Source organism: Spirosoma flavus (assembly GCF_054778555.1).
On record NZ_BAAGZL010000001.1, the window covers coordinates 634387 to 1557132 of the forward strand.

701 protein-coding genes, 2 tRNA genes and 4 pseudogenes (1 of these 707 only partly in view) are annotated in these 922746 nt (G+C 49.2%); 333 read left to right on the top strand and 374 right to left on the bottom strand.

Annotated features, from left to right (window positions below; all coding sequences use genetic code 11):
* From ACYVF1_RS02470 to ACYVF1_RS02520, 11 genes are all read right to left on the bottom strand, one after another.
* Positions 1-893, bottom strand: partial view of an NHL repeat-containing protein gene (locus ACYVF1_RS02470; protein ID WP_461075268.1) — the 5' portion only. 61 nt of this gene lie to the left of the window's left edge; only the first 893 of its 954 coding nucleotides appear in the window; it begins with the start codon at positions 891-893; the stop codon falls past the left edge of the window.
* Between the two features lie 74 nt (positions 894-967).
* Positions 968-2668, bottom strand: a complete 1701-nt coding sequence (locus ACYVF1_RS02475) for a glycoside hydrolase family 43 protein (RefSeq protein ID WP_461075270.1) — start codon at positions 2666-2668, stop codon at positions 968-970.
* A gap of 10 nt (positions 2669-2678) precedes the next feature.
* Positions 2679-3677: a pectinesterase family protein gene (locus ACYVF1_RS02480; RefSeq protein ID WP_461075272.1), complete on the bottom strand. Its 999-nt coding sequence runs from the start codon at positions 3675-3677 to the stop codon at positions 2679-2681.
* 283 nt (positions 3678-3960) lie between these two features.
* On the bottom strand, positions 3961-4719 hold the full coding sequence (locus ACYVF1_RS02485) for a rhamnogalacturonan acetylesterase (RefSeq protein ID WP_461075274.1): 759 nt from the start codon (positions 4717-4719) through the stop codon (positions 3961-3963).
* A 7-nt stretch (positions 4720-4726) separates the two neighbouring features.
* On the bottom strand, positions 4727-6373 hold the full coding sequence (locus ACYVF1_RS02490; RefSeq protein WP_461075276.1) for a glycoside hydrolase family 28 protein: 1647 nt from the start codon (positions 6371-6373) through the stop codon (positions 4727-4729).
* 233 nt (positions 6374-6606) lie between these two features.
* The gene (locus ACYVF1_RS02495) at positions 6607-8253 is read right to left on the bottom strand and encodes a RagB/SusD family nutrient uptake outer membrane protein (RefSeq protein ID WP_461075278.1); all 1647 of its coding nucleotides are present in this window, start codon (positions 8251-8253) and stop codon (positions 6607-6609) included.
* A 20-nt stretch (positions 8254-8273) separates the two neighbouring features.
* Positions 8274-11597, bottom strand: a complete 3324-nt coding sequence (locus ACYVF1_RS02500; RefSeq protein ID WP_461075280.1) for a TonB-dependent receptor — start codon at positions 11595-11597, stop codon at positions 8274-8276.
* Between the two features lie 194 nt (positions 11598-11791).
* Positions 11792-12835: a FecR family protein gene (locus tag ACYVF1_RS02505; protein ID WP_461075282.1), complete on the bottom strand. Its 1044-nt coding sequence runs from the start codon at positions 12833-12835 to the stop codon at positions 11792-11794.
* A gap of 198 nt (positions 12836-13033) precedes the next feature.
* Positions 13034-13618, bottom strand: coding sequence for an RNA polymerase sigma factor (locus tag ACYVF1_RS02510; protein WP_461075284.1), 585 nt, complete (start codon positions 13616-13618; stop codon positions 13034-13036).
* Positions 13619-13913: 295 nt separating this feature from the next.
* Complete coding sequence (locus ACYVF1_RS02515) at positions 13914-14858, bottom strand: NAD-dependent epimerase/dehydratase family protein (RefSeq protein WP_461075286.1); 945 nt, start codon at positions 14856-14858, stop codon at positions 13914-13916.
* Between the two features lie 461 nt (positions 14859-15319).
* Positions 15320-17923, bottom strand: coding sequence for an NHL repeat-containing protein (locus ACYVF1_RS02520; protein WP_461075288.1), 2604 nt, complete (start codon positions 17921-17923; stop codon positions 15320-15322).
* A gap of 428 nt (positions 17924-18351) precedes the next feature.
* Between ACYVF1_RS02520 and ACYVF1_RS02525 the strand changes: the two genes are divergently transcribed.
* Together ACYVF1_RS02525 and ACYVF1_RS02530 are read left to right on the top strand one after the other, a co-directional pair.
* A complete protein-coding gene (locus ACYVF1_RS02525) occupies positions 18352-18717 on the top strand; it encodes a hypothetical protein (RefSeq protein ID WP_461075290.1) in 366 nt (121 codons plus the stop codon).
* Between the two features lie 301 nt (positions 18718-19018).
* Positions 19019-19615: an IS3 family transposase gene (locus ACYVF1_RS02530; RefSeq protein WP_461077789.1), complete on the top strand. Its 597-nt coding sequence runs from the start codon at positions 19019-19021 to the stop codon at positions 19613-19615.
* A gap of 250 nt (positions 19616-19865) precedes the next feature.
* Here ACYVF1_RS02530 and ACYVF1_RS02535 read toward each other — a convergent pair whose 3' ends face one another.
* Entirely contained in the window at positions 19866-20762 is an 897-nt protein-coding gene (locus ACYVF1_RS02535) for a helix-turn-helix domain-containing protein (RefSeq protein ID WP_461075292.1), read from the bottom strand.
* A 189-nt stretch (positions 20763-20951) separates the two neighbouring features.
* Between ACYVF1_RS02535 and ACYVF1_RS02540 the strand changes: the two are divergent.
* The 5 genes and pseudogenes from ACYVF1_RS02540 (at position 20952) to ACYVF1_RS02560 (ending at position 24929) form a co-directional block, all read left to right on the top strand.
* A pseudogene (locus ACYVF1_RS02540) lies at positions 20952-21770 on the top strand (aldo/keto reductase).
* Between the two features lie 16 nt (positions 21771-21786).
* Positions 21787-22254, top strand: coding sequence for a nuclear transport factor 2 family protein (locus ACYVF1_RS02545; protein ID WP_461075294.1), 468 nt, complete (start codon positions 21787-21789; stop codon positions 22252-22254).
* A 24-nt stretch (positions 22255-22278) separates the two neighbouring features.
* On the top strand, positions 22279-23448 hold the full coding sequence (locus tag ACYVF1_RS02550) for an aldo/keto reductase (protein ID WP_461075296.1): 1170 nt from the start codon (positions 22279-22281) through the stop codon (positions 23446-23448).
* 24 nt (positions 23449-23472) lie between these two features.
* Positions 23473-24276 carry an ATP/GTP-binding protein gene (locus ACYVF1_RS02555; RefSeq protein WP_461075298.1) on the top strand — a complete coding sequence of 268 codons (804 nt, stop codon included), beginning with the start codon at positions 23473-23475 and terminating at the stop codon, positions 24274-24276.
* Positions 24277-24332: 56 nt separating this feature from the next.
* The gene (locus ACYVF1_RS02560) at positions 24333-24929 is read left to right on the top strand and encodes a flavodoxin family protein (RefSeq protein ID WP_461075300.1); all 597 of its coding nucleotides are present in this window, start codon (positions 24333-24335) and stop codon (positions 24927-24929) included.
* A 173-nt stretch (positions 24930-25102) separates the two neighbouring features.
* Here the strand turns inward: ACYVF1_RS02560 and ACYVF1_RS02565 are convergent, their stop codons facing one another.
* The 13 genes from ACYVF1_RS02565 to lipB form a co-directional block, all read right to left on the bottom strand.
* Positions 25103-26659 carry a hypothetical protein gene (locus ACYVF1_RS02565; protein ID WP_461075302.1) on the bottom strand — a complete coding sequence of 519 codons (1557 nt, stop codon included), beginning with the start codon at positions 26657-26659 and terminating at the stop codon, positions 25103-25105.
* 74 nt (positions 26660-26733) lie between these two features.
* Positions 26734-27183, bottom strand: coding sequence for a hypothetical protein (locus tag ACYVF1_RS02570; protein WP_461075304.1), 450 nt, complete (start codon positions 27181-27183; stop codon positions 26734-26736).
* Positions 27180-27512 (bottom strand): DNA-binding protein, encoded by a 333-nt coding sequence (locus ACYVF1_RS02575; RefSeq protein WP_461075306.1) that lies wholly within the window; start codon positions 27510-27512, stop codon positions 27180-27182. Before ACYVF1_RS02575 ends, ACYVF1_RS02570 begins: the two co-directional genes overlap by 4 nt.
* 77 nt (positions 27513-27589) lie before the next feature.
* Complete coding sequence (locus tag ACYVF1_RS02580; protein WP_461075308.1) at positions 27590-28492, bottom strand: hypothetical protein; 903 nt, start codon at positions 28490-28492, stop codon at positions 27590-27592.
* A gap of 533 nt (positions 28493-29025) precedes the next feature.
* Positions 29026-29280: a hypothetical protein gene (locus ACYVF1_RS02585; RefSeq protein WP_461075310.1), complete on the bottom strand. Its 255-nt coding sequence runs from the start codon at positions 29278-29280 to the stop codon at positions 29026-29028.
* Positions 29281-29283: 3 nt separating this feature from the next.
* Positions 29284-29763 (bottom strand): DUF6932 family protein, encoded by a 480-nt coding sequence (locus ACYVF1_RS02590; protein WP_461075312.1) that lies wholly within the window; start codon positions 29761-29763, stop codon positions 29284-29286.
* A 2-nt stretch (positions 29764-29765) separates the two neighbouring features.
* Positions 29766-30779, bottom strand: coding sequence for a site-specific integrase (locus ACYVF1_RS02595; protein ID WP_461075314.1), 1014 nt, complete (start codon positions 30777-30779; stop codon positions 29766-29768).
* Entirely contained in the window at positions 30776-31072 is a 297-nt protein-coding gene (locus tag ACYVF1_RS02600) for a hypothetical protein (protein ID WP_461075316.1), read from the bottom strand. The genes ACYVF1_RS02595 and ACYVF1_RS02600 overlap by 4 nt, the downstream gene beginning before the upstream one ends.
* A 170-nt stretch (positions 31073-31242) precedes the next feature.
* A tRNA-Arg gene (locus ACYVF1_RS02605) sits at positions 31243-31314 on the bottom strand.
* Positions 31315-31393: 79 nt separating this feature from the next.
* Entirely contained in the window at positions 31394-33865 is a 2472-nt protein-coding gene (rnr, locus tag ACYVF1_RS02610; RefSeq protein WP_461075318.1) for a ribonuclease R, read from the bottom strand.
* A gap of 80 nt (positions 33866-33945) precedes the next feature.
* On the bottom strand, positions 33946-34683 hold the full coding sequence (locus ACYVF1_RS02615; protein ID WP_461075320.1) for a 3'-5' exonuclease family protein: 738 nt from the start codon (positions 34681-34683) through the stop codon (positions 33946-33948).
* Positions 34684-34747: 64 nt separating this feature from the next.
* Positions 34748-35152, bottom strand: a complete 405-nt coding sequence (locus ACYVF1_RS02620) for a hypothetical protein (RefSeq protein ID WP_461075322.1) — start codon at positions 35150-35152, stop codon at positions 34748-34750.
* A gap of 58 nt (positions 35153-35210) precedes the next feature.
* Entirely contained in the window at positions 35211-35972 is a 762-nt protein-coding gene (gene lipB, locus ACYVF1_RS02625; protein WP_461075324.1) for a lipoyl(octanoyl) transferase LipB, read from the bottom strand.
* A gap of 101 nt (positions 35973-36073) precedes the next feature.
* On the opposite strand from lipB, the gene ACYVF1_RS02630 reads away from it, so the two are divergent.
* From ACYVF1_RS02630 to ACYVF1_RS02640, 3 genes are all read left to right on the top strand, one after another.
* Positions 36074-36427 (top strand): YraN family protein, encoded by a 354-nt coding sequence (locus tag ACYVF1_RS02630; RefSeq protein ID WP_461075326.1) that lies wholly within the window; start codon positions 36074-36076, stop codon positions 36425-36427.
* A gap of 127 nt (positions 36428-36554) precedes the next feature.
* Positions 36555-37967: a S41 family peptidase gene (locus ACYVF1_RS02635; RefSeq protein WP_461075328.1), complete on the top strand. Its 1413-nt coding sequence runs from the start codon at positions 36555-36557 to the stop codon at positions 37965-37967.
* Positions 37968-38076: 109 nt separating this feature from the next.
* On the top strand, positions 38077-39552 hold the full coding sequence (locus tag ACYVF1_RS02640) for a TonB-dependent receptor (RefSeq protein ID WP_461075330.1): 1476 nt from the start codon (positions 38077-38079) through the stop codon (positions 39550-39552).
* Between the two features lie 89 nt (positions 39553-39641).
* On the opposite strand, the gene ACYVF1_RS02645 is transcribed toward ACYVF1_RS02640, so the two are convergent.
* Complete coding sequence (locus tag ACYVF1_RS02645) at positions 39642-40193, bottom strand: RNA polymerase sigma factor (protein ID WP_461075332.1); 552 nt, start codon at positions 40191-40193, stop codon at positions 39642-39644.
* 352 nt (positions 40194-40545) lie between these two features.
* Entirely contained in the window at positions 40546-43995 is a 3450-nt protein-coding gene (locus ACYVF1_RS02650; RefSeq protein ID WP_461075334.1) for a pyruvate carboxylase, read from the bottom strand.
* A gap of 425 nt (positions 43996-44420) precedes the next feature.
* Between ACYVF1_RS02650 and ACYVF1_RS02655 the strand changes: the two genes are divergently transcribed.
* The 3 genes from ACYVF1_RS02655 to ACYVF1_RS02665 all read left to right on the top strand — a co-directional run bounded on the left by ACYVF1_RS02655 (position 44421) and on the right by ACYVF1_RS02665 (position 47619).
* The gene (locus ACYVF1_RS02655) at positions 44421-45173 is read left to right on the top strand and encodes an outer membrane beta-barrel protein (protein WP_461075336.1); all 753 of its coding nucleotides are present in this window, start codon (positions 44421-44423) and stop codon (positions 45171-45173) included.
* A gap of 98 nt (positions 45174-45271) precedes the next feature.
* Positions 45272-45880 carry a hypothetical protein gene (locus ACYVF1_RS02660; protein WP_461075338.1) on the top strand — a complete coding sequence of 203 codons (609 nt, stop codon included), beginning with the start codon at positions 45272-45274 and terminating at the stop codon, positions 45878-45880.
* An 83-nt stretch (positions 45881-45963) separates the two neighbouring features.
* On the top strand, positions 45964-47619 hold the full coding sequence (locus tag ACYVF1_RS02665; protein ID WP_461075340.1) for a glycerol-3-phosphate dehydrogenase/oxidase: 1656 nt from the start codon (positions 45964-45966) through the stop codon (positions 47617-47619).
* A gap of 104 nt (positions 47620-47723) precedes the next feature.
* Here the strand turns inward: ACYVF1_RS02665 and ACYVF1_RS02670 are convergent, their stop codons facing one another.
* Both ACYVF1_RS02670 and ACYVF1_RS02675 read right to left on the bottom strand, forming a co-directional pair.
* A complete protein-coding gene (locus ACYVF1_RS02670) occupies positions 47724-49259 on the bottom strand; it encodes a SusD/RagB family nutrient-binding outer membrane lipoprotein (protein WP_461075342.1) in 1536 nt (511 codons plus the stop codon).
* A gap of 30 nt (positions 49260-49289) precedes the next feature.
* On the bottom strand, positions 49290-52508 hold the full coding sequence (locus ACYVF1_RS02675) for a SusC/RagA family TonB-linked outer membrane protein (protein ID WP_461075344.1): 3219 nt from the start codon (positions 52506-52508) through the stop codon (positions 49290-49292).
* A 587-nt stretch (positions 52509-53095) separates the two neighbouring features.
* Here ACYVF1_RS02675 and ACYVF1_RS02680 point away from each other — a divergent pair.
* The 13 genes from ACYVF1_RS02680 (at position 53096) to ACYVF1_RS02740 (ending at position 68040) form a co-directional block, all read left to right on the top strand.
* On the top strand, positions 53096-53932 hold the full coding sequence (locus ACYVF1_RS02680; RefSeq protein ID WP_461075346.1) for a phytanoyl-CoA dioxygenase family protein: 837 nt from the start codon (positions 53096-53098) through the stop codon (positions 53930-53932).
* A gap of 42 nt (positions 53933-53974) precedes the next feature.
* Positions 53975-55225 (top strand): sterol desaturase family protein, encoded by a 1251-nt coding sequence (locus tag ACYVF1_RS02685; protein ID WP_461075348.1) that lies wholly within the window; start codon positions 53975-53977, stop codon positions 55223-55225.
* Positions 55226-55267: 42 nt separating this feature from the next.
* Positions 55268-56278: a DUF1684 domain-containing protein gene (locus ACYVF1_RS02690; RefSeq protein ID WP_461075350.1), complete on the top strand. Its 1011-nt coding sequence runs from the start codon at positions 55268-55270 to the stop codon at positions 56276-56278.
* A gap of 3 nt (positions 56279-56281) precedes the next feature.
* Positions 56282-56548: a hypothetical protein gene (locus tag ACYVF1_RS02695; protein ID WP_461075352.1), complete on the top strand. Its 267-nt coding sequence runs from the start codon at positions 56282-56284 to the stop codon at positions 56546-56548.
* An 86-nt stretch (positions 56549-56634) separates the two neighbouring features.
* Positions 56635-57795 carry a methionine aminotransferase gene (locus ACYVF1_RS02700; protein ID WP_461075354.1) on the top strand — a complete coding sequence of 387 codons (1161 nt, stop codon included), beginning with the start codon at positions 56635-56637 and terminating at the stop codon, positions 57793-57795.
* A gap of 28 nt (positions 57796-57823) precedes the next feature.
* The gene (locus ACYVF1_RS02705; RefSeq protein WP_461075356.1) at positions 57824-58309 is read left to right on the top strand and encodes a DUF4395 domain-containing protein; all 486 of its coding nucleotides are present in this window, start codon (positions 57824-57826) and stop codon (positions 58307-58309) included.
* Between the two features lie 37 nt (positions 58310-58346).
* Positions 58347-58904 (top strand): carboxymuconolactone decarboxylase family protein, encoded by a 558-nt coding sequence (locus ACYVF1_RS02710; RefSeq protein ID WP_461075358.1) that lies wholly within the window; start codon positions 58347-58349, stop codon positions 58902-58904.
* Entirely contained in the window at positions 58904-59707 is an 804-nt protein-coding gene (locus ACYVF1_RS02715; RefSeq protein ID WP_461075360.1) for a mycofactocin-coupled SDR family oxidoreductase, read from the top strand. The genes ACYVF1_RS02710 and ACYVF1_RS02715 overlap by 1 nt, the downstream gene beginning before the upstream one ends.
* A gap of 230 nt (positions 59708-59937) precedes the next feature.
* The gene (locus ACYVF1_RS02720) at positions 59938-63156 is read left to right on the top strand and encodes a SusC/RagA family TonB-linked outer membrane protein (protein ID WP_461075362.1); all 3219 of its coding nucleotides are present in this window, start codon (positions 59938-59940) and stop codon (positions 63154-63156) included.
* Positions 63157-63171: 15 nt separating this feature from the next.
* A complete protein-coding gene (locus ACYVF1_RS02725) occupies positions 63172-64668 on the top strand; it encodes a SusD/RagB family nutrient-binding outer membrane lipoprotein (protein WP_461075364.1) in 1497 nt (498 codons plus the stop codon).
* An 87-nt stretch (positions 64669-64755) separates the two neighbouring features.
* On the top strand, positions 64756-66351 hold the full coding sequence (locus ACYVF1_RS02730) for a serine hydrolase (protein WP_461075366.1): 1596 nt from the start codon (positions 64756-64758) through the stop codon (positions 66349-66351).
* Positions 66352-66623: 272 nt separating this feature from the next.
* Positions 66624-67436: a class I SAM-dependent methyltransferase gene (locus tag ACYVF1_RS02735; protein ID WP_461075368.1), complete on the top strand. Its 813-nt coding sequence runs from the start codon at positions 66624-66626 to the stop codon at positions 67434-67436.
* Between the two features lie 199 nt (positions 67437-67635).
* On the top strand, positions 67636-68040 hold the full coding sequence (locus ACYVF1_RS02740; RefSeq protein WP_461075370.1) for a hypothetical protein: 405 nt from the start codon (positions 67636-67638) through the stop codon (positions 68038-68040).
* Between the two features lie 55 nt (positions 68041-68095).
* Here the strand turns inward: ACYVF1_RS02740 and ACYVF1_RS02745 are convergent, their stop codons facing one another.
* The 7 genes from ACYVF1_RS02745 to ACYVF1_RS02775 all read right to left on the bottom strand — a co-directional run bounded on the left by ACYVF1_RS02745 (position 68096) and on the right by ACYVF1_RS02775 (position 76224).
* Positions 68096-68278 carry a hypothetical protein gene (locus ACYVF1_RS02745; protein ID WP_461075372.1) on the bottom strand — a complete coding sequence of 61 codons (183 nt, stop codon included), beginning with the start codon at positions 68276-68278 and terminating at the stop codon, positions 68096-68098.
* Entirely contained in the window at positions 68256-69323 is a 1068-nt protein-coding gene (locus ACYVF1_RS02750) for a PLP-dependent cysteine synthase family protein (protein ID WP_461075374.1), read from the bottom strand. Before ACYVF1_RS02750 ends, ACYVF1_RS02745 begins: the two co-directional genes overlap by 23 nt.
* A 110-nt stretch (positions 69324-69433) precedes the next feature.
* Entirely contained in the window at positions 69434-70570 is a 1137-nt protein-coding gene (locus ACYVF1_RS02755) for a redoxin domain-containing protein (RefSeq protein WP_461075376.1), read from the bottom strand.
* A gap of 128 nt (positions 70571-70698) precedes the next feature.
* Positions 70699-71196 (bottom strand): Riean_0653 family protein, encoded by a 498-nt coding sequence (locus tag ACYVF1_RS02760; RefSeq protein ID WP_461075378.1) that lies wholly within the window; start codon positions 71194-71196, stop codon positions 70699-70701.
* Positions 71197-71263: 67 nt separating this feature from the next.
* Positions 71264-71842: a DUF6252 domain-containing protein gene (locus ACYVF1_RS02765; protein WP_461075380.1), complete on the bottom strand. Its 579-nt coding sequence runs from the start codon at positions 71840-71842 to the stop codon at positions 71264-71266.
* 365 nt (positions 71843-72207) lie between these two features.
* On the bottom strand, positions 72208-74205 hold the full coding sequence (locus ACYVF1_RS02770; protein WP_461075382.1) for a c-type cytochrome: 1998 nt from the start codon (positions 74203-74205) through the stop codon (positions 72208-72210).
* 114 nt (positions 74206-74319) lie between these two features.
* Entirely contained in the window at positions 74320-76224 is a 1905-nt protein-coding gene (locus tag ACYVF1_RS02775; RefSeq protein ID WP_461075384.1) for a family 16 glycoside hydrolase, read from the bottom strand.
* A 122-nt stretch (positions 76225-76346) separates the two neighbouring features.
* On the opposite strand from ACYVF1_RS02775, the gene ACYVF1_RS02780 reads away from it, so the two are divergent.
* The 4 genes from ACYVF1_RS02780 (at position 76347) to ACYVF1_RS02795 (ending at position 81830) form a co-directional block, all read left to right on the top strand.
* Positions 76347-77141, top strand: a complete 795-nt coding sequence (locus ACYVF1_RS02780) for a 3-keto-disaccharide hydrolase (protein ID WP_461075386.1) — start codon at positions 76347-76349, stop codon at positions 77139-77141.
* Positions 77142-77301: 160 nt separating this feature from the next.
* The gene (locus ACYVF1_RS02785; protein WP_461075388.1) at positions 77302-77808 is read left to right on the top strand and encodes a histidine phosphatase family protein; all 507 of its coding nucleotides are present in this window, start codon (positions 77302-77304) and stop codon (positions 77806-77808) included.
* A 154-nt stretch (positions 77809-77962) separates the two neighbouring features.
* Complete coding sequence (locus ACYVF1_RS02790; RefSeq protein WP_461075390.1) at positions 77963-78460, top strand: FAD-binding oxidoreductase; 498 nt, start codon at positions 77963-77965, stop codon at positions 78458-78460.
* Between the two features lie 94 nt (positions 78461-78554).
* Positions 78555-81830 (top strand): M4 family metallopeptidase, encoded by a 3276-nt coding sequence (locus ACYVF1_RS02795; protein ID WP_461075392.1) that lies wholly within the window; start codon positions 78555-78557, stop codon positions 81828-81830.
* A gap of 80 nt (positions 81831-81910) precedes the next feature.
* Here the strand turns inward: ACYVF1_RS02795 and ACYVF1_RS02800 are convergent, their stop codons facing one another.
* The 4 genes from ACYVF1_RS02800 to ACYVF1_RS02815 all read right to left on the bottom strand — a co-directional run bounded on the left by ACYVF1_RS02800 (position 81911) and on the right by ACYVF1_RS02815 (position 88673).
* On the bottom strand, positions 81911-83308 hold the full coding sequence (locus ACYVF1_RS02800; protein ID WP_461075394.1) for a M56 family metallopeptidase: 1398 nt from the start codon (positions 83306-83308) through the stop codon (positions 81911-81913).
* Positions 83305-85593 carry a TonB family protein gene (locus tag ACYVF1_RS02805; protein ID WP_461075396.1) on the bottom strand — a complete coding sequence of 763 codons (2289 nt, stop codon included), beginning with the start codon at positions 85591-85593 and terminating at the stop codon, positions 83305-83307. The genes ACYVF1_RS02800 and ACYVF1_RS02805 overlap by 4 nt, the downstream gene beginning before the upstream one ends.
* Positions 85590-85976, bottom strand: coding sequence for a BlaI/MecI/CopY family transcriptional regulator (locus tag ACYVF1_RS02810; protein ID WP_461077791.1), 387 nt, complete (start codon positions 85974-85976; stop codon positions 85590-85592). The genes ACYVF1_RS02805 and ACYVF1_RS02810 overlap by 4 nt, the downstream gene beginning before the upstream one ends.
* Positions 85977-86165: 189 nt before the next feature.
* The gene (locus ACYVF1_RS02815; RefSeq protein ID WP_461075398.1) at positions 86166-88673 is read right to left on the bottom strand and encodes a glutaminase family protein; all 2508 of its coding nucleotides are present in this window, start codon (positions 88671-88673) and stop codon (positions 86166-86168) included.
* A 363-nt stretch (positions 88674-89036) separates the two neighbouring features.
* On the opposite strand from ACYVF1_RS02815, the gene ACYVF1_RS02820 reads away from it, so the two are divergent.
* From ACYVF1_RS02820 to ACYVF1_RS02850, 7 genes are all read left to right on the top strand, one after another.
* Positions 89037-89450, top strand: a complete 414-nt coding sequence (locus ACYVF1_RS02820; RefSeq protein WP_461075400.1) for a hypothetical protein — start codon at positions 89037-89039, stop codon at positions 89448-89450.
* Between the two features lie 392 nt (positions 89451-89842).
* Positions 89843-90646, top strand: coding sequence for a hypothetical protein (locus ACYVF1_RS02825; RefSeq protein WP_461075402.1), 804 nt, complete (start codon positions 89843-89845; stop codon positions 90644-90646).
* Between the two features lie 2 nt (positions 90647-90648).
* Positions 90649-93417: a TonB-dependent receptor gene (locus ACYVF1_RS02830; protein ID WP_461075404.1), complete on the top strand. Its 2769-nt coding sequence runs from the start codon at positions 90649-90651 to the stop codon at positions 93415-93417.
* Entirely contained in the window at positions 93417-94517 is a 1101-nt protein-coding gene (locus ACYVF1_RS02835; protein ID WP_461075406.1) for a DUF4249 domain-containing protein, read from the top strand. Before ACYVF1_RS02830 ends, ACYVF1_RS02835 begins: the two co-directional genes overlap by 1 nt.
* A 6-nt stretch (positions 94518-94523) precedes the next feature.
* Positions 94524-96914 (top strand): MG2 domain-containing protein, encoded by a 2391-nt coding sequence (locus ACYVF1_RS02840; RefSeq protein ID WP_461075408.1) that lies wholly within the window; start codon positions 94524-94526, stop codon positions 96912-96914.
* Between the two features lie 178 nt (positions 96915-97092).
* Complete coding sequence (locus tag ACYVF1_RS02845; protein WP_461075410.1) at positions 97093-99675, top strand: glycosyl hydrolase; 2583 nt, start codon at positions 97093-97095, stop codon at positions 99673-99675.
* A 103-nt stretch (positions 99676-99778) separates the two neighbouring features.
* Positions 99779-100891, top strand: coding sequence for a glycoside hydrolase family protein (locus ACYVF1_RS02850; protein ID WP_461075412.1), 1113 nt, complete (start codon positions 99779-99781; stop codon positions 100889-100891).
* 208 nt (positions 100892-101099) lie between these two features.
* Here ACYVF1_RS02850 and ACYVF1_RS02855 read toward each other — a convergent pair whose 3' ends face one another.
* Together ACYVF1_RS02855 and ACYVF1_RS02860 are read right to left on the bottom strand one after the other, a co-directional pair.
* A complete protein-coding gene (locus ACYVF1_RS02855) occupies positions 101100-102260 on the bottom strand; it encodes an aldose epimerase family protein (protein WP_461075414.1) in 1161 nt (386 codons plus the stop codon).
* Positions 102261-102349: 89 nt separating this feature from the next.
* Entirely contained in the window at positions 102350-103048 is a 699-nt protein-coding gene (locus ACYVF1_RS02860; RefSeq protein WP_461075416.1) for an L-ribulose-5-phosphate 4-epimerase, read from the bottom strand.
* A gap of 198 nt (positions 103049-103246) precedes the next feature.
* Here ACYVF1_RS02860 and ACYVF1_RS02865 point away from each other — a divergent pair, with 198 nt between their 5' ends.
* A complete protein-coding gene (locus ACYVF1_RS02865) occupies positions 103247-104554 on the top strand; it encodes a Gfo/Idh/MocA family protein (protein WP_461077793.1) in 1308 nt (435 codons plus the stop codon).
* An 86-nt stretch (positions 104555-104640) separates the two neighbouring features.
* On the opposite strand, the gene ACYVF1_RS02870 is transcribed toward ACYVF1_RS02865, so the two are convergent.
* From ACYVF1_RS02870 to fabG, 3 genes are all read right to left on the bottom strand, one after another.
* Complete coding sequence (locus tag ACYVF1_RS02870) at positions 104641-105141, bottom strand: hypothetical protein (protein ID WP_461075418.1); 501 nt, start codon at positions 105139-105141, stop codon at positions 104641-104643.
* 23 nt (positions 105142-105164) lie between these two features.
* On the bottom strand, positions 105165-105731 hold the full coding sequence (locus ACYVF1_RS02875; RefSeq protein ID WP_461075420.1) for a type VI secretion system tube protein Hcp: 567 nt from the start codon (positions 105729-105731) through the stop codon (positions 105165-105167).
* A gap of 359 nt (positions 105732-106090) precedes the next feature.
* Complete coding sequence (gene fabG, locus ACYVF1_RS02880) at positions 106091-106840, bottom strand: 3-oxoacyl-ACP reductase FabG (RefSeq protein ID WP_461075422.1); 750 nt, start codon at positions 106838-106840, stop codon at positions 106091-106093.
* 359 nt (positions 106841-107199) lie between these two features.
* Between fabG and ACYVF1_RS02885 the strand changes: the two genes are divergently transcribed.
* Positions 107200-108810, top strand: a complete 1611-nt coding sequence (locus ACYVF1_RS02885) for an acyl-CoA carboxylase subunit beta (RefSeq protein WP_461075424.1) — start codon at positions 107200-107202, stop codon at positions 108808-108810.
* Positions 108811-109110: 300 nt separating this feature from the next.
* Positions 109111-110052, top strand: a complete 942-nt coding sequence (locus ACYVF1_RS02890) for an alpha/beta fold hydrolase (protein ID WP_461075426.1) — start codon at positions 109111-109113, stop codon at positions 110050-110052.
* Here ACYVF1_RS02890 and ACYVF1_RS02895 read toward each other — a convergent pair.
* The 8 genes from ACYVF1_RS02895 to ACYVF1_RS02930 all read right to left on the bottom strand — a co-directional run bounded on the left by ACYVF1_RS02895 (position 110024) and on the right by ACYVF1_RS02930 (position 118184).
* Positions 110024-113113 (bottom strand): ligand-binding sensor domain-containing protein, encoded by a 3090-nt coding sequence (locus ACYVF1_RS02895; RefSeq protein WP_461075428.1) that lies wholly within the window; start codon positions 113111-113113, stop codon positions 110024-110026. The genes ACYVF1_RS02890 and ACYVF1_RS02895 overlap by 29 nt on opposite strands.
* Positions 113114-113350: 237 nt before the next feature.
* The gene (locus ACYVF1_RS02900) at positions 113351-113770 is read right to left on the bottom strand and encodes a c-type cytochrome (RefSeq protein ID WP_461075430.1); all 420 of its coding nucleotides are present in this window, start codon (positions 113768-113770) and stop codon (positions 113351-113353) included.
* Positions 113771-113784: 14 nt separating this feature from the next.
* Entirely contained in the window at positions 113785-114372 is a 588-nt protein-coding gene (gene gldD, locus ACYVF1_RS02905; RefSeq protein WP_461075432.1) for a gliding motility lipoprotein GldD, read from the bottom strand.
* 93 nt (positions 114373-114465) lie between these two features.
* On the bottom strand, positions 114466-114756 hold the full coding sequence (locus ACYVF1_RS02910; protein ID WP_461075434.1) for a hypothetical protein: 291 nt from the start codon (positions 114754-114756) through the stop codon (positions 114466-114468).
* Positions 114757-114907: 151 nt separating this feature from the next.
* Positions 114908-115687 (bottom strand): TIGR00266 family protein, encoded by a 780-nt coding sequence (locus ACYVF1_RS02915; RefSeq protein WP_461075436.1) that lies wholly within the window; start codon positions 115685-115687, stop codon positions 114908-114910.
* A gap of 138 nt (positions 115688-115825) precedes the next feature.
* Positions 115826-116119 (bottom strand): hypothetical protein, encoded by a 294-nt coding sequence (locus tag ACYVF1_RS02920; protein WP_461075438.1) that lies wholly within the window; start codon positions 116117-116119, stop codon positions 115826-115828.
* Positions 116120-116183: 64 nt separating this feature from the next.
* Positions 116184-117725, bottom strand: coding sequence for a glutamate--tRNA ligase (gene gltX, locus ACYVF1_RS02925; protein ID WP_461075440.1), 1542 nt, complete (start codon positions 117723-117725; stop codon positions 116184-116186).
* A gap of 78 nt (positions 117726-117803) precedes the next feature.
* Entirely contained in the window at positions 117804-118184 is a 381-nt protein-coding gene (locus ACYVF1_RS02930; RefSeq protein WP_461075442.1) for a Rid family detoxifying hydrolase, read from the bottom strand.
* Positions 118185-118417: 233 nt separating this feature from the next.
* On the opposite strand from ACYVF1_RS02930, the gene ACYVF1_RS02935 reads away from it, so the two are divergent.
* The 7 genes from ACYVF1_RS02935 (at position 118418) to ACYVF1_RS02965 (ending at position 124876) form a co-directional block, all read left to right on the top strand.
* Complete coding sequence (locus tag ACYVF1_RS02935) at positions 118418-119569, top strand: App1 family protein (RefSeq protein WP_461075444.1); 1152 nt, start codon at positions 118418-118420, stop codon at positions 119567-119569.
* Positions 119570-119788: 219 nt separating this feature from the next.
* A complete protein-coding gene (locus tag ACYVF1_RS02940) occupies positions 119789-120637 on the top strand; it encodes a hypothetical protein (protein WP_461075446.1) in 849 nt (282 codons plus the stop codon).
* A gap of 179 nt (positions 120638-120816) precedes the next feature.
* On the top strand, positions 120817-121395 hold the full coding sequence (locus ACYVF1_RS02945) for an RNA polymerase sigma factor (RefSeq protein ID WP_461075448.1): 579 nt from the start codon (positions 120817-120819) through the stop codon (positions 121393-121395).
* The gene (locus tag ACYVF1_RS02950; RefSeq protein ID WP_461075450.1) at positions 121376-123019 is read left to right on the top strand and encodes a porin family protein; all 1644 of its coding nucleotides are present in this window, start codon (positions 121376-121378) and stop codon (positions 123017-123019) included. Before ACYVF1_RS02945 ends, ACYVF1_RS02950 begins: the two co-directional genes overlap by 20 nt.
* Before the next feature lie 72 nt (positions 123020-123091).
* Positions 123092-123607 (top strand): QcrA and Rieske domain-containing protein, encoded by a 516-nt coding sequence (locus ACYVF1_RS02955; protein WP_461075452.1) that lies wholly within the window; start codon positions 123092-123094, stop codon positions 123605-123607.
* 18 nt (positions 123608-123625) lie between these two features.
* Positions 123626-124312 (top strand): hypothetical protein, encoded by a 687-nt coding sequence (locus tag ACYVF1_RS02960; protein ID WP_461075454.1) that lies wholly within the window; start codon positions 123626-123628, stop codon positions 124310-124312.
* Positions 124313-124315: 3 nt separating this feature from the next.
* Positions 124316-124876 carry a YceI family protein gene (locus tag ACYVF1_RS02965; protein ID WP_461075456.1) on the top strand — a complete coding sequence of 187 codons (561 nt, stop codon included), beginning with the start codon at positions 124316-124318 and terminating at the stop codon, positions 124874-124876.
* 327 nt (positions 124877-125203) lie between these two features.
* Here ACYVF1_RS02965 and ACYVF1_RS02970 read toward each other — a convergent pair whose 3' ends face one another.
* Together ACYVF1_RS02970 and dnaN are read right to left on the bottom strand one after the other, a co-directional pair.
* Complete coding sequence (locus ACYVF1_RS02970) at positions 125204-126487, bottom strand: TCR/Tet family MFS transporter (protein WP_461075458.1); 1284 nt, start codon at positions 126485-126487, stop codon at positions 125204-125206.
* 112 nt (positions 126488-126599) lie between these two features.
* A complete protein-coding gene (dnaN, locus tag ACYVF1_RS02975) occupies positions 126600-127721 on the bottom strand; it encodes a DNA polymerase III subunit beta (protein WP_461075460.1) in 1122 nt (373 codons plus the stop codon).
* A gap of 195 nt (positions 127722-127916) precedes the next feature.
* Here dnaN and ACYVF1_RS02980 point away from each other — a divergent pair, with 195 nt between their 5' ends.
* Both ACYVF1_RS02980 and ACYVF1_RS02985 read left to right on the top strand, forming a co-directional pair.
* Positions 127917-128423: a DUF2480 family protein gene (locus tag ACYVF1_RS02980; protein ID WP_461075462.1), complete on the top strand. Its 507-nt coding sequence runs from the start codon at positions 127917-127919 to the stop codon at positions 128421-128423.
* Between the two features lie 365 nt (positions 128424-128788).
* Positions 128789-130786 (top strand): T9SS type B sorting domain-containing protein, encoded by a 1998-nt coding sequence (locus ACYVF1_RS02985; RefSeq protein WP_461075464.1) that lies wholly within the window; start codon positions 128789-128791, stop codon positions 130784-130786.
* Positions 130787-130902: 116 nt separating this feature from the next.
* On the opposite strand, the gene araA is transcribed toward ACYVF1_RS02985, so the two are convergent.
* The 3 genes from araA to ACYVF1_RS03000 all read right to left on the bottom strand — a co-directional run bounded on the left by araA (position 130903) and on the right by ACYVF1_RS03000 (position 134876).
* Positions 130903-132393 (bottom strand): L-arabinose isomerase, encoded by a 1491-nt coding sequence (gene araA, locus ACYVF1_RS02990; protein WP_461075466.1) that lies wholly within the window; start codon positions 132391-132393, stop codon positions 130903-130905.
* Between the two features lie 44 nt (positions 132394-132437).
* Complete coding sequence (locus ACYVF1_RS02995; RefSeq protein WP_461075468.1) at positions 132438-134072, bottom strand: ribulokinase; 1635 nt, start codon at positions 134070-134072, stop codon at positions 132438-132440.
* Between the two features lie 102 nt (positions 134073-134174).
* Positions 134175-134876 (bottom strand): NUDIX hydrolase, encoded by a 702-nt coding sequence (locus ACYVF1_RS03000; protein WP_461075470.1) that lies wholly within the window; start codon positions 134874-134876, stop codon positions 134175-134177.
* A gap of 150 nt (positions 134877-135026) precedes the next feature.
* Here ACYVF1_RS03000 and ACYVF1_RS03005 point away from each other — a divergent pair, with 150 nt between their 5' ends.
* The 5 genes from ACYVF1_RS03005 to ACYVF1_RS03025 all read left to right on the top strand — a co-directional run bounded on the left by ACYVF1_RS03005 (position 135027) and on the right by ACYVF1_RS03025 (position 140393).
* Positions 135027-136040 carry a bifunctional heptose 7-phosphate kinase/heptose 1-phosphate adenyltransferase gene (locus ACYVF1_RS03005; protein ID WP_461075472.1) on the top strand — a complete coding sequence of 338 codons (1014 nt, stop codon included), beginning with the start codon at positions 135027-135029 and terminating at the stop codon, positions 136038-136040.
* The gene (locus ACYVF1_RS03010; protein ID WP_461075474.1) at positions 136033-137301 is read left to right on the top strand and encodes an AGE family epimerase/isomerase; all 1269 of its coding nucleotides are present in this window, start codon (positions 136033-136035) and stop codon (positions 137299-137301) included. Before ACYVF1_RS03005 ends, ACYVF1_RS03010 begins: the two co-directional genes overlap by 8 nt.
* Before the next feature lie 263 nt (positions 137302-137564).
* Entirely contained in the window at positions 137565-138569 is a 1005-nt protein-coding gene (locus ACYVF1_RS03015; protein WP_461075476.1) for an SGNH/GDSL hydrolase family protein, read from the top strand.
* Positions 138570-138658: 89 nt separating this feature from the next.
* On the top strand, positions 138659-139531 hold the full coding sequence (locus ACYVF1_RS03020) for a LytTR family DNA-binding domain-containing protein (RefSeq protein ID WP_461075478.1): 873 nt from the start codon (positions 138659-138661) through the stop codon (positions 139529-139531).
* A 121-nt stretch (positions 139532-139652) separates the two neighbouring features.
* Positions 139653-140393 (top strand): hypothetical protein, encoded by a 741-nt coding sequence (locus ACYVF1_RS03025; protein ID WP_461075480.1) that lies wholly within the window; start codon positions 139653-139655, stop codon positions 140391-140393.
* A gap of 45 nt (positions 140394-140438) precedes the next feature.
* Here the strand turns inward: ACYVF1_RS03025 and treZ are convergent, their stop codons facing one another.
* From treZ to ACYVF1_RS03055, 6 genes are all read right to left on the bottom strand, one after another.
* On the bottom strand, positions 140439-142298 hold the full coding sequence (gene treZ, locus ACYVF1_RS03030) for a malto-oligosyltrehalose trehalohydrolase (protein WP_461075482.1): 1860 nt from the start codon (positions 142296-142298) through the stop codon (positions 140439-140441).
* Between the two features lie 67 nt (positions 142299-142365).
* Entirely contained in the window at positions 142366-144276 is a 1911-nt protein-coding gene (locus tag ACYVF1_RS03035) for a sensor histidine kinase (RefSeq protein WP_461075484.1), read from the bottom strand.
* Positions 144277-144446: 170 nt separating this feature from the next.
* Positions 144447-146825: an alpha-amylase family protein gene (locus ACYVF1_RS03040; RefSeq protein ID WP_461075486.1), complete on the bottom strand. Its 2379-nt coding sequence runs from the start codon at positions 146823-146825 to the stop codon at positions 144447-144449.
* A gap of 85 nt (positions 146826-146910) precedes the next feature.
* Positions 146911-148437: a hypothetical protein gene (locus tag ACYVF1_RS03045; protein WP_461075487.1), complete on the bottom strand. Its 1527-nt coding sequence runs from the start codon at positions 148435-148437 to the stop codon at positions 146911-146913.
* Between the two features lie 257 nt (positions 148438-148694).
* Entirely contained in the window at positions 148695-150131 is a 1437-nt protein-coding gene (locus ACYVF1_RS03050) for a Gfo/Idh/MocA family protein (protein WP_461075489.1), read from the bottom strand.
* An 83-nt stretch (positions 150132-150214) separates the two neighbouring features.
* Positions 150215-150511 (bottom strand): SCP2 sterol-binding domain-containing protein, encoded by a 297-nt coding sequence (locus tag ACYVF1_RS03055; RefSeq protein ID WP_461077795.1) that lies wholly within the window; start codon positions 150509-150511, stop codon positions 150215-150217.
* Between the two features lie 79 nt (positions 150512-150590).
* Here ACYVF1_RS03055 and ACYVF1_RS03060 point away from each other — a divergent pair, with 79 nt between their 5' ends.
* The gene (locus tag ACYVF1_RS03060; protein WP_461075491.1) at positions 150591-151037 is read left to right on the top strand and encodes a hypothetical protein; all 447 of its coding nucleotides are present in this window, start codon (positions 150591-150593) and stop codon (positions 151035-151037) included.
* A 68-nt stretch (positions 151038-151105) separates the two neighbouring features.
* Here the strand turns inward: ACYVF1_RS03060 and ACYVF1_RS03065 are convergent, their stop codons facing one another.
* Complete coding sequence (locus ACYVF1_RS03065; RefSeq protein ID WP_461075493.1) at positions 151106-152632, bottom strand: biopolymer transporter TolR; 1527 nt, start codon at positions 152630-152632, stop codon at positions 151106-151108.
* A gap of 324 nt (positions 152633-152956) precedes the next feature.
* On the opposite strand from ACYVF1_RS03065, the gene ACYVF1_RS03070 reads away from it, so the two are divergent.
* The 3 genes from ACYVF1_RS03070 (at position 152957) to ACYVF1_RS03080 (ending at position 155584) form a co-directional block, all read left to right on the top strand.
* Positions 152957-153412: a DUF2147 domain-containing protein gene (locus ACYVF1_RS03070; protein ID WP_461075495.1), complete on the top strand. Its 456-nt coding sequence runs from the start codon at positions 152957-152959 to the stop codon at positions 153410-153412.
* A gap of 267 nt (positions 153413-153679) precedes the next feature.
* Positions 153680-155023 carry a bZIP transcription factor gene (locus ACYVF1_RS03075; protein ID WP_461075497.1) on the top strand — a complete coding sequence of 448 codons (1344 nt, stop codon included), beginning with the start codon at positions 153680-153682 and terminating at the stop codon, positions 155021-155023.
* 27 nt (positions 155024-155050) lie between these two features.
* Positions 155051-155584, top strand: coding sequence for a T9SS type A sorting domain-containing protein (locus tag ACYVF1_RS03080; RefSeq protein WP_461075499.1), 534 nt, complete (start codon positions 155051-155053; stop codon positions 155582-155584).
* Positions 155585-155704: 120 nt separating this feature from the next.
* Here the strand turns inward: ACYVF1_RS03080 and ACYVF1_RS03085 are convergent, their stop codons facing one another.
* Complete coding sequence (locus ACYVF1_RS03085) at positions 155705-156262, bottom strand: RNA polymerase sigma factor (RefSeq protein WP_461075501.1); 558 nt, start codon at positions 156260-156262, stop codon at positions 155705-155707.
* Positions 156263-156564: 302 nt separating this feature from the next.
* Between ACYVF1_RS03085 and ACYVF1_RS03090 the strand changes: the two genes are divergently transcribed.
* The 7 genes from ACYVF1_RS03090 to ACYVF1_RS03120 all read left to right on the top strand — a co-directional run bounded on the left by ACYVF1_RS03090 (position 156565) and on the right by ACYVF1_RS03120 (position 166522).
* Positions 156565-158112, top strand: coding sequence for a sulfatase family protein (locus tag ACYVF1_RS03090; RefSeq protein ID WP_461075503.1), 1548 nt, complete (start codon positions 156565-156567; stop codon positions 158110-158112).
* 154 nt (positions 158113-158266) lie between these two features.
* On the top strand, positions 158267-159937 hold the full coding sequence (gldG, locus tag ACYVF1_RS03095) for a gliding motility-associated ABC transporter substrate-binding protein GldG (protein ID WP_461075505.1): 1671 nt from the start codon (positions 158267-158269) through the stop codon (positions 159935-159937).
* Between the two features lie 118 nt (positions 159938-160055).
* Positions 160056-161243, top strand: a complete 1188-nt coding sequence (locus tag ACYVF1_RS03100; RefSeq protein WP_461075507.1) for an esterase — start codon at positions 160056-160058, stop codon at positions 161241-161243.
* A 32-nt stretch (positions 161244-161275) separates the two neighbouring features.
* A complete protein-coding gene (locus tag ACYVF1_RS03105; protein WP_461075509.1) occupies positions 161276-162451 on the top strand; it encodes an esterase in 1176 nt (391 codons plus the stop codon).
* Between the two features lie 211 nt (positions 162452-162662).
* On the top strand, positions 162663-163169 hold the full coding sequence (locus ACYVF1_RS03110; protein WP_461075511.1) for a (2Fe-2S)-binding protein: 507 nt from the start codon (positions 162663-162665) through the stop codon (positions 163167-163169).
* The gene (locus tag ACYVF1_RS03115) at positions 163166-165355 is read left to right on the top strand and encodes a xanthine dehydrogenase family protein molybdopterin-binding subunit (protein WP_461075513.1); all 2190 of its coding nucleotides are present in this window, start codon (positions 163166-163168) and stop codon (positions 165353-165355) included. The genes ACYVF1_RS03110 and ACYVF1_RS03115 overlap by 4 nt, the downstream gene beginning before the upstream one ends.
* Positions 165356-165493: 138 nt before the next feature.
* Positions 165494-166522 carry a methionine synthase gene (locus ACYVF1_RS03120; RefSeq protein ID WP_461075515.1) on the top strand — a complete coding sequence of 343 codons (1029 nt, stop codon included), beginning with the start codon at positions 165494-165496 and terminating at the stop codon, positions 166520-166522.
* A 105-nt stretch (positions 166523-166627) separates the two neighbouring features.
* Here the strand turns inward: ACYVF1_RS03120 and ACYVF1_RS03125 are convergent, their stop codons facing one another.
* Together ACYVF1_RS03125 and ACYVF1_RS03130 are read right to left on the bottom strand one after the other, a co-directional pair.
* The gene (locus ACYVF1_RS03125) at positions 166628-167197 is read right to left on the bottom strand and encodes an acyl-CoA thioesterase (protein WP_461075516.1); all 570 of its coding nucleotides are present in this window, start codon (positions 167195-167197) and stop codon (positions 166628-166630) included.
* Between the two features lie 138 nt (positions 167198-167335).
* Positions 167336-167662: a HesB/IscA family protein gene (locus tag ACYVF1_RS03130; protein WP_190887967.1), complete on the bottom strand. Its 327-nt coding sequence runs from the start codon at positions 167660-167662 to the stop codon at positions 167336-167338.
* Positions 167663-167743: 81 nt separating this feature from the next.
* Here ACYVF1_RS03130 and mce point away from each other — a divergent pair, with 81 nt between their 5' ends.
* From mce to ACYVF1_RS03150, 4 genes are all read left to right on the top strand, one after another.
* The gene (gene mce / locus ACYVF1_RS03135; protein WP_461075518.1) at positions 167744-168151 is read left to right on the top strand and encodes a methylmalonyl-CoA epimerase; all 408 of its coding nucleotides are present in this window, start codon (positions 167744-167746) and stop codon (positions 168149-168151) included.
* A gap of 6 nt (positions 168152-168157) precedes the next feature.
* On the top strand, positions 168158-169810 hold the full coding sequence (locus ACYVF1_RS03140; RefSeq protein ID WP_461075520.1) for a M1 family metallopeptidase: 1653 nt from the start codon (positions 168158-168160) through the stop codon (positions 169808-169810).
* Positions 169811-169938: 128 nt separating this feature from the next.
* Positions 169939-171060 carry an AAA family ATPase gene (locus ACYVF1_RS03145; protein WP_461075522.1) on the top strand — a complete coding sequence of 374 codons (1122 nt, stop codon included), beginning with the start codon at positions 169939-169941 and terminating at the stop codon, positions 171058-171060.
* Positions 171057-171671 carry a hypothetical protein gene (locus tag ACYVF1_RS03150; RefSeq protein ID WP_461075524.1) on the top strand — a complete coding sequence of 205 codons (615 nt, stop codon included), beginning with the start codon at positions 171057-171059 and terminating at the stop codon, positions 171669-171671. Before ACYVF1_RS03145 ends, ACYVF1_RS03150 begins: the two co-directional genes overlap by 4 nt.
* Positions 171672-171728: 57 nt before the next feature.
* Here ACYVF1_RS03150 and ACYVF1_RS03155 read toward each other — a convergent pair whose 3' ends face one another.
* The gene (locus ACYVF1_RS03155; RefSeq protein ID WP_461075526.1) at positions 171729-172124 is read right to left on the bottom strand and encodes a hypothetical protein; all 396 of its coding nucleotides are present in this window, start codon (positions 172122-172124) and stop codon (positions 171729-171731) included.
* Positions 172125-172435: 311 nt separating this feature from the next.
* On the opposite strand from ACYVF1_RS03155, the gene ACYVF1_RS03160 reads away from it, so the two are divergent.
* Positions 172436-173827 (top strand): cystathionine beta-synthase, encoded by a 1392-nt coding sequence (locus tag ACYVF1_RS03160; protein ID WP_461075528.1) that lies wholly within the window; start codon positions 172436-172438, stop codon positions 173825-173827.
* A gap of 52 nt (positions 173828-173879) precedes the next feature.
* Here ACYVF1_RS03160 and rsgA read toward each other — a convergent pair whose 3' ends face one another.
* Positions 173880-174806 (bottom strand): ribosome small subunit-dependent GTPase A, encoded by a 927-nt coding sequence (gene rsgA / locus ACYVF1_RS03165; protein ID WP_461075530.1) that lies wholly within the window; start codon positions 174804-174806, stop codon positions 173880-173882.
* 97 nt (positions 174807-174903) lie between these two features.
* On the bottom strand, positions 174904-176151 hold the full coding sequence (locus tag ACYVF1_RS03170; RefSeq protein WP_461075532.1) for a 3-deoxy-D-manno-octulosonic acid transferase: 1248 nt from the start codon (positions 176149-176151) through the stop codon (positions 174904-174906).
* 59 nt (positions 176152-176210) lie between these two features.
* Here ACYVF1_RS03170 and ACYVF1_RS03175 point away from each other — a divergent pair, with 59 nt between their 5' ends.
* Both ACYVF1_RS03175 and ytxJ read left to right on the top strand, forming a co-directional pair.
* Complete coding sequence (locus ACYVF1_RS03175) at positions 176211-176519, top strand: phosphoribosylpyrophosphate synthetase (protein ID WP_461075534.1); 309 nt, start codon at positions 176211-176213, stop codon at positions 176517-176519.
* Between the two features lie 55 nt (positions 176520-176574).
* Positions 176575-176904, top strand: a complete 330-nt coding sequence (ytxJ, locus tag ACYVF1_RS03180; RefSeq protein WP_461075536.1) for a bacillithiol system redox-active protein YtxJ — start codon at positions 176575-176577, stop codon at positions 176902-176904.
* A 72-nt stretch (positions 176905-176976) separates the two neighbouring features.
* Here ytxJ and folB read toward each other — a convergent pair whose 3' ends face one another.
* From folB to ACYVF1_RS03195, 3 genes are all read right to left on the bottom strand, one after another.
* Positions 176977-177327: a dihydroneopterin aldolase gene (gene folB / locus ACYVF1_RS03185; RefSeq protein WP_461075538.1), complete on the bottom strand. Its 351-nt coding sequence runs from the start codon at positions 177325-177327 to the stop codon at positions 176977-176979.
* 58 nt (positions 177328-177385) lie between these two features.
* Entirely contained in the window at positions 177386-178318 is a 933-nt protein-coding gene (locus tag ACYVF1_RS03190) for a DivIVA domain-containing protein (protein ID WP_461075540.1), read from the bottom strand.
* Between the two features lie 119 nt (positions 178319-178437).
* On the bottom strand, positions 178438-179340 hold the full coding sequence (locus ACYVF1_RS03195) for a WD40 repeat domain-containing protein (protein ID WP_461075542.1): 903 nt from the start codon (positions 179338-179340) through the stop codon (positions 178438-178440).
* A gap of 76 nt (positions 179341-179416) precedes the next feature.
* On the opposite strand from ACYVF1_RS03195, the gene ACYVF1_RS03200 reads away from it, so the two are divergent.
* On the top strand, positions 179417-180043 hold the full coding sequence (locus ACYVF1_RS03200) for a 4'-phosphopantetheinyl transferase family protein (RefSeq protein ID WP_461075544.1): 627 nt from the start codon (positions 179417-179419) through the stop codon (positions 180041-180043).
* A gap of 109 nt (positions 180044-180152) precedes the next feature.
* On the opposite strand, the gene pyk is transcribed toward ACYVF1_RS03200, so the two are convergent.
* Both pyk and priA read right to left on the bottom strand, forming a co-directional pair.
* Complete coding sequence (gene pyk, locus ACYVF1_RS03205; RefSeq protein ID WP_461075546.1) at positions 180153-181589, bottom strand: pyruvate kinase; 1437 nt, start codon at positions 181587-181589, stop codon at positions 180153-180155.
* Positions 181590-182019: 430 nt separating this feature from the next.
* Positions 182020-184545, bottom strand: a complete 2526-nt coding sequence (priA, locus tag ACYVF1_RS03210; RefSeq protein ID WP_461075548.1) for a replication restart helicase PriA — start codon at positions 184543-184545, stop codon at positions 182020-182022.
* Between the two features lie 617 nt (positions 184546-185162).
* Between priA and ACYVF1_RS03215 the strand changes: the two genes are divergently transcribed.
* A complete protein-coding gene (locus ACYVF1_RS03215; RefSeq protein ID WP_461075550.1) occupies positions 185163-188393 on the top strand; it encodes an SdrD B-like domain-containing protein in 3231 nt (1076 codons plus the stop codon).
* 290 nt (positions 188394-188683) lie between these two features.
* Positions 188684-189688 carry a YpdA family putative bacillithiol disulfide reductase gene (locus ACYVF1_RS03220; RefSeq protein ID WP_461075552.1) on the top strand — a complete coding sequence of 335 codons (1005 nt, stop codon included), beginning with the start codon at positions 188684-188686 and terminating at the stop codon, positions 189686-189688.
* 46 nt (positions 189689-189734) lie between these two features.
* On the opposite strand, the gene ACYVF1_RS03225 is transcribed toward ACYVF1_RS03220, so the two are convergent.
* Entirely contained in the window at positions 189735-190664 is a 930-nt protein-coding gene (locus ACYVF1_RS03225; RefSeq protein WP_461075554.1) for an RraA family protein, read from the bottom strand.
* A gap of 142 nt (positions 190665-190806) precedes the next feature.
* A complete protein-coding gene (locus ACYVF1_RS03230; protein WP_461075556.1) occupies positions 190807-191769 on the bottom strand; it encodes an RraA family protein in 963 nt (320 codons plus the stop codon).
* Positions 191770-191885: 116 nt separating this feature from the next.
* On the opposite strand from ACYVF1_RS03230, the gene ACYVF1_RS03235 reads away from it, so the two are divergent.
* Positions 191886-193319: a mandelate racemase/muconate lactonizing enzyme family protein gene (locus tag ACYVF1_RS03235; protein ID WP_461075558.1), complete on the top strand. Its 1434-nt coding sequence runs from the start codon at positions 191886-191888 to the stop codon at positions 193317-193319.
* Positions 193320-193384: 65 nt separating this feature from the next.
* Here ACYVF1_RS03235 and ACYVF1_RS03240 read toward each other — a convergent pair whose 3' ends face one another.
* Positions 193385-194308, bottom strand: a complete 924-nt coding sequence (locus ACYVF1_RS03240) for a TIGR01777 family oxidoreductase (protein ID WP_461075560.1) — start codon at positions 194306-194308, stop codon at positions 193385-193387.
* 407 nt (positions 194309-194715) lie between these two features.
* On the opposite strand from ACYVF1_RS03240, the gene ACYVF1_RS03245 reads away from it, so the two are divergent.
* The 3 genes from ACYVF1_RS03245 to ACYVF1_RS03255 all read left to right on the top strand — a co-directional run bounded on the left by ACYVF1_RS03245 (position 194716) and on the right by ACYVF1_RS03255 (position 202804).
* A complete protein-coding gene (locus ACYVF1_RS03245; protein WP_461075562.1) occupies positions 194716-197829 on the top strand; it encodes a fibronectin type III domain-containing protein in 3114 nt (1037 codons plus the stop codon).
* A gap of 29 nt (positions 197830-197858) precedes the next feature.
* A complete protein-coding gene (locus tag ACYVF1_RS03250; protein ID WP_461075564.1) occupies positions 197859-201230 on the top strand; it encodes a fibronectin type III domain-containing protein in 3372 nt (1123 codons plus the stop codon).
* A 149-nt stretch (positions 201231-201379) separates the two neighbouring features.
* The gene (locus tag ACYVF1_RS03255) at positions 201380-202804 is read left to right on the top strand and encodes a choice-of-anchor Q domain-containing protein (protein ID WP_461075566.1); all 1425 of its coding nucleotides are present in this window, start codon (positions 201380-201382) and stop codon (positions 202802-202804) included.
* 51 nt (positions 202805-202855) lie between these two features.
* Here ACYVF1_RS03255 and ACYVF1_RS03260 read toward each other — a convergent pair whose 3' ends face one another.
* Positions 202856-204022, bottom strand: coding sequence for an acyltransferase family protein (locus tag ACYVF1_RS03260; protein WP_461075568.1), 1167 nt, complete (start codon positions 204020-204022; stop codon positions 202856-202858).
* A gap of 172 nt (positions 204023-204194) precedes the next feature.
* Here ACYVF1_RS03260 and ACYVF1_RS03265 point away from each other — a divergent pair, with 172 nt between their 5' ends.
* Positions 204195-204956 (top strand): SDR family NAD(P)-dependent oxidoreductase, encoded by a 762-nt coding sequence (locus ACYVF1_RS03265; RefSeq protein WP_461075570.1) that lies wholly within the window; start codon positions 204195-204197, stop codon positions 204954-204956.
* 71 nt (positions 204957-205027) lie between these two features.
* Here ACYVF1_RS03265 and ACYVF1_RS03270 read toward each other — a convergent pair whose 3' ends face one another.
* Positions 205028-205324: a hypothetical protein gene (locus tag ACYVF1_RS03270; RefSeq protein ID WP_461075572.1), complete on the bottom strand. Its 297-nt coding sequence runs from the start codon at positions 205322-205324 to the stop codon at positions 205028-205030.
* Between the two features lie 119 nt (positions 205325-205443).
* Positions 205444-206310 carry a dienelactone hydrolase family protein gene (locus ACYVF1_RS03275; RefSeq protein WP_461075574.1) on the bottom strand — a complete coding sequence of 289 codons (867 nt, stop codon included), beginning with the start codon at positions 206308-206310 and terminating at the stop codon, positions 205444-205446.
* A gap of 350 nt (positions 206311-206660) precedes the next feature.
* On the opposite strand from ACYVF1_RS03275, the gene ACYVF1_RS03280 reads away from it, so the two are divergent.
* The 7 genes from ACYVF1_RS03280 to ACYVF1_RS03310 all read left to right on the top strand — a co-directional run bounded on the left by ACYVF1_RS03280 (position 206661) and on the right by ACYVF1_RS03310 (position 215808).
* Positions 206661-209786, top strand: a complete 3126-nt coding sequence (locus tag ACYVF1_RS03280; protein WP_461075576.1) for a SusC/RagA family TonB-linked outer membrane protein — start codon at positions 206661-206663, stop codon at positions 209784-209786.
* A gap of 88 nt (positions 209787-209874) precedes the next feature.
* Positions 209875-211419 carry a SusD/RagB family nutrient-binding outer membrane lipoprotein gene (locus ACYVF1_RS03285; protein ID WP_461075578.1) on the top strand — a complete coding sequence of 515 codons (1545 nt, stop codon included), beginning with the start codon at positions 209875-209877 and terminating at the stop codon, positions 211417-211419.
* A gap of 14 nt (positions 211420-211433) precedes the next feature.
* Positions 211434-212225 carry a DUF4397 domain-containing protein gene (locus tag ACYVF1_RS03290; protein WP_461075580.1) on the top strand — a complete coding sequence of 264 codons (792 nt, stop codon included), beginning with the start codon at positions 211434-211436 and terminating at the stop codon, positions 212223-212225.
* A gap of 150 nt (positions 212226-212375) precedes the next feature.
* A complete protein-coding gene (locus tag ACYVF1_RS03295) occupies positions 212376-213071 on the top strand; it encodes a response regulator transcription factor (RefSeq protein WP_461075582.1) in 696 nt (231 codons plus the stop codon).
* Positions 213068-214429 (top strand): sensor histidine kinase, encoded by a 1362-nt coding sequence (locus ACYVF1_RS03300; protein WP_461075584.1) that lies wholly within the window; start codon positions 213068-213070, stop codon positions 214427-214429. Before ACYVF1_RS03295 ends, ACYVF1_RS03300 begins: the two co-directional genes overlap by 4 nt.
* A gap of 204 nt (positions 214430-214633) precedes the next feature.
* Positions 214634-215026: a hypothetical protein gene (locus ACYVF1_RS03305; RefSeq protein ID WP_461075586.1), complete on the top strand. Its 393-nt coding sequence runs from the start codon at positions 214634-214636 to the stop codon at positions 215024-215026.
* A gap of 428 nt (positions 215027-215454) precedes the next feature.
* Positions 215455-215808 (top strand): TerB family tellurite resistance protein, encoded by a 354-nt coding sequence (locus ACYVF1_RS03310; protein WP_461075588.1) that lies wholly within the window; start codon positions 215455-215457, stop codon positions 215806-215808.
* 7 nt (positions 215809-215815) lie between these two features.
* On the opposite strand, the gene ACYVF1_RS03315 is transcribed toward ACYVF1_RS03310, so the two are convergent.
* The 5 genes from ACYVF1_RS03315 to ACYVF1_RS03335 all read right to left on the bottom strand — a co-directional run bounded on the left by ACYVF1_RS03315 (position 215816) and on the right by ACYVF1_RS03335 (position 224006).
* Positions 215816-217111 (bottom strand): metallophosphoesterase, encoded by a 1296-nt coding sequence (locus ACYVF1_RS03315; RefSeq protein WP_461075590.1) that lies wholly within the window; start codon positions 217109-217111, stop codon positions 215816-215818.
* 111 nt (positions 217112-217222) lie between these two features.
* A complete protein-coding gene (locus ACYVF1_RS03320; RefSeq protein ID WP_461075592.1) occupies positions 217223-220660 on the bottom strand; it encodes an efflux RND transporter permease subunit in 3438 nt (1145 codons plus the stop codon).
* A gap of 141 nt (positions 220661-220801) precedes the next feature.
* Positions 220802-221944: an efflux RND transporter periplasmic adaptor subunit gene (locus ACYVF1_RS03325; protein WP_461077797.1), complete on the bottom strand. Its 1143-nt coding sequence runs from the start codon at positions 221942-221944 to the stop codon at positions 220802-220804.
* Between the two features lie 60 nt (positions 221945-222004).
* Positions 222005-223405: a TolC family protein gene (locus ACYVF1_RS03330; protein WP_461075594.1), complete on the bottom strand. Its 1401-nt coding sequence runs from the start codon at positions 223403-223405 to the stop codon at positions 222005-222007.
* Positions 223392-224006 (bottom strand): TetR/AcrR family transcriptional regulator, encoded by a 615-nt coding sequence (locus tag ACYVF1_RS03335; protein WP_461075596.1) that lies wholly within the window; start codon positions 224004-224006, stop codon positions 223392-223394. The genes ACYVF1_RS03330 and ACYVF1_RS03335 overlap by 14 nt, the downstream gene beginning before the upstream one ends.
* Positions 224007-224313: 307 nt before the next feature.
* Between ACYVF1_RS03335 and ACYVF1_RS03340 the strand changes: the two genes are divergently transcribed.
* Both ACYVF1_RS03340 and ACYVF1_RS03345 read left to right on the top strand, forming a co-directional pair.
* On the top strand, positions 224314-225690 hold the full coding sequence (locus ACYVF1_RS03340; protein WP_461075598.1) for a UDP-N-acetylmuramate--L-alanine ligase: 1377 nt from the start codon (positions 224314-224316) through the stop codon (positions 225688-225690).
* A gap of 6 nt (positions 225691-225696) precedes the next feature.
* Positions 225697-226263, top strand: coding sequence for an LOG family protein (locus tag ACYVF1_RS03345; RefSeq protein WP_461075600.1), 567 nt, complete (start codon positions 225697-225699; stop codon positions 226261-226263).
* Positions 226264-226298: 35 nt separating this feature from the next.
* Here the strand turns inward: ACYVF1_RS03345 and ACYVF1_RS03350 are convergent, their stop codons facing one another.
* Positions 226299-227612: an APC family permease gene (locus tag ACYVF1_RS03350; protein WP_461075602.1), complete on the bottom strand. Its 1314-nt coding sequence runs from the start codon at positions 227610-227612 to the stop codon at positions 226299-226301.
* Between the two features lie 12 nt (positions 227613-227624).
* On the opposite strand from ACYVF1_RS03350, the gene crcB reads away from it, so the two are divergent.
* From crcB to ACYVF1_RS03365, 3 genes are all read left to right on the top strand, one after another.
* Complete coding sequence (gene crcB / locus ACYVF1_RS03355) at positions 227625-228125, top strand: fluoride efflux transporter CrcB (protein ID WP_461075604.1); 501 nt, start codon at positions 227625-227627, stop codon at positions 228123-228125.
* A gap of 135 nt (positions 228126-228260) precedes the next feature.
* Positions 228261-229676, top strand: coding sequence for a M14 family zinc carboxypeptidase (locus ACYVF1_RS03360; protein WP_461077799.1), 1416 nt, complete (start codon positions 228261-228263; stop codon positions 229674-229676).
* Between the two features lie 319 nt (positions 229677-229995).
* Positions 229996-230484, top strand: coding sequence for an RrF2 family transcriptional regulator (locus tag ACYVF1_RS03365; RefSeq protein ID WP_461075606.1), 489 nt, complete (start codon positions 229996-229998; stop codon positions 230482-230484).
* A 98-nt stretch (positions 230485-230582) separates the two neighbouring features.
* On the opposite strand, the gene ACYVF1_RS03370 is transcribed toward ACYVF1_RS03365, so the two are convergent.
* Complete coding sequence (locus tag ACYVF1_RS03370) at positions 230583-232100, bottom strand: DUF4301 family protein (RefSeq protein ID WP_461075608.1); 1518 nt, start codon at positions 232098-232100, stop codon at positions 230583-230585.
* A gap of 169 nt (positions 232101-232269) precedes the next feature.
* On the opposite strand from ACYVF1_RS03370, the gene ACYVF1_RS03375 reads away from it, so the two are divergent.
* Positions 232270-232965: an HAD family hydrolase gene (locus tag ACYVF1_RS03375; RefSeq protein WP_461075610.1), complete on the top strand. Its 696-nt coding sequence runs from the start codon at positions 232270-232272 to the stop codon at positions 232963-232965.
* On the opposite strand, the gene ACYVF1_RS03380 is transcribed toward ACYVF1_RS03375, so the two are convergent.
* The 6 genes from ACYVF1_RS03380 to ACYVF1_RS03405 form a co-directional block, all read right to left on the bottom strand.
* A complete protein-coding gene (locus tag ACYVF1_RS03380) occupies positions 232955-233755 on the bottom strand; it encodes an amidohydrolase (protein WP_461075612.1) in 801 nt (266 codons plus the stop codon). The two genes, ACYVF1_RS03375 and ACYVF1_RS03380, sit on opposite strands and share 11 nt — an antisense overlap.
* A gap of 53 nt (positions 233756-233808) precedes the next feature.
* Positions 233809-234384, bottom strand: coding sequence for a peptide deformylase (gene def / locus ACYVF1_RS03385; RefSeq protein ID WP_461075614.1), 576 nt, complete (start codon positions 234382-234384; stop codon positions 233809-233811).
* Positions 234385-234497: 113 nt separating this feature from the next.
* On the bottom strand, positions 234498-234923 hold the full coding sequence (gene ruvX, locus ACYVF1_RS03390; RefSeq protein WP_461075616.1) for a Holliday junction resolvase RuvX: 426 nt from the start codon (positions 234921-234923) through the stop codon (positions 234498-234500).
* A gap of 124 nt (positions 234924-235047) precedes the next feature.
* Complete coding sequence (locus ACYVF1_RS03395) at positions 235048-235641, bottom strand: nucleotidyltransferase family protein (RefSeq protein WP_461075618.1); 594 nt, start codon at positions 235639-235641, stop codon at positions 235048-235050.
* Positions 235642-235644: 3 nt separating this feature from the next.
* Positions 235645-236808, bottom strand: a complete 1164-nt coding sequence (locus ACYVF1_RS03400) for an XdhC family protein (RefSeq protein ID WP_461075620.1) — start codon at positions 236806-236808, stop codon at positions 235645-235647.
* 183 nt (positions 236809-236991) lie between these two features.
* A complete protein-coding gene (locus ACYVF1_RS03405; RefSeq protein ID WP_461075622.1) occupies positions 236992-237498 on the bottom strand; it encodes a GNAT family N-acetyltransferase in 507 nt (168 codons plus the stop codon).
* 305 nt (positions 237499-237803) lie between these two features.
* Here ACYVF1_RS03405 and ACYVF1_RS03410 point away from each other — a divergent pair, with 305 nt between their 5' ends.
* Entirely contained in the window at positions 237804-240452 is a 2649-nt protein-coding gene (locus ACYVF1_RS03410; protein WP_461075624.1) for a DUF7133 domain-containing protein, read from the top strand.
* An 80-nt stretch (positions 240453-240532) separates the two neighbouring features.
* Positions 240533-241396, top strand: a complete 864-nt coding sequence (locus ACYVF1_RS03415; protein ID WP_461075626.1) for a 3-keto-disaccharide hydrolase — start codon at positions 240533-240535, stop codon at positions 241394-241396.
* A 21-nt stretch (positions 241397-241417) separates the two neighbouring features.
* On the opposite strand, the gene tamL is transcribed toward ACYVF1_RS03415, so the two are convergent.
* Positions 241418-243763, bottom strand: coding sequence for a translocation and assembly module lipoprotein TamL (gene tamL, locus ACYVF1_RS03420; RefSeq protein ID WP_461075628.1), 2346 nt, complete (start codon positions 243761-243763; stop codon positions 241418-241420).
* 6 nt (positions 243764-243769) lie between these two features.
* Positions 243770-248839 (bottom strand): translocation/assembly module TamB domain-containing protein, encoded by a 5070-nt coding sequence (locus ACYVF1_RS03425; RefSeq protein ID WP_461075630.1) that lies wholly within the window; start codon positions 248837-248839, stop codon positions 243770-243772.
* A gap of 515 nt (positions 248840-249354) precedes the next feature.
* On the opposite strand from ACYVF1_RS03425, the gene ACYVF1_RS03430 reads away from it, so the two are divergent.
* The 5 genes from ACYVF1_RS03430 (at position 249355) to ACYVF1_RS03450 (ending at position 256756) form a co-directional block, all read left to right on the top strand.
* Entirely contained in the window at positions 249355-250167 is an 813-nt protein-coding gene (locus tag ACYVF1_RS03430) for a TerC family protein (RefSeq protein WP_461075632.1), read from the top strand.
* Between the two features lie 108 nt (positions 250168-250275).
* The gene (locus ACYVF1_RS03435) at positions 250276-251808 is read left to right on the top strand and encodes an NADH-quinone oxidoreductase subunit N (protein ID WP_461075634.1); all 1533 of its coding nucleotides are present in this window, start codon (positions 250276-250278) and stop codon (positions 251806-251808) included.
* A gap of 64 nt (positions 251809-251872) precedes the next feature.
* Entirely contained in the window at positions 251873-252871 is a 999-nt protein-coding gene (locus tag ACYVF1_RS03440; protein WP_461075636.1) for a bifunctional heptose 7-phosphate kinase/heptose 1-phosphate adenyltransferase, read from the top strand.
* A gap of 84 nt (positions 252872-252955) precedes the next feature.
* Positions 252956-253546 (top strand): hypothetical protein, encoded by a 591-nt coding sequence (locus tag ACYVF1_RS03445; RefSeq protein ID WP_461075637.1) that lies wholly within the window; start codon positions 252956-252958, stop codon positions 253544-253546.
* Between the two features lie 174 nt (positions 253547-253720).
* Positions 253721-256756: a two-component regulator propeller domain-containing protein gene (locus ACYVF1_RS03450; RefSeq protein WP_461075639.1), complete on the top strand. Its 3036-nt coding sequence runs from the start codon at positions 253721-253723 to the stop codon at positions 256754-256756.
* A gap of 63 nt (positions 256757-256819) precedes the next feature.
* Here ACYVF1_RS03450 and hemE read toward each other — a convergent pair whose 3' ends face one another.
* Together hemE and ACYVF1_RS03460 are read right to left on the bottom strand one after the other, a co-directional pair.
* Positions 256820-257848 carry a uroporphyrinogen decarboxylase gene (gene hemE / locus ACYVF1_RS03455; RefSeq protein WP_461075641.1) on the bottom strand — a complete coding sequence of 343 codons (1029 nt, stop codon included), beginning with the start codon at positions 257846-257848 and terminating at the stop codon, positions 256820-256822.
* A gap of 133 nt (positions 257849-257981) precedes the next feature.
* Positions 257982-259037, bottom strand: a complete 1056-nt coding sequence (locus ACYVF1_RS03460) for a methyltransferase (RefSeq protein ID WP_461075643.1) — start codon at positions 259035-259037, stop codon at positions 257982-257984.
* A 386-nt stretch (positions 259038-259423) separates the two neighbouring features.
* On the opposite strand from ACYVF1_RS03460, the gene ACYVF1_RS03465 reads away from it, so the two are divergent.
* Both ACYVF1_RS03465 and ACYVF1_RS03470 read left to right on the top strand, forming a co-directional pair.
* On the top strand, positions 259424-260407 hold the full coding sequence (locus tag ACYVF1_RS03465) for a methylenetetrahydrofolate reductase (RefSeq protein ID WP_461075645.1): 984 nt from the start codon (positions 259424-259426) through the stop codon (positions 260405-260407).
* A 6-nt stretch (positions 260408-260413) separates the two neighbouring features.
* Entirely contained in the window at positions 260414-261493 is a 1080-nt protein-coding gene (locus tag ACYVF1_RS03470) for a glycosyltransferase family 4 protein (RefSeq protein WP_461075647.1), read from the top strand.
* Between the two features lie 34 nt (positions 261494-261527).
* Here the strand turns inward: ACYVF1_RS03470 and ACYVF1_RS03475 are convergent, their stop codons facing one another.
* The 3 genes from ACYVF1_RS03475 to atpA form a co-directional block, all read right to left on the bottom strand.
* On the bottom strand, positions 261528-263006 hold the full coding sequence (locus tag ACYVF1_RS03475) for a BNR-4 repeat-containing protein (RefSeq protein ID WP_461075649.1): 1479 nt from the start codon (positions 263004-263006) through the stop codon (positions 261528-261530).
* A 142-nt stretch (positions 263007-263148) separates the two neighbouring features.
* Positions 263149-264030: an ATP synthase F1 subunit gamma gene (atpG, locus tag ACYVF1_RS03480; RefSeq protein WP_461075651.1), complete on the bottom strand. Its 882-nt coding sequence runs from the start codon at positions 264028-264030 to the stop codon at positions 263149-263151.
* A 77-nt stretch (positions 264031-264107) separates the two neighbouring features.
* Positions 264108-265682 carry a F0F1 ATP synthase subunit alpha gene (gene atpA, locus ACYVF1_RS03485; protein ID WP_461075653.1) on the bottom strand — a complete coding sequence of 525 codons (1575 nt, stop codon included), beginning with the start codon at positions 265680-265682 and terminating at the stop codon, positions 264108-264110.
* A gap of 361 nt (positions 265683-266043) precedes the next feature.
* Here atpA and ACYVF1_RS03490 point away from each other — a divergent pair, with 361 nt between their 5' ends.
* The 3 genes from ACYVF1_RS03490 (at position 266044) to ACYVF1_RS03500 (ending at position 269396) form a co-directional block, all read left to right on the top strand.
* Positions 266044-266820: an FKBP-type peptidyl-prolyl cis-trans isomerase gene (locus tag ACYVF1_RS03490; RefSeq protein WP_461075655.1), complete on the top strand. Its 777-nt coding sequence runs from the start codon at positions 266044-266046 to the stop codon at positions 266818-266820.
* Between the two features lie 113 nt (positions 266821-266933).
* Positions 266934-269021, top strand: coding sequence for a carboxy terminal-processing peptidase (locus tag ACYVF1_RS03495; protein WP_461075657.1), 2088 nt, complete (start codon positions 266934-266936; stop codon positions 269019-269021).
* Between the two features lie 135 nt (positions 269022-269156).
* Entirely contained in the window at positions 269157-269396 is a 240-nt protein-coding gene (locus tag ACYVF1_RS03500) for a hypothetical protein (RefSeq protein ID WP_461075659.1), read from the top strand.
* 32 nt (positions 269397-269428) lie between these two features.
* Here ACYVF1_RS03500 and ACYVF1_RS03505 read toward each other — a convergent pair whose 3' ends face one another.
* Together ACYVF1_RS03505 and ACYVF1_RS03510 are read right to left on the bottom strand one after the other, a co-directional pair.
* Entirely contained in the window at positions 269429-270841 is a 1413-nt protein-coding gene (locus ACYVF1_RS03505; RefSeq protein ID WP_461075661.1) for an MATE family efflux transporter, read from the bottom strand.
* A 197-nt stretch (positions 270842-271038) separates the two neighbouring features.
* The gene (locus ACYVF1_RS03510) at positions 271039-271929 is read right to left on the bottom strand and encodes a hypothetical protein (RefSeq protein ID WP_461075663.1); all 891 of its coding nucleotides are present in this window, start codon (positions 271927-271929) and stop codon (positions 271039-271041) included.
* A gap of 217 nt (positions 271930-272146) precedes the next feature.
* Between ACYVF1_RS03510 and ACYVF1_RS03515 the strand changes: the two genes are divergently transcribed.
* The 4 genes from ACYVF1_RS03515 (at position 272147) to ACYVF1_RS03530 (ending at position 276025) form a co-directional block, all read left to right on the top strand.
* Entirely contained in the window at positions 272147-272911 is a 765-nt protein-coding gene (locus ACYVF1_RS03515; protein ID WP_461075665.1) for a DUF4290 domain-containing protein, read from the top strand.
* Between the two features lie 112 nt (positions 272912-273023).
* The gene (murA, locus tag ACYVF1_RS03520; RefSeq protein WP_461075667.1) at positions 273024-274331 is read left to right on the top strand and encodes a UDP-N-acetylglucosamine 1-carboxyvinyltransferase; all 1308 of its coding nucleotides are present in this window, start codon (positions 273024-273026) and stop codon (positions 274329-274331) included.
* A 192-nt stretch (positions 274332-274523) separates the two neighbouring features.
* The gene (locus ACYVF1_RS03525; RefSeq protein WP_461075669.1) at positions 274524-275171 is read left to right on the top strand and encodes a DUF305 domain-containing protein; all 648 of its coding nucleotides are present in this window, start codon (positions 274524-274526) and stop codon (positions 275169-275171) included.
* A 59-nt stretch (positions 275172-275230) separates the two neighbouring features.
* Positions 275231-276025, top strand: a complete 795-nt coding sequence (locus tag ACYVF1_RS03530; protein ID WP_461075671.1) for a bacteriorhodopsin — start codon at positions 275231-275233, stop codon at positions 276023-276025.
* Positions 276026-276058: 33 nt separating this feature from the next.
* On the opposite strand, the gene ACYVF1_RS03535 is transcribed toward ACYVF1_RS03530, so the two are convergent.
* Entirely contained in the window at positions 276059-276628 is a 570-nt protein-coding gene (locus ACYVF1_RS03535) for a hypothetical protein (RefSeq protein ID WP_461075673.1), read from the bottom strand.
* 212 nt (positions 276629-276840) lie between these two features.
* Between ACYVF1_RS03535 and lpdA the strand changes: the two genes are divergently transcribed.
* Positions 276841-278241: a dihydrolipoyl dehydrogenase gene (lpdA, locus tag ACYVF1_RS03540; RefSeq protein ID WP_461075675.1), complete on the top strand. Its 1401-nt coding sequence runs from the start codon at positions 276841-276843 to the stop codon at positions 278239-278241.
* Between the two features lie 89 nt (positions 278242-278330).
* Complete coding sequence (locus ACYVF1_RS03545; protein WP_461077801.1) at positions 278331-279695, top strand: M28 family peptidase; 1365 nt, start codon at positions 278331-278333, stop codon at positions 279693-279695.
* A gap of 105 nt (positions 279696-279800) precedes the next feature.
* Here ACYVF1_RS03545 and ACYVF1_RS03550 read toward each other — a convergent pair whose 3' ends face one another.
* The 6 genes from ACYVF1_RS03550 to ACYVF1_RS03575 all read right to left on the bottom strand — a co-directional run bounded on the left by ACYVF1_RS03550 (position 279801) and on the right by ACYVF1_RS03575 (position 285802).
* Positions 279801-280949: a BamA/TamA family outer membrane protein gene (locus ACYVF1_RS03550; protein ID WP_461075677.1), complete on the bottom strand. Its 1149-nt coding sequence runs from the start codon at positions 280947-280949 to the stop codon at positions 279801-279803.
* A 96-nt stretch (positions 280950-281045) separates the two neighbouring features.
* Entirely contained in the window at positions 281046-282713 is a 1668-nt protein-coding gene (locus tag ACYVF1_RS03555; RefSeq protein ID WP_461075679.1) for a hypothetical protein, read from the bottom strand.
* Positions 282714-282788: 75 nt separating this feature from the next.
* Positions 282789-283280, bottom strand: a complete 492-nt coding sequence (locus tag ACYVF1_RS03560; protein ID WP_461075681.1) for an NADH-quinone oxidoreductase subunit C — start codon at positions 283278-283280, stop codon at positions 282789-282791.
* 3 nt (positions 283281-283283) lie between these two features.
* Positions 283284-283487: a hypothetical protein gene (locus tag ACYVF1_RS03565; protein ID WP_461075683.1), complete on the bottom strand. Its 204-nt coding sequence runs from the start codon at positions 283485-283487 to the stop codon at positions 283284-283286.
* 71 nt (positions 283488-283558) lie between these two features.
* On the bottom strand, positions 283559-283807 hold the full coding sequence (locus tag ACYVF1_RS03570; protein ID WP_461075685.1) for a hypothetical protein: 249 nt from the start codon (positions 283805-283807) through the stop codon (positions 283559-283561).
* 45 nt (positions 283808-283852) lie between these two features.
* On the bottom strand, positions 283853-285802 hold the full coding sequence (locus ACYVF1_RS03575; protein ID WP_461075687.1) for a M1 family metallopeptidase: 1950 nt from the start codon (positions 285800-285802) through the stop codon (positions 283853-283855).
* Between the two features lie 130 nt (positions 285803-285932).
* Here ACYVF1_RS03575 and ACYVF1_RS03580 point away from each other — a divergent pair, with 130 nt between their 5' ends.
* The 5 genes from ACYVF1_RS03580 to ACYVF1_RS03600 all read left to right on the top strand — a co-directional run bounded on the left by ACYVF1_RS03580 (position 285933) and on the right by ACYVF1_RS03600 (position 294971).
* Positions 285933-286424, top strand: coding sequence for a DinB family protein (locus ACYVF1_RS03580; RefSeq protein WP_461075689.1), 492 nt, complete (start codon positions 285933-285935; stop codon positions 286422-286424).
* 143 nt (positions 286425-286567) lie between these two features.
* Entirely contained in the window at positions 286568-288157 is a 1590-nt protein-coding gene (locus ACYVF1_RS03585) for an N-acyl-D-amino-acid deacylase family protein (protein WP_461075691.1), read from the top strand.
* Positions 288158-288288: 131 nt separating this feature from the next.
* The gene (locus ACYVF1_RS03590) at positions 288289-289047 is read left to right on the top strand and encodes a Nif3-like dinuclear metal center hexameric protein (protein WP_461075693.1); all 759 of its coding nucleotides are present in this window, start codon (positions 288289-288291) and stop codon (positions 289045-289047) included.
* 162 nt (positions 289048-289209) lie between these two features.
* Positions 289210-290781 (top strand): DUF4394 domain-containing protein, encoded by a 1572-nt coding sequence (locus ACYVF1_RS03595; RefSeq protein ID WP_461075695.1) that lies wholly within the window; start codon positions 289210-289212, stop codon positions 290779-290781.
* 386 nt (positions 290782-291167) lie between these two features.
* Positions 291168-294971: a putative Ig domain-containing protein gene (locus tag ACYVF1_RS03600; RefSeq protein ID WP_461075697.1), complete on the top strand. Its 3804-nt coding sequence runs from the start codon at positions 291168-291170 to the stop codon at positions 294969-294971.
* Positions 294972-295089: 118 nt separating this feature from the next.
* Here ACYVF1_RS03600 and ACYVF1_RS03605 read toward each other — a convergent pair whose 3' ends face one another.
* Positions 295090-295674 (bottom strand): hypothetical protein, encoded by a 585-nt coding sequence (locus tag ACYVF1_RS03605; protein WP_461075699.1) that lies wholly within the window; start codon positions 295672-295674, stop codon positions 295090-295092.
* A 198-nt stretch (positions 295675-295872) separates the two neighbouring features.
* On the opposite strand from ACYVF1_RS03605, the gene ACYVF1_RS03610 reads away from it, so the two are divergent.
* From ACYVF1_RS03610 to ACYVF1_RS03640, 7 genes and pseudogenes are all read left to right on the top strand, one after another.
* Positions 295873-297153, top strand: coding sequence for an alpha/beta hydrolase family protein (locus ACYVF1_RS03610; RefSeq protein WP_461075701.1), 1281 nt, complete (start codon positions 295873-295875; stop codon positions 297151-297153).
* Positions 297154-297203: 50 nt separating this feature from the next.
* Positions 297204-297935 carry a hypothetical protein gene (locus ACYVF1_RS03615; protein ID WP_461075703.1) on the top strand — a complete coding sequence of 244 codons (732 nt, stop codon included), beginning with the start codon at positions 297204-297206 and terminating at the stop codon, positions 297933-297935.
* A gap of 36 nt (positions 297936-297971) precedes the next feature.
* Positions 297972-298532 carry an NUDIX hydrolase gene (locus ACYVF1_RS03620; protein WP_461075705.1) on the top strand — a complete coding sequence of 187 codons (561 nt, stop codon included), beginning with the start codon at positions 297972-297974 and terminating at the stop codon, positions 298530-298532.
* Between the two features lie 182 nt (positions 298533-298714).
* Positions 298715-299881: a pyridoxal phosphate-dependent aminotransferase gene (locus tag ACYVF1_RS03625; RefSeq protein ID WP_461075707.1), complete on the top strand. Its 1167-nt coding sequence runs from the start codon at positions 298715-298717 to the stop codon at positions 299879-299881.
* Positions 299882-300059: 178 nt separating this feature from the next.
* Positions 300060-300477: pseudogene (locus ACYVF1_RS03630) on the top strand (GxxExxY protein).
* Positions 300478-300538: 61 nt separating this feature from the next.
* Complete coding sequence (locus tag ACYVF1_RS03635) at positions 300539-301396, top strand: prephenate dehydrogenase (protein ID WP_461075709.1); 858 nt, start codon at positions 300539-300541, stop codon at positions 301394-301396.
* A 187-nt stretch (positions 301397-301583) separates the two neighbouring features.
* Positions 301584-302453, top strand: coding sequence for an aldo/keto reductase (locus ACYVF1_RS03640; protein ID WP_461075711.1), 870 nt, complete (start codon positions 301584-301586; stop codon positions 302451-302453).
* Positions 302454-302580: 127 nt separating this feature from the next.
* Here ACYVF1_RS03640 and ACYVF1_RS03645 read toward each other — a convergent pair whose 3' ends face one another.
* Positions 302581-303036 (bottom strand): ferritin-like domain-containing protein, encoded by a 456-nt coding sequence (locus ACYVF1_RS03645; protein ID WP_461075713.1) that lies wholly within the window; start codon positions 303034-303036, stop codon positions 302581-302583.
* Positions 303037-303468: 432 nt separating this feature from the next.
* Between ACYVF1_RS03645 and ACYVF1_RS03650 the strand changes: the two genes are divergently transcribed.
* Together ACYVF1_RS03650 and ACYVF1_RS03655 are read left to right on the top strand one after the other, a co-directional pair.
* On the top strand, positions 303469-304215 hold the full coding sequence (locus tag ACYVF1_RS03650) for a ferritin-like domain-containing protein (protein WP_461075715.1): 747 nt from the start codon (positions 303469-303471) through the stop codon (positions 304213-304215).
* 15 nt (positions 304216-304230) lie between these two features.
* Positions 304231-304998: a ferritin-like domain-containing protein gene (locus ACYVF1_RS03655; RefSeq protein ID WP_461075717.1), complete on the top strand. Its 768-nt coding sequence runs from the start codon at positions 304231-304233 to the stop codon at positions 304996-304998.
* 240 nt (positions 304999-305238) lie between these two features.
* Here ACYVF1_RS03655 and ACYVF1_RS03660 read toward each other — a convergent pair whose 3' ends face one another.
* The gene (locus ACYVF1_RS03660) at positions 305239-306669 is read right to left on the bottom strand and encodes a hypothetical protein (RefSeq protein WP_461075719.1); all 1431 of its coding nucleotides are present in this window, start codon (positions 306667-306669) and stop codon (positions 305239-305241) included.
* Positions 306670-306954: 285 nt separating this feature from the next.
* Between ACYVF1_RS03660 and carB the strand changes: the two genes are divergently transcribed.
* Positions 306955-309831, top strand: coding sequence for a carbamoyl-phosphate synthase large subunit (gene carB, locus ACYVF1_RS03665; RefSeq protein WP_461075721.1), 2877 nt, complete (start codon positions 306955-306957; stop codon positions 309829-309831).
* An 85-nt stretch (positions 309832-309916) separates the two neighbouring features.
* Here the strand turns inward: carB and ACYVF1_RS03670 are convergent, their stop codons facing one another.
* Positions 309917-310855 carry a nucleoside hydrolase gene (locus tag ACYVF1_RS03670; RefSeq protein ID WP_461075723.1) on the bottom strand — a complete coding sequence of 313 codons (939 nt, stop codon included), beginning with the start codon at positions 310853-310855 and terminating at the stop codon, positions 309917-309919.
* Positions 310856-310998: 143 nt separating this feature from the next.
* On the opposite strand from ACYVF1_RS03670, the gene ACYVF1_RS03675 reads away from it, so the two are divergent.
* Entirely contained in the window at positions 310999-312660 is a 1662-nt protein-coding gene (locus ACYVF1_RS03675) for a M28 family metallopeptidase (protein WP_461075725.1), read from the top strand.
* An 85-nt stretch (positions 312661-312745) separates the two neighbouring features.
* On the opposite strand, the gene ACYVF1_RS03680 is transcribed toward ACYVF1_RS03675, so the two are convergent.
* The 10 genes from ACYVF1_RS03680 to ACYVF1_RS03725 form a co-directional block, all read right to left on the bottom strand.
* Positions 312746-313366 carry a thioredoxin family protein gene (locus ACYVF1_RS03680; protein ID WP_461075727.1) on the bottom strand — a complete coding sequence of 207 codons (621 nt, stop codon included), beginning with the start codon at positions 313364-313366 and terminating at the stop codon, positions 312746-312748.
* 5 nt (positions 313367-313371) lie between these two features.
* Positions 313372-313860, bottom strand: coding sequence for a TlpA family protein disulfide reductase (locus tag ACYVF1_RS03685; protein WP_461075729.1), 489 nt, complete (start codon positions 313858-313860; stop codon positions 313372-313374).
* A 278-nt stretch (positions 313861-314138) separates the two neighbouring features.
* Positions 314139-320192 (bottom strand): putative Ig domain-containing protein, encoded by a 6054-nt coding sequence (locus ACYVF1_RS03690; RefSeq protein WP_461075731.1) that lies wholly within the window; start codon positions 320190-320192, stop codon positions 314139-314141.
* A 322-nt stretch (positions 320193-320514) separates the two neighbouring features.
* On the bottom strand, positions 320515-324912 hold the full coding sequence (locus tag ACYVF1_RS03695) for a beta strand repeat-containing protein (RefSeq protein ID WP_461075733.1): 4398 nt from the start codon (positions 324910-324912) through the stop codon (positions 320515-320517).
* Between the two features lie 650 nt (positions 324913-325562).
* Positions 325563-334880, bottom strand: coding sequence for an FG-GAP-like repeat-containing protein (locus ACYVF1_RS03700; protein ID WP_461075735.1), 9318 nt, complete (start codon positions 334878-334880; stop codon positions 325563-325565).
* A gap of 229 nt (positions 334881-335109) precedes the next feature.
* Positions 335110-335946 carry a ceramidase domain-containing protein gene (locus ACYVF1_RS03705; protein ID WP_461075737.1) on the bottom strand — a complete coding sequence of 279 codons (837 nt, stop codon included), beginning with the start codon at positions 335944-335946 and terminating at the stop codon, positions 335110-335112.
* A 44-nt stretch (positions 335947-335990) separates the two neighbouring features.
* Positions 335991-337289 (bottom strand): allantoate amidohydrolase, encoded by a 1299-nt coding sequence (locus ACYVF1_RS03710; protein ID WP_461075739.1) that lies wholly within the window; start codon positions 337287-337289, stop codon positions 335991-335993.
* An 85-nt stretch (positions 337290-337374) separates the two neighbouring features.
* Entirely contained in the window at positions 337375-338547 is a 1173-nt protein-coding gene (locus ACYVF1_RS03715; protein ID WP_461075741.1) for a DmpA family aminopeptidase, read from the bottom strand.
* Positions 338544-339563 carry a proline iminopeptidase-family hydrolase gene (locus ACYVF1_RS03720; protein WP_461075743.1) on the bottom strand — a complete coding sequence of 340 codons (1020 nt, stop codon included), beginning with the start codon at positions 339561-339563 and terminating at the stop codon, positions 338544-338546. The genes ACYVF1_RS03715 and ACYVF1_RS03720 overlap by 4 nt, the downstream gene beginning before the upstream one ends.
* An 82-nt stretch (positions 339564-339645) precedes the next feature.
* Positions 339646-340512 (bottom strand): alpha/beta fold hydrolase, encoded by an 867-nt coding sequence (locus tag ACYVF1_RS03725; protein ID WP_461075745.1) that lies wholly within the window; start codon positions 340510-340512, stop codon positions 339646-339648.
* Between the two features lie 326 nt (positions 340513-340838).
* Here ACYVF1_RS03725 and ACYVF1_RS03730 point away from each other — a divergent pair, with 326 nt between their 5' ends.
* The 3 genes from ACYVF1_RS03730 (at position 340839) to ACYVF1_RS03740 (ending at position 346411) form a co-directional block, all read left to right on the top strand.
* Complete coding sequence (locus tag ACYVF1_RS03730) at positions 340839-342152, top strand: TolC family protein (protein ID WP_461075747.1); 1314 nt, start codon at positions 340839-340841, stop codon at positions 342150-342152.
* Between the two features lie 114 nt (positions 342153-342266).
* Positions 342267-343223: an efflux RND transporter periplasmic adaptor subunit gene (locus ACYVF1_RS03735; protein WP_461075749.1), complete on the top strand. Its 957-nt coding sequence runs from the start codon at positions 342267-342269 to the stop codon at positions 343221-343223.
* A gap of 5 nt (positions 343224-343228) precedes the next feature.
* A complete protein-coding gene (locus ACYVF1_RS03740) occupies positions 343229-346411 on the top strand; it encodes an efflux RND transporter permease subunit (RefSeq protein WP_461075751.1) in 3183 nt (1060 codons plus the stop codon).
* A gap of 61 nt (positions 346412-346472) precedes the next feature.
* Here ACYVF1_RS03740 and ACYVF1_RS03745 read toward each other — a convergent pair whose 3' ends face one another.
* The 6 genes from ACYVF1_RS03745 to ACYVF1_RS03770 form a co-directional block, all read right to left on the bottom strand.
* A complete protein-coding gene (locus ACYVF1_RS03745) occupies positions 346473-346889 on the bottom strand; it encodes a DUF4870 domain-containing protein (protein WP_461075753.1) in 417 nt (138 codons plus the stop codon).
* 59 nt (positions 346890-346948) lie between these two features.
* Positions 346949-348010 (bottom strand): winged helix DNA-binding domain-containing protein, encoded by a 1062-nt coding sequence (locus tag ACYVF1_RS03750; RefSeq protein WP_461075755.1) that lies wholly within the window; start codon positions 348008-348010, stop codon positions 346949-346951.
* A gap of 97 nt (positions 348011-348107) precedes the next feature.
* Positions 348108-348611, bottom strand: coding sequence for an SRPBCC family protein (locus ACYVF1_RS03755; protein WP_461075757.1), 504 nt, complete (start codon positions 348609-348611; stop codon positions 348108-348110).
* Positions 348608-348928: an ArsR/SmtB family transcription factor gene (locus tag ACYVF1_RS03760; RefSeq protein ID WP_461075759.1), complete on the bottom strand. Its 321-nt coding sequence runs from the start codon at positions 348926-348928 to the stop codon at positions 348608-348610. The genes ACYVF1_RS03755 and ACYVF1_RS03760 overlap by 4 nt, the downstream gene beginning before the upstream one ends.
* A gap of 143 nt (positions 348929-349071) precedes the next feature.
* Positions 349072-349893 carry an aspartyl protease family protein gene (locus tag ACYVF1_RS03765; RefSeq protein ID WP_461075761.1) on the bottom strand — a complete coding sequence of 274 codons (822 nt, stop codon included), beginning with the start codon at positions 349891-349893 and terminating at the stop codon, positions 349072-349074.
* Positions 349894-349971: 78 nt separating this feature from the next.
* Positions 349972-350178 carry a DUF4287 domain-containing protein gene (locus ACYVF1_RS03770; RefSeq protein WP_461075763.1) on the bottom strand — a complete coding sequence of 69 codons (207 nt, stop codon included), beginning with the start codon at positions 350176-350178 and terminating at the stop codon, positions 349972-349974.
* A gap of 113 nt (positions 350179-350291) precedes the next feature.
* On the opposite strand from ACYVF1_RS03770, the gene ACYVF1_RS03775 reads away from it, so the two are divergent.
* The 3 genes from ACYVF1_RS03775 to ACYVF1_RS03785 all read left to right on the top strand — a co-directional run bounded on the left by ACYVF1_RS03775 (position 350292) and on the right by ACYVF1_RS03785 (position 352241).
* Positions 350292-350840: a cupin domain-containing protein gene (locus ACYVF1_RS03775; RefSeq protein ID WP_461075766.1), complete on the top strand. Its 549-nt coding sequence runs from the start codon at positions 350292-350294 to the stop codon at positions 350838-350840.
* Positions 350841-350899: 59 nt separating this feature from the next.
* Positions 350900-351757 carry a helix-turn-helix domain-containing protein gene (locus tag ACYVF1_RS03780; protein WP_461075768.1) on the top strand — a complete coding sequence of 286 codons (858 nt, stop codon included), beginning with the start codon at positions 350900-350902 and terminating at the stop codon, positions 351755-351757.
* Between the two features lie 100 nt (positions 351758-351857).
* Positions 351858-352241 (top strand): rhodanese-like domain-containing protein, encoded by a 384-nt coding sequence (locus tag ACYVF1_RS03785; protein WP_461075770.1) that lies wholly within the window; start codon positions 351858-351860, stop codon positions 352239-352241.
* Positions 352242-352329: 88 nt separating this feature from the next.
* Here ACYVF1_RS03785 and ACYVF1_RS03790 read toward each other — a convergent pair whose 3' ends face one another.
* Together ACYVF1_RS03790 and ACYVF1_RS03795 are read right to left on the bottom strand one after the other, a co-directional pair.
* Complete coding sequence (locus ACYVF1_RS03790; protein ID WP_461075772.1) at positions 352330-352683, bottom strand: MmcQ/YjbR family DNA-binding protein; 354 nt, start codon at positions 352681-352683, stop codon at positions 352330-352332.
* A 97-nt stretch (positions 352684-352780) separates the two neighbouring features.
* Complete coding sequence (locus tag ACYVF1_RS03795; protein ID WP_461075774.1) at positions 352781-352942, bottom strand: hypothetical protein; 162 nt, start codon at positions 352940-352942, stop codon at positions 352781-352783.
* 71 nt (positions 352943-353013) lie between these two features.
* On the opposite strand from ACYVF1_RS03795, the gene ACYVF1_RS03800 reads away from it, so the two are divergent.
* The gene (locus tag ACYVF1_RS03800) at positions 353014-355290 is read left to right on the top strand and encodes a S9 family peptidase (RefSeq protein ID WP_461075776.1); all 2277 of its coding nucleotides are present in this window, start codon (positions 353014-353016) and stop codon (positions 355288-355290) included.
* 235 nt (positions 355291-355525) lie between these two features.
* On the opposite strand, the gene ACYVF1_RS03805 is transcribed toward ACYVF1_RS03800, so the two are convergent.
* The 7 genes from ACYVF1_RS03805 to ACYVF1_RS03835 form a co-directional block, all read right to left on the bottom strand.
* Positions 355526-356662: an FAD-dependent oxidoreductase gene (locus tag ACYVF1_RS03805; RefSeq protein WP_461075778.1), complete on the bottom strand. Its 1137-nt coding sequence runs from the start codon at positions 356660-356662 to the stop codon at positions 355526-355528.
* A 55-nt stretch (positions 356663-356717) separates the two neighbouring features.
* Positions 356718-357551 carry a helix-turn-helix domain-containing protein gene (locus ACYVF1_RS03810; RefSeq protein ID WP_461075780.1) on the bottom strand — a complete coding sequence of 278 codons (834 nt, stop codon included), beginning with the start codon at positions 357549-357551 and terminating at the stop codon, positions 356718-356720.
* A gap of 89 nt (positions 357552-357640) precedes the next feature.
* Positions 357641-358759 (bottom strand): serine hydrolase domain-containing protein, encoded by a 1119-nt coding sequence (locus ACYVF1_RS03815; protein ID WP_461075782.1) that lies wholly within the window; start codon positions 358757-358759, stop codon positions 357641-357643.
* A 161-nt stretch (positions 358760-358920) separates the two neighbouring features.
* Entirely contained in the window at positions 358921-360222 is a 1302-nt protein-coding gene (locus ACYVF1_RS03820; protein WP_461075784.1) for a RagB/SusD family nutrient uptake outer membrane protein, read from the bottom strand.
* A 106-nt stretch (positions 360223-360328) separates the two neighbouring features.
* The gene (locus ACYVF1_RS03825; RefSeq protein WP_461075786.1) at positions 360329-363514 is read right to left on the bottom strand and encodes a SusC/RagA family TonB-linked outer membrane protein; all 3186 of its coding nucleotides are present in this window, start codon (positions 363512-363514) and stop codon (positions 360329-360331) included.
* A 279-nt stretch (positions 363515-363793) separates the two neighbouring features.
* Positions 363794-365716, bottom strand: coding sequence for a histidinol-phosphatase (locus ACYVF1_RS03830; RefSeq protein WP_461075788.1), 1923 nt, complete (start codon positions 365714-365716; stop codon positions 363794-363796).
* 57 nt (positions 365717-365773) lie between these two features.
* Positions 365774-366418 (bottom strand): hypothetical protein, encoded by a 645-nt coding sequence (locus ACYVF1_RS03835; RefSeq protein ID WP_461075790.1) that lies wholly within the window; start codon positions 366416-366418, stop codon positions 365774-365776.
* Positions 366419-366646: 228 nt separating this feature from the next.
* On the opposite strand from ACYVF1_RS03835, the gene ACYVF1_RS03840 reads away from it, so the two are divergent.
* Genes ACYVF1_RS03840 through ACYVF1_RS03850 form a run of 3 tightly spaced genes read left to right on the top strand, consistent with a single transcriptional unit; the run spans position 366647 to position 369138 of the window.
* Positions 366647-367444, top strand: coding sequence for a HipA family kinase (locus tag ACYVF1_RS03840; protein ID WP_461075792.1), 798 nt, complete (start codon positions 366647-366649; stop codon positions 367442-367444).
* Positions 367422-367805, top strand: a complete 384-nt coding sequence (locus ACYVF1_RS03845) for a DUF3037 domain-containing protein (RefSeq protein WP_461075794.1) — start codon at positions 367422-367424, stop codon at positions 367803-367805. Before ACYVF1_RS03840 ends, ACYVF1_RS03845 begins: the two co-directional genes overlap by 23 nt.
* Positions 367806-367842: 37 nt before the next feature.
* Positions 367843-369138: a serine hydrolase gene (locus tag ACYVF1_RS03850; protein ID WP_461075796.1), complete on the top strand. Its 1296-nt coding sequence runs from the start codon at positions 367843-367845 to the stop codon at positions 369136-369138.
* 6 nt (positions 369139-369144) lie between these two features.
* Here the strand turns inward: ACYVF1_RS03850 and ACYVF1_RS03855 are convergent, their stop codons facing one another.
* From ACYVF1_RS03855 to ACYVF1_RS03875, 5 genes are all read right to left on the bottom strand, one after another.
* A complete protein-coding gene (locus ACYVF1_RS03855) occupies positions 369145-370287 on the bottom strand; it encodes a DUF6786 family protein (RefSeq protein ID WP_461075798.1) in 1143 nt (380 codons plus the stop codon).
* A 104-nt stretch (positions 370288-370391) separates the two neighbouring features.
* Positions 370392-370799, bottom strand: coding sequence for a PIN domain-containing protein (locus ACYVF1_RS03860; RefSeq protein WP_461075800.1), 408 nt, complete (start codon positions 370797-370799; stop codon positions 370392-370394).
* Positions 370796-371038, bottom strand: coding sequence for a hypothetical protein (locus ACYVF1_RS03865; protein ID WP_461075802.1), 243 nt, complete (start codon positions 371036-371038; stop codon positions 370796-370798). Before ACYVF1_RS03865 ends, ACYVF1_RS03860 begins: the two co-directional genes overlap by 4 nt.
* A gap of 67 nt (positions 371039-371105) precedes the next feature.
* Positions 371106-371870: an MBL fold metallo-hydrolase gene (locus tag ACYVF1_RS03870; protein ID WP_461075804.1), complete on the bottom strand. Its 765-nt coding sequence runs from the start codon at positions 371868-371870 to the stop codon at positions 371106-371108.
* An 86-nt stretch (positions 371871-371956) separates the two neighbouring features.
* Positions 371957-372994 (bottom strand): Gfo/Idh/MocA family oxidoreductase, encoded by a 1038-nt coding sequence (locus ACYVF1_RS03875; protein WP_461075806.1) that lies wholly within the window; start codon positions 372992-372994, stop codon positions 371957-371959.
* A 407-nt stretch (positions 372995-373401) separates the two neighbouring features.
* Here ACYVF1_RS03875 and ACYVF1_RS03880 point away from each other — a divergent pair, with 407 nt between their 5' ends.
* Complete coding sequence (locus tag ACYVF1_RS03880) at positions 373402-374322, top strand: sugar phosphate isomerase/epimerase family protein (RefSeq protein WP_461075808.1); 921 nt, start codon at positions 373402-373404, stop codon at positions 374320-374322.
* Positions 374323-374441: 119 nt separating this feature from the next.
* Here ACYVF1_RS03880 and ACYVF1_RS03885 read toward each other — a convergent pair whose 3' ends face one another.
* The 3 genes from ACYVF1_RS03885 to rsmH form a co-directional block, all read right to left on the bottom strand.
* Positions 374442-378665 carry an FG-GAP-like repeat-containing protein gene (locus ACYVF1_RS03885; protein WP_461075810.1) on the bottom strand — a complete coding sequence of 1408 codons (4224 nt, stop codon included), beginning with the start codon at positions 378663-378665 and terminating at the stop codon, positions 374442-374444.
* Positions 378666-378959: 294 nt separating this feature from the next.
* Positions 378960-381056, bottom strand: coding sequence for an outer membrane protein assembly factor BamB family protein (locus ACYVF1_RS03890; protein ID WP_461075812.1), 2097 nt, complete (start codon positions 381054-381056; stop codon positions 378960-378962).
* Positions 381057-381253: 197 nt separating this feature from the next.
* Complete coding sequence (rsmH, locus tag ACYVF1_RS03895) at positions 381254-382159, bottom strand: 16S rRNA (cytosine(1402)-N(4))-methyltransferase RsmH (RefSeq protein WP_461075814.1); 906 nt, start codon at positions 382157-382159, stop codon at positions 381254-381256.
* Positions 382160-382285: 126 nt separating this feature from the next.
* Here rsmH and ACYVF1_RS03900 point away from each other — a divergent pair, with 126 nt between their 5' ends.
* A complete protein-coding gene (locus tag ACYVF1_RS03900) occupies positions 382286-383542 on the top strand; it encodes a peroxiredoxin family protein (protein WP_461075816.1) in 1257 nt (418 codons plus the stop codon).
* A 57-nt stretch (positions 383543-383599) separates the two neighbouring features.
* On the opposite strand, the gene ACYVF1_RS03905 is transcribed toward ACYVF1_RS03900, so the two are convergent.
* The 3 genes from ACYVF1_RS03905 to ACYVF1_RS03915 all read right to left on the bottom strand — a co-directional run bounded on the left by ACYVF1_RS03905 (position 383600) and on the right by ACYVF1_RS03915 (position 385518).
* Entirely contained in the window at positions 383600-383947 is a 348-nt protein-coding gene (locus tag ACYVF1_RS03905; RefSeq protein ID WP_461075818.1) for a hypothetical protein, read from the bottom strand.
* Positions 383948-383995: 48 nt separating this feature from the next.
* Positions 383996-384799: a PD-(D/E)XK nuclease-like domain-containing protein gene (locus ACYVF1_RS03910; protein ID WP_461077803.1), complete on the bottom strand. Its 804-nt coding sequence runs from the start codon at positions 384797-384799 to the stop codon at positions 383996-383998.
* A gap of 80 nt (positions 384800-384879) precedes the next feature.
* Complete coding sequence (locus tag ACYVF1_RS03915) at positions 384880-385518, bottom strand: hypothetical protein (RefSeq protein WP_461075820.1); 639 nt, start codon at positions 385516-385518, stop codon at positions 384880-384882.
* 291 nt (positions 385519-385809) lie between these two features.
* On the opposite strand from ACYVF1_RS03915, the gene ACYVF1_RS03920 reads away from it, so the two are divergent.
* The 4 genes from ACYVF1_RS03920 (at position 385810) to galU (ending at position 388974) form a co-directional block, all read left to right on the top strand.
* Complete coding sequence (locus tag ACYVF1_RS03920) at positions 385810-386181, top strand: helix-turn-helix domain-containing protein (RefSeq protein ID WP_461075822.1); 372 nt, start codon at positions 385810-385812, stop codon at positions 386179-386181.
* Positions 386182-386381: 200 nt separating this feature from the next.
* Positions 386382-386852: a hypothetical protein gene (locus tag ACYVF1_RS03925; RefSeq protein ID WP_461075824.1), complete on the top strand. Its 471-nt coding sequence runs from the start codon at positions 386382-386384 to the stop codon at positions 386850-386852.
* A 154-nt stretch (positions 386853-387006) separates the two neighbouring features.
* Positions 387007-388002 (top strand): mevalonate kinase family protein, encoded by a 996-nt coding sequence (locus ACYVF1_RS03930; RefSeq protein ID WP_461075826.1) that lies wholly within the window; start codon positions 387007-387009, stop codon positions 388000-388002.
* A gap of 102 nt (positions 388003-388104) precedes the next feature.
* Complete coding sequence (gene galU, locus ACYVF1_RS03935; RefSeq protein WP_461075828.1) at positions 388105-388974, top strand: UTP--glucose-1-phosphate uridylyltransferase GalU; 870 nt, start codon at positions 388105-388107, stop codon at positions 388972-388974.
* Between the two features lie 220 nt (positions 388975-389194).
* On the opposite strand, the gene ACYVF1_RS03940 is transcribed toward galU, so the two are convergent.
* The 4 genes from ACYVF1_RS03940 to ACYVF1_RS03955 all read right to left on the bottom strand — a co-directional run bounded on the left by ACYVF1_RS03940 (position 389195) and on the right by ACYVF1_RS03955 (position 397521).
* The gene (locus ACYVF1_RS03940; protein ID WP_461075830.1) at positions 389195-392170 is read right to left on the bottom strand and encodes a sialate O-acetylesterase; all 2976 of its coding nucleotides are present in this window, start codon (positions 392168-392170) and stop codon (positions 389195-389197) included.
* A gap of 284 nt (positions 392171-392454) precedes the next feature.
* A complete protein-coding gene (gene aspS / locus ACYVF1_RS03945) occupies positions 392455-394230 on the bottom strand; it encodes an aspartate--tRNA ligase (protein ID WP_461075832.1) in 1776 nt (591 codons plus the stop codon).
* Between the two features lie 177 nt (positions 394231-394407).
* Positions 394408-395877 carry an amidohydrolase gene (locus ACYVF1_RS03950; protein ID WP_461075834.1) on the bottom strand — a complete coding sequence of 490 codons (1470 nt, stop codon included), beginning with the start codon at positions 395875-395877 and terminating at the stop codon, positions 394408-394410.
* 159 nt (positions 395878-396036) lie between these two features.
* Entirely contained in the window at positions 396037-397521 is a 1485-nt protein-coding gene (locus tag ACYVF1_RS03955) for an MFS transporter (RefSeq protein WP_461075836.1), read from the bottom strand.
* Between the two features lie 201 nt (positions 397522-397722).
* Here ACYVF1_RS03955 and ACYVF1_RS03960 point away from each other — a divergent pair, with 201 nt between their 5' ends.
* From ACYVF1_RS03960 to ACYVF1_RS03985, 6 genes are all read left to right on the top strand, one after another.
* On the top strand, positions 397723-399204 hold the full coding sequence (locus ACYVF1_RS03960; RefSeq protein WP_461075838.1) for a xylulokinase: 1482 nt from the start codon (positions 397723-397725) through the stop codon (positions 399202-399204).
* 36 nt (positions 399205-399240) lie between these two features.
* Positions 399241-399465, top strand: coding sequence for a DUF433 domain-containing protein (locus tag ACYVF1_RS03965; protein WP_461075840.1), 225 nt, complete (start codon positions 399241-399243; stop codon positions 399463-399465).
* Positions 399462-399824, top strand: a complete 363-nt coding sequence (locus ACYVF1_RS03970; RefSeq protein WP_461075842.1) for a DUF5615 family PIN-like protein — start codon at positions 399462-399464, stop codon at positions 399822-399824. Before ACYVF1_RS03965 ends, ACYVF1_RS03970 begins: the two co-directional genes overlap by 4 nt.
* Positions 399825-400038: 214 nt before the next feature.
* Positions 400039-400311 carry a hypothetical protein gene (locus ACYVF1_RS03975; protein WP_461075844.1) on the top strand — a complete coding sequence of 91 codons (273 nt, stop codon included), beginning with the start codon at positions 400039-400041 and terminating at the stop codon, positions 400309-400311.
* Between the two features lie 156 nt (positions 400312-400467).
* On the top strand, positions 400468-401214 hold the full coding sequence (locus ACYVF1_RS03980; protein ID WP_461075846.1) for a hypothetical protein: 747 nt from the start codon (positions 400468-400470) through the stop codon (positions 401212-401214).
* 13 nt (positions 401215-401227) lie between these two features.
* Positions 401228-401695: a hypothetical protein gene (locus ACYVF1_RS03985; protein ID WP_461075847.1), complete on the top strand. Its 468-nt coding sequence runs from the start codon at positions 401228-401230 to the stop codon at positions 401693-401695.
* A gap of 90 nt (positions 401696-401785) precedes the next feature.
* Here ACYVF1_RS03985 and ACYVF1_RS03990 read toward each other — a convergent pair whose 3' ends face one another.
* The 3 genes from ACYVF1_RS03990 to ACYVF1_RS04000 all read right to left on the bottom strand — a co-directional run bounded on the left by ACYVF1_RS03990 (position 401786) and on the right by ACYVF1_RS04000 (position 405298).
* Positions 401786-402739 carry a sugar ABC transporter substrate-binding protein gene (locus tag ACYVF1_RS03990; protein ID WP_461075848.1) on the bottom strand — a complete coding sequence of 318 codons (954 nt, stop codon included), beginning with the start codon at positions 402737-402739 and terminating at the stop codon, positions 401786-401788.
* A 6-nt stretch (positions 402740-402745) separates the two neighbouring features.
* Positions 402746-403696, bottom strand: coding sequence for an ABC transporter permease (locus ACYVF1_RS03995; RefSeq protein WP_461075850.1), 951 nt, complete (start codon positions 403694-403696; stop codon positions 402746-402748).
* A gap of 102 nt (positions 403697-403798) precedes the next feature.
* Positions 403799-405298, bottom strand: a complete 1500-nt coding sequence (locus ACYVF1_RS04000) for a sugar ABC transporter ATP-binding protein (RefSeq protein WP_461075852.1) — start codon at positions 405296-405298, stop codon at positions 403799-403801.
* Between the two features lie 187 nt (positions 405299-405485).
* Here ACYVF1_RS04000 and ACYVF1_RS04005 point away from each other — a divergent pair, with 187 nt between their 5' ends.
* From ACYVF1_RS04005 to ACYVF1_RS04020, 4 genes are all read left to right on the top strand, one after another.
* Positions 405486-406718, top strand: a complete 1233-nt coding sequence (locus ACYVF1_RS04005; RefSeq protein WP_461075854.1) for a DegT/DnrJ/EryC1/StrS family aminotransferase — start codon at positions 405486-405488, stop codon at positions 406716-406718.
* Between the two features lie 68 nt (positions 406719-406786).
* The gene (locus ACYVF1_RS04010) at positions 406787-409141 is read left to right on the top strand and encodes a hypothetical protein (protein WP_461075856.1); all 2355 of its coding nucleotides are present in this window, start codon (positions 406787-406789) and stop codon (positions 409139-409141) included.
* 328 nt (positions 409142-409469) lie between these two features.
* A complete protein-coding gene (locus ACYVF1_RS04015; protein WP_461075858.1) occupies positions 409470-411869 on the top strand; it encodes a PAS domain-containing sensor histidine kinase in 2400 nt (799 codons plus the stop codon).
* 609 nt (positions 411870-412478) lie between these two features.
* Complete coding sequence (locus ACYVF1_RS04020; protein ID WP_461075860.1) at positions 412479-412895, top strand: hypothetical protein; 417 nt, start codon at positions 412479-412481, stop codon at positions 412893-412895.
* A 220-nt stretch (positions 412896-413115) separates the two neighbouring features.
* Here ACYVF1_RS04020 and ACYVF1_RS04025 read toward each other — a convergent pair whose 3' ends face one another.
* Positions 413116-414393: an alpha/beta hydrolase gene (locus tag ACYVF1_RS04025; protein WP_461075862.1), complete on the bottom strand. Its 1278-nt coding sequence runs from the start codon at positions 414391-414393 to the stop codon at positions 413116-413118.
* A gap of 235 nt (positions 414394-414628) precedes the next feature.
* On the opposite strand from ACYVF1_RS04025, the pseudogene ACYVF1_RS04030 reads away from it, so the two are divergent.
* The 3 genes and pseudogenes from ACYVF1_RS04030 to ACYVF1_RS04040 form a co-directional block, all read left to right on the top strand.
* Positions 414629-414898: pseudogene (locus ACYVF1_RS04030) on the top strand (transposase); the annotation flags it as partial.
* 145 nt (positions 414899-415043) lie between these two features.
* Complete coding sequence (locus tag ACYVF1_RS04035) at positions 415044-415280, top strand: IS3 family transposase (RefSeq protein ID WP_461077805.1); 237 nt, start codon at positions 415044-415046, stop codon at positions 415278-415280.
* A gap of 3 nt (positions 415281-415283) precedes the next feature.
* A pseudogene (locus tag ACYVF1_RS04040) lies at positions 415284-415406 on the top strand (IS3 family transposase); the annotation flags it as partial.
* Between the two features lie 134 nt (positions 415407-415540).
* On the opposite strand, the gene ACYVF1_RS04045 reads toward ACYVF1_RS04040, so the two are convergent.
* Positions 415541-416272 (bottom strand): LytR/AlgR family response regulator transcription factor, encoded by a 732-nt coding sequence (locus tag ACYVF1_RS04045; RefSeq protein ID WP_461075864.1) that lies wholly within the window; start codon positions 416270-416272, stop codon positions 415541-415543.
* Positions 416256-417413, bottom strand: coding sequence for a sensor histidine kinase (locus ACYVF1_RS04050; protein WP_461075866.1), 1158 nt, complete (start codon positions 417411-417413; stop codon positions 416256-416258). The genes ACYVF1_RS04045 and ACYVF1_RS04050 overlap by 17 nt, the downstream gene beginning before the upstream one ends.
* A gap of 213 nt (positions 417414-417626) precedes the next feature.
* On the opposite strand from ACYVF1_RS04050, the gene ACYVF1_RS04055 reads away from it, so the two are divergent.
* From ACYVF1_RS04055 to ACYVF1_RS04070, 4 genes are all read left to right on the top strand, one after another.
* Positions 417627-418094, top strand: coding sequence for a DUF4440 domain-containing protein (locus ACYVF1_RS04055; RefSeq protein ID WP_461075868.1), 468 nt, complete (start codon positions 417627-417629; stop codon positions 418092-418094).
* A 129-nt stretch (positions 418095-418223) separates the two neighbouring features.
* The gene (locus tag ACYVF1_RS04060) at positions 418224-419789 is read left to right on the top strand and encodes an autotransporter outer membrane beta-barrel domain-containing protein (protein ID WP_461075870.1); all 1566 of its coding nucleotides are present in this window, start codon (positions 418224-418226) and stop codon (positions 419787-419789) included.
* Positions 419790-420048: 259 nt separating this feature from the next.
* The gene (locus ACYVF1_RS04065) at positions 420049-420579 is read left to right on the top strand and encodes a hypothetical protein (protein WP_461075872.1); all 531 of its coding nucleotides are present in this window, start codon (positions 420049-420051) and stop codon (positions 420577-420579) included.
* Positions 420580-421099: 520 nt separating this feature from the next.
* On the top strand, positions 421100-421495 hold the full coding sequence (locus ACYVF1_RS04070) for a barstar family protein (protein ID WP_461075874.1): 396 nt from the start codon (positions 421100-421102) through the stop codon (positions 421493-421495).
* Between the two features lie 302 nt (positions 421496-421797).
* Here the strand turns inward: ACYVF1_RS04070 and ACYVF1_RS04075 are convergent, their stop codons facing one another.
* Both ACYVF1_RS04075 and ACYVF1_RS04080 read right to left on the bottom strand, forming a co-directional pair.
* Positions 421798-423129, bottom strand: a complete 1332-nt coding sequence (locus ACYVF1_RS04075) for a DUF2254 domain-containing protein (RefSeq protein WP_461075876.1) — start codon at positions 423127-423129, stop codon at positions 421798-421800.
* Positions 423130-424333: 1204 nt separating this feature from the next.
* A tRNA-Thr gene (locus ACYVF1_RS04080) sits at positions 424334-424406 on the bottom strand.
* A 133-nt stretch (positions 424407-424539) separates the two neighbouring features.
* On the opposite strand from ACYVF1_RS04080, the gene ACYVF1_RS04085 reads away from it, so the two are divergent.
* Entirely contained in the window at positions 424540-425634 is a 1095-nt protein-coding gene (locus tag ACYVF1_RS04085; RefSeq protein WP_461075878.1) for a dipeptidase, read from the top strand.
* Between the two features lie 111 nt (positions 425635-425745).
* On the opposite strand, the gene purQ is transcribed toward ACYVF1_RS04085, so the two are convergent.
* A complete protein-coding gene (gene purQ, locus ACYVF1_RS04090; protein ID WP_461075880.1) occupies positions 425746-426432 on the bottom strand; it encodes a phosphoribosylformylglycinamidine synthase subunit PurQ in 687 nt (228 codons plus the stop codon).
* A 175-nt stretch (positions 426433-426607) separates the two neighbouring features.
* Between purQ and ACYVF1_RS04095 the strand changes: the two genes are divergently transcribed.
* Positions 426608-427195 (top strand): hypothetical protein, encoded by a 588-nt coding sequence (locus ACYVF1_RS04095; RefSeq protein ID WP_461075882.1) that lies wholly within the window; start codon positions 426608-426610, stop codon positions 427193-427195.
* A gap of 12 nt (positions 427196-427207) precedes the next feature.
* On the opposite strand, the gene ACYVF1_RS04100 is transcribed toward ACYVF1_RS04095, so the two are convergent.
* The 6 genes from ACYVF1_RS04100 to ACYVF1_RS04125 all read right to left on the bottom strand — a co-directional run bounded on the left by ACYVF1_RS04100 (position 427208) and on the right by ACYVF1_RS04125 (position 434324).
* On the bottom strand, positions 427208-428155 hold the full coding sequence (locus tag ACYVF1_RS04100; RefSeq protein ID WP_461075884.1) for a bifunctional metallophosphatase/5'-nucleotidase: 948 nt from the start codon (positions 428153-428155) through the stop codon (positions 427208-427210).
* Positions 428133-428876, bottom strand: a complete 744-nt coding sequence (locus ACYVF1_RS04105) for a 5'-nucleotidase C-terminal domain-containing protein (RefSeq protein ID WP_461075886.1) — start codon at positions 428874-428876, stop codon at positions 428133-428135. The genes ACYVF1_RS04100 and ACYVF1_RS04105 overlap by 23 nt, the downstream gene beginning before the upstream one ends.
* Positions 428877-429033: 157 nt before the next feature.
* Positions 429034-430179, bottom strand: a complete 1146-nt coding sequence (locus ACYVF1_RS04110) for a hypothetical protein (protein WP_461075888.1) — start codon at positions 430177-430179, stop codon at positions 429034-429036.
* A gap of 46 nt (positions 430180-430225) precedes the next feature.
* Entirely contained in the window at positions 430226-430804 is a 579-nt protein-coding gene (locus ACYVF1_RS04115; protein ID WP_461075890.1) for a Uma2 family endonuclease, read from the bottom strand.
* A gap of 142 nt (positions 430805-430946) precedes the next feature.
* Complete coding sequence (ahcY, locus tag ACYVF1_RS04120; protein WP_461075892.1) at positions 430947-432257, bottom strand: adenosylhomocysteinase; 1311 nt, start codon at positions 432255-432257, stop codon at positions 430947-430949.
* 204 nt (positions 432258-432461) lie between these two features.
* Positions 432462-434324, bottom strand: coding sequence for an outer membrane protein assembly factor BamB family protein (locus tag ACYVF1_RS04125; protein ID WP_461075894.1), 1863 nt, complete (start codon positions 434322-434324; stop codon positions 432462-432464).
* A gap of 370 nt (positions 434325-434694) precedes the next feature.
* Between ACYVF1_RS04125 and ACYVF1_RS04130 the strand changes: the two genes are divergently transcribed.
* Positions 434695-435156, top strand: coding sequence for a GNAT family N-acetyltransferase (locus ACYVF1_RS04130; RefSeq protein ID WP_461075896.1), 462 nt, complete (start codon positions 434695-434697; stop codon positions 435154-435156).
* A gap of 48 nt (positions 435157-435204) precedes the next feature.
* Here the strand turns inward: ACYVF1_RS04130 and ACYVF1_RS04135 are convergent, their stop codons facing one another.
* The 8 genes from ACYVF1_RS04135 to ACYVF1_RS04170 form a co-directional block, all read right to left on the bottom strand.
* Positions 435205-436854 carry a beta-N-acetylhexosaminidase gene (locus ACYVF1_RS04135; protein ID WP_461075898.1) on the bottom strand — a complete coding sequence of 550 codons (1650 nt, stop codon included), beginning with the start codon at positions 436852-436854 and terminating at the stop codon, positions 435205-435207.
* A 229-nt stretch (positions 436855-437083) separates the two neighbouring features.
* Positions 437084-437722 carry a GDSL-type esterase/lipase family protein gene (locus ACYVF1_RS04140; protein WP_461075900.1) on the bottom strand — a complete coding sequence of 213 codons (639 nt, stop codon included), beginning with the start codon at positions 437720-437722 and terminating at the stop codon, positions 437084-437086.
* Between the two features lie 185 nt (positions 437723-437907).
* The gene (locus ACYVF1_RS04145) at positions 437908-447582 is read right to left on the bottom strand and encodes a putative Ig domain-containing protein (RefSeq protein WP_461075902.1); all 9675 of its coding nucleotides are present in this window, start codon (positions 447580-447582) and stop codon (positions 437908-437910) included.
* Between the two features lie 628 nt (positions 447583-448210).
* The gene (locus ACYVF1_RS04150) at positions 448211-450499 is read right to left on the bottom strand and encodes an NHL repeat-containing protein (RefSeq protein ID WP_461075904.1); all 2289 of its coding nucleotides are present in this window, start codon (positions 450497-450499) and stop codon (positions 448211-448213) included.
* 269 nt (positions 450500-450768) lie between these two features.
* Positions 450769-452010: an NHL repeat-containing protein gene (locus ACYVF1_RS04155; protein WP_461075906.1), complete on the bottom strand. Its 1242-nt coding sequence runs from the start codon at positions 452008-452010 to the stop codon at positions 450769-450771.
* Between the two features lie 37 nt (positions 452011-452047).
* Positions 452048-453253 carry an NHL domain-containing protein gene (locus tag ACYVF1_RS04160; RefSeq protein WP_461075908.1) on the bottom strand — a complete coding sequence of 402 codons (1206 nt, stop codon included), beginning with the start codon at positions 453251-453253 and terminating at the stop codon, positions 452048-452050.
* 79 nt (positions 453254-453332) lie between these two features.
* Positions 453333-454574: an NHL repeat-containing protein gene (locus ACYVF1_RS04165; RefSeq protein WP_461075910.1), complete on the bottom strand. Its 1242-nt coding sequence runs from the start codon at positions 454572-454574 to the stop codon at positions 453333-453335.
* Between the two features lie 160 nt (positions 454575-454734).
* Complete coding sequence (locus ACYVF1_RS04170) at positions 454735-456099, bottom strand: UDP-N-acetylmuramoyl-tripeptide--D-alanyl-D-alanine ligase (protein ID WP_461075912.1); 1365 nt, start codon at positions 456097-456099, stop codon at positions 454735-454737.
* A gap of 81 nt (positions 456100-456180) precedes the next feature.
* Here ACYVF1_RS04170 and ACYVF1_RS04175 point away from each other — a divergent pair, with 81 nt between their 5' ends.
* The 3 genes from ACYVF1_RS04175 to ACYVF1_RS04185 all read left to right on the top strand — a co-directional run bounded on the left by ACYVF1_RS04175 (position 456181) and on the right by ACYVF1_RS04185 (position 461081).
* Positions 456181-458436: an FG-GAP-like repeat-containing protein gene (locus ACYVF1_RS04175; protein WP_461075914.1), complete on the top strand. Its 2256-nt coding sequence runs from the start codon at positions 456181-456183 to the stop codon at positions 458434-458436.
* A 172-nt stretch (positions 458437-458608) separates the two neighbouring features.
* Complete coding sequence (locus tag ACYVF1_RS04180) at positions 458609-458974, top strand: hypothetical protein (protein ID WP_461075916.1); 366 nt, start codon at positions 458609-458611, stop codon at positions 458972-458974.
* Between the two features lie 148 nt (positions 458975-459122).
* Positions 459123-461081: an ABC-F family ATP-binding cassette domain-containing protein gene (locus ACYVF1_RS04185; RefSeq protein ID WP_461075918.1), complete on the top strand. Its 1959-nt coding sequence runs from the start codon at positions 459123-459125 to the stop codon at positions 461079-461081.
* A gap of 68 nt (positions 461082-461149) precedes the next feature.
* On the opposite strand, the gene ACYVF1_RS04190 is transcribed toward ACYVF1_RS04185, so the two are convergent.
* Positions 461150-461935, bottom strand: coding sequence for a DUF3667 domain-containing protein (locus ACYVF1_RS04190; protein ID WP_461075920.1), 786 nt, complete (start codon positions 461933-461935; stop codon positions 461150-461152).
* Between the two features lie 150 nt (positions 461936-462085).
* Here ACYVF1_RS04190 and ACYVF1_RS04195 point away from each other — a divergent pair, with 150 nt between their 5' ends.
* Positions 462086-463144 carry a PA0069 family radical SAM protein gene (locus tag ACYVF1_RS04195; RefSeq protein ID WP_461075922.1) on the top strand — a complete coding sequence of 353 codons (1059 nt, stop codon included), beginning with the start codon at positions 462086-462088 and terminating at the stop codon, positions 463142-463144.
* Between the two features lie 32 nt (positions 463145-463176).
* On the opposite strand, the gene ACYVF1_RS04200 is transcribed toward ACYVF1_RS04195, so the two are convergent.
* Positions 463177-465621: an NHL domain-containing protein gene (locus tag ACYVF1_RS04200; protein ID WP_461075924.1), complete on the bottom strand. Its 2445-nt coding sequence runs from the start codon at positions 465619-465621 to the stop codon at positions 463177-463179.
* A gap of 245 nt (positions 465622-465866) precedes the next feature.
* Between ACYVF1_RS04200 and ACYVF1_RS04205 the strand changes: the two genes are divergently transcribed.
* The 4 genes from ACYVF1_RS04205 to ACYVF1_RS04220 are packed head-to-tail and all read left to right on the top strand — an operon-like array spanning position 465867 to position 472634.
* Positions 465867-466547 carry an RNA polymerase sigma-70 factor gene (locus ACYVF1_RS04205; protein WP_461075926.1) on the top strand — a complete coding sequence of 227 codons (681 nt, stop codon included), beginning with the start codon at positions 465867-465869 and terminating at the stop codon, positions 466545-466547.
* 42 nt (positions 466548-466589) lie between these two features.
* Positions 466590-467606, top strand: a complete 1017-nt coding sequence (locus ACYVF1_RS04210; protein WP_461075928.1) for a FecR domain-containing protein — start codon at positions 466590-466592, stop codon at positions 467604-467606.
* Between the two features lie 29 nt (positions 467607-467635).
* Positions 467636-471187, top strand: coding sequence for a SusC/RagA family TonB-linked outer membrane protein (locus ACYVF1_RS04215; RefSeq protein ID WP_461075930.1), 3552 nt, complete (start codon positions 467636-467638; stop codon positions 471185-471187).
* 13 nt (positions 471188-471200) lie between these two features.
* Complete coding sequence (locus ACYVF1_RS04220) at positions 471201-472634, top strand: RagB/SusD family nutrient uptake outer membrane protein (protein WP_461075932.1); 1434 nt, start codon at positions 471201-471203, stop codon at positions 472632-472634.
* Positions 472635-472740: 106 nt separating this feature from the next.
* On the opposite strand, the gene ACYVF1_RS04225 is transcribed toward ACYVF1_RS04220, so the two are convergent.
* Positions 472741-473685 carry a bestrophin family protein gene (locus tag ACYVF1_RS04225; RefSeq protein WP_461075934.1) on the bottom strand — a complete coding sequence of 315 codons (945 nt, stop codon included), beginning with the start codon at positions 473683-473685 and terminating at the stop codon, positions 472741-472743.
* Between the two features lie 111 nt (positions 473686-473796).
* Between ACYVF1_RS04225 and ACYVF1_RS04230 the strand changes: the two genes are divergently transcribed.
* The gene (locus ACYVF1_RS04230; RefSeq protein WP_461075936.1) at positions 473797-475095 is read left to right on the top strand and encodes a type IX secretion system plug protein; all 1299 of its coding nucleotides are present in this window, start codon (positions 473797-473799) and stop codon (positions 475093-475095) included.
* 120 nt (positions 475096-475215) lie between these two features.
* Here ACYVF1_RS04230 and ychF read toward each other — a convergent pair whose 3' ends face one another.
* Positions 475216-476316 (bottom strand): redox-regulated ATPase YchF, encoded by a 1101-nt coding sequence (gene ychF / locus ACYVF1_RS04235; RefSeq protein ID WP_461075938.1) that lies wholly within the window; start codon positions 476314-476316, stop codon positions 475216-475218.
* A 240-nt stretch (positions 476317-476556) separates the two neighbouring features.
* Positions 476557-476883 carry a DUF3276 family protein gene (locus ACYVF1_RS04240; protein WP_461075940.1) on the bottom strand — a complete coding sequence of 109 codons (327 nt, stop codon included), beginning with the start codon at positions 476881-476883 and terminating at the stop codon, positions 476557-476559.
* A gap of 273 nt (positions 476884-477156) precedes the next feature.
* Between ACYVF1_RS04240 and ACYVF1_RS04245 the strand changes: the two genes are divergently transcribed.
* The 4 genes from ACYVF1_RS04245 (at position 477157) to ACYVF1_RS04260 (ending at position 479894) form a co-directional block, all read left to right on the top strand.
* Positions 477157-477585: a septal ring lytic transglycosylase RlpA family protein gene (locus ACYVF1_RS04245; RefSeq protein WP_461075942.1), complete on the top strand. Its 429-nt coding sequence runs from the start codon at positions 477157-477159 to the stop codon at positions 477583-477585.
* A 221-nt stretch (positions 477586-477806) separates the two neighbouring features.
* Entirely contained in the window at positions 477807-478718 is a 912-nt protein-coding gene (locus tag ACYVF1_RS04250; RefSeq protein WP_461075944.1) for a DUF58 domain-containing protein, read from the top strand.
* 79 nt (positions 478719-478797) lie between these two features.
* Positions 478798-479559, top strand: a complete 762-nt coding sequence (map, locus tag ACYVF1_RS04255; RefSeq protein WP_461075946.1) for a type I methionyl aminopeptidase — start codon at positions 478798-478800, stop codon at positions 479557-479559.
* 56 nt (positions 479560-479615) lie between these two features.
* Positions 479616-479894: a hypothetical protein gene (locus ACYVF1_RS04260; protein ID WP_461075948.1), complete on the top strand. Its 279-nt coding sequence runs from the start codon at positions 479616-479618 to the stop codon at positions 479892-479894.
* A gap of 129 nt (positions 479895-480023) precedes the next feature.
* Here the strand turns inward: ACYVF1_RS04260 and ACYVF1_RS04265 are convergent, their stop codons facing one another.
* Positions 480024-481502 (bottom strand): DUF4369 domain-containing protein, encoded by a 1479-nt coding sequence (locus ACYVF1_RS04265; protein WP_461075950.1) that lies wholly within the window; start codon positions 481500-481502, stop codon positions 480024-480026.
* A gap of 185 nt (positions 481503-481687) precedes the next feature.
* On the opposite strand from ACYVF1_RS04265, the gene ACYVF1_RS04270 reads away from it, so the two are divergent.
* Together ACYVF1_RS04270 and ACYVF1_RS04275 are read left to right on the top strand one after the other, a co-directional pair.
* Positions 481688-482488 (top strand): YdcF family protein, encoded by an 801-nt coding sequence (locus tag ACYVF1_RS04270; RefSeq protein WP_461075952.1) that lies wholly within the window; start codon positions 481688-481690, stop codon positions 482486-482488.
* A gap of 404 nt (positions 482489-482892) precedes the next feature.
* Positions 482893-484212: a lytic transglycosylase domain-containing protein gene (locus tag ACYVF1_RS04275; protein ID WP_461075954.1), complete on the top strand. Its 1320-nt coding sequence runs from the start codon at positions 482893-482895 to the stop codon at positions 484210-484212.
* Positions 484213-484298: 86 nt separating this feature from the next.
* On the opposite strand, the gene ACYVF1_RS04280 is transcribed toward ACYVF1_RS04275, so the two are convergent.
* Positions 484299-485228, bottom strand: a complete 930-nt coding sequence (locus ACYVF1_RS04280) for a homoserine kinase (protein ID WP_461075956.1) — start codon at positions 485226-485228, stop codon at positions 484299-484301.
* Positions 485229-485620: 392 nt separating this feature from the next.
* Between ACYVF1_RS04280 and ACYVF1_RS04285 the strand changes: the two genes are divergently transcribed.
* Positions 485621-485998: a hypothetical protein gene (locus ACYVF1_RS04285; protein WP_461075958.1), complete on the top strand. Its 378-nt coding sequence runs from the start codon at positions 485621-485623 to the stop codon at positions 485996-485998.
* A 66-nt stretch (positions 485999-486064) separates the two neighbouring features.
* Here the strand turns inward: ACYVF1_RS04285 and ACYVF1_RS04290 are convergent, their stop codons facing one another.
* The gene (locus ACYVF1_RS04290) at positions 486065-486544 is read right to left on the bottom strand and encodes a hypothetical protein (protein WP_461075959.1); all 480 of its coding nucleotides are present in this window, start codon (positions 486542-486544) and stop codon (positions 486065-486067) included.
* Between the two features lie 111 nt (positions 486545-486655).
* Complete coding sequence (locus tag ACYVF1_RS04295) at positions 486656-487222, bottom strand: hypothetical protein (protein ID WP_461075961.1); 567 nt, start codon at positions 487220-487222, stop codon at positions 486656-486658.
* 131 nt (positions 487223-487353) lie between these two features.
* Between ACYVF1_RS04295 and ACYVF1_RS04300 the strand changes: the two genes are divergently transcribed.
* The 4 genes from ACYVF1_RS04300 to ACYVF1_RS04315 all read left to right on the top strand — a co-directional run bounded on the left by ACYVF1_RS04300 (position 487354) and on the right by ACYVF1_RS04315 (position 491118).
* The gene (locus ACYVF1_RS04300; protein ID WP_461075963.1) at positions 487354-488202 is read left to right on the top strand and encodes an SDR family oxidoreductase; all 849 of its coding nucleotides are present in this window, start codon (positions 487354-487356) and stop codon (positions 488200-488202) included.
* Between the two features lie 68 nt (positions 488203-488270).
* Positions 488271-489122 (top strand): MBL fold metallo-hydrolase, encoded by an 852-nt coding sequence (locus ACYVF1_RS04305; protein WP_461075965.1) that lies wholly within the window; start codon positions 488271-488273, stop codon positions 489120-489122.
* Between the two features lie 59 nt (positions 489123-489181).
* Positions 489182-490423 carry an FG-GAP repeat domain-containing protein gene (locus ACYVF1_RS04310; RefSeq protein ID WP_461075967.1) on the top strand — a complete coding sequence of 414 codons (1242 nt, stop codon included), beginning with the start codon at positions 489182-489184 and terminating at the stop codon, positions 490421-490423.
* Positions 490424-490482: 59 nt separating this feature from the next.
* Positions 490483-491118 carry a hypothetical protein gene (locus ACYVF1_RS04315; RefSeq protein ID WP_461075969.1) on the top strand — a complete coding sequence of 212 codons (636 nt, stop codon included), beginning with the start codon at positions 490483-490485 and terminating at the stop codon, positions 491116-491118.
* Between the two features lie 30 nt (positions 491119-491148).
* Here the strand turns inward: ACYVF1_RS04315 and ACYVF1_RS04320 are convergent, their stop codons facing one another.
* The 7 genes from ACYVF1_RS04320 to ACYVF1_RS04350 all read right to left on the bottom strand — a co-directional run bounded on the left by ACYVF1_RS04320 (position 491149) and on the right by ACYVF1_RS04350 (position 495615).
* The gene (locus tag ACYVF1_RS04320; protein ID WP_461075971.1) at positions 491149-491748 is read right to left on the bottom strand and encodes a hypothetical protein; all 600 of its coding nucleotides are present in this window, start codon (positions 491746-491748) and stop codon (positions 491149-491151) included.
* 75 nt (positions 491749-491823) lie between these two features.
* A complete protein-coding gene (locus ACYVF1_RS04325) occupies positions 491824-492582 on the bottom strand; it encodes a leucine-rich repeat domain-containing protein (RefSeq protein WP_461075973.1) in 759 nt (252 codons plus the stop codon).
* Between the two features lie 80 nt (positions 492583-492662).
* Complete coding sequence (locus ACYVF1_RS04330; protein ID WP_461075975.1) at positions 492663-493142, bottom strand: hypothetical protein; 480 nt, start codon at positions 493140-493142, stop codon at positions 492663-492665.
* 238 nt (positions 493143-493380) lie between these two features.
* A complete protein-coding gene (locus ACYVF1_RS04335) occupies positions 493381-493878 on the bottom strand; it encodes a hypothetical protein (RefSeq protein ID WP_461075977.1) in 498 nt (165 codons plus the stop codon).
* A 34-nt stretch (positions 493879-493912) separates the two neighbouring features.
* On the bottom strand, positions 493913-494167 hold the full coding sequence (locus ACYVF1_RS04340) for a hypothetical protein (protein WP_461075979.1): 255 nt from the start codon (positions 494165-494167) through the stop codon (positions 493913-493915).
* A gap of 137 nt (positions 494168-494304) precedes the next feature.
* Positions 494305-494751: a hypothetical protein gene (locus ACYVF1_RS04345; RefSeq protein WP_461075981.1), complete on the bottom strand. Its 447-nt coding sequence runs from the start codon at positions 494749-494751 to the stop codon at positions 494305-494307.
* Positions 494752-494970: 219 nt separating this feature from the next.
* Entirely contained in the window at positions 494971-495615 is a 645-nt protein-coding gene (locus ACYVF1_RS04350; RefSeq protein ID WP_461075983.1) for a hypothetical protein, read from the bottom strand.
* 332 nt (positions 495616-495947) lie between these two features.
* Here ACYVF1_RS04350 and ACYVF1_RS04355 point away from each other — a divergent pair, with 332 nt between their 5' ends.
* Both ACYVF1_RS04355 and ACYVF1_RS04360 read left to right on the top strand, forming a co-directional pair.
* Positions 495948-498965, top strand: coding sequence for a two-component regulator propeller domain-containing protein (locus ACYVF1_RS04355; RefSeq protein ID WP_461075985.1), 3018 nt, complete (start codon positions 495948-495950; stop codon positions 498963-498965).
* Between the two features lie 6 nt (positions 498966-498971).
* Positions 498972-499775: a LytR/AlgR family response regulator transcription factor gene (locus tag ACYVF1_RS04360; RefSeq protein ID WP_461075987.1), complete on the top strand. Its 804-nt coding sequence runs from the start codon at positions 498972-498974 to the stop codon at positions 499773-499775.
* Between the two features lie 75 nt (positions 499776-499850).
* On the opposite strand, the gene ACYVF1_RS04365 is transcribed toward ACYVF1_RS04360, so the two are convergent.
* The 5 genes from ACYVF1_RS04365 to ACYVF1_RS04385 form a co-directional block, all read right to left on the bottom strand.
* Positions 499851-500201 (bottom strand): hypothetical protein, encoded by a 351-nt coding sequence (locus ACYVF1_RS04365; protein WP_461075989.1) that lies wholly within the window; start codon positions 500199-500201, stop codon positions 499851-499853.
* Positions 500202-500203: 2 nt separating this feature from the next.
* Positions 500204-500554, bottom strand: coding sequence for a hypothetical protein (locus ACYVF1_RS04370; RefSeq protein ID WP_461075991.1), 351 nt, complete (start codon positions 500552-500554; stop codon positions 500204-500206).
* A 135-nt stretch (positions 500555-500689) separates the two neighbouring features.
* Complete coding sequence (locus ACYVF1_RS04375; RefSeq protein ID WP_461075993.1) at positions 500690-501043, bottom strand: hypothetical protein; 354 nt, start codon at positions 501041-501043, stop codon at positions 500690-500692.
* Between the two features lie 45 nt (positions 501044-501088).
* Positions 501089-501451 carry a hypothetical protein gene (locus ACYVF1_RS04380; protein WP_461075995.1) on the bottom strand — a complete coding sequence of 121 codons (363 nt, stop codon included), beginning with the start codon at positions 501449-501451 and terminating at the stop codon, positions 501089-501091.
* A 204-nt stretch (positions 501452-501655) separates the two neighbouring features.
* On the bottom strand, positions 501656-502351 hold the full coding sequence (locus tag ACYVF1_RS04385; RefSeq protein WP_461075997.1) for a hypothetical protein: 696 nt from the start codon (positions 502349-502351) through the stop codon (positions 501656-501658).
* Between the two features lie 124 nt (positions 502352-502475).
* On the opposite strand from ACYVF1_RS04385, the gene arfB reads away from it, so the two are divergent.
* The 7 genes from arfB to ACYVF1_RS04420 all read left to right on the top strand — a co-directional run bounded on the left by arfB (position 502476) and on the right by ACYVF1_RS04420 (position 512729).
* Entirely contained in the window at positions 502476-502877 is a 402-nt protein-coding gene (gene arfB / locus ACYVF1_RS04390) for an alternative ribosome rescue aminoacyl-tRNA hydrolase ArfB (RefSeq protein ID WP_461075999.1), read from the top strand.
* A 110-nt stretch (positions 502878-502987) separates the two neighbouring features.
* On the top strand, positions 502988-503665 hold the full coding sequence (locus ACYVF1_RS04395) for an RNA polymerase sigma-70 factor (protein ID WP_461076001.1): 678 nt from the start codon (positions 502988-502990) through the stop codon (positions 503663-503665).
* Between the two features lie 50 nt (positions 503666-503715).
* On the top strand, positions 503716-504720 hold the full coding sequence (locus ACYVF1_RS04400) for a FecR family protein (protein WP_461076003.1): 1005 nt from the start codon (positions 503716-503718) through the stop codon (positions 504718-504720).
* 302 nt (positions 504721-505022) lie between these two features.
* A complete protein-coding gene (locus ACYVF1_RS04405; protein ID WP_461076005.1) occupies positions 505023-508508 on the top strand; it encodes a SusC/RagA family TonB-linked outer membrane protein in 3486 nt (1161 codons plus the stop codon).
* 27 nt (positions 508509-508535) lie between these two features.
* The gene (locus ACYVF1_RS04410; RefSeq protein WP_461076007.1) at positions 508536-510134 is read left to right on the top strand and encodes a RagB/SusD family nutrient uptake outer membrane protein; all 1599 of its coding nucleotides are present in this window, start codon (positions 508536-508538) and stop codon (positions 510132-510134) included.
* Between the two features lie 108 nt (positions 510135-510242).
* A complete protein-coding gene (locus ACYVF1_RS04415) occupies positions 510243-511700 on the top strand; it encodes a sulfatase family protein (RefSeq protein ID WP_461076009.1) in 1458 nt (485 codons plus the stop codon).
* A 234-nt stretch (positions 511701-511934) separates the two neighbouring features.
* A complete protein-coding gene (locus ACYVF1_RS04420; RefSeq protein WP_461076011.1) occupies positions 511935-512729 on the top strand; it encodes a DUF3050 domain-containing protein in 795 nt (264 codons plus the stop codon).
* A gap of 108 nt (positions 512730-512837) precedes the next feature.
* On the opposite strand, the gene ACYVF1_RS04425 is transcribed toward ACYVF1_RS04420, so the two are convergent.
* From ACYVF1_RS04425 to ACYVF1_RS04435, 3 genes are all read right to left on the bottom strand, one after another.
* The gene (locus ACYVF1_RS04425; protein ID WP_461076013.1) at positions 512838-513578 is read right to left on the bottom strand and encodes a 3-keto-disaccharide hydrolase; all 741 of its coding nucleotides are present in this window, start codon (positions 513576-513578) and stop codon (positions 512838-512840) included.
* A gap of 111 nt (positions 513579-513689) precedes the next feature.
* Complete coding sequence (locus ACYVF1_RS04430) at positions 513690-514721, bottom strand: hypothetical protein (RefSeq protein ID WP_461076015.1); 1032 nt, start codon at positions 514719-514721, stop codon at positions 513690-513692.
* A 117-nt stretch (positions 514722-514838) separates the two neighbouring features.
* On the bottom strand, positions 514839-517802 hold the full coding sequence (locus ACYVF1_RS04435) for an FAD-binding and (Fe-S)-binding domain-containing protein (RefSeq protein WP_461076017.1): 2964 nt from the start codon (positions 517800-517802) through the stop codon (positions 514839-514841).
* A 145-nt stretch (positions 517803-517947) separates the two neighbouring features.
* Between ACYVF1_RS04435 and ACYVF1_RS04440 the strand changes: the two genes are divergently transcribed.
* Both ACYVF1_RS04440 and ACYVF1_RS04445 read left to right on the top strand, forming a co-directional pair.
* Positions 517948-519060, top strand: coding sequence for a hypothetical protein (locus tag ACYVF1_RS04440; RefSeq protein WP_461076019.1), 1113 nt, complete (start codon positions 517948-517950; stop codon positions 519058-519060).
* A gap of 10 nt (positions 519061-519070) precedes the next feature.
* Complete coding sequence (locus tag ACYVF1_RS04445) at positions 519071-520165, top strand: Ig-like domain-containing domain (protein WP_461076021.1); 1095 nt, start codon at positions 519071-519073, stop codon at positions 520163-520165.
* A 36-nt stretch (positions 520166-520201) separates the two neighbouring features.
* On the opposite strand, the gene vapB is transcribed toward ACYVF1_RS04445, so the two are convergent.
* The 3 genes from vapB to ACYVF1_RS04460 form a co-directional block, all read right to left on the bottom strand.
* Positions 520202-520411, bottom strand: coding sequence for a type II toxin-antitoxin system VapB family antitoxin (gene vapB, locus ACYVF1_RS04450; protein WP_461076023.1), 210 nt, complete (start codon positions 520409-520411; stop codon positions 520202-520204).
* Positions 520412-520861: 450 nt separating this feature from the next.
* Positions 520862-522343 (bottom strand): APC family permease, encoded by a 1482-nt coding sequence (locus tag ACYVF1_RS04455; RefSeq protein WP_461076025.1) that lies wholly within the window; start codon positions 522341-522343, stop codon positions 520862-520864.
* A gap of 167 nt (positions 522344-522510) precedes the next feature.
* Positions 522511-523752 (bottom strand): ABC transporter permease, encoded by a 1242-nt coding sequence (locus ACYVF1_RS04460; RefSeq protein ID WP_461077807.1) that lies wholly within the window; start codon positions 523750-523752, stop codon positions 522511-522513.
* A 167-nt stretch (positions 523753-523919) separates the two neighbouring features.
* Between ACYVF1_RS04460 and ggt the strand changes: the two genes are divergently transcribed.
* Positions 523920-525722: a gamma-glutamyltransferase gene (gene ggt, locus ACYVF1_RS04465; protein WP_461076027.1), complete on the top strand. Its 1803-nt coding sequence runs from the start codon at positions 523920-523922 to the stop codon at positions 525720-525722.
* Between the two features lie 65 nt (positions 525723-525787).
* Here ggt and ACYVF1_RS04470 read toward each other — a convergent pair whose 3' ends face one another.
* A complete protein-coding gene (locus tag ACYVF1_RS04470) occupies positions 525788-526114 on the bottom strand; it encodes a nucleotide pyrophosphohydrolase (RefSeq protein WP_461076029.1) in 327 nt (108 codons plus the stop codon).
* A 68-nt stretch (positions 526115-526182) separates the two neighbouring features.
* Positions 526183-527418 (bottom strand): M16 family metallopeptidase, encoded by a 1236-nt coding sequence (locus tag ACYVF1_RS04475; RefSeq protein WP_461076031.1) that lies wholly within the window; start codon positions 527416-527418, stop codon positions 526183-526185.
* Between the two features lie 43 nt (positions 527419-527461).
* Here ACYVF1_RS04475 and ACYVF1_RS04480 point away from each other — a divergent pair, with 43 nt between their 5' ends.
* The gene (locus ACYVF1_RS04480; protein ID WP_461076033.1) at positions 527462-528487 is read left to right on the top strand and encodes a glycosyltransferase family 9 protein; all 1026 of its coding nucleotides are present in this window, start codon (positions 527462-527464) and stop codon (positions 528485-528487) included.
* A 92-nt stretch (positions 528488-528579) separates the two neighbouring features.
* Here ACYVF1_RS04480 and ACYVF1_RS04485 read toward each other — a convergent pair whose 3' ends face one another.
* Together ACYVF1_RS04485 and ACYVF1_RS04490 are read right to left on the bottom strand one after the other, a co-directional pair.
* The gene (locus ACYVF1_RS04485; RefSeq protein WP_461076035.1) at positions 528580-529737 is read right to left on the bottom strand and encodes an FAD-dependent oxidoreductase; all 1158 of its coding nucleotides are present in this window, start codon (positions 529735-529737) and stop codon (positions 528580-528582) included.
* 20 nt (positions 529738-529757) lie between these two features.
* Entirely contained in the window at positions 529758-530354 is a 597-nt protein-coding gene (locus ACYVF1_RS04490) for a TetR/AcrR family transcriptional regulator (RefSeq protein ID WP_461076037.1), read from the bottom strand.
* A gap of 115 nt (positions 530355-530469) precedes the next feature.
* On the opposite strand from ACYVF1_RS04490, the gene ACYVF1_RS04495 reads away from it, so the two are divergent.
* Entirely contained in the window at positions 530470-530838 is a 369-nt protein-coding gene (locus ACYVF1_RS04495) for a VOC family protein (protein ID WP_461076039.1), read from the top strand.
* Between the two features lie 88 nt (positions 530839-530926).
* Here the strand turns inward: ACYVF1_RS04495 and ACYVF1_RS04500 are convergent, their stop codons facing one another.
* A complete protein-coding gene (locus ACYVF1_RS04500) occupies positions 530927-532768 on the bottom strand; it encodes an ABC transporter ATP-binding protein (protein ID WP_461076041.1) in 1842 nt (613 codons plus the stop codon).
* A gap of 193 nt (positions 532769-532961) precedes the next feature.
* Here ACYVF1_RS04500 and nusB point away from each other — a divergent pair, with 193 nt between their 5' ends.
* The 8 genes from nusB (at position 532962) to ACYVF1_RS04540 (ending at position 539370) form a co-directional block, all read left to right on the top strand.
* Entirely contained in the window at positions 532962-534098 is a 1137-nt protein-coding gene (nusB, locus tag ACYVF1_RS04505; RefSeq protein WP_461076042.1) for a transcription antitermination factor NusB, read from the top strand.
* Positions 534099-534264: 166 nt separating this feature from the next.
* Positions 534265-534567, top strand: coding sequence for a YtxH domain-containing protein (locus tag ACYVF1_RS04510; protein ID WP_461076044.1), 303 nt, complete (start codon positions 534265-534267; stop codon positions 534565-534567).
* Between the two features lie 110 nt (positions 534568-534677).
* Positions 534678-535121 carry a DUF1573 domain-containing protein gene (locus ACYVF1_RS04515; protein WP_461076046.1) on the top strand — a complete coding sequence of 148 codons (444 nt, stop codon included), beginning with the start codon at positions 534678-534680 and terminating at the stop codon, positions 535119-535121.
* Between the two features lie 89 nt (positions 535122-535210).
* Positions 535211-535528 (top strand): preprotein translocase subunit YajC, encoded by a 318-nt coding sequence (gene yajC, locus ACYVF1_RS04520; protein ID WP_461076048.1) that lies wholly within the window; start codon positions 535211-535213, stop codon positions 535526-535528.
* A gap of 26 nt (positions 535529-535554) precedes the next feature.
* Positions 535555-536265: a YbbR-like domain-containing protein gene (locus ACYVF1_RS04525; RefSeq protein WP_461076050.1), complete on the top strand. Its 711-nt coding sequence runs from the start codon at positions 535555-535557 to the stop codon at positions 536263-536265.
* Positions 536266-536333: 68 nt separating this feature from the next.
* Positions 536334-536939, top strand: coding sequence for a dephospho-CoA kinase (gene coaE / locus ACYVF1_RS04530; protein ID WP_461076051.1), 606 nt, complete (start codon positions 536334-536336; stop codon positions 536937-536939).
* Positions 536940-536987: 48 nt separating this feature from the next.
* Positions 536988-538652 carry an amidase gene (locus ACYVF1_RS04535; RefSeq protein ID WP_461076053.1) on the top strand — a complete coding sequence of 555 codons (1665 nt, stop codon included), beginning with the start codon at positions 536988-536990 and terminating at the stop codon, positions 538650-538652.
* Between the two features lie 142 nt (positions 538653-538794).
* Positions 538795-539370, top strand: coding sequence for a DUF4136 domain-containing protein (locus ACYVF1_RS04540; protein ID WP_461076055.1), 576 nt, complete (start codon positions 538795-538797; stop codon positions 539368-539370).
* An 81-nt stretch (positions 539371-539451) separates the two neighbouring features.
* On the opposite strand, the gene ACYVF1_RS04545 is transcribed toward ACYVF1_RS04540, so the two are convergent.
* Positions 539452-540363 (bottom strand): nucleotidyltransferase family protein, encoded by a 912-nt coding sequence (locus tag ACYVF1_RS04545; protein WP_461076057.1) that lies wholly within the window; start codon positions 540361-540363, stop codon positions 539452-539454.
* 322 nt (positions 540364-540685) lie between these two features.
* On the opposite strand from ACYVF1_RS04545, the gene ACYVF1_RS04550 reads away from it, so the two are divergent.
* The 8 genes from ACYVF1_RS04550 (at position 540686) to ACYVF1_RS04585 (ending at position 548882) form a co-directional block, all read left to right on the top strand.
* Positions 540686-541858, top strand: a complete 1173-nt coding sequence (locus tag ACYVF1_RS04550; protein ID WP_461076059.1) for a homogentisate 1,2-dioxygenase — start codon at positions 540686-540688, stop codon at positions 541856-541858.
* A gap of 29 nt (positions 541859-541887) precedes the next feature.
* Positions 541888-543009: a 4-hydroxyphenylpyruvate dioxygenase gene (gene hppD, locus ACYVF1_RS04555; protein WP_461076061.1), complete on the top strand. Its 1122-nt coding sequence runs from the start codon at positions 541888-541890 to the stop codon at positions 543007-543009.
* Positions 543010-543012: 3 nt separating this feature from the next.
* Positions 543013-543825, top strand: coding sequence for a phenylalanine 4-monooxygenase (locus ACYVF1_RS04560; protein WP_461076062.1), 813 nt, complete (start codon positions 543013-543015; stop codon positions 543823-543825).
* Between the two features lie 86 nt (positions 543826-543911).
* Positions 543912-544352: a MarR family winged helix-turn-helix transcriptional regulator gene (locus ACYVF1_RS04565; protein ID WP_461077809.1), complete on the top strand. Its 441-nt coding sequence runs from the start codon at positions 543912-543914 to the stop codon at positions 544350-544352.
* 102 nt (positions 544353-544454) lie between these two features.
* Positions 544455-545633: a fumarylacetoacetase gene (fahA, locus tag ACYVF1_RS04570; RefSeq protein WP_461076064.1), complete on the top strand. Its 1179-nt coding sequence runs from the start codon at positions 544455-544457 to the stop codon at positions 545631-545633.
* A 95-nt stretch (positions 545634-545728) separates the two neighbouring features.
* A complete protein-coding gene (locus tag ACYVF1_RS04575; protein ID WP_461076066.1) occupies positions 545729-546628 on the top strand; it encodes a flavin reductase family protein in 900 nt (299 codons plus the stop codon).
* 82 nt (positions 546629-546710) lie between these two features.
* Positions 546711-547295, top strand: a complete 585-nt coding sequence (locus ACYVF1_RS04580; RefSeq protein ID WP_461076068.1) for a DUF4142 domain-containing protein — start codon at positions 546711-546713, stop codon at positions 547293-547295.
* Between the two features lie 111 nt (positions 547296-547406).
* Positions 547407-548882 carry a sulfatase family protein gene (locus ACYVF1_RS04585; RefSeq protein WP_461076070.1) on the top strand — a complete coding sequence of 492 codons (1476 nt, stop codon included), beginning with the start codon at positions 547407-547409 and terminating at the stop codon, positions 548880-548882.
* Positions 548883-548954: 72 nt separating this feature from the next.
* On the opposite strand, the gene ACYVF1_RS04590 is transcribed toward ACYVF1_RS04585, so the two are convergent.
* The 3 genes from ACYVF1_RS04590 to bshA all read right to left on the bottom strand — a co-directional run bounded on the left by ACYVF1_RS04590 (position 548955) and on the right by bshA (position 552264).
* The gene (locus ACYVF1_RS04590; RefSeq protein ID WP_461076072.1) at positions 548955-549602 is read right to left on the bottom strand and encodes a sterol desaturase family protein; all 648 of its coding nucleotides are present in this window, start codon (positions 549600-549602) and stop codon (positions 548955-548957) included.
* 88 nt (positions 549603-549690) lie between these two features.
* Positions 549691-551028, bottom strand: coding sequence for an NAD(P)/FAD-dependent oxidoreductase (locus ACYVF1_RS04595; RefSeq protein WP_461076074.1), 1338 nt, complete (start codon positions 551026-551028; stop codon positions 549691-549693).
* 96 nt (positions 551029-551124) lie between these two features.
* The gene (gene bshA, locus ACYVF1_RS04600; protein WP_461076076.1) at positions 551125-552264 is read right to left on the bottom strand and encodes an N-acetyl-alpha-D-glucosaminyl L-malate synthase BshA; all 1140 of its coding nucleotides are present in this window, start codon (positions 552262-552264) and stop codon (positions 551125-551127) included.
* A gap of 415 nt (positions 552265-552679) precedes the next feature.
* Here bshA and ACYVF1_RS04605 point away from each other — a divergent pair, with 415 nt between their 5' ends.
* The 3 genes from ACYVF1_RS04605 to ACYVF1_RS04615 all read left to right on the top strand — a co-directional run bounded on the left by ACYVF1_RS04605 (position 552680) and on the right by ACYVF1_RS04615 (position 554911).
* The gene (locus ACYVF1_RS04605; protein ID WP_461076078.1) at positions 552680-553570 is read left to right on the top strand and encodes a geranylgeranylglycerol-phosphate geranylgeranyltransferase; all 891 of its coding nucleotides are present in this window, start codon (positions 552680-552682) and stop codon (positions 553568-553570) included.
* Between the two features lie 78 nt (positions 553571-553648).
* Entirely contained in the window at positions 553649-554350 is a 702-nt protein-coding gene (locus ACYVF1_RS04610; protein ID WP_461076080.1) for a TapB family protein, read from the top strand.
* 180 nt (positions 554351-554530) lie between these two features.
* Complete coding sequence (locus ACYVF1_RS04615; protein WP_461076082.1) at positions 554531-554911, top strand: MerC domain-containing protein; 381 nt, start codon at positions 554531-554533, stop codon at positions 554909-554911.
* Here the strand turns inward: ACYVF1_RS04615 and ACYVF1_RS04620 are convergent.
* Together ACYVF1_RS04620 and ACYVF1_RS04625 are read right to left on the bottom strand one after the other, a co-directional pair.
* Positions 554908-556017 (bottom strand): cytochrome-c peroxidase, encoded by a 1110-nt coding sequence (locus ACYVF1_RS04620; RefSeq protein WP_461076084.1) that lies wholly within the window; start codon positions 556015-556017, stop codon positions 554908-554910. The genes ACYVF1_RS04615 and ACYVF1_RS04620 overlap by 4 nt on opposite strands.
* The gene (locus ACYVF1_RS04625; RefSeq protein ID WP_461076086.1) at positions 556017-556832 is read right to left on the bottom strand and encodes an MbnP family protein; all 816 of its coding nucleotides are present in this window, start codon (positions 556830-556832) and stop codon (positions 556017-556019) included. Before ACYVF1_RS04625 ends, ACYVF1_RS04620 begins: the two co-directional genes overlap by 1 nt.
* 279 nt (positions 556833-557111) lie before the next feature.
* Here ACYVF1_RS04625 and ACYVF1_RS04630 point away from each other — a divergent pair, with 279 nt between their 5' ends.
* Positions 557112-557537, top strand: a complete 426-nt coding sequence (locus tag ACYVF1_RS04630; RefSeq protein ID WP_461076088.1) for a DUF2147 domain-containing protein — start codon at positions 557112-557114, stop codon at positions 557535-557537.
* A gap of 216 nt (positions 557538-557753) precedes the next feature.
* The gene (locus ACYVF1_RS04635) at positions 557754-558419 is read left to right on the top strand and encodes a zinc metallopeptidase (protein ID WP_461076090.1); all 666 of its coding nucleotides are present in this window, start codon (positions 557754-557756) and stop codon (positions 558417-558419) included.
* A 142-nt stretch (positions 558420-558561) separates the two neighbouring features.
* On the opposite strand, the gene ACYVF1_RS04640 is transcribed toward ACYVF1_RS04635, so the two are convergent.
* The gene (locus ACYVF1_RS04640) at positions 558562-558963 is read right to left on the bottom strand and encodes a phage holin family protein (protein ID WP_461076092.1); all 402 of its coding nucleotides are present in this window, start codon (positions 558961-558963) and stop codon (positions 558562-558564) included.
* A 79-nt stretch (positions 558964-559042) separates the two neighbouring features.
* On the opposite strand from ACYVF1_RS04640, the gene ACYVF1_RS04645 reads away from it, so the two are divergent.
* The gene (locus ACYVF1_RS04645) at positions 559043-559774 is read left to right on the top strand and encodes a class I SAM-dependent methyltransferase (protein ID WP_461076094.1); all 732 of its coding nucleotides are present in this window, start codon (positions 559043-559045) and stop codon (positions 559772-559774) included.
* Between the two features lie 119 nt (positions 559775-559893).
* Positions 559894-560703 (top strand): hypothetical protein, encoded by an 810-nt coding sequence (locus ACYVF1_RS04650; RefSeq protein WP_461076096.1) that lies wholly within the window; start codon positions 559894-559896, stop codon positions 560701-560703.
* On the opposite strand, the gene ACYVF1_RS04655 is transcribed toward ACYVF1_RS04650, so the two are convergent.
* Entirely contained in the window at positions 560697-562352 is a 1656-nt protein-coding gene (locus ACYVF1_RS04655) for an amino acid permease (RefSeq protein WP_461076098.1), read from the bottom strand. The two genes, ACYVF1_RS04650 and ACYVF1_RS04655, sit on opposite strands and share 7 nt — an antisense overlap.
* A gap of 143 nt (positions 562353-562495) precedes the next feature.
* On the opposite strand from ACYVF1_RS04655, the gene gldA reads away from it, so the two are divergent.
* Complete coding sequence (gene gldA, locus ACYVF1_RS04660) at positions 562496-563413, top strand: gliding motility-associated ABC transporter ATP-binding subunit GldA (RefSeq protein WP_461076100.1); 918 nt, start codon at positions 562496-562498, stop codon at positions 563411-563413.
* 75 nt (positions 563414-563488) lie between these two features.
* Here gldA and ACYVF1_RS04665 read toward each other — a convergent pair whose 3' ends face one another.
* The 3 genes from ACYVF1_RS04665 to aroB all read right to left on the bottom strand — a co-directional run bounded on the left by ACYVF1_RS04665 (position 563489) and on the right by aroB (position 565898).
* Complete coding sequence (locus ACYVF1_RS04665) at positions 563489-564100, bottom strand: REP-associated tyrosine transposase (protein ID WP_461076102.1); 612 nt, start codon at positions 564098-564100, stop codon at positions 563489-563491.
* Positions 564101-564199: 99 nt separating this feature from the next.
* Positions 564200-564733, bottom strand: coding sequence for a DUF4136 domain-containing protein (locus tag ACYVF1_RS04670; protein WP_190888869.1), 534 nt, complete (start codon positions 564731-564733; stop codon positions 564200-564202).
* 124 nt (positions 564734-564857) lie between these two features.
* Entirely contained in the window at positions 564858-565898 is a 1041-nt protein-coding gene (gene aroB / locus ACYVF1_RS04675) for a 3-dehydroquinate synthase (RefSeq protein WP_461076104.1), read from the bottom strand.
* Between the two features lie 89 nt (positions 565899-565987).
* Here aroB and ACYVF1_RS04680 point away from each other — a divergent pair, with 89 nt between their 5' ends.
* Positions 565988-567229, top strand: a complete 1242-nt coding sequence (locus ACYVF1_RS04680) for an MFS transporter (RefSeq protein WP_461076106.1) — start codon at positions 565988-565990, stop codon at positions 567227-567229.
* Between the two features lie 34 nt (positions 567230-567263).
* Here ACYVF1_RS04680 and ACYVF1_RS04685 read toward each other — a convergent pair whose 3' ends face one another.
* Entirely contained in the window at positions 567264-568004 is a 741-nt protein-coding gene (locus tag ACYVF1_RS04685; RefSeq protein ID WP_461076108.1) for a LytR/AlgR family response regulator transcription factor, read from the bottom strand.
* Between the two features lie 103 nt (positions 568005-568107).
* Positions 568108-569544 (bottom strand): sensor histidine kinase, encoded by a 1437-nt coding sequence (locus tag ACYVF1_RS04690; protein ID WP_461076110.1) that lies wholly within the window; start codon positions 569542-569544, stop codon positions 568108-568110.
* Between the two features lie 4 nt (positions 569545-569548).
* Here ACYVF1_RS04690 and ACYVF1_RS04695 point away from each other — a divergent pair, with 4 nt between their 5' ends.
* The gene (locus ACYVF1_RS04695; RefSeq protein WP_461076112.1) at positions 569549-569962 is read left to right on the top strand and encodes a Cif family virulence factor; all 414 of its coding nucleotides are present in this window, start codon (positions 569549-569551) and stop codon (positions 569960-569962) included.
* Positions 569963-570078: 116 nt separating this feature from the next.
* Here ACYVF1_RS04695 and ACYVF1_RS04700 read toward each other — a convergent pair whose 3' ends face one another.
* The 3 genes from ACYVF1_RS04700 to ACYVF1_RS04710 form a co-directional block, all read right to left on the bottom strand.
* Positions 570079-571401, bottom strand: a complete 1323-nt coding sequence (locus tag ACYVF1_RS04700) for a serine hydrolase domain-containing protein (protein WP_461076114.1) — start codon at positions 571399-571401, stop codon at positions 570079-570081.
* A 171-nt stretch (positions 571402-571572) separates the two neighbouring features.
* Positions 571573-572730 carry a pyridoxal phosphate-dependent aminotransferase gene (locus ACYVF1_RS04705; RefSeq protein WP_461076116.1) on the bottom strand — a complete coding sequence of 386 codons (1158 nt, stop codon included), beginning with the start codon at positions 572728-572730 and terminating at the stop codon, positions 571573-571575.
* Between the two features lie 126 nt (positions 572731-572856).
* Positions 572857-573078, bottom strand: coding sequence for a hypothetical protein (locus tag ACYVF1_RS04710; RefSeq protein WP_461076118.1), 222 nt, complete (start codon positions 573076-573078; stop codon positions 572857-572859).
* 515 nt (positions 573079-573593) lie between these two features.
* Between ACYVF1_RS04710 and ACYVF1_RS04715 the strand changes: the two genes are divergently transcribed.
* The gene (locus tag ACYVF1_RS04715; RefSeq protein WP_461076120.1) at positions 573594-574670 is read left to right on the top strand and encodes a Gfo/Idh/MocA family protein; all 1077 of its coding nucleotides are present in this window, start codon (positions 573594-573596) and stop codon (positions 574668-574670) included.
* Between the two features lie 39 nt (positions 574671-574709).
* On the opposite strand, the gene scpA is transcribed toward ACYVF1_RS04715, so the two are convergent.
* Together scpA and ACYVF1_RS04725 are read right to left on the bottom strand one after the other, a co-directional pair.
* Positions 574710-576851, bottom strand: coding sequence for a methylmalonyl-CoA mutase (gene scpA, locus ACYVF1_RS04720; protein ID WP_461076122.1), 2142 nt, complete (start codon positions 576849-576851; stop codon positions 574710-574712).
* 14 nt (positions 576852-576865) lie between these two features.
* Positions 576866-578185: a methylmalonyl-CoA mutase family protein gene (locus ACYVF1_RS04725; protein WP_461076124.1), complete on the bottom strand. Its 1320-nt coding sequence runs from the start codon at positions 578183-578185 to the stop codon at positions 576866-576868.
* 425 nt (positions 578186-578610) lie between these two features.
* On the opposite strand from ACYVF1_RS04725, the gene dnaA reads away from it, so the two are divergent.
* Both dnaA and ACYVF1_RS04735 read left to right on the top strand, forming a co-directional pair.
* Positions 578611-580017, top strand: a complete 1407-nt coding sequence (dnaA, locus tag ACYVF1_RS04730) for a chromosomal replication initiator protein DnaA (protein ID WP_461076126.1) — start codon at positions 578611-578613, stop codon at positions 580015-580017.
* 127 nt (positions 580018-580144) lie between these two features.
* The gene (locus tag ACYVF1_RS04735) at positions 580145-581119 is read left to right on the top strand and encodes a GNAT family N-acetyltransferase (RefSeq protein WP_461076128.1); all 975 of its coding nucleotides are present in this window, start codon (positions 580145-580147) and stop codon (positions 581117-581119) included.
* Between the two features lie 24 nt (positions 581120-581143).
* Here ACYVF1_RS04735 and ACYVF1_RS04740 read toward each other — a convergent pair whose 3' ends face one another.
* Both ACYVF1_RS04740 and ACYVF1_RS04745 read right to left on the bottom strand, forming a co-directional pair.
* Positions 581144-581935, bottom strand: a complete 792-nt coding sequence (locus ACYVF1_RS04740) for a DUF3108 domain-containing protein (RefSeq protein ID WP_461076130.1) — start codon at positions 581933-581935, stop codon at positions 581144-581146.
* A gap of 35 nt (positions 581936-581970) precedes the next feature.
* Entirely contained in the window at positions 581971-583017 is a 1047-nt protein-coding gene (locus tag ACYVF1_RS04745) for an aminopeptidase (protein ID WP_461076132.1), read from the bottom strand.
* Positions 583018-583191: 174 nt separating this feature from the next.
* On the opposite strand from ACYVF1_RS04745, the gene ACYVF1_RS04750 reads away from it, so the two are divergent.
* Positions 583192-583809, top strand: a complete 618-nt coding sequence (locus ACYVF1_RS04750; RefSeq protein WP_461076134.1) for a hypothetical protein — start codon at positions 583192-583194, stop codon at positions 583807-583809.
* An 11-nt stretch (positions 583810-583820) separates the two neighbouring features.
* Here the strand turns inward: ACYVF1_RS04750 and ACYVF1_RS04755 are convergent, their stop codons facing one another.
* The 9 genes from ACYVF1_RS04755 to ACYVF1_RS04795 all read right to left on the bottom strand — a co-directional run bounded on the left by ACYVF1_RS04755 (position 583821) and on the right by ACYVF1_RS04795 (position 592395).
* The gene (locus ACYVF1_RS04755; RefSeq protein ID WP_461076136.1) at positions 583821-585119 is read right to left on the bottom strand and encodes a serine hydrolase domain-containing protein; all 1299 of its coding nucleotides are present in this window, start codon (positions 585117-585119) and stop codon (positions 583821-583823) included.
* An 84-nt stretch (positions 585120-585203) separates the two neighbouring features.
* Entirely contained in the window at positions 585204-585764 is a 561-nt protein-coding gene (locus ACYVF1_RS04760) for a GNAT family N-acetyltransferase (protein WP_461076138.1), read from the bottom strand.
* 25 nt (positions 585765-585789) lie between these two features.
* Positions 585790-587469, bottom strand: coding sequence for a PQQ-dependent sugar dehydrogenase (locus ACYVF1_RS04765; RefSeq protein ID WP_461076140.1), 1680 nt, complete (start codon positions 587467-587469; stop codon positions 585790-585792).
* Between the two features lie 92 nt (positions 587470-587561).
* Complete coding sequence (locus ACYVF1_RS04770) at positions 587562-588662, bottom strand: mandelate racemase/muconate lactonizing enzyme family protein (protein ID WP_461076142.1); 1101 nt, start codon at positions 588660-588662, stop codon at positions 587562-587564.
* A 77-nt stretch (positions 588663-588739) separates the two neighbouring features.
* Positions 588740-589879 (bottom strand): amidohydrolase family protein, encoded by a 1140-nt coding sequence (locus ACYVF1_RS04775; protein ID WP_461076144.1) that lies wholly within the window; start codon positions 589877-589879, stop codon positions 588740-588742.
* A 21-nt stretch (positions 589880-589900) separates the two neighbouring features.
* The gene (ispF, locus tag ACYVF1_RS04780) at positions 589901-590380 is read right to left on the bottom strand and encodes a 2-C-methyl-D-erythritol 2,4-cyclodiphosphate synthase (protein WP_461076146.1); all 480 of its coding nucleotides are present in this window, start codon (positions 590378-590380) and stop codon (positions 589901-589903) included.
* On the bottom strand, positions 590377-590778 hold the full coding sequence (locus tag ACYVF1_RS04785; protein WP_461076148.1) for a HEPN domain-containing protein: 402 nt from the start codon (positions 590776-590778) through the stop codon (positions 590377-590379). The genes ispF and ACYVF1_RS04785 overlap by 4 nt, the downstream gene beginning before the upstream one ends.
* Entirely contained in the window at positions 590775-591134 is a 360-nt protein-coding gene (locus ACYVF1_RS04790; RefSeq protein WP_461076150.1) for a nucleotidyltransferase domain-containing protein, read from the bottom strand. The genes ACYVF1_RS04785 and ACYVF1_RS04790 overlap by 4 nt, the downstream gene beginning before the upstream one ends.
* A 10-nt stretch (positions 591135-591144) precedes the next feature.
* On the bottom strand, positions 591145-592395 hold the full coding sequence (locus ACYVF1_RS04795; RefSeq protein WP_461076152.1) for a M16 family metallopeptidase: 1251 nt from the start codon (positions 592393-592395) through the stop codon (positions 591145-591147).
* Between the two features lie 99 nt (positions 592396-592494).
* On the opposite strand from ACYVF1_RS04795, the gene ACYVF1_RS04800 reads away from it, so the two are divergent.
* From ACYVF1_RS04800 to ACYVF1_RS04830, 7 genes are all read left to right on the top strand, one after another.
* Positions 592495-593610 (top strand): tetratricopeptide repeat protein, encoded by a 1116-nt coding sequence (locus ACYVF1_RS04800; RefSeq protein ID WP_461076153.1) that lies wholly within the window; start codon positions 592495-592497, stop codon positions 593608-593610.
* 135 nt (positions 593611-593745) lie between these two features.
* Complete coding sequence (locus ACYVF1_RS04805; RefSeq protein WP_461076155.1) at positions 593746-594417, top strand: RNA polymerase sigma-70 factor; 672 nt, start codon at positions 593746-593748, stop codon at positions 594415-594417.
* Positions 594418-594474: 57 nt separating this feature from the next.
* The gene (locus tag ACYVF1_RS04810; protein WP_461076157.1) at positions 594475-595497 is read left to right on the top strand and encodes a FecR family protein; all 1023 of its coding nucleotides are present in this window, start codon (positions 594475-594477) and stop codon (positions 595495-595497) included.
* Between the two features lie 11 nt (positions 595498-595508).
* Positions 595509-598997 (top strand): SusC/RagA family TonB-linked outer membrane protein, encoded by a 3489-nt coding sequence (locus ACYVF1_RS04815; RefSeq protein ID WP_461076159.1) that lies wholly within the window; start codon positions 595509-595511, stop codon positions 598995-598997.
* Positions 598998-599077: 80 nt separating this feature from the next.
* A complete protein-coding gene (locus ACYVF1_RS04820; protein ID WP_461076161.1) occupies positions 599078-600544 on the top strand; it encodes a RagB/SusD family nutrient uptake outer membrane protein in 1467 nt (488 codons plus the stop codon).
* 99 nt (positions 600545-600643) lie between these two features.
* A complete protein-coding gene (locus ACYVF1_RS04825) occupies positions 600644-601354 on the top strand; it encodes an SGNH/GDSL hydrolase family protein (protein WP_461076163.1) in 711 nt (236 codons plus the stop codon).
* Between the two features lie 2 nt (positions 601355-601356).
* A complete protein-coding gene (locus ACYVF1_RS04830) occupies positions 601357-603027 on the top strand; it encodes an FAD-dependent oxidoreductase (protein WP_461076165.1) in 1671 nt (556 codons plus the stop codon).
* Between the two features lie 156 nt (positions 603028-603183).
* On the opposite strand, the gene ACYVF1_RS04835 is transcribed toward ACYVF1_RS04830, so the two are convergent.
* Positions 603184-605106: a DNA polymerase III subunit gamma/tau gene (locus ACYVF1_RS04835; RefSeq protein ID WP_461076167.1), complete on the bottom strand. Its 1923-nt coding sequence runs from the start codon at positions 605104-605106 to the stop codon at positions 603184-603186.
* Positions 605107-605351: 245 nt separating this feature from the next.
* Here ACYVF1_RS04835 and ACYVF1_RS04840 point away from each other — a divergent pair, with 245 nt between their 5' ends.
* The 7 genes from ACYVF1_RS04840 to ACYVF1_RS04870 all read left to right on the top strand — a co-directional run bounded on the left by ACYVF1_RS04840 (position 605352) and on the right by ACYVF1_RS04870 (position 615669).
* Positions 605352-608516 carry a SusC/RagA family TonB-linked outer membrane protein gene (locus ACYVF1_RS04840; RefSeq protein ID WP_461076169.1) on the top strand — a complete coding sequence of 1055 codons (3165 nt, stop codon included), beginning with the start codon at positions 605352-605354 and terminating at the stop codon, positions 608514-608516.
* Positions 608517-608526: 10 nt separating this feature from the next.
* Entirely contained in the window at positions 608527-610050 is a 1524-nt protein-coding gene (locus tag ACYVF1_RS04845; RefSeq protein WP_461076171.1) for a RagB/SusD family nutrient uptake outer membrane protein, read from the top strand.
* A 35-nt stretch (positions 610051-610085) separates the two neighbouring features.
* A complete protein-coding gene (locus ACYVF1_RS04850; protein ID WP_461076173.1) occupies positions 610086-611171 on the top strand; it encodes a LamG-like jellyroll fold domain-containing protein in 1086 nt (361 codons plus the stop codon).
* An 83-nt stretch (positions 611172-611254) separates the two neighbouring features.
* Positions 611255-612547 (top strand): extracellular solute-binding protein, encoded by a 1293-nt coding sequence (locus ACYVF1_RS04855; RefSeq protein WP_461076175.1) that lies wholly within the window; start codon positions 611255-611257, stop codon positions 612545-612547.
* Between the two features lie 76 nt (positions 612548-612623).
* Positions 612624-613475, top strand: a complete 852-nt coding sequence (locus ACYVF1_RS04860) for a carbohydrate ABC transporter permease (protein WP_461076177.1) — start codon at positions 612624-612626, stop codon at positions 613473-613475.
* 11 nt (positions 613476-613486) lie between these two features.
* On the top strand, positions 613487-614299 hold the full coding sequence (locus ACYVF1_RS04865; RefSeq protein WP_461076179.1) for a carbohydrate ABC transporter permease: 813 nt from the start codon (positions 613487-613489) through the stop codon (positions 614297-614299).
* 62 nt (positions 614300-614361) lie between these two features.
* On the top strand, positions 614362-615669 hold the full coding sequence (locus tag ACYVF1_RS04870; RefSeq protein ID WP_461076181.1) for a hypothetical protein: 1308 nt from the start codon (positions 614362-614364) through the stop codon (positions 615667-615669).
* 28 nt (positions 615670-615697) lie between these two features.
* Here ACYVF1_RS04870 and ACYVF1_RS04875 read toward each other — a convergent pair whose 3' ends face one another.
* Positions 615698-616495, bottom strand: coding sequence for an ion transporter (locus ACYVF1_RS04875; protein WP_461076183.1), 798 nt, complete (start codon positions 616493-616495; stop codon positions 615698-615700).
* Positions 616496-616616: 121 nt separating this feature from the next.
* On the bottom strand, positions 616617-617948 hold the full coding sequence (locus tag ACYVF1_RS04880) for an MFS transporter (RefSeq protein WP_461076185.1): 1332 nt from the start codon (positions 617946-617948) through the stop codon (positions 616617-616619).
* 389 nt (positions 617949-618337) lie between these two features.
* Between ACYVF1_RS04880 and ACYVF1_RS04885 the strand changes: the two genes are divergently transcribed.
* Complete coding sequence (locus tag ACYVF1_RS04885) at positions 618338-619048, top strand: GNAT family N-acetyltransferase (RefSeq protein WP_461076187.1); 711 nt, start codon at positions 618338-618340, stop codon at positions 619046-619048.
* 313 nt (positions 619049-619361) lie between these two features.
* Positions 619362-620363, top strand: coding sequence for a type I glyceraldehyde-3-phosphate dehydrogenase (locus tag ACYVF1_RS04890; protein WP_461076189.1), 1002 nt, complete (start codon positions 619362-619364; stop codon positions 620361-620363).
* A gap of 115 nt (positions 620364-620478) precedes the next feature.
* Here the strand turns inward: ACYVF1_RS04890 and ACYVF1_RS04895 are convergent, their stop codons facing one another.
* From ACYVF1_RS04895 to pdxA, 4 genes are all read right to left on the bottom strand, one after another.
* Positions 620479-621114, bottom strand: coding sequence for a DNA-3-methyladenine glycosylase (locus ACYVF1_RS04895; RefSeq protein WP_461076191.1), 636 nt, complete (start codon positions 621112-621114; stop codon positions 620479-620481).
* A gap of 66 nt (positions 621115-621180) precedes the next feature.
* Complete coding sequence (locus ACYVF1_RS04900; protein ID WP_461076193.1) at positions 621181-622611, bottom strand: hypothetical protein; 1431 nt, start codon at positions 622609-622611, stop codon at positions 621181-621183.
* Between the two features lie 212 nt (positions 622612-622823).
* Positions 622824-623711 (bottom strand): YicC/YloC family endoribonuclease, encoded by an 888-nt coding sequence (locus ACYVF1_RS04905; protein ID WP_461076195.1) that lies wholly within the window; start codon positions 623709-623711, stop codon positions 622824-622826.
* Positions 623712-623849: 138 nt separating this feature from the next.
* On the bottom strand, positions 623850-625346 hold the full coding sequence (gene pdxA, locus ACYVF1_RS04910) for a 4-hydroxythreonine-4-phosphate dehydrogenase PdxA (RefSeq protein WP_461076197.1): 1497 nt from the start codon (positions 625344-625346) through the stop codon (positions 623850-623852).
* Between the two features lie 121 nt (positions 625347-625467).
* Between pdxA and ACYVF1_RS04915 the strand changes: the two genes are divergently transcribed.
* A complete protein-coding gene (locus tag ACYVF1_RS04915) occupies positions 625468-626409 on the top strand; it encodes a 2-hydroxyacid dehydrogenase (RefSeq protein WP_461077811.1) in 942 nt (313 codons plus the stop codon).
* A 79-nt stretch (positions 626410-626488) separates the two neighbouring features.
* Here ACYVF1_RS04915 and ACYVF1_RS04920 read toward each other — a convergent pair whose 3' ends face one another.
* Positions 626489-628312, bottom strand: coding sequence for an IPT/TIG domain-containing protein (locus ACYVF1_RS04920; RefSeq protein ID WP_461076199.1), 1824 nt, complete (start codon positions 628310-628312; stop codon positions 626489-626491).
* A gap of 209 nt (positions 628313-628521) precedes the next feature.
* Here ACYVF1_RS04920 and ACYVF1_RS04925 point away from each other — a divergent pair, with 209 nt between their 5' ends.
* A complete protein-coding gene (locus tag ACYVF1_RS04925) occupies positions 628522-630054 on the top strand; it encodes a P-loop NTPase family protein (protein WP_461076201.1) in 1533 nt (510 codons plus the stop codon).
* Between the two features lie 88 nt (positions 630055-630142).
* On the opposite strand, the gene ACYVF1_RS04930 is transcribed toward ACYVF1_RS04925, so the two are convergent.
* Complete coding sequence (locus tag ACYVF1_RS04930) at positions 630143-630469, bottom strand: heavy metal-binding domain-containing protein (protein WP_461076203.1); 327 nt, start codon at positions 630467-630469, stop codon at positions 630143-630145.
* A 279-nt stretch (positions 630470-630748) separates the two neighbouring features.
* On the opposite strand from ACYVF1_RS04930, the gene ACYVF1_RS04935 reads away from it, so the two are divergent.
* Entirely contained in the window at positions 630749-631264 is a 516-nt protein-coding gene (locus tag ACYVF1_RS04935; RefSeq protein ID WP_461076205.1) for a lipocalin family protein, read from the top strand.
* A gap of 161 nt (positions 631265-631425) precedes the next feature.
* Entirely contained in the window at positions 631426-631956 is a 531-nt protein-coding gene (locus ACYVF1_RS04940; protein WP_461076207.1) for a lipocalin family protein, read from the top strand.
* A 51-nt stretch (positions 631957-632007) separates the two neighbouring features.
* Here ACYVF1_RS04940 and ACYVF1_RS04945 read toward each other — a convergent pair whose 3' ends face one another.
* The 7 genes from ACYVF1_RS04945 to ACYVF1_RS04975 form a co-directional block, all read right to left on the bottom strand.
* A complete protein-coding gene (locus ACYVF1_RS04945; protein ID WP_461076209.1) occupies positions 632008-632703 on the bottom strand; it encodes a uracil-DNA glycosylase family protein in 696 nt (231 codons plus the stop codon).
* A 111-nt stretch (positions 632704-632814) separates the two neighbouring features.
* Entirely contained in the window at positions 632815-633918 is a 1104-nt protein-coding gene (locus ACYVF1_RS04950; RefSeq protein WP_461076211.1) for a vWA domain-containing protein, read from the bottom strand.
* 97 nt (positions 633919-634015) lie between these two features.
* A complete protein-coding gene (locus ACYVF1_RS04955) occupies positions 634016-635908 on the bottom strand; it encodes a CocE/NonD family hydrolase (RefSeq protein WP_461076213.1) in 1893 nt (630 codons plus the stop codon).
* A 385-nt stretch (positions 635909-636293) separates the two neighbouring features.
* The gene (locus tag ACYVF1_RS04960; RefSeq protein ID WP_461076215.1) at positions 636294-637865 is read right to left on the bottom strand and encodes a TolC family protein; all 1572 of its coding nucleotides are present in this window, start codon (positions 637863-637865) and stop codon (positions 636294-636296) included.
* Entirely contained in the window at positions 637862-639217 is a 1356-nt protein-coding gene (locus tag ACYVF1_RS04965) for an HlyD family secretion protein (RefSeq protein WP_461076217.1), read from the bottom strand. The genes ACYVF1_RS04960 and ACYVF1_RS04965 overlap by 4 nt, the downstream gene beginning before the upstream one ends.
* Positions 639210-640214, bottom strand: a complete 1005-nt coding sequence (locus tag ACYVF1_RS04970) for an ATP-binding cassette domain-containing protein (RefSeq protein ID WP_461076219.1) — start codon at positions 640212-640214, stop codon at positions 639210-639212. Before ACYVF1_RS04970 ends, ACYVF1_RS04965 begins: the two co-directional genes overlap by 8 nt.
* 479 nt (positions 640215-640693) lie before the next feature.
* The gene (locus ACYVF1_RS04975; protein ID WP_461076221.1) at positions 640694-641671 is read right to left on the bottom strand and encodes a helix-turn-helix transcriptional regulator; all 978 of its coding nucleotides are present in this window, start codon (positions 641669-641671) and stop codon (positions 640694-640696) included.
* Positions 641672-641761: 90 nt separating this feature from the next.
* Here ACYVF1_RS04975 and ACYVF1_RS04980 point away from each other — a divergent pair, with 90 nt between their 5' ends.
* From ACYVF1_RS04980 to ACYVF1_RS05000, 5 genes are read left to right on the top strand one after another with little or no spacing between them, the layout of a single operon-like run.
* Entirely contained in the window at positions 641762-643129 is a 1368-nt protein-coding gene (locus ACYVF1_RS04980) for an ATP-dependent DNA helicase (RefSeq protein ID WP_461076223.1), read from the top strand.
* A 33-nt stretch (positions 643130-643162) separates the two neighbouring features.
* Complete coding sequence (locus tag ACYVF1_RS04985; RefSeq protein ID WP_461076225.1) at positions 643163-643423, top strand: hypothetical protein; 261 nt, start codon at positions 643163-643165, stop codon at positions 643421-643423.
* On the top strand, positions 643420-643788 hold the full coding sequence (locus ACYVF1_RS04990; RefSeq protein WP_461076227.1) for a type II toxin-antitoxin system VapC family toxin: 369 nt from the start codon (positions 643420-643422) through the stop codon (positions 643786-643788). The genes ACYVF1_RS04985 and ACYVF1_RS04990 overlap by 4 nt, the downstream gene beginning before the upstream one ends.
* Positions 643789-643796: 8 nt before the next feature.
* Positions 643797-645389 carry a DUF3696 domain-containing protein gene (locus tag ACYVF1_RS04995; RefSeq protein ID WP_461076229.1) on the top strand — a complete coding sequence of 531 codons (1593 nt, stop codon included), beginning with the start codon at positions 643797-643799 and terminating at the stop codon, positions 645387-645389.
* Between the two features lies 1 nt (position 645390).
* On the top strand, positions 645391-646443 hold the full coding sequence (locus tag ACYVF1_RS05000) for a hypothetical protein (protein WP_461076230.1): 1053 nt from the start codon (positions 645391-645393) through the stop codon (positions 646441-646443).
* 38 nt (positions 646444-646481) lie between these two features.
* Here ACYVF1_RS05000 and ACYVF1_RS05005 read toward each other — a convergent pair whose 3' ends face one another.
* From ACYVF1_RS05005 to ACYVF1_RS05015, 3 genes are all read right to left on the bottom strand, one after another.
* On the bottom strand, positions 646482-647420 hold the full coding sequence (locus ACYVF1_RS05005) for an aspartate carbamoyltransferase catalytic subunit (RefSeq protein ID WP_461076232.1): 939 nt from the start codon (positions 647418-647420) through the stop codon (positions 646482-646484).
* A gap of 103 nt (positions 647421-647523) precedes the next feature.
* Entirely contained in the window at positions 647524-649857 is a 2334-nt protein-coding gene (locus tag ACYVF1_RS05010) for an O-antigen ligase family protein (RefSeq protein ID WP_461076234.1), read from the bottom strand.
* Positions 649858-649956: 99 nt separating this feature from the next.
* Positions 649957-652062, bottom strand: a complete 2106-nt coding sequence (locus tag ACYVF1_RS05015; RefSeq protein WP_461076236.1) for a fibronectin type III domain-containing protein — start codon at positions 652060-652062, stop codon at positions 649957-649959.
* A 275-nt stretch (positions 652063-652337) separates the two neighbouring features.
* On the opposite strand from ACYVF1_RS05015, the gene ACYVF1_RS05020 reads away from it, so the two are divergent.
* Complete coding sequence (locus tag ACYVF1_RS05020) at positions 652338-654320, top strand: T9SS type A sorting domain-containing protein (RefSeq protein WP_461076238.1); 1983 nt, start codon at positions 652338-652340, stop codon at positions 654318-654320.
* A gap of 94 nt (positions 654321-654414) precedes the next feature.
* Here the strand turns inward: ACYVF1_RS05020 and ACYVF1_RS05025 are convergent, their stop codons facing one another.
* The 8 genes from ACYVF1_RS05025 to ACYVF1_RS05060 all read right to left on the bottom strand — a co-directional run bounded on the left by ACYVF1_RS05025 (position 654415) and on the right by ACYVF1_RS05060 (position 662881).
* Positions 654415-655695: a sensor histidine kinase gene (locus ACYVF1_RS05025; protein ID WP_461076240.1), complete on the bottom strand. Its 1281-nt coding sequence runs from the start codon at positions 655693-655695 to the stop codon at positions 654415-654417.
* Entirely contained in the window at positions 655692-656009 is a 318-nt protein-coding gene (locus tag ACYVF1_RS05030; protein ID WP_461076242.1) for a circadian clock KaiB family protein, read from the bottom strand. The genes ACYVF1_RS05025 and ACYVF1_RS05030 overlap by 4 nt, the downstream gene beginning before the upstream one ends.
* Position 656010: 1 nt before the next feature.
* Entirely contained in the window at positions 656011-656304 is a 294-nt protein-coding gene (locus ACYVF1_RS05035) for a circadian clock KaiB family protein (RefSeq protein ID WP_461076244.1), read from the bottom strand.
* A 27-nt stretch (positions 656305-656331) separates the two neighbouring features.
* A complete protein-coding gene (gene kaiC, locus ACYVF1_RS05040) occupies positions 656332-658038 on the bottom strand; it encodes a circadian clock protein KaiC (protein WP_461076246.1) in 1707 nt (568 codons plus the stop codon).
* 175 nt (positions 658039-658213) lie between these two features.
* Positions 658214-659641: an arylsulfatase gene (locus tag ACYVF1_RS05045; protein WP_461076248.1), complete on the bottom strand. Its 1428-nt coding sequence runs from the start codon at positions 659639-659641 to the stop codon at positions 658214-658216.
* Positions 659642-659672: 31 nt separating this feature from the next.
* Positions 659673-660605, bottom strand: coding sequence for a M20/M25/M40 family metallo-hydrolase (locus ACYVF1_RS05050; RefSeq protein WP_461076250.1), 933 nt, complete (start codon positions 660603-660605; stop codon positions 659673-659675).
* Between the two features lie 86 nt (positions 660606-660691).
* Positions 660692-662197 (bottom strand): alpha-amylase family glycosyl hydrolase, encoded by a 1506-nt coding sequence (locus tag ACYVF1_RS05055; protein ID WP_461076252.1) that lies wholly within the window; start codon positions 662195-662197, stop codon positions 660692-660694.
* 75 nt (positions 662198-662272) lie between these two features.
* Complete coding sequence (locus tag ACYVF1_RS05060; protein ID WP_461076254.1) at positions 662273-662881, bottom strand: Maf family protein; 609 nt, start codon at positions 662879-662881, stop codon at positions 662273-662275.
* Between the two features lie 105 nt (positions 662882-662986).
* On the opposite strand from ACYVF1_RS05060, the gene ACYVF1_RS05065 reads away from it, so the two are divergent.
* From ACYVF1_RS05065 to ACYVF1_RS05080, 4 genes are all read left to right on the top strand, one after another.
* Positions 662987-663502, top strand: coding sequence for a GNAT family N-acetyltransferase (locus ACYVF1_RS05065; protein ID WP_461076256.1), 516 nt, complete (start codon positions 662987-662989; stop codon positions 663500-663502).
* A 228-nt stretch (positions 663503-663730) separates the two neighbouring features.
* On the top strand, positions 663731-665599 hold the full coding sequence (locus tag ACYVF1_RS05070; protein WP_461077813.1) for a hypothetical protein: 1869 nt from the start codon (positions 663731-663733) through the stop codon (positions 665597-665599).
* 91 nt (positions 665600-665690) lie between these two features.
* Positions 665691-666146 carry a MarR family winged helix-turn-helix transcriptional regulator gene (locus ACYVF1_RS05075; RefSeq protein WP_461076258.1) on the top strand — a complete coding sequence of 152 codons (456 nt, stop codon included), beginning with the start codon at positions 665691-665693 and terminating at the stop codon, positions 666144-666146.
* Between the two features lie 48 nt (positions 666147-666194).
* The gene (locus ACYVF1_RS05080) at positions 666195-666761 is read left to right on the top strand and encodes a YceI family protein (protein WP_461076260.1); all 567 of its coding nucleotides are present in this window, start codon (positions 666195-666197) and stop codon (positions 666759-666761) included.
* A gap of 89 nt (positions 666762-666850) precedes the next feature.
* On the opposite strand, the gene ACYVF1_RS05085 is transcribed toward ACYVF1_RS05080, so the two are convergent.
* A complete protein-coding gene (locus ACYVF1_RS05085; protein WP_461076262.1) occupies positions 666851-667294 on the bottom strand; it encodes a type I restriction enzyme HsdR N-terminal domain-containing protein in 444 nt (147 codons plus the stop codon).
* Between the two features lie 104 nt (positions 667295-667398).
* On the opposite strand from ACYVF1_RS05085, the gene ACYVF1_RS05090 reads away from it, so the two are divergent.
* On the top strand, positions 667399-668169 hold the full coding sequence (locus ACYVF1_RS05090) for an AMP nucleosidase (RefSeq protein WP_461076264.1): 771 nt from the start codon (positions 667399-667401) through the stop codon (positions 668167-668169).
* A gap of 75 nt (positions 668170-668244) precedes the next feature.
* On the opposite strand, the gene ACYVF1_RS05095 is transcribed toward ACYVF1_RS05090, so the two are convergent.
* Positions 668245-669582, bottom strand: coding sequence for a tetratricopeptide repeat protein (locus tag ACYVF1_RS05095; RefSeq protein ID WP_461076266.1), 1338 nt, complete (start codon positions 669580-669582; stop codon positions 668245-668247).
* Positions 669583-669924: 342 nt separating this feature from the next.
* Between ACYVF1_RS05095 and ACYVF1_RS05100 the strand changes: the two genes are divergently transcribed.
* On the top strand, positions 669925-670341 hold the full coding sequence (locus ACYVF1_RS05100) for an Hsp20/alpha crystallin family protein (RefSeq protein ID WP_461076268.1): 417 nt from the start codon (positions 669925-669927) through the stop codon (positions 670339-670341).
* Positions 670342-670463: 122 nt separating this feature from the next.
* On the opposite strand, the gene ACYVF1_RS05105 is transcribed toward ACYVF1_RS05100, so the two are convergent.
* Positions 670464-671132: a phosphoribosylanthranilate isomerase gene (locus tag ACYVF1_RS05105; RefSeq protein ID WP_461076270.1), complete on the bottom strand. Its 669-nt coding sequence runs from the start codon at positions 671130-671132 to the stop codon at positions 670464-670466.
* A gap of 59 nt (positions 671133-671191) precedes the next feature.
* Between ACYVF1_RS05105 and ACYVF1_RS05110 the strand changes: the two genes are divergently transcribed.
* Positions 671192-672442, top strand: a complete 1251-nt coding sequence (locus ACYVF1_RS05110; protein WP_461076272.1) for an MFS transporter — start codon at positions 671192-671194, stop codon at positions 672440-672442.
* Positions 672443-672533: 91 nt separating this feature from the next.
* Here ACYVF1_RS05110 and ACYVF1_RS05115 read toward each other — a convergent pair whose 3' ends face one another.
* Positions 672534-672743: a hypothetical protein gene (locus ACYVF1_RS05115; RefSeq protein WP_461076274.1), complete on the bottom strand. Its 210-nt coding sequence runs from the start codon at positions 672741-672743 to the stop codon at positions 672534-672536.
* 270 nt (positions 672744-673013) lie between these two features.
* Here ACYVF1_RS05115 and ACYVF1_RS05120 point away from each other — a divergent pair, with 270 nt between their 5' ends.
* Complete coding sequence (locus ACYVF1_RS05120; RefSeq protein ID WP_461076276.1) at positions 673014-673880, top strand: SMP-30/gluconolactonase/LRE family protein; 867 nt, start codon at positions 673014-673016, stop codon at positions 673878-673880.
* A gap of 108 nt (positions 673881-673988) precedes the next feature.
* Here the strand turns inward: ACYVF1_RS05120 and argH are convergent, their stop codons facing one another.
* The 12 genes from argH to ACYVF1_RS05180 form a co-directional block, all read right to left on the bottom strand.
* Positions 673989-675323: an argininosuccinate lyase gene (gene argH, locus ACYVF1_RS05125; protein ID WP_461076278.1), complete on the bottom strand. Its 1335-nt coding sequence runs from the start codon at positions 675321-675323 to the stop codon at positions 673989-673991.
* A gap of 103 nt (positions 675324-675426) precedes the next feature.
* Positions 675427-676716, bottom strand: coding sequence for an MFS transporter (locus tag ACYVF1_RS05130; protein ID WP_461076280.1), 1290 nt, complete (start codon positions 676714-676716; stop codon positions 675427-675429).
* Between the two features lie 127 nt (positions 676717-676843).
* Entirely contained in the window at positions 676844-677470 is a 627-nt protein-coding gene (locus ACYVF1_RS05135) for a PD-(D/E)XK nuclease family protein (RefSeq protein ID WP_461076282.1), read from the bottom strand.
* A 163-nt stretch (positions 677471-677633) separates the two neighbouring features.
* Entirely contained in the window at positions 677634-696899 is a 19266-nt protein-coding gene (locus tag ACYVF1_RS05140; RefSeq protein ID WP_461076284.1) for an SdrD B-like domain-containing protein, read from the bottom strand.
* Positions 696900-697291: 392 nt separating this feature from the next.
* A complete protein-coding gene (locus ACYVF1_RS05145) occupies positions 697292-699982 on the bottom strand; it encodes a M14 family zinc carboxypeptidase (protein ID WP_461076286.1) in 2691 nt (896 codons plus the stop codon).
* 404 nt (positions 699983-700386) lie between these two features.
* Positions 700387-701220, bottom strand: coding sequence for a sugar phosphate isomerase/epimerase family protein (locus tag ACYVF1_RS05150; RefSeq protein ID WP_461076288.1), 834 nt, complete (start codon positions 701218-701220; stop codon positions 700387-700389).
* 114 nt (positions 701221-701334) lie between these two features.
* A complete protein-coding gene (locus ACYVF1_RS05155; protein ID WP_461076290.1) occupies positions 701335-702255 on the bottom strand; it encodes a 2-oxoadipate dioxygenase/decarboxylase family protein in 921 nt (306 codons plus the stop codon).
* A gap of 161 nt (positions 702256-702416) precedes the next feature.
* Positions 702417-704777: a right-handed parallel beta-helix repeat-containing protein gene (locus ACYVF1_RS05160; protein ID WP_461076292.1), complete on the bottom strand. Its 2361-nt coding sequence runs from the start codon at positions 704775-704777 to the stop codon at positions 702417-702419.
* Positions 704774-706228 carry a RagB/SusD family nutrient uptake outer membrane protein gene (locus ACYVF1_RS05165; RefSeq protein ID WP_461076294.1) on the bottom strand — a complete coding sequence of 485 codons (1455 nt, stop codon included), beginning with the start codon at positions 706226-706228 and terminating at the stop codon, positions 704774-704776. Before ACYVF1_RS05165 ends, ACYVF1_RS05160 begins: the two co-directional genes overlap by 4 nt.
* 18 nt (positions 706229-706246) lie before the next feature.
* Positions 706247-709630, bottom strand: a complete 3384-nt coding sequence (locus ACYVF1_RS05170; protein WP_461076296.1) for a TonB-dependent receptor — start codon at positions 709628-709630, stop codon at positions 706247-706249.
* A gap of 218 nt (positions 709631-709848) precedes the next feature.
* Entirely contained in the window at positions 709849-710949 is a 1101-nt protein-coding gene (locus tag ACYVF1_RS05175) for a FecR family protein (protein WP_461076298.1), read from the bottom strand.
* 80 nt (positions 710950-711029) lie between these two features.
* Positions 711030-711641, bottom strand: a complete 612-nt coding sequence (locus ACYVF1_RS05180) for an RNA polymerase sigma factor (RefSeq protein WP_461076300.1) — start codon at positions 711639-711641, stop codon at positions 711030-711032.
* A gap of 170 nt (positions 711642-711811) precedes the next feature.
* Between ACYVF1_RS05180 and ACYVF1_RS05185 the strand changes: the two genes are divergently transcribed.
* Entirely contained in the window at positions 711812-713035 is a 1224-nt protein-coding gene (locus ACYVF1_RS05185; protein WP_461076302.1) for an SGNH/GDSL hydrolase family protein, read from the top strand.
* A 114-nt stretch (positions 713036-713149) separates the two neighbouring features.
* On the top strand, positions 713150-716629 hold the full coding sequence (locus ACYVF1_RS05190) for a PVC-type heme-binding CxxCH protein (RefSeq protein ID WP_461076304.1): 3480 nt from the start codon (positions 713150-713152) through the stop codon (positions 716627-716629).
* A gap of 78 nt (positions 716630-716707) precedes the next feature.
* Here ACYVF1_RS05190 and ACYVF1_RS05195 read toward each other — a convergent pair whose 3' ends face one another.
* From ACYVF1_RS05195 to ACYVF1_RS05225, 7 genes are all read right to left on the bottom strand, one after another.
* On the bottom strand, positions 716708-717454 hold the full coding sequence (locus tag ACYVF1_RS05195) for an acyl-[acyl-carrier-protein] thioesterase (RefSeq protein ID WP_461076306.1): 747 nt from the start codon (positions 717452-717454) through the stop codon (positions 716708-716710).
* A gap of 130 nt (positions 717455-717584) precedes the next feature.
* On the bottom strand, positions 717585-720713 hold the full coding sequence (locus tag ACYVF1_RS05200) for an efflux RND transporter permease subunit (protein ID WP_461076308.1): 3129 nt from the start codon (positions 720711-720713) through the stop codon (positions 717585-717587).
* 104 nt (positions 720714-720817) lie between these two features.
* Positions 720818-721897, bottom strand: coding sequence for an efflux RND transporter periplasmic adaptor subunit (locus tag ACYVF1_RS05205; protein WP_461076310.1), 1080 nt, complete (start codon positions 721895-721897; stop codon positions 720818-720820).
* A 52-nt stretch (positions 721898-721949) separates the two neighbouring features.
* Positions 721950-723239, bottom strand: coding sequence for a TolC family protein (locus ACYVF1_RS05210; RefSeq protein ID WP_461076312.1), 1290 nt, complete (start codon positions 723237-723239; stop codon positions 721950-721952).
* Positions 723240-723509: 270 nt separating this feature from the next.
* The gene (locus ACYVF1_RS05215; protein ID WP_461076314.1) at positions 723510-724877 is read right to left on the bottom strand and encodes a sensor histidine kinase; all 1368 of its coding nucleotides are present in this window, start codon (positions 724875-724877) and stop codon (positions 723510-723512) included.
* A 69-nt stretch (positions 724878-724946) separates the two neighbouring features.
* Positions 724947-725636: a response regulator gene (locus ACYVF1_RS05220; RefSeq protein ID WP_461076316.1), complete on the bottom strand. Its 690-nt coding sequence runs from the start codon at positions 725634-725636 to the stop codon at positions 724947-724949.
* Positions 725637-725765: 129 nt separating this feature from the next.
* Entirely contained in the window at positions 725766-726008 is a 243-nt protein-coding gene (locus ACYVF1_RS05225) for a type B 50S ribosomal protein L31 (protein WP_461076318.1), read from the bottom strand.
* A gap of 600 nt (positions 726009-726608) precedes the next feature.
* Between ACYVF1_RS05225 and ACYVF1_RS05230 the strand changes: the two genes are divergently transcribed.
* Both ACYVF1_RS05230 and ACYVF1_RS05235 read left to right on the top strand, forming a co-directional pair.
* Entirely contained in the window at positions 726609-729089 is a 2481-nt protein-coding gene (locus ACYVF1_RS05230; RefSeq protein WP_461076320.1) for a ribonucleoside-diphosphate reductase subunit alpha, read from the top strand.
* 101 nt (positions 729090-729190) lie between these two features.
* A complete protein-coding gene (locus ACYVF1_RS05235) occupies positions 729191-729430 on the top strand; it encodes a DUF433 domain-containing protein (protein ID WP_461076322.1) in 240 nt (79 codons plus the stop codon).
* 6 nt (positions 729431-729436) lie between these two features.
* Here the strand turns inward: ACYVF1_RS05235 and ACYVF1_RS05240 are convergent, their stop codons facing one another.
* The 6 genes from ACYVF1_RS05240 to ACYVF1_RS05265 all read right to left on the bottom strand — a co-directional run bounded on the left by ACYVF1_RS05240 (position 729437) and on the right by ACYVF1_RS05265 (position 732551).
* Complete coding sequence (locus ACYVF1_RS05240) at positions 729437-729694, bottom strand: hypothetical protein (RefSeq protein ID WP_461076324.1); 258 nt, start codon at positions 729692-729694, stop codon at positions 729437-729439.
* Positions 729695-729702: 8 nt separating this feature from the next.
* Positions 729703-729900: a hypothetical protein gene (locus ACYVF1_RS05245; RefSeq protein WP_461076326.1), complete on the bottom strand. Its 198-nt coding sequence runs from the start codon at positions 729898-729900 to the stop codon at positions 729703-729705.
* Positions 729901-730061: 161 nt separating this feature from the next.
* Positions 730062-730433: an HPF/RaiA family ribosome-associated protein gene (locus ACYVF1_RS05250; RefSeq protein ID WP_461076328.1), complete on the bottom strand. Its 372-nt coding sequence runs from the start codon at positions 730431-730433 to the stop codon at positions 730062-730064.
* Between the two features lie 98 nt (positions 730434-730531).
* The gene (locus tag ACYVF1_RS05255) at positions 730532-731644 is read right to left on the bottom strand and encodes a DUF2911 domain-containing protein (RefSeq protein WP_461076330.1); all 1113 of its coding nucleotides are present in this window, start codon (positions 731642-731644) and stop codon (positions 730532-730534) included.
* 121 nt (positions 731645-731765) lie between these two features.
* A complete protein-coding gene (locus ACYVF1_RS05260; protein ID WP_461076332.1) occupies positions 731766-732224 on the bottom strand; it encodes a putative toxin-antitoxin system toxin component, PIN family in 459 nt (152 codons plus the stop codon).
* A gap of 102 nt (positions 732225-732326) precedes the next feature.
* Complete coding sequence (locus ACYVF1_RS05265; RefSeq protein ID WP_461076334.1) at positions 732327-732551, bottom strand: hypothetical protein; 225 nt, start codon at positions 732549-732551, stop codon at positions 732327-732329.
* Positions 732552-732753: 202 nt separating this feature from the next.
* Between ACYVF1_RS05265 and ileS the strand changes: the two genes are divergently transcribed.
* Positions 732754-736140: an isoleucine--tRNA ligase gene (gene ileS, locus ACYVF1_RS05270; RefSeq protein WP_461076336.1), complete on the top strand. Its 3387-nt coding sequence runs from the start codon at positions 732754-732756 to the stop codon at positions 736138-736140.
* 3 nt (positions 736141-736143) lie between these two features.
* On the opposite strand, the gene ACYVF1_RS05275 is transcribed toward ileS, so the two are convergent.
* Positions 736144-736368 carry a hypothetical protein gene (locus tag ACYVF1_RS05275; RefSeq protein ID WP_461076338.1) on the bottom strand — a complete coding sequence of 75 codons (225 nt, stop codon included), beginning with the start codon at positions 736366-736368 and terminating at the stop codon, positions 736144-736146.
* 147 nt (positions 736369-736515) lie between these two features.
* Here ACYVF1_RS05275 and ACYVF1_RS05280 point away from each other — a divergent pair, with 147 nt between their 5' ends.
* The 3 genes from ACYVF1_RS05280 to ACYVF1_RS05290 all read left to right on the top strand — a co-directional run bounded on the left by ACYVF1_RS05280 (position 736516) and on the right by ACYVF1_RS05290 (position 740449).
* Complete coding sequence (locus ACYVF1_RS05280) at positions 736516-736920, top strand: hypothetical protein (RefSeq protein ID WP_461076340.1); 405 nt, start codon at positions 736516-736518, stop codon at positions 736918-736920.
* An 83-nt stretch (positions 736921-737003) separates the two neighbouring features.
* Entirely contained in the window at positions 737004-739868 is a 2865-nt protein-coding gene (locus ACYVF1_RS05285) for a metallophosphoesterase (protein WP_461076342.1), read from the top strand.
* A gap of 50 nt (positions 739869-739918) precedes the next feature.
* Entirely contained in the window at positions 739919-740449 is a 531-nt protein-coding gene (locus ACYVF1_RS05290; protein ID WP_461076344.1) for a Riean_0653 family protein, read from the top strand.
* Between the two features lie 29 nt (positions 740450-740478).
* On the opposite strand, the gene ACYVF1_RS05295 is transcribed toward ACYVF1_RS05290, so the two are convergent.
* From ACYVF1_RS05295 to ACYVF1_RS05310, 4 genes are all read right to left on the bottom strand, one after another.
* Positions 740479-741372 (bottom strand): 1,4-dihydroxy-2-naphthoate polyprenyltransferase, encoded by an 894-nt coding sequence (locus tag ACYVF1_RS05295; protein WP_461076346.1) that lies wholly within the window; start codon positions 741370-741372, stop codon positions 740479-740481.
* Between the two features lie 102 nt (positions 741373-741474).
* Complete coding sequence (locus tag ACYVF1_RS05300; protein ID WP_461076348.1) at positions 741475-742092, bottom strand: glutathione peroxidase; 618 nt, start codon at positions 742090-742092, stop codon at positions 741475-741477.
* Between the two features lie 140 nt (positions 742093-742232).
* Positions 742233-744017: an arginine--tRNA ligase gene (argS, locus tag ACYVF1_RS05305; protein ID WP_461076350.1), complete on the bottom strand. Its 1785-nt coding sequence runs from the start codon at positions 744015-744017 to the stop codon at positions 742233-742235.
* 89 nt (positions 744018-744106) lie between these two features.
* Positions 744107-746470, bottom strand: coding sequence for a penicillin acylase family protein (locus tag ACYVF1_RS05310; RefSeq protein ID WP_461076352.1), 2364 nt, complete (start codon positions 746468-746470; stop codon positions 744107-744109).
* Between the two features lie 123 nt (positions 746471-746593).
* Between ACYVF1_RS05310 and ACYVF1_RS05315 the strand changes: the two genes are divergently transcribed.
* Positions 746594-747109, top strand: a complete 516-nt coding sequence (locus ACYVF1_RS05315) for a hypothetical protein (protein WP_461076354.1) — start codon at positions 746594-746596, stop codon at positions 747107-747109.
* Between the two features lie 168 nt (positions 747110-747277).
* On the opposite strand, the gene ACYVF1_RS05320 is transcribed toward ACYVF1_RS05315, so the two are convergent.
* From ACYVF1_RS05320 to ACYVF1_RS05350, 7 genes are all read right to left on the bottom strand, one after another.
* A complete protein-coding gene (locus ACYVF1_RS05320) occupies positions 747278-749959 on the bottom strand; it encodes a T9SS type A sorting domain-containing protein (protein ID WP_461076356.1) in 2682 nt (893 codons plus the stop codon).
* 245 nt (positions 749960-750204) lie between these two features.
* Entirely contained in the window at positions 750205-754290 is a 4086-nt protein-coding gene (locus tag ACYVF1_RS05325) for a hybrid sensor histidine kinase/response regulator transcription factor (RefSeq protein ID WP_461076358.1), read from the bottom strand.
* A gap of 156 nt (positions 754291-754446) precedes the next feature.
* On the bottom strand, positions 754447-754968 hold the full coding sequence (locus ACYVF1_RS05330) for a hypothetical protein (protein ID WP_461076360.1): 522 nt from the start codon (positions 754966-754968) through the stop codon (positions 754447-754449).
* 84 nt (positions 754969-755052) lie between these two features.
* Positions 755053-755610 carry a hypothetical protein gene (locus ACYVF1_RS05335; protein WP_461076362.1) on the bottom strand — a complete coding sequence of 186 codons (558 nt, stop codon included), beginning with the start codon at positions 755608-755610 and terminating at the stop codon, positions 755053-755055.
* 124 nt (positions 755611-755734) lie between these two features.
* On the bottom strand, positions 755735-757120 hold the full coding sequence (locus tag ACYVF1_RS05340) for an alkaline phosphatase family protein (RefSeq protein ID WP_461076364.1): 1386 nt from the start codon (positions 757118-757120) through the stop codon (positions 755735-755737).
* Between the two features lie 70 nt (positions 757121-757190).
* The gene (gene eboE / locus ACYVF1_RS05345) at positions 757191-758417 is read right to left on the bottom strand and encodes a metabolite traffic protein EboE (protein WP_461076365.1); all 1227 of its coding nucleotides are present in this window, start codon (positions 758415-758417) and stop codon (positions 757191-757193) included.
* Positions 758418-758426: 9 nt separating this feature from the next.
* Positions 758427-759596, bottom strand: coding sequence for a 3-dehydroquinate synthase (locus tag ACYVF1_RS05350; RefSeq protein ID WP_461076367.1), 1170 nt, complete (start codon positions 759594-759596; stop codon positions 758427-758429).
* A 431-nt stretch (positions 759597-760027) separates the two neighbouring features.
* Between ACYVF1_RS05350 and ACYVF1_RS05355 the strand changes: the two genes are divergently transcribed.
* Together ACYVF1_RS05355 and ACYVF1_RS05360 are read left to right on the top strand one after the other, a co-directional pair.
* On the top strand, positions 760028-761077 hold the full coding sequence (locus tag ACYVF1_RS05355) for a hypothetical protein (RefSeq protein ID WP_461076369.1): 1050 nt from the start codon (positions 760028-760030) through the stop codon (positions 761075-761077).
* A 99-nt stretch (positions 761078-761176) separates the two neighbouring features.
* Complete coding sequence (locus ACYVF1_RS05360) at positions 761177-761776, top strand: hypothetical protein (protein ID WP_461076371.1); 600 nt, start codon at positions 761177-761179, stop codon at positions 761774-761776.
* 150 nt (positions 761777-761926) lie between these two features.
* Here ACYVF1_RS05360 and ACYVF1_RS05365 read toward each other — a convergent pair whose 3' ends face one another.
* Entirely contained in the window at positions 761927-762916 is a 990-nt protein-coding gene (locus ACYVF1_RS05365; RefSeq protein ID WP_461076373.1) for a glycosyltransferase family 2 protein, read from the bottom strand.
* A gap of 231 nt (positions 762917-763147) precedes the next feature.
* Between ACYVF1_RS05365 and ACYVF1_RS05370 the strand changes: the two genes are divergently transcribed.
* From ACYVF1_RS05370 to ACYVF1_RS05380, 3 genes are read left to right on the top strand one after another with little or no spacing between them, the layout of a single operon-like run.
* Positions 763148-763900 carry an SDR family NAD(P)-dependent oxidoreductase gene (locus tag ACYVF1_RS05370; protein ID WP_461076375.1) on the top strand — a complete coding sequence of 251 codons (753 nt, stop codon included), beginning with the start codon at positions 763148-763150 and terminating at the stop codon, positions 763898-763900.
* A 50-nt stretch (positions 763901-763950) separates the two neighbouring features.
* A complete protein-coding gene (locus ACYVF1_RS05375; RefSeq protein WP_461076377.1) occupies positions 763951-764826 on the top strand; it encodes an ROK family protein in 876 nt (291 codons plus the stop codon).
* A 21-nt stretch (positions 764827-764847) separates the two neighbouring features.
* Positions 764848-765663, top strand: a complete 816-nt coding sequence (locus ACYVF1_RS05380; protein ID WP_461076379.1) for a sugar isomerase domain-containing protein — start codon at positions 764848-764850, stop codon at positions 765661-765663.
* Between the two features lie 162 nt (positions 765664-765825).
* Here ACYVF1_RS05380 and ACYVF1_RS05385 read toward each other — a convergent pair whose 3' ends face one another.
* Positions 765826-767076 (bottom strand): MFS transporter, encoded by a 1251-nt coding sequence (locus ACYVF1_RS05385; protein ID WP_461076380.1) that lies wholly within the window; start codon positions 767074-767076, stop codon positions 765826-765828.
* A 338-nt stretch (positions 767077-767414) separates the two neighbouring features.
* On the opposite strand from ACYVF1_RS05385, the gene ACYVF1_RS05390 reads away from it, so the two are divergent.
* The 10 genes from ACYVF1_RS05390 to ACYVF1_RS05435 all read left to right on the top strand — a co-directional run bounded on the left by ACYVF1_RS05390 (position 767415) and on the right by ACYVF1_RS05435 (position 775413).
* On the top strand, positions 767415-768548 hold the full coding sequence (locus ACYVF1_RS05390; RefSeq protein ID WP_461077815.1) for a Gfo/Idh/MocA family protein: 1134 nt from the start codon (positions 767415-767417) through the stop codon (positions 768546-768548).
* Positions 768545-769000 (top strand): four helix bundle protein, encoded by a 456-nt coding sequence (locus tag ACYVF1_RS05395; protein WP_461076381.1) that lies wholly within the window; start codon positions 768545-768547, stop codon positions 768998-769000. The genes ACYVF1_RS05390 and ACYVF1_RS05395 overlap by 4 nt, the downstream gene beginning before the upstream one ends.
* Before the next feature lie 99 nt (positions 769001-769099).
* A complete protein-coding gene (locus ACYVF1_RS05400; protein ID WP_461076382.1) occupies positions 769100-770245 on the top strand; it encodes a Gfo/Idh/MocA family protein in 1146 nt (381 codons plus the stop codon).
* Positions 770246-770260: 15 nt separating this feature from the next.
* On the top strand, positions 770261-770704 hold the full coding sequence (locus ACYVF1_RS05405; protein WP_461076383.1) for a four helix bundle protein: 444 nt from the start codon (positions 770261-770263) through the stop codon (positions 770702-770704).
* Between the two features lie 90 nt (positions 770705-770794).
* Positions 770795-771847, top strand: coding sequence for a sugar phosphate isomerase/epimerase family protein (locus ACYVF1_RS05410; RefSeq protein WP_461076384.1), 1053 nt, complete (start codon positions 770795-770797; stop codon positions 771845-771847).
* Positions 771848-771908: 61 nt separating this feature from the next.
* On the top strand, positions 771909-772781 hold the full coding sequence (locus ACYVF1_RS05415; RefSeq protein ID WP_461076385.1) for a YDG/SRA domain-containing protein: 873 nt from the start codon (positions 771909-771911) through the stop codon (positions 772779-772781).
* 15 nt (positions 772782-772796) lie between these two features.
* Positions 772797-773000 carry a hypothetical protein gene (locus ACYVF1_RS05420; RefSeq protein ID WP_461076386.1) on the top strand — a complete coding sequence of 68 codons (204 nt, stop codon included), beginning with the start codon at positions 772797-772799 and terminating at the stop codon, positions 772998-773000.
* Positions 773001-773243: 243 nt separating this feature from the next.
* Positions 773244-774113 (top strand): AraC family transcriptional regulator, encoded by an 870-nt coding sequence (locus ACYVF1_RS05425; RefSeq protein WP_461076387.1) that lies wholly within the window; start codon positions 773244-773246, stop codon positions 774111-774113.
* A 194-nt stretch (positions 774114-774307) separates the two neighbouring features.
* A complete protein-coding gene (locus ACYVF1_RS05430; RefSeq protein WP_461076388.1) occupies positions 774308-774862 on the top strand; it encodes a pyridoxamine 5'-phosphate oxidase family protein in 555 nt (184 codons plus the stop codon).
* Complete coding sequence (locus ACYVF1_RS05435; RefSeq protein WP_461076389.1) at positions 774859-775413, top strand: YdeI/OmpD-associated family protein; 555 nt, start codon at positions 774859-774861, stop codon at positions 775411-775413. Before ACYVF1_RS05430 ends, ACYVF1_RS05435 begins: the two co-directional genes overlap by 4 nt.
* Positions 775414-775415: 2 nt before the next feature.
* Here the strand turns inward: ACYVF1_RS05435 and ACYVF1_RS05440 are convergent, their stop codons facing one another.
* From ACYVF1_RS05440 to ACYVF1_RS05450, 3 genes are all read right to left on the bottom strand, one after another.
* A complete protein-coding gene (locus ACYVF1_RS05440) occupies positions 775416-776861 on the bottom strand; it encodes a S41 family peptidase (protein ID WP_461076390.1) in 1446 nt (481 codons plus the stop codon).
* Between the two features lie 127 nt (positions 776862-776988).
* Positions 776989-777789: a LytR/AlgR family response regulator transcription factor gene (locus tag ACYVF1_RS05445; protein WP_461076391.1), complete on the bottom strand. Its 801-nt coding sequence runs from the start codon at positions 777787-777789 to the stop codon at positions 776989-776991.
* Positions 777786-778868, bottom strand: a complete 1083-nt coding sequence (locus tag ACYVF1_RS05450) for a sensor histidine kinase (protein WP_461076392.1) — start codon at positions 778866-778868, stop codon at positions 777786-777788. The genes ACYVF1_RS05445 and ACYVF1_RS05450 overlap by 4 nt, the downstream gene beginning before the upstream one ends.
* A 196-nt stretch (positions 778869-779064) precedes the next feature.
* Between ACYVF1_RS05450 and ACYVF1_RS05455 the strand changes: the two genes are divergently transcribed.
* Complete coding sequence (locus ACYVF1_RS05455; RefSeq protein ID WP_461076393.1) at positions 779065-779850, top strand: ThuA domain-containing protein; 786 nt, start codon at positions 779065-779067, stop codon at positions 779848-779850.
* Positions 779851-780155: 305 nt separating this feature from the next.
* On the opposite strand, the gene ACYVF1_RS05460 is transcribed toward ACYVF1_RS05455, so the two are convergent.
* Together ACYVF1_RS05460 and msrA are read right to left on the bottom strand one after the other, a co-directional pair.
* Positions 780156-781379 (bottom strand): MFS transporter, encoded by a 1224-nt coding sequence (locus ACYVF1_RS05460; RefSeq protein WP_461076394.1) that lies wholly within the window; start codon positions 781377-781379, stop codon positions 780156-780158.
* Positions 781380-781461: 82 nt separating this feature from the next.
* Entirely contained in the window at positions 781462-782127 is a 666-nt protein-coding gene (gene msrA / locus ACYVF1_RS05465) for a peptide-methionine (S)-S-oxide reductase MsrA (RefSeq protein WP_461076395.1), read from the bottom strand.
* A 152-nt stretch (positions 782128-782279) separates the two neighbouring features.
* Between msrA and ACYVF1_RS05470 the strand changes: the two genes are divergently transcribed.
* Complete coding sequence (locus tag ACYVF1_RS05470; RefSeq protein ID WP_461076396.1) at positions 782280-783128, top strand: helix-turn-helix domain-containing protein; 849 nt, start codon at positions 782280-782282, stop codon at positions 783126-783128.
* Positions 783129-783230: 102 nt separating this feature from the next.
* On the opposite strand, the gene ACYVF1_RS05475 is transcribed toward ACYVF1_RS05470, so the two are convergent.
* Positions 783231-784793: a RagB/SusD family nutrient uptake outer membrane protein gene (locus ACYVF1_RS05475; protein ID WP_461076398.1), complete on the bottom strand. Its 1563-nt coding sequence runs from the start codon at positions 784791-784793 to the stop codon at positions 783231-783233.
* A gap of 127 nt (positions 784794-784920) precedes the next feature.
* Complete coding sequence (locus ACYVF1_RS05480; RefSeq protein ID WP_461076400.1) at positions 784921-788154, bottom strand: SusC/RagA family TonB-linked outer membrane protein; 3234 nt, start codon at positions 788152-788154, stop codon at positions 784921-784923.
* Between the two features lie 502 nt (positions 788155-788656).
* On the opposite strand from ACYVF1_RS05480, the gene ACYVF1_RS05485 reads away from it, so the two are divergent.
* Positions 788657-789796 (top strand): FG-GAP repeat domain-containing protein, encoded by a 1140-nt coding sequence (locus tag ACYVF1_RS05485; RefSeq protein WP_461076402.1) that lies wholly within the window; start codon positions 788657-788659, stop codon positions 789794-789796.
* Positions 789797-789870: 74 nt separating this feature from the next.
* Positions 789871-790272, top strand: coding sequence for a hypothetical protein (locus ACYVF1_RS05490; protein ID WP_461076404.1), 402 nt, complete (start codon positions 789871-789873; stop codon positions 790270-790272).
* Positions 790273-790398: 126 nt separating this feature from the next.
* On the opposite strand, the gene ACYVF1_RS05495 is transcribed toward ACYVF1_RS05490, so the two are convergent.
* A complete protein-coding gene (locus ACYVF1_RS05495; protein ID WP_461076406.1) occupies positions 790399-791913 on the bottom strand; it encodes a Gfo/Idh/MocA family protein in 1515 nt (504 codons plus the stop codon).
* 251 nt (positions 791914-792164) lie between these two features.
* On the opposite strand from ACYVF1_RS05495, the gene ACYVF1_RS05500 reads away from it, so the two are divergent.
* Together ACYVF1_RS05500 and ACYVF1_RS05505 are read left to right on the top strand one after the other, a co-directional pair.
* Positions 792165-793247: a PDDEXK nuclease domain-containing protein gene (locus ACYVF1_RS05500; RefSeq protein ID WP_461076408.1), complete on the top strand. Its 1083-nt coding sequence runs from the start codon at positions 792165-792167 to the stop codon at positions 793245-793247.
* Between the two features lie 181 nt (positions 793248-793428).
* Positions 793429-796338 (top strand): helicase-related protein, encoded by a 2910-nt coding sequence (locus tag ACYVF1_RS05505; protein WP_461076410.1) that lies wholly within the window; start codon positions 793429-793431, stop codon positions 796336-796338.
* Positions 796339-796474: 136 nt separating this feature from the next.
* On the opposite strand, the gene ACYVF1_RS05510 is transcribed toward ACYVF1_RS05505, so the two are convergent.
* Both ACYVF1_RS05510 and ACYVF1_RS05515 read right to left on the bottom strand, forming a co-directional pair.
* The gene (locus tag ACYVF1_RS05510) at positions 796475-797200 is read right to left on the bottom strand and encodes a pseudouridine synthase (protein WP_461076412.1); all 726 of its coding nucleotides are present in this window, start codon (positions 797198-797200) and stop codon (positions 796475-796477) included.
* Between the two features lie 82 nt (positions 797201-797282).
* Positions 797283-798647, bottom strand: coding sequence for a hypothetical protein (locus ACYVF1_RS05515; protein WP_461076414.1), 1365 nt, complete (start codon positions 798645-798647; stop codon positions 797283-797285).
* A 381-nt stretch (positions 798648-799028) separates the two neighbouring features.
* On the opposite strand from ACYVF1_RS05515, the gene ACYVF1_RS05520 reads away from it, so the two are divergent.
* Positions 799029-799811: a phytanoyl-CoA dioxygenase family protein gene (locus ACYVF1_RS05520; RefSeq protein ID WP_461076416.1), complete on the top strand. Its 783-nt coding sequence runs from the start codon at positions 799029-799031 to the stop codon at positions 799809-799811.
* A gap of 154 nt (positions 799812-799965) precedes the next feature.
* Entirely contained in the window at positions 799966-800787 is an 822-nt protein-coding gene (locus tag ACYVF1_RS05525; protein ID WP_461076418.1) for a sugar phosphate isomerase/epimerase family protein, read from the top strand.
* Between the two features lie 120 nt (positions 800788-800907).
* Here ACYVF1_RS05525 and ACYVF1_RS05530 read toward each other — a convergent pair whose 3' ends face one another.
* A complete protein-coding gene (locus tag ACYVF1_RS05530) occupies positions 800908-802806 on the bottom strand; it encodes an AAA domain-containing protein (protein WP_461076420.1) in 1899 nt (632 codons plus the stop codon).
* A 96-nt stretch (positions 802807-802902) separates the two neighbouring features.
* Here ACYVF1_RS05530 and ACYVF1_RS05535 point away from each other — a divergent pair, with 96 nt between their 5' ends.
* Positions 802903-804774, top strand: coding sequence for a CocE/NonD family hydrolase (locus ACYVF1_RS05535; RefSeq protein WP_461076422.1), 1872 nt, complete (start codon positions 802903-802905; stop codon positions 804772-804774).
* 107 nt (positions 804775-804881) lie between these two features.
* Here ACYVF1_RS05535 and ACYVF1_RS05540 read toward each other — a convergent pair whose 3' ends face one another.
* Together ACYVF1_RS05540 and ACYVF1_RS05545 are read right to left on the bottom strand one after the other, a co-directional pair.
* Positions 804882-805523: a porin family protein gene (locus ACYVF1_RS05540; RefSeq protein WP_461076424.1), complete on the bottom strand. Its 642-nt coding sequence runs from the start codon at positions 805521-805523 to the stop codon at positions 804882-804884.
* Between the two features lie 117 nt (positions 805524-805640).
* Positions 805641-806135, bottom strand: a complete 495-nt coding sequence (locus tag ACYVF1_RS05545) for a hypothetical protein (protein ID WP_461076426.1) — start codon at positions 806133-806135, stop codon at positions 805641-805643.
* 324 nt (positions 806136-806459) lie between these two features.
* On the opposite strand from ACYVF1_RS05545, the gene ACYVF1_RS05550 reads away from it, so the two are divergent.
* The 4 genes from ACYVF1_RS05550 (at position 806460) to ACYVF1_RS05565 (ending at position 809144) form a co-directional block, all read left to right on the top strand.
* Positions 806460-807539 carry a hypothetical protein gene (locus tag ACYVF1_RS05550; RefSeq protein ID WP_461076428.1) on the top strand — a complete coding sequence of 360 codons (1080 nt, stop codon included), beginning with the start codon at positions 806460-806462 and terminating at the stop codon, positions 807537-807539.
* Positions 807540-807723: 184 nt separating this feature from the next.
* Entirely contained in the window at positions 807724-808146 is a 423-nt protein-coding gene (locus ACYVF1_RS05555; protein WP_461076430.1) for a globin domain-containing protein, read from the top strand.
* A 162-nt stretch (positions 808147-808308) separates the two neighbouring features.
* Positions 808309-808725: a DUF805 domain-containing protein gene (locus ACYVF1_RS05560; protein ID WP_461076432.1), complete on the top strand. Its 417-nt coding sequence runs from the start codon at positions 808309-808311 to the stop codon at positions 808723-808725.
* Positions 808726-808748: 23 nt separating this feature from the next.
* Positions 808749-809144, top strand: a complete 396-nt coding sequence (locus ACYVF1_RS05565; RefSeq protein WP_461076434.1) for a hypothetical protein — start codon at positions 808749-808751, stop codon at positions 809142-809144.
* 47 nt (positions 809145-809191) lie between these two features.
* Here the strand turns inward: ACYVF1_RS05565 and ACYVF1_RS05570 are convergent, their stop codons facing one another.
* The 4 genes from ACYVF1_RS05570 to ACYVF1_RS05585 form a co-directional block, all read right to left on the bottom strand.
* Positions 809192-809992 carry a 5'-methylthioadenosine/adenosylhomocysteine nucleosidase gene (locus ACYVF1_RS05570; RefSeq protein WP_461076436.1) on the bottom strand — a complete coding sequence of 267 codons (801 nt, stop codon included), beginning with the start codon at positions 809990-809992 and terminating at the stop codon, positions 809192-809194.
* A gap of 85 nt (positions 809993-810077) precedes the next feature.
* Positions 810078-811403 carry an NCS2 family permease gene (locus tag ACYVF1_RS05575; RefSeq protein ID WP_461076438.1) on the bottom strand — a complete coding sequence of 442 codons (1326 nt, stop codon included), beginning with the start codon at positions 811401-811403 and terminating at the stop codon, positions 810078-810080.
* Positions 811404-811468: 65 nt separating this feature from the next.
* Positions 811469-812191, bottom strand: a complete 723-nt coding sequence (locus tag ACYVF1_RS05580) for a 6-phosphogluconolactonase (protein ID WP_461076440.1) — start codon at positions 812189-812191, stop codon at positions 811469-811471.
* Between the two features lie 113 nt (positions 812192-812304).
* Entirely contained in the window at positions 812305-813693 is a 1389-nt protein-coding gene (locus ACYVF1_RS05585) for an alkaline phosphatase D family protein (RefSeq protein WP_461076442.1), read from the bottom strand.
* 42 nt (positions 813694-813735) lie between these two features.
* On the opposite strand from ACYVF1_RS05585, the gene lysA reads away from it, so the two are divergent.
* Both lysA and ACYVF1_RS05595 read left to right on the top strand, forming a co-directional pair.
* Positions 813736-814989: a diaminopimelate decarboxylase gene (gene lysA / locus ACYVF1_RS05590; RefSeq protein WP_461076444.1), complete on the top strand. Its 1254-nt coding sequence runs from the start codon at positions 813736-813738 to the stop codon at positions 814987-814989.
* A 62-nt stretch (positions 814990-815051) separates the two neighbouring features.
* The gene (locus ACYVF1_RS05595) at positions 815052-815765 is read left to right on the top strand and encodes a YebC/PmpR family DNA-binding transcriptional regulator (RefSeq protein ID WP_461076446.1); all 714 of its coding nucleotides are present in this window, start codon (positions 815052-815054) and stop codon (positions 815763-815765) included.
* Between the two features lie 94 nt (positions 815766-815859).
* Here the strand turns inward: ACYVF1_RS05595 and ACYVF1_RS05600 are convergent, their stop codons facing one another.
* From ACYVF1_RS05600 to ACYVF1_RS05610, 3 genes are all read right to left on the bottom strand, one after another.
* Positions 815860-818769, bottom strand: a complete 2910-nt coding sequence (locus ACYVF1_RS05600; protein ID WP_461076448.1) for a T9SS type B sorting domain-containing protein — start codon at positions 818767-818769, stop codon at positions 815860-815862.
* A gap of 158 nt (positions 818770-818927) precedes the next feature.
* Positions 818928-821837 (bottom strand): T9SS type B sorting domain-containing protein, encoded by a 2910-nt coding sequence (locus ACYVF1_RS05605; RefSeq protein WP_461076450.1) that lies wholly within the window; start codon positions 821835-821837, stop codon positions 818928-818930.
* A 195-nt stretch (positions 821838-822032) separates the two neighbouring features.
* Positions 822033-823532: a circularly permuted type 2 ATP-grasp protein gene (locus ACYVF1_RS05610; RefSeq protein WP_461076452.1), complete on the bottom strand. Its 1500-nt coding sequence runs from the start codon at positions 823530-823532 to the stop codon at positions 822033-822035.
* A gap of 255 nt (positions 823533-823787) precedes the next feature.
* On the opposite strand from ACYVF1_RS05610, the gene ACYVF1_RS05615 reads away from it, so the two are divergent.
* On the top strand, positions 823788-824462 hold the full coding sequence (locus tag ACYVF1_RS05615; protein ID WP_461076454.1) for a PepSY-like domain-containing protein: 675 nt from the start codon (positions 823788-823790) through the stop codon (positions 824460-824462).
* A 98-nt stretch (positions 824463-824560) separates the two neighbouring features.
* Here the strand turns inward: ACYVF1_RS05615 and ACYVF1_RS05620 are convergent, their stop codons facing one another.
* Both ACYVF1_RS05620 and ACYVF1_RS05625 read right to left on the bottom strand, forming a co-directional pair.
* Entirely contained in the window at positions 824561-825547 is a 987-nt protein-coding gene (locus tag ACYVF1_RS05620) for an aldo/keto reductase (RefSeq protein WP_461076456.1), read from the bottom strand.
* 35 nt (positions 825548-825582) lie between these two features.
* Positions 825583-826650 carry an Ldh family oxidoreductase gene (locus ACYVF1_RS05625; protein ID WP_461076458.1) on the bottom strand — a complete coding sequence of 356 codons (1068 nt, stop codon included), beginning with the start codon at positions 826648-826650 and terminating at the stop codon, positions 825583-825585.
* Between the two features lie 269 nt (positions 826651-826919).
* Between ACYVF1_RS05625 and ACYVF1_RS05630 the strand changes: the two genes are divergently transcribed.
* Together ACYVF1_RS05630 and ACYVF1_RS05635 are read left to right on the top strand one after the other, a co-directional pair.
* Entirely contained in the window at positions 826920-828563 is a 1644-nt protein-coding gene (locus tag ACYVF1_RS05630) for a DUF4139 domain-containing protein (RefSeq protein WP_461076460.1), read from the top strand.
* Positions 828564-828799: 236 nt separating this feature from the next.
* Positions 828800-835015: a Calx-beta domain-containing protein gene (locus tag ACYVF1_RS05635; RefSeq protein ID WP_461076462.1), complete on the top strand. Its 6216-nt coding sequence runs from the start codon at positions 828800-828802 to the stop codon at positions 835013-835015.
* A gap of 122 nt (positions 835016-835137) precedes the next feature.
* Here the strand turns inward: ACYVF1_RS05635 and ACYVF1_RS05640 are convergent, their stop codons facing one another.
* Positions 835138-835635: an OmpA family protein gene (locus ACYVF1_RS05640; RefSeq protein ID WP_461076464.1), complete on the bottom strand. Its 498-nt coding sequence runs from the start codon at positions 835633-835635 to the stop codon at positions 835138-835140.
* 70 nt (positions 835636-835705) lie between these two features.
* The gene (locus tag ACYVF1_RS05645) at positions 835706-837214 is read right to left on the bottom strand and encodes an autotransporter outer membrane beta-barrel domain-containing protein (RefSeq protein ID WP_461076466.1); all 1509 of its coding nucleotides are present in this window, start codon (positions 837212-837214) and stop codon (positions 835706-835708) included.
* 220 nt (positions 837215-837434) lie between these two features.
* On the opposite strand from ACYVF1_RS05645, the gene ACYVF1_RS05650 reads away from it, so the two are divergent.
* Entirely contained in the window at positions 837435-838010 is a 576-nt protein-coding gene (locus ACYVF1_RS05650) for a hypothetical protein (RefSeq protein ID WP_461076468.1), read from the top strand.
* 36 nt (positions 838011-838046) lie between these two features.
* Here the strand turns inward: ACYVF1_RS05650 and ACYVF1_RS05655 are convergent, their stop codons facing one another.
* Positions 838047-839168, bottom strand: a complete 1122-nt coding sequence (locus ACYVF1_RS05655) for an NAD(P)/FAD-dependent oxidoreductase (RefSeq protein ID WP_461076470.1) — start codon at positions 839166-839168, stop codon at positions 838047-838049.
* A gap of 134 nt (positions 839169-839302) precedes the next feature.
* On the opposite strand from ACYVF1_RS05655, the gene ACYVF1_RS05660 reads away from it, so the two are divergent.
* The 4 genes from ACYVF1_RS05660 (at position 839303) to ACYVF1_RS05675 (ending at position 843487) form a co-directional block, all read left to right on the top strand.
* Positions 839303-841291: a hypothetical protein gene (locus tag ACYVF1_RS05660; RefSeq protein WP_461076472.1), complete on the top strand. Its 1989-nt coding sequence runs from the start codon at positions 839303-839305 to the stop codon at positions 841289-841291.
* A 70-nt stretch (positions 841292-841361) separates the two neighbouring features.
* Positions 841362-841898 (top strand): Uma2 family endonuclease, encoded by a 537-nt coding sequence (locus ACYVF1_RS05665; protein WP_461076474.1) that lies wholly within the window; start codon positions 841362-841364, stop codon positions 841896-841898.
* Positions 841899-841932: 34 nt separating this feature from the next.
* Entirely contained in the window at positions 841933-842439 is a 507-nt protein-coding gene (locus ACYVF1_RS05670; protein WP_461076476.1) for a hypothetical protein, read from the top strand.
* 25 nt (positions 842440-842464) lie between these two features.
* Positions 842465-843487, top strand: a complete 1023-nt coding sequence (locus ACYVF1_RS05675) for an SPASM domain-containing protein (protein ID WP_461076478.1) — start codon at positions 842465-842467, stop codon at positions 843485-843487.
* Positions 843488-843598: 111 nt separating this feature from the next.
* Here ACYVF1_RS05675 and ACYVF1_RS05680 read toward each other — a convergent pair whose 3' ends face one another.
* The 10 genes from ACYVF1_RS05680 to ACYVF1_RS05725 all read right to left on the bottom strand — a co-directional run bounded on the left by ACYVF1_RS05680 (position 843599) and on the right by ACYVF1_RS05725 (position 861119).
* Positions 843599-844030, bottom strand: coding sequence for a BrxA/BrxB family bacilliredoxin (locus ACYVF1_RS05680; RefSeq protein ID WP_461076480.1), 432 nt, complete (start codon positions 844028-844030; stop codon positions 843599-843601).
* A 107-nt stretch (positions 844031-844137) separates the two neighbouring features.
* Entirely contained in the window at positions 844138-844449 is a 312-nt protein-coding gene (locus tag ACYVF1_RS05685; RefSeq protein ID WP_020599942.1) for a DUF59 domain-containing protein, read from the bottom strand.
* 18 nt (positions 844450-844467) lie between these two features.
* The gene (locus tag ACYVF1_RS05690) at positions 844468-844896 is read right to left on the bottom strand and encodes a SufE family protein (RefSeq protein WP_461076482.1); all 429 of its coding nucleotides are present in this window, start codon (positions 844894-844896) and stop codon (positions 844468-844470) included.
* 3 nt (positions 844897-844899) lie between these two features.
* Positions 844900-845181 carry a type II toxin-antitoxin system RelE/ParE family toxin gene (locus ACYVF1_RS05695; protein WP_461076484.1) on the bottom strand — a complete coding sequence of 94 codons (282 nt, stop codon included), beginning with the start codon at positions 845179-845181 and terminating at the stop codon, positions 844900-844902.
* A complete protein-coding gene (locus ACYVF1_RS05700; protein WP_461076486.1) occupies positions 845178-845399 on the bottom strand; it encodes a hypothetical protein in 222 nt (73 codons plus the stop codon). The genes ACYVF1_RS05695 and ACYVF1_RS05700 overlap by 4 nt, the downstream gene beginning before the upstream one ends.
* A 22-nt stretch (positions 845400-845421) precedes the next feature.
* Complete coding sequence (locus ACYVF1_RS05705) at positions 845422-846660, bottom strand: SufS family cysteine desulfurase (protein WP_461076488.1); 1239 nt, start codon at positions 846658-846660, stop codon at positions 845422-845424.
* A gap of 92 nt (positions 846661-846752) precedes the next feature.
* The gene (locus tag ACYVF1_RS05710; RefSeq protein WP_461076490.1) at positions 846753-847670 is read right to left on the bottom strand and encodes an esterase-like activity of phytase family protein; all 918 of its coding nucleotides are present in this window, start codon (positions 847668-847670) and stop codon (positions 846753-846755) included.
* A 137-nt stretch (positions 847671-847807) separates the two neighbouring features.
* Entirely contained in the window at positions 847808-849133 is a 1326-nt protein-coding gene (sufD, locus tag ACYVF1_RS05715) for a Fe-S cluster assembly protein SufD (protein WP_461076492.1), read from the bottom strand.
* A gap of 85 nt (positions 849134-849218) precedes the next feature.
* Entirely contained in the window at positions 849219-849968 is a 750-nt protein-coding gene (gene sufC / locus ACYVF1_RS05720; RefSeq protein WP_461076494.1) for a Fe-S cluster assembly ATPase SufC, read from the bottom strand.
* Between the two features lie 510 nt (positions 849969-850478).
* Complete coding sequence (locus tag ACYVF1_RS05725; RefSeq protein WP_461076496.1) at positions 850479-861119, bottom strand: SdrD B-like domain-containing protein; 10641 nt, start codon at positions 861117-861119, stop codon at positions 850479-850481.
* Between the two features lie 624 nt (positions 861120-861743).
* On the opposite strand from ACYVF1_RS05725, the gene ACYVF1_RS05730 reads away from it, so the two are divergent.
* Positions 861744-862496, top strand: coding sequence for a hypothetical protein (locus ACYVF1_RS05730; RefSeq protein ID WP_461076498.1), 753 nt, complete (start codon positions 861744-861746; stop codon positions 862494-862496).
* A 5-nt stretch (positions 862497-862501) separates the two neighbouring features.
* On the opposite strand, the gene ACYVF1_RS05735 is transcribed toward ACYVF1_RS05730, so the two are convergent.
* On the bottom strand, positions 862502-862945 hold the full coding sequence (locus ACYVF1_RS05735; RefSeq protein WP_461076500.1) for a DMT family transporter: 444 nt from the start codon (positions 862943-862945) through the stop codon (positions 862502-862504).
* A gap of 84 nt (positions 862946-863029) precedes the next feature.
* Here ACYVF1_RS05735 and rbsK point away from each other — a divergent pair, with 84 nt between their 5' ends.
* Complete coding sequence (rbsK, locus tag ACYVF1_RS05740; RefSeq protein ID WP_461076502.1) at positions 863030-863932, top strand: ribokinase; 903 nt, start codon at positions 863030-863032, stop codon at positions 863930-863932.
* Positions 863933-863977: 45 nt separating this feature from the next.
* Complete coding sequence (locus ACYVF1_RS05745; protein ID WP_461076504.1) at positions 863978-865162, top strand: hypothetical protein; 1185 nt, start codon at positions 863978-863980, stop codon at positions 865160-865162.
* 27 nt (positions 865163-865189) lie between these two features.
* Here ACYVF1_RS05745 and ACYVF1_RS05750 read toward each other — a convergent pair whose 3' ends face one another.
* Together ACYVF1_RS05750 and ACYVF1_RS05755 are read right to left on the bottom strand one after the other, a co-directional pair.
* Positions 865190-865675, bottom strand: a complete 486-nt coding sequence (locus ACYVF1_RS05750) for an ankyrin repeat domain-containing protein (RefSeq protein ID WP_461076506.1) — start codon at positions 865673-865675, stop codon at positions 865190-865192.
* A gap of 127 nt (positions 865676-865802) precedes the next feature.
* A complete protein-coding gene (locus ACYVF1_RS05755; RefSeq protein WP_461076508.1) occupies positions 865803-866933 on the bottom strand; it encodes an acyltransferase family protein in 1131 nt (376 codons plus the stop codon).
* Positions 866934-867285: 352 nt separating this feature from the next.
* On the opposite strand from ACYVF1_RS05755, the gene ACYVF1_RS05760 reads away from it, so the two are divergent.
* On the top strand, positions 867286-868509 hold the full coding sequence (locus tag ACYVF1_RS05760) for an FAD-dependent oxidoreductase (RefSeq protein WP_461076510.1): 1224 nt from the start codon (positions 867286-867288) through the stop codon (positions 868507-868509).
* A gap of 88 nt (positions 868510-868597) precedes the next feature.
* Here the strand turns inward: ACYVF1_RS05760 and ACYVF1_RS05765 are convergent, their stop codons facing one another.
* The gene (locus ACYVF1_RS05765) at positions 868598-869197 is read right to left on the bottom strand and encodes a hypothetical protein (protein WP_461076512.1); all 600 of its coding nucleotides are present in this window, start codon (positions 869195-869197) and stop codon (positions 868598-868600) included.
* A gap of 186 nt (positions 869198-869383) precedes the next feature.
* Between ACYVF1_RS05765 and ACYVF1_RS05770 the strand changes: the two genes are divergently transcribed.
* Positions 869384-871114 (top strand): DUF885 domain-containing protein, encoded by a 1731-nt coding sequence (locus ACYVF1_RS05770; protein WP_461076514.1) that lies wholly within the window; start codon positions 869384-869386, stop codon positions 871112-871114.
* A gap of 12 nt (positions 871115-871126) precedes the next feature.
* Here the strand turns inward: ACYVF1_RS05770 and ACYVF1_RS05775 are convergent, their stop codons facing one another.
* The 5 genes from ACYVF1_RS05775 to ACYVF1_RS05795 form a co-directional block, all read right to left on the bottom strand.
* Complete coding sequence (locus ACYVF1_RS05775) at positions 871127-872584, bottom strand: sulfatase family protein (RefSeq protein ID WP_461076516.1); 1458 nt, start codon at positions 872582-872584, stop codon at positions 871127-871129.
* A 106-nt stretch (positions 872585-872690) separates the two neighbouring features.
* On the bottom strand, positions 872691-873683 hold the full coding sequence (locus tag ACYVF1_RS05780) for a GRP family sugar transporter (RefSeq protein WP_461076518.1): 993 nt from the start codon (positions 873681-873683) through the stop codon (positions 872691-872693).
* 269 nt (positions 873684-873952) lie between these two features.
* On the bottom strand, positions 873953-875461 hold the full coding sequence (locus tag ACYVF1_RS05785; protein ID WP_461076520.1) for a tagaturonate reductase: 1509 nt from the start codon (positions 875459-875461) through the stop codon (positions 873953-873955).
* 213 nt (positions 875462-875674) lie between these two features.
* Positions 875675-876667 carry a PfkB family carbohydrate kinase gene (locus ACYVF1_RS05790; RefSeq protein ID WP_461076522.1) on the bottom strand — a complete coding sequence of 331 codons (993 nt, stop codon included), beginning with the start codon at positions 876665-876667 and terminating at the stop codon, positions 875675-875677.
* 146 nt (positions 876668-876813) lie between these two features.
* Positions 876814-878175, bottom strand: coding sequence for an MFS transporter (locus ACYVF1_RS05795; RefSeq protein ID WP_461076524.1), 1362 nt, complete (start codon positions 878173-878175; stop codon positions 876814-876816).
* A gap of 173 nt (positions 878176-878348) precedes the next feature.
* Between ACYVF1_RS05795 and uxuA the strand changes: the two genes are divergently transcribed.
* The 3 genes from uxuA to ACYVF1_RS05810 all read left to right on the top strand — a co-directional run bounded on the left by uxuA (position 878349) and on the right by ACYVF1_RS05810 (position 880292).
* On the top strand, positions 878349-879527 hold the full coding sequence (uxuA, locus tag ACYVF1_RS05800; RefSeq protein WP_461076526.1) for a mannonate dehydratase: 1179 nt from the start codon (positions 878349-878351) through the stop codon (positions 879525-879527).
* Between the two features lie 111 nt (positions 879528-879638).
* Positions 879639-879887, top strand: a complete 249-nt coding sequence (locus ACYVF1_RS05805; RefSeq protein WP_461076528.1) for a hypothetical protein — start codon at positions 879639-879641, stop codon at positions 879885-879887.
* Positions 879888-879935: 48 nt separating this feature from the next.
* Positions 879936-880292 carry a hypothetical protein gene (locus ACYVF1_RS05810; protein ID WP_461076530.1) on the top strand — a complete coding sequence of 119 codons (357 nt, stop codon included), beginning with the start codon at positions 879936-879938 and terminating at the stop codon, positions 880290-880292.
* Between the two features lie 20 nt (positions 880293-880312).
* Here ACYVF1_RS05810 and ACYVF1_RS05815 read toward each other — a convergent pair whose 3' ends face one another.
* The 3 genes from ACYVF1_RS05815 to ACYVF1_RS05825 all read right to left on the bottom strand — a co-directional run bounded on the left by ACYVF1_RS05815 (position 880313) and on the right by ACYVF1_RS05825 (position 882718).
* Complete coding sequence (locus ACYVF1_RS05815; protein WP_461077817.1) at positions 880313-881590, bottom strand: metal-dependent hydrolase family protein; 1278 nt, start codon at positions 881588-881590, stop codon at positions 880313-880315.
* 167 nt (positions 881591-881757) lie between these two features.
* Positions 881758-882207: a hypothetical protein gene (locus tag ACYVF1_RS05820; protein ID WP_461076532.1), complete on the bottom strand. Its 450-nt coding sequence runs from the start codon at positions 882205-882207 to the stop codon at positions 881758-881760.
* 58 nt (positions 882208-882265) lie between these two features.
* The gene (locus tag ACYVF1_RS05825) at positions 882266-882718 is read right to left on the bottom strand and encodes a DUF4920 domain-containing protein (protein WP_461076534.1); all 453 of its coding nucleotides are present in this window, start codon (positions 882716-882718) and stop codon (positions 882266-882268) included.
* Between the two features lie 106 nt (positions 882719-882824).
* On the opposite strand from ACYVF1_RS05825, the gene ACYVF1_RS05830 reads away from it, so the two are divergent.
* On the top strand, positions 882825-883391 hold the full coding sequence (locus ACYVF1_RS05830; protein ID WP_461076536.1) for a DinB family protein: 567 nt from the start codon (positions 882825-882827) through the stop codon (positions 883389-883391).
* 60 nt (positions 883392-883451) lie between these two features.
* Here ACYVF1_RS05830 and ACYVF1_RS05835 read toward each other — a convergent pair whose 3' ends face one another.
* From ACYVF1_RS05835 to ACYVF1_RS05860, 6 genes are all read right to left on the bottom strand, one after another.
* Positions 883452-884528, bottom strand: a complete 1077-nt coding sequence (locus ACYVF1_RS05835; protein WP_461076538.1) for an aminotransferase class V-fold PLP-dependent enzyme — start codon at positions 884526-884528, stop codon at positions 883452-883454.
* Positions 884529-884609: 81 nt separating this feature from the next.
* Positions 884610-886514 carry a phosphoglycerate dehydrogenase gene (gene serA, locus ACYVF1_RS05840; protein WP_461076540.1) on the bottom strand — a complete coding sequence of 635 codons (1905 nt, stop codon included), beginning with the start codon at positions 886512-886514 and terminating at the stop codon, positions 884610-884612.
* A gap of 11 nt (positions 886515-886525) precedes the next feature.
* Entirely contained in the window at positions 886526-886885 is a 360-nt protein-coding gene (locus ACYVF1_RS05845; protein WP_461076542.1) for a HepT-like ribonuclease domain-containing protein, read from the bottom strand.
* Complete coding sequence (mntA, locus tag ACYVF1_RS05850) at positions 886866-887156, bottom strand: type VII toxin-antitoxin system MntA family adenylyltransferase antitoxin (protein WP_461076544.1); 291 nt, start codon at positions 887154-887156, stop codon at positions 886866-886868. Before mntA ends, ACYVF1_RS05845 begins: the two co-directional genes overlap by 20 nt.
* Entirely contained in the window at positions 887153-888157 is a 1005-nt protein-coding gene (locus ACYVF1_RS05855) for a YheT family hydrolase (protein ID WP_461077819.1), read from the bottom strand. Before ACYVF1_RS05855 ends, mntA begins: the two co-directional genes overlap by 4 nt.
* 108 nt (positions 888158-888265) lie before the next feature.
* A complete protein-coding gene (locus ACYVF1_RS05860; RefSeq protein ID WP_461076546.1) occupies positions 888266-890080 on the bottom strand; it encodes an acyl-CoA dehydrogenase in 1815 nt (604 codons plus the stop codon).
* Between the two features lie 256 nt (positions 890081-890336).
* Between ACYVF1_RS05860 and ACYVF1_RS05865 the strand changes: the two genes are divergently transcribed.
* The 4 genes from ACYVF1_RS05865 (at position 890337) to ACYVF1_RS05880 (ending at position 895409) form a co-directional block, all read left to right on the top strand.
* Positions 890337-890867, top strand: a complete 531-nt coding sequence (locus tag ACYVF1_RS05865) for a DUF2911 domain-containing protein (protein ID WP_461076548.1) — start codon at positions 890337-890339, stop codon at positions 890865-890867.
* A gap of 119 nt (positions 890868-890986) precedes the next feature.
* The gene (locus tag ACYVF1_RS05870) at positions 890987-892210 is read left to right on the top strand and encodes a hypothetical protein (protein WP_461076550.1); all 1224 of its coding nucleotides are present in this window, start codon (positions 890987-890989) and stop codon (positions 892208-892210) included.
* 202 nt (positions 892211-892412) lie between these two features.
* Positions 892413-893282 carry a hypothetical protein gene (locus tag ACYVF1_RS05875; protein ID WP_461076552.1) on the top strand — a complete coding sequence of 290 codons (870 nt, stop codon included), beginning with the start codon at positions 892413-892415 and terminating at the stop codon, positions 893280-893282.
* Between the two features lie 150 nt (positions 893283-893432).
* Positions 893433-895409, top strand: coding sequence for a sialate O-acetylesterase (locus ACYVF1_RS05880; RefSeq protein WP_461076554.1), 1977 nt, complete (start codon positions 893433-893435; stop codon positions 895407-895409).
* A 21-nt stretch (positions 895410-895430) separates the two neighbouring features.
* On the opposite strand, the gene ACYVF1_RS05885 is transcribed toward ACYVF1_RS05880, so the two are convergent.
* From ACYVF1_RS05885 to yidD, 3 genes are all read right to left on the bottom strand, one after another.
* Entirely contained in the window at positions 895431-895868 is a 438-nt protein-coding gene (locus tag ACYVF1_RS05885; protein ID WP_461076556.1) for a DUF4174 domain-containing protein, read from the bottom strand.
* 66 nt (positions 895869-895934) lie between these two features.
* Positions 895935-896309: a co-chaperone GroES gene (locus tag ACYVF1_RS05890; RefSeq protein ID WP_461076558.1), complete on the bottom strand. Its 375-nt coding sequence runs from the start codon at positions 896307-896309 to the stop codon at positions 895935-895937.
* Positions 896310-896419: 110 nt separating this feature from the next.
* On the bottom strand, positions 896420-896629 hold the full coding sequence (yidD, locus tag ACYVF1_RS05895) for a membrane protein insertion efficiency factor YidD (protein ID WP_461077821.1): 210 nt from the start codon (positions 896627-896629) through the stop codon (positions 896420-896422).
* A 173-nt stretch (positions 896630-896802) separates the two neighbouring features.
* Here yidD and lgt point away from each other — a divergent pair, with 173 nt between their 5' ends.
* The 4 genes from lgt (at position 896803) to ACYVF1_RS05915 (ending at position 902410) form a co-directional block, all read left to right on the top strand.
* Positions 896803-897648 (top strand): prolipoprotein diacylglyceryl transferase, encoded by an 846-nt coding sequence (gene lgt / locus ACYVF1_RS05900; RefSeq protein WP_461076560.1) that lies wholly within the window; start codon positions 896803-896805, stop codon positions 897646-897648.
* Positions 897649-897878: 230 nt separating this feature from the next.
* Positions 897879-899960 carry a S9 family peptidase gene (locus ACYVF1_RS05905; RefSeq protein WP_461077823.1) on the top strand — a complete coding sequence of 694 codons (2082 nt, stop codon included), beginning with the start codon at positions 897879-897881 and terminating at the stop codon, positions 899958-899960.
* A gap of 3 nt (positions 899961-899963) precedes the next feature.
* Complete coding sequence (locus tag ACYVF1_RS05910; RefSeq protein ID WP_461076562.1) at positions 899964-901601, top strand: M1 family metallopeptidase; 1638 nt, start codon at positions 899964-899966, stop codon at positions 901599-901601.
* Between the two features lie 179 nt (positions 901602-901780).
* Positions 901781-902410: a transposase gene (locus tag ACYVF1_RS05915; protein WP_461076564.1), complete on the top strand. Its 630-nt coding sequence runs from the start codon at positions 901781-901783 to the stop codon at positions 902408-902410.
* Positions 902411-902472: 62 nt separating this feature from the next.
* On the opposite strand, the gene ACYVF1_RS05920 is transcribed toward ACYVF1_RS05915, so the two are convergent.
* Together ACYVF1_RS05920 and ACYVF1_RS05925 are read right to left on the bottom strand one after the other, a co-directional pair.
* Positions 902473-903420: a carbohydrate kinase family protein gene (locus tag ACYVF1_RS05920; protein ID WP_461076566.1), complete on the bottom strand. Its 948-nt coding sequence runs from the start codon at positions 903418-903420 to the stop codon at positions 902473-902475.
* A gap of 98 nt (positions 903421-903518) precedes the next feature.
* On the bottom strand, positions 903519-904898 hold the full coding sequence (locus ACYVF1_RS05925) for an MFS transporter (protein WP_461076568.1): 1380 nt from the start codon (positions 904896-904898) through the stop codon (positions 903519-903521).
* A gap of 121 nt (positions 904899-905019) precedes the next feature.
* On the opposite strand from ACYVF1_RS05925, the gene ACYVF1_RS05930 reads away from it, so the two are divergent.
* The 5 genes from ACYVF1_RS05930 (at position 905020) to ACYVF1_RS05950 (ending at position 913010) form a co-directional block, all read left to right on the top strand.
* On the top strand, positions 905020-906456 hold the full coding sequence (locus ACYVF1_RS05930) for a BamA/TamA family outer membrane protein (RefSeq protein WP_461076570.1): 1437 nt from the start codon (positions 905020-905022) through the stop codon (positions 906454-906456).
* Between the two features lie 269 nt (positions 906457-906725).
* Positions 906726-908687 carry an SPFH domain-containing protein gene (locus tag ACYVF1_RS05935; RefSeq protein ID WP_461076572.1) on the top strand — a complete coding sequence of 654 codons (1962 nt, stop codon included), beginning with the start codon at positions 906726-906728 and terminating at the stop codon, positions 908685-908687.
* Positions 908688-908892: 205 nt separating this feature from the next.
* A complete protein-coding gene (locus ACYVF1_RS05940; RefSeq protein WP_461076574.1) occupies positions 908893-910641 on the top strand; it encodes an ABC transporter ATP-binding protein in 1749 nt (582 codons plus the stop codon).
* Positions 910625-912388: an ABC transporter ATP-binding protein gene (locus ACYVF1_RS05945; RefSeq protein WP_461076576.1), complete on the top strand. Its 1764-nt coding sequence runs from the start codon at positions 910625-910627 to the stop codon at positions 912386-912388. The genes ACYVF1_RS05940 and ACYVF1_RS05945 overlap by 17 nt, the downstream gene beginning before the upstream one ends.
* 52 nt (positions 912389-912440) lie before the next feature.
* Complete coding sequence (locus ACYVF1_RS05950; RefSeq protein WP_461076578.1) at positions 912441-913010, top strand: hypothetical protein; 570 nt, start codon at positions 912441-912443, stop codon at positions 913008-913010.
* A 53-nt stretch (positions 913011-913063) separates the two neighbouring features.
* On the opposite strand, the gene ACYVF1_RS05955 is transcribed toward ACYVF1_RS05950, so the two are convergent.
* The 5 genes from ACYVF1_RS05955 to ACYVF1_RS05975 all read right to left on the bottom strand — a co-directional run bounded on the left by ACYVF1_RS05955 (position 913064) and on the right by ACYVF1_RS05975 (position 916808).
* Positions 913064-913828 carry an SDR family oxidoreductase gene (locus ACYVF1_RS05955; protein ID WP_461076579.1) on the bottom strand — a complete coding sequence of 255 codons (765 nt, stop codon included), beginning with the start codon at positions 913826-913828 and terminating at the stop codon, positions 913064-913066.
* Between the two features lie 122 nt (positions 913829-913950).
* The gene (locus tag ACYVF1_RS05960) at positions 913951-914856 is read right to left on the bottom strand and encodes a helix-turn-helix domain-containing protein (RefSeq protein WP_461076581.1); all 906 of its coding nucleotides are present in this window, start codon (positions 914854-914856) and stop codon (positions 913951-913953) included.
* 144 nt (positions 914857-915000) lie between these two features.
* The gene (locus tag ACYVF1_RS05965; RefSeq protein ID WP_461076583.1) at positions 915001-915690 is read right to left on the bottom strand and encodes a porin family protein; all 690 of its coding nucleotides are present in this window, start codon (positions 915688-915690) and stop codon (positions 915001-915003) included.
* Between the two features lie 54 nt (positions 915691-915744).
* A complete protein-coding gene (locus ACYVF1_RS05970) occupies positions 915745-916203 on the bottom strand; it encodes a hypothetical protein (protein WP_461076585.1) in 459 nt (152 codons plus the stop codon).
* Between the two features lie 5 nt (positions 916204-916208).
* The gene (locus ACYVF1_RS05975; protein ID WP_461076587.1) at positions 916209-916808 is read right to left on the bottom strand and encodes an RNA polymerase sigma factor; all 600 of its coding nucleotides are present in this window, start codon (positions 916806-916808) and stop codon (positions 916209-916211) included.
* Between the two features lie 19 nt (positions 916809-916827).
* Here ACYVF1_RS05975 and ACYVF1_RS05980 point away from each other — a divergent pair, with 19 nt between their 5' ends.
* Positions 916828-917289 (top strand): hypothetical protein, encoded by a 462-nt coding sequence (locus ACYVF1_RS05980; protein ID WP_461076589.1) that lies wholly within the window; start codon positions 916828-916830, stop codon positions 917287-917289.
* An 11-nt stretch (positions 917290-917300) separates the two neighbouring features.
* Here the strand turns inward: ACYVF1_RS05980 and ACYVF1_RS05985 are convergent, their stop codons facing one another.
* Positions 917301-918500 (bottom strand): AsmA family protein, encoded by a 1200-nt coding sequence (locus ACYVF1_RS05985; protein WP_461076590.1) that lies wholly within the window; start codon positions 918498-918500, stop codon positions 917301-917303.
* Between the two features lie 240 nt (positions 918501-918740).
* Positions 918741-919517 carry a pentapeptide repeat-containing protein gene (locus ACYVF1_RS05990; RefSeq protein WP_461076592.1) on the bottom strand — a complete coding sequence of 259 codons (777 nt, stop codon included), beginning with the start codon at positions 919515-919517 and terminating at the stop codon, positions 918741-918743.
* Positions 919518-919689: 172 nt separating this feature from the next.
* Here ACYVF1_RS05990 and ACYVF1_RS05995 point away from each other — a divergent pair, with 172 nt between their 5' ends.
* Both ACYVF1_RS05995 and ACYVF1_RS06000 read left to right on the top strand, forming a co-directional pair.
* Positions 919690-920160 carry a MarR family winged helix-turn-helix transcriptional regulator gene (locus ACYVF1_RS05995; protein ID WP_461076594.1) on the top strand — a complete coding sequence of 157 codons (471 nt, stop codon included), beginning with the start codon at positions 919690-919692 and terminating at the stop codon, positions 920158-920160.
* Between the two features lie 68 nt (positions 920161-920228).
* The gene (locus ACYVF1_RS06000) at positions 920229-922679 is read left to right on the top strand and encodes a 3-hydroxyacyl-CoA dehydrogenase/enoyl-CoA hydratase family protein (RefSeq protein ID WP_461076595.1); all 2451 of its coding nucleotides are present in this window, start codon (positions 920229-920231) and stop codon (positions 922677-922679) included.
* The last annotated feature ends 67 nt before the right edge of the window (positions 922680-922746 follow it).

Consider the following 922746-nt stretch of genomic DNA (forward strand, 5'->3'; position numbering starts at 1 on the left):
TCCAGCACCAAAACACCCTGTATAGACGACTGTTGCCTGGCGTCCTGTTTCCACGACCAGACCAGCTTTCCGGCGGGTGTATATTCCAGAATCTGGGTTCCGCTCGTTCCGTGATCGGGACCGTGCCCCTGCCAATTAGCGACTACCCAATTTCCATTCTTCAGGATTTGAAAACCGGAGAAAAAATAAGGATTTACGACGGGCGGTCCGCTGATACTATCTACAAAAGCACCTTTCTGATCAAAACGCTGAAAATTAGCCGAAAAACCACCACTCACCAGTGTTTGGCCGTTGCCTAATCGCTGCGCCTGCCACGCATGCTGCGCTTTGGCCTGTTTAGTAAGCTGCGCCTGCCAAATGATTGAGCCATCGGGCTTTCCTTCAAAAACCCGGTCGTTGGAGGTAATCAGAAAATTGCCGTTTATCATTTCCCGAATCAGCCGAACGTAGTTGAAATCTGGGTAGTTAACCGTTCGCTGAATTTTCTGGTTCTGGTCTAGCTCAAGTAATACGATACCTTTTTTGTCCTGCCAGTTCAGGCCAACCAGCATCGTGTTACCATTACGCAAACGACGGGCGACAATGGTTCCATCGAACGTAGCAACTTCGGCTACTTTAGCGCCTGTTTTAATATCCCGCTCTTCGTAGCCCTTACCCGTACCGATCATCACCCGTCCCTGTCCAACCAGTTGCAGATCGCGGCCCGCCGGAACCGATACGTAGTAGTTTCGTTCCGGATGAGCCAAGTCGATATAATTCAATTTAGAAAGTCCTTCATCACGTAACAGCATCTGCCGAGAAGGGTAACTGCCAGAGGAAGGCTGCGCGAAACTTTCCATCGAAATCAGCAGAAACAGGGCTGAAAACAACCTGATGATACGTGGTTTTGTCATGCGTTGAAAGCGTTTTTATACCAAAAAGACTGCTACGTCTAAATGTATACTAGCTAGATTTATAAACTTGGAAATTAGGGATTTACTCCTTGTATCGGCTCCACCCGGAACCAGTCGAAGTCGGCATAACCGGAGTCATTAATTTGCGTAGTACGCGTGCAGAAAATGCCCAGCTTGGCACCAATCCAGCGGCCAACTTCAGCCTGAAACGATTCGCCGGTTTTTGTAAAACTTTGCCCGTCAAGACTATAGCTAAACTGGCATTTCGCTCCCTCAACCACTTCTACACGCAGGTAGATTGGATTACCAGCATTCACTTTGGCAATAACCGTTTCAACTTCGGGCTTTCCATCCGACGCTTTTTTGCAAACGCCATACACCAGACTGATTCCATCTTTCGCGCTTTTCAGAATGAGATTGGCGTAACTCTGTCCCATGATAATCAAACCAGTACGTTCGTTTTCCAGCTTCGGATTCGGCTTAAACGTCAGCTTCGTAGTCGCCATGAACCGTTCGGCCGGAAATTTCTGGAGTAACAGATTCGGTACGTCCCAGTTGTTTTTGGCGTCGTCGGGCACTTTATAAGAGTACAGCCGCAAAAATCCCTGCTTGCTCATGGTGTGCCAAATGCCTTTGGGATTAGCCTGCCATTGCCACTGTAAACCTAACGTAGTACCGTCGAACTCATCCGATTCAGGCGGGGTACTAGTGGGATAGGTTTTGCCAATCGGTCCGCCGGAGTGAGCCGGTTTTTTGTATGTCAGTACGGGCTCGCCTTTGCCATCGTCGTTAGTATCGATACCAATAACGGGCCAGTCGTTCACCCATTTCATCGGTTGCAGGTGGACTACGCGCCCGTAGGCTTCCTTGTCCTGAAAATGCAGAAACCAGTCTTCAGACTTTCCATTGACCGGCGACGTATCGACCCAGGCGCCTTGGTGCGGCCCATTGATGGGCGATTTCCCCTGATCCATCACTACTTTTCGTTCATAAGGACCGTAAATATTTTTCGAACGTAGCACTAGTTGCCAGCCCGTAGGCACACCGCCCGCTGGTGCGAAAATGTAATAGTAACCGTTACGTTTGTAAAATTTAGGGCCTTCAATCGTCGGGTCAGTTTCGTGCCCGTCGTAGACAATGACGCCCTCGTCAATCACTTTGGAGCCTTCGGCGTTAAGCTTTTTAACGGTAATCACACTTTTGATACCGGCCCGACTACCCGCCCAGCCATGTACCAGATAAACCTGTCCGTTATCATCCCAGAGTGGGCACGGGTCAATCAGCCCTTTGCCGCCTTCCACCAAAACCGGCTCTGACCAGGGACCAGCCGGATTGTTGGCTTTGGTTAGATAAATGCCGAAATCAGGATCGGGGTAGTAGATGTAGAATTCGTTGTTGTAATAACGTATCGCGGGTGCCCAAACGCCATTGCCATGCTGCGTTTTCTCGAAATGCTCGAACGGCGGCTGACGCTTCAGCGCATGACCAATGAGCGTCCAGTTCACCAAGTCTTTCGAATGCAGAATCGGCAACCCCGGTATGGCGTCGAAGCTTGACGCCACCATATAAAAATCCTCCCCCGCCCGACAGGCATCGGGATCAGAATAATCGGCATGCAAAACCGGGTTTTTATACGTACCATTTCCCAAATCCGACACCCACACTTTCGATACGTAGGACGTAGTGGGCAACGTAGCAGTTTTCGGTTTAGCGGTTTGCGCAACAGCCGAAAACGTTGATAGACAGAATAAACCAACGAGTGGTAACGAATTCATAACAGCGAGATTAGTGAGCCTTGGGATTCCAGGCCGATTGGGCAGAAAAGATGTTCGTCAGTGTATATTCTTTAGCGTCCTTCGCCGAAAGCTGCTTCGACCAGCCCGCCCGTTTCGACGTATCGCCACCGGCTCCGGTACTGCCATATTCGGCATAGAGAACCGTTTTTTCGTTGTCGGCATTGCCCCAGTTATCCCAACCGACGGGCAAAATATGTCTACCGATAGCGGTACGTATAAAAACCGTTTTCGACTGCGGTCGCCACGGCCGGCCGAGATACGCCTTCTTGACGGATGGATCGGCGATGAGTTTGCAGTCGAGGAAAACAAAGCCGTATTTCTGGTAATTGGGCGTAGCGGCTGCGGTGATGAATGAATCCGATAAGTTTTTGATGGTACACGACTGAAAAACCGCAATCGATTTCCCGAAAATAAAATCCGTCGTTCCCTCGACGTAGCAGTTCTCGTAATACTGCCGACTACCTTCAGCGGCTGCGTACAGCGTATCCTGATTGCCCAGCAATACGCAATTTCTACAGACAAACCGGTCGCCTTCTACGTGCAACGCCACCGCCTGGCCTACCCGTCCGGCCGTGTTACGTATCGTCAGATTTTCCAGAATAATGTCCGGCGCATCGACCAGCACTACGTAGGATGTATACGTACTGAATTTGCTGCTGCCAGTTAAGTCTTTGCCGCCGGGATACGCTTTCCCCGAATAATCATCGCCCGTAATAATGACGCCTTCCTTGCTTTCGCCGATGATGTGAATGTTGGGTTTCTGGGACGGAATGACCAGTTTTTCGGCATACGTACCGTTTTTCACAAACAACGTAACACGCACCTGCATGTGGTCGCGGAAGTTATTTACGGCTTCCTGAATGGTTTTGTAATTGCCGCTACCGTCCTGAGCTACAGTAAAGGTCACTGAGGACGTAGCAGATAGGGTCTGGCTCCAGGCGGCATTTGTATAAACTAGTAAGTAAAAAAGCAGAAGCAGTTTTTTCATTTGTAAAAGAGAATGTAAAACCATTCTAACTCCCCGTAGATTTAATCTTGTCGGGGTTTGTATTTCATCGCGTAGCGACCTGATGTCTATAGTTAACCATCTCCTCCTCGTGATCCGTCGCGTAGCGACCTAACCCTATTCGTTTTGTTAGGTCGCTACGCGACGGATGGACTTATTGAACTCACATTTTCTACAAACATTAGGTCGCTACGCGACGAAATACAAACCCCAATAAGTTAAAATCTACACGAGCCAAAATTTTTTAACAAAGCAATAAGACGTTCTACTTAACGCTTTCCGGTTTAACGATCCGGTCGGCCAGATCAAGCTTGAGCGACCGGATGTTCGCCAGTACGATTTCGGCCATTCGCCGGCCACCCAATTCACTGAAATGGGTATTATCTTCTTTGCCCTGTGGATGGTTGGGGTGCTCGCCGGGAGCCAGATGAAGGAATAAAAGCTTCGAGGTTTCGGGGCCAAGCTGCTGCAATAGCTGCTGGCTTTGGGTGTCTAAATCAATCAAGGGAGTAGTTTGATCTTTGGCGACAGTACGAACCAGTTTAGAATAAGCATTGTGCGTACCTTCAATTTTTCCAGCATCGTCGAATTTGCGACGTGCAACCGGCGTAATAAGCACCGGAATCGCTTTTTTAGCCCGACTTTCAGTAATAAACCGAATCAGATTTGCCTGAAAATCGGCCTCGTTTGTATAGCTCTTTTTTGTCGGCACTTCGTCGTTATGGCCGAACTGAATAAACACGTAGTCACCTTCTTTCAGATTATCAGAGACTGATTGCCAGCGTTTTTCCTCGATAAACGTACGCGTGCTACGTCCGTTCTGAGCGCGGTTATCGACTGTTACACTTTCATCGAAGAAATAGGCAAACGGCATTCCCCAGCCAGTTTCAGGATATGCTTTCACCTGCTTGATCGACATGGTTGAATCGCCGATCAGGTAAACCGTGATTTTGCCGGGTAACGTAGCAAATCCCGAAAACACCAATAGACTAATTAGCAGCAACGTAGTATGAAAACGAGTCATGTTCATCTTATTTAACGGATGACAACATCAGATTTTTTTCCAGTGCTCCTTTGCCAAATTCGGCTTTGTTCTGGGCTTTCGTTACGTCGGTATTCGTCACCTGAATATCCTGGCTACGTTCACCATTGATTGAAAACAACAGGCTTGCCTGTGGATTATATTGAATGGCGTCGAACGTCAGTTTGCTACTGTTATCGACCAGAATTACAGGCTTGGTATCGTGCGTGATAAACTGCGCTTTCCGAATTTCAATACCCTGTGCATCAATCAGTTCAACGCCTTTGTCTGTCTTGAGCGTCAGGTTCACCATCCGAATATTCTGGATCGGCATTTCAGGAAGTCCACGTACAAAAATACCTTTTTGCGCGCCGTTGCAGACGATATTTTCGAACTGCATATTTCGAAAAATAGGCGTGCCTTCATTTACAACGGGTCTCATATCGCGTTCGCCATCGGTGGCGAATTTTACGAAATAATACATGTCGAAGAAGATGGCTTCCTGCGCGATATCTTTCATGAAAATATCCTTCGCGTAGATGTGTTCGACTACACCGCCACGACCACGTACTGACTTGAAACGTAGACCTTTATCGGTGCCCATGAACGTGCAGTTGTAGACGAAAATGTTACGTGCCCCACCACTCATTTCGCTACCAACCACAAACCCGCCGTGACCGTTGTAGACCGTGTTGTTACGTATCACGCCATTTTCGGTGGGCATTCCGCGCTTACGGCCCTCTTCGTCTTTACCCGATTTGATACAAATGGCATCGTCGCCCACGTCGAGCGTACAACCTTCGATCAGGAAGTTTTTGCAGGATTCGATATCCATTCCGTCGCCGTTGTGGGCGTATTCGGGATTCTTGGTCGTTACGTTCCGAATGGTCAAATCCTGACACATCAGCGGATGCAGACACCAGGCCGGTGAATTCTGGAACGTAACGCCTTCTAGCAACACCCTTTTGCAACTGGTCAGCACCATCAGATTTGGCCGCAGGAAATCCTTCATATTCGCAAAATCGGCCGGCTTCTTCCCATCGACCAGCAGCATGCTCATATTTTCAGTACTGGCCTTCTTGAACTGCTCGCTCGGATACCAGGTTTTTCCATCGTCTTTCAAAACCCCGCCCGACGCCACTTTTTCTTTCCACTCGCCTTCGGTCAACTGACTCTTGTGAACCGCCCGCCAGACATCGCCATTGCCATCAATAATGCCCTGACCCGTAATCGCTACGTTCTCCAGATTGATCCCCGAAATAGGCGACTGATTGCGAGCCGCTTTTTTGCCTTCGTACGTACCTTCAACCAGCGCGTACTGACTTTTATCGGTCGTAAACAGCAACGTAGCAGACTTTTTTAGGTGCAGATTCACGTTGCTTTTAAGCTCAACAGGCCCGGTAATCCAGATACCAGACGGCACCAGCACCACGCCACCCCCTTTCTGACTACAGGCGGCAATGGCGGCATTGATTGCCTTGGTATTCAACGTAACGCCGTCGGGTTTGGCACCGTGCGCCAGAATGGATACGGTATCCTTGCGGAACGTTGGCTGCGTTATTTTCGGGAGGTTTGTCCAGCTATACGTCTGGGCTGATGCAGCAAACGGAGCTAGGGCTAACAATGCAACGCTGAGTAATTGATGTCTTTTTCGCATAAGATTTTATAAAAATATAGACGGCCTTTTTCGTCGCGTAGCGACCCAATGTTAATAGCAATAAGATGTTTCACCATCTATTTCCCGTCGCGTAGCGACCAAATAACAACGCTAATTTGTTTGGTCGCTACGCGACGGAAGGTGATTCTTACCCCTCGTTCTCTATAAACATTTGGTCACTACGTGACGAGCTTTAACCCTACAAGGTTGGTCGCATGAGCTGCGGTGTTTCCCTATTGATACCCTTGATTCTGTGCAAATTCTGTCTTGTTTGTCACGGCATCCAATTGCGTTTGCGGGATAGGACGCTGTACGTGGAAATCCTGCAAATTCACGGCGTTATCAGGTGCGTAAGCTTTGATACGTTCGATCAACTTGCCGGTACGTTTCAGATCAAACCAGCGTATTTGCTCGCCAGCCAGTTCGCGGGCGCGTTCGTCCAGAATGAAATCGAGCGTAACCTGCGCTGGCGTAATCTGCATGGCGGCTGATTTGCCCGCTTTAGCAGCGCGGGTACGTAGCACGTTGACATAATCAGCGGCAGCCTGTAAATTACCCAATTTCATCTGCGCTTCTGCCGCAATCATATAGACTTCGGCCAGACGTATCACGAACACATCGCGTGCACTCTGCGCTTCGTTCAGGTTCGCCCGCGTGGGGTCCATGAACTTCGACAGGGTGGGGTAGCGCAGGTTATCTTTCACCGTTCCGTTGGCGTTGTAAATTTTGCTACGGTCGTAAGTCTGGTATTTGCGCGTCGCTTCAAATGCGTCGGGGATTTCTTTTCGGGTGCAATACACCGCCGTGTCTCCAATGTTCATCCCCGCCGGACGCGACGTAGCATTCGCCAGCCAGACTTCCATGAACGAGCCTTCATACCGGGCGTCGTTATCACTGTACAGATCGAGCAGGAAACGGGTCGGCATATAGCGGTTGAACGGACGTCCGTTAACAACGTCGCGTGTCATACCGGGCCGGTCGTCATACTTCATCAGAAAGAGCAGATGCCCGTTGTTGCTGCCCCGGCTGTGGCCGTAGGGGTTGAACGTAGTGTTTACCAGGTCGTTGATGGCCAGATTAGCTGCGTAATCCACTACGTAAATGGCCTCTTTGGTTTTCAGATTGCTCATTTTCCAGAGATCGGCGTAGTTGGTTTCCAGCTTGTACGTATTGCTGGTGATGACGGCCTGTGCCATTTCGAGCGCTTCTTTGTTCATGTTCCGCGTCAGGTACATACGCGCCAGAAATGCCTGAGCCGCCCCTTTCGTCACTTTACCGTATTGCGGCTGCGTAACGGGGAGATTGGCAACGGCGAACTTCAGATCTTCGAAAATCTGATTATAAAACGTTTCAACGGGCGTGCGATTGGCTGTCGAAACAATACCGTTCGTTTCCTGCGTCGTAAAATGTACCCCGCCCCAGGTTTCAACGATGTGCCAGTAATAGAACGCCCGCAAAAACCGAAGTTCGCCCTCCCGAATCGGACGTAGCGTAGCCGAAAGCCCCGCTTTATCGATTCGGGCGATACCACCATTACACAAATTGATGGCGGCATAAAACTCACGCCATTCACTCGTGAGGGCTGCATTACTGCCCTGTAGGTTCAGGTATTGAGTTAAATCGCGGTAAACTTCTCCCGAACCACTCGTCCAGATATCGGTTCCGGTTTCAGCGATGTTATAGGCTTCCTCTTTGCCATACCACCACCGCTGATACGTATAGGCCGCGTTGACCAGCGTTTCAAAACCTTCGGGTGTAGAGTAAACCGTTTCGGCCGTTAAGCCGCTGGGGTTGTATTCATCCAGTACGTCCTTGCACGACGTAAACGTGAGCAGGAAGAAGGCTAATAACCCCGTTTTATTGATCAAAAATGATTTCATGTTTAGTACCGAATTAAGGGTTATAGATTGACGTTCAAGCCAAAAACATACAGTTTGGTCATCGGGAAATTCTCCGAGCCACCCCGTTCCGGATCGTAGTTGAGCTTGGTGAAGGTGAACAGGTTTTTGCCCGTTACGTACAGCCGAACGCCACGTATCACTTTCGATTTAAGGAACGTAGCCGGTACGTTGTACGCCAGCGTGATGTTCCGAATCCGGGCAAACGTACCATCAACGTACCCAAGTGTCGAGAGGTATTTCAGACCGCCGTTTTTGTTCGGGCGAGGATAGGCGTTGGTTGGATTTTCGGGCGTCCAGTAGTCCAGGCCGGCTGTACTGTTACCAACTCCCTGCGAATCGAAACGGGCCGAACGGTCGGAGTTGATCATCTGGCCGACACGGGCGTACAGGAATACGTTCAGGTCGAAGCCTTTGAATTTGACCGTATTATCGAAACCGCCACTCCATTTTGGCCGTGGATTTCCAAGAATGATCCGGTCATTCACCGCATCGATTTTACCATCGTTGTTCTGGTCTCTTACTTTAATTTCGCCGGGCAGTTGCGTTGGTGAAATAGCTTTGGCCGCTTCAGCCTCCGACGTTTGCCAGATACCCAGTTTTTCGTAATCATAAAAAACGTTGATGGGTTGGCCGATGAACCAGCCGTTGCCGATGTCGTTGCCGCCCGTTACCAGTTCCGTAATTTCTTCCTTGTTCCGGGTAAACGTTACGTTGCTGGTCCAAGTCAGGTTCGATGTACGGATGTTGGTGCTTCCCAGCGTGACTTCAAAGCCCCGGTTGCGCGTTTTTCCGATGTTCTGTTTAACCGTTGTTACGCCCGTTGTTGGTGGTAAACCGCGGTCCAGCAGCAAGTCCATCGTGCGGGTGTCATAATAGTCAATCGACGTATTGAGCCGACCGTTGAACAGACCAAAATCGACGCCGAAGTTCGTTGTGCTCGATAATTCCCAACCCAATGCCGCGTTCCCTACGTTACGCGAAAACGTATAGGCAGGTGCCGGTACTTCGTCGTAACCAAAAGCCAGCCGCGTTAACGTGGTTTGTGTCGCATACGGCCCCGATGGGTCATTTCCTGCAATACCGTAGCTCGCCCGCACTTTCAGGTCACTAAGTCCTTTGACGCCCTGCATGAATCCTTCTTCGATGATCCGCCAGGCGAAGGCTGCCGACGGGAAGAACGTCCATTTGTTACCCGTTGCCAGTTTCGACGAACCATCTTCGCGCGCCGTCAGCGTGAGTAGGTAACGGTCGCGGAAGGCGTAGTTTAAGCGGGCAGCGTATGAAATCAGATTGTTCTGCGAATAGGACGAATTGATTTTGATTTCCTCGGTGGCACTTCCTAGTGAATAGAATAGCTGCGATGGTAATAGTTGGTTTACTCCCGAAGCCGTTACGTCGTCGGATCTGTTGCCAATGTAACTGGCAATTCCCGTGAGCGTAAACGCGTGCTGGCCAAGGGTCCGCTGATACGTTACTACGTTCTCCCAGTTCAGACTGGTGCTGTTGCTGGCATTGTACGTAGCGAGCGATTTGCCCGTCAACGAACGGTCGATGGACTTTGGCGACGCATAGGAACCGTTACGTATCGACGCCAGGTTAACGCCCACCGTGCTACGTATCGTCAGACCTTTCAGTGGGGTCAGTTCGAGGTAGCCGTTTGTCAGAATCCGGGTTGTCAGGATAGAGTTGTTGAACACGTTCGGCTGCTCGTCCGAGAGCGGGTTAGCTGTCTGGCCATCCAGCATGATGTAGTTGAAGTTACCGTTGGCATCATACAGCGAACCTAGCGGACTGATTTTATTGGCCTGGTTCAGCGGGTCGCGACGAACGCTCTGGTTATAGTATGTTAGCTGGCTCAACAGACCAACTTTCATCCAGTCGTTGATGGTGTAATCGACGTTCAGACGGCCCGTGTAGCGTTTCAGCTCATCCAGCTTCAGTACCCCTTTTTCGTTATAATAATCGACCGATACGTATGATTTCAAACGATCAGATCCGGCGCGAATACCAATTTGATAATCCTGTTGCAGACCATTGTGAATCAGCTCGTTCTGGTAATCAGTCCAGACGCCTTTCTGTAAGGCGTCATATTCCGCTACGTTCGTGAAAATGGCCGCGTCATCAGCGGGGCTTTTCCAGACACCAGCCGCCCGCCAGGCTTCCCGTTTTAGGTCACGAAACCCATTGATATCCATCGCTTTCGGATACATGGTCACCTGCGAAATTCCCGAATAGGCGTTGAACGAAATATCCGGTTTGCCCGACTTTCCCTTTTTGGTCGTAATCAGAATAACGCCGTTGGCACCCCGTGACCCGTAAATCGCAATCGACGACGCATCTTTCAATACGTCCATCGTTTCGATGTCGTTGGCGTTGATGTCTTCGAGGTTGCTGTACTGAATTCCATCGACGATAATCAGGGGCGCGTTATTACCACCAATCGAGCGGTTTCCACGAATGCGGATGCTCACGCCAGCACCGGCTTGACCACTGTTCCGCGTAATGTCGGCCCCGGCAATTTTACCCTGCGCGGCTTCCAGTACGTTGGCGGTAGGCACTTCTTTCAGTTGCTCGCTTTTGAGCTGCACTACCGAACCCGTCAAATCTTTTTTGCGAACGGCGCCGTAGCCAATGACCACTACTTCATCCAGGGCACTCACGTCTGGCGCCATCGTTACGTTAATGGTTGATTGATTCCCCACCACTACGTCCTGGCTCTGGTAACCGACAAACGAAAATGTCAACGTAGTACCGCTGCCATCCGGCACCGAAATTTTAAACAGTCCGTTGGCGTCCGTTGTCGACCCGCGCGTTGTGCCTTTCACCAGTACGCTTACGCCCGGCAAGCCCACATTTTTCTCGTCTTTTACCGTTCCCGATACTACGCGGTCTGCTGTTTCGGTAGTCGGGTTGTCAACCTGCGTTCGTGGTTCTGCGTAGGTTTCCAGAACGATCTGCCCGCCAACCAGGCGATACGACAGCTTCATTGGTTTCAGCAACTCGTCGAGTGCTTCGTTCAGGCGTTTTTCGGAGAAATTGATGGTCACGGGACGCTCTACGTTCACCGCTTTCGAGCTGTAGACAAATCGGGCTGAGGTCTGCTGCTCAATTTGCGACAAAACGTTACGTAGCCGTTGCCCATCGACTTTCAGGGTAACAGGTCGACTCATCAGTTCCTGGCCGAGGCCGTCGAAAGCCATCGTTAAACTCGCACAGGCGATGAGCAGGAATAGTTGAACAGCCGAAATTTTCATAATCCACAGAAGGGTTTTAACCTGCCTACCTGGAGAGTTATCTATACGTACAGGTTCTCTTTTTTTCATACTTTTAAGGGTTTTTGTTAAATGGACATTTGACAAAATCATCCCTTTGTTCGGGGCAAGATTCGCGGTCTACCCGAAGCGGGATTCATTGGGCGCTGGTTTGTGTTGGAAGCACAGCCAGCGTCTTTTTACATTGTCGGGAGGATGGAGATTTTATGTCATAGTTTATATTTAATTGGTTGTTTATGAAAGATTTAGTTGCCACATCCTTTTCCAGTGACCAGGATGGTAGTCCCCTGAACTTCGTAGGTTGATTTCAGGGCGGCACAAATGATGTCGAGTTGCGTGTAAAGCGGCTGATTGGTAAGGTCGGCCGTGAGCGGGCAATTATTCTGACTCTCGCTCTCCACTTCGATGTTGATTCCGTAAGCCTGTTCGAGTCGCGTTAATACGTCGGCCAATGGCGTATCGTCGAACTGGAACGACACCGACTTTTTTACGGCTTCAGGCGTTTTGATAAGCTGTGGCGCTTCGACCAGACCCGTTACAAAATGCTGCTGTTCTTCGAAGAACGTAGCAGCCTGATTTGGGCTTAATACAACGCCATTCGATGTTGTTTTTTCGGATGTATTCTTTTCATAAACCGCTACTCGGCCCGTTACGACCTCTACCCGCACCTGCTTCGTATTCTCTTGATGACGAACATAAAAGCTCGTTCCCAATACTTTGGTCACTACGTTGCCAGTGTATACATAGAAGGGTCGCGATGGCATCCGTGCTACGTCGAAAAAGGCATTACCGGTGAGGTAAACGGTACGTTTGTCAGCTGCGAAATGCTCAGGATAACGTAGCGAACTATGAGCGTTTAAATTGACAGTACTTCCATCTTCTAACCGGACCGTCATCGACTGTGCCGACTCATTTGTTTTCTCAATCCAGCCCTCCTGATTGGACGTAATAGCCGTGAGAATTTTAGCGGGAGACAACGTAGCATCAGAACGCTGTGCGAAGTACCACCAGCCAACCAGAACGAGTGAAGCTGCTACGCCCATCCAGCGAAACAAAATGGTACGTAGCGGAACAATCCGGGTTGATTCATCCTCGTCGTCCGTATCCATTTTATCCTGAATCCGATTCCAGAGACGGTCTTCCAACACGTCCATATCGAGCTGCTGACCAGATTCATTGGTTTCGGTTTCCAGTAGGCCATACCAATGCTCAACAAATGCCTTCTCTTCCGGCGTACATTCTCCACGAAGATATTTTTGTAGAAGCTCTTTGAATGACTTTCGACTCATGGTTCGGTAGCGAAGGATTTACACTACCTAAGTCAAACAACTGGTGAGGAACCGCAAATAATTTTATTTGTTAGAGAAAAAATATAATAAAATGACCGATTTTGGCTTGATATTATTTAAATAATCCTAAACGTTGTGAGCTATAGATAATGGATTGATTTAGGACAATTGCTGAAGGCCCACGCGTTAGCCGCGCGCTCACATGGTAATCAGCACAAGAAGACTTGGCAAAAGATAGGAGCGCAGATAAGTACGTAACGTTTTAACTGCCTGGCTGAGATGGTATTCAACGGTACGTTCCGGTACGTTCAGATGTGACGAAATCTGCTTGACGGATTGGTATTCTAAACGATTCAGTTTAAAGATTTCGCGGGTTTTTTCAGGAAGGTCATTGACTTGCTTCTCAACTACGGCCATTAATTCGTTCAGCTCCATCTGTTCGTCCGTGGTTGAGGAAGCTTCGGGTAAATGGCTGTAAGCGTACTCAGTGTATTTCTCGTGAATCAGCGTCGATTTGATATGATTGATAACGGCATACCGAATTGCCGTAAATAAGTAAGCATCAAGTTGTTCAATGCGTAATTTGTCACGTCGTTCCCACAGTTTCAGGAATAAATCCTGTAGTAATTCCTCGACGGCATCCTGCGATTCAATTTTACGACGGGCGATCGCATACAACTTCTTCCAATAGCGCAAATAAATCTCCCGAAAAGCAGCTTCATCACCCGTTCGAAGTCGGATGAGCAATATTTCGTCCGGAAGCGATTTTAAATTTATGAGCATATAGGAAGCTACTTACTTATATTGAATTATTCCCAGAATGTATTCTTTATGCAAAAAAGAACGTCAAGGATAACTATCAATTAACTTCAATAGATTACTTAAATTTATCAAGCAAAAGTTGTCTATTTTTTATGCAATCGTTGCCGGGAACGTTACAAATAATTTAGTAAGATCCATTTTTTGGCATTAACAAAGATAATTGACGAATTAAGTACCTAGGCCGCAAAAAGAAAGAATGATTTTAGTTTTGTATTTTAACAAGAGCAATACGTTTTATGAGCCTTGTTTCATTGACCTAAGTTGACGGATTCTTTAGCCAGCTCAAAGCTTCCTGGATGGCTTGTAGCGAGCTATAGCGGGGATGATAATTCAATAATCGACGGGCTTTTTCAATACTGCCATTAGGGCTGTGCGCTATGTGGTCCCATGTTAGGTGAGCATCCTGTGGTGCTACATGTTGACGAAATTCTTCCCAAGGGACGAACCGTAATTTAGCTGCTTGTCCGTACCAGGCTGCCAGCGATTCGGCATAACCGCGTAGAGTTAATGCTTTGGCTGATAAAATATGAAAGCTTTCGCCCACGGCCTGATCTCGATGAATCAGCGCCTGCATAAAACCCAGAGCCACATCGTCGGCGTGTACATGGTGTAAGGTTTCCATACCCAGGTTAGGTAGGGTTACTTCATGCCCTTGTTCCAGTTGCGAAAACACGGTGGCGTTTAGGTTTCCGGCCGGGTTGATAGGTAACCAGCCGGGGCCAACCAAGTGACCAGGATGGAGTATGGTGGAAGGAAAACTTCGTTGATCGACCTGATGCAGCAGAAAGTCTTCAATAGCTGCTTTCTGAATGCCATAATCTCCAAAAGGGTGACGAGGCTGGGATTCGTCGGTAGGCACTTCAACACTGTGGCCGTGGACCCACATAGTGCCGCAGTGAAGGTAGTGCTCCAGGCGGCCCTGTAAATCATTTACCAACTGCTGGGCACTATCGGGCTGAAAACATATCAGGTCAATAATTACCTGTGGATTCAAATCAGCTATGGCCTGGCTAAACTTTCCCTGCTGTTCAAGCTGGCTACGATCCAGTGTTATCATCTGAACCTTTTGCCAGGCCGCATGAGGCAGGTAAGGAATTCGTTGCTGACGGCAGATACAAATGACCTGGTGGCCAGCGTCTACCAAACGGGGCACCAGAAAGGTACCTACATGGCCGGTACCACCAATAACGACTATGCGCATAGGAAAATGGTTTTGATAGGCGGTTATCTGCCTATGAAAGTAGTCGCAGATGCAATTGCGAGTAAAAGATATTTATTCCTGAGTTTCTTGAAAGCTTTATTTAGTTATATAACCGCAGATTAGCACTTTTTTCATATTGAAGGGCACAAAAAACACAAAAACCCGCACAAACAGGGTGTCTATGCAGGTTTTTGTGTTTTTTGTGCTCCCGAAGGATTAAAAATAGTACTGATATTCAGTCAGTTACAAGTGAATTTTTGTGCAGTTGACGGAATAGTTGACGGATTTGCAATAGGTAGTTCAACTTGTGTAAAATAGCTAGTCAATAGTTGACGGGTTGTAGTGAAGGCTTTGTGCATTTGGCTGAAAACAAGCTGCCTTCATGGATTAATAGACAATGAGTGAGTCGGAAACTATTATAGACATTAGGAATATGTACCGAACTATAGCGACTAATGAGCCTATGGTAAGCCTATTCGCAGACGGCTACTAGCATTGAATAGCAACTGGCCGCTGGTTCCATATTGTATGTGTAAGGCTTTGCCCTCGTAGCTGTCTGGTAAATTAACGGCATGGTTAATTTGCACCTCATCTGTGTTGACTGGAAATCGACCACATGACCAAACACTTGGGTCAGTCCAGTCTCCCGCCTTTAAGGTAATCATAGGCGCGTTAGGGTTAGATTCGACTGTAGTAGTTTGCGTGGCTGAACAACTATTAACATTAGTCGCAGTTACTAAGTAAATACCTGCCTGATTCACTACTGCCTGATTGCCTGATTGACTCATGATTCCTGGCCCACTGAATATATACGTATTACCTCCTCCGGCAGTTAGGGTTACGCTAGACTGAGTACAGTTTAATGTATCACTTGCCAATAGGCTCACTACAGGAGTTGGATTAATGGTTAGGATGACACTTGCTGTTGGACTTTCCACTCCATCACTAGCTGTGACGGTTATGGTATAGACTGTAGGTACACTCACTGTTGGGGCTGTTATCTGTAATGTAGCACCTGTTGCAGAAATGCCTGCAGGCTGGCTACTCCAGCTAAAGGAAGAGGGGGTGAAATTAGCGGCAACAGCTGTCAGGTTCAATAGACTGGCCGAACATATAGCAGGCGGATTAGTGGGGCTCACGTTGACAAAGGCCGGGGGAGTCACCTTACGAATTCGTTCATTATTCCGATCCACAATATATAGATTGCCGCTGCCATCCACTGTTATTCCTGATGGAAAATAGAGCTGGGCTGCTGTAGATAGTCCTCCATCTCCACTGAAGCCAATGCTACCATTACCTGCTATAGTGCTGATGATCCCCTGCGGGCTTACTTTGCGAATGCGGTGATTCCCTGTCTCAGCAATATATAAATTGCCACTACCATCCACCGCTATTCCATAAGGATCATTAAGTTGGGCGTTGGTGGCCAGCCCTCCATCACCTCCGTAACCTTGAATTCCATTGCCCGCTATGGTGCTAATAATTCCTCCTGGGGTTACCTTACGAATGCGCTGGTTAACTCGATCACTGATGTATATATTACCATTTCCATCCACCGCTACTGCACAAGGCAGATCGAGTTGAGCAGCAGTAGCTGTGCCTCCATCTCCACTAAAACCCCGCGTTCCATTCCCTGCGATGGTATTGATAATACCTGCTGAATTCACTTTGCGAATACGATTGTTAGCTTGGTCTGCAATATAGAAATTACCATTTCCATCTGCAGCTACTCCATAAGGTTGAGCAAGCTGGGCATTGGTGGCTGGCCCCCCGTCTCCACTGTAACCTGGACTTCTGTTACCTGCTACGACGGCTACATATCCCCCTGGGGAAACCTTACCAATAAAATGATTACCGTAATCAGCGACAATGGGAATATTATTTCCGTCTATCGCTATTCCTGTAGCTAAATCAAAATAGGTTACGCTACTAATAATACCTCCTGGGGTTACTTTACGAATGAAATCGTTGCCTGTATCAGCTATATACAGGTTCCCATTGCCATCTATTCCTACTGCGTTGGGATAGTTAAGTTGTGCATTGGTGGCTGGCCCCCCGTCCCCACTATATTGATCAAAGCCATTACCCGCTATGGTGTTGATGACCCCATCGGGTCTGACCTTGCGGATGCGATTGTTAGACACATCAGCGATAAAGAGGTTTCCGCTAATATCCGTTGCTACTGTGTAAGGAGCATTAAGTTTGGCGTTGGAGGCTTGGCCTCCATCTCCGCTAAAGCCAGCAATGCCGTTGCCTGCTATGGTGCTGATCATTCCGTCTGGACTCACCTTGCGAATGCGCTGGTTATACCGATCCGCGATTAAAATATTTCCATTACCATCCAACGCAACTCCAAGAGGAGAATTAAGCTGAGCAGTGGTAGCCAGTATTCCATCCCCATTATAGCCAGCGATACCGTTGCCGGTCAACGTGTTGATAAGGCCATTTGACGTTACCTTGCGGATGCAATGGTTACCAGAATCCGCGATGTAAAGATTACCATTTTCATCCACTGCTACTGCATAAGGACTTTTGAGCTGGGCAGAAGTTGCCGCAGCACCATCACCGCTGTAGCCTGCATTACCATTACCTGCTACTGTGCTAATGATTCCGTCCGACGTTACTTTGCGAATACGATGGTTTACGTACTCAGCGATAAAAAGGTTGCCATTATTATCCACTGCTATCCCAAAGGGACGATAGAGTTGAGCAGCTGTAGCTGTCCCTCCATCCCCACTGAAGCCAGCACTACCATTGCCCGCTACAGTACTGATTATTCCACCTGGAGTTACTTTGCGAATGCGATGATTATCAGAATCAGCAATGTAAAGATTACCACTTCCATCCAACGCTATTTTAACGGGATGGTTGAGTTTGGCGTTGGTGGCCGGGCCTCCATCACCTCCATAACCTTGAATTCCATTGCCCGCAATGGTGCTAATGGTTCCAGCGGGCGTTACCCTGCGGATGCGATTATTAATACCATCAGTGATGTAAGTATTCCCGTTCCCATCTACTACTACAGCAGCGGCATCACCAATCGCCACCGCCGTAGCAGTACCCACACCCCCATTAGAGCCTGCTACAGTATTGATGCGCTGGGCAAAAGTCGTCTTTGAAGATAATAAGAGAATTAGAAACCATACCGATGGCAAACCGCGTAAAAATTGATGCATGAATCAATAATTTAGGGATAGTCAGATAATATGTGGTTATGAACACTAAAAATATGGAAAAATAAATGCCTTATCAAAACCCTGTTTTCTGAGTGGATTACGTAATAGTGAAGCCAGGAGCAGGAGCAATTATTGGATAATTAGTGTGTAATTTTGCTTTTCAATCTAGCGGCCTTTATTGGCTACTTGGTTTGGTCAGAGCCGAGCGGGTGGTTCCCTCGGCTCATCGGGTCGGGTGGGTGGTTCCCCCGACCTTTTTTTATTTTATAAATGTGTCATGTCCTAAAATAGGTTTACAGCTCAGTTAAGAGCTGTAAATGAATAAACGACAAAAGGCAGTACGAGAATACTTGCTGGGTGGGTGCACCTACCTGCAACTGGAAAAAAAGTATGGCATCAGTAAAGCCACAATAAATCGGTGTGTGCTCAAGTATCAAGCGCAACAACAGGCTAAACTGAAAGGCGTGGGCTTATCTTCAGATCCTATGAAGCCCAAACCCAATCAACCAGCAAGCGTTGAGCAACTCCAAAAGCTTTTGGAGCAGGAGCGCTTCCGAAATAAGCTGCTGAACGCCATGCTCGATATTGCCGAGGATGAGCTGCAAGTCCCGATCCGAAAAAAGTTTGCGGGGCCGCCCGTGCGGCACCAAGCGGTCGAAAAAGTGAGGCACAACGAAAAGTGACACAGCCTGTCGGCGTTGTGTGCACTACTTGGTTATAGCAGGCAGGCATTTTATCAATTCCAGAAGAATAATAACCAGGCCTGCTTCGAAGCCGAGCTGGTTATTCAGCAAGTGTTGATCCACCGCGTTCAGCAGCCCCGCTTAGGCACTAGAAAATTACTGGTGCTAATGCAGGATTTTGTCCAAAAGCACCAGTTGAAGCTGGGTCGAGATGCGTTATTTGATTTGCTACGAGCCCATAAGCTATTAGTGAAAAAGCGTCGTCGAAGGGTGCAAACTACCTTTTCGAATCACTGGCAGAATCGGACCGCCGAAGCGGAAGTATCCAAACCTAATACGGGAGTATGTACCCATAGCACCTAATTCGCTATGGGTGAGCGATATAGTTTATGTTCTGGTCGGTGAGGGCTTTGCTTACCTGAGCTTAGTGACCGACGCCTATAGCCGCAAAATCGTCGGCTTCTGCGTGTCCGAGACCTTGAGCGCGATGGGTAGTCTGAAGGCCTTGTCTATGGCCTTGAAAGACTGCCCGGACACGAGTGGATTGATTCACCACAGCGACCGTGGCGTGCAGTATTGTTGCCTGGAGTATGTCAATCTTTTAAAGGATAATACCATCCAAATCAGCATGACGCAAAGCGGAGATCCATTGGAGAACGCTATTGCCGAACGAGTGAATGGGATACTAAAAGCGGAGCTATTAGCCGATCACTATCCCACCCTAGCAATGGCTAGAAAAGGGATTGCCCAAGCTGTCCTGATTTACAATTCATTGCGACCTCATAGCAGTTGTGACATGCTGACCCCACAGCAAGCCCATCAGCAAACGGGTAATTTGCGAAGACGCTGGAAAAATTACTATAAGAAAAGGGAAGTAAAGCTAGAAATTGCTAGCTAAATTTCGGTTGAGATATTGTAAACGGATAGTAGGACTCTAAACATGAACTAATAAATTCACTTCGAAACTGTAAACTTATTTTAGGACGCTACATGAATTTGAGACGTTGTTTTGTGAGATGGCAATTTGAGACTGTGGGATAATTCGTGAGGTGTTGTTTACTGATTATAGCGGCAGTCTCGGGGAAACGGGCGTTTCCAGAGACGGTCAAGTTTCACGCTTTCTTTGATGTATCGCATACCTATTCGCTTTAGTTTAGCAGCCTATATTCATTGGGTGATTGGCCAACTCGTTGTTTAAAGAGCCGGATAAAGTGCTGAGGATACTTAAAGCCTAAATCATAAGCGATTTGACTAACCGATTTCTGTTGATCAAAAATTCGCTCCTTGGCGACATCAATAACTTTTGCTTGGATATATTCCTGAGCCGGTTTGCCGGTTTCTTTTTTGATTAGGTCGCCAAAATAGTTGGCGGATAAATTTAATTCACCCGCGCAGTAGGACACCGATGGCAAGCCAATCAGTTGGGGTTTATCGGTCATAAAATACTCGTTCAATAACTGCTCAAACCGTTCTAAAATGCCCTTATTGACCGTAATACGGGTAATGAATTGGCGGTCGTAAAACCGCATGCAATAACCCAGGAATAATTCGACGTTGGCCACAATCAAGCGTTTACTATGCTTGTCGATGGCATGCTCCAGTTCGTATTCGATCTTAGAAAAGCAGTCCATCACAATGCTTCGCTCCCGACTGGATAAATGAAGCGATTCAAAGGATTGATAGCCAAAAAAGGTGTATTCCTGAATCGTTCGTCCTAGCGAAGTCCCGTGAATGAGATCGGGATGAAAGACTAGTGCATAGCCTTTGGGCTGATACGTTTCGCCATTACTATTCATACCAGCTACCTGCCCAGGTGCCATAAACACTAGGGTTCCTTCCTGGTAATCATATGTATGTCGTCCGTAGACTAAATCCCCGCACTTAACATCTTTTAGAAAAATGGTGTAAAATCCAAAATACATGCGGGAGCCTTGCCGAGGATCGGCTTTTGACAAATCAACCACACTAATCAGCGGGTGAAGCGTCTCATTGTTATTAAATGCGTTGTAATCGCTTATGGTCTCAAATTGGCGCAACATATCCATACTATTGTCGGTTTCTCCAATTCAAACTTAACGCTTTCCCAACGGCTTACCAGAGACAAAACACTAAATTAGGAATATTGGTAGTAATCCCCGTAATCTGTATACCAATCAGGCCAATAAATAGGGAGACCTTTGCCATATCATTTGTAACTACCTATGTAACAAGTTGTTTTGAACAATGGGGTAGAAATGCCCATCCTGGGATTTGGCGTTTTTCAAGTGACGGATCTAGCCGAATATGAACGAAGCGTATTAGATGCCCTTGCTACGGGGTATCGGCTCATCGATACGGCGGCTTCCTATGGGAACGAAGAAGCTGTTGGCCGGGTCATCAAAAAAAGTAGCATAGCCCGCAACGAGTTGTTTATCACCACCAAGCTTTGGATTCAGTCGAATGGCTATGAGGCCACCAAGAAAGCCTTCGAGGCTTCGTTGAAAAAACTGCAACTCGACTACCTGGATCTATATCTAATTCATCAGCCAATGGGCGATGTGTACGGCGAGTGGCGAGCCATGTAGGAGCTGTACAAAGAAGGAAGGATTCGGGCCATCGGTGTCAGCAATTTCGGGCCTGATCGGTTAATCGACCTAATCGTTCATAACGAAATCGTTCCGGCAGTTAATCAAATCGAAACCCATCCCTTTCACCAACAACTCGCAACGCAACAGTTTCTCATCGACAACCAGGTACAAATCGAATCCTGGGGGCCGTTCGCGGAAGGGAAAAACAATCTGTTTCACAATGAAGTGCTTGGTAAAATCGCTTCAAAGCATAATAAATCGATTGCCCAAATCGTCTTGCGGTGGCTTACGCAACGGGGTGTGGTAGCCATCCCTAAATCGGTTCGCAAAGAACGTATGGAAGAGAACTTTGATAGCCTTGGTTTTGCGTTAAGCGCGGATGACATGGAAGCCATCAAAACTTTAGATACAAATGCCAGTCTGTTTTTTGATCACCGTGATCCGGCAATGGTCAAATGGTTAGGCGAACGAAAATTAACGCGTTAAACCCCAATAAACTAGTATGAAAACCTTAGTTATCAGTATTCTTTTAGCCACCGCTAGTATTCAACTAATCGTCGCACAAAGTGCCAAATCAACAACAACTCCCAACAGCCAGGAACAGGAAATCATTACGCTCTCAAAAGATAAATGGGGTTGGATGTCCGATAAGAATGTGGACAAGCTAACGACCTTATTTGATGACCAATCGATGTTTGTTCACATGGGTGGAAGCTGGGGCAAGAGCCAGGAACTGGAGGTCATCAAGAACGGGACTATTTGGTACAAAAAAGCGACTGTCTATTCAACGACCTTCCATCAGATTGGCAATACGGCCATCTTGTTAAGTGACTTAGACCTGGTGGCCGTTGTGGGTGGGAACGAAGTCACCAATCCCTTTATGGTGACAGAAGTCTATGTAAAAGAAAACGGTAAATGGTCGTTAGGTCAACTCTCGTTTTCCAGGCTGATGAGACCCGTTAAAAATTAGCGAATGTTTTTAAAACCTATCATTATGCAACCTATAACGAAAGGCAACCAGCATACAGATACAACCCGTCGCAACCTACTTAAAACAGGATTGGCACTCGCAGGCGGGGCCTTGTTTGCCCACGATACAAAAGGAACTACGATTTCTTCGAGTCAACCCAATTCATTTACCCCAACGACTAAACCGGGACATCGTAAATTAGGCACATTGGAGGTTTCCAGTGTGGGCCTGGGTGTGCAGAATATGCATCGTACCTACCAAACGACGATTCCCTACCGGCCCGATATGATCAAAATCATTCGGAAAGCCTTCGATAGCGGTGTCACCTTATTTGATACCGCAGAAGCCTACGGTCCCTTTGAATGCGAACGTATTTTGGGTGAAAGCATCGCCCCGTTCCGTAACAAGATTGTGATCGAAACCAAGTACGGCTGGGATATTGACCAAAAGACGGGTCAGCGTCTACCCGGTTTGAACAGTCGTCCCGAACACATTAAGGAAGTAGTCGAAGGCATGCTGAAACGTCTTCGTACCGACCGGATTGATTTGTTATATCAACATCGGGTCGATCCAGCGGTTCCGATTGAAGACGTTGTAGGGGCTATCAAGGATCTTATTGGTCAAGGGAAAGTCTTGCATTACGGTTTATCCGAACCAGGCCCACAAACCGTTCGGCGTGCCCATGCCATTCATCCGGTTACGGCGATTCAGAATGAATATTCGCTGCTCTGGCGGGGGCCGGAAGAAGTCATCCTTCCCCTGTGCGAGGAATTGGGTATTGGGTTCGTTTGTTGGAGTCCGCTGGGTGTCGGTTTTCTGACGGGGGCCATTGACGCCAATACGCGGTTTGCTCCCGGCGACATTCGCGGCATTGAAGAACGATTCTCCCCGGAGAATCTCCCCAATAACCTGGCCCTGGTGAAACTGGTCCAACGTTGGGCTGAACGAAAACAAGCCACCCCCGCTCAGATTTCGCTGGCCTGGCTTATTGCGCGAAAACCGTGGATTGTTCCCATTCCAGGTACCACCCAAATGGCGCATATGCAGGAAAACGCTGGTGCTGCTGACGTGAAATTTACGCGGGATGAGTTAACTCAGTTCAATCAGGAATTATCGGCTATTACGATCAAGGGTTTGCGACTGCCACAAGCCGTTTTAAATTTCTCCAACGTTGAAGCGCCCACTAAGCCGTAAAACGGAATCCTAAACTTAATCCCAATGAAAAAGCTACTGTTCGTTGCCATCACGGTATTACTCTCTTCAACATCGTTTGCCCAGCATCAACTTGAGAAACTATGGGAGTCCGACTCGATTACTTTAAAAGGTCCAGAGTCCGCCTTATTCGATCCAGTCTCAAAATCCCTTTACGTATCCAGCATGAATGCGGGCGCGGTTGTGCGTATGGATCTTGATGGGAAAATTATCAAGTCTGACTGGGTAACGGGTCTGAATGCCAACAAAGGATCGGCCTTGTTTAAAGGGTTATTCTATACCGCCGAATTAGCCGCCGTTGCCGTGATCGATGTCGCTAAAGCATCCCTTATCAAACGCATCCCGATTGACGGCGCGGTGATGCTGAATGATCTGGCGGTGGATACCAAGGGCGTGGTCTATGTGAGCGATACGCGCACGGGAAAAGTGTATCGGATCGAGGGAGACAAACCCACTCTTTACCTCGAAAATATCCCCGGTGCGAATGGATTGCTTTGCGTAAATTCTGATCTGTATGTTGCGGGATCGACTACATTCCAAAAAGTAAATGCGGCCAAAGAAATTACCCCAATTGGAAGCGGATATGAAAGCGGACTCGATGGCATTGTGATGGTTGGCCCGAATGAATTTATTCTCAGCAACTACAAGGGTATTTTGTACTATGTGATGGCGGATGGAACCAACCAAGTGTTATTGGATAGCCGGGCCAATCGAATCATGGCCAACGATATAAGTTACGACAGTCGAACCAAAACCCTTTATGTGCCCTCCTTTGGTACGAATCGGATCTTTGCCTATAGCGTAAACTAAGCCATCAATATCGTTCAACCGGCTCGGCTGCGAGGTCAGTAAAGCCTGAATGACCTATGAAAAAGAGCCTGACTTTATCGCTACTACTAGCTTTGTTATTTTCTCCGACTATCACTCATGCGCAGTCGGTATCGTCAAAAAAGATTTTGATTGTCTATCTATCGCGCACGAACAACACAAAAGTCTTAGCCGAAATCATTCATCAACAGGTTGGCGGCACGTTAATCGTTTTGGAAATAGAGAAGCCTTACCCACAGAACTATCAGGCCACGGTTCAACAGGTCGTCCATGAGAATGAAACGGGTTTCCTACCGCCCTTAAAAACAAAAATTGACCGTATTCAGCAATACGATGTGGTGTTTGTTGGCTTTCCAACTTGGGGCATGCAATTGCCTCCACCAATGAAAAGCTTTCTGCATCAATACGACTTGAAGGGTAAAACCGTCATTCCATTTAATAGCAACGGTGGCTACGGCATAGGAAGTAGTTTTCAGACAGTCGCCGAGCTTTGCCCTAACAGTACTGTACTAGACGGATTTACCACCAGGGGCGGTTCGGAACGAGATGGGCAATTATTGGTCATTCAGGGAGCCAGAGCCAAAGAAGCCGAAACCGCAATACAAGCTTGGTTACGAAAACTGAAACTCCTTTAAGCAGCGTCTCGACTTTAAATGTCTTTATCTCAAAAAAAACCTCCTTTTTTGGGATTAGGTTTTAATCATATGAAAACTATCAATACCCCCCCTCTGAATTTTGACCGCGAATCTTTTTGCCTGGACTAGCGGTCGTAAATAGCGTTTTGGCTAAAGATTTGATATACCCCTGCCTACAGGTCAATTTCGTAGCGTGTCCCTTTTCGGTAATCAATACCAGCCTGCATTCGGTCGGTTGGTTTAATATGTTCGCTAACGGAAAACAAAAGCATTTGTCTCTTTTCAAGATGCAGATACTTCTTGATGATACGTAGTGGATTATTGAATTGATTGGTGTAGGCATTGCGGATGTTATGAGCCATGTAGTAACATTGTTGCTCCAGCGAAGTTCCAACTTGTTTTGTAGTTAGAAACCGAGCCGCTACGTTGTCGAACGTCGGGCGGTCGAGGTCATACAAGTTCCTCAACTGAGTGGCTGAAACAAACCGTTGGCGCGGTCGCGGGTACTCTATGACAAAACCCGTAATTGGACAGACAACAGCCCCCGGTTTTTGTGTAGTTTTTACTGATTCTACACCTTGTTTACACGGCTGGTTACTGTCACAGATTAACCCGGAATACAAGGGGTTAATTTGTGACAAATTAGACGTAATAAGGTCGGTTAATTCGTGACAGGTCGTACCTTTTACGTTCTTACGAATTAACAAACTAGAGTCGGTTAATTTATGACAGCTCTTATCTACTGGTTGAACTGTAACCGTCGGATTTATCAGGTTTTGCCATTTGATTCGGTTGTCTTTGGTGAGAGTTAATAAACGGGCATCAATGGCGGTTAACTTGTTCCAGGTCTTACCAATGAGCGCGGCCGTTTCTTCTTGCCACTTGCCGCCATATTGTTCAAATAAAGCCCGGTAGCGTCGTCTGTCGCGGCTCAATCGTTGCCGGTGAGTATTGGCCTGTTTGTGTGTCAGGTCGTCGGGTATATGCCAGTAACGGGGGTTACGCCCATTGCGGTAGATTTCCTGTTTGTCGAGTGGTAATTTAGCCAGGTCAATTGTAGAGTCGTCAAACAGAATTTCATTAAACGTATTGACCAATATAATTCCCAACTGTTTGTAATTTCCTACGTTCAATAAATCAGCTAAGGTGAGTAGTTTTATGGTCGTACCGTTGAAATACTCCATCTTTTTAACCCGAATCTCAAACCGTAACCAATTGCCGTTTAGATTTCTCTGTTTGCCTTTATCGTAAATCTTTACGGCATAGCGTTGTAGTTGGCAAACGTAGTACGGCGTATCACTGTGGGTATCCAGGTAAAACGGTTGATTCTTGTAACAAACCAGATTTTTCAAAACCTGACTAACCGAAAAGGGTAATTCGACATTTACACCAAACTCTATGTTGTTGATAGTCGAGCTAAACAGGTCGAAACCGTAAGAACATACCAACTCATCGAGCGTCAGTAAAAGATCATTCACTGTAAACTGATCGGCGTTGTATTGGCCGTTGTTATGAAACTTGTGTAAACTGCCTTTCATTTCAAGGCGGTAGCCGTGTCTGGTTCGTCGAGGAACGAGACGAAAGGTCAGCCCCCGGTCGAATGCCTTTCTGGTAGGGTCGAGAATTACGCCGGTTTGTCCGTTGACCAATGCCGCGAACGTCAAATGGTCATTGGCCAGTAACGTGTCTACATCTACCGAAACGTCCAGTATTTTTATTCCGTCGAACATGACATAGAGGAACCGCCCTCACGTCAGAGCGTGTGGAAATACCCCTTTGTGGAGCGGTTCGTTACGTTTGGAAATTAGTGGAGTAGTCCCCGCCCAATAACAGCCGATATAAACGCGGCCCGGTCTTTGGGATAAGGATAATAGGCGGGAAAATAACGGAGGGTCATACGGCCGGAATCGGTCGTAAATTGTACAATAACGCCGTTACGTACTTTTTCCCCTCTCTGCCCAAACGTCACAACATTGCCGATGTAAACGCCGGGGTAGTCGGTACGTTGCAAGCCCGTAAAGAACGTAATCTTTCGGCCTGACTTTTTGCCCGTACCTTTGGCTGTTTCTTTCTTTTGGGTAGTTGGCCCTTGTAGAATGACTTCCGCGTCTATGTTGTCGTTGAAGCGTCGTTCCTCTACAATCAATTCACGCGGAACCTTACAAAAGCCCGGCTCACATTCTTTAACCAGATACCGGCCCCGGTCGGCATCGAGCCGAAAGGTCAGGCGGTGCGAAGTCGGTAGATAGCTCATTGCCCCCGGCCTTCCTGTGCCTTGTGTCGGAATCGACGCGATTGTTTAAGAGCGGCCAATACGTCGGTTTTTTGATAACGAACCCGGCCGTTTATTTTGAGCGGGACTAGCACGGCGGGGCGGTCGTCGGTATCTGTGGCCCACTCATGCAACGTAGTGAGCGATACCTGTAGAGTTTCGGCGGTTTGCCGACGTGTCAACAGGTCAGGCAGGTTAAGACCCTCCGGCGCGGGTGGTGTGTAGTTCGCTAACTCCGAGCGAACGGCCCCGCGTACCAATTCAGTTAATTGGTCAGGGGTAATCTGAATTTGGGTTACTGTTCCAAACATGGCTGTACTTGATTATTTATACAGCTAATTTGGCGGTTCTTAAGGCGGGGGGTATAGGCGGGGGTACCCCCAATTTATCAGATACCACGCATTTTTTGGATGTCAGCCCTCATCACTTGTATTTCGGCAATTACAGCATCCACATTTAATAGTCTAGCGGCCTTCTCAACCGCGTCGAGATCGGCAATTTTGTATGGGACTTGTGAAGCTGTAAATGACTTTCGATCGTAGAGCAGTTGATTAACTTTCACATTCGCTCCCTTTGCCCCTTTAATATCATTATTGAAGTCTAACCCTGTAAGCAATGCAATAGCACGTAATTCAGGAGCGTCATCAGTATTAGCTGGTTTCCTGGGAAATAGCCCCTTTTGTTGTAGCAATCGGATAAACAGTAATTTTTGAGGGGCTGACAATCCTTTCTCTACTGGTTGTTCTTCTTCATCTGGTTCTACTGATTGAGGTTTTTCATATTTTACCTTGTCCAAGCCGAACAAATTATAGTATCTAGTAAGGGCGTGATCTATTTTCTTTAAAAATCCTGCTACTTGTTTTAGATGATGACTGAAGCTGATCAAACCTGATCCAAGCCACCCATTTATTTTCATGCCATTTATATACGGGCCTACGTGGAACAAAGGAGGACTATTGACCCATTTGTAATAGACCTGTTCTTTTTGCAGATACTCTCCTATCTCGCTATCAATAACTTTTTTATAAATAAGCCTCTCACTCATCCTGAACAGGTTCTCCTTCAACTCATTCTCAAACGCTATTACGTCATAAGTAGTTATTTCAGCATTATTCTCATACCTGGTTTGGAAACCGTCCTTATCGAATAAGTCATTGAAGGCACCTAACTCAACGCCTAAGTCGTCGGCTCTAATCGGGCTCCTACTCAAAACCTTCAAAACCGAATTAGCAGTATCACAGTAGATTACACAGATTGATCTTAAGAAGCCTAATTGAGTATTTGTTGCCATCAGGTCAAATCTTGGTTTGGTCGTCAATCAGTACTAAATTTTTTACCAGTGGTCAGCCGGTGGTCGCATAGTTCACATAAAATTTTAGGTTTTTGTTAGACACAGATAGATAGCACCTTGGGCGAGGTTGAGCGAAGATTTTCAGGGATAGAAATTAAAGTGTAAATAATCGAGTATGGCATATTATATAGGGATTAAGGAAATAATAGGCCAATATTATATTATTATTGTATTATAGTATATGTTTTAGTCGAAATATATTTATAAAGATAGAAAAGTATCCGAGTAGATTATTACAATATTGGTTGAGTTTCCCCCTTTAAAGGATTATTTAGATACGGTTAAGTAAAGTGAGGCAAAATGCAACACCTCGCGTCATGTGCATGGTGTTGGCGGATTTATAAGGAAATTTGCAGGTATTAGCAGAGAGCGAGGGACTGCAACACTCGGTATCCTAAAGAATACTGTAATCTTTTCAGGCAATTTCTTTTGTGGTTCTATCTTGGGAGCTGAGGTTTGGGTAAGTGCATAATCTATGCCGCCTGACGGGTCGGCGGCACTTGAACAACTAACCCGATAGGTTGTACTAAGTCTGCAAACTCTTTTACGTATTCATCACGTAGTTCAGTGTATTGTCGAATAGCTAATTGGTCGGGTCTCTCTTGGGCAGTATGCCGTTCTATAGCCGTGTTTGTGCGCTCAATCAGATCGAGCAACCGGGCAACCATTGCGGCCCGCTCATCTGCATTAGCCGGGTGGTTTTCGTTTAGATGTTCGTAGTTTTCCATCGGTCAATACGTTAGCTCTAAAAACCCTTTATTTCCCTTTGGTTTGGGTGTATTAAATCGAAAACTCCAATCAGCCCGGTCAAGGTCAAATAATTTGTAATTTAGATGATTGACCGGGTAAACCTTAACAAAATAGCCATCAACATCTTTTTGACCCAAATGCCGTAGTTGCCGCAAACTTTCAAAAAATAGCTCGTATTGTTCATAGAGCTGAAAATCAATAAACGTTACTACGTCAATATCGTTCGGGTTTAGTTTGCGAGTGACAAAACTTCCGTCAATCCATTGCGTAAAAGTTGCTCCAGTGGGCAAATTGGCCTGTATGTTCTCAGTGTATCGCTGGTAGGCATCAAACAATTTACGTCTTGTTTTCGATTCGGCAAACTCAACCACAAACACCCGCTCAATTATTGTCAGGTCTGTAGGGATTCCGCTATAAGGTATTAGATAACCTAAATTGTCAAACTGTAAATCGTTGGGCATATCTATTGAAAGTGGGCATGGTCAAGTAACATCATTGCGTTTTGCTCTGAAGAAACTTTGATGTAACGTAACAGCATCTTTTCCGAACGGTGGCCGGTAATCTTCATAATCTGAATAGGGTCAACCTTTGCTAAATATGCGTTTGTTGCAAAAGATCGGCGTGCCGTGTGCGTCCCTATCAACTCCCATTTTTCTACGTACCGCGTTTTACGGCTACCGCCCTCTGTGCGCGTAATTTCAACCCGTTCCTTTATCCCTGCCCTTTTTCCCAACTCTTTCAGATGCTCGTTTAAACGTTGGTTGCTGATTGGTTGAGGTGGAACCCCGTTATATTTTTCGAGAATAGCCCGCACTTTGGAATTGAGGGGTATTACGACCCGCTCTGCTGTTTTCTGTGTCCTACAGGTTAGCGTTCGGCCGCTGTGCGTAATGTTTTCAGGCCGTAGTTCAGAGAAATCAGAGAATCGTAAACCTGTATAACAGCCAATCAGAAAAAGGTCACGCGCCCGATCAAGCCCCGGCGTTGCGGTTAGGTTGAGTGTGAAAATTGTCGTCAGTTCGTCGTCAGATAGATATACACTGTCTACGTCCTCTGAAAACTTTCTAAAATCCCTATGCTGAAATATTGTGTTTGTGTGCAGTCCGTCCGCGTGAGCCTGTTTCAACAATATTTTCAGGTTCTTCAACAAACAGCCTACATAATTCAGAGTTAGCCCTCGGTTAGTCAGCCAGATTTTGAAGCTGTGATAGAACGTCAGGTTGTATGCATCATAATCAATCGGGTTTCCAGTGCTGGTATGATATTCGTCTAACAATCCTTTTAAAACACGGTAACTTGCCAGCGTAAAGCGGGAATATCGGGTGTTCTTGGCGTTTAGCCGTTTCCCATCTTCAGCCAGCCCAACAAATCGTTCGATAAAGGCTGTAAAGGGTTCACGGTCAACCTCAACAACTGGTTCAGGTTTCGTTTTCTTGACGCGCCCCATTTCGGTGTTAAGGTGCTCTTTCAGCGTCACATTGTCGAATGGATTGTGGCAAGTTGTAGCCGCGTCAGAATCATCTTAAACGCAGCTCTATGACGGTCAATACCCGCGTTGATGGTTTGGTACGTTTCCCGTAAGGCTCGGCTCTTCTGGTTGATGTATGCGCGTTGATTGGTTAAATCCCATTGATAAGGGTCAATGGTCAAACCTGTTGAGTAGACAAAACGAGTATTGTCGTAGCGGTAAAACAGGGAAATGAGCGTTGGCCGGTCGGCGCGAGGGTCTTTAAGGAGGAATTTTATGTCCTGGTCAGTAATAGTTTTCATTGGTTTTACCCGGTTTGGTCAATACCAAGTTACGAAGAAAACTAACACAGTTGACGGATTTAGTTGACGAAACCGAATATTTTATAATAAAGTCTGATAAAGAAAAAAGGTTAACTCGTTGATAATGAGTAAAAATTTACTCCAGCGAATTAACCTTTATTTGTAATCAGTGCTCCCGAAGGGATTCGAACCCCTATCGATGGTACCGGAAACCATAATTCTATCCATTGAACTACGGGAGCTGGCCCCAATTTTGGGACTGCAAATATAGCAGTCTGCTGCTTTTATTGCAAGCTAACTCCTAAATCAAAATGGGCTTTATTAACGCCGTCCGCGACCACCACGACGGTTTTCACCTTTCGGGGCCGGGCTACGTTTCCGGTCGGAACGACTGGATGAACGGCTACGGCTATTCTCAGATCGATTGTTTCGACCACTTTCGTAACGGCTTGAACGGCCAAAATCATTTGTACGCTGATCGGCTTTGTCGCTAACTAAAGCGAAATCCATGCTACGTCGGGCGAGATTGGTTTCTTTCACACGGACCACCACAGGATCGCCAAAAGTGTACATCTTTTTGTGGCGTTGCCCGACGATACGGTAATTGTCCTTGTCAAACTCGTAATAATCGTCGGTTAAGTCCTGCATACGTACCAGACCTTCGCAGTTGTTCTCCGTAATTTCTACAAAAAAGCCAAATTCTGTCACGCCTGAAATAACGCCCTCGAACACCTGGTCGGGGGCCATCCGACTCATAAACTCAACCTGCTTATATTTAATGCTGGCTCGTTCGGCTTCGGCTGCCATGCGTTCGCGTTCCGACGAATGCTTGCATTTTTCTTCGTATTCATCGCGATCAACCGATTTACCTTTGTCCAGGTAATGCTGTAATAGGCGATGAGCCATCATGTCGGGGTAGCGACGAATCGGCGACGTGAAGTGTGAATACCGTCGAAATGCCAGGCCAAAATGACCAATATCTTCTGTGCTGTATCGCGCTTTCGACATGGTACGTACCGCCAGCTGTTGTAACATATTGGCTTCGGGTTTGCCTTCAATGCTTTCCATAAATCGATTCATCGAGTTGGACAATTGAGCATCGTCGACATTCAGTTTATAGCCTAAACGTCGGGCGAAATCCGAGAAACTTCGCAGTTTGTCTTCGTCGGGGCCTTCGTGAATTCGATACACCATTACGTTCTCTTCACGATTCTTATTTCGCTTCGATAACGAATGCACAAATTCGGCTACGCGCTTGTTAGCCAGCAACATAAACTCTTCAATGAGTTTGTTGGTATCCTGCCGGATTTTAGGATAAACGGCTAATGGTACGCCGTTTTCGTCGAGCCGGAAACGTACTTCGGGTGTTTCGAAATTGATAGCGCCGTTTTTGAAACGCTCGTCGCGCAGCTTATACGCCAGTTCATTCAGCAGCCGCAATTCTTCCAGATAATCACCACTGTTATTGTTGAGGATGTCCTGTGCTTCTTCGTAAGCAAACCGCCGGTTTGAGTGAATCGCCGTACGGCCAAACCATTCGTTGACAATCTGTGCATTAGGTGTTAACTCGAACACCGCAGAAAACGTCAATTTGTCTTCGTTGGGACGTAGTGAACACAACCCGTTCGACAGTTTTTCGGGTAACATCGGCACCACACGGTCAACCAGATAGACGGACGTAGCACGCTTGTAGGCTTCCGCTTCCAGTTTTGAGCCCGGCCGAACGTAGTACGTTACGTCGGCAATGTGTACACCAATTTCGTAGTTACCGTTGGGAAGCAATTGCACGGATAGGGCGTCATCAAAATCTTTAGCATCGACCGGATCGATGGTGAACGTAGTAACGTCGCGCATATCGCGCCGATTAGCGAGTTCTTTTTCACCTATCTGGGTCGGAATGCTTTCGGCTTCCTGCTCTACGTCTTCCGGAAAATGAATGGGCAATCCAAATTCAGCCAGAATGGCGTGCATCTCAGTATTATTCTGCCCCGCTACGCCTAATACTGTGATAATTTCGCCCTCGAATTGCTGTTTGCGGCTATTGGATTCCGGGTATTTTGTAAGCCTGACAATGACTTTCTCGCCATCTTTGGCACCGCCTAATTTATCCTGCGGAATAAAAATATCCTCGTAAATCTTCTTGCTGTCAGGAATCACAAAGCCATAGGTCGGCCAGACTTCAATACGTCCTACCAGCTCGCTACGTCCGCGTTCTACTACGTTCGCTACCTTGCCCTCGATCCGTCGGCCACGGTTGCGCGAATCCGTGAAACGTATTACGCGCACACGGTCGCCATCCACCGCGCCGGCTAAATCGTCGGTAGATACCCAGATATCATCGTCGCGGTCGCCACGGACACCTGTGGCAGTATCAGGAATGACGAACGCAAAGCGTGAATTGACGTGATCGACAACACCTTCGATAAGATTTGCATCAGCGTCGGCGAGATAACTGCCGTCGGTCTGACGTATCAATGAGCCTTCTTCGGCCAATTCGCCAATCAGTCCGTGCATAATGAGTTTCATGCGCCGGTCGTTGGTACCGAAATGGTCGAGAACCTGCTCCTGAGTAAATGTCCGATCGTCATTAATCTGAAAAAAAGCCATCAGGTCATTTTTCAGCTCGTCCAGAAATGAATCTGCCTGTTTTATTGGTCCGGTTCGGGCCGATTTCTCCAACCCTTTTTCGCGGGATCGGGACGAATTGGCCCTTCCTGAACTAGGCCGACCAGCGGTTGACCCCCCGGTTGCAGGTTTGTTGTATTTATTTTGTTTTGGTTTTCCGTTTCTCATGTTGTTTCCTCAGCTTCACAGCGAGGGTAAAATTGATAAATACTGGGTGAAAACGAGGCAGAGAATACAGAATCAATGTCTCAATCACTCAGTACGATATGTTCTTCGGCAACGGCTGGCGCACCTACCATTTTTAGGTACACCTGCACCAGCATGACCATTGAATCGCGGGCGTACTGTTCAATACGTGGCCAGTCGTGTTCGCGGTAGTATACCTCGCTGGTATGCTCTCCGGTCCATTCGAGGGGGGGCGTTGGTACGTTCAGCACAGCCGCCAGCAGGTCGAGCGGAGCAAAATGCCGTTTATCGCCAAATTGCCACTGTTCCAGCGTGTCTTTGTGATTGATTTCCCACGGTTTTTTTCCGGAAATCTGTAGCGCTGGCGGGAGCGGCAACCCATTCGCCATCAGCCGACGACACAGATACGGGAAATCGAACTCTTTGCCGTTGTGCGCACAAAGAGTTAACTCGCCCTGCGGATATCGGTTAATTATTTCCAGAAATTCCTCCAGAATGGCCAGCTCAATGTCGTTGCTCAACAGCTTGACTTTCAGATGCGGTTTGTCTTCTTCATCGAAAAATAAACCCCCAACGCTGATGCAGATTATTTTGCCGAATTCGGCGTAGTACGATGCCCGTCGATCATACCAGCCAGCCGCCGAGATTTCGTCCTCTGTTTTAAAAAAACGGCTTTTTTCTTCCCATTGCCGTTGCAGGCGCGGGTCAACGGTTGTCAGCGATGGCTCACCCGCCACCGTCTTCAGATCGATGAACAGATAGTTTTTTAATCGACGCTTCCAGGAAACAGGTTGAGGCATAGGCTGTAACGCGGATATTTTATCCGCAGCGTTATTAACTATGCGGATAAAATATCCGCGTTACTCAGTCGTGCAAAATCCCGTCCAGGCCTAAAGCCGGTATTCGAACCAGGTTTTCATCAACGATACTGTCGGGCACGAAGATAAACTTCTTATCGAAAATCTGCTCATCGATGAAGTAGCTCACCCAGTATTCATTATTCAGATGAAACACATCGGGCATGATCGTTTCGACGACTTCGTAGGATGCAGGAGGTATTTCGGCAAAAAAATGCCGTAAAGTCGACGTTTTCTGCTCCTCGTCATCTTTCTGGCCGTAACCTTTCGAGGTAACAAATACGTTTTTGATCGCTACGTTGTTCTGGTTGATCAAAAAAACCTGCCAGTCATACCCTCCAATCTGATTTTCTTTTCGGGCAATTACAACCTGTACGCCCTCAACGGGCAAAAATTGAATGTCTTTTTTCATGCATTAAAACGCGGATGGCCAATCTGTATACCGGACCAACCGTGCGGTGAAACCGCCTTTAATTGCGGACTTCCGCCCGCGTTACCAACTCCATTTCAAATAAACTGGCCATGTGCCGCTGAACATGCCCGGCTACTTCATCCAGTGACACTTCCCGCCCTAATTCGGCCGCTAGCGACGTAACGGCTTTGTCGGTAATGCCACACGGGACAATATGGTTAAAATAACTCAAATCCGTATTCACGTTCAAGGCAAAACCGTGCATTGTGACCCAGCGGCTGGCTTTTACGCCCATCGCACAGATTTTACGCGGATTCTGCTTCACGTCCGATTCGTCCGAATCCGTTTCAAAATCAAGCCATACGCCTGTAAGACCATCAATTCGACCTGCCTGTAAGCCATAGTCGGCCAGCGTCAGAATGATACTCTCTTCCAATAAACGCATGTAGCGGTGAATGTCGGTAAAGAAATTATCCAAATCCAGAATCGGATAACCAACCAATTGACCGGGCCCGTGATACGTTACGTCGCCCCCGCGCCGGATGCGGAAGAACGTAGCACCCAGTTCGTTCGTAAGTCGATCCTGATCGATAAGCAGGTTTTCAGGATGTCCACTGGTGCCCATCGTGTAAACGGGTGGATGCTCACAAAACAGGAGGTAATTCGGCGTGAGTTGCTGCTCCTGATCAGATACGGTGCGGTTCAGAAGTTTCTGATTCACAATAATAGTAAACAACCGTTCCTGCTCATCCCAGGCGGTCTGATACTCGATTAATCCTAATTTCTGAACCTCTACTTGTTTATTGACGCGACTATTCATTTTTTTACGGACGAACAAGCCTTACCAGGGGTTGCTCCGCTACGTACTAACAACGTAATGGCTGGCTTTTGTTCGTTACGTCCTAAACCCAACCATCAGGAATGGCCCAGCATAACGAAACTGGCAAACAAGGAGAAGCCGAAGCCGTGCGCTACCTACGCGAAAAAGGCTACGAAATTCTGTCCCACAATTACCGTCACAAACACGCCGAAATCGATCTTATTGTCAAAAAAGATAAGCTTTTGGTTTTTGCTGAAGTGAAAACACGTAGTAACCTCAGCTACGGAAATCCGGAAGAATTTGTTTCCTACACAAAAGCAAAACTGGTGATGAAGGCCGCCGAAGCCTACATTTTTGCTACTGACTGGATACATGATGTTCGCTTCGATATCATTGCCGTTACGTTGTCAGGTAACCAGATGCGGGTGAAACATATCGAAGATGCGTTCTGCTAAAGCATAGCCCATCGAACCGCTATTATCGTTACGTAAGCCTTCAATAATAACCGACTGGCTTATAAATCTTTTCGGTCGAAAATTACGTTTAGTAAGTAGCCGCTACTTGGTGCATCAATAAACGCCTATGAACGTAATGATTATCCGGCGCTCGACGCTGCTTCTATCTGTTGTTGCTACCCTCCTGATCGCGTCTTGTCGAAAACCAGCCGACGTAACACCTGCTACAGATGCACAGGTAAATGACTGGATTCTGTCGAACATGCAGACGTATTATTTCTGGAACGATAAACTTCCTGCTAATCCCGACAAATCGCTGGCGCCCAGTCCATTTTTCTACTCGCTGCTGTACGATTACAATAAAACGACCAATCCCGAACGTGACCGTTTCTCCTGGATTCAGGAAAGTGCCGATCAATTGAAAGCGTCGCTGAGTGGTCAGTCGAAAACGACGGGGATTGAATACCGTCTGTTTTACCGCGACCAAACCCAGTCGTCTGTTGGCGCTACGGTTTTATACGTATCACCAGGGTCTCCGGCCGCAAAAGCAGGTATCAAACGGGGCGATGTGATTACAAAAGTGAATGGTCAATCGCTATCCGGAACGAACTATAGTCAATTACTAAACAGTAATGCTGACTCGTATACGTATGGTTTTGCTACGTTGAAAAACAACGTACTGACCGATACTGATCAGACGAAACAGGTAACAGCTGTTGTGTTGCAGGAAGATCCGGTGCTGCTGGATACAACGTATACGATTGGTTCTAAAACGATTGGTTACGTAGTATATAACCAGTTTACGCCGGGCGCTTATAAATCGGATGGAAGCACCGACAATACGTACGACCAAAAGCTGGATGCCATTTTCGGTAAGTTCAAACAGAAAGGCGTAAATGAAATGGTACTCGACCTGCGCTATAACCGGGGTGGCTACGTGAGTTCGGCGACCAATCTGGCTAGTCTGATGGGTAAAAATATTGACGCCAACAAAGTGTTCTATTCCCAGAAATGGAACAGTAACGTAATGGCCGACCGCGATAAGCAGTCTGGTGCTGGGTGGAATAATCAGAAATTTCTGGTTAAATCGACGGCTATCGGGTCTAATCTGAGTCGGTTATACGTACTGACAACCGGAAGTACGGCGTCGGCTAGTGAACTGATTATTAATGGGCTACGTCCATTTATGACGGTTACTACAATTGGCACGACAACGGTAGGTAAAAACGTAGGTTCAATTACCATTTCCGATAAAACGGGCGCTATTAAATGGGGTATGCAGCCCATTACGTTCAAATCGGCCAATGCACTGGGTTTTACGGACTATGGCGCAGGATTTGTGCCAGCGGTTGAAGTGAAAGAGCCGCTCATTGGTATGAAAGCCTTGGGTGATTTGACCGAGCCGCTGCTGAGCGAAGCCGTTTTTCAGATATCGGGTACACGCACAGCCCGCCGGGGAGTAGACGCAGATACACAGCAAAGTATCGGATCGTCGCTGGACCGTAAGGCGGGTGGCGGCAATATGTTTATTGAAAATTAAGCCAGAGCCGTTCATAATTAAAATTGTATTATTTTAAAACAAAAGCGGCTCCAAAGGCTGCTTTTGGGGTTTAATAGTGTAACTTTAGGATAAGCAATCCGCCAACACTATGTACGAGAAGAATATAGGTACGAAGCAAAAAGCATTACGTATTAACCTTGACCGGCGTATTTATGGGTCGTTTGCCGAAATTGGAGCCGGTCAGGAAACAGCCGCTATGTTTTTTAAAGCAGGCGGCTCTTCAGGAACCATCGCCAAAACTATGTCGGCCTACGACATGACCTTCAGTGACTCGATTTATGGCGTCGAAGAAAGCGGACGCTACGTGGTGGAGTCAAGGCTGGTAAAAATGCTGAGTAAAGAGTACAGTTTGCTGGAGAAACGATTAGCTGAAAAACGTGGTCCAGATACCACGTTTTTTGCGTTCGCTAATACGGTGGTTGCACTTAACTATCAGAAAACGAATGAGGCTCACGGCTGGCTTGGATGCCGGTTTCAGTTGAATCCGCAGGCTGGTTATAACGACGTCATTATTCACGTCCGCATGACGGACAATGAGAATATCCTTCAGCAACAGGCACTTGGAATTATTGGCGTTAACCTGATTTATGGTTGTTACTACTACGCCAAATCGCCCGAAACGCTGGTACTGTCGTTGATGGACGACCTGTCGCCCGAACGGATTCAGATTGACATGATTCGGTTCAACGGGCCTGATTTCGAAGGCGTAGATAACCGATTAATGAGTTTGCATCTGGTAAAAAACGGTTTCACCGATGCGGCTTTATTTGGTCCGGACGGGCAGGTTTTACAGCCATCCGAAGCGCTCTATAAAAAGCATATTCTGGTAATGCGCGGGCGTTTGCGGCCGCTGACGAACGTGCAGATGGATATGATTGAAAACGGCCTGAAACAGTTCAAAGACGAGTCTGATGTGGATGGAAATCGGGTGGTGTCGATGGCTGAATTGACGCTGCACAACCTGAAAGCCAATGAACAGGGCATTGATGAGAAAGACTTTCTGGATCGGGTAGATATTCTCTGCTCAATGGGGCAGACCGTGATGATTTCCAACTATCTGGAATATTACAAGCTGGTGGCGTATCTGGCCCGGCTGACGCGCCTGAAAATTGGCCTGATTGTGGGCATCCCAAACCTCGAATATATTTTTGAGGAAGGTCACTATGAGTTTCTGCCGGGGGGGATTCTGGAGTCCTTTGCTACGTTGTTCAGCCGCAAAGTGAAGTTGTTCGTGTACCCAACCCTGCGCGACGGTACGTTATATACCTGTAACGAATTTGAACTGCCGCCTACGCTGGAGCCGCTGTTTCAGTATCTGGTACGTAACGACAAAATTGAAGACATCACTGACTTCAACGAACAGCATCTGCACATCTCAACTGACCACGTACTGGAAATGATTCAGCAGGGAGAGGATGGCTGGGAAAAAATGGTGCCCGATCGAGTGGCCGAGCAGATTAAAGCCAATTGCTTATTCGGATACCCCTGCGAAGTTGAGTACGTACCGATTGGGCAGCAAGTACGTCAGCAGCAGGTTGAAGAACAGACCGTATCCAGCAGCTAAGTCTCAAAGCTACTTAAGCAGATAGTATTACGTGTGTAATGAATAGTCAACTGGCTATAAGCCAGAGGGATTATTCATGCTACGTTCCCTTAATTGGCGTATTGCTGTGCATATACCCGTTGTACTTTTTCGCGGGTACGCTTGAGACGCATTTTCACTGCGCTGTTCTTTAGGTTATAGGTCTCCGCAAGTTCCTCGATGCTCATACCGTCTTCGTATTTCATCCGAAGCAGTTGCTGTTCGCTTTGAGAGAGGGTTTGCATGGCCTTTTTCACTAACTGGAGCGACTCTTCATGCAGGTGAGCGTCTCTATTTTCGGCCATGTCGTAATGAGGGTTTTCATCCATCGACGTCATCGGAAGCCGTTTAGACCGACGTAGCTGGTCGGAGCAGTAATTGAAAGCGATGGAATAAAGCCAGGTGGAGAAAGTAGATCGTTCCTGAAAAGCATCTAACTTATCGAATACCTTCAGAAAAATGTCGTGGGTAAAATCTTGCGCTTTCTCGGAATCTTTGGTCATCGACAGACAGCGCTGATAGACTTTCTTAACGTAACGATTGTAAAGAGTTTCAAAACACTCGGAGGGCTGACTTGACAAATGCTGACGAATCACTTGTTCGTCCGTTAATGAAGTGTCCATGAAGGTTGCCAGTAGTTTCGGTTAGTTAGGTCTTGGGTTTAATTGTCTTTTTGACGTATATTTTCTGTTTTGGTAACAAATGATATATGAAAAAAACGGTGTTTGAGTATCTTTTCTTTAAAAAGTTCAATACATGGGTTGTATTATGCTAAATTATTTTTTTTCTAATTCTAAGATTCGTTAACATCTTCTTTATTGATTTTGCCTTGTACCTATTTGGATTTGAAACTATTTGTTACTGTATATCTGGTATATATAAATAAAAAGCGTGTTTAAGGGATATCATTATCCACTTAAACACGCCCTGACCACTGCCCTTTTTGAAGCAATTCCAGATAAATAGAAGTACAATTTAGGCTAATTCCATTACCCAGTCGTCCTGTTCAACAACAGTTCCTTCTTTGAGGACGATCTTGGCAACAGTACCTGCTTTTGGGGCAGCTACGATACTTTCCATTTTCATCGCTTCGATAACAAACAACGGCTGGTTTTTCTTTACCGTATCACCTTCTTTCACCAGAATGCGTGTCAACCGCCCTTGCAGCGGAGCGCCAACGTCACCAGCCTTACTCACCTTAGCGTTGAGCGCCTTCTCAACTTTCGAAGCCTTGTCGCGCACCCGTACCTGGCGACTCTGCCCGTTGAGTTCGAACGTAATGGTACGCATCCCAAATTCATCTGGTTCCGATTTGAACAACAGACGTACCAGAATATTCTTGCCTTCTTCAATATTGATCAGAATCTCTTCATTCTCTTTCAGGCCGTAGAAGAAAGCAGGTGTTGGAATGATGCTGACGTTACCGTATTGCTCGTTAGCGTTATAATATTCATCGTACACCTTCGGGTACATCTGATACGACAGATAATCGACGAAGCCATCGCTATGTGGGTACTTCTCCTGAAACGCTTTAAAATCAGCGTCAAAATCAATAGGTTTCAGATGCTCGTTCGGGCGGCCGGTAATTGGCTCTTCACCTTTTAAGATAGCCTCCTGCACATCTTTAGGGAAACCTCCAACCGGCTGGCCCAGAATACCTTTCATTAATTCTTTCACCGATTCGGGGAACGAAAGCGATTCGCCCCGTTTCAGTACGTCGTCGGCAGTAAGGTTGTTGGCCGTCATGAAAATGGCCATATCACCCACGACTTTCGACGAAGGCGTTACTTTTACAATATCCCCAAAAAGCTGATTGGCTACGGAGTAATTTTTCTTCAGCGTTTCAAACTTGTCGCCCAGCCCGGTAGCAATGGCCTGTGGTTTAAGATTCGAATATTGTCCGCCCGGAATTTCGTTTTCGTAGACTTCCGCGCTGCTGGCCTTCATCCCTGATTCAAAAGGATAGTAGTACTCGCGAACGTCTTCCCAGTAATTGGAGAATGCGTTGAGCGAAGACAGGTTCATATTGCACTCACGCTCATGCCCTTGCATCATCGCCACCACCGAGTTAAAGTTCGGTTGTGAGGTTAAACCTGATAAAGCACCCAGCGCACAATCGACAATGTCCACGCCTGCATCAATGGCTTTCAGATACGTAGCGGCCTGAATTCCCGCCGTATCGTGCGTATGTAGATGCACCGGAATGCTGACTGCCTGCTTCAATTCACGTACCAGTACGTCGGCGGCCAGCGGTTTCAGCAACCCGGCCATGTCTTTGATCGCCAGCAGATGCGCGCCTTCGTCTTCGAGCTGGCGAGCCATGTCTAGGTAGTATTGAAGCGTGTATTTGTGCTGATTCGGAGACAGTACGTCGCCGGTGTAACAGATGGCGGCCTCGCAGAGTGCATCGGTACGTTCACGAACGGCTTTGATGCTCACTTTCATGGCTTCGACCCAGTTGAGCGAGTCGAAAATGCGGAATACGTCGATACCGGTTTCCCAGGATTTTTCGACGAATTTTTCAATCAGGTTATCCGGGTAGGCCGAATAGCCAACCGCGTTGGAGCCGCGGAACAGCATCTGCAGCAGCATATTCGGCATCGCTTCACGTAGTGCGGCCAACCGTTTCCAGGGGCTCTCGTACAGGAAGCGCATCGATACGTCGAACGTAGCGCCACCCCAGACTTCCATTGAGAAAAGTTCTGGATGATTTTTCGCAAAGCCTTCGGCTACTTTCATCAAATCCTGCGTCCTAACGCGCGTAGCCAGCAGCGACTGGTGCCCATCCCGGAACGTAGTGTCGGTGTAAAGTACGCATTGCTGATCTTTCACCCATTGCACAAACTTCTCGCGGCCTAACTCTTTCAGCCGGTCGCGGTTGCCGGAAGGGTAGGGGCTATACGTATCGAAAGGCGGAACGATGGGCGTACGGAAAATCTTCGAATCATCCTTCTTTTTAACCTCCGGATTGCCGTTTACAATAACGTCGGCGAGGTAATTCAGCACGCGTGTCGAACGGTCTTGCGGCTTGCGGAAATCGAACAGTTCGGGGTGCGTTTCGATAAACGATACGCGTGCCTCGCCCCGCTGGAAAACCGGATTGCGAATTACATTTTCCAGAAAGCCAATATTCGTTTTTACCCCCCGAATCCGGAATTCGACCAGTGCCCGCATCAGCCGTTGGGTAGCGCCTTTCAGCGTACGGCCCCGCGCCGATACTTTCACAATCATCGAATCGAAGTAAGGCGAGATTTTCATACCCGCGTAGCTACTTCCCTCGTCCAGACGTATACCAAAACCAGCCGCATTTCGGTAGGCTGTAATCGTACCAAAATCGGGTTTGAAGCCGTTGGCGGGGTCTTCGGTTGTGATTCGGCACTGAATGGCGTAACCATTCAGCGGAATTTCGTCCTGATGATTAATATAAATGCCATTGTCAGAAAGCTGGTACCCCATCGCAATCAGAATCTGCGTTCGAACGATGTCGATACCCGTCACTTCCTCTGTAATGGTGTGTTCTACCTGAATCCGCGGGTTTACCTCGATAAAATAGATATTCTCGTTTCTATCGACCAGAAATTCGACCGTACCAGCGTTCGAATACTCAACTGCGCGACCGAGTTGCAAAGCGTATTCATACAGCTTGTTTTTCGTTTCCTGCCGAAGTCCAAACGAAGGAGCAACTTCAACTACTTTCTGAAACCGGCGTTGTACCGAACAATCGCGTTCATAGAGGTGAACAATGTTGCCGTGCTGATCGCCAAGAAGTTGAACCTCAATATGCTTCGGATCTTCGATGAATTTTTCCAGGAAAATCGTATCGTCACCGAAAGCGTTTTTAGCTTCGTTTTTAGCTTCTGTGAACGCTTTCGGGAAATCGTCGGCGTTACGTACCACACGCATACCGCGACCACCACCACCGGCAGCGGCTTTCACCATTACCGGAAATCCGATACGTTCGGCTTCGGTCAGAGCAAATTCTGGCGACATATTTTCTTCGCGCGAATCCGGAATCAGCGGTACGCCAGCTTTCGTTGCCAGATTTTTGGCCCGTACTTTATCACCCAGCGCATCCATGGCTTCGGGCGATGGACCAACGAAAATAATGCCTTCCTCGCGGCACCGACGAGCCAGTTTTACGTTTTCCGACAGGAAGCCGTAACCTGGGTGAATGGCATCGACTTTATGTCGTTTGGCCAGCAGAATAATGCCTTCAACATCCAGATACGGCTTCAGCGGATCTTCATCCCGACCAATCTGAAAGGCTTCGTCGGCCTTATAGCGGTGGAGCGAATAACGGTCTTCATAGGTATAAACGGCAACCGTAGTGATGCCTAATTCGGTAGCGGCCCGCATGATGCGAATGGCAATCTCACCCCGGTTAGCAACAAGCAGACGTTTAATGGGTCGGATGTAATCTTTCATAGAATTTTTAATGAAAGCGGCTTCTGGTTACGAAAGCGTCAAACAAATGGCAAGATGGCCGAAAATTTTCAAAAACTCGTCCTGAACCATAGAATCATCTGAGAAGACAGCTTTTTCCAGAAATAATACATTTAGAAATCTATACAGGAAAACGTAGTAAAAAGAACTTCGCCGTTGAGCATTATTAATTTATAGCTTACTCGTATCTATAGCGAAATCAGTAATATGATGGCGTGATTAAAAGTACAATTTGTAATAATGAATTTAGTGCTTAAATAATTGATAAGAAGAGCGTTATAGTATTTATGTCTTTATTTGGGACAAACGTAGCTACGTGATTTAGATAGTTTTTTAAATCATGGCATCGAATTTGTTTGGATGTAACTGAATAGACTACCCAGCCTATATCAGTAACAAGTTACGCCATGAAAAAACTCTTCCTAACCGTGCTGGCTGCTGGCATGACCACCGTCTCCTTTTGTCAGAAAACGTTTATTTTATCGCATCAGGACAAAAAAGGATTCTTTGCCGTGTCGGCGGGAGCCAGCTTGCCCATTGGACGATACGGGAGCTGCCTGACTTCCGATATAAAAGCCTGTATGGCTAGTCAGGGGCTATCCTTTAACGTATCGGCTGGCTATCGACTGTTTGGGCCGGTTGGATTGATGGTACGTGGCGAACAGCATCGAAACGAAGTAGATACGAAAGCCATGCTCAGTTCGCTCTATCGAAACGAAACCGATGTCTGGACGGCGAAAGCCGATAACTGGACAATTTCGAGCGTAATGGCTGGCCCCTATATTGCCATTCCATTAGGTCGCTTTTCGGTAGATGCCCGTTTGTTAGCTGGTAAGGCGCAGGCTACGTTGCCGAACACGTCGATGGCGGGTAATTTCGGCAGTATGGAGATGTCGTTGAAAACCACGGGTTCGCAAAGCACAGCCACGGCTTTTGGGGGCGGGGCTACGCTACGTTACCGATTAGGACGTAATACCTCAGCGCACATCAATGCGGATTATACACGTGCCGATTTCCTGTTTCACAACCTGACATCAACGGCTACGAACGGTTCTCAAAAATCGACGAGTTTGCCTTACAGCAGCAACCGCGTTGTCGACGTCGTAAGCGTGTCAGCGGGTTTTGCAATTTTGTTCGGCAATAAATACCGTCCGTTCTAACGACCGTTGAGGAAGCTTTGTCAACAGCTTATCCACATTGCCTTGCAACCCAGTCGCGAGCGTAGTAGTTTAGTAGTCAATTCTTATTCCTTCAGACTATGACACCGCTTCGCCGACATGCCGTTCTTCGGCGTGTTAAAGATATTACTCTCAGTGCAACCCTCACTTTGGCCCTGCTCAATGGCGCGGCCACCCTACAGAGTTGCGGCAATAATGATTCCGACGAACAGGAACGTACTGAAACTCGCTTTGGAAAAGGCGTTCGGACGTACATCACCGAAACCGCTCCCGGTACGTTTAAAATTACCGACGAACTTCCCGCCGAGCCTGATAAAGCCGGGGCCATTGTGAGCTATTACGACGGCCACCGCGATACGCTCAGCGTAGCAGCCGCCAAGCGGTTGGTTGAGTCCGATGAATCGACCCGTTCATATCTGCACAATTCCGGTACGTATCATCACCACAGCGGCCTGTCCAGCGCATTGCTCTGGGGCAGTTTAGGCTATATGCTGGGGCGCAATTCGAGTCCGCAATATGAGGCCGATGCCCGCCGATACGGAGCAAGCGCCTATGCCAATACAGGCTTATACGAACGTTCGACGCGCGTAGGCGAAAGTGTACGCTCATCGCGGGTGACACGTACCGTTCGGCCGTCGCGGGGACGTAGCGGTTTCTTTGGCGGACGTAGCCGGAGTTTTTCAGGCTAAACGTAGCGGCCGAATTTCTCGAATTTGTCCAATTAATGAACTGAAACGTAGCCGTTTGCCTTTACTACGTTATATTTACGGTTATGAATCGGGTGAAAAATTGGGAACGACTACGGCAGGAAACGTTTGATGTTTGCATCATTGGCGCGGGTGCCAGCGGAGCAGGAGCTGCCCTGGATGCAGCGCTACGTGGTTATAAAGTCGCGCTGATTGACCGTAGCGATTTTTCGAGCGAGACGTCTTCGCGTTCAACCAAACTGATTCATGGTGGCGTACGATATCTGGAGCAGGCCATCAAAAAACTGGACCTGGCCCAACTCCGGCAAGTGCGGCACGGACTGGCCGAACGCCGGACGGTGGTACGTAACGCCCCACATCTGGCCCATCCACTGGCTTTACTGACGCCCGTATTTAGCTGGTTCGAAGGGTTGTACATGACCATTGGACTGTCCCTCTATGACCTGATTTCCGGACGCGATGCGTTTCCGGGCGGTAAATGGCTCAGTCAGAAGGATGCGTTAACATTATCGCCGAAGTTGACGCGAAAAATGCACAGCGCCGTGCTTTATTACGATGGACAGCTAAACGACGCCCGTTACGCGCTGGCACTGGTACAGTCGGCAGATGAAGCGGGTGCTGCCGTAGTTAATTATGCTGCGCTGACCGAGTTTAAGCTGGAAAACGGCACCATCAAAGCCGCAACTGTTGAAAATCAATTAACTGGCGAAACAATAACGCTACGTGCCAACGTATTTCTCAATTGTACAGGACCTTATTCCGACGCGATACGTCTCTTAGCAAACTCGTCGCTTGACCAGCGGATTCGCCCCAGCAAAGGCGTTCACATAGTGCTTCCCCGCGAAACGCTCAACAGCGATTGCGCCATTCTGATACCAAAAACAAGCGACGGTCGCGTGGTTTTTGCCATTCCGTTTGGTGATAAAGTATTCGTAGGTACTACCGATACCGATTTTTCGGATTTGGCGCACGAACCCGTACTGGAACCAGCTGAAGTTGATTATCTCCTCGAAACGGTACGTCCTTACCTCGACCATACGCCCAATAAGGCCGATGTGCAGTCGGGTTTTGGCGGTATTCGCCCGCTGATTGTGAGTAGTCGGGCCGATACGAAAACGTTGCTACGTGATCACGAAGTTGAGCATGACCCAACATCGGGTTTGCTGAGTTTGCTCGGTGGCAAATGGACAACGTACCGACTTATGGCGCAGGACGCTATTGATCAGGTAAGTGAGCAGCTTGGAAAAACGGAACGTAGCAAAACCGAAACGCATTATCTGGTCGGTGGCGAAAACTACCGCTACGACGATTGGCAACTGTTGCAGAAAGCCCACAATCTGCCGGCTGATACGTGTCAGCACCTGATGCGTACCTACGGAACCCGCGCCGAACGTATCACGAAACTTAGTCAATCACAATCGAATCTGGCCGAAAAACTGACGAACGGGCAGCCCTTTATTAAAGCCGAAGTCGTTTATCAGGTTCGTGAAGAAATGGCCGTTACGTTACGTGACGTACTGGCCCGGCGCTGGCGTCTCGAACTGTCGGACTGGTCGTTAACGGCGCGAGTTGCCCCGCAAGTGGCCGATCTGATGGCCGCCGAATTAGGCTGGAGCGCTACGTATCGAGATAGTCAGCTTCAATCGTACCAAAACCTGTTGGCTTCGTTTGCCAAGAAAGCGGGTTTGGTTGCTGATGACGCTGCCGTGAGTGCGGTATAATTTCATGACTTTTCACACACCGAACTGACGGTGGTCGGACAAAAAGAATGGCGCAGATTTCAGTCTGCGCCATTCTTTTTGAAAAACATTACGTTTTAAGGGTACTATTGCTTATCCCACCAAACGCGGGTATCCAGATTGTCTGGTCCCTGCCGGGAGATGGCTTCATTTACTTTGGCACCATTCACCGAAATTTCTGAGTCTGGGTAGCTTAAGCGATTGATGAAACTGCCTTTGATTTCCTTGCCCGGATACGGATTCGGCGTCAGTTTTGGAAAACCGCTACGTCGGAAATTCGCGAAAACTTCAGGCCCGTTCAGGAAAGAAGCCACCCAATACTGCGTATTGATCAGCTCAAGACCCTGCGCTGCTACGTATGGATTTTTCTGCAAATAAGCCGCAATGTTCGCGTCCGATACCAGCGACGTAGCGTCATAATCACCCAACTGCTTCATATGTGCCGTTACGCCCGCGTTGTAATAGTCGGCGGCACTTCCGGTTGTCCAGCCACGTACCGCAGCCTCAGCCAGCAGCAATTGCGTTTGTGCATATGTTACGAGGAAACAGGGAGCATTGAGGCCACCCATCCGTAAGCGATCTAGCTGCGAGTAATCGTAGAAAGTAGCCAGTCCATCTTTCGTAGCCTGCGCCGGAATCGTACCGTTATCGAAACCGAGCGGCATACCGATCTGAACGGCTGGATCACGATTGGCGCGGGCGGTTGTTTGTTCCGGGCCACTCTTGGCACCAACGTAACGCACGGCAATGGAAGCCAGCCGTGGGTCAGATGTGTTTTTCAAATAATCGACAAACGTCTTGGTCAGGTAATAGTTAGCCGCTTCGGTCGAATTCAGCGTAACACCGACCGGATTTTGGTAATTGGCGTTGTTCCGAATCACGCAGTTATCGGCGTTCGACTGCATCAAACCAGCCGCTACAGCTTTCTGCACGGTCGATTGGGCCAGTGTCGGGTTTACTTTCGAAAGACGCATTCCAGCTCTCAGCAGCAGCGAGTTAGCCAGTTTTTTCCATTTAGCAATGTCGCCCCCATAGATGAGGTCACCCGCTTCGATGGCCTTACTGGCATCAAGAGCCGCCGGAGCTTCCGACAGTTCTTTCAGAATATCGGTGTAAATGCTTTCCTGCGTATCGTATTTCGGCGTGATATTGGCCGACAGATAACCCTGTCCGGCTTCGGTGTAAGGAATATCGCCGTACGTATCGGTCAGCACCATAAATACGTATGCTTTCCAGATACGCATCATGTTGTACAGATTCTGGCGACTAGCATCCGACTTCGTTTTGGCCAGTGCGTCAACCAGATACCGGACATTATCCCGATAATAGCGTTGCCATAAAGCCGCGTTAGCGCCCGCTGCACCCCGATTGTCGATGTTAAAGTTTCCGCCCGAAACAATTCCAGAGTTAGGCGAAAACATCTGTTGCACAATCGGTTCTTCAAAAATCAGCAGTGAGCCACCCGGAAACGTCGTGTTGACGATAGCGTTATTGAACGTAAAAATCGGGTTCAGCGACGTAGCGGCAGTAGGGTTCGTATTGAGTTGGTCGAAACCTTTCTCGCAGCTACTAAGGCCAACAAGCCCCGCAATCAGTGGTATATATAAGAGTGTTTTTTTCATGACTTTTAGAGGATAATCCAGGTGCCTGATTTAGAAGCGAACGTTCAGGTTGAAACCAATGCTACGTGTGGTGGGCAAACCTGTCGACTCAAGACCAACCAGGTTATCGGAGCTAAAGCCAAACTGTTCGGGGTCGATGTTTGGTACCCATTTCTTCAGAATCGCTACGTTGTTGGCCACTGCACTTAACCGTACACCTTTAATAAATAACGATTTAGGGAGCAGTTTCGTGAAGTCGTAGCCGATACTAATTTGACGAAGCTTCCAGAGGCCAGCGTCATACACAACCTGTTCGCCAAGGCTTTTTGTACGACCAACCGAGTAGTAATCCTGCACGGCAGCGCGCACCGTGTTGACTTCGCCGTTGGTATTCACACCAACGCCCACCATCTTGTTATCAGCATCACCCCGGCCAACCAGCGTTTCTTTTTGCAGGCCGTGCCGGAACGCGTTCAGGTTGGTACCCGAAATCATTTTGCCGCCCAGTTTGAAATCAATCAGGAACGATAGGCTGACACCTTTGTAGTTGAACGTATTCGTGATACCGCCAACGTACTTAGGCAGCGCCGAACCAAACGAAATCTGATCGGCTGTCCGGTTAGCGATACCATCACTACCGTGGATGATACGTCCCTGAGCGTCACGTGCATAGCCGTAGCTGTAAAGCTGGCCCAACTCCTGGCCAACCACCTGACGTAGTTCACCTACGTAAATACCCGTACCAACGGTGATGCGTTCGGCCTGTTTGTCTTTGTTGATATCTTTTTCGGGCGATCCGTCGTCGTCGGTGAGCAGTTTCAGTAGTTTCGTTTTGTTATACGACCCGTTCAACGTAACGTCCCAGGAGAAATCTTTCGTCCGCAGTGGTGACAGATTCAAGAGCACTTCAACGCCCCGGTTGCGGCTTTCTCCGTTGTTAATCAGGACGCTGGTATAACCCGACGCATCCGACGACTGAGCCTGCACAATCTGATCGCTGGTGATTTTGTTGTAATAAGCAAAGTCTAAGCTAACCCGGTTGTTGAACAATTTCAACTCCAGACCAACTTCGGTTTCCTGCGTGCGGCTGGGACGTAGCGTATTGCTGGGAACCGTGTTCGACGTAATGTTACCGACGGGTTGTCCCTGACCAGCTGGGTTCGGGAAAAGGTTGGCGGCAACCGCGTAGAACAGGTTATTTGAATACGGTGCTACGTCGCCATCGCTACCGACGGCAGCATACGCAGCGCGAACTTTACCGAAATTCAGCCAGGAAGGTAGTTTGTCGAAGGCTTGCGAGAACACGAAACTACCCGTTACTGATGGGTACAGAATGCTCCGATTACCAGCGGCCAGCGTCGAGAACCAGTCGTCCCGGATGGTTCCGTTCAGATATAGGAAGTCTTTGTAAGACAATTCAGCTGCGCCGTAGAGTGAATTAACTTTCCGTTCGCTAAGCCCCAGCGTAGGATCTTTGACCCGTCCGTTCTGTGGAACGTACAAACCGCGAACGATGAAATCGGTAGCCAGTACGCTGTTCACGTCGCTCCGGCGATAGAGTTGGTTGCCCCCCAAAGTCAGGTCTACGCCAATGATGCCGAATTTACGCGTAGCGCCAATCAGGAAATCGGTGTTGAGTTCGCGGAAACGACGCGCTTCCTGTACGTAGGCACCGTTTACGAAACCGGCCGGAGCCGCAGCCAGCGACGCTTGACCCGTCGGGAAGTTATAGTCCTGATCGCGTGACCAGTAATCCTGACCTACACGCCCTTGGATGTACAGCCAATCCGTTACGTTGTAACGCGCCGAAATATTACCGAACAGGCGGTCGCGACGGATATTTTCAAACTTATTATTCAGGACGAAATACGGGTTCGTCCGGTTCATGAAACGGGAGTAGATGAATTCGTTGCCCGTAGCAGGATTAATCTGGTTGGCTTCCAGTACGTCGAGCGGCATCGAGTTCGCCAATGTGTAAATCACCGTAGGCGTACTGTTGTCCTGCTGAGCAATCTGCGGTGGGTTTTTGTTGTACTCGTTCGAGTAGTTCATCGTGCCCGTTACGGTCAGGCGGTTCGACAGGTTATAGCTGAAACCCAGGTTGATGGTTTTCCGGTTGTAGCTGTTGTTCCGCGTAATGCCATTGTTGTCCAGATTGGAAAGCGATAAATTGAAACCGCCTTTTTCGCCCCCCGACGAAACGGCTATCGAGTTTGTCCAGGTAGAACCCTCCCGATAGAATTTGTTGATGATGTTACGTACCGGCTGATACGGAACCGTTACGCCCCCAAAAAGCACTTGCGTCTGGCCAGCAAATTTCTCGCCGAAGCTCCAGACGCCCGAAGTTGGGTTGGGCGCCGTTGGCCGAACGCCATACTCTCCCTGACCGTATTCGTACTGATAATCCGTGAAATCGAGTGGGTGGTCGGTGGTGAAGTTGGTGTTATACGTAACGCCGATCCCCTGGCCCGTACCCTTCGTTTTGGTTGTGATCAGAATGGCACCGTCTTTAGCCCGCGAGCCATAAAGGGCAGCAGCCGTTCCGCCCTTCAGGACGGTCATGCCTTCAATGTCGTCAGGGTTGATCGATGACAGACCATCGCCACCGTCGGAGTAGTTTCGGTCGCGGCTACCGATGGAGTTGTCACTACCGGCGTTTCCGTTGTTTTGACCGAAGTTGGTATTATCGACGGGCACGCCGTTGATAACGATAAGCGGAGTATTTTGCCCCGAAAACGACGATTGGCCGCGAATCCGGATTTTACTCGTACCCGCTGCCCCCGTGCCTAAGCTGCTGATGTTGACACCCGCAATTTTGCCTTGCAATGCGTTGATAAAGTTAACGGTCCGGTTCGTTGTTACCTGTTCGGGACTTACGATAGCGGTGGCGTAGCCCAGCCGTTTTGCTTCCTTTTTGATACCCAGCGCCGTCACGACTACTTCGCCCAGATTTTGCTCAGCTTCCTGAAGGGTAATGGTTAATTGTGTCTGATTACCAATTGATTGAGTAATGCCTGCAAACCCAATGGCGCTAAAAACCAGCGTGGCGTTAGGCGCTACGTTCAGACTGAAACTCCCGTTTCCGTCGGTGGTGGTACCGAGTTGCGTGTCTTTTACCAGAATAGTTACGCCCGGAATGGGTTGCTGATCTTTACCTGATAAGACGCGACCTGTGACACGACGGTCTTGCGCTTGGGCCAGATGCGTCATGAGGAAGGCAGTCAATAGCAAAAAGCAGAGACTAGCCCTGAATTGTACAACATGCTTCATTAGATAGATTGGTTTAATTGGAAGTTATTAGGTGATGTTGGGTGATTACCGATTGCTTTCAAAAATTCGTAGCTGGATGACTCATCCGAAGATGAAGTAGAGCACAATATTAAATTGTCAAACGGACACAATTTCAAAAATACTATATTTTATCACGGAAAAACAAAATTTGCCTTTTTTCGTAAAGAGTTTTCTGAGTAATTCCTACTATGTATTAAGAAAGAATAAAAAAATTTGGAAGTATTATGAACATTAATCACCTTTGTCCACCGAACTAGAAGAGTAAAACCTATTAACTCTATTTATATGGCAGCCGATTGCGTACTGATGGCTTATTTCTGCCCTAACACTTTCCGTACAGTTTCTGAGAAAGCAGTCATGCGAATGTGTTGTTGATACACTCTGTTTACTCAATACGTAGCAGCGACTCATCAATTTTCCCATTTGGTCGTTCCTCTGACAGATTATAGTACAGACGCCCAGCCAATAATCTTAAAAGACAGTTTTTCGGCAAGCAGCACGTTTGCTTTTTTATAAACACAAATACTATACTTATTCTGTATAGTAAGTATTTTAAATCATTTACCATGACTTTAGTAGCAGAATCTTCAAAAAATCACGTCTATAGTAGTGTTAGACCCAGTTTCTCACTGACCGACGAACAAAAAGCGTTTTTCGACAAGAATGGATTTTTGCATATCAAAGGCTTCGTCCAGCGCGAAACAGTACAGTTCTTTTTGCAGGAATTACAACGTATCGAAGAGAAGTGGATCGCCGAACAGGTCGATAAAATCAACGGTACCCCCATCAAATACGGCCGCGACGAAAACGGCAAGCGAATTGTCCAGCGATTCGCGTTTGCATCGTGGTTTAGTCCGGTGCTACGTGAATTTTTGCAGGACAAGCGCCTGAAAGCGCTCACTACGCTACTACAGCCATTCGATGGGCGTATCGGCGAGGATGAAAAGGATGGCCTGGTCGTGAATCACTACGTTCGGACGCCGGAAAGTAATTTCTCACGCATGGGCTGGCACACCGATAGCCCGCGCGATCTGTTCTTAGGCCACCGCATTCGGCCCATGCTCAACGTAGGACTTCACCTCGACGATTGCCCTCAGACAAATGGTGGGCTGCGTGTGTTACCCGGCACACACAAGCAAAATACCCTGCTGACTTTGTTCCGCAAACGGCAGTTCATCGACCACCGCCCCGACCCACGCGAAGTTGGGTTCGACATTGAAGCGGGCGATCTGACCATTCAAGACGGGAGCCTGTGGCACCGGGTCGAACAATCGCCAAATATGGGGGCCGCCAGCCGCCGTCGGGTGATGTATATTCCGCTGATTACGGGCGACTACCAGCCTAAAACGGCAGCCAGCAAAACGCCATTTTACCACATTCTGGGAAGTAAGATTTTACGGTAATAAGACTACGTTGTGTTCGAGTGTTCTGAATAAAACAAACGTATGGAATTCAACTGGTTAGCTTCGTTTCTTGTACACGCCAACTGGCTTGCTTTTGCCGTTCCGCTCTTCCTGTTGTTTATGGGAATCGAATACCTCGTTGCGAAGTGGCAGAAAAAGAACTATTTCCAATTCAGTACGTCGGTGGCCAACCTGAACGTGGGCATCGCCGAACGCTTGCTGGACAGTTTTACGGTTGGCGCTTTTTACTTCGTTTACGATTATTTGCACCGTCATTTCGCTCTGCTCGACATTCGGCCAACCGTCTGGACGTGGGTTAGTTTGCTGATCGTGACTGATTTTGTGTGGTATTGGTATCATCGGCTGGCGCACGAAATCAATCTGTTCTGGGCCGTACACGTAGTGCATCACCAGAGCGAAGATTTCAACTACACTGTCTCCGCCCGAATCACCGTTTTTCAGGCCGTAGTACGTACCGGTTTCTGGTCGATTTTGCCAGTTATTGGTTTTCCGGCGGAAATGATTACGACCATCCTGCTGGTTCACGGTCTGTATCCATTTTTTATTCATACGCGCACCATCGGGAAACTCGGCTGGCTCGAATACGTAATGGTAACGCCTTCACACCACCGCGTACACCACGCCAGCAACCCCGAATACCTCGACAAAAACTACGGCGACGTACTGATCATCTGGGACAAGCTCTTTGGTACGTTTGTTGAAGAACGTAACGAGCCGATGTATGGGCTAACGAAGCCGCTCGATAGTCACAGTTTTTTGTGGCAGCATTTTCACGGATTGCTCGAACTGCTGGCAGCAGGTTGGCGGGCCGATGGATTTCGTGCAAAATGGAACGTACTGTTTGGTCGACCGGAGGCTATGAACCCGGCCATTCGTCAAGAACTTGAATCCAGATTTTTGTCGATCAATGCCGCTGAACGTCAGGTGGAGCATACGCAACGTCGGCGGTTTCGGGGTTACGTAGCAGGCCAACTAATGGGAACATTACTGATTTTATTCGTTTTTCTATTAGTCGAACGCTACGTTCCGGGCTGGCTTCAGTGGCTGACGGCGTTGTTTATTCTGCTAACACTCATCAACTGCGGGGCGCTGCTCGAACAGCGTCAGTGGGTTTTGTACCTTGAAGTAGGTCGAGTGGCTATACTCTGGCTGGCGCTGTACGGCTTGCTTGGTGATCCGATGTTGATTGTACTGGGCTACATCGGTGCGCTATCGCTCTGGGCTTATTTCTCATTCATCCGAAGGCATTATTTCCAGTTGGTTTACGGCTAATACGTTTTCCTTTTTCATTTACCATCACGAACAACCTGATAAATGGCACCTAATACGAATGATAAACTAAAAACGAGCCGGTCCCGCTATCGGAAGCGGCTCCGATACGCGCTGTCGTTCAATAAAACACGTAGCAAACGCCGAAAAGCGTTGAATCCATATTCCCTTAGCTTTTTCGGCGTATGGTTTCTGGCGATGATAGCTGCCGTAGGATTTCATGCGCCTGAAGAGCCGTCGTACCGGGCGCAGTTAGAAGAATGGCATCAGAACCGCGTTAAATCGCTGAAAAGCGAAACCGGCTGGCTAAATCTGGCTGGGCTCTTCTGGCTGAACGAAGGTAAAAATTCAGTTGGTCGCGGACCAGATTTCGACGTTCGTTTTCCGGTTGCCAATGAGTTGAAAGAACTGGGCATTTTCACCCTGCACAATGGCGACGTTCGCTTTACGCCGAATCCTGGCGCTGATGTTCAGGTCGATGGGAAGCCTGTAACGGAGTCATTGGTTGTCTTTTCGGGCGATAAAAGTAAGCCACTCGTGTTGGCGCATGAGTCGCTACGTTGGTTTATCATCAAGCGAGGACCAAAATACGGCGTGCGGCTACGCGATCTGAACAGCCCGTTTCTACATGAATTTAACGGAATCGACCGCTTCCCGATTGATGAAAGCTGGAAAGTAAAAGCTCGTCTCGAAAAGCCATCGGAGCCGAAAACGATTCCGATTCTGGACGTACTGGGGCAAACAACGCAGACGCCTTTGGCCGGTACGTTGATATTTGAACACGCGGGAAAGACGTATCAACTGGACGCTGTTGGCGAAGGCGAAAAGCTATTTATCTTATTCGGAGATCCTACAAACGAGCATGATACGTATGGCGCTGGCCGGTTTTTATACGCCGATAAACCCGGTGCAGACGGTAACACCACGCTTGATTTTAACCAGTCGATCAACCCACCCTGCGCCTTTACGCCCTACGCTACGTGTCCGCTTCCGCCGAAGCAGAACAAACTGGCGGTGGCTATAAAAGCGGGCGAAAAACGGTACGGCGACCATTAATTCATGCAGAACGAACGAAACGATCGTGATGCGGCTTATTTCTATGGTTTGCCCTATCACGAGCAACTGAATCTGGTTTGGCAGCGGGGAATGCTGATTGAGGCCCGACGTATTCCGGGTTTCTGGCTGCATCTGTACGCAGTCAATACGTTTTTTGTGGAGATGTGGGTTTGCCAGCGTCGCTATGAAGTTACGTTGGTACGTCTGCTCAGCAATACCGACGAGTTAGAGCCTTATATTGATAAAATTTCGCTTAAGGAACTGGTGTAGAGTGATATATGATATAGGGCGTATGAAACCAGGACTATACTAATTATATCATACATTATACACCATACATCATACATTCTATTCGCATGAACACGCTAACAAGCGCTACGTTGCCCTCGAAACTGCCGAATGTTGGGACCACCATTTTTACAGTGATGTCGAAACTGGCGGCCGATGTGGGGGCTATTAACCTCTCGCAAGGGTTTCCGGGTTTCGATTGTTCGCCGGAATTGGTGTCACTAGTGGAGCATTATTTGCGTCGGGGATTTAACCAATACGCGCCGATGACGGGTGTTCAGACGCTACGTGAAGCGCTGGCGCAGAAAGCTTCTGATCTATATAACGTAACGTATCATCCTGATACAGAAGTGACTGTTACGTCAGGAGCTACTGAAGCGATCTTTGCGGCTGTTACGTCGGTAGTACGTCCCGGCGATGAGGTAATTGTGTTTGAACCGGCTTACGACAGCTACGTTCCAGCCATTGAACTGAACGGCGGAATTCCCGTCTACGTAACCCTAACACCGCCCGACTATAGCATCGACTGGCAGGCGGTACGTGAAAAAATCACCGAAAAAACCCGGCTGATTCTGGTCAATACGCCCCATAACCCAACGGGTCGGGTATGGACAGTAGACGATTTGGTGCAACTGGCCAACATTGTCCGCGACCGCGATATCTGGATTGTGAGCGATGAAGTATACGAGCATATCCTGTTCGATGGCCGTACGCATCATTCGCTGATGACGCATCCGGTGTTGCAGGAACGAACGTTCGTTGTGGGCTCTTTCGGGAAGACGTTTCACATTACGGGCTGGAAAATCGGGTACTGTCTGGCTCCGGTCGAGCTAACCCGGGAGTTTCGAAAAATACATCAGTATCTGACATTCAGTACCGTAACGCCGATGCAATACGCGCTGGCCGATTATCTGGCGCAACCGTCACATTATCAGGAGTTACCAGCTTTTTACCAGCGCAAACGCGACTTATTTCTCGATGGCATACGGAACTCCCGTTTTGAGTTTAAACCGGCTGAGGGCAGTTTTTTTCAGACGGTGTCCTATGCTTCTATAACCGACGAGCCGGACTATGATCTGGCGATACGTCTGACGAAAGAAATCAACGTAGCGTCGATTCCAGTGTCGGTATTTTACCAGCAGAAAAACGATTACAACATTCTTCGGTTCTGTTTCGCCAAAGACGACGCTACGTTACAGAAAGCCGCCGACCGCCTGAGCAAACTGTAATGCGGATTTTCCGTCCGCCCAACATATTATGGAAAAATCAACGAAATATTCAACGTTATCGTCACTATCAACACTTCATCAACAAACACTCGAATGCCCGGTCGATGGGGTAAAAGTGAACGAAAACAAAGTTCGCACCATCGCTTTCGGCGTCCTTCTGACCACCATCGCGTATCTGCTGACGGGATTCTGGCCGTTGTTCCTCTTCCTGCTGATCGACTTTTCGCTACGTGCCCTTAACTATGGGAAATTCAGCCCGTTGGCTCGCCTGAGCGATGGGGTTATCAAGCTGTTAAACTTTCCGGTTGTTCCTATCGACCAGGCTCCCAAACGATTCGCTGCAGGCGTAGGGATGGTTTTTTCGGTCGTTATTCTAGGGCTGCATGGATTAGGGATTTCGGCATTTTGGGTGGCAGGCGTAATAGCTATATTCGCAGCGCTGGAATCGCTGGCGGGTTTCTGCGCCGGTTGCTACGTGTATACGTTCCTGAAAAAAATTCGAGTAATCAGCTAGGTTTGTAGTTCTTTTCGTTGCCCAAATATCTCCGGAGATGCCTAGAATCAAGCCATTACCTATAAACGAAGCAACGCCCGACGTACTGGCGGCTTATGATGCGCACGTCACCGACTATCCGGGCAGTCGCATTACCAACATGAAAGCCACGCTGGGCCGATCGCTGCTGTCGTTTCAGATTTACATGCAGTGGTATCCGTTGTATGAAGAGGTGAAGAAAATTCTTGGGTTCAGGCTGGCTTATCTGTATGCTCACGCCATTTCCGAAGGGTCAAACTGTCCCCTCTGCACTACGTTCTTCCGACGGATCATTATCGACAACGGCGAGCGCCCTGAAGACCTGAAACTAACTGAGCATGAGCAGGATGTGATTGATTTCGGTAGCGCCATTGCGCAACATAAAGGTGAGATTTCGAATGCGCTTTACGGGTCTCTGGCCGACCGTTATACTGACGAACAACTAGTAATTTTGATTGCGTTTGCGGGTCAGATGATTGCCACGAACGTGTTCAACAACGTATTGCAGGTGAATATCGACGAATATTTGTATCCATATCTGCCTTTGATGCAGCAACAGGTTCAGACACAACAATAATGGCTGATTTCGACGGGAACGTAGCGTTTATCACTGGCGCGGCTCATGGGCAGGGTAGGGCCGTAGCCCTGGCACTGGCCAAAGAAGGGGCCGATATTGTGGCTTTCGATTTAGCGAAACCACAGGCGTATCCTGGCTATTCACTTGGCTCTGAAACCGAGTTGGATAGCCTGAAACGCGAGGTTGAAGCGCTCGGAAAGCACTGCCTGACCGTGCAGGGTGATGTACGTCGGGATGAGGACATCAGTCGGGCGGTCGATGCTACGTTGGTCAACTTCGGACGTATCGATATTCTGTTCAACAACGCGGGCATCTGCGCCTACGGACTCGCTCATGAACTTCCCGAGAACGAGTGGGACGCCATGATCGATATCAATCTGAAAGGTGCCTGGCTGGTGGCCCGACGTATCATTCCGGTGATGATGAAGCAAAAATCGGGCGTGATTATCAACAACTCATCGATTGCCGGATTGCGCGGAATGAACCGGCTCAGTCATTACGCGGCTTCCAAATGGGGGCTGGTCGGCCTGACGAAATCGTGGGCTATTGAATTAGCCCCCTATAATATCCGCGTCAATTCCATTCACCCGACGGGTGTGAACACCCCCATGAACGACGGCCTGGCCGAATTGGAAGGCACTACTACGCAGGAAATTGCGGAACGATCGGCGGGAAATCTGTTGCCTGTGCCCTGGGTCGAAACGGAGGACGTAGCAGCTATGGTCCTATACTTAGCTTCTGAAAAAGCCCGCTACGTCACCGGCTCGCAGTTTGTACTTGATGCGGGCTTATTGACGCGTTAAATCATTGCTAACGTAGCAGCCCTATTTCTGAAAATAAATCGGCCCTCAATATGAGGGCTTTTTTGTTGTTGAGTGGTAACTATAAAATGGGTATAATGTTTAATAACTCCATTATTTTGCTAGATTTGACAAGGCTAATATTAATATAGTATTAAAAGATTATTACCAAATCATTAAGTAGTATGCCAAAAAATCTCCACTCTATTTTTCTTAAAAGGCTATCAATGACTATGATAGCCTTTTTGATTTCGCACTGTATCTGGGCGCAGGGAACTGTGCAGGGTACAGTGTTGGATGCCAAAAAATCGCCCTTAGTGGGCATCAACGTAGTGGTTAAAGGGACCACGCGAGGTACCGTGACGGACGTTAACGGTAAATTTTCGGTGAGTGCCGACCCCTCGGCCACACTGATTTTTTCCGGCGTGGGGTTTGTGCGGCAGGAAGTTCCAATTGGTAACAGCACCGAGCTGAACATCACGTTATCGGAAGACAATGCCGTACTGAGTGAGGTAGTCGTAACGGCGCTCGGTATCAAACGCGATAAACGGTCGCTGGGGTATTCGGTGCAGGAAATCAATGGTCAGGAACTTTCTACCGCCAAGGAAGCAAACCTGGCTACGGCGCTAGCGGGTAAGGTGGCGGGTGTACAGGTGACCCGTTCGGCAAACGGTGCTGGCGGCTCGTCGCGGGTGATTATTCGTGGGGCTAACTCGCTGGTGGGCAATAGCCAACCGCTCTACGTTATTGACGGTGTTCCGATGGATAACCAGAATCCGCGCTCGCCCGGTAGCTCGGGAGGGATTGATTACGGTGACGGTATTTCCAACATAAATCCCGAAGATATTGAAACCATGTCGGTACTGAAAGGCCCGAACGCGGCCGCTCTTTATGGCCAGCGTGGAAGTAACGGCGTGGTGCTGATCACTACAAAATCGGGCAAAAACAAGAAAGGAATCGGCGTTAAGTACGGAATTGATTACTCGCTTGGAGACGCGCTGGTGCTACCTGATTTTCAGGATGAATACGGACAGGGACTGGATAATACGTTTACCAATTTTCGGGGGAATGATGGTAAAATTTACACTTGGGCGGCTGCGCAGGCGGCTGGCATTCAGGGGCTTCCTAAAATGAGCGGTGGCCGCGACCGATTTACCCGCGCCAGCTGGGGGCCGCACATGGATGGGCAGCAATACGAAGATCAATGGGGTAACGTACTGAATCTGACGCCCCAACCCAATACGTTCCAGAAGTTTTTCAATACCGAAAAGCAGATGGTCAATAACCTGAGCGTAGAGGGAGGCAACGAATCGGTGAACTACCGATTGGCGTATTCCAATACGAAAATTGACGGATACGTACCGACTAATACGTTGACACGTAACAACATCAGCTTACGGACGGTGGCCAAAGTGACCTCAAAACTTGAAGCCGACGTAAAGGTCAACTACATTGCTCAAGTGGGCGTAAATCGTCCAACAGTTTCGGATGCGGCTGATAACCCGGCCTATATCTTCATCAGTCAGCCACGTAGCATACCGATGGATATTCTGGCCAATTCAGCGTGGACGGCCGAGGACGTAGCAAAACAACTGGGCTATGGCACTACGGCTTTTGTTGGTCTTGAAAAAACCTACGCCACCAATTCCTCGACCGCCAACCCCTACTGGACCCGAGATCACACCCGCAATTCCGACGACCGCCGTCGGGTGATTGGCTTGCTTCGCCTGAGTTATCAGTTTAACGACTGGATTCGTTTGACGGCCCGCGCCGGAACGGATTTTTACACCGACCAGCGTTTCCGCTATCGGGAAAAAGGTACCTACGTAACGACCAACAAAAACGGCGATATCAACGAAGAAGTGTCGCGGACACGTGAAGATAACAGCGACGTACTGCTTTCGCTGACGCCAAAAATTTCGGACGATATTTCGTTTTCGCTAAATCTGGGCGCCAACCACCAACGCTATTCTTCGCGCACGACCGGTAACACAGGAAACGAATTCATCGCGCCAAACCTCTACGTTATCAACAATACGTTGACAAACTCGTATGTTTTCGGCCTTACGGAATCGTCGATTAATTCGGTTTATGGGTCGGGGTCGATTGGGTATAAAGACATGGCGTTTATTGATTTCTCCGCTCGAAATGACTGGTCGTCAACGCTTTCGCCGAAAAACAATTCGTTCTTCTATCCGGCTATCAGCGGAAGTTTGATTCTGACGGATGCGTTCCGGCTGCAAAGTCCGGTGCTGAGTTTCCTGAAAGTGAGAGCATCGTGGGCGCAGGCGGGTAGCTCGGGTAGTCCGTACCAATTGAACGGAAATTACTCGCTCGATCAGTACACGCAGGGCGGTATTCCGCTCGCATCGTTTGCGTCGACCATTCCCGATCCGAACCTGAAAAACGAGCTCACTACGTCGAATGAATTCGGTCTGGAGGCTCGTCTGTTGAAAAACCGCATCGGTCTGACTTTCGCGTATTACAACGCCAGCACGAAAAACCAGATTCTGAACGTACCACTGCCTCCATCCAGTACGTTCACCTCGCGGCTGATTAACGCGGGTGAGATCCGGAATCACGGTATTGAATTGTCACTGACCGGAACGGCGGTGAAAACGCCATCGGGCTTCACTTGGGATGCTACGTTCAATTACTCACAAAACCGCAACGAAGTTGTGTCGCTGGCCGAAGGCGTACCAACGTACATTCTCGGAAGCGACCGGGGGGTACAGGTAATCGCTACGCCCGGCAAACCGTTCGGGACCATTCTGGGCAATGGTTTTCAGTGGATACGCGACGGAGCAGGCAATCGCATTATCGACCCAACAACAGGTTTGCCGGTGAAAACAAACGCCAAAATTCTGTATGAAATGGGTAATGCGCTGCCCAAGTGGATTGGCGGTTTCAACAACGTATTCCGTTATAAAGGCGTCTCGCTTTCTGGTCTGGTCGATATCAGTCAGGGTGGCAATGTGTATTCACAGAGTTTGCGGGAAGAGCTAATTTATGGTACCATCAAGAAAACCCTGCCCGGTCGCGATGGTAGCTACGTAGCACAGGGTGTGGTTGGGACGAAAGCCGCCGATGGTACGTGGACGAGCACTGGTCAAGCCAATACAAAACAGGTTCGGGCGCAGGACTACTGGAACGTAATAGCGCCGGACAAAGACAACGTAGTGGCCGAAGAAATGCTCAACGACGCGAGCTACATCATCATGCGGGAGGTAACATTGAATTATAGCCTTCCAACTAAACTAGTAAGTAAGACGCCATTCCGGGGTATTCGGGCGGGTGTTTATGGGCGGAACCTGTTCTATTTCCAGCGGAAAACGGATGGGTTTGCGCCTGAAGCGTCGGCTTTCAACGTCAACAACTCGTCGCTGGGCCTCGAATCTACGGCTCTGCCGCTGCTACGTTATTTCGGCTTTAGCCTGAATTGTGAACTGTAAAAGAAGAACTTAGAAATGAAGAAAATAATAAAACCTCTCTGCATCGCACTCGCCTTATTTATGGCGCAGGCCTGCACCGACGATTTTGAAAAAATAAATACGCCACCAACTTCCGTTACGTCCATCGACCCCGGACTAGTGCTCTCGAAAGTACAGCGCGATGCGGCTTTTTCGGAAGGTTTCGAGTACCCAAATAATCAGTTTGGGTCGTGGATACAACATTGGGCGGGGGGCGTTCTGATTTCGAGTTCGCGCTATATTCAGCAGGCCGATACCGACCTCTGGGCTTCTCATTTTGTTTATTTGCGGAACATTACCCAGATACGTAACCAATTGCTCAAAGGTCTCGAAAACGATCCGCGGGGACGTACCAAACTGGCCATCGCCCGGATTGTTGAAATCTCAATCTGGCAGCGGCTGACCGATTTGTTTGGCGACGTACCGTATTCGCAAACGGCGCTGGGTACCGAAAGTGTAAATAATCAACCCGCTTTCGATACCCAGGAATCGATCTATAAATCGCTGATTACTACGTTAGATGCGGCTATTGCGCAACTCAACGCCAGCGATGCCAGCTACGGAACCGCCGATTTTTATTACAAAGGCGACGTAGCGAAATGGAAAAAATACGGCAATTCATTAAAGCTACGTCTGGGTATGCGCATTCGCTACGGCGATCCGACGCTGGCACAAAAAACCGTTACCGAGGCAATGGGCCAGCCGTTGCTGGAATCGAACGCCGATAACGCGGCCATTCCGACCTATAATGACGCCACTAACGCCAACGTCCACCCGGTTTTGAACCACTGGCTAGCTGGCAGTCCTGATTTGAAATATCTGGCTGATACGTTTGTGAATCAACTGGTTACTACAAATGATCCGCGCCTTCCGGCTTTGGTTCAGCCGACGGTTAATTCGGTTAAAGCCGGAAAACCAGCTTATAAGGGCATAGGCGTTGCGCTGACAGATGCGTTGCTGAAAACGATTATTAAGGATGATTATTCGACGGCTTCACAGGCTACGTTCTTTAACAAGGCATACAATCCGCCCATTCCGTGCGTGCAGATGACGTTTGCTGATGTGAGTTTCTACAAAGCCGAAGCTGCGCTGGAAGGCTGGGGCGCTACGTCCGATCAGGCGGATAAATTCTACCAGGATGGCGTGAAAGCGGCTATGTCGATGGCGCCGTATAACGTAGCAACCATTCCGGCTACGTATGGCGAGTTGTCGTTTACGGGTTTGTCGAAAGAACAGAAACTGGAGAAAATCGGTACGCAGAAATGGATTCAGTTGTTCGGTCGTTCCTACGAAGCCTTCATCGAATGGCGTCGGATGGGTTATCCGAAACTGGCTCCCGGTCCAAACGCTGGTTCGACGAATGGACAGATTCCGCGTCGGGCGGTTTATTCTACGCAGGAAGCGTTGCTGAACAAGCCCAATTACGATGCTGCTGTTGGCCGCCTGCCAAGTGGTGATACGTACCTGAGCAAGGTTTGGTGGGATAAACGATAGCCAGAATTACCATACGAACAGAACCGCGCTGGATTGCCAGCGCGGTTCTGTTTTTTTGCTTATTTTGTCAGATAACCGCTTTCATCTATGACAACTAAACTGCTACGTCTCATCCTGGTTTTGGTTCTTATTTATTCCGTATGGAGTAGTACGGTAAACGCGCAGCCTATTACGTCGGCGCAAATCGATGATGTTGTGCAACGCACGCTCACTACGTTCGATGTGCCGGGAATTGCCGTAGCTGTGGTGAAAGATGGAAAAGTGGTCCACTCGAAAGGATACGGCGTGCGGTCGCTGAGAACCAAAGAGAAAGTAGATGAAAATACGCTGTTTGGCATTGCGTCGAACAGCAAGGCCTTTACGTCGGCGGCACTGGGCATGCTCATCGATGAAGGTAAAGTTAAATGGGACGATAAGGTAATTGACTACATCCCCGAATTTCGAATGTACAACGCTTACGTGACAGAAGAATTCACCATCCGCGATCTGCTCACGCACCGAAGCGGACTTGGTCTCGGCGCGGGTGATCTGATGTTCTGGCCCGATTCGAGCAACTTCACCATGAAAGATATTATTCATAATCTGCGCTATCTGAAACCCGTTTCGGGCTTTCGGACGAAGTATGATTACGATAATCTGCTCTACATGGTGGCTGGCGAAGTGATTGAACGTATCAGCGGCAAAAGTTGGGAGTCCTTCGTGGAGGAACGTATCATGAAACCGCTTCAAATGACACGTAGCGCCGGTACGTATAGTCGGCTGGCGGACAAGGGCAATGTTATTGATGCCCACGCATCGGTCAATGGTAACGTGCAGGTAATCAGCCGGGATATGTTTCGGTTTGGCAATTCGGCGGGAGGTATCAATTCAAGCGTGGCCGATATGAGCAAGTGGGTGATCATGCAGTTGAATCGGGGAAAATACGGGCCGAATCAAAGTCAGCAGTTGTTCAGCGTGAACGTGCACAATGATATGTGGGCTCCCCAAACCATTACGCCGGTTAGTCCAACACCGGTGCCGCCGTATAACACCCATTTTTCGGCTTACGGGCTGGGCTGGGGGCTGAGCGACGTGAAAGGCTACCAACAGGTAACGCACACGGGCGGACTGGCGGGTATGGTTACGCAGGTAACATTACTTCCTGAACTTCAGCTGGGTATCATCGTTTTCACGAATCAGCAAGTTGGAGCGGCTTTCAGTGCAGTTACCAATACCATTAAAGACAGTTACCTCGGACTGCCACCAACTGACTGGGTAAAGACGTTTAGCGAACGGGTGAAGAAAGGGCAGGACGAAGCGAATGCCATTACCAAAAACATCTGGGACAGCATTGAGAAAGAACGGAAAACCGGTACGTCGAAAACCGATGTTACGTCCTACCTCGGAACGTATCACGATAACTGGTTTGGCGACGTATCGATTCACTCGAAGAATGGCAAACTGTGGTTTCAATCGCTCCGTTCGCCGAAGCTGACGGGCGAAATGTTCTTCTACAAAAACAACACGTTCATTGTGAAATGGCTGAATCGCAGTCTCGACGCCGACGCCTACGTTACGTTCCAGACCGACGAAACGATGAAGCCGGTTTCCATTAAAATGAAGCCAATTTCGCCCCTCACCGATTTCAGCTTCGATTTTCAGGACCTGGATCTGCAGCGTGTTCCGGATAAAGCCGCGAACTGATTCAATAGAATTTGAAGAGTGAGTCAGGTACTTTGTCGGTGCTGTTTGTGCGAATGGCCTGGTGGCAGAATCATTGAAGTTCCCAACTGTGTCGGTTTGAAATAACCATGTAATTCATTTTGGCATAGTTTATTAGGGCGGGGCAACCTGTACCGCGTGAAATTACCGTAACCTAAATAGTTAGCAGTCAATAACATAGGTTTTACTTTATTCGGGTGCTGTTTCTGAGTGTAATAGTCTAAGATTGTTTTCAACCTTTATTCACTATTCAGATGAACCCAAACAAAGCTTTGTGGGAAAAGGGCGATTTCACTCAAATTGCCCAGGCCATACGGAAAAGCGGTGAAGCGCTGGTCGCTCAACTTGGAATCACCCCCGGACTCAATGTTCTGGACTTAGCTTGCGGAGATGGTACGACCGCCATACCGGCAGCCAGATTAGGCGCTTCGGTTTTAGGCGTGGATATCGCCAGTAATCTGGTAGCAGCGGGTAATCGTCGGGTTGCAGCGGAAGGGCTCACCAATTGTCATTTTCAGGAAGGCGATGCGACCGACCTGCATGAGTTAAATGACCAAAGCTTTGACCTTGTTGTAACTATTTTTGGGGCTATGTTCGCGCCGAAGCCAGTTGACGTAGCGAAAGAGATGGTTCGGGTTACGCGCCCGGGCGGACGTATCGTGATGGGAAACTGGATACCCGGTGATCCAACACTAGTCGCGCAAGTACTAAAAATCAGTTCGGCTTATACCGCGCCACCGCCAGAAGGGTTTGTCAGTCCTATGTTGTGGGGAGTCGAGAGTCATGTTATCGACCGGTTTGGGCAGGCAGGAATACCCAAAGAAAACATCAGCTTTTTCAAGGACACGGCTATTCTTAGAGCCCCGTATACACCCGCCGAATTACTTCACAAGTTCAGAAATTTCTATGGCCCAACCATGAATGCGTTTGAAGCGGCTGAGAAAAATGGTAAAGCTGAGGCTTTGCAACAGGAATTGGAGACGCTGTTTGTAAGTCAAAACCAAAGCAGCGACACGACCAAAACGTCGATACCAGCGTCATTTTTAAAAGTGACTGTTGCAGTTTGACGCTATACACCCGCTTTTTAGGTCGTTTTTGACCAGTACCGTTCGATCAGTCGTCCTTATTTTCCGACCATTCATCAAATCCCATTGCCGTTCCAGTAGTTTGTAATACATAGTACTAGCTAGAGCCTATAACTTTGGTGCAACAAATCGGGAAAGAAACCCCGACCTGCTTAGAACTAAACATAAACAACATACTACAATGAAAACGATCATCAAATCTTTCGCTCTTGCTCTTACACTGGGTTTTGTTACCGCATCGGCTACGTTAAGTGAAGCTAAACCAATCGGTCTTAAAGACCCAGCGACGGCCGCTTCTTACCAGACTGGTATTTACACATCGAAAGACAACAAACTGAACATCGCCCTGAATAAGGAAGTGGGTGGAACTGTCGATGTTAAGTTTAAAAACAATGAAGGCAAAGTTTTATTCAGTGAACGGCTGGGTAAAAACGAAACTACGTACCGCACTCGCTTAAGCCTGGGCGAACTGCCCGACGGTGAGTATCAGGTTGAAATCACCAACGGTGTTGAAACGCAGAAGCACGTAGTAACGATTAAAACTGAACAGCCTGCAACATCCGGCCGCGTAGTGGCTATGAATTAATAACTTGAAACAAAATTAGTTTTTCCTGGACTGGACACCCGACTTCCCGAAAGCTCTAGACTTTCGGGAAGTTTTGTTTATAACGTAATAAAGTCCCATACAGCATCTTGCTGTCTGAGTAGACGGCACCGACAGGCTCTGGCTGTCGGAGTTGCCGGATGGTTAGTTGCTGACGCAACTCCGACAGCCAGAGCCTGTCGGTGCCTTTCAACGTATCAGAAAACGCCCGGACGTCCAACGAGCAAACGGCTGATGGGGCGGTAATCAGTGAATTCGATAAAAGGTGCTACGTAGCCGGGTTTTACGGGTTCTTCACGTACCAGATCGGTGCTGAGGTATTTCTTATTACTGTCGCACAGAATGGTTACGACGCGGGCTTGCGGACCTAGTTCGGTCTGAAGATTGATAGCGCCAATCAGGTTGGCACCCGACGAGATACCGACTGCTACGCCCAGTTGCAGGGCCAGTTTTTGCGCCACCAGAATTGAGTCACCGTCGCTGGCCTGCACAACGTGATCAAGTTCGTTCAGCTTCAAAATATCGGGAATAAACTCGTCGAAAAAGCCCTGAATACGGTGCGAACCCGTTTTATAGCCAACCGATAACGTAGGCGATTCGGCGGGTTCAAGCGGATGGACTCGAATGTCGGGTTTGCGGGATTTGAGGTAGCGCCCAACCCCCATCACCGTACCGCCCGTACCAACGCCAGCCACAAAGGCATCGGGCGTTACGTCGACTCCCTGCATTTGCAGCCAGATTTCCTTACCCGTAGTCAGCCGGTGCGCATCGGCGTTGTATTGATTCGCAAACTGACGCGGCAGAAAAACGTGTGGGTCGGCGGCAGCCATTTCTTCCGACCGACGTATCGCGCCCAGAAAACCGCCTTCTTCCTTCGTAAACAGAATAATATCGGCGCCCAGACTGCGTATGATGTCGATACGTTCCTGACTAATGCCAGCCGGCATAATAATCGTAACCGGATGCCCCAACGCACGACCCACTGCCGAAAAAGCAATGCCCGAACTGCCGCTGGTGGCTTCCACAATACGGTCGCCGGGTTGAATATGACCCTGTCGATACGCCTGATGCAGTACGTGCAGGGCCATGCGATCTTTCATGCTGCCCGTCAGGTTATAATGTTCGCACTTGACGTAAAGCGAGCGGGGCTGGCCTTCGTAGGTATAAAATAATTCCAGCATCGGCGTATTACCGACCAGGTGCCAGAGGTGCTCAAATTTTTCCTGAATGGCGGGTTTTAACGTGATTTCGGACGATGAAGTCATGTGATACGTAGTGAAAAAACAGCGCGTTACATTTAGACAATATTCTATAAAAAAGTACCCGCAACGTTCGTAAATCATTGCGGGTAAGGATCTTATTGCTGAACGTAGCGTCAAGGTTTGGCGGCCAGAATTTCGCCCAGTTTTTTGCCGAGTTCTTCACCCCGAACGTTCTTGGCGACGATTTTGCCATCAGGACCGATCAGGAAGTTCTGCGGAATGGAACGGATACCGTATTGTTTTGCTACGTCGTTTTCCCAGAATTTCAGGTCTGATACGTGCGTCCAGGTCAGATTATCCTTGTGAATGGCTTTTAGCCAGGCTTCTTTGGCGTTAGGTCGGTCGAGGGAAACGCCCAGCACGGTGAAATTTTTGTCTTTATACTGCTGGAAGTTTTTCACTACGTTCGGGTTTTCGGCCCGGCAGGGTCCGCACCAGCTTGCCCAGAAATCAATCAGTACGTATTTACCCCGAAAACTGTTCAGCGACACAGCTTTACCCAACGTATCGGCCTGCGAAAATTCGGGAGCTATCTCGCCAATGGACGTAGCTTTCACGCTGGCCAGCACTTTGGCGTATTCTTTTCCACTCTTTCCGTTCTTAATCACTTCGCCTAAGCTTTCATACATAGGTCCAACTTCGGCGTATTCAGGCGTGTAGTCATACTGTTGCAGGGTAAATAAGCTGACCAGCGAGTTCGGATTTTCTTTAATGAACTGCGCCTTCACTTTTTTCTGATCGGCTTCCAGGGCTTCGTACCGTTTGTCAAGATTTGCCTCGAACTCCTTCGATTTTTTCTGTTCAGGAGTAGCCGCCCGATATTCTCTCATCAACTGCGCCATTTTGTCGCTGGTTTGTCTCAGCATCCCAGTCAGTTTCTGATTGTCGATGTTGAGCGGAGTTCCATCTGCCACCGCATTGGCGAGTGAATCGGGACTTTCTACGGTGATATTGCCCGGCTCCAGATAAAGGCTCATCGACGAGATGGGGCGGGTATTTGTGAAACCAGTCCCTAACTTATCGACGTACAGTCCCACCAGCATGGGCTCGTCTACGTTGCCTGAAAACGAGAATGTACCATTTTCAATTTTGGCTGAGTCTATTTTTACGTCGGTGCCAACCCGATAACGTAGGTACGCTTTGGCGGGAGCGTTGACGTTACGTAGTTTTCCTTTCAGCGTGTACGAACCTTTCTGCGCCCAAAGCAGCGACGGGCTTAACAGGCATATGAGAACAAGTAATTGTTTCATGGTGATGAATGTGTTCAGTTGATAACCCCTAAAAGTAAGGATATTCTGTGGGGTTCGCACATTCATAACCGAAAAACGGTCAGCTCGTTACGAAGCTGACCGTTGGTGATACGTAGTAGTAAACCTTCTTACTTGATCGGTACGTTGAACGTACCATCGGTTAGGGTAATTTTAACACCTTTGTCATTATACGCGGTGAAAGAAAACGTACCAGCGATTTCAGTGGCCGTCTTTTTCGTTATCGTAACCGTTCCTGTTCCAGGTTTAACTACAGTCGAATACGCGTCACTCGTGCTGGCTTTGGTAAACGAACCGAAATTGATAGAGCTTAACTCGTGTGTACCTACCTGTGCCGTATTGGGCAGGGCAATTACCGCAACATCACTGGTTTTGCTATCGAGGCCGTAGATGCCGTAATAACCATCATTGCCTGGGAAGCTAATTTTAGCGTAAGCGAAATCAGGTTTGAAGTCCTTTCCGTCAACTTTTGTTGAAAAAGCTACACTTGATTGCTGCTGTGTTCCTGTGCCGGATGGGGTGACACTATCGTCATTTTTTTTGCTGCACGAGGTTAAGCTAATGATACCAGAAAAGGCAAGAATGGCTGCGATACGTAACGTTTTCATGATTAATGGAGATTCGTTGTTTTTGAAAAAGTGAAAGGATTGATGGTAGGGGATTCAGTACGTCAGATTACTTAAACGGTACATTGAATTTTCCTTCGGTGATGGTACGCTTAACGGTGCCTTTGTCGTTGTAAGCCACGAACGAGAAGGTGCCTTCGACATTAGTTGTCGTCATTTTAGTTATCGTAACGGTACCTTCGCCGGGTTCTACACGTGTTGAGAATGAATCGGTGCCGTTACCAAGCGAGAATCCACCGTAATTAATGTAGCTTAATTTATGCGTACCAACCAGAGCTGCATAAGGCAGGCCAATAAACACTACGTCGCCGGTTCTGCTGTCGAGGCCGTAGATGCCGTAGTAACCATCGTTGCCGGGCATTACGGCTTTGCTGTATACCAGATCAGGCATATAATCTTTGCCGTCAATTTTGGCTACGAAACCGGTTGACGTCAGCGCCGTGGTTGCTGATGTTGTAGTAGTAGTTGTCGGATTCGTGGTGGTCGTGGTATTGGATGTAGGCGTTGTTGGTGTTGTTGGGGTGGTTTGAGTTGGTGCAGGCATGACATCATCACTTTTTTTGCTGCAAGACGTTAAACCGATGATTCCAGAAAAGAGAAGGATGGCTGCTACGTGTAAAGTTTTCATGATTGAAAGAGTTGTTTGTGTCTGTAAAAAGTTAGTTGCTATGTTAGGATGATTCAGTCGCCTGAGTCATTGAGGAAGAGTGCCGTTCGGTGTCTGTTCCTGTTTGACGATTCAAAACTACTACGTCGGGGAAGGGGCTATTGGAGAGACTATATAGAAGGCGGTCTTTGGTTTAAAAGCGGTGGAAATGAACCTAAAACTGGCGGGTTTTTACAGGCTCCGGCTTTCGGAGTTGCATTAGCGACTAACTGTGTAGCTACAACCCATCCGGCAACTCCGACAGCCGGAGCCTGTCGGGGCCTGTAAAAACAATCAGCCCGATACGCGGTGCATATCGGGCTGATTGTTAATTACGTAATGCTACGTTACGGCTTCGCTTCGTCTTTTGCAGTGCTGCCGCTGGCGGGTGCCAGTGAGTTAATCCAGGCCGCAATCTTCAAAGCGTCGGCTTTGGGAACCTGCGGCATGGGAGGCATTTCGGTTGCATAATCGGGCCAGTGTTGCGGCTTGGGGTTATAAATCAGCTCAACAATCTGGTCGTTGGTGTATTTCCGCTTGGCTACGTCCGCGAAAGCAGGACCAACCTGCCGTTTGTTGGCCTGATGGCAGGCAGCACAGGTGTGGCGCGTCAATAAGCCTTTCACCTGGTCATACGTCGGTGCTTTGGCCGACGTAACAGCCTGACCCTCTACGAGTTTTGGTTTGCCTCCTTTGGTAGCTGCTGCCTTAGTTGCGGCTGATGTTGTTGCTGGTGCGGCTGTTGGAGCCGGAGCTGCCGCCGAATTTTTAGTGCTCATATCGCTCGTAGCCAGCTTTTGCCCGTCGGGAATGTTATTCAACGTATAATAAGCAATCGGGTGAACGAGCGAGTACGTTCCTTCGGTAGCACGAACGCCATCGAGCGTAAGCTGGTGAATGTAGTATTTCCGAAGATTATCAACCACCAGACGCGCTTTCAGACCATCTTCTGAAACCTTTACACCTTTCAGCGTTAGCGCTTCTTTGTTGATCGTTGGGCTACCATACACGGGATGGTATTTATAGATGAAGCTTTCGACCCGGTACGACGCCAGATCCTCAGCAGTTTTACGGTCAACAGGTTTGGTGAATTCGATTTCGAAACCGTCGGGCATGGCTTTTACCGTACGCATTTCAAATGGAATGGCACCGTTCCAGGTCAGCCGTTGCAGACCTTCGTTGGCTTCACCAGCCGATCCCCATCCGCGGTTGGTTTCGCCCACGAACAGCGAACCATCTTTGGCAAAGGCCATACGTAGCACGCCCGATTTAAAACCGTTACGTAGTTCGATGGCACCGCCCTGATATTCGCCGTTTACTTTCTCCATAAACACCCGCGAAATTTTGCTCATGCCCTGATCGCCAACGAGCAACTGACCGGAAAATGGCCCAAACGCTCCCTGCGGTATTTCCAGAATTTCGGAGTTAGAGATGCCCAGAATACCGTGCGGCAACCAAACGGAAGGCGTTCTGACTTCAACACCCGGAAACTTGTCTTTCATCTGATACAGCAGATTCGGCGTTTCGTTCACTACGTTCTCGGGTTTGATAGCACGGCCATTTTCACCCCGACGTTTGCGTTCATCTATTTGGGCGTCGAATTGCTCAATCGACAATTTAACCGGCGAATTGGCCATACCTGTCCAGCGCAAACCGGCCGGGTGTCCTACAAAAGAGCCTTTCTTTACGTGAACAATACCGCCCGATCCCATCCAGTCGCCCTGGTTGTCGGCGTAGAAAAGTTCGTTATCATAAATACCAAGTCCGCAGGGCGAGCGCATCCCGGTAGCCCAGGGCTGCATGTTGCCTTTTTCGTCGATTTTCATCGTCCAGCCGCGCCAGGGGACACGACTTTCGCCCCGCCACCATTCTTCATCGCCGAACGCTACGTTGCCCGTTACAAAGAACTGACCGTCAGGCGCAATTTTAGGTCCGAAGCTATATTCATGGTAGTGACCCGACAATGGCCAGGCATATACCGTCTCGAATACGTCGGCTTTCCCATCATCGTTGGAATCGACAAGTTTGGTCAATTCGCCCCGTTGCGCGCAGTAGAGCGCCCCATCTTTGTAAGTTAACCCCAAAATTTCGTGCAGACCCGACGCAAACTTGCGGAAGTAGGGTTTGCGGCTGGTTGGGTTTTCCACAATCCAGATATCACCCCGACGCGTGGCTACACCCAGATCGCCGTTGGGTAGCGTGTACAGGCCACCAACTTCAAGCAAAGTACCTTCGGGCGCGGTTACTTTCAGAATCTTAAAAAAATCTTCCTCTTTCGGCGATTCCTGCGCCCGGACTGCTACGTAGCTGGCAACCGCGAAGAGGGCAGTTAGTATATATTTCATGAGCTGAATTAATCAATGTATGGTGTATGAAGTAAGATATATGATGTATGAATTAGGATGTATTGTACAGGTTATACATCATAAATCTTACCTCATACATCTTAGTTCGTCCATTTAAAATAGGATTGAGTAAACCACTTTTCCTTTCACCGGGACGATCAGTTCCTGCCGCCCGTTGGCTTCCCGAATGCTGGGTTTCGCTCCTGCTACGTCGTCGATACGTACATATGCCTGTCCATCAATCAGATACATTCCATTTTCCAGAGCGCTAATCGTGCTGCCACTTACCAGACGGGCGTAAAGGTCGCTGGGGGAATTGGTGATGGTTACTTCCCGCTGGACACCTTTTCCTTCACCTAAAGTCCGGATTTTATCGTTTACGGATGCGCCAAAACTCTGATAGCGGAACGTAGGGCGGTCGCTTTCGTCCAGTACGTATCCTTTGGGCCGGTAACCAGAACCGGTTGTATCAGTCGGCCAGTTGGTTTGTGGCGATGCGAGTTTGGTCAGGAAGAAAACAGGTGCGCCGAGTCGCTGCACCATACCCATTGGGCGCGAAGAGCCGTCGCCCCGGTCGTGCCACATGGGCGTAGTATCCAGAAACATGCCCCGCCAAACCTGCACCAGCGCGCCTTTGTCGAGGTCGTACGTATAATGCACCTGCTCTGGGCTACCCACCGATACAGCGTGCGTGACACGTAGCGTTCGGCCCTGCGTGTTTTTCTCACCGGGCATATCCATGAAACTACGTAGCATCGTATTCGTATTGGCTTCGACCAGAATTGGGTCAACTTCTTCGCCAGAGCCGCCCGCGCCATCGCTGATCGCGTATTCACGGATGCCCGGCCCGGTAATGCTCAACCCTAATGCTGGTTGCGCCCAATCGACGAATTTTGAGTACAAAAGTTCGAAAGGCAGGTCGCCTTTCGCCAACGTAACTTGTCCGCGTGCGTTCCGTTCTCCGGGAGAAATCACCGTCTGATTGTTGATTTTCATCATACCGCCACCCCCACTGGCACCCAGATTGAACTTGTATTCGCCGGGTTCGGAGACACGTAACGTACCGGTATACCGGATTAAAAACTCGTTGGGAATCCGTGTTACGTTAGCCGACAGCACCGTAGTGGCTCCTTCTGACTCGGGGGCGGTTTTATCGTAAGCTGGTGGATCCTTCTCAAATTTACCTTTATAAACGGCGTATTTCAGATTGAGCAGTTCGGGGCGGGGCTTATCGTAGGCAACGTAGCGAATGTTACGGATGGCTACGGCACCGTGATCGCCCTGAATACGGATGGGGCCAAGTGCTTTTTCGTCGGCAAACGCAGAGCCGCGCGTAGGGCCGGTCAGCTCAACATTTTCCTGAATGATAACGCCGTTCAGTTCAATCCGAATCACGCGGGCGTTTTCGGTTTTTTGCGGTGCCCCGCCGGGCCCATTGCTGTTGAAACGTGGGGCCTGGAACGAGATTTTAAGATGTTGCCACAGACCCGGTGCGCGGCTGGCATTCTGACGGGCTGCGTGCCCTTCGTACCCTTTCTGTCCATCGGGCCGTTTATCGTCCCAGCGTTCATACACGGCGCCATTGTCGTGAACGTTTGGTGTACGAATCTCCCAGCTATCGCGTAACTGAATTTCGTAGCGGCCCTGCAGATAGACGCCCGAATTCGATTTCGCTGCCATCATGTAATCGAGTTCCAGATCGACATCGCCGTGCTGCAGGGTTGTAAACAAGTCGTATTTGTAAGGATTTTGAGGATCGGCAGGCATTTTCGCCATCGGGATATTCGCCAGCACACCCGTCCCTTTTTCGGTGATCAGCGTGTTGTCTTTGGCCAAATCTGCCCGCACGTTGCCTATAATCTGCCAGTTGGCCGTGGGCGATACAAACGCGCTTAAATCATTGAGTGTGACTGGGGTTCCCGGCATCGGAGCGGGCTGAGCCAGTGCCAGACCGATACCCATCAGGCAGCCCAGACTCAGCAGCCCTCCGAAACGGGCTGAAAGAATAGAGGTTATCATGCGTTTACCATAAGATTTGAAGGGCGAAAGTTACATTTTTTCCAGGTAAAAGACTGCGAATAAACAGTTAGACTTATCTTTGATCGTTTTACGGACGAACTCATTAATTCGAACCATTTTCCATGAAAAACGTACGATTACCAATTGCCCTTTGCCTCGCTGTAATTTGTCAGGGGTATACCAATCTGGCCCTTGCTCAGACGGAACCAAGTAAACAAACCCCACAGTCCACCGAAATTTGGGAACCTGTTCCTCCCGTCGTTACCCCCGGCACGAATTCAGCTAATACCGCCGGCACAACTCCTCCTTCGGATGCCATTGTGCTTTTCGACGGTAAAAATGCCGACCAGTGGGTAGCTAATAAAGGGTACAACCCAACCAATAGCACCGATCCGCTTCAGTGGCCCGTGCGCGATGGCGTCCTGTATTCAGGAAAAACGTCGTCGGCCATGTCGAAACAGCAATTCGGCGATATGCAGTTGCACATTGAGTTTCAGACACCGTCGAAAGTAGAAGGGAACGGACAAGGCCGGGGCAACAGCGGAATTTTCCTGCAAGGCCGTTACGAATTGCAGGTGCTGGATAACTACGAAAACCCAACCTACGTAAACGGCATGGTCGGCTCGATTTACAAGCAGGCTATTCCGTTGGCAAACCCCAGCCGCAAACCCGGCGAGTGGCAGACGTATGATGTGATCTATAATCAACCTAAATTCAACAAAGCTGGGCTGATGCTGGAGCCTGCTTTTGTAACCGTACTGCTCAACGGCGTTCTGGTGCAGAACCACGTAGCTATTCGCGGTACAACCGAGTATATCGGTTACCCAAAAGTGCAGGCGCACGGTAAAGGCCCGATCATTTTGCAGGACCACGGCAACCCAGTTGGTTTCCGCAATATCTGGGTGAGAGAATTGTAAAAAGATGGATGACGTATGAGATATGGATTAATCGCTGAAGGGCGTCCATTCATACACCATACATCCTACATCATATATCCTTAACGTACCATTCAGTAAGAGCCCTCGGCGTTTGTCGGGGGCTTTTTGTATCATTGCCTGTTTAATTGATCGTTAGCCTATGCGTGTTGTTTACCCACTCCTCTTCCTGATTGTCAGCCTACTGACGGCTTGCTCTACTACTACGGTATATATCGTGCGCCATGCTGAGAAAGTAAGTGAAGCCGACACGACCGATTTATCGCCAGCGGGCCACGAACGGGCGAAGGCGTTAGCCGACGTACTGGTTTCGAAAGGAATCGATTCGATTTTCACGACACCTACCCGACGTACCCGCCAGACGGCCGCGCTATTGGCTAAGCAGCTCGGAATTACGATGGTCGATTATCCGTCCCGGCCTAACGATGCTATCGTGAAACGTATCAATCAGATACGTAGCAAAACGGTGCTGGTCGTCGGACATAGCAATACCATTCTGGATATTGCCAAAGGATTGGGCACGCAACCGACTCTGACAACTATTGCCTCCGGCGATTTTGACAATCTGCTACGTGTCCAGATCAAGCGGGGATTATTTGGTACGTCAAAAACAATATCACAAACAACTTACGGCCAGCCAACACAATAGGCTCCGACAGGCTCTGGCTGTCGCTGAGTTAGTCGCTGGCGCGACTTTGACAGCCGGAGCCTGTCTGGGCCATTCCTAAAATCATGCAAATGCAGTATTGATGAAGGGGTTACGTACTTCTACCTTTGTCCAGCAACTGCCAACCAATCGACTCATGAAAGCAATACGTAGTTTCGGGTTAATCAGTTTGTTATTGTTGAATCACTACGTTGTCCGGGCGCAGGGACCTCGGGCGGCTGGCGATAAAATGCCTACGCTACGTAAAAAAGTTGCCGTTACGCCCGCCAACTATACCGGTCGCCAGTTAATCGTAGGGAACGGCGGGGGAGTTACTGGCGCTGCAACTGCCTATTACCTGTTCGAAGACGGTAAACTGTTTGGCTGGCGGAATCGCGATACTACGTTTACGTTCATTGCTCAGCAAACGCCTGCCAACACCAAAAAAGTCTTCGCTACGTTCGACGAAAAGTGCAAAATAAAAACCACCAAATTCGACTACCCCGGCAACATGTACAAACTTGTCCGCTGGAAAAAAGGAAAGGAAATTTATAAAGTAGCCTGGGGAGAACCTGGTAAAACGGTTCCACCCAATTACCCCAAATTTTATGATTCGTTCATGGCCATGATTCCGGCTTCGCTACGTCTGAAATAAGGAGTTATAGGGTTGTACGGTTATAGAGTTGTATAGTTATAAAGTTCATTAGTAACAATTTAGCAGTCGCTCATTCACTCTTTCGCTTTTTGTTATGAAACCACAGCTATTCTTAATAACGGGTCTTTTAACTGCCTCCGCTACGTTGGCGCAGCAGCCCGAATCTGGCTTTGCTCAGAAACGGAAAACGGGCGAAGCTTCGTCAGATCTGGCGAAACGTCTTGGTGCTACGTTGGTATCGCCACCGACCAACAAATTTGGTCGGCAGACAATGCTGGGAACGGGCCAAAGTGCTTCGTCGCTGGAACCGATGCGTTTGCGGGTGATACGTGACGAAAAGACCAATTTGCCCATATTTATCGAACGAAAAGGGAGTCCGAGAACGGCTATCACTAAGGGAGCGCGTTTGTCGGCTGCGGCTGCTACGTCGGTAACGTATCAGTTCATGGGGCAGATACGTAGTTTGCTGAAAATCGAGAATCCTGAATCACAATTCACGGTCAGACAGTCCGAAACGGATGATCTCGGGCAAATGCATCTTCGCCTGACGCAGACGCACCGGGGCATCCCCGTACTTGGCGCTGAACTCGTGGCGCACCTCACGGATGGCAACGTAACAACCCTGAACGGTCGCTATCAACTGGTGCCGGATGCGTTGTCGACAACCCCAAAACTGAATCTCACCGACGCTTCTGAACGAGCGCTTACCGACGTGCGCAAAACATCAACCGTTCGCTCGTTTGGCGATAATATCCTGAAACTGAAATCGTCGGAAGGTGATTTGTGCGTGTTTATGACGGATAATAACGAGGCTAAACTCGCGTATCAGCTGACGGTACGTCCGAATATGCTCGAACGCTGGGAATACGTTATCGACGCACAGTCTGGCGAGGTTTTAGACAAATACAACCACACCTGCTCGTTTGCGGGGCCTATTAAAGCAACGGCTAAAGACCTCAACGGGAATACGCGCACGGTCCAGACGTATCAGCACACGAACGGTACGTATTACATGATCGATGCGTCGCGGGCGATGTTCAAGAATACGTCCAAAATGCCGGATAATCCGCTCGGCGCGCTCTGGACGGTCGATGCAAAAAATACGTTCGGCGATAAACAGGAAATTTACCAGATTACCTCTGCCAACAACACCAACTGGACGCCTACCGCAATTTCGGCACATTACAACGCGGGAATTGCTTACGAATACTACCTCAATACGTTCAAACGGAACGCGCTCAACGGCAACGGCGAAACCATTGTATCCATCGTAAACATGCCGGATGACGACGGAAAAACGATGGATAACGCCTACTGGAACGGCAAAGTGATGGCGTACGGCAACGGTAAACTGCTGAAACCGCTGGCAGGTGCGCTCGACGTAGCAGGCCACGAAATGACCCACGGCGTGATTCAGAATACGGCCAATTTGCAGTACAAAAATCAGTCGGGCGCGATTAATGAATCGATGGCCGATGTATTCGGTGCCATGATCGACCGCGACGACTGGAAACTTGGCGAAGACGTAGCGACGCCCCAGGTATTGCCGTCGGGTGCGCTACGTGATCTCTCGAACCCGAATCAGGGCGGGAAAGCCAAAGATCCGAACGGGTATCAGCCCGCGAGCATGTCGCAGTACGATAATACTACGGAGGATAATGGGGGCGTACACATTAACAGCGGCATCCCCAACTTTGCTTTTTACAAATTCGCTACGGCTGTCGGGAAAGATAAAGCGGAACGGGTTTATTACCAGGCGCTGACTAAATATCTGGTGCGTACGTCGCAGTTTCTGGATTTGAGGCTGGCCGTTGTCAAAGCCGCCGGTGACCTCTACGGAGCTACCGGGGCGGAAGTAAATGCCGCCAAAGCTGCCTTCGATGCCGTTGGTATAACGGAAAGCACACAGACAAATCCCGGCAAACAGCCCGACGTACCAGTCGCTAACGGGCAGGATTTGATTCTTCTAACCAAGACAACCGATAGTCGGCTTTATGCGACGACGGTAGGTTCACAACAGTTAACGGTGAAATCAACTCTAGCTTTGAAACACCGCCCAAGCGTGACCGACGACGGGAAATTCGCGTACTACGTAACGTCGGACAAGCGCATTCGGGCGGTAAACCTGACCGGTACGGCGTCTGAAACGGTTATTTCCAACGAAACCATCTGGAGTAACGTAGCGATATCCAAAGATGGCACTAAACTGGCTGCGCTGACTGATAATCAGGATGCTTCGATTTATGTGTATAGCTACGCCAAACAGAAATGGACTCAATTCAGGCTCTATAACCCGACCTATACAGAAGGTGTTGAAACGGGCGAAGTAAAGTATGCCGATTCGTTTGAGTGGGATTTCACGGGCGAGAACGTTGTCTATGATGCGTATAACGCCTTGAGAAACAATGCCGGTGACGACGTCGATTACTGGGATGTCGGCTTCATTAACGTATGGAATAATAAAACGGGCGATTTCGCCAAGGGCAACATCGAAAAGCTGTTCTCCGGACTGGAGGAAGGCGAAAGCATCGGAAACCCGTCATTCTCTAAAAACTCCCCCGATATAATTGCATTTGACTACGTTAACGATAACGACAATAGCTACTACGTAGTGGCTACCGACATCAGTACGGGTGGCCTGGAGGGTGTTTACGAGAACAATACGTTGGGTTTCCCAAGTTATTCCCGGCTCGATAACCAATTGGTATTCAGTACAAAATCGAGTAGTAAGGAAAACGTAGTGAGTATAAAGTTAGGGGCTGATAAGATATCGCCTTCGGGATCGATTGCGTTATTGTACGAGAACACAAAATGGCCCGTCTGGTACACGCAGGCTAATCGGGTCATTCCCACAAAAACTGCACAAACCATTACGTTCGACGCCATCACTGACCGCTATTTCAACCAGGGAGATTTGGTGCTAAAAGCAACCTGTTCGTCGAATCTGGCGGTTGGTTTTCAAGTGAAAAGTGGCCCTGCTACGTTGAGCGGCAGTACGTTGAAATTCTCGGGCGTCGGTGCGGTGACGATTCGCGCTTTCCAGGCTGGGAACGATCAGTTTGCTGCGGCCACCGACGTAGAACGGACGTTTAACGTACTGGCCGTGCTGGGAACCGAACCCGCCTGGTCTGATGCCTTATCAGTTTATCCGAACCCGGTTAGCAATACGCTCACCGTTGAGTTACCGTCCACCGAACGTATCGAACAGGTATCGATTCACGGGTTATCGGGTGCTACGTTGCTGAAGCCAACCATTCAACCCCGCCAACATTCTGCTACGTTGGAAGTGGGCCAACTGCCGAAAGGACAGTACATTCTGCAAATTCAAACGCCTAACGGAGCGACCAGCCGGAAGGTGGTGAAAGAGTAATGGATGATATATGAAGTAGGATATAGGATGTATTTTGCTGATTCAGAATACATCCTACATCCTACTTCATATATCATCTATTATCTCGTCGCGATTCGGATCGTTTGATCGCTTGAGCTGGCTTCTACGATGTCAGCTTTGTTGTACTTCTGAAATTCCTGAAAAGCGACCTCTTTGTCATCGACGATGAAGTGCGCGAACGAACGCTGGATGGTTTCGTCATCGGTTGGAACTGTGAAAAAAGATGATTCTTTTTTCCTCTCGTCCAGTTGGAATCGGATCGGGATATTATATTTTACATTGACCACTTCACCATTCTGACGACCCGGAATCCAGCGGGGCATCTGCGAAACCACCCGAATAGCTTCTTCATCGGTACCAAAGCCCATTCCTTTTAGCACCTGTACGTCCGTGACTTCCCCCGTTTTAGTAACAATAAAGCTAAGGTATACTTTGCCTTCTACCTTTGCCTTTGCTGCCCGTTCGGGATATTTCAGGTTGTTAAACATGTATTCGCCCAACTTGACCATTCCGCCTGGAAATTCAGGCTGGTGTTCCACAACCGTATAAACCTCGTCATCCACTTTTGCATTTTTTCTGACATTGTTTTCCGCCGTAGTAGGCTGGTCGCGATCCGATTGCGTACACATGAGCAAGCTGGCCGCCAGGGGCAAAACCAGGGCATAGCCGAATAACGCCCGGCGATGCGAAGCAGGTTTTTGTAACATAATGATACGTTGTTTAAGGGTTGATTTTGAAGCAAAAGACGTAGTAAGCGCGGCTGGCGATACGTTGAGTGCGTAGGCTACCAACTGACGTGGGTAATCGGGTTGGGGCGTTTGCAGCACGGCCCGGTCGGCCAGAAATTCGTGTACTTCCTGCAAAGCTCGTTTGTAGAAAATCAGGACCGGATTGAACCAGAAAACGGCCTGTGTCATTTCCAGAAACAGTATGTCGGCAGTATGGCGTTGGCGAATGTGCGCTTCTTCGTGACGCAGTAATGCATCGGGTTCTGTCTGCGCATCGGCCTGATTGAGCACCAGATACGTTCCAAATGAGAACGAAGGCGTTACGTTGCTGTTCAGGCGAACCAGCGTGTAAGTCGGTTTACGTTCGGCATTTCCCCCGCTAATCAACTGCATGACGGCTCGCAGGTGAACTACTAGTCTGATAAACATACATAGTACACCAATTCCGTAAAAAAGCCAGAGCCATTGCGCTGCGGTCAAGGTGTACGTACTGGCATGACTTCCCGAATTAACCACGAAGGTTGGCAGGGTAATAACACCCGTTGGCAAAGCGTCAGACAACGTATCAGGCAATCTGACGAATGGCAACGCCAACGACAGCCCTATCGTGCCCACCAGATATGCCCGATTGAGTCCGAAAAACGTGTTTCGACGTAGCAGAAGCACGTAGCAGCCGTAAAAGAGTAGCAGAAACAGGTTAACGGTCAGGAGGTAGCTGAAGGCACTCATTTCTTCTTGCTCTTGGTGGTTATCAGGATGACGCCATTTTTACCTTTTTCGCCGTATACAGCCGCTGATGCATCTTTTAATACCGAGATGCTCTCAATGGTGTTGGGATCTAATTTCACAATATTCTTTCCTGGTAAATCTTCTTTGTTAAGCACAGTTCCTTTTGGCTGCTCCACGCCATCGATGATATAGAGCGGATCTCCGTCAGTAAAAGCGTTCCCCCGTATTTGAATCGAGGTGTTGTTCTGGGGTGCTGTGTCGGAATTAGTAGCCGCAACGCCTTCGTTTACACGGTTATCTGATTGTACTTGCCCGGTACGTTTATCTTCCGCTTTTTCCAGCGAAAAGTTAATAGGAAGATTGTACTGCACGTTCACTGCTTTACCCTGTTGACGACCTGGTTTCCAGGCTGGCATTTGGCTCACGACCCGTACAGCCTCCTCGTCGCAGCCACTGCCAATACCTTTTAGTATCGTTACATCGCGAATCTTGCCGTCAGATGAGACAATAAACCTGACAAACACCCGTCCCTGCACTCGCTTTTCTCTTGCTTCTTTAGGGTAGCGCAGGTTCTGGGCCAGATACTGCCCAAGCGCTTTCATCCCGCCCGGAAATTCAGGCTGTTTTTCAACAACCGTGAATACCTCGTCTTGAGGAGGGGCTACGGCCGAAGCTGACGGTTTATTAGATGGCTCAAAAGCGATCACATGCACTTCATTCAAAACATTGGGGCTGGCTTGTCCGGTACGTTTGTCTTCTGGTTTTTCCAGCGCAAATTGAATTGGTAGCACAAACTGCGTAGCAACCGGTTTGCCGTTCTGCTGAGCGGGTAGCCAGCGCGGCATCTGACGAACGATACGTAGTGCCTCTTCATCGCAGCCACTACCGATGCCTTTTTTGATGGTAGCAGTCCCGATTTCGCCAGTAGGCAACACCACGAACTCAACAAATACATTGCCCTCAACACCAGCGGCTTTAGCTTTGGCCGGGTAACGTAATTCATGAGCTACGTACTGCATAAGTCCGGGTATACCCGTCGGAAACGCAGCCGGTTCCTCTACTGACGTATACACCTTGCCATTAATGGTTTCCGTCGTAGGAGTGATTCGCGCTGGCATGGCCGGATTCGGCTTGATGGATTTAAAAACCGACGTAGCGCCCATTGCTGGTAATTCGTTGGGGTTTTCTTCCGACAGAGCGACATCAATAACTGTATGCCCTTCGACGGGTATATTCATTGTTGTAAAGCCGACAAAACTGACGCTCAGAATAGCGTTTTTAGGAACGTTCTGAAGTTTATAAGCGCCATTCACATCCGTTGGAATTCCCTTACCCGTGTTGGCTACTACAACAATGGCGCCCGGAATTTCTTTTTTATCAGCCGCGCTGGTTACTTTACCCGACACCGTAATTTGTTCGTCGGATACGTCATTGATCATAGCGGCTATTTCTTCACGAGCCGTAGTCATGGAAAGCAGCCCCAGCGCCAGCGGAATCACCAGAACATATTTACCCAGTGCCCAACGCGTAGTAGATCGCTGATGAAGCATCAGAATCCGTTGCTTGAGCAGCGACGGATTGAAAAATCCGTTTACCAGCGTATCGGGCTGAGCACTAAACGCGTAGCTCACCAGAAAACGGGCATAATCGGTTGGCTGATCGATGGCTTTGTCGGCCAGAAATTCGTGTACCTGACGTAGCATTTTGTCGATGAGCCATAACGCCGGGCATGCCCAGAACAGACAACGTAGCAACGCCAGACTCACTACGTCGGTGCTGTGGTGCTGGCGGATGTGAACCAGCTCATGATCAATAATGGAGTCTGTATGGCGATCGTCGGAGTTGAGTATCAGGTAGCGAAAAAACGAGAATGTGGGAACCTGGTTGCTTTCGGGTTGAACCAATACGTAGTCGTCGGTACGTTGCTGCGGTGACTGGTGAATGAAACGTAGCAGTCGCGTCGTGCGAAGCAGCAGACGTAGCACCAGTAACGTAGCCATAATTCCGTAGGCGATAATACCAATCTGTTCCCAATCCGGTCCCGTTTCAACAGGCGCTACGACGTCATAAACCGGCAGTGCGATCACGCCCGCCGGCACCGGCAGCACGTCAACGGTTTGGGTTGGAAGTTTCACGAGTGGAAGTACCAGCGTCAGCAGGGCCGATACCAACAGATACGCCCGATTGAGTGACAGAAACGTGTGTCGGCGAAGAAAAAGCCAGTAGCAACTGACAAACAACAGGCCGTAGAGATTGGCTTTCAGGAAATAGTCGAGCGTATTCATTGGTTTTTCTGTTGGTTTAAGAGCTTAATAATTTCGTCGGCTTCGTTCAGACTAATGTTTTTGTCCTGCACAAAAAACGACACCAGTTTCTTGAGCGAGTTGTCGAAGTAGTTGGCCATCAGTTGTTCCGTCTGAAATCGGCGGTATTCCTCTTCGGTAATGAGCGGATAGTATTCGTGCGTTTTGCCGTAGGCCGTGTAGCCAACCAGTTCTTTCTTCTCTAAAATCCGGATGATGGTCGAGACGGTGTTGTAAGCGGGTTTGGTCGGCGGGTCTCCGGATTCAGGAAGTTCGGCCAGTACGTCCTTGACGAAGCCTTTTTTTAGCTGCCAGAGAACCCGCATAATTTCTTCTTCTGCTTTGGTCAGTTCACGTATCGCCATTGTTGTTTTCAAGTGGTTGCTGATTAGTAAACGAAAGTTATGACTAATGGTTTAGTTTTACAACTAATCTATTAGTTAATTTTTTCTTAGAACGTAAAAACCCCGCTCCTGTTGCTAGGAGCGGGGTTTTTACGTTTTGTCATGCATCTAAACTCAGTATAACAAATCACTGTTTTAGATTTGTCTCAATCATTTCATCATTTTCCCTTCCAGCATTTTAATGAAATACCCACCCACTACTGATCGGGCCTGGAAACCGACTTGCTTGGCGTCGGTCGTTTCGTGCCAATCAGAGAGGGGAACGCGGCTTGGCGTTTCGTTGGCGTATTTCCAGACGGGTTTCACCAGGGCCTGAAAATCTTTTGGCGATTGGGCAAGCGTGGCTGTCCACATGATCCAGTCTGATTTGGTATAGGTTTTACGGCTGTCGAGCGGCAGTCCGTAGGGTTCCTGTTTGGTCAGGTAGTAAGCGATTTCTTTCTGGGTAATATCTTTCGGGAAAATGTTCATGTTGAGCAGCTTATCCCAAACCAGATTGTATTTCTGGCTCCACGTATCGGCGCTGTTTTCAAACGTCAGATCGTAGTGGGTTTTGGTCGAAGCGGTTTTGTCGAGGGCGAGTTGCTGCCATTTCGTTGCCATTTCGCGTGCGGTTTTCAGATTGCTTTCGGCGGTAGCCTTATCGCCTAGCATAGCTGCCATTTGGCCATAAGACGCAATGCCCAGAATGGCTTTTACCGACAGATTCGCGTTACGGGCAATATGTCCGGCGAAGTCATCGGTACACAACTGGTTGGCGGGATCGAAACCATCTTTTTTGAGGTAATCCACCCAGGTTGTCAACGTTTTCCAGTGCTGTTTGGCGTAGTTGGCGTTGCCTTCGGCCTTCGCGATGGCCCCCGCCAGCAGCAGCATATTGCCCGATTCTTCTACCGGCATATCTTCGCCGTAGGTCTGACCGTTTGCCAGTGGGTACGTACCAACGTCATGAGCCGCAAAAGGCTTGCTCCAGCGGCCACTTTCTGAATACTGGAAAATCGGCTCCATCATGCCTTTCAGCAATGTAGGATTATACAACAAATAGAGCGGTGCCGATGGATACGTTATGTCGACAGTACCGATGGAGCCGTTGGAGAAATTTTCTTTCGAGAAAAAGAGGATTTCACCTTTGGGTCCCGCTACAATTTTGTGAGCCGCAATAGATTGTCGATACGCCAGTACACACAAATCGGCGTATTCTTTACCCCCTGCCTTCTGCGCATCGGCGCGGAGTTTGGCGTCGAACGTAGTGGCTTTCTGGCGTAGTCGGTTATAATCGGTTTCGGCGGTTTGCAGGAGTTCGCCCATGCTGGTTTTGCCGGTTTTGTTCCACCAGGGGCGCAGATTCTGTTTGAAATACTGGACGGAATATAAATCGTCGTAACCCAGTAAAATGTGCCGACTGGCCAGCCCTGTTACGTTGTTAAAATCCAGAACAGCGGCTAGTGCTACGTCTACCGCAGCGCGCGCGGGCAATTTGGCTCCGGCCGGCAACTGACCTTTGCTTATAAAGGATTGTTTGAGCGCATTCGTTAGTCCAGAGCCGGTCTGATTGCCATTTTGCTGCGGGGCCGCCAGATACGCATATCCCCAGTCGATCCGGATGTTATCGCCTTTCTTGCCCAGTAATTGCTGCGCTTCTGTGCCTACTACCTGATACGTTAAACTGCCTGTCTGCGCTACTTTCGTAACGACCTCCTGCCCGATGGTGTTGGTCGCAACCGTACCCGATTCGCTGAAAAAGACCTGCACCGAATGTGGCTTGCCATCCTGCGACTTCACATCGAACGTAACGTAGCTGATGGGGCGGGCCACTACGTTCAGTTCATCGAGCAGTAGGGGCGACAGAAAATTTACGGATAGATTCACCGGCCCAGCCGTAAACGTGTATTTTGTCTGCGTGGCCGATACCGTTACGTCGGTTTGTTCGGCGGGCGTGACCGACGCCAGTGTTACGGGGTTGACCAGTCCAACGTCGATGAACGAGCCACCGCGCGGACTTACACAATGAACGGCTAGCACGTTTTTTCCGGTTTGCAGCGCTTTCTGTCCCGCAGCCGATAGCGGCAGGTAAATATGCTCGTGGATGTAGCCTTTTTTGTCCAGAATTTCGGTGCCGTTCAGGTAAATCACTACGTCGTCGTCGTGGTTGAGGGCGAGGAGTAATTTGGAGGCATCGGCTTTACCATCGTAAGTAAATTCCCGACGGAAATAGATGCCGTCTTTCATCGTTTCGCTGTTGACCCACTTGGTTTTAGCGTCGGGCGTATCGCCAAAGGGCCCCGGTCCCGATTGCCACTTGCCATCGTCGAAGTCGGTTTTCTCCCAGCCGTTTGCTGGTTTGTCCATCGTGTAGCGGGCCGTGAACGGCTTCACTTCGCCAGTAGGCAGAATGGGTTCATACGTAGTGGGCACCGCTCCCAAAAACTGATACGCTTTCCCATCGACCCGGATAATGCCTTCGAGCGATTGCGCTTTGCCCGTCCAGTGACGTGTGGGTGAGTCGGTTAGTTTATCCGTATTGCTCCAGATACTAAAATAAGGATCATGCGTGATGAGCGGGTAGGCGGGTGGACGTAGTTTCTGCGCGTAGCTGACGCCCAACACAAAAGAAAGAAATAAAATGCCTGAGAAACGGAACGAAGCGTATAGACGCATTGGGAAAGTTATTTTTGAATTTGAGCGTTTATCCACCGATAAAGTAGAGTGCTAGTTGTGCCTTACTTATGGGTGATTGATCAATTGGCGGCAATGATAAAGCAGAACGTGGCGAAATGCAAAATTGCGATGTGGAGCCCTGTCTCGGCTCGGAAGGTAATGCCTGATCGGAAAGCTAGGCAGTTGTATTGCTTTTTTGTTACGACCTTTATCAGGCGTATGAGACATTGCCTTTCAAACTGCTTCTTGCACGAGTAATGAAGCTGAATTGACAAGTCATTAGTCTACTTTATCTAAACTCGCTTACGGCTAGAGACTGCGGTGAGTTTTGCGTAAGTTTTTTATCCCCGTTATGACAAACAGATGAAATATAGAAAAGAGATTATGAGTCGTGAGTTTACGAAACACTTACTTGACTTTAGAGGTAAAAACAGCAGCTTACATCTTGTTATCCACCATTTTAAAGGGCCCGACAAAGGCGGTCCTCATGATCATCCATTCCGGTTTCGAACACACATCCTTAAGGGGAGCTACATAGAGCGCGTCTATTCCTACACGTCCGATGGCCAGTGGCGGTTTGAAGATATTGAACGAAAAGCCGGCACGACGCACCTTGTAGAAGCTGAATGCATTCATGAACTAATTCACCTGCCCGAAGGCGACTGCTGGACGGTAATTCAGCCTGAGCAAAAAGTACGCGAACCGGGTTTCTGGCGATTTGAGGAAGGCGGAATCTGGTTCAGGCAATGGAACAGTAAGTGGAAAAGGGTATATTAATCCGTTCCGTCGATCATCCTGGAAGTATCGTATAATTTGCTCTTACACCCGCAACACCCGGCTTATGACCAGGTTGAGGCCGTCAGTCAGATAATGATTCCGATTGACGGTCGATTAAGAGGCTGAGTAGTGAGTGGTAAAAGAAACCGCTTTTAAGTTTTCGACCGATTACTCAACTCAGTTTTGGAAATTTTTGTACCAAAAGGCATTTTGCAATAATTTCGACAGAAACGGTCAATTTGCACAATTTAGCTTTTCTTTACGTAGAAGTGCGTAGGTCAGCTTAGTACTACGTAGTACATTTCTGTAGGCTTGACGTAATGCAGCTACCGACTCTGGCTACTGTAGTAAATCTAAACGACCCGACTCTTTTTAGAAGGTGCTTCCTTACAATGGAGAAGTTGATTACGGGAGCCCGCGTTCCAAACCAATACAACGTACCCCGACCCATTCGAACGGTTTTGAAACATATGTACTCTATACGTTTGGTATGTCTTTTTGCCCTACTAACTCCAGGGGTTTGGGGGCAGACACTTAAATCTGACAGTTCATTTACGCAAAGTGCCCGAAAGGCGGCTATCCGTTCGTATGACAAGGCAATGTATCGGCAAATACACGTCTACGAGGGGCACGAATACATTGTTCATGACCACCGAATCAAAGTTCACCCATACTACGTGGCAGATAACCTCCAGACGGGAACGGTTTCCTACAATGGCGTCGATTATGATAAGGTATCCATGTTGTATGACATCGTTCGGGATGAGCTGGTGGTGCAGCCGCCCGACGGCGCGTATCGGCTGACTTTGCGCAACGAAAAGATTGCCCGCTTTACGTTTGGAAATCACACCTTTACCCGAATCGTGAGTGATAGTACGACCGGTATCCGGACGGGTTTTTACGAGTTGTTGCACGATGGCAAAACGAAAGCACTCGCCAAGCGACAGAAAACTATATTGGAAGATATTTCGAGTGGGGTGTATAAAGGTGAGTATCTGCCCAAAGATCAGTTCTATGTTTTCAAAGACAATACGTATCGGGAAGTGAAAACCAAGAAATCGCTGCTACGTCTGTTTCCCGATCAGTCGAAAGAACTACGAAAATACATTCGCAGCAAAGACCTTAAATTTAAGAATGAACTGCGCGAGGAAGCCATTACGAAGGTAACCCGACGTTATGACGAACTAACCCGTTGACCATGACCCAACTGTACCGAATTACGTTATTGCTTTTGCTGCTGACCGGTTCGATGGTTGAACTAGTCGCGCAGACCACCGAAAAGCCCATCAGTGGCGAGTTCTCGAACCTGCGTTTTGAATCGTTTGTGCAGCAGGTAGAAGCCCAGTCAACGTATCGTTTTTTTTACAATCCGAGAGATGTAGACAGCCTGATTGTGGATATGAAAGTGGATAAACAGCCGCTTTCGGCCGTGCTACGTCAGCTTTTTCAGGGGTCGAAATTTGGGTTTGCCATTGATGCCCAGCAGCGCGTTTATATCACCGCCAATCGACTCATTCGTACCGAGTTGCCGATTGGTTTCTTCCGACGGGGCAACGCTGAATCCGGCTCCGATTCCACTCTTTCGGCGTACATGTCCGAGACACAGAAAAAACGTATTGAACCCGAAGCGAAAACCTACGAAATCGGTAAACCTACCAATCCGATTCGTCCCGGTCGCGCTACGTTGACGGGACTGGTCCGTAACCTGGCGTCGGGGGAGCCGATTGTGGGTGCGGCCGTTTACATCGAAAATCCCAGAATCGGTACCGTTACCGATCAGTTTGGGCACTATTCCTTTACGTTGCCCCGTGGTCGGCACGACCTCAAGCTACGTAGCATCGGGATGAAAGATACTCGGCGTAAAATCATTCTGTATTCGGATGGGAAGTTCGACGTGGAGATGGAGGACGACGTAATTGCCCTGAAAGAAGTGGTGATCGAAGCCGAAAAAGATGCGAACATTTCGGGCGTGCAGATGGGGCAGGAGCGGGTCGATATCAAGAGTATCAAGCAGGTACCTACGGCCCTGGGCGAAGCCGACTTGCTACGTGTTATTCAAACCTTGCCAGGCGTTAAAACCGTAGGCGAAAGTTCAACCGGCCTCAACGTGCGCGGGGGCGCCACCGACCAGAACCTAATTCTCTACAACGACGCACCCATCTACAATTCATCGCACCTGTTCGGGTTTTTCTCGGCCTTCAACCCCGACATGATCAAGAGCGCCGAACTCTACAAAAGTGCCATTCCGTCGCGGTTTGGCGGTCGGCTGTCGTCGGTGCTGGATGTGCAGACGCGCGACGGCAACAAGAAGAAATTTGTGGGTTCGGGCGGTATCGGTCTGCTTACGGGACGTATCACGGTAGAAGGCCCGATTCTGAAAGATAAAACGTCGTTTATTGCCGGTTTCCGCTCCACGTATTCCGATTGGCTGCTACGTCAGTTGTCGGCTAAATCGTATCAGAACAGCCGCGCTTCGTTCTACGACGTAAACCTGCACATTACGCACGATGCCAACGAAAAGAACACGTTCTACCTGACGGGCTACCTGAGCCAGGACCGCTTCCGGCTCAACAGCGACACTACGTATGGCTATCGTAACCAGACCGCTACGTTGAAATGGAAGCACATCATTACCAATAAGCTGTACAGCGTTTTCACGGGTAGCTACAGTGGTTATTCGTATGGGGTTTCGAGCGAAAAACAGCCCTTGAACGCGTATCAGCTCGATTTCTCCATCAATCAGTCGCAGTTCAAAGCCGATTTCAACTATTACCCCACCAATCAGCACGCGCTTGATTTCGGCTTCAGCAGTATTTACTACAAACTGTCTCCCGGAAATTTCCAGCCGAAAGGAGAGCAGTCACTGATCATTCCGGACGTAGTGTCGACAGAAAAAGGCGTCGAAAGTGCGGTTTACATCGGCGACCGTTTCGACGTATCGTCCAAGCTGACGATCAGCGCTGGCCTTCGGTATTCGTTCTATTCATATCTGGGGCCAAATACGGTTTATCAATACGCCGAAGGAATACCTAAATCGGTGAATTCGATTATCGATACGTTGTCTTATGGTAACAATAAGAGTATCGCTTCGTACGGCGGGCCCGAGTATCGGGTGGCACTACGTTACGCCCTGACGTCTACGGCTTCGGTGAAAGCGAGTTTTAACCGCACCCGGCAGTATATTCAGATGCTGTCGAACACCACCGTTATTTCGCCGACCGATATCTGGAAACTGAGCGATCAGTCCGTTCGACCCCAAATTGGCGATCAGTTTGCGGTGGGCTTTTACAAAAACAACCGGACGAACACCATCGAAACCTCGGTAGAAGCGTATTACAAAACCATGCGCAACCTGCTCGATTACCGAAGTGGTGCTACGTTAATTTTGAATCATCACATCGAAACCGACGTAGTGAACGCCGAAGGAATAGCGTATGGCATTGAGTTTCTGGTGAAAAAGATGACCGGCAAACTGAACGGCTGGCTCAGCTACACCTACGCCCGAACGCTGCTACGTTCGACCAGTATCAACAATACCGAAATCATTAATTCGGGCAGTTATTACCCGAGCAGTTACGACAAACCGCACGACGTAACGATGGTTGGCAACTACAAAATCAACCGGCGGTTCAGCCTGTCGCTCAATTTTACGTACAGCACCGGCCGACCCATTACGTTGCCTGTCAGCAAGTTTGTCCTCGATAATTCGGTTCGGGTGCTGTATTCTGAACGCAATCAGTATCGGATTCCTGATTATTACCGGGCCGATTTCGCGATGAATATTGAGGGGAACCATAGGGTTAAGAAGCTGGCGCACAGCTCCTGGACCATTTCTGTCTATAATTTATTGGGGCGGCACAACGCTTACTCCGTGTATTTCAAGGCGGAGCAGGGCCGCATCAACGGGTATCAGTTGTCTATTTTCGGCGAGCCAATTCCGTCCGTTACGTATAATTTCAGATTCTAATGAACAAGCAAAAACTCATCGGCTGGTTGTGTATAGCCCTGGTGGGCGGCTGTGTCGATCCGTATCGACCACCCGAAATCGCGTCGCCGGCCAGTTATCTGGTTGTCAATGGCTTTTTTGATAGCTCACCGGGTACCACCACCACAATTAAGTTGTCGCGGACGCAAAACCTCGCTGATTTTAAAACGCCAGCGGTTGAGACGAAGGCAATTGTCACGATAGAATCGCAGAGCAAAGCAGTTTATGCGCTGAAAGAAGGTACACCGGGTAGTTACACGCTTGCCGGTGTGACGCCGGTTGCGGGGGAAACGTATCGGCTGCATATTCTGACCCGAGGCACGGATTATTATTCGGATTATGTGCCTGTAGTAACCACGCCCCCTATCGACAGTGTGAGCTGGGAAGCAAATGCGGATGGCTTACAGATTCTGGCAAACACGCACGACCCTCGGAACAATACCCGCTACTATCGCTGGGAATACGACGCTACGTGGGAGTACTATTCGCGTTACTACTCGTCGCTGGAGTTGAAAAATAACCAGATTGTGGGCCGTCAGATTCCGATAAACCGATGCTGGAACAGTGAATCATCGACCAATATTATTACGACGTCGACGGTGCGGCTGAAGCAGGATATCGTCAGTAAATATCCGCTTACGTTTATCCCTGGTTCATCCATTAAGCTGGAATCCAGGTACAGCATTCTGGTCAAGCAGTCGTCGCTGACGCAGGCGGGCTTCGAGTATTATGACCAATTAGCGAAGATCACGCAGAATATCGGCTCTATTTTCGATCCCCAGCCGTCGCAGATTATCGGTAATATTCGCTCGTCGGCGAGTGCTTCAGATCTGGTGATGGGCTTTTTTAGGGTCGGTAACGTCGAAACGAAACGTATTTTCATTACCAAATCGCAATTGCCGCGCTGGTATACCATTACGGGGCAGGAGGGATGTGTTGTCGATACCCTGTCGTTGGGCGAGATACGTAGGGACATGCCCGCCATTATTGAGCCTTACGATTTTGAATACCTCACCACAGCCGAGTATTGTGTGGATTGCCGCCTTCGGGGTGGTAATTTGACGAAACCTAATTTCTGGTAATATACGATGTCCACACGAAGCTATTTGTTGAGTTGCCTGCTGATCATGAGCAGCCTTCCTGGATTCAGCCAAACGACGGAGCCGTTGAAAGCGATTACGCAGTCGTTTGATACGTATCGCCAGCAGACGCTACAGGAAAAGCTGTTCGTGCATACTGATCAATCGGCGTACGTAACGGGCGAAACGATCTGGTTTAAGGTGTACTACGTCGATGCTACGTTACATAAACCGCTGGATGTAAGTAAAGTAGCTTACGTTGAGCTGCTGGATAACGAATCGAATTCGACGCTTCAGGCGAAAGTAGCGTTAAGCGCTAACGGCGGAAATGGTACGTTCTTTCTGCCCGCGTCGATGAATTCCGGTACGTATCGGCTGCGGGCGTATACCAGCTGGATGAAGAATTTCAGCCCCGAGTTTTATTTCGAGAAGAATCTAACCATTGTCAATCCGTTCAAAACGTTGGGTCTGCCGGCTCAGAAACCGGCACCTGATTATGATATTCAGTTCTTTCCCGAAGGCGGTAATCTGGTGCAGGGTATTGCCAGCAACGTAGCGTTTAAAGCAGCCGACGAATCGGGAAAGGGTATAACGGTTCGGGGTGGAATTGTGAATGCGCAGAATGATACGTTGGTGCGGTTTCAGTCGCACAAGTTCGGCATTGGTACGTTTACGTTTACGCCCTCAGAAGCTGCGAGTTACCGGGCTGTTGTGCAGGATGCGCAGGGCCGTTCGTTTACGCGTCCGCTACCGGCCGTTCAACCACAGGGCTACGTGATGCGCCTAGAGGAAGACGGCCCGGATAAGCTGAAAATTACCGTTAAAACCAATCTGAGTGGCATTCAGCAGGTGTATCTATTTGCGCACACGCGGCAGGAAATAAAAGCTGCCGAAGGACGCCCGTTTCAGCAGGAAATTAGTTTTTCAATTGATAAAAAAGGGCTGGATGAGGGGATTTCGCACATCACGGTGTTCGATGCCAGTCAGAAGCCCGTCTGCGAGCGGCTCTATTTCAAACGACCAACGCAGGAGTTACGTATCCAGCTCAAATCCGACCAGCCGCAGTATGCATCTCGCAGCAAAGTGACCCTTGAAACGGCTGTGCAGGCATCCACTGCCAATAATAATCAGGCGTCAATGTCGGTGGCGGTGTATCGGGTGGATTCGCTTGCTACGTCGGCTACCGACAACATTCTGAACTACTTATGGATGACTTCGGATTTGGTCGGACGGATCGAATCGCCGGAATACTATCTGCAACCTACCAGCCCCGACGTAGCACTGGCCACGGATAACCTGATGCTGACGCACGGCTGGCGACGCTTCCGCTGGGACGACGTACTGACCAATAAACCGGCGCTACGTTCCTTCCTTCCCGAACCCAATGGACTGATCGTTCAGGGTAAAGTAACCAATCCCGAAACCGGCAAGCCCGTTCCGAACATAATGACGTACTTGTCGACCCCCGGTCGACCGACCCGCTTGTACGTATTTCGCAGTGACGCTGATGGACGGGTTCGCTACGAACTGCAGGATTTTTACGGGCCTAAAAGCCTTATTGCTCAGACCAATCCGGAAGATAGCCTCAACAAACTAACCATTGAAAGTCCGTTCTCTACGTCTCTTTCCACAAATCGTCTGCCTGAAATAAGTCTCAACGAATCACATACGGCACAGTTGCAAAATCGAAGCGTGGCTATGCAGGTACAGTCGACGTATTGGGGGGATGAGATCATTCGGTATCGCTATCCGGAAATTGATAGTTCTGCTTTTTACGGAAAACCGCCCGAAACGTATCTGCTGGACGCTTACACCCGTTTCCCGCGTATGGAGGAAGTGCTGCGGGAGTACGTAACGGGTGTGCTGCCCCGAAAAAAGGACGGGCACTTCCGGTTGGCGGTGCCAAACTTACCCTATCGCGCACTTTTTGATGAACAATCGCTGGTGCTGATGGACGGTGTACCGGTTTTCAACATGGATCGAATCATCGATTTCAGCCCGTTGAAAATCAGGCAAATCGACGTAATAACGAATCGATACATTATGGGCATGGCTGGCTTCAGCGGTATCATCAATTTCATGACCTATAAGGGCGATCTGGCTGGTTTTCTGCTGGATAATCGACTGGTGAAACTTGATTACGATGGCCTGCAACTGCAACGTGAATTTTATGCACCCCGCTACGAAACGCCCAGACAACAAACCAGCCGGCTGCCCGATGGCCGGACATTGCTATACTGGAACCCCAACGTAACAGTCAATGCACAAGGCAAATCACAGCTCGATTTTTACACATCCGACCAGACCGGTACGTATCTCGTTGAAATCAACGGCCTGACAACGGAAGGGCAGGCGGGTTATCAACGGACGCTGTTTGAGGTTAAGAATGTGGCGAAGTAACGCCTGATAGGAGGGTGCAGTACGGCTTACTGATTTTAAATGTGTTTCTTTAAAGGCTGTCTAAAATTCAGTTAGACAGCCTTTTTTTGTCATGTCTCCGCAGCCGGGCTACCGGAGCGGAAGCATGACAAATTCACTGTAGTGGACTTTTGTATAAAATTTAGGAAATACTCTTTTCATGAAATACACAATACTGGTCGCATTCACATTTAGTTTATGGCTGACATTTCACCCTATCTCAAAAGCGCAGCAACAAATTACGGCTACCGGCAACACCGCTAAGCCCTGGACGTATTGGTGGTGGATGGGCAGTGCCGTCAACGAAGCCGACATTACGTATCAGTTGGAGCAGTTTGCCAAGGCCGGGTTGGGAGGTGTACACATTATTCCCATTTACGGCGTCAAAGGGTTTGAAAATCAATTTATTCCGTTTCTGAGTAAGCGATGGCAGGATGTACTGGCGCATACCGTGCGGGAAGGTAAGCGGCTGGGCGTGGGTGTTGATCTGACCACGGGTACGGGGTGGCCGTTTGGCGGGCCGAACGTATCGGAAGAAATCGCGGCCAAAGCCTGGAAAAATGACAACGGAACCCTCGCGACTGTTCTGACTAAACAGCAGGTGAAACGCCCCGCGCCGGGTGGCCAAGGGCTGGTAGTCGATTACTTTAACAAACCGGCCGTTGAACAGTATCTGCGCCGTTTCGACTCCACATTGCTACGTATGCCCGAACGCCCGAGAGTCGTTTATAATGATTCGTACGAGGTATACGGTGCCAACTGGACCGCCGATTTTCTGGCTCAGTTTAGAGCCCGTCGCGGCTACGACCTCAATAGCCAGATCGCCCTGCTGACCGACACGACCCAACGTAGTGAAAGCATTCTGGTACACCAGGATTACCACCAAACGCTATCGGAATTATTGAACGACGGCTTTGCCAAAACGTGGGGTGGCTGGGCCAGAAAAGCGGGCTATCTGTCAAGAAATCAGGCGCACGGATCGCCGGGAAATCTGATTGATTTATACGCTCAGGCCGACATTCCCGAAACCGAATCGTTTGGCTCCAGCCGATTTCCGATTCCCGGTTTGCGCGTAGATGCCAATTACGAAGTTGAGCGCTTTGGTACGCCTAATCCGCTGGCGATGAAGTTTGCGTCGTCGGCTGCTCATTTGCTGGGTAAACCACTGGTGAGTTCGGAAAGTACTACGTGGTTGGCGAACCATTTTCAGGTATCGCTGTCGCAGATAAAACCGCAGATTGATGAATTATTTGCAGCGGGCATCAACCACATTTTCTATCATGGTACGCCGTATTCGCCCCCGTCGGAAAATTGGCCCGGTTGGATATTCTATGCGTCGACCAATTACGGGCCTTCATCGCACTTCTGGCCGCATCTGCCGTTGCTGAATCAATACATCGAGCGTTGCCAGACGCGCCTGCAGGCCAGCAAACCGGATAATGACGTACTGGTTTATTTTCCGATTCATGATCTGTGGGCTACTCCGGCTAAATCAGCGGGCGGCATTCATCAGTTGGAAGTTCACCACGTAGAACGCTGGTTGTTGCCGCAGCCCTTCGGCCGGATGTGCGAACAACTGAGTCAGCGCGGTTATTCATTCGATTACGTATCCGACGAATTGCTCAATAAACTGACAGTCAGTAAGCAAACGATACAAAGTCCGGGTGGCGCGACGTATCAGGTAATTCTGGTGCCCCGCACTACGTATATGCCCGAAACCACGCTACGTCGGTTGGAACAACTGGCTCGTCAGGGCGCCCGTATCGTATTCGAGCAGCAGTTACCAGAGCAGGCATCGGGATTTTACAATCATGAATCTCGTTCGGCAACGGTTGTCCAATTGGGGAAAGCGCTTCAACAGCGGAAAAATGTAACGGTCAGCAACGACGTATTCTCTACGTTGCCGCAATTAGGTGTTCGGGTCGAAACCTGGGCTGTTGAAGGACTGTCATTTCTACGCAAACGTAGCGCCGATGCGACCATTTATTTTATTACTAATCTCGACAATCGATTTCGTCAGAACTGGATTCAGCTTTCGGCTAAAGGACGTATCAGTCGCTACGATCCGCTGACTGATAAGCAGGAACCTCTGCCGATTCGGAACGGACGTAACGGTCAGGTTGAAACCTTCTTATCAGTGGAACCGGGGCAGGCGTTTTTTGTGACTGTCGGCCCGGAAGCAGCGTCTTCGAATGGAGCAGCCGGTCCGCAGCCAGCCATACGTAACGCCGGTACGTCGATGGTGCTTAAGAACCCGTGGCAGGTCGATTTTCTGCAAGGGCGCCCATCCTTAACGCTATCGACAACCCTTACGAATCTAAGTTCGTGGACAACCTTTTCTGATTCAGCGAGTTATTATTCTGGCAAGGCTCGCTACAGAACAACGTTCGATTTGCCCGCTAGTCAACAGACAGCCACGTACCAACTCGATTTGGGTGATGTTCGTGAGGTAGCCGATGTCCGTGTGAATGGGCAACCGGTTGGAACAGCCTGGTGCCTACCGTTTCGCGTAACAATACCCGCCAATCTGTTGAAACCAACTGGAAATCAGCTGGAGATTGACGTAACGAATCTGTCGGCCAATTACATGCGGTTGTATGATCGGGTAAATCCGGGCTGGAAGAAGTTTTACGACATCAACATCGTCGACATTCGTTACCGCCCTTTCAATGCCGCTACGTGGGATGCGGTGCCTTCCGGCTTGCTGGGACCAATAATGCTGACGTCAGTTGGTTCGTTATAAAGTTGTAGAGTTATAAAGTTAATAGCCGCAATGTATAGCCTTGTAATACTACAACTTTATAACCTTACAACTTTACAACATTATAACTTGTCTTCCTGACTGTATGATAAACCGAAGAGATTTTCTGACTGGATTATCGGTACTACCTTTCACGGGTTCGCTGGCTCATGGCCTGGCCGATTCATTTCTGAACGATGACCGCTCGGTATTTAGCAAACATTTAAAACCCATTGGCCGTATCCTGGAATCGCCGGATTGGTACGTCTGGTGCAGCAGCCCGATTTATGGGCCCGACGGAATGGTGCATTTGTTCTACTCCAGGTGGTCGGCCGATAAAAAAATGGAAGGCTGGATAAACGGTTCGGAGATTGCTCACGCTGTAGCTAAATCTCCAGAATCGCCTTTCGAGTATGTAGACACTATATTAGCCCCCCGCGCCGGTGCCTGGGATGCCACTACGTGCCACAATCCGCACATTGTCTACACCGATGGGCGGTACTGTCTGTTCTACATGGGAAATTCCAACGGAAAAACAGATACGCAACGGATCGGTATGGCTACCGCCAAGTCGTTGAAAGGCCCGTGGAAACGGATGGATAAACCGCTGCTTCAGCCCGGTGCGGCCGGTGCCTGGGATGATCATTGCACAACGAACCCTTCGTTTGTGAAACATCCCAACGGTCAGTACTGGCTTTATTATAAATCGTGGAATACGCAGGAAGAAGAAAAGTCAACTGGTGCCGACGTTCGAGGTAATCGGAAATATGGGTTAGCCGTTGCCACTCGATTGACGGGCCCTTATCGTCGGGTGAGTACACGGGCCATTCTTGATTTTTCCGGCCGGGGAAACAATGCCCAGTTTGAAGATGCGTACGTTTGGCTTCAGCACGGCGAATTCAATATGCTGGCCCGCGATATGGGTGTTTTTGGTAACAACGATGGCCTGTATCTGAACTCTACCGATGGCATTCGCTGGGAAGCTCCTAAAATTGCTTATGGACCGATTCAGGACTATACCAAAGAACCGGAAGCTCCGAAACACCTGAGTCGCTATGGCAGACTTGAACGTCCGCAATTACTGATGCGCCACGGGCGGCCCCGATACCTGTTTGCCGCTGCTCAAGGCGGAAAACACATGACTTCATCGCCCTTTATTTTTAGAATTACCGGTGGCGATAAAGAGGATAAAAAAGGCAAAGAGGATAAGGAAGCTTAGAAGCAGTTGGAGCTGAGGTTTCGTCGCGTAGCGACCGAATGTTTATAGCCGCTATTATTCACCCCTGAAAATCACCGTCGCGTAGCGACCAAACCAATCACTAAATTGGTTTGGTCGCTACGCGACGGTGAGATACACAATGAACTCTTTATTCTACAAACATTTGGTCGTTATGCGACGAATGCTTTGCTACGACTGTAGGCAAAAACTACTGTTTCCGCGTCGAGAACTGGTAAACCGTTGACGATTTGTACGTTTGGCCGGGACGTAACACTGTCGAAGGGAAATTTGGCTGGTTTGGCGAATCGGGATAATGTTCCGTTTCGAGGCAAAGAGCGTACCGTTTCTGGTACGGGAAACCTTCGCGGCCCGTTACGGTGCCATCCAGAAAATTACCGGTGTAAAACTGCACCGCCGGTTCAGTAGTACGTACTTCCATAACGCGGCCGCTGGTTGGCTCAAATACCGTTGCCGCCAGCTTTAGTGAATTGCTTGTATCCTTCAATACCCAGGCGTGGTCATAGCCCAGGCCGTATTTAATCTGCGTATCCGTCGAATCATTGATACGTTTACCGATAACGGTAGGTTTGGTAAAATCAAACGGCGTACCGGCAACGGGCATCAATTTACCCGTTGGAATCAACGTATTATCAACCGGAACCAGATTGTCTGAATTCAGGGTGAGTTCATGTTCGAGTACGTCACGTTTGGCTCCGCCCGTCAGGTTGAAGTACGTATGATTGGTCAGGTTAACAACGGTTGGTTTGTCGGTCGTGGCCTGGTAATCGATACGTAGCGCATTGTCTTTCTGGAGCGTATAGGTCACTTCAACCGACAGATTTCCGGGGTAACCTTCTTCGCCGTCTTTTGAGGTGTAAGTCAATTTAAGGGCCGGTTCGTCGCCTTCAACGGGCGTAGCGTTCCAAAGTACTTTATCAAAACCGACTAATCCGCCATGCAGGTGGTTGCCCATGTTGTTGGTGGCGAGCGTATAGGGTTTGCCATCCAGCGTGAATTTCCCTTTGGCAATCCGGTTACCGTAGCGGCCAACCAATGCGCCGAAGTAAGGCGTTCCTTTTACGTAGCCCGCCAGCGAATCCATGCCCAGCGTTACGTCCTCAAACTTTCCGTTGCGATCGGGGGCTGTCAATCCGACGATAATACCACCATAGTTGGTGATTTCGGCCGTCATGCCAGCCGCGTTGTGAAGTTTATACAAATCGGCGGTTTGGCCGCTGGGCAATTGGCCGTATACGGTTTTTTCGATACCCGGCTTTTGTTCGGCCGTTTCTTTGTTGGAGGAACAGGAGGTCATAACTACACAGCCCGTCAGGAGAGCCAGGGAGAGAAATTGAGTCAGAAATTTCATGAATGCAAGCAATGAGGTACAGGATTATGGACTAAAGCCGTCGGTGGCTTTTTAATACTATAAAGCAAAATCGGCAACGTATTATCCCGTTAACAGCCCTGGCCGTAGTAGGCATTTTTGCCATGCTTGCGCTCGTAGTGTTTCAGACGTAGCGTGTCTTTGATACGGGGCGTATTCGGGTTGATCTGAAGCGTCAGGTAGGCCATGCGAGCTAACTCTTCAAGTACCGCCGAGTTATACACCGCTTTATCCGCCGATTTGCCCCAAGTGAACGGGCCATGATTTTGCAGCAAAACCATCTCTACTTCGCTGTATGACAAGCCTTTTTCAGCAAAGGCGTTCATGATCTGATGCCCAGTTTCGTGTTCGTAATCACCTTCGATCATCTCGTCGGTCAGGGCCGGGGCACAGGGAATATCCTGATGAGTATGGTCAGCGTGAGTGGTGCCAAAAATAGGAATGTCGAGGCCGGCCTGCGCCCAGGCAACCGCGTGCGTGCTGTGCGTGTGTGAAATTCCACCGATTTTCTCCCAGGTTTTGTAGAGAAGCGCGTGGGTTTTTGTATCGGACGAAGGGCGCATTTTGCCTTCGACGATGAGCCCATCGTAGTCGCAGATGACGATGTCCTGAGGTTTTAGTTCGTCGTAGGGCACACCGCTGGGTTTGATGGCGAATATTGCCCGGTTGCGGTCGACAGCACTGACATTACCGAATGTAAACAACACCAGTCCTAATTTCGGAAGCTGCATGTTGGCTTCGTAGCATTCTTCTTTTAAAGTCGTGTACATGGGTTAAATGAACAAGTACGGCTCAAAAGTATCACTTTTAACTGATTCATTACATTTTGTCTATGCCCTTCTGGAATGGTTCGCCGTGGCAACCTAACCTGCCCGACAAGGTAAAAATGGACCGTTTTCCGCTTTGCTACGTATCGGGAATCGCGAATGACTTCCCGTATTTCTCAACTGCAACTCGTTCGTTACTTCATGAACCGTACCGATTTTCTGAAAACGTCTGCCCTCGCCAGTGCTACGCTTATTACCGATCCGACTCAGGTTCGGGCTTTTATTACGCGTCAACCCGCCCAGAAATACCGCACGGCGTTAGTGGGCGCTGGCTGGTGGGGAAATAACATACTACGTTGTGCATTGCAGGCAGGTGAGTCTAAATTGGTGGCGCTCTGCGATGTAGATACGCGTCAACTCCAGAAGACGAGCGACGAAGCCGCGAAACTGACGTCGGACAAACCGAAATTATACCGCGATTACCGGGAGATGATTAATACGGAAAAACCCGAAATCGTTATCGTCGCAACACCCGACCACTGGCACCCGCTGATCGCTATTGCCGCCATGAAAGCCGGTGCGCACGTATACGTCGAAAAACCGATTAGCCATACCATCAACGAAGGTAAAGCGATGGTGAAAACCGCCCGCGATACTGGCCGGACCTGTCAGGTGGGTATGCACCGGCGCATATCGCCCCACAACGTATCGGGGATGGAGTTTCTGAAGTCGGGGAAAGCGGGTAAAATTGGTATGGCGCGGGCATTCGTTTACTACGCGGGGGGCGCAGGCCAACCCACGCCCGACACCGAAGCACCCAAAGAAATGGATTGGGATATGTGGTGTGGACCGGCTCCGCTACGTGCCTTCAACCCAACCATGCACCCCAGAGGCTGGCGTAATTACCTGAACTATGCCAACGGCGTATTGGGCGACTGGGGTATTCACTGGCTGGACCAGATTTTGTTCTGGACCGACGAAAAACATCCGCGCAAGGTGTACTCAACCGGGGGGCGGCCCATTAAAAACGACACCACCGATGCGCCTGACCATCAGGTTGCTACGTATGAGTTTGAAGGGTTTACCGCTTTATGGGAACAACGTACTTTCGCCGGAAACATGGCCGAAAAAACACACCCGCAACAAGCGGTAGGCGTTTATTTTTACGGAACAGAAGGTACGTTCCACATGGGCTGGCTCGACGGCTGGACCTTCTATCCGTCAGATCCCAAAAAGCAGATTATCCATCAGGATGCTCAATTAGATAAGCCTGATGATCAAAATATTGCGTTGCTGTGGCGTAATTTCCTGGATAGCATCAAAACGAAAAAGAACCCTGTCGCCGATATCGAAATTGGCCATCGTTCTACGAATATGGCGCTGCTCGGAATGCTTTCGCTGAAGCTTGGACGTAGCGTTGAATGGGATGGCAAACAGATTCCAAATGATCCCGAAGCCAACAAGTTGCTAAGCCGCGCTTACCGGGGCGACTGGCAATATCCGACCTAGGCCAATAGACTTTCTTTAAACTGCTACGTGCCCATTCAGGAAATTACGCTGAATGGGCACGTAGCAGTTTAAAGAAAGGAGAGAAATTAAGAACCTAGCCGAAGCCGGCCGTTTTGCTTCGGAAGTAGTCGGCCAGTAGCGTCATACCGTAGTCGGCCCGCCCGAGCGCTGTAGCTGGTTGGGATGGTAACAGCATGTTTCAGCCGCACGATATCGGTATTCAGAGGCACGCGACGTACCGACCAGATTGCCGGATCATTCCACTCACCAGCCTGTGTGGAAACAACTTCGCCGTTGACCAATCCACACAAATGGTTGTTGCAACTGACAGCCGCCAAACGTGTCTGTTTATCCGGGGTTGTTTGTCTGAATGACATAAGTCGCTCCGAATGATACCCAGGCCGGGTCATGCGCTGTAAACTATCAATGGTTCGCTGAGTGTGTGACACATAAGCAACCGATCGATTAGCAGGCCAGGCACGTTCTTGAAGGGCTGCTATTCGATTGTTTTGAGCCAGGGCTGGTAACGTAACGGTTAGCCAGCAGATAACTGGCATCAGCATACTAACGTAGCGGGAATAGTTCATACGCATTATGAGAGTAATTGCCCCTAGTTAGTTGCCAGCAAAAATTGATCGACATTTTCGGTGTTGTTAATCCTGTTCCATGTCGTTACTCGGGTTGGTTGTCCATTGACAAATTCACGCGTGACCACCTGACCGTACTCCAGCGTAATTGTCTCATTGACTGCCGGACAACCGCTTGTACAACCCTCTGCAGCACCAGCCTGGTAATTACTGACAAGAACAGTTCCTAGTACAACCTGATACGCTAGTTCGCGGCCTCCTCCTGTGAGGGGACGATAAAAATTTAATCGGACGCGCTGATAATTTCTGCCAGTAAATAAGGCCTGTTGAATAGGTGCTGTTGATGGGTCTATCTGCTTAGTAATTAGAATTGGCGCAAAAACAGCTTTGGCAGCACCCGTTCCACCTGTTTGACCGCCAATAGTTACGCTGTTCGAAAACCCGTAGGAAATACTCGTCAGGAGGATTTCACCTCCTGCGTAGGGTGTAGCCGTGCCGGTACCTACGGCAAGTTCCATGTAAAGACCCTGAGCAAAACTACTGCTGAAGGATAAAGCTGTAATGATCAATAAGGCAGATAAAAATTTCATTATATGATGTTTTTTAGTTCTTAACTAGTTCAAATATAACAGTTAAACAAACGAATAAAGACAATATCTATCGATAAAGTATTCAATATGTACGTAATGCATCGAGACAACTTTTCGGAGGGATAGCTGCATCCAGTCTGGACTAAGGATACGTATTATTCTGGTTTAGTAAGCTATGTAGTGCCACTCGTATGAGATCGGCGCGACCTCTCTAAAACGTTGGTTTTTCACTCAACTGGAAGAAACACCAGGATAAATCCGATGAGGAAAACAGCCCCCAGAAAGGCCAAGATGTGAAACCTGTTTTTTGCCTATTTGCTAATTGAATGAAGGTTTAGGATGACTCCATTTTAAAGCGACTAGCCAAGATAGAGGCCCCCGTCGACTTCCAGCGTCTGGCCGGTGATGAACGAGGCCTCGTCAGAAGCTAGAAACAAAGCCGCGTGGGCAATATCTTCGGGCTGACCCAACCGACCTACGGCAATGCGAGACTGAATCATCTGTCGCAACGCGTCGGGAACTGCCTCGAACATGGCCGTCTGGATGGCCCCTGGCGCAATGGCGTTGACCGTAATGCCGTATTTTCCCAGCTCGCGCCCCCACACTTTGGTCATACCAATCAACCCCGCTTTAGCCGCTACATAGTTGGTCTGGCCAAAGTTGCCATGAACGCCCACCGACGAAGCCATGTTGACTATTCGACCGTATTGCTGGCTGATCATGGTTTCGAGCACCGCCTGCGTACAGTTGAGCGCACCCGTCAGGTTTACGTCAAGAACCCGCTGCCATTGTGCGGCATCCAGTTTGCGTAGGGTTGCATCCCGTGTAATGCCAGCGTTATTGACCAGTATGTGAATACCCCCAAAGCGATTAATAACCGTTTCCACAGCTTGTTTAAGGCTATCTACCTGCGTTACGTCGATACCAGGCATAGCCGTTACGGAGTACCCTTTTCCGCTCAATTCATCGGCAGTACGTTGCGTCGCTTCGGATTCGACATCCCAGATAATAACCTGAGCGCCTTCCTGAGCAAACCGCTCGGCAATAGCCCGGCCAATACCACCAGCGCCACCTGTTACAATCGCTACTTTTTGATATAACTTACTCATAACCAGAAGTTAATCTTCTCGATTTAAACGGGAATATTTACTGTTTCTGTTCGTTTTCTAAGTAAATATGAGAGCTAATTATAACAAAACAATACCTGTAATCAACACCAACGTAGCATGGAATAAATCGTTACGTTCGGACATAGATCCAAACCCGTAGACAGTTAGTCAGATCATAATATCGCTTTCTATACTCCATCTCAGGTAATGCTAAGATCGGCACCGATCACGTAGCGATGGACTGCCTGGGTTTAGGTCCATGAATTTGGAAAGGTACCACTTGTTGAATAGCTTGCCACGGAGAGCCGATTGATCCCCGATCTTAGCGAAACATCAACCAAAATTTACCAAAGCGCTTCATGCAATCACTTCTCAACGAATTAGCTCAACGTAGCACCCAAACCCAACTTGGTGGTGGGTCTAAAAAAATTGACGATCAGCATCGTAAAGGAAAACTTACCGCGCGCGAACGTATTGATTACCTGACCGACGACGGAAAACCGTTTGTCGAAATCGGGCTGTTTGCGGGTGAGGATATGTACGCCGAACACGGCGGTTGCCCGTCTGGGGGCGTAGTGGTCGGAATTGGCTACGTATCGGGGCGGCAGTGCGTGATTGTGGCGAACGATGCGACTGTAAAAGCCGGTGCATGGTTTCCAATTACAGCTAAAAAAAACCTCCGGGCGCAGGAAATCGCGCTGGAAAATCGATTGCCGATCATTTATCTGGTCGATAGCGCCGGGGTTTATTTGCCTTTACAGAACGATGTGTTTGCCGATAAAGAACACTTCGGGCGCACGTTTCGGAATAATGCTCAACTGTCGGCGATGGGCATTTTGCAGGTAGCGGCCATCATGGGTAGTTGCGTAGCGGGTGGTGCCTATTTGCCCATTATGTCCGACGAAGCCCTGATTGTGGAAGGAACCGGTTCTATTTTTCTGGCTGGTCCGTATCTGGTGAAAGCATCCATCGGTGAAGATGTTGACGCCGAAACGTTGGGTGGCGCCACGACTCAAACCGACATTTCGGGCGTCGTGGACAACAAATACCCCGACGACAAAAGCTGTCTGGATGCCATAAAGCGAATTTTCGACAAAACAGGTCATTCCGAAATGGCTGGCTTCGACCGCACGGAACCCGCTTCGCCGACAAAAGATCCGGATGAGATTTATCAGATCCTTCCCGCCGATCGCGTCAAGCCCTACGACATGCAGGAGATTATTGAGCGGATGGTCGATAACTCCGAATTCGATGCCTATAAACCGGGTTATGGACAGTCGTTGTTATGCGGCTACGCCCGAATCGACGGTTGGGCGGTGGGGATTGTGGCGAATCAACGTAAAGTCGTGAAAGCCAAAGGACGTACCGGACAGGCGGGTGAAATGCAGATGGGTGGTGTCATTTACGGAGATGCCGCCGATAAAGCCGCCCGCTTTATCATGAACTGCAACCAGAAACGGATTCCGCTGGTGTTTTTGCAGGACGTATCCGGCTTCATGGTTGGCAGCCGGGCTGAGCAGGGCGGCATTATTAAAGACGGTGCTAAAATGGTCAGCGCGATGGCTAATTCGGTGGTGCCGAAATTCACGGTTGTTATTGGTAATTCGTATGGTGCAGGCAACTACGCTATGTGCGGCAAAGCCTACGACCCCCGTCTGATGCTGGCCTGGCCAACGGCGCAGATGGCCGTGATGAGTGGGGCTTCGGCCGCTAAAACGCTGCTTCAGATTCAGGTGGCCGCTCAGAAAGCCAAGGGCCAACCCATGACGCCCGAAGAAGAACAGGAACAACTGAAAAAAATAACCGACCAGTATAACGCTCAATTGTCGCCCTACTACGCAGCCGCCCGGCTCTGGGTCGACGCCGTTATCGACCCGCTGCAAACTCGGCAGGTTCTCTCCGAAGGTATCGCAGCCGCTAACCATGCGCCCATTACAAAGCCGTACAGCGTAGGCGTGATTCAGACGTAGTGAAAGCGAATTAGTTAGTTTTTATTGATCAGTAGTTCACGCTACGTTGAAGTATACTTATCAAAAGACGTAATGACTTACCCCGATCGGCTACGTATCATGGCGGGTCGGGGTAATTTATTGTCTCTCAAAAACAGGTAATTATAGTTGCTGTTTGCCGCCCAAGTACCTGTAAAAGAGCAAAGCAGTTCCAGCTATTGGGAAAGTACAGCCTGTTATAAACCACTTACTACTAGGTACTAAGTGGATTTTTTTAGTGATGGTGATGGCTGGTAGTTTTGCTACGTAACAAGCAGCACAATGAAAGCCAATCGACAATCCACATTCAAAAATCCTGACGAAGCGGCCCAGTTTCTGGAAAACTGGAATCAGGAAGTGCAACTCCTCAATGGGTTTACTTATCAGCAACTCACGGTGGAAACGGCTTTTGGCAATACTAGGGTCTGGGCCGCCAACACCCATTTGGTTGATGCTCAAACCGTCGTGTTTTTTCCAGGTGCCCGTACGTGTGGTTTGTTTTGGGATTTGGATAATGTGCTGGCGCCCTTTCGCGATAATTGCCGCTATTTTATTGTTGATGTAAACGGGCAGCCCAGCCTGAGCGATGGACAGTATCTGAACATAAAAAGTCGGGACTATGGCTACTGGGCCACGCAACTTTTCGATGCGCTCAACATAAGCAAAGCAACTGTACTTGGCGCTTCGTTGGGCGGGCTGATTTGCCTCAATTTATGTCTGGTAGCACCGAAACGAGTTCACAAAGCGATTTTGCTAAATCCGGCAGGAATACAACCGTTTTCGCTCTCCTTGCAGAATCTATTCTACAACATGCTACCTATCGTATGGCCTACATCAACTACCATTTCCAGATTTCTTGATAAGGCTATATTTTGTGCGCCAAATCATCAGCTACCCTGTTCCTATCGTAATCTTATCGATTGTTATTTTCTCTATGTGCTTCGTAATCATCGGTTTAAGGGCGATTATCCAGCACCGTTGCCGCCTAACGATTTAGCACGCATACACACAGATATTTACCTGGTTCTGGGCGAAAATGATCTATTGTTTCCGCCACGTGAGACCCAGCGGCTGGCGGCTGCTCATATTCCGGGATTGCGTACTAGTCGGATTTTGCCGCAGACGGGGCATGGCATTGAAACGTCGCGGCAGGCGTTGCAACTCGCTTTCGAATTTTTTAAACTGCCCTCTTACGTTAAGGAGTCATCAACGGCAGTTCAATAACAACCCGCGTTCCTGTGGCTTCGTGCGCTTCATTTTCTTTATCAATCACCACAACCTGTGTTTGTTTTCCGTTACGTTGCCCAATCAGTTGCAGGCGCTCGGCGGTTACCTGAAGGCCTACGCTTCGGTGCGATGTTGGCGTCCGGCTCTTGAGTTCGGCGGCTCTACGTCGGCCAATCCCATCATCCTCCACGATGCATTCCAGGTAGTCTGGCGTTGAACGTACCCGCACCCAGATCGTGCCCGTTTCCGTTTTATGAGCGATGCCGTGAAGGATTGCATTTTCAATGTAAGGCTGGATAATCATGGGCGGAATAAGCAGGCTTTCTACTTTAAGATCAGGACTCGTTTCAATGAAAAAATCGAATTTATGATCGAACCGTAACTGCTCCAGCTCCAGATAGAGTTCAAGCTGCTCCAGCTCACTAGCCAGTGTAACCCATTCCTGGCGCGAGTTGTCCAGAATCAGCCGCATCAATCGGGAAAATTTGACGAGGTATTTATCCGCGTTGTCGCTGTCGTTCTGCAGCACAAACAGCCGAATCGCATTCAGCGAATTATACAGAAAATGCGGATTCATCTGCGAACGTAACGCCTTCATTTCCACGGCGGCCAGCCGTTGCTTGAACTCACTTTGTTCGGCCTGCTGAAGCATCAGTCGTTTTTCCCGGCTCCGGGCAATGAAGATAAACAGACCGATAAACGTACCCATTAAACCAAGCTGAAACCAGCCCGTTTGCCAGAATGGAGGCTGAATATAAATCGGTAACGACTGAACCGGACTCCAATTTCCCTGCTGGGTGCGGGCTCTCACCTGAAACAAATAATGCCCGCCTTTTACGCCGGTATACGTAGCAAACGTCCGATTTTCACTACGTACCCAATCCGGGTCATAGTTTGTCAATCGATACGTATATTCAATCGGAGCGCTGCCAGGAGCCGCCAGGGATGAGAAAGTTAGAGTAAAAAAATTCTCTTTATAGGTCAGCTCAATGGGAGACGTATCGGAGAAAAGGGGACGGGATTTTTCAAATACGGCCAGACTACTAATTACAGGTTTCGAGGCAGCCTGCGCACCGCCAATCTTGTCGGGATTGACTCGAATCAGATTACCCGTATTGACAAACAATAGGTCGCCGTTGCGAAGTCGATATTGGGTATTTGAGAAGAAATTATTTTCCCGCTGCCCATACCTGACGCGCGGATTTACGATTCGTTCCCGTACCGGATCGAAAATAGTATGGCCTTCATACGAGTTGACCCATATATTGCCCTGACGATCAGGCAATATTTTATTGCATACGTCCATCAATAGCCCATCGCTTTCCATCCAGGATTTAAACCGGTTCTGTGTAGGATCATACTGGACTAACCCACCCCCTTCCGAAGCATACCAGATTTTGTTGTCAGGCCCCGCCCAAAGGTCATTAATCGGTTGTTGGAGTACACGAGGTACCTGATTCTGGTTAGGTACGTGAGCCGTAAATGTTTGCTGGGCGCTGTTGTATTGATATAACCGCCCCAGGTACGTACCAAACCACACATTCCCCAACTTGTCTTCCGTAAAAGACGTAACGTTTGTTACGTCAGAAGAGCCCGACAAACTGTCTAAATTATGTCGTTTGTACGTTTTCGTTTGCGGATGGTATTCGAACAGCCACCTAGAGGAAGCGCTGATCCAGACCCTTTTACGGCTGTCCTGAAATGCCCAGGTAATGTAAGAATCCTGTAATTTATTTCTCTCGGGTATCGCGCTGAATGGCCTAAATTGTCGGGTAACAGGGTTGAAAATTTGAATTCCCTTACTCGTACACACCCAGATTTCTTCATCAACTAATCCCAGATGAAAAACGCTACTCACCGATAAAGGCAACGTAGCATGACCGGCAACCGGATGCGTTGTAAATGTCTGTTTGCTTGTGTTATAGGCAATCAGGCCATTCCAGTTCGTTCCCATCCATACCGTACCCGCACCATCTTCGACTAAAGAAAAAATTCGGAGTGGAGATTTACGCTCGGGAAAAGCGAGAGCAGGATTGAAAATAGTTTGATAGGCATGGTTCGGTTTATAAATAGACAAACCATACAGGCCACCAACAAACGTAACACCCTCCCGCGTCTGGAGGGCGTCCCAGAAAAAGTTTGAATTTATACTACCTGGGTCGGCATCGTCGTGGTTCAGTTGAATCCAGGTGTTTGTGGCCGAAGTCCGATGGAAAATTTCATTGTTCCAGCTACTCAACCAAATGTCATTTTGCGAATCGACGTATATAGCCGAACTAGAAACGATTTCAATTTTTTTGTTTGGCGCCAAAACCGGCGTTATGGACGTAGTTTGATCCTTTTTTGCATCATACGCCATTAATTGACGCTTCTCTTCATCGCCGAAAAGCAGCTGGCCAAGCCGGTCGAAAGTCAGCGGATAGATTTTATGATCGGTGAAAACGGTCGAATGCTGCGGATTATGGCGGTAATTATAAAAGACCTTCTTGTGCAGATCGAAACAGTTAAGCCCTTTACCCGATCCCATCCATAATCTGGGATGATTAGGATCTTCAACGAGCGAATTACGAGGAATCTGGTTTGTTGAAAGCGTTGTTGGATCAGCTGGATTGTGACGATACGCTTTGAACCGATTTTGAGCGGGTAAAAACTCAAATAAGCCCCCCAACGACGTTGCCCAAATCGTCCCGTTGCGATCACAGAGAATATTATTGACAACATTGTTACTGAACGCTTCCGATGAGTTTGTCTCCAGTAAATAATTGGTGAACGTATTCGTGTCTTTTGAATACCGGCTCACCCCATTTACCGTTGCGACCCATATGTTCCCGGCTTTATCTTCAGCAATGTCCATAATGTTGTTATGGGCAATCGAATTAGGCTGCGTCCGATTATGCTTGAACGGAATAAAATGAGACCCGTCGAATCGATTGAGTCCATTGAACGTACCGACCCAGATAAAGCCCTGCCGGTCCTGATGGAGGCAATTGATAAGGTTATACGATAAGCCGTTTTTTGTTGAAAGCTGACTAAAGTAAATATTGGAAGAAATAGGCACAGATGGCCCGGGAGCAGTTGATTGCGCCCGTCCAGGCCAGGCGAAAATGAGGAGTAAACCTATCAGATTGGGGCAAATAGGTTTTGAATATTTTAGTAAGGATAAGGGAAGGGTAAACCAATCAGAACTCCACATAATTGGTTAATTCATAGAATATTGTGCGTTTTTAACCGTACCGCCGTAGCGGTTCCATTTTATTAGTTTGGGATGATTTAATTAGCGGAAACAAACGTAGCATTATTTCTGGCTTCTAGTAGTTTTAACTTCCTCAGCGGTGACGGCGCTGGCTTTGTTGCCAAAACTGCTACGTATATAAGTCAGTACGTCGGCGATTTGGGTATCGGTCAGAAAATCGTGGGCAGGCATAGCGTTGTCGTACATATCGCCTTCAATTTCCTGCCCCTGCAACCCTTTTAATACTACGTTGATCAAGCGGGTTTTATCGCCGTTCACCCACTCGGTGTTACGTAGCGGAGGGTTTAAATTGGGAACGCCCGACCCGTTTGCCTGATGGCACGTCAGGCAATTTTGCTCATAAATCACCTGTCCGGGCGATTTTGTGGCTGGCTTTTTGGCCGGAGTCTGCGCCAGAACAGCAGCTGGTAAAAGCAGCACTACACCTAAAAAACCGAAAATCTTATTTTGCAAAGCTTTCATGATCAGTCGATACGTTATTTGCGCCATTTCAGCGTGTTCAGCATATGTACAATGTCGTTTCGAATATACTGAATAACAGGCTGGAGCGAATCGTTTTCCGTTGCTACGTTAAAATATAAGGCTCCCCGCAAAAAATGTGTCGTCGAATCAGTCGTAACAAACTGCACCTGACTGGGAACCTCGCCCGATAAGTCAATAATACTGGCTTCCAGTCCTGATTTTAATCGCAGCTTTCGTTGCTCAATAGCGTAGGCTTTAATGTTATGGCGAGCCGCCAGTTTGTAAGAATCTTCGAGCATGCTACGTAGCCGGTTCACATCGTGTAAAACCGGTTTGTAAGTTAACTGAACACTGGCATTCCAGGCCGGGTAATTGATGAAAATCCAGTGGGGTTCGGAGCGGGCAAACGTATCGGGTAGAATTCGGGCAATTGAGTTATACTCAAACTCATACGGATGGGTTGCCTCAATCTGTTTATATACCGGCTTGGGCAAATCGAAGCGGGGAAAACCTTTCGGTTTGGGTGTATAATTGTCGGATGAACTGCCGCTACAGGCTGCCACCAGTAACGTAGTGGAAACAAAAAGAAGTTGCTTGAGCACGGATGATACGTAGTGTTTACTAGACTTCAAAAAAACGAAAAAGCCTGGCATTTTGGTGTCAGGCTTTTGCTTGGAAAAAATTGTTACGTTGTGTTATGCATTCACATCTTCCAGCTGCTCCTGCCGAACGGGCTGGCCCATTAACGTAGCAAACCGATTGATGTTGAACGTTGGTTCGAACCAGACTTCGCCCATAACGGGGTGTTTTACAGGTACATCCGGGTTTTTTATTTCGTTCAGAAGAACGCCCGTTTCGCCCGTCGTGTGGCGTTTCACCTGCCGAATGGTGTACAACGTATCGCGTTTGGGCGTCTGTATACCAAACTCTGCGTAAAAGGCCAGCACAGGCGCTGGAAAACTATCGTTCGTGCAAATAACTTCCATTGTCAGAACCGGAATTTTCTGGATTTAAATGATTAACACGATTTTGTAAGAAAAAATCCTAAAATTTTTTCAATCTAATAAATCCAGGCCGTGTCGGCGGTCCGATCAAACAATCCTGAAAATCCCTAAATCAGCTAAATCCAGGTTCAGACTAATCCTCAAATAAACTACCAAACTGCCCCAGCACCGAACCGCCTTCTTTATGCGACTGAGCGCTGTAAGGAGCCAGACGCTGAACGAGTTTGGAAATCGGCATCGACTGAATCCAGACTTTTCCGGTGCCACGTAACGTAGCGAGGAAAAGGCCCTCTCCGCCAAAAATCATGCTACGTAGGCCGCCCGCCCGCTGAATATCGAAGTTAATACTTGGCTCAAAACCCACTACGCAGCCGGTATCGACACGTAGCGTTTCGTTGTTCAGCGTCCGCTCAACAACCACCCCGCCGGAGTGAATAAAAGCCATGCCGTCACCCTGTACTTTCTCCAGAATGAAGCCTTCACCCCCGAAAAAGCCAGCGCCCAGACGCTGATTGAACTGGATGCTCAGTTTTGTGCCGAGAGCCGCACACAAAAAAGCGTCCTTTTGCACAATTAACGTATTGCCGTAAATATTCGCCAGGTTAACCGGCATAATGGTGCCCGGATACGGAGCCGCAAAAGCCACTTTTCGTTTGCCAACACCCCGGTTCGTGAAGTGGGTCATGAACAGTGATTCGCCCATGATCATCCGCGAACCCGCATTGAGTAGTTTGCCTAAAAAGCCCTGATCTGGTTGCGAACCGTCGCCCATTTTGGTTTCGAACGTAATGCCGTCTTCCATAAACAGCATGGAACCGGCTTCGGCAATAACGGTTTCGTTGGGGTCAAGCTCAATCTCAACGATTTGAATGTCTTCGCCAATGATTTTGTAGTCGATTTCGTGAGAATACATGCTAAGAGTCGTTAGTAATTCGTCAAAAGTTTAGTGAACTATAGTCGAAAACTACACAATCGTGGGCATTTCCCGGATATCTTTTCTGACAAACGGCACAAAAAAAGCCCGACCGGGCAATTTCACAGGTCGGGCTTTTTAGCGTTGATTAATATCGTCGGGCAAATCATTGTCACTTTCATCGAAAAGACGCTCGTCATCGTCGTCTTTGTCATCGGGTTCCTCCGATTCAGCGTCGCCTTTGAGATTCAGATCCGTACGGTGACGGAGCTTTTTATCATCAACGGTTTTGTTCAGGAACTGATTGATGCGGTCAATGTCAAAACTCGTGGTGATTTCACCGAACGAGTTAATCTTAATGTCAAAACCTTCGAGTTCTTTGTGAACACGCGGTTTATCGTTTTCGTCGGGATTGGATTTCTTCTTTGCCATGAGCTTTGCGTTTGAGTACAAACTTAAAACCGAAACACGAGTCCAGCTATTAGGTTCAAAATTTTTAGCTAGCCGATGCTGTTAGCGTCGTCAGCGCTGTTTCCAGACGATTGATCGTTTCTGCTTTACCGATAATCTCCATCGTCAGCATCAAATCAGGGCCAGCGCCTAGTCCAGTTAAAGCTAGTCGCATTGCCTGCATGATTTTCCCTTGTTTAATACCGGCCTGTTGCATGGCATCGCCCAGGGTATGTTTAATATTCTCAGACACGAAATCACCATCGAAGGAACGTAGCGCGTCCCGGAAAACGGTTACGGCGCGTTTGGCATCATCGTTCCACTTGGCCGCTACAATGGCTTCATCGAACGTAGCAGGAGCCTGGAATAACGTAGTGGCTTCGTTGAAAATCTCGCGCGCAAAATTGACCCGCCCTTTCAGCAACGCAACAATCTTCTCGGCTTTCTCGGCGGAACAGGTAAACCCGGCGGCTTCGGCCTGTTGCTGTACGGTCGGTGCTAATTCGGCATCGGGGCGCTGGCGGACGTATTGATGATTGAACCACTGCGCTTTCTGAATATCGAAGCGAGCCCCCGCTTTGTGCACCTGCGCCAGATCGAAACTGGCAATCAGTTCATCCATTGTGAACAATTCCTGTTCGGTACCGGGATTCCAACCCAACAGCGCCAGAAAATTGACAGTCGCTTCCGGAAGATACCCATCTTCGCGGAAACCCCGCGCCACCTGACCTGTAACCGGATCGGTCCACTGCAACGGAAAAATCGGGAAACCACCCAAATCGGCGTCTCGCTTGCTGAGTTTGCCATTCCCTTCCGGCTTCAGCAACAGTGGCAGGTGAGCAAACTGCGGCATGGTGTCTTCCCAACCCAGATAACGATATAACAATACGTGCAACGGAGCCGATGGAAGCCACTCTTCCCCCCGAATGACGTGCGTAATGCCCATCAAATGGTCGTCGACGATATTCGCTAAGTGATACGTCGGTAAACCGTCCGATTTCAGCAGAATCTTGTCATCAATGGCCGATGAATGCACGTTCACCCATCCTCGAATAATATCGTTCAGCCGAACTTCTTCTTTACGGGGCGTTTTTAAGCGAATAACGTAGGGCTCACCGGCGTCGACACGGGCGCGAACATCGTCGGCCTTCATCGTCAGCGAATTACGCATCTGCATCCGCGTGATGACGTTGTATTGGGCGGCTGGTGCGTTGGCTTCTTCAAGTCGCTTCCGCATGGCGTCCAGTTCCTCCGTCGTATCAAAAGCGTAGTATGCTTTACCTTCATCGACCAGTCGTTGGGCTTCTTTCTGGTAAATGTCCTTGCGTTCCGACTGCCGGTATGGTGCGTGTGGACCACCAACGCCCTGACCTTCATCTATCTCGATGCCAGCCCATCGCAAACTTTCCAGAATGTAGTCTTCGGCACCCGGCACAAACCGATTCTGATCGGTATCTTCAATGCGCAGGAGCATTTTGCCGCCCATTTTTCGAGCGAATAAATAATTATAAAGTGCCGTTCGTACCCCGCCAATGTGCAGCGGACCAGTCGGGCTGGGGGCGAAACGAACGCGAACAGGAGTTGACATAAAGAGTGAATGAGTGAAAGAGCGAAAGAGTGGCCGACGCGTCATATTCGCTCTTTCACTCATTCACTCTTTCACTCTTTAAATAGCTATAACTGAAATTTCAACATTAACATCTTTGGGCAGCCGGGCTACTTCCACCGTTTCGCGGGCGGGTGGTTCGGTGGTGAAGAAACGGCCATAAACTTCGTTGATAGCCGCAAAATTATTCATGTCTTTCACGAAAATGCTGCTCTTCACGATGTTCGAATAATCCAGACCGGCGGCTTTAAGAATAGCGCCGATATTCTCCATTACTTTTTGCGTCTCGGCCTGAATGTCGCCCTGGACCGCTACGTCGATAGCCACCTGGCCCGAAACGAACAGCAGACTCGCGGGAGACGCTACGTTTATCTTTACAGCCTGACTATAAGGACCAATGGGCGCTGGTGCCTGATCCGTATAAACAATTTGTTTGCTCATGGTTTTAATTTCTATTGGCTGATACTCGTCAGTCGTGATCGTCTACATTGACTGTCGACTGTCAGTTAGTACGTCACAAAGGTATCACTAAGAAACTGTTTGACTTTACAAATCGTCGTGTGGCAACCTAATGTTTATAGCAAAATTACGCCTGATCGGGTTTTCGTTGCGCAACGACTTACCCAATCGACGGGCATTTGCTGGGGGCGCTGTGCGACAAAATTATGGTAACTATGGCTTCGTGGAAAGACTTTTTACAGAACGTAGCGTCCGACGCTGATGCTCAATTTGACCGATTGAAAAACAAACTCTTTGGTCGTTTGGATGCCGAAAAACCCTACAAAATCATCTATTATCGTGGCTTTGGCAGCCCTACCGCCGTTTGGTTGAAAGGGCGCGTTTTGAGGCAGCGAGACCTGAGCACGCCCAGCGATCATGATACATTCTGGCAAAACCTGCTGGCAACGTATCAACGCTTCGAAAGCGATGAAGTACCTAACGTAATCGTACGAGTAGAAGCGTTCGGTACGTCGTATACAACGGTTACTGACGAAGATGGCTATTTTGAGCTCACCATCAACCCGCCGAATGATCTGCCGCCGGGCCGCGCCTGGTTTCCAGTTCAATATTCGCTGGATAACGTAGTGCAGCCAGCCACCGAGTTAAACCCGGACAACGTAGCGCAACCCGTTGAAAAAGCGGGTTATCTAATGATTTCGCCACCGTTCAGCAAGTTTGGCGTCATTTCCGACATTGACGATACGGTATTGGTAACCGACGCCACCAACCTGCTTCAGACCGCCCGACTGACGTTTTTGGGGAATGCGTACACGCGTCTGCCCTTTGCCGGAATCGGGGCTTTTTATCGGGCCTTGCAGAGTGGGCCGGTCACTACGTTGTTTAATCCAATTTATTTCGTGTCGAGCAGCCCCTGGAATCTATATGATTTGCTGGTCGATTTTTTTCGGATTCAGGGAATCCCAAAAGGCCCCTTGCTGCTACGTGATTTTAGCCTGAATAAACAAATGCTTTCGTCGGAAGGGCATCATACGCATAAGCTGGCCATGATCCGTAAAGTGCTGGATGTGAACCCTCAACTGCCCTTCGTGCTCATTGGCGACAGCGGCCAGCAGGACCCCGAAATTTATTCACAAATAGTTAAGGAAAACCCCGGTCGAATTCTGGCGATTTACATTCGCGACGTATCGGAAGATGTACGGGATGAAGCCGTTCGTGAACTTATTCGCACAACCGATACGTATAACGTTCCGATGTTGCTCGTGGCGGATACCGTAGCGGCTGCTGAACACGCGGCTTCGTTAGGATTAATCGATTCCGACACCATTCCCGAAATCCGCGCCGACCGCCGGGCTGATAAGGAGTAATTCAGAACCGGGATTGAGCAGATTGAGGGATTTTCAGGATTTTGTTAGTTTATAAAGCGCTTCAACGAAGCGAGAAACAAAATCCTGAAAATCCCTCAATCTGCTCAATCCCGGTTCTGACATTTTTTTTACCCCTCACGCAACCCTTTCTAAAAACCCTCCGTATTGACGGACGAACCGGTTCAACTGTTCAATCTTTACTATCAAACTACAGTTGACATGAGAACGTCCTATTTTGTGAAGCGCCTGCCTGTATTGACGGCTTTGCTGATGATTGCGCTATGGAGTTGCAAGGAAGAAAACCCGACAACCGTTGGTGGTGGTACGGATTTATCGCTCGCAACAACGTCGCTGGGTAACGTTATTGCCGGTGAAAACGGAAAAACGCTTTATTTCTTTGCGCCCGACGTAACGGGTACCTCGAGTTGCACGGGTGGTTGCGCAACAACCTGGCCAGTATTTTACAAAGAAAACCCTTCGATGGGAACGGGTCTGAAAGCGAGCGATTTTGCGACCATTACCCGCGCCGACGGGTCGAAACAAACCACGTTTAAAGGCTGGCCGCTCTACTATTATCAGAACGACGCCAAAACGGGCGATGTGAACGGCGAAAACGTCGGTAACGTCTGGCTGGTCGCTAAGCCAAATTATACGGTGATGCTGGCGTCGCGGCAACTGGTGGGGATGGATGGCAAAAACTACACCTTCGACACGAAAGAAGGAACAGGCAATTCGTTATTCCTGACCGACAGCATTGGGCGTACGCTCTACGCCTTTGCTCCCGACAAAAAGAATAAAAATACGTATACCAAAGCCGATCTGAGTAACAACCCAACCTGGCCGATATTCGAAACGTCGGCTACGATTGGCGAAATTCCGTCGGCGCTCAAAAAGTCTGATTTTACGACCATTACGGCGGTCGGCAAAACACAGCTTACTTACAAAGGCTGGCCCCTTTACTATTTTGGTGCCGACGCTGGTCAGCGAGGGGCCACGAAAGGTGTAAGCGTGCCAAGACCGGGTGTATGGCCTGTCGTGAACAGTACATCGGCGGAAGCGCCGAATTAATAAAGTAACTGGGTTAATTTCGATTCTGTTAGCCTGATTGAATGTAGCGTGTATAATGGATGATTATCAGCCAGGAATTAATTATTCATTTCTCATTAAACATTCACTTAAAGTTTTATTTTTAAGTCGACAGAATCTTATTGATTGCCTGATTACCTGTAACCCAAACGTGGAATAGCTTGTCCAACGCGCCGAACATACCTGCTTTATCCGACTTGCTCGCTGGTTGCTTACGTAACCAGCGGCAAAGTCAGGAGTTGCTATACCGGCAATTCTATGGGTATGCTATGAGCGTATGCCTGCGGTATGCCCCTACTCGTGAGGGGGCGCTGGAAGTGCTCAACGATGGGTTTCTGAAAGTTTTTACCCGATTAGATCAATATGATCCGGCGCAGCCTTTTAAGGGCTGGCTACGGCGAATCATGATCAACGCAGCGGTAGATCACTATCGCCAGGAGATGAAGCATCACCATCATGAATCGGTCGAGGATGTTGGGCAAATGGCGATTTCGGAAGCATCTGACGCTTTTAGTCAGCTCGCTCACGAGGATTTAATGGCCTTGATTCAGCGGCTGTCGCCTGCGTATCGGCTGGTGTTTAACCTGTATGTTATAGACGGATACACGCACGAAGAAATTGCCAACCAGCTTGGTATTTCGGTCGGAGCGTCGAAATCAAACTTAGCCCGGGCGCGGGAAAATCTACGCGTACTATTGAAGCAGATAAACTACGACGAGTATGTCAGAGCTAACCGATGACCAATTGGATGAGCTCTTCAGAAAGTCGGCTGAAGAGTTCGAACCGAATCAGGATCCAGGGGCGTGGTCTAAAATGAGCACCCTGCTGGATTCGACCGACAAAACCAGACCAGCCGGAGCAATGCTCTGGAAGAATCTGCTACGTTGGGGATTGCCCGTTGCGCTGCTATTATTGCTGACGGGTGGAGGATGGTTCGTCTATCAAAAGGCAACTAGTGGCGAACGTAACGCTTTGTCATCGACAGTCGTCAGCCAACAGCCCGAAGGGAATACAACAGCTAAAGGGTCACATCAGCGCGAATCGTCCCGATTAGCCGATACAGAACAGTCAACTGAGCCGCAACAACAGGACGCAGGGAAGCTTGCCAGCGATGTTCAGCCATCGGTTAATCGGGAGGAATCGACCGATGAACAAACGGTGCAAACGAATTCCAGCAATCGGACAAAGTTGGCCGATGAACGAACGAATTTGCCAAAAACCTCTGATAACGTAGCCATTACACCTGCGACATCGCCCGCGTCTGCCGCTCGCCCTGCAACGAAGTCGGCTGGTCCGGCGTATAGGTCAACAAAGAGCGCCAACGTAGCAAAATCTTCGTTACGTAACGTAGCACCTTTGGCAACACGTAAAGCCATAGATCGCGTCAATCGCTCAGCGCAAACCAACGTATCAACTATCGGTACTTTTACCCAGCAGCAACGTAGTGTTTTGGCAACGCGCAGACGAGGCTACGCCCGTCGGGACGGGAACGTAGTACCTCCTGGTCTATCGGTTAATAACCAGATGGGCGCTACCCCAAACTCGACTGTGAAGCAGCTGCCTGCTGATGAACCACGTAATGCTACGTTGACTGAGTCGATGGAAACCGCTCCCGAAGCCGCTGCCCTGATGAACGTAACCGAGCTGGCCAGTAAATCACCACGCTGGCCAAAAAATCTGGCGTTTGAAGGCCGGCCTATGGAAGTAAAGCCTGATACAACAGTACGAAAGGTTGTGCCCAACGTACCGGTTCAGCGCGGGTTGAGTGTTCGGTTCGTCGTGGCTCCGGATTTGAGTTCAATCGGTTTGAAAAACTTTACACGACCGGGTACGAACGTTGGCTTATTGCTGGAATATCGGTTGGCGTCGCGTTGGAGTATTCAGGCGGGTGTGATTCAAAGCACGAAAGTGTATAAGGCGCTGCCGGGCGAATATGACTATTCGCTTTTGCCCGCAGAAATCAAAAAGTACCCAGCTAATTTCGCCGGAATAGATGGTCGATGTAATATGTTCGACATTCCGATAAACATACGGTATGATGTTTTGGTAAGACCTCGCAGCGACGGTCGCCAACCATCTCGGTGGTTCGTCAGTACAGGTGTAACCAGCTACATCATGAATAAAGAGGATTACACCTATGTTTATTACCGTCCATATGCGACAAATCCGACAACGGAGAGTGAGAGCACAGGCGGCTATGGCCTTAGCAATCTGAACTTTTCAATTGGGTACGAACGAGCCATTAGCAGACGATTATCCTGGCAGGTGGAGCCGTTCATGAAAGCTCCGATAAAGAAAGTGGGTTATTTTAAGATTGATTTATTGAGTACGGGTACGTTTTTTTCGCTTCGCTATAAGCTGTAAACCCGTGAGTGCATAAGTGAAGCAAAGTTGTTCGTTAATTCATGTAAATACACTAAATTTAATTATAACGCCATGAAAAGCAATCCAACGACCGAACAAATGAAGCGCGGAGAGTTCATCCGCAGCCTTGGCCTGAGCAGCGCAGCCCTGATGGCGTTCTATTGCATGGGTACTACGTTGACGTCCTGTTCGAAAAGCAACAGTACCGACCCAACGCCGTCTACAGGTAATCCTACCGGAACGGGTTTTACAGGCAATGCCGATGCCTCGAAAGGAGCCGTCAATTTTACGCTGGACCTGAACTCCAGTACGTATAGTAAACTGAAAACAGCGGGCCAGTACGCTATTGTGGGTGGGGTTATCGTAGCGAAAGTGAAAAGCGGGTCAGTTGTTGCGCTGTCGAAAGCCTGCACTCACGAGGGTACTGAAGTGGTATATCGGTCGACGCAAGATGATATTTACTGTGGTAATCACGGCTCAGAGTATGCAGTAACAGGCGCAGTAAAAGTGGGACCGGCTACGAAGGCATTGACCCAGTATAAAACCTCCCTCAGTACAGACGGGAACACACTGACGGTAACCGCCTAATTTTCAATAGTCAACGCGATGAAATACGTCATTTTTGCCACGCTTTTATGGCTTGGGGTGGGTTCACTACAGGCTCAGGATTCGACAGCGGTGCGCCGGGACTCGTCCCGTGCGCCCGCAGCCGAACCAAAATCATCGGATGACGATCTCCTGGCCAGCCTTTCTGATTCAACAGATAAACAGGAGTTGTTGCCGCATAAAATGCTGTTTACGCAACGAGCCTTCTGGGGCCCGAAAGGGTTGCTACGTAGCCTGAAAGTGGCACCACTTACGCCCGAAGGCCGGGCAAAGGAGCTTAAAGTAAGACGTACCATGCTCGGTATGCACCAGATTGGGGGTTTCGTTACGTTGGCGGGATTTATTGCGCAGGGTATTCTTGGCGCAAAGCTGTACAACGCTAAAGGACAGGAGTATGTTGATACAAAAAAGTGGCACGAACGCAGTGCTACGTTTATCAACATCGCTTATGGCACTACGTTGGCTTTATCGCTCACGACGCCACCGCCGGTAGTTGGCGCCCGCAAGGGATTCACGACCATCAAACTGCATAAATACCTCGCTATTGTGCACTTGACAGGAATGGTTGCAACTAATGTACTGGCACACATGATTCAGGATAATCCAGAACTTAAACCGTATCACCGGGCGGCAGCCTATACTACGTTCGGTGCCTACGCAGCTTCTATTGTTTCTTTGACTTTTTAAGCTATGAAAAACTATCTGATTTTGAGTGGCTTACTCATAGCCACCTGGGCGTTCTTTGCCTTTACAGCACCGATGGCCAAACGCAAAGTAATGGCCGACAAAACGCAATCGACCGTTACGTATGCCGCCAAACACCCGCTTCACAGTTGGGAAGGTGTCAGCAAGGAAGTGAATGGCGCTATGATGTACAACGACGAAACCAAGCAACCTGAAAGCGTAGCGGTTTCGATAAAAGTGTCGTCGTTCGACAGCGACAATAACAACCGCGATTCGCACGCTATGGAAGTGCTCGATGGTATCAAGTTTCCGAACGTAACGTTTACCAGCTCGAATATCAAAACAGCCGAAGATGGTACTATGTCGGCTCAGGGTACGTTGACGTTTCACGGTGTTCCCAAGCCTGTTACGTTGCAGGCAACGCGCAAAGAGGCCGGTGGTAAAATGACACTTACGGGGCAGTTTCCGGTTAATATGACGGATTACGGTATTGAACGGCCATCGCTTATGGGCATGAAAGTGGAAGATGGCATGGTGCTACGTTTCAATCTTGTTTTCAATCTGTAACTCCCCGCTACGTCAGCTCGGAGAATAGATTTTCATCAAACATAACGCGGCTTCGGTAGGAATCAAACGGTTCGATTTCTATTGAAGCCGCGTTACGTTATAGCCTGTTTTACAGGTTTTACTATTTTGGAAATGTGGTACGTATTCGACCTTTGTTCTGTACATCACGCTACAGGAAACAGGCGTATCTAAGAAAACGTATCAACAAAAAATTGCCAACTACGGCACTGCTGTATTAATGTTAGGTATCGGATATAATTTTTCGGATGCGCTGGGTGGCTGGTCTGTCTGGGTGAGTTCTTGTGGAAAACGAGCCAGGGAGGCAGCTTAATTATCGGCTTTACCTGCAACACTGTTAGTTTCGGCTTGAGCTGGCTGAGGCTGGTTTGAACTGACTACCAGATTGCGCTTCAACCCGCGTCGGGCGAGAAGACCGCTAATAACGATCAAAAGCGAACCTAGAAAAAACGGCGCTCCGGGAAGATAGGTAGGCGCTTTGGGGGAGGTGAAAAATGAAAACAAATTCCCCATAATAAAAGGCCCGACAATCGACGTAACGCTGGTCAGACTAGTTAGCGCACCCTGCAACTCACCCTGTTCATTACCTGGAACCTGATTGGAGATAATTCCCTGAATGGATGGGCCAGCAATGCCCCCTAGCGCGTAAATAAACATGAATGCAAACATCATCCAGCTCTGATTCGCTAGTCCAAACAAAAGGAAACCAATCGCGCTGAACATCATGCCCACATAAACCGATCGCTGCTGACCTAACTTGGGAATAAGCACCCGGCTCAAGCCACCCTGTACCAGTGCAAACGCCACGCCAATTGTAGCCAGCGAGAAGCCAACCGTTGTTTCATCCCACTTGAATTTCTCGATGGTGTAGAACGTCCAGGTGCCCTGCACGGCAAACCCGGCAATGTAAATCAGCACCAACGACGCTACCAATCCCAGAATGACGGGATATTTGCCCAGCCGCATCAACGAACCCAGCGGATTGGCCCGTTTCCAGTCGAACGGACGACGATGGTCTGGGGAAAGCGATTCGGGCAGAATCAATAAGCCATAAAGAAAGTTAACCAGCGTTAGGCCAGCCGCTACGAAAAAAGGTACCCGCGGCCCATATTGGCCCAGAAGCCCGCCGATGGCCGGGCCAAGAATGAAGCCCACACCAAAAGCCGCGCCTACCAAACCGAAATTTTGCGCTCGTTTTTCCGGTGGACTAATGTCGGCAATGTAGGCAGTGGCTGTAGTGAAACTGGCACCCGTTATCCCGGCCAGAACCCGACCAACAAACAGCCATCCGATGCTAGGCGCAAATCCCTGAAACAGATAATCAACGCCAAAACCAAGCAATGAAAACAGCAGTACCGGTCGACGGCCGTAGCGGTCGCTCAATCCACCTAAAACGGGCGCGAAGATGAACTGCATTAATGCATAAGCAGGCGTTAACAAGGCGCCCCAACTGGCTGCCTGACTGATGTTGCCATGAATCAGTTGCTCAAGCAGTTTTGGGAAAACAGGAATGATAATACCCAACCCCGTTACGTCGATGAGCAACGTAATGAAAATGAAAATCAGCGCTGGTGCAGTACGTTGTTTGGACATGAGAATGGGAGTTATAAAGTTGTAGGGTTATAAGGTTGTAGAGTTGGCTGACGCGAACGAATTAGGCGGAGCAACTTTACAACCTTATAACCCTACAACTTTATAACTTTTTTTACGCGTAAGTATTCAGCATGACGGGCATCACCAGCATCAGGATGTCTTCGTTTTCTTCCTTGTCGGCTGGGATGAGCAAACCAGCCCGGTTGGGCGCCGACATTTCCAGTGAAACCATTTTGGCAGACAGATTACTCAAAACTTCCGATAACAGCTTGGCGTTGAAGCCAATTTCCATCGCGTCGCCGTTGTATTCGCAGAGGAGTTTTTCGTTGGCTTCGTTGGAGTAATCGAGGTCTTCGGCTGAGATGGTCAGGGAGCCCGCTTTGAGCGAAAGCCGAATCTGGTGCGTTGTGCGGTTGGCGTAAATCATGATCCGCTTCAGCGAATTGAGCAGATCACTACGTCCAATCGTCATTACGTTCGGATTGTTGGTCGGAATGGCGTTCTCGTAGTCCGGGAAACGCTCGTCAATCAGTCGGCAGATGAGCTGTGTGGGGCCGAACGTAAAGGAAGCGTTCGACTGACTAAACTCGGTGCTGACCGGCACATTCTCCGGCAACGATGCTTTGAGCAATTGCAGGGCTTTTCGCGGAATAATAATCGACGTACTAGCCGCCGAACCGAGATCGGTACGTCGGTAGCGAATGAGTCGGTGCCCGTCGGTTGCCACGAACGTAGCATTGTCGCCGGTGAGTTGTAAAAGTACCCCCGTCATGGCCGGGCGAAGGTCGTCGGTGCTGGTCGCAAAAACTGTATTGTTGATGGCGCCGAGCAATACGTCCGACGTCATATCGACCGACATGTTCTTATTTACCGTCGGAAGTTTGGGGAAATCAATTGGATTTTCGCCAGAAAGCTTGTAGCGACCATTGTCGGTCAGGATTTCCGTACCGAACGTATTAGTATCAATATTGATCGTGACAGGCTGCTCGGGTAAGCTGCGTAACGTATCAAGCAAAAGCTTAGCAGGAATGGCAATAGACCCGTTTTCGCTCGATTCAACCGGCATCTGCGTGGTCATGGTTGTTTGCAGATCCGAAGCCGTTACGATCAGATTTCCATCTTCGATACGAAATAGGAAATTTTCAAGAATCGGCACAATCGGGTTGGTAGCCACGACGCCGTTGATATGCTGAAGGTTTTTGAGAAGAACAGATGAGGAAACAATAAATTTCATTAGCCAGTTGGTTAAGTCGGTTATCACTTGGATATAAGAACAAAAGTAGCAAAAAAAGCCGACAGCCGGTCCAAGTTTTTCGAGAACCTTTCGACTGTAAATGGTGGTTCTAAAGAGTGAAAGAGCGAATGAGTGAAAGAGCGCATTTCCAGCGCCCTCGCTCTTTCATTCATTCGCTCTTTCACTCTTTAAACTATGGAAATTGTCAATCGTGTAGCCAATAGTGGCCTGATTACGCTCGATTTGGAAGATCTTTATCATCCGGGCGAGCGCGTCGTGTATGATCTGAAAGATAACCTTTATATGGGGTTGATTCTGAAAGAAAAAGATTTTCGGGCTTTTCTGAAAGAGCATGACTGGAGCCAATATGCCGGTAAGAACGTAGCAATTACCTGCACCGAAGATGCCATTGTACCAACTTGGGCCTACATGCTGCTTACCCTGCAATTGCAGCCTTTCGCCAACAGCATTGTGTTTGGTACGTTGACTGACCTGGAGGAGAAACTTTATTTTGATGCCATTGCCCAAATCAACCCTGATGATTACCGCGACGCCCGCGTAGTAGTGAAAGGATGCTCAAAAGTACCCGTTCCCACGGCTGCTTACGTCGAGGTGACCCGCGTGCTACGTCCGGTAGTGCAAAGCCTGCTATTTGGCGAACCCTGCAGCACCGTCCCCCTCTACAAGCGCCCGAAAGCGTAGTACAGGCCCCGGCTGTCGGTTGCGACTATAGATTTATATTGATCATTATCAGGCCCCGACAGTCAGCATCTGTCGGGGCCTGATGGCTTTATAGGGTTTCTTTAAGATTTCATTTTTATCCATTACAGGCTGGTATACTAATTGCATAGGATTTAGGCTGATGCAGTCTATTTTTAGTGCATTGCTGTCGCTTTGGTAACAATAGTGTACCATAGTGGCTATTTATGCTTTTTTATAGTCTCGTATTTTAATAAGTAGTATATTAGATTTCTTGCGTTTTGAATCAATCCGCTGATTGACAATTTGTTGTGTGTTTAATCAGCCCACTTATAGCGAAATGAATTTGATATAATTTTTACTGTATAATGAAACTTCAAATAGTAATTCTATTGCTTTCATTATCTACCCTTGTCAGTGCTCAAGAAAACCTGATTAAAAACCCTAGTTGTGATTTGCCTTTGGTAAATGGTAAGATACCGTCTTGGGTTGAAATGGCTGGTAGTGAATGGACGAAGCGTACAACCAATCCTGCTCCACAAAAGGGAGATGGGTATTTTTCTGCGGTCAATACTGCCGACGCCGAATTAAGCCAAACCATTGCCCTGGATGATTATACCTGTTCCATTGATTTAGGGAATCAACGCTTTTTCTTTCTGGGGTCGGTCAGCTCTACTTCTAAAAATCCGCCTGATCAGACTACTATTGTTCTTGATGCGCTCGATGGCAGTGATGTAGTACTGGACTCTTATACACTTGGCCCGTCAAACTACGGTACGTGGACTCTCGTTACTACGTCCTTTATTGTAAAGCCTAAAACCCGGAAAATTAGAATACGACTACGAAGCCAGCGCCGAAGCGGTACTACGACTGAAGCTTATTTCGATGATCTGGCACTGGCGGCAACGCCCGAGGGAAAGAATTTTACGATCGCGTCGACAACCGCGCTTCCGGCCAGTTGTGGGCGTTCGGATGGCGTATTAACGGTGAGCATAACGCCAAATCTGCCGATTTCGTCCCGACAATATTCTGTCGACGGGCAGACATTTCAGGCGAGCCCGACCTTTATCAATCTCGCCAGTAAAAATTATACGGTTACAGTGAAAGATGGCGGCTGTGTGCAAAGTCAGTCGGCTACCGTAGGTGTTAGAAATCCGCCGAAGATTGATAGGGTCAACTCCGCCAGTGCTACTTGTGGGCGTGCCGATGGAGCCATTTCATTAACCTTAGCCAGTGGAAGCGGAGCCAGTCAATATGCCTTAAATAGTCAACCATTTCAGATTACGCCCGTTTTCTTTAATCTGGTAGGCGGAAAGTATAAAGTGACCGTTAAGGATGGGGATTGTAGTGTATCGGACTCGATAACCGTTGGCAACAAAGGTTTACCACGTATTGATGATGTAAAGATTACGGATGCCAGTTGCAACCAGCCCGACGGAACCGTAACATTGGTTGTATCGGGTGGGAGCGGGGCAGGTCAGTATTCGCTGAATGGGCAAACGTATCAGTCGACGCCTGTCTTTAAGAATCTGGCCAGTGGCGATTACAAAGCAACAGTCAAAGATGGGGCCTGTCTTGTGGATAGGGCGGTGAAAGTGAATCGTAAACCAATAGTGCTCAACCCGTTTCAGGTCAAGGATGCTACGTGTAACCAAGCCAACGGAATTATTACCGCCACTGTGCAGGGCGGTAGTGGAACCAAGTCTTATTCACTGGATGGGAAACCCTCGCAAAGTAGTCCTATCTTTCAGAATCTGGCCGGTGGAACTTATACAGTTACGGTGACCGACGGCGGATGCACAACTAGTCAGACGGTTACCGTAGGCGCTAATTCTGCCCCAAAAATCGACGGTATGCAAACCAGCGAATCCACCTGCGGACAACAGGATGGTACGTTAACGTTGACTGTATCGGGGGGCAGCGGCAACAAGCAGTATTCACTCAATGGGCAATCCTTTCAGTCGGGCACTACGTTCCAGAATCTGGCCGTTGGAAGCTATACCGTGACGGTTAAAGACGCTGCTAACTGTATAGTAAAACGAGAAGTGAGTATTGACGCATCCGGCGATTGCTACGTATATGTACCCGATGCCTTCACCCCGAATCGTGATGGAGTAAACGATTATTTTCAACTGGTATCAGGTTATAAAATCAATTATACCATTCGGAAATTAGCTATTTATAACCGTTGGGGAGAAGTGATGTTTGCGAGGGAAAATTTCTCGATACTTGAGAAAGATGGCTGGTGGGATGGTACGTCTCAAGGGGCCGCGGTTGACGCGGGGGCTTATACGTATTACTTCGAATACGTTGATGTTAAAAACGTAGCCATTGCCCGACGTGGTGTTGTTACGGTGCTACGTTGATTTTTGTCATTCTAACGAAGAATCTTGAAACGTCCTGACGTAGTGAGTGAGGACGCTTCAGGATTCTTCGTTAGAATAACTGATAATGCGCTACAGAAACAGTTTAATTAGGCATATCACCGATAAGCTGCTTCGCTCCAGCGAAGCTCGTTTTTCAACTGACGCAGGTTCGTATTGCGGTCAATAACCACGAGCTCTACACCGAAAATATCAGCAAAATCTTCGATATCGTCAGTGGTCAGATTTTGGCTGTATACTGTGTGGTGAGCACCGCCAGCCAGAATCCAGGCCGCGCAACCCGTTTGCATATCGGGGAGGGGTTTCCAGATGGCGCGGGCAACAGGCAGTTTGGGGAGCGCTTCGGGCACGTCAACCGCTTCCACTTCATTGACCAGCAGCCGAAACCGATTGCCCATATCAATCAATGATACGTTGATCGCCGGACCCGCCGGAGCGTTGAACACCAGACGTACCGGATCGGCCTTACCGCCGATACCCAGTGGATGAATTTCACAGGTTGGTTTTGCGGCCGCTATTGACGGACAAATTTCGAGCATGTGCGAACCGAGCACCAGCGGATTTCCGGGGTTGAAATGATACGTATAATCTTCCATGAACGAGTTGCCGCCCGGAAGTCCAGCCGCCATCACTTTCAGCGTACGTACCATGGCCGATGTTTTCCAGTCGCCTTCACCACCGAAGCCGTAACCCTCGGCCATGAGTCGTTGGGAAGCAATGCCCGGCAGTTGGGTCATGCCGTGCAGGTCTTCGAACGTATCGGTATAGGCCGAAAAATTACCATCCTTCAAAAACGCCCGCAAACCGATTTCAATCTTGGCTGCGTCACGTAGCGAACCGTGCTGAGCACCGCCTTTGCGTAGCGAATCCATCAGCGAGTAAGTATCTGCGTATTCAGTTACTAATTGGTCAATTTCGGCATCAGTAACCTGATTGATTACCGCCACCAGATCGCCGATGCCGTGCGTATTTACCGACATGCCGAACGTCATTTCGGCGGCTACTTTATCGCCATCCGTAACGGCTACCTGCCGCATGTTATCGCCAAATCGTACCACTTTCATAGTTTTCAGCTCATAGGCGGCCACTGCTACGCGCGTCCAGCCAGCAATTTTGGCGATTACGTCAGGCTCCTGCCAGTAGCCAACAACTACCTTCCGGTTCAGGCGCATCCGCGACATGATGAAGCCAAATTCCCGGTCGCCGTGGGCCGACTGGTTGAGGTTCATAAAATCCATGTCGATGTCATTCCACGGAATGTCGCGGTTGAACTGCGTGTGGAGGTGGAGCATCGGTTTTTTCAGGACACTTAATCCCCGAATCCACATTTTAGCGGGCGAAAACGTGTGCATCCACGTAATGATGCCCACGCAATTGCGCGCTACGTTCGCTTCCTGACAGATGGTGTAAATTTCGTCCGGCGTTTTAACGACCGGCTTGAAAACAACCCGAACCGGAATGGCTGACGACGTATCAAACGAATCGGCAATGATTTGTGAATGAGCATCGACCTGCTTCAGCGTTTCCTCGCCGTAGAGGTGCTGACTGCCCGTTATGAACCAAATTTCGTACTGCTTTAAATCAATCATGTTGTTTATGTTTTCGTCATGCTGAGAAACGAGGCATAACAGAACTACTTTCCTTCGACAAATTTTCCCAGTTTCAAATACTTCTGATATAGCTTTTCATACGTAGCAACTGTTTCAGGGCGAGGCTGGTATTCGGCGTCGAAGCCTGAACCCATAGCCTGCTGAGCCGCTTCCATAGTCGGGTGCACGCCAGCCGCAACAGCCGCACACATAGCCGCCCCCAGCGCGCAGGCCTGATCGGCGCGGGCTACCTGAATCGGTTTGTTCAGTACGTCGGCGAGGGTTTGCATCACAAATGGCGACTTTTTTGCGACACCACCGATGGCAATCACTTTCTTGATCGGGACACCTTCTTCCCCAAAGCGATCCACAATGCTGCGGGAGCCAAAAGCGGTGGCTTCAACCAGCGCTTTGAAAACCGTAGCCGCGTCCGTACCGAGACTCAAGCCTGCCAGAGCTGCTTTCAACGTGTGATTTGCGTCAGGCGTCCGGCGGCCATTAATCCAGTCGAGGGCAATAACATCGTTTTCGGTGACGGGTAACGTAGCGGCCTGCTTCGATAGATGCGGAATTAGCTGACTTTCTAACGTAGCGGCCGCTTCATCGCCCAGCAACTCACGTACTGGACCGGTTATCAATCGGGCAAACCAGGCGTACAGATCGCCAAAAGCAGATTGTCCCGCTTCCAGACCGAGCATTCCCGGCGCCACTGAACCATCAACCTGACCACAGATACCCCGAATCAATTGATGCCCGATTTCTTCGTTTGGCGCCATCAGGATATCGCAGGTCGACGTACCGATGATACGTACAAACGCATACGGCTCAATTTCAGCACCAACGGCACCCATGTGTGCATCGAAAGCACCAACGCCAATCACTACGTTGGTTGATAGCCCTAATTTCTCAGCCCACTCCGCCGAAAGATTTCCCATCGACTGGTCGGCGGTGAACGTATCAGTGAAGAGACGATTGCGGAGGCCACCGAGCAATGGGTCGAGCCGGGTTAGGAATTCGTCGGAAGGAAGGCCATCGAATTCGCTGTGCCAGAGCGCTTTGTGCCCAGCCGCGCAACGTGAGCGACGTAGCGTCAGCGGGTTTGTGTTGCCGGTCAGTACAGCCGAAATCCAGTCGCAATGCTCGATCCAGGAAAAGGCGTGTTGCCGAATCGTTTCATCCACACGTAGCGTCCGAAGGATTTTCGCCCAGAACCACTCCGACGAATAAATTCCGCCAACGTATTTGGTGTAATCAATATCCCAGTGATGCGCCAACGTATTGATTTCCTCCGCTTCAGCGTTGGACGTGTGGTCTTTCCAGAGAATAAACATACCGTTTGGATTCTCCGCGAAATCAGGACGTAGCGCCAGCGGCAAACCCGTTTCGTCGACCGCGCAGGGCGTAGAACCGGTAGTGTCGACTGAAATACCAACAACCTGCTGCCGAACGTCCGCTGGAGCCTGCGCCAACGCTCCGTTGATGGCCGCTTCCAGCCCTTCCAGATAATCGAGCGGGTGTTGGCGAAACTGTGAGGTTGCCGGATTGCAATAAAGTCCTCTTTTCCAGCGGGCGTACTCGTGCACGTGCGTGCCAGCGGCCTCTCCCGTCTGAGCATTCACAACCAGCGCCCGAACCGAATCGGTACCAAAATCGACGCCGATAACGTATTGATTAGTCATGGGTATTGGGTATTCAACGTATCGTGTTTGTGTGACACAATATTAAGCCATACTTGTGCTTTTTCAATGAGAAACGTAATTATTTTTTGATAGAGGGGCCTGTTACGTTAGCGTGAGTTCTGGAAAAAAGCTGACGTATTCGGTAAGGTACTGCTGGTATTTTTCGGAATTGAGCCGGTATAGCTTCCCTTTCTTAGTTGCGGAATTGGTGTCCTTTTCGCCGGTATCAATCAGTAAATCGGTCGACATGATTTTGCGGCTGAAGTTCCGGCGGTCGAGTTGGGTGTTGTAAATGGCTTCGTATAACTTCTGCAACTGCGGAATGGTAAATCGCTCGGGCATTAGCCCCAAACCGATGGCGTGCAGGGCCGCTTTATACCGGAGCTGACGTAGTGCCTGCTCAACCATTAGGTCGTGGTCGAAAATGAGCCGGGGTTTTTTAGCCAGACTAATCCAATACGCATTGTGCGCTTTCAGGGCGTTGGTATCCTGTTGCTGGCTGTTCACCAGCGCATAATACACCACTGACACGGTACGTTCGACGGGATCGCGGTTGACGGAGCCAAACGTTTGCAGTTGTTCGAGATAGTGATTTTTCAAGCCCGTCAACTCAAACAGGATTCGTTGAGCAGCATGTTCCAGGTCTTCATGCTCTTTCAGAAAACCACCCATCAGCGACCAGTTTCCTTTTTCTGGATCAAAGTTTCGCTTGATCAGCAAGACATTCAGCTCGTTGCCATCGAAACCGAAAATAATGCAGTCGAGCGCCACTAAAATTCGGTTCGAATGGGAATAGTGTGTCATGAGCAGTCAGTAAAAAGGTGCTTTATTAAGCCTGATTGAGTAAAGAAATGATTATTTGTCGCTAAATAATGCAAATTTTTTTTGATTAAGCCGCGTATCGAATAAAATTGCAGCCAACATGGAAAACCATACTGTAAACGAGTTGCCCAGATGACAACCACCGAAATTGAGGTTCTCTTTGAGCGATTCAAGGACGTAAAAATTGGCGTTATCGGCGACTTTGCCGTAGACCTTTATTACAGCTTACAAACCCAGACGGGCGAGCAATCGCTGGAAACAAAAAAAGACGTTTTCTGGGGAAGCCAGCCGCGGGCGTCGCTGGGTGCGGCCGGTAATGTTGTTCAAAATCTGACTGCCTTAGGTGTCCATAGAGTGCATGCCATCGGTTGCGTGGGTGATGACCTGTATGGACGTGAAATGCAGCATTTATTTCAGACGCTGAACGTCAACACCCAGCATTTGCTGAAGGCTTCTGAAAACTGGGATACCTGCGTATATACCAAACCGAACGATGACGGTCAGGAAGCCAATCGGATTGATTTCGGTACGGCCAATTCACTCTCCGATGCGTTTTTCGACCAATTGCTGGCAGGTTTAGAATCATTGCTGGTACATCTGGACGTACTGATTATCAATCAGCAATTTGCCAAACCGCTTCTTACAAAGGAACGCGTATTTTCAATCAACGACTTGATTCAACGCTTTCCAAGCGTGCAATTTGTGGCTGACATGCGTGATGTCGGTACGTATGTACACGGTGCTACGTTGAAAGTCAATACGAATGAACTGGCTCGTTTTCTGGACGTAGCAGCGCCGGAACATCCCGACCTAAACTGGTGCGTTGAACACGGTACTACGTTGCGCGAGCAATTGGGCGGGGCACTGCTGATCACCCGTGGTCCTGCCGGAATTCTATATCTGGACCAAAACGGCCCGCAATACGTTGAAGGCCTACATTTATCGGGCGAACTGGATACCGTCGGCGCGGGCGATACGGTAGTCGCTGCCTGGTCGGCCTGCCGGGGAGCGGGTGCTACGTTGGCTCAGGCGCTGGAAATGGCAAATCTGGCAGCCGCTATTACAGTTCAGAAACTCCGCCAAACGGGTACGGCTACGTTGCCCGAAATCCTTGCCCTTCATAAACAATTCTCTACGAATGACTAAGCAAAATCTGCAGTACTGCCGTCAGGAATTATATCATCACCTGACAAACGAATTATTGCCTTTCTGGATGAATCGCGCTGTCGACCGCGAGAATGGCGGATTTATCACGCATTTTGATAAAGATGGTAACGATTCGGGTGAGGACGAGAAATCGCTCATTGCACAAACGCGGTCTATTTACACGTATTCGTCGGCGCATCGGGCGGGGTATGGCGATGGGAAACTGGGCGAAATGGCTCGTCATGGCGTCGATTACCTCATTGAGCGGATGTGGGACGAAGAACACGGCGGTTTTTACTGGATGACCAATCGGAAAGGGGAGGTAATCAATGATCAGAAGATCGTCTACGGGCAAAGTTTTGCCATTTATTGTCTGAGCGAATACACGCTCTCTACGGGCGACACGCGGGGTATCGACTATGCGCAACGAGTCTTCGATTTATTGCAGAAACACGCGGTCGATACGTGTTACGGTGGTTATTTCGAGATGTTCTTCCGCGACTGGACGCTTAAAGGGGCGGGGGCAGGTGGTGGCGATCGGAAAACGCTCGACGCGCATATGCACCTGATGGAAGCGTTCACTACGTTGTACGAATGTTCGCAGAACCCCCTGCATCGACGGAAACTGCTGGAAGTCATTACGTTGCTGACGGAGAAAATTATGCATCCGATACATGGTACCGGAATTCCGCAGTTCTGGGCCGACTGGCGCGTGGCCCCGCAGATCAAATTCGACGTAATTTGGGGTTGGGATCGATTTACGGAAGATGGCGTAAAACGGGAGGCTGAGGACAATACCAGTTATGGTCATAATGCTGAGTTTGCCTGGTTGCTGCTGCACGCGCTGGACGTACTGGGCATCCCGCACAGCGAATACCAGGAGCAGTTACTAAAATCCATATCACACGCGGTTGATTTTGGCATCGACTGGGAGTTTGGTGGGGTTTTTGTGGAAGGTTCTCATGCGGGTGTAGTCTATGATCGGGAAAAGGAATTCTGGCAACAAGCCGAAGTGGTCATTGGGTTACTGGATGCATATCGGATTTTTGGTGACGAAAAATACTGGAATGCTTATGAAAACGTCCATCGGTTTTTGATGGACAAAATGATTAATCATCCGGTTGGCGAGTGGTGGCCACTGATGACTCGACAGGGAGTACCCATCTGGACACACATGAGTCATTCCTGGAAAATCAATTACCACACAGTACGCTCTGTAATTCAGTCGATACGTCGTCTGGATATGCTATTGTCGGAGTAGAGGCAATATTTTGGTTTTGTAGGTTAATAAATTGGACATTAATACGTTAATGACTTTAATTAAGTGCTTTGTGAAAAATTAATCAATCTTGTAGACACTTTCTGGAGATTTATTAATTTTGTTACTGTTAGATTTTTCAAATTAAGTTCTTGTAGTGCCCTAGGACGGTTTTATCAGACACGTAACTGATAGTTTAGGCAATAGCCAGGTTTACTTTAGTATATAGTTAGGTTTATAGTCATTCATAAAGAACGTATCGATGTATGAATAGTGAATACATCCGCACTAAAAATGTAACAGCCTCCGAAAAGAGTGCGATAAACTCCCGAAAAGCCTCAATAATCGCCATTCTAATTGGTGTTTTGTTGTGCGTTATAATGATTGAATTAATAGCGCAGGCTTTTTATTTTGTCGTTGTAAAAAGGCAGCTGGACTCCGTAAAAAATTCAGCTTTTTTTTACCTTCAAAAATCAAGTAATGATGAGCTGGGGTACGAACTTAAGTCCAGAGTAAATCTTATCAATGACGGACGATTATTGCTCATTAATAAGTTGGGCGTTCGTGAAAAATCAGACACGACACAAAAACAAAAACGGCGTATCGGTTTGCTGGGCGATTCCGTTGTTTTTGGTATCAACCAGAGTCAGGACAGTACGTTAAGTGAATTGACAGAAGATGTCCGGGGCGGTACTATTCAAGTGATTAACCTGGGTGTACCGGGTTATGCTACGCCACAAATGGTTCCCCAGCTAAAAAAATATGACCCAACGTATCAATTCGATGAAGTTGTTTATTTGCTGAATCTCAATGATTTTACGCTGAGAAACTCGATCTACGAAGGAGCAGATAATGGCGTTTATCGCTATTTTAACCCCCCTGCTTTCAAAGCCGTGTGGTTCTTGCGAAAATTGATTTATCGCATCAAGAAAAAAGGCGAAGTGATGTATAACTCTGACTATTATCACTGGTCATTCAATGGCACAAAAGATAAAATTTTTGAAAGTTTGCATAGGTTAAAAGAGCAAACAAAAGTGCCATTCAGTGTCATAATTTTGCCAGCTGGTATAGGTTATAAAAACAATACGTATGAGCTGGCTGATATGACAATTGAAATTGAACAGTTTCTCAAAAAAGAAAATATTCGTTACGCCAGTCCTGTAAATGAATATAGTAAAAATACGACGGCGCTATTAGACGAAACGGACCATTTAACCATTAAAGGAAATAAAGTAATGGCTCAAATAATTTCGAATTTGCTCACGAAATAGTGACTATTTAAACTTACTTTACACGTCCACATGTGAGCATCTTTGTAGGCTTAAGAACGATACGTATATTCATAACGGTATCATAAAAGTTGGGCACTAACTCTATCCTTTCCTACAAACGAAGCCTATTCATTCGGCTGGCTGTTATTCCTCTAGCAGCGTTAGTAGCCTCCCATGTCGTTTTTAGTCAGGTTTTTCCCGGTCAGCCGGGCTATCAATTTCCCTGGGCGTACTTCCTGACCGTTGCCACGGTGATGTTTTCCTGTTGGGAAGTTAACCTATTCATTTTCAGGTGGCTCGATGAACGATTACCCTTCTGGCAGAATCCTAATCGCCGACTTGTATACCAAATATTATTTGGTGGTACTGCTACATTACTAACGTTTGCGGTGGTTTTTCCGCTGGCTCAGCGTCTGTATGCGCAGCATTGGCCCGCTCCCGCCACCGTGACGAGGGGCATTATTGTTTGTATTACGCTAGCCACACTTGTTAATGGTGGCTACGTCGGTTTCTATCTGATGCAGGCATTTTGGGCTGAGCGTCAGAATAATACGTCTGAAAATACATTTGCTCTGACCAACGTAAACACGTCGTCGGCTCAGACACTTGTTACTATAGACGTGAGCAGCGGTCAATTGCGTTTACCTATGGAGGAAATTGCTTACTTCTATTCAACTGGCGGGCTAATCTTACTGGTTAAAATTGATGGCCAACAAATTGCTACGCGTTATGCTTCGTTTGCTCAACTGACGTCTGGTCTTGATAGCCGGTATTTCTTTCAGTTGAACCGTCAGTTCGTTGTGGGGATAGGTGCTGTTCGCGCTGTTCAGGATGATGTCAACCGCAAACTGATCGTTACGTTAGTGCCCGCCCTGCACCGCCAAGAGTCACATCAGGAAGTTATTGTAAGTCGCTACCGGAGCCTTGACCTGCGTAAATGGCTGCAATCTATCAGTCATTGACCATTCATCGGTAAATCTGATACCATTCATTTTCTGGGGAAAATACGTATCGTTTTTCAGCTGCAATTGCGTATTTCCTTTGCTGCTGCAAGCACACAGCTTGCCTGGAAACAATAAGTTTATGCAACCTAATTTAGCGCATCTCTACGAACCAACTCCACTTTGGCTAGATGCAGGATTTGTCCTCACTACGCTTGTAACCCTATATTTTCTCTACGTAGCGTTCGGGCGGGCTTCTAAACGGAAAACCGCTTGGATTTTAATCAGTTTGGGTTGGCTAACGTTCTTGGCTATACTGGCTTATCAACACTTTTTTCAACAATTAACCGGTTTCCCACCTCGCTTTGTACTCACAATTGGGCCACCATTTTTACTAATTATCTGTTTGTTTAGTATCTCAAAAAGCCGTGCCTGGATACGTGGATTACCGCTCTCGACGCTCACATTTATACACGTAGTACGCGTTCCTGTAGAACTGATGCTCTATAGTTTATATCTCTACCAGCAAATTCCTGAACTGATGACGTTCGCCGGGCGAAACTTCGACGTACTGGCAGGATTAACGGCTCCAGTAATGGCCTGGCTGGTATTTCGGCGTAAATCGGTTTCGCTGCGTTGGCTACTTCTCTGGAACGTAGTGGCGGTTGGCCTACTGTTCAATATTGTCATTCAGGCGATTTTGGCGGCACCCCTTCCGTTTCAGCAGCTCGCTTTCGATCAGCCGAACGTAGCGGTATTGAAAGCGCCTTATGTCTGGCTCCCTGGCTTCCTTGTGCCGGTGGTATTTTTCAGCCATGCGGTTAGCCTGCTCCAGTTAATTTCCGCGTTACGTCGCAACGGAGGATTAATGGAGCCTGCCTGATATTTATTCTGTTTAATTGCCTGTAGGATAGATTGATACGTTCGTTTATTTGTTCGTGTAAATCAGAATGGATTCGGCTTGCACAACCACCGAATCGCAGCCGTTCAAACGGTCAGGAGCCGCAACGGGGCCATGCCATTTCGGGTCGGCTGAATCGAGCAGTTTTTGCCAGGGACGATCACATACGGGCATCGTAAATGACTGGCTTTCTTTCGAGAAATTCAGAAGGCAAACGACCGTTTCAAGACCTGACGTAGCAACCCAATCAACCTGTTTGTGTTGCCGCAGTAGCATGATCGTTTGTTTGGATTCGTCAACAACAACGGCTACCGATTCGCGGTCGGGGTGACGTAGCGACGATTGTTTGCGCAGAGCCAGCAGAGTCTGGTAGTAGCGGAACATCGTAGCATGCGGTTCCTGATCGCGTAGTTCCCAATTGAGTTTCGACCGTTCGAAGGTTCGCTCGTCCTGCGCATCGGGGGCTTCGGCTACGTCCTGAAACGCGGCAAATTCCCGTCGACGTCCCTGCCGAACGGCTTCAATCAGGTTTGGGTCGCTGTGGCTCACGAAATACATAAACGGATTTAATTCGCCATATTCTTCACCCATAAATAGCATCGGCAGATATGGACTACTCATAACAGCTCCTGCCATTAATTTCTGCATCGACAAACTCACGAGTTGGCTGGGGCGCTCACCCAGCATCCGGTTACCAATGTGATCGTGATTCTGCGAGAAAACCACAAACTGCCGCCCAGCATGACCTGCCGTTGATTTTCCGACGATACGCGCCCGCCGGGGCATATACGTACCATCGTATACGTAAGCGTCTTTATAGGATTTCGCTAAGTGCTGAATCCCGTTATAATCAACGTAGTAGCCTTTTTGCTCGCCGGTAGCCGTTACGCGGAGGGCGTGGTGAAATTCGTCGTTCCACTGGGCATCCATGCCGTAGCCCTCTTGCGCAAGTGCCTGAATAAATTTGGTTTCGTTCTGGTCCGATTCCACAATCAGGTAATGTTGCCGGCCCGTTTGCCGGATCAATTCATCCACGTACTGCTTGATTTCACGTAGCAAATGCACTTCGCGGGCGTCATGAATGGCGTGAGCTGCGTCGATACGTAGCGCGTCGATGTGAAAATCCCGAAACCACATCAATACGTTTTCGATGAAATACCGACGCACGCTGTCGCTGTAATCAGCGTCGAAATTGAGAGCGTGCCCCCACGGCGTCTGGTATCGGTTGGTGAAATACGGGCCATAGTCGTAAAAATAATTGCCTTCGGGGCCCATGTGGTTGTACACTACGTCGAGAACAACCGCCAAACCTTTCCGGTGACAGGCATCGACCAACTGTTGCAACCCGATAGCACCGCCATACGAATTCTGCACCGCGTATGGGCAAACACCATCGTAGCCCCAGTTCCGCGTGCCGGGAAATTGTGCCACCGGCATAATCTCGACGGCGTTGATACCCAGTTCAATCAGGTAATCGAGTCGACTTTCAATACCCGCGAACGTACCATCGGGGGTGAATGTACCGGTGTGAAGTTCATACAATAAATAATCATCGAGCGGCAGATTCTTCCAGTTGTCATCCGTCCAGATAAATTCCGACGTATCAATGGCCTGCGATGGCCCGTGAACTCCCTCGGGCTGTGAAAGTGAAGCCGGATCGGGCCGTTCGAGCGTATCGTTCAGGATAAATGAATACGTATCACCGGGTTGAAGTTGGGGAGTCGAGGTTTGCCAGTACGTGCCATCCAACTGAAGGCGGACAGTTTGCTGTTGTTGATGAAGGCGAAGACAGACACTTTGTGCGAAAGGGGCCCAGACACGTATACAGGCCCCTTCATCAGAGAACGTAACGCCGAGAGTTCGACGGCTAATCAAGGTTTGATGCATAAATTGAAGCAGCGGTTATGCATCAAACTAGCTATCAGCCGGTTGTGTTAGCCGAAATGGTTAAAACTCAAACATTCACCTCAATAGTAGTTCCTTTATCGGCAATGACGCGGAACGTACCACCCAGTTCCTGAGCTCGTTTCTGCATGTTTTGCAGGCCGTAATGTTGTTCAGAAATGGCCGCATCAGGCAAATTGAACCCTTGTCCATTATCGCGGATACTTAGATTTATTCCTTTGGTTTCCAGTATATTTAGCTGCACAATAGCCTCAGTCGCGCGGGCGTGTTTCACTACGTTATTGAGTGCTTCCTGAACAATCCGGAACAGGTTCAGCACCTGAGACGACGTAAGGCGTTTGGTGGTCGACCCCGTCAACTGTACGTCGACCGATAAGCCATCGGTTTCGTGAACGTAACGGTTGATGTATTGATTGAGCCGCTCACCAAACTCTTCCACCGTAAAGCTTTCCTGATGGATAGCCCAGATCGTTTCGCGCAGGAGTTTAACGGCCTCACGGGTATGTACCACAATGTTCCGTAACTGATTTGCCCATTTCTTACCGTCCTTAACCGGTTGTCGTTCAGCCTGATCGCTGATGTGTGTTAGATTGGTTACGACGAAAGCCAAATGAGCGCCTACATTGTCGTGTAGATCACGGGCAATACGTTCTTTTTCGACTAATAAATTGTTTTTCAGGGCTAGCGCCTGTACTTCGGCTTCGTAAGCACGCTGTTGCTGAACCGTGTGTTCTTTAATAAGTTGCTCGGTTTTATCGCGCTCCACTTTGTAGCGGTAAGCCAGACCAATCGTCAGAACAAAAACCTCAAACAGACCCGCAAGGGCGTAGTTAGCAAAGTTAGCAACGGCCTCGTAGGTAGGAATCAGGCCGAAATTCGCAAATACCTGCCCGAGGTTGAGGGTATAGTATGGTAAAACGGCAATCAGGTACAGCCAGGCTTCGCGAACGTGATACCGGCGAACAATACTAATGATGATATAGGCAACGATGACGGGCATTGGGAGCCAGTAAATCATCGAAAAAAGCCGGACGATAACTAACTCAACCAGCGGAGTAAACGGTACAAAAAGCTCGATGGTTAGCGAAAAAAGTCCAACTACGCAGCACCAGAGTACTACCGTTCCGATGGTGTGCCAGCGATGCGAAGGCGTGTGACGCAGCGGCAAAAACGTACGGACAAAAGTGAGTTGTGAATAGAACAGAACGAGCGGAAACAGAAAATAAACGTTTTGTCGAGGCAGTAGAAACTGCTCGTCGAAGGCAAATTGGTTCAGAAAACCGTCGTTAATAACGAAAAAACCAACCAGTCCCAGCAGGCAGAAAATATAACGGGAGTAAATCGGTGCGAACGTAGTGAGGAAAAAAATCAGGCTCATGATCGCCACAAACGTGAGCGTGAACAAAACTCCTCCCCAGAATAAATACCCTTTCTGAACCTCACTTTCGTAAGCTGTTTCGGGAACGAGGTTGACCGGAATAAGCTGCGCACCCCGTTGTTTAAAGATGCGCAGGTAGGCCGTTACGTTCTGACCAGCCGGTACCGTAAACGGAAACCAGTAGTGTCGATGATTTCTGATACGTTGGTTCGTCGGTGTTTTCCAGCCAATGACCGGCGAAGTCGATAAAACTCGCTGCTGGTCGTCGACAACAAAAAGCTGAAGCTGATCGAAACTCCAGAAGTCTATTTCAGTGAACCAGTTTTGCGGTTTGGTGGTGGGATTGTGTAATCGATAACGTAGCCAGATCGGTCGGGCTGCCTGAACGCTACTGATATAGCCGAAGTTCGGTACTGGCGACTCGACTGGGCGAAACGCAGCATCAATAGCCGGATGTGTTACGTCGTTTAACCCCCGAATACGTAACGAATCCAGAAAATAAGCTATGTGCCCACGTAGTGAAAGCGGATGATTGGCGGTAGGTAATTCCAGAATCGGTTGGTCGGCTACGGGCTGCCCCATAAGGGGGAGAGCGATCAAGCAACCGCTTAATAACCATACGAACCGATACAAGAAATGTCTCATCCGCGCTTCTAAATACTACGAAAGTAGACAATTTATGGATTTTCTGGACGTAACCTAGGTGGCAACTCATAGTCACGCGCAAAACTCCGGTGTGTCGCCCGAGTCATTTACTGGCCTACGTTCACTTTGGCTCCCGTCCCAAAAATGAGCTTCTGTCCTAAATCAACATTAATTTGCTGTGCATTACCGATATAGCCAGCCGGTAGTGTTACGTTGTGTTTGATCTGAATACTATCACTACTGGTTGGCAGGCAATTACAGGACCAGGTAGCCGGATCATTCCATAAACCGTTACGTAGCGTGTAGATAGCCAGGCCGGGCAAAGGCGCCCCCTGCACCCATGTGCCGAAACTGTGCGCGGGCACCTTAACACGTAGTATACCCGCCCCCGACACAACCGGATGCGCGGTTGAGCTTGTACCGGCTACGTTGCTGAACGTCACGCCCGCAGCCACGCCATTACGTTGTATTACCGGTACTTCTACGTCAACCGGCTGATCGCCATAATTAATCACATTCAACACTTCTTTCCCGCCTGCGCTGCCCGAAGCGTTGTTCTGATAAATGAGTGTGCGTTTGTAGCAGCCTGTGAAATAATTGAGCGCCGGGCCACCAAATTTATTAAGGTAATCGATGCTCGTTGAGCCGCTGATGTACGTTTTAAGTACGTTCAATAACTGGTCGATTCCGGTTTTTAAGCCGCCTTGTGGCCAATTCGGGAAATAGCCATATGTCTGTGGCGCGCAGGCCGTACCGTTCCAGGTTATTACTGAGGCAGGATAGCCGTAATAGTCTGGCCAGAACACCGTTGGTACGCCCAGATGATTGTTAGTGAGCAAATAGGCGTAGCTGTTGAGTGCGTCGGCGCGGTCGTGTATGAGCGCATCGCCAAACGTTGGGTCGGCGCTACGGAAATCGTGATTGTTGAGCATCGTCACTACGTTGTTTCCGCTGAAACCGCTTCCATCGTGCAGACTGCCCGTAAAAATGCTACGTACATCCCACGAATCTGTGTCATTACAATCGGCAGACGTACTCACGCCGTTTCCACCATCGCTGGCTTTTTTCAATTGATCGCGGAGGTTGAAATCGAATACTTTCGGATTAAGGCTGGCTGCACCGCAGGCATTCAGTTTAGTATAGACCTGATTAAGCCAGCTCCCTTGCGGCCCAGGATCTTGCCCATACCACTCGCCAACAATCAGGCTGGGGTCTTTACCAGCCGCGTGCATGGCACAGAGTAAATCGCCCACGAACGAAGCCGGAAAATGTTTGATAGCGTCCATTCTTAGCCCGCGAATGCCCACTTGATCCCAGCTCCAGAGTGTCCAGTCGATTAGTTTTTGTTTAGTATCGGGATTCTGGTGATCGTAATCGTAAAAATAATCCATACTCTGCTGGCTCCAGGCGGGTCCGAGGCACGTAGCATTCACGTCGGAAGCCGGATCTCCTGACCAGTTAGGCCGGAAATTACTACCATTCATACAGGGACCACCGCCCGGCAAACCGCAGAAATTGGTAAACGTCTGCGCCCGGAGTTTGTAACTGGGATTGAGGCCACCACCCGAAAACATGTTACCCACTTCTGCCAGATCGCGCGCCGAGCCATTGCCCAATGAACCTAAGGGGTCGTACCAGATTTTCCAGGGGCGATGATTAGAATAAGCAGTAATATCGCCCGGATTGATGTTGATCATTTGAATAAACAACGTATCGGACGGGTTGAAATCAGCCGTATTAAGCGCAATTTGAAATTCATCGTTATCGCCATCGGAATCAATCGTAACCTGGTAATTTGTCCCCAGTTGAATTGGATAAGCTGCTGCTTGTTCCGGCGCTACAACCGTCGTTGCGTTAACGGGCGACCAGCGCGAACCTCCTATTTTTTTTGTAGTCACGTAGAGCATGTACTGGCTGCCTGCATACGTATTGGTGCGGGAACTGATGTTGACGTAGTAATTCCCAATGCCGTTACCCGACGTCCCGCCAACGGGTAGAATAAGTCGATAACGATCTGACGGCATGGCGTACTGATAGCAATTCTGATTGCTGGTGTTGCCTGCATGGTTCATAACATAATCCAGTACGGGATCGTTGGTTTCAGGAGCGCCACCATCGCGGTGGTTGTAAATCATATCGCCTACTACCTGCATTCCGGCGCCACTGAATGTCGATACCATGTTCAGAATCTGCTGTTTAGTGCCGAGCGCCGTAAGTGTGCTATTGGTGCCAATGTACAGGTCTTTCGGGTCGTAGCCGCCACTGTTAGGACCGTTGCCCTGAAACGGCGGTGTCCAGATATGGGTAAAACCTGACGCAGCTAACGGAATGGCTTTGGCCGCCAACGTATCGGCCCAGGCAGCTCCGCACTGCGCTTTGGGAATGTCGTAATAAAATCCCTGCATCATCACTTGCTGGGCATTTACGAAATTGATAGTACCGACGAATACGGCTATTAATGAAAGAATTCTGTTTAGAAATTTCATGGTTCGGGTAAGACGCAAAAGCTATGATGAAATAGTGTTAGTCGAATGGTATGCCTGCGCCAAGCTTCCGGTTGGTCCAGATAAATTATTTTAAAACTACTCGCTGGCTGAGACGTACCGACCCCTCACGTAGCGTTAACAAATACACGCCTGATGAGAGGGCTATTTTAGGAACGATTCTGAACGTAGTACCCGATTCAGCCTGAAGATCGAACGTAATGGATTGCCCGTTTTGCTGGGTTAATCGGAGATTTTCGGGTCGTACGTTTTTCAGACGAATACGTATCGGTTGGGCTTCGGTTGGATTGCCTAGCACGTCCAAAAGCGGCTGCGTTTCCTTATACACCACACCAACCGTTTTAGAGTAAGTTGTGGAGCCATCCATATCGACCTGTCGCAAGCGGTAGTAGTTATCCCCACTCAAAGGCGATTTATCCACAAAAACGTATTGCTGCCGCGACGACGTAGTGCCTTTGCCTGCCTCCTGCCCAATGGCCTCGAACGTAAAGGCATCGGCGCTACGTTCGATGAAAAAATGGCTGTTATTTTGCTCAATCGCCGTTTCCCATACTACGTTGATAAGGCCGTCGCCAGCTTTGGCATTGAACGAAACGAGACGTACCGGCAATGGATTCGGAACAATCTGCCAGCACTGGTAATCAACTTCATAACGAGCGCGGCCATGAAATCCCGGCCCCATTGTTACGCGGGCATCGGCATTGCCAAATGCGCGCCCTAGGTCAATAGAAGCCGTAGCCGTAAAGTCGATGGTGAACGTACCGCCTGTCTGACTGACGCTACCTGCGGGAACGGTTGACGTTTGTTGAAGCGCGGTTCCAAACGATGCTACGTTGTTGCCCGCCGACGGGTAATACCACGATTGGTTGGGTTGTTGCAATGCCCAATCGTACTGGTTGCCGCTACCAGCATCGTTAACCACCAGATTTTGCGTGACTGTCTGATTCCCTGTTGAGCCACTGCCGCCGTATTTGCTCGCCGACCAGTTTAGTTGATAGTTGGCTGTGATATTGAAGCTGGATTGCCCGCCCGAATTTCCACCAATTACCAGAAATCGTAATTCGCCAGCCCCAATACCCGAACCGTCGCAAACGGAGCCATCGTCAATGACGATTCGGGCGGCTGTGGGTAGGCAAACCGTTCCAGTAGAAGCACCGTTTGGAACAGAAGATTCAGGATTGGGATTTGTCCATTCGGTTAACGTGACGCGCCGGGTGGCAGCCGATGATGAAGGCCAGTTACTACCAGACGTAGTGCCTCCGCAACCGGGATTTTGAGATACGGTCAGACTGCTAAAGTTGCTGCCGCTTTCGCCGACGTTGCCAAAAATCTGTTTCTGAATAATCGGGCAGCCTGATACGATGGTTGAAGGTAAATCGGGCGGGCATTTTATGTTTAAACCGAAAGAACTGTCATTTGTGCCGCAGCTGCCTGTGCCTGATTTGCAGCCCGTTCGCTGCGGACCAGTTGTGTACGTACTGGAACTAACGGCCTGCCAAACGTAACCCGGCGCGGGCGTAATGGAAGGCTGAGCTACTGAAATCAGGGATAATGTAGAAAAGAAAAGTGTCGCAATAACGTAGCGTTTACGCATAGACATATTTCAGGGCTTAAGAAAAGTTAGCCCTGAAATACATGAAATAATCTTTTATAAACAAATACGATACAAATAATAATACTAATATGTAAAATCAAGTTACTAACAGAAACTTACTACTTTATTAAGATAGGTTTTAACTAATTAGAATTTTCTGTAAGACGTGAGAACGTGACATTGGTAACGGTTGCCAGATTGATAAAATTTTAATGGCGTCAGATTTAAAAACCTGACGCCACCACTAGACTATATATCTACAGCGTATATCCGCCGTTATATTGCCGCTTCACGAACTGGTTAGCGTAGTCGTAGTTCGTGATTTTCATGGAATTGCCATCCCACAAAAGCTTTTTGCGCCCCGTAAACTTGCCATCTTCCCGAACCAGGTATGAACGCGTGGCCAGGTTACCCATCAAAACGGTTTCGGTGAGTGGTCCGGACTGGTCGAATGAAGAGGAGGTATACGCGCCAAATCCCTGCTTGCAGGCTTTCACCCATTGCTGCTGATGGCCTTCGGTTTTTCCCTCCACGAGTGGCCGCTCGGGCGCGGGAAGGGTTTTATCCCCAAACTTATCCACAGGAAGTAGTTTCGGGTTGTTTCCGAACAGGCCGCCGGTCAACATCCCTTTTGTTCCAATAAAGAGAATACCGCCGTCGATGGATTGGAAAACATCATTGTACTCGGCACCATCGGGTAACTGGGGTCGGATGCCGCCATCGAACCAGGAAAATTTGATTTCCTTAACCTTGCGGTCTTCCGACGGAAAAGTCAGGTGAATCGCCGACGAAGGAGGACATACATCGTCATAAAAAGCCTCCTGGAAGAAATCGGAGTAGACCGACCCAACGCTGCATTCTACTGAGGTCGGGTATTTCAGCTTGAGAGCACGAAACGGTACGTCCATGAAATGGCAACCCATATCGCCCAGAGCGCCTGTACCAAAATCCCAGTACCCTCGCCAACGGGTCGGCATATAAGCCGAATGGTAGTCGCGCTGAGGGGCTGTACCAAGCCATAAGGGCCAGTTCACTTCGGCCGGAACCGGCTGGGACTCACCCTTATCTTTCGGCGATTTAACGCCCTGCGGCCACACCGGGCGGTTTGTCCAGCAATAAACGGTATGCACGTGGCCAATCATTTTTTTCTGAATAGCTGCCTCGATGATGCGTGTTGCATCGCCCGAACTACCCTGATTACCCATCTGCGTGACCACTTTATACTTTTGGGCCGCTTCGGTGAGCATTCGGGCTTCGTAGATGTCGTGCGTAAGGGGTTTTTCGACGTATACGTGCTTGCCAAGCTGCATGGCCGCCATCGCGATGGGCGCATGCATGTGGTCGGGCGTGCTGACAATTACGGCGTCGAAGGTTTTACCGGCCTTGTCGAACATTTCCCGGTAATCCTGAAAATAGGGGGCGCTGGAAAACTGACTCCTGAATTTTTTAGCCTGCCGATCGTCTACATCACACAGCGCGACGATGTTGTCGGAGCCATTATTATAAGATAGGCGGATATTGACATCGGCTTTGCCCCCGCAGCCGACAGCCGCAATATTGAGTTTGTCGGACGGCGCGATGATACGTGAACCATCCGGCGATTTACCGCCCAGCACATGACGAGGAACGATAAAGAAGCCAGCAGCTACTAATGTGCTGCTTTCCAGAAATTTACGGCGAGAGGGATTAGGCATAGTCAATGAGCGAAAGGGCGAATGAGTGAAAGAGCGAATATACTGAATCGCTCTTTCACTCATTCGCCCTTTCGCTCATTAGTTTATCCCATAACCTGCCCCATCTTCATGGCGGTGGCCATATCGCCTTTAATTTTTAATTTTCCCGTCATAACGGCCATCATCGGATTCAGGTCGCCGGTGCCCAGACGTACCAGATTATCCACCGAGATATGCAGTTCGCAGTCGGCCGGTTTATTATCATTCGTGACCTGAGCGGGCGATTGCGTGGAATCAATAAAAATATTTCCCTGCTCGTTCACAATTTTAATAGTGGCGTTTATGCTGTCGGCATTCGTAAATTTGTTCCGAATCTGGTCGGTTAGTTCCTGAAGAGTCATCGGTGATTGCTTATGGTTTTTCAGAAAACGCTGCACCGTCAATAAAGTTTCTACTGCGGTCATCTGGTCCGCGTTACGTATGCGCTCTCAATTCTTAACGGTTCTCTGCATTTTAACGTTTCTAAGCTGCGCTTTGGGCCTGTTCGACGCCACAGTGTCTTTCATGCAGACCGATGCTGTTTCTACTACCCAACGTATTGATCGTCCCACTCCCGAAGCGGAAAAAACACCCAAACAATACTACGAAGATCGCTCCACTGGCGACGCACCCGTATCGAATGATCCCGACGAAGTACGTTCGCTGGCGATTGCGCAGTTTGCTTATTCGCTACTAACCCTTATCGGAGCCATTCTTATGTTCCGGCTGCAACGTATCGGTTTCTGGATATACGTAGCGGGCGTTGCTGTTGGGCTGTTTTTGCCGGTAATTCTGGCCGGATTCGTTGCGCTCAATACGTCGTTTGGGGTGTTTTTTAGCCTGCTTTTTGTTGGATTATACTGGACGATGGTGAAAGAAATGAAGTAACGCGGACATGTTGTCCGCATAGTCATAATTGAACTTCTTCCTAAAACTATGCGGACAACATGTCCGCGTTACTTAACTTCAACCGGGTTCAGCACACTTGCATCAGTATTGCTGACGAATGCTACGCGCTTGCTATCAGGCGACCAGGATGGCGTATTGATCGTGCCCTGACCACCGTAGATGTAGGCAATCACTTTGGGTTTGCCGCCCGACATGGGCATCAGGCGCAGGTACACGTGCTTGTAGGGTGGGTGATCGCCGGATTTGACTTCGTCTTTGAGAAACGACAGAAAAACAATCCATTTGCCATCGGGTGAAATATGGGCGAACCAGTCGTGAAATTCGCCGTCGGTCACTGCTTCCTGACCGCTTCCATCGGGTTTCATGCGCCAGATTTGCATGGTGCCGGTGCGGTTGGAATTGAAGTAAATCCACTTGCCGTCGGGTGTGTATTCGGGGCCATCATCCAGCCCGGTTGCGTCAGTCAGCCGAACTTCGGTACCACCGTCGGCGGGGACTTTGTAGATATCAAACTCGTTGTTACGTGATCCGCAGAAAACCAGACTTTTTCCATCGGGCGACCAGCCGTGCAGGTAAGAAGGTCCTTTCGGCGTGATCTGTTTCGGTGTGCCGCCTTCTATTGGTACGGTATAAATGATGGAACCACCAAGTGCGCTGACACCGCTACTCAATCCTAATTGTTTGCCATCGAACGAAATAACGTGGTCGTTGTTATTGTTTTTCACCTCGCCCGTATTCACGGTACGTACCTGTTTGGTCGCAAAATCAAACGCCTGAATTAAACCTCGTCCGTTATAAATCAACGACTTATTATCGTTTGTCCAGTTGGGTGCCTGAATGGAATAGGGCTCGGTATGAATGATGTTACGTTTGCCCGTCGCTACGTCGAGCAATTCGAGCCGGCTGGCCAGATTCATGCGATTCGGTTGTTCGGCAGGACTTACGGGAACGCTGATACGTACATCTTCGAACTGCGCCTTTGCGGCTGCGTTCCGATTGGGTGCGCAAACGAACAGACCCACGTAAAGCTCCTCACCTAAATTAAGTTCTGCTACGTCGCGCATCTGAAACGGTTCGCCGAATCGAGCTACGCGCACGGTGAACGTAGTGCCCCGGCGTTCGAGCTGAATAATGTCGGCGTTCTTTACGGACGTAGCGTTTTCTTCCGACGTAGCGCCAGTGGTTTTACGAAGCTGTACCAACGTAGCACCGTTACCCTGAACAACCGCACTCACGTGGGCGGCATCGGCCGACAGGCTACTACGTGCCATCCAGCCCATTTTTTGCCCTGCTTCGGCGCCTTTACCGGAAAATTGTCCACGACCATAAACGATGAAATCGCCTTTGATACGTTTCCACAAAAAGTGAATTTCATCCTGCGTACCACCCATTGCAGCGCCAGAACCATTTAGTTCGTACGTCTGTGTTGCAGCTTTATACGTAGCAAGGCCGGGACGCACAGCCGAGCCGATACTACTCTGTCCGTCGAAAACGCCTACCGGATTCTGCTGGGCCGATGCTGATTGAGATAACAGGAGCAGCCCTGTCCATACGAGAAAAATCAGTTGCTTCATTTTGGGTAAGAAGAGGGGTGAATGGCCGATGCAGCAGTTTTCTGAGAAAAGAAAAAGGGTCTTCCGACTTACTTTCTGCGGCAAACTTTTTGCAGAAATGTACCGACGAATTAAACTTTAGATCAACGGATTGGTCTTTGGAATACGGCTGAACTCTGATTGTTGATACAACCGGTTCTTTCCGTTCGTTTGGTAGGAGTGCAGTTTGGTGTGTAGATGGCCATAAAGCTATTTACGTTCAGAAAACCTTCGGACGATTTTCAGGTTGAATCGACAAATCGTTATTTAATTCGTTATATATCCAAACGTTGTGTTAACTGCCTTATGAATGTTTTTCGCGTTGGCGCTTTACTGGTTTTTTTGGGCATGACATTAACGGCCCTGGCGCCGAAATCCGACGATCCTGATGCGGTATTGGGACGGTGGCTGAGCCATAAAAAGCGAAACCAGGTTCAGATTTATAAGCAGGGAAATAAGTACTACGGCAAGCTGGTCTGGATGCTGGAACCTAACGATCCAGTAACGAAAAAACCGAAACTCGACAGCGAAAACCCTGACGCAAGCCTCCGCAGCCGTCCGCTTATGCAAATGATTCTGGTGTCTAATCTTTCCTATAAAGGAAACAATGTCTGGGGTGATGGCGAGGTCTATAATCCCGAAGACGGAAAGACGTATGGTTGTGAACTCATACTCAAAGATCCTAATTTGCTCGATATGCGTGGCTACGTAATGGGTATCAGTATGCTCGGAAAAACACGTACCTGGACACGAGTAAAATAAATTGAAATTGTTGAATCATAATTAAAAACGCCAGGACTAGTCCTGGCGTTTTTTTTGCTGTTAACAAGCGGGAAATTCAATCATTTATCGCTGTTTTTAACGAAAAATGGGCTCTTTTTATTTATGCATTTTATCTATTAGTAACTTACAATAGCCTATTGGGCCGTTCAATCAATTTGTTTTGAAATCCATTGATTCTATATTCTTAATTATGCAAATTTGCTTCAGTCAAAAGTAACATAATGTTTCACTTTAAATTTACAACAGATGAAAAACGTAAACTTTCTACACGTTTTACTGGTAGCCAGTCCAATACTGGCAAACGCTCAAAATTATGTAGCTACTTCCCCATCTTCTGCGACGCCAGGGAATCAAAACACAATTGTTGGTATTGGTGCCGGTAACACTACGTTAACGGGAACACGAAACATCTTCCTGGGTAGTGGCGCAGGGCCCCTAAGCACGACTGGTTTCGATAACACGTTTATTGGCGTGCTGGCAGGAGCAAAGAACACGACTGGGTTCTCGAACGTGTTTTTAGGACTTAACTCGGGTGCTAATAACGTATCCGGACAGAGTAACCTCTTTATGGGTGCCTATTCAGGCCAATTCAATACTACAGGAAACTATAACCTGTTTATTGGTAACGGTTCAGGGCAAAACACAACCGGCGGCAATGGTAATACGTTCATTGGTGACGGCTCAGGTAATGCGAATACCACAGGAACTCAAAATACGTATATCGGACAGTATGCAGGGTTCTTAGGTAACGTTACAGCGTCTAAGAATACGTTCATTGGTTGGGGTGCGGGAAGTACAAGCTCTACTTCAGTTGTGAGTGGTGCAACTGCTATCGGCGCCGATGCTGTTGTTACGAAAAGCAATGCAGTTGTCATAGGAGCCACTAACGTACAGGTGGGTATCGGTAACTCTTCCCCAAATAACAAACTGGAGATTACGGCCGGAACAACAAACACGTCGGGTCTGCGCTTTACCAGATTAACCCAAAGCTCACCCAGCTCTAGCTTGTTAGATCTGAGCATAACGTTAAACCCGCTAGCTCCACTTGTTAAAGTGTTAACAGTGGATGGCAACGGCGATGTGAAACTGGTGGGACTTTCTCTGAGCTTGCTGGGTGGCGGATTAGGTTTACGTGAAGGAGCTGGTTTGTGGGAAAGCAAAGCTGGTTTTGCGCAAAATACGAACCAGGAAGGCGTTATCATTGGTAACGGCATCACCAGTACGCCAAAAGATTATAACCTGTTCGTAAGCAAAGGTATCCTGACCGAAAAAGTGAAAGTAGCCGTGAACGGTACGTCGGAATGGAGTGACTATGTGTTCGATAAGTCGTACAAACTGAAAAACCTGTCGGCTGTAGAAAACTACATCAAAACCAACAAGCACCTGCCTGGTATTCCTTCGGCTCAGGAAATGGTTGAGCAAGGCAACGATCTTCACAAAACCGATGCTAAACTGCTGGCTAAAATTGAAGAGCTGACGTTGTACATGATTGAGATGAAGAAGGATAATCAGCAGCTCCAACGGGCTGTGAACAACCTGAAGCGTCAGAACAAAGCCATCAATCAAAAACTGCAACACGCTGTTCGGTAAGGCTCGCTACATAAACGATTTTCAGCTATGAAACAGCACCTTATCAAAATTATGGCACTGGTAGCGGTAGGTACCTACTGCCAGGCACAGGAGGTAATAACGGCAGCGGTGGAGTCGAGCGCCCCTCAGACACAACACTCCGCTACGCAGTTGATCGCTCGCAATCAGATTTCGCAACGGGCTAGCGTGATCTATACGGCTGGTGAATCGGTTGTACTACAACCGGGTTTCCAGGCGAAAGCGGGGTCGATTTTCACGGCGAGTATTCGTACACTTCCGGTTGAGCAGGCCTTTTCGAAAGATCTGACCATAACGGCTTATCCCAATCCGTTTCGTCAGGAAACTCGCGTCGAGTATTCACTGCCGCGAAACAGTCAGGTTCGGGGTGTGTTGACCAATCTACAAGGTCAGGTGGTTAAGCAGTCTGCCAACACCGAATTCCAGGAAGCTGGTAGACACCAACTAGACCTGTCGGGAAGCGATTTGCCAGCTGGTACGTATATCTACCAGTTGCAAACCGGCACTGAGCAGAAGTCGATACGTTTGGTAAAGCAACCGTAGTGATATGAGCCAACGTTAATTGGCGTTCTATATCGCTTTTCATTCCACCCAGTCCGTAAGTCACGTTCGTGATTTATAGACTGGGTGGAATTGTTTTAGAAAGTATCCGAGGGGAAAACACTACGAAAGAAAAAAGAGAAGCAGATAAGCGTAATACTCTTTCAGGTAGGACTTTAACAAACGTAGCGCCTTGGTGATGTGCTGTTCGACGGTTTTTTCAGAAATGGCGAGTTGCTGAGCAATTTCCCGATTTGACTGCCCTTTTCGGCTACTTAAAAAAACTTCCTTGCATTTGGGCGGTAACAATTGAAGCCCTTTTTCGTAATGCTCCTGCAAATCGGAAGCGAGCAACTGCTGATCTGTCGCATCAGTATATTCCTCCTGCTGCGTTTCTAACTGTGTATAGTAGTATTGACGCGTATACTCTTTCCGATAGTGCGAAATAATTAGATTCTTGGCCGTCGAAAATAGATACGAGCGGCTCGATTCGATAGTTTGGCTGCTACGTTGCCTCCAGATACTGATGAAGGCTTCCTGGACAATTTCCTGCGCAACAAACTGGTCGTTTACTTTACTGAATGTATAATTGAAGAGTGGTCGAAAATAGCAATTATAAAGGTCGGCAAACTCCTTTTGATCATTACTTTCATCGGAATAAGGCCTAAAAATTGAGCTCATAGCCAGAATTTCCTAAGTCCGTATAATTTTTTACAAAGATCGAACGGCTTTATTTTTAATCGTTTTCCGGTGGATTAAGAATTCGTACGCTTTTTTCTACCAATATTAATAAATAATTAACAGTAATATGTCGAGCATAATGACCTAAATGCAAACAGCAGCATAAATTCTGGTGAGATTCATCATCGAATGCGCTTACAACGTAATACAGTCGCTGGGAACGTATCAACTACGTTTTTTATAGCCAGTAGATTGTTACGTATCGGTTTGAAAGCAGTACACTATTTTTACCTATATACTTCATGAAAAAAGGCCTTTTGCATGCTGCTACGTTTGCGCTGATTGGTGGACTGGTGGCCTTCCGCCCTCAACTGGTAATACCTACAACCAAATCCACAATTTCTGCACGGTATGCCCCAGCGCCCAAAAATATAATTTACATTCTTGCCGACGACCACCGTTACGATTTTATGGGTTTCATCGGAAAAGTGCCCGGTCTGAAAACGCCAAATCTCGACCGGCTGGCCAGCGAAGGCGCTCATATTCCCAATGCGTTTGTTAGTACGGCACTCTGCTCGCCCAGCCGCGCTAGTATCCTGACCGGTCAGTACGCCCACACGCATAAAGTTGTCGACAATTTTGCGCCACTGACACCCGGACTGAAGTTTTTTCCGCAGTACCTGCAGAAAGCGGGTTACAAAACGGCTTTTCTGGGTAAATGGCACATGGGTAACACCGACGATGCTCCCCAGCCGGGATTTGATTACTGGCTGAGTTTCAAAGGGCAAGGCGTTTACTACAACCCTACGTTTAACATCAACGGCAAGCAGGTAGCCCATAAAGACAGTAGCTACACCAGCGATTTGTTGACGGATTACGCCTTGAAATGGCTTGGTACGTTAGACAAAACAAAACCCTTCTGCCTGTATCTATCGCACAAAGCGGTTCACGCTGATTTCCAGCCCGCACGTCGTCATCGGAATGTGTATAAAAACATGCCGATTCAGTATCCGGAAACGATGTACCTGACCGCCAGCGACACCAGTAAAATCTGGGGACCCAAACCTACGGTCAGCCCCAATCTGAAAGTCAACATGGCTGACATGCCCAACTGGGTGAAACAGCAACGGTATAGCTGGCACGGCGTCGATTATTTGTATCACGGCACCATCGATTTCAACGATTTCTACCGGCAATACTGCGAAACGCTGTTAGGCGTGGACGATAGCGTAGGACGCGTTTTGAAATGGCTGGAAGACAATGGCCAACTGGAAAACACGATGGTCGTGTACATGGGCGACAACGGTTTCAGCTTCGGCGAACGCGGCCTGATCGACAAACGGCACATGTACGAAGAGTCGATGCGGGTGCCCCTGCTGGTACGTTGCCCGGCGGTGGTGAAAGGCGGCACAAAAGTTCAGCAGGTGATTCAAAACGTCGATCTGGCGCCGACGTTTCTAGCGTATGCCGGTCTGTCGAAGCCCACGCAAATGCAGGGAAACTCGTTTCTACCCATCCTTAAAGGTGAAAAAATCGCCTGGCGCGACCGGGCTTTTTACGAGTATTACTGGGAAGCTGATTTTCCGCAAACACCTACCATGTTCGGTGTTCGAACGGATCGCTATAAATACATTTTCAACCACGGCGTTTGGGATGCCAACGAACTCTATGATTTGCAGACTGACCCGCAGGAAGTGAACAACCTGATACGTAGCAAAGAGCATCAGGCAATTGCCAAAGACCTGCGCAACCAGGTTTTCGACTGGCTCGAATCGACTAACGGCTTGCAGATTCCACTCCATCCTATCCGCCAGCAACGTAACGACCATCGCTATAAGGGCAATTACTGATACGTAACGTAGTGTTTTGGAAACGTCAAATGCTCACATCTGGCATTTTCAAAACACTACGTTACGTATCAGCTACAGCCGCATTTCTTTATAAAATCTGCATAACGGAAAAATTACCAGACATTTGCGGCACCGTTATTCGTTATAGTTCGGTATGAAATCCGCGTTTCTCTCTACGTTTATCGTGATAGCCGCTTTAATTGCGGTCAATGTGTTATCCGCTTTTGTGTTTTTCCGGCTCGATCTGACGCAGGAGAAACGCTATACGCTCTCCGAAGCAACCGAAACACTGCTGACTAATCTGCCCGACGATATCCACGTAGATGTCTACCTCACAGGTGATTTACCACCAGCTTTCAAACGGCTGGAAAACGCCGTACGTGAAACGCTGGACGAGTTCCAGGCCCGCGCCGGCCGTACCATTACGTATCGATTCATTAATCCCGACGTCATTACTAATCCTGAAGCCAAAGGAAAATTGATTGATAAGTTGCAGCAACGCGGCTTACTGCCTACAAATCTGGTTGCAAACGAAGGTGGGAAACGTACCGAAAAGCTGGTATTTCCGGGAGCAATTGTGTCGTATCAGGGAAAAGAGTTAGGGGTTTTGTTTTTGAAAGGAAACAAAACGGATTCGAAAGAAGAGCAGTTAAATCAATCGTATGAAGGCGTTGAGTTTGAGTTAGCGTCGACCATTCGGAAACTGACGCAGACAAAGGAAAATCGCCGACATATCGGGCTTTTGTACGGGCATACGCAGGTGCCGCCCTCGCGATTTGCCGATTTACTGGCGTCGGTTCAGCAGAATTACGATCTGTTTTTTGTCGACATGACCAAACCCGGCCCTATCACCGGAATTGACGCATTACTGGTGCTAAAACCTGATACGCCCTTCTCTGAAGATGATCTATTTAAGCTGGATCAATACGTAGTGAACGGCGGACGTGCCCTGTTTTTCACGGATGGTCAGCGCGTTGATTCGGTTAGTACACAAGGGACATATGCCCAGCCGTTGAACCTGAATCTCGACGATTTATTTTTCCACTGGGGCGTACGTATCAACCGCGACGTAGTGAAAGATATTTATTGCGCCCCCATTCCGATGAATGTCGGTAATATGGGCGATAAGCCTAACATTCAACTGGTTCCGTGGCGATTTTACCCCTTGCTGAATAATTTCGGCACCAGCGGCAATCCCATCGTTCGTAACCTCGATATGGTGCTGGGCCGGTTTGTCAGTACGTTGGATACCGTTCGGGCGGCAGGGATTCAGAAAATACCGCTGTTGCTTACATCGCCATACACGAAAATTCTGAAAACGCCGGCCCTGATTTCCTACAACGAAGCCCATCAGCAGCCCGACCCCAAAACCTACGACGGTGGGACACGTATCGTAGGCTGTTTGCTGGAAGGCAAGTTTCAGTCGATGTATGCGAACCGCATTTTGCCGGGCGATACACGAGCCGCTGGATTTAAGTCAAGTGGTGATTTCTCGCGGGTGCTCGTCTGCTCCGACGGCGATCTGGTGATCAACGATGTCGATTATAAACGTAATGTGCCTTATCCACTGGGCTTCGATCATTACACACGTAACACCTTTGCTAACAAAGACTTTGCTCTGAACGCTATTGATTATTTAGTCGATCCCAAGGGCGTGATTGCCGCCCGTTCACGTACCGTTACGTTACGTCCGCTCGACAAAATTCGGGTTGATACGAACCGGACCGGATGGCAGTTGCTCAACCTGCTTGGACCACTGTTGCTGGTGGGCGTAACGGGGGTAATCTGGCAGGTGCTACGTCGCCGGAAGTATGGTGTCGGGTAGTTTTTGGGACAGATTTTAGTTCGATGAAGAGAAATAACTCCACCGAAATTACGCTACGTTGGCGAGTACATTTGTCGAAATAGTGCCTTTACGTTAACAGAATTTACCCTTTAACGTAATGAAATCTAGCCGAATAAATAGCTTTTTAACGTTCTGTCTATTAGCTGGTAATCAGTGGGTACAGGCGCAGCAGGCCCACGTTAATCTGGACTGGAATCCGCAGAAAAACACGCAGAATCTGGTACCTTATGGAGCAAGCGTTATCTCGCCCGAAGTTCGCGACGACCGTACCGTTACGTTCCGGCTGAAAGCGCGCGATGCCAAACAAGTGATGCTGGCAGGTAGCCCCATGCTGCTGGCGTTATCGGCAAAAAGGCCGATTCCTTTTCAGAAAGATAACGACAGCCTCTGGTCGCTGATGGTTGGGCCGATTAAGCCAGATATTTACGTTTACAAGTTCATCATCGATGGCGTTATGGTACCCGACCCGAACAATACGTTGACGGGTTTTAACGATCAGCCGGGTTACAGCAATCTGGTCGTTTCCGGCGATGGACCCGCTTATTACGATGCCAAGCCCGTGCCGCACGGAGCCGTTACCCGCCACATTTATCATTCTGACGTATTGAAAGGCGAGCGGGAAATGTACGTCTACACACCACCCGGTTATTCGCCAAAACAGAAATATCCGGTACTTTATCTGGTCGGTGGCAGTGGCGAACTGGCATCAGGATGGACCCTCGACGGACGCGCTAACTTCATCGCCGATAACCTCATTGCTGAAAAGAAAATGGTGCCGATGATTATTGCCATGCCTAATAATCAGGTTGTTCACCGCAGCGATCCGAATCATACCGAAAAAACGTTTCCGCTTTTTGAAGAGGAATTGAAGAAACAGATTATTCCGTTCGTCGATAAAAGCTACAGCACCCGCGCCGATCGGAAAGGGCGCGCCCTGGCTGACCTGAGTATGGGTGGACGGCATACGCAATTTGTCGGGTTAAAAAATCTGGATTTGTTCAGCTCGTTCGGCGTCCTGAGCGCGGGCGACCCAAACACCGAAACGGTCAGCGCTACGTTCCTGAATGATCCGCAAGCCAATCAAAAAGTTGACTATCTGCTGGTGGGTCAGGGCACACACGAAGCTGACGCGCCCATCGGCAAACGGGTTATTGCGCTGCACGAAGCCTTGCAGAAGCACAATATTAAACACGAGTATTACGTCGGTGGCGACGGCGCTCACGATTGGGGCACCTGGCGACACCTGCTGTACTATAAACTCCTTCCCAACTTGTGGAAGAAATAACAGTTCAATGCCATCTCAACTAAACACGTAGTATGCACCTCTCTAAAAAAAGCCTGATCGTAGGCATTGCGAGTCTTTCCTTGTTTGCTGGTACATGCTTGTATGCACCATCGGCGCTGGCGCAGGCTCCACAGCGGACACCAACGCCAAACGATACGTTGAAATCGCCTAACGTACTGGCCGATAAGCGTGTTCTCATCCAGATTTATGCGCCCAAAGCGAGCGAAGTAATCGTTGCGGGCGATTTCCTGAATGGAGCAAAACCGGTTAATCTGAATAAAAACGAGCAGGGTGTCTGGTCGGCGGCAATCGGTCCGTTAACACCTGATTACTACACCTATACCTTGATGGTTGATGGCGTTCGGACTATCGATCCAAAAAATCCGGTCATCAAACAGGGGATTGCCAGTTTGGAAAACGTATTGATGGTGCCTGGCTCTGAAACGGCTTTCGAAGACAACAAATCGGTGCCACACGGTGAAGTACGTGAGGTCTGGTATTCGTCCAATACGTTGGGAATGATGCGCCGGATGCACGTCTATACGCCCCCCGGTTACGAAGCAGGGAAATCAAAATACCCCGTCTTTTATCTACTGCACGGCGGGGGTGACGATGATACCGGCTGGAATTCCATTGGTCGGGCTGGATTTATCGTCGATAATTTGCTGGCAGCCGGAAAAGCCAAACCCATGATTATTGTGATGCCAAACGGCAGTATGCCCGCCCGACCCACTGATAGCCCGGATATGATGCAGCGCATGAGCCAAATGCGGGCGCTGTTTGCCGATGAGCTGCTGAAAGACATTATGCCGCTGGTCGAAAAAACGTATCGGGTGAATACGTCTCCCGAAAATCGGGCACTGGCCGGCCTCAGCATGGGTGGTTTCCAGACGCTGGACGTGGCATTGACCCGGCCCGAACTGTTCAATTACGTCGGCGTTTTCAGTTCGGGATTCTTTGGTAGTGCAATTGATGAGGCCGAAACTCAATACGCGAAGGCGCTCAACGATCCCAATTTTAATAAAGGCAAAAAGTTATTCTGGGTTGGAATTGGCAAAGACGATTTTGTGATGGATGCCAACAAAAAAACGCTGGCCCTGCTCGACAAACACCATATCAAATATCAGTACAAAGAAACGTCTGGCGGCCATACGTGGATCAACTGGCGACAGTACCTCAACGAATACGTACCGATGCTATTTAAGTAGACGTTTAGAAGCAGTTTGAATAAATGCACCGTCGCGTAGCGACCAAAGGTTTGTAGCGAGAAAGTCCCAATTCAGTTTCGTCGCGTAGCGACCAAACTGACAGCCTAGGATTTGTTGGGTCGCTACGCGACGATTTCGTTGGTCTAGCTATCTTTCTGAGACGCACCATTACCCACAAAAATTCGTAACTTGGCTATTCTTCTCTAGCCCTATGGCAGCTATAAAACTTACCATAAATAATCAGGCTCACACGCTGGACGTGGACCCTGATATGCCCTTACTTTGGGCCATCCGCGACGTAGTGGGACTAACCGGTACTAAATTTGGCTGCGGCATTGCGCAGTGCGGAGCGTGTACAGTCCATTTGGCCGGTACACCGACACGATCTTGCAGCATTCCAGTTTCGGCGGTGGCTGGCCAAAAGATTACGACCATCGAAGGCATCTCGAAAAATGGTGACCATCCGATTCAGAAAGCCTGGATTGAACATCAGGTGCCGCAATGCGGCTATTGCCAATCGGGGCAAATTATGTCGGCGGTGGCGTTGCTGAAACAAACGCCCAAACCAACGGATGAGGATATTGATACCGCCATGCAGGGAAATATTTGCCGGTGCGGTACGTACAACCGAATCCGGCAGGCCATTCATACGGCCGCATCTGAAATGAATGCCGCCCCCAAAGTCCCTAAAACCACGCCTAAAATCGGTAAGCGATGAGCCAGAATCCTACTCCGAAAACCGAAAAATCGTCGCGCCGGGATTTCCTGAAAACCATCGGCCTGACCGGCACTACGTTGGCGCTGGGTTTCCCATCGACCGAACTGCTCGCCAGCCCCGTTCTGAATTTAAGTGCATTACCTGAAACGGTTGAACTGACGCCCTACGTACTGATCGAAAAAACGGGACGTATTACGTTAATGAATCCACGTCCGGAAATCGGGCAGGGAACGTATCAGTCGGTGCCAGCGCTAATTGCTGAAGAATTGGAAGTCGCACTGGATAAAGTCGTCATTAAACAAACGGGTGGCGAAAGCAAGTATGGCGAAATGTGGTCGCAGGCGGTGGGCGGCAGCGGTTCGATCCGGGGCGGATATAAGCAAATGCGCAAGGTTGGTGCATCGGCCCGCGAAATGCTCATCAAAGCCGCCAGCGATCAGTGGAACGTACCGGTTGCCGAATGTTTCGCCGAAAACGCGACCGTTATCCATAAACCGAGCGGCAAAAAACTAACCTACGGCCAACTGGCCGAAACGGCCGCCAAACTTCCGGTTCCGAAAGAGCCGAAATTGAAAGATCCGAAGCAGTTTAAGATTTTGGGTAAATCTACACCCCGCCCCGACGTACCACCCAAGGTGACAGGGCAGGCTCAGTTTGGTATCGATGCCAAAGTGCCGGGTATGGTGTATGCGTCTATTGAGCGTTGCCCGGTTTTGGGCAGTAAACTGGTTAGTTTCGATGCCACGAAGGCACTGAAGGTAAAAGGCGTTCAGAAAGTAGTTAAAGTCGAACGTATCGTTGGCAAGAATCACTACGAAGGTGTTGCTGTGATTGCCGACAATTATTGGGCAGCCAACAAAGGACGTAAAGCGTTGACTGTGAAGTGGGACCATCAGCAGCACGATACGTTCAACTCCGCCGAGTACGAAAAACAGCTACGTGAACTAGCGAAAAATGAGGGCGTAGTTGGCCACAATGCCGGCGATTTCGACAAAACCTTTGCCGACGCACCAACCAAACTCGAAGCCTTCTACGAAACGCCCATCGTGAGCCATTCGACGATGGAGCCAATGAACGCCACGGCTCACTACAAACCCGATGGCAAAGTCGAGCTTTGGCTATCGACGCAAGGGGGTGATTTAACGAAAGATGCCGTTGCCAAAGCGCTGAAAATTCCGGCCGACAACGTAACGGTGCACGTACTGTTCAACGGAGGTGGTTTTGGACGAAGACTCGCGCAGGATTTTGCCACGGAAGCTACGTTACTCTCGAAAACCATCGGTAAACCTGTCAAAGTTGTCTGGACGCGCGAAGATGATACGCGTCTTGGGCCTTTCCGTCCGATGACGTTCTCGGCTATGCGCGGAGCACTTGCCGCCGACGGGAAAGCCGTTGCGTTTCAGCACAAGGTTATTTCGCCTTCTATCGATGCTACAATGGAAGAGAAATACGACCAAACGAAGCCCGATGGAACCATGCTTGAAGGTACGGGCGAACAGAAATATGAGATCCCAAACCTGAACACGCGCTACGTTCATGCCGAGATGCACATTCCGCTAACGTACTGGCGATCAGTAACGAGTTCGACGGTGGCGTTTGCGCATGAGTGTTTTCTGGACGAGATGGCGCATAAAGCCGGGCAAGACCCGATGGCGTACCGGTTGGGTATGCTCACAAAAGAAACTGACGCTAAACGAGTGCTTGCCAAACTGAAAGAGGTGTCGGATTGGGAGAAACCCTTACCTGCCGGAAAAGGGCGTGGTGTGGCTCAATGGGAGTTTTTTGCTGGATTGGCCGGGCAGGTTGTCGAAGTGTCGAAAAATAACGCTGGAGGGATTACGGTTGATAAAGTCTATTGCGTAATCGACCTTGGCACAGTCGTTAATCCAGACACGGTAAAAGCACAGGTCGAAGGAGCCATTGCAATGGCGTTGACGGCGGCAACTAAAGACGGTATTACGTTCGAGAATGGACAGGCGAAACAAGCCAACTTCGACGCCAACCGAATGCTACGTATCAACGAAATGCCGAAAGTTGAGGTGCACATTCTGGCCGAAGGTGGGCCAACCATCAAAGGTGTCGGTGAGCCGGGGCTGCCGCCGTTAGCTCCTGCCTTAGCCAATGCCGTTTTTGCCGCCACGGGTAAGCGAATCCGTCGACTGCCGTTCGATCTGGAAAAAGTTTAGAATGGTTGTTTGGATTATCCAGCAGGCATATGGTTTCATTCGACGATGTTTGGTTAGCGGCTTGTGGCTGTATGGCGGCCGATTCGTCTAACCATGATAATCTATTTAATTGAGTATCAACCTTAATTATTCATTACGTTGCAGCCTGTTCCTATTAAAACCACCGTTGTTGGCTCGATGCCTTTTCCCGGCTGGCTCGAATTCTCCAGTCAGCATCTGGCGCAGTTTGGCCCTGCCGACATTAATGAAATGATTGAAGATGCTGTCGTTACGTCGGTGCATGACCAGGTTGCAGCCGGATTGGATGTGATTACTGATGGTGAACAAACGCGCTTCGATTTTAACCTGTCGTTTTACGGCTATATCAACGGCATCCAGAACAACGATACCGAACTACGTCGATTTGGCCCGCCTGCTCACGATCAGCGTGGAAAGCATAATATCATCGAACCGTTAACAGCTCCCAAAGGTCTTGGCGTGGTAGAAGAATACCTCCGCTTGAAACGGCTGGCACCCGAAGGGCAAGGTCTTAAAGTTTCGATTCCGGGGCCTTATACGCTCAGCGGACGATTACTTCCTGGCAGTTTATATAAAGATCGCTGGGAGGTAACGGAAGCTTTATTGCCGCTGGTGAATCAGGAAATTGCTAAACTGGTCGAGTTGGGCGTGCCGGAAATTTGCGTCGATGAGCCATCAATGTCCTGCTACGCTTACCGTGAGGACACCAAACGTTTCGTCGATATTTTCAACCGGACAGTAGCGCCTGGCGTCGGGAAAACCCGGCTGTCGATGCACCTGTGCTTCGGAAATTACAAAGGGCGTTCGGTGGGGAAAAAGACCATCGCGCCTATGCTACCCGATTTTCTGGACATGACCGTTGATGAACTCCATTCAGAAATGACCATCCTAAACTTTTCGGAAGTGAATCTGCTGGAACGTTTCGCTGAAAAATTCGACGTAGCAGTTGGCGTCATCGACGTAAAAAGCTACTATATCGAAACCCCCGAAGACGTAGCAGAACGCATCCGAAAATGCCTGCCTTACGTCCCCGCCGAGAAATTAGCTGTTGCCCCCGACTGCGGACTAAGCCAAACCGCACGCTGGGCCGCCAAACAAAAGTTAGCGAACATGGTGGCTGGGGCAAAGATTGTCAGGGATGAGGTCTGATCGGACCGCCGACGCGGCTGGGATTTAACGGATTGATGGATTTTCTGGATTTTGTTTTTCGCTTTTTTTGAAGCGTTTTATCAATAACAAAATCCAGCAAATCCATCAATCTGCTAAATCCCGGTTCAGACTATCCGATACCACGCACCGCTCATTCGCTAGTTTATCTAAACTCTCATCAAGCAGCATTTGGGTTTTGGCGTTGTCGAAATACGTAGCAAAGGAAGTTCGTAACTCTTTACGTTTCATTGCTTCCAGAAAACGCCGAACGTCATCCTGGGTTTCGAGGAGTAGGGGAGGGACTTCGGTAGGCTGGTCGTCTTCACCTTTAGCGACCATCGTAAAATAGCTGGTATTTGTGTGCTTAATGACAGATGTCGTTACGTTCTCGGCGATAACTTTGATACCAACTACCAACGACGTTCGCCCGACGTAGTTGACCGACGCCATCAGCGAAACCAATTCGCCAACCTCCACCGGCTGTCGAAAATTCACACCATCAACGGACACCGTTACGCAATACCGTCCCGCATGTTTGGCCGCGCAGGCATAGGCCACTTTGTCCATCAGCGAGAGGAGAATACCTCCATGTACCCGACCGCCAAAGTTGGCGTACGACGGAATCATCAACTCCGTCAACGTAGTACGCGAATAATTAACAGGCTTGGCGTTCATAAGTGGAATAAATTAATCCTGAAAATCCCGGTTCAGACAATCATAACAAATATCCTTAAAAATAAAAAAAGCCGCTACGTAGCGGCTTTAAACAAAATCCTATAAATCCATCAATCTGTTAAATCCCAGTTCAGACAATCAAACGGCGAAACTCTCCCCGCAACCGCAGGTCCGACTTGCGTTCGGATTTTTGAACTGGAAACCTTTTCCATTCAGTCCGTCCGAGAAATCGAGTTCGGTACCCGCCAGATAAAGCAGGCTTTTGCGGTCTACCAAAATCTTAATGCCTTTATCTTCAACAACATGGTCAGTCGGTTGCTGTGTGGCATCAAATTGTAAATCGTACATCAGCCCCGAGCAACCACCGCCCTGTACACCCACGCGAATGGCGTATTCATCGGCAAGGCCATCTTTCTGGCGGAGTTCAATAATTTTGTTTTTAGCAACTTCCGAAACCGTAACCATAGTTGTAATCGAATCAATTTTGACGCATATCGATGCTTTCTCTATAACTTTCGCCCAAACGGAAAAGTTCTTTAAACGCCTATGCTGACCAACGTAGAACATATCGGAATTGCCGTCCGCGACATTGCCGCATCAAATGAGCTGTTTACCAAACTCCTGAACGTAGCGCCCTATAAATCGGAAACAGTGGCTTCGGAAGGCGTTGCTACGTCCTTTTTTCAGGTCAATCAGACAAAAATTGAACTTCTGGAAGCGACTCATCCCGACAGCCCGATTGCAAAATTCCTGGAGAAAAAAGGGGAGGGAATTCATCATGTTGCCTTTGAAGTAGATGACATTCAGACCGAGATGGAACGGCTAAAAGCAGAGGGCTTTACGTTACTGAATGAAACCCCCAAGCTTGGGGCCGACAATAAATTAGTGTGTTTTCTGCATCCGAAAGGTACCAATGGCGTGCTGGTGGAGCTGTGTCAGGAACGTAAGGAATAACCAAAAATGAAGAAAACCAACCAGTCACTTTTAGGAGTAGTATTTCTTTTCATAACAACGTTTGCCTGCGGGCAACAAACCAGTTATACGGCCCGATTTACTCAACCGGGCGTCGATGTGCAGCATTATGGATTCTCGCTGACACTGAGCGATTCAACTAACCAGATTAAGGGCGAAACCACCATCCGATTCATGCGCGCCGACGACCGGCAAACCGTCTGGTTCGATCTCATCGGTGGCAAAGCCGATACAGTTGCCACAGGGATGAAGGTACGTAGCGTTGCACTGGCCGATGGCAAAACTGCGCCGTTCAGCCAACGTAACAACCGAGTGTTTATCAATCTCCCAGCCGCGCCAAATCAGGCAACCGAACTGGTGATACGTTATGATGGAATTCCTGAAAAGGGATTGATTATCAGTAAGAACAAGTTTGGTGAGCGAACCTTTTTCGGTGATAACTGGCCCAATAATGCCCGGAATTACCTGCCTGTAGTTGATCACCCGTCTGATAAGGCAACCTGCTCGTTTACGGTTAATGCACCCGCTACGTATCGTGTCATCGCGAACGGTAAATTTCTGGGTGAGAGCCCGTTGCCTAACGGACGTAAACTGACGCGCTGGCAGGAAAATACGCCGATTCCGACCAAAGTGATGGTGATTGGTGCGGCCAAATTTGCCGTTGAAGAAGTTGGCGCTGTGAGTGGAGTTCCTGTACAAAGCTGGCTTTACCCGAGAGACAGCCAGAAAGGTTTCATTGATTACCGGCCCGCCAAAGAAATTCTTCAATACTTCATCGATAAAATTGGTCCCTATTCCTACGAGAAACTGGCGAACGTGGAATCGACCACAATTTTCGGAGGAATGGAAAATGCGAGTTGCATTTTCTACAATGAGAAAGTAATTGTTGGCCACAAAGATTCGGACGTAGAAGCCTTGCTGGCCCACGAAATTGCGCATCAATGGTTTGGTAACTCAGCTACTGAAGCCGACTGGTCGCAGCTGTGGCTGAGCGAAGGGTTTGCTACATATTTCTCGGCCCTTTACCTCGAACACGCCTACGGCAAAGACACACTCAACGCCGTTCTGAACCAGAATAAAGGCCAGATTTTTCGTTACTCGGCGCTGAAACCAAAAGGCACTATTATTGACTCGACGGCCAACGATCTGATGGATTTGCTGAATCCCAATTCCTACCAGAAAGGCGGTTGGGTACTGCACATGTTACGTCATGAACTTGGCGACGATACGTTCTGGAAAGGTATTCGGGCCTATTACGAGAAATTCCGCAACCGCAACGCGCAAAGCAGCGATCTACAGGCGGTTATGGAAAGCACTTCGGGCAAGAAACTAGGGCAGTTCTTCAAGCAATGGCTCTATCAGCCCGGCTATCCTGAAATTGTTTGGGGCACGAATTACGACGAAGCGAAAAAAGCCTTAATCATCGACGTTCGGCAGGCGCAGCGAACAGGTGCGTTTTTTGCAGTCCCGCTCACGTTCAGCATCCGCGACGCACGAGGTCGTGAGCTCAGTCGTACCGCCCGCCTGAACATGACTGAACAAAACCAGACGTTCACTGTGCCGATGGCTACCAAACCAGCCGCCGTCGCCATCGACCCCGACAATACCGTACTGATGCGCGCCGTACAAATGGGAAAGTAAATCCCTAACTTAAAGGCCCAAACAGCCTCTGGCCGTTTGAGTCGCAAAGCGACTAATAGAGTCTCATATTCTGATAGTTCATCAAACAGCATCTTGCTGTTTGATACATAATTCAAAAATACCTCGTCATGCTCAAGCGCGTTTCCATCCAGAACTTCAAGAGCCTAAAAGACGTAACGCTCGACCTTCAAAAAGTCAATTTACTCATCGGCCCGAACAACTCCGGTAAGACGAATTTTTTAAAAGCGCTTGAATTCTTTGAGTTTGGAGTCTTGCAAGATGATGTTGCTGCTGAAAGATTGGCACGCAGTTTTCGATTTAAAAGATCCGCAGATTCACTAGGAATTAATCTTACTTTTCAAAAAGGTATTGAAGAATTAACATTTCATCGAGGGTTTGACTTTTCTAAGAATACAGATGTAAAATCATCACAGTCAACTACCAGAGAAGGACTTTTAATAGCAGTAAACGATCAAGGGTACCCTGATGTAATGTATTTACGAAGGCAACTTGATTTTCTGAAAATTTATCGACCTGATCCAAATATCCTTACCAAACCTGGCCCTGTTGGAGATATTAATTCTGAATATGTCACAGCAAATGCTTCTAATCTGGAAGGGTTTTTAGATTTAATGCTTGGTAAATTTAGAAAAACAATATTTTATCAAATAGAATCAGATTTACAGAAATGCATTTCTGAATTCGGTGAAATCATTTTAGAAGGTGTAGGGGTGACGGAAGAACTTACAAAGCTTTACGATGCGAAGTACCGTAACTTCTCTTTTAAAAAACTTGGATTAAAGGACATCAGACAAGATATAATTTATTGGGCCGACGAACTCTCAGAAGGCACTCTCTACTTCCTTGCCCTCCTCTGCATCATTAACCAACCAAATCCTCCTAAACTTTTACTTTTAGAGGAACCTGAAAAAGGGATTCACCCGCGCCGTATTTGGGAGGTGATGAAATTTATATTTCAGTTAGCAGAAGAAAAGGACATTCAGATTATTATGACTACGCACAATGAACACGTTGTAAACGCTTTTTCATCAATGCCAGAATCTGTATTTGTCTTTGATAAAAATAATGAGACTGGCGCTACCGAAGTTAGAAATCTTCAAAAGGATATTATCGAGCCAGGTGATCGGAAAAGCGAAGAGCTAGGTTTAGATAAAATTGATCTTACATCTAATCTTGGTGAATATTGGATGTATGGTTTAATAGGGGGCGTACCAAGTGATGTACAATGAACAGAACCAAGCGGCTGGATTATACATTAATTGCTGAAGGCTATGCTGAATATGGATTTATCCCAGCGTATTTACGGTTAGTTGCTGAAAAATATAGTGTTCAAGCAGTACCTAGCAGTCTAGGCTTTAAGAGGCAAATTGCAGGTAAATCAAAGGTGCTTAAGGAAGCAGAAATTATTACTATAACTGCCATTCAAAGAGATCATCCGCTTATTATAGTAGGAATTGACTTAGATGCTGCTGATCACGACCCAGAACAGCCTAAACATGCGAACGAGTGTCAACAAGTGATTAAGGCCCTAGGTAAAACGTATAAGAAATACGGAGATCGAATTATCTATTTTGTCACTGTCCAAGCTATTGAGCAATGGCTTACTTATCAGGCTTACAAAGTTGGCTTAGCTGAAAAAGCTAATTCAAATAGTTTGGAGAGCAAGACTCAAGATGAATTGAAGAAAATACTATATGGTACCAAAGATAACGGGCCTAATATGGATCGAATCGCTCAAAATATCGCTGAAAACGGAGATTTTGATGAGCTTGCTAAACAATCTCGAAGTTTCGCCCATTTTCACAAAAGGATAACTGAATTTCTAGCCAATTACCAATAAAAATCAAAAAGCCAAAGCTTCACAGCCGTGGCTTTTCTTGTCAAAAGTAACTTTTGTTTAGTTCAACGTAATGGTGCGGGCGGCTGTTTGAGCTGGCTTGGTCGATAACGTAACAGGATGTACCGTTACGTCGCTACCCGATACGATTTCTACCTGGTACGTTCCATCTTCAAGCTCAGCCATATCGAATTTGAAATGGAAATTGCCTTGTTTTTTGCTGATCGATTGTTTTGCCAGCATGTCGCCATTTTTATCTTTTAAAAAGACGATCAGCGCTTTACCGGGTTCGCGCTCCACAAACACGTTCAGTTTGGAAGGTGATGCCGATGGGAAAACGGCAGCTTTGTACGACTCGGTCGTAGCGGTTGGATTGGCAGTTGGTTTGGCCGGAGCGGCAAACGTAGCGGTGCTTATTAAGACAGCAGCGATGAGAGATTTGGCAAATGTGTTCATGTGTTTTATGTATTTGTTGTTGTTTGATGTCTCAAAGGTATGGCGGTAAAAATCGGTTGTGAACCGAGATTGGTACAGACTGTCAGAAAAGCGTCTTGAATGGTGAAAATTCGGTGTCAAAGTGTTTTTATGCTTTATTGCTACGCTGATCGAAAATTCTATTTTTCGCCTAAAAGCCTGGTAACAAGGTTATTTGTCTGTCCGACGTAATGCCTGAAATAGAAGAAGCGTAACGGTGATTTAAACGAAGCCCTTGATTCAGACGTTAATTCTGGTACAAAACCATCGACGAACGCTAACTACGTAGCCATATGAATTTCTACAATTCCATCATCGACACGATTGGCAATACGCCCCTTGTCAAACTAAACAAAGTGACGAAAGGCATACCCGGAACGATTCTGGCGAAAGTCGAATATTTCAACCCCGGCAATTCGGTAAAAGATCGAATCGCGATTCGGATGATTGAAGACGCCGAAGCGAAAGGTATCATTAAGCCCGGTGGCACGATCATCGAAGGTACCAGCGGCAATACCGGAATGGGATTGGCATTAGCCGCCATTGGGAAAGGCTACAAATGCATTTTCACGATGGCCGACAAACAGTCGAAGGAGAAGATTGATATTCTCCGGGCAGTTGGTGCTGAAGTAATCGTTTGTCCAACCAACGTAGCGCCCGACGATCCGCGTTCGTATTATTCGGTTGCTAAAAAACTCAACCGTGATATTCCCAATTCGCTGTACCCGAATCAATACGATAACCTGTCAAATACAGCCGCTCATTACGAAACTACTGGCCCCGAAATCTGGCGCGATACCGATGGCAAAATCACGCACTTCGCGGCTGGCGTCGGCACGGGCGGAACCATCTGCGGTACGTCGAAATTCCTGAAAGAGCAGAATCCGAACGTAGTATCGATTGGTCTTGATACGTATGGATCGGTGTTTAAAAAGTATAAGGAGACGGGGATCTTCGATGAAGGCGAAATTTACCCGTACATGACCGAAGGCATCGGTGAAGATATTCTGCCGCAGAACGTCGATTTTAGTATGATCGACCATTTTGTGAAAGTGACTGACAAAGATGCGGCCATTATGGCTCGTCGGCTATCTCGCGAAGAAGGATTATTTGTGGGCTGGTCGTGCGGAACGGCTGTGCATGGCGCGCTGGAGTGGGCGCGTGAACACTTGACCGATAGCGACGTAATGGTAATCCTGCTTCCCGATCACGGCACGCGCTACCTCGCCAAAATCTATAACGATACGTGGATGAAAGACCATGGTTTTCTGGAAGACCGCGCCTTTAAAACCGCTCGCGACATCATTCATCATAAGAATGGCAACGGCGCTAGTCGGCAATCTTCCTTAACGACGGTAGGCGCTGATGTATCGGTCAGTCAGGCGATTCATGTGCTGAACCGGTACGGCATTTCGCAGATTCCGGTTACCGATGCAGACGGGCATATTGTCGGTAGTCTGACTGATTCGACCATTTTGACTAAATTGATTGAAGATCCATCCATAAAAGAACACCATGTCAGCGACGTAATGGATAAACCCTTCAAGTTTGTTGGTCTGGATAATACCATCGACGCTCTCTCTTCACTCATTGATCGTGACAACAAAGCACTGCTCGTCCGCGACGAGAAAGAACAGGTTCATATCATTACGCAGGCTGATTTGTTGAGTGCAATGACGAGTTAATAAAACCTGGTGTGATGTCCTGGCGGTCCGGCGACATCACACCAGGATAAAATCATCTTCGGTTATCGCTGCCTTCCATCATGCTCAGGTAGCTCATGTAGCGGCTTTCGGCAATGTCGCCTTCGGCAACGGCGTCTTTGATGGCGCAGCCGGGTTCGTTAATATGCAGACAGTTATGAAAGCGACACTCGTTTAACCGGTCGCGCATTTCGGGGAAGTAGTGGCTGATTTCTTCTTTCTCCGTGTCAATCAGGCCTAATTCTTTAATTCCCGGCGTATCGATAATGAACGTATCTGGGGCCAGCTCAAACATCTCGGCAAACGTAGTGGTATGAACCCCTTTGTTCGCAAAGGTCGATACTTCGTTGGTACGTAGATTAAGTTCCGGCGAAATGGCATTCACCAGCGACGATTTTCCAACGCCCGAATGGCCAGACAACAGCGTAACTTTATGGTCAAGCAGTTGCCGGAACGTATCAACGCCCTCACCCTCAATTGCCGACGTAGCCAGACACGTATAACCGATACGTTCATACATGTCCATAATTTCCTGCTGATACGCCAGTCCTTCGTCGTTCAGAATATCGGTTTTGTTAAAAACAACCGCCGTTGGAATCCGGAATGACTCTGCCGAAACTAGAAACCGGTCGATGAAACCAAGCGAAGTACGAGGGAGTGTCAACGTAGCAAGCAGCACCGCCTGATCGAGGTTGGCCGCCAGAATATGACCGTGCGCCGTTTTATGGACTGACTGCCGGATGATGTAATTCTCGCGCGGGGCAATGTCGTTGATAACCGCCGTGTTTTCAATTTTGTCTTCAACCTCAAAAGCTACCTTATCACCAACGGCAATTGGATTGGTAACTTTCATTCCCATTATTTTGAATTTGCCCTTTAATCGTCCCTGATAGATATGACCGTCCGTGTCACGAATATCGTACCAGGAGCCTGTTGAGCGTATGACTAAACCGTTGTACAATTTTGAAAGAGTGAAAGTGTGAAAAGATTCAAAGAGCGAAAGAGTGAAAGAGTGCCGCAACGGATGTTGAGTACCATCCGACAGCCTGCTTTTTCGCTCATTCACTCATTCGCTCTTCGATTACCTGCATAACCTTCTCGGTCGCGCCAATGTTCCGCAGAACGTAGTGGCGACTGATGCGAGCAGCTTCTGATGGATTTGCATACTGCTTCTCGAAGGTAGCCTGAAACTCAGACGTATCGTGAACCGAAAAGGCGGCTCCTTCTCTAATTAAATCAACCGCTTCCTGAAATTTGACATAGTTTGGGCCGAAAAACAGGGGCATACCGAACGTAGCGGCTTCCAGAATGTTATGTAGTCCTTTGCCAAACGCACCGCCAATATGAGCAAATTCGCCGTATTGATACAGCGACGAAAGCATACCAATATTGTCAATAAACAATACGTCGGCGGTCGGTGCATCTGTTACGTTGGTCTGCGAAAAACGTATTGACTTTTTCGTTAATTGAGATTGCCAGCGTTCAATTTCATCGTCGTGAATTTCGTGGGGGGCAATGATAACTTTCAACGGTTTGTCGAACTGGTTGATAAAAGGAATCAGAACAGCCATGTCGGCCTGCCACGCGCTCCCTACAATCAGCAATGGTGTTTCGTTCTTGAACGTCTTTGCTAGCGGAATATCTTTTTTGGTAGACGCTACCTGTGCTACCCGGTCGAAGCGCGTATCGCCTGCGAGTGTTACGTTAGTGATGCCAATGGAAGCCAGCAAATCGACAGATTCCTGATTCTGCACCAGAATGTGGTCGAAATAAGTCAGTAGACTTTTGTAGAATTGCGAAATCGGACCGAGTGCCCGGAAAAAAATTTGGTTTGGTCGGAAGATCGCTGAGAATGAAATGACGGGAACATTATGTTTTTTCAACTCATGCAGGTAGTTGTACCAGAATTCATACTTGATGAAAAAAGCCATTTTAGGCTTCACCAGCTGAATAAACTGACTAGCGTTGGCTGATGTATCAGCGGGTAAGTATATAATATAATCGGCACCAGCGTAGTTTTTTCGCACCTCGTAACCGGAGGGCGAGAAAAACGTAAGCAGAATTTTGTAGTTGGGATATTGTTCCCGAAAGGCTTCCATGACGGGTCGTCCCTGCTCAAATTCGCCTAGAGAGGCCGCATGAAACCAGACAATTGGAGCCGTATTTCCGACCAGGAGAGCACGTAACGTTGACTGCCAGTCGCGCCGACCAGTTACCCACTGCTGCGCTTTCTGGTTGAAGGGTGATGCCAGTTGCAGCAGCCCCTGATAAGCAGCAATCCCGGCATTATAGAATCCTGAAAACAAGCGAATATGTGATTAGTTATATTGACAAAGCTACGAACTCACTACCAAATCCTCCATTCATGCAAACGTACGATACGTTAACCGAAGCACTTGAAGGGCTCCGCAAGCAGGGCTTCACCCGTGATTACAATCTGAAAGAAACCTGTCTGAAATGCCAACAGGATGATATTGAACTGAACCCGAGCGATTTCGATATTGTCGATACGTATCGATTCGAAGGGATGACCGATCCCGGCGATGAAACAGTTCTCTACGCTATTGAAGCCAAAGATGGGCAACGTGGTACGTTAGTGGACGCTTACGGGCCGTATTCAGAAGCTATCTCGCCCGAAATGGCTGAGAAGCTACGGATTCGTCAGAACGAATGATGAACTTTTCAAACGAAAAATCTGCTTTACTACCAACAGAATAGTTGTTAAAGCAATGAATTGGCATAAGTTAACAAACGATACCCAACTCGACATTATCAAAGAAGAATCGGCGCAGCAGCCCATCCTGATTTTCAAGCATAGCACCAGCTGCTCGATTAGTGCGATGGCGCTTAGCCGGATGGAACGTAACTGGAACGACCAGCTCGGCGTGAAGCCTTATTACCTTGATTTATTGGCTAATCGGAAGGCTTCGAACAACGTAGCGAATGAATTTGGCGTTCATCACGAATCTCCTCAGGTGCTTCTGATACGTAACGGCGAGTGCATTTATGATGCCTCGCATATGTCCATTTCATTTGCCGGTTTGCAGCAGGCAGTTTAAGAGAATCAGCCGATAGTAGTTGGTCAATAGTTGCTGGAAATCGACATTGGCGGCTATTGACTAACCACTAGTTTACTCCTTCAGCGTAATTCTCGCGCGGTGGCAAACGCCCCCAATGGGCGGATTGAATTTTGATACGCTGACTTCAACACTCTGAAGGTCAGTATATTTTGTGCGGATTTCCTGGATGATCTGGTGCGCTACGTGTTCGAGTAAACGGGCGGGCTTCTTCATGACAGTCGCCGTAATTCGGTACAAATCTTCATAATTGACCGTAGCACTGAGTCGGTCACGCCGGGCGGCTTCCGAGAAATCGGCCGTGACGACAATATCTACAGAGTATTTGTTACCGATTTTTTGCTCCTCGTCATAAAAGCCATGATAGGAGAAAAATTCAAGCCCTTCTAATGCAATTGTTCCCATACGAGACCATTGCTACGTCGGCCTGATACGTGTCGTTAGCTAACGTAGCAATTGTAAGTTATATCTGGTCGAAAAAAGACCCTCCTTTTTTCGGTTGTCCTTCGGGTTCGGAGTTGTTGACTTCGGCTAGTACCGATTCAGGTGCGTTTTGCTCAGTGGATGATTCTGCATCAGCAGTCGGTTCCTGCATAGCCTGTGACTGAGGTTGTTCCTCCTGCGATTGCTCAGTAGCATCGTCAAGTTTCTCAACGAGAACTTCATCGACTGGAATAGCTTCGGGAATCGAGGCTTCACGTTCGATCAGCGGAGGTAGATCAGCGACGGGGTTCGCCTGAGCTTCTGGTGTTTCGGAGTCAGACGACGTTTCGGCAGGGTTTGATTTGGGCGATTTGGCTGCTTTTTCGTTTTCGGCCTTGATTTCTTCGTTAATTTGCCCCGTTACTTCTTCGATTTTGCCTTTCAGATTTTGCCGCGCAAATTTCTTTTCAAATCGTTCTACACTGTCGACCGCATTGCCAGCCAAGGTGCGAATCTGAGTCGCTAGATTATCTTTATAGCCTTCCAGCGCTTTAAAATCATGCTCAAGCGATTTTAGATCATTAATAATATTATCCTTTAAATAACGAGCCTGATTTTCAGCGTCTTGAACAAGTAATGCGGCCTTTTTACGCGCTTCGGCGAGAACTTCGTCGGCTTTTTGCTGAGCGTCGGCTAATTTTTGCTCACCGGCTCTGTTAGCTTGTTCGGTGATCTGGGCGCTCGTATCTTCAGCTGATTTGAGCGTACGAAACAGCGTCATTTCTACTTCTTTCAGCTTGTTTAGCTCTTTTTCGGCCAGTTCAAGCTGCATTTTCAGCATCTTTTGTTCACCGGTTACGCGTTCCCATTCCTGCGATAATGAAATCAGGAAAGCGTCAACGTCTTCTGGCTTATAACCGCGCAACGCCTTCTCAAATGTGTGCTGCCGGATTTCGATGGGCGTAATTTTCATTAGTGCGCTTCAGGGTTTGGTTTTAGAGCTATTCTGCTCGAATAAGGTGAAGTAACGTCCATATTACGGATTTTACAACAAATAGCCAGAAAATTGAGCGATTGTCGTATGAGTCGAAATTAGTTTATCAATTTCCATACCGAAATTGTCCGGTCGTCGCTGGCCGATAGGAGCTGTTCGGGTTGCCCAGTCCAAAGTAATTTGTTGACCGACGTACCATGTCCGGCGTGCCGTGCCCTGTCGACAACTTTCAATAAACGATACGTTTCGGCATCCCATATCTTAATGGATTTATCCATACTGGCTGTCGCAAACAACTTTCCATCACCGCTGAAAGACAGATGATTAATAGCAAACATGTGAGCCACTACGTCCTGCCGTAATATGTAGTTGTGCTCTACGTCCCAGACCTTCAGATGCGCATCACGACCGGCGGAGAGCAGGTAGCGAAAATCAGGCGAATAACTTATCGTAAATACAGAATTGGTATGCGCTGATAGTGTTCGTTTCAAGTCGTAGGTCTCTAAATCGAAAATGCGTATTGTATTGTCGCTATAGCCCACTGCAAACTCACGCTCCACGGGGTTGATCGCAATGGAGCGGGCTGACTGACTCGATGCTTTTAAGTGTTTGCGAACCACTAACTGGCCGACATCGACGATGGCAAGAACACCATCGGCTAAGGCTATGAATGCGTCGTTTTTATACAGTTTTATATCGAAAATGGCGGCTGTCGTTAGCTTTATGGAGTTTATTTCCCGTTTCTGAATTGGGTCTACTACGTGAATGCCTTCGTAATTCTGACCAATCCATAACAGCCCCGTATCAGGCTGGAACGCTAGCGCATATACGGACGCCGGTACGCTGGCTACCAGCTCACCCATATCGGGCCGGTTCAGGTTCCAGCGAACAACCTGACCGTCACCCCCTGCTGAAAAGAATTGATCGGCCGAAGGACCTCGCTCCAGGCTGTACACGCAATCGCGGTGGCCGCCAAACGTATCGATTTTTTCTACGATCACTCGAAAATTGGAGTTAGTTGAAGCTCAAAGGTCGCGAAACCTTTCATTTTGTCCAGCTACTTCCGACTTTTGATTTGTGACTTTTCAATTAGACATTCATACCGACTGTATCGCTACGCTTCGGGCCATTACCGAGGATGAAACGACGCTACGTTCTCAGTTGCCGCTAACAATTCTGGAAGAAGAAGAACTAGCTTCCATTACTCATCCTGCGCAACGTATCGAGTGGCTGGCGTGCCGGCTGGCGATTCAGCAGTTAGTGCAGGCGCAGGGGCTGAATTATGCAGGATTGCAGAAAGATGAATACGGAAAACCGCACTTGATTGGCTCGCCCTGGCATATTTCGCTGTCGCACACGGGCGGATGGGCTGCTGCAGTAGTGCACCGGTCGAGGCCGGTTGGTATTGATATTGAACCGATTCGCGAGCAGTTTAAACGAGTTGTGCCACGCGTTTTGTCGGAAAGTGAAATAGCGGATGCTCAGGGCGATCCTAACCGTTTGGCGGTGTATTGGTGCGCAAAAGAGGCTCTCTATAAATTGTATGGAAAGCGTCATCTCACGTTTCGGGAGCATCTGCACGTAGAGCCTTTTGCCGATGGAGCCGAGAAACTCGTCGGCCATGTACGTCTGCCAGAACACGCTGAACAATTGCAAATCAATTGTTTCCGTATCGGGCCGGGACTGCTGGCGGTAGCGTATTAATGAAAGGCCCCGACAGCCTCCCGGCTGTTGGAGACGCGATAGCGGCTAATTGGGTAGCTACTACGTATCTAAAATTCCGACAGCCAGAGCCTGTCGGGGCCTACTGACTCTAATCTACCATACTCAGTTTCACCGTGTTTGTCCGGCGCGACTGCGTCAGCGGCATACTGAGCGTATTGATGAAAATATCACCAGATTCCAGTTTACCCTGACCCACCAGCGTCTGTTTAATGCCTTCAACAGTTTGATCGACTGTCAGGTTAAGGTCTGGCTCATAAGGCATCACTTGTACACCCCAATACAAACCCAACGTGTTACGTAGCTGTGGGTCGTTCGAAAAGACATATAAATCGGCTTTCGGGCGATGGTGCGAAATACGTACTGCCGTGTAGCCCGAGTTGGTAATACCAATAATCGCCTTTGCTTTCGTGTCACGCGCTAAACGACAGGCACTCATCACTACGTTGTCGTTCAGTACGTTCTGGCTTGGCTCTTCGTTGACGTGGGCGTGATAGCGATAATAAATTTTATCGGTGGTGGCTTCTACCTGTCGGATGGTATTGGCCATGCTTTCAACCGCCAAAATCGGGTATTTACCCGAAGCAGTTTCGGCGCTGAGCATCACGGCGTCGGCTCCATCCATTACCGAATTGGCAATATCATTGATTTCGGCGCGGGTTGGGCGGGGAGCGTCGATCATACTTTCCAGCATTTGTGTCGCCACAATAACCGGCTTGGCAGCTTTGTTGCACTTCTCAACCAGCATTTTCTGAATCATCGGCACTTCTTCGGCGGGTAACTCTACACCCAGGTCACCACGAGCCACCATGAGTCCGTCGGTGGCTGCAATAATCGAGTCGATATTCTGAATAGCCTCGGGTTTTTCGATTTTGGCTACCACCCGGCTTTTCTTTCCTTTCGACTTGATATATTCCTTGATTTCGATGATTTCGGACGCTTCCCGAACAAACGACAGCGCAATCCATTCCACATCATGCTCAAGCCCAAATTCCAGATCGGTCCAGTCTTTTTCGGTAACGGCTGGCATCGAAACCTTCGTATTTGGCAAGTTTACGCCCTTTTTCGATTTCATCGGTCCGCCGTAAACAACTTCAGTAACTACGTCGGTGCCTTCGGTACGTAGCACGCGTACTTCCAGCTTTCCATCGTCCATCAGAATACGTTCGCCCTGGTGAACGTCTTTGTACATATCCTTGTAGGGCGTACTGACACGTTCGGCCGTTCCTAAAATATCTTCGTTGGTAAAGACCAGCTCCTGACCGGGAACAATCATAACGCCATCTTTATTTTCGACGTTGCCAATGCGGATTTTGGGACCTTGCAAATCCTGTAATACGCATAGGTTCAGGTTGTATTCCTCATTCAGTTCGCGAATACGCGTAAGCCGCATGAGGTGGTCTTCGTGAGTACCGTGAGAGAAGTTGAGCCGGAAGACGTTCACACCGGCTTTGGCAAGTGCCAGCAACTGTTCTTTCGTTTCGGAAGCCGGTCCAATCGTGGCAACAATCTTGGTTTTCTTTGACATGAGGGGCAGAAAAAATTGGGCAAAACGGGCACAAAGCCGGTGCAAAAATAACCGGATGGTCTTATAAACAGTGGAGTTTACGGAAATTTTACGGGAAGAGTAGATTGAAGGCGCTTACCAAATCGTCGTGACCAAATTAAATTCTGTACATTCTGCAAAATACTACGTGTTATATTTCAGATCATGCAACAGGTCGCTAACTCTTTAGAGGCTAATCGTCTCCCTTGAAGATACCTTGCACTCCTGGACATCCCAACTGACGTTTCGCTTCTTCTGGAGTATCGAAAGTTTCATTTAACAATGTTACAATTACTGAAGCCGTGTCGTTTTTTACAGGTAATTATTCTGGATGAAGAATTGGTCCATTTTGTAGTTTCCGATTACTGTCGCCAACATGCGAATGTCTTTTTTTACTACTAGTGCAAAAAAATCACAAACAGTCCACATCGGCCACGATGCTAACCTGGCGCAGACCTTTGTCGGTCAGGATATCGTTGATACGTTCCTGAATATAACTCTTGACGGCTTTTACGTTCATTTTGTCTCGTTCAATTTTGATCAAAATATCGAACAGAAACTGATTTCGTATGCGCTCAACCAGCGGTTCTTCCGGGCCAAGTACGCGGCTGCTTCCCAGCGCATCAGTGAGTTCGTCGGCTAGTCGTTGGGCGGCTTTGCTGCTGGTGATTTTGTCGGCGTGACGTACCGTTAGTTTAATCAATCGCGAAAAAGGCGGATAATTGAAATCCTGACGTTCCTGAATTTCTTCTTCGTATAACCCTTTGTAGTCGTTCGTAATGATTTTTTGCAGAATCGGCTGCTGCGGATTATTCGTCTGGATAAGCACCGTTCCCTGTCGACCAGCGCGACGACCCGCCCGACCACTTACCTGCGTGAGCATCTGGAACGCTCGTTCAGTAGCCCGGAAATCCGGGAAATGAATCAGTCGATCCGCATCGAAAATACCGACCAGACTTACATTGTCGAAATCTAAGCCTTTGGTAATCATTTGGGTACCTACCAGAATATCGACTTGGCCGCTCTCAAATTCCTGAATAATTTGCTGGTAGGCATTTTTGGCACGAGTCGTATCCAGATCCATACGTAGCACCCGCGATCCCGGAAAGAAAATCTGTAGCTGGTCTTCCAGTTTTTCTGTTCCGAAGCCAATGGTACGCACTTTGGTAGAACCGCAGGCCGGGCAGGTACGTGGTACGGGGTCTTTGTGGCCGCAATAATGGCACCGTAGTTCGGCATCGCGCTGGTGATACGTCAGGCTGACGGCACAGTTGTTGCATTCGGCGGTCCAGTCGCAGTCTTCGCACTGCATATAGGGTGAGTAGCCACGCCGGTTTTGAAACAGAATACTTTGCTCTTTACGCTCCATATTCATTTCCAGCGCTGTATAAAGCACCGACGAAAACTCATGTTTCATGGTTTTCTGCCGTTTTTCCTGCTGCGTATTGACCAGCAGGATATTGGGCAACGTAGCATCGCCAAACCGCTGGAACAATTCAACTAACCCGTATCGTCCCTGTTTGGCCTGGTAATACGTTTCGAGCGAGGGCGTAGCCGACCCGAGCAGCACTTTGGCCTGTTGCCAATGGGCTAGCATCATCGCTACGTCGCGGGCATGATAGCGGGGAGCAGGATCGTGTTGTTTGTAGCTGGTTTCATGTTCTTCGTCAACAATAATTAGTCCCAGATTGTCGAAAGGTAAAAACACCGATGACCGAACGCCCACTACAAACTGGTACTGCCCCGACACAACGCCTTTCCAGACTTCTACCCGTTCGTTATCGGAAAATTTGGAGTGGTAAATCCCCATTTTATCGCCAAAAACGCGTTGCAGACGTACCACAATCTGAGCCGTCAGCGCGATTTCGGGAAGCAAATAGAGCACCTGCGTACCACCGCCCAGCGCCTGCTGGATGAGGTCAATGTAGACTTCGGTTTTACCACTACCCGTGATGCCGTGCAGCAGTACGATGTTCTGCTGCTCAAACTGAGCCATGATTTTCTCCGAAGCCGCGCGCTGGTAATCAGTTAGTTTGATTTCAGCCTGGGGTGACAGCGTATTGGCAAAGCGCGGCTGGATAACTTCGAACGTCTCGAAAACGCCGTTTTTGATAAGCGTCGTTAGCGACGATTGCGAAATCTCGTCGTCCTGATTCAGAACCGTTTTGTCGAGACCTTTCTGATTCAGCGACGGATTCATCTGCATCGGTACGTGCCGTAGGTAGCGCATGACCACTTCCTGTTGTTTCGGTAGTTTTTCGAGCCGATTCAGCAATACCAGCAGTTGTTCCCGTTCCTCGTAATTGGCATGCATCCGAACCTTACGTACCATTTTGGGAATGTACTTTTCGCGCACTTCCTCAAAAACAATAACCGCTTTTTTACCCACCAGCGACTTGATGAGCGCCGGTACGTTGCTCCCTTCGCCCGCCAGCCGGCCCAGTTCTTCGTACGACAAAGCCGGGTGCTTTTTCAACTCTGTCAGCAAGGCTTCTTCAAACTCCGTCAGGAGTTCAGGATAATCGAAATCGGGGTTATACTGCACTTTCGACTGGCTCGAAATTTTGAGCCCCGATGGTAGTGCTACGTTCATCACCTCGCCCACGCAGCACATGTAATATTCAGCCATCCAGCGGAACAACTCAAGCTGATAACCAGTCACTAACGGATACTCATCGAGTACTTCGCTGATGTATCGGGCCTGATACGCTGTGGGCGGAGAGTTATGTAACCGGGCCACAATGGCGGTCATAACACGACCATTGTTTTTTCCGAACGGAACAATGACACGAGCGCCAATTTTAACCAGCTCAGCCATTCCCCTCGGAACCCGGTACGTGAACAAACGGGGCACTGGAATAGGAAGAATCAAATCGGCGAAGAACGTTACTTCGTCGCTATCGAATGTTGCAAACAACGTATTGAGTTGATCTTCCACGATTTATTAAGTGTCTTTGATACGTATGTAAAACAGGCTTGTTTATCTCTTCCAGCAAGCTTTCTGTTTAGTAGAAATAAGTCCGGCCGATACGTTTGCAACGAATGCGAATTGACCAATCGGACGTATTACCGTGCGCAGCCGTATCTACAAAGCTACACATTGAAGGGCACTCTGAAAAAAGACATTTATCTTCTGTTGCCTATTAACCAAAGCTCGTAAGAAATGAATCTGAGCTGCTCAAAAAAAGTGTTCTGGCATCAATTTTGACGCCCCAGGCCATTTTGTTGTAATGAAATATGAGGCAAATTTCATGTGAACGCGAAGAATCACATTGGTTCTAACAGTGACTTATGACGGCTGAATAAGTGTATAAAAAAGGCGATAAGTATACAGGTAGTGACCCAAAAACCGGTCAGGGTGATATGGTGATATTCTGGTTAATCTGGCAGAGATTTTGTTGAACTGAACACCATTCAGCATTCTATTTATGGACTTACACGCATTTAAAAGCGAATAGTGAAGACTATTTGTAGATAAATAGTGCTTTCTGTGAATAAAATTCTGCCCCGTAACGCCAGAATCAACAACTGTACTTACACCTAAAACAACCTGTAATGAAGCAACACTACTTATTACTTACGTTCTGGAAAAAGAGGCTTTTTTTCTCTTTCATTTTGATCTTTTGCACATCACTGGCCGTACAGGCGCAGATTAGCGGGCATGTGTTCCGAGACTTTGATATGAACGGCGTGCGCTCCGATACGCTGCCCATTGAACCAGGAATTTCAGGCGTTACGGTTCGAGCTTTTGTCGACTTGAGTAAAACGCCTGTACTGACTACAACAGATAATACAGGGACTTATTCATTCTCAAGCGCCGATGTGCCCGCCAGTAAATCTGTACGTATCGAATTCACCAATCTGCCAACCGGAAATTACAATGGACCCTATGGAAATAACAGTGGCACAAGTGTTCAGTTTGTAAATTCTCCGGCCAGTAACATTAACGTTGGTATAAATTACCCTTCTGATTATTGTCAGCCTTCTGGCGTCGATATAGCTATACCTATCTACGTTAATGGTAATACACTCATAACGACCGATGAAAATGGTAATCCAGTCCCGGAAGACAGACAATCGGCCAAGAGTAACACGCTCATTCGTGTATCTTACAACGCGTCTGGCGTTGCCAGATCCGATAATTTTCCGTTCAATAGTCTGGCAACCGGTCAGCAGACAGGCGCTACCTGGGGGTTAGCTTATCAGCGTCGGACAAAGAAACTATATACCAGTGCGGTCATAAAACGGCATATGAGTTTTGGGCCGTTAGGTTCGGGCGGAATTTATGTTACTGATATTGCGTCTGGTACAACCACTAATTTTATCGACCTAAAAACGATCGGTATTGATACCGGCGACGACCCGCATAGTGGATTGTTTGGGGATAAAACGCAGGCAAGCATCGATGCCGGACCCATGATTGCTATGGGACGCATGAGTATTGGCGGAATGGATGTATCGGAGGATGATAAGACCTTGTATCTCGTCAATTTAAAAGACCGGAAACTATACGGAATTTTCATTGATTCGCCCGCGCGAACGCCAACCGCGGCCGATGTTAAATCCTGGGCTATACCCGATCCTGGTTGTTCGAATGGTGATTTCCGGCCTTGGGCCGTGAAGTTTTATCACGGTAAGATTTATGTTGGGGTTATTTGCTCAGCCGAAACCTCGCAGCAACAAGCTGATTTAAAAGCGACTATCTATCGTTTCGATCCAGCAGCGGCAACTCCGGCCTTCGAAGAGATTTTAGCCTTTCCGCTCGATTTTCGGCGTGGCCCAGCCGATGGGACATTTGATCCACTGGATCCCAACCGGTCCTGCACGAAATACGATCACTGGCTTCCCTGGACAAATGCGTGGCCCGAAACCTGCGGATTAGGTCAGAATCCGACTTTTGTGATGTTTCCGCAACCTATTCTAAGCAGCTTTTCGTTTGACGACGATGGGTCTATGCTGATCGGATTCCTGGATCGCTTTGGGCACCTGGCTGGTTTAGTGAACCATGATCCGCAAGGTCAGGGATTTTACAACGGTTTTACGGGCGGTGATCTGTTACGTGCCTATATCCACAACGGCGAATATGTGCTGGAAAGCAATGGGATAGCCGGCGATCGGACGGGAAGTGGCGTTGCGAATAATGAAGGGCCGGGTGGAGGAGAGTTCTATGGACATGACGATTGGATTTTCCTTCGACGTATTGCCCATTCCGAAGTGACAAACGGCGCTACAGTCGTTATTCCGGGCTATAATGAAGTTGTTACGTCGGCTTACGACCCACTCGATAATGTTTATCAATCGGCTGGTTTAAAAGTATTTAGCAACAAGGATGGTAGTAAAAATCGTAATTACGTCATTTATACCCAGCAGCCGGGCTCGTTCGGAAAAGCTTCTGGCCTTGGCGATACCAAAGCTCTGTGCGACCCCGCGCCCGTACAAATTGGAAACCGGATCTGGTTTGACGATAACCGTGACGGAATTCAGGATGCCTATGAGCCCGGTGTTGACGGTATTGTACTGACGCTGCACGATATGGAAAACGCTGGTGCACAGGTTGGTACGCAAACCACTCACGACGGAGGGCAGTATTACTTCAATAACAAGACGGTTCCGGAGGGTATCAAGTTTGGGCATAAATACGAAGTACGTATGGATACCACCCAGCTACCCCTCTTGGATATTACGCTCAATGGCACCAAACCCATTCCGCAGGCGGTGGGTAGCCCGCCGGGAGGCCGGCGGGCGGCTGGAATGCAACGTCATTATTCGATTTCACCGAAAGATCGGACTGATTTCGCTGAGGGTGACATGAGGGATTCGGACGCCAGATTAGTGGGCAACTCTGCCGTGATTGCGCTGACGACAATGGATGCTGGTCAGAACGATTTTACCTACGACTTATCGATGTATTCCTGCCCGGAGCTTACGTCTGAGAAAGATACGATTCGTGTTTGTCCGGGAGTACGTATTGATTCAATTTCAGCCATGGGCAATCACCTGAGCCGGATTGATTCAATTCGATTTGTGGCATTCAGCAGCCCGCAGTCGGGTACGGCTATGTATGGTAGCGGAGGAACCGTGCTGGGTACTGTGAAACCCGATCCGAATAACAGGGCCGTGCTGCCTAATCCAGCCATCAATGTGTCGAATGGGAGGAACCAATACGTTTACGCCATTATTTTCCCAACGCCGGAAAATCCAGCCTGCCGCCAGACCGACGAAACCGTCGTTGAGCAAAGGCCCCCTGTAACGTTGATTGCCAAAAGTGATAAAATTAGCTGCACACAATTATACACGACGCTGCAAAGCGATTTTCGCTACGTAGATGGCTCACCTGTGTCTTCCGCAAAATATAGCTGGACTGGACCTGCTAGTTTGACCAGCGATCAGCAGTCATTGTTAACATCCATCGTAGGAGTATACAGTGTTACGGCTACGAATCTCGACTGCCCAAGCCAAACTGCAACGGCGCAGCTGACAGTGGTGGCCGACACCGTAAAACCATCACTAATTGCGTATGGCGCTTATAAACTCTGCCGAAACTGTAGTGCCCGTTTGTATGCCGAATCGCCTGGTGCTACGTTGTACTGGATGGGGCCCAACGGATTTACCAGCACGGAAGCTGAGCCATTAGTCAGCGTAGTAGGCATCTACACCGTAACAGCGACAGGCGCTAATGGATGTCCCATATCTGCATCGGTTGAATTCTCACTGCCCGTTACGGCCCCTCCCGACCCTTGTGTGCCACAGTGTTTACCGATAACTATATCCAGACTCAGACGATAAGCGGAGATCAACCTGTCGTAGCAACGAATACGTATCACGAAAAAGCTCGGAGACAACTCAGCTACTGGGTTTGATCCGGGCTTTTTTAGCGAACATGAAGTTCTTATCGGTCGCAGAGACAGGAATCTTTGTTGATACGTATTCGTTGTCTTTAAAGATGATTTTCCTCGATTCGAGATACGTAATTGAATTATAGAGTGATTACCGTAGACTTGAAGTTAGTTAATGGTTTGATAACTATTTAGCTGAATCTTTTGTAGTCTACACTAGTCATTTGTTAGCCCAGAACGATGCAGGTATTTGACGTAATTATTGTAGGGGGCGGCCCCTGTGGACTGGCGGCTGGTATTGAAGCAACTAAAGCTGGCCTGAGCCATTTGATTCTTGAAAAGGGCAGCCTGACCGAATCCATTCGGGAATACCCTCGGCGGATGCGGTTCTTCTCGACCGCCGAGAATATTGAAATCGGTGGACTGCCGTTTCCAATCTCAGGTGTAAAAGCCAGCCGCGACGAAGCGCTTCAGTATTACCGAAAAGCGGCTGCCTACTATAATCTGAATTTCAAGCTGTTTCAGGAAGTTCAGGAAGTAAAAAAGGAGAATGAACTGTTCACCGTTTCTACTACGTCCGGCGATACGTATCAGGCGCGGAAAGTGATTATGGCAACGGGCTATTTTACCCATCCTCGCTGGCTCAATATTCCGGGTGAAAACCTGCCGCACGTATCACACTACTACGACGAGCCGTTCAAATATTCCTTTACCAACGTAGTGCTTATTGGCGCGTCGAACTCGGCGGTTGAAGCGGCTCTGGAATTGTATCGGCACGACGTGAACATCACGGTTGTACACCGGGGCGAAGATTTTCGGAGTACGGTCAAATACTGGCTGGTTCCTGATGTGAAAAACCGGGTGAAAGAGGGTAAAATCAAAACGATGTTCGACTCGTGCGTGACGCAGATTGACGAACGTAACGTAACGGTTTCCAATTTGAAAACGGGCGAAGAAATCCAGCTCCCCGCCGATTTTGTCTTTATCCTGACAGGCTACATTCCCGACGCCGATTTGCTACGTCGCTGCGGTATTGAGCTTGATTCTGAATCGCAGGTGCCGGTTTTTGACAAGGAAACCTTTGAAACGAATATTCCCGGTCTCTACGTCTGTGGAACGGTGCTGGCTGGTATTCACACCGAAAAAGTATTCATTGAAAACGGTCGCGAGCACGCCCAGGCCATCATCGATCACATCGCTGGCCGTGAAGTGCATAAAGTAGCCGAGTTGATTGACCGGATTTAGAAAACTCGGTCTGGGCCAAGCCGGAACGGTTTAGCCCAGACCGTGCTTACCACGTTCGCTTACTCATCACTTTATCCAGTTCAGCGCGCGTCATGGTGCCCAGTTCGGGGTGTTGGGTGAGCCATTTCAGGAATTCGGTTTTGATTTCGTCGGTCCACTGGCTGTCGATTTGGCCGGTGGTGTACCGACCTGATTTCACCGCTTCGAAACCAAACTGATCTTTACGGGTCACGAATTCACAGGTAGTTATAACCTGTTCGGCCATGTGCGCGGGTACGAATAATACGCCTTCCCGCTGCGCAATCACCAGATCGCCTGGGAGCACAATGGCACCGCCGATGCGAATAGGAGAGTTGAGGCCCATTAACACCATTTCTTCGATAAACGATGGGTGAAAATCGCGCACGAAGGCGTTGAATCCTTTGATATTCTGCAATTCCTGCAAATCTCTGGCGGCTCCGTTGAAGACGACGCCATTGCCAGTTTTGCTGAAAATAGCATTGCCCAACGTAGCGCCCATTAACGTACCGCCCCCAATTTTTCCATACGCGTCTGCTACGTATACATCGCCTTTGGTCAGCGTTTCGATGGGCCAGGCGTTGGTATTGCCTTTACGTCCCTGCTTGGTGGTGCCTCGTTCTTTGATGGCTTTCTCGACATCAGGGCGGCTGGGCATAAACATCGCCGTAACGGCCCGGCCAACCACCGCTACGTCGTTTTGAATGAGTTTCCAGCCGCCTTCAAACTGGTTGGTGTAACCCTCGTTTTTCAGTACCGTCCAGGCATCATCCAGCCCGATGTTTTTAGCCCGTTCGAGCAGATTATCTGGGATTTTGGGCCGCCCATCCGGGAAGCGTTCGCCCTTCCATTCGGCAGTCAGAAAGGTCAATTCTTCTTTCGGTAAGGTCTGAGCAAATGAAGCGGTAATGCTTCCAAAAACAAGAAGAGACGCTACGTAGGTAATTCGAAATTTCATTGTGAGAGATTTGTCAGTTTTCTGAACCAGGATTTAGCGGATTTAAGGATTTTCAGGATTTTGTTTTTCGCTTCTTCGAAGCGCATAGTCAAATAGCAAAATCCTGAAAATCCTTAAATCCGCTAAATCCCGGTTCAGACAATTAATGTCCTTCTTTCGCTAGGTAAGCGTCTATGTCTTTTTGGGTGATAGCCAGCTTTTTTGGGTATTTGCCGACCCAGGCCCGAAATTCATCTTTGATTTTCGAAGACCAGTCGCCGTGGATTTCGCCGGATGGGTATTTGCCCTGTTGCAGCAATACGCGCTCGAATTCATCACGTAACGCCGTCATTTCCGAAGCTGAAACCAGCCCTTCAACCAGATGCGCCGGAATAAATACAACCCCGTACTCATTAGCAAACACTACGTCGCCGGGAAACACCGTCACCTCGCCGATGCGGATGGGTGCGTTTATAGACGTGGGCGTCATGTCTTTGATGTACGACGGGTCGTGGCCTTTCACCCAGGCGTTGAAGCCTTTCGTGTCTTTCAGTTCCTGCATATCGCGCACGGAGCCGTAGAAAATCACGCCTTTGCCCGTTTTGCCGTAAATCGCATTACCCAGGCTGGAGCCAATCAACGTACCGTCTTTAATTTTACCGTAGCCATCTGCTACGTAGATGTCGCCTTTGGTCAGAACATCGATGGGCCAGATGTTGATGCCGCCTTTTTGCGCCCGGCCTTCGGCTTTCCCCTGTTTCCGAACCAACGTATCGAGGTCGGGGCGGGTGGGCATGAATTGCGCCGTTACCACGCGACCGGTCATGGTTTCGCCGGGTTTCAGAATAACCCAGTTTTTCTCGACCTGATTCCGGTAGCCTTTATTGCCCAGATACCCCCAGATTTGCTCCAGCGTACAATTCTGGAGCCGTTCGAGCACGAGGTCGGGTACGTTCGGGCGACCATCGGGCAGGCGTTCGCCTTTCCAGCCTGAGGTTAGCGCTGTTACGTATTCAACGGAGGAGCCGATACGTTGCGCCTGGGCCGCCGGAACGGCTGAGAACGTAGTGACTATTCCAATTAATAAGCTATTTATGAGGGTTTTAGGTAATGATATTTTTTTCATGTTACAACGGAGGAAATGAGCTTGCTGTGGAGATAAAAGGCGAATCGATAAGTAAAATACTGCCATCATTTCATTTTATAGCTGAATACCCGAAAACCAAGACTAACTGTTTCAATATGAAAAATATCTTCGCCCGTTTAGCCGCTTCCGGTAATGGATCTGACCGCCGGAATTTCCTGCGGAATGCTGGACTAGGTGGCCTATCGCTGGGTTTAGCGTTCGAGAAAAAGCCGTTTGCCACCGAGCAGGAGCTTGAATTTATCACTCAGAAAGTGAGTCGTGATTCAAAACCAAACGAACTGAAAATCACCGATATGCGGGTGGCTGTTCTGCAGGGTGTTCCCTTCAGCAGCCCAATTATTCGCATCGATACGAATCAGGGACTTGTCGGCTGGGGCGAAGTGCGCGACGGAGCCAGCGCTAATTATGCGCTCATGCTCAAAAGCCGGATTCTGGGCAAAAACCCCTGTAACGTCGAGCAGATTTTTAAGGTAATAAAACAGTTTGGTAACCACAGCCGGGCTGCCGGTGGCGTGTGTGGCGTTGAAATGGCGCTCTGGGATTTGGCTGGTAAGGCATATAACGTACCGGCCTATCAGATGCTGGGCGGAAAATACCGCGATTTCGTCCGGTTGTATGCCGATACGCCCGAAGCCGATACGTATGAAGGCTTCGCCAAAAATATGCAGAAGCGTCGGGATCAGGGTTATTCGTTCCTCAAAATGGATTTCGGTATCGGAATGCTGGCCGATCAGCCGGGGATGCTGGTGAACGGCGGCAACTGGAGCGTAAAGCGGCAGTGGAGTGATAGCGAACCCGGTAAATTAGGTAACTATGCCAATACGAAACACCCGTTTACACGCATTCAGGTAACAAAAAAAGGGTTAGATCGATTGGTAGAGCACGTCGGTAAAGTGCGCGACATTGTTGGTTATGATACGCCCCTCGCGGCTGACCACTTTGGCCATTTCGACGTGAATACCGCCATTCAGATTGGCAAAGCGATGGAGCCTTTCCGGCTGGCGTGGCTCGAAGACCTCGTGCCCTGGTTCTACACCGATCAGTGGAAACAAATCACGGATGCTATCGAAACCCCGACGCTGACGGGTGAAGATATTTTCCTGAAAGAAGAATTCATCAAGCTTATCGACGCCAAAGCTATCGACATGATTCACCCCGATCTGGCTTCGTCGGGTGGTTTGCTGGAAACCAAGAAAATCGGTGATTACGCTGAAGAAAGAGGTATTCCAATGGCGATGCACTTTGCCGGTTCGCCAATTTGCATGATGGCGAACGTACACTGTGCGGCTGCTACCGAGAATTTTGTGGCTCTTGAACACCATGGCGTAGATGTTGCCGGTTGGGAAGACCTCGTTACCGGTATGAAACCAATTGTCGACAAAGGCTTCGTAAAAGTACCCGACAAACCCGGCCTGGGCGTTGAACTGAATGAAGAAGTAGCCAAAAAATTCCTCAGAAAAGGCGCTACGTGGTTTGCACCAACCGACACCTGGAACGCCAAAGATTCGGCTGATCGCGAGTGGAGTTAATCAGGAATAAATAATAAGTAATAAAAATGGATAATGGGGCTGTCTCATTATCCATTTTTTGTTGGTCATTCCTTCAACAAATCTTTCAAGGCGTTGTCCAGATCGGCGAATTGATAGCGGAAGGATGTCTCATCGGCGATACGTTTATTGAGGACGTAGTTCCCACCAATCACGGTAATCGCTAATTCGCCAAACATCATTTTAATGACAAAAGCCGGAATATTCGGCAGCAGCATCGGGCGGTGTAGTACGTTGGCTATCGAACGGGTCAACGTTTCGTTGGTAACCGGCGTGGGCGCTACGGCATTGTAAACGCCCTGCCATGATGTATCGGTGACTGCCTTGCTAATAATCTGACACAAATCATCGAGGTGAATCCAGGAAATGTATTGCTGACCGGAGCCAATGGGCGCACCGGCCCCCAGCCGAATGGGTTGCGCTAGTTTGGGAAGCGCTCCTCCTTCCTTCATGAGTACCACGCCAATACGTAGTTTCACCGTGCGAATGCCGAGAGCCGCTACCTGATCCTCCGAACGTTCCCAGGCACGTACTACCTGCGCCAGAAAATCGGTGCCGCCCGCTGCGGTTTCGGTCAACGGACGGTCGCCCGTGTCGCCCCCGTAGTAACCAATAGCCGAAGCGCCCACAAACGATTTCACCTGATGCGGATGCTGGGCCAACGCCTGAACCAGCAGGTCGGTCGATTGAGTACGGCTTTCCAGGATCTCAGCTTTACGTTCATCGGTCCAGCGTTTGTCGGCAACTCCCTCGCCCGCGAGATGAACAATGTGATCGGCAGTCTGAATCGCTTTCAGGTCAATCTTTCCTTTTTTAACATCCCATTTATAAACCGTTACGTTAGGCGGGAGCCCCCGGCCAGACGTAGCACGACTAAGTAACGAAACCTGAAAGCCTTGTTGCTGAAGTAGTTGGGTAAGCCGGCGGCCAATAGAACCGGTGCCACCCGTAATAAGAACATTCTGACTCATACGTATGACTCATTCCGACCCGACTGAACGTAACTGTATTACGTAGAATGGAATCGGAACGTATTTATGGACTGGGTCTGAGAAACTTTATGCGGTTCATTATACAACTCCCTCTCTGCGCTCTTGTTTCAGCTCGGCTACTAATTTATAAGCGGTCGGCTGACCTAAAATTGAAAGAAACTGACCCAAATTTAATAGCAGCAGAGTCTACATTTACAACACAATAACTTCTTGGTAAATTGCTAATTTTTGGTAAAATAGTTGCGTTTCCGACGTTTATCAGCTAACAGTCAGCTACGTAGAGATGAAGTAACGAGTACATTTTTTTGGCACAACACTTACCTATTGCGCCAACGTCCGATTAACACCAAGCTTCTAATTTGGCCATCCGTTTTTCTACCGACTTTATGGATACACGACTATTGATCATCAGGTTGTTTGTTAGCTTTTTGCTGGCTATAGGTGTTCGGTACGTATCGATTGCGCAGAAGCTGCCTCTACCGAATTGTGGTGTTGAAATAAATGCCTCTGATGCAAAGGAGCTTAAGCAGAAGATGCTGGCTTTTAAGAAGGTAATGGGTACAAAGAGCGCATTTACAACGCTGACCTACATACCCGTTCGGCCGCATATCGTTCGGAAGAGCGACGGCTCCGGCGGTTTCGAATTATCGGGAATGAATGAAGTAATGGCCATGACCAATAAATACTATATGGTGAATGGCCTGGGGATTCAGTTTTACTTTGCCGGGGAATCAGTCAATTATATCGATAACGACGATTTGTGGGCGAATTTTCCAGGCCCTTCCGGGCCATTTGACGTACCTAATGCCCTGAATCAGTATTACGTGCATAGCATTCAGGGTGGCTTTTCGGGACTTGCGGCATTCCCTTCCAATAATCTGTATTCGACCGAATCTTTTATTGCCGTCAGTAATTCGCCTGGCGACAAACGAGTAATAGGCAACTACATAATTCCCCACGAATTCGGTCATAATTTTGGCCTATACCATACATTTGGTCAGGGAAGTGGAGAATCGCTGACTGACGAACTGGTTACGCGGGGAGCCGGTGCCAACTGCGAAACTGCCGGCGATTTTATCTGCGATACACCCGCCGATCCCTTCACAAGACAAAATACGCCCGGCTATTATAGCGACTCAAACGGCTGCTACGTATACGACACCGAAAATACCGTTCGTGACGCGAATGGAGAGCCATTTAACCCGTCGTTGAGCAACATCATGTCGTATTTTTCCGCCAATAACTGTACGCACGATTTCACGGCGGGGCAGTACGATCATATCCAGCAGGCCCTCGCGTTACGTCAGACGCATACCGCCTATACGCTTGATTACGGAGCAACGCCCATGACGCCCCCCAGTAACCTGAGTTTGACGTTTGCGCTGGCTGCAAAAACAGTTACGGCTACCTGGCAGGACAATTCCAGCACTGAACTAGGCTATTTTATTGAACGCGCTACGTCGCCCTCGGGACCGTTTGTGCCGGTGGGTGGGGTAGGACCCAACGTAACGACCTTTACTGATACGGAACTGCCGCTCGACGTAACGTTTTATTACCGGATTCGTCCGTCCAATACCATCACTAGTCACCTCAGCCCAACGGTGGCGGTTAACACTAGTTCGTGTGCACCTGTTCAGTCTACTTCGCCGAGTCCGGCCCGTACGTCGGCCACCTTAAACTGGTACGGAAATTTTGTGTCAACTTATAACATCCAGTGGCGAGTGGCTGGTGCTACCGAGTGGAACACGGTGAATGGTGTTGCTTCCGGTGGTTATTCGCTAACCGGGCTGACGGCTGGCACTACGTATGAGTGGGGCGTGCAATCTGTCTGTTCGGCCACGTCGGTATCTGCTTTTGTGCCGGGGCAAACCTTCACTACGTTCACCTGCGTAACTCCCTATTTTTTAGGCACAACGGGCGCTACGTCATCGTCGGCGGGGGTTTACTGGTACGTTGCGTACGGTGAGTCGGGCCGAACGTATGAACTGCGGTACCGGCCCACCGGAACACCCAACTGGAATACGATCAGCGGTATCACCAGCCAGTCATTTTCGCTGACGGGACTTACGAACAATACGACTTACGAATGGCAAATCAGGAGTGTGTGTTCACCAACCGAGAGCTCAACATTTACGGCGAGCAGCATATTCACCACCAGTTGCCGGGTACCGAATGTAACGAGCAGCGTAGCCTCGCAGACCAGAGCCCGGCTGCAATGGTCGGCCCCTTTTCCCAGCGATGCCCAGTCGTTTCAACTACGTTACCGGCCTGCCGGAAATCCGAACTGGGCCACGGTTACTACGTCCATCCAGCCTGTTTATGATCTGAGCGGCCTTACTTCTGGTACTACGTATGAATGGCAGGTAGCATCGGTTTGCTCGGGGAGCGCGGTTTCTGATTTTTCCAGTCAGGCAACCTTTACAACGGGCTGTTTCTCGATTAAGCCACAGGATTTGGGCGCAAGCAACAGTACGTCCTCATCGGTCCAGTTAAACTGGTTTGCGACTGCTGACCCCGGTACGTTGTTCACGCTACGTTACCGCCCGACCGGCACGCCCACCTGGACAACGGTCAGCAACCTGACCGCAACGACTAACAACAATGTCTATACATTTGGGAATTACGTTTTGACTGGATTAACGCCGGGTACCAATTACGAATGGGAAATGGCAACTGCCTGCTCACCACAGAATTCGACGTTTACGGCAGGGCCTATTTTTCCCACGCTGTGCCCGATTCCGGCCAATTTATACCCAACCGTATTTGTTACGTCGGCTTATTTATTTTGGGATTCGGTGAGCCCCAGTGCTACGTATGAAGTTCGTTATCGGCAAGCCGGTTCAAGCAATGACTGGACAACGGTTTCCAACATCAACAGTACAACTGTATCGCTGACTGGATTAATCAGTAATACGGCCTACGATTGGGAAGTTCGAACGATTTGTGGTAATAATGGTTCCTCTACTTTCTCGTCGACACGTACGTTTTACACGCCCGACTGCACGGTCCCGGTCAATCTGCAAACGACTAACCTGACCACTACGTCGGCCCAGCTCAACTGGAGCTTTGCCGCTGCCAACGCCGACACGCGCTACCAGGGACGCTATCGGGCCGTGGGCACGACCGACTGGATTGTACTGGATAATCTGACCAGCAGCGGTGGGGTCGGTTACACGGTTATCAACGGTCTGACAAGCGGAACCGCCTACGAGTGGCAGATTCGTACGCTGTGTTCGGTGGGAGAGAGTTCGCCGTTTAGCAGCTCCGTTACGTTCTACACGACGGTTCCGTGCAATGGGATGTACACCGTCAAAGCTGGCTCGTGGGCTGACCCAACGGTGTGGTCGTGCAACCGGACACCACTGGCAACGGACGTAGTACAGCTCAAACACGTCGTGAACATACCGGCCAGCTACGTAGCAACGGCGCAACGGCTGCAATTTTTTCCGGGCATACGACTTACCTATGGACCTGATGCCCGATTAAGGGTAGGGTTTTAATAAAAGATATCCAGTTTCTCACAGCGTTTATGACTATACGACTATTTGCCGTCAAACTCCTGATTGCCATTTTATTGTGCAGTAGTGTTCAGTACGTATCGGTTGCGCAGAAGCAGCCGGAACCAAATTGTGGTACGGAAATAAGTCCGGAACAGGCCAAAGCGTTGCAGCAGCATGTAATACTGGCGCTCAAGCAAAAGATGGCCACCAACGGGGTTTTCACTACGTTGACCTACGTACCGATTCGTCCGCACATCATTCGCCGGGGCAATGGAAACGGCGAATTCGATCTGGCGCATCTGAACAATGTCATGGCGGCTACGAATCGCTATTTCATGATTAATGGGCTGGGGATTCAGTTCTACTTTGCGGGCGAAACGCCCAATTATATCAACAACGATAATTGGTATTTCAATTTTCCGTATTACAACCTGACACCTCTGGATGCGTATGACGTACCGAACGCCATGAACCAATACTATCCGTATACTATAGAGAGTTCAGCGGCTGGAGGGTACGCCTTTTATCCTGACAACAGCGTTCAATCGACCCGCTCCGTGATCGGTACAAGCGGCTCCCGCGATTTTATAGGCAATCATCTTATACCCCATGAATTAGGGCATAATTTCAGCCTGATACATACGCATGGTTTATCGAATGGTACGTACCGTACTAATGAGCTGGTTACGCGGGGTATCGGCGCCAACTGCGAAACTGCCGGCGATCAAATCTGTGATACGCCCGCTGATCCCTATGTGATTGGTAGTCAGTTGGAATACATTACCGTAGATGGCTGCCTTCAATATTCACCCAACAATACCCTTCGCGATGCCAATGGCGACCCGTATACGCCATCGCTTACGAATATCATGTCGTATTATCAGTACTTTGACAGAGATTGCCCTTCGCATTTTACGTCGGGGCAATACGAGCGCATTCAGGCGGGGTTGGCTATCCGGCAGGGTCATACGGCTTATACACTCGATTATCCGGCGACCAACGTACCACCGGCGACCAATCTGACGGCAACGGTCAGTGGTATATGGGTGCAGCTTTCCTGGCAGGATAATGCCACCAATGAAATGGGCTATTTCGTCGAACGTGCTACGTCGTCATCGGGACCTTTCGTTTCGGTGGGTGGGGTGGCTCCCGACGTTACGTCGTTTACGGACCAGACGGCCAGCCCGAACACGACGTATTATTACCGCATTCGCCCGTCCAACACAACTACCGGCAGCCTGAATCCGAATACGACGGTAACGACGCCCGTTATTCCGCCCGTTACGGGCTTAACCACCACCAACATTACCGGAAGCAGCGCACAGCTAAACTGGAGTAATCTGGGCGATGGTGTTGAGTATGATGTTCAATGGCGTCAGGTAGGGGCTGCTACCTGGAATGTACTACGTCGGATTTCTTCTTCCAACAACCAGATAGGGTACTTACTGAGTAATACAACCTACGAATGGCAGGTTAAGCCCTCCCTCAGCAGTACTTTTTCCGGGCCTGTTACTTTCACCACGATCTGCCCAATTCCTGCCAATCTGTACAGTACCACCGAGCGGATTCGGGCTCAACTTTCTTGGAGTGGAGTCAGCAATCAAACCTACACCCTTCAGTGGCGGCAGTCCGGTACGTCGGACTGGACGACGGTTAATAATCTGAATACTACTACGTATGCACTTTCGGAGCTGACTGCGTCGACGGTTTATGAATGGCGGATTCAGGGCATTTGCCCGCCCGGTGTTCAGTCGGAATTCAGCAGCCCTCAGTCGTTTACGACCCGTGCCTGCCAAAGCCCTTACTCGACGTATCTGGGTTCGGTAGGCGGAGATTTTGCCAACGTGTCCTGGTATTTCAGTACGCAGGACCCACCCCGGACCGTTGATCTGCGCTACCGGCCGGTTGGAACGCCCACCTGGACCACCGTCAGCAGCCTGAGTACAACGTATACAGTTGGCAATTACCAGCTCACGGGGCTTGCGAACAATACGGTTTATGAATGGCAGCTACGTACCGTCTGTTCAGCTACCGAACAAACGGAGTATACGTCGCCCAATTCGTTTACAACGCTCTGCCGAACGCCAGTTAACCTGACGTCAACCGTTTCGGCGACGCAGGCCCAATTAAGCTGGCGGGTCACGCCTAATACGCAGAGCAACAGTACGTTTACTGTGCAGTACCGGCCCGTTGGCACCACGGTATGGACCACCGTTACGAGTGCAACCACTACGTTTACTGGCGGCTTTGCCAAATTAACCGGGCTCACAACCGGTGCTACGTATGAATGGCGCGTTCAGACGGCTTGTTCAGCAACGGCCCTATCCGATTTTTCGGCGATTGCCCAGTTTACCACTACTTGTTCAGTGCCGCTGTACAACGGTTTTGTGGTGTCGGCTATTACGTCGAGTTCGGTACAGCTCAACTGGATCATTACGGATGACCCGGTGAATCATTACGACATTCGGTATCGACCCATCGATACACCAAACTGGACCACGATCAGCACACTTGGCACCAGCGCTACGTTGACAGGACTGACCAACAACACTACGTATGTGTGGCAATTGCGAACAATATGTTACGAAAACGAAGCTGCCGGTTTTATATCTGGACCGGATTTTACGACGCAGTGCCGGGTTTCTTTATATCGTACCGCTAGTCCCCAGGTTACGTCTGCTACGTTGAACTGGGAACTGACCGGGTCTAATACGACCTATTCAATTCAGTATAGAAAATCGGGCACGACGAGCTGGACGACTATCAATAATGTGGCCGGTGCGAGTTATACTGTTACAAACCTCACCGCAAACACGGCGTATGAGTGGCAATTGGCAACCGTATGTTCCGACGGCGTTTCGACTGGTTACGTAGTAGGAGCGGATTTTACTACGTATGCCTGTGATAAGGCGAGTATCTATCCGACAACGAATCTGACAACCAACTCTGCCCAATTGAATTGGGTTTACAGTTACGCAAACGCCGATACCCGCTATCAGGGTCGTTATCGGGCGGTGAGCGCCACCGACTGGATTGTACTGGATAATTTGACCAGTACAGACCGCGTGGGCTACACCATGCTGACCAATCTGGCAAACGGCACTACGTATGAATGGCAGATCCGGACGCTCTGTTCAGCCACCGAAAGCTCCGGCTTTACAGACTCCTATAGGTTTCAGACTTTAACGCTCTGTCCAATTATATACACAATCCAAACGGGTTTGTGGAACGATCCGAGTACCTGGTCGTGCAATCGCATTCCTGCTCCCGACGATGTTGTGCAGATCAAACATGCTGTGGTAATACCCGCCAGTTACATTGCCACTGCACGACGTATTAATTACGACGCCGGGAAACCAGTCAATTATGGCACAAATGCGCGGCTAAAACTGGGTTTTTAAAGATTTCTTAGCCACCCAGTACTAACTACGTTGGGTTTGAGCAGGCTCGCCACTGGATAGATTTCTAGTCATTCTAGCTATCCTGTGAGTAACGATGTACATAGTTCACTATATTGGAAGTGGTTTAAACCTCTGTCACTGCCTTTTTTATGGTTGACTTCTACAATCGTCCTTCCAGCTTTTTTTCGTCCCGTTTGTTGCTCCTGATAGGCTTATTATTTGGCCTTACTTCAGCAACCGTGCTGGCCCAGACCATCCGCTACGTAAAACCCACCGCATCGGGTTTGGGCAACGGCTCATCCTGGGAAAATGCTTCCTCTAGTTTACAAACCATGATCGACTCAAGTACCGTAGGCGATCAGGTCTGGGTGGCGGCTGGTACGTATAAACCCACCTCCACCACCGCCCGAGACATCAGCTTCACTATGAAAAATGGAGTGGCTATCTATGGAGGTTTTGCCGGCAGTGAAATGACGTTAAGCCAACGGCCGGACACCATGCCCTCCAGCACTACGTTGAGTGGCGATATTGGCACAGTGGGTGATAACACAGATAACTCGTTCCACATTGTTGTTGCTCCATATCTTCTGAATGCGACAGCTATTCTGGATGGCTTTGTTATCACCGCTGGTAACGCCAACACCGAAACTAATAATGGTGGTGCGGGAATGATCAACGGTTCTTCCTCTCCACTGATTCGTCGGTGCTTCTTTGTGGCTAACCGGTCCATCGGCACTGGCGGTGCGATATATAACAGCAACGCCAACCCAAAACTTATTAACTGTTCCTTTCTTGATAATGTGGCCGGTAAGGGTGGGGCGATAGGTAACTACAGCTTTGCCGCGGGGGTCAGCAGCCCGCAACTTATTAACTGCTCCTTTCAAAATAATACAGCCAATCAGGGTGGGGCCATCTATAATTATGCTGATTTTAGGTTCAGTGAAACCAGCCCTACATTGACCAACTGTTCTTTTCAAGGAAATTCGGCCGAACAGGGCGGGGCGGTGTACAGCGATAATTATAGAAGTAGCAGCCTCACGTATATGGTCAACTGCGTGCTTTGGAACAATGGGGGAGCCAATACGTTTGTTATGTATGGGAATTATGTACTGTCTTATGTGGCGCTTAGATACAGTCTGATCGATGCATCGGCGACTGTCTATGGCGCTGAGCCAGGCACCATGACGACCACCACCACGCCCTTTGCCTCCACCACCAGCACCGTACTGTCGCTTACCTCGCTGGCTATCAACTCGGGCGATCCCAGCACTACCACCGCTACGGTAGGCACCACGGATCTGGCGGGTAATCCCCGCTTCACCCAGGGACGAATCGATATGGGGGCTTATGAGACTGTCAGCTGCGATGGTCTGGTCACCTCCGTCAAAGACGGCAACTGGGATGATCCAACGATCTGGAACTGCAACGTAGTGCCCTCAAGTACGGATATCGTATTAATTAACCACGTAGTGACGTTGCCCGCCAGCTACACCGCTCAGATTAAAACGCTACGTAGTAACGGCGCTGGAAAATTACTCTATCAGACCGACGCTAAACTGGAATTGGGTTTATGACGCATTCGAGACGACGGCCCGATCTGCGCCGATAATCTGGTTGCTGGCTTCTCAAACCTTGATAATCACATTCTTCCGGTACATCCACCATAATATGCTGAACCAGATAAGCACGAACGTAACGGCCCCCGCCAGCGATGCATTACGTGGGTCGGTGAACGGGGGAGCGATGAAGGAGCGATACAGATAATCTCTCAATCCGACTTCTTTACCGTCGGGTAACGTAACGTGGATGAGGCCCATGATACGTGGAATCAGACCCGATAGAAAAAAGACGGTAATGGCATTGACGCCAAACGCTACAAACGGTAAGACGGCAAAACGGTATTTCTGCACATCGATGAGCCAATAACAAATGGCCAGTCCCAGCATAGCCAATCCGCCCGCCAGCAATACGTAAGAGCTGGTCCAGAGGGCTTTGTTGATCGGAAAAAAGCCATTCCAGCATAAACCAGCGAATAACGTCAGGCAACCCACGGTAAATAACCAGGCCACTTTTTCAGGGGCTGGTCGACTGCTTCGTAGCCACGTGCCTGTCAGAATACCCAACAGCCCAGTGCCAATAGCCGGCAACGTGCTGAGCAGCCCTTCCGGGTCCCACACCTTGGCCGGTTTGTAGACGTGCGCGGGTGTCAGAATCGTCCGGTCGAACCAGGCGGCCAGATTGGATTCGGGTTCGAGGTTTGGGTAGCCAACACCCGGTACGGGCACCAGCGTCATCAGCAGCCAGTATACAATCAAAATGATTCCGACAAGCGAAAGCTGTTGCCGATACGTTGTTTTCAAAAACAGCAGCGAGCAGCATAGATACACGATGGCGATTCGTTGCAAAACGCCCGGAATTCGAACCGTAGTGATGTCGAATTTGGGAAAGAAATTCAGGAAAAAACCAAGCAAAAATAACGTAGCGCTCCGTTTCAAAATTTTAAAAATAACGCTCCTGCCCGCGTGAGAACCGCCCGTAACGTATTGACCAAGCGCGAACGTGATGGATACGCCCACGATGAAAAGAAAAAACGGGAAAATAAGGTCAGTAGGCGTCCATCCGTGCCAGGAAGCATGTTCGAGGGGTGGATAAATATGGCCCCACTCGCCCGGATTATTGACCAGAATCATAGCCGCCACGGTTACGCCCCGAAAAAAATCGAGCGAAAGCAGGCGCGACGATGGGGTGAGGCTGGTAGGAGTTGATGTTACGTTCGTTTCAGAAAGGGTCATTTGCTGGAAGTGCAACGCTACGTTTACGCTGTAAAGAAATAAGTAAACTTTATCAGTTGCTTACAAAGTTAGTACTCGGTTAAAATTCGAACGGTTTATTGGTTAAGTTCACGAATTCCCTCTTGAATACCGTTATTTTCATCAGTTTCTTTCTCCCTTTTCCTTACATCTTATGTCAACTTTCACCAATCAGGTGGCTTTTATCACAGGTGCGGGCTCTGGTATTGGACGGGCAACGGCGCTGGCATTTGCCAAAGCTGGCGCTAAAATTGTCGTTGCTGAAATCAACGAAACCAGCGGACGCGCCACTGTCGATATGATTAATGAAATTGATGGACAGGCGCTATTTATTCCCTGTAACGTAGCGGAGCCGACCCAGATCGCATCGGCGGTTCAGCAAACAGTTGAACAATACGGACGGCTGGATATTGGTATCAACAATGCGGGTATTGGCGGGAAATACGCCCGGTTTCTGGATCAGACCCAGCAGGATTTCGAGGAAATGATGACCGTGAATGTCGGTGGAGTATTTCATGGCATGAAAGCTCAGATTCGGCAGATGCTCAATCAACCTGAAGGGGGTCGTATTGTGAACGTATCAAGCATTGCGGGCGTCCGTGGTATGCCGATGGGGGCACCGTACAGCGCATCCAAACACGCCGTGATTGGTTTGACAAAAACGGCTGCGCTCGAATACGTTCGTCAGAAAATACGTATCAATGCTGTTTGTCCGGTGTATACACACTCAACTATGGTCGATGAGTTGCTACAGGCAGCCCCTATTTTGGGCGAGCGGATGCGCAAATTGATTCCGATTGGGCGATTGGGCGAACCCCAAGAAATTGCCCAGGCCATTGTATGGCTCTGCTCCGACGAAAACGAGTTTTTCACCGGTCAGGCTATCCATTTGGATGGCGGAATGACAGCGGGTTGATACGTATCAACAAAAAAAGTACCGGTCTCTGGGTGAGCCGGTACTTCTGAATATCAATTAACTAGGTGCAATTACCTTGGTCCACGACCGCGTGAACGGTTGCTTCCATAGCCACTCCGGGCGCCGGGGCTATTATAGTACCGATAACGGGGTGCCGGTGAATAATAACGAGGACGTACTACAACGGGCGGTGCCGGACGATAGTAGCCATATGGCCGGGCATAACCGTAAGGGCGATACCCATAATTATACCCATATGGACGTGGGCCGTAGCCAGTACCTGTACTTACATAAGATGGTCCGCAACTGGTCAACAACACAACGAGCAAGCCCGCAATTACCAGATGCATACTTTTTATCGTTTTCATGATCAGAGTTGTTTAGTAGTCAACCGTTTTGTCAATTAGACAAATCATGACCAATCCGGTTTAATGAGAACGATAAAAAAGAGATTAAAGTTTTAAGTTAAAAGCTTGTATATTCATAATCAGGCCTTTAACTTTTCTTTTAAGTAAGCCAGTGATAGTTTGTAAGCGTCGGCTGCGGCTTCTTTATCGTAAATCGGGTTGCTGGGATTCGCAAAACCGTGGTCAGCATCGTACATTTTGACCGTCACTTTTTTGCCCGCCTTCTGCATGTTCTCTTCAAACTGCTTCACCATTTCGGGATTAATGCCTTTGTCTTTGCTGCCGAAAATGCCCAATACGTCGGTTGTTAGCGTTTTGAGTTTCTCTACGTCCTGCTCTGGCCGACCGTAGTACATTACGCAGCCTTTCGCCTGCTGACCCTCCTGAAGGGCCGACTGAAGCGACAACATACCGCCAAAACACCAGCCCACGCTGCCAAACTCAGCTTTAGGACCGGCATAGGCGATGGCTCCCTTCATGATGCTGGCCAGTCGCTCTTTGCTGGCTCCGCTCATGAGCTTACCGGCTTCGGCCCGGTCGGTGGCTACTTTACCGTCGTACATGTCCACGGCCAGTACGTTCACGTCTTTTAAATCGTTGTAAAACGCTTCCGACTGCTGTTTGATGTTGTCGTTCAGGCCCCACCATTCCTGATAAACCAGCAGCCATTTGTTCGACGGATTTTTCGATTTCAACAGAAAGCCATTTGCCGACTGACCATCCGGCGTCGAAAACTTAATCATGTCACCCGCGCCTTTGTATGTGAACGGAAGCGGATTTTCGTGCAATTTCTGGAAAGCCGGGTCAGCGGCCATCTGCGCCATATCGTTCGGACCGGCGGGCGCGTGACAAAGAACGATTTCAGTTTCCTGCGGTTTCTGCACAGGAGACAGATATGTTAGCAGCGATAGTAGAAAAGAGAACCCCGAAATAAAGATGATTTTCATGTGTTTTGATAATTAGTTGAACCTAGTAACGTATTGATCAGCCGTTTGGTTAACCGGCCCAGAATCAAATATAGGAATCAATGGCTGATTGTTTTTAATCGCAAAATCCGCTACGTAGTCTTACCACTTTCAACCGAAGTGCCGGTTGGGGATGCTCCAATGGTTAACAGATTTATTCGTTAATTCCTGTAGAGCCTTTAATCTTCTATCTGTACGAAAATCAGTTCATTAGACTATACAATCGCTTCGTAAAACAGACTTTTTAAGTGCCTGAAAGCCGCTTTCAGTTGCTTCTTTCTCAATTTAAAGGCAATTTTGAATGAGTACCATCAACAATTCTTAACTTAACTATGCAGGTATTTCTACAAAAAGCCTTCCTGGTGTTACTTTGTATGGCCCTGATGACGGCAGCCTATGCCCAGGATCGTCAGATAACGGGTAAAGTTACCTCAGCGGAAGACAACACGCCAATTCCGGGAGCCAGCGTTGTGATACGTGGCTCAACGCGCGGCACGACTACAGATGCCACCGGAACGTATCAGATTCAGGCCCGTACGGGGCAGGTACTTCGGGTAAGTTTTATCGGCGCAACCACGCAGGACATCACCATCGGTAACGACAATGTAGTCAACGTATCACTGAAAGCAGAAGCCAATGCGCTGAACGAAGTGGTCGTTACGGCGCTCGGTGTCAAGCAGGAACGTCGGGCATTAGGCTACGCCATCACTGAAGTGAAGGGTTCGCAATTGGCTGAAACACAGCGTGAAAACTTCCTGACATCGTTGCAGGGTCGCGTGCCTGGTTTGCAAATGTCGACCACGAGTGGTTTGCCAGGGGCTTCGGTTCAGATTCAGCTTCGGGGCGTAAACTCGATTGGTGGCGACAATTCACCGCTGTTCGTTGTCGATGGATTACCGATCAATAACAGTACGTTCAGTCAGGGCGCGCTGGTGTCGGATGGGCCAAACCGCAACAGCGATTACCTGAACCGGGCGGCTGACATTAATCCGAACGATATCGAGAGCATCAGCGTGCTGAAAGGACCGGAAGCAGCCGCGCTGTACGGCATCAATGCGGCTGCGGGAGCCATTATCATTACCACCAAAAAAGGCCGCGCCGGACGTAGCAACGTGAGTTACGATAACGTATTTCGGGTCGATCATGTGTATCGATACCCGAAAGTACAAACCGTGTACGGTCGCGGGACCGCAGGAACGCTTAGCCCAACGGCGTTATCATTTTTTGGGCCGAAATACCCGGAAGGATCGCAGATTTTTGATAATTCAAGAGCCTTTTTCAAAGATGCATTGACAAATCGCCACAACCTGACGTTTGACGGCGGCACCGAAAAACTGACGTATCGGGCGTCGAGCAGCTATACCAATTCGCAGGGAACAGTGCCGACAACGGGTTCGCAGATTCTGAATCTGTCTCTCAATCTGGTGTCAACGATTAGCTCGAAACTCGAAATCTCGCCCTCGATTCAGTATACGAACACCAAAATTCAGAAACAGGCGGCTGGACCTCTGGGCTATCTGATTAACCTGCTCACCTGGCCCTCGAACGACGATATTACCAATTACCTGAATCCGGATGGTACGCGTCGACGTATTGTGACCGAAGCGGGTGGCGAGTTAGATAATCCGCTGTTCAACGTGAACAGGAATCAGTCCAGCGATCAGACTAACCGAACCATCGGACGACTGGCGGTAAAATACGATCCAACGTCCTGGCTGAACATTACGGGACGTATTGGAACTGACCTGGCCGCTACGTCTGGAAACAATTTCATCCATCCCGAAACCAACGACGGTATTGCGCGCAGAGGTGCCATTGAAAACTACAATCAGAACAGCCGTATCCTGACCAGCAACGTACTGGCTACGGTCCGCAAATCGTTTGGCGACAAGATTAAAACGTCGCTGCTGGTAGGAGGGGACCTTTACGATTCCCGCGAACAAACAACGGCGATCTACGGTGAAAACCTGTACATTCCTGATTATAACTCATCGAACAACACCGATCCGATTTCGCGGAACCACAAATACACCTTTTTGCAACGGCGCGTGGTGAGTGCACTGGGTCAGTTTACGTTCGGCTATGGAGACATTCTTTATCTGAGCGTAACGGGACGTAACGACTGGACCTCAACTATGCCGATTCAGTCGCGGTCGTTCTTTTATCCGTCGGTGAGCGGTAGTTTTGTATTAACTGAATTGCCTGGTTTGCAGGGTAGTAAAACGGTTTCATTTGCCAAAATCAGAGCATCTTTCGCCGAAGTGGGTAAAGATGCGCGTCCTTACCGGGTGCTATCGAGCCTGACTACGCAGTTGACGACGGGCGGTGGTTTTGGCTATAATTTCTACGCTGGAAACCCAAATCTGAAACCAGAATTTGGCAAGAGTATGGAAATTGGTGGAGAGGTTCAGCTCTACAACGGACGGATTGGACTTGATATCGCCTATTACGATACGCGCCGGATTGATCAGATTGTAGAACAGCGCCTTAGCTACGGAACCGGATTCGTATTTGGCTTGCTGAACGGTGGTTCTTTCTCGACCAAAGGCGTTGAATTTGCGCTGACTGGAAAACCGGTTAAAACAGCAGACTTCAGTTGGGACGTAGTGGTCAATTTCTCGAAGTATAAAACCGCCGTGTTGACCCTGCCAGCCGCCAACGTACCGGAATATTACAACTCTGATACGTGGTTATACGGCAATATTCGCGCGTCGGCGTTTGTGCCGAACGTAGCCGATTACTTCCCTGAGCAGACGCTACGTCCGCAGGATTTGCGGGGCGCTGGTTCGGCGCTGGCTTTCGGTGGATACGACTACGTTCGCAATAAAAATGGCCAGATTTTGATCAACCCCGCATCGGGATTGCCGGTCATTAATACTAATTTCTTACCCATCGGCGACCGGACACCTGATTTCACCATTGGGCTGACCAACTCGTTTCGCTACAAAAATCTGAGCTTATCCTTCCTGCTCGACATCCGCAAAGGGGGCGACGTATTTAACGGCAACGAAATGTATCTGTTCCGGACGGGGTTGAGTACCAATACGTTAAATCGGGAACAGCCGGTGGTCTTTAATGGCGTATTGCGGGACGGAAAAGAAAATACCGAAAACCCAACGGTGAACACGGTTCAGCTTACGCCACTGTATAATACTAACTATTTTTCGGCTACGCCCGAGTCGGCTTTCGTCGAACGTAACATCAACTGGATGCGGCTACGTGACCTCACGCTGAACTACACATTCCCGGCGGAATGGCTGAGCAAGACCAAAGTGATACGTCAGGCGGGCGTTTTTGTGACAGGAACCGATCTGTTTCTGCTGACCAATTACACCGGCGCCGACCCGAACGTAAATGGTACTACCGCTACGTCGCAGGGTGCCGGAGCGGCTGGTTTTGATTTTGGTAAGCTGGCTGTGCCACGGGGTATTTCGTTCGGTATCCGGGCTGGATTTTAACGTAACGCGGGTGGTCGGCCGTTGCCGTAGCAACCCACAGTTTTAAGCCATACAAGCGGGCTTCTCCCGCCCTATATATTCATCAATCATGAAAAAAAGACTCTTATTACTACTGACGCTGTTTGGATTTGGGCTGAGCAGTTGCAGCGAATACCTGGATATAAATGCTGACCCGAGCTTCCCGCAGGTATCGGACGGCAATGCATTGCTGCCACCGATTATTGCCAACATGGTGCGGGGCGAAGTGTTCGATACGCGCTACGTGGGCAAATACGACCAGTATTTCGCCAGTTCGGCCGCGCTCGATCAATGGGACCGACACGGTTATATTTTTGGTTCGGGCGATCTGGGGGGCGAAAAATGGAGCACACACTACTGGCGTATCGGTAAAAACGTCGATCTGATGATTGACGACGGCAACAAAACCCAACGCTATGATCTGGTTGGCATTGCCAAGGCGATACGTGCCTGGAGCTGGCAGACATCGACAGATTTGTACGGAGAAATGATTCTGAAACAGGCCTGGGACAGCGAACGCTACCAATTCGACTTTGATCCACAGCCCGATATTTATGCGGAAGTGATACGTCTCAACCAGGAAGCGCTGACGGATCTGGCCCGTACCGACGGCAAGGAACCTTCGTCCGCTACCCGCCCCGGCGATCTGGTTTATAAAGGCGATAAAGCGAAGTGGGTCAAATTTATTTATGCTACGTTGGCACGTAACATGCTGCACATCAGCAATAAAGCTACGTTCAGCGCGGATAAAGTCATTGAATATTGCGACAAATCGCTGGCGAGCAACGCCGATAACTTCAGCGTACCGCATCGGGCCAGTTCGTCGAACGATGCCAATTTCTTTGGTCCTCGCCGGGGAAACGTTAACTCGTTTCGGGTTACGGATTTTATGCTTTCGCTGCTGGATGGGCGCGTTTTCGGTGGGGTTGCTGATCCACGTTTGCCACTTATGTTTTCTCCGGCTCCCGATGGCGTCTATCGGGGTGTAGTACCCGTTGCTGGCGATCCGAACAACGTAACGGGTAATGTCAGACGGATTCCTTTTCTGTTTGGGTATTCGCCAGCCATTACGCCCACGCCCGGAACCGGTAAGTTTCTATTCAAAGACGATGCCGATCACCCGATCATTACGTATGCGGAAGTGCAGTTTATGAAAGCCGAAGCCGCCTTCCGGAAAGGCGACAAAACGCTGGCACTCGACGCTTATAAAAAAGGGGTGCAGGCCAACATAGAATGGACCAACACCGTTGACCGAACCGCTACGCCGATTCCGACGGCCGATATAACCAAATACATGACGAGCAAAGCGGTGGTTCAAACCGCCGACGCGCTGACATTGAAGGACATTATGCTGCAAAAGTATATTGCCCTGTTCATGCACGGCTCGCTCGAAACCTGGGTCGATTTACGGCGCTTCCAGTATGACACAAATATCTACACGGGGTACATTATTCCGACCGGCACGAACCTGTTCCCCGACAATCTGGGCAAACCTGTTCAGCGGATGCGGCCCCGGTACAATTCGGAGTTTATCTGGAACCGTGCGTCACTGGCTAACATCGGCGCTACGTTACCCGAATACCACACCAAAGAACTTTGGTTCTCAACCAAATAACTTATTGACAAACGATGAAACAACTAATAGCCTTTTGTTGCGTAGCGCTAAGCGGTTTGTTAGCCACAGGTTGCGGCAATAAATTCGATTTTCTGAAGGATGTGCAAATGCCTGCTGGTGCGCAATTGCGGTTCATCCACGCGGCCCCTGATGCGCCCGCTCTTGATGTATACGTGAACGACAAGCAAATTTCTGGAGCCGCCGTTGCCACGACCAACCCGACCGGAAGCGTGCTCTATACAACCAGTACGTTATCGGTATTTCCGGCTGTTGATTACTCGGCTATTCCAGCCGGGGCGGCAAAAGTAAAAGCGGTGAATGCGTCGGGGGGAACGGTTGCCAGCCCACTGATTTCGGCTGATCTAACGACTGAAGCAGGGAAACGTTATTCGGTATTTGCAACGGGTCTGGCACCAAGTTATAGCCTTTTAACGATTCCTGATGAGCTTCCGGCGTTGTCGGGCAACAACATTTTTGCGCGAATTGTGAATCTGGTTCCTAATTCGACCGATGTTACGTTGACTTACGACGGGAAGGAGATCATAACGGGTATTGCACCCGGAAAAGCCAGCGCTTTTGTTCCGATTGCCCCGCCCGCCGATTACAAATCAGGACTGATACGTACATTGAATTTTCAGGCAAAAGTGAACGGAGCAATTCCGGTCACAACGGTGACTTATGCTAATCCGGCACCCGGAATTCAGCCTGGGGGCGTTTTTACCTTTTACGTAAGAGGGGTTATGACGACAGACACAAAGTCGCCAACAAAATACGCCGTAGGGTTTTTGAATTACCAGAATCGGTAAGTAAACAGAGAAGTTATAAAGTTGTAGGGTTATATAGTTGTAAAGTACTTGATGCGCAAGTCCCGGCGGGGAACCGCAACTTTACAACTATATAACTCTACAACTTTATAACTTCTCTGTTTACCGCCTAATCCTGTCTCCGCCAATCGCATGAATACCAGCTCAAACGTTCAGTTACTCGTGGTTGAAGACGAACCGAAAGTAGCGATGTTTATCAAAAAGGGCCTGCAAACGCAGGCCTATGCCGTTGAGATTGCATCGACGGGCGAAGAAGCAAAAAACCTGCTTAGTAAATCGCGCTTCGACCTGATTATTCTGGATGTGAATCTGCCCGACATTTCTGGTCTGGAGCTGGCCGAATACATCCGTCATCAGCCCAGCCAGGTGCCCATTCTGATGCTGACCGCGCTGGATACGGTGGCCGATAAACTCCTGGGTTTCGAAGCGGGCGCCGACGACTATCTGGCCAAACCGTTCGATTTCATGGAGCTTCTGGCGCGGGTGAAAGCGCTGTTAAAGCGAGCGCCCACCGTCGAAGAGCCGGGCCGACTGTTGCGTGTTGCTGATCTGGAGCTTGATCTTCACGAACGGGTTGCCCGGCGTAACGGACAAACCATTGAGTTGACGGCGCGCGAGTATACCTTGCTGGAGTATCTGATGCGCAATGCGGGCCGGGTAGTTTCGCGGGTTGACATTGCTGAGCATGTCTGGGATATTGGGTTCGATACGGGCACCAACGTCATTGATGTTTACGTCAGTTATCTGCGGGCGAAAATCGATAAAGACTCGCCAAATAAGCTCATTCACACCTTGATTGGTATGGGTTACGTACTAAAAGAAAAATGAGCCTTCGCAATCGACTGACCCTTTTCTTTACGGCCATCGTATCCGTTTCGCTGGCTTTATTTTGCCTGTCGCTTTACCTGGCGGCCGATCGCTATCGTGAGCGCGAATTTCAGCATCGTCTGCGTTCCGAAGCCTTAACGGCTGGCCATCTGCTGGTTGGTAAAGAACGTATTAATCCATCGCTTTATAAGTTAATGGATCGGAACCAGTTAACGGTTCTGCCCGATGAGGAGATCATTATTTATAACGCGAACGGACAACTGGTTTACGAAAGCGGCACCGATTTTCTTACGGTATCAGCCGTTACGTTAACCCGCATTCGGCAAGAGCAGCAACTTTATTGGAAACAGGGCAACCGCGAGATTGCGGGCGTATCTTTTAAGGATGACCAGACTCCTTTCGTGATTATTGCCTCCGCTGTTGATACGTATAATCGACGAACCTTACAGGATTTCGGTCAGCTGCTTGGTATTGGCTGGTTTCTGATGACGGGACTTATGCTGGTGGCGGGGCGCTTGTTTGCCGGGCGAACGCTACGTCCGATCAATCAGATCAATAGCCAGATTGACGCCATTACGGCGATGAATCTGTCGTTACGTTTGCCGGAAGGTGATCAGGCCAACGAACTCGCTCAACTGGCGCAGCGCTTCAATCGGATGCTGAACCGGCTCGAAGAAGCCTTTCGGTTGCAACGTTATTTTGTGTCGCACGCTTCGCATGAATTGCGAACGCCATTAACGGCCATTACGGGACAGCTGGAAGTGTCGCTGCTGGCCGACGACGAGCCTGACGAACTGCGCACTACGATCCGTTCCGTGCTTGACGATGTGCGCGGACTTAATCGCCTGACGAACGGTTTACTGGCCCTGACCAATGCAAACATGGATTCGTCGAGTGTGCCGATGGAAACCGTACGTATTGATACGTTACTAAATCAGATACAGGACGAATTTCGGCGACTTCATCCCAATTATACCGTCGAACTACGTATCAAAACGCCTGCTACGTCGACGCTTCATTGGCAAGTCCTGGGCAATGAAAGCTTATTGCGAACGGCCTTTTTCAACCTCCTCGAAAACGGGGGCAAATTTTCGGTTGATCACTACGTAACAGTCATTTTATCGGCCCCGAAAGACTTCCTTGAGATAAAAGTCTATAATACTGGCTCTGTGATTCCGGCCGACCAACTCACGGCTATTTTCGTTCCCTTCCAGCGGGGACGTAACGCGGACGGGCAGCCGGGCTATGGCATTGGGCTATCCCTAACCGAACGTATCATTCAGCTCCATAAGGGTACAATTCGAGTTGACTCATCAGCTGATTCGGGCACTACGTTTACTGTTACACTTCCCCGATAAGGGGTTATAAAGTTGTAGGGTTATATAGTTGTAAAGTTTTTAATGCGCCAGCCAACTTTACAACCTTATAACCCTACAACTTTATAACTTTTTTCATTTCTAATCCCGTTCTAATGCGGCTCTAACACGAGCCTAACTCCGGCTTCTGACCTTTGTTGTGTCGATCAGATAAACACTGATTGACGACATAAAACTGACAAAGCCATGAAAAAATACATTGTTATAGCCGTTCTTAGTACCTTGACTATCCTCAACGCTTCCGCGCAGGATGACACCAAACTACGTCGCGACGTAACGTACTCGACACACAACTACAAACACGCCAATAAAGCCGCTGCTGCTCGTCAGTGGTCCAACAAAAAAGGGGTGACCGTAAATGCGCCAACACTAAATCAGGGGCCAGCCGTGAGCTACAAGCACCAGGCTCCGGGCACAGCTCCCGTTGGTGGGGTAGTAACAACGCACACGCCTGAAAGAGACGTAGCGGTTCGGAACTATAAGATTCAGCGAGTTAGTGAGCCGCGTTCGACTGCGTCGCCTGATACGGACGTAACGGCTGGCGTACCACAAAACCAACCGAATGCAGGAGGTAACTAACCCCTCTGTAACAGAAGCTTTGCATTGTAATCACTCAACGTAGCTTTTACTTTTTTGCTGGCAGATCGCGTGGACCTGAAGCTAATCACTTCAGGTCTTTAGCATAGTCTCTGACCTGGAAATGGGTTCGAAGACTTAGGAACTGTCTGAGCTAACCAATCGTCGCGTAGCGACCAAATGTTTATAGAAACAGAGCATGATTATATTGGCTTCCGTCGCATAGCGACCAAACCAATTGGCGTAGTTTTGTTTGGTCGCTATGCGACGCGGTTAGCTTGGGCTATTTTGGCTACAAACATTAGGTCGCTACGCGACGATTGTCTATCACGTTTATCATTGCCACACTGGCTAGATCTGCAACGTAGTATGTAAACGTAGCATTCGACTATCTGCTACGTTACTTTGTTTTATCATTCCCTCTTGTCACTATGTATTCACCCGATATCGCTTTAGCCTTAGGCAGTCTTGTTTATGCCTTATCCTGTTTAGATGGGCGACCACACAAGGAGGAACTGTTAGTTGCGAAAGAATTGCTGGTCAGAGAACCACATGGCTCTCTGGCCGTCAACGGACTTTTTCTGCGGGAGGACGTACGAGAGTCGACCGAAGAAGCCTATGCATTTGGCATGCGTCGGTTGGTTAGCAAACGAACGGAATTAACGGATAAGACGAAAAGGCGATTTATCGCGCTATTGCTACGTGTGGCTCGGGCGCACAAAGGTATTTCGCCCAGCGAATGGTCGTTCATTCGCCGATTCTGGCGCGAAATCCGCCACCTTTAACGTATTGTTACGCTTTCACCAGTTCAAAAATGGTGATCTCTGGAAGGATGCCGACGCGACCCGGATACCCGATGTAACCGTAGCCCCGGTTCACGTAAAGCCGTTGATTTCCTTCCTGATACAGACCAGCCCATTGGCGGTAGAAATACTGCGTCGGGCTCCAGCGAATGCTTCCAATTTCAACACCGAATTGCGCGCCGTGGGTGTGGCCGCTGAACTGAACGTCGATGTCCGGATATTTTGGGCGAACTTCAGCGTCCCAGTGGGTTGGGTCGTGGGAGAGGAGGAGTTTTACGGGATAATCTTCAGTGCCTTTGTACGCTTTCGCGAGGTTTCCGGCACGTAGCGCGGCTGGCCCAAAACCCAGATTTTGCACGCCGATGAGGGCAATTTTATCGCCGTTCTGCTCCAAAATCTTATTTTCGTCGAGCATGATGTTCCAGCCCATCTGCTTGTGTGCGGCTATTACGTTCAGTACGTTCTGACGTTCGGCCTGCGCACTTGGCCATTGTACGTATTTACCGTAATCATGATTGCCCAGTGTTGAATAAACACCCATTGGCGCTTTCACTTTGTCAAATACGTCGATGTAATTATTGGCTTCCTCGGCATGGCTATTTACTAAATCGCCGGTAAAGAAGACCAGATCGGGTTTTTGGCCCATCAGCATTTCAACGCCCCCTTTCACGGCCGTTTTATTGAAAAAACTACCCGTATGAATGTCCGAAATCTGCGCGATGGTCATCCCGTTAAAACCCGATGGCAGGTTTTTCATGGGCAGTTTGATACGTCGGATTCGGTAGTCGTGCGCGCCCGAAATGATGCCCCACGAGAAAGCCGCCAGTGGAATCGTGCCAACTACCAGCGCCGTTTTCATCAGAAAATCAGAACGCGTAATGGTATCGTTGGGCAACGTAGTAGTAACAGGCGACGTTTGGCTCGACGTATCCTGAACGGCTTCAATCACAGCGGGTTTGTAGAACAGCGATACAACCCAACGAAAAAAACGGCCGATATCGTCGATCAACAAAATTAGGATGGTAAAAACTTTTGAGAAATAAGGAATCGCAATGCCCGCCCACAGAAACGTGCGTACCTGGCGACTGAGTGAATCGGGTGGGAGGAGCTGCATCACTACGTAGATAATCAGCGAAAGTGCCGTGAGGCTCCAGTAGGCAATCGTGATAATTCGTTGCGTGCTTTCGCTGGCCGACCGGCTAACCGTTTTAACAGCCTGCCATACGTACCAGTCGATCAGCAACATGATGACAGGCAAAATAAAAACGAGTGATGCGCGATTCATAAATTCAAAGAGTGAAAGTGCGAAAGAGCGAAAGAGTGAAAGAACCTGCCGGACGGTTTGCTGCCGAATGGCATTCGCTCTTTCATTCTTTCACTCTTTCGCTCATTAAAATTACACAAGTTCTTCTTCCGGCTCCAACTCGCGTTTCTCGAGTGCAGGGTCTTTCTTGCCGAACCACTTCATCCGAATCCGCTCATTAATCCAGTACATACAAGGTACTACCACGAGGGTAAGAACCGTTGAGAACGTTAAGCCGAAGATAATCGTCCAGGCCAGGATATTCCAGAATACCGAACTATCTCCTCCAATAACCAGATTCGGATCGAAGTCGCGGAAAAGCGTCACGAAATTTACTGTGAGGCCAAACGCCAGCGGAATCAGACCCAGTACGGCCGCCGAAGCCGTCAGCAATACCGGTGTCAGACGAATGCCGCCTGCTTCAATAATGGCCTCACGTAGCGGTACGCCCCGACCACGCAATTCTTCAATGAATTCGATGAGCAGAATCCCGTTCTTCACCACGATACCTGCCAGTGCGATGATACCCACGCCCGACATAATAATCGAGAAATCTTTGTTAAAGACGACGAAACCAAGCAGTACGCCAATCAGCGAGAACAGGATGGTGACGAAGATAATCAGCGGTTTTACGACCGAGTTGAACTGCGTCGACATAATCAGGTAGATAAGCATCAGCGCGATACCGAAAGCCGCACCTAAGAAGCTCATCGATTCCTGCTGATCTTCCTGCTCACCACCGATACGAACCGTGTAGCCATTCGGAACTTCCATTTCGTTGATAACGGTCTGAATCTGAGCCACAATCTGGTTGGCGTTGTAGCCCGGTACTACGTCGGAGCTAAGCGTTACCAGACGTTCCTGATTCTTGCGGTTGATCTGGCTGAACGTAGTAGAATAGCTGATATTCGCTACCGACGTAATGGGCACCTGACGTAGCTGACCACCCATCACCATGTCGCGATAAACGACATTTAGGCTCAGAAGCCGGTCAATCTGGCTGCGATCGTCCTGTTTCAGACGTACCATAATCGGGTACTCATCTTTGGCATCGCGGAATTTAGATACCTCAAGTCCAAACAGGGCCGTCCGAATCGCCATCGCGATTTGACCCGACGAAATGCCTTCACGTTCCGCTTTTTCGCGGTCAATGTCGATTACGATTTCGGGCTTGTTGGTAATCAGATCCGACTTCAGCTGGTCAATACCCTGAATCCCGGCTTTCGCAATATTCTGCTTAACCTGATTCTCCAGTTTTTTCAGCTCGTCGAACTCTTCACCCGCAATTTCAATAGCAATTGGCTTACCGGTTGGCGGACCATTCGATTCGCGTTCTACCGAAATTTCGCTACCGGGTAATCCAACCATCGCCATCCGAACTTTCGAAAGCAGTGAATCAGTTGAAATGCCACCACGTTCCACGCCCGGTACAAAGGCAACCGTCACTTTCGATTTATGCGGAGTCGCCGACCGGTCGGGGTTCATCGGATCGCCAGCGTTTTTACCAACGTTCGAAATAACCGAATTCACAATGCCCATGGCTTTGTTGTCTTCCATGACTTTGAAAACGCGCTTCTCAATTTCCTTCGTCGTTGCGTTCGTCACGCGGGCGTCCGTACCGATAGGCATTACGTTGTACACGTAAATGTAATCCGGCTCACCGCTTGGGAAAAACAGCACTTTGGGTTTGGCAATGCCTGTAATAATGAACGTCAGAATCAGTAAACCAAACGCGGCAACAATAGCAAACACAGGTCGCCAGCCGTGCAAAATCCACGAAATCAACTTACGGTAGCCATTTTTCAGACCTGGCAGCAATGTCTCCTGGAACGGAATAATCAGCTTCGGCGTCAGAACGTAGTGATTGAAGACGTACAGAATCAGGAACAGTACAAACAGGTTGCCAATACCTCGGTCAATGACGTAGCCAACGCCCGCCAGTACAGTCAAAATCAGTACCGGCCGCTTGATTTCCTGGAAAGTTGGCTTTTTGTGATTAGCCTCTTCGTCGTGCCGTTTCATAAATGTTACAGCGAAAACCGGGTTGATTACATACGCCACGAACAGCGATGCAAACAGGGTTAGGATGAGCGTCAGTGGCAGGAATTTCATGAACTCACCTACAATTCCTGGCCAGAATAACAGCGGGAAGAACGGCGCGATGGTCGTCAACGTACCGGATAATACCGGCGCAAATACCTCACCCGCAGCGGCTTTAACGGCTTGTCGGATGTTCCAGTTTTTGTGCTCGTTAAAAAGCCGGTGCGCGTTCTCGATCACCACAATGGCATCATCGACCACCAGCCCTAAACCAAGCAGGAAGGCGAACAATACCATGATATTCAGCGTAAACGACGTACCAACGACTGGCCCAACTACAGGCATCAACACGAATGCGACCAGCGCCGAGAGAGGTACCGACAGACCGACGAAAATAGCGTCGCGCACACCCATGAAGAACATCAGTACGAGTACTACGAAAATGAAGCCCAGTACAACCGTGTTCACGAGGTCGTTCACACTTTCGCGGGTACGTTCCGATTGGTCAGCGGTTATTTTTACGTCCAGACCCGCCGGGAAATGCGACGTTTTATATTCCGCAATGGTTTCCTCAATCCGGTCGGCGGCCGAAATCAGGTTGGCGCCCGCCCGTTTAATGACGTTCAACGTAACAACCGATTTGTTGTTTAAGCGAGCGAAATCTTGTTGCTCTTCAAAGTTGTCTGTTACTTCAGCAATATCGCCCAGCCGAACGGTTGCACCCGTAGCTGTCCGAATTTGCAGGTTCTGAAGCTGTGCTACGTCGGTGAATTCACCCTTTACACGTACCGTCCGACGAACGCCATCAATCGGCAATTCACCACCCGATACGTTGATGTTTTCGCCCTGAATCGCCTGCTGAATATCGGTGAACGCCAGTCCTGCCGATTGCATCCGGGCAAGATCGAGGTTGATCTGGATCTCCCGCGTCAACGCACCCACGATATCGACACGACGAATTTCGGGCATCCCTTCAATGACGTCCTGCAAATCTTCGGCGTATTCTTTCAGTTGTTTCAGCGAGAAATTACCGGCCATGTTGATGTTCATAATCGGCATTTCCGAGAAGTCGACGTCCTGCGCCGTTGGACCTGCATCAAGCTTTTGCGGCAGGTCGGGCTTGGCTTTGTCGATGGCGTCGCGCACCCGTTGCAGCGCTTCCGCCGATTCTACGTCAGGGTTAAATTCAACGAGAATAACCGATACGTCCTGCAACGCATTCGATTTGATCCGTTTTACGCCAGAAATCGACTTTAATTGCTTCTCAATCTGTTTGTTAATCGTATTTTCAATATCCGCTGGTGCCGTTCCTACGTACACGGTGTTGATGTACACCTGCGGTACTTTGATGTCGGGAAACTGCTCCTTCGGCAGATTGTTATACACGAACAGCCCACCAATCGTAATCAGGAAGGTGAAAATGTAAATCGCCGTCCGGTTTTCAACGCACCAGTTGGTAAATCCGAGGGTTTTATATTGTTCAAATTTCATGTTGTAATGGTTTTTCGATTCGATTTGTAGAGACCGGTCCGCCGTTGCGGAGGCATGCCTTGTCTCATGACCGGATGGGTTTAACGCGACCTATTGCTGACGCACATGAGAGAAGGCATGCCTTCTCTCTACAAATACAAATCAGAAATTAATCGGTTGTCCATCGACCAAATCCTGATAACCAGCCGTAACGATCTGATCGCCCGACTGTAACCCTTGCGTCACTTCAATCTGGCCGCCGTACGACTGACCCGTTTTAATCGTTTTGGCTTTCGCAACTTTCTTGCCGCCCTCATTCACCGCTACGTACACCAGTTGCCCATTTTCTGTGCTCTGAATCAGGTTCTGGTTGATCACAATAGCGTTTGACTGCGTCTGGTCATTGATTTTTACCCGAGCCAACATGTTTGGTTTCAGCGCGTTGTCCGACGGTAGCGGAGCTTCAATCGTGAATGTCCGGGTGGCAGGATCAACGGTAGTAGCTACGAACGAGATTTTCGAACTCAGTTTCCGGTTCAAATCCGGGAATTCAACCTGAATAGCATCCCCCTTCCGAACACTGCCCGAATACGTATCAGCAACTTTCGCTACCACTTTCAGTTGCGACAGATTTACGACCTGCACCAAGCCCATTCCTGGCATCGCCGATTGACCAACTTTCACCATTACGTGGTCGACAACGCCCGAAATTGGCGCCGTTACAGTCGACTGGCCGATTTGAGCATTCAACGTAGAGAGTCGACGTTCCAGCGATTCTTTGTTGTTTTTAGCTTGCAGGTACTGAATTTCCGTACCAATCTGCTGTTTCCACAAAGCGGCCTGTTTTTCGAACACGGTATTGGCCAATGAAAGCTGCGTTTTCACTTCTTCCACCGACTCACGTAGCAACTGATCATCTACTTTGGCAATGGGTTGCCCAGCTCGAACCTGGTCACCTTCGCGAACGTAAACCGCCGTAACAACACCGCCCGATTTAGGTGAAACCTGTACGTTATTTTTGGCGTCGATTGTTCCCTGTAATTCTACAAAGTGCTTGAACGTACCAGAGGTCAATGGCGCAACCGTTACGTCCTTCACGCGAGCTTCTTCCTGCTTTTTCGGATCAAGTTTGGCAAGTTCCGACTCTAGTGATTTAATCTTGGTATTCAGTTCGGTCTGCTGCGATTTCAGCGAGGCAAGCTCTTCCCGTTTGGCCGTCACGTCAGACGCGCCCCCGTTTTCATTTTTCTCCCCTGAGCAGGCTGCAAGTAAGCCGACAAGGGCAATGGCGTAGTATGGCTTCATCATAATCATGTTTAAAATCTTTCTTCTGGCCAGGTTGACTGACACTAACTTGGTATTTGTTTACTGTCCTGTATAAAGTTTGCCGCTGGCTTTGTCGGCATCGACTTTTGCCAGCATAAAATCGAGTAATGACGCGAAATAGTTGGTCTGGGCCTCGCGCGACGAGCTTTCGGCGTTGAGCACTTCAATGTTCGAACCAACTCCTTCTTTGTATTTGATACGGGTCACCCGAAGAATTTCCTGCGCCAGATCGAGGTTGCGCTTTTGGGTACGTAGCGTTTGCAGGCTGTTCTGGGTCGTAATCTGCGCCTGCCGGATTTGCAGGTCAATGGAGTTTTTCAGCAGATTGCTTCCCAGTTTGGCCTTTTCGAGCGCAAATTTCTTTTGCTGAGATAGATAGCGTTTCTGGAAACCATCGAAAACGGGCACCTGAAGCTGTAAGTTAATGGCCGCTGAATTGAACCACTGCGTAGTGAAAAATTCGCCCAGATTGTTACGTCCGTTGTTATGTCCGTAAGTTGCAGAAGCAAATAATCTTGGCAAATATTGTTTGCCAACGCTCTGGAAATCAAGGTCGGCAAGTTGAATCTGGTTCTGCAACGTAGCGTACTCAATACGTTGGTTGTAGTCGAATTCTGGCGAAACAGCTATTGAGCGTTCCAGTTCTTCCAGGTTCAGGTCCTGGATTTTATCGGTCAACGTAATGGCATCGTTGATACCCAGGCCCATCTGAAATTTCAGCAGGTAATAACTCAGGCCAACCAAATTCTGCACATTTTGACGCTCTGCTTTCAGGTTATTCGACTGAACTTCAAGCCGGTTAACGTCAATTTTCTCAACGAATCCCTGCTTATTCAGCGCTATTGTTTCGTTCAAAAGCGTATCGATACGTCCGATATTATAGTCGAGCAATTTGATACGTTCTTCACTAACCAGTACGTTGTAGTACGCTTTAGATACCTGTTCGGCAACACTAATTTTCGAAGCCATTACGTTCTTCTGGCTCAGTTCGCGCAACGTAGCGGCTGCTTTCAGGCCAATTTTGTAGCTGGCGTCGTATAGTAACTGGTTTAGCGTAGCTGATACGTTCCCCTGGAAATTTACCCCGAACGGGATGGCCGTTACGCCCGCATTTTCCGGCTGATTACCACTGGTTGCCGTCGACGAAGCCGGGGCCCCAAAACCACCAGCAGGTAAGATAAATTTCTGAATAATAGCGTTGTATGTAAGTAAGCTTGCAATGCTCACCTGAGGCAGCGCACTCGATTTTACTTCCCGAATCCGGGCTTCGGAACTCAGGGCATCCAGCCCCGAATTTTTCACATTGATGTTGTTGTCTACCGCGAACTTTACCGCTTCAGTCAGCGAAAAGTTCTGGTTAGTCTGAGCCAGCAATGGACCGCTGCTTACCAGAGCAAGTGCGCCGACCATTATAGCTAGTTTCGTATTAGTTAACTTCATGGTTGTACTGATTAACATACTGGTTGTAGATGGTGAATCCTTTCTCGGTCAGCATTCCGCGGACGAAGTGGTGAATGAGTTCATATTGAATTTGCTGCATGGTGAATTGGTCGGTTGAAAATAGTTCAGTATTAAAGGCAAGCTCGATTTGTTCGACCCGAAGACGGGCTAAAATGGTCGGATTTATGTCGGGACGATATAGGCCTTGTTCAATACCTTTTTGGATATTTTCAAGAATAGATCGCATAATCTGATTTTCTTTATACTGTCTGAACAAAGCAAACGCCTGTGGGTAGTAGCGTTTTACGTCAACCAGCAAATTGGGGCTAACCTGGTCGGCATGTTTCTGCATCATGTTCAGAACCCATAGCATTTCTTCTACCGGATTGAGGCCTTCTATGACCATGCAATCCATTTCTGACTGATTTCTAACCGTTTTATCCTGGATAACCTGGTATAAAATCTCTTCTTTATCGTTGAAATGCTGATAAATCGTCTTCTTCGAGATACCAAGCTGTTTCGCAATATCTTCCATTGTTACAGAGCGTACACCATACTTCCAGAACAATCGTTCAGCCTCTGCCAAAATCCTCTGTTTCATCAAAAAATAGAACTTTTACAGGATGAACTTCGGAAACTCAAATATAGTTCGGAGTTTCCAGGTTAATTTGGAGAAAGTGATGAACGGCCTGAAAAGTGGAGTGAAACCACCTAATTCACCGATGAAATCTGTGGTATTTAACCTGGTAATATGTACTATGCAGAGCCAAGGCATGCCTTGTCGAATAACCAGATGGTTTTGATTGGCGCCTGAGATTGCTGACGTCAATGAGCCAAGGCATGCCTTAGCTCTACCCGTTCCAAAAAGAAACCCTATTTTTGCCACGCATTTTGTTTTTGTTTATCTGATGTCTCAGGCCATTCATTTTATTTCTATCGGCGGTAGCGCCATGCACAACCTCGCTCGCGCCCTGCAACAACAGGGTTACGTCATTACCGGCTCCGACGACGAAATCAACGAACCTTCCCGCACGCGACTGCAGGAGCAGGGCTTGCTGCCTGCCAGTCCGGGCTGGTATCCTGAAAAAATCCATGCCGGGCTTAGTGGCGTTATTGTTGGTATGCACGCCAAAGCGGATAATCCTGAATTAGTTCGCGCACAGGAACTGGGCTTACCCATCTATTCCTATCCTGAGTTTGTCGACCAGCTGAGCCGAAATAAACAGCGCGTAGTGATTGCCGGGAGTCATGGTAAAACGACGATTACGGCGATGATTCTGCACGCACTGAAGCACTTTAAACGGAATGCCGACTACGTAGTTGGAGCCGTTATGGATGGTTTTGATACCACCGTGCGTCTGACGAACGATACCGATGGAAATGCAGCGCCGGTCATTATTCTGGAAGCTGACGAGTTTCCGTCTTCACCCATTGATACGCGCCCGAAATTTCTGCAATACCAGCCGCACATTGCGCTCATTAGCGGAATTGCCTGGGACCATGTTGCTTATTATCCAACTTGGGAAACGTATGTGGACCCGTTCGAGTCGCTGGCCGAAGCTATGCCGAAAGCGGGCATCTTAATCTTCGATGAATCGGACGATATGCTCGACGTAATAGGTCAGAAAGAGCGCGAAGACATTACCAAAATTCCGTATCAGGCGCACCCCAGCGAAGTCGTAAATGGGCAAACGTACCTGATTACGAAGCAAAAACAGAAAGTTCCGGTCCAGATTTTTGGGGAGCACAATATGAAAAATATTGCCGGTGCCATGATCGTCTGCGACAGAATCGGCATCACGGAAGATCAGTTTTATGAAGCCATACCGAGTTTTAGTGGCGTAGGTAACCGTCTCGAAAAAATTGCTGAAACTACCGATAAGGGTAAGTCTCAACGTATCGTTTTCCGTGATCTCGCCCATGCGCCCGCGCAGGTAGAAGCTGCTACACAAGCTGTTAAAGCTCAATTTTCGACTCAGAAACTTTTGGCTGTACTGGAATTATCGGCTTCCGACGTAGCAAATAGCAATTTTCTGGAAGAATATAAAGATAGCCTGAAAGCCGCCGATGCTGTGACTATTTACGTGAATGCTACGTCTGATGGTGTCAATCCTGAACGTATTATTGCTACGTTTGGCCGGACTGATCTGCGTTTGTTTACTGATACGTTAGGTCTACAAACGTATCTATTGGAGCAGCAGGAGCAGGCCGCTATTTTTCTATTTATGAGTTCGGCTACGTTCGGCGGTTTAGATTTACAGGCTGTTAGTTCTCAATTGTTGTAAAAAATCATGCAAAGTATAGTTGTTTATTGTGGTTCCAGCCCTGGTGCGAATCCTGTTTATAATGAAGTCGCTACGGAACTTGGCAAGAAGATGGCGGCCCAGAGCATCCGGCTCATTTATGGTGGTGGCGGCTTCGGTCTTATGGGCGACGTAGCAGACGCCGTTTTGCAAAACGGCGGAGAAGTGACGGGGGTAATTCCTAATTTTCTAGCTGATCTCGAAGTGGCCCACAAAACGCTTTCCGAACTGCATTTTGTGGAAACCATGCACGAGCGAAAATACAAAATGGTGCAACTGGCCAAAGGCGTGATTGCCCTGCCTGGCGGCTACGGTACGTTGGATGAATTATTCGAAATTCTGGCCTGGCGCCAACTGAAAATTTACGACGGTCCAATTGCTATTATTAATATCAATGGCTTCTACGACTTACTACTTCAGCAACTCGACCGGATGGTGGACGATGGGTTCCTTAAACCTCAGAATCGTGAATTACTCATCGTAGCGGAATCGGTTGATGAAGCTCTGGAGCAGATAAGTGCTTTCTGGAATGGGGGTGAATCTGAGTCGTTCTAGCAACCTGTCTGGCTATCGAAACGTTTCTCCAGAAACTAACGACTCCCTTTTTTAATAACTAAATAAATTGGATAGCTGATGGCGATGAAAGCAATGGCGTAGAGGCTGCTGGAAAAATCACCGATGACGACGCCTATCAAAAAGGCCAGCGACATAATCAACAATATCCAGGTGGAGAAAGGATAACCCCAGGCACGTACCGGGCGCGGGAGTTCGGGCTCGGTCTGGCGTAGACGTATCAGCGACGAAAAGCCCGACGCGTAGCACAGCACGAAAAAGAACGTAGCAATATCCGAAAGTTTGCCGTAGGTGTTGGTTAGAATCATCAGAACCGACGCGCTGGCAGTCAGAATTGTTGCATAAGTAGGCGTACCACCCGCGTTGACGTGCGTGACGAACGGGAAAAACAGTCCATCGCGCCCCATCGCGAAAATGACGCGCGGGTTAAACATAATCTGGGCGTTGATAATACCCATAATCGAAATCATCAGCAGGAACGTAACGATCTGTGCACTTCCCGGCCCAAACAGGTATTGAACAGCGTCAGCAGCCGCCAGTTTCGAACCTGCCAACGTCGATACGGGCAATACGTAGATCAGGGCCAGATTCACCAGTACGTAAATACCAATAATCAGCAGAACGCCAGTGATCATGGAGCGGGGCAGATTTCGGCTGGGGTTTACATCTTCTTCGGTGAAATAAGCGGCTGTGTGCCAGCCATCATAGGTATAAAAAATAGACTGCAATGCAGCCAGAATTCCGAGCCAGACACCACCTTCAGCTAACGGACGAAGGTCGCTGGGGGATGGCGTGGCCGGTTTGTCGGGAGTAACGGTAAAACAAACAATAACGAAAGCAAGTAGCCCCACTGCTTTCAATAAACTCATTACTTCCTGCGCCCGGCTGGCCAGCATGACGCCAATGGAGTGAAACGCCACGAAAGCCGCCAGAATACCAATGGCCACCATTTTCTGATAAGCCTCCAGCGAAGGAAACAGCAAACTGGTGTACTCGCTCATAACGGCGGCCCCAAATGCCATAGCCGACACACTCCCTAGCCAGCTACTGATACCGATTACAAAACCAGCATAATCGCCAAATGCCCGGCGCGTGTACACGTACCAGGCCCCCGCTTTGGGTAACATGGTTCCCAACTCCATTACCGATAGCGACCCAGCCAGTGCGTAAAGACCGACGGCTAACCAAACGACGATTATTAACGTTGGGTCGCCGATGTCCTGCGCAATTGGGCCGGGCTTCCGCAGGATACCAGTGCCAATAGTGCCGCCAATCGTAACCGCTATGCCGAAACCAACACCCAGTAGTTTCTTAAGTTGATTCTGAGCCATAGAAGAGAAATCGTGAACGCCGAAGTTGAACGGTGGATTTTCACAATGATAGCGAAAAGTTGCCTGTTCAACGTAGCACCCGTTGTAAAACGGCCATCGTTGCCGATTTTTCGTAAGTTTGCTGGCATGAGATTGTTACTGACGCATCCATACGTGTTGGTCTTTATGGGCGGGGGAGCTGGAAGCCTGCTTCGCTACGTAGCAGGTCGTTATGTACCGGTAATGTTGACCGGGTCGCCTTTTCCAACCGCCATTCTGCTGGTCAACGTAGTGGCGAGTTTTATACTTGGCGCCGTGATCAGCTGGGCAACGTATCACCAGGACGAAACCACTCGGTTACTGGTAGGGGTTGGTTTCTGCGGAGGACTCAGCACGTTTTCAAGCTTTAGCTACGATACGGTTGCACTGCTGCAAAATGGTCGTATTGGAGCCGCCCTACTCAACATCGGTTTAAACGTAGTACTGTGTCTGCTGGCTTCAATGGCAGGTCTATGGCTGGGTCAAAAATTATAAAAACAAATAACTATGCAGATTAAACCACTTGCTGGTCTGACTCAGCAGTTGCCTGAACGTAGGCCAATATGTCTGTTGAAATCGGTTTATGCAATCCGGCAATCTGCGCTGATAACTTTACTTTTTTTGTTACGAATGGCTTTTACAAACCTACAAGCCCAGGATTTAGAACTATCTCGTCGACTGCACGATGCCCACGATACGTTCAAGGAAAAAACACTGGCTCACCGCCGATTTAAGCATACTGATATCGTGCCGCTGATCCAGCGTCTAAGCGGACCATTGTCGGTTAGCCAGGCGGGGGAGTCGCTGGAAAAACGCGCCATTTACCAGGTGAAGGCCGGAACCGGCGCTACGAACGTACTGCTCTGGAGCCAGATGCACGGTGACGAAGCCACAGCAACGATGGCGATGTTCGATATTTTCAACTTCTTGCAAGCTAAAAACGACGGTTTCGATGCGCTACGCCAAACCATTCTGACCAATATGTCCATCTATTTTGTGCCGATGCTCAATCCCGATGGAGCCGAACGCTTTCAGCGACGTACCGCTACCGACATCGACATGAACCGCGATGCGCTACGTTTACAAACACCCGAAGGAGCTTTATTAAAACACCTTCAGCAAACCCTGAAACCACTCGTCGGCTTCAATCTGCACGATCAGAATCCGCGGTATAGCGTAGCTAAAACCGGCAAACAGGCCGTTGTTTCGTTTCTGGCTACGGCGTATGATGAAGAACGTAACGTAAACGACGTTCGCCAGCGGTCGATGCAGTTGATTGTAGGCATGAATCGCGTTTTGCAGCAGTTTATTCCCGGCCAGGTCGCTCGTTACGATGACGAGTTTGAACCGCGTGCATTTGGCGATAACATCCAGAAATGGGGCACTACGTTAATCCTGATCGAGTCGGGCGGATTTAAAGGTGATTCCGAAAAAATGACCATTCGGCGATTAAATTTCGTCGCTATTCTGACGGCACTGAAAGCTATTGCCGATGGGTCATACAAGCAGGAAAACACGGCTGATTACCCGACGATTCCAGAAAATGGACGTGCCTTATTCGACGTATTAATTCGGAATGTGACCACCTTGCGCAATGGCTACCCTGTGCGAGTCGATATAGGTATAAACCACCATGAAGTGAGTGACAAATCCGCTCGTTCGTATCATTACAGGAGCGTCATAGAAGATCTGGGTGACCTATCGACATTTTACGGAATAGATGAGATTGATGCCACAGGAATGACGCTTACACCCGCCAATATATACCCCGATACACTCGATTCGGCAGCCGAGTTGGCTAAACTGGATTTGCCAAGCCTTCGGCAAAATGGAGTACTCGCTTTTAAAATTAAAAAAGCGCAACAGAGTGTGTTTCCGGTTCAACAAGTACACCTTTTGCACGAAGGTAGTTTGCCAGCACAGCCTCTTGAACTAGAGCAAATTCCTACGTTTCTGCTCAAAAAAGGGAATCAGGTTCGCTATCGGTTTGTCAATGGTTTTTGGGAGGAGAAGCCTGAGAGCGTTCAAAATGGAATTATTGATTAAAAGTAAGCAGAGCGGTAGGCCGCCATATGAGCGCTAAAATCAACTAATTAACGTAGACTACGGGTCTCTGTCCGCCTTGAAGCTAATACTCGACTAAATCCATGAACTTTTAGGGAGTAAATGAATGTTCGGCAGTAAATTTGCACTGCTTATATGTTAACCAGTAAGAATGTGTCTAAATTGTACACATTTTTCATGAACGAGTTTAGATTCTTGATTGATTGCTGAGGACTTACTAACTTGGCAGATTATAAGGAATTATACTCATACATGTGCGTGTTTTCATAATCCCTAATAATCCTTCACAGACGCCGTAACGATGATCTCAAAGAAAGCAAAATATGCCATTAAGGCCCTCAAAGTGTTGACCGAAGAGTATGGAAAAGGTCCCGTATTGATTTCATACATCTCAGCTAAAGAACACATTCCCAAGAAGTTCCTGGAAGCTATTCTTTTAGAATTGCGTAATCACGGCATTCTGCAAAGCCAGAAAGGGAAAGGAGGAGGTTACCTGCTACGTGTCGATCCGGCACGGGTTAATCTGGCGCAGGTACTACGTGTAATTGATGGGCCTATTGCGCCAACTCCCTGTGTATCGTTTAACTTTTACGTTAAATGCGACGACTGCGACGATGAGATCACCTGCGCGTTACGTCCTATTATGGAACGTGTCAGAGACGCGAACCTGGGCGTATATGAGAACACCTCCCTACTTACATTCCAGAATCCAGATTCGCTGCAAACCAAAGAGATTCCCCTTGGAACGCCAACGGCCAGCGTAGCAGATTCGTCAAGGCTGACGGCTTAAAGAAAGTTAAAAAGTTGTAGGGTTATAAAGTCGCAAAGTTTTTGAGCAGAACTCAAACTTTGCGACTTTATAACCCTACAACTTTTTAATTATACAGCTTACTCTTCACCGGGTTGGTGCTCTTTACGTAACAGATCGTTGACGGTTTTCACCGGATTGAACGTAATAAGCGGAACTTCTACAAACATCGTGTTCCAGTCGGCCATGGCGCCGTTCCAGAGGCCGGGCAATTCCTGTGCTTTGAGGTCTTTACCATCTTTCGATTTCGCCGTGATGAATCCTGTTTGCGGGTCACGATAGGCAGGCAGGTCGTATTTCTCACCATTCCGATCTCTCAGACCGCAAACCAAATCAACGGGATTGAAGTGCGTGGCTTCGTCAAAAATGGCTTTCTGGCCCGCGTCTTTCATGTCAATTTGCGCCGATTCCACAACTTGCAGCGACACTGATCCATCCTGATTTTTAGCCCAGAACGGTCCGCCACCCGGCTCTCCGACGTTTTTCACCATACCGCAGACACGTACCGGACGGTTCAGCTTCTTGCGGAAGTACTCCAGTTTTTCGTCTTTCGAAAGCGCATCAAAACCGTCGGGTGGCAACGTAAAGAGTTTGGTACGTAGTAGTTCGTCGGCTTCGGCAAGATAACCGTCGCTTACGTCGTCGCCTGCCAGCAAATCCTGCAATCGGGAAATTTGCTTCTGCGCATCGAGCAGCACAGCCGCCAGCACTTTTTTATACGTAACGGTCTGTTCCTTGATTTCGTCGGGTACTACGTTGTCGATGTTCTTGATGAACACAATATCCGCGTCGATGTCGTTGAGGTTTTCAATCAGCGCGCCGTGTCCCGCTGGTCTGAAAAGCAGCGAGTTATCGTTATTCCGGAATGGCGAATTGTCCATGTTTACCGAAATGGTATCCGTCGATTTCTTTTGTTCCGAAAAACTAATGTCGAACGTAACACCAAGCCAGGCTTCGTAATCAGCTTTCTGCTCGTCGATGAGTTTTTCGAACCGACTGCGGTGTTCGGGCGAAACGGTGAAATGAATTTTCACAAGCCCATCAGAGTTGGCATAAGCGGCTCCTTCTACCAGATGTTCTTCAACCGGAGTTCGGGGACCGTCGGCATAGTTGTGAAATTTGAGTAATCCTTTCGGCAGGCTACCGTAATCCAAACCTTCGTCGGTCAATAGGAAACGTAGCACGGTTTGCCGATCATTTTCGGAAACGGCTTTGTCTAAATCCTGCCCTTTGGCGGCCATAGCGGCTTTCAAATCTTCGTAAAATGCGAAGTCAGTAATCCGGGTAAATACCTCATCGACAGATTTATCCGATTTGCCATCCAAAGCCGCAAACAACGACTTGAACATACGCGTAGCAGCCCCCGACGCAGGCACGAACTTCACCAGATCGCGTTCGTGAGCGGCTTCATCGAACCGATGAATGTAGGTCGGCAACTGATCTTCTTCCACGCGGATGATACCGTCGCCAATGGTTGCCGCCTTGATAACATGGAGGTAGGGAAAACCCTGAATAAAATGCTGTATCTGTTGGTCAATCTGGTCGAGCGATACGCCCTGTTTCAGAATCTGGTCCTGGTCTAGTTCCGTGAACTGCATATGGATAAAATGAAAATACGTAACGAATGGGCGGCAAATTGCGGATTTCGGGAATAGGACGCAAATCAAATTATTGCAAATTCAACTTCTTAAATGTCTATTTTTCTTCGCATCTCGTTAAGAAATCGCGCCTTACCTTTGCCGTTTGATACTTGCCTGTTTGATTGTTATGAAACTGATTGCTTTCGACGCGGATGACACGCTTTGGGTAAACGAACCAAACTACGTAGATGTTAAGGAAAAACTGTGCGAACTGCTGGCGCACTACGTTGAGCAGGACGTACTGAGTGATCGGTTTTACGACGCCCAGATGCGAAACCTGCATCTGTTCGGATACGGTGCCAAGAGTTTCATTCTGTCGATGATCGAAACCGTTATCGAATTAACTAACGGGGCCATTACCGGCGCTGAAATTCAGCAGATTATCGACGTAGGCCGACGCTTGCTCGATTTCCCCATCGACGTGCTGGACGGTATTCCGGAGGTACTGGAAACGCTCTCGAAGGATTTTGATTTGATGGTACTTACCAAAGGCGATTTGTTCGACCAGGAAAGTAAAATTGCTCGTTCGGGGCTGGGTCATTATTTCAAACACGTCGAAATAGTGAGCGAAAAAAATGAGCAAGCGTACCAGCGGGTATTACAGAGGTATCAGGTGCAGCCCGCCGATTTTATCATGATTGGTAACTCGCTCAAATCCGATGTTTTGCCAGTTGTCCACATTGGCGGGCGAGCTATCCACATTCCTTATTCTGTTACGTGGCTACACGAACAAGTAGCTGATGAACAACTGGTGGGTAAATCGTTCACTACGTTAGCGAGTGCACGTGAATTGCTGGGTTTATTCGGAAAGGTTACCGAGTAAGCGTAAACGAATCGGCATCCAGATTGGCCGGAAATTTCTCCCGAAAGGAACGTAGCTCATCCAGCGAAAGCGTCTGTTGGTGAACGATTTCGGTATCAGAATGGCGAAATGCTACGTCTCCTTTATAATCGATTACGGCCGAATCGCCGGTATAGAGATGCTCATTCCCGTCGGTTCCAACGCGGTTGACACCCACGACGTAGCTGAGATTTTCGATGGCGCGGGCTTGCAGCAGCGTATTCCAGGCGCTACGTCGAGCGGCAGGCCAGTTTGCTACGTAGAGCAGCAAGTCATACGCGAAATCGGTCGATTCGGCTTGACGATTTCGGCTCCAGACCGGAAAGCGGAGGTCATAACAAATGAGAGGGCAAATACGCCAGCCCTTCCACTCTTTAATAATTCGTTGTGTACCAGCTGCATAAATGCCATCTTCGCCCGCCATGCGAAATAAATGGCGCTTGTCATACATGTCGAATTGCCCGTCGGGCTGCATCCAGATGAGCCGATTAAAATACCGCCGACCCGTCTGACCGTCTCCTTCCTGCACTACGTAGCTGCCGGTAACAACGGCTCCCGTTTGCGCAGCCATCTGCTTCATCCAGCGGAACGTAGTAAGATTCATGGGTTCCGCTACATTCCTGGCTTCCATCGTGAAACCCGTTGTGAACATTTCGGGAAGCACAATCAAATCAGTTGATTCGGGCAACGTAAAGATACGTTCCTCCAGCATCGCCCGATTTGCGACTGGATCGTGCCAATAAAGATCAGCCTGAAGGAGGGTGATATGCATGGGGCGCGGGACCGAGGGCATGGGGATAAGGTCAACTATCCCCTCGCCCTCGGCTATTTACTTGGGAATTTCATTTTGTACTCGGCGTCGGTTTTTCCCTTCGAAATATCGGTCAGCTTTTTCTTGATCAGGGTTCGACGTAGCGGGGGCAGATAATCGGTAAAGAGTTTGCCATCGAGGTGGTCGTATTCGTGCTGAATGATACGTGCCGCCATGCCTTCGTACTCTTCTTCGTGTTCATTCCAGTCGGTGTCGAAATAACGAATCACCACAATCTCCGGTCGAAACACTTCGCCCCGAATGCCCGGAATACTTAAACAGCCTTCTTCAAAACCCCAGTCGTCGCCCGCTTCTTCGATGATTTCAGGGTTGATAAACACCTTTTTGAAGCCAATCAGGCTTTTGTCGACTTCTTCTTCCGGCTCATCTTCGTTCAGCGGCTCACCATCGACCACAAAAATGCGAATGCTTTGCCCGATCTGCGGACCAGCCAATCCTACGCCCGAGGCCGCATACATCGTTTCAAACATATTCTGGCTCAACGTTTTCACGTCGACGCTACCGGGTTCAATGTCTTTGGCGCGCTTTCGCAGCACCGGGTCGCCGTAGGCAATTATTGGGAGAATCATATTTTTTTCAGTCTGAACCGGGATTGAGCGGATTCAAGGATTTTCTGGATCTTGTTTTTCACTTCTTCGAAATACTAAATCAAAAACAAAATCCAGAAAATCATTCAATCAGCTCAATCCCGGTTCAGAAATTTACTTTCCATGTACGATTGAAGGATGATAGCGGCACTGACTTTGTCGATGTTACCTTTTTCACGTCGATCTTTTTTCGTGCTTCCACCAGCTATCATAGCCTGTAAAGCCATAACCGACGTGAATCGTTCGTCGTGCCAGTGAACCGGAATTTCGGGAAACGCCTGTTGCAGGTGCATTACAAATTTCCGAACGCGGGCCGTATTATCGGTATCATTGCCATCTAATCCTTTCGGCAAACCAACTATAAATTCGGCTACGGGCTCGCGCTGTATATACGCTTTGAGGAACTTTAAAACCTCGTGCGAAGCCACCGTTTCCAACGCCGACGCAATGAGTTGCAACGGGTCAGTAACGGCGATTCCGGTACGTTTCGCGCCGTAGTCGATTGCTAAAAGTCTTGCCATTTCGGTAACAAAGGTACGAAGGCTGAGGGCATGGGGCAAGCGGCAGAAGGGTATTGTGGAGACAAGGCATGTCTTCTACGCGTCAGCAATGCCATGCGGTTATGAGACAAGGCATACCCTGTTTCTACAAGGCTCTATTCCATTTTGCTACGTCATCCAAAGTGTCTAAATCAACGGAAGCCAGCGGAAACACTACGTAAGCACAATCTTGTAAGTGGTTCTGAATCAGTTTGCGTGCGCCGACATCGCCTGACAATTGTAAGAATTCAGCTTTGTATCGAATGCTGAATAATGCGGGTACGCCCAGGTGCTTTGCTTCACCGTATTTAGTGGCAACGATACCTTTTCCGGATTGTTGATACGTAGTAATTATCTGACGTAGTAAATCAGCTGTTACGTAGGGCTGGTCGGTCAGCACAATCAGAAAGGCGTCGGTCGTTTTTTCGTCTACTTCACTTAAGCCAATACGTAGCGACGAGGCTAGGCCCTCATTCCAATTGGAATTTTCTACGATAGCGATAGGAAGTTGATTCAGTTCGGGAAGGAGCTGTTCGCGGTTGGCACCCAGCACTACAATCACTGGCCCGGTTTCCAGCGAAAGTGCCTCATCGACGATACGTCGGATTAATGTTTTTCCCTGATACGTAAGTAATTGCTTGGGCTGGCCGCCTAATCGGCTGGAGCTTCCGGCTGCTAGCACAAGGGTGGCAATACGCATGAATTAACGGCCCGTCACGGCGTCAATCGTTTCAGAAGCGCGGCTGTGATTGGGTACGTTTCCGGAAAGTCGTTCGTGAATAGGACCCGGTTTATGCTTCAGAAAACCACCTTTACCTTTGGCAAAAAAGGCTTTTATCTCAGCCACAATCGACAACGCAATTTCGTCGGGTGTTTCGGCTCCCAAATCCAGACCGATGGGGGCATGAACCCGCGCGAGTTGCGCTTCAGAAAACATAAGCCCATCTTTTTCAAATTCTGCCTGCATTTTTTCGAATCGCTTACCCGGACCGAGCATACCAATGTAGGGCGTATCCGTAGCCAGCAATGCCTGCAAAACCGCCCGGTCATAGTTAAAATTGTGCGACATCAGCACCGCAGCAGTTCGGTTAGTAATGGTCAGTTTATCGAGTACTACGTCGCGGTCGGCGTAGAGTACGCAGGTGGCAACCGGGAAACGCTTGGGTGACAAATGAGCAATGCAATCGTCGGTTACGGTTACCTGCCAGCCCAGTTCGCGGGCGAGTTTGGCAACGGGTATTACGTCGTAACCAGCGCCAAAAATTACCAGTTCAATGCCTGGGTCGATGCGTTCAATGAAGATTTCAACAGCTCCTGAATTTACCCAATACGTTTTGGTCAGCGGTTTGCCGGTTTGAAAAACCTCCTGCATATCAGCAGCCAGCCAGTCGGGGAGGGGCTCGGCGGCTTCGGTAAGTCGAAACCGGTTGGCCGGGGCCAGCCCTGTATCGTCATCGCTTTTGAGAACCGTTGCCAGCGCCCGAACGTCGCGTTTATCGATAAATTCTTTCAGTAACGTAATAGGGCTTTCTGCTTTCGTCGGGTCGATGGGCTCGATCAAAACGTCGATGATCCCGTTGCAGCCTAGTCCAACGCCAAAGCTGTTCGCTCCGTCGTCCATCGTATCATACGTAACAACAATCGGCTGACCATCAAGCATCACCTGACGCGCTTTACGGAGCGCATCGCCCTCCAGGCAGCCGCCACTAATGGCACCTTCCCAGCGGCCATCGTCGGTTATGAGCATACGGGCACCCGGCCGCCGATACGACGACCCTTCAACCCAGACAACGGTAGCCAGCGCAGCTTTCCGTTGCGAAAAGTCAATCTGCTCAAAAACGTCGACGATGCGTGTAATTTCTTTCATGTCATTTTTTCATGTTCCAGCCGGGCGCTAAAACGAACGTTGGTTTGATCTATTTCTACTCCGGCGGCCTGGCTTTGTCAGTATGTCAAAACTGCTTTTATAACGATCTGTTTAAAGCAATCCAGGATGATTTACGAAAATACGATTTTTAGCCGGACGGACCGAAGTCTCCGGCGGTTTATACTAGTCAAACGTATATTCCCACCAGAGCATATTTTCAATTCTGTCGAATAAATGAAAACCATTTTTTTCGAGCACTTTCTGTGAAGCTACGTTCTCGGTATCAGTATCGGCTACTACACGCCGAACACCGGGCTGTTGCTCGGCCCAGGCAACTAATCCGCTCACCATTTCGCTCATGTAACCCTTTCGACAGAGTGACGGATACGTACCATAACCAATTTCGACCGTGCCGGTTTCGTCGGGCTCGCCTTTAAACTTGGCTTCGGCAACAAACTGCTGCTTCTGACGGTCGATGGCAAGCCACAGCGTATGAAAAAGTGGATCGCGGGTTGGGTCCTTCAATCGGGGAATCGTAAAGTGTGTAATGATGCTTAACACGGGTTCCCAGGCCACACGATTGCCCTTTTGTAATCCCAGTGACTTCTCCAACTGATAATTATCGGCAATGTGCAACCGAAGCTGGTCGAGCGTCAAGGGAATAAGCGTCAGTCGGGGTGTATCAATCATACTACGTTAAAAAGTTGTATGCAATTGTGCTAAAATAGTTTAAGTTATTTCTGGATCATTCAACTTCTAAAGTAGTTTTAGTGAACTACTTAACCGAATAATTAGCCGATAACCAGAATTGTTACGTTCGACAAGCTCAGATGGGAACGTAGCACGGCGGCTGTCAATAATCTACATAAAGAAGGAAACAATAAATTATATTTCCGGGCAGATTGACTTCTGTATATGCTTGTCAAAGAACGTATCAGTTACTTAATGCTACGTTATTGATGATCGGTGGATTGCCAAAATACCTCCTCCCAGTCATGCTAAAACTCGTTTTCTCTGTTTTTTCTGTCTTTTTTCTTCTGTTTTTCAATTCGTTACGTCCCAAACGTTCTGAAACAGCTGAATTTCGTCAAGTGCCGACGCGGGCCGATTCGCTGCCGAATGCCAGTAGCTGGCCCTCTGAACTTAAAGTTACCAATTTTGCAGGGCCTGATCTCACACCCAGCCCGGCCTGCCTGGCTGTAGCACCTACCGGCGAAGTTTATGTTGGCGTCGATATGATTGGTTCGCTGGGGAAAAAGCCGGGGCAGGGACGTATCGTCAGACTAGTTGATACGAATCATGACGGGAAAGTGGATCAGCATACTACGTTCGCCGTGGTCGATAATCCGCGCGGAATTCTCCCTGTGGGCGATCAGGTTTTTGTGCTTCATACGATGTTTTCGAAAGAAACGGGTATTGCGTCGGGAATGGATTTGGTGGTCTTTGCCGATAAAAATCATGATGGCGTGGCCGATGGACCTTCCTCGCCAATTGTTGAACACATCTGCTCGCCTAAGTTTATTCAAAGTCGCGGCACTGATCACGCTACCAACGGTATCCGGATGGGTATCGACGGCTGGATTTATATTGCCGTTGGGGATTTTGGTTTCCACGGCGCAACCGACCGATCGGGTAAAAAAATGACGATGCTGGGCGGAGGAATCGTTCGGGTGCGGCCCAATGGTACCGAAATGGAAATTTATACGCACGGAATGCGTAATATTTACGACGTAGCCATTGACCCATACATGAATATGTTCACCCGCGACAATACCAACGACGGGGGAGGCTGGAACATTCGATTTAGCAACCAGATTCAATCGGGCGAATATGGCTATCCGGTTCTGTTCAAGCACTTTACCGACGAAATTATTCCGGCGCTGGTCGACGTGGGCGGTGGCTCTGGAACGGGTTCATTTTATATGGACGACGATACGTGGCCTGAGAAATACAATCACGTACCGATGATGGCCGACTGGGGACGTAACCAGCTTTATCTTCATCGCGTTACGCCCGATCAATCGACGTTCACGCAAAAGGAAGAGGAGTTTATTAAGCTATCGCAGATTACCGATGTTGACGTGGATGCGTCGGGTGAAATGTACTTATCGGCCTGGGCGGGAGCGGGGTATTCGGGCAACCCAAATAAAGGGTTTGTCGTACGTGCCGTACCCAAAAACTGGACATACAAAGCGTTTCCGGACGTAACGAAACTGTCGGAGAAAAAACTGGGTGATTTACTGAAATCGGGCAGTTCTGTAGCGCGTCTGGCTGCTCAACAGGAATTGATTTCGCGACCGGCCAAGAAGTCTACTAAACTTACCTGGAATATCGCAGAAGATAAGTCGGCTCCACGCTACGCTCGCGTTGCGGCTATGTATGCTTACGCGCAGATAACCGGTGCCGACGGTATTGCCAATCTGGTGAAACTGACCGAAGACAGCGATCTAAAAGAATTTGCGTTACGTGCCTTGTCCGACCGGAAATCGACAATTCAGTCGGTTCCCATCGAGCCATTTTTGAATGGTCTGAAAGATCCATCGCCCCGTGTTCAGACAGCGGCAATTATCGGCCTGGGTCGATTGGAACGTATCGAAGCTGCACAGGCGTTGCTAAATACGAACGTACCGGCATCATTTACTCCGCCGGCTAAAGGCACAGAAGGGCCACACGCTACGCCTAATTCCGCCATTGTTCCGCCCCACCTCGCCGTTCGGGCGCTGGTGACTATACACGCCGTTGATGCTTGTGTGCAGGCCATCGAGTCGGCGCATGGAACGTTGGCACTCTGGGCGTTACGTTACATGCACGACCCCAAAGCCGTTGCCGGACTAATTGCCGCTTATAAGCATACGCAGAACGAAGCGCTGAAAAAACAGATACTCGTTACGTTGTCGAGGCTGTACAGAAAAGAAGCCGACTACGATGGCTCGTGGTGGTGGAGCACCCGCCCCGATACGCATGGTCCCTACTACAAAACCGTTACGTGGGAATCGTCGCCGATGATTAAAGATTTCCTGGTTGAGGAGTGGAATAAGTCGGCTGATAAATCATTTTTTACCGATCTAGATAGTCGCCATCGTACCGAAATTCCGGAATTTGGCGCAAAGGATTCGGTTGTGGTCGCGAAGGAAGAAACCAAAGTGGATCTGGAGAAAATTCGGAACAAAAAAGGGCAGATTGGCGAATCGTCTATTGAAGACGTCATGCTGGCGATGGCCAAGATTCCGGGCAACGCTACGTTGGGGAAAACCTTATTTACTCAGCAAGGTTGTGTGGCCTGTCATAGTCTCAGCAAGAGCGAAACCATGAAAGGCCCGTTCATGGGGCAAATTGGTTCGATCATGACCCGCGATCAGATTGCCGAATCGATTCTCAAACCGAATGCGTCGATTTCGCAAGGTTTCGCTACGGTACTTATTACGGCCAAAGGAAATAAGAGTTATACCGGATTTGTGACCGAAGAATCGGCGAATCGCGTGGTGCTACGTGACATTACAGGACAGGTTACTACGTTGAAAACATCTGATATTCTGAATCGTAAAGAGATGGAAACATCGATGATGCCTAGTGGGCTGGCCAATGCGCTGTCGTACGAAGAATTTGCGTCGTTGATCACGTTTCTGTCGCAGCAGAAAAAGTAGAGTTAAATAATTGTAGGGTTGTAGAGTTTTGAACGCGTCAGCCAACCTTATAACTCTACAACCCTGAACCAATAATTCACATGAAATCACAAATCACTACGTTGCTGCTTTGCTGCACATTGGCAGCCTTTGGGCAGGGGAATTCGGGCAGTAAGGAAGAATGGAAGCCGTTGTTTAACGGTAAAAACCTGGATGGCTGGGATATCAAAATCCGGGGAAACGACCTGAACGACAACTTCGGTAATACGTTCCGGGTTGAAGACGGTAAAATGGTGGTTCGGTACGATAAGTACGACGACTTTAAGCAGAAATACGGCCATATCTTCTATAAGGGCGATTTCTCATACTACCGAATTGCTGTTGAATACCGGTTCGTGGGTGAGCAGGCTCCAAAAGGCGAAGGCTGGGCGTGGCGTAACAGTGGTATCATGGTGCATGGACAACCAGCGGCCAGCATGGGCAAAGACCAGGATTTTCCGGCCTCTATCGAAGTTCAATTATTGGGTGGTCCCGGCGATGGTAAAAAACGGACTACCTGCAATCTCTGTACACCCGGAACCAAGGTAGTGATTGATGGGAAGTTACGCACACAACACTGCATCAGTTCGACCTCAAAAACCTACGATGGCGATCAATGGGTGCGGGCCGAAGTGCTGGTGCTGGGCGATTCGCTGATTCAGCATTTTGCCAACGGCGAAAAGGTGCTGGAGTACAATAAACCACAACTTGGCGGTGGGTCGGTGAGTGGTCATGATTCATCCTTGATTGTCGACGGAAAACTGCTTGATCACGGTAGCATTTCTTTGCAAAGTGAAAGCCATCCGGTCGAATTTCGGAAAGTAGAAATCCTGAATCTGAAGGGGTGCATGGATCCCAAAGCGAAAAACTACAAGTCGTATTTTGTTAAGGCCGACAACAGCCTCTGCGATTATGGGAAGAAGTGACGCTACGTTCGGAAGATCCGCTTAGAACGGATAGCCCACGCCGATGTTGAACACCAGGTTCTCCTTGCGCCAGTCGCGGTCGCGGAAGTTAATTTTGTCGATAACCCACTCGCTACCGTCTGTTTTGTAAGGTTTACGAAGCGGTGTTCCTAAATCAAACCGGATCAGGAAATAAGAGAGATCAATTCGTATACCCACGCCTGTACCCACGGCTATTTGGTCGTAAAACGTTTTCGAGAATTGAGCGCCATACCCGAAAATCTCCGTATTGGAATAAGTCCAAACGTTACCGGCATCCACGAAAATAGCGCCTTCAAGGTACTGATTAAACTTGAGCCGTAACTCTGTATTCGCTTCCAGCCGAACGTCGCCACCGCCATCCTGGAAGATAGGCACGTTACGTAGTGTATCGCGGGTAAATACGCCCGGTCCGATAGCCCTTGGCCGAAAAGCCCGAATGCTGTTACTTCCTCCAACGAAATATTGCTTGGTGAAGGGTAACTGGTAGCCTTTTGAATTTCCGTAGGTGATTCCAACGCCAGCAAATACGCGATTGGCTAGGGTCAGGTTTTTGGCTAATTTCCGGTAGTAGCGGAAATCAGCATCTAAGCGCAGAAACTGAGCATAGGGTACGTTGAAAATACCGTTCCGATCATCATTAGTTACCTTTTCATGGAAAAATAAGCTGGCCAGATTACCGGCAGCTTCAACATTAGCTGTTAGGCGAAATGTATTAGGAGAAATAGACCGAGCCGGCGAATTATAATTGAACGTGTATAAGCTACTGAGAATAAGCTGGTCTGAATTAAGAATATTGATGTATTGCTTTCGTATAGTCTCGTCAATATCCGTATTGCCAATCAAATCATAAAGACCTGACGCTTTGTCTCGTGGTACATACACATAGTTGATATTAAACGGTTGAAATACATGCTCAACCTGCTGATTCTGTCGCCAGGCGTAGCCATACGTAATCTGTGCCGAATTAATACGGTATAACCCACCCCGGATAATGGTTTGATAACCAATGGTTGCGTTCGTTTTTGGCAACGCCTGCCGCTGATCGTATCGGAAACGAAAAGGAGATACCAGGCGAGGGAAACTTAACGTAGCATCGGCTCCAAATCGATAGTTTGTAACCCCTTCTCCGGCGGCTCCTGCCTGAAATTCAATACCCGCATTGGCATTGATAACTAACTGTTCAGCCCGACGTAGCGCGTTCCGGTTGCGCCAGCTCACAATAAGTTGTGTACCCGTAAAATTGTTGGAGCGCGACGTACCATCAAGCTCGGCCCGCATCGATTTAGCGGGGTAGGGGGTCAGGTAATAGTGCACATCCAGCACCGCCGAATCCCCCTGTTGATCGGGATCGAAACGGTTACGGACAAACTTAAACGCCCCTACGTTGATGAATCGCGACAGCGTCAAATCCTGCATCCGGCTATTGTATAATCTGCCCGGCTGCACAGTCACAATATCCCGGAACAGTTTTGGATTGAACCGACGTGTTGAATCGACCACCCGAAAACTTTCGTCGGTCTGATACGCTCGTCGCTGATTGGTGTCGTTACGTGCCGTTGAGAGGTTGTAATTCGGATAAATAAATACGTTGCGAATCGTGTAGGGTACGCCAGCCGCTTCGGGCATATCGGGCTTGATGGCGAAATAAACCTTTGTTTTATGCGCCACCGAATCATTATCGGCTATTACTGCTATGTAATCGGGCAGGAAATAATAAAAACCACGCTGCTTGATCGACTGACTGATACGTTCGCGTTCGAGTTTGATGTTATCGAACAGATACGGGTCGCCTTTTCTGATGACGGTACGTCGGGACGACAACCGTAGCGCCTTCTTAACAGGGGTTGAATCGATTAGGAAACCGACCGAATCAATATGGTAACGCTGTTTGAGATTGACTTCATAAACCCCTCTCGCTTTATACCCTTCTTCCTTAAGCTGAGCGGTAGCATCCGAACCAAAATACCCTTGATTCTGCATCGTAGCCTTGAAAATCGGAATGTTCGATGAAAGGGCTTTGGCGCTGGCAAATACAGGCTCCTGACCAAACTTCCGGCGAAACCACGCCCGAAAACCCTTTGGCTTTTTGGGTTCGCCGAACAGATAGTACAACGCTACTTTGATCGGATAGCCGAAAATTTGTTTGTTAGGACGCGGTCTTGCCAATCCAGTCAATTGATCCTGTATAGCTTCCTGCTCAGCGGCTGGAACCGTAGAATCTGCTTTAATAACAACGTCGGTGCCCATGTAAAGCCGCTCATTGGCTGGCAGATGCTTGGCGACATTACAGCCGTTGAGCAACCAGACCGTGAGCAGAAAACACAAACAGGTAACTATGTTTTTCATAATGCGTTAGTTCATCACGGTACCCGGCGACGACCGACTGAAAATTTCGGAAAACGAGTTATAATCCATCGAAATAATGAACCCAACCCCAGTTTCAATTATGTAGCCATCGAGTACGGCCTGATAATCGTTACGTCGGTATGCCCGCAATACGTAGCGGCCGTCGCGGGTGATGTTGTAATTAGCCGATACGTTATCAAATACCTGATTCTGACTGGGGGTAGCGGCACTGGCCGCGTTGTCGAGTACAAAGTTTTTACCCACCGAAACCGTAACACGACCCGCCAGAAAACTACGCGATATCCCCACGTTCAAATCGGTACGTGATCCGTTGGTAACTCCGCCTGTGTTGGCACTGCCCGTTTGCGAAAGCAGGTTAAAGTCAACGTCGAAGCCTTTTAATACGTTGGAAGCCAGTCGGCCTAACTGGTCGGAAATGAGCTTGCTTACACTGCTACGGGCAATATTTTCGGCCTGCGTATTGAGGCCACCATTTCCTGAACCTGAAAAGAAATCCGACGAATTTTCTGGTAAAAACCGGCCCAGCACCAGCAGCGCAAATACCTGTTTATTGATCTGTGACTGATCCTGACGTAGCGTTCGTAGCTTGCTTTCGATATTGCTTCCCAAAACATTTGACTGCGATTGAGCAGCATTGCTTTCTTCTTCGGGCAGCCGAATGTCGAAACTCAATTTTGGGGCCGATAAATTGTCGCTGATGGTGAGCAGAACTTCAAAAGGTAATTTACGTTTGGCGGCCGCTGCATCCACACTGGTCGATTCGTTGCCGATCAGATCGCCGGGCGGGGTCGATACTTTATAAATAGCCGTCATATTGATGTCGGCCTTAAGTGGGTCGCCGGTGAAATTGATGTATCCTCCTTTCTGCAACAGGAATTGTCGTTTCAGTACCTGATACGTCATCGAGTACTCGCCCTCCGTTACGTCATAACGGCCCAAAACCGTCATCTGACCAGCCGCGTTGATGCCTACGTTCAGTCGGGCGTTGCCGCGCGCCCGTAGGTAATCGCCGTTGAGCTCGTCGACAACAATGGTCAGTTCCGATTTTTCGTCAGCTTCCAGATCAAGCGAAATGGTTGAATTACTTAATTCATCGAACGACAGCCGGGTCGTCTTGACGGTATCGCTTTTGGGTCGGTAAAGGTATTTCTGGAGGGCCAGCGAATCGCTATGATTAATAAACGTAACAATGCCATTGGCTTCATTCACATCTACCGATTCGTCGGGCAGCACCATCGAGATTTTACTGCCGTCCTCCAAACGTACCGTACCATTTATCGACGCGTTGGAACCCGTTCCTTTAATCCGTAAATCGGCGCTGATAGCGGCTTGCCCGTAAGCATAATCGTTATCTTTTCGCGCGGCATTCAGTACCTGAAAATCGGCTGCTCTTACCCGCAGATTATACGCTACGTCAGGTAGATTACGTAGCACTACCGTTCCGTCAGTTGTGAGGGTACGGCCCAACGTATCGCGTACATTGAAATCGTTGAACGTAATGGTCTGCCCCGCAAAAGCCAGTTTTTCCTGATCGATGCGGTACGTAGCGTTGAGTTGTTTGATGTTAAACGCCACCGAATCGAACGCCACGCTGCCGTCGATTTTGGGATTGTCGGTTGATCCTGCAACGGTAAATCCGCCAACGAGCTTGCCTTTGGCCTGCCGTAGTTCACCGAAACTGAAGGCTTCAATGGTGCGGGCATCCAGCCGGTTCAGTTTAATGGCCAGTTCGAGGGCTTGTTTAGCGTTTTCCGGGTTGTAGAAACCCGTAATTGTTGCATCGTTATACGGCCCAATCAAGGTTGTATTGACGTTAATTCGTCCATCTGACGTATTGTTGAATCGGGCAGTCAGGTTACCGATGGGCTTAGTCATCACCTGTAAACTATCGACGTAAATAGACCCGATAAAGGCCAGATTATTGTCTTCACCCATATAATCACGTACGACAATCGTGCCATTGAGTTCACCGTCGGCCAGTGTAGTATCCTGGTTGGCGAGCCGGGCCAGATTGGCTATATCGAGGGCGCGGGCAGTTACGCGAATGGGGGCGTTGGCGTATTGTTCGGTACTGCTTATTTCGAGCGACCGCTGCTGCTGTTCTAAATGTAATCGATTAATCAGGATGCCATCTTTACCATATTGCGCAAAACCAGTGGTATCAGTTTCCCAGCGTTGGTAATTAGTGAGCAGGCCGTTCGGCGCAAACTGGAAGCGGTAACTGGAATCGATAATGCTGAGCTTACCCGAAATCCCGTGCAAATCCTGATTCAATGAATCTTTGTTGACCAGTGCAAACCGGAACTGATTGTTAGCCGCGATACCATTCAGATTTGTCTGCCGGATCGTCATGCCGTCGTACAGAACGCCGTCAATACCCCCATTAACAACCAACTGATTTCCTACGCCACGTAGCAGAAAACGGCTTCCCTGCAACGTAGTGGTATCGTACACAACCACGCCCGTACGTAACGTAGCCGATAGCGTCGTATCGCGCTTATTATCCAGGTACGCATCCATTCGCACCGTGTCCATCTTGGTAAGGCCCGGAACAAATGCCAATAGCAGCGGATTCTGGTACGCTTTCATGCTCATCGTGAAGGCGTGCGGGGGCGGAATGGCCTTATATTTCAGATCCGGCAGCGCAATGTATTTTCCTATTTCGCCTGCGATGATGTCGTAAAGTTGCGCGTACTCGAACTGCCCGTTGAGGTTAACCTGCGCCCCCGGTATCTGCGCCATCACCGACTTCGTATTGCCGTCGGCACCCAGTCGGGCATAAAGCGAGTCGATGGGGTAACTTTTTCCGTCTAAACTTAACGTAGCATCATTAATTGAAACCGTACCGACGGGTTTAGCCGGATCGGTCGAAGCCATGTCCATAAGGATACGTCCCTTAATGGAGAGCGGGTCGTCGTATAATTTGAGTGCTTGCAGATTCAGTTCATTCAGCACCGTCTGCCCTTTCACACCCGGAAAATCACCTTTCAGATTGACCTGTGCATCAATAGCGACATTAGCGTTCGGGTCTTTGAGTGCTCCTTTTATGTCCAGGTTTCCGCTAGCCAGTTTGCCTTCTGCATCGAGATTCTGGTAGCGGTACCCATTCAAATCGGCGTATTTAATAGCCAGGTCGAAGTCGGTTGTTAATGTATTAACGTCGATGCCGCGCCCATTGACAGTAGCCCGGCCCGTTACCTTACCAATAGTTCCAGTTTGCTTGAGCCACTTACCCGCGTCGAAATCCGTCAGATTGAGCGTGCCTTTATACGTTTCATTTTTACCTGCTACAAAACCCGCCAATCGGCCATCGAAAGCGGCCGAACCCCAAACGGTATTGATTTTTGCATCCAGAATAAGGTCGTTTAATTGACCTTTTAATTTTCCAGTAAGTTTTAAACCGGGCGGTAGATCAATTGTAGATGGGATAGATCCCTTGGGAGCCAGCTTATTAATATCGGCCAACGTAGTGCTGACCTCCTGCACGTTCATATTTACCCCAATTCTATCGGGGTCCGTTACGTTCGTCAGTTGCCCACTCGCCCGTAGTCTGGTGCCTGACAGCATATCGAATTCAAGCTTGGGCAAATTCAGTGCGGCCAACGTCCCATTCGCCTGCGCATTCGCCCTAAATACACCCCCGCGATTACCCGCAAACGGTGGCGTATTCGCCAGATCTGGAGCCAGTTGCAATACGTCATCGACCGACAAACGACTCTGCCGCAGATTCACCCGAACGGCGACACGTTTGGCAAAACGTGGATTGCTCAACTGCGCCAGCGAATCGTAACGTAGCACCATTTGATCGCGCAGCAACGTAGTGGGCGTCTGGATATACAATTTGGTGAGCGTAGTGGTTGTGTCGGTATAGAGCAGGTTGGTTTCGAATTTCTGGAGTACAAAGCCGCTCGTAGCCCGGAATCGACCGTTACGTAGCTGACCACTAATACGTTGTCCGCGTTTGCCTAAATCCTGATACACCAGAAACTTACCGTCAATACCCAGATTGCGGAGATCGAGGTGGCCATAATCCAGTCCCTGTTTCTGACGCGGGGCCGTTTCATCATCAAATTGAATGCGGTTATTGGCAAATCGCACGTTGGTTAGCCGCGCCTGCCAGCCGGGTGACGTACTGGTCGTAGAAGTTGGAGGTTCGGGTGAAGACGCTTTTTTGGTTGGTTTGGTTAACGTAGCAGCAACGTCACCATCGGTCAATTCAAGCGTTTTAAGGCCGATTTTCGAGCCTTCCAGATAAAAATAATCGGACTCCATCGCCAGTCGATTCACAGCGCCCTTCGTTCGGAAATCGGCCGTTTCGACGTTCACATCCCATTTTGTGTTCGTAAGCTGCCACTTGCCCAGCGCCAGATTTAAGGTATCGCCCGGCTTGGAAGGCGCTCCGGGGGGTGTTGGCAGACCTTCATACAAACGCGTAAATACGTTCAATCCATTGCCCGTTACGTTCGAGAGATGATATTTCGACGTATTGACGTCCATATCGCTGAATTTAGCGTTCAGACTGTCGAGAGACGCATTTACATTGGCCCCAACAACATCGTCTTTGTAGCGAATTCGCACATCGCGTAAAGCAATACCCGTTAGGTTGATTTTCATCGGTGTCGACACCGTGTCAGACGGTTCGGGGGCTGAACCTGTATCGAAAGCATCGAGAATGTACTGAAAATTGAAAGCTGTATCCGGCAACGTCCGGGTAATGTTCACCTGGACGCGTTCCAGCTCAATCTGGTTCAGCATCACGCGGTTATCAAGCAAACCCATCATATCGAGGTCGACGCGCATCCGGCCTCCATTGAGCAACGTATCGCCCTTTGGTGTTTTGAAAAATACGTCCTCCAGCTCAATCCAGTCGGGAATAGAGTATTTGATACGTCCGATGTGAAAAGGTGACTGAAGCCGTTTTGCCAGATACGAGTTTACCTGCTTCGTAACGAATTGCTCGCCCCAGGGAGTGGTGGTAACAAGTACCACGAACCCAGCGACCAGCAGCACGAGGGCTAAAATCCCCAGCAGAATTCGAACAAGTATTTTTGCCACAGGTGGTAATTCTTAATGACTAATGGGTAATGTATAGTGATTAATCAGCAATACAGATAGAATAGAACATTATTCATTGTTCATTAATCATTATACATTAATTATATTATTAGATTCATAACGCGCTGGCGAAGTATTATGTTACGAGCTTCTTTTTATAGCTACTAAATGTCCACAATAATCACGCCTTCATTCTATTCACTATTTGTAAAGTCAGACGAACGATATGTACATACGTAACGGTGATTTCTGCCAGAATATCGTCGGGGCGATCTGGTTCTTAAATCGTACCTTACTAGTCGTTTCAAGTTGTCTCGTTTGCTAGTTCGAACAGCAATTACAGTTGTGATATGATACGCTGTTCATAATATTAATGTGGCACAAATGATAAAAAACGTTGTTGACCGGCCATAAAAACGGCTAACCTTTTGTCCGGCTCAAGGTTCTTTCGTAAAGAATTGTTGCAGACTCGGTCCGTAGCGGGTAATTTTGGGTTTCCTACTTCTCGTTAACGGATGAGTGATCTCTTTACAGCTGAATCGATTGTCAGCTTACTGACCCTGACATTTCTGGAAATCGTTCTGGGTATCGATAACATCATTTTTATTTCCATTGCGGCTAACAAACTGGCCAGCAAAGACCAGCCGAAAGCCCGCAATATCGGCCTGATACTGGCGATGGCCTTCCGTCTTATTCTTCTGATGGGAATTTCGGTTGTGATTTCGCTTAGCAAGCCCTTTACGCACATCGACGCGGGCTGGTTCAAAGCGGCTTTCACGGGGCAGAGCCTGATTCTGTTTGGCGGAGGTATTTTTCTGCTTTACAAGGCTACCTCCGAAATTCACCACAAGCTGGAAGGCAGTGACCACGAAGAACAAGCCGGTGGTTCACAAGCCAAAACGACCATTTCGAGTGTGGTAACGCAGATTGCCGTAACGAACATTGTTTTCTCCATTGATTCCATTCTGACGGCCATTGGGCTTACACAGAACGTAGCGATTATGATGATTGCTGTTATTCTGTCTATTCTGATCATGATGTTCTTTGCCGGGCCTGTCGGTAAGTTTGTGAACGAGCACCCAACGATTCAGATGCTGGGACTAGCGTTTCTGATTATGATTGGCTTCATGCTGGTGGCCGAAGGGGCTCACCTGTCCGAAGTTGTGTTTTTTGATCAGGAAGTGGGCTCGGTACCAAAAGGTTACCTGTATTTCGCCATTGCGTTCTCGCTGGGGGTTGAGTTCCTCAATATTCGACTTCGGAAAAAACAGAAGCCTGTCCGACTGCACAATTATGAAGGGCAGCCGGGCGAGGATGGAATTATTTAGTTTTGCAGGCCCCGGCAGGTTCCGGCTGTCGGCGTCGCGAATGCGACGAACTGGGTAGATACGATGTAACCGACAGCCGGAGCCTGTCGGGGCCTTTCCCTAACTACCTTGTCTCTTACCGACCAATTAACGGACATTCTGAACAGTCTCGGCGGTTTTGGCCCTGAAACGTGGTTAGCTGTGTCATTTTGTGTAGTGCTGCTGACCGAATTGCTTGGCCGGCAACGTAGTAAGTCAACGGTACGTCGGTTGTTGGCGGGGTTAAGCGTAGTGGCTGTGCTGTTGGCCGGCCTCTGGGCAGTGCTGATGCCGGTACGTGGTTTCCTGTTCATGCACCTGCTTTTTGTGGATAACCAGGCCATTTTTGTGCAGGTAGTGATTGCGCTAGGCGCCGGATTCGTCTTACTCTATGAAGCATTTACTACGTCTGATACCGACGTGGTGTTACGTTCAAATCTTGCCGAACGGCCAGGACTTCCCCTGGAATGGTACTCGTTGCTGATTGCCATGACGCTGGGCCTGTTTCTAATGGCTGTATCGGTCAATCTGCTCAGTATTTACCTGAGTATCGAACTGGTGTCGATCTGCTCCTATCTGCTCACTGCGCTGGTGGCCGATCGTAAGGCGTCGGAAGGAGGCATTAAATACCTGCTGTTCGGCGCTATTAGTTCAGCCATTATGCTTTATGGGATGTCGCTGCTCTATGGCATGACCGGCACCCTTGATTTAACCGCCGACGCTTTCGGAACCGAACTGGCTCAGCAGGATGCCCCGGTTGTGGCTGTAGCAATGTTGCTGACTGGCGCGGGTCTGCTGTTCAAACTGGCTGGTGTGCCGTTTCACATCTGGACGCCCGATGCGTATGAAGCGGCTCCGGTTCCGGTGGCGGCTTTCTTTTCGGTTGGCCCCAAAATAGCGGGGGTACTGGTGCTGATGCGGGTGGTAACGAGCTTGCCTATCGAGGCTCCGGGAGGGGCTTCGGCGCTGGTGCTACAAACGCCACTGGCTGTGCTGGCGCTGGCTGGTATTCTGATAGGTAATTTGTCGGCTCTGCGCCAAACCGATGCCAAGCGATTGCTGGCTTATTCGACCATTGCGCACGCTGGCTTTTTGCTGGTTGGGGTTGTAGCGTTGAATGAAGCCGGTTTCGAGGCAACATTGTTTTATGCCGGTACATATCTGTTTATTTCGCTGGCAGCCTTCTTTTTAATTGATCTGCTGGCACGTAGCAACAACAGCGATTTGACCATCAGTAGTTTTGCTGGATTAGGCCCGAAGCAACCACTGCTTTCGGTGGCGATTTTGGTTGTTATGCTGGCGCTGACGGGATTGCCTCCAACGGTTGGTTTCACGGCTAAACTGTTGTCGTTTTCGGCCCTCTACGAAGCTTATCAGCACTCCGGCGATCCCTGGTTGCTGGCGTTGTTTGTACTGGGCCTGCTGAATGCCCTGATTTCGCTGGTGTATTACCTGAAAATTCCGTTTCTCCTTTTCTTTCGGCCTGCTGCTACGTCTTCAGAGTCAGATAGTTTAGTGCCAATCTCGAAATCGGCTGTCTGGCTAACGGTTGGTGTTACGTTGCCGGTAATTATCCTGTTCCTGAAACCCGATCTGCTGCTACGTTGGCTGGCCAATCAATAAACTACTTTCTCCAATCGGCGGGGTTTTTGTTTCTTTGTACTGGAAACAACCTGAGAATGCCCCTATGAGTCCAGTCCTGGATATGTCGATTGATGAGCTTTTCGACCAGTTCGATAACCTTCGCGTGCTAATTGTTGGCGACGTAATGCTTGATTCCTACGTGTGGGGGCATGTCGAACGTATTTCGCCCGAAGCACCCGTTCCGGTGGTAACGGTCGACCGGCGCGAACTGCGGTTGGGTGGGGCTGGTAACGTTCTGCTGAATGTACAGGCGTTGGGCGCTGAAGCCATTATTTGTTCGGTAATTGGCACAGATCAGGCGGGTAATCAACTCGAACAGCAGCTTGACGAGCGTGGCCTCAATTGCACCGGCTTGATACGTAGCCAGACCCGAATCACGACCATCAAGGAACGTATCATTGCCGGTTCTCAGCAGGTCGTACGTGTCGATACCGAAACAGACAAATACATTACTTCTGACGAACGCGAACTATTGGTGGCTAAAGCTAAAGAACTGATACCAAGTTGTCACGTAGTGATTTTCGAGGATTACGATAAAGGCGTCCTGAGCAAAGAAGCCATTGGCGATATCACGGATTTTGCCAATGAGCAGGGCGTTCCAACGGTCGTCGATCCTAAAAAACGGAATTTCCTTTCGTATAATAATGCGACCCTGTTTAAGCCGAATCTGAAAGAACTGCGAGAAGGACTGAAGGTGGATTTCGATGTGGATAACCTGGCTGAATTGGGCGACGTAGTACATCAGTTGAAAGAAACCCTTAACCTAAAAGGGGCGCTGATTACGTTGTCGGAGCGGGGCGCGTTCATTGATTTTAATGGCGAAACCCAGAAGTTACCTGCCCATATTCGCCAGATTGCGGACGTATCAGGGGCGGGCGATACCGTCATCAGCATTGCCGCCTGCTGCGTGGCCCTGAAACAATCGCCTACTATCATTGCGGGTTTATCGAATCTGGGTGGAGGACTCGTTTGTGAATCCGTCGGCGTTGTTCCGATTGACAAGAAACAGCTTAAGGAAGAAGCCAAGGAGCATTTTGGGTAATTTACCGTGTTGTTGATAAATTCAACAAATTGTTTTCATGTGTTTTTATATGTTTGCTGAACGTATCAAACTGTTAAAACCATTATGAAAACATTCTTTTCTATTCTCTTTGTCAGTGTTTTAGTAACCACGTCTGTATCAGCTCAGGACGCCCCAACGCGGGAAATCGGCCTTCGCATTAGTAATTTTGAGAGCATTGGCATGATTTACAAAAAACAGATACGGGAAAACACTTTCCGCCGGTATCGACTCGCTTTTGGAAATCTGACTGCCAATTTCAATCGCAATACGTCCCTGTTTGGTTTTTCGGCGGGGGGAGCCGTCGGGAAAGAAAAACGTCGATCGGTTAGTGATAAACTGCAATTCGTTTATGGCACGGAGTTAATAGCTACTATTAACCTTTATTCGTCGAACAACGGTACGGTAACCATTGATAATGGGAACGGAGGCACTACTACCTACACAGGTAACAATTTGTTTCTAGCATCGCCTTCGATCGGTATTGGTTTTGTGCTGGGCGCTCAATATAATTTCAATCCGAGATGGTACCTGAGCGCTGAGTTAATACCTTCGATAACAGCCAATGGCGTATTTGGCAATGGAGCCTCGCTCTACACAATAAATGCCAGCTTCAATTCGGGAACTGCAGGTATTACGGGTGCCTACCGATTTTAACCTGATAACTCGGCCAAAATATATTTTGCAACGTATTACCCCACCCAAATTCCGGTCGGAACGAAGGTGGGGTAATACGTTTAATGATTAATAGTCAGTTAATTAGTGACGTAATGACGTAAGAAATAGAAGTAGTACGTTCTAAACGTTTACTTTGTCTGTAAAAACAGATGTATGCGGCAACGGTTGGTTTCTTTGTTGGTTTTTCTGGCCATTATCTGGAATAGCTATGCCCAGCAACCGACGCTGACGTTCGAACACCTGACTACCAAAGAAGGCCTGCCATCTAATGACATCTGGTGCATCACAAAAGATAAAGAAGGCTTTTTGTGGATCGGTACGGGACGTAGCGTTTGTCGGTACGATGGTTATTCGTTTTATACCCCTGATAACCAGCGGCTAGGCTATAGTTCCGGCGTCTCCGTCGATTCGTCAGGAACAATTTATACCTCTGTTGCGACGAAAGGTCTGTGGGCGATCAATCCTGTAACCCTGACTGCGCAAACAATTCTCTACAATAATTATCAGGATAATGACCAAACTAACGACCTGCACGAGCGTGCTTTCGTCGATTCGTACGGTCAAATCTGGATGTGCGATTATGAATTGGTGAAGCGATATGATCCGAAACATAAAAAGCTACGACACTATCCTCTTTCTAAAACGCATACGACGCACGAAGACGCTACGTTTTTTGAAGATCGTCAGCGCAGGCTCTGGATTGTTTCGGAAGTGGGACTGTACCGGTACGACCGTCAGCAGGACAAAATCACCTGTTTATTAGGCCGAGAGGCTACTCAGGGAGCAAATCAGAAGCCAGTCCGACTGGAGATGGCCTTTGAAGATGCATCAGGAAACATCTGGATGGGGGCCTACGATCAGGGGTTGGTTTGTTTTACTCCGGCGAACGGAACGTTCCGATTTTTAACGAAAGAATTTGCTAAACAGAATGTAATCTGCGGTCAGGAATCGATCGATGCAAACGGACAAAAGCTATTTTTTGTCGGTACCGAAAAGGGACTAAGCGTCTACTACCCATCCCGAAATGAAGTGTACCACCTGCCCGAATTCTATCGGAAAGGCATTCATATCAAAACGATTTACGACGATAAGGTGAATGGAATTCTCTGGATTGGAACGCGCAAAGGACTGTTCAAGTATCGCTATCGAAACCCCGGAATTCATACTATCGACATACCGGCAAACATAGCGCAGTCACAAGTCGACATCACAAGTTTCCTGCCTATGCCGGGCAAAAGCTATTTGTTAGGTTTGTCACACTCCGGAGCATTGGCCTGGCAACCAGCAACGAATCAGTTCCGACTGTGGCCGTATCCAACGAACGCCTATACCAATCAACTGCACTGGATTAACGGTCGGCCCGTGGCTTTTACGAATCGAGGTCTATTTATTGGGAATCCGGCCACTGCTACGTTCTCGCCAATGAACGTAGCATCCAAATTGTTTACGTCTACCGAATTCAGAGACGGTTTGCTGGATCGGAAAGGTCGGCTCTGGATCGCCAATCTTACGGAAGGCTTAAAGGTGATTGACCCTGTAACCGGCGCTGAACACAAACTCTGGCCTGATTCGGAGAATCAGCGGCTGATGCAGAATAATTATATCAAGGCGATTTGTGAAGCCGATGACGGGAAAATCTGGGTGGCTACCTGCCCCAAAGGCCTTTACTACGTCGACGAACAATCGGCAAAGCCGGGTCAGGGGAAATTTGTTGATATTAGAACGTTGCCGATTAATAAAGGCAAGAGCTTGGGAGGCCTATGCCTGAACGCCTTGCAGCCGGGTACGAACGGATCTATACTGGTGGCTAGCTGGGGTGGCATAAATAAAATCTCGTCTAATGGGTTGATTTTGAGCTCTTTCGATTACGAACACGACGAGCTGCATGATACGTTCTGCTCCAATCTCTGCGAAGATAAATTTGGTAATATCTGGTTCAGCACGAATGAAGGTATTCATATTGCAAATTTGAAAACCCGGAAAATAAAGCATTTAACAACTATCGAAGGACTAAACAGCAATGCACCAACCGGATTTTTTAAAAACGGACCAGACGAGTTGCTGCTGGGGTATCTAAATACTATTAACGAGCTGGATATCAATGCGCTGGTTCATAGTAAATCCGTTCCGCATATCGCGCTTAGCTCCGTAGACGTGAAGGGAAAGCGATTGCATCAGGATATTCACAAGGAAATTGTCTTGAAACCCGACGAAAATTCAATTGCACTTAATTTTTCAACGCTGAATTTTGAACCTGCTTCTAAAAACGTATACAGCTATCAGCTAGAGGGTTATGAGCCGGGTTGGGTCGATATCGGTAATCAGCATACGGTGTCATTTACGAACCTGCCGGCCCGATCGTATACGCTACGTGTCAGAAGCAGTGATAGTTTTGGATTGACGACGGAAAAGCCGTTGGCCATCCGGTTAACCGTCGAGCCTTATTTTACGGACACCTGGTTTTTTAAAATTCTGATTGGGGTTTTCATTGGTGGCCTGATTGTTTTGCTGATGCGGTGGCGGTTCAATACGTTGGCCGAACGTAATCAATTAGACCTCCAGATTGCCGAATGGCGGCTGAAAGCGTTACAGTCGCAGATGAATCCGCACTTTTTGTTCAACTCACTCAATTCGGTACAGAATTATTTGCTGACCAATCGAGGCATTGAAGGAGCAAAGTATCTGTCGAAGTTTTCGAAGCTGGTACGTCGAATCATGGAGAATTCGAACCACCAGTACCTTTCGTTCGAGCAGATTATTGAAACGCTGAAAATGTATGTCGAAATCGAATCGTTTCGGTTCAATCACGAATTCAGCTATACGTTCGACATTGACGATAACGAGCAGCTATTAGATGCCATGCTGCCGCCGATGTTGCTCCAGCCCTACGTTGAAAATGCCATCTGGCACGGTCTGATGCCGAAAGAAGGAAAAAAGACGCTGACCGTAACGGCTCGAATTCAGCAGAACCATATCGTTTGCATCATCGAAGACAACGGCGTCGGACGAACGTTTGCCCCGCGTGTCGAGGGGCATATTTCGCGAGGTCAGGAAATGACGAGAGGTATTTTTGAATCACTACGTCGGAAAGACAGCAAGGCAAAGCTGGAAATTGTCGATTTGTTCGACGCTGATAATCAATCGGCAGGGACGCGGGTAATCATGACCATTCCCCTTGCACAGACGTAGCATGTTTGTTTTTATCCTGCTGAGGTATCTCTAAAATGCTACGTACCTCAGCAGGGTAAAAAATTAAGCAGCGCCCAACTCTTTGATCGCATCAACAAAACATTTGGCCTTGTCCGGATCGGTATCCGGATAAATACCGTGGCCCAGATTGGCGATGTAATGCTGGTGACCAAACCCATCGAGCATCCGCTTCACTTCAGCGCGAATCTGGGCAAAATCGGCGTAAAGAACACAAGGGTCCAGATTTCCCTGCAAAACCCGGTCGGGAATGAGCTGACGCGATTCATGCGGGTCCATGTTCCAGTCGAGGCCCACTACGTCGCAGCTGAGTTGGCCAATGTCTTGCCGGGCAAAGAAGGCTCCTTTGGCAAAAACCGTAACCGGTACGTCGGTGATTAAATCGCAGATTTGTTTGATATACGGCAGTGAGAACGTAGCGTATTGTTCAGGCGAGAGAATACCCGCCCAGGAATCAAAAATCTGAATCAAATCGACTCCGGCACGTATCTGCGCCTGTAGGTAGGCAATGGTGCTATCGGTGATCTGCTGAAGCAGCGCGTGGGCAAAATCGGGGTCGGTGTAAAGCAGTTTTTTGGCGACCGAAAACGTTTTTGAGCCTTTCCCTTCGGTCATGTAACAGAAAATGGTGAAGGGTGCTCCGGCGAAGCCAATCAGCGGTACGCGATTGTTTAACTCCTTTTTAGTCAGCCTGATCGCGTCTAATACGTAGCCAAGGTCACTTTCGGCATCGGCCACGCGCAGGCGGCTTAGCTCGCTCATGTTACGTACCGTTTGCGGAAAAACAGGACCACGACTTTCGATCATTTCGTAGGGGAGGCCCATCGCTTCGGGCACCACCAGAATATCGGAGAAAATGATGGCGGCATCTACATCGAAAGCATCTACCGGCTGAATGGTCACTTCAGCAGCGAGTTCGGGCGTTTTTGCCAACGTAATGAAACTGCCCGCCTGCTCACGAACGACCCGGTATTGAGGTAATACACGCCCGGCTTGTCGCATCATCCAGACTGGTACGCGTTCGGTCAATTCGCCCCGCGCCGTACGGAGCAGTAAATCGTTTTGTAAAGTCATGGTGCAAAGATAAACCGGGATTCCAACAAGATTAAAAGGATTTACAGGATTGGTTGGATTGCCTGATCGGGCTGCCGACGCGGCCTGGCTTCTAACAAGATGAAAGAATTAACTGGATTTTGCTTTGAACGTATCAGGCGGGTTTGCGCGCCCATATCAGGCTGTAGTCCAGTCCGGTAGGAATGGTTTCTTCCATTGGTTCCAGACCGGCCTCAACAAACCAGCTTCGGTATTCGGCCCGGCTGTAGCAACGGCCTTTTGTGCCCCAGAATAGTTGGGCTGAGTAGTCTGTCACTGCCAGTGGTCCATCTAACGTATCGTTCAAAAAGGCATCGTGCGCCCAGAGTTCGCCATTAGGACGTAACGCTTCGGCAAACCGATTTGCCAGTAATTGGCAGGTTGTCGTTGGCCAGTCGTGAAACAGGCTGGCTGCCAGAAGAATATCTGCTTTGGGTAACGTATCGGTCAGCATATCGCCTGCCAGGAACGTAACGCGCTCTGGAACGCTTTCGGCTCCTGGTCTACCACTCCGCCCAAAATCGTCAAGGAGCTCCTTTGCTACGTCCAAAACCGCCTGACGATCAAATAACGTAGCGGTTGAGGTAGGGTTATTAAGTAGCCACTCATAGGTATACAGACCCGTTCCGCCCGCTACGTCCAGCAGATGGCCTTCGCGCTGCGTCATTTTAGCCGCCACGATGGGAGACAAATGACGAGCGCGACCGGCCAGCCCCAGCGTGAATTTGCGGGACAACTCCGGATCGTCCATCGGCGAAGGTGCTTCACCTTCCTTGACGTATGAGATGCCATCGGGCGTTTCCAGCGGACCATCGTTTTGAAGACGTATCGCCATTTCAAGCACACCCGCATCGTCTTTCTCCAGACCAACGTAGCCGATCAGGTTATCGCTTTGACTTTCAGTCAGGAAGCGGCCCAGCTCCGTGATACCAAGTTGCCCGGCCTGATTATAAGCGAGCAGATTCATGGCGCACAGGGAAGGAAACAGCACGCTGGCTGGTCGTTCATTTAAATGGAGCCGCTTACTGAGTTCTGCTACGGAAAGTGATTCATGCACCAGCGTTTCAAATACGGGTATGTGATGAACAGCCGCGATTAAAATTCGGGAACTGTACATAGCCCTCAAATGACGGGTAATGGGAGCGGGATCGAGGTACTCGTGCGACTTCACGGCAGCGGTAGGTTTTGGTATAGCAAATAAATGATTTTATTGGTCAATAAAAGGTGATTCATTACTATAAATTGTATTCATAACAGGTAGTTACGGGCAATGTACTCTAGCCAGTCATCTCCTGAAAATGTTTCGTAAATCCTCTTATTAACATCGTAATTTCAGGCGCCATTTTAACTAATTGCAACTATTATCGATAGTATACGTTCCTTTGTACCTCCGAAAGCAGGAAAAGCACTGACAAAGCAGTAATCGATGCCTTTCTCCAACATCAGGCAGGATTAAAGACGGTGCGTATAGAAAGACAAATGATAATGACAGAAAATTTAGTATAGTAGATTAGAAAACCAGACGAAAAAGCCTGAAGTCCAAGTTTAAGTACCAGCATGTTTTTAGAAAAAATCAAATCTGCAGAATCAGGTGTGTTGCTTTATGGCATCACTCCTCCCAAAGTCGGTACTCCTCCTGAACGCGTTGCCGAGATTGCCCACAAAACAATTGAGCGATTAACTGCCCTGGATATCGATGCACTTGTGGTGTATGACGTTCAGGATGAATCGGCTCGAACAAAAGAAGAAAGACCTTTCCCGTTTTTAAACGCGCTTGATCCGCTTAGTTTTGCTGCCGATTATCTGGGTTCTTTGCAGGTTCCGAAAATAATCTATCGCCCTGCTGGTAAATTTTCGAACGAAGAGTTAACCGATTGGCTGGAAGAGTTGCATACGCAGCAATTCTATCCTGTTTTTGTTGGCGTACCGGCACCCGATTTTCCAGTAAAAACCAGCTTGCAGGAAGCCTATAAAATCTGGAGCAGGCATCAGGAAACATCCGTCATTGGCGCGGTAACCATCCCTGAACGGCATAACGTACTAAAAGATGAAGATGTCAGGATGCTGGATAAGATGAGCTGCGGGGTGTCTTACTTTATCTCACAGTGCATTTTTAATGTCGACTACGCGAAGCAGGTTGTCGAAGCGCTGCTCACGAACTGTAAGGGTCAGCGTATTAATCCTCCTACGATTATTTTCACGATTACCGCCTGCGGATCGGCTAAAACGCTTCAGTTTATGGAGTGGCTGGGCATTCACGTACCGGATGAGTTGAAAGAAGAACTGAAAAAATCAGACGATATTCTTGAGAAATCGGTGAAAATATGTCTTGATATTGCCTCAGCACTTACTACGTTCTGTCTTGAACATGGTGTTCCCTTCGGCTTCAATATCGAAAGTGTGGCCATCCGCAAAGCAGAAATTGAAGCTTCTATTTATCTGACGAATGCAATAGGGCAGATGCTTCAGGACAAAGGGTTGCGGAAGGCGGCAAAAGATGTTGCCATGATGACGGAGGCACCGCATTTGCCCAAATTATAAAAACGGATGCCTTCTCTTTTCATTGACACCGAACGTCTGCGTGACCTCAACAGCGGCTTAGGGCAGGTGTGTCTGCATCTGGGGCATGAACTGATACGTCAGTGCCCGCCTTCCTGGCGGCTAACGTTTCTGGTGCCTAAAGGAAAATCAGGCATTTTTGGGGATACGGTCAAGTACATCGAAGCGTCCTGGCTACGGAAAATCTGGATTCCGGGCCAATACGATGTCTGGCATTGTCTGCATCAGGATTCAGCCTACTTACCTTCTAATCGGGCAACTAAACTGATGCTGACGGTGTATGACCTGAACTTTCTGGAACGTACTGACTACTCGCCGGCCAAGAAAAACCGACGGTTGGCCAAGCTTCAGCGAAAAATCAACCGTGCTACGTTGCTGACGGCCGGCTCTGCCTATACTGCTTCCGTCATGCGCGAACATCTGCACATTCCAGCCAGTACACCCTTGAACGTAGTGTATACTGGCGTAGCGGTCAATCCAGAAAATACGCCCTCGGAATTACCTGATAATCAAATATTCAACGTAGCATTTAAGGACGTACCGTTTTTTCTGTTCGTTGGGGTTATTCACCCGAAAAAAAATGTGCACACGCTGCTGCCACTGCTCGAAGCTTTCCCGGATTATCGGTTAGTATTGGCCGGCCCCGACCGGCATCCATACGCACAGCACATTCGCGAGCAGGCACAGAAATTAGGCGTTGCTGATCGGCTCGTAATGCCCGGCCCGGTTGATGAAGCCACTAAACTTTGGCTTTATGAGCACTGTGAGGCCTTTTTATTTCCTTCTCTATCCGAAGGTTTTGGTCTTCCGGTTGCCGAAGCCATGACATTTGGGAAGCCCGTTTTTATTTCAAGACTGACGAGTTTGCCCGAAGTAGGAGGGAAGGAAGCCTATTATTTCGAAGATTTCGAACCGGAAAACATGGCCCGAACGCTTGATGAGGGACTACGTGATTTTGCCCAGAATCCACTACGTCAGGAGCGGGTACGTCGGCGAGCGAATGGGTTTTCCTGGCCAGCGATTGCCGGTGAATACTGGAAATTATACGAAGAACTCGCCCGAAAGTAGCATTGCTACGTTCCAGTGATTACGATGTACTACGTTACTTGGGAGAAATCGGCAGCGGTTTTTCCATATCAGCCTTCATTTGAGCAGGAAGCTGAAAAACCTGCCCATCCTGATTGCAGAAATAGAGATAAGAAGCCGATAGCTGACGTGCATTTCCGTCAGCCCAGAATGCGTAAAAACCGGGATGGGCAGCTACTGGCCGGCGGGGGTAGCTCTGATTTCGGGTTTTGTTCTGGGTAATCGGTTTGCCTGTTTTCCAGCTTTTCCCCTGATCCTTACTTTCCAATAGTACCAAATCGCCACCCGTTCCATAGGGTTGAGGACCAGCGTTTACCGGCCCAATAATGCGCCAAAGATTACCTGCTACGTAGAGCGAACCCATGTCATAATTGTGGTCCGATTGTGCTACGTCGTGTATGGTCCACTGCTGACCCGTCCAATGGGCAACGTGCCAGCTATAGGGGCCATTTTCAGGACCCGGCTCGGGGCCTTTACTGGTAACGTACAAAATAACTGGACGTCCCTTATCGTCGTGATTTACATCGCTGATGTAGACGTTTAGCCCGAGGCTTTTATAGTCCTTAACCAGTGCTGAATTAGTTGTCGTTGTTAATGGCAAACGTACTGACTTCCCATCTGCAGTTTTCCAGTTTTGACCAAAATCGTCCGTTTCAACGTAGTATAAGTTAGTGCGGTAATCCAAACCCGCTCCAGTTTCCGTATCGGGATGGTAATTGAAAGCGCTACCCACCTTGTTTTTCCACTGATTACTGCTCTGATAATGACCTTCTTCAATTGTGGCAATATCTTTCCAGGCTGACCAGTTAATCCCGTCATGACTCGTTAAAAACGAAATTGTTCGGCGGGGTTTGTTTTTGCCATAACGTAGCACGTTTCGGTCGTAATGAGTCATGAGATTGAAAAATCCACGTCCGGATTGGTAATACGTTTGCAGGTAAGAGAAATTGTCGAACGGTATTTTTTCGCCTTTTTCGTTCAATCGGGTGGCGTCAATCCGCTCAAAGCTGCTGATATCGTGGGATTTGCTGCTACGATGAATAAAAGAAGGTCGTTCGGTGCCATGCGATGTCGAAAAAATCCAGACATAGCCTTTATCATCAAGCTGTATTACTGGATTATCGTGCGCGTCGTCTGTTTGTTTGTTGAGCAGTAATGTAGGCCGAGATACCATCCCGGTTTTATGATCGAAAAAGCCAACCATATGGCATAACTGACGCGAAGTTGAATCTGTGACACCACCATAGCAGAAAAAGGTTTTTTGAACCGACGGCGCATAAACGGAAAAAGGATAATGATTGGCCGGATACGTACCAAGTCCCCCGCTGTATTTGTGCACATACGTATCGTTGGTCTTCCCGATAAAATACCAAATGCCTCTATACCCCGACGCTTTCTGATTAAGGGTTTGCGCCTGAACAAGGCTGATAGTGCTTAGCAATACTATGCACCAAATCAGTTGACTTTTTAGACGTAATCTGCATTTTTTGCTCATGTACTTTACTGCGTAAAACCCCAAACTTTATTTAATAGGAAGACAGTTCAGCCGGATTTTACTTACGGAAACGTATTAAAAGAAGAAGGCCACAACCCGATTGAGCTGTGGCCTTCTTCAGAAAACCTATTGCGAATAACGATTAGGCATTTGCCAGGGCTTCGGCACCACCCACGATTTCGAGGATTTCGGTCGTGATGGCGGCCTGACGTGTCCGGTTGTAGACCAGACGAAGCTCTTTCAGCAGTTCACCGGCGTTATCCGTTGCTTTATCCATAGCCGTCATTCGGGCACCGTGTTCGGCTGCGTTCGAATCCAGAACGGCTTTGTACAATTGAATTTTAATCGTTTTCGGAATCAGCTCCGTTACGATTTCTTCTTCCGACGGTTCAAAAATGTAATTGATCGAGCTTGTCGAACCAGCTGTTTCAGCAGCCACAATGGGTAGCATCTGTTCCATCCGTACAATTTGCACCGCTGCGTTGCGGAACTCGTTGTAGATGATTTCTACTACGTCATACCGGCCTTCGGCGAAACCGGCCATGGCTTCTTCGGCAGCCGCGCGAACGGAAGCAAAGTTTAATGAGCTGAACGTATCGACGTGCGTAGTATTGACTTTCATGCCCCGACGCGCAAAGGCTTCAGCGCCTTTTTTGCCGATAGCCATAATCTCTACGTTACCCGCCCGAGCCTGCGACGCGTATTTTTCGTCGATCAGTGCCAGCGCTCCTTTCACGGCGTTTGTGTTAAAAGCTCCACAGAGGCCCCGATCCGACGTAACAACAATCAGCAACACCCGATCAACTGTCCGGGCCTGCTTATAAGGGCTTTCCGATGCCGTTTCGGCTCCCGCCGATACAGTACCGAGCATCTGGCTTAGCTTCTGGGCATAAGGCCGTAGCTGGGTTATATTTTCCTGCGCCCGACGCAGTTTTGCCGCCGACACCATTTTCATGGCTTTGGTGATCTGCTGTGTCGAGTTGATCGATGCGATACGGGCGCGTACTTCTTTAAGAGAGGCCATAGTGGTCGATAGTCGTCAGTCGGTAGTTAGTAATCGTTGGCTTACGACTACTAACTACCGACTATTGACTTAGTATTTTAATAATTGGCAGACAAATCAGCAGCTACTTTCTTCAACGTAGCAGTACCTTCGTCCGTCAATTTACCGGCGCGAAGCTCGTCCAGTACGTTCGGATATTGGGCACTCAGCACCATTCCAAACTCGCTTTCGAACGCTTTTACTTTGTTGACAGGTACTTTGTCGAGTAAGCCGTTCGTCGAAGCGTAGATAATAGCAACCTGCTGTTCTACGGACACTGGAGCGTATTGAGGCTGTTTCAGCATCTCCTGATTCCGGCGACCCCGTTCGATGGTAAGTTTGGTCGACGCATCAAGGTCAGAACCGAATTTCGCGAAGGCTTCCAGCTCGCGGAACTGCGCCTGATCGAGTTTCAACGTACCAGCTACTTTCTTCATCGACTTGATCTGCGCATTACCACCCACACGCGATACCGAAATACCTACGTTGATGGCTGGGCGAATACCCGAGTTGAACAAGTTCGACTCCAGGAAGATCTGTCCGTCCGTAATCGAAATTACGTTGGTCGGAATGTAAGCCGATACGTCACCAGCCTGCGTTTCGATGATCGGAAGCGCCGTCAGCGAACCACCACCTTTCACTTTGTCCTGCAACGATGGTGGCAGGTCATTCATGTTTTTGGCGATCTCGTCGTTGCTATTGATTTTAGCGGCCCGTTCCAGCAGGCGGCTGTGGAGATAGAATACGTCTCCAGGATACGCTTCACGTCCTGGTGGGCGACGTAGCAGTAGCGATACTTCGCGATAAGCAACCGCCTGTTTCGACAGATCGTCATAAACAACCAGCGCTGGGCGACCCGTATCGCGGAAAAATTCGCCAATGGCCGCACCCGTAAACGGCGCGAAGAACTGCATCGGAGAAGGGTCAGAAGCATTGGCCGATACAATTACCGTGTAATCCATAGCGCCCGCCTTACGTAACGTAGCTTCTACCTGCTTCACGGTCGACGCTTTCTGACCGCACGCTACGTAGATACAGAATACTGGCTGACCTTTGTCGTAAAATTCTTTCTGGTTGATGATCGTGTCGATCGCCACAGCGGTTTTACCCGTCTGACGGTCGCCGATGATTAACTCCCGCTGACCGCGGCCAATGGGGATCATGGCGTCGATAGCCTTAATCCCGGTTTGAAGCGGCTCGTTCACGGGTTGACGGTAGATTACACCCGGTGCTTTCCGTTCCAAGGGCATTGGGAACACGTCACCCTGAATAGGGCCCATGCCGTCGATTGGCAGACCGAGCGTATTTACGACGCGACCTAAAATACCATCGCCTACGTTCACATAGGCAATCTGATTGGTACGTTTAACGGTGTCGCCTTCTTTAATTTCTGAATAATCGCCGAGCAATACTGCTCCAACGTTATCTTCTTCGAGGTTCAGGGCCATTGCCTGAAGCCCATTGTCGAACGACAGCAATTCGCCGGCCTGCACTTTGGAGAGGCCGTAGATACGCGCTACGCCGTCGCCGATTTGCAGCACCGTACCGACTTCTTCGAGTTCAGCTTCGGTTTGGGTTCCGGCCAGTTGCTGGCGCAGAATGGCTGATATCTCGTCGGGTCTTACGGAGTCCATATATGAAAGGGAAATTTTAGTTTGATTTTTCGGCCGCAAAGGTACAATTAAAATTTCATAAAAATGCGACGAAATGAAGAAATGACGCCTGAATCTTAGACTTTTCCGATATGCCGCCCCGATTCAGTCAACCACTAAGCCAGTCTATCGAACCGTTTATCCAAAATCGCCGTACATTAGGCGGCTAAAATTGTCATTAGCCAAATTTTCAGCTACTTTTAATAGCTGAATGTCGTTTAAAATCATGAAGTTAGGAGTCACGAGTTTTTTTTCGAAACTGTTCGATAAATAAACTTTTATCCTATTCGTTCATGTTTTAGGAATAGTATAGTTCTGTAAGTTCACACGTTTACTTTTTCGCATGAAGTTTAACCAATGGATGCTGGCCGGTATGATGTCGGCTGTTTTTATGGCCGGTACTGCGGCTGCACAAGGAAAAAAACCTGCCGTTTCTAAACCTAAATCAGCGGCTCGGCCGACTGCCACCGCAAAATCAAGTGCATCGGCCGCGAGCATGGCATCTTCTCAGGACTCGGTTAGTTATAGCATTGGCCTTTTTATGGCCCAGAACCTCAAACAACAGGGTTTGGCCGATGTTAATACCACGCTACTCACGCAGGGATTGATGGATATGCTGAAGGGTGATAATACTAAACTGACTATGGCGCAGGCTGGTCAGATTATGAACAACCTGATGCAGAAAAAGGCCGCTGGACAACAGGCTGAAATGATGAAGGTTTCGGCGGAAAACAAAAAGGCAGGTACGGCTTTTCTGACGGAGAATAAAGCGAAGCCCGGTGTAGTCACTACGTCCAGCGGATTGCAGTATTCCATCGAAAAAGAAGGAACTGGTGCTAAACCAACAGACAAAGATCGGGTTAAAGTACATTATACCGGCCGCACGCTGGATGGCCATGTGTTCGACAGTTCAGTTGAACGAGGCCAACCTGCCGAATTCGGTGTTACTGAAGTGATTAAAGGCTGGACTGAAGCCCTGCAACTGATGCCCGTTGGTTCGAAATGGAAATTGTATATTCCATCCGATCTGGCATACGGCGACCGGGGAACCGGTGGCGACATCAAACCCGGCGCTACGTTGGTCTTTGATGTCGAGCTGCTTGATATTGTTAAACAATAACTAAGAGTGAAAGCGCGAAAGAATGAAAGAGCGGTCCGTCGCCACGGTGAATAGGTAACCAGATCACCAACACTCTTTCGCTCTTTCACCCTTTCGCCATTAATCTGGATCGAATGAAAAAGTATCTGGTAACCCTTTTGCCCGTGCTGATGCTGAGTTTTCAGCCGGATTCACCCTCAGATGCATCTACGCTGAGCCGTGCTTCTAGTCACGTGAGTCGACAGGCTTCTCCGATCGATGATCTGAAGCCTACGGTGTCACAGGAGCAGGTAGAGACGCTGGTAGCCAAGCTGCTAACAACGTATCACTATCGTAAGGTACGGCTCAATGATTCGTTGTCGTCAGTGATTTGGGATAACTATCTCAAAGAGGTCGATGGCAACAAGACGTATCTCCTGGCGTCGGACGTAGCCTCTTTTGAGAAGTATCGCAATCAAATTGATGATGCCCTGATTAATGGCGATCTTTCGGCGGCTTATGATCTCTACAACGTATTCCGGAAACGGTATCAGGAACGTAGCGCTTTCGTTAAAGAGCAACTTAAAAAGCCGTTCACGTTTACTGATGACGAAAGTTTTAACACCGACCGCGAAAAGGCATCTTGGGCTAAAACGCCTGCCGAACTGGACGAACTCTGGACAAAGATTATCAAGAATCAGGAATTGGAACTGCGGCTTGGTAATCGGAAGGACAGTGCGGTAACGGCCCTGATGACCCAGCGGTATGGCAACCTTGATAAAGCGATCAATCGCATTAAAAGCGCCGACGTGTTCCAGATGTATATGAACTCGTTTGCCGAAGCGCTTGACCCGCACACGAATTATCTGTCGCCCAACAACGCTGATCGTTTTAACCAGGAAATGAGCCAGTCGCTCGAAGGCATTGGCGCAATGCTACGTGAAGACGGCGACTATATTCGGATTACGGAAGTGTTGCCCGGTGGTCCTGCCTTTAAGAGCAAACTCCTTCAGAAAGAAGACAAAATTGCCGGTGTAGCTCAGGGCGATAATGGCCACATGGTGAACACAATGAACTGGCAGGTTGATGAGGTTGTAAAACTCATTAAAGGCCCCAAAGGTACCGTAGTACGCCTGCAAATCATATCGCCCAACGCGATAGCAGGAGCTCCACCCAAAGAGATTCGTCTGGTTCGTGAGAAAATCAAACTCGAAGAGCAGCGGGCTAAGAAAGAAGTCATTGAGGTATCGGACAATGGTCGGCCATTTAAAATTGGTGTGATTAACATTCCGATGTTCTACCGCGATTTCGAAGGTGCTCGTAAGCGTGAAGAAGGCTTCAGCAGCACGACCAGCGATGTGAAGCGGTTTGTTGAAGAACTGAAAACTGAAAAAGTAGACGGTATCGTGATTGACCTGCGCGACAACGGCGGTGGTTCGCTGACCGAAGCCATCAACCTGACAGGGTTATTCATTCCGAAAGGCCCGGTTGTGCAGGTTCGTGAGTCGACAGGTGAAACGGAAGTCTACACCGATCCTGATCCATCTGTTACGTACGACGGCCCCATGGCAGTGCTGGTGAACCGGTTTAGTGCCTCGGCCTCCGAAATCTTTGCCGCAGCTATTCAGGACTACAAACGGGGTGTTATCGTTGGCGGTCAAACGTTCGGAAAGGGAACGGTGCAGACGCTGATCGACCTGAATCAATGGTTGCCTAAATCACAGGAGAAAGTTGGTCAGGTAAAAATGACTATTCAGAAATTTTATCGGATTAACGGCAGCAGCACGCAGCACAAAGGCGTAACGCCTGATATTGAGCTGCCATCCGCTTTCTCGGCCGAAGAATATGGCGAGAGTTCGCAGCCAAGCGCCCTGCCTTGGGATCAGATTGGTTCGACTCGTTACGAACAGTCGACGGCGCTAAACGACAAAATCCTGACCCGTCTGCGCGAAAAATTCGATCAGCGGTTAAAGTCGGACCCGGAATTGAAACAACTGGCGCAGGATCTGGCCGATTTCAAGAAGGCCAAAGAAAACACGGTTGTATCATTGCAGGAGTCGAAACGTCGGAAAGAACGGGATGAAGCTGAGAAAAAACGAGCGGCTGCCAATAAAGTTTCGCAGGCTGCGAGTGCACCCGTTGACGAAACAGGAACAGCGGCTGCTCCGAAAAAGAAAAAAGACCCGTATCTGAACGAAGCGGGTTTGGTATTAGCCGATTATATTCTGGCCGTTAACAAATAAGTGATACGTCCAGGCGTTTTAAAATCCCGTGTGGCAAACTGTCACACGGGATTTTTCGTTTTTAAAACGCTACGTTACCTTGAACAGTAACGTAACGATTTGATTGGTACTTATTTATCCTAACCGCTACGTCCTTTGTGGTATTTTTTGATTAAGCAGGATGCGCTCGAGCAGGCGCAATACGAACAATTGCAAAAACGGGCTTCGTTGACCGAAGTTGAGATTTTCAACGAACCTTACGAAAACTGGTACGTCTTTTCCGTCGAAAAAGAAAACTACGCTACGTTCATGGACCACTTAGACCGGGATGGAATTTCCTATGAGCTTACTTCAGACCGACCTAGTCGTGATGAGTTGCTCGATAGTATGCGCTAAAAATGTGGCTTGGTCCAGACACAGGTACTAGCTTACGAAGCTGAGTGTACAGGAAAATCAGGCTCAGACTGACTAGGCAACACGGGTTCATACCGCTTTACCCGCCGAAAAAATCGCCACGTTAACAACGCGGCCGCTAGGGTAAGGCCAGTCAGTAAGCCGATCCAAACGCCAACCGCATCAAGCTTGAATGGGAAGGCCAATACGTAGCTGAGAGGAAGGGCGACTACCCAGTATGAAAACAACGTAATCACCGTTGGTACGTTCACGTCCGACAAGCCGCGCAAACCACCGAGCGCTACGACCTGCACACCGTCAGAAAGCTGAAAGAAACCCGCAATAATAACCAGCGATGCGGCAATCTGCATCACACTCGGGTTATCGCGGATATACAACGTAACGAGCCAGTCGTTAGCCGTCAGGAAGAGCAATGCAGCCAGGCTCATAAAACCAACCGACAGGATAAACGCGGCTACGCCCGCCCGCCAGATTCCTTCCTGACTGTTACGTCCCAGGGCGGCACTGACCCGAATCGCTGCCGCCGACGAAATGCCCGTTGCCATCATATACGTAACGGAAGCCATGTTGATGGCAATCTGGTGAGCCGCCAATTGGTTTTCGCCCAGCCAACCCACAATGACGACGGCCAGCGAGAACGTAGCAACTTCGAAAAAAAACGTTAGCCCCCCCGGAATTCCCAGACGCAGAACCGTCCAGGCTTCGGCATTGGTTGGCTGGGATCGAAATTCCGGTTTTAAATATTCCTTGAAGCGTTGAGCCCGGTAAATGTAAGCCAGCATGGCCCCGGCCATAAACGTTCGTGACAGCAACGTAGCCGTTGCTGATCCCATCAGGCCAAGTTCTGGAAACGGCCCAATGCCTTTAATCAATACGTAGTTCAGCAACGCGTTGACCAGCAATGCCGACAACGTAATGGTCATGGCAACGCGTGGGTAACGCAGCCCGTCGCAGAGTTGACGAGCGGCCACAAAAATCAGCAGGGGTAATAGCGACGCACTCAGAATGAGCATGAAATCGCGCGCCAGTTGCGTTACGTTAGGAGTTTGGCCAAACAGGTCGAAGTTAAACGCCAGCAGTACCGATAATCCACCTAAGATAAAACTGAGTAGCAGAGCCACCCGAATACCCGCCCGAAAAAAGCGGTTTATGGAAGCCGGGTCGCCCTGACTGCGTGATTTCGATACCAGTGCCGCCACGACCGATAGCCCACCGACGCCAATGCTCGACATCAGAAAGGAGAGCGAATTGGCCAGGCCAGCCGCTCCTAAGGGCACTGAACCCAGCAATCGCCCAACGAATAGGTTATCGGTAACGCCCATCAGGACAACTCCAAGTTGCGCAATGATGATTGGCACGCTAAGTCGAACGGTATCAAGGAGTTCGGTGCGGTAAGAAATGGGCGTGGGGTGTTGAGCAGCAGACATGAATAGAGGTAACGTAGCGCCGTTACATGAAGTGTGCCGCAAAAGTAGCGTATTCCCTACGTTTGCCGATGGAACATATACAAATTTGGAGACTCACTTAGCCCTAAAAAAAGACTCCCCGATAACGTAGTACGTTCGGGGAGTAGATGAATCTTAACCTATGCTATGTTGATACCGGGTGACGTAGCACTAACAGGTCAGTTTTGACGTGTTGGTATCGTACCAATGGGTGTTACTTCATAGTCGAAGAATTTAAGGGCCACCTGTATGGTATTCATTTTGGTTCCGCGTTGAATCGGGTAGCCGTCGGCATTCAATGTATAATCGTAGAAAAAGCTTACAAAGGGCGAATTACTGCCGGGTTTGTAGTGATGCTCCATAGGAACCAGGTGAAGCTGGTCGAAATCACCAAATATTTTAAGATACGTGTCCAGTGGCTTCACCGTTGGATTGAGTCGGTTTTTGTCGACGAGGCCGCCGGTTGGACTTCCATAACTATGCCAGATATTCTCGTCGTTTACGCCGGAAGCATCTGTATGGTTAATCCAGTCGATACCGTGATTGGGGTTGTACGTGAAATCCCAGCGCTCATTATTTATCGTGCTTTTAATCTTCTTGAGGTTCCCTTTGAGGCCATTCTCGGTGTAATACTCATAATCATACGAACGTTCAGTCTCAACGTTACCCTGAAAATTAAAGGTTTTATGATGCGAATGAGTCGCTTTACCGTCATTATTCAGGGTGTAAAATTCTTGCTTGGTAACTTTTCCACTAAGATGTTCCGTCTTTGTAATCACACTACCGTTGAATCCATAGCCATAGTCGATATAGTGGTTTGGGTCAAGCGATGCTTTTATCAACCGGCCATCACTACTATAGGTTAATACGGTATTTCCATCTTTCGTGAGGGTATATTTTTTGAAAATACTCACCACCGGCGGAATATCAAATTGGTTCACACCCGTACGGGCTGCCCCATTTTGCTGCGGCATCGGATCGGTCAGATTATTTTTGTCGCAGGAAATTAACCCAATTGAGAATAAGAGAACTGCGGCCACGAAAGCCGAAATTTTTACTAATTTGTTCATTGTATTTGTTGTTTTGGTTGCGGTCCGCCGTAGCGGTTTAACACTGCAAAACTACCGGGGCTGTCAAGTCGCCACTAGTCTGAATCAACAACAAGCGGGTTTGAGTCAATAGCTGGTGCCTGGGTCAACAAACAGTACGTTTCCTTCGCAGGTAGTGCCTTGTACCCTGTGGCTTTCTTTGTACTTTTGTTCTCTTAAATAAAATCAGGCAAAGCCTTTGAAAGAATACGGCAGCAGTATCCAAAAGCTGGTTGACAACATGGTCAACATTGAGGATCGGGAAAAACGGACTCGTTACGCCCACATCCTGATCGAATTAATGCGGCAAATTCACCCCAACATGAAAGATGGGCAGGACTACTACAATAAACTGTGGGACGACCTGTATATCATGTCGGGCTTCACGTTAGATGTCGATAGTCCTTATCCACCCCCGTCGGAAGAAGCACTGGGTAAAAAGCCGCAGCGGGTTCCCTACAACACGCACCATCTGAAATTCAAGCACTTCGGACGTAATGTCGATTTGCTGGTGGCAAAAGCAACCTCGCTGGAAGACCCCGACGAACGCCGGGCGTTTGTGTCGTATCTGACCCGCCTGATGCGTACTTTCTACCAGGCCTGGAACAAAGAATCGGTTGAAGACGAAACAATCTACCAGAGCTTGATCGATTTATCAAGCGGTAAACTTTACGACGACATTAAGCTGATTCGGGAACAAGGGCTGGTGGAATCAACCCCGCGCGAACGTACCGGCGATCAACCCCAACGTATCAGCAACACGAATCACCGCGACGGCAGTCAGCGGCCCAATAATCAGGGGCGACCGAATAACGGCCAGGGCGGCCAGCGCAACTTCGGAAATCGCAATAATAATCAGCAAGGGCGTTCCAATAACCGCAACGATAACTCAGGCGGCCAGCGCAATTTTGGCAATAATCGCCCCGGCAACAATCGTAACGACGGCCCACGCCGACGCAGATAATTTTTTAATAAATAATGGTTAGTGAATAATGAACGGGCTGCTAACGTAGCGTCTTAACATTATGCATTAACCATTGTTCATTATACATTAACTACAATTCATCATTCCTAAAATGGCATCTTTTCAAATTACAGGTGGACGTACCTTAAAAGGTGAACTTATTCCACAGGGAGCAAAAAACGAAGCGCTGCAAATTCTCTGCGCCGTATTGCTTACCAAAGAACCGATCACCATTCATAATATACCAAGTATTCGCGATGTCAACCAACTCATTGATCTGTTGGGTGATTTGGGCGTATGGGTTACTAAAATTGGGGGTAATTCCTACCGGTTTCAGGCCAGCGACGTCAATCTCGATTACCTGGATACGGATGTCTACAAACGTAAAGCTGCCGCGCTACGTGGGTCGGTTATGTTGCTTGGACCCATGCTGGCCCGTTTCAAAAAAGGACGTATTCCCCGACCCGGTGGCGACAAAATCGGTCGTCGGCGACTGGATACCCACTTTCTGGGCTTCGAGAAACTAGGAGCGCAATTCAATTATGACGCAAACGATGGCGGCTATTATCAGGTCGATGCCAGCAATCTGCGCGGTACGTATATGCTGCTTGACGAAGCATCGGTAACGGGTACGGCCAACGTATTGATGGCCGCTGTGATGGCCGAGGGAACCACGACCATTTACAACGCGGCCTGTGAGCCTTACCTCCAGCAATTGAGCAAAATGCTCAACTCGATGGGCGCAAAAATTACGGGTGTTGGATCGAATCTGCTTACCATCGAAGGCGTTTCGGAGTTGAAAGGAACCGAGCATACCATGTTGCCCGACATGATTGAAATCGGATCGTTTATCGGCATGGCTGCCATGACACAATCGGAAATTACCATCAAAAACTGCCAGATTCCGGAGTTGGGCATTATTCCCGATCAGTTTCGACGGTTGGGTATTCAAATGGAATTTCGGGGCGACGATATTTTCATCCCGGCGCAGGAACGCTATCAAATCGACAGTTTTCTGGACGGCGGCATGATGACGGTGGCCGATGCGCCCTGGCCGGGTTTTACACCTGACTTGTTAAGTATTGTGCTCGTAACGGCCGTACAGGCACAAGGTACGTTACTTATTCACCAGAAAATGTTCGAAAGCCGCCTGTTTTTCGTCGATAAACTCATCGACATGGGCGCGCAAATTATCCTCTGCGATCCGCACCGTGCTACAGTTGTGGGTCTGAATCGTCAGATTCCGTTGAAAGGCATCCGCATGTCATCACCCGATATTCGGGCGGGGGTTGCTTTACTCATCGCGGCCCTGTCGGCACAAGGTACCAGCATCATCGACAATATCGAGCAGATCGATCGCGGTTACCAAAACATCGATTCACGTCTCAATGCGATTGGTGCAGAAATTATTCGGTTGTAGACTTGGAAACGACTTATTATTGAAAAAGACGGATGAATTTCATTCGTCTTTTTTTATTCAAAACAGCACTAATGCAAATCAAAGTCAGGTATAATTGCACCACCTCGCTAAACCTTCCCGACTTTTTTTTGTCTTTATTAGGTAACTCATTAAGGTTGACCTCGTCACACTAATTTAATAATCAGTTTACCAATGAAAACGCTCCCATCTAATCTGTCTATCTGGGCTTTTGTTGCCCTTTTATCCAGTGCTTCACTGAGTGCTTGCGCACAAGCTACCAGTGGAGCTGCTACGCAGAGTGCTCAAGCCGCTGATCCAGCCAAAACAGCACTTGTTCAGCCGATGCAGCAAACGATTACTAAAATGAAAAAACTGGTTGCTACCGGTGATCCCGATTTCGACTATGCTTATCAGGCTAAACTGCATACCCAGGGTGTACAGGATTTGCTAAATCAGGAAATTCAGAATGGCAAGGACCCCGCCATCCAACAACTGGCAAAAGATATGCTTCCCATTGCCACTAGTGATGTTACTATGCTCGATGGTACCATTAAGCAGCTAAAGCCAACGCGTCCGAATCAGGCATTTACGCAGCAACAGAGCCGTAATATCGAGGCTATGAACCTTAAATTACAGCAAAACGGTGCTAGCGACAAACTGACAAGCAGTCTGGATAAAAATTTCGCTACGTTGTTTCTAGACCAGCGTCAGGATGCAATCGATATGGCCACTACGTACCTGCAATACGGCAAGAATGAAACGTTACGTACCTACGCTCAACAACTGATCGATAAAGCCAAAAAAGATATGGAAGTGGCAAAAGCCGCCATGCCTAAATAAAACCTTTATACCTTAGATGCAGTAATGGTAGTATAACCAAACCTACCGTTACTGCATTTATGGAGATTGCTAATACGTTTATTCCAACAGCGGGTACTGCGGGGGTGCTGGCAATGATTGCTTATTTTTTTTTGCAGGTGGCCATGTATGGCTTTCTGGCCAGCTTTATCTTCTCGCTGGCCGTCCGCGATCAAATCCCTTCTGAACAACGTAATACCTTCTTGCTGACAGCGTTGGCTTCAGCCATTGCTGGATTGGTCTATTACCAGATTCAAACGCATTACGTTACGTCTCTTTCTGAATTAGCTACTGTAACTGACAGCAACGATCGGCAAACTTCTGTACGTGAGGGGTATAACGCGGTTGGTCAATACCGCTACGTTATCTGGTTCGTTACGTCCCCACTAGCTATCATTCAACTTCTCGCTCTTTTTGGTGTTCCGTGGGAACGTATCAAACGGCAATGGATGGGTTTATTGATGGCTGTGCTGTTTATGTTTCTGGCGAGCTACATCGGCCATCAGCAGCTTTCATTTGATAATGAGATCCAAACCGGGCCCAAACTGACGTGGGGACTTATCGCTCTGATTGACTACGTATTTATCTTTTTTACGCTGAATCGCCTTTGGAACGAGTTGGGAACGCAGCTGCCGGCTATCCTGCGACGCACATTTCGCCAGACGATGCTCCTATTATTAGCAGTTTGGGGCGTTTATCTGGTAGGATACATGCTGACGCTGCTACGTCTCGATTTCAATTGGATACACATTACGTTAACCCTTGCCGATATAGCAGGAATTATTGGAGTGGGAGCGATACGTTATTGGCAGAGTACTAGACTAGTTGAGTCTTAATTAGCATAAAAAGAACTTTATAATAATTAAGATTTACTGCACCCGTCCCTCAACCAGAAATTCGTTCTTGTCGAAATACGGTAGTTTCTGGTAGCCAGATAGTTTGTAATGTTTTATCTGCCATTCGCGACCAGCTGCGGGGCCGCTTTCCAGCAATACGTGTCGTTCGGAAGAGTATAGTGGATTGCTGGTTTGCATCACCGCTTCGATTCGGCGGGGCTGGCGCGACGTAGTATCTAACTGAACCGTAAGTGATTGAACCGCAAGGTGTTCTTCTTCAGGTTTCAGGGTATACTGATACGTTGCTGAGTCGGGGCGCGTAATGACGTAACTGTTACGTAGTGCCGGTTTGTTGATGTCGGCCTGTACAAACAACTCCAGTTCGTGGGCCCAGTTAATGTCGTGGGTATTTTGCTGATTTCGGTTTTCGTTGATGGCCACCGTCTTGTTGACTAATGGCTTCTGCGCCGATAAACCGGCAATCTGTTTCTGCACAAACCCTACTACGTCGTAATAAACAGGGGCCTGATTCTGCTGGGCGGGATTATTGCAACCGCTGATTAACAGCGGAACTACACAAAAAAGTAAAGGAATAAAACGCATAGGTGGACCAAAATAGACGCAAAACGGAGCGACTTCACAGAACTACCAACACGATTTTTTCGAAATCGGTTTGGGTAATCAAATTCTCGTCCAAAATTTGCATTTTGTTTCGATGAATGATGTTAGATAGAAGATGAACAGTATCCTACCGTTCAAATTTCTTTTTTCTTGCGTCTACAGGCTCTCTACTTAGTCGCTTATAAATTAATTCTATGGAATACGACGTAATTATGATTGGCTCCGGACCGGGTGGATATACCGGCGCGATTCGTTGTGCACAACTCGGACTGAAAACGGCCATTATTGAAAAATACCCGAGCTTGGGCGGTACGTGCCTGAACGTCGGTTGTATTCCGTCGAAAGCACTGCTCGATTCGACGGAGCATTATTACAATGCTGCCCACACCTTTGCCGAGCATGGCATCAAACTGGCTGATTTGCAAGTTGATCTGGCGCAGATGATTGCCCGCAAAACCAGCGTTGTCGACCAGACGACCAAGGGCATTACGTTCCTGATGAAGAAAAATAAAATCGACGAATATCACGGCGTCGGTTCGTTTGTTGATCCGCATACGATCAAAATCACCAAAAGCGATGGCAGCGAACAAACCATCACCGGAAAAAATATCATCATCGCTACCGGCTCGAAACCGTCGTCGTTCCCGTCGATGCCTATCGACAAAAAACGGGTCATTACGTCGACCGAAGCCCTGACACTTCAGGAAATTCCTAAGCACCTGATTGTAATTGGCGCGGGTGTGATTGGCGCTGAATTGGGTTCGGTATATGCCCGGATTGGCTCGAAAGTGTCGTTTGTGGAGTTTGCCGATTCGATGATTCCGACGATGGATAAAACGATGGGCAAGGAGCTGCAGAAAGTAGTCAAAAAACTCGGCGCCGATTTCTATTTCAGCCACAAAGTCACGAAAGTAGAAAACAAGGGTGATGAAGTCATAGTAAGCGTTGATACGCCAAAAGGCGAGCAGATAACCCTCACCGGCGATTACTGCTTGGTATCGGTTGGTCGTCGTCCATACACCGATGGTTTAAATCTGGAAGCCGCCGGTCTGAAAACCGACGATCGGGGACGTATCGAAGTTGATGAACACCTACGTACCAGCGTGCCACACATCTACGCGCTGGGCGACGTAATACGCGGGGCAATGCTGGCGCACAAAGCCGAAGAGGAAGGTACGTTTATTGCCGAAACCATTGTGGGGCAGAAGCCGCACATTCACTACCGGCTGATTCCAGGTGTTGTGTATACGTGGCCCGAAGTGGCTTCGGTGGGCTATACCGAAGAAGAAGTCAAAAAAGAAGGCATTCCGTATAAAGTGGGTTCGTTCCCGTTCAAAGCACTGGGCCGGGCGCGGGCTAGTATGGATGTTGATGGGCTGGTGAAAGTGCTGGCACACAAGGAAACCGACGAAATTCTGGGCGTTCACATGATTGGTGCCCGTGCCGCTGACATGATTGCCGAAGCCGTAACCGCCATGGAATTCCGGGCGTCGGCCGAGGACGTATCACGTATGTCGCACGCTCACCCGACCTATACCGAAGCGTTCAAAGAAGCCTGCTTGGCCGCTACCGACAATCGGGCGATCAATATGTAATACGTTCTTTGGAACAACGTAACGCCCGGTTGCTACGTAGCAACCGGGCCTTTTTGTATCTTGCTACGTTAACCAATACAACCTCAATCATGAAAAAAACGATTACACTTCTTCTCATTCTAACTGTTCACTACGTTCAGGCGCAGTACACTGATTCGGTGACCATCCGAAAAATTTACGATGAAGCGCTCTCGAACGGAAAATCCTACGAATGGCTCCGGCATCTGACCAAGAAAATCGGGCCACGATTGAGCGGTTCGGCGGGAGCGCAGAAGGCCGTTGACTGGACCAAACAAGTGATGGAACAGCATGGCTTCGACCGGGTTTTTTTACAGGATGTTATGGTACCGCACTGGGTACGTGGTGCCAAAGAAGAAGCGTACATCCTGAACGGGAAGCAGAAAACGGTGGTGCCTATTGCGGCCTTGGGCGGTTCCGTAGCGACTCCTCCCAAAGGCATCGGTGCGGGCGTTATTGAAGTCAAAAGCTTTGCTGAACTGCGGGCGATGAGTCCCGACAAGGTTAAAGGGAAAATCGTGTTTTTCAATCGCCCGATGGACCCAACCAAAATCAATACGTTCGAAGCTTATAGCGGGGCGGTGGAGCAGCGAGCCAATGGTGCTACCGAAGCAGCCCGTTTGGGCGCGGTTGGGGCCATAATACGTTCGATGACTAATGTTCATGACAATTATCCGCACGTAGGTGGTATGCGCTATGCGACGGGTGTACCCCTGATTCCGACGGCGGCTATCAGCACCAACGGAGCGGATTTATTAAGCAAAACCTTAGCCGAAAATCCAAACACTACGTTCTTCTTCAAACAGAATTGCGAAACGCTGCCCGACGCCAAATCCTACAACGTAGTGGGCGAAATTCGGGGAAGTGAGAAACCCGACGAAATCATTGTCGTTGGCGGCCACCTCGATTCGTGGGATCTGGCCGAAGGTGCGCACGACGATGGCGCTGGCTGCGTTCAGTCTATCGAAGTGCTACGTATCATGAAAGCGCTGGGAATCAAACCGAAACGTACCATTCGGGCAGTGATGTTCATGAATGAGGAAAATGGCTTGCGGGGTGGAATCCAATACGCCGACGTAGCAAAAAAGAATAACGAAAAACACATTGCAGCTGTAGAATCCGACAATGGTGGTTTCACGCCAAGAGGTTTCGGTATCGTCGGAACACCCGATCAACGGGCGAAAGTAATTCTCTGGAAACCACTACTTACGCCTTACGGCCTTCACGAAATCGGCGCTGGCGGTGGCGGTGCTGATATTGGTCCATTGGCGCAGTTAGGCACGGTACTCTTTGGCTTTAAACCGGATACACAACGCTATTTTGATTACCACCACACGATGGTTGATAACTTCGAAGCCGTTAGCCAACGTGAACTTGAACTCGGTGGTGCGTCGATGGCTGCGCTGGTTTATCTGCTGGATAAATACGGCTTATAGATGGGGAATTATAAAGTTGTAAGGTTGTAGGGTTATAGGGTTGTAAAGTTGGCTGACGCATTTAGAACTTTACAACCCTATAACCCTACAACTTTATAACTCCTCTCAAAACGACTCGCCGGTGAGGATGTAGAAACCGACGCCTTCGCGAGTGATGCCCATGTCGGCGCGGAGAAAAACATCTTTCTTCTTGAAAAGCAGGTAACGAACACCCGTGCCACCCGTTGGTAGTAGGTGATTAAACTGCACCTGATTGATGGCGGGCGCGACCGTGCCGACAGCCGCAAAAACAACGGCACCAAACCGCTGGCTGAACGGAAAAGGTAGCCAGCGATATTCAACCTGAGCGGCTGCGTAAAACTTATCCCGGTAACGGCCCATGTAATAGCCCCGCATAATCGTTTCGCCACCTAGCAGCGCCAGTTGATTAAATGGTACGTCTCCTGTTGTCAGGTTGCCGTATACCTGCCAGGCCAGCACCTGATTTTTTCGCATCGGATGATAGCCTCGTACATCGGCAAACAGGTTATGGAATGACAGCGAATTGCTACGTGATTGACCGTAGTTGAGATAAGCCACTTCCCCGAAAAAACCGCTACGTGGATTCAGGGCATTCGGACGGCTATCGTAAATAAGCCCCGGTCCAAGTCCAACGTTCGACGTACCGTTGCTGCCCAATGGAAGCTCGTGCGTCATGCCTTCGGGTTGTTCGAACTCGATATTGCTTAAATGTTGAAAATCAAGTTCTAGCCCGCCAAACAGGTTGGGTCGAATTCGGCGCATGGCTCGTTCGCGAAACTGAACGGAAAAGGCATCAACTGTGGCGGGATCGCCGGATTTTGTTTTAGGGCCAATTCCGTAATAGAGTAGGGGAAATCGCTGGATGCGCCCGCGCCCCAGAAAATACCATCGGTCGTTATCGCCGTAAATGGTGTGATCGAGGAAAAGTCCGTACTGGCCACGTAACGTAACAAAGCTAAATGTCTGTAATTCACTCAGGCGGTTCCGCTGGACTTTATTACGGGCGTGGTATAGATAGAGAGCCGATACACCCAATTCGAAACTGGTTTCTGGGGCGTAAGCTATCGTGGGATAAAACGAAACGTGCGGATTCGAGGACGACGTAGTATCGTTCAGAAAACGATCGTATAACCGCTTCACCAGCGTCTGAGCCAGCACGTCGACTGACGAACCTATAAATAAGCCAATCAGCAACAAATGCCTGACGAAATAATTGCTGTATGGCTTCCGCATAGAGTTGATCCTTCACTATGCAGAACTTAACCAGAATTTCACTACGTCGGTTTTGAACGTATCAACTTCGGGTAAGCACCAAAGCCAAACGTAGCATTAGAGGCTTTTGTCCAGCACCTTACGCGCTTCACCAATATCGGCAGGCAGCGGAGCATTACGTTTAACGATTTTGCCCGTTCGATTAATCACCATAGCCGAAATTTCACTGTCGGCACGCATTCGCTCAACGGCATCAAATAATTGATTGTCAGTAAGTAATAAATGATCGCCGATCAGGTTGTAACGGGTTGCGATTTCGGGCCATACCTGTTTGTTGGTATCGGGCATGGGTACGTAAATCAGTGCAAAGTCGCGAGGATTATACACATTTCGCAGGCGTTGTGCATCCTGTGCCGCCTGGCGCCCCGCTTCGTCATTTGGAACCATCAGTACGTAGATAACCTTTCCCCGGTTCGAATTGATCACCTTGTCGAACAACGTAGAGCCGCTGCCCAGGCGATTTTGCGTAACAAATACACCGGACGAAATTTCAACTGGTCTTTCTGAATTACCGGCGTTCTGCAAGGTTTGTACGGCCGCACGGATGCGCGTACTGTCCTTTATTTCAAGCCGATACAGCTCATCCAGCGATTGCCCCAGGGCAGGGTCTTTCACCTGTGGACGAGCGTAGTCATAAAGGAGTTTGGCAAAATCGAGGGTTAGCCCAGGCAACGTACTGGCCAGCCAATAGGCCGTCATGTAGCTCACGGCGGGGCCGTCAAACGCCTGTCTGCTACGTTCGATCATCGTTTCGTAGTTAACCAGCCGCTGCAACGTATCGGGGCTCCGTCGGACCAATCCTTCAAAAAAACGCAGATCAGCTGCGCGGGCTGAGTTTTTTAGCGCATAATCATTCAGTTTTAAGCGCTCATCAGCGGTCAGGTCTTTACCGTATCGATCAAGTAACGTAGCAAGCACGCGAACTGACAGGCCGTTGCGATTATTAGTAACAGTTGTGCTAACACGCTGGGTGACGTAGTTGGCAAATCGATTCATAGCCGACGCCCGCGCCAGCGTTAGTATCTGGTCATCGGTGGGACGTAACGAATCGATCGATATTTCCGATAAATCGTCGTTGTCGTAAGCGGCTTTGTCGTATAGAAAGGCTGCGGCATTGTATCGATTTGAATAACCAACCCAACGTACAAGCAGTGGAAACGGTTTTTCTTTAGTCGCAAAAGCCGCGAAAGGAGCCCGATAGGCATTGGCTACCAACTTGTAAGTGGCCTCATTGCCCATGTTATTAACCTGATTCGACAGCTTTTTGCCGTCGGGCTTGTTGGGATAATTCGCTTCGAAAGCCTTGTACCGGGCAAATTGTTGGTTCACCTGGGCATTTACGCCACCAAATTTGAACGGAACGGCCGTTGAAAACAGAGAATCCGCATCCAGATCAACAGTGAGCGTGCCGGGCGAGGCCAGAAGCGCGGTTGAAATGCGTCCGTAATTAAAAAATACCTCTTCCTGCGGATAAATCAGTGGCAGAGAAACCCGGAACGTACCGTCGAGGTTGAGCGGAGCGGGACGTACCAATTCGCGATTGGCCTGCAAAATATTCGTCCGGCTCATGAAAACGGTGGGTGCTTCGCGGTAGAGCCGGGCTGATAAATTTCGAATACGTCCGGTCACAATTACCGAATCGACGGACTGAGCGTGGGACGATACGTAGTGAAAACAGGCCGTAAAAAGTAGTAAGTAGAAGTAGCGTCGGTTCAGGATTTTCATTGCTTCGGGAAACAGATAAAGCAATAACAAACGAAAAGCCCAAACTGTCAACAATGGGCTAAAAATGTGGTCGTTTTACTTTGTTTTGGTGCCGTGATATTGATCTGCTTCCTGATAGTCAACCCGAAGAGGATGGCCAACCCAATCAGTAGGAAGCAGGATTCGGCGCAGGTCGGGGTGATTTTCGAACTGGATGCCTACCAGATCGAAAGCTTCTCGTTCGTGCCAGTCGGCGGTTCGCCAGATGTGGGCTACGCTCGGCACCGACGGCAAGCGATTGCTACCCGTGCTACGTGGCACCATGACTTTTAGCATCAGATTATGCTCGTAAGGAATGGAAGTAAAGTTATAAACAACCTCCATTGTATTGGCATCTGGCCCATTATCAATGCCCGTTACGCAGGATAAGAGATCAAAAAATAACCGTTTATCATCACGAAGAAACTGGCAAACGGCTACCAGACGTTCGGCAGGAACGATGAGAAACGGCTGGAAATTCTGAGTATTCACTTGCAGATCAGCGCCAAATTGGGTGGTGAGCAGGTCGGCGATTTCGGAGAAAGTCATTCGTTAGTACGGATTCGTATTAGGATTACTACGTGTGTCGATAATGCGCAGGACATAGAGGGTGTCATCAACTAATTCGTAATAGAGTGCATTATACGTATCAATCATTTTTCTTCGTACTCCGAACACCTTGCGAGATAGTGTGCCAATCTCAGGAGCAGATTCCAATACGTTGAGGCTTCTGTAAAAAGCGTTGACGAAACGCATCGCTACTTCAGGTGATCAGTTTTCTGCTAAAAAATCGGTTATATTATTTACGTCATCATCTACCGATGGCATTACAACGATTTTAACTGCGGCCACTTAGTTTCCATTTTACGTTTAAAATCATCCAAAGACATTCCTTTACCTTGACGAACTTCCTCACGAGCCTTCTCGAGCCCTGCTAGTTGTTCATCGGTTAAATCATCAAGTATGTCCCGGCTTATATCGCTCGATAAAATTCGGCTTACTTCAACTAAAATAGCTTCGTTCAACTGTTCATCGATTTGGAGATGAATCTTACTCTTCAGTTCCTGAATGCTCATCGACGTATTCGTTTTCTATGGAAAGATACAAAAAATCAGCCAGTCCTAGGCCAGCCAGGCCAGCCACTGCATCCAGTTTTCGACCCAGAACAGGAACCGAGTAGCGAATTTAGCCGCTGGTGCCGAGGTAGGCTCGAGGGTTAAGCTGTTGTTGTTCAGATCTGTATCCATATAGATTTTTTGCTTCGGGTCGACCTTTGCCCATACAGCTTTGGCGTTTTCAGTTACCGTAAACAGCCGCTGCCGACTTTTGCCATCCCAGAACAGCATCAATTCTTTATCATTGTCGAAATGCACCAATATGTCCACCGGCATCCGCCCATCGCCTTTGCGTTCTACCGTTACGGTCGATTGATAACCGTTCCCTATTTTTTTATTTCGGAGTGAAGTCAACTGATAATCCACGACCTGTTCGCCGTAGAGCACCTGTTCAAAAAACCAGTTCATGTCGGAGCCGTATTTCGATCCCAATCGCTTCGGAACGATTTCGTTGACAACGTCGATGAAGTTTTGCCCGCTCGGATGTTTAAACTTCCAGCGGATGAAATACGTCTGCATAATTTCGTCCATTACCGCCCGGCCAACCAACCCCTCCAGCGTTCGCATCCACGTAGCGGTTTTCATGTACGTCAGCACACCATACTGGCCATCAGGAAGTTGCCACGTATTGCCAAACGACGATCCAATGGCTGGATTATCCTGGTGCACGTAACTATCCCGCGACATTTCCAGATCACCCATCCGAAACCCGAACAGATTTACGACCGACTGACGAGCACCATACGTAGCATCCATGATTCGGCCTTCGTAATACTGATTTACACCTTCATCGAGCCAGGCTTCTTCGAATTCGTTCGTCGCCAGCAATTGCATAAAGTACTGATGACCAAACTCATGCACAACCACCTGTTCGGGGAAGAGAACGCCTTTGGGCAAAAAAGAAGCTGTTCCGGCAGTAATGAACGTCGGGTACTCCATTCCGGCTGCACCGTCGGCGCTGAGGGGAGGGTCAACGATGGTCAGATTTGGGAAAGGATATTTGCCGAGGTTTTTGTCAAAATAGGTCAATGCCGCTTTCGCAGCGTCCAGGTGCCGTTTTGCCTGATGCGCGTGTTCGGGCTGCATCACCAGCTCAATATCGACCGTACCACCCGAAGGACGTTTCCATTTGTCATTAATCACCTGGAAATGAGGAGAAGCAGTCCACGCAAAATCCACTACGTCTTCGGCGTGATAGAGAATGGTTTTGGTGCCATTCTTATGCATTTTTTCGGACTGAAACAGGCCAACTGCGCTGATCCAATACTCTTTTGGCGTCGTAATAGTCACGTCGTAAACACCATAATCGGCGTAGAATTCGGAATGGGCGTGAAACTGGTGGCAGTTCCACTGACCTGCCTTAGCGTAACGCGACCCGGCTGGCTCATACACCCCAATTTTCGGGAACCACTGGCCTACCAGAAAAAAGTCGTCTTCAAAACCAGTGCGGGCAAATATTTTCGGCAGTTTGGCGCGGAAAGCAATGTCCAGTACGATGGTTTGACCCGGTTCGAGGGGTTTGCTCAGCGGCACCCGAATCACAGTTTGGTCGTTGATGTTGTGATCGTCGGGCTGAATAAACTGATACATTAACGAGTTGCCACCCTTCTCGCGCATCGAAACAACGTCGATGGAGCCGTACGGATCAATTTTAGCGTTTCGGTCGATTTGTGTGCCCCGCAACTGCCCACCCGATTCGCGCATGAACGTAGTACGCTCGTTCTTGAACGCATTGAGATACAGGTGAAATTGCAATTCGGAAATCCGGTCGGGCGATGCATTCCGCCAGGTCAGCGTTTCGCGTCCGGTGATTTTTTTCGCGACGGGGTCGAGCGTTACGTCGATCTGGTAATTCGCCAGACGCGGGCTCAGGGGTGTCGGGAAAATAGGTTTCGTCGGTTGCGCAAGCCCTATCAACGTAGTGAAAAGCAAAGAAAGAAACAGTACGTGTTTCATGAAGAATCGTATGTCTGGCGGTGGATGCAAGGTAATTGAAAATTCGTTTGAACCGGCCAAACCCTGCTGACATAGGGCTGTCACGGGTGTCACCGATCTTTGTAACGAACAATAAACCAGACAAAATCCTATGCAACTGATTCCCGTGTTTTTGAACGAACTCGAGCAGGAAACTCAAACAACCCGCAAAATGCTACAACGTATTCCGGACGATAAATACGACTGGAGACCCCACGCAAAAAGCATGACCGTTCGGCAACTGGCGACGCATATTGCCAACCTGCCGACCTGGGTGACAATGGCAATAACGACCGATGGGCTGGATTTTGAAAAGAACCCGTACAAGGAAGATCACATCAACAACACCGCCGAACTGATGACGTATCTCGAAACCTGTCTGGTCGATGGCAAATCGCGGCTGGTGCCTGAAAATGAAGCTATTCTGAATGAGCCATGGACGCTACGTAACGGGGCCGAAATTTACTTCACGTCGCCCAAACACGAAGTTATCCGCACCGCTCTTAACCAGATTGTCCATCACCGCGCTCAAATGGGCGTTTTCCTTCGGCTGCTGGACATCCCAATCCCAGGTAGTTATGGGCCAAGTGCCGATGAATATTAACTGATATATGATGTAGGGTATATGCTGTTTTTGGGTTAGCAGCAAAAGCATCATATACCCTACATCATACATTCCTCGGGTTGTTTTTGCGCGGAAAAAGAGGCATATTGGTTCATTCTCTTTTTAGCCCACTCATCCGATATATGCATTCTCGTTGCTACGTACTGCTATTCAGTTTTCTCTTTCCCAGTTTTCTCCTCGCCCAATCCTACGATCTGGTTATCCGAAACGGTCGCGTTGTCGACGGAACGGGTAACCCGTGGGTGTATGCCGACGTTGCCATTCAGAACGGACGTATTGCCCGTGTCGGGTCGATTCCGGCAACCGACGCTAAACAAACCATCGACGCCAAAGGGCTGATTGTCGCTCCTGGCTTCATCGATGTTCATGCCCACGTAGAAGGTAGTCTCGAAGCCCAACCCGGTGCGCCCAACTTTATTTATGATGGCGTTACAACCGTAATAACCGGCAACTGTGGCAGTTCGAGCTCGAACCTGAAAATGTATTTCGATACGTTGCGGCTGATGAAAACGTCGATTAATGTGGGCGCACTAGTTGGTCATAATTCGGTACGTATGAAAGTCATGAAAATGGCTTTCCGTGAGCCAACCGCCCGCGAACAGGCCGATATGGAAGCGCTGGTTGAGCAGGCTATGAAAGACGGAGCCGTTGGTATGTCTACGGGACTGATTTACACACCGGGCACTTACGCCCGCACCCCGGAAGTAGTCAATCTGGCGAAAACGGCAGCGCGTTACGGTGGTGTGTACGCATCGCACATACGTAACGAGGGGCAGAACGTAAAGCAGGCGGTTACAGAAGCCATTCAGATCAGTCGGGAAGCCAATATTCCGGTTGAGATTTCGCATTTTAAAGTCGCCAGCAAGCCGTTATGGGGCAAAAGCACCGAAACTGTCGAACTGGTAGAAGCCGCTCGACGCGAGGGTTTGGACGTAACAGTCGATCAGTATCCGTATACGGCTTCCAGTACGTCGTTGGAGAGCATTTTGCCGTCGTGGGCGCTGGCCGATGGTGATTCGGCTGTACTGGTGCGGTTCCATGATCCAGCGACACGTACCAAAATACGTAACGAAATGCTGGAAACGCTCAGCAAGAATCTGCGGAAGAATTACGAGTACGCGGTTGTGTCAAGTTATAAGCCCGATACTACCTTCAACGGTAAGAGTATCAGTGCTATTAATCAGAAATTGGGTCGTAAGAACAACGCCGAAACGGAGGCCGAACTAGTGATGGAATTGATGGAAAGGGCTAACCTGAAACGTATCCAGATGGTGTACCACACCATGTCGGAAACCGACGTAGAGAACATTCTTCGCTATCCAAACACGATGATTGCTTCGGATGCGGGCGTCGCGAAATTCGGGAAAGATATGCCGCATCCTCGGGCGTATGGCACCAATGCCCGCGTACTGGGTCACTACGTTCGCGAACGGCACGTTATCCCTCTGGAGGAGGCCGTTCGCCGGATGACATCGCTGCCTGCACAACGTTTCCGGCTTGCTGACCGGGGTTTGCTACGTCCGGGTTACGCGGCAGATATTGTTCTATTCGACGAAAAAACCGTAGCCGACCGCGCTACGTATGATCAGCCGCACGCGTACACAACGGGCATTCCTTACGTATTAGTCAACGGAACGCCCGTGATCGAAAATGGCAAACATAACGGTCAGCGACCGGGGCAATTGCTGATGGGGCCGGGCTATGGGAAATGAGGGGTTGTGTATGCTGTATGCTGTATGATGTATATGCGTTGAAAATACGCCATACATCCCTTATCAAACGAGAACAGGTGCCTTCTGCCGCGAAAAACGAACCATAAACAATATGGCGAGTTAAAAGAGGTATGAATACAGAACATCCTTCGCTTGAGGAACTTGCCAATTTCCTACGCAGCGAACTGAGCGCAGAAAGCTATCCAGCCGATGAACAGGGTGGGATTTATTACCCCTCAAAACGATCCATACGACGAATGGGCCTGGCTCTGGAGCCGTTTCCGACTTTAGCCGACTGGATCGAAGAAAACCACCTCGACGCGATCTGGCTGCACCGCCCCTGGCAACTCGATTTGGCAACCATACCCTCCGATGTTGGCGTGTTGTCGCATCATCTTCCTTTCGATGAAACATTGACAGTAGGCCATAACAAACAACTGGCGCAGTTACTACGTGCTACGTCGGCGCCCGAGCCAATTGGTTATAAACAATCGGTTACCAGCGAAGGTAAATTCCTGCCTCAACGGCCGCTGGGCATGATTGTGGACGTAGCAGAGGATGAGTTCGACAACTGGCTGACCCGGATCAAAGAACTGTTTGGCGGCTACGACCGGGCCGAAGCAGGTCATTCGAGTAGTGGCTTGAACTTCGATAATTCCCGAATTGCCGTTGTGGGTGCAATGACTGATGCTCTTGTGCGGGAAGCCGATGAACGTGGTGCGCAAATGTATCTGACGGGAGCGTATCGAAAACCTGCTCAAGTGGCTGTCGATGAAACAGGTATGGCTGTGGTGGCCGTTGGGCATCGCCGTTCGGAAGAATGGGGGTTACACGTATTGGCTGATTTAATACGAACGCGTTGGTCTTTTGACTGCGTGATTTATACGTAAGCGCATAAGCTGCTACGTCATCCGACCCCGCTACGTTGGTAGCCTGATAAACGACCGTATAATTGTTTTTTAATGAAATTTTAATTTTAGTAAATCCATTTTGCAAGTACGGCCGTATAGCCCTGTCAGTATCGTTTTCATTTCTCATTTAAGGACATCCGAATGAAAAAAACTACAGCTATGCGCTACAAAAAACACCTCCGCCTTTTTATTGGCCTGCTGGCTATCGGCTCACTATCCACGCTCGAATCCTGCCGCGATACTCAGCTACAGCTTGACCCTCAGGTAAATACAGCCAATGCTCGGTTATCGGCTGATTTCATGTTTTATGTGCTGACCGACAACAATCAACTCCTTAAGCTGAGCACTCAGAATCCGTCGGCTAACATGGGTACGATTACGGTTACGGGTGTTTTGAACAACGAACGTCTGACGGCCATCGATTTCCGCCCGGCAACAGGACAGCTCTATGCGGTTAGTAACGGGAGTCGGTTATATATGATTAACCTGACCAATGGTGTAGCAACAGCGCTCGGAACTGGCCCTTTCTCGCCTGCCGTGAATGGCGACGTAGTAGGCTTCGATTTCAACCCCACCGTCGACCGGATTCGCCTGGTTACGAACCGTGGTCAGAACTTACGATTGAATCCTGAAACGGGTGGCCTTGCTGCCATCGACGGGAATATCAACGGGGTTCCAAACGTAGCATTGTCGGGTGCGGCTTATACCAACAACCGGTCGGGCGCCACAACCACTACGTTGTATGACATCGACCCAATTACCGACAAATTGTATCGGCAGGACCCGCCCAATAACGGTACGTTGGTAGAAGTGGGCATGCTGGGTATCGACATTGCGGGTACGGGTAGCTTTGATATTGCGCCCAATGGCGATGCCGTAGCGGCTCTGATCAGCAATAATACGCAGGGTTTTTATCAGCTAAACCTGAGTACAGGACGCGCTGAATACCTGGGTGGTTTGCCGAGTGGAATGAGTATTGTAGGTCTGGCTATTCCAACGGAGCCAGTTGCCTATTCGGCGGATGGAATGAATAATCTCTGGATTTTTAACCCAATGTCGCCGTCGCCTGTTGCGAAACCAATTGCGGGTATGCAACCGGGCGAAACCATTTACGGACTTGATTTCCGTCCGGCGAATGGACAGTTATACGCACTGGGTAGCACGAGTCGTTTGTATACGATCAATCTGGGGACAGGAGCCGCTACAGCCATTGGCAGCGGGCCATTCAGTCCGGCGCTGTCGGGTACGGATATTGGTTTCGATTTCAACCCCACCGTCGACCGGATTCGGGTGGTTACCAACAGCGGTCAGGATTTGCGCCTGAACCCGAATGATGGAACCGTAGCTGCTGTAGACGTAGCACTGAATCCGGGTTCGCCCGTTGTAACGGCTGCGGCTTACACAAATAACTTTGCCGGAGCTACTACCACTACGTTGTATGACATCGACATCCGGACGGCCAACGCTACGTTAGTTATCCAAAATCCGCCGAACAACGGTACGTTGGTGCCAGTAGGTGGCCTGGGTTTCAGTGCTGAAGGCGGTAATGGATTCGACATTGGCGGCACAAGCAACATGGGGTACGCCCTGCTACGTTCCGGCGGAACAACAACCGTATACAGCATCAATTTAGGCTCTGGCGCGGCTTCGGCTATGGCAACTATTCCGGGCAATCCAACCGTACGCGGCTTCGCGCTTGGTTTAGGTTTCTAATTATAGTTGGCCCTAAACAATATAGGGCGGTAGTATAAACAACAAATCGGCACCAAGTTTTTGGTGCCGATTTGTTGTTTATACTACTTCAGAATAGCATTTGCACTACATCTCTTCCCACTATAAACGAGGGCAAGCACCGGTTTCCTGGGGCTGACGAAAAACTGATTCCGGTAGTTATCTAGAATTTTATATGCTCTTCTAAAAATGTACTAATCAATACGAGGTATCAACAGAAGTTCAACTTATTCAGACTGCCGATATTAATAGATTGTTATCAATGGCAATTCTGATGGAGATGGTTATTAATTTTGTCTTAATCAGACACTTACCATTGAGTAAGGTGTCTGGACCATCAACTGATCCACAACAATTACCGTTTATTTATGAAGCACGTTTCCCTGAACCGTATTTTTCTAGCTTGTTTTTTCCTGGTGGTTTTGTCGTTAATGAGTTCGATCAGTTGGGCGCAAACGACTATTACTCAATGGAATTTTAACTCTGTTCCTGCTGATGCATCCAATAGTACGGGCACAACAACGCCGTCAACGGGTGCTGGTAGTCTAAGCACTGTAGGCGGTACTACGGCATCGTTTGGCAACGGATCTGGCTCAAGCGATCCGGCCGCTTCCGATAACACAGGCTATAGCATTACAAACTTCCCATCGGCTACCCAGAACAATAAAACCGCCGGTATCGAATTCCGAGTTGCCACCACTGGTTTCCAGAGCCTGACAGTTTCCTGGGATCAACGTTTTAGCAATACGGCCGCTAACAGGGCTCGCCTGCAATATTCTACCGATGGAGGTACATCATACACAGATGTTGTCTTGCCCTTTTCCGTTTCAGCAGGTGATCAATTTTATAACAACAATCAGTACGATCTGGCTTCTATTCCGGCCCTCGATAATCGTGCTGATGTTCGTTTTCGTATCGTCGCCGAATTTTCGGTTCCCGTAAGCAGTCCTACCAGCTATACGGCTGCGAATCCGACGTCAACCTATGCGCCGGGCGGCAACTGGCGATTCGACATGGTAACGATAAAGGGTGTGACCATTCCGGCTCTTCCCGATCTGACCGTTTCGTTGGCGGGTCCGTCGTCTGCCATCATAGACCAGCCCTTCGTCTATAGCCTGGTGGTTAGTAACGTCGGCAATGCTGAAGCTATCAACGTACCCGTTTCGTTTACATTACCAGTAGGAGTTTCTTATGTTGGAGCCTCGGATGTAGGTACTTTCACCGCGACGCAATCAAGTGGCGTTGTCTCTTTTTTGGGGGGAAGTTTATCCGCTAGCAGTAGTGCTACGTTGACCGTTACGGTATCGTCACCGGCTGAGGTTACTATTACGGTGCCGTCCGGCGCGGCTGTGATTGATGAAGGTAATTCTGTTATTGAATCTGATGAAGCCAATAACAGCTCAACAGCCACGGTCAACACGGCCGTAGGTTTTGCCAATCAACCACCCGTTGCCCCCACCATTCCCGATCAGAGCGGTATCGTTGCCATCCCATTCACTTATACCGTTCCAGCGTTTACAGATCCTGAGAGTCAGACGCTTGCCTATGCCATTACGGGGCTGCCGGCGGGCCTGAGCGTTGATAATACAACACGTATCATTTCGGGTACACCAACGGCCAGCGGCTCCACAACCATAACGGTAATAGCTACCGATCCGGCTAACGCTTCGACTTCGGCGACTTTTGGGATAACGATCAATGCCAATCAGCCGCCGGTGCCCGCTTCGATTAGTAATCAGACGGCAACAGCGGGCGTGTCGTATAGCTATGTAGTACCGGCCTTCACCGATCCCGAGAGTCAGACGCTTCTTTATGCGGCCGCTGGCCTCCCAAACGGTCTGTCGTTTGATGCCGTAACGCGGGCCATTATCGGCACGCCTACCACGGGAGGGGTATCGTCGGTTACGATCTCTGCCACCGACCCAGCCAGCAATACGTCCACCGCAATTTTCTCTTTCACGGTTAGCACAACGCCGGTGGGTATTATCCGCATCACGGAATTCATGTATAATGGCACACCCGGCGAATATTTCGAATTAACGAATGTTGGCAACGCACCCGTCAATATGACCGGCTGGAGCTACGACGATAATTCGCGGATAGCGGGATCGTTTTCGTTAAGTAGTTTAGGAATCGTGCAGCCCGGCGAGTCGGTGGTGGTAACCGAGGCCGATGCGACTGTTTTCCGAAGAGCCTGGTATCTGCCCAATTCAGTTAAAGTGCTGGGCGGTAATCTGGAAAACCTGGGACGTAGCGATGAAATAAATATTTACAATACATCGGCTACGCTGGTGGACAGACTGACGTTCAATGATCAGGGTATTCCGAATTCGGTACGTACCAGCGACATAAGCGGCTGGACCGCACCCGCCAATCTGGGTTTGAATCAGGTCACTACGTATCAGCTTTCCGCCGTTGGTGATGTGCAAAATTCGTATAGTGCCACCACAGGCAACGTAGGAAATCCGGGCGGCTATTACGTTCCGCTCAATCGTGTACTGGTGGTTGAATCCGGCAATAGTACGACTGTCGTTGAAGGAGGGGCTACTGATACGTATACGATTAAACTCAACAGCCAGCCCTTGGCCGATGTTATCGTTTCGATTAATTCCGGCTCGCAGTTGTCCGTCAGTCCTACTTCGCTGACGTTCACGCCGGCTTCGTATAGTGTAGCCCAGACGGTAACCGTAACCGCCGTTGACGACAACGTATTGGAAGGTACGCACACAGCCCAGATCAGCCAAAGTACCAGCAGCACTGATCCGGCCTACAACGGCATTGCTACGAATTCGGTGAGTGTGACGATTACGGATAAAAATACCGCACCGACAGTGGCACAGGCTATTAATTCGCAGACAGCTACGATAGGGGTGAGTCTCACGTTCACCATTCCATCGGCTACGTTTACCGATGCCGAAACGCCTAATAGTCTCACGCTGAGTGTAATTGGTCTTCCCGCCGGGCTCAGTTTCACCGCCCCGTCGACCATTAGCGGGACGCCTTCAACTACGGTGGGTTCGCCGTTCACCGTAACCGTTGTGGCTACCGATCCGGGAAGTCTGTCGGTGAGTACTACGTTTTCGCTGACCGTAAACCGACCCAATACCGCACCTACGGTAGCGCAACCGATTGCTTCTCAGACCGCCACCCTAGGGGTAAGTTTCAGTTTTGCTATTCCGTCTGCTACGTTCACCGATGCCGAAACCCCAAATAACCTCACGCTGAGTATGCGAGGATTGCCCGCCGGACTTAGTTTCACCGCGCCAACGCTTATTTCGGGAACCCCTTCAACCACCGTCGGTTCGCCCTTCACCGTAACGGTCGTGGCTACCGATCCGGGAAATCTGTCGATTAGCACTACGTTCACGCTGACCATAGACCGCCCCAATGCACCTCCGACGGTGGCACAACCGATTGCTTCTCAGACCGCTACCGTAGGTATTCCTTATGGATTTAGCATTCCTGCAGGTACGTTTACCGATGACCAGACGCCCAATAGCCTCACTTTGTCGGTGAGTGGTCTTCCCGCCGGACTTAATTTCATCACGCAAACAACGATTTCGGGAACTCCTTCAACCACAGTCGGTTCACCGTTTACCGTAACAGTTGTGGCTACTGATCCAGGCGGTTTATCGGTTTCGACCACCTTTAGCTTTAGTGTGCTGCCTGTACCGAACACGACCCCTACAGTGGCACAGGCAATCGGCCCGCAAACAGCACCCGTAAACCAGCCTTTTCTGTTTGTGATTCCCGCCAGTACATTCACCGATGCCGAAACGCCGAACAACCTCGTATTATCGGTTAGCGGATTGCCCAGTGGCCTTGCGTTTACAGCACCATCAAAAATCAGCGGCACGCCTTCAACCACGGTGGGTTCGCCATTTACCGTAACGGTTGTAGCTACTGACCCAAACGGATTAACCGTCGCAACCACGTTCCAGATTACCGTAAACAACACGACGACCTGCGTGAATATGTTTACGATTAAGGATGGTAGTTGGAATGATGCATCAGTATGGTCGTGCGGTCGCCTACCGGTCAGTACCGACGCATTGACCCTAAACAATGCCGTTACGTTGCCAGCGTCCTATACAGGTAATGCGCTTCGGGTGAGATTCAGCCAGTCGGGCCGACTGATCTATAATTCAGGAAGTAAGCTTAGATTGAATTAGCGATATAAACGCAAGAAGCGTCTTTGTTACGTTGGAGAGTGATCACTCTCTAACGTAACAAAGACGCTTCTTGCGTTTATATAGAACGTAACCGGGTATTTGATACGTCGGCACTACGTCAGAACCACGGCCTTTTTACTTTAAACGAACGTTTCAAACCACTAATCATCAGGAAGGCACCAACGATACCGAAGATTATGGCCAACGTAGTGACGTGCAGGATCGCGAACACAACCGCTACCAGAATAATAATAACCGACGCTTTCAGTTTCCAGCTGATACGTTGCCACCAGTTCAGTTCTTTACGTAGCGGCATACCCAAACTCTGCCGGATGCGGTTGCCCAGCTTCAGTTTTTTCTTGTTTTTAGGTTCCGGCTGTTTGTCGTCGGCCGTGTTTTCTGCCGATGGGAGCATCGACTGAACCCGTTGCATCCGTTGCACAACCCGTTGCTGAGTCGATTGGTGAACTTCTTTCGCCACGCTCGCCACAATCGGTGCTACGTCCTCTTTGGTATCTGCTACGGGTTCATTGGCTTCGGCAGCAATGGTATCTGATGCTACGTCTTCAGTGCTAACCGAGCGGTCAACAGCAAGGCGGGCGGCCGCGGGATGGGACGTCCGCTGGAAATACGCAACTGGTCGGTGGCAGGCAGAAAGAAAGAAAACAAACGTAATGGCCAGTAGGATAAGAAAGTTTTTCATCAAGTTGCAGGTTGTCAGCACAAAATGAGATTGCGCAACAGCAAAAGTTCTCTTTACAACGAATCGGACTTGCCGGTTAATATCAATGGAGTGAAAAAGTGGCAATAATCGGTCAAATTATCTGTGTATTTATGGCTCAAACAGTAAGCGCAACTGGTCTTTCGACTTTTCGGGACAAATCTATTTCGAAGCTGTTTTATGGACGAATTACTATTCTGGCTGGCGTTGGTACTGTTGACTGCTCCTCTGGCGTCGGCTCAGAAGGCCGATGAATTTAATTACGACGAAGCCAAAGTGGGTACCTACACACTTCCCGATCCGTTGACGAGCAAAGATGGCAAAGCGGTGAAAACAAAATCGGCCTGGACCAGCCGCCGGGCCGAACTATTGGAGCTTTTTGCCGCCAATGTTTATGGTCATACACCCAAACAGAAAGTCAAACTTCGCTTTGAGACAACATCGGTCAATGAATCGGCGCTGAATGGACTGGCTATCCGCAAACTGGTGTCCATTTTCTTTGTCGACTACCCACAAATTCCATCGGTCGACGTAGCGCTCTATCTGCCAAAAAATAAAAAATCGGTACCTGTTTTTCTGGGCCTGAACTTCAGCGGAAATCACGCTGCCACCACTGAAACCGACGTGCCGATCACAACACGCTGGGTATATAATGCTATTGGCGAGGTATCGGTCAATAACAAAGCCACTGAAAAATCGCGCGGAACGCAGGCGGCTAGCTGGCAAATTGAGGCCATTGTGAAGCGCGGTTACGGGCTGGCAACGTTTTACTACGGCGATATTGAACCCGACCACCCGAAAGGCTGGCAGGGGCATATCCGGTCGGTGTTGGACAGTCCTTCCGAAACAATTCCAAGCCCAAGCAACAACTGGGGAGCCATTGGCGCCTGGGCCTGGGGACTTTGCCGGGTGATGGATTACCTCCAGACGGAACCTGCTATTGACAACAAGCGGGTTATTCTAATCGGCCATTCTCGACTGGGTAAAGCGGCTTTGTGGGCGGGTGCTCAGGACGAACGGTTTGCGGCTGTTATTTCCAATGAGTCGGGCGAAGGCGGAGCGGCTTTATCGCGTCGATGGTATGGCGAAACCGTTGAACGTATCAATAAGAGCTTTCCGCACTGGTTCAACGCTCAGTATAAAACATACAACAAACGTGTCGCCGACCTCCCCGTTGATCAGCACGAGTTGCTGGCGCTCATTGCTCCGCGCCCGCTCTACGTTGCCAGCGCCGAGGAAGACCGCTGGTCTGACCCCAGAGGTGAGTTTTTGGGCGCCATGCACACGGAGCCCGTTTATAAACTTTTCGGCAAAACGGGGCTAGGTACCGATACGTTCCCGGCCGTGAATCAGCCCATCGGCCAAACGGTACGTTACCACATCCGAACCGGTAAACACGACGTAACGGCGTATGACTGGGAGCAATATTTAAAGTTTGCGGATGAGTTGCTTGGGAAATGATACGTAGTGGATTGCAATAATTATTACAATAAACCGAAATATTAATTCTTATGGAAGATTATTTAATTGAAAGAGTATCAAGAGTAATAGAGGATAATTTAAATATTACGAAAGGAAGTACTCCTGTCCCTTTTTTTGGTAATTTTAATACTTCAAAATCATGTACAATATCAATAAATCCAAGTGATAATGAATTTATTAAAAAGAGTAAAAGCGGTATAAGTACTTTTAGAAAACGATTGATTTCGAGGAACGATTTAAATATAAAAGATAATGAAATAATTTCAATGTCAGATTGTGAAGAAGTATTAAAAAGTTGCTTAAACTACTTTCAAAATGATCCCTATAGGCTTTGGTTTGATAAGTATAATGAATTTTTAAATCAATTTGATTTGTCTTATTATAAAGGGACTGTCGTTCATTTGGATATTGTGCAATGGGCTACGACACCTTTTTGGCAGGATTTAAGTAATGAGGTAAAGAATACTTTAATATATCAAGATTTGCCATTTTTGAAAATGGTGCTGGATGATAAAAATTTTGAATATATATTTTTGAATGGAGATACAACTGTAAATTCAATAAAAGAATTATTGAATTTGTCATTTATAATTCAAAGAAAAGTGAATTTTTATAATCGTAGAATTACAATTTATTACGGTCATTATAAAAATTCTAAAGTGATTGGCTGGTCAGGTTATCTGCAATCCGCGCAGATTGGTGGTTACCAAAGAATTAGAGAACTGGCAACCTTAATTAAAAATGAACTAGAAATAAATTAATTGTAAAGCAATAAACGCAATTTTACCTTTGCGGGCATGAATCCAGACAATGATCCCCGCCCTTGGCACGTCGAAAGTTCCGAATACATTCATAAGTTACCGTGGTTTACCGTTCGCAAAGAAGCCATTCGGATGGAAAGTGGCGGTACTATTCCGGACTATTTCATTTTTGAGTATCCCGACTGGATTAACGTAGTGGCCGTTACGTCTGACAATGAACTGGTTTTGATACGTCAGTATCGGCACGGCATCGGTGGTGTTCATTACGAACTTTGTGCGGGCGTTGTCGATCCGGGCGAAGAACCGTTGCACGCTGCTCAGCGTGAGCTACTCGAAGAGACAGGCTACGGTGGCGGCACGTGGCAACCGATCATGACGCTTTCGGCCAATCCGGGTACGCACAACAACCTGACGTATGCGTTTCTGGTTACGGGTGTTACGTTGCAACAGTCTCAGCATCTGGAAATTACGGAAGAGATCAGTGTACACGTAGTGAGCCGCGAACGCGCCTGGGAAATTATCAACCAGGGCGAAATGATGCAGGCGTTGCACCTGGCGCCTTTGCTGAAATATCTGTCTGAACCGGGATTTAGCTGATTTGAGGATTTTCTGGATTTTGTTAATTGATAAAGCGCTTCTTCGAAGTGAAAGACAAAATCCAGAAAATCCTCAAATCAGCTAAATCCCGGTTCAGACATTATCTTTGCGCCAAAATGACTGGACTAGCTGAATAACAAAACCCTGCTAATCCTCAAATCTGCTAAATCCCGGTTCAGAAATTGATTATCCCTCTTGCCCTCCGCGCTGATCAAACGCAGGAGTATTATTTTTCGGTGAAGCTGGCTGAAGTTCGTCGACTTCAGGCGGCTGGTCACGATGTGATTAATCTCGGCATCGGCAACCCTGATTTGATGCCCTCGGCCAATACGATTGATGCGCTTATTCACTCGGCCCAGCAACCCGGTGCGCATGGGTATCAGCCGTATAAAGGCACGCCCGGTCTGCGTCAGGGTATCGCCAACTTTTATCAACACACCTACGGTGTTACGCTTGATTCGGAAACGGAAATTCTTCCGCTGATCGGTTCGAAAGAAGGTATCACGCATATTTCGCTGACGTTTCTAAATGATGGCGACGGCGTTCTTGTGCCCGAACTGGGTTACCCGGCCTATCGGGCGGTGAGTCGTATGGTCGGTGCTAATGTAATGGATTATCCATTGCAGGAAAATGCGGGCTGGCAACCCGATTGGGAAGCGATGGCCGATCGGGTAGCTGCTGCACCAGCTAGCAATCCAGTCAAAATTATCTGGCTCAATTACCCACACATGCCGACCGGCGCACCTGCTACGCCGGCTTTGTTTGAGCGAGCGGTGAAGTTCGCGCATGATCACCACGTACTACTCTGCCACGATAATCCGTATAGCCTGATTCTGAATAAAAAAGCGCCAATTAGTCTATTATCGGTAGATGGCGCAAAGGACGTAGCGGTCGAATTGAATTCGCTGAGTAAATCGCACAACATGGCGGGCTGGCGTATCGGCTGGATGGCGGGCGCGAAGCCTTACGTAGACGCGGTCCTGACTATAAAAAGCAACGTCGATTCAGGACAGTTCAAGCCTTTGATGGATGCGGCTGCCGAAGCCCTGACTAACTCCGACGACTGGCACCGCGAACGTAACGCGGTTTATGAAGGTCGCATGGATGCGCTGCACGCGTTTCTGGATGCGCTCGGCTGTACCTACTCGCTCGATCAGGAAGGGCTTTTTATCTGGGCTAAACTGCCCGATTCGGTACCATCAGCCGAAGTTCTCGTTGATGATCTACTTCAAAATAAACACGTTTTCATTGCCCCCGGCTTCATCTTCGGCCCCAAAGGCGACCGTTACGTGCGGGTCTCGCTATGCGTACCGAAGGAGCGGGTAATGGAAGCAACAAAACGCATCTGAACCGGGATTTAGCTGATTGATGGATTTTCAGGATTTTGTTTTTTGCTGATATACGCGCTTCGAAGAAGCGAAAACGAAATCCAGAAAATCCATCAATCAGCTAAATCCCGGTTCAGGAATACTCCTCTTTAACTCTTTCAATGAATTATGAAATGTAAAACTTTATTGATGGAGCTAAATGCAGGATTACAAATTTGCCGAGCTGACGCATCGCGTCATTGGATGTTCGATGGAAGTTCACCGTATATTGGGGAACGGATTTCAGCCGGGCCGCCGGAGCGGAGGTAATTTATCAGCGTTCGCTGGCTTACGAACTGGAACAGTTCAATATCGGTTTCGCCAGAGAGGTCGATATGCCGATTTTTTATAAAGGTGTATCGGTTGGCGGACGGCGGGTTGATTTTCTGATAGAAGAGAAAATCCTCGTTGAGTTAAAAGCGATTATCAAACTGGAGGAAGTCCATCTGGCACAAGCCATTAATTACCTGGAAGCCTATAATCTAGAAATCGGTCTGCTCATAAATTTCGGCGCGTCCAGCCTCGAATTCAAGCGCTTACTGAATCCACATTTCCGACGCTTCCACACCAAACCATAAGTGTTTTGTATAATAGCAAAACAAAATCCAGAAAATCCCCAAATCAGCTAAATCCCGGTCCATGAAAGTTTCCATCGTAGGCATTGGTCTGTTGGGCGGTTCGTTCGCCCTGGCTCTTCGTGAGAAATACCCCAAAATGCATTTCATCGGCGTCGATACGTCGCCCGTGAATGGGCAATTGGCTCTGGCAAAAGGCATTGTCGATGACGTACTGCCCTTGGCGGAAGCGGTACCACAAAGTAACTTAGTGGTCATGGCTACGCCCGTAAACGTCATTATCAACCTGTTGCCAATGGTGCTCGATTATCTTTCTGCCGGTGCCACCGTCGTTGATCTCGGCTCGACCAAAGAATCTATTTGCGACGTAGCAGATGCCCATCCAAAACGGGCCCAGTTCGTGGCTGCTCACCCAATGGCCGGTACCGAAAATTCGGGGCCAGGAGCCGCGTTCCGGGAATTATTGCCTGGTAAGAACCTGATTATCTGCGATGCTGACAAGAGTAACGCAGACAGTCTGTTACTGGCCGAGAGCCTGTTTCGGGATGCGGGCATGAAGCTGTTTTACATGACGCCCAAAGAACACGACCTGCATCTGGCCTACGTATCGCACCTAAGCCACATCAGCGCTTTTGCCCTGGGACTGACCGTTCTCGAAAAAGAAAAAGACGAACAGGCAATTTTCGACATGGCCAGTACGGGTTTCAGCTCGACGGTACGTCTGGCCAAAAGCTCACCGCAGATGTGGGCACCCATTTTCGACCAGAACCGGACGAACGTATCGAATGCACTGGCGGCTTATATCGAGTTCCTACAACAGTTTAAGCAGGTAATTGACGATCAGGACGTAGCAACATCACTCGATTTTATGAAGCGGGCCAACATCATTCGGCGGGTGCTGGATGGCATCGAGAAGCGGTAAATAAAAACTTCATCCCGCAAATCCGCACAAAAAACGTTTTCGTTGGTTAATAAAAGATAATGAACAATGTAAAATGAGTGATGAGTAAGGTTAGCCAGTAGACCCTCGGTTGAAAGCATTATTCACCCTTCGTTATCCATTATTCATTTTACGTTGTTCACTATCTTATTTAACCCAAACGAACGCTATGGAAGCGACGGAAGCACCAGCAACTGAGGCTGGCACAATTACTATTGGCGGTGATCTGACCGTGAATCGAATGGCTTACGGAGCCATGCGCCTGACTGGTGAAGGCATCTGGGGGCCGCCCAAAGACCACGATGAGTCCATTCGTGTTCTCAAACGATGTCTTGAATTAGGCATCAATTTCATTGATACAGCCGATAGTTACGGCCCCTACGTATCGGAAGAGCTGATTGCCGAAGCTTTACATCCTTATCCCGAAGGACTGGTTATTGCCACTAAAGGCGGATTGCTGCGTACCGGCCCTAACCAGTGGCCTGTTGATGGAAGTCGTAAGCATCTGGAAGAGGCCCTGAACGGAAGCCTGAAACGCCTGAAACTAGAACGTATCGACCTATATCAATTGCACCGTTTCGATACGAAAGTGCCCTCTGAAGAATACCTGAGTTTTTTGCAGGAGGCCCAACAGCAAGGCAAAATTCGGCATATTGGCCTATCGGAAGTGAGTGTCGAGCAGATTGAAGAAGCTAGTCAGTATTTCGACGTAGTGTCGGTGCAGAACATGTATAATTTCGGCGAGCAACGCTGGAACGACGTACTACGTTACTGTGAACAGAAAAATATCGCGTTTATCCCCTGGTATCCGCTGAATGCAGGCAACATGAATCCGGATCGTCATAACGCCATCCGGAAAGTAGCCGCGCGGCATAACACTACCGAATTCCAGATTGCGCTGGCCTGGTTGCTGGCGGCTTCGCCCGTTATGTTGCCGATTGCCGGTACGTCGTCGGTGAAACACCTGGAAGAGAACGTAGCGGCTGCTGCAATCAAGTTAACCGACGAAGATCTGCGGGATATGCCGTTGCCCAAATAAATGCTACGTAACTACGTAGTTACTACGTAACATTGTCGTTTTCAGCATGGCAAAAACAAAAAGGGTTGCTACGTAGCAACCCTTTTTGTTTTCCTGACAATAGCAGAAATATAGAACGTACTACGTCCTAGGCCGACTTTTCCAGGGCTTTTACCCGTTCGTAAGCCCCACGCAGTTCGCTTAGTTGCTTCCGTAGGTCTTCCTTGATATAAGCCGGCAGATGGTCTTTCTCGATCGCATCTTCGTAGGCTTCAACAGCAGCATTTTCGCCAAATTCTACCGAGCTCAGAATAGAATCTCTGTCTTTGCCCGTTATAGCTGCTTTAATATCAATCCAGGCGCGGTGTAATTGGCTCGAAATATCTGTCGAGTCGAAATCGGCCACGCCCGAGCCGTCAATACGTACAATGTGATCAGCCAGTTGACTACGGAACTGTTCGCTTTGAACAATCATGTGCCGGAACAATTCATTCAGGTCGGCATCTTTACTTTCTTTAATGGATTCTTCGTAGCCATGAATCCGGTCGTTGTTAATCTTAACCAGATCGTTCAGATCATCAACAATTTCCTTATTGTTAGTCATAACAGTTGCTAATGGATGGTTATAAACAATAAGTACAACCCACCATCAAACGAAGATGTTTAGGAAATCCGGCAAATTTTTCTGATTACGGATAAACTTTCAGCCTTCGCAAATAGGTCAGCTAAATCTTATCTGAAAAACTACGTCTGATCCTAGTCCGATTGCAGGTTATACCGTATAATAAACATCGCTAGGATAGAGGTACCGCTTAATAAACATTATCTTTTCTCTATAAATCATAATATTCAGACTTATATAAACCATATTTTCGGCAGATTCTTTCGTAAGCGGTATTTTTTGTCCCGTTGGCTCAAGAAACGCTGAAACCGCTAAAAAAAAGAGCCAAATCAGAAAACCAAGGGGGCCCATGAATCGTAGTTATGGCAATTCTTCCGACGAACGGCAGAAAACTCAACAACAATTTTTGGGTCAATGGAAAATCTACCGAAAGACACTACTGACATCAGTCAGTTGCTGACGGGCAAGACTTCGGCAGCTTTAGGGCGCCGTGTCTTTTTGCGTTATCTGGGCGCAACCGCAGCAGCAGGCGTTGCATTGAGCGCTTGCCATAATGAAATTGACGACACCGTAGCACGGGGCGCTGGCCGGGCCGGGGATGTAATTGACCTCGGCGACATTGGTTATAGCGATGTAGGTATTCTGAACTATGCGTATGCGCTGGAACAGCTGGAAGCCGCTTTCTATACCCAAGTCATGATGACGCCCTATTCGGGCATGAATGGCTACGAAATGGCGCAACTACGCGACATTCGCGACCACGAAATCAGCCACCGCGAACTGTTCAAAGCTGCTCTGGGAAGTGCTGCCATTCCAGGCCTGACCCCTAATTTCAGCAGCATCAACTTCAGCAGCCGGGCGTCGGTTCTGGGAACGGCCCGCGTTTTCGAAGCGATTGGTGTTTCGGCCTACAACGGTGCTGGTAACCTCATCAAAAACGTTGATTATCTCTTGCTGGCTGGCAAAATCGTATCGGTTGAAGCGCGCCACACGTCGATCATCAGCGAAATGCTGAACCCAATGACTTCTTCATTTGCCGGTAACGATATCGTTGCACCTTCGACAGGACTTGGCGAAGCGCGTATGCCTGAAGAAGTATTAACGCTGGTAAGACCATTTGTACAGGAAACCATCAACGGCAAAAACTACCGTCGTGCTTAAACGTTCAGAGCAGCCATGAATCTACAAAACATACTTAATGAAATTGAGAAGGTGGACGCCGACGTTTACGAGCGGATTGACCACGTATCACGTCGCCATGTGTTCCACAACTTCCTGAAAAAAGCTGCTGCCGGTATTGCGCCAGTCGCTTTCGGAGCGGTTCTGAACAAGGCTTATGCACAGTCTAATACAGTAGTAGACGTACTGAATTTTGCGTTGACCCTGGAATACCTTGAAGCCGAATTTTACAATCGTGGCCTGTCCAGTTCACTGGTTATGGGTAACGAAGGTCAGATGACGTTCCAGCAGATTGCACTTCACGAGAATGCACACGTAGCGCTGCTACGTTCGGCTCTGGGCGGTGCGGCCATTTCGAAGCCTAATTTCGACTTTACGGCGAAGGGTGCTTTCCCAGACGTATTCTCGAATTACCGTACCTTCATAACCGTTTCACATGCCCTTGAAGATACGGGTGTTCGGGCTTATAAAGGTCAGGCCGGAAATTTGATATCAGCTCCTGACGTACTGAAAACAGCGCTGCAAATTCACTCTGTTGAAGCTATGCACGCTGCTAAAGTTCGCTATCTGCTTGGTGCAAAAGGCTGGATTACGGGCAACATGGGGGCACCAGCGGCTGTTTATGCCGGAGAAGACAATACGTCTCAGGGTGGTGTTAACGTGAATGGTTTGGGAGGTATCGGGTTTGGCCCGGCTTCAGAAGCCTACGACGAACCACTGTCGAAAGCAGCCGTTCTGGCTATTGCTACGCCGTTCCTGGCCTAAGCAAAAGCTAATTATAGAAGAGGGTATCGGGTCTGACTCGATACCCTTTTTATTTGACGTAAAAGCAGAATTAATACCCGTTTAAACTTCCTTTTACGTCTTATCCCCAACCTCTGCGGGGGTCGAGAGATAAGACGTAAAAGTTGTCATGAACTCGTGTAAGAATATTTCACTGCGCTACGTGCCTACAGGTAAAACCAGGCCCGAATTATTCACTAAAAGACTACTGACTTTGACTTTTTACGGTTTCGCTGTAATGCTACGTATCTGAACGGTTGAGCCTTTCTCAAACCCGTATTGATCCGGAGGACTGTTGAGCGAGATCTGGCTAATGACACCATCCCAGCCGTTCTGACCGCTTAAGTTAATTTCGTACGTTCTGAACTGTCCGTCGCCTACAATTGGAAATTCAACGTAGCGGCTAGGCATATCCACGAAATTGTCTTCTTCCGGTTTTTTCCAGGTGAAACGCGCCCGGTTCCCCTGCGTACGAAAAGCCGCCTGGATATATATTTTTGGTACGTCGGTAGCGCGCCAAAACACCAGCGGACTCATTACCCGAAAGTTGTTTTGTTTGTCATCGTGACGAGACCACTGAATTGCCAGTGCATTCTGAACTGGCCAACCCCGGTCCTGGGTATTAAAGTAATACCAGCCCTGGCGGTCGTTTACAAACTGGTAATTGGGAGCCGATGCCGGGCGAGGCTGGCTGTACGCAAACTTCCGGATATCGTCGAGCGAGCCAACGACCAGCGTGTATTCGTATTCATACTGCCCGTTGTGGTCGATCTGAAGGTAATCGCAGTTGTTGATGTATGAACTGGAACCGTCGTATTCGTTGCCCTCCCGCAATTGACCAAAGCTGGCTGTATTCGACCGGAAGGCGTTGGATCGATATAGACCAACGCCCCGACCTTTGGCATTGAGCAGCGCAATCCAGTTTTCGGTAGCATAGCGGGTTTTCATATCGTGGTCGGTGTATTCCGAAACAGCATCGTTGGTGAAGGGCTTCTGACCGTTGTAGATAACCTGCCGGTAGTAAGGCGCATTTAGGTAAACACAGGGTGTTTCCTGCGTACGACCTTCATAATGCGTGGTATCGGTACGATTAACTTCGATGCGGCAGCGAACGTGTATCGTGTTGTCTTTCAGTTCAATCCAGTGCTGCATGGTACAATCGGCGGGTTCATCGAAAAGCGGCCAGATTTTGGGTATGGTTTTCACGTACAGCGTATTCTGCCCCTGCTGATAGCTGATTACCTGCGCCGGGTGGTTGTAGTAATCGCCCGTTTGAACCGGATTCCAGCCCAGGTTCCGCCACTCGTAGACCGGGTCTTTCCCATTCACACTATACGGATAGGGGCCGCCATAAATTGAGGTCTGCAACTGCCGTCCGAGGTCATTGTTATTGACCATGTTTTCGTTGCTCCCCGCTTCAGCCAGGTAGTTGATGGCCCCGCCCATATTCAAATCAATAGCCACCTTTACTTTGTCATTCGACAAAAAGAGTCGCTTGTTTGATGATGGCTGTTCCTTGCCGGGAAGCCCACCACCAGGCGGATTCGGCACAACCGGTGGTGTATACGGTGCTGTGGCCGGATAGTCGTTTACACACGTAACAGCCAGACAGCCAACCAGTATACAGATAATAACAGGATAAAACCGGAACATAAACGTAGAGTAATGCGAGATTAAAAACAGATTAAAACAAAATTAGTGTCTGTCAGACCCTTTTGCAATAATACTTTCTGATTGGCCCAGTTAAGGCATTTTACAGATTAAATCTGAGGTGTTACGTAATTTTTCGAAGATACGGCTTATTCCTTGCGTTAGATACACTAATTTTGCAGGATTTTTTGGCCCACTGCTCCAGGTTGCCAGTCGCGATACGTTATCTGTATCATAAATCCGGTAGCTTGTTCGGGGTCGTCCAACGGTTCATTGCTCCACAGAAAAATGCCCAAAAACACCAACATTCGCTCTGTTCTTATCATTGGCTCTGGCCCCATTGTTATTGGTCAGGCGTGCGAGTTCGATTATGCGGGTTCGCAGGCCGCCCGTTCCATTCGGGATGAAGGCATTGAAGTAGCGCTGATTAATTCCAATCCGGCTACGATTATGACTGACCCAATCAACGCCGATCATGTGTATCTGCTGCCATTGGAAAAGAAGTCGATCGTCGAAATTCTGGAAAAACACATTGCCATGGGTAGGCCCATCGATGCCGTTTTACCCACAATGGGTGGCCAGACAGCGTTGAATCTGGCCATCGACTGCGACAAAGCTGGCGTCTGGGAAAAATATAACGTACAGATTATTGGTGTCGATATACGCGCCATCGAAACCACCGAAGACCGCGAGAAATTCCGGTTGCTGATGCTCCAGTTAGGCGCTGGTGTTTGTAAAGGCCGCACGGCCCGCTCGTTTCTGGAAGGTAAAGAAATTGCGCAGGAAATTGGATTTCCGCTTGTCATCCGGCCTTCGTTTACGCTCGGTGGTACGGGCGGTGGCTTCGTAAACGTACCCGAAGATTTCGACAAAGCGCTGACTCACGGCTTACACGCATCGCCCGTGCATGAGGTACTGGTGGAACAAAGTGTGATGGGCTGGAAAGAGTACGAATTGGAGTTGCTACGTGATAATAATGGCAATTTCATTATTATCTGCTCCATCGAGAACTTCGACCCGATGGGCGTTCATACCGGCGACAGCATTACGGTAGCGCCGGCCATGACCCTGCCCGATACGTTATATCAGCAAATGCGCGATCTAGCAATCCGGGTAATGGGCGGTATCGGGCAGTTTGCGGGAGGGTGTAATATCCAGTTCTCGGTGAATCCGCAAACCGACGAAATTATTGTCATTGAGGTGAATCCGCGGGTGAGCCGCTCATCGGCGCTGGCGTCTAAAGCAACGGGTTACCCGATTGCCAAAATTGCCGCTAAAATGGCCGTTGGTTACAACCTCGACGAGCTGATTAACCCGATTACGGGTACTACGTCGGCTTTCTTCGAACCAGCCATCGACTACGTTATCGTAAAAGTGCCGCGCTGGAACTTTGATAAGTTTCCGGGCGCCGACCGGTCACTGGGCTTACAGATGAAATCAGTGGGCGAAGCAATGGGAATTGGCCGGAACTTCCAGGAGGCCCTGCAAAAAGCCTGTCAATCGCTCGAAATCCGACGTAACGGTCTTGGCGCCGATGGTCACGAACTCACCGACCGCGACGCGCTGACCGAAAGTCTTCAGCACCCAAGCTGGAACCGGCTTTTCCATATTTACGATGCGTTCAAGGCCGGTATGTCGTTCCGGACTATCCAGCAACTGACTAAAATCGACCCCTGGTTCCTGCATCAGATTGAAGAATTGATTGAACTGGAACGGGAAATTCAGCAGTACGATCTGGAGGACCTGCCACCCGAACTGCTACGTACTGCCAAGCAAAAAGGTTATGCCGACCGCCAATTGGCTCATTTGCTTGGTGTGAAGGAAAGCAGAGTCTATAACTACCGTCAAGCGCACAACATCCGTCGCGTGTACAAATGCGTGGATACCTGCGCGGCTGAGTTCGAGGCCAAAACGCCTTACTATTACTCGACGTTCAACAACCAGGTGCCCATCACCACCGACCACGCCGAACCCGTTTCGGATTTGCCGGGTAATGAGTCGATACGTAGCAACCGCAAAAAGGTGGTCGTGTTGGGCTCAGGACCGAACCGGATTGGCCAGGGAATTGAGTTCGATTACTCCTGCGTGCATGGTGTGTTAGCCGCCAAAGAAGCTGGCTACGAAACCATTATGATTAACTGCAACCCGGAGACCGTTTCGACCGACCCTGATATTGCCGACAAACTTTATTTTGAGCCGGTGTTCTGGGAGCACGTTCACGCTATCATCCAGCACGAACAGCCCGAAGGCGTCATTGTGCAATTGGGCGGTCAGACGGCCTTAAAAATGGCCGAAAAACTGACGCGCTATGGCATCAAAATCATCGGTACAAGTTGGGAAGCACTTGATTTAGCCGAGGACCGGGGTCACTTCTCCGATATGCTACGTCAGCTCGATATTCCCTATCCGAAGTTCGGAACGGTGCGCGAGTCGGAAGCTGCTATAGAACTGTCGCGTGAACTGGGATTCCCGCTGCTAGTACGTCCGAGCTACGTATTGGGCGGTCAAAGTATGAAAATCGTCATCAATGAAAACGAGCTGGAGCAGCACGTGATGAAGATTCTGCAGGACATTCCCGACAACAACATTCTGCTCGACCACTTCCTCGAAAATGCTATCGAAGCGGAATCTGACGCCATTTGCGATGGTGAAGACGTGTATATCATCGGTATCATGGAACACATTGAACCGGCGGGTATCCACTCCGGCGATTCCTACGCGCTGCTGCCGACGTTCGATTTGAGTGAAAATGTGGTGCGGCAAATTGAAGAATACACCAAAAAAATAGCCGTTGCGCTCAAAACGGTGGGCTTGATCAACATTCAGTTCGCCATCAAAGATGAGAAAGTGTATGTGATCGAGGCCAACCCACGCGCCAGCCGTACCGTACCGTTCATCTGCAAAGCCTACCAGGAGCCGTACGTAAACTACGCGACGAAGGTGATGCTGGGTGATAAAAAAGTGAAGGATTTTACCTTTAATCCGGTCAAAAATGGATACGCCATCAAGATTCCGGTGTTCTCGTTCAGCAAATTCCCGAACGTCAACAAGGAACTCGGCCCCGAAATGAAATCAACCGGCGAAGGCATTTACTTCATTGACGATTTGAAGGACGATTTCTTCCAGAAAGTCTATTCCGAACGGAATCTGTATCTGAGCCGATAAGTAATAGTAACCATAAAAAAGGGGCATCTCAAATTTGAGATGCCCCTTTTATTTATGCTACATAGAAACGTTTGACGTATCACTACTACGGCAACTTCTGCACAGCATCGTAAATAAGATTTATATACCGCACGCGGTCAATCTCATAGACGAAATTGACGTTTGGTTTTTGCTTCAGTACGTCGAAAAAATCAACGACGGTTGTTCCGGTCGTCAGTTTGCCGTTTACTTCAACATCAACGTAGCACGGTTTCGCGCTAAATATCGACGGGTTAATCAGATACGCGATGGCGCAGGGGTCGTGAAGGGCGGCTCCTCCTTCCAGTTCGGGGCGTTCCCGACGGTAGAAAATGGAGAAAAAGTCCATCAATTCGGCCACTACGTTTCCCGACTGATTGCCGATTCCCCGAAACCGCTCAATGTCTTCCTGAAACACCAATGCCTGGTGTGTTACGTCCAGTCCGCACATCGTAATCGAAACGCCCGAATTGAAAACGACTGCAGCCGCTTCGGGGTCTACATAGATGTTGAACTCAGCCGTCGGCGTCATATTACCCCGAAAAGCGCCCCCGCCCATCAGCGAAATCTGCTCAATTTTATCCTTTAGGTGTGGGTACGCCAGCAGGAACGTAGCAATATTGGTCAGTGGGCCGGTTGGCACGATGGTAATTTTTTCCGAACTCTCCGTCAGAATCTGCGCTATCGCTTCCACCGCCGACAACGATTCAGGACGTAGCGTGGGCTCGGGTAGGGTAGGGCCGTCCATGCCCATTTCGCCATGTACATAATCGGCAATAATCAACTCCCGAAACAACGGTTTCTCGCAGCCTTTGTACACCGGAATATCGACCTGAAGCAACGTAACAAGTTTCAGCGCGTTCTTCAGCGTTTTGGCCTGCGTCTGATTTCCCGCCGACGTAGTAATTGCTTTTATGTCGAATAAGCCGCTGCCAACAGCCAGCATGAGCATAACGGCATCATCGTGTCCGGGATCGCAGTCAATAATTACGGGTAGTTTTTTCATGTGCTACGTCTGTTTGGGGCGACGAATATACCAAACTTGAACTGGCTTTACTGAAAATGGCCGTTACCGATCGATAAAGTGGGAAAGATTAACGGATAAATTCAGTCCATCACGTATTTTAGCTATTTATTAACCTAACTAAAATGCGTGATCTATACACTTCATTATTCATTGCATCCGTTGCCCTGCTCGGTCCGAACGTAGCAAAATCGCAGTCGAACGCGATTCCTGCCGAAGCCCAGCAAGTAGTCAAAACGGTACGTCCCGAAGCGATTAAAAACCATATGCGTATCCTGGCCAGCGATTCGCTCAAAGGTCGGAAACCCGGCTCGCGTGGTTTCGATATGGCGGCTGAATACGTAGTGAGTCAGTTTAAAGCCCTTGGTTTACAGCCTGCTGGCGAAAATAAAACGTATCGGCAGAACGTACCACTGGGCCGCTGGCAGGTGCAGGAAGGAAACAGCTCTGTTGCTTTAATTACGAAGGGAGAAGAACGGCCGCTGATCATTGGTCGGCAGTGTATTCTTAGCCCAAATCCTGATCTGCCAACCAGCGAAGTCAACGCGCCGGTGGTGTTCGTTGGGTACGGCGTTACAGCCCCCGAACTGGATTATGATGACTATAAAGGCATCGACGTAAAGGGCAAAATTGTGGCGTATTTCAACGGCGCACCTGCTACGTTCCCGTCTAATCAGCGGGCATATTACTCGTCATCGAAAGCCGAAAATGCAGTGGCGCACGGGGCCGTTGGTACGGTAGCGTTCAGCATGCCCACCGATCTCCGAAACCGTGTTGAAACGGCAGCTCCGCGTGCGCGCCTGGGTGTCTACAAATGGCGTGATAAGCAGGGGAAACCGCAACGTACCTATCCGGCCATCAAAGGAGCCGCTTCGTTGAGCGATTCGACGGCTCGTCTGTTGTTTGCGCAGGCTGGTACGTCCTTCCGGGATGCGCTGGAAGCGGCCCAGAAAAATCGCCCGCAGGCGTTTCCGTTGAACGTATCAATACGTATGAAAACGCAGACGGATGCGGTGGAAGAGGTGGCTGGTTACAATCTGGTTTCGCTGTTACCCGGTACCGACCCGGTATTGAAAAATGAATACGTAGTGATCGTCGCCCACCTCGACCATCTGGGGATTACGAGACCTGTGAAGGGCGATTCCATTAACAATGGCGCTCACGACAACGCTTCGGGCGTGGCGATCAATCTGGAAACAGCGCGGCTGTTTTCGTCACTTCCAAAAGCACCTCGTCGGTCGATTTTGTTCGTTTGTGTAACGGGCGAAGAATTAGGGCTGCTGGGGTCGGATTATTTCGCCAGCAACCCAACCGTTCCAAAAGAGAAAATTGTCTCTAACCAGACGCTGGATATGCCATTTTTCTTTCATCCGCTGCTCGATATCGTCCCTTATGGCGCGCAGCATTCCAGTCTGGATAAGGAAGTAAGTCAGGCGGCTTCGTTTTTGGGCGTACAGATTAGCCCTGATCCAATTCCTGAGCAAACCGTGTTCATGCGAAGCGACCACTTCAGCTTTGTGCGTCAGGGCATTCCAGCGTTGTTCATCAAAAGCGGGTCGCAGACGGGCAACCCAAACCTCGACGGTACCAAACTAAATCTGAGCTGGCGGGCCACCATTTATCACTCGCCCCAGGACGATATGAATCAGCCGTTCGATTTCAACGCAGCCGCCAAACACGCGCAACTGCAATTTCTCGTCGGCTACCTAACCGCCCAGGCCGATGGCCGCCCCACCTGGAACAAAGGCGATTTCTTCGGGACGAAGTTTGGAAAAGAGAAAATGTAAATTGGATGTATGAAGTAGGATATATGATATAGGATGTATGATGTATTTTCTATCAGCTATCATACATCCTACTTCATATATCCTATCACGCGTTTTTCCACTTAATGCCACAGCCAATTGCTCTTGCCGTTGGGGTGGTAACGGGTTTTCCGGCCAGCAGCTCGTTGACGGCTTCTTCTACGTACTTTTTGCTGGCTGAGGAGCCGTCGCCCTGGTTGTTATCGATGGCGCCTATATAGGCTACACGATACTGGTTTCCTTCTTTTTTCACCACAAACATATGGGGAGTATTGGAAGCCCCAAACGCACTGGCCACCGCCTGACTTTCGTCGTGTAAATAAGGAAATGCGTATTTTTTGTATTTGGCCCGCGCTTGCATTCCCGCGTATGAATCGCCCGGCGAACGTTGCGCATCGTTGGATTGGATCGCAACAACCGGAAATCCTTTCGGCGCGAACTGCTCATTAAGCGCAATGATGCGGCTTTCGTAGGCCTGCGCAACCGGGCAGGTATTGCAGGTAAAGGCAATAATGTACCCTTTTACGTCTTTCTGATCGGCGAGCGATACGTCTCGGCCATCTACATTTTTCAGTTTAAAATCCTGGACTACATCACCCACTTTGTAACCCGTCGACGAAGTGTGCGAGGTCATCAGCACGATAGCGAACATCAGCTCGATCGCAAGCAATAAATTAGCTTTTTTCATGACATTCATTGTTTGAGTTTATTGATAATTGATTCAAGTTCACCGTTTTTCACGGGTTTCCCGATAAACTGCCGAACGTTACGTTTCTCATTCAGCACCAGTGTCATAGGTAACGCGCCCGACCATTCGGGAACCAGTTTATCAATCCAGGTATTTAAATCCGGCTCATCGAGCAGCACTACGTTCGTGCCCATTTTTCGGTTGCGCACAAATGGAATCACTTTGGTAGCCAACGTTTTTCGCGCATCCATGGATACCAGCAACACACTCACGTTCTGGTTTGCATACGTCTTGCGAACCGATTCGAAGAGCGGCAACTCCTTCACACAGGGCGCACACCAGGTTGCCCAGAAATTGACGACATACAACGTATCGTTTGGCTGTTTGATACGTTGCTCCAGCTCTTCAAATTTCAGGACAGGCACTGATTGACCTCTTACCGCTACGTTGCCCAGTAAAAACATGAGTAGCGTAACCCCAACTTTCATCGACATTCGTAGTAGCTATAAAAATAAAACAGACTGATTTGAAATTCCACTCTTCTAGTTAAGAATCAGGTGATTGTGGCGTTGCAGTATACATGACGAACGTATCGGCGCTAGCTGATAGTACTTGCAAAATGGTGGCTGATGAAAATTCAATTTAACGGTATCCGCCTATTCAGCAAAATTCAAATGCCTTTGGTAGGCAATCATGTAGCAATAAAACACTACTAAAAACAAAGGAGGCAAAGCCAATGGCCCTGCCTCCCTGCTACCTGAACTTGCTTTTTTTATTCCGACTTGATGAGCTTCACGGTCTTGAGCTGGCTCGCTGTGCGCACCTGCAACAATAGAATGCCCCGATTAGCCGCTAGCGGCACCCGGACTCGTTCCACCGTACCCGCTTCATCAATTACTTGCTGATGCGTCGATCGTCCCTGCATATCTACCAGATCTATTGAGACCCGCTGGCCATAGGCCCCCCGAATCTCAATAGCAGCCGATTGACCTGAGGTCGGGTTGCCCAGCACCGTTACCTGCAATTCGCTGCCCACTTCGGTCACACCCTGCCGCGTGCTGCCACAGGCCGCTAGCCAGTTGTACGCATAACTGGCCTGCAAGGAACCCTGACGAGCGCGCAACTGCAACACTGGGTTGTCGGTGTATAACGTTAATTGGTAGGGGCCAGGTGCCGTGGTGGGTAACATCTCATTAACCACCGAGAAACTGATCGGACTGCCATCCGAGCCCCCGTAGATCGGCGTGAACGTCAGCGAACGCTGATTCGCATTCAGCACCACACAACTCACCGTCTGCACGCCAGAAATAATGAAACCACCGGCTGGATTAACCGTCAGCGTAAAGGTGGTGCTTACACTTAATCCCTGGGGATCAGTAGCCGTTACGGTCACCGAACTCACCCCGGTTACACTCGGTACACCACCGATCTGACTGGGTGGGCTAAAGCTTAAACCCGCCGGTAAGCCACTGACGGAAAGCACCAGGGAGTTCGGCGTCTCGTTGTCGGTGAAGGTGAGTTGGGGAATCGTGTAGCCAAAACCCGTACCCACCTGCGCGGTCTGATTGGTCAACGGCTGGTTGACGCGCGGTGGCGTGTTGGGCATTGGATTGGAACAAGCCGCCAGCCAGTTATAGCTGAAGGACACTTCGCCCGGCGTACCGGTCTGGATGGCCTTGAGCACAATCACCGGATTGTCAGTGTAGAGCTGCAGATTGTAAGGCCCGGCCGCCGTGGTGGGCGCCAGCTCGTTGACCACCGAGAAGCTGATGGGCTGCGCGTTGGTGCCACTGTAGCGGGGCGTGAAGCTGATGGCATAGCGGTTGGCCGCAATCTGCTGACAATTGTCGGTGGTGACTCCGGTGATGGCGAATCCTCCGCTGACGGTCGCCGACTGGACGCTGATGGTGAAGCCATAACTAGCCGATAAACTGCCCGGATCGGTAGCCGTCAGGGTGACACTGGTGGTGCCAGCCGCTGAAGGCGTACCCGAAATCACGCCGTTGGTCAACGTCAACCCAGCGGGTAGTGGACTGCTGGTGAGCGCCAGAGAAGTAGGCGTTTGGGCATCGGTGAATACGTTGCTCACGTTCAGGCTGAAGGGCTGACCCTGGATGATGGTCTGGTTGGCAACCGGGTTGGCCACGGTGGGTGGGGTGTTCATACCCGTTGGCATCACCACACTCAACGAGAAGCTGGTGCTTACACTCAACCCCTGGGGATCGGTAGCCGTTACGCTCACCGAGCTTACACCGGTTACACTAGGCACGCCCCCGATCTGATTAGGCTGGGTGAAGTTCAGTCCAGCCGGTAAGCCGCTCACACTCAGCACCAGACTCTGAGGAGTCTCATTGTCGGTGAAGGTGTTCTGCGGAATGGTATACCCAAAGGCCTGGCCGACCTGCGCAATCTGGTTAACCAGCGGCTGGTTGACGCGCGGTGGGGTGTTGGGCATGGGGTTAGAACAGGCCGCCAGCCAGTTGTAGCTGAAGGAAGCCTCGCCGGGCGTGCCGGTCTGGATGGCCTTAAGCACAATCACCGGATTGTCGGTGTAGAGCTGGAGCGTGTATGGCCCCGGTTCGGTGGTGGGGAACAGCTCATTGACCACCGAGAAGCTGATGGGCTGGGCGTTGGTACCACTGTAGACTGGGGTGAAGCTGATGACGTAGCGGTTGCTGGCGATCTGCTGGCAGTTATTGGTGGTGACGGCTGAGATAGCGAAGGGACCTGCTGGAGCTGCCTGCAGGACGGTGACCGATGCGACTCCGGAGCAGGTTCCTGTCGTTCCCGTCACGGAGTAGACACCTGGGGTGTTGACCACGATGCTGGCCGTGTTGGCGCTGGTACTCCACTGGTAGTTCGTAGCGCCACTGGCGGTCAGCGTCGTGCTCTGGCCGGCGCCAATCGTCAGCGACGGATTGGCAGAGATGCTCACTGATAGGGCGCTGCTGCTCTGGGCAACAGTCGCCGACGTCGTAGCGGTGCAACCATTTCCGGCTGTCAGGGTAACCGTATAGGTTCCGGCTGCGGTGGCGCTTATGACCTGAGTTACAGCGCCTGTATTCCAGCGATACGTTCCCGTTCCCGTCGCGCTCAGGCTGACCGAGCTGGTCGTGCAATTCAACGTAGCGCTGTTGGGAGAAATGCTTACGGTTGGCACTGAATTATCCTGAACCACCTGAGCTGATGCTATGGCGGTACAACCGTTGCTGGCTGTCAGGGTCACTGAGTACGTATTTGCCGACGTAGCACTGATTACCTGGCTGGTGGCGCCAGTGCTCCATCGATACGTACCCGTACTACCTGTTGCGCTTAAACTCACCGACGTGGTTGTACAAGTCAACGTAGCACTAGCTGGCGATATATTTACCGTTGGTATTGTATTATCCTGAACTACGGTAGCACTGGCCATAGCCGTACAGCCGTTATTATTCGTTGATGTAACGGAGTAGATTCCACCTGCCGTCGCGCTAATGACCTGGCTGGTGGCTCCCGTATTCCATAGATACGTGCCTGTTCCCACCGCAGTTAAGCTGACCACTGAATTGGCGCAGGTCAACGTAGCACTTGGGGGATTAATACTGACTGTTGGTGGAGTGGTTGCCTGGGTAACCGTTGTGCTGGCCATAGCCGTACAGCCGTTACCATCCGTCAGGGTGACCGAGTAAGGCCCGCCTACCGTCGCACTAATCACCTGGCTAGTCGCTCCGGTGCTCCACAGATACGTACCAGCGCTGCCGGTTGCCGATAAGCTTACTGACTGAGTCGCACAAGTTAATGTAGCATTCGAAGGGCTGATACTGACGGTGGGTACACTGGTAGCGCTGAAGATGGTCGTGGTGGTGCTACTGGTGCAACCCGACGCGTTAGCCACTGTTACTGAATACGTTCCCGCCACATTAACAATAGCCGTGTTGCCGCTCTGGCTCACTACGTTAGGCCCCGTAAAGGTGTAGGATGTGCCACCACTGGCCGTCAGGGTCAGGCTGGTTTGGGCACAGGTTAACGTAGCGGATGGACTGGCCGTTAGGGTTGGTGTAGGCGCCGAGCCGCTGGTTACTGTTACGCTGGCGGTACCCGAACAGCCCGTACTTGTGTTCGTCACCGTGACCGAGTAAACGCCCGCTACGGCGGTGATGCTGGCGGTAGTGGCGTTATTACTCCACTGATAACTGTTGCCCCCCGAAGCGGTTAACGTAGTAGTTCCACCGGAGCAGACCGACGTAGCCCCACTGATGGTAGCGGTTACGGCTGGATTGGCGGTGATAACGGCCGTTCCTGAAAAAGCCTCGCTGCACGAACCATTTTTAACCACGGCCCGGAAATACGTCGTTTGGGTGACGTTGAGCACTGTCAGGCTATTCGAGGTGGTATTAATCGCCGTTGTACTGGCAAAACTGCTAGTGGCAGATGCTTCCCAGCGCTGCACCGCGCCTACATTACCGCTCAGGGTCAACGTAGTAGAATTGGTTCCGGCGCAGACGCTGGTGCTGCCTGCTACGTTCCCACCCACCGTAGCTGGGGTCACAGTGACGGTTGTTGAGACAAACGCACTCACGCAGTCCGCGTTTTCGCAGCGCACCTGATAGATGGTGTTGGCAGTCAGGTTTGGCGTGTTATAAGGCGAACCGGAGGAAAGCAACGTAGTACCGGCGGCATCGTACCACTTGACAGTACCCACGCTACACGTTGCGGATAACGAAGCCGGAGTGCCTGAACAGACCGTGGTCTGGTTGCCAGCGGCCAATACAGGCGTAGCAGGCGTTGTACAATTGACGTAGAGCTTGACATCATCTATGGCTACCCCGCCAAAGAAGACTGAATTATCCGAAGTGAGTCGGACTTTAAATCGAATGGTTTTCCCTTTAAAGGCAGAAACATCGGCAAAAAAGGTTCCCCAGCCCGTTGACATAGGAACGTTAACGGTTGGATTACCTACGATAAAACCTGAAGTTCCTGACCTTTGATCACCCCCTATCCAGGTATACACGTTTTGGGTAAGACCACCCCCACCCACTTCTTCAACGTAAACCTCTAACTGGTCGAAAATCGTACCTTCCATCTGGTGCTTCATAGCCCAGCTTAGTATCAACGAATTACCCGTAACCGCCGTCAGGTCAATATCGCCCGATTCTAAAAGCTGGTTCGAGTTTAGTGCATAAGGGCCGGTTAAGTTCGTTTTCCAGGCATTCGTGCCGCTGTTTGCGGTAGTAAAAGCGGCAATGGGGGTTGCTGTAGTGGTTGCAGCCGTATTAGGGGTTCCCCGTTCCCATTGATCGTTTGTGCCGGAGTGGGTAAAACCACCGTCGCCACTTTCAAAATCCTGGGAGTAAATAGGGGTATAAGTAGCCAAGGTGGCTGGCGTATCATCTGCCAGTATTTCAATCCCCCAGGAAGTTAGTGTTCCGCCACTAGCGTTGTTATTATCGTCGTAAAGAGTCAATGTCCAGGTACCACCGGCCTTCATGCCTTTCAACTGATTCAGTTTTGATTCTCTTTTCGGCATGAGGTTCACAGGCTTCAACACAGTAAAACTTGGCGGGAGGGCATTATAGTCGTTTAACCGTATATCCATCTGCGTTTGCCCGCCTGTTGCCGCTGATCCAATGTCCGTAAACAGGCCAATCTGGTTTCCCTCCGGTGTTGTAAGAATAGCGTCTACATCTTGCATGAGCGCATGATTGAGCGTAATTCTCACAGCCAGATCTTTAATGATTGCGTTACCCGGAATGGTTACAGTCGACGATACACTTCCATTTGATGGCCCAATAGCCTTTGGCACATCCGTTGACGTATAGGTTGTAAAGCCCGTAGTGGCATCAAGCTTAGATACCGAAAGATGGTAGGTAGCGGTTGGTCCACCGACAGCGGCTGAGGCTGCATCCACAAACAGATAATACGTACCAGACTCTTTGACGGTAAAGAACATAGCCTCCGATGGTATGGTCGGATTGGGCGTAGCATCACTCGTTCCGGCATCATCAGTAACCATAATCTGGTTGCCTGCATCGCCAAACAACGCAAAACCAAGTCGGCCATTCCAGGACGTACCATCTCGCTCAGGATCTAGATCCAGACTTAAAAAGACAGTTTCGCCAGCATTCAAGGTAATGGAATACCAGTCCTGTTCGGTAGCAGCCGCCGTGTTTCTGGCCCCGCTCACCCAACCGCTTGCCGGGGCCGTATTAGCCGTGGCGGGCGTGTCATTGCCCTCAACTTCAGGCGTTGGACTGCCGCTCTGAACTTTAAGATATAAATCGTATGGGCATTCGAGGGTCGTCCCTGCCGTAAAGTCATTTACTTTAATGTAATAGGTGCCGGTCGTCGGAATAATAGCGCCAGCAATGGATGACGAAAGAGCGGAAAAAGAACCATTGTCATCGTCAAACTCAATGACAGTAGACCCATCTGGCCCAATCAGAGTTAGCTGGCTATCTTGCGAAGATCCTGAACCTGTATAGGCAAAGGCAGTCATAGTAGCCGCATACACCCGGTCGCCGGCATTGGCTGTGAACGAATAATAATCGATATCGCCCTTAGGATAAAGATTGCCCCGGATTTTTACGGCCGTACCGCCAAGCGCTGTAGCCGTAGCCGCTGAGTTATTGTTGCTGTAGAGATTCTCTTGTTGAAAGAGCATCGAACCGGCCAGTAAGCTTGTCGGCTTGCTTGGCAGGGCCGAAACAAGGTTGTTAGGAAGAGAAATCACCTGTACATCATTTTCGACCTCGGGCGTTGGGTCTTTAGATCCCGGAATCGGTGATACTTTCTGCCCGAATGCCGTAAGTGCGAACAGAACGAAAAGGGAAGTGAGAAGTTTTTTCAAGAAGATGGTGATTAGAAAGTGGCAGTTAAGAAAGGAAACGCACTGATTTCTTGACAAAATAGTGAATTGTTTTTATTAGCTAGCTATTAGTCTAGATGATATGAGCCTAATAAATGGCTGATAATTAGTAGATTAGGGTGTAAAATATGATAATTAATTTATGTAAGCTACTGTTTGTGAGATCATTGCTTCATAAAAGATACAGTCTAAAGAAAACAGCCCGGCGATGCTAAATCGTTAAGAAGATTTAGTATCGCCGGGCTGTAAAGCGGGAAATATAGTTTGTTGCTATAAATCTACTTCGGATAATTAGCGCAACCCCCTAAAAACCAAGTCGCAACGTAGCGCCACTCTGATACGTTAGCTTGCCTCCGGATGTATACCGCAACGTTTTGCCTACCGCTACGTAGTTAGCCGGTAAAGTAACCGCATGGTTGAGCTGGACTGTAACCGTGCTGGCTGGAACAACTCCGCACGACCATACTGTTGGGTCGTTCCAGTTTCCGGCCTTAACGGTGCTTGTCTCCGTATTAAATGCTGATGTTACAGTGGCACTGGCTACGGCGGTGCAGCCATTCGCTCCAGTAAGCGTCACCGAATATGTACCAGCCGCACTCACCGAAATACTGGCCGTAGTGGCTCCCGTGCTCCAGCGATACGTACCGCTGCCCACTGCCGTCAGACTCGCGGTAGGGCTGGCGCAGGTCAACGTGGCACTAGATGGGTTGATGCTCACCGAAGGCGCAGCCGTATTTTGGGATACCTGCGCCACTGCGGTTGCCGTACAGCCGTTGGCACTGGTCAAGGTCACCGAGTAGAAACCTGCCGTGTTTACGCTGATACTGGACGTAGTGGCCCCGGTATTCCACCGATACGTACCATTGCCCGCTGCACTCAAGCTTACCGAGGTTGTAGTACAGGTCAACGTAGCACTCGACGGATTGATACTCACCGAAGGCACCGAGCTATTTTGCTGTACAGTGGCACTGGCTGCTGCGGTGCATCCGTTAGTGCCGGTCAGTGTTACCGAATACGTACCTGCTACGTTCACCGAAATGCTGGCTGTAGTCGCGCCCGTATTCCATCGATACGTACCACTACCTACGGCGTTCAGGGTTGCGGTTGGATTGGCGCAGCTTAGCGTAACACTCGATGGATTAATGCTCACCGAAGGCGAAGTTGTATTCTGCGATACCTGGACCGATGCATTAGCTATACACCCGTTACTGCCTGTCAACGTTACCGAGTAAGTGCCCGCGATGCTTACAGTGATACTGGACGTAGTCGCTCCGGTGTTCCATCGATACGTTCCTGAGCCTGTGGCCGTTAGCGTTGCCGTGGGACTGCTGCAAGTCAACGTAGCATTCGACGGGCTGATGCTCACCGAGGGTGCCGAATTATCTTGCGATACCGCAGCCGCAGCGGTCGCGGTACAGCCGTTTGCACTGGTTAACGTCACCGAATAGAAACCTGCTGTACTTACATTGATGCTGGACGAAGTAGCCCCGGTGCTCCAGCGATACGTACCACTGCCTACTGCGCTGAGGCTCACCGACGTAGTAGCGCAGGTTAGTACAGGATTTGGCGGATTTATGCTTACCATTGGTGCGTCATTTACCGTTACGTTGACGGTTGTTGTACTTGTGGCCCCATCAGTCGACGTTACGGTTACGGTAAATGTTTTTACTCCCGACGTAGTACCGGTTGCCGTAACCGCGCTGGCCGACGTAGTATTCAACGTAGTACCCGCCGGAGCTGCCCAGGCGTAGGTGTACGGCGTAACTCCGCCAGAAACGGTCACCGATAAAGTTGCAGAATTATTGAGGCAAATTGCTGTGGATGAAGCGGAAGCCGTGATGGAGAGACTGCGCTGAAACTCATACGAACCCATATCCACACGCCCGCCGTTGACCCGTGGATTACCGGCCAGATCCGTCGTGACACCGGTAAGGCCGGTTGCCGAATTGAGTCCGGCATCAATGGCTACGGCTGTGGAAGTTAATTCTGTACTGAAATTTGAGACAAACGGTCTGGTGTTATTGGTCAGGTTGTTACCTCCGTTGGCGTAGCCCGTTACCGTTGTTTCGAAAAGGCTATAACTGGCCGTTACGGTAGCCCCTGAATTGAAGAACGTTCCGCTGCCGCCATTGTTAAAGAACACGCAGTTGGTCAACGTAACGGCAGTTGTTCCGTTGGTAGCCCGTACGTTGTACATGGCTTTGCCCGTACTGGTAGCGGTATTTCCCTGAAATGAGCAGTTGGTAAAATCCGGGCGGCAGGCAAAATTGGCACCTGCCGAATTATAAAATGCACCCCCCTGCGAATCGGCCGAATTGCTTTGGAATGAGCAGTTTACAAAAATAGGACTCACAAAATTGCTGCTGGCATTGTTGTAAACGGCCCCGCCATCGTTGGTGGTTGTATTGCCGTTAAAATCACAATTGATGAACTGTGGATTGACCGGGCTCGTACCGCTGGCGTCGTTATAAATGGCCCCGCCCCCCATACTGCCGCCGGAATTGCTCTGGAACTGACAGTTTGTAAACTTCGGGCTACTATCGTTGATGTTATAAACGGCCCCCGCTCCCAAATAACCGGAATTGCTTTTAAACACGCAGTTCGTGAATTGGGGCGACGCATTCGTGTTATACACAGCTCCCCCGGTTCCAGAGGCTAAGTTGTTTGTAAACACGCAATTACGAATGGTTGGTGTACAGCCGCTGCCTGCACCATCGTTAAACAGGGCACCCCCATTATTGTCGGGCGCGGGGCCGTCGGCGCTGGCTCCGCCAATAACAAATCCGTCCAGAATTGCGGTTGAATTTATGCCTGACCCGTTTCGTATAATGTGGTAGCTGTTACGGTTGTACGATCCATCGCTGTCAATATCGCCCGATAACGTACTGCTGCTCGGTATGGTCAGATTGATCAACGGCCGCTGATTCAGAGCAGTTTCAGTACCTACGAAACCACCATAAATAGCTACCCCGTTTTTCATCACGAAACTAACCATAACGTCTGCCGAGGTACTGGCTGGTTTGTACGTTCCGGCTGCTACCCAAATTTCGGTCAGATTGGTTGCACAACCGTAGTTCAGCGCCGATTGCAGATCCGTAAAGGCATTCTGCCAGCTTAAGCCCGTATTGGCACCTGTCGCATTGGCCTTCACATACAAACGGGCCACCTGTCCAGCAGCCGACGTAGTACTGGTTACTGTTGTAGTCGTACTGCTAACACAACCAGCCGAGTTAGTTACCGATACTGAGTAGGTACCTGGAGCACTCACTACGCGGGTTGTCGTAGCCCCGGTTGTACCGATTTCGGTGCCGCTGCCATCTCTGAACGTATAAATATCACCACCCGAAGCGGTCAGCGTAACTGAGCTTTGCGTACAGGTCAGCGGTCCATTGTTCACCAGTGTAGCCACCGGAAGCGCGTTGACGGTATAGCTTCTGGAAGTCGTGTAGGTTTTGCTGTTGGCGCTGGTTGTTAGGCTAAAGCTCTGGGCACCAACACTGTTCGCGGTGAATGTCAGGCTGAAGGCCGCGCTGTTACTGGAGCCCACCAGCGACGTAGCACCACTGGTAAGGGTGTAGCTATAGCCATTCGATACGTTGTTTATGTTGGCCGTCACGGTCACTGGACTACCTACACAAACCGGATCAGGACTTGACGACAAATCCGAAATGACGGGCGTTATGGTGTCGCAATACGATATGCCTCCATTGTTGGCCGTGTAAACGATGCCTCCAGCAACGTAAACGTCGCTTACGTAGTTGTTACCCAAACCATTATTGCTGGTATAATTGGTGAACGTAGCACCGCCATTGGTCGAAATACTAAGCCCGCCCTGAACCGCTACGTAGACGGTACTGCCCAGCACAAACACACTGTTGGCCGGATTGCCCGGTACGTTGCCTAAACCGCTGTTCGCCTGAGTTTTGTTGACGAACGAAGTACCTCCGTTGGTTGAAATGCTCAACCCATTGATAGTAGTTACGTAAATCGCGCCGTCTGTTACGTAAACTCCTCTGGTCGAATTACTCCCTAAGCTACTATTGGATGTCGTCTTATTGTTGAACGAGCTGGCTCCGTTCGTCGAGATGCCTAATCCACCCGACGTAGCGGCATACACGCTGGTGCTCGATGGCCCCGAAATGGCAAATACATCATTAACGGCATTGTTTCCGAGACCATTGGTCGTGGTGCGGTTAATAAACGAGGTGCCACCATTCGTGGAGATACTTAAGCCGCCATTCGTAGCGGCATAAATTGTGGTGCTGCTTGGGCCAGACAAAGCATAAACAGCATTGACAAGCGTATTCCCCAGGCCGCTGGTATAATTGGTAAAGGACGTACCGCCATCGGTCGAAATACTCAAGCCTGCATTAGTGGCCGCGTAGATGGTATTGTTGAGGACATAGACGTCATTTACGATGTTGTCTCCCAGTCCATCGGTTGTTAATTTGGTGACGAATGAAAGTCCACCGTCCGTGGAAATACTTAACCCCCGGTTGGTAGCCGCATAAACGGTCGAACTGCCCGGACCAGTTACCACATAAACGGCATGGGTATTGTTACTTTCAAGGCCGTCGGCCGTGGTGCGCGTGGCATACACGCTGCAGGTAGGGCCGTTCTGTCCTGACACAGGCGACCACCTGAGTAGTGTAGTCAGGCCAAAAAGAAAGCAGCAAAAACGTAGCAAGTAATTTTTAATCATAGTACGAAGAGGGTTATACGTTCGTGGGTTTACGTGCGCCCACGACGCCTGCAAGTTCGGGTCTGAATTTTATTGCTGCTAACACTCTCGTCGCATTCATTAACACGCTCGTCGCATTTACGAAAAAGAGGCCTAGTAGTGGATGTTTTTTTATACGATATATGACAGTTCTGGGAATATTCTTGCTCAGTACGTCTTGACTTACCAAAGTGTAAGTATGTGCTTGACAGGCAGTGTATTACAGTGTAGGGAGTCATAACCCGAACCCCCATAAACAAGCAGGGAGGCAGGACATTGATCCTGCCTCCCTGCTAACTAAGTTTACTCAAGCTATTCAGACTTGATAACTTTCACCGTTTTGACTTGAGTAGTGAGTGGCTCATTGAGGAATTTACCTCCGGGAATTATATAGGTCTGTCTTTAGTAGGCTGGATGGGCCTGTCAGATACGGCCAGCGAGGATGCTACCAAAGGTTTTCCCATAATGAAAAAATGGCTTCGGGAGGATATAGCTATTCAATTAGAAAACTAGCCCCTAAAATGAGTTCTCCGGCCTCAACCTTATAGTGAAAGAAACCGGAGAACTCATTTTAATAATGCTGCGACCTGTCAACGTAGTAACAACCGTGCTACGTTCTACAGCCGGCTAATTCAGAAGCCCAGCCGCAATCGTGCCCCGATCTGATACGTTAACTTACCACCGGTTCCATAACGTAGCGTTTTGATCTGCGCTACGTAGCTGGCTGGTAAACTCACTACGTGATTCAGCTGCACTACGTCAGTCGGACCAGGAACCACCCCGCACGACCACACCGCCGGATCATCCCAACTGCCTGCTTTTACCGACGTAATGGCGCCATTCGCATCCCGGCAATTATTCGGATCGACTACCCGCAACGTAAAGCTGGTACTTACCGTTAGTCCTTGCGGATCAGTTGCCGTTACCGTCACTGAACTGATGCCCGTCGCGCTGGGAACGCCCCCAAATTGCGTCGGCGGACTGAAACTGAGTCCGGCGGGAAGTCCACTCACGCTGAGAGAAAGACTTTGGGGCGATTCGTTGTCGGTGAAAGTGAGTTGAGGAATCGTATAACCAAATGCCTGCCCCACTTTCGCCACCTGATCGGTCAGCGGCTGGTTGACCCGGGGGGGCGTGTTGGGCTGCGGATTCTGACAGAAACTCAGCCAGTTGTAGGTAAACGAAGCTTCGCCCGCACTGCCGGCCTGTTTGGCCTTCAGGATAATACTCGGTTTGTCATTGTAAAGTTGCAGGCTATACGGTCCCGGCGCAGTTGTCGGTGCCAGCTCGCTAACGACTTCAAACGTAATGGTTTGTCCATTCACACCACTGTAGCGAGGAGTGAAACTGATGTCATAGCGGTTGGCCGCAATCTGAGTGCAGGTCAGTGGGCTCACGCCAGTGATAGCGAAAGGAATCGTCGACGAAGGCTGCACCGTGAGACTAAAGCTGGTTGTGGCGGTAAGTCCACCCGGATCGGTAGCTTTGAGCGTTATTGTCGACGTACCCGTTTGAGACGGCGTACCGGAAATGGCAGTTCCCACCAACGTAAGTCCGGCAGGTAACCCGCTGGCGGCCAGCGTCAGTGCCTGCGGAGTCTGCGCATCGGAGAAGGTATTAGAGACGCTCAGCGTAAACGACTGGCCCTGAATAGCCAGTTGATCGGGCACAGAGTTGGCTACGATTGGCGAGGTATTGGCCGCCGACGGATCAATCACTGTCAGCACAAACGTAGCCGACACCGTCAAACCACCGGGATCAGTCGCGGTCACCGTCACCGAACTGGTGCCCGCCGTTGTTGGTACGCCACCGATTTGAGCCGGTGCCGTAAAGCTGAGTCCAGCTGGTAACCCGTTAACCGTCAGCGTAAGACTTTGTGGCGTTTCGTTGTCGGTGAACGTATTTTGCGGAATCGTATAGCCAAATCCCTGCCCCACACGAGCCGTTTGATTGGTCAAGGGCTGATCAACGCGAGGGGGCGTGTTGGGCTGCGGATTCTGACACACGGCCAGCCAGTTATACGTATACGTAACCTCACCCGGCGTACCGGCCTGCTGGGCGTGGAGAATCAGCGTTGGGTTGTCCGTATAGAGCTGTAGCGTATACGGCCCCGGATCGGTAGTCGGGAAAATCTCGTTGGCGATGGAGAAGCTAACAGGTTGCCCGTTAAGTCCAGTGTATCGTGGCGTAAAGCTGATGACGTAGCGGTTACTGGCGATCTGCTGACAGGAATTAGAAATAACCGACGAGATGGCAAACGGCGACGAAACCGTGACTGAAGCAGCTGACGAACAAATGCCATTAGTACCCGTAACGGAGTAGACACCAGTCGTATTAACCACAATAGCCGACGTAGTAGCGCCTGTGTTCCACTGATACGTAGCGGCTCCACTGGCAGTAAGTGTAGTCGTTTGCCCCGCACTGATGGTTAGCGACGGATTGGCCGTGATACTCACCACAGGCAACGAATTATCCTGAACTACCTGAGCCGACGCCACGGCCGTACACCCATTGGTACCCGTCAACGTCACTGAATAAGTGGCCGCCGACGTAGCACTGATCACTTGAGACGTAGCCCCGGTGCTCCAGCGGTACGTTCCCGTTCCTACGGCAGTTAAACTCACCGTTGGATTGGTGCATGTCAACGTAGCACTACTTGGAGTGATACTCACCGAAGGCGGGGTCGTATTCTGGAACACTTGAGCCGATGTCGTAGCGGTACACCCGTTGGTTCCCGTCAACGTGACGGAATATGTGTTAGCCAAGCTAGCGCTGATGACTGACGTAGTGGCTCCATTGCTCCATCGATACGTACCGGTTCCCACCGCCGTCAGACTTACCGCTGTATCAGTACAGGTTAACGTAGCACTCGATGGGCTGATACTCACGGTAGGCACTATCTGATCGGCACCTACGACGACGCTTGTTGACGCTGTACAACCATTGGTGCCCGTCACCGTAACCGAATACGTACCCGCTGCGGTCACACTCCGGACGGACGAAGTAAGGTTATCATTCCAGCGATACGTTCCTGTTCCTACGGCGGTTAAACTCACCGTTGGATTGGTACAAGTTAACGTAGCACTACTTGGAGTAATACTCACGGTGGGCGGAGTAACGTCCTGGAATACTTGAGCCGAAGTGGTAGCGGTGCAACCGTTGGTTCCCGTCAATGTCACCGAGTACGTATCAGCTGACGTAGCGCTGATGACCGACGTAGTAGCCCCGGTGGTCCACCGATACGTACCCGCTCCCACGGCGCTTAGACTGACACTCGTTGTCGTACAAGTCAACGTAGCACTACTTGGAATGATACTCACCGAAGGCGGGGCTTGGTCGGCGCTGACAATCACGCTGGCTGTTGCCGTACAGCCGTTCGCGCTCGTCAACGTAACGGAGTACGTGTTTGCTGACGTAGCATTGATGACTGGCGACGTAGCACCGGTATTCCAACGTAGTGAACCATTACCCACTGCCGTCAGACTTACCGCCGGATTGGTGCAGGTCAACGTAGCACTGGTCGGGTTGATGTTCACTACGGGCGGAGACGTATTTTCAAATACCTGCGCCGAAGTGGTAGCGGTGCAACCGTTAGCCCCCGTCAATGTCACCGAGTACGTACCAGCCGACGTCGCGCTGATGACCGACGTAGTAGCACCGGTGGTCCATCGATACGTTCCTGTTCCTACGGCGGTTAAACTCGCCGTTGGATTGGTGCAGGTTAACGTAGCGCTAGATGGAGTGATGCTGACAGTTGGAGGAGTTTGATCGGCCGCGACGGTGGTGGTGGTATTGGCCGTACAACCACTCGCGTTGGCTACTATGACCGAATACGTTCCACCGCTACTGACTACCACCGAATTGCTGGCCCCCGGTGTGCCGATCACCGTACCACTGCCATTGAGGAAGGTGTAGGACGTACCGCCCGAAGCCGTTAAGGTCACGCTGGTTTGGGCGCAGGTTATCGTACCGCTACTGATCAGCCCAGGATTAGGTAACTCATTGATTGTTAGTGTAGCTGAAGCCGTGGCCGAGCAGGTTGCTTCGGCAGCCAGCCGCGCCGGAACTGTTGGACCAGTCGGGCCCGTTGCGCCTGAAACCGTAACCGAGTACGTTCCCGTGGCCGTTACGTTGATTACTGCCGTAGTTTCGCCGGTGCTCCACAGGTACGAACTTCCACCCGAAGCCGTCAGCGAAGCGGGCTGCCCCTGGCACACGGTCAGAGTCGGCGGGTTGATAACGGCTACCGGAAGGGGAGTAATGGTCAGATAAACCGTAGCGGTCGATGAACAGCCGACGGCATTGGTCACCGTCACCGATTGTGGACCTGCCGGGCCGCTGTAGCCTCCACCGGGTCCCGGATTGCCGGAAGGGGCGTTGGTATCAATGATGTTGATGGCCGTTGTCGTTCCGTTGTTCCATAGATACGTCGTACCCCCGGACGCCGTTAGCGTAACCGACGTGCCCTGGCAGATCGTCAGGCTGGGGTTAGCCGTAATACTGGGCGTAGACGCTTCGTTGAGCGTTACGGAAATGGATACCGTTTTGGTGCAGCTGTTGGCGTTATCGGTAGCGGCAAAATACAACGTAGCACTGCTGCCAATCGACAGCGCCGTCGCCGTGAACGTATTGCTTCCCTGATCGTAGCTGCCCGCGGGCTGTGTTAATGCCTGGTCGGAATACCACGTAGTGCCCACCGTGAACTGATTATTGTTGGAGCCTAACTGCAGGGCGGGTGTGATCGTAGGACTACCACAGCTGCTGATGGGTGCGGCAATCACATCGTTATTCACTACGTTGGGAATGGGATTGCCCTGCGGATAGTCGATGATGCCATTGTTGGTCAGCGTGCCTGTGTTGCTGTGCGGCTGACTCGTTTTGACCGTAAACAGGCCCGCATTGACGAATGTGTCCCCATTGTTGATGTTATCGAAGACCGTTAATGCCCCACAGGCACTGTTGGAGACTGTACCCGCGTTGGTGATGCCATGCCCCCCGATGGCCCCCAATGTGCCGATAGTGACTGTACCCGCATTGGTAAAGGTGGTCATTACTTCGTTGGTGAGGCCGTTCTGATTAGTCGCCGTTTGGTCAACCTGAATCAATCCTCCGCTTAGATTAGTAAAAACAGCCGCTACATTGCCCGACCCGTCCCCATTTAAAATACCCCCACTACCGAGCGGTACATTATTTCCCATACGAATCTGGCCCGCATTGGTCAGGGTCGTGACATTCTTCAGGCCCAGGCCCACCCGGTCCAGTTGAATACTGCCTCCGGCCGAGTTGGCGAAGGAAATACCGGTGTTATAAATACCCGACTGTCCTGTACTGGCGAGTGAACCCACGAAAATCTTTCCGTCATTGCGGAACGTACCGGTAACGTTCCAGATGCCATTGCCGTACGCTCTGTCCACCCGAATTTCGCCGGTGACGGTATTGGTAAATGTGCCGCGGTTGAAAATATTATCCTGACTCGAAAAGGCGACATCACCAACCGTCAGCGTCGATGAATTGATAAAGCTGCCTCCTGCGGGAACGTTAATGCCCTGGTTGCTTCGATTAATGTTGATGTTTCCCCCCGGACTGTTGGTAAACGTACCGCCTGACACCTGAATACCATTTCCCGCGACGGTGGTCAGACTGCCAATTTTGAGGATAGCTGCATTCGTGAAGGCACCGTTAGCCGTGCCTGTAGTAATGCCCTGGCCGCCCGTCCGGTCGATCTGGATAAGGCCGCCGGCATTATTTTGGAAAATACCCTGATTATTAATCCCACTAGCGCCCACAGTCGCTGAAGCACCCATCGTAATGATAGCCGCATTGGTAAATGTACCCAAAATCGAGTTAATGCCATGGCTACCCGTCCGTCCGATCTGGATAAGGCCGCCGGCATTGTTCCGGAAGGTAGCCTGATTGCCAATTCCACTGGCACTTACACTAGCCGAATAGCCCACCGTAATCGTAGCGGAGTTGGTAAACGTACTCGCCAGGTTGGTTATACCGTTTGTCGTACGGTCAATCTGAATAAGCCCGCCCGGGTTGTTGAGGAAGGTAGTCTGGGTACCAATCCCGGCACCGCCCAGCGTGGCCGAAGCACCCACCGTAATGGTGGCTGAGTTGGTAAATGTACCCGTTTGATTGGACACGCCATCCCCGGTTGTGCGGTCAATCTGAATGATGCCCCCTGCGGTGTTCTGGAAAGTACCCCTGTTGGCCAACCCACTTCCCGTCACTATCGATTCATTACCAATGACTAATAGCCCGTTATTGGTCACCGTTCCTCTGTTTATAAATCCGTTGTTATTTCTGGAGCCGTTGATAGTCAGACTTCCCGCAGTGGTGATGCTCAGCGAGGATCCGCTTCCCACCTCCACCGAGTTAGCCACTGCCGTTGTGCTTAGAACGGGCTTGTTGGCAGGTGCCGACGGAATCAATACGTCGTCGCTAGTCAGCGGTACGCGGGATGGGCACCAGTTGCCCGCCGTGTTCCAGTCGGTGCTGACGGCTCCCGTCCAGGTGAGCAACGTAGCAGAAATTGCGTTCACAACAGTGGCCGTAGTCGAGGAAGTACAACCATTGGCGTTTGCTACAGTGACCGTATACGTACCGGCCACACTAACCACAAACTGGCCATTTGTATTGGTCTGAGTCCCCGCACCGCCAGTTAGGGTGTAAGAACTTCCGCTACCGGCCGTCAACGTAACGCTCGGGCTGGCGCAGGTCAACGTAGCACTTCTGGGCGTGAGCGTAGCGGTGGGAGTAGCATTCACGGTCAAGCTAAAGGCCGTGCTGGTTAGGCTGTTGCAGGAACCCGTCACGACCGCCGAATAGCTTCCGGCATCACTGGTTTGCACATTGGTTAGTGATAACGTAGCACTGGTTTGCGCATTCACTACCGACCCATCCTTATACCACTGATACGTTAAGGGCCCTGTTCCCGAAACGCTCACACTCGCTGTTACCGTACTACCTACGCATACCGTCGTCTCTGCTATTGGCTGCGCCGTGATACCTGATACCGTACTGGCCGCACCCTGGAATTCATAGGCTCCCATATCGACGCGGTCTGGCGTTCCGGTGCCGCTGTTGTAAAAACGCGGATTCCCCGCCAGATCCGTGGTGATGCCCGTCAGGCCCGATGCCGAGTTCAGCCCCGCGTTGATGGCCGGTGAGCAGGGCGCCAGAGCCATACTACTGGTGCTGGCAAAGGGCGAGGTGACGGTCGTCAGGTTCCCTGGACCGGTTACATCTACCCCGGATGTATTGTCGAATAGGCTGTAACTGGCAGGAACAGGAATACTGTTAAGATTATAAAATGAGAAAAATCCATTGCCAAACACCACACAGTTAACCAGCGTGGGGAGGCTGTGGTCACTGGCACTATTTGCCTTATTGTATATGGCCCCGCCACCACCAGAGGAAGCTGCATTATTCTGAAAGGAGCAGTTGGTCAGTACAGGGTTACTGTTGCCGCCACTAACCCCATCGTTAAACATCGCCCCGCCATCTTTAGCACTATTGCTCAGAAAGGCGCAGTTGGTCAGCGTGGGGCTACTGATGCCAGACGTATATGCATTATTGAAGATGGCTCCGCCAGCGTTGATAGCCGAATTGTTCTGGAACAGGCAGTTGATCAGCGTGGGATTGCTATGGCCAGTCGATGTTCGCCCATCGTTACCTATTGCCCCACCGGCGGCAGCTGAGTTGCTCAGGAATGTACAGTTGGTCAGTATGGGATTGCTGTTGCCCTCATAGCCACTGTTTAATATTGCCCCGCCCTGGTCAGTACTCGAGTTTTTCTGAAACAAACAATTGGTCAGCGTAGGGCTGCTGAGGCCCTGAAACCCATCATTACAGATGGCCCCGCCACCATCGGGAGCCGAATTGTTCTGAAAAAAGCAATTGACCAGTACCGGACTGCTCTGGCCTGCAAAACCATTGTTATAGATGGCTCCGCCCTTGCTGGCAGCCGAATTACCCTCAAAGGAGCAGTTGCGAATCAGGGGGCTACAATCATGACCGTTGCCCCTGCCATTGTTGAAGATACCCCCGCCCAGGTTTAGGTTGTTTCCTATGCCATTTTGTCCGCTGGGGTCATTGGCGTTGCCGCCGGTTATCACAAAACCGTCCAGAATAGCCGAGTTGTTCAGGCTTAGGCTGGTTGGGTTGTTGATGACGTGGTAGCTGTTGTCAGCCGTGTTGCCCAGTGTCCCAATGTCGCCGGAGAGGGTAGTGCTGGACGGATTGCCGGTGACGGGATTGAGGGAAGGGCGCGCGTCCAGGGTAGCCTCATTGCCCTGAAAGCCCCCATATATCGCTACGCCGTTTCGCATCGAAAAACTGATGGTGCGACTATCGGGGCCAGTTGTAGTGGTGGGTTTGTACGTACCAGCCGCTACCCATACCTGAGCTCCGCAGCCAGCCGCCGTGTTGATGGCCGTTTGCAGAGCCGTTCCCGAAAAAGCGTTCGTCCAGCTACTGCCATCCTGCAAACCGGCTCCGCCCGGTGTTACGTACACCACTGAATTGCAGGGATTGACCGTCAGGCTGACCAAGCTGGTGCTGGTGGGCGAACCGCCCGATGACGCTGCGGTAATGGTGATGGTTTGAGGCCCACTCACGCCCGTACCCACACTGGCCGATACGGCGCTGGTAGAGGTAGCCGACAGGGTAATGCCTGCCGGGGCCGCCCAGGTGTAAGAGTAAGGAACAGTCCCCCCTGAAGCTGTTACCGATAAGGCCGTCGTTGTCCCCGCGGCAACCGGATTGGGCGTGGCGGAGGTGACCAGTGTCAGCACATCGGCGCAGTTTAAGCGTACCGATATGCTGTTGTTGGTTTCATTTGCAGAGACCAGATCGACTTTGCCATCACCATTGAAGTCACCCATCACCACTGAACGGGGAGTGTTTCCCACGGTAAAAGTGGCTTGGGGGCTAAAACTGCCGGTGCCATTGCCCAGTAGCACTGAGACGTTGTTACTATTATAATTTGCCACGGCCAGGTCGGCTTTCCCATCGCCGTTGATGTCGCCCACCGCCACCGAACGGGGGTTATTTCCTACAGCATAACTGACTGGGGAACCAAAGCCGCCTGCGCCCGTACCGAGCAGCACGGATACGTTGTTAGTCGTATAGTTCGCCACGACCAGATCGACTTTGCCATCACCATTGACGTCACCCACCGCTACTGAAGAAGGGCTACTACCAGCCGCAAAATTGGTTTGGGCACCAAAGCCGCCCGAACCGTCCCCTAGCCGCACTGCTACGTTATTGTTGCCTCCGTTCGCGGTAACCAGATCGATTTTACCATCGCCGTTGAAATCAGCAATCGCCAGAGAGGGGCCATTCCCCATAGGATAAGTGGTTAGGGCACCGAAACTGCCTGTCCCTGTTCCCAGTCGCACGGTAACGCTGCCGGTACTGGAATTCGCCACGGCAATATCCGCTTGGCCATCACTATTGAAGTCGCCCACCACAACTAAAGAAGGATCACCTCCCATGCTAAAGGTGGTTTGGGGGCCAAAGCTGCCTGTGCCTGTACCCAGCAGCACCGAGACATTGTTAGAGGTTACGTTCGCAGTGACAAGATCGGCTTTGCCATCATTATTGAAGTCACCCACGGCCACCCAAAGGGGGTTACTCGATGCGGTAAACGTGGTTGGCGCACCAAAATTACCCAAACCATCGCCCAGTCGCACCGAGACGTTATTGTTGTTTAGGCTCGCGGTGACCAGATCGACTTTTCCATCGCCGTTGAAATCACCAGTAGCTACCGAAACGGGACCTCCCAACGAAGGATAAGTGATAGTCGGTTGAAAACACTGAGCTCCGGCCCGGCTACTTAGCCCAATTAAGAATAGGAAAATCAGTGCCCAGCGGGTGTAGATATGTTCACGCTGGGCCATAAATAAATCAGGGCTGGTAAGCCAGGTTCGTAAAAATACAGTCATACGGTGATTGATTAAAGTGGCTTTCGAGAAGGGAGAGGCTTTGTAATGAAAATAAAGCTAGATAATATATTGATATTTATCAGTGTAAATATGCTAAACGGTCAACGGAGCGGGGGGATCTGTTGGCCCAGATACTACCGCTGCCCGTAGCTGTGGGCTTGCCATAGGGGATAGCCTGGACAAGTCCAGAAAGCCCAAGTCATCCATCGCGAAAATCACGGGTGATTGATCAGTCAACCGGGCCGGTACGTGAAGGCGTAAACCGGAAAAAGGCGTAAGTGCAGAAGCTGCTCAACCCCGCCAGCAGGTGCCAGACTGAATGGCCCTGATACAGTGAATGCGGATCGCAGCCGATTTTCTGTACATCGAGCGCCCTGATTTTCAGCGCAACAACAATCAGTACGATACTGGAAATCGCCAGCAAAACAGACCGTTCTTTCCTGAGCTGGATGTAATTGATGATAATCAATATCCAGGTCATCAGGATCAGAGCGGGTAATAGAATGCTGCTTGGAATCAGCAGGTGAATTTCATAAAACGATAGAATCAGCAAAACAACAAGGCCGATAAAAACGCGCTTTGCCGATTCCGATAATTTGATTCGATGGAAAACGTGATAAAGGGCAATAATGAGCAACGTAACGCTCACACCATACGTACCGTTCATATCGACCCGCTGCCCAACCCACGTAAGCGATGCATGAAAAAAAGCGCTGCCAACGCTCAGATAAATCAAACAGAGACCCATGAGCAGCGAAAGCATCGGAAATTGTTGAAGCCGATTCTGAGTTGCCGTCCGCTGATTTTTACGATCATTTAGAGCGAGCAGGCAAATAAAAATACCAAAGAAGAAATACACCAGATTCGAGTACGTATTAACCAACTGGTGAAAGAATCTGGAAACGTCGTTAAACTCGCAATATTCGCCCGTCAAGGCCGATTGACTGACAACCATTCCTTCCCAAACGTGGCCGGTTAACGTAGTATTCAGCAGGAAAAAGACAAAAACCATCGCCAGCGTATACGTAGTAGAGCGAAAGGTTAGCTGGCTGAATTGATTTTTCATAACGCGGTCATGTGATACGTGCTTAGTACTACGTTCCTAACGAATTAATCCCGGTCGAGGGCGAGCAGTGTTTGTAATAATACGTTGGCACCGTTGCCAATATCGACTCCTTTCGAAAACTCCTTGGGCGAGTGACTGATACCACCTACGCTGGGAATGAAAATCATGCCTACTGGCGCAATTTGAGCCATTTCCTGCGAATCGTGCCCGGCCCCGCTTTGCATATATCGATACGTTAGGCCCATCGATTTGGCCGAAGCAATGATTTTGTCCTGAATCGGCTTGGCCGTGAGCGCGGGCGTTACGCCGATCGACGACTGCGCGAAAGAGATGTTCGTTTCAGACGTTTTGGCAATTTCTTTGGCTTTCGCTTCAAATTCCTGAAACAGTTTCCAGATCTTATCGTGCGACAAATCCCGAATTTCGACGCCCAGCACCACCTTACCCGGAATCACATTATACGCACCCGGTTCGGCAGAAATTTTGCCAATTGTACCCACCTGTCGGCCTTCGTGGCTTGTAACGACTTCATTTAGCGCGACAATCAGTTTAGCAGCCGCCAGCAGGGCATCGCGACGGGCGTCCATGGGCGTGGTACCGGCATGGTTAGCCGCGCCTTCAACTGTAGCGTCCCAGTGCTGAATACCAACGATTCCTTCTACGACGCCAATCTGTAGATTCTCTTTCATCAAAATACCACCCTGTTCAATATGCAGTTCGACAAAGGCGGCTACGTCTCCTTTTTTTCGAACTACTTTGCTTAAACTATCCGGGTTGCCGCCAATGGCCCGAATGCCGTCGGCGATGGTCAATCCGCTTTGCGTCATTGATTTCAAGGCGGCTGGCGTGATTTTGCCAATCAGGGCACCACTGCCCACCGTTCCGCCTTCTTCATTGGCGAAAATGATCAGCTCCAGCGGATGTTCGGTTACTACGTTGTTTTCATTGAGGGTTTCGACCAGTTCGAGCGCACTAATTGAACCGACGGGACCGTCATAATTTCCGCCATTTGGAACGCTATCGATGTGAGAGCCAAAGGCAATGGGTTTGAGCGCTGGATTCTTTCCTTTGCGTCGGCCAATGATATTACCTGCGTAATCGATCGTTACGTCGAGTCTGGCTTTTTTCATCAGATCGATAAAGTAAGCCCGCCCTTCCTGATCGGCTTTGCTGTAGGCCACGCGCCCATTTCCGCCGTTCGGCAGTGCCCCAAATTTTGACAGTTCTAGTAGACGAGTCTGGATACGTTGCTGGTTGATTTTCAGGCTTTTGATAGCTGGTTGCGTTTGGCTAAAGGCAGTACATGAAATCAATAGCCAATAAATAAGTAGCGTATTTTTCATCGGTTGTATTGTCGGTATTTAAGACTTCGAAACGAAGCAATGATTGATGTGACAAAACAGCAATCGTTGATAAGTAAGTATGGGTTTACTTAATCCGCTTATACTTTCTCAGCAGATCAATAACTGACTTTTGCGGAAGTGCGTAGGCTTTATTTCCATTGATGCCTTCGATGGTTTCGGCGGCTACCATCGCATTAATAACCGCTTCTTCAACGGCCTGCACGGTAGCCTCGAACAGTGGATTTATCCGGTCGTTGGGTAGTTCAGAAAGCGTCGTGAATCGATCCCGTTTGAAAGCGCCCGGATTAGCGGTCGAGAATGCCAGAAAGATATCGCCGGAGCCATTTTCACCCCGCCCGCCCACAATGCCGATACCCAACGGAACCCGTGCCGCAATCCGTTTTAACTGATGCGGAAGCAGTGGGGCATCGGTCGCGACAATCACAATAATCGACCCGTCGCCGGGCTGGTAGGAGGGGGGCGCTTTCATCTCATAATTCAGGGTGTCTTTCAGTTCTACTCCTACCGGAACGCCGGCAATGCTTAGGTTTCGTTTCGCACCAAAATTCGCCTGCACCAGTACGCCAACGGTGTACGACGAATCGGCAATCTTGACCAGCCGCGAAGCTGTTCCGGTGCCACCTTTAAATCCCAGGCACATCATACCCGTTCCTCCGCCAACATTGCCTTCCTGAATTGTCCCGCTTTTGGCACCATCCAGCGCTTCGAAAGCGTGACTTTCCTTGACGTGAAAGCCGTAAATGTCATTTAGAAATCCATCGTACGTTTCGGCCACAACGGGGTATGTGTACCAGAAATCTTCTTTGTACCAGCCGGTTTTAACGTACCATTTCAGAACCGCATCACGTACGGTGCCCACACTGTTGGTGTTGGTAATCATGACCGGGCCCTCCAGAAAACCGGATTCCGTGATCCACGTAGTACCAGTCATTTCGCCATTCCCGTTTAGGGTGTACCAGTTGGCATAGACCGGATTGTTGGTTCGGCCACGGGGCAAAATAGCCGTAACGCCGGTACGTACCGGACCCTTGCCCCGGATGTTTTTTCCCTGACCCGAAATGATGGTGTTATACCCAACTTCCACGCCTTTTACGTCGGTGATGGCATTGAATTTTCCGGGCGTACCATTGAACGGGATGCCAATATCTCTGGCTCTTGGCTTCTGCCCAAAAACTGCACTAAAACAAATTGAAAATAGAAGCAAAAAACAGGTTGTTACGTTAAATACAGCTTTCATATGTTTCCGGCGTCTACATCGTGGATAAACTGAATGACACCATTCATAAAGACCTGCTGATCGTCCCACATCGACAAATGGCTGCCGTTGGGGCAGTAGAGATAGCGTCCTTTTTTGACCATTTTGCTTTGTGCTTCCATTGCCTTCGGGTCCATCGTATCGTATTTGGCGCCAATCATTAAGGTCGGTACGTTGATTTCGTGTAGTCGATTTTTGATGTCCCAATTCGCCAACCGGCCACTGATACCGAACTCACTCGGGCCCTGCATCAGCGTATAGACGTAATTGTTTCCGTGTTTGGCAGCTCGGTTGAGGCCGTCGGGCCATTCGGTTAATCGGCAGATGTGTTCGTGGTAAAAATTAGGAATGAGCAATTCCATGTAGCGCGGATTGGCGAAATCTTTCTTCGCTTCGATAGCGCGCACTTCTTTCAAAACCTCGGGCTTCATTTGTTTGGCCAGTACGTCTTCGGCGTACTTTCCGTATTCAGGCGCGCTGGCTACCATGTTGGCAATCAGCATGCCTTTCAGGTTTTTCTGGTATTTCAGTGCGTATTCCATCGCCAGAATGCCACCCCACGAATTGCCCAATACGTAGAAGTTGGAACTGTCGGCCCCGAGCGCCTGACGTACCTGTTCAACTTCCTCCACAAATCGTTCGGTGGTCCAGAGTTTATCGTCTTTGGGCTGGTCGCTGTAGTAGGAACCTAGCTGGTCGTACTCATAAAATTCAAATCCCTCGCGGCCAAAAAACGTCTCGAAACATTCCATGTACTCGTGCGTCATGGCTGGACCACCATGCAGCAGCAGGACTTTGATTTTGGGATTATTGCCAAACCGTTTCGTCCAGACTTTGAATTCGCCAACCGGCGTTTTTATCGGAATGAGTTTCACGCCCCCGGATTCCGGTGAACCTGTGTACGTGAAATAGTCTTTGACTGCAACAGAGGTTGATGACTCTTTTTGCTGGCAGGAAATAAGCAGAAAAACGAATGAGATTAGGAAAAGTAGGCGCATGGTGTTGTCTCTGAGAGAGGGATTGATTTGGTAATACGTTCGGTTTTGTCAGTACGGCAAAGATGCTTGAGAAGCGAAGTCTTTACTCCAGCTTTGCCATACCCTTTATTTTTCGGTACGGCGCTTTAAAGAAATCGCTTACGGTCTGGTTGAACAAATCCTTATAAGCAATAAGCGTCGAATGGCCGGAATTAGGCAAAATCCACAGATACGCCTGCGGAATCGCTTCGGCGATTGTCAGCGTGTGTTTCGCCAAAATAACGTCATGATCACCGCCAATGACCAATGTCGGACAACGTACCGTTTTCAAATCTGCCGTTGAAATATGCGGTTGACGTATCATCAAACTCAGTAATTTCTCCTGCGTTTTGACGACTGGTGTTTGCGACACCTTCGACAGACTATCATTCATCGATACAATCCACTGAAAAAGATCCGCATCCACGGCAGACGTATCAGGCCACAGATTAGCGCCGGTAACGGCTAGTTTTTTTACCTTTTCGGGATGCCGCATCGCCAGCAGCAGGCCGTTAATACCGCCGTCGCTCCAGCCGACAACGTAGCACGAATCCACTTTTAACTGGTTCAGCAGCGCATTTAAATCATCGGCCATCATTTCGTACGAGAGCGAGTCGCTGGTATCGATGGATTTTCCCTGCGCCCGGCTATCGACCGCAATGACCTTGTAGTTTTTAGCGAAATACGGAATCTGGTTTTTGAAATTTTCGATGGAACCGCCATTACCGTGAATCATCAGCAACGGTTTCCCGGCCCCGTACACTTCGTAATACATTTTGATGCCCCGGACGCTGGCGTATTTCCCTACCTTGGCATTGTTCCCATAGGACGTAGCACTGACCGAAGCGACAGGCAACGTCGATTGCGCAAAAGTGGTAGATAGTAACGCAGATGCAATGACCAGGAGAAGGAAGTTTGTTAGGTGCTTCATTGTTGTGAAAATGGGTGACGCTACGTGATTTTTGCTACGTATCATTCGCTAAAGATCGACTTTATTTCAATCCCTGACATGGTCTTTGTAAATCAGATTGTTTTCCAGTGAAACCCAGATTACTAGCGTTTTCGACAACCTTCGTTTTTTAGATCAGGGGACTGATTTTGTTGCAGTCTGAATACCACAGCGACTACGGTGAGCTGTACTGTAATGGTAAGGCCACGCTATACCATTTTATTTAAAATTGGAGCTGGATGTTTCTGGCGAATACTTAGGTATATTTAACTATATTTTAATAGATTTTTTTGTGCTTTCCGGGTTCGATGCTTGTTACTTTGTCAGCCTTTATTGACCGGATGACGCTACGAACAACTTTATACAGCTTGTTGCTGATTGGTTTGATACCGCTCAGCACTCGGGCGCAAACTACCTTTACCCTTCGGCAAACGCTTCAGCAGGTACGTACCAACAGCCCGGTGCTACGTGTCGAACGCCTGAATATCAGCACCGCACAGGCCGATCAGGTGACGGCGAACCTACGTCCAAATCCGGTAATCAATAACCAGACGCTGATTCAGCTAACACCAACGCCGGGTGCCGAAGGTGTTGGCGCATTTAATCGGCAGCGTCGGCAATTCTGGTTGCAGGCTACCAAAGAATTTGATATTCATAATAAACGCACGTACCGAAACCGGTTTGCCGAAGCCAACACAACGCTGGCGACACGTAGCGTCGATGAAACCGAACGAAATCTGTTATTCGACGCAGCCAATCGCTACCTGGATGCCTGGTATGCCCGTATTCAACTGGCGCTGCTGCAACGGGCAAAATCCAACACCGACACGTTGGTTCAGCTAAACAAAGTGCGCCTTAAAGACTTGGTAATCAGCAGTACTGATCTGACGCGCACGCAGCTTATTTCGGATCAGTACGAGATTCAGACCCGTACGGCCCGGCAGGATTTACAAAACCGCCTGAACGAACTACGGCTGGTTCTGGGCGTAAGCGACAGCATCAACGTAGCCATGAACGATTCCATTATCCACCCCGCTTTCAATCCGTTACGTCTTTATCCAACTGTGAACGCTACGTCCGATAGCCTGCTTCGGCTGGCTTCGGCAACGCGTTCCGACGTGCGGGTGGCCGAAGCCAATATTGAATCGGCCCGACGTAACGCCGACCTCCAACAGGTACTGGCCAAACCGCGCAACGAAGCCGGTCTAATCTGGAACCCACAGAATGCGGTGCCCTACGCGGGAATTTTCCTGACGTTGGAGCTGCCCTTCTATAGCCGTAATCAGGGTGAAATTCAGAAAGCGCGCGTCTTGCAGGATCAGGCGAGCCAGGCCGCTACGTTGGTGCAGACGCGGATTCGGGCAGAGGTTGAAACGGCGTATCAGTCGTTCATGACCAGCCGCCAGAATATTGACCGGTACATCGCTATTCGTCGCGACGCCGACCGCGTACTGGCTTCCGTCCGATACGCTTATCTGCGCGGGGCCACTACGTTGATCGATCTGCTGGAAGCTCAGCGTTCGTGGTTCGATACGCAAACGGCTTATTATCAGAACTTATATACGTACCGTCAGAATTACGTCCGGCTGCTTTACGTAACGGGACAGATCAGCTCTTATTAACTGAATAGTTAATGAAGGCCCCGACAGGCTCTGGCTGTCGGTTGTAGCTAATGGTTTAGTCGCTATCGCGACTCCGACAACCAGAGCCTGTCGGGGCCTTCATTAACTATTTGCATGAAAGCTTATCTGATACTCTTGCTGCTGGTGCTTCTAGCAGCCTGTAAAGAAAAACCAAAGGCGGTTGTCAATGCAATCCCTCGTCCGATTATCAGCCCAGACGGTCAGCGCATTACGTTTCCCGATTCGGTGATGATGCGTCCATTTGAAACGCATCCTGTTCGTGCGTCAACCATCCAAACGGATTTTTCGGCACCGGGACACGTAGCGGCCATGGTGCTACGTTCGGTGGAGAATCCGGCGGAGCGGCTCGTGCTTTTTGATGAACCCAGCCTGTCGGATAATTACACGGCCATTTTGCAGCACCGCATTAACATTCAAACGGAACGCGGCAATCTGGAACGGGTGAAAGATTTACAGGCGCACGGAGCTGCATCGGGCAAGGAAGTTATTGAAGCACAGACGCAACTGGCCAACGAAGAAGCGGCCATCATCTCGGACGAAGCCACGTTGAAACTGGCTGGTTTCGATCCGAAAGAACTACGGCGCGCTCCGCCAAATACGGTTCTGGTTGTTTGTGAAATTCCTGAAAATCAGTTTGGCGCCATTCGGAAAGGTTTGAATTGTGTACTCAATTTCACCGCTTTTCCCAACGAACGATTTGCCGGACGTATCGACAATGTGAATGACTATGTGGATAACACCACGCGCCAGATCAAACTACGTATTTCCGTCGATAATCCCGACGGTCGGTTGAAAGCGGGGATGTTCGCTACGGTCGCATTTGGCGTTACCGAGGGCCAGTTTATGACTGTTCCCCGCGATGCTGTGGTGACAGTTCAGGGCCGCGATTACGTATTCACCCGAACCGGTGATAAAACGGTTGAACGTCGCCCTGTACAACTCGGCCAGCAACGAGCCGATAAGGTGGTGGTGCAAAGCGGACTCCGCGAAAACGACGATGTAGTGATCGCTAACGTCATGCAATTGAAAGGGTTAAGTTTTGGGTACTAATTGAGATGATTCAAAAACTAATCACATTTTCCCTTAAAAACCGCTGGGTTGTTGTTGGCGTGGCTTTGGCGTTGATGGGCGTCGGATTGTGGTGTTTCAAGCTGTTAAAGATTGAAGCGTACCCCGATATTGCCGATACCAACGTCATTGTTATTGCCAAATACGACGGTCGGGCGGCCGAAGAGGTTGAGCAGCAGGTAACCATCCCGATTGAACGGGTTTTGAATAGCGTTCCCCACGTAACGGATCGCCGGTCGAGGACCATTTTTGGCCTGTCGGTGGTGCAGTTGAATTTCGACGAAACAGTTACGGATTACTTTGCTCGTCAACAAGTTATCGAACGACTTGCCAACGCCGAATTACCCGAAGGTGTTTCGCCCGAACTGGCTCCGTTGACCACGGCGGTGGGTGAAATTTACCGCTACGTTATTGAAGCCCCGCCGAGCATGACGCCCATGCAACTGCGTGATTTGCAGGACTGGACCATCATTCCGCAACTGCTTCAGGTGCCCGGCCTCGCCGACGTAACAACCTTCGGCGGACCGATCAAACAATATCAGGTTATTCCTGATCCGGCCAAACTCCGCAAGTATGATCTTACGTTGAAGGACGTTATTGAGGCTGTTCAGAAAAACAACCAGAATACGGGTGGAAACGTCATTTCGCGGGGTGGACAAGGCTTTGCGGTACGTGGTTTGGGCGCGCTGAAAACCCCTGAAGACGTACAAAATATCGTCCTGAAAGCCAACGAAGGCGTGCCGGTTTTACTACGTGACGTAGCGAGTGTCGAAATCAACCCGCCATCGCCGTCTGGTATTCTGGGCTACCGGATTCCCGACGAACATCTGGACGTAATCGGCGCTACAGAAGGGATCATTCTGCTACGTCGGGGCGAAAATCCGAGCGAAGTCTTAGAGTTACTGAAAGAAAAAATTGCCGACCTCGAAGCGCGTGAATTGCCCAAAGGCGTTCACCTACGTATTCTCTACGACCGGGGTTTTCTAATCGATCACTCGCTCGAAACCGTTGCGCACACGCTCATCGAAGGGATTTCGATTGTGGCCATTTTGCTGGTTTTGTTTCTGGGAAGTCTTCGGGCAGCTCTGGTTGTTACAGTTACGATTCCGTTTTCGCTGCTGTTTGCGTTTATCCTGATGAAACTGGTGGGAATTCCGGCTAACTTATTATCGCTGGGCGCCATTGATTTCGGGATTATTGTGGATGGAGCCAGTGTGATGGCCGAACATCTTATTCGAAGGTATCGATCAGCAGGGCCGGCCGAACGGAATCAGGGCATTGTAAACGTAACGTCGCGGTCGGCAGGGGAGGTGGCGCGGGAGATTTTCTTCTCGGTGACCATTATCATTCTGGCGTATCTGCCTATTTTGCTGATGCAACGGGTTGAGGGTAAGCTCTTTAGTCCGATGGCGTTAACGTTATCTTTTGCCGTTATCGGTTCGCTGGTTTGTGCACTTACGCTAATTCCGGTGTTGATTTCATTTGCGTTCCGAAAAGTATTGGCTCCGGGCGGCAAACCGTTGAAAGAACACAAAAACTTCCTGATTTCGCCACTGGAACGCGGCTATCGCTGGCTACTACGTTCTACGCTGTTCCGGATGCCGAGATTGGTGGTTGGCGTGGGCATGGCAGTTGTGCTGGTGATGGTTGGGTTCGGACTAAAACTAGGCACCGAGTTTTTGCCCGAACTCGACGAAGGGTCTATTTTCATGCGCGCCTTCATGCCATCGGGAATTACAATTCAGGAGAACGCGAAAATTGCGCCCAAAATCCGCGACATCATTAGTGAGTATAAACCGGTCAGTTTCGTCATCACCCAAACCGGCCGTAACGACGACGGTACCGACCCGTTCCCAACCGACCGCACCGAAATTCTGGTTGGGCTGAAAGATTACAGTACGTGGTCGGACACGATTGCGAAGAAGGAAATTGTGCGGTCGATGCAGAACGAATTGCAGGAAGCGTTTCCAGGCGCGTTTTTCTCGTCGGGCCAGCCAATTATCGATCAGGTAATGGAAATCGTGACGGGTAGCGCGGCTGATCTGGCCATTTCGGTTGTCGGTAGCGATTTAACGCTCATGCGAGCCAAAGCCGACAGCATTGCTACGTTAGTGAAAGGTATGAACGGCGCTGTATCCGTCAATATTGAGCAGGAAGGGCCACAGGACCAACTGGCGATACGTATCAACCGACCGGCGGCTGCCCGATACGGCATCAACGTAGCGGAAATCGAGAATATAATTGAAGCGGCCATCGGCGGTAAAGCCATTGGTTCGATTTACGACGAAGCCAAACGCTACGATATTGTGGTACGTTTCACACCCGAAAGCCGGGGGAGTATCGACGCCATTCGGCAGTTGCAGGTGCCTTCTGCAACGGGCGCACTGATTCCGATGAGTGAACTGGCCGACATTCGTTACGTTCAGGGGCAGACCAATATTTACCGCATTAACGGCAAACGCATGGTAACGGTACGTACCAATATTCGGGGTCGCGACCAGGGCGGTTTTGTTAAGGAGATCAGCCAGAAAGTACGTCAGCACGTTAAAATTCCTGAAGGTTACAGCGTCATTTACGGCGGGCAATACGAAAATCTGGAACGGGCTGGTGGTCAGTTGGCTATTTCGATTCCGCTGACGATTGTGGTGGTTTTTCTGTTCCTGTTCATGCTGTATGGAAACGTGCGTGATACGTTGGTAACACTGACTTGTCTGTTGTTTGCGCTGGCGGGGGGCATTGGCGCTTTGCTGCTACGTGGCTATAATTTCAACGTATCGGCGGGTGTCGGTTTCGTGTCGATTTTCGGGATTTCGGTGATGGCGGGGGTGTTGCTGGTGTCGGCGCTGAACCGCAACCTGATGAATAATTCGAAATCGCTGCTGGAAATAACGATTGAAACGGCGCAGGAGCAATTCACGGCCATCATGGCCATTATGGTCGTGGCGATTATCGGGCTGGTTCCGGCGGCTATTTCAAGTGGTATTGGCTCCGACGTACAACGCCCGCTGGCTACCGTGATCATCGGCGGCCTGACCACTACGTTGTTCTTTACTCCACTGATAATTCCACCGCTGTTTTATCTGGTCAATCGCCGTCGGCCGCGGCCCACTCCACTCGATTCCGCCGGTCACCACATTCCTGAGCCAATAGAGGAAGGAACGGAAATTTGATGAAAGAGCGAAAGAGCGAATATCATCCAGCAGACGCTCTTTCGCTCATTCACTCTTTCGCTCATTTTATAAACCGTATCGTCAGCGGGTAGCGGTAATATTCGCCGTTGTTGGCTTTGATGCCTGCGATGACGGTGAAAACGACCCAGACAATACCTACGATGGTGATTAGGACAAAGCCAATTAATACGAACATCAGCAGAATGGATATGGCTGCCGCCAGAGCCATCGTAATCTGAAAGTTTACCGACTCTTTGCCGTGATAATCCACATACGCCGATTTGTCTTTATAGATTTGCCAGATAATCAGCGGCCCTAAAACAGTACCAATCAGAAAAAACGAGCCTGGTAGGGCAACCAAATGAGCCAGCATAGCCCACATGCGCTCGTCGGATTCGCTCAGCGCTACCGGTGCTGACGAATAAGGTGGCGGAGGGGTTGGCGGAGGAGGTATAGGCGGTGGCGTTTGATTTTCCATAACTTACCCTGAGTTTGATTAGGAAGGTAAGTTATAAAAAGAAAACCGATGATTCACACCTACAACGATTTACAGCTAACCGCCTTACCTGTAAATCGTTGCAGATGCTGAATAGATATAGCGAGTGCCTCACATTGGGATTCGGTTGGGGAATCGAAAAAGTTGGGCGTTACGTCTATTGATTTGTTGCCAATACTACGTTTCCAGGCGCCAGTAACTTGCCCATTCGCCATAATCAGATTGTCGAAACTAATTGTGGGTATCGGCAATCCACTCCGAAGCATCATTGATGGACTTCGGTCTTTGTAGCCCATGATAAATTCGTCGTAAATCGGCAATAAGTGCAGGTAGTCAATCGCTGACTTTGCGGGGAGCGCTACGTCTGTGAAGTAATAATTTCCAGATTTCTTCACAGAGGTATCAAGTAGCTGTATCCCCTTTTTGCAATCGGTCAGCGTAAGCCCCGACCACGTAGCAAAATCTGCCAACGTAGCAGGGCCGCGACTGGTGAAATAGCGTCGGGTCAATTCGACCAATGATTCGTCTTTGCTAAGTGGTGGCTTTGAGGCAACCCGTTCATTCAGAAGCGCGTATGTAAACTGATTTCCCTGGCGGGGGCCGCTACAAATCAGGCCTTCCAGTTCGGCATTCATCATGACGTAGCTCAATCGGAAGCCCGCTACGTCGATTCCGTTCCGTTTAAATGCCTGATTCAACGTATCGCGGGTGAGGTGTTTCCCGCCCTCCAGTTCCCGAATTATCAACTCATTGCAGCGATTGAAAAGCGACGTATCGAGTTCGAGTTTTCGGTACATGAAGGCGTTGGCTACGTGAACGCGGGGAGCCGTTAGCTGAAGCATCCAGCGAATGTCGGCAGCGGCCACTACGTGCCAGGTCGGACGTAGCATATGCGTACGTAGCAAAGCTCCGTCCGTGAAATCCTGTTCGATTTCGGCATCGGTCAGGTGGGGCAATCGCAGGCCAAGTCCCCATTTCGACTGGGCGTACTCCTGCCCCTGAACGGCTCCCATCCAGCTCACCAGTTCGCTGGCTGTCTTAAGATCTGTACCCGCAAACTGTTGACTAACAAACCGATGCGTGGCAATATCTGCTACGTTCATGTACCTGATTCTGCTAACTACTACTCAATTACCTAACAACGAATGTACAATTTTCAGCCTCACTTTTGCCAGGCCGGTATTAGCCATATTTCACTTTCTACTGTTTTTGCGAAAAAGTTGCCAGTACATCTTCCAGGTTTTTTTGGGACATCGCATATCCTTCCTTGAAACCCATTTCAAGCATCTTTTCCATACGGGTAAGGGACTCGTTGTAAATCGTAATGATCACTTTTGTCGTTCCGTTTTGTTCGCTGAAAGTATGGTCCCAATCAGAACCCGGCAATTCAGGATTTTCATCTTTGTCGGCAAAAGCATTGAACATTTTGAAATTGGTTTTTGGCGTGATGGACGTGTATTTCTGAATAGACCAAAACTCTTGTCCTTCAGGGCTTACCATCGCATAAAATCGTCGTCCGCCAACTTCAAAATTCATAAATTTTGTTTTTGAGGTCCAGGGCTTTGGCGCAACCCATTGATCAAGAATTTCGGGTTTCGTAAATGCATCCCAAACCAGCGAAAGGTCGGCCGCAAATTCCCGGGTTATAACTACTGTTTTTGTCGTTTTGTCGACGGTAAAATCAACTAGCAGATCGTTGTTCATTTTCTCTGTTGTTTAATTGTTAGTAATACGTTGTCAAGTTGATTAAACCGGATTTCCCAAATTTTTCTGAATTGGTCCAGCCATATGTCAACCTCCTTCATTTTTTCAATTTCAAGGGAGTAGTAAATTTCCCGGCCTTGTTGTTCCTGTTTCACCAGTTCGCATTCTGTAAGTACGCGAAGATGTTTGGAAACCGCTTGTCGGGTTGTGTTGAAGTTGTCAGCAATGGTGTTTGGAGTCATGGCCTGCACCGCAAGTAAGGTGATAATAGCTCGCCTTGTCGGATCAGCTATTGCCTGAAAAATATCTCGTCTCATGCTTTTGCAATACTTTTGAAACCGAATGGTTGCAAATATACGCGCAACCATTCGGTTTCGCAAATTTTACGCACTAAAAGGAAATCAATTGGAAGTTGTCAATTACGCTCAAAATACCAGGTAACCCGTTCCGATTCGTCAGGTTAATCTAGCTGAATCAGTTTCTTTCGTTGATCGAAGCGAACAACATGATCTTTTAAGAAGGCAGTACCAATGCTGATCTGGTGAATTTTGTCAGAATAATAAACTTTCTGATTGGTCAGCCGTAAGCCGCCCAGCACAATTTCATCCTGAATAATAGCTTCCTGCAAAATAAACTTGGTGTTACCTTGTGTAATGGTCTGCTGATTGGCCGTATCGGTATATTGAATGCCTGTCAATGAAGATTTTGGAAAAAGCAGTGCCTGGTCCGAACTCACATCCAGATTGAAAAGCACTGTTTTTTTACCAACCGTACCCGTAACGACGAAGGCTTTTGAATAGGCAAGAACGCCTTTTGCCTGACGGGATAAAGTATCTTTCGTGACTAGCCATTGGTGATTGGGTCCGTCGATAGTGATTAGATACCCATCAAAGAAATTTTGCCCAATCAGGCCATCGGTAAGCTGCGGTTTAACGACGGAATTATATTCATCGACAGCCAGTTGCAGGGCTGAATGGATAACGTTACCAACACCAAGCTGATTGACGCCCACCAGAAATTCCCGCTTTACCTCATTGCCAGTCGTGTTTTGTTGAAAACCTACGATGTTCAAACCCAGTTCTTTAGCCAGACGACGATCAATACGAGCCGTTCCTGTTACCCCAGAATTCAGCAGAAAATTATAGGGCCCTCGTCCATTAACCTTGACTGGAATATACATCAGATTATCCCGAATGGTCAGCAGTGTGGGTTGTCGACTGGGTTGGCCAATGGCTGTATAGCCAATCAGTAGAAGGAATACGAGACGAAACAAAATAAGCACAGGCGCAGAGTTGAAGCTGATGTCAGCCAAGGAACGAAATTAGCACTGCGTTTCTTTACAGGATTCATCAACAAAAGCTTATATCAAACCCGAATCTTTAAACAGTTTGTAGATAGCCATTGAGTGGCCGTGACCTAAATCGAAGTCCTCTTTAAGCCAGGCTACGATGGCCCCCGCTTTAGTGCCGGGTTTGAGTAGCCCTTTAGCTTCGGCCAGTTTAATAAAATCGTCTGGGCCTTTGCCGGTTTTTGTTCGGATGTTGTCGATGTAGGCTTGAAAAGACATGCGGATTTGTGGTTTAGGGAACGTTGTATTACCTGTAAAAATGGCTGATTTTTACCACTAAATACCCCGGCTAATGCCAAAACTTTGCCTATCACATTTCAAGATAAACCGTTATGCAACGTAGGCATTTTTTAACCGCTACAATGGGAGTCGCATCGTTATCCAAGCAAAATAAGCTTACTGGAGATTCGCGAACGACAAAGCCGTTCACCGTGAAAACCGGAGAAGCCCGTTTTGGTGTTCATACGCCGTTTCGAGGCAAAAATGTTAATGATATAAAAATATCGGGCAAAGATACCAATGGGCAATTGGCTGTTTTTGAGTACATTGGCAAAGAAAAAATTGGCCCGACACTGCATATTCACCATGATCAGGACGAACTGTTTTCAATAATTGAGGGTGAATATCTCTTTCAGGTCGGCGACGAAAAATTCACGGTAAAAGCGGGTGATACGGTCTTTGCGCCACGTGGTATACCGCACACCTGGATTCAGTTGTCAGATTATGGAAAGCAAGTATACATGGTGCAGCCTGCGGGTAAAATGGAAGAGTTTTTTCTAAAAATGAATGAATTAAAAGGGCCACCTTCGGAAGAGTTGAGCCAGAAATTGCATAAGGAACACGGCATGATCGTAGTTGGTCCGCCACTGGCTTTAAAATAGCAGTGATAGCAGAGAATAGCCCATTTCGATAATCCCTGCCATCCCTGCATCCCACTACCATGGACGCTGTTTTCGACTATCGCCTGCCAAGCCCTGCCCTGCGTGACTACGTCAGGACGTTGCAGATTGTGGGTTGTACATTCCCGGCGTCAATGGCTGTTTTACCCGTCAAATCGTACTGGCCCCGTGCCGAAAACTCGCTGGCTTTTTACCCGAAAGACCCCGAACAGCTTGCGTATGGCTTTGATGGAACGTTACTTAGTAAACCTCGCTCAACGCTCAATGGCCAGTATTCGATTGTAACAAACCGACACGTTGGGCGCGATTTTATGGTATTTCAGGTGCAGTTTCAGCCGGGCGCGCTGTTCCGCTTGACGGGCATCCCGGCGTCTGAGCTGACTAATACGTTTGTGGATGCCGAAACAGTTTTCTCTACCGAAATCAGTCGGGTTAATGAGCGACTAAGTTACACGAAGCACTACACCGAAATGATACCGATTGTAGAAGATTTTCTGTTGTACTTAATCAATCGGGCAAAACGACGGGAATCCAGGCCAATCGATAAGGTAAGCCAGTATATACTTCAACCGCCAACTGGGGTTTCATTTGACGGACGTCAACTCGATTGGCTGGCCGATCAGGCGTGTTTGAGTCAACGGCAATTTTATCGACAGTTTGTGGAGCGCGAAGGCGTTAGCCCTAAACTCTACAGTCGTATTGCCCGTTTCGAAAACGCTATGAAACTGAAAAATACCCGCCCTTCTCTCGACTGGCTGAGTGTGGCTATGGAACTGGGATATTATGATTATCAGCACCTTGTGCGCGATTTTAAAGAGTTTACGCAATTAACGCCCAACGCATTTATAGAAGCCGACACCAAATCGCCCGAACGAACCTTCGGCGTAACGGAGACTTAACCGCTAGCTAAGTCAACTGAATAGTCAACTGTTTTAATGCGTACATTCACGATTATCTAGTAATCAAACGTATCATAAAACAACCCTAAACTCAATTGACATGGAAGCGAAATCAGCCACTGATCTGGTAAAAGAAGCCAAACAGCAAGTCGAAAATCTCACGCCCGAGCAGGTGCAGCAGGAAATGCAAAACGGTAACGCCAACCTGATCGATATCCGCGAGCCCGACGAATTAAAGCAAACCGGTAAAATTTCCGGATCGACAAATGCGCCCCGTGGCATGCTTGAATTCTACGCCGACGAATCGCTGCCTTACCATAAACCGGAGTTCGACAAGAACAAACGTATCATTCTGCACTGCGCATCCGGTGGTCGGTCGGCGCTGGCGGCTGCTACGTTAAAGCAAATGGGTTACACGAACGTAGCGCACATGGATGGAGGCATGAAAGCCTGGAAAGAAGCCGGATTCCCTACTGAATCCTGATAGATTTAGGGAAAGTAACGGGAATTTTGGATAAGCTGACATGATGTTTAAGTCTTGAGCGTCAGCGATATGATATAAGAAAATTAGCTCATTCTTCATATCGACTTTCCTTAACCAGATCAGCTAGTTTTTTGGGCGCTACTTCACAATAGGCCATTGTCAGCGCGTCTGCAAGTGTTTCGACAAGCACTTTATTCAGGTCGATGAGCGTCCAGCCCTGCTTGCCCCATTTATTCGGAACGGGGTAAATAATGAATTGGTCAAAAGATGAAAAAGCGCTTTGATCGATAGTCGATAATTTGACGCAAATCCGGTTGTGAGGCCCGTTATAGGTCGCGAACACTTTCTTGCCCACTCGGAAAGAAATCTTTCCAAAATGCGGCTGCTCGGTTGTTTCAGGCAACGACAGCGCTAGTTCTCTAATCTGATTGAGATCGATCATTAGTTAAATTCGGTTCAATGAATTCTTCAAATAGCAGATGCCATATGGCACAGGCTATAACTTCTGGTACATGATATAGGCGTTGTATAGGCCAAGTTTAACAATTTTTCGCGGGACGAATATGAGGAAAAACATACGTATTGCCGGAAGCAATTACGGCTTTGATGATAGTCCAGATCGCGTCGGCATCAGCGGGTGTGGCTTTTCGAATACCAATCATCGATTTCTGCATAACATCACAACTATAGGAACGTAGCATTTTGCCTGAACCTTCGTCTATTGGCTTTCGGAAGCTATATTTATCGGTCGAACTTCCTCCGAAAACCAGCTATGACTTTCTGCCCGTTTACTACGTTCTGGCGTACTCCATACTACGTTCTTTTGTTGCTGTTTATACCACTTATAAATTTTGCGCAGGGCACGTTAGCCGATTATCAACGCGCTGAATTTCTGAACGGCGCTTTTCAGAACAAAGTATACAATGCGCCGGAGCGGGTTCAGTGGGCAGATCAAACGCACACATTCTGGTACCTGAAAACGACGGCGAACGGCAAAGAATTTATTAAAGTCGATGCGGAACGTAGCATTAAAGAACCCGCTTTCGATCAGTCCCGACTTGCTACGTCACTGAGTCGGTTGACGGGACGTAGCATTACGCCTTATCAACTGCCATTTTCGGACGTAACACTTGGCACAAATGAAGTCTCGTTTAAAATCAAAGATTCAATCTTCACGTGTCCGCTTGATACGTATCAGTGCCGGCTTAAAGGGGTAATTACGCCTGAGCCATCGCGCTATTGGGGTGGGCAGAACGATGAACGCGAAGGCAAGCCAGTTTCATCGCCCGATGGTGCCTACGTAGCATTTATAAAAAACCACAACGTTTATATTCGCTCGACGCGCCGACCATCTGAGGACGTAGCGTTGAGTTTCGATGGTTCGGAAGGAGAGTACTATTCGGCCCGATTGGTGTGGTCGCCGGACTCGAAAAAGCTGGCTGTCAACAAAGTAAGAGCCAACGCGCCCCATTTGATTTATTTGATTGAATCGTCGCCCACTGACCAATTGCAGCCTAAACTACAATCGCGACCTTACCTGAAACCCGGCGATGCGCTGCCTCAACGAACGCCAACGTTGTTTCTGATTGAGAGTAAACGTCAAATTCAGGTACCCGCTGCGTTCATTCCGGAACAATACAACGTATCGACACCCCAATGGCGCAAAGACAGTCGGGCGTTTACGTTCGAGTATAACCAGCGCGGCCACCAGCGGTACACAATTTTCGAGATGAGCGCCGACGGGAACGTAAAGCCGCTGATTGACGAGACGAGTAAAACGTTCATCTGCTATAGTGGCAAAAACTTTCGCTACGACCTGGCTGATGGCAAAGAAACCATCTGGGCCTCAGAACGCGACGGCTGGAATCATCTCTACTTGTACGATGGTTCCGGAAAACTGAAAAACCAGATCACGAAAGGCAATTGGGTGATGCGCCGGGTGATTCACGTCGACGAAGTGAAACGTACCATTTTGTTCGAAGGTAGCGGGAAAGAGGCTGGGCAAGACCCTTATTTCAGTCAGTTCTATCGTATCAATTTTGACGGAACCGGGCTCACTACGTTGACAAACGAAAATGGCAATCACCGGACGTATTTTTCGGATGATTATCAATACGTTGTCGATAGCTACTCGCGCGTCGATGAGCCGCCGGTTACGGTGCTACGTCAGGTATCGACCGGTAAGGTTATCATGGAGCTGGAAAAGGCTGACATCAAACCGTTGATGGTGACCGGCTGGAAATTACCAGAGGTTTTCACTGCCAAAGGGCGCGATGGCCAAACGGATATCTGGGGTATTATTGTCCGACCATCGAATTTTGACCCGAACAAAAAATACCCGGTCATTGAATACATCTACGCTGGTCCGCACGATTCGTTTGTGCCGAAAAGTTTCGTTACGGACTCGCGGGGTTCGTTGCACGAAATGGCTGAACTGGGTTTCATTGTCGTGCAATGCGATGGCATGGGTACGTCGAATCGCTCGAAAGCTTTTCACGACGTTTGCTGGCAAAACCTGAAAGATGGCGGCTTTCCGGATCGTATCGCCTGGATGAAAGCGGCTGCGCAGAAATACTCGTACATGGATCTGAGCAAAGTCGGTATCTGGGGCAATTCGGCGGGTGGGCAAAGCTCGATGGGGGCGTTACTGCTACATCCTGATTTTTACAAAGTTGCTGTTTCGTCGTCGGGTTGTCACGATAATCGGATGGACAAAATCTGGTGGAATGAACAATGGATGGGTTACCCGATTGGCCCGCAATACGTCGAATCCTCGAACGTAACACACGCTAAAAACCTGAAAGGCAGGCTCCTCCTGATCCTTGGCGAACTGGATGATAACGTAGACCCTTCCTCTACGTTTCAGCTCATCAACGCCCTGATCAAAGCCAATAAGAATTTCGATTTTCTAATGGTTCCAGGCATGGGCCACTCGCTGGGCGGTGACTACGGCGAACACAAACGACGCGATTTTTTCGTGAAACACCTCCACGGTGTCGACCCGCCTGAGTGGTCGTGGGTGCCCAATATTACAATTCCTAAGCCTTAGATACTATTTAGGTAAGAGGAATCGTCGCGTAGCGACCGAATGTTTATAGACAAAATGCTCCAACCTGAGTACCGTCGCGTAGCGACCAAACCGATTTGCGTGGTTTTGTTTGGTCGCTACGCGACGTAGCCTCTTTAAGCAAGTTCTGTTTCTACAAACATTCGGTCGCTACGCGACGACTTACCTAACTCAAACAGTTTTTTACAAAGTTTTGCCACCTATTCAATTGCGTGACTCAAAAAATCAATTGTTGGAATGAAAAGTCAGGATTGCGCATCTCCAGTTCGTTCTCGCTTGATTCACGTTGCGCTTCTGTAGCGTAGGCAAACATCGTTTTTTCGTAAGCGTTGATGGCTGCTTCTAGGGTTTCATAGTTGCCGTTGGTGAGGTTTTCAGATAAAGTTAAGGCGTCTACAAGTCCGGTATTCACACCCTGGCCAGCGAAGGGCGGCATCAAATGGGCAGCGTCGCCAATCAGCGTTATTGGTAGAGGGCGACTGCTTTTCCATGATTTTTCCAGGGGTAATTTCCGGGTCGGCAACCCGACAAAGAAGGATGTGGCCTGAAATAACTGGTGGTAGTGTTCATCCCAATTAGCGAATCTATCGGCAAGAAACGCGCGAATGGCGTCTGTATCCTGAAAGTCTGGTCCGCTACTACGTTCCCACTCTTCAGGTCGTTTAAAAATTATCCCATAGGATAGCGAACCACTGTTGTAAGGATTCGCAACCAATAAATTGCCTTCGTGGGCAGTCATTAGCCGCTTACCATCGCATAATTGATAAAAATCCGGACAGTTTAGTTCAGGCTGTGGTACGTCTCCCTGAATGATAAACGTTCCAGTTTCCTCAACACCTGCATCGGTAACGTAACGCCTGACTTTCGACATTCCACCGTTGGCCACGATTACGAAATCGGCAGTCGCATCTGAATTATTGTCGAATTGTAACAGCCATTTTCCACTACGTTCATCCAGGGCAGCCAATTTTCTGTCCCAGACAACAGTATCGTTTTTTAGACTGTCGAGCAGTAGTTTTCGTAAATCGTTTCGGTTGATTTCAGGATTGTCGTATTGGTCTTCAAGCGTAATTTCTTTTGTAGCCAGTACATTACCTTGTTCGTCGGCGAAGCGTATGCCCATCGGCAGGGAAGTAGCATAATAGCTTTCCAGCAAACCTGCTTTAAGCATGGCTTTCTGGCCCGAAGATTTATGTAAATCGAGCGTACCACCCCAGATTCTGGCGTGCGGGTCTTTATCTCGTTCGTAAACCGAAACCGTTACGTCGATTCCTTCCTGTTGGAGTAATCGTGCCATGGTCAGACCGACGGGTCCCGCACCGATGATGGCAACTTTCTTGTTCGTTAGTAACATGATTTTGTGTTGTCTGGCAGTTGATTGCAACACAAAATTCCGGAATGCTTTTGCGCTAGTCTTGTACAAACGCGACAAAATCGCTGCTCACGATTTGTTTACCTTTCTTCGCTTTTCGCGCAAATGCCGCTGGCGTAGTACCGCTGTAGCGTTTGAATTCCCGGCTTAGGTGCGATTGATCCGTGTAGCCCAGCTCATGCGCCAAACCAGCAAGGTTGGCATCTGGATGAAGCCATAGGTAGTTTCGTACCTGTTCAAAACGGATCAGAGCCGATACGTCTTTAACCGTATGGCCCGACGATTGCTTAAACTTTCGTTCCAGGGTACGTACTGTCGCATGAGCGGCCAATGCCACCTGGCCGACCGGCAATGTTCCGGCCGCTTCACTCATTGCCGCTCCCGCTTTAGACAGTATAGTATCGGTCGTAATTCCTGCTTTGGCGTTTAGAAAATACTGCTTTAACTGAGTTACCGCTTTCGCTACCTTTCCATCCTGAATCGACTCAGCCAAAATAGGTTGAAGTTGAGCAATTGGGTGCTCAAATATGCGCATCTCGTCTTTACCCGACGGCAAACCAAGCAAATCAAACACAGTCCAGGGGAAGCATCGGACAGCCATGATTTCCAAACGGTTTTGTGTGTTAAAAACAGCAGGCTGATTGAGCAGTCCCATCATAAACGGCGATGGCAACGGCTGCAAACCATCATTATAAGAAGTGCTACGTAGGCTTCCGAAATAAAAAATCAGTTCAGCATAACCATCCGGTGTTACGTCAAAACTCGATGACTGTTCGCCAACATCTCTACTGTTGTACCAAAAGCACTTTATAGTATCTCGTAGTTCTTCAGGCGGTTCAAACTCCTGATGTTGTATATCGGAAGTTAGCATAGTTGGAAGGTAATGGATACAGGTACGAAAGAACGTAGCAACGTAGCGTTTTTTACCCGCAATCGACGTAACAAAACACTACGTAACGATCATTGCGCCAGTGTCGTTTCAATCGTTTTCAGGATTGTGGGCAGTTTTTCGTGGGCGTTGTTGCAGAGGAGGATTACTGTTTTATCCTTGTCAATAAAGCGCATGATCTGGGTTTTGTAGCCGGGATTATCACCATCGTGCCAGACCACTCTGCCTAGCTTATCGTTCTTTTTCAGTTCCCAGCCAAACCCATACGTAGTGAACGAGCCATCGTTCAGTTTGGCGGGTTTGAAAGCTTCCGCAAGTGTTTGCTGATTAACTAGTTGACTGCTATACAACGCCCGATCCCATTTCAGTAAATCGTCGACGGTTGAACTGATACGTCCCGGGCCTTTGCGGTTTCCGAGCCAGATGGCGTAGTTGAATTCCGGAAACGAATCGGCCCGAACGTAGCGTTTTTTCTCGGGTACGTATAAATGCCCCCAGGCCATGTTGGGCAGTTTTACTTTCTGATCGATGGTACGAATATCCGTATGCGTCATGCCTACCGGATTGAAAATGCGATTTCGGCAAAACTGGATAAAGTCTTCCCCGGAAACCCGTTCGGCAATGCTGGCCAGGAGCATATAACCCGTATTACTGTACGTGTATTTTGCGCCGGGTTCGAACAATTTGGGCGGATGATATTTGATGAGATAAGCAATGTTGTCGGCATTATTCGCGACTTTACTTTTATCCCAATATTTATCCATTACGTCCTGGTAGTCAGGCAAACCCGATGTGTGGTTCAGCAAATGACGAATGGTAATGCCCGGATACGGTAAGTTCGAAATGTACTTATCAATTCGGTCGTCGTATTCCAGTTTGCCTTCCTGCTTCAGCATCAGGATCGTCATGGCTGTGAACTGTTTCGACACCGACGCCAGTTCAAAAATCGAACCCGTAGTCATGGGTGTTTTCGTTTCGAAATTCTGGTAGCCGAATGCTTTTTCGTAAACCGGTTTTCCTCCGTCGGCAATCAGCACAACGCCACTAAAGTCGGGTACACCAGCGAAAAGAGCATCTAATTCTTTTTCCAGCGATACCGGCAATTGTGTTTTGGGTTGGGTGTAGGCTACAAAAAGTAAGGCGCTAACGGCTATAACGATAAGGGGAAAACGGTAGGAACGTAGCGGCATCAGGTTGTTGATGAATGGTTAATGAATTAAAGCGATCCGTAAAGTCAAAAAGACGTTTGTTACGTAATGTAGCGAAAATTGTGGCTGTGAAATGAATCCAATAAAAAAGGTCTGGATACCAACAAAATAGGACATCCAGACCTTGTTATTAACGCTAGTACTTAACTCGGATCAGTGGCGGGCGTACTGGTGTTATTTTCCCGCTCTACACGAGGGTAGGGGAAAAAGTTACGGTTCCGCTCCGAACCAGCCGCTCCCGGACCGGGCCGGTTAAACCGACGGCTATCCTCAAGCCGCATCCCTGTGAACGCCAGCTCAATATTGCGATTACGTAGTATTTCCAGCAAAATCGCATCAGCCGTTTGTGGGCCGCTATAGGCTGGCAAACCAGCGCCCAGTCCGAAGATATCAGTGGCCGCCGTTTTGGTTAGCACCTTATTCAAAGCTGTAACTGCATTCGCCAAATCACCTTTACGGGCATACGCTTCGGCCTGAATCAGTAGGATTTCACCAGGCAGATACACCGGAATCGGGGCGCTGTTCGACGTATAAAATCCAGTTCCCAGATTCGCTTTCGGGTTTGCGGTTTGCGTATAGAAAGCAATACGTTTGTCGGCAGCGTTCGGCGCCAGAACCGCCGGTAAGCCCAGCGACGTATTGGTTGGCGCATAGACGTTTACGTTACCAAACGCCGTGAAGAAAATCGGGTTTCGAGACGTATCATCGAAGTTAAACACCGACTTTTTAGTCAGATCAACTTTGGCCGCTGCGGCTAAGGCTTTGTCATAATCGCCAGCCATCAACGCGTAACGGGCAATCAGGGCCTGTAACGTATTAGGGATGTCGATACCAGCGGGAACTTTGCCCGTGAAGTTGGCCGATACCGGGTTAGCCGTTACCATCGTAGCCGCCGTTTCCAGTGAAGTGATCGCATTTTTCAGCAAATCGATTCGGTCAACGAAAGGCGCATTTTCGCCCGTAACAAGTGGAGCCGACTGGAAAAATTCAGCTAACGTACCGAGGGCTAATGCCCGAAAGATAGACGCATAAGCAACGATACCGCTTTTGGTACCCGGATCGGTCACCACGCCTGTATTCGCTAATACTAAATCAGCGTTGGAACGTAGCAATTGTGCCTGGGTCCAGATGATACGTACTACACCGTTTGAGCTCGTTACGTTAGCCTGACCCTGTTGCAGCGCAAATTCTTCGCCGTTACCCTGGTTCAGAACGATCAACTCGTTGGTAGTCAGTCCGCCCGCCGAAACGGCAGCGCCCAATACAGAGCCGCCACCGCCCACCGAGTAGCGATACTGCAAACTGTTACAAACCGTAATCAGCCCGTCAGTCGAACCAACCACCTGCGGTTGGCTGGCTGTGCTAGGGTTCAGGTATTCCTGCGTACAGGCATTCTGGAGAACCAGTATGCCCGCCAGAACGGAAGTTATAATGATTTTTTTCATGATAGTTGTTTGAGTCCCCGACAGGCTCTGGCTGTCGACTGAAGCTTTTAGCTGCTAATCAGTCGCTGGCGCGACGTCAACAGCCGGAGCCTGTTGAGGCCTACTTTTAAAATGATGCCGATAATTTTACCTGATACGTGCGGGGAATGGGTACGTTACCGAAGTCGAGGCCACGTAGCAAATCGTTGGTGCCACCTGCGTTGGTTTCCGGATCGAAGCCCGTGTATTTATCCCATGAATACAAGTTGCGGCCAATCAGCGATACGTTAATGTTGCTAACGTTTTTCAGCAACTTAGGCAACGTGTAGCTCAGCGATACCTCCCGAAGTTTGGTGTACGCGCCACTTTCAACCCGCCACTCTTCGGTGTTGTAAATCGCGAAAATATACCCACGTTGTCTTTCACCTTTGAGTTCCTGTTCTACGTAGTCACCAATACCAACACCCTGCCGCGTCCGACGGTCAGCATTGAAAACATCGACGCCCTGCACAGCATCCAATAATATGTGCAGCGAGAGCGCTTTGTAATTCAGATTGGTTGTGAACGAACCCGTCCATTTTGGGTTTGGATTGGCAATTACGATGTTAGCTGTTGGAGACGCTGTGTTAGGCTGTCCTTCTGAGTTACGAGCTTTTACAAATTCAGTTGAGCCAACCGCCTGCGACGAAGCCCGTTCCGATTGTGGGAAGCCTTGTGCAGTTAACAATAACTCTCCATCATCCTTACGCGCATAACCTGTTCCATAATACACGCTGGCAGGCTGACCTTGCAACAGATACGGCGCTCCCGCTGGCGACGCAATGGCAATAGCTGGACTTCCTAACGACAAAACCTTGTTCCGGTTGCTGTTGAAAATGGCCGTTACGTCCCAGGAGAAATCCTTGGTTTTTACGGGGACGAGGTCAAGCACAACTTCAACGCCTTTGTTCTCCATCGTTCCTACGTTGTTGATAATACCCGTTCCGCCCGACGATGGTGCCAGTGCCCGGTTCACGACCAGATCTTTAATCTGCTGGTTGTAATACGTTACGCCCAGACCAATCCGGTTGTTCACGAACGAAAGGTCAACTCCACCTTCAATTTCGGCCATCCGCTCAGGGCGTACCAGTGGGTTAGCCAACTGAGCATTTGGCTGTAACGTATTCTTACCCAGATATGCAAGTGGTGTAAACTGGTAGAAACGGCTGTACGAGCCTACGCCCGACAGGTTACCCGCTTCGCCGTAGCTGAGTCGCAATTTCAGACTGTTGAACGCCTTGTTGAACGACGCATCTTTCCAGAAACTCAGGTCAGAAACAACGAACGAACCACTAACTTTTGGATAGAACTGGTTGGTTACTTCAGGCGAGAATTTCGACGATTTGTCGCGACGAACAGCGGCTGTTAAGAACGCCAAATTGTTGTAGCCAATGGTGGCCTGTGCGAAATAACCGCTCAGGTTGAAGCGGTCGAGGCTGTAGTTGGCCTGAACCGTCGTGCTGGCGGCACCAGCCACTGTTTCGATGAACGGTGACAGGTTTTGACCTTGCGCGATTGAGTAATCAGACCGGAAAAACTGGTAGCTGTAACCCGCCATTGCGTTCAGTTTGAACTGCTCCGATAATTGCCGTTCGTAGCTGATATTCAAATCGGTATTGATCTGAAACACGGTATTGTTGGCCGTTGCCGAATAGCCCAGTGGATACAGGTTCGCGCCTAAAGCCGCCTGTCCTGCGTAGGGGTAGGGGCGGATGTAGTTTTGCCCAACCTGCCCGTACGTATCGACACCCAGAATGTAGTCGATGCTCAAGCCTTTCAGCGGGGTCAAGTTCAGTTGAACATCACTCACCGTGCGGTTCACCGACTGCGTAAAACGCATATCTTCAATGGTCGACAACGGGTTCACGCGGGGACCTTCCACCGCCTGTAAGTTGCCTGAGGCATCGCGCTTGGTGATGTCGTAGATGTTGTTCAGGATGGTTACCGAGTTCATCGGGCTGTAAAATACGTTCCCGTTGGCTTTCTCGTTGGCAAAGCTGTTGGCGTAGGTCAAACCAGCCGAAAGTTTTGCCCAATTGGTCAAACGCTGATCGAGACGGGCGCGGAAATTGTACCGGGTAAAATCGGTGCCTTTGATGATTCCTTCGTTTTTCAGATAGCCAAACGATACGTAGTACTGCGTGTTATCGCGACCACCCGATACCGAAATCGAGTTGTCGGTACCATACCCCGTCCGGAAAATCTGGTCGAAATAGTTGTAACGCGGTACGTTGTCTACTACGTTGGAAAGCAGTGGGTTATCTGTCCCGTCACGTCGGATGGTCACGAACGTAGTGGCGGGGTTCAGCGCAAGGGCTGCCGTCTGGGCCGATCCCGGTGCGAACACCTGAATTGGGTAGAGCCGTTGCTGGGCGTTACCGAATGTTTTGGGGTAAAGGTTGATCGGTACGCTTTTCCGTAACTCATTCACATTGAAGGAAGTCGAAACGGTGATTTTCGGAGCGCCGGTCGTTCCTCGTTTTGTCGTGATAATTACCACCCCGTTTGCCGCACGAGAACCGTATTGCGCAGCCGCAGCGGCACCGTTCAATACGCTCAACGTAGCAATATCGCTGGGGCTGATGTCGGCAAGGCGGTTTGTACCGGCCTGAGCCGAACCAATCTGATCAGCCACAGCCAGTTGCGATACGTTGGTGCTCTGATTGCTCACAATAACGCCATCGATAACGTAGAGCGGGTCCGACGAACCCGACAGCGATTTGATACCCCGCAACCGAATCGACATCGACCCCGATGGATCGCCCGAGTTCTGAACAATCTGAGCGCCTGGAACCTTCCCTTGTAACGAATTCAATAAGCCCGCCGAACCAGATTGTTGTATATCCGAGGCTTTAATGGTGCTGATGGCATTCCCAAGCGAACGGCGAGACGCTTGCTGACCCGGCGACGTAACGACGACTTCGTCGAGGTTGGCGATATCTTCTTTCAGCGTTACGTTCACAGTCGATTGCGAACCGGCATTTACCGTTTGCGTTGCCGCCTGATAACCGACAGCCGTGATACGCAGCGTTACCTGGCCATCGCTGATTGGCGTGAATTGATAGTTGCCGTCAACGTCCGTTACAGTACCGGTGTTCGTTCCCGGAACCTGAACGGTGACGCCCGGAATTCCATTTCCGTTGGCGTCGGTGATACGTCCGCGAATAGGAGGACGCGTTCCCTGCCCGAAGCTAGCGGTGCATAGCAGAAGCATTGCCCAAATGAGTCCAACCTGCCGGGCACGTTGAACTATGAGCGAATAAACGTGGGTCATAGTACCTGAAGTTAGGTGAGTATGTACTGAAAAAAGTTAATTGTAATCTACAAAGCTAATGAAAACGGACTTACTTCAAATGGACAAATAGCCCTCTAAGCCAGATAATTGGCTGATTATTTCAAAGACGGAAAATGCGTGAAGAGGTTGCCTTTTAAAAAGACTTTTTCATCTATGGGATGTGCAAAAAAGCGTTGTAAGGTTATAAAGTTGTAGGGTTGTAAAGTTGTTGATGCGCCATCCAACTTTACAACCCTACAACTTTATAACCTTACAACTTTACTTTACCCCCGTTTTCAACAGAAAATCCCGCACCAACTCCTGTTGGTCAGTGCTGATGAAGTCAACGCCGGCCTCCCGCAGTTTCGCCCAAACAACCGGATCTTCCGGGCTTGCCCAAAGTCGTAGTTTTTTACCTTCCTGATGCACTCGCTCGACCAATTGTTTCAATTTTTGAAACTCAGTTACCGGCATTTCATCCTTACCCCGCCAGCTTAATTGGTTTTGGTAGGCATCGCTAATAATCGGCATCACTGCTGACGAATACTTTTTGCTCAAATCACCGGGCCGGCCATCGAGGGTTACCAATTTATCTTTGGCTTTCGCTACCGTGTTTACGGGCCGGTTCCCGGAAAGGACAATGGTAACAGGAGCAGGTAACTTGGATCGATAACGTAGCAGCAATTTGGTCAATGCCTGATACGTACTATCGGCCTGCGTTTTAGCGTCGATCATCAGGTAAAAAGGGCCTTTGTATCCCGCCAATACGTTCCCGTTCTGCTGACGTATGCGTTCGGCAAGTGGTTTCAGATACAGATTTTCGAGGGTTTGAGCCGATGCCCGTATGGTTGGCCGCTCGTGGGCGACGTACAACGTATCATTCAGCAGGTAAACGTCGGCTTCTACGCTGGTGAAACCATTGTCCAGCGCATCCCAGAGTGGCCGCGATTGTTCGTAGTCGTTGTGCGCGTGGGCATTTGGTAGGGGCGTTACGTTCGCCAGCGGCTGCGGTACTACGTTCTGCGCAATGGGCTGCGTCCAGGCGGTTTCTACATCGCCCGGCATAAACGGATTGTACTTCGTTTTGCTCGATACGATACGTGCGCGGGCAAGCAATACGTCATCAGGCAGCGTATACGTAGCGGACGTATCGGCCACTTCACGCAGCAATTCACCCTGCTCTTTATCTTTTCGTACGCCGAAAAACTGTATCCGATACGTTACGTTTCCTTCCGGTTTAACCCTCACTACCAACGTATTACCGACCTGCGGCAGTTGCTTCAACGTAACACCCGATGTAGCGTAGAAACGCCCAGCTTCCATCGATTCGATGAGCGCGCGGGGTGTTAGTTCGGGTGCGTCGACCATTACCCAGCCCCGCCCCGAATTGCTGAACGTTGGTCCGAAGAAATAATAGTGGTGGCTATCGTCGTTGCTAAGGCCATACATGAGTGGCCGCCCCTGACGCAAAAAATGCCCATTTATTTTGTCCCACATCGACTCGGTGCCTTCGCGCGTGCTGTCGCCGTAATTGTTCACCAGCGGATGCCCGTTGAACACTTCGAAAAAGCGTTCGTAACGTAACTGCATCAAATCCTGCGCCTTAATGGCCCAGTAAAAATTAGGGTGATTAATGTGCGGAAACATAGGCTGGCGTGTATGTCGTCGTTGCGCTACTACCAGGTCGATGTTGTTCTGCATCACCTCGGCTACACTGTTACCGGGTTGCGGACGGATGAGGTTCTGAACGTTCGTTACGTTCATGTGAATGGGCTTCCCCTGATAACCCGTCGAAACCTCTTCGCTTTTGATAATCAAAAACTTACCCGGTTCTTCAAAATAACTCCGGTATTCGCTCAACTGCTTCAGCCGAACTTTAAGCGAGTCGTTCTGGCCCCTCTGGTACTTCACCCAATCGGGCCCGAAGGTCCGTAAATATCGGTCAAACGTTCGTCGTCGGTCTGGCTGACGTGGTACGTTCACCCATTTTTCAACGTCCTGTATTATGTTATGGTCCGACAATCCAACGAACTGATAGCCATTGGCTTTGTACCAGTCCATGATCATTTCGGGGTAATCGTCGCCGTCGCTCCAAAGCGAGTGCGTGTGCAGATTGCCTTTATACCAATGTTGGGCTGGCGCTACGTTGGTGAGCAGTAGGAACGTAACGAGAAGTAGACTGAAACAGAAAGACTTATTCATCAGATAGTGAGCCATTGAGAGAAAAAGTCAACAATGGCCAAAACTACCGGATAACGGTTACTTTCCCAGTTTCTGATCGATCAAATACGTCATCAGGCGGGTTGCTGACAGGATGACTGGCCCCGCCATAGCGTCGTTCTGGAACGTACTGAAGGGCCCTAACCCAAAATAAAGTCCATCAGAAACCAGAAACGAAAGCTTTACCATACCGAGCTCTGGAAACGTAGTACGTTCCTGGTCCCAGGGGCCGATTCGGTTGACAATCTGTACGCTGTCGACAAAAAGCTGATGCACCAGCTGGCTCGATGTATCCGTCACTGCATCCCAAACCAGCAGTTTTTCGGCGTGGTTGATATACCGACACGTACCATCGCTGAAAGCTGCCAACGTATCAAGTCCGCCTTCCAGCGCAACTTCGATAATGACACCCAGCAGTACTTTGTCTTTCGCCGAAATACCGAGTTCCATCAGGCGATTATACGCCAGCAATTTCATGCGCGTTTCCAGCGACGTATCAGCCGTTATAGCGGCTAAGGTGTCTGGATTGGGAGATTCGGCCAGCAACGTATCCCAAGGGTAGCCAGCCGACGGATTAACCTTATTGTAGGCGTCGAGACGATCACAGAAAAGCTGGTGATAGATGTTGTTTAGGGCGTCGTTCTGATATGGCTTAATTGTTTGCTGTGAATCGGTGGCATGCATGGCGGAGTCGTTTTAGTATGAGGACGTTGCAAAGGTAAATTAGTCCAACTTGCTATTCGGCTGGAGTTAATAACTGGTAGAAATGGGTTGGCAATTGCCGGGAATAGCCTTGCTGATGGCCTTGGTTGAGGTCGTAGACCATTCGTTTTTCAAAATTTAGCCCTAAATTTCCCGGATACTATTCCTCTGATCGTAATCAGTCTGGCTACGTATCGAACTTTGTTTTTTGTGTCAACAGATTCACTTCAACTTCGAACCGTCAACGTAGTGCGCTACGTAACGCCACTGCGCGAGGGAGGCTCACTGCCGGCCATCGTGGAGGCCGATGACGATTTTTTATACGTACTGAAATTTCGGGGCGCCGGTCAGGGCACCAAAGCGCTCATTGCCGAATTGATTGCGGGCGAAATTGCGCGTTCACTCGGCTTACGTGTGCCCGAACTTGTGTTTGTCAATCTCGACGAAGCGTTTGGACGTACTGAACCGGACGAAGAAATTCAGGATTTGCTACGTGCCAGCGAAGGGCTGAATCTTGGCTTGCATTACCTGTCGGGTGCCATTACGTTCGACCCGATTCTCAACGACCTCAGCCCGCGTTTGGCTTCGCAGATTGTCTGGCTCGATGCGTTTGTGATGAACGTAGACCGGACGGCCCGTAACACGAACATGCTCATGTGGCACAAGGAGTTATGGCTTATTGATCATGGTGCCGCGCTTTACGTACACCATACCGGGCCGAACTGGCCAGAGCAACCCCGCCGTCCCTTTGCCCAGATCAAAGACCACGTATTGCTATCCAAAGCGACTGAACTCGACGCCGTAGATGCCGAATTTCGGCAACGGCTTACATCCGAAAAGCTTCAGGAAATTGTGGCGTTGGTACCCGATAATTGGCTGCTCAATAATGGCGTAATAGAATCGGCCGACGAGCAACGGGCGGTATATGCTCGATTTTTAACGGAGCGGTTAGCCTCATCCCAAATTTTTGTCAACGAAGCGAAGCATGCCAGAGAAGCACTTGTTTGAGTACGCCGTTATCCGGGTCGTACCCTGCGTTGAACGACAGGAATTTATGAATGTGGGCGTGATTTTATATTGTAAATCGCAGGGGTTTTTGCAGACGATGTGGGCGCTGAACGAAAGCCGGTTGCGGGCATTTTCGGCAGAAATTGATACTGATGAGTTGCGACAACGGCTTGGCGCTTTTGAACGGATATGCGCTGGAAAAAAAGAAGGTGGACCTATCGGAAAACTCTCCATCGCCGAACGTTTCCGCTGGCTGACTTCGACACGTAGCACCGTCGTGCAGCCGTCTCCCGTTCACCCCGGCTTATGCACCGACGCCCGCCAAACATTGGAGCATTTGTTTACGCAACTCGTAACGTAACGCGGACGTCCACGTCCGGGCATAAGCCGATATTTGTATGCACGCATCCACTAAATTTCTTACTCTACTTTTCTGCATCTGCACGACTGTTTGCAATAGTCAATCACGAACCGATGCGTTCTTAGAAAAGCTTTTCGCTAGTAATAAAAATCCTGTTTTTCAGAACGTTCTAAAAAACGCAGATTCCCATCGGCTGCAAATCATCTATACACGTATCGACCGGGATAAGGCCAACAAGCCCACGTTCACGAATTATTATTTTCGGGTTGATAGCACCGAGTATTTCAACCCCGCTTCAACCGTCAAACTGCCCTTAGCTCTGCTCTCACTCGACAAACTGAACCGCCTGAAAAACCCAAAACTGACGAAGTTCACTACGATTCAAGTTGATAGCGCCTACAGCGGGCAAATGAAAGAATGGAAAGATCCTAGTGCCGAAAGTGGTTATCCATCGCTGGCGCACTTCATTCGAAAAGCGTTTCTGGTCAGTGAAAATGACCCATATAGCCGGATGTATGAATTTGTCGGTCAGGGCGAAATCAATCGGGCGCTGCACACGAGGGGTTATCTGGATACACGTATCACCCATCGGTTTGTGCGCATGACCGCCGACGAAAATCGACATACCAATCCGGTTCGGTTTTTAGACGATAACGGCCAACTGATTTACACGCAACCGGCTGCCTATAATCAGGACCCGTTTGATTTTAGTCGCGTGGCCAAACTCGGCAAAGGGTATTACGCCAAAGAGAGTCTGGTGAATAAGCCGTTCGATTTTACCGAACGTAACAAGCTTCCTCTTGAAGCTCTTCATCAGTTGCTACGTTCGACGATGTTTCCAATGTCGGTGCCTGAGAAACAACGGTTTGATTTAACACACGACGATTATCAGTTTCTGTATCAATACCTATCGCAGTATCCAGGCGAGACGAATTATCCGAAATACGACCCAAAACAGTACTACGATAGCTACGTTAAATTCTTCTTTATGGACACTCTGCACCACCAGATGCCAGCCGGTGTTCGGGTGTTCAATAAAGTGGGCTGGGCCTATGGATTCTTAACGGATGCGTCCTACGTAGTGGATTTCACGAACAAAGTGGAATACATGCTTTCTGCTACGTTGTACGTCAACAACGACGGCATTCTGAACGATGATAAGTACGAATATGACAGTGTTGGTCACCCATTTTTATACCAACTTGGCCAGACCATCTACCAGCACGAGCTGAAACGTAAACGAAAGCAAACGCCTGATCTGAAGGCGTTTAAGATTAACTACGAAAAACGACGTAACGATGCTCGGCCTGTTGTGAAAGACGTTGATAATTGAAGAATGTTACAACGCCTTCTCAATCGTCTCCAGCGAAACGCCCAGCGTCTTTTGGGCAATGGCGTCTAATTGGGATTTTTCGCCAGTGAGATGAAAAACAGCGTGTTTATGAATTAACGTTTCGTTCGGTTTCAGGAACGCTGCGGGCGATACGCTTTCGATTTCATAGAATGGTCCCATCTGACTACCGTCGGCCAGCGGACCGTCGTTGTAAGCGTTTACGGCGTCGCCTTTTAGTGGGTCGGAGACGAGTTTCCATTCCTGATTCAGATACGTAGCGTTTTTATCAATGTCAAACAGGGTTAGCGTCAGTACGTTGTTCTCAGCGTCGTAGCTTCCGGCTATGGTTTTGGCTCGATTGGGCGGAATGCCCAGTTTGCCCCGGCTTTTTCCGTCGGCTTTGAAGTAAAGAACGCCGTTTTTATACGTAACGCGGTCGGGTGGAATCTGTCCAAAGTAATCCGTTGTCGCTACATTACCGGTTGCCTGTTCATCGTATGGAATCACAATGGTAACGCCGGGTGATGGTACGAACATGTCGAGCATCCACAGACAGGGAGCGCCGGTTTTTGGTGTCCAGGCTGTGGAGCCCGTATTGGTAATACTGTTGTCGGTTTGATAACCAACTAGTTTAATCCCATCGGCCAGCGACATATTGAGCCGGCTGGCCGCTTCGTCCCGACTCAGTAACGTAACACTCCGGTCGATTTTCAGTTGCAACGTAGTACCGGCGAAATTCGTCAGCGTCATATCCTTGTCCATCACCACCGACTGTACCGTTTTCGACGTAACGCGCCACGGTTCAGTATCAAAAGCGGGCGGAGTATGCCACTGCTCGAACTCCATTTTCGCCCCCGGCTTGAAAAACAGGGAATACTGCGCGCCCTCCGGTCCCAGCCACAACCGATTTTCGCCCCCGTAGGCGTTCATGTGCGCGTCGGGTTGACCTTCAAACGCTTTGTAATGCACCCACCCGAAACTTCGTCCCGGCATTCCCTCGGCGGTCGATGTAAAGACTTTCCCCTGATATTTAGCCGAAACAATGACCTGAGACGTACTATCGTCGCTGGAAAGCACCGCTACGTCGCTATCGTACTTCTGGAGGAAATCAAGGTCGTAACCGAACGTACCTTTTTCGGGTGTTCTCATGCTGGTTTTCTCGGTTTTGGAATTGGTTGTGCAAGCGCCTATTAGACAAATAGAGAGGAGCCATAGCGTTTTTCTCATGCCAGTAGTATAGACGGGGCTAAAACTTAATCAATCCAGTTTTCTAACTTGATTCCAGCAAGGTTTTGGAAATCACGGGTATTCCGCGTAACCAGTGTTAAGCCGTGTGTAATAGCGGTTGTCCCAATTAGCAAGTCAAATTCACCAACAGGACGCCCTATGCGTTTTAGTATTGCTTTCTGTTTGGCATATTCAGGAAAGCTTTGGCCAATCAGCAAGATTCGGTCTTTAAAAGCAATACGCAGCCATTCCAGATTTTGTCGATTTGCAACTCGATGACTTAGGGCACTGTTTTCTACGCCATACATTAACTCGGCAATTGTGATTTCTGATAAATAACAGGATTGAATGCCAACTGACCCTATTTTCTCAACCAGAACTTCCTGACCTTTAAATAAATGAATGCAGATGTTAGTATCCAGAAGATAAGTCATAATTCAATATCGCGCGGCTGGTCGTTACGGGCGCTATAAATTCTTGCTTCCAATTCATCAGCGGTTTCTTCTCCCTGCCAGCTTCCCGCAAATTTTTTCAATGCCGCTTGTAATTCCGCTTCGCTCGGATCACTATTATAATGAGCTTCTCTCGTTGAAAGACCCAGACGCTGTGCCAATCCTTTCAATAAAGCAAAATCATGATCACTCTGGGTTTCGATGGTGATAGTGTGTGTCATGTTTCCTCTTTTTTAACTTGAAAACCGCTAATCCAATCAAAGTTCCAATTTACCCTAAAGCTACAGGTTAGACAATCGTATAAACGGGTGTTTCGACAAAGCGCGAGGCCACAATCAGTTGCGTATCAGCCAGATGAGGTCTAAATAAATCGCGTGTCAAATCCGGACAATTGTTATCCTTCGACATATGCGACAGTAGGACGTGGCTCATGAACGACGGCTTGTGTGCCTGAAATAAAGCGAGCGCCTGCTGGTTTGACAGGTGCCCTTTGCCGCCCCGAATTCGTTGCTTCAGAAAATACGGGTAACGGCCGCGCTCCAGCATGTCTTCGTCGTAATTAGCTTCCAGAAAAGCCGCGTGGCACTGGCTGAAGTGACGTATGACGTGTTCACAAACTTCGCCGATGTCGGTAAATACGCCCACGTTTACGCCGTTTCCACTGACTATAAAACTGTGCGGATCGGCAGCATCGTGATGTTTCGGGAAAGCCGTAACGCGCAGACTACCAATGTCAACCGGTTCATAGGCACGTAGCGCCCGTAACGGAAAATCGCGCTCTGAAATGCGGGACCCACGTAGCGTTTGGGGCGTAATATATACGGGTAACTGGTGTTTTCGAGCCAGTTGCCGAATACCGCTGATGTGATCGCTGTGTTCGTGCGAAACAAAAATGGCTTTGACGGTCTGGAGCGACAAACCCAGTCGGCGCATCCGGTTTTCGGTTTCGCGACAGGAGATCCCGGCGTCGATCAAAACGGCTTCCTGCTCATTGCCAACGTAGTAGCAATTGCCGTTACTTCCCGAATTTAAAGAGGTAATAAATAAAGACATGGTACTAACAAATTAACGAATTTTCACCCGCAATCTGTTCATACTCGGTTTGCAAATTTGCCTGACTCCAACAAAAAAACGCTACGTTAAAAAGGTATCACTCGACCGGTGCGGCTACTTTCCAGAGCGAGGTCGATGACGCGGGCCAGTTGCTGAATGTCGGCAGGTGTTACGTTGGGTTGGGCGCCGTTCACAATGACGTCGTACAGGTTGTCGTAGAAAGGCATGTAGTTTCCCGGCAGGCTTTCGATACGTTCCGGGCCGCCGTTTCGGTAAAGTGTTCCCCAGCGGTCGTCAGGCTCAGTACCCCAGTCGGGCAGATTTGGCAGCAGGTTCTGCCGTAATCGCTCTTCCTGCGGATCTAACCCACCTTTGATAAACGAACCTTCGGTGCCGTGCAGGCTGTATCGAAGCTGATTCTGATACATCATCAGGTTGGATTCGAGCCGAACAATCTTATCAGAATACCCAAGTTTGATGTCGAAATAATCGTGAACCTGACTACCCGGTCGGATGATACGTGCACTCGCCTGAACCGAATCTGGTCTTCCGAATAAATGGAGTGCCTGGTCGATTAGGTGAGGGCCAAGGTTGTACAGATTACCGCGTCCGACTGCCGGTTTTTCTTTCCAGCTATTGGCCTGTAAACTCACCGGCGAAAACCGGTCGTAGCGGCATTCATAATCGATAAGCGTTCCAATCGCGCCTTCGTCCAAAAGGCGTTTGACGGTCAGAAAATCGGAATCCCAACGCCGGTTCTGGTAGGCAGTTGCCATAAGACCTTTTTGCTCCGCCAGATCAAGGAGTTGAATGGCTTCCTGTTCTGTCAGCGCAAACGGTTTTTCGATCACTACGTTTTTGCCATGTTCCAGCGCTTGTCGGGCGTACGCTACGTGGGTTTCGTTGGGTGAGCACACAAAAACAAGATCGATTTCCGGGTCAGCAAACAATTCTTCGGGCGTCGCAACCCAACCAATCGACGTATCGAAATCCCGAACGGCTTCGGGGCGACTGCTGGCAATTTTTGCCAACTGAAACCGTGGATTCACCGACAAAAACGGCGTATGAAAATATCGACCCGAAAGGCCAAACCCAATGATACCAACCTGAACAACTTTAGCCATAACAACGTACTGATTTGTCATTATAAACAGCTCGCGCTACTGAATCTACCCTACTGCCACAATGCTATAATACTGCTCTTGCGCCCTATTTTCGTTAACTTCCTTCATGTGAAAAGTTGTTTGACTTAACGGAATCGTCGCGTAGCGACCTAATGTTTGTAGAGATAGAACTATGTCACGTAGGTTCCGTCGCGTAGCGACCAAACAAAATCACGCCAGTTAGTTTGGTCGCTACGCGACGGAGCTTAGTCCGGGATATTTTGGCTATAAACATTAGGTCGCTACGCGACGATTTCAGTAAGTAGAACTACTTCTATAAAACGGCTTCAATAGTAGTCGTTTGTACTATAGTCCTTTCGTAATAGCTACGTTTAGCTCCACCCTTTCCCCTTGCTCATCTCAACCGTATGAACCTTCAATCATCTAATCGAAGAGATTTTCTGAAAACAGCATTGACTGGTGTACCGCTTATAACGGCGGCAGAAACAACGCTGTCCAAAGAAACTGTAAATAAGCAAACGAGTCATGTCCGGCTGAGCTGCAATCTTTATTCCTTCAACGAACCGCTCATGAGCCGTCAGATGAGTCTTGAAGACGTGCTTATCTTCTGTGCGGAGCTTGGTTTCGACGCCGTTGATCCAACCGGGTATTACTTTCCCAACTACCCAACTCCGCCCGACAACGATTACCTCTATCAAATCAAACGAAAAGCGTTTCGGCTGGGGCTCGACATTAGCGGGACCGGAGTACGTAACGATTTCACCTTACCCGACGCATCTCGCCGAAAGTTGGAGGTTGAATTGGTCAGAAAGTGGACCGACGTAGCGGCTCGGCTGGGCGCGCCGTGTATCCGGGTTTTCGCTGGAACGGGTAAAGAATTGCCGGCGGGTTATAATCGCGCTGAAGTAACGAACTGGGTGGTGGATGCGCTAGGTGAATGTGCCGACTATGCCGCGAAACAGGGCGTACTAATCGTGCTGCAAAACCACGCCGATTTTATTCAGACAGCCGATCACGTACTGGAGATTATAGGCCGGGTCAAGTCCGACTGGCTGGCCGTCAATCTGGACATTGGCAGCTTTAAAATTGGCGACCCTTACGCGCAGATTGCGAGTGTGGCACCTCATGCCGCCACGTGGCAGATTAAGGAAAAACTGTTCGTAAATGGGCAGGAGGTAACTACGGATTTGACCAAAGTGATGCGTATCGTGCGAGAATCGCATTATCGGGGTTATCTACCCATCGAAACACTGGGCAAAGGCGACCCAAAAGAGAAAGTGACGGTCTTTTATGACAAAGTGAAAAAAGCGTTAGAAGCGGTGGAGTGAAGTCATAAGAACTTAAATTAAACTATTGATTATTAATGGCTTACTGAGTGAATTTTTATCATCCTGACCGGCGGGCCGGTCAGGATGATAAAAATCTTTACTAATGATTCACGTTAGATTTAACGTTTGAGCAGTTTCACCGTCTGCTGTTGAGCGCCCGCCTGCACCCGTACGAACCGTAATCCCGACGTCGAACCTACCGGGACCGAAATTCGCTCCACCGACGAAGCCGACGGAACAGAATGCTGATACAGCTGACGTCCCTGTGAGTCTGTCAACTCAAGTTGTAGTAACTGGCCTTCAGCACCTCGCACGTCAAGCTCGGCCGTTTCGCCAATCACTGGATTACCCAGCACTGCTACGTTCAATCTGGAGCTCAGTTCATCCGTAGCCTCCCGAGCTGATGCGCCGGGTTCCGTACCCCAAACCCGAACTCCTCCTACGTAGACTACAACACGGTTGTTAGCCGTCATCGGATTAGTGCCGTTCAGATACGAGTAATCGTTGCTCTGGTTAAACTGACTCCAGTCCTGCTTGCCAATTCGGTACTCAATATTGCCCGTACTGGTCAACGGATACAATTTGGGCAGATTCACTACGCTCAGTTCCAGATACGTATCGGCATTAGCCAGCGGGGGATTGATCCGGACGAACTGCCCATTTATGTTATTGCTGCCTAACTGAGCGTAATCCAGGTAGAAATTCAGTGGCTGCGTGCCGTCCGAAGTGAAGTAGTAACGCACCTTAATGTCGGCGTAATTAACTGGTACGTTGCCTTCGTTACGTAGTTGCAGGTACGTATTGATCGTGTTGGTTGAAGCGCCTTTTTTGTTTTCCGTATAGATTTTCAGACTCTGTACCGGGTTCACTACGTTGGGCTCCGTTCCCCAGACCAGCGCCCCATTACGATAGGCGGTGATGCGGGAATTCGCTACGTAGTTGGCACTATTAGCATACGAGTAATCATCGCTTTCGTTGAAATAAGTCCAATCCTGCTTACCGATTCCATTCTGGATCGGCCCCGAATTTTGTCCAGCCGCCAGATTGCCCGCTGTCGGTAGAAAGCTGTACTCGATATAGCCCAGCGCTCCCTGTCGAGGTTGCGACAGTTCGACGTATTTCATCTTCACTTTATCGGTGCCCAGTTGCGCCCAATACACCGACAGGTTCGTCATTGGAGAAAACTGCTCCGCCGTCAGCCAGTAGCGAATGGTGATTTCACTATATGGAACGGGTGAGGTGCCATCATTTTGTACTTGCAGGTATGGCTTGATGGTGTTGTTCTGCTGGTTATTGTCGGCATCCTGATGGAATACTTTCAGATTGGCAACGGGCGCTGGCTGGATGAGAAGCGTTACCGAAGCAGGAGCGCTGGTGCAGGTGTTCAGGTTACAGGTGGCCGACAAGGTATAGCTACCGGGCTGAGTAAAGGTGTAAACACTGCCATTAGCTGTACCCGTGCCCCCCTGCGCCTGCCAGCTAATCGTGCCTGAGCAGCCGCTAGCCGTTACCGAAATAGGCTGATTCGTGGTAGACGTAGCGCTAGCCTGTAACGTGGGTGCTGCCAGCGTAGTGTTTCCATTTACTGTTCGGCTGGCGGTGGCCGTACAGCCATTACTGCCCGTCAGTGTGACCGAATACGTAGCGGCCGCCGTCACCGAAATTACTGGCGACGTAGCACCCGTACTCCAGCGATACGTACCAGTGCCTATTGCACTCAGACTCACCGAAGGACTGGCGCAGGTCAACGTAGCACTGGCCGGGTTGATGCTGACCGTTGGCACGGTTTTATCCTGACTAATCGTAACGGTTGCCATCGCCTGACAGCCGTTTTGTCCTTTTAACCACACCGTATAATCGCCGGCCAGACTTACCGAAATCACGTGACTGGTAGAGCCTGTGCTCCAGAGAACGGTCCCGGCGCCCACTGCACTCAGACTTACGACTGGCGTTGCACAGGTCAACGTAGCCGAGTTGGGTGTAATACTAACTGCCGGTTGATTTTTATCCTGACTCACCACCACAGACGTTGTACTCGAACAGCCATTAGACGTCGTCAAGGTTACTGAATACGTACCACCCTCAGTTACTGAGATGGCTGATGTAGTAGCTCCCGTATTCCATTGATATGTACCACTGCCTGTTGCACTTAGATTTACGGATGTCGTTGTGCAGGTCAGCGTAGCGCTCGAAGGAGTGACGCTCAGTGAAGGTGAGGCCGCGTTTTGGTCAACCACACGACTGGTGGTGGCTGTGCAGCCATTGGGAGCCGTCAGCGTCACGGAGTACGTACCGCCCTCCGTTACCGATATGGCTGACGTAGTGGCCCCGGTGTTCCAGCGATACGTACCATTACCAACCGCACTCAAACTTACGATTGGAGCAGCACAGGTTAACGTAGCGCTCGAAGGCGTGATGCTCACCGTTGGAGCCGTCGTATTTTGGTCCACACTCACACTGGCCGTGCTCGAACAGCCATTGGAGCCGATCAGCGTGACCGAATACGTACCACCAGCCGTCACCGAAATGGCCTGGCTCATAGCTCCGGTGTTCCACTGATACGTACCACTGCCGACTGCGCTCAGGTTCACCGTTGGATTGGCGCAGGTTAAGGTAGCACTGGCGGGCGAGATGCTCACCACAGGAGGGGTTTTATCCTCAATCACCTCGATGGTTGCGCTGGCGGTACACCCGGTGGCCCCCGTTACGGTAACCGAGTAGGTCCCCATCGACGTAGCGCTGATGACCTGAGAAGTCGCTCCGGTGTTCCACTGATACGTTCCGCTGCCCACCGCGGTCAGATTCACACTCGGACTGGCGCAGGTTAACGTAGCGCCGGTCGGCGTTCCGATACTGGGACTGATGCTCACCGAGGGGATGGCATTGACCGTCAGGCTGACCAGGCTGGTGCTAGTGGGCGAGCCTCCCGCAGCGGCAACCGTAACGGTGAGCGTTTGAACCCCACTCACGCCCGCATCGACACTGGCTGAAACGTCGCTGGTGGATGTAGCCGACAGGGTAATACCTGCCGGTGCCGCCCAGGTGTAGCTATACGGAGCCGTACCGCCCGAAGCCGTTACCGATAGTTGGGTAGAGGTGCCCGCGCAAACCGGGTTAGGCGTGGCCGACGTGACCAGACTCAGCGAAGGGGAGGTGGAGCAGTTGAGCAATACGGATATATCATTGCCACCATTATTCGGGGTAATTACGTCGGCTTTGCCATCGCCGTTAGCATCGCCCACGGCTATGTAAAAAGGGGCAATACCTGTGGCGAACTCTGTTTTAGGGTTAAAACTGCCTAGACCATCGCCTAACAGTATGGATACTTTGTAAACGACTCTATTCGCCACAGCCAGGTCGGCTCTGCCATCGCCATCAACGTCGCCCACCGCCACGGAAAACGGGTTATCCCCCGCGTTGAAATCAGTTTTGGGGTTAAAGCTGCCCGTGCCCGTGCCCAAGAGTAGGGATACCGTGTTATCGGCCCTATTCGCGGTGACCAGATCTGGTTTGTTATCGCCGTTGAAATCACTCACTGCTACGGAAAAAGGGGAGAAGCCAGTCGTGAAATCGGTTTTGGGACCAAAGCCGCCCGCTCCATCACCCAGCAGCACCGATACCGTATTGCCATTCGAATTCGCGATGACCAGGTCAACTTTGCTATCGCCATTAAAATCACTTACGGCTACCGATTGGGTCGCGCCCGTCACGGCAAAGGTGGTTTGAGGACCAAAACTTCCTGTACCTGTACCCAGCAGTACAGAAACAGTGTTGCTAAGTTGATTGGCGATGGCCAGGTCGGCTTTGCCATCGCCGTTGAAGTCACTCACCACTACGCAATAAGGGCTGGTTCCTGCGGCAAAATCGGTTTTAGGGCCAAAAGCCCCCGTTCCATCACCTAATACCACCGATACGTTGTTGCTGCCTGAATTTGCGATGACCAGGTCGGCTTTTCCATCGCTATTGAAGTCGCTCACTGCCACCGAGATCGGGTTAGCTCCCACCGCAAAGGTGGTTTGGGGTGCAAAGCTGCCTGTGCTAGTGCCTAGCAGTATAGACACCGTATTTCCGTTCCTGTTCCCCACGGCCAGGTCAGGCTTGCCATCACCGTTGAAGTCTCCTATCGCCACCGATCTGGGGCCAGAACCCACCGGATAGTTGGTAGCCGGCAGCAAACACTGTGCCCAGGTCTGGCGACTCAGCCCAGTTAGTAAAACAAGTAGCAGCCCCCAACAGACAAGAGCGGGTAAGTTTCGGGGCTTGGTAGCCTGATAGGGTCTGTGGTGGGATTCTGAAGTAATTTTGCCTCTGGTTTTTTGGCAAGAGAAGGAGAGTTGGAGCATGTATTTAACGGTTTGTATTAAGCTACTAAGCTACCTACAAGCCAATCCCCAAACCGCTGAAATGACGTGAACTCAGAGTTTACTAACATGAATGAGCTATCTGAGTATATAAATGATTTTATGATTAACTGCTAAGTCATCAAACGGTCACATACGCAACCTGTTAATTTGCTTTCTAAAGCGCTTTGTTGCACTATCGTAAACGGAGGATTTTTAAATTGCCAGTACGCTAATTGTCGATTACCAACGGCTTTCCATAAGAGGAATTTTGAACGGTCGGCCGTTGCTTGGGAGTTACGGCAACGCAAACGCTACGTATTTATCCCCGGAGCGCGTTTTGAGTTTGCCGCCACCGCAGGCAATCACTACGTACTGTTTACCTCCCACCGAATACGTAGTGGGCGATGCGTAACCAGCCGCTGGCAAAGCGGCTTTCCAAAGCGTTTTTCCAGTTTTGGTGTCCATGGCTCGGAACTGTTCGTCTTTGCTGGCGGCAATGAATAACAGGCCACTCCCCGTTACGAGCGGGCCCCCGTAGTTATCCGTTCCCGTGGGTGGAATACCTTGCGCAGTTAACTCCTTATATTCACCCAATGGCACTTGCCACCGATGTTCACCCGTGTTTAAATCAATGGCTGTGAGCGTTCCCCAGGGTGGATTGCTCACCGGATAACCTTTGCTATCGTACCAGCGATTGTAGCCTGTGTGTTGATACGGAACTTCTTCATTTTGAACGCTAACTGTTTGATTGGCAGTGTTCTTGTCGAAGATAAAATCGACTAGAATTTTGCGTTCGTTTTCAGGAAGATGGGAGAAAGACGGCATCATTCCCCGCCCTTTCAAAAGCAGTTGATGAACGGCATCGGGCGTCAGGCGTTTGTCGATAGCCAGCAATGACGGATACGAACCATCGTGATTGCCCCGACGGTCGGCTCCGTGGCAGGCTGCGCACCGAAGGTTATACAACTGTGCCCCCGTTATTGAAGCATTTTCGGCGGGCTGTTCCTTCTTTACTAGCGACGAGAAACACGGATTCTGCTTGGCCGGAATGAAAATAATCCCCGACGGATCAACGGCTGAGCCTCCCCATTGCGCCCCGCCATCCGTACCGGGGTAAAAGAGCGTCATGTCCGACGTGAGCGGGATATAAGCCGTGCCGGTACGTGCCTTACGTAACGTAGCAACCAGCTCGTCGCGGTTCGATGCCCACGTATTAATGTCCTGTTCGGTAAACGTCTGTTTGGTGAACGGAGCGGGTTTCTGCGGAATAGGCTGCGTCAGACTCGGAAACTCTCCGGCGATGGCATCGGTCGCGAATTTAGTTTCGACGATGGGAAACAGCGGCTTTCCAGTAACCCGGTCGAACACGAAAATATGGCCCTGTTTGGTGGTTTGGGCTACTGCGTCGATACGTCTCCCGTTCTGCGTTACGGTCAGCAGATTGGGTGGGGAAGGTGGGTCACGGTCCCAGATGTCGTGGTGAACAAACTGAAAATGCCAGAGCCGTTTGCCCGTATTGGCGTCCAGTGCGATCAGGCAGTTGGCAAAGAGGTTGTCGCCTTTGCGATTGCCGCCGTAAAAATCGTAAGCAGCCGAGCCGGTTGGTGCGTACACAATACCCCGCTGGCGGTCAATTGCCATACCCATCCAGGCATTGGCTCCGCCCAGTCGCTGTCGAGGATTGGCGGGTTGCCACGTAGCATAGCCAAACTCACCCGGTTGTGGAATGGTATGAAACGCCCAGACTTGCCGCCCTGTTCGAACGTCATACGCCCGAATATCGCCCAGTAAGGCCGTTTCGCCTTCGGCCAATCGCGCACCCACCAGAATCAGATTTTTATAGATGGTATTGGGCGTATTCGGCTGTACGTAGTTGTCGCCACCCGGCCGTTCGATGCCTATTTTCAAATCGATACGTCCACCCTGACCAAAGTTTTCAATGGATTTGCCTGTACGCGCGTCGAACGCATACAGCCATTTGCCTGCGCCAAACAGAATCCGCGATTCTTTTCCATCGGTCCAGTACGTAACGCTCCGGCTGGTCGTACCGCCATTATCAGTCAGATTGGTTTTCCAGATTTCCTGACCTGTAGCCGCGTTTATAGCAAATGCCTGTGTATTAGCCGATACACCATACAATACGCCGTCGATCACCAACGGATTGCACTGCATCTGCGTCCGGTTCCCGACCGTATCAGCCCCGCCCGACGCATACGTCCAGGCGACTTTCAATTGCTGAATATTTTCGGCGGTTATCTGGGTAAGTGGGGAATAGTGACTTCGGGCGCCATCACCATTGTATTCGGCCCAGTGGGTATCGGGCAGCGCCGGTTTGCAAATAAACCCGATCATTCCCAACAGCAGCATTCCCAGGCCGAACAAGTATTTCATGGCAGACGGTGTTACGTTCTGCTTCTCAAAGCATTGTCATTCTGCGAAATACTTTTCTGTGTGCTACGCCGGTGTAGGCCCCGACAGGCTCTGGCCGCTTCGGCGGTCCGATGTCGAAGTCGCCGGATGGTATATAGTTAGTCGCTGGTGCAACTCCGACATCGGACCGCCGAAGCGGCCAGAGCCTGTCGGGGTCTCTACAGCTTTTCGGCGATACGTAGTTTGGCGCTACGTGCCCGTGGATTCCGGGAAATCTCGTCGGGTGTGGCTTCGATGGGTTTGCGGGTGATGGCACGTAGTGGTTTGATTTCGTTGCCAAACAAATCTTTTTCTACTTCGCCCTGAAATTTGCCTTTGTTGATGAAGTTTTTCACCAGCCGGTCTTCCAGCGAATGGTATGACATCACAACTAGCCGTCCGCCCGGTTTCAGTACGTCGGGCACCAGTTCGAGAAACTCTTCCAGCACCTGCAATTCTTCGTTCACCTCGATACGTAGCGCCTGAAACACCTGCGCGAAATATTTATTTTCTTTGCCGCGTGGCGCCTGTCGTTGCAAAGCGGCTTTCAGGTCATTCACGGTTTTTATGGAACGATTCGAACGCGCTGACACCAAAGCTCCGGCGGCTGTACGGGCGTTCGTGATTTCGCCATACATGCCTAGAATCCGGTGGAGTTCGGCTTCTGAATATTCGTTCACAATCTGCCCAGCCGTTCGATCCGCATTCTGATTCATCCGCATATCGAGATCGGCGTCGAAACGGGTGGAGAAACCGCGTTCGGGCGTATCGATCTGGTGCGATGAAATCCCCAAATCGGCCAGAATACCGTCGACCTGTTCGGCTTTGTACAGGCGCAGGTAGCGTTTGATATTTCGGAAATTGGCGGCTACGAACGTCAGGCGCGAATCGCCGATGGCTTGTGCGTTGGCTTTGGCGTCGGCATCCTGGTCGAAACCAAACACCCGGCCACCCTCTAACTGGTTCAGAATGGCGCGGGTATGCCCACCGCCACCGAACGTAACGTCGACGTAGGTGCCGCCTGGCTGTAGATTTAGCCCGTCGATGCAGGCCTGTAATAAAACGGGTTCGTGGTAATCGCTCATTCAGAAACTAATGGACAGTAACGTAGTGTTTTAGTGTATGATGTATAGTATATGATGTATGATAACTTTGTTCAGAAAGCATACAATATGTACCCTATATCCCTATACAACCTGCATTGTCAATTTATGAAAAAAATCCTTCCTTTACTTTTGCTTCAATTGCTGGCGTGGCCAACGGTTTCTTCCTGCCAGTCAACGTCGCCTATTGTCAAACCGGGTACGTATCGCGCTGTTCTGAAAACGCCGGGTGGCCCGCTGCCGTTCGGGCTGGATATTCAACCCAAATCGGGCGACGCCAAAACGTATTCTGTTTTCGCGCTGAATGGTCAGGAGCGCCTGCCGATGGACGATGCTACGATACAGGGCGACTCGCTACGTATCCCGATGACGTTGTTTGAGTCGGAATTGGTTGCAAAGATAGACGGGAATACGCTCCGGGGCGTATACCGACGCCAGCGTGTCGCACAATCTGCACAAACATTGCCGTTCGAAGCTCAATTCGGGCAGACGTATCGGTTTACGCCCGATGAAAAACCAGCAACGGCCAACCTCACTGGAAAATGGGCGACCAATTTCGGAAGTAAAACGGGATTAGTAGATTCGGTGAACGCTGTAGGCGTTTTTGAACAGAAAGGAAATAAGCTGTTTGGTACGTTTCTGACACCTACGGGCGATTACCGCTATCTCGAAGGTAACGTAGTGGGCGACAGCCTGTTTCTGTCCTGTTTCGATGGTTCGCACGTGTATTTATTTAAAGCCAGATACAATCCCGCGTTTAGAAATATGACGGGGGGCCTGTGGGCGGGTATCTCGGGGTATGAACCCTGGGCCGCTCGTCTCGACCCAAATGCCGAATTGCCAGATCCTGCCAAACTGACCTACCTGAAACCAGGCAAGAATACGCTTAACGTATCATTCCCAGAACCGAACGGCAAAGCTGTCTCGCTAACTGACCCGCGTTTTAAGGGTAAAGTAACAATTGTGCAGATTCTGGGAACGTGGTGCCCGAACTGCATGGATGAGACGAATTTCCTGAGTCCGTGGTACAAAAAGAATAAGGAGCGAGGTGTTGAAGTTCTCGGATTGGCGTTCGAGCGGTCGGCAGACATGGCCGTATCAGGACCGAAAATTGAACGGATGAAACAGCGTTTTAAACTGGATTATCCCGTTGTGCTGGCCGGCACGAACGACAAAGCGCAGGCCTCTAAAGCACTCCCCGACCTGAATGCGGTCGTAGCTTTTCCAACGACCATTTTCATCGACAAAAAAGGACAGGTTCGCCACATTCATACGGGCTTCTCCGGGCCGGGTACTGGCAAATATTACGACCAGTACGTTGATGAGTTTAATCGGTTAATCGACAAGCTGCTGGCCGAAAAATAAACAAAAAAAGACCGCTGGCCAGCGGTCTTTTTTTGTTCTAGGTTATTCTTTTTTCCTTTATTCCAGCCACATCACTTTTTCGTAAGCGATTTCGTAATCCATTTCTTCGAGCGGGATTAGCTCGGTAAGGTGGCCGTTTTCGTCGGTTCGAATGGCGTTCCAACGGCCGGATGCGTCACGTAACAGAATCCGGTAGCCGTAAATCGGGTGCAAGGTAGCCGCATCGGTACGGTGGTCCCATCCGGTTTGTAGCTCCACGGCAAACGCGATACGTTCCAACACTTCCGGCAACTGATTCGCTACGTTGTCGGTACCATCTAATTCCTCAATCCACAGCACCAGACCATCGGTACCCCAGTTAAAATGGAGCGAAGCCGGGCTGAGGGTGATAATTGAAGCGTTCATAACCTTGTAGTTTAAGTTGTTTGCAAAGGGTAGAGCATACCTTTACCCCTATGCCGTCATACTCCAGGCGGGCGATGAAAGCACCGTGCTTTCCTGCTCTTCCCGCCATTTGCGGAGCCAGAAACGGTATTTTTTTCGACCGTAGTCAATAAAGCCGGGAATCGACGTAGCGTCGACGGCAAACAGTCGGTGTGGGCGTTGTTTCATCACGCCAATAAACACAAACCGAAACTGACGCGTCGAAGCCCACTCCTGATTGTCGGCGTTACGTAGGCTGTCGATATAAAAAGCCGCCTGTCGGTCGTAATCGTATGTGTAACACGATTCCAGAAACTGCGCCTGGGTGCGGGCTGACGTCGTTTTAACATCAATCACCAAAGCGTTACGTCGTTTTGGGCTCGTATAAATCATGTCGAGCCGAGCTTTACAGGCAACGCTCGTAGCGGGGTCAGTCGACAAAACGATACGTTCTCGCTCCGACATGCGCAGGTAACGGCGGCAAAATGTATCCTGTTTAATGGTGCGCATCAAAGTTGCCAACTGCTCGGCCTGCGCCAGCGACAACCCATCCAGTCCAGACTGGTCTGTTGAATCGACCATGTCGGGCAGTAGTTGTTGCATAACCGTTCCCACGGTTTCGGGTTCGAGCAGATGCTGGTGAAAAGCGCGCCCGAATACCTTCGTTTTTTCGCCAATAAAGCGCGCTGATGGTACCGACCAGTAGCCCAGATGTTCTTCTTTCAGCCGGGTTAGGTCGGAATTTGATACACGGGCCAGAGCGCGGTAGGCATCGCCGGGCGTGGCAAGCGGCTGAACCGAATTTGTATATATTGTTGAAGATGGAGATAGCATCGAAAAGAAATTTAAGGAACGACGTAACGTATCGCCGACGTAGCAGCGATACGTTACGTATAACACGTTGAATCAGATGATTAGCCAGCCGGTAATAATTCCGGATCTTCAGCGGCATGCGCAAACGGATTGTAGTAGTTCATGGCCGTTTTGATGTTGGCAATGTCCGTAAGCGTTTCCTGCCGGAAGATTTTCACATCCTGCGCAAACTGCTTGAGTTCGACGGTCTTCTCTACGTCGCCGATTTTGTAGGAGAACGTAGCGATGTAGTAAACTCCTTTCGGCTGCACCTTCGTGTTTTCTTTTTTCTCCGCCACAGCCGTAATCACTACGTCCGACAGCGTCTGGTCGTCGTAATAAAGTGGCTCGATGAGTCGAAAAATATTATCGACCGAGTAACCGTGGAAAAGAATAGCCGATACACAGTTTTTCTCGTCGATAAAAAAGATTTCAGCCCAGTTTTTGGTACCCATGTTCAGGATATTATCCGTGAAGATGCGCCAGGCAATTGGCTGAAAGGTAAGGGTACGGCCCAGCTTCTCCGAACCGTTAATGTTGAACACGCCTTCCTTCGCATCGAACCGGTACTGACGCGGGTGCCCCTCCAAATATTTATACTTATTGACTACTTCTCCAGTCAATTCGTGAATCTTTTGATACGGTTTCAGCGCACTATCGCTTTGAATTGTCGAAAGTTGGTTTTTGTTTTGTGTGTTCATTAGTATTTGTTGTTTACTGTTCAAGCAGGGGGCCCATGTTGCGGTCCCTTTTGCCTTTTTACAGGGTTGTGTTTATTGGTTTAAAATTACACAATTTCATGTAAAAAACAAGCCCATTTTGTAAGTTTAGTCGTGGTTTTTTACGCATTTTTGTGTAAAATGGCAGTGTGGTAGGTAGGTGACTGAGGTTCAGGAGGTAATCCGGACACTTTTGAAGCACCTTCGCCATGTCCTGAAAATTTTTTCGGAAAACTGAAAAATTTTTTCGCCAATTTTTCGCGACACACAATTATGACAATTCAACTCCGACTTCAGGAATTAATTGATGCCTTAGACATTAGCGTGCTTGAGTTTGCCCGGAAATTGGGCGAGCGCCGGGGCGAAAAAGTTTACCATATTCTTCACGGGCGACTGAAGCCGAGCTACGATACCATCGAGAAAATTCTGCTGGCCTATCCGCAGGTCAACGCCGACTGGTTGTTACGGGGCGAGGGGCTTATGTTTAAGATACTCAGCTCACCTTCGGCCGCCATTACCACCGAAGAACGGCTGCGAAACGTGGAGTTCTTACTGTTTCAGCTCAACGAGCGGATGACTGTGCTACAGACCACTAACGACCAGCTACTGGCCGAATTAAACGCTCTGAAAAAGGGGAAATTCTGAAGTGATACGGAGGAGTGTATTGCTATCGAAGTATTGAATGCATATATTTATTGCCAAAGTACCAGAATCAAGATCGATCTTACGTGTAAATTGACGTTTTCTTAACCTGACTCGACAGGCCCCTTCTATTTGGAGGGGCTTTTTTTTCGTAAACAACCGGCCTTACTTTCAGGTTATAGGTTGAAAAAACACCAAACGTTATGGCAACTACATCACCATTTGATCCAGATAAAGTAGATCCTGAATTTTATTCACACGACCCCAACCAACACGGCGACACGGATTTTGGTCGTGAATCAGGTGGGGTTGGCAATAACACATACGAAGGCGGTACGTCGGGGATGGATTTAGATTCCGAACGACGTAATGACACCTACGAAACTCGCGAGGCTAACCAGGATAAAGGGCGCGTGGGCGAACCGCATGGCGCAAGTCTGGGTGGAACACAGCAATGGGACGTTGACGCTGATACTATTTCGGACGTACCGAAAGGACAGCTGATGAGCGATGAAGCGGCTTCGAAGCTAAAAGAAGTGGCTGAAAACCCATCCGATGATGCGCTGCTGCATCGGGCCGACGCTACGTACCTAGAAGAAGGCGATAATCCGAATGCTGGCTATGACCCTCACGACAAAGGTTATACTGGAAAAGATAAAGAAAACCCTCAGTAATCTGAGTATAAATTTGTTCTAAAAAACGGTCAGGCGAATGCCTGACCGTTTTTATTTGGCCGGGTGATAAGCTTCACAACTTGATCCTGGCATTTTTTTGTAAACTTGCTTTTTATTTCAGTTAATCCGGCAGCTTCCTGTTGCCTCGTGTATTGTGCTCATCGAAACCCGTGCTTATGCGCGGGCGGGTTTGCTCGGTAACCCGTCCGACGGTTTTTTTGGTAAAACCATTGCTATTTCCGTACGCAACTTTGGGGCGTCCGTTACGTTGTACCCCTCGCCAGAACTGAACGTTGAACCGCAAGCGCAGGATACGAATAGTTTCAGAAGTCTGCATCACCTGCGTGATGCGGTTAGTACGCTCGGGTATCACGGCGGGGTGCCGTTGCTGAAAGCGGCTATCAAGAAATTTGCCGAATACTGCGAAACCGAAAACATCCGATTACCGAATCAGAATTTTTCGATACGTTACCGAACGTCGATTCCGCGGCAGGTTGGATTGTCGGGGTCTAGTGCCATCATTGTTGCTACGTTCCGGGCGCTCATGCAGTTTTATGGAGTCGAGATACCCCAGCCTTTGCTCCCCAACCTGGTGCTGGCCACCGAGACCGAAGAACTGGGCATTACGGCAGGGTTGCAGGACCGCGTAATTCAATGTTACGAAGGGTGCGTGTATATGGATTTCGACCGTACGATTATGGAAAATCAGGGTCACGGCAATTACGAACCCATCGATCCGCGTCTGCTTCCCAAGCTTTACATTGCTTACAATACCGAGCTTGGGAAGCAATCGGGACGTGTGCATAGCGATGTTCGGGCGCGTTGGTTGAAGGGCGAACCGCTGGTTGTTGACACGATGAGTGCTATTGCTGACGTAGCACGCCAAGGCCATGAAGCCATCCAGGAGCAGAATATTGACCAGCTCCACGAACTGGTGAACCGTAATTTTGATCTGCGCTCCACAATATTTAACATCAGCGAACGTAACCGCAGCCTCATCGAAGCCGCCCGCGCCTGTGGGGCATCAGCTTCCTTTACCGGCTCAGGTGGCTCCATCATCGGTATTTACCGCGACGACGCCATGCTGAACCGTCTTTTTGTTGAACTCCGAAAAATTAACGCCCGCGTTATAAAGCCATACGTAGTATAAATCAGCGAAAGAGTGAAAGAGTGAAAGAGCGAAAGTACCTGCCGGACGCTTCCGCCGAATGGTTTTCGCTCTTTCACTCTTTCACTCTTTCACTCTTTCATTATGATCAAGAAAGCCATCATCCCTGCCGCCGGACTTGGAACCCGGTTTTTGCCTGCCACCAAGGCTCAGCCTAAAGAAATGCTTCCGATTATTGACCGGCCCACGATTCAGTACGTCGTGCAGGAAGCCGTCGATTCGGGCATTGAAGATATTCTGATTATTACCGGGAAAGGAAAGCGTGCCATTGAAGATCACTTCGACCGGAACTACGAACTCGAAACCCGGCTGGAAGAAAAAGAAGACCAGTTATTGCTGGATGAAATGCGTCGGTTGTCGGACATGGCGAACCTGCATTACGTTCGACAGCGTGAACTGAACGGCTTGGGTGATGCTATTCGTTATGCTCGTCATCACGTTGGTAATGAGCCATTTGCGGTTTTGCTGGGCGATACCATCATGGACGCTGTAATTCCGGTGACGCAGCAGTTGATTGATACGCACGCTCAGTACGGTTGTTCGGTGATTGCGGTAGAAGAAGTGCCACACGACAAAGTGAATCGGTACGGAATCGTGGGCGGAAAATCATTGAGCGACCGCATTCTGGAACTGGAAATACTGGTCGAAAAACCGGCCATCAGCGAAGCCCCATCGAACTTGGCTATCGCTGGTCGGTATATCCTGACACCCGAAATTTTTTCGATGCTCGAGCAGACGCCCGTTGGTAAAAATAATGAGATTCAATTGACCGACGCCATGCTGCTGCTGCTCAAACGCGAAAACCTGTATGCCCATCGCATCGAAGGAAAGCGGCACGACATTGGCAACAAACTCGATTTCCTGAAAACAACGGTAGAATTTGCGCTCAAACGCCCTGAATTCGCCGATAAGTTTCGGGCTTTTCTGGAAGAGATCATTCGGAAAGGTGAGTGAGATGCATGAGAGAGATATAGGAAGGGTTAATTTCTGCTCTTCGCTGTATTGCCATCTGCATATATCCGGTTATAAAAACCAGCCCTCGTTACGTCAGGTTGTAGTACTTAACGTAGCGAGGGCTGGTTTTTTATACTGTCACAGTCAGGAAATAGATAAGTCGAGGCTGTAACCTATTGGCTTACAGCGTATTGCTGTCGCGTGGGTTTCATTCTTCACATTAATTAACCAGAACCGTTACAAAAGCCTCATCGTCTTCGCCGTTCAGGAAGCCATTGCCCGGCGTTGAATCGTCGTCTGGAGGACTGCTTCCGGCAATCTGAGCTCGCACCGACCCGCTGCCATTGGGTTGAACCGATAGCGTCAGCGTTCTCTTCTGACCAACCGGAATGGAATCGACTGTGCCGGTTACCGTTTGGCCATTAATGACAAAACCGCCTGGATTGAGCAATTGCCAGCCTACGGGTAATAGTATTTGGACCGATACCGCACTGGCAGTAGCACCTCCCCGGTTGCTAACCGATAACTGAAACTGAAGGGGTTCATTAGGGGAAAGGAGTAACTTGCTGGTAATCAAATCTAAACTAAGATCGGCCCTTGACGAGGATATGGGCGGCTGATTTGTCTGTACGGGTTGTAAGGGAGTTTGATTGGGGTTAGGTGATGATGCGTAGTAAACATTAGATTCAAAAGTAGTTCGCAAGTCAGCCGTGGCCGTGTCGTCCTGACCATCGCCTGTGCCGGAATTTGGCTGGCTGTCAGGGTCGATTTGATTACTGCTGATGATTTGGGCTGAAGTGTAATACGTGCCTATATGTGCGGCTCTGACCCTGAATACGTACGGTATGCTGGTCATAGGCGATATACTTCCCGCGTTGATACTGACCGTGCTGCTCGTAGCCGTAATTGCCGGAGACGACGTATCAAGAAACTCAAGCCCGCTCGGCAGTAAGCTTTGTATCGCCACACCGTCGGCAGCCAACGGGCCGCTGTTGGTGAGTGTTACCGTTACGTCGACAGGCTGCTGAACAGCTGGCGTACGGAGGCCGAGAACCATTTTTATCGACAAATCGGCCCCCGAACATAGGGTGAGCGACGTACTGGGCGCGCTCACCAGCGAAGGATTTGAGGCTAATACCCGGACCCGGTAGTTTGAACCAGCCGGTAAACCCGGCGGTAACGTAACGAAAATAGGACTGCTGCTACCGGAGCCAATCGTTGTTTCGTTCGTAAATGAACCATTAGCGTCGGAGAGCCGGACAGAGAACGTATTGCCGCCATTAACGGCTCCGTCGGTTACTTCGAACGATACGCTGAAGGAACTGCTTACACAGGATGACGGTACGTTCGTAATGGTCAGAACGGGTGGGATAGGGCCAATTGGCTCCATCGGATAATACAGAATGTTACGTCTTCCAATAAAAACAAGATCGAACCAAAGGCCCGGACCCGAATCGCCCTGGCGACGTACTGAGTACCGATAACGGCCTCTAGGCTCAACACCGCCGACACCGCCTGAAACAGGGGGATAGTTTCGTATGTAATTAAAATCGGCAAATTCGATGTAGTCGGGCGCTTCCGAACTGGGTTGTGCTACGTTCCAGCCTGAGTCATTGAAACCACCGCCGTCGATACGTTCGATGCGCACTTCCACCGGAGCCGTAGCTTGTACCATTGCATAGAAGCCGTGGCTTTCTGGCTCGTACCGATACCCAAATCGGCGAATGACAACGTCGGCAGTACCACCGCTTACCGGCGGCTGCAAAACGGGCGGAAATGGCAAAGCGGCTGCCCCCGCCTGCACCGTAAACGGCTCGCTCAAGGTGCCAACGGTGACAGGATGCGTAGAAAGCGTTCGAAAACGGTATTGGCCGTCAGGCAGGTTGGCGGGGAGGGTAACCAGAATAGGATTGGCCGTAGTAGGGGCCGATTCAAATACAATTTGGTTGTCGCTGCTCCGGAGAATCTGAACAAAGAACTGATTATTAGCTTCCTGTGGTACGTTTCGAAGAGAAGCTGCGGTGATTATGTCGCCAGGTCGACGGATCAGGGGCAGCGTATAGGCGCTGGTAATCAACGCCGACTCATCGTTTGGTAGGTACGGAACCGCATTCTGAAAAAAAGAAGCCGACAGACTCTGATCCCAACGGTTCGTAAATTCGATCAAACCGGGGCCTTTCATGTGGATATCGTCGGGCCGGTTTACGGGGCCAACAATGTCGTCTGTAGAAGGACCGGGGTATACGCTGGGTACATTGGCAATGAGTTGATTTTGAGCCGCTATAACGCCCGGATTGGTCTGCCCAAGAATATAGCTGGCCCGCGATACCACCCAGGGCAGTTGAGACCCACGAACCTGCTGCCGACTTTTTTGGATTACGTATTGAATGTTGTTGTAATACGTTGGCTGGTCAGAAAAGTTATCACTTTCGCCCTGATGCCAAAGCACAGCCCGCGCGCCCGTTCGTGCTACGTAGTGAAGCAGTACGGTTCCTAACTGTCGATAGACCGACGTTTGGGGTGTTGTTCCGATATTGCCAGCTGCCGATTGCTGCCACTGACTACTGGACGTAGCACCCAAAGAGGCTCCCAAGAACATAACCGGTACATTTAGTCGCTGAACCAGTTTATCGCCCAGTAAACCCCACAAATGAGGAGGCTGGCTGGGACCGATGGCGGTGCCATAACTGACGTTGCTCATACGTAGCGGCAACAATTGGTCGCTGATGCTATCGAGCTGAATATCAACGGCCGAGACGCGGTCTTCGGTAGCGCTCTGAACCCGCTGAAAGCCACCGTAATTGTTCGACTGCCCCGCTATGATAAACACCTCACCTACGCCAACCCGATTTACGGAAGTACTGGCTATGACAGACGATCCCGAACGGGCTTGTACATCGAGCCGATAAAAACCGGCTACTGCGGGTAGGCTGCCCCGGAAAGCGGATGAGTTAGGAAGTATGCTTAAAGTCGTCCAGGCGCTTATTTCGCCCTGTCCACTCGCTAACGGAACAACGCGGGCTTCGACGATATTGGCGCCTTGAGGGGCTGTTCCGGCGACAAGAATGTTGGCCTGGTTGGCTTGATTACGTTGAAAAACCATCCGGGGCACCGGACTGGTAATAACGAGTTGTGCAAGTGAGTTGAGCGGAAATAACCAATAAACCAACGACAGGAGTCGTAGATACTTTTTCATAGACGTGAATGGTGTTGGCGGAACCGAATCAGAAAGTTAGTGCAATTTCTTTGTGAAAGCGTTTACATCAACTCATTACCTTTTGTGGTAACATAAAACTAGCCCTCATGTATTCAACTTATGTTTCTGATTTTGTGCGTTTTTAACCGACTGATAAATTTTTGTAGAATTACCTGTGAGACGAAATATAGGCGGTTTGGCCACTATTTTTGCCAATAAAGAAGCTCAATCTGTTAACAGATTGAGCTTCTTTATTTTAGACGCATTTACGTTGAAAACTAGACTTATTTAACGCCAACGGCGGTTTTTATTTTTAATTCATCCAGCTGAGCCTGGCTAATGACAGAGGGCGAATCGATCATGACATCGCGGCCGGAATTGTTTTTCGGGAAGGCAATAAAATCGCGGATGGAGTTTTCGCCCCCGAAAATGGAACACAACCGGTCGAAACCAAAGGCAATTCCGCCGTGGGGTGGTGCGCCAAATTCGAATGCGTCCATGAGGAAGCCGAACTGTGCTTTCGCTTCTTCGTCCGAGAATCCCAGGATGCTGAACATGCGCGCCTGCAACTCGCGGTTGAAAATCCGAATGGAGCCGCCACCCACTTCAGTTCCGTTGATAACCATGTCATAAGCGTTGGCACGTACCGACCCTAAATCAGTTTCGAGCAGCGGTATATCTTCGGGCTTTGGCGAGGTAAACGGATGGTGCATAGCAAACCAGCGTTGTTCTTCTTCGCCGTATTCGAGCAGTGGGAAATCGAGTACCCACAACGTACTGAATACGTTCGGATCACGGAGCCCTAAACGGCTACCCATCTCCAGTCGTAGTTCATTCAATTGCTTCCGGGCTTTAGCCGCATCACCCGAAATAATTAGCATCAGATCACCGGGTTTGGCCCCAAACTGGATGGCCCATTTCTGCAAATCTTCCTCCGAATAGAACTTATCGACGGATGATTTCAACGTGCCATCTTCATTATAGCGAACGTAGATCAGCCCTTTCGCGCCAATCTGCGGACGTTTCACCCAATCGGTCAGTTCGTCGATCTGTTTCCGGGTATAGTGAGCGCAGCCGGGTGCGTTGATACCGACGACCAATTCTGCTGAATCGAACACACCAAAGTTTTTGCCCGAGGTTAAATCCACCGTGTCGAACGTACCTTTCAACTCAACGAACTTCATATCGAAGCGGGTGTCGGGCTTATCAGAGCCGTAGAACTTCATGGCATCGGCGTAGGTCATGCGCGGTACGTTGGCTAGGTCGATACCTTTAACCGCCTTGAACAAATGCCGAATCAATCCTTCGAACATGTTCAGAATGTCTTCCTGCTCCACAAACGACATCTCGCAGTCGATCTGTGTGAACTCAGGCTGACGATCTGCGCGAAGGTCTTCGTCGCGGAAACATTTGACAATCTGGTAGTACCGGTCAAAGCCTGACACCATCAGCAACTGTTTGAACGTCTGTGGCGATTGAGGAAGCGCGTAAAATTCACCCGGATTCATCCGGCTGGGCACTACAAAATCGCGTGCACCTTCGGGCGTCGATTTAATCAGAACCGGCGTTTCAACTTCAATGAAATTCTGCCCGTCCATGTATAGTCGGGTTTGCTGTGCCATCCGATGCCGTAACTCCAGATTGCGCCGAACCGGATTACGACGCAGGTCGAGATAGCGGTATTTCATGCGGAGATCGTCGCCCCCGTCGGTATCATCTTCGATCAGGAAAGGCGGCAGCTTGGCTGGGTTCAATACTTCCAGCGACGTGACTTTCAATTCAATATCGCCAGTCGGAAGATTCGGATTTTTTGACTTCCGCTCGATGACAGTCCCCGTAGCTTTGATCACAAATTCACGTCCCAGCGAGCGAGCAATTGTGAACAGTTCAGGAGCGGTCTGACCGTCTTCCAGCAGCAGTTGGGTAATGCCGTAGCGGTCGCGGAGGTCAATCCAGAGTACACCACCTTTGTCGCGGATTGTTTGTACCCAGCCTGTTAGTGAGGCCGTCGTGTTAGCATTCGTAAGGCGGAGTTCTCCGCAAGTATGAGTACGCAGCATGAATAAAGAGCGAAAGGGTGAAAGAGCGAAAGAGTGAAAAAGCTGACGCGAGCGAAACCGTCGAATGGCCTTCACTCTTCTACTCTTTCGCACTTTCGCTCTTTAAATTCTGCCGCAAAGGTAGATACTTTACGGGAACTGGACAGCCGCTCTTTCACTCTTTCACTCTTTCGCTCTTTACTTTCTATAGTCCAAGGCTGGTTTCCGGTCGCCGAGCAGGGCTTCGTATTTGAAATCGGCCCCGCGTTTCTGATTCCATTCGGCGGTAGCTTTCTCGATCAGGGTTGGCGTTTTGTATAAATCCAGTGCAGTCAGGGCTATCGTTTTGGCCGCTACCAGCATGCCTTTCTGACCGATACTCATGCCACTAGCGGCCGTCGATTGCCAGCTATGGGCCGATGAACCCGGCACCCACGTAGCAGTTGACAAACCAACTGTTGGAACCACCCAACTTACGTCGCCCACGTCGGTAGAAGCGCTGCTGGTGGTGGTTTCGGAGGCTGTGCGGAAGTCTTTCACCTCGGCCGCACTTTCAACAGGGACTTTCGGGCCGTTGAACGTAGTACTGATTTTTTGAGCAAAAGCCGTTTCTTCAGGGGTGTATTTGATGCCGCCGACAGTTTGCAGATTCTGATGCATCACTTCGGCCAGCGTTACGTTCGGCAGCAGGTTATATACGCCACCCAAAACCTCCCATTCCACCTGTGTACCAGTTCCTTTAGCCGCACCTTCGGCGGCATTTTCGATACGTTTCCAGACACTTTGCAGAATATCACGGTCCTTGTGGCGAGCGTAATAATAAACCTCCGCAAAGGCCGGTACTACGTTCGGCGCTTCGCCACCGCGTGTAATCACGTAGTGAATGCGCGTATCAGACGGAATGTGCTCACGCATCATGTTGACCATATAGTTCATGGCTTCTACGCCATCCAGCGCCGACCGGCCTCGTTCGGGCGCGGCAGCCGCGTGAGCCGCGATGCCTTTAAACCGAAATTTGGCGTTTTTATTGGCTAGCGACGTACTGGCATCGGCTGCATTCTGAGCCCCGGGATGCCAGTGCAGCACTACGTCGACATCCTTGAATAACCCTTCACGTACCATATACACCTTTCCCGAACCACCTTCTTCGGCCGGGCAGCCGTAAATACGTATCGTTCCCGAATGCCCCGATTTCTTCAGCCAGTCCTTAATTTCGGTAGCGGCTGCGACAGAGGCCGTTCCGAACAGATTGTGGCCGCAGCCATGGCCGCCTTTCTGACCCTGAATGGGCGTAAATTCGGGTTTGGCTTCTGTGGCCAGACCGGGCAGCGCGTCATATTCACCCAGAATGCCGATCACGGGTTTGCCATAACCATACGTAGCAACAAACGCTGTCGGAATGCCCGCTACGCCCGTTTTTACGTCGAAACCTTCTTTCTTTAACTGTTCAACGAGCAAGGCTGAGCTTTTTTCTTCCTGATAACCAAGTTCAGCAAAATCCCAGATTTGTTTCGAGATACCAGCGTACTCAGGAAATCGCTTGTCGAGATCTGCCACTATGGTTTGCTTGTCTGAATCGATAGCTGACGTTGCTGCTTTTTTAGCTTTCGGCTGAGCAACAGCCAGTAAAGGCAACAGCAGTGCCGCAGTAAGAAATTGTGTTTTCATAGAAATCGTCACGGTTGTATTTAAATAGACAATTTGGTCATAAAGCCGATAAAAATACGGCAAAATGATAAAAGTACGTAACAATAATTGCTTGAGCTCCAGATTTGCGTAATAAAGAGCTTTAATGATTTTGAATGCTACGTTCAGTTATTGACCAAATTACTGATTGCCCGGAGGAGTTGCTACGGCTAAAGGAGGAACGTCTTTTACAGCAGGTGATGGGTCTGGTTTTGGTTTGCCACGTAGGAAAGAAAGAAGAGCGCCCGTTACTATTAATCCTGTCATAGTCAGGTAAGCGTAACGCATACCAAGCAGTTGAGCCTCAAGGGCTTCAGGCGTTACGTTGTTGGCTAGGGCGTAGCGGTTTCGGGTACTGTACCATATGGCCGCAGCCAAGGCAATACCCACCACAAAGCCGAGATTTCGCATAAAGGCAATCATGCTACTGGCAAGGGCCCGCTGGGCTAGGGGAGCCGAGTTCAACGCGCTACTACTGTTTGGCGACTGAAACAGACCGAACCCCAAACTCACCAGCGAACTCCGCCAGATAACATCTTGCCACTCCCAATCGGTATCGAGAAATGAAAAGGCAAAATACCCGCAGGCCGTTATCAACAATCCCGCACTTGACAGCCAGCGCGTTGGCACACGACTGGATAAATAGCCACCCAAAGGAGCTACGATACTAAGCGTTAACGGACCCGCCAGCAAAATCAGTCCCGCCCGTTCGGGAGTTAGCCCCAGCAGTTGTTGAAGGAAAAAAGGAATGACAAACAGGTTGCCGCCCGAGGCCACAAATCCACAAAAAGCCGATAAAATCGCCGAGGTAAACGGCCAGATTTTGAATAAATCAAGACGTAGCATCGGCTCACGGACACGCATTTCCCAGAGAAGAAAAAGTACTAGTAAAACACCGCCTATGGATAATAGGCTGATAACTAACGTATCATCCCAGCCGTAGCGTGGTTCGGGGCCAAAATCGAGGCCGGTCAGCAACGTAATAACTCCTATCAGAAATAACCCTGCGCCCACCAGATCAAAACGTTGGTTGGTTACTTTAGGGCTTTCGGGTAAAATAGTCCAGGCACGCCAGATGGCGATTAGACCAATCGGTACGTTGACCCAGAAAATACTCGTCCAGCCGAATTTGCCGAGCAATAACCCGCCAATCACCGGCCCGGCGCTGGAGCCAGCCGCCACCACCGATCCCATAAAGCCAAGTGCCTGACCCCGTTCTTTCGGCGAAAAAGCATCACTGATAATGGCTGGTCCAACAGCATAAATCATAGCCGCTCCCAAGCCCTGCACCACACGAAAACCCACCAGCGACCACAGGTTCCAGGCCAACCCGCAGAGTAGCGAACCGAATACAAACACACAGAACCCGCTGATATACAATTGCCTTCGCCCGACCCAGTCCGACAGTTTGCCCATGATGAGCAACGTACTGGTTGTGGTCAGCAGGTAGCACAAGACTATCCATTCTACACTATCACCAGCCGCTAATTCCCGGCGAATGGTGGGCAGGGCAATGTTCACGATGCTGCTGTCGAGCGTCGACATAAACGTACCGAACATCACCGTTCCCAGAATAATCCATTTGTTGGGCGACGACGTAGTAGTTGTAGTAACTGGGACAGACACAGGCGAAACAGGTTTATTCAGGAACCTAACCGGCAGAAACGCTACGTTGTTTAGCTCAGTTTGGTAACTGGCCCATTGTTACGTCTCCAAATTCTATCTTGATACGTAGCATAAACCTTAAAACTGTGACAGGGTGCAATCCATGATTTTCGGTAATTTGCGTCGTCGTTGGTCTTTACTGACTGCTAACTATTCTTGCTAATGTATCTCCTTGGATTTGACCTCGGCAGCTCGTCTGTCAAAGCGTGTTTAATCGATGCCGACAACGGTAACGTTGTTGCGTCGGCGTTTTATCCGCAACCTGAAATGGCCATCGAAGCTCCCCAACCGGGTTTCGCCGAACAACAACCCGAACTATGGTGGCAAAATGCCTGTCTGGCCAGCAAGGCCGTGATGCAGCAGGCAGCTATTCAACCGAGCGAGGTAAAAGCGATTGGTATTTCGTACCAGATGCACGGGCTGGTAGTTGTCGACAAGGATTTTAACGTACTACGTCCTTCCATCATCTGGTGCGATAGCCGGGCGGTTCCATATGGAAATGCCGCTTTCGATGCGCTTGGCCACGAACACACACTGCATCATCTGTTGAATTCACCGGGCAATTTCACGGCGGCTAAATTGGCCTGGGTGAAAGCGAACGAACCGGATGTGTACGCGCAGGTCGCTCAGTTCATGCTACCCGGCGATTATCTGGCCGCCCGCATGACTGGCGACATTGTTACAACAGCGTCCGGACTTTCGGAAGGCGCGTTCTGGGATTTTCAGGAAGCAAAGCCCGCGCAGTTTCTGCTCGATTATTTCGGATTTGATACGTCATTAATTCCTTCTATCAAACCCACGTTTGCACCGCAAGGCGAAATTACCGCATCGGCAGCCGCCGAACTGGGTCTTGCTGCTGGCACACCCGTTACGTATCGCGCTGGTGATCAGCCAAATAATGCGTGGTCGCTGAACGTACTGGAACCGGGTCAGATTGCGGCTACGGCTGGTACGTCGGGTGTGGTGTATGGCGTGAGTGATCAGGCTAAATACGATCCGCAATCGCGAGTCAATACGTTCCTGCACGTCAGCAACACGGCTCAGGCTCCGCGATATGGCGTTTTGTTGTGCGTGAACGGAACAGGCATTCTGAATAGCTGGCTACGTAATCAGGTGCTACGTCGAACGGTGGGTTACGACGAGATGAACGTACTGGCACACGAAGCCCCCATCGGTGCCGACGGACTGGTGTGCCTCCCATTCGGAAACGGTGCCGAACGCATGCTCGAAAACGCTGACTTAGGCGCGTCGTTTCATGGACTGCAACTCACACGGCACGGGTTGCCACACCTGATTCGGTCAGCGCAGGAAGGTATCGTTTTTGCGCTTTATTACGGTATTCAGATCATGGAAAGTGTGGGCGTTGGCTTGCAAACGATTCGGGCGGGAGAGGCCAATATGTTCCTGAGTCCGCTTTTCCGCGATACGTTAGCCAATCTCACTGGTGCTACCATCGAACTGTATAATACCGACGGCGCACAGGGAGCCGCTCGTGGTGCTGGACTTGGTCTGGGCCATTACAAAAATGCCCAGGAAGCCTTCACCGGTTTGCACGTAACAAAAACCATCCAACCCGATATGCGGGCGCAGGAAGCGTACCGCGAAGCATATGGGCGGTGGTCGACGGCTTTAGGGGGAAAATAATCGTTTGTTGCTAGCTTTGTGTAAATATGTAAAGGTATGGTCGACTACCGTCAGATTATCACTATAGAGCCTGGGAAACGAGGTGGAAAGCCTTGCATTAGAGGTATGCGTATTACTGTTGGTGATGTTTTAGGCTGGTTGGCCTTTGGCATGACGATGGACGAGATTATCAGCGATTTTCCGGAGTTGACCAAAGATGATATTTATGCTAGTCTGGCCTTTGCAGCTCACAAAGAGAACTCGCTTCGGATTGCTGCATGAAACTTCTTCTTGACCAGAATATTTCTTACCGAGTTGTTAAAAAACGGAAGGATCATTTTCCGGCCGTCGAAGGCGTTCGTGAGAACGGGCTGTATGATCAGAATGACCGGGCCATCTGGGATTTTTGTCGGCAGAATGAATTCACGATTGTTACGTTTGATGAAGATCTCTACAACTTGACCGCGCTTTATGGACCGCCACCCAAAATTATCTGGCTACGGACTGGCAATCTGACTAATGAACAAGCTGTAGAATTGCTTATTCGTTATAAATCCAATATTGAATTCTTTATCTCAGACCCATTGTCGGAAAAGGAAGGGTGCCTGGCTATTTATTCGACGGGGACAATTCCTATTTAGTTTTTGCCTTGGGAAGGCTTTCTTAGAGAAATCGGCAGTACGTGCACCTAAATTCTAGATATACATACTGCCGATTTTTGTTAAAAATTGATAACCAAATTTGGTCCTGGTCTGTGTCTCAACTTATTCTGGCGAAAATTTAACATAACAATTAGTTGTCATCTCTCTTTAAAAGAGAAGGCAACCTTGATGTGTAAACAATACTATATCGGCTATGAAAACGATTCAATTTTCGATTGACCTACGGTCTTTCTTTCTGGGCGCGCTTACACTGATTGGCGTTCTGTTACTGGCCAATTTCAAACCTTCCAGCCAAAACCAACCTGAACCCAGAAATACAGATAATCGGCGGTACCAAGCTGTAACCAGCGAACGAGAATCGATTATACTCGACACCCAGACAGGCGAATTCGTTGTTATGCCTAGCTACCTCGGACAACCGCGCAAGATCAAGCTGGATTTTAAAATGATAAAGCCTAAAAACTAAGTTGTTTTCTAAAGCTTCTACGCCTTCCGTTCCTGAGTAATTCGGATATCACACTCAGGTAACCAACTGGTTGACGCAGGAAGATGCCTTGTTTAGGATTAGGTCTTTTCGCCAGTTGCTGCGTTACTACATGGTTACTCCTAACAATCAGCTACTATGAAACCACTCACTTTTCTTTTCATTCTGGGTGTGCTATTGACGAGCTGCACGCCTAAAATTCAGGTTGTTACGTTACGTGGTTCAAATGTTCGTCCTGCCAAAGAAGGTCTAATTCTCGATAACGATACGTTGACGCTTCGGTATAATTTCGCCAGCGAGCGGGGGCTGATGCATCTTACGCTGGTCAACAAACTCAATAAGCCCTTATACGTTGACTGGAAGCGTTCTTCATTTATTATCGGGCAAGACAAAGTCGATTACTGGTACGACGTAGCCAATGTGGACGTAACAGGTTCTTCGTTGCGATACAACCGCTACGTTAGTTCTTCTGCCCTGAGTGGCACGATTACCAAAGCTGATCCTGTTGCCTTTATCCCGCCCCAGACCAAACTGGAAAAACAGCAATTTGTGATCGTACCTCAAGGCACGATACGTCTTCCCGGACAGGCCAGCGTTGTGCAGGAACCATCGAAATTGATGAGTAACAAAAAATTCGTTGATGTCAACGTATATACCTATGCGCCAGAGGAATCACCCTTGACGTTTCGTAATTATCTGACGCTATCGACTGACAAGGATTTTAAAACTGAGTTTTTTATCGATACAAAATTTTGGGCATCGGACGTAAAGGTGCTCCCCCGCGACCAAGTGTTGAGCCAGCGCATTGATGGGGTATACGAATATGCCGATCCGGTTCCGTTCAAACAGGCGGATGGTTTCTACGTATCTTTGCCCACGCAATAACTTCTACCGATTTATGAACCCGATCTTCGCTAAACTGAACTACAAAACCCAACCAGAAATTACCGTCCTGAATGCTCCGGATGAGTTTTTGCCCATCATGGATGAGATGCGTTCGATGGCTACTATTGTTACGTCGCCAGAGCAAATTCAAATCGGTAGTTTTGCGATTGCCTTTGTGAAAACCCAGCAGGAAGTGGATGCTGTTAGTCAGCTTCTGACCGAAAAAATTCAGGGTGATGGGTTGCTATGGCTGGCTTATCCAAAAGGTTCATCGAAAAAATATAAGTGCGATTTCAATCGAGACACGGGTTGGACGACTTTAGGGAAACTCGGTTTCGAGCCCGTTCGTATGGTAGCTATCGACGAAGACTGGAGCGCGCTACGTTTCCGACGAGTTGAATATGTTAAAAAGATGACCCGTCAGGAAAGTGGGGCAATTTCTGAACAAGGCAAGGCGAAAACCCGACAGAAAGTGAGCTAAAAGGCTCCCACAGGCTCTGGCTGTGGGCTACGCGGCAGCTATCATGTTAATCGCTAACGCTATTGCAACAGCCGGAGCCTGTTAGGGCCTTTATTTCAAAAATTCGCCCAGATTCTGCTTTGTTACGAGTTGGAACGGAATCAGCGTTTCTTTATCGTAAGGTTGCCCTTTCGCAATTTTGATAGCGGTTTCAATGGCTTTGGCGCCTTGTTGTTCAGCATTCTGGAAAACAGTAGCATCCAGTGTCCCTTTTTTGACAGCCTGCAAGGCGTCAGGAATAGCATCGATGCTGACAACCAAGACTTTATCTTTCAGACCTGCGTCGGTTAAGGCTTTTACAGCTCCGAGACCCATTTCGTCGTTCTGGGCAAAAACAGCGTTGATTTGTGAACCGTACGACTGAATCCAGTTCTCCATCAGCGACATCCCTTTGGCGCGGTCCCACTCGGCGGTTTGGTGCGCCAACAGTTTCAGATTTGGATACTGCTTGAGAATTTCCTGCGCACCCTGTTCGCGTTTTATCTGTGCCGCCTGCCCCATATAGCCGTGCATCATCAATACGTTACCCTTGCCGCCCAGTTTGTCGGCGATGAATTTCATGGCGATACGTGCCGATTCGACGTCATCCGAACCTACAAAAGCGGACGGTTTTGTACTCGTTTCAGAGTTGACGTTGATGATGGGAATTTTTGCGGCCAGCGCTTTAGTCACGGCGGGCGAACTGGCTTCCACCTCGCAGGGATTCATGATGATGGCGTCGACGTGCTGCGCAATGAAACTTTCGACCTGCTCCACCTGCTTCAGCGCCGACCGCTCCGCATCGACGGTGATGAGTTCAACGCCATCAGCTTCGGCTTTTTTAGCCATTTCATCGTGAACGTTCACGATAAATTCGTTCTGCATACTGAGCATGGATGCTCCTACGACGATCTTTTTACCGTCGCTCCCGCCACTTTTTTCGCTCGATGACGATTGATTACAGCCAATAAGTAAAGTACTGAATAGTAGGGTAGAAGCAAGTAATGGTAACGGTGGTCGTTTCATGATACGTTAGTGAGATGATTGATTCAGACTATCCAGCACAACGGCTCCAATGATGATAATTCCCATCACAACCTGCTGGTAATAAGACGTTACGTTCAATAAATCGAGACCATTGCTGATAACGCCAATTAGTAGCGCACCAAGCAACGTACCGGTCATGGTGCCTGTGCCGCCCGACGTACTGGTTCCGCCGATGATAGCAGCGGCAATGGCATCGAGTTCAAAACCAGCGCCGGCGTTCGGCTGGCCGGTGGTGATACGGGAAGTGAGCAGAATACCAGCCAAAGCCGCCAATCCTCCTGACAGGGCATAAACGATCATTTTTACGGTACTCAACTGAATACCAGACGCGCGGGCAGCCTGTTCATTGCCACCTACGGCGTACATATAGCGCCCCAAAACAGTTTTCCGTAGAATGATGGTGCAGATAATGAACGTAACGATCAGAATAATAATCAACGTTGGAATACCCAGGATTTTCCCGCCACCGATGAAGTTGAACGAATCGGAAAGATTAGAAATTGGTCGGCCTTTGCTCAGAATCAGCGCCAACCCTCTTCCCACGGTCATGGTTCCCAACGTAACGATAAACGGCGGCACTTTGCTACGTGTAATGATGAATCCGTTAAAAGCGCCGAACAACAGTCCTGCCAGTAACCCCATGCCAATCGGCACAACTACCGGATACGTATCAGGATGGGCAAACGTAGCGGCTGCGATTCCTGTAACAGCTACAATTGAACCTACCGACAAATCAATACCGCCAGTGATGATAACGAACGTAACGCCGAAGGCCAGCAACGCGTTGATCGACACCTGCGTAACGATAATCATCAGATTCTGAACGGTCAGAAACGTAGGGGCGAGAAACGTAAGGGTAAGACAGATAGCGAAGAAAGCAACAAAAAGGCCGTATTTGCCCAAACCTCGTAAACGTTCGTTATATGATTTTTCCATTCGTGTTGTTACGTACAGGCCCCGACAGGCTCCGGCTGTCGGAGTCGCTTTAGCGACTAACTCAGTAGCTACAACCGACAGCCGGAGCCTGTCGGAGCCTTCTCAATTCTGCATGGCGTACCGCATAATCGTTTCCTGTGTCGCGTCTTCGGTTGAGAGGGTGACTGTTAATTTCCCTTTCGCCAGAACCAGAATCCTATCGCTCAAGCCGAGTAATTCTGGGAGTTCCGATGAAATCAGAATTACCGCTATGCCTTTCTCTTTCAGTTGGTTGATTAGTTTGTAAATCTCGGCTTTGGCCCCAATGTCGATGCCACGTGTGGGCTCGTCGAGGATCACGAGCGACGGAGAAGAAAGCAGCACTTTGCCAATCACTACTTTTTGCTGATTGCCCCCGCTCAGATAAACCACCGGCTGATTCGGGCTGGCCGCTTTAATTTTTAGATCGTTCATGATGGCCTGCGCAGACGCGGCTTCGCTTTGGGCCTGCACCAATCCGCCTTTGGCGTGCTGTCGCAAACTCGACAACGTAATATTTTGCCGAACGGACAGGCGCGGAATAAAGCCCAGCTTTTTTCGGTCTTCGCTCACGTAGCCGACGCCCCGCTGAATGGCTTCCTGCGGTGATTTTACAGCAATAAATTTACCCTGAAGGTAAATTTCTCCACTATCGGGTTTGTCCAGACCGTAAATAGTCCGGGCGATTTCGGTACGTCCAGCGCCCATCAAACCAGCAATCCCCAGCACCTCTCCCTCGTAGGCCGAAAAGCTAATGTTCTCAAATTCACCCTGTCGGCTCAGTTTTTTAACCGACAGAACTTCTTTTCCACGTTCCGTTTTAGAACTCGGAAAAAGACTCTCGATTTTCCGCCCGACCATCATCGTGATCAACGTATCAATATCCAGTTCGGAAGCGGGTTTGGTGCCAATGTACGTACCGTCACGCAAGACGGTGATGGTGTCGGATATGGTGAATATCTCGTCCATTTTGTGCGAGATATAAATAATAGCTACGCCTTTGGCGGTCAGGTCTTTAATAATACTAAATAACGTAGCAACTTCTTTGTCGGACAGCGCAGAGGTCGGCTCATCCATAATGATCACCTTGGCGTCGTTCGAGATGGCTTTGGCAATTTCCACCATCTGCATCTGCGCTACGCTCAGGCGTTTCATCGGCACGTCGGGCGCAATGTCGACACCCATTTGTTTCAGCAATTCGGCGGCTTGCTGGTTCAGATTTCGGTCGTTCAGCCAGCTAAACAGATTGCCGTTTGCTTCCCGACCCAGGAAAATGTTTTGCGCTACGGTCAGTTCCGGAACCAGCAGCATTTCCTGGTGAATCATGGAAATGCCTTTTTTCATTACGTCTCGAACATGGCCCGTTGTCAGGTCGTCGCCTTCGAACTGGATTTCACCTGAATCGGGAGTTTCGAGCCCAATCAGGATTTTCATCAGCGTCGATTTTCCCGCCCCGTTCTCGCCCATCAGCGCGTGCACTTCCCCGCGACGTACCGCCAACTGAACATTATCCAGCGCCTTCACGCCCGAAAATGTCTTCGTTAATCCACGTACCTGAAGAATGTAATCCTGATTTACCTGCATAACGTAGTGAGGGCCGTTCAGTCGATTCTCTAAGACCGTAATCGGCCAAATATACCGTAATGATAAAACTACGCGCTGATTTTGCTACGTATTACGTCTCCTAACGTAGTAAAATCGCTGGTTTCAATAGCCCGAAGTGAGTCTGTCAACGTATTATGATGAGTGATATGCTTTCTATCAGAACGTAATGAATACACTAGCTCCCTGTACGCAACTAGCCATTCACGGTGGCGAAAAAATGGTTACTACTACGTTTCCCTGGCCAATTTTTGATGAACAGGAAGTGCAGGCCGTGGCCGACGTAGTACGTAGCGGTCAGTGGGGAAACCCCGATTGTGCCGGGCTCGTAGCGGAATTCGAACAGCAATTCGCTGATTATTGCGGCAGCAAATACGCGCTGAGTTGCGCCAACGGTTCGGTATCGCTACGTATGGCGCTCATTGCCTGTGGCGTAAAACCCGGCGATGAGGTAATTGTGCCGCCTTATACGTTCATTGCCACAGCATCGATTGTGTTGGAAGCCAATTGTGTACCGGTTTTCGTAGACATTGAACCTGATACGTATAACCTCGATCCGACGGCCATTGAAGCGGCCATCACCGAACGTACAAAAGCTATTATTCCAGTTCATTTTGCGGGACTTCCCTGCAATATGGATGCCATTATGGACATTGCGCGTCGGCACAATCTGCGCGTGATTGAAGATGCCGCGCACGCGCACGGAGCCGAATACAATGGACGTAAACTTGGCTCCATTGGCGATGTGGGCAGTTTCAGTTTTCAGTCGTCGAAAAATCTGAATTCGGGTGAAGGCGGTATGGTGATTACGAACGACGATACGTTGTACGAAACGATGAATTCGCTACGTAACGTCGGGCGATTGCCGAAGGGGCAGTGGTACGATCATTTCAATCCGGGCTGCAATTACCGGATTACGCAGTTACAGGCCGTTTTGCTCAGTCAGCAACTGAAACGGCTTGAAGGACAGACCATTATCCGAGACAAAAACGGACTTTATCTGGATAATTTATTGGTCGATATTAAAGGTATTACGCCCTTGAGCCGGGGAAACGTAGCGATACGTCATAGTCATCACCTATACATTTTCAGGTACGATAAACGTGAGTTTGGGGATACGTCGAAAGCGGATTTTGTAGCGATGCTGGCGGCTGAAGGTGTGCCCTGTTCGGGTGGGTATCCACATCCGTTGTATAAACAGCCCGTTTTTCAGCAAAAAAACTGGATGTGCTACGCTATTCCTGACTCTGTCGATTATGCACAAACGTACTGCCCCGTTGCCGAGCGAGCCTGCGCTGATGAAGCTGTGTGGATTTTTCAATTCGCCATGTTAGGTACTCGAAGCGATATGGAATCGTTTGCCGAAGCGATCCGTAAAATTCAGCGGGCAGTGAGGAAATAGATAATGTAAAATGCGCAATGCGATCGGCACGTAACCATTTTTCAGTCAATATTTTTCATTAGTCATTTATGAACCGGTTTTGGTCGTTTTTACTGTTCTTATTAGTCATTAGTAGCCCATTGATGTTGATGGCGCAGCCGCTTTCGCTGCAACGGGCTGTGATGCTGGTGTCGCCGTCGATACCCCTGCCAATGCGCGAAACAGCTCCGCAAATGCTCAGCGAAGAGATTGCGAAACGAACGGGCGTTACGTTAAAAACTGGTACAAACTGGTCTAAAGCAAATCCGGTTAACGTAGCATTTGTATTGTCGACGGATAAAGATTTACAGGGTGTGCCCGTCCCGACCAGTACGCAAAAAGATCAAGCAGAAGTTAAGCCGGAAGGGTTTCGGGTAGTTAGCAACGTAACGGCGAACGGCACTACGTTATGGATTATTGGTGCCGATGCGCGTGGAATTCTGTTTGGTACGTCTTGGGTGCTACGTCACCTGAATATGGAAGCGAAACGGCTTGAGTTGCCTCAGTCGGTGGACGTAGCGTCGTCGCCCGCGTATCCAATTCGGGGGCATCAGTTGGGCTATCGGACAACGGCTAATTCGTATGATGCCTGGACGGTGGCTCAGTTTGACCAGCACATTCGCGAACTCGCCATTTTTGGGACCAACGCTGTTGAAGGTATTCCGTTTCATGAAGAAGAAAAACCGAGCCCGCATTTTAAGGTTTCGCCTACTGAGATGCGGGTGAAAATGGGCGCGATTTGCCAGAAATACGATCTCGATTACTGGGTTTGGACACCCGTTACGTTCGAGCTCACGAATGCCGCCAAACGGAAAGTTGAACTCGATTTACACGAATCGTTTTACAAAGCCTGCCCCCGTCTCGACCATATTTTTGTTCCCGGTGGCGACCCTGGCGACAACCATCCCAGAGAGGTCATGCCGTTTTTGAAAGACCTGCACGCGTTGCTCATCAAGTACCATCCGAAAGGAAAAATCTGGCTTTCGTTACAGGGTTTCAACGTTGAACAGGTTGATTATTTTTACGATTACCTGGCTCAAAATAAGCCCGATTGGCTGGCCGGTGTAGTGCATGGACCAAGCAGCCCAAATCTGGCCGAAACGCGGTATCGGCTACCGAAACAGTATCAGATTCGGCAGTATCCCGATATTACGCACAATGTCCGTTGCGAGTTTCCGGTTCCTCGTTGGGATCAGGCGTATGCGTTGACACTCGGTCGAGAAGCGCCGAATCCAAGACCTTATTCATATGCCAAAGCGCAGGCGGCCATGGCTCCGTTTACTGATGGATTTGTTTCGTATTCAGACGGTTGCCACGACGACGTGAACAAGGTTGTCTGGAGTATGCGGGGCTGGAATCCCAATCAGGATGTGCACGAAATTCTGGCTGATTACGGGCGTTTTTTCTTCGGTCCGAAACTGGATGCTCCTGTTGCCGATGGCATTGCGGCTCTCGAACAAAACTGGAGCGGGCCGCTGGCCGAAAATGGCGGTGTCGAAGCTACGTTCACGTACTGGAAGCAACTAGAAACCGAAAATCCGGCGCTACGTAGCAACTGGCGCTGGCAAATTTTTATGCTACGTGCCTATTACGATACATACACCCGCCGACGCTTACTTTATGAGCAATCGCTCGAACAAAGGGCAAACGAACGGCTGGCTCAGGCCGAAACCATTGGCGCAGAAGCAGCTATGAAACAGGCTTTGGACGTAGTAAATCTGGCTGATATAAAACCAGTTTCGCCAGAGCTAAGGCAAAAAATAGAAACGCTTTGCTCGGATTTATTTACCTCTATCGGCCTTCAAACCAGCGTTCCGAAATACAAGGCCAAAGGATATGAACGCGGTTGTCTGCTCGATTTTGTGGATTATCCACTCAATAATCGATGGTGGATGACCGATGGGTTTGTGAACGTAAAATCGCTGAAAACGGACGATGAACAGGTAGCGCGTCTAAAACAGATGGGCACCTGGGAAAATCCGGGAAAAGGAAGCTTTTACGACGACGTATCAAGCATCAGTAAAGGGCCGCGGGTGAAAACCGTTTCGGACGATGCCACCGACATTGCGTGGTGGAAAGATGGTTTCAGTCGTGCCCGATTGTCGTCGCAGACGTATCAGCGCTGCCCGGCACTTGACTATGATAACCTCGACCCTGGTACGCGCTACGTTATCCGGGTGGTGGGTTTCGGCGAAGCGCTGCTACGTGTCGATGGGCAGCGGCTGGAGCCGATTGTCTACCATCGGGAAGCCGATACGATCAAGGAATGGATTGTTCCCCTGGCGGCTACGCAGGATGGACGTATCAGCGTTACGTTCGACCAGCCCGAAGAATCCCACCTGAACTGGCGGCAGAATTCCCGAATCTCCGATATCTGGCTATTGGCTGAAAAACCGAAGGACTAATTATCCAGGTTTGTCGGGTTGCCCGAAACCACACTAAAAACCGAGGCTTTGTCATGTTAACAAAGCCTCGGTTTTTATTTGTTTTTAAATTCACGCCAGCTTCCGGTATATCAACTCTAATTCGTAGTTTACTTCCCAATGCTTTTGATTACCCAGATACTATTGGAGTCAGTATTTTATTTGTTAAGCCATGTGTTCATCATCTCGTGGCTGAAAGACATTATTTTTACTACCTAAACAAAGCAATTTAGTAACAAAGTGGCTATTCGTTTGGTAGTTAACCAACAGATTGATTTTGCGTGCGGTATTGCTACTACTTGCCTCAACTATGACTGACGAGCAACATCCTCTTGATACAGCCCAAAAGCTAACTCAGCGGCTGGATATTGACTTTGCTCTCCAGGCGGCTGGCCTGGGTGTTTGGGAGTTAAACCCTGTTACCAATCAAGTTCTCTGGGACGACCGTTGCCGGGAGTTATTCGGATTGGCCAAAGATAACTATCTGTCTTATGAACAGGCTATTCAATATATTCATGCCGATGATATAAACCGGGTTAGTCAGGCCGTGCAGTGGGCTATGAACCCGCAGTCGAACGGCCTGTTTGATGAAACCTATCGTACATTAGGCGGTGATGACGGTCAGTTGCGCTGGGTGCGTTTCTATGGCAGAAGTTATTTTTCAGAAAATGGTGAAATTTATCGCTTTGCCGGTGTGGCTCAGGAAGTAACGCAGCAGATACTGGGTCAGCAACGCGAAGTTACCACTCGCCAGGATGCGCAACGACAACAGCGAATTTACGAGGCCATTACGGCAAGCACCCCTGATTTGATGTATGTCTTTGATCTGAACTATCGGTTCACATACGCCAATCGGGCACTGCTGGAAATGTGGGGCAGCAGTTGGGAGGAATCGGCCGGAAAAGGCCTGCTCGAAATTGGATATGAGCCTTGGCATGCCGAAATGCACGAACGGGAAATCGATCAGGTAGTGGCCACCAGAAAATCGATTCGGGGTGAAGTGTCCTTTCCTCATGCCACACTGGGCAAACGAATTTACGACTATGTATTTGCCCCGGTTCTTAACGAAAAGGGCGAAGTGGAAGCCGTAGCAGGTACAACCCGTGATATTACAGATATTAAGCAGGCCGAAGAAACCCTGCGTGAATCGGAAAAAAACTACCGCACCCTTTTTGAGTCCATGCAGGAAGGCTACACCGTTTGTGAGGCTATCCGCGACTCAGACGGAAAAATGATTAACTACCGATTCTTACAGGTGAATTCCGCTTTTGAGAAACTGACGGGTCTTACGCCAGAACAAACGCTGGGTAAAACCGCCTGGGATATATTGCCGGGGCTGGATACAAAATGGTATGCTACGTATCAGCAGGTTATCGAAACTCGCCAGCCGATTAAATTGGAAGATTACATTCCACCCCTTAACAGATGGTATCTTCTTACGGCGTTTTATTTTGGCGAGGAGCAGTTTGCTGTCTTGTTTGATGAAATAACCGAACGTAAACGGGCCGAAGCAGCCTTACAGGTCAGTGAAGAGCGGTTCAGGTCGTTTGTAACGGCTAGTTCAGATGTGGTTTATACCATGAGCGCCGACTGGCGGCACATGAATCAGCTGGAAGGAAAGACGTTTTTGGCTGATACGCAGGAACCCAGCCGCGACTGGTTACTGAAGTATGTTCCGTCGGAAGATCAGATTCCGGTAGAAGCGGCTATCGAAGACGCTATTGACAACAAACGTATTTTTGAGCTGGAACACCGTGTAATTCAGGCGGATGGACAGATAGGCTGGATTTTCTCCCGGGCCGTACCTATTCTGAATGAGCAGGGACAGATCCTGGAGTGGTTTGGCACTGCCAGCGATGTTACCGAACGAAAACGGGCCGAAGAAGCCCTGCGCCAGAGTGAAGAACGTTACCGGCATCTGTCGGCCGAGTTGGAAGAACGGGTAAACGCTCGTACTCAGGCGTTAAGCCAGGCCAATGCCGATCTGAAACGGTCGAATGATAATCTGCAACAGTTTGCTTATGTAGCCAGCCACGACCTTCAGGAGCCGCTACGTAAAATTCAGTCGTTTAGCACCCTGTTGACGGAGCAAATGGATGAGCAACTGAGCGCTACGTCCAGAGATCATTTACAGCGTATTACGGCAGCGGGCGCCCGTATGTCCACACTGATCAAAGATTTACTGGCGTATTCGCGCATTTCGACTCGTAAACAAATTTCTGGCTCCGTTTCGCTCGAGGCCATTATGGCTGGCGTGCTTACCACGCTCGAGTGGGAAATCAGCCAATCGGGGGCACAGATTAGCGTTGATGCTCTGCCGTTGGTTAAAGGGGATGAGTCGCAACTAGGCCAGCTATTTCAGAATTTACTGACGAATGCTATCAAGTTTGTGCCTCCCGGCCAGTCTCCTCAAATCCGTATTGAATATGCCCAGCGGTCGCTGAGCGAGTTGCCGTCTGGCGTGAGTCCTGGTATAGAGTCACCGATTTATCATCAAATCGACGTAACGGATAGCGGAATTGGGTTCGATAAAAAGTATAGGGATCGTATTTTCCAGGTTTTCCAGCGTCTTCATAGCCAAAATGAGTACGCAGGAACTGGTGTAGGATTGGCGATTTGTCAACGTGTAGTCGAAAACCACGGTGGAACCATTACCGCCAGCAGCCAACCCGGCCAGGGCGCTACGTTTAGTGTATATCTCCCGGTCTAAAAGGTTGTGACACAGAGAAGTTGTATGGTTGTAGAGTTATGCCGGGTTGCCGGGTCTGGCACATCAAGGTTTTAACTCTGCAACTTTATAAAGGCGTTATTGACGACAGGCTTAATTCTAAGAATGTAAAGTTCAACGTAGTGATTTAAGGGTTACCAGTTTAAGCTTAACTGAAAAATCACCTTTAGTATTGGTGAGGTCAACGAAGTGGGATTAGCTCTGAGCCAACGATGAAAAAAGTGAATTAATAGTAGCCAGTTTCTGAAGAGGGCAGGGCTTTTTTCATTTATCGATTAATCTATTTAATACATAAATTTTATTTAAAGAGTAACAAACTATTTATAAGTGAGCTCGGGTATATACCCATTTCCATTTTTCTATTTTCAATCTTTAATAAGGAATTTGTATAACTAGTTGGCCAATAATAAATAGCAACAAGTGTTGCTGATCTGCCTCTCTTTTTTGTCTGAAAAACTAAAAATTGATTGTTTTTAGCACCAGGTTACAATAGGTCAAGTCAATGTTACAATAGTGAAAGCCCACCGTACCGGGTGATTCTACCTTTGATCCATTGGAAATTCTTCCATATCACTTAAATCGTTTATTACTATGCGTTCATTTATCCTAGTAGCGCTGCTCTCAGCAAGTTTACTGGTGACAGCCGGGGCCTGTACGTCTGGATTAATCGATCCGGCCGGTTTTGCAACACCCCCGCCACCACCTCCTCCTCCGCCACCCCCACCTCCTCCACCGCCAGTTTACAATGTGGCTCCTACTGCACCGACTATTTCGCAAATCAATCAACCTATTAATAAAAGTGTCACTTTCACCTTGCCAGCCTTCACTGACGCGAATGGTGATCCATTAACCTATTCCCTCGCAGGAATGCCAGCTGGTATGACTTTTAATACAACCAGTCGGGTAGTTACGGCTTTGATTACCAAGGCAACTACCTATTCCTTACAATACAGGACTTCGGATGGTAAAACACAAAGTGAGATAACTATAGTGGTTAAATTTTCCTGAAACTGTTTATTGCTCGGTTGGCATATTTAATCAGATATGCCAACCGAGATTTGTTTAACCATGCCTTATTTGATACGTTGGCGACATTAGCCTGTTTCTTCTACTGAAGGAACTTACGCTACGTAGGGCGTATCGATTCGGGAAGATATTCCGACGACTACGCCACTTATATTATCGCTTGGACCGCGTGGAAATACGGATTCTATCGCTATGTAGACGGTTATTTTTTCGGCTTATTGGCTGAAGGTGGGCCAGGGTTACTTAGGGCTTGTAAAGCCACTAATTTTTTTCGCGTTGCGGAAGTCTCTTTTAGAGAAAGCGCCTTCTGAAAATTGGCTCTGGCATTGACAGTGTCTTTTTGGGCTACAAAGTAATCCCCATACGAGTCATAGGCGTTGAAGCTGGCTGGGTAATTTACCACATTGAGTTTGAACAGACTTTCCGCTTTTTTAAACTTCTTTTGGGAGACCATATAAGTGCCCAGTTCATTGACCAGACCTTCCGGGGGCTTCACCGTATAGCCCAACTGCCGGGTGGCGGCCGCAAAATGGGTTCTCAGTTTATCGGCTAACTGGGTATTATCTTGCTCATAGTCTTGGTCGGTCAGCTTTAAGGAGTAGGCCTCAAAAATGAAATGGAGCGCGTCGTACTCCGTGATGAGTGGCACCGAGCTATGGTCGTCCAGCCCGTAGTATTTCCCCTGGTAACGTAGGCCGGTTTGTCGATTGGCCTTTAGCAAACGATCCAGGGCTAAGATGGAGCGAATGTGTTTGGTCGATCCACTCGTGTCCGCCTGTACCCGTAAGGTATCCATATTGGACTCCATCGTATTGGCGATACCCATAAACAGGACTTTGCCCGCATACTTCTGGCTGGCTATAACCTGCCTGGCGGTATTGAGCAGCTGTTGATCCGCCCACCACATACTGGGGTCGATGGCCACATAGGCGTTGAACAAGTTGGGGTGACGAATGAGCGTGTTGATAACCAAAAGGCCACCCAGCGAATGGCCGATGAATAGTTTGTAGGGCTCAGTGGGATACTGCGAGTCAATGTAAGGCATTAGTTCGCCTTCAATGAAGGCGGTGAATGCCTCCCCTCCGCCCGAGTTCTTACGTCGTGTACTGTCAGCAGCCGATGGAATCATTCCGCCCCCCGGAGTGGGGGTCAGATCCCGTAGCCGGTTGGTATTGGCAATGCCCACCACGATCATCTCGGGGCAAATTGTATTGCCATTGACGGTACTTAGTTGATGGATCATGCCTACTACCGAGGGGAAGTGGCTTTCGCCGTCCAGCAGATAGACGACCGGATAGCGTCGTTTGGATATCCCTTCCTGTTTATAACTGTCTGGGACGTGCACCCATAGTTTACGCGTCTCATGGAGAACTTTTGAAGTCAGGCTATCAATTTTACCGATGACAATTTGCTGAGTTGGCTGGGCAAGTATTAGCCTGGGTAAGAGGATAAATAGGGTGAGTGTAAACCATTTTTTCATAGAGTTCAGGTAAGAAGATTGATTGCATAAATGGCCACAAGCCAACGCATATTATACACCAGTTATGGTTTAGCTAAACTACGAAAAACGTTAGATTAACTATTCATAAATTATTCGTCTCAATAAATGGACCTGCTACCTTTAACTGGACATTAAGTTAAGCATGATCTATCTTAGTGAACTATGAAAACCAGGAGGTAGTACGACCGCTACGGCGGACCGTGAGGAATTTAAACGAATGGCAGTGGAGTTGGCCGATGCCAAAGGCTCTCTGAAAATGACCGCTGAAGAATTAGGTATCACCCCACAGATTCTAACCAAGTGGCGCAGAGAACGCTTGGCTACCCAAAAAGCTAATATCAGTGGACGAGTGGGGGTCAGTCAAGAGCAGCAGGAAATTCTGCGGTTGAAAAAAGAATTGAAACAAGTTGAATTAGAGCGCGATATACTAAAAAAGGCGGTCAGCATCTCCTCCAGGAGCGACGGGGCATTTTTCAATTCATGAAAGCTCGTCATGCTGTTTTTACCGTTGAGACCGGTCCGCCGGTGCGGATGTGTAAAGTACTAAATGTAAGCCGCAGTGGATATTACTACTGGTTAGGGCAACGACCGACCAAAAGAGCGAAAAAGAATGCGACGATACTTAAGCTATAAATACTTCATTTACAGGTAGTAAGGAGCGGTGCGGTAATCCGAAAATCACTCGAAATCTGGCGGCTCAAGGTATAAACGTATCCTGGCCCCGCGTCGCTAGGCTGATGAATAAGGCTAACCTTAAACGTGTCGTTCAAAAGAAATACGTAGTCACAACTACTGATTCTAAGCATAACTATCCAGTGGCAGAAAATCACCTAGATCGTCAGTTCAGCCCCGTGATAGTCTATTAGCAGACTTTTCAAAGCAGATTAATAGCTAAACAGTCAGTCTTTGAATATATGGAGATTTGGTACAATCGACAACGAAAGCATTCAGCGTTGGGTTATCTTTCTCCTTTTGAATACTATAGTGGGTAACTCCACCATGTTGCTTAAAGATTTGTCCAGTGGTTTAAGTCCGGCCTGAGCCGTACCTTTTTTAGAAGCACCCTACAAATGGACAACTGTAGCGTAGGCTGATTTTGGCACCGTCAATTTTTTTAGCAGTTAGCCTAGGTAGGGTTCAACAGTTTTAACGTCTGCTGCCGGTATAATTTACCGATGGGTATCAAGTGACCGCCGATAGCAATCTGATCGGCGGTAAACGAATCAATCTTGTCCAAGGAGACCAGGAAGGAACGGTGGACCCGCAGAAATGAGGGGCTGGGCAGCATGGCTTCCAGAGCCGTGATGGCATATTTGGTGATGATGGAGCCTTTTATGGTATGAATCCTAACATAATCTTTCAGGCTTTCTATGTAAAGAATATCACGTAGAAAAACCTTCACCATTTTCCGCTCCGCCCGGAAATAAAGAAAGGCTTCCGAAGCCGTTTCGGGTGGGTGCGCCATGGGCGGTTGACCCATCGGCGAAAACTTTTGGTCGGGTAAGGCTTTACTAACCGACTTTAAAAACCGTTCGAAACTGATTGGCTTAACCAAGTAATCCGTAACGTCCAGTTCAAAGGCTTGTACGGCATAATGCTCAAAGGCCGTTGTTAGGACGATTTTAGTCGGTTGGGTTAACATTTTGATCAGCTCGATACCCGTTAGTTGCGGCAGTTGAATATCCAGAAACAGCAGATCAATCGGCTGCTGTTTTAAGGCTGTGAGGGCCTGAATCGCGTTGGTACATTCGCCGATTAGGGTAAGCATGGGCATCTGATTGATATACCGACGCAATACTTCCCGGGCAGGGGGTTCATCATCGACGATCAGGCAGCTATAGTTAGTCGGCGACTCCATTATAGACTGATTTGATAGACTCAGGATAGGCGTGTGTTAAGGTAAGCGACAAGTTAACAATATACATCTCTTCTTCATCATGGATAGCTAGTTCATGTTGGTTCGGATAATTTAATTCCAGCCTTTTCCGAACATTGGCTATGCCTATACCGGGTAACCCAAGCTTATGGCCCGCTGGCTTGCCATTAATCAGTTTCATCGCCAGTGTATCGTCGTGCAGGGTCACGGTTAAGCTGATCCAGGGGTTTTCTATCATGCGACTAGCCCCATGCTTAAATGCGTTTTCGAGAAAGGGCAAAAGCAGGAGTGGAGCAATGAGATGATGGGTCGTTTTGGGCAATTGCACCACCATGTCAAGCCCATGATCGTACCTCGCTTTTTCTAACTGTAGATAGTCACTGATCATGGTTAACTCCTTTTGGAGGGGAACCAACGGCTGACTACACTCATACAGGATATACCGCAGCAAGTGCGAAAGGCCCAGGATCATCCCGGATGCTTTTTGAGATACATCTTGTGTCAATGAATAAATCGTGTTGAGCGTATTGAATAAGAAGTGCGGGTGCAATTGGGCTTTCAACATCTGAAGCTCAGCATTTGCCTTTTCTTTTTCCAGTTGAAGAGCCCTTTGCTGCTTTTCCTGAAAGCATTTCAACAAGTGGATGGCCGCAGCTACCCCGCCTACGGTAATGCTGCCTCGCAAGCCGGCCAGCATGGCTACCCCGAACTGAACCGAGAAGGCGGGATGCAGCTCGCTGGCCACAACGGGCGATAACCGATCGGCAAGTTGGTGGCGGAGCTGATCAATAATTGTCATCGACAAGGTAGCCGATAAAGCCGCTGTTAGTAACACCAATACTACAGCACAAAGGGTAGCCAGGACGTACTTACCGGGTATAACTAGTCTGGGAATAACCAGATACATGAGCGAGTAAGCCAGAAATAAGCTTGGTATGAGGTAAATCAGCGTTTCCGGTAAGGTAATCAACAGGCGATGCCCAAAGGGCTGCCGTTGCAAAGCGGGTGATGGCGAAAAGGAATACAGCAGCAGCTGGAACAAAAACCAAAGCAGCCAGAACGTCAGATGCCGCCCTAACCGCCAGGCTGTCGTTTTTGAATAAATAAAGGGGAGTTGCTCCATGATGGGTCGGGGTCTGCCACGAAGATACAGATCGGTAACCAGATAAAACGAAGATCAAGTACGTATTCGACCAAGGTGGCTACGTTGTCGATAAGCACAGTTAGTCGACGACGAAATGCGCTTATCGACAAAAAAACACTGTCTGTTTTCAGGGCCGAATGGTTAGTCGACTTCTCAAAAAATGCAGTACCGTCTTGCCTACTTTTGAGAAAAATGAACGCCATGAAAACGTTGCTCACTCTCTTTTTACTAGGCCTCGCCACCACCCGGGTGTTCGCACAGATAGACACCACCAGCTATCCGAAAGAACGACAGGCGATCCGGCAATTACTACGTCATCAGCAACCCGGCACCCTGATCGACTGTCCTGATTTTATTGCGGTTGGTCCCAAAGGCGATATTTCCTTTTCCCATCAGCAATGGCTAGAGGTGCAGAAAAAAGAAAAGCTGGTTTTTAAATCGGTACAACCCGTTGCCGGCCATCAATTTATCCGAATTTATGATGGCACGATGGCCGTGGTTAACGCGCTGATCAACGTAAAGCTGGTAGTTGATGGGCAAGACGTGACCATCAACGTACGTCGCCTGGAAGTGTACCATAAAGCGGCCACTGGCTGGTGCCGCGTAGCCGGTCAGGGAACGCAGGTGGATGAAAAGCTATTTCCCGTTACTGGTAAATAACCTACTTCTCCTCGTTACGAGTCAGCCAGGATTGTTGTCATCGTAGGTAAGCTTGCCATTAGCTCGTGAAAGACTTTCACGAGCTAATGGCAAGCTTGACAAGTTTCACTTCTTCTCTCATTCACGGTTATGAACAAACTACTTGTTTTTTGCACAATCCTATTTTTATTAACAGACAGTTGGCAGGTAAACGCCCAGACTCGAACTACCCTATTCATGGGCATTGCCAATGATCAACTCAATGGCACATTTAATACCGTTTATGGCTTCAGAGACAATATACCCGGAGCGACGGATGCACCCTCGTATGCACATGGACAGGGAAACACGCTGGTAGGTGCTAATGCCAGTAATTATACCAACGGCTCAAACAACACATCCCTCGGCTTCAATGCAGGCGGTTGGTTTCTGAGTGGCTCCCAGAATGTGTTTATCGGCACCAATACCGCTTCTTCCTATAGAAATACTGACATTAACGGTACAACCACTAGAACGCTCACCGGCAACTGTTTTTTGGGCTATCAGGCGGGCACCTCTAATCAGGCCGATTACAACGTGTTTATCGGCCATCAGTCAGGCTATAGCAATGTAACAGGCACCGATAATGTCTTTGTGGGGACCAAAACAGGGTATGCCAATACAGGATCTAGCAATACGTTTCTGGGCTTTCAGGCGGGTCAAAGTAACACTACAGGTTCCAATAACCTCTTCCTGGGGTGGCTGTCGGGGCAGGCCAATACCACCGGCCTGTTGAATGTCTTTGTGGGCGGTTACACCGGGTATAACAATACCTCGGGCCAACTCAATACGTTCCTGGGCTACGCTACGGGTTCGGGCAATACCACCGGTCGGGTCAATACGTTTCTTGGCGGCTACGCGGGTGAAAACAACACAACGGGTATCCAAAATACGTATGTAGGCTATCAGGCGGGCCAATCGACAACCACGGGCAACACAAATACGATACTGGGTTATCAGGCAGGCAGCAAGCTCACCACGGGCAGTAACAACATTATCATTGGTCCCTCCTCGGGCACCGTTGTTCAAACGGGCAGTAACAACATTATGCTTGGGTTCAATGCCCAGCCTACCAGTAGCCTTCTTCAGAATACAGTAGCCATAGGTACCAACGCCACCGTTGCCTTAAACAATGCCATCGTTTTAGGGGATTACACGAACACCAGCATTGCGGTGGGCATCGGTACGAATTCACCTCAGTTTCCACTGGATGTACGCGGTACGATCAACCTGCGCAACAATGGCAAAATTAAATTTGCCCATTTGAGTAATACCCTGTTTGAGAGTACCACTGACCAATTTCTGACGGTTAATGAATTAGGGGAAACCGTGCTGGCCAGATATCGATTGAAGATTGACCATGTCAATCAGTGGAGTGATAAGGTATTTGACAAAGGATATCGTTTACCATTACTAACTGAAGTTGAACAGTATATTCAGCAGTACGGGCATTTGCCAAAGGTGCCCCCAGCTGAGCAAATAGTCAACGAAGGGGTTGATCTGGTACAGATGAATGCGTTGTTGTTGGAGAAAGTAGAAGAGCTAACCTTATATAGCATTCAGCAGGATAAGAAAGCAGCCCAACAACAACAGCGAATTGACCAACTGGAAGCTCACCACAAAAAAGACATCGAACAACTCAACGGGCTCCTTAAACAACTTCTGGAGAAGCGCTAGGAAAGGGCAGCCTGAGGCCCACTGAATGCATCAGCATAGTGTTATGTGAATGGGATTGTAGCTACAAGTGTCATTCAGGAAATAGGTCTGGTAAAAGTATTGGGAGCGTTAATGGAATTGCTCATAGTCCAGACGATGATTCGCCAATTATATTTTTATATATCTGGGTCGGCAGAAAGAATACGTTTCCTATTTTGGTAGCAAAGCATCCCGTTGACAACCCAGAAAGAGTATAACCGCTTCTAGTTGACACTGCTATATGGACCTCCCCTTATGGTTTATTGCCATCATTCTGATCCTTGTCGGTAGCTTGTGGCTCCGACAAGGCATCCGGCAACTGCTCAAGTGGGCGGGTAGCTCCATTCTGCTCAAGCTGCCAGCAGTTCAGCAGAGCGACCTCTTCGGGGTGACCAAACCTGGTACGTACGCCATCTGGCAGACTCGTAAAACCTATGGACAGGCATCGGTGAAGATGCCCACGCCTATTGTCGCGTCGGTCCCTGCTGGTAAAAGGCTCCAGCTTCACAAGGTCTCTTCCAAGGTGATGGTCAGCGGCATAGGGGAAACCCGCTTCCAGATGTTTACCTTTCGGGCTCAGCCTGGAGACCACAAGCTCGAATTACCTGAGCTTAGCGACGAGCGAAATTACGTCCTTGAAATTCGGGAATATAAGCCAACCTATCAACTGGTTCTGGCCATTCTGTTGACCATCTTAGGTGCTGCGGCTCTAATCATAGGCATCGTTATTCTGATTCAAAGCGTACTGCCTGAGAGCAGATCGTTACCATAGAGTAACTGCCGTCAACGCTTCTCTTATTGCTGTTTTATACCCAGTTCACCTCTTAAAAGGCTTCTGACTAGTTGAGACAGGTAAAAATGTAGTAGTTCAGCTATCGAAAACAAAATTCTCATCAAAGGCTCCCACCTGTGACTAAGGGCCAAGCTTAATTTAAAGCGATTATTAGACTGCTGTTTAGCTATTCATAGCTCATCCTTTTAACTTGTTACTTGTAATGTATGCATGCAGCTGGATATTCTGGAAGTAAAAGAATTGCTTTTAGTAACCTAGGCCCATCTACGAGTGTTTGAACAGCTGGAAGCTGAGCGGATCGCAAAAAAAACGGACCAGTCACTTCAGCTAATAGAGAAGCGTATTCAGACGCTTGCGGAGGAAATAATGGAGCTGATTCGCGAGTAAAATGCGTAACATTAAAGCAAGTAAACCGGTGCTGGTCACCGCAACTTGACCTTAGTTGTGATGATCTATTCTTCAGTATATAAATACCTGATATTTAGTAAACTATAATTGAATGATGCCTAAACAAATAGAAATTGACGGAACCGCCATCAACGACATTGCCTCCTTCTATGAGGAGATCAATCGGGTATTCATGGAGGGTGAAAGCTGGCGGATCGGCCAGAGCCTTGATGCGTTCAATGATTTACTGTTTGGAGGCTATGGGGCTTTAAAAGGGTTAGATTCGGTTGAGCTGGTCTGGCACCATATGGACCACAGCCGGAATGCGTTAGGCTATCAAACGACCCGAGCCTACTATCTGGAAAAGCTTAAACCTGGATTACCCTACAATAAAAAACTGTTTGCAGAAAAGCTAGCGGCTCTGGAAAATGGTAGTGGTGAAACGTATTTTGACAGCATACTGAGCCTTATTGCCGAGCATCCAAGGGTTAGGGTGATCACTGAGTGAGGTTATTATTGGGGCTGATAGTTGTCCGTCTCCCTGATCAGCAGCCGCGAGCACTTGTTCTCGCATAAAGACTCCATTCATGCTTTATATACTTTCAAAGGCAAGTGACGGATTTTATGTAGGGCCGCGCCACAGTGGACGCCTGGCGGTCCGCCGTGGCGTTACGAAACGGCAAACGCCCCGTTTGGGGCTAATAAACGAATAGGAGCGATAAAGTTTTTTTACAGTAAGATGATTTTTTCATCAAGAATATCTCTTGAAAAGCGCTTGTGAGAACTTGAGTATGGAGATTGAATTATTCATTAATGCCATGATTTTAGCAGCTTTGTATATAACTCCTGCACCTGCTCTTTTTCATAGTCGGTGCTCAGAGTTTGGTCCGCATAGTGAAGCAATAGGTCTGCTTGTTGACGCAGAATGAGCTTCCGCTCTGCATGACAAACGGCCTCATTGACTAAGGCCAGCGACCGTAATAACCGCCGAAGAACGGCGTGATTTCCCTTGGCGTTAATCCGCGGCAAATCGAACGCCAGCCGGATGTAATCCTCAAAGGTGGCACTGCGAACCAAGACCCGTAGGTGCCGACCATCCGACCGCAGCCGCGCCGGAAACTCACGTCGGCTCAGTTGTTCACTCAGCGCACCCAGGTAATCCACCGCCATGATGGCCGTCGTCGTATCATTGATGCCCGGCGAAAGCGCCTTTAGGATAATATCTACTAACTGCTGAATACCAAACCCCACATCCTGTTCCACGTTCCGATGGCGACCAATGCTCACGTAATCCATCAAATCATCAGGCCAATCGGCTTCCTTGGGGTCAGCACGCTCCATTCCACTACGTACCCGGAAGAGCACCGTTCCCTGACCCACAAAGGCACCCATTTCCTTCTCGATCCGTACTACCACCCGGTGTCGGGTGGCCCACTTGAGTAAGCCCTGGATATTGATCAATTGCAAGTACCCGGATTGATTGGTGGTGACGGCATGCCAGCCCGTTTGCTCGTCGGTATATCGCAGGGCCGCTTCGGCTTGCAGTGGATCGTCAATGGGTTCGCCCAATCGATCAGGAAACAGTTCGGCTATGGCTTTGCCGGTTTCGTGATAAATACGTTGAACAATCGTACCGGTCTGGAGCGATTCGGCAATGTGATGAATAAAAAAGATCAACGCTGCGACACCGCCCAAGGCTAACAGTAGACCTCCTAACACGGCTGTAGAGGGCACAAACTTCACCTCGTCATTCCCTCGAATGGTACCCAGTACGATCAGGCAGTAGGCAAACACGCCCACGAAATACCCCATTACGAGCTGATTAAAGCGGTCCCGCATAAAGTTGCGCAGCACGCGGGGTGAATACTGACTGCTTACCTGAGAAATCGTCGATAAGGTCAGAGAAAAAGCCAACGTAGCGACTGTCAACATGGACCCCGAGATGGCCGATAACATACCCCGGGCCCCATCGGCCCCCGAAGCAAACAGCAATGGAAAGCGTTTTTCGCCGTGCCAGCTTGTATGGGCATCAAACGCCACCAGGCCATAGGCCAGCCCGAAGGAAGCCAGCACCATCAGCGCTGGCACAAACCAGAGCGATTCCTGAAGTTGTTGCCAATATTGGCGCAATCGGGTAGACATCCTAAAAGAGATTAACTCTTGGGTAAACGGCTTGCGCCACGAATAGTTACATACCCATCTGCTGTACGTATTGAGGAACTGGAAACTAACGGGGACGCTACCGGTGAATAGGGTGGGATTGCCCCGTAATATTTACTTAGATGCATCCCTGGCTACGTATGGATGTATTTACCCTGATTACCCTCCCATTTGAGATAAAGTGGGTATTGCTGTTTATTGATTGGTATAAAAAAGCGTAAATCTGGCTAAATGGTAATCTTTGCATATATTTAAGTGTTGACTCAACTTTCTTTATCCAATTTAAACCGATTCTTGATGTCAAAACTTCCCTGGGCCAAATATCTCTTCAGTATACTGATAGTAGCCATCATTATTACTTTAACAGCCAAGTATATCACTGGTACCCCGCTTTTCTTAATTCCGCTGGCACTGGGACTGTATTGGCTTTTGCTACGTGTCTTTACCGGAATAACGGGCTATTAGTAAGCATCGATAGTAGGGAGAAATCACAAAAAATGCTCCTTTTACACGACTAATCTCTACAGCCTCCGCAATTCCGGTCTTACGGCGCAATTCGTTCAGAAAGTCGTTCATCTTCTGATTGGTGATTGTGCCTCTCGATATAGGCTGTAAAGGATTCAATTACCGTAGCTACCTCCTCAATTGATTTACTCTTTTTGGCGCGGCCTAATTCCGTGTCGAGGTGTTGTTTAATAGTTTCGTTGTTGAGGGGTATTTGAGCGAGTTGCAACGCGGTCAAAACTTTCTTAGTTGCCGAATGCCATCGGTCGAGGTGTCCATTAACAGTTTCAAACGGTTCACGGGAGGCCCGGTTCTTTTGATTCGTATAGGCACGTTGGGTGGTTGCATTCCACTGTAAATGCTCAATTGTTAAGCCGGTTGATGATTTAAATCGACTGTTTTCGTAGCGAAAAACTAGGTTTATGAGTGTTGGCCGGTCGGCGCGGGCATCTTTATGTAAGAACTTAATATCCTAATCTGAAATATTTTTCATTGTCTGACTTGGTTGGTCAGTATCAAGTCAGACAATGAAAAATATTTCAGATTAGGGGACGCAATAGAGGACAGATTTACTTTACTTTTTCGTATTTCTTTTGAGAAGATATAATAAATAAAAAAAGGTTAACTCGCTGATTTTTAGTGTAATTAACACTTTTGCGAATTAACCTTTATCAGAAAAAAGAGCCTCCTACGGGATTCGAACCTGCGACCTACGCATTACGAATGCGTCGCTCTACCAGCTGAGCTAAGGAGGCTTTTGTGCTGTTTGAGGGTGCAAATATATACGTTCGTAATTATGTGTGCAAAAACCGTGTCTATTTTTCACTATTACTCGCCTAATTTCGGGCGATAATTGCGCTGTAAAGACAAAACAAACGCTTTAGTGGTATGAACGTAACGAACCCACTGCTCATTGACGCCCATTTGGACTTATCGTTGAATGCCATTGAATGGAACCGAGATCTTCGCCAAACGGTCAATCAGATTCGGGAGCAGGAACAGGGAATGAGTGATAAAATAGACCGAGGGCGAGGAACAGTCGCCTTTCCCGAACTCCGCCGTGGGAATATTGGTCTGGTTGTCGCTACACAAATTGCCCGATTCAATCAAAGCAATGGCAATCTACCCGGCGCTGGCTGGAATTCACCAGAGCAGGCCTGGGCCATGACGCAGGCGCAACGTATCTGGTACGAAACCATGCAAGATGCTGGCGAGATGGTGCAAATCAAAGATCGGGAAGGGCTGGAGAAACACGTAGCACTGTGGCTCGATGAAACTCAGCCGAATGAAAATAAACCCGTTGGCTATATTTTGAGCCTGGAAGGAGCCGATTCGCTCGTCAATCTCTCATATCTGGAAAAAGCGTATACTTATGGCCTACGCGCCATCGGACCGGCGCACTACAGCACGGGCCGATACGCTCCGGGGACAGGTTTAAGCGGGCCTTTAACGGCACTTGGTCGTGAACTGGTCCGTGAAATGGACCGACTAGGTATGATTTTGGACGCTACCCACTTAACTGACGAAGGTTTTGATGAAGCCCTTAGCCTTTTCAAAGGGCCGGTTTGGGCCAGTCACCATAACTGCCGGGCATTGGCACCGCACCAGCGCCAACTCACCGACGATCAGATTCGTCAATTAGCGGAGCGAGGAGGGGTAATAGGTGGTTGCTTCGATGCCTGGATGATGAAACCCGGCTTTACGCAACGTATCAGTAGCCCTGCCGCTTTCGGTATCACCATCGAAACGATTATTGATCACTACGACCATATATGCCAGCTCACTGGTAATAGCGAACATATTGCCATCGGCAGCGATTTAGACGGTACGTATGGCATCGAACAGTCGCCCAGTGATTTGGATACAATTGCTGATTTGCAGAAACTGACCGGATTACTGGCCAAACGAGGTTATTCAGCCAGCGATATTGACAACATCTTCCACAAAAACTGGCTCCGTTTCCTGCGGACTGCGTGGAATTGAAGTCATAAAGAGGTTAAAAAGTTGTAGGGTTATAGGGTTGTAAAGTTGGCTGACGCCAAAGTGTATGCGTCAGCCAACTTTACAACCCTATAACCCTACAACTTTTTAACGTTAAACCAATACAGCTTTCAGAATCTGGTCCAGAATAAGCCGTCCGTCGGTGTTGCCGAGCGCTGGGTCAGCGGCACGTTCGGGATGGGGCATCATGCCGAAAACGTTTTTGCCTTTGTTGGTCACACCCGCAATATTTTCCAGACTACCATTTGGATTGGCTGCTTCCGTAACAGCGCCGGTTTCGTCGCAGTAGCGGAATAACACCTGACCGTTATCATTCAATGCTTTCAACGTATCGGCATCGGCAAAATAACGCCCTTCGCCGTGAGCCATTGGAATTTTATAAGCTGCTCGGTCCAGATCGGCCGTAAGCAGCGCATCGGGCGATTGTGGAGTCAAATAAATATTCTTGCAGACGTATTGCTGATTGGCGTTACGTAGCAGAACACCCGGAACCAGCCGAGCTTCGGCCAGCACCTGAAATCCATTACAGATTCCCATCAGATACCCGCCCCGGTTGGCGTGCGCAATCACCTCGTTCATGATGGGGGAGAAGCGCGCTACAGCACCGGTACGTAGGTAGTCGCCATACGAAAAACCACCGGGCAGAATAATAAAGTCGCTGCCTTGTAGATCGTGGTCTTTATGCCAAAGCTTAACGACTTCCTGACCCATCAGTTCTAACGTATCAACGGCATCCTGATCGCAGTTAGAGCCGGGGAAAACAACAACGCCAAATTTCATAGCAGATAAATAAGAGATAGCAAAAGGGAATACAAAGGTAACGATTCAAACGCCAGATTCACGATTCACGAGCTGTCTTCTGCAACTGAGTCAGCATCTGGTTTCAATTGGGTTATGAAGTGGGTTGTTTTGTCAGGTCTTTATTAGATGAAACCGTGCAAATCAACTACAACTAATGAACAATAAATTACTCGGAATCATTGCCTTAATCGGCGCGCCGTTTCTGGCCATTAATACGTATCTGCATGTTCAACATCAGAGCGGTCAGCCACCGGTTTATACCACTAATTCACTTAGCGGGTTTTTCGATCTGCTCTACATATCAGGCTGGCTTTGCAGCATCATAGCGCTACGTCAACTTAACGCAACCAGCTCGGATCGGTTCGGGCAGATTATGCCTAAAATCATGTTGATTACACTCGGATTAGCCGATCTCTGGAATGTATACGAAATGATTTTGCCTAACCACAACACCTGGCTTTATCATGCGCTGGATATGTTTTGGCCAATCAGCAACGTAGCGATGCTAGGAATGGGTATCGCCGTCATACGCGGGCGTCAGTTACCAGGCTGGAAACGCTACGTTCCTTTAGCCTGTGGATTATGGCTCCCGCTTACAGCAATCTGTTTTCTGCTACCTGAAAAGGTAGGATTTCATCTGTCAAATGTTTACACAGCACTGGCCTGGACACTGCTGGCACTGGTAGTATTGACAAGCGAAGAGCCCCAACGAGGGGCTCTAGATTCTGTAACGCTAGTATAAAATAATGACTTTTTACGACGTAGCACGGTTCACTTCAATCGACTGACCGGTACTGGAAACGGCTTTCCCCGGTTCAAACGTCAGGTCAATACGTCCCAGATTGATACCCGCAAACCCAACCTGATTGATCCAGACGGGTTGTCCATCCCGATTATTAACGGCTACGGGTGCATCCAGAAAGGTATGTGTATGACCACCAATAATCAGGTCGATGTTACGTGTCTGAGCGGCCAATACGTTATCCGAAACGGTTGAATCGTTGTATTTAAAGCCTAAGTGAGAGAGGCAGATAACATAGTCACACTTTTCTTTAGCCCGTAATTGAGCGGCTGTATCATTGGCGATTTCAACGGGATCGAGGTATTCTGTTTCCAGATAAGCACTTTTCGGAATGAGTCCTTCTGGCTTGATACCCAGGCCAAATACTCCCACCCGAATGCCATCTTTCTCGAACACCTTGTAGGGCTTTGAGCGGCCATCCATGGCTGTATTTTTAAAATCGTAGTTGGCGATCAGGATTGGAAAACTAGCCTTACCAAATTGCGTCACCATATTGTCGAGTCCACCATCGAAATCGTGGTTGCCGATGGTACCCGCATCGTAGCCAAGCTGGTTCATCGCCAGAATTTCGGGCTCACCTTTGTAGAGATTGAAATAGGGTGTTCCCTGAAAAATGTCGCCCGCATCGAACAGTAATACGTTAGGTTGTTCCTGGCGAATCTTACGAATTAACGTAGCACGACGAGCCACTCCACCTTTGCCCGCATTCCGACTGCCATCCATCGGGAACGGATCGAGTCGGCTGTGTACATCGTTTGTGTGCAGAATGGTCAGCGACGTAGCTTTTCGCCCAATACTACGTCCAGCATGGGCCAATACGTCGGGGGCTACCGAGCCAATAACGGCGGCAGTGCCAAGCAGTTTCAGAAACTGACGTCTATTCGATGCTGATACGTCCATCGGAAGTTGGATTTATAGGTTGGCCTGTTTTGCCTTGTTCTTTGAAATAATCGATAAGTGCGTCGCGCACCAAATAATTGATGTCTTCTCGCTTAATGGGGTTTTTCAGAAAGCCCGCATCGTCGCCACCATTCGCTACGTAGTCGCTCATCAATACAGTATAATTCTCGTTTGGCTGAAGCGTGCGCCCATTGGTAAACGTAACAGATTGCACCTGCTTATCGTGAACTTTTGCCCGTATGCCACCAACAACCAATCCGCTACCCTGCACAAAATGATTGAGCATTTTCTGAAGCATATCGCCCGTAACGGTCAATACAACTAATTGATTATCAAATGGCATGACTTCAAAAACTGAACCGATGGTAATATTGCCTTTCGGTAAATTAGTTCGAATACCACCGTAATTCAGATGAGAACAATCAATCGGTTTGCCGTAGCGTTGAGTAGCCTGTTTGAGCATCGCATCGGTGAGGATGTCATTCAAAGGCGCATCAGGCAGCCCTTTCTCGATAGATCCGGTCGATTGAGCCAGAACCTCGTTCATAGTTTTATCGAGTTTCTCCCGGTAAGGCTGTAGGAAACGGGCAACGCTGCTGTCAGTTGAGGCCGATAACGAATCAACACCAATGCGATTCGCCTTACGTGAGGCCAGATGGTAGCCGCCTGGACCGCAGGCCCAAAGGCCGATTAAAGCCAGAAACAAAAACGATTTCTTCATACGTATCGGTAAGTTCGGAAACGTTACGTAATCGTGCACCAAAAAAAGAAGAGAAAATGTTAACAACCTCCCCAAAAATAAGGAGATAAGCCCGTAGGAACGGCTTGTTAATGAAATTTAATACACTTGGAAGAGATTCCGACGTAGCACAAATGTGTTAAATCTGGCCATCGGGCAACGTAATCGTCGTGGGCTCTGGTCGATACCCAACCCGCCGAACACGTCCAAAACCACCGAAACCAATTTGCAAATTGATGAAACCACCCGCAAAGGGCTTGGTATCGAGCATCGGACTGTATGACAATTTGGTACGTATGAACCAGAAACTGGACTCTGCCCGGTCAAATTTAGGCGTGTTGTCGCCTAATTTTATGTCGAGAACGAGGCCGCCGGTGGGGGCGTAATCGGTAAGCGAGAAACCTTTGTATCGTTCGTCTTTGCGATCAGTAGGTGCCAGCGCGAGTAATCGGTAGCCGAGGTAAGGAATAACGCGGAGCCGGGGTGAATCGCTTACAATTTGCCCGATTCCCGCTTCGAACATCATTGGTGTAACCGACATACCGCTCTCCCAGGTATGATTCTGATAATCAAAACCTGCACGAATTGTGCCGTTATAAAGAGTCGGGTGCAGCATGAAGATAGTTCGTCGAAGTGCTACGTCGATGCCAAACACAACGCCCCCCGAGGGTGTAAAGACTTGAGAGATAGGGCCTATTGGCTGCATCAGCCCGCCACCAAAAAAGAAACCATAGCCAACTTTTGAGGTGTGATACGTAGTGACCAGATCGGGCGTATCGTAGAGCCGCTGCACAACCTGCTGTTGCCAACGTTTTAATTCCGTTACGTCGTCACCCCCGCCCGTTTCGGCCCGAAACCGATTCACTTCACCACCCAACTCCGTGTTGGTCATGTATTCAATCTGCTTCGCCTGCTGTTTAAATCGTCGGTCGGCTCCCAGCGCCACCAGTTTAGCTTTCATCTGTCGCGTATGCACTTCGACCAAATCGAACAGAACTTGATTGTAAGCCAGCGTTCGCTCATGACGAGCTGTTTCGGAAACCCACGACAGATTGCGGAACATTAAACAGAACGACTCAATAGCAGGCGCGCCCCAAGTAGAAAGTGTACGGGCTTCATAACCAATCTGATAATAAAATTCGGAACCACCCAGGCCCGGTTGTGTAGGCGAACGAAAATCGGAAAGTTGAAGCCGCCGTGTTGCACTCCAGTGTAACGTATCAATTGTTGCCTGGGCCGAGCCGAGCAAGGGCAACAAAAGCAGTACGAGGAGTAAACGTGCCATAGCAGGTATCGCTAAATATGGAGTGTAAAAATAGCAGTTAAGTTATTTATAACAAGTCACTTAACCTTAATTCGAATCCGGGCAGAATACCCTCGCCTGACAGCGTTACGGAAAAAGGTTTTGTGACCGATTCCGTATCAGGCCGGTAAATGGTGGTTTGTTGATTAAACGGATCAATAACCCAGCCAAGTTGAACACCATTTTGCAGATATTTTTCCATTTTGGCAGGCAGCGTATATTTTTCATCCGAATCACTCATCAGTTCAATCACAAAATCAGGACAGATTTTGGCGAATTTATCCTGCTCATTTTCGGAAAGACTACTCCAGCGTTTCTGACTAATCCAGGATACATCTGGCGCACGAACTGAGGTATCGGGGAGGGTAAAACCTGCGCTTGAATCGGCTACTAAACCCAACTTTGCTTTACGATTCCAAAGACCAATTTCAATAATTAAATCCGCGTTTCTTATTCCAGTTTTTGTATTTGAAGGCATTTCAAAAATAATCTGGCCGTTGGCTTCGCGTTCGATGCGGAGCGTAGGATTGGCCTGACAAAAAGCGTAAAACTCATCATCGGTCAGGCGTTCATCCCGGCGTAGGGTAGGATTGAGGGGAAACATCATCGTATTAGTCGTTACCTTGTGTCAATAGTAACAATTTTTCCCTGAAAAAATCGCAGTTTTCTAAAAAGGCAGAGGGGAGAAAGGAAAAGGGGCACATAGCTCTTTTCTTCCTTTCTCCCCTCTGCCTTACTCGTTTAACGGCTTAGTACCGATACATTTCCGACTTAAATGGACCGTCAACCGTTACGCCGATGTAATCAGCTTGTTCCTGTTCCAGCGGCTCCAGTTTTGCGCCAACGTGGGCCAGGTGAAGGGCAGCCACTTTCTCATCAAGTTTTTTCGGCAGTACGTATACTTTGTTTTCGTACTTGTCAGAATTCGCCCAAAGTTCGAGTTGTGCCAGCGTCTGGTTCGAGAACGAGCACGACATCACAAAGCTGGGGTGACCCATGGCACAGCCTAGGTTCACCAGACGACCTTCGGCCAGTACGATGATTTCTTTGCCATCAATTTCGTACATGTCAACCTGTGGTTTGATCTGGCTCTTGGCGTGGCCGTAATTTTCGTTCAACCAGGCCATATCAATTTCATTGTCGAAGTGACCAATGTTGCAGACAACGGCCTTATCTTTCATGGCTTTGAAATGACGACCTTTGATGATATTGACGTTACCCGTTGCGGTTACGAAAATCTGAGCACGCGTAGCGGCTTCGTCCATCGTAACAACTTCGTAACCATCCATAGCCGCTTGCAGCGCGCAGATTGGGTCAATTTCGGTTACCAGTACGCGGCAGCCAGCGCCACGTAGCGACTCAGCCGAGCCTTTACCTACGTCGCCGTAACCAGCTACAACGGCCACTTTACCAGCCAGCATCAAATCAGTTGCCCGACGGATAGCGTCGACCAGCGATTCGCGGCAACCGTATTTGTTGTCAAATTTCGACTTTGTTACCGAGTCATTTACGTTGATAGATGGGAGGTGCAACGTACCGTTTTTCATCCGCTCATACAGGCGGTGAACACCCGTAGTGGTTTCTTCCGATAGGCCTTTAATGCCCTGAATCAGTTCAGGATAAACGTCGAAAACCATGTTGGTCAGGTCGCCACCATCATCGAGAATCATGTTCAATGGCTGGCGATCTTCGCCGAAAAACAGCGTTTGCTCGATGCACCAGTTGAACTCTTCTTCGTTCATCCCTTTCCAAGCATACACCGGAATGCCAGCCGCAGCGATTGCCGCAGCAGCGTGATCCTGCGTCGAGAAAATGTTACAAGACGACCAGGTCACATCAGCACCCAGTTCAACCAGCGTTTCAATCAGAACGGCGGTCTGGATGGTCATGTGCAGGCACCCGGCAATGCGGGCGCCCTGGAGTGGTTTCGAGGGGCCATATTCAGCCCGAAGCGCCATAAGGCCTGGCATTTCGGCCTCAGCCAGACGAATTTCCTTGCGGCCCCATTCGGCCAGCGCGATGTCCTTAACCTTGTAGGGGACGTAGGTTGACGTTTGCATAGTGTTTAAGACAAGTGAAGCTCCATTTGCACGTAGTATCGGCCACTCGCTTCACGGTTGATTTCTTAGTAAAGTGCAAAAATAAGGGCAAAGATGCAGAATCCCTACCCGAACGGAAATACTTTCGTAATTGAACACTGCTACGTAGCACGTAGTAAGCTTCGGCTAATCTGTTTTAAATGATTTTCCGTACTACGTTAATAATCAGTTTTCGGCTGCCTGCAATCGGGCGACTTTACCATCCATCGTCGTTACCAAAACGTCGTGGTCGTTTAGTACGCAGATCCGGTTAACCATCGCGTTCGATAGTTTGTGCGCCCAAATGACTTGACGTTTAGGCCGATAAACGGCAAAGACAACACCATCGTCAGTTGGAACAAATATCTTGCCATTTCGCTCCGTGATGGGCGACGGACTAATCTCGTATCCGAACTTACAGTTAACGTACCATTCGGGCTTCGGCTGGTCGGCACGAGTTGATAAAGCCCACAACGTATCGTTCATGCATTTTACATAGAACAGGGATTTGTCTTCTGATAATCCGCTGGATTCGAAGCCTTTATGCTCATTTGTTTTCCAGATTTCTTTCCCCGTCTCGGCGTCAAGTGCGGTTACGGTTCGGTCGGGTGTTTGCAGAAAAATACGGCCGTCGGTCAGAACGGGTACGCCCGCTGCGGGTGAGAAATTGCGGCCTTTGCCATTGGTCCAGGTCCAGTCGAGTTGGCCAGTTTTTTTATTGAACGCGTAAAGCGACGACCCCCAGGAACCAATATAAACCCGTCTTTTATCGGCAATCGGTACTGATTCGATAAATCCTTTTATACCGTCGGAGATCCACTGTTCAGTACCATTTTTCAGCGACAACGCCCGGAATTTCCCTTCCGAACTACCAATGTATACCGTTTTTCCATCGATGAGCGGGCAGGCCACAATCGGTTTTCCGGTTGCTACGTTCCACAATGGTTTGCCGCTACGTTTGTCCAGACAATAAATGGTTCCATCGGTCGATGCGACGACGATCCGATTTTTCTGCATGGCTGGCGTCGAATAAATTTTTCCACCTGTCGGGAAGCGCCATTTTACAGAACCGTCGGTCAGTGAAAGAGCCACAACCTGCCCGTTTGTGTTGGGATAAAACGCCATTTCTTTGTCGGCAATGATCCCCGCGCCGATGTCGCTGCTGTCCTGTTTTTCCCAGACGGCTTTCACGTTGGCGTACTGCTGATTAACCTGGTAGGAGGGACGTTCATACGTAGCGTTCGACTGGGCGAAGTGGTGATTCACCAGCGGAATTACACGCCAGGGAGCGGCCGTCTGACCGGGCGCATCGCCAACAGTGGGCGTACGTACTGCAAACGACAACGTGTCATTTTGAATCGTGACGAGATTATAACCACCAACCGCATCTTTGGCCCGCAGATTCGAACGGCCCATCGTGCCTGGAATGCCTTCGAAATCCATCGCTTTATTGGCATGACCGTGCCCGCAGAAAGCCGCCTGTACGTTCGTTTTTTTGATTTCGTCGATGATTAAATTCCAGTTTGCCAGCGAGTTATCGAGTGGGTAGTGGTTCAGAAAAATAACTGGTTTGTCGGAGCCTTTCAGTTTTTCGACTTCACTACGTAGCCACAGTACGTCTTCGCGACTCACCAGCCCCGGCGACATGCGCATGTTAGGACCGCTGCCGCAGCCGATGAACCGATATTTCCCAAAATCGAAGGCAAAATGTTCAGCACCAAATACTTTTCGAAAGCTATTGCAACCGTTTTCAGACCATTTCGTATCGTGATTTCCGGGGAAGACGTACCATTTTCGGGTAAGCCCATCCATGATTTTTTTTGCCTGCGCAAACTCAGCATCGGAACCGAAATCCGTTACGTCGCCGGTGAAAATAATGAAGTCGATGTTGGGTAAAGCGTTGATATCGTTGACGGTACGTTGCAGATCTTCGGCGGCTGTTTCGGGGGCGCCTACGTGGGTATCAGTCACGAAAGCAAACCGGATGGGTTGCGCCAGTGCTACGTGGCACACGATCAGCAGGAGAAGAAACGTAATGAATTTGGACATGTCGTTGAGAATGGCTTGATCACCAGATTAGGTGTATGATTTCAGGTTTTAGAAGTTGTTCGCGTATGATCTTCGTCGCATAGCGACCTAATGTTTGTAGTCAGAAATATCTCTAAGCTCACGTCGCGTAGCGACCAAACCAATTAGTCTGGTAGTTAGGTCGCTACGCGACGGAAAGTTCTATCACACGATTTTATTATACAGACCTTAGGTCGCTATGCGACGAAAACTACGTGCAATCAATTTCTTCCAGCGTTCTGGCTGCAAAGTAACGCACACATTTTCCAAATTCCCCGCTCCAACTTGGGAACGCCATAGGATAACCCTCCGTTAATTTAGATAGAGAAGCTATGCTACGAAAACAATTACCATGAACGAAATTTCTATCATTCCTTACGATCCTGCCTACCAACCCGATTTCAAACGCCTGAATGTTGAGTGGATTTCACATTATTTCACGGTCGAAAAACACGATCTCGAACAACTGGATGAGCCTGAAAAATATATTCTTCCCAACAAGGGCCAGATTTTTTTCGCCAAAGAAGGGGACACCATTCTCGGTTGCGTAGCGATTGTAAACATGGGCGAAAGTGGTTTTGAACTCGCCAAAATGGCCGTTTCGCCCGAAGCGAGGGGCAAGGGTATCGGAAAAAAATTGTGCGTAGCCGCCATCGACTACGCACGTGAAATTGGTGTAAAAACCCTTTGGCTCGAATCGAATCGCCGACTAACGCCCGCCCTGACTATGTACGCCAGCGTTGGTTTTCGCGAGGTGCCGAGCGTACCAACGCCCTATGCCCGCGCTGATATTCGTATGGAAATGAGCCTGTAACGCGGACATGCTGTCCGCAAGTATTTACCTTCGGACAGCATGTCCGCGTTACTTTTTCGGCATGACGTACTCAAACGTATTGTTAATCGGAGCCTCAAAGTAGTTGACTTTCAGATAATCTAAGCGTTTATTGTGAACAGCCAAACGTTGCTTGAAATCGTCCAGATTCTTGCTTTCCATCGGCGTCCAGGCGGTTTCGGCAACGGCAATCAGGCGGGGAAATGCCATGTATTCAACGTAGTGTGTCGTTGGCATATACTCCGACCAGACGTTGGCCTGAACGCCCAGTACGTGTTTAGCTTGGTCAGCGGTTAAACTATCTGTCACCGACGGATTGAAGCTGTAAACTTTATCCAGTGGCAGCAACCCCCCGATAGCAACGGGTTGCGTTTTAGGATCAGCCTGGTAATAATCGAGGTAGCAATACGTAGTGGGGCTCATCACTACGTCGTGGTTCTGCCGGGCGGCCGCAATACCTCCACTGATGCCGCGCCAGCTCATTACGGTAGCATTCGGCGAAAGACCGCCTTCCAGAATTTCGTCCCAGCCAATGATACGTCGTCCTTTCGACGTAACGAATTTGTCGATACGCCGGATGAAATAACTCTGAAGTTCGTGCTCGTCTTTCAGTCCTTCTTTCTTCATCAACTCCTGACAGAATTTGCTTTGTTTCCATTCTTTTTTCGGGCATTCATCTCCACCAATATGAATGTATTTGCTTGGAAACAAGTCCATTACTTCGGTCAGTACGTTCTCCAGAAACGTGAAGGTTTCTTCGCGCGGAAACAGTACGTGATCATGCACGCCCCAAGTGCCTGAAACCGGCATAACCTGATCGGGATTGGCGCCTAACTCCGGATAGACCGATAACACCGCCACCGAATGCCCCGGCATTTCAATTTCGGGAATCACCGTAATGAAACGATCCTGGGCATATTTCACTACGTCGCGAATATCATTCTGCGTATAAAAACCGCCGTATGGTTTGTCGTCGTATTTGCGATCACGATAATGCCCCACCATCGTTGATTGACGAATGGACGCTTCTTGGGTTAATTTAGGGTATTTCTTGATTTCGATGCGCCACCCCTGATCCTCAGTCAAATGCCAGTGAAACACGTTCATTTTGTGAAGGGCCAGCAGGTCGATGTATTTTTTGATGAACGCCACTGGATAAAACTGGCGACCAGCGTCAAGCATTGACCCACGATATCCGTAGCGAGGACGATCTTCAATGGCAACGGCCGGCACCGTCCACGTAACGCCATCCACTTTCGTCGGGCTAAAAACGGCTGCCGGCATCAATTGCATCAGCGTTTGTACGGCGTAAAAATAGCCCTGCGGTTTTTCGGCCGAAATCACGATTTGTTTGGGCGAAACGGTCAGTGTATAACCTTCCTCTCCCAATTTTCCGCCACTGGCCGGCACAAACGAAATACCTTTCGACGACTTGCCCGTAGTGACAGTCGGCAACGTACCGATTGATTTCCCCAACTGGTCGGCCAGAACCTGCGCAATCCGACGTACTTCCGGATCGGTTGCTGCTACGTTAATAGTTGGTTTACCAGGTAATACGTACTGCCCACTACGTGTTTCCAGGTTTGTGGGTTTCGGCATTATAGCATACGTACTGGTCTGAGCACGTAACGCCTTTATCGTCAGCCCAAATACGACTAAGCAGACAAGCAGTTTTTTCATGGCAAAGAGTTATCGGATTTACCCTACAAAACTACGGGATGTTCGAATCGGGAGAGCGTCAAAACAAAGCATGTGGAAAACCAAAGCCGTTCTCTATCTATTTTTATTGACCCACGTTTGAGCTGAATTGAAGACAAAACACGGCTATACAGGCAAAATAGCCCTACATTCTGATTTGAGACATTGAGTGCGAAAACGTTTGCACAATTTCAATATTTTTTCAGAATCGTTACTGTAAATACGGCCCCAGCACTTTGGCCCAACGTTCATAGCCGGCCGGGAGCATGTGTAGGCTATCGGACTTAAATAATTCAGGAACAGGCTGGCCATTTTTTAGAAGCATGACGGGCCGAATATCAACGAATTGCGTTTTTTTCTGCTTGGCCAGAAACTGCTGAATCAACGTATTGCCCGCGTCAATTTCCGAGAAATATTTCCGTCGCGAGGGACTGGGTTTTATAGAGATAAACGTGAACGTAGCGTCAGGCAATTTCTTCCGAACGTTCAGAAAAAGGGTGACGAAGCGATCATAGATCTGCTGACCCGTTGCGCCTGCAGCTGCGTCATTTTCACCGGCATATAAAACGATCTGTTTGGGGGCATAAGCAATAATATTTCGATCGGCGTAATGAATAACATCGTTCAGCGTTGATCCACCGAATCCACGATTCAAGACAGTTTTGTTCGGGAAATAATTAGCCAGGTTATCCCAGAGCCGGATAGACGAACTGCCAGTAAACAGAATAGGTCGCTGGGGTGGAGGAGATGTTTTGTCGGCTTTTTCAAACGCCTGAATTTCAGCTTCAAATTTGTTCTCCTGAGCAAAGGCAAAAATGGGCAACAGGAACAGTAATACGTAGCGTAACATAAGAGTGAGTTGTTTTTAGATAAAAGGCAATGACTGGCTTAAACTCATATAAAGCAGAACCGGGATTTAACTGATTGAAGGATTTTTAGGATTTTGTTTTCTCGCTTCAAAGAAGCGCTTATTGACAAAATCGTGTTAATCCTTCAATCAGCTAAATCCCGGTTCTGACTAATTTAATCCGCTGCCTACGGCTTGACTAACTTAATCGTTTGCCGCTGGCCTGGAATACTGACATCCAACAGATAGATACCGCTGGTCTGACCCACATGCACCCGAATGCGTTCGTCACTACCCGCTTGATCAATCGTCTGCTCGTGAACCGGGTGGCCCTGTGCATTCACCACCCGTAGACGCAGCGCACTGCCGGCGGCTCCTTTCACACCCACTTCCACGCTTTCACCAATCACCGGGTTGCCCAGCACCACCACTTCAAGCGAGGTTTCAGGCGCACCCACCCGCGCCATGGCGTTGCAGGCCGCCAGCCAGTTGTAGCTGTACGTCGCTTCCCCAGGCGTACCCGCCTGAACCGCCTTCAGAACAATCACCGGATTGTCCGTGTACAGACTCAGTTGGTAAGGACCAGGATTCGTCGTGGGCGTCAATTCGTTGACCACCGAGAAGCTGATGGCCTGACCCGTGGCGCCCTGATAGACGGGGTTGAAGCTGATCGACTTGCGGTTCGCGCTCAGGCTGGTGCAGTTCAGCAGCGTGGCCCCCGTGATGGCAAAAGCCGTCGTGCTCGTGTTCGGATTGACCGTCAGGTTGAAGACCGTGAAGGTCGATAAGCCACCGGGATCTGTCGCCGTCACCGTCACCGAGTAAGGCGCAGCCATCGACACCGAAGGCGTACCCGAGATGTTGGCTGGCGGATTGAAGCTCAGACCAGCTGGTAGTCCACTCACCGACAGAGCCAGACTGCCCGGCGTTTCAGCATCATTGAACGTGTTAGCCGGAATGTTGAAGTTGTAACTCACGTTGATCGTCGCCGACTGTGGCCCAATTGGGTTAGCCACGGTAGGTGGCGTGTTGGTCGAGGGTACGTTGTTACAAGCGTCTAACCAGTTGTAGTTGAAAGTGGCTTCACCCGGCGTGCCTTGCTGGGTGGCCTTGAGCACAATCACCGGATTATCCGTGTACAGGTTCAACTGATAGGGTCCAGCTGCCGTCGTTGGCGCCAGTTCGTTGACCACCGAGAAGGTAATCTGTTGCCCATTCAACCCGCTATAGACTGGGCTGAAGCTGATGGCCCGGCGGTTCGGCGTTAGCGAGCTACAGTTGACCAGCGTTGCTCCCGTGATGGCGAAGGTGCTTGGCGGGGTCGAGGTTTGCGGATTGACCGTCAGGTTGAAGACCGTGAAGGTCGACAAGCCACCGGGATCCGTCGCGGTCACCGTCACCGAGAAGGGCGAGCCGGCCGAGGTGGACGGTGTACCCGAGATGGTGGCTGGTGGGGTGAAGCCCAGACCGGCTGGCAGACCGCTCACCGACAGAGCCAGGTTGCCCGGCGTCTGGGCATCGGTGAAGGTGTTGCCCGGAATCACGAAGCTGTAGCCCTGATTGACCGTCGCTGATTGTGGACCAATCGGATTGGCCACGGTGGGCGGGGTATTGGTCGATGGCGTACCGTTGCAGGCGTCTAACCAGTTGTAGCTAAAAGAGGCTTCACCTGGCGTATTCTGCTGAGTGGCTTTGAGCACAATCACTGGATTGTCCGTGTACAGCGTCAGGCTGTAGGGACCCGAGGCTGTCGTCGGGGGCAGTTCGTTGACCACCGAGAAGCTGATGGGTTGACCGGTCAGACCGCTGTAAACTGGAGTAAAGCTGATGGCTCGCTGATTCGGGCTCAGGGTCGTACAGTTGACCAGATTCACACCCGTGATGCCGAAGCTCTCCGTTGTGGGGGCAGGCAAGACCGTCAACTGGAAGGTGGTGAAGGTCGATAAACCGCCTGGATCGGTAGCTGTCACCGTTACCGAGAAGGGCGTACCCACGGTGGTCGATGGCGTACCCGAGATGAAATTCGGCGTAAAGAAGCCAATTCCCGGTGGTAGACCCGTCACCGCATACGTCAGGCTGCTGGGTGTTTCAGCATCGGTGAACGTACCTGGATTAATCACATAGCTGAAGGTCTGATTGACCGTGGCCGACTGGGGCGCGATCGGTGCTACCACTGAGGGCGGTGTATTGGGCGCCGTCATGCCCATGCAGGCGTTGAGCCAGTTGTAGCTGAAGGTAGCTTCGCCGGGAGTTCCCTGCTGGGTGGCTTTGAGCGTAATCACCGGATTATCCGTATACAGATCTAACGAATACGGCCCTGTCTGGGTGGTCGGTGGCAGTTCGTTGACCACTGAGAAGCTGATGGGCTGACCGTTCAGGCCACTGTAGACGGGTGTGAAGCTGAAGTAGCGACGGTTGGGTCCCGATGGGCTACAGCTCAGTATGTTCACACTGACAATGGTGAAGCTACCCGGAGGTGGGCAATCCTGATAGGTGACCGATGTGCTGGCCGCCGATGAACAACCATCTGAATTGGTAGCGGTTACCGAATAGACACCGGTGGCGCTCACCGTAGCCGTGTTACCACCCGAACCACCTTGCTGAGCGGCCCCTAGGCTGAAGACGTAGCTGGTGAAGCCTGGCGTGGCCGTCAGGGTCACCGTTGTAGTAGAGCAGCTCAGCGGACCGTTAGCCGTCAGACTTACGGGCGTGGCAGTCGTGCTGCCCGTTACCGTTACGTTGGTGCTGGACTGGCAACCTGACGCGTTGATAGCCGTTACTGAGTAGGTGCCAGCCGCATTCACTGTAGCTGTATTACCAGCCGAGCCACCTTGCTGAGCAGCCCCAGCACTGAAGACGTAGCTGGTGAAGCCTGGCGTAGCGGTCAATGTCACCGTCGTATTGGAACAGCTCAACGTACCACTGGCGGTCAGGTTAACTGGCGATGCAGTCGTGCTACCCGTCACCGTTACGTTGGTGGTCGACTGGCAGCCATTTGCATTGGTAGCCGTCACCGAATACGTACCGGCTGCGTTAACCGTGGCGGTGTTACCCGAGGAACCACCCACTTGGCTAGCACCTGCGCTGAAGACATAGCTGGTGAAACCTGGCGTAGCGGTCAAGGTCACGCTCGGTGCCGAGCAGCTTAATGGACCACTGGCCGTCAGGCTTACCGGGGTAGCAGTCGTGCTGCCAACAACCGTTACGTTGGTGGTTGATTGGCAACCGCTTGCATTGGTAGCCGTTACCGAATACGTACCGGCTACGTTCACCGTAGCGGTGTTTCCAGCTGAGCCACCCTGTTGGGCTGCGCCTGCGCTAAAGCTGTAGCTGGTGAAGCCCGGCGTTGCCGTTAGGGTCACCGTCGTATTGGAGCAGCTCAGCGGACCGTTAGCCGTCAGACTTACGGGCGTGGCCGTGGTGCTGCCGGTTACCGTTACGTTGGTGGTCGATAAACAACCCGACGCATTTGCGGCCGTCACCGAATAGGTGCCCGCCGTGTTCACCGTGGCTGTGTTGCCCGTCGAGCCGCCTACTTGGGCTGCCCCCGTGCTAAAGGTATAGCTGGTGAAACCGGCTGAGGCTGTCAGGGTAACACTGGTGGCTGAACAGCTCAATGTTCCACTGGCGGTCAGGCTTACCGGGGTAGCAGTCGTGCTGCCGGTTACCGTTACGTTGGTCGTCGATACGCAACCATTGGCATTCGTCGCAGATACCGAATACGTACCGGCTATGTTCACCGTGGCGGTATTTCCTGAAGAGCCACCTTGCTGAGCAGCCCCAGCACTGAAGACATAGCTAGTGAAACCTGGCGTAGCGGTCAAGGTCACGCTCGGTGCCGAGCAGCTTAATGGACCACTGGCCGTCAGACTTACCGGGGTAGCAGTCGTGCTGCCAACAACCGTTACGTTGGTGGTCGATACACAACCCGACGCGTTGATGGCACTGACCGAATAGGTACCCGCCGTGGTGACTGTCGCCGTATTGCCAGCCGAACCACCCACTTGACTAGCGCCAGTGCTGAAGCTGTAGCTAGTGAAACCAGCCGTGGCTGTCAAGGTAACACTGGTGGCCGAGCAACTCAACGCGCTGCTAACCGTTAGATTAACGGGCGTAGCGGTCGTGCTGCCCGTTACCGTTACGTTGGTAGTGGATAAACAACCCGACGCGTTGGCGGCCGTCACCGAATAGGTGCCCGCCGTGTTCACCGTGGCCGTGTTGCCCGTCGAGCCACCTACTTGGGCTGCCCCCGTGCTAAAGGTATAGCTGGTGAAGCCGGCTGAGGCTGTTAAGGTAACACTGGTGGCTGAACAGCTCAATGTTCCACTGGCAGTCAGGTCAACAGGCGTAGCGGTGGTGCTGCCGGTTACCGTTACGTTGGTGGTCGATACGCAGCCATTGGCATTCGTTGCGCTCACCGAGTAAACACCCGTGGTGCTCACGGTAGCGGTGTTACCGGCCGAACCGCCTACCTGGGCAGCTCCTGTGCTAAACGTATAGCTAGTAAAGCCAGCAGTAGCCGTCAGGGTAACGCTGGTGGCCGAACAACTCAACGTGCCACTCGCTGTCAGACTTACTGGAGTAGCGGTCGAACTACCTACAACCGTGATCGTGGTCGTCGAGATACAACCGCTTGCGTTGGTAGCGCTTACCGAGTACGTACCGGCGGTGTTGACCGTAGCAGTATTACCCGTCGAGCCACCCACTTGATTCGCGCCTGCACTAAAGGTGTAGCTAGTGAAGCCTGCCGTGGCTGTTAACGTAACACTGGTGGCCGAACAACTGATCGCGCTGCTAACCGTCAGGTCAACGGGCGTTGCTGTCGTGCTTCCGACTACCGTTACGTTGGTGGTCGATACGCAACCGCTAACCGCAGTCGCTGTCACCGAATACGTACCAGTCGTTGCGACAGTAGCGCTATTACTGGTTACTCCATTAGCCTGCGTAGCGCCTGCGCTGAAGGTATAGCTGGCGAAACCGGCTGTAGCTTCCAGCGTAACGGTGGGCGCCGTGCAGCTCAGCGGACCGCTGGCTGTCAGCGAAAGGAACGGGGATCCTACGGTGCCTACTGTACGAGCAGCAAGGGCATTACCAGTCGTGGTATTTCCGCTTACTACGCCACATGCATAAATCGAGTTACCCCGGTCAAAATAGTCGGAAACATCATATTGCGAGTCGCCATCGGTTGGCGTGCCCGTTAGACGGTTACGGTTCGGATCGCCACTGACAGGGGTTTGCTGCTCCTGGATACCGATATCGTTACCCGATACCGTATTGCCCGTTACCAGATAATTAACCCCTTCAACAACGATACCGAAACCTTCGCCGGTATTAGGCTGGACAAAACCCGATACATTGTTATTGCGAACCACAGCTCCCTTCGGCGTTTCCTGATTGTTCACGCTCACCGCTGCCGCCCGCCGTATTACTGCGATACCCGCTACGTCGCGAGTACCCGCGACGTTAGTGGCTCCGCTGATGTTGTTGCTTTCAATAACCAGACTTCCTGGCCCTGACGTAGCACCGGTACCGATGGACGATTTAACCTCCATACCGTAGCGACCGTTGTTGGAGATGGTGTTTCCCGAAACCAGGTTGGCACCTCCACTAGCCAAAGCGCCCAGTAAAGAAAGCCCTGCATCGCCGTTACCCGATAACGTATTGCCCGTTATCGTCACGCCCGTAGCCGTTCCTTCGTTGATGTCAATACCCGTCAGGCCATTGTTCACAACGTAGTTGTTAGTTACCGTGATGTTCTGCTTGAGGTTGTTGAAAATAATGAATCCGCGTCCACCATTTCCGATGCCGTTGCTGGCCAGTGTCGAGTTAGTAACCGATACGTTGGTTAACGTTCCAGATGTCTCCAGAATAATACCATGCACAGCATTGCTCGCCGAGATAACACCCGAAATCGTCAGGTTATTGTTGGTTTGTCCACGGATACCATTACCACTACCGTTGGGCGAACCTGCCTGATTTTTGATGGTTAAATTCTGGATGTTAATGCCCGCTACGTTATCGCTTAACGTAAAGCCGTTTCCTGCACCCAACCCTGTACCGTCGATGATCGAGCCGGTCTGGCTTACGCCTGTAATAGTCAGTGGTTTGGTAACGTTAACGTGCTCCGCAAAAGTGGCCTCCGCCAATTGAATAACGTCGCCCGAATTTGCTGCATCAACGGCTGACTGGATGGTACTGTACGACTGATTCTGCGTGATGTTCAGCACTGGGTTGAAATACGTAATCAGACCAAGTGCGGAATTGTCTGGTTTGTGCGTCAGTTTGGTTTCCAGCGCAGCCCGTTCCCCTGCCGTCATGGTTGAAGGGAGTTTCGGGCCGGTGCCCACATCGAATATGTTGTTGGCTGCATTCAGATTCACCGCGAAAGGAGCCGCCTGGGTGTTCGCCACACCGTTGCCGCCTGCCGTACCCGTGCTGCCGTCCAGCGCGATGAAGGTGCCTATATTAACATTGAAGTTATTCTCTGCTCCAGCCGTTCCCAGCACAATTGGCCCGAAGGTCGGATTGTCATTGTCCTGATTCAGGAAAACAAGGGCTGTACCGCTGTTGGGTACGGTGGAAGCATAGAAGGCATTACCCGTCAGGGTCAGCGAAACCACTGGGGTGAACGTACCACTCGAAGAACTCAGTTCTTTCGTATCGAACGTAACGTGGCGATACGAATTGGAAGTAGCAAACGGGTCGAACCGGTTGTTGGTCACGTTCACCGCCTGATAGTTTTCCAGACTGATACCCCAGTTGTGACTGGCAAAGGTGTTACTCGATACCGTAGTTAGCTTGGCGTTGGTGTTGTTCTTGAGCCGTAGCAGCGAGCTATAGGTGTTGCTGAACGTACCGTCAAAGACGTTGCTGTTAACGATAATGTTACCTGCTCCGGCGTTGTGCTCGGCCAGTTCGATACCTCCACCCCGGATGTTGTTGTTGGAGACGTTGATATCGCCGTTGGAGCCGAAACGTACCTGAATATCCTGGCTGATGGTCTGAATGGTGTTGCCCGTGAACGTACCACCGCCTTCATCCACGGCGATACCCGAACGGAACGATGCCGTCAGGCCATTGCCATTGACCGTGTTGCCGGTAGCCGTAATGGAATTGACCCCACCAGTGGCCACGCGGTAGGCCGCGTAGTTGATGCTGATCGCGTTCCGTTCGCCATACGACCCAGCGGGCGTACCGATAGGATCGATGATGTTGTCCTTAACGGCGATATTGTCGATGCCAGCGGCACTAGCGATAATAGCGCTACGTAGTCTGGCAAGATCAACCACAAAGTGGATGCCCTGAATGGTGACCCCATCAGCCGATACGTCGAAGAGGGTAGGTTTGCCACTAACTGTGCCGGAGTAGGCAACCGTTGTGCTGGCTCCCTGGCCTACAATCGTTACGCCCTTGTTGACCAGTACCTGCTCATCAAAAGCATATTCCGCGAGTTGCAGGACATCACCAGGATTAGCTGCATTAACAGCCGCCTGGATGGTGCCATACGTAGTGCCTTGGGTAGTATTCTGCACCGGATTGAACGTGCTGATCAAACCCAGAGCTGCGTTGTCTGGCTTGTGCAGCAGTTTGGTCTCCAGCGTAGTCCGCTCCGCTGGCGTCATGGCTGCGGGAAGCTTCAACCCGCTGCCGACATCGAAGCGGTCGTTCGTCGCACTCAAATTCACCGCGAAAGGAGCCGCCTGGGTGTTCGCCACACCGTTGCCGCCTACCGTGCCTGTATTGCCGTCCAACGCGATAAATGTGCCCAGTGAGCTGGTGAAATTGTTCATACCCAGTACAATCGGACCAAACGTAGGATTGTCATTGTCCTGGTTGTAGAAAATCACAGCTGTTCCACTGCCTGGTGACGTAGTACCGTTGAACGTATTGCTTGTCAACGTCAGCGAAACGACGGGCTGGAACGTACCACTCGAAGAGCTCAGTTCTTTCGTATCGAACGTAACGTGGCGATACGTTGTAGAACCCGTGGCTGGTGTGAACTGGTTGTTAGTAACATTAACGGCCTGGTAATTTTCCAGGCTGATACCCCAGTTGTGACTGGCGAACGTATTGTTCGAGACAGTCGTCTGCTTGGCTGCGGTGTTATTCTTGAGCCGTAGCAGCGAGGTGTAGGTGTTGCTGAACGTACCATCGAAGGTGTTCCCGCTAACGGTAAAGTTACCGGCGCCTGCATTGTGCTCGGCCAGTTCGATACCTCCACCCCGGATGTTGTTATTCGAAACGTTGACATCACCGTTGGAGCCGAAACGTACCTGAATATCCTGGCTGATGGTCTGAATGGTGTTGCCCGTGAACGTACCACCACCTTCATCCACGGCGATACCCGAACGGAATGAAGCTGTCAGGCCATTGCCATTGACTGTGTTGCCGGTAGCCGTAATGGAATTAACCCCACCAGTGGCCACGCGGTAGGCACCATAGTTGATGCTGATGGCGTTCCGAAGCCCATATGTTAATGGACCGGCCGGGTTGGGAGGGGAGTTGATCGGATCAACGATATTGTCTTTGACCGCTATATTGTCGATGTCTAGAGCTGTGGCAACAATAGCACTGCTGAGTTTAGCGAGATCCACGATAAAGTGGATGTTCTGAATCGTAACATTATTGGCTGATACGTCAAAGAGAGTGAGTTTGCCAGTGGGGGTGCCCGAAAACGAGACCGTTGTGCTGGCCCCCTGGCCTACAATCGTTACGCCCTTGTTGACCAACACCTGTTCGTCGAAAAGACCAGCGCTAGCCGTGAGTATATCGCCCGCAGCTGCTTCGTTTACCGCTAGCTGAATCGTAGAATACGCAGTACCTGGCTTGTTATTATTTGTAACTGATTTGTCGAACGTATTGCCTGAACCCGTAATCGAAGCAGGTGCAGGCGCTTGCGTACTTGCAATTTCGTTGTTACTGAACGTATTGTTATTCGCATCCACTGGGCTAGGTGAGCCAGCGTCGACAAACGCGTCGATACCAACATCATTACCTGTGAACGTATTGCCGTTGGCTGTAATCGCTCCGTTGTTGTAAGCCAACAGCCCGGCCGAAGAATACCCGCTGTTTGAGAAGTCAATATAATTGTTCCCCGTGATCGTTGAACTCTGGACGTTGCCCGTTGCACCCCGGCTAATCTGAATCCCGTTCTGCGCTAGAGCTGTTGTCGCCCCTGCGCCTGTGATGATTGAATTCTGAATGACGCCGTTTGAGCCAGCACCATCTATAACAATACCACCTTTCTGATACGTAGAAACCGTTACGTTAGTTGCCGTTAGGCTACCTGGAGAGCTGAGGTAGTCGAAACCCGCCCGGATACCAACACCCGTTTGACAGCCAAAAAAGGATGCCATTGGGTCAAGATAGATGTTCGTTATCGATGATGAGCTCAGATTCAGTGCAGCTCCTCCATTGATATTGATGCCATAAAATAAATCACCGCATCCGTTTGTCGGCGTAAGAGGGCCATTAACCCGTATACCCGTTATAGTTACGGTTACACCAGCGCCACGTACTTCAATAATATTCCGTTGATCAGTATCCGCCTGACCTGCTACTAAGGAGCCAGGTGCCTGCACAATAGTATTATCGCTGCCAGCTCCATTGATAGTCAGCGATTTTGTAATAAGTACTTGTTGTGGGTACGTACCAGCAGGCACCGCAATGACGTCGCCATTGTTAGCAGCATTCACGGCGGACTGTATGCTGGCATAATTGCCCCCACCGTTAATGGTAATCTGCGCCAGTACCTCCTGGCTGCTAAACCAGCTGATCAGAATCGCGAGTACGGCGAAAGCCCGCCGATAGGGCGGTGACGTAAGGGCATAGACGCTACGGTCTCTGGGTATCAGATCTGTCAAATCTGAAGGCACCCTCAGCGTCGGAGAAAGGAGCCATCGTATAAACGATAGCATCTCCCTCAATGAGCGTTGTAAAGCTGCATTCATGGATTAAGAGATAATTGATTGAAATTGAACAGGTATTAATTGAAATTAACGGAAATGCGTTTCGCAAAAGCCGACGAAAGCTTATTCCAGTCCATGACGTAGCCACAGATTGGGAAGAATAAAGAACTTTAAATTCAGAAGGGAATACCCGAGTAATTGAACCTGGATAACGTAGTTAAGTCAGGTAAATTTCGGAAGACTTGACAGGATCATTTTCAGCGGTTTTGATGGCTGAAATGACATAGCTACAGTGTAACCGATTAATTCGAAAAGGAAAGTAAATTTGGTGCATAACGGTTGATTGACTAAATTCTTGAGTTGAACAAATGTATGATTAATACAATATCGTATTCGTTTAATATAGTTGAATAGGTTTTAATGTTATTTAACGGTACTGTTTTCAACCTATGTAACTTGATTTGTTGATACACATGATTAAATGTATATAGATGGTATACTTATTGGGAATTAACGTAATTGTACGTTAATATAAGTTTACTTAATAATAGGTATTTTTAGGTAAAATAAATGTTAACGTTTTTTAATAAAAGGATACTTGTCCGTTTGTCGTCATCAAAAGCCTGCCAAACTGCTTCAATAAATGCGCCTGGACCGCCTGACTTACGGTAACTATATGCTCTGCAGAAATGGTTACGGTATCGTATTTTGTAGGTAAGCAGTTGCAATTCCACGTAGTAAGGTTGATCCAGTTGCCCGTTTGTTTGCTCACGATAGTGCCTCGTATTTTCCGGATACGATTGTTCAGCAAATCAGCAACGAATATATTCCCCAAGTTATCAGTAGCTACTCCGCTGGGGTTCGCTAGTTTGGCGCCGAGGGCACTACCCCCATCCCCTGAAAAACCATAGCTTCCACTGCCCGCCACTGTCCGAATGATACCGGACGTTAGAACCGAGCGTATCCGATTGTTTAATAAATCAGCAATGTACAACGTACCGCTAGTATCGACGGATACATCATTGGGATTGTTTAAACGGGCATTGAGAGCGGGGCCGCTATCACCACTAAAACCCGCCGAGCCATTACCCGCTATAGTTGTAATACTACCTGCCGGGGTAACTTTACGGATACGATGATTATATCGGTCGGCGATAAACAGATTGTTACCTGTATCGATGGCTATGCCGCTAGGGTTATTCAGGCTGGCGGCTGTGGCCGGGCCACCATCCCCACTGAAACCCGCCGACCCGTTGCCCGCTACAGTTGTGATGCTACCCGCTGGCGTAACTTTGCGGATGCGTTGATTGCCATTGTCAATAATGAATAGACTACCGCTGGCATTCACAGCAACCCCATTCGGATTATCCATACTGGCGTTGATGGCCAGCCCCCCATCGCCACTAAAACCGAGCGTGCCGTTTCCGGCTACAGTGCTAATGATGCCCGACGTAGTAACCTTGCGGATGCGATGATTTTTCTGATCGGCGATGTACAAATTTCCGCTTCCATCGACCGCTACGCCGGTTGGGTTCGCCAGATTCGCATTAATCGCATTTCCGCCATCGCCCCCAAAACCGAACGTACCATTACCCGCCACCGTCGTAATTACCCCCGATGTACTGACCTTGCGGATGCGATTGTTGCCCTGATCGGCAATGTACAGATTACCCGCTTTGTCGAACACTACGTCGATGGGATAGTACAAATCGGCGTTGGGTGCCGAGCCGCCATCACCACCAAAACCGAGCGTTCCATTACCCGCTACGGTGCTAATGATCCCTAACGTATTCACTTTACGAATCCGGTTATTACCCTGATCGGCGATGAATAAATTACCAAGTTTATCGACAGCCACTCCGCTGGGGTAAGCCATAGTAGCAGCGGTAGCTGGCCCGCCATCGCCCCCGAAGTTTGGCGACCCCGTTCCGGCTACGGTCGTAATGATTCCCGACGTATTGACTTTGCGAATCCGCTGATTATTGGGATCGGCAATGTAAAGATTGCCCAGGCTATCGGCCACTACGTCGGTGGGGTAGGAAAAACTGGCGGCTGTGGCCGGGCCGCCATCCCCGCTGAAACCTTGCGAACCATTTCCGGCTACGGTTGTGATGACTCCTGACGTAGTGACTTTGCGAATCCGTTGATTATCCCGGTCGGCCACATATAAATTGCCAATACGGTCTACCGATACGCCGTAAGGATAACTCAGGCTGGCGTTGGTAGCTGGCCCGCCATCGCCACCAAAGCCGAACGTACCGTTGCCTGCTACGGTTGTGATGACCCCCGACGTATCAACTTTACGGATGCGGTAATTGTAAAAATCGGCAATGTACAAATTGCCCCTTCCATCGACGGCTACCCCTCTGGGATACCAAAGCTTAGCACTGGTAGCTGGCCTGCCATCACCCCCGAAGCCGAACGTACCACTGCCCGCTACGGTCGTGATAATGCCCGACGTAGTGACTTTGCGAATACGGTGATTGTTGAAATCAGCGATATACAGGTTGCCCAGACTATCGACTGCTACGCTGTTGGGGTTATCCAGACTGGCGGCAGTAGCCGGTCCGCCATCGCCACTGAAGCCCGGCGTACCATTGCCCGCTACGGTCGTGATAGTGCCCGACGTAGTGACCTTGCGAATGCGGTTGTTATCAGAATCGACGATATAAAAATTCCCCAACGTATCAATCGCTACGCCAATTGGGTAAGCCAGACTGGCATTGGTAGCCGGTCCACCATCTCCCCGTGAATTAGAGCCTACTGCCGTCGTAATCAGTTGGGCCGAAGCAGAAATGCCGAACCACAAAAATAGACAGACAGCACTTAGCGAGCGTCCAGAGGTAGGATTGATACGTAGCATTTGTGTCATGGACAAAAGGATAAAGCAGGAAAAATAAGGTAGACCGACTTCTTCAAACGGCTCAATCGTCGTTTGTTTACTACGAAAATTCTAATCCTTACTTGAGTGGATCCACCTAATGGTCAATTACTTAGCAGTATCTAGTTCAGAATTTATTTAGTAAAAAAAGTCACATTGAAACTTAAATAATGATAATACGGTATGCATGTCGACATACCTGAAGACCTAATCACTTCGACAGCAATCTTCCAGCATGAAGATTGATCCATTTAGTCGGCTCAGAATGGGTTTGCACTCGGAGCTGGAATATAAATTTTGCCGTTCGGGGTAAACGTCAGTCGACCGAAAGGCTTTAGTGTCCTTGTCTGGACTGCTTCACCAACCGTTACATTATGGCCTGGTAAGATGGTTATGGAATCGTTAATTGTTGGCAAACACTGGCAATTCCAGGTACTGGTGATTGGCCAATTTCCGTCTTGTTTACTAATGATGAACCCCGTGACTTTCCGGACGCGATAATTCCACATATCGGCAACATACAGATTACCACGATTGTCAATGGTTACACCAAAAGGGGTTTTGAGTGAGGCTTTTTCTGCATAGCCCCCATCTCCCCCGAAGGCATACTGACCATTACCTATAGCCGTTGTCATGGTACCAGAGGGATCGATCATGCGGATACAATTATTTTGGTTTTCGGCGATAAATAAATTGCCCGCAATATCAACGGCTACATCAAAGGGTTCGTAGAGTTGAGTACTCCCTGCTACTGTCTTGATCGTACCATTGGTATCTATTTTGCGAATGCGATTATTTCCCTGATCGGCAATAAATAGATTCCCCTGATTATCGGTAGTTATTCCTCTTGGTTGATTGAGGGAAGCGGCTGTGGCTGGACCGCCATCGCCACTTAATGCCGATACACCCGTCCCCGCCACCGTCGTGATAATCCCATTCGTATCTATTTTGCGAATACGATGGTTTTCAGTATCGGCGATGAATATATTACCCAGTCCATCTACTGTTATTCCCCAAGGACGCGCTAAGCTGGCGGCTGTTGCCAATCCCCCGTCGCCATTGAAGCCCAGCGTCCCATTCCCCGCTACAGTTGTTAATACACCATTCGTATCCAGCTTACAAATCCGATGATGTTCACTATCTGTAATAAATAGTTGGTTATTATTATCTATGGCAATAGAACTTGGGTAAAATAAAGGTCCAGTATTTCTACCCCCTACCACTGTGGTAATGAGACCATTTGGTGCTACTTTTCGGATGTTCCAAAGAGCATTATCGACAATAAACACATTCCCTTTTTTATCTATGGCTATATCCGTGGGAAATTCCATACTGGCCGCGGTCGCTAGTCCTCCATCACCGCCATAGCCAAATGTACCATTGCCTGCCATTGTCGTGATGAGTTGAGCATGGAGCGGAATGGTCAGTAAAATCAGGATTGTAAATAGCCCAAAATGGATTAAAGACTTTAGGGAGAAGTTAACAGGTATAAAATGTTTCATTAGGGATTGAGTTAAGCAGTCATGATTGATTGTCTTGTTAAAACCCTCTACTCGGGAAGGTAATCTTGCTATTTGGTGTGAGCACAATTCGACCGAAAGGCTTTAGCGTTCTTGCTTGAACAGACTCCTGTACCGTTACGGTATGACCAGATAAGATGGTTACCGAGTCGTTGATTCCGGGCGTACATTGGCAGTTCCAGTTAGTGCCATTTGTCCAGATGCCTGTTTGCTTACTGAAAATGAGTCCACTGACTTTGCGAACCCGCGAACTACCTAGGACAGCTATGTGTAAATTGCCACGCCTGTCTAGTCCTACACCAAAAGGGTAGTCGAGCACGGATCTTTCTGAATAGCCGCCATCTCCGTCAAAACCTCTTGTGCCATTCCCCGCTACAAGTTTCAGTTCTCCATTCGTATCGATCATGCGGACGACATGATGCAATCTTTCGGCGATAAATAAGTTGCCAGCGCTATCTACGGCGACATCAAAAGGATCATAGAGTTCAGGGCTGACAGTGGTAATGATACCATTCGTATTTATTTTGCGGATTCGATTATTACCCTGATCCGCGACGAATAAATTGCCCTGCCTGTCAAAAGCTAATCCTTTGGGAAAACTGAGGGTTGCGGAAATGGCGGGTCCGCCATCGCCACTCAACGCCGATACACCCGTACCGGCCACGGTCGTGATAATCCCATTCGTATCGACTTTTCGGATGCGATGGTTTTCCTGATCTGAGATGAATAAGTTACCAGTTCTGTCTATCGCTACGCCCCATGGAAGATTCAGGCTAGCAGCCGTGGCCGGACCTCCATCGCCACTAAAACCTTGTGTGCCGTTGCCCGCTAATACCGTTCGTACCCCATTTGTATCTATTGTAGAAACTTGGTGCCTTGCCATTTCACCAAAAAACATATGATCGCTATTATCCAGAGCAATACTACTTGGATAAAATAAGGGACCATTGCCAACACCAGCACCACCAATAATTGTCGTAATAATCCCGTTTGGAGATACCTTTCGAACATTTGAGAGAATGGCGTCAAGAATAAGCAGATTCCCTTGTTTATCCTCGACGATATCGTATGGGTATTCCATACTAGCCGAAGTTGCCGGTCCACCATCGCCACTATACCCAAACGTACCATTGCCTGCCACCGTTGTAATGATTTGAGCGTGAAGCGGAAAGGTTAGTAAAAAGAGGGCTATATATACACTAAACCGGATTGATAGTTTTGACAAGAAGTCATTAGTAAGAGAATGTAACATCAGGGATATAAGTTGGGTAGGAATTATTGACTATTTTGAAAGGTAGAACTGATTAGAATCCTCGGCTTGGGAAGGTAATCTTACTGTTTGGGGTGAGAGTTAAATAGCCATACTGCTTTATGGTCCTGGCTTGAACTGGCTCACTCACCGTTACATTATGGCCGGGCAAGATGGTTACTGAACTCTCGATTGTTGGCGTACACTGACAATTCCAGAGGCTATTATTTAACCAGGAACCTGTTTGCTTACTGATGATGAGTCCCGTCACTTTACGGACGCGATAGTTCCAAAAATCGGCGATGAACAGATTACCACGACTGTCAAAGGTTACACCTACGGGGGTCCTGAGTGAGGCTCTTTCTGAATAACCACCGTCTCCGCTAAAACTATATAATCCATTGCCCACAACCGTTGTCATGATCCCATACGTATCTACCACACGGATGCAATTATTCTGGTTTTCAGCAATAAACAAATTACCAGCGATGTCTATAGTTACGTCATTGGGTTGATAGAGCTGAGTACTCCCTGCAACGGTCGTGATGATCCCATTCGGGTCTATCTTTCGGATGCGATTATTGCCACTGTCGGCAATATATAAATTCCCATTTTTATCGATAGTTAACCCTCTTGTATGATTGAGTGTAGCAGCTATTGCGGGACCGCCATCGCCACTCAACGCCGACACGCCTGTGCCAGCCACCGTTGTAATGATACCATTCGTATCGACTTTGCGGATACGATAGTTTTCCTCATCGGAGATGTACAGATTTCCCAGACTATCGACCGCTACGTTGTTGGGATAGTTCAGTTTAGCTGCTACAGCTGGGCCACCATCGCCACTAAAACCAATGACGCTATTACCTGCAACGGTAGTAAGCACACCATTCGTGTCCAATTTGCAAACCCGCTGGCGTGCACGATCAGCAATGAATATATTGCCATCAGCATCAAGCGCTATTCCAGTTGGGTAAAATAAGCCTGCGCCAGTTGTAGTGGAATTACTTATTGCCAGTGTGGTAATGGTGCCTTCTGGCGTCACTTTTCGGATATTCCAATTGGACTGATCGACAATGAGTAGATTCCCTTTTTTATCTACAACTAAATCAGTAGGGAATGTCATGCTAGCCGCAATCGCCGGTCCTCCATCCCCACTATAGCCAGACGTACCATTTCCTGCTACGGTTGTGATGATTTGGGCGTGGAGTGAAATTGACTGTAGTGAGAAGAGTGAGCTTAAAAAAAGAAGGGCAAATAAATTGGAACAGAAAGAAATACGTAAAGAAAATGGCATGGATGATAAGCTAGGGTGTGTATTCGATAAATAAAGATGCTTGCTGACAAAAAATCTCGCCAGTAGCTTTACAAAGCCATCAAAGATATAAGTTTATCTGAGAAAAGTTACAGATGATGGTTGTTTTCAGAAATAACGTAGCACCCCGTGAAAAGCCTGCCTAAATAAACGGCACTACCGACTCTAAACTCATGCCCCGGGAGCCTTTTACTAATACGTGCGTATCAGTCATGGGGTTATCCATGAGCCAGTTGTGCAGCGAAAATTTGTCGGGGAAATAGTAGGCTTTGGGCAAGGATGCCAGCGCGTATTTCATGTCTTTTCCGGCCAGAATCACGAGATCGAACTTGCCTTCCGCGATTAGTTTTCCGAGTGCAGCGTGTTCGGCTTGGCTTTCGGGGCCGAGTTCGTACATATCGCCCAGAATGACGGCTTTGCGTTTGGCCGACATAGCCGCAAACTGCCGGACAGCCGCTGCCATCGAACTTGGATTGGCGTTGTACGCGTCGAGCAACACCGTATTCGTTCCTTTGCTAACCACCTGCGACCGGTTGTTAGTCGGGTTATAGTCAGCGACGGCGCGGTTAGCCTCGGTGGACGTAACGCCAAAGTAATCACCGATGGCCAGGGCGGCCAGCATATTCTCAAAATTGTACTGACCGGGCAGATGCGTTGTGATAGTTTCGCCCGACGTAGCACGGTACGTAACGAAAGGCGATTCCTGAATCAACTCAATTGGCTGTTCGTCGGACGTAACGGCGGGGTAAAAAACGACTTCGCCTGTCTGTTCATCAGGGCGATACGTCTTCAGTCGCTCCCGATACATAGCCGTGAGTACTTTATCACGGGAATTGATGAACGCGGCACGTCCGTTTTGAATCAGGTAATCAAACAATTCGCCTTTCCCTTTCCGAACGCCTTCCACACCGCCGAATCCTTCCAGATGCGCTTTCCCTACGTTAGTAATCAAGCCGTGCGTAGGTTGGGAAATTGAGCAAAGCAGTTCAATTTCTTTCTGGTGATTGGCCCCCATTTCTACCACTGCCATTTCATAAGGCTCGGTTGCTCCGTCGCTACGTATCGCCAGTAGAGTGAGCGGTACACCAATGTGATTATTCAGGTTGCCAATTGTAGCATAAGTGCGGTATTTTTTGGAGAGAACAGCCGCAATCAATTCTTTGGTCGTCGTCTTGCCGTTAGAACCTGTGAGACCAATCACCGGGAAGGTAAAGGTTTGTCGGTGATGGCGGGCCAGATCCTGAAGCGCTGTCAGACAGTCTGCTACTAGTAGAAGCCGATTCTGGTCAGCAGGCTGGCTCTGTTGCCAAACCGCTACGTCGTCGATGAGGGCGTAACGGGCTCCCGACGCCAGCGCCTGAACCGCAAACTGATTCCCATCGAAGCTGGCTCCTTTGAGCGCCACAAACAGACAATCGGGCGTGATACGTCGCGTATCGGTCGAAACGCCTGTGCATTCCTGAAATTTCTGATAGAGTTGGGTAGTTGACTGTATGTCCATAGACATAAATGAGGGCTCTGTTCGTTCTTCTTTCTGAATCGCCGGGGCAATGGATGACGGCGTCGAATTTGTGAAGCCCAAAATTAGATGAAAAAGGCGTTTACGCTTCTGTTCTGTTTAACAACCCTGAGCGTGTTGGCTCAATCGGGTGGAAAAATTTCGTTTCGCTACGACCAGACTCCCACCGTTACGGTCAACGGTCGCACGTTGCTGAACCCCTGGGCGGGCGGACTCAATGCCACGCAGTATTCAACCATGCGGCTCAATGATGACAACCGCGACGATCTGGTTGTGTTCGACCGGATGACCAGTAAAGTCAGTACGTTCGTTGCTATTGACAACCCAACGGGTACGGGTACGGCCTGGCGTCACGCTCCCGAATACGAAGCCGCTTTCCCGGCTAAATTGTCGAGCTGGCTGTTGCTGGTTGATTACGATCAGGATGGCCGGAAAGATCTGTTTACGTATCGGTCGGGCGTTCGGTTATTTCACAATGATTCGCAGAATGGGCAGGTGAAATTCACGCTGGTAGCCGACCCGATTCAGACCGAAGGGTTCAGCGGTCGTCAATCGCTTTTTGTGGCATCAACCGATATTCCGGCCATTACCGATTTCGACGACGATGGTGATATTGACATCATTACGTTCGATTCGGGCGGGAACGTAGTGTCTTATCAGCAAAACATGAGCGTCGAACGTACCGGCAAAAAAGACGGGCTGGATTTTAAACGAAACGGCGGTTTGTGTTGGGGCCATTTCCAGAAAGAATACTGCAACGACTTCGTTTTCGGTATCCAGTGCGATCAGGATCTGAGTATTGCAGAACCAAAAATTGCCGTGAAAAAACCGTCGGGTGCGCGGCCCATGCATACCGGTAATACGTTGACGGTGATCGATACGGATGGCGATGGCAACAAGGATTTATTGTTTGGTTTTGTGAGCTGCGAGAACGTAGCACGACTACGTAGCGGAGGACCCAACAACGCCAAAGTTGATTATACAAGCTACGACAGTTTATATCCGGCGCAGAATCCAATTGCGTTTCCGGCCTTTCCGGCTACGTTCTGGGAAGATGTTGACGGCGATGGTACTAAAGATTTGCTGGCGTCGCCCAATGTGAGCCTGAACGACGGACTGGTGTTTGACTTTCGTTCGTCGGGATGGTTTTACAAGAACAAAGGCACGAATCAAAAGCCTGACTTTCAGTTAGTCCAAAAAGATTTCCTGCAAAACGACATGCTTGATTTGGGCGAACGGGCGGCCCCCGCGCTGGCCGATCTGGATGGCGATGGTGACCTGGATATGCTGGTTGGGTATGGAGGTGTCGGCGTCGGAAAAGATTATAAGGCCAGTCTATGGCATTTTGAAAACAAAGGCACGTTACAGAATCCGGCTTTTGTACTTGTCACAACCGATTATTTAGGGCTGAGTAAGTCGCTGGCTTTCAGCAATACAGTACCTTCATTTACCGATGTCGATAATAACGGCAGCATGGATTTAGTGCTGACCTATTTAATGGCCGGGGAAGTCAATGTTCGGGTGTTTTTCAACGCAGCGGCTAAAGGCGCTCCTGCGCAATATGATCTGGCTAAAGCTGTTCGCTGGCCTGTACCCGACATCATGATCGCGGGCGATTTGCTGACCATTACCGATGTCGATCGCGATGGTAAGCCTGACGCACTCATCAGCAGTTCGGCCTTTGGCACGATTCAGTATTATCGAAATACCGGTACGGCCACCGCTCCCACGCTTCAACTGCAAAATCAGAAGTTTGGCGGCATCGCCACCGATGATTATATCTACGCAAAAGCACGTTCGCTGGCAGTGGTTGACGTGAATGGCGATCAAAAAAACGAACTGATAGCCGCTGCCGACAATGGCACTGTGTACGTATATCAATTTCCGGAACCCATTACCCAATCGTTTGTCCTGCTCGATTCGCTGCCAGCCATTGGTAATCCCGGCTCAGGATTGATTGCCGCAACCGCCGACCTCGATGGTGACCAACTGCCCGATTTGATGCTCGGAAGCACGGGGGGAGGGCTGCGCTATCTAAAAAATACCTCGCAGCGCGTAGTAACGAGCACTGGCCCCGTAGAAGAACCCATCGGGCCCTGGGCGTTCCCTAACCCAACGGACCGTTACCTGACCATCCGCGCGCCCCACGACGGACGTATCGAATTGCTCTCCATATCCGGTCAGCGCATGCTGGAAGGGCAATCTATTCAGGCGGGCGTAGAAACCACCATCGACCTGGGCAATCTGCCAGACGCTACGTATCTGCTACGTTTGGTTTCTGATAATAGGGCGCCCATGGTGCAGAAAGTGGTGGTCTGGAAGTAAGAAATTAGTTTTCAATCCCTAAATCACTTTCAAGGAATTTAGGAGTTGAAAATTGCTTCTAAGGAATTTCCCTGAAAACACTTTTCCCCAGCCAGGGTTATTTGACGTAGCAATGAACAGGTCTAAAGGTACGTTTACAGCAACTTTTCGGCCGCCTAAACAATACTCAACCATGGAAAATACGTCAAATGCAGATAATCAAAGCCCCGATCAATCGTTCGGTGATTCGCTGAAAGGCTTGTCTCCACAGAACAACGATTTACCGCCAAACAACGAAGATGAAGAAGCGACTGTCTATGCGGGTCTGGGAGTAAATAATCAGCCCGACGCCTATAATCAGGGCAGCGATGAAGCTTCTGATACGTTGCTTTATACCGATAACGTAACGGCGCGTCATGCCACCGATGAACTATCGAACGACGAAGAACCCGACGAGTTTCCGAACGATCTGGCCAACAGCGACCTGTCGGATGATGACATAGACGAAGAAATCACGGAGTTGGCCGAGGAGGAAGACGAAGGGAACGAACGGTACTAGCAGAGGGTTGCGACGCAGAGAAGTTGTAAGGTTATAGGGTTATAAAGTTGTAAAGTTTTACGCGATGCGGAGCCAACTTTACAACTTTATAACCCTATAACCTTACAACTTCTCTGCTTTCGTAACGCGTATTGCGTAAATTTGTAGTATGATTTCGATTACCAATCTCTCGTACTACCTCGGTAGCCGGGCACTTTACGAAAATGCCTCGCTCCACATCAAACCAAATCAGAAAATAGGGCTCATTGGGCTGAACGGAACAGGTAAATCCACCCTGCTACGTATCATCAATGGCGAATATCAGGCCGACGGTGGCACCATCTCCAAAGCTGGCGACGTAACACTCGGTTTTCTCAATCAGGATTTGCTGTCGTATCAGACCGACGATTCGATTTTGTCGGTAGCCATGCAGGCGTTCGAACGGCAAAATCAGCTGCAAAAGCAGATTGACGAGTTGCTCCACGAAATGGAAACCAATTATCGGGACGAACTCGTCGACAAACTCGGTAAGGTTCAGGAAGAATTCGATGCCCTCGATGGCTATACCGTACAGTCGCGGGCAGAAGAAATCATGGAAGGACTTGGTTTCTCGACCGAGGATCTGCAAAAACCGCTACGTACCTTCTCGGGCGGCTGGCGGATGCGGGTGATGCTGGCTAAACTGCTATTGCAGAAGCCCTCGCTGCTCATGCTCGATGAGCCGACCAACCACCTTGACCTACCATCGATTCAGTGGGTAGAAAAATACATCCAGACCTACGAAGGGGCCGTTATTGTGGTATCGCACGACCGCGAATTTCTGGATAACGTTATCGACGTAACGGTCGAAGTGGCGAATGCGAAATTGAATTATTACGCCGGAAACTATTCGTTCTATCTGGAAGAGAAAGCGTTACGTAACGAAATCCAGAAAGGTGCTTACGAAAACCAGCAGGCAAAAATCCGGCAGACTGAACGCTTCATCGAACGTTTCAAGGCGAAAGCCACCAAAGCCAAGCAGGCGCAGAGCCGGGTGAAACAACTCGCTCGTATGGAATTGGTTGACGCCGTAATTGACGAGTCGGCGCGGGTGAACTTCAAATTTCAGTTCTCGACTCAACCAGGCCGCCATATTCTTCACCTCGACGATATTACCAAACATTACGGGCCTAAAAAGATCCTGACTCACGCCGATATCCGGCTGGAACGGGGTGATAAAGTGGCCCTTATTGGTGCCAACGGACGTGGTAAATCGACGCTGCTACGTATCATTTCGGGTTCGGAGCCGCTGAACGATGGCAAGCGTCAGTTGGGACATAACGTATCATTCAGCTTCTACGCTCAGCACCAGCTCGAATCGTTGAGTGTCGATGATACGTTGCTCGATGAATTGAAACACGCTAACCCGACAAAAACCGAAGGCGAACTACGTGGCGTTTTAGGTTGCTTCCTGTTTTCCAACGACGAAGTTTTCAAGAAAATTAAAGTACTGTCGGGGGGCGAAAAATCACGGGTAGCGCTGGCGAAGGTGCTGCTTTCACAAGCCAACTTTCTGCTGCTCGATGAGCCGACCAATCACCTTGACATGCAGTCGGTAAACATTCTGATTCAGGCGCTCGAGCAATACGAAGGCACCTACGTAGTGGTTTCCCACGACCGGTATTTCGTGTCGCAGATTGCCAACAAAATCTGGTATATCGAAGACGAGCAAATCAAGGAATACCCCGGTACGTATGATGAGTACGAGTGGTGGATGGAAGAGCGGAAAGAGCAGGAAAGCGCTAATGGTACGTCTGGAAACAAAACTCAGTCAGCGCCCAAGGCTTCTGTTGCTCCGTCGTCAGAACCGCGCACTACGTCGAATGACGATGAGCGGAAAGAGTGGCAACGTACCTTGAAAAAGCTGACGCAGCAGGCGGAGGAATCTGAATCAAAGATTGCCCAGTTAGAAGACCGCAAAAAACGGCTTGAAACCGAACTGGCAGACCCAACGACTTACGGCGACAGCAAGCTGATGCAGGCGAAAAATGACGAATACCACCGCGTTAAAACGGAAATTGACCAGCTTCAGGACGAGTGGGAAACGGCCATGCTCGAAGCTGAAAAGTGGGAGAAGAAATTGGCCTAGCACCAACGTATCGTTTTTAGTCATAAAGCCGCAGCGGAGATACGCAGCGGCTTTTGTATGTATATCGGTTACCCACCAAATTTTATGTAAAGGAAAACCGCCCCACCCGATATGATAACCCAACTTACAAGGGCAGCTAAAGTCGATAAAATTGTTTTGAGGTAACCGGTTAATGTATGGAAGTTCAAAAAATGGTAATAAGCAATAGATAGATAAACTAATTGGAAAAGTAAAAGTATTCTATTCAGGAAAGGAAGAAACTGCTTCAGAGCCAGGCCAAATACCAGCGTCACTAGGATACTCACCAGCGAGAAAAAACTCGCAAAAAAGACCTGTGCAACCAGATGTTCAGCGTAATTGATGCCGCTTCGGCGGAAGCAGAGCCAGAACACAAATGCGAAAACTGGAATAGCCGCCAGCCCAATAAAATTTATATTTTCCTCGATGAAAAGCGTCGCTTGCCGACGACGTTCAACGTAAGGCAGCATGTCTTTAGGAACGTCGGGCGTTATGTGCTGACTCGGGTTTTTCGATTCTGGAAACCGAACAGTATAGGGTTTTACCAAAATGTTAACGGATAAATTAAGCCCTAATACGAGCAGCAGAAATGAGAATGGGTTAAAGTATTTTTTTCGCTTCTTCTCAAGAACATATTCGCATGCCGTAGTGCCCGGTTGCGTTGTAAGGTTTTTGATGAGAAACAGAACACCCCGGTCGACGCTGAAAATGGCCTGAAAAAACTCGTTGAGAATATGGCGAATCTGGAAACGCGGTAGGTCGGTAGTTTGACCGCAGGTTGGACAGTAAATAAAACCACTTGTGAGATCAGTCGAACAGTTGGGGCACTTTTCCATAAAGAACAGGTTTGCTGATAAGCCCGAGGTTTTCGTAATCTCCGTTAAATTAACGAGTTAGTCAATTGCTGCTGTAGAACTACTAAAATGTTTCACAAAATATTGCTTATATAATACAAGTAAAATATAATTGCATTTTATTTGTTGACCATGGGCGACTATAAAAAGGGCAGGGGAGCGCAGTTTAATACGGATAATAAATATGCGCGGCATCAGTATGAGCCGGATGAACAGGAATTGCCTGTTGATGACTTCCCTCCTCCGACCGTAAAAACGCAGTTTTTTGAGGAAACGCCCAAGCAAATTATTAGCTACCCCAAGAGTCCGGATATCGGATTTGTAGCGTCTGTTAATCCGTATCAGGGGTGTGAACACGGCTGCATTTACTGCTACGCCCGCCCTACCCATGAGTATTGGGGATTTTCGGCGGGGCTTGATTTTGAGAGTAAAATTATGGTCAAGAAAAATGCTCCGACCTTACTCGAAAAGCAATTTCAGTCGCGCTCCTACAAACCCGTCGTCATTCATTTTTCGGGAAATACCGACTGCTACCAACCCGCCGAACGAACGTATCAGCTGACGCGGAAGATGCTTGCTCTTTGCCTGCGGTATCGAAATCCGGTCGGCATCATTACCAAAAATGCGTTGATACTACGTGATTTAGATATTCTCGAACCACTGGCCAAACTGAATCTGGTGAATGTTGCGATTTCCATCACCACCCTCGATGAAAGTCTGAGATTACTGATGGAACCACGTACCGTTACGGCAGTGCAACGGTTCAAAACGATGAGTAAACTGCATCAGACGGGCGTACCGGTTGGCATTATGACGGCACCCATTATTCCCAGCCTGAACGACCACGAAATACCAAAACTCATCGAACAAGCGGCTAATTCGGGAGCTAGTTGGGCAGCTTATACCGTGGTACGTCTGAACGGAGCATTAGGTCCACTTTTCACAGATTGGCTACAGCAAACCTTCCCCGACCGCGCGGAGCGCATTTTGAATCAGATTGCGGATTGTCATGGCGGTCAGTTGAGCGATTCACGCTTCAACACACGCATGGAAGGAGAGGGCATCTATGCCCAACACATCGCGCAGCTTCACCGCATTGCCTGCCAGAAGTATCTCGCTGGCCGCGAACCCGCTACGTTAACAACGTCCTTATTCCGCCCCGCTGGACAAATCGGCTTGTTTGATACGTAGCAGGTTCTATTACTAGGAACGTAACGCCTTGCTTAAGGAGCCGAGGGAAGTAGCAGCTTTGCCCCTGCTGCTACGTTCAATTTACTTCCAGTTTCGTATTTGATACGTTGTGCTTCTGCCTGATAGCTGGCGGGAAGATTCACTACGTGTAGAAGCTGTACTTTTCGCGTGGCGTCAGGGACGCTGCCACACGACCACACGGTTGGGTCATTCCAACTGCCCGCTTTAACGGTGTACATATGCTCGGTCAACACAGAGAGTGAAGTGGAACCCGCTGGCGAACCGAAAACAGGCGTAGAAACGGTGACGGAGTAGACTCCTGACGTAGTGACCACGGCCTGGTTGGTGTTCCCGATCTGGGTAGCGCCGGGGCCAAACTGATAGGAGAATCCTTCACCCGAAGGCTGTGCTGTAATAGTAAGCGAGGTGGGTGAGCAGTTGGTGGTTCGATTGATGGTCAGCGTAGGCTGAATGGGATATGTGACTTTCTGTATACGCCGATTGCCTGTGTCAGCGATATACAGGTTTCCAGCACCATCAGTTGTAATACCGTTGGGATTATTCAATAAACCGGCTTCTGTTACTGTGGTTATTATTCCGTTTCTGTCGACTTTACGAATCCGGCCGGATTCTGAAAAAAACATGTTACCGGTAGGGTCGAAAGCTACTTCGTATGGATAATATAGAGGGCTATTAATTGCTGGAATATTGTCTCCGCCATAACCTGTATTGCCATTGCCTGCTACTGTGGTGATGATACCGTTAGCATCAACTTTCCGTATACGACCATTACTTGTATCGGTAATGTACAGATTTTCGTCTTTATCAAGTGTGACGCTTGAGGGGTTATTCAATTGTGCATTAGTAGCCAGGCCGCCGTCGCCACTAAAGCCGCCGTTATTTTGCCGTCCTGCCACAATAGAAATAACACCCGCTGGCGTAATTTTTAGAATGCACCAAAATGTAGGTATATAAACAGTGCCGTTTTTTGAAACGGCCATCCCGTTCGAATTATAAAAATCAGCACTGCTTAAGTTGATCTGATTGTCTATAAAGTTAGCCTCTCCGCTACCGGCTACGGTAGAGATAACACCATTTACATCAACTTTGCGTAGTCGCGTATTATACTGATCTACAATGTAAAGATTGCCGGTAGAATCAAAACCGATACCGCGAGGATGTTGAAGTTGTGCTATTGTAGCGGGGCCACCATCACCGGTGTAACCTTTTCCTCCATCACCGGCAACAGTACTGATAAGCCCATTCGGTGTAATTTTGCGGATGCGATCCCCAAATCGATCGGATACGTACACATTACCGTGCTTATCGACGGTTAAATTAGAAGGACTGTTCAAGAAATATCGTTTTCGAATGAAGGCATTCGTCGCCTGTCCGCCATCGCCACTAAAGCCACCCGCTATTGTATTGATCATCCCATCGCTGGTGATACGTCGTACTCTACCGTTTTCACGATCTGAAACGTAAATGTTTCCTGAAGGGTCAACGTCAACTCTCGATCTACGCCCAAATAAAGCATTTACCGCTAGCCCACCGTCGCCCTTAAAACCAAACGTACCGTTTCCGGCTATAGTAGTAATTATACCATCCACGCCCACTTTCCGAATACGTGCATTGAATTCCGCAATGTAAATATTACCCGATCCATCTACTGCTACGTCTTCAGGTTGTAATAGCGGTGTATTGACTGCTAATCCACCATCACCGCCAGATTGAAGAGCTCCAGTACCAGCCACCGTAGTGATGATTCCATTGACGTCGACTTTACGAACCCGATTGTTGTAGGAATCGGCGATAAATAAGTTGCCCATATTATCGACAACGGCAGCACTGGGAAAAGATAATCGGGCATTGGTCGCTAATACGCCATCACCATTGAAACCACCCGCTCCATTACCGGCTACTGTTGTAATGATGCCATTTACATCGACTTTACGAATACGGTTATTTTGATAATCTGTAATGTACAGATTGCCGGCATTATCCAGCGCTACATTACGCGGGTCTATAGCAGCATTGACGGCTGGTCCTCCGTCTCCACTAGAGCCATTATTACCGGTTCCAGCAACAATCGTGTATGTTCCATTAGGATCTATCCGGCGGACGCGACTATGGTGAAGGTCAGCTATGTATACCCTTCCCAAAGCATCAACGGCAACGCCGAGCGCTTCATCATATCCCAAATCGTTTGCTGGAAGACTACCTGATAGAGTAGTAATAATGCCACTAGCGTTAATTTTTCTAACCCCAAAGACGTCGCTATCTACTATGTATTTATTACCTGACTGATCAAAGGCAATAGCAGACGGCCCTCCGAAACCCGCATTAAGAGCCGATTGACCATCCCCATTATTCGTGCCGGAAGCGATGGTTGTGACTACCTGAGCGTAAGCCAGGTGAAGTGATAGGCAAAGAAATGCGATGAGTATTCCTGAAAGGAGAGTAAAAGTTCGAACCACAGAAAGATTGGATTAGTAATAGAAAAAGTAAGTTTACTTGTTTGATGCGTCCAGAAGAAAATAATGATGGAGTACCAATCTATTTGTGTTATTGAAAAAAGTATACAATCATTATAGCGCCTAGAAAATATATATAGTAACCCAAATATATGATTGCCTCATCAAAAGGCCACATGAGGATTTAATTTTAACAAGAAATTTCTTCATAATTCCTCCGAAGCGACTAAGGGTAAAACGGCTTATCTGTGTCATTCCGGTATCTGAACGCCCATCCGATGAATGAAGCTGAAGGTTTACCATCCCAAAATCCGGAAAACCGTCTCCGACCGCTCCACCCGACGGATGCGAACGTATCAATTGTCGATAATGAACACATTGTCCGAAAGGCTTTTGAAAACTCACCCGAGCAGGGTTTCGAAACGTTATTTCGGCTGTATTACCGACCGCTTTGCAGCCATGCGCTACGTTTCGTTTACACCCGCGAAGTAGCTGAAGATCTGGTTGGTGAAGTGTTCTATCAGCTCTGGAAAACAGGTGGATACGTAGCGGTCCAGCATACCTACCGAACCTACCTCTACGCAGCCGTACGCCATCGGGCCTACAACTACCTGCGCGACGAACTAACCGGCAACCGGACGCCCGTATCGCTTGACAATGTACCAGAATTGCTGCTCTCCGAAACTCCGCAAACGCTGGTCGAATACGACGAAACGTATCAGCGTCTCGAAAAAACTATTCAGGAATTACCCCCACAATGCCAGCGGATTTTTCTGATGAGCCGGTTCGAAAACCGAAAAAATCAGGAAATCGCCGACGAGCTTGGGCTGGCGCTCAAGACAGTTGAAGCTCATATGGCGCGTGCCCTAAAGCAGTTGCGTCAGATTTTTATCGGGCTTGCTTCTCTCTTTTTTTTAGTAACCCACTAAGGGTAAAAGCGTCGACTTGTGTCCACCCTGCAAACGTCAGTTATGGAAAATATCGTCAACAAAACGGTGCTGTTCGACTATTTTTCGGGTCGGGTTAGTCCGTTACAGAAGAAGGCAGTTGAGCAGTGGCTGGCCGAACCAGACAATCGCGAACACTACTACGAGTGGCTGCACGAATGGGAACTGACTCAGCTACAAATGGATGCCAACTGGCAGGTAGCTTTTGACAAAGTGGCCAGAGACGTAGTGGGACAGTCCCTGATTGACGAGCCACCGCCCGCTGTTCGGCAGAGAAGAATCGGCCAGATCTGGTTAGCGGCAGCGTCGGTTATATTGGTGTTTGGGCTAGGAGGCTGGTTGTTTCGGGAAAATCTTTTCTATGAAACAGTTCAGACTGGATTCGGCGAGACACGTAGTGTAACCTTGCCCGATGGGTCTGCCGTTACGCTAAACGCCAATTCGTCGCTACGTTATGCGCGCTGGTTTGGCCGGAAAATAGGCATTGGGCAATGGACGCTTGGCGGAAAGCAACCGGTACGTACCGTTTTCTTAACTGGTGAAGCTGATTTCTCAGTACGTCATCTCCCCAATCAACAGCGCTTTGTTGTCCTGACGCCAAAGGGGCTGAACGTAACGGTATTAGGTACGCAGTTCACGGTGTTTAGCCGCGAACGTAATACGCGGGTGGCGCTACGTTCCGGACGTGTGCAACTCACGATGCCCCGAGTTCACCAACAACCTTTGCTCATGAAACCCGGCGATTTAGCCACGTTCGACCGAAAGGGACAATTGGCACTGGTCAAGACGGCGCACCCCGAAGCGATGGCTTCGTGGAAACAGCATCGCTTTACGTTCGAACTGACGTCGCTACGTGAAATTGCCAATATGCTTCACGAAAATTACGGATTGCAGGTCACAATCAAGCATGAGCAACTGGCTGATCGCACCATTTCGGGTTCATTTCCGGCGCGAGATGCCAATGAAGTCCTGCAACTGGTAGCACAGTTACTTCAGATTAATTATAGCCGCGAGGATAATCGCGTTACGTTCACGGATTAACTCTTAACGAATACTAGTATAAACCACTCATGATGTACCCTATACGTATCTTTCGTTTTGGACTGGTGCTGTTGCCGCTATTAGGAGGCCACCCCAGTCTGGCGCAATTTCTGGCTGTGGCCAAAGCGCACCCTCGAATGTCCTATCAGACATCTTCTGCTCAAATGCTCCAGTTGAGGGACGTATTGAGCCAACTAAAAACACGTTATCAGGTCGATATTCTGTTTGAAGATCGGCTGGTTAGCGATCATCTGGTGAGTCCAGCGGTGATTGAACCGGGTGCTTCGCTGGAAAAAAATCTGGCGAAAGTCCTTAAACCACAAGGGCTTCGTTATGCGAAAGTAAAAGCGGGTGTATACGTAGTGCTGTCGGTCAACAAAACGCAGAAAGTAACCCTGCTGGAAGGAGCCAATCCTTTATCGCCTATTGGATCTGAACCGCTCGAAACCGCTACGTTGAATCAGGTGGCTTCGCGGGAAATGCAAACGACCGTTGACCAAACCATTAGTGGGCGTGTTACCGACGAAGCTAACGGTGGCGGTTTACCTGGTGTGAGCGTTGTGGTGAAAGGTACAACTCGTGGTACAACCACCGATTCAGATGGTAACTACCGGGTTAGCGTTCCCGACCAATCGGCCAATCTGACGCTGGTCTTTTCGTTCATCGGTTATGCTACGCAGGAAGTTGTAGTCGGCAATCGCACAACGGTGAACGTAACACTTGCTGGCGACAATAAAACGCTGGATGAGATTGTGGTAGTGGGGTATGGGCAACAAAACCGTCGTGATCTGACTGGATCTATTGCTTCATTAAAAACGCAGACGATCAAGGATCAGCCCGTTACGAACGTAGTAGAAGGCTTAACCGGACGGATGCCGGGCGTTGTGATTCAGCAGAATACGGGTGCTCCCGGTAATGCGCCATCCATCAAAGTGCGGGGGTTAGGTTCGATCAGTGCGGGTAACGGGCCTTTGGTCGTTATCGACGGGCAACCACTGAATTCGGGTAGTTTAACGAATGCCGGTGGCCTGAACCAACTTAATCCGAATGATATCGACAAAATCGACATCCTGAAAGATGCCTCAGCAACAGCCATTTACGGGTCACGTGGAGCCAACGGCGTTGTCATGGTAACGACCAAGCGGGGCAAATCGGGGCAGAGCCGTATTAACTTCGATTACTATACCGGTACGCAGGAGGTTAGCAAAAAAATGACACTGCTCAACTCGCAGCAGTTCGCTGATTTCGTGAAAGATGCGTTCAATGCGGCCTATCTTGAACGGGTTCCGGGCGCTTCAATCAATGATCCGAATAGTGCTCGGGCGGCTGGTCAGCGGTATCGGTATCCGCGAGGGGAATTTGCCGGTGTTAACTTCGATGACCCCAATAGCCTGGCTTATTACGATTATCAGGACATGATTTTCCAGAAAGCGCCCATCAGTAACTACCAGCTTTCGGCATCGGGCGGCTCGGAGAAGGTGCAGTATTTCGTGTCGGGAAATTACCTGAAACAGGATGGGATTATTAAACGCTCGGGTATCAATCGGTATACAGTACGTACCAATATCGATGCTCAATTATCCTCCAAGTTAAAAGTTGGCGTGAACTTCAGCCCGTCATACATGGACGAAAACCGGACGGCTACGGATGGACACTGGGCCAATAATGGCATTATCAATGCAGCCCTGTCGCTGCCGCCGTTTATTCCGATTTATCAGGCCGATGGCATTACGTATAACTCGCAGGCTTTCTACGCGGCTCCCTACGATTGGCCCGGTATTACCAACCCTGTAGCCAACATTACGGAAGCCGATAACAAAGTAAGCCAGCTTCGTTTGCTGGGTAACGCCTATGCCGAATTTGCCATCTGGAAAACGCTACGTTATCGCGGCACAATTGGCGCTGATCTGAATTATCTCCGGCAGAATCAGTACCAGACTTCGGCCATGCCGCTCAACCAGCTTCTGCCCCCGAACGTATCGACCGGATCGGCGTACACGTCGCAGAACATCAACTGGGTAACCAACCACACGCTGAACTTTACGCACGACATTGGTACCGAACATCATCTGGATGCACTGATCGGGATGGAAGCTCAGAATAACGACTTCCAGGAAAGTCGCGTCAATGCCAATAACTTCCCGAATGATCTGGTACGTACCGTGAATGCCGGTACGATCATCGGTGGTACGTCGTTTCAGGAACAGTGGTCACTAGCTTCCTATTTTGCCCGCGTTACGTATAATTTCAAAGACCGCTATCTATTCAATGTATCGGTACGTCGTGATGGGTCGTCGCGGTTTGGTGTGACCAGTCGATTTGGTACGTTCCCGTCGGGTTCGGTTGGTTGGCGCGTGAGCGAAGAGCCATTCATGAAATCGATTCCAACAATTTCTGAACTGAAAGTCCGGGCTAGCTATGGATTGTCAGGAAACAATTCGTTCGGTAATTATCCGGCCATTGGCGTGTTGAGCAAAGACAACTACGTACTGGGCAACGCATTGGCGAACGGTCTGGCAACCAGTAGCATCAGTAATGAACGCCTAAGCTGGGAAAAAAGCCGCCAAACCGATGTTGGGATTGATTTAGGCTTGTTCCAAAACCGAATTTTCCTGACCGTCGATTACTATAATCGGACTACTACCGATTTGTTGCTTTCGGTGCAGGTGCCTTCGCTAACGGGTTTCACCTCGGCGGTACGTAACATCGGACAGGTCGAAAATAAAGGCTGGGAGTTTGCGCTGTCGACCCGGAATATTGAAGCATCGGGCACGAAAGGCTTTAGCTGGACAACCGACTTGAACCTGTCGTTCAACCGGAACAAAGTGCTCGCACTCGGTCCCACGGGCGATCCTATACGTAGCGGAACGGGCGTAGGCGAAACCAACATTTCGGTAATCGGCCAGCCCTTAGGTAGCTTTTACGGGTATCAGCAATTGGGCGTCTTCCGCGATCAGGCCGATCTGGACAGTTATCCGCACTGGGCCGACAGCCGCCCCGGCGACGTTAAATTTGCCGATGTGAATAACGACGGAAAAATCACTGCCGACGACCGCACTCTGCTGGGTAACAACCAACCCGATTTTATTTACGGAATCACGAATTCTTTTTCCTTCAAAGGTTTCGATCTGAACGTAGTGATTCAGGGTGTGCAGGGCGGTAAAATTCTCAACCTATCGCGTCGTTTCTACGAAAACCTGGAAGGAAACGCCAACCAGTTGAGCACGATACTGACCCGCTGGCGGTCGCCACAAGACCCCGGCGATGGCATCACGCCCCGCGCGAACTCCCGCACAACGGGCAGCAACAACGTAGTATCGACGCGCTGGATTGAAGATGGTTCTTACTTCCGTGTCCGGAACATTACGTTGGGGTATAACGTACCGAACACGCTGACGCAGAAGATAAAAGTGCAGTCGATACGTATCTATGCTGGTGTGCAGAACCCGGTAACGGTTTCGAAGTATCTGGGTTACAACCCCGAAGTAAGTGGCTACGAAGGCCCGTTAACGGGGGGCGTCGACTACGGTTCCTATCCGCTGGCACGGACCTACACGATTGGTTTAAATCTAGGCTTCTAATCTCTCGATTCTCATGAAACGAATTCATATTCTTATTGGGTTAGTGGCGCTAAGCCTGACAGCCTGTAAAGAAAAATTTCTGGACTTAAATCCAATCTCGGCGGTTGGTACTACGTCCTTTTATAAATCGCAATCTGACGTATTAACGGCGCTGAATGGTGCTTACGGCGCGCTTCAGGCCAACGGACAATACGGTCAGTTTTACGTAGTTTCCGAAATTCCTTCCGACGATACGCGCCCGGTGCTATCGGGTTCGGTCACGGATCAGGACGAATTCGATAAATTCTATATTCGAACCACTAACCCGTACACGCTGGGTCGCTGGAACGATGGTTATCGCGGAATTTATCGCTGCAACGCCATTATTGAGCGTGCGGGCGGTGTTTCGATGAACGAAACTCTGAAGGCACGTATCATTGGCGAAGCGAAATTTCTGCGCGCACTGATGTATTTCAATCTGGTACGTGTTTTCGGCGACGTACCGCTCGTTTTAACTGAAATCACTGATCCATTGCAGGGTTACGATTATGCGCGCGCTCCGGTGGCTGATGTATACAACCAGATCATCAAAGACCTGACTGATGCCGAAGCGGTTCTATCGGTTAGCTACACCGGCGCCGATGTAGGCCGGGCGACGAGAGGAGCGGCCAAAAGCTTACTTGGAAAGGTATATCTGACCCAAAAGAAATACGCCGAAGCAGCTACGAAACTGAAAGAGGTGGTTGATGCCAATACGTATTCGCTGCTGCCGAGCTACGCTGATTTGTTTAAAGCGGCTAACAAAAACAATAAGGAGTCAATATTTGAGGTGCAGTATAAAAAAGGTAACCTGGGCGAAGGCAGCCCCTTTGCCAACGCCTACGCGCCTGAAAACTCTGGCAATGCGGTTATTCAGTTTGGGGGTGGTGGAAACAACCAGCCAACTACGGATCTGGTAAATAGCTACGAAGCCAACGACCCGCGCAGAGCCATATCAATGGCAACTAGCTATACGAATAGCAGCGGTGTAAAGATCGATTATAATTATATCCGTAAATACCTCGACCCACCAACCGTGGCGAATGATGCGGACGATAACTGGTACGTACTACGTTACGCTGACGTACTATTGATGTATGCCGAAGCCCTGAACGAAACCGGAAAAACTGCCGACGCGCTACCGTATCTGAACCAGGTCCGTAAACGGGTTGGACTGGCCGATAAATCCGTTACGTCCCAGGCCGATATGCGGTTGGCGATTGAGCAGGAACGTCGCGTAGAACTGGCGTTTGAGGGACATCGCTGGTTCGATCTGGTACGTACTGGCCGTGCTTTATCCGTTTTGCAGGCTAAAGCAACGGCAATTGGTATCAAAACGGCGCTCAGCGAAAACCTGTTAGTGTTCCCAATCCCACAAAGCCAGATCGACATCAACCCAGGAAAAATCAAGCAAAATCCGGGCTATTAGGAGCTGTAAGGTTATAACGTTATAGGGTTGTAAAGTTGGCTGACGCCTAAATTGCTTTCGCGTCAGCCAACTTTACAACCCTACAACGTTATAACCCTATAACTTCCTATCTATCATACCTAAATCCCTTCTTCGGGCCTTCAATGGGGTCGGCTTGCTCCAGCGTGAGGGTATGATCGAACGATTGGGTGATGGTTTTATGAATGCCTTTGCAGATGGTATCAAGTGGCAGGTCGTTTTCGTCGGTGCCAAAAGGATTCTCAATTTCTTCGGCGATTACTTCTAGACTCGCCAGCACGTAGAATACGAAAATTACCAGCGGGATGACGAGATAGTGAAGATTTGACACGTAGCCGAGCGGTAACGTAAGGCAGTACATCACGATGAATTTCTTAATGAATGAGCTGTATGAGAACGGAATCGGTGTGTTCTTGATACGTTCGCAGGCGCCACAAATGTCCATCAACGACTGAACTTCGTCATTCAGAATAATCAGGTGTTCGGGTATCAGGATTTTCTGACGTTGCAATTCGTTGATCTTCCCGAAAATGGCGAGCGCGATCTGTTGTGGTACGTGTTCATTCAGTCGCAGATTGCTTAGGCCGAACGTAGCGGTCTCTGTAAATTCACGTTCAAAATCATTTGAGCGGAGGTGATTCTTGAGCGCAAACGCAAAATTGGGAATCATGGCGCGGAAAAACGTTCTGGCTTCACTCTGATCTGGCTCTAGTAGCTGGTCTAGTTTCAGCGTCATATTCCGGGTGTTGTTCACTAGACCTCCCCATAATTTTCGCCCTTCCCACCACCGGTCGTAAGCCGTATTCGTCCGAAACACCAGCAGCATCGAAATCACGAAGCTCAGCAGGGTGTGCATGAACGAAAAGTTTTTCAGGTGCGGATTTTCACTCAAGCCCATCAACTCGATGATGTGAACAATAATGAATGAGTAAACAGCGATACCGATCAGGGCGGGCGTTAACTTGCGAACCGTGTCGGCCCGGTTGAACGTAACGATAAACCGAATCCACTCTTTCGGGTTGTAATTGACCATAGACGTTGGGTTGAGTATGCGATTGGCAAAAATAGCAACGTTTCGTTTGTATCACTTGTATACTTGTGCTGATTCCGCTACGTTAGCTATAGTACGTTAAAAACCGATTTCATGCCCATTTCTGCCCGACTAATTTCTTTCTTTTTTTTCTGGACAATTGCTACGTTCGTTACGGCGCAGCAGATTCAGACCGTCGATCATATTTACGATCCAAAGGTGCAAACGGTGCTGTTGTACCCGCTACTCAACGCGAATCCAAACGATCCCACGCGCACGTTAAATCCACCTATTATTTCGCTGGATGAACAGGTACCCCTTGAAGTCGAATTCGACGAATTATCGGCTAATTATCGCTCATTCCGGGCCAAACTTATTCATTGCAATTCCGATTGGCAGAAGTCGGTGTTGAATGACATTGAATTCACGTACGAATACAACGATAATCCCATAACCGAATACCAGATTTCGATAAACACCAAAGTCCCGTATTATCATTATCGATATACATTGCCGCGTGTGAAATTGCCGGGAAATTACATTTTGGTAGTTTACGACGAGCGGAATCGAAATAGCATCACGTTCACCCGACGCTTCATGACGTATCAGAACCGGGTGTTGGTATCGGCTCTGGCACGGTTCTCTGCGGCTCCCGACCGGCAGTTTGTCGACCAGCAAATAGACTTTACTATTAATTATAAAGGCTATCAGGTTATCTCTCCTCAGGACGATTTTAAGGTAGTGATCCGTCAGAATTACCGCGACGACCGGGTGATTCAGAACCTGCGACCTACCAACGTACAAGCGTTTGATCAGGTGCTCGATTATAAACTTATTGACCTGAGTAATACGTTGCCGGGGGTTAATGAATTCCGCTTTTTCGATACGCGGACGATTCTGTCCCGTGCTAACTACATTGAACGTATCGACCGACCCGCCGACCGCAATATTGCCTACGTACAGGTCGATCAGCCCCGCGCCCGAGGTGCTTACATTCAGAGCGATGATTTCAATGGGCAATACGTTATCGACCACCGCGAAACAGGCGACGGTGCTACGTATGCTGATTATATTGAAACGGTATTTACGCTACGTACCCCCGAAATACCGAACGTAGCGGTTTACGTGAATGGAGCCTTTAATTTATGGCAACTGAACGATCGCAACAGAATGACTTACGATCCAATTCTTAATGCGTATCGGACGTCGATGATGCTGAAACAGGGTGTCTACAATTACGACTACGTAGTGCAGACGAGCGGCTCTCCGCCGAAGGTTGATGAGTATTACATTGAGGGAAGTTTCTCCGGAACGGAAAACGATTACGAAGTATTCGTGTATCATCGCCCGCCTGCTTCCCGCGCCGACCAACTGATTTCGTATCGGCGGATAGGGATAAATAAACGGAAGTGATCTGAACCGGGATTTAGCAGATTGAGGGATTTTCTGGATTTTGTTTTTCGCTTCTTCGAAGCGTTTCATCTATTAACAAAATCCAGAAAATCCCTCAATCTGCTAAATCCCGGTTCAGCCTTACGCGCTGTGGAGGAATTCCATAATATCGCCGTCCTGTACGACGTATTCCTTTCCTTCAACGGCCAGTTTGCCGGCTTCACGAACGGCGGATTCTGTTTTGAATTGTTGAAAGTCAGGTAATTTCATGACCTGCGCCCGAATAAACTTCTTCTCGAAATCGGAGTGAATCACACCGGCGGCTTGGGGGGCTTTCCAGCCACGATGAATCGTCCAGGCACGTACCTCTTTAACCCCCGCCGTGAAATACGTAATGAGACCTAGCAGTTTGTAAGAAGCTTTGATGAGTTTGCTCAAGCCCGATTCCGTCAGGCTGTATTCGCCCAGAAATAGCTCGCGCTCTTCAGGGTCTTCCATTTCGGCAATCTGCGATTCGATGCTGGCACTGATCACAATCACTTCGGCACCTTCGTCTTTCACCGCTTCCCGTAGCGCGTCAGAATAAGCGTTTCCATTGGGCAGAGAACCCTCATCGACGTTTGCTACGTAGATAACCGGTTTGATGGTCAGCAATGAAATGTCACTGAGAGCGGCCTCCTGTTCTTCGGGTGATACGTTCACGGTACGGGCACTTTTACCCGCTTCCAGAGCCGTTTTGTAAATCTTCAACGTAGCGAGTTCGGCTTTCGCTTTGGCGTCGCCAACCTGGGCTGCTTTCGCAATCCGCTGGATTTTCTTATCGACAGACTCCAGGTCTTTTAGCTGAAGTTCGGCGTCGATAATTTCCTTATCCGATACCGGATTCACTTTGCCTTCTACGTGAACGATGTTTTCGTCTTCGAAACAACGTATCACGTGCACGATGGCATCGACCTCGCGAATGTTAGCCAGGAATTTATTGCCCAGCCCAGCGCCTTGACTGGCACCTTTTACGAGCCCGGCGATATCCACAAATTCGATAATGGTTGGTACCACTTTTTGCGGTTTCACCAGCCCTTCGAGCGTGTCTAAACGCTCGTCGGGTACGGTCACCACGCCCACGTTTGGTTCTATCGTACAGAACGGATAATTGGCAGCTTCAGCCTTCCCGCTCGAAATAGCATTAAACAGCGTCGATTTACCCACATTTGGTAAACCCACGATTCCACATTGTAAACCCATAGTTTAAATGCGAAAGAATGAAAGAGTGAAAGAGCGAATTTGCCGGACGGATTTCGCTCTTTCATTCTTTCGCTCTTTCACTCTTTAGTTTTTCCACAAAAATACAATCCCAACAGCGTACCACAAAAAAAGCCTTCGGTACTACACCGAAGGCAACTAATGAATGGGACAAACGTCCGCAGCGATTAGAAAAAAGTAGAGAAGTAAAGTCTAGCTCATTCAGTACGTTCTAATGTGTTGTTATTCCCATTTCAATTCGCTGGCAAAATCGTCCTGTTCGTCGCGTTCGCGCTGACCGAACTGAGCAAAATCCACATCCGGCATGAGTTCCGATTTCACATGTTCGACGGTTTCCTGCAGGGCTTCGACGAACTTATCGAAGTCTTCTTTGTAGAGAAACATTTTGTGTTTCTCATAAATGAACCCTTCTCCCTGCGGGTGCCGTCGGCTTTCGGTAATGGTCAGGTAATAATCGTTGGTTCGGGTTGACTTGACGTCAAAAAAGTAGGTCCGTTTGCCGGCCCGTACACGCTTTGAATAGATTTTCTCCCGGTCTCTTTCGTCCACAGTTAAATTGGTTTAGCTATTCTAAACCGCTAAAGTACGGTCATTAGTGAAAGTTCAAAAAGAAAGTGTATAAATATATTTTAGGGTAGTTTTTCCCCAAGTGGTCCGGATGTTTGTAGAAGTTATTCTACAGTTTTTTGAATAAATGCTTGGTTATAAGCCTGCTGTGATTTATATTTGTTTTTCAGGAATTGCACTTTTTGGGGGCGGACGGTATGCATGATGTCAATTGGCATACTCTCCGTCTATTTTTTTCACGTAACCAAGAGCTGTATGAGTTTAATCATGTCCCTTATGTTGTTTTTTGCCAACATAAAACCGGCGGAGGCCCTTCCAGGCCTCATACAGAAAGGCAAAGCGTCTTTTTATTCCAAGAAGTTCAATGGTCGCAGGACCGCTTATGGTGAGCGAGTTAGTTCTGAAGCACTGGCAGGTGCTCACCGTCATTACCCACTCAATACGTTGGTTGAAGTAACAAACCTCGACAACCATCGATCAGTAATTGTACGAATCAATGATCGAGGCCCTTTTTCGAAAGGACGTATCATTGACCTGACTCATGCAGCCGCTGAGGCACTTGGCATGGTTTCGAGAGGGATTGCCAACGTATCGCTACGTGTGGTTGGCAAAGGCCAGGAGATCGTTCTCGCACCATTTAATACGCCAGTTGCTTTTCAGCCGATGCTGGAACCTGTCCTCTAATCTGCATTTGTAGAATACGACCGCGCACCGTTCGAAATTTCAATGTGCAATTCCTGCCTGAAATGTCGAACGGTGCGCTTTTTGCGTTAAGTTTAAAGAGTGGTCTCTAAGAGCGAAAGAATGAAAGAGCGAAAGAGTAAAGCCGTCCGGCAACTGTTCGTTCTTTCACCGCTCCGGCGGCCCGGTCTTTCGCTCTTTCATTCTTTCGCTCTTTAATCTACATGAAGCAGCCCCTTAATCTCGGTCAGGTACGTTCGTTTGGTAATGTTGAATTTCTGGCCCGCCAACTGGTCGAAGGGTTCATTACCGGTCTTCATAAATCGCCGTTTCATGGTTTCTCGGTGGAATTTGCCGAACATCGGCTTTACAATACCGGCGAAACAACCCGACACATCGACTGGAAAGTTTTCGGCAAAACGGAGAAGTTGTTTGTGAAGCGGTACGAAGAAGAAACTAATCTGAGATGCCATCTGCTAGTCGATACGTCGTCGTCGATGTACTACCCGGAAGCCAATTACGGGAAGATAACGTTCAGCGTGATGGCGGCTGCCTGCTTAGCGTATATGCTTCAGCGTCAGAAAGATGCGGTGAGCCTGACAACCTTTTCTGATACGATTGATGTGCAGACGCCAGTGAAATCGACCCCGTCTCACGTGCACAAACTGTTCACGCAGCTGGACTTGTTGATGCAACAGCCCAAACCGCTACGTCGGACGTCGGCGGCTGATGTGATTCACCAGGTTGCCGAGAAAATTAACAAGCGGTCGCTGGTGGTGATTTTCAGTGATATGTTTGAAAATGCTGAAAAATCAGATGCCTTATTTTCGGCGCTGCAGCACCTTCGCCACAATCTGCATGAAGTTTTGGTTTTTCACGTAACGGATAAAAAAACCGAAGAAGAATTTGCCTTCGACGAGCGCCCCTATGAATTCATCGACCTCGAAACGGGTGAGAAAGTGAAACTCCAGCCGGGGCAGGTTCGCGAGACGTATCAGCAAGCCGTGAAGTCTTATTTTCAGGAATTGAAAATGCGTTGCGGTCAATATAAAATTGACTTTATCGAAGCGGATATCGCGCAAGGTTTCGACCAGATTCTAACGTCTTATTTAGTGAAGCGCACGAAAATGAAGTAGCAGGGGTTGTCTTCTTACGAAATCGTTTGACTTTGGATAGTCAACGCATCTGAGATTATACAACCAGAACCACAACGCTATGTCATTACAATCTGAGCAGGACTTGATCGGTATGCAGCAGATTAGTCAAATTGTTGGCTCAACTCTCAAGTGCATGCAACAATATGCCCGACCAGGAATGTCGACGTTTGAACTGGATCAATATGGACGGCAACTGCTGGAGGAGTACGGTGCCCGGTCGGCTCCTAAGCTCACTTACGGTTTTCCGGGTTGGACATGTATCAGTTTAAATGAGGAAGTCTGTCATGGCATCCCGTCCACAAAACGGATTCTCCAGGAAGGTGATTTGATCAATATTGATGTATCTGCTGAACTGAATGGCTATTGGTCCGACAATGGTGGCTCGTTCGTATTGGGGCAGGATATTCATCAGCATAGTGCACTGGTGGAAGCCTCGAAGCGCATTCTGGCCAAAGCCATTAGTCATATTCGGGGAGGTGTGCAAATTGCGGAAATTGGGCGCATCATTGAAACGGAAGCCAAGCGAAGCGGTTATCGGGTCATCAAGAATCTGGCTGGACACGGAATCGGCCGGAGCCTGCATGAAGAACCTCACGATATTTTGTGCTATTATGATCGGTCTAATAAAAACCGTTTTCGAAAGCACTCTGTCGTGGCAATCGAGACATTTTTATCCACTAAAGCCACCTATGCTCAGGAAAAAGGAGATGGTTGGACCTTAATCGCCAAAGACAGTTTTGCCGTGCAGCACGAACAAACGATTGTCGTTACCGACAAGGAACCCATCATCCTGACCGCTGCGAATCAATTGTGGAATTAACGGCTTTACTAGCCTATCATTGCCTTGCACAAAGCAACTTACATAACAGGTAATAAATGGCAGAATTTAAAATCGAAAAAGGACCTGAACTCGATTATTACGCAACAAGCCTTTGTTGGTTAGGGATAACACGTCGGGAATTAGCTGCGCTTAGGACGATTGTAAAGCGCGAAGATTTTTTATTGATGCTGGGCCATTTTGGGTCATGTTACCAATCTGAAGAAAGCCCCGAAATAATCAATTTTGCTTTCACGTTAATGACAGAACGTGAGGTTTCTCAAGAACTAATAGACAGAATAGTTTCATTTATTGATAGCAATCGCTTTGAGAATTAGGCTAATCTGTCTGCATACATGATTTAAACTATGTATCTCAGTATAAAGTAAAAACCACTACGTAACGTTACGTAGTGGTTTTTACTTTATACTGATTGTCGAACGTATTGAACTGTAAAAAAGCAATTCCTACTTCTTTACACTCGCTTTCGCATTAGCGGGTGCTGTAGCCGGTTTAGCTGTTGCATTTTGCCGTTTGTGGAAACCGATAAAATCTTCGATTTGCTCGATTGGTAATTTACGGGCAATGATCTTTTTATTCTTGTCGAGGATATACGTAGTGGGCGTGGTCCAGACGTCGTATTTGTGCCGATAATCGGTCCGGTACGTGAAATCGTAGCCGTTGATAGCGTTCTTCAGTTTAAATTCCTTCACGAACTTCTTCCACTCTTCCGGGCTCTGGTCGATAGCAATGGCCACTACGTCGACGCCCTTGCCTTTGTAGGCATCCGCGAATTTCTGGAGCTTGGGCGCACTCTCGCGGCAGTGTCCGCAGGTAGGCGAATAGAACACATACACCGTGTAATCGCTTTTGAGGATCGACTGAAGATTGAGCGGCCGTTTTAGCGAATCACTCACTACTGGCGTAACCAGCGTTTTGCCGACCAGATTCGGTTTTAACGTAGCAACGCGTTCGCCAATGCTTTTCAGCGTCGACGAATCCGAAACGGTCATGACACCCGTTTTATAATATTTCTCAAACATGTGTACAAACAGACCGTCGGTTCCCATTACTTTGGGCTGTTCGTACTGACTGGTGATGTAATAGATGGTATAGTATTTAATCTCTTTGTTTTTTCCGGCAATAGCTTTATTCACCAGAAAATCAGCCTCTTTAATCAATGAATCGGGCACCTGAACCGTCAGTTCCTTAATATATCGCTCAATTTTCGATTGCAAAAGCTGCGTCCGGACAAAGCGTTCATCACCAAAGTCAAAATCGTCCCAATAGTGTTTTTTATAATAATTAAACGTCCACGTCGAATCCGGGCGACCATTGGCGGCTTTGGGCGCAGCCGGAACTTCCGGTTCGGCGCTGGCTTTAAATAGTTTAACCGTGAACGTAGTGGGGTTTTCCTTCATGAACTGAATGCGATAATCATTCGCCTTCTGCTGCAAATCCGCCATCTTTTTGTTCACAATAGCGGCCGAAGCCGCATCGTTACGTAGTTTTTTCTCGGCTTGTATAGCTTGGGCTTCGTCGTAAAACTTAGCCAGCCCCTGCTGATACGTATAAAATAACTCGTTCTCTTTCGAGCCGGTTATTTTCATGTTTGCAACAACGCTGGACGTATCGGAATCGAATCCAAACTGCTGATCGTCAGTCATGATGAACTGGACGTAGGGATTTTTGGTAGGCACTACGACCATATATAATCCTTCGGGCAGCGCTTTTTTGCCCTCAAACGTCATATTACCATTAGCATCGACGCGCGCGGTGTCTTTTGGGATGTACTGCGTAGAGCCAAAATAGTGCGCCAGAACACAGGTTGTGTCTTTTATGCCTTTAATGTGTCCCGTGATTTTATAGCCGTCGGTGGCTGTTTGAGCCCATACAAGGGGAGTCAGTAAGCAACTAAGCAGAACCGTCAGGAGGAGATTTTTCATACAAGAGGGTACGTATCTTCGCAAAGTTAAGTATTGTTTGGTGTATTAAAGAGCGAAAGAATGAAAGAGCGAAAGAGCGAAAAAACAGCAGTAATCTTCTGTAGCTGATTCGCTCTTTCATTCTTTCGCTCTTTCACTCTTCGTACTACGTTTCTACAAAACGCTTGCCATACCTGATATAGTCTATGTTTTATTTCTTTTCCAAAACGTTAACGTTTCTTCTGACACCCGCAGGATGGCTCGTAATCACTTTATTAGCAGCCTTTTTTACAAAAAAACTCCGTTACCGTAGACGATTTATTGCCGTAGCACTAGGTATTTTCGTTTTGGCTGGCAATTCCTTCCTTACGAATGAACTGGCCCTCTTGTGGGAGTACCCCATTCAGCGGAATAGTATTATTCGGAATGATTCAACCATCCATGTGGCTGTTGTGCTGACAGGTGGTATCATCAATACCATGAAAGAAATACCAGACAACGGGTCAGAACATCGTTTTCTGTTGGGTAGAGAGGCCGACCGCGCTGCCCAGGCTTTGTATCTTTATAAAAAAGGAATTGTTCAGAAAATCCTGATTAGCGGTGGTAATGGCTCGCTGCCGTTCCAGGCCAAAGTGGTTAGTGATGAAGGCCAAATGACCGCTACGTTCCTGACGACGGCTGGTGTTCCGGCAAATGATATTGTGCTCGAAAACAAGTCCCGGAATACGCGTGAAAATGCGCTTTTCTCAACCCGTATGCTTCAACTACGATTTCGGACTAACCAATGCTTACTTGTTACGTCGGCCTGGCACATGCGTCGGGCAGTTGGTTGCTTTCAAAAAGCGGGCGTCAGCGTAACACCTTTTCCGACCAGTTTTATTGGCAATCGTCGGTCTTTTTCGCCAGGCGAATGGCTTCTGCCGCATGAAGAATCGTTCTTAGACGCGTATTATCTCATCCGGGAGATGATTGGTTTTTTAACATATCGAATCGTTGGGTATGTGTAAAAGCTAACGGTCTCATTCGCAGTAGTTTTGCTACGTTGTCACTATATAATTCTTTTTGGTAAGCGATGGAATATGAGAGAACGGCCCGAGAATTAATGGCAAGAATATTGTTATTTCAAGGTAGATATTGTACTTTTACAAACCCATAAAAAAATGAAGGGTATCGCGGAGTGATGTAGCGGTTCCTTCAGAATCAATTTTAGTGCTCTCTGCACGATTTACACTGCCTTAAGTAACCAGTCAGATAGCAGGTAAATGGAGTAAATACGATTCAGTAAAGAATACCTTTTTTGCGGCTGTTAGAATAGTGATCAGAAAGCAACGTAGCGAGTGAAGCCGCTGAGTATCAGACGCCGTTCAGGGTGAACGACGGAGTAGCGTACCCACCGTAACAATTGTTGCTGATGACCAAACTGTACCTGACGGTAGCAGCCGTTTGTGGCCTTACTATCTTCTCCAGCTCACAGGCCATTGCCCAAACCAGTCCGTTTTTTGCGCTCAATGCCGCTTCAGTTGTAAAGCCGCTTATCAAATGGGCCACTTCGCCTAAGAATGATGAAAGTCCAATTCATTTTTGTGGGGAAATGGTGCCCATCAATGATCCAGCCATCACTGATCGATGGGCGCGAACCCTTCATCAGCAGGCATCCTGGGCCAATGATCTGACCGTACTGAAACGCCGGGCTTCTGTGGTGTTTCCCATCATCGAACCGATTCTGCAACAATATCGAATTCCGTCCGATTTCAAGTTTTTGCCTCTATTGGAAAGTGCCGTAACCAACCGGGCGGTGTCGCGACGGGGAGCGGCTGGTTTCTGGCAACTGATGCCCCAAACGGCCCAATCGCTGGGGTTAAGTGTATCACGTCGACGCGACGACCGTTTCAACTTGCTCAAAGCTACGCATGCTGCCTGTCGGTATATCAATGAATTGCACGACCAGCTAGGCTCCTGGATGCTCGTGGCTACGGCTTATAACGCCGGACCGAACTATATCCAGAAATTGGCTCGTCAGTATCCTGACCGGCACCCGATGGCTTTGCCGTACCGGGCGGCTGAGACCAAAGCTTATTTGTTCCAGACAGTAGCCATTAAGGAACTGCTTACCCGTCCTCAGATATATCGGGCGGAGCTTGGAGGAGCTTTGGCATCTTTAAGTAACGATGCTTCTGTACTCTCAGCCGAGCGGGCTGCTATCCTGGCTTCATTTGATATGGACGAAGATACATTCGCCAAAGTCGCTGCTAAAGGGGATGAAAGTGTAGAGGAGCCACTTTTTGTCGCAGATTCCACAACGAACGTAGTGCTCATTGTAGAAGATCAGGACAAGGCTACTGAAGCTGTAATTATTGATGATGAGCCGGAAAAAAATGAAAAGCCTGCTGCTACGTCGGTAGCACCCGCACCAGTCGTAGCGTCCAATCGGCTGGTAACACGTAGTATGAGCGAAGGCAACCTGAGCGAAGGAAAACTCTGTATTTTTCAGGTCGTTCAGCCAATTACCATCAACGGACGAACCTTTGTCGTGGGCGATATGATTCAAGCCCATATCGAAATCATTGACGCAGGTTCAGGGCGCGTATTCTTACGAACTGATCAGTTGACAACCGCCCAAACCCGCGAAACTATTCCGCTTCGATTAGTGGCTACTGAACAACCCCGACAACCCGGCGTAGCAAAACCATCACGATTGGAAGGCTGGCAACTTTCCTGGGAAGCGTTGTAAATTAAAGAGTGAAAGAATGAAAAAGAGAAAGAGCGAAAGCCATCCGGCAGAATTTTCGCTCTTTCTCTTTTTCATTCTTTCACTCTTTAAATCACTTTCGGTCCCTGGCGGTTGATCTGTGATACGTATGCTTCGCTGGTAATGCCTACAGATAGGAATGCTTGCTGCATGGCGGCTCCTACTTGCTCAGCGGTCTGCACATCACGACTCAGGGCGAACATCGATGGCCCTGATCCTGAAATGCTGCATCCTAGTGCACCATTATCTAGTGCGGCCTGCTTGGCTTCGTTAAATTCGGGTATCAGTATAGAACGTACCGGCTCAATAATTACATCGACCAGCGAACGACTGATGAGATCATAATCAGGCGTCATCAGCCCCGCAATCAGCCCCGCTACGTTGCCCATCTGTGTGATGGTATTCTTCAGGGAGACTTCATTTTTCAGAATAAACCGGGCATCTTTTGTATTCACCTCAATATCGGGGTGGACCAATGTACAATAGAGCGCAGCTGAAGTTTCAATTTTAATAACGTCCAGCGGGCTGTAACTTCGAACCACCACAAAACCACCGAGCAAAGACGGCCCTACATTATCGGCGTGGGCTGATCCACAGGCGATACGCTCACCTTCCATGGCAAAAGGCAGCAGTTTCATAACGGGCAGAGGCCTCCCTAATAACTCATTCACAGCATAAACACCTGCTACGGCGCTGGCTGCACTAGAACCCAAACCGCTACCAAGCGGCATCTGCTTGTGAAGCACAACGTCGAGACCAAGATCGGTTCTATTAATCTGCTGGAGGTACGTTTGAATCGCAATTCCGGCTGTGTTACGTGCGGCTTCCCGCGGCAGTCGACCTTCGTCGCCAATGATATCGGTAATGCGAACACCCGGTTCGTCGCTGATCGTGAGGGTAATCTGGTCGCCAGGATTATCAACTGCAAAGCCAAAAATATCGAACCCGCAGGCTACGTTGGCCACCGTAGCAGGAGCAAATACACGTATTGAATCCACAGTATAAAGGGAGAAACAGGCCGCAAAGGTAATGATTTGAATCGGAAATCGTTGGACAGTCAACGTAGTGATTTCTCTACTTTGTTATAGAAATTACAAGTAATATCCATTCAGATTAGCGCTGCTACGTTTGCCTTAATTTCGATTGAGAATTTTGGCCAATAGTGATTTTGTCAAACGTAACGTAGTGAAAAAGTTTAGTTGAAAATAGTAGATTTCGTGTACGTATTAATACTTAATTACCTATCCTATATATAATTAATTATCAGTGGTTTGTCGCAATTCTCAATGGGGGTTAAATTCTGATTAAAGGTGCAACGTTTGTAGACTCTGGGTCGTATTCTGCTACGTACACAAACTAATTCCTATCTGTTACCCGAATAAATCATCCGATGAAAAAGCTAATTGTTGCCGGATGCGTCGTTACTGCCTTACTGGGTGGCTACGCTTGCACAAAAACCTCAGATTTGACGCCTGACGATGCCAACGCGTCGGCACGTAGCGCAGCCCCCGCCAGTGGAAGTGCTACCGGTCCTCATTCTGGTACAGCCACACCTCCCCACAACGGGACAGAAACCCATCCGCATAGTGGTACTGGCACGCCACCGCATAGCGGTACGGGCGGGCCTGGCGGGCCACCACCTCCGCATAGTGGCACGGCTACTGGCCCCCATACGGGTACGGCAACACCCCCGCACAGTGGTACGGACACGCAACCACATAGCGGTACGGGTACCCCTCCGGGACCAAAGCCAAAACCAAAGCATTAATAAGACTACGTAGTAAATCAAAAAGCCAGACATGTGTCTGGCTTTTTGATTTACTACGTATCGATTTTACTCGCCGAACATCTGATTCCAGATGCCTTTGGCTCTTTCTTTGGCTTCTTCGATCTGGAGCGCGGCTTCAGCTTTCAATTCATCCAATTTTACCTGAGCCGCTTCGAGTTGAACGGTCGCTTCGGCTTTCAGATCGTCGAATTTATCTTCTGCAGCTTCGGAAAGTTCGTCGGCTTTGGCAGCTGCAGCTGCGAATACGGTTTCGGCCTGTGCCTGTAAATTGGCGAGGTTGGAGGCTGTCGACGCTTTAGCTGCTTCAAAATGTTCCGTCGCTTTGGCCTGAAGCCCATCAATATCAATGTCTTTACCGAATTCTTTGGCTTGGGCTACTAGTTTGTCTTTCAACTCGTCAAGTTGCGTAGCAGCCGCATCTAGGTGTTGACTTGCCTGCGTTTTAAACGATTCGAGTTTTTCGGCGGCAGTAGCCTTGGCCGCCTGTGCCTGTTCGGTGGCGTTGGTTTTGGCGTTATTTTCCATCAGATTGCTTGTGGGGTTTCGGGTAAAGTTGAGAAAATTAGCGCAAATCCCTTACAAATTTGGAAGAAGGGTCTAATAAACAGGAAGAAAGGTCAAAATAGCCCTAGGGATTTAACTCAGACGTCGGATAATCAGACCGTTAACCAGCTCAAAAAGACCCGCCGGCTTCAGGGTTCGCCAATTGGCAATATCGAGGGTTCCGCCAAAGTTGATGTAATAATCGAGGTGGTATTTTTTCCATTCGCGTTCCACAAACTCCGGCGAGTGGATGGCGGCAATCCAACCGTCTTCTACGTCTTCAAACCACTCCTCGTAATAGCTGTCGTCGGACCCGTGAAAGTTCAGGATGTTTTCGGCAATCAGGATAAAATACTTAATGCCCTGATCAACCAGCGGATCTATTACCTGCCGTTTGAGGTACATAATGTCGTTATGTAACGTATCATTCCACTCGCCAAAAAGCTCGATCACTACAAACTGACGGTCGTAGTTGGCAAAGAGAATCTTGCAATACAGCGTTTCTGAGCCGATTTCGTCCCAAAGTGGGTGAATGTAATAGCCGTAAATAGTATTTTCATACTGCTGCATATTGTACTCCCGTTCGTAAAAAGGCGACTGCTCATCCTCCGACGCTGTGTAGTACTTTTCCCAGCCGTAAAAAGGTTCAATATCCTGCATAATCAAAGAATGAAAGGGTGAAAGAGCGAAAGAGCGTATTTCCAGTGCAACCACTCTTTCACTATTTCACTTATTAAGTATAACGTCAACGTAGCGGTGATTGTTGAATGGGATAATAGTATGTTTACACGATGAAACCGGCAAGTAAGTATATTCTGATTACGGGTGTCTCAACGGGCATTGGCTATGGTGCTGCCAGACAGTTTGTTAAACATGGATACACTGTGTTTGGTAGCGTCCGAAACCAGCCTGATGCCGACCGGTTGCAGGCTGAATTAGGACCTTCTTTTACCCCGCTACTGTTTGACGTAACCGACGTAGCAGCCGTTACGTTGGCCGCCCAGCAACTGACGGAAAAACTGGCCGGAAGTGGCTTGGGCGGGCTTATCAATAATGCCGGAATGGCCATTGGCGGGCCGTTGCAAAATCAGCCTATCGATACGTTTCGGAAACATCTGGATGTGAACGTAGTGGGCGTGGCTCTGGTCACACAGGCGTTTTTGCCGCTGTTGGGCGCTCGCGATAACCACCCGGTTCAGCCCGGCCGAATTCTCAATATCAGTTCCGTAAATGGGCAAATTGCGATTCCGTTTATGGGAGCTTATGTCAGTTCGAAATTTGCCCTTGAAGGGCTATCGCACAGTCTACGGAGAGAGTTGATGGGGTTCGGGATTAAGGTGATCATTGTAGGACCGGGAGCCGTTAAAACGCCGATTTGGGCGAAAGGAACGGATATGTCGGCTTACCAGAATACGCCCTATTTTCCGGCCATGAAAGGGTTTCTTAAACAAGTAGAAAAATCGGAAGCCAACGGTTTTTCAATCGATGAGGTGGGGCAACGTATCGTCGAGATTTACGAAACACGTAACCCGCAGGTACGTTACGCACTGGTGCCTAATTTGCTGATGAGCTGGATGTTACCCCGGTTGCTTCCCCACAAGGTGCTCGACTGGATTCTGGCAAGAATAGGCAAACACTAGGAATAAGATTCATACGGCAGAAACGTAGCGAAAGTGCTTTTAACGAACGTAGTACACCATTGATTTGTATGCTTAAACCCGCTTTTCAGAAAGACGACGCTTTGCTGGCCGATATCGAAGCCGCTCGCCTGCAACCCGACAAACTGCACATCTGGTGGCTCGGTCAGAGTGGTTTTTTGTTGCAGTACAACGACAAACACGTACTATTTGACCCTTATCTGTCTGATTCATTATCTGAAAAATACGCGCAAACCGACAAGCCACACGTTCGCCTGTCCGAACGCGTTATTCTCTCGGGCCACCTCGGAATGGTCGACGTTGTTACGTCCAGCCACAACCACACCGATCATCTGGATTATGATACGCTAAATCCATTGTTTGCGGCTAATCAGGATATAAAATTCGTTATTCCGGCAGCCAACCGCGCTTTTATCTACGAGCGAATGAACAGTAACTTTGGTCATAATCAGCCCATTGGTATGGCCGATGGTGAAACTGTCGAAGTAGACGGCATTACGTTCCACGGTGTTCCGGCGGCTCACAACGAAATAGAACGCGATGCCGAAGGACGTAGCAAATTCATGGGGTTTGTGGTGGAAATTGGTCCGTATCGGGTTTATCATTCCGGTGATACGCTCTGGTACGATGGCATGGTCGATATACTACGTCCCTTCGCGGTCGACGTAGCGTTTCTACCCATCAACGGCAATAAGCCTGAACGGCGCGTAGCTGGAAATCTTGATGCCGACGAAGCTGCACGATTAGGCGTTGCTATTTGTGCAAAACTTGTGATTCCGCATCATTACGACATGTTCGCCTTCAACACCGCCGATCCTGCCGACTTTATACGTGCCTGTGAGAAATACGGTACATCTTATCGGGTAATGCAGTTGGGAGAGCGTGTTAATGTGAGTCGGTAGAACAAGAATGAAGGCCGCTTTTCTGAAACAACGTATCTCAACAATCTTGACAAAATGCCATGAAAAAAATGTTTTTCCTGTGCTTGCTCGCTACGTCACCGCTGCTGGCGCAAACTGATTCTACGAGTCAGAAAAAACTGAATTTTAAAATTCAGGTGGTTGATAATCAGATTGCTATTGGGTACGGGTTAGCCATCGGTGATGTAGATGGCGACAAAAAGCAGGACATTCTGTTGGCCGATCAGAAGGAGTTTGTCTGGTATAAAAACCCCGGCGATAAAACGTCGCCCTGGAAACGCTACGTTATGGCGGCTAACCTGACACCTCAGGATAACGTCTGCATTGCCGCCCGCGACCTCGATGGAGACGGGCGCGTAGAAGTAGCCGTGGGCGCAGGCTGGAATCCCGCCGAAACCGGCGACAGTACGAAATCGGGAGCGGTTTTTTACCTCGTCCGGCCGCAGGACCCGACGCAAAAATGGGAACCGATACGTTTGCCGCACGAGGTAACGACGCACCGGATGCGTTGGGCAAAAGTCGGTAAAGCTGATTATCAGTTGATTGTAGTTCCTCTGCATGGGTTAGGGAATAAAAATGGCGAAGGCCGCGGAGTTCGCGTGTGGGGTTACGCGTTTCCGAAAAATCCACGTAGCGCCTGGAAACGCTATCTGGTCGATTCGACCATGCACCTGACACATAATTTCGAGATTTGGGAAGACGGCGAAAATGGGTCAGCAACCGGGCTTGTTCTAGCCGGAAAAGAAGGGGGGCAAATAATTGAATGGCAGCAAACTAAGTGGCAGGCTCTTGATGATGAATCAGTGAGAAACGCGCTGCCGATGTTGAACAAAAATGTAGATGGTATCGGCGAAATTCGTCGGATGAACAAGGGGAAAAGTGTAGCCACCATTCAGCCGATGCACGGTAATCTGCTCCAGTTTGAAACGGGATTTTATACGTTCCAGAAGCCCCGAAAACCTGTTTCTGAAAAAGAAATTACGCTGATTACCGACGTAATGAGCCAGGGGCACGCGCTGGTTTGTGGTGATTTTTTGGGGCTTGGAAGCGATCAGATTGTGGCGGGGTGGCGGAATCCAAACGCCGACAAGAAGGTTGGTGTACGGCTTTTTAAACCCGAAGAAAACGATAATATGGACGGTTACGTGCTCGACGACAGCGTGCGCATGGCCTGCGAAGACATTCAGGCTGCCGATCTGGATGGCGACGGCAACCTGGATTTGATTGCATCGGGCCGTGCTACGTTGAATGTACTGATTTACTGGAACCAGCGGAAGCCGTAACGTAGTATTCACTACGTAGCGAAAATCCAAAATCCAGTCAACAGGGTATATAATGAACTATGAAACGAGTCATTTTTATCGCCCTTTTTCTACTCTTAATCGGTTGGGTGCTCACTGATTTACTTTTTTCCCATAAGGTAGATCTCCGCCATTTTGATGCCGACGAAGTTGGCCGACTCGATGGCGTAATGTGGCGATCTTATTATGAACGAAAACCACTCCGCTTATTCTGGCAATCGGCCGAACTGATTCGAAAGCAGGTTCAAGCCCCGTTCTGGCGGTCGTTTGTGATTGCTTACCATGCGGCCAAAGCTGCGTTTGTGTTTAAAGACGGAACCAGTCGGACGGAGTACAACCGGGCTTTACCTGATCTGGAAGCGTTTTATGGAGCTATCGGAAAACTAAGCCAGCAGCCCATGAACGTAGCAAAAACGGCAAAAAACGAACTGGAGTGGTGGATCATCCGACGAGAGCGTGACCGCCATCCACCTGCCGAATGGGCGCAGATACAGGCGCATACCGTCGCTGATTTATATCAAATCTCACCAGCGTCCTGCGCCGAATATGCGCAGCTACGTACCGAGGCAATGCTGTTTCGCGATCAGCGGGGCAACGCCATCACCGAGCAGGACTGGCAACATATTGATGCCTTATTAAAGAAATCATGGCGTTCGTTAGCGGAGGCAGTGCGGTAGATTGTCCAGTAAACTTTTCAATTCTATAACCTAACGTACCAGATTTTCAGCGCCCAAATCCGTTCCTCCGCCCATAGCCCAGCGGCCGTTTGCCCGATCATTCCGCATGGCGTATTCCACTACGCCAAAAGCCTGGCCGAAACCGTAGCCAATGACCAGATAATCACCACTCTGGAAACCGACCCCGTTATAGGTCTGATTGGCTACGTTCCACTGTACCTGAACGGTACGTCCGGTTTTCTGCATCATCAGTTTTCCGCGATAAGCACCGCCATCCGGATTGGTTCCTGTTACGTCGTATTGCCCACCCTGACCGGTCAGCGTTTCGGTACCCGTTTGGCCGTTGAATTGTGAGGCTGTCCAGACGCCTTCCAGCTGATTTCCGTTTGCGTTCACTTTGTAAACAGCAACACCATAGGCCGAATTAATACCATAACCAGCAAACAGTTTCCCGTTCAGCATAACACCCACGCCAGAATAATTACCAGCCGTCGTTTTCCAGTCCAGATTGAACGTATTGCCCGTTTTGGCGATGCGAACGGTGCCGTCGTAAGACCCACCGTTCGGCAGCTGAGCGGTTTCGATTTTCCAGGTTTCGTTCTGAGCAAAAAGCGTTTGTGCGGTGAGCATGGTTATAAACAGTGAGAGCGTAGGCGTTTTCACAGTGGTAGTTGATTAATGGTAGAAAAGTTTGGCGAGCAGAATTTATTTCGCGACAGGATTTCCAGTTAAATCTTTCACAACGATTTGCGGAAATTTTTCAAGGCCGTCCAACGTAGTAATCTGATTGTTAGCCAGTAGCAGCCAACGCACATTGGGGCAGCCCGTCAGCGACTGTACATCTGTCAGTTTATTACCAGAAAGGTCTAAACGGTCAATTTTAGTATTCTTCAGTCCTGATACGTTACGTAGATCGCAATCTTTCAAGTACAAATCGCTCAGATTGGGCAGTTGCGACAGTGGAGAAACATCGCTCAGCGGATGGCCCGACAAATTTAATCCCGTTACGTGCCCTTTTTGTAAGCAGGCCCGAAACCCACGATCTGGTACGTCCAGATTCCAGTGTTCGGTGAACGTAGCATCGGTAAGCGAAAGATTGGCGCTCTTGGCGATGTTTGTCAGTGCTGTTATTTCCGCCGGAGCCACTGTTGACAAATCATAGTCGTACTGGCCAGGGCTAGGTTTACCTTTGCCCATTTCCATACTGATCCCCCACGCATACACGCCAAGACCCATCAGACAAAATCCAAAACTGAGTATCGACAAAATTTTATGCTGGCTAAACCCCTGAATGGTCCACCATAAAGCCACCAGATAGAGCACAAAAACACCGCCGATAAGCGGCATAGCGGTCCAGTCCGGCAGTTTTTTGAGCGGAGAGTTAGGATTGGTCAGCCCCTCGGTCATCGAGTAGCCAAGAGCCATCGTCAATACCAGCGAGAGAAGAAAACCACGAATCGCCATGAGAAGGGTGTATGAAGTATGATGTAGGAAATAGGGTTTATGACAGTGCTATATAGCCTATTTCCTACATCATACATCTTTTAGTTCGACCAGTTTGGAAACTGTCCTTTCAATTCATCATCGAGCGAGTCGGCCCAGATCTCGAGGTCTGAAATGCAGGTGCTTAATTCGTTGAAATCCATACCTTTAATATCGCGTTCAAACGTAGCGTATACCTTTTGAGTATTAGGCATAATCGACAATTTAACCCCTAGTCTTCTGTCGTTAAGTTCGAGCAAGTGGCGATAGAAACCCAGGATATTGTTGACGGGTACGTCCATTAATGGAGAGAAAATCCGCAGGTAGTCCCGACGGGCACCACTGTTAAAATGGATGGTTTCAATCAAGACTTCGATACCAGCCGATCCTTTTTTCCAGAGCCAGTTTTTGCGTTCTGGATTATAAACTTTGTCGCGTGGTAGGCCAAGTGATTCGACGTAACAGTGAATCATTTCAGTAACGCGCCGGTGTTGTTCGTCGAGTTCTGGGTGTACTGGATTGGGGAGTTGCGGAGTGTCCATAACAGGATGGCTTTGGTTTAGAGTTGGTGAATCGGTAACGTAACAAACTTTACGTTACCGATTTTGAACAGACCAAAAATAAGGCAATCCAGGTAGGGACATGCGCACGATTGTGCGTACGGTAGATTTGACTTTAAAAGCGGAGGAAATAAGTGAAAAACTGGCGGGCTGGAGAAAGCAATACGAATGGCTGACTTGTTCCATAATAGCTGGCGTCAGCCCACTCGTAGCTAATCACTTATAGTTCATCATTCATTTTCCGCAAGCTCAGCGTGTATTCCCAAAACCGGATGTCAGCCTGACTTTGGTGCTGAAAAATGGCCCAGAAAACGCCATACAGTACCATCAATGGAAAAAAGCAGTTTAAAAGAATAACGGGGTCACCTGTTCTTATAACTTCCTGAAAACCACGGATAATAAACATCAGGCAGGGAAAGCCGAATAGAGCTGTGGCAATAATAAAGATAACGTGCGGCACAAGGGTCAGGCTAACTAACGTTTGCCCATCCTGTGTTTGGTACGAACCATGTAGGGTTGGAGACAGACTTTCTTTTTTGAACGTACCAGCGGTTTTACGTATCGAAAAATCATACGAGCTAATTTCTCCATAATAGGGTTTGGGGCTCATAATACTGAATCCCGTAATTACGTTGGCGTTGAGTTTCTGCTGTATTTCGGCGGGGGAGATGGTAGTCTGGTACTTAAATTGTCGATAAAGCAGTAAAGATGTTAACATAGTACAAAGAGCTATCGTTACGGTTGGAATAAAGCTACAAATCAGTTTTACTACGCAAATACTGACGGATAATCCAGTCTTCAGCCATTCGACCCGATACTTCACCGAGTGAGGTTACATAGGCCCGATTGATATCCGGTTCATCTTTGCGGAAAATATGAAAACCTTCGCCCTGAAAAGCCCCGGCTTCAAATGGCGATTGCCGGAGAATCTCCTGACGTTGCTTATCAGACAGATTTTCTAACTGTCGGTTTAATCGTCGTTCTGCAAACCATTTTTTAAACCACATATAAAGAGGAATCTCGCTGATTCTGCGGTTGTTATGATTTCAAAGTAAAGCTACGTTAACTCAATCGAAACCTTACTACGTTGCCCGGAAATTCGGCTGGATGCCCATCCATCGGTCAGTTTCGCTCCTACGTTCTTTCAGGAAAAGGAAGATCCAAACGATTGAACCCGGCCAGAAGTATGTTGTCGGATAGAGGTCATGAAGCGGGACGGCAACGTAATACGGGTATTGTCGGCGTTGAAAACCACGGTCGTCTGGAAAAGCAAATGTTGTTCACGAATGTCGTGGACGATGCTCCAGGGAATCAGAATGGGTGGATGCCCCAGGCTAAAAACGTTCATCACAGCCAGATAGAGGCCCTGATCGGTGCAGGCTACTTTCAGCACGCCATTGTAGTTGACAAAACCTACACGCCCGTATACATTAGATTCAACGCCCTCTTTCCTGGGCTGAACCTGAAACTGACGAGCAAGCGTTTGCCAGCCACTTAAATACGACAGCAGATAGACAATCCCCGACCATAAACTGACGAAGAAAATACTAAATCCGACTATAATCAGGGGAACAAGCAGAGACGGGTTCATAATTGTATGGATTAGGGAGTAAAACTCTTGTTATCACATAATCGACTTCTTTAAACCAGTTTTTGTCATGCTGACGAAGCCGGGCCCGCAGTCGCGGACGGTCGCAACGGCAGATCGTGTCGGAGCGGAAGTAACTTAAGGTATTATTACCCTTTAGTGGATAAAGCTTAAGGTACTTGCTTTGTCAGCATGACAAAAACAGCTTCACTAATCACGCTTCTAACGCCCCAGCAACTGAATCATTTTTGAGACAATATTGACTCGTTTCATGGTTTGAGAAAACTTGCTCCGACGTTCATCGAAATAGATTTTACCGTCTTTTTCCAGCCACTCGTTGCCAGTATCCGGGTCGACGCCGATGTTGTAACGCTTCAGAAAAAACCAGCAAGCTACCCCAATCAGGAAGAAAACGCCTACCCCAATGTACAAGCCCGAACGATCATTGAGGTAACGATCAAATGAAATTTTAGGAATGAGTATCTGCTGATTATCAACGTAATATAGGTCTATGGCGTCGTTCAGTTTCCAGGAAGACCATTCGTCAACAGAGATATTACGGAACGTAGTAAGTGTATCGATGCGGTGGGGAGCAGCCGCCACGGTTACCGTAATCTCGTTATCGGGGCTGCTCGACGAACTGGATTTGATACGTCGTTTAGCCGTGATCGTTCCTTTTACAATCTGACTGCTTTCCTGAACGGCCTTGTCGATCAGACTGTCCTGATAAATCCAGTAACAGGCACATAACGTAATAAACGTGAACAGGCTGAACATGCGGAAGCCCAGCGAATTGTAGCGACGTAGCACGACAAAATAATAGATTATCAGGCCAGCGCCAACACAGATATAGGTTAGGGAGCTCATTAAGTTTATTCTTTTTACGTTGACACTTCTCACAAGTCACTCAATGTCCACTTTCACAGGTGTCGGACTAAACTCTACTACGTAATCGGGAAATCAACGTCCAAAACAATGTTTGGCTCTGCCCGACTCGAAAGTTGAATTCATGACAAATCTGGCTCATTTACTGACGGCGAAAAGTCCCAGTTTATATTTGGGTCGATTGGGTAAAAAAGTGGCAGAAACGAGTTGGTAGCTGGCAAGAAACGGTAGAACGTAACGGCGTTGATACCCGCCTGCGTGGGTGTTCGTGATTTCTGAAAAACTCGTTAACTTGCCCGCCTAAGCGTCTGCCAATGAGATTTTTATTGTTGTTGATGGCGCTGCTTTTCACACTTATCCAGGAAGCGGCTGCACAACTACCCAATTTTAGTTTTGAACATTTGTCTACCAGAGAGGGCTTGCCTTCCAACAACGTCTGGTGTACGGCAAAAGACAAACAGGGGTTTCTCTGGGTTGGTACGTCACGTGGGGTATATCGGTACGATGGCTACCGCTTCGATACGTCGGACTCGCTCAAACAGGGCTATTGTTCGGGTATCGCCATGGATTCGAAAGGTATGATGTATGTTTCACTCGATACGCGCGGCTTCTGTTCGATAGACCCCAATACCTTAGTTGTCAAGACGTTGCTTCGAAACAACTACGAAGATGCCGACGCCAGTAATGATCTGCATGAACAAGTCTATATCGATTCCAACGACCAGGCCTGGCTTTGCGATTATGCCGAGGTGAAACGCTATGATCTGACCACTGGCAAACTGCATCATTACGCGCTGGCTGAGAAGGAAGTGCACCAATACGCGAGCTTTCTGGAAGATTCTCATCGCAACATCTGGATCATCTCCGAAATAGGATTTTATCAATACGATCGGAAAAAGAACAAACTCATTTGCCTGCTGGGTGAAGAAGCTGTAAACCCGGTAAATCGGACGAAAATTTCCTTTAGTCAGGCGTTTGAAGATGGGGGCGGGGCCATCTGGCTAGGAAGTTCTGACCGAGGGTTAGTGCGCTACGTACCTACCAGCGGTCAATTTACGTATTTTAGGCGAGGGTTTGAAAATCAGAATGTTATATGTGGTGTTGAGTCTCAGGATGAAAACGGGAAACGGGTTTTATTCGTAGGCACCAGCAATGGCGTAATTGTGCTTTATCCCGAAACCAACGAGCTGATACGTTTGACCGAGTTTTACAACAAAGGCATTCCCATCAAACGGATTCAGGACGACAAGGAAAATGGTATTTTATGGCTAAGTACCTTGAACGGTCTGTACAAATACCGTTACCGAAATCCAGGGATACGTACCATTAACATTCCCGCCAATGTGATTCAACTCCCTGTGGGTATTAACAGCGTAGTACAGCAGTCGGCCGATACGTATTTTCTGGGGCTATCACATACAGGTGTGCTACGTTGGAATTTGGCTAACAACCAGTTTATGCAGTTGCCGTATCCGGTATCAACGTCGACCAATGGACTGCGTTTACTGGGTGGAAAATTATATGCGTTCGCCAATAAAGGTCTTTTCGTAACCGACGTAGTGAACCCGCGATTTGTGCCATCTGCCCGTATTATGAAGGCGTTTAAATCAACCGAGTTTGTGGATGGGCTGCTCGACCGAAATGGGCGGTTGTGGGTGGCCAACGTAACGGAGGGAATCAAGGTTTTCGATCTGAAAACCGGACAGGAACAAAAGCTCTGGAGTCAGGCAGCAGGTGATAAAATCTTCAAAAACAACTCCGTGAAAGTGTTGCAGGAGGGCAACGATGGGAAAGTTTGGATCGCTACCTGCTCGAAAGGGCTTTTTTACTTCGATGCGGCCAAAGCCGATTTTATCAATATTGAGCAGTTGTCGGTAAACAAAGGGAAATCCCTTGGTGGGTTGTGCATCAATGGCATGAAATTGGGAGAGGACGGGGCAATATTGGTTGCCAGCTGGGGCGGAATCACGAAAGTGCACCCGTCGGGCCGCATTCTCCGCGCGTTCGACTACCGGCATACGGGTATGAACGATACGTATTGCAGCCATATTTGTGAGGATAAAAAGGGTAATTTCTGGTTCAGCACCAATGAAGGTATTCATATTGCGAACCCGCGCCGGAACAGCATCAATCGATTGACGACCATCGAGGGGCTGTACAATAATTCGCCGTCGTCATTTCTCTGTAATCAGCAGAAAGAGTTGGTGCTGGGCTATACCAATGCCTTGAATATCATTGACATCAATGGAATAAATTTCAATAAAATACCGCCACATGTGGCCGTGAGTTCAGTAGAAGTTCAGGGCCGCCGACTCAATCAGGCTATTGCCAGCGGAATCACTATTCAGCCGGATGAAAATTCGGTAACATTACACTTCTCGACTCTGAATTTTGAACCGATTTCCCGTAATGTGTACCGGTATCAGCTAGCTGGGTTTGATGAAAAATGGATCGATCTGGGTAGTCAGAACACTGTTTCGTTTACCAATCTGGCTCCCAAGACGTATCGGCTGAACGTACTGGCTGGTAATAGTTTCGGACTATGGAGTCAAAAGCCACTGACGATTAAGCTGACGGTTAAACCGCATTTTTGGGAAACCTGGTTGTTTATGGGATTGGTTGCTCTGTTGGTAGCGATAGCTGTTTTTGGAACCATTCGCTGGCGGGTCAGTACGTATAACGAGCGCAACCGGCTGGATTTGCAGATCGCCGAACTCCGGCTCAAGGCCTTGCAATCGCAGATGAACCCGCATTTTCTGTTTAATTCGCTCAACTCCATTCAGAATTACCTGCTCAACAATCGGGGGGTTGAAGGTGCCAAATATCTCTCCAAATTCTCGAAACTGGTACGTCGGATTATGGAAAACTCCAATTATCCGTACCTGCGATTCGAGCAGATTATTGAAACGTTGAAAATGTACGTCGAAATTGAATCATTCCGATTTAATCACGAATTCAGCTACGAATTTGACATTGAAGACGACGACGTATTACTGGCTGCGCAGCTCCCGCCCATGCTGCTGCAACCCTACGTCGAGAACGCCATCTGGCACGGTCTGATGCCGAAAGAAGGCGAAAAGAGGCTAAAAATTTCAGCGCGGGTGCAAAACGATCACATCATCTGCACCATTGAAGACAACGGCGTTGGTCGCAAACTGACGCCCCGACGCGAAGGGCATATCTCGCGCGGACAGGAGATGACGAAGGGAATTTTTGAGTCGCTACGTTACAAAAGCAGTAAAGCCCGACTCGAAATAATTGATTTGTTTGATGACCAAAACCAGCCCGCCGGAACGCGGGTCGAACTATTACTACCGATCGAAAAAGTCTAGAACCGTATGGAAACGCTACGTGCCGCCGTTATCGACGATGAAGCCAATGCCCGCCAGGCCCTCATCAGCCTGCTCCGAATCCTTTGCCCCGACGTAGTGGTTTGTGGTGAAGCAAAAAACGTTGATACCGGCATCGAACTCATTCGAAAAGAGAAGCCAAATCTGGTTTTTCTGGACATTCAAATGCCTGGTAAAACGGGTTTTGATTTGTTATCGAGCTTCGATACGATTGCTTTTGGGGTTGTTTTCACGACGGCTTATCAGGAGTATGCCGTAAAAGCGTTTCGGTTCAGCGCCATCGATTACCTGCTCAAACCCATCGATCCTGACGAACTTCAGGCGGCTGTCGAGAAATTCAAAATCCAGCACGATTCGGTGAATCCGCAGCAACTGAAAATCCTTCAGGAACACATTCAGAATCCGCAGCCATCCGGCCTCAAAAAACGTACACGTAACGATAATCAACGTATCGCCCTGCCCACCGCCGAGGGAATTCACTTCGTGCAAATGACGGATATCATTCAGTGCGAATCGCTGGGATCATACACCAAATTTCACCTGGTTGGCAGCAAGCCGATTGTGGTGTCGAGGCTATTGAAGGAGTACGAAGAAATTCTGGATAACTATTATTTTTTCCGCGTTCATCAGTCCAATATCGTCAACCTCGAACACATCAAACGTTACGTTAAAGGCGATGGTGGGCAGGTGTGGCTGAGCGATAACACCGAAGTAGAAGTGTCGCGTCGACGTAAAGAGGAGTTTCTGGAGTTACTGTCTGATTTCTACGTCAACTCCGGAAAGATAGGGTAGGAGACTTTGCTGATTTTACCATCCTGAGGCAGGAGGAAACTTAATGTAACCTTTCTGCCTCAGGAAGATAAAAAATCAGTGCTGTACTAATTGGCCGGCCATCGACTTGAGCGCGGCCGAAAGTCCTTCCAGGCGCGGTGCAATGTCACCCTCGGAGCCCATGCGTGTGCTGAATTCAGCGGTTTGAGTTGCCAGCGTAGAGAGTAAATCACTCAATTCTTCTTTACGAATCTGATTGCTTTCCAGTTGCGTTTTCACACTTTCCAGCGTGTTGGCAATCTCTTTGGCGTTTTCGGCCTGACGAAGCTGTTCGAGCCAGCTATCAATGACGCCTTTGCCGCTCTGTGGGGTTGTTCCGGCCACTTCGCCCTCCAGTACGTCCATGGTCATATCGAGGAGGGTAGTCGATTGTTCGTGAGTAAACATAATCAGATCTGACTGGTAAAATTGCGTAATGCATTGGCTAAGAGCCTGATGTCGTGCGCCGTGTTGCTTTCAATATTGGGTTCATGCGAAAGCGACAGGGTATGACTGGCCATACTCAACAGCAAATGCCGGATTTTTTCGTTGTCGTAATTGCCCGTTTTTAGATGGTCGCGAAGGGCTTCTACTTCCGCTAGAATGCGTTCGGCACCTACGTCGCCCGGCAGCGCATTAAGCCACCCTTCGAGCAGTAATAGGCCTTGGTCAGCCGTAAGTTTTGCCTGATGACCATCGCCCAACGCACCTAACGTATCATTAAGCATCCGATGTTCAAGAGTTGTTCCGGTTCCTTCCATGGTATGTAGTGAAAATTATTGGTTAATGTAAAATGAGGTATAAGCTTGTCAGGCTGAGGCACGTAGCATCTTAATTTATCCTTACTGGCTTGTTTGTAAACATTAAGATGCTTCGTGCTTTAGCCTGACAAAGTATTATTCATTTATTTTTTCGCTGACACTACGTAGTATTCTCGCCAAGCTTACTAGGCCGCCCGTCCAAGTGCCTTCCGAGTTGTCATCGCTGGCGATGTTTTCGGATTTTTCGGCCAGACTGTTCATTAAGCTACCGATGTAGAGTTTGTCGGGCTGTTCGGCCTGAATCGCGGTACGTAGTTCGTCAAGCTGTCCCTTAATCTCGTCGAGATTAGGGTCGCCCTCAAGTACCTGCAACCAGCTATCAATAAGCAGGACACCTTGCGACGGCGTCAGCATGTACCCGTCGCTGTTGCGAAACAGAGCGAGCGTATCAGTAAGCACATTTTGTTCGTACGTGTTCGAGCTTAGCATATACTATTCAAATTAGGGTCTATGTGATACGTCGCAAGCGTTACGTTACGCCCGGCTATCCACAATCTGTAAACCCGCAAGCTGACGTAATGTTGTTGCCAAATGTTCGAGCTGGCTGGCGAGTTGCTCCTGCGTTTGCGAGCCCTGCGCCACCTGCGACGTATGATCGGCCAGGCTGAAAAGGAGCTCACGAACACGATCAACATCTGGATGATTGAGTTTTAAGGCGTCACGTAATTCCACCAATTTTCCGGCAATCAGTTCGGTACGTTCATCACCTTCGATAACTTTCAGCCAGCCATCAATAAGCTCCAGCCGTTCTGGCGTTGATTCGGAAACCGTGTCGTTTGGAGCGGTGAGATTGGCCATTTTTTCGAATAGCCGTTGGTCTAATGCATGAGAAGCCATAGTCCATTGAGTTTAGAACAGATTCGTTGATGATTGAAAATCGTAAAATCTGCTAGTGGTTGTTGTTAGTCAAATAACTTGGCGAATAGTCGGTTTGTTTGGCATGAGTACGCCACTGACGGATGTTCTTCCACGAAGCCTGTTACGTATACCATACCTCTCAGGATTGGCACACGTAATAGGCTTCGTGGAAGAATTACTTCTTTAATACTGCGACCGACCACCCGACTGTGTGGTTGCCGTATCGCCCGTACCACCCGAAATGCCAGGGCCGTCAATACGCGACGTATCACTACGTCCCGACGTAGCAGAGTTAGTAGAATTGGTTTTGGAGTAACTGGCATCACCCGTATCGTCAGAAGAACGGGGGCTTTCTGGTGCTTCATCCGTCTCTCCTGACGTATTACTTGTTACGTTGCTGACGGTACCTCCCGTGCGGTTCGATAACTCATCGTCGTCGCTACCCAGCATTGAACCACCTGCCCCGCTATTCGTCGAATCACCGCCGACAGTGCTGGCTATCGGCGCCTGTCCCCCTGTAGGAGCTGGGCCCGCCTTACCCGTGACGAGCTGATTAAAACTGTCGAGCGCTTCGGACAATTTTGTCAATTTGGGTTTGCTGTCGGTGTCGGCTGAGTCGGCGACTTGTTTTACCTGATTAACTAAGTTGCTCATTAACTGCTCGATAGTATCACCGTTAAGCTGCCCTTTCTGCAGTTCCTTCTTTAAATCGCTGAGCGTGGCATCCAGTGAATGATCGTGATCGGGCGCGTTTTGAAGAAAATCGAGCCAACTGTCAATAAGCGATGAAGCATCGATTGGTGATACGTTGGTTATATCGCCGTTAAAGGCTTTCGCGGTAATATCAATCAAATTTGAAGCGTGCTGTTCAATTGCCATACGTAATTTTAGGTTTTTAAATACAGTTTCCCACTAGTTTTGGGTAAACCGACACGCGTTTCCATTGTTGACAGTTGTTCGGCAAAGGGACGTAATGCAGTTGAAGCCGTTAATTTTTACCCGTATGGATGCCACTCGTTTAGAGACTGAACTTCGCTACCAGTTTGCCCGCAGCGGTGGAGCTGGTGGACAGAATGTGAATAAAGTTGCCACGAAAGCCGAGTTACGTTTCGATGTGCGCAACTCGGCGTTGCTGACTGACGATGAACGGGCTGTTCTGGAAGAAAAATTAGCTGGTAAACTCACTACTGAAGGTGAACTGGTTTTGACTCACCAGACCGAGCGGACGCAACTGGCCAATAAAGAAAAAGTCACGAAGAAGTTTTACAAACTGATTGCGAAAGCGTTCGAAACGCCCAAACCCCGGAAAGCAACAAAGCCATCCAAAGCATCGGTCGAAGAGCGTATTGCTGGAAAGAAGCGTAAGAGCGACGTGAAAACAGGCCGTAAAAAAGTGGATTATTGAACTGTTTTTGGGTTTATTTTAGAAAATTTTACAATCAACTAAGGGGGTTTTTAAAAAAAGTTGTCTTGATTGTATATGATTGACCTGCTACGTCGGGGAAATCGCAGCCTATGCAAACCCGCCCTCTAAACCCGTCCGCTGATCAATCGAAGGTTCAGCCATTACTCGATAACGCGATCGAACAGCCAGACGAGAAGCCAGTTGAAGCCAATACTGAATTATTCATCCAACGGGCTTTTGCTGAAAGTCCTCAGAAAGGCTGTGAGCTGCTGTTTCGACGATACCATCAGGCTTTGTGCAGCCATGCCATTCGGTTCGTCTATTCGAAAGAAATTGCTGAAGACCTGGTTAGCGATGTGTTTTGCAAATTCTGGAAAACCAAAGCCTACGAAAATGTAACCTCCTCGTACCGTTTTTATCTGTTCCGAAGCGTTCGTAATGAAGCTTACAATTACCTGCGACTTGAATTTCAGGAACTTGAAGATATTACAACCGCCGAAAGTCGCGAAACGACATGGAGTCAGCGCCCTGATCAGGTTCTCCAGTTTGAAGAAGTATTTCACCGGGTCGAAGATCTGGTCGAATCATTACCTCCCCAATGCCGCAAAGTCTTCATGCTGAGCCGGTTTGAAGGACTTAAGTACCAGGATATCGCTACCGAATTAGGCATTTCGATTAAAACCGTTGAAGTCCACATTAGTAAGGCGCTGAGTGTAGTTCGGAAAGGACTCAAAGATCACTGGCTGATGGTGATGTGGGGATTCTGGTACCTTCCATTTCTTCAATAACCCATCACGAATAATAGCTTTGCCACTGCCACAACAAACGACTCTACGCTATGGAAGTTGTTAATAAAGATTTGATATTCAATCATTTTTCGCGAAAAACGTCGCCGATTCAGCGCGAGTTGATTGCTAATTGGCTTCGCGAAGAAGGAAACGAGGAGCGCTACTACGTATGGCTGGAAGAATGGGAGAACAAACAGCCTCAATACCAGACTAAATCTGAGGAAGCGCTACGTCGGTACAGTACGTTTCTGAGCGAGAATCCGCATGAGATTAGAACACCTACTGCCGATCAGGTACACGAGTTGCCCGTGTCGAATCGCTGGACTCGACCCCAGTGGCTGTTAGCGGCTTCGGTTTTGTTGTTGCTGGGAATCAGTACGTTCTTATTTTGGGATCAGGTTTTGTACCAGACGTATCAGACAGCTTACGGCGAAACGCGATCACTTCGACTGTCAGACGGAAGCTCGGTTCTGCTGAATGCAAATTCTCGTCTGGAAATACCTCGCTGGGGCTTCGGTCGAAAAACGCGCGAAGTAACGCTGACTGGCGAAGCTACTTTCTCCGTAACCCATTTGCCAGATGCACAGCGGTTTATCGTGAAAACAGCTAATAATTTTAACGTAGTGGTATTGGGTACCGAGTTCTCCGTTTTCGCCCGGAAACGTGGGGCCAGAGTCGCGCTGAATAAAGGAAAAGTACAACTTCAGTTTCAAGAGGGCCAATCTTCTAAACAAGTAATCATGAAACCGGGCGATTTGGTTACGCTCGATCCACACAATCATTTGGCCATCAAGACAATAAGCCAGCACAAAAAGCAGGTAAACTGGCAGGAAAAGCGATTTGTCTTCGATGAAACGACCTTGCAGGAAGTCGCCTACATGCTGGAAGATAATTACGGATTGCAGGTTTCGATTAGAAACAAGGAACTGGCCGAGCGCGTGTTGATGGGTTCGTTTCGGGCTGATAACGTAGATCAGCTTTTGCAGTCTATTTCTGAACTGCTCGACATTACCGTCGTTCGGCAGGGTAATAAAGTTCAGATCATGGATCAGTAGCAGCGTAGACGTAACACTTTCAGGCCCACGGAACTAGGGTTTACCAAATTCGGAGCCCTTGCTAATAACAGTAAAACTCGATAGACTAAAAGGTAAAATATTGATTATCAAAAATTTACAAATTCTTTGGAAAAGAAAAATTGCATACTAAACTTTGCCCACCAGTTAACAAGACTATCGTGTTGGCCGCTGAATTACTTACGGAATGAATCGTTCTGTTTTGCGTGAACGGCCAGTTGATTACTGCTCACTCAGTTGAGTCTGATGAATGGACTACCCACTTTTAAATCCCTTATGATTGTATGATTAATTCGTTACAAAAAATCCCAAATGCGGGTTTATTGGCGCTCTTGTTTTTGGTCGGGCTTCAACCCGGCTGGTCGCAGTCGGTCGTACTGGCCCGTAATTTTCAGCAGAAGCAGGTAACTGCTAGCAGCCGCCAGCTTAGGGAGGTGCTTACTGAACTGAAAACGCAGTATGGTGCTGAAATTATGTTCGAGTTGAAAACGGTAGAAGGTATTTCTGTGTCGCCGGACGTAGTGAATTCGAAAAACTCACTCGAAAAAAATCTGGAAACCTTGCTACGTCCGGTCGGTCTGCGCTACAAAAAAGTGAATCGTAATTCGTTTTTGATTCTGGCTGAGAAAAAAGCTAAAAAAGTAGCCCTTCTCAGCAGTCAACCGGCGGAATTTATAGAAAATCAGGAGTCTGCTACGTCGTTAGAAGGGCTAATAAAAACGCCGACCGCCTTAGCTTCAATGAATATTCGAACCGACGTAGCGGCTGACCCGATTACGGGTACGGTCAAAAGTCAGTCGGGCGAAACGTTACCGGGAATTAACGTAGTGATCAAGAACACAACCCGAGGCACCAGCACGGATGCGAACGGAAAATTTACGATCGATGCACCCGCTAATTCCATTCTTGTTTTCTCGGGAATTGGCTTTGCGACGCAGGAAATTGCGATAAATAATCGGACTCGTCTGGATGTTACGTTGGCCTCGGACAACAAGCAACTCGATGAGGTTGTGGTTATCGGTTACGGTACGCAGAAACGTGAAAGTTTGACGAATTCAGTGGCTCAGATTGGTGCCGAAGAGATTGCCCGTCGCCCGGTGTCAAACATTCAGCAGTCGTTGCAGGGGCAACTGCCGGGTGTAACGGTGCTCGATCAGGGAGGTTCGCCCGGGCGCTCCACAACGGCCATTCGCGTACGGGGAATCACTACGTTCAACATCAACGGCATTGGCAATACGTCGGGAAGTAACAATGGTACAGGTGGTTACGATATGAGCAAAAACGATGCGCTGGTGATTGTTGATGGGATCGAGCAGCGTTTGCAGGATATTAACCCGGATGATATCGAAACCATTTCGATCCTGAAAGATGCGGCTTCGACGGCGATTTACGGATCGCGGGCTACGAACGGCGTAGTACTGGTAACGACCAAGCGAGCGAAAGGCAGCAAAGTGCAGGTGGATTACAATGGTTACTACGCTATCCAGAATTCCATCAATACGCCCCACATGATGGGCATTGAAGAGTACATGCGTATGCAGGTCGCGGCTTACACGAACGCGGGATCGCCACTGCCAGCGCGCTTCACCGAACAGTCGATTCAGGCGTACGTAACGGCGACCGACCGGGAAAAATATCCGCTGCCTAATACGTGGTTTCAGACGGTGTTGCATGCGGCTCCTCAGCAAAATCATACGTTGTCGGTGGCCGGTGGCGGTGAAGCACTACGTACCCGACTAAGTTTGCGTTATCAGGACCAGGGTGGGATTATTACGAATTATAACAGCAAAATTGGTGAGATACGACTAAACACCGATTACACCATTTCGCCCAAGTTACGCGTGAGTGGTGATATCAACTATCGCTATAACTATTCGCAGACGCCGGCCATCGACCCGGTCAATTTCATCTTACACGGTTCGCTCTGGGCCGTTCCAAAATATGCGGATGGTACGTATGGCCTGAGTACGCAGGGCAATAATCCGATCATGTATGCCGAAATCAGCGGTCTGAACAAGCGATTCGCGGATTATCTGACGGGTTCGGTAAAAGGTGAATGGGACATTGCCGAAGGGCTAACGTTCTCGACGCAACTGGCTGCCCGAGGCTATTTTACGCAGGAAAAGAACTTCGCTAATTCTTACGTGAATACGGACAAGAATACCAACATCACCAAAACCGTTGCCAACAATACGCTGAACGAAGTTCGTAATACGTTGCGCGAATACACGCTGATTAGCTTGTTGACGTATAGCAAAAACGTGGGCGATCACAATTTCAAAGGGTTGCTGGGGTATTCGCAGATCGGGAATACACAAAACTTTCTGACCGCCTACCGCGAGCGTTTCTTCAATAATGACATTCAATCGATTGGTCAGGGCGCGAACGATGGTACCAAAAGCAATTCCGGAAATGATGCGGTTTACGGGCTGCGGTCGTATTTCGGGCGGATCAATTACGATTACAACGGCAAATATCTGGTTGAGGTAAACGGGCGTTACGATGGTTCGTCCAAGTTTACGGGCGACAAAATTTATAGCTTTTTCCCCTCATTTTCGGCGGGCTGGCGGCTTTCGAAAGAAGCGTTCTGGGAAGGTCTGCAATCGACGGTTAGCGACCTGAAACTGCGCGGTTCCTGGGGCATAACGGGTAACCAATCGGTTGATCTATACAGTTATTATGCGTCGTTGAAAGCCAGTGGTTATGATTTTAACGGCGCGGCTGTGCAGGGCTATCGGCAAACAAACCTGGCCAATACCAACCTGGGTTGGGAATCGACAACGCAACTGGATTTGGGTTTGGACGCGTCGTTCCTGCGTGGGCGCCTGAACCTGACCGTCGATTATTACCGGAAGCTGACCAACGACATTCTGCTGAATCTGGACATTCCGGCTACGGTTGGTCTGATTGCTTCTCCTCAAAATGCTGGTTCGGTCGAAAATAAGGGTTTGGAAATTAGCCTGAACTACCGGGGAGCCAAAAGCTCATCTGGATTCCAGTACAATCTGGGCGGTAATTTCAGCATGAACGAAAACAAAGTTGTCGATCTGAAAGGAACGGGTCCTTACCTCATCGGGTCGGATATTGATCCGCGGTACATCATTGCAGTAGGTCTGCCAATCAATGCGTTATGGGGCTACAAAACCGCCGGACTGTTTCAGTCGCAGGCAGAGATCGACGGTTATAAAGCGACCTATGCGGCCAATACCAAGCCGGGTGACGTGAAATATATCGACACCAACGGCGATGGCAAGATCGACGCTAATGACATGACGAACATTGGTAATACGTTCCCAAAATTCACGTTCGGGCTTAATTCAAATTTTTCATTCAAGAATTTCGAGCTGACTTTATTGTTCCAGGGAGCCGCCAAAGTGGATACGCGTCTGGCGGGTGCGCTGGCTGAAATGGGGAATCAGGAAGGATTTACGCACTCGATTTACACCAATAACTACTGGACGCCTACAAATACAGATGCCCGTTTCCCAAGACCGTTAAAATTCGACTTGCGGAACGTTGCTACGTCGGATCGACTGATTATCGATGGGTCGTATGTCCGGCTGAAAAACATTCAGCTGGCTTATAATCTGCCCGTCGCGCTTGCCAATAAAGTGCGGCTGAATCGGATTCGGGCCTACGTATCGGCGACCAACGTATTTACCATTTCAAAATTGAACGAGTGGAATCTGGACCCCGAAGTTGGCTCGGGTCGGGCGGTGTATTATCCGCAAACATCGCTGTACACCCTTGGGCTTAATCTGAACTTCTAATCCGGTCATTTTTCAGACAGAAAACTCATGAAATCAATTCGTTATATCATACAAGCCACTTTTCTGACACTCGCCGTTGGACTAACCCTTACGTCCTGCGACCGGGAATTGTTAGACACTGTGCCAAACGACCGATTATCGGAATCGTTATTCTGGAAAACCGAAAACGACGCCCGACTGGCGACGAACTCGCTCTATACAGACCTCGACAGTACGAATATTTTTAGCTGGGATGCGCTGACCGATATTGGTCACGTCAATCAGCCCTTCGACCTGCACGCCTATATTGAGTTGGGGCAATACGATGCCACCAGCGCGCGGATTTATGGCGAATGGGCTAAAGCCTACAAGGGTATTCGGGCGTGTAATTATTTGCTGGAAAACATCGATAAAGTGCCATCGACCAATACGACGCTGATCAACCAGTTTAAGGGCGAAGCACGGGCACTTCGGGCGTATCAATACCTGAAACTGGCTAGTTTCTTTGGTGATGTACCCTTGGTAACAACGGCCATTTCGCTGGACGAAAGCCGAGCCCTGGTACGTACCCCAGTGGCACAAATCTGGGATTTTGTGGATAAAGAACTGAGCGACGCGGCTGGCCTCTTACCCACTACGTATGCCGCAGCTGACAAAGGACGTATCACGAAAGGGGCTGCTACAGGACTTCGGGCGCGGGCTAACCTGCTTGCGGGTCGATATCAACAGGCGGCCGATGCAGCCGATCAGGTCATTAAACTTGGTATTTACGGACTGAACGATTCATACGAAAAGCTATTTTCCTACGCAGCCGAAAACAACAAGGAAGTGATGCTGGATCGGCAGTTTATTAAAGACACCTATCCGGTCAACGTGTTTGCCTACATGGCACCGTATAGCCAGAAAAGCGCCAATAGTAACTTTGTTCCGACTAAAAACCTGGTCGATACGTATGAAACTACGTCGGGTAAGCTCATTACCGATCCGACCAGTGGTTACGATCCGGCCAATCCATACGCCAACCGCGACCCCCGACTCAAGTTCTCTATTTTTCTGACGGGAGACGTATTACCGAGCGGTGTTACGTTCCGGCCTGAACCAAATAGTGGTACGGCCGATGCGGTGGGTAATACGTACATTGCCTCGACGACGGGTTTCAATCTCAAAAAGTACATTAATGCCGACGATTACGCCAATCCGGGCAATAACGGCATCAACATTATTCTGCTACGTTACGCCGAAATTCTGCTGACGTATGCGGAGGCAAAAATTGAGATGAACCAGATTGACGCCAGCGTAATCAATGCGATTAACGCCGTTCGAAATGGACGTAGTGATGTGAAGCAACCCGCCATCGCTAGTACGCTGAATCAGGCCCAATTGCGCGAGATTATTCGTCGGGAACGTACCGTTGAGCTGGCCTTTGAAGGGCAGCATTTATTCGATATTCGTCGCTGGAAAACCGCCGAAACCGTGTTGCCTGGCCCGATTTACGGCATTACGTACAAAGCAGCAGATGGAAAATTGACGACGCTTCAGGTGGTCGGAATCAATCGCACGTTTGACAAATCGCGTCATTATCTTTGGCCTATTCCGCAAAAAGAACGCAATCTGACGCCAACTCTTTCTCAGAATCCGGGCTGGTAGTTAATGTTTGTCAACCGTTTTTTAGTCATGCTGACGCAGAAAGGATGGCAAAAAACGGTTGACAAAATCAAAGCATGTTTCCCTGAAAATTTATAAAAATCACTCTCTATGCTACGTCTCTCTCAACGTTCACTTCGCTTGTTGATCGGGGTTACTACGTTGGTTAGCCTGGGTTTACTCGCCAGCTCCTGGATAAAGAAACCAGCTCCTACCACGCCCAACGTCGTCCTGTTTTTTATGGATGATATGGGATATGGCGATTTGACTGTAACTGGCGCGCTTGACTACACAACGCCCAATCTGGATCGGATGGCCGCCGAAGGGTCGCGCTTTTCCAATTTTCTGGCAGCTCAGGCCGTATGCAGTGCCTCAAGAGCGGCTCTGATGACAGGCTGTTACCCCAATCGACTGGGTGTTTCTGGGGCATTCGGCCCTAATTCGCCAGTTGGACTGAATCCAAACGAAGAAACGCTGGCTGAATTATTGAAAGAAAAAGGCTACGCGACCGGTATTTTTGGCAAATGGCACCTGGGTGATAATAAGCAATTTTTGCCACTTCAGCAGGGATTCGATGAATATTATGGCGTGCCCTACTCGCACGATATGTGGCCCTTACACCCCGCTCAGGCACAGGCGCATTACCCACCACTACGTTGGATTGAGAATAATGAGCCAAAACAGGAAATTAAAGACCTGAACGATGCGGGCCAGATTACCCAAACCGTTACCCAAAAAGCGCTATCGTTTATTCAGCGGCATAAGAGCAAACCGTTTTTCCTGTACGTACCGCACCCGCTGCCACACGTACCGCTGGCGACTTCTGCTACGTTCAAAGGCAAAAGCGCACGGGGTATTTTCGGCGACGTAATGACAGAACTGGATTGGTCGGTAGGCCAGATTCTTGGCGAACTGAAGAAGCAGGGAATCGATAAAAACACGCTCGTTATTTTCATCAGCGACAATGGTCCCTGGTTGAATTATGGCGATCATGCCGGTTCATCGGGTGGTTTTCGGGAAGGGAAAGGAACATCGTTCGAAGGCGGGCATCGGGTGCCGTGTCTGGTACGTTGGCCGGGTGTTGTACCGGCTGGCCGGGTCAGCAATAAACTCCTGACAACGATGGATATTTTGCCGACCGTAGCGAAAATCTGCGGAGCTCGTCTGCCTAAACAACGTATCGACGGGGTTGACTGGCTTGCTTTATTGAAGGGGGATAATTCTCAGACGCCCCGTGATCGGTTTTACTATTATTACCGCAAAAATAGTCTGGAAGCGGTTCGCGAAGGTGACTGGAAGCTGATATTCCCGCACCCAGGACGTACCTACGAAGGATTTCTTCCCGGTCAGAACGGCAAACCGGGACAAACCACCGAAACCAAGGATATCGCAGGAGGTTTATACGATCTGCGCCGTGACCCAGGCGAGCGTTACGATGTGAAAGAACAGCATCCAGAAATTGTCGCGAAATTGGAAAAACTAGCCGAAGAAGCCCGCGTTGACATGGGCGACGATTTGCAGAAACGCACCGGAGCTAATGTCCGTGAGCCGGGACGTATTACAAACTGATTTTACCAGAACGTAGCTATTGAATAAGGTATTGCTGGTGCTAAGGGCTTCAACAGGCTCAGCAATACTTTATAAATAACTCAATCACATTATCAGTTATCCATCATTCATATTAAATACTAGAAGCAGTTTTTAGCTTTCTGCCGAAAAACGGATCAATCCAAGGCCTTTTGTAGTTCGTATAATACCGTAACAGCTACTGACAATCACCTCCATAGCTGTTGGGAAAGTGATATGAACGAACGTATTGAAAAAATCAAACAATCAATTGAACCGCTTCGGCAGCAGATAATTAACCACTCGGTATACGCACACATCCAGGATGTCGACGATTTAAAGGTGTTTATGCAGTACCATATTTTTGCGGTCTGGGATTTTATGTCGCTGCTTAAAACTCTGCAAAACAACCTGACCTGCACATCGATACCTTGGTTTCCGAAAGGTTCGGCCGACACCCGCCATTTGATTAATGAAATCGTAGTTGGCGAAGAATCGGATGTTGATCAGGATGGAAATCGCAAAAGCCATTTCGAGCTGTATCTCGACGCCATGAGACAGTGTGGAGCCGACACAAATCCGATTGATACGTTTTTAGGTGTATTGCAGCGTACTGGCGATTTTAATCAGGCTTTTGAAATTGCTAAAGTGCCGCAAGCCGCTCGTGAGTTTGTTGAGTTTACGTTTGATACCATCCGGAGTAACAAAGACTATTTGCAGTCGGCCATTTTTACGTTTGGGCGAGAGGATTTGATTCCGGGCATGTTTTTTTCAATCGTCAGCGACATCAACAAGAATTTTCCGGACAGCATCAGCATTTTCAAATATTATCTGGAGCGACACATTGAAGTTGACGGTGACCATCACAGCCATCTGGCTTTACAAATGACCGCTAATCTTTGTGGCGACAACGACGAATATTGGGAAGAGGCAGAACAGGCTACAATAGCGTCGCTGCAAAAACGCATCGATCTATGGAATGGCGTTTACAAGGAACTTTTGGCGGAAAAGGCCGAAAATCTTATAAGTTAAATCAAGCTTCCTTGCTATTAAAAAACAGGATTTCCCTATCTGAGAGAAACAAAAATCCCCTGAATGATGGTTCGTTCAGGGGATTTTTGATGATAAAGAATTTCTAGTTTATAGTTCCCGAATCTGGATATTCTTATACCAGACGCGCTCTTTAGGGCTGTGGTTTTGTAAGGCGATTTTACCTTTGGCATGTGGAGTAGCGTAAGGCCAGTTCGCAAATTTGCTTTTGGCAACCAGCGCTTTCCAGTTGTCAGAGCCGTACTCATAATCGACTACTTTTTTGCCGTTCAGGTAATGCTCGACGTGGTTCTTGTTGACGATGATACGTCCTTTATTCCATTCGCCCGGAGCTTTTGTTGCACTCATATCTGAAGGCGCAATCATGTCATAATCGGCGCCGGTCATTTGAGTGTCTTTCAGGTTATACGGCTTGCCATCGGCGGTCATATATCCCTTATCATCAATGACCTGGTATTCTGGCCCTGACATATACGTTGATTTAATATCTGGGTTGTCGATGATTTTATAAACGACTCCGCTGTTGCTGCCTTTCGGAATTTTGAATTCAAATTCCAGTTCGAAGTTTTCGTATTCTTTATCCGTCACCAGATCGCCACCGGTGCCGTCGGGCGTCAGAGCACCATCTTCAACGTACCAGCCAACAACTCCATCTTTATGGTAGCTGTGCCAGCCTTTTATGGTCTTGCCATCGAATAATGAGGTCCATCCTGGGGGAGATACAAATGCGAAGCCGGAAGCAGCAAAGCCTATAAAATATATCGCTACTTCTATTTGAAATAATCGCTTCAGTGTACGGCCTAGTACGTCTAATTGAATAAATCGTTTCATGAGAGTTTAGAATGTTTTGGGTAAAGGTAATAAGTAACGCGGACATGTTGTCCGCAGTCTTATCGAGAATATTTATAAGACTGCGGACAACATGTCCGCGTTACTTTTACCTTAGCTAGCCATTTCGCGGGCTGCTTCGGGATCGTTGTATTTGCGGTCCAACCCTTCGGTCGACTTTTGGTCGGAGCGGTCAGGGCCAGAGATCATGTCCTGCGCCTTCATACTGCTTTCGTCGGCCATTTCGCGGGGAAGTTTCTGCGCTTCCTGCGCTTCTTCAGGCCGCTCACCTGGCTGATTCTGCGCTTTATCTTTTGCGTTTACGTCATACGGACGAGCCGAATCACCCGTATTGGGTTCTTCTTCCATACCTTCTTCTGAACCGGGCTGCGCTTTAGAACCTTCTTCCAAGCCTTCGTAGTTCGTATTCGGAACATAGCCATCAGGCTTCGGGCCATTTGTCGGAATGACGCCGGGTCCTGACATGGTGAACGTACTAAGCTGACCATTAACCTCATGCGAACGATCGGGCTCGCTTGGCTCCTGAATTTCGGGTACAGCCGGTTTGGGCGTGCCGGGTAAATCCGGGATTTCAGGGCCGGGGACTGGTGGCGTCGGTGGCGTTTCTGGAATACCAGGAACGGGCTGCATCGGATCAGGCGTTCCGGGTGTCGGCGGAATCATGTCGCCGGACGGACTGCTGATGATGTTCCAGCCGCCGAACGTACTGGTCGGTGTCGACTTGGTTTGGTTCTGATCTGGCTCATCTTCCGAAGGCAGACCCGTGTTGACGGTAGAACCAGCGTCCGGATTACCAGTAATGTCGGCTACGGCAATTGGGTCGTTTGGCAGGTTATTTTCGTCAACTCCTGTGCCAACGTGTAGCGAAGCATCGGAGTTTTCGTAGGTTTTTCCGTGCGAAGGTTCGCCCTGTACGGTACGTTCCTCGTCGGAGCTATACCGATTGCGAAGTTGCTCGTCTGCTACGTCATCTTCTGTATCGCCGATGGGCGTTAGCTTTCCGTCGACGAGCTTAACCATATTTGTTTCGCCCTGATCGGCACCGTATTTGGTTTCTGCGTTTTCGTTCGAAACCATATCCGCCTGCCGCGATTCGTTAAGGGCTGATAAATCTGAATTTTCCATGACTGTTGTACGTGTTTGAAGTCTATGGAAAACCACCTAGAACAGAAAAGGTTTAGCTGGCGTAACGCGGACATCTTGTCCGCGGTGTTAATATAACTGGCGGACAAAATGTCCGCGTTACGCCAGCGCATCGTACAGAATCTCGGCGGGGTGCTGGGCCTTACGTCCGGTACCGTCTTTGATCTGATGGCGGCAACTCGTACCAGCGGCTGAAATAATCGCTTCTTCGGCCTGACGAACGGCGGGGAATAGCACGAGTTCGCCAATCTGCATCGACAACTCGTAATGCTCGGTTTCGTACCCAAACGAACCCGCCATACCGCAGCAACCCGACGGAATCAATTGCACCGTATAATTCTTCGGCAACGACAGCGCCTTTTTCACCGGAACCATCGACGATAATGCTTTTTGATGGCAGTGACCGTGAACTTTCACCAGCCGGGTTTCTTTAGTGAATAGATTCTGGTCGATACGTCCGGCATCAGCTTCACGGGCAAACCACTCTTCGAACAGAAATGTATGTTGGGCGATACGTAGTGCGTCGGCTTTCAGCTCCGTCGGAACCAGATCCGGGTATTCGTCGCGAAAGGTCAGAATGGCCGACGGTTCCAGGCCGATAAGCGGAGTTTGCTCAGTAACACGATCTTTAAGCAGCGTTACGTTCCGAATCGCAATCTGCCGGGCATCGTCTACTAATCCTTTCGACAGGTACGTTCGGCCACTTTCTATGTGTTCCGGAATCGTAACGGAATAGCCCAAACGTTCCATTAACTGAATGGCTTTTTGCCCCACTTCTACGTCGTTGTAATTCGTGAACTCATCACAGAAAAACAGAACTGATGACGCGTTGGTACCAGTCGATTTCTGATTTCTTTTCGTAAACCACTTCCGTAACGTAGTGCTAGCCAGCTCAGGCATGCTACGTTCGGGGTGGAAACCGACGGATTGGTTCGCTAATCGACGTAGCGCCGGACTGTCGTAAATAGCGTTGTAAGCCCAGGGCGCAATACTAGCCAGTGACATCAGTTTGGTGAAATTGCCGACCAGCCGGGCACGTAGCGGAATGCCGTTTTCCTTGTATTTCTGCTGAATGAATTCGGATTTCATCCGCGTCATGTCCACGCTTGACGGACATTCGGCTTTGCAGGCTTTGCACGACAGACACAAATCCAAAACCTCGCTCACCGTTTCATAATCGTGGTTGGTGGGCTGCTGCGTATTGCTGTAAAAATGACGTAGTATATTGGCTCGCGCCCGCGTTGTATCGCGTTCGCGACGGGTCGCCATGTAGCTGGGGCACATCGTTCCGCCCGAAATGGCCGTTTTTCGGCAATCGCCGGAGCCGGAGCATTTTTCTGCCAGTTCGAGCAAACCGCCGTCTTTCGAAAAATCGAATATGGTTTTGGGTTGTGGAATTACTACGTCTGCTTCCGAACGCAGATGTTCGTTCATCGGTGGCGTATCGACCACTTTGCCGGGATTGAACGTATTGTTTGGGTCCCAAAGCGCCTTGACTTCCTTGCACAACTGGTAATTTTCGGGCCCGAGCATAAACGCGATGCACTCACCCCGTAGCCGTCCGTCGCCATGTTCACCGGATAGTGAGCCGCCGTATTTTTTGACCAATTGCGCCGTGTCCATTAGCAATGCCCGAAACTTCGTCCGCCCTTCCGACGATTTGAGGTTAATGAGCGGTAATACGTGAATTTCACCGGCTCCGGCGTGGGCCGAATATTCGAGTTTTAAGCCATGTTGCTCCCACGCCATCTGGTCCAGTTCATCAATATAATCGGGCAAGTCGTGAACGTCTACGGCTGTGTCTTCAATCACATTCGCTGGTTTTTCGTCGCCGGGAATATTGTACATGATACTCAGACCCGCTTTACGTAGCGCCCAGGGTTTTTTGGTTTCCTCATCGAACAGAATGGGGTAGGCGTAGCCGAGGTTTTTCTGACGTAACGCATCGACAAACTGCTCCGCTTTCTGGCGAACGCCTTCAACGGTTTCATCGAAAAATTCCACCATCAGAATGGCTTTGGGATCGCCTTCAACAAACGTTCGGTTTTTGGCCTGCTCAATGTTCGTTTTGGTCAGTTCCAGAATATAATCATCGACCAGCTCCGACGCGTAACATTGATGTTCCAGCGCTACCAGATTAGCTTCCAACGATTGACGTAACGTAGTGAAATGCGCGCAAACCAGCGCCGATTCCTTGGGCGGTAGCGGCAGCAAATTCAACTTAGCCTCCGTAATAAAACACAGCGTCCCTTCCGACCCCGCAACTAGGTTGGCGAAGTTGAAGGGCATATTCTCTTCCCGCTTGTCCGCAAAAAACGACACCAGCGCGTCCAGCGCATAGCCCGTGTTACGTCGGGTAACGGTTGGCTTGGGGTAACCTTCGCGGATGTGGTTTTGGATGGTTGGTTGAGAAAGCCAATCGCGGAATTGGACGTAGAGCTTTTGTTCGAGGGGGTTTACTACGTTCTCGCCCCGGCATTTCGCGTCGAATTGTTCTTGTGTAAGGGGACCAAATGTTACTTCGGCTCCGTCGCTCAGGACCGCTTTTACTTCTAGCAGATGATCGCGCGTGGTGCCCCAGACGATGGAGTGAAGACCGCAGGAGTTGTTACCAATCATGCCGCCAATCATGGCACGGCTGGCGGTTGATGTTTCGGGTCCGAAAAGTAGCCCGTGCGGTTTTAGAAAGGCGTTCAGATCATCACGGATGACACCCGGTTGCACACGTACCCAACGTTCTTCGGAGTTGATATCCAGAATACTTCCGAAATATTTAGAAATATCGACCACAATACCGCTACCCACTACCTGGCCCGCCAGCGACGTACCAGCCGCCCTGGGAATCAGACCCAGTTTGTGCTGCTGCGCAAAGCGAAGCAGTTGTTTGATATCGGCGACCGATTTCGGGAGCGCCACCGCAACCGGCATTTCCTGATAGACTGACGCGTCGGTTGCGTAGAGAACGCGCTGGGCGGTGTGTTCAGGAGATTCGTCGAAATATAAATCACCTTCAAACGAAGGAAGCAGGTTGGCGAAGGGGTGCGTTTGCTTGATCAGAAACATAACTCAAAATTACAAAGAAACTGGCAGGTAAGGTAAGCGACCAACTGACTTATAAATCTACAATAAGCCGCATTTTGACATCCTGGCGAAAACCGCTACATTCGGACTGATTATCAACGTATTCTTCAAACCAACCTCCAATACCATGAAAAAACTGTATGCCGTGCTCGCGCTGGGCGTTGCCGGTCTTTCGCTGCTGGCTAACACAACCCGGCCTGTTGCCAATCAATATGGAATGACGGTCGGTACGCCCGCTATCAAATCGATTAATGCGCTGACGTTTGGCCCTGATGGCGTCCTGTTCATCGGCGACGGCAAAAGCGCGGCAGTGTTCGCGGTCGATACAAAGGATGCCAATGCTGTCGAAAAGGCCAATGCGGTTGAAGTCAAAAATATCGATGAGAAAATTGCGGCCCTGCTCGGTACCGGCGCAAAGAATATTACGATTCAGGATATTGCAGTCAATCCGAAGTCGAAAAACGTGTATTGCGCTGTGCAGAGCAGCGACGGTACGCCGGTTTTACTCAAAGTAGAAGGTGATAAACTGACACCCGTTTCGCTGAAAGAAGTGCCTTTTTCGACCGTTACGTTAGCGAATGCCCCCGCCGAAGATGCAAAAGGAAGTCGGGGCGAATCGCTACGTATAGCTTCGATTTCGGATATGGGTTTTGCCGATGGAAAAGTGATGGTAACGGGGCTGTCGAATCAGGAATTTGGTTCTACGTTCCGCAGCATTCCGTTCCCGTTCACGAACGCGCAGGATCAGGCGTCGCTGGAAATTTACCACGCAGCCCACGCCAAATACGAAACCATGTCGCCAATCCGGACTTTTACCACGACGGAAATCAAAGGCAAAAAATACTTGTTGGCCAGCTACACCTGCACGCCATTGGTGCTGTTCCCGCTGGACGAGCTGAAAGCCGGTAAACATGTGAAAGGACGTACCGTAGCCGAAATGGGTAGCGGCAACTCGCCACTGGATATGGTTATGCTGAAAAAAGGTGACGAATCGTTCCTGCTGATGGCTAACTCAAATCGGCCAGTGTTCAAGGTGAAATACAAAAGCCTGGAAGATTATCAGGGAGCGCTGACCACGCCGGTGACGGAAAGTTTCGCGACGGCTGGCGTTGATTTCGTATCATTGCCCGTAACGAACGTAATACAGCTCGACAAACTGGACGACTCGCGGATGGTGTTGCTCCAACGTCGTTCGAATGGTAGCCTTGATTTGTGGACGTCCAGTGAACGGTATCTCTAAAAATATCAACATGATACGTATCAGGCTATGCACGTTGTATAGCCTGATTTTTTTTGCGGCTGGTTTGCTTGTTACGTGTCGTTCGGGCGATGAGGGCAATCTTGCCATCCGCTGGAGCGACGAACGGGCAATTGGTCTGTTCATTCCCGAACGCTACGCTGTTGGTATCGCTCCTGATTCGCTGTCCAAACTCTTAACGATACGTCGACAGGGTGTAGAAACGGCTATTGCGGGGCAGTTCCTACGTAGCGACGAAGGGATTGTGTTTGAGCCATTGGTACCTTTTACGCGGGGCTTGCAGTATGAGTTGTGGATACGTAGCAAACGTCTCAGTGAAGTAGAAATTCCGGCCTTGGCCGATAATGACCGCCCGTTCCTAAAAGGCATTTATCCGTCGGCTGATACGTTGCCGGAAAATCTGCTGAAGATTTATGTGCAATTTTCCCGACCCATGCGCGAAGGTCAATCGTTGCGCTACGTTACGTTGCTGAAAAACGGTACTGATACGTTACCAAACGTCTTTCTCGATCTCCAACCCGAGCTTTGGAACACCGACCGTACCCTGCTCACGCTCTGGCTCGATCCGGGACGTATCAAACGCGATCTTCGCCCAAATCAGCAATTGGGCGCACCGTTGCAGGCTGGCGCTACGTATCGACTGGCGGTTTCTGGAGACTGGCCTGATACGCAGGGGGCTACGTTGGGGAAGACACTGAGTAAAACTTTTGTAACAGTTTCGCGAGATGGTGTATCGCCCGACCCTATGCAATGGTCGATGAGTCAACCTATTTCTGGAAGTCGGCAACCCTTAGCCATTACGTTCCCGGAGCCACTTGATTATAGCCTGCTTCTGGAAACATTCCACATACGTCGCGAGGATGGTACGTCGGTGAATGGAACGTGGCGGACGAGTTTTGATGAAGAAAAAGTTGTATTTACACCCACTAAAACCTGGTTGGCGGGCAACTACACGCTACGTATCGAATCACGGCTGGAGGATTTGGCTGGAAATAACCTGAATCGCCCTTTTGATCGGGACATCACCCAACGTAAAGCAAATGCTACGTTCCTGCCGTTTAAAGAACGGGCTTTTCGGATTCGGTGAGAAGGAAATGAGTGCGGGTGGGTATTAGTAAATTCGTTACTGATAGTCAGCGAAGTCATCGAGTGGGACATCGAAATCAGGACTCATTTTGAACAAACCTTTCGCACTACCAAAAACAGGTTTATTTCGCTCGACAGGTTTATCGTTCACTTTATTAGAAACCAGAAATTCTATGAAGTTAGCTACTTCTGCCTGATAAACAGGCGGTAACTTCTGGTAGTTCTGATATAGTTGAAGATAAGTCATCGAAGCCAATAAAGTTTGAATGATAACAAACACAAACCTTGGGAATCCAACCCAATATAGATAACTTGATTTTAAATTGAAGGCTTAAAGTGTCATAGGAGACGCACAACGATATTGACCTTTTGCCTGTTTTTCGGGTTTACTTTCCTGCCTGCTGTTATATCAAGTTTGACTTGCAGTACTATAGTCGAAATTAATAAAACTGAAATAGTTATGGAAACAAAAACAGGAATAGCAAAACTAACAGTGATGGTGGCCCTAGCGTGGTGGTCTGGTTTGGATTGTCACATAAGCAGTTAGAAGTGTTCGGAAATAGCAAAAGGTTAGTGTGTAGGGCAAATGGGGGTTCGATTCCCCCACACCATTCTCTATTTATTATTCTCTTCAGGCGATGTTAGATGCTAACATCTGACACAGTTTTCTCAAACCCGACACCACCACAAGTCATCATTACGCAGCCTGACTACGTTTAGTGAAGTAATAAATTGGAATACCTAAGCCAGCGATCAGGAGGCCCATGCCCGTGTTGAAGGTTTTGGTATACAGTAGAATAGCGCAGATGGTTAGTCCGGCGATGATGTACAGGGCGGGAACAAGCGGATATCCAAAAGCGCGATAAGGCCGCTCGGTGTTGGGTTCGGTACGTCGGAGACGGAACAGACCGGCGATGGTAACGATGTAAAACAGCAACGAGGCAAATGTACAGTAGTCAAGTAAATCACCGTATCTGCCTGATAGGCAGAGGATAGAGGCCCAAATGCATTGCACCCACAAAGCCCGGCCCGGTACGGCATTCTCGTTCAGGTGCGAGGCTTGTTTTAGAAATAAACCGTCTTTAGCCATCGCGTAGTACAGACGGGCACCGGCCAGAATCAGGCCGTTGTTGCAACCGAACGTCGATACCATAATCAACACAGCCATAATGGCCACCGCTACGTTCCCGAAAACGGTTTCAACGGCGGCCGTGGCGACCCGATCCGCTTCGGCAAACTGAATACCGCGCCCAACAATATCGGTGGCAGTTGGTAAGCCTTTCAGTGGGAGCAGCGACAGGTATGATACGTTGGCCAGGAAATAAATGGTGGTGACGATGAGTGTTCCAAAAAAAAGAGCGAGCGGAATGTTACGTCGCGGATTTTTGATTTCGCCCGCAATGAACGTTACGTTGTTCCAGGCATCGGCCGAGAATAGCGAGCCAATCATCGACGTACCAAACGCCAGAATCAGGGCCATACCCGCCAACGGAAGTACCTCGCCCGTTGGCGACGTTGTGCTGGCATCCCAGGCGTTGGTCAGGTTGTTCGACAGCAAACCTGTACTCAATCCAATGGTGATACCAATGGCAATCAGGCCTAGTAGCGCAATGAGTTTGGCTGATGTAAATACGTTCTGGATGAATTTGCCGCTTTGTACACCCCGGCTGTTAAGCCAGGTAAGCAACACCAGACTCGAAATCGCAAACAGTGATCCCAGCGTAATTTTGACGGGCCCTAGCGCCAGCAATACATTATCGGGACCTAGTGCTGGAATAAAAACGGCGGTGTATTTCGTGAAAGCCACCGCTACGGCCGCAATGGTTCCGGTCTGGATGACCATGAAAACGGTCCAGCCGTAGACGAAACCTGTCAGTGGTCCAAACGCCCGCTGAATGTAAATGTATTGTCCACCCGCTTTCGGCATCATTCCGGCCAGTTCGCCGTAACTGAGCGCAGCCGCCACGGTCAGTACGCCCGTTAAAACCCAGAGCATCAACAGCCAACCCGACGAGCCAAGGTTCCGTGCCATATCGGCAGTGACAATGAAAACGCCGGAGCCAATCATGGAGCCGGAAACGATGAGAGTTGAGTCGAGCAGACCCAGTGAGCGGTTAAATTCGGTCGGCTCGGCGGTGGCTTCGGCCGATGAAACTGAATTTGAAAGGTTTTCTGCCATGAGGAATAGGTTATTCGTACAAGAAGCGCTCAAATAGCCAAAAATGCAAATGAACCCATCGGAAAATCAAAACCGGGATTTTAACAGGATTGAAAAGATTTACAGGATTGGAGTTGTAAGCAAAATCCTGTAAATCTTTTCAATCCTGTTAAAATCCCGGTTCTGAATCACTTCGCCCGGATGGCAATAACTGGGTCGAGACGGGAAGCTGTGAATGCCGGAATTATACCGGAAAGGATGCCAATAACGCTCGATACGCCCAGCCCAAGTGCAATATTGCCAGCGCTAAGTTGGAGATCGAGGCTGCCTAAATTCATGAACGACAGCAGGTAAACCAGAAAAATACCCGCCAGCCCACCGACCAGACTCAGCAGAACAGCTTCGAACAGAAACTGAAACAGAATAAAGTAATTTTTCGCCCCCAATGATTTCTGGATGCCGATGACGTTGGTACGTTCTTTCACGCTGACAAACATGATGTTAGCAATACCAAATCCGCCGATCAGAATCGAAAAACCGCCAATCACCCAGCCGGCGAGGGTCAGCACCACGAAAATGCCGCCAATGGCTTTGGCCAGTGCTTCAGGACGGTTAATGGCGAAATTGTCATCCTGCAGAGGACGTAATCCCCGTCGGGTACGTAGCAATCCACGAATTTCGCTCTCCAGCTCAACCAGCCCATCGTCCGTATCGAATCCTTTAATAGCGATGTCAATATCGGGCTTGCCTGAGTGAAACATTTTGGCAAAAGCCCCGTACGTAATCAGGCATTTGATGTCGGGATTTCCACCTACGTTGAGGATGCTTTCGCCTTTACGTTTCTGCACGCCAATTACCACAAAATTCAGCCCGTTGATTTTGAACGTAGCACCAACAGGACTCTGACCCGGAAACAGGTTCTCTGCTACGTCGGCACCGATAATCGCTACGTTCCGTGATACGTCGACCTCCTGCTGTGTGAAGTAGCGCCCCTGTTCGATAGGTACTTCCGAGATTTTGTTGTAATCCAGCGTAGTACCCTGAATCAGACAGGCCATGCTGTTATTCGCATATTTTACCGTAACCCGCCCTTTAAAATCCATCGCAACAACGGCCTGCGCATTTTCAAGTTTTTCACTCAGAAAACGGTATTCGTTGTACGTGGGTACGGGCCGCTGGAAATACCGCCACCAGGGAAAATCATTGCTGAATACCCAGGGCCATTTCTGCACATATATTACTTTGTCGCCGATAAACGAAAGGCTGTCCTTGATGTTACGTTCGAGCGAATCGACCAGGGTGAACACGGCGATGATCGCAAAAATGCCTACCGTTACGCCCAGCAGCGAGAGCGTAGTACGTAGCAGATTGGAACGTAGCGCCTGCCACGCAAATCGGAAACTTTCGAATGTTTGACGAATAAACGGCATCTCTCGTGACAATTCTAGCCAATGAAAGTACGAAACAGGTCTTTCTTTGCCAAACCCTTTCGGACGGGCGACGGTTTCGGCGGGATAAGTGGTTGGTTTGGCGATGAGCGAGATAACGCTATTTTTGTACGTAACGAAATACAACCACCTAGCTGAAACGTACTTCTATGAATCATCGCTTCATCCCTTATCTATCCGTTCTGCTGCTGGCTGCGGGTTTCAACGCCTGTAGAACAAAGGCTCCTACTACGGCGGGGACGACAGTAAACCAGAGTCAGGGCGTCTATCAATACCGCGACGAAGATCCGACCGTTAAACCCTTTTTCTCTGATCGTGTGGGCGTTATCGGACGTAACGGAATGGTCGCGTCGGCACACCCCGAAGCGTCGCAGGTAGGTCTTAAGATTTTGCAGGCTGGTGGAAATGCGGTCGATGCCGCCGTGGCGGTGCAGTTTGCGCTGGCGGTGGTGTATCCGGGTGCCGGTAATATTGGCGGGGGCGGATTTATGGTCTATCGCGATAATGCTGGTAAAGCCTACACACTCGATTATCGGGAAAAAGCACCCGGCCGAGCCACTCAGAATATGTACCTCGATTCGGCGGGGAACGTTCGACCGGGATTGAGTATCAGCGGGCATCTGGCCAGTGGCGTACCGGGTTCGGTCGATGGGATGGCCGAAGCGCATAAGAAGTTTGGTAAACTGACCTGGGCACAGGTGGTGCAACCCGCCGTCGATCTGGCCGCAAAAGGTTTTGCGCTCACCGAGCGAGATGCGCTGGGCCTGAATCGTATCAAAACAGATCTGAATACGATTAATCCGGGTAAAACGTATTTCCTGAAAAGCCCCGTTCCGACAGACACGACTACATGGCACAAAGGTGATTTATTTGTTCAGGCTGATCTGGCGAAAACGATGCAACGTATTCAGACACAGGGGCGGGCGGGTTTTTACGAAGGCGAAACCGCACGACTGCTGGCCGAAGAAATGGTACGTGGCAATGGTCTGATTACTGAAGAAGATTTGAAAAATTATCACTCTGTCTGGCGCGAACCGATTCAGGCGAAGTACAAAGAATACAACGTAATAACGATGCCGCCGACGTCCAGCGGGGGCGTAGCACTGCTGCAAATGATGCGCTTTACAGAACCGTATCCGCTACGTCGCTGGGGATGGAACCGCGACAGTACGGTGCAGGTGATGATTGAAGCCGAACGACGCGTTTACGCCGACCGCGCCAAATTTCTGGGTGATCCAGATTTTGTTAAAGTCCCTGTCAGTCAACTCATCAGCCCTGATTACCTGAAAAACCGGTGGACGGATTTCTCCTGGGCAAAAGCTACCGACAGCCGTAACGTAAAAGGCGGTTCTATTCCCGGCTACGAAAGTCTGGAAACGACCCATTTTTCGGTAGTCGATAAAGATGGAAACGCTGTTAGCATCACCACTACGTTAAATGGCGGCTACGGCAGCCGGGTTGTTGTGGGGGGCGCGGGCTTTTTCATGAACAATGAAATGGACGATTTCAGCGTGAAACCGGGCGTTCCAAATATGTTCGGATTAATTGGGAATCAGGCCAATGCCATTGCACCCAATAAACGGATGCTCTCGTCGATGACACCGACGATTCTGGAGAAAAATGGGAAACTGTTTATGGTGGTCGGTACGCCGGGTGGCTCCACCATTATTACGTCGGTTTACCAGACCATCCTGAACGTAATCGAGCACGGCATGACCATGCAGCAGTCGGTAAACGCGCTTAAATTCCACCACCAGTGGCTGCCTGATAAAACCATTTTCGAGAACGGCGCTTTTTCTGAAGCGACAATTCAGGCGTTACAGAACCGGTCTTATATCCTGGAAAAACTGACCAATACGTTGGGGCGAATGGATTGCGTTCTGATACGTCCCGACGGTTCCTACGAAGGAGCTTCCGACCCACGCGCCGACAATACGGCAAGAGGGTATTAATGATGAGTAGCGTGGGTGGAAACCCGCAGTTTTGAACTATAGTCTGCGGGTTTCCACCCACGCTACTACTTTAATTTCTCATTATCCCGGTGCCGGGTCGCATCTCGGATGTTTTTCTTGGCTAGATTCTTCTCGAAAGCCTCCGTCAGATCGATACCAGTCTGGTTGGCGAGGCAAATGAGCACCCACAATACGTCGGCCATTTCGTCACCGAGGTCTTTGTTCTTATCCGACTCTTTTTCTGACTGTTCGCCGTAACGCCGGGCAATAATTCGGGCTACTTCGCCGACTTCTTCAGTCAGCATCGCCATGTTGGTGAGTTCGTTGAAATACCGAACGCCAACGGTTTTAATCCATTCGTCGACAGTAGCTTGCGCGTCTTTAAGAGTCATATAGGCTGGGCCAAGCTCTGTTTGGCCTTTTGTGTTCTTTTTAGGCCAAACAGAGCTTGGCCCAGCCCTTATTTCTCCGGTACAAACGTCAATGAACTAAACTGATCTTCCTGAAAGGCTTCCTGCGCCAAATCTTGCAGCTGAGCAGACGTAACAGATTTGATGTCGTTGAAAATATCCGTCAGCGATTCTACTCGGTTGATATCCAGTAGACTTTTGGCCATCATCAGCATGAAACTGTTGTTGCTTTCTTCGGCCATCGCCAGCTGACCAATCAATTGCTCCTTCGTTTGGTGAAGTTGCAACGTAGTAAGCGGTTGTTCGCGCAGCCGCTTCAACTCTTTCATAATCAGTGAATGAGCCTTCTCCACTTTTTTAGGATCGGTGCCAAAATAGATCCCCAGAAAACCAGTATCCAGATATGGCGTATAACTGGCGTCGATGGAATAAACCAGACCGTATTTCTCACGCAGATTCAGATTCAGCCGGGAGTTCATGCCGGGGCCGCCGAGCAAATTTACCAGCATGAAAAACGGCAACCGACGCACATCGGTTAGACCATAAGCCGGGCGCCCTAATGCGCACTGCGCCTGCGTAATGGGTCGCTCTACTTTCGTTTGGCGCGGTACATAATCTGTGGGTGTTTTCCGCTGGCGAGCCGCTTGCTGGGTTGGTACGTCGCGGAAGTATTTTTCGGCAATTTTTACGACCTGTTTAAACGGTAGCTTGCTTACCGATGCAAATACAATCCGGCTGGTGTCGTAGTTCTCGGCAATGAACCGCTGCAAATCCTCACGTCGGAACGAGCCTACGGTTTCAGTAGTACCCAAAATATTTCCGCCGAGGGCGTGGTTTGGGAAAACCAGCTCGTCGAAATCGTCCTGAATCGCGTCTTCGGGCGAGTCGTAATACATCGCCATTTCTTCCAGAATTACATCTCTTTCCCGCTCGATCTGCTTTTCGGGAAACACCGAATGGAACGTAATATCGGCAAGCAATTCGGTCGCTTTCTCAAAATGAACGCCCAGCACCGACGCATGGAAACAAACTTTTTCCTTCGTGGTGTAGGCATTTAATTCACCCCCAACCGTTTCCAGCCGGGTAATAATGTGGTAGGATTTTCGTTTCTCCGTACCTTTGAATGCCATGTGTTCCCAGAAATGGGCAAGTCCCTGCTGATGAGGCTGTTCGTCTCGGCTCCCAATGTCGAGCATAATGCCACAGTGGGCAATCTGCGTGTGCGGAATTTGTTTATGCGCAATTCGAATGCCGTTAGGCAGAGTATATACTTCGTAATCTTCCATTCTTAACAATTTACGCAGTCGTAACGACGTATTAAGCGTACTAATGATAACCGCATCTACTCCGCCCCGGTTCCTGATTATCCAGACTGCTTTTATTGGCGACGTCATTCTGGCGACGGCGTTACTTGAACAGCTACACAAAGCCTGGCCCAACGCTACACTCGACGTACTGGTACGAAAAGGAAACGAGGGGTTATTGGCGAATCATCCGTTCCTGAATGACGTATTGATCTGGCATAAAAAGGGCACCAAATATCGGGATTTATGGCGATTGTTACGTATCGTCCGTAACCGGAAATATGACGCCGTTCTGAATCTGCAACGCTACGGCACGATGGGCATGCTCACGGTTTTGTCGGGCGCAAAACAGACGATTGGTTTCGACAAAAATCCGTTTTCCCGATTTTTTACAAAATGTGTAGCGCACCGTTTCGAACCGGGCGTGCATGAAGTTGATCGGAATTTTGGTCTTCTTAAAGCGCTGGATAGTCAGCGAGCGTCCAGAGTTCAGCAACAAACTCAACCGAAATTATACCCGTCGATGGCTGATTATGAGGCCGTGAAGCCTTATCAGCAGCGCCGTTACGTTTGTATGGCGCCAATGTCGGTCTGGTTCACGAAACAATACCCCGCCGAGCGATGGGTAGAGTTAATACAGATGCTGCCGGAAGACGTAACGGTGTATTTATTGGGCGCTCCCACCGACACAGCAGCCTGCGAAACCATTCGGCAATCAACCGGACGTAGTGAAACTGTAGTAAATCTGGCGGGAAAATTGAGTTTATTGCAATCGGCTGCGTTGCAACAGAGCGCGGTAATGAATTACGTAAACGACTCAGCCCCTTTGCATTTGTGTTCGTCAATGAACGCACCCACAACAGCCATTTTTTGCTCGACCGTACCAGAGTTTGGTTTTGGGCCACTGTCCGACGTATCGCGCGTGGTGCAGACGCCGGAAAAACTGGATTGCAAGCCCTGCAATTTACACGGTCGGACGGCCTGTCCGCTGGGGCATTTCCGTTGTGCCTGGGGAATTCAGGTGGAGGAACTGGCGAAACTTGATTTATAAAAGCCTTTTTCAGAAAGTATTCGGTTAGGGCATATAAGTAATTCCGAGCGAGCCCGGCAGGATGCGGCCAGTGGGTCCTTGCGTAATCGGGCTTAGCTGATAACAGCAAGGATATGCGCTATGGCGTCGGGAGCATGCAGGGCATCGGTCTGCTCCAGCGTTAATTTGGCCGTTTCGGAAGCTCTGGAAAGCATCTGTTTTTCATAAGCGGCCAGGGCGGAATGTGTATCCGGGAACGTATCACTGGTCAGGCATTCGCTCAGTTCCAGCGCGTCCAGCATCGCCATATTCACGCCTTCGCCTGCATAGGGGGGCATTAGGTGAGCGGCATCGCCGAGCATGGTTAGATTCGGCTGCGTTTCCCAACTCTGATCCAGCGGCATGCAGTACTGCGGACGTACTGTCAACGGCAATTCTGCATTTTCAAACAAGGTAAGCCAGATGGGGCCCCATCCTGCAAACTCTTCTTTAAACCAGTTGATTACCTGCGCTTTATCCGCGAAATTGACAGTACTTTCCCGATTCCAGTGCTCTTCGGTTTTGCAACCCGTGTAAAATACCAGGCTGCCATCGCCTTTTGAACTGACGATGATTGATTTCTCATTACCAAACGCAAAGATTTTTCCCCCATTCACAAGCTGGTTCAGTTCGGGTACTGCTGTTTCAGCCTGATACACACTTCCTTCTACAATCGTTACGCCTGAATAAAAAGGTTTAATCGACGTAATGAGTGGACGTATTTTCGAATTGGCTCCGTCGGCGGCAATCACTACGTCGGCCACAACAGACGTATCGTTCTGAAATTCAAGTTTCCAGGAGTCGTCTATCGGCGTTAAGTTGAGTAAATAACTGTTCCACACCACTGTATCGGGTTTCAGTGAATCCAGCAGGATAGCTCGCAATGGGCCCCGGTCAATTTCGGGTCGGAACGTATCATCGCCGAACGTAGCGTCACCCGTATCTTCATGTTGATCAAAGACAACCGTTGCACCTTTGTCCATGATACGTAGCCGGTCGGCGCCGGGACGGAAATTCGCTTTAAACGCATCCATTAAGCCGGCTTTCTGAATCGCCTTTAATCCAGATTCATCATGTAAATCCAACGTAGCACCCTGCACCCTGACATTCCGGTTCAGGTCTCGTTCATAAACGTTTACCGTAGCACCGCTACGTTGCAAAAGTCGGGCAAGCGTTAACCCGCCGGGGCCACCGCCCACAATGGCTATTTTTTTATTGATGATTGTATTCATGATATTATTCGTGTTAATTCTCACTTCAGCATTCCTTTAATTACAGCTTCGCAACAGTCCAGAATCAACTCTTCGGTAACAATCTGACGAGGTCGAACTTCATAATCGAAGTACTCTTTAATCAAATCATGGACGGGGGCAAACAGTAAAGCTCTATAAACGTCGTGGTGGAAATCGCTGATAATGCCAGCCTCGGCGTTACGTCTTAAGAAGCGGTTTACCGGTCCAAAAAACTGGCCTTCTTCGATGTTACGTTCGTGAAAAGCTTTGTTTAACAGCGGTGAGTATTTTCCATATTGCATCAGAGCGAATGAAGGGCGGTTACTCTTGAAGTAATTGAACGTATTGAGCCAGATTTTTTTTACGCCCCCTGCAAACTCCGCCGTTTCATCAAAATCTTCCAATACAGCCGCTTCATAGTCGCCTAATACGTTGTCAATGAAGAGTTTTATCAGGAAGTCTTCTTTGTTCTCGTACTTGATATAGATCGTACGGGGCGATACGTTAGCCGCCTTCGCCAGCCGCTGCATACTCAGGTTTTCCAACCCTTCTTCAGCAATCAGCTGAAGCGCTGTCTGTCGAATGGCATCTTCCTTATCTAAATTTTTAGGTCTCATAAACAACTATCCTGATTTGTTGAAGCATATTTTAGTAAGTAAACGTTTATTTACTAATTAAGTTTCTATACCTTTGTAGAAATTTTTGTGTTACTCTCTAAATAGTTACCAGCTAATGGCACTCAAACACTTGAATATAGCTGTGCCCGATGTGGCGCAAACTAAAACCTTCTTCGAAACGTATTTTGGCTTTCAAACACAGGAAGTTAAAGGCGATAACATCATTGCCATTCTGGAAGATAAGGATGGGTTTATCCTGTCAATCAGCAACTTTACGAAAGCTGAAATACCCCAGTATCCGACTGATTTCCACGTCGGTTTTGTGCAGGAATCGCCTGAACAGGTTCTGGTGGTGTACGAAAGAATGAAAGAAGATGGGCTTGACGTTGGAAAAGAGCCCAAAACGTATGGAGGGCGTGGTACCATGTCGTTCTACGTAGCAGCACCGGGGAATGTTCTGGTGGAGGTTTTGTGTATCATCTAATGACTCTCTGGCTCAGCCACGTCCAGAACACAAAAAAAGGCGAAGAAACTTGCTTTCTCCGCCTTTTCGAAAATGGTAATTTGTTGTGTTATACTTCTTCCGTCTGTAACTGCTTTTCGTAAAGCTCGCGGTACGAACCGTTTAGGGCCAGCAGTTCGTCGTGAGTACCTTGTTCGATAATTTCGCCGTCGTCGAGCATAATGATGTGGTCGGCGAGTTTGGCGGAGGAAACGCGGTGCGAAATTACTACCGAGGTCCGGTCGTCCATGATACGTTGCAGGTTGTTCAGGATGATGTTTTCGGTGTTGGTATCAACCGCTGAAAGGCAATCGTCAAGAATCAGGATTTTGGGATCACGAGCGATGGCGCGGGCAATGCTCAGTCGCTGCTTTTGTCCGCCCGACAACGTAACGCCACGTTCACCCACGCGCGTCTCGAACTGCTCCGGGAAATCCAGTACGTTTTGGTACAGGTCGGCGTCACGTAGCGCCTGTTCTACGCGCTCCTGCGGCAGATCGGGTTTGCCGAAACGGACGTTGTTGCTGATGGTTTCCGAAAACAGGAAAACGTCCTGCGGTACGTAGCCCATTTGCTCACGTAGCGAGGTCAGGTTGTAGTCTTTAATCGGAATCCCATCAACCCGAATTTCGCCCGACGATACGTCGTACATGCGGGTTATCAGGTTGGCCAGCGTACTTTTGCCGGAACCAGTCGTTCCCAGAATCGCTACGCTTTCGCCCGCCCGAACGTGCATCGAGAAATCTTTGATCGCGACGATTCCAGAATCCGGATACACGAACCTGACGTTCTTAAATTCAACCTCGCCCTTAATAACGTGCTGTATATTTTTCTGCGAAACGATGTCGGTTTTGATGTTCAGAAACTCGTTGATACGTTGTTGAGAAGCAGCCGCCCGTTGAGTCTGACTAGTCGTCCAGCCGAGGGCCATCACAGGCCACGTCAGCATGTTAACGTAAAGAATGAACTCGGTGATGTTACCCGGTGTGAGTCGGCCCGCCATAATTTCCTGGCCGCCTACGTAAATCACCAGTACGTTGCTCAACCCAACCAGAATGGCGATGATAGGAAAAAACAGCGAATCGATACGTGTTAAACCCAGCGCTTTGTTACGGTATTCATCACTTTCAACTTCAAATTTTGCGGCTGAATTATTCTCCTGCACAAATGCTTTCAATACCCGAATACCCGAAAATGCTTCCTGTACATAAGTCGATAGTCGTGACAACGAACGCTGAATTTCTTCAGATCGCTGGATAATAATATTGTTGACCAGATAAATAGCTATCGACAGAACCGGCAATGGTAGTAGTACATAAAGCGACAACCGGGCATTGATGCTAACCATGTAGCTGATAACCAGAACGAACAAGACAAGAAGGTTTAGCCCGTACATGATACTCGGGCCAATGTACATCCGCACTTTGCTCACGTCTTCCGAAATCCGGGCCATCAAATCGCCGGTGTTGTGTTGGCGATAAAAGCTAAGCGGCAGGGTCTGGTAATGGTCGTAAATCTCGTTTTTCAGGTCGTACTCCACGTGCCGCGACATAACGATCAGCGTCTGGCGCACCAGAAACAGAAAGAAACCTTTTAGTAATGCCATCACCAGCGTCATCACGCCAAAGAGCAGAATGCTGAAGGCAAATACGTCGTACAGACCCGATTGCAGCGCCGTTTGATCGTAGAGATAATAGACGTCGAGCGTTTCCCGAACCAGATCGAGGGCATAGCGGACGAGCTGTGCCGGGAAAATGCCAAACAGGTTGGATATGGCCGTAAAAATGGTTCCCAGTATTAAATACCACTTATACTTGACCAGGTATTTATTAAGATAGGCGAGGGCTTTCACGAAGTAACGTAGCAGGCTTTTTTTCGTAACCGCAGGGGGGCGGGAAAAGTTGCAGGCCATTCAAAGAGCGAAAGAATGAAACCGGGCCGCCGGAGCGGAGTGAAAGAGCAAATTCCACCCGGCAGGACCTCTTTCACGCTTTCATTCTTTCGCTCTTTTTCCTTAATTTTGTAGAAAAATCAGTTCTTTTTCATCCCGGTAGTATATCAGATTCAGGCAGATGCTCAACAGGCGACTACTTCGAATAAAGGTCATGCAGGCGTTGTATGCGCTTCGGCAGGCCGAATTCTCTAATCAACAACTAGCCCTCGATGGCATCAACGACCTCTTCCAACCCGATCTGAATTCGATGCAGCCGCAGAACAAGCGGCAACTCGAAGGCTACCGTAAATTGGCCGAAGTTCTCTTTCAGGAAGCCATTAAATCGAATCAGCCCGCTCAGGATAACGACGCGCCCACGCGGGTGTTGAAAGCGGCTAATGATGGCTACATTTTTTATCAGGCACGTACCAAACGAGACCGGACACACCTCGCACAAATGATGGTGAAACAGGTCAACAGTATCTACGACGATTATTTGCGGGTACTTTTATTATTGGTCGATCTGGGACGCGCGGCACGTATCGACCGCGAACGAACGTACCGTGATCCCGATGAAACTCCGTTTCCGTTTGAGTCAGATCTGAATGACAATATAGTTATTCAGGCGCTGGCCGAGCATCAGCCACTACGTAACGAAGCGCTACGTCACAACATTACGTGGGCCGACGATCTGCCTTTCGTACGAAAAGCAGTACGGGAAGTACTGAAAACTGACGATACGTATCGGGCCTATTGCGAACAGAAAACCCATACGGCTGAGGAAGATCAAACATTGGCACAATACGTGCTTAGGACATTGATATTCAAGCACGAAACAATACGTGGACACCTGGCCGAAATTGACCTGAGCTGGGCAGAAAACAGTGAGGTCGTTCGGGGATTGGCTATCCGTACGTTGAAGTCGGTACAGAGCATGACGGGTCTGCAACTCGAACCGTTGACCGACGACTGGGAAGAAGACGAGCTGTTTTTGAATACGTTGTTTCAGAAATCGCTGGAGAACGAGACCGAATACGAACAATTACTGGCCGATCAGCTTCAGAACTGGGATGTTGAGCGCGTAGCGATGCTTGATAGAATAATTTTGAAACTGGCTGTTTGTGAATTGCTTAGTTTTCCAAACATTCCGGTGAAAGTAACGATTAACGAATATATCGAGCTGGCGAAGGCGTATAGTACGCCCAAAAGCGGTAAATTTGTCAATGGTATACTAGACAACCTGTCCGAGAAATTACAAGCCTCGGGCCGTTTGCGCAAAAGCGGACGCGGGTTGCTGGACAATAAATAGCGTTATAAAGTCGTAAAGTTGTAAGACTTGAAAGTTGTAAAGTTATAGAGTCATAAGGTTGTAAAGTTGGCTGACGCGCCTTAAACTCCACAACTTTATAACCTTATGACTCTATAACTTTACAACTTCACACTCTATAGCCCTATAACTTTACAACTGTAGTGACATGAACAGAATTGGCCGAGATTTAACCTTTTTACTGACGGGCATTGCCGTCGGTTCGCTCTTTGGCTTGCTCTATGCGCCTGACAAAGGGAAAATTACCCGTGATAGACTTTCATTCCGGTTGTCGAAATACCGGGAGCAAATAAATCAATTGCTTGATGATTTAGGGAAATCTGTCGAGGTGCCTGAAAACTCATCGAAAAATGAAGGGCAGCGCGTTGTGAACGACGCTCGCGAAAAAGCCGAACGACTGTTGGAAGACGTGGACCGTCTTATGGCCCAGATCAAACAGCAAAACGCATAATTGTTTAGTTGTAAGGTTATACGGTTATAAAGTTGTAGAGTTACAGACAGTTTGAACTATACAATTTTACAACCGTATAACCTTATAACCCTATAACTATACAACCCAAAATGCACCTCAAGAATTGGTTATTCGTAGCGGCTGTTAGTGCTATTGGCATGGTTCAGATGAGTTGCGATAACCGCCAGCAGGGAGAAGCTTCGAAGCAGGCGGCTTCTGGAAAAATGCCGAAAATCACGTTCGAGCAGAAAGATATTTACGACTTTGGGACGCTTACCGAAGGCGACACTGTTGAACATGATTTTGCCTTTACAAATACCGGCGAATTTCCGCTGATTATCAACAACATAACGGCTTCCTGCGGTTGTACTACCCCCGATTGGCCGCATGAACCCGTTGCGCCCGGTAAGAAATCGTCGGTACGTGTGCGTTTTAATAGTCGGGGCAAAAGTGGGCAACAGAATAAAACCATCACCATTTTTGCCAATACCGAACCGGCTATGACCGACCTGCAATTTAAGGCTATGGTCAACCCCAAACCCACGTCAAATTAATTAACCCAGAATAGTTTACCGTTTTCTGTAGGTTTGTATTTCCATTGTAAACTCACAGAAAACCGTAAACTCGCTTAACACCGTTTCCTATGTATTCCATTCTTTTACAAGCCCCCGCCGGTAATACGTCCATGATTTACAACGTATTACTTTGGATTGGTATCATCGGTATTTTTTACTTTTTCATGATTCGTCCGCAACAGAAAAAGCAGAAAGACCAGAAAAGTTTTGTTGATAACCTCAAAAAGGGCGATAACGTAGTAACTATTGGTGGGCTTCATGGCAAAATTGCTTCCGTTGAAGGCACGACCGTTACGCTCGAAGTTGACCGGGGGGTGAAAATGACGTTCGAGAAGACATCCATCTCGCGCGAAGCTTCCGCAAAGCCAGCCGAAGAGACTAAGTAACCACCAGGTTTGTTTTCCTTTAATTTGTGAATACCCACACACAGAACGTCCGCTCTTTTCAGCCTGCTAAAGCCTTGCTTTGCGTGGTAGCGGCTACGTTATTCTGGTTGCTCAGTGCGCTGAATAAGCCGGGTTATACGCTCAATGTAGAGTATCCGATCCGGTTTGTTTACAACGATTCGCTGTATATTCCCACTTCCCCGTTGCCACGTACCGTCCGTGTGAACGTATCAAGCGATGGCTGGGGGTTACTTCGGCATTCGTGGCTACCCTTTCGGGTCGATCCCATCAACTACGTAGTCGAAAAACCCTTGCAGACAACCGCTATCAACACGGCATCGCTGGCGGCAGCAATAACCGAACACGTTAAAAAACTGCACGTTAACCACGTTATTGCTGACACGATGGAGATTAGTTTCGACCGGCGTCTGACTAAAACGATTCAGTTGCGGCCCGACAGTCTGCACATCAATCTGGCACCGCGCTACGTTGTGTCGAGCGTTATTAATCTGACGCCCAGAACCATTCAGATTGAAGGACCAGCCAAACTGGTACGTGGTTTGCCAGATACGATACTGGTCAAAATTCCGCGCAAACGTATCGCCGACAACTACGACGACGAACTTCCACTCATATCGCTACGTCACCCTCTGCTTCACTCCAGCACTGATCGCGTTGCAGTAAGTTTCGAAGTGGGCGAACTGCTATCACCGCCAAATGGCGAAAAAGCAAAATAGTGAAAGAGCGATCCTACCGGATGGTAAAACCTACTGGCGGGTAATTCGCTCTTTCGCTCTTTCAATATATGACTCCACTCCAGATTGGCGTAACCGGCGGTATTGGTTCGGGCAAAAGCGTGGTTTGCCAGGTGTTTCAGGCTTTGGGTATTCCGGTTTATGAAGCCGATACACGCGCCAAATGGCTAACAGAACATGATCCGATTCTGAAAGCAGACATCAGTCGCGTACTGGGTTCTAACGCTTATGATACGTTGGGACGTTACAATCGGGGTTGGGTAGCTTCGCAGGTGTTCGCCGATCCTGAATTACTAAAAGCACTAAACGGCGTTATCCATCCACGTGTCTTCGCTGATACTGATTTGTGGGTTAGTCAGCAGGTTGGAAAGCCTTACGTTATTAAAGAAGCAGCCATAATGAAGGCGGCAGGTGACAATAATAATCTCGATAAAGTAATTGTTGTACACGCCCCCCTCGACCTACGGATTGAGCGCATCAGCAAGCGCGACCCGCATCGTTCGCGAGAAGAAATTCTGCATATTATTGAGCGTCAGGTAAGTGACGATGAACGATTACGTATTGCCGATTACGTAGTACAGAACGACGAACAACAGCTTCTTTTACCCCAGATTGTGCGGTTACACGAAGAATTTTTGCGTTTGCAATCGGCTTAATGGACGCGTTGCTGTAATTTGGGCTATCACTTCTGAATAGCCTGAAACATGAAACAATTCTCTATTTTTTGCCTCGCTTGCGTCTGTAGTTTTCTGCTCGGAGCCTTCATTAACAGCAACGATACGCAAAAGCCCATTACGTCCGGTATGGTCGAAGTGGCGGCACAGGTGTTTGGCCTGGAATTTACGCCGGCGGAGCGCGATTCGATGCTCGATAACCTGAACAATGCTCGCCAGAATTACGAAGCACTACGTAAGATTGAATTAACCAACGACGTAGCGCCGGCATTGTATTTCAATCCGTTACCAGCCGGTTTTGCCATGCCTACCGGTCAGTCGTCATTTAAAGCGTCGGCGGCTGAAAAGGTAACGCTACCCAAAAATCGCGATGAACTCGCTTTTTATACCGTCGGTCAGTTAGGACAACTTATCCGGACAAAACAGATTTCTTCTGTCGAATTGACGCAATTTTTTCTGGATCGTCTTAAAACATATGACGCTAAACTACACTGCGTTATCTCCTTGACCGATGAGCTAGCTATGAGTCAGGCCAAGCGCGCCGACGCTGAGTTGAAAGCAGGAAAATACCGGGGTCCACTGCATGGCATTCCATACGGAGCCAAAGATTTGCTGGCAACCAAAGACTACAAAACCACCTGGGGTGCCGAGCCGTATAAAGACCAGACAATCAACATGAACGCTACGGTTGTTCAGCGATTGGAGGAAGCCGGAGCCGTTTTATGCGGTAAAATGACGTTAGGCGCTTTAGCCATGGGCGACGTGTGGTTTGGCGGCAAAACCCGTAATCCGTGGAATACAGAAAACGGTTCCAGCGGCTCCTCGGCGGGGTCTGCGTCGGGCGTGTCGGCGGGTTTGTTACCGTTTGCTATCGGTACCGAAACGCTGGGTTCAATTGTTTCACCGTCAACGATTTGTGGCACTACGGGCCTGCGTCCCACGTTCGGGCGCGTGAGTCGACATGGAGCGATGGCCCTGAGCTGGAGTATGGACAAAATTGGACCCATTACCCGCTCGGTGGAGGATTGTGCGCTGGTGTTCAACGCTATCTATGGCCCCGATGGAAACGATCCAACTGTAATGGCGGCACCGTTCCGTTACGCGCCACTTGCTACGTTAAAAGGCGTTCGAATTGGTTACGTAAAGAAAGCTTTTGAAAGCAATTACCCCAACCGGGCTACCGATTCGCTCACACTCCAAACGCTACGTAGTTTAGGCGCTGAGCTTATTCCGTTTGATTTGCCAACTGGTGTTCCCGCCAACCGGATTTCGTTTCTGCTGAGCGCCGAAGCAGCCGCTTCATTCGATGAACTCACTCGTTCCGGTCGCGATGATTTACTGGCTCGTCAGACAAAAAATGCCTGGCCAAATTCGTTTCGGTCATCGCGGTTTGTTCCGGCTGTTGAGTACATTCAGGCTAATCGGGCACGTACCAAACTCATCAACGAAATGGCAACCCAGCTTAAAGCCGCAAAAATCGATGTCTACGTATCACCAACCTACGCGGGTGGTAATCTGGCGCTTACGAACTTAACGGGTCACCCATGCGTAGTGCTCCCTAATGGATTTACGAAGCAAAATCTGCCAACCAGTATTACGTTCATGGGGCAGTTGTTTGAAGAAGGCAAAGTGCTGGCCATTGCCAAAGCCTACCAAGATGCTACGTCCTGGCATAAAAAACATCCGGTTTTGTAATAACCTACATCGCTGACCAGTCTATTTTTTCAAAGGCCACTACGTTGTCAAAATTTGACTGACCACGTAGTGGCCTTTAGCTAACACGAAACAAACTATCTTCATGTCTAGTGGTTTATTATACAAATAGACAACAAACGTTATGAAAGGATTGGTGATAATGCTCGGCCTGCTGGTCGTAGCTTTTGGCTGCTCGCCCCGAGTGGCCGTAGATAGTAACAGTAAGGTTGATTTTAGCAAATATAAAACGTTCACCTGGATGGATTCCGACGTAAAAGCTGGACAGAATCCGGTGTATTACAACCAGTTGGCGACGGAAAGCGTAGAGAATACAATGAGTAATGTGTTGCAGGAAAAAGGTCTGAAGGAAGACGGTAATAATGCTGATTTACTGATTGGCTATCACTTCTTTGTGGAAAACAAAACACGCACGGTCTCAAATCCAACCACCCCGTTTTATGGCCCTTATATGGGCTGGGGCCGTTGGGGGTATCGTGGCTGGGGACCAGGCTGGTGGGGATGGGCCGGCCCGCAATATCGCGAAGAAACCTACAAAGCAGGTACGCTTGTAGTCGATATGGTTGATGCCAAAACACGTAAGCTGGTTTGGCGGGGAGCGGTCGAAAATGCCGTAGCCAATCCATCACGTATCACGGCTCAACTCACCCGCGAAGCTGAACGTATTGTCGAGAAGTTTCCGGAACGTAGTAGTGAATAATTTCTGAACAAATGCAAAGAAAAAACCTCCCTGTTCTTCAGGGAGGTTTTTTCTTTATAATGAGACGTATCGCTACGTTATTTACCACAATTTATCGGGATAAGCACCTTCGTCGTGAAGCTTTTGTAAGGCGGCTTGTACCGTAGCTTTATCTTCGGGATACGTAACGCCGAACCAGGCGGATTGACTCCGGAAAACTTTGCAATGGCCTGTATCCGTCTCAATCAAGTTGGTCATCACCGTTGGAATATAAAATTCGGCTTTGGGTGAGTTTATGTTGGCCATGGCATAACTCTCGAACTGGTGTTTCACCAACGGAAAAACACTCGGCTTGAACCCCCAGAAATTCATTGAAACGGGTGTATCGGGCGAGAGTGCCGTAAGATTTTCGCCTTCTTCGAAAACGATACGTTGTTCATCTGAATCGGCAGCCTGTTCGTAGATTTTTGTCCGCTCGATTACCGACAGCAAATGGTTTTGGGCATCTACCTGACAAACGCCACGCGATACCGAACCATTTTCCGATAATGTATTTTTGAGCTCGTAGCCTACCATCGCGTGAAGCTGATCGTCAGTATCGTTTTTCAGAAAATCGCCGATTAATTGAAATGCTTCCAGGCCATAAAAATCATCGGCGTTGATTACTGCAAAAGGCGTTTGCGTGTGATGCCAGGCGCACAACATGGCATGGCCCGTTCCCCAGGGTTTAGTACGTTTCACCTCGCCAGCTTCTTCCGGTACAAACGACTCGAGCGACTGGATGGCATAATCGACCTCAATTTTTCCGGCCAGTTTTTTACCAAAAACTTCTTCAAAATCCTCACGAAGTTCTTCGCGGATAATAAACACGACCTTCCCGAAACCAGCCCGGACAGCGTCGAAAAGGGAATAATCCATGATGGTTTCGCCGTTCGGACCGAACTGGTCGAGCTGTTTGATACCACCGTAACGGCTGCCCATACCGGCGGCCAGAATCAAAAGGGTTGGTTGCATATTTCGGTTACTAAGAAATCGTTTGCTCGGCCAAAATTAGCGAACAGGAAGTTATAAAGTTGTAAGGTTATAGAGTTGTAAAGTTAGCTGGCGTACTAAAAGTTATAAAGTTGTAGGGTTGTAAGGTTGTACAGTTGGCTGGCGCATAAACTCCTTATTAGGGCCAGCCAACTGTACAACCTTACAGCCCTACAACTTTATAACTTCTTTTCTCGTCGATAAATAAAAATTTTCCTAAACAATATGCAATTTGTTTCGTTGTTAGTATAATTGTATGCTAAACAATAGTTAGTAAAGCAATTAAATTATTTACTCCAACGAAATGCCATTTTACCACGCACTCGGCCAGTTTCCGCCCAAGCGGCATACGCAGTTTCCGAAGCCTGCGGGTAGCCGCGATGCGTTTTATTATGAGCAGTTGTTTGGGACAATTGGCTTCGATGGCATGTCGTCGCTGCTATATCACGTGCACCGTCCAACGATGGTCCGTGAAGTACTGGATAGTATCGACGTGGCACCGAAGCTGGCTGTGACGAAGAACATGCTGTCACGGAAGCTGATAGGCTTTAATATCGAGCCTGCCGATGATTTTCTGGAAAGCCGGGTGCCGTTGCTGGCGAATAATGACCTGATTTTTGGGCTGGCGGCACCACGTCAGTCACTCACTACGTACTTCTACAAGAATGCCGACGCCGACGAACTGCTGTTTGTGCATCGCGGCTCCGGCAAATTGCGGACGTTGCTGGGTAATATTCCGTTTCAACAAGGTGATTATCTGGTGATTCCACGTGGTATGATTTATCAGATTGATTTTGATAATCAGGAGCAAACACGACTACTCTACGTCGAGTCACATTCGCCGATCTACACGCCAAAACGGTATCGAAATCATTTTGGGCAACTACTCGAACATGCCCCTTTCTGCGAGCGCGATATTGTTCGCCCAAGTGAACTGGAGACGCATGATGAAACCGGCGATTTTCTGATAAAAATTAAGAAACAGGGTTCGCTTCATTCGCTCGTTTACGCGTCGCATCCGTTCGACGTGGTGGGTTGGGATGGCTACAATTATCCGTACGCTTTTTCGATTTACAACTTTGAACCCATTACCGGCCGTGTGCACCAACCGCCACCTGTGCATCAGACGTTTCAGACTGATACGTTCGTAGTGTGCTCATTTGTGCCACGTTTATACGATTATCACCCGCTGGCTATTCCTGCTCCTTACAACCATTCCAACATCGACTCCGACGAGGTGATTTACTACGTCGATGGCGATTTCATGAGTCGAAACGACATCGCGCCCGGCCACATTACGTTACATCCCGGCGGCATCCCGCACGGACCAGCACCCGGTGCGATGGAACGTAGCATCGGCAAAAAAGAAACGCAGGAATACGCCGTCATGGTCGATACGTTCCGCCCGCTGATGGTAACTGAGCAAGCACTAAAAATCGACGACGGAAAGTATTATAAATCCTGGCTGGAACTCTAGCCAGGAAACAAATTTCAACATCAACAAACATGGAAGCCTTAGACCTCTTAGAACCTAAATTAGATGATTTTCTGCCGCTCAACGGCACTGACTATCTGGAGCTTTACGTTGGTAACGCCCGGCAGTCGGCCCACTATTTTCAGACAGCTTTTGGTTTTCAGCCGGTCGCGCACGCAGGTCTGGCAACGGGCCTGCGCGACCGCGAATCGTACGTAGTGCAGCAGGGGAAAATTCGGCTGGTGCTCACCTCACCGCTACATAGCAACACCGAAATTGGGCGGCACCTCGATCAGCACGGCGATGGTGTTCGGGTGGTGGCGCTTTGGGTCGATAATGCGCGGAAGGCGTTTGACGAAACCGTTCGACGGGGCGCGAAACCGTATCTGAAGCCTACGCATGAACAGGATGACTACGGCTACGTAGTACGTTCGGGGATTCACACATACGGCGATACGGTGCACGTATTTGTCGAACGTAACGATTATTCGGGCGTTTTTTTGCCGGGATACGTAGCATGGGAGCCAACGTATCAGCCCTCGGATGCGGGTCTTAACTACGTCGATCACATGGTTGGCAACGTGGGCTGGCACGAGATGAATCAGTGGATGGCTTTTTACCACGACGTAATGGGCTTCCAGCAACTGGTTTCGTTCGATGACAAGGACATTTCGACGGAATATACGGCCCTGATGAGCAAGGTAATGAGCAACGGAAATGGCCGGGTGAAGTTTCCAATTAACGAGCCCGCCGAGGGCAAAAAGAAATCGCAGATTGAAGAATATCTGGATTTTTACGGCGGTCCGGGTGTTCAGCACATCGCCGTAGCCACCGACAACATCGTGGAAACCGTAGAGATGCTACGTAGCAGGGGCGTTGAGTTTCTGAGTGTTCCTGAAACGTATTACGATCAACTGAGCGAACGTATCGGGCACATCGACGAAGAAATCGCTACGTTACGTTCGCTGAATATTCTGGCCGATCGCGATGAGGAAGGTTATCTGCTCCAGATTTTCACGAAGCCCATTTGCCCGCGCCCTACGTTGTTCTTCGAAATCATCCAGCGCAAAGGGGCCCGTTCGTTCGGGAAAGGTAATTTCAAAGCACTCTTCGAAGCCATCGAACGCGAACAGGCGTTGCGGGGAACACTTTAAAGAGTGAATGAGCGAAAGAATGAAAGAGCGTATTTCCAGCGCCGTCACTCTTTCGCTCATTCACTCTTTCACTCTTTAATCATGGACCAGACCTATTCCAAATATACCGCCGACGATCAGGCCGTTTGGCGGCTGTTGTTCGAGCGGCAGATGGCGCAGTTGCCCGGAAAAGCTAGTCAGGCTTATCTGGATGGCATTGCCGCTACAGGCTTTCGAGCCGACCGTATTCCTGATTTTGCGCAGGATTTAAATCCCCGCCTGAAAAAGCTGACGGGTTGGCACGTACACGCGGTAACGGGTCTGATCCCGAATCGTGATTTTTTTGAGCTGATGGCTAGTTGCAACTTCCCGGCCACAACCTGGCTACGTCGCCGAAATCAGTTGGAATATTTGCCCGAGCCTGATATGTTTCATGATACGTTCGGGCACGTACCGATGCTATCGAATCAGGCTTTCTGCGATTTTCTGGTCGCTTTGAGCCAGATTGCATTACGTCATATCGACAGCGACGAAGCTATCGCCATGATTTCGCGATTGTACTGGTATACCGTTGAATTTGGCCTAATTCGGGAGAGTGGAGAACTACGTATTTATGGGGGAGGCATCTTATCGTCGGTGGGCGAAACGGCTTACAGTTTATATAGTCCTGTTCCGAAACGACTACCTTACGATGTGAAAACACTGCTCCAAACGCCATACATTATCGATCATTTCCAGAAGCACTATTTTGTCATCGAATCGTTTGAACAGCTCTATCACTCTGTTACCGAGATCGAAGCCGAACTAGATAAACTGCTCCTAACGGATAAAGTATAGACCGATGTGTAATGAATAATGAATAATTTTGAATGATCAAGCCAGATAAAACTGGTCATTATCCATTCTACATTATTCATGAACCCGTGACGCATCCATCCGATACGCGTGCTTACTTTTTTAAGATTGACACCACGATAAAGAAGATTCGCAACGCCCTACAAAAGCAGTTCAACGACGCCGGTTTCGATCTGACCGTTGATCAGTGGGTTGTGATCGACCATCTTTTCCGCAATCCGGGTATCAGTCAGAATACGATTTCGGAGATGACTACCAAAGATGCGCCCACCGTTACGCGAATCATTGATCTACTAAGCCAGAAAGGGCTGAGCGAACGGCGAATGGCCGACAGCGACCGTCGTAAATTTTTGGTTTACCTGACCGAAGCGGGCGAGGCCAAATACCACGAAGTACTCCCGATTGTATCGGCCATGCGACGTAAAGGTTGGGGCGATTTAAGTGAAGAAGATTATCAGCATTTCGTCCGCATCATGGACTCAATTTATACGAATATTAGTAAAGAGTGAAAGGGTGAATGAGTGAAAGAGTGCCGCAACGGACGTTAAATATCATCCGGCAGGCCTTTCGCTCTTTCGCTCTTTCGCTCTTTCGCTCATTCACTCTTTAACATGTACGGTATTTTCAGTTACGATATTGGCGAACCCCGCGTCGGGTTTAAACACGGCGACTACGTTCTTGATCTTGAGGTAGTGGCATTGTTGGGCTATTTCGCTGATATTTCTGTTGATACGTCCGTTTTTGCGCAGTCTGTTCTCAACGATTTCATTGCTTTGGGAAAACCCCTCCATCAGGCCGTCTGGCAACGAATTGATACGTTGCTGGCTGATGAAAAAGCGTTCGCCGACGTACACGACCAGGTTTTCATTCACGAATCACGCGTGCAGATGCACTTGCCCGTACGTATCGGTGACTATACCGATTTCTATGCAGGCATTCATCACGCCGAAAACGTAGGACGTATGTTTCGTCCCGACGGCGACCCGTTGCTGCCGAATTACCGCCACATGCCCGTCGCGTATCATGGGCGCGCTTCGTCTATTGTGGTATCAGGAACGCCGATACGTCGGCCAAAAGGGCAGTTTTTAGGACCAGATAAACAACCCATTTTCGGGTCATCACAGGCGCTGGATTTTGAGCTGGAGTTGGGGTTGATTATTGGTAAAAGCAATACGTTGGGGCAGGCGGTTTCGGTTGAGGAAGCTGAAGATTATATTTTTGGTGTTACGTTGTTCAACGATTGGTCGGCGCGAGATATTCAGCGGTGGGAGTACCAGCCACTAGGACCTTTTTTGGGGAAAAACTTTGCGTCGAGTATGTCGGCCTGGGTGCTGCCGTTCGAAGCACTGGAGCCGTTTCGGACTGCTGGTCCAAAGCAAGAGCCAACTCCGCTACACTACTTACAATCCCAACGGCTTGGCCATTTTTATTTTGCGCTGGAAGCCTGGTTAAAGCCGATTAATGGCGAACCTGTTTGTATAAGTTGCTCTAACTCTATGCATCTCTATTGGAATTTCGCCCAGATGATTGCTCATCACACTATCAACGGCTGTAATTTAAATATCGGCGATGTACTGGCTACTGGTACAATTTCAGGAACTGTACCCGGTTCGTATGGTTCGCTGCTGGAACTAAGCTGGAACGGGCAACGTCCTCTGAACGTATCACCTACAGAAACGAGGATGTTTCTGGAAGATGGTGACACAATAATGCTACGGGGTTACGGATTTTCTCAGGGCGTTAAAATAGAGCTGGGAGACGTAACAGGCACCATTTATACAAAGAGCTAAAGAGTGAAAAAGCGAAAAATGCTCTCGTCACTTATTCACTCTTTCGCTCATCCATTCTTTGAATCCGCTCTTTCACTCTTTAATTCTTTCGCTCTTTGAAAACCGTCAATCCGCAGGATTTACAACCCAACGAGTTTTACCGGTACATGATAGGCAGTATCGGCCCGCGCCCCATTGCCTTTGCCAGCACAATTAATGCTCAGGGAAATGTGAATCTGAGTCCGTTTAGCTTCTTCAACATTGCTGGATATAACCCGCCGACGCTGATTTTTACGCCAACAATCAACCGGCACGGACAAAAGAAACACACGCTGCTGAATCTGGAAGAAGTGGGCGAAGTGGTGATCAACATCGTGAACTACGCGATGGTGCAGCAGATGTCGCTGGCGAGCGCTGAGTTTGAACGGGGAGTCAATGAATTCGAAAAAGCGGGTTTTACGACCATACCCTCCGACCGGGTGAAGCCGCCGAGAGTTGCCGAATCGCCTGCGTCGTATGAGTGCCTTGTGAAGCAAATCATTCCGACTAGCCGCACGGGTGAGGATTTGCCTGGGGCAGGCCACTTAGTCATTTGCGAAATCGTAATGGCGCATTTTGATGAGGCAATTTTTGATACGTCCGGAGTTATTGACCCGCATAAAATCGACTTGGTTGCCCGTATGGGCGCCGATTGGTATTGCCACGCGCAGGGTGATGCGCTCTTTGAAGTGCCCCGTCCTCGCATCGGGATCGGAGTCGATCAGATTCCTGCTAAAATTCGGAACAGCGCCATCTTGACTGGAAACGATTTAGGCAAATTAGGTAGCATTGCTACGTTACCGACGCCCGACGAAATTCGAGATTTTAAGGCTTCGGGTGTGCTTGATACGTTGTTTGACGAAGCCAGACACGGCTGTCAGTATTTACCTGATTTACTTCACCTTCGCGCGAAGCAATTACTGGCTGAAAACAACCTTCGTGAAGCCTGGCTTACGCTACTTCAGTCGGGAATGTAGCGACCCCAACGTAGTGGATCACCTGTCTTTCCGAACAAGGCGGCCTTGTTTGGGTTTCATATGCACAAAACAGAACCGCAATATGAAAACGTATATAGCATCAGCAATTCTGATAATTGGATTCCTTGGGACTGGCTGTTCTTCGAAGGATAGTACTGATAATGCTAATAAAATCAATGAGGAACGTATTGACAAACAGGCCGTTGCTGTTGGTAGTGATGCCAAGGAAGAAGCGAAGGACGTAACGAAATACATGGTTACGCTGGCGAATACGAGCCTTACAGAATTTGAACTCAGTAAAATAGCGCTCAAGAAAGCCACTAATCCTGAAGTAAGAGCCTTCGCCCAATCGGCGATAAATGATCATCAGCAGGACGACCGCCAGCTTCAGGGATTGGCGAAGCAGATGAACGTAACACTGCCCACTACGTTATCGAACAAAAGCAAAAACAATCAAGGCAAATTAACAGGTATGCAGGCGGGTACAGAATTCGATCTCCAATACCTCGATTTAATGGCAAGCACAAACGACGATGCCATTGATGCCGCCGATGATCTTAAAGACAGCGCGCCCACCGACGCGACAAAAACGTTCGCCAAGAAAATCATCGAAGACGACAAAAAGCACAAAGAACGAGCCCGGCAATTGAAGAACGTGCTGGATTAATATCTGAACCGGGGTTTTAACAGGCTTGTAAAGATTTTCAGGATTTTGTTTCTGCCTTGCTGACAGTTAATCTTGTTAATCCTTTCAATCTTGTTAAAACCCTGATTCTTAATGATACGTGTCGCTTTTTTATTGCTCGTTCTGCAAGGCGGTTTTGCTTCAGCCCAAAACCGGCCGATGCCCAATTTCGTGCTGATTGTGGGTGATGACCATGATCGAACGGCGCTGGGCTGCTATGGAAACAAGCAAGTGAAAACTCCTTTTCTGGATCAGTTGGCGAAGGATGGCGTTCGGTTTACGCGGGCTTATGCCAGTACGTCCTCGTGTAGTCCCAGTCGCTCTACGTTGCTGTCGGGCCGGCATAATCATAACAATGGCCAGTATGGGCTCGCGCATGCCACGCATCATTTCCGATCGCACGAAGAATTGGTGTCGATGCCAGCCATGCTTCATACAGCAGGTTACGTAACGGCTCGCATCGGCAAATACCACGTAGCACCCGCTACATCCTACCCGTTTGATAATGCGCTTGGTGAGGACGGTAGCAACCCAGTCAAGATGGCTAATGTATGCGCTGCTTTTCTGGAAGAAAACCGTCTGGGCAAAGAAGGGGCTAAGCCGTTTTTTCTTTATTTCTGTCCTACCGATCCACACCGGTCGGGAAGTGGTGAAAAATTGCCGTATAAGGCGAATCCACATGGAAATTTGCCCAATGGTCACGAAGGTGTGCGTGAAACGATTTATGGCGCCGATTCGCTCAATGTGCCGTTTTTTCTGCCAAATGCGCCCGAAACAAGGGCCGAATTAGCTCAGTATTACCAGTCCGTTTCGCGTATGGACCAGGGCATTGGTCGACTACTTGAGTTATTGAAAGAAAAGGGATTATCCGAAAATACCATCGTTATTTACCTCTCCGACAACGGCATGCCCGTTCCCGGCGCCAAAACAACCCATTACGAACCCGGCGTTCGGTTGCCGCTTATCGTGCGCAATCCATTTTCAAAACAGAAAGGTGCGGTTTGCAATGATCTGGTTTCATGGGTCGACGTAGCACCGACTTTACTCGACTACGCGGGGCTAAATCCGCAGGTGCTGGCCAATTCTGAACGACCTTCTGGCGGTGGTGAATTCGGTGAACGTGGTGTTACGTCGTTTTTCCACGGAATGTCATGGAAGCCTTTCTTTGATGGGGAAAAAATCATCAGAAATGATACGTTGTTTTTGTCGCACACCTTTCACGAGGTAACTATGTATTACCCCATGCGGTCAATCGTAACGAAGCGATACAAGCTTATTCACAACTTGGCGCACCCGTTACCATTTCCGTTTGCTGCCGATTTGTGGTCTTCTGCTACGTGGCAGGGCTACCTAAAATCAGGGAAAAGTCAATATGGTCCCCGTTCCCGTCAAGCCTATGAATACCGTCCTGAATATGAGCTCTATGATCTAGAGAAAGATCCACAGGAACGTACCAATCTGGCAAAAGCTCCGACGCACAGAGCTATTTTTACTACGTTACTAGCATCCCTAAAAAATGCTCAGGAAATGACCAACGATCCCTGGCGGGTGAAATGGAAGCATGAATAATAAAGCAGATAATCGAAAAAAGCCCGTCTGATACGTATCAGACGGGCTTTTTTCGATTACGTGGTACGTTCTTTATTTCTGAAACGAACCGAAAATGTGATCCCAAAATGGCGACGATACGCCGTAGTTACTATCTGGATTTTTGTAGTGGTGAACACTATGATTTACCCACAACTGCTTGAAGAAATTCTTTGGTGGCGCGTAGGCATGCACGATAAAATGCGTAGCCAGATACCCCGAATAACCTACCAGAAAACCAGGAAAAAATGCGTAAGCAGCTTCGCCCATCAGCAGAAAAAACATACCGAAAAAGAAAGCCGCTATAAAAACAGCCAGAGCTGGAGGCATGGCCAGCCGGGTTTTATCTTTCGGATACTCGTGGTGAACACCGTGGAAAGTGTATTGTATTTTAGCCCGCTGGGGTGTAGTTGGCGCCAAATGATAGAGATAGCGGTGTAATACGTATTCGAACAACGTAAACGAAAATAATCCAACTATAAACAAAACGCCAATGGTTGTATTACTCATGTCGGTATACGTAAACGCGTACCAACCCAAAAACGCCGATAAAATGAGCCACATCGAAATGGGCACCATAATATGAGTCCGCGATAGAGCTTCCAGAATTGGGTTATCAAATAACTTTTTGGTGCCGCTATTTTTAGGCCGGGTTTTTCCATGGCCCGCCATCGTTTCTAGTTTCTCGGTAGTCGATTCCATAAAGTTGTACTCAATTAATGACGCAAATGTAAAACTAAAATGCTTTCGTGCACCTTTTTTAGATAGTAAAATTAGTTTACTATCTTAGTTATGTCTTATTAACCACGACCTGATCAGATAGTTTTTCCTGCATTGCTTGCAGGTCTCCCTTAGGTAATTTCGGACGGATAATCAGGCGCAATGAATTGCTGTAAGTCAGATAATTAATCATCCAGTTCAGAAAAATGAACAAGCGATTTTTCACGCCGACAATCGACATTAGGTGAACAAATAACCAAGTTAACCAGGCAAAAAATCCCTGAAATTTTAAATAAGGCAAATCAACAACGGCCAATCCCCGACCAATGGTTGCCATAGTACCTAAATCATTATATGTAAACTCTTCAGGCTGTTCGTTACGGACCCAGTGAAGCAGATTGTTAGCCAGATGCCGTCCCTGCTGAATCGCCGGTTGTGCTACTTGGGGGTGTCCGTTAGGCCATTTTTCTTCGGCCATCATAGCTACGTCGCCAATGGCAAAAATGTCTGTAAACCCCTGAACCTGACTGTATCTGTTTACCGTTACGCGTCCTCCGCGACCAATAACCTCTGGAGGCAGACCCGCCAGCGGATTGGCTTTTACGCCGGCCGCCCAGATGAGGTTGTTGGTACGTAACGTCGTACCATCGTTCATCGTTACGATACGTCCGTCGAAATCTTTAACTCGCGTATTGAGTTTGACGTGAACCCCCAACTCCTGCAAATACTTTAACGAATGCTGCTGTGATTGTACGGACATTGGCCCCAAAAGCTCCCCACCTGATTCGACGAGGTAAATGTCCATCATCTTAAAATCCAATTCGGGGTAGTCGGCAGGAAGGACGGTTTTTCGCATCTCGGCCAACGTACCGCATAGTTCAACGCCGGTCGGTCCGCCACCAACCACCACTACGTCCATCAGCCCTTCTTTTTCGTCTAGAGTTTCAACGCTCAGTGCATCCTCAAAATTTTGAAGCATCCGGTTACGCAGCGCAATCGCTTCAGCTACCGACTTCATAGCCAACCCTTTTTCGATAATATTCTGCTGATTGAAAAAGTTGGTATCGGCACCGGTAGCCATAACCAGATAGTCGTACGTAACGGGCCCAAGGTCGGTGTCAACGGTTTTCTCGGCGGGGCGAACGCCCGTTACGTTGGTCACCCGGATATGCACATTTTTGCAATTACCGAAAACGGCACGTAGCGGAAACAAAATGGAATTGGCTTCCAGGCCGGCCGTAGCTACCTGATAATAAAGTGGTTGGAACTCATGGTAGTTTTGTCGGTTTATCAGTACTACCTGAATTTCGGATCGGCGAGACAGTTTGCGAGCCAGTTTCAGGCCACCGAAGCCGGCCCCTACGATAACAACTCGCTTACGGTCTGTTTGAGGGATGTTTGGATTCATTCGTACCCGGTTGAGCCCACCTCAACTGGTGAACTGACTAACACTAAATCAATGACAATTACAAAACAGCCTACCCCTAACGAATAAACCGAAATTTTAACTCACCAACGGTTTCGCTTCCTGAAGAACGCGTTCATAGTGAGCCTCGTAAAGGGGCAAGATACGGGATAACTCGAATTCTTTAGCTCTTGTTAGCGCGTTTTCCTTAAAAGTTGGCAGATGGGCGTCATCTAAAACATAAAGTGCATTTTTTACCATGTCGTCAACATCGCCGATCGGACTCAGGAAACCCGTTACGCCCTGGATGTTCAACTCGGGCAATCCACCGGCATTCGACGTTATAAGGGGCACTTCGCAGGCCATAGCCTCCAGCGCAGCCAGCCCAAAACTTTCATTTTCGGAAGGCATAATAAACAGATCGGCTACCGAAAGTACTTCTTCAACCGCATCGAGTTTACCCAAAAACCGAACTTGTTCATAAATACCGAGGTCGCGCACGAGCCGCTCGATACGTGCCCGTTCGGGGCCATCACCAACCAGCAGCAGTTTGGCCGGAGTTTGCGACTGAACGTGGTAAAACGTCATAACCGCATCGTCGATACGTTTCACTCGTCGAAAATTGGACGTATGAACAATCAGTTTTTCGCCGTTGGGACAGATGGCTTTCTTGAAATGCTCTTTCTGTTGCCGCTTAAATCGATCAAGATCAATAAAATTGGGAATTACTTCAATCTCGCGGTGAACATTGAAATGCTTATACGTATCCTGCCGCAGATTTTCCGATACCGACGTAACGCCGTCCGATTCGTTGATACTGAACGTAACAACGGGTTCGTAGGAAGCATCTTTGCCCACCAGTGTGATATCGGTGCCGTGCAACGTAGTGACCACGGGTACGTAACGCCCCTGCGAACGTAATATCATTTTGGCCATATAAGCCGCCGAAGCGTGCGGAATGGCGTAGTGAACGTGCAGTAAATCAACATTTTCGTTCTGTACTACGTTGACCATCTCGCTGGCCAGCGCCGATTCATAAGGAGCGTACTGGAAGAGGGGATAGGCGGGTATATTTACTTCATGATAGAAAACATTTTCATTGAAAAAATCGAGCCGGGGTGGTTGCTGATACGTAATAAAGTGAATCTGGTGACCATTTTTTGCCAACCCCTTACCCAATTCGGTGGCAACAACGCCACTGCCGCCAAAGGTTGGGTAACATACAATGCCAATTTTCATGGGTGAGAGAACGAGTTTGGTTTCTCAACAACAAACCAGTGTAAAAGGATTCCTTTTCTGAATGCAGAAAGCCGATGAGTAAGATAAAAGAAGGCTTACATATATTTTTCTGGCACTTTCGTGCTACTATGGCCCGGTATTCTTTTCTCACTACCTCAAAATCCGTATTTTTGGGAGTAAATAATACACAGTCTGGACGGTTAGCTTTACAGCAAATCCATATTTCTTTCTTAACTCGAACTTATAGGAAGGTTTTTTTTCGGCTTTTAGTCAGGAGTCGAAGTTGTAAATTTCGTGTACCCTCAATTCGTTGAATACTAAACTTTTTTACTGGTAGTAAGTGCTATAGCTGGTACGCCGGCACATTCAATGTAGCGTTTTTCTATAGAGTTCAATTGCTTCTTTAAATACGATTATGCTAGTGCGTCAGTCTGTTCCTTTTACAGCTTTTACATTCGGCTTTCTGCGGCTCATTCGGGTGCAGAACTTGCTGATTGTGATGCTGACGCAGTTCCTGGCACGCGTATTTCTGGTAGGCCCCTGGCCCGACTCTCCGCCTACGAGCCATCTTCGCCTGCTGCTTGATCCAAGGCTGTGGCTACTGTCACTCTCGACCGTTTGTATTGCTGCGGCCGGTTATATCATCAATGATTACTTCGATGTCAAGATAGATCTGGTCAACAAACCAGAACGGGTTATTATCGGGCGCTACCTCAAACGGCGAATTGCGATAGGTGTTCATCAGGTGTTGAATGTAATTGGTTGTTTGATAGGGCTTTACTTGAGTAAATGGGTTTTCCTGGTCGACGTAGTGTCTGTAACACTGTTGTGGTTCTACTCGGCGCAGTTTAAACGACAACCACTGGTTGGCAATATTATCGTTTCGTTACTTACAGCGCTCACATTGATCGTACTGGCTGTTTATTACCGTCAGAATGCCGATATGCTGCTGATTTACGCCCTGTTCTCATTCGGTATATCGCTCATCCGCGAAATCATAAAAGATATGCAGGATATTCGGGGCGACGCTCGTTTCGGTTGCCGGACACTACCCATTGTCTGGGGGCTCCGGCGGACCAAATACCTGCTCTACGTTTTAATTGGCGCGTTCATTTTCAGTCTCTTCTTTATCGCTCTCTCGCTGCATAATTTCCGGCTGAACGCTATTTTTCTGCTGTTACTCATACCGGTATCCTGGCTCATTTATAAGCTGGTATTTGCTGATAAACGGCGTGATTTTGGCTATTTAAGCAACCTTTGCAAACTCATCATGCTACTGGGCGTAGTGAGTATGATCTGGGCGTAATCACCGTTAACTCAAACCTTTCGGCAATGAATTACGCCTTGAGCTAGCTTTGGTGAATTAATCAATTTCGTATCATTTATGAAAACGCTTTTTGTTTCGCTGTTGCTGACGGTGGCTTCACTACGTACTGGCCTGGCTCAGGATTGCCTGGGTTTTACGTTCAAAAAAGGGGCAAGTTTTGAGATGGGTATCTTCAACGCTAAGGATAAACCTACCGGTAAAATCCAGTATGAAGTGAAAGATGTACAAAAGGAGGGGACTTCAACGATCCTCGACATGTCGGCTATTTTTCAGGATGATAAAGGCAAGCAACGACCGCCTTTCACTATTCGCTATACATGTACCGGTAATGAACTGGTTGCCGATATGTCGGGCATGATGCAAGCCATGCAAACGACGGCTATGAAGGATGCGGAAATGAAATTGAAGACGAATAAACTCGTCTATCCGGGAAAATTCAGCGTAGGGCAAAAACTGAGCGATGGACAGATGGAAGTCGAAATGGTAAGCAGCGGATCGACTATGATGACGATGAATATGGCCATGACCAATAGGCAAGTCGAAGGACAGGAATCGCTGACAACGCCTGCTGGTACGTTCAATACGTATAAAATTACATCGGACCTGAATTATGAAAGTCGGGTTATGGGTATACCTATTCGTAATGCGTTGAAAACAGTTGCGTACCGGGCTGAAAATCAGATTCTGGACGTGAAATCTGAGACGTATAACAAAAACGGCAAACTGATGGGCTATACGATGCTGACGAAAGCGCAATGATATATGAAGTATGAGGTATAAGCTATGATTAGGTTGCGCCTGACCCTCCAAGTCGTAACTTACATATCATAGCTTATGCCTCATCCATCCTAACATTTTTCTTCTTTGCGCAACTTTGTTGCAAAAAAGTCGGTTGAAGGGAAGTACGTATGCGGAAAGCGTCGTATTTTTGCCTTGTCTATGAAAGCAGATATTCTTGAGCGCAAAGCCGATTACATTGGCATTACCGGTTCCGTACTGTGTATCATCCATTGTCTCATTACGCCCATGTTGTTAATGACGACATCTTTTTTTCAGGACGATCAGCTACGTATTGGCTTCCTCAGCCTCGATTACGTCTTCATCGTTGTCAACATTATTGCCGTTTACTTCGCCACCCGACATTACGCACCATTAGCCATCAAACGGGCTCTTTGGGGATTTCTGCTCCTGTTTGCGTTTTGCATCGTTCTGGAAGATGTGAACGAAATTTTCGAATACCTCGGCTACGCTGCCTCTGCTGGGCTTGTTATCACGCATCTTCTTAATATTCGCCAGCATCGCTTGAATCACGTTCATTAATTAGGCGCGAACGCCCGGTTACTAATAAACGTATCATCCGAAAGCGTCTTCAGGAAGGCGACGAGCTGTTTTTTCTCCGTGTCGGTTATAGCGATGCCCGGTTTTGCCTCCTTTTTGAGTAATGGATCGAGAGTAGGGCTATCGGTGACGCCTGATCGGTAATGCTCAACGACATCCTCTAAACTATAAAAACGACCATCATGCATGTATGGAACCGTACGGTCAACGTTTCGGAGGCTGGGAACTTTGAATTTCAGTCGGTCGGCTTCGTTCAGCGTAATGGTGTAGCGTCCCTGGTCTTTAATGGGCCCCATAGGTAGCCCGTTGTTCCGGTAACTTTTGTCGGTAAACAAATCCGTGGCGTGGCAACCAGAGCATTTTTGCTGAAACAGGTTTAAGCCCGCCAGTTCATCAGGCGTCAAGTCTCCACCAGCCTCTTTTCTGACGTATTTATCGTAACGGCTATCTGCCGAAACCAGCGTCAGCATGAACTGCGAAAGCGCTTTCAGGAAACGCGCGCTCGTGATTGTGTCGGATCCGTAAGCGGCTTTAAATAACGACTTGTATTTAGGGATTTTCTGAACGCGGCTTAGAGCTGTAGAAAATAGTAAATCCATCTCCACCGGATTCTGGATTGGCGACATAGCTAATACGTCCAGATTGGTAACGCCACCATCCCAGAAAAACTCCTGATCCCACGCCAGATTTTGCAGACCCGGTACGTTCCGCGTTCCCGTTTTACTGTCGATACCGTGACTCAAAGGGTGATCGGAGTGAGCGAAACCGGCGTACTGCTGATGGCAGAATCCGCAGCTAATAGTACTGTCGCGCGAAAGTTGAGGATCGTAAAATAGTGTCTTTCCTAAAGCTACGCCTTCGACAGTCAGTGGGTTCTGGCTCAGCGCATAAACAGGTTTGGGGAAGTTGGCAGGTTGACGTAACGTAACGGGCGTTGTTTGATAAACAGTACCACCCCCGGTCGATGGATCAGGGTCAGGTGTTGGATCAACCGTTTTCTGCGTTTGACAGGCAATCGATAAGCCAAACAGCCCTAGTCCGACGGCTATTCCGATACGTTTCGCCAGTTGAGTAGTCAGTTCTGTCATCAATTTGCCTGCATTCGGTCGTAACGTATCATCTGCGCATAATTGTCGGCAATACCCGTCGAAAACGGTTCAAACATTACTGTCGAATGTTGAGCAATACTAAGCTTTGTCGTTCCGTCGAATAGCTTTAGTACGTCGGTCGTTAACTGTACGGTGGACGTTGTCGTCGGCTGAACGCTGACAACGTCCGAGCGGAATGGCAACGTAACGGTACGTAGGTTATTGATGGTTTTCTTGCCGTTGTAGCCTCCACCGAATCCACCAACGTGGTAAAGAAACTGATTATTCTGAGCGTCAGGAGCGGCCTTGGAAATGCCCTCCAACTTCACAAAAATATAGCCATTGTTCCAGTCCCAGTACATTGGATCGTGGTTTGCAAGGCCAGGGTCTAGCACACCGGTACGTTTGCTGATGTCGGCCAGGCTGCGTAGACTATCCACGCCAATCATAAAACTGATGCCCGTGTAGCTACCAACCGGTAAGTTATTCAACGTAACGGTTTGGGATGCAGGTCGGTCTTCCTCAATTAAAAAATAGCTACTGTCCTGTGGCACTACGTAGGTAGTACCGTCGCTTTTCTGGAGCCGAAGGTTGCTGATAAAGTAATTGAACTTAGTGATGGTAAACGATTCGCCAGAAGAGTTCTGGTAATTGTTATTGTTCAGTTTTAAATCTGATGTTCCCACTACGTTATCGAAAACAAGGCGCAACTTGCCAGATTGGTCAGAAAACTCAGTATCGGGTGTATCGCAGGCAGCAAAAGCCAGGGCGAAACAGAAGCAAATCAGCCAGCAAAAAGTAGTAGTACGTATCATCGTGTTTCTTAACCGATTGGGTTGGGGCAACGGAGATCCTACGTATTAGTAACGCAAACTGGCGTAAAATCATGCAAGCTGTTAAACGAATTTAATTTACGTATGTATCCAATTGCTAAAAATGGGTTCGTTGTAAAATATTTAATCTATGATGTTTGTGGAATAAGATAAATCTTCGTTAATTTTATATTCCCGTTACGCAAAAATATGCCAATGCCGTAGCCGGATTACCCGATGATTTTTTTACCATAGTCACCTCGTAAACCGACAAGACACTTCATGACATTATTCCGTAACTATCGTACCTGGTACATTTTTAGCTTCCTGCTGCTGAGCCTGCTTCCCGCAACCAGCAAATCGTCCAACGACCACACTGCCGATCAGATTCTGGGGCGTTGGTTGTTTCCCGCTAAAGGGTCAAGTGTTGAAGTGTACCGGAATGGTGATCGGTATTTTGCGCGCATTGCCGATGTAAGCACGACTGGAAGTCAGGTATTTGGACTGGAAAAAGATCAGTTGCTGATGCGTGATCTGGTTTTCGACGGAAAAGCCTGGACGGGTGGCGAGCTAATTCACCCCAAAACCGGCCATCACTTCGGAATTGAGCTGAAACTGGTCGATTCGCAGACTATGACAGCGACCGTGTACAAGGGGTATAAGTGGCTTCATAAAGAATTTGTGCTGACGCGACCCACAAAAATTTGAATCTTCCTCTCTTTTATAAATAAGGGCGGCACTCAGTTTTGGGTGCCGCCCGTTTGTTTTTTGGCTGGTTGAATGGATGCTGTCCGTGATAAATGGAATTTGTTGGGGAGACTTTTTTCCCAGAATAGTTGTTTTACTAATGACAGCCGATTCGATGGGTTGTCTGAGAAAGAACCAAAACCTGACTAACGAACAATGATTTCACCTTGGTTATTAATGATTGTTATCTTCGGTCTCAGCGCATTTGTGAGCTGGCGATTACGAAGCAAATTCAACGAATATTCACAAATCGGGCTGAGTAACGGGCTGAGTGGCGCAGAAATCGCCGAGAAAATGCTCCGTGAAAATGGCATATATGACGTTCGCGTGCTTTCTGTGGAAGGTATGCTGACGGACCATTATAACCCGCAGGAAAAAACGGTGAACCTGAGCGCCGACGTGTATTACGGCCGAAGCGTAGCCGCAGCCGCTGTGGCTTCTCACGAATGCGGACACGCGGTGCAGCATAAAGTTGCCTATGGACCGCTGAACTTTCGCTCGGCGATGGTACCTGTGCTAACGGTTGCATCGACGTATATGCAATGGATTTTGCTGGCGGGTATTTTCCTGCTGCAAACAACGCCTATTCCGTTGGCAATTGGCGTAGCGCTGTTTGCTCTTACTACGGTGTTTAGCTTCGTTACGTTGCCGGTTGAGTTCGACGCCAGCCGTCGTGCCCTGGCCTGGATTCAGAATAACGGCGTAGTCAATTCCCGCGAGTATGGTTTCGCGAAAGACGCTCTCTGGTGGGCAGCCATGACGTATGTGGTAGCCGCCCTGGGTTCGCTCGCTACGTTGATGTACTACGCTAGTTTGCTGCTGGGTGGCCGACGCAGTGATTAACGTAACGTAATAAACGGTTTATAACGTAAAAGCGGGAACGTAGTGAACGATCAACTTCACTACGTTTCCGCTTATTTTTTGTTCGAATTCGTGTAGCAGCTTCACTAATCTGCCCTCACAGCTAATCTAGAAAGCTGAGAAATTATGCAACAAGGTAATTACCAATATTCAGGAGGGCTTCGTACCCATTTTGAATCATTTCTGGAGTAGGCGCCGAACGGTCTATTAACATACCGGCTACAGCAACCGCCAGCGCAATGACGAGTGCGGGCCAGAATCCGACAATCGTGAAGCTGTCCATGAACTTGTCGATGAGTTTCAGCAGCAGTGCCGTAACCACTATACGTACCAGTCCTGTCAGCAGAAAAAAGGTGACCAGGTTAAGTGGAAAACGAATAAGCCAGCCCACAAAGAAATTGAGCAAGCCCAGTATCACCGCAATAATCAGGGCAGTTCCGAAGCTTTTCACATCGACCTGGGGCATAATGTACGCTAAACCGAAAATGACGGCCGCGTCAAGCAGTAAGTGTAGGATGAGATTCATAAGATGGGGAGAATTGTTTTTCTCAACAACCGCTTTAGGCTCAGGATGGTTTAAGAATATATAGACAAACAAGATGGTCATGATACGTCTCTGGATTATACTCTTCGCCCTGTTAATTGCCTGCGAACGGGGTTCATCGCAACAACAATCAACGGCATCGGCTCCGGCTGATTCCGCAAAAGTGTATCGGTTTGGTGAAGCCAGCCGCGATGGCATCGGCAAAATTTATCGAGGTCGCGAAATTGCGCAGGTGATGGGCCACCTCGGGGCGTCCTGGCTCGAACGGCCGGAACGCGAACAGGAAGAACGTACCGACCTGCTACTCAAAGCGCTCGATCTGAAACCGACCGACGTAGTGGCCGACATCGGCGCTGGTACAGGCTTCTTTACGTTTCAGATGGCGCCTGAAGTGCCAAAGGGAAAAGTGCTGGCGGTGGATATTCAGCCTGAAATGATTACGTATCTGAACGAAGGGAAAGCTAAACGTAACATTACGAACGTAGTGCCCGTTCTCGGCACCGAATCTGACCCAAAACTACCCGCCAACAGCGTCGATTTGGCTATCATGATTGACGCTTATCACGAGTTCTCGTACCCCCGCGAAATGACGGCGCACATTGCATCTGCGCTCAAACCGGGGGGACGTATCGTACTGGTTGAGTACCGCGCCGAAGACCCAAGTGTACCGATCAAACCGCTTCATAAATTGAGCGTAGCACAGGCGACCAAAGAAATGAAAGCCGCTGGCCTTCGGCTACTCAAAACGGATAACCGGCTCCCGCAGCAGCACATTATGTTTTTCGGGAAATGAACAACGAACCGAGCAGTCTATTTGGGCGTAATATCTTTTCCCGCAGGTAATTAACTTTTTCTTATTACAACCTTTTTACAGTTGTCGGAATCCTCAGGGAAATCGATCGGACAACTTATATGCGCGCATTTTACCTTCTGGCTGGAGCTATTTTCCTACTGTTTGGCTGTAAAAAAGATGATGGTGATTTAGTAGTTCCGGCTCCGGTACAATCGTTTTCGGATTTACCTACTGAGTATAAAGCCATTCAACATGGAAGCGCCATAGCCGGGCGCTTAAAAAGCGAAATGCATATTGGCCAATTAAGTGGCGAATGGCGCTATAATCCGCAGGGAAATTTGCTGGAAGGACGACGATTTCGTTCGGGAGAACTGATGACAGCTGATCAATATTATTATGACGCAGTGGGTCGCTTACGCTTTATACAGCATTTTGAAAGCCCCTGCGTGTGGGCAAGTACGTATTTCTGTTCTGCCCCCGTAACATGGACGGGTTACGACGAAGTTGACGTGGATAATGCCAACCATATTCTGGAAAGTCGTACGTTTTTGAACCAGTCGGGCAAGTGGGAGCTACGTAGCATAACCAATCACGAATATGACCCGAACGGACGGCCCACCAAATTGCTACGTTACTCCGCCGACCGAAAATTAGCTTCTACGCAGGAATTTACGTACGATAGCGAGGGCAACATCGTCGCCATGCGAGAGATCAACACAAACACAACGCCCGATCTTGCCGACCGAACGTACCAGTACACGTACGATAAAGCGCTAAATCCGTATATCGGCACAATTCACTACGTTGCCCCTTACTTTGTCAGCCGCAACTTACAGTCATCATCAGGCACTACGTATGAGTATAACGTTAAAGGTTACCCGACCCGAATTTTGTTTAACAACGTAGTAACTGAGCTTACGTATTACTGATTTGCCAGTTTGCTTTTCCGGAAACCGTAGGAGAAATAAATGACCAGACCAATCACCAGCCAGATCAGGAAGATGGCCCAGTTGGTAATACCTAGTTCGGTCATTAAATAAAGATTGGTCAGAATGCCCAGAATGGGTAGCAACGAGAAATTATTCCGGAAAGCAAGTACGGATAATACGGCCCAAGTAGCCCAGAAAACAAATAAAAGCGGCTTTTCTTCCATAGTTGCCAGCCAATCACCAGCGTAGAGAATGTACCCAAACGCCAGAACGAAACCAATCCCGACCATAAATTTGCCATTTACGTAGGGCACCCGAAATTTAGAATATTCAGATATTCCCGTAGCGTCGAGATAAAGAATGCCGCCACAAACCAAAATAAACGCGAAGAACGTACCAACACTAGTAAGGTCGATAAAGAACTGCATATCAAGGAACAGGGATGGAATGGCAACCACCAAACCCGTGATGATCGTAGCGAAAGCAGGCGTTTTGAATTTCGGGTGAATTTCGGAGAATTTGGGCCAAAGCAGCCCGTCGCGGCTCATTGTCATCCAGATACGCGGTTGTCCCAACTGATACGCCAGCAGCGCACTAGTGATTGCCACAACGGCACTCACCGAAATAATGCCTGCCATAAAATTCAAATTTAACTTCTGGAACACGTAAGCGAGCGGATCATCGACGCCAAGCTCCTTAAAATTGACCATGCCGGTCAGTACCAGCGTAATCAATACGTAGAGAATCGTGCAGATAACGAGACAGTAAATCATAGCCCGTGGCAGGTCACGCTGGGGATTTTCGCACTCTTCGGCTGTGGTTGAAATGGAGTCGAAACCGATGAACGCAAAAAATACGGATGCTACGCCACTCAAGACACCACTTACGCCATTGGGTGCAAACGGTGACCAGTTATCTGGTTTTACGTAGAAAACGCCTACACCGATAACCAGCGCAATCACGCACAATTTCAACACTACCAGCAGATTACTGGCGTTACGCGATTCTTTGATTCCTACATACACCAGCGCCGTTATCAATACGGTAATCAGTCCAGCCGGTAAATCCATGATGATTTTCAGGCCACCTAAGGCAGGGGCATTTTCGTAGGCCGTTGCCAGCGCCAATACGTTCTGGGGGAGCGCCGTAGCCGCGGGGCGGGCTGCCTGCACCTGCTCAAACGCCCGATGCGCCGATCCATAATCGGTAGCCAGCCAACCCGGAAATTTTATTCCAAATCCCGAAAGCATTGACGTAAAATACTCCGACCACGAAATGGCGACAACCATGTTCGAAACGGCATATTCGAGAATCAGTGCCCAGCCAATCACCCAGGCGAAAATTTCACCAAACGATACATAGGCATACGTATAGGCGCTGCCACTCACCGGAACTGTGCTGGCAAACTGAGCATAACTTAGCGCCGTGAAGACGCAGGCAATGGCCGTAAAAACAAACAGCAACGATACCGCTGGCCCTCCGTTGAAACTGGCCCGACCGATGGTACTAAAAATACCCGCCCCAATGATAGCGGCAATTCCCAGCGAGGTTAAGTCGCGGACGCCCAGTACTTTCATCAAGTGCGACGTATCACCCTTCTGGGCATCGCCAACGGCTTGCGTTACGGTTTTTTTACGAAAAATGGACATGTAGCGGAGGGCAAAAACGGTGTTTAATGGGCTTAAACGCTAAAAATAGACATTCTTTCCGGTTTTTTGTACGTTACTTTGCTCGACAGGGTATGCCAGTTAGCAATCGGTTATCGTTTCTTGTTTAAGAAGTACTCGTTCACATGTCGATACAGGTTAAGAACCTTACGAAAGAATATAAAGATCAGCGAGCCGTCGATCAGATATCGCTGACTGTAAATCCGGGTGAGATAGTTGGTTTTCTGGGCCCAAACGGTGCCGGTAAATCCACAACCATGAAGATTGCTACCGGCTATCTGCCGCCAACCGATGGCACCGTAGAAGTCAACGGATTCGATGTGCGAACGAGCCCGATGGATGTGCGACGTAGCGTTGGCTACCTGCCCGAGCACAACCCCCTTTATCTGGATCTGTACGTTAAGGAATATTTGCGGTTTGCAGGCTCGCTTCACGGCTTGAGCGGTTCAACGCTACGTAGTCGTATTAACGAGATGATCGAACTGGTTGGCCTGACTCGCGAGCAGCACAAACGTATCGGTCAGCTTTCGAAAGGGTATCGGCAGCGGGTGGGCCTGGCGCAGGCGCTACTCCACAATCCGCCCGTCCTGATTCTCGATGAACCTACTACAGGGCTGGATCCTAACCAACTTGCCGAAATACGGCAGGTGATTCGGGATGCTGGTCGCGATAAAACCGTCCTGTTTTCCACCCACATCATGCAGGAAGTCGAAGCTATCTGCGACCGTGTGGTGATCATCAATCGCGGGCAAATCGTTGCCAACGGCTCTTTGAGCGAACTACGTAGTGCATCGACCGGCGATCAGGTAAACGTAGTGGCCGAATTTGAAAGCGATTTGGCAAATTCAGACGTATTGCTATCAGTTCCCGGTGTGGAACGTATCGAATCGCTGGGGGAGGGGAAATACCGAATTACGGCTGGCTCAGCTACCGACCTGCGGGCGGCTATCTTCCGGCTCGCTGCCGATCAGCAACTAACGCTTATCGGGCTACGTCAGCAGGAAAATTCGCTGGAGGGAATATTTAAGGAGTTGACGAAGTAACGCGGACATGTTGTCCGCAATATTGAATATTATTTAACCCTGCAGACAACATATCCCCGTATTAGCATGGCTATGTTACTCATACTGGCAATAAGTATGTGGCCAGTTTTCCCAATTCTCAACGAGTCCGGCTTTAGCAGGATTCAGGAGAATATAAGAAACAATACGTTCAAATGATTTTTTATTACGTACGATATGGTCGTAACTCTCAGGTTGCCAAAACGGTTGTCCAGTGCGGTTCAAAATGCGATTTGCGCGAACGGCCGAGTGCCTTTTTAAACGCTGCAGGATTGTAAAGAAAGGTAGCGCGTCTTCTAAGACAGTTAACAGGAGATGAACATGATTGGGCATAATGCAAAAAGCATGTAAATTATACCACATAGCATGCCCGAAATGGAGGCTTTCTTTGACAACCTGTGCAATTTGATCGTTCCGTAGCCAATTGCCACCATGGGTAGAACGATCCATATACTGGTCAACTGATACGAAGTAGCGGCCCTCAAGCCGTTTTTTTACGGATTCTTCAGAATTCTCTTCGGTTATCAGCTTCTGAATTCGAAGACTATGTTCTTGTTGAATTGAACGTAGTATGTCATGAGGCATTGTGCCATAGAGCCGAAACGTAATAAACAGGGTTTCACCCGGGGGCATTATATGTGGTAAACGGCGGTTGTACGGTTCATGCATATATTACATACGAAAACCATACTAAAAAGTAACGCGGACATGTTGTCCGCAGTGTAGAAAAAATCTATACACTGCGGACAACATGTCCGCGTTACGTTGTTACTTGGCGGACGCCATGAGCGGGTACTGGTCGAAGATGGACCGGACGATACCCTTGAAGTAGTTATTTTTAAAATTCTGATTGCGCATCATTTTCGACGCGTAGCCTTTCCAGATAACCTGATACGACTCCGCATCAATCAGCGAGATCATCAGCGTGCCTTCATCGAGGTTGTAATCGATACGCTTGTACGTAGCGTCATCATCTTCACGAACAACCCAGTCTTTCATTACCGGTTGTTGATAACCCCGGAAGCGGAGGTCTGAACGGAAGATATTATACGAGATCAGCAGATTGGGATTCCGGTTGCTTACCCGATAACCACGAGCTTCCATCTGGTGACGGATGGCATCCTGAATGTCGGAGCAGAGAAGGGTAGAATCAACAAATTCGCACTCCAGGAAATTGAAGGATTCGTAATTTTTGAAATGGCCTTCGTAGCTGTAGTCATTTTCAACAAATAAGCGAGTCGGCGAACAGCCTGCCATCGCTACAACGGCCAGCGTAAACAGAATTCCAATGCACTTTTTCATACTAGCGATTGTAAAAGTTTTCGATCAGTGATTAAGAAACTTAGTTTAGTTATCAGAGGTAACTTAGGGCTCAACCCAAATATAAAGGTAAATGTTTGGCAAACAATGCCATAGCCGAAATATTTTACTCCTTAGTTAGGCCCCGGTAAAACTCCAGTCCACGACGCATTTCGCCCGCCGTTACGTTGATATCAAAGGCGCATTCACCGGGTCCACTAAGCAGCGATGCACGAACCTGATGGCCCCGATTTTTCTTGTCCTGCAAGGTTAATGCCAGAATCGGATCTATATCAGTGTCGAGCAACCGCACCGTTCCATATACGGAAAACAGGTACTCTTCGATTTGTGTCAACAGCGATTGATCAATCATTTTTTTCTGGAAGGAAATGTAAGCCTCCGCCACCATACCAACAGCAATCGCTTCACCGTGAAGTAACCGCTTTCGGGGCTGGTTCAGAAAGTGCGTTTCTACGGCGTGGCCCAGTGTATGACCGAAGTTCAGAATCTTCCGCAAGCCCTTTTCGGTAGGGTCCTGCGCCACCACTTTTTTCTTTACCTCAACCGAATGCGCCACTAACGTTGGCCAATCCTGCTCAGAAAGGTCGCGCCGACGGATTTCGTCCCACATTTTGGCGTCGGCAATGAGGCAGTGCTTGATGATTTCAGCAAAACCTGATCGCAATTCACGTTCGGGCAACGTAGTAAGAAATTGAGTGTCAATGAGTACCGCCGTTGGTTGTTGGAATACGCCGATGTGGTTTTTAAATCCCCGGAAATCAATGCCGAGTTTTCCGCCCACGCTGGCGTCTACCTGCGCCAGCAACGTAGTAGGCAGTTGCACAAAGGCGATTCCACGCTTATACGTAGCTGCGCAAAAACCGCCCATGTCGCCAATAACGCCCCCGCCCAGATTCAGTACGATTGCGTGCCGATCGAAGTTGGCGCGGGTGAGGCCATCCCAGATCAATTCGCACGTAGCAATGTGTTTTTGCTCTTCTCCAGCTTTAATACGGATGAGCGTATGCTTTGGTAATAAGGGCTTTAGCTCAGGATAGCAAAAACGCGCTGTGTGACTATCGACGATAACGGCGATGTCAGAAAAATCGTTGGCGTCCAGAAAAGCGGGCAGGCTTTCGGCGAGTGGGGTGATGGTTACAGTAGACATGCTGTAAAATTACGTTTGCTACCCGTTGGGATGATGGAAATACCCGAAGTATTTTTGTTTTTGCCCCAAACACTTGTTCTGCCTATTACATGAAAGTTCGCTACCAGGTTCTCAGCGGTTTATTTCTTCTCTCCACCATTACATACCTCGACCGCGTCTGTATGAACGTAGTGAGCAAATATGTAAAAGCCGATCTCAAACTTGATAATGAGCAATTTGGCTGGATTCTGGGTTCTTTCTCGCTGGCTTACGCACTCTTCGAAATTCCAACGGGTTCACTTGGTGATAAAATCGGCCCCCGGCGCGTACTGACTCGCGTGGTGCTATGGTGGTCAGGATTTACGGCGTTGACGGGTACGGCTTTTAATTTTCTGTACTTACTAGTAGTACGTTTTCTGTTTGGCGCGGGTGAAGCGGGCGCGTATCCTAACGCTTCCATTGTAATTGCCCGCTGGTTCCCGGCTGTGGAAGTCGGTCGGGCGCAGTCGGCAATTTGGGCTGCCGGACGGCTGGGTGGCGCTTTTACGCCCCTGATCGTAATCCCACTGGTGCACTGGGCGGGTTGGCGATGGGCGTTTGGCGTACTTGGATTAATGGGTGTTCTGTGGGCCATCGGCTGGTACGCCTGGTTCCGGGATGAGCCCGCTGAAAAATCGGGTATTAGTGAGGAAGAGGTCCAACTGATCGAAACGACACGCAGCCTTAAACATACTGACCATAGCATTCCCTGGACCACCATCATCCGCAACCCGGATTTATGGGCGCTGATGCTGATGTGCCATCTATTTTTCTATGGTTCGTATTTTTTCACCAACTGGTCGTCGGTGTATTTTCAGGAAGGGCGCGGACTGACCGAAGATCAGACTAAGAATTTCATTTCTCTTTCCTATTTCCTCGGTGCCATCGGTTGCTTCACAGGCGGATTTCTGAGCGACGTGTTGACCAAACGTTACGGCTTGAAAATTGGTCGTCGGGCCGTCGGCGTCGGTGGATTGGGTCTGTCGAGTCTGTTTTTCCTGCTGGCTGGACTCACTACTGACAATGAAATGGCGGGTTATCTGCTGGCCGTATGTGTTTTGCTGAAAGATTTGGCCTTACCTGTGGCGTTTGCGGTCTGCGTCGATATTGGGCAACGTAACGCTGGAACCGTAGCGGGTTCGATGAATTTTGCCGGGCAACTTGGCGGCTTTTTCATTACTATTCTGTTCGGCATGATTGTCAAAAACACCGGTAATTTCAATTATCCGCTGTTCATGATTGCCGGTTGCCTGTTGGTCAGCGCCCTGCTCTGGCTACGTATCGACCCCACACGTACCGTCACGATACGTTGATTTTTGCTACGTAGCACGCGGCACTACGTTGATTTCACAACCAGCCAAACCGCTGCACCAATTTTTCTTTCTGATTGCGAGCTACCGGAATGCTGACTTCGTTAGCCATAACAACGTAGCTGCCTTCGCCTTTCATAAAGAGCTTAATCTGATCGAGATTGATAACGTATTGACGATGAATCCGTAGAAAGTTTCGTTCTTCCAAAACTTCCTGAACCTCACGTAGCGTACGGGTGAGCAAATAGTAGCGGTTCTGCGTAGCAACAACTTTGGTGTAATTACTATCGGATTCGCAGTAAATAATCTCGTTGATGGGCAGGAAAATGACTCCCTGCTGATAAGGAACCGCAATCTTTTCGGCTAAGCGCTGGCTGTGAAACTGACTTTTGAGCAAATCCAGCTGCTGACTATCCACGCGTTGATGGTGTTCGGCTTTTCGAACCGCTTCCTGCAAATCCGACGTATCAATTGGCTTCAATAAATAATCCAGTGCGCTGAACCGAAACGCTTTGACCGCGAACTCATTGTAAGCCGTCACGAAAATCAGACTGAACGGAATCTTACCGATCTTTTCCAGCAATTGAAACCCATTCATTCGTGGCATCTCAATATCCAGAAATACGACGTCGGGCTCCAGAATCTGAATCAGCCGCAATCCCTCTTCACTGTTGGTCGAGCGACCTACTACCTGTACCTGCGGACAATTCTGCGCTAACTCGCGAGCCAGCAATTCCACGCAATCCGGTTCATCGTCGATAATAATGGCTTTGAGCATTTCTAAAGAGCGAAATCGGACCGCCGAAGCGGAGTGAAAGAGCGAACCTGTGCCAGAGCTTTTTTTGCTCTTTCACTCTTTCGCTCCGCTTCGGCGGTCCGATTTATACCGGTATCTCCAGCACAACTTCGGTTCCGGCGGGTTGGCCTTCGGAGTCGGTTAAGTCGTGAATCTGGACCCGGGTTTGGGTTTGATACAACTGGTTAATGAGGGCAATACGTTCACTCGTTACGTTCATACCGAACGATTTTTTGGGCGTGGCCGACTTACTTTTCAGTTCGGCAGCCTTCGCCCGACCAATGCCGTCGTCGGTGATGATTACCCGTAGGCGGTCAATTTCGGGTTGTTCAACACGTACCGTTACGTGGCCGCCTTCGTGCTTTTGCATCAATCCGTGCCATATGGCGTTTTCGACGTAAGGTTGAAGCAATAAAGGGGGTATTTCCACAAATTCAGTGTCGATCGATGCCGCTACGTCGATCTGGAAATGAAGTTTATCCTTAAAACGCATGGCTTCCATCTCCAGATAGAGTTGCAGTGCATTGAGTTCGTTTTGCAGCGTAATACGTTCGGAACGAGAGTTTTCCAGCACAAGCCGAATCAATCGACTGAATCGGGTGAGGTATTCCGCTGCTTTTTTGGCGTTGTTGTCCGTAGCGTAGAGTTTTATAGAATTCAGGCAATTGAAAATGAAATGCGGATTCATCTGGGCACGTAACGTGGACATTTCAGTTTCGGCCAGTTTTTGCTCAAAACCCAGTTCAAGCTGTCTGATACGTTGCTGTTTCAGCAGGCGACTCTGTTCCTGAATCTCTCTGGTTCGTTGCGCCAGTTTGTCTTCCAATTCCTGCGTATACGTAGCGTGTAGAGATAGATTTTCCAGCTCAACCAAACGACTTCGATAGGCAAGGGCGAGCGCAAAGCAAAACAGCTCAATTAGTGTGCCCAAGGCCATAGCAAAAGGCGGATAATTCACAAATTCGTGGGCTTCCTCTGATACGTGGGTGAACCATAAAAAACCGTGTAGGGGTGAAATCGAGATGAAGAATAGCCCAATTCCGCCTATCAGTAAGTAGGATTTCATCGGACTCCGGCTGCGAGCTGTCGCTATAGTGAGGATTAAGCCCGTAACAACACCCGATAAATCACTGAACAGATAATACGTATTGTACGTGAACCATGGGCCGGTAACTAGCTCACTGATAGCCATTACCTGCTGAATGATCAGTACGCCCATGAGCACCCGAACAACTCGCCACACCATGGGCTGTTCGCTGTGGAGGTTCAATAGTTTTGATAGAAAAAGGGCATAAAAGAAGCTAACCGAATAGGATATGGATATCCAGCTGGGGTGAAACAGTTGGGGTAAGGCAGTGGGGGCTAACCCCAAAGCCAGACGACTATCGGCAAATTTCACAATCCAGCAGAAAGCGACGCCCGCGTAAAGTGCGTAGTATAAATAAGCCCGGTCCCGGTTGAGGTAATATTGAAATAAGGTATACAAACTCATCAGCAACAGACAGCCGACAATCATCGCCATCGTTATGGAAAGCCATTTGGTTAATCTGACCACCGCAACAACCGTTACGTTCGCTCAGCAATCGGGTGAAGAAGCTGCCATTAAAACGGTTCTCACTACGTCCTTCGACGCTTTCGCCAAACGAGATCTGAATGGCTTTGCTGCCTATTTTATGAAATCACCTGACTTGTTTTATCAGGTTCATACGGTTGAAGGTCAGCTTATTATGGCTCGTGGGTGGGAGGCTATGACGCACATGGTTGGAAACCACATGAAAAACGATCCGAATGATTTTAAAGGCAAACATAGCGTTTCCGATTTCCGTATAAATGTGCAGGGCAATATGGCCTGGGTCAGTCAAACAAGCAGTTGGGAGTTACCAACTGGTATCAATAAAGGGAGCGATTTACTTGTTCTGCAAAAGCAGTCAGGCCAATAGAAAATTGCGGCCCTTACTACACAAACCTACGCCGACGGGAAACTGGTAGTGGTGAAGTAGTTTTATTGTCATGCTGACCGGCGGACCGGTCAGCATGACAATAAACTCATAATGTGTTAATCATCCAGCGCCTGATACACCAGTACGTCGAATTTGCGATCAAGTTCACCGCCATACGTAGTGCCCCACATTTGTTTCATCAGGACTATAGCGATTTTCTCTTTCGGATCAGCAATGTAGTGCGTACTGAAAGCACCGCCCCACGAGAACGTACCGATGCTGTTCAAATCTTTCGAGTGGCCTTTTTCACCGATCACTTCAAAGCCTAAGCTGAAGTAATTTCCCGGTGATGGGAACAACGTATCGGTTTGGTTGCTGTTGGTGAATAAATCAACACCCTTGCGGCTCAGTAACCGTTTTCCGTTATAGACGCCATTGTTGAGCAGCATTTGCAGGAAAATGGCGTAATCGTATGCGGTGCTGGACAAACCGCCACCGCCCGAAAAATACGATTTAGCACCATTAATCGGATAATTTGGGTCAGCAGCTAAACCATTACCCGCAGCCAGTTTTACTAACTTCTTCTCGTTTTTGCCCTCGGAATACAGCGGTACGAGTCGATCTTTTTTTGAATCAGGCAGATAAAAATACGTGTCTTTCATGCCCAGCGGCTCGAAAATACGTGTCTGGAAAAACTGGTCCAGCGGTATGCCGGAAACCACTTCAACCAGATAGCCCAGTACGTCGATACTCATGCCGTACGTCCATTTTTCGCCGGGCTGGTGGTTCAGCGGTTGTTTAGCCAGCTTCTTCACCATATCTCCAATTTTGACATTGTCGGTCGTAAAGGCGTCAATAATTCCGCCCGCTTTGGTGTAAATCGCCCGCATCCGGGGATCGCTGGCAATCACGTTGTAATTGATGCCCGACATGTGAGAAAGCAGGTGACGTACCGTGATTTCCCGCTTGGCCGGAACGGTCGTATACGTACTGTCTTTCTCGTTGAACTTATCCAGCACAACGGGTTTGGCGAACTCCGGAATGTATTTACTAATGGGATCGTCGAGCATGATTTTGCCGTCTTCGTGCAGCATCATCACGGCCAGCGACGTAATGGCTTTGGTCATCGACGCGATGCGGTAAATGCCATCTTTGGCGAGTGGTTTATCGGCATCGAGGTCGGCCTTACCAAACGATTTGTAATACACGATTTTGCCGTTACGTACCACGATGGCACCAACACCCGGAAATGCGCCTTTGTCGATATACGACTGAATCAGACCATCGAGCTTGTTAAGTCGTTCAGCCGAGAAACCGACGGTTTCGGGGGCGGCTTGCGTTAAAAGCGGAGGATTTTGTTTGGTGGCGGTTTGCGCATAAACCGACAACGTAGTGGCTATAATATACAGCCAGGAACGTAGCGTAGACTTGAGAAGCATGAAGTTAAGCGTTAGGAGAGAACTGACCGGAAAGTTAATGATTAGTTGCTCATGATACGCTTTGCCATTCGTGCTACGTTGTTTTGGCGCGTATTGACACAAAAACGACGTAGCAGAGACAAGCTCTACTACGTCGTTAATTGCGCAGGAAGAAACCCACGTTACGTAATCTTATGAAACCACTTTTAGCGCGTCGGCGAATGCCTGCATCTGCGGCATGGTTCCGAGGCTTACGCGGCACCAGTACTGTCCGTCGAATTTCCATTGGCGGATGCTCACGCTCTGATCCATCATCCGGCTCACGAAATCTTCGCCCTTCATCCGAATCGGGAAAAGTACGAAGTTCGTGCCCGATGGCAGATACGTGTAGCCGTTGGTCTTTAACGTATTGTACAGAAACTCTCTGGCTTCCAGACCTTTGCTGAGCGAAAACTTGATGAAATCTTCATCCGTGTAGCAGGCCAGACCAGCACGTAGCGTGGTCATGGTAAGGCCACCAGGACCACCGCCCCATTTGCTGATTTCCGCCAACGTATCAGGCTGACCAACCAGGTAACCCAGCCGTAAACCGGCCATGCCGTAAATTTTCGAGAACGTCCGAGCCACCAATACGTCCTGTCCTTTCTTCACGTTTTCGATAACCGAAAACTTCTTCGGATCGCTGGTGTAGTGGATATACGCTTCGTCCACAAAAACGGGTTTTTTGGCCGATACGCGGTCGACAAAGGCACGTAGCGCGACTGGGTCGATGGTGACGCCGGTTGGGTTGTTGGGGTTATTGACGTACATCAGGCTGGTGTTGTCGCCCACCCGTTTTTCCATTTCGGCCAGGTTATGGTCGTAATTTCCAGCCGTGAGGGGCACTTTTTCCCACTTCGAGCCATGTTGCACGGCCGCTTTCATCAATTGCTCATACGTAGGATCGGCCGAAATAATACTGCCACCCGGTTTCTTGTAGCTGTAATACATGGCAGCCGCTACCAGCAAAGAACCCGAACCCGGAGCTAGCAGAATCTGCTCTTCCGATACGCCTTCCTGCTCCGCAATCATCTTTTTCAGCTGGCCGGCATAGTTGAAAGGATACAGGTATCCGTCGCTGGCTGCTTCTGAAATAGCTTTCAATGCCTTTGGCGATGGGCCGTACGGGTTCTCATTTGCCGACAGCCGAGCTTTAAGCACACCTCCCTTGGGTGGCGTGGATAGTGCCAGTTCGGGCGCATCGAGCCAGGGCTCACAATATGCATTATGCGACAATAGTGATGGAGCTGTTACGGCTCCGGCGCTCATCATCAGGCTGCTTTTTAGCCAATTACGACGGTTGAAATTCATGAGTTTTTTTGATGAAAGTTGTAAAATCGTTTCCCAATTTATTGTCTAAAATTCCGGTTTGTCGAGTTTGTATAGCTCCTGATAGTACGTCATGAACTTGATTTAGCATTTTGAAAAAAGGCACTATCAATTACGTACGCCTGGCCGCTCGAAACGATGCTGAATACTGGCCGCCCGATTCAAAATCGTCCGAACGAACCAGGTGTAACGCAATAGGTATAAACCGCACATCAGGCGGTGTAGTGAAAATAATATCGGGTATTCAAAAATGCTGACCGACGTAGCAGGCATCGTCGTCGACTCGACAGTCAGTATTTGGTATGAAAAATGGTCATCGACCGATTTCATTTTACTCGCAGCGCAGTTGAGTTGCTGCCCGCGATTAATGGTATCTGAACTACTCCACAAGTGCGGCCAGTGAGTAATCAGGTCATGAAGAGATTTTGTTGTACTAAAGCTTAATGAATCAAATATAGGTCATTGCGAGGAATACCAAATAGTATTCTGTTATATTTTTGAGTAACCTTTATAATATTCTATCTGGTGAGCAAATAATAAAACAAATCTTAAGTTTTAGGTAAATATTTTCTGGTTTTAATTCAAAATTTATGAATGCCTATCTTCGCGCGTTATTAAACAAGCTAACGTAATGGCAGTACGCTACGTCCGCAGATTTGAGCAAAAATGGCTCTGAAAGCGGAACGGAACGTAGCATAGGGCTCGGCCTGCGGGTAGGGGCTGAGTTTCGATTGCTTTTAGTTCTACATAAACAAGGTAAAATGGATAATGAAAGCGGCATTAGCCAGTCCATTTTGCGTTGTGCATTTTACATTTTTAATTATCTATTGACTATTAAATTCCCAATGCCAACACCCCTTCGCGTTGCCATCATTGGTCCCGGTAAAGTGGCGCATCTGCACGCTAAAGCCGTTTTGCAAACACCCGAAACTGAACTGGTTGCTGTTTATGGCCGGACGTATCAGAAAGCGGAAGAATTTGCCAATCACTACAATATCCGCGCTTACAGCGATGTGTGTGATATGGTCGACCGGGAAAACGTCGACCTTTGTTTGGTTTGTACAACGCACCCAGCCCACCGTGAACCTACCGTTGCGGCTCTAAATGCCGGTTCGCACGTACTGGTTGAAAAGCCGCTGGCGTCTTCTCTCGAAGACTGCGACGCCATGATTGAAGCCGCTAAACGTAATAATCGCTATTTGGGTACCATTAGCCAGCGTCGGTTTTATGCACCTTCCATGCGTATGCGTGAAGCCATCGACTCGGGGAAAATTGGTAAACCCGTATTAGGAACTGTTCAGATGCTGGGCTGGCGCGACGAAAAATACTACAAAAGCGATGCCTGGCGCGGTACGTGGGCCGATGAAGGGGGTGGAGTGCTGGTCAACCAGTCGCCACACCAACTGGATTTATTGCTGTGGTACATGGGTGATATTGACGAGGTATATGGGGTTTGGCGGAATCTGAATCACCCCTACATTGAAGTAGATGATACCGCATTGGCGATTGTGAAGTTCAAAAACGGCGGTCTGGGTAACATTATCGTTAGCAATTCGCAGAAGCCGGGTATTTTCGGGAAAGTCCACGTTCACGGCGAAAACGGTGGATCGGTGGGTGTACAGACCGACGGGGGCGCTTTGTTTATTGCCGGAATGTCGAGCATTACCGACCCGCCGGTCAATGACCTCTGGACGGTTCCGGGTGAAGAGAATAAGCTGGCCGAGTTTGTAGCCGAAGACACTGCCTTTTTCAATACCATCGACGCCACGGTCTACTATTTCGGTGTGCAGATAGCCGAGTTTCGGGATGCCATCCGCGCTGGTCGGCCACCGATGGTAACGGGCGAAGATGGCCGGAAAGTGGTTGCGCTCTTCCAGGCCATTTACGAATCAACTCGAACGGGGCTGCCGGTGAAGTTTTAAAATTTATAAACCGCACCGGCTGCTGGTGCGGTTTATAAATTAGCTTTTCATCAACTCCGCCAGAATCTTCTGTGCCGCCACCGAAATGACCGTTCCGGGTCCAAATACGCCTTTCACACCAGCATCGTATAAATACTGATAATCCTGCGCCGGAATCACACCGCCTGCGATGACGAGAATGTCATCGCGTCCGATTTTTTTTAACTCCTCAATAAGTTGGGGCACCAGCGTCTTGTGACCAGCTGCCAGACTGGACACGCCCACGATGTGCACATCGTTTTCGGCAGCTTGCCGGGCAACTTCGGCAGGCGTTTGAAAAAGCGGGCCCATATCGACATCGAAGCCAAGATCAGCAAAACTGGTTGCGATGACTTTAGCACCCCGGTCGTGACCATCCTGCCCCATTTTCGCTACCAGAATGCGTGGTCGGCGACCATCGAGTTCAGCAAAACGATCGCTCATGTCACGCGCCAGCCGGAAGTTCTCATCGTCCGAAACTTCCGCTGAATAAATACCCGATACGGCCCGAATAGTGGCCTTATGCCGGCCAAAAGCTTTTTCCATAGCGTCAGAAATTTCACCCAACGTAGCGCGGTGCCGAGTCGCTTCGATAGCGAGAGCTAACAGATTTGATCCGGGCGTGGGTTTCGTAGCCGCTTCTGTCAAGGCTGCCAGCGCCTGTTCCACCTTCTCCTGATTTCGTTTTCTTTTTACGTCCTGCAGGCGTTTTATCTGCGCTTCCCGAACGGCCTGGTTATCGACTTCCAAAAGCTCGATCTCGGTTGCTGTTTCGGGCTGGAAGCGGTTTACGCCGACAATAATGTCCTTTCCCGCATCGATACGGGCTTGTTTGCGGGCCGCTGCTTCTTCGATACGTAGTTTAGGCAGTCCGGTTTCGATGGCTTTGGTCATACCGCCCAGTTGCTCCACTTCCTCAATCAGAGCCCAGGCTTTGTCGACTAGTTCCTTCGTCAAAAACTCAACGTAGTATGACCCGCCCCAGGGGTCAACGGCGCGCGTTACGTCCGTTTCGTGTTGTAGATAGAGTTGCGTATTTCGGGCAATACGTGCCGAGAAATCGGTTGGTAAGGCGATAGCTTCGTCCAGCGAATTAGTGTGCAGACTTTGCGTACCGCCAAGTACCGCTGCCAGCGCTTCGATGGTGGTTCGTGCTACGTTATTGAACGGGTCCTGTTCGGTAAGGCTATAGCCCGATGTCTGGCAATGGGTACGTAGCGCCAGTGACTTCGGATTGTTGGGCTCGAATTGTTTCACGATGTTGGCCCACAGCAATCGGCCAGCGCGCAGTTTGGCAATCTCCATAAAATGATTCATACCGATGCCCCAGAAAAACGACAGTCGGGGCGCAAACTCGTCGATGCCCATGCCCGCGCGAAGGCCGGTACGTATGTATTCTTGGCCGTCGGCCAAGGTGTAGGCAAGTTCCAGATGGGCGGGAGCGCCCGCTTCATGCATATGATATCCGCTGATACTGATAGAGTTGAACTTTGGCATGTGCCGGGATGTATACGCAAAAATATCACCCACAATGCGCATCGACGGCTCGGGCGGGTAGATGTACGTGTTACGTACCATAAACTCCTTCAGAATGTCGTTCTGAATCGTTCCCGACAATTTTTCCGGCGGAACGCCCTGCTCCTCAGCGGCTACGATGAAAAAAGCCATGATCGGAATAACGGCTCCGTTCATAGTCATCGACACCGACATTTGATCAAGCGGAATCTGGTCGAACAGGATTTTCATGTCCTCAACCGAATCAATGGCAACACCCGCTTTTCCTACGTCGCCCACTACTCGCGGATGGTCCGAATCATAGCCCCGGTGCGTGGCTAAATCGAAAGCGACGGACAAACCTTTCTGTCCGGCAGCCAGATTGCGCCGGTAAAATGCGTTCGATTCTTCGGCTGTCGAGAAACCCGCATACTGACGTATCGTCCACGGCTGGCGGACGTACATGCTGGCATAGGGGCCACGTAAAAAAGGTGGAATACCAGCTTGTAATGACGTAATACGTTCTAAATCAGCATCGATAGCTGAAAAACGAGGTTTCAATTTGATGCCTTCGGACGTAGTAAAAGACGTACTACGTTGATCCGGCTGCAAATCGGCGTCGGGCGTTACGTTAGTCAGATCTGAATTACGCGTGAAATCGGGTCTCATGATACGTTACGAATTTATTCAAACACCTCCGCCAGACGTCGATTCGGTAATTGACCTGTTGAGTCGGAAGAAACTGATTTCGATGTGACCTCCGGTTGACCATCTTCCGACCGGAATTTCGTTACCCCCACTAGTACGTTTCCCTGCCGAACGGCTTCCACTTTTGCCTGATATGCCCGCTCAATTTCACCTTGAACATATCCACTGGCAAACGCTTTTGCCAGACCACCTTGTTTTTCAACATCCAGAAATAAATTCCAGGCGTTTTCGGTCAGTTTATACGTAGCAGTTTCCACGTAATACGCCCCCGCCGATGGATCGGCCACTTTACTTAGTTGACTTTCGTCTTTTAACAAAAGCGATACGTTTCGGGCGATACGTTCCGAAAAATCGTTACGTTCCCCGCGAACGGTATCATAAGGATGCACCGTCAATGCGTCGCAGCCACCGATAACAGCGGCCATAGCTTCAGTAGAGGCACGTAGCAGGTTGGTATAAGACGTAGCAGTAGCGTCGTAGAACGTAGAGGTTTGGGCGTGGATGAATGGCTGATGAATACTAGTTGATGAATAATGCCCGAAAAAACGCTGGAGAAGAACCCGAAGTGCGCGGAGTTTGGCGATTTCAAGAAAATAACTGGTGCCGACCGAAACCGACAGAATAGTTTTAGCAATAAGTTGCTCAACCGGCAGGCCAACATCCGTAAGTTTATCATACGTATCGGCCAGAGAAGCGAGTGTAAATGCCAGTTCCTGAGTAGCGGTAGCACCCGCATTATGGAATTGATGACTGCCGGCGTAAACTGTGCGGAACTGGGGCGAATCGGTGGTCAGGCGAGTTACTTCTGCGGTAGGATTATTGTCTGATAGTAACAAGCCGCCTTTTAGTTGATACGGAGCCACCGTTTTCAGTTGTTGCACCAGCTCAATTACATCCATTGATTCGGTTTGACACCGGAAAAGAACGGGCGTTTCGCTCAGTTTAATGCCGTTTAGCAGTCGCGATAAATCAACCTTTTCATTCAACGAGAGCAGAAACGCATCGGCACCACGAGCCGCTACGTCACGTAACAGAGCGTTGGTTTTTTTCTCATCGGTCACTACGTATTCTGGTGTGTTAAGCCAGCCGGGCGTTTGTTTCTGAGCCGACTGAATCGTATCCAGAGGCAGTTGTTTTAGATCGTCGAGATTGTAGTATGGCTCAAGAGTAAATCCTTCTGCCGTGTGCCAACGTAGCGTTTCGTAGGCGTTGTCGATTTTAAGTTCCTGCTGAACCTGTCTATACCAGGAAGACGTATCGGCGGGCGGGAATGTCGATGACGAAAACGGCTCCATCCTTTATATGCTTAATTGTATGTATATTAATGTGTTATGCGTCTCGAGGGTAATTAATTATACCAGATTGCGCCAATTGTTAAGTCAACGATACCAGTAAAACTGATGCAGAGCCTGAAGCCTTAAAAGTACGCCTTTTTCTTTTTTCGGGAGACAAACCGCATTTTTTTCGGTTCTGAGCCATCGCCGTTGCATTATTCGAAGGGATTTTAATTATCCCTTGACGTTCCATTTGAATCACTTAATTTTAACTTAACATTAACCTCACAGTTCGATTCCAACTTATGGTTTTTATAAAAAAAACGTAGCAAAACCTGCCTGAGCTGGCTAGATAATTCCTACATTTGCCTCCCTTTTTCGGCAACCTCAACCGTGACCTTAAATGTACTTTCTTCATCTTCACACGTGTAATATTTCAGTCAGGCATGCAGCGTGAGGTAATGACGGTGTGGAGTCGCTGTCTGAATGTTATCCGGGAAATAGTACCCGAACACAGTTTTAACATCTGGTTCGAGCCAATTGTGCCGTTGCGTTTAACGGGCAATGTGCTTACGATTCAGGTGCCCAGTGAATTCTTCTACGAATTCATTGAAGATAACTTTGTACATGCGCTGCGTAAAGCCCTCGATACGGCCATCGGGCGCGATGGGCAGCTGGAATATTCTATCATTGTCGATAAAGGAAACGAACAGAACAAGCCCCTCACGGTCAACGTACCAACCACAAAAACACCACAGACGTCGAAGCCCGACAACGTCAATCCTGACATACTGAAAAGCCCGTTTCAGCTCAAAGACCTCGATTCGCTTTCGCTGGATTCCTACCTGAATCCGAGTTACACGTTCGACAATTATGTAGAAGGTGATTGTAACCGGCTGGCTCGTTCGGCGGGATTCGCGGTGGCCGAGCGGCCGGGTGTTACTTCCTTCAATCCGCTTATGATTTATGGTGGCGTTGGGCTGGGCAAAACGCACCTGGTGCAGGCTATTGGCAACTTTATCAAGAATAACAACCAGAATAAATTTGTTCTTTACGTTACGTCGGAGAAGTTTACAAATCAGTTTCTGAACGCGGTACGTACTGACGGCATCCGCGATTTTACGTCGTTCTATATGCAGGTTGACGTACTGGTGATCGACGACGTGCAATTTCTGCAGAAGAAAGAGAAAACGCAGGAAATTTTCTTCCATATTTTTAACCACCTCCACCAGTCGGGTAAGCAGATTATTATGACGTCCGACCGGGCTCCGAGAGCGCTGGACGGGCTGGAAGATCGTCTGCTCTCGCGATTTAAATGGGGCTTATCGGCTGATTTACAGACGCCTGACCTAGAAACACGGATTGCCATTATTCAGAAAAAATTACAGACTGAAGGCATTTACATTGATGATAATGTCATCGAATATCTGGCCCATAGTGTAAATACCAACGTTCGTGAACTGGAAGGTGTAATTGTGTCGCTGATGGCACAGGCGTCGCTCAACCGGCGCGACATCGACCTGGAGCTGGCGAAACAAACGCTACGTAATATTGTGGTCGACTCAGACCGCGAAGTGACGATTGACAGCGTTCAGGAAGTTGTGGCCGATTACTACAATGTGACGATTGCCGATTTGAAGGCTAAAAGTCGCAAACGTGAACTGGTACATCCCCGACAAGTCGCTATGTACCTGGCTAAAGAAAAAACGGACCTCTCTCTCAAATCCATTGGCTACCATTTCGGCGGCCGTGACCACAGTACAGTCATTCACGCTATCCAGACAATCAGCGACTTAGTGGCCAAACACGCCGAAACGCGTGATATCATGGAAAAGCTGAAAGCGCAGTTTTAGGCTCCGGCCGTCTAAGCCGCGCCAGCGACTAATTGGGTAGCTATAACCCCTCCAGCAATCCCGACAGCCAGAGCCTGTCGGCGCCCCAAAACGATACTTTCCATGCACTCCGACGTCAGCATGTTCTATGCTGAAGATTTTACGTCGTCATGAAATCGATGATACCGCCTGGGACGCTTGTGTAATGGCATCGTCGCAACGTATCGTTTACGGGTATTCATGGTATCTGGACGCTGTGTTACCTGCTCCGAACTGGAAGTGGGTCGGTATTGTCTTTCTAGATAAAGTCAATATGTATCAGGCAGTTATGGCGGTTCCGCTACGTCGGAAACAGGTAGCTGGCGTTACGTTGGCCTGGGTAGTACACCAACCCTTCTTCTGCCAGTTTCTGCCTATTTTCTGTTGTAACGCTACGTTGGATTTTCAACCATTTTATGAAATGCTGATAAAGTATTTTCGTTACGGAGCGGTGCTACGTTTAGGGCAGGAGATAGATAGCAAACTTATCAACAACATTCAGCAATTATCCACACACATCCTTCATTTATCACCTGATTACAAGACAGTTTATCAAAACTATACCGCCGACCGAAAAACGAATCTGATACGTGCCCAAAAGGCTAACTGGCACGTAGTGGAATCAACAGATAGTACTCCGCTACTTGATTTATTCCGTAAAAACCACGCGGCTGGTATACCCGGTGGCGTAGGCGAGTGGGCGTATGAAATCCTACAAAATTTGACAGAAGTTTTGCAAAAGCGGAACGTAGCCCTGATACGTTATGCAATGCAAAACGGACGTATCGAAGCCGGTGCTTTATTCGTTCGAGAAGGGAATCGGATTATTTATCTCTTCAATGCAGCTTCGACAGGCGGTCGAAAAGGGAATGCCCGAACGCTATTAATTGACCAGCTCATTCAGGAACACGCTGGAAGGCGCTACGTTGGTAAACCTTATTTATTAGATTTCGAAAGCCCTGAAAAACAATCTATTCGAGCGTTTTATAAGAGCTTTGGTGCGGTTAAAAAACCGTTTTGGGAAGTACGCTGGAACCGTCTGCATCCACTATTGCGAACCTTGCTACGTATCAGGAAGAGATGAAAATTTAAAGTCCTAAATAGGGGGTTATTTATAGAAACGTAATGGTTGTTTCAGTCCACTGTTTTGTTTCAGGTCCATCACCATCGATCCAACCCAGAGGTCAACTTCTACTTTAACGGGCACTTTGTTAGTATCATCGGAAACAAAAATGCGGATGGATTCTTCTTCCTTGAAAAGCTTGTTCTGCGGTAGCACCGGATTGAGTTTGAAGACGTTGATCTTACCCTGTTTGGTTTTGATAACCGCTTTTCCGCGATACCGAATCTTCATATTGTAGATGGTATTATCGTAAAAAGCAGGCACTTCGATTACCTGTCCAGGACTGAGTCGCTCTAAATCAATCGTTCGCAGAAAGTAGTAACCACTGATTAAGTCGTGAACATTATCAGGGACTTTTACTATATCTTTTTCTGTTTTCTCTTCTGATTTTGCCGTGTTGGCTTCGTGATTGAACGTAACGTTCTCTTCTTTGCGGTAACTGTTTTCCTGAAGATTCGTATAAAATCGCTGCGGTAATATTGCCGACGTATCAATATAAGATCGCCACGTATCACGAATACGTGTTACCAGGTCAAAGGCGCCCACAGTTCGGCCGTCAACGTTGACCCGATAGCAGGGGCGGTCGTTCACTTTATAGAGCGTCGGGCTCACGTCTACCACGGCTTCGGCTGCATTCAGAAAGCCATAATGCACGCGGTATTCCAGGTGTTCGCCCGGTCCAAAACTGTTGTTCACCACCCGTCGGTACGTGTCCAATGTGCTGAAACCAGCAACCAGAATCGAAATGAGACTTATGCCTAAAATTACTTTCTTCATAAGAACAGCCGCCTGATCATCAGACTTCGTTTCGTTTAAAACGATGGATAGGTTTGTTTTAAATACGTAAGATACCGTTGAAAGTCACCACCAAATTTTTTCTCAAATTCCTCCCGAAAGCGATTCTGCTGTTTTCGGTACGTTAAATAGCCCATAAAATACGCGTTATTCGGTAAGTTTAGTTTGTCAATCCGACGCTTATTTATTGAACGTACCGATTTCGTGCTTCGCGTGTCAGTTAATGTATCTGACGATATCACAATCTGCCGGATGGTTTGCCACTTCAACGAATCTTTGACCACATTCAGCGTAGTTGGTTTAAAGCTCTTATATAAACTATCCAGCGACTTTGTGCCCCGCAAAACATGGTCGTCGTATCGTTCATAAAACGCCTTAGTAGCCAAATAGTTTCGATAGGGTACAGCGTCTTTCCCGTACTTCTGAGCCAGAAATCGCTGTGCTCCGTACTCCCCTACGAAATCGGCCAGGTTTTCGTTGTACTCCAGATTATTTTTTATAAACAACGTACCGTGCGTCAGTTCATGAATAATCAATTCGGCCAAACTTCCTTCCGATCTTTCCAGAAAACTCGACAGGATCGGATCATTTAAAAATCCTAACGTCGACCAGGCCGAAACTTCCCCTGTTCGCGTATCATAACCTTCTCTTTTTAGCTCCGATACGGTAGAGTCAGCCCAATCTTTTTCAAAAAAACCTTTATACGAAAACGTACCAATTACAGGGAAATGCCATTGTTTTGCAACGAGTTGATACGGTTCGGCGGCTGTAATAACCCACAAAATCGGCTTTCCCTGCTGATCGTAAAACGATTCGTAACTTCCTGATTCATCCAGCTTTAGCGAATCTATCGCAAAATGTTTTATTTCTCGGATAAGTTCAATTTTTCGCTTCAACGAATCAGGGTACGTTGGGTCGGCCAATACGTCGGCAACGGGTTTCGTATTCCACAAAATACGAAGCTGCCCACGGCCCTGCATCCAGCCATACCGAACCAGTTCCCATTGCCAGACAGCCAGCACAACCAATACCCCTACAATACCTAGAGCAATTTTTTTGAACATCAGTTGGAACAGCAAATACGAATGCCAACACGTCGCGTAATGGCATTGATAAGTCAAAGTTGATACAAAAATAAAGAACGGTTTGGCAGGCTAAAAATCATACAAATGCAGTATTGATTGAAGTCAGTTAGCTAAAGACTTTTGCTTCAGTTATCACATTACATAAACTGACGCATGAAAAAGCAATTGATTTTCCTGCTGATAGCTTCTATACTAAGCCTAACGCTACCCCCAACCGTATTCGGTCAAGCGAATGAAAAACTTTTATACGTAGCGGGAGATGTGCTAGGTGGCGTTGGTACCTATAACACCATCGATTATGGAGCGGGCGTAAACCTGCGTTTGCATTATCCGGTCCTACCTCAATTGGCGGTCACTGCTAAGATAGGCGTTGAGTATTACACCATTAGCGCATACAGGTATATGACAACAACGTATCTGGGCTATGGTTATAATCCGATTTCGGGCTTTGGTTTTAACACCATTTACTCAGCGCCCGGCGGAATTTCCGGTGAAAAAACATACGGTGTGAGTTTACCTATTGTCGTCGGCCCACGCTTGTATTTGCCTGCACTACGTAACGGCGCGCACGTCGACCTGAACGCTGGTGCCGACGTAGCGGCTTCGAAAATGATGATCACTTCGCTGCACGTATCACCCGGAGCAGGATTAACGTTGCCGCTTCCGAACAACAAATTTCTGGACGTAATGGCTTACTACGTAACGAGTTTCGAGCGAGGCAGTGGCGTCGTTGGCGTGAGTGTTGCCTACGGATTGCCCATAAAATTCTGATTACCAACGTATCAATCCAGTGCCTGGTACAACGCAATTCGGAATTTCTTCACAAAGTCGCCGTAGTAAGCATACGGATGCACATTGGTGAAAATCAACAGAATCAGCTCTTCTTTCGGATCGATGGTAAATTCGGAACAGTACATGCCACCCCATGTAAACGAGCCGGGCGATGCCTGATCACCATAGTGCGAATTCTCGGTAATCAGTTGAAAGCCAAGACCAAATTTATCTTTGCGATCCCAGACTTCGGCATTTCCGATTTGATTGCGGAGCATCATTTCCACCGTCTTACGTCCCAGAATTCGCTTGTTATTGAACGTACCGCCATTAAGCAGCATCTGGCAAAGTTTCGCGTAATCTTCCACCGAACTAATCAGCCCGGCCCCACCCGAAAAATACGTCTTCGCCCCCGACGTAGCGGAGTTTCGATACGCTTCGTTCGTATGCAGGGTTAGGGGCTTATCCATACTTGCTTTACTATATAGCTCAACCAACCGACTCGCTTTATTTTCAGGTAGATAGAAGTACGTATCGTTCATGCCCAGCGGCTCAAGTACGCGCTCGCGCATGGCAACGTCGAGCGGTTTTCCCGATAATATTTCAACCAGACGACCAATAATATCCGTGTTCAGTCCATACGTAAAGCCCGCGCCCGTGGAGTCAGCCGAAACGTCGGACCGTCCGGGGTCGCGGAGGAGAGGGCGTTTGGCCAGTTTGTTGATAACGTCTTCGAGTTTGTCGGGTGCGGTCGAATTGAAAAACGGCACCTTAAATTCGGGTCGGCCATCCAGCGGGTGTTCATACGGAATGCCCGCATTATGGCTCAGCAACTGCCGAATCGTGATTTCGCCTTTGGCCGGCCGTGTATCGAACGTACCGCCAACGGGGTCGTTTTTGTCGTACTTAACAAGCACTCTCGGGTTCTTAAAAGCCGGTATGTACTTCGAAATGGGTTCGTCGAGCAGAAATTTTTCTTCCTCAAACAAAGTCATCAACGTAGTGGTCGTGATGGCTTTTGACTGGGAGGCAATGCGGTACAAATCGTCGCGTTTGAGAGGAGTTTTCTTCTGTAAATTGCTGTACCCAAACGCTTTATAATGAACGACTTTTCCTCGATGCGCCACGAACGTAACGGCATTCGGCGCAATATCTTTGTCAACGATTTCCTGGAGCCACGTATCCAGTCGCTTAAGCCGTTCGGCTGAGAAACCAGCATCAGCCGCTGATTTTGCGGGTGTAAACGACTGGGGTAGGGGCTGGGCAACCAGTGAAGACGTAGTAAAGAGAGCAAGGAATAGTAAACGCATTTTGATACAAAAACAGAGAAAGGAACGTAGCATGAAACAACGTATTGTCAAAATCCTAAGATGGACACGTAGCGAATTCTACTTTTACTTCGCTAAGTCCCAGGCCACCACAACCCAGGTTTCGCCAATCGACGAATCATAAAATTCGTGAATTGACTGAAACCCAACGCGGGCATGAGCACGTAGCGAACGGACGTTGTTAGCCGAAATATCCGTAATCAACAACTGATAGCGGTTTCTATACACCTCACGGTGATGCTGAAATAGGCGGTCAAATACCCGCTGACCGCGATATCCTTCGGCCACGCAAACCTGTCCCATAACGTACCAGGCGTAGTTTTTTAATGGTTTCCCTTCATATAACAACGTATCGATCAGCGCAAAAAGCGGCAGTAGTTCAGGAACATCGGGTCCAAATTCGGGAAGCATGGTTAAGGCGTAACCAACTACCGTATCGCCGTCTTTGGCGATGACGCTGGGTGCCGCCTGATTCATACGTAGTAGTACGTTCGGGTCGTGCTCTACAGTTACAAAACCCTGACTAGCCTGTACATCAGTTGATACGTTCCGGCGTAGATTGGCTTGTTGTAAATCTAAAATGCCCTGTACGTCAGCTTCAGATTGAACGGTGGTGATGGTAACCATAAATAAGTAAAAGAAAACTACTACGTTATTTGGTGATTTTGTACATCATTCCATCGGAACGGGTAAAAATATATAACTCACCACTGGCATCCTGCCCAATGCGAAAATCGACTTTGTTTGCCTTGCAGAGTTCTTTTAACGTAGTAGGTTGGTGATCGAGCGTCACGGGGAATTCGTGAATCGTAGCTTGCGAGCCTTCCTTTATTTCACTCAAGTTGACGTAAAAGACGCGCCCTTTTACTACGTCTCCAAAGATGTATTTGCCTGTCAATTCGGGCACTTGGTTACCGATGTACCCAAAGCCGCCCATAATGGCGTTGCCCTCGTCGTGGTCGAACTGCGCCACCGGATAGGTATACCCAAATTGGGCGTCGTTGGCGGGCAGCGGAAATACTGAATTGATGGTGCCTGTTGAATCGATCAGGAACGTACCTTCACGGTCGGGCCAGCCGTAATTTTTGCCGGGTTTGAGCAGATAGAGCGATTCGATTTCGTGTTGTCCTATGTTGGAAACCAGTGTCTTACCTTCTTTCGTCCACGAAATTCGATTCGGATTCCGGAATCCAGCCGCATAGATTTCATCCAGTCCAAAGCGTCCTATCGGGTTAGATTTTGGGATACCGTACTGCCCGTTTTTGCTATTGCGACCAGTGAGATCAATACGTAGCACTTTACCCCAGACATGATTTTTACGCTTCGGAATAAACGGATAACCCTGTTCCACGGCACCTCCATCGCCAATGCACACATACATCAGTCCATAATCTTCATCACCAGCTTTGGCATATGGATTGAAGGTAATTTCCTGCATGCCGTGAATCTGACTTACTACGTTGACTCGGAGAATTTCTCGGGGTTTTCCAGTTACGGTACGTGCCGTTTTATTGTCGATAACCCATTCATTAATAATCCATTGTAACTTAACCGGAATGCTGTCGGCATAAGCAAAATCAGCTTTTGTCTGATTATTGGGTTCGGTATGGGTGGTGTAGAAAAGTCCGTTTTGGGCAAAATCAGGGTGAAACGCGAAGCTTCCCAATCCCGTAGCCAATCCCGGAACGTTCGTGAACTTGGGAAAATGATTCGTTACGTCGAAGAAAACTTCTGGCTCATTTTTGGCATTCAGAATATAAATCTTACCCTGCGAATCAGCCACGATGCTTTCCTTCGTGATAGGGTGGACACCCATTTTGTTGATGCGTGTTCGGGGCAGGACATTATTTGTAGCCGGAAACTGGATTACTTTCTTCAGATTCAGGCTAATGTTGGCCATCGGAATGGGCGTAGGAATGGGATTTGCTAACCCCTTTTTCTGTGCCGATGCCGTGACTTTAGGTGCGGGTTTTTCGAGAATAAAAGCGATTAACTCCTGAATTTCTGCCGCTTTTAGGTGATTAAAATTCGGCATGATAGTGCCAAATCTTTTGTACTTGTCGAGCGCCCGCGGATTTTTGGCGTCGATCATGGCTTTGGGGCTGTTAATAAACGCTGTAAGGTATTTTTGATCAAGTACTCCTTTCAATCCACCAAGTTGCGGCCCAATTCCATCCTCTTTAAACGTATGACAAGCCGCACAATGCAGGGAAAATAGTTTTTCCCCATTGGATTCCTGCTGCGCATAAGCATACGTGCATGTCAGAAGTGCAGTTGCCGATAGAAGTAAGCAAGAAAAACGTTGAAGGAGTTGCCAGTCAGATAGTTTCATGAATTAGAATGATTACCACGTATAAAGCGCGGTAGCAGCAAAATATACGTAGCGTTTTGATTGCTCGGTTATAATCGTGGCTGGCTGAACTGTCAGGAAATAGTGGTTTTGGGTAGCTGTTCCAAAAACGCTGAGTCTACTTCGGCGCCGATACCGGGTGTTTCGGGAAGCTCAATTTGATAACCGGTATACGTAATGCCACCATGAATCGGGTCGTTAGCGTGTTCGAAACAGGCGTCTAAATCATAAAAACGAACATTTTGCCGGGCTGACGCAAAATGCGCATTGGCCGTCAGCGCCAGCCGCGATTCCGACATGCAGCCGATCATGCAGGGAATGCCAGCGGCTTCGGCAATGGCGTTTATTTTGAGGGCTTCAAAAATGCCCCCACTTTTCGAAAGCTTGATGTTAAAATAATCGACCGCTTCTTCGCGCACGAGCCGAATTGCGTCGTGGGCGTCGAACAGGCTTTCGTCGGCCATAATCGGTACGTTCGACTGCTGACGAATCTGCCGCAAACCCGCAATATCGTGCCGTTTGATAGGCTGTTCACAATACTGCACATTCAGTCCGCCAATGGCACGTAGCACGCCCGACGCCGTCACTACGTCCCACCCCTGGTTTGCGTCGGTACGTATCGGCGTGGTTGGACCAATGGCCGAACGTATCGCTTCAATACGTGCAATGTCGTCGTACAGGTTAGTGCCGAGTTTAACTTTTATGGCGTCGGCGCCTTTCTCCTGGATACGTAGCGCATCCTCAACCATCCGTTCGGGCGTGTTGATGTAGATGGTTTCGTCGGTGACGAGCGTTCGTTTGCTTCCGCCCAGAAATTGATAAAGTGGCATTCGGGCAGCTTTGGCAGCAATGTCGTAAAGGGCCATGTCGAAGGCCGAACGCGTCGTGGGATGAGCGGGCAGGTAACGTAGCAGCGTGTTTAAACAACCCTCTATATCAAGCGGATTTTTGCCGATGAGCAACCGAGCCATATCTTCCGCAGCGGCCATCCCCGACGCTTGCGTTTCGCCGACGATCATCCAGAATGGCGACCCTTCACCCCAACCCGTAATGCTCGCGTCGGTTTGTATTTCGACCAGAATATTCCGGGCATTTTCAATCGTACCAAGCGAAATGGCAATAGGTGCTTTAAGCGGAATGTCGAAGCGATAAAGGTTGATGGCGGTGATTTTCATGACTGGCTGTAACAGGCTCCGGCTGTTACGTAACTAAATTACTGAATTGTAACAGCCGGAGCCTGTTACGGCTTGATTTACTGCGGAAACTGGCTTTTGTCTAAGCCCGGAATGATACGTAGCGCGTTTTTGTAGTACACTTTTTTCAGGACTTCGTCAGGTAAGCCCATGCCGTACATACGCCAGAACGCGTGGTATTTTTTGTGGTACGGGAAGTACTCATCGTTGGTTTCCAGCACGCGGAAGTACGTAGCATACTCCGACGGAACCCAGCTATCTTTTCCGAACAGAATCCGGTCCTGATATTTCTCAAAAAACGCCCGGCTTGCTTTCGGTTGGCGACCTAACTCAGCAATGACGGCCCCAATCTCTACGTTGATGTTCGGGAACACCTTCATCAAACTGTCGAGTTTCTGCAGGTCATTCGGGTACCAACCCATGTGAGCGGCAATGAACGTGGTTTTTGGATGTTTGCGGAATACGTTGTGCTGTTCGGCCAACAGTTGCTCCCAAGGTACAGGATCATTCGGGCCGCGTTTGCGACCGGCATGTAGCTTCAATTCGAGCCAGCGTTCGTTGTAGCGATCCATCGGGTCCCAGAAAGATTTTGGGTCGGCGGTGTGGATCAGTACCGGAATGCCGAGTTGGCCGCATTTTGCCCAGATAGGGTCAAGGCGCGGGTCGTCGACGCGAACACGTTTTCCTTTGTCATCTTTTACGCTGAAACCTAGACTTTTATAAATTTTCAGCCCTTTCGCGCCTTTCTTTACGTCTTCTTCAAGGGTTTTAACAGCCTGTTCCGTCCAGCCTTTGTCGTTTACGTTCGAGAAATTGACGTTAGTAAATAAAGCTATCCGTTTTGGGTTGGTTTTCTTGACGTTAGCCAGCGCATTGTCGAAAAATTTCGTGCTTTCGGCCTCGTCATTGGCAAATCCCCGACCGCTCAAGTTCACCATCAGCCCCATATTCAGATCATCCATCTGCCCGATGAGTTTGCTCAGATCTTCCTTATCCATCTGGAACTGATGGTTGTGGACGTCAATGAAAGGATACTTGGATTTGGTCAGTTTGTGTTCGGGTACTTTCAGGGTCGAAACGGGGTCGTATTCTTCAAAACCGAGCGGGGCCTCAGGTTGGGCCGTTTTGGCGGATTGCCCTTGACCACACGCTACAACGCCCGAAAGCAGGAGGGCTGGTAAGTACAATAGATTTCTCATTGTCAGGTGGTATTTGTAAAACTAATCCTTAAATATAAGTGCTACGCAGTGCGCGGCAATGCCCTCGCCCCTTCCGACAAAACCAATGTGTTCCGACGTAGTGGCTTTGATGGAAATATCTTCTTCGGGAATGGCCATTACGTCGGCCAGACAGGTTTTCATAGCCGGAATGTGCGGGTTGAGTTTAGGTTCCTGCAACACCACCGTTACGTCGACATTCGAGATTTCATAGCCTGCACTACGTACCATACGTAGCACTTCGGCCAGCAAAATCTTACTGTCAACGCCTTTCCAGCGCGGATCTTTATCTGAAAAATGATAGCCAATATTCCGCATGTTGGCCGCACCCAGCAGCGCATCGCATAAAACGTGACACACTACGTCGGCATCCGAGTGCCCGACCGGCCCGAACGTACTGGGAATCTGAATACCACCCAGCCAGAAAGCCCGACCGTCTTCCAGCCGGTGCACGTCATACCCTTGTCCTACGCGAATTTTCATGAATAAATAGAAGGATCGAATCCGTTTTCACGTAGATAAGCTTCTGTTTGAAGCAGAAATTCACTCGTCACCTGTATGGTATATTGAGCCTCCTCAGCATTAACAGTTGGTTCTGCGTCATAATCGCTGTTCTGACGCATATCGAAAAGTTTCGACAAAGCTTTTACGTCTTGTTTATCAAATATGCCTGCTTTGACAAAATGCAGGCTGAATAAATTTTGTACGGAGGCATGTGAACGAGTTGCAATGTCTAACGTAGCCAGTAATGCTCGTACGGTATCAAAGTAAGCAAAATAGGCTCTATTACAGACGCCCGTATATTCTTCCTCTTTCATCAGAATCTGGGCTTGCCGCAGACATTCATATGCTCGACTCATATAATTGCCGACATTCTTCATAAGGAGATACCCTCCTTGCGAATGTTGCGGTAGAAAAATAAGTCAGAATGAGCTAACTGAGTCTGAAAAACTATTTTTATGGAAACCCATACTTTATAGCGTTCCCAACAATCCCATACCAGATCCCAGTAACGATCAAATTCGTCCATCTGACGAAAATTTTCATCCTTCAGCACCACCATGTAATCCACATCCGACTCGGCATGGAAATCGCCACGCGCGTAGGAACCGTACAGAATCACCCGGTCGAGTCGTTCGCCGTACAGCTCGGTTAACGCCTGCTTTACGTCCTGCGATAACTGACGAAGCTCGCCAGCCGTCAGGGGTTTTGGTTGATACGTGATCTCTGTAGCCATACTACTAATTTTAGGCCGGAACTTCCTCCGCACACCGGTAATACAACGTCGAGCAGTTTTCCTTACGTAGCACTTTTTGGGCCATCGCCTGAATATCGGCTGACGTAATGGTCTGAATTAAAGCCGCTTCCTGATTTACCAAATCCGGGTTTCCGGCGTTGGCGGCAAACGCCAGATTCATGGCTCGGTTCAGCAACTCAACTTCCGAGAAAGCATGTGTAGCCTCCGCCTGGTTCTTCACCTTTGCCAATTCTTCTTCCGACACCGGGTTATCGATAAATTCCTGAACGAGTGCTTCAACAGCGGCATCGGCTTCTTCGAGCGTTACGTTGTTATTGAGCATCCCCTGAATGACCAGTAAACCGGGATCGATGGAGGCTGTGATATACGCCGTGACGCTGCTGAAAATTGGGTTATCACGTAGCAGTTTCTGGTACAGTCGCGACGATTTACTACGTCCCAGCACGTCGCTCATCAGATCGGCAATGTGGAAATCAGGGTCAAAACGACCGGGCATATGATACGCTTTATAAAGCCCATTTAACGGTACGTTAGCCGAAACGTCCAGTTTGCGGGCTTCCTGCTGAACCGGCTCCGAGGGGAGTTTGCGAACGTAAGGCTCACCCGCTGGAATGGGCAAAAACCATTTGGTGCACAGTTGTTTTACCTGCTCAACCGTTACGTTGCCAGCCACCACCAGAATGGCGTTGTTGGGCAGATAATACTTGAAAAAGAACGACTTCACATCGTCTAACGTAGCGTCTTCAATATGGCTGATGTCTTTGCCAATAGTGGCCCAGCGGTACGGATGCTGCTGATACGCCAAGGGGCGGAGCTTGAGCCAGACATCGCCATAAGGTTGGTTCAAGTACCGTTGTTTAAACTCTTCAATCACTACTTTCTGCTGCACATCAAGCGATTGCGGATCAAACGACAGGCTCAACATTCGATCTGATTCGAGCCAGAACGCGGTTTCCAGATTGGCCGCTGGCAACGTGATATAATAATTGGTAATGTCGGGGCTAGTGAAGGCGTTGTTTTCGCCACCGACCTTCTGAAGAGGCTCGTCGTACGTCGGAATATTTTGGGAGCCACCAAACATCAGGTGTTCAAACAAATGCGCAAAACCCGTCTTGGTAGGGTCTTCATCGCGCGACCCGACATTATATAAAATATTGACGGCGGCCATCGGGGTCGTTGCATCTTCATGAACGAATACCCGAAGACCATTGTCTAATACAAACTGTTCGTAATGAATCATAAAGGAAATAAGAGCAGACGCCTGATTCGGATCAGGCACATTGAACAAAAGTACGCTTCCGGGCGTATAGAATCAAACGATGTAATCTCAGGTACTGCTTTGTCTATTTTAAAAAATACGTTTCTTTTTTTTATTGGTCTGTGGATACCTGTAATGGTATCGGCGCAGGTTATCAACGAACCCACCACGCAGCAAGTCATTTTAAAAGCGCTGGACAGCATTTATAATCTGGAATTTAAAGAAGCTGATGTGCTTATTCGACAGCTTCAGACCAAATACCCGCAACACCCCATCGCGCCCATTCTGCGAGCCACACAGCTTGATATTCAGTATTTACCCTTATCTGAGAATAAGGCGGCTACAGCGCAGTTTACGCAGGCGGTTGCCCAGGCCATGGACTTGTCGAAAAAGATGTTCGATAAGGACGAGAAAAATCCGGAAGCGGTATTTTTTATGCTTACCTGCCACAGCTATCTGGCCGCGCTTTACCACAATCAGGGCGAATCGTTGAAAGCGGTGACCGAATCGAAAAAGGCGTATAGCTACCTCCGCGACGGCTTTAAACTGACCGAGAAAATCCCGGATTTTTACTTCACCACCGGTCTTTATAATTACTACGTAGAGCGCTACCCCATCGACCACCCGATTGTGCGGCCCTTCATGTTTTTCTTTGCCGATGGCGATATCGCGTTGGGTATTAAACAGATGGACGTAGCAACGCACAAAGGCATGTTTATGCGGCCCGTTGCCAATTATTACCTGGCACACGTATTACTGAAACACGAAACAAACGCCAGCCGGGCCGTAGGGTACATGAAGTATTTGGTGGATAAATACCCTGATAATCCACTGTTTGCCATGACCTACGTCGAAGCACTTATGCTGGCCGGCCGCTACGTTGAGGCTCGCCCCTATGTGCAGCGGCTCAAAACAATGCCGAATAAGTTAGTGCCGCTGGCTTTCAATACGTTCGCAGGCATGCTGGCCGAGCAGGACGAAAAAGACGACAAAGAAGCTGCTACGTATTACCAAACCGCTCTCAAGCAACCATTCGATAAAGGCTATACCAAAGAGTATCAGGCTTTTGCTTACGCAGGGCTCGCCCGCATTGCCGCCCGTGCCAACGATAAAACTCAGGCCAAACTATATTATAAAAAAGTGCTGGATGTGGGTGAATACAAATCGCTGATTAAGGAAGCGAAAGCGTATAAGTAGGAACCGGAATTCAGCCATCGTGAAATTTTTTCTGAAATTATTGCAAACTGCATAAGGGTTTTTTGCCGGTGAGTGTGTCTACCTGTATTGGCGTTTTTACGCGCTTTACTACCCATTGACATTCAATTCCTAAACATGCGGCAAAATGGTACCTTGCGGGTCGTTACGACCACCGAGTCACATCCAGACCAGCGTATGGAGTCACCTGTTCCGAATGAGTCTTCTGCTTCGGATACCGAACTATTTATTCGGCAGGCCTTCCAGACAGATGCCCGACTGGGGTGTGAACTGCTTTTCCGACGCTACTACGTTCCGCTGTGCAGCCACGCGGTACGATTCGTCGGTTCCAAAGCCATCGGCGAAGATTTGGTAGCCGACGTTTTCGAGCAGTTCTATTCGAAACAGATTTTCCAGACCATTACGTCGTCATACAAAGCTTACCTCTACAAAACGGTACGTCACCGGGCGTACAATTACCTCCGCCAAACGCTACGTCGCGACACCGATCTGGAAATGGCGCAGTATCAGGACGTAGCAGAAACGCAGCAGCCCGACGCTATTACGCATTACGAAGAACTTTATCAGGACGTAGAACAGGCGCTGCAAACCCTGCCGCTGCAACGCCGACGTATTTATTTGCTGCATCGATTTGAGGGGAAAAAATACGCGGAAATCGCCGATGAGCTTGGCCTTTCGGTACGTACCGTTGAAGTGCAGATTCGTCAGGCCAGTCATCAATTGCGGAATCTGCTGAAAGACAAATGGCTCCTTTTGCTGCTCTGTGGGATTTTGCAGCAGCTACTCTGACCAGACAAGTCGAAACTCAACTCAGGCCACGTATCGCCTTAGCAACTACAACTATCCATGAACGAGAGCATCAATAAACAGCGACTTTTCGACTATTTCGCCGGGAAAGCAACCACCCTGGAGAAACAGCAGATTGACGAATGGTGCCGCGATCCCACGAACGAAGAGCAGTTCTATAACTGGCTCGATGAGTGGGAGCAGAGTCATCTACAATACACAGCTAACCAGCCCGTTGCGCTGGAAAAATACCATACTTTTTTAGTTGCAGATCAGGCGAATAATCAATTCATCGCTGCTGATTCCGGTAAAACGTCGGAGCGCTCACGTAGCCTTCTGAACCGACTTCCGTGGTGGGGCTGGGCCGTGGCTGCGTCGCTGCTCATTACGCTGGGATTAGTTGGTTTTCAGGAGCAAGTGCTCAATCAAACCTATACGACGGCCTACGGAGAAACGCAGTCACTAACCCTGGCCGACGGAAGTAAGGTGGTCCTAAACGCCAATTCATCAATCCGCGTACCTCGCTTTGGCTTCGGTTCCCATCGTCGGGATGTCTATCTAACAGGTGAAGCAAATTTCTCCGTCATGCACACGCCTGACGACCAGCAGTTTGTGGTGCATACAACCAAAGGCGTGAACGTAGTGGTACTGGGAACTGAGTTTACCGTTTTCACCCGACCCCGCGAAACGAAAGTGGTACTCGCCAAGGGAAAAGTGCTGGTCAACTATCCAACTGCAACGCAGCAAATCGGTCAGTTGATGCTCAAACCCGGCGACTTGGTTACTCTCGACGGACGCGGACGATTAAAACGTTCCACAACCCGACAACCGGGCGACTTTGCGGCCTGGCAACGGAATCAGTTTGTTTTCGATCACACAACGCTACGTGACGTGGGCCAGTTACTGACCGAAAACTACGGTATCCATGTCCAGATAAACGGCGATACGTTATCGCGCCAGACACTCACCGGCTCGTTCCACGCCGAAAACGCGGACGAACTGCTTCAGGCAATCTCGGAGATTCTGGGTATCAACGTAGTACGTCACAATGACCAGGTAGTTTTAACTGACAATACTTTTTAAACCCTCAAATAATGAAGAAAACGTATCTACTTCGTTTGACTCCTTTGCTGACCATCTGCCTCATAACCGGCCTGTCGGGTACGGCCCAGCCGCTGGCAATGGCCCGGATGCAATCGGCCCGGCCTTCGGGAGTCGTGGCTCAGTCGGCCCCTACAGCCCGGCAATTGAAAGATGTGCTGATTGAATTGAAAACGCATTATAACGTCGATATTCTGTTTGCAGATCGCGCCGTGAACGGATGGACTGTTTCGCAGCCAATTAACTTTTCGGCGGCTATCGAGCGAAATCTGGATGCGGTGTTAAAACCAACCGGATTACGGTATAAGAAAATAAAGGCTGGTACGTATCTGGTAACCGAGCGTAAATCAGAGAAGAACAGTGCCCACGCATCTGACGTACAGGGGTTTATCGAACCCGATTCGGAAACCAATCCGGCCGAGCCGGAACGTAGCGCCGTTGCTCGTGAAGTAAGTCCGCTTTCATCCTTGCAGCAGGCACAAACGGCTGACATTCAGATAAAAGGCCGCGTTACTGACGCTGAAAAAGGCGAAGGGCTGCCGGGTGTAAGTGTACTGGTAAAAAACTCGACACGCGGCACCACTACCGACGCCAACGGGAACTACCAGTTAGCTGTACCTGATCAGAGTGCTACGTTGGTCTTCAGTTTTGTGGGTTACGAGCGGCAGGAAGTAGCTGTTGGTAATCGGAACACGGTGAACGTAGCACTGGCCGTCAGCGACAAAACGCTGAACGAAGTAGTCGTGGTTGGGTATGGTCAGGTAAAGAAAAGCGACCTGACGGGTGCCGTTGCGACGGTGCCAATGGACGAACTTCGCAAAGTAGCCGCTACGTCGCTCGATCAGCAATTGCAGGGCCGGGCGGCCGGTGTGCAAATCACCCAAAACTCTGGCTCGCCGGGCAGCGGCACCACCATTCGGATTCGGGGTGGAAACTCCATTCAGGGCGATAACGAACCACTCTACGTTATTGACGGGATTCCGTTTAAGAATGACGGTGCCGGCAGTGGTTCGAGTTTTAACGTATTGAGTACGTTGAATCCCAGCGATATCGAATCCATTTCGGTATTGAAGGATGCTTCGTCCACCGCCATTTACGGTTCGCGTGGCGCGAATGGCGTAGTAATCATCACCACTAAACGGGGTAAAGCGGGGCGGTCAGTCGTGAATTTCGATGCATATTACGGTATTCAGAATGTCCGCCGTAAGTATCCGGTCCTGAACGCCCGCGAGTATGCGCAGTTTGTCAATGACGCCAACACGAACGAAGGTCGGGCGGCTGTGTACACGCAGGATCAGGTAAATGCGTTTGGCGAAGGTACCGACTGGCAGGATCAGATTTTTCAGCAGGCGCCCATTCAGAACTACCAATTGTCGATGAGTGGTGGTGATGAAAAAACACAGTACGCGATTTCGGGCGGTTATTTTAAGCAGGGCGGTGTTGTCGTAAACTCAGATTTTGATCGTTTTTCGTTCCGGGTTAACCTGGATCGTAAACTGACCGACAAACTTAAAATAGGCAACAGCCTGACCGTCAACCGAACCGTCACAAATCAGTCACGTAGCGACGGCGACCTGGGTAGCGCTGGTCTGGTGACAATAGCTGCCCTTCAATTTCCGCCCATCCTGCCGGTTTATAACCCCGACGGTACGTATCTGCTCACCAGTCCCGCGCTTCCTTTCACCGCCGACAATCCGGCAGCGCTGGCCCGTGACAGCAAATACCGGAATACGGCTTTTCGCACGTTTGGTAACGTATTTGCTGATTATCAGATTATTGATGGACTATCCTTACGTGTTTTGCTTGGTATCGACGCTGTTCTTCAGAAACAGGATTCGTACCTGCCGCGCTCCGTTTCGAGTGGTTTGGCGCAGGGTGGATCGGCTTCTATTTTTAATGGCCAGGCGGTTACGTGGCTGAACGAAAACCTGCTGACCTACACCAAGACGTTCAACAGCATTCATAACGTGAGTGCCCTGCTGGGTTTTACACAACAGGCCAACCGTACGGAAAATACCACGGCTTCGGCCCGCAATTTTGTTAATGACAACCTGGGTTCGGGCAATTTGGGCGCTGCTTCGGTGCCGCTTGTCCCCTCATCGGGTATAGGAACATGGGGTTTACAATCCTATTTGGCACGTATCAATTATGGCTACAAAGACAAATATTTGATAACCGCTAGTTTCCGGACGGATGGTTCATCGCGGTTCGGGGCCAACAAACGGTACGGTTACTTCCCATCTGCAGCAGTGGCCTGGCGGGTAAGCGAAGAAGCATTCCTGAAAAATTCGAGCGTGCTGAACGACCTGAAACTGCGTGCTACGTATGGGTCAACGGGCAACCAGGACGGTATTGGTAATTACCCGGCTTATTCACTACTCGGTACGCAGAACTATGTCTTTAATAACGTAGTGTCGACGGGTATTGGCCCGAGCCAGATTGCTAACCCCGATTTATCCTGGGAAACCACTACGCAGGCTGATTTTGGTGTGGACGTTGGTTTGTTGAACAACCGCATTACGGTTACCGCCGATATTTACCTGAAACGCACTAAAGACCTATTGCTGAACGTAACAATCCCCAGTACGTCAGGCTATTCGAGCGCTATCAAAAATCTGGGACGTGTTGAAAATAAGGGCGTTGAGCTCAGTATTTCGTCGCGCAACATCGACAAAGCGTTTAAATGGAATACTGATTTGAATCTGGCGGCCAACCGGAACAAGGTGTTGGATATTGGCGGAGCACCCCAGATTTTCGCCGGACAGGTGGCCAACATCGGGCAGAACCTGACGTCGGGGATTATCCGTGTGGGAGAACCACTTGGGTCGTTTTATGGCTACGTAACGGATGGGCTTTACCAAACTACCGATGAGCTGAATACGATCGTTGACCCACAGGCGCGCAAACCGGGCGACCGTAAGTACGCGGACTTGAACGGCGACAAAAAAATCGATGATAACGACAGAACCATCATTGGTCGGGCGCAACCGAAATTAGTGTATGGTTTGAACAATACGTTCTCGTATAAAGGGCTTGAGCTAACGGCGTTTTTTCAGGGTGTTACTGGGAATAATATCCTGAACGCCAACCGATTCGAGCTGGAATACCTGAACGCCACTACCAACCAGGACCGGGACGTACTGAATCGCTGGACTCCGACGAATACCAATACCGATATTCCGCGTGCATCGACCACGCGACCGGCCAACCGGATTTCGACCCGGCAGATTGAAGATGGATCTTATCTGCGGCTGAAGAATATCCAACTCGCTTATAATCTGCCCCAATCGGTACTAAAAACGCTGAAAATTCAGTCGCTACGTGTGTATGCCTCAGCGCAGAATTATCTGACCATCACCAACTATTCGGGTTTCGATCCAGAAGTGAACCGGTTTGGTCAGGATAGCCGTAGCCAGGGCTTCGATTACGGCAGCTATCCGGCGGCAAAAACCATTCTCTTTGGTCTAAACGTTGGCTTTTAATCAAAGAGCGAAAGTGAGAAAGAGCGATACGTAGTCCTAATCGCCCTTGAGACTTTCCTCGATACCTTAACGATACAGACATGAAAATATATCTCACATTAATCACAAAAGCCCGGCGGAACCTTTCGCTCATTCTCTCTTTCACTCTTTCGCTCTTTATTTCCTCCTGCGAAGTGCTGGACAAAACCCCGGAATCGAACTTTACGCCCGATAATTTTTACCGCAACGCCGACGACGCTAAAGCCGCCGTCAGTACGGTGTATGATCCCTTAAATTCGGCCAATATGTACGCGCAAATTATGTGGATCATTCAGGATCAGGCTACTGACGATGCTGAATGGGGCAATGGTCGATCAACCGCAAACCAGCCCAAAAACGATCTGGATAAATACGCTTTTACGCCAGCTACTGTTACGTTTCAGTCGCTCTGGACAACGGTTTATCAGGGAATTAACCGGGCTAATACGGTGATTACTCGCGTGCCTGGAATTCCCATGGACAACAACCTGAAGGCGCAATACGTAGCGGAGGCCAAATTCATGCGTGGCTTTTATTATTTCACACTGGTGCGGCTGTTTGGTGGCGTGCCGCTGATTGTGAACGAAACAACGTCGCTCAACAACCTAAACGTAGCGCGTGCTTCGGTGGAGGATGTGTATAAGCAAATGATTCAGGATTTTACGGACGCAGAAACGACCTTGCCAATTCGATTTACGGGTGCTGATCTGGGACGGGCTACGAAAGGCGCAGCCAAAGCGTATCTGGCGAAAGTATACCTGACCCGCCAGGAATGGGCCAAAGCATCGGCGAAGGCAAAAGAAGTAATTGATTCAGGTGCCTACGATCTTTGGGCTAACTTCAGCGATGCCTTTTTGCTGGCTAATAAAAATGGGAAAGAAGCTGTTTTCGAAATGCAGGCGTTGGGCGGGGGCGTTGGCGAAGGAAGCTGGATGCAGGGGTACATGCGCCCTAACTTCGACCGCGTAAATGGCGTAGCCGGTTTTGGCGATGATCCTGCCACCGAAAATCTATACCGTACCTACACGGCTGCCGATAAACGACGAGACGTAACGATCAAATTATACTCCGCCACTACAACGCCTGCGGCTCCGGCCAGCGTCGTATTTCCGGGCTACGTCTACAAATACCTTGATCCAACCGCAACGGGCAACGGCGACGGCGCCAACAACTATCCGCTCATCCGCTACGCCGACGTATTGCTGATGTACGCCGAAGCTCTCAACGAGCAGGCAGCCGGAAATGCCGAAGCGTATACGGCTGTTAACCGACTGCGCAGTCGGGCTGGCCTTCCGGCTCTCTCAGGCTTAACGCAAGAGCAATTCCGGGATGCTGTCCTGTTAGAACGCCGTTTGGAGCTGGCGTTCGAAGGGCATCGCTGGTACGATCTGGCACGTACAAAGCGGCTCATCAGCGCCATGAAAGCGCAAAACCCAACCATCGTTGTGCAGGATCGCCATTATCTCTTTCCAATACCGCAAACGGAGCGAGACGTGAATCCCGCACTGGACCAAAATCCTGGTTATTAAGAAGGCGCCGACAGGCTCCGGCTGTCGGTTATAGCTAAAAAATTAGTCGCTGGCGCGACTCCGACAGCCGGAGCCTGTCGGCGCCTTAATCAGCTTCTTATGATACGTCGGAGTTTTTTGCAAACCGCGCTGGCCGTCACGTCATACGGTCTACCAAAGCATAGTAACGTAGCGTCGGCAACAGCGCCTACTATTATTAATGCAGGTGTTGGTGGGAATAATACAATCGATTTGCTGGCACGTATCGATGCGGATTGCCTAGTGCACCAGCCTGAATTGACCATTCTGATGGTTGGTACGAACGATGTCAACAGCAAAAAATATGTACCGTTACCCGACTACGAGCGAAATCTTCGTACCATTGTCAGTAAAATATTGGCCATAAAAAGCCAGGTGGTGCTGATGACCATTCTGCCCGTTTATGAACCCTATCTGATGACCCGCCACGATCCGGCGTTTTATAAACCCGAAGGTCATGCAGCCCGCAAGCAGGCCATGAACAACGTAATACGGAACGTAGCCGCCGATAGCCGATTGCCGTTGCTCGATATGCACCATATTTTCGATACCGTCGGTATGATTGGGCTGGACGTAGCGAGCCTGATAAAAAACGAAGCCAACAGCGGTAAAACCGATGGAATTCACCCTACATCAAATGGCTACCGAACGATGGCTGTAGCTATATATACGTTCCTGCTTCAGAATCAATTACTCAAAAACAAAATCGTTTGCTTTGGCGACAGTATTACCAAAGGCGATGGTGATGGCCAGAATTATCCGGCCTATCTCCAGAAACTGACCCTTTCCTGATTATGAAAAAAATCGTATTCTTTCTCGGCCTTCTCTGCAGCCTGGTTTCACTTACGGGTACTACGTCTTCTGTCCAGCCAGCCAATGCGCCAACGGCTGTGCGTCAGGCCGATGTCATTATTTACGGCGGTACGTGTGCGGCTATTACAGCGGCTGTGCAGGTCAAAAAAATGGGTAAATCCGTCATAGTAGTATCGCCCGATAAACACTTGGGCGGCTTGTCGTCGGGTGGTCTGGGTTTTACCGATACGGGGAATAAAGAAGTAATTGGCGGGCTTTCGCGGGAGTTTTATCAACGGCTTTATGCCCATTATCAGAAACCGGATGCGTGGCGCTGGCAGAAACGGGAAGAGTATGGCAACAAAGGCCAGGGAACGCCCGCCATTGATGGAAATAACCGCACGATGTGGATTTTTGAACCCCATGCCGCCGAACAGGTTTTCGAGGATTTTGCCAAAGAATACAAACTGACGATTTATCGCGATGAGTGGCTCGACCGGTCGGACAAGGGTGTGCACAAAAAAGACGGTGTCATTCAGTCAATACGTACCCTGAGCGGCAATACTTATCAGGGGAAAATGTTCATCGACGTTACGTATGAAGGCGATCTGATGGCGGCTGCGGGCGTAAAATACCACGTTGGTCGCGAGGCTAATAGCGTCTACAATGAAACGCATAATGGTGTAGAAGTGGGCGTTTTTCAGCACGGCCATTACTTCAAAAAAGACGTAAGTCCTTACAAAAAAGCGGGTGATCCAAACAGTGGTTTGCTGCCCGAAGTATCGGCTGAAAAACCAGGTCCGAACGGTTCCGGCGATTCGAAAATCCAGGCTTACTGCTTTCGGATGTGTCTCAGCAATCATCCCGAAAACCGGATTCCTTTCCCCAAACCTGCTGGCTACAATGCAGATCGGTATGAATTATTGGCTCGTGTATATGCAGCCGGTTGGGACGAAACCTTCCAGAAATACGATCCAATCCCAAACCGCAAAACGGACACAAACAATCACGGTCCCTTCAGCACTGACTATCTAGGCAAAAATTATGATTACCCCGACGCTACGTATGAGCGCCGAAAAGCGATTATCAAAGACCACGAATTGTACCAGAAAGGGTTGATGTATTTCCTGCAAAACGACCCGCGCGTACCCGCCGACGTACACGAAGCTATGCAGCAATGGGGTTTACCGAAAGACGAATTCAAGGACAATGGTAACTGGCCGCACCAGCTTTACATTCGCGAAGCCCGACGCATGCTGGGCATGTTTGTCATGAAAGAAGCCGATGCGCTGGGGAAAACCGACGTACCACAACCCGTTGGCATGGGATCGTATGCCCTGGATGCGCACAACGCCCAACGGTTTGTTAAAGGGGACGGATTCGTGCAAAATGAGGGCGATATTGGCGTGCATCCCGACAAGCCGTATTCCATTGCCTACGGATCTATTTTGCCGAAGGAAGACGAGTGCAAAAACCTGCTGGTACCGGTTTGTCTTTCCAGCTCGCACATCGCTTTCGGGTCGATACGTATGGAGCCGGTCTTCATGATTCTGGGCCAATCGGCGGCTACGGCTGCGGTATTGTCGATTAACAGTAACGTATCACCCCAGAAATTACCTTACGATAAGCTTAAGGATGTATTGCTGAAAGACAAGCAGCGGCTGACGTTGTAGTCTGAACCGCATGGGCGGCCCCGCGGGATTTAGCGGATTAAAAAGATTTTCAGGATTTTGTTTTTCGCTTCCTTGAAGCGCATTAATACTATGAAACAAAATCCTGAAAATCATTTTAATCCGCTAAATCCCGCGGGGCCGCCCATGCGGTTCAGACTAGTAATCCACCTCCAGATTCAGCGCCTTTCGTAAATCGTGCAGCACCGGATTCTTTTCGGCCATGTAGTTGAATTTATCCAGCGAGCTGTAAATCATCTTCTTCACTTCCTGCACCGTCACCTTATGTTCGATCTGAATCTGACTGTTTTGCAGTTCGTTACGTAGGTAACCTAGTAAGTCAGGTTTTAGCTCGGTCAGGAAATCGACCTGAAGCTTGTTGTCGAGTGTCAGGTGAATAACAGTTCCTTCTAACACTAACTCTCGGTTCAGGACAACCTGTTCCGTCGTGTTATCGATTTGCTGTCGACGAAGGCGAGCGAACGTATTCCAGGAATCCTGCAAATCCTCAAAACTAAACGGTTTGTCAGGCCGCGCAACGGTTTTTACCGCTACTATTTCATCGTTTGCTTCGGCTGATGCAGGACCTGTTGTTAATGAAATGGTCGAACGGAGTTTGCTGGTGGCCGGGCGAGCGGGGGGAGCGGGAGCCGTTTTAACAGGTGTACCGTTACGTGGCGCCGTTGCTACGTCTGCTACGTCCGTAGAGGCCAGATGTCCGTTTGGCTGCGCAGGCTCTTTCGTGGCGGTTCCGTTTGGGGTTGCTACGTTAGAGGACGCTACGTTGGTTGGCAGCGGGGGCGTTGGACGATAACCGTTTACTGGCTCGCTCGTGACGGGGTGATTTTCGGTTAGTTGAGCGTTGGATTCAGGCTGAGGTTGCGGGCTGCCGTTTTTTTTTTCGGTGGCTAACGTAGCACTACCATTTGCATCGCTGGTTGAGGCTTTGCTAAGTGGAAGATCAGCTAACGAATCCCAGTTCAATACGTTACGTAGATTCGCCAGTTTCATCAACCACAGTTCTACGTGCAGCCGTTGGTCTTTAGCCTGCTTGTAATTCATGTCGCACTGTCCACCTAAACTCAGCGCCGACAGTAAAAACGACATGGGTGCCCGCGCTGCCTGATCGAGGTATTGCCGACGAACGTTTTCGGTGACCTGCAACAACTGTACAGTTGCGGCATCTTTACAAACCAGCAAATCACGGAAGTGGCGACATAACCCAACCACAAACTGATGCGCATCGAAACCTTTGCGCAGGATTTCATCCACCGTCAACAGACTTTGTGGAAGATTACCGGCCAGCAGTAAATCGGTCAGTTTGAAGTAGTAATCGTAATCGAGAATGTGCAGATTGTCCAGCACTTCCTTGTACCGAATAGTACGATCCGTTGAAAACGTTACGTTCAGGTCGAACATCGACAGGGCATCGCGCAAGCCACCATCCGCTTTTTGGGCAATCAGGTCGAGGGCTTCTGTTTCGGCGGTAATGCCTTCTTTACCAGCAATCTTCGATAAGTGATTGGCGATGTGTTGCGGCTGAATCCGGTTGAAATCGAAAATCTGACAACGGGATAAAATTGTCGGCAGAATTTTGTGCTTTTCAGTAGTTGCCAGGATAAAAATGGCGTAGGAGGGAGGCTCTTCCAGCGTTTTCAGAAACGCGTTGAAGGCCGCCGACGAGAGCATATGCACCTCGTCAATAATATAAATCTTGTATTTGCCAGATTGCGGTGGATACCGAACCTGGTCAATCAGATTACGTATATCCTCGACCGAGTTGTTAGAGGCCGCATCCAGCTCGTGTATATTAAAGGAAGCACTTTGCGTAAAGCTTACGCACGACTCGCACTGGTCGCAGGCTTCACCTTCGGCAGTCAGGTTTTGGCAATTGATGGTTTTGGCCAGAATACGGGCGCAGGTGGTTTTGCCAACTCCGCGCGGCCCGCAGAATAGAAACGCCGAAGCCAAATGGTTGGTTTTGATGGCGTTTTTAAGGGTAGTTGTAATATGCTCCTGACCAACGACGGTATCGAAGGTTGCCGGGCGGTACTTGCGGGCCGAAACCACGAAATTTTCCATACTCAAAGTTAGCAAGGTCGACCCGGAAAGGCAAACCCGCCGACTGAGGTTTACTTAAATCGAACGGAAAATATCATTGGCTAAAAGGATAAATCTGCGCAGGATAAAAAGAAATTAAAAGTGCTGATTAAAAGGAACATCCAGTTCTAATTTTTGGTATTATTGCTGGAAATTAAAGAAGTATTCATTGTAGAGTAGCTGGTACGTAGCATATTTTACATTGTTCTTAACTCAACGAAACCTTAATGAACAGTAACTATACGTCTCGACGTTTTCGTGTATTTGGCTATAGCTGCCTCTTCCTGCTGGCTATTTCTATCTCCCCTAAAGATTCGTTGGCGCTTCCGGCCCCTGCTCCTGAATGGCGGGTTGTCGATAAGACTATTACGGGTAACGTAACGGATATCAAAAATCAACCGCTGCCGGGCGTAAGTGTCGTTTTGAAAGGCACGTCGAAAGGTACGACCACCGACGCCGATGGCCGTTTCCAGCTTAGCGTCCCCGACGAAGGGGCGGTTCTTCAGTTTTCGTATATTGGATACGTTACCAGAGAGGTTCCCGTCGGCAATCAGGCAATCGTGAACGTTACGTTGGCCGATGATGAAAAATCGCTGAACGAAGTGGTAGTCGTGGGCTACGGAACTCAGAAGAAAAGCGATTTGACGGGAGCTGTATCGACTGTTACGGCGAAAGACATTGGCCGTCTTCCGGTTGGTGGTATCGATCAGGCGTTGCAGGGAAAAGCGGCTGGCGTTCGCGTTACGCAATCGACAGGAGCACCCGGCGAGGGGATATCGATACGTGTCCGGGGTGTGGGGACCATTAATGACAATAGCCCTTTATTTATCATTGACGGCGTACCAACCAAAGACCCCTCCAGCTTACTGAACCCCGCTGATATTGAGAGCATGACGGTGCTGAAAGACGCTTCGTCGGCGGCTATTTACGGAGCAAGGGCCGCCAATGGGGTTATTGTGGTTACGACCAAACGTGGGCAGACGGGTGCGCCACGCATTGCGTTTAATAGCTACGTCGGTATTCAGCAGCACGGACGACTGATTCCGATGGCAAATACGGCTGAGTACGTTCAGATTTATAACGAAGCCGCCAATACCGACAATGCGCTCCTAAGTGACGCTACATTGTTCCGAAAACTCATCACCGACGATCCCAGCAAATTAGCGAATACGAATTGGCAGGAAGCTATTTTCCGAACAGCGCCGATTCAAAATTACCAGTTGTCGGTAAGTGGAGGAACTGAAAAATCCCACTACCTGATTTCGGGTAATTACTTTGATCAACAGGGAATTATCCTGAATTCGGGTTACAAACGTTACGCGCTACGTACCAGTTTAGATACGGACATAAAAGGAAAGATAAAAATTGGTACGAACCTGAACTTGACCTTTGCGAAACGTAGCATTGTCGGTAGTTCGGGGGATGGGTATGGTGGCAACGGCGGCAGCATTGTCCGGTACGCGCTGTTCCGCACACCGGCCATTCCTATTTATGACCCCGTTACCGGCGATTATACCGACCTGCCTGCTCGCCCTGATTTGTACGGCGATGGTTACAATCCCGTTGGGCTGGCAAACAAACAGGATAACAAAGAGAACCAGTACCGCGCGTTCGGAAATTTATTTGCAGAATGGCAGATTACCAAAGACCTGCGTTTCCGTACGGATGGTGGCCTGGACATTAGCTTCATCAACCGGAAAACGTACAACGAAAACTGGGGCACCAATGGACGTATCAACAGCCCCGCGACCCTCAGCGACCGGATCAGTACGCTCAGCAATCTGAACTGGAACAATACGTTAAACTACTCGCATACATTCGGCGAAAAACACGACGTAACGGCCTTGCTGGGCATGGAAGCCATTCAGAATATTGGCCGCGATTTGGTTGGCTCCGACCGGAATTTCATCGACCAGGACCCGAGTTTACGTTATCTGGGACGCGGGATCGATCCGTTGGGCCGCTCGTCGTCGGAGGGCGATCAGCGCTGGAAGTTACTCTCGCAATTTGCCCGAGTCAATTATGCCTATCAGAATCGGTATCTTATAACGGGTAATATTCGGCGGGATGGCTCGTCGCGGTTTTCGCCCCAGAATCGGTACGCTACGTTCTTCTCTGGCTCTGTGGGCTGGAACATCGATCAGGAAGCCTTTTTCCAAAAGTTTACCAACGTAGTATCGGCGTTGAAACTACGGGCTAGTATTGGGCAGCTTGGCAATCAGGATATTGGAAACTACCCGTACGCATCCATCGTAGGTAGTGGATTTAATTACCCGCTTGGCAGTCCGCAGCAGACCAACAACGGCTACGCCATTGTGAGCCGGGGCAATTCGAACGTAAAATGGGAGTCGTCGACGCAGACGGACATTGGTATCGATGCCGCTTTTTTGCGGAACAGGCTGCAACTCAACGTTGACTATTTTATCAAAACGACTTCCGACATGCTGGTGCCCATTCCCGTACCGCGTTCGGGTGGGACAACCGCTGTTCCTTACGTCAATGCCGGACGTGTGCAAAACAAAGGCGTTGAAGTAGACCTGACTTATCGTGATCGCGTTGGGCAGGTGACGTTCGACGTAACGGCCAATGGTTCGTTCATCCAGAATAAAGTGCTGTCGCTCAGCGAAGGACGACCTATTCCCGGCGGGCGTATCGACAACGGCGTATTCGCTACGTTGACTGAGCCGGGCTACCCGATTGGGTCGTTTTATCTGCTCACGCAAGCCGGTATTTTTCAGAATGAAGGCGAAATTTTTACCAGCGCCAATCAAGGTAACGGCATCCGCCCCGGCGACGTAAAATTTGCTGATATTAACGGTGATTCACGTATTGATCAGAACGACAGAAGTCACGTCGGTAGCCCGATTCCGACCCTACTTTATGGACTTACAGCCAATGTTCAATGGAAAGGCTTTGACCTGTCGGCTTTCTTTCAGGGCGTATCTGGCAACAAAATTTATTACCAGGTTGCCACTGATATTGAAGGATTTTATCGCTCGTTCAACGTAACGCAGCGGGTCGTTCAGGACCGTTGGACGGGTGAAGGGACCAGCAATACGCAGCCACGTGTATCATGGCGCGGGTCGGCCAATAACAAGCAACCGTCGACGCGTTTCCTGGAAGATGGGGCTTATACGCGCCTGAAAAACCTGCAAATCGGCTACACGTTGCCATCTAAAATGAGCCAGAAAATCGGCTCGTCCAGTGTTCGAATTTATTTAGCCGGGCAAAACCTGCTGACGTTCACAAAATATCCGGGCCTCGACCCAGAACAACAAACCAGTGATAACGTCAACAACGAACAGTTTCGGGGCGACGTAGCGGTGGGCATCGATTGGGGAACGTACCCCAGTGCGCGGACATATACGATTGGCGTAAATGTTGGTTTTTGAGTAATACGTTATGAAAGGATATACTAAAATTGGATTAGCAGTAGCTCTGCTGGCGGTATCCACGGTCGGCTGCAAAAATTACCTCGACGAACAACTGCTGGGTACGTACTCAGATGGTACGTTCTTCCAGAATCAGGCGCAGGCGGTTCTGGCCATCAACGCGGCTTATACACCGCTCACTTTTTCCAGTGACCGAAACCGACTTTGGGTATTCGGCGACGTAGCGTCGGACGATGCCGCGAAAGGGGGCGACCCTGGCGATCAGGCGGATATTGGTCTGGTAGACGATTTTCAGATTTTCCCCAGCAACGGTCCAGTGGAGTCACAATGGGGGGAAATGTATGAAGGGATTTATCGCTGTAACCAGATTCTGGCGCGTGTTCCGGCCATCAGTATGGATGCAACCGTAAAGAACCGGATTCTGGGCGAAGCACGATTTCTACGGGCGCTTTATTACTTCTATCTGGTCAACATTTATGGCCCCGTTCCTCTGTTGCTGGAACCTAAAAACGCCGATCAGCTCCAGATAGCGCAGTCGCCAGTAGCGACGATTTATGAACAAGGCATAGAACCCGATTTGCAGGAAGCCATTAAAAACCTGCCTGCTTCTTATACGGGTGGTGATGTGGGCCGAGCCACAAAAGGCGCTGCTACTGCCTTATTAGCGAAGGCCTATTTATATCAGAAAAAGTGGCAACAGGCCGCAACTACAGCCGCCCAAGTGCAGGCCATTGGTAACTATGCGTTGCTGCCCATTTATTCCCGAAATTTCAGCCAGGCATTCAAAAATAATTCAGAAGCCATTTTCTCCGTCCAGCATCTGACTGGACAAGTGCCGTTTACGGGCAATCGACTGAATCAGTGGTTTGCGCCCCGGCCGGGTGAGAACGGTTATTTCTTCAACGCACCGACGGCCAGTTTCGTCAATGAGTTTGAGAAAACCAGCGCGAGCGTTTTCGATCCCCGGCTCGATTACACGGTTGGGCGTGCAGGTAAACCGTGGGTCAATGGCGAACCGTTTGATCCGGCCTGGTCACCAACGGGATACCTGACCAAAAAGCATGAACAGCCCTTGTCCGAAATTCCGGCTAGTATCAAGGGCGATGGAAATCTGAATTACGTAGCCATTCGATACGCCGACGTACTGCTCTGGCAGGCCGAAGCGCTCAACGAATTGGGTCGTTCTGCTGAAGCGTTGCCGCTCTTGAATCAGGTACGAAAACGGGCGCGGGAAAGCTACATCAACGACCCGGCTCTGGCAACACCCGGCTCAGGAACCGCCGTAGCAACTGTGCCAACGGGCTTATTACCCGACGTAACAACGACGAATCAGGCAAGTCTGCGCGACGCGATTTATCACGAGCGCCGTGTTGAATTAGGGATGGAGTTTCACCGCTTCTTCGACCTGATGCGCTGGGGAAAAGACTATGCTCAGGCCGCACTACGTGATAAAACGTCCTTCAACTACGATATAAACCGCTATTTCCCGATTCCGCAAAGCGAACGCGATACTAACAAGGCGTTACGATTTTAATTTCTATTTCTCAATTCGTTAAACCAATAATTCACATGAAAAACAATTCGTTTTCACTGCGCACACTATTAAGCGTAGTAATGGCTTTGGTGCTGATGACAGTCCTGTTTGAATCCTGTAAAAAAGAGGATGGTACACCAGCTGTTCAGGTTGATAAAACAAAACTTAAAGCCCGTCTGGACAGTGCCAATGCCGGCTATGCGTTAGCTGTAGAAGGTGTGCAGGTAGGTCAGTTTGAGTCCGGTTCGAAAGCTACGTTTAAAACGGCAATCGATGCTGCTACCAGCATTCTAAACAATGCCAACGCTACGCAAACAGAGGTGAACAACGCTTATGCCAATCTGGGTGCTGCCGGTGCTACGTTCCTCAGTAAACAGGTTCAGCAGATTGCCCCGGCTAACCTCGTACTTTATCTGAAAATGGACGGTAATGCGAACGATGCATCCGGCAAGGGACTTAATGGAGCTTTAAAAGCTGGCTCAACAGGCGTATCGAGCTGGACCGGTTGGGGAGGAGGTACCCCCACGCCCAGCGCCGACCGGTACGGCAAGGCAGGAATGGCGTATTTCTTTGACAAAGGCGCAAATATTGAAGTGCCCTATAATTCAGTGTTGAATCCATCGAAGGAAATTACGATTTCGCTCTGGGCGCGTCCAACAGTTATTCGGCCCAGTAACTACCTTGTTTCGCTGAACCGTTGGAATGGATACAAACTTCAGTTACAGGAAGCCAATAAAGCCTTCCTGACCGTGAAAACAGCTGCTGGTAAATACAATGACAAAGACAACGAGTCGCCAACCTTAGACGTGAACAAATGGTATCATATTACGGTAACGTATAAATCGGGCGGCATGACGTTCTACCTGAATGGAACACCCGTAAAAGCCTGGACCGACGTAACAGGCGATCCGTATGCCGTAAAAAGTAATATCAACCTAACCATCGGCCAGGATTTACCGACGAGTTTGTATCAGGCTAATGAAAAAGATGATGCAGACGGTAATAACTTCAATGGTCCTTGGGGCGGCTACTTTACAGGAGACATCGACGAAGTGCGTATCTATAACGTAGTACTGAGCGACGCTCAGGTGAAGTCGATTTATAACGCAGAGAAACCATAAACGTTTCATTTATTTGTGATGAACAGTCCTCCAAATAGACCTTTAAAAGCTGATTTGGGGGATTGTTTATAAACTTTTGATCAATGCCTAAACGGTTTCTTATTTTTCTGGCCTTGCTTTCTGCTTGCCAACGTAGCGATACGTCGCAGTCGCGACCGCTCACGTTCTGGTGCTCAAACAATGCCGGAGAAATTGCTTTTGCGAAGGCGTTTACGGAACAGTGGCAACGTAGCAGACCTGATAAACCGCTACGTTACCAACCTATCCCAGAAGGGCAATCGAGTGAAGAGATTATTCTGGCGTCGGTGGTGGGTAAAACAACGCCCGATATTTATGCCAACATGTGGCAGGGGAGTGTCGAAATGTACGCCAAAGCGGGTGTGCTTGTGCCACTCGATACGTTGAAAGGCTTCACTGAATTTTTAAAAACCCGCTGCGATAGTGCTGTAATTCGGGAGATTACGTCATCTGATGGGCATATTTATCAGGTGCCCTGGAAAGTAAATCCGATTATGCTGCTCTGCAATACGCGGGCGGTGAACAGCCTACGTAACACTCGTCCGCCCTACACCTACGCAAGCTATCTGGAGGCTGGTCGTCAACTTACTACCGACAAAAATGGTGATGGTTACGCCGACCACTGGCTGGGCTATACCGAAGTAAAAGCCATCTGGTACGAACGGCTCTTTAATTTTTATCCGCTCTATCTAGCGGCTTCAAATGGGGCGCCATTGATTGCGAACAACCGGGCGGCTTTCAACAATAAATACGCCATCGAGGTGTTCCGTTTTTTGCAGACGCTGTACAAAGACAATTACTTCGCCCGCGAACGACTCTCCGCTACCCGCGACCCGTTTCTGGCCGAACGTATCAGTTCTCAGTTTACAGGTCCCTGGACAATTTCGTTTCTGGAAAAATTTAAGGACAAAGGCTTCGAATATGGTACGTACACTATGCCCGTTCCCGATAACCACCGTGGGCCGGTGTATACGTATGGCGATCCCAAAAACATTGTGATTTTCAATACGTGCCGCGATCCACAGGCGGCCTGGGAGTTCGTGAAAACAATGGTCGACAAGCCCGGCGACCTGAAACTGATGGAATTAACCAACCAGTTTCCCCGCCGACGTAACGTTGACGCCGACCCGTATTTTGCTACGTTCCTGAAACAAAATCCTCGGTTACGGCCCTTCGCAGAACAATCACGCTACATCAAAGGTGTCGATAATTGCGAAGTGATTGTGGAGGTATTTGACATTATTTCGCAGGAATATGAATCCTGCGTCATTTTCAACAAAAAAACGCCCGAAGCCGCCATTGCTGATGCGGCTAAAGCGGTAGATGTACTTTTAATGAGTGAAAGAGCGAAAGAATGAAAGAGTGGCTGGTGCGTTAGTAACACTGGCGCCAGCAACCCTTTCGCTCTTTCACTCTTTCATTCTTTCACTCTTTATGAAAAAGTGGACGCCTTACTTACTGGTTTCGCCTTACATCCTGCATTTTGCGGTATTCGTGGCGTTTCCGGTTGTGTTTTCGGTGGTGCTGACGTTCCATAGCTGGAATATCATTTCGCCCATGAAATACGTTGGTTTGGCGAATTATGAGCACTTGTTTAAAGATCGGCTATTCTGGCAGGCCGTCTGGAATACGGTACGTTTTCTGATCGTACACATTCCGCTACAGATTGCTGTGGCGCTGGCGTTGGCGGAGTTGTTGAATCGAACGGTACGTGGCGCTTCGTTTTTTCGGGCTGCCTTTTTTCTGCCGGTTATTGTTTCGGGCGTGGTGGTTACGATTTTGTGGCAGCAGCTACTGAGTTTCAATTCGGGAATTCTTAACCGACTGCTGACGGACTTAAGCTTTCCCCGTGTGGCCTGGCTCGATGATCCCAACGTAGCGATGTATTCAATTGCCGTTATGGCGACCTGGAAAAACGTGGGACTCTATACGATTCTGTTTCTGGTAGGTTTGCAGTCGGTACCCATTCAGTACTATGAAGCGGCTGATTTAGAGGGTGCTACGAGCTGGCAGAAATTTCGACACATTACGTTGCCGATGATCAACCCGACCATTTTTACCGTAGTCGTTCTATCAACCATCGGTGGTTTTTCGCTCTTTGTAGAACCGTACATTATGACAGGAGGAGGCCCGATGAACACAACGCTTTCGGCGGTCATGTATATCTACCGACAGGCATTTCAATATTACCACATGGGCTATTCGGCAACACTAGGTTTCTGTTTTGCCCTGATAATTTTATTTGTTGTCATTATCCAACGGCGTTACGTCGAGCAGGAAGTATAATTTAGAAAGTGATGAATCGAAGCATCCTGAAATACACTCTTTTGACTCTGGCGGCCGTGTCGTTCATTTATCCGTTTATCTGGATGGTGAGCGCGTCGCTATCGTCGGAGCGTGGTTTGGGTGAGTTGACTCTTTTACCGGTTGATTTTACGTGGGATAACTACGTAACGGTTTTTATAAAAATCCCGCTCGATCAGGCGTTTCTGAACAGCGCGTTCGTTGTCATATTGACCACTACGTTGGTACTGATTTCAGGAGCGATGGTGGGGTACGCGCTGGCGCGGCATCAGTTCGTAGGCCGGGATTTGATTTTCTATCTCATCATTTTTTCGATGACGCTTCCATTTCAGATTACGTTGATTCCCAACTACATCACGATGGTGAAACTAGGTTGGGTCGATACGTATCTGGCGTTGATTGTGCCGTTTGCGCTCAATTCGCTGTCGGTATTGCTGTTTCGACAAGCGTTTCAAAGTCTACCCGAAGCCCTGATCGAAGCAGCCCGGATGGATGGTGCCGGTGAACTACGTATCATTTTTCAGATTCTCGTTCCGAATGTATTACCTACCGTATTAACCATTACAATCCTGACATTCATGGGTTTATGGAACGAAGCCCTGTGGCCGCTGATCGTGATTCGAAATGAAGAAAACATGACGATGCCGCAACTGGTAACGCTGTTTTCGGTGGGAGGCCGGGCCGAAGCGCAGTTGGGTGTGAAGATCGCGGCTGCGGTGATGCTAGCCATTCCTATCGTGATTTTGTACCTGTTTTTTCAGAAACACTTCATCCGAAGCATGGCGTCTTCGGGGCTGAAAGATTAGTAATGCGGGCTGTAGCCCGCTTTTATGAGCTAAAAATTGCGGGTTCCCACTCGCGTTACGTTATGAATCGAATTGCTTTTGTGAAGCTGCTGACGTTGCAAATTTTACTGTTAGCTTTTTCGTGTAAAAAAGATCAACCTGCCGCCCAGACGATTACGCCTGCCAATCGCTACGTCAATCTATCGCACCTGGACAGGCTTTACCAGACGGTTAAAATAGCGTCAACGGGTGCTGAAGTCGGTACCGTAGCTATTTACAGCGAAGCACCAGATTATCATCTCGTTACCGACGCCGATGAAGGTTTTACCTGTATCGACGACGTAGCACGGGCTGCTTTACTGCTCCTGCACGAACCCGATCTGGCAACGGTTACCGACAAGCAGGCCAAGCTACGAGCAATGACAGAATTTGTTCTCCAATTGCAAGCAGAGAATGGATACTTCTACAACTTTCTCTGGCCCAATTTTGCAATCAATAAAACCTTTCAGACCAGCGTTGCACAGCCGAATTTCTGGTCGTGGCGGGCTATGTGGCTGCTGACAGAAGCTTATCCGTTTTACCAGAAAAACGACTCTGCGCTGGCCGGACGTATTCAGACGGCGGTGCAGAAAGTCACGGCAAACCTGATTCGTGACTTCGGGAGTCAGGCCAAAACGTATAATTTCATTAAGGGCGTCCAAGTGCCTAAGTGGCTTCCGTTTGGCTCAGGAACCGATCAGGCTGCAATCATATTAATTAGCCTGACCAACTTATACCAACAGACCCCTAACGCCGACGTATTGAAATTAATTGATCTAATGGGCGAAGGCATTCTGGCAATGCAGTATGGTGATGCCGGAAAATATCCGTACGGAGCTATTCTGAGCTTCGAAAATAACTGGCACGCCTACGCCAGCGATCAGTCTTACGTACTGCTACGGGCCGGAAAGGCGCTCAACAAACCCACCTGGATTGCCGCTGCGAAGCGGGAAATCGACAATTTTTATCCATACCTGATGCAGCAAGGATTTCTGGAATCGTTCGAAGTAGAGCAATCGGGCAGTGAAATTAAAGCTGTTAAAACCAGCCAATACGCACAAATTGCTTATGGTATTCGCCCAATGGTGTGGGCTGCTCTGGAAGCCTACGACCAGACAAAAGACGCAAAATACGCGGACATGGCGGGCAAACTAGCTAGCTGGTTTCTGGGCAAAAACGCGGCCAATACGCCTATGTATGACCAGGCAACCGGGCGCGGTTACGATGGCATTGGAGCTGCCGGAAAGGTAAACAAAAATTCGGGAGCCGAATCGACAATTGAGTCGCTCTGGGCATTCCAACGTATCGAGCAGTATCCGGAAGCAGTAAAGGCGCTGGAAGGGTACCGATAGAGACAAGGCATGCCTTGTCTCTACAATCCTAAATTTCCTTTCCGCAGTGTGGACATACACGCCGGGAATGGCCTTTTCGGTTGCGGATGTGTTCGTTAAAACCGGATACCAGAATACCAGTAGGTAGGGCAAACAGGCCGATACCGGCAATGGCTGAAATACCTCCCAAGAGTTTTCCTAAAGGCGTAATCGGGTGAATATCGCCGTAGCCTACGGTCGTCATCGCCGTAACACCCCACCACATTGTGGCCGGAATACTCGAAAACTGGTCGGGCTGGGCCGAATGTTCGACGTAGTACATCACACTCGATACGATAATCAGCATGAAAACGACGAGTGTTGTGCTCAGAACCAGTTCCTCTTTTTTGTCGGAAACAACGCTCTGAATCATCCGAAAGGCATGTGAATAACGCGAGATGCGGAACAGTCGGAAAATACGGAACAACCGAAGAATTCGGACGATGGCCAGATCAGTGGCGAATAGCGAGAAATAAAACGGAAAAATGGCCAGAAAATCAATGATGGCCGCCGTCGAGAAAATGTACTTCAATCGTCCCCAGAATGGATGGTGATATTTCTCATTTTCGACACATACCCAGACGCGAAGCCAGTACTCAGCAGTGAAGAAAATCACCGAAAACAGTTCAAAATCGTAAAAGAGCCGTTCAAAGCGCCGGTTGTAATCGGGTACAGTATGAAGAACAATCGCGCCGGCATTCAGCGTAATAATCGAGCTGAGGATGACATTGAAAATCAGGCTGGCACCCCGACGTTTTCCTGCCGAGGTTTCAAGGATGCTGTACAGATATTTACGGAGGGAGTGCATAAACGTAGTGCAGTAAGTACTGCAAGCTACGTAGTGTAAGTAAATAATGATATAGGATGTACAATGTGTGTTGTTAGTATTGTAGCAATCGCCTTATACGCCATATATCCTACATCCTACTTCATACATCAATATAATATCGACGTAGCACGACGAACGTAACGAACGTAGCCGTCAACGCCAGTCCACCCGCAAACAGGCCGATGGTGGGCGCCTGAATGTAGTTGAGCGCATGGCCCGCCAGATACGATCCGGCAATGTCGGAAAGGTTCACAAAGGCCATATACGTAGTGAATTGTGAACCTTCTACACCTTTCCGGCACAAGGTCATCAGCACAGGCATGGCAGCTACGCTGATACTCGGGTCCATAAAATAAAGCGATACCAGTCCTACCTGCGCTATTTCTCGACGTGGCCAAAATTCGGATAAGCTGTTGAACGTGAGTAGATACGTAGCAACCATAGCCAATACAAAAACCAGCAAGCGTTTTGGGCCAATTCGGTCGGCTACATACCCACCAGCCAGGGCTACCAACGTAGCGACAATCATCCCATATGTACCCGTCAGCAGCGATACCGACGTATCGGCCCAACCGAGTTTCTGAATCAGGTGGTAATTATAGGCCCTGAGAAACATGCTGACACTGGTGTAAGCGGCTACCGCTGAGCCAAACAGTAATAAGCTATTCCTGGAAAAAAGCCCCCGGAATAATTCCGTGAACAGCCATCGGAAATCGTTCGGGTATGTATCACTGGAAACCGTTTCGTTGACCGAAACAGGTTTTAGTACGTCAGCCTGCCTTTGCCCAAAAGTGGGCAGGAGTTTATCTTGGGGACGTTCGCGAATGAAAAACGTGAGTATGGTTAAGGTAAGTAAACAGAGCGATTGTGTCAGAGCGGCAGCCTGAAATCCGTTTGTTCGTAAAACTTGTGAGAAAACGGCCGCCCCCACGCCCGTACCGATCAAAAAACCGGCTCGCATAAACGCGTTGACGCGTCCCCGTTCCGAATCAGGTATAGTACTGATGGCCATCGCATCGACGCTGGCATCCTGTATACCCGCAAAGACGCTGTGGCCAAAGAAAAACCAGGCCAGCGTTGCTACGTTACCAATCGGGTTGTGTACTAACAAAATGCCTAAAGAAGCCAGAAACGCCAGAAACTGAGCGCCTATTACCCAGGGTTTTCGCCGACCCATCGCTGACTGTTGATACCGGTCGATAAAGGGTCCCCAAATGAACTGAAACGCCCACGGTAAGCCTACCACAGCCGCAAACGAACCAATTGTAGATGGATTTACACCTTCGGCCGTTAGATAATTTGTTAAGGCCGTGAGCGCAAACCCCGCCGGGATCCCCTGCATTACGTACAGATAAAAAAAGACGACGTAACGTAGCGGCTGGCTTTCGCTGAGAACCAGCCAGGAACGTCCAGGAAGGGTAGGAGAGGTCATAGGTTGAGCAATGTCGGCCGTGACGGAATCTCTAACGGACGTCTGAACGTATAGGACTTAAAGATTAAGAAATATGTTTTGACCACTCACGAACTATCCTGAAAAAAAACCGTTATGGTATTGCAAGACCCGGATAATCTCTCTAAAATTGTCCCCGGTTTCGCACAAAAAACCAATGGCAAAGCTCGTTTACATACCGACCTTCTTCCATACTACGCCATTTCGGTTTAGGTCCGAAAGGACTATTCGTATTTGTTTGCCTATGTGGTAGACGTTTCCGCTAATTTTCCCGTTTTATTTTTCACACAACACCAATCAGTGGGGATTACGCTGTAATCAACGGCGCCCCGGTCCGTTTCTGCGGCTTCACAACCGCCCGATACACGACAATGATTAAACCCGAAGTAGTCAACGATCAATATATTGTTCAGGTAGCCAACGAAAACCACCTGCGGCTGGCCGAAACCATCTGCCGTGAGATGGAAGAAAGTGCGAAGGCCCGGGGAACCGGTATTGCCAAGCGTTCGCCTATTTACATCATGGAGAAAATGCTTGAGGGGAAAGCAATTGTTGCTACAACCCTGGCGGGCGAGTGGGTTGGATTCTGCTACATCGAAACCTGGGAACACGGTAAGTTTGTAGCTAACTCCGGCCTGATCGTGAATCCTGATTTCCGCAAAAGTGGTATTGCTACCCGTATCAAAGCCAAAGCGTTTGAACTGTCGCGGACGATGTTTCCGACGGCTAAAATTATTGGTATCACCACGAGCCTGGCGGTGATGAAAATTAATTCGGATCTTGGTTACCAGCCTGTTACGTTGAGCGAACTGCCCGGCGACGAAGCTTTCTGGAAAGGTTGCCAAACTTGTGCCAACTTCGATATCCTGACACGTACCAACCGCAAACACTGCCTTTGTACGGGAATGCTCTATGATCCGGAAGAGCATAAAAAAGAGGAAAAAGATGAGAAGTGGAATTTTCTGAAAGAATCGAAGCTCTATGAACGCTGGATGCGCCTGAAAAAACGTATCCTGCTTCGCATAAACCCATCTGAGCGTTCGCGCGCGCACCGCCCCGAACGCGAGATGGAACCAGCTTGATAGGTTATAGTGTCAAGTACGTTAATTGATACGTGAATAAAAGAAGGCCCGCAAAAGCAATTGCTTTTGCGGGCCTTCTTTTATTCTATGAACCGTGACAGATAGCATCGAAGCGGCACGCGTTAACAATACGTCGGCTTAACCAGAATTCACGTAATGGTTTGCTTTTTAAGTCTATAAATTAAACGTTTATAGTTGTTCAGTTACTCCTTAAATCTGTACTGACAACTGCCCGTGCAGAAAACGAACCAAGCCGTTTATTTTTGACTTATACATGTAGGGCAAACCTATTTTTCATCTAATCACAATCTGTATGAAAACCATTGCGTTGCATGGATTCGGCCGTATCGGGCGGCAATTTCTTCGAGTTGGTCTTAGTAAGAACCTGTTTGTTCCAGCATCCATTTCGGATATTCGGGATGAGCCTACGCTGGCCGCTCTGTTCGAAGTAGATACCAATTATGGTCGCTGGCAGCAGCCCGTTTCTGGAAGTGAAGGCTCGCTTATCATTGGTGATCAGACAATTCAATACATCAATTCGTTAAAAGAAATTCCGGATTGGGCAGCCCTTGGGGTCGATCTGGTCGTTGATTGCACGGGCCGGGCAACGAACCGGGCCGGTGCCCAGGCGCACATCGATCGGGGAGCCAAATACGTGCTCGTCAGTGCCCCAAGTAAGACGTTGTCCGACTGTGATGCGGTACTTCTGAAAGGAATTAATCTGGACGATTTTGACCCCGAAAAGCATAAAATTATCAGCATGGCCAGCTGTACCACTAATGGTCTGGCTTCGCCCATAAAAGTGATTAAAGAGAATTTCGGTATCCAATACGGCCTTTTTTCGACCGTACACTCCTATACGAACACGCAATCGCTGACCGATCAGCCGATGAAAGACCGACGTGATTCGTGGGCTGCCGCTGAAAATATCATTCCCTCTTCGTCAGGAGCCGCGCGAGCTTTGCAGTTCATCTGGCCTGATCTGAAAATAACGGGTAAAGCATACCGGGTTCCTACGCGCACGGGTAGTATTGCTGAGTTGAACCTGATTACTGAAAAATCCTGTACAGTGGAGGAAGTTAACGATGCTTTCCGCAAGGCTGCCGCCGAAGGGCCGCTGAAAGGTGTGATGGCTGTGCTGGAAGGTGAATGGGCATCGTCTCGCATTGTGGCCGATCCTCATTCGTCCCTGATTGATCTGCCACTAACAGCCAAAGAAGGTAATTTGCTGTCGGTCGCTTCGTGGTACGATAATGAATGGGGTTTTTCAAACCGATTAGCTGAAGTGGCGGCTTACATCGCCGATCGGATTTAATCGTGTAAATTCCTGGTGATTACCTAGTTTCAGGGCTTTTGTTAGAAAGTCATCTTTTAAAGATTTCGGTCGAAATCTTTAAAAGATGACTTTCTTGATTAAACACGAAATTGTTTTATTTCCTGCTAACGTAGCGATTGTCTTTAACGTAGTACCGATACGGTAACTCAACGCCTTGTGTGATACCGATACGTGTTGTGGTCACCATATCGAAATCGTGCAGGACGGGGCCTCTTATAAACAGATTGCCCGACGTTAAGGAAATCGCATTGTCCCGGTCGCGACGGATGCCCATTGCGATGGTGAGTTTACCGGGGCCGTTGCATAAATTCCGCTGACCAGCGGCTGTTTCTGGATCAATGGTATTATTCCGATATCGCTCAAAACCCGTTTTAAAGGCTTCATTCCGACGTAGCGCCATCAAATCGATTCCTTCGGTTGGCTCAAGAGCACGTATCAGTATGGCCTCACCGACGTCTTCCGGTCCCGTTACTACGTTGATGCAGTTGTAATGGTTATAAATCTGGTAAACATACAACGTACCGGCGGGGCCAAACATAGCCGCGTTACGTGGCGTTTTTCGGCGATACGCGTGGCAGGCCGGGTCACCAGTCAGATAGCCTTCCGTCTCCACAATAATACCCGCCGTTGTACCTTCCGGCGATTGATGGACAAGTTCGCAACCCAGCAGTAGTTGAGCCAGCGTTAACGTATCATGCTCCTCGTAGAAGTTCTGGTTAAGGATTTTCATGTACAGTTAAGCGTTTTTGGGCTCTTTGTGTTTTGTGAGCGATACGTTACTGCTCACTACGTTTATCTACCGCTTTTCTATCTCACTGATTTTCTGACGTAGCTCAGCTAATTCTTGTTGTTGAGCCTTACTCTGCTTCTGCTGCTCGATCACATAAAGCGTCAATTCTTCTACTTTCTCAAGCAATTTTGTATTCAACGTAGCAAGATCAACACCTTCTTTTGCCACCTCGGCTGCGCTGGGTATGCCGGGAAGATGTTGATTAGTCTGCACAAAATGGGCGACTTCAGTTAGTGGCGTCAGTCGATACGTTGGCGAAAATACGTAGTCGGCCCATTGGTTTTGCGTGCTGGCCTGTAGCCGCACCTGATCCGCACCGACTACCGGCCGATACAAACCCACCCGTCCCTGATCGTCTACGCTGAGCAATCGGCTGGCCGTTTCCGCCGATACGTTGTTGGATAGATTTGCCAGACGCAGTCCGCTCTGACCTTGTTCGCCCGCAGTGAGTACAAGGTAATCCGTTTCGTCGCTTTGCAGCTGTACCCGCTGCGCGAACTTCAGCGAACCTTTATTGCGGATGTTAATCGTACCGCGCACATCGAGCGGAAAGGCCGGAGCCGTCACACCAACGCCTACTTTTGTGCTTTTCGTGGTGTCGCCCAGGACGATAGCGTTGCTGACGGCCACGCGAGCATTGGCCCCAATAGCCGTTGCGTTCGTGAGACTTACCGCATTGGAAAAGGCATCGGCGTTGTTGCCCAGGAACGTATTGTCTGTACCTGTTACGTTGTTTATGCCAGATCGGGTACCAGCAAACACATTTCCGCTACCCGTAGTATTTGACATACCCGCCTGATAGCCCATCGATGCGTTATACTGACCTGAGGTATTGGCATAGCCTGCCTTGAAGCCCAAAAACATGTTAGCAGTCGCCTGGGTAGCGTACCCCGCCTGAAAGCCTATAAATGTGTTTTCATGCCCATTATTATTGTTGTAACCAGCCTCCAGACCAATATACACGTTGTTGCTGCCTTCCCGATTGGAACCGCCCGCGTAACGTCCCATAAAGACGTTATTGCTACCTCCGCGAATCTGATTTCCGGCCCGGCTACCCATAATTACGTTGTTACTGCCCGTTGCAAAGTAGCCCGTCGCAAAGCCAACTACGGTATTGTCGAAACCGTTGGCTGCATACCCTGATTCTTCGCCAATGAAAATGTTACGGCTTCCCGACGTATTGGCGTACCCCGCTTTGGCCCCTGTAAACACGTTGTTCTCGCCACTTGTGTTTTCAAAACCAGCATAGTTACCCATAAATACATTCGACCAGCCGGTGGTGGCATTTCTACCCCCCGCAGCGATACCGACAATGGTATTGTACAAACCTGGCGAGCTTACTGAAGGACTTGTTGCTACGTAGTTCATATTTTGAGCCAGCGCATTCTGAGCTGACCCCAGCCCAACAGCAGCGATAAAGAGGACACGTAAACGCATGGTAGTTTTTGTTGTTAGTGAAAGAGAGATGGACGTCTGCGCAGCGATTCGCTTACGACACAACAAAACTGGGCTCGTCGGAGCCGAACCCAAACCATAGACCCGATGAAACGGAAAAAGCCGCCAATGAAGCGGCTTTATAATTCGATCATTCAGGAGCGTGGCGGAGCTTTAAATCTGGTCACCACTCTATAATCCTATAAATCAACGTATTAAATTACATTCATCGTTTGCTCTTTAATCTTTTCAAGCTCGTCTTTCATTTGTACAACGTAGCGCTGGATGGTAGCGTCGTTTGCCTTGGAACCAATCGTGTTGATTTCACGACCGATTTCCTGCGAGATGAAGTTGAGTTTTTTTCCGTTGGCTTCTTCGGTCGCCAGCACTTCCAGGAAATAACTGAGGTGATTTTTCAGGCGGACTTTTTCTTCGGAAATGTCAAATTTCTCAACGTAGTAAACCAGTTCCTGCTCAAACCGATTCTGGTCGAACGTATCGTTTTCCAGCAATTCTTTGACGGAATTACGCATCCGTTCGCGAACGGCGGGTATACGCTTAACATCCTGTTCCTCTACGTCGGCCAGCCGATCCGAAATAATCTGGATGTATTCCCGAAACTTGCCTTCCAGCACAGCGCCTTCCTGCGTTCTGAATTCGATACAACGACGAATGGCTTCCTGTACGGCGGCCTGTAGTGTTGCCCAGTCAGAAGCATCTGCAGAAGGGTCGGCTGATTCAGTGAGATAGGCATTAGGTTGTTGAAGGGCCATCTGGAATACATCGCCGTCGGGAATGCTCATCAGCATAGAATTGGCCGTTTCCTTCAGATCGTTTATATAAGCCGTCACCAGCGAACGGTTAATCACAACGCCGGGACGTACCGCCTGCGTACGAGCTAAATTCAGCGACAACTCTACCTTGCCCCTTTCCAGCTGGTGCGTAAGCAGCGCTCGTAATTCAATTTCCTTATCTGAAAACTGACGCGGAATTCGGCAATAAATATCTAAAAACTTGGAATTCAGTGTTTTAACTTCGGCGGTCACCGCCAATCCGCCAGCTTCTACGGTCGCATTGCCAAAGCCGGTCATTGATTTAAGCATCAGGTAAAATGTTGAAAAGTTGTAGGGTTGTAAAGTTATAAAGTTGTAAGGTTGGATAGTTATAGAGTCGCCGGCCTGCTGCATTTAAACTCTACAACTTTATAACCGCAACGGCGGACCGTCTTACAACTTTTCAACTCATTTAAGAGCTCCGGCTTCGAGTTCCATGAATTCCTTTCGGTACCGTGCTACGTCGATGGCGGTATAGATGGCTTGTAACATCGACGTTTCGTCAGCAATTCCCTTGCCCGCAATGTCATAGGCCGTGCCATGGTCGGGTGAGGTGCGCACGGCAGGCATTCCGGCTGTAAAGTTGACGCCTTCGTCGAAAGCGATTGATTTAAAGGGAATTAAGCCCTGGTCGTGGTACATGGCCAATACGGCGTCGAACTTTGTATAAGCGCGCGTACCGAAGAAACCGTCGGCAGGGTAGGGGCCGAATACCAGTTGACCTTTATTACGCCAGTCGTTCAGCAACGGCTTAATAATATCCTGTTCTTCGTTGCCAATCAGACCCTCTTCGCCAGCGTGTGGATTCAGACCAAGAACCGCAATCTTAGGTTTTTCGATGCCGAAATCCTGACGTAGCGACTGCATCATAAGCGTGAGTTTCTGCGCAATTTTGTCGCGCGTTACGTTCTGACGGACACGTCCCAGCGGAATATGGCCCGTCACTACGCCCACACGCAGCTTTTCGCTCACCATAAACATCAGATTATCAGCAACGCCAAACTCCTGCGCCAGGTATTCGGTATGCCCCGGAAATTTGAATTCCTCCGACTGAATGTTATACTTGTTGATGGGCGCCGTAACCAAAGCATCGAGCTTACCATCTTTCAGATCATCGACGGCGCGTTGCAGACACGAAAAAGCCGCCTGACCAGCTTCGGGTGTTACGTGCCCCGGCTGGATATCCTGATTCTGGTCGGGCCAACACGTAATCACGTTCGTCAGTTTGTGGCTGATCTGGCCAACCGTCTGCGCACCGTTGAGATTCCAATCTTTCAGGTTTAATAGATTGCGATAGCGGTTCAGAATGCGCATCGAGCCGTAAATAACCGGCGTACAGATTTTTTGCAGCCGGTTATACTGAAGCGCTTTCAGAATAACTTCGGGGCCAATACCATTGTAATCGCCGAGCGAAATTCCGATAACGAGCCGATCTTCCCGACCAACGTGCTCGATGGAAGACGGATGCTGGTTAGCGAAATCCCGCGACTCTGGTGGCCCGCTTATCGAGTCGCGGGCGGGCTGACGATTGTTATTCTGGTTTCGGTCGTGCTGCCCACCTTCGCGCTGGCCGCCATCGCGCTGACGGTTTTCGGGCTGCCGTTGATTTTGGTTTGGATCGCGCTGCTGCTGAGGCTTTTGCCCATTACGTTGATTGCGGTCGCCATTACCCTCATTAGGCTGATTATTAGCCCGTGGCTCATTTCGGTCGCCACGGTTATTAGTCCGGCCCTGTTGATGTCGATTGTCGCGCTGTTGCTGTGGCTGGCGGTTTTCCGTTGCTCCATTTGCTGCAGGCGGCTGGGGGGTATTCATTTGTTTATCTTCCGATTGAGCAGCCGGTTTGGCTCCCTCCGGAGACGCGTTATGTGTTTGGTTCGATTCGTCGGGTTGGCGTGGTTCCATGCACTTTTCGTAGTTTCGCCAGATTAAAATGTATAATGATCAGTGACAAACAACTGTCATTTTTCATTATTCATTATAGATTATTCATTTACTAATGCCGCAAGTTACAAAAACCCCTTCGATGTTTCAGAATCAACTGTCCATTCTCATTGCCGATGAAATGCACCCATCGCTATTCCCTATGCTCAACGAAGCTGGCTTTTCGTATGATTATCAGCCGAAAATAAGCCGTAGCGAGCTTCTGGAAGCCATAGCCCCTTATTCAGGACTGATTATTCGGAGTAAAACTAATGTCGATGAAGAGTTACTGAGCCACGCACCGAACCTACAATTTATCGGACGGGCCGGGGCTGGGCTGGATTTGATAGATCTCGGTGCGACGGAACAACGCAACATTCAGGTATTTCACGCAGGCGAAGGCAATCGTGATGCAGTGGCCGAACATTCGGTAGGTATGTTATTGGCATTGCTGGCAAATATTCTGAAAGCCGATCGCGAAGTACGTCAGGGTATCTGGGACCGCGAAGGTAATCGGGGATACGAGTTGGGTAGCCTGACAGTTGGCCTGATTGGGTACGGAAACAACGGGCGGGCAACCGCCCAGCGGCTGAGTGGTTTCGGATGCCGCGTACTGGCCTACGATAAATTTCTGACGAATTATGGCGATACGTTCGCGCAGGAAGCCACGCTGGAGCAAATAAAAGCAGAAGCCGACGTAATAAGCCTGCACATTCCACTTACCGACGAAACGCGCCTGATGGTAAACGATACGTTCATCGCCGACGTAGCAAAGCCGTTTTACCTGATAAATATTGCCCGGGGAGAGATTACGTCGCTGTCGGCACTGGTACGTGGATTGGAAAGCGGAAAGGTGCGTGGGGCCTGTCTGGACGTACTGGAAAACGAAAAACTCGCCAAACTTACCCCCGATCAGCAAGCTTCTTTCGATTACCTGCGCCAGTCAGACCGGGTTGTGTTAACGCCCCACGTAGCAGGCTGGACGCACGAAAGTTACGTACGTATCAACGAAGTGCTGGTTCGGCAGCTTACTTCGTTAACGTGAGTTAAGCGTAAATAAGATAAAATGCGCTGACTAATAGAATGTTGCTGACGCGCAGGGGTTCGACAGGCTATAATTCGCGCTACTTCGTCACGGTGAAATTGATTGTAGAGCAGGTTGTTCCGGCTTCGTTAATGACGCAAATCGGACCAGTGACGGCGCTCGCAGGAACGGTAACTTTATAGGTATTGTCGACGCCAATCATCACGGCTGGTGCCGACGTACCGTTTCCAAATCGGATTTCTTTCACCGATGCCATGTTGTCGCCCTTTATGATGATGTCCGTACCGACTTTGCCCGCTTGAGGAGAGAAGTCCAGATTGGTAATTGGACGTAACACGGTGAAAGTGAAAAAGATCTCGGCCGTATTTAATTCCCCGGCGGCATTGACAATACGTAACGGCCCGGTTTGTGCCGTGCTCGGTATAGTGACGTAACGCTCTACGTCCGTGTTTTTACCACCGTCGGGGGCTTCGGTTGTCATTCCAAAAAAGAAAATCTGAGCGTTCAGCAAGAAGTCGCCACGGAGTACAACCCGGTCGCCCGGTCGGGCTTTGGCTGGAATGACATCTGTTAAGACGGGCCGCTGGACCACCACAAGGGAGGTTGTTGTTGATACGGTTCCGGCTTTATTCGTAACGGTAATAGGACCGCTGGTACCCGCTACTGGTACGTCGACGGTGAGGCTGCTGCCTTCGGTACGTATCGAAATTGGTACAGAAATCCCGTTGATACGAACGTCTGTTATCCGGTGAAGATTTTGGCCAGTTATGGTAACCGCCCGACTCCGCACTTGCCGCGCCGGACTAAATGTTAGGTTAGATGGCGCTACGTAGTAGAAAAACGACTCGGTAGCCACAGCCGAACCACCAACACTGTTCACCGAAATCGTTACTTGAGTAGGAGCCGCAAACGCAGGAACAGTAGCTTCAAGTTGTGTATTACTAAGCACCCGGAATGTAACGGGCGTATTGTTGAACGAAACCGCTGTTACGTCGGACAGGTTAAAACCCGACAAAATCAGTTTGTCGCCAGCTATACCATCTTTAGCGCTGAGGTTTCCTACATAGGGTGGCTGAATAATAAGTATGCTATCCGCGCTGGTCGCCACCAACTTATCGAATACCGTTACAGACACTTTTCCCGACGTAGCGGTCGGCGGTACAATAGTACGTATCTCGGTGTCTTTTACCGTCGTCTGACTTTTCTCTGTATTCAATCCATTGATACGTACCACGCCATCTGTAAGGTTCACGCCCTGGATAACCAGTTCAGTACCAGGCTTTAATTTTTTGGCTGATAGGCTGGTGATTTGCGGAGTGCCGGCTACAATAAACGTAGTGGTGTATTGACCGCCACCATTTTGTCCTCCCCCTGTCTCGACCGCAAAGGGTTGCGGACCGCGCGCTATGGTGCGAGGGACTTCTACGGTAAGTTTTGTAGCGGAGCTATCAATAATTTTAGCGTCGATTGCGTCGAATCGGACCCGTAAAAGCTGATTGAGGTAATTGCCGGTAACCACCACCTGTGAACCGGGAAGGCCGTTTGTTGGGCTAATAGTTACGTTAGTTGGCTCGGGTTGCTGCACCAGAAACGGCAACGGATCGGAAGTGCCTTCGCTGGTACGTACCTGAACCTGCGTTGCGCCTGGTTTAACAAGAGGAACGCGTACCTGAATGGTGTTTTCGTCATGCCCCAGAATGTCGGCTGTTACGGCTGATGAGGCCACGCCAAACGTAACAACGGGTTCGGAGCCAAACTGATAGCCCGATAGCACGATTGTTTTGCCAATGAGTTCTTTAGATATTGACAAACTGACCAATTCGGGTGGATTATTCCGAACACGACAGCTCACTACGCCAAGAAATACAACTAAGAGGAAGAAAAATGATATAATCGTCTTCATAACGGCTGCAATCGATCCCTTCGACGCTTATAGACAACAAAATTAGTCAATTTAGCGGTCGAAAAACCATTTCTTTCGAAAGCCTGTTGTTTAAGTGTTGAGTGATGAACAATGAGTGATGCGTAATAAACGATGAATGCAGCCAATGCATTATCCTTCATTACGGATCACTTATCATTCATCATTCATCACTCATCAATTAGAAAAAAATGAACTACCGCAGCCTGAAACCATCAAAATTACTTTCGATTACTACGTTAGGCGAACTTAAAGCCGCTGGCTATCAGTCCCGTACAATTAAGCAGGAATTACGCGAGAATCTTATTGAGCGAATCAAAGAGAAAGAAGTTGTTTTTCCGGGTATCTGGGGGTACGAGGAGACCGTGATTCCGGATGTGGAGCGCGCTATTCTGTCGATGCACCACATAAACCTGTTGGGTTTGCGGGGACAGGCCAAAACGCGGATTGCCCGCCTGATGGTGAACCTCTTAGATGAGTACATCCCGGTTGTGGAGGGTTCTGAACTGAACGACGACCCAATCCAGCCTCTGTCGCGTTTTGCTCATGATCTGATCGCGGAGCGAGGTGACCAGACGCCTATTGCCTGGTTGCACCGGAACGACCGCTACACCGAAAAGCTCGCTACGCCCGACGTATCGGTTGCCGACCTGATTGGCGACGTAGATCCTATTAAGGCTGCTACGTTGAAACTGCCTTATTCCGACGAACGTACCATCCATTTTGGCCTGATTCCGCGTTCGCACCGGTGTATTTTTGTGATTAACGAATTGCCTGATTTACAAGCTCGTATTCAAGTGTCGTTGTTCAATATTTTGCAGGAGGGCGATATCCAGATTCGGGGTTTCAAACTTCGCCTGCCGCTCGATATTCAATTTGTGTTCACGGCTAACCCCGAAGATTACACAAACCGGGGTAGCATTGTAACTCCTCTGAAAGACCGGATTGATTCACAGATTGTGACGCACTACCCGAAATCCATCGAAATCGGTAAGAAGATTACGATGCAGGAGGCTATCGTGAAAACGGAGCAAAAGGGCATGGTGAAGACCAACGATCTGGTGGCCGACCTCATCGAGCAAGTTGCTCTGGAAGCTCGTGAGAGTGAGTATGTTGATTCGAAAAGTGGCGTTTCGGCCCGTATGACGATTTCGGCTTACGAAAACCTGCTATCCTCAGCTGAGCGCCGTGCGCTTCTAAATAGTGAAAAAGATACTTACGTGCGGATCGCCGATTTGTACGGGGTGGTTCCGGCCATTTGTGGGAAAGTCGAGCTGGTTTACGAAGGTGAAGTTGAAGGACCGGTTATTGTCGCGCAGAACCTGATTGGGAAAGCCGTTCGTAATCAGTTTTTAAACTATTTCCCGAATCCGGAAAAAGCCAAAAAAGACAAACGCGGTAACCCCTACAAAAAAATTACCGACTGGTTTGGCGATGGTAACACCATGGACATCCTGAACAACCTGAGCAATCGTGACTACGAAGCCCGGCTACGTACCATCGATGGTCTGGATGATCTGGTTGACCAGTTTCATCCGCGATTAGGCAAGTCGGAAAAGTTGTTCATGATGGAATTTGCGCTTCATGGTCTGGCAGAGCACTCGCTGGTGGGTAAAAAAGCGATGGATACCGGTCAGTCGTTTAAGGACCTGCTTGGGTCGATGTTTAACCCTGGATCAGGTTTCGGCGAAGAGGAAGAAGATGACGATGACGAACGGTTTTAAGAAATAAATAATAGATATAGAGTTAAAGGGTTACAAAGTTCTTGATGCGTCAGAAACTTTATAACCCTTTAACTCTATATCTATTATATTATGAATTCTCGGCTATCACCGCAGTACCATTCGCGCTGACCATGAGCATTGAGCCGTTGCCGCCAATGGTTTCATAATCCAGATCGACCCCGATGATGGCGGTAGCGCCCAGCCGGGTAGCCTGATCGATCATTTCTTTGATAGCGATGCTTTTGGCTTCGCGCAGTCCCTGCTCATAAGCTCCCGAGCGGCCACCCACAACATCGCGGATACCGGCGAAAAAATCTTTTACAAAGTTTGCTCCGATAATAGCTTCTCCGTTGACGAGGCCGATGTATTTGGTAATGCGCTTACCTTCAATATTGGGCGTAGTAGTAACGAGCATGTAGAAAGTTCAATTTGTTGTAGAAGGCGTAAAGTTATAAAGTTATAGCGTTGTATGACCATTTCTGGTGCTTACTGGCAAGAAAGCTACACAACGACCGCCACACTTCTACGTTGTTAGTCTACAAACCTGTCTGTTCTGGTGATCGGCAATTACTACTTACGTATCAGATTGGCAGGTGTTTACTAAAATCTATTAGCTGCATACTACGTTACTTTGCGTTTTATGTGCCATTTTTAAACCCAGAACCCGATTCTCCCATTTTCATCCTCAAAACACATGAGAAACCTCCGTTTTTCCCGCCTGTTCGCCTACGTATTACTCGTTGCAGTTCCTTTCTGGTTTAATGCCTGTAAGAAAGATGACAACACAACTACACCAACACCAAGCAATTCGGTTGAAGGTACTTATAAAGTATCGGCTCTCCAGGCGAGTCCAGCCGTGCTTGGGCAGTTTTCTGATTTACTATCTGCCGCTCCCCTTGTGCTGGGAACAAGTTGCCTGACCGACGTTAGTATTACGTTTAAGACGGGAGGCACTGTATCTACCGACAATCCAACATCCTGTCAGCAAAGTAAAATCCCTGCGAGTAGCATAACAGGTGTAGATGCCGCCAGTAAATGGTCGCAGAGTGGCTCTACGCTGAGCGTTACAACCAGCACCGGCACAAAGACCGATTATACCGTATTAAGCACTGGCGCCGTAATGAAACTTCAATGGAAGGGGGATGCCGATTTCGCAAATACCGGGAAACCTACTTCGTATACGTATACGATGGATCTCAAAAGACAGTAATAAGGCAAAACCAAAATAGTATTCGGAAGGAAGCCATTCGCTTTATTGGCCGCTCAGCAAGTGGCTGACCGTTTAATAAATCAAATGCTGGTACACTTTTTGGAAAGTATAAGCTTTGCGGTGAATTCAATAGTTCAATAAACCAAAAAGCAATCAATACAATGAAAAAAGTGAACGTAGTTCGTGTATGGGCCTGGGTATCTATCCTCGCATTACCCCTGTGGTTTGGAAGCTGTAAGAAAGGAGGCACTGATCCCATAACTCCATCGACATCGGCCGTTGAAGGAAACTGGAAAATATCCGGATATAAAGTTGATCCTTCGATCGTTTACAACGCAAGTGGTCAGAAAACGAACGATTTACTTCTGGTTTTAAAGCAGGTACCGGGTGGCGCTGATGCCGTTGAATGTTTAACTACTACAATTGTTACGTTTAATAGTAACGGCAAAATCACTGGGAAGCCAGGTACTAAATGCACAGCCGCCAATTCGGATATGAACCCAGTTGACGACAACTCAAACTGGAAACTGGACGGAAATAAACTGACGATTACCAGCGGTTCGGACGTAACAACGTATGATACGGCCATAAGCGGTAGTACGTTGAAAATGTCGACGCAGGAAGTAGATGACCTGGATGGCGACGGCAAAAAAGAAACGTACACCTATACGCTCGAACTGACCAAGGTGTAACATTAATGCACAGTAGATATGAAGCCGTCCTGTTACGTAGGGCGGCTTTTTTTATGCTTCATCCAGGCAATCCTGCAACGTAGCAATGTATTTTTCCAGATAAAGTGGTACGTCTTTGGCCTTATATTGAAGAATGTAGCGGGGGTGATCCAACGTAACGATACGTTCGAAAAAGCCTTGCTCGTCGTTGAGCCGACGCAGGTAGGTTTCGTTTTTACGGCCCAGGCATACTGCTACGTTCCGATTAGCGCCAAACGAAAGCTGCGTTCGAACGGCTTCGGTAATAGCGGGCCAGAGCGCGTTGGTAGTAGCCCGGTCGTCGTAGAAATTGTAGTTTTTCCCATCCTTCGTCAATGCCAGTGGAAAAAGCGAAGTCAGAAAGAAGCGTTCGTAAAAATCCTTTGCTCCACCAAATGCATCAACAACCTGATAAATAAACCGGCTGGATAATTCGGGTGTGTCACGCAACGTATTATCGATGCCACAGTAGCGACGCAGGTTCTGGGGCGTTGTAAACGAAATTCCGGTAACGCCAGCGCCAAATCGTCCCGGATTGATGCCCAGCAGAAAAACGCGCGGATTGGTATCGCGGAAAAATTTCGTGTAAAACTCAACGACAATCCGCTGAACGTCAGGTTCCTGAAACGAATTCATGACTTCAACGCCCGCTGGTAAATTGGTCGGCGCAACCAGCGAATTATAATATGAAATGGCTTTATCAGCAAAAGTGGCCGGTTGGGTGGTCATAGTAAGAAGAATAGATAAACGTAACGTTGAATCTATTTTGACTTGTGTAAAAGAGGGGCCGAACACCATCACACAAGCAACGGTATTCGGCCCCTCGTTAATGAGCAATCTTTACTTAATATTCTTCCGACGATTTCGCTGGAAATCTTCAAACATCATATTACCAAGGCCCTGTAAACCACTGTAATACGCCCGACCATTGTTCACTTTCGTAAATTCCTGCACGAACTGTTTCAGATACGGGTCGGAGGCAATCATGAACGTAGTGATCGGTATATCAAGACGACGGCACTGCGCGGCCAGTGTCAGGGTTTTACTGACAACTTTGCGGTCAAGACCGAAGGAGTTTTTGTAATATTTAATACCCTCTTTCAGACAGGTCGGTTTCCCGTCCGTAATCATAAAAATTTGCTTGTTCTTATTTTTCCGCCGACGTAGCAAATCCATCGCCAGTTCCAGACCCGCTACGGTGTTAGTGTGGTAAGGTCCGACTTCCAGATAAGGCAGTTCCTTCGCCTGAATCTGCCAGGCATCATTGCCAAACACCACAATATCGAGCGTGTCTTTGGGGTATTTCAATTTTACCAGTTCGACCAGCGCCAGCGCCACTTTTTTGGCGGGCGTAATCCGGTCTTCGCCATACAGAATCATCGAGTGGCTAATGTCGATCATGAGCACCGTCGATGTCTGCGTTTTCTGCTCTTTCTCCGTTACTTCCAGGTCACGTTCCATCAGCCGAAACTCCTCGACACCGCTGTTGATCTGGGCATTTTTGATGGATTCGGTCATGGATATCTGTTCCAACGTATCACCGAACTGGTAGCTACGTAGATCGCTGCTGAGTTCATCGCCCGTGCCCGTATACGGCGTGTTATGATTACCGCCTGATTTGGAGCGTTTAAGCTTGCCAAAAATTTCTTCAAGCGCGGCCCGCCGGATGGTTTGCTCACTTTTTGGCGTCATCACGATTTTGCCCTGCTCGTTGTCTTCGGTCAGATACCCTTTTTCTTTCAGGTCCTCGAAGAAATTACCGATGCCGTATTTGTCGTCGGTCAGGCCATATTGACGGTCGAGCTGACTCATCCACGACATGGCTTGTTCCACATCGCCCGACGTTAATAGAAGAAGTTGCTGGAAAATATTGAGCAATTTATCGAAGTTGCTACCTTCTTTCTGCTCGGGGGGGATAAACTGGGAGAATTGAAAGCCTTTCATTGGTAAGAGTCATTAGTTTTTATCGCCGTTCAGGAACGTAGCAGCGAATAGTTGGGTACGTATCAGGAGAACAGTATGGTCAACAGATTTGTTCGCCCTACTTTTTCACGATTGGCAGTCGGATTTGCGACGGATATTGCGCCGTATGAATAATCTGATTATGCGCCACAACGCCTTTTGTTTCGGTGTAATTATCGCCACCCGTGTTCATGTTCCGGTCAAAGCGCGGGAAATTACTGCTCGATATTTCAACGCGAATGCGGTGGCCTGGTGCAAAATAATTGCTCGTCGCCATCGGGCTTAATGTAAGCTTATAAACCTTTCCTTTGTCCATCCAGACTTCCTTATCGAACCCATCGCGGTAACGAGCACGTAGTATGGTTTCGTCCAGATTATACGCCTTGCCGTCGGGGTAAACATCAATGAGTTTAACGGTAAAATCAGTGTCTTTTGCGTCCGACGATACGTATAACATAGGTTCGATGGAGCCGGTTACTTCAACGCCATCGGCAAACGGTTCGGTCGTATAAACCAGAATATCCTGTCGGGTTTCCATTTGGTGTTGATCGTATGAGCCGCCCTGAACCGCATTTCCCGTACAGCAAACATTGCCACCGTAGGAGGGAACCGGAAACGCTGGGTCGTAGGTAAACGAATCGGCCTTTTCGTCTTTGCCTAAAGTCTTGGTAGTCAGTTTGCCATCGCCGTATAAACTATTAGCGTGTCCACCGCTCGACAAGTAATACGTCGTCATTTCGGCGCTGGCGGGAGGCCATGTTTCGGAAGTTTGCCATTTGTTAGAACCCATCGTGTAGTATTTCACGCGCGGCATATTTTTCACTACGTCGTTGCTCTCGCCTTTGAGCCATTGATCGAACCAGCCGTAAATCATGGTGTCGTAATCCAGCCGGGCATCGCCCACGCTACGTTCTCCTACGATGGTATTGGCTGTTGCTCGTTTATATGCACAGTGCAGCGTAGGCGCAATGACCAGGTATTGATTATCACGCACTTTTGGGTCTGTTGCGTTCTTCCGAACGTGATTGTATAAAGCCAGATTGGGTCCAGTCGATACGTCATACCAGGACGCAAACCAGTAACTAGGCACGTTAAACGGCATATTATCGTGATACAGACCACCTTTATACCAGTCAGGATCATTGGGTTTCCGGGCGATCATTTTTTCGTAAACGCCTTTCGCGCCGTTCGCATTTTTAATGATGTCCTGAACGGGCAGCACTTTCAGCCCCTGCGCCCAATCGACTTTGGGCATTTCGGGAGCCAGATCGTAAAAACGGGACACACGCGTTAAGTCCTCACTAGTTGCCGTTTTTTGAAAAAGTGGCCGGGCAAACTGATCGACCTGCGTACCGTAAAGCCACGTAGTAAATAACATCTGCTGCGCGCCACCCCGATACCAGTTTCCCTGTTCATAAAACGGCCCAACCCGTCCGACGCCCGCGCCAAAACCCATCGGCACCATAGCCGCCAGAGCCGGGTGATTCAGCGATGCTACTGCCATTTGCCATTCGGCTGTGGAGGAGCAGCCATACGTACCGATTTTGCCATTCGACCAGGGTTGTTTCGACATCCAGTCAAAAGCGTCGTAACCGTCGGTGGTTGGTGGACCAAGAATGTCCCATTCGCCTTCTGAAAAAAACTTACCCCGTTCATTCTGAATGACATAAGCGTAACCGCGATTTATCGCTTCAAGAGCGGTCTGATAATTATTGGTACGTTGTTCGCCATCGCCCCAGTTGTTAAAATTATAAGGCGTTTTCGAGAAAATGATCGGGACTTTTTTGTCGGTTTTAGGCCGATAAATATCGGTTGCCAGCCGGACGCCATCGCGCATAGGCATCATAACCTTTTGCTCAATAATGGCAACTTCCTGTAATTTTTTTAGGACATCTTCCTGCGCATAAGCGTATTGCGTGAGGCAGAGAATGACTAATAGAATGGGTTTAATAAACGTAGAGGAGCGTTTCATTGATGAGGTTGTACAGTTTATGCTACGTAGTGAAATAACGCATTTGGATGCATAAAACAAAAGCGGCCCAACTTTTTGGAAAGTCGGGCCGCATCATTTATAGATAATCTGGTTTTGGCGGCAGGTTTACCACCCCCAACCACTCATTGTCTTAAGGGCTAATCCTGCGGGGGGTACGTTTCGTCGCGTAGCGACCCAATGTTTGTAGAAAAGGTGGTCTTCTTAACCCCTCCGTCGCGTGGCGGCCTAACAACAAGTACGGTTTGGTCGCTACGCGACGGAAAAAGGGGTTGAAAAAACCTGATGGCTATAAACATTAGGTCGCTATGCGACGTAATACAAACTCCTATAATAGTAGGTTTTAGGAGGCTAGTGAACAGTACGTTTACCGCGCGCTTACGTTCGAACCGGCTGCATACCACAGGCTGGCGAGTGCTTTCTGATGTTTGGAACGTAATTCCTCCAACTTCACCTGAAGGTCAATCAATTTTGATTCGCGACTGTTAACAAGAAACAACGAACTTTCGCCCAACTGAAACTTCTCGACTTCGGCACGTACCAGAATCTGCTGATTGGCCGTCGTTTGTTGCTGAGTCGTGATTTGCCGTTCAAGCGCAGCCAGTTCGTTCCAGGCACGTTGTACGTCATTGGCAATGTCGCGTCCGGCCTGTTGCCGTTCGAGTCCCGTTTGCTGGTTTTGCAACTGCACCTGACGAAGTTTGCCCCGTTCAGTACGCAGGAAAATCGGGAAAGCCAGATCGACGCCGATTTTATGATTATCAGTCCGGAAACCGTAATAATTGGCTCCATCACCAAATTCGCCGGGAATTGGGCCACGACTTAACAAACTGGCTTCCAGATTGACTTTCGGCAGCAAAAGCGACCGTCTGTAACGCTCTTCTAGCGTAAGTTGCTGTTGCCGATTGCCCAATCGAATTAACTCTGGATGGCGTTGCGAAGCCCGTTCGACCAATTCCTGAAGTTGAATCTGGCTTGCCTGGGCCGGCGGTGCGGCCTGTGGCGCTACCATCGCTGGCAAATCGATGGGTTGCGGAATGCTTTCTGGCTGGCTGCTCCATAGGAACGTACTAAGCAGTAGTCGTGTGTTTTGCAGTTGAACGTCAGCCTGTTGAAGCTGCACTTGTCGGTCCTGAGCCGTAATCAACGCTTCGGTCGTGTCGACAGCGGCTGCGTCGCCAATCAGATTTCGCTCACGAACAGCCAGAAAACGGGTTTGCGCGAGTTGAAAACCTTGTTCAATCCAGCGAAACTGCTGAAAAGCCTGATACCAGTCCCAATAAGCTTTCGCGGCATCCAGCAGTGTTTTGTTGATCAGATCGAGCTGCTTGGCTTCGGCCATGTTCACCGACAACTGCGCCTGCCGTAACGTATTACGTCGCGAATCGATGAGCAAACCCTGTGTAATCGGCACGCTTACGCCTACTGCCATCAATCCGTTGGATGGTACGTTGTTTTCGGGATTCAAGTATTTCCCCGTATTCCGGTCGTAATACATTTTCACGTCAAGCCCACCCGGCATCACCGGAACCGACACGCCCGACCGCCATTTTTCGTAGTACAACGTATTACCAAAGTTCTTGTTGGCGTAGTCGGTCATCAGCTTTGGGTCGAAAGCGCCACGCGCCTGCATGACCTGCGTTTGGGCTTCCAGACTCAGCAACGTTGCCTGCTTTACAATTGGATGATGCTGTAAAACAGCCTGATAAAACTCTTCGGCTGTAAAAACGGGCAACGTATCAGATACGATCGTCGAATTGATCGGGGGGGTTGCCAAACCGGACGTAGTGCCCGACGTAGCGATAACAGCACGCGATGGTACGTTGGTGGTGGGAGTTATTGATCCTGCTGGTGCGACTGGAATTGTTTGTTGCCCGAATACACAACCTGACCAAAGCAGAAAACTCCCTATCCAGCCACAGGCAAAGGATAGTTTCATATTTTTTCTGTCTTTTCGGGTTCCTGTTTTAAACTAGGTGGAAATCCATTGAGCTGCCGCCAGATTTCGTACCAGATCGGTACATCGTTGAGCATTACCCAACCCACTACGCCCGAACCCACACGGAGTTGTTTGGGCCAGGGTTGATCGCCCGGCAACACTTCCGGACGTACCAGCAACCGGTATTTACCGTCGGTGCTGCTGACGGCATCGATGACCGCTACCCGCCCGCCGAACGTACCGACAGCCACGGCCGGCCAACCCGAAAATTGAATAGCGGGCCAGCCATCGAACTGAATACGCACGATACGTCCCTGCTGAATGAGCGGTACGTCCATGGCCCGGACGTAGAGCTCAACGGCGATGGATGGGTTATCGGGTTGCAACGTAGCAATCGATTCGCCTTCTTTTATAGTCTCCCCAATTCCGGCTTTGAGGGCACGAACGACGTAGCCACTCTGTGGGGCGCGAATTACGTACATACCTCGACGGACCGCTACGTTGCCGATTTTGTTGCGCATCACGGCAATTTCGTTGTTCGCACTTGCCTGACTCGATACGGCAGAACTCCGGTCGGACATGGTTTTCGCTACGTCCTGCTCGTACTTGGCCTGGATGAGCTGGAGATTAAGCTGTGCGTTGGCCAGACTCTGCCGCGATACGTTCAGTTTGTTTTCCTGCCCCACTACTTTGGCGTAATCCTGCTGGAGTGTAATTCGACGGCTTTCCAGATCGGTTAATGAAAATAGTCCGTCTTTGTAGCCTTTCTCGTAACGCTCCAGTCGGGTAACCGCAATCTGATAGTTCCGGCGGATGGCTTCCAGATCGGCACTGTCGATACGTACCTGCAACTGGCTCTGTTTGACCTTGTTTCGGGCCGAAGCCAGGTCAACTTTAACACCCTGATTTAACGCTTGTATCTGTCCGTCGAGCGCCTGAATTTTAGCATCTGTAGCCGTACGACTGCCTTCCTTCGCGGCTAGCTGCTCCCGCAAACGCTGGGGTAAATTGGGATCAAAATATTCGTCTTTGATTTCTGAAATGACGAGCAACGTATCACCTTTCTTCACGTGCTGCCCCTCCTGTACAGACCACCGTTCGATTCGCCCCGCAATAGCGTTCTGTAGCGATTGCGGCCGATCTTTTGGCGATAAAGCTGTTACAGTGCCCGTGCCGCTGATGTTTTGCCGCCAGGGCAGAAACATTACGATAAACGTTAAAATCAAAAAAAACAGCATAAAGCGACCAAGCTTTCGGCTGCTTCGGGGGTGGGGAAGTTTCTGTAGTGATTTGAGTGGATAATGAGCAATAATCTGCTCACTATCAATTTCCTGATTGGATATATTAAGCATGTGTCAGAGAGTCGGTTTTGATGGGTAAATCGGTTACCATACCAATTTTTTCTACGCTCGCGAGCATGTCGAAAACGGTATCAAAGCTGGAAATCAGTTTATCGACCGCGGCTGTAACCAGTACGATAACCAGTTCAGAAGCGACGAACTGACCCAGCGACATTTCTCGGCTGACAACCAGCGACGTGCCAAGCAGTAACAGCCCACCCGTAACCAGCATTCGGAAAGCAATGGACGTGTAATAGAATCGCTTCAGAATGCTGAAATGCTTATTTCGGTTTTTGAGATAACTGGCAAGGCGCTGGTCAATCTCTTTGATTGGCTCTCTATTGTCGCCCGATGCGCGCTTTTCGGAAACAGCTAGTGAATACTTCTCAAGCCAATCCACCACTTCGTATTTATCACTCGATTCCTTAATGCTGGTGTACGTGCCCTCCGGACCAAACAGCCGAACAACGCCATAAATAACCAACAGTGTCACCACGCCAAATCCGATAAAAACGGGGTGATAGAAGGAAAGCAAAATGATGCCGAACAAAATCTGAATGGCTGCGGCCGGCAAGTCGATCAGGATTTTGGTCATGCCTTTCTGCAGCGTGACCATATCGAAGAAGCGGTTCATCAACTCAGGCGGATAATACGCGTTCAGCGCGTCGGGGTTGATACGTGGCAGGCGATACGTAAATTCAAACGCAGCTTTGACAAATAACCGCTGCTGAATAATCTCGACCAGCGTGAGTTGGACTACTGTCAATATACCGCCAACCAGCACGCCAACAATGACCAGCCCAATCATTACGTAGATTGAACTAAACAACATGCCACTGGATACTAAATTGAAAACAGCCTGAATACCAAGAGGTAAGGTAAGCCCTATTATCCCGGTAATAACTGCGAATAAAAGTGTATAAACTATATCTTTCCGTTCTGTTCCCAGCAGTCGCATCAATCGTCGGAAAGGCGAGGGTGGGGGTTGTAGGTGGGTACTAACCGCCATATGTCAAAAAACGTTTTTATTAAAAAGGTATTAAAACCTTTAGAATAAACGAAGTGATATGACTTTTGGTTTGAATCGAACCCGGTAGAATAGATTAGAATTTGATGAGAGCTGTAAATCAATGAGTTACAACCTGTAGTCGAGTTGATAAATAGGATTATTCTAACTTGCCTAAATATAAATAATAATAAAACATATTTTAGTATACTTGTGTAATATTATGATTATGAACGTCTTCCGATAAATTCATGCGTTTATTTCAGCAATTACTGCTTATGAAAAGTTGGAAACTATGCTTATCGAAATACATGCATGGAAAGATAAAAAGCGTCAATTCTATGACACTTAAACCATTGGACGATTTGCTGAAAAAGGAATAGCTGTAAAAAACATTTCTACAACTGCGCCAGCAGATACAGCACCGCCATCCGTACCGCTACGCCGTTTTCTACCTGATCAAGGATGATACTAAGCATGTATTACTTATAATGAGCTAAAGCTTGTGTTAGATGTTCACGAATCTGTTCACGTAGTATTTCGGGGATTAAAACCTCAACATCTGGACCGAATTCTAAAATCTGAGCTTCCAATTCGCGGTTGAGTTCAACGTTTAGTCGAACAATAAGTTTACCATCTTTTTGCACTTCGGTTTTCTGTGATCGATGCAATTTCTTAGTCAATACGTATTGGGCGCGGTCGGGACTAAACCGTAATACAACCTCCATAGGTCCTTCACCTTTCGATACGCCAATTCGGTGTTCAAAGTAGGTTTGGGCATTGAATGAGCGTTTATCCGTCGGTTTCGACAAGAGATTTAGACCTACAATTCGGTCAATAGCAAAGGTTTGAACACTATCCGCGTCTTCACGCCAGCCCAGCATAAACCAACGATTATTGAACTGCCGAAGTACAACCGGGTGGATAATGGAAGTAGTAGGTTGCTGCTTAAAGGGTTCATAAGTGAGCTGGATATCACATTCCGACAGAATAGCACGGTAGAGGGGGATCAGGAATTGCCGCCCTTTCAATTCAGGTTCGTCAAATTGGAGCGCTTGGTCCGAGTTAGTGTCGAGCGCGGCAGTACGTTGTTCAAGCCGCAGTAGTAACTCCTCCAAACCCGCAAATTCGGGTTTAGAGGCTAACTGACGCACAACAGCTAATAGTTCTTCAAGTGTGCCAGCGAAGCTATCATCTAATCCTTCAAAAATTGAATAGCTCATCCCTTCATACTTAAAACCTTTCCAGCGATTGGCTTTCTCCGGCAGAGGGGCATGAAGTTCATCACGTAAAAATGCGATGTCGGCAGCTATAGTACGTTCCGTTACACCGGGGTCAATTTCCTGACATAAATGTGTTAATGTAGCCAGATTATAAGTACGTCGGCTCCGAAATAGTTTATGGAGTTTGATTACCCGTTGTAGCCGCAGCTGACTAACGGCGCCGTCACGTTTTGCCATATCTGAAAATTCTTGAGCGAATATATTATCAACTACAAAAAGTTGGTAGTTGATATTTTTTTGTTTGCATCAGAAATCAATTAGAACGCTATGGAGACGACTGATACGATCACCATTTTCAATCACTTGCCGTTTACCGCTACCCGCGAACAGGCGCATGCGCTCTATCTGCTCGAAGAGTTTGTGAATGCTGAATCCTCAGCGGATGCATTTGTGTTGCAGGGGGCGGCCGGTACGGGTAAAACATCGCTGGTGAAAGCGTTAGTTGAGCATCTGGAATCCAGTGATATACGTTATTATCTGGCAGCACCTACTGGTCGGGCGACTAAAGTGTTGAGCAAAAAAACGAATGCGCTGGCTCATACAGTGCATCATTTACTCTATACACCTCAGACACTGGATGACAGCCGCGTTATGCTTACACGCCGTCCGCAAGCCGACGAGCCATACAGTGTTTATATTGTGGACGAAGCATCGATGATAAGCGACCGGCGTGATATGAGCGGGCAGTTTGTAGCTCCGAATTCGCTGATGTTCGATTTGCTCGACCACATTAAAAGCGGTAACCGACGTAGCAAAATCATTTTCATTGGCGACCGTTACCAGTTAGAACCGGTAAATGAATCATTTTCGCCCACACTCAAAGCCGAGTACTTACGCACTACGTATAAACTGACGGTTTGCACTGCCGAACTGACCGAAGTGAAGCGTCAGGCGGGTGATTCGCCTATTCTAACTCTGGCTACCGACCTGCGTCGACGTAGTGATGCCGGACTACCGCTTAACCGCCTGAACGTAGCACGTGTGCAACGAGTGGGCGAAGCACTACGTCGGTACATGCATCTGTACGACCCCAATCGTCCCGACAACGTAACAATGATTGCGTACAGCAACCGCGATGTAAACTGGTTCAACGGTGCCGTACGCGAACGGCTTGGGTTAGCTAACCAGCCACTTGCGGTGGGCGATCAGGTGATGGTACATGAAAACTGGACCGACGGAAGTCGCTTAATTATGAAAGGAGATACGGGGCGAGTATTATCAATAGTGGCGAAAACTGAAAACAAAGCTGGGTTAACATTTGTAGAGGCTGAACTAGCCTTTATGGATGCCGAGAACCAGCCATTTACTATAACGACGCAAGTGTTGATTGATACGTTGCTGAGCGAAAAAGGTGAAACGGACCCCGAAAAGTTGCGTATGTTAAAAGCCGAACGTATGGCGAAAAACGCTACGTATCGGCAAAGCGATCGAGCGTATAACGACCCATATATGGGAGCCATGCGATTACGTTATGGCTATGCGCTTACCTGCCACAAAGCACAGGGTGGCGAGTGGAACCACGTAATACTACACCCCTGGTTTCGACAGAATGATTATCGCTACGCCTACACCGCCGTGACGCGGGCGCGGGAATCGGTCATAAGCTGGGAACCGGGTGGGTATGGTCGGAGTTAACCCCAAAAAAACGCCCGATTTGATTATCTTGCAATGACAACAATGAATGATATGGAAACGTATTCAGTTGAAATCAGGAATCCCCAGGCCGTTAAACTGCTTCAGGATATGGCAGCCAGGGAAATGATTGTCCTTAAGCCGATTGCATCGTCGAGTTCGGTATTGACGGAAGACGAGAAAAAACTTGCTCGTGAGCGAGTGATGCGCGGTGCGTCCAGCTTGAATATTGATGAAATGCTGGAATGGTTACAAGAATCGAAGAAGGATCGTAAACTGCCTTTTCGCGACGAATGAGAATACTGGATTCTAATTTGCTTATTTATTCCGCACAGGATCGCTTTATTTTTCTAAGGGTGTTACTTGAGGCAGAACATACCTACCTATCGGCAGTTTCAAAAGTTGAAACATTAGGCTATTCCAGACTCAATAATGATGAACGGTCTTATTTCGAAGATGTATTTAAGATAGCTTCGGTAATACCAATCACTGGCGACATTATTGATAAAGCTGTTGAGCTAAGGCAACTAAAAAAAATGTCATTAGGTGATTGCTTAATAGCCGCCACCGCCTTACTGAACGGTCTTGACCTTTACACGAATAATACGGTAGACTTCACGAATATACCCGGCCTGACGGTTGTAAATCCACTCATTGCTTAATCTACACAATGGCACATCTTTCCGGCTTCGGCCTCAAAAATTTCCGCGTTTTTAAAGAATATACCTGGTTCGATTTTGCTCCCATTACGCTGCTCGTAGGGCCAAATAATTCAGGGAAAAGCTCGTTGATTAAAGCGTTATTGTTGTTGAAGGATAATTACGAAAGAGGATTTTTTCCTGGAAGATTATCGTCATTAGATTTTTTTGCTCCTATTAAATATGATGGTGGATCACATAATTTATCAAGCGGTAAAAATGTGATTAATGAAGAAAGTAGTAGAAATGTAATGAAATTTTATTTTCCCGTAAATATTGAAATCTTTAAAGATTTATTAAATATAGAATTTGATTTTTTGGTAAGTGATAATTTTACAATACAACAATCATATGTGAGTATTAATAAATCTACGGATAGAAGCGCTAATTTATTTAGATTAGATAAGCTTGGAATTTCAATGAATATAGAGCTTATATATGAAAACCTCAAAAAGCTAGAAGAATTATCTAAAAATGCTCAAAGGAAATACATATCAAAAAGTGATTCATCTAGAATTTATAATATTTTGTATAATTTTTTGTCAGAAAATAAAAATTTAGGAATTATCACAAAAAGTCTACAAGAAATTTTTAATGAGTATTTGGATAACTTAGATGTTACCAGCGTAGATATTGGATTTAACCCTAAGGAAGATTCAGCCTACAGTATAAACCATCATGAAGAAAGTTTTGATGATTTTTTTAGAAATATTACTTATAATGGATTGCCTGAATTAATTGGCCTATTATTAGACAATATAGAATATGCAGGGGTAAGCGATGATATACTATTAGTAAGAAGCTTATTATCTAAAATATTTTTCACTGATAAATTAGAAGAAAAACTACTATTTTTAAATGATATACATTACCTCCCATCCGTTAAAGGATACCCGAAACGTGCATTCCAAGGAAATGATAAAGATGTATTGAATAAATTGATTAAATCTGTTCACGCAAAAGCTAAAAGTAATAGATTGCAAAAGTTTTTATCAAAATGGACTAAAGAATTTTCACTTGGTGGAGATATAGAGACACAAAGAGATGACGCTTGGGATATAAACAGTGTTAAAGTAGGTGATAGAAACCTAATGGATTTGGGTTATGGCTTTACCCAAATAACTATTTTACTTTTGATGATATCTGATATTGTAAGTGATACTATCCAACACTCTAACGAGGCAAATGGAAGTGACACTCTATTTTACGATCATCGTATTATTCTTGTCGAAGAGCCAGAGGCTAATCTTCACCCAAAATTGCAAAGTCTTTTAGCTGATATGATTTTAGAGGCTAAAGAAACTTTTCAAATTCAATTCATTATTGAAACCCACTCAGAATATCTCATTCGAAAACTACAATTCCTAACTTTAAAGAATGAAATCAAGCCGGAAGATACAATTATCTATTATTTTAACAATCCTAATAACCTACAGGCAGAAAAGCAGGTAAAGAAGATTACCATTGGTCAAGATGGCCGTTTGTCAGAGCCATTCGGAGCGGGATTTTACGATGAATCGGCGAGATTAATGATGGCTTTAGTAACTGGAGATTATCTAAATTGACATGGCAAACGTCTGTTCTTACCTATCCAAATATTTTTTGGAGGAATATATTAATAATCGGCCTGATTCCACATTAATTAACGATTATAGAAATTGGCTTGAGCTGTATTGTTTTATTAGTAAGAGACATTATTCTGATCTTGTAATAAGCGGTAGTAAAGAGCTATTTACAAAATTATCGCAAAATCCTCTTGAGGGAATTGACCCATTAATTCGAATACTTCTTAATCAATACTCTGAAGGGCAGAGTAATATTAGTTTTGATGAATGGGATACTAATATAAATTATGCTAATCTAAATACTACACGTAATAATTTTGATTATTATTTTCTGCATTCTTCAAATCAGGTAGAAGAAACTAAGATACGTAGAAGAGGAAAACCAACAATGTGTAATAATTTGCAAAATTTAGAAAAATTAATGTTTTATGAATCTATTCCCGTTAGTAGAGATACAAGTGTTAGCGGATTAAATGACTGGAATGATTTAGGAAGAAGAATAATACCATTTCATTCTGTTATAATTTACGATAATTATCTGTTCGACATAGATGAAAATAATGGGTATACTGATAACAAACAGCAAATACAAGAGATGATTAATGCAATAACGGTTAACGCTTCCACTGATTGCAAAGTAGATATTACAATTATATTTTACCACTGCGCTTATAAAAACAATCGCTTCGATAGAGTAAAAATTTCATATATTAATAACATATTGACCCAATTAAATAGTACAATATTACAAAGTAATTTCTCTGCAGTAATTATGGATAGACCTTCAAGATTTCATGATCGAATGATTATCACAAATAGTCAGTTAATTACATCGGGTAATTCTTTTAGTAGTTACTTCGATAATGCAGGTGCGTTAGCTATTAAATCACCAACTTTATTACATTTCTTTTCATTAATTAGCTCTCAGAATAATACTGTTTGGGCCGATATAGCAAAGAACTTTGTTACCAGTATCAAATCAGAAATAAATGATATTTCAATAAAACAACCTCGAAATATATTTAATGACCCATTAGCTAATCGCCTTTTTTAAAGAAAAAATCTTTAGAAATTTTCTAATGATTCGTTTATCTACAACTGCGCCAGCAGATACAGCACCGCCATACGTACCGCTACGCCGTTTTCAACCTGATCCAGAATGATGCTGTGGGGCGAGTCGGCAGCGTCGGAAGTTAGTTCAACGCCCCGGTTGATAGGGCCGGGGTGCATAAGTACAATGGGTCGGTCCAGTTCGTCGAGCATCTGTTTCGAGATGCCGAAATAGAGTGAATATTCACGTAACGACGGGAAATATTTAATCTGTTGGCGTTCGAGTTGAATACGTAGTACGTTCGCTACGTCGCACCAGGCGAGGGCGGCACGTACATCGTGTCCCACTTTTACGCCCAGTGATTCGATATGTTTCGGAATGAGCGTTTTTGGGCCGCAAACCATGACTTCAGCCCCCTGTTTCTGCAAGCAGAAAATATTGGAAAGCGCCACCCGCGAGTGGGTAATGTCGCCGATGATGGCGATACGTTTGCCCGCTACGTCACCGAGTTTTTCACGTATCGAAAAGGAATCGAGTAACGCTTGTGTTGGATGTTCGTGGGTACCATCGCCCGCATTTACTACGTTGGCTTTAATGTGTTTGGTCAGATAATGCGGAGCGCCGGGACTGCTGTGGCGCATCACGACCATATCGACCTTCATAGCCAGAATGTTGTTGACTGTATCAAGCAGGGTTTCTCCCTTTTTCACCGAACTTCCCGAGGCCGAAAAATTCACTACGTCGGCTGAGAGTCGTTTTTCCGCCAGTTCAAATGATAAACGAGTACGGGTCGAATTTTCGAAAAAAACGTTGGCAATCGTTACGTCGCGCAGGGAAGGTACTTTCTTGATAGGTCGATTGATGACCTCTTTGAATTGACCAGCTGTTTCCAGAATGAGCTGAATATCAGATTCGGTCAGGTCTTTGATACCCACCAGATGGCGAACGCTAAGAGCGGTTCGACGGGTCGATTGGTCCATAAAAGCAGTGATACTAAAATCGGGCAAAGATAGGCATTCTGATTAGCTGCCGACGTGAATTCGCTGGATTAACATCGAATATTCTGAAGAACGCATCTTCTATTCAAAAACTTTTTTCAGCCAGCCCGGCTACCATTTCGCGCATGCGTTCGGTCGGTGATACGTTCCGTTCCATCGCATCGGTGTACATTTCTTTAATAAATGCTTTATCGTAAAGAGCGCCGTGATGCCAGGAAAAGGCGGTGAGCGCGGTCAGCAGTCCATCGGCATCGTGCGCATCAAACGCAGCCGTTGCCCAGTCAATATAAATTTCCGGCAGAAACTGGTGTTTGACGGCTACGTGCCTGATCCGTTTGACTAATCCGCCTGGATTGCGCATCATGTAATAAGCCTGCTTTGCTAAGGCAATGTTAGCCGTTAACCCGGTGTCGCTTACTTTATACATCACCGAATCGGCCTGCGCGGGTTTATGGTCCACAACGTAAGCGATGGCTTCATACACCAACGGCGTTTCCCAACGTGGCTCTAGCTGATACGCCTGTTTAAAGTCATTCATGGCAGCAGCTACGTTACCCTGCTGGAGATGAGCGCTGCCAATCTGAACAAACAGGGCTGGGCGCTTCCCTTTCTCAATAGCAACGGCTTCCTGATACAAAGGAAACGCTTTGTCGTAATCGTCGTGTGCTACGTAGAGCGAGGCCAGGCGCGCTTTGTAACGGCTCGACTGCGGATGTTGCTGGCAGACTTCGCTCCAGATGCTTACCGCCCGGTCGTAACACCCTTGTTTATCAACCGCCGATACGTTGGCATCACCAAGCGACGACATGGCTAGCGTTACCAGTTGGTCCGCTACGTCGATTTTGCCTACGGTGGCGGTTCGATACGTCTGTTCCAGTAACGTAACACGCTCAAAAAGAGAACCCTGGCGGTTGAATTGGTTTAGCTGACGTAGCGTTTTGGCAGGAATCACAATGGCGAAATAAGCCAGCGAAACCAGCCCGACTAGTGCTACGCCCTGAGCTGGCAAAAGCCACACCGGCCGACCAGTTTCTCGATACGTAGCCGTTGAACCGGCACTCTCTTTTGTGAACGACGTATCGACAAAAGCCAGTAAAAGGAAGAACCCCTGGAGTGCCAGAATGCTATCGGGATTGAACAGATTGAAAACAAAATACCCCGCGAAAATGGCCGCCAGTACGTACTTCTGCAAGAACGGCAAGGCTGACCGAATGAGCTGAAATAAACCCGCAATCCAGATGGAAAGGTACGCCAGCAAGCCCAAAATTCCCGTCGAAAACGCCCATTCGAGCGGTACGTTGTGAACCCGGTCGTACCAGTCGGAGCCTTCCCGGGCTAAGCTTGATACGTAGTGACTCGCAAAACCATAGTTGTAATTATCCTGTCCCCAGCCCAATATGGGGCGTTCGGCGATGGCACCCAGCGCAATCTGATTGCTTATCTGTCTGGGTTGCCAGGTGTCGGTTGAACCGGATAAATGCGTGAGCCGGTAAATGATAGGCTGGTGTTGTAACGTATCGGTTTGACTAATGAACCAGCCCGCAACGGCCAGCACGATAGCAATGCCGGCAAAAAGCAAAACCCGTTTCGGTTGCGTGCGGGCATAACGTATCGTCAATAATACGCCCAACGTAACAATGCCCGCAGCCAGACTAATCAAGGAAGAGCGCGAACCCGTCAGAACCATGCCCGCAATCAGGATGATCGACGTAACAACTGCGCCAATGAGCAGCGTTACGTTACGTGGTTTTTGTGAGTTGCTTTCGCTACGTAGCGCCACAAGAAACAGTACGCCAAGCTGTTGCAGCAGATAGATAGCCATGAACGTAGGGTTTCCAAACGTTCCCATCAATCGTTGATCGGTGGTGTGTCGGCCCATTTTGCTGCTCAGGGCGAAAATGGTAAGTAATACCGCAATGCCGACCGATACCGCCAGCGCAGTGGTCCACTGGCGGGCGGAAAAGCGAAGTCGGGCGATCAGTAAAAAATAAATTCCCAGATAGAGATACGTAACAAACCCTTCCATGCGGGCAAATCCAGACCTGAAACTAGTCGACGCATCAATGCCTAATGCATTAGCAATGGCTGTAATTCCTAAAAATGTCAGTACGCTCCATTGTAATAGCGATGGTTTTGGTTGCCATACTATTCCCTGCCAAACCGCCAGGATGCCCATAAACGTTATGATGCCTTCAAAATATAGAACTCGTACGGAAGTGTACCCAAAAAAGGTGCTGCCGCTGAACAGGGCCGGGGTTAGCAACGATAGCAGGAATAAACCGTACTGAAGCCGATTAATGATCGACGGCTTTGGATCGCTAATCAGCCTTTCTGGTGATGGCTTCGTCCGGGTTGACGGGCTTGATGCGGCAGGAGCCTTTTTTTTGTCGTGAGCCGGAGCCCCAGATGATTTGGCCATGAGGTGTGCGAGGATATTGTCAAAGATAAGCTGCGTAGGCTGTCAAAAAAATACCCGGCCCTGAGAAACAAAGCCGGGTATGTATATTGATCTAATCGGCTACGGTCCCACTCGAACTTTGCCCGTCGTCGGAACAACAATTTTGCCCCCGTTCGTGTAGGTAATTTTCTGGGTAAGACCTGTGTAGTTGTCGGGAATCGAGACAATATGACGAATCTCTACCGCATCGGCCGAAGTCGGAACCTGCCCACACGACCAGGTTGCGGGCGTGCTCCAGGGGCCATTCTGAACGGTGTAGAAACCACCTACGCAGCCGCCACTCGTGGTTACCACAAGCGTAAATCCGGTTGATACCGAACTACTACACCCATTGGAAACCTGGACGTAATACGTTCCGGCCTGGCTAAACTGCACGTTTGTGAGCGTGAGCGTGGCGGAGGTTTGCCCAGCTACGATATTGCCCGGCGCTGTCCCGTCTTTATACCACTGGTACGTAAGCGATGACCCCGTAGCTACCACAGAAGCTGTTGCCGTGGTGCCGGCAACAGCCGTGGCCGACGTAGCGGGTTGTTGGGTAAGCGCCACGGGAATACAATCCGTTGTTCTAAATACAGTGATGTTACTGAAGTTGCTGCCCGTACACAACACCCTTACTTTCCATTGGTAACACGTACTGATATTCAGCCCGGTAAGGGTAACGCTATTCGTACTGATATTCGAAATGGTTGTCCATGGATTGTCCGTACTTGTGGTGTTGCTGACACAGCTTCCATCGCCTGTCGAATTATTATTGGCATTGGCTCGCCATTGTACTTCATATTGTACACCGCTACCCAGACTATTCCAGTTGAGTTGGGCCGACGTGCCGAGAATGGGGCCGGTGCTCATACCATTGGGGGCCGGGCCACAAGCAGTTGTGAAAAAGCCGGTAGACGACGTGAAACTAGTGGCACAGGTGCCAATCACCCGCCATTGATAACACGTTCCCTGAGTCAGGCCCTGGAGCACTGTATTGTTTGCTGTCTGGTTGCTAACGGCCGTAGTCCAGGGGTTGTCTGGGCTGGTTGTGTTGGAAGTACACTGGCCGGGTGCCATCGCCCGATACTCTACCGTATAGGAAGTGGCAGTAGGTGTCCAGGCCAGCCGTGCGGTTGTCGGCGTTACGACAGCCTGTGATAAGGATGGCGTAGTACAACTGGCTGTAAGAATGCTTACCAAAGTACTGAATCCGCTGGTACTGGTCGTTGAGCAGACCGATTCTATCTGAAATTGGTAAAAGGTAGATGGAGTTAGTCCTGAAATAGCATAGGGAGAAGTTGTTAAACCAGTAACCGTTGTCCACTCGCCTGGTCCTGCCTGTGTCCGATAACGCAGATTATAACTTAAAGCGCCCAGAGACCATGCTATCGAAGCAGTTGTGGCTGTAGTGCCGGTGCCATTAAAGTTGTTTGGGGCCGTGCAGCCTGTTGTCGCGAAACTTACCGGCGACGTGAACGTTGAACTACTGGTGGGCGAGCATAATACGCGTACCTGAAACTCATAGGAAGTACTAGGCATTAAGCCACTTAGTGTATAATTTATCCTGGTTTGGTCGAATACATAAGGCGTTCCTGAAATATCACTAACGGTATTCCAGGGGACTGTTCCCTGCCGTCGATACTGAACTTCATAGCGACCCCCAGGTGATGGGGTGAACCACTGAAGATTTGCCGAATTTGGGTAAGTGTTAGGCACGCTCGGACTCGTTGGCGTTGAGCACATGCTCGTCTTAAAGGCAACGGGTGTCGTGAAATCACTAGTGGTCAGATCCGCGCAGGATGCCTGCACCCGCCATTGGTAGCAGGTGTTCGAAGTTAACGATGTTAGTGAGAGTGTGCTTCCCGTTACGCTGTTGGGCCAGTTAACCCAGGGATTCGCCGAAACGGTGGTAGCGCCCGTACAGACGTTATCAGCTACCGCCCGATATTGTACTACGTAAGAAGTAGAGCTGGGGTTGGATGACGTAGACCAGTTCAATTGGGCATTAGCAGGCATTATCTGGCTGGTGGAAGGATTTAGCGGTATCCCACAGGCAAATAATGTCGACGATTTATTCGACGATCCAGGTTTGTCAGGTGTCTCAGCTAACAGAGGGCTTGCCAGTAGCGTAAAAACGAAAAGAATCAGGGCTGCTATGGCCCTTGGGGGAGAGTAGAGAAGAGACATAAGCTAGGTGCAGTTAGTTGCGCGTAACGAATGTACGATTTGGATAGTATAGCGTTAGTTAAAAATAGTTGAATTTACTTTGCGGTGGTTTAATTGTATTTATGTAACTATATTGTTGATTTTCAATACGATAATAGAGATCGGGTGTTTATCGCCTTTATAGACTGCCATCTTGAAGCTACTCCAGTTAATTTGCGTATTTTTGAGGTTCTTTTTGATCCAACATTACTCATTTTTGGTTTTTAGTGAAGTATCTACTGCTACTAACTATTTGCTTGCTACCGTTTTCGGCATGGGCTCAGCTAGACATCGCTTACCCAACTACCCGCCTGATTATTCAACGCGGCACCGATAACAAAGCCTCTCTTTTTATTGCCGGTACCTATTCGTTACCCATCGACCGAATCGAAGCCCGACTAGTGCCCTTTGCTGCCAACACTGGCTCGGCAACCGATTGGCAAACCATTACTACGTCTCCGCAAAATGGTGTTTTTCAGGGAACGCTACGTGCCTCTGGTGGTTTGTATCGACTTGAAGTACGGGGCACGCGTCAGCAACAGGTCATGGCGCAGTCGACCATTGAGCGGGTGGGTATTGGCGAAGTATTTCTGGTAGCGGGCCAGTCAAATGCGATGGGATTACCCGACTTAGGTTCGAAAGGCGCGAGCGAGCGGGTTTTATCGATCAATGCGACCAATACGTTCCTGAATAGTGATAACGTAATGGTTTCGGCTGATAAACCCTTTGCGCCACCGGTTCTTTCACCGCTACGTGCCACCAACCTGGTTTTCCCGATGGGCGAGTCGGCCTGGTGCTGGGGTGATCTGGGTGATGCTATTGCCGATAGATACGGGGTGCCGGTTGCTTTTTTTAACGTCGGTTTTCCGGGCACGGTAGCCGATAACTGGAGCCGCACGGCGCACGGCCAAACGGCTACCAATATCTTCACCAGCAAATCGTGGCCGTATCTGCAACCGTATGCCAATCTGCGAAATACGCTTCAGTACTACCACAGCCAGTTGGGTATTCGGGCTGTGTTGTGGCATCATGGCGAATCAGACGCGGTGCCGTATCAGACGCCATTGAATGAATATCGGCGGCTGGTTCAGGATTTAATCGACCAGAGTCGGCAGGATTTTGGGCAGAGCATGCCGTGGGTTGTGGCACGTTGTTCCATTACGCCATCGGGACCAATTTCGAGCACAACCATTCTGGGTGCGCAGAACGCGTTGATTCAAACGCCAGGTAACAACGTCTGGCCTGGTCCTGACACCGACAGCATCCAGACGCCACGCCCGGCGCATGGACATTTTGAAAATATTGCTGGTGGCGAACAGGGGCTTACCGAATTTGGCCTGTCGTGGCACCGAAGCATGACCGACCAGTTTTATAATTCGGCAAAACCGATTCAGCCGCAACGGTTTCTGCGGATCGGATTGCTGCCCAGCCACATTCCTGTTGGCAAAGAGATTTTAGTGCCCTATGAGCAGATAGGTTATCCGAATAAACCCGATGTAAACGTGCAACTGCTGGATCAGAATGGGACGTTCGTGATGAACGTATCGCCACTGACAGGCGGCAATTCACTACGTATCACTTTGGCCGATACGTTACGTAGTGGTTTATACCAGCTGCGCGTAGTTGCGAAATCGCCAGTACTGCCAAGTCCGCCATCAGCTTTATTTCGGGTTGTGGGTGCCGGCCAGCCGTTGAATCCGCTGCGTGATGTTCAGGCCGAAACCGATGGCACTACGGTACGTATTCACTGGCAGTCGGCGCAGGAACAACCGGGTAGCCGATTCGTTATTGAGCGGCAGGAGGGACGTGATACGTTCGTGGAAGTCGGTTCGCTGGCCCCTTTGAACGATGGACAACCGTATCATCTCTATTCGTTTTCCTATTCAAAAACATCAGCCGCAAACAGTACGTATCGAATTCGGCTCGATTTGCCCAATGGCACCAGCGTCTATAATCCCGCTGCGTTTATCACGGGCACCGATGAGCCAACCGTTGCCCCGTTGATTTATCCGAACCCAAACGACGGCAAAAACCTATCGCTGCAACTTCCCGAAAGCGGTCGGTGGCTGCTTACGTTGCTGGATGTTACGGGCCGGCGTATCTGTGAGCAGTACGTATCGGCCACGGCCAACGTAGCGGTTTCGGTTCCAGTGGAGGCAACATTACCAGACGGCGTTTATCTGGTTCGATTAACGTATCAAAATCGGGTTCACACGCAGCGTTTGGTGGTAGTGCATTAGAGGAGTTATAGAGTTGTAAAGTTGTAGGGTTATAAAGTTTTACGCATGGCACTAACTCTATAACCTTACAACTTTACAACCCTATAACTCCCTTTTAAGCAGGCAGATAAATAGTGAACGTAGCGCCTTCGCCAGGCTGTCCCGTGGCTGTAATGACGCCACCGTGATTAGCAACTATTTTTTCGCAGATAGCCAGCCCAATACCCGTACCCGCAAATTCATTTTTGTTGTGCAGCCGCTGAAAGACCTGAAAAATACGTTCCGCGTATTTCTGGTCGAAACCAATGCCATTGTCGACCACCTGAATCTGGTAATACGTCTCCGACTGGCGCGCTGGTTTTATGGTAGAAGGCAATTCGGCTGCCGACAGCGTCTGGTACGTCACCTGGATGCGAGGCTGCACATCGGGCCGGTGAAATTTGATGGCATTTGTCAATAAATTCTGGAATAATTGTCCCAACTGCGAGGCATCGCCCGCCACCGTTGGCAACTCATCGACGGCGATAATGGCGTTCGTTTCCTGAATTCGCAGTTCCAGATCGGTAAGTACTGCGTTCACTACGTCGGCCAGTGAAACGTGTTTTATGCTCTGGGCATGCGTCGAGATGCGGGAAAAATTGAGTATGTCACGAATCAGGGCCGACATTCGGCTGGCTGCAGACTGCATACGCTCCAGGTAGTCCCGTTCGTCGCTCGAGGGTGTTGTATAGCGCGATTTAAGGAGGTCGCCAAACTGTAAAATCTTACGTAGCGGTTCCTGCAAATCGTGACTGGCTACGTATGCAAATTGCTGTAAGTTGTTGTTCGACCGGTTCAGGGCCTGATTCATAAACGCCAGTTCTTCATTGCGGCTTTTCAGCAGGGCCTGGGTTTGTTTCTGAAGCGTCAGGTCAGTGAAAATCAGGCTCAGACAATCGCCTTCGTCGAGTACCAGGGGCGTAGCAGAAACGAGGCAAATCATCTCTTTTTCTTTCTGCACGAGCGTCATTTCCGTTTTGCCGGCCGATAACCAGCTTTGCTGAATAAAATCCTCGCAATCAGGCCGGGAGACCGGAGCAAGATAGGTGAGCAGGTCCGAACCGATAACGGTTGATAAAGATTGGTCAACCATTGTTGCGAAGGTGGAGTTGCAGTACAGAATCTGCCCCTGTTGATTGAGCGTTACTGCGCCTTCGTGCATCGATTCAATAAATACGCGGTACGTCTGGTCGGCTGTTTTCAGGGTATAGAGTTCGTGTCCCTGCTCTCCCTCCACTACCAAGGCATCAACCTGTCCTGTACGTATTGCCTGGATCGTTTCTAGGGCTTCCTCCAGGCGGATACGTAATAACTCGTTTTCTTTGACTAACTGTTCGTACGTTCTGGCTGGATTCATCCGATAATAATGCCTAAGCCTTTGAGTACCTTTTCCGTTTCTGAGAGATCGCCAATGAGTCGGCGTTCAGGCCACGGCGCTTGTTTTATAAGCAAGGGCAATGCAATCAACTGAGCTGTTTTAGCCAGTTCTTTTTGCTGATAAACGTCAATAATTTCCAGCGAATAGCGACCGGGCAGGTGGGTTTCGCAAATATCTTTAATGTTGGAAACTGCCCGAACCGAACGAACCGATGCCCCCGTTATAAACAAACGGAGTACATATTGCTGGCTTTCGTCAGTCAGATTGAAATCAGCATCCGCTGGTTCGCTCATTCTATTTTTTCGCAGAACGAATGTCTAAACCCACCAGTACTTTCTCTTCATTCGACAGATCTCCGATAATTTTACGGATAGGTTCGGGTACTTTTTTGACCAGAGTTGGTACCGCCAGGATCTGATCGCCGGCTGCTAATTGAGGTTGCACTAATAAATCTATAACCTCAATAACATAATTCCCCTGTAAATGTTCTTCACAATATTTCTTCAGATTGTTCAGAGCAGTTACTGATTTGGCCGTTTTACCAGCTATATACAGCCGTAACTCCCAGACATTTTCTTGTTCAGTCATCAATTAAGTTAGATTATGTAGCCGGTTTTATTGGCTACTATGTCGGTTACGGATTAGTTGATCTCTGTTCTGTTCGATGATCTCTTTACGGAGATCATCTTCCTGAAAGGTTTTGTTCAATTCATCCTGCACCGACTCAAACTCTTCTTTCAGGCTGGCAATTTTGGATTCGAGCACCATTCGTTTGCGTTCAATTTCGCGGTCTTTACGAGTGATGGCGTGATCTCGCAAGGCAACGCCCGTTACCTCTTCAAGCTGTTGCGCTTCACGGGCTGAGCCCGTTAACACCCCCTCCGAACCTAAGTAAACATCAATCAAATCCAGCCCCTGGTCGGTAATGACAAATTCCCGTACCTGGTTGGAATGTTTCATGCCGCGCGATTTTATGACGTATAAACCCCGGTTACGTTCGCCATTCATCTCGATATCACGAAGGAGTATCCACGCATCAACCAGCGATGAAACCCCTTCATCTGTCTGCTCATTAATCACGGTATTCATTGAAAGTGCCGTAAACAACACCGTGATCTGATTAGCCTGTAAAAAGTCGATTAACCGAATCAGCATCGACCGGACATCCCGTAGGGCGCCCACCGTAATCAGATTTGTAACGGGGTCGAGTACTACCACTTCAGGCTTGAACTCGGTCACCAGTTTATGAATGGTCACCAGGTGCATTTCCAGTCCATTAAGTGTCGGTCGCGATGCGTGAAATTTCAGCAAACCTTTATCAACATGGGCCTGAAGATCGATCCCAATCGAATGCATGTTGCGGCAAATCTGCTGGGGCGATTCTTCGAATGCCAAAAATAAAGTACGCTTTTTTTGCTGACAGGCCGCGTTCACAAAACTGGCTGCGATGCTGGTTTTACCCGTACCAGCCGTACCCGAAACCAGTATGCTGCTTCCCACATAAAAACCTTTGCCTTCCAGCATATTATCTAGACTCGAAAAGCCAGATGAGATGCGCTTCTGCGAAACTTCATGATCGAGTGAGAGCGACGTAACGGGCAAAACAGAAATGCCATCTTCGTCGATCAGGAACGGATATTCGTTGGTGCCATGTACAGATCCCCGATACTTAATAACACGTAGCAGCCGGGTCGAAATCTGATTGCTTACCCGGTGTTCGAGCAGAATAACGCAGTCTGATACGTATTCTTCCAGCCCATGCCGGGTCAGTGTGCCTTCTCCTTGCTCGCCCGTAATTATGGTAGTTACGCCCTTGTCTTTCAGCCAACTAAACAACCGACGGATTTCACTACGTAAAATACCTTCGTTGGTCAGGCTGGAAAACAGATTTTCGATGGTATCGAGCACAACTCGCTTGGCACCAATACTGTCGATGGCGTAGCCCAGACGAATAAACAGACCGTCCAGATCGTACTCGCCCGTTTCCTCAATTTCGCTGCGGTCGATGTGAACGTGGTCGATCCGAAGGAGCTGGTCTTTCTGGAGCTGGTCAAGATCGAACCCAAGCGATGCTACGTTGGCGCTTAATTCATCGGCTTTTTCTTCAAAAGCCATAAATACGCCCGGTTCGTTAAATTCGAGGACGCCCCGCACGATGAACTCCAACGAAAATAATGTTTTACCACAACCGGCACCTCCGCAAATAAGTGTTGGTCTACCCTGGGGCAACCCGCCATTCGTCACCTCGTCCAGGCCATTAATACCTGTGGGCGATTTCGGGAGGGATGCTAAGTTTATTTTATTTTTTGACGAACTATTCATTCAATTACGGCTAATAGACAAACTTATCAAAAAATCAAAATATATAATCCTTTGTTCTAATTTACTACGTATTAAAAACCGTCTTTGTTACGTAGCAATTTGTTGGTTTTTTAAAGTTGTCCAGTCAACCGTAACGGGCTAAAGCAACAACATATTGAGTTGATCAGTACAAAAATCACTCTTTTCCAAACGGAAAAATAGGAGATGCTACGTGTGCTTTTTTTATTAACTGACTTAATTCCTGAGCTTTACCAGGGTTGGAAGCCGCCATATTTTTACTTTCAGTAGGATCTGTAGCTAAATCATATAATTCAACAGGATTATCGGGGTTGGTCGAAGCCTGCTGACGTACCGCTTTCCAGTTACCCTGCCGAACGGCCTGCCGACCGCCGTTTTCGTGGAATTCCCAATACAGGTAATCGTGTTTTTTCTGCGTTCCTTTGCCCGTCAGCGTAGGCACAAACGACAGGCCATCGACACCATTAGGCGTTTTGGCACCGGCGAGTTCGGCAAAGGTGGGCAATACGTCCCAAAATGCGCCGATGAAATCACTGGTAGAGCCAGGTTTGATAACGCCCGGCCAGTTGGCGAAAAATGGCTCACGGATGCCGCCTTCGTAGAGGTCGCGTTTTACACCCCGGAGGCCACCGTTGCTGTTGAAGAATTTGTAATCGGCTCCGCCTTCGAGGTGAGGCCCGTTGTCGCTCGAAAAAATGACGAGCGTGTTTTTGTCGAGCCCTCTGGCTTTCAGCGCGGCCATCACCTGTCCAACGTAGCGGTCAAGCCGACCAACCATGGCGGCATACGTAGCGTGCGGATGCGCCTGCGAGGCATAGCCCTCCGGTTTTGCATTAGGGCCGTAATCAGCGCCTTTGAAAGGCTTTTCGTTGGCGAAAATGGTTTTATAATGGGCCAGCAGACTATCGTCGGGAGCGACCAGTTCGGCGTGGGGGAGAATGTAGGGCAGAAACAGAAAAAAAGGCTGTTTACCGTCGCGGTCGTTCAGGAAATTCAGCGCCTGCTGTTGAATCAGATCGGGCGCGTATTCTTTCATCTGTTGCAGATTCTCATTGCCTTTCAGCACGATTTTCTGGTCGTTATTCCAAAGGTGATTGGGATAAGCCCGGTGCGCCAGCGCCTGACAGTTGTAGCCATAAAACCGGTTGAAACCCTGCTTGTTAGGGTCACCTTCTGAGCCGACAGGTCCCAAACCCCACTTGCCAAAAGCGGCCGTTACGTAGCCCGCGCGTTGCAGTATTTCGCCCACCGTTACTACCGAATCGGCGATGGGTTGCTGGCCTTCCGGTTCCACGCTTTTATTCCCTCGAATGAACGTGTGGCCCGTATGTTTCCCCGTCATCAGCGACGAGCGCGAAGGCGCACAGACAGCCGTACCGGCATAAAACTGCGTAAAGCGCATTCCACCGTTCGCCAGCCGGTCAATATTTGGCGTTTTGATTAGTTTCTGTCCATTAACGCCCACATCGCCAACCCCTAAATCGTCGGCTAATATGAAAATGATATTAGGCTTAGACGTAGTTTGCGCCTGACAAATCCGGCCAAACAACGTAGCAGCGAGGAGGATGAAAAAGAATGTCCGCATAAGAGTCGAAGGGTTCAGAATTAGGTTTACATTATTGAACGGGCGTAAACGTCATTTTAGGTTGCTGCATGGCTTTTTCGAGCAAGGTAATTTCCAGTTTAAGAATCGCTTCTTCAGCCATTACGTCGATTTTTTCGCTATCGTCGGTTGGTTTGTGGTAGTCGGGGTGGCCGCCGGTATGGAAAAAGAGCACAGGAATTTGTTTGGCGTAAAAAGCGGCATTGTCGGACCCACCGTTACCGGCCCGATCCGTGAAAAATTTAATGGTACTTGTTACGTCTTTAAAAACCGCCGGCCACGTATCGCTGGTGCCGTAGCCGCCAATGCCCACGCCCCGCTCTGGATTGTAGCGCCCAATCATATCCATACACACCATAAAATTCAATTTATCGAGCGGCAAGGTCGGATTATTCAGGAAGTGACGCGAACCCTGCAAGCCCAATTCCTCGGCACCGAATCCCATAAACAATACGTTATAAGGCTCTTTTACGTCATTTTTGGCGAAATACTGAGCTAATTCCAGCAAGCCCGCTACGCCGGATGCATTGTCGTCGGCTCCGTTGTGAATTTTACCCTCCGGCTCCTTCTCCAGCGAACTACCCTGCCGACCCTCGCCCAGATGATCGTAGTGCGCGCCGATGACGATGGTATTTGGTGCGCCGTTATCCAGAAAGCCAATTACGTTGGTCGCACTACGTAGGCTATCAGGTACGACTACCCGCCGGACTCTGGCCGTGAAAGGCTGATAATAACCGTCAGTTCCCAGAGGTTTGAGGCCATATTTCCGGAAATGCTGGGCAATGTAATCGGCGGCTTTGGCGTTTTCTGGACTGCCGGTTCCACGCCCTTTCATTTTGTCAGAAGCGAGCTTTTCAATATGCCGGGCGATACTTTTATGCGATGGCTCCTGCCCGAATAATGAATGTGTCAGGAAAAGAAGACCGAAAATCAGGCGTAGGTTCATGAATAGGTAAAGCTGCGAAAGATGTTACGTTACTTAGGTAATGAATAATGAACTCGGCCGCATTATTCATTTTACATTGTTTATTGTTAACGTAGCACCACACACGAATAAGCCGGTACGTTCACGTGGTCGTTCTTGCATTGGCTGCCCGGAACGGTTTCAAACTCGACGCTGTGACACCAGTATTCGTTCGGTGACAGTACTACATCGATAGCCTTGCCCGTCAGATTGTGGAGAATCAGCACCCGTTGCTCCTGCGACTGTCGTATAAACGCGACCGTTCCCGGCTGACGAATGCCCGTTTGCTGCAAGTGGCTCAGGTTGTCGTTTAAGACTGGGTGGCTGTTCCGAAACTGAATCAGGCGTTTGTAGTGCGAAAACAGCGAATCAGGATCGTTACGTTGCTCGGCCAGCGGACGCACGGTCTGGCTGGTGGTGTAGCGGCCCCGTCGCCAGTGGGTACGTTGACGGTCGCGGGCGCGGATGTCCCAGAGAAAAGGCTCCCGAATGTTTTCGTCGGGTTTCAGGCCGAGCATTCCTATCTCTTCACCGTAATAAATATAGGGCAGACCCGATAAGGTCAGAAGCAGATTGGCCGCTACTTTCAAGTGATTCAGATTGCTCTTTAACAAACTGCCGACCCGATTCTGGTCGTGATTCGAGAGAATCAGTGCGTCGATAAAATTTGGATTTACGTTGCTGAAAGCAGCACGAACGTAGGCCAGAAATTCGATCAGATCTTCGGTGTCGTCTTCCTGTCGAACAATTTCTTCAATCATCAGCCGCAGGTCGAAATTGAAGTTGGCTTTCAATCCCCGGAAGTACGGCGCGATACGTTCGGGGCGCGTCCAGACTTCGCCAATTGTGTAAGCCCCCGGTTTTGCGGCCTCGACCACCTGACCAAATTCTTCCCAGAATTCATGATTTTTCGGTTCTTCGGATTCGCGGTACAGGTGCCGGGCGGCATCCAGTCGGAAACCGTCAACGCCTACGTCCTGAAGCCAGTATCGGGCAATTTTATAGACTTCTTCGCGCACGGGCGGGTGGTCGAAATTCAGATCGGGCATACCGCTCCAGAACATGCCGTAGTATTTTTCCTCGTTGCGATACGTAGCGTTTCGGACGGAATGCCAGGGACTACGTTCGCCCGAATCGGCCGTAATGTCGCGGGTGGCTAGGTTGCGCGCTTTGATTTCGGCGGGTGGTAGCCAGTTGTAATACTGCCGATATGGATTGCTGGGCCCTTTGGCTGATTCCTGAAACCACGGATGCTGAATGCTGGTGTGATGAATTACCAGGTCAATAATAACAGCAATGCTACGTTGGTGCGCTTCGCGAATAAGTCGCCGGAAGTCAGCCAACGTACCGTATTCAGGATCAATGCCGTAATAATCCGTTACGTCGTATTTATGGTAACTCGGGGACGGACTGATGGGCATGAGCCAGAGGGCCGAAACACCAAGTTCTTTCAGGTAATCGAGGTTATTGGTAACGCCGTTAAGATCGCCGATGCCATCGCCGTTAGAATCTGCGAAGGAACGGACGAAAATTTCGTAATGGACACCAGTTTGACCGATGGGAGTAATCTGCATTATACAAAGAGCGAAAGCGTGAATGAGTGAAACCGGGCCGCCGGAGCGGAGCTTATTTCGAGCGCAGGCGCTCTTTCACTCATTCACGCTTTCGCTCTTTGAAAACTGCCTCAACACCTGATAAACCTGGTGCGTGGGCAGGCCCATCACCGTGTAGAAGGAGCCTTCGAGCCGTACGATGCCGACTAACCCAATAAAATCCTGAGCTCCATAAGCGCCCGCTTTGTCGAAAGGATGGCACTCGCGGATGTAGTACGTTATTTCGTCGTCGGTCAACGTAGCGAAGGTTACCTCCGTTTCGTCGGTGAAGGATTGCTCTTGAACACCGCCGTTCGCGTCGGGAGCCAGCACGCAGACGCCCGTTCTGACGCGGTGCGTCTGGCCCGAAAGGGAACGTAGCATCCGGCGGGCGTCGGCTTCATCCTGCGGTTTGTTTAAGATGTTTCCATCCAGAATGACAACCGTGTCGGCGCAGAGAACGATACGTTCGCCTAAGTCGTGTCGAAACTGGTCTGCTTTCTGACGGGCCAGGTATTCCGCTACGTCGTCGGCGGGCATATCGTCCGGGAAAAGCTCATCGGTAGGGCGAGTTTCGATAGTGAACGTAAAGCCCGAATCGGTCATCAATTGTTTCCGGCGGGGCGAACCCGATGCCAGAATGAGTGGGTAACGTAACGAAAGCATAAACTCAGAATATTCAGCAATATGGTTGCAAAGTTGCGTTCGCTACGTTAAAAAACGTAATTCGCATTACACAAACGCACAGCTAACTTACAAACTAAACAGCTCTTGGTTATTTCTCCTGCTACGTTGGCTGACTTATCTGCGCTTACCGATCTGTCGGCAACGACCATGCGCGAAGCATTCGGGCCACCTCATAATCCGATCGAACTGGTGGAAGAATACATTGCCAAATCGTTAACCGAACCGGCTCTGGCTCAGGAGCTGGCCGATCCACGATCTGCTTTTTTTCTGGCCCGATTGCCAGACGGCTCACCCGTGGGGTATGCCAAATTACGCCGACACGCGCCCCCGCGACGGATGCCGGTACGTAACGCAATTGAAATACAGCGTATTTATCTGTTGCAGAGCCAGATTGGTCAGGGGCAGGGCCGTCAGTTGATGGAGCACTGCCTGAGCTGGGCGCGTAACCAAAAGGCTGCGGCTGTGTGGTTGGGTGTGTGGGAACGTAACAAACGTGCCTTGGCTTTTTACGAAAAAATGGGTTTTGAACGTTTTAGTTACCACTACTTTCAATTCGGTTCAGAACGTCAGCGGGATTTTTGGCTGCAAAAACAGTTATAGATACAGCGGCTATAGTGGTTGGCGTTATTAAACTATTCGGGACTGCCTCGCTCTAAGAGTTGTTCTTTGTTATTCATGATTCAACGGTATTTGAACACGTATATGGCTTCCCTGCGGTGTATGCTGCTGGGCTTGCTTTTCGTGTTCGGATACTGCCCCGAAATCGCTGCTCAACAGGATACAATTCGCCAGCAACAACCATCCGGCTTGTCTCCCGAGCGCGTTCGGATGGACTCGATTAAGGCAGAAACGTATAGAAAGGCTTATACCGATTCGCTGGCAACCGCCCATTCAACCCACGTAGCCGATAGCATACTGATGCAACGGGATAGTGTGTTTTATACAAAGCTGAAAACCAGAATGTATAAACACCGACTGACTCGGCAGCTCTACGACGCCGTGTTTCGTGACGTTTATAATAGCCGCGTTAAAACGGGGGAGGTCAACCAGATTGAAGTGAATCCATTCAAAGCGTTTGAAGGGCGGGTGATTGGCGATATTCACATCCGCCGGCTGAACGTATTTGGGCAAACCGTTTACGATACGTTACGCAAACCGGCAAACTGGATCGAAAAAACAGGTAATCGTTTACACCGGAACACGCGGGAGGGAGTAATCCGGTATTCATATTTACTGTTTAAAGAAGGCGATCTGGTCGATCCGAACGTACTGCGCGACAACGAACGGCTGTTACGTAATACGTCCATTTTCCACGATGCCCGGATTTTGGTGGTGCCACGTAGCGGAAGCCGTCAGTTTGTTGATGTTTACGTAATCACGCAGGATGTATGGTCGTTGTTGCCCAATGGTGGATTTAGTAATTTCAAAACCTTTAACATCGGATTCGATCAGCTAAACTTCAGAGGATTAGGCCACCAGCTTTTTGCACAGGTAGCTTACGCGGGCAACGACCCACGCCAGAAACTGGAATATCAGGCCCGCTATAAAGTGCCGTTTATTGGCAAAACCTTCCTGACAGCCCAAGCCGACTTGCTCTATCTCCGCGATTTAAAGCAGGTATCGGCACGCATCTATCGCCCGTTTCTGACGCCCGACACGAAGTACGCGGGAGCCGCCGAAATCAATTACACGCAGATAAACAACCGCCTGCTGACCCGGGCCGACTGCGTAGTGATTGTTCCGCTGAGCTATACGTACACTGATTTCTGGATTGGGCGCTCGTTCCGGTTGTTTTACCGGGAAGGAAATTCTGATGAAAAAGGGCGCGCGCGGCTTATTCTGGCGGTACGTAACACCGATTACAGCTATTTCAGACGTCCCGACGTAACGGCCGATACTAACCAGATTTATCAGGATAGTCGGACTACGTTGTTTAGTGTCGGATTTTCCCGCCGGAAGTACGTTCGCGACGTCCTGATTTATGGATTTGGGCGTACGGAGGACGTACCGGTCGGAGAATCGATTGTGGCGATTGGCGGAATCGACAACGCTGAACTGGGGCGACGTACTTACACGGGCATTAACTATTCGCAGGGGCATTACATCAAGCATGTTGGCTACCTGTACGGGCTGGTGAGTCTGGGTAGTTACTTTCGAAAAAATACCCCCGAACAGGGCGTTTTTTCGTTCGAATCGAACTACTTCAGTCCGCTGATCAAAAGTCGGTGGGGGAATATGCGTCACTTCATCAATGCGCGGTATACGACTGGTATTGGTCGATTTGACAATGAATACATTACCCTGGGCAGCACCGGAAGCGGCCTTATCACCGATGGCATCGGTATTTATAGTGACGCTCTGAGAGGCACTAAACGCGTGCTGCTCAATTACGAGAACATCCTGTTTTCGCGGCTTAGCCTCATCGGGTTCCGGGTGGCTTTCATTACGTTCGCGAATTTCGGTCTGACCAGTTTTCCTGACAGACCCTTGCTGAAGGGACCTTTGTATCAGGGATACGGCATCGGATTTCGGTTACGGAATGAAAATTTAACCTTCAACAGTTTTCAGATTCGGCTGACATACTATCCGAATATTCCAGGAAATACAATACCGTTCAGGCAGGCGTTTGAAGGGGTTCCTACGCTGAGATTCAGAGACTTTGATCTGTCGGCTCCGCAGATTGTGCCTTACCAATAATGCTACCTAGTGAAATAAAAATACTGCGCTGGAACAAAAAGTAAACGAAATAGTGTTGATACATTAAATGCATTTGTCTTATATTTGCATCATGTCCATTGAAACCGACATCAAACAGAACACACCGTTTAAAACGCCTTATCAGCGCGTCGTGGTGAATCTGATTTATACCAGCAACTGGCTGGCCGATAGTCAGAGCCGGTTGTTGAAACCGTTTGGAATCACCATGCAGCAGTATAATGTGCTGCGGATTTTACGGGGGCAATTTCCTGAGCCAGTGAAGGTAAGCGATATTACAGAGCGTATGCTCGACAAAATGTCGAATGCGTCCCGGCTGGTGGACAAACTCGTTGCCAAAAAATACGTCCAGCGTACCGAATGCCCCAGTGACCGTCGGGCCGTTGACGTTATCATAACGGAAAAAGGCATGGATTTGCTGAAACAACTCGATGTGCTGCAAAGTGATTGGGATAACCAGCAAACCTGCAAATTAACCCCCGACGAAGCCATTCTCCTTAGCCAATTGCTCGACCGGATGCGGGAATAACCGTTTTTTATACAACCTGAATTTTTTAATTAAATCGTAATAGTAACCATGAAAAAAGCAACCTTACTTGCTGCTTTATTATTCTCTTCTGTGGGCGCTTTCGCTCAAAACTGGACACTCGATAAAGCTCACTCCAATCTGGGCTTTACCGTAACGCACATGATGCTGGCCGAAGTAGATGGCAAGTTTCAGAATTTCGATGTGAAAATGACCTCGTCGAAAGACGATTTCTCGGATGCTCAAATCGATCTGACCGCCGATGTCAACAGCATCAATACTAATCAGGAAAAACGGGATGCGCACCTGAAAAGCGCCGATTTTTTCGATGCAGCTAAGTATCCGACAATGACTTTCAAAAGCAAGTCGATCACGAAAGTATCGGGTAATAAATATAAAGTGGCCGGCGACCTGACCATGCACGGTGTAACGAAGCCTGTAACGCTCGACGCGGTGATCAATGGCCCTGTTACGAACCCACAGAACAAGAAAGTAAAAGCTGGTTTTAAAGTGACGGGTGAAGTAAAACGTGCTGATTTCTCGTTGGGTGGTGCACCTACGGCCGTTGTCAGCGACGAAATCGCCATTCGCGCTTCGGGCGAGCTGGACAAACTGTAATCAATAACGTACTGTTCGTACTACGTGAATCCCCGGTCCTTATTGGCACCGGGGATTTTTTTGTGATACGTAACTGTTCGGTCTACCTGCTACGTAAAAGACGGAAAATCGTCCATGAATTCAATTTCCGACGTATCGTGGTTCACACAATAACAGTAGTGAATCAGTCCATTGGAAAGCACCAGATAAGGCGCCCGATGAATGTGATTATAGCGGGTAACCTGATCGATGACCTGCTGCGTGATCGTTACGTGAGGGGCCTTGCATTCCACAATCAGAAACGGGCGCCCCTCCCGATCAAACACTACTACGTCGGTTCGTTTTTGTAGTTGATTCAGTTCCAGGCCACCTTCGGTACGTATCAGCGCCTTGGGATAAGCGAAATGCGTTAGCAGCAGATTGACAATGTGTTGCCGTACCCACTCTTCGGGCGAGAGCCGGACGTATTTTCGACGTAACGTATCAAAAATGTATACTTTCCCTTCGACATGCTTAGTTTTGTGGTCGAAAGGAGGTAGGTTTAATGCGACCATAATCCAAAGTTACGAAAGAATGAAAGAGCAGAAGAGTGTATTTTCAGCGTAATCACTCTTTCAATCATTCAACCTCCGTTGCGGCACTCTCTCGCTCATTCACTATGAAGACAAAAGAAGAAATCGTTCAGAACTGGTTGCCACGGTATACCGGTACGCCGATAGAACAGTTCGGCGAATACATTCTGCTGACCAATTTTATCAACTACGTTGAGCTGTTTGCTAAAAAGTTTGATGCCGAAATTTTTGGCATTGGTCGGGCTATGCAAACTGCTACGGCCAATAACATTACGATCATTAACTTCGGCATGGGCAGTGCGATGGCGGCCACCGTTATGGATTTGCTGTCGGCCATTGAACCGAAGGCCGTTTTGTTTCTGGGCAAATGCGGTGGACTGAAAAAGACGCAGATCGGCGATTTGATTTTGCCCATTGCCGCCATCCGTGGCGAAGGAACCAGCAACGATTACATGCGCCCTGAGATCCCGGCGCTACCTTCATTCCGACTACAGCGGGCCGTATCGTCAACCATAAAACGTTACGAACTCGATTACTGGACCGGAACCGTCTACACTACCAACCGACGTATCTGGGAGCACGACGAACCGTTTAAAGATTACCTGCGCGAAATTCGGACCATGGCCATTGACATGGAAACGGCTACCATTTTCACCGTCGGCTTCGTGAATTCCATCCCGCACGGCGCACTACTACTGGTGTCTGACAACCCGTTGGTGCCGGAAGGTGTAAAAACGGAAGAAAGCGACAAACGCGTCACGAGTCAGTTCGTCAACGTCCACCTGGATATTGGTATCGATGCGTTGATTGAGCTGGAATCTTCTGGAGATTCGGTGAAACACCTGAAGTTTGAATAAAAGTGGATAGTTAGTAGCCGCCGTCAAAATCGGTAACTACTAACTATTCACTTGAGTAGAACCATCTGCAAGGCTCTAATTGCAGTAATCACTAATGGCTTTGTAGGCAGGATTATAGCCTAATTCGCCCGATTTGGATAGGTCGAGACAGCCGCCGTTTTCGTCGCCCAGGCTGTGTTTGATGAGGCCTCGAACGTAGTAAACTTCAGCGTAGCGCGGGTTCAGTTTAATGGCGCTGTTGCAGTCCATAATGGCACCTTTCTGATCACCCTGATTCGATTTGATCAATCCCCGGCTAAAATAGGCTTCGGCGTAGGTAGGACTCAATTCAATGGCTTTATTCAGGTCAACAATGGCGCCTTTCTGATCGCCCTGTTTGTTTTTACTAACACCCCGACTGAAATAAGCTTCGGCCCGTTCTGAACCCAGCTCAATAATTTTGTTACGTTCCTGCACCTGATCACGCAGCTTATCAAGAGTAGCCCGGTTGATACGTCCGGTGTAAACTACCTTTGAATCGGCATTGACGTTATTGATCTCGATGGCCTGATTTAAATCCTGAACTGAACCGCGCTGATCGTTCAGTTTGCTGCGCGAAAAACCACGACCATAAAAAGCCCGGTAATTGTCGGGTTTGAGCGTAATGGCTTTGTCGTAATCAGGTATCGAGCCTTTGTAATCTTCGAGCTTGCTCTTGGCAAAAGCCCGGTAGAAGTAGGATTCCCCATCTTCAGGGCTAAGTTCGATGGCTTTGTTGAGATCGGCGATGGCTCCGGTAAAATCATTTAACTCGACTTTCGACATACCCCGACCAGCATATGCCTGTGGTTTTTTGGGCATCATCTCAATCATTTTGGTGAAGTCGGGCAAACTTCCGGAAAAATCTTCCAGCTTCTGTTTGGTGATACCCCGCGAGTAATACGTCTGGGCATTGGCAGGATCAAGTTCAATTGATTTGGTGAAATCGGCCAGCGCACCCCGGTACTGTTCCAGTTTGCTGCGGCTGGCGCCCCGATTGTAATACGATTGTGCATCGTCGGGGTTGAGTTCGATGGAGCGGCTGAAGTCGAGAAGCGCACCCCGGTGGTCATCTTGTTTGCTCTTACTGATGCCCCGGCTCAGATAAGCAAGAGCGTCTTTGCCGTTAATGTCAATAGCGTGGTCGTAGTCAAGAATAGCGCCCCGGTGATCTTTCAGGCTAGCTTTGGCTACGCCCCGGTTGTAATAACTGGCGGCATTGTCGGGATTCATGGTAATGGCCATACTGAACGCCTGGAGCGCGCCCATAAAATCACCGGCTTTACTTTTGGTGATACCGCTTTCAAAAAAATCGACGGCTGTTTGTTGAGCAATGGAAGGAAGGGTAAAGCTGGAAAAAAAGAGGATAGCCAGCGGCAGTAGTTGTCGCTTCATGAGGAAAATGTGATAAATATTTAGGTAGTTGGTTACGAATTGAGCGGGCTAAATTTAAAGCTTTGTTACTGATTAGCCAAGTTAATATAAGATTAAGTCATGGACGAAAGGGTCTGTATGACACAGGGTTACAGACACGTTCGTATGGCTTTCCGACAGATTTTCTGCAAAATGGTTGCCAATTTTACAGCTCTGAAATGACAATATGTCTTATTTTGTAAAATATTTAGGCTGTTAAATGACAAAATGGCATAAAATAGTAAAGTTTGTGCATTGGTACAACATTTGAATAAAGGGTCTATGTATTTGAAAACAGAACAACACAACAAATCAAATAATCACATGGCAACCTTAGTTCGATATAACAACTTCCCTACGTTCTTCAACCCTTTCTATAGCCGTCCCGTTATTAATCGCTATCAGGCCACCACGACCAACGTACCGGCTGTTAACGTAAAAGAAACTGAAACGGCGTTTCATCTTGAACTGGCCGCTCCTGGCTTGAAGAAAGAGGATTTGAAAATTAACGTAGAAAACAACCGCTTAACGATTGCCTATAATACGGAGTCGAAAAGCGAAGAAAACACCGAGAAATTCACTCGTCAGGAGTTTGGCTTCACCTCATTTGAGCGGAGCTTCCGACTGCCAAAAACGGTCAATGCCGACGAAATCAAAGCCGCTTATACCGATGGTATCCTGACGCTCGAACTACCTAAAGTCGAAGAAACGAAACTCGTCAAAGAAATCACCGTTGCTTAATTAAAGCATAGAGTGTGGAGCAGAGGCTATTGCCTTTTGCCGAGTATCTTCAATAAACAGAAAGGGTACTGCTACGTAGCAGTACCCTTTTTTGATGGCACAGAATCTGGCTCTTCAATACGTTATGCCCTCTGTACTACGTCTATAAATGCTTTCAATTTCCATTCGTCCAACTGGCCGTTGGTGCGGACACCACTGCAAATGTCGAGGCCGAACGGCTGTACTACGTCTATCGCCTGACGAACATTTTCCGTATTTAGGCCGCCCGCCAGAAAGACCGGTACTGAGGATTGTTCCACAATTTGCCGACTGACCTGCCAGTTATGAACGCGACCCGTGCCACCCAGCACTTTAACCGAAAGAGTCGGATTTCCTGAATCAAGCAACAGCGCGTCGACGCCATCGGCAACGGCCTTCAGGGCTTCATCAACGTTACGTTCGTCGAGTACGTGAATCACCTGAACGAGTTTGATGGCTGGTAAACGCTCGCGCAATTGGGCATAGGTTTCCGCTGGAACAGCGTCGACTAACTGAATAGTATTGGCGCCAACGCGTTGCTGATGCGCCACGATAGCTGCTACGTTAGTCTCGCTGGTAAGCATGAACGTAGCAATCGGCGGAGGTGTTGCCCGAACAATCTGAGCGGCCAGTTCATCGGCTACTACGCCCGGTCCGCTGGGCATCCGACCGACCAGCCCGAGCGCATCGGCACCGTAACGTATCGCTAATTTAGCTTCATCGGAACTGCTGATGCAGCAAATTTTCACGCGTGTTCTGAACTGAGATTCCATATTTTGGGGTTGGTAACGTAACGGTTGACCGACAAAAATACGCTTCGCCTGTCAAAAGTATGGTACAACAAACCACCAGCGATACCTACGCTTCATTACGTTTCCCAGAGTTTCGTTATTTTATTATGAATAGTTTCCTGATTACAGTTACACTGTTGATTCAGGAAGTGATTCTAGGGTACGAACTCTACAAAGTCACCCACGACCCACTCATGCTTGGCCTTGTCGGGCTGGCCGAAGCTATTCCGTTCATCGCGCTCTCGCTCTTTGGCGGGCACCTGGCCGACCGGCGCGACAAAAAAAGTATTCTGCAGTGGAGCCTGCTCGTTATTATTCTTGGCTCTGTCATTCTGTATCTTGTCTTTCAACCGTCGGTCGAAGCGGGTTTGTCGCAAACGGCCCGGCTGGCTACCATCTATGGTGTTTTGATGCTGATTGGCACCGCCAAAGGGTTTTACTCACCCGCCAGTTCATCGCTGAAACCGTTTCTGGTTCCTCGCGAATTATACGCCAATTCGGCTACGTGGAGCAGTTCATTCTGGCAGGCGGGGGCTATTGTTGGGCCGGGATTAGCCGGTTTTTTTTATAGCTGGTTCGGGTTCGATAATACACTTATTATTGTCATTGGCCTGCTTGTCGTTTGCTTTGTTTTGATCAGCCTGATTAGCCGCAAACCTGTACCCGTTACCGACGAACCGGTGCTTGGTTTCCGGCAGAGTCTGGCCGAAGGTTTCCGGTTTGTGTTTAAAACGCAGATTGTTCTCTACGCTATTTCGCTCGACCTTTTTTCGGTATTGTTCGGGGGCGTAGTCGCTTTATTGCCGGTTTATGCCGAAGATATTCTGAAAGTAGGGGCGGAGGGGCTAGGATTTCTGCGGGCCGCTCCGTCGGTGGGCGCTTTGGTGACGATGGCGTTTATGACGCAATATCCGCCCACGCATAATGCCTGGCGAAACATGTTGTTGGCCGTGGTTGGTTTCGGTATAGCTACTCTCGTGTTTGCGGTATCGACCAATTTTTACCTGTCGCTGGTGATGCTGGCGCTGACCGGCGCTTTCGATAGTGTCAGCGTTATTATCCGGCAAACCATCCTGCAAATTTTTCCACCCGATCACATGCGCGGACGCGTGGCTGCTGTGAACGGTATTTTCGTGAGTTCGTCGAACGAAATTGGTGCTTTTGAATCGGGCTTGCTGGCTCGTCTGTTAGGAACGGTGCCGTCGGTGGCACTGGGCGGAGTCGTTACGTTGGTCGTGGTTGCTTACGTCTACACCAAATCGAAGGCGCTGTTTGCTGTTCGATTGAGCTAACAAAAACAAAACTTCCCGAACGGTCAGACGTATCAGCGCAAAATCGCTGGGTAGTCCCGGTCGGGAAGTTCAGCCTTCATCATCTGTGGGGTTAACTTTGGGTAATTGGGGAGTCGAGGTTCCGTAGAAAAAGGTCTAGATCAATTGGCTTATCGAGTAACACGCGTGCATCAAAAGCCTGCCAGAACAATTCATCGGAGAGTTGGTAATCCTGTTGCAGCCGGACCATATCGTAAATGCTTTGTTTGATTTGCCCGGCCGGCGACTGCACCTGCGAAGCAAGGGATTGGGAGTTTGCCATAACCTGTTGTTTTTGAGTGTGCGATAGGGTAAACACAGTCGTTTTTCGATTGTTTTTACCCAAAATGTCGACTATGTAGCCGATAGTTAGAAAAGTTATATTTCGCCTTTTATATCTGCGCCAGGAAGTGACTACCGACCCGGCATGGTGCAACTAAAATTTTTTGTAATTATTTAATTCGGTGATTTTGTGGGGAATACATCCGAGGGTTTGCTTTATCAGGAACCGTGCCACATTTTTTGACCAACGTTTAATTCGTTCAAATAAACAATGAAACAAATTCTTCTTATCGCAACGGCCCTGATTAGCGGAGCCAGCCTGCTTTCGTTAACACTCCCGCTTCCTGCTGCAAAACCACCTAAACTGGTAAAAGCATGGGAAACCGATACTACGCTACGTACCCCAGAATCGGTACTCTTTGATGGGCACAATACGTTGTACGTAGCCAATATCGACGGAAAGTCTGATGCGCTGGATGGATCAGGATTCATTTCAAAAGTGTCGCTGGATGGGAAAATCGAAAATCTGCAATGGACAGCCGGACTCAATGCGCCGAAGGGAATGGGACTGTATAAGAACCGTTTATACGTAGCAGATATTCATCGGCTGGTGTGTATCAACACCAAAAACGGTCAGGCTGAAAAAACATGGGACGCCGTGGGGCAGGGCGCTTACCTAAACGACGTAACGGTCGATAAAGAGGGAACGGTCTACGTATCAGATAACCGCAACAACAAAGTATATCGCCTGAAAGAGGACAAATGGGAAGTGTTTATGGAAGGTGAGCCGCTCAACAATCCGAACGGCCTGTACGCGGTTGGAACGGATAAACTAATGGTTGGCAACACAAAAACCGGCGCTCTGTGCGTACTGGATCTGAACACCAAAACGTTGAAGCAGCTAGCCGATGGCATGGCCAATACCGATGGCATCGTGCCGGAAGGAAAGGGCAATTTTTTCGTTTCGGACTGGAACGGCCGCCTGTTTCACATTGCCGCCGATGGCACTAAAACCGAACTCCTCGATACCCGCGCCGATAAAGTCAATGCCGCTGATATTGAATACGTAGCGAAAAAGAAACTACTGGTTGTACCGACATTTCTTAAGAACAAACTGGTGGCCTATAAGGTCGAATAAACGTAATTCTAGCACGGCTTAAACATAAATACCCGACTGTATTGGTCGGGTATTTATGTTTAAGAACCTTCAACGACCTCTGCGTCGGGCCCATTTTGGCGAAAACCCTTAAACCAACAGCTTCGCCACCGCTTCCTGTGCCCGTTCGGCCCCGAAACCATCTATCGCCTGCTGCATCTGATTCACAATTAACTCATTACCTAAATTGCCGATGCTGCCCTCGTGTGTATGACGTAGCGAACGCGGTGGTACGTAGGTATGTTCGGCAATTTCTTTGCCCACCGTTCGATACGCTTCGCGGAAGGGAACGCCCTGCAACACCAGCTCGTTCACCCGCTCTACGCTGAAAAGCAGATCGTATTTGGAATCGTCCAGCAGATTGGGTTTCACCTGAATATGCTCAAGCATGAACGTAGTGATGTCGAGACAGTCTAGCAGATCGTCGAAAGCGGGCATCAGAATTTCTTTCAGAATCTGCATATCGCGGTGATAACCAGACGGCAGATTACTCAGTACCATCGTTACCTCCATCGGTAGCGCTTTCATGCGGTTTGTTTTGGCACGTAGTAGCTCCGCTACGTCCGGATTTTTCTTGTGGGGCATAATACTCGAACCCGTCGTCAACGCATCCGGCAGCACCAGAAACCCAAAGTTCTGACTGTTATAGAGACAAATATCCATCGCCATCCTGGACAACGTAGCAGCAACGGCAGCCAGCGCCGTGAGAGCAGTCTGTTCGGTTTTACCTCGGCTCATCTGCGCGTACACTACGTTGACGTGCATTCCTTCGAAACCTAGTAGCTCCGTCGTCAGCGTTCGGTTGAGCGGAAACGACGAGCCATAACCAGCTCCCGAACCGAGTGGATTTCGGTTGGCCAATCGGTAGGCCGTTTGCAGGGTGAGCATATCGTCGGCCAGGGCTTCGGCGTAGGCGCCAAACCACAAACCGAACGACGAAGGCATGGCTATTTGAAGATGTGTATAACCGGGTAAAAGATCGTCTTTGTGTTGCTCCGACCGGCTGATAAGCTGATCGAATACCTGCTTGACGGCTTCGGATACGCGCCAGAGCCGGTCGCGGGTGAAAAGCTTTAAATCGACCAAAACCTGATCGTTACGCGAACGACCCGAATGAATTTTCTTACCTACATCGCCCAATTTCTGCGTGAGTAGCAGTTCGACCTGCGAGTGTACGTCTTCAATACCCTCTTCAATACTAAACTGCCCGTCCTGAATCTGCTGATAAATGATTTTTAATTCATCCGTCAACAAGCTTAATTCCTCATTGGAAAGCAGACCTATAGTTTCGAGCATCTGCGCATGGGCCAGGTTACCCAGTACGTCGAAAGGAGCGAGGTAAAGATCCATTTCACGGTCGCGCCCGACGGTGAAACGTTCAATTTGATCGGCAGTAGTAACGCCTTCTTTTTGCCAGAGTTTCAAATCGTAAAGAGTGAAAGAGTGAATGAGTGAAAGAGCGAATGGCTGGCGCAGAATTTTCGCTCCGCTTCGGCGGTCCGATTTCGCTCATTCGCTCTTTCACTCTTTAGACAAAGGTAGTGATGTTGGCTTTCTGAAATCGTTTTCCCAACTGCCAGAATCCAAATGCCGCTACCAGACTGATACCGGCAATCGCCAGCCAGTGCGACGAAAACCCGACCTGCGCCACCATCAGCGAGCCAAATGCGGGTGCGGTGGTCTGCGCCAGCGCACCACTCATGGAATAGAGCGCCAGATACTGACCGCGCGTTTTCGGGTTGGAACGTTCGACCGTGAGCGATTGCAGAAAAGGCATCACCAGCATTTCGCTGAACGTAGCAACTAAGATATACCCTAACGGAAGCAACGTACTAAGGGCTACTGCGTTGCCGAACGTAACGCCAAACTGAGTGAGCCAGGCCGGTGATGCGAGAATGAGAAATGATATACTGGTCAGCAGAGTGCCGCGCACAATCAGTGGTATTTTGGGTAATTGTCGTTGTTCAAGTTCGTAGACCAGCGCCATTTCAATGGTCACAATGAGTATACCATTCAGCGCCATTAGTAGGCCAATAGTACGTTCCGTCAGGTGGACAACCTGTTTGAAAAATAGCGGCACTATTGTGAAAAATTGAAAAAAGGCGATCAGAAACAACGTATTACAGAGCACAAAGCCGATAAATACATGATCCTGATAGGGGGATGAGGTTTCGGAAATTTCCTTAACCGACGTACCAAGCGAATGTGTATTTTTTTGGTCAACCGAATTAACCGGTACAGGCAAAAACAGCCGGAGGACGATTCCCGCTAGCAGGCAGGTCAGACCGTCGGTCCAGAAAAGAAGACTGTAATCAATACTGGCCAGCCAGCCGCCTAGTCCACCACCCACGGCCCAGCCGAGATTGATAGCCAGTCGATTGAAGGAAAAAGCGCGGGTACGTGTTTCCGGCTCTGAGTAATGCGCAATAGCTGCCTGATTAGCCGGTCGGAAGGCATCGCCCAGCAGCGTGAACAGAAAAACACTCGTGCAGAGCAGGTAAAAATTAGTGATAAACTGAAGCGCGATCAGAGCAACTCCGCCAAACAGCAGACTCAGTAACTGAACGTAGTAAAAGCCAAAACGATCAGTCAGGCGGCCGCCAAGGAACGTACCCACGAACGCGCCTGACCCGTAAACAGCCATCACAATGCCTGCGTCGGTAACGGAGAAGTGCAGATGCTGAGTCAGGTAAAGCGTCATGTAGGGCAACACCATCGTGCCGCACCGGTTGATCAGCATCACGCCCGCCAGCAGCCAAACCGATGGCGAAAGCCCCTGATACGCCCGTCGATATAGATGAAGTGTCCGCTGAATCATGCCCGCAAGTTACGACGAATCCGGACCAGCGGGAATTTGTTATTGAGGGAGTGGACTATTTTAGGGGACCGGTTTAACGTGAAGTATGCATTTGTCGGACTATCGCCTTCGCTGTTAGAGCTGTGCTTTAGGATGACGGATTTCTCCGTGCATCGGCATCTTCGCCGGGAGTTACAAATATTTTCCTGTCGACAATCAGGGGTCGGTGTTCTTCCAGGAATGCTTTGAACAATCGGATTTCTTCGATCTGCCGGTCGATGGGGTGGGTGAGGGCATAGCTCTCTACGTATACTTCCGGCTGCCCATCGGCGGGGAAAGCGGTAATGACGTATTCCATCAGCTTGATGCCTTTTCGTTTTAGGGCGTGCAGGTACAGATTCTGGTGATTATGAACGTAGCGGCCCGGCTGATACGAGCCTGTCGTTTTGATATCGACCGCTTTAAATTTGCCGATCAGATCGACGTAGCCGTAGAAGAGAACATCCTCAATTTCCAGCTGGCAATACACCTGCGTTTCGACGATGGGGCGGGGGAGTAACTTGCGGACTTTCTTAAGCACTTCCGCATCGAATCGTTCTTCGCCATTTCCTTTTACAACGGCTTCCTCGAATGAAACACCCCGTTCCTGTGCAGCCGTGGTTGGCGTAGGTACCCGGTTGATGGTGTCGATCAATTCCTGCGCTGAAAGGTTTCCACCGTGCAGATAACGGGAAAATACGTTCAGAAGAGTTGGGTAAAAGCGGTACTGAATCATCGACGTAGCAAAATCTGTTGACGTTATTCTCCAAACTACGAACAAAGGGCATAGTTTTCACCCATCAGAAATTTACGCAGTTCTACTACGTAGCGCATCCCCCCTAAAACAAAACAAGTCCCATCATGTCGACGGGACTTGTTTGTTTACGTGTCCATTAGCCTTAGCGTCCTGAGCGTGTTTTTGTAATGATGAACGGAACGCACTTAGCTGGTGGACAGTCGGTTTCCAGAGCGGCATCGATAGCCAGTACGTCTGGATTGACCGGATTAGCTGGATCAAGCGTAATCGGTGCCGAGCGACCCGTTGTTGGGTTCGCATCGCTGTTTTCTGTTGTTGGTACACCTGGGCGGTTCGGGTTCGGGCTGATGATGTAGCCAGCAGGCAACGTCGTCAGATCGAACTCAACGATGTATGTACCGGCAGGCAGGTTCGTGAACAGGTAATGTCCACCACCCGTCGTCACCGTTGTCGAAACGACCGTGTATACACCCGGCGACGTTTCGCGCAGCAGACGTACCGTCACACCATCCACACCTGGCTCGCCTGGATCACGCTGACCATCGCGGTCGAGGTCGTTCCAGACTGTAGACCCAATGCTGGCGGTTGGTACGTAGTAACCAGCATCCACCGTCGTTAGGCTTTGACCTGAAGTCAGTGTGAATGTGCTTACCAGACCGCCAATCGGATCAGAATCTACCGTGTCGTCACCACCCTGATTGGCTAACGTAGCGGTGTAGCCCGTTGGCGTGCTGAAGCTTAGCGAGTAGGGCACACCCGGTGTCAGACCCGAGAAGCTGTACAAGCCTGTGCTGGTAGTAGTCACCGAAGCGATCGGCGTGTTGGTACCATCGAGTAGCGTCACCACCACACCGGCCAGACCGGGTTCACCCGCATCCTGCACGCCATTCTGGTTGAGATCCACGAAGACGAAGTCGCCCACGCTGGCTGGTCGGTAGTAACCCATGTCGATGCTGTTGTTCACCTCGTTAGCTGTCAGGCTATACGTACCTGTCAATCCAGTCAGTACGTCACCGTCCGAATCAACGTCATCATCCGTGCCCTGGTTAGTCAGGGTTGCCGTGTAACCCGCCGGAGCCGAGAAGCTCAACGAGTAAGGCGTACCTGGTGTTAAACCCGTGAAGCTGTAGAAGCCGCTGGCATCGGTGGTGGTAGTAGCCACTAAGATGACACCATTCTCGATCAGACTCACACTCACACCTGGAATGCCCGGTTCGCCCGAATCCTGGATGCCGTTGTGGTTCAGGTCTTCGAAGACGAAGTTGCCCAAGCCTGCCGTCACTGGGTAGTAACCAGCATCCTGCGTCAGACTCTGACCTGACGTCAGCGTTACCGACGGCGTCAGCCCACCAATTGGGTCGGAGTCGATCGTATCGTCACCGCCCTGATTGTCCAACGTAGCGGTGAAGTTCGTTGGCGTAGTGAAGCTTAGCGAGTATGGCACACCTGGCGTCAGACCCGTGAAGCTGTACAAGCCGTTGACATCGGTAGTCGTAGACGCCACTACCGTACCATTGCTGATGAGGGTAACAACGACTCCTTGTAGCGGAGATTCACCGGCATCCTGAACACCATCGCGATCGGAGTCGATCCAGACGTAGCCGTTGAGCGAAGCCGGACGATAGTAACCCATGTCGATGCTGTTGTTCACCTCGTTCACCGTCAGGCTGTACGTACCTGTTAAGCCGGTCAGTACGTTGCCATCCGAGTCGGTCTCGTCGTTACCGCCCTGGTCAGCCAACGTAGCACTGTAGCCCGTTGGAGCGCTGAAGCTCAGTGAGTACGGTACACCTGGGGTCAGACCCGTGAAGCTGTATAAACCGCTGGCATCAGTAGTCGTAGACGCTACCGCCGTACCGTTGCTGATCAGCGTTACCACCACGCCTTGAATACCGGGTTCACCCGAATCCTGTATGCCGTTATGGTTGACATCTTCGAAGACCAAGTTACCCAGACTAGCTGTGAGCTGGTAGTAGCCAGCATCCACCGAGGTACTGCTCTGACCTGAAGTCAGTGTGAACGATACCAGACCGCCAATCGGATCAGAGTCAAGCTCATCATCACCGCCCTGGTCAGCTAACGTAGCGGTGTAGCCCGTTGGCGTGCTGAAGCTCAGCGAGTAAGGCACACCTGGGGTCAGACCCGAGAAGCTGTACAAGCCTGTGCTGGTAGTAGTCACCGAAGCAATCGGCGTGTTAGCTCCATCGAGCAGCGTCACCACTACACCGGCCAGACCGGGTTCACCCGCATCCTGCACGCCATTCTGGTTGAGATCCACGAAGACGAAGTCGCCCACGCTGGCTGGTCGGTAGTAACCCATGTCAACGGTGAGGTTCACCTCATTATTCGTCAGACTGTACACTCCCGTCAGACCAGTTGCTGGATCGCCATCCGAGTCGGTAGCGTCGTTGCCCTGGTTCTGCGACGTAGCGGTGTAGCCAGCCGGAGCCGTGAAGCTTACCGAGTACGGTACGCCTGGCGTCAGACCTGTGAAGCTATACAAGCCGCTGGCGTCGGTCGTGGTAGACGCTACCAGCGCCGTACCATTGCTGATCAGCGTTACCGTCACGCCTGGGATGCCCGGTTCGCCACTGTCTTGCTGACCGTTGTGGTTGAGATCCTCGAAGACGTAGTCACCCAAACCTGCCGTCACTGGGTAGAAACCAGCATCCTGCGTCAGGCTCTGACCCGAAGTCAGCGTTACCGACGGCGTCAGTCCACCGATTGGGTCGGAGTCGATCGTATCGTCACCACCCTGATCCGCTGCCGTAGCTGTGTGACCCGCTGGTGTCGTGAAGCTTAGCGAGTAAGGTGTGCCTGGGGTCAGACCCGTGAAACTGTACAAGCCATTGGCGTCAGTCGTGGTAGTTGCCACGACGGTACCATTGCTGATAACTGTCACGATCACACCCGCCAGCGGTGGTTCACCAGCACCTTGCTGACCATTCCGATCGGTGTCCACCCAAACGTAGCCGTTGAGCGTAGCGGGTCGGTAGTAGCCCATGTCGATGCTGTTGTTCACCTCGTTGGCTGTCAGGCTGTAGGTGCCCGTCAAACCGGTGAGCACATCGCCATCCGAATCAACCTCATCATTTGTGCCCTGGTTGGCCAACGTAGCACTGTAACCCGTCGGTGCCGAGAAGCTCAGCGAGTACGGCGTACCTGGGGTCAGACCCGTGAAGCTGTACAGGCCGCTGGCATCGGTCGTGGTAGAGGCTACTACAGCCGTACCATTGCTGATCAGGGTCACCGTCACACCTGCAATACCGGGTTCACCCGAATCCTGGATGCCGTTATGGTTGGTATCCTCGAAGACCAAGTTGCCTAGCGCTGCATTCACAGGGTAGAAGCCTGCGTCAATCAGTACGTTGTTCTGACCTGAACCTAGGGTGAACGATACCAGACCACCAATCGGATCGGAGTCTATGCCATCGTCACCACCCTGATCAGCCAACGTAGCGGTGTAGCCAGCCGGCGTCGTGAAACTTACTGAGTACGGCGTACCTGGGGTCAGACCCGTGAAGCTGTACAGGCCGTTCGCATCGGTGGTGGTTGTAGCCACTACGCTGCCATTGCTAATGATCGTTACGATTACACCAGCCAACGGTGGTTCACCAACGCCTTGCTGACCATTGCGGTCGATGTCCACCCAGACGTAGCCGTTGAGTACAGCTGGCCGGTAGTAGCCCATATCGACGGTGAGGTTAGCTTCGTTAGCTGTCAGACTGTACGTGCCGGTCAGACCAGTTGCTGGATTACCGTCCGAGTCAAGGGCGTCATCCGTGCCCTGATCAGCCAACGTAGCGGTGTAGCCAACCGGAGCTGTGAAGCTCACTGAGTAAGGCGTACCCGGTGTCAGACCGGTGAAGCTGTAGAATCCGCCAACATCGGTGGTTGTAGACGCTACTGCTGTACCATTGCTGATCAGCGTCACGATCACACCCTGGATACCCGGTTCACCCGAATCCTGAATGCCATTGCGATTGAGATCTTCGAAGACGAAGTTACCCAAAGCCGCTGTCACTGGATAGAAGCCCGCGTCAATCGACGTATTGTTTTCACCCACCGTTAGGGTGATAGGTCCTGTAATTCCACCGATCGGATCGGAGTCGGTTTCATCATTGCCACCCTGATTGGCCAACGTAGCGGTGTAACCAGCCGGAGCCGTGAAGCTTACCGAGTATGGAATACCCGGCGTCAGACCCGTGAAGCTGTACAGCCCATTGGCATCAGTGGTGATAGACGCCACCGCCGTACCGTTGCTGATCAGGGTAACGACCACACCCTGGATGCCTGGTTCACCTGAATCCTGAACACCGTTTTGGTTGGTATCCACGAAGACGAAGTCACCCAACGTTGCTGTCGACTGGAAGAAGCCGGCATCCTGCGTCAGGCTCTGACCCGAAGTCAGCGTCACCGACGGCGTCAGCCCACCGATTGGGTCAGAGTCGATCGTGTCGTCACCACCCTGGTTCGGCAACGTAGCGGTGTAGCCTGTTGGCGTGGTAAAGCTCAGCGAGTAAGGCACACCCGGCGTTAGACCCGTGAAGGAGTACAAGCCGCTGGCGTCCGTAGTCGTGCTGGCTACTACCGTACCATTTTCGATCAGTGTGACAATCACACCGGCCAATGGAGGCTCACCACCACCTCGTACTCCGTTACGATCGGTGTCCACCCAAACGTAACCATTGAGCGTAGCTGGCCGGAAGTAACCCATATCAACCGAGTTGTTGAACTCATTGGCGGTCAGGCTATATACGCCGGTCAGGCCAGTGGCTGGGTTGCCGTCTGAGTCTGCTTCATCATCAGCACCCTGGTTGATCAACGTAGCGGTGAAGCCCGTCGGCGCAGTGAAGCTTACTGAGTACGGCACACCTGGCGTCAGACCCGTAAAGCTGTACAGCCCGTTGGCGTCGGTTGTGGTAGACGCTACCAGCGCCGTACCGTTGCTGATCAGCGTTACTGTCACCCCTGGAATACCCGGTTCGCCTGTATCCTGGATACCGTTGTGGTTGAGATCCTCGAAGACGAAGTTACCCAAACCTGCCGTCACTGGGAAGAAGCCGGCATCCTGCGTCAGGCTCTGACCCGAAGTCAGCGTTACCGATGGTGTCAGCCCACCGATTGGGTCAGAATCAATTGTATCATCGCCACCCTGATTACCTGCCGTAGCCGTATAACCAGATGGTGTCGTGAAGCTTAGCGAGTAAGGCGTGCCTGGGGTCAGACCGGTGAAACTGTACAGGCCGTTGACATCGGTGATGGCCGTAGCCACGACGTTGCCATTGCTGACGAGCGTCACGATTACACCTCCCAGCGGTGGTTCACCAGCGCCTTGCTGACCATTCCGATCGGTGTCCACCCAAACGTAGCCGTTGAGCGTAGCAGGTCGGTAGTAGCCCATATCAACGGTGAGGTTCTCCTCATTAGCGGTCAGGCTGTACGTGCCGGTCAGACCAGTTGCTGGATCGCCATCCGAATCAAGGGCATCGTCTGCACCCTGGTCAGCCAACGTAGCACTGTAACCCGTTGGAGCCGCGAAGCTCACCGAGTAGGGCACACCTGGTGTTAAGCCAGTGAAGGAGTAAATTCCGTTCACATCGGTCGTCGTAGAGGCCACCGTCGTACCATTGCTGACCAGCGTTACCACCACACCCTGGATGCCGGGTTCGCCCGTATCCTGAATGCCGTTGTGGTTGACATCTTCGAAGACGAAGTTGCCCAGGCTGGCCGTCAGCAGGTAGAAGCCTGCATCAATCGACGTATTGTTTTCACCTGCCGTCAGGGTAATTGGCCCTGTAACACCGGCAACTGGGTCAGAATCCAGGTTGATGTTGCCACCCTGACTGGCCAGCGTTGCTGTGTAATTAAGCGGAGTCGAGAAGCTCAGCGAGTACGGTATACCCGGCGTCAGACCCGTAAAGCTGTACAGACCGCTGGCATTGGTCGTAGTCGATACGAGAGCCGTACCATTCTGGTAGAGCGTTACCACTACACCTGCAATACCGGGTTCGCCCGAATCCTGAATACCATTCTGATTCAGGTCATTCCAGACGAAGTCACCCAGACTGGCGCGTGGTACGTAGAAGCCTGCGTCAAGCGAGAGGTTAAATTCGCCGGCCGCCAGCGTAACAGACGGTGTCAAACCTGTTATTGGATCAGCGTCAGAATCCAGATCATCATTGCCGTCTATGTGCTGATGCTGCAACGTAGCGGTGAATCCGGCTGGTGTCGTGAAGCTCACCGAGTACGGGATGCCAGGTGTCAGACCGTTAAAGCGGTACATGCCGTTCGCATCGGTAGAGGTGGTCGCTACAACCACACCATTTTGCAGAAGTACCACTGTTACCTCAACAAGACCCGGCTCGCCGTCGTCCTGAATGCCATCCTGATCAAGGTCATTCCAGACAAAGTTGCCCAGTGAAGCCGCATTCGATTCGCAGTTCTGCGATACAGCCTCCGTAATACTACATCCGTTCAGCGTTACGGTAATCATCGCCATTTGTCCGCTAGGAATACCGATAACCTGATTGCCGACTACCGTTCCTGCACTGGCCGTTACTGTAGCGCCTGGTGTAGCCGTGAAGCTCACATTATACGTAGCAATACCGCTACAGGAAGCAACTGTAGTAAGTGTTGGCAGCGGATTCACCGTTAATGTCGCAGTCGTTGTGCTGATACAGCCACTGGCATTGGCTACCGTTACCGAATACGTAGTGGTCGAAGCTGGACCTGCAACCAGTAAGCCGGTGAGGTTTGCTGTGCCATCGGAGAAGGTGTACGATACCCCGCCCGTGGCCACCAGTGTAGCCGACTCATAGAGGCATATCGTAGCCGAAGTCAACGTAGCAACTGGCAATTCGTTCACCGTTACCGTCGCCGTTGTGTTGCTCACGCAGCCGCTGGCCGTTGCCACCGTTACGGAGTAAGCCGTTGTCGATGTCGGGCTAACAATCAGTACGCCTGTTGCATTGCTGATGCCATTCGAGAATACGTACGACGTACCACCCGATGCCGTCAAGGTCGCCGACTGGCCTGCGCAGATCGTAACCGAAGCCAGATCGATTGTTGGTAACGGATTCACCGTCACCGAACCCATGGTGGTACTGGTGCAGCCTGCCGCATTGGCTACCGTTACCGAATACATGGTCGTCGTTGCTGGCGTCACTTCCAGCAAGCCTGTCGTGTTGATGGTGCCATCCGAGAAGGTGTACAACACCCCGCCCGTAGCCACCAACGTAGCCGACTGACCGGCGCAGATGCTGGCTGATGTCAGATCGGCGACTGGGTAAGGTTCGATGGTGATGCTGCCCGTACCGATACCGCTACAACCGGCTGCAATCGCCGTTACGCTATACGTACCAGCAACCGTACCAATTGCTACGTTCGAGTTACCGACGTGCGCCAGACCCGGCGAGAAAATATAGGTCGTGTAGCCCGAAGTCGCGATCAGCGTAGCCGATTGACCCGTACAGATCGTTGCCGAGCTAAGCTGCACAACTGGGTTGTTATTGATAAGAATAGAGCCCGTCGCCGTTGCCGAACAGCCCGCTGCCGTAATTGCTGTCACCGAATACGTACCCGTGGCCGAGCCAGAGGCTTCATTCGACGTACCGATCTGAGTCAGGCCAGTCGAGAAGATATACGTAGCAAAACCTGGTGTCGCTCTGAGCGTAGTCGTCAGACCTGCGCAGATGGTTTCCGAAGTCAGCGTTAGCGTTGGCAAATCATTGACCGTTACGGTTGCCGTTGTGGTGCTTACGCAACCGCTGGCGCTGGCTACCGTCACCGAGTAGGTGGTGGTGTTGGCTGGGGTCACCGAGAGGATACCCGTCGTGTTGGTCTCTCCCGTCGAGAAGCTGTAGGACGTACCACCCGAAGCTGTTAGCGTTGCCGACTGACCTTCGCAAATCGTAGCTGATGTCAGGGTTGCATCTGGTGTCGGATTCACCGTTACAGTTACCGACGCTGTGCTGGCGCAACCCACGCCATTGGCTACCGTTACGGAGTAAGCGGTAGTGGATGTCGGACTAACCACCAGTATACCCGTCGCATTAGACGTACCATTCGAGAAGGTATATGACGTACCACCCGTAGCGGTCAACGTTACTGGCTGACCTTCGCAGATGATGGCCGAAGCTGGTGTTAGGCCGGCTATCGGAACCGTATTGACCGTTACCGTGCCGGTGGTGGTGCTCACGCAACCGCTGGCGCTGGCTACCGTTACCGTATACGTAGTTGACGTAGTTGGGCTTACCGCCAGAAGACCCGTCGTATTTATTTCACCATTTGAGAAGGTGTACGACGTACCGCCCGTGGCGACTAATGTAGCCGACTGGCCCTCGCAAATCGTAGCCGAAGTTATATCTGCCGTTGGTAGCGGATTCACCGTAACGACGATGGTCGTCAGGCTTTCGCAACCGCTGTCATTCGACACGGCGACAACGTATGTCGTGGTCTGAAGTGGGCTCACAACGGCGATACCTGTGGGAGTCAGCGTACCATCAGAGAATTCGTACGACGTACCACCCGTAGCGGTCAGCGTTACCGATTGGCCTTCGCAGATGGTGGTCGAGGTGGCTGTTACGTCAGCTACTGGTACCGAATTTACCGTTACGGTGCCGCTTGCCGCCGTTGCGCCTGTGTTGCTCACGCAGCCGCTGGCATTCACCGCCGTCACCGAATACGTAGTGTTCGTCGTTGGAGACACTTGTAGTCGGCCCGTCGTGTTTATTTCACCGGTCGAGAAGGTATAGGACGTACCGCCATCGGCGATTAATTCTGTCGTTTCGCCAGCGCAGATGGTAACCGAGCTAAGTGTGGCGGTTGCCGACGGATTTACGGTTATGATAGCGCTGGTGCTGCTGATGCAACCGTTGGCATTGGCTACCGTCACCGAGTAGGCGGTGGTGGAGGTCGGGCTCACGGCCAGAATACCTGTCGTATTAACATCTCCCGTCGAGAAGGTGTACGACGTACCGCCTGTGGCTGTCAACGTAGTCGATTGACCCGCGCAAATCGTACCTGAGCTTGCGCTTACGTTTGCGTTTGGCAGGTCGTTGACCGTTACCGTCGTCGACGTAGTACTTACGCAACCCGTCGCATTGGCCACCGTTACCGTATACGTAGTGGTGGCCGTTGGACTGACCGCCAGAACGCCCGTCGTATTGACCTCACCCGTTGAGAAGGTATAGGACGTACCACCTGACGCAACGATCATCGCCATTTGACCGACACAAAGCGTGGCCGACGTAATGCTCGGTGTTGGTGGATCACTAACCGTCACGGTCACTGTCGTTGTACTGATGCAGCCGCTGCCGTTGGCCGCCGTCACCGAGTAGGCAGTGGTGGAGGTGGGTGCTACGGTTATGCTGCCGGTTGTGTTGGTCTCACCCGTCGAGAAGCTGAACGAGCTGCCACCCGTGGCCGTCAAGACCACCGACTGACCCACACAGATCGAGGGGGAGCTTGGCGAGAAGGCCGAAGTTGGCACTTGATTGACCGTTACTGTGCCGGTGGTGGTGCTGATACAACCGCTGGCGTTGGCTACCGTCACCGAATACGTGGTGGTGGTGGCTGGTGTCACTGACAGAATGCCCGTCGTGTTGGTCTCACCCGTCGAGAAGCTGTAGGACGTACCACCCGAGGCCGTCAAAGTCGCCGACTGACCCACGCAGATGGTGGCGCTGGTGAGGGCAGGGGTTGGCGGCTGGTTGACCGTTACGATGGCGGTGGCTGAGTTGTAGCAGCCGCTGGTGCTCAGACCGGTTACCGAGAAGGCGGTGGTGGAGGTTGGGCTCACAATGAGCATGCCCCCGAAGTTGATGTTGCCGTTGGAGTAGGTGTAGGAGTTGGCTCCTGTAGCTACCAGGGTGGTCGACTGACCCACGCAGATGGTGCCCACCGTCGGGGTGAAGACCACATTGGGCAACTGGTTCACCGTCACCGTCACGCTGGCCGTGCTGCTGCAACCGTTACCGTTAGCCGCCGTCACTGAGTAAGCAGTGGTGGAGGTCGGTGCTACGGTTATGCTGCCGGTTGTGTTGGTCTCACCCGTCGAGAAGCTGAACGAACTGCCGCCCGTGGCCGTCAAGACCACCGACTGACCCACACAGATCGAGGGGGAGCTTGGCGAGAAGGCCGAGGTTGGCACTTGATTGACCGTCACCGTGCCGGTGGTGGTGCTGATACAACCGCTGGCGTTGGCTACCGTCACCGAGTAGGTGGTGGTGGAGGCCGGGGTCACCGAGAGGATACCCGTCGTGTTGGTCTCACCCGTCGAGAAGCTGTAGGACGTACCACCCGAGGCCGTCAAAGTCGCCGACTGACCCACGCAGATGGTGGCGCTGGTAATGGCAGGGGTTGGCGGCTGGTTGACCGTGACGATGGCGGTGGCTGAGTTGTAGCAGCCGCTAGTGCTCAGACCGGTTACTGAGAAGGCGGTGGTGGAGGTTGGGCTCACGATGAGCATGCCCCCGAAGTTGATGTTGCCGTTAGAGTAGGTGTAGGAGTTGGCTCCTGTAGCTACCAGGGTGGTCGACTGACCCACGCAGATGGTGCCCACCGTCGGGGTGAAGACCACATTGGGCAACTGGTTCACCGTCACCGTCACGCTGGCCGTGCTGCTGCAACCGTTACCGTTAGCCGCCGTCACTGAGTAAGCAGTGGTGGAGGTCGGTGCTACGGTTATGCTGCCGGTTGTGTTGGTCTCACCCGTCGAGAAGCTGAACGAACTGCCGCCCGTGGCCGTCAAGACCACCGACTGACCCACACAGATCGAGGGGGAGCTTGGCGAGAAAGCCGAGGTTGGCAACTGGTTCACTGTTACCGTGCCGGTGGTGGTGCTGCGGCAACCGCTGGCGTTGGCCACTGTCACCGAGTAGGTGGTAGTGTTTGCCGGCGTCACTGACAGGATACCCGTCGTGTTGGTCTCTCCTGTCGAGAAGCTGTAAGACGTACCGCCCGAAGCTGTTAGCGTTGCCGACTGACCCACGCAGATGGTGGCGTTGGTGAGGGCAGGGGTTGGCGGCTGGTTGACGATGATGGTAGCGCTGGCCGTCGCCGAACAGCCTGCTGTGCTCAGACCGGTTACCGAGTAAGCGGTGGTCGACGTGGGCGCTACGATGAGCATGCCCCCGAAGTTGATGTTGCCGTTAGAGTAGGTGTAGGAGTTGGCTCCTGTGGCCACCAGGGTGGTTGACTGACCCACACAGATGGTGCCTACCGTTGGGGTAAAGACCACATTAGGCAGCGGATTCACCGTTACCGCCACCGTGGTCGTGCTGATACAACCGTTGCCATTAGACACCGTCACGGTATACGTAGTGCTGACAGTCGGACTAACCGTAAAGCTGCCCGACGCACTCGTGGTGCCGTTGGAGAGGGTGTACGACGTACCGCCACTAGCCGTTAACACAACTGACCCTCCTGTACAGATAGACGCCGAAGAGGGCAATACCGTTGGGTTTGGTATCGGATTCACCGTTACTGTACCCGAAGCAAAGCTAATGCAGTTCGTGCCGCCCGAGGCCGTTACTGAATACGTAGTGGTATTAGCTGGCGTCACCGACAGAATACCCGTTGTATTGATTTCGCCCGTCGAGAAAGTGTACGACGCTCCGCCCGAGGCTGTTAACGTAGCGGATTGACCCGCGCAAATCGTGGCTGAACTTAATGAAGATGATGGGTTCTGGTTCACCGTTACCGTTGCGCTGGCAATGTTGGTACAGCCGCTCGCATTGGCTACCGTTACCGAATAAGCCGTCGTCGAAGCTGGGCTTACAATGAAGACTCCGGTTGTGTTAATCGCACCATTCGAGAAGGTGTACGACGTACCGCCCGACGCAACCAAGGTTGCTGAATTTCCGGCGCAGATCGTAGCCGAGCTCAGACCCGCTGTTGGCAGCGAATTCACCGTTACCGTTGCGCTGGCAATGTTGGTACAGCCATTTGCGTTAGCGACCGTCACCGAGTAAGCCGTTGTGCTGGTCGGCGTAACCGTGAAGTTGCCCGTTGTGTTGGTAGCACCCGTAGAGAGCGTATACGACGTACCGCCCGTAGCTACCAAGTTGGCCGACTGACCAATACAGATCGATACTGAGCCAAGCGTTGCTGTCGGGAGTGCATTCACCGTTACGTTGGTGCTGGCCACGGCCGTACAGCTCGTGTTTGTGTCGGTTATAAGTACCTGATACGTACCGCTCTGCGCTGCTGTTGCGTTGGTAATTACCAACGGATTGGCACCACCTAAGTTTCCACCCGGACCGGTCCATGCGTACGTAACACCCGTAGCTGGGCTGGCCGTCAGGCTGATGGTTTGACCCACACAAAGATTGGTCGTTCCTGCGATGGAGGCAGTTGGTGGCGTCGGTGCTGCATTAATGGTGACGTTGACTCCTGCTGAGACACAACCCGTCACATTATCTCTTGCCCGTAGGCGATATATGGCTGGCGTTAAGCCCGTACTGGTTGGTGATACCTGATACGTAGCGCCATTGTCGAAGCTGTATTGCACTCCCGTAGCCGGGCTTGTAATCGTGATGGTTCCCGTTGTGGTCGCGCAGGTTGGCTGCGTTACGGCAACAGTTGGCGTACCTGGCAGCGGATTCGTTTGTATTGTTGTACTGGCTGTTGCGGTGCAACCATTGGCACCGGTCACAATAACCGAATAACTACCACCTGCTACGTTGATCAGGTTTGGTGTTGTGGCTCCATTGCTCCACACGTAGTTGTACGGCGACACACCACCGCTAACCGAGCTGGTTATGCTACCTGTTGTTTGGCTTGCGCAAATCGGACCGCTCGGTGTTAACGTAACGATGAGCGGTGCCGGTTGCGTGATGGTTGTCGACTGCGCCAATGAGCAGCCGTTGCCATCCGTAACGGTGATGGTATAGCTGCCAGCAGGCGCTGTTGTTGTACTGGTGCCACTAGTAATCTGTGTGCCAAAAACTCCTCCGCTATTGGCATACGTAACGGTATAAGAACCCGTTCCGCCATTGATGTTTACCGTAATAGAGCCTTGTCCACCAGCACACAGTACATTGGTCGCTTGGGCATTAAACACAAGCGGATCGGCTTGATTGACAGTTGTGCTTGCCGTATTGCTCACGCATCCAGTAGCATCCGTAACCACAAGGCTATAGGTGCCCGTAGCCGTGAAACTTGGGTTTGGCGATGTTGAAACAACATCTCCGTTCAGATACCAGGCATAGCTCAGAGGAGCGGTTCCGCCCGTTACCTGTGCACTGATGGTCGCTTCTGTCGTACCACCGCCCGTACAGTTAAGGGTGTTGGACACAATTTGTACCTGCGGTGCCGATTTAACGGTCACGTTTATGCTGGATACTGCCGTACAGCCATTCGCGTTGGTAACGACAACCTGATACGTACCCGAATTTGCCGTGGTGCTGTTGGCAATCGTCAGCGGATTGCTATTGACTGAGCTAATTCCCGGACCACTCCAGGCATAAGTCAGGCCGGTGGTTGGGCTGGCTGTCAGGCTGATCGGCTGACCGGCGCAAATTGTTGTATTGCCCGATATTGTTGCCGTGGTAGCCGGATTCACCGTTACCGCGACTGAAGTAACGGCGCTACATCCCTGAGCCGAAGTTACCGTCACCGAGTAAGCCGTCGTCGACACAGGATTAACCACATACAAGCCGGTTGTATTGGTAATACCTGAGCCGATGTTGAATCGATACGTACTGCCGCCGGTAACGACCAACGTAGCGCTGGTGCCACTGCAAACCGTAGGATTGTTCACCGTAGCAGTCACCGCCGGATTTACCGTGACGGTCGCGTTGGCTACGGCGCTACAGTTACCACCGCTGGTCACTGTTACCGAATAAGGATTGCTGCCGTTAGCGGTTGGGGTTACAACAAGCACACCTGTAGTGTTCGCCGTACCGTTACTGAACTGGTAATTCGTTCCGCCCGTAGCTGTTAACGTAACGCTTGTACCGGCACAAATGGTCGATGAAGCTGGTGTTAGCGAAGCCGTTGGAATTGTATTTACGGTTACCGTAGCGGTGGTGGTGCTGCGGCAGCCGCTGGCATTAGCCACTGTTACTGAGTACGTAGTAGTGGTGTTTGGATTGACCGCTATCAGCCCTGTGGTGTTCGTCGTGCCGTCGGAGAAGGTATACGACGTACCGCCCGTGGCTACTAAGTTGGCTGTCTGACCTGCGCAGATGGTCGCCGAGCTAAGCGCTGGTGTTGGTAGCGGATTAACGGTTACCGTACCGGATGCTGCGCCTGTACAAACGCCATTAGAAATCGTCACCGTCACCGAATACGTTGTTGTGGCACCTGGGCTTATAGACAGGTTACCCGTATTGTTGATAGAACCGTTGGAGAAGGTGTAAGAGTTACCCCCTGTAGCGACTAAGTTGGCCGTCTGACCCACGCAGATGGTGGCATTGCTCAGGGTAGCCGTTATGGATGGAGCAACCGTTACCGTACCGGATGCCGTACCGATACAGTTGCCGTTCGATGCCGTTACCGAATAGGTTGTGGTGGCCCCTGGATTGACTACGAAGATACCTGACGTACTCGTGAGGCCATTCGAGAGGGTGTATGATGTACCGCCCGAAGCTGTCAAGGTCGCCGACTGGCCTGCGCAGATCGTAGCCGAGCTGAGCGTGGCCACCACAGATGGGTTGACCGTTACTGCACCCGTGGCCGTACCGATACAGTTGCCGTTCGATACAATTACCGAATACGCCGTTGTGGTGGTCGGATTGACTGCCAACAGACCTGAGGTATTGATGGTACCATCGGAGAAGGTGTAGGACGTACCGCCTGTGGCTACCAGGTTGGCCGTCTGACCTGAACAGATGGTGGCTGAGGTAATCGTCGCCGTTACGGCCGGGTTCACCGTCACTGTAGCGTTTGCCGTAGCGCGGCAGCCACTCGCGTTGACTACCGTCACGGAATAGGTGGTATTGGTAGTCGGTGCCACAACGAATCGGCCGTTGGCATTGGTAAGACCCGTTGAGAAGGTGTAAGCCGTACCGCCTGTCGCGATTAGCGTAGCACTCGTACCCGCGCAGATCGTGCCCGAGGGGAAGGTGGCCGTTACGGCTGGGTTCACCGTTACTGTGCCCGTTGCCGTGCCGATACAGTTGCCGTTAGACACCGTTACCGAATAGGTTGTGGTGGCCCCTGGCGTTACCGACAGAACGCCGGTCGTGTTAACCGTACCGTTCGAGAAGGTGTAGGACGTACCGCCCGTGGCTGTTAACGTAGCACTCGTACCCGCGCAAATCGTGGCTGAGCTGAGCGTGGCTGCTACGGATGGGTTGACCGTTACTGCACCCGTGGCCGTACCGATACAGTTGCCGTTCGATACAATTACCGAATACGCCGTTGTGGTGGTCGGATTGACTGCCAACAGACCTGACGTATTGATGGTGCCATCGGAGAAGGTGTAGGACGTACCCCCCGTGGCTACCAGGTTGGCCGTCTGACCTGAACAGATGGTGGCTGAGGTAATCGTCGCCGTTACGGCCGGGTTCACCGTCACTGTATTGGTGGCTGTACCGATACAGCCGTTGGCGTTGGCTACTACCACGGAATACGATGTGGTGGTGGTGGGTGCTACTACAAATCGGCCGTTGGTATTGATGGTGCCGGTCGAGAAGGTGTAGGACGTACCACCCGTGGCGATCAGCGTAGCACTCGTACCCGCGCAGATCGTGCCCGAGGGGAAAGTGGCCGTCACGGCCGGGTTCACCGTTACCGTGCCCGTTGCCGTGCCGATGCAGTTACCGTTAGATACCGTTACCGAATACGTCGTGGTGGCCCCTGGCGTTACCGACAGAACGCCGGTCGTGTTAATTGTACCGTTCGAGAAGGTGTAGGACGTACCGCCGGTGGCTGTTAACGTAGCACTCGTACCCGCGCAGATTGTTGGCGAGCTGAGCGTAGCCACTACCGCCGGATTCACCGTCACCGTACCTGTTGCCGTGCCAATACAACCGTTGGCATTCGTTACTGTTACCGAATAGGATGTGGTGGCTCCTGGTGTTACCGACAGAACGCCGGTTGTATTGACAGTGCCATTTGAGAACGTATAGGACGTACCGCCGGTGGCCGTCAACGTAGCAGTTTGGCCTGCGCAAATTGTGGCTGAACCAAGCGTCGCCGTTACGGCCGGATTCACTGTCACGGTGTTGGTGGCTGTACCAATACAACCGTTGGCGTTGGCTACTACCACGGAATACGATGTGGTGGTGGTGGGTGCTACTACAAATCGGCCGTTGGTGTTGATGGTGCCGGTCGAGAAGGTGTAGGACGTACCACCCGTGGCGATCAGCGTAGCACTCGTACCTGCGCAGATGGTACCCGAAGGGAAGACAGGCGTTGGTACCGCGTTGACCGTTACTGTGGTTGTCGTCGTACTTACGCAACCGCTGGCGTTGGCTACTGTAACTGAATACGTCGTGGTGGCTCCTGGTGTTACCGATAGAACGCCGGACGTATTGACAGCGCCGTTTGAGAAGGTGTAGGACGTACCGCCCGTGGCCGTCAACGTAGCAGTTTGACCCGCGCAAATTGTGGCTGAGCTTGGGGTTAAGTTAGCTGTCGGCAGCGCATTAACCGTCACTGTGCCTGAGCCGGGTGTCGTGCTTCGGCAACCATTGGCATTTACCGCCGTCACCGAATAGGTTGTGGTGGTTGTCGGTGTTATCGACAGAACACCGGTTGTATTAGTGGCGCCGGTCGAGAAAGTGTAGGACGTACCGCCGGTAGCTGTTAACGTAGCGGTTTGGCCCGCGCAAATCGTGGCTGAGGTAAGCGTAGGCGTTGGCAGCGGATTAACGGTAACAGTTACCGTAGCCGTGGTTGAACAGATCGGGCTGCTGCTGACCGTTACCGTAAACGTACGAGTACCCGCAGTGGTCAGGCCCGTTGCTACCGCCGTAGCGGTGTTGGCTCCTGTTAACGTAACACCGGCGGGGGCGCTCCAGGCATACGTATAGCTACCGGTTGGGCTTACCTGAGCGGTTAAGGTTGCCGATGTACCCAGACAAACGCTGGCACTGCTGGCAAGCGCAGTGACCGATGGTAATACGCAAGGGGCATAAGCGGCATCGTAAGAGAAATTATTCTGACCAGCGGTGCCCAGGGTAAAGGTGATCCGGCCCGCCGAATTTACGTCTGAATCAATGTTGTCAGCGTTCGCGCCTGTAGCCGTGTTGAGTTTGGTGCTCAAGTAGGCGTTGCTGGTTGTTACGCTGGTTGGGAAGGTCAGGGTATAGGAGCCGCCATACGTAAGACCTGTTAAATTATAAACAAAACCAGTCGTGTTCGTGCCGGCGCCATTGGCGAAGTAATATTCGCCGTTTGAGTTGGTGACCAGCGTAACAGTACCGATGCCCGTTCCCGTCAACGTAACAGTAACACCGGCCAGCGGGGTTTCGCCTGGGTCCTGAATACCATCGTTGTCGGTATCCAGCCAGACCCGGTTTCCGATGGCGATAGGGGCCGGGTTACAGAGCGCTTTAATGCCTCCCAGACCATTCGCTTTACCAGCCGTCTCTCCGCCGTTATCTACGGTGTTATAAAGTTCGGCTGACTGTGTTCTGGCGCCAGTTCGGTTATTGAACCAGCCTAACCCACCGGTGAAAATATCCGTTGGGTCCATGATCGTATTGATCACTACGTTATAACCAGGAATGGAAAAACCACTACCCATTGAGGTTTCCTGGTGAACCGCCGTGCCTGATGCCGGATCTGAGTAAGATTCCTGATAATAAAACTCTCCGGAAGGCGCGTTGTATCCCGATGTTGTAAGTGAGCCAGGCCCTTGAAGATTACCAGCTCCTGCACTCGTTAAGGCTCCGACAGTTGCATTGTTTTCCAACACCCACTGTGTGCCATTATAGTTCGCCCGCAGCATGTCGCCACCAATGTACCCGCCATACAGCGTTGTGCTGGTGGGATCGGTTGTGCTGCGCTGTTTGTAGCCAGTCTGGAAACCCGTACGGTCGGCGAAATCAAGAATCATGTCGCCGTTATCTGCAAAAGTGATGTCGGACAGCATGGGCTGAGGCCGGCCTACCCGGTAACCAGCCGCAGCCAGCGCTCCGCTGATGCCGAGCTGGTTAAAGCTGTTGATCCAGGGTTGCCATGTTGAGCCGACAGCTGCATCACCCGAACGCACATCGCCTTTTGTATAATTCAGACGGAACGAGAAAATCGGCGTAGCCGAAAGCGTGGTAGCTCCTTCGGCCATTGATTGCACGTGTGCGTACAGATCACTGGTTGTTCCGGAAGTTACCGTGCCCGACTGCCCCGAGCAGACGATACCAACATACACCTTGTTGTTCTTAACCGATACCGCAAAAGGCCGGTAATCGCCGTTGGCGCATCCTGGATTGGAGATGGCAATGGTGGTTAAGGAGCTAAGTGTAGTGATGGCTGTAACGGCCGGGTTGCCCACATTGAGCGCTAATAAATTGCGGTTGAAGAGATCAACGACATAAAGTATTTTGCCATCGGTCGAGAGCGTCATACCGCCCAGGCCAGCTTTCCCAACCAGGCTAAAGGCGGTAGGGTCAGTACTGGATGTTGTGGCGCTGCCTGGCAACGTTGAACGGGAGCCTAACTGGCTATCTCCTAAATTGATGTTAAAAGGTGATGTTTCCAGGTCAACGAGCAGTGTACTGGTGCCAGTCAACGTAGTGGTGTAGATACCACCCAAGCCGGCGGGTCCAAGTCCTACGTGACGCTTCAGAAAAGCTGCCGAAAATATCTTCTGCGTTTCACGCTGATAAGCCACCCCCCATACACTACCAATGTCCTGTCCATCGGCTATGGCTGTTGCGGTAACCGCCGTGCCGGAAGAGTTGTAAGGTACTGTTACCAGTACGTGCTCATTTCCAGCCGTACCGGTTGCTGACAACGGATTGCCGTTGATGTAACAGGGGACCACTAGTGACGGTGAAGCCTGACAGTAGTCCAGCGGGTAGTTAATACCAAAATTTACGTTGGTTGTTCCCCCGTTGACAAACTGGACAGACGTAGCATTGTTGCCCGCGGCTGTGCCCCTAAATGACTCATAATCACCCACTCCCAGAGATGTAAACTCTACCCGATAGGCACTTGTATTGCCCACCGTGAGGGTGTACGCTCCCAGGTTTGAGGTGGCTGTACTACTTGTAGTAGTAGCTACAGCTGCACCAGCAGCATTGTAGGCGGTCACCGTAACCCCGCCAACACCGGGCTCTCCATATGTATAACTGGAGGTAAGCGTGGTTATTGGGGTGTAAACGCCGTTACTGTTGAAATCACGGAAAACAGTTCCCGAAATAGTCTGTCCGAAGCTTGGCAGTGCGCTAAGGAGCATCACTACGGTCAGCAATATCGACGATGTGAAGAAAAGTTTCGTAGAAGTGCGCATATGGTATTCTTTAGAGTATTCGGAGGTGGCAATTCAATACCCGAATACACAAATAGTATGCCGCTTCCCAGAAGAGTTAATTAAATGGGATAAATTACCTATTCTTACAAATAAGTAAGTAGGTGGGTAATCAACTTTTCGTTTACTAAAAGGTGTTTGAGGCACCTTTGTCAAATCCTATGCCAAAGTTGAAGTAATTTATAGTTACTACTATCAAATAATAATTAACTAAATGTTTTTAATAATTTTAATGGTATCAGTTAAAAGAGACCACTTTCTAAGCCTTTCGAACGATAATTTATTACCAGACTACTGACTCAGGATTACTGCGGAATCAAAAAAGAGCCAGTTTCCGTAAGAAACTGGCTCTTTTGCTGCCCTGTCATGAACATCTATTGTTTTCGGATCGAGATGACTTTTCGTTGATTATTCCGAATGACTTCAATTAGATAAGTGCCAGACGGAAAGGTGGTTAGGGGTAGAATTCTATCGGATTCATTCGCTGGTATCACTACCTGCTGACGGACCCGGCCATCAATGCTCAGCAGCCGTAACTGCGTTTCCTGAGCGGTTGGATTGACACGTACTGTAATCGCATGATCGGCCGGATTCGGGAAAGCTATCGCCTGTAATATATGGCCGGGTTCAGCTTCTGCTACGTCAGCAGACTCGCGCGAGAAAGGCGTATTACACGCACCGCTGACAGTCGGCCCTATACCCGTTGGTGTATACGTAGCACTGGTTGTCATCACAATTTTGTCGATTTTCACGCCGTCCTCGCGCATCCAGATGTTCAATGTATGCGACCCAGCCGTGTTAACATTGACCCGGAACGCCGTACTGCCAGCGGCTTTCAACCAGGTCCACGTAGTGCTGCCATTGTTGTAATTAGGGCTATTCGGACTAAGTGTCACGGCGGTTCCATCCAGTCCAATATGGAAGGAATCGTCATAGATACCGTCGGTTCCGGCCGCCATCCGAACCCACACGTAGTACGTTCCGACGGTGGTAAAATTCACCGAGTAATCCATTCTCGGACCCACCAGATTGTTCTGCACATTAATGTCGGCCCCTGTAACGGTCATGGCTATATTGCCCGATGCATTACTGGCGCTTAGGGGTGTCCAGCTGCGGTTAGCGGCTGCTCCTGTACCATTGGCTCGGGTCGAGTATCCCTCCGCTTCAAAAGCTACTATTCCACCGGTTTCCCGATAGCAGTTTGTGGTAGGAGCAGCCAGCGTTTTCACTGTGGACGTAGCATAGGTTGTGCCACAGCCCGCTTTCACACGCCAGTCGTAGGTCGTATTGGCGGTCAGGCCCGTTATGGAATAGGACGTAGCACCGACATTAATGTCACCAGTCCAGGCAGTTGTGCTTTGTGGTTTTAGCGAAACGGCATACGACGTACTGCCGGCCACCGCAGCCCAGGTAAGCGTTGCTGCTGAGGTTGTTACGCTGGTAGAAGACAAGGCCGTTGGGGTGCCGCAATTATTGGTGTACGTTAACGTAACGGTATCTTTTATAAACGATAGACCATTATCTATTGCCAGTTCGAAAGGTATCTGCGTGCCGTTTGGCGTATTGGCCGCCAGGGAAAACGCAATCGAGTCAGGAACGGTTTGCAGCAAACCGAGACTAGAACGGGTTTTGGCCGGCCCCGTAGATGTAACATAAGGACTTAAGCCAGTGGCTGATATGGTATAGCTGGCTGGTTTAATGCTAAAGTTCTGAAACTGATAACGTAGCACACTATTCGTAGTACTAACAATTGAAGAGCCACTAGGCGTAGCCCGAGCGTAATACGTAGCGATTCGAAGCATTTTCCGGTTCATCTCAATCATAGAATTGCACAGCGGCACAATCCGCGAGGATGCCGGCCAGAACCCGTCGGACGATGTTCCGATTTCGGGCGTAAAACCGTAGATTTTACTTTTGGCTACCTGCTCGCCAAACTCCCAGTCGGGGGCGGTACCATTGGCGGTGTAGCCCACCGTTTCGTAGGCATTGCCAATTTTAAAGCCATTTTCGGCGGTCAGGTACGTAGCGGCACTGCGGAACGTAGCAAGTTCAGCGTTGCTGTTTGGGTTCAGGCTTTCGAACGGATAGATACAGGCGTTGCTGTAGGAGTGGTAATTAAAAGCCGCAACGAACTGATGCTGAGCCGCTAAGTTACGTAGCGCTGCGGTTTCGGGCTCTGAGAATGCAGCGGTGCCCCGATACGTGTCCGACGAACTCGTTGGCGACGAACCTGTATTATCACGCGCATAATTGTACGAGTAATTTCGGTTCAGATCGACGCCGAAAGTACCGCCTGAATTCGCCCGACGATTTTTTCGCCACATCCCGCCCCCGTTTGGATTCGTACTCTGATTATAGACGTAACCATCGGGATTCAAGCACGGAACAATATAAATTTCGGAGCTATTGAGCAACGTGCGTATCTCTTTATCGGTATTATAATTTTCCAGTACGTACCACATAAAGAATACTAACTGGCTGATACTGATAGGCTCACGAGCGTGATGCAAGGCATTTAGCAATAATTCCGGCTCATTTTCATCGACATCCGGGTTATCGCTGATTTTGACCATATACAACGGACGGCCTTCTACCGATGAACCGATTGTCGATTTAATAGTAATCAGGTTCGGATAAAGGGCTCGCATCCGGTCGAGGATGGCGGGTAATTCGGCAAACGAGTAGTAACCGCCGAAAGAACCCAGACTGAAATTGGCGGGCGTCGTAACGGCTTCGGCGCGGGCGTTCCTGCTGGTTCGGGCAGCTTCCTTATCGATTGCTGCGTTTATTTTTCGATAATTCTTTTCAAGATCCCGGATCAGGTACGTTACTTTCAGACCATTTTTTTTGAAGAGTGCTACGTCATTATCAGATACTTCGGCCGTGAAAACCGATTTGTTCTCGAACGAGAAGTGATCCACTTCCAGACCGTTATTGAACAGATATTCCAGACGTTCGGGACTGATAGTAACCCGGATGCGATGGTACCGCGTCGATTGGGCCAGACAAACCTGCGTCAGTAGTAAACATTTTAAAAGGAGGAATAGTAGATAAATATTTTTCATATAAAGGACGGTTTTGCGGTGATTATTGGCAAAATATACGTCCAAATGTTACTACTAGATTGATTTTATTAATATTTATTTAAGTAATAATGCTTATTGATAAATAATATGACAAAAAAATACCTAAGTATAATTTCTGGCTTGAAAGGATAACTTTTTGTTTTGTCAACGTACTAATCTTTTAATTCCTATTATAAAAAATAATCTGGTCACATTACGGCAAAGGGCCGCCTGCCGACAGATAGACGGGCCTTCGATGTAATTCATATTTTCAGTAGATAATGCTATACGTATGAGTACGCCGATGAATGAATTTATCCTGGCTTATGGCTCAACGCAAAGGGGTAGTTATTATAGGATCTATAACACTCTGGCAGTAAATGCCTTACATCCTACATTATACTTCACTTTAGCCCTTCCAGAAAAACTACGCTCTGTGGTACCTGCTCCATCGACCGGGACGATTCGTCTTCAATAAAAAAGTGCTTTACGCCCGATTTTTTAGCCTGTTTCATAATGTCAGCGATTCCGACATCGCCCTGGCCGAGCGTTACGTTCGATTCTACATCAGCGTGGCCGTTCTGGCTGTCGGGCGTACCGGGTTTGCGGTCTTTCAGATGCAGGAGCGGAAACCGTTTGGGATACTTCTGCAAAAGCGCAACCGGGTTATAACCTGGCGATTTAACCCAGTATACGTCCATCTCGAAATTGATCGCTTTGGGGTCGAAATTTTCGGCCAGATAGTCAAAGAACGTACCATCTTTATACGTCTGGAATTCGTAGCCGTGCGTGTGGTAGCATAACGTAATACCATTGTCAGCCAGAATTTTACCAGCGGTATTGAATACATCGATGGCGCGCTCGGCATGGTTTATCGTAAATGTATCACCTTCATGAGGAATCCAGAAACAGGCTACGTATCTGACGCCCAAGGCCTTAGCTTCGCGTAGTACTTTGGGTACGTTCGTATCCAAATCGTCGAAATCGGCTCCTACGCTAATGGCTTTGAGGTTGTTTTTGTCCAGAACTTTTCTGAAATCCGCTGGACTAAGTCCGTAGGTCCCCGCAATTTCAACTTCCCGAAATCCCATCTGCCTTACTTTCGCCATGGTACCAGGAACGTCTTTCGCAAACTGATTCCGAAAGCTATACAGGCCCAGGCCGACAGGTGCCGTTTTCTGCGCCAACGCGGAGACCCCGGTTACAAGTAAGGTTATAAATAAAAGAAAGGGTTTCATGGTAGTAGATGGGTTAATGTAAAATGGATAATGCAAAATGAATAATGACTGCTTTAAATACTCGCTTTAGTCGCTAAATCAATCATTATACATTCTATGTTATTCATTATCAACTCATTTCTCCGTTTGGGTTGTAAACGTACTTTCAAAAATCTTATCAGCATTGCCGGTTTCGAAACCTTCGCGCCGGTGCTGACGACCAACCTCATCGGTAGGTAAGTTTTTGAATTGAGGAAGTACACGACGTTCCGCAAACTCGACGTATGAACCAGCTATTCGGAACGTATCGCTATTCGCAAATTCAGCGTCAATCATCTGCGCCACCGTCGAAGCCTGCCGCAAATCGCCATCGGGGCTGATTTTGATGGTGCCTCCCGCCGAATTTAGCTTTAAACCGTGCTGTTGCAGAAAGGCCACAAATTCATCAATCGTGTTATATCCCGGTTTCAGATTATGCACGCTGATGGTAAAGTGATTCAGGTAGTATCGATTATAAATGACCCAGGCTGCGTATTCACTTTCTTTTAATAGTGCCTGATAATCAGCTAGGGTAGGCGTCTGCCAGAGGGGTTGATGGAGAAACTGATCGACTGCTTCGGCATCGTCCAGATTCAGTGAATCAACCGGGTCGCTTTTTACAGTATCGGTGTATTTGTGAATGATACGTTGCACTTCGTCCGACAGCTCGTGTACGCGCAGCTCACTGGCGAAAATGCGGGGGTAATGCGGCTCCGGCGGACTGTACCAATATGCCGTTAATTTCTTTTCGGTGAAGTTGTATTCGTCGCGTCTTTCGTAGCCGTAATGCCGGAAAATTTTTTCAAATGACGCAATTCCCAGATTAGGAACCCCCATCGTGCGAAAGGCAATGTGGTCATTCTCAATCTCATCACCCGATTCAATTACACCATCCTCAATCATGGCGTTGATGACTTTCTGCACGTCGGGAACGCGCTCACTGTAGCGTCGCATCAGCCCACCCAGCACAGCGTCGAGGGTTTGGTGGTCAGTTTTTGAGTTGGACGTAGTAATCATGGTAGTTATCCGAATAAAAACAAATATCGGAATACAACGCGCAGATTACTATATAACGATAAGGTTTTCAGGAAAGAATCTCATCCTAAATTCCTCCTTCGTAGGGAGGCACTTTCAGCATGAAGGAGAAATTTAGGATGGGACATCAATTGTAAGCTATTTTACTTCACCGATAATTTTACCTCAACGATACGTTGATTTCGCATGACACGAACGGGTATGGTGCTCATGAAATGCAGTTGCTGGTGCATGCTCACCAACTGCGTAATGGTTGCTACGTCGGTGCCGTTGATGGTACGTATTACGTCGTCTTTCTGCAAGCCAGACGTCGCTAGTTTACTTTCTTTGGGCACAGTCAGCACAACGATTCCTTTCTCATCCGGCAACCCAAACGCCGACCGGTCGCCCGGGCCCGCTACGTTACGTATCCGAATACCCAACCAGGTCGTTTCTGCTACGTTCCCTTCTTTTTGCGGATTGATTAATTCGGGAAGTTTCGGCGAACGGGCAAGCGCACGTAACGACGCTTTCTGAACGCCAAACTGATTCATCGAAAAATTCTGGAAACCAACCGCCAGCGCCGGACTTCCCTGCTTTACCCGATAATCGCCCTGTTCTGGATTGGTAAACTGCGGGTCGCCAAATTGGCTGTGCGCGTCGGTGCTGTGCTGCTGTGCTTTTTGTAAAGCGGCCTGGTCGGGGAAGAGATTATGGTCTATTTCTTTTCCCCAATAGGATATCTGGATCGGGAAATAGCCACGCATAACAATGTTTTTCCGGAACACATCTTCGCTATTCTTAAACCAGACGTGCGGGTGAAAGGAATTATTCAGGATCACATTGTTTTCGGCAGTACGATAAAATCCTTCCCGAAGTTTTAGTCCGCCGTTCAGCAGTACGTTATTATATATAAGGTAATTACTGCTGCCATCGTCGAGGTCGATGTCCCAACCGTGGTCGCAGCGGAACCGGTTATTTCGGATGACAACTGGTTTTTGGGCGTCGAGTTTAATCAGTTCAGGATGAGCCGCTACCAGACTATCCATCGTTTTTCGGTTAGGATGCCAGAAACGGTCGCGCCCCCAGGAATTGAATGAACCATGATCGCCGGTTTCGAGGACGGTATCGAATACATCGTTGAACTCGATCAGATGCCCGCCCCAGGTGCCGTCGCCAATGTTGATGCCCGCGCGGGGTAGTTGATAAATCGTATTATGCCGCACTGTAATATTAGACGCCATCGAAATTTCGACGCCGGTAGCCTGTTTTTCGATCTCGCCGATGTGGTGAATCAGGTTATTGCTAGCGGTGCACTGCGCTGGATACCGGTTATTTTTCGGCCCCGGCCGAAGGTCCATTTTGGCGTAGGGAACAAACCATTCGTACCGAAACGCAGGGGAACGTACCGCCGACGTATCGCCCACAAAACCGATGGCCGTAGCGCCCACGTGATGAATATGGCAACCGTCAACCGTTACGTTCCGATTATACCTACTGACCAGAATGGCGTTTCCGCCAAGATGAGTAAGTTCGCAGGACTCGATGCGACAGTTTTCGGTGTTTTCCAGGTAAACTGCTGCACCCCGATACAGCATCCAGTCGCTACGTAGCAGCGGCTCATACGGCTCCATAAACGTGCGTTCAGTATTAACCAGCCGAACCCCCTGAATACGTACCTGACGTAGCGGAACCTCCGATGTGCCAACCAACTCAACCAACGATTTCAATCGCGATACTTCGACAACGGCCGTATTCAAATCGAGCCCGACGGGGGGAATAAACGACAGCGTTTGCGTGGCTTTGTCGTAAAACCACTCGCCGGGGGCGTCCAATTCCTCGTAGATATTTTCGACAAAACGCTGATTCTTATGTATTCCCATCGGGCGATTATTTTGCCAGCCACCTTCGTAGGTGAGCGTATCGCCCGTTTTGCCCGTAATTCGGTAATGAAAACCGCCCCACTCGTGCCGGTGAATGGCGTGAAGGTAACCACCTACCGGATTTTTCCAACGGCTGAAACGTGCTTTGCTGATGGCGTCGGCGGCTGTTCCGTTGAATACGCGGGCGGTCGAATCATAGTTTGGGTAGCGCGCCAGCACCTGTTTCTTCCCATTGACGTACAACTGTTCAAACGGTTCACCTGCTACGTTCGCCGTCCAGATTCCGTTGTCGGATTTTTGCCAACGTAACGCCAGTTTTCGTCCGCCGTTTAGTTCAACTTGCTCTTGTTGATACGCGCTGATTAACAACTTCTTGTTGCCAACTTGCTGTGGGGTGATACGTAGCGTTTTGGGTAAATAATAGACACCTTTACGCAGGTAAATGTGAACATCATTCAGCGAAGCTGTTTTTACATTCGCCAGCGCTTTATCGAGCGTGGCCAGTGGCGATGCCAACGTACCGGCCTGGCTGTCGTTGCCAGATGGAGACACAAAAATGCGTGTCTGCGCGTGTCCAAACGTAGCGGAACCCAACCAACAGATCAGGATTATGCTACGCACCAATTGAACGTAACGGGTCATTTTCCGTAGGACGGGTTTTGGGGAATGGTATTATTCTGAATCTCATTATCAGGGATGTACCACGTATCGTTATACGTCCCAATTGGCCGAACTAGATCGGCGCTACGTATCGTCTGGATTTTGGTCAGGGTTCCGGTACGTTTCAAATCGAACCAGGCGCTTCCTTCCTCGTGCAGTTCCCATTTGCGCTCCATATACACCGCTTCCCGAAACTGTTCTTTCGACAGATTAGCCAAATCCGGTACGTTCGTAGGATCGCTTTTGTTAACCCGCGCCCGTTGTCGGATACGATTAATATACTGATACGCATTGGCCGGACCACTGATTTCGTTCTCAGCTTCGGCAGCGATCAGGTAGATTTCGCCCAGCCGCAAAAAAGGAACGGTGTAGCCATTGATGACTCCTGAAGGCGTAGCCCCCGCGTCGATAAACGTAGTGTTTACAAACTTCTGGTAAAAGGGTGCCAACGTAGCGCCATCAGGGCCTTTGTAGCTCTGCTTAATTCCCCATTCTTTCCGTTGGTCGCCTTTGGCAAAGCTGTTGATGAACCAACTCGATGGTAATAATATTGGTACAAATCCTTTCGCGGTGCTGCTCAACGCCTGTAATCCATTGCCGCCAACTTCGGGCCGGAAAAGCTGTTCCCAAATGCTTTCGGTGGTGTAGGCCGTGCTATGAAAAAGCTGTGCATAATCGGAAACGAGCTGGAATTTGCCGGAATTGATGACAGCCAGCGCTTTTTCCCGCGCATTCTGAAAATACTGCGTCTGCTTCAGCGGATTACCGGCCATCGTTAAATACACTTTAGCCAGTTGGGCAGTCGCTACCAGTTTATAAACGCGTCCCTGCTGGCTGGTCTGCTCTGGAAGGTTCGCTTCGGCATACGTCAAATCGTCAAGGATTAATTTATATACGTCAGCCTGTGAAGAACGGGGAGCCTGCGCCTGACTGTAATCGCTGAGGGGCGTTGTACGGATGGGTAAATCGCCAAAAAACTGCACGAGCTGGAAATACGCAAAAGCGCGTAAAAACCGGGCTTCGGCCGTTAGTTCTTTCTTTTTGGTCGCCGTCAGATTGGTAGCGGGGTCGAGGTAACTTAAAATGAAATTCGCATTTTTGATGATCGTGTACTCATTCGCCCACTCACCCCGCACATTGTAAAAGAAGGGCTGGTGATTGTTCTGATACGTTGGCAGCGCTTGTTCGTAAGATGGCGACGGTGAGCCACTGTAATCGCTGAACATTTCCCGCATCATCATTCCATTAGCCGTGAACAGACTGGGCAGTGTCGAGTAAATTCCTTTTACTACCTGTTCATAGCCATCAGCGTTGGCAAAAAACGTGTTCGGACTGACAAACGTCTTGGGTTTTTCAAGTAAATCTTCCTGACAGCCGGGCAACGTAACAGCTAGTAAACAACCAATAGCAGTAGAGATTATATAATTTTTCATGGTCGTGCTTCAGTTAAATTAAAAATCAACTTTTACGCCGGCGGTGATCGATTTCATGGATGGATAGTTTCCTCTATCCCAACCATTTACGGAAGCTGCACTCCAGGAAACCTCCGGGTCGTAACCTGTGTACTTGGTGATGGTGAGGTAGTTTTGTGCACTCACGTACACATTAACCGATGAAAGTTTAGCCGACTTCAGCAACGTAGCGGGTAAGGTGTAGCCCAACGTAATGTCGCGCAGTTTTACGTAAGAGCCGTTTTCGACCCACAAACTATTGGCGTAATCCCGAATGGAACTACCACTCTTCGAAGAAGGAACATCGAACCCGTTCCCGGTGCCGGTCCAGCGTTGGTTGAAAGCCTCTTTCGTGGGCGTCCAGTTACCGTTCAGGGAGATGTTGTACTTTCTGAATTCATTGACAATATCATTTCCCAGCGAACCGACGAACAGCAGTGAGAGGTTGAAGTTCTTGTATGTCAGGTTGTTATTGAAGCCAAAGGTTACTTTGGGCGTCAGGTGCGTGAGCGTCGACCGGTCGTTGCCATCCACTACGCCATTGCCGTCTCTATCCCAGAATTTATAATCACCAGCCCGTTTAGTGGGCTCGCCATTTTTAACGGCTTCGTCGTTGGTCTGGTAAATACTCAGCACTTTGTAGCCGTACAACTCATTGATCGACTGCCCCGCCTGAATCGGAAACCAGTTGCCACCTGCGCCAACTTCCTTATACGTAACGGGGTTGCCCTGCGGGTCATTTTCGAGTTGCAATACCTTGGTGTTGTTGTGCGAAACCGTTACCACCGAACTCCAACGTAGCGCGCCGGTAGTGTTTACGGTGGTCAGTTGAAACTCGAAACCACGATTCTGCACCGCCCCAATATTTTGCAGCACCGTACTAAACCCCGATGACGTAGGCAGGCCAACATTCAGCAGCAGGTCTTCGGTTTTCTTGTCGTAATAATCCAGTGTGAGTTGAATTCGGTCGCGTAGCAATCCGAGGTCAAGGCCGATGTCCAGTTGTCGGGTTGTTTCCCATTTCAGGTTATTGTATGCCAGCGAACCTTGTACGTACGCAATGTTGTTGACGTTGCTGAATACTACGTTCGTATTGGAAAGGCGGGCTAGTGTCTGGTAATTGGCAATCGCCTGATTGCCGGAAAAGCCGTATGTCGTTCGAAGTTTGAGTGTTGAAATAGTTGGTATTTGTTTCATGAACGGCTCTTCCGAAATACGCCAGGATAAAGCCCCCGATGGGAAGAAGGCAAACTTTTTATCCTCCGAAAACCGCGACGAACCATCGTACCGACCGGTTAACGTGACGTAGTACTTATCACTGAAATTATAATTAACACGACCCAGATACGACACCAGTTTACTGTCCGAATAACCCGTACTGGGCAAGCCCGGTGTTGTAGCGGCACTTATGTTGTTGTTGGTAAAATCGTTGGTAATAAAGCCAATACCAGTACCGCTGTTTAAGTTTTCGGATTGGTTACTTTGATACGTAAAGCCGCCCAGCGCGTCAATCGTGTGCTTATTGATAACTGCGGAATAAGTCAGGTAATCTTCGGTAACGAACGTACTGGTGTTGCTGTAATTCTTGGACGCCTTGCCGCCCGGTTGCCCGATGCTGATTGTTGAAGGAGCGTAGTAATCGCTTCTGGTGTAGCCACCATCGATGCCCACACTGGTATTCAATTTTAGTCCCTTAACCAGTTCATACACAAGGGTTGTATTGCCGATGAGTCGCAGATTGGCGGATGGGTTATACAGTTCACTCGATATACCGAACGGGTTGGTTTCGCCGTACGATACGCCAGTAAATTTTGTGTAAGTACCATTAGCGTCGTACGGTCCCTGTGTTGGCGGTATTACCATGGTTGTGAATGGAATCCCGCCACCACCGTCGGCACCTGCGTAAAGCGCCTGCCGGTAAATTGAATTCTGGAGCGAAAAACTGTTGCTGACCGACAACTTTTTACTGATGTCGTAACTCAGATTTACGCGGAATGACATGCGCTTAAAATTGGAGTTTCGGATAATCCCGTCCTGATCGTAGTAGCCGAACGAGGTGTAGTATTTCAGATTCTGCGACCCGCCACTGATCGACAAATCGTGATTCTGAACAATGGCATTTCGATAGACTAAATCCTGCCAATCAGTGCCTTTGCCCCCCAGCGAATCGATTTGCGCCGTTGTCCAGGGTAAGGCTTTCCGGGGGCTGTTCAGGCCCGATGCGTTATCGTTCGTTATAACTTCATTCTGTAAAATGGCAAAGTCGCGGGCGCTGATCAGGTCAACTTTTTTGCGCAGGCTCTGAACGCCATAATAGCCATTGTAGGAAACCTTAGGCTTGCCTTCTTTTCCCTTTTTTGTGGAAATAATGATAACGCCATTCGCTCCGCGAGAACCGTAAATAGCTGTAGATGAGGCATCTTTTAGAACTTCAATCCGGTCGATATCGTCGGGGTTAAGTTGGGCGCTCAGGCCATCCAGTGGAAGCCCGTCCACTACGTATAAAGGCGCGTTTCCGCCACTGATTGAATTGGTGCCGCGTATTTTAACAATCATGGCTTCGCCCGGCTGCCCCGACGACTGATTGACCTGAACGCCAGCCGCAAATCCCTGTAACGCCTGCGCTACGTTGGAAATGCCCTTCACCTGTGTTATTTTGTCAGAACCCACCGACGACACCGAACCCGTCAAATCTGATTTCTTGACCGATCCATACCCAACCACCACAACTTCATTTAGCGACTGATTATCAGGCAGCAGCGTTACGTTCAACTGGGTCTGATTGCCAACCGAAACTTCCTGGCTTCGATAGCCGACAAAACTAAAAATCAGGATGGCGCTGGCATCAGGAACGTCAAGTCGATACGTTCCCTGCGCATCGCTGGTGGTTCCGCGATTGGTGCCTTTGAGAACAATGCTTACGCCCGGCAAGCCAATTCCTTTTTCATCCTGAACCGTACCTGAAACCGATACGTCCATACTTTTCGGTGGCTTGTTACCATCGAGTTGCAGATCTGGTTCCAGCGATGCTTCGGGTTCTGTTCGGGAGAAAATGATCTGTTTGCCAGCCACTTCGTACTGAACATGGCGTGGTTTGAGCAATCGGGTCAGTACGTCGGCCAGCCGTTCGTTATGAGCCGTAATCGAAACGCGTTCATCCGAACGTATCACTTTTGAATTGAAAACAAATTTTACGTTGGCCACCTGACTGACCTGCATCAAAGCCTGTTTCAGCGTAGCCTGTTCAATGGTTATGTTGACTCTACGTTCGAGAACTTCCTGCGCTTTTACGTCGCCAGCGTAGCTGACGGCGGTAAGTATCAACGCCACAAAAAGCTGAATGGCAGTGATTTTCATTAGCGTAAGCGTTAATGATTTTTTCATTAGATTTAGCGGGTTTTTGTTGAAAAACAGACAAACCAATTCCTCTCATCCATGATTCATGGATGCTCGGGCTGAGAAAAATAGAGGGAGCTTTAGAAGCCGATGGTGCCTGGCCGCACTGTCGGCTTCGTTCGTTTATCAGGTGAGAAAGTTAAGCTTGGGCATAGGCGAATTTAAGGTTAAGTATTTAGTTGAAAAGCTGATTTTCAGGCTGCTGGTTATCGGCAACCAGTCGAATGAATCACAATTTTGCCGTCGATAATCTCATACGTAGCACCGATGCCTTTACAAACGATACCCAGTTTTTCGGTCATGGTCTCGTCGGCGAGCGAGGCTGTCAGTGCGCAGTCACGTAGCAAATCAGAATCGTAAATGATGTCGACGCCATAGGCTTTCTCAAACCGCTGAAGCACGTCGCTAACGGGCGTTTCATCGAAATCAAAATCATTGATTTTCACGGTCTGGTCGATCACCGCTGGTTTTTCGACCAGCGTTTTCCGGAAGGCGGCATCCGCTTTCGAAAAATTGACCTGCTGGTTGGGCGTGAGCGAAATGATACGTTTGTCGACAGCGCCTTTGCGCGTATTTTCAGACGTAGCACGGGCATATACCGCGACTTTTCCCGTACGTACCGCCACCGTTAATTGCTGTTGCTGCGGGTAGGCGCTCACCCGAAAGCTCGTCCCTAATACACGCGTAACAATCTGATCAGCAAATACTAAAAAGGGTTTGGCGGGATTTCGGGTTACCTCGAAGAACGCTTCGCCAACCAGATTAACTTCCCGACTTGAATCGCTAAAAACGGCTGGATACGTTAGGGCAGATTTGGGCGACAACGTAGCAACACTACCGTCAGGCAAGCTCACTCGAAGAGGTTGTTGCGTATTGTTACGTTGCTCCTGAACCCCATCCTGCTTTTGAGTCGATGTTAATGCCGGTACGTTTACCGCCCCATTTTCGGGATGAATAAACCACCAGCCGATACCTAACAGGAGCAATACCGTAGCGGCAATGGCCAACCACCTGAAGTTATTTGAGCGCGATACTGTTTGGAACGGTTGCCGGGGCGTCTGCGCATTAATTTTTTGCAGCATTCGCTGGACATCTTCCTGAATCTGTTCCGGACTGATGACAGGCTGTTCCGTCTGGATACTCAACAAAAGCTGCCGAGCCAGTTTCACTTCATCGGCCCGCTCCGGATGCTGCGTGAGCCATTCCTGCCAGAAGGCTTCATTCGCAGCCGTAGGATTTCTGACCCAGCTTTGAAAAAACGGGTCGACCAGAAAATCTTCGGTAGTGAACGTTACATAGTCAGGCATGATCAATCACTTTCACTACCTGATAGGGGAAACGAATTGGTAGATACTGCTTTTCGTGGAAAAAAAAATTGAGAATTAGTTCAGAGCGTATAAAAAAGCAGCAAACAGAGCCAGAAAAGTTCGGTATTTAGCTGCTGACGTAGCTGCCGAAAGGTGGTCTGAAATAAGTTAGAAACGGATTGCTCGGATATTCCCATGATCTGGGCAATGGACGACCGGTCTAAATTTTCGTAAAAGCGCAGGTAAATCGCTTCTTTCGCCCGACGCGGCAGTTTATCCAGTATCTGCCCAACACGATTTGCGTGCTGATGCAGACTCTCATTATGAATAAACTGATCTTCCGGGGAGAATGAAATCTCAAAAAATGACGTATCACTGTCCGCTGAAATGGGCTGAAAGTCATACCGTTGTTTCTCCAGATAGTGTTGATGCAACAGCCGACGTAGCATCGTCATCAGGTACGGCCTGACTTGCGACGTAGTAAGCTCACTTAGCGTGGTACGCCGGTTCCAGAGTTCCACAAATATATCCTGCATGCAATCGCGGATGAAGTCGGTGTTTCGATTGAATTTCGTACCGTAGTGAATTAGCGCCGTATAATGTTTGGTCATCAGCTTCCCGAGCGATGCCGAATCGCCCTGTTGAAACTGACGCCATAACAGCGCATCATCATCTACCGTATCCGAATGCATGGGTAAAAAAAACGAAAAGATACTGTCAAATTTAAATTTATACTTTAAAAATAAATATTTCGAACCCAATGCAAGTGATTAAACTTTGATTGATTTGAGCTTTTCATTGTGGTTAAAAAAACAGCGGGCTTCATGCCTATTTTCCCGAATCCCAATACATACGCCTAGTGATGCGAAAGCCGAATATTCCGAACATACTTCTATATCTACTCATTTATTTTTCCAGCCAGTTCGTTCGGGGGCAGAACGTAGCGGAACCATTCGAACTGCAAAAAGGCGACCGCGTGGTATTTCTGGGAAATTCGCTGTTCGAGAACGACATGCAATTCGGCTACCTGGAACTGGCCCTAACCACGCGCTGGCCGGACCGGGACGTAACGTATCGGAATCTGGGCTGGTCGGGCGACGACGTATTTGCCGATGGACGTAGTGACATTACGACGCCACCCACCGCGTATGAATCACTGATCAATGAACTTGGGAAAGCTAAACCAACGGTGGTTTTTATCGCTTACGGGGGCATCGAAGCGCAGGAGGGCGAATCAGGATTGCCGCGTTTTCAGCAAGGCCTGAATAAACTGATCGACAAAATTGATTCGCTTGGGGCGAGAACCATTCTTTTATCGCCAATTCCGATTCTATCAGGTCAATCCGCTGAAAAACTAACGCAACGTAACGCTGAGCTAGAGCAATACGCGTCGGCCATTACCAAACTGGCTTCGGATCGTAAAAAACGCTACGTCGATCTGTTTAAGCCGGTGCAGGAAGTCAGTAAAAAGACCATGATCACTGAAAACGGTATTCACCTGAACGAAACGGGTTACTATTATCTGGCTACCATTCTTGAAAAAGCCCTTGGCCTCAATTCACGTTTCGGTGAGATAAGTATCGACGTAACGAAAACGGCTGATGCCGCTGCGCCTGCAAAAGCGATAAATTTCGATAAGTCGGCGGGGAATCTGAGCTTCAAAGTGGATGATACCTACTTACCAATAGTATCTCCGCAACAGGATGGAAAGCTCATCGATGTGGACAATGGGCGGCTGGTTAAAATTTCGGGACTGAAAAAAGGATTTTACACGCTCGTGATTGATAACGACGAGGTAAAAACGGCATCGGCAAAAGAATGGGCTGATGGTATTGTCATTCGGCAAGGGCCGGCTTTTACGCAGTCGGCGGAGTTACGTCAGATGATTTTGAAGAAAAACGAGCAGTTCTTTTTTCAGTACCGTCCCCTCAATCGCACCTATATTATTGGCTTCCGGTCGTACGAGCAGGGGCGTCACAAAAAGGGGCTGGAAGAGCAAAGTTTAATCATCAAATGGCTGGAAGGACAGATCGCTGTGAGCCGCCAGCCCAAACCGGCAATGTATCAGCTTACCTTGCTAAAGTAATGAAGGCCCCGACAGGCTCCGGCTGTCGGTTGTAGCTACTCTTTTATTCGCTAGCGCGAATCCGACAGCCGGAGCCTGTCGGGGCCTTTGCCAGCCCTCAATTATATAGAGACCATGCAACGAATAAACCCTATAAAAACCTTTCTGCGAAAAAGTCTGCTCATTCCGGTACTTGTGCTGACGACCGCATTAGTCAATCAGGATAATAACCCCGACGACGTACCCGACCCGGACGTAAAACGCGAACTCGAATCGTTCAAGATTGCCGACGGTTTTGAAGTGACCTTGTTTGCTGCCGAGCCGATGGTGGCGAAACCCATTCAGATGAACTGGGATGCCGAAGGCCGACTGTGGGTTGTGAGCAGTACGGCTTACCCGCACCTGAAAACAGGCGAACAGGCCAACGACAAAATTTTTGTGCTGGAAGATACCAACGGTGATGGTAAGGCTGATAAATCGACCATTTTCGCCGAAGGGCTGCTAACACCAACCGGAATTCTGCCGGGCGATGGCGGGGTATACGTAGCAAACTCAACGGAAATCCTGCATTTCGCGGATACCGATGGCGACGGAAAAGCCGACAAAAAACGCCGGATTTTAAGCGGTTTTGGTACGGCCGATACGCACCACCTGATTCATACGTTTCGCTGGGGGCCGGAGGGAAGCCTGTATTTCAATCAGTCCATATATATATATAGTCACGTCGAAACGCCGTCGGGTATCAAGCGGCTGGAGGGGGGCGGTGTGTGGCAACTACGTCCCGAACAGCTTGAACTCGATGTATACGCCAAAGGCTTGGTCAATCCGTGGGGTTTGCAGTTCACCCGCTGGGGCACTACGTTCCTGACCGATGGCGCTGGTTTCGAAGGGATTAATTACGGCTTTCCCGGCGCTACGTTCCTGACAGCTCCCGGCGCCGAACGTATTTTGCGCGGCCTGAATCCCGGTCAGCCGAAACACAGCGGACTAGACGTTATTTCAGGACGGCACTTACCGGAAGACTGGCAAGGTACGTTGATTACTAATGATTTCCGGGCAAACCGTATCAATCGATTCAAACTGGAAGAACAAGGTAGCGGATTTGCATCCCGGCAACTGGACGATTTGATGTGGACCGATAACGTAGCGTTCCGACCAGTCGATATTTCGGTTGGTCCCGACGGTGCGATCTACGTAGCAGACTGGTATAATCCGATCATCCAGCACGGCGAAGTCGATTTTCACGACCCGCGCCGGGATCAGCAGCACGGACGTATCTGGCGGATTGTGGCGAAAAATCGGCCATTGGTCAAAAGGCCGCAACTGGAAAAAGCATCGATTCAGGAATTGCTGGATGCGTTACGTCAGCCGGAAGACTGGACACGTCTGCAAGCCAAGCAGGTGTTGAAACGACACGGTGCCAAAGAAGTTATTCCTGCGCTGGAGCAATGGGTAGCTAAATTGGATACGAAAGACGCCGACTATGAACACCTATTGCTGGAAGCCCTCTGGACGTACCAAACCCTCGATACGGTGAACGAGCCGCTGTTGCTACGTCTGCTAAAAGCCGAAAAACCGGATGCTCGGGCGGCAGCGGTACGTGCCTTCCGACTGTGGCATGGCAAAATAAAGGATGAAGCTGCATTGCTGTCGAAGGCGGTCACGGATGCACATCCCCGCGTGCGGTTGGAAGCGGTTATTGCGCTACGTAACGTAGCATCGCCCGAAGCGGCCAAGTCAGCCCTGAGCGTACTGGATCAGCCGATGGACGAATTTCTGGATTTCGCCCTCTGGCAAACCGTTCGTGAACTGGAGCCGCAGTGGGCCAATCGTTTGAAAACAGATCCCAACTTTTTGGGCGATTCCCGAAAAACGGCGTTCGCGCTTAAATCGGTAGGAAGTCCGGAAGCAGTGGCCCAACTGACGCAACTCTATCAAAAAGGTCAGGTACCGGAAGAATATCAAAAGGACGTACTGGCGTCGATTGCCAAATACGGTAGGCCAACCGAACTCGCTACGTTGTTTGATATGGCTGTTAGTTCACGCGACAAAAACACCGCGGCTCGACTGGGCGCACTGGCCGATGCGGCTCGCCAGCGTAACGTTAAACCAACTAATGATCTGAACCGAATTGCCAGTTTCATGAGTAGCGATGATGAAGCCGTAGCTACGAACGCGATTCAGTTAGTTGGTTTATGGCGCATGGAAACCCTGAGTGACAAGCTGGTCGGCCTGATTCGACAGGGTGATAAGTCCATCAAAAAGGCCGCGTTAAGTGCACTAGCTTCGATGGGAAGCGACAATGCCAGGAAGATTTTGGTCGACATGAGTGGGCCGAAAAATACACCGGAGCTACGTGTGCTGGCTACCGCCCAGCTAGCTACATTGGAACCGACCGAAGCTGCCCGTATAGGGACCGACCTCCTGCGAACGATACCTGCCGAAACCGATGCTTCAGAATTATTTAAGGGATTTTTTGCGAAGAAAGAGGGTACTCAGGCATTAGCTGATGCAATTGCCGCCCAAAAAATTCCTGAGCCCTTTGCCAAAACCGGTCGCCAGTTGATGGGACGTAACATTCCCTGGACCCGGCAAAGAACCGATGAGACACTGGCGTTGATAAAGTCGCTTGAAGCCTCGGGTGGTACGTTGCCTGTAGAGCGGATGCCGCAGCAACTTAATGATCAGGAAATTAAGACGCTGGCTCAAACCATCAGCAAATCGGCCAACCCCATGCTGGGCGAAAAAGTATTCCGGCGAAGTGAGTTGCTGTGCCAGACCTGTCATGCCATCGGTGGAGCGGGCGGACGTATCGGCCCTGACTTGAGTAGCTTGGGGACGAGTTCGCCGGTTGAGACCATTATCCGGTCGGTTCTTTATCCAACACTGTCCATCAAAGAAGGGTACGAACTGCAACGTATCGTCAAAAAAGATGGTAGCGAAATGATGGCGTATCTGGTCAGCAACGGTACGTCGGAAGTGATGGTACGTGACGTAGCGGGCACGGAAATCACCATCCCCAAAAACCAGATTAACACCATCGAAAAAACGCCCGGTTCGCTGATGCCCGCTGGAATGACGGCAGGTCTGGAAAAAGAAGAGTTCATCAACCTCATTGGCTTCCTGTCGAAAATTGGCGAGTCCGGCGATTTTCGCGTACCAACGACCCGGTTTGTGCGTCGGTGGAGCACGGTTTCAGGATCGAAAGAACTGAACCAGAAAATTGCGGCCGATGCTGGATACGTAGCAAAAGATAACGGGAAACTACCGTTTGTTCCTATCTACAGCAACGTATCGGGCGGATTGCCGGTTAACGAATTGCCGATTGTTGAGGTTAGTCCTGCCAAAAAATACAGTTTCGTTCGGTTCGACGTGGAGGTTGTCAGCAAAGGGAACGTAGAACTAGCCCTTAACTCGACCGCTGGTATAACCGCCTGGGCTGGTCAGAAACCGCTGAAAATGACAGCCAAAGGCGCGATAGCTGAGTTACCACAAGGAGTGCAAACCGTTACGTTAGCCATCGACCGAACGCAGTTTAAAGACGAAAAACTGGCCATTCAGCTTCAGGACGCCCCGCAATCGCCCGCCCAGACACGGTTAGTTATGGGGCGGTAAGTTAATAGGCTTCGACAGGCTCTGGCTGTCGGTTTTGTTAGCCGCTGACGCGGCTCGACAGCCGGAGCCTGTCGGAGCCTACCTCCGCCATTGACTACGTGCCAGCAACACTTCTTTGCCGGATTCCTGCTGGATGATTCGGTGTAATAGCGTTCCTGTTGTCTCAGTCATCAACTGAACGTTAAGCTGATCGTGCCAGTGACTTTCGGTTCGGAATACCAAATCAAGTTCGGATAATTCCTGCGTTTGGAGTAACGTATCAGGTACGGATTCGAGTAGCCAGCCGACATACGCTACGTTGTTAACATGCTGATTCTGATCGATACTTAGCCAGCCAACTTCGACTACCTTTTCGGTATCAGGGGAAAAAGACGTAGTGGAAAAGTCAGGTTTTAGTGACAGCCTGGGGAGTGGATCGGAAATGATTGGCGGTGTCAACTGGCGAATGAAATCGGGTAGGGGGACCATCGCCCGTTTTTCCATTCCAAATACGAGCCACGTACTGGTAGCATCGGCCAGTAACGTACCGTCTTCGGCCAGCACCTGAAAATCACGGTAGATAAAATACTTTTCGACCACCGTCGGGTACGTAGTCAGTCGTATCGTTTGGCCGTAGCGCGGGTACTGATGCATTCGGAGTCGAAACCGCATCAGCATCCAGCCGAAACCACGTTGCGCTAAATCGCTGATACCGATGCCATAATCAATCGCATTTCGATTCGCTGATTCCTGCATCAGGTTCATCAGAGCGGTCACACTCATTCGCCCGAAGGCGTCGCATTCATAGCCACGTAGCGTGAACGTATCGGTCTGGATAAAAGCCATGCTGTAAAGGTAGCGCGAAAGTTATTGCAGAGGGGTAAGGCTCCGACAGTCTCTGGCTGTCGAGCCGCACCAGCGGCTAATCGGGTAGCCACTACACAGCCGACAGCCAGAGCCTGTCGGAGCCTTCTGCTTACTCCATTGCAACAGCCAGCGCTTTAGGCTTATGCGTCCTTTCCCGACGATTAAACATCCGGTAGATAATCGGGAAAATCAGCAGCGTCAGTACCGTAGCAGTAATTAATCCGCCAATTACGACGATGGCGAGTGGCTTCTGCGTTTCAGAACCAATTCCGGTCGATACGGCGGCTGGCAATAGACCGATAGCCGCCATGAGTGCCGTCATGATGACCGGACGTACCCGCGATTGAACACCTTCGCGAATCGCTTCGTCGAGAGGCATTTTCTGCTGTCGGTTGTTATTGAAAACCGAAATCAGGATGACGCCATTTTGCACGCAGATACCGAACAGAGCGATGAAGCCAACCCCCGCCGAAATACCGAAGTTGATGCCCGTTATATGAATCGCCAAAATGCCGCCAATCAGGGCAAACGGTACGTTCATCAGCACCAGACCCGCATCTTTAGCATTACCAAATAAGATAAACAGGATAACGAAAATGGCCGCTAAACTCAACGGAACTACCTGTCCCAGCCGGCCGGTCGCACGTACCTGGTTTTCAAATTCGCCGGTCCAGTTGATAGAATAGCCTTTGGGCAGACTTCGTAAAGCCGCATTGACCCGGTGCTGAGCATCAGCAATGGTGCTTCCTAAATCGCGCTCACGCACGGAGAATTTCACGCCGATAAACCGTTTGTTGTTATCACGATACACAAAAGCGGGGCCAGTTATCTCGCGAATGGTGGCAATCTCACGTAGCGGTATTTTACTGCCACGTAGCGTCGGTACCATCAGCCGCATAATGTCCTCTTCAGTTTTGCGGTAGCGTTCGTCGTAACGTACCCGAATATCAAATTTGCGTTCGCCTTCGTACAGAATCGACGCCGTTTTACCACCAATCGCCATTTCGATAACCGCCTGTGCATCAGCCGGAGAAACGCCGTAAAGCGCCATTTTATGGTCGTGAAAAAGGACGCTGATTTCGGGTTGGCCGATGTTCCGTAGAATACCAACGTCTTTCACGCCCGGTACGTCGCGAATGGCGGCAAGGACGGTGTTAGCCAGTTTATTCAGTTCGTTCAGGTCGTCGCCGAAGATTTTGACGGCATTGCTGGCGTTCATCCCCGCAACGGCTTCCGCTACGTTGTCGATAATCGGCTGCGAGTAGTTGTAATTGATGCCCTGAAACTGCTTCAACTTGGCATCCATTTCTTCAATCAGCTCATCCGTGGTGATCTTGCGTTTCCAATCATCCTTAGGTTTGAGGTTCACCTGCATCTGGACGTAGTAAAAACCTGATGGGTCGGTACCATCATTCGAGCGTCCCGTTTGCGATAAGACACCATTCACTTCGGGGAATTCCATCAGTTTTTGCCGGAGAACTTTAACCAGACCCACCGTTTGATTCAGCGAACTGCTCATGGGTAGCTTGGCTTCTACCCAAAGGGCACCCTCGTTCAGCGTCGGCAGGAATTCCGTGCCCATGAGCGTGGCCGATGCGAACGTAGCAGCCATAAAGGCAATGGCCGCCAGTAAGCTAAGTCGTCGGTTGGCGTAGCAACGATTAAAACCCGCCATCACGATCCGGTTGAAGAAATTGACCAGCGGATTATTCTTCTCCCGAACGTTCTTCTTCAGCAGGATAGAACACAGCAACGGCACCAGTGTTAGCGTAAATAATAGCGCACCAAGGAGCGCAAAGCCGAGCGTCCAGGCCAGGGGCGAGAACATTTTGCCTTCTACTTTCTGAAACGAGAAAATAGGAAGTAACGCCGTGATAATGATGAGTTTGGAGAAGAAAACGGCTTTGCCCAGTTCGCCACCAGTTTTCTTGATAAGACCCAGTTTACTCATTCGATTGAACTTTTCCATCCCGTTCTTATGAGCCAAATGGTCGAGCGTAACGAAAATTCCTTCGACCATCACGACAGCGCCATCGATGATGATACCGAAATCGACCGCGCCCATCGACAACAAATTGGCCGACATGCCACGGAGCTTCAAACACATGAATGCGAACAGCAGAGCCAGCGGAATAATGATGGAAACGATGACCGTGGTTCGCCAGTCGGCCATGAACAGAAACACGATGACCGTGACCAGAATAATGCCTTCTGTGAGATTGTGGAGTACGGTTCGCGTACAGAAGCTAATCAGATTATCGCGGTCGTAGAACGTAACCATCTTGACGTCGGAAGGCAAAATGCGCTCATTGAGTTCGTCGATTTTGGCTTTGGTGCGGGCCAGCACTTCGCTCGGATTTTCGTTCTTACGCATCACCACGATGCCTTCTACTACGTCGTCATTGTCGTCTAGCCCCACCTGTCCGACGCGGGGCAGATTCGATTCGGCCACTTCGGCTACGTTCTTTACGAGGACTGGATTTCCGTCGAGATCTTCCACGATCAGGTTTTCAATATCCTGAATGGATGTGAGCAGGCCGATGCCGCGTACTACGTAGGCTTGCCCGTTACGTTCGATCACATCACCGCCGACATTGATATTGCTACGTGTTACGGCCTGATAAACTTCCAATGGCGTAATGTCGTATTTGGCTAACTGCGTGGGATTTACGCGGATTTCATAACTCTTCTCCCGACCACCAAAGGCCACTACGTCGGCTATACCCGGTACGGAACGTAGCTGGCGGTCGATGATCCAGTTGTGCAGGGTGAGCAATTCGCGGCTGTCGCGGGAATTTGACTTGAGCGTGAAGCGAAAAATCTCGCCCGTTGGGCCGTAGGGTGGCTGAACATCTGGCTCGACGTTTTCGGGTAGCGACACCGTTCGGAGCTGGTTATTAACCTGTTGCCGGGCGAAAAAATCGTCTACGTCATCGTCAAAAATTACCTTGATGATACTCAGACCAAACATGGTAATGGAGCGAACGTTGGTTTTTCGCTGCACTGAGTTCATGGCCACTTCGATCGGCACGGTCACGAACCGTTCGATTTCCTCCGCCGACCGACCGTTCCACTCCGTTACGATGATGATCTGCGTATTGGTGACGTCGGGGAAGGCTTCGAGGGGGGTATTCAAATAGCTGACCACACCGGCAATCACCAGTCCGATGGTCATGAAAAAAACGAAAAAGCGGTTCTTCAGCGAGAAACCGACAATATCCCGAATGAATTTATTCATAATGCCTTAAAGAGCGAAAGAGCGAAATTGGACCGCCGGTGCGGAGCGAAAGAGCGAAAGAGTGAATGAGCGTCCTGAGTTTCGCTCATTCACTCTTTCACTCTTTAATCATTTATCGCGTCGTAGACCAGTAGCTGGTTTTTGGAAATCACTCGTTCGCCGGGTTTTAGGCCCGATTTGATGTACGCTACGTCGCCCACCGATTTTAGTACGTTCACTTCACGGGTATCAATATCGGATCGGCTTCGGAAGACCATGACAAAATGTTTCGACTGGTCGAAAATGACTGACCCAGCGGGTACCGTGGCCATCTGTCCGCCATCTTCGTAATGCAACGTAACGGTGGCGTGCATCTCCGGGCGCAGTTTCATGCCCTTATTACCCAGTCGGATACGTACCGTCATGGCTTTGGTGCCGGGGTCGAGAACAGTATAAATTTTATCGACTTTACCCCGGAATAATTCATCAGGGTAGCTGAGCGTCTGGATCGTTGCGTCCATGCCAATACGCACCCGCCCGATGTCGCTTTCGTTGACATTGGCCAGCACCCAGACTTCGCTAATCTGGCCAATAGTAAACAGATTGTCAGCATTGTCGGAACGTAGCTGCATGCCCCGGTTTACGTTTTTTTCGATCACGTAGCCATCAATGGGCGCTTTAACGGTGTACATCGACGTTTTCCCCAGCCCGTAAATTCGCGATACTTCGGCAACCCGATTGGCTTCGGCCTGCGCTTTCTCCACTTCTTTCTGAGCCGCAACGACTTCGCGTTGTGAGGTAAGTTTGGTTTCGAACAAGTCCTGAGCAACGCGTAGGTTTTTCTCAGCCAGCAGTAAATCCGACCGGGCCTGAATGCCTTGCCGTTCAATGTCAGCCACTTCGCCCGAACGTATCGACGCGATGGTCTGGCCTTTATGAACGTAATCGCCTAACTCCACCTTTACGTCCTCTACGTTACCACCAACCAGTGGAAACACTTTAATAACCCGGTTTTCGTCGGCCATCACCTTGCCTACCAGCGTGAGTTCGCTACGTACTGGCTGGGTTGTTACGCTGTCGATGGCAATCCGATGCATCATCGTATCCGATAGCATAAACGCTTTTTCATCTTCAGGCTCGGGTTTTGGCCCGCATGAAAACAAGAGCATTGCGCTGCTAATGAATAATAAAAGAGTGGTTTTCATGAGTATTCCGACTGTTGAGGCCGGTTATCTGTGGTTTTGCTGACTATCGTGATTATTTGAATAAATCTTCTCCAATGAGGTAATTGAGTTCTTCGTAAGCACTCACCCGATCGGCTTTAAGGCGGTTGAGCTGACTGATACTGTCGTTGTAGGCTTCAATCAAATCGACAAACTCGAGTAGTGAAATATTGCCTTTCTGAAAACTGGTAACAACCCCTCGGTTCAACTCGTCAAACTGCTCCGTAAACTGACCTTCAACCGACTGTACACGCCGTTCGACTTCCCGAACTTTCTGAAGCGAAGTGGCTACTTCGTTGTTCACTTGCACGATTTTCTGACGCTGCAACTGGCTTTGGTACTGGATCTGGCTACGTGCCGCCCGAATGGCGCCCTGATTGCGGTTGAAAACCGGAATATCCGCCGAAACGGACAGACCAACGTAGTTCTGAACATAGCTGCCCGCCTGGTCGTACGTACCGCCGACGCGCAGATCGGGAGTTGCCAGAGCCCGTTGCAGGTTATAATTTAATTCGGCCTGCTTGGCAAGTGATTCCGTTGCCCGCAGGTCGGGACGGTTACGTAGCGCAATCTGCTGAAGTGTATCTTCCGACTGAATCGGCAATCGGTATTGCGCCAGCGTTTCGTCAATCACTACTGGCCTAACCGGTTGATCTACACTGATTAAGGTTCGTAATGCACGCTGATCGTCGGCCAACTGAAATAAGATAGCCGTGCGGTCATTACTGATTTGAAACAGCAGGGCTTTCAAACGTAGCAATTCGCGCAGTGATACGTTGTTTCGGTTATACTGCACTTCATAAGCCGTTACGGTATTCTGCAACGTAGCCAACTGCTGATTGAACCGGGCCAGCGTTTTTTGCTGAAAATAGATGGAATAGAACCGACTGCGCAGGTCGAAGCGGAGGCCACGTAGCAAATCCAGTACCTCAAACTGCGTGAGTCGGGTAGCTTCAGCAGCCAGCGCAATTCGTTTGTTACGTTTGCCGGCGGTATACAAAAGTTGCTGAATACCAACGATTTTTTCGCCTTGGCGTCCGACATCCAGCACGCGTTGGGCATCACTATTATAAGCGCTCACCTCTAAACTGACCGTCGGATTGTCGCGCAAGCTGGCTTGTAATTCCTGCGCCTGGCTGGCTTCGAGTCGAAACCGTTCGGCTAGCAGTAGTAAATTGTTTTTTAGAAACAGACTATCAGCCTGACGTAGTGTCAAGCGAAGCGAATCCTGCTGAACTGACGTAGCAGAAGCCGTTTGTGACTGAGCAAATGATAAGTCAGATAAAGACAGGGTAGCTACGAAGACAAAAAAGAGTAGCCGCATAGATTACTGGATGTTGGGCTACAAATGTCTTTAACCTACATTAAGACAGCATTAGAACGGGATTATAGAGGCTTTAAAAAAATATTAGAAAAATATTAGAAAATAGGATATAAGCCTGATAGTCAATAGTCAGTAGTTATTGGTCGTCAGGAACCGCTACATTAATCTTGACGCCGGTGATACCTGAAAAGCCCTAAATCCGCTAAAGGGGACTTCGTTTGCACTCGAACAAAGCCCCCTTTAGCGGATTTAGGGCTTTTCAGATAGTGACTATAAATGCGGTAATGAAACCGTAAATCGGCTGCCCTTCCCTAATTGACTCTCGACAGTAAGTGTGCCCCGATGGAGTTCAATCAGCTTGGCCGAGATCGATAATCCTATACCGAATCCTTCATAACCTAATACATTCTGGGCGCGATAAAAGGGTTCGAAAATATGCTGAACGTCTTCAGTGCTCATGCCAATGCCCTGATCTTCAATACTAATCTGACAGTATTTCGTATCGGTGCTGATACGTACCTGAGCCGTATGATTGGATGAATATTTACAGGCATTGTCAACTAAGTTCAACAGGACCTGTTTGAGTAGTTCTTCGTTCCCCTGCACAACTGTTTCGGTTTCGGTTTCGGGTATATTCTGGTAATCGACTTCAACCCGATACGTTGGTTTGGCATCGACCAGCTCATCTTTCGCCACGAACACAACATCATCGATACGTACCGGCTGAAAAGGCACGTGACTACTCGATTCCATGGTGCGGGCGAGAAATAACAAGCTGTTAGTCAGTGCAATAAGTCGATCGGTGTCCGACATTAAATTTTTCAGAATTTCCTCGTATTCGTCAATCGTCAGTCGTTTTCGCAGGCCTAGCTGGATTTCTGATTTCAGGGCGGCTAAGGGCGTTCGAAGCTCGTGCGACGCGTGCGAAACAAAGCTTCGCTGCTGGTCGAAAGCCTGCTCCAGCCGTTGCATTACCGTGTTGAAATTGATGGCCAGCCGGGCAATTTCATCCTGACGATTACCTTCGTCCAGCCGTTGCTGAAGGTTGCGGGCCGTGATCGTCGATACCTGCTCATTAATCTCACTAATAGGACGTAGCGACTGCCCTGCAAAGAAAATCCCCAGCCCGATGGTAATACTTATGCCGGCCAGAAGCCCCCAGCCGAGGGTCAGGCGGAGGTTATCTAATTTACTTTTTCCGAACTGGTCATACGCCGATGCCAGCACAACCAGATTGCGGTTGTCATGCTGATAGAATAAACCGATCAGCTCATTATGACCACTAAACGTTTCCACATCTTTCCGTTGTCGTACTTCGTCTAGCAAAGAAGCCTCGTAATGAATGACTTGGTCGTCTACGCTGGAATAAATCAATCGATTTTGAGCGTCGAACACCAGCACTTTCTCGTCGAATAGCGCTGTTAACGTATTACGGTCGATAATTTTGAGGAGTTTCTGGTCTACCTCCTTCACTTCTATCAGAAAGCGAACCGTGGTCAGGGCTTTATTCTTCAGGCGATCATAAAACTCCTCGCGTCGATACGTTGCCGAAACAAAATAAATCAGCACCGAAAAGACAACCAGAATGGAGGCTACAATGAGCGAAAACTGAAGCGCAATGCGGTTACGAATGGTCATAGGCGGAGGGGTAAAGGCGGAAGGCATGAGATAAAAAGCGGAGTACAGAATAATCCGCTGCCCTTACGCTTAGGCATCTTCTTTCAGCACATATCCCAGGCCAGGGCGGGTGTGAATGAGCTTGGGTTCAAAATCACGATCTACTTTTTTGCGAAGGTAATTTACGTAGACTTCCACTACGTTAGTGCCGGGGTCGAAATTGAGATTCCATACGGTTTCGGCAATGTCAGCCTTTGACAGAACCCGGCCTTTGTTGCGCATCAGGTACTCGAGCAGGGCAAATTCGCGGGCTGTCAAATCGATCAGTGTGTTGTTACGTTTGACTTCTTTAGTCGTTACGTTGACCGTCAGATTGGCCACCTGCCAAACTTCTTCGCGGCTGGTTTCGGCTGTGTGTGATGCCCGCCGGAAGCAGGTAGCCACACGCGCAACCAGTTCGCGGAAGTCGAAGGGTTTTACCAGATAATCGTCGGCACCCAGCGAGAGCCCTTCGACTTTGTCTTCAATTTCGCCAAGAGCCGTAAGCATAATGATGGGCAATTTGGGTTTTTCAGCCCGTACGCTTCGGCAGACTTCAAAGCCATTTAGCCCCGGCAGATTAATATCGAGGATTAACAGGTCGACTCCCGGTTGCAAGGCCATTTGGCGACCATTTATCCCTTCATATACCACTTCGGTGGAATACCCCTCTTCCTGAAGCCCCCGGCTGATGTTCTGGGCGATACGTCGGTCGTCTTCAATGATCAGAATTTTCTTCATGTGCAGAGTGGTACGTCAGTATGATAGAACAATGAACGAAAGTAATTTATTACTAACGTAGCAAGTTGCAAAAAAAACTCCCCTGCTACGTGAACGCAACAGGGGAGCTTAATGAGGTCTTGAGATCGCTTACTTCGTGCCGTAACGCTTGCGGAATTTGTCAACCCGACCGGCGGTATCAACCAGTACGTTCTTACCGGTATAGAAAGGGTGCGACTGCGAACTAACTTCAATTTTGACGAGTGGGTAGGTTTTGCCTTCGAACTCGATGGTGTCTTTGGTTTGGACCGTTGAGCGCGTCAGGAACTTATAATCGCTCGACAGGTCGTGGAATACCACATCGCGGTAGTCCGGGTGAATGCCCTTTTTCATGATTTAATGCTCAGTTTCTTGTCATCTTTTCGGTTTCCGATCGAAAAGGACTGCAAAGGTACGGCGTTTTTTGCCGATTGCCAAACGTTTTTGTGGCTTCTTTTATAGCCTGATTATGAATAGGATAAATAAGTCCGTTTGCTAATAATCAGGTAATAATTCCTTGCATTGGGTTACTTTTCTTTCTATTTTCGAAACGGTTTCACCCTCCCTATAGAACAGCGTCCGTCGGTTTCTGATTACGTTGTCTTCTTCAAAGAAATTTACTTTTTTATTTCTTAGATTATTTCTAGAGAAGGCTATTGTTAAGTGATTCAGGATGACGACTTAACAATTTCTTAACCTGCTCATTAGAATTGTATGTTTTCGGGATTAGCTAAAATAGCCGAACTCTTCGGGTTGCTTTTCCGTCTGAATCAATAGAACTTTAACACTCCGAGCGCTGTCAGTATGCCAAATTCTATGAACTATTCTTTATGGTTACGTTACGATTTCTGCCCTGACAGGTTCCTTCTCACATAATACCCAATCGAGTTAAAAATCCACTTCAGCTTTCAATTTGTATTCATCATTTTCCATATATAACTAGCCCATCTACTCATGTTCGTACTAAAACGTGATGGTCGCCGGGAATCTGTCAAATTCGACAAAATCACCGCTCGAATCGAAAAACTATGCTACGGTCTGGACCCTGCTTATATTCAGCCTGTTGAAGTTGCCGTAAAAGTCGTAAGTGGTCTTTACGACGGGGTTAAAACCACCGAACTCGATAATCTGGCTGCTGAAACAGCCGCTTCGATGACCACCAAGCACCCGGACTACGCTATTCTGGCCGCCCGGATTGCCATTTCGAACCTGCACAAGGAGACGAACAAATCGTTCTCCGGCACCATCAAGAAACTTTACCAGTACGAAGACCCAAAAACCGGCGAAAATGCATCGCTGATTTCGCGGGAAGTGTATGAAGTGGTACGTCAGCACGCGGCCCTGCTCGATTCGACCATCATTTATGATCGGGATTACGGCTATGATTATTTCGGCTACAAAACTCTCGAAAAATCGTATCTGCTGAAACTCGACGGACGTATCGCCGAGCGCCCGCAACATATGCTGATGCGCGTGGCCGTTGGTATTCACCAGGAAGATATTGAGTCGGCGATTGATACATATAATCTGTTGTCGGAGAAGTGGTTTACACATGCTACTCCTACGTTGTTTAACGCGGGTACCCCAAAACCACAGATGTCGAGCTGCTTCCTGTTGACGATGCAGGACGACTCGATCGACGGGATTTATGATACGTTGAAGCAGACGGCGAAAATCTCGCAATCGGCGGGTGGTATTGGCCTGAGCATTCACAACGTTCGTGCAACGGGCACCTATATTAAAGGTACCAACGGAACCTCTAACGGAATTGTGCCGATGCTACGTGTCTTCAACGACACGGCTCGTTACGTTGACCAGGGTGGTGGCAAACGCAAAGGATCGTTCGCAATTTATCTGGAGCCCTGGCATGCAGATGTTTTTGAATTCCTGGATCTGAAAAAGAATTCGGGTAAGGAAGAAGGCCGCGCCCGCGACCTGTTCTATGCCCTCTGGACGCCTGACCTGTTCATGAAGCGCGTGGAAGCCGACGACGTTTGGTCGTTGTTCTGTCCGCACGAGTGCCCCGGTCTGGCCGATTGCTACGGCGATGAATTCGAAGCTTTGTACGAGCGTTATGAGCGCGAAGGTCGTGCCCGTCGTACGGTGAAAGCGCAGGAATTGTGGTTCAAGATTCTGGAATCACAGACGGAAACCGGTACGCCTTACATGTTGTACAAGGATGCGGCTAACAAGAAGTCGAACCAGAAAAACCTGGGTACAATCAAGTCGTCGAACCTCTGTACGGAGATTATCGAATACACCGCAGCCGACGAAGTTGCGGTTTGTAACCTGGCGTCTATCGCCCTGCCGAAGTTCATCAAGCGTGATCCAGATGGCATCATGCGATTTGATCACCAGAAACTGTATGAGGTAACGAAAACGGCTACGCGCAACCTCAACAAAATCATCGATATCAACTACTACCCGGTTGAAGAAGCCCGTCGGAGCAACATGCGCCACCGGCCAATCGGCTTGGGTGTGCAGGGGCTGGCTGATGCGTTCATCATGCTACGTATGCCGTTTGAGTCGGACGAAGCGCGTCGGTTGAACGAAGATATTTTTGAGACGATCTATTTTGGTGCCATGACGGCGTCGATGGAGCAGGCGAAAGAATACGGTCCATACGAAACCTGGAAAGGTTCACCAATTTCGCAGGGCGTCTTCCAGTTTGATATGTGGGGTGTTAAACCCAAATCAAATCGCTGGGATTGGGAAAGCCTGCGCAAGGACGTAGTAGAGCACGGTGTTCGGAACTCGCTGCTGCTGGCACCAATGCCAACGGCTTCGACCTCGCAGATTCTGGGTAACAACGAATGCTTTGAGCCGTACACCAGCAACATCTACACCCGTCGCGTACTGTCGGGCGAATTCGTAGTGGTAAATAAACACCTGCTCAAAGACCTCGTGAAACTGGGCTTGTGGAACGACACCATGAAGAATAACCTGATTCTGGCGAATGGTTCGGTGCAGCAGATTCCGAATATTCCGCAGAATATCAAAGACCTGTACAAAACGGTTTGGGAGATTAAGCAGAAACATATTATCGATATGGCTGCTGATCGGGGCGCCTACATTTGTCAGTCGCAGTCGCTGAACATCCACATTCAGGATTCGAACTTCGGCAAACTGACGTCGATGCACTTCTACGCCTGGAAAGCGGGCCTGAAAACGGGTATGTACTACCTCCGCACGAAAGCCGCTGCCGACGCCGTGAAGTTCACCGTAGTTCAGCCACAGGCCGAGCCCCAACTCGAACCCGCCATGGCCGAAACCGCGCCCATCGAAAAACCACTCGATTACGCGCAATATGCCAAAGAGCACGCGACCAACGCTACGCCAGCGCCCGTGCCGATGGTGACGGATTTAGAACAGCAATATGCCGCCATGACCTGCTCACTCGACGACCCAGAAGGTTGCGAGATGTGTGGTTCATAAGCGATTTTTTGATTTAAAAATTCAAGTTTCCGCTCTCGGCTGTGGTTCACATGGCCGGGAGTTTTTGTTTACTAACTTTGTAACGTTAAAGAAAACGTGTTATGGAACACTCACTGCTAAGTCGTGTTACACTGAATCCGAACGTTGGTCATGGTAAACCTACCATCCGTAACAAGCGGTACTTAGTCGATTCAATGCTTGAGTATCTGGCAGGAGGTGATACGATTGAAGATTTATTAGAAACCTTTCCTGATTTAGAACGTGAAGATTTATTGGCCTGCCTGCAATTTGCTGTTGAAACAATACGTCTGAAGAGCGCTAACTTGTCGGCTGCTGCATGAGATTTATTATTGATGCCCAGCCACCGCTCTTGAAGCCTCAAATCGTTTCAGCATTTCGTAGGTTTGCCGGGCAATTGGGTCTTTTTCGATCATCTCCTGTTCGATCTCATCCAAGAAGGGTTGCATAATATCTCGGATGGATTCCCGTTCGGCGGATGAAGCATGATAATACTGTAAGTGAATTTGATTTTTGATTGATTTTTGATCAGCCGCATTACTGGCTGAGCTATACTGATCAATAAGGGTCTGAATTGTCGTTTGCATAGCTTTTTTTAATTATCGTCAGAATTTAAGAACTCATCTAATTTATTAATCATATCCTGATAATAAATTGCTTTTCGGGTCAGGAACAAGTAATCTTCATCGTTAGCATTAGCAGGATAATCAATAATTTGTTGTTGAGTTTCTTCTAAATAGAAAACTAATAGTTGACGTTGAGCCAGCCACTCAGCACGTTCTTCATCACTCATACTTGGGTTATTACGGATGGATTACCAAATATACCAAACATGCTTAAATAAACTAAGATTGACAAATAATGTATTAGTTGGTTCGGGCTAGCTATCGGTAACAACTAATCGCCCGGCCTTCTCCGAGAAAGCCGGGCGATTTTAATTATGAAATTATAAGACTAAGGTAAACTGGCCGGGTCGATTTCGTCAATGTTAGCCCGGTTGTCGTGGGTGTGGTTGCCGAAACGTTTCTCTAACTGGCGTTGCAGCTTGCCCACTACATTATTGATCAATTCATACCAGTTGTCACCGGAGTCATCGGCAAATACGTCGTTGCCGGGAATGCCGTATTTGATACCAACATGTCGGTTGTTGCTACGTTGGTTTGGTTCTACTTTCAGGTACACGTCGGCGGTGATGACATCGCCTTTGTAGAAACGCCGAAGCTTGGTCAGCGCATCAAGGACGGAGTCCCGCATATCGTCATCTAAGGTGAATCCTACAGCTTCTATATCTAAGCGTACGTTGTCTAAACTTTCGTCTGATTGCATGGCACTGTGGTTTTACGTTGAGTAAGCTGCCACTTAATAGCGACAGCTTTTCTCTATAAATCCCCACAGAACTATTTTGTTTAGAGACGTACTACATATCAATTCACATCTTTCCCTTGCTGCAATTGGCCAAGAAGCCGCTCTACGTTGGCTTTGTTGTTGTTATCAGGTGCCAGAGCCAGCGCTTTTTTGCCCCAATCAGTGGCTAATTTATAATCACCTACTGCCGAATACGCCCGCATCAGGCCCATGTTTGCCATAAATACGTTAGGGTATTTTTTCGCATAATCCTGAAAATAAGCAAGCGCTTCTTTCCCCTTCTTCTGGTTTATCAACTGCCGGCCATATTGGTAGCCCTGCTGCAGGTTGGCCATCGGGAGCGCTTCTTTCATGAGCGCGTCGGCTTCGGCGGTGCGGTTCATCATGGCGAGGAGCCGGGCTTTGGTTTGTAACGTACTGAAATTCTTTTCGCCCACAAACTGCCCGTTGATGGAATAATCTGCCCAGCGCAGCCCTTCTTCAAGATTGGTTTTATGATCAGCTACGTAATTAGCTGCCTGCTGATAGGCATCCCAGCGAAATCCTTTTTCACCCCGTAATTCGTTACGTAGAGAAACCAGTTGCGTTTGTACGAGATTAACCGATACGTTAAATGGAATCGTCCATTTTTCCCACGATAGCGCAATGACCGCCGAACTGTCAGTTTCATTCATGAATTCGTATTTGAGCCGTTCCACCGATGGTTGATTTTTGAGCGGTTTCACCGAAACACGTAGTACATCTTCTTTGGGGTCGTAAAAGTAGCTGCCCCAGGACGTAGCATTCTTCGAAAAAATTACCGTTACGTCGTTTTCCTGAACGCCCATCATCAATCCATACGTACCGGCTGCCAGTGGTTTGCCTTCTACGTTGACGTCAGTGCTGAACGTAATGGTGGTGTTCTCGTTAGAACCCGCTCGCCAGGGCGACTCCTTGCTGGTACCAAAGCCCAAATCTTTGTAGCCGTAATGCACCAGTTCGCCCCAGACTTTCCCTTCGCGACCTTTTACCGCTGGGCGATCATAGTGGATCGTTACGTCGGTGATGCCGATACGTTCGGAGACGGACGCTTTTTTGTTGCCGCCATCGGCTGGAAACGTAAGCTGGGCAACGGCAGATAGCGAATTTAAACACAGCGCAACCGCACTGAACAGATAGGTAATTTTCCGCATGATTAGTTTGATAATGGAGTTTAGTAAAAGTTGGTTACTAATCCCAAAGTACTGACTTACAGACTAAGCGGGCAAGGCGAATTAGATGAACGGTTTTGCCAATACGTTATGTGGTAAACCACTAAACCGCAGACGTGAGAATCTGCATGAACTCATCGGCAGAAATGATATTGACTCTAGGAAAAGGGAGCGTTTTCAATACGTCGAAATGGGTGTCATTAGTGACAATATAATCGGCGTTACAGGCCAGCGCACAATCAACAAACTTGTTATCGTCAGGGTCGACTTTGATTAGCTCCCAACGAAAATAGCGGGTAGCCGATACTACGTTTGGGGCATTTTCAATCGTCTCTAATACATAAAATGTTCGCTCCAGACCAAGGTGATGAGGCTGGCTCAAAATTTCCTCATACTCGCTCAACATATCAGTTGTTACACAAAGTGTATACGATTCGTCGATAAACGAACGGTAAATCGAGTGGTAACGGGAGCGACTTGAAATAGAAACCAGTAAGACGTTGGTGTCAATAACGACCTTGAATGGAGGGCGTATTGAAGGGGAATTTGTTGGCGAGGCCATGTAGGATTCGTAAACTTATCCGTCGCTATCAGCCCCTTTGACTACGTCGGCGTTTATAAAGCAAAGATAGATTAATCTACCAGAAATCAAGTCAACTTACACTTAGTAGGGTGTTCGCCGATGAGTATTTAAGATTTCCGATACTTTCTTGTCATCCCAATTTTGCTCATCCCAAATCTGGTCCGCGCCGTCGATGGCTTTCTGCGCAAAATACTTCACAATCATACGTTTAATGGCTATCCAATCCGCATCGTCGACCTTGTGCGAGAACATCTTCAGCAGCTCTAGCTGAGGTTCGGTAAGAGGGGTTTGCAGGTTGTTTTCCATGTTTGTAATCGCAGCGACCTACTGTATGAACGTTCTTATCAATACGTTTTGTTTCGTAAGAAAACAAAGGTAACGAGAAATCTGAACCCGCACGTAGTCTGCCTGTTGCGGCAAATTTCCGTATCTTTGCACTTATTTTTTTACCGGCCGGGTCGCTGCTGAGGCAAACAGCGCGATTTAGGCCGTTTTGATTCTCTCAGCCGTGAAGTATCAGCAATATGAGTCCCTCGATTACGCGAAGATCGCGGCCGAGGTTTTGACCTACTGGAATCAGAATCAGGTATTTGAGCAGTCCGTCGCTATCCGCGATGGGAAGCCGACTTTTACATTCTACGAAGGCCCGCCATCGGCCAACGGAACACCGGGTATTCACCACGTAATGGCCCGGACGATTAAAGATATTTTCTGCCGATACAAGACGTTACAAGGCTTTCAGGTCGAACGGAAGGGCGGCTGGGATACGCATGGCCTGCCGATTGAATTGCAGGTAGAAAAAGAGCTGGGTATCACGAAAGACGATATCGGCAAACCCGAATCTGAAGGCGGTATCAGCGTTGAGGAATACAACCGCAAGTGCCGCGAAACGGTGATGCGTTTTACCGATCAGTGGAACGACCTCACCCAGAAAATGGGCTACTGGGTCGACCTGGATAATCCGTATATCACCTACAAAAACGAATACATTGAATCTGTCTGGTGGCTATTGAAGCAGCTGTACGACAAGGATTTACTGTATAAAGGCTATACCATCCAGCCGTATTCGCCCAAGGCTGGAACGGGCCTGAGTTCGCACGAGCTGAACATGCCCGGTACGTACAAGGACGTGCGCGATACGACCATCGTGGCGCAGTTCAAGGTGAAGCCAACGGGCAAATCAGGGTTCCTGTTCTTTGATTCGTCCGATGCCGATATCTACATTCTGGCCTGGACAACTACGCCTTGGACCTTACCAGCGAACTCGGCCCTGACGGTTGGTAAAGACATTGACTACGTACTAGTTAGAACGTTCAACCCGTATACGTTTGAGGCCATCCACGTAGTGCTGGCGAAGGCGTTGGTGAGTCGCTGGTTTAACGAAAAAGGCCACCAAACTGACCCGAATGGCGCGGCTTTTGATACGTATCTGCCCAATGATAAAGTGATTCCATGGGCGGTTGTTTCTGAGTTTAAAGGAGCGCATCTCGAAGGCGTTGAGTATGAGCAGCTATTACCATACGTAACGCCTGATGTTCCTGCTTTCCGGGTTATTCTCGGCGATTTCGTAACGACTGAAGATGGTACGGGCGTGGTTCACACCTCACCAACGTTCGGTGCCGACGACTTTCGGGTAGCGCAGGCTGCGGGTATTCCGCCGATTATGGTGAAGGATGAAACCGGGAAGGACGTACCGATTGTGGATAAACACGGTCAGTTTGTGGCCGAAATCACGGATTTTGCCGGACGCTACGTTAAGGAGGAATATTATTCCGACGAAGAACGCGACGCGCCCGATTTCAAGCCGACTGACGTCTTGATCGCCATCAAGCTGAAGGAGGAAAACAAAGCTTTTCGCGTTGAGAAATACGAACACCCGTACCCGCACTGCTGGCGGACTGATAAACCGATTTTGTACTATCCGCTCGATAGTTGGTTTATCCGCACCACGGCGGCAAAAGATCGGCTGGTCGAACTGAACAAAACTATCAACTGGCAGCCCGAAAGTACGGGAACGGGCCGCTTTGGCAACTGGCTCGAAAATCTAGTCGACTGGAACCTGAGCCGCAGCCGTTTCTGGGGAACGCCGTTGCCGATCTGGCGCAGCGAAACGCGTGAAGAAGTTTGTATCGGTTCGGTGGAAGAGTTGAGAGAACGGGTGCAAAAAGCGCAGTGGAGCGATGCCCTAACCGATGAGCAACGTAGTAAAAACGGTGCTTTCCTGCATCAGCTTTCTGTGGGCGATTATGACCTTCACCGGCCTTATGTCGATGAAGTGTATTTCGTTTCGGACAGTGGCAAAGTCATGCAGCGCGAGTCTGACCTGATTGATGTTTGGTTCGATTCGGGCGCGATGCCGTATGCGCAATGGCATTATCCGTTCGAAAATAAAGATGTGTTCGACAAAGCTTATCCGGCCGATTTCATCTCGGAAGGTGTCGATCAGACGCGCGGCTGGTTCTTTACGCTCCACGCTATTGCGGGGATGCTGTTCGATTCGGTGGCGTTTAAGAACGTAGTGTCGACGGGATTAGTGCTTGATAAAAACGGCAACAAAATGTCGAAACGGTTGGGTAACGCCGTCGATCCATTTGCTACCTTGGCGCAATACGGTCCTGATGCGACGCGCTGGTACATGATCACCAACGCCGAGCCGTGGGACAACCTGAAATTCAACATCGACGGCATTGGCGAGGTGCAGCGGAAACTATTCGGTACGTTGTCGAACACGTATAATTTCTTCGCGCTCTACGCTAATCTGGACGCGTTCTCGTTCGCTGGACGTAGCGTTCCCGTAGCCGAACGACCAGAGCTTGACCGCTGGATTATCTCAAAACTGCAATCGTTGATTCAGGAAGTGGAACGTCAATTCGACAGCTACAACCCAACAAAAGCGGGTCGTGCCGTTCAGGATTTTGTGAATGATCAATTGTCGAACTGGTACGTTCGGTTGTCGCGCCGGCGTTTTTGGCAAGGGGAGATGACTATTGATAAACGGGCGGCTTACGAAACGTTGCACGAATGTTTGACTACGGTGGCGCAACTGATGTCGCCCATCGCGCCGTTCTACGCGGACTGGCTGTATCGCAACCTCACCGAAGGCGCTACGTCGGTTCACCTGACGGATTTTCCGGTGGCTGATCAATCGCTGATCAATACTGAACTTGAAGAGTCGATGGATGGCGCACAGGGCGTTTCTTCGCTGGTACACTCGTTACGTAAGGGTCACAAACTCAAAGTACGTCAGCCACTTAGCCGCGTGCTGATTCCGGTTTTGAATGCGAATACGCGTCGGCAACTTTCGCACGTAGCACCGATCATTATGTCGGAAGTGAACGTGAAAGCGGTTGAGTTTGTCGATGATGCGAGTGGCATTTTGAAGAAACGGGTAAAACCAAACTTTAAAGCCCTTGGTCCGAAATTCGGCAAGCAAATGAAAGACGTAGCGGCTGCCATTACGTCCATGAATGAAGAACAACTTCGTGAACTTGAAGCTACTGATTATCTCAAAATTGGCGAGTACGAACTTCGTCTGGCCGACGTCGAAATTCAGACTGAAGACATTCCCGGTTGGTTAGTAGCCAGCGAAGGCGGACTGACCGTTGCGCTCGACGTGAACGTAACGGACGAGCTGCGTGGCGAAGGTATTGCCCGTGATTTTGTGAACCGCGTACAAAACCTACGTAAAGACCGCGATTTTGCCGTTACCGACAAGATAAAAATTCAATTAGAACGTAACGACGCGGTGCTGGCGACGGCTATCGAAACCAATCGCGACTACATCAGTCAGGAAGTTCAGGCTGTATCGCTCGAACTCGTGCCAGATCTGAACGGTTCGGCCACTGAGATTGATATGGACGAATTCCGGCTACGTATCAAAGTAGATAAAGCGTAACAATTAACGTTCATTACGTTTCATTGTGAACGTAACGTTTAAAAAGGCATCTCTCAAGTTTGGGAGGTGCCCTTTTTTGTTTGTTGGTAATGCTGAAGGCCCCGACAGGCTCTGGCTGTCGGAGTTGCGAAAGCGACTAACCAGACCATCCGGCAACTCCGACAGCCAGAGCCTGTCGGGGCCTTCCATGTCCACAATAAGCACAAACGACTCAAGAAAATTGTGCAACGGCATGAATGTTGTATAAGGCTAGTTATTCCTGTAGTCATTTTCCCTGATTACCCTGCGGGCATAGCTGCGTAGCACGAAATCGCGCAAGGGTGTAAGCCATTTGGTAGGGACGAATGCTACGTTCACTTTAAATCTTGTACGACTTTGATCGATTATTTACGCACAACGCTGCACTCATTTGTCAATAATTATCAGGCCGTTATGTGGCGGTTGCGAGAGTGCTCACTCAATGATGAACAATTAGGAATTTCGATTGGCCTCAGCGGGAATGCCATCCGGAATCGTCGCGCCAAACCAGACCTTTGGAAATTGTCGGACGTCGAACGGCTGGCGTCGCTTTTTGCCCTGCCATCCACAGCCAGCATTCAATTAAGCCAGGTTTTAGACGATATGCCTTCGCGAATGAAAACGCTCCCGGCCGATGAGAGACGACGTATCGAACGGATATTACTGCTCAAAACCAGCCAACTCGAATCATATAACAAAAACGACTGGCCGGTACGTTACCTCCTCCGAATGCACCGTTCGCTGCTCACCGTCAGCCGGTAAGGTAACGGCCCACATAATATTGGGGTAATATAGGATGTTCTGACCGAGGTCTGTATTTTTGTGGTAATCTCTTTGATAACCACATGAAATCCACACGTTTTGTAATTGTTTTTTACTTCCTGATTTTTGTTCGGATTGTTTATGCGCAGGATGCGAAAATAACGAGGGGCCCTTATCTGCAGGTACTTACGCCAACTTCGGTTGTCGTTCGCTGGCAAACTGATCAGCCCACCAAAGGACGAATATGGTATGGTTTGCAGTCAAATCAGCTTACCGGCAATCAGAGCGAATCTCAAACAGGAACTGAACATAATCTGACAATAACGGGCCTACAGCCTTCCACGCGCTACGTTTACGCTGTTGGGTACGACGAAAAACAACTAGGAGCAGGCGACGATTACTACGTTAAAACAGCTCCCGTTCCGGGCGATAAGCGTCCCGTTCGGTTCTGGGTACTTGGCGATTTTGGTGTACCTACCGAAAACCAGAAAAACGTTTATAAATCTTATCTGGATGCCACCATCAATAAACGTGCTGATGTGTGGGTATGGCTGGGCGATAATGCCTATAACTACGGACAGGAAGCTGAGTACAATTCGGCCGTATTTTCGTTTTATGCGCCAACGCTTCGGAGTCTGCCCATCTTTCCGACGCCCGGGAACCATGATTACTCTGACAGTGAGGTGAATTTTAACATTCCCTACTACAACCTGTTTTCATTTCCGCAAAATGGTGAAGCTGGTGGGGTGCCTTCAGGATCAAAGTCTTATTTCTCAGCCGATTACGGTAGTGTTCACCTCATCTCGCTCGATTCGCAGGGACGTGAGAATGGGCAGTTTCGGCTGTATGATACCACGACTACCCAGGTGCAGTGGCTAAAGCGCGATCTGGCTGCGAATAAACTGCCCTGGACAATTGTCATTTTCCACCATCCGCCCTACAGCAAAGGAGGACACAATTCGGACACAGAAGAGTCGATGCGGCTCCTGCGCGAAAACCTGACGCCTATTCTGGAACGTTATGGGGTGGATTTGGTAATAAGCGGGCATAGTCACGGCTATGAACGAACGTATCGCATAAAAGATTTACGTGGACTTGCCAATTCCTATGATAAAGGTAGACACCTCATCGAGAATACGACGGGGCGTTACGATGGCTCACCTAATTCATGCCCGATTCTGACGAAAGGCCAGGGTACAGTGTATATAGTGAATGGATCAGGGGGGCAACTGGGTGGAAACTCGCCCGATTTTCCGCACCCGGCTACCGTTTATAACAACGTAACGGTTGGCGGTTCCATGTTGATCGACGTAACGGATAATCGGCTGGATGCGCAGTTTCTAACGGCGAATGGTTCTATTCAGGATCGATTTACCATGATGAAAAATGCGAATAAAACCATTGCCCTAACCACCGAATTTGCCGATACGTTACAATTTTCAGCCTCTTGGATAGGCGATTACCGATGGCCAGGCGGGTCATCGGAGCGTACGTTTCGCTACGTTGCTGATAAAGAAGGAGCTTTCCCGATTACCGTTTCAGATGGACAGCGGTGTTTAGTTGACCAGTTTAACGTAACAGTGCTGCCTCCGCCCCGTTTAACCGCCAAAACCGGCGTCACCTCGTCAATTTGTGCGGGTAGTACGTTCAGCGTTACAGCTACACCCGAGAATACGACCAAAGCTGCTGGCTGGCAGTATGATATTCTGCTTTCCGACGCGTCGGGAAATTTTACGACAGAGCGGATCGTGGGTTCTGGGCCGCTCGCTACGTTAAAGGCGACGCTTCCGGCCGGACTTTCCGTTGGAACTGGTTATCGGGTGCGGGTTCGTCCGCGAGGTATTCCCTACGCCGATCTTGTAGCCAGTGATGTGTTTGCAATCAAAGCCCCACCAACGGCCACGCTGGCAGGCCCGGCGACGGTATTACAGGGCCAGCCAGCGTCATTAACCATAACCCTTACGGGCGATGGCCCCTGGACCGGTACGTTATCAAATGGGGTTACTTTTTCAGCCACCGCTAGTCCTGCTATAGTTCCTATCCAGGTTACCGCCACTACGTCCTATTCCGTTGCCAGCCTTGAAAATGCCTGTGGTAAAGGAACGTCGTCGGGACAGGTTGCCGTCAATTATCTGCTGCCAAAAGTGACAGCCAGAACCGCTGCAACGGTTTGCGTTGGGGGTAGTTTCGACGTAACGGCGGTTCTCGAAAATGCGTATCAGCCTGAAAACTGGCAATACGACGTATTGCTTTCGGATGCAACCGGCAATTTTCCTAACGATAATCTGGTCGGTACAGGCATGTCGACTGGACTCAGGGCCACGATTCCAGCTAACATACCGGCTGGTTCTGGTTATCGGATTCGGATTCGTCCGCGTAGTGTTTCAAATACACAACTGGTTCCGAGCGATCCGTTTACCATTAAGACCTTGCCAACCGCTACGTTGACAGGATCGACGTCCGTATTGCAGGGGCAGACTGCTTCGCTTTCGTTGGCGTTTACAGGTGAAGCGCCGTGGCAGGGCAGCCTCTCCGACGGAACTAACTTTGTGAGCAGCGTTACACCAACCGAACTCCGCGTTCGACCCGCTCAAACTACTACGTATTCGGTGGCGAGTGTTGAAAACAGCTGCGGTAAAGGAACCACATCCGGGCAGGCCGCTATAACGGTAGTGATACCGACCGAAGCTGAAAAATTTGCTGGTGGACAAGTATGGATTTACCCGAATCCTACGCATGACGTATTGCGGATTGAACTCACGCTGGTCCAGAAAAAGGACGTAACGCTGCATATGCGCGACTTGCAGGGACGATCGGTTTATCAGAAGCCGTTTGGCCCCGTTTCTTCCTTGACGGAATCCATTCAAATGCCTGACGTTACAGGGACGTATTTACTTACGATCCAAGTCGGCCAGGAAATGCTGACGCGTAAAATCGTGAAGCAGTAAACGTATCGATTACGCATTGGTCTGATTATTAGAAGATAACTTTCTGCTGTATGCATTATTTTCTGAAATCGTGGTTGCTGGTAGCAGGCGTATTTTTTATCGTTGCCAGCTGTAAGCCTACAGAAGACGCCCTGCCAGCACCGACGACGGACGGTCTTAATACGTTTGGCTGCAAAATCAACGGTAAGGTTTGGATTGCCAACGGCATTCGTAACGATCAGGGACCAGCTGCTAAGGCAATCGAGGTAGAATACAGGCAGTTAAGTCCCACTACGTTCTATTTATTCATTCACACGAATGCCAGCACCAAAGACCGCGTTCAATTATCGCTGCCCAAAGGCGTGATGGGTACTAACAGGTTGAAAAATCTGTATGATGACCCTTTCGCTGTATACTACGATAATCAATCCAGGATTTTTACGTCGATGGAAGCGAATCCGGGGAAAGTAGTGATCACGCGGCTGGATACAATCAATCGAATTGTATCGGGAACTTTCGAATTCAATGGGCAATATCCTGTCAGCAAGGATATTGTGCGAGTTACCGAGGGCCGGTTCGATATCAATATGGACAAGCTGTAGCGAAGCTTTGCCAGAACGAGCCTGTTTCTTTACAGTAATTGGCCCACGCCAAACAGTATAACAAACAATAGCGTAGAAAGAGCCAGTTGGCCCAGGCGTGCGTTGAGTTCAACGGGGCGCTTATGCGTTGCCACCGCGCGGCCGTTCAGTAGGAAGAGCGGAAAGGCAAGAAGATACAGATAGCTGACCCAGGCTGCATCGGTCAGGAAGGAATAAATCAGGGCGCAGAACATACCCGTTAATAATAATCCCCAGTGGTAACGAATCGCCAAAAGCAAACCGATTCGAGCCGGAATCGACTTTTTGCCGGTCATCGTATCGGTTTCAATATCGCGGATGTTGTTGACGTTAAGAACGCCCGTTGCAAACAAGCCAACACTTGTAGCGGGAAGTAACAACAGTGGATCAAACGAGAGGGTATGTAAAAAATAAGTACCTAATACGCCCACCCAGCCAAAGAAAATGAGTACAGCAATATCCCCAAATCCAGCGTAACCATAGGGCCGTTTGCCGTTGGTGTAGCCGATAGCAGCCGCAATACTTAACAAACCAATAATTAGAAAAAACCAGAACAGTTCTGCACCGGCGTCCCGAAAGGCAACCACCAGCAGCCCAATACCGCTAATCAGCGCCAGAACACTCGTAATCACAATGCCCCGAAGCATGGATTCTTTAGTGATATCGCCGGTAGCCACTGCCCGACGTGGCCCAACCCGAAGTTCGGTGTCTTTCCCCGAAACGGCGTCGCCATAATCGTTGGCGAAATTGGAAAGTATTTGCAGGAAAATCGTGGTGAGAACGGCCAGTAAAGCAATCGGCCAGCTAAACCGACCACTGGCAGCTGCCAGAAAACTACCCAAAATAATGCTGGCCAGCGAAAGCGGCAACGTACGCGGCCGGGCAGCGGCAATCCAATTTTTCATAATCAAAGAGTGAAAGAGCGAAAGAGTGAATGAGCGAAACCATCCGGAAACAAATTGGCCGACAGGTTCTTTCGCTCATTCACTCTTTCGCTCTTTCGCTAATTAAATTCCAACGGCTTTCTTGAACTCTTCGTCTTCGGGTTTCACTTTCGAACCGAAGAAATTGGTCAGTTTGCCTTCTTCGTTAATTACGTATTTACAGAAATTCCAGGTAGGAGCCTGCTCGTTCCATCCGTTCATTTCTTTAGTTGTCAGCCATTTGTAAAGCGGAGCCTGGTCGTCGCCCAGTACAGATACTTTCTCGAACATCGGGAACGTAACACCGTAGTTTTTCTGGCAGAACGTAGCAATTTCTTCGTTAGAGCCGGGTTCCTGACTTTTGAAATTGTTGGCTGGGAAACCTAATACAACGATTTTGCTGCCGTGCTCTTTGTAGAATTTCTCCCAATCAGCGTATTGTGGTGTGAAACCGCATTTCGATGCTACGTTCAGAATGACCACCTTTTTGCCTTTGAAGCCACTCAGTGACACGGCTTTACCATCAATCGACTTCACTGTGAAATCATACAGCGTTTTGGTGGGTGCTTTGGCATCGGCTGGTGCCGAAATAGCTGCATTCCCGCCAAACAAAAGTCCTTTCAGCGTTGAGAATGAAATAAAACTAGATAACATAAATACAGACGCAAGCGCCGTCAGGGTAAACACAAAATTCTTTTTCATGGTTGGTTGTTTGGTCAAAAGTTAACTGCAAATCTAAATACGTTATGCAAGCGACGTTGGATTTATGATGCCTTAACGTTGCCATCACCAAATGTAAAGCGAAAATGGTAGCTTTTATCGGCTGAGACTGAACAATTTAATTACATTTTATCAGGAACGTCTATTCCCAATAAACCCATTGCTTTCCGAATAGTTTCCCCAACAACTTTGGCCAAAACCAAACGCGTGTGCAGCTTCGCGGAATCGGTCTCTTTCAGAATCGATAGTTTGTCGTAAAACTGGTTAAACGTTTTGGCCAACTCATACGCATACTGCGCCAGATACGAAGGCGCGTAGTCAGTGCCGGCTTCTTCAACCCGTTGCGGATATTGGCTCAGCAGGAATATTAATTGCTGCTCAATTTCGTCAAATTCAGTTGCCTCTACTGGCTTATCAGTCAATATATCGGCCTCGGCAGCTTTGCGTAGCACCGACTGAATTCGGGCGTGAACGTACTGAATATACGGTCCCGTATTGCCGTGTAAATCAACCGATTCGGCTGGATTGAACTGCATCCGTTTCTGCGGATCAACCTTCAGCAGATAATATTTCAGCGCACCCAGTCCTAACGTAGTGAACAGGGCTGATTTTTCGGCTTCGCTGAATTCGTCGAGCTTTCCTTTGGCGGCTTCGTCGGCAGCTGTAGCAGCCGCTTCGGTGGTTTCCTGAATCAGATCGTCGGCATCAACCACGGTTCCTTCGCGCGATTTCATCTTGCCCGTTGGCAAATCGACCATTCCGTACGACAGGTGATACAGGTTGCTGGCATACGGACGGCCTAACCGACGTAGTATGGCGAACAATACGTTAAAATGATAGTCCTGCTCGTTGCCGACCACCCAAATCTGACGGTCGTTATGAAAATCCTGAAATTTCAAATCGGTGGTACCGAGGTCTTGCGTCATGTATACCGACGTACCATCGGAACGTAGCACCAATTTCTGGTCCAGTCCTTCCTCGGTTAAATCAATCCAGACCGAACTATCCGGCTTTTTGTAGAAAATGCCCTTTTGAATACCTTCTTCAACGATTTCTTTTCCAAGTAAATACGTATTCGATTCGTAGTACGTCTTGTCGAAACTAACGCCGATTTTCTGATACGTAGCGTCGAAACCTTCGTACACCCAATCGTTCAGTTTACGCCAGAGCGCCACCGTTTCGGCATCGCCCTGTTCCCAGAGACGTAGCATTTGCTGCACTTCCTGCATCAGAGGGGCCTGCTTTTCGGCCTCTTCTTTGGGCGTACCCTGCGCTACCATTTCTTCGACCTGCGCCTTATACGCTTTATCGAACAGAACGTAGTATTTGCCAATCAGGTGGTCGCCTTTCATACCAGCCGATTCAGGCGTCTCGCCATTGCCAAACATTTTGTACGCCAGCATCGATTTGCAGATATGTACGCCCCGGTCGTTAACGATGCAGGCTTTCACTACGTCGTATCCGTTAGCAGCCAGAATCCGGCTCACCGAATCGCCCAGAAAGTTATTCCGCAAATGGCCCAGGTGCAGCGGTTTGTTGGTGTTCGGTGACGAAAACTCAACCATTACTGACTGATTTTTAGCGGGTAACTTACCGAATGCTACGTCGGTAGCCATGTCGTTCAGCACTGTAATCCAGGCAGAATCGGCAATACTGAGGTTCAGAAACCCCTGTACTACGTTGAAGCGGCTAACAACCAGACTGTTATCGACCAGCCATGCACCTATCGACTGACCGATTTGCGCGGGATTCTGGCGGAGAATCTTGGTTAGTGGGAACGTAACGAACGTATACAGTCCCTCGAATTCTTTTTTGGTAGGCTGTAAGGCAACCTCACCGATTTCCTGCTGATACAGTTCGGTGATGGCCGTTTTAATGGCAACTTTTAACTCTTCCTGAATATCCATCCGATGACGACACTACGTAAAAAGCAGTTTCGTGGTGCAAAAGTACGAAATGTCGCAGGATGTAGCGTGGGAAAAGAGGATGTGTTACGTTAAGGCTCTAAACGCGTAGTCGATTCAGCGACTGTCTGGATTTTTTCCTTTGAGAAAAAGACCGGGAAATAACCATTTTCGACCCAGAGTGGAAACAGATCACCGTAATGCGGATCGTCGGGGTTTCCAGATTGGCCGGGGCTGTTAATTCCTAGTGTTTTATCCCAGTTTTCCGTATCGATCAGAATACGAAACGAAGCGCCATGCGCCTGGTTTAAATCCGCCCCCGTTGCATTGACGGTTTCGCCGTAACCACCCCGGATGGCAGGGCCAAGGTTTATTTTCTTGCGCATGGCCGCATCGACCATTTTACTCAAAGGGTGGGTAAGGGTGATGTGTTTATTTTTTCGTTGGCCATAACTCCAGTCGTTCATGTCGTTGCCTAACCGAGCATTCAGTTCGGCAACGGCCCGGTCGAGACACCCCAGCAGCAACGTATCGCGGTCGGGAGTTGGCACCTGTACGGCATCGAAGACACGTTTTGAGGGAAGGGATTTCAGATAAGGCCTGGCTTTATCCGGGACCATTTTTTCGTAAACTGTCTTTTTTAAATGCCCCTCCCACGCTACGTAAATAGCGGCTGCAACGGAATTGGGCTCCAGTTTATAATCCCAACGACGTAGGTAGTTCAGCGCCTGTTCGGTCTGGTTATTAGACGAAGCCAGATTCTGGAACAACGGTACCAACGTACGCGCCGGAATCGACAGGTAATCAGCCTGTAAGGCCGAGAAATCGCTCATCGTTTTACGCGTACCGTTCGCCAATACTTCTTCGATGCGATGAGCCCGGGTAGGTAGTGACCAGGTCCAGCCGACGGCGTTTCGGTACGGAAAATTAGGCGGAGTGAGGTTATTGTTGGCTGTCGCAATAAAGCCTTCGGTCGGATTCAACTTGCTGGGCAACTGCTGAATAGGCAAATAGCCACCCCACTCAAAACGCCCGTCGCCGGGAACGGGCACTAGACCACTGAAATTTTTCCGAATAGGTGCTAATCCAACGCTTTGCCAGCCAATGGTGCCCGTTCTGTCAGCCCAGATCATGTTTTCGCCCGGCACTCGGCTGAATGTGCAAGCCTGCCGAAATTCGGTCCAGTTACGGGCCTGATTCATCCGTAGACTAGCCAGATAAGGAGCCGTGCCTTTCTCTCGCGAACCCGCCCGGACAGCATACGCCTTATGACGAACTTTGTCTTCGAACACAACTGGCCCGTGTCGCGTGTATTTCAACGTAGCAGTAACAGGCTGCCCGCCCTTCACCGCGATACGTTCGGTCAGTGTGGTCATCGTCTGCCAGCTGCCTTTGTATTTGTACTGATTCGGATTGGCCGGATTGGTTTCGTATACGTAGAGGTCTTCGTTATCAGTCTCGAAAATAGTCAATCCCCACGCACCGAAATCGTTATGGCCGATGGAAATGCCCGGCAGCGTCGGCTCGCCCGCACCTATTACGTTCCAACCTGGCGCGTTCAGGTGAGCCCAGTAACGTAGCGAAGGCGTCGACTGCGCCCGGTGCGGATCGTTGGCCAGCATGGGATATCCACTAGCCGATTTATTGCCCGAAATCACCCAGTTGTTCGAGCCAACGTACTGTTTTTCGGCATTCCACCAATCGTCGATGGACTGTTTTGAGCGATTACTGGCGTCTTCGTCGGCTTTGGTGGCCTGGCCCTGAAATTTCAGCGGGAGCCGAAATGCCTCGTATAACTCCAGAATGGGTTGAAACAATTCGTCGCCGTTTAGGTGCAGCGTCAAATCGGGTTCGGTGGGTTTAGTTGTCGGGTGAAACCATTCCAGTTCGCGGAGTTTCTCGGCGCCAATCAGTTTCACTAACTGCCCGTATTTCAATTCGTCGCGAATGTTTCCGAATATGCCTTGATGCCGACTGATAACAACCTCTGGTGTCCAGGGCTGCGGTTTCGTTTTGAGAACGCCGAATTCGAATGGCAATTTTTCGGGCGTTTTCAGAACCTCGGCAATGTAGGCGTTAATGCCATCCACAAACGCCCGAACGATCTGTGGTCCATGCGGGTGGTAATGAGTCAACTCCTGCGTCATATTGCCCCGAAACTTGAACAGCCGTGTACCAATATCCCGTTTGATTTCCTCTGGCCCCAGTAGTTCCGCCACAGTGCCGGTCGCCTGCCGACGCCAGATTTCGAGCTGAAAAAGCCGGTCGCGGGCGGCCGAATAGCCCTGCGCAAAAAATAAATCGTGTTCGTTTTTGGCGTAGATATGATTGACGCCCCACCGATCACGAATGATATCAACAGGTTGCTGAAGGCCGGGCGTACGTAGCGATTGCGGTGATTGTGAGTAACAGAAAAGGGGAAAAAAGAGCGTTATCAGAGAAGGCAGTCGCAGCATAGCGTTGATCTATTTTCTGGTAATATAGTCAACAATCTGAATTCAGGAACTTTAATAAGCATTTAACAAGATGCTTGTTATTAAGCAATTACTTTAGTGTAGAAAAATCAACGAAATGCAGTTATGAAAACGTTTTACAGCTGGTTTTTCGTAGGCATGCTAACGAACCTGGTGGGTTGTGTAACTATTCAGTCGAACAGCAAGTCAGAAGCGATTCCTTCCTTTCAGCGCGTCCTGATTGTAACCAAGTTACGGAATGCACCGGCCTCTTACGTTCAAAACTTTGCCCGACAGTTTCCGACAGGCTACGAAACCTGCACGCTGGCTATCAGCCCACTATCGTTTGATAATCCGGATGAGGCTATTCGCAAAAAAGTAGCGGATTGTCAGAGTGATGTCATTTTAACGCTTGAGCTGGTTCAACGGGGGCAGTCTAGTCAGTATAGTAGTACTCCTTATGAGTACAATGCCGAAATGGTGTCGGCTAAGACTGGCGAGTCGTTCTGGAAAGCGATCATTGCTTCCAATCCAAGCTATGGCGAACAAGTACCGCCCCGAAGCATCCTCAAGCGTCTGCTTGTTGACCACATCATTACTGGAAAAATTGTTGATGTACAGACATTCCAGGCGAGTTACTGAAGTTCAGGCTAAACCCAAATGTGAGTCATAATCTTCTATCAGTATAAAGATTATGACTCACATTTGGGTTTAACCTGCTTCTTGCTTTACGGAATTTGCCGGTTTGTCAGTAGGAAACAGAACCTCTGTGTATCGCTCTGCATCCATGAATCACTGCGTCACAACAATCTAAGGCTTTATCACTCGAACCGTCTGCTGTTCGCGAGCCGTTTGGATACGTATCAGAAACAGCCCGTTGAGGTTGTTGAGCGGCACCTGCACCTGCTCCTGTGCCCCCGCCTGACTGATACGTTGCTCGTGCAATACAGTTCCCTGCTGGCTAATCAATGACCACTGCATCGATTGACCTTCTACTCCGTTAATTTCCAGCTCAGCTGATGGACCTGTCACGGGGTTGCCCAATACGCGCACCTGTAGTTTCGGACCAGGTTCTGTTACCCCTGCCCGCGCCCGGTTGCAGACCGATTTCAAATTCCAGACGTAGCTCACCGTTACGCCACTCTGACGCGCCATCAAGTTGAAGGGTGCTACGTCACTGGCGGTTCTGCTGTCCTTATCTACGAACTGGTTGGGGTTGGTAGTCCAGCCGGTGATGCCGGGGGCGAAGTACTCAATCGTAGTACCGTCGCCCCCGGTGGCGTTGAAGCGGAAAGCACCTGTGGCACAGTCGTATGTGGGTGCCAGCAAGCTAAGCGAACTTCCAGTTGGAGGTGTGGGTGGTGTTGGGGGAGTGGGCGGGTTGCCACTACAGTATGCGCCAAAGTCGAACGTGTACGTAGTGGTTTTGCCGCTCTGCATGGCTGTAACGGTTATGGGTTTTGGATCGTTACGTAGGCCCACTTCAACAGTGCCGAAATTGTCGGTGACCGAAGCGCGGGAGATGCCGGGGGCCATGAACGTAATGGGTGAACCATCGCTCCCTGAGACGTTGAACGTAATAGCTCCCGTCTGGCAGTTATATGTAGGCTGGGTCAGGGCGAACGTACCACTTGGGGGTGTGGGTGGCTGATTTGTTGTTGAAACCGTAATTCTGAACGTAGCGCTGGTCGCACCTCCGGTTGTTGAGGCTGAGACTCTAACCTCATAAATCCCTGCGGTACTGGCGGTGCCGACCAAGACGACGGCTGGTGTGAACGGAAGTTCAGAAATCTTGGAAGAGAGTCCCAGACCTGGTGGTAAGCCATTGGCAGAAATGTTCCAGTTAGACCGATAGTTTGGGCTGCTGCCGAAGTTCGGATCGGAGAAATACGTCCCAATCGGGATGTAAACCGATTCGCCAACCTGAAAAGTCGCATTGGGAATGGACTGATTCAGACGAGGGGGCAACAGGCCAGTAGGAGAGCAGGTGGCTTTTAAATCAAAATCAACGCTCACACGCGCTCCGCCCTGTATAGCCGTAATCGTAACAACTTTGGGATCGTTACGTAGTCCGGGTTCCACAACGCCGAAGCGATCGGTTGGCGAATCGCGCTGGATGCCAGGCGCAATGAACGTAACGGCTGTGCCATCTCCACCAGCCACATTGAACGTAATCTGGCCGGTTGGGCAATTATAAGATGGCGCAATCATCTGAAGTGGATAAACGGTTGGCGGTGTTTCTACCTTCAACTTAATTACCTGAAGATTAGAACTGATTAGTACTAAACTACCATCTCCCGCCCGCGTAATTCCTTTCAAAAAACCATCCGATGGGCCATCGAACGTCCGTTGAGCGATAACCGCAAACAACCCCGGATCGCTCGGACCGACGTTGGCCGTACTCACTTTTGTAACCTGCGGATCGGCCCCGTCAACGCGGGACGTATTGCCCACTACGTAGTAATTGCCGCCATTCGGGTCTGTATAAGACGTAATAAAAGCTTCGGTTGGCTGTGGATTGACGCTTCTGGCGCGTTTAAAATTGCCGTTCCAGTCGACTTCAACCAAAGCGGTTACGGCCGTTGCCGGTTGGTGAGAGCTTGGCGTAAGCGCCGTTCCAACCAGCGCATAGCCGTTTCCATCGGCGGCCGGGATGACATCATTGATAGTAAGCATTCGAACAACTGAATTCCCCACAGGACCATTGCTGGTATTGGTAACGGGCAGCGCGCTCAACAGCTTCTGCCAGATCACATTTCCTTGGCCATCAAGTTTGGCTATCCAGCCGGTATTATCCAGTGACGTACCATTATTCAGATCCTGAACAGCGCCCGTTGTGTTGTGATAGCCCACAACCAGGAAACCGCCGTCGGGCGTATTTAACACGGCTTCCCCTTTGGTGACGCTCTGGTCAGGATTAGCCGCTGGGTAGGCAAGTGCCCAGCTCCAGCTAGTTGCCCCTGTTCTCTGGATGGAAACCATAGTTTTGGTAGCTGACGGGGAGAGGGTGTTCAGGTATACCGTTCCACCGTCGGGCGTGTTTATCATGTCTTCCTTAGCACCTCCGTATTGCGAAGCCCCCGGGGCTGCCCCCGATGCATTTATGGTATTATGTATCCCGGCTCCACCCCATTCTTGTCCCGCCAGCATAATCGATCCATTCGGTAAAGAAGCCAGCTGATCAATAGTTGTAACAACGGCGTATCCACCCACACATGGACAGTTAGTAGGAAGCTTACCGGCAATGTAGGATGCCCCCGGTAATGGCCCCGTACGCCAGACCTGATTACCCTGCAAGTCGTACTTGATGACCTGAGCCATTTCGTCCGATACAACAACGTTTCCGTCGGCTGAGATGGCTACTGCTGTTCCAATTCTACTCCATTGGGCATCTGGGATGGATTGCGCCCCTGCCTGTCGCCCCACCGCTAACCCCAAACCAAGTAGGGCCAGCCAGACGCCTTTTGCTACTGATAAATAGTTCTTTTTCATGGCATAGAAGTTTAGTATGGCTGTTGTATTCGACAGCCCAACCGTTAATCGGGTTGGGCTGTCGAAGGTAAGTCATTGACCAGCAGATTTTTTCAGAACACGGCTGAGAGTCCCCAAATTGAAAGCAATAGAGTCAGGTTTATAAGTCGAAGCGGGATTTGATGTAAAGGAGTTATAAAGTTGTAGGGTTCCTGATGCGCCAGCCAACTTTACAACCCTGTAACCCTACAACTTTATAATTCCCTTCAGGCTTTGGTGAGCCCCGAGGCTATAAATTCGCGGGGCGTTTTCTGGTAAAAATCCTTGAAAACGATGGTAAAGTAAGAAGGCGTTCGGAAGCCAACCTGATAGGCCGTCTCAGCGACGGTATGCCCCTGCCGCAAAAGGTCGGCTGCTTTACGTAGCCGATATTGACGTATCAGTTCGTTGGGCGATAACTGAATTAAGTTATGAATTTTTCGATAAAGCGTTTTTCGGCTCATAGCCAGCTCATCAGCCAGCCAATCGACATTGAGCGACGTATCAGTCAGGTGTTTGTCCAGCAACTCGTAGACCCGGCGAAGGAAAATATCCTGCACTACGTTGGGCGATTGCGACGTATCGGGCTGCGCTAAATGCAGGCGGTATTGCTGCTGTAATTTTTCGCGGTGCGAGAGCAGATTACGGAGCCGTAACTGCAATTCGTCCAAGTGAAACGGTTTGGCCAGGTAATCGTCGGCACCCTCCTGCAAGCCTTCAAGTTTACTCTGATGCGCTGCTTTCGCTGTAAGCAAAACGACCGCAATATGGTTTGTGTCAGGGTGTTGTTTGATCTGGCGGGTTAAGGCATAGCCGTCCATTCGGGGCATCATTACGTCGGAAATAACAATGTCGGGCAGTTCGGTTTGGGCGAGTTGCCAGCCTGCTTCGCCATCGGTTGCCCGCAGAATCTGGTAGGACGTAGCCAGTTCTCCCGCCAGAAATTCCCGCAGTTCGTCATTATCCTCCACAATCAACAGCAGAGGAGCCTGACTTTTTTCGCCAGAGGGCTGTTCAGACGTAGCAGAGATGACCGGAGTTAACGGTTGTTCAGTAATAGTTGGTTCATGAACTGATAGCACTACGTATGGCGCTCCCTGATTAGTCGATATAGGCTTGACAGGCAGGGTTACCGTGAACGTAGTACCCACATCAGGCTGGCTCGCTACGTTAATCGAGCCGCCAACCAACTCCACCAACTCTTTCACCAGCGCTAGCCCGATGCCCGTACCTTCATAAGCACGCGTACGGGACGTATCGACCTGATAAAACCGGTCGAAAATATGCGGAAGATTTTCAGCTGAAATACCAATGCCTGAGTCCTTGATGGTTATGATAAAATCAGCAATTTCACCCTCTGGCGACGTAGCGTTGGGCGACAACGAAACCGCTACGTTCCCGCCTTTACCCGTAAACTTTATCGCATTCGCCAGTAGATTAGTCAGGATTTTCTCCCACTTATCGGCATCGAACAGGCAATCGTGAGTGCTACGTTCGGTGTGGAGCGTCAGCGTTACGTCCTTCTGCTCAGTCACTTGCCGAAACGATTCTACTACGTGCGCTACAAATTCGACAGCTTCTCCGCGCATCAACGATACGTCCAGCCGCCCGGCTTCCAGCTTCGAGAGATCGAGAAGTTGGTTGATAAGTTTGAGCAACTGATCGGCGTTACGTTTCATCAATCCCAGCGTTTGCCGGGTCGATGTATCGAAACGACTGTCCTGAAGCAGTTTTTCAACCGGCGAAATGATAAGCGAAAGGGGCGTCCGAAATTCGTGCGTGATGTTCGAGAAAAACCGCGTTTTTAGTTCATCTACGGTTTTGAGTTGTTCGGCTTCCCGACGGTTCAGTTCCAGTTCCTGTTGCTGGCTGAGTCGATTTAGATAGAAACGTATCAATCCCCAGATAAGTCCCACGAACAGAAGCGCATACAAACTATAAGCCCACCACGTAGCCCACCACGGCGGTCGGATAATGATCTGAACAGCAGCTTCATTCTCGGTCCAGGTACCGTCGCTGTTGGCCGCTTTTACCCGAAATGTATAGTCACCGGGTGGCAAATTGGTGTAGTTGGCAAAATGGCGCGTTCCGTTCTGAATCCAGTCTTCATCGACGCCAACGAGCTGATACGCATACTTATTCTGCTGAGCCTGGGTGAAGGTCAGAGCCGCAAAGCTGAAGGATAAAAAGTTTTCATTATAGGCTAACGTAACGCCAGAGACTGTTATCGGTCGGAGCTGGTCATGCACTTTCAACTCGGTAATTTGTACTGGCAACGGGCGCGTATCATCGTGAATGCTGTCGGGATTGAAATGGACGACGCCGTTCAGTGTTCCAAAAAAAAGTCGGTCCTGTTGTTTGTAAACGGCATTTTTGAGAAAGTCGTTACTAGGCAATCCATTCGTTATCTGATAATTACGCACTCGTTTCGTTCGTGGGTCGAACCGGCAAAGACCTTTGTCGGTGCTTATCCAGAGATTACCTGACTGGTCGCTGGTAATGCCGACGATGTTATTACTTGGCAGCCCATCACTGATGGTGAAAGCTGAAAAATGCTCTGTTTTAGCATCGAACCGGTTAATGCCTCCCTGCTGCGTTCCGACCCAAATCGTTCCTGATTCGTCTTCGTAAACCGTAAGAACCGCGTTATTATTTAACCCACTTTCTGAACCGGCCAGATAATGGGTAAAACGGCCGGTTTGAGTATTCAGTCGAGCAATGCCCTGTTTTCGGAACGGTATCCAGACATCGCCGTTTCGACTAGCGAGCAGGCCATGGACGTATTGATCGGGCAGACCATTTTTATCGGTTGGGTCAAATTTATAATACCGATATCGGTGTGTTTTCGGATTAAAGGCGGCAATTCCAGACTCGGGCGCGATATATCCGCCTACCCACAATTCGCCCGTTGGTCCCCAGCTCATGTATTCGACAGGCACCTCGGCCGGGTAACTACTGAAACGTCCCGTTGCACCATCGAAGTGGTACAAACCCAGCCAGGTTCCTAACCAGACACCATTTTGCCCATCTGCCGCGAGTGATTGGGTGTAATTTTTGTACGTACTGGTAAAGCCCAGCATTTCGGGCGGAATAGGCTCGGCTACCTGACTGTTACGTGGTCGGTAGACGGTGTAACCATTGGTAGTCCAGAAACCGCCATTTTTATCGGGCAACAACGCAACTGCCTTATTCTCAAGTAAGTTCGCCGTGCCTTTGTTCGGACGTACCTGATACGTAACAAACGGCTTATCGCTCATGTCCTGCCGGTCGATACCGTTGTCCGTACCTACCCAGAGCGTGCCTACCCGATCAATGTAGACCGTCTGTGCCGTGCTGCTGCTGATTCCTTTGGGCTCGTTTGGATTTGGGCGATACGTAAAAACCTGATTACGTAGCGGGTCGATACGTTGTAAGCCCGTCGTAGTGGCCATCCATAAAATACCGTTGGCGTCACTACGTAGTGAATTCAGAAACGTGAATGGATTGATGTGGCCGTTCGGATTATAAGGCTCCAGTTGCCAGGGCTGCCGGTTCAGGTCGAGCCGGAACAGACCGTAACCCGGCGTGGAGGTTGCCATCCAGAGCACCTGTTGGGCGTCGAGGTGAAAAGCAATAAACGTAGGCTGAAAATCGCTCGCGGGCACCGGTGCAGGCACCAATGTATAACGACCCGTTTCGCGGTCGAACAGATACAAACCCCGGTACGTACCGACCCAAAGCCGATGTTGTGGATCTTCGAATACGGTTTTTAACGTAGCGTCAGGGGCAGGAACCGGGAAAAGTGTAAAATGGTGTTTCTGAGGTTCATACCGAGCTAGCCCTGCTAACGAGCTGACCCACAATACGTGACGACTATCTTCTAAAACCGAATGCTGGAAATTCCACAAATCGGCGTTACGTACCGAACGTATCGGATGCGGGATGACTTGTCCAGTCTGTTTATTGATCTCATGCAAACCTCCCTGCGTTACGGCCCACAATCGGTTGGCGTGGTCTTCGCACAACCCCGATAGTATATCATTTTGAAAACTATGCTGCGGGTCGTTCGGGTTTGATTTGAGTACGGTAAAGGTGTAGCCGTCGTATTTGTTCAGCCCGTCGTTTGTGCCGAACCACATGAATCCTTCCCGATCCTGCAAAATGCAATTGACCGAGTTGTCAGATAGCCCATCTTTTACGGACAGATGTTCGAACTGGTTGACAATTGGCTTTCCGACGGGCGCTGTTACGTTCGTTCGGCTAGCCTGATTGGGCTGGCTGAATCCCGGCAGGTAGGGAATCAACAGAAGCAACACCAAGGAAAAACGTACCATAACGCTGGCAACCGATTTAGCTCATCAACAAGAAAGAGAGGATTCTCTAAATTCTCATGATTAGCAAGTCAGCCAGCGAATAGCTGCCAACGTATTGACTGTTAGACGGATGGTCTTCCTAACCAATACGTAAAAATAGGCGGATTTATGGTCTGTTTAATCGTCCTGTTTTTTTACGACATGCACGACCTTTCCATTTTCGATGAGCCGGGTTTTCAGGACAGTTTGCTTCGGAATGGCGAACAACAACGTAGGCGAAACGGGCGATGGCAATGGGTTTTTCGTCAACGTAGTGTCGGTCATCTTAATGTACCGTATCGTTAGGGTCGAATCCTGTACGAACACCCGGCTGACCGATAGCTTCGGTGGTTTGTTGGTCGATGGGAGTACGACGCCGATAGCGGTTTCTTTGGTGAAATTTGGTACGTTCTTTTTGGCCGGGGGAGCGGTCGCATCTACTGCAAATACCTTCTCAAAATCCTCGGCTTGTTCGAAGACGAATAACGTAGGTTTACCTTTGGTAATACGGGTATCGCTGCTGAGTGAGTAGCCTTTCAACAGGCGATGGGTGAGGTTAATCTGGGCAAGCGTAATGACACTAAAAAGCAGGCAGAAAACAACAAAAACCGGGAAAAAACGAAAACGAGTCAATCGACGAAATGGAGCAATAAAAGACATAATCAAACGTAACTAGGTAAGCATACTCTACCTTTTAACGTCAGATATCCTGATTCGGTGTATATATGATCAGAAAAGATGAGATTAGCGGGGATTCTGACTGGTCGATTGGGATGAATTACGGATGTTCATCCCCGATACGTTGAAGCAGGAATTGTAGTTATCGCTCTTGCATTCGAACAAATCGAACTGTTCGATGCCATCGTCCAGCCGCTCGAAATACAGAATGAACGGCACGATTTCGCTGTTTTTGATCTCGCGCGAATCTGGGGTCGTGGGAATACCCTCTGTTTTCAGGAGTTTAAACGTCCGCTTTCCATCGGCTGAGGCTAACAGCGCTTTTGGGTTGAATGAAATACTGCTGCTGCCGTAGTAATTATTATCGCGGTCGTTCGGGTTTTTTCCGTAGGTCATGTACAGCACCGTATAGCTAGCCGTCAACCGGATATCTGTTACGCGAATATCCGGGTCCTGCGAATGCCCTAGTCCACCCTGTGGATCGGGGTAGAGCCGCTGCTGAAAGGAAGCCAGCGGCTGGCTGACCTGGTAGTATTCGGCTCCATCGGCGGGGGCATCCACGCTTAGTGGCCGGGTTGATTTACAGGCTGTAAATAGCAGAAGGACGGCGATCAGGGCTTTCATGGTTTTAAATTAAAAGCTTTCCTGCAAATAATCAAAAGTTGTAAAGTTGGTTAACGCCAGAACAATACGTGTGCGTGAGTCCCGGCGGAGAACCGCAACTTTACAACTCTATAACCCTACAACTTTACAACTGTTTTTTTAGCGATTCAACAGCTAGTATATCCCAGATTTTGTCGTACACCTGGGTGGCCGTCAGCGACTTCCCTACGTTCTGACTGCTCACAAAAACCGGGTGATGCTCGGTTGGTACACCTATCCGCCCGTGCGAGCCTTTGACCAACGTAGCATCCAGCGAAATCACGTTCATCAGGTAGCGGAAACCGAGCAGTTTTCGACCCAGTTTATAGCCCGCCTTTAGCTTTATTAACGGGTTGGTCTGATCCATGAACATCTCGACGGGGTCGTAGCCGGGTTTCTGGTGAATGGCTACCAACCGCGCGTAATCCGGGGCACGGGCATCATCGAGCCAGTAGTAATACGTAAACCAACTGTTGGCATCGGCCATTACCACAAAATCGCCGGAGCGTTCGTGATCGATGTGGTACTTTTTCTGCTGTTCTTTGTCCAGTACCAACTCAATACCGGGCGTTTTTTCGAGTAATGACCGTACTTTGTTATAAACAGATGGGTCGTTGATATACACGTGCGCAATCTGGTGATCGGGCGTAGCGAAAGCGGGCGATGCTCCCCCGTCGAAAACTTCTAATCCACGTTCTTCGCGGTAACGTATCATGCCCGCTTCCCGTAGTATCCGGTTGATGTGAATGGGTTTTGATACGTTGGTAATGCCGTATTCTGACAACACAATCACCTCGGCGTTTTGCTTCTCGTAATGCTGGATCAGGTCGCGGCAAACGTCGTCGATTTCGCGTAGATCATTACCAATTTTCGCGAAATCCTGCCCAAATTTTTGAACGCAATAATCCAGATGCGGCAGGTAAATCAGCGTGAGCGTTGGGTTGTGCCACTGATCGACCAGCATCGACGCATCGGCAATCCATCGACTGCTTTTAATCGTCGTCGCCGGCCCCCAGAACTGGAACAGCGGGAACGTACCAAGTTCTTTCTGAAGCTTGTCGCGGAGGTCACCGGGGTGCGTGTAACAATCGGCAATTTTCATCCCGTCGGATGGGTACTGCGGGCGGGGCGTAGCCGAAAAATCGGCAGTGGAGTACATGTTGTACCACCAGAACATTTTCGAAACGGTGAAATTCGGATTGATCTTTTTCGCTCGTTCCCATATTTTTTCGCCACCAACCAACTTATTCGACTGTTTCCAGAACTTCACTTCGGAGTCGGTCCGGTCATACCAGCCATTGCCAACGATTCCCGTTTCGCTGGGCCATTTGCCTGTTACGTATGTCGATTGCACCGACGTAGTAACGGCGGGAAGCATGGGGTCAATTGTCGCCTGGTGTTTACCGGCGAACCACTGTTTCAAGAAAGGCGTATGCTCGCCAATCAGCGAGTAAGACAGCCCCACTACGTCTAGTACTACGGTTTTTTTCATATCTCCAGGTTAGTAATGTATGAAATAGGATGTAAGATATAGTATGGATTAAGCATACATGTATTCTACATCATACATAGCTTATCACCGATTTCATTTCACGTTCAATCGAATCAACAATGTCTTTTTTTAGATCGTCGGGTAATACGCCCCACGTGTAGGTTTCGACTTCGAGCTGGTTGGTGAATCGGCGCTCCGATTGCAAACGTAGCACTTCCCGAATATCATCCTGCGTGGATTGGAGAACGCCGTAGTCGGCTATAAAAATCGGTACGTGGAAGTGAGATCGCCATTCAGCATGATTCTCGTTAAAAGCCGCTAGTGCTTCGGGCAAATCCCGGAAACGTAGCAGCTCGTCCGACGTAGTGCGGGCAACCACCTGGTGCAGATATGTTGGCTCATTGAACTGCGCAAATGCCTGACGTACAGCTTCCCGATCCGATTCAGAGTCAGTCGGAAACTGAGCTTTCAGGGCTGCGCTGATTTGTATTTTGCCAACTCGCAGACCGTACTCCTTCATCTTATCCAGTACGTCGGCGGGGCGTTCGTAGCCAACTGCGAAGTGGCAAACGTCGTAACATAGCCGAACATGTTCGCAGATGGCGGTTTCGGCGTCGGCATCTGACAAACCAAATTCTTCGGTCAATTGCTCGATGCCCATTGGCAGAAGGTAGTCGGTAAACCACGCGATAAACTCGTCGGCGGTTTCGATGACGCCGTCGGGTTCGGGTTCCAGATCAAGGTGCATCAGCCGGTCGGTTTGTCGGTGGAGACGTACCAGTTCTGAAACCACTTCCAGTACGTTCTGGGTCGTTTGCGACAAGATATAATCGCGGGCTGCGGGCTGTTCCCACTCAAACCAGTACCGGTAGGAGAGGGGCGACGTAGAGACACCGCCCTGAATGGCATTGCCCAGTTCATCGACGGGTAGCAGCACCGACAGAATCCGAAACAGCCGTTTGCTGTATTCGACTCGCGCTTCGGTGGTCCAGTCGGGCGTATGAACGTGGTCTTTTACAGTGGTGTTATGAAATCCGCCGAACGGAAACCCGTTCATCGTGAACACGTAACAGTCGTTGTCGGCCAGCCAGTGCTGAAACTGGATTAGATTTTCGGGCTGCTCCAGCTCTTCACTCGCTTCGTTCGACAGCCGTAAACCAATGCCAAAGGGTGCATCAGGCGACAGCCGTTTTTTTAATTCGGGAATGGCCTTTTGCATGGCCGCAAAATGAGCTTCCCAGGATTCGCCCGCATGTATATTGGTGCAGTAGCCGAGGTGACCAAGTGATGTTTGCATAACCAGCGACTACAGAGTTTCCAGTACGTTGTATGTCAGATCGTTCGATTCTTTCAACGTAGCGATGGCCTGCCTGATACGTTCATTATCCATATCATGAACTTCCACGCCACGTCCAACGCCTTCCAGGAGCATAATGGTCAACTGGCCGCCGAGGTGTTCGCGGAACTCAGAAAGTCCTTTCAGCAGGCCTGCGCTATCGTTGGCATCAAGCATCGGATGATACAGATTGAAACCCAGCGTCCGTAACGTAGTAAGAATGCGGTTTGTATCAGTTTCATCCAGCCAACCGAGCTGCTGCGAATACAGCGTATCGAGCGCAATTCCGATAGCAACGGCCTCGCCATGACGTATGTCAAAATTGGTGAGTTGCTCCAGTTTGTGGGCGCTCCAGTGACCAAAATCCAGTGGCCGCGACGAACCCATCTCAAACGGATCGCCACTCGCAATGTGCTGAAGATGCAACTCGGCGCAGCGGTGGATCAGATAATCCATAGCCTCACGATCGCGTTGAGCGAGTGCCTGTGCGTTGGTTTCGAGCCAGTTAAAGAACGTAGCGTCTTTAATGAGCGCAACTTTCACCGCTTCCGAAATACCCGAACGCCAGTCGCGATCATCAAGCGTGGTTAGGAATTGGCTATCGTTGAAAACGGCTACCGGAGGAGCGAAGGTGCCCAGGAAATTCTTCTTATGGCGATAATTCACGCCATTCTTTACCCCCACTCCTGAATCATTCTGCGACAGAACCGTAGTCGGAATCCGAATATGGCGAATACCCCGGTGCGAAATAGCTGCTGCGTAGCCAACCAAATCGAGGACGGAGCCACCGCCAATGCCTACCACGTAAGCGTGTCGGTCAATGCCGAAGCGATCCACGGCATCCACTATCTTTTCGACCAGCGCTGGGTCGTTTTTAGCGTCTTCCCCACCCGGAACGGTCAGAATTTCAGGGGCAAAAGCCGTATGTTTCGCCAGATACGTAGTAATAGAAGCCCCCAGATTCGGATGCGTTTTAGTCACGCCAGCGTCTAGGACAAATAAGATGGGTTTGGCTAATTTATCGGCAGCTTGCTGTCTGAAAAAATCGGCAAAGAGTGAGTTATTGATATCAAAGAGCTGTTCGGTGAAGAAGACAGTATAGGTAAACCGAACGGCAAAGGTCTGCTGTAAGTGGTCCATAACGGATGAAGGCAGCTTTAGCCAATTGCCTTCATCCTTCAAAAATACAATCGAATCGTTAATGGTTCCTTATTGTAAGTTATAAAGTTGTAGGGTTGTAATGTTGTAGAGTTGAAAGGTTTGCTACAGTCCGACGCGTCAGTCAACTTTATAATCCCCGATAGATACTCAACTATCCGGAGTTATTTCATCGAACTGAAAGATTTCATACAAAGAAAGAAAGCTTCTATTCGACCTTATACATGTGATTTTTTAAAGAATTTTCTGTTCTAAAACATTACAACTGATAAGTCCCCATCTTTCAGTTGATAGCAATCAAACTTAAAATTGATGTAAAATAGCAGTGCTTTCCTGAAATCGAATACGAATATGTATCTATATGATATATATGAATTATTTAATAAGTATTAAAATTTTACACATAGATATACTTGAAATATGTTATTTGGCATGATAAAGCCCTACGACAGTTTGGCGACCGGACGCAGGGCTTTGGGCAGTTCAATGTTTTACCATTAAACAAAGTAAAAATAATGAAAAAGTTATTGACATTCCTTTTCTTGGTACTGCTTGTTGGTTGCAACCGGCCAGGAAATGATCAGGCGCTAAAGCCAGGTGATCAAATTCTGAGCTATGGAGCAAAATTTGACAAGCTTCTATTAGGCGAAGAGAGCAAGAACGATGATATTACTTTAACCGAAGAATTAAAATTTGGGACTCAGGGGTTTACGCTACCAACAGGTACCATTTTAAGAAAGATCAAAAATGATCCCAGTAGTTTTTCCTATACGTTACCTAATGGGTATAAGGTAATTGGACAAACTACGGACGGCAAGGCAAGATCAGCAGCGGGAGGTAGTGTGACCTGTACCTGCACTAGAGGAAATGGATGTTCCCCTTATTATGCTACACTCGGAGGAAAAGTAAGCATGGGCTGTGCGGCCAAAAATTGTACTGCATGCAACATGACGACTACCGGTTCGGCCAGGACTGGTGTTTCAGAGGAAACATTCAATACCGCTGAAATCATTAATTTTAATCAACCCATCCACTTTGTAACAAGTAAAGCAGAGTTAAGTACGTTAGTCTCTCCAAGCCATTCAATGATGCAGTTAGAAGAAGTACGCAAGCAGATTGTGGCATTTGCTAAAGGCTATCAGGTTGATGATTTGGATGCTTTAAACAAGAGTACTGGGCCTGCCGATTTACCTTCCAGTTATCAGTATATACATGTAAATCTCTTTGGCAGGTTAATCATGCTTCCCGTTCAAACCAATATTACGCTCTCCGTAGATCCACTGGTGAATGAACTAATGAGAGATGATAAAAGCACTGGAGCCAGAGCCGCAGCAACTGTTTACAAATGCAAATGTAACAGCGGTAATTCAGGTTGTTCTTTAAATTCCGGCAGCTTACTTTTTGCTAAAGCCGTTTATTGTGATGCTGGTGGTTGTGCTAGTTGCACATTGAGTTGGATCTAGTATGATATATTTTCTGTGAGTTTTACGAATTAATTACTGTGTATCGATAGAATCGCGGCTTTTCAATAGTGCCGCGATTCTCATTTCCAAGTATAATGAATGAAAAAGCTACTTCTTTTCTTTTTGACACTACTGTCAATCAATACAGGAATTTGCCAGAAAAATCTTACACTTGGCATACTGGCAGGTACGGGCAAACCTGAATTAATCCTGGGTTATATATCATCATCCTGGCAATTAGGTGGTCTCTCTTTACTAAGGCCGGTAAATCTTGGAATTTATGGTAATTATGCCATTACAAAACAAATTCATGCAGGTGCTGATGTCAGCTACTATCGGCTGATTTTACAGGAATCTAATAAAAATGGTGACCCTATTATCCAGGATAAGTTTCATTATCTGAATATTGCACCCTATGTTGCCTATGAGCCTACTAAGTGGGTTTCGATTGCTTTCAATATAAGCCTTAGACCCTTACTTAAATTTGAACAGGGAAATGACCTGTATTCGTCGGCGGCTACTTTACTCTCCTATTATGGGCCTCGTTTAACGTTGAAACCAGTTAAGCAGATTGGTATTGATATTGGTTATGAGAACGGAGCCCGATCTTTCGCTGTAGGACATATCGGCCCTGATCCGACTCTTCTAACTAATACTGTGTGGTATGCCAACATCCGTATTGCTCCCTTTGCTAACTAGAACAACTCATAATCCGTAAATCTGTCAATTGCGAGAGCCCCTGATGGTTGTACGTCTATTTTGGGTTGTTATGATGTAGCGTTATAGAGTTGAAAGGTTTGCTACAGTCCGACGCGTCAGTCAACTTTATAACCGTACAACCCTACAACTTTACAGATAAAGAACCTTATACTTGAACGCTCCGTAGAGTCGCCAGTAGATTGATAAAAACGGCGTCGCCACGGCGGTCACGACGGCGTGTTTGATGTCGAGCCAGGTAAGCGGATTGCGTGGTAGGTGACGTATCACCAGATCGGCGGTAAAAATGGTCCAGATACTCAGGCCGATCAGGGCGAAGGCTAGCTGACCCGTTAGCAGGCAAATCAGACTTAAACCAATGCTCAGAACTGCCGAATAATATTGCCGGGTTTGTCGGCGGTACGAGGGAATGCGTTTTTTGAACAAATCCGGGTGTCGTTTGTAGAGCAGGGCGTCGTAGCTGTTTTTTCGTTCGTCCTGCAGCAAGCCGTACCACGGATAGGGTCGAATGTGATAGACAACCAGCGCTTCCGGGCATTTGCTGATCAAAATACCGGCACGTAGCAACTTGAACTGCAGGTCGCTGTCTTCGCGCCACGACGTATCGAACGCTTCTTCAAAACCGCCTACCTGCTCCAGCGCAGATTTCCGAACAAAACAGTTCGACGAAACAAATTCAGTCCGTCGGAGGAGCGTTGCAGTTCGGTCAAGGGGTGAAGGATGGTCGGGCAGCAGCACGCGCATTTGGCCGCTAACCACCTGGGCACCCCGCTGAAAACAGGCGAGCGCCGACGAAAGCCAGTCAGGATCAGGTAAACAGTCGTCGTCGGTAAACGCAATAATATAACCGCGGGCCGCCTGCCAGCCCCGATTTCGGGCCGCTGCCATACCCCGGCGTTCGGGCTGTCGGAGGTAACGGACTTCGAGCGGACTACCTTCGCGGGCAATTTGTTTGGCAAAAAGCTGGACGGCGGTTTCTGTTTCCGACGAGTTGCCTTCATCGACCACAATAATTTCAAACTGATGCCGTGGGAGCCGCTGCCGTCCCAGTGCATCAAGGCATTTAAGTAGTAGTGCTGGTTGTTGAAACGTTGGAATTACAACCGAAAATTCAGGTGTCATGGAGTTGTACTAATAATTTGATTGAGCGCAGCAGAGCTCTATCGCAACTTCAGTCGATACGTTCATGTACCGTTGAAGGTTGCTTTTACTCTGATCGGTGTAGTACAAAAACTTGACCAAACTTCAATCCGACGGCTTAAAACCGCTTATTTTCGGTCGATTTGTTTGCAAAAGGCCCAAAATTTTGTTGGGTCTGTATCTTTACTGCTCCATCTATCGATTATTGTATATATGTCTCGTATTGCTCTTATTACTGGTGCTACGTCGGGGATTGGCCGCGCAACCGCCGAAGCTTTTGCTGACCTTGAATTTGGCCTGATTCTTTGCGGCCGTCGGCAGGACCGGCTGGATGAATTACAGGAAGAGTTAAGCCAGAAAACGACCGTTACTACGCTCAACTTCGATGTGCGGAACTGGGTAGAAGTTTATGAATCCATCAATACGCTGCCAGAAGAGTGGCAAAGTATTGATATTCTGGTAAATAGCGCCGGAAATGCTCATGGTATGTCGGCTGTTCAGGATGGCGACGTAGCAGACTGGGACCAGATGATTGATGGCAATGTGCAGGGCTTGCTCTACGTATCGAAGGCCGTGATGCCGGGTATGGTCGAACGGAAGAAGGGCCACATCGTGAATATCAGCTCAATAGCTGGTAAAGAAACCTATGCTAACGGCGCTGTGTATTGCGCCAGCAAAGCGGCCGTGGAAGCCCTCAGTGCGGGTATGCGGCTCGATTTAACCCAGCATGGTATCAAAGTAACCAACGTAGCACCGGGTGCTGTTGAAACCGAGTTTTCGCTGGTGCGTTTCAAAGGTGACCAGGAGCGTGCCGCCAAAATTTATAATGGATTTACGCCCCTCACGCCCGACGACATTGCCGATGCCATCGTATACGCGGTAACGGCTCCCGCACACGTAACGATTGCCGATATGACCATTTTGGCGGGCGCGCAGGCGGGCGCTATGACCATTCATCGAAAGTAAAGAGTTTCCTTACTTCTCTTTGTAGGACATAAACTTCGTCGGGAATCACTTTGAAAACAATTGGCATTGACCTCGGAGGAACACGTATTAAAGGCGTTTTGCTCGATACGTCGACGGGCGAGGTTTTGCATAAACAACTGACACCCACCAACGACGGCCAAAAAGGAGGTGGCTGGAAAGAAGCCATCGCGCAGACTATCGCTGACCTGAGAACGCGCATTTCGGAGCCGATTGACCACGTCGGACTGGCCGCTCCGGGATTGCCTACCGTCGATAATACCGCCGTTGCCTGTATGCCGGGTCGGCTGGAGGGGCTGGAAGGATTCAACTGGTCAGACTTTCTGGGACAGCCGGTACGGGTGCTGAACGATGCACACGCAGCGCTGATGGCTGAAGCCAAACTGGGTGCGGCTCGCAACCTACGACACGTAGCGATGCTCACGCTTGGTACGGGCGTTGGCGGTGGGCTGCTGGTCGACGGACAGCTGTATCAGGGCTTTTTTCAGATGGCGGGTCATGCCGGCCATATCACGGTCGATGCGGACGCTGAACATCTGGACGTAACAAGTATGCCTGGTAGTCTGGAAGATGCCATCGGGAACGTAACGATCGGTCGCCGGTCATATGGCCGTTACAGTACTACGTATGAATTGGTGGATGCGTACCAGCAGGGTGAGCCGCTTGCTACGTTGGTCTGGCTTACGTCGATACGTCGGCTGGCGGTGGCGGTGGCGTCGATCGCGAATTTGTGTTCGCCGGAAGTCGTCATTATCGGGGGCGGTATTACGCAGGCGGGCGAAGCGCTGTTTGATCCACTTGCTACGTTCATGAACCTGTTCGAATGGCGACCATCGGGCAAAAAAACAACAATTGTCAAAGCCCACTTCGATGAATGGGCCGGTGCTATTGGGGCGGCATCCTTCTGAAAATTATAATTATCACGCAATATGAGCGTCATCACGCAATACCTGCAACGCGCACAAGGTATTTTAAACACCGTTGAACAACAGGAAACGCAGATTGAACAGGCCGCAAAATGGTTCAGTCAGACCATTCTGGCGGGGCGGATGGTGCACCTCTTCGGAAGTGGCCATAGCCGGATTATGGTTGAAGAAATGTGGCCGCGCTATGGTTCGTTTGCTGGTTTCAACCCAATTGTTGAGCTCTCGCTATCGTTTCATAATCTGGTCGTTGGCGCTAATGGACAGCGACAGGCTATGTTTCTGGAAAACGTACCGGGTCTGGCCGACCGAATACTACGTAACTATGATCTCTCAAACCAGGATTCGGCGCTGGTGATTTCGTCGAGTGGCTGCAACGTAGTGCCCATCGAAATGGCCGAATTGTTTCAGCAGCGGGGCGTTAAAGTGGTGGCGCTCGTAACCAAACAACACGCCGAAAAAAGTACAAGTAAACGTAACGATGGTAAAAAGCTGACCGATTTTGCCGATTTGATTCTCGATACCGGCGCACCCATGGGCGATGCGATGGTCACTGTTCCGGGGCTTGAAACGCCCGTTGCCCCCGGCTCAACGGTGGGAGGAGCCTTAATTGTAAACTGCATCAAGGCCGAAGTAGCGCGGCTGCTCACCGAAGCAGGTCAGCCTCCTAAAGTTCTATCGGCCTCAAACGTAGTAGGTGCCGAACGAGCTGTTACGTTGTTTGAAGGGGCTTACGATGAACATGCCCACCGGCTGGCGAAACTCTATCAGCAGGTGGGCATTCCGTCATACGTTAGTGATTCATCAAACGCTGCTACGTAGTCAATAAAGGCCCCGACAAGCTCCGGCTGTCGGAATTGCCGGACGGTGTATAGTTAGCCGCTTAGGCGACTCCGACAGGCTCTGGCTGTCGGGGCCATTACCAAAAAGAAATCGGCTGGCTCAACGTAGTGAACCAGCCGATTTCTTTTTGGTAAAGTTAGCTTATAACTGAGGCTGTTGAGCAACGATTTTTTCGTCAACATGGCCGGGCTTGCGGTTGCGCATCCAGAACCACAGAACAACGAAGGCTACAATTAAGAAGATCGGGAACATCGTCATTTTGGCTAGTGTTGCCTGACCCGCTGCCAACTCCAGTGCATCGCCTGATAAGCCGGTAGCCGCTTTTTCAACTTTTGCTTTATCAATCCAGCTACCAATGATTGGTTGCCAGATCGAAGTTGAAAACATACCTACGCCACCAATAATTGACATGCCTAAGGCGCCACTAGCCGGAATATTTTCGGCTACAAAACCAATCATGGTTGGCCAGAAATAGCACACGCCAATAGCGAAGAAAATAGCTGCTACGTAGGCCATAGAACCGGTTTGCGTGCTGAATAAGTAAATTCCGATGGTAGCGAATACCGCACCGCCCAGCAGAACTCCTGTTTGGTTAAGTCTGTGAATGATTGGCCCACCAAAATAACGGCCAATAGCCATCAGACCCGTTGTCAGCGCGAGAATGTACATGGGAGTAGCGCCACTCTTAGCCATGATCAGACCAACCCACTGCTGTGGACCAAATTCAGAGATGGCCGTGAATGCCATACAAACAAAAATGAACAGAAACAGGGGGGTAAGCATTGCCTGAAAATTGCTGCTCAACGACGTAGCATGAACCACTTTCGATGTAGGGAACGCCTGGCCGAAGAACAGAAATACGTAAATCAGCGTCGGGATCATAATTACCCAAACTTGCGTCTGCCACGAAAGGCCGGCGTCAGTCATGAATTTGGAAAGCAGACTGCCGATAACAATACCTCCTGGGAACCACATGTGAAAACGGTTCAGCATTTTGTTCATCTGCGCACCCGTATACATATCGGCAATCAGCGGGTTACAGGCCGCTTCTGTGCAACCATTACCGATACCAATCAACAACGTAGAAATCAGTAGCGTAGAATAGCTACCCGCGTAGATGGTCAACAGAATACCTAATGTATGGCACACAAAGGCAACATTCATAATAACCTTAGGCCCTACCGAGTAATAAACCAGACCGCCAACAATCATGGCAATAGGGAAGCCAAAGAACCACATGGAGTTAATAAAGCCGAGCTGTTCGGCACTCAGTCCGAGTTCGGTGCCTAACTGCGGCAGAATACCGGCCCGGATACTAAACGAGAAGGCCGTCGTAATAAGGGCAAAACAGCTCGCCAGGAACAGCCGCGATGGATTAACAGCTTGATTCATCTTTGTAGAAGGGGATTTAGAAAGTTAGTGGTTTACATCTGAGTAAAGACAGAACGAAGAATAAACTCCCCGTTGTACTGTCCTTTTTGTGCAAAATTTCCGAAAAATAAGAGAAAACAACTAATTTCCGGCCGCAAAAAAAGCAAGAGCAATCGGGCTGGGAGATAATGGTCTAGGTTTCAGTTTCAAAGTTCAAAATAAGCTGACGCATAGCTGAAAGCTGGAACTTGACATTTGAAACAGCAATCCTGAAACAAACTACAGTAAACCCAACCCTGTCGCGCTCTTTTCCAATCTGTTTCTAATCAACTTCATTACCGATGCACAGAAAATTGCGAATGGGTATGGTGGGCGGAGGGCTTGATGCCTTCATTGGTGCCGTTCACCGTCGGGCGGCTGCTTTCGATAACGAGATCGAGCTGGTGTGTGGCGTTTTCAGCGGAACGCCCGAGAAATCGAAGGCAACCGGTCGGGCACTTTATCTGCCCGAAGACCGGACTTATTCCTCGTATGAGGAAATGATTGAGCAGGAAAAGAAACTGCCGGAAGGTGAACGTATGGATTTTGTTTCCATCGTAACGCCGAACCACATGCACTTCCCGCCAGCGAAAATGGCCCTCGAAAACGGCTTCCACGTTATCTGCGACAAGCCGATGACACTAAACCTGGCCGAAGCCAAAGAACTGGCACAGATTGTTGAAAAGTCGGGGCTGGTGTTTGGCCTGACGCACAATTACACGGGTTACCCGATGGTAAAAGAAGCCCGCGACATGGTACGTAACGGCAAACTGGGGAAGCTTCGGAAAGTGGTAGTAGAGTATCCGCAGGGCTGGTTGTCGAAAAAAGAAGAAGACAATAACTACAAACAGGCCATTTGGCGTACCGATCCATCCAAATCAGGTGCCGCCGGTTGCATGGGCGATATCGGTACGCACGCCGAAAATCTGGCCGAATACGTAACGGGTCTGAAAATCAGTGAACTATGTGCTGATCTTACTACGTTCGTTCCGGGGCGTATGCTCGACGATGATGGCAACGTATTACTTCACTTCGAGGGAGGTGCCAAAGGGGTATTGCACGCCAGTCAGATTGCAAACGGCGAAGAAAATGCCCTCAAAATCTATGTGTATGGCGAACTAGGCGGTTTGGAATGGCACCAAATGGAGCCGAACACCCTAAAGTACAAAACCCAGGAGGGGCAACGTATCATCCGCCCCAACGTAGGCGATTTGTCTGCCTCCGCGAAGGCACACTGGCGGATGCCATCGGGTCACCCCGAAGGATTTTTCGAAGCCTTTGCCAACCTGTACCGCAACTTTGCTTTCGCCGTGAAAGCGCACATGGAAGGCAAACCCGCTGATCCGCTCTATGATTTCCCGAGTGTCGAAGATGGCGTGCGCGGACTCGCTTTCATCGACACCGTCATTGCGTCGAATGACTCTTCGGAGAAGTGGACGAAGTTTAAAGAGTGAAAGAGCGAATGAGCGGAAGAGCGATTTACAACAGTACGGAGGCTGATCCTGAAGTAGACTTGTTTGGTGAGGCTGGGGTTGATTATTCAACTTCCTCGAAAAGTCAATTTTTGGATGACCTCGAAAAGCGATTGAAATTCTTTATGCTACGTTGTGTGAAGGTCTGTCGGACTTTACCGAAAGAGTACGACGCTCAGCATTTCGGTCATCAGCTTGTTCGCTCATCCTCATCTGCTGCGGCTAATTTCCGAGCTGTTCGTCGGGGAAGAAGTCAGAAAGAGTATTACGCTAAACTCAGCATTACGCTCGAAGAATTAGATGAGTCACTCTTTTGGCTGGAGACTCTTGTCTTTACTGAAATCATACCTGAACATAGACTTCTAGACTTAATGGACGAAGGCTATCAACTCGTAAAAATTTTATCAAAATCACGTAAAACAGTGAGCGACTGAAAATAAAGAGTGAAAGGGTGAAAGAGTGAAAGAGCGAAACCCTGCCGGTAGCTTTTTCCGCTCTTTCGCTCTTTCGCTCTTTCGCTCTTTAAACCCCTCATGCAAAAAATCAATGTTGGTGTCGTTGGCACCGGATTCATCGGCCCTGCGCACATCGAAGCCCTGCGTCGTTTACCCAATACAAACGTTCTGGCACTCTGCGAAGTGACTCCTGAACTCGCCCGTCAGAAAGCTGACCAGCTTGGCATCGAACGCTCCTGTACGTTCGAAGAATTGCTTAAGATGGACGATATCAAAGTCGTGCATATCTGTACGCCAAACTTCCTGCACTACTCACAGTCAAAGGCGGCTCTGGAAGCGGGTAAACACGTAGTATGCGAAAAACCACTGGCTAAAGACCTGCACGAAGCCGAAGAACTGGTTGCGCTGGCGGAAAAAACGGGTCTGGTAAATGCCGTGCACTTCAACCTGCGTTATTATCCGCTGGTACGTCAGATGAAAGTGATGCGTGAGCAGAATGACTTGGGCGATATCTATTCTATAATTGGCTCATACCTACAGGACTGGCTGTTTTACGATACGGATTATAACTGGCGGCTCGAACCCGATAAATCGGGCGATTCACGGGCTATTGCCGATATCGGTTCGCACCTGATGGATAGCCTTGAATACATTACCGGTTTGAAAACGGTAGCGGTTATGGCCGATTTCAATACGGTGCATAAACTTCGGAAAAAGCCCCTTAAGCCCGTAGAAACGTATTCGGGCAAGATGCTTCAGCCGGAAGATTACGCCGACGTACCGATCAACACCGAAGACCACGCCAACGTATTGCTACGTTTCGACAATGGTAACAGAGGGGTGATTACGGTATCGCAGGTATCGGCCGGCCGTAAAAACCAGATGAAACTGGAAATTGCCGGTTCGAAAAAAACTTACGCCTGGAACTCGGAAGCGCCCAACGAAATGTGGATTGGTAACCGGGATGGTGCCAACGAATCGTTCATGCGCGACCCATCCCTGGCCCACCCTGAAGCGCGTTCGGTTATCTCATTCCCCGGTGGCCACAACGAAGGCTTCCCTGATACGTCGAAGCAGTTGTTCAAAGAGGTTTATGATGCGATTGCGGCTGGTAAACAACCCGAAAACCCAACGTATCCTACGTTTGCTGACGGCTACCGCGAGCTGCTTATCTGTGAGAAGATTCTGGAATCGAATCGGAAACAAGCCTGGGTAGAAATTTAAAGAGTGAAAGCGCGAATGAGTGAAAGAGTGATTTATAAAAGCGAGGAGCCTACTGTTGAAGTGAATCTGTTTGAGGAAGCTTGGGTCGATTACTCGACGTACTCGAAAAGTCAATTCCTGGACGACCTCGAAAAACGCTTAAAACTCGTCATGCTACGTTGCGTGAAAGTCTGTCGGACGCTGCCGAACGAGTATGACGCTCAACATTTTGGTCATCAGCTCATTCGCTCGTCTTCGTCGGCTGCGGCTAATTTCCGGGCTGTCCGCCGGAGTAGAAGTCAGAAAGAGTATTATGCTAAACTTAGCATTTCCCTTGAAGAGTTAGATGAATCGCTCTTTTGGCTGGAAACATTAATCTTTACTGAAATTGTGCCAGAACACAGACTTCTGGATTTGATAGATGAAGGTTATCAGCTAGTAAAAATCTTATCAAAATCACGTAAAACAGTGAGCGACTGAACATAAAGAGTGAAAGGGTGAAAGAGTGAAAGCGCGAATATGCCGCGTCAGACACTCTTTCTCTCTTTCACTCTTTCGCTCTTTAAGTAGATGAAAACAATGAAAGGTCCGGGCATATTTCTTGCCCAATTTCTGGGCGATACGGCCCCGTTTAATTCGCTGGAAAGCATTGCCAAGTACATGGCTGATCTGGGTTACAAAGGCGTTCAATTGCCCACGTGGGACCCGCGCGTCATTGACCTCAAACAAGCTGCCGAGAGCCAGACGTATTGCGACGAACTGAAAGGCAAACTGAAAGATATCGGTGTTGAAATCACCGAGCTTTCGTCGCACTTGCAGGGGCAGTTGGTTGCCGTTCACCCTGCTTATGGCGCTATGTTCGATGGCTTTGGCCCGGCTGAACTGGCTGGTAAACCGAAAGAACAGCAAGCCTGGGCTGTCGACCAGCTTAAACTAGCCGCAAAAGCGTCTAAAAATCTTGGATTAACAGGCCACGTTACGTTCTCAGGAGCTTTGTTGTGGCCCTTTGTTTATCCGTGGCCGCAACGTCCGGCTGGTCTGGTCGAGACAGGATTTACGGAGCTAGCGAATCGCTGGAAACCTATTCTGGATGCTTTCGATGAAGCTGGCGTAAATGTTGGTTATGAGCTGCATCCCGGCGAAGATCTGCACGACGGTATTACGTTCGAGATGTTTCTGGAGAAAGTGGGTAACCACCCACGGGCGGGTATCAACTATGACCCAAGCCATTTTGTGCTGCAACAACTCGATTACCTGCAATTCATTGACTTCTACCACGAACGTATCTACGCTTACCACGTAAAGGATGCTGAATTTAATCCAACTGGCAAACAGGGCGTTTACGGCGGTTTTCAGGGCTGGGTCGAACGGGCTGGTCGGTTCCGTTCGCTGGGCGATGGGCAGGTCGATTTCAGCGGTATTTTCAGTAAGCTAGCTCAGTACGATTACGATAGCTGGGCAGTGCTGGAGTGGGAATGTGCGCTGAAGCATCCTGAACAAGGTGCTGCTGAAGGAGCGCCCTTCATTGAAGGCCACATCATCCGCGTTACCGAACGCGCTTTCGACGATTTCGCCGGAACGGGCGCCGATGAGAATTTCAATAAGAAAGTTTTAGGATTATAAATTGTGAACAGACGGGTTGCTTGACATAGTTGGGCAACCCGTCTGTTTGTATTTTAGAGCCATGAGGATTTTCGGAGACATAGCGGGCGTTCCGGAAGGGAGCGAATTCGAAAATCGGTTCTATTTATCTAAGTATGGCGTTCACAAGCCTTTACAGGCAGGAATAAGTGGTTCTCAAGCCGAAGGAGCGGATTCCATTATTCTATCGGGCGGTTATGAAGACGATGAAGATTATGGCGATGTCATTATTTACACAGGCCATGGCGGACGTAGCCAAACAACCGGACTTCAGGTAGCCGATCAACAGCTTACAAAACAGAATCTGGCATTAGCACTAAATTGCCAGCATGGTCTTCCTGTTCGTGTCATAAGGGGATTCAACCACAAGTCTAAATTCTCTCCTGAACAAGGATATCGGTATGATGGCTTGTACCGAGTAGATGCATACTGGCGGACAAAAGGGTTGTCGGGCTTTTTTGTTTGGCGATTTCGCCTGGTTAAAATAGATACGAAGATTGATTTAGCTACCCCAAATCTGGTTGCCGAGGAAGAAATTATTTATGGAAAGCCAAAGCGAGTTGATATGAGAATTCAGCGAATAATTCGGGATACGGCGCTTTCCTTTAACATTAAAAAGATGTATAATTTTCGATGTCAGATATGCCAGATAGAAATTAGTACTAACTCAGGTTTATATGCAGAAGCAGCACATATTCAGCCACTAGGTATCCCACATAATGGCCCCGATATTATAGGAAATATTCTATGTTTATGTCCTAACCACCATATAATGCTTGATTTCGGTAGCTTTGGAATTGCAGATAATCTAATGCTTATCGGAATGGATGGAAAATTACTCAAGAAAACAAATCATGCTATTAATACTTTATTTCTCAAATACCATCGCGAACATATTTTTGGCATAAATAATTAGAAAACTTGAAGTACTATGGCAGGTCAAGGGTCGGGCGGAAACGTATTAGCTGCCCTTTGTAGTTTCTTCGTTCCGGGATTGGGGCAACTTTTGCAGGGACGTCTGGGTATTGCCATTGTTCAATTTGTGATGGCAGCCGTCTTGTGGTTTTTCTTACTAGGATGGGTTATTCACCTTTGGTCTATTCTGGATGCTGCACGCTATAAGCCAGCCGCTTAAACGTAGTAGAAGCGTATAAGAAGAAAAATAAGAAAGCGAACACGCAACTGGGTGATGCTTTGCTGACTACCAACCTATGATAACAATACGCTACATGGACCTACGTGCATGATAGGTTCAGAGCGTCCTTATCTACAAAAGAATACCACATTTTGATGAAATAGTTACATTTAATTGGCTAGTTTTGCCATTATTTTGGCAAGCGTCCAAACAATATTGGATAGGTAACGCTAATACGTCGGTATGAAACCGCAATTCCTCAAAATTTCCATAGCATCCGACTTTTCCTTTAGCGTCCGGCATGACATTGTGCCGCATTTTTATAACCGCTGGCATTATCACCCCGAACTGGAACTGCTGCACATCGAAGCCGGAACAGGAACGCAGTTTGTCGGCGATAGTATTCGGAATTTTCAGGGGGGCGATACGTTGTTGATCGGCGCTAATTTACCCCACTACTGGCGCTGTGATAAATCTTATTTTGAACATCGGTCCGACTTATTCGCCAAAGCGACGGTCGTGCATTTTCGCGCCGATTTCTGGGGCGATACGTTCCTGCATTTACCCGAAAATCGGCCGTTGATTAAACTGCTGAACCTGGCCCAGCAGGGGCTGCGTATTTATGGACAGACGAGCCAGCGCCTAAAAGCGTTACTGGCCCGAATGCTGGATGAATCAGGGTCAGAGCGGCTGATTACACTCATGCAAACGCTGTCGCTTCTGGCCACTTCGGAAGAGATGGAAGTCCTGTCGACAATTGATTACCCAAGCCATTTTGATGAGGGCGATACCGACCGTATCAACCGGATATATGCGTATTCGATTGCCAACTTTCAACGCAAAATATCACTGGAGGAAATTGCCGAAATTGCCAGCCTAAGCGTTAATTCGTTTTGCCGGTACTTCAAACTACGTAGTCGTAAATCATACTCCCAGTTTTTACTCGAACTTCGCGTGCATCATGCCTGCAAGCTTCTGATCGACAGTCAGTTGAGTGTTAGTCAGATTTGTCTGGAAAGTGGTTTCAATCAATCGTCCGGTTTCAATAAATACTTTCGTCAGATCACTGGCAAAAGCCCGATGCAATACCGGAATATGTTTGGAAAGGTGTAGTAACGTAACGTTTTGAAGAACGTACCAATTTTTAGACACGCTAAATGCAATCGGTTTGGCGTCCTGTTTTCGTTTGCCGAGGGCGAAAAACTGCTGACATTTTCTGACGCTGGTTCGATTTTAATAAAATGAGTAACGCGGCCGAAAAGCCGTCCTTATAGTACAAAATTGCGGCTTTTCGGCCGCGTTATGTTATGGGTAAATTCTACGAATTCATCAAACCGGCTCACAAGAAATTCATTGCAGAGCAACACATATTTTTTGTTGCCACGGCTCCGCTCAGTGCGGATGGACACATTAATCTGTCGCCCAAAGGATTAGACTGTTTTCGGGTTTTGTCGGAGTCAAAGGTGGCGTATATGGATTTGATCAGCAGCGGTAATGAAACATCGGCACACACGCTCGAGAACGGACGTATTACGTTCATGTTCTGTTCATTTCAGGGCGCGCCGAACATCCTGCGGCTCTATGGTAAAGGCGAAACTGTACTGCCCGGCTCATCGCTTTGGGACGAATATGCTCCCCACTTTACCATTTATCCAAGCACCCGTCAGCTAATTGTGGCAACCATTGAGCTAGTGCAGACATCATGCGGTTTTGGCGTTCCCTTGTTCGAGTATTCTGGCGAACGTGATGTTCATTTCAATTGGGCGGAGAAAAAAGGCGCTAATGGCCTTCAAGAGTACATACAGGAAAAAAACTTGGTAAGTCTTGACGGATTACCAACCAATTTAGGATTACTGCCATGACCCCTATTTTTTTCGATGATCAGGCTGATTTCCGGGCTTGGCTGGCCGAAAATCACGATAAAGCAACGGAGGTCTTGGTCGGTTATTACAAGGTTAGTGCCGGAAAAAAATGCATGAACTGGTCGCAGTCGGTCGATCAGGCGCTTTGTTATGGTTGGATTGATGGCGTCCGACGTACCATCGATGATGAAAGTTATTGCAATCGTTTTACACCCCGAAAATCAAAAAGCAACTGGAGCGCTGTCAATATCCAGAAGGTAGCCGAACTTACGCAAAAGGGGCTCATGCAGCCCGCCGGACTAGCCGCTTTTGAGAAGCGTGAAGAAAGTAAATCGCGGATTTACGCCTACGAGCAAGCTGAAGCGGGTTTGTCTGATGAGTACAAAAAGCTGTTCCAAGCTAATGAAACCGCCTGGTCATTTTTTCAGAAACAGGCGCCCTGGTATCAAAAGCAGGCCAGCAACTGGGTCATGACCGCCAAACAGGAGGCAACCCGTCTTAGCCGGCTGGAGCGGCTGATAAACGTTAGCGAAGCTGGCAAGCGCTACTAATCTTATTGACGGCTAAGTGCTTTCGATGGTAACGTAGCATCTGTTTTCTGAGTTGCTTGCAGGGCCTGATGCAGTACGGGATCTCTTCCAGTCAATACGTCGTCAATCGTAGGGATAATCGTTTGATCGGGCAAAATTCCCCTATTAGCGGGCAACGTAGCATCCAGATCCGCCATCTGAAAATTCATCAGCGGTATTCCCAAATCAATTTTAGAATTGGGTAGATTCGTGACCGCGAAAAAACCGCTGCTGTTGCTCGCATATCCACCGCCGGTTTCTTCACCCATAAAAACAGCCCGTTTATCGGAACGTAGTCGGCTGGCGAGTTCGGTCGTTACGGAGAAACTGTAGCCGTTGAGCAGTACGTATAACTTTCCACGATACGCATCAGAGTTGGGTTTTACGGATTTAAGGCCACATTGCCAGGTCCACTGATAATCGCCATTCCGTTTTTTAATCGCCAAACCTCTCGCCAGCCGGTAAATTTTTGGTGTCCAGGCCGGGAAAGATGGTTTGCTTTTCTGCCGTAAAGTTATCCGATGATAATAAGGCGACGGCTTATCGATCAGATACGAATACAGCAACACGCCCAGCGACTCCTCGCCACCTTCATTGTTACGTAGGTCAAGAACGAGATTTTTTACTTGTTTCTGTCGGATTTCGCGAAACGATTCTTTCAAAAACTGTTTGACTGTTGCCTCCCCGTTTTCCGACCAGAATCGCTCGACGGTAAGAATCGCCGTGCCTGTTTCCGAGTCAAAAGTTAATCGATGCGCTTTTCGATGAGTCGGTTTGTGGGCGTCTTTATACGTAACGATATCTTGTTTGGTAACAGCTGGCAACGTAGCAGACGTATCGTTTCCGTTCAGTCGATACGTAACACGGAACGTATCAGGGGCCGCGATGTACGTAGCATAATAGCCCGAGAAAAAATGATTTAAATCGCCATACTTTGCCGTTTGGGTCAGGCCGTCAGCGAACGTCATGTTGGGTAACAGCGCTTGAATCACAGCCTCCATCGACTGGCCATTGATCTGCAAAATCTCAGCGCCGTTTGGTAACGTAGCACGCCCGTAGCTGCCTGTAATCCAGGCCCGGTTGCCTGCTACGTATACCTGAAGCGGAAAAAGTTTTTCGGTGGCAAACGGATAATGCTCATCCTGACCGACTGGTATCCATTTGATGTGCCCATCTCGAAGCGCAGCAACTAACGGAGTCATCGTTACGTAAAATTCCTGCTGTGTCATCGGGCTATTTAGCCGGTCAGCGGTGGCCTTGAAAAGCGAATCGAACGTAGCTTTTGGGGTGTATCGGTACATGGCAGGATGCACCTCTTCGAGCGCCTTTCGAAAATAAGTGAGGTCGTTTTGCAGTTGAACGGCGGGAATGGATTGCGCCGTTGCCGACAGGTGAATTAAGCATAAAAACGAAAGCCAGTAAAATTTCATAACCGATTCAGCTTGGTTAAAAATGAACAGCACAAAGGTCATCGCAGGGGCGGATTCATTCAATCAATGGGTACATCAACCGTCGTGCTTACGTACTGAATCGTCGGGAAATCGACCCGAACCAAAGTTACTCCCCGAGCCAGGTTTTGAATTCGGCGGCTTTATCGCGGCTAACCATCACTTCTTCATCGAAAGCAGGAGTAAGGCTAATCTTCAGCTTTCCGTTGAAATGGATGTGCACTTTTTCGATGGCGCGTACCTCGGCAATAACCTGGCGATTGAGCCGAATGAATCGCTTGGGATCGAGCATGGTAGCTAACTCGTCCATGTTGTAATCGAGCATCCATTCGTGTTCATCGCGCGTCTGTACAAACGAAAGCCGATTGCGGGTGAAGAAATAAGCAATTTCATCGATACCAACCGGAATCAGCCGCTGGCCTTGTTTAACGAGAAATCGGGTCCGAGCTATCGGCTGTTCAACGACCGGTTCTGTCTGATTAGTCGGGGTAGCCAGCTGCGCCAGTAGGTTTTTCAATTGCTGCTGGATGGTATCGGGTCGCTGCGCCAGCATGGTTTTCAAGGTTTGCAGCTTGGCAAATGCCCGGCGTAGTTCATCGGCTTTAACAGGTTTCAGCAGGTAATCGATGCTATTAACCCTGAACGCCTGAATGGCATATTCATCGTAAGCCGTCGTAAAAATGACGGGGCAATTCACAGCAACCTGATTGAAAATAGCAAAACTTTGCCCGTCGGCCAGCTCAATATCCATCAGAATCAAATCTGGGCTAGTATGTTCCCGAAGCCACGCCACCGACTCCTCCACGCTGCCTGTTATGCCCACAATATTGGCAATGGGTTCAATTTCCTGCACAAGTCGTTTTAGCTTTCGGGCGGTTGGCTCTTCGTCTTCAATGAGCAGAATATTCATGGCGATACGTAGTAATTGGGTGCAGTAGCCGGAAAATTACCGGGCAACGTAGCGGTTGCCGGAGCAATCAGCGGAAGGACTACCTGAAAGTAATCGTGTGTTTGTTCGATAATCACCGATGAGCGGTTCAGTAAATGATATTTAGCCTGAATATTGGCCAGTCCGGTGCCATTCGACGGAATACTTTGCTGCTTTTTGTGCAACGTATTCAGGATGGTGAGTTGATTTGCGCTGTCGGTATAGATACGAATTTGCAGTGGCCGGCTGGGCAGAACAGTATTATGTTTCACCGCATTTTCGACCAATAGCTGTAGCGTCAGCGGAGGAAGCAGGAATTCAACGTAGCGCTCGTCAATGTCTATATCGAGCGAAACGCCCCGCCCAAATCGGGTTTGCAGCAGGTGAAAATAAGCTTCAATGAATTGTAATTCAGTGGCTAAAGTTGTCAGTGCCTGATTGTTTGTCTGGAGAACGTAGCGATATACGGAGGCTAGTTCGTCGATGAAAAGCTCAGCCCGTTGCGCATCTTCAGAAACGAGCGAAGACAACGTACTGAGGCTATTGAACAGAAAATGCGGATTAATCTGGGATTTGAGCGAATTAAGCTGACTTTGCAGATTTTCCTGTTTCAATCGTTCGGCTTCGTAGTACGTAATCCACCATTGCCGGTAGAGGTACTGACCTTCGTAAATCGCGACTACAGGAACCAGAAATACAAACGGGATCAGCACTGACATCCAGTAAGCCCGCTCCGAAAACGGATACCCCCAGAACTCAGTATAGTCGTAAAGAAAAGCGATGGCCAAACGTTGCACGGTAACCGTAACCAGCAGCCAGCCAACCTGATACAAAATACGCGGAGTAGTCTGATTGAGTCGCGGATGCGTTCGCCGAGCCAGCACAATTCCCAATCGGCCAAGCTCCCAAACCAGAATGCATTCAACAATACTGAGCCCGATGGTCGTGACAAGGCTGTGGTGATGCGCGTCATTATCAGGACGGTAGAAAATAAAATTGGAGACAACAGCTACTAACGGCACCCCTATCACGCGCAACCATTTATCGTTTAGTTTTTTCATAACAACCCTGCTTCAGGCCAAATATCCTGAAAAGCCGAACCGGGGGCAAGACGCCTTGTCCGAAACGTTGAAAATGTAGCGCAGAAGTACGGAAAACTTTACTGAACCGGGCAACGTAGCAGAGACTACCTTAAACTCTTGTGAGTAAGCAAATACACTCTCCGCCTTTTCTGGACTTGATTATCGCCAAAAACGCATGAAAAAAATATTGATTTGGTTTGGGTTTATTACGTATTGTTTGCTCTTACTGGCAGGAGCTAACCTGCCCGCTTTTGGACAGGCAAAACAGCCCACGTTTCGCGTGGTAGCAATGGCTGAACCGAACGGTATTCATAAGCCTTTCGTAGTAGCTGCAAAAGAATGGTTAGGGAAACTTGCTGCTGAAAAAGGCTTTTCAGTTGATTACATCGAAAATGCTGAATCAATAAACGCGAAGTTTTTATCTCAATATCAGCTCTTTATCCAACTGAATTACCCGCCTTACCGATGGAGTGATACGGCGAAAGCGGCTTTTCAGCAATACATAACCGAAGGTAAAGGTGGCTGGATTGGTTTTCACCACGCCAGTTTGCTGGGTGAGTTCGACGGCTTTCCGATGTGGCCCTGGTTTTCGGAATTTCTGGGCGGCATTCGCTACAAAAACTACATTGCTACGTTCGCGAAAGCCACCGTTAACGTAGAGGCAAAAGGCCACCCGTTAATGAAAGACGTACCTGCTACGTTTGTTGTCGAGAAAGAGGAGTGGTATACCTATAACAAAAGCCCCCGTCCGAACGTAACGGTACTGGCTTCGGTCGATGAATCGACGTATTCACCCGACAGCAAAATCAAGATGGGTGATCATCCCGTGATCTGGTCAAACGAACATCTGAAGGCACGTAACGCGTACATTTTTATGGGTCACCACCCCGACCTGTTCAAGAACGACGCCTTCGTGAAAATCTTCCGAAACGCCATTTTCTGGGGAGCCCAGAAGCCTTAGATTTCCGATTCTATGTAGAATGATACGTCTCCGTCTTCGATTCTTGATCGGGAAAAGTACAGCCATGCTTAGGACGCGAGCGGAACAGCCGGAAAACGCTTTGTGCTGGTTCCCTAGAAGAGTTTTGAATGATCCGACTCGTCGCCTGGCGACCAAATGGCTATAGTTTGATCTTTCCCAATAATTCACCGTCGCGTAGCGATCCAACAAGACTATTCAGATTTGTTGAGTCGCTACGCACCGACTAATTCGAACTGCCTTTTAAAGTCATGTTACGTTACTAAAGAAATTACGTAACGTAGCAATTAGAACAACTTAACTATACGAGAAAGCACAGCGGAAATGAGCAGAATAATAGCTACAAAACCCAATCCATAGTATAGTCCAAAGGCTTCGGCTACGAAACCAATAACGGGTGGTCCCGCCAGAAAACCGATGAAACTGAACGTAGCAAACGTAGCCAGGCCCGCGGCTGGTGGTATACCCGGTACGCGCATCGAAGCACTGTAAAGGATTGGCGCTCCCAGTGAACAACCGGCTCCCAGCAGAGCAAAACCAATTAAGGCCGTGGCCGGATAGGGGAGGGCTATAGCAATTAGTAGACCCACAGCGGCTACTACAGCGCCAAGCTGTAGCCAGCGTTTCGCACCGATTTTGGGAATAATTCCATCGCCTAAAAAGCGGAAGGAAGTCATGGTCAGTGAGAAGGCGCCGAAGCCAAGGGCTGCAATCTGGCTGGTAGCGCCCAGCGTTTCGCGCAGGTACACCGCACTCCAGTCGAGGGCAACGCCTTCGCCCATTGCAACGGCCAGACCAATCAGAATCATGAGCAGTAAATCCAGATTCGGCATGACGAATGACGAGCCAGCTGGCTGAGCTGGATCAGTTTGAGCATCTACCGGCCGGCTGCTCGATGGAACGGTTTGCAGCGTAGGCTGAAGCAGGAACGTAGCAATCAGGATCAATCCTGACATGATGGCCATATGGATAGACGGTGATACGTGCAGGGCAATCACGGCTCCAGCGATACCCGAACCAATCAGACCGCCCAAACTCCACATGCCATGACACGACGACATGATGGAAATGCTCTGCGAGCGCTCCACGTTGGTGGCGGAAGTGTTCATGGCTACGTTCAGCAGGGCGCTACTCAGGCCAAGCAGAAAAAGTCCCAACGCCATCACCAACATATTAGGCGCATTAATCGGGATACAAACGGCCATCGTTACGCCCACTGCCGACCAGAAACAGGCTTTTGCTTCGCCGAGTTTAGCGACTATCCAGCCAGTGAGTGGATTCATAATGAGCAGACCAATCGGCATAGCGAAGAGCGTAAGCCCCAGTTCGGCATCGGATAGATGAAGACTTGCTTTGACGTGCGGAATGTGCGCGACCCAGCTCCCGAATAAGAGACTGTCTGAAGCGAATACCAATCCAACGGCTAATGCCTGACGATTTAGGAAAAATGTTAGCAGGTTCTGCAGAAACACGTTTCGATTGGACTTGTTGAGTGAAATGGTTGTATTCATGGCACAAAAATAGCCGCCCGGAAGCGGCTATTTTAGCAATCTATTAGCTTATAATAATGCTGTATTGATAATTTAAATCTATTTACTCTTGATCCATAGTTAACGCTGTACTATTTTTCAGGTGCCCAGCCATTGCTTTCCGAAGTTTTTCGACCTTAGGTAATGAAACGCGTTGAATATACGGCTGGTCGGGGTGGAGGGCAAAGTAGTTCTGGTGGTAATTTTCGGCGGGATAAAATATCGTAATTGGCGTAACCTCCGTGACAACCGGATTCGGATAGTGTTTCGATTCATTGGTACGTTTGATAGCAGCCTGAATCTCAGCCTTTTCTTCGGGCGTCCGGTAGAAGGCAACAGACCGGTAATCGCGGCCAACATCGGGGCCCTGACGATTTAAAGTGGTGGGGTCGTGACCGGCAAAAAAGGCGTCGAGCAGTTGGGCGTAACTAATGACTTTAGGATCATAATACACCTGTACAGATTCGGCATGGCCGGTTCTGTCGGTACCTACCTGTTCGTAGGTTGGATTTTTAACATTACCACCAGCGTAGCCTGAAACTACTTCCCGAACGCCCTTGAGTTGGTTCATACCTTCTTCCAGTGCCCAGAAACACCCGCCGGCAAACGTAGCAACAGCCTCGCCGGATTTCGGCGTCGGTAATTTGGCAGGGGCGTAATCTTTAGATTGACCCTGTGCGCAGCCCGCAAGCAGTAGTAGGCTAAGCGCGTATAAATGAATGCGTTTCATGCTGAGTTGTCTTTACTATATAAACGAATAAAAGTCGTTTGCGGTTTCTTTGGGGAAGTTGTAGGGGTATAAAGTTATAGGGCTGTAAAGTTTTGCTGGCTGAGAACATAACTATATAACTTTACAACCCCACAACTTTATAATTGCTTCTTATGAAGCTTCAATTTGAAAAAATAGAACCCGAAGCCGGGAGTTCGTTTCGGGTTATTCATAGTACCGAGCCCGAAACCTGTCGGGTTTACTGGCATTACCATCCTGAATACGAAATCGTTTACCTGCCTTTTGGCAATGGGAAGCGACGTATCGGTACAAACGTATCGTGTTACGAAGCCGGTGAACTGGTATTTATTGGCCCGAATTTGCCCCACCTGAATTTCAGCTACGGACGCGAGGGACAATATGAGGAAATTGTAGTGCAGCTACGCGAAGACTTTATGGGCGAGGTGTTTCTGCAAAAACCGGAACTGGCTGCTGTTCGGCGATTATTTGAACGCGGATACGTAGGGCTGACATTTGGTGAAAATACAAAACAGCGTGTAGGACCGTTGTTAGCCAAACTACCGAAAGCCGGTTCATTTGAGCGGTTTCTGACCTTGCTCCAGATTTTACAATTACTGGCCGATGCGCCCGATGCTGAATCCCTCCACACGAACGGTGCCCGGTTCGATCTAAATCCTAAAGAGCAGGAACGTATCAATCAGATTTGTCAGTACGTTGAACAACACTACGTTGAGCCGATTGATATTCAGGACGTAGCGGCCCTGGCTAGCCTGACTGTGCCCGCTTTTTGTCGATATTTCAAACGAATGACCCACCTGACATTTACGGATTTTGTGAACGAATACCGGGTCAATCAGGCGCGTCGGCTCTTGCACTCCTCCCGAACGGTAGCCGATATTGGCTTTGCAGTAGGTTTCAATAATCTGTCGCATTTTAACAAAACGTTCCGGAACGTAACAGGGCAGACGCCAAGTGCCTATCGGAAAGCGTTTGTGGGATGATGCGTTGTCGCTGACTCGAACGTAGCAACATTACATTGCTTTCATAAAAAAACGCCCCAACGATTAAAGAACCATTGGGGCGTTTTTTAGTAAAAAGCTCAACTAAACACCTGGGTAACCTGGATTTTGTGGTCTCAGGTTTGGGTTGTTCAGCATTTCCTGTCTTGGCAAAGGAAGTAATAAATGCTTCTCTTGCAGAGGCTGATTCGAGCTCAGGTTAATATGGCCAACGAAGTTATCAAAGCCGTTGGTTTTCTCGTTATACACTTTCCGCAGACGAACCATATCAAACCAGGTGATTTGCTCGTAAGCCAGCTCGTGCCACCGCTCGCGCCATACTGCTTCACGGAAGGTAGCCTGTGTAAAGGTACCCAACGCAGGCGTGGTCAACTGAGCGCGGTCTCTGATACGTTTCATGGCATCGTACGCAGCTTGCGTTGGTCCGCCTACTTCATTTTGCGCTTCGGCATAAATCAACAGCGTTTCCGCGTAACGGATCTGTGGTACGTTCAGGTTGTTCTGACGAGTACCTGCTACCCCGGCTGTACCGTTGGCTGTACGGTTAAAGTGCTTGAACACATAAGGCGCTCCTAAGCTAAATTGAGCACCGTTACCATTGGTATAGTAAGTTGTGTAGAAATATCCGTCCTGATCTTTAGCCCGCAGATCGCCTTTTTCGTACGAATTATAAAAAGTTGGCGTTGGCACCGTACTTCCCGTTCCACCAGGACCGTTGTAGGTTACTGGTTTAAAGTTCGGATAGAAGTTATCCATCGGATTACCAGCTACTACCGTGTTGTACTGAATCATGTACAAATGCTCAATCCGGTTTTTGGTTGATTCGCTGTGTACGTCGTTATAATTCGTAAACAGGTTAATCGTGCTGGGGTTGGCATTAGCGTAGGTAACCACCTCAAAGGATTTATCAGCAGCCAGTTTATAATAAGCTGCACCTTTGTTGAGGGGGAAGCCCGCCATGGTCAGATATACTTTTGCCAACTGTGTTTTAATGGCCGATAAGGTAACCCGTCCATTGGGGTCCATCCAAGGTAGTCCAGCCGCTTCGGCCGCTACTAAGTCATCGACAATCAGCTTATAGACGTCCTCTGTTTTGGCGCGTACTGGTAAGAAATCGTCAGAAGCCGCTGTTTGTGGCTTAGTAATCAGCGGAATATCACCCCATAACTGAACGGTCGTGAAGTAGGCTTGAGCCCGAAGAAACTTCGCTTCGCCGAGGAGTCTGGCTTTCTGAGCGGCATCCATCGAAATACCTGGGATCTTATCGATGGCCTGGTTTGCCTGAGCAATCACCCGATACAGTCCATTCCAGTAGTTGACGATATGCCCTGTATTGCCATCGTGTACTAACCCGTACAGGTTATTCAGATCGGAGTTCTGAGCGGTTTCGGTAGTAGACGTTCCCGTGAGGGCTTCCAGCAATTGCCAGTTGCTGGAGAAAATCCCAGCGCCACCTCCCATAAACCGGGTACCATCATAAATGGCAGCTACAGCAGCCTCGGCATGGTCAGGAATGGTATAAAAACTGGTAGGAGTCAGGTTTGACGGTGCTTGTTCTTCCAGGAAGCTTTTGCAACCTACAGGACCCATCAGCACTACACCGCCCAACAGCGCCTTAGTTATGTTTTTTACGAGCGTATGTCTCATAATGTAATATCAGTGAATTTGAAAAAGTTTGTTCATGTCATTGGCTTTGCGTTAGCAATAGCCATCAGAAATTAAACGATCAATGCTGTTAATAACGCATAGCCAATGACAATCAATGTCTACCTAATTACAGGCCAATCTGAAGGCCTAACAGGTAGGTAGTTGGTTTTGGATAATTGTGCCAGATTTGACCCTGCGTGAACGCACTGCTCGTCGTACCCTGGTTGGTAGGCGTTACTTCCGGATCGCCGATGATTGGATCTGATACTAACAGGAAGAAGTTCTGCGCCGATGCATATAGACGTAGTCGGTTTAACTTCAGTCGGTTAGTTAGTTCAGCAGGGAAGTTATAGCCAACCATCAGGTTTTTACCACGGAGGAACGAGCCATCCTTAATCCAGTGGCTGTCCACGTTTGTTACGTAACCAGCACGCGTATCCCGAACCTCAGCAATCATCGTATTCTGATTGGTAGGCGTCCAGGCGTTCAGTACTGACTTGTAGCTGTTAGCCAGCGCCTGCCGGTCTTCACTTGGGTGCAGGTTCATGAGCATTACGTCATTACCGAACATAAACTGCATTTCAAACACAGCATCGAAATTGCCAAGCCGGAAATTGTTGGTCAGTGCACCCCAGCCTTTTGGGCTACCGTTACCGATAATACTACGGTCGGCATCGGTAATAGCTTTATCACCATTTACATCCAGATACTTAATATCACCAGGCAGTATGGTTAAACCGTTCCGGTAGCTAGTAAACTTAGCCGCTTCTTCACGTTCGGCTTCGCTCCATACACCCAGGCGTGTCAAGCCCCAGAATGATCCTACTGCCTCGCCAATCCGGATGATGTTGGTTTGGTTCGTGAAGTTCGGTCCACCTACGCCGAAGATGTCTGATGGCGTAGCCAGCGACAATACTTTGTTGCGGTTAAACGAGATGTTGAACGTCGTGTTCCAGGTAAAGCTACCCTTGTTGATGTTAATCGTATTTAAGCCAAGTTCAAAGCCTTTGTTCTCCATCGATCCTACGTTACGGCGAATGGTAGCATAGCCACTCGACTGCGGAACAGGAGCATCCAGAAGCATGTCCGTCGTCAGACGATAGTAGTAATCAAGTTCCAGGTTAACACGGCCTTTGAACAAACCAATTTCTAAACCTACGTCGGTCTGAGCGGTTTTCTCCCATTTCAGATCTGGGTTAGCCAGACGGCTGATACCCGTTCCACTCACCCGTGCGTTGTTATAAACAGCAGCATAAGTCGAGCTCAGCAGTGACAGCGATTGATAAGGCGGAATTTCGGAGTTACCAGTCAGACCATAGCTACCACGTAGTTTCATGTTCGAAACAATCGGGTTTCCTTTCAGGAAATCTTCTTCCGATACACGCCAAGCTAATGCGGCAGATGGGAAAAAGGCAAACTTGTTGTTCTCCCCGAATTTAGACGAGCCATCAGCCCGGCCAGTAGCCGTTACTAGATACTTGTTTTTATAACCGTAGTTAACCCGACCGAAGTAAGAGTTAAAGGCAAATCGGTTAGCTCCTGATCTAACAGAAGGGTTGGTTGCACCAGCACCTAAGTTGTTATAACCAAAGTAGTCAGTAGCGAATCCGCTAACAGCACCACCAGTAAAGAACTGGTTGGTTTCCTGCCATGAAATACCCAATAAACCCGTGAACGAATGATCTTGACCAAACTGCTTGTTGTAGGTCAGGTAGTTTTCCAACGACCAGAACGAAGTACGGGTGTTACTAACATCAGCGTTACCATTACCACCAATATTCAGGGTACGCGTTTGCGACTGGTTGATTTCCTGCGTTTGGATGTTGGCTCCCAAAACGGTCCGCATTTCCAGCCCTTTACCAAAATTGATATTTGTAAACAGGCTTCCTAACGTGGTCTGGGTAAGCTGCACGTACCGGCGATCCATCAAACGGTGTACCGAGCTCATCGTTCCTTCAGCGTAAGGATAATCGCGGTTTTCTGCGTACACACCTGTATCTGGGTAACGTACGGGCAGGAACGGAAAGTCTTCGACAATTTGCCGGGCTACAGCATCATTGATATCGACCAGGTTTTCGTTCTGGTTGTTGTAACTGATCGTACCCCCAATTTTGAGCCAGCTCTTTACTTGATCATCAATTGTAAAACGACCGGAATACCGTTTCATAAACGAAGTCTTGATCAGACCCTGATCGTCACGGTAGTTAAGAGAAAGTGAGTATTGTGAACGCTCATTACCTCCGCTGAAGCCCAACTGGTGATTTTGCGATAATACGTTCTGCGACGATTCTTTGAACCAATCGGTATCATACAGCGGGTTCAGGTTCGCATCGAAAACACCTGGGTGTAATTTACTGAAATCTCTCCGACGTTGTACTGGATCCAGATACGTCCATTTGCCGGCTGCCCAGCCAATCGGGTCGTATTTGGCCATGTTTTTATACGCCAGATCTTCCGTTGCCAGGTATTCCTTTGCATTCAGAACCTGGGGTTTGTTAGGTCCAATCGTATTAACGCTGAACTGACCGTCGTAGGTAACGCGGCTTTCGCCAGCCTTCCCTTTTTTCGTCGTAATCAGGATAACCCCGTTAGCTCCTCTGGCTCCGTAAATAGCGGTCGACGAAGCATCTTTCAGGACTTCTACGTTAACGATATCGTTCGGGTTAATATAATCAATAGCGTTACTGTATTGATCGCCCGTTCCTTGCGGCAGCATCACACCATCTACTACGTATAGTGGGTTGTTGGAGGAGTTGATAGAGCTAAATCCGCGAATACGAACGGTGGTACGTCCGCCAGGACGGCCTGAGTTGGTGTTTACCTGTACACCCGGCAACCGACCCGAAAGTTGTTGGTTGAGCGAGGGAGCAGGGCGTTCCATCAGTTCAGCTTCTTTGATGCCCGATACAGCACCCGTCAAGTCAGATTTCCGGGCCGTACCATAACCAATTACGACGACTTCGTCCATCATTTTAGCGTCGGTCTTCAGGCTCAGGTTGACAGAGGTCTGATTACCAACGGCCACTTCCTGGGATATATATCCCACAAATGAGAAAACCAGTGTTACGTTGCTTTCTGGGATTTCCAGTTTAAACCGACCATCTGCATCCGTAACAGCTCCCCGCTGAGTTCCTTTGATAAGTACGCTAACACCAGGTAACCCTTCATTTTTCTCGTCCGTTACACGACCTGTTATGGGTCGGTCGGCAACTCGATGCGTAGCAGGGTTTTTGGGCGAAGCTGGTGCAGCTGCCAGACTAGCATTCGGAAGACTACAACAGAGCAGCCCTAACAATACAAGTGAGTTGGTGATACTGAGCAATTTAACTTGCCCAGTAGGAGGAGGTAAGTGTTTGTACATACGTTTTAGCCGCGTGAACGGCAGCTTAGGTTAAAGAAACGTTAGTAATAACGAGTATAACTTTGGATAAAAACAATAATTACTATTAACTACTCATGCAAATCTAGAAAAAATTAAAAAAGAATTAGCAGCTAATTAAAAAGATTAAAAAAGTAAAATTACTTAGTCCTATGAGCGCTACTTAAAATAGTTCATGGATTTCCTTTTTTAGGTCATTAATTAATAGCCGATTAAATGACAGAGCGTTTATTAAATCTAGTTTTAGTACTATTTAAGGACTGGACTCATGAATTTTCAGCAAGACTCATTTTTGCAATTTCTGCGGACCTCCGTAAAAATAATTGCAAAAGATTGCAACGGAGACTGGAAAATGATTCGAAAATTAGATTTCAATCAGGCAAACTTATCCGTTGGCCCTTGAGGTAACATTGAGTAGATTGGGTAAGGCTTTGCTATTTCTACATAAACGTTGGGTAAAAAGCAATCAGTAACATCCCTTGCCATGATTCGAATTATAGTTTGCCTTACGAGTTTACTCATGCTCGTGGGACTAACCGCCCCAGAGCCGACCCCTACCTTTCGCCGGTATTTTGTGGCAGCTGAAAGTTATGAGTCAGTAGGCGTCTTTGATGTCGACAAAAACGATACGCTTGACCTGGTTTCCGGCGACTTCTGGTACGAAGGTCCCCATTTCCGACGTCGGCACCTGATTGGAAATGAGCCACGTAAAGACCAGTACTACGACGATTTTTCGACCATTCCAATGGATGTGAACGCCGACGGGCGTCTGGATTTCGTAACCGGCGGCTGGTTCGATCAGACGATACGTTGGGTCGAAAATCCGGGCGATGGTAAGAAGACCTGGCCTTTGCACGAAATTGGCAAAGTCGGTAACGTAGAAACAACACGCGCATGGGATATTGACGGCGATGGTAAACTTGAAATCGTACCCAATAATCCGAATCATCCATTGAAGTACCTGAAGTTAACCGGGCCCGGTACGTTCAAAACAGTCAACGTAGCACCTACACAAGGGCATGGGCTAGGATTTGGCGATGTGAACACCGATGGTCGGGGCGATATTATCGTGAGCGATGGTTGGCTCGAAGCCCCCGCCGACCGGGAGTCGGGCCCTTGGACGTTGCATAAAGAATTTGCCCTGGGTACGGCTAGCGTGCCCATTATTGTGGCCGATGTAAACGGCGATAAATTGGCTGATCTGATAGTTGGTCAGGGGCACGGGTACGGTCTGCACTGGTACGAGCAAACAGGCGATGGTAAGGAGAAACGTAGCTGGACGAAACACCTGATCGATGATAAAAACTCACAATACCATTGTCTCGAATGGGTTGACATCACCGGTGACGGTCGTCCCGACCTCATCACTGGCAAACGATTCCGTGCCCATAACGATGGAGACCCCGGTTGTTACGACCCGGTTGGGCTTTACTATTTTACCTGGAACGTAGCGCAGAAGAAGTTTGAAAAACACACCATTTCCTATGGTCCGGCGGGTGAAGGAAAAGGAACGGGTATTTATTTCGCAACAGCCGATTTGCACAAAACCGGCCGGAAAGACCTGATTGTAGCGGGTAAAGACGGCCTATTTGTATTTTTTAATGAAGGTTCTGCCAAAAAATGATACGTTGCTGAGGACGTTTACGGATTTTTTGCCTTATTTTTATCTTTCTTTTTCTCTCCGTAACGATCCGATTTATGCAACGTGCTCAATTAAAAGAATTCTATGGCTATGGCCTTATTGTACTTATTCTAATTGCTGTGCAGAGTTACGCTATCTACGTAGCGTTCACAACTGATCTGACCCTGACCTGGAAACACTACGTAGGTTTTGGGGCAACAGCGCTGACAAGTGTTCTCTGGGCGCTCCGAAAACCACAGTTTTTATTTTACGCGCTTGGGCTCACATTAATGCTCGGTTACGAGAATCTGATTGGATTCACGCCCTCGCTTCAATTTACGTCGACGCGCTATTATCTGAATAATCTGGCGCTCCCCGTTTCGTATCAGGACTTCTCGATGTACATGCTCCTGATATGGGCCTACGTAGCACAAGGTCGAATCCGCACTATGGCGCAGGCATTATTTGTGAGATCCTAAAAAGTAAATCGTAGAATGGTCATGAGAGCCGGAGCCTGTCAGGGCATTCTACGTAGCATAAGGGTATAAAAAGAATGGCCGCTACGTTGCAACGTAGCGGCCATTCTTTTTATAAGAAAGGATAGATTAAGCTGTCAACGACCAGCCTTGGCGATACTCACGCTTCACGAATTGGTTAGCGTCATCGAAGTTGGTGATCTTCATGTTTTTGCCATCCCACATCAGCTTTTTACGGCCCGGATACACAAATCCTTTTCCGTCGGTTTTGGGCTGACGAACGGTATAACTACGAATGGCCAGGTTACCCATCAGTACAGACTCTGTCAGCGGACCAGCGAAATCGAATGAGGACGTGAGTTCCTTATGCTCTTTGCTGTTAAATCCAGCTTTGCAGGCTTCCGTCCACAAAACCTGGTGTCCGTTTTCAGGAAGTGGCTTAGACCCGTCAGCCGGTTTCGGTTTAGGATCGCCCACTATTTTCTTGCCATCTTTAGTGTAAAGCTTTGGATCTTCGCCATACATACCGCAGATCAACAGGCCTTTATCGCCATGGATAAGTACGCCGTTCTCGCCGTTTTCAGGCATAGGTTCGCCCTCAGGCAACATATCCGGACGGAACGGACGCAGGCCGCCATCTTCCCAGACCATTTTTACAACTGACTTATTTTTGGCCGTGGCCGGGAATTTCAGCTCCACGTGCGATGATGGCGGACATCCTTCAGGAATGTATTCGGGGGTCCAGTCTTTCAGGAATACCTGACCGATACTAGTTTCCACTTCTGTTGGATAGCCCAGGCCCAGTACCCGGAACGGTGTATCCATGATGTGGCAACCGATATCGCCAAGAGCGCCAGCGCCGAAGTTCCACCATCCGCGCCATTTAAATGGGTGATAAGCAGGCGTATATCCAATTTTTTGAGCGGGTCCGAGCCAAAGATCCCAGTCCAGGTCAACGGGAACCTGATCAACGGCTTGTGGTACAGGAATACCCTGTGGCCAAACAGGCCGGTTCGTCCAGAGGTTAACGGTATGTACTGTTCCCAGTAACCCTTTGTCGAACCAGTCTACCATCTGTTTCTGCTGTGGATTTGACGAGCCCTGGTTACCCATTTGCGTAACCACTTTGTATTTACGGGCTGCTTCGGTTAACATCCGGGCTTCGTAAATATTATGCGTCAATGGTTTCTGCACATACACGTGTTTGCCCCGCATCATAGCAGCCATCGCAACAACCGCGTGTGTATGGTCGGCAGTCGATACCGTTACGGCGTCGATGGTTTTGCCTTCTTTATCCAGCATTTCGCGGAAATCCTTGTACCGTTTCGCGTTCGGGTGCTTGGTGAAGTTTTCTTTCACACGCGGCAGGCCCCAGTCTACATCGCAGAGAGCCACGATGTTATTAGCACCGTTGTTGTACGAGTTATTTGTGTCGCTGAAGCCTTTACCGCCAAAGCCTACACCGGCAATGTTGAGTTTATCACTTGGCGCAATAAAACCTTTGCCGCCCAGTACGTGGCGAGGCACAATGAAGAAGCCCGCTGTTGCCAACGCGCCAGCCTGAATAAACTGACGACGGGTAGTACCTGAGTTCGTCTGATCGGACGAAATCAGACCCGACTTTGACTTATCTGATTGGTTCATGAGAAAACGTATAGGAATTGTACGATTGAATAAGGAATAATAGCGGGTAATTTACCTAATAAGTTCTACGAATATTGAATTCAGTCGTAAAAAGGGTGATCTGCTTATCTGAAGATCAAAGAAGAATTCTAAAATTTTGTCTACAAAATCTTCTGTAGATGTGACTAGTGGATTGGCTATTCCGTCGTAGGGCTTTTACACATAATTTCTAAATCCCTACATCACTGCTTTAGGAAAATATATGCACCATTATGGAAGAAAAAGACACTATAAAGTATAGCCTTCTACTAAACGACATCAGTCAGCAGATTCTGCAAAGCCGCTACCGGGCTGCCCGGCTGGTCAATCGCGAATTGTTATTGCTCTATTTCGCCGTTGGAAAGCGGTTATCCGAGAAAATTGCCGCCGAGAAGTGGGGCACAAGTATATTAGAGAACTTGTCAGCTGATTTACAAAAGCAACTGCCAGGTTTACGGGGTTTTTCTTATCGCAACTTGAGAAATATGCGTCAATTTGCCGAAGCATACACTCAGTTAATAAGTGATTCGGCTGATAATCAGAGAAAAGATGACAATCTAATTTGGCAGACAATGTCTGCCAAATTAGAAAATATAGAATTCGATGTCTTCTTTAGCTTGAGTTTCTCACATCATATTCTGTTGCTGAATCGGTGTAATGATTTGCAGGAACGCATCTTTTACATGAACAAGACAGTAGCAAATCAATGGACGCACGAAATACTCGACTGGCAAATAAAGGCGAAAGCTTACCAGAAACGCGATCAGACACTGCCAAATAATTTCACAACTACCCTGCCTGAAGACATCCGCGAAGCTGCCCTAAAAGCGTTTAAAGATGAACATCTGCTTGATTTTATTAACGTTGAAAGTGATGACGAACGGGTTTTAGAAAAAGGCATTGTACAGAATATCAAAGACTTTATTCTGAAAGCAGGCAAAGGTTTTGCGTTCATCGGCAATCAGCATCGGCTGCTAGTTGATAATGAAGAATTTTTTATAGACTTGCTATTTTACAATCGTCAGTTGCGTTGCCTGGTTGTCCTTGAATTGAAGAAAGGGAAGTTCAAACCTACGTATGCAGGGCAACTTAATTTCTACTTGAACGTATTGAATGATCAGGAGCGACTACCCGATGAAAATCCGGCGGTCGGCATTGTGCTATGTAAGGGAAAATCTAACGCTATTGTCGAATACGCTTTTCAAAACATGCACAATCCAATGGGTGTAGCAACGTATCAACTCAGCTCAGACTTGCCTGATCACCTACGTAACGTATTGCCTGACCCCGAAGCCCTTAAGAAATTATTAGATTGATAATATAGATCAAGAGCTAAAGCTGCTATTCTTTCTGTTCTCTGACACCGTATAAAATGAATATATTAAGATAATAGCCACTAAATGACCGTTCAAGTATAAACCCTGTACTACCACATACTCGAAGATATAACTTGTTGGCCCATTGAGTTTTAACTTCTAACGCACCAATAGGCTATTTATGAAACAACCAGACTCCCGGCTTATTCCTGACCCTGAAACGGGTAAGCCATTGTATGGCGTTGGAGCGGGTACACTTGGAGCATTTCTGAACGCCTATTATCCCGAAGCTAAAAAACTAATTCGTATTGCCAGTGGCTACTTTCGATTGGCTGGCTACACCTTGGGCCGGCGCTATCTGTTCCCGGACCAAACATCAGTTCAGTTTCACATTCTGGTTGGTCCTAGAGAGGGCCAGAAAGTCCAGTTAGCTGTACGGGATGAAATCAAAGCCGAGCTAGATAAAGGCAAAAAGACGGGCAATTACACACCTCTGGTACGCGAAGTCATCCGGCGAATAAAAGCAAAGGAATTTATCATCTACGATGCCCGTGAGATGAGTGAGAATGTAGCTTACCATTGTAAGTTTTACATCTGTGACCAAACAGTGTTGTGCCACGGCTCTGGCAACTACACCGTATATGGCATACTGAAGCAGCATGAACAGATACAAGCCAGCCGCAATCGGGACATTATTACAGAATCTAGCAACTGGTTTGACGAGGCATCCAGAACTGCCAAAGATGTAACGAAGCCCATTCTGCAGTTGCTCGAAGCCTGGCTTACGCTGGCCCCGCCTTTCCACGCCTATCTGAAATTTCTAACCGCCTTCGACATTCTTTTCGACCGACGTAATGTGCCTGGTTTGCACCTGCCCGTCTATTACCAACAGTGGGTCATTATGCGGGCCATTGAGGCTTGTAAACAGCATCGGGCGGCTGTAGTGCTAGCCGCTACGGGCTTGGGCAAAACCATTATTGGAGCAGAACTTGTGTTTCTGTTAAAGCATCTGAATATTATTCAGAACGTTGTCCTGATAGCACCGTCTGCCGTACATGCTGAGTGGAAAAAACAACTAAAACTGAGAGATTTTCACGACGATCTGTTCAATAATCACTTATTGTTCATGTCCACATCGGATCGGCCGTACTACAAAGTATCCCAGCTAGATCAGCGCCTGAGCGACGTAACGGACAGGACGCTCGTCCTCATTGATGAAGCCCACACATACCGCAATCAGGATCGCTCTGACTGGCAAAAGAAACACAAAAAATACCGCGACGAAGCTAAACGCGAAAAAGCCCGTGGCGGTGTTGCCCTCGACCGGATACGCCCGCTTGTCGAAGAGCGAAAAGCTTTGATTGTTTTGCTGACAGCCACGCCTTACGGTACCAACCCAGGCAATATTGAAAGTTTGCTCCGCTTTTTGCCCGAAAATCTATCGAGTCAGAACACAGAAAAAAAACGAAAAGGACTGTCATTAACCCAATTAACCCAACTGAATTTTGTTAGCTCACTTGGTCTTCGACAAGTATTGTCCCTGGCAAGGGAGCGGGGGGATACCGTCAATGACCGCGTCTTCATTAAATTCGATACGCAACCGCGTTTCATGCCGGAACGGGTTTATTTACGGAAAGTTGGCTATCAGCTACCGGAATTTGAAGACCTGCGGGCCGCATTCGACGCCGGGCTGTTTGCACAGGATACGCCAAATGTACGTGATGGTTTTGATGATAGGCGGGAGGATTACCACTCATTTGGAATTAATTCGGCCAATGAACATTTCATTACATCATGGCTAGGTTCACCACCTGCCGTGGTGCAATGCCTGACCAAAAACCTGCTCACGATTGGTAAGCGGGATAATCAGGCTAAAGCACCCGCTCCTCCCTTGTTTCCTGACTACCAGCGATACTCGGAGGAGGAAATGGCCACTTTCCCAGGCGAAGACGCTGGTAAACCTTACAATTTTCTGATGCGTGAAGACCTTAAACTTCGTCGAGAAAAGCTGTATACTGTTCAGCAACGTCTCGAGTTGTTGAATTGGGATGATAAGGTTCAGAAACTGTGCGACCTTCTTAAAACACACGTAATTAATGAGAAAGAGAAAGCATTAATTTTCGTCGAGCGTCATGCCACGGCATTGTTTATCACTGAGTTTTTACAAAAGGTAAAACCGTCCTTGTCGGTCGAATGTATGGTGGTGCGGCAAGGGAAAGAGGGATATGTGCTGAAGGACATTGACAAACGCAACGAGATTATGGATAACTTCTCGCCTATCTCACGCGGCACAAAGAAAATTACCTTCCCTGTCAATGTACTCGTTTGTACGGATGCCAACGGTATTGGTGTCAACTTGCAGGATGCCAACGTAGTCGTCAATTACGATCCAGCCGACAGCGCCGATATTCTTTTTCAGCGGGCCGGCCGCATTATCCGATTCACGGTTGACCCAAGCCGTAAAGTGTATATTTATACGTTCGAGCCAAGCCAAAAAGATGCGTCTTCAAAAGCTTGCAACAAGATTGCCTCCGTATTTGAGAACATGAGGAAATACCACGACCGCTCCAGCAAAACGTTTGGCTTGTCGATCCTGCCCGAATCCGATGAAGAAGAAATTGATCTGACCAATCCTGAGCAGGAAGCGGCTTTTGCCAGCAGTTTCAACGCAGCCGATGACGGTACTGTTCCAGATACGCTCGCTCATCATACTGCCACTTTTGATAAACACCGAGACCTTGTCGGGAAGCTTACCGATAGTTTATATTCATCACAAATTTACAAAAGCAAGGAACCAAGGATTGCTATACTTATTGAGCGGGATGCACATAAACAAATTATTCTTTATAACCTCAAATCGCGAACATTCGAAAACGAAAATAATCCGGTTGCCATAATTGATCTGATTGCCTGTCAGAAAGACACCGATAATGCACCTATCGATGTCGGAACCGTAGAACGAGCAACAAAAAGAGCGGTTAATAAATGGCAGAAAATAAGCATGTCGTCAACAGATGAGCTGCGAATTCTGTGCAGCGTTTATTTAGCTCCGAAGTGGAAGAAGACGTTTTCTGACGATCTCCTTAAGTAGTTTCGACAGAAAAAGAAAGTCCGGCATAACACTACCAACAAAGGCAATACCCAGTAAATCTCATACGGAATTGAGTATGACCTAATACCACTCCCCCAGCCGCAAATAAGTGAAAAAAGTATGTCTAATTATTTGCCTAAACTACCTCTCCAAACAACGTTCCCATCATCCGCTCAAATTCTGACTGCCAGGGAGCACGTATCACAATCCGTTCCGACGTAGTGGGGTGGTCAAATTCGATACGTAGCGCGTGCAACAGCATTGTATTCATCTCGAAATGCTCCTTGAAAAGTTTGTTCTGTTTATTGCAGCCGTGGGGCCGGTCGCCGATGATGGGATGGAGGACGTGCGCCATATGCTTTCGCAACTGATGCATTCGGCCCATCACCGGATTGAGTTCGACCAGGGAGTAGCGCGACGTAGCGTGTTTGCCAAATGGCAGCGGAATCTCAGTACGACGTAGCGTCTTGAGGAACGTAACGGCTTCCTGTACTACGTTCGAGTCATCTTTACGTAGCGGATAGTCGATCGTCAACGTATCAGGTGTGAAACCGCGCACGATCGCTACGTAGGTTTTCTGGACACCGCCCTGCGCAAAAAGCGTTTGCATCGCCGAATTCATAGCCTCGTTCAGCGCGAACAAAAGCACACCCCCCGTTTTGCGGTCCAGTCGATGCACCGGATACACACGCTGCCCCAACTGGTCGCGTAAAAGTTGAACGGCAAACTCGCTGGCATCAGCCGCCATCGGCGACCGGTGAACCAGCAAACCGTGCGGTTTATTAATCGCTACCAAACCCATTGACTGATAGAGAATTGACAGCGGTTGCAACGTAGTGACTGTTGAAAGGGGCGAGTCCATTATTCAGAAAACGAATACCTGAATGATATATTCATTTTCAAAATAAATCGAAAACGGGGAAATTGATGTTAAAGTGATGTTCCTACAGAGCCCGTTTGGCAACAAAATACCCCTCGACAAATATTCGGTCTTCTTGTTTGTTTGATGATACATTCCACATGCCCGCAGTATTTACTCTAAATGTCCCTTTAACGTAACTCCCTACCCCGGGTAATTCTTCAATATCAACGTACCCTCCGCCATCGACAACCCCTTTTTCCTCATTAGTGTACCAGCTTGATATTGTTAATCGTGGCGTACTCGTCCCTGAGAATAAATAGACATACTGTAACAAATTCGGATGTTCTGGGGAGGGATCACTACGAGAATTCCAGTTGTGTTGGCCCACTCCTCCGCTCCACAGGATAGTAAACGTTCGGAACAGCGTTCCACTTGCAGAGTCCTTATCAATGGCCGTTACGCCAAAAGCGCCTGAAGCTGTCTGGGTTACCACGGCTCCAGGAAGAAATTCCCAGGCGGTGTTAATTCCTGAACCAAGCCGAAACGCGATAACTGATTTAGGGGTGACTTTGATACTTGAAACGAGAAGGTACTCACCCCGAAAGCCTCCAGTAGGGTCTGTTAGCGACACTGACACGCTCACATCAGTGGGTTTTCTGACAAAATCAGGTGCGGTATACGTAGCGCCCGAACCGCTACCAACCACAGTACCAGGTCCGCCAACTTGCCAGGCAGTGCCTTTACCGCCATTTTTAATGTAGCGTGGATCAAGCGGTTTGGCATCCCGCATGAACAAATCTTTGCGCGGTGACTCAAGGGGATCTTTAGCCCCGTCTTCGGAATTAATAAAATAATCAACAACCTGCAACGGCACAGTTCCTCCTTCTGGCGTAAGTTCCTCCTCGGGTAATAATAGAAACCAGTGGGCGAGTGTCCAGTCGCTGAAATGGGTTGTAGAAACAGAAACCGTCTTTTTAGCCTTATTAACCACCGGGTTTGCCGCGAATTTCCAGAACCCTTTTTCGTCCTGATAAGCCAGCCCCAACGCCTGCGTAAAACTAGTTGCCGATGATACGTTCGCGTAGGAAAACTCAACGGTAACAGGTTTTTTAAACGCTACGTTATGCGGTAGCAAACGAAAACTCTGGCCTGTTCCGGCCGGAGCCGTGCTCTCAACGGTCAGTATCGTAATTTTAGTAGGTTCGCCAACAGCTCCAGCTGGAATAGTAAGCTTTAATGAATTATCCGGAAGCGCATAGTCGCCACCGGCTGACGTGACCGTAAACACCGTTTCGCCACCTGTAAGTTTACCCATTGGATACGTAGTGGGTTCTTCCGGTGTATTCGACTGGTTAGGGTTGGAATTAGGATCAACAGGCTCTGTTTTACAGGCGATACAAAAGCCCATAAAAACCCAGGCCATTGCAACGTAACGGCTGATATTCATTTTGTATTTGTTGTTTAGAAACTAATAAACAGCCTTGTTGGGGGAGATAGAAGCCCGTAGCGATTTATTCGAAAATGAAATTACCAGCTCCCAGCGACCGGCATAAGCTCTATTATCTAAAGCGCACTTAAATTAATTTGAATTCACAGATCGGGATGACGAGTGAGTTCCGGTTTTGCTGTAGATTTGTTAATATGAGGATGGCACCAATGCTTTAGTAACTTCCCTGACTGTCTGTCTGATAGTTCTGCCTTTTTTCAGGCACAAATTCCTATTGTCTTTGCTGAAGGTTTTACGCGACTCTGGTCTGTGGGTTTCCGATACCCTTTTAGACTGGTAGTCGCTTCAGTAATAGTTCTCATCATTAACAATTAGATAATCATGGAAGTCGTATTGAATAAGCTACAAATAGACCAATTCATAAAGGAAGGTTTCATACGTATTGATAACGCATTCGCTCCCGAGTTAGCGGAGGCTGCGCGTAGCATCCTCTGGCAGGACACTGGCTGTGACCCGAATGATCCGTCTACTTGGACAAAGCCCGTCATTCGGCTCGGTATGTATACACAGGAGCCTTTCGTGCAGGCGGCCAATACGCCTATATTGCACCAGGCGTTTGATCAATTGATTGGCGCAGGAAAATGGATTCCGCTGATGAATATGGGCACATTTCCAGTCCGTTTCCCATCGGATGAAGACCCCGGCGACACGGGTTGGCATGTCGATGCGAGTTTTCCGGGAGCCGATCCAGGTAACTATTTTGACTGGCGTATTAATGTGCGCTCAAAAGGCAGGGCATTGCTAATGCTGTTTCTCTTTTCAGATGTCGGTGAAAAAGATGCCCCCACCCGAATCCGTGTCGGCTCTCATCTGGACGTAGCAAAATTATTGGCGCCTGCTGGTGAACAGGGGTTGCCATTCATGGAACTTGCCGGAAAGCTGGACGAATTGCCGGAACGCAACGTAGTAACCGCAACTGGCAAGGCCGGAACGGTATACTTATGCCATCCTTTTCTGGCTCATGCGGCTCAGGCTCACTATGGTACAGAGCCGCGATTTCTGGCGCAGCCTCCTTTGCTTCTCAGAAATGAATTGACGATTGAAGGTTCTGAAGAAAGCGATACGCCTGTAGAAAAAGCAATTCGGTTGGCGCTAAATACGTAGTGGCTTATTGATACAATAAAACCGGCAAAGTAAAAAAACAGAACCTGTTACCTTATTAGACCATCCTACACAATCAACTTGTATGCAGACGCAAAATCCTATCGCAAGAAGAGATTTCCTAAAATATTCGGCCAGCGTTTTGGCTGCTCTACCTGTGTCATCTGCGCTAAGCAACGTACCAACCGCTGGGCTCTCTCTGCCTTTAGGCATTTGTGCTTCCTATGACAAGGCTGATCTTTTGAAGCGGTTAGGTTGCTCTTTTATTGAAGAAAGCGTCGGTAAGTTTTTAATTCCGGATACCGGGGGCGATGCACAGTACGAAACGAATAAGTCGGCGCTTAGAAAAGAAGGCTTTCCAGTACGTTCCTACATCTACTTTTTTCCGGGAAAGCTCAAGTCTGTTGGACTGGACATTCACCACGAAGCCATTTTAGAGCGGGCCGATCTGGCGCTACGTCGGGCGAAGGAGTGTGGTTCGAAAAACATCGTATTTGGAAGTGGCGGTTCGCGGTTCATTCCCGACGGTTTTGATCGCGACAAGGCCAAAGCGCAGCACATCGCGCTCTGCCAGAAAATGGCCCCAATTGCTGAAAAATATGGCGTTACGTTAGCTGTAGAACCGCTCAATCGGGGCGAAACCAATTTTATCAACACTCTGGCCGACGGTGTCGAAATCATTCAGGCTGTTAAAAATCCCTGGTTCAAATTGCAGTGCGACATTTACCACATGCTCAAAGAGAGTGAAAGTCCGCAGGAAATTGTGAAATACGGAGAATACATCACACATTGCCACATTGCTGAAAAAGAAACACGTAGTGCACCGGGCGTAAAGGGTGATGATTTCCGACCGTATTTTCGGGCCTTAAAACAGATTAAGTATCAGGGTGGCCTGTCGCTGGAGTGCAACTGGAACAACTTCGACGCTGAGGCTACCAAAGGGATAGCGGTGGTGAAACAGCAGTTGGCGGAAGTTTGACAAGGCCTCAACAGGCTCTGGCTGTTGAAGTCGTCTTAGCGACTAATTAAGTAGCTACAATCCATTGGGTAGTTCCGACAGCCAGAGCCTGTCGGAGCCTTCTCTGCCCTATGCAAAAAATCACATCCACTCCCAGGCGCTCTGGTAGGCGTCATGAGCTTCGGCATACGTAATGAAATTGGCGTAGAACGGCAGGCTCGCCAACGTAGCACTGTCGCCTACTACGATTAGTTTTTTACGGGCGCGGGTCATCGCTACGTTCATCCGCCGAATGTCTGACAGAAAGCCGATGTCGCCTTCAGTGTTGCTACGTGTCAGGGAGATATACACAATGTCGCGCTCCTGCCCCTGAAAACTGTCGATGGTATTGACCGAAATTTTCTCACTGTATTCCTGTAATTCAGGGGTTTGTAGCAACAGATCTTTTAAAATGCTAATCTGCTGTTTATAGGGAGAAATAACCGCGATGGTCGGGAAATCCGCTTTCGTGTAGCGTGTGCTCAAATCGGTTACGAGCTGAGTCAAATGCTTCATCAGCAAAGCCGCTTCTTCGAGGTTGGTCGAACTGGTACCTTCCAGTTTTTCCTCAAATCCGCAACCGGCCGTATCCACAAACGCCAGCGACGTATCGCCGTCAAACAAGGAATGACGTGCCACCGATTCGTGTGCTTTCACCTTGCTCTCATAAAACACCTGCGACGAATAACCCATAATGTGCTCGTGCATACGGTACTGTTCATCGAGCAACGTAACGGTCTCTGGATGAAGCGCTACGCATTTCTCCAGCAACGTAGTAGCCAGTCCATTTCGGGCCGCTTCGGGCGATTTGATGGTTGGCGGAAGTTGGCAATGGTCGCCCGCCAATACCAGCTTCTGCGCTTTCAGAATAGGTATCCAGCAGGCCGGTTCCAGCGCCTGACCCGCTTCGTCGATAACTGCCGTATGATACGTTAGCTGGCGAACCGTGTAGTGATTGGCACCCACTAACGTAGCGGTAATGACCTGCGCTTTGGCAATCAGATCGTCCATTACGTACTGCTCCGTGTTCGCTACGTCCTTCATGATTTTGTGTGCTTCATCGAACAGGGCTTTACGTTGTTCGCGTTCAGCTTTGCCAAAATTGCGCTTGTATTTATGGGCCATATTCCGAAACTCGTTGGCCTGTTTCTTCAGCTTTTTGGCTTCTTTCATGGCCGGATGTTCGCTCACTTTTTGATCCAGCGTCAGCGCCATCAGCCGATCCGATACGCGGGCCGGATTCCCAACACGTAGTACGTTCAATCCTTCGTCGTGCAGTTTTTCGCTCAGCAAATCAACGGCGGTATTGCTGGGCGCTACCACTAATATTTTCTTATTATCCTGTTTATGAAGCGCTTTTATGGCCTGTACCAACGTAGTGGTTTTGCCCGTTCCCGGCGGTCCATGCACAATTGCCAATTCGTTGGCCGACAGAATTTTTCCGACAGCCGCTACCTGACTGGGATTCAGTTTCGGGAAATTTGGTACAAACGTTTCACTATGGAACGTAGCAGCCTTTTCGCCAGTAAGAATTTGGATGAGCCGGTTTTCTGATTTGTCGCCTAACGTATTGGCCGTTTTTAGGGCCGCTTCCATTTCGTCGTAGCTGTTGTCGTCGAACAGCGCTTCCACGCCCAGCTTGCCATCCCGCGACCAATCAGGCAGTTCGTCGGTACGTAGCGTTATCTTGAGTCGGTTGCCGCTCTGGTGGGTAACGGTACCTTCAACTCGGTCGTTACGTGGGTCGTGGTTGCTGAACAGAACGGCGGGCATCCCAAACCGAAGCTGATGCGGAATATCCTGATGCGTAGTACGTTCCACTTCGACAGTCAAGTAATCACCCCGGCTCATCTCGTTACCACGAATAGCAATTGGGTACCAGGTCAGGCCAGCGGCCCGGCGTTCGGCAATTGACGTGGTTTCGGTGAGTTTCTGGTACTGATGCTGATCTTCTGCCCGTTCAATTTGAAGTAATTGGAGCAGCTTTTTAAAGTAATCCATTCACAAAGGTAATACTTCCCGGCTCCACGAACGGCGCAGGATATTAGGCTAGTAATCGCTATACTTGTTGTTTAAATTTCTTTCTTAACTACAACCATGAAGCGACTTTTTTGCTTGCTGTTTTTTCTGATAACTGGACTTAGTCAGGCCCAAACCATCGATTCGACTTGGTTTAGAGCGAATTATACCAAGAAAGAACACTATATCACCATGCGTGACGGCACGAAGCTGTTCACCTCTATTTACCTGCCTAACGATAATGCTGAAAAACACCCGATTCTGATGAGCCGCACGCCGTATTCATGCGCGCCTTACGGTGAAAAAGAATACCGGAATTTCTATTCGAATCACTACAAAGAGTACCTGAAAGAAGGATACATCATGGTGGTGCAGGACGTGCGTGGTCGATGGATGAGCGAGGGCGCATTTGAAGATATTCGCCCATACAGCACGACTAAAAAAGGCAAAGAATTTGATGAAGCCAGCGATACGTATGACACCGTCGACTGGTTGGTGAAAAACCTGCCTAACAACAATGAAAAAGTGGGCGTTTTCGGTATTTCATATCCCGGATTTTACTCCACAATGGCTGCGCTGAGCAATCACCCGGCATTGAAAGCGGTGAGCCCGCAAGCGCCTGTTACCGACTGGTTTATGGGCGATGATTTTCACCACAACGGCGCGTTTATGGCGATGGATGCGTTTAATTTTTACCTCCGTCGCGGCTTTGGTTTCCCGCACCCGAAACCTACCTCAGTTGGCCCCAAAGGGCTACCCGTACCGACGAACGACAGCTACGAGTTTTTCCTACGTAGCGGAGCGCTGCCCAACCTGACGCGCTTTGCTGGTGATAGCGTCAAATTCTGGAATGAATTGATGCAGCACCCCAATCTGGATGCATGGTGGAAGGCACGTAACGTTCGCAATTTCGTCGGCGCTATTTCACCCAATATTGCTACGTTGGTGGTCGGCGGTTTGTTCGATGCCGAAGACTGTTTTGGTGCCTGGACAACGTATCAGGCCATCGAAAGCAAGGCCAAAAACAACAACCGGATTATTATGGGCCCCTGGTTTCATGGCCAATGGGCGGGTCGTGGTAGTGATGGTTCCTCGCTTGGAAACGTGCAGTTTGGTAGCCCAACCAGTACGTATTATGCTGAGAACGTAGAAGTTCCGTTTTTTAACTATTATCTGAAAGGGAAAGGCAGCATCGATAAAATTAAGGAAGCGAACATCTTCTTCACAGGCGAAAATCAGTGGAAACAATTTGATAAATGGCCGCCAGCCGCTACGTCGAGCCGGGATATTTATCTGCAACCGGGTGGGAAACTAGATTTTACCAAGCCGTCCGCAACGGGTAACAATACGTTCACCGAATACGTCAGCGACCCAGCCAAACCGGTTCCGTATGCCGAAGGCGTGAAAGCCTACCGGACGCGCGAATACATGACTGATGACCAACGATTTGCCGCCATCCGCCCCGACGTACTGGTTTTCCAAACCGACGTATTAACCCAGGATTTGACCCTGGCCGGTCCGCTCGTGGCCGATTTGCAGGTGAGCATGACGGGTACGGATGCCGATTTTGTCGTGAAACTGATTGACGTGTTCCCCGATGATTTCCAGTACAGCCCAAATGATACGTATGTGAACAATGGCTACCAGATGATGGTACGGGGTGAAGTAATGCGGGGGCGTTTCCGGAAGAGTTTTGAGAAACCCGAAGCGTTTGTGCCGGGACAAATCAGCGAAGTAAAATACAGCCTACCCGACGTAGCACACACGTTCAAAAAAGGCCACCGACTGATGGTACAAATTCAAAGCACCTGGTTCCCGCTGGTCGACCGAAATCCCCAGAAGTACGTTGATATTTATCACGCGAAAGATTCTGATTTCCAGAAATCAACCATCAAAATCCACCACGGTGCTGCTGCTGCCAGCAAAATTAGTTTGCCGGTTAGTAAGTGAGGGTATAAGGTTGTAGAGTTATAAAGTTGTAGGGTTGTAAAGTTGTAAAGTTGGCTGACGCCTTCTAAACTTTACGACTCTACAACCCTACAACTTTATAACGTCACTTACTCTCCCCCAAACAGAAACCCTAACGTCAGGCCAAAGGCTGAATTTGTGGTTGTCTGACTAGACCCATTCGCCAGATTAGCCAGCCCTGGCGAGTAAAAAGCCGAAATGGATAATCCGGACGACAATTCGTAACCTCCCGATAAGCGCAGTCCATAATCAAGTCGTTTTACCTGATCTTCACCTGAGCCGAAATCTACAGTTTCGCTACCCGACTGCCCCTGAACGCTTCCGCTTGTCGAGCCGCTCAGCGCGTAGCCTACATACGGGCCTGCTCCCAGCACTACCCGCCCCGGACCCGCCTGAAGGCCATAGGTTACCTGGATAGGAACCTCGATATAGTTAAAAGCCAGGGTTACATTGCCGTCAGTTAGTCCGCCGGAAAGGCCACTTAAATCAAATTTTGTCCCTTTTACAGAATATAATACCTGAGGTCTGATTGAAAAGCTTTCAGACAGAGCAGCATCGAGCATTAGACCAGCCGTATAGCCAATCCGATTACTTCCGCTGATAGAAAAGCCCCCAATATCATTCTTCTGATTTGCCATTTGCAGACCTCCAGTCACCCCAATTCTGACTTGCGCAAAGGAGGTTAATGCGGCAAAGAATAGACCTGCGGTGAGTATCGTAATTTTTTTCATGCGTTGTTTATGTAATTGTGAAACGCGGCAATAATACGAAATATGTACCTAAATGTATGTTTATTTTAACATAGATGGTGCTAAGTTTCAACAGTACACTTGCCGCCGTATCTGCCACTACTTTGACGGTCTGGGCTGGGATGCCCCTGAAATCAGGAAGAATACGGTTAGGCAACCCACAACAATGAGCGTCCATTTTAAGAAGGGGCGAAAATCCCAGTTTAGCCACGTAGCGACAGCGACTATACCAACACCAATTAGCAAAAGCAATCCTCCTAGCGGAATGGTTAGGAACAACGTAGAGCCAATACCCGAATTGCGGCTGTCGCCATAATCGATTCCGCCGATCAGAGTTAGGTTAATAACGATCACGCCAATGATTCCAGCCACACCAATACGTAGTAACCACCACCAGAGGTGGCCGTTGGTCCAGAATAACGGCACAAATGAAAGCAATACGCCCAACAGGGCCAGATACCATTGCAGGTTTTCGAGTTGAGCGTTTCCGCCTGACGTAGCGGGTTGATTGTTGACCACCAGCACGCGGGCAAAAACGTACAGCAGGAGCCAGACCAGCTCGGGGCCAATTAAATACGTAGTAATGCGGTTCATATTTTCAGACTTTCGCCTTTTTGAAGCTTAACAATGTATCAAATTTTTGAACTGATGCGCAGTCAGGCAAAAATAAGTGCTTGATTGGTAGGTAAATAGATATGAATTGCTATACTAGTAGGAAGAGTTATTGACCGGCAGCCAGAAGTACCAAATCGCCCGATGCGCCTTAGGTTACGATTTAAATTGGTTTGCCAACCATTCAAGGAGTTAGGCCGATGGTTCATTCACAAATAGTTGATCGCCCTGAGTGGTGTAATCATTTTTGCGTACTCAATGGGTAGTTACCCGCAACTAAATCAGCTATTTTAAAACTATATGCGAATGTTCGGATATATCTTATTTGGCATTGTTATACTATGCTACGTTGGCCAGGCGATGTTTACTTCGTCGAGACCAAACCTGGCTGGCGATAATGCGATGGGCTACGGCCTAGGCATTGCCTTTTTTGGTTTGGTCTTCACGCTCAGTAGTTTGGCGCTAACGATTGTCGCCAGCCTGAACGGCGGATTCACCTGGATTTCTCAGGAGCCTTCTACCCGCGTAATGCTCGTCGGTCTCGCCTGGCTCACGATGGCGATTACTACCTTTTTTTGTGTGGTTTTTAAGTGGGAATGGCATGGCGATGGTACGTATCCCCAGTTTTTACATTGGATAGCTGTTCATCAGGGCATGTTATGGGTTCCGCTGCCGTGGCTACTAATGTGTTTGTTTGCGCTGAATCCGGGCTGGCAGGCTTCACTATCGGGTAGCACCCTGAAAATTCCGTTCTGGGTAGGTTTAGCTGTTACGGTGCTATACAGTGGCGGTTTATTGATTGGCTATTTTCGGGATTCTGCGCAAGAAGCTGAGGCCAGAATGGCGGCTCAAACTGAAGATGAAAAGCGCTGGCATCAGATACGGCTGGATGAGATTGCCGCTCACAAACCCAGCGATTCCATTTTTGGATTATTAAAATATTCAAGCCCTGGTCAGGATGAAGATGTAAAGCAGGCGGCTTTAGCCAAAATTAAGTCGCACGCTGATTGGGAGGCACAGTTGCTAAAATTATTGGAGAATAAATACTATTGTCATGAAGTGTATTATTTCCTGAATGGAAACCCTGTCGATCACCCCGATCAGTTTATTCAGCCTTTGCAACAAAGTGTAACGATACTGTCTGAACGTTTTAAAGCCGAAATTGTCGATAGCAATAACTTGCAATCCTGGAATTTCGATATGTATGGAATCGAACATCTGCTGCAAGCTATTGATGGTCAGTTTAAAGATCGGGTTGACGATCTCTATCCCAGCGTGGTTCAACTGAAAAATGCCCTGAACACTCCGCCCCCTGAACGATTTAAAAATGTTCGGTTTACGGCATCGGCTGTAATAGAGCAATGGTTGCGAACACACAAAAAATAAAACCGTACTAACGACTGTAATTTGTTCTTATACCGGCTATTACGGCCTGACATTCATCAACATTTCCCTGTTTCCGAATACCTATTAAATGTGGCGAACGGCTTAGTGTACAGGTTAACTAATTAGTTTACAATGTATTGCTGCGTTGTTTGCCGACTACAAGCAGGGACAAATAGACGTTATTATGAGCGATCAAGAAATCAGTACTGTGAAAAAAACATGGCGGCTGCTACGTGAAATTGACCCGGTGTTGCTGGGCGATGTTTTTTACAGCCGACTTTTTATGAGTAACCCGGAATTACGTGTGCTTTTTAAAAGCCCTATCGAAACGCAGTCCAGAAAACTAATCGACATGTTGGGGTATCTGATCAGTCAGTTGCACCGGTTCGATGAGGTGACCGACGACGTAGTAGCGCTGGGCCAGCGACATGTGCAGTATGGAGCAAAACCTCAACATTATGAAGCTGTTAGAAAAGCCCTGCTGTGGACGCTGGAGAAAGGTCTTGGTCGCGATTGGAACGACAACGTAGCACAGGCCTGGTCTGCTATTTTCGGCATTATTACGCAGAAAATGCTGAATTCTACCGATCAGCGCTTAATCGTCTGATCTAAATTGACTGCTCCAAAACGGTCCAGATTCCACTTTCTACGTTTCATTGAAGTTTTCCTACCAGTCATCCTAATTGAATTGGTAACCCTTCGGCAGACGTCTATTTTTGACCCATTATCAACGTAGCGAACTACCTCTCGAAACTCAAACCAAAAAATCATGATTTCGTCATCTGAAACTGTTCCGACAACTTCGATTCTGGAGAATTACGTAGCGGTGCTGAAAAAGTATAACGACTTCAACAGTCGCGCCCGACGTAGTGAATACTGGGATTATGTTATGGTTAACGTAGTAGTGGCACAAGTGCTGAATCTGATCAATGGTTTGCTGTTCGATGGTGCTACGTTGATGGGCGGTTTAATGGTTGTATTGACGTTACACCTGGTTACCCTGCTTCCTTCCCTGGCTGTGTCCGTTCGGCGTATGCACGACCTGGGCAAAAGCGGCTGGTTTGCCCTGATACCGTTTTATAATTTGATTCTGGCGTGCCGGGAAGGTGAAAAGGGTATAAATCAATACGGTAGTGACCCCAAAAGAGTACTTAAAGTCCAGAACAGTAATCTCTGGATTTATTGATACGTATATAGATACGATTGAGAATGGAATCCAGTATCTCTCCTGACGCTACGTACCTGATTGAATTTGATACCCAGGAAATGGCCATGAGCCACTGGACGTATTCGCCAATTATTTACCAAAATCGGGATCGGGCGCGACTGTTCAGTATGGGCAGTAGCCTGTGGAGTGCTTCGTCTGTCGAATGGATTTCTGATTCGGTAGTTAGCTTGCGTGCCTGGCTTTATCCGGGTCGTATTTACTGTGATTTATTGCTTGATTTAGAGCGTCTAACCGGAAAAGCGACGAAAGGTAATTATGCCTATTTGCAGTGGAAACCCGGCGATCCGATTATTCAGCCACCCGTTTCGTTCGAGGGAGGATTCGCAGAACTCACGTATTGGCTGAATCAGACGGCCCCATATGGTAGACGAATGTAAATCTGAAAAATCAACGCTCCGGTTCAGGCTCCACCGAGCCGCATGCACTACAACGCTTTCACCAGTGCAATCACCACTTTGGCCGAATTACGGGCGGCTATCTGGTAAAACGTGAGCATGTCGCTGCGGGCGTTGTCGTCGGCGCGGTCGCTCAGGCTGCGAATGACCAGATGCGGCACCTGCATCTCATGGCAAACCTGCGCCACAGCCGCCCCCTCCATTTCCGTAGCGTCGGCGTTGAAGGTTTGCCGAAGTTGCGCCACTTTCTCCGACGATGAAATAAACTGATCACCCGTTACGACGATGCCAGTAATAACCGTCGGCGGACGTTGCGTAACCGGAATCGATTCGAAAGTAATGGAACGGACCACCGTCTGCGCTTGCTGGAGCATCACCGAATCGGCCGTAAAAAAAGCAGGATTTAGTTTTCCGGATAATGAATACGTCTGTTTGATGGGCTGCTTACTCATCGAAATGGTCTGATAGTCATGATGAGCCGTTTGCCGGGCAATCACAATATCACCGGGTTGCAGATCAGGATTCGTACCACCCGCGATACCCGTAAAAAGCACCTGTCGAGGACGAAAATGATCGAGCATCAGCGCGGTTGTCATAGCGGCATTCACTTTACCAATACCTGTTTCGGCTAGCACCACTCGCTGTTTCCCCAACCGCCCGTAGGTAAACGTAACACCATCGACCATTACGATTTTTGGGTTCTTCAATGACTCTTTTACAAGCGTAACTTCGGCCCCAAAAGCGCCCAATAAGCCAACAACAGGTTTCGGTTTATACCGTTGCCCAAAAGCAAGCTGAGAAAGTAAGAGGAAGAAAATGGTTTGTTTCATAGCGATCAGGTTGATTCAATTTTACCGCAAAAATCCGCAAAGCACTTCGCGAATCTTTGCGCGCTCTGCGGAGAAAAATAATAGTTTAATGACCAGCTGTTAGCGCCAGTATGCAAAATAAATCGACAATCCACAGGCCGAGCGAAACTTCCCGAGATTTACCAACGGCCACTTTTATGACGGTCCAGGACAAAAATCCCCAGATGAGGCCCTGCGTGATGGAGTAACTGAACGGAATCAGCACCAGCGCCAGAAAAGCAGGCAACGCGTCATCCAGTTGCCCCCAGTTGATACGTGTAATCGGCTTCATCATAAAGGCGCCCACCAGCACGAGCGCCGGAGCCGTGGCAATAGCCGGAATGACCGACAGGAGCGGAGAAAGAAACAGAAATGGTAAGAAACAACAGCCCGCTATTACAGCAGTCAAACCGGTACGTCCGCCCTGCGCAATACCCACCGCCGATTCGATATAAGCTGTGCCAGGGCTCGTGCCAAACACGCCCGCCAATGTAGTAGCCACAGCGTCAGTCAGTAAAGAGCGGTTCAGGTTACGAGGATTGCCATCGCTGTCCTGCAGCCCACCCGCTTCGGCCACCCCAACGAACGTAGAGAGGCTATCGAACAAATCGGTGAAGGCAAAAGCAAAAATAACCGGCCACAACGACCATTTCAGCGCACCCATAAAATCTAGTTTGCCGAGCAACGAAAAGTCAGGACTGGCCCAGATTGCGCCAAAATTGACCAACGTTTTCTGCCCAAAATTAACCGCCGACGCATCGCCCCAATACCGACCAATGGGCCACGCAACCAACGTAGTGAGTACGATGCCGATGATAATGGCACCCGGTACGTCGCGCACAACCAGAATACTCGTCAGCAGTAAACCAAACACGAACGTAAGTACGATGGGGTCATTCATGCGCGCGATGCCGACCAACGTAGCAGGATTGGCAATGATGAAATGCGCGTTCTCGAAACCAATCAACGTAATGAACAGGCCAATCCCCGCCGACACCGCGTAACGTAGTGGTTGCGGAATAGCCCGTACGATAGCCGACCGAATATTCAGCACCGACAACAGTAAAAATAATACGCCCGCCCAGAAAACGGCTCCCAGGGCTACTTCGGGCTGGACGCCCATTCCCTTCACGGCGGTAAACGTGAAAAACGCGTTCATACCCATACCCGGCGCCACCACAATCGGATTGCGGGCGTACAGGCCCATCATCAGACTGCAAAAAAACGAAAGCAGCACCGTCGCCGTTAGCACACCGCTAAATGGCAAACCCGACTGGCTCAGAATAGCCGGATTTACTACGATGATGTACATGGTGGCGAGAAAGGTGGAAATGCCCGCCAGAATTTCGGTTCGGGTAGTACTTGATTTTGTAAGCAACGTATCAGATTCCATGCTTCAGGTTACGGATTGTATTGCCTACAAGATAAAGGATGAACTTGAAAGGGATATGTTAACCACTATAATAAACTGCCAGCGGCTTCGTCGAACCAGACCCGAACATTGGGAGCCGTCTGGACAATGCTGGCCGGTACGTCTTCCGTGACGGGGCCAGTGAGTGCCTTTTCTAACGTAGCGGCTTTCTTTTCCCCACTTACCAGCATAATGGCGTCGTGGGCGCCAGTCAGATGACGTAATCCCAGCGTAATTCCCTGATTAAGTGCGGTTTCTTTGTCGAAATATTTCTGGCCGACGGTAATGGTGCTTTCGGCCAGCTCGCCCACGTGGCATCCCAGCGTGAACGATGTTCCGGGCTCATTCAGGCCAATATGGCCGTTCATACCCATGCCAACCAGCATCAAATCCAGCCCATCGTGCGAATCGATCAACGTATCAATGCGGGCGCATTCGGCATCAAGATCATAGGACGTAGCATCGAAAATATAAATCTGTTCGGAGGGCAATTCAAGCGGAATAAACAGATCGCGGAAGAGGTAATTGGTGCAGCTTCCGGCGTCCTGGGGTGTGAAGCCCACCCATTCGTCCAGACCCACAAACGTACATCGGCTAATATCGACCTGGCCTGCTTTGACTAATCCGACAAATCGTCGATAAGCCTCAGTCGGTGTATCTCCTGACGTAACGCAAATCAGCGCGTCAGGTTTTTGGTTTATAACAGCCGCCATGTGCTCAGCGGTACGTTGCGAAAGGGTTTCGTGATCAGGAAATTTTTGGATAGTCATGAATTTAATTGGCCTGAAATTGAGGCAAAACTGATAATGAATTTGCTTGAACTTTTGCTGCGTAGCTAACGAAGCTGAGTCGCCGGAGCTGAAGCAAGATAAAAAGACGCTACTTATTTCAACTCACTAGCGCGGATATCGCGGCTCCAGCGTTCGGCGCCTTTTTGGTCGAACACTTTAATATTGAGCACTCGATCTTTTTGCGGCCCACTGACGCTTAATAAACCGAAATTACGTTCAGTGACCAACGTATTCTCTACGTAAGTTGGCTGTTTGAGTTCGTCGGCGCGGGGCTGGGCCACCGATGATGTGAGTGGAGAAATAGTCAGATCGTAAAGCGGATACGTACCAGAACGGTCGAGTTTGTGCAAAATCGAATGGTGGCGATCGCCCGTGATGAACAGCACACCCGGAATTTTCGCTTCGGCAATCGCATCAAATAAACGCTTTCGCTCGGTGCCGTAGATGGAGTAGTTTTCGAAGGCTTCTGTTGGATTAACAATCTGACCTCCTGTAACAATAAACTTGAACGTAGCACGGCTGAATGTCAGCGCATCCACTAACCATTGAACCTGTTTCTCACCAAAATAGGCTTTGGCAGGCCCATCGGGCATGTCGTTAGGCGCGCGAAACGTGCGGTCGTCGAGCAAGAAAAACTGGCAATCATTCCAGAAAAACGTACCGGCGCACCCCTCCGAAAATACGTAGTTCGGATTCGTCCAGAACAGTTTGAACGCTTCTAACGTAACAGGTTTAAGCCAGTACGATCGGTCGGCGTCGTTTGGTCCAAAATCGTGGTCGTCCCACGTAGCGTAGTTGTGCGTATTCGCCAGCAGCGGCTGCATTTCGGGCAACGAGCGCGTGTGCGTGTAGCGTTTCAAAACGCCGGTTCGGCTGTTCCAGTCTACTTCACGGGTGTACGTATTATCGCCCGTCCAGAGCATGAAATCGGGTTTCTGCGCAGTGATAGCCGAAAAAATTTCGTAACCTCCGCCGTATGGTTTGCCGGGCCGGTCGTATTCAGGTTCGTTGACGTAAGTGCAGCTTCCTACGCCGAAACGAAAAGCCGGTGGGTCCGTCCGCCACTGCCACAGGCTTTGGGTTTGAAACTGGGTCGGGTAGGGCAGGCTCACCTTCTGGCCCCCGATTAACAGCTCGTACTCGTACTTTTTTCCGGGGTCCACCTGATCGGCGAGCAGGTGGGCGGTAAAAGCCGTTTTTCGATCGGTTTGGATTTCGTTCGTCAGATAACTAGGTGTTGTCTTCCCGACTTCATGATACCGAATCTGAACCTTGGCGGGCTGTTTCGTCTGGGCCCAAAGCATCACTTCGCGCGTATCGGAGTAACCAACCATCGGCCCCGATTGTAGTTGGGACCTTACGTTCGCAGGCTGGCTTCTGCGGTTACTCGTCCGGGCTTTAACGGTCTGAGACTGTTGGCCGAACGAAGGATAAACGAATCCCAATGTAAGTGCCAGCAGATAACATCGAATCTTGTACATAGGGGAAAGATAGCGTAATTTTGCGGCTCGTTTCAGAAAAGTATGCAACTCAATAATCAAACCTATCAGATTCAGGGTGTCAACGTATTGGATATAGCCGACGAGTTCGGTTTGCCGCTGTACGTATACGACGCCAACAAAATTATCGAAAAAATCGGCGCACTTCGGGATGCATTTCCGGGTGTTAATCTGAAAATAAAATACGCGGCCAAAGCCCTGACCAATATATCGATTCTAAAACTGATGCGGTTGCAGGGTATAGATATCGAAGTGGTATCGGTCAATGAAGCCCGGCTGGCGCAATTGGCGGGTTTCGAACCTGCGCAAATCATGTTCACGCCCAGCGGCAATTCCTGGGTTGAAATTCAGGAAGCGCTGGAAATGGGGCTGCAACTGAACGCCGACAGCCTGCCCCTGCTCGAACTGATCGGACAAACGTACGGTAACAAGTATCCTGTCGCGCTACGTATCAATCCCAGCATTACCGAAGGTGGAAACCTTAAAATTCAGACCGGTCACGGCAATTCCAAGTTTGGTATTCCGAACGATTACCGAACTGAAATCAAGGCTATTGTTGAGAAGTATAACATTCCGTTAGTGGGCCTTCACATTCACACGGGTTCCGATTTCAAGGACGGTAATACGTTCCTGAAAATCGCAGACGTGTTGTTCGATCTGGCCACCGATTACCCAAATCTGCGATTTATTGACTTTGGTAGCGGTTTTAAAGTTGCCTACCGACCCGGCGATCATTTTACGGATTTAACCGATTTAGGTAAAAAAGTTTCAGCAGCATTCCGTTCATTTTGTGATCGTTACGGTCGCGAGTTGGAATTGTGTTTCGAACCGGGCAAATTGCTGGTGAGTGAAAGCGGTCATTTACTTACGGAGGTGAACGTAGTAAAACAGAATCCAACGCGTACGTTCGTGCAAGTCAATTCAGGTCTGAATCACCTGATTCGTCCGATGATGTACGATGCATATCACCACATTCTGAACGTATCGAATCCAAACGGCGAAGAGCAACTCTACGACGTAGTAGGCTACATTTGTGAAACCGATACGTTCGCCACCGATCGTATGCTTCCCGAAGTTCGGACGGGCGACGTATTGTCGTTCGAGAATGCGGGCGCGTATGGTTTTTCGATGTCATCGAACTATAATTCACGGCCACGGCCCGCCGAAGTACTGGTTTATGACGGGAAACCATACCTGATCCGCCAGCGCGAAACCTTCGAGGATTTACTACGTGGTCAGGAAATTATTGAACTTGAAGAGGAATTAGTAAAAAAATAACTTTCAAATACGAAGACAACGCATACGCTGTGTTCTACGTGTTTACTCAATAAAACCAAAAAATGGGACGCGCATTTGAATACCGGAAAGCTCGCAAAATGAAACGCTGGGGGCAAATGGCCAAGACCTTTACCCGCATTGGCAAAGACATCGTGATGGCCGTGAAGGCTGGTGGTCCTGATCCCGATTCGAACGGGCGGCTTCGGGCTATTATCCAGAACGCCAAGGCCGCGAATATGCCGAAAGAGAACGTAGAGCGGGCCATCAAAAAGGCTTCTTCGAAAGATCAGGAAGACTATAAGGAAATCGTTTACGAAGCCTACGCGCCCCACGGCATTGCGCTGGTGATCGAAACGGCTACGGATAACCATAACCGTACGGTTGCCAATATTCGCAGCTACCTCAACAAGCTCGGCGGTAGTCTGGGTACACAAGGTATGCTTGACTTTATGTTCGACCGGAAATCAGTGTTCCGGATCCCGGCGGAAGGTGTCGATCCGGAAGAGCTAGAACTTGAATTAATCGACATTGGGGGCGATGAAATTGAGCTTGATGACGAAACCAATCAACTCGTTATTTACGGCGAATTCACCGCTTTTGGTAGCCTTCAGAAATTTCTGGAAGAAAAAGGATACGAAATTAAACAGGCTGAGTTCGAACGAATTCCAAATGATTACAAAGAGTTAACCGACGAAGAAGTTGCCGACGTAGAAAAGCTCATCGAACGTATCGAAGAGGACGACGACGTGCAAACAGTCTATCACAACATGAAGTAAAAGGAGTTTATAGCCAAAAAAAGTCACTGGTCGGCAGGGACTCCCTTAGGGGAGGGCCCTGCCGACCAGTGACTTTTTGACTATTGACTTTAGTTTAGCGCATGGTGACGCCTTCGCGCAGAATCTGCACCCAGCCCTTGAAGACCTGCACGGGCGCGTTCTTGTCAGCCACCGCAAAACTCACCGTCGCTTCGTAGTAGTACAGCCCACTGGGCAGATCCGCACCCCCCGCATCCTTGCCATCCCAGGCCAAACTCGGGGCGGTCTTCTCGTAGACCTTCGAGCCCCAGCGGTTGTAGATCACAATGGCCACCTGCTCCACCTGACGCGCACACCGCAGCGGCTGGAACACATCGTTCTTGCCATCCCCGTTGGGGGTGAACACGTTGGGCAGCACAAACGAAGGGCACCCATCGGTGCACACCTTGTTCGACGGCTGGCTTTCCAGCCCCCGCTTGCTGACGGCCGTCACGTAGTAACAGCCCGCCACCGTGGTCAGGTTGGTATGATTGAAGCTAAGCGTCGGGGCATCCACGCTGCTCACCGCCCGCAGCGAATCCTGCGCATAGCGGGCGTAGTAGATCTTGTAGCTGGCAATGTTGGCATCGCAGGTAGGGCCCGTGGTGGGCTGCCAGCTCAGCTTGTTGGTGAAGCTGGTCTGATTGCAGAAACTATCCTCACTCAGGCTGGCGCAGTTCAGACTGTCCAGCCGCAGGTTCGGCGGGCAGGGCCGGGTGGTGTCCCCCGGGGAGGCACACAGGATCTGGCTGTAGTTCTCCAGCACCCCCAGGCGGGCCAGCTGCGGATCGGTGTAGCGCCCCCGGGTCAGCACCCGGTAGCAGTAGCTGCTGTCAGCCGACAGGGCCCGGCTGGTGTTGCCATCGGCGGTGAAGGTGTCCTCCCCGTTGTCGGTGAAGGTGTAGGGCGGGGCGGTCACGGGCACCTCCCGGATGAGGTTGAAGGGACCGTTGGGTCCGGTTCGGCTGCGGTAGATGCGGTGGGTCTGGTTGTCGTTGCTCCAGGGCACGTTGGCCTGCCAGCTCAGGGTGATCTGGCGGTTGGCGGGCGTGGCGCTGAGCCGCACGCTGGAGGCTGGCTCGGTCAGGTCCAGGCGGGTGAGCTGGCCGTTGGCCCCGGTGTAGTAGAACTCCAGCCGGTAGCGGTAGGCGTTGGCTACTGTATTGAGGGCCGAGGTGGAGGAGCCCCGGTCGACGTAGACCGTGTCGGCCACGCCGGGCTGAATAGTGGTATTGATGCTGGCGATGTCAACAAAGGTGGTGCCCCCCAGGTCGGTGGCCCGCTGGAGCCGGTACTGGTAGGGGGCGCCCAGATCGCCGGGCTGCAGGCCAATGGGGCGGGTCCAGCGGACGGTGATCTGGGGACGGGTGGTGCCCTGGGGGCCGGTGCTGTCGACGGTGACCTGGGTGATGACCGGGGCCAGCAGGGGCAACTCCAGGCAAGCCTGATTCGACGAAATGCTAACTCCTCCATTGTTGCCCCCGTTAATATCGGGGTAGAGCGCTACGGTCCGATAAGAGTAACTTACTCCCCGGCGCAGGGTACTGGTGTCGGTGTAGGTGGTGGCATTGATGGGCACTTCGGCAATCTTGGTATAGCCAGCAGGAACGCCGGTTTCGCAGGGTTTGGGGGGCGCTGTATCACAACCTTCCTTACGGTAGATGGCGATGATGGTGCCCGGCTTGCCACAATTGTAGGGAGTCCAGCTGAGCTGGATGGCCCGCCCGTTGGCCGTGGCGGTGGCGCGGGCGGTGAGGTTCTGGATGGCGGGCCCCACCAGCCGGATGCGGAAGGTGGTGAAGGAGACCAGCGAGTAGGCCGAGGCCGGGGGCCGGGAGGGGGGCACGTCGGTGACCTTGAAGACCACATCGTAGGGCTCCTGGCGCAGCTGGTTGCAGTTGGTCTGCCATGAGAACGTAGCAGTACCCGGCTGGGCGATGGGTATATCGCCGTTGATGAGCCGGGCGTAGGCCGGGGCAATGAGCTCGTTGGCGGGCAGGGGCTGGCGGTCCTGTCCGATGTTGAAGGGTCCGCCGAAGCCGCTGATGATGACCCGGTTGCCGTCGGGGTCGGTGGCCGTAACGGGCTGGTTGATCAGGGTGCCGGCCTCCACGCACAGGTCGGGGATGGGGTTGATCAGGGGCCGCTTGTTGGGGTTGTCGGTGACGATGATCTGCATGTCGCGGGTGATCTCGCCGATGAGCACGCCGTTGCGCCACTCTTCGATGATGAAGGCGAAGTTGTACTGGCCTTCTTCGCCGGGGGCGTCCCAGCAGAGCTCGCCGGTGCGGGGGTTGATGGTGAAGGTGGGCGTGGTGCCGGCCTCGCTGGTTTTGCTGTGCTGGGTGGGGTCCTGGTAGACGGGGATGTTCCGTCCGTTGCAGGCGTTGGGGGTGGGTGATGTTTTGGGCACGCTGAGCCGGTAGGCCAGGCTGTCGCCGTCGATGTCGAAGGCGGCCGGGTTGTGGCAGAACTTCTGGCCGACGCGTCCGGAGTCCAGGGGTGGGTTGAGCATGACCGGGGTGGAGTTGGTCAGCAGGGCGGGGTTGATCAGGATCGTCGTGGAAACAAAAAACTGAATAAGTTGCGAGCTGCCGGGTGGAGGCAGGTTGATGGTTCCTTCGTTGCGATTGGCTACCGAGACGGATACGGTGTACACCGAGGCTCCCGGATACGTATGAATAACCCGGTACACGTTGATGGATGAGGTTCGGTTATTAATATACGTTCTAGGTAAACGTCTGACTTCCTGTTGGGTACCATCACCGAAACAGATAGTATAGGCATCGGCTGCATCAGCCGCCATTTTGCCTTTAGGCGTTTCGTCGTAATACGCCGTGAAAGTAATCTCGTAGGTGAGCGAAGTGGTCGAAATACGTCGGGTGGTGATCTCCCCCGCCCGCACGTGGGTAGCCTGACTGACAGAAGGCCATAAAAGGGCGCTTAGCAACAAACTAAACAGCCCAACAGTATATATGAACCGCATAAACGTATCGGATTTCTTTTACAACGTTTTTGCAATTAAAAAGTGTATGGGAAATGAACCAATAGTCAAAAAGTCGCTGGTCGTTAGTGCCCTCTTTATCTGATGGAGCCACTAACGACCAGCGACTTTTTGACTATTGGCTCTTGCTGACTGACTCGCTAGCGCATGGTGACGCCTTCGCGCAGAATCTGCACCCAGCCCTTGAAGACCTGCACGGGCGCGTTCTTGTCGGCCACCGCAAAACTCACCGTCGCTTCGTAGTAGTACAGCCCACTGGGCAGATCCGCACCCCCCGTGTCCTTGCCATCCCAGGCCAAACTCGGGGCGGTCTTCTCGTAGACCTTCGAGCCCCAGCGGTTGTAGATCACAATGGCCACCTGCTCCACCTGACGCGCACACCGCAGCGGCTGGAACACATCGTTCTTGCCATCCCCGTTGGGGGTGAACACGTTGGGCAGCACAAACGAAGGGCACCCATCGGTGCACACCTTGTTCGACGGCTGGCTTTCCAGCCCCCGCTTGCTGACGGCCGTCACGTAGTAACAGCCCGCCACCGTGGTCAGGTTGGTATGATTGAAGCTAAGCGTCGGGGCATCCACGCTGCTCACCGCCCGCAGCGAATCCTGCGCATAGCGAGCGTAGTAGATCTTGTAGCTGGCAATGTTGGCATCGCAGGTAGGGCCCGTGGTGGGCTGCCAGCTCAGCTTGTTGGTGAAGCTGGTCTGATTGCAGAAACTATCCTCACTCAGGCTGGCGCAGTTCAGACTGTCCAGCCGCAGGTTCGGCGGGCAGGGCCGGGTGGTGTCCCCCGGGGAGGCACACAGGATCTGGCTGTAGTTCTCCAGCACCCCCAGGCGGGCCAGCTGCGGATCGGTGTAGCGCCCCCGGGTCAGCACCCGGTAGCAGTAGCTGCTGTCAGCCGACAGGGCCCGGCTGGTGTTGCCATCGGCGGTGAAGGTGTCCTCCCCGTTGTCGGTGAAGGTGTAGGGCGGGGCGGTCACGGGCACCTCCCGGATGAGGTTGAAGGGACCGTTGGGTCCGGTTCGGCTGCGGTAGATGCGGTGGGTCTGGTTGTCGTTGCTCCAGGGCACGTTGGCCTGCCAGCTCAGGGTGATCTGGCGGTTGGCGGGCGTGGCGCTGAGCCGCACGCTGGAGGCTGGCTCGGTCAGGTCCAGGCGGGTGAGCTGGCCGTTGGCCCCGGTGTAGTAGAACTCCAGCCGGTAGCGGTAGGCGTTGGCTACTGTATTGAGGGCCGAGGTGGAGGAGCCCCGGTCGACGTAGACCGTGTCGGCCACGCCGGGCTGAATAGTGGTATTGATGCTGGCGATGTCAACAAAGGTGGTGCCCCCCAGGTCGGTGGCCCGCTGGAGCCGGTACTGGTAGGGGGCGCCCAGATCGCCGGGCTGCAGGCCAATGGGGCGGGTCCAGCGGACGGTGATCTGGGGACGGGTGGTGCCCTGGGGGCCGGTGCTGTCGACGGTGACCTGGGTGATGACCGGGGCCAGCAGGGGCAACTCCAGGCAAGCCTGATTCGACGAAATGCTAACTCCTCCATTGTTGCCCCCGTTAATATCGGGGTAGAGCGCTACGGTCCGATAAGAGTAACTTACTCCCCGGCGCAGGGTACTGGTGTCGGTGTAGGTGGTGGCATTGATGGGCACTTCGGCAATCTTGGTATAGCCAGCAGGAACGCCGGTTTCGCAGGGTTTGGGGGGCGCTGTATCACAACCTTCCTTACGGTAGATGGCGATGATGGTGCCCGGCTTGCCACAATTGTAGGGAGTCCAGCTGAGCTGGATGGCCCGCCCGTTGGCCGTGGCGGTGGCGCGGGCGGTGAGGTTCTGGATGGCGGGCCCCACCAGCCGGATGCGGAAGGTGGTGAAGGAGACCAGCGAGTAGGCCGAGGCCGGGGGCCGGGAGGGGGGCACGTCGGTGACCTTGAAGACCACATCGTAGGGCTCCTGGCGCAGCTGGTTGCAGTTGGTCTGCCATGAGAACGTAGCAGTACCCGGCTGGGCGATGGGTATATCGCCGTTGATGAGCCGGGCGTAGGCCGGGGCAATGAGCTCGTTGGCGGGCAGGGGCTGGCGGTCCTGTCCGATGTTGAAGGGTCCGCCGAAGCCGCTGATGATGACCCGGTTGCCGTCGGGGTCGGTGGCCGTAACGGGCTGGTTGATCAGGGTGCCGGCCTCCACGCACAGGTCGGGGATGGGGTTGATCAGGGGCCGCTTGTTGGGGTTGTCGGTGACGATGATCTGCATGTCGCGGGTGATCTCGCCGATGAGCACGCCGTTGCGCCACTCTTCGATGATGAAGGCGAAGTTGTACTGGCCTTCTTCGCCGGGGGCGTCCCAGCAGAGCTCGCCGGTGCGGGGGTTGATGGTGAAGGTGGGCGTGGTGCCGGCCTCGCTGGTTTTGCTGTGCTGGGTGGGGTCCTGGTAGACGGGGATGTTCCGTCCGTTGCAGGCGTTGGGGGTGGGTGATGTTTTGGGCACGCTGAGCCGGTAGGCCAGGCTGTCGCCGTCGATGTCGAAGGCGGCCGGGTTGTGGCAGAACTTCTGGCCGACGCGTCCGGAGTCCAGGGGTGGGTTGAGCATGACCGGGGTGGAGTTGGTCAGCAGGGCGGGGTTGATCAGGATCGTCGTGGAAACAAAAAAGATAATATCCTGCGAGCTGCCGGGTGGAGGCAGGTTGATGGTTCCTTCGTTGCGATTGGCTACCGAGACGGATACGGTGTACACCGAGGCTCCCGGATACGTATGAATAACCCGGTACACGTTGATGGATGAGGTTCGATTGTTGATGTACCTTCTCGGCTGACGTTGTACAACCTGTTGGGTACCATCACCGAAACAGATAGTGTATTCAGTCGCGGCAGCGGCAGCTTGCTGTCCTTTCGTCGTTTCGTCAAAGTATGCCGTGAAGGTAATCTCGTAGGTGAGCGAGGTGGTCGAAATACGTCGGGTGGTGATCTCCCCCGCCCGCACGTGAGTGGCCCGGCTAATCGATGGACACAAAACAGCACCAAAAAATAGGCCCAAGAGCCCAACAGTATAAATGAACCGCATAACGTATTGGGTTTCTTCTACAACGTATTGACACATTAAAACGATATGAAAAAAAATCAATAGTTATTCGTGTAGAGTCGACGGAAAACAAAGCCGGTCTCTAGGGGTAAAAAGATTATGACACGTAGCGAAAGCAATTAGAATCTGCTTTCGCTACGTGTCATAATGAATCTTACTAACTGACGAGTATTGGCTTTAGTACAATACCCACGTATCCTTGCCGCCCCCGCCCTGCGAGGAATTGACAACGAGCGAACCTTTACGTAACGCCACCCGCGTGAGGCCGCCCGGTATTACGTTGACACCATCACCGTAGAGTATATATGGACGCAGATCGACATGACGACCTTCGGCGTGGTCGCCAACCAGACAGGGAACACGCGACAGCGAGATAGTGGGCTGGGCAATGTAATTGCGCGGATTCTCCTGAATTTTCTGACGGAACAACTCGTGCTCTTCGGCCGTAGCTTTGGGTCCGATCAGCATGCCGTAACCGCCCGCTTCATTGGCTTCTTTCACAACCAGTTGCTCGATATTGTCCAATACGTAGCGGCAATCCTCTTCTTCACGGCAGATATACGTCCGCACGTTCGGAATGATTGGCTCTTCGTTGAGGTAATATTGAATGATACGGGGTACGTAGGCATAAATTACCTTGTCATCGGCAACGCCGGTACCCGGCGCATTAGCCAGCGCCACGCGGCCCCGTTTATAGACCTCGAAAATGCCCGGTACGCCAATCATAGAATCAGGATTGAACGCCTGTGGATCGAGGAACGTATCGTCGATACGTCGGTAAATCACGTCGACAATCTGGAAACCTTTGGTGGTGCGCATTTTTACGTAACCACCCGATACTACCAGATCGCGGGCTTCGACCAGTTCGACGCCCATCTGCTGAGCCAGGTACGAATGCTCAAAATAAGCCGAATTATAGATGCCTGGCGTCAAAACTACGACGGTCGGATTGGGGCGGTCGGCGATGTGCTGAAGCATCTGGAGCAAGCGGGTCGGATAGTCCGATACGGGTCGTACGCCGGTTTGCGCCAGTACTTCGGGAAAGGTCTGTTTAATGAGTTCGCGGTTTTCGAGCATGTACGACACGCCCGATGGGCAACGCAGATTATCTTCCAGCACCATGAACTGGCCATCGTCGCCCCGGATTAAATCGGTGCCGGTAATATGGCAGCAGATTCCTTTAGGCGGCCGAACACCCAGGCAAGGCGTCAGGAATGATTTACTGGATTCGATCAGATCCCGGGGCACTACGTTATCGTTCAGAATTCGCTGCTCGTTATACACATCGTCCAGAAACATGTTCAGCGCTTTGATACGTTGAATAAGCCCTTCTTCCAAGCGATTCCATTCGGCTGATTCAATTACACGCGGGATGATGTCGATGGGCATAATCCGCTCAGTACCTTCACCTTCTGCATACACATTGAACGTAATACCCATACTCATCAGGGCACGTTCTGCTGCATGCTGCCGCCCGATGAGGTCTTCCTGCGTGAGCTGCTCAACACGTTCCTGGAAGGGCGCATAGCACGCCCGAACCTGGTTTTTACCCGTGAACATTTCATCGAAAAAATTCTCGGTCTGATAGTCGGTAAACGAAAATTTAAGTGAAGTCTGTCCCTGCGATTGGGTCATTCCGTTAAGCGTTTGCGACTGGCGGGAGTTCTGTTTTTTCATAAAATTTTGTCTCGTAATCTGAGAAAAATGCCAAATAGAATCGCGTTAAAGATACCATAAAGCAAATAAAACATGGCAAAAATAATAATTTAAATCTGACGCTATACGCATCAGTCAACGTATCAGTACGTCTTTTTTAAATGGCCTGCAACGCTCAGCGTCTCCCTAACGTAACGTGGATAGTGTCGGCTAACGTAGCAGACCGTGGTTTATTTACCTTTTCCAATTTATTAACATAACCGATTCATTAATCGTATGAAAACAGTGCTTTTGTTCAGCTGTATGTTGGCGTTGGTTGTTGGGTTGAATGCCTGTAACAAAACAGCAGTAGACCCAAATGTGGATGGCTCGGCCCGGTCGGCCAGTGCATCAGGCGATTCGACAAAGAAACCGCATAGCCTGACCGTAGTGGATGTGGCGAGCTTACCTGCCAACGTAACGAGTTACATTACAACGAATTATGCCGGTGCAACGATTAAGGAAGCCCGGAAAGACAAAGCGGGCAATTTTGTGGTAACCATTACGGTAAGCAATTCAACGAAACTATTGTTTTTCAAAGCTGATGGTACGTTCGTTGCCGAAGCGGGACGTAAACCCGGCCATTCCCCAGGCGATTCGACTGGCCCGCGCAAACACACGCCCGGCGATAGTACGCATCATCCAAAGCCTGCTCATGGTGATTCGACCCGTCATGATCGCCCCGGCGGACAGGGCCAAGGCCCCGGTTCGGCAACGGTAGCAGTATCGAGTCTGCCCGCGGCTATCACTACGTATATCAACACAAATTACGCCGGGGCAACGATCAACAGAGCGGTGCAGGAGCCAAAGAACAATGATTATCTCGTATTAATTACGACCGCCGACAACAAGCGGGCCATGCTGGAATTTGCGTCCGACGGTACGTTCAAACGGGCGCGAACGAGTAAGTAAAAAGTAGCGATTGTTTATGGAGTATACTAAAAAGACCCGTTTTTAATGGGTCTTTTTTTGTTTACGTAACGCAGGTGGTCGGCCGCTGCCGTGGCAACCTACCACAAATAATGCACAGGATTTTTGATACGTTCGTCGTAAATCTGTTTTACCGCGTCCATTTGCTGGGATGAGGGAGCGGGTTGCTCCAGGGCCTGTAAGTTTGACGCCAGATGGGTGGGTTTTGACGCTCCGGGAATGATGCAGCTTACGGCATCGAACGTCAGAATCCAGCGTAGCGCGTCGGGTGCTAAATTTTGAGCGTCAGGATAAACGCTACGTAGCGCATCAACAGCCGACAGCCCCGTTTCGTAATCAACGCCCGAGAAGGTTTCTCCTTTGTCGAAAGCAGCTCCCTCGCGGTTAAAATTTCGATGATCGGTTGGAGAGAATTCGGTAGTTGGGCTATACGTACCAGTCAGTAACCCGCTGGCTAGCGGCACTCTGACGATAACACCAATATCCCGACGTTTGGCCTCGGTAAAAAACAGTTCAGCGGGTCGCTGCCGAAACATATTGAAGATAATCTGCACCGTCGTTACGTTCGGAAATTCAATAGCCTTCAGGGCTTCTTCTACTTTCTCGACACTAACGCCCAGATGCTGAATTTTGCCTTCATCTTTTAGTCGGTCAAATAATTCGAAAATTTCCGGACGATAATAGACGTCGGTAGGGGGGCAATGGAGCTGAATCAGATCGAGTGTTTCCAGTTCCATGTTGCGCAGGCTATCCTCCACAAATTTGCGCAGCACATCGGGCTGATACGTTTCATTCGTATGTTGGCGAAGGCGCCGACCGCACTTGGTTGCTACGTAAATACGTTCCTGGCGCGAACGTACCAGTCTTCCGACGGCTTTCTCACTTTCACCATCGCCGTACACGTCTGCTGTATCAATAAAATTAATTCCGGCGTCAACGGCCTGATTCAGAATCTGGTCAGCGTTGTCGTGGCTAAATGATTCGCCCCACTTACCACCTACCTGCCATGTACCCAGACTGATCTCTGATACGTTAAATCCAGTTTTTCCTAATTTTCTGTAATTCATACTAATTGAGTAATGTGAACACCTTGTTTCGTTACTTACAACTTCACGCCAAACCGTTCGCCTAATTCGTCCAGGCTTTTGATGACGGGTTCTACAACAGGAATTCCGTTTGCCAGCCGCTCGGCTTCCATCTCACGCTCGGGATCGCCGGGGATCAGGACTTGTTTACCCTCAACAGCTTTTGCCTGCCGGAACCGCTGAATCCAGGTGTCCATGTGCGCTTTGAATTCGTCGGCAGGTCGGAACGCGTCGATACGCATGGCTCCGAAAAAATGGCCTGTACCCACGCCTACTCCCTCGTTGGCCTGCATGAAACCCGCTGTAGCAAAAGGCGGTACCCACGGTCCATAATTGGCACCGGAAAGCACACCCGAAAAAATATCGACAATAGCGCCCAGACCGTAGCCTTTGTGTGAACCATGCTCTCGGTCGGTGCCGAGCGGAAGCAGCGCCCCACCGTTACGTATTGCATTGGCATCAGTCGTTGGCTGGCCGGTGGCATCCTGCGCCCAGCCGAGCGGACTATCCTGTCCTTTACGTTGCAGAATTTCGAGTTTGCCGTAAGCCACCGCCGTAGACGCAAAATCGGCCAGAAACGTCGGTTCGGTTGCGGCCGGAATGGCCACGGCAATCGGGTTGGTTCCCAGAAGTTTATCCAGTGAAAATGTAGGCGCTACCAACGGTGCCGCGTGGGTCATAGCCTGACCAATCATATCGTGTTCGGTAGCCAGCAAGGCATGATAACCGGCGATGCCAAAGTGATTGGAGTTACGAACCGCCACCCAGCCGGTTCCGGCGATACGTGCTTTTTCAATAGCTACCTTCATAGCCCACGGCCCTACTACTAAACCCAATCCTTTGTCGCCATCGACCACGGCGGTTGACGGTGTTTCATGAACGACGCGAATCTGTGGTTTTGGGTTGATACGTCCGTGGTCGTACAATCGAACGTAGCCGGGAAGTCGGGCAACTCCGTGAGAATCGACACCGCGAAGGTCGGCACTAACAAGTACGTCGGCGGCTAACTGCGCATCGGCATCCGGGCAGCCGAGGGCGCTAAAAATCTGCTCGGTGAACGAGCGAAGATGATGGGCATTAATCATAGCGCAAAGTTGGGCAAGCCGATGAATTATTCCGTCGCTTTTTCGAGAAATAAAATGATATGCTTTCGCTTCTGAAGGCAGATCTTAAAACGAGTGTTTTTGTGATGCTGACGAAGGAAGCATCTTAAAGCACCCAAACGAACTAATCAGGGTGCTTTAAGATGCTTCCTTCGTCAGCATCACAAAATTGCCGTTCAGGAAAAGTTTAAACCGTTTCTTAAACGCTCACCCCATTTATGGAATCTATACCGCCGAATCATCTAGTTGCTATGAAAAAATCCCTGCTAATCACTTCATTATGGTTTGTGGCTCAATCGGGTATTGCCCAGGTTAGTATGCCCAGCACCAACGACGAACAACGTATTCAGGCCACGCTTCGGCAGGCTACTGTATTTTTATCTCGGGCCCAACTGTCTGCCCACGCCACCGCTACGTTGGAAGCAGGCACCACCCGACTCATCATCGACAATGCACCGGCTCAGACCGATCCGCAGAGCATTCAGGTGGCGGGAAAGGGCGACGCTATTATTCAGGGCGTTCAGTTTCGGACTAATTTTCTGACGAAGGCCTCGAAGCCCGCTTCGTTGCAGCGATTAGAGGATTCGCTACGTAGTAATCGGGAGCTTTTCGAAAGTATGGGCGTGCAGGAGGACGTACTGCAACAGGAACGCAAACTGATTCTGGCTAATCAGCAGATTGGTGGTAAAACGACCGGAACAACGGTGAAAGAAATCGCCGACATGGCCGCCTTTTATCGGGAACGACTCACGAAAATCGGACAGGAATTGCTGGTGTTGAACCGGCGTATGGCCGAACAGAAAAAACGGGTTGAACGACTTGAGGCACAGGTTCACGAACAAAACGCCAAACGGGAACGCCCGGTGGGCGAAATTGAAGTGACGCTGACGGCCAAAAATCGAACGACCGTCGATCTGGATCTGAGCTACGTAGTGGGCAACGCGGGCTGGTCGCCGGTGTACGACGTGCGGGTGGGTGATACGAAAAATCCGGCTTCGCTGGCGTGCAAGGCGCAGGTGTATCAGAACACGGGTTTCGACTGGCAAAATATCCGTCTGACACTCTCGACGGCCAATCCGGCGCTACCCGGTTCGCAACCGCAGTTGACCATCGATTATGTTGGTTTCTACGAACGCCGACCTGCACCAAGAGTTGGATACAGTACTAAAACAAAGACAGAATCAGCCGTAGAATTAGACGAAAAAATAGTGGCAGCAAAACCCGCTTCGATAGCTGGAGGAGCCGCTGATTTGGCAAACACAGCCACTGTAACCGAGATTTCCGATCAGCCCACTAATGTCAGTTTTGTAATTGCCATTCCGTATACGATTCTCACGAATGGTCGCCCGCATCTGGTCGATGTGCAGGTGGCAACGGTGCCTGCAACGTATCGGTATGAAGTAACGCCTAAACTCGATAACGACGCATTTCTGGTAGCGCAACTGACCGGTTGGGACAAGTTGAATCTGCTCAACGGCCCGGCCCGGATTTATTTCGAAGGTACGTTCGTCGGTGAGTCGCACATAAATCTGACAGAAGCACACGATACGTTGGCGTTGTCATTGGGTCGCGATAAACGTATCATTGCCAAACGCGAGCAGATCGAAGACCTCAACAGCCGCAAAACCATTGGCAGCAACCAGCGCGAAAATCGGGCGTATCGCATCAGTCTACGTAATACGCGAACGGAGCCGGTTGAACTAACGGTGTATGACCAGATTCCCGTTTCGACCGACAGCCGAATTGAAGTTGTGCTGACCGACGCGGGTGGCGCCGATCTGAACGCCGAAACCGGTAAGCTAACGTATCGCCTGACACTCCAGCCCAACGAAAGCCGCACGCTGACGTTCCGGTATGAGCTCAAATACCCCAAAGGCCGAACGATTGTGCAGTAAGCGTGAAGGAGTTGTAGAGTTGTAGGGTTGTAAGGTTATAAAGTTGCGATTCCATGCCGGGGCTGAAGCGCGAATGAACTTTATAACCTTACAACCCTATAACTCTACAAAAATAAAGTGGCAGGGAAGTTGCATTATGTTACTCTTTTATGATAATAATTTTTTATTGTTTTCTAAACTCCCTAATCAGTCTGGTAACTAACTTTAGCCGCAATCTTTCCAACCTTACTCATTTTATGATCAAACGACTACGTAGCGTTTCCTGGGCTTTGTCTGGGATGCTTTTCCTGTTGCTTCCACTCATAACCAGGGGGCAAGTGTCTTTAACAACTTTGGGTACGGCTTATACTCAAAATTTCAGTTCGGTATTCAATTTTCCCGGTTCTATTCATAATAGTCTTTCGACACCGGGATGGTACCTGACTGAGTCAGGAGGTGGCGGAAGAGATAATGAGTATTACGCGGTTGGGACAGGTAGCGACAATATAGCCGATATGTACTGCTTCATAAGCCCTGTCGTTTATGAACAGGCGCTGGGAAGTATACGTTCGGCCGACCTGATTCCGGTATTTGGAGCCGCTTTTACAAATAATACCGGTGCTACAATCCAAAGTCTTGCCATCAGTTATACCGGGGAGCAATGGCGATTAGGGACCGAAGGTCGGACCGACCGGTTAAACTTTGAGTATAGTACGGATGCCACGAGCCTGACTACAGGCAACTGGGCACCTATCACCGACCTTGATTTTTTAACACCTACAACTACAGGAGTTGGAGCCAAAGATGGAAACAATGGGGCAAACCGAATAGCGTTATCGACCACAATTGGCAGTCAGTCTATTCCCAATGGCGCTACGTTCTGGATTCGATGGGTTGATGAAGATGCTACGGGTGACGACGATGGCCTGGCGGTTGATGATTTCAGTTTAACCCCTCAGGGGGTTGCTACGCCCAACCTGACCATCAACGACGTATCGCTCAGCGAAGGAAACGCCGGCACAACCACGTATACATTTACAGTAAGCTTATCAGCACCAGCGGGTCCGGGTGGTGTTACGTTCGATATTGCCACCGCCGATGGTACGGCTACGGCCCCCGGCGATTATACGGCCAAGTCGCTGACCGGCCAGACTATTCCGGCAGGAAGTTCTACGTATACTTTTTCGGTGCTGGTCAATGGTGATACGTCTCCTGAAACCAACGAAACCTTTTTTGTCAACGTAACGAACGTAACAGGAGCCAATGTTACGGATGGGCAGGGACAGGGCACCATTGTAAACGATGACGCAGCTCCCAATCTGAGCATCAACGACGTATCGCTCAGCGAGGGAAATGCGGGCACGACTACTTTTAATTTTACCGTCAGCTTATCGGCACCAGCTCCGGCGGGTGGTGTTACGTTCAATTATGCTACAGCTGATGGAACAGCTACGGCCACAGCACCAGGTGATTATATAGCTACCTCCGGCAGCGTTACCATTCCGGCGGGGGTATCTACATCTACCATTTCGGTGCAGGTCAACGGTGATATCACCCTTGAGCCAGACGAAACATTTTTTGTGAATTTGACGAATATCACAAACGCCGTTGGTGTAAAAATACAGGGCGTGGGCACCATTGTCAATGATGATGCCGCCCCCAATCTGACCATCAACGACGTAACGCTCAACGAAGGAAATGCTGGTACTACGACATTTACATTTACGGTAAGTCTATTTGCACCAGCTCCGGCGGGTGGTGTTACGTTTAATATTGCCACCGCTAATGGTACAGCTACGGTACCGGTCGATTATTCAGGTAAACAATTTATTCTCCAGACTATTCCGGCGGGTTCATCAACATATACGTTCGATGTTACTGTCAATGGTGATGTAGTCGTTGAGCCGACTGAAACTTTCTTTGTCAACGTAACGAATATCACAAACGCCATTGGTATAGATACACAAGGACGGGGCACGATTGTAAACGACGATGTGGCGCCCCCGACCTTCGCTACGATAGCTGGTAACAGCAGCATTTGTTCGGGCCAGTCTACTACGTTGGCCGTAACCGTTACCAATGGAACGAGCCCTTACAGCCTGACTATCAGCGACGGATCGTCTACTCAGGAAATTTCGGGTTACGTAAGTGGATCACCTATTACGGTAACGCCTTCACAAAGCACTACGTATACAATTGCTGCTTTGACAGACGCTGGTAGTTCGTCGGCGAGTCCGGCTAATTTATCCGGTGCAGCGGAGGTAACAATAAACGCAGTAAATGCCACTCTCAGTCCATCCGAAAGCCAGCTCACCTGTAGCGAGCCTGTTCTTTCGTTGACCGCAACGGGGGGCGTAAGTTATACACTTACTGACGGAGCATCGAATACGATCAATACGACCGGTATATTCCCGGTTTCTAACCCCGGCGAGTATACGGTTACTGTTGCCAATGCCAGCGGCTGCACGGCCACAGCGACTACGTATGTTGACGGCGACTTTTCGGGGCCAGATAACCCTCGTCTCGAAGTTGAGGAGGGAATGAAACTGAGTTGCGCCAATCCATCCGTCAACATAATTGCTTACCCGTACGAACAAATCAAGTATGAGTTCAGTGAGGGAGCGACCCAGTCTGGAGGCCCAGCCAGCAATATTGCGAGTGTAACCCAGGTGGGAACGTATTCAGTAATCATTACCGGATATAACGGTTGTACGGCATCGGCATCGGTAACGGTAGAATATGAAGATGCCAGCCCTACCATTTCGATTAGTCCCGCAAGTGCTACGTTAACCTGTGCCAACCCATCAGTAATGCTGGAAGTACAGAGCGAAGGTGAAGGAGCCTATCTGTGGAACACCGGAGAAACTTCGCCTTTCATTTCGGCCACGGCTGCGGGCACCTATTCGGTAACCATGACGATTGGCAATGGCTGTTCGTCTACAGCAACTGCCCAGGTTTTTCAGGATAATTCGGGCTCCTCGGTGAGTATTACTCCCTCGTCTGCTACGTTGACTTGTTCGACCACTGCAGTCAGCTTGAATGCGGTGGGCAGTGGTACGTATTTATGGAACACCGGGGCCACTACGTCTGCAATTTCAGTGACTGCGGCTGGGGTTTATTCCGTAACACTAACGGGAACAGGCAATTGTACGTCTACCGCTTCGGTTGAAGTGTTCCAGAATAACGCGGCCCCTACGGTGACTGTTACTCCAACCAGTGCTACGTTGAGTTGTACGACGCCAGCCGTTACGTTGAATGCCCAGGGAAGTGCTGGTACGTATCGGTGGAATACTGGGGCCACTACGTCCTCGATTTCGGCTACCGCAGCGGGATCGTATTCGGTGACGCTGACGGGTACCAACGGGTGCACGGCCATGACCTCAGCGGCAGTGAGTCAGGATAACTCAACGCCTTTGGTGACTATTACTCCCAGCAGCGCTACGTTGACTTGTGCCAATCCTACTGTTACGTTAACGGCCAGTGGGACAGGTACCTACCAATGGAATACCGGCGCTTCGAGCCAGGCAATCTCAGTGAGCCTTGTCGGTACGTATTCAGTGACGGTGACGGGTAGCAATGGCTGTATTGCTTCGGCCACGGCGACGGTAAGTCAGGATAACAGTTCACCCATAGTGAGCATCAGTCCCATCAGCGCTACGTTGACTTGTGCCAATCCGACTGCTACGTTAGTGGCTAATGGTAGTGGTACGTATTTATGGAACACCGGGGCCACTACGTCCTCGATTTCGGCTACCGCAGCGGGATTGTATTCAGTGACGCTGACGGGTACTAACGGGTGCACAGCCATGACCTCAGCGACAGTGAGTCAGGATAACTCAACGCCTTCGGTGACTATCAGTCCCAGCAGTGCTACGTTGACTTGTGCCAATCCTACTGTTACGTTAACGGCCAATGGCACCGGTACCTACCTGTGGAGCACGGGCGCTACTACGTCCAGTATTACCGTGAATACAGCCAATACTTACTCCGTGACGCTCACAGCGGCCAATGGATGTAAAGCCAGTAACTCGGCTCAGGTTTCTCAGGACAACTCCATGCCGTCGGTCAGCATCAACCCGTCGAGCAGTACGTTGAGCTGCACTAATCCTTCGGTTACGTTGAATGCCGTGGGCAACGGTACGTTTGTGTGGAACACGGGCGCTACAACACCCTCGATCTCAGCCACGGCGGCTGGTACGTATTCCGTTACGTTGACCGGGAATAATGGGTGTAAGGCCATCGCATTAGCCCAGGTAAGTCAGGATAACACAATGCCTCAGGTAAGTATCAGCGCGAATCCGTCTCTAACGATCGCTTCCGGGCAAAGTACTACGCTTACGGCTACAGGTGCCACAACGTATCAATGGTCGACAGGGGCCAACACTACGTCGATTGTCGTTAATACTGCTGGCCCATACTCGGTTACGGGTACGACGGGCAACTGTACGGCGCAGGCTTCGGTCACGGTTATCCAGAACAATCCACCCGCCGGACCCTTTGCCATCACAGCCGTTACGACCAATACGTGCCAGCAGATTTCCAGTAACCGATACGTGGTCAGCTTTACACCGTATTTTAGTGGACTCAACGGCCAGCCCGTCAGTGTTTCGGTGGTGAATGAAATGTTTCCGACCACCGCGCCGGGTCCTTACACCCTGCAATTGTACGACGACAATCCAATTGTTGTGTTCAAAGCGCAGCAGACCGGAACGCCGGGCGAAGCTTCATTTACCTATAACTGGCTGGAACACTGTCAGAATCCTGTACCCAATACACCCCCAAGGGTCAACCAGCCGTTGAGCGATCAGGTGGCTAGAGTTGGGCAGGAATTTGGCTATACGATTCCGCAAAATACGTTCACCGATAACGAGTCGCCCCATAGTCTGGTACTGACGGTGAGCGGTTTGCCGGAAGGCTTGAACTTCAGTCCGCCCGTGCAGATTGGTGGAGTGCCAGCAGTTGCTGGCGTGCGTAGTGTGACCGTGACGGCTACTGATCCTCAGGGGCTTAGCGTAAGCACTAATTTCCTGATAACTGTAGTTGAATCGGGTGCCACCAATACTCCACCAACGGTGGTTAATCCGATTGCCAGCCAGGTGGCGATTCAGGGGCAGCCGTATGGCCTGAATGTAGGCAATACATTTACCGATGCACAGACCCCAAATTCGCTGACACTGTCGGTAAGTGGCCAGCCTGCGGGTATAAATCTGGTAGGCAGTACGTTGTCGGGTACACCATCGCAGACGGGTACCTCAACCATCACACTGACGGCTACTGATCCGGGTGGGTTGAGTACTTCTACCAGCTTTGCCCTGACGGTGCAACCCGCTTCAGCAACATCCAGCGCGGCCTTCGCCATTACAGCAGTAAACCCGCTGACCTGTACGCAGATTTCGCACAACCGCTACGAAATCAGCTTCATGCCGGTTTATTCAGGGCTAAATGGTCAGCCAGTGAGCTTCTCGGTGGTTAACGAAATGTTCCCGACCACCGCTCCGGGCCCCTATTCATTACAGCTCTACAATGATAACCCAACCATCATTCTGAAAGCGATTCAGGGGGGTAGCGCGGGTGAGGCTTCGTATACCTACAACTGGCTGGCCAATTGCCGGGCTCCGCAACCCAATACGCCCCCACGGGTAAATATTCCGCTGACGAATCAGACGGCGAAGGTAGGGCAGGAGTTTGGCTACACCATCCCACAAACGACGTTCACGGATAACGAGTCGCCCCATACGCTGGTGCTGACAGTGAGCGGCTTACCAGCCGGCTTGAATTTCAGTCCGCCCGTGCAGATTGGTGGCGTACCGAGTGTTGCGGGCGTAAGCAGCGTGACCGTAACGGCTACCGATCCTCAGGGACTCAGTGTGAGTACTACCTTCGTGCTGACGGTGCTTCCGGCCGGATCACCGAATCCGGAAACCTTCAGCATTACGGGTGTCCAGACGCTCACCTGTACCACGATTAATGCTGGCCTGCGTTCGGTTACGTTCCAGCCGCTGTACGGCAATGTAAATGGGCAACCCATCACGTTCTCCGTCGTTAACGAAAAGCTGCCAACTACCGATCCGGGGCCTTACACGCTACAGCTCTACACCGATAATCCAACCATTCTTCTGAAAGCTACCCAGCAGGGTACGCCGGGAGAAACCAGCTATACGTATAACTGGCTGGCGGCCTGCAGTACTCCGACTGGTCGTCAGGGAGTTGGAGAGCGAATGAGCCTTGACGTAGTCGTTCTCGGAAATCCTGTTACCGAAGACTATCTGGAAATAGAAATTCGGAATGGGCAGAGTCAATCAGTACGGCTTAACGTAGTGAATGAACAGGGACGCTCTGTCAGCGAAGCGAATAATCTGTTGAAAACGAACAACGAAAGGCTACGGTTGCCACTTAAAGGCGATCCAGGTATCTATCTGTTGCAAGTTGCATCGCCTGCCCACCAGCAGACAATCAAGATATTGAAGCAGTAGCCAAAGGGTCGCCACGTAGCGTGGTATGGAAGACGTGATAGCGGGTTTGAGACGGTTTATTAACGGTTTCAAACCCGCTATCACGTTTTATAGGAATACGATTTGCGCCAGATTTATCGAATCTATTCTTTAGGAGAAAGAAGAACCATGACCCGGCGACTAATCAGTTTCGCATCGGTGGTGGAGACTTTTGTATCGGGGGCTTCCCAGGTTGCTTTTATACGTGACAGCGCCACGCCATGCTGCCTGAGGTAATTTTCTACGGTTTTGGCCCTGCGTTCGGCCAGTTGACGGTTCAATTCACGATTGCCAATAGTGTCTGAATGGCCTGTCACACTTGCCATTAATTTCGGCTGGTTAACTAATTGCTGAGCTATGGAATCCAACGTTATTTTCACCCCTGGACGTAACATGTAACTGCTTTGATCGAAATACAGAATATAAACATTCAGATTGAGCTGGACCGGCAGGGGAGTGGTTTCACTATGTAGTTTGGGCTGCTCCTGAGCAAGTGTGTTTCGATACGTAGCGATAACTAAAAGTAGGCAGTAAAAGAATTTTTTAGAACGTAGCGTCAGTATTCCAACGCGTGCGGCTTGACTTTCTTTTGGGATGAGCATGCTTACCAGTAACGTGAATAATGACTAAGTCAATGTCGATAATGTGTTATAAACAAGCATTACGAGTAACTCATCTTTTTTCCAGTACCTGTTTCATAAGCCGCTCCAGCTTAGTGATACGTTCCTGCTGGCGTAGTAATTCCTGCTGATGCGAAGCATCGACCGACTGGAGTTGCTGATTTTTCTTTTCCAGTTCAATGCTATAGAGCGTCAGCTCCTCAATTTTTTCCAGCAACGTAGCGTTCAACTTAATCAGATCAATGCCGTTCTTCACTACGTCGTCTGCCGACGGTACACCTGGCAAATGGCCCGTTTTTCGAATTACTTGCTCAACTTCCGATAAGGGTTTTAATGGATAGTGTTTGGCAAATACCCGATCTGACCATTCGTTCGGACTACTGATACGTAGCTGATAATGAGCCAGTACGATTTCACCTTCCGCGTTGACGGTCAGAAACTGGTCTGTCGCACCGTTGCGCAGATTTGGATTAAGGAGGTGGGTAAACTTGATGGTGCCACTGTTCCGTAAGCGAATAATTCCACGCACATCGAGCGGATATTGGGGTGCATTCGTGCCAATCCCCACAGCGATACTCGGATTCGTATAATCGCCCAGCACGATGGCATTGTTTAACGCGACGGTAGCATTGGTGCCAATCGCCACGCCATTCTGAAGGGCGCTACTGGTCGGTTGAGCATTGGCCCCCAGCATAATATTGTTGCTTCCTGTCTGGATTGCTGTACCGGAATAGGGGCCAATCAGTACGTTATTGCTTCCCGAATTACTGTAATAGCCGGCCCGGTTGCCTGCAAACAAATTATTACTGCCTGTATTGGCTACCCCACTTCCATAGCCCACAAACGTATTGCCATTGCCTGTCGTCCCGTTATTTCCCGAATTAGATCCTAGATAAGTATTATCGAAACCTGTCGTATTCGACTTACCCGCAAAAGAACCCAGAAAAGCATTGGAAATACCAGTCGTATTACTAGTTCCTGACTGAAAGCCCACAAACGCGTTACTACTTCCGCCCGTATTCGACGAACCGGCCTGGCTGCCGATAAATGTATTCTGAATAGAAGTTGTCTTAAAACCCGCCTGATATCCGACAAAGGCATTATTATCACCGATCTGGTTGGAATAGCCCGCCTGATAACCAAAGTAAGCATTGAAATTGCCCGTTGTATTCTGGTTACCAGCCTCAGCTCCGACAAACGAATTGTAAGTACCTCCTTTGTTGAAATAACCCGCCTGATTGCCGATAAACGAATTATAGCTCCCGCTTGAATTTCGATTACCAGCCCCATCGCCAAAAAAGGAGTTTCTGTTCCCCGTTGTGTTCAGGTTACCTGACTGATTACCAACGAAAACATTGAAGGTACCCGACGTGTTTGAATTCCCCGTTCCTCCGCCTATCATGACATTATCATTGCCAGACATGCTGAAATTGCCCGGCGAAAGACCAATTAACGTATTGCCAGAAGCGGGGGAGCCTGAATTAGATCCGATGGACACATAATTCTGGGCCATTGCTGATAAATTTAGTAGTAGCAACAGTTGAGCGTAGATAAGTTTCATGATTCGAAGAGTAGTTTTTGTCAATAAATCTAAGTCTTACTGCTTCATAATCAAGTAATAAAGGAGTGTCTTTTAGGCAGCGGTCAACCATTGTAATGAACGTAGCCGCGAAACATAGTGAGCCAATAAGAACCCGCCTTAACTTATTTTAATAAACAAAGCGGTCGTTTTTGGTTTTACATTGCAGCCCCAAACCACTCACTTTGCGGTAACGGCCACCATGAAATTCTGCTTTTCTTTCTCGTTTCTGCTGTTATTTACTACGTTGATTATCCAGGCGCAACCACGGGATACGCTGACCACCGAACAATTGCTGCAGCGAAAAGGGACCTCTTACCTCGCGCTGCTACGTCCGTCGAGATACCTGGCTTTCGATGTAAATCACACGCTGGGCGGCTTCCGTCGGTACCGGTTTTTTCAGGGAGATGAGTTTCATTTTAAGGCCAAAGCCGAGAAGTACCGCGAAGAGCTATACGACGTAACGGATAGTACGTTCAGCGTACTGATGGTAAATGAAGTCATGAATCGCGACGAGCCCGTTACGTTCAGATTGAAAGATGTACAAAAAGTTTATATACACCGCCGGATTCCGTTCGTGACGGCGGCTGGTACGTTGTTTCCGCTGGCGGGAGGAGTTTATTTGCTGGCCGATGTTATCAACAATCGACAGTTGAACACCAATGTGTTACCAGTTACAGGCGCTTTATTGCTCAGTGGCGTTCTGTTTCATTGGCTCAGCAATCCACATATCCGCGTCAACAAAAATCACCGCCTGCGGGTGCTGCGAACGTATTAACCCTGTAAAGCCAAGGCATGCCTTGGCTCCTATGCGTCAGCCATGCGTTTGCCGGATGAGCATACGTAGTGCCGGTTTGAACGTAGCGAAGGTACGTACGGTGGCTTCCGTGAGTAATGGATGGCCAAACAATTGCTGAATCTGACGACCAAACCACAGCCGCTTGGTAAACTGTGCCGACCACCGGCGCTGATACTGATTTTCGAGTTCGCTACGGCTGATTTGCCCTCGCAGGAACGTAGTAGTCAGGTTGCTAACCAAACGGGCGCCGTGAATGGCCATCGCCATGCCATTGCCGCAGAGGGGCGTTATCAAACCTGCCGAATCGCCCGCCATCAGCATGTGATTTTCGACGGCCTGTTTGGGCGCAAACGATATTTCGTTAATAACTTCCGGTTTGTCGTACAGAAAACGGGCGTTTTCGAAAACGTTTTTCAAATGCGAATTCTGGTATAAAATAGCCTGCTCCATGTGCGGAATAGTTCCGAACCGGCGCAGGTGATCGCGGGTGGTGAGGTAGCACAGGCAATACCGATTGTCTTCAATGGCCGACAAACCGCAGTAACCATCCTGAAAATTGTGCAACGCAATCGTATCGTCGGGAAACGCCGTTTGGATGTGGTATTTGACACCCAGATAGGGCGAAGGCCGGTGTGTGAAATTTCTGTTAAGCGTACGATCTAATTTCGACCGCTTACCATACGCACCAATCACTAATCGACTTGTCAGAATTTGTCCGTCGTTGAGCAAAGCCGTAAACGAGCCATTTTTCGCTTCCTGAAACGTAACGGTATCGACCTGTTTATTCAGCAGAAACCGTACGCCGGCAGCTTTGCCAAGTTTATACAGTTCGTCATCGAATCGATACCGGCTGATACCAAAACCGCCCGATTCCAGCTCACTTTCCAGCAACCGGCCCGATGGCGCCGAAACCTGAAGTCGGTGGATATCAGCAACGCCAATTCCGGTCAAATCAACGCCAAGCGATTCAACATAATGCCGAACTTCGTTAGAAACGTACTCACCACAAACCTTATGGAAGGGATACGTTTTTCGTTCAATCAGCGTAACCGGATGGCCAGCTTTGGCCAGTTCGAGGGCGCTGACTAGTCCGGCGAGCCCTCCGCCAATGATAAGTACGTCTGTTTGATCGGCCATGTTGTTTCCGGACGGTTTCTGTATAACGGCAATAATTGGGTAAAGTAGTATGTCGCCAGCGAAAGATTCCGGTACCTTACCAATGACAAAAACGAGCTGAATTTGTTTTTAGAAAAACCCTTTACATTTGCTCTATGCCGAAGACAATTACCGATATGCAAGCCGACTGGTATCGAGAGTATGGGATACACACAGATGCCTATCAATCAGGTCGTTTGTCGTTTATTTCGCATCTGCTTCCTCAAACAGCTCTGGCGTTTACGGTGTATCAGACACTCGACATACTGCATAAGCGACTGGGTAATGAGATACTACGTCGGGCGCTGGATCCCAACGAAACCATCGATAGTCCGGTAAAAAACTTATCGGATGGGACGTGGCTGAAACGTAGCAATATGGTCGGCATCAACGTCAGAACCATTGGCTCGTTCTGGAACATCATCGACTACGTACTGACCCTCCCTGCCAGCCACGACAGTATTCACTTACTGCCAATCTGGGAGCCGGGCGTCGTTGGGAGTCTGTACGGCATGGTGAGCTGGCAGATTAACCCCGAATTTTTTGACGTAGAACTGGCGAAATACGTACCGGCGCTCAATTCAGTTGAAAAACAACTGAAAGTGGTTATCAACGTATTACATGCGATGGGACGTACCGTTGGCATGGACGTGATTCCGCACACCGACCGATTTTCGGAGATGGTGCTTACCTGTCCGTCTCTGTTCGAATGGGTTCAGCGCGACGAAAAGTCAGGTAAACCCAGCCAGCTTCTCGATCACTCCAATCTGGTTTTTCGCTACGTTGAGGAAGCGATCTGGCAGTTTCTGAAATTTCACGGAGCCGCCGATGGAACGCCATTGGCTTTCTCGAAAGATGCTTTTTTTTCTGTTGCACTTGGCATTAACGGCCTGAGCGACAATCAGCGCCAGCAAATTTTGTTTGGTTATCCGCACGATTACCAGGGGCGACTCAACCGGCGGATTGCACTGATTCGGCATCTGGTTGGGCAAGGTTATGAAACCTTACCCATGACAATGGCGCCACCCTATCGGGGACTGCATATCGACGCGAATGACTACGTACTGGATGAATACGGCCAGACTTGGTATCAGTATGCTTTCGACAATCCAGAGCCTATGTCGCGGGTTTTTGGGCCGCTGGCACGTTACCGATTCTATGAATCAAAAGACAATAACCAGAATTGGGAACTTGACTTTAGCCGGCCAAATCAACCTGCCTGGGATTACATTTGTCGGCAAGTGGCTGATTGTCAATATAGATACAATTTTGATTTTATGCGGGGCGACATGGCCCATGTGCAGATGCGGCCAGAGGGCGTTCCAGCGGTTGTGGATGATTGGTATGATCCGTTACGCGCTATTAAGAAATATGTCCAGGCGAACGTACCGTATTATGCCTTTTTCGCGGAAACGTTTCTGGCCCCGCCCGATACGATGGGTTACGGGAATGAATTGGATCATCTGGAAGCTATCGAAGCCGATTCGACGCTGGGTGATTTGCAATCGATGGTCGTTGGTTCGGCGGAGTTCAATCAACAGTTTGCTACGTATTATAAACTCCTGAAAACCCGTCGGTTTGCACCTAATTTCACCGTTATCACCGCTGATAAGGACGATCCCCGTTTCGACCTGTTTTACCAGACAGGAAATGTGTTTCGCTACTTTACGGCCCTATTTCTGACGGATATGCCCAGCTACGTAAGTCTGGGTTTCGAAGTGCGGAATCTGCACGAAAAACGGGGCGAAAACGAAGAGTATTCCAAGCTCTACGTCTTTCATATTGAAGACGATCGCCAGCTCGACAAAGTGACTCATGGTCCATTCGCCTGGGGGCAAAACGCTGAGCAATTTGAAGCTATCCAACGTATCAGGCTTTTTGCCGAAAGCATCTGGCCCATCATTGTCGGTAAAGAAACCCGCTGGCTGGTGGCTCCCGGTGAAAAAGATTCTTACATCGCCTGGACGCACACCGAATCCACAACGGGCTACATTTTCGTGGCTAGCCTGACGGGTAAAAAGCCCAAAACGCTCACTAACATTCCCTCAGGTGAACTGCTTTTTGAGGAAGCCGGCTGCTGTATCTGGCGGATGAATGCCGCTTGATTTACTACGTTGCGTTGGGTATCTTGCAAAGAATAGTTCATCGAAATTACCTCTTACGACCATGCTAGAGATGACACATCAACCCGCAGCTCTCCCCACTACGTTCGAGGAGTTTCTTCGTTTTGAACCGAATGATGGGATCAAATACGAATGGAATGACGGCGAACTAATCACATTTGCCCGAATGAAGCGTAAACATTTACAATTAATTAGACAGCTTAACCGACTTTTTTTACAGACTAAAGCACACCAAGCAGGAGGTGAACTCATCTGCGAACAGGACGTAATGCTTACCGGCATTCAAATGCGACGACCTGACATGGCTTATTTTTCGGATGAGCAGATTCGTAATGAAGAAGATGAGCCAATTCCGGCGTTTTGCATCGAAGTAATTTCACCGACTGACGAGGGAGAGAAGATAGAAGCAAAACGTATCGAATATTTTAAAGCAGGTGTACAGGTAGTCTGGCATATCTATCCTGAAAACGCTGAAGTGCATGTGTACACATCGCGGAAAACGGTACAGATTTGCTCCGATGATGATATCTGCTCAGCACAGCCTGTGCTGGATGATTTTACGATTTCGGTGAATCAGTTATTGGGGTAGATTTTCAGAAAAAACGCTATCATTTCTCCCTGCCATGAACTTTCAACTTTCATCGACATCAGGTACCGGTAGTTTCGACTTGCTCGACGCGCAACAATCGCTGGTTACGCACTTCCAGTACGAAAGCTGGTTTTCCAGTACCGGAAGTGCCAGTCTGGATAATAAAACCGTAACTATTAAACCCCGAAATTTCTGGCATTCAGCCTTCGATGTTCTACTTGATGATGTCGATAAAGGCGATATTATGTTTAACTGGAAGGGGAATATTCTCATTCGTCTCCAAAATACATCAGATAAATGGGTGAATTATCGCCTGAAAACTAGAGGCTTTTGGGAATTTCGTTTTGTTTTGGAAGATGAACAGCAAACGCCCCTGCTGCAACTAATTCCATCCTTCAAATGGAGTCAGATGGGCTATAACTACCAGATTGACTTTACTGATACCTTCAGTCCTGCTGTTAATTCTGACCTTATTACGTTGCTGCTGGCCTGCGGATACGGGACTAATTTGTACATGTCGACGATGGCTGCGGCTACGTAACGCGCTACGTTGTACCTTTGCCCATATGAATCGTAACCTGATCGACGGCCTTAATTTTGCGTCCAAACTCACACCTAAACGGGTGGCAAATGCGCTTAAAGTGCTGTCGAGTTATTACGTAGCAAAGCAGACGGGCCGACCTGTTCAGCGGGGGTTGCCGATGTCGGTATCGTTTGAACCTACTACGTCCTGCAACCTGCGCTGTCCCGAATGCCCGAGCGGATTACGTTCGTTTACGCGGCCAACCGGTATGCTGGGCGAGGAGCTTTACAAACGTACCATCGACGAACTGCACGAAACGCTGCTGTATCTGATCTTTTATTTTCAGGGGGAGCCGTACCTGCATCCGCAGTTTCTGGACCTGGTACGCTATGCCACCGAACGTAACATATACACGGCCACTAGTACAAACGCCCACTATCTGACCGATGCCAACGCCCGCAAAACCGTTGAATCTGGCCTTGATCGACTGATTATTTCCATCGATGGTACTACGCAGGAAGTGTATGAGCAGTATCGGGTAGGGGGGAAGCTCGAAAAAGTGCTCGAGGGTACCAAGAATATACTACGTTGGAAAAAGGAGTTGAAATCGCGGACGCCCCACGTAGTGTTTCAGTTTCTGGTCGTGAAACCGAATCAGCATCAGATTGCCGAAGTTAAAAAATTAGCCCACGAATTGGGTGTAGATGAAGTTGGCCTGAAAACGGCACAGATTTACGATTATGAACACGGCTCTGATTTAATCCCAACGCTGGATAAGTACAGTCGTTACGCTCCACAGACCGATGGGACGTACCAGATCAAGAATGGGTTTGGCGACCACTGCTGGAAAATGTGGCACTCCTGCGTCATTACGTGGGATGGACTTGTAGTGCCGTGCTGCTTTGATAAAGATGCCCACCACCGACTGGGTAATCTTCAGACGGAATCATTCGCCGAACTCTGGCAGGGCAACGCCTACACCGATTTCCGCCAAACGTTGCTACGTTCCCGTTCCGAAATAGAAATGTGCCGCAACTGTACCGAAGGCACGAAAGTATGGGCTTAGGCCCCGACAGGCTCTGGCTGTCGGAGTTGCGCTAGCGGCTAATTTGATAACTACAAACTATCCGACGACTCCGACAGCCAGAGCCTGTCGGGGCCCCGGGCGACTCATTTTTTACGCATTCGCTGGCGTGCAGAATTCTTCGAGAGCCATTTCGAGGTGTTGGGCAATCATCTGCGCCGAACGACCTTCGATGTGGTGCCGCTCAATGAAATGCACCAGTTCGCCATCTTTGAAAATGCCAATGGCTGGTGAAGATGGGGGATATGGCAACAAATATTCACGCATTTTAGCGGTTGCTTCCAGGTCGCCACCGGCAAAAACAGTTACCATTTTATCCGGCTTCACTGGGCTCATAGACACAGCGGCTTTTACACCTGGACGGGCTGCCCCGGCAGCGCAACCACAAACCGAATTCACAACGACCAGCATGGTGCCCTGAGCGTTTTCCATCGTGTTCACTACGTCGTCGGCAGTGGTTAATTCTTCAAACCCAACGCTGGTCAGGTCTTCCCGCATCGGGACAAGCAAATGAGGAGGATACATAATTTTAGTTGTTATTGGCCCCAACAGGCTCCGGCTGTCGGAGTCGCGTTAGCGACTAAAAAGTTAGCAACAATGTAACCGACAGCCAGAGCCTGTCGGGGCCTTTTTTACATAAATCCCAATTCTAATTTAGCGACTTCCGACATAAGTTCGGTCGAGTAGGGCGGGTCGAAAGTTAACTCGACACTTACGTCGTTGACGCCCTCAATAGCCCGGACCTTCTCTTCGATTTCGGCTGGAATCGAGCCTGCCGATGGGCACGAAGGCGATGTGAGCGTCATCAGGATATACACGTTGTTGACCGGAAATATCTTGATTTCGTAAATCAGGCCCAGTTCGTACACATCCACCGGAATCTCGGGGTCGTAAACGCCTTTCAGCGCCAGAACCACCTGTTCTTTTAATTCTTCGTCAGTCATTGCTATACTTTCTAAAAATTAAGCTGTTTGGCCTGAGTAGGCCCGGCCATACGCTTTCATTCGTTCAATCATCGACGCCAGCCCACCAGCCCGCAGCGATGTTATCAGGTTGCCCATACCTACTTTTGGAATAAAATAAAGGTCGGCGTTGGCAATGTCTTCAGGCTTTTCACCCGACAATACACGGATTAGTAAACCAACCAGGCCCTTCGAAATCTGGGCGGTGGGTTCGCTATCACCATAAAAATACAATTTGTCGCCTTTCAGTTCAGCATCGACCCACACTTTCGACTGACAACCCATAATTCGGTTCCCATCGGTTTTCTGCGACTCCGGCATCGGGGGGAGTTTCTTACCTAAGTCAATGATATACTGCGTCTTATCGAGCTGATCCTCGAACAAGTCGAACTCATCGACAATTTCGTCCTGCTTTTCGTTAATGGTCATTCGTTATAATTTTCCAAGTGGCCTGCCCATTGGCTTGAGAGCAAGAATAATGGGTGTTTCAGTTTGAGCGCTATACACTAACCGGTAACTTCCTACGAAAACTTCCCTGATAAAAGAAACATTGTAATCAGGAACCATACGACCCATTCCCGGGAATTGCTCAATCAAATTGAGTTTCTTATCCAACTGATCTCTCCACTCGTCTGCAGCCATTATAGATAAGTTGAGCAGATAAGCGTATGCATCTCGAACTTCTTCGCGGGCAGATTCTTTCCAATCAATCATAAACGCTTGCCCGCTTCTGCTAATTTTTGCTGTTTAAGTTCATCAAGTCCCTGCATAACCTGCTCATTAGAAACATGCGTTGTCTCGTGCAACCTGCTTTCTATCAGTTTGATAAATAGAATACGCTCAATTAGGTCTTCCGAAGAAACTCGGTCGGGTAGCTCGCTGAGACTGGCAAGCACCTGATTTTTGTCTAACAAGATTTCATTAGGATACATAGCAAAAGTTAAGGTTTACGAATTACAACATCATTTTCTGCACCCGGCGGAGTCCCGTAATCAATCGGTCAACTTCGTCTCTGGTGTTATAAACGGCAAAGGAGGCTCGCGTAGTTCCGGCAATACCGAAGCGTTGCATCAATGGCATGGTGCAATGGTGCCCGGTTCTGACGGCGATGCCCTGCTGGTCCAGAATTACGCCGATATCCTGATGGTGAATTCCATCCATGACAAACGAAATGACGCCAATTTTTTCTTTTGCCTGTCCGATGATACGTAGTCCGTCCAACGTAGTAAGTTGCTCGGTAGCGTATTGAAGCAGGTCGTGTTCATGAGCGGCAATGTTTTCCTTGCCCAAATTAGCCATGTATTCAAGCGCGGTTTTAACAGCTACTACGTCGGCAATATTCGGCGTACCGGCTTCGAACTTGTACGGCAGATCATTGTAGGTCGTTTTGGCGAACGTAACTTCCTTAATCATCTCACCACCACCCCGATACGGCGGCATGGAATCCAGGATTTCCTTCTTGCCATACAGCACACCCATACCCGTAGGACCATACAGTTTGTGCGCCGACAGTACGTAGAAATCAGCGTCGAGTGCCTGTACGTCGAGGTCGAGGTGGGAGCTGGCTTGTGCACCATCGATCAACACAAGAGCCCCGACAGCATGAGCTTTATCGATAATGGTTTTAACCGGATTGATGGTTCCCAGCGCATTCGATACGTGTACGCACGAGACAAATTTGGTACGTTCCGATAGGAGTTTTTCGTATTCGTCCAGCAGCAGTTCGCCCTGATCATTTACCGGAATCACTTTCAGCACGCAGCCTTTTTCTTCACAAAGCATCTGCCAGGGCACGATGTTGGAATGGTGTTCCATCGTCGAAATAATAATCTCGTCGCCTTCCTTCAGAAACTTCCGACCGTAGGTTTGTGCTACCAGATTAATGCCATCGGTGGTGCCGTAGGTGAAAATGATTTCCTGCCAGTGTTTGGCGTTCAGAAATTCCTGAATAGCCCGGCGCGAAGCTTCGAAAGCAGCCGTTGCTTGCTCGGCCAAATGGTGGATACCACGGTGAATATTAGCGTTATAGCTTTCATAATACCGAGTAAGCGCATGAATAACCGGCAACGGCTTCTGATTAGTTGCCGCATTGTCGAAATATACCAATGGTCGACCGTTTACTTCCTGGTCCAGCACCGGGAAATCCTGCCGGATTTTCTGAATATCGAGAGTTGTATCTATGGCTGATTGCATGAAAATTCGCAGAAAAGAACAAAGAAATGGCGATAATATTGCCCGAAAACTTCACTTATAAAACAAAAATAGGCGGTGTTTCGGTTCGGTAATTATCGTCTTCGAAGAACAATCACCTGATTCCGTAAGGTTCGGTTTTTACGGAAATTATCATCGGCCATAAGTATAAGTGACTGTTTCGTATCATCGGTCCAGGTCATGGCTTCGAGATTGCAGACAACGCCGGGAAATTGCTGGTTGAAATCAAACGCCAAATCCCGACGTAGCGTGTGCGTTGCTACGTCTGCGGTTGCTACGTATAATCGAGCTATAACCTGCCGCTGGCTTGCGTCATAACAACGTTCCAGCACCAGCAGCCGGTTATCATCAACAGCGACAATTTCCGAAATACCATTCGGCCGTTCTTCACCCTGTGCAAATGGGCAGCGGTTCATCGGATACCTGAATCGCTCCACAACCGGGTCGGCAGCCAGCGGATTTGCGTAGCGAAAAAACGTAACGGAATCCTGATTCATACCCGTTTCTGATTCCCAACCCGCTTCGGGCGCTACCCAAAGCGCACCTGAGGGCGTAACCGCAATCCCTTCCAACCCCTTGTTCGGCCCCGGCAGAGGTATACGTAGCAAAACCTTGGCGGCACTGTCGCCCAGCGTTTTACTAGCCAGGAGAGACGTAACAAATTCGTGTTCGTCAGTCCAGAAATAGGTATTGCTTTGGGTATGGTACCGAACGCTCTCGAACCAGAAAGGCGTTTTTTCGGCCAGCTTCAGGTTCGTATTGTCGCTTAAATCGCGAATGGTCTTAATGTTAGTAAATACGTAGTGCCAACCACGATCACTCACAAAATGCAATTCACCGGTAGTCGGTACCATCTCTAACCCCGAAATACCCCGCAGACTATCCCGCACAAACGGCACCGTCGCCGAGTCACCTTCAAAAGCAAATTGCAGACTCTGCGCCAACGTAGCGTTGGTAATTAAAAAGTAAGCGAGTACAAGTAGAAGGCGCATAGGCAAGTAACGCGGACATGTTGTCCGCATAGTCGTGAAGCAAATTACAACACGGCGGACAACATGTCCGCGTTACAAAAAATGGATAACAACCGCACGGTCATTATCCATTTTGTATGAAAAATTATTCATTTAAGCTACTTTCCAAGTTTCTCCGCGACGACGCGCTCCAGATATTCCCGAATCGGTTGAATTTTGATCTGGCTTAACACGTCCTGCGAGAAAGCGTAAAGTAGCAGTGAACGAGCTTCATCTTTGGGTATACCCCGTGAACGCATGTAAAACAAGGCTTCGTCATTCAATTGCCCCGTCGTGGTGCCGTGCGAACATTTTACATCGTCGGCGAAGATTTCCAACTGGGGCTTTGTGTTCATCGTCGCATTGGGCGAGAGCACTACGTTCTTACACGACTGATACGCATTGGTTTTCTGCGCGTCGGGCCGAACGAAAATCTTCCCGTTGAAAACGCCCGTACTGTTGTCGTCCAGAATGCCTTTGTACAATTCATTACTATACGAATTGGGCATCGCGTGGTCAACAAGCGTATGGTTATCAACGTGTTGACGGCCGTTGGGCATGTATAATCCATACATAAAAGCCTCAGCGTTCTGGCCGTTCAATACGATGTTCAGGTTATTTCGGATGAAGTTACCATCCAACGTAACAGTAGCCGAATAGAAGTGGCTATTGTCGGTTTGGTACACCTGCGTAGTGCCAACATGATACGCTTTATCGGTTTCATTCTGCACTTTGTAGTACTGCATCCGGGCGTCGCGTTCGAGGACAATCTCAGTCACTACGTTCACGAAACTGGCACCCTCGCCCAGCGTCCGGTACGATTCGGCCATCATCACTTCGGCGTTTTTGCCTACAACAATGAGGTTGCGCGGTTGCGAAGCACTGTTTCTGCCACGGGCGTCGGTGATGAAACGAAGAATGATCGGTTGCTCAACGATAGTATTGGCAGGTACGCGTACCACAACGCCATCGCTTGCCAACGCCGTGTTCAAAGCTGTAAATGCACTTTCCTGATAATCAGCGTAACGGGCGAAATGCGTACCGATAAAATCCGGCTCAGATTTCAGGGCGTCGGCAAAACTGGTAATCTGTATTTCGTTGGCAGGACTAACAATCCGCGAGAGCTCGGCGTGGTAGCGACCATTCACGAAGTACAGAATATTCCCATCGAGATTGGGAATTTCGAGCGGAGCCAGATCGTCGACGGTTAACGTAGTACTTTCGTCGAGGTCGAACGATTCTTTGAGCAAACCATTCACACTCGAATATTTCCATTCTTCGTTCCGAATGGTCGGAAAGCCAAGCTGGTCAAATTGCTTCAGTGCCGACCGACGTAGCTGATGCAGCGCTGTTTTGCTGGCTCCGTTCATGCGTTCTTCGTTGTCGCGAAAGGCCGCCAGCAACTGCTCTTTAAAATCCTTATATGACGAATAGGAGGGAGTCATTTTTTAATGTTTGATGTATGATGTAGGTTGTATGCTACAGGATTTGCCGTTTTCTGGCCGTATATCCTATCTTATACATCAAACATCAAATTGCTTCAGCCTTTATCCAGTCGTACCCTTTTTCTTCCAGTTCGAGCGCCAGTTCTTTAGGACCCGATTTAACGATACGTCCCTGGTAGAGTACGTGTACATAATCGGGAACAATGTAATCCAGCAGCCGCTGGTAGTGTGTAACCACGATGGTCGCGCGTTCCGGCGAACGAAGTTTGTTTACGCCGTCGGCCACGATACGCAGTGCGTCGATGTCCAGTCCCGAATCGGTTTCGTCCAGAATAGCCAGCTTTGGTTCGAGCATCGCCATCTGGAAAATCTCGTTCCGTTTTTTCTCTCCCCCCGAAAACCCTTCATTCAACGACCGGCTCAGGAGCGATTGGTCGATGTTGACGAGTTTCATTTTCTCTTTCATTAACTTCAGAAACTGCACAGCGTCGAGTGAGTCTTGTCCGCGATACTTACGGATCTCGTTGAGGGCTGTTTTCAGAAAGTTGGTGGTACTAACGCCCGGAATTTCAACCGGATACTGAAAAGCGAGGAAGATACCTTCGGCAGCCCGATCTTCGGGAGCCATTTCCAGCAAATCCTTACCGTCGAACTCGACACTACCGCCGGTTACTTCATAGGCTTCACGCCCTGCCAGTACGGATGCTAGTGTACTTTTGCCAGCTCCATTCGGACCCATAATGGCATGAACTTCACCGGCATTGACTTCCAAATCAAGGCCTTTTAATATTTGCTTATTGCCAATTGAGGCTTGTAAATTACTGATGGATAACATAATAAAAACAGAGCGAGTCGGCCTGATGAAGCCGCAAAGATAACAGTTGAAACAGTATCTGGTCTGAATGGATAACAAAAACGGGCGTTTAAAAGTTGACCCTCGCCCCGTTCGATTGTAATAAATGATTCGTATTGCTGTGAAGTAGGAGATAAAAAGTTAATTATACCCTAAAAACAGCGCTTCTTCCTGCTGCGGAGCGAAGCATCTTAAGGCACCCTAATTAAACGTTAAGCTGCTTCGTTCCTCAGCAGGACAAATGATCATTTCTGGACTTATTCTTTGGAGAAAGACACCGACGAGCGTCACATTCACAAAATTTATTTTGTGGTAGGGTGGGCAAACCTAATTTTTTCGGATTTGCGACTGCTTCAGCGAAACAGTAACAAGCACAATATTTATGCCGATTGATGATATCTGTATCATAAAATGATATAAACGGCCAGCAGCCAATCATGAATTCATGATTGGCTGCTGGCCGTTTAGGAATCTCGAAATTGACTTTACTACTTATCGCGGATCGCCGATACGTTTGGCGCGTTTGGTTTGCTGAATGACAAACGGTACACAAATATCAGCTGGACAACCGCACACGGTCGGCATCAGCAACACCCTTGCGTCAATAAAGCAGCTTGGCATTCCGGCTTTGTAGATACGTACCGTGTAAGCCTGCGATGTAGCTGGATTTGGCAGGTTGCTGACAATCACTCCGCCAGCGGGGATTGCTTGTGGTGGCCCCGACAGCAGGATGCCCGAACCAAACGTACCACCCAGGACATATTGATACGTATCACCGGTTGAGAAACCATTGACGACGATTTTGCCGTTCGATTGCGGTGTACTGCCGGCGCACGTAACCGGTACGGCAGCGGCCGTAGCCGACAGACTGCAAACGTTAGAGCAGGAAACCGGCGCATTGTAACCCACCGTGGTGCTGGAACAACCCGGCAACGTAGCAACAATTGTATGCGTAAGCCCATCCGAAGGCAGGTTAGTGAAGACGGCTGCGAACGTAGTACTGCTGGCCGCTGTCGCAAACGTCAGGCTTTGCGCGCCGTTGCTTACGGTCAATGTACCGGTTGTCGAATTCGTTAACGTAACGAGAGCCGTCACCGAGTACGTATTGGTGGCCGTTGCACAGGCGCCGACTGTAGCCGTTGCCGTGAGTGAGCAGACAGGGTCGGCAGGGCAGGCGGCTGGCGCTTCGTACGTTACGCTGATGCTTTGCCCCTGATACGTTACCACTACTGTATGCGTACCGGTGCCGGTGGTTAGTCCAGAGAAGGAATACGCCACAGACGTTGTTCCGGTAGTGACATTCACTGTCGTTGTGCTCGTGCCATCCGTGATGGTCAATAGGCCATTCGTCGCATTGGTGAAGCTTACCACCCCCGTTGTGTTATACGTATTGGTACCCGGTACGCACTGCGGTGGGTCGGTAAGGCTCAGACCAACGGTAACCGATCCCGAACCTGAACCCGAACAAGCCTGTGGTGCACTGATAGTCGTGCTGGATGTTAACGTGCCTAATACCGCTATGATCGTATGAGTACCTGTTCCAGAAGGTAATCCCGTGATCGAGTAGGGGACTGACGTAACGCCTGAACCAACCGGAATCGTAGCCGATTTTATATTGTCGACATAGACGTCAATCGTACCTGCCGGCGTGTTGGTCAACGAAATGATGCCCGTAACACTATAGCTATTAGTCGGTGTATCGCACGCACTCGGTATCGCTGTAATGGCGATGTGTGATAGGCACGACGAAGGAGCCGTGTACGAAGAACCTTGCGTCGAGCAGGTCCGTACGTTGCCTTCAAAAGTGGCGCTTACGGCGTGGATTTCGCCATTAGCTGACAGATTATTGAAGACTGCCGAGTAACTAACCGTACCTGTTGCCTCGCTTACACTGGTCATGAAACTGTAAACCCCATCGTTAATCTGCAGAATGCCCGCTGGTGGGTTCGTCATCTGAACAATTACGGTAGATGAATACACATCATTTACGCAGAGACCGGGTGTAGCCGTCGCGGTTAGGCTGCAAACCGGATTCACCGAACAGGCTGCTGGTGCATCGTAAGTTGTGCTGGAACCTATCGTCCCCAATTCAACACCTACTACGTGGCTGCCTGTTCCAGAGGCCAGGCCCGTGATGGAGTAGGGGACCGACGTAGCGCCATCGGTAACGGCAATGGTAACTGATTTTACATTATCTATGTATACGTTAATCGTGCCCGCCGACGCATTGGTTAGCGAGATGGTGCCCGTGAGGCTGTAGCTGTTGGTTGGCGTATCGCACGCACTCGGTATTGCCGTCACCGCGATACGTGGTATGCAGGATGAAGGTGCTACGTAGGAAAAACTCTGCACCGAGCAGGTCCGCGTTGCCCCGGTAATGGTTGCCCCCACAAAATGAGTAGATCCATTGGCTGTCAGGCTGTTGAATACAGTCGTTACGCTGATTGTACCTGTCGTCTCGTTCACCGCGAATTCAGACGAGCGGAATGGTCCATCATTTACGCGCAGAATGCCCGCTGGCGGATTGGTCATCTGAACAACTACGGTAGAGGAGTAAAGCCCGCCCACGCAAGACCCTACCACAGCACTGGTTGTTAGGCTACAAACCGGGCTGGCCGAGCACGAAACCGGCGCCGTATACGTGGTAAAGACGGTCGAGCAGTTCGCCATGGAAGCGACTACCGTATGGCTGGTTCCATCCGAAATCAGATTGTCGAACACGGCTGCGAACGTAGCACTGCTGGTTGCTGTCGTCGCAAATGTCAGACTCTGTGCACCGCTGGTAACCGTCAGCACACCGGCCGTCGGATTCGTTAACTGCACAATTGCCGTAGCGGAATACGTATTGGTCGCCGAAGCACAAACGCCAGCCGTTACGTTCGCCGTGAGCGAGCAGATTGGCGCTGCCGAACACGAAGCGGGGGCTGTATACGTAGTAGTCGCTGTAGAGCAGCCAGGTAACGTAGTGACAACCGTATGGACAGTTCCATCGGAGAGTAGCCCGTTGAACGTAGCGGTGTACGAAGCTGTGCCAGCGGATGCGATGGCAAACGTCAGGCTCTCGGTACCGTCCGTTACGGTCAGCACACCGGCTGGAGCGTTAGCCAGATTGATAATAACGGCATTGGAGAACGTATTGGTTGCTGGATCGCACTGGCTGGCAACTGTCGTCGCGGTTAAAGAGCAAGTCGGAGCCATCGTACAGGCATTTGGGGCCGAATACGTCGTAAGAACTGTTGAACAGTTTGGCAACGTAGCAACTATCGTATGACTGGCTCCATCCGAAACCAGGCCGGTAAACTCAGCCGCGAACGTAGCACTGCTGGTCGCACTTGTAGCGAAAGTCAGGCTCTGAACGCCGTTGGTTACGAGCAACGTACCCGCTGTCGGATTTGTCAATTGAACAAGGGCCGTAGCCGAATACGTATTAGTGGCGGTCGAGCAGTTGCCTACCGTTACGTTCGCCGTGAGCGAGCAAACCGGCGCTGCCGAACACGAAGCGGGAGCCGTGTACGTAGTGGTTGTAGTCGAACAACCGGGTAGCGATGCCACAACGGTATGGCTGGTTCCATCGGAAACCAGACCATTGAACGTAGCAGTATAGGAAGCTGTGCTGGCCGCTGCCGTAGCAAACGTCAGGCTTTGCGTGCCATCTGTCACGGTCAACACACCGCCTGGCGCATTAGCCAAAGTCACGACAACGGTGCTGGAGAACGTACTGGTTGCCGGATCACATTGACCAGCCAAAGCCGAAGCCGTCAGCGAGCAGATTGGCGCTACCGAACACGAAGCGGGAGCCGTATACGTAGCAGTTGTAGTCGAACAACCGGGCAGGCTGGCCACCACCGTATGGCTGGCTCCATCTGAAATCAGGCTATTGAAAACGGCTATATACGTAGCACTGCCCACATTCGCCGTAGCAAAGGTCAGACTTTGCGTTCCGTTGGTGACGGTCAGTACGCCAGTCGTTGAATTGGCTAAACTAATGAGAGCCGTAGCGGAATACGTATTGGTCGCCGTGGCGCAGGTACCTACCGTTACGTTCGCCGTGAGCGAGCAAACCGGCGCTATCGAGCACGAAGCCGGAGCCGTATACGTAGTGGTCGTCGCCGAACAACCGGGCAGGCTGGCGACCACCGTGTGGGTGCTGCCGTTAGAAATTAATCCGGGGAATACTGCTGTATACGAAGCCGAACCCGTTGCAACCGTGGCGATGGTCGCCGTGTAAGGTCCATCAACAATGGTCAGTACGCCCGCCGTTGGATTGGTTAGATTGACGACAACCGTGTTGGAGAACGTATTGGTGACTACATCGCAGGTGCCGGTAGACGTGTTGGCCGTCAGCGAGCAAACGGGTGCTACCGAGCATGACGTCGGGGCCGTGTATGTAGTCGTGGTGCCGCCACAACCGGGCAGCATGGCTACGACGGTATGGCTGGCTCCGTCCGAAATCAGGTTCGTGAAGACGGCCGTATACGTAGCGGTGCTTACATTCGCCGTGGCGAAGGTCAGACTTAACGCGCCGTGCGTAACGGTTAATGTACCGGCTATCGGATTGGTCAGGGTGATCACGGCCGTTGTCGAATACGTATTGGTAGCTGGCGAACAAGCGCCTGCCACCGCTGTGGTGGTCATCGAGCAAACCGGCGCTATCGAACACGAAGTCGGAGCGGTATACGTAGTGGTTGTGCTGGAACAACCTGGCAGGCTGGCCACCACCGTATGGCTGGATGCGTCCGCCAGCAGGCCGTTGAAGACCACTGTATACGAAGCCGTTGTGGTAGCTGTAGTGGCAATCGTGGTACTGTTTGGTCCGTCGGTAACGGTGAGTACCCCTGCTATCGGATTATTCAGATTAACGACAACGGTGCTGGAGAACGTACTGGTCGCCGGATCGCACTGACCAGCCAGAGCCAAAGCCGTCACCGAACAGATTGGGGTGATCGAGCAGGAAGCCGGGGCCGTATACGTAGTGGTTGTGCTGGAACAGCCGGGCAGGGTAGCAACTACCGTATGGCTGGCTCCGTCCGAAATCAGGTTCGTAAAGACGGCGTTATACGTAACATTGGATCCTGCCGTTGTCGCCACCGTCACACTCTGTGCGCCGTTGGTAATGGTTAATATACCGGCTGTTGCGTTGGCCACCTGTACGGCCGCTGTCGCCGAATACGTGTTTGTCGCCGTGGAGCAGACTCCTGCCGTTACGTTAGCGGTTAAAGAGCAGGCAGGGGCTACCGAGCACGAAGCGGGAGCTGTGTACACAATTGAGGTGGCCGAACAACCGGGTAATGTAGCCACCACCGTATGGCTGCTACCATTGGAAACCAGCCCCGCAAAAACTGCTGTGTAAGAGCCTGCGCTGGCCGCCGACGTAGCAAACGTAGCACTATTAGGCCCATCCACAACCGTCAGTACGCCCGCTGTTGGATTGGTCAGATTGACGACAACCGTGTTGGAGAACGTATTGGTAGCTACCACACAAGGGCCGGTAAACGTAGCTGCCGTGAGTGAGCAAACCGGCGCCACCGAGCACGAAGCCGGAGCCGTGTACGTAGTCGTTACGGTAGAACACCCTGGCAGTGAAGATACTATGCTATGGCTAGCTCCGTCTGATACCAGATTGTTAAACACAACGGTGTACGTAAAGTCGCTGTTGGTAGTCGTGTTAACGGCCTGGCTTTGGGCTCCGTGCGTGACCGTAAGAATACCGCCGTTCGAGTTAAGTACCCTAACATTCACCGTAGCCATATATGTATTCATGGCCGATGAACAGGTACCAGGGGTAACGGTGGTGGTCAACGAGCATACAGGAGCCGCCGAACACGAAACAGGTGCCGTGTAGGCCGTAGTGGTTGACGCACAGCCCGGCAACGTAGCAACCACTGCATGGCTCGCGCCGTCGGCGGTCATGTTCGGGAACGTAGCGGTATACGATGCCGTACCAGCGGCTGTTACGGCGAACGTAGCACTGCGAGGGCCGTTCGTGACCGTCAATGTGCCAGTGGTTGAATTAGTTAGCGTGATTACTGCCGTAGCCGTATACGTATTGGTGGCTGGCGAGCATTGTCCGGCACTGGCTACGGCGCTCATGCTGCAGCAGGCCGACGGGTTCAGCGTCACCGTTACGTCGGTGTAGCAGGTGCCCCGGTTGTAAACGCGGATCGTGTACGTCTGAGCCGAAGCAAGGTTCGCCAGGTTATTAACGATAATTCCGCTATTCGGAATCGACTGAGCCGGTCCTGATAAAGAAGCCGCCGGATTGAAATCAGATCCTGACGAATACTGAAACGTATTGGCCGACTGCAAATTGCCTAGCACGATCTGGCCATTATTCTGCGCGGAACCCCCTGAGCAAGTAGCCGCTACGGTAGTAGCTGTGAACGATGGCAAAGCCACTTCTTCCACAATGAAGGGGCAGCAACTGAAATCAGGGCACAGACCAGATTCGCTATCAACGGCCAGACTGTAAGCGCCAGGAGCGGTGATATACAGAATGTTGGAGTTATTGTTCGCAATCTCTACACCGTCTTTATACCAGTGATAGCTCGAACGACCCGGCGCAGCAACTAATTCAAATGTGTATTCATCGCCCGTGCAGACAACATAAGGTACTGACGAACAAGCAACCGCTGTATCGCCCGGAATGGTAGCCAGGTTATACATGATGCCTGAGCTATCGGCCCGCACCTGATACGTCATCGACAAACTTTGCCCGGCCGAAAGGCTTGGGATGGTCCAGGTGCTGATGGGCGAACCCGGCGTAAACGTAGTATTAGCTGGTAAGCTGGTGGTTCCAAGGAATACTAAACCCGTTGACAGTGAGTCACGTACCACAATAGTTGATGCCGTAGCCGTGCCTGTGTTCGACACCGACATGGTGTAAGTAAGTGTGCCACCAGCGTCGACTCTTGATTTGTCGACAACCTTGTCCAGCGTCACTTGGGCTCCGCTTGGCTGCGTACAGGAGCCGGGTGCGCTATACATGGTGGTTGTCGTGGCGCAGCCGGGCAACGTAGCCAATACAGTATGCAAACTACCGTTCGACGATAAGCCGCTGAAAGTAGCTGTATACGTAGCAGGGCTAGTTGTGGTCGTAAAGGTTTGTGTCTGACCATTATCCGTTACGGTTAACGTACCGGCAATGGCGTTGGCTACCCGGATATATACCGTATTTGAATACGTATTGCTCGGCAGTGTACACTGACCAGGATTTGCCGTGGCCGTGAGCGAGCAGACCGGTGCCGAGCACGAAGCGGGCGACGAATACGTAGTGGTTGCACTGGCGCAACCGGGCAGCGTAGCCGTAACGATACGTCCCGCTGAGTTGGCCGGAAGGTTGTTAAATACAGCGGTGTATGACGTAGTCGTACCCGCCGTAGCTGCAAACGTCTGGCTAAGTGGTCCATCAGCTACGGTCACCGTACCCGTCACCGTGCTGGCTACGCGGATGACCACCGATGTAGAGAAGGTGTTCGTTGCGGGTGAGCATTGGCCTGCCGTTGCCGTCAGACTCACGGTGCAACCGGCGCAGTTGTTTTGGGGCAACGTAGCCGAAACCACTGTAAAACAGCCAGGGCCGTTGTAAATAATAATCGAATAGTTCTGACCCGCTGCACCGGATGGATTCGCCAGACCCGTAAACGAAACCGCCGAAGCTGATATAGGCTGGCTGCCCGTTGCCGTGTACGAAGGCGCGGGTGAGCTGGTGTAAATAAAGGCTTTTTCGCCGTTCTGTACGCCGGTGAGCGTAATGCTGGCATTGGTGTTGGCACCTGCGCCAGTGCAACTGGCAGGCGTTGCGGTTATGTTAGCTACGCTGATGGTTGTGCAAATAAACCCGGCATCGAGCGTGTGGTTAACAGTTCCCAGGGCACCCGTTGTTACGTTGGCGGTCGGGAGGTTGCTGCCCGCTACGGTGGCTAACTGAGCATTTGAATCGTTCAGCGTGCTGGCCGTTGGAGCCGTGCTGTTGGCCGACGTAAGTTCATAGTGTCGTCCGCTGATGTGCAGAGCGCCCCCCGTAAACTGGCCACCTGTACCGAATGCAACCTGATAAGCTGTATTCGGAAGCAACGTCGTATCGGCACCCACACCACTCCAGGCTCCGGTCAGCAGTTTGCTTTTCGACGAAAAATAGTACTCGCCGTTGGCGTTGGTAATGGTGGTGGCTATCAACGTACCGGCTTTGTAGAGTGCTACGTTAACTCCATTCAGCGCCGATTCGCAAGGGTCCTGGATACCGTCTTTGTCGGAATCAGTCCAGACGCGGTTGCCGATTTCGATGAAGCTGGCTGGTGCGCAACCCAATTCTACATCGCCCAAACCAGCCGTGTTCTGCGAATGGTCCTGTCTTGCCGACTGGTAAACAACGTAGGTCGATTGAATGGTCCCGTTTGTGTTCGAAAGACGACGGAAGCCATTCGCCAAATTTACATCGCTCGATCCGAACGAATAGCCCGCCATTCCCAGCGGACTCATAGCCGTTGCAATGACATTCCCCGAACCAGGACGTAGCGCCAGTCCACCCAGCGCATTTTCGCCGTAACCCAGATAAGGGCCTTCAAAATTGGCGTTATCGTTGTAAAATTCGCCTAGTCCCGGTCCTTGATTGCCATTCGGGAAAGCACCTCTCAGCCCTAACACACTGCCGTTATTTTCCAGTGTGTAGATGCCATTGCGGTAACCAACCCGAAGCAGTTCGCCACCGCTGATGGTGTTGTATCGTTTCGTATCGCCGTCGTTCGGGCCATAGTTGTTGCCACCACCCTGCAAACCAGTGCGGTCGGCAAAAGCCAGAATCATCGAATTGTCGGTATCAAATTCAATTCCAGTCAGGATCGGCTGGCTGCGGGCTAGGGTTTTGCCGTCGGGCGTGATGGCCGCAAACGAGTCTGTCCAGGTGCGCCAGTTGTTCGAATTTGTCCCTTTTGTTACGTCGTCGAAAAGCTCACCGGGGCCTTTCGGGTAGGTGAGGGGGAAATTAAACGTAGTAGTCCAGGTATTGGTCGATGGGTCGAGTGCATACACGTAAGCGCGCATATCCGACCGATTGTTGGAAATGGATCCATCGCAGACCACGCCGACGTATACCTTACCCCGATTGTATTTGATTGCCCAGGGACGGGAATTGCTGCTGCCAGCCGTACAGCCATTCGGAATCTGGTACGACGTATACGTAGCGGGCACAGGGCCACCACTGTTGTAAGCCGTAATGTCCAATCCGTAAACCTGTTTGTCGTTTAAGTTAACGAAGTAAAGTTGATTGCCATCACCTGAAATGGTCAATCCTCCGATACCGATTTTACCGATCTGGGAAAAAACACCAGCATCCCGGCTAGCCGTGGTATCATTGGGAAGACCACGATCGGCATTGGTGCCGATCGTGCCTAAGTTGATCCCAAGAGGGCTTGAGTTAACAGTCAGGAAGTTCGTAACTGCATTGGTGACGGTATTGATGGCGTAAATGCCACCCAGACCCAGCGTACCTAAACCTGCATGCCGACGTAGCACCGCCGAGGTAAAAATCGTTTTGGTCTGCCGGTTATACGCAACGCCCCAAAGCGCGCCAACCTGAGCCGCCGTGGCCAGCTGAGTCGGATTCGCGGTATTGGTATATGCTCCCGAACCGGCGTTATATACTGAACTATCGGCATCGTTAATCGCCAGAAAAGCCGTTGCTGAACCAGCCATACCGCCACCCAGCGGATTCCCGTTCACGTAACGGGTCGCAAATAACTTAGGATTCGACTGACAATAATCTACAGGGTTTAACATGCCCAGGTCGATGGTGCAGTCGGGTGCAGAAACGAATTGTACCGTAGTACGTCCGTCTACACCATTCTGGGTGCCCTGTGCCGAGTAACCAGCCGGCAGATTGCCAAACTCGACCCGCACTGGGTAATTCGCCACTGGGATGGTTAATTTATATAGTCCGCGCGCATTAGTAACCGTCGTAAACGACGTACCGGCGCAGTCGATGGCCGTAACGGTAACGTCCGGAACCCCCGAGGTTTCACCTGCATTCTTGATTCCATCCGCGTTAAAATCATTATAAGCCGTACCGCTCAGGTCAGTGCCGGGCGTGCAGGTCAAGGGCGCACAGGCGGGCGGAGCCGTGAAAGAAGTCGACGCCGAACAGGCCGAACTACTTTTGATATACGTCGTGATGGTGCCACCCGCGCCGTTAGCAGGAACTTCGAACGTAACGATTTGTGGAGAGGCAAATTCAAGGTTTACAGGCGTTGGGTTATTATCGATTGGGTCGAAAAACCGAATTTCATTTACACCCGGTAAAAACGCCCGGCGCTGACCGCCCAGTTGAACAATGATGCTGTCGCCCAGCGGAGCGTTAGTCCAGTTCACTTCGGCAGTTATCGTTGCCCGGCTTCCGGCGGTAGTATTGAAACAGCCCGAAACGGTAGCCGTAACGCCGATGGTTGTGGTGAGCTGATACGTAACCACTAGTTGAGGGGCAGCATTACCGAAAGATTCTACGGATTTGGCTGATGTAGCTGTTGAGCCGTTGGCTCTGGTATCTAAAAGCAGTGTAATGGGGTTCGAGGGGTTCCAGTCGGGCCGATTGATGATTTCCTGAACAATGTTTCGCAGATCGGTTGTGCGCTGGTTAGGGCCAGCTTCGCCATCGTTCCAGTCAGCTCCATTGCCCCAGTATTCGACAGCACTGGTGGACTGGGTATTGAATCGATTTGAAATATCCGATGAAGCAGCAGCCGTAAAGGAAGTGGAATTTGCTACGTTATGCCCTCTGATGACAACGTTGGCAATATCGTCGGTGTAGGTACCCGCGCTCGTAAACTGAATGTAAGCGCTGGTGATGGTAGCCGATTTAGGGATAGCAACCGACGCAAACCGAAGCCCAATCAACCGACCGCCTAATTGTAGTCCGGGCGAGTTGGTATTAACGGTTCCATTTATCTCAGTCGCATCGTCGTTACCGTTCGTAATGGTTACTGCAGCCGTGGTAGTCGTTGTGCATTGCGCTTTAACAAGAAGCGGGCACAGCATACCAAAGATCCAGCAAATACCGATTAATATGGTTCTGGGTAGTTTGCCTGAAAAGAAGAACCGTATCCGCTTCTCGTTTAGTGATGAGATGGTAATACAGGTAGGCATATAGTTAGTTATTTAACGGTTAAAGCCTGATTGGGCTATAAGGCGTTAGCACGGAGCACAAATTCTGTGCCAGTATCAAATAAGTGAACTATATATGATAAATGGTATCTTAAATGCTGAATTATATTTATAATATGCTATATATTGTTAATTAAATAATTAGAAAATTGCTTAATCGATTGATTATCAGTAAAATGTTTAACAAGAAATACTTTTCATCCAGAGAAGAAAGGCCCAGAAATTCAGATGATTTATGAACTGAAATTGTGAGTATCGTATAAAGCTTGTTTGTGAATTTTCCACTTTCTATAACACTATTCGCCTTAATTAGCTTATATAGGAACAAGAATAAGAACGCCCATCAACAGCCGAAAAGGGCTAAATCAATATATTTTCTGAGTATACAATAAGTGATTAACGTATCGATCTGATACGTAGTAAGTGCCTCCGACGAGGCTTGTCGTAATCGATCGGCTCACTATTTAACGGGTTGAAAAAAATAAACCACCGAACGAATAGTCCGCAGCTAAATCAAGCCCTCGATACGTCGGTGAGTTAAGCGGTTATAGATTTATACGCTGGTAGTTTTTAAAGACTTTTCTACAAATAGTACCTCCTGTTACTATGAAACATATTTCCTACTGGGCAAGCCGCCACAAAACGCTTGCAATTGCTTTAATTATTCTGGGTGAATTTTTTAACGCTTTCAACGGTATATCGTTGGGCGCCACCGTACTGGAAAGTTTTCCGCTACGTTGGTTGCAATGGGGTATGTGGCTGTTGCTGGCTGCTGTAATTGTTACGTATCGCTCTGCCTTTCAAGCTGCTACGGATGATTTTTGGCGCAGACGTACCTGCCTGGCTCTGGCCTTCTTCGCAAATTTTCTCTTTTTTGGTTTGCTGGGCGGTACGTGGGGCCATCAAAGTAGCCCGGCTCAATCGACTCAACAGGTGTTGGGTAGCCGACGTATTGAGGTGGTGCGCGATACGTTGGAAAGTGGGAATTCGCTACGTTCTGAAAATCACGCTGATCGTAAAGTCAATACGTCAGACGAACCCGAAAACGCTGGCGGCAGGAGAATTGGATACGTATTGCTGGCGCTGTTGGGAGTAGCCGGGGCGTACATCATGGCTGCGTTGGCCTGTAACATACTCTGTGCAGGCTATGGCTTTATTGCCGCGCTGACGCTGTATGCAGGCATGGGTGGGCTGGCCGCTGCCATATACTATCTGAAAAGAACGTTTCAGAGACGGCCCAAGCGACGCCGGGATATGACGCCCGATGAGCGCAAACGCGACCTCCGGGTATTCTGGTTTAGCTGGCTGGCCTTCGCTGTGGCCGCAACGGTAATTATTCTGACGGCAGGAGGGAAATAGCCGATTTAGTTACGGACCACCAGCAAAACGCCACCAATAATGAGCCCGATACCCAGCAGTCGCCAGCCGTTAGCCGGGTGAAGGGTGAAGCCCATAAATCCGTAATGATCCAGCACGAGCGCAGCTATTAATTGGCCTGCTACGCTCAGACTCACCAGGTTAGCCGTGCCTATTTTGGGGACGCTCACGATTACAGTTATCATGTAAATTGCGCCCATAAGTCCGCCCATCCACTTCCACCAACTCACCTGCCGAATACTTTCGACCGGAGGGTTTGTGCCGCCCGTCACCAGAAACAGCAACACCAGCACGATAAATCCTGATCCGAACGAAATGGCCGCTGCCAGAATTGGATTGCCCATGGCCTGGCGTAAATTGGCGTTCACACCGGCCTGAACCGTAATGGCCAGACCAACCAGAAAAGCAAGGAAAATATACAGGTAATTCATGGCCGTAAAGGTAGACAGGGTACATGGCTTGTCTTATACCGCGGGCTGGATAAATTTGTGATCAGACGTAAAATGTTTCAGTGTATGGCAAACCAGATTCTGGTGATTGGTAGTTCGAATACCGATATGGTCGTTAAGTCTGATCGGTTACCTGCCCCCGGCGAGACCGTTCTGGGTGGTACGTTTCTGATGAATCCGGGAGGAAAGGGCGCCAATCAGGCCGTGGCCGCTGCCCGCTTAGGCGGAGACGTAACGTTTGTCGCCAAAGTTGGTAACGATGTATTTGGTGAACAGGCCGTTACCGGTTTTCGGCAGGAAGGCATACGTACCGACTTTATACTAACTGATTCGGAATATCCATCGGGAGTGGCGCTGATAAATGTTGATGCTGCTGGCGAAAATTGCATTACCGTTGCCCCCGGAGCCAATGCCAACCTGCAACCCACCGAAACGGATGTCGCCCTGCAACAAGCCGAGCCAAACGCCATTGTGTTAATCCAGCTCGAAACGCCCCTGCCGACCGTTGGATACGTAGCGCAGAAAGCCGCTGAACGAAGCTTGCGGGTTATCCTGAATCCAGCTCCTGCTCAAACGTTACCGTCTGATTTACTGGCCCATCTGTTTTTAATTACCCCCAACGAAACCGAGGCCGAACTCCTGACGGGTATTCGCGTAACCGACGTAGCAACCGCTGAACTAGCCGCGCAAAAACTGCGTGAATTGGGTATTTCGAACGTAGTCATTACGTTGGGAGCCAAAGGCGCTTACATATCCACCGATGACGTGAAACAACTGGTTTCGGGGCCGCGCGTTACCGCCGTCGATTCAACGGCTGCGGGCGATTGCTTCAACGGAGCGCTGGCCGTGTCGCTGGCCGAGGGGCAATCTTGGGTCGAAGCCGTTACGTTCGCCTGCAAAGCCGCTTCGCTTTCGGTGACACGCATGGGGGCTCAGGCATCCATGCCGACTCGTGATGAAATTAGCTGATACGTAGTGATTTAACTCCATTCTTCGAACGCTCAATATTAATTTATGAAAACCCTCTGGTTTCTGCTTCTGTGCCTCGTAACGCTTTCAGCATCAGCGCAGAGACCTGTTCCGCCCGCCATGCTTCCCAACCCGGCGGAAGATTTGCGAACGTATCGAAAGAACCTGTCTTTGCTTCGGCAAGAGCACCAAAATCACCATGAACTGCCTGATCTGAAATTCTTTATGTTCGGCATGGGGAATCGGCTGAAACTCATTTATCGAAAAGGTCGATTGCTCAACGCGCTGACAGGGAATATCGAAGAACAGTGGGTGGTGAAACAGGAAATCATTGTGCCATCGGAATACGTAGTACACCTGACCCTGGCCGACGGGCAAATTATTCAGATTCGTGAAGACGAAACCGGCGTATGGCTGCTTCAGCCCGCCAAGCGCCCCAAACTGATTCCCGGTACCCGAAGCCGAATCGAATTGCCGCGTTTTGCCGATAAAACCTACGGACCGGTGCTACGTGTGCTGCACCAGGAAGTTCTTATCAACGTAATAAACGGCCGACCCGTACCCAATTTTCTGGTGTATTTCAAACCCCATTATCGCGATGCTGCTCTGATGGCCAAGGTGTTACGTCAAACTAATAATCTTCCCCTGATTCGGGACTGGATTTTGGCCATTCGCGACCCCTTCGACCGAAATAACCGCCGAAGACCCGAAGCCGACAATCTGGGCGAGGTACTTTTTCTGGTATCATTAGTGTCTGATAAAACCCATCCGGCTGTTCAAATGGTGCTGGATTCGGTACGTCAGTTTCGGAAAGAAAACTACATACTTGGCAAAACAGATTTTGCTGAACATCCTGTTTTTCAGACCAAATGGCTAAAGTACGGGCTGAAACAGCTTGGGCTTGACGACCCATACGTTATTCCGAAGCAATACGACAGTTATTCGTCGCTGTTCTGGTGCGATTACAAAGATGAACACGTGCCGGGGAAGCAAATCGAAGAATCGTCGGGTATTAATTCTCCCTATCTGGTCTGGGCTGAAGATCATTTTTTCGGGCAGAAGCGAGGGATGCTTGGCAACCTCGATTATCCGCTTACCTGGGAGCAGCATGCCAGTGATGCCCATTACCCCGGTCTGACCGTGCTTGAGCAGACGCTGGCGAAGAAAAAAGTTGCTTTCCCGCACGCCTGGCAAGCCGCTGAAATGTTTTTATTGCTTGAGAAAGAATAAAAAGCGGAAGAATAGGGCGTTTCTGACTTACACGCCAAGCCATTGTAGAACTTCCTGATTCCCTTTCTGAATCGCCAGATCACGAGCGGTTTGCCCCTGGCCATCGCGAATGGACGTATCAGCGTTGTGGTCGAGCAGCAGCTTAACCAGTTGAGTATGACCGAACATAACGGCATACATCAGGGCCGTGCCGCCATTTCGGTTTTGCAGATTCAGGCTGGCTCCGCTTTCGATCAACTGCCGGGCAATATCCGTATAGCCTTTAAACGAAACACCCATCAGCGCTGTGCTGCCGCTTACGTCCTGCGTATCTACATCAGCGTTCGCATCCAGCAAAACGCGAACCGCTTCAAGTTGACCGCTGTAGGCCGCAAGTGTTAATGGCGTGAATCCTTTTTCATTTTGAATGTTTACCTCCGCACCATTATCAATGAGTTGATTCAGCGAACGAACGTCGCCGTTGCGGGCAGCATCAAATAGTAAATCTTCAGGACGGTCTGAATATAACGACATACGAAAGCGTTTGAGTAAGTAATCGACTAGCGTAACACCCAACAATGGATGGTTTGTTCTGAAAAGTAACGCAAATTACGTTGGGTAATCTGAGCAGTCAGAACGTAAAATTGCCGACAGATTAGGGTTACACTCGTAAAAAATGCTTCGTTAAATACTGACGCACAGGTTCGTCATACAATTTCAAGCAGGCGTAAGCCAGCGCTACAGAACCAATAACCAGCGCCAGGGCACCAGGAAACGATTGCGCGAATGTGAGGTTCTCATTTTTGACCCAGGCATAATACAAATAAATAAAGGGGTAATGTACCATATACAACGGGTACGAAATATCCCCCAAAAATTTGCACAGTCGGACTGTTAATCTGTGTGTTGTCTTTTCGGAAGCGCCCAGGTAAATCAGTAAAGGAAAAATAAGCATGACACAGATTGAGTCGTATACCCCGTTCATCCACAAGTGTTCACTACCGCCGATGCGCGGTATTGCCAATAAACTGACAATGGCCAGGCTACCTATCCAGAATGACCCTTTTATGTTGATGGGTTTAAATACGCGGGCGAGCAGCAGTCCTGCCGGAAATGAAAATAACAGACGTAACGAACCGCCAATTATATTTTCTTCAGTTAGCGAAAAGCCGACGCAGATATCGCCGTAGGGCCCCCAGATGGCAAATGCTGCCAATCCGCAACCTGCCAGCAGAACTAGAAAGGCAAGGGCTTTAGTCGGAAACTTACGGATAAAGAAGGCGTATAGGATATTTCCGATATATTCAAAAAATAATGACCAGCTCGGTCCATTCAGCGGATACATTTCACCAACTCCCCTAATTTCAGAATCGGTCGTTGCCGGAACTAGACCAGCATTGATAAAAGTGGCTGTCAATAGTCTGGTTACCGATACTTTTGAAACGTCCCAGGCAGCGCAACCCTGAAAATAGAATACGCCAGCGCCGATGATAGCCCCCATAACTACCATAGGATGCAGGCGAATAAATCGACGTTTGATAAAGTCTTTTATAGTCATTGCATCCCATCGGTCGTCGTAGGCATAGCCAACTACAAAGCCGGACAGGATGAAGAAGAAATCAACCGCCAGATAGCCGTGATTGATTTTTTGGTCTATATGACTCGTTGCAAAAGCTTCAAATAAGTGAAAACATACAACTGTTAATGCAGCTACTCCGCGTAATCCGTCGAGTAAGTTGTAGTGGGGTTTTGTGTCTGCGAATGCAGTAGCAGAGATGCTGTTATCTGACACTGAGCCTTATTTGGTTGAAAAACATATGAGAAAAATTGCGAAGGGTTGAACGCCATTTCATTGCTGTGCCGACCCACTTCTGCTACTCAATAAAACGCAATTACGCCTTTTTTAGTCATCCGACGCAAACCTGAACACAACCCAGGACATATCGATAGTATCATTTTATGGCTCCTGCACACAGGTGATTACTATAGCCAGCCCAAGTTTGAGAGTCCAGGTAACAGGTCTTGTAAGTTGTTTTACGTAGCGGATAGTCAGGTCACATTACCGCAACCTGAGCCAGCTATGGACCAACCGGGTATCAACCATTCGGTACAATTGCGCGTTTTAAGATCAACTTCATACTACGATGGATCAGACTACAAAGCAACCCGAAACGATACAAACCCGATGCTGCATTGTTGGGGGAGGACCAGCCGGAATGATGCTCGGCTTTTTGCTGGCTCGTACGGGTGTGGAGGTGGTGGTGCTGGAAAAACATAAGGATTTCCTGCGTGATTTTCGCGGAGATACGATTCACCCATCTACACTGGAGTTGCTGGCCGAGTTGGGTTTACTGGACGAATTTTTAACCTTACCTCATCAGGAGCTTCGGGGTGTTCAGCTTACTTTCGAAGGCAGAACCATTCCTATCGCCGATTTTGCCCATTTACCCACACGTAGTAAGTTTATCGCCTTCATGCCGCAGTGGGACTTCCTGAATTTTCTGGCCGACAAAGCGAAACACTTTCCCTCCTTTCGGTTGCTGATGGAAACCGAAGCAACTGATTTACTGCAGGAAGACGGAAACATTAACGGTGTCAAAGCCGCTACGTACGCTGGCGAACTACGTATCAAAGCTGATCTGGTAGTCGCTACCGACGGTCGCCATTCAATCATTCGGGAGAAAGCAGGTTTGGCGGTACAGGATTTTGGAGTGCCGATTGACGTATTGTGGATGCGTATTCCGAAAGATCCGGCCGTTGGTGAGCAGTCGTTGGGATATGTGAAAGGTGATAAGTTCATGGTGCTTATCGACCGGCACGATTACTTCCAGTGCGGCTTTCTCATTCCAAAAGGCCAATTTGAAACAGTGAAAAATCGCGGTCTGGCCGAGCTACAGGCCAATATTAGAGCTTTGGCTCCGTTCGTTGGTGGTTATGTAAACGAACTGGATTCCTGGGATAAAATTAGTTTGCTGACCGTCAAAATCGACCGGTTGCGACAATGGTATAAACCCGGCTTAGTATGCATTGGCGATGCTGCCCATGCCATGTCGCCTGCGGGTGGCGTTGGCGTGAATCTGGCCGTTCAGGACGCCGTTGCCACGGCTAATCAACTGGCAAAATCCCTTCAGAAAGGGCCAGTACGTATCGACGAACTAGCTCAGATACAGTGCCGTCGGATGTGGCCTGTACGGGTGATTCAGTCGGGGCAGATTGCCGTACATCGCCGACTTATCAACGCATCGACTACGCGCGCAACAGTTATTCCGTCGGCCTTTTTCTGGCTGCTCCAACACGTACCGTTTCTTCGACGGATTCCGGCTTATTTAGTCGGTATCGGCCCGCGCCCTGAACACATCCGAACGTAACGGTTTTGGGAAATGTATGCGTGCTACGTCGTTAAGCGCAGCCAACCAATACCTTAGAGAAGGGCTCAGGTTAGTATAAAACAACGTATCAGCGCTGTTTGCCGCCGAATGTATAACCAACTTTAGCGGTCAGGTACGTATTCTTTCCAATCAGCTCGCTATTCATGCTCACGTAATTGATGGAACTATCGTTCATAATATTGCCCGCAATTTCGGCCGTTAAAGCAGAATAGTTAACGCCAAGACGAATGATACCACCAATCAGATTCTGAGCTGGTAGGGTGAAACGATAAATCGTACTGCTCGGGCCATTGAGCAATTGCGTGCTGGGGTCAATATGAAACAGCCCCGCACCAATGCCAATGAATGGCTGTAACGTCTTGTTTCCCAGAGCATAATTAGCGATTATAGCTCCAGATGTATTCAGCTTCGCCTGGCTGGCGTACTCCAGATTGTTGTTCAGAATTTCAGACCGTTGAATAAACGCCTGTTCAAAACGAAGACAGATAGCCAGCTGATGGGATAAGTGGTAGCGTGGCTCAACACTGTATACAAACCCGCTCTTACCCCCCGACGTATTTAAGGGGAGGGCATATCCTACGTAAGCGTTCAGTTTGAAGTGATTAAATTCCTGGGCTTTAGCAAGGGGAGCGACTAAAAGTAATAAAGCAGCGAACAGTTTTTGCATGAAAAGAAATGTTTGAGGGCAAGCGTGGTTTTGTTCAATAACCCGTATGTCTGATTTATACGGTCAAATTTACGCTTACGTTGCAACATCCCACTAATTTCTATCCGCTTTATTGCCAGTTATTGCTATTTTAGAGCAATCATCCATCGTACTTCCATGCTTTCCCGGTTCCGCACTTTGCTCATTATGAGCGCACTTGCGCTATGTAGTTATGCATATACCCGCGCCCAATCGCCAACCCAGCAACTCCACCAAATTATCGACAGCACATGGGCTTTTCAGCTAAGGGAGTTTCCCATGAAAGCCGTTTTTGCGGGTCTCAAAACCCAGATTGAGTCGATGGGCGATTATACCGAAACAACGTTTAGTCGACAGGCTGCCTTTTATCGACAGCAACTGACCCGGCTCAACGCCATTCCTACCGAATCACTCTCGCAGGCTGATCAGGTGAATAAGGAATTGCTACGTTACACCTTGCAGGAAGACGTCGATGAACACGAACTGAAATCATATCTAAATCCGCTCACTTCAGATTACGGGCCACACATTGGCCTTTCGTTCGTGCCGAATTACCTGACGTTCCGAACAGCGGCTGATTATGAGACGTATATAAGATTACTCAACTCCTTGCCGACGTATTTGGGGAACGTAGTGACGGTAATGCGGCAGGGGCTCAAAGCTGGAATTACAGCGCCTAAAATTATTCTGAAAGGCTACGAAATAACGTATCAGAACCACATCGTCACCGACCCGACACGTAGCGTTTTTTATGCGCCGTTCCTGAAATTACCTACGACATTATCTGAGTCAGAGCGGAATCAGTTGCAGCAGGCCGGAAAAAAGGCGGTAATGGAAGGAGCCGTTCAGGCGTATAAACTGTTTGGCGAGTTCATGGATAAGGAGTACATACCCGGCGCTCGGCAAACCACGGCTGCCTATGATTTGCCCAACGGAAAGACGTATTACCAGCAACGCGTTCGGTATTACACCACCCTCAACGTAACGCCTGATGATGTTCATCAGATGGGACTGCGCGAGGTGGAGCGTATTGAAAAAGAAATGCAGGCGATTATCACCAAAACGGGCTTTAAAGGCTCTTTTCAGGATTTTCTGAAATTCCTGCGAACCGCCCCGCAGTTCTATGCCAAAACCCCCATTCAGCTACTCAAAGAAGCCAGTTTTATTGCCAAAAGTGCCGACGACAAACTGCCTGCTTACTTCGGAAAGCTTCCCCGACAACCCTATGGCGTTGCGCCCGTGCCTGATGCCTTGGCTCCCAAATACACCAGCGGCCGCTACGTTGGGGCACCGCTGGGCAGCAAAACGCCTGGCTATTACTGGGTCAATACGTACAATCTGAACAGCCGACCGCTCTATACACTCGAATCGCTTACACTGCACGAAGCCGTTCCAGGGCACCATTTGCAGTCGGCCTTGTCGAAAGAATTAACCGGTTTGCCCGAGTTCCGAAAGAGCCTGTACGTCGATTCGTTTGGCGAAGGGTGGGGGCTGTATTGTGAGTGGCTTGGTAAAGAAATGGGCTTTTATCAGGACCCTTACAGCGATTTTGGCCGATTGACGTTTGAAATGTGGCGAGCGTGTCGGTTAGTGGTCGATACCGGAATTCATGCTAAAGGCTGGACACGTCAGCAAGTTATCGATTACCTGACCTCGCATACCGCGTTATCCGTGCACGATTGCACGACCGAAACAGATCGGTACATATCCTGGCCGGGCCAAGCGCTGGCTTACAAAATTGGTGAGTTGAAAATTAAAGAGTTACGTCAGAAAGCGCAGCGTGAACTTGGCGATAAATTCGACGTTCGGAACTTCCACGATCTGATTTTAGGTCAGGGAACCGTAACAATGCCGGTACTTGAAACGCTGGTTGATAATTACATTAAAACGGCCAAATGACATTTTTGTCATTTATTTTTCGTCCAGCAAAATCATCCCGGTTCTCGTAATCCAGGCGTGAGTAGTGGCTTCGTACCGGTCGATCTGGTCGCCACCACCGTTCTGACGCGGGTCATTTTCCTGTTTCATCCAATTAGAAAGTCGCTGCTGCAAATCCTTTTTTATGGCTGAATACGTAGCGTTAGTAGCCTGATTTCGCAGATTATATGGGTCGTCTTTCAGAATGTACAACTCTTCGTCCGGGCGGCGGGCGAAACCTGCCGAAAACAGCGATTTTACCATGGGTTCGTTCCGATGATCCATCATGAACACTTTGGTAGGACCGCCATCCACATCGCCAAAAACTGAAGGTGTATTAGGCATTGCTTCATCACCAGCGGGCATGCGGTCGGGCCGGAAATTCCGAATGTACAGGTAATCTTTTGTGCGGATGGCCCGCATCGGATAACCGGCTCCGTAGTTGAACTGCGGCCGGCAGAGGCAATGACGTTCGCGTTCCAGAAAAACCTCCGGTCGATGAACAGTTTTCTCACCCGCCAGCACAGGCACCAGACTGATGCCATCCAATTGGGGCCGCTCCTGAATTCCTGCCCAATCTAAAAAGGTGGGCATCAGGTCAATCAGGTTTACGAAGGAATCGTTACGTTCGGGCTGTTTTACGCTATCGGAAAACCGACTGATGAGGAGTGGTACGTGCGTCCCATAATCATACAGATTCGCTTTGGCGTGCGGAAACGGCATCCCATTGTCCGAAGCCACCACAATGATGGTATTTTCCAGTCGACCCGATTTTTCAAGTTTTTCGAGCAGTTCGCCAATTTCGCGGTCTAATCGCTCCACTTCTGATAAATAATCTGCTACGTCATTTCTGACGTCTGCTACATCGGGCAAAAAAGCGGGTAAGTGAATTTTAGAGGGATCAATCCCCGTTTTTTTTCCATCGCCCAGATTGAACGGCCGGTGCGGATCGTTCGTGCCGAACCAAAAAAAGAAGGGTTGATCGTCTGGTAATTGAGCCAGCAACGTATCAAAATTTCTGGTTTTGCCCGCCGGATTTTCGGTGTACCCCATCTTCTTAAAATCGCCCGGCGCCCACCCTTTCCGGTCGAAAGCAACGGAATAACCGGCTTTGCTCAGCAATTGCACATACGTTGGAATCCGGTGATCGAGCCGCCCAACCAGATTGACACCTTCACCCAAATTATGCGGATAGCGCCCGGTCAGGATGCCCGCCCGTGAAGGAGTGCATGAGGGAGATGCACAAAAAGCATTCGTGAAAACAGTGCCGTGCTGCGCCAGTCGGTCGAGATTTGGCGTTCTCAACGTAGTGTCGCCGTAAACACTTGCATACGGGTAGCTCCAGTCATCGGCCAGAATGAACAGGATATTTGGAGGTGATGCAGCTGGTTTTGTACAGGAAAAAACCCCGACTATTGTCAGGCAAAACAAGCTATATAGTAAGGGTTTCATGCCGGGCAAAAGTTTGCAGAAACGTAACGCTGAAAGGATGCTGATGCGTCAGCATGTCCGTGTTACGTTCCCGCAATATACGTAGCAGACGCTTTTGAGTGCTACGTTACTTCGCAGAGATAATCAATGCTAATCCAAGAACGTAGCAAAAGCCCATTATCATCAGATATCGACCAGACGTAGTGGGTGCCTCCCGAAATTCACGCCATAAAAATACTCCCCACAGTACGGCAATAATCGTCGCGCCCTGGCCCAGGCCGTAACTGATTGCGTAACCGGCCGCACCCGATGCCAGTAAACTCGACGCCAAGCCTAAGCACCAGATCATTCCGCCCAACATACCAAGCTGGTGGCAACGGCGCTTAACGTCGGAGTAATAAATTTCGCTATCGGCAGGCTTGCTGGCAAAGCGACGTAGCAGCGGAAGAAACAGAGGAGTGCTGGCTACAACACCTACTGCAAATACCACTAAGGCCGTATATGGCGTCAGAAATCCCGGCGTTGGGTTTGTGTAGTCAATGGACATGGATTTCACCACAAAATAGAAGAAGAAACTCATTAGAAAACCTCCTATTAGCGAGATAATCAGGCCATTCATACTAATTGGCTGATTAGAACCTGCCTTTGAACGATAGGCCATAACACTAAAAACGACCGCTAGAAAAATGGCCAAAACCCCCGTCGACAGCAAGGGGACACTTCCGTCCGGCGCGAAAATATAATTGACCACGACCCCTAAAATCAGAGCCAGTCCAATACCGACAGGCATCGCTACCGACAGGCCTGCCAGTTCAATGCCTACTACAATCAGAATATTGGCAATATTAAAGATAACGCCACCAACCACAGCGTAGCCCAGACTTGTTGTACTGGCCTGACGAAAATCGGGTAGGAAAGCGCGTCCGTGGGAGCCAAAACTTCCGAGAGTAAAAGCCAAAAGCAGACTTAATAAGAGAATTCCATAGGTGTAATCGCGGTAGAAAATAGTAGTTGGAACTTTTGCGGCCGTTAGTTTCTGCATGTTGCCCCAGGAGCCCCAACAAAGCATAGTCAGAAAGCAGACCACTACAGCTAGCGGATAATAAGAGATGGTGAGCATGGAGGGAGAAGGATTAGGATAAGAAGTCAGTCAATCAACTGATAAAAGTATGCAATTAATAATAACAATAAACTAAAGAGATAAAATTATGAAAATGTGTAACTTGTGTTGTACTTATTAGTCAATATTATTAGTAAAAATTTAGCGCGTGAAACCAACCATGTCTTAATAATCGAGCCGTTTTATACAAATATCCCGGCGAGGATACGTATCAAAACCATTGTCCTGATACGTACCCTCGCCGGGATATTGCTACGTAATGAGTGTGCTTAAGAAAGCGCGTTTTCTAACGTTTTTTCAACGCCCGACGTCAGCATGGCGTTCAGGTATTCGGCTACGGCCTCAGTAAAACCAGGCAACGTTGTAAGGTCTGCCTGCCAGAGGGTTTTGTCGGAAAGAACACTTTTCACGAAGGCGTCTACCGTTGCAGGGGTAGCTTTTTTGACGGTTTTCCAGTCGCCGTAGAAATAGCCCGCTTTGTCATCGCGGATTGGGTACGTGAGCACACCGCCACCCGCTACGTTGATTTCACCGAAGAATTGCCCTTTTTCCTCACGTACCGCTTTCATAAACAGCAGATAAGCGGCAAAACCCAGTGCCGTGAGTTTGGGAACTGCATTGAATTTTTCGAAGTACCGCTGGATGCTCGCTACGTTACGTGCCTGCATTTTGGCTGTTTCCTGAAGCGATATATTCAGCAACAAATGGTCGAGGTGGGGGTTCCGGAACCGGTCGAGTACGTCATGAGCAAACTGAGTCACGGCTTCTTTGTCCATGCCTGGGATGCCATAATCTGGTACGGTGGGCACAATTTCGTTGAGCATGAGCGATTCGATAAACCGACTCATACTCGGGTGACGCATCTCGTCGGCAACGGTTTCCAGACCCAGCAGATAGCCCAACGGCATCGTCAGGGTATGCGAACCGTTCAGCACGCGAAGTTTGCGCTCCCGGTAGAAATTGATGTCTTCGTCAATGATAATTTGCGGAGTAGACGCATCCGCGAACGTGAGCGTTTGCCGAACCCGGTCATCGCCCTCAATAGCCCACAGGTGGTATGGCTCGGTGAAGGTTAGCAACTCATCTTCATAACCAGCTTCCTGCTGCAGCGCTTGCTTGGCCTCTTCGGTTGGGCGCGTCACAATGCGGTCGACAAGCGAGTTACAGAATCGAACGTGGAATTTGAGCCACTTGGTAAACAGTTTTCCCAGCTCGTTGAATTCCGACAGTTTTTCAACGGCTTCGCGCAGTTTAAGACCATTGTCGGTAACGAGTTCGGTTGGAATCACCACTAAACCTTTGGCACGTGATCCACCTACACTTCGAAAACGCTCATACAGAAAAGCCGTCAGTTTAGCCGGAAACGACTGGGGAGGCTGCTGAAAAATGCTTTCTTCGACGTAGTTCAAACCTACTTCGGTCGTGTTCGAGATTACAATTTGAAGTTTAGGATTCCGGGCCAGCATCAGGATTTCTTTCCACTGAGTTTGTGCGGCCAAAACCCGACTGACAGCTGACACAATCGTTGTTTCGGAAACCGGCTGCCCTTGCTGAACACCCCGAACGGCAACCGTATACAAATTATCCTGTTGAGAAAATTCGTCGGTCTGTCCATCCGTCGATTTTACAATAACGATGGAGCCACCAAACCGTCCGGCTGCGTTGGCTTTCTGGACCAGATAATCGGGCAGGCCACGTAGTAAAACACCAGTGCCAAACTGGAGAATTTTCTCAGGAAAGACAGGCGCTGGATGTATCGAACGGGTTAGTTTTGACATGGTCGGCTGGGTGACTTTTTGCTCAGCAAGCATTGATTTAATTAACTATAAATAAAGTTGAACTCTATTTTTTTCATATTTCAGCAATATTACGAACTACTTGGCTAACCGACTTACCTAGACGTACCTAATTTATCAAATGCCCAATGAAGGGTTACTTTGAGTCGATACGTTACCAATAATCAGTACGTAGTTAAGCATACACTGACAAATCTATCGTTTCAATTTTCCCGACGTATCGCCACTCGCCAGGGTTTCTACTTCGGCTATCGTTGCCAGATTTACATCGCCAGGAATGGTATGTTTCAGGGCCGATGCGGCTGCACCAAACTCAACGGCGCGTTGCAAATCATTAAACGTCAGCAAACCGTAAATCAATCCCGCTACGTAGGCGTCGCCTGTACCGATACGGTCGGTGATTGGTCGAATGTCGTGTAACCGCGACTTGTATACGCTTTGTCCGTCAAAAAGTTTGGCCGACAACTGATTATGTGACGCTGTGACCGAATTTCGTTTGGTATCGGTAACGTATCGAATGTTCGGGAAGCGCTTCATCATGGCGCGGCCCGCTTCCTGAAACGTACTGCCTACTACGTTGTAGAGATCCGAAAAAAGTCCTTTGCTGCCGAGTATCAACGTACAGCCTTCGGTAAGTGCAGGCATGATTTCCTGCGGACGACGACCGTATTGCCAGAGATTACTCCGGTAAACAATATCGGCCGATACCGGAACCCCCAGCCGATTGGCCGTTTGAATGCCTGCCAGCAGACAATCCGCGGCTCCCTGCGATAACGCTGGTGTAATGCCCGTCCAGTGAAACCAGTCGGCGCCCTGTAAAATGGATTCCCAGTCGATATCGCTGGGTGTAATTCGGGCAAACGCCGAATCGACTCGATCATAAATGATCTGACTGGCTCGACTACCCGCGCCTGTTTCTAGAAAATAAAGCCCTAGCCGCCCGTCGCCGTACCGAACGTATTGTGTATCAACGCCATATTTACGGAGGTAGCCCGCAGCCGCCCGACCTAGTGCATGATCAGGAAACCGCGTTACGTGGGCAGCCTGGAAACCAAACTGAGCCAGCGACACACCGACATTGGCTTCAGTTCCCCCAAAATGCATGGTCAATGAATCGGCCTGAGTGAACCGTTCGACACCGGGCGGACTTAACCGAAGCATCACTTCGCCAAACGTAATAATCTTCATTTGTTTAGGTTAATAGAAGGTCGATACGACACTAGATTGTAAGCCTGGAAAAGTTCCGAAATTAACGACCTGAATAACAATAAATTATTCTAATTTCTTAGCTTTTTCTTCGTACATCTGTGCATAGTTGCCGGATTAAAGATAATCTACGAACGGCCAATCACCGACCAATGACGGCTTTGCTCTAATTCTTCAGCTTTAACGGGTTCCAGTTTTGGTAATATCAAGTGAATGATAATCAGAGCCACTAAATACGAACAGCTGGCGATGGCAAACATATGCAAATAACCAAACGACGTAATGATACGTCCCGACAGCAAGGCCAGCAGAATGCCTCCAACCGCTCCGAACATGCCACCAATGCCTGTCACCGAAGCTACTACGTTCTTGGGGAATAAGTCGGAAGCGAAGGTGTACATGTTGGCCGACCATCCCTGATGGGCAGCCGTTGCCAGCGATAACAGCGCAATGGCTACGGGTAAACTGCTGGTTCGGGCGGCAAACAAAATCGGGACTACACACAGGGCACAAATAAGCAAGGTTGTTTTCCGGGCGCGGTTGGCCGACCATCCCCAGCTCATGAACTGCGTACTGAGCCAGCCAAAAAAAATACTCCCGGCGTCTGATACAATATAGATAATCAGGAAAGGCACACCGAATGTTTTCAAATCGAGCTTCTGGTCGAACGCGTCGTTTGAGTTAAAGAAATCGGGGAGCCACGACATATAGAACCACCAGATAGGATCGGCCAGAAATTTACCTACCGCAAATGCCCAGGTTTGTTTATACCCCAGCAGCTGCGCCCACGATACTTTGATAGGCGGTATTTTTTCCTGGTCACTACGTATGTAAGCCCGTTCGTTGCTGCTGAGTCTGGGATGGCGCTCGGGTTTGCTGTACGTCAGCCACCACAAAATCAGCAGCCCAAAACTAAGCAGGCCGGTCACCAAAAATGAACTGCGCCAACCAAATTGGAGAATCAGGTACGGAGCAAACAGGGCGGTCAGAATAATACCGATGTTGGTACCGGCATTAAACAGACCATTGGCAAAGGATCGCTCAGTACGGGGAAACCACTCAGCCACGGTTTTAATCGACGATGGAAAATTAGCCGACTCGCCCAGCCCCAGCACCGCCCGCGCCCAGCGCAGACCCGTTATGTTTTTTACAAAAGCCGACAAAACTCCAGCAATGCTCCAGATCAGAATCCCCAACGCAAAGCCCCGTCGGGTACCAATCTTGTCGATCAGCCAGCCCGCGATCAGTAATCCAATGGCATACGCGAATTTGAAAGCGGCATCTACATCGCCGTAAAGCACTTTAAATCGATCGGTAGCTTCTTTGGTGAGAACCGCATTGGGGGCCATATCGAGCATTTCTTTTCGAAATAACTCGTCGGTCATCGTGAACGACAGTACTTGCCGGTCTATATAATTAATGGTTGTTGCCAGAAACAACAACGCTACAATGCGCCAACGAAAGCGCCCCGAAGTGGTTGGCGTAAGCAAAACAATAACTGATAAGTTGGGGAGAAAAGAAGATTTAGCTGCTTATTTACCCGAAAAAGAGAGATGGATGAGTGATGAACAATGAATGATGAAGGGTCTGCCGTAACGGTTTGCTAGCATCATCATAACGTATCACTTATCGGTCATTACTGCTCACTTATCACTAAATACTTATGCTTGAACAAACCTGGCGGTGGTTCGGTCCGAATGACCCCGTATCGCTCAATGATGTCCGGCAGGCGGGGGCCACCGGAATTGTAACAGCTCTGCATCACATTCCAAACGGCCAGGTATGGTCTGTTGAAGAAATTAAAAAGCGGAAGACCGAAATCGAGACTAACCAGTTGACCTGGTCGGTGGTCGAAAGTATTCCGGTTCACGAAGCTATTAAAACGCAAACGGGCGACTACCGCCAGTACATCGAAAACTACAAGGAATCTATCGTCAATCTGGCGGAAGCAGGTATTGATACGGTCTGCTACAATTTCATGCCCGTCCTCGACTGGACACGTACCGATCTCGATTTTCCCATGCCCGACGGTTCGACTGGATTACGTTTCGACGCCACTGAATTTGCCGCTTTTGAGTTGTATATTCTCCAGCGGCCCGGTGCCGAATACCTGTACAGCGATGAGCAGAAAAAGCGGGCACGTACCAAACTCGATTCGATGGCCGATGCCCAGGTGAAGCGTCTGGTACGTACCATCATTGCTGGATTACCCGGTTCGGAGGAAAGCTACACGGTGGAGAAGTTCCGGGACGCGCTTGCTACGTATAAAGATACCGGCGACCACGAACTACGTCAGAATTTATACTCGTTTCTTCGTGAAATTGTGCCGGTTGCCGAGTCGGTTGGCGTTCGGCTGGCCATTCACCCCGACGATCCTCCGTATCCGATCTTGGGTTTGCCCCGGGTGGTTAGTACGGAAGCCGATGCGCGGGCCTTGCTGGCTGCTGCTACGTCGCCCGCCAACGGAATTTGCTTCTGCACAGGGTCTTATGGCGTCCGGGCCGATAATGATTTGGCGGGTATGGCTGAACGGCTTGGCCCAAGCATCCACTTCATTCATCTACGTAGCACCGAACGTAACGCCGACGGCAGTTTCCAGGAAGCTAATCACCTCGAAGGCGACGTACCAATGCCCGGCGTTATGCGCGCCCTCCTGAACGAACAGAAACGTCGGCAGACGGAGGGACGTAGCGACACCCGAATGCCCTTCCGCCCCGATCACGGCCACCGCATGCTCGACGATCTAACCTCCGGCAAACGTACCAACCCCGGCTACACCGCCATTGGCCGGTTGCGCGGGCTGGCTGAACTACGTGGGTTAATGCTTGGGTTATCGAGTTAGTAAAGGCCCTAGCTCTGGCTGTTAGAGTCGCAAAGCGACAAACCATCCGGCGGTTCCGACAGCCAGAGCCTGTCGGGGCCTTCCTGACGACTATCGTCTAATTTTCGTACCTTGATCTGTCAAAATCGCCTGATGATGGAAGCTACCAACAAGTCCAAACGTACTCCTCTTACTGCTGAACAAAAACAGCGTCGGGCCGAGCGCGCCCGACTGCTGAAATCGCTCGTCTACGAAATGTGGGACGGGAAGCCGGTGTATTATGCTGGCTACGAAGATGTCCTGAAGGGGACAAAAACAGTAGAGCAGGTCATGAGTTCGAGTTTATTTCAGGGAATTTTAGTTGCCAGATTAGTTGCTTAGATAAGCAATCATATTGATTCAGAAAAATATGCAATTGCTACAAACGAATTGGGCGTTCAGTTCAAAAAAAGCGACTGGCGTGCTTGTGACGTAGCAATCTTTACCCATCAGCAGCTTGAAAACGAAGATTGGGATAAATACGCCTGGGTGCCGCCAAAAATTGCTATTGAAGTAGATACCAAAGCAGACTTGAGTCAATTTGATTCTGATTTCGAATACTACGAAAAGAAAACAACAATACTGCTTCAGTTTGGAGTTGAAAGGGTGATTTGGCTCTTCACGAAATCTCGTAAAGTCTGGACTGCTGAATCTGGCAAAGATTGGATTATTCGAGACTGGAGCCGGGTAGTCGACGTACTACCCGGCTGCCAGTTTATACCCGACGAACTGGTCGCTAAAAAATAAGCAGTAAGTTGATTATCGACTTACTGCTTATACACCTTCCCGTCTTTCATCACAAAGCGAACCGCTTGCAGGGTTTTGATATTCTGAATGGGGTTTTCATCTACGGCAATAATGTCAGCCATTTTGCCGGTTTCAATCGAGCCGATTTGTGTGTCCAGACTGAGTAGTTTAGCATTGGTCATGAGGGCTGCCTTAATCGCTTCGACAGCTGGCATACCGGCTTCGACCATGTACTCGAATTCCTTAGCGTTATAGCCGTGAATAAATACGCCTGCATCGGTACCAAACGCAATTTTTACGCCTGCTTTGTACGCTTTGCCAAACGTCGCCTGAATTTTCGGACCAATCGCCAGCGCTTTGGGCGTCACTAAGGCTGTATAATATCCAAAATGCTTAGCCGAATCGGCCACGGTTTTTCCGGCAATGATCGTCGGGACGTAGTACGTACCGTGCTTTTTGAAAAGCTCGATAGTTTCGTCATCCATATACGTACCGTGTTCGATTGTCTGAACACCCGCCCGAATTGCCCGTTTCATGCCTTCGGCTCCATGCGCGTGAGCTGCTACCGCATAGCCATAATCTTTAGCAGCATCGACCACTGCTTTTACTTCTTCTTCCGTAAACTGCGGTCCTGAGCCGTCTTTGGCGTTACTCAAAACACCACCAGTCGCTGTAATTTTAATCAGGTCAGAACCATCCTTATAGCGTTGGCGGACCGCTTTTCGGGCATCTTCGGGGCCATTAATTACGCCGTCTTCAGGGCCCGGATCACCCATAAGATCTTTTCGATAGCCGTTCGTTGGATCGGCATGCCCACCCGTTGTCGCAATAGATTTTCCAACCGTGAGCACCCGAGGGCCTTCAACCAAGCCAGCATTAATGGCATTTCGCAACGATACGTTAACACCCGAACCACCCAGATCCCGTACGGTCGTAAAACCAGCCAGTAAGGTTGTTTTTGCAAAGCGTGCTGCCCGGTAAGCAACATCTGCCGGATTGCTGGTAAACCCATCAATAGCTCCCCCGCGTCGGGTCTGGCTTTCCAGATGGACGTGCATGTCGATCAGGCCAGGGAGAACAGTCTTGTTTTTGAGGTCAATCGCCTGATCCTTTCCGGAGGGAGCCGTGTATCCTTTCTGTAAAGCTGTGATTTTATTACCCTCTACTACAATGGTCATCTGGGGCTGCAACGTATTGCTGATGCCATCGAAGAGGTTTCCGCAGTGGAGCAGCGTGCGTTGTGCAAAAAGGGGAGAAGCCAGTAATGATAGACTGGCTAGCAGGTAGATTTTTTTTATCATAGTAGTTAGGAACGGCGCAAAAAAAGGCCGCAACGTATCAAGTTACGGCCTGAAAATACTGAAAAATAGTTATAAAGTTGTAGGGTTATAAGGTTGTAAAGTTAGCGGACGCATTCTTAGTCTTCCGGCGTCAGCCAACTTTATAACCCTACAACTTTGCAACTCTACAACTTACTTACCTGTACTACTGCTTTCTTGGATTCAGTAGTTGATGTAGCTTCCGGGTAAGGCGTCACCTCACGTAGTACTACCTTGTAAACCTCGTTTGCCAACGTAACGCCCGTCGAATCGGGACGTTTATTTTCCCTGTTCTGAAGATCAGGACCCAGAATCAGTTGTACCGTTTTCGAATCGGTATCTTTCGACAGGTTTACCTGTACTTTAGCTTGTCCTGCCCATACGCAGGTGACGTTTGCCGGGCAGCGGCTATCCTGAATCGATTCGACATGAACGACTATTTGTGAACCAATTCGGGCTGATTGATCCGTACCAAGTATGACCTTATCGGCTGGTGGAACCTGATCAGTTGCTTGAGAGTCGCCCGATTTGCAGGAGAAGACAGTTATCATTCCTGCGGCAAGAAATCCAATTAATCGCGTTGATAACGTTATCATTTTCTTTTACTTTTTCTTTAAAGACCCTGATACCGTAATAACCGTTGGCAAGGGTAACTTATTTTTTCACAATGACACCGTCGGCCATGAACGTTATGGCTTTTTCGGGCTCGGTTATTTTCTCAATTTCCTCCTTCGATTTCCCCGCATCTTCGGCAAAGTGACGAAGTTTGGCTACGGGCGTGGTGGTAGTTTCGGCCAGCCCCTCTACTACAACGGTTTTACCTTCAATGTCTTTGGGAACAAAAAAAGCGTAGTCTTTAAACATAACCCGCATCGTTTGACCATCGCCAGTTTTCACGTTCATCCAGCAACCCTTCACCTTACAAACAGACTCAACGGTACCTTCGACTTTGGTGTTCATTTTCTCTTTATCGCCCATCTTGCTAGCTAACTGCGTGGCCGGTATAGCACCAGATTCGGTAATTTTTTTACCATGATAGCTAGACTCCTGTGCCGAAGCGCTCCAGGAAATGGCAATGAACAGACTGAAAATCAAGAACTTTTTCATTCGTCTTTTACGTATTTAGTGCGTTTGTCTGGATACGTACCGATCTATGCATCTATTTTGCGTCGGCACATTATATTTACTCAAAAGTACGGATTTTCTTATAACCATGCTACCAACCGCCACTGATCTAAAACAGCAGTTAGCTTCTGAATGTCAACAATTTATTGCCGTAATCAATTCCGTATCTGAGCACGAGTTTCAGTTGCACGTAGCCGATAAATGGTCGATAGCTGAGGTGACGCAGCATTTGTATCTGTCAGCGCGCCCGGTGGTACGGCTCATGACGGGCCCGCGCGAGGTGCTTCGGCAATGGGACAGCTTAGACGTAGCATCGCATACGTATCAGGAACTGAAATCGAATTACGAAAAGGTACTTGCTTCGGGAATGAAAGCCCCAGCCAATATGACCCCAAGAACCGAAGATGCTGATGTAGCTAAAAATGAACTCGTGAAGCGTTTAATGGATGTTTATCAGGCGCTTATGGACGCAACTGCTACGTGGTCAGAAGAGGAACTTGATACGTACTGTATACCGCACCCAGCTTTGGGGAAACTGACGGTGCGTGATATGCTGCTATTCACCTGTATTCATACGCAGCATCATCTTCAGCTTCTGCCTATGCAGCGTAGTGCTGACAACAGTACTCACATTAATAATAAAGCAGAGACGTAGCGGATATTTGTACACGCTACGTCTCTGCTTTATAAATCAGAAGGTAAATCAAGCAAATTTTTATTGCTTCAACTGCTCGATCAGGGCTGCAATCTGCTCGGTCGACGTAGCAGGGAAATTGGCAATCCGAATCTGCGATTCTTTAAACTTACCGTAACCACTGCCCACAATCATGTGATTCATTTTGGCAGCCGCAATGACTTCGGCGGCAGGTTTCTGCGTGTTGGCAACAATGACGGTTTGCGAACGATGGCGCTCCTGTTTAACGAAGGGCTGAAACGCATCGGAGCTATCGAGAAACTTATAAATAGTACGGGCCCTCTCTTCGGTCTGTTTACGAATCGTTTCGATACCAATCCGGTTGAAATCTTCGGCGATTTTTCCCAGCAGATAAATAAACAATACGTTAGGCGTGGCCGGCGTCTCAAAGGTTTTGTAGTGTTTCCAGAGCGTTGGTAACGTATGGTGTGCACCAATGTTGAGTGAGTCACTTTTTTGTAACCGTTCGGCTTTGGCCAGACAGGCTTCGCTGGCAATCCAGACGCCAAGACCAGCAGGCATACCGAACGCTTTTTGTACCGAAAAAAACGCAGAATCAATTATGCTAAAGTCCAGGTCGGGGTAGGGAGCTGATGATACCATATCGACGCAGAACAGCTTTTTCGGGTATTTACGCTTTAGTTTATGAATCTCCGACGTCTTCATCTGTACGCCTGACGACGTTTCGTTATGAGTCAGACAAACCACTTCAGCGTATTCGGGAACCTGAACTTCGGCAGCGTCGAAGCCCTCGCCAAACGGTTTTTCCAGTACGTCTGTATGCTTGTGAAGCGCATTGGCATAGTCGTAAAACTTCTGCGAAAACGACCCGTTGACCAAATGAAAACTCTCGAATTCGACGCAGTTCAGCAGCATACGTTCCCAGACTTCGGAAGCCGAACCCATAAAGAAAATCCCGTGCGTATCCGGAATTGACAACAAGGTTCGAAGCTGTTCGTCGGTAAACTTATAAATATCCCGAAACCGCTGGCTCCGGTGCGAAATCGACCCAATCTGTTCATCCATCGCCACCTGAAGGTGCTGATAAAATGTCGGATAAAGTTCTGCCGGGCCCGGAGTGAAGTATGTGTTTGTCATGTGTAAAGAGCGAAAGAATGCAAGAGTGAAAGAGCGAAAGCGCTGAGTAGACGCTCTTTCACTCTTTCGCTCTTTCACTCTTTAATATAATAGTCTAAACTTAATCGTATTATCAATCTCCTTCAATTCCTGAACCACCTCGTCAGCATATTCTTTCGCAACGTCGGTGATTACGTACCCGATTTTTTCATTGGTTTTCAGGTATTGACCGTGGATATTGATGTGGTATTTGGCGAAAATGCTGTTCATTTTGGCCAGAATACCCGGTACGTTGTCGTGGATGTGCAGCAGACGGTGCGCGCCTTTCAGCAGCGGCAATTGAAGTTCGGGGAAATTCACGCTTCCGTACGTACTACCGTTGTTGATGTATTCGAGGAGTTTAGCCGGTACAAAATTGCCGATATTTTCCTGCGCTTCTTCGGTACTGCCACCGATGTGGGGTGTCAGTATTACGTTGGGAATGGTACGTAGCGTACTCATAAATTCCTCATTGTTGGTCTTAGGCTCGTTCGGGAAAACGTCGACACCAGCTCCATACACTTTACCACGTTCCAGCGCATCGACCAACGCTGGGATATCGACAATGTGACCGCGTGACAAATTCAGGAAAATAACCCCGTTTTTCATCAGCGAGAATTCGCGGTAGCTGATCAGGTTTTTGTTCTCTTTACGTCCGTCGGTGTGCAGGCTGATAATGTCGGCAATCGCGAGTAGTTCGTCCAGCGATTTACATTTGCGAGCATTACCCAGCGCCAGTTTATCGACAATGTCGTAGAAGTAAACTTCCATCCCCAGCGCTTCGGCTACCACCGATAGTTGCGTACCGATGTTGCCATAACCCACTAGTCCCAGCTTTTTACCACGAACTTCAAAGCTGTTCTTCGCCGATTTATCCCAGCCGCCTTTGTGCATCAGGTTGCTTTTCGGTACAATGGAACGTATCAGCATGATAATTTCGCCAATGGCCAGCTCAACCACCGAGCGCGTGTTGCTATACGGCGCGTTGAAAACGGCAATGCCTTTTTGCGTGCAGGCATCCAGATCAATCTGGTTGGTGCCGATGCAGAATGCACCCACCGTCATCAGCTTATTGGCGTGTTCGAGCACTCGCGCCGTTACGTTCGTTTTCGACCGGATTCCCAGAATCGATACGTCCTTAATGGCTTCGATGAGTTCGTCTTCATCGAGCGCGCCTTTCCGGATCTCTACCTTAAACCCTTCCTGCTCAAATAATTGTACGGCTACTGGATGAACGTTCTCCAGCAAGAGAACTTTGATTCGGCTCTTGGGATATGACTGACTGCGACTCAAGTTGTTGTGATATAAAAATTCATCGAGCGAAGGCGCTACGTGGTCGGCTTTTTCGACTACGCGAGGGCGCATTACGTTCTCGGTGAACGCGTAAAACCGATTGGCAAGTCCTGATGCTTTGATTTCATAATCCGTATACCCATCGCCAATCACGTAAACCTCACCGTCGAGATTCAGGTTGCGTATCACCTGCGATTTCCCACCATTGGCCGATAACGGATTTTCGGCATCAAAACCGACTATGGCGCCCGTTTCGTCGAACTCAAACGTATTGGCAAATACATTCTCGGCCCGTACGCCCAGCGACGTAACGATAGGAACAATGAACTCCTTGAACCCATTCGACACTACGTATATATGCTCGGCGTTTTCGGTCAGGAAATTTTTATTACGTGTAAATGAATCGGAGATTTTGCCCATCAGATTTTCGATGAGGGCTGGCAACTGGGTCTTATGCGCCTTCAACAAATTCAGCCGAAGATTGAGCGATTCGGTAAACGAAATCTCGCCCGACATTCCCCGGTCGGTGATGGTTTTAATCTGATTCAATGCGTCATCGCGGTCGGGCCGACCAGCGAGTGAGATTTCGCCCAATACGTCGAGGGCCTCCACTTTGGTGAAGGTGCTGTCGAAATCGATGATGTAATACGTCTGTTCCAGTGGTTTGGTGAGCATGATCGAAGAGCTTATTCAGACTCTTTATTTAGATGTTCTAACAAGTGTTCCAATTTGGCGCGAAGGAGCGGCATATCCTGCTGGATTACTGCCCAGATAATATCGTAATCAATACCAAAGTATTCATGAACGATTACGTTACGAATGCCTGTCAATACGCGCCATTCAATATCAGTAAAACGGCTCTTGGTGTCTTCAGATACGTGATTAGAAGCTTCACCAATGATTTCAATCAGCCGGGTTAGGGCAAGCTGGAGTTTTCGGTCGAGGATATAGTCTTCATAAACGGTATTTTCTACAAATTCCTGAATTTCAGTAACCGCGTTAAGCATGTGCTGAACCCGCACTTGTTCACTTATCCGCTTTTTCATAAATCAGAGTTTTATCCTGATCAATGTAGGGTTTTATGTATGGGGAAAGACCATTGGCTGAGACAAGGTCTACCGTTTGATGAAGTAAATCTTCTAATTGGTGCTTCATTCGGATGAAATCGAATAACGAAACCCTAGGCTCTAATTCAACTAAAATATCAAGATCACTTGTCTCTGTTGCTTCTCCGCGCGCCTGAGAGCCAAATAGATATGCTTTTTTGACCGGCTGTGTGCCAAAATATTGCTGTATGGCTGCCTGTTGTTGAATCATAGCTCGTCCTGTTTAGTTAAAAACGCCAGCGCCCGCTCTTCCGACCATGATGTTCCCTGTATGCCACCATTTTTTGAAGGGAAGCCACAGTGACCCCCTTGTTCGGGAAACTCCATCCAGACGTTCGGTAGTTCCCGGGCCAACGTATCAGGGAAGCATTCGGGCGATAAAAACGGGTCGTTGCGAGCATTCACAAGCAACGTCGGAACGGCGATTTTTGGGATGAATTGTAATGAACTACTACGTGTATAGTAATCCGTTACGTCCCGAAACCCATTCATCGGCGCCGTAAACAAATTATCAAATTCGCGGATGTTACGTGCTTTAATTACGGCATCGGTCGGAAAGACGCCCGGCATCAAGGCGGCTTTCTCCATGACCTTTCGTTTCAGTGTTCGGTTAAATCGATAGTTATAAACCAGGCTATCCCACCGCTCAAGCCGCTGAGCCGAACCCATCAAATGAACCGGAACCGAGAAAACGACTGCTTTTTTAATGGCCGGATTAATGTGTCCACTCTGTTCACCCAGGTACTTCAGCGTTACGTTACCACCCGCACTGAATCCCATCAGGTAAATCGTCTGATAGCCTTTCTGAATGGCGTAGTTGATAACGTAGTGTAAATCGCTCGTTTCGCCAATATGGTAAAACCGCTGCTGTCGATTCATCTCGCCACTGCACGACCGGTAATGCCATGCCAGGCAATCGATACCATTTCGGTTCAGGTGACGTACCATCCCGGCCAGATATTGACTCGTTGAACTCCCCTCAAGGCCGTGGGAAAGGATGGCAAGGGGTGATAGCGAATGGTTGCTTACGCCAGCTAATTCATCATTAGTATAAGCCCAGTCCAAATCCAGGAAATCGTCATCGGGTGTTTCGATACGTTCGCGGACGTAGGCGGTTGGTACCTTGCGAAAGAGCGAGGGAATAATGGTTTGCAGGTGGCCGTTCCACAAACGGGCAGGCGGCTCATAACTCGATGGGGCAATCAGCGGCATTCCAGACGCGGTCGATTGAAGCCGCAAAGGTAAGGATTCCGAAACTTAGAAGCTTGCTAAATCCTAAAAAACAACATTTTCGAATTTCTTTTTGCTGGGGTTGCCACTTTACAGGGCCAATTCCTTCTCCGTTACAATTGTCAGTACTTCCGTATCTGTGAGTCGCTGGGCCAGGCCAAGCGTTTTTGGCACTTCGTAGTGGAAGAAAAACTTCATCGTGTGAATCTTGCCTTCGTAAAAAGCCAGCTCATCGCCCGCCGGATTTTTCGTGAGTAAGGCTTGTTTAGCCACAATAGCCTGCTTGAGCCACTGCCAGGCTACTACGACAATGCCGAACATTTCCAGAAACAACGTAGCATCGGCTAAGTAACGTTCTACGTCGCCTTTTTGGGCGTGGGGCATTAGACTTTGCATGACGTCCTGCGTTCGCTTTAGTTCGGCGGTAAGGCTCTCGGCGTAGGGTTTCAGGTCGTCGAGGGACGTAGCATCGGCGATGGTTTTGCTCATCTCAGCAAACAGCAATTGAGGTGCCTTCCCCCCTTTCATCGTCATTTTACGACCCAGCAAGTCCTGCGCCTGAATACCTGTAGTGCCCTCATAGATGGGTGTAATCCGAATGTCGCGGTACAGTTGCTCGACTGGAAAATCTTCTGTAAAGCCATAACCACCAAACGTTTGCACGCTCTGGCTCACCGACTGCACGCCCATTTCAGACGGGTATGATTTAGCCACCGGCATCAGCAGATCGAGCAGGAGAAACGCATTTTCCTTTTCATCGCCCTCGGCTACCTGACTGATGTCGTAGAGCCGGGCGGCTTCGAGCAACAGCGAAAGCGATCCTTCTACAACGGACTTCTGAAAAAGGAGCATCCGGCGCACGTCGGGGTGGTTGATGATAAAAGTCTGGGGTGCATCCAACAGGTTCTTTTCGTTCAGACGACGGCTCTGCGGACGCTCTTTTGCGTATTGCAGGGCGGCATAATACGCGGCTGTAGCAATGGCCGTAGCCGTCATGCCAACGCCAATACGGGCCTCGTTCATCATCTGAAACATATAAGGAAGCCCCTGGTGAGGTTCGCCAACCAAATAACCAATCGTGTTGTCGTTCGAGCCCATCGTCAGGTGCATGGCTGGTACGCCTTTCTGCCCCATTTTGTGGTAAACCCCGGTGGATACTACGTCGTTATCGACAAAATTGCCCTGTTCATCCTGCCGGTATTTGGGTACCACAAACAGGGAAATACCTTTGGTACCTTTGGGCGCTCCGTCGATACGTGCCAGCATCAGGTGAATAATGTTGTCGGCTGCGTCGTGATCGCCCGCTGAAATGAAGACTTTCTGCCCTTTGATTTTATAAGCTCCGGGGATTCCGTTGGGTAGGGGTGTGGCAGAGGTCGTTACGTCGGAAAGTGATGAACCTGCCTGAGGTTCAGTGAGGGCCATTGTTCCCTGCCAGGTACCTGTCAGCAAATTTGGTACGTATCGCTCGCTCAGTTGAGGTGAGCCGAAGGCGGTAATCAGGTGGGCGGCACCCGATGTCAGACCCGTGTACATCATCCCGTTATTGGCCGCCATCAGAATAAAACTGGCGGATGAACTGATCATTTCGGGTAGTTGCTGACCACCGTGCTCGAACGAAAATCCTGCACCAATCAGGCCCGATTCGCCCATAGCCTGCAGATACTCCTTTATTTTCGGATGCACAGTTACCTGACCGTTTTTGAGTTCCGGCTGGTTTTTGTCGATTTCCTTAAGGTAAGGATACATTAACGTATCAGCAATGTAAGCGGCCGAATCGAGTACCATGTTAAAGGTCTCGCGGTCGTGCGCACTGAAGTACTCGTATTTGGTTAGCTCTTCGGCTTTAAAAACTTCGTGCAACAGGAAATGAAGATTGCGTTTGCTGAAATAGGTCGTTGCCATGTCGGTTTAGGCGTAATATCGAAATTGAAATTTAGTCAAAAATAGAGAATGTTCAGCGGGTAAAGCGCGTATATAGCTCGTTTGGTAAACTGCAACTCTGTAATCCTTTGTTAGTTTATTACGTTAAGTTGAACGCTACGTTGCACTTGGCTGAAGCGTAGCAAGTTTGGTACGTATTTTGAATTGTGCTGGACTAAAAAACTAACATTCTTATTTCGTCGTTTATAGACGTAACAAACAAACCAACTTTTTACACATGAAAACCCCGTTTTTAGTACTTGCTTTTTTATTGGCTATGGTCTCATTGGTGCAGGCGCAGGACAAGAAACCTGCTAGTCCGAAGATGACCGCCGAAAGCCCCGATAAGAATATCAAGGTTGTTTATGGCCAGCCTTCCAAAAAGGGTCGGGTTGTTTTCGGCCCTGAAGGCTCGAGCAGCCTCGAAAAATATGGCAAAGTATGGCGCACGGGCGCAAACGAAGCCACTGAAATTACGTTTAAAAACGACGTAATGTTCGGTGGTAAAATGGTGAAGGCTGGTACGTATACGCTGTTTACCATCCCCGGCGAAAAAGAGTGGAGTGTTATCCTGAACAGCACGCTGGGTCAGTGGGGCGCCTATGATTACGAGAAGATTAAAGGTACTGACGTAGCGTCGATAAAAGTGCCTGTGTCGATGAACAAAACGCCGATTGAGAAGCTGACCATCACGCCATCTAACTCTAGTGTGGCTATTGCGTGGGACAACATGACCATCTCAGTGCCGGTTATGAAACATAATTCATAAAAAACACCGCTTTCAGTAAACGTAGTCTCCGGTAAATGTTCTTTTGCCGGAGACTATTTGTTTTTAGAGCCGTAATAAGTAGCTTTTATCAAAAATTCATCCCATAAGTCAACCTAGTTATGCTCCACCGATTTACTATCCTTCTTTTCTTATTGTTTGCTGTTTTGAGCCGTGGGAGCAGTCAGGGGGTAGCCCCTAAAAAACTGCTGATTTATTACGGATATCCCTCCAAAATTAACAGCCTGACCACTAGCTCGCAGAGTGCAGCCAACGAGTTCAGCCGGTATGACTACGTAGTATGGCCCGATAATATTGAAGATGCTGGTGTAAATGCGGATGAAAAAAATAAGAGTAAAATCATTCTTGACCTGATTAACGCCAACACAAAAGTGTATGGCTACGTGAGTTTGTCGATGAAAATAGCGTCTCCATTGGCGGCATCGGTTATTGAAGCGAAACTCACGCGAATGAAAGAGTTTGGTTTTAAAGGAGTTTTGTTCGATGAATGTGGATACGTAGATGGAGTCACGCGGAGCAGACTGGCTACGGCGGTTAATTCCGCGCATCAGAAAGGGCTTGCAGTCATGGCTAATACGTTGTATTCTACTTGTCTGTTTGATAACGCCTACAATTCCGTTTACAACCCATCGAGCTTACCGACTCCATTTACCATGCAGGATGGTTATCTATTTGAAAGTCAAGTTGTTATAAATGGAAATTACTTTCGCTTCGCGGGCGAAAATGGTAGTCAATATGACGAATGGGATTTTTGGCGGGCCAAGTCTGATACGTTACGTCAGTTTCAGAAACAGCTTAATTTCAAGGTTTTTTCCATTACTACGCCCGATTATTTTAGTACGTACGACCAGGCCAAATATCACTTCGCCTGGTACTGTGCCTGGCTTTGGGGCCACGAAGCTACGGGTTGGAGCGAACAAAATTATAGCTCGGATGCTGCTGGTAATACGTCGCCAAACACAGCGCCTTATCGAACGCCACCCGCGGGCATTACTAATCCGGGTAACCGATTTCTGACGGAATTTGCCCGAAACGGAAATGAGCATTTTCGATTCACGAATACGGGGCGAATTTTTGCCAATACACACACCAAACAGGCTGGTTTTACGTCCTGTGGCACGGTAGTTAGCCAGCAGAACGGCAATTGGACAAATGCCGCCAGTTGGGCGGGGAACCGCGCCCCGTATCCGTGCGATATAGCTGCGATACAATCCGGACAGGCGATTTCGGTGGGTGATTCAGTTACGGCTCGTAAGCTGTTGATTCAGAGTAACGGGAGGTTGTTATATAGTCCATCGGGCAAGATAAATTTAGTGGGAGATTAAGACGCTACGTTCCAGGCAAAGCGAAAATTAACAGGCCACAGCCCAACTATTTTGAGCCGTTCTCCAACGAATTTTGGCTTACAGGAGTCTTAATTCAATCCACAGGATAACAGTTTTAAGCTTTTCTTAAATAAAATCACCCTAAGTGGTTAACAAACAAACGTTTATCGCGTTATTTGCATAAACGCCCAACTCGTTATTTATGATGAAACATTACTTACTGTATATACTGTTCGGCTTAGTCGTATTGCCAGCCTGTGGGCAGGGCCTTACCGACTACTACCGGATCCCCGAACAAAGTCCCCAAAACAATCGGCTGGTGGCCCGTTATGGGGGACCTTCCATCCGGAATCGCTGGTACGTTGCCCTCGACGGTTTTATGCGAACAGACCGGGCTCAAATCGATAATGCAGAAAACGGCCTCATCACCAGCGATCTCGTTGGTAAACCCGGTTTGGGTGTAACGCTGGGCTGGGTATATCGTGAGCGGTGGGCGCTCGAAGCAGGCTACGCCCGAATGCCTATCCATACGCAGGTAACTATCAACAATACGACTCCTCCGCTGGGTTATCGGAATACCGATAATCGTAGCTCTTTCGTGGTACGTGGAAAACGTCTTCTGCTCTCAACCAGTAAGCCCTGGTTACGTTCGGGGTTCTGGGTAAGCGGGGGTATGTGGGTGGTTCCAGGCAAAGACCAGCCGGATAATCACTACGCAGTGACAGGATATCGGTATCAGGGTCGTTGGGAAGCCACGGAAGCGTTTAAAATGGTGACGGTTACGAAAACCAATCCCGAAATGACAACCATGGCCGAACTGGGAGCCGAGTATAATATTCGCCTGAGTAACGCCATTGATTTGGGCATAAACGTTCGTAAATTCTGGGGGTTAGGCAATGCGTCTACCACCGACGTAACGTATCTGGCAAATCGGACCGTAACTCAGCAGGCGCAATTACAGGCTAGTGGCACAGGCATGAATTATGGCCTAACGCTACGTTATAATTTTTCCATAAAACGCAGCGTAACCAACGTACTGGACGTACAGGGCAAAAAACAACGCATTCTATAAACCGACTAATTCCCTCTATTTGATACAACAATTTACATTTTTAGAAAAGTAGGCGGCTGGAATGACCGCCTTTTTTTATGGGCTTTGATAGTCATCGGTTATCAGAGACCATTGTCAACTAATGACTATTACCCAAACGCTTGTATACTCATGAAACGGTTACCTTTTTTTTCCTTTTTTGCTGGATTGTTAACCTTACAAACGGTGTTCGCCGAGGTACGTTTGCCGAATGTATTCGGGTCGCACATGGTTCTGCAACGCCGGAAACCGGTGCCAATCTGGGGCTGGGCTGATGCAGGGGAGAACGTAACGGTTTTGCTGAATAACCAGTCTAAAAAGATCAAGGCCGGTAAAGATGGGAAGTGGCAGGTACTGCTCGACGCGATGGAAGCGGGTGGGCCATATCAGTTAGTGGTAAAAGGTAAAACGAATGCCGTTACGTTCGATGATGTACTATTGGGCGAAGTGTGGGTTTGCTCTGGGCAGTCGAATATGGAGTGGCCGCTTAGTGCCGCGTCGAATGCCAAAACCGAAATTCCGGTGGCTAACTTTCCAAATATCAGGCAGTTGTTAGTGAAGAAATCCCTTAGTCTGACTCCTAAAGATAATATCGACGGAAACTGGAGCGTATGCACTCCAACGACAGCGCCTGCGTTTACCGCCGTTGGTTATTTCTTTGCCAAGCAGCTTCAGCAAGATCTCAACGTACCAATTGGTCTCATCAATACGTCCTGGGGTGGTACGCATTCCGAAACCTGGACTAGTCGCGAAGCCATGCTACGTGATCCCGAACTGAACCCAACAGTGGTCGATCTGCCATCCAGTTTTTCGGCGACGGAGCAGAAACTAAATGGGCGGCTGAAGCAGCTGATACAGGAGAAACAAGGGGGCGTATTGCCAACGTCTGCCGAAGAGAAAACATGGGCTGGCCTGAATGTAAGCGATAGCCAGTGGCAGACAATGAATCTGCCCAGGAACTGGGAATACGAAGGAGGCTTACCCAACTTCGACGGCGTAGTCTGGTTTCGGCGAGAAATAACCATTTCGAATGATGCTGACCTGGAAAATGCTACGTTATCGCTTGGTACTATTGATGATGGAGATTCAACTTTTGTGAATGGTGAGCTAGTGGGAGCCATTAATCAGTATAATTCATCCCGATCTTACAGGATAGCCGACGGTATTTTAAAACCGGGCCGCAATGTGATTGCCGTTCGGGTAAAAGATACGGGTGGCCAGGGTGGTTTTACGGGGGAGGCCAGCGCTATGGTGCTGTCGGCCAACAAACTGAACGTACCGCTGGCAGGCAATTGGCGTTATCAGATTGCAAAGGTCCAGCAGTCGGTTGGCGGAGGTCCTAATGCCTATGGTACGTTGTTGTTCAATGCTATGCTGAACCCGCTGATTCCGTATGCCATTGCTGGCACGATCTGGTATCAGGGCGAATCGAACGCGGGCCGGGCGTTTCAGTATCGCAAATCGTTTCCGCTTATGATTCAGGACTGGCGGCAGCGCTGGGGCTATGATTTTCCGTTTCTATTTGTGCAACTGGCCAGTTTCAATGCAGCCAACGGCGATAGCAGACATGGCAGCACCTGGGCCGAATTGCGGGAAGCCCAGACCATGACCCTCAAATTGCCCAACACAGGTATGGCCGTCACGTCGGATATCGGCGAGCGGTCGGATATTCACCCAAAAAACAAGCAGGATGTAGGTAAACGGCTGGCGGCCGAGGCTATACGGGTGGCCTATCCGCAGTCGGGTACGGATATGGGTAACGTATCGCAGGGGCCGATGGTTGAGACTATGAGTGTTTCGGGCAATCGGGCTACGATTACGTTCAAAAACGCGGGTAACAGTTTATGGGCGAAGGACAAATATGGCTACGTAAAAGGATTTGAAGTTGCTGGCTCAGATCAGAAATTCTACTATGCCAAAGCTGAAATTCAGGGGAATACCGTTACTGTTCACGCCGATTCGGTAGCGGCACCTGTAGCCGTTCGATACGGATGGGCTGATGACAACGGCGACGTCAATCTGTATAATCAGCAGGGATTTCCGGCTGTTCCTTTCCGCACCGATACCTGGAAAGGCATTACCGAAGCCGCTAAATTCGGCGATCAGTAATGGCTTGGACCAATCAAAGACTCAGTTTTTCATTTCTATCTTTCGCATGGGCATACTGTCAATCAGGCGGAATATCTCCGCTGGAGCCACTGGTTGACGGTACGTCTGCTTCACGCCACCGTCTTTACCAACAAGCCATCCTGCAAACTTGTCAGTTGGCTTTAGATGGAATCTGCTACGTAGCAATTGCTGGTCGTCATCTGATAGGTTCGCTGCGGTGACGACCACTACGTCCATGTCTCGCTCTGCTACGTCGTTTTTAGCCTTGCCAAGGAACTCCTGTTGGGCTACCAACGAAGGTTCTGCTACGTCTGAGCCAAAAAGAAGCAAAACACGGCGCTTATCTTTCTTTTGGGCCAGCGTTGTTTTTAGTGACTTTGGCTGCGAAGCCGGACTTTGCGCCATAATCAGTAAGCCCACTGGAAGAATGAGCAACGTAAGAAACCAGTGATTTTTCATTTGCTACGTAGCACCGCCAGAAAAAAGGTGTTCAACTGAAAAACGACTGTTTAGGACGATTGTTCGCTACAAATCTTCCAACCGCTCCAACATTAGAATGGAGGCCTGCGGCACTATGACAAATTGTTCGCCTTCATACTGAATATCAATGGCGTTACGTTGCAGGTAAAGTGCTACGTCGCCTTCCTGAGCCTGAAGCGGCATATACTTCACTTTTTCTTCGGTTTCTTTCCAAGGCTCATCATCAACCGGCGCCGGAATTGGATAACCGGGCCCTACTTTGATGACATAACCCGCCTGCACCTGCTCTTTTTCCTGCACGGTTGGGGGCAAATACAACCCGCTGGCCGTGCGGTCGGTGGGGTCTTTGGGTTTGATGAGTACGCGGTCGCCTACCACAATCAGGCGTTTCAGTTTATTATCAGCCGTAATTCCAAGCATAATAGTCGATGGTCAATGTCCGCCGTTGCGGACGGTAGATGGACCGTTTCAAAAATCGGGCAAAACGTATCAATACGTCAAAATGGCATAAAGTAGTCGCTCGTCGACAGTCAGGGCACAGGGTCGTACCCATGACCGCCCCACGGATGGCAGCGGCTGATCCGTTTCAGGCCCAGCCACCCGCCCCGAAGCGCACCGTGTTTACGAATCGCTTCGATGGTATATTGTGAACAGGTGGGCGTGTATCGGCAGGCATTAGGGAAGTAGGGCGACACCATTGCCTGATAGACTTTTACCAGCCCAATCAGTATTGATTTCATCATAAATTCGTAAACACAAAAACGGCCAAAAACTTTCCAATAATCTATCTGTATCTTTGCCTGTTATCGTTACTAAGATCAAGGTTCAGGTTTAGTCCTGATAGGGTATTCATCAATTGAAGTATTAGCCTCGACGCAGACTGGCGGCCGGCTAAAACCTATTTTATCGTTCTATGCTGCAATACATTATCTGGGAAGTCAATCCCGAAATCTTTCACATTGGTTCCTTTTCAGTACGTTGGTATGGCTTGCTTTTCGCGCTGGGTTTTCTCATCGGGATGCAGATTATGACGTATATCTTCAAACAGGAAGGCAAACCCGCGGCCGATACGGATACATTGCTGATTTACATGGTCGTATCTACGATTCTGGGGGCGCGAATTGGTCATTTTTTGTTCTACGAACCCGAGGTTTTACTCCATAATCCGCTGGTTGTTGTGACGCCCCCGTTTGCTGGTCTGGCCAGCCACGGCGCTACCATCGGTATTCTGACGAGTTTATGGCTGTATTCGCGCCGGAAAGAAAGTCGGCTCACAGGTCAATCTTTTCTCTGGGTGACCGACCGGATTGTGATCGTTGTGGCGTTGGCGGGTGCCTGTATTCGCCTGGGCAACCTGATGAATTCGGAGATCGTGGGTCGTCCGAGTGATGTACCCTGGGCGTTTATCTTTATGAAAAACGACGAGTACGCAAAAATTCCGCGTCACCCAGCCCAACTCTATGAATCGCTCTCGTGCCTGATTCTCTTTTTCGGTTTGCTGTGGTTCTGGAATCGGTACCGCGAACGGACGCCACGCGGTAGTATGCTGGGCATTTTCCTGATCTGGGTATTTGGACTTCGTTTCTTCTATGAATACCTCAAAGAAAATCAGGTGGCGTTTGAGAACAACCTGCCCCTGAACATGGGTCAATGGCTGAGCATTCCGGCGGTGCTGATGGGCATTTATTTCGTTGTGCGTAGCTACAGAACGCCAATTCCCGTTCACAATCCAGAAAAGTCACCGACAATTGAGTCGTAACGTAATACTATTTTGTCATACTGAGGCACGGCGCAACTTAAAGTTCACTCGCTTGTTGGTCCGGAGGTTTTAAGAGGCCTCGTTCTTCAGTATCACAAAAATGTCTTAACCTAAACTTCATGCAAACTACTTTTATGAATCGGTGTGCCCGACGGTTCAGCCTGTTATTGTCAGCTGTTACGTTGAGTCTGTTAGCGGGTTCAGCAATGGCTCAGGGACCCGGTCGGCAAATGCGCTGGTCGGCCGATGGTAATTCGTACGCGTCTGTTGAACAGGGCGAAATCGTTCAAACCGACGTTCAGACCAAGCGCAAAACCACGCTACTCCCAAAATCGAAACTTCAGCCAACCGGCAGCAGCCAACCCCTGACGATTGCTGGCTTTGCGTTCTCTCCCGATAGTGCGAACGTATTGATTTTCACCAATACGGCCCGCGTCTGGCGGCAAAACACCCGTGGCGATTACTACCTCGTTAATTGGGCTTCCGGCCAGGCTCGTCAGCTTGGGAAAGGACGCCCATCTCAATCGCTGATGTTCGCCAAACTCTCGCCCGATGGACGTAGCGTTGCGTACGTCAGCGAGCGTAATCTGTTTGTGGAGGACGTAGCGTCGGGCCAGATTCGCCAGCTAACAACCGACGGTACCCGCAAACGTATCAACGGTACGTTCGACTGGGTGTACGAAGAAGAATTCGGCTGTCGCGACGGTTTTCGCTGGAGCCCGGATAGCAAGCAGATTGCGTATTGGCAGGTCGATGCCACGAAGATTCGGGATTATCTGATGTTGAATACCACCGATTCGGCCTATTCGCACGTAGTACCGGTTGAATATCCGAAAGTGGGCGAAAACCCATCACCGACACGTATCGGCCTGGTGAACGTAGCAGGTGGCAGTACTACGTGGCTGAATATTCCCGGCGATCCTCAGCAGAATTATTTGCCCCGGATGGCCTGGTTTCCGAACGGTAGTGCCTTAATAATTCAGCAACTGAACCGGAAGCAGAATGAGAGTAAACTGCTGGTTTACAACGTAGCGAATAAGTCTGTTACGCCAATTTACACCGAAACCGACAAAGCCTGGGTTGAGGCCAAAGACGACCCGATGAGCTGGGAGTGGCTAAACGATGGGAAATCTTTCATCTGGATGTCAGAAAAAGATGGCTGGCAGCACCTGTATCACCTGAGCGCAGATGGTAAAAAAGTAACCCTGTTAACGCCCGGTGATTACGACGTAGCGTCTGTCACCCAGATCAATGAAGCGGCCAACCAGGTTTACTTCATCGCGTCGCCCAAAACGACTAATCAGCGCTATTTGTACCGGACGAGTCTGGATGGAAAAGGGAAAGCCGAACGCGTAACACCCGAAGGTCTGGCCGGAACGCACAGCTACGTTGTTTCGCCCAACGGCCGTCTAGCGCAACATACGTTTACCAATTATCAGACGCCACCGGCCAGCGAGTGGGTGAGTCTGCCCGACCATAAACCGGTTGGGGATGCCATGAAAGTAAGTTCGGTGGCGAAACCGAACGTCAGCTTTTTCAGCCTGACCACCGACGAAGGCGTTACGTTGGATGGCTGGATGGCAAAACCCACTGATTTTGACAGCACTAAAAAGTACCCCATCGTTTTCTTCGTGTATGGCGAACCGGCCAGTTGTACGGTGAACGACGTATTTTCGGTGGGTTCAAATCGACTTTTTGCGGGCGATATGGCGAAAGCGGGCTATCTCTACGTAGCACTCGATAACCGCGGAACGCCGAATTTGAAAGGTGCTAACTGGCGTAAGTCGATTTACCGAAATATTGGTCGGATTAACGTCCGCGATCAGGCGATGGGCGCAAAGAAATTGTTTTCCCAGCACGCTTACATCGACACGAGTCGGGTAGCCGTTTGGGGATGGAGTGGGGGAGGGTCTACTACGTTGCACCTGCTGTTTCAGTATCCCGACATATACAAAACTGGTATTTCCATTGCGGCCGTGGGCAATCAATTGTTCTACGACAACATTTATCAGGAACGGTATATGGGGCTTCCGCAGGAAAATCGGGAAGATTTTGTATCTGGATCGCCCGTTACGTATGCCAAAAATCTGAAAGGAAATCTACTATATATTCACGGAACGGGCGACGATAACGTGCATTACGACAACGCTGAAGTGCTCATCAATGAACTGGTGAAATACAACAAGCAATTTCAGGTGATGCCCTACCCGAACCGGACGCACGGCATATCAGAAGGCCCCGGAACCAGCGAACACTTACGCACTTTATACACAAATTATTTGCTGAAAAACTGCCCTCCCGGCCCCCGTTAACCCATGACTCGACTATTGACACTCTGCCTGCTGCTTTCGTCGCTTTGGGCATCGGCGCAAAAGTACGATTTCACACACGACGATACGTTACGTGGTTCAATTACGCCCGAACGCGCCTGGTGGGACTTGGCTTTTTACCACCTGAAGGTGCACGTTGAGCCGAAAGACAGTACGCTGAGCGGCTCCACACTGATACGGTACCGGGTGGTGAAGCCGGGCCAAACCATGCAAGTGGATTTACAACGACCATTGCGCGTGATCCGGGTTGAGCAGGATGGCCAGCCGTTGACGTTCCGGCAGGATGGAAATGCTTATTTTGTGAAGCTATCCAAACTCCAGCAGCCCGGCCAGACGGAATCAATAACCGTTCAATATGCCGGGAAACCGCGTGTAGCTAAACGGCCGCCCTGGGATGGGGGCATGGTATGGTCGCGCGATAGGGCGGGTAACTGGTTCATTGCCACGGCTTGTCAGGGGCTGGGCGCCAGTGCGTGGTGGCCCTGTAAAGACCATATGTACGACGAACCCGATTCGATGGCCATCAGCGTAACAGTTCCCGAAGATCTGACCGACGTATCGAACGGGCGCCTGCGCAAGGTAACTACCAACCCCGACCACACGCGCACCTTCGACTGGTACGTAGCAAATCCGATCAACAACTACGGTGTCAACCTGAACATCGCCCGCTACGAGCATTGGGAGGAAACGTACCCCGGCGAAAAGGGTCCACTTGCGCTCAATTACTACGTATTACCTCAAAATCTCGATTCCGCCCGCGTTCAGTTTAAACAGGTGCCGATGATGCTGAAGGCATTTGAACACTGGTTTGGCCCGTATCCATTTTATGAAGATGGTTATAAGCTGGTCGAAACGCCGTATTTGGGTATGGAGCACCAGAGTTCTGTTACGTATGGTAACCACTACCGGAACGGATACCTCGGGCGTGATCTGTCGAGTACGGGATGGGGTCTCAAATGGGATTTTATCATCGTGCACGAGTCGGGTCATGAGTGGTTCGCCAACAACATTACGTACAAAGACATCGCCGATATGTGGATTCACGAGAGTTTTACGAACTATTCGGAGAATCTATTTACAGAATATTACTGGGGTAAAGCGGCTGGAGCACAGTACGTTATCGGCTGCCGCGCTTTGATACGTAACGACAAGCCCATTATTGGAATTTATAACGTAAACCACTCAGGTTCAGGCGATATGTATTACAAGGGCGGTAATATGCTGCACATGATACGTCAGTTGGTCAATAACGATGAAAAGTGGCGGCAGGTGCTACGTGGCATGAACAAAACCTTTTACCATCAGACCGTTACGACGCAGCAGATTGAACAATATATGATTCGCGAAACCCGCCTGAACCTGAAACCCGTTTTCGACCAATACCTGCGTGACGTACGCATTCCGGTGCTCGAATACAAACTGGTGTCAGGGGGCGTGCAATACCGCTGGGCCAACACAGTTCCGGGTTTCGATATGCCGGTAAAAATCTGTTTCAATGAAACGGGACCGTATCAGCAAATTCAACCGACAGCTCAGTGGAAAACACTGACCGCTAAAGGCGTTAACACCGTTACTGTTGACCCGAATTACTACGTATTGACTAAAGTCGTCAGTACTATGTAGGCCAGTGATTTTAGTGGAGCGTGCTACGTTGTCTTTGTCTTTAATCGCTTAAAACATTGTTAAAATCGGTAAATAAGCCGTAACGTTTACTCAAATTAATACGTCCAGAGTTGGAAGAAAACGTAGCTTGCTGCCTAATAATCAATTACACATGCGAACCTCTTAGCATTAACCATACTATGCGAACAAATCGAAATTTATTCTGGACCTTGCTTATTCCAGCCATGTTAGTGATAGGTTGCGGAAGCGAGAAGGAAGAACAGGAAGAGAAAAAAAAGGATGAAGAATCAGTTTCGACGCTGGGTGCGGTAAGCGCGTTGAAAGAAATGGCAAATCAGGCTGAAGAAATGGGAAAGAATGGCCCTGTTGAAACAGTCGATTTTCGTACATTAAAAGACATGCTTCCAGCTGACGCCGATGGATTGCCACGGAAAGAGGCAACAGGTGAAAAAAATGGAGCCGTAGGATTTGTTATCTCAACCGCAACGGGGAAATATGGTAATGAAGACGGTAGTGAGACGATCGAACTAGCGCTCATCGATGGTGGAGGATCGGCTATGATGATCGGTTTGGCGGCCTGGTCGGTAGTTGAAATTGACAAAGAAACCGAGCATGGCTACGAAAAAACGGGTAAAATGGGCGATAATAAATCGTACGAAAAATATGATAACGATGCCAAAGACGGCGAAATAGCTCTGCTGGTTAACAAACGATTTATCGTATCAGCGAAAGGCCGGGGAGTGAGTATGGAAAAAATTAAATCCGCCCTCGACGATATAGATATGGATAAACTGGCTGCGCTGAAGTAGCAGGATATCATTCAGAACAAACCGCCCCAACGATACGTATCGTTGGGGCGGTTTGTTTTGTGTCACTCAAAATCAGTATAAAGCGATTTTCGATCCACAGCGTTGGGTAAGGGACCTTGTCGGGTCAGTTTCAGTTTAGCCATCGCCGAGCCTGCAAGGGCGCAGTTTCCGGGGGCGTAGCCATCCAGATAAGCCGTCAAAAAACCGGCCCAGTATGCATCGCCAGCCCCTGTTACGTCCACTACGTCGATTTTCTTGCCGAGAATGCGCGCCTGTTTTGTACCCCGTTCATAGGATACCAAACTGCCGTCGGAACCCAGCGTCAGGCAGATAATTGTAGCCCCCATTTCGTGAAAATCAGCCAGTATCTGTTTGGTTTCCTGAGGTTTACCGTAGAGTCGCTCTACGTCGTCGAGGCTGATCTTCACCATTGCACCTGCCGCCAGATAACCACGTAGTACGCGCCAGGCCTCATCACGATCGGGCCAGATGCTGGGGGCGTAGTTGGCATCAATCGTAACCTGGCAGCCCAGTGCTTTAGCGCGTTGGGCCGCTTCAACAATGGCATCCTGAGCGGGTTGACGGCTTAAGGCAAAACAGGTGGTATGAAAAAGCTGTGTTTTGGCCAGCAACGAATCAGGCAATTGCTCTGAATTGATCAGCGAATCGGCGTGCCGGTATGCTACAAAATCTGGTGTAGTAGAGGTTCTCGACACAACCACAATGGTAGTTGGTTCCAGTAAATCGGCCGTAATAAATTGGGTATCAACACCTGATTCGGCAATTTCACGGGTCAGATAGCGACCAATACTATCGTGCCCTACGCAGGCGACAAGGGCACACTGATGTCCCAAACGGGCCATATTAGCTGCCATATTAGCCGGACTTCCGCCTTGATAACGACGAAAATCCTGTGTGTCGAGCAAACTGGTTGATACGTGGTGGCCAATGAAGTCGGCAAGTAATTCACCAACAGATAGCAGGGCGTAAGGGCGTTCTGAAGAGTTCATGCACTGATTAAAAAGTTACGGTCTGCGAATTACGACGTATTAATAAACGATACCTAACAAGATAGTCGTAATTTGAACGTCGTAACGTCAAAAACGCCTTAATTACCACCCGGCTCAACAGGGAAAGCCGCTTCCTCACTCTGTTTATTTTCTTTCACCAGGAAACACGCACCTGCGGCTAGCAAAAGACAAACTCCAGCCAGCGCTAGCGCGTTGCGTGGATCGTTTTTTAGCAGTGTTGGATAAAAGAATTGCACGGTCAGATTGTTCACGATCTGTGGTACCACGATAAACCCGTTGAAAATTCCCATATACACACCCATACGTTCGGCGGGCACCGAGCTTGAGAGTAGTACGTAAGGCATGGAAAGGATAGACCCCCATGCTAATCCGACTAGCGTCATGCCGACAAAGAAAATGTATTTGTCGTCCGATAATTGCATTGACAGAAAACCAAGTCCGCCGATGGTCAGGAAAACGGCGTGTGTGGCCCGGCGCCCGATCATGTTGGCAATGGCGGGCAGGAAAAACGAAATTGTGAAGCAGCCAACGTTAAACATTGCAAAGCAAAGATTTCCCCATTCCGTACCTTCCTGAAAACCCGGTGAATCGGCGGTGGGAGCATTGAAAGCATGCCGGGCAACAGCCAGCGTGAGGTATTGCCACATCAGAGGTAGAGCAAACCACGTAAAGAATTTCACCCACCAAAGCTGTTTCATGGTAGTGGGCATTTCTTTAAATGCGTGAAAAATTTCGTTGAAAGCACCGCCAACGCCACTGCTTTCTTTCCTCATCCGTTTGAATTCCTCCATGTTTTCTGGCGGATATTCATTCGTTGTATAAATGGTCCATATTACGGCGATTATTACCGCAATACCACCAATGTAAAAAGGGTATTTAATACTATTTGGAATAACATTGGCGGCAACGACGGCCGTAGAGGTGAGACCCAGCAATCGGAAAATTGTAGGCATCAGATTGGCGAGCGTTTGGCCAAATCCCACAAAAAAACTTTGAACGGCGAACCCTAAATCACGTTGTTTATCGTTGAGTTTATCACCGATGAACGCGCGAAACGGCTCCTGGGTGATGTTAAGACCGGTATCCAGAATCCACATCAGGCTGGCCGCCATCCATAATGCCGATGAGTTCGGCATAAGAAATAACGCTAAACTGGTAACAATGGCACCAATTAGAAAAAATGGCTTCCGCCGGCCCCACTTTGTCGACCAGGTACGGTCGCTGATGGAACCAATAATGGGCTGAACGATGAGGCCGGTTACTGGTCCCGCTAACCATAAAATCGGGATGCTGGCTTCATCGGCGTTCAGGTATCGGAAAATGGGACTCATGTTTGCCTGTTGGAGTCCAAATCCGTACTGAATACCAAAAAAACCAAAACTCATGTTCCAGATTTGCCAGAAGCTTAGATTTGGTTTTGTGGTTTTGGCGGTTTGTGGTACACTACCGGTTTGCATAGATTGTTGTATCTTTAAAAGGTCATCATAGGTTTTGCTCAAGAGCAAACAATTATACCACCGATTTGCAGGATATAGAGATATTCTTGTCTTATTTTTTTGAAATGACGTATTTTTGAGGATGTTTCCCAAAAAGTGCCTGGCCGTTATTACGCTGTTGACGGTTTTTTTAAGTTGTTCACAAACCGTCTTTGCCTCTATTTCGGTCGACTCGGCACAGAAAGTTATTGTCCGGTCTGTTACGCTTAAAGGTAACATTCGCACCCGCGACCGGATCATTCTGCGGGAAATGACCATCCACATCGGCGACTCTATTCGCCTGGCTGACCTACCCGCCCGAACGGCCTGGGACCAACGTAACATCAACAATACCAACCTGTTCGTAACGGTCGATATGGGGACGCAACTGACCCAGCCCGCCGATACCACCCAACTTGCCCAACTGGATCTGACGGTGACGATGAAGGAACGCTGGTATTTCATTGCTTACCCCGTTTTCGATATTGCCGACCGGAATTTCAACGAATGGTGGTACGACCGTGGTCACGATTTCCGACGAGTTATTTACGGTGGGCGACTCAGCTACCGCAACGTAACGGGAACCAACGACCGGCTTCAGGTTGAAATAGTACGTGGTTTTCTGCAACGTACCGTCGTTTCCTATCTGAAACCTTACATCGACCGGGCGCAGAAAATCGGTCTCCGTGTAGATGTAGGCTACCTGACCAACAACGAAATACCGTATCGGACTCTGGCTGATAAACTAGTATTCGTAAAGTCAGAAGATCGGCTTCGTGAACGGTTATATGCGGGTGTGTTGCTGACGCATCGCCGTGGTTTGTATCACTATCACTCCTTCGAAGCACGCTATAATCACAACACCATTGGCGATACCATCGCCCAGATTAACCCCGATTATTTTTTGAACGGACAGACCGAGCAACGCTACCTGTCGTTAGGGTACGGCTACCGCTATGACCGTCGTGATAACGTAGCATACCCGTTGCAGGGAACTCTGTTCAACGCCGGTATTGGCATTACCGGGCTGCTGCCGAGTGACAATTTTCATTTTTTTGAAATGTCGTCCTCCATCACACGCTACTGGCCGTTAGGTGGCCGTTTTTACGGAGCGATGAGCCTGCGTGGGCGTGCTACGTGGCCTAGCCGACAACCTTATTTCAACCTTCGTGGATTGGGAAGCGGCAACGATGTCGTACGAGGATATGAACTCTTCGTGATCGACGGACAACGTACCGCCGTCTTTCGGAATAGCCTTCGCTATCAGCTCTTTAATGTTCGGAAGCAACTCAATTGGCTTCATATTCGGCAGTTCAATACGTTACCCATTGCGGCCTATATTTCCGCCTTCGGCGATGCCGGCTACGTAAGCAGTACGGTGGCAGAGCAATACCAAAGCCAGCTTGCCAACAAAATTCTGGTAGGTACTGGTTTAAGTCTGGACGTAGTTACGTTCTACAACTTGGTAATGCGCTTCAGCAGCACCATTAACGCCCAGGGCAAAACTGGATTCTTCTTTAATCTGGTGCAGGAGTTGTAGATAGTTTGCTTAACGCTCTTTATAGTTAAGAAAAACTACACCTCCACTCATCAATTCCCCTGCACAATCCAGCCGCTACGTAACCAATCATCCGAATTCTGGTGCGCTACGTTCTGCGCTCGCTACCTTTGATACGTCAATCTGACCAATAAATCGCTACTCCAATGTAGACGTATCGGCTTCATTTTCCGCTTAGTAAGTGAGTTAACCAACTCTGTTTTAAATCCGCGTACATTCCGTTTTCTTAACCAACAAACCCTGTTTCATTCATGGAACTGCTTTCCCTTATGTCAACCTGGGGCTGGGTGCTCCTGGTTTTTCTGGCTGTTGTGCTTTATAAATTAGTGCTACGTTTCCTGTTCGGGATGGTGATCGTGCCCGAAGACCGGATTGGTCTTGTTACAAAAAAATACGTGCTGGTCGGCACCGACCGGGGGTTGCCCGATGGACGTATCATTGCTACTAAAGGAGAAGCTGGTTTCCAGGCGCAAACACTGGCGCCCGGCTTGTATTGGTGGATGTGGCCGTGGCAATACGGCATTACCATGCAGCCATTTACGGTAGTACCCGAAGGTAATATCGGTCTTATCCTGTCTAATGATGGTGGTGAATTACCGACGGGTAATATTCTGGCGCGACGGGTTGATTGCGATAATTTTCAGGATACCGAACGCTTCCTGACCAGCGGAGGCCAGAAAGGTAGACAAACGTCTGTGCTGACGCCCGGTACGTATCGGATCAATACGTTTGCCTTTACGGTAACGCTCGCGAATATGACCGTTATCAAAGAAAATATGGTCGGCATTATTACTACGTTGGATGGCGCGCCTTTGCAGTCTGGGCAGATAGCCGGTAAGCAGGTTGAGAGCCACAACAATTTCCAGAATATCGACTCGTTTCTGCAAAATGGCGGTAATCGGGGCCTTCAGCCGCAGGTAGTACTAGCTGGTTCATACTACATCAATCCGTGGGCTGTGCAAATCGAAGAAATCCCAATGACGACGGTGCCAATTGGCCATGTGGGTGTCGTGATTTCGTACATTGGTGAAGATGGCGAGGATATTACCGGCGATACGTTCAAACACGGAAACATCGTTCGGCGTGGGTTCCGGGGCGTCTGGATGGAACCGCTGGGGCCGGGTAAATACCCGATCAATACGTATACGATGAAGGTAGAAGGCGTTCCGACGACGAACCTTGTCCTCAACTGGGCCAACGCTCGCTCGGAATCGCATGATCTCGACCGCAATCTATCAACCATTACGGTACGTTCGAAAGACGGTTTCCCCTTCAATCTCGACGTAGCGCAAATCATTCACATTCCGTCGGCGGAAGCTCCGAAAGTGATCGCCCGATTTGGTAGTATGAACAACCTGGTATCGCAGGTATTAGAACCGACCATTGGCAACTATTTCCGTAACTCAGCGCAGGATTCCGACGTAATTGCGTTCCTAAGCACCCGGAAGGAACGTCAGGAGGCTGCCCGCGAACACATACGTACCGTGCTTGAAGTCTATAATGTAAACGCAGTCGATACGTTGATTGGCGATATTGTTCCGCCCGACAGCCTGATGAAAACCCTGACCGACCGGAAAATTGCGCAGGAGGAAGAAAAAACCTACGAAACGCAGCGCATGGCGCAGGAAAAACGGCAGGGCATGGAGCGCGAAACCGCTTTGGCCGACATTCAGCGAGAAGTGGTAAAGGCGCAGCAAAGCGTCGAGATTGCGCAACGTACTGCCGATGCCGCCGTGAAAAAATCGGAAGGGGAAGCGCGTAGCCTGAAATTGCAGGTTGGCGCTGAATCAGAGGCTACGAAAATACGGGCCGAAGCCAACGCCGAAGCCCGTCGTCGCCAGGCTGCTGCGGATGCCGAAGCTACTAAACTGACCGCCGATGCTGAGGCCGAACGTATCGCCAAAACAGGTAATGCCGAAGCCGAGAAAATCCTGGCCATTGGTCGCTCGACCGCCGAAGCGTACGAGTTACAGGTACGTGCCATGGGCGACGAAAACTTTACCCGCTTCAAAATCACCGAAGAGATTGGCAAAGGTCAGATTCGCGTTATCCCCGACATTGTTATCAACGGAACTGGCAATGGTTCGGATGGCTCGCTGAATGGCTTGATGGGGCTGAAACTGCTCGAACAGATTGAAGAACGGAAAACGGGCCAGGCTACCAAAATAGTGGACGTAGTGAAGTCAGCAGAAAAAAAGCCTGCTAAACAGTAAGGTTATCTGTTTGACAAGCAGTTGATTTTGTCATTCTGGTGCAGGAAGTATCTTACTGCACCAGAATGACAAAAATTTACATGTCAACGTAACAAAAAGAGTTAATTCAGAATTGAGTTTCTGCGTTGCTTATGTAACTAATTCGCTTTTAATCTGCTACGTCCGTTCGTTTTGTTACCTTTGTCCTACTTCACTCCCCGCCCTTATGGACAAAGCTGCTCCGCAGAAACCAGCGGCCCAAAAGTCTCCGCTACTGGGTCTGCTGAAACCCTATTCCCGAATGATTTTGCTGTTGATTGTTCTGGCGCTAGCCAGTAACGGAATCAACCTGATTTTGCCCATCATCATTTCGCGAGGCATCGACAACTACAGCGCTGGTCATTTTGTGTTGAAAACTACCGTTCTTCAGTTCATGGGCGCGGCACTGATCATCTTTGTGTTTACGTATCTGCAAAGTATCGTGCAAACCTATGCCTCTGAGCGTGTAGCGAAAGACTTACGAACACAACTGGCTGATAAAATTTCACGACAGAGTTTCACGTACATTCAGCAGGCCAATCCCGCAAAATTATTGACTAACCTGACATCGGACATTGATTCGGTAAAAACCTTTGTCTCTCAGGCTATTGTCTCCATTGTATCGTCGCTGTGTATCATTATCGGTGCCAGCATTTTGCTCCTCAGTATCAACTGGCAACTGGCATCGGCCGTGCTCATGATCATCCCGATTATTGGTGGTACGTTCTTTTGGGTGCTGAAACAGGTACGGGTGCTGTTTATGAAAAGCCGGGAAGTGATCGACTGGCTCAATAAAGTCATCAACGAAAGTATTCTCGGATCGGCGCTGATTCGGGTGATTAATTCGCAACAGCTTGAGTACGACAAGTTTCTGGCAGCCAACACGGAAGCCAAAGATTTAGGTATTTCCATTCTTCGCTTATTTGCCGGACTCATTCCAATCATTACGTTCACCGCAAACATGGCTGCCCTGACGATTTTGGTGCTGGGCGGGCACTTTGTAATCACTGATCAAATGTCGCTGGGCGATTTTGCCGCTTTCAATAGTTATCTGGCACTGCTGATTTTTCCGATTATCGTTATTGGGTTTATGAGCAATGTAATAGCGCAGGCTTCGGCCTCGTATACACGTGTCAATCAAGTGCTTCAGGCTCCAGAGACAGTAAAGAATGGTACGTTAAAAACAACCCTGAAAGGCGACGTAGCACTTCAGAACGTATCGGTTTCATACGGCGAAAAACCCGTACTGAAAGACGTTACGTTCGAGGTAAAAGCCGGTACGCAAACGGCCATTGTAGGGCCAACTGCGGCCGGAAAAAGTCAACTTCTGTTTCTGTTGACAGGTCTTATCAAGCCTACGTCTGGCCAGATAAGTTTCGACGGGCGACCGATTGACGAGTATGACGAAGACACGTTCCATCAGCAGGTTGGGTTTGTGTTTCAGGATAGTATCATTTTCAACCTGAGTTTGCGCGAAAACATTGCCTTCAATGAAACCGTCACCGAAGAGTCGATGAATCGGGCGATTGCTACGTCCGAACTAAGCGATTTTGTGGAATCATTACCTGAAAAACTTGAAACGATTGTGTCGGAGCGGGGAAGCAGTTTATCGGGTGGGCAAAAGCAACGTATCATGCTGGCACGTGCGCTGGCTCTCAACCCTAAAGTGCTGTTGCTGGACGATTTTACGGCGCGTGTCGATACCAATACCGAACAGAAAATTCTGGCCAACATTCGACAGAATTACCCCGGCATGACGGTGATTTCGGTGACGCAGAAAATTGCCGCTGTTGAGAATTATGAGCAAATTATTCTGCTCATGGAAGGCGAAGTTATTGACAAAGGAACACATCAGGAACTCCTGACAATCAGTCCCGAGTACGTTCAGATTTATCAGTCGCAACGTAGCACGAACCAGTATGAATTACGATCTTAATCAGTTTGTCGGGCAGAACGAAGAGAAAAACGCTACGTACAAAGCCCTACGTAAACTGCTGGCGCTCATCAGCGACGAACATCGGACGCTGATGCTGGCGTTCGGCGCCATTTTCGTCAATTCGACGCTGAACCTGCTCGGCCCCATACTTATTGGCCGGGCTGTCGACAAATACATACAGGCCAAACAGTTTCATGGACTTCTCGTTTACGGTGGTATTTTATTGGGAATGTATGTCTTTACGATTGGGGCAGGCTATCTGCAATCGCGGTTGATGGGGAGCGTGGGCCAGCGGACGCTGTTTAAACTACGTAACGCCGTGTTCAACAAGTTGCAGGAATTACCGGTAGCGTTTTTTAACCAGAATAAAGCGGGCGATCTAATTTCACGCATTAACAACGATACGGATAAACTGAATCAGTTTTTTTCGCAGTCGCTGATGAATTTCGTGGGAAGTATTGTGACTATGATTGGGTCGGGTTTGTTTCTGCTCTTTATCGACCTGCCGCTGGGAGCCGCAGCTTTGTCGCCCGCGATTTTGATCTGGATTTTTATCAAATTGACGTCTGCCTGGGTGAAGCAGAAAAACGCGGCCAATCTGAAAAGCGTCGGTAATCTGAGTGCTGAAATTCAGGAGAGCCTGACCAATTTCAAAGTAATCATTGCTTTCAACCGGCGCGATTATTTTCGGAAGCGGTTTAACGAAGCAAACGAACAGAATTATAAAACGGCCATCGGGGCCGGTCTGGCAAGTAACGTCTATCTTCCTGTTTTCAGTCTGGCAGCAAGTATTGGCCAACTCATTGTACTAACCTTCGGCATTTATCTGATTTCGACGGGGCATTTTACCATTGGCTTGCTCATTAGTTTTCTGTCGTACGTAACGCAGTTTTATAATCCGCTACGTCAGCTTGCAGTATTGTGGGCCAATTTTCAGGTTGCGCTGGCCGGTTGGGATCGGATTTCGCACTTGCTGGCGATGCAGACGAATCTGCAAACCGTCGAAAACCCGCTGACCATGCCTACTACGTCGTTGCTCTCGTTTCAGAACGTATCGTTCAGCTACCCGAACGGACACGAAGTATTGCACAACATCAGTTTTACGTTGGAACGCGGCAAAACGTACGCGCTGGTGGGCCCGACGGGTGGCGGCAAAACCACTACGGCTTCGCTCATTGCCCGTTTGTACGACCCTACCAGCGGAACCGTATTGCTCGACGGAAAAGATATTCGTTCGTATAGCGCTACCGAACGTACCCAGAAAATTGGTTTCATTTTGCAGGAGCCTTTTCTGTTTACGGGCACGGTTCGCGAGAACATTCTATATGGCAATGAGTCCTATCACCAATACACCAATGATCAATTAACAGAGGTTATCCGACAGGCTGGCCTCGAAGGTTTGCTGGAGCGATTCGATGAAGGACTGGATACTAAAGTGCAAACGACTGGCGATTCAGTTAGTTTGGGACAAAAACAGCTAATTGCCTTTATGCGAGCCGTGTTACGTAATCCAGAGTTGCTCATACTAGACGAAGCCACGGCAAACATTGACACGGTAACTGAACAATTACTGGGCGAAATTCTGCAAAAACTTCCCGAATCGACCACTCGAATCCTGATTGCGCACCGATTAAACACTATAGAAAGCGCCGACGAAATTTTCTTTGTCAATGCGGGTCAGGTTACGCGGGCGGGCTCGCTTAACGACGCTGTCGATATGTTACTGCACGGCAAACGTAATAGTTGATACGTAGTTTCGCAGTTCTGTGTATACCTTTGCCCGCCAATCCCCAAACTTCATGAAACAAGTTTACTTCCTGTTTGTCATTGCCATTTCCTTCACTACGTTACATTCCTGCAGCAGTCGTAAGCAAGCTGAAAATAAATCCCCTGACTCTGTCAACGTAGCAACAGATAGCTCTACTCCTGCGTCGACAGACGTACCAATTTCGGCCCGGCTCTCTGAACTGGGTTTAACCGCCGATAGCGACTGGCGAGGGATCAATCTGGGCGATGACTTTTCGAAAGTAAAATCCACCGAAAAAGGAGAATCGTTCGAGAGCGATGCCAAACACATTGGCTATACGTTGGAGCTGAAAGACCTCGAAACGGCGGACATGCTGTATTATCAGACAGGCCAGAAAGTGTCGTCAATTGACGTCGATCTTTTCCTGAACAGCCGTGAATCTGTTACTAATTTTCAAAAAGATTTGAGTGCCTATTTTTCAGCTCGCTACGGCACGCCGAAATCCGATAAAGAAGGCAGTCGCTGGTCCAGTTCGAAAGGCATATCCGTTACGTTAAAGGACGTATCGAAAGGAAAGGACTTCGGCCTGAAAATCAATATGACTCCATCCAGCGGAGTATAAGGTCAGAGGGCATATAGCAGGTCTATTCTGCCCTCTGACTTTACCTTCTGTCATCAAATTCCCTGTCCGCCAGAGACTTCGATACGTTGCGCATTGACCCAACGGGCTTCGTCTGTACACAGGAAAGCCACTACACCTCCAATGTCATCGGGTAAGCCAACGCGGCCCAACGCGGTGATGCTGGCTACAATCTGATTATATTGTGGGTTATCACGTATCACTCCGCCCCCAAAGTCTGTCTCGATGGCTCCCGGTGCTACAGCATTCACCGTAATACCTCTGGAACCAAGTTCTTTAGCCAGATAGCGGGTCAAAACTTCAACTGCTCCTTTCATGGACGCATAAGCCGAATAACCCGGCGAGCTGAATCGAGCCAGCCCCGTGGATAAGTTGACAATACGTCCGCCATCGTTTATGAATGGTAACGCCTTCTGCGTGAGGAAATAGACGCCTTTGAAATGGATGTTCATCAACATGTCAAAATCTTCCTCTTTGGTTTCGGCGAAAGGGGCGTTGATACCAACACCAGCGTTATTAATCAGAAAATCAAAATGATCGGTTTCAAACGTATCATTCAGTACGTTCGCTAGCTGGCCGAAAAACGCATCAAAACTTTTTACGTCGCCGGTGTTGAGTTGCAGAGCAGCCGCTTTTTGGCCGATCTGTTCAATTTCGGCAACTACTGCATCGGCTTCGTCTTTTCTGGTATTGTAGGTCAGTACTACGTTAATACCCTTTTGGGCCAGATGAATGGCCATATTTTTACCTAATCCGCGGCTTCCGCCGGTAATCAGAGCTATTTTCCGAGTGGTTGTCATTGTCTGTGAATTATTACTACGTTCCATTACTGTTTGAAAATTGATGAAACAAAAGTAGACTAAATCACAGCGTGACTGTTTGCAAACATCAATCCGAAGTTTGCGAAATTCAAATTGAGACTTTATCCTCGGAAAATTACGGGAGCCAGCGTTGTTTGCTTTTTGAAAAAATTAGAGAAGTGAGCCACCTCTTCAAAGCCAAGGCTGTAGGCGATTTCAGAGATATTCCAGTCTGTCTGTTTCAGAAGAATTTTAGCTTCCTGAACAATGCGGTGGCTGATCAGGTCGGTGGTGGTTTTACCGGTATTTTCTTTTAAAACTTTGTTCAGATGGTTCACGTGTACCGACAATCGGTCGGCAAAATCTTTGGCTGTACGCAGGCCCAGTTTCTGATGTGGGGATTCAATCGGAAACTGCCGTTCGAGCAGTTCAATAAATAACGACGAAACCCGCGCCGATGCCGTGTGCGTTGGGTACAAAGCCGTAGCCGGCTGCAATTTCTGACCGTAATGAATCAATTCTAATACGTAGTTACGTAGTAGATCGTATTTGTATACATAGTTGGAAGACAGTTCATTATGCATCTTTTTGAAGATGTAGCGAATATCTTCCGCGTTTTCGTCTGTAAGCTGAAAGATCGGATAACCACCCGGTTTAAAAATTGGCAGGTCATCCAGTACAACCCCACTTTTCTGTTGTATCAGAAAATCATCGGTGAAAATACAGAAGTAGCCGAACTGCTGGTCGTCTAGCGGAACGTAGTGGTAAGGGATTTTAGGGGTAGCAAACAACAGGGCATTTTTCTCAATTTCAATAACTTTATCGGCGTACTCAGCCGTGTTCCGTCCACTAATCAAACTGATTTTGTAGTACGCCCGCCGATTATACGGCATCACATTTTTCTTCTTATAGTTGGCCACAATGTCCTGCATGTTAAACACATTGAAGTGGCCTATTTCTTTGTTGATTCCTTCGGGAATAAGACCGGCGGTTTCTTTATAAAAATCTTCCAGCGTTGTTGTGTCCATGCTACGTTCGATTTGCAAAAATCAAATGTTTTGATTTTGCCATGTTAACAAAAAAGCCGTTAGAATTAGTTTGTGCAAACATAATTCTAACGGCTTTTTTACATTGACTGATACGTATCAGCTATCGTAGCGTCAACGTTTTGACTACCGACGATAGCGACTCGGGTGTTCTCGGCCAACACCGAAGCTGTAACCCAGTGCCAGCGTAAAGGTCGAATTTTGTAGTGGACTACGGTTACCCCAGATATTTGGCAGGTTGCTTTGTACGTTGCTGAGGCCAAGCGTATATCGGGCGTCGATCAAAAAATGTTGCCGATTGCCAGTTCCCCAGTTGAGCTGAAAGCCACCCGAAGCGCCTAAATCAAGGTCGTTAAAGTCGCTGCTATTATCCGAATTAATAACGGGACCTGTACCCGACAAATATTGGCCATCGAGTCGTTTGGCGTTGAGTTTAATACCCAATGATGGACCAATAAACACGTTAGGGCGGAAATTACCTTCCAGCGTCAGGAAATAACGGGCCAGCACCGGAATTTCCAGGTAATTAACCCGTTGCTTAAACTTGATTCGACCATCGTTATAATCTGTACCTCGTTGCGAATATAGAACGTCAGCGGAGAGCCCGAAATGGTTCAGCGAACTGTACATTAAAAACACACCCGCTGACACACCTGGCGTGAATTTCATATTGTCTGCTTTTCCCCAATAATTAGACAAATTCAAGCCGACGCGTGGACCGGCACTAAAACGTTGTTGAGCTAAACTGGCTGATAGACAGGCTGAAACGAGTAATAAAGATAAAGCGATTGAACGTAGTGAATTTGCGCGAAACATGGATGATTCGTTATGATGGTATGCCGGGTTAACGCTAGAGCTTTGCGAATTGTTTTATGAAATACGCAAACAAACCGCAATTTTTACCGGCTGGATATCATCGATACGTTCAGGCATAAATGCCCTAAAACCTTCGGAAGGCGGATTAATCAGGGTAGTTTTGGGCGACTGAATTGGCTGCGGTTTATTCGACCGTTTCGGCGCAAAATAGATGAAGTAAATCGCCATCGCCAGCATAAACAGAATGGCGGCTGTGGTCGTCGCGATCCAGAGTGGCCATAGTCGTTTCTTGCTCGCCGATTCATGAATACGCTGATGCAGAGCTATTTTTAAATCGGCCAACTGGTTAGGCAACGTATCGGCAGCCGTTTGTTGCATGGCCTCTAAACCCGCTAGTGCATCGGCGTACAGCGGATTCTCCAACAGCAGCCGCTCCACACGATAGCGAGCCGGACCGCTGAGTTGGCCTGCCCGGTAAGCCTGTAAATCGTCGAAAGTCAGTTTGTCGTTCATGGCTGCTACTTACTCATGCAAATTTTCAAATTTCGTCGTCCATTTTGCAAATAACTTTTTACCTGTTTTAAATCGTAACCCGTTAGTTCGGCTACTTCTGTATACGTTTTTCGGTCCAGGTAAAACAAGCGAAGGCAACTTTGTTGTTCCTTCGGCAGCGTTTGCAAACAGGCTTCCATCCGCGTTAAATCTTCCTCGCGTTCTGCCAACGTATCGTCATCATCTGTCAGGTTCATAATTATATCATCGCTGTCGGTCGGCGATTCGCTGACTAATGCTACGGTCGGATGAGCCTGGTGCTTACGCAGGTGCATCAGGCAGTAGTTGCGCGCTACACTGTGCAACCAGGGGCCAAACTGGTGTACGTCGTGCCGTCGTAAGTCGTTGACTAGCTGTTCAAACAGGTTCATAACGGCGTCTTTGGCCTCATCTTCGTCGCGCAGGTAGTTATAACAAACGGCGTAAATCATTTCCATATGCTGTTCGTAGAGCTCACCCAAAATAGCCAGATCGCCCGTCGCACGGTAGCGTGCTACGTAGTCAGCCGCGTCGCGGGGGGCGCGGTCGGGGGAAGGTCTGGATTTACGAAACAGTTTTAGGAACATGTACTAATAAACACTACGTATGATTTTCCCGGTTGTGGCTTTGCGAACGGTCATCGTACTACGTACTACGTCGTTTTTCTATAGATGCACAACCGGACGAAATTCCACATTAGAACGTACCGAAAGATTCATGCGCTTACTAAACGACATAAATCGTAACCGAACGGGCAAATCATTCGTTATACGTAATACCAATACGTTCAATGTTATGAAAAGATACCTGTTTTTCATTGGGTTATTGACCGGCGGACTGGCTTCTGCCTCGTTCGGGCAGAGTAATTCGTTGCCACAATCGGCCTCCACGACTGAGACAATTCAGACCAATCCGGTACCGCCAACTATGAACAAAGGAGATGAACAAAGGCGTTTGCAGCGACAAATGGGCCAGGATACAACAGCGCCCAAAAATCGCAAACAAAGACGGCTGCGTCCTGATTCGCTACGTAGGGGAGGGGCAACCCGTGTCGACACGATACGTTGATAGAAGCTCGTCTACTTTTCTTTTTTAGCTTTTTCTTTTTCCCGCTTGCGTGCTTCACGTTTCGCCCGACGTTCGGCCTTTCGTTCGGCGCGGGCTTCTTTGCGTTCAGCTTTCCGCTCCTGACGTTTTGCCTTCAGATCATCTCTCACATCCTTCAGCGCATCTTTTAACGTAACATTGTTGTCGAATTCGCCCTTAAATGCTTCGATGTAAGCGTTACGTAGCAAACCAAAAACAACTGGCCAGGTCAGGGTTTCAATATTATCGGCGGTGCCAGTAAGCGGAATCCGGGTAGCTACCTGATCATGTCGCTGATTTTTCAGAATGGCCGTTCCGGCCTGCGCTACCAGTTCAGTAAAAAACTTGCCAACCGAACGGTTTTCGTGCTCGTTAATTTTGAAAATCTGCATGCCTTTCGTGAGCGGCTTCACATAGCCGTTCAATTTGCTGTTCAGCATGGCCATCTCACTATAAACACTCAACGTACCGCGCTCAAAATCAATATTTCCGTATTTACGGGCTAGCGCATTGAGTTTAACCATCTGAAGGCCCGTAAACTGCATATTGTAATCGAAGTCAGGAACAACTTTCAGCAGGTTCATATTGGCCGAAAAATTCATGGTTCCTCCATAACCCGGTACGTCGCCCGAAGCCACTACTGGTGAGGGCAATTGCTTGGCCTTATCTTCTACGTTGCGGATGTTCCGAATTTCGCCCTGAAACCGTTTCAGCGACAAATCAGCGCGAGGCTGGGTAATCAAACTGGTCAGGTTTACGGTGCCGTCGATCACCGCAAATCGGTTGATACTGATTGGTAACAGCTTTTTCAAATACTCGGTCCAGTCAACTTCGGCCCCGGTCTGGCGAGTGGCTTCGTCATCGCTGAAGGCAAAGTTGATTTCCGGGTTATAGCACTCGACTTCGCTCACCAGACGGCCTTTAAAAAGCGATTTCCATTCGACGGATAAATCAATTTTCGGGATAAAGAGGAACGGTTCTTTTATCTTTCCGTTAACTTTTCGGATACGTAAGTCCTCTATCTGATATGCTCCGCGAATGAGCTGAATACCAATGTCTTCTACATGTCCGGTATAACCGTCCATATCGGCAAGCGTTTTGTTAACGTACCGTAGCACGAAGTACGGCAGCAACAACCGGGCAATGATAAGTAAGACGACAAGTGCGATCAGGATTTTGGTCGTACGTTTCAAAACGCTAAGTGATTTGTTTAACGTTTTGATAAACGAGAAACTGACGAAATGGTTAGGAGCGTAACAAAAAGAAGAACGCCCAATAACAATTTGAGTCCCTCGTCGCATTGCGACCAAATGTCTATAGCCAAAGTATTCCAAATCAAGCTCCGTCGCATCGCGGCCAAACCAACAGAAATGCTTCCATTGGTTTGGTCGCTACGCGACGGAGATCTCTATGGCCTTCTTTAGTGTAGCAGCCTAATCCCGATTTGGGTTGAATCGCTGCCCGTCGAGTTTGGTGTATTTGAAATCGGAAATACCACTGAATTTAGTGTTCTCGAATTGGGTACCACGTGGGAAATTGGTGTACTTAAAGTCGGCGCTTCCCGTAAAACTAGCCTGCCGGAAATCCACGCCTTCGTCGAATTTGGTGTATTTGAAATCTGCAGCTCGTGTGAAAGTGGCCTTTTGGAAGGAAGACTTTTCGTCAAATTTCGTGTATTTGAAGTCACTATGGCCTTTGAATGTCGAGTTGCTGAAATCGGCAGCGTCGCGGAATTTGGTGTACTTGAAGAGGGCTTCATCGCGGAACGTATTCCCCGTAAAAATGGCGCGTTGATTGAACGTTGAATACTTGAACGTAGCGTCTTCTTCGAACGTACAATTTTCAATGGTTACCGCTTCCGGGAAATCAGCATTATAGACGGTGTTACTTTTATTGAAGACCCTTTTGACATTATTTTCTTCTGAGCGATAGGCCAGAAACTTGCCCTGAAACACACAGTTTTTAAACGTAATGGGCGTTTCAACAATGCTGAGATAATGTGGCGTATCGCCCCAGTTTCCATCATTAACTTCCTTCCGATTGGCTAGATCTGTCAGATCCAGATCGCCGGTAATGGTGGCGTTCTGATAGGAGACGGCTTCTTTTCGGTTAATTTTTTCGATGATTTCTTTTGCCGAAACTGTTGATTGGGCAAAGGTGGATGTTAGCGTAACGAACGTAAGCAGAAAGAACGTGGTGAGAAGTTTCATGAGCAAATGATTTGTTGTGTTGGTTTTGGGTAAAGATGCATATTGACAGCAACGGGTTGCATGAAGTCAGTGCAGGTCACTTTTTTGATGAGAAGAAAATTAGTATGCTTGCATAATAATTCGGAGAATCTTGGTAGATTTACACGTCTAACCAAGACGGGAGGGCACGACTATGAAGAAGGAAAAGACTGTTGATTTTCATATAAAATGGGCCTGGCATTCCATTTCGCGGATGTACAATGCCTACGCGGCCCGGTTCGGCATTACAATGGCTATTGGCTACGTACTGCTGAATATCGACTTGGAAGAAGGTACGCCAGCTACGAAAATCGGACCATTACTGGGCATGGAGCCTCGTTCGTTGGTACGTATGCTAAAAAATCTGGAAGAGCGCGGTTTGATACGTCGGGAAGTAGATGATAACGATAAACGCTTCGTCCGTATCTATCTGACAGAAGCGGGTAAAGCTAAGCGTGAAATGGCTCGCGACGGGGTGATTCAATTTAATCAGGCCATTCGCGAACGTATTCCGCTCGACAAACTGGTTGTTTTTCTGGACGTTATCAAAGAAATAAACCGAATGGTCGAAGAGGAAAATTCAAAGATTAAAACGACCGAAACGGAGGAATTATCGTTGGATTAATCAATATTATGTAAAACTGGTGTGGTGAAGAGATGTATAACTTCATGACGTCCAGATAAACCAAAACCATGGAGGCTACTTTAGAAAAACCCAAGATTCAGACAAAAAAACGTACTATTCGGCGGGTCGCCGTGCTCGGTTCGGGAATCATGGGGTCGCGAATTGCGGCTCATTTTGCTAACATCGGCGCCGATGTGCTGTTGCTCGACATTGCTCCAAAAGAACCAAACGCAGCTGAACAGGCCAAAGGACTTACGACTGACAGCCCGCTGGTACGTAATCGACCCGTAACCGAAGCGTTTCAGACAATGCTGAAAGCTAGTCCCGCGTCGTTGTATAGCCCGAAATTTGCCGAACGTATCAAGCTGGGGAATTTTGATGATAACCTGAAAGAGATTGCTACGTATGATTGGGTTATCGAAGTAGTTGTTGAACGGCTGGATGTTAAACGCTCTGTCTATGAGCGTGTTGAGCAATATCGCAAACCCGGTACGTTAATTACTTCTAATACGTCGGGGATTCCGATGCATTTGCTGGTTGAGGGACGTAGCGACGATTTTCGCCGGAATTTCTGCGGTACACACTTTTTTAATCCGCCCCGTTACCTACGTCTGCTTGAAATCATTCCCGGCCCTGATACGGATCCAGAAGTGATTGATTTTCTGATGAATTACGGCGATTTGTATCTTGGTAAAACTACCGTTTTATGCAAAGACACGCCGGGTTTCATTGCCAACCGGTTGGGTATTCAGTCGCTGATTCAGACCATTCGCGTATCCGAAGAATTGGGCCTGACGGTGGAAGAAGTTGATAAACTCACGGGACCGGTAGTTGGTCGCCCGAAATCTGGTACGTTCCGGTTGTCGGACGTAGTGGGCTTGGATACGACCGTCAACGTAGCAAACAACCTCGTGAAAATGGAGCATGACGAATCGCGGGCGTCGTTTGAGCTGCCGCCGTCGATGCAGAAATTGATGGAAAACAAATGGCTGGGCGATAAAACTGGTCAGGGGTATTATAAGAAAACAAAAGACGAAAAAGGCCAGACGCTGATTCTTGCGCTCGACCTGAAAACGTTCGAATACAAGCCGTCGGGAAAGGCCAAATTTGCTACGTTAGAAAGTACGAAAGTCATTGATAATCTGAAAAAACGCTTCCCGGTGTTGCTCGCTGGCAAAGACAAAGCGGGTGAGTTTTATCGCCAGACGTTTGCTGATGGGTTTCGCTATGCTACGTATCGTATTCCCGAAATTTCAGATGAACTCTACCGAATCGACGCTGCTATTACGGCGGGCTTTGGCTGGCAAATGGGCCTATTCGAAACCTGGGATGCCATCGGCGTTCGGAAGGGTGTAGAACTGATTGAATCGCTCGGGCAGAAACCTGCACAGTGGGTTTACGACATGATCGACGCTGGTTTCGATCGGAATGCCGAACCATCGTTCTACAAGGTTGAAGGCGGCAAGCGGATGTATTACGACATTCCGACGAAAAGCTATAAAGCCATTCCTGGCACGGAAGCGTTCACGATTCTGGAGAATTTGAGCAGCAATGTAGTCTGGAAGAATAACGACGCGTCGATTTATGACCTGGGCGATGGTATTCTGAACGTTGAATTCCACAGCAAAATGAACACGTTTGGACAGGGTGTTTCGGAAGCCTTGATGAAAGGCGTTTCGCTGGCTGAGAAAGACTTTCGTGGGTTAGTTGTCGGCAATGATTCGACCGAAGCGTTTTCGGCGGGGGCCAATCTGGCGATGCTGTTCATGTTTGCCGTTGAGCAGGAGTTCGACGAGGTGAATCTGATGATTGCGCAGTTCCAGAAACTGATTACGCGTCTTCGCTATTCGTCGGTTCCGGTGGTTGTGGCGCCACACACGCTCACGTTAGGGGGTGGATGCGAGGCCGTGCTTCATACCGATAAAGTGGTGGCCCATGCCGAAAGCTATATTGGCCTTGTGGAAGTAGGTGTCGGCCTGATTCCGGCGGGTGGCGGTACTAAAGAAATGGCCGCGCGGGCGTCGGATCTGTATCAAACTGGTGATCCAGAATTGAACATTCTCCAGAGCGTTTTCATGAATATCGCTACTGCTAAAGTTTCAACTTCGGCGCAGGAAGCCCGCGACATGAACTACCTCCGCTCCACCGACCAGATTGTGCTGAATCGGAGCCGATTACTGGCCGAAGCTAAGCAAGCTGCCATTGAACTAGCCGAAAATGGATACACGCAACCCAAGCCACGTAACGACATCAAGGTACAGGGTAAAACCGGTATTGCGCTGTTTAAAGCCGGAATTACGGCGATGCGCATGGGTAACTATATCTCAGACCACGACGTAAAAATTGCCGACAAACTAGCTTACGTTATTTGCGGTGGCGATTTGAGCAGCCCGCAGAACGTATCGGAGCAGTACTTGCTTGATCTGGAACGTGAAGCTTTCTTATCGTTAACAGGCGAGAAAAAGACGCTGGAACGTATTCAAAGTTTACTAACTGGCGGCAAAGCGTTAAGAAATTAAGAAAGCGGAGATTTCTGCCGTTGATGGCTACTGTTCGTGAGGGCAGTAGCCATTTTATTTACTATAA

What these genes read in the sequence shown, in the direction of transcription:
- ACYVF1_RS02475 (WP_461075270.1), bottom strand. Translation starts at nt 2,668, where the DNA reads ATGAATTCGTTACCACTCGTTGGTTTATTCTGTCTATCAACGTTTTCG.
- ACYVF1_RS02480 (WP_461075272.1), bottom strand. Translation starts at nt 3,677, where the DNA reads ATGAAAAAACTGCTTCTGCTTTTTTACTTACTAGTTTATACAAATGCC.
- ACYVF1_RS02485 (WP_461075274.1), bottom strand. Translation starts at nt 4,719, where the DNA reads ATGACTCGTTTTCATACTACGTTGCTGCTAATTAGTCTATTGGTGTTT.
- ACYVF1_RS02490 (WP_461075276.1), bottom strand. Translation starts at nt 6,373, where the DNA reads ATGCGAAAAAGACATCAATTACTCAGCGTTGCATTGTTAGCCCTAGCT.
- ACYVF1_RS02495 (WP_461075278.1), bottom strand. Translation starts at nt 8,253, where the DNA reads ATGAAATCATTTTTGATCAATAAAACGGGGTTATTAGCCTTCTTCCTG.
- ACYVF1_RS02500 (WP_461075280.1), bottom strand. Translation starts at nt 11,597, where the DNA reads ATGAAAAAAAGAGAACCTGTACGTATAGATAACTCTCCAGGTAGGCAG.
- ACYVF1_RS02505 (WP_461075282.1), bottom strand. Translation starts at nt 12,835, where the DNA reads ATGAGTCGAAAGTCATTCAAAGAGCTTCTACAAAAATATCTTCGTGGA.
- ACYVF1_RS02510 (WP_461075284.1), bottom strand. Translation starts at nt 13,618, where the DNA reads ATGCTCATAAATTTAAAATCGCTTCCGGACGAAATATTGCTCATCCGA.
- ACYVF1_RS02515 (WP_461075286.1), bottom strand. Translation starts at nt 14,858, where the DNA reads ATGCGCATAGTCGTTATTGGTGGTACCGGCCATGTAGGTACCTTTCTG.
- ACYVF1_RS02525 (WP_461075290.1), top strand. Translation starts at nt 18,352, where the DNA reads ATGAATAAACGACAAAAGGCAGTACGAGAATACTTGCTGGGTGGGTGC.
- ACYVF1_RS02535 (WP_461075292.1), bottom strand. Translation starts at nt 20,762, where the DNA reads ATGGATATGTTGCGCCAATTTGAGACCATAAGCGATTACAACGCATTT.
- ACYVF1_RS02545 (WP_461075294.1), top strand. Translation starts at nt 21,787, where the DNA reads ATGAAAACCTTAGTTATCAGTATTCTTTTAGCCACCGCTAGTATTCAA.
- ACYVF1_RS02550 (WP_461075296.1), top strand. Translation starts at nt 22,279, where the DNA reads ATGCAACCTATAACGAAAGGCAACCAGCATACAGATACAACCCGTCGC.
- ACYVF1_RS02555 (WP_461075298.1), top strand. Translation starts at nt 23,473, where the DNA reads ATGAAAAAGCTACTGTTCGTTGCCATCACGGTATTACTCTCTTCAACA.
- ACYVF1_RS02560 (WP_461075300.1), top strand. Translation starts at nt 24,333, where the DNA reads ATGAAAAAGAGCCTGACTTTATCGCTACTACTAGCTTTGTTATTTTCT.
- ACYVF1_RS02565 (WP_461075302.1), bottom strand. Translation starts at nt 26,659, where the DNA reads ATGTTCGACGGAATAAAAATACTGGACGTTTCGGTAGATGTAGACACG.
- ACYVF1_RS02570 (WP_461075304.1), bottom strand. Translation starts at nt 27,183, where the DNA reads ATGAGCTATCTACCGACTTCGCACCGCCTGACCTTTCGGCTCGATGCC.
- ACYVF1_RS02575 (WP_461075306.1), bottom strand. Translation starts at nt 27,512, where the DNA reads ATGTTTGGAACAGTAACCCAAATTCAGATTACCCCTGACCAATTAACT.
- ACYVF1_RS02580 (WP_461075308.1), bottom strand. Translation starts at nt 28,492, where the DNA reads ATGGCAACAAATACTCAATTAGGCTTCTTAAGATCAATCTGTGTAATC.
- ACYVF1_RS02585 (WP_461075310.1), bottom strand. Translation starts at nt 29,280, where the DNA reads ATGGAAAACTACGAACATCTAAACGAAAACCACCCGGCTAATGCAGAT.
- ACYVF1_RS02590 (WP_461075312.1), bottom strand. Translation starts at nt 29,763, where the DNA reads ATGCCCAACGATTTACAGTTTGACAATTTAGGTTATCTAATACCTTAT.
- ACYVF1_RS02600 (WP_461075316.1), bottom strand. Translation starts at nt 31,072, where the DNA reads ATGAAAACTATTACTGACCAGGACATAAAATTCCTCCTTAAAGACCCT.
- rnr (WP_461075318.1), bottom strand. Translation starts at nt 33,865, where the DNA reads ATGAGAAACGGAAAACCAAAACAAAATAAATACAACAAACCTGCAACC.
- ACYVF1_RS02615 (WP_461075320.1), bottom strand. Translation starts at nt 34,683, where the DNA reads ATGCCTCAACCTGTTTCCTGGAAGCGTCGATTAAAAAACTATCTGTTC.
- ACYVF1_RS02620 (WP_461075322.1), bottom strand. Translation starts at nt 35,152, where the DNA reads ATGAAAAAAGACATTCAATTTTTGCCCGTTGAGGGCGTACAGGTTGTA.
- lipB (WP_461075324.1), bottom strand. Translation starts at nt 35,972, where the DNA reads ATGAATAGTCGCGTCAATAAACAAGTAGAGGTTCAGAAATTAGGATTA.
- ACYVF1_RS02630 (WP_461075326.1), top strand. Translation starts at nt 36,074, where the DNA reads ATGGCCCAGCATAACGAAACTGGCAAACAAGGAGAAGCCGAAGCCGTG.
- ACYVF1_RS02635 (WP_461075328.1), top strand. Translation starts at nt 36,555, where the DNA reads ATGAACGTAATGATTATCCGGCGCTCGACGCTGCTTCTATCTGTTGTT.
- ACYVF1_RS02640 (WP_461075330.1), top strand. Translation starts at nt 38,077, where the DNA reads ATGTACGAGAAGAATATAGGTACGAAGCAAAAAGCATTACGTATTAAC.
- ACYVF1_RS02645 (WP_461075332.1), bottom strand. Translation starts at nt 40,193, where the DNA reads ATGGACACTTCATTAACGGACGAACAAGTGATTCGTCAGCATTTGTCA.
- ACYVF1_RS02650 (WP_461075334.1), bottom strand. Translation starts at nt 43,995, where the DNA reads ATGAAAGATTACATCCGACCCATTAAACGTCTGCTTGTTGCTAACCGG.
- ACYVF1_RS02655 (WP_461075336.1), top strand. Translation starts at nt 44,421, where the DNA reads ATGAAAAAACTCTTCCTAACCGTGCTGGCTGCTGGCATGACCACCGTC.
- ACYVF1_RS02660 (WP_461075338.1), top strand. Translation starts at nt 45,272, where the DNA reads ATGACACCGCTTCGCCGACATGCCGTTCTTCGGCGTGTTAAAGATATT.
- ACYVF1_RS02665 (WP_461075340.1), top strand. Translation starts at nt 45,964, where the DNA reads ATGAATCGGGTGAAAAATTGGGAACGACTACGGCAGGAAACGTTTGAT.
- ACYVF1_RS02670 (WP_461075342.1), bottom strand. Translation starts at nt 49,259, where the DNA reads ATGAAAAAAACACTCTTATATATACCACTGATTGCGGGGCTTGTTGGC.
- ACYVF1_RS02675 (WP_461075344.1), bottom strand. Translation starts at nt 52,508, where the DNA reads ATGAAGCATGTTGTACAATTCAGGGCTAGTCTCTGCTTTTTGCTATTG.
- ACYVF1_RS02680 (WP_461075346.1), top strand. Translation starts at nt 53,096, where the DNA reads ATGACTTTAGTAGCAGAATCTTCAAAAAATCACGTCTATAGTAGTGTT.
- ACYVF1_RS02685 (WP_461075348.1), top strand. Translation starts at nt 53,975, where the DNA reads ATGGAATTCAACTGGTTAGCTTCGTTTCTTGTACACGCCAACTGGCTT.
- ACYVF1_RS02690 (WP_461075350.1), top strand. Translation starts at nt 55,268, where the DNA reads ATGGCACCTAATACGAATGATAAACTAAAAACGAGCCGGTCCCGCTAT.
- ACYVF1_RS02695 (WP_461075352.1), top strand. Translation starts at nt 56,282, where the DNA reads ATGCAGAACGAACGAAACGATCGTGATGCGGCTTATTTCTATGGTTTG.
- ACYVF1_RS02700 (WP_461075354.1), top strand. Translation starts at nt 56,635, where the DNA reads ATGAACACGCTAACAAGCGCTACGTTGCCCTCGAAACTGCCGAATGTT.
- ACYVF1_RS02705 (WP_461075356.1), top strand. Translation starts at nt 57,824, where the DNA reads ATGGAAAAATCAACGAAATATTCAACGTTATCGTCACTATCAACACTT.
- ACYVF1_RS02710 (WP_461075358.1), top strand. Translation starts at nt 58,347, where the DNA reads ATGCCTAGAATCAAGCCATTACCTATAAACGAAGCAACGCCCGACGTA.
- ACYVF1_RS02715 (WP_461075360.1), top strand. Translation starts at nt 58,904, where the DNA reads ATGGCTGATTTCGACGGGAACGTAGCGTTTATCACTGGCGCGGCTCAT.
- ACYVF1_RS02720 (WP_461075362.1), top strand. Translation starts at nt 59,938, where the DNA reads ATGATAGCCTTTTTGATTTCGCACTGTATCTGGGCGCAGGGAACTGTG.
- ACYVF1_RS02725 (WP_461075364.1), top strand. Translation starts at nt 63,172, where the DNA reads ATGAAGAAAATAATAAAACCTCTCTGCATCGCACTCGCCTTATTTATG.
- ACYVF1_RS02730 (WP_461075366.1), top strand. Translation starts at nt 64,756, where the DNA reads ATGACAACTAAACTGCTACGTCTCATCCTGGTTTTGGTTCTTATTTAT.
- ACYVF1_RS02735 (WP_461075368.1), top strand. Translation starts at nt 66,624, where the DNA reads ATGAACCCAAACAAAGCTTTGTGGGAAAAGGGCGATTTCACTCAAATT.
- ACYVF1_RS02740 (WP_461075370.1), top strand. Translation starts at nt 67,636, where the DNA reads ATGAAAACGATCATCAAATCTTTCGCTCTTGCTCTTACACTGGGTTTT.
- ACYVF1_RS02750 (WP_461075374.1), bottom strand. Translation starts at nt 69,323, where the DNA reads ATGACTTCATCGTCCGAAATCACGTTAAAACCCGCCATTCAGGAAAAA.
- ACYVF1_RS02755 (WP_461075376.1), bottom strand. Translation starts at nt 70,570, where the DNA reads ATGAAACAATTACTTGTTCTCATATGCCTGTTAAGCCCGTCGCTGCTT.
- ACYVF1_RS02760 (WP_461075378.1), bottom strand. Translation starts at nt 71,196, where the DNA reads ATGAAAACGTTACGTATCGCAGCCATTCTTGCCTTTTCTGGTATCATT.
- ACYVF1_RS02765 (WP_461075380.1), bottom strand. Translation starts at nt 71,842, where the DNA reads ATGAAAACTTTACACGTAGCAGCCATCCTTCTCTTTTCTGGAATCATC.
- ACYVF1_RS02770 (WP_461075382.1), bottom strand. Translation starts at nt 74,205, where the DNA reads ATGAAATATATACTAACTGCCCTCTTCGCGGTTGCCAGCTACGTAGCA.
- ACYVF1_RS02775 (WP_461075384.1), bottom strand. Translation starts at nt 76,224, where the DNA reads ATGATAACCTCTATTCTTTCAGCCCGTTTCGGAGGGCTGCTGAGTCTG.
- ACYVF1_RS02780 (WP_461075386.1), top strand. Translation starts at nt 76,347, where the DNA reads ATGAAAAACGTACGATTACCAATTGCCCTTTGCCTCGCTGTAATTTGT.
- ACYVF1_RS02785 (WP_461075388.1), top strand. Translation starts at nt 77,302, where the DNA reads ATGCGTGTTGTTTACCCACTCCTCTTCCTGATTGTCAGCCTACTGACG.
- ACYVF1_RS02790 (WP_461075390.1), top strand. Translation starts at nt 77,963, where the DNA reads ATGAAAGCAATACGTAGTTTCGGGTTAATCAGTTTGTTATTGTTGAAT.
- ACYVF1_RS02795 (WP_461075392.1), top strand. Translation starts at nt 78,555, where the DNA reads ATGAAACCACAGCTATTCTTAATAACGGGTCTTTTAACTGCCTCCGCT.
- ACYVF1_RS02800 (WP_461075394.1), bottom strand. Translation starts at nt 83,308, where the DNA reads ATGAGTGCCTTCAGCTACCTCCTGACCGTTAACCTGTTTCTGCTACTC.
- ACYVF1_RS02805 (WP_461075396.1), bottom strand. Translation starts at nt 85,593, where the DNA reads ATGAATACGCTCGACTATTTCCTGAAAGCCAATCTCTACGGCCTGTTG.
- ACYVF1_RS02810 (WP_461077791.1), bottom strand. Translation starts at nt 85,976, where the DNA reads ATGGCGATACGTGAACTGACCAAAGCAGAAGAAGAAATTATGCGGGTT.
- ACYVF1_RS02815 (WP_461075398.1), bottom strand. Translation starts at nt 88,673, where the DNA reads ATGCGTCTATACGCTTCGTTCCGTTTCTCAGGCATTTTATTTCTTTCT.
- ACYVF1_RS02820 (WP_461075400.1), top strand. Translation starts at nt 89,037, where the DNA reads ATGAAATATAGAAAAGAGATTATGAGTCGTGAGTTTACGAAACACTTA.
- ACYVF1_RS02825 (WP_461075402.1), top strand. Translation starts at nt 89,843, where the DNA reads ATGGAGAAGTTGATTACGGGAGCCCGCGTTCCAAACCAATACAACGTA.
- ACYVF1_RS02830 (WP_461075404.1), top strand. Translation starts at nt 90,649, where the DNA reads ATGACCCAACTGTACCGAATTACGTTATTGCTTTTGCTGCTGACCGGT.
- ACYVF1_RS02835 (WP_461075406.1), top strand. Translation starts at nt 93,417, where the DNA reads ATGAACAAGCAAAAACTCATCGGCTGGTTGTGTATAGCCCTGGTGGGC.
- ACYVF1_RS02840 (WP_461075408.1), top strand. Translation starts at nt 94,524, where the DNA reads ATGTCCACACGAAGCTATTTGTTGAGTTGCCTGCTGATCATGAGCAGC.
- ACYVF1_RS02845 (WP_461075410.1), top strand. Translation starts at nt 97,093, where the DNA reads ATGAAATACACAATACTGGTCGCATTCACATTTAGTTTATGGCTGACA.
- ACYVF1_RS02850 (WP_461075412.1), top strand. Translation starts at nt 99,779, where the DNA reads ATGATAAACCGAAGAGATTTTCTGACTGGATTATCGGTACTACCTTTC.
- ACYVF1_RS02855 (WP_461075414.1), bottom strand. Translation starts at nt 102,260, where the DNA reads ATGAAATTTCTGACTCAATTTCTCTCCCTGGCTCTCCTGACGGGCTGT.
- ACYVF1_RS02860 (WP_461075416.1), bottom strand. Translation starts at nt 103,048, where the DNA reads ATGTACACGACTTTAAAAGAAGAATGCTACGAAGCCAACATGCAGCTT.
- ACYVF1_RS02865 (WP_461077793.1), top strand. Translation starts at nt 103,247, where the DNA reads ATGAACCGTACCGATTTTCTGAAAACGTCTGCCCTCGCCAGTGCTACG.
- ACYVF1_RS02870 (WP_461075418.1), bottom strand. Translation starts at nt 105,141, where the DNA reads ATGAACTATTCCCGCTACGTTAGTATGCTGATGCCAGTTATCTGCTGG.
- ACYVF1_RS02875 (WP_461075420.1), bottom strand. Translation starts at nt 105,731, where the DNA reads ATGAAATTTTTATCTGCCTTATTGATCATTACAGCTTTATCCTTCAGC.
- fabG (WP_461075422.1), bottom strand. Translation starts at nt 106,840, where the DNA reads ATGAGTAAGTTATATCAAAAAGTAGCGATTGTAACAGGTGGCGCTGGT.
- ACYVF1_RS02885 (WP_461075424.1), top strand. Translation starts at nt 107,200, where the DNA reads ATGCAATCACTTCTCAACGAATTAGCTCAACGTAGCACCCAAACCCAA.
- ACYVF1_RS02890 (WP_461075426.1), top strand. Translation starts at nt 109,111, where the DNA reads ATGAAAGCCAATCGACAATCCACATTCAAAAATCCTGACGAAGCGGCC.
- ACYVF1_RS02900 (WP_461075430.1), bottom strand. Translation starts at nt 113,770, where the DNA reads ATGAAAGCTTTGCAAAATAAGATTTTCGGTTTTTTAGGTGTAGTGCTG.
- ACYVF1_RS02910 (WP_461075434.1), bottom strand. Translation starts at nt 114,756, where the DNA reads ATGGAAGTTATTTGCACGAACGATAGTTTTCCAGCGCCTGTGCTGGCC.
- ACYVF1_RS02915 (WP_461075436.1), bottom strand. Translation starts at nt 115,687, where the DNA reads ATGTATTCTCACGAAATCGACTACAAAATCATTGGCGAAGACATTCAA.
- ACYVF1_RS02920 (WP_461075438.1), bottom strand. Translation starts at nt 116,119, where the DNA reads ATGGCAAAGAAGAAATCCAATCCCGACGAAAACGATAAACCGCGTGTT.
- gltX (WP_461075440.1), bottom strand. Translation starts at nt 117,725, where the DNA reads ATGTCAACTCCTGTTCGCGTTCGTTTCGCCCCCAGCCCGACTGGTCCG.
- ACYVF1_RS02930 (WP_461075442.1), bottom strand. Translation starts at nt 118,184, where the DNA reads ATGAGCAAACAAATTGTTTATACGGATCAGGCACCAGCGCCCATTGGT.
- ACYVF1_RS02935 (WP_461075444.1), top strand. Translation starts at nt 118,418, where the DNA reads ATGGCTTCGTGGAAAGACTTTTTACAGAACGTAGCGTCCGACGCTGAT.
- ACYVF1_RS02940 (WP_461075446.1), top strand. Translation starts at nt 119,789, where the DNA reads ATGAGAACGTCCTATTTTGTGAAGCGCCTGCCTGTATTGACGGCTTTG.
- ACYVF1_RS02950 (WP_461075450.1), top strand. Translation starts at nt 121,376, where the DNA reads ATGTCAGAGCTAACCGATGACCAATTGGATGAGCTCTTCAGAAAGTCG.
- ACYVF1_RS02955 (WP_461075452.1), top strand. Translation starts at nt 123,092, where the DNA reads ATGAAAAGCAATCCAACGACCGAACAAATGAAGCGCGGAGAGTTCATC.
- ACYVF1_RS02960 (WP_461075454.1), top strand. Translation starts at nt 123,626, where the DNA reads ATGAAATACGTCATTTTTGCCACGCTTTTATGGCTTGGGGTGGGTTCA.
- ACYVF1_RS02965 (WP_461075456.1), top strand. Translation starts at nt 124,316, where the DNA reads ATGAAAAACTATCTGATTTTGAGTGGCTTACTCATAGCCACCTGGGCG.
- ACYVF1_RS02970 (WP_461075458.1), bottom strand. Translation starts at nt 126,487, where the DNA reads ATGTCCAAACAACGTACTGCACCAGCGCTGATTTTCATTTTCATTACG.
- dnaN (WP_461075460.1), bottom strand. Translation starts at nt 127,721, where the DNA reads ATGAAATTTATTGTTTCCTCATCTGTTCTTCTCAAAAACCTTCAGCAT.
- ACYVF1_RS02980 (WP_461075462.1), top strand. Translation starts at nt 127,917, where the DNA reads ATGGAAATTGTCAATCGTGTAGCCAATAGTGGCCTGATTACGCTCGAT.
- ACYVF1_RS02985 (WP_461075464.1), top strand. Translation starts at nt 128,789, where the DNA reads ATGAAACTTCAAATAGTAATTCTATTGCTTTCATTATCTACCCTTGTC.
- araA (WP_461075466.1), bottom strand. Translation starts at nt 132,393, where the DNA reads ATGATTGATTTAAAGCAGTACGAAATTTGGTTCATAACGGGCAGTCAG.
- ACYVF1_RS02995 (WP_461075468.1), bottom strand. Translation starts at nt 134,072, where the DNA reads ATGACTAATCAATACGTTATCGGCGTCGATTTTGGTACCGATTCGGTT.
- ACYVF1_RS03000 (WP_461075470.1), bottom strand. Translation starts at nt 134,876, where the DNA reads ATGACACACTATTCCCATTCGAACCGAATTTTAGTGGCGCTCGACTGC.
- ACYVF1_RS03005 (WP_461075472.1), top strand. Translation starts at nt 135,027, where the DNA reads ATGACAACCACCGAAATTGAGGTTCTCTTTGAGCGATTCAAGGACGTA.
- ACYVF1_RS03010 (WP_461075474.1), top strand. Translation starts at nt 136,033, where the DNA reads ATGACTAAGCAAAATCTGCAGTACTGCCGTCAGGAATTATATCATCAC.
- ACYVF1_RS03015 (WP_461075476.1), top strand. Translation starts at nt 137,565, where the DNA reads ATGAATAGTGAATACATCCGCACTAAAAATGTAACAGCCTCCGAAAAG.
- ACYVF1_RS03025 (WP_461075480.1), top strand. Translation starts at nt 139,653, where the DNA reads ATGCAACCTAATTTAGCGCATCTCTACGAACCAACTCCACTTTGGCTA.
- treZ (WP_461075482.1), bottom strand. Translation starts at nt 142,298, where the DNA reads ATGCATCAAACCTTGATTAGCCGTCGAACTCTCGGCGTTACGTTCTCT.
- ACYVF1_RS03035 (WP_461075484.1), bottom strand. Translation starts at nt 144,276, where the DNA reads ATGGGGCAGCCCGTAGCCGACCAACCGATTCTGGAATTACCTACCGCC.
- ACYVF1_RS03040 (WP_461075486.1), bottom strand. Translation starts at nt 146,825, where the DNA reads ATGAAATTTCTAAACAGAATTCTTTCATTAATAGCCGTATTCGTCGGT.
- ACYVF1_RS03045 (WP_461075487.1), bottom strand. Translation starts at nt 148,437, where the DNA reads ATGCGTAAACGCTACGTTATTGCGACACTTTTCTTTTCTACATTATCC.
- ACYVF1_RS03050 (WP_461075489.1), bottom strand. Translation starts at nt 150,131, where the DNA reads ATGCCTAATCCCTCTCGCCGTAAATTTCTGGAAAGCAGCACATTAGTA.
- ACYVF1_RS03055 (WP_461077795.1), bottom strand. Translation starts at nt 150,511, where the DNA reads ATGACTCTTCAGGAACTAACCGACCAGATTCGGAACAAATTTACGAAT.
- ACYVF1_RS03060 (WP_461075491.1), top strand. Translation starts at nt 150,591, where the DNA reads ATGCGCTCTCAATTCTTAACGGTTCTCTGCATTTTAACGTTTCTAAGC.
- ACYVF1_RS03065 (WP_461075493.1), bottom strand. Translation starts at nt 152,632, where the DNA reads ATGAAGCAACTGATTTTTCTCGTATGGACAGGGCTGCTCCTGTTATCT.
- ACYVF1_RS03070 (WP_461075495.1), top strand. Translation starts at nt 152,957, where the DNA reads ATGAATGTTTTTCGCGTTGGCGCTTTACTGGTTTTTTTGGGCATGACA.
- ACYVF1_RS03075 (WP_461075497.1), top strand. Translation starts at nt 153,680, where the DNA reads ATGAAAAACGTAAACTTTCTACACGTTTTACTGGTAGCCAGTCCAATA.
- ACYVF1_RS03080 (WP_461075499.1), top strand. Translation starts at nt 155,051, where the DNA reads ATGAAACAGCACCTTATCAAAATTATGGCACTGGTAGCGGTAGGTACC.
- ACYVF1_RS03085 (WP_461075501.1), bottom strand. Translation starts at nt 156,262, where the DNA reads ATGAGCTCAATTTTTAGGCCTTATTCCGATGAAAGTAATGATCAAAAG.
- ACYVF1_RS03090 (WP_461075503.1), top strand. Translation starts at nt 156,565, where the DNA reads ATGAAAAAAGGCCTTTTGCATGCTGCTACGTTTGCGCTGATTGGTGGA.
- gldG (WP_461075505.1), top strand. Translation starts at nt 158,267, where the DNA reads ATGAAATCCGCGTTTCTCTCTACGTTTATCGTGATAGCCGCTTTAATT.
- ACYVF1_RS03100 (WP_461075507.1), top strand. Translation starts at nt 160,056, where the DNA reads ATGAAATCTAGCCGAATAAATAGCTTTTTAACGTTCTGTCTATTAGCT.
- ACYVF1_RS03105 (WP_461075509.1), top strand. Translation starts at nt 161,276, where the DNA reads ATGCACCTCTCTAAAAAAAGCCTGATCGTAGGCATTGCGAGTCTTTCC.
- ACYVF1_RS03110 (WP_461075511.1), top strand. Translation starts at nt 162,663, where the DNA reads ATGGCAGCTATAAAACTTACCATAAATAATCAGGCTCACACGCTGGAC.
- ACYVF1_RS03115 (WP_461075513.1), top strand. Translation starts at nt 163,166, where the DNA reads ATGAGCCAGAATCCTACTCCGAAAACCGAAAAATCGTCGCGCCGGGAT.
- ACYVF1_RS03125 (WP_461075516.1), bottom strand. Translation starts at nt 167,197, where the DNA reads ATGAACGCCAAGCCTGTTAATTATTCGCGTACTACGTTGACGGAGTTG.
- ACYVF1_RS03130 (WP_190887967.1), bottom strand. Translation starts at nt 167,662, where the DNA reads ATGGTTACGGTTTCGGAAGTTGCTAAAAACAAAATTATTGAACTCCGC.
- mce (WP_461075518.1), top strand. Translation starts at nt 167,744, where the DNA reads ATGCTGACCAACGTAGAACATATCGGAATTGCCGTCCGCGACATTGCC.
- ACYVF1_RS03140 (WP_461075520.1), top strand. Translation starts at nt 168,158, where the DNA reads ATGAAGAAAACCAACCAGTCACTTTTAGGAGTAGTATTTCTTTTCATA.
- ACYVF1_RS03145 (WP_461075522.1), top strand. Translation starts at nt 169,939, where the DNA reads ATGCTCAAGCGCGTTTCCATCCAGAACTTCAAGAGCCTAAAAGACGTA.
- ACYVF1_RS03150 (WP_461075524.1), top strand. Translation starts at nt 171,057, where the DNA reads ATGAACAGAACCAAGCGGCTGGATTATACATTAATTGCTGAAGGCTAT.
- ACYVF1_RS03155 (WP_461075526.1), bottom strand. Translation starts at nt 172,124, where the DNA reads ATGAACACATTTGCCAAATCTCTCATCGCTGCTGTCTTAATAAGCACC.
- ACYVF1_RS03160 (WP_461075528.1), top strand. Translation starts at nt 172,436, where the DNA reads ATGAATTTCTACAATTCCATCATCGACACGATTGGCAATACGCCCCTT.
- ACYVF1_RS03175 (WP_461075534.1), top strand. Translation starts at nt 176,211, where the DNA reads ATGCAAACGTACGATACGTTAACCGAAGCACTTGAAGGGCTCCGCAAG.
- ytxJ (WP_461075536.1), top strand. Translation starts at nt 176,575, where the DNA reads ATGAATTGGCATAAGTTAACAAACGATACCCAACTCGACATTATCAAA.
- folB (WP_461075538.1), bottom strand. Translation starts at nt 177,327, where the DNA reads ATGGGAACAATTGCATTAGAAGGGCTTGAATTTTTCTCCTATCATGGC.
- ACYVF1_RS03190 (WP_461075540.1), bottom strand. Translation starts at nt 178,318, where the DNA reads ATGAAAATTACGCCCATCGAAATCCGGCAGCACACATTTGAGAAGGCG.
- pyk (WP_461075546.1), bottom strand. Translation starts at nt 181,589, where the DNA reads ATGTCAAAGAAAACCAAGATTGTTGCCACGATTGGACCGGCTTCCGAA.
- ACYVF1_RS03215 (WP_461075550.1), top strand. Translation starts at nt 185,163, where the DNA reads ATGAAGCAACACTACTTATTACTTACGTTCTGGAAAAAGAGGCTTTTT.
- ACYVF1_RS03220 (WP_461075552.1), top strand. Translation starts at nt 188,684, where the DNA reads ATGCAGGTATTTGACGTAATTATTGTAGGGGGCGGCCCCTGTGGACTG.
- ACYVF1_RS03225 (WP_461075554.1), bottom strand. Translation starts at nt 190,664, where the DNA reads ATGAAATTTCGAATTACCTACGTAGCGTCTCTTCTTGTTTTTGGAAGC.
- ACYVF1_RS03230 (WP_461075556.1), bottom strand. Translation starts at nt 191,769, where the DNA reads ATGAAAAAAATATCATTACCTAAAACCCTCATAAATAGCTTATTAATT.
- ACYVF1_RS03235 (WP_461075558.1), top strand. Translation starts at nt 191,886, where the DNA reads ATGAAAAATATCTTCGCCCGTTTAGCCGCTTCCGGTAATGGATCTGAC.
- ACYVF1_RS03240 (WP_461075560.1), bottom strand. Translation starts at nt 194,308, where the DNA reads ATGAGTCAGAATGTTCTTATTACGGGTGGCACCGGTTCTATTGGCCGC.
- ACYVF1_RS03245 (WP_461075562.1), top strand. Translation starts at nt 194,716, where the DNA reads ATGGATACACGACTATTGATCATCAGGTTGTTTGTTAGCTTTTTGCTG.
- ACYVF1_RS03250 (WP_461075564.1), top strand. Translation starts at nt 197,859, where the DNA reads ATGACTATACGACTATTTGCCGTCAAACTCCTGATTGCCATTTTATTG.
- ACYVF1_RS03255 (WP_461075566.1), top strand. Translation starts at nt 201,380, where the DNA reads ATGGTTGACTTCTACAATCGTCCTTCCAGCTTTTTTTCGTCCCGTTTG.
- ACYVF1_RS03260 (WP_461075568.1), bottom strand. Translation starts at nt 204,022, where the DNA reads ATGACCCTTTCTGAAACGAACGTAACATCAACTCCTACCAGCCTCACC.
- ACYVF1_RS03265 (WP_461075570.1), top strand. Translation starts at nt 204,195, where the DNA reads ATGTCAACTTTCACCAATCAGGTGGCTTTTATCACAGGTGCGGGCTCT.
- ACYVF1_RS03270 (WP_461075572.1), bottom strand. Translation starts at nt 205,324, where the DNA reads ATGAAAACGATAAAAAGTATGCATCTGGTAATTGCGGGCTTGCTCGTT.
- ACYVF1_RS03275 (WP_461075574.1), bottom strand. Translation starts at nt 206,310, where the DNA reads ATGAAAATCATCTTTATTTCGGGGTTCTCTTTTCTACTATCGCTGCTA.
- ACYVF1_RS03280 (WP_461075576.1), top strand. Translation starts at nt 206,661, where the DNA reads ATGCAGGTATTTCTACAAAAAGCCTTCCTGGTGTTACTTTGTATGGCC.
- ACYVF1_RS03285 (WP_461075578.1), top strand. Translation starts at nt 209,875, where the DNA reads ATGAAAAAAAGACTCTTATTACTACTGACGCTGTTTGGATTTGGGCTG.
- ACYVF1_RS03290 (WP_461075580.1), top strand. Translation starts at nt 211,434, where the DNA reads ATGAAACAACTAATAGCCTTTTGTTGCGTAGCGCTAAGCGGTTTGTTA.
- ACYVF1_RS03295 (WP_461075582.1), top strand. Translation starts at nt 212,376, where the DNA reads ATGAATACCAGCTCAAACGTTCAGTTACTCGTGGTTGAAGACGAACCG.
- ACYVF1_RS03300 (WP_461075584.1), top strand. Translation starts at nt 213,068, where the DNA reads ATGAGCCTTCGCAATCGACTGACCCTTTTCTTTACGGCCATCGTATCC.
- ACYVF1_RS03305 (WP_461075586.1), top strand. Translation starts at nt 214,634, where the DNA reads ATGAAAAAATACATTGTTATAGCCGTTCTTAGTACCTTGACTATCCTC.
- ACYVF1_RS03310 (WP_461075588.1), top strand. Translation starts at nt 215,455, where the DNA reads ATGTATTCACCCGATATCGCTTTAGCCTTAGGCAGTCTTGTTTATGCC.
- ACYVF1_RS03315 (WP_461075590.1), bottom strand. Translation starts at nt 217,111, where the DNA reads ATGAATCGCGCATCACTCGTTTTTATTTTGCCTGTCATCATGTTGCTG.
- ACYVF1_RS03320 (WP_461075592.1), bottom strand. Translation starts at nt 220,660, where the DNA reads ATGAAATTTGAACAATATAAAACCCTCGGATTTACCAACTGGTGCGTT.
- ACYVF1_RS03325 (WP_461077797.1), bottom strand. Translation starts at nt 221,944, where the DNA reads ATGAAGCCATACTACGCCATTGCCCTTGTCGGCTTACTTGCAGCCTGC.
- ACYVF1_RS03330 (WP_461075594.1), bottom strand. Translation starts at nt 223,405, where the DNA reads ATGAAGTTAACTAATACGAAACTAGCTATAATGGTCGGCGCACTTGCT.
- ACYVF1_RS03335 (WP_461075596.1), bottom strand. Translation starts at nt 224,006, where the DNA reads ATGAAACAGAGGATTTTGGCAGAGGCTGAACGATTGTTCTGGAAGTAT.
- ACYVF1_RS03340 (WP_461075598.1), top strand. Translation starts at nt 224,314, where the DNA reads ATGTCTCAGGCCATTCATTTTATTTCTATCGGCGGTAGCGCCATGCAC.
- ACYVF1_RS03345 (WP_461075600.1), top strand. Translation starts at nt 225,697, where the DNA reads ATGCAAAGTATAGTTGTTTATTGTGGTTCCAGCCCTGGTGCGAATCCT.
- ACYVF1_RS03350 (WP_461075602.1), bottom strand. Translation starts at nt 227,612, where the DNA reads ATGGCTCAGAATCAACTTAAGAAACTACTGGGTGTTGGTTTCGGCATA.
- ACYVF1_RS03360 (WP_461077799.1), top strand. Translation starts at nt 228,261, where the DNA reads ATGGCTTTTACAAACCTACAAGCCCAGGATTTAGAACTATCTCGTCGA.
- ACYVF1_RS03365 (WP_461075606.1), top strand. Translation starts at nt 229,996, where the DNA reads ATGATCTCAAAGAAAGCAAAATATGCCATTAAGGCCCTCAAAGTGTTG.
- ACYVF1_RS03370 (WP_461075608.1), bottom strand. Translation starts at nt 232,100, where the DNA reads ATGCAGTTCACGGAACTAGACCAGGACCAGATTCTGAAACAGGGCGTA.
- ACYVF1_RS03375 (WP_461075610.1), top strand. Translation starts at nt 232,270, where the DNA reads ATGAAACTGATTGCTTTCGACGCGGATGACACGCTTTGGGTAAACGAA.
- ACYVF1_RS03380 (WP_461075612.1), bottom strand. Translation starts at nt 233,755, where the DNA reads ATGCATATCACCCTCCTTCAGGCTGATCTTTATTGGCACGATCCAGTC.
- def (WP_461075614.1), bottom strand. Translation starts at nt 234,384, where the DNA reads ATGATTCTCCCAATAATTGCCTACGGCGACCCGGTGCTGCGAAAGCGC.
- ruvX (WP_461075616.1), bottom strand. Translation starts at nt 234,923, where the DNA reads ATGGCAAGACTTTTAGCAATCGACTACGGCGCGAAACGTACCGGAATC.
- ACYVF1_RS03395 (WP_461075618.1), bottom strand. Translation starts at nt 235,641, where the DNA reads ATGCGTATTGCCACCCTTGTGCTAGCAGCCGGAAGCTCCAGCCGATTA.
- ACYVF1_RS03400 (WP_461075620.1), bottom strand. Translation starts at nt 236,808, where the DNA reads ATGAAAGAAATTACACGCATCGTCGACGTTTTTGAGCAGATTGACTTT.
- ACYVF1_RS03405 (WP_461075622.1), bottom strand. Translation starts at nt 237,498, where the DNA reads ATGATTGATACACCCCGACTGACGCTTATTCCCTTGACGCTCGACCAG.
- ACYVF1_RS03410 (WP_461075624.1), top strand. Translation starts at nt 237,804, where the DNA reads ATGCTAAAACTCGTTTTCTCTGTTTTTTCTGTCTTTTTTCTTCTGTTT.
- ACYVF1_RS03415 (WP_461075626.1), top strand. Translation starts at nt 240,533, where the DNA reads ATGAAATCACAAATCACTACGTTGCTGCTTTGCTGCACATTGGCAGCC.
- tamL (WP_461075628.1), bottom strand. Translation starts at nt 243,763, where the DNA reads ATGAAAAACATAGTTACCTGTTTGTGTTTTCTGCTCACGGTCTGGTTG.
- ACYVF1_RS03430 (WP_461075632.1), top strand. Translation starts at nt 249,355, where the DNA reads ATGAGTGATCTCTTTACAGCTGAATCGATTGTCAGCTTACTGACCCTG.
- ACYVF1_RS03440 (WP_461075636.1), top strand. Translation starts at nt 251,873, where the DNA reads ATGAGTCCAGTCCTGGATATGTCGATTGATGAGCTTTTCGACCAGTTC.
- ACYVF1_RS03445 (WP_461075637.1), top strand. Translation starts at nt 252,956, where the DNA reads ATGAAAACATTCTTTTCTATTCTCTTTGTCAGTGTTTTAGTAACCACG.
- ACYVF1_RS03450 (WP_461075639.1), top strand. Translation starts at nt 253,721, where the DNA reads ATGCGGCAACGGTTGGTTTCTTTGTTGGTTTTTCTGGCCATTATCTGG.
- hemE (WP_461075641.1), bottom strand. Translation starts at nt 257,848, where the DNA reads ATGACTTTACAAAACGATTTACTGCTCCGTACGGCGCGGGGCGAATTG.
- ACYVF1_RS03465 (WP_461075645.1), top strand. Translation starts at nt 259,424, where the DNA reads ATGTTTTTAGAAAAAATCAAATCTGCAGAATCAGGTGTGTTGCTTTAT.
- ACYVF1_RS03470 (WP_461075647.1), top strand. Translation starts at nt 260,414, where the DNA reads ATGCCTTCTCTTTTCATTGACACCGAACGTCTGCGTGACCTCAACAGC.
- ACYVF1_RS03475 (WP_461075649.1), bottom strand. Translation starts at nt 263,006, where the DNA reads ATGAGCAAAAAATGCAGATTACGTCTAAAAAGTCAACTGATTTGGTGC.
- atpG (WP_461075651.1), bottom strand. Translation starts at nt 264,030, where the DNA reads ATGGCCTCTCTTAAAGAAGTACGCGCCCGTATCGCATCGATCAACTCG.
- atpA (WP_461075653.1), bottom strand. Translation starts at nt 265,682, where the DNA reads ATGGACTCCGTAAGACCCGACGAGATATCAGCCATTCTGCGCCAGCAA.
- ACYVF1_RS03490 (WP_461075655.1), top strand. Translation starts at nt 266,044, where the DNA reads ATGAAGTTTAACCAATGGATGCTGGCCGGTATGATGTCGGCTGTTTTT.
- ACYVF1_RS03495 (WP_461075657.1), top strand. Translation starts at nt 266,934, where the DNA reads ATGAAAAAGTATCTGGTAACCCTTTTGCCCGTGCTGATGCTGAGTTTT.
- ACYVF1_RS03505 (WP_461075661.1), bottom strand. Translation starts at nt 270,841, where the DNA reads ATGTCTGCTGCTCAACACCCCACGCCCATTTCTTACCGCACCGAACTC.
- ACYVF1_RS03510 (WP_461075663.1), bottom strand. Translation starts at nt 271,929, where the DNA reads ATGAACAAATTAGTAAAAATTTCGGCTTTCGTGGCCGCAGTTCTCTTA.
- murA (WP_461075667.1), top strand. Translation starts at nt 273,024, where the DNA reads ATGGCATCTTTTCAAATTACAGGTGGACGTACCTTAAAAGGTGAACTT.
- ACYVF1_RS03525 (WP_461075669.1), top strand. Translation starts at nt 274,524, where the DNA reads ATGAAAACGCTCCCATCTAATCTGTCTATCTGGGCTTTTGTTGCCCTT.
- ACYVF1_RS03530 (WP_461075671.1), top strand. Translation starts at nt 275,231, where the DNA reads ATGGAGATTGCTAATACGTTTATTCCAACAGCGGGTACTGCGGGGGTG.
- ACYVF1_RS03535 (WP_461075673.1), bottom strand. Translation starts at nt 276,628, where the DNA reads ATGCGTTTTATTCCTTTACTTTTTTGTGTAGTTCCGCTGTTAATCAGC.
- lpdA (WP_461075675.1), top strand. Translation starts at nt 276,841, where the DNA reads ATGGAATACGACGTAATTATGATTGGCTCCGGACCGGGTGGATATACC.
- ACYVF1_RS03545 (WP_461077801.1), top strand. Translation starts at nt 278,331, where the DNA reads ATGAAAAAAACGATTACACTTCTTCTCATTCTAACTGTTCACTACGTT.
- ACYVF1_RS03550 (WP_461075677.1), bottom strand. Translation starts at nt 280,949, where the DNA reads ATGCGGAAGCCATACAGCAATTATTTCGTCAGGCATTTGTTGCTGATT.
- ACYVF1_RS03555 (WP_461075679.1), bottom strand. Translation starts at nt 282,713, where the DNA reads ATGAAAATCCTGAACCGACGCTACTTCTACTTACTACTTTTTACGGCC.
- ACYVF1_RS03560 (WP_461075681.1), bottom strand. Translation starts at nt 283,280, where the DNA reads ATGACTTTCTCCGAAATCGCCGACCTGCTCACCACCCAATTTGGCGCT.
- ACYVF1_RS03565 (WP_461075683.1), bottom strand. Translation starts at nt 283,487, where the DNA reads ATGCGTTTCGTCAACGCTTTTTACAGAAGCCTCAACGTATTGGAATCT.
- ACYVF1_RS03570 (WP_461075685.1), bottom strand. Translation starts at nt 283,807, where the DNA reads ATGAGCATTCAGGAACTGAAGAGTAAGATTCATCTCCAAATCGATGAA.
- ACYVF1_RS03575 (WP_461075687.1), bottom strand. Translation starts at nt 285,802, where the DNA reads ATGAAACACGTACTGTTTCTTTCTTTGCTTTTCACTACGTTGATAGGG.
- ACYVF1_RS03580 (WP_461075689.1), top strand. Translation starts at nt 285,933, where the DNA reads ATGCAACTGATTCCCGTGTTTTTGAACGAACTCGAGCAGGAAACTCAA.
- ACYVF1_RS03585 (WP_461075691.1), top strand. Translation starts at nt 286,568, where the DNA reads ATGCATTCTCGTTGCTACGTACTGCTATTCAGTTTTCTCTTTCCCAGT.
- ACYVF1_RS03590 (WP_461075693.1), top strand. Translation starts at nt 288,289, where the DNA reads ATGAATACAGAACATCCTTCGCTTGAGGAACTTGCCAATTTCCTACGC.
- ACYVF1_RS03595 (WP_461075695.1), top strand. Translation starts at nt 289,210, where the DNA reads ATGAAAAAAACTACAGCTATGCGCTACAAAAAACACCTCCGCCTTTTT.
- ACYVF1_RS03600 (WP_461075697.1), top strand. Translation starts at nt 291,168, where the DNA reads ATGAAGCACGTTTCCCTGAACCGTATTTTTCTAGCTTGTTTTTTCCTG.
- ACYVF1_RS03605 (WP_461075699.1), bottom strand. Translation starts at nt 295,674, where the DNA reads ATGAAAAACTTTCTTATCCTACTGGCCATTACGTTTGTTTTCTTTCTT.
- ACYVF1_RS03610 (WP_461075701.1), top strand. Translation starts at nt 295,873, where the DNA reads ATGGACGAATTACTATTCTGGCTGGCGTTGGTACTGTTGACTGCTCCT.
- ACYVF1_RS03615 (WP_461075703.1), top strand. Translation starts at nt 297,204, where the DNA reads ATGGAAGATTATTTAATTGAAAGAGTATCAAGAGTAATAGAGGATAAT.
- ACYVF1_RS03620 (WP_461075705.1), top strand. Translation starts at nt 297,972, where the DNA reads ATGAATCCAGACAATGATCCCCGCCCTTGGCACGTCGAAAGTTCCGAA.
- ACYVF1_RS03635 (WP_461075709.1), top strand. Translation starts at nt 300,539, where the DNA reads ATGAAAGTTTCCATCGTAGGCATTGGTCTGTTGGGCGGTTCGTTCGCC.
- ACYVF1_RS03640 (WP_461075711.1), top strand. Translation starts at nt 301,584, where the DNA reads ATGGAAGCGACGGAAGCACCAGCAACTGAGGCTGGCACAATTACTATT.
- ACYVF1_RS03645 (WP_461075713.1), bottom strand. Translation starts at nt 303,036, where the DNA reads ATGACTAACAATAAGGAAATTGTTGATGATCTGAACGATCTGGTTAAG.
- ACYVF1_RS03650 (WP_461075715.1), top strand. Translation starts at nt 303,469, where the DNA reads ATGGAAAATCTACCGAAAGACACTACTGACATCAGTCAGTTGCTGACG.
- ACYVF1_RS03655 (WP_461075717.1), top strand. Translation starts at nt 304,231, where the DNA reads ATGAATCTACAAAACATACTTAATGAAATTGAGAAGGTGGACGCCGAC.
- ACYVF1_RS03660 (WP_461075719.1), bottom strand. Translation starts at nt 306,669, where the DNA reads ATGTTCCGGTTTTATCCTGTTATTATCTGTATACTGGTTGGCTGTCTG.
- carB (WP_461075721.1), top strand. Translation starts at nt 306,955, where the DNA reads ATGCCCAAAAACACCAACATTCGCTCTGTTCTTATCATTGGCTCTGGC.
- ACYVF1_RS03670 (WP_461075723.1), bottom strand. Translation starts at nt 310,855, where the DNA reads ATGAAAAAACTACCCGTAATTATTGACTGCGATCCCGGACACGATGAT.
- ACYVF1_RS03675 (WP_461075725.1), top strand. Translation starts at nt 310,999, where the DNA reads ATGCGTGATCTATACACTTCATTATTCATTGCATCCGTTGCCCTGCTC.
- ACYVF1_RS03680 (WP_461075727.1), bottom strand. Translation starts at nt 313,366, where the DNA reads ATGAAAAAAGCTAATTTATTGCTTGCGATCGAGCTGATGTTCGCTATC.
- ACYVF1_RS03685 (WP_461075729.1), bottom strand. Translation starts at nt 313,860, where the DNA reads ATGTCGATGAAAGTTGGGGTTACGCTACTCATGTTTTTACTGGGCAAC.
- ACYVF1_RS03695 (WP_461075733.1), bottom strand. Translation starts at nt 324,912, where the DNA reads ATGATTAAAAATTACTTGCTACGTTTTTGCTGCTTTCTTTTTGGCCTG.
- ACYVF1_RS03700 (WP_461075735.1), bottom strand. Translation starts at nt 334,880, where the DNA reads ATGACTGTATTTTTACGAACCTGGCTTACCAGCCCTGATTTATTTATG.
- ACYVF1_RS03705 (WP_461075737.1), bottom strand. Translation starts at nt 335,946, where the DNA reads ATGAAAAATCAATTCAGCCAGCTAACCTTTCGCTCTACTACGTATACG.
- ACYVF1_RS03710 (WP_461075739.1), bottom strand. Translation starts at nt 337,289, where the DNA reads ATGAAAAATACGCTACTTATTTATTGGCTATTGATTTCATGTACTGCC.
- ACYVF1_RS03715 (WP_461075741.1), bottom strand. Translation starts at nt 338,547, where the DNA reads ATGAAAGCTGTATTTAACGTAACAACCTGTTTTTTGCTTCTATTTTCA.
- ACYVF1_RS03720 (WP_461075743.1), bottom strand. Translation starts at nt 339,563, where the DNA reads ATGCGCCTACTTTTCCTAATCTCATTCGTTTTTCTGCTTATTTCCTGC.
- ACYVF1_RS03725 (WP_461075745.1), bottom strand. Translation starts at nt 340,512, where the DNA reads ATGAAGCACCTAACAAACTTCCTTCTCCTGGTCATTGCATCTGCGTTA.
- ACYVF1_RS03730 (WP_461075747.1), top strand. Translation starts at nt 340,839, where the DNA reads ATGCTTGTTACTTTGTCAGCCTTTATTGACCGGATGACGCTACGAACA.
- ACYVF1_RS03735 (WP_461075749.1), top strand. Translation starts at nt 342,267, where the DNA reads ATGAAAGCTTATCTGATACTCTTGCTGCTGGTGCTTCTAGCAGCCTGT.
- ACYVF1_RS03740 (WP_461075751.1), top strand. Translation starts at nt 343,229, where the DNA reads ATGATTCAAAAACTAATCACATTTTCCCTTAAAAACCGCTGGGTTGTT.
- ACYVF1_RS03745 (WP_461075753.1), bottom strand. Translation starts at nt 346,889, where the DNA reads ATGGAAAATCAAACGCCACCGCCTATACCTCCTCCGCCAACCCCTCCG.
- ACYVF1_RS03750 (WP_461075755.1), bottom strand. Translation starts at nt 348,010, where the DNA reads ATGAACGTAGCAGATATTGCCACGCATCGGTTTGTTAGTCAACAGTTT.
- ACYVF1_RS03755 (WP_461075757.1), bottom strand. Translation starts at nt 348,611, where the DNA reads ATGAACAACGATCTGCTAGTTGATTTTACCGTCGACAAAACGACAAAA.
- ACYVF1_RS03760 (WP_461075759.1), bottom strand. Translation starts at nt 348,928, where the DNA reads ATGAGACGAGATATTTTTCAGGCAATAGCTGATCCGACAAGGCGAGCT.
- ACYVF1_RS03770 (WP_461075763.1), bottom strand. Translation starts at nt 350,178, where the DNA reads ATGTCTTTTCAAGCCTACATCGACAACATCCGAACAAAAACCGGCAAA.
- ACYVF1_RS03775 (WP_461075766.1), top strand. Translation starts at nt 350,292, where the DNA reads ATGCAACGTAGGCATTTTTTAACCGCTACAATGGGAGTCGCATCGTTA.
- ACYVF1_RS03780 (WP_461075768.1), top strand. Translation starts at nt 350,900, where the DNA reads ATGGACGCTGTTTTCGACTATCGCCTGCCAAGCCCTGCCCTGCGTGAC.
- ACYVF1_RS03785 (WP_461075770.1), top strand. Translation starts at nt 351,858, where the DNA reads ATGGAAGCGAAATCAGCCACTGATCTGGTAAAAGAAGCCAAACAGCAA.
- ACYVF1_RS03790 (WP_461075772.1), bottom strand. Translation starts at nt 352,683, where the DNA reads ATGATCGATCTCAATCAGATTAGAGAACTAGCGCTGTCGTTGCCTGAA.
- ACYVF1_RS03795 (WP_461075774.1), bottom strand. Translation starts at nt 352,942, where the DNA reads ATGCTACGTTCCTATAGTTGTGATGTTATGCAGAAATCGATGATTGGT.
- ACYVF1_RS03800 (WP_461075776.1), top strand. Translation starts at nt 353,014, where the DNA reads ATGACTTTCTGCCCGTTTACTACGTTCTGGCGTACTCCATACTACGTT.
- ACYVF1_RS03805 (WP_461075778.1), bottom strand. Translation starts at nt 356,662, where the DNA reads ATGTTACTAACGAACAAGAAAGTTGCCATCATCGGTGCGGGACCCGTC.
- ACYVF1_RS03810 (WP_461075780.1), bottom strand. Translation starts at nt 357,551, where the DNA reads ATGCTAACTTCCGATATACAACATCAGGAGTTTGAACCGCCTGAAGAA.
- ACYVF1_RS03815 (WP_461075782.1), bottom strand. Translation starts at nt 358,759, where the DNA reads ATGCCGCTACGTTCCTACCGTTTTCCCCTTATCGTTATAGCCGTTAGC.
- ACYVF1_RS03820 (WP_461075784.1), bottom strand. Translation starts at nt 360,222, where the DNA reads ATGAAAAAAATCATTATAACTTCCGTTCTGGCGGGCATACTGGTTCTC.
- ACYVF1_RS03825 (WP_461075786.1), bottom strand. Translation starts at nt 363,514, where the DNA reads ATGACCCACGTTTATTCGCTCATAGTTCAACGTGCCCGGCAGGTTGGA.
- ACYVF1_RS03830 (WP_461075788.1), bottom strand. Translation starts at nt 365,716, where the DNA reads ATGAATAAGTCTTTCTGTTTCAGTCTACTTCTCGTTACGTTCCTACTG.
- ACYVF1_RS03835 (WP_461075790.1), bottom strand. Translation starts at nt 366,418, where the DNA reads ATGCATGCCACCGATTCACAGCAAACAATTAAGCCATATCAGAACGAC.
- ACYVF1_RS03845 (WP_461075794.1), top strand. Translation starts at nt 367,422, where the DNA reads ATGCCAGAGAAGCACTTGTTTGAGTACGCCGTTATCCGGGTCGTACCC.
- ACYVF1_RS03850 (WP_461075796.1), top strand. Translation starts at nt 367,843, where the DNA reads ATGCACGCATCCACTAAATTTCTTACTCTACTTTTCTGCATCTGCACG.
- ACYVF1_RS03855 (WP_461075798.1), bottom strand. Translation starts at nt 370,287, where the DNA reads ATGAGAACACCCGAAAAAGGTACGTTCGGTTACGACCTTGATTTCCTC.
- ACYVF1_RS03860 (WP_461075800.1), bottom strand. Translation starts at nt 370,799, where the DNA reads ATGACTTATCTTCTGGATACTAACATCTGCATTCATTTATTTAAAGGT.
- ACYVF1_RS03865 (WP_461075802.1), bottom strand. Translation starts at nt 371,038, where the DNA reads ATGACACACACTATCACCATCGAAACCCAGAGTGATCATGATTTTGCT.
- ACYVF1_RS03870 (WP_461075804.1), bottom strand. Translation starts at nt 371,870, where the DNA reads ATGTCTTTATTTATTACCTCTTTAAATTCGGGAAGTAACGGCAATTGC.
- ACYVF1_RS03875 (WP_461075806.1), bottom strand. Translation starts at nt 372,994, where the DNA reads ATGGCTAAAGTTGTTCAGGTTGGTATCATTGGGTTTGGCCTTTCGGGT.
- ACYVF1_RS03880 (WP_461075808.1), top strand. Translation starts at nt 373,402, where the DNA reads ATGAACCTTCAATCATCTAATCGAAGAGATTTTCTGAAAACAGCATTG.
- ACYVF1_RS03885 (WP_461075810.1), bottom strand. Translation starts at nt 378,665, where the DNA reads ATGCTCCAACTCTCCTTCTCTTGCCAAAAAACCAGAGGCAAAATTACT.
- ACYVF1_RS03890 (WP_461075812.1), bottom strand. Translation starts at nt 381,056, where the DNA reads ATGAAATACTTGTTCGGCCTGGGAATGCTGCTGTTGGGAATGATCGGG.
- rsmH (WP_461075814.1), bottom strand. Translation starts at nt 382,159, where the DNA reads ATGAGCGATTACCACGAACCCGTTTTATTACAGGCCTGCATCGACGGG.
- ACYVF1_RS03900 (WP_461075816.1), top strand. Translation starts at nt 382,286, where the DNA reads ATGAAAAAAATCCTTCCTTTACTTTTGCTTCAATTGCTGGCGTGGCCA.
- ACYVF1_RS03905 (WP_461075818.1), bottom strand. Translation starts at nt 383,947, where the DNA reads ATGAACGCTTCAATTATCACCCTCAGCCCGGCTTCGCTCCATTTTAAC.
- ACYVF1_RS03910 (WP_461077803.1), bottom strand. Translation starts at nt 384,799, where the DNA reads ATGCTATCTCCATCTTCAACAATATATACAAATTCGGTTCAGCCGCTT.
- ACYVF1_RS03915 (WP_461075820.1), bottom strand. Translation starts at nt 385,518, where the DNA reads ATGAACACACAAAACAAAAACCAACTTTCGACAATTCAAAGCGATAGT.
- ACYVF1_RS03920 (WP_461075822.1), top strand. Translation starts at nt 385,810, where the DNA reads ATGACAATTCAACTCCGACTTCAGGAATTAATTGATGCCTTAGACATT.
- ACYVF1_RS03925 (WP_461075824.1), top strand. Translation starts at nt 386,382, where the DNA reads ATGGCAACTACATCACCATTTGATCCAGATAAAGTAGATCCTGAATTT.
- galU (WP_461075828.1), top strand. Translation starts at nt 388,105, where the DNA reads ATGATCAAGAAAGCCATCATCCCTGCCGCCGGACTTGGAACCCGGTTT.
- ACYVF1_RS03940 (WP_461075830.1), bottom strand. Translation starts at nt 392,170, where the DNA reads ATGAAAAAGTATCTACGACTCCTGTCGTTGGTTTATTGGTTATTTCCG.
- aspS (WP_461075832.1), bottom strand. Translation starts at nt 394,230, where the DNA reads ATGCTGCGTACTCATACTTGCGGAGAACTCCGCCTTACGAATGCTAAC.
- ACYVF1_RS03950 (WP_461075834.1), bottom strand. Translation starts at nt 395,877, where the DNA reads ATGAAAACACAATTTCTTACTGCGGCACTGCTGTTGCCTTTACTGGCT.
- ACYVF1_RS03960 (WP_461075838.1), top strand. Translation starts at nt 397,723, where the DNA reads ATGTATCTCCTTGGATTTGACCTCGGCAGCTCGTCTGTCAAAGCGTGT.
- ACYVF1_RS03965 (WP_461075840.1), top strand. Translation starts at nt 399,241, where the DNA reads ATGGTCGACTACCGTCAGATTATCACTATAGAGCCTGGGAAACGAGGT.
- ACYVF1_RS03970 (WP_461075842.1), top strand. Translation starts at nt 399,462, where the DNA reads ATGAAACTTCTTCTTGACCAGAATATTTCTTACCGAGTTGTTAAAAAA.
- ACYVF1_RS03975 (WP_461075844.1), top strand. Translation starts at nt 400,039, where the DNA reads ATGAAAACGATTCAATTTTCGATTGACCTACGGTCTTTCTTTCTGGGC.
- ACYVF1_RS03980 (WP_461075846.1), top strand. Translation starts at nt 400,468, where the DNA reads ATGAAACCACTCACTTTTCTTTTCATTCTGGGTGTGCTATTGACGAGC.
- ACYVF1_RS03985 (WP_461075847.1), top strand. Translation starts at nt 401,228, where the DNA reads ATGAACCCGATCTTCGCTAAACTGAACTACAAAACCCAACCAGAAATT.
- ACYVF1_RS03990 (WP_461075848.1), bottom strand. Translation starts at nt 402,739, where the DNA reads ATGAAACGACCACCGTTACCATTACTTGCTTCTACCCTACTATTCAGT.
- ACYVF1_RS03995 (WP_461075850.1), bottom strand. Translation starts at nt 403,696, where the DNA reads ATGGAAAAATCATATAACGAACGTTTACGAGGTTTGGGCAAATACGGC.
- ACYVF1_RS04000 (WP_461075852.1), bottom strand. Translation starts at nt 405,298, where the DNA reads ATGCAGGTAAATCAGGATTACATTCTTCAGGTACGTGGATTAACGAAG.
- ACYVF1_RS04005 (WP_461075854.1), top strand. Translation starts at nt 405,486, where the DNA reads ATGAATACACTAGCTCCCTGTACGCAACTAGCCATTCACGGTGGCGAA.
- ACYVF1_RS04010 (WP_461075856.1), top strand. Translation starts at nt 406,787, where the DNA reads ATGAACCGGTTTTGGTCGTTTTTACTGTTCTTATTAGTCATTAGTAGC.
- ACYVF1_RS04015 (WP_461075858.1), top strand. Translation starts at nt 409,470, where the DNA reads ATGACTGACGAGCAACATCCTCTTGATACAGCCCAAAAGCTAACTCAG.
- ACYVF1_RS04020 (WP_461075860.1), top strand. Translation starts at nt 412,479, where the DNA reads ATGCGTTCATTTATCCTAGTAGCGCTGCTCTCAGCAAGTTTACTGGTG.
- ACYVF1_RS04025 (WP_461075862.1), bottom strand. Translation starts at nt 414,393, where the DNA reads ATGAAAAAATGGTTTACACTCACCCTATTTATCCTCTTACCCAGGCTA.
- ACYVF1_RS04045 (WP_461075864.1), bottom strand. Translation starts at nt 416,272, where the DNA reads ATGGAGTCGCCGACTAACTATAGCTGCCTGATCGTCGATGATGAACCC.
- ACYVF1_RS04050 (WP_461075866.1), bottom strand. Translation starts at nt 417,413, where the DNA reads ATGGAGCAACTCCCCTTTATTTATTCAAAAACGACAGCCTGGCGGTTA.
- ACYVF1_RS04055 (WP_461075868.1), top strand. Translation starts at nt 417,627, where the DNA reads ATGAACGCCATGAAAACGTTGCTCACTCTCTTTTTACTAGGCCTCGCC.
- ACYVF1_RS04060 (WP_461075870.1), top strand. Translation starts at nt 418,224, where the DNA reads ATGAACAAACTACTTGTTTTTTGCACAATCCTATTTTTATTAACAGAC.
- ACYVF1_RS04065 (WP_461075872.1), top strand. Translation starts at nt 420,049, where the DNA reads ATGGACCTCCCCTTATGGTTTATTGCCATCATTCTGATCCTTGTCGGT.
- ACYVF1_RS04070 (WP_461075874.1), top strand. Translation starts at nt 421,100, where the DNA reads ATGATGCCTAAACAAATAGAAATTGACGGAACCGCCATCAACGACATT.
- ACYVF1_RS04075 (WP_461075876.1), bottom strand. Translation starts at nt 423,129, where the DNA reads ATGTCTACCCGATTGCGCCAATATTGGCAACAACTTCAGGAATCGCTC.
- ACYVF1_RS04085 (WP_461075878.1), top strand. Translation starts at nt 424,540, where the DNA reads ATGAACGTAACGAACCCACTGCTCATTGACGCCCATTTGGACTTATCG.
- purQ (WP_461075880.1), bottom strand. Translation starts at nt 426,432, where the DNA reads ATGAAATTTGGCGTTGTTGTTTTCCCCGGCTCTAACTGCGATCAGGAT.
- ACYVF1_RS04095 (WP_461075882.1), top strand. Translation starts at nt 426,608, where the DNA reads ATGAACAATAAATTACTCGGAATCATTGCCTTAATCGGCGCGCCGTTT.
- ACYVF1_RS04100 (WP_461075884.1), bottom strand. Translation starts at nt 428,155, where the DNA reads ATGGACGTATCAGCATCGAATAGACGTCAGTTTCTGAAACTGCTTGGC.
- ACYVF1_RS04105 (WP_461075886.1), bottom strand. Translation starts at nt 428,876, where the DNA reads ATGAAGAAATCGTTTTTGTTTCTGGCTTTAATCGGCCTTTGGGCCTGC.
- ACYVF1_RS04110 (WP_461075888.1), bottom strand. Translation starts at nt 430,179, where the DNA reads ATGGCACGTTTACTCCTCGTACTGCTTTTGTTGCCCTTGCTCGGCTCG.
- ACYVF1_RS04115 (WP_461075890.1), bottom strand. Translation starts at nt 430,804, where the DNA reads ATGATGTTTCCCCTCAATCCTACCCTACGCCGGGATGAACGCCTGACC.
- ahcY (WP_461075892.1), bottom strand. Translation starts at nt 432,257, where the DNA reads ATGCAAACGTCAACCTACGTCCCCTACAAGGTTAAGGACATCGCGCTG.
- ACYVF1_RS04125 (WP_461075894.1), bottom strand. Translation starts at nt 434,324, where the DNA reads ATGTCCAAATTCATTACGTTTCTTCTCCTGCTGATCGTGTGCCACGTA.
- ACYVF1_RS04130 (WP_461075896.1), top strand. Translation starts at nt 434,695, where the DNA reads ATGAACGAAATTTCTATCATTCCTTACGATCCTGCCTACCAACCCGAT.
- ACYVF1_RS04135 (WP_461075898.1), bottom strand. Translation starts at nt 436,854, where the DNA reads ATGAAAAAACTGCTTGTCTGCTTAGTCGTATTTGGGCTGACGATAAAG.
- ACYVF1_RS04140 (WP_461075900.1), bottom strand. Translation starts at nt 437,722, where the DNA reads ATGTTACGCTACGTATTACTGTTCCTGTTGCCCATTTTTGCCTTTGCT.
- ACYVF1_RS04150 (WP_461075904.1), bottom strand. Translation starts at nt 450,499, where the DNA reads ATGACACAAATGCTACGTATCAATCCTACCTCTGGACGCTCGCTAAGT.
- ACYVF1_RS04155 (WP_461075906.1), bottom strand. Translation starts at nt 452,010, where the DNA reads ATGAAACATTTTATACCTGTTAACTTCTCCCTAAAGTCTTTAATCCAT.
- ACYVF1_RS04165 (WP_461075910.1), bottom strand. Translation starts at nt 454,574, where the DNA reads ATGCCATTTTCTTTACGTATTTCTTTCTGTTCCAATTTATTTGCCCTT.
- ACYVF1_RS04170 (WP_461075912.1), bottom strand. Translation starts at nt 456,099, where the DNA reads ATGTCTATGGACATACAGTCAACTACCCAACTCTATCAGAAATTTCAG.
- ACYVF1_RS04175 (WP_461075914.1), top strand. Translation starts at nt 456,181, where the DNA reads ATGAAAAAGGCGTTTACGCTTCTGTTCTGTTTAACAACCCTGAGCGTG.
- ACYVF1_RS04180 (WP_461075916.1), top strand. Translation starts at nt 458,609, where the DNA reads ATGGAAAATACGTCAAATGCAGATAATCAAAGCCCCGATCAATCGTTC.
- ACYVF1_RS04185 (WP_461075918.1), top strand. Translation starts at nt 459,123, where the DNA reads ATGATTTCGATTACCAATCTCTCGTACTACCTCGGTAGCCGGGCACTT.
- ACYVF1_RS04190 (WP_461075920.1), bottom strand. Translation starts at nt 461,935, where the DNA reads ATGGAAAAGTGCCCCAACTGTTCGACTGATCTCACAAGTGGTTTTATT.
- ACYVF1_RS04195 (WP_461075922.1), top strand. Translation starts at nt 462,086, where the DNA reads ATGGGCGACTATAAAAAGGGCAGGGGAGCGCAGTTTAATACGGATAAT.
- ACYVF1_RS04210 (WP_461075928.1), top strand. Translation starts at nt 466,590, where the DNA reads ATGGAAAATATCGTCAACAAAACGGTGCTGTTCGACTATTTTTCGGGT.
- ACYVF1_RS04215 (WP_461075930.1), top strand. Translation starts at nt 467,636, where the DNA reads ATGATGTACCCTATACGTATCTTTCGTTTTGGACTGGTGCTGTTGCCG.
- ACYVF1_RS04220 (WP_461075932.1), top strand. Translation starts at nt 471,201, where the DNA reads ATGAAACGAATTCATATTCTTATTGGGTTAGTGGCGCTAAGCCTGACA.
- ACYVF1_RS04225 (WP_461075934.1), bottom strand. Translation starts at nt 473,685, where the DNA reads ATGGTCAATTACAACCCGAAAGAGTGGATTCGGTTTATCGTTACGTTC.
- ACYVF1_RS04230 (WP_461075936.1), top strand. Translation starts at nt 473,797, where the DNA reads ATGCCCATTTCTGCCCGACTAATTTCTTTCTTTTTTTTCTGGACAATT.
- ychF (WP_461075938.1), bottom strand. Translation starts at nt 476,316, where the DNA reads ATGGGTTTACAATGTGGAATCGTGGGTTTACCAAATGTGGGTAAATCG.
- ACYVF1_RS04245 (WP_461075942.1), top strand. Translation starts at nt 477,157, where the DNA reads ATGAGTTTAATCATGTCCCTTATGTTGTTTTTTGCCAACATAAAACCG.
- ACYVF1_RS04250 (WP_461075944.1), top strand. Translation starts at nt 477,807, where the DNA reads ATGAAGCAGCCCCTTAATCTCGGTCAGGTACGTTCGTTTGGTAATGTT.
- map (WP_461075946.1), top strand. Translation starts at nt 478,798, where the DNA reads ATGTCATTACAATCTGAGCAGGACTTGATCGGTATGCAGCAGATTAGT.
- ACYVF1_RS04260 (WP_461075948.1), top strand. Translation starts at nt 479,616, where the DNA reads ATGGCAGAATTTAAAATCGAAAAAGGACCTGAACTCGATTATTACGCA.
- ACYVF1_RS04265 (WP_461075950.1), bottom strand. Translation starts at nt 481,502, where the DNA reads ATGAAAAATCTCCTCCTGACGGTTCTGCTTAGTTGCTTACTGACTCCC.
- ACYVF1_RS04270 (WP_461075952.1), top strand. Translation starts at nt 481,688, where the DNA reads ATGTTTTATTTCTTTTCCAAAACGTTAACGTTTCTTCTGACACCCGCA.
- ACYVF1_RS04275 (WP_461075954.1), top strand. Translation starts at nt 482,893, where the DNA reads ATGACCAAACTGTACCTGACGGTAGCAGCCGTTTGTGGCCTTACTATC.
- ACYVF1_RS04285 (WP_461075958.1), top strand. Translation starts at nt 485,621, where the DNA reads ATGAAAAAGCTAATTGTTGCCGGATGCGTCGTTACTGCCTTACTGGGT.
- ACYVF1_RS04290 (WP_461075959.1), bottom strand. Translation starts at nt 486,544, where the DNA reads ATGGAAAATAACGCCAAAACCAACGCCACCGAACAGGCACAGGCGGCC.
- ACYVF1_RS04295 (WP_461075961.1), bottom strand. Translation starts at nt 487,222, where the DNA reads ATGCAGGATATTGAACCTTTTTACGGCTGGGAAAAGTACTACACAGCG.
- ACYVF1_RS04300 (WP_461075963.1), top strand. Translation starts at nt 487,354, where the DNA reads ATGAAACCGGCAAGTAAGTATATTCTGATTACGGGTGTCTCAACGGGC.
- ACYVF1_RS04305 (WP_461075965.1), top strand. Translation starts at nt 488,271, where the DNA reads ATGCTTAAACCCGCTTTTCAGAAAGACGACGCTTTGCTGGCCGATATC.
- ACYVF1_RS04310 (WP_461075967.1), top strand. Translation starts at nt 489,182, where the DNA reads ATGAAAAAAATGTTTTTCCTGTGCTTGCTCGCTACGTCACCGCTGCTG.
- ACYVF1_RS04315 (WP_461075969.1), top strand. Translation starts at nt 490,483, where the DNA reads ATGAAACGAGTCATTTTTATCGCCCTTTTTCTACTCTTAATCGGTTGG.
- ACYVF1_RS04320 (WP_461075971.1), bottom strand. Translation starts at nt 491,748, where the DNA reads ATGCTCACCGCACAAACGCTTTTTGCTCAGAACGAAACCTGGAAAATC.
- ACYVF1_RS04325 (WP_461075973.1), bottom strand. Translation starts at nt 492,582, where the DNA reads ATGGCGATTCGTGGTTTTCTTCTCTCGCTGGTATTGACGATGGCTCTT.
- ACYVF1_RS04330 (WP_461075975.1), bottom strand. Translation starts at nt 493,142, where the DNA reads ATGGACACTCCGCAACTCCCCAATCCAGTACACCCAGAACTCGACGAA.
- ACYVF1_RS04335 (WP_461075977.1), bottom strand. Translation starts at nt 493,878, where the DNA reads ATGTTAACATCTTTACTGCTTTATCGACAATTTAAGTACCAGACTACC.
- ACYVF1_RS04340 (WP_461075979.1), bottom strand. Translation starts at nt 494,167, where the DNA reads ATGTGGTTTAAAAAATGGTTTGCAGAACGACGATTAAACCGACAGTTA.
- ACYVF1_RS04345 (WP_461075981.1), bottom strand. Translation starts at nt 494,751, where the DNA reads ATGAACCCGTCTCTGCTTGTTCCCCTGATTATAGTCGGATTTAGTATT.
- ACYVF1_RS04350 (WP_461075983.1), bottom strand. Translation starts at nt 495,615, where the DNA reads ATGAGCTCCCTAACCTATATCTGTGTTGGCGCTGGCCTGATAATCTAT.
- ACYVF1_RS04355 (WP_461075985.1), top strand. Translation starts at nt 495,948, where the DNA reads ATGAGATTTTTATTGTTGTTGATGGCGCTGCTTTTCACACTTATCCAG.
- ACYVF1_RS04360 (WP_461075987.1), top strand. Translation starts at nt 498,972, where the DNA reads ATGGAAACGCTACGTGCCGCCGTTATCGACGATGAAGCCAATGCCCGC.
- ACYVF1_RS04365 (WP_461075989.1), bottom strand. Translation starts at nt 500,201, where the DNA reads ATGTTTACTCACGAACAATCGACTACCCTCCTCGATATGACCATGGAC.
- ACYVF1_RS04370 (WP_461075991.1), bottom strand. Translation starts at nt 500,554, where the DNA reads ATGGAAGGAACCGGAACAACTCTTGAACATCGGATGCTTAATGATACG.
- ACYVF1_RS04375 (WP_461075993.1), bottom strand. Translation starts at nt 501,043, where the DNA reads ATGCTAAGCTCGAACACGTACGAACAAAATGTGCTTACTGATACGCTC.
- ACYVF1_RS04380 (WP_461075995.1), bottom strand. Translation starts at nt 501,451, where the DNA reads ATGGCTTCTCATGCATTAGACCAACGGCTATTCGAAAAAATGGCCAAT.
- ACYVF1_RS04385 (WP_461075997.1), bottom strand. Translation starts at nt 502,351, where the DNA reads ATGGCAATTGAACAGCACGCTTCAAATTTGATTGATATTACCGCGAAA.
- arfB (WP_461075999.1), top strand. Translation starts at nt 502,476, where the DNA reads ATGGATGCCACTCGTTTAGAGACTGAACTTCGCTACCAGTTTGCCCGC.
- ACYVF1_RS04395 (WP_461076001.1), top strand. Translation starts at nt 502,988, where the DNA reads ATGCAAACCCGCCCTCTAAACCCGTCCGCTGATCAATCGAAGGTTCAG.
- ACYVF1_RS04400 (WP_461076003.1), top strand. Translation starts at nt 503,716, where the DNA reads ATGGAAGTTGTTAATAAAGATTTGATATTCAATCATTTTTCGCGAAAA.
- ACYVF1_RS04405 (WP_461076005.1), top strand. Translation starts at nt 505,023, where the DNA reads ATGATTAATTCGTTACAAAAAATCCCAAATGCGGGTTTATTGGCGCTC.
- ACYVF1_RS04410 (WP_461076007.1), top strand. Translation starts at nt 508,536, where the DNA reads ATGAAATCAATTCGTTATATCATACAAGCCACTTTTCTGACACTCGCC.
- ACYVF1_RS04415 (WP_461076009.1), top strand. Translation starts at nt 510,243, where the DNA reads ATGCTACGTCTCTCTCAACGTTCACTTCGCTTGTTGATCGGGGTTACT.
- ACYVF1_RS04420 (WP_461076011.1), top strand. Translation starts at nt 511,935, where the DNA reads ATGAACGAACGTATTGAAAAAATCAAACAATCAATTGAACCGCTTCGG.
- ACYVF1_RS04425 (WP_461076013.1), bottom strand. Translation starts at nt 513,578, where the DNA reads ATGAAACGATTTATTCAATTAGACGTACTAGGCCGTACACTGAAGCGA.
- ACYVF1_RS04430 (WP_461076015.1), bottom strand. Translation starts at nt 514,721, where the DNA reads ATGGAAAATTCAGATTTATCAGCCCTTAACGAATCGCGGCAGGCGGAT.
- ACYVF1_RS04435 (WP_461076017.1), bottom strand. Translation starts at nt 517,802, where the DNA reads ATGTTTCTGATCAAGCAAACGCACCCCTTCGCCAACCTGCTTCCTTCG.
- ACYVF1_RS04440 (WP_461076019.1), top strand. Translation starts at nt 517,948, where the DNA reads ATGAAAAAACTGTATGCCGTGCTCGCGCTGGGCGTTGCCGGTCTTTCG.
- ACYVF1_RS04445 (WP_461076021.1), top strand. Translation starts at nt 519,071, where the DNA reads ATGATACGTATCAGGCTATGCACGTTGTATAGCCTGATTTTTTTTGCG.
- vapB (WP_461076023.1), bottom strand. Translation starts at nt 520,411, where the DNA reads ATGACTTATCTTCAACTATATCAGAACTACCAGAAGTTACCGCCTGTT.
- ACYVF1_RS04455 (WP_461076025.1), bottom strand. Translation starts at nt 522,343, where the DNA reads ATGGCAGAAAACCTTTCAAATTCAGTTTCATCGGCCGAAGCCACCGCC.
- ACYVF1_RS04460 (WP_461077807.1), bottom strand. Translation starts at nt 523,752, where the DNA reads ATGCCGTTTATTCGTCAAACATTCGAAAGTTTCCGATTTGCGTGGCAG.
- ggt (WP_461076027.1), top strand. Translation starts at nt 523,920, where the DNA reads ATGAATCATCGCTTCATCCCTTATCTATCCGTTCTGCTGCTGGCTGCG.
- ACYVF1_RS04470 (WP_461076029.1), bottom strand. Translation starts at nt 526,114, where the DNA reads ATGACTCTTAAAGACGCGCAAGCTACTGTCGACGAATGGATTAAAACC.
- ACYVF1_RS04475 (WP_461076031.1), bottom strand. Translation starts at nt 527,418, where the DNA reads ATGGAAGATTACGAAGTATATACTCTGCCTAACGGCATTCGAATTGCG.
- ACYVF1_RS04480 (WP_461076033.1), top strand. Translation starts at nt 527,462, where the DNA reads ATGATAACCGCATCTACTCCGCCCCGGTTCCTGATTATCCAGACTGCT.
- ACYVF1_RS04485 (WP_461076035.1), bottom strand. Translation starts at nt 529,737, where the DNA reads ATGAATACAATCATCAATAAAAAAATAGCCATTGTGGGCGGTGGCCCC.
- ACYVF1_RS04490 (WP_461076037.1), bottom strand. Translation starts at nt 530,354, where the DNA reads ATGAGACCTAAAAATTTAGATAAGGAAGATGCCATTCGACAGACAGCG.
- ACYVF1_RS04495 (WP_461076039.1), top strand. Translation starts at nt 530,470, where the DNA reads ATGGCACTCAAACACTTGAATATAGCTGTGCCCGATGTGGCGCAAACT.
- ACYVF1_RS04500 (WP_461076041.1), bottom strand. Translation starts at nt 532,768, where the DNA reads ATGGCCTGCAACTTTTCCCGCCCCCCTGCGGTTACGAAAAAAAGCCTG.
- nusB (WP_461076042.1), top strand. Translation starts at nt 532,962, where the DNA reads ATGCAGGCGTTGTATGCGCTTCGGCAGGCCGAATTCTCTAATCAACAA.
- ACYVF1_RS04510 (WP_461076044.1), top strand. Translation starts at nt 534,265, where the DNA reads ATGAACAGAATTGGCCGAGATTTAACCTTTTTACTGACGGGCATTGCC.
- ACYVF1_RS04515 (WP_461076046.1), top strand. Translation starts at nt 534,678, where the DNA reads ATGCACCTCAAGAATTGGTTATTCGTAGCGGCTGTTAGTGCTATTGGC.
- yajC (WP_461076048.1), top strand. Translation starts at nt 535,211, where the DNA reads ATGTATTCCATTCTTTTACAAGCCCCCGCCGGTAATACGTCCATGATT.
- coaE (WP_461076051.1), top strand. Translation starts at nt 536,334, where the DNA reads ATGACTCCACTCCAGATTGGCGTAACCGGCGGTATTGGTTCGGGCAAA.
- ACYVF1_RS04535 (WP_461076053.1), top strand. Translation starts at nt 536,988, where the DNA reads ATGAAACAATTCTCTATTTTTTGCCTCGCTTGCGTCTGTAGTTTTCTG.
- ACYVF1_RS04540 (WP_461076055.1), top strand. Translation starts at nt 538,795, where the DNA reads ATGAAAGGATTGGTGATAATGCTCGGCCTGCTGGTCGTAGCTTTTGGC.
- ACYVF1_RS04545 (WP_461076057.1), bottom strand. Translation starts at nt 540,363, where the DNA reads ATGCAACCAACCCTTTTGATTCTGGCCGCCGGTATGGGCAGCCGTTAC.
- ACYVF1_RS04550 (WP_461076059.1), top strand. Translation starts at nt 540,686, where the DNA reads ATGCCATTTTACCACGCACTCGGCCAGTTTCCGCCCAAGCGGCATACG.
- hppD (WP_461076061.1), top strand. Translation starts at nt 541,888, where the DNA reads ATGGAAGCCTTAGACCTCTTAGAACCTAAATTAGATGATTTTCTGCCG.
- fahA (WP_461076064.1), top strand. Translation starts at nt 544,455, where the DNA reads ATGTACGGTATTTTCAGTTACGATATTGGCGAACCCCGCGTCGGGTTT.
- ACYVF1_RS04580 (WP_461076068.1), top strand. Translation starts at nt 546,711, where the DNA reads ATGAAAACGTATATAGCATCAGCAATTCTGATAATTGGATTCCTTGGG.
- ACYVF1_RS04585 (WP_461076070.1), top strand. Translation starts at nt 547,407, where the DNA reads ATGATACGTGTCGCTTTTTTATTGCTCGTTCTGCAAGGCGGTTTTGCT.
- ACYVF1_RS04590 (WP_461076072.1), bottom strand. Translation starts at nt 549,602, where the DNA reads ATGGAATCGACTACCGAGAAACTAGAAACGATGGCGGGCCATGGAAAA.
- ACYVF1_RS04595 (WP_461076074.1), bottom strand. Translation starts at nt 551,028, where the DNA reads ATGAATCCAAACATCCCTCAAACAGACCGTAAGCGAGTTGTTATCGTA.
- bshA (WP_461076076.1), bottom strand. Translation starts at nt 552,264, where the DNA reads ATGAAAATTGGCATTGTATGTTACCCAACCTTTGGCGGCAGTGGCGTT.
- ACYVF1_RS04605 (WP_461076078.1), top strand. Translation starts at nt 552,680, where the DNA reads ATGCTAGTGCGTCAGTCTGTTCCTTTTACAGCTTTTACATTCGGCTTT.
- ACYVF1_RS04610 (WP_461076080.1), top strand. Translation starts at nt 553,649, where the DNA reads ATGAAAACGCTTTTTGTTTCGCTGTTGCTGACGGTGGCTTCACTACGT.
- ACYVF1_RS04615 (WP_461076082.1), top strand. Translation starts at nt 554,531, where the DNA reads ATGAAAGCAGATATTCTTGAGCGCAAAGCCGATTACATTGGCATTACC.
- ACYVF1_RS04620 (WP_461076084.1), bottom strand. Translation starts at nt 556,017, where the DNA reads ATGACAGAACTGACTACTCAACTGGCGAAACGTATCGGAATAGCCGTC.
- ACYVF1_RS04625 (WP_461076086.1), bottom strand. Translation starts at nt 556,832, where the DNA reads ATGATACGTACTACTACTTTTTGCTGGCTGATTTGCTTCTGTTTCGCC.
- ACYVF1_RS04630 (WP_461076088.1), top strand. Translation starts at nt 557,112, where the DNA reads ATGACATTATTCCGTAACTATCGTACCTGGTACATTTTTAGCTTCCTG.
- ACYVF1_RS04635 (WP_461076090.1), top strand. Translation starts at nt 557,754, where the DNA reads ATGATTGTTATCTTCGGTCTCAGCGCATTTGTGAGCTGGCGATTACGA.
- ACYVF1_RS04640 (WP_461076092.1), bottom strand. Translation starts at nt 558,963, where the DNA reads ATGAATCTCATCCTACACTTACTGCTTGACGCGGCCGTCATTTTCGGT.
- ACYVF1_RS04645 (WP_461076094.1), top strand. Translation starts at nt 559,043, where the DNA reads ATGATACGTCTCTGGATTATACTCTTCGCCCTGTTAATTGCCTGCGAA.
- ACYVF1_RS04650 (WP_461076096.1), top strand. Translation starts at nt 559,894, where the DNA reads ATGCGCGCATTTTACCTTCTGGCTGGAGCTATTTTCCTACTGTTTGGC.
- ACYVF1_RS04655 (WP_461076098.1), bottom strand. Translation starts at nt 562,352, where the DNA reads ATGTCCATTTTTCGTAAAAAAACCGTAACGCAAGCCGTTGGCGATGCC.
- gldA (WP_461076100.1), top strand. Translation starts at nt 562,496, where the DNA reads ATGTCGATACAGGTTAAGAACCTTACGAAAGAATATAAAGATCAGCGA.
- ACYVF1_RS04665 (WP_461076102.1), bottom strand. Translation starts at nt 564,100, where the DNA reads ATGCATGAACCGTACAACCGCCGTTTACCACATATAATGCCCCCGGGT.
- ACYVF1_RS04670 (WP_190888869.1), bottom strand. Translation starts at nt 564,733, where the DNA reads ATGAAAAAGTGCATTGGAATTCTGTTTACGCTGGCCGTTGTAGCGATG.
- aroB (WP_461076104.1), bottom strand. Translation starts at nt 565,898, where the DNA reads ATGTCTACTGTAACCATCACCCCACTCGCCGAAAGCCTGCCCGCTTTT.
- ACYVF1_RS04680 (WP_461076106.1), top strand. Translation starts at nt 565,988, where the DNA reads ATGAAAGTTCGCTACCAGGTTCTCAGCGGTTTATTTCTTCTCTCCACC.
- ACYVF1_RS04685 (WP_461076108.1), bottom strand. Translation starts at nt 568,004, where the DNA reads ATGCTCAAAGCCATTATTATCGACGATGAACCGGATTGCGTGGAATTG.
- ACYVF1_RS04690 (WP_461076110.1), bottom strand. Translation starts at nt 569,544, where the DNA reads ATGGCGATGATTGTCGGCTGTCTGTTGCTGATGAGTTTGTATACCTTA.
- ACYVF1_RS04695 (WP_461076112.1), top strand. Translation starts at nt 569,549, where the DNA reads ATGGAAAGCCATTTGGTTAATCTGACCACCGCAACAACCGTTACGTTC.
- ACYVF1_RS04700 (WP_461076114.1), bottom strand. Translation starts at nt 571,401, where the DNA reads ATGCTTCTCAAGTCTACGCTACGTTCCTGGCTGTATATTATAGCCACT.
- ACYVF1_RS04705 (WP_461076116.1), bottom strand. Translation starts at nt 572,730, where the DNA reads ATGAATTTCAACCGTCGTAATTGGCTAAAAAGCAGCCTGATGATGAGC.
- ACYVF1_RS04710 (WP_461076118.1), bottom strand. Translation starts at nt 573,078, where the DNA reads ATGAAATCGGTCGATGACCATTTTTCATACCAAATACTGACTGTCGAG.
- ACYVF1_RS04715 (WP_461076120.1), top strand. Translation starts at nt 573,594, where the DNA reads ATGCCAACACCCCTTCGCGTTGCCATCATTGGTCCCGGTAAAGTGGCG.
- scpA (WP_461076122.1), bottom strand. Translation starts at nt 576,851, where the DNA reads ATGAGACCCGATTTCACGCGTAATTCAGATCTGACTAACGTAACGCCC.
- ACYVF1_RS04725 (WP_461076124.1), bottom strand. Translation starts at nt 578,185, where the DNA reads ATGGAGCCGTTTTCGTCATCGACATTCCCGCCCGCCGATACGTCTTCC.
- dnaA (WP_461076126.1), top strand. Translation starts at nt 578,611, where the DNA reads ATGCAGCGTGAGGTAATGACGGTGTGGAGTCGCTGTCTGAATGTTATC.
- ACYVF1_RS04735 (WP_461076128.1), top strand. Translation starts at nt 580,145, where the DNA reads ATGCTGAAGATTTTACGTCGTCATGAAATCGATGATACCGCCTGGGAC.
- ACYVF1_RS04740 (WP_461076130.1), bottom strand. Translation starts at nt 581,935, where the DNA reads ATGAAGAAAGTAATTTTAGGCATAAGTCTCATTTCGATTCTGGTTGCT.
- ACYVF1_RS04745 (WP_461076132.1), bottom strand. Translation starts at nt 583,017, where the DNA reads ATGTTCAAAAAAATTGCTCTAGGTATTGTAGGGGTATTGGTTGTGCTG.
- ACYVF1_RS04750 (WP_461076134.1), top strand. Translation starts at nt 583,192, where the DNA reads ATGAAAAAGCAATTGATTTTCCTGCTGATAGCTTCTATACTAAGCCTA.
- ACYVF1_RS04755 (WP_461076136.1), bottom strand. Translation starts at nt 585,119, where the DNA reads ATGCGTTTACTATTCCTTGCTCTCTTTACTACGTCTTCACTGGTTGCC.
- ACYVF1_RS04760 (WP_461076138.1), bottom strand. Translation starts at nt 585,764, where the DNA reads ATGGTTACCATCACCACCGTTCAATCTGAAGCTGACGTACAGGGCATT.
- ACYVF1_RS04765 (WP_461076140.1), bottom strand. Translation starts at nt 587,469, where the DNA reads ATGAAACTATCTGACTGGCAACTCCTTCAACGTTTTTCTTGCTTACTT.
- ACYVF1_RS04770 (WP_461076142.1), bottom strand. Translation starts at nt 588,662, where the DNA reads ATGAAAATCACCGCCATCAACCTTTATCGCTTCGACATTCCGCTTAAA.
- ACYVF1_RS04775 (WP_461076144.1), bottom strand. Translation starts at nt 589,879, where the DNA reads ATGAGAAATCTATTGTACTTACCAGCCCTCCTGCTTTCGGGCGTTGTA.
- ispF (WP_461076146.1), bottom strand. Translation starts at nt 590,380, where the DNA reads ATGAAAATTCGCGTAGGACAAGGGTATGACGTGCACCGGCTGGAAGAC.
- ACYVF1_RS04785 (WP_461076148.1), bottom strand. Translation starts at nt 590,778, where the DNA reads ATGAAGAATGTCGGCAATTATATGAGTCGAGCATATGAATGTCTGCGG.
- ACYVF1_RS04790 (WP_461076150.1), bottom strand. Translation starts at nt 591,134, where the DNA reads ATGGCTACAGAGATCACGTATCAACCAAAACCCCTGACGGCTGGCGAG.
- ACYVF1_RS04795 (WP_461076152.1), bottom strand. Translation starts at nt 592,395, where the DNA reads ATGATTCATTACGAACAGTTTGTATTAGACAATGGTCTTCGGGTATTC.
- ACYVF1_RS04805 (WP_461076155.1), top strand. Translation starts at nt 593,746, where the DNA reads ATGCGGCAAAATGGTACCTTGCGGGTCGTTACGACCACCGAGTCACAT.
- ACYVF1_RS04810 (WP_461076157.1), top strand. Translation starts at nt 594,475, where the DNA reads ATGAACGAGAGCATCAATAAACAGCGACTTTTCGACTATTTCGCCGGG.
- ACYVF1_RS04815 (WP_461076159.1), top strand. Translation starts at nt 595,509, where the DNA reads ATGAAGAAAACGTATCTACTTCGTTTGACTCCTTTGCTGACCATCTGC.
- ACYVF1_RS04820 (WP_461076161.1), top strand. Translation starts at nt 599,078, where the DNA reads ATGAAAATATATCTCACATTAATCACAAAAGCCCGGCGGAACCTTTCG.
- ACYVF1_RS04825 (WP_461076163.1), top strand. Translation starts at nt 600,644, where the DNA reads ATGATACGTCGGAGTTTTTTGCAAACCGCGCTGGCCGTCACGTCATAC.
- ACYVF1_RS04830 (WP_461076165.1), top strand. Translation starts at nt 601,357, where the DNA reads ATGAAAAAAATCGTATTCTTTCTCGGCCTTCTCTGCAGCCTGGTTTCA.
- ACYVF1_RS04835 (WP_461076167.1), bottom strand. Translation starts at nt 605,106, where the DNA reads ATGGAAAATTTCGTGGTTTCGGCCCGCAAGTACCGCCCGGCAACCTTC.
- ACYVF1_RS04840 (WP_461076169.1), top strand. Translation starts at nt 605,352, where the DNA reads ATGAACAGTAACTATACGTCTCGACGTTTTCGTGTATTTGGCTATAGC.
- ACYVF1_RS04845 (WP_461076171.1), top strand. Translation starts at nt 608,527, where the DNA reads ATGAAAGGATATACTAAAATTGGATTAGCAGTAGCTCTGCTGGCGGTA.
- ACYVF1_RS04850 (WP_461076173.1), top strand. Translation starts at nt 610,086, where the DNA reads ATGAAAAACAATTCGTTTTCACTGCGCACACTATTAAGCGTAGTAATG.
- ACYVF1_RS04855 (WP_461076175.1), top strand. Translation starts at nt 611,255, where the DNA reads ATGCCTAAACGGTTTCTTATTTTTCTGGCCTTGCTTTCTGCTTGCCAA.
- ACYVF1_RS04860 (WP_461076177.1), top strand. Translation starts at nt 612,624, where the DNA reads ATGAAAAAGTGGACGCCTTACTTACTGGTTTCGCCTTACATCCTGCAT.
- ACYVF1_RS04865 (WP_461076179.1), top strand. Translation starts at nt 613,487, where the DNA reads ATGAATCGAAGCATCCTGAAATACACTCTTTTGACTCTGGCGGCCGTG.
- ACYVF1_RS04870 (WP_461076181.1), top strand. Translation starts at nt 614,362, where the DNA reads ATGAATCGAATTGCTTTTGTGAAGCTGCTGACGTTGCAAATTTTACTG.
- ACYVF1_RS04875 (WP_461076183.1), bottom strand. Translation starts at nt 616,495, where the DNA reads ATGCACTCCCTCCGTAAATATCTGTACAGCATCCTTGAAACCTCGGCA.
- ACYVF1_RS04880 (WP_461076185.1), bottom strand. Translation starts at nt 617,948, where the DNA reads ATGACCTCTCCTACCCTTCCTGGACGTTCCTGGCTGGTTCTCAGCGAA.
- ACYVF1_RS04885 (WP_461076187.1), top strand. Translation starts at nt 618,338, where the DNA reads ATGATTAAACCCGAAGTAGTCAACGATCAATATATTGTTCAGGTAGCC.
- ACYVF1_RS04890 (WP_461076189.1), top strand. Translation starts at nt 619,362, where the DNA reads ATGAAAACCATTGCGTTGCATGGATTCGGCCGTATCGGGCGGCAATTT.
- ACYVF1_RS04895 (WP_461076191.1), bottom strand. Translation starts at nt 621,114, where the DNA reads ATGAAAATCCTTAACCAGAACTTCTACGAGGAGCATGATACGTTAACG.
- ACYVF1_RS04900 (WP_461076193.1), bottom strand. Translation starts at nt 622,611, where the DNA reads ATGCGTTTACGTGTCCTCTTTATCGCTGCTGTTGGGCTGGGGTCAGCT.
- ACYVF1_RS04905 (WP_461076195.1), bottom strand. Translation starts at nt 623,711, where the DNA reads ATGCTTAAATCAATGACCGGCTTTGGCAATGCGACCGTAGAAGCTGGC.
- pdxA (WP_461076197.1), bottom strand. Translation starts at nt 625,346, where the DNA reads ATGGAACCACGCCAACCCGACGAATCGAACCAAACACATAACGCGTCT.
- ACYVF1_RS04915 (WP_461077811.1), top strand. Translation starts at nt 625,468, where the DNA reads ATGTTTCAGAATCAACTGTCCATTCTCATTGCCGATGAAATGCACCCA.
- ACYVF1_RS04920 (WP_461076199.1), bottom strand. Translation starts at nt 628,312, where the DNA reads ATGAAGACGATTATATCATTTTTCTTCCTCTTAGTTGTATTTCTTGGC.
- ACYVF1_RS04925 (WP_461076201.1), top strand. Translation starts at nt 628,522, where the DNA reads ATGAACTACCGCAGCCTGAAACCATCAAAATTACTTTCGATTACTACG.
- ACYVF1_RS04930 (WP_461076203.1), bottom strand. Translation starts at nt 630,469, where the DNA reads ATGCTCGTTACTACTACGCCCAATATTGAAGGTAAGCGCATTACCAAA.
- ACYVF1_RS04935 (WP_461076205.1), top strand. Translation starts at nt 630,749, where the DNA reads ATGAGAAACCTCCGTTTTTCCCGCCTGTTCGCCTACGTATTACTCGTT.
- ACYVF1_RS04940 (WP_461076207.1), top strand. Translation starts at nt 631,426, where the DNA reads ATGAAAAAAGTGAACGTAGTTCGTGTATGGGCCTGGGTATCTATCCTC.
- ACYVF1_RS04945 (WP_461076209.1), bottom strand. Translation starts at nt 632,703, where the DNA reads ATGACCACCCAACCGGCCACTTTTGCTGATAAAGCCATTTCATATTAT.
- ACYVF1_RS04950 (WP_461076211.1), bottom strand. Translation starts at nt 633,918, where the DNA reads ATGAAAGGCTTTCAATTCTCCCAGTTTATCCCCCCCGAGCAGAAAGAA.
- ACYVF1_RS04955 (WP_461076213.1), bottom strand. Translation starts at nt 635,908, where the DNA reads ATGAAACGCTCCTCTACGTTTATTAAACCCATTCTATTAGTCATTCTC.
- ACYVF1_RS04960 (WP_461076215.1), bottom strand. Translation starts at nt 637,865, where the DNA reads ATGAAACTATCCTTTGCCTGTGGCTGGATAGGGAGTTTTCTGCTTTGG.
- ACYVF1_RS04965 (WP_461076217.1), bottom strand. Translation starts at nt 639,217, where the DNA reads ATGCTTAATATATCCAATCAGGAAATTGATAGTGAGCAGATTATTGCT.
- ACYVF1_RS04970 (WP_461076219.1), bottom strand. Translation starts at nt 640,214, where the DNA reads ATGGCGGTTAGTACCCACCTACAACCCCCACCCTCGCCTTTCCGACGA.
- ACYVF1_RS04975 (WP_461076221.1), bottom strand. Translation starts at nt 641,671, where the DNA reads ATGGCAAAACGTGACGGCGCCGTTAGTCAGCTGCGGCTACAACGGGTA.
- ACYVF1_RS04980 (WP_461076223.1), top strand. Translation starts at nt 641,762, where the DNA reads ATGGAGACGACTGATACGATCACCATTTTCAATCACTTGCCGTTTACC.
- ACYVF1_RS04985 (WP_461076225.1), top strand. Translation starts at nt 643,163, where the DNA reads ATGACAACAATGAATGATATGGAAACGTATTCAGTTGAAATCAGGAAT.
- ACYVF1_RS04990 (WP_461076227.1), top strand. Translation starts at nt 643,420, where the DNA reads ATGAGAATACTGGATTCTAATTTGCTTATTTATTCCGCACAGGATCGC.
- ACYVF1_RS04995 (WP_461076229.1), top strand. Translation starts at nt 643,797, where the DNA reads ATGGCACATCTTTCCGGCTTCGGCCTCAAAAATTTCCGCGTTTTTAAA.
- ACYVF1_RS05000 (WP_461076230.1), top strand. Translation starts at nt 645,391, where the DNA reads ATGGCAAACGTCTGTTCTTACCTATCCAAATATTTTTTGGAGGAATAT.
- ACYVF1_RS05005 (WP_461076232.1), bottom strand. Translation starts at nt 647,420, where the DNA reads ATGGACCAATCGACCCGTCGAACCGCTCTTAGCGTTCGCCATCTGGTG.
- ACYVF1_RS05010 (WP_461076234.1), bottom strand. Translation starts at nt 649,857, where the DNA reads ATGGCCAAATCATCTGGGGCTCCGGCTCACGACAAAAAAAAGGCTCCT.
- ACYVF1_RS05015 (WP_461076236.1), bottom strand. Translation starts at nt 652,062, where the DNA reads ATGTCTCTTCTCTACTCTCCCCCAAGGGCCATAGCAGCCCTGATTCTT.
- ACYVF1_RS05025 (WP_461076240.1), bottom strand. Translation starts at nt 655,695, where the DNA reads ATGAATCCAGCCAGAACGTACGAACAGTTAGTCAAAGAAAACGAGTTA.
- ACYVF1_RS05030 (WP_461076242.1), bottom strand. Translation starts at nt 656,009, where the DNA reads ATGAGCGAACCAGCGGATGCTGATTTCAATCTGACTGACGAAAGCCAG.
- ACYVF1_RS05035 (WP_461076244.1), bottom strand. Translation starts at nt 656,304, where the DNA reads ATGACTGAACAAGAAAATGTCTGGGAGTTACGGCTGTATATAGCTGGT.
- kaiC (WP_461076246.1), bottom strand. Translation starts at nt 658,038, where the DNA reads ATGAATAGTTCGTCAAAAAATAAAATAAACTTAGCATCCCTCCCGAAA.
- ACYVF1_RS05045 (WP_461076248.1), bottom strand. Translation starts at nt 659,641, where the DNA reads ATGCGGACATTCTTTTTCATCCTCCTCGCTGCTACGTTGTTTGGCCGG.
- ACYVF1_RS05050 (WP_461076250.1), bottom strand. Translation starts at nt 660,605, where the DNA reads ATGAACCTACGCCTGATTTTCGGTCTTCTTTTCCTGACACATTCATTA.
- ACYVF1_RS05055 (WP_461076252.1), bottom strand. Translation starts at nt 662,197, where the DNA reads ATGCAGATTACTCCCATCGGTCAAACTGGTGTCCATTACGAAATTTTC.
- ACYVF1_RS05060 (WP_461076254.1), bottom strand. Translation starts at nt 662,881, where the DNA reads ATGCTTTCGTTACGTTACCCACTCATTCTGGCATCGGGTTCGCCCCGC.
- ACYVF1_RS05070 (WP_461077813.1), top strand. Translation starts at nt 663,731, where the DNA reads ATGGACTCGATTAAGGCAGAAACGTATAGAAAGGCTTATACCGATTCG.
- ACYVF1_RS05075 (WP_461076258.1), top strand. Translation starts at nt 665,691, where the DNA reads ATGTCCATTGAAACCGACATCAAACAGAACACACCGTTTAAAACGCCT.
- ACYVF1_RS05080 (WP_461076260.1), top strand. Translation starts at nt 666,195, where the DNA reads ATGAAAAAAGCAACCTTACTTGCTGCTTTATTATTCTCTTCTGTGGGC.
- ACYVF1_RS05085 (WP_461076262.1), bottom strand. Translation starts at nt 667,294, where the DNA reads ATGGTCGCATTAAACCTACCTCCTTTCGACCACAAAACTAAGCATGTC.
- ACYVF1_RS05090 (WP_461076264.1), top strand. Translation starts at nt 667,399, where the DNA reads ATGAAGACAAAAGAAGAAATCGTTCAGAACTGGTTGCCACGGTATACC.
- ACYVF1_RS05095 (WP_461076266.1), bottom strand. Translation starts at nt 669,582, where the DNA reads ATGAAGCGACAACTACTGCCGCTGGCTATCCTCTTTTTTTCCAGCTTT.
- ACYVF1_RS05100 (WP_461076268.1), top strand. Translation starts at nt 669,925, where the DNA reads ATGGCAACCTTAGTTCGATATAACAACTTCCCTACGTTCTTCAACCCT.
- ACYVF1_RS05105 (WP_461076270.1), bottom strand. Translation starts at nt 671,132, where the DNA reads ATGGAATCTCAGTTCAGAACACGCGTGAAAATTTGCTGCATCAGCAGT.
- ACYVF1_RS05110 (WP_461076272.1), top strand. Translation starts at nt 671,192, where the DNA reads ATGGTACAACAAACCACCAGCGATACCTACGCTTCATTACGTTTCCCA.
- ACYVF1_RS05115 (WP_461076274.1), bottom strand. Translation starts at nt 672,743, where the DNA reads ATGGCAAACTCCCAATCCCTTGCTTCGCAGGTGCAGTCGCCGGCCGGG.
- ACYVF1_RS05120 (WP_461076276.1), top strand. Translation starts at nt 673,014, where the DNA reads ATGAAACAAATTCTTCTTATCGCAACGGCCCTGATTAGCGGAGCCAGC.
- ACYVF1_RS05130 (WP_461076280.1), bottom strand. Translation starts at nt 676,716, where the DNA reads ATGATTCAGCGGACACTTCATCTATATCGACGGGCGTATCAGGGGCTT.
- ACYVF1_RS05135 (WP_461076282.1), bottom strand. Translation starts at nt 677,470, where the DNA reads ATGATTCAGTACCGCTTTTACCCAACTCTTCTGAACGTATTTTCCCGT.
- ACYVF1_RS05140 (WP_461076284.1), bottom strand. Translation starts at nt 696,899, where the DNA reads ATGCGCACTTCTACGAAACTTTTCTTCACATCGTCGATATTGCTGACC.
- ACYVF1_RS05145 (WP_461076286.1), bottom strand. Translation starts at nt 699,982, where the DNA reads ATGAAAAATATTTATCTACTATTCCTCCTTTTAAAATGTTTACTACTG.
- ACYVF1_RS05150 (WP_461076288.1), bottom strand. Translation starts at nt 701,220, where the DNA reads ATGAAACCCTTTCTTTTATTTATAACCTTACTTGTAACCGGGGTCTCC.
- ACYVF1_RS05155 (WP_461076290.1), bottom strand. Translation starts at nt 702,255, where the DNA reads ATGATTACTACGTCCAACTCAAAAACTGACCACCAAACCCTCGACGCT.
- ACYVF1_RS05160 (WP_461076292.1), bottom strand. Translation starts at nt 704,777, where the DNA reads ATGACCCGTTACGTTCAATTGGTGCGTAGCATAATCCTGATCTGTTGG.
- ACYVF1_RS05165 (WP_461076294.1), bottom strand. Translation starts at nt 706,228, where the DNA reads ATGAAAAATTATATAATCTCTACTGCTATTGGTTGTTTACTAGCTGTT.
- ACYVF1_RS05170 (WP_461076296.1), bottom strand. Translation starts at nt 709,630, where the DNA reads ATGAAAAAATCATTAACGCTTACGCTAATGAAAATCACTGCCATTCAG.
- ACYVF1_RS05175 (WP_461076298.1), bottom strand. Translation starts at nt 710,949, where the DNA reads ATGCCTGACTATGTAACGTTCACTACCGAAGATTTTCTGGTCGACCCG.
- ACYVF1_RS05180 (WP_461076300.1), bottom strand. Translation starts at nt 711,641, where the DNA reads ATGCATTCGGATACGGTAGATGATGATGCGCTGTTATGGCGTCAGTTT.
- ACYVF1_RS05185 (WP_461076302.1), top strand. Translation starts at nt 711,812, where the DNA reads ATGCGAAAGCCGAATATTCCGAACATACTTCTATATCTACTCATTTAT.
- ACYVF1_RS05190 (WP_461076304.1), top strand. Translation starts at nt 713,150, where the DNA reads ATGCAACGAATAAACCCTATAAAAACCTTTCTGCGAAAAAGTCTGCTC.
- ACYVF1_RS05195 (WP_461076306.1), bottom strand. Translation starts at nt 717,454, where the DNA reads ATGGCTTTTATCCAGACCGATACGTTCACGCTACGTGGCTATGAATGC.
- ACYVF1_RS05200 (WP_461076308.1), bottom strand. Translation starts at nt 720,713, where the DNA reads ATGAATAAATTCATTCGGGATATTGTCGGTTTCTCGCTGAAGAACCGC.
- ACYVF1_RS05205 (WP_461076310.1), bottom strand. Translation starts at nt 721,897, where the DNA reads ATGAAAACCACTCTTTTATTATTCATTAGCAGCGCAATGCTCTTGTTT.
- ACYVF1_RS05210 (WP_461076312.1), bottom strand. Translation starts at nt 723,239, where the DNA reads ATGCGGCTACTCTTTTTTGTCTTCGTAGCTACCCTGTCTTTATCTGAC.
- ACYVF1_RS05215 (WP_461076314.1), bottom strand. Translation starts at nt 724,877, where the DNA reads ATGACCATTCGTAACCGCATTGCGCTTCAGTTTTCGCTCATTGTAGCC.
- ACYVF1_RS05220 (WP_461076316.1), bottom strand. Translation starts at nt 725,636, where the DNA reads ATGAAGAAAATTCTGATCATTGAAGACGACCGACGTATCGCCCAGAAC.
- ACYVF1_RS05225 (WP_461076318.1), bottom strand. Translation starts at nt 726,008, where the DNA reads ATGAAAAAGGGCATTCACCCGGACTACCGCGATGTGGTATTCCACGAC.
- ACYVF1_RS05230 (WP_461076320.1), top strand. Translation starts at nt 726,609, where the DNA reads ATGTTCGTACTAAAACGTGATGGTCGCCGGGAATCTGTCAAATTCGAC.
- ACYVF1_RS05235 (WP_461076322.1), top strand. Translation starts at nt 729,191, where the DNA reads ATGGAACACTCACTGCTAAGTCGTGTTACACTGAATCCGAACGTTGGT.
- ACYVF1_RS05240 (WP_461076324.1), bottom strand. Translation starts at nt 729,694, where the DNA reads ATGCAAACGACAATTCAGACCCTTATTGATCAGTATAGCTCAGCCAGT.
- ACYVF1_RS05245 (WP_461076326.1), bottom strand. Translation starts at nt 729,900, where the DNA reads ATGAGTGATGAAGAACGTGCTGAGTGGCTGGCTCAACGTCAACTATTA.
- ACYVF1_RS05250 (WP_461076328.1), bottom strand. Translation starts at nt 730,433, where the DNA reads ATGCAATCAGACGAAAGTTTAGACAACGTACGCTTAGATATAGAAGCT.
- ACYVF1_RS05255 (WP_461076330.1), bottom strand. Translation starts at nt 731,644, where the DNA reads ATGCGGAAAATTACCTATCTGTTCAGTGCGGTTGCGCTGTGTTTAAAT.
- ACYVF1_RS05260 (WP_461076332.1), bottom strand. Translation starts at nt 732,224, where the DNA reads ATGGCCTCGCCAACAAATTCCCCTTCAATACGCCCTCCATTCAAGGTC.
- ACYVF1_RS05265 (WP_461076334.1), bottom strand. Translation starts at nt 732,551, where the DNA reads ATGGAAAACAACCTGCAAACCCCTCTTACCGAACCTCAGCTAGAGCTG.
- ACYVF1_RS05285 (WP_461076342.1), top strand. Translation starts at nt 737,004, where the DNA reads ATGAAATCCACACGTTTTGTAATTGTTTTTTACTTCCTGATTTTTGTT.
- ACYVF1_RS05290 (WP_461076344.1), top strand. Translation starts at nt 739,919, where the DNA reads ATGCATTATTTTCTGAAATCGTGGTTGCTGGTAGCAGGCGTATTTTTT.
- ACYVF1_RS05295 (WP_461076346.1), bottom strand. Translation starts at nt 741,372, where the DNA reads ATGAAAAATTGGATTGCCGCTGCCCGGCCGCGTACGTTGCCGCTTTCG.
- ACYVF1_RS05300 (WP_461076348.1), bottom strand. Translation starts at nt 742,092, where the DNA reads ATGAAAAAGAATTTTGTGTTTACCCTGACGGCGCTTGCGTCTGTATTT.
- argS (WP_461076350.1), bottom strand. Translation starts at nt 744,017, where the DNA reads ATGGATATTCAGGAAGAGTTAAAAGTTGCCATTAAAACGGCCATCACC.
- ACYVF1_RS05310 (WP_461076352.1), bottom strand. Translation starts at nt 746,470, where the DNA reads ATGCTGCGACTGCCTTCTCTGATAACGCTCTTTTTTCCCCTTTTCTGT.
- ACYVF1_RS05315 (WP_461076354.1), top strand. Translation starts at nt 746,594, where the DNA reads ATGAAAACGTTTTACAGCTGGTTTTTCGTAGGCATGCTAACGAACCTG.
- ACYVF1_RS05320 (WP_461076356.1), bottom strand. Translation starts at nt 749,959, where the DNA reads ATGAAAAAGAACTATTTATCAGTAGCAAAAGGCGTCTGGCTGGCCCTA.
- ACYVF1_RS05325 (WP_461076358.1), bottom strand. Translation starts at nt 754,290, where the DNA reads ATGGTACGTTTTTCCTTGGTGTTGCTTCTGTTGATTCCCTACCTGCCG.
- ACYVF1_RS05330 (WP_461076360.1), bottom strand. Translation starts at nt 754,968, where the DNA reads ATGTCTTTTATTGCTCCATTTCGTCGATTGACTCGTTTTCGTTTTTTC.
- ACYVF1_RS05335 (WP_461076362.1), bottom strand. Translation starts at nt 755,610, where the DNA reads ATGAAAGCCCTGATCGCCGTCCTTCTGCTATTTACAGCCTGTAAATCA.
- ACYVF1_RS05340 (WP_461076364.1), bottom strand. Translation starts at nt 757,120, where the DNA reads ATGAAAAAAACCGTAGTACTAGACGTAGTGGGGCTGTCTTACTCGCTG.
- eboE (WP_461076365.1), bottom strand. Translation starts at nt 758,417, where the DNA reads ATGCAAACATCACTTGGTCACCTCGGCTACTGCACCAATATACATGCG.
- ACYVF1_RS05350 (WP_461076367.1), bottom strand. Translation starts at nt 759,596, where the DNA reads ATGGACCACTTACAGCAGACCTTTGCCGTTCGGTTTACCTATACTGTC.
- ACYVF1_RS05360 (WP_461076371.1), top strand. Translation starts at nt 761,177, where the DNA reads ATGAAAAAGCTACTTCTTTTCTTTTTGACACTACTGTCAATCAATACA.
- ACYVF1_RS05365 (WP_461076373.1), bottom strand. Translation starts at nt 762,916, where the DNA reads ATGACACCTGAATTTTCGGTTGTAATTCCAACGTTTCAACAACCAGCA.
- ACYVF1_RS05370 (WP_461076375.1), top strand. Translation starts at nt 763,148, where the DNA reads ATGTCTCGTATTGCTCTTATTACTGGTGCTACGTCGGGGATTGGCCGC.
- ACYVF1_RS05380 (WP_461076379.1), top strand. Translation starts at nt 764,848, where the DNA reads ATGAGCGTCATCACGCAATACCTGCAACGCGCACAAGGTATTTTAAAC.
- ACYVF1_RS05385 (WP_461076380.1), bottom strand. Translation starts at nt 767,076, where the DNA reads ATGAATCAAGCTGTTAATCCATCGCGGCTGTTCCTGGCGAGCTGTTTT.
- ACYVF1_RS05390 (WP_461077815.1), top strand. Translation starts at nt 767,415, where the DNA reads ATGGGTATGGTGGGCGGAGGGCTTGATGCCTTCATTGGTGCCGTTCAC.
- ACYVF1_RS05400 (WP_461076382.1), top strand. Translation starts at nt 769,100, where the DNA reads ATGCAAAAAATCAATGTTGGTGTCGTTGGCACCGGATTCATCGGCCCT.
- ACYVF1_RS05405 (WP_461076383.1), top strand. Translation starts at nt 770,261, where the DNA reads ATGAGTGAAAGAGTGATTTATAAAAGCGAGGAGCCTACTGTTGAAGTG.
- ACYVF1_RS05410 (WP_461076384.1), top strand. Translation starts at nt 770,795, where the DNA reads ATGAAAACAATGAAAGGTCCGGGCATATTTCTTGCCCAATTTCTGGGC.
- ACYVF1_RS05415 (WP_461076385.1), top strand. Translation starts at nt 771,909, where the DNA reads ATGAGGATTTTCGGAGACATAGCGGGCGTTCCGGAAGGGAGCGAATTC.
- ACYVF1_RS05420 (WP_461076386.1), top strand. Translation starts at nt 772,797, where the DNA reads ATGGCAGGTCAAGGGTCGGGCGGAAACGTATTAGCTGCCCTTTGTAGT.
- ACYVF1_RS05425 (WP_461076387.1), top strand. Translation starts at nt 773,244, where the DNA reads ATGAAACCGCAATTCCTCAAAATTTCCATAGCATCCGACTTTTCCTTT.
- ACYVF1_RS05430 (WP_461076388.1), top strand. Translation starts at nt 774,308, where the DNA reads ATGGGTAAATTCTACGAATTCATCAAACCGGCTCACAAGAAATTCATT.
- ACYVF1_RS05435 (WP_461076389.1), top strand. Translation starts at nt 774,859, where the DNA reads ATGACCCCTATTTTTTTCGATGATCAGGCTGATTTCCGGGCTTGGCTG.
- ACYVF1_RS05440 (WP_461076390.1), bottom strand. Translation starts at nt 776,861, where the DNA reads ATGAAATTTTACTGGCTTTCGTTTTTATGCTTAATTCACCTGTCGGCA.
- ACYVF1_RS05445 (WP_461076391.1), bottom strand. Translation starts at nt 777,789, where the DNA reads ATGAATATTCTGCTCATTGAAGACGAAGAGCCAACCGCCCGAAAGCTA.
- ACYVF1_RS05450 (WP_461076392.1), bottom strand. Translation starts at nt 778,868, where the DNA reads ATGAAAAAACTAAACGATAAATGGTTGCGCGTGATAGGGGTGCCGTTA.
- ACYVF1_RS05455 (WP_461076393.1), top strand. Translation starts at nt 779,065, where the DNA reads ATGAAAAAAATATTGATTTGGTTTGGGTTTATTACGTATTGTTTGCTC.
- ACYVF1_RS05460 (WP_461076394.1), bottom strand. Translation starts at nt 781,379, where the DNA reads ATGAATACAACCATTTCACTCAACAAGTCCAATCGAAACGTGTTTCTG.
- msrA (WP_461076395.1), bottom strand. Translation starts at nt 782,127, where the DNA reads ATGAAACGCATTCATTTATACGCGCTTAGCCTACTACTGCTTGCGGGC.
- ACYVF1_RS05470 (WP_461076396.1), top strand. Translation starts at nt 782,280, where the DNA reads ATGAAGCTTCAATTTGAAAAAATAGAACCCGAAGCCGGGAGTTCGTTT.
- ACYVF1_RS05475 (WP_461076398.1), bottom strand. Translation starts at nt 784,793, where the DNA reads ATGAGACATACGCTCGTAAAAAACATAACTAAGGCGCTGTTGGGCGGT.
- ACYVF1_RS05480 (WP_461076400.1), bottom strand. Translation starts at nt 788,154, where the DNA reads ATGTACAAACACTTACCTCCTCCTACTGGGCAAGTTAAATTGCTCAGT.
- ACYVF1_RS05485 (WP_461076402.1), top strand. Translation starts at nt 788,657, where the DNA reads ATGATTCGAATTATAGTTTGCCTTACGAGTTTACTCATGCTCGTGGGA.
- ACYVF1_RS05490 (WP_461076404.1), top strand. Translation starts at nt 789,871, where the DNA reads ATGCAACGTGCTCAATTAAAAGAATTCTATGGCTATGGCCTTATTGTA.
- ACYVF1_RS05495 (WP_461076406.1), bottom strand. Translation starts at nt 791,913, where the DNA reads ATGAACCAATCAGATAAGTCAAAGTCGGGTCTGATTTCGTCCGATCAG.
- ACYVF1_RS05500 (WP_461076408.1), top strand. Translation starts at nt 792,165, where the DNA reads ATGGAAGAAAAAGACACTATAAAGTATAGCCTTCTACTAAACGACATC.
- ACYVF1_RS05505 (WP_461076410.1), top strand. Translation starts at nt 793,429, where the DNA reads ATGAAACAACCAGACTCCCGGCTTATTCCTGACCCTGAAACGGGTAAG.
- ACYVF1_RS05510 (WP_461076412.1), bottom strand. Translation starts at nt 797,200, where the DNA reads ATGGACTCGCCCCTTTCAACAGTCACTACGTTGCAACCGCTGTCAATT.
- ACYVF1_RS05515 (WP_461076414.1), bottom strand. Translation starts at nt 798,647, where the DNA reads ATGAATATCAGCCGTTACGTTGCAATGGCCTGGGTTTTTATGGGCTTT.
- ACYVF1_RS05520 (WP_461076416.1), top strand. Translation starts at nt 799,029, where the DNA reads ATGGAAGTCGTATTGAATAAGCTACAAATAGACCAATTCATAAAGGAA.
- ACYVF1_RS05530 (WP_461076420.1), bottom strand. Translation starts at nt 802,806, where the DNA reads ATGGATTACTTTAAAAAGCTGCTCCAATTACTTCAAATTGAACGGGCA.
- ACYVF1_RS05535 (WP_461076422.1), top strand. Translation starts at nt 802,903, where the DNA reads ATGAAGCGACTTTTTTGCTTGCTGTTTTTTCTGATAACTGGACTTAGT.
- ACYVF1_RS05540 (WP_461076424.1), bottom strand. Translation starts at nt 805,523, where the DNA reads ATGAAAAAAATTACGATACTCACCGCAGGTCTATTCTTTGCCGCATTA.
- ACYVF1_RS05545 (WP_461076426.1), bottom strand. Translation starts at nt 806,135, where the DNA reads ATGAACCGCATTACTACGTATTTAATTGGCCCCGAGCTGGTCTGGCTC.
- ACYVF1_RS05550 (WP_461076428.1), top strand. Translation starts at nt 806,460, where the DNA reads ATGTTCGGATATATCTTATTTGGCATTGTTATACTATGCTACGTTGGC.
- ACYVF1_RS05555 (WP_461076430.1), top strand. Translation starts at nt 807,724, where the DNA reads ATGAGCGATCAAGAAATCAGTACTGTGAAAAAAACATGGCGGCTGCTA.
- ACYVF1_RS05560 (WP_461076432.1), top strand. Translation starts at nt 808,309, where the DNA reads ATGATTTCGTCATCTGAAACTGTTCCGACAACTTCGATTCTGGAGAAT.
- ACYVF1_RS05565 (WP_461076434.1), top strand. Translation starts at nt 808,749, where the DNA reads ATGGAATCCAGTATCTCTCCTGACGCTACGTACCTGATTGAATTTGAT.
- ACYVF1_RS05570 (WP_461076436.1), bottom strand. Translation starts at nt 809,992, where the DNA reads ATGAAACAAACCATTTTCTTCCTCTTACTTTCTCAGCTTGCTTTTGGG.
- ACYVF1_RS05575 (WP_461076438.1), bottom strand. Translation starts at nt 811,403, where the DNA reads ATGGAATCTGATACGTTGCTTACAAAATCAAGTACTACCCGAACCGAA.
- ACYVF1_RS05580 (WP_461076440.1), bottom strand. Translation starts at nt 812,191, where the DNA reads ATGACTATCCAAAAATTTCCTGATCACGAAACCCTTTCGCAACGTACC.
- ACYVF1_RS05585 (WP_461076442.1), bottom strand. Translation starts at nt 813,693, where the DNA reads ATGTACAAGATTCGATGTTATCTGCTGGCACTTACATTGGGATTCGTT.
- lysA (WP_461076444.1), top strand. Translation starts at nt 813,736, where the DNA reads ATGCAACTCAATAATCAAACCTATCAGATTCAGGGTGTCAACGTATTG.
- ACYVF1_RS05595 (WP_461076446.1), top strand. Translation starts at nt 815,052, where the DNA reads ATGGGACGCGCATTTGAATACCGGAAAGCTCGCAAAATGAAACGCTGG.
- ACYVF1_RS05600 (WP_461076448.1), bottom strand. Translation starts at nt 818,769, where the DNA reads ATGCGGTTCATATATACTGTTGGGCTGTTTAGTTTGTTGCTAAGCGCC.
- ACYVF1_RS05605 (WP_461076450.1), bottom strand. Translation starts at nt 821,837, where the DNA reads ATGCGGTTCATTTATACTGTTGGGCTCTTGGGCCTATTTTTTGGTGCT.
- ACYVF1_RS05610 (WP_461076452.1), bottom strand. Translation starts at nt 823,532, where the DNA reads ATGAAAAAACAGAACTCCCGCCAGTCGCAAACGCTTAACGGAATGACC.
- ACYVF1_RS05615 (WP_461076454.1), top strand. Translation starts at nt 823,788, where the DNA reads ATGAAAACAGTGCTTTTGTTCAGCTGTATGTTGGCGTTGGTTGTTGGG.
- ACYVF1_RS05620 (WP_461076456.1), bottom strand. Translation starts at nt 825,547, where the DNA reads ATGAATTACAGAAAATTAGGAAAAACTGGATTTAACGTATCAGAGATC.
- ACYVF1_RS05625 (WP_461076458.1), bottom strand. Translation starts at nt 826,650, where the DNA reads ATGATTAATGCCCATCATCTTCGCTCGTTCACCGAGCAGATTTTTAGC.
- ACYVF1_RS05630 (WP_461076460.1), top strand. Translation starts at nt 826,920, where the DNA reads ATGAAAAAATCCCTGCTAATCACTTCATTATGGTTTGTGGCTCAATCG.
- ACYVF1_RS05635 (WP_461076462.1), top strand. Translation starts at nt 828,800, where the DNA reads ATGATCAAACGACTACGTAGCGTTTCCTGGGCTTTGTCTGGGATGCTT.
- ACYVF1_RS05640 (WP_461076464.1), bottom strand. Translation starts at nt 835,635, where the DNA reads ATGCTCATCCCAAAAGAAAGTCAAGCCGCACGCGTTGGAATACTGACG.
- ACYVF1_RS05645 (WP_461076466.1), bottom strand. Translation starts at nt 837,214, where the DNA reads ATGAAACTTATCTACGCTCAACTGTTGCTACTACTAAATTTATCAGCA.
- ACYVF1_RS05650 (WP_461076468.1), top strand. Translation starts at nt 837,435, where the DNA reads ATGAAATTCTGCTTTTCTTTCTCGTTTCTGCTGTTATTTACTACGTTG.
- ACYVF1_RS05655 (WP_461076470.1), bottom strand. Translation starts at nt 839,168, where the DNA reads ATGGCCGATCAAACAGACGTACTTATCATTGGCGGAGGGCTCGCCGGA.
- ACYVF1_RS05660 (WP_461076472.1), top strand. Translation starts at nt 839,303, where the DNA reads ATGCCGAAGACAATTACCGATATGCAAGCCGACTGGTATCGAGAGTAT.
- ACYVF1_RS05665 (WP_461076474.1), top strand. Translation starts at nt 841,362, where the DNA reads ATGACACATCAACCCGCAGCTCTCCCCACTACGTTCGAGGAGTTTCTT.
- ACYVF1_RS05670 (WP_461076476.1), top strand. Translation starts at nt 841,933, where the DNA reads ATGAACTTTCAACTTTCATCGACATCAGGTACCGGTAGTTTCGACTTG.
- ACYVF1_RS05675 (WP_461076478.1), top strand. Translation starts at nt 842,465, where the DNA reads ATGAATCGTAACCTGATCGACGGCCTTAATTTTGCGTCCAAACTCACA.
- ACYVF1_RS05680 (WP_461076480.1), bottom strand. Translation starts at nt 844,030, where the DNA reads ATGTATCCTCCTCATTTGCTTGTCCCGATGCGGGAAGACCTGACCAGC.
- ACYVF1_RS05685 (WP_020599942.1), bottom strand. Translation starts at nt 844,449, where the DNA reads ATGACTGACGAAGAATTAAAAGAACAGGTGGTTCTGGCGCTGAAAGGC.
- ACYVF1_RS05690 (WP_461076482.1), bottom strand. Translation starts at nt 844,896, where the DNA reads ATGACCATTAACGAAAAGCAGGACGAAATTGTCGATGAGTTCGACTTG.
- ACYVF1_RS05695 (WP_461076484.1), bottom strand. Translation starts at nt 845,181, where the DNA reads ATGATTGATTGGAAAGAATCTGCCCGCGAAGAAGTTCGAGATGCATAC.
- ACYVF1_RS05700 (WP_461076486.1), bottom strand. Translation starts at nt 845,399, where the DNA reads ATGTATCCTAATGAAATCTTGTTAGACAAAAATCAGGTGCTTGCCAGT.
- ACYVF1_RS05705 (WP_461076488.1), bottom strand. Translation starts at nt 846,660, where the DNA reads ATGCAATCAGCCATAGATACAACTCTCGATATTCAGAAAATCCGGCAG.
- ACYVF1_RS05710 (WP_461076490.1), bottom strand. Translation starts at nt 847,670, where the DNA reads ATGCGCCTTCTACTTGTACTCGCTTACTTTTTAATTACCAACGCTACG.
- sufD (WP_461076492.1), bottom strand. Translation starts at nt 849,133, where the DNA reads ATGACTCCCTCCTATTCGTCATATAAGGATTTTAAAGAGCAGTTGCTG.
- sufC (WP_461076494.1), bottom strand. Translation starts at nt 849,968, where the DNA reads ATGTTATCCATCAGTAATTTACAAGCCTCAATTGGCAATAAGCAAATA.
- ACYVF1_RS05725 (WP_461076496.1), bottom strand. Translation starts at nt 861,119, where the DNA reads ATGCCTACCTGTATTACCATCTCATCACTAAACGAGAAGCGGATACGG.
- ACYVF1_RS05730 (WP_461076498.1), top strand. Translation starts at nt 861,744, where the DNA reads ATGAAACATATTTCCTACTGGGCAAGCCGCCACAAAACGCTTGCAATT.
- ACYVF1_RS05735 (WP_461076500.1), bottom strand. Translation starts at nt 862,945, where the DNA reads ATGAATTACCTGTATATTTTCCTTGCTTTTCTGGTTGGTCTGGCCATT.
- rbsK (WP_461076502.1), top strand. Translation starts at nt 863,030, where the DNA reads ATGGCAAACCAGATTCTGGTGATTGGTAGTTCGAATACCGATATGGTC.
- ACYVF1_RS05745 (WP_461076504.1), top strand. Translation starts at nt 863,978, where the DNA reads ATGAAAACCCTCTGGTTTCTGCTTCTGTGCCTCGTAACGCTTTCAGCA.
- ACYVF1_RS05750 (WP_461076506.1), bottom strand. Translation starts at nt 865,675, where the DNA reads ATGTCGTTATATTCAGACCGTCCTGAAGATTTACTATTTGATGCTGCC.
- ACYVF1_RS05760 (WP_461076510.1), top strand. Translation starts at nt 867,286, where the DNA reads ATGGATCAGACTACAAAGCAACCCGAAACGATACAAACCCGATGCTGC.
- ACYVF1_RS05765 (WP_461076512.1), bottom strand. Translation starts at nt 869,197, where the DNA reads ATGCAAAAACTGTTCGCTGCTTTATTACTTTTAGTCGCTCCCCTTGCT.
- ACYVF1_RS05770 (WP_461076514.1), top strand. Translation starts at nt 869,384, where the DNA reads ATGAGCGCACTTGCGCTATGTAGTTATGCATATACCCGCGCCCAATCG.
- ACYVF1_RS05775 (WP_461076516.1), bottom strand. Translation starts at nt 872,584, where the DNA reads ATGAAACCCTTACTATATAGCTTGTTTTGCCTGACAATAGTCGGGGTT.
- ACYVF1_RS05780 (WP_461076518.1), bottom strand. Translation starts at nt 873,683, where the DNA reads ATGCTCACCATCTCTTATTATCCGCTAGCTGTAGTGGTCTGCTTTCTG.
- ACYVF1_RS05785 (WP_461076520.1), bottom strand. Translation starts at nt 875,461, where the DNA reads ATGTCAAAACTAACCCGTTCGATACATCCAGCGCCTGTCTTTCCTGAG.
- ACYVF1_RS05790 (WP_461076522.1), bottom strand. Translation starts at nt 876,667, where the DNA reads ATGAAGATTATTACGTTTGGCGAAGTGATGCTTCGGTTAAGTCCGCCC.
- uxuA (WP_461076526.1), top strand. Translation starts at nt 878,349, where the DNA reads ATGCTTGAACAAACCTGGCGGTGGTTCGGTCCGAATGACCCCGTATCG.
- ACYVF1_RS05820 (WP_461076532.1), bottom strand. Translation starts at nt 882,207, where the DNA reads ATGATAACGTTATCAACGCGATTAATTGGATTTCTTGCCGCAGGAATG.
- ACYVF1_RS05825 (WP_461076534.1), bottom strand. Translation starts at nt 882,718, where the DNA reads ATGAAAAAGTTCTTGATTTTCAGTCTGTTCATTGCCATTTCCTGGAGC.
- ACYVF1_RS05830 (WP_461076536.1), top strand. Translation starts at nt 882,825, where the DNA reads ATGCTACCAACCGCCACTGATCTAAAACAGCAGTTAGCTTCTGAATGT.
- ACYVF1_RS05835 (WP_461076538.1), bottom strand. Translation starts at nt 884,528, where the DNA reads ATGACAAACACATACTTCACTCCGGGCCCGGCAGAACTTTATCCGACA.
- serA (WP_461076540.1), bottom strand. Translation starts at nt 886,514, where the DNA reads ATGCTCACCAAACCACTGGAACAGACGTATTACATCATCGATTTCGAC.
- ACYVF1_RS05845 (WP_461076542.1), bottom strand. Translation starts at nt 886,885, where the DNA reads ATGAAAAAGCGGATAAGTGAACAAGTGCGGGTTCAGCACATGCTTAAC.
- mntA (WP_461076544.1), bottom strand. Translation starts at nt 887,156, where the DNA reads ATGATTCAACAACAGGCAGCCATACAGCAATATTTTGGCACACAGCCG.
- ACYVF1_RS05855 (WP_461077819.1), bottom strand. Translation starts at nt 888,157, where the DNA reads ATGCCGCTGATTGCCCCATCGAGTTATGAGCCGCCTGCCCGTTTGTGG.
- ACYVF1_RS05860 (WP_461076546.1), bottom strand. Translation starts at nt 890,080, where the DNA reads ATGGCAACGACCTATTTCAGCAAACGCAATCTTCATTTCCTGTTGCAC.
- ACYVF1_RS05865 (WP_461076548.1), top strand. Translation starts at nt 890,337, where the DNA reads ATGAAAACCCCGTTTTTAGTACTTGCTTTTTTATTGGCTATGGTCTCA.
- ACYVF1_RS05870 (WP_461076550.1), top strand. Translation starts at nt 890,987, where the DNA reads ATGCTCCACCGATTTACTATCCTTCTTTTCTTATTGTTTGCTGTTTTG.
- ACYVF1_RS05875 (WP_461076552.1), top strand. Translation starts at nt 892,413, where the DNA reads ATGATGAAACATTACTTACTGTATATACTGTTCGGCTTAGTCGTATTG.
- ACYVF1_RS05880 (WP_461076554.1), top strand. Translation starts at nt 893,433, where the DNA reads ATGAAACGGTTACCTTTTTTTTCCTTTTTTGCTGGATTGTTAACCTTA.
- ACYVF1_RS05885 (WP_461076556.1), bottom strand. Translation starts at nt 895,868, where the DNA reads ATGAAAAATCACTGGTTTCTTACGTTGCTCATTCTTCCAGTGGGCTTA.
- ACYVF1_RS05890 (WP_461076558.1), bottom strand. Translation starts at nt 896,309, where the DNA reads ATGCTTGGAATTACGGCTGATAATAAACTGAAACGCCTGATTGTGGTA.
- yidD (WP_461077821.1), bottom strand. Translation starts at nt 896,629, where the DNA reads ATGAAATCAATACTGATTGGGCTGGTAAAAGTCTATCAGGCAATGGTG.
- lgt (WP_461076560.1), top strand. Translation starts at nt 896,803, where the DNA reads ATGCTGCAATACATTATCTGGGAAGTCAATCCCGAAATCTTTCACATT.
- ACYVF1_RS05905 (WP_461077823.1), top strand. Translation starts at nt 897,879, where the DNA reads ATGCGCTGGTCGGCCGATGGTAATTCGTACGCGTCTGTTGAACAGGGC.
- ACYVF1_RS05910 (WP_461076562.1), top strand. Translation starts at nt 899,964, where the DNA reads ATGACTCGACTATTGACACTCTGCCTGCTGCTTTCGTCGCTTTGGGCA.
- ACYVF1_RS05915 (WP_461076564.1), top strand. Translation starts at nt 901,781, where the DNA reads ATGCGAACAAATCGAAATTTATTCTGGACCTTGCTTATTCCAGCCATG.
- ACYVF1_RS05920 (WP_461076566.1), bottom strand. Translation starts at nt 903,420, where the DNA reads ATGAACTCTTCAGAACGCCCTTACGCCCTGCTATCTGTTGGTGAATTA.
- ACYVF1_RS05925 (WP_461076568.1), bottom strand. Translation starts at nt 904,898, where the DNA reads ATGCAAACCGGTAGTGTACCACAAACCGCCAAAACCACAAAACCAAAT.
- ACYVF1_RS05930 (WP_461076570.1), top strand. Translation starts at nt 905,020, where the DNA reads ATGTTTCCCAAAAAGTGCCTGGCCGTTATTACGCTGTTGACGGTTTTT.
- ACYVF1_RS05935 (WP_461076572.1), top strand. Translation starts at nt 906,726, where the DNA reads ATGGAACTGCTTTCCCTTATGTCAACCTGGGGCTGGGTGCTCCTGGTT.
- ACYVF1_RS05940 (WP_461076574.1), top strand. Translation starts at nt 908,893, where the DNA reads ATGGACAAAGCTGCTCCGCAGAAACCAGCGGCCCAAAAGTCTCCGCTA.
- ACYVF1_RS05945 (WP_461076576.1), top strand. Translation starts at nt 910,625, where the DNA reads ATGAATTACGATCTTAATCAGTTTGTCGGGCAGAACGAAGAGAAAAAC.
- ACYVF1_RS05950 (WP_461076578.1), top strand. Translation starts at nt 912,441, where the DNA reads ATGAAACAAGTTTACTTCCTGTTTGTCATTGCCATTTCCTTCACTACG.
- ACYVF1_RS05955 (WP_461076579.1), bottom strand. Translation starts at nt 913,828, where the DNA reads ATGACAACCACTCGGAAAATAGCTCTGATTACCGGCGGAAGCCGCGGA.
- ACYVF1_RS05960 (WP_461076581.1), bottom strand. Translation starts at nt 914,856, where the DNA reads ATGGACACAACAACGCTGGAAGATTTTTATAAAGAAACCGCCGGTCTT.
- ACYVF1_RS05965 (WP_461076583.1), bottom strand. Translation starts at nt 915,690, where the DNA reads ATGTTTCGCGCAAATTCACTACGTTCAATCGCTTTATCTTTATTACTC.
- ACYVF1_RS05970 (WP_461076585.1), bottom strand. Translation starts at nt 916,203, where the DNA reads ATGAACGACAAACTGACTTTCGACGATTTACAGGCTTACCGGGCAGGC.
- ACYVF1_RS05975 (WP_461076587.1), bottom strand. Translation starts at nt 916,808, where the DNA reads ATGTTCCTAAAACTGTTTCGTAAATCCAGACCTTCCCCCGACCGCGCC.
- ACYVF1_RS05980 (WP_461076589.1), top strand. Translation starts at nt 916,828, where the DNA reads ATGATTTTCCCGGTTGTGGCTTTGCGAACGGTCATCGTACTACGTACT.
- ACYVF1_RS05990 (WP_461076592.1), bottom strand. Translation starts at nt 919,517, where the DNA reads ATGAAACTTCTCACCACGTTCTTTCTGCTTACGTTCGTTACGCTAACA.
- ACYVF1_RS05995 (WP_461076594.1), top strand. Translation starts at nt 919,690, where the DNA reads ATGAAGAAGGAAAAGACTGTTGATTTTCATATAAAATGGGCCTGGCAT.
- ACYVF1_RS06000 (WP_461076595.1), top strand. Translation starts at nt 920,229, where the DNA reads ATGGAGGCTACTTTAGAAAAACCCAAGATTCAGACAAAAAAACGTACT.